This window comes from Arthrobacter sp. LjRoot14 (genome assembly GCF_964253905.1).
Classification (GTDB): Bacteria; Actinomycetota; Actinomycetes; order Actinomycetales; family Micrococcaceae; genus Arthrobacter.
The window spans coordinates 2899960-3822705 of sequence record NZ_CAXURL020000001.1 but is presented as its reverse complement, the minus strand read 5'-3'; the positions used below and the strand labels follow the sequence as shown (position 1 = coordinate 3822705).

Genomic DNA, 922746 nt, shown 5'->3' with positions numbered 1-922746 from the left:
ACCCGGCAGCCTGACCGCCACTGTCCACGCGCAGCCGGGCGAGGACGTGGCGGAGCTGGTGGAACAGTTGTCCGGCCTCGCCGGCCGGGTGCTGTTCGACGGCTGGCCCACCGGTGTCGCGGTGAACTGGGCCCAGCAGCACGGCGGCCCCTACCCGGCCACCACCTCGCTGTTCACCTCGGTGGGGGCGACGGCGGTGCGCCGCTTCCAGCGCCCGGTGGCCTACCAGGACGCTCCCGAAGCCGTGCTGCATCCCGCCCTCCGGGAAGCCAATCCGTTGGGAATCCCGCGGCGTGTGGACGGCGTCCTGGTGCTGCCCACCGTTCATTAGGTCAGTTCACGGACAGGCGACACAGGAAGATCACCGCCCGGAAACGTTGCCGCAATCTTGCTGGGGGAAGCTGTTCCCAGGAGCATCGCCAGGGGAGGCACACAGTGGAAGCAAGCGGGAATTCAACCATCCGGACGTGTTCGGATTTGGCAGTCGGGGAGGAAATCGAGGCCTGGCACAAGGGCCGGTTGTTCCACCGGGGGAGCGTGACGGAAACAATTCCATCCACGGATCTGTTCTGGATCGTCGATTCCCGAACGGGGGCGCGCAAGCTGCTGGACGTGGAGGCGCTGGACATCGTCAGGGTCGAAAAGCGCGTCGCGGTTGAAGCGGCCCGGCCCGAGGCTGTCCACGTTGACCGGGCGGTCCGTGGGGAACATGCCATTGCCCCTCGGGTGTCCCGGCGGGAACCGCACGTCGTATGGTTCTCCTCGGCCTGAGGCGCAAAAGAACGCTGCGTCAGGCCGAGGAGAAGCTGCCGCCCCGTCCGGATCAGCCCGCAGTGCGGTTATCGCTCCGCAGCGGGGTCCGGAGGGCGGAACGTGAACTGCCGCGGCTCGGCGGGCCGGCCTGTGCGTCGTGGAGCGTGGCCGTGCCGCTTTCCTCGATAACCACCGTGCCGCCGTTGCCCACGTGCCGGTTGCGCCAGGCATCAAGGGTGTCGTGGACGGGATGGTCCAGGAAGTCCACCTCCAGCTCCACCGTGACGTGCGCTCCGGCCGGAACCGAGGCCAGCACGGCGCTCAGCCGCGGGAGCGAGAGGAAACTGCATGAGCCGTCGATCTCCACGCGCCAGCGGTTCCCGTCGCCGGTGCCCGCCGGTTCAGCGTGGATGCTGGCCCTCGCCACCCGCCAGAGAACCAGTGCCACGGCCAGGACCAGGCCGGTCAAGACTCCCACGAGCAGGTTGACGAACACCACGCAGAACAGGGTCACACCGTAGACGGTCAGGTCGCCGGTCCGCCGTGCCGTCCTGATGTCGGCCGCCCGGACCAGTCGGGAACCGATCACGATGAGCAGCCCTGCGAGGACGGCCTGCGGAATCAGCTGGATCAGGCCCGCCAGCAGCAGTGAGAAGACCAGCACCCAGACACCGTGGAGGATTGCGGACTTGCGTGTCCGGGCACCGGCCTCAATGTTGGTGGCGCTCCGGACGATCACGCCGGTCACGGGCAGGCCTCCCAGCATCCCTGAGGTCACATTGGCCGCACCCTGCCCCAGGAGCTCGCGGTTGAAGTCCGTTCGCCGGCCATGGTGCATCTTGTCCACGGCCACGGCCGAGAGCAGGGATTCGACACTGGCGATCAGCGCGATGGTCACCACGCCCAGGACCACCGCGGTCCAGTTCCCGTCGGGCAGCTCGGGAAAGGCAAGCGCGCCCAGCAGGGAGCCGTCGAAGGTGATCCGGTCCACGTTGAAGGGCAGGGAGAGGGCGGTGGCCGCGATGACAGCGACAAGGGGCCCGGGGACCCGGCGGACAGCGGGAGGAAGGTGCTTCCAGCCGAGCAGCAGGGCGATGACCACGGCGCCGAGGGCTGCGGCGGCGATGTCGACGGCAAGGAAGCTGCCCGGCATGGCCATGAGGTTCTCCCAGGCCTCGCTGGCTGACTCGGCACCGAGCATCACGTGCAGCTGCTGTAGCACGATGGTGATGCCGATGCCGGCGAGCATGGCATGGACCACCACCGGTGCGATGGCCAGCGCAACGCGGCCCACCCGTGCCAGGCCGAGCAGTGCCTGGAGCACACCGGCTGCCACGGTGATGGCGCAGGTGACGGGCCAGCCGAACTGTTCGATCAGGCCGGCAACGATCACGGTCAGTCCGGCGGCGGGTCCACTGACCTGCAGCGGGGAACCACCCAGGCTGCCGGCGACGATCCCGCCCACGGCGGCGGCGATCAGGCCGGCCATGACCGGGGCGCCGGAGGCGGCCGCGATTCCCAGCGACAGCGGGACGGCCACCAGGAACACCACCAGCGATGCCGGCAGGTCCCAGCGGATCCCGGTGGTCAGATATGCCCGGAGGCTCCCGGGATCCTTCTCAGCGGGATTGCGGCCGGGTGGGGCGGTCCGGGGCGGGGCGGGCGGGTCCGTCTTGGCGGTTGCTGATGGCATTGCAGTCCTTCGCTGGTACGTCGCGGTCCCGTGCCACGCTATTGACGCTCCAGTTCAGCCCGCAAGGGACCCGATCGTGAGAAAGAACACGCCCGGAACCCGCTCCGGGCTGCGTAACGGAGGCTCAACATTGCCCCCGCGGCGGATTGCCGCGCCACCCGTTTGCCCGCTGCGGGGAGGCGGCGGGACCCCACCGAACGGGACTCGGTTTTCAAGTCAAATCCAATCGATGGGGCACCTAATCGGCCCCCGGGCGGAAAAATATCCCCTGCTTTTCCCTCGAAACGGCCTGCCGGTCTATACCAGTGACGCCGTGTTGCGGCAGCAGTTTGGCGCTCGTTCCATCGTGTGCCGGTGCTGGGAAGCGAGCGCTCACAGCTCCAGGGTCAGCGGCCGCCGGATGCCGTTCACGACCGCGGCCGGCCAGCGCGGGTCCACGCTGAGGACGCTGATCCCCGACTCGGTGAGCTGAACCGTGTCCTCGATCTTCACTCCGGGACCGGAAGGATTCCAGGTGAAGGTCTGGTTGAGGACCACGGCGTCGTCGGTGCCGGGCGTCGCCCGGGGGTCACGGCCCGCATAGCCGGCCGGACCGCCTTGATGGTGGAGGGTCCACTGCTCTGCGCCGAAGCCGTGGCGGAGGTAGGCTTCCTGGATTTCAGCGAAGATGCCGTCCAGCCGTGCACCGGGAATAGTGGCGTCGAAAATGTCCGCTTCTACCGCCGCGATCCGGGCTTCCGCTTCGAGCTCGCCCGGGGTTCCGGCGTCGAACCGCACCCAGCGGGTCACATTGGCCACCAGCCCGTTGCGCCGCGCGCACACCACTGCCATGGCCCGCCGGCCGATCGGCGCGTGCGTGGGCAGCGGGTGCCGGAACCCGCTGCGTCCGGCGCCGTTGCACAGGAGCACCAGCGGCTCGGCCCCCATCGCCACGATCCGTGCAGCCAGGGCGGAGGCCACAGCGAACTCGGTGGTTTCCGGCGTGGTGCCGGAAAGGACGTCTGTCATCGCGGCAGCGGCGTCGGCGCACAGCCGGGCGTACCGTGCGCTCTCCCCTGGCAGGAACGGCTGGCGGGCAGTCCTCAGTTCTCCGGCCACATCAGCCTCCGCGAGGGGCCTTCCGCCGGGGGCGAGCGTGGCTGCGGCGGAATGAAGCTGCCCGTGCCAGGGCACTGTGTGGAGGTCCACGCCGTCGGGCAGTTCCTCCGCCGCGATCCGGGCGGCCTCGTTGTTGAAGGTGACCAGATGATCGCCGTCGCGGTCAACCAGCATGGCCGCGACGGGGTCGCCGGCGAGGCTGATGTGCATCCGGCTCCCGTCCAGGTACCAGGTCAGCGCCGTGTTGGTGGTCAGGAGCAGCGAGTCCCGGCCCGCGGCATCCAGGATCTCCAGGACCCGCCGCCGCTTCACGGCCCGGTCGGAGAGGTTCCACGGTGTCGTCATGGACGTCCCGGCGGATGCCTGCGGTACCTGCTGTGCCTGGTGGGTGGCAGTGTTCATTTGGATTCCCCCAAAGTGGTGATGAGCTGTTCGATATCGCTGGTGGACAGGAGGCCGTCGGCCACCAGGACGGTGACGGTGCGGTGCAGCGGGCTGGCGTGGCTGGCTGTTGCCGGCTGCTCCCACGCCAGGGACAGTCCGACGCCGGGATAGCCCGCTGCGCGGACAAACCAGGGATCGCAGGGTTGCCCGGGCTCCGGCCGGGGCAGGAAGACGAGGGTGGCCGGGCCGCCGTCGGGCTCTCCGTTCCGGAAATTTCCGGACCACGCCAGCCACGGCGCCGCAGTGGAGGGGACGGCGCCGTGGACGGCGTCTTCCCCTTCCGCGGACGCTGTCCACACCTTCCCGCCGTCGACGGCGGGAAGGCGCCAGAAGAAGCCCCCGTACCCGCCCTGCGGCCGGCCGTTCGAGCCCGGGCTGCCCAGCGTGACCGGGGCCGGTCCGGACGGCGTCAAGGTGAAATCCAGCGTGAGCTGCCACGTGGAGGAGCCGACGGCGGCCCAGCTCCACGTCCGGCGTTCGCTGAGGAGGGGAACCCCCGGCCCGGCGGAGCCCGCCGGCGCCAGCCAGCTCAGGGTTTCGGTCCGCGAGTCTCCGCGGGCGCCGTCTTCCACCGCGAGGGTGACGATCCGGCCATGGTCCTTCCGCCAGATGTAGGCCCCGGCGTCGCGGGTGTAGGTGCGGCCGCCCCAGAAATTGACGCCGTCCACGTCCTGGATGGCAACCCCCGCCCCGAGGTGCCACACGTGGTCCTCGGGGAGATGATCGGTCACCACGGTGCCGGCCAGGGTGCTGACGGGATGGAGGTAGGGCCGGGGCGATGACGTGGGCGTTATCCGGCTGCCGTCTGCCGGCCTCGCCACCGCTGCCCCGTTCACCGTGAAGGCGGGTTGCGGCCCGGCTGAGGGCAGTTCGCCGGGCAGTTCGCGTGCCCACGGCGCGCCGAGCTCTGCGAAGGTGGCCTGCGCCGCGGCGGCCCGGCGCACCAGCTGGCGTATTCCGCTGACCACGGGGTGGGCGTCGTCGCCTTCACCTTCCCAGGCCACATGCGCTGCGCCGATCGCGCGGGGCTGCTCCGCCGTCCGGATTGCTTCCAGCACCGTCATGAAGGCGCCGTTCCCGGCCAGCGGGCTGAGCAGCTGGCTCGCGCTGCCAGGCGGGCGGCGGGCGGCCAGGAGGTTTTCCAGCAGATCGGTGCGGCCGAACGTTGCGGTGCGCTCGCCGTCGGGCGTGGTAACGGTCAGCCGGTCCTCTGTGTAGAAGAAGTCTGCCCGGCCCAGTGTGCCGTGGACAGTGACGGAGGGCGGGGTCTGTTCGTCGGCACACAGGGTCAGGGCGCAGAGGAGGACCGCGCCGCCGGCAGTGCGGACCCGGATCACCGACGTGTCGTCGCTTTCGGTTGCGTGGGCACGGTACAGGTCCGTCTCCACGGACAGGACGTCGCGGGCCAGTTCCGCGCCGGCGATCTTCAGCCCGGTGGCCACCGCGTGCGCCAGGGCATTGGTGGCTACGCCGTCCACCACATCGGTGCCGTCCAGGCTGCGTTTGCCCGCCCAGCGTGATCGCTTGAAATAGCCCTTGGTGCGCACCCACGTGCCGGCGGCGCTGACTCCGCGCACCTCGCCGATTTCACCGGCCCCCACCAGACGGTCCAGCGCCGGCAGGGCGTGGGAGCCCAGGCTCTGGAAGCCCACCTGGACCAGCCGGCCGGCCTCCTGCGCCGCGGCAAGCACGGCGTCGAACTGGGCCAGGGATGCCATGGGCGGTTTCTCCACGTAGACATCGGCGCCGGCGGCGATGGCCGCAAGGGCAAGCGGCGCATGCGTCTGGATGGGTGTGGCCAGGATGACTACGTCCGGGGCCGGACCGGAGCCGAGCAGTTGTTCCAGGTCCCGGAAGACGGCCACGGAGTCCGCGAGCCTCCCGGGCTCGGGGGGAGCGGGGTCCGCTACGGCCACCAGTTCCAGGGCACCGGCTTCCTCGAGCCGTGCGAGGTTGGCCAGGTGCCGCTCACCGAATCCGTGCACGCCCACCAGGGCGATGCGCGGGCGGGCGGGCGGATCTGCGGAGTCAGCAGCGGTGCGGCTGCCAACATCCGCGGCGACGGATTGCTGAGTCATGAAGTGGTCCTCAAAGGCTAAGGGGGTGAAAGGTGGGACGGTTCTGTGGCCGCTGGCCCCCGGTGCCCAGGGCTGCCGACAGGAAACTGATCGCTTCCTGCTGCATCCGGGCGGTGAAGACGTGGCCGCCGGGCCAGAAACTGCCGGTGTAGGCGCCCGGGGAATGAAGTGACTTCAGCTTGTTGTGGGCGTCCCGCATGCCGGCCTCGGGGAAGAGCGGGTCCGCGAGGGCGTACTGGACCAGGAAGCTGCCGGCGCCGGACCGGGTGGTGAGTTCCGGCCAGTCACCGAGCTTCCACAGCCCAGGGGTCTGCAGAAGCCAGGAATGCGCGTCCAGGTAGGCGGGCAGAAGGGATTGGAAGGTGGTCATCATGCAGGTCACCACGTAGGTCCGAATGCGGGGGCTCAGGGCGGCCAACGTCAGAGACCGGCCGCCGCCGCCGGAGAATCCGAGGCAGCCCAGCCGGTCCTGGTCAACGCCAGGCAGGCCCGCGAGCACTTCCAGGGCGGAGAGGTCGTCGTGCGCCGCCATGCCGGCCAGGCTGGTGCCAAGCAGTCCGGCCGCCTTGGCCACCGTATCCTCGTGGTAGCCGGCGGCGGCATTGTAGAGGTCCGCTTCGGAGGGCTCGACGCCGTCCTCCCGCCACTGCGCTTTGCGGGCGTCCAGCGCGGAGGCTGTCCGCCACGGCGGATGCGCAAGGTCGAAGCGGCGGCTGCCCCAGGCGAACGTGTCATGCGCCAGGACCGCGAAGCCCCGCCGCGCCACGTCCGTCGCCAGCGCGTGCCCGTCATAGTGGCCCGCGCGGGCCGCTGCGGCGGAGGGGTGGGAGTGGGGGAGTTCCACGAGCCGGTCCGCCCCGCCGAACTTGTTTCCGCCGTGGCAGTGCAGGGCAAGGACGCCCGGCAGGGGTCCGGTGCTTCCGGCCGGGCGGACCAGCCAGCCGGTAGTCCGGGGACCGAATCCCAACTGCCAGCTCAGCTGGGAGGTGGTGACGCCGTCGTGCGTGTCCTCCCGGTGGACCTGCAGGTTCTCCGGGGTGGATGGAACCGGCACGCCAAGGGCGTCGGAAAGTTCCTGCGCCGCGGGGCCGGACGCCTGGTGCCGCGGATGCTGCCGGACCCAGTCAGGCCAGTCCTCATAACCGGCGATCGCACTGGGCCGGACCGGCTGGATGGTTTCGTTCACGGACCTGCCTACTGTTCAGGGAGGTGCTGTCCCGGAGGACAGGCGATGTTCGTTGGGTGGGGATGCCGGGCGATGATGCTCACCCCAGGTTCTGGTTGACTTCGGCGATGAAGCCCTTCGCAGCGTCCTGCGGGGAAATCTTCCCGAACAAAACGTCGGTGTTGTAGCGGTTCAGCACCTCAAGGGTGGCGGAGGAACCGGCCGGGAACGGCTTGGTCGGGGCCACATCCAGCTCCGCGATCCGGTCCAGGTACGCTGCCTCCTTCTGTTGGCCTTCCTTCAGCAGGGGGGTGATGCCGGCCTTCAGATCCGTGTTGGCGGGCATGCCGCGGTCGCTCTTGATCTTGGTTGCGGCGTCCATGTTGTTCACCAGGTAGTTGATGAACAGTGCGGCTTCCTTGGACTGTGCGGATTTCGAGGAGATGGCGTATTCCATGGAGGAACGCAGCCAGGCTCCCGGCTGCTTACTTTCGCCGGGCATCTTCATCATGACCAGCGGGGAACCCGAATATGACGTCATCTGGTTGCTCCACGAAATCTTCATGGCCTGCTTTCCCTGGCCCATGAGGGTCAGCTCGGGCTGGGCCGAGCCGTCCTCCACAGTCTGGGATGCCGACGGGGCGCCGCCGGTGTCCATGAGCTTCTTGTTCAGTTCAAACCAGCGGGTCAAGGTACCTTCGCTGATGCCCATCTTCTTGCCGTCATCCGTGTAGAGGGACTCGTTGTTCTGGCGTGCCCAGACGGCCAGGAACGAATCATTGGCCATGGGCGTGGTGCCGAACGTGCCCGCCGGCGACTTTTTCGCAATCTCCGCGGCGATGTCCACGTAGTCGTCCCAGGTCCAGGTTTCGTCATTCGGCAGCGGCACCCCGGCAGCCTCGAAGACCTGGGGGTCGATGACCATGGACATCGAATTCACGCCGGCCGTGATGGTGTACTGCTTGCCGTCGATCTTGCCCAGGTCCACGGTTCCCTCGGCGAACTTGGAAGTATCGATCTGCTCTTTCACCTTGTCCAGGTCCAGGAGCACGCCGCGGCTGGCGTATTCGCTGGGGTAGGCGCCGCTCATGGCGAACACGTCCGGAGTGGTTCCGCCGGCGATCTGGGTTGCCATCTTGTCCCAGTAGGAGCTGAACTCGGTGTTTTCACCCTGCACCTTGATGGTGGGGTTGGCAGCTTCGAAGTCCTTGATCACTTCCAGGGTGGTCTTGGCGCGGGAATCGTTGCCCCACCAGGCGAACCGGATGGTGACCGGGTCCTCCGCCGTTCCCACCTTCCCGGCCTGCGGGCTGTTGCCGCAGCCTGTCAGTACCAGCACCAGTGCAGCCGTCGCGCCGGCAACACCCATTACAGACTTCTTGAGAGCTAACCTCATTGTCCTGCCCCTCAGTTGTTTGCTACGGCGGGTGAGTGACCCGCGTAACAGAAAGCGTTTTCTCAAAAACTAACAAAGGGCTATACAGGAGTCAAGAAAACGTTTACTTTGGTACAAAGCCGCTGTTGTTCAGCACCGTCGAAAGATGCCGGAAGAGGCCGTTGCGGGAGATCCTGCAGAACGGCCGGATTGGCCACAAGGGCGGTGCATACACTGATCGCGCAGACGATCACCAAGACGTGGAGGGCCACGATGACCAAAGGAGACCACATGGCCGCTAAACACATCCCCAGGGCTACGCGCCCGGCAGGCATGCCGGCAGCGGGCCCGCTGTGCCGGACGGAGTTGACGCAGTGAGCGCCATTAGCGAACTCAGCTCGATCTCCCGCCGCAAGGGCAAAGCCACTGCTGAGGAGAAAAAGGCCAACGGCCGCGACAACAAGGCCGCATATATCTTCCTGCTGCCATGGCTGGTGGGGCTCGTCGCCATCACCATCGGCCCCATGCTGATGTCCCTGTACCTGTCCTTCACGGACTACAACCTGCTACAGCCGCCGGAATGGACCGGCCTGGACAACTTCACCCGCATGCTCAGCGACGCCCGGCTGCACAATTCGCTGCGGGTGACGTTCACCTACGTCTTCGTTGGCGTACCGCTCCAGCTGGCCGTCGCGCTGTTGATCGCCCTGGTTCTTGATAAAGGCCTGCGCGGACTGCCGTTCTATCGTTCGGTGTTCTACCTGCCCTCCCTGCTGGGCGGCTCAGTCGCTGTTGCCATCCTGTGGAAGCAGATCTTCGGCACCACGGGCCTGGTGAACCAGGTCCTGGCCATGTTCGGCATCCAGGGGCCCGGCTGGATCTCGGATCCCAGCACGGCCCTGGGCTCGATCATCCTGCTGCACGTCTGGACGTTCGGCGCTCCCATGATCATCTTCCTGGCCGGCCTGCGCCAGATCCCGGTCATGTACTACGAAGCAGCCAAGGTCGACGGTGCGAGTACCCTGCAGCAGTTCCGGCGGATCACCATGCCGATGCTCAGCCCCATCATCTTCTTCAACCTGGTGCTCCAGATCATCGGCTCGTTCCAGTCATTCACCCAGGCGTTCATCGTCTCCGGCGGCAATGGCGGTCCTTCCGACTCGACCATGTTCTTCACGCTGTACCTCTACCAAAAGGGCTTCGGCCAGTTCGACATGGGCTACGCCTCGGCGATGGCCTGGTTCCTGCTGGTCATCATCGGTGTGTTCACCGCCATCAACTTCATCGCTTCTAAGTATTGGGTTTTCTATGACGACTAAGCTTGAGACGCTGCCCGCTCCGGACAAGAAGACACCCGGTGCCGGCAAGCCTACGAACCGCAAGCCCAAGGTGCGGGAGTCCAGGGGGACCCTGGCGTTCAGTCGGACGCAGCGCAGCAAGGCGCTGATGAAGCACGCCATCCTGATCGTCGCCGGCGGCCTGATGATTTATCCCCTCCTGTGGATGGTGGTGTCCTCGCTGCGGCCCAACGAGCTGATTTTCCGTGAGCCGGGACTGTGGCTGAACAGCCTGGAAATGGGCAACTACACCGATGGCTGGTCTGCCCTGACCCACCCGTTTGGCCACTACATGCTCAACTCGGCGATCGTGGTGCTGGGATCCATCCTGGGGAACCTGATCTCCTGCTCCATGGCGGCCTACGCCTTCGCCCGGCTGCAGTTCACCGGCAAGAAGCTGTTCTTTGGCATCATGCTTTTGACCATCATGCTGCCGTTCCACGTGATCATCGTTCCGCAGTACATCCTGTTCTCGCAGATCGGCTGGGTGAACACCTTCTGGCCGCTGATTGTGCCCAAGCTCCTGGCGACGGATGCGTTTTTCGTGTTCCTCATGGTGCAGTTCATCCGGGGCATTCCCAAGGAGCTGGATGAGGCCGCACGGATCGACGGCGCGGGGCACCCCCGCATCTTCCTGCGGGTGATCCTGCCGCTGATGGTGCCGGCCCTGGCCACCACCACCATCTTCACGTTCATCTGGACGTGGAACGACTTCTTCGGGGCGCTCATCTACCTGACTGATCCGGACATGTTCACCGTTCCGGTGGCGTTGCGGGCCTTCGTGGACTCGCAGTCCGCCACGAGCTGGGGTTCGCTCTTCGCGATGTCCATCGTGTCCCTGCTGCCGGTGTTCCTGGTGTTTCTGTTCGGGCAGCGCTTCCTGATCAAGGGAATCGCGACGACGGGTATCAAATAAGCCTGCCGGCTCACGTCTGCGCGGGGTGGATGGGCGTTCGTCGCCCGTCCACCCCGTTTTTGTTGGGCGGCCGCTTGATCAGCAGGCCAAACGTTAAATCAGCAGGTCAAACGTCTTGTAATACAAGTCGCTTGCTTGTATCATCAGTGATGAGAAAGCGTTTTCTCGTCAACTTTCCAGCCCACTCATTTCGAACTCAATCAGCTTTCAAGATCAAAGAAGATCGGAGAATCCAGTGCCGCTATTTTCCCGCCCTGCCTCAGCCGCCAGTCGTGGCGCAGCAGAGGCCACATCCGCCCGGGCCGGGCGGAGGCTCCGCCGAACCGGCGCAGTTGCCGCAGCTGCCGCCGTCGTCCTTGCCCTCAGTGCCTGCGGCGGGGGAGCCGCCCCGCAAAGTGCCGACGGCAAGGTTGAACTCCGTTTCTCCTGGTGGGGAGGAGACAAGCGTGCGCAACTGACGCAGGCTGCGATCGCGGCCTTCGAAGCCGAGAACCCGAACATCAAGATCAAGCCGGAGTTCGGCGACTGGAGCGGTTACTGGGACAAGCTCGCCACGCAGGTTGCTGCCAACGACGCCCCTGACATCATCCAGATGGACGAAAAATACATCACGGAGTACTCCTCCCGCGGCGCCCTGCTGGACCTTTCCAAGTACGACATTGACACGTCGAAGCTTGACGAAGCCGCCCTTAACGCCGGGAAGAGCGAGGACGGCCTGACGGGCATTGCCGCCGGCATCAACGCTGCAACCATCCTGGCCAACCCGGCAGTCTTCAAGGCCGCAGGCGTTGCGCTGCCCGACGACAAGACCTGGACGTGGGAGGACTTCGAGCGCATCGCGGCCGAGGTCACCGCGAAGTCGCCGAAGGGTACGTATGGCGCTGCCGCCTACGGCACCGATGAAGCCTCGCTCGGCGTATGGCTCCGGCAAAACGGCAAGTCGCTGTACACCAGCGACGGGAAGCTGGGTTTTGAGCCGGGCGACATCGCCGAGTGGTGGGCCTTCCTGAAGGAACTCAGCGAGAAGAAGGCCGTGCCCTCCGCCTCGGAAGTGGTTGAGGCCGAAGCCGCAGCCCTGGACCAGAGCGGCCTGGCGACAGGCAAGAACGGACTCGCGTTCTGGTGGTCCAACCAGCTTCCCGCGCTGGAGAAGGCCGCCGGCGGCGAGCTCCAGATCCTGCGGTTCCCGTCCAAGACCGGCAGCTCAGCGGATGCCAAGCTCTGGTACAAGGCCTCGCAGTTCTGGTCAGCTTCGTCACGCACCAAGCACCCGGAAGAAACCGCTAAATTCATCAACTTCCTGGCCAACAACACCAAGGCCGGCGAAGCGCTCCTGGCCGACCGCGGCGTCTACCCCAACTCCGATGTCCGGGCAGCAATCGCACCCAAGCTGACCCCCGCCGACATCAAGGTGGTCAAGTTCATCGACCAGATCAAGGGCGAACTCGGCGAGGCCCCGGCACCGCCGCCGAAGGGCGCGGGCGCCATCCAGGAAATCGTCAAGCGCTACACCTCGGAGGTTCTCTTCAACCGGCTGTCCACGGAGGAAGCCGGCAAGAAGGCAGTCGATGAAATGAAGTCAGCCATCAGCAGCTAGCACGCAGGGCTGAGCAGCCGGAAAATCCCGGGCCTGTCCGCAGATCCTGACCTTTTGGGCCAGGCTCTGCGGACAGGCCTCTGTCATGGTGCGGTTGAGCGTCCGGCGGGGCGGCCCGGGCGGCCTAAGGCTGCCCGTGCCGCCCCGTTCCAGGTCAGTCCTCCGCGATCACCGCCACGCCGCCGGCCGGAACCGTGCCGGTGAACCGCTCGCCGGACAGCAGCTCAGCCCCTGCCACGCGGACGCTGGCATCGGCGCGTGAGTGGTTGATGGCGAAGATGAAGCTGGTGCCGTCGCCGGTGCGGCGTCGCGATAATTCGACGCCCTGGTCCGCCTCCGCCACTGCGGAAGCTCCCGACTCGGCGAGCAGCCGGTCCACCAGCGACTCGATGCCGTCCCCGTCCGGGAAGGTTGCCAGGTACCAGGCTGAGCCCGCTCCGGCGGAGCGCCGCGTCAGGGCGGGGACGCCCTCCAGCGGGTACTCAGTGAACGTCTGTACCGATTCAGCCCCGGCCGCGTGCACGTGCTCGCTCCACACGCGCCCCACTCCGCCGTCGCTGAGCTTGGCCGAGGCACCGGCCAGCAGCGGGTGGAATTCCTCCACCCGGATGCCCAGCAGGTCCCGGAACGCGCCCGGGTACCCGCCGAGGCGGATGTGGTCCTGTTCGTCCACAATCCCGCTGAAGTAGCTGACCAGGACTGTTGCGCCGGCGCGGGCAGCCGCGGCGATGTTCTCGGCCGCGTCGTCGGTGACGTTGTACAGGGTGCACACCAGCACCAGGTCGTAACCCTCCAGGGAGGCGGAAGGGTGCACAAAATCCGTCGAAACCCCGCGCAGGAACAGGGAGCGGTGGAAGGCGCGCATCAGGTCCAGGTACTTCACGTCCTGGCTGGGGTGGGAATCCAGTTCGCTGGCCCACCAGGCCTCATAGTCGAAAACGATGGCCACGCGCGACTCAACGCGCGATCCCCGCACAGCGGCCAGCTTCCGGAGCGCGGCGCCGAGCCCCACCACCTCCTGGAAGATGCGGGTGTCCCGTCCGCCGTGGGGGACCATGGCGGAGTGGAACTTCTCCGAACCGGCGAAGCTCTGCCGCCACTGGAAGAACATCACGGCATCCGCGCCGCGGGCCACGTGTGACAGGGAGTTGCGCAGCATCTCGCCGGGCATCTTGGGCTGGTTGCGGGGCTGCCAGTTCACTGCCGACGTCGAATGTTCCATCAGGATCCACGGTTCGCCGCCCGCAACGCCGCGCGTGAGGTCCGCGCTGAATGCGAGTTCGACCTGACGCTCCGGATCGGCGGCCACGAGGTAGTGGTCGTTGGCGATCACGTCCAGGTCCTTGGCCCAGTCAAAGTAGTCCATGGACTTGGTGGCGCTGGAAACCATGAGGTTGGTGGTGGCGGGCACCCCTGGCGTTACTTCGCGCAGCACTTCGAGCAGGGAGCGGTAATAATCCATCAGGGCCCAGGAGCTGAAGCGCTGGAAGTCCAGCTGCTGCCCCGGATTCAGCGTGGACGGCGCCACCGCGGGCGGCAGGACCTCCTCGAACGAGGCGTAATGCTGGGACCAGAAGGCCGTTCCCCATGCCGCGTTGAGGGCTTCGATGCTCCCGTACCGACGCTCAAGCCAGCGGCGGAAGGCGGCCGCGTCCTCGTCGCCGTAAAACTCCGAAACATGGCAGCCGAGTTCGTTGTCCACGTGCCACAGCGCCAGTGCAGGGTGGTCCTTGTAGCGCTCTGCCAGCACCCGGGTGATGCCGGTTGCGTAGCGCCGGTAAACGGCCGACGACGGCGTGTAGTGCCGCCGGGAGCCCGGTCCCAGCACGGTTCCGTCAGCGGTGACCGGGAGGATTTCCGGATGCTTGCGCACCAGCCATGCCGGGGGCGCGGCAGTTGCTGTCGCGAGGGCCACCTTGATGCCTGCCGCGGCCAGGTTGTCCAGGACGTCGTCCAGCCAGCCAAAGTCGTAATCGCCTTCGGAAGGCTCCAGCAGGCCCCACGAAAAAATGCCCACGCTGAGGAACGTAACACCGGCTTCCTTCATGAGCTCCAGGTCCTCCAGCCGGGTGCCGGCTGGCCATTGCTCGGGGTTGTAGTCGCCCCCGTAGGCGATACCTTCGAGGCTGCTCCACACCGCTGGTGGAGTGGATATTTCCTGGGATGACATGTGACTCCTTCGTCGAGGCCGGTGCACGATCATGGCATGAAAGCAGATGTTTGGAAAACGCTTGCCCAAATATGGGAATGAGGATATTGTATCGTTTCAGAAAGCACGTGTAAGCCAGGTCACCACCCTCGTTGAAGAGAATCACAGGGAATCGCGCTTACACAACCGAGCAAGGAGGCTCTAATGATCAGCAGAAGGAATTTCCTCACCACCGTGGCGCTGGGCACCGCATCTGCCGCAGCCCTGGCCGCGTGCGGACAGTCCGCCCCGGCACAGACCGGTTCGGCACAGAACCCGGTCACCATCAATTACACCTGGTGGGGCAACGATGACCGCGCCACCCGCACCCGCAAGGCCATCGAACTGTTCGAGTCCAAGAACCCCGACATCAAGGTCAACGGCAACTTCACCGACTTTGCCGGCTACTGGCAGAAGCGCGCCACCGAGGCTGCCGGCGGCGGCCTGCCTGACGTGATGCAGTGGGACCTCTCGTACCTGCGGGACTATGGCCAGCGGAACCAGCTCCTGGACCTCAGCACCGTGAAGATTGACACCTCGGGCTTCGACAAGTCGCTGCTGCCGTCCGGCCAGATCAAGGGCAAGACCTACGGCATCCCCACCAGCACCAACGCTTTCGCCGTCTACTACGATCCTGCCAAGCTCAAGACCCTCGGCGTTTCCGAGCCCGACGGCAGCTGGACCTACGACGAATACAAGTCCTGGCTCAAGGAGGTCGGCGCCAAGGGCAACGGCACCATCTTCGGTTCCACGGATTTCACCGGCATCTGGTGGCAGTTCAACATCTGGCTCCGCCAGAAGAACATCGAAGCCTTCACCGAGGACGGAAAGCTCGGCTTCAGCAAGGACGACCTGAAGACCTGGTGGAACATGGCTTCGGACCTGCGCGGTACCCCGGCCCTGGTCTCCGAGGAACGGACCACCCAGCTGGCACCCAAGTCGCCGTTCGGCTCCAACGTGACCGTCGCGGAAAACACCTGGGACAACTTCATGGCCGGCTACCTCGCGGACAGCGGCGCCAAGGAACTGAAGATCGTCCCCGTTCCCTCCGACGACCCGGACAACCTGGGCCTGTTCCTGAAGCCCTCGATGCTCATGGTGGCCAGCGCCAAGACCAAGTTCAAGGACGCCTCCGCACGCTTCATCGACTTTATGATCAACGACCCCGAGGTGGGCCAGATCTTCAAGACCTCCCGCGGCGTTCCCGCCTCGAAGAAGCAGCGCGACGGCACCACCTTCGAGGGCACCGACAAGATCGTGGTGGACTACGAGAAGTCCATCGAAAAGTACCTCAAGGATGCTCCCGAGCCGCCCATCGTCGGTTTCGGCACCCTGGAGGCCTCGTTCAAGCGGATCAGTTCGGACCTGAACTTCGGCAAGCTGACCGTTGACTCGGCGGCCGACGCCTGGTTCAAGGAAGCCGAAGACCTCATCAAGCAGAACGCCTGAGCAGCGTATTGTCTGCCCGACGTTCACAACTGACGGAATGAACTCGTGACTCAAAGCCCAACCCTGAGCAGGCGTTCGACGTCGTCCACCCCGCCGCTGCCGCGCAAGTCGCGGCAGCGGGGGGCGGATGCCCGCGCCGGCTACACCTTCCTGCTGCCCTGGCTGCTGGGATTCATCGCCCTGACCGTGGGCCCGATGATCTCCTCGCTCTACCTGTCCTTCACCAACTACAACCTCTTCGAGCCGCCCAAATGGATCGGCCTGGACAACTACACCACCCTGTTCCAGGACGAACGGTTCCTGCAGTCGGTGGGCGTGACCCTGTCCTACGTGGTCTTCGGCACCCCGCTCAAGCTCGCCGCCGCACTCGCGGTGGCCATGCTCCTGAACAGCAAGCGCAAGGGGCAGGGCTTCTACCGCTCCGCGTTCTACGCCCCGTCCCTGATCGGCGCGTCCGTGTCCATCGCGATCGTCTGGAAGGCGATGTTCGGCGACGCCGGCCCGGTGGACCAGGGCCTGTCCTTCTTCGGCATCAACCTTGGCGGCTGGGTGGGCAACCCCTCCATGACCATGCCCATGATGATCCTTTTGACCGTCTGGCAGTTCGGCGCCCCGATGGTGATCTTTCTCGCCGGCCTGAAGCAGATCCCCGCGGACCTTTACGAAGCGGCGTCCATGGACGGTGCCGGTCCGGTGCGGAAGTTCTTCAACATCACCTGGCCCATGCTTTCCCCGGTGATCTTCTTCAACCTGCTGATGGAAACCATCCACGCCTTCCAGATCTTCGCCTCTGCCTACATCATCTCCAACGGTGAAGGCGGCCCGGCCGGCTCCACCCTCTTCTACACCCTCTACCTCTACCTCCGCGGCTTCTCCGACTTCCGGATGGGCTACGCCTCGGCGATGGCCTGGCTCCTGGTGATCGTGGTGGGCATCATCACGCTCATCTTCTTCAAAACCTCCAAGTCCTGGGTCCACTACAGCGGTGATTCGAAATGACAACCATGGCAACACCCACCCAGCCGAAAGCCGGCGGCACCGCCCCCGCTCCGGCGCCCGAATACAACCCGAAGTCCGAGTCTGTCGGTGCCAAGCGCGCCAAGAGCCTCATTTTCCACATCGTGGCCCTCGCCCTCACTGCCGTCGTCCTCTACCCGGCGCTGTGGATGGTGGCCTCGTCCTTCAAGCCGAATGCCGAAATCGGCGGCACCAACACCTCCCTGTGGTCCAGCAACTTCAGCTTCGACAACTTCGCCACCGCCATGGAGGGGATCGGCGGGGTGTCCACCTTGCAGTTCTTCACCAACTCCCTGGTCCTGGCCATCGGCGCCGTGGTGGGCACCATCCTCTCGGCCAGCGTCTCGGCCTACGCCTTCGCCCGGATCAAGTTCCCGGGCCGCAGCGCGCTGTTCGGCATGATGATTGCCACCCTGCTGCTGCCCTTCCACGTGGTGATCATCCCGCAGTACATCATCTTCCAGCAGTTGGGCCTCGTGGACACCTACATCCCGCTGCTGATCGGCAAGTTCCTGGCCGCGGACGCGTTCTTCGTGTTCCTGATGGTCCAGTTCATGCGCAACCTCCCTGCCGAACTCGACGAAGCCGCACGCATCGACGGCGCCGGCCATGTCCGGATCTTCACCTCCATCATGCTCCCGCTGATGAAACCCGCCCTGATCTCGACGTCGATCTTCTCCTTCATCTGGAGCTGGAACGACTTCCTCGGTCCCCTGCTCTACCTCAACACCCCGGAAAAGTACCCGCTGCCGCTGGCCCTGCGACTCTTCGTGGACCAGACCCAGTCCTCGGACTATGGCGCCATGATCGCCATGTCCGTCCTGGCCCTCCTGCCGGTACTGATCTTCTTCCTGGTCTTCCAGCGCTACATCGTCGAAGGCGTCTCCACCCAGGGCCTCAAGGGCTGACAGGATATGAGCATCATGGACAGCACCACACCCGCCCCAGGCCGCGACGACCGCATCCCGGTAAACCGCTTTGCCCTGTTTTCCGAGACCCTCCTGGCCGGAGTGCTGGTGCTGGTGCTGTCCATTCCGCTGGTCACCATCCCGGCCGCCTATGCCGCCGGCATCGCGCACCTTGAACGCCACCTCTCCGGCAGGGATGACTCCCTCCGCGCCCTCTGGGGCACGTTCCGCTCGGCGCTGCCGGGCAGCTGGAAGCTGGGAATCACGACGGCGGCAGCCGCCGTCGTGATTGTCCTTAACCTGTTGCTCGCATGGGTGGGGCAGCTTCCGGGCCGGGAAGTGGTCCTGCCGGCAACCCTCATCCTGGCTGCCGCCGCTGCCGTCCTGCTCCTGCGCACCGCTGCTGCATGGTCTGACGTGACGGGCAGCGCGACTCCACGCAGCGCCTGGACCGCAGCCTTTGAGACCGCCAAGGCTATTTCGCTCCGCGACTGGACCGGTTCCCTGCTGCTGGCCGCCGCCCTCTTCGCGGGAGTGGTGTTCGTCTGGATGCTGGCAGCCCTGTTCGTTGTGGTTCCCGGGACCCTGATCCTGGCCTCGGCCGCCGTCAAGATGCGCTCGGTGCGCGCGTAGCACCACCAGCACCCCGACACACCGTCCCAGCAGGTCCACTTCACTACCGAGTTGAGCCAGACGTGTCTTCCGACCGCACCCAGTCCGCTGAGTCCCTCCAAGAACAAGCTTCAGAACGGCCGCTTCGCTGGTACCACCCCCTGGCGCAGCGCAACTACCGGCTCTTCATTGCCATTCAGCTCGCGGGCAGCACCGGGGTCTGGATGCAGCGCCTTGCCCAGGACTGGCTGGTCCTGCAACTGACGGGCAGCCCCGCTGCCGTGGGCGTGGCCGTGGCGCTCCAATTCCTGCCCATGCTGGTGGTGGGCCCGCTCAGCGGCATCCTGGTGGACCTGTTTCCGAAGCGCCGCATACTGCTGATCTGCCAGTCCATCACCGCGCTGCTGGCCCTGGCCCTCGCGGTCCTGGACGCCGGCGGCGGCATCACCGTCTGGGCCGTGTACGCCTGTTGCGTGGCCCTGGGCATCACGTCCGCGGTCGACGGTCCGGCCCGCCAGGTGTTCGTGAACGAGGTGGTGGGCGACGCCGCGTTGCGTCCCGCGATCGGGCTGAACAACGCGATCGGCCAGCTCGGCGCGATGGCTGGACCCGCCCTGGGCGGCCTGCTGATCGCCAAGGCGGGTTCCGCCGCCGCCTTCGCCGCGAACGCCGTCGTATGCCTGGCGGTGATTGGCCTGATCGCGGCGATCCGGACGTCCCGGCTTTACCCCGGCCCGCCGCCTCTCCGGGGCCGCGGGCAGATCCTCGCGGGGTTCCGCTACGTCCGCCGCCGGCCGTCCCTCCTGCTGGTAATGCTGCTGGCCGGGCTCCTCGGCGCGTTCGGCATGAACGGACCGGTGGTACTGGCGGCGTTCGCCGAAGATGTCTGGCACAGTGGCGCCGCCGGCTTCGGCATCTTCAACACGTTCAGCGCCGCGGGTGCGCTTGCAGGCGCGCTGCTGGCGGCGCGGCTCCGGACCCTGGGCCGGCGGGGGATCGTGGTGAGTGCCGGGCTGTTCGGGCTGACCCAGCTCGTGGCCGCGCTCATGCCCACGCAGGAATTGTTCGTGGCCATGCTGGTGCTGGTCGGCATCATGACGCTGCTCTTCCTGACCAGTGCGGCCACTACCGTCCAGCTGGAGGCCGGGGCGGACGTCCGCGGGCGAGTCCTGGCGCTCTACCTGCCGCTGCTGCTGGGCGGCCACGCCCTCGGCGGACTGCTGGCCGGCTGGCTCACGGAAGAGTTCGGTGTGCGCACCGGCCTCGTGGTGACCGGAGCCCTCGGAATGCTGTCCGCCGCCGTCATCGGACTGCTGATGTGGCTGAACGCCCGACGGCGGTCCAGTATTGAGTTTTTGTCCAGATAACGCGAGCTAACCCTCGGGTATGTCCCTCGATCTGGACAAAAACTCGGCAGCGCCTCCTTATTGACTGTGACCGGGCGCACACTTAGGGTGGATGAGAAAGCGTTTTCTCGCTGAGTCGAACCCCATCAAAACCCAGCCGTCAAAAGGACATCGAATGATTTTTCGCGCCCTGAAATCCCGGACTCCCAAAATTGCGGCGGTGGCAGCAGCCCTCGCGCTGACCCTCTCAGGCTGCGGGGGCGGTGCGCAGTCCGATGCCGGCGGCCCGGTGACGCTGCGTTTTACCTGGTGGGGCTCGGACGTGCGGCACAAGATGACCCAGAAGCTCATTGACGCGTTCGAGGCCAAGAACCCGAACATCAAGATCGAGGGTGAATACGGGGAGTGGTCCGGCTACTGGGACAAGCTCGCCACCCAGGTGGCCTCCCAGAAGGCCCCGGACATCATCCAGATGGACCTGCAATATCTCGGTGAGTACGCCAAGCGCGGGGCGCTCCTGGATCTGAAGGACGTGGACCTGTCCAAATTCGACAAGGCTGCGGCCGACGCCGGCAAAACACCGGAAGGGCAGTTCGCCGTGACGGCCGGCATGAATGCGCTGGTGGTACTGGCCAACCCCGCGCTGGTCTCCGCCAGCGGCGTGGCCCTGCCGGATGACGCGTCCTGGACCTGGCAGGACTACGAGAAGACGGCTGCGGACATCACGGCCAACAGCAAGGCCGGCATCTACGGTTCCGGATCAATCACGGGCGACGCATCGTTCAATCTTTGGTTGCGCCAGCACGGGAAGTCCCTCTTCACCTCGGACGGGAAGCTGGGATTCGATGAGGCTGACGCCACGAAATACTTCGAGTTCCAAGCCGGCCTCCGCGACGCGAAGTCGGTGCCGCCGGCTTCGGTCATGACCGAAGAGGCCACCGCCGCGCTGGACCAGACAGGCCTGGCCACGAACAAGTTCGCCATGGGCTGGCTGTGGTCCAACCAGCTCGGCGCCCTCACCAAGGCTTCCGGCCAGCCGCTGGAAATCAAGCGGCCGCCGAGCACGGACGGTAACGCCAAATCGGCGCAGCAGTACTACAAAGCGTCCCAGCTCTGGTCCGCAAGCTCGCGCACCAAGCACCCGAAGGAAGCTCAACAGTTCATCGACTTCCTGGCCAACAGCGTCGAGGCCGGCGAAATTGCGCTGGCTGACCGCGGCATCCCCGGCAATACCGAGGTGCGCGACGCCATCACGCCCAAGCTGAGCGCGGCGGACGCCGCCACGGCCGCCTTCATCAACGACATTGCGGATGAAGTGGGCGACGCTCCCGTTGTCCCGCCGGCAGGGTCCAGCCCGGCCTCGGAGATCCTGACCCGCTTCACCACCGAGGTCCACTTTGGCAGGGTGAGCCCGGAGGAAGCCGCGAAGAAGTCGATCGAGGAACTTAGGAGCGCACTGGGCTAGCGCGCTCGGCCGGTGCACCTCGCCAACGCGGGTTAGCAGTGATCGGCCAATGCCGCAGCTTCCGCCGGGGACAGCGTGCCGTCTGCGATCCACACCGTGAAGGAGCGCCGGACGGATTCTCCCGCGGCGAGGATCACGGGCCGGTCCCACGCCAGGGCGGAGCCCACGCCGGGGTAGCCGGACAGGCGGACGAACCAGGGGTCCGGCGCCTCGGCAGGTGCGGCGAACACCAGGCTGGCCGCGCCCCCGGGGAAGATTCCCGTCCAGGCCAGCCAGGGCGAGGCGGAGCCGTGGACAGCTGCCTCGCCCTGCCGGTCGGCGGTAAAGACACTCGCGGCGGAGCACGCGGGCAGCCGCCAGAAGAACCCGCCGTAGCCGCTTCCGGCAGCACCGTTGGAGCCGGGGCCGCCCAGCGAAGCGTCGACGACGGCGGTAAGTTCCGTTGCCAGGTCCAGCCGCCAGGTGCGGGCGTCCACCCGGCCGGCGCGGGTGGTGCGGAGCTCGCGGAGCAGTTCGCTGCCGTCCGGCGCCTGCCAGCTGAGCTCCTGATGGAGGGAGTCGCCGCCCTGCGATCCGGGCTCTGTCTTTGCGGACAGCTGCACGATCCGGCCGTGATCCGGGCGTTCCTCATATCGTCCGGCGGCGCGTGTGTAGGTTTTGCCGCCCCAGAAGTTCGTGCCGTTCACATCCTGCAGGGCGACGCCGGCGCCGAGGTGCCACGGGTGGTCCGCCGGAAGGTGGTCGGTGACGGTGACGCCGCCGAGCGAACGCACCGGATGCAGGTAGGGGCGGGGTGAGAGCCGGGCTGCGACGCCGGAGCCGTTCCGCAGGGTGGCCAGCGCGGTGGCGCCGCTGTGCACGCCGGTTGCTGCGCCGCCGTCGTGCCCGGTGCCCTGCACGGAAAGTGACAACATGTCTGCGCCGCCGGACGCCGGCCGGGCCCAGGGCAGGCCCAGCTCGCTGAAGGTGGCGTGCGCCGCCGTCGCCCGCTCCAGTGCATCTTCGATGCCGGAGACGACGGCGTGGGCCGAGTCGCCGTCGCCCACCCACTCCAGGTGCTCCCCGGCAATGAGAGCCGGGGCTTCGGCGGTGCGGATGGCTTCCAGTACCCGCATGAACGCGCCGCTGTCCGCAAGGGAGCTGATCAGCGGCGCGCGTCCGTGCTGGTCCTGGCGGCGGTGCCGCAGATGGTCCAGCAGGTTCTCTGTGAGGTCGTCCCGGCCAAACACCTCGTGGCGTTCGCCGGCGGCAGTGCTGACGCTGAGGCGGTCTTCGGTGTAGTGGAACACCGCGGTTCCTTCGCTGCCCTGCAGGGTGACGTACGGTTCCACGGACTCCGTGGCGCACAGGGTCAGCGCACAGGTCACGGGAAGGCCGGAGGCGGTGCGGACACGGATGACGGAGGTGTCGTCTGATTCGATGTCGTTGGCGCGGTAGAGGTCCGTTTCCACGGTAGCGAGGTCGTCCACGGTCCGTGCGCCGGCGATCCTCAAGGCGGTGGCGATGGCGTGCGCCAGCGGGTTGGTGGCCACACCGTCCACGACGTCGACGCCGTCCAGGCTTCGTTTCCCCGCCCAGCGCGACCGCGCGTAGTACGCCCGGTCCCGGACCCAGCGGCCGGTGGCGGAGATTCCCAGGAGGGTGCCGATTTCGCCGGCCTCGAGCAGGTCCTCGATGGCCTTCAGGGCATGTGAACCGAGGCTCTGGAAGCCGACCTGGACACTCCGTCCGGCAGCCGCGGCGGCGTCCTGCAGCCGGTTGAAGTCGGCCAGGGAAGCGACCGGGGGCTTTTCGAGGTAGAGGTCGGCATAGGGGAGGGCTGTGAGTGCCAAGGGCGCGTGCGTCTGAATGGGAGTGGCCACAATGACAAGGTCGAGCCCAGGCGTTGCGGCCAGGAGGTCGTCGAGATTGCCGAAGACTGCGGTTTCGGGAGGGAGCGCGCCGTCGGCCGGGGGATTCGGGTCGGCAACAGCCACGAGCGCGACCGCCCCGTCCTTCTGAAGCCTTTCGAGGTTGCGGAGGTGGTGGGTTCCGAAGCCGTGGACCCCTACCAGCGCCACCCTCGCCGCGGCGGAGGTGATCGTGACTTCTGTTGCCGGAATTCTGCCTTTTTCCGGGACGGGCGCGGACAGTGTGCCCATGGCTCTCCTCTTCTGTCCCCGGGACGGGGTTTGACGTCGGTGTCGTTGCTGGAAATCGCCGGGCAGGGGCCCGTTGCCGCCGCTATCAGAGTAGGCCGGTTCGGCCTGCTGACACTTGTGGTAAGCGCTTTCCATATTACTCTCGCCAACAGTCTAACCCCGGCGGGTTCATTATGTAACGATTCAAAATTCATCTTGACCGGCGCTTCAAAAGCGTCTAGATTTTCGAGAAACCGCTTACTAACGTGACGTGGACCACTGCGGCCCCCGTTTCTGCAACGATGGAGATCCGAAGGGGGCTAGCTGTGCTGGCTGGAAGTTTTAGCGCCAAGGCATATTCGTTCTTCGACACCCTGCTGTGGATTGCATGCCTGAATCTGCTGTGGATGGTGTTCTCGCTCGCCGGCCTGGGCGTATTGGGCGTGGGCCCCGCCACCGCTGCGGCGCAGATCCTGGTGCGCCGCAGGGTCCGGGGCGAGGCCGCCCCGCTGCTTCGCTCCTTCACTAAGGAATATGGCCGCAACTTCGGACGCGGCAACGGCCTGGCGCTGCCGGTCCTGCTGGCCGGAGCGGCCCTGGCCCTGAACTGGAATTACTTCTCCCGCTCCGGCGACCTCCTGTCCCAGCTGATGGCTGCCGGCGCCTTCGTTGCCGCGATCTTCCTGGTGGCGGTGACCTGCCACCTCTTCCCGATGTTTGCCCGCTATGAACTTCCCCTCCCGCAGTACCTCCTGATGTCCTCGCGGTTTGCGCTCAGGCACCTCGCGGGCACCGCAATCCTGCTCTTCGTGACCGCCGCCGCGCTGTTCGCCAGCCAGGCCCTCCCCGGACTGATCCCGTTCTTCAGTGTCGGAGCATGGCTCTACGTGACCGGCTGGCTATGCGACCGGTTCTTCACTGCGAACGACGAATCCGTGACCGGTGATGCCGCGGACGCCTCGGACGCCGCGCGCCCGGCGGCAATGGTCGGAGCCCCCGCTGCGTGAGGCGCCGGGCGCTGGGCGGAGCTATGAGTGAAACGTATCAATAGCCGGGCCGCCTCATGATGCCACCTGAACTGCACCACCTGACCTGCAATGACTAGACCCCGAACCAACCCCGAAGAAGTGGAAAAGGAAAACACTATGACCCGTAGAAAACTCAGCCTGGCGGCCGCCGTCGTGACCGCCGCCGCCCTCACCCTCACAGCGTGCAGCGGGGGTGAAGCGCCGGCCGCGGATTCCTCGAAGATCAGCGTCATGGCGCCGTTCCTGGAGGCGCAGCCACCGTCCGCTGACGGCGCCGTGCAGAAGAAGCTCGAGGAGCTCACCGGCAAGGACGTGAACATCACGTGGACGCCGAACGCCTCCTACGAGGACAAGATGAACATCACCCTGGCCTCCTCCGAAATCCCCCAGGTCATGGTGGTTCAAAGCAAGTCGCCGGGCTTCGTCAAGAACGCCGAGGCGGGGGCATTCTGGGACCTCACGGACAAGCTTGACGAGTACCCCAACCTGAAGACCACTTTCCCGGACGTCGAGAAGAACGCCAGCGTCAACGGCAAGGTCTACGGCGTGTTCCGGGCCCGCAACCCCATCCGCGCAGCCGTGATGTTCCGCCAGGACTGGCTGGACAAGCTGGGACTGAAGGCACCCGAAACCACCGAGGACCTCTACAACGTGGCCAAGGCCTTCACCGAGCAGGACCCGGACGGCAACGGCCAGAACGATACCTGGGGCATCACCATTCCCAAGTGGGGCGCACTGGGCTCCAACAGCCCCTACGACATCATCGAGGAGTGGTACGGTGCCGGCAACCGCTGGACCGAAAAGGACGGCAAGCTGATCGCCAGCTTCGAGACCGAGGAGTTCCTGGAAGCCAACCGGTTCGTCAAGAAGATGGTGGACGAGAAGCTCATCAACCCGGACTTCGCCACCTTCGACGGCACCAAGTGGAACGAGCCGTTCTTCAACGGCAAGGGCGGCATCATTGTCGACGTCGACTCCCGCGTCAGCGTGCTGATCAACCTGTTCAAGCAAGCCAACCCGAACGATTTCCAGAACAAGGTGGGCTTCGTCGGCAACCTGAAGGGACCGGACGGCAAACTGCACTCACACCCGACGGACGGCTACTCAGGGTTCCTTGCGGTCCCCAAGACCAGCGTCCGCACCGAGGCTGAGCTGAAGAACGTCCTGGAATTCCTGAACACCATGAACGGCAAGGACGTGGCTACGCTCCTCAATAACGGCATTGAAGGCGTGAACTTCACTGTCGAGGACGGCAAGGCAGCCACCATCAAGCCCGAGACCCCGGAGGGCAAGGCCGTAACCACGGACATCAAGAGCTACGCGCAGCTGGGCACCAACGTCACCGGCAACAACTTCTACCCGGTCAAACAGGCTTCGGACTACGAGCAGGAAGTCTTTGACAAGCGCGTTGAGGTCATGGCCCAGGACCTGAAGAGTGCCGTCTACAACCCGGCCGCGGCCTTCGTGTCGCCCACCTATGTTGCCAAGGGCGCGCAGCTGGACAACATCGTGGCCGACGCCCGGATCAAGTACCTGGCCGGCCAGATCGACGAGCAGGGCCTGAAGGACGCCATCAAGCTGTGGAAGACCAGCGGCGGCGACAAGGTCCAGGAAGAGATCAACAAGCTCTGGCAGGACAGCAAGTGACAACGTCCACCGTTGACGTCAAAACCCCGGAGCAGGCGCCGCCACCGGCGCCTGCCCCGGGGCGGCGACGCCGCTTCGCCGTTCACTTCGCGCACTACAAGTGGCTCTATCTTTTGCTGCTGCCGGGCGTGGTCTACTTTGCGGTCTTCCGGTACGCCCCGATGTACGGGGTCAGCATCGCGTTCAAGGACTACGTACCGTTCCTGGGCGTCAATGCCAGCCCGTGGGTGGGTTTCCAGCATTTCCAGGACTTCTTCAGTAATCCTGATTTCGGCCGGCTGCTGGGCAACACCCTGATCCTGGCGTTCCTGAACCTGGGGATCGCGTTCCCGCTGACCATCGTGCTGGCGCTGTTGCTGAACGAGGTCCGGCTCTCCATCCTCAAACGGACGGTCCAGACCCTGGTCTACATCCCGCACTTCTTGTCCTGGACCATCGTGGCGTCGCTGAGCTTCCTGTTGTTCGCCCTGGATTTCGGGCCGCTGTTCCTGTTCATCAATTCCGTGCTGGGCACCGACATCGACTTCCTGTCCGATCCGGCGTGGTTCCGGCCGCTCATTGTGCTGCAGGAGATCTGGAAGAACACCGGCTGGGGAACCATCATCTTCCTGGCCGCCCTGGCCACGGTGGACCAGGACCAGTACGAGGCTGCGATCATCGACGGCGCGGGCAGGTTTCGCCGCGTCTGGCACATTACGCTTCCGGGCATCCGGTCCACCATCATCGTGATGCTCATCCTGGCGATCGGGCAGATGCTGAACACCGGGTTCGAACAGATCTACCTCATGACCAACGCCCTCAACCGCGATGTGGCGGACGTCTTTGACACCTACGTGTACTTCGTCGGCATCACCCAGGGCGCCTACTCCTACTCCACCGCGGTGGGCCTGTTCAAATCCCTGGTGGGCATCGTGCTGATCTTCGGCACCAACGCCCTGGCCAAGCGGTTCAACCAGAGCGGACTGTTCTAATGAAGATTCACAACACCACCGGCGGCAGGATCTTTGACGCCGCCAACTACGTCTTCCTGGTGCTGATCGGCGTCCTGACGCTGCTGCCTTTCATCTACGTGTTCGCCGGTTCCTTCGCCACCGAAGCGGAAATCACCCGCCGGGCCTTCTTCGTCTGGCCCGAGCAGTTCAGCCTGGGCTCCTACGAATACATCTTCTCCACCCAGGCCTTCATCCGCGCGCTCATCACCACCGTGCTGGTCACGGCAGTGGGCACCGTCATCCAGCTGATCCTGACCGTCACCATGGCCTACCCGCTGGCCAAGCGGAACCTCCGCGGCCGCCAGCTGATCCTGTCCCTGGTGGTCTTCGCCATGGTGTTCTCCGGCGGCATGATCCCCACCTTCCTGCTGATCAAGGACCTTGGCCTGCTCAACAGCTACTGGGCGCTGATCCTGCCCGCGGCGATCAACCCGTTCAGCCTGATCATCATCAAGAACTTCTTCCAGGAACTCCCTGCCGAACTGGAAGAGTCCGCCAAGATGGACGGCGCCACGGAAATCGGGATCCTCTGGCGCATCCTGCTGCCGCTGTCCAAACCCGTACTGGCCACGTTCGCGCTGTTCTACGCCGTGGGTATCTGGAACGACTTCATGTCGCCACTGCTGTATCTGAGCGACAACTCCAAATGGACCCTGCAGATGTACCTGCGCCAGGTCACCGCCTCCTCCGACCTCCTCGGCACCGGCAACGTGGACCCGAACTACATCCCGCCGGAACAGGGCATCAAATTCGCCGTGATCGTGGTGGCCACCCTGCCCATCCTGATCTTCTACCCGTTCCTGCAGAAACACTTCGCCAAGGGCATGCTCATCGGCTCCGTCAAGGGCTGAGCGGCCGAACCTCAGATGCCTGCCCCACCAACAGAAAGCACAGCATGAAAATCCTGCTCGCCGGAGATTCCACGGTGGCCACCTGTCCCGCCCACGAGTACCCCATGAGCGGTTGGGGTGCGCAGCTGCCCCGGAACGTCTACACCTGGGCTGCCGTGCACAACTTCGCCAAAGGCGGGGCCAGCACGGAGTCGTTCCGCGAGGAAGGGCTCTGGGGCCGGCTCCTGGAAACAGCCGCGGCGGGGGACCTGGTGCTCATCCAGTTCGGCCACAACGACCAGAAGCGCCCTCACCTTGCCGCCAGGACCGGGTACGCAGCGAACCTGCGCCGCATGGCGGCGGATGTCCGCGCGCTCGGTGCGGTGCCGGTGCTGTGCACTTCGGTGGAGCGCCGGCACTTCCTGGACGGGACCGTGGAGGACAGCTTGGAGGACTATCCCGAAGTGGTCCGCGAGATCGCGCTCGAGCTGCACCTCGCCGTTGTCGACCTCAACACCTGGACCCGCGGCCTGTACACGGAGCTGGGCGTCGAGGAATCGAAATCCCTGTTCTGCCATTTCGCTCCCGGTGAGAACGCCCACTGGCCGGACGGGCTGGCGGACAACACGCACTTTTCCCAGCGCGGTGCGTCGCTGGTCGCCGATGAAGTTGCCGGCAGGCTTGCGCTGCTTGGATTTGGCCGGGATGCCCTGCCGGACTCCCGAAAGGGCACGACGGCGGGACTCACGACGGCGGGAAGGGGCTAGGTGGGCGCGGCACGGCCCGGCACGGACCTGCTGTACTCCAACCCGCTTGCCGGCCCGCCCGACGTGTCCGACTGGGTGGCCGAAGGACCCCTGGGCCTGGGTACCCGCGACGGCGCCCTCGAACTATCCGGCCCGGCGGACGACGACGAGCTCGGGGACCATGCGCACTGGACGTTCTGGTGCCCGGTGGAGTTCCCGGACGGCATCCGGATCAGCTGGGAGTTCCTGCCCCTCGCGGAGCCGGGGCTGGCCATGCTGTTCTTTTCGGCAACCGGCCACGCCGGCCGGGATCTCTTTTCGGCGGATCTCCCGCAGCGCACTGGTTACTACCCGCAGTACCATTCGGGAGACATCGACGCCCTCCATGTGTCGTACTTCCGGCACAAGTACGACTCCGAGCGGGCCTTCCGGACCTGCAACCTGCGCAAGAGTGCCGGCTTTGAACTGGTGGCCCAGGGCGCTGACCCGTTGCCGCCCGCGGAGGACGCCCGGGATTTCTACCGTATGGAACTCGTCAAGGACGGCCCGCAGGTGGCGTTCTCCATCAACGGGCTGCCCCTTTTTGCGTGGACGGACACGTCGGACAAGGTGCTGGGCGGAGGCTATCTCGGCTTCCGGCAGATGGCACCGCTGCGTGCCGCCTACCGGAACCTCAGGGTCGGGAAGATCTGACCGCCAGGGGACGGCCACGTCGGCGGGCCATGGGCATACCGGGTTTCCTCAGCCCTCGATGCCCGTGCTGAGGCTCAGGTCCCGCCACTGATCCAGTTCCGCGCGCTCCGCCTCGGCCACGGCACCGAACGCGTTGAACGCGTCCGCCCCCAGCGCCACCAAGGACGGCGGATTCTTGCTTTCGGCGATGGCCGTGATGCCGAGCGGCTGCAGTTCCTTGTGGAGTGATCCGGACGGCACGTTCATCACCGGCAGCGACTTCCTCATGGACGGCGGCGTCACAGCGTCCTACTTCTATGGCGAACTCGCCCCCTGGTGATCGCCTTAGTGATCGCCCGGCAGGTCTGAAGAGCCCTCGGGGCCGGCGGTGCTTTGGCGCACCACCAGCTCCGGGGTGAAGATCACGGCCCGGTGCTTGGGTTTGTCGGCTTCCAGTTCCTCCGCCAGCAGCTCGATCGCCGTCCGGCCCAGCGCTTCCGTTGGCTGACGGATCGAGGACAGCGGCACCACGGCTGACACGGCAAAGTCGATGTCGTCATAGCCGATCAGGGCGATGTCCTCCGGAATCCGCAGCCTGTGCAGCATGGTCAGGGACTGCATCACGCCGAGGGCCAGCAGGTCGTTGGCGCAGAACACGCCGTCCGGCAGTTCGCCGGCGCTGCGGCGGACCAGCTGGTCGCCCACGCCCCGGCCGGCCAGGACGGTCTGTCCGGCCGAATCCAGAATTTCCAGCGAAGCGTCCGCAACTTCAGCGACGGCGCGTTGCGCCCCCTGGAGACGGTCCGCCACCTGGCGTATCGACGTCGGGCCTCCCACAAAAGCCAGCCGACGGCGGCCGATGTCCAGCAGGTGCCGTGCCGCGAGGTAACCCCCGGCGTCGTCGTCAACGGAAACTGAGCTGTACTTCGTCTCATCGGCCAGCCGGTCCACCAGGACGGTGGGCACGCCGCGCTCACGCAGCTGGTCGAGGCGCTCGGTGACATCGCCCACGGGCGAGATCAGCAGGCCCTGGACCCTCTGCTCTTGGAAGAGGTCGATGTAGTTCGATTCCCGGCCCGCATCGTGCCCGCTGTCCCCGAGCAGGACCGCACTTCCCTGCAGGGCGGCGGCGTCCTCGGCGGCCCGGACCACGGAGGTGAAGAAGGGGTTGCCCACATCCAGCACAATCAGGCCGATGGTGCGGCTGTGCCCGGCCCGGAGCTGCCGGGCTGCGTCGTTGCGGACGAAACCGAGCTCGTCGATGGCCTGCAGAACGCGGTCCTTGGTCCGCTGTGAAACCCGGTCCGGGTAATTCAGGACGTTGGACACCGTTCCCACCGCTACGCGGGCATGGTTCGCAACATCCTTGATGCTGGCTGACCGTGACATGTTTCTCCAAGCTCTCTCTTGCGGGGCGGCGTGTGCAACCGCCTGGATCAACCCCCGGCCCAATTGTCCTTGCCCGGTCCGCGTTCCCTGACTAGCGAAACGGCATACGGCCGGAAAAATGGCTTTCCACCCACTGACAATTGCTTGACACCCACTCGACTTCAAGAGTACTTTGAATCGTAACAATGAAACGATTCAAAGAATCGGAATTTCAGGAGAGTCGCAGATGAGGGTGTGTTTTCGCTCCTCAGTCCAGCCCGGACTGATCGATGAGTACAGGCGCCGGCACGCCGCCGTCTGGCCGGAGATGCTCCGTGCGCTGAAGGATGCAGGCTGGCACAACTACTCGCTCTTCCTTGGCGCGGACGGCCTGCTGGTGGGCTACGTGGAATGCGACGACTTCGACGCCGTCAGGGCGCGGATGGCGCTCACCGAAGTCAACGCCCGCTGGCAGGCGGAAATGGCCGCTCTTTTTGATAACCCGGAAAACCCGGACCGGGCACCCGATGAAGGGTTCCAGGTCCTCGAGGAAGTCTTCAATCTTGACGATCAGCTTGCGGCGGCGGAGTCCACCGCGAGCTGAATCACCCGGGCTCCAGCAGCGGGGCCGCAGTACCACCCCCAAATACCGCAGCAGCACAAGACATTGGAAAGAACCATCATGAATGACGTAGCAACGGCGCTGGGCAGGCTCGAGGAGCTTGCCATCGAGGTTCCCTCGTGGGCCTATGGAAATTCGGGTACCCGCTTCAAGGTGTTCGGCACGCCGGGCACCCCCCGGACCGTGCAGGAGAAGATCGCGGACGCCGCCAAGGTGCACGAACTGACGGGCCTGGCGCCCACGGTTGCGCTGCATATTCCGTGGGACAAGGTGGATGACTACGCCGCACTGCGCGAGTACGCGGCGGGCCTGGGCGTGGGCCTGGGCACCATCAACTCGAACACCTTCCAGGATGACGAGTACAAGTTCGGTTCCCTGACGTCCTCGAACGAATCGGTCCGCCGCCGCGCGATCGACCACCACCTTGAATGCATCGACATCATGCACGCCACCGGCTCCCGTGACCTGAAGATCTGGCTGGCTGACGGCACCAACTACCCGGGCCAGGACGACATCCGCGGCCGGCAGGACCGCCTGGCGGAGTCCCTCCAGGAGATCTACGCCGGTCTCGGGGAGGACCAGCGCCTGGTGCTGGAGTACAAGTTCTTCGAGCCCGCTTTCTACCACACCGACGTTCCGGACTGGGGCACCTCCTACGCCCAGACCCTGGCGCTGGGGGAGAAGGCGTACGTCTGCCTGGACACCGGCCACCACGCCCCGGGCACCAACATCGAATTCATCGTCATGCAGCTGCTGCGCCTGGGCAAGCTCGGTTCCTTCGACTTCAACTCGCGCTTCTACGCGGACGACGACCTGATCGTCGGCGCCGCGGATCCGTTCCAGCTGTTCCGCATCATGTACGAGGTGATCCGCGGCGGCGGCTTCGGCAGGAATTCCGGCGTGGCCCTCATGCTGGACCAGTGCCACAACCTGGAGGAGAAGATCCCGGGCCAGATCCGATCGGTGCTCAACGTCCAGGAAATGACGGCGCGTGCGCTCATGGTGGACACCGCGGCCCTGGGTGAGGCCCAGCGGAACGGCGACGTCCTGGCAGCCAACGCCGTCTTCAACGACGCCTTCTACACGGACGTCCGACCGGCCCTGGCCGCATGGCGTGAATCCCGCGGCCTGCCCGCGGACCCGATGGCCGCCTTCAAAGCCAGCGGCTACCAGAAACAGATCAACGAGGACCGCGTGGGCGGCCAGCAAGCCGGATGGGGCGCATAGGGCATGACTAACAAAACTGTTGAAGAACTCATTTCCCGGTCCAACCGCCTCGGAGCGGACAAACGGAACACCAACTTCGCCGGCGGCAACACCTCGGCAAAGGGCACGGAGAAGGACCCGGTCACGGGCGATGACGTCCAGCTCCTCTGGGTCAAGGGCTCCGGCGGGGACCTTGGCACGCTGAAGAAGGAAAACCTTGCCGTGCTCCGCCTGGACCGGCTGAACGCACTGAAGAACGTCTACCCCGGGGTGGACCGTGAAGACGAAATGGTGGCCGCATTTGATTACTGCCTGCACGGCAAGGGCGGCGCTGCACCCTCGATCGATACCGCCATGCACGGGCTCGTGGACGCCGCGCACGTGGACCACCTGCACCCGGATTCCGGCATCGCGATTGCCACGGCCGTGGACGGGGAGGCACTGACCACCAAGATCTTCGGTGACAAGGTGGTGTGGGTTCCGTGGCGCCGCCCCGGGTTCCAGCTGGGCCTGGACATCGCCGCGATCAAAGACGCCAACCCGCAGGCCGTGGGCACCATCTTGGGCGGCCACGGCATCACCGCCTGGGGCGCCACCGGCGAAGAAGCCGAAGCCAACTCGCTGTGGATCATCGACCAGGCTGAAAAGTTCATCGCGGAAAACGGCCGCCCCGAACCCTTCGGCCCCAAGCTGCCCGGCTACGGCGCGCTTCCCGAAGCAGAACGCCGCGCCAAGGCTGCCGCGCTGGCGCCGGTGATCCGCGGGCTGGCGTCCACGGACAAACCGCAGCTGGGGCACTTCAGCGATGACGCCGTCGTCCTTGACTTCCTGGAAGCCGCAGAGCACCCGCGCCTGGGCGCCCTGGGCACGTCCTGCCCGGACCACTTCCTGCGCACCAAGGTCAAGCCGCTGATCCTGGACCTGCCCGCGGATGCGTCCGTTGAGGACTCGATCACCCGGCTGCAGGAACTGCACGCCGACTACCGCGAGGACTACCAGGCCTACTACGACCGCCACGCGGTTCCGGAGAGCCCGGCGTTGCGCGGTGCGGACCCGGCGATCGTGCTGGTGCCGGGCGTGGGCATGTTCTCCTTCGGCGCGAACAAGCAGACCGCACGCGTGGCCGGTGAGTTCTATCTCAACGCCATCAACGTGATGCGCGGCGCGGAAGCAATCTCCACCTATGCCCCGATCGAGGAATCCGAGAAGTTCCGGATCGAGTACTGGTCTTTGGAGGAAGCCAAGCTGGCCCGGATGCCGAAGCCGAAATCGCATGCCACCCGCATTGCGCTGGTGACGGGTGCGGCGTCGGGCATCGGCAAGGCCATTGCCACCCGCCTCGCCGCGGAAGGCGCCTGCGTGGTGATCGCGGACCTGAACCTGGAGAATGCGCAAGCCGTGGCCGCGGAACTCGGCGGCCCGGACGCGGCCATCGGCGTGCAGGCGGACGTCACGGACGAAGCCCAGGTCGCCGCCGCCATCCAGGAAGCGGTGCTGGCATTCGGCGGGCTGGACCTGGTGGTCAACAACGCCGGGCTGTCCATCTCCAAGCCGCTGCTGGAAACCACGGAGAAGGACTGGGACCTGCAGCACAACGTCATGGCCAAGGGCTCCTTCCTCGTCTCCAAGGCCGCGGCGAAGATCATGATTGACCAGGACATGGGCGGGGACATCATCTACATCTCCTCGAAGAACTCCGTGTTCGCCGGCCCGAACAACATCGCGTACTCCGCCACCAAGGCCGACCAGGCCCACCAGGTCCGGCTCCTCGCAGCCGAACTGGGCGAATACGGCATCCGCGTCAACGGCATCAACCCCGACGGCGTGGTCCGCGGCTCGGGCATCTTTGCCGGCGGCTGGGGCGCCAAGCGCGCCGCTGTCTACGGGGTGGACGAGCAGGAACTGGGCAAGTACTACGCCCAGCGCACGCTGCTCAAGCGCGAAGTCCTGCCGGAGAACGTGGCCAACGCCGCGGCCGTGCTGACCAGCGCCGAACTGTCCCACACCACCGGGCTCCACATTCCCGTGGACGCCGGCGTGGCCGCTGCCTTCCTGCGATGAGCGGGCACGTTTCGGGTGTCGACGGCGGCCTGTCCGCCGGCAGTGTATTTGCCGCCGTCGACATCGGCGCCTCTTCCGGACGGGTCATCCTCGGCCGGGTCTCCGGCGGGACCGGTTCGGAAAGTGCCAGGCTGGAAACCGTCCACCGCTTCCCGAACGGTGTGGTGGAGTCCGACGGCGGCCTGCGCTGGGATTTCGACGCCCTCTTCGCCGAGGTGCTCACCGGCCTCGCTGCCGCGGCCCGCGCCGCCGGGGAGCGGGGCGAGACCATCAGCAGCATCGGAATCGACACCTGGGCGGTGGACTACGGGCTAGTCAACGCTGCCGGGAAACTCATTGCGCAGCCCTTCAGCTACCGGGATGACCGCAGCCGCGCCGCCGTCGCCCGGGTCCACCAGAAACTGGACCCGGCCCGGCTCTACGCCACCACCGGGCTGCAGTTCCTGCAGTTCAACACCCTCTACCAGCTGGCCAGCGAACCGGACCTGGACGGGCTACAGGCCCTGCTCATCCCTGACCTGGTCGCGTTCCTGCTCACCGGGCAGCGCCGCACCGAGGCCACCAACGCCTCCACCACCGGGCTCTTCGACGCCGTTGCGGGGGAGTGGGCCACCGAATTCCTCACCGCCCTCGGGCTCCCGAAGAACCTGTTCCCGCCGCTGATCCAGCCCGGCGAAACCGTGGGCACCCTGCTGCCCGGCATCGCCGCGCGCACCGGACTGGACCAGGCAACGACGGTGGTGGCCGTCGGCTCGCACGACACCGCCTCCGCCGTCGCCGCCGTCCCGGCCGAACACGGGAATTTCGCCTACATCTCGTCAGGGACCTGGTCGCTGGTGGGCGTCGAACTCCGGAAGCCGGTGCTCACCGAGGCGAGCCGGCAGGTCAACTTCACGAACGAACGCGGCGTGGACGGCACTATCCGCTACCTCCGCAACGTCGGCGGGCTCTGGCTGCTTAGCGAATGCCAGCGGACGTGGGCGCAGCAGGGACACACGGCGACGCTGGACGAACTGCTGGCAGCCGCCGCCGCGCTGCCGTTCGGCGGACCCCAGATCAACGCGGACGATCCCTACTTCATCGCACCGGACAACATGCCCGAACGCATCCGCGCTGCTGTCCGCAACACCGGCGACGTCCTCACCGACAACCCCGCGGCGATCACCCGCTGCATCCTGGACAGCCTGGCTGCCGGTTACGCCCGGACCATCGCCGACGCGGAACGCCTGGCGGACGTGCCCGTGAACGTGGTGCACATCGTGGGCGGCGGCTCGCAAAACCGGCTCCTGTGCCAGCTCACGGCCGATGCCACCGGCAAGCGGGTCATTGCGGGCCCCGTCGAGGCCACTGCTCTTGGTAACGTGTTGGTCCAGGCCCGGGCGGCAGGTGTGGTGTCGGGCGGGCTCGGCGAGCTCAGGGCACTCGTGCGCGGCTCGCAGCCATTGGAAAGCTACCAGGCCGCGCTGGTCTGAACGGTGAAGGGAACAGCCTGATATGCCCGAGGACATCCTGCGCTACGACGCGTCCGCGTCCGACTGGCTCGAGGCACTTCCCCTGGGGAACGGCCGGCTCGGGGCCATGGTATTCGGCGGTCCCGCGGAACACCGCTTCCAGCTGAACGACGGCACGGCATGGTCCGGGTCGCCGCACAGCCAGGAGAGGCCGCCGCACTTCAGCCGGGAGCAGGCTTCCGCGATCATTGCGGATGCGCGCCGGCTTGTCGCGGCCGGGGAACACCATGCCGCCGAGGACGTGCTGAAGGCACTCCAGCACCGGCACTCGCAGGCATTCCTGCCGTTCGCAGACCTGTACCTCGGCACCGTTCCGTCTGCAGGCAGCAGCCCGTCCGGCAACAGCAGCGGCAGCACCGCGGGCGGCGCCGGCGAAATCTCCGGGTACAGCCGCGCCCTGGACCTCTCCCGCGCCGTCGCCACCACCGCGTTCCAAGCAGCCGGCTCCGGCGTCCGGGTGGAGGCTTTCGCCAGCTACGACCCCTCAGTCCTGGTCATTTCCGTGGATACGGAGCTGCCGGCCGGCCTCGACCTGGCCGTCCGGCTGGATTCGCCGCTGCGCGTGCTGCGGCGCACCGGCTCCTGCCTGGAACTCAAGCTGCCGTCCGACGTCGCACCTGTCCACGACGGCGGTGCGGTGGAGTACTCGGACGACGATTCGCTCAGCCTGCACGGCGCCGTGTCCGTCACCTGGGAGCACGACGGCCAGGAAGCGGAAGCGTCCGACGTCGGAATGGCCGCCTCCGGCGTCCGGCACGCCGTGGTGTTCGTCACCACGGAGACAACATTCAGCCGCGGGGGCGGGGAACCGCAAGCCGACGGCACCGCGGCGACTGCCGCCGCGACGGCGGCCGGAAGGCTGGCCCTGGCCCAGGAAACCGGCCGCGCCGCCCTCCTGGCCCGGCACCTGCGGAGCCATGGCGAGCTCTACGGTAAGGCGCGGCTGCGGCTGGACGTGCCGGCCTGGACGGGGACCAACACCGCTGAGCGGCTGCTCCGGGCCAACGCCCATCCCGGCGGGCCGCTCGCTGCGGACCCCGGGCTGGCCGAACTCCTGTTCAACTACGGCCGCTACCTCCTGATCTCCAGCTCACGCGCCGGCGGCACACCCGCCACCCTGCAAGGGATCTGGAACAACGATCTCCCCGCACCCTGGAGCTCAAACTTCACCACCAACATCAACCTGCAGATGAATTACTGGGGCGCCGAGCCGACCGGTCTGGCGGAGTGCGCCGAGCCGCTGTTTGCGCTCATCGAAACCCTTCAGGTGACCGGTGCGCGCACGGCACAGGAGTACTACGGTGCACGCGGCTGGGCGGTTCACCACAACTCGGACATCTGGGGTTACAGCAAACCCGTGGGCCACGGCAGCCACTCACCGGCGTGGTCCTTCTGGCCCATGGCCGGGCTGTGGCTGGTCCGGCACCTGTGGGAGCACCTGCAGTTTGGCGGCGCCGGGGAGTTCGCCCGGGACAGGGCGTGGCCTGCCATTCGGGGCGCCGCCGCGTTCGCGCTGGATCTGCTGACCGTGCTGCCGGACGGCTCTGTGGGCACCAGCCCGTCCACGTCGCCCGAGAACAGCTTCGCAACGGATACCGGGGAACGTGCCGCAGCAGGGGAGTCTTCCAGCCTGGACCTGGTCCTGGTCCGTGATGTCCTGACCATGCTGTGCACACTGGCTGAAGACCTCGGGCTGGAAGGGGATCCCGTGGTTGCCGAGGCCCGGGAGGCGCTGCCCCGCATTCCCTGCCCGGGCCCGGGCAGGGACGGCCGCGTCCGGGAATGGCTGGCCGATCCCCCCGAATGGGAACCCGAGCACCGGCACGTCAGCCACCTGTACCCGGCCTACCCCGGCGACGCGCTCCTCGGCCCGGAACTGGAAGCAGCCGTCGCTGCCAGCCTCGATTCCCGCGGCGACGAGTCCACCGGCTGGTCCCTTGCATGGAAGATCCTGCTGCGCGCACGGCTGCGCCAGCCGGCAAACGTCAACACCCTGCTGCGGCTCTTTTTTCGGGACATGGCCACGGACCGGGGAGGGCAGAGCGGAGGCCTGTATCCGAACCTCTTCGGCGCGCATCCGCCGTTCCAGATCGACGGAAACCTGGGCTACGTGGCCGGCATCGCCGAGTGCCTGCTGCAAAGCCACCGGATCCATCACAGCGCAACCCACGGAGCAGTCCGGGAGATCGAGCTGCTGCCGGCTCTTCCGCCGGACCTGCCCGACGGCGGTGCTTCCGGCCTGCGGGCCCGTTCGGGCATCCGGGTCTCGTTGGAGTGGCGTGCGGGGCGCCTGGCAGGGGCCTCATTCTCAGCCGGGACGGACCAGGTCATTGCGGTCCGTTACGGTAACCGCGTCCAGGAACTTCACCTCCGGCCGCACTCGGACACAGTCCTCAACCTGTCGCCGTGGCGGCTGGAAACTGCAGGATCCGCCTGACACGATCACCACAACGTACCTATCAGCCCGCTTCACAGAACCGGAATACCGATGCCCCTCTTCGACTTACCGCTTGAGCAGCTCCGAAACTACACGTCCGGCGTCACCGCACCCGCGGATCTTGACGCCTTCTGGGACCGCACCATCAGCGAAGCCCGGGAATACCCGCTGGACGCGGTCTTCGAACCCGTGGACAACTACCTGACGGTGATCGACACCTTCGACGTCACGTTCGCAGGCTTCGGCGGGTCCCCGGTGAAGGGCTGGCTGCACCTGCCGGCGAACAGGCCCGCGGACGAGCCGCTTCCCGTCGTCGTGCAGTACGTGGGGTATTCGGGCGGCCGCGGGCTGTCGAACCAGGACACCAAGTGGGCGCAGGCCGGCTACGCGCACTTCATCATGGATACCCGCGGGCAGGGCTACGGCGGACTCCTGGGCCACACGGCGGACCCGCATCCCTCCGCGGGCGATGTGGCGCACGCGGGACTTATGACCCGCGGTGTCGGAAGCCGCGAGGAGTACTACTATCGCCGGGTCTACGTGGACGCCTTCCGTGCGGTGGAAGCGGCGCAGGCCCATCCCGCCGTCGATGCCTCACGGGTTGTGGTGGCGGGAGTCAGCCAGGGCGGCGGTATCACCGTTGCCGTGGCCGGCCTCGCAGCCGGAAGGCTCGACGGCGTGATCGCGGCGCTGCCGGATGTGCCGTTCCTGCAGGACTTTCCCCGCGCCATCGACATCACGCCGCGCGGGCCCTATCCCGAAATCGCCGCGTTCCTGGCCCGCCACCGCGACCGCTACGAGTCGATCCTGGCCGTGCTGAACTACTTCGACGGCGTCAACCTGGGACGGGCGGCAACGGCCCCGGCGCTGTTCTCGGCCGCGCAGGCGGATGACATCTGCCCGCCGTCGACGGTCTTTGCCAGCTTCAATGCCTACGGAACAGCCGCTGGAAACGAGGCTCCGGCGAAGGAGATCGAGGTGTACCGCTTCAATAACCATGAGGGCGGCCAGGAACACCAGTGGAACCGCCAGCTGGAGTACCTGCGCAAGCTGCTCGGCTGAGGTTCCGCTTTCCCGGCCCACCCAACTGACTCGCACTTAACGCTGCGAAATCGCGTTTTCGGAGCGTTAAGTGCGAGTCAGTTGGGAGAGGCCGCGCGGTTAGGGGTCCGCAATATGAGGTCGCGAAAGGGGCATGAATTTGCGGACGGTGCGTGCGGCGGTTATGGTCTTGGCTATGACTAACCGTTGGTATGCGTATTTTTCGTTGGCTCTGGAGGGGCCCGCGTCTAACTGACACGCATCCAACTTTCCTTCAGAGCCAACAGGGCAGAGATCATTCTCTGCCCTTCGCCATTTCTCCGGCGGGTTCTGATCTGGGCCCGCTCCGCACCATCCGGAACAGGACCCGCACACATGAGCACCGCAGCAGCCACCGAAACACAGCCTTCCACTTCCCCGGAAACCAAAGGTTCCCCGGAAGGCCCTGCGTCCGCGCAGAAATCCACCTCGAACCTGCGCGTCAGCGAATTCCAGGCCCTGCCGTCGCCCCAGGACATGATCGCTGAACTGCCGCTGGACGCCCGGGTGGCAGGCGTCGTCGAACGCGGCAGGGACGAAGTCCGGGCCATCATGGACGGCGTGGACGACCGCCTGCTGGTGATCGTGGGACCCTGCTCCATCCACGACCCCAAGGCCGGCCTGGAATACGCCCGCCGGCTGGTGAGCCAGGCGGAGAAGCACAAGGAAGACCTGCTGATCGTCATGCGGACCTACTTCGAAAAGCCGCGCACCACGGTGGGCTGGAAGGGCCTCATCAACGATCCCCACCTGGATGGCAGCCATGACATCGCCACCGGACTGCGTGCCGCCCGCCAGTTCCTGAAGCAGGTCACGTCGCTTGGCCTTCCGACGGCCACGGAGTTCCTGGAACCAATCAGCCCGCAGTACATGGCAGACCTCGTCTCCTGGGGCGCCATCGGTGCCCGCACCACCGAAAGCCAGATCCACCGCCAGCTGGCCTCCGGACTCTCCATGCCCATCGGATTCAAGAACGGTACCGACGGCGACCTCCAGGTTGCGGTCGATGCCTGCAGCGCCGCCGCGGCATCCCAGGCCTTCCTGGGGATCGACGGCGATGGCCGGGCCGCACTCGTGGCCACCGCCGGCAACCCGGACACACACGTGATCCTCCGCGGCGGACGCAAGGGCCCCAACTACTCCGCGGCGGACGTCGAAGCGGCCTCGGCGAAACTGGCCGGCAAGCAGCTCAACCCCCGGCTGATCGTGGACGCCAGCCACGCCAACAGCGGCAAGAGCCACCACCGCCAGGCCGAGGTGGCGCTCGAAATCGGCGCGCAGCTGGAAGACGGCGGAGCGGCGGCCGCGGCGATTGCCGGCGTCATGCTGGAGAGCTTCCTCGTGGGCGGGGCGCAGAACCTCGATGTGGCCGACCACGCGGCCGGCACTGACGAACTGGTCTACGGCCAGAGCGTGACGGATGCCTGCATGGAATGGGACGTCACGGCGTCGGTGCTGGGCCAGCTGGCAGCATCTGCGCGCAAGCGGCGCGGCGCCCTGGAGGGCTGATTTTCCCCCGGATCCGCCGAAAACTGGTACCGCCCAATGACTTTCACAATGGCACCATCAGCCACTAGAGTAACTAGCACAGGGTAGGTTGATGGCTCAGCATCGGCACACCGCAATGGGGTTTCAATGGGGTTGCCTTTATCAGCTGTTAACAAAGGAATAAGGGAAATGTCCGCAGAGTCGAACTTCTCGAACGCTCAGTTCTTGACTGTGGCCGAAGTGGCCGAGCTCATGCGCGTTTCCAAAATGACCGTGTACCGCCTTGTCCATTCCGGAGAGATGCCGGCCGTCCGCTTCGGCCGGTCCTTCCGGGTGCCGGAGTCCGCCGTCGAACAGTACGTCAAGGGTGCTGTCGTGGAAGGCCAGTCGGACACCGCCTGAGCTGCCACAAACGGAGTGCGGTCAGTGGGTGCGCCGGATAAGCGGTACCCTGTTAGGGAACGTTTTTCGTTATTGTAAGAATCTGTTTGTTGTTTAGTCTGTTGCCTAGTCCACGGACCTCTTCCATCAGACAGGTACTCCATCTAGTTTGTAAGGAACTTTCGTGGGTTCAGTTATTAAGAAGCGTCGCAAGCGTATGGCCAAGAAGAAGCACCGCAAGTTGCTTCGTAAGACCCGCCACCAGCGCCGTAACAAGAAGTAGAGATACTTCCTACAGCGTGAGATGCCCGTTGCCTTTGGCAGCGGGCATTTTTCTTTGGGCCGGGCGAATCCCTGCGACGTCCGCTGCAAGGGCAGGCCTGGAGCTGGGGCGGGCCGCGACTAGACCGTGGGGCCGCGGAAGCGCGTGAAGCCCCTCCAGAGGCCGTACACGGCCCCGCCAACCGTGGCCGCCTTCAGTCCGAGCGTGGCGGCGCGGCGTCCCGAGCGGAAGTCGTACACCGGCCAGTTGTTTTCGCGGGCGTGGCGGCGGAGCCGGGAGTCGGGGTTGATGGCCACGGGATGGCCCACCATGCTTAGCAGCGGGATGTCATTGTGCGAATCGCTGTAGGCCCAGCACCGTTGGAGGTCCAGGCCCTCGGCATCAGCAATGCCTTGGACAGCCACCGCTTTGGCCTGGCCGTGCAGGATGTCGCCCACCAGCCGGCCGGTGTAGGCACCGTTCTCGATCTCGCCCACTGTTCCCAGGGCACCGGTCAGGCCCAGCCGGGTGGAAATCACCGTGGCCACCTCGATGGGGGTAGCGGTCACCAGCCACACCATGCGCCCCACACGGAGGTGCTGCTGGGCCAGTGCCTTGGCGCCGGGCCAGATTCTGGACTCAATCATTTCGTCGAAGACTTCTTCGCCGAGGGCCTTGATGTCCTCCACCGTGATTCCGGCAGCCAGCGTCAAGGCCGAGTCCCGGACCGCGTGGACGTCATCCATGTTCTCGCCGCGGAGGACGAACTTGAACTGCTTCCAGGCCATCCCGGCCGCCTGCGGCAGGGTGAACGCGCCGCGCTGATGCATTTTCCGGGCTACGTGGAAGAGGCTGGCGCCCTTCATGAGGGTGTTATCGACGTCGAAGAAGGCAGCCTCGCCGTGCTGCAACGCACCGGCCGGCTGCCGGACTACGGCGACGTACTTCTCCTCGGGCATGACTTGAGTCTAGTCAATGGGCCGGTCCAGGCTGTCACGGGCCTGCCGTCGCGGCGGAGCGGCGGCCCGGGCTACGGTTGAGGCATGGCAAAACCCGACGTCGTCCTCATCACCAAAGCTGACTGCCACCTGTGCGAGGCGGCGCGCGACGCCGTCGAACGGGTCACTGCCGCCCTGGGACTTGAGTGGACGGAACAACTGGTGGACAACCATCCGGAGCTGCGCGAGCGTTACGCCGAAGAGATCCCCGTGGTCCTGGTGGACGGGATCCAGCGTGACTTCTGGAAGATCGACGAAACCCGCCTTGAGCGGATCCTTCGCCAGGCTGCGGCCAAATAGGCGCGGCGACTCCTGCTTTGTTGGCAGTGCGGACGGGGCTCTAGAGTGGACTCACAACGCGACGCAATGGAGCAGATAGTGACTTCGCTGGATTCATCCCCCGAGGCTGTTCACGGGGACAGCGGAACTGCGGCCAAGCAGATTCCGCCCGCGGCCGTGGCACGGCTGACCATCTATTTGCGCGCCCTCACCACCATGCTGGCCGAAGGCGTCGAACGCGTCTCCTCAGAGTCCCTGGCCGAAGCCTCCGGCGTCAGCTCGTCCACCCTCCGGAAAGACCTCTCGCATGTGGGGTCCTACGGCACCCGAGGCGTTGGCTACGAAGTGCAGTACCTCAGCCGCAACATCTCAGCCGCGCTCGGGCTCACCCGCGACTGGAAAGTGGCAATCGTGGGCGCCGGCAACCTCGGCAAGGCCCTCGCGCGGTACGGCGGCTTCGAATCGCGCGGATTCGACGTCGTGGCCATTTTCGATGCTGACCAGATGGTGGTGGGCAACGAGGTGGGCTGGCTGCGGGTCAGTGACGTCGCTGACCTCGAACCGGTCCTCCAGCGGACCGGCGCCAACATGGTGGTGCTGGCGCTGCCCGCCGCCGTGGCGCAGGGCGTGTGCGACCGCGTCATCGCCGCAGGAGTGCGGAGCATCCTCAGCTTTGCGCCGGTCATGCTCCAGGTCCCGCCGGGCGTGAACCTGCGCAAGGTGGACATGGCCACCGAGCTGCAGATCCTGGCCTACCACGCCCAGCGGATCCAGGCCCCGGAGGACGCGGAGTAGTACTGCCCTCAGCGGCCGTAGGGGTAGCCCGGCTGGCCGTACGGGCTTGCGAACGGGTGGTACTTCCTGAAATACGGCGCGGCGGAGGGTAGGTAGAGGAGCACCATTGCAGCCACTCCGGCGAGGATGGACGGCGTTCCGAGCCCCATTTGGAGAACGCCCAGCAGCGAGAATGCCGCCAGGATGGTGCCGAGAATCCGGGCCCAGTTCCGGCCCTTCCGGATGTTGAACGCCACCAGCGCATACAGCAGCACTCCGACGGCCGCGATCAGCATCACCATTCCCACGATGATGCCCTTGAGGGCCTCGAAATCCACGTCAGCCCGGCTGGCTGCCAGCCTGGCATCAAACGCCCGGCGCATGGCGGGGTCGTCGATGGAACCCAGCGAGAGGAGCACCGAGCCAACCCAGAGGAGGCAAGCAACGATTAACAGCCAGAAAGAGATGTTCACCAGCGGTGGAGCGGCGCTTGCCGCCGAGTTTCCCCGCTGCGGCAGCTCCGAGGGGTAGACCGTGTACTGCTGGTTCCCGAACTGCTGCGGCTGCTGTGCCTGCGCGTACTGCGGCTGACTGTACTGCGGCTGACCGTGCTGGGTCTGACTGTACTGAGCAGGTTGGCCATACTGGGGCGCCTGAGCGAACTGCGGTGCCTGCGCGAAGGGCGACGGGCCCTGCCCGTATTGCGGCTGCTGGCCGTATTGCCCGCCGGACGGGGAATCGCCGGGGTACGACGGCGGGACGGGCGGAGTGCTCATGGTTGATCCTTTACGAGTCGGCTAACGGGCAATCAGCCACCGGGATCAGCCACGTCTTCCTGCCCCCAGCGTGATTTTGCTAACACGGTACCGTGTGCGGGGGCTTTCTGTGCATAGTTTGCGGCTCAATTTCGGCTCAAGGAACAGCGGGACAAACGCAGAGGGCGCGGACTCCGGGGACCGGCGACTGGTGTCGCCCGGGCCGTCCAAAGTCCACGCCCTCCGGCTGGAACCGTGGTGCTGGCAGGGTTAGCGGCCGTACGGGTTGCCCGGCTGCGAGTAGGGGCTGCCGAAAGGCTGCTGCTTCCGGAAGTACGGTGCGGACGCCGGGAGGTAAAGCATCACGATGGCGGCGATGCCAAGCAAAGCCGAGATGGTGCCGATGCTGAACGGAACCAGGCTGAAGATCGACAGGGCTGCAAAGACGGTTCCGAGGATGCGGGCCCAGTTCTTGCCCTTGCGCACGTTGAAGGCAACCAGGGCGTAGAGGCCGGCGCCGATGAGGCCGAAGACCACCATCATGCCGATCACAAGGCCCTTGATGGACTCAAAGTCGACGTCCGCCCCGCTGGCCCTCATCTGGTCCTCGAACTGGTTCCGCATGGCGGGATCGTCCAGGGCAGGGATGGCTACCAGCATGGAAATGATGTACAGGACGCCCGCTGCGATGATCATCCAGAACGCGTTGTTGACCATTTTCGGCACACCGCCGGCGGCGACACCCTGTGGCTGTTCGGACGGGTACTGGGCATACGGGGACTGGCCGTACTGCTGCGGCGCCTGACCGAAGGGCGGCTGCTGCCCGTACTGCGGCGCTGCGGGGGGCTGCTGGCCGTACTGCTGCTGGCCGTACTGCGGTGCGTTCTGCCCGTACTGGGGCGCTGCGGGGGGCTGCTGGCCGTACTGCTGCTGGCCGTACTGCGGTGCGTTCTGGCCATACTGGGGCGCTGCCGGGGGCTGCTGGCCGTACTGCGGTGCTGCGGGGGATTCCGGCGCGTTCTGGCCGTACTGGGGAGCGTCGGGGCCGGGCTTGCCGTTCTCAGGTTCGTTCGGGTTGGCCGGGTTTGCTGGAGGCGTGCTCATAGTTGGTCCTTTGCGGGTCGACTACTGATTAAACGGGTACCGGGATCAGTAACGGTTCCCTGCCCCCAGCATGGTTTGGTTCAACCGTACCGCGCTCCGGCCCGGGGGTGGATCATTCGAAGGAGGTATTCTGGCCGGCCGATGTGGGCCGCCGGCGTCAGCGGCCGCCTTAAACACAGCACCCTGCTCCGTCGCGGTGACGGAGCAGGGTGCTGTGTAACTACGAAGCGAAGAAACTACGCGGCAGGTGCGATGAACGCGAGCTCGAGGTTGATGGCAACCTTGTCGCTGACCAGCACGCCACCGGCTTCGAGGACAGCGTTCCAGGTCAGGCCGAAGTCCTTGCGGCTGATGGTGGTTTCGGCGGTGAGGCCGGCGCGGGTGTTGCCGAAGGGATCCACGGCCACACCGTGGAGCTCGGTTTCGAGAGCCACCGGGCGGGTGACGCCCTTGATGGTCAGATCGCCCTGGAGTTCGTAAGCGTCGCCCTTGGGCACGATCGCGTTGGAAACGAAGGAGATCTCCGGGAACTTTTCGACGTCGAAGAAGTCTTCGCCGCGGACGTGGCCGTCGCGGTTGGCGTCACCGGAGTCAAAGCTGGCGGTCTGGATGGTGGCGTTGACCTTGGAGTCGGCAACGTTCTCGGAAAGTTCCAGGGTCGCTGCGGCGTCCTTGAACTGGCCGCGGACCTTGCTGATGCCTGCGTGACGCACGGTGAAGCCGATTTCGCTGTGCGAGTTGTCGAGGGTCCAGGTGCCGGTGGTGGTGTTGGCGGGCAGTGCCATGGTGTTGCTCCTTGTGATCTTGGATTGAAAGTCTCTTGCGGAAGGACATCTGATCGCCAGCCGAAACTTCTTGGTTGAAGTCTCAACTAACTGCTTCACCCAGTATAAACATGCATTTGCATCTTTTATTCCAACTCCGGGGAACATTTTTCAAAACGTCTCAGTTCTACTCTCTGTAGAAGATTTCAGATCACCCGACATCTTTGAGAAACTGGTACACATGCCCCAAGCCACTGTTCATCTCCTTCGCCACGGCGAGGTCCATAATCCGGACGGCATCCTTTACGGACGGCTGCCGGAATTCCACCTCTCCGAACTCGGGCAGCAGATGGCCAAGACGCTCGCTGTGCACTTCGGTGAGCGCGTAGCCGGCGGGGCTAACATCGTGCACCTGGTGGCCTCGCCGCTTACCCGCGCGCAGGAAACCGCCCTCCCCATAGCGGAAGCGCTGAACCTCGAAATCCACACTGAGGCCCGCATCATCGAAGCTGAGAACCACTTCGAAGGCCTCAAGGTCAACAAGGCCGAGCTCCGCAAGCCCAGGCACTGGCCGTACCTGCGGAACCCCTTTGTTCCGTCCTGGGGTGAACCGTACAAGGACCAGGCCGCCCGCGTCATCGCCGCGGTGCAGGACGCCCGCCGCCGTGCCATTGAGCTGGGCGGCGACCACGCCGAAGCCATCCTCGTCAGCCATCAGCTCCCCATCTGGTCCACCCGCCTGAGCGCCGAGGGCAAGCCCCTCTGGCATGATCCGCGCAAGCGCGAATGCACCCTGACGTCCATCACCTCGCTGGTGTTCGACGACGACGGCACCCTCCTCCGGGTCGATTACAGCGAGCCTGCTGCCGCGCTCCTGCCCGGCGCCTCGAACACTCCGGGGGCCTGAACGTGGCCGGATCCCCCTTCGAGAAGGCAAACAATGCAGGTGATGGCGTGATGCGCTCCGCCTCGCGCCGCAGCGTCCTGGCCGCAGGCGGCCTGGGACTGGCCGCCCTTACCCTGGGGCTTTCCGCCTGCGCCCAGGAGGATGCACTGGCCAAGCAGGCCAAAGCCGGGGACAACAAGAACTACGTGGCCGGGGACGGGTCGGTGACCGAATTCGCCGCCGCCGACCGGAAATCCGCCGTCACCATTAAGGGGACCCTCTTCGACGGCACCGTCGTGGAACCCGCGGACTTTGTCGGCAAGGTGACCGTGCTCAACTTCTGGTTCGCGGCCTGTGCGCCGTGCCGCGTCGAAGCGCCGTCGCTGGAAGCCCTCCACCAGGAATTCAAGGAGCAGGGCGTGCAGTTCTACGGCGTGAACCTCCGCGATGAGAAGGCCGCCGCGGAGGCGTTCGACAAGACGTTCAACCTGACCTACCCCAGCTTCAATGACAAGGACGGCGGCGTACTCCTGGCCGTCTCCGGGCTGGTTCCTCCCGGGGCCGTCCCCACCACACTGGTGCTGGACAAACAGGGCCGGGTTGCGTCCCGGGTCCTGGGCGAAATCCAAAAGGGCACCCTCAAGGCCCTCATTACCGCCGCCGTGGCAGAGTAACGGCGGCACGCACACCGTGAACAGCCCCTTCGCCGAAGCCATCCTGAACGGTTCCCTGCTGCTTGCCATTCCCGTGGCACTGCTCGCCGGACTCGTCTCCTTCCTGTCGCCCTGCGTCCTGCCGCTGGTGCCCGGCTACCTGGGCTATGTCACCGGACTGACGGGCGTGGACCTGGAGAAGCAGAAGCGCGGCCGGATGCTGGCCGGAATCGGCCTCTTCGTGCTCGGCTTCTCGGTGATTTTTGTCCTGCTGGGCGGAGCGTTCGGACAGCTGGGATCCATGATCAGCGGCGGACAGAACGCCTGGATCACCCAGGTGCTGGGCATCCTCGTGGTCGTCATGGGCGTGGTGTTCATGGGCGGCTTCAGCTGGCTGCAGCGGGACGCCAAGATCCACGCCAAACCTCCCGCCGGGCTGTGGGGTGCACCGTTGCTGGGCATCACCTTCGGACTGGGGTGGGCGCCGTGCATCGGGCCCACGTACTCCGCAGTCCAGCTGCTCAGCATGTCCGGGGGCTCCTCGGCCGCGAAGGGTGCGTTCCTTGCCTTCGTCTACAGCCTGGGCCTGGGCATCCCGTTCCTGCTGATTGCCCTGGCCGTGCGCCGCGGTGTCGGAGTGATGTCCTTCTTCCGCAAGCACCGGCTCGCGATCCAGCGGACCGGCGGGGGAATCCTGGTGGTCCTGGGCCTCCTGATGGCCAGCGGGGTGTGGGGTGCCTGGGTTGCCGGGCTGCAGTACTGGTTCCAAACCGATGTGAAATTGCCGATCTGATGAGCGAGCGTGTGAACGACAAGAAGAGACCTGCTCCTGCAGACAAAGCGGAGAACACTTCCCCCGACAACGCGGCAGAAACCCCCGTGGCCAAGGTCAAAGCTGAAGCTGCCCTCCCGGCTCTGGGTCTCATGGGCATGCTGCGGTGGGCCTGGACCCAGCTGACCAGCATGCGCACCGCGCTGTTCCTGTTGCTGCTGCTGGCCGTTGCCGCGGTACCCGGGTCCCTGTTTCCGCAGCGTCCGGCGAACCCCTCCATCGTCACGCAGTACATCAAGGACCACCCCGAGTACGGCAAGATCCTGGACTCCCTCCAGCTCTACGACGTCTACTCCTCCGCATGGTTCTCCGCCATCTACATCCTGCTGTTCATTTCGCTGATCGGCTGCGTTGTTCCCCGCGCGATTGCCCACTACAAGGCAATGCGCTCCCAGCCTCCGCGCACCCCGGCCAGGCTCTCCCGCCTGCCCGAGTACGGCACACTGGTGATCCCCGCGGACGCCGGGATCCCGGCGTCGAGCGCTATTGCGGACGCTGCCGCGAAGCTGAAGAAGCGCGGTTACCGCGTGGATGTCAGGGACGACGGCGGCGCGCGGCCCTCTTTGGGGGCCGAGCGCGGCTTCCTGCGGGAAGTGGGGAACCTGGTGTTCCACACTTCCCTGATCGGCGTGCTGGTGTCCGTGGCCGCCGGCGGCCTGTTCGGGTACAGCGGGCAGCGGATCCTGGTGGAGGGCGACACCTTCGTGAACACCCTGGTGGGTTACGACCAGTTCACCCCCGGCACCAACTTCCAGAGCAGCCAGCTCCAGCCCTACTCCATCCAGCTGGACAAGTTCCAGATCACGTTCGACCGTGAATCCAAGGGCAAGTTCGGCCAGCCCATCGACTTCAAGGCGGACGTGACCACCCGGGAAACTCCGGACGCGCCGGCGGAGAAGCAGGTGCTCAAGGTCAACGATCCCGTCAGCCTGGGCGGCACCAGCATCTACCTCACCGGCAACGGCTACGCCCCCGTGGTGACCATCCGCGACGGCGCCGGCAACGTCGCCATGCAGGGCCCGGTGGTGGCCAAGCTGCAGGGGGACAACTACTACTCTTCCGTGGTGATCAAGGTTCCGGATGCCAAGCCGGATCAGCTGGGCTTCGCCGGCTTCTTCCTGCCCACCGCGTTCGTCACCGAGGAAGGCGTTTCCTTCAGCGGGGACCCCGAGCTGATCAACCCGCAGCTCACCCTGAACTCGTACTTCGGCGACCTCGGGCTGGACGCGGGCTCCCCGCAGAACGTCTTCGAGCTCGACGTGAAGAAGCTGACGCCGCTCAACGCCCGGAACCTCGACGCCGGGGGCATCACTCTCGCTCCCGGCAGCACCTACACGCTGCCGGACGGCAAGGGCTCCATCAGCTTCGACGGCGTGAAGCGCTATATCGGCGTGGACATCCACCACAATCCGGGCCAGCTGTACGCCCTGATCTTTGCCCTGCTTGCCGTAGCAGGGCTGGTGACATCCCTGTACGTGAACCGCCGCCGGGTGTGGGTCCGCACGGGATCGCACCCGGACGGCCGCACCATGGTGGAGTACGGGCTCCTGGCCCGCGGCGAAGACCACCGTCTCGCGGCCGAAGCGGAGACCATCCGCGGACTGCTGGCGGACGAATGGGGCCTGGACTCCCAGAAAGCTCACAGCGGGCAGGGGGATAATGGCCCCGCGGACAGTGTCTCTTCAGGCGGTGTCCCCAACGAAGCCTCCACGGAATCGCGCACAGAAGACTTCATCCAGTCAACAGCAGGCTCAGCCGAGTCGAAGAAGGACCAGTAATGCCATTTGGAATCAACGAAACCATGGGCCAGTACAGCGAGCTCTTTATGCTGCTGGCGGCCGGCACGTACACGGTTGCCTTTATCGCTTTCGCCTGGGACCTGGCGAAGAGCAGCAAAGCGCTCCGCGCCGTCGATCTCAAAGCTGCGGCCGCGGCGCAGGCGTCGGCGTCCGCCGCGGCCAGAGTTCCGGTGGGCGCCGGCGTGGGGGCCGGAGGCTCCGTTGATCGTGCCGATGCCGACGTCGACCGCGCCGCTTCGGACGTCAGTGGACCGGCCGGCCGCGCCGAACGGCCGTCCTCGGCTACCGCCCGGGCGTCCAAGAGTGCCGGTTCAGGCGCCGGGCAGACGGCCGACGGCGACATGCGCTACGCCGCTGAACGCCGCGTTCCCGCCCGCGTTGCGGTTGCCCTGACGGTGCTGGGCGCCGTGATCCACGCCGCCGGTGTGGTCACGCGTGCCCTCGGGGCGGGCCGGGTGCCGTGGGGCAACATGTACGAATTCCTCACCACGGGTGCGTTCGTGGCTGTTGCCGTCTTCCTGCTGGTGCTGATCCGCCGCGACCTGCGGTTCCTGGGAACGTTCGTGATCGGCCTGGCCATCATCATGCTCGTCGCGGCCTCCGTGGCCTACTGGACGCCCGTGGGCCACCTGGTGCCGGCGCTCCAGAGCTACTGGCTGATCATCCACGTGTCCATCGCCGTGATGTCCTCAGCACTCTTCACACTGACGTTCGCGATGTCCGCCCTGCAACTGGTCCAGGCGCACCGGCAGAAAACCATCGCGGCCGGCGGCGAGGACAAGCTGGGCTTCATGCGCCTGGTACCTTCCGCCCTGAGCCTGGAAAACCTGTCCTACCGCATCAACGCGATCGCCTTCGTGGGCTGGACCTTCACCCTGATGTTCGGCGCCATCTGGGCCGAAAAGGCCTGGGGCCGCTTCTGGGGCTGGGACACCAAGGAAGTGTGGACGTTCGTGATCTGGGTGGTTTACGCAGGCTACCTGCACGCCCGTGCCACACGCGGCTGGACCGGCACCCGGGCCGCGTGGCTGTCGATCGTGGGCTACCTCTGCGTGATCTTCAACTTCACCATCGTCAACCAGTTCTTCAACGGCCTGCACTCCTACTCGGGGCTGTAGCCGGGCACGGGGCTCGCGCCTGACTCACGCGCCGCGCGGCCTGACCCACGATTTGCCACTTTTGGCCGCTAAGCCTCGGGCTTAGCGGCCATTAGCGGCAAAAGGGCGATGAACGAAGCCGGTTCAACGACGACGACGGCGGGCCGGTTCCGGTGTCCACCCCTGATCCGCGACCGCTTTGCGGACCCGGGTGACGGCGCGCGGCTCCATGCCGGGCGCGGGCACGTCGAGGTCCGCCTGGGTCAACACCACCACCCGCCAACCTGCCTCACGCGCATTCTCGTCGCGGAAGATATCACTCCGTCGCTGGACAGCCGAGGCGTGATGCGCGCCGTCGTACTGGATGGCCACCCTCTCGCGCTCATAGGACATATCCGGGTCCTGGATCCACCGGCCCATTTCATCGAACATGGGTACGTTGACGGCAGGCTCGGGAAGGCCGTAGCGGCGCAGCAGCAGCCTGACTTCCGTCTCCTTGGCCGAGTCTGTGTTGGCCCGCAACAGGACACGGGCCCGCATGGCCTTACGGTAGCCGGGCCTGGCCGCCTTGGCAGCCAGGAAGCCGTCCAGCTCGGCAAGGGTGGACAGCGGATTCCTCCGCCGGAGCAGGAAATCACCGGCGACTACCAGGTCCTCGAGCTCAAGCATTCCGGCAAGGTCGAACCAGGTTCGCAGGGGAGAGGTGCATTGCACGAGTCTTCCCGCTGTGATTTCCGCGGGTTCCAGATCCAGTTGGTGGCCGATAACTCCCGTGCGCCGGGGGGCCCGCCTGCCCGCGGGTACGGTCAGGTGGATCTCGTCCCTGTTTCGGCAGGCCAAGGGCAAGGGAAATCCCCAGAGCAGCGCCGCCGAGAGATGGCTGACAATTGCACCCGTGACTGCGCCGACGGCAGCGACGCGAAGCAGCAGGGTTTCCTCTGCTGCTGCCAAAACACGTGCCCCGGTGCAGGGCCGCATCAGGTCGCCAGCGCGTAAGCGGCGCCGTGTCAGGCCTGCTGACCGGGCCTGCTCCAGGGTGAAGGGCCGGTGGCGGAGGGCCTCGGGGAGCTCTGGTGGACGGCGCATAGGAGCATTGTGTCCCGGCGGGGTGCGGGTATAGCGGTTATCCACAATCCGACGTCGATGTGGAGGACAAGTGAGGGTCCGGAATGTTTGTGCGGGCGGGCCATGCGCCGCCTTCTACTTGCGCCGCTCCATGACCTGCGACGCTCCATGACCTGGCCCTTTGCCACTTTTGGCCGCTCTGCGCGGGGTTTAGCGGCCACAATCGGCAAATCGGTGAGGAGCCGCGGGCTGGAGGCGTGGCCCGGCAACGGTGTGAGGGCCGCGGGGCACGGGGGCGACCGGGGAAGAACTTACTTGACCTCGTCGGTGCCGTGCGCGTCGGTCTCGGGGTGGTGTGATTCTTCGGGGTGGTTGTCGCCACGGTGGTTGCCGTTCGGCTTTCCCTTGCCCTCAGCCGTGCCCGTACCGGAGGCGCTTCCGTTGGCCTTGCGTTCCTTGGCCTGGAGCTCTTCCTTGAGCTTCTTCAGGCGGTCGGCTTCAGCCTGGTTGCGGCGGCGGATTTCCAGGTTGCGCAGGAAGTCGGGGTCATCATCCGGTGCCGTCATGTGGCTGTAGGACTGCGGGGCGGGGCGGCTTCCGCGCGGCCGTCCGATGATGAACCACAGTGCCGCTCCCACCACGGGAAGGACAACCATGACGACGATCCAGGCTGTCTTGGAGATGCCCCTGGTGAGGTTCTTATCAGTCCGGATCACGTCCACGAGGCCATAGACGAATATGGCAAGAACGGCAACGGCGACCAATACACGGGGCATACCACCAGTCTACCGTCAGGGGCGCAGGCGCCGGACGGCTAAACTTGGACTGTGGCCTTTATGAAATACTCCCTGATCCGACTGGCACTCTTTGTGCCGCTGTTCGTGCTGTTCAGCGTCCTCCAGATCGGCATCCTGCTTGCCGCAGTGTGCGCCGGCCTGATCGCCTTTGCCATCAGCTACCTGTTCTTCCAGAAGCAGCGTGACGCCGCTACGGCCACCTTGCACGAGCGGTTCTCCGGCCGGGCCAAGCCCATTCGCAGCGCCGGAGAGGTTGAAGACGCAGACGCCGAGGACACCCTGGTGGACGCAAACCCGGACATCACCGTCCGTTCCGAAATCCCCCGCACGGAAGCGCCCCGCACGGAAGCCTGACCCTAGAGGCCGTGGCTGAGTACGAGGCCCAGGGAAAACAGCACGCTGTAGCCCAGGTTGATCAGGCCCGTCTGCTTCAGGACCGGGATGAGGCTCTTGCGCTTCCGGCCGTTGATCATCAGCCATGACGGCATCAGGCTGGCGGGTATCAGCAGCAGCACAATGAGCATCCACGGACGCCCGGGTGCCAGGACCACGACCAGCAGGATGGCGACGGCTAGCATCAGGACGTAGCTTTCGCGGGCGTGCTTGTCGCCCAGCCGCACGGCCAGGGTTTTCTTGCCCGCTTGCATGTCCGTGGGGATGTCCCGGACGTTGTTTGCCATCAGGAGCGCGCAGGCGATCAGCCCGGTGCCGATCGCGCCGATGACGGCAGGCAAGCTGATCTGTCCCGCCTGCGTGTAGGTGGTGCCGAGGGTGGCCACCAGGCCGAAGAACACAAACACGAACACGTCGCCCAGGCCCATGTAGCCGTACGGGTTCTTGCCGCCGGTGTACCCCCAGGCCGCCAGGACGCAACCGAGACCCACCAGGATCAGCCACCATGCCTGCGTGATGAGCACCAGCACCAGGCCGAACAGCATCGCCAGCCCGAACGCGGCGAACGCGGCGCGCTTCACCATCTCCGGCTTCGCAGCGCCGGAGCCCACCAGGCGGAGCGGGCCCACGCGGTCCTCGTCCGTGCCCCGGATGCCGTCCGAGTAGTCGTTGGCGTAGTTCACGCCCACCTGCAGCAGCAGGGCCACCAGCGCGGCCAGGATGGCGTTGACGGGCTTGAACGCGTCCATCTCGAAGGCCGCGGCAGTGCCGATCAGGACCGGTGCGATGGCAGCCGGCAGGGTGCGCGGTCGGGCGCCTTGGATCCATTGTGCGGCTGTGGCCACGGTCAGTACTCCGATTGGTTCGTTGTTCGGTTCAGCTTGGGAAGCGCTTTTCTATTTTCCCTGATGCAGTGCGTCCAGCAGAACGGTCATGCCGAGGCGGTCCGGTTTGCCGTTGGGCAGCATCATGAGTTCCCCGGCAGCCAGGACGGTTTTGGGCGCCAGGGCGCCCAGTGCATCGTGCCGCCGCGCGGTGAAGCCTTTGATGCCGGCGGGCGTGGCGTCGTCCACGGCGACGTAGGCGGCCACGGCCTGGCCCCACTCCGCCGAGGGCACGCCGGCCACAAAAGCCGCCAGCACGCCGTCGAGCTTTTCCAGCTCGGCCTGCACGTGCGTGGCGGAAACTTTCACGCCTCCGGTGATAATGACGTCGTCAGCGCGGCCCAGCACGGTGAGCTTGCCGGTGGCGTCGACGGAGCCGAGGTCGCTGGTGCGGTACCAGCGGACGCCGTCCTCCTCGAAGAAGGCGTCTGCGGTGAGGCCGGGCTCGTCGAGGTATCCGGCGGCGAGGGTGGCGCCGCCCAGCAGGATCCGGCCGTCCCCGTCCACCCGGGCCAGCACGTCCTCGAGCGGGAAGCCGTCGTAAACGCAGCCGCCGCAGGTTTCCGCGGAGCCGTAGGTGGTGATCACCCGGGCGCCGGCGTCGCGGGCAGCGGCCAGCAGCTCGGGCGAGGCGGGCCCGCCGCCCAGCAGGATTCCGTTGAACCGGCGCAGGACGGCCAGCGTCTCGGCCGACGGCGAATCCAGCAGCCGCTGCAGCTGGGTGGGCACCAGCGAAGTGAAACGGATCTTGTCCGTGAGCTCCTGCGCCGCCGCGGTGAAGGCCTCCGGGGTGAATCCGTCCGAGAGGTCCATGGCCCACGGCCGGGTCCCGGCAAAGAGCGAACGGACCAGCACCTGCACCCCGGCCACGTACTGCAGGGGGAGGGCGAGCAGCCACTGGCCCTCGCCCTTGAGCGCGAACGCGGTGGCCACCGAGGACGCCGCCAGGGCGTCCACGGTGAGGACCGTCGCCTTGGGCGCACCCGTGGAACCGGAGGTGCGCACCACCACGGCGGCGTCGTCGAAGCCCGGCGTTTCCACAGCGGAGACCACAACGTTGCCGTCAGCGTCGGCGGAAAGTTCGACGGCGGGGCCCTCGCCATGGAGGGCGTCCGCCAGCGCCTTGAGCGCGGGTTCGATGTTCGGGGGCTGGGAAGTCACAGGGTGCTGCCTTCGTCAGTAGGGCGGGCTAGAAGTAGTACGGGAACTGCGACCAGTCGGGATCGCGCTTCTCGAGGAAGGCTTCCTTGCCCTCCACGGCCTCGTCGGTCATGTAGGCCAGCCGGGTGGCTTCGCCGGCGAACACCTGCTGCCCGGCCAGGCCGTCGTCGGCCAGGTTGAAGGCGAACTTGAGCATCCGGATGGCCTGCGGCGACTGCCGGGCGATGTCCGCCGCGTACTCCAGGGCCACGTCCTCGAGCCGTTCGTGGTCCACGGCCTCGTTCACGGCGCCCATCCGCACCATGTCCTCGGCCGAGTATTCGCGGGCCAGGAAGAAGATTTCCCGCGCGGCCTTCTGGCCGATCTGGCGGGCCAGCAGGGCGGAACCGTAGCCGGCGTCGAAACTTCCCACGGTGGCGTCCGTCTGCTTGAACTTGCCGTGCTGGCGGGAGGCAATGGTCAGGTCGGAAACCACGTGCAGCGAGTGCCCGCCGCCGGCGGCCCAGCCGTTCACGACGGCGATGACCACCTTGGGCATGGTGCGCATGAGCCGCTGGACTTCCAGGATGTGGAGCCGGCCGGCGCGGGCAGGATCGATGGTCTCCTTGGTCTCGCCCTCTGCATAGCGGTAGCCGTCCCGCCCGCGGATCCGCTGGTCACCACCGGAGCAGAAAGAGTGCCCGCCGTCCTTGGGCGAGGGCCCGTTGCCGGTGAGCAGCACGGTGGCCACATTGGGGGTCATCCGGGCGTGGTCCATGGCGCGGTAGAGCTCGTCCACCGTGCCGGGGCGGAAGGCGTTCCGGACCTCCGGGCGGTTGAAGGCAATGCGGACCGTGGGGAGGTCCCGCAACACTGCGCCGTCCGAATCCCGCTCCACCTGCCGGTGGTACGTCATGTCCTGGAAGTCGTCAAAACCGGCCACGGTGCGCCACCGGGTGGGGTCAAAGACGTCGGATACCTTGGCTGGGAATACGTTGCTCACAGACCGAGTCTAGTAATCGCCTCAGCTGATGCAGAACTCGTTGCCTTCCGGATCCGCCATGGTGTGCCACGAATGCGGTCCCTGGCTGGCGCTCCAGAGGAACGTTGCACCCCGCGCTTCGAGCTCCTGGCGGGCCACGTCCTTGTCCTTGCCTTCAAGGCGGACGTCCCAGTGCACGCGGTTCTTGACGGTCTTTTCCTCCGGTGCGATCTGGAAGAGCATGCGGCGTGCGGGCGCCTTGGCGTCGATTTCCTCCACCGGGCGGATGGCCGCGCCGGAAGCCCAGACAAGCTTGCCATGGTGCGACCTGGTCTCCGCTTCGGTGGCATAGCCCTGGTCGATCATGGACCGGATGAACGCCTCGTCCTGGGGCTCCACCGCCCAGTCCAAGGTTTCCGCCCACCAGTCTGCGAGCTCGTGCGGGTTCCTGCAGTCGATTGCTATCTGAATGTTGAGTCCCATTGGTCAAAACTACGACGCCGGCGCCCCCGCGGAAAGGGGGTGGCCGACGGTTCCGGGCCGGCGTACGAAGGCGCAAAGAGGTCCGTGTGCGCGCTCACAAAGTCCGCACGTCGTCTTGACAGATTGTCATGACATAGGTCACAGTTGAGCCGGGAAAGGCTTTTCCTGATGATGTGGCAATGGTGGCCCGAGGGGCTTCGGCCCATCTATCCGTTCGTTCCGGACCTCCGGATCAATCACTCCGCAAAGATAGGACAGACCATTGTCAGAGCAGACAAGACTCTCCAACATCAGCCGCAGGCAGTTCGGACTGACAGCGTTCGGGCTGTCAGCACTTGCAGCCGGGCTCAGTGCGTGCGGAAGTAGCGGCGGGAGCACGGCCGACCCCTCAAAGCCCCTTCAGCTGATTCTTTCCGGTGACACCAACCAGGGCGGTGCCTTTGCCGCCGCCGCCAAGAAGTACAAAGAAGCCACCGGCATCACCATTGAAGTGGTTGACGTCCCTACGGCGGATATCGCCACCAAGCTGAAGAACGCCGCGACGGCCAACGACCTGCCGGCACTGGCGCGGGTCACCAGCATCGACCCGCTCTGGGTGAACCAGCTGCAAGACCTCTCTGACATTGCCAAGTCGCGCAACATCGAAGAGCAATTCCTCCAGGAATCCCCGGACGGCATCCTGCCGGCGATTCCCTCGGACCTCACCGCCGTCGGCCTGTTCGTCAACAAGAGCCTCTTCGAGAAGGCCGGCGTCGCCTTCCCGACCGCCATCGAGAACGCCTGGACCTGGGACGAATTCGTCGCCGCCGTCAATGAGGTCCGCGAGAAGGCCGGCGCCAAGTACGGCGTGGTCATGGACCGTTCGGGCCACCGTGTGCGGGCCATGATGTATGAATTCGGCAGCACCGCGTTCGCCAAGGAAGGCGATAAGTACGCCGCGGATGAGGAAGCCGTGGAAACCCTCGAGTACTTCCGGAAGATCAACGACGACAAGACCATGCCCAAATCAGTCTGGCTCAGCGGCGAGGACGGCAACGCGATGTTCAAGAGCGGCCAGGTGGCTGCCTACTACTCCGGCAGCTGGCAGGTTGCCGACTTCAACAAGAACATCAAGGACTTTGAATGGATGTCCGTGCCGCTGCCCAAGAAGAAGGTCAACGCCACGAACCTCGGCGGCGGCTTCATGGTCGCGTTCAAGGACACCGGACAGGACGCGGAAGCCAAGAAGTTCATCGACTGGTTCTACGATGACGCCAACTACACGGAGTTCGCCAAGCTCGGCGGCTACCTTCCGGTCAAGGAGCTGAAAGTCGAGTATCCGTTCCAGCAGGCCTCCTTCGAGCTGTACCAGAAGCAGATCGCCGGCAACGAAGCCAAGGGGGACAACGCCATCAAGCGCGTGGTTGCCGAGGCCTACGCGGAAACGCCGTTCACCGGAGATCCGCTGCGTGAGGAAACCGTGAAGATGCTCTCCGGCAGCCAGGACGCCAAGACCACGGTGGACAACATCGTGAAGCTCTACAACGGTGCCTGATCAGTGGCTAATCCAACCTTGACCTCCACGGTGGCGCCGGAGAAGCCCGGCACGGGCGCCGTGCGGAGCAAGTCCCAGCAGAAGCGTCACAGCCGCTACGTGATTGCGCCGTTGGTCCTCATCGGCGTCAACGTGGTGCTCTTCCTGGTGTTCTTCGTCTGGCCCGGCGCCCTGGGGCTCATCTATTCCTTTACGGACTACCGCGGAGTCGGCAAGCTCAACTTCATTGGCCTGGCCAACTTCCAGAAACTCTTCGCGGACGGCACCTTCTACGCCGCGCTGACCCGGACCTTCCTCTACACCGTGTTCTCGGTTCCGCTCGTCTACGTGTCTTCCCTCGGAATTGCGGCCCTGCTGGTCAGCAAGGCCGTCAGGGGGCGGACCGCCGCGAAGGTGGTGATCTTCCTTCCCTGGCTGATCTCGCCGATCGTCGTAGGTGTCATCTGGAAGTGGATGTTCGGCCAGGACTTCGGCTTCATCAACTTTGTGATCTCCACAATGGGCGGAAGCCCGGTTCCATGGTCCAGCAACGGGAACCTGGCGCTGATGGTGGTCATCCTTGCCTCGGCCTGGGGCGGAACGGCCTTCAACATGCTGCTGTTCATCGCAGCCCTGAAGAACATTCCGGAAGCGTTGCTGGAGGCTGCCGAACTGGACGGGGCCAACGCCTGGCAGCGGTTCCGCCACGTGACGCTTCCCGGCATCGCCCCCACGTCGTTCATGGTGGTGCTGCTCTCAACCATCCATGCCATGAAGGAGTTCGCAATGATCCAGGCGCTGACCAACGGCGGCCCGGGCACGGAGAACACCCTGATTGTCCAGTACATCTACAAGACCGGCTTTGAGCAGTCCAAGGTGGGCTACGCAAGTGCCGCCTCCATGGTGCTGATGGTGATCCTGCTGGCTATGGCACTCATTCAGCTGCGCTTCAACCGGAAGAAGGGCTGAGCCCATGGCAACAGCTACCAACCTGCCTGCCGATGCCGCCAAGGCACGGGCCAGGGTTTCCCGCCCGGCGGTCCCGCCGCGGGGCAACCGCAAGGCCGGAGGCGACAGGACCAGGATCTCCGCGCCCCTGACCGGCCTGCTGTGGCTCATCGTGGCCATTTACGCGCTGCCCCTCCTGTGGTTCCTCCTCAGCTCGTTCAAACCCGGCAGTGAACTGTTCAGCTATCCACTGTCCATGATTCCCCGCGAGTGGACCTTCCAGGGCTTCGTCGACGCGTGGGAGCGGGTGGATTTTGCGAAGTACTTCCTGAACACGGCAACGGTGGCGCTGGTCACCACCGTGCTCACCGTGTTCTTCAGCGCCTGCACCGGCTATGCCCTGGCGAAGTACAACAACAAGGGCACCCGGCTGTTCTTCGTCTGCATCCTGGCCACCACCATGCTGCCCACCGAGGTGATCCTGAACCCCACGTTCACAGTGATCCGTGACCTGGGCCTCTACAACTCCCTGGCCGGCATCATCGTCCCTTCCGTCCTCACGGCCACGGGCGTCTTTATGTTCCGCCAGTTCTTCCTGACGGTTCCGGATGACCTGCTGCACTCGGCCCGGATCGACGGCGCCAGCGAGCTCACCATCTTCTTCCGGATCATGCTTCCGCTGTCCAGGCCCATCCTGTTCACGCTGGCCATCTTCTCCTTTCAGTGGCGATGGAACGACTACATCTGGCCGCTGATCGTGCTGAACGATCCCAAGTGGTACACCCTCCAGGTGGCGCTGCGGAGCATTGTGGGCGCGGAAAACATCGACTGGCCCGTACTCCTGGGCGCCTCGGTGATTTCCATCCTGCCTCTCGTCCTGGTGTTTTCCGTATTCCAGAAGTACGTCCTCAATGCCGACGTCAGTGCCGGCCTGAAGGACTAGGACCCTGCGCTTTATGAAAGGCGAGACTTTGCCGACAGCATCAACCGACCTCGACTTCAACCGGGCACTCGTGCACGAATCGGACCGTTACGTCCGGGCACTGCTTGAAATGCACGACGGCGACGTTGCGGCGCTTCCGCACCGCGCTGCCATGAGCCGGCTGCTGGCCCTGGTGACGGTCTACACGGAACCGGGATCGGAGCACCGGGGTTCAGCGGAGCTACCGGCTGCCATGGCCGGTTGCGTCGCCCGCCTGGAGCACCTGCAGGGACCCGGTGGCCTGTTAGACGGCACCAACCTGAGCTCGCCGCCGGACTCCGCGTTCACCATCAATGATGCCTGCATGGCGCTGGAAATCCTGGCCTCCGCCGGAGGCGAGGGGCCCGCCGACGCGCTCGCGGATGTCGGACGCCGGCTGCGTGCCGTCGTCGAACGCATCAGCGATGCGCTGGTCGCCGGGGGAGTGCATACGCCCAACCACCGCTGGGAGCTCTGCGCGGCACTTGCCAGGATCCATTCGCTTCAGGAGCGCGAGGGCCGGCCCCGGCCGGGGATAGCGGAACGCATCGGGCAGTGGCTTGCCGAGGGCGTGGACCAGTTGCCGGACGGCATGTATTCCGAACGGAGTCCGCTGTACGCCACGGCCGTCAGCAATCCGTCGCTGCTGGCCATTGCCGACTACGCCGACCGGCCCGAGCTGCTGGAGCACGTCCGCCTTAACCTGGAGGCCTTCCTGCCGTGGTTCAACCCGGACGGCACCGTTGAGTCCCTGTTCTCCCGGCGGCAGGACCAGTGGGCCGCGTTCAACGGCGAGGCCTTCCAGCTGCTGTACCGCCGGCTGGCGAACCAGGACGGGCGGGAAGACTTTGCCGCCGCGGCAGCCTGGTTGCAGCAGTTTCCGCTGTTGGAACCGGCCACGGCGCTTGCCAGGACGCGGCTTGATCCGTGGCTGCCGCAGGAGCTTCCAGGCGGCGCCGCTTCTCGTTACCCGGGCAGCGGGCTCCCTGCTGCAATGTCACCTGAGCGCGCAGAGCTCCGGACGTGCGGGATCCACCGGTTCCACGGATCCGGAAAAATCGTCACGGTCTACGGCGGCTGCGATGAACTCGTTCCGGGCGTGGTCTCCGGGCTGTCCAGCAACCCCACGTTCGTTCGATACGCCCATGGCGGCGCGGTCCTCAGCGACGTCAGGTTGTCACGCAGCTTCTTCGACCTCGGTCCGTTCAGGAGCCAGGAGACCGTCAATAACGGCACCGGAGTGTCCCTCTCCGAAACGGTGGAAGCCAACTTCTACCTCCCTCTCCCGCCGGAGAAGCGACGGGCGGACGGCATCTACGCACTCGAACACGAGGGCCGGTTCAGTGCCAGTATGGATTTCAGCTGCCGGCCGACGGTTGTCCACCGCCTGAAGACGGACGTTTCGGTTCATGTTTCAGGGTCCGAGGCGGCCGTGGAAGTACACTTCGACGGCGCGGACACGTCCTTCGCGCTGGAACTGACCTTCCGTCCCGGCGGTGTGCTGGAGGGCGTGGAGCCGTTGGCGGTCCCGGGAACCTTCCAGCTGACGGGCCGGACAGGCCGATACACCGTGGGCGGGGATGCCATTGAGTTCGGTCCGGGAACCCCGCAAGACGCTGACTCCCCCGCGGGCTACAACCCGGGGGAGGGGTACCGGTATCTCGGGGGAACCAACGCCACGGAGGGATTGAAGGTGTACATCACCGGCCGCACCGCCGGCCCGCACCGGCTCACCCTGCGCGGGGTGTCCGGAGACGCTGCGGCGGACGACTAAGGCTGGACCTGCTGCAGCTGTTCCATCAGTTCGGGCGGGATGGCGTAGATGAACACCACGGCCAGCAGGTTCTTTGCGGCGTGGACAAAGTAGGAGAACATCAGGTTCTTCCCGGTCCACACGTAGACGAAAACCAGGGTGGCGCCCATGGCGAGGTATGGCATCAGCACGGGCAGGGTCAGGGTTTCCTGGCCCACGATGTGCAATGCCGCGAAGAGGAAAGTGGACAGGACACAGCACACCCAGATGTTCACCCGCCGGCTCAGCTTGCCGATCAGCAGGTGGCGGAAGATGTACTCCTCCACGAACGGGCCCACAATGACCAGCAGGGGCACGATCAGCCACGGCGGAACCTGCTGGACGAGTGCCTGCACGTTGGCCTGGTTGGCAGAGCCCTGCACGGGCCCGGTAAGCGCCACCAGGATGGCTGTCAGGATCAGCATGGCCACCACTGCCACCGGAATCATGATGAGTGTGAACCAGGGCCTGGTGGCCAGCACCCGCAGGTCGCGGGAGGCAACGCGGCGGGCGGCGGCCACGGCCAGGATGCCCACGCCGCCGTAGAACAGCAGGTTGACCGAGTACACGGCCGTGGTGGGGTCCGGGGACAGCTGGAGCAGCAGCGGCTGCAGCAGCGGGCCCGCAACGGCAAAGAGCACCGCGACGGCCACGTACAGCCCCACGGTGGTGTAATCGAGCGCAGAGAAACGGTAGAGCTCCGGCTGTGGCGCCGGGGAATTGCGGACAGCTGTTCCCATGGGTCCAGCCTAGCTTCCCCAACTGACTGGCAGCTGACGTCGTGAAAACGGCTAATGGCGACGTTAAGTGCGAGTCAGTTGGGTGGGGCGGGATCCCCGCGTTGCAGCGGACTTACGGCGCCGGGTAGAATGTTCGGTATGCCTAAATTTCTGTTTCGGTGCGCCAAAGTAGTCCGCCGAACCGGGGTCCTTCGCTCTGCTGGAGCCGCCGTCGTCGCCCTTTCCCTGTGCCTGTCCCTCGCCGCGTGCGGGGGTACCGCCCCTGGCCAGGGGCCCGGGGATGAGAAGCCCGTCGTGCTGACCACCTTCACCGTGTTGGCCGACGTGGCGCAGAACGTGGCAGGGGACAAGCTGCAGGTCGAATCCATTACCAAGGCCGGCGCCGAAATCCACGGCTACGAGCCGACGCCCGGGGACATCCGGAAGGCCTCCAAGGCGGACCTGATCCTGGACAACGGCCTGAACCTGGAAGCCTGGTTTGCCCAGTTCGTCGAGGGCCTGGATGTTCCGCACGCGGTGGTGAGCGAGGGGGTGCAGGTGATGTCCATCAGCGAGGACTCCTACCAGGGCAAGCCGAACCCGCACGCGTGGATGTCGCCGGTGAACGTGCAGATCTACGTGGACAACATGGTGAAGGCCTTCTCCCGGCTCGATCCGGACAACGCGTCCACCTTCGAAGCCAACGGTGCGGCTTACAAGGCCAAGCTGCAGGCCGTCAAGGACGAGATGGTGCAGAAGCTCGCAACCGTCCCCGAGGCCCAGCGTGCCCTGGTGACCTGCGAAGGCGCCTTCTCCTACCTGACGCGCGACGCCGGCCTCAAGGAGGTCTACATCTGGGCCGTCAACGCCGAGCAGCAGGCCACGCCGCAGCAGATCGCCCGGGCCATCGAATTCGTCAAGGCCAACAAGGTCCCGGCCGTCTTCTGCGAGTCCACGGTGTCCGACGCCCCCATGCGCCAGGTGGTGGGAGCCACGGGAGCGAAATTCGGCGGGGTGCTCTACGTCGATTCCCTGTCCGAGGCGGATGGTCCCGTGCCCACGTACCTGGACCTGATCCGGCACGACTCCAGGATCATCACCGAAGCACTGGCGGGGGCGGCATCATGAGCAGCCCGGCCATCCTGGTTGAAAACGTCACGGTCCATTACGGGGAGGTCCTCGCGCTGGACTCCGCGTCCCTGACCCTGGACGCCGCCCGAATCTGCGGCCTGATCGGCATGAACGGCTCCGGCAAGTCCACGCTGTTCAAGGTGATCATGGGAATGATCAAGCCCGACGCCGGCCGCGTCCTCATCAACGGAGCGTCACCGGCCAAGGCCCGCAAGGAGGGGGGAATCGGCTACGTCCCGCAAAGCGAAGACGTGGACTGGCAGTTCCCGCTGTCCGTCCGCGACGTGGTGATGATGGGCCGCTACGGGCATCAGGGCTTCACCCGCCGCCCCTCCAAGGCCGACCGCGAAGCCGTCGACCTTGCGCTGGACCGGGTGGAACTGTCCGAGTTCGCGAACCGGCAGATCGGCCAGCTGTCCGGCGGCCAGAAGAAGCGCGCGTTCGTGGCGCGCGGCATTGCCCAGGGTGCCACCATGATGCTCCTGGACGAGCCGTTCGCCGGCGTGGACAAGCGCTCCGAAGCCACCATCACGCGCCTGCTGAAGGAACTCGCCGCGGACGGCTGCACCATCCTTATCTCCACCCACGATCTCCACGCCCTGCCGCAGCTCTGCGACGAGGCGGTGCTGCTGATGCGCAAGGTCCTCATGCACGGCCCGCCCGAGGTGGTGCTGCAGCCGGAGCACCTGGCCATGGCCTTCGGCCTCGACGTCCTCAACCGGAACCTTCCAGCCAAGGACCTTCAAGCCACGGACCTTTCCCAGCAACAGGGCAGGAATTAAGCCATGGACCTCTTCGACATCGTACTGGAACCCTTGAGCTACGACTTCATGGTGCGTGCCATCATCACCACTGCGCTCGCCGCCGTCGTCTGCGCCGTGCTGAGCTGCTGGCTGGTGCTGATCGGCTGGTCGCTTATGGGCGACGCCGTCTCCCATGCCGTGCTGCCCGGCGTCGTGCTGGCCTATATCGTCGGGGCGCCGTTCGCGCTCGGGGCGCTGGTCTTCGCCCTGATCGCCGTCACCCTGATCGGGGTGGTCCGGAACACCAGCCGGGTCAAGGAGGACGCTGCGATCGGCATCGTCTTCAGCTCGCTGTTCGCCCTGGGCCTGGTGCTCATCTCCGTCACGCCGAGCCAGACCGACCTCAACCACATCATCTTCGGCAACCTGCTGGGCGTCAGCATTCCGGACCTCATCCAGGTGCTGGTGCTGGGCGTGGTGGCGTTCGCCATCCTGATCCTCAAGCGCCGGGACCTTACTCTGTACGCCTTCGACCCCACGCACGCCCACGCCATCGGCCTGTCGCCGAAGCGGCTGGGGGCGCTGCTGCTGGGCCTGCTGGCGCTGACCTCGGTGGTGGCCCTGCAGACCGTGGGCGTGGTGCTGGTGGTGGCGATGCTGATCATCCCCGGAGCCACGGCATACCTGCTGACGGACCGCTTCTCCCGCATGCTGGTGATCGCACCCGTGATCTCGGCGGTGTGCTCGATCGCCGGCATCTACCTGAGCTACTACCTGGACACCGCCTCGGGCGCGATGGTGGTGCTCACCCAGGGTGTGGTGTTCGCCGCCGTCTACCTCTTCAGCCCGCGGCAGGGGCTGATCGGCACCCGTCTGGCGAAGGCCCGCCGCAGGAAAGCGGTGGCACTCGCCGTTTGACCTTCACCGCTTGGGAAGCAAATGTCCGACGGCGGCACGCCGCTTCGGCGGGAATGCCGGCGGCAACGCCCGCCGGACTGTGCACGCTTGACGTTGGGCCCCGGGCCGGGCAGGCTGGACGGATGAAGTCCTAAGAAGCAGCGCCGGAACGCTGCATGGCATCACGCTGTGCACCGGCCGGACAGGCGCTGCGCACCGGTACCAAGGCCCCCCAGAGACCCCCGACACCGTTCGGCCGGAGTCTCCGGCGCCACACTTCGGACCCGCGAGGACTTCCCTTGACTGAACATCTTTCCCTGACCGGCGTCACCCATGGCTACGGCGACCGCCGGCTTTTTACCGACGTCCACCTCACCATCGGCGCCGGTGAACATGTGGCCGTCGTCGGCGAGAACGGCGCGGGAAAATCAACCCTGCTCCGCATCCTGGCCGGGCTCGAGGCCCCGGACGAAGGCACCGCCGTCAGCCACGGCCGTGTCGGCTACCTTGCCCAGACCACCGGCCTGCCGCCCACGTTCACGGTGGGCGACGCCGTCGACGACGCGCTGGCCTCACTCCGCGCCCTGGAGGCGGAGCTGGACCGCTTGGAAGCCGGCCTGGCCGATGCTGACGAGGAGCAGCTGGAACGCTACGGCAACCTGCAGACCCAATACCAGCTCCGGGAAGGATATGCCGCGGAGTCGCGGGTGGAGGCGGCACTCGACCGCCTTGGCCTGGGCGGGCTGGACCGTAAGCGGACGCTGGGTTCCCTCTCCGGCGGTGAGCAGCACCGGGTGGCGCTGGCCTGTGTGCTCGCTGATCCCGCGGACATCCTCCTCCTGGACGAGCCCACCAACCATCTTGACGCCAGCGGAACGGCCTGGCTCGAGGCGCGGCTGGCCGCCCACCGGGGGACCGTCGTCGTGGTTTCCCACGACCGGGCGCTGCTGCGCACGGTGGCGTCATCCATCATCGAAGTGGACGCCGAGCGGTGTGCCGTCAACCGCTACGGGAACGGCTACGAGGGGTACCTGCGGGAGAAGGCGGCCGAGCGTGAACGCTGGGTGCAGCAATACCGCGGCTGGCTGGACGCGATGGCCGCCGAACGCCTCCAGGCGGACACCGTAGCCGGGAAGATGGGCTACGCCCGCCGCCGCGACGGCGACAAAATGGGCTTCGACTTCAAAGCAGGCACCTGGCAGCAGGCGGCCAGCAGCAAGGTCCGCAACGCCCAGGAACGGCTGCGCCGGCTCGAAGCCAGCCCGGTGGACCGCCCGCCGGTTCCCTTGAAACTGGCGGTGGACCTCCAGGGCGCTGCCGGGGACGATCCCAGCGCCACCGCCGGCCCCGGTGAGAGCGATGGCCCCGCCCTGGAAGCCCGCGGCGTGGAGGTGCGCGGGCGGCTGGAACGGACGGATTTCCGGGTGGAGGCCGGCCAAAAGATCCTGATCACGGGCCCCAACGGTGCCGGTAAATCCACGCTGCTGTCCGTCCTCGCGGGCACGCTGGAGCCGGACGCGGGCACGGTGGCACGGCACGGCCGGATCGGCTATTTGCAGCAGGAACTGGAACCGCCGCTGCGCCCCGGGCAACGGCTTCTTCCGGCCTTCGTATCCGGCCTGGGCGGCAACATTGACGAGCATGCCGAGGCACTGCTGCGGCTGGGCCTCTTCCGGACCACCGAATTCCACGTTCCGGTCGGCAGCCTTTCCGCCGGTCAACAGCGCCGCCTGGCCCTGGCCCGGCTCCTGCTGGGCGGCTACGGAACGATGCTGGTTGATGAACCCACCAACCACCTGGCGCCCGTGCTGGTGGAACAGCTGGAAGCGGCACTGTCGGAGTTCGGCGGAACGCTGATCATGGTGAGCCACGACCGGGCGCTGGGGGAGTGGTTCAGCACCTGCGCGGCACGCGGGGCCGGGAGCTGGCTGCGGTACACCATGCGGGACGGCGCGCTCGTTTAGCTCCGGGGCTGTGGCGGGCCGCGGAAGGCGGTCCCAAAAAACGGTGAGATTTGCGTTAAGGGATCGTTACTCCCTGCGCGCCGGGCCGAAACAACTGCGGAGCAGGATGGAAGGGAGTCAGTGATTCCCACGCTCAAGTAGCACCCGCGCGGTCCGCCGCCGGGCCTACCCAGCCGGCCGAAAGGATCCGTCCCGTGATCACCAAGAACCTTTTCCTGCAGGGCGTCTTCCCGATTGTGGGAGCCGGACTTGAAAAGCCCGTTCCCATCCACCGGGAGCTCGCGCACTTCGTTCCGGACGGAATCATCAACCAGACCCTCTACTTTCGCGGCGGCAACTCCAGCTCCGAGCTGATCACCGTGGTTCTCATGCGCGACGGCGTGCCCATGCGGTATTTCCCCATCGGAGCCAAGAGCGACGTCCACGTGCCGCTCCGGGTGGTGGAGGACATCGAGGGCGGCTCCGTGATCGAGGTGTACCTCCTGGCGGCCGACGGCGTCACGGGCTTCGTGGTGATCGACCTGGGCATGGTGGAACACTGATGACAGCCACCCTCGACAATCGCCAGCGCGGTCCCCTCCCGAAGGGCAAGGTTCCGCAGGGCAAGGTCCCGCAGGGCAAGCCGAACGCCCGCCGTCGGCTGGTGGTGATCGGCAACGGCATGGCCGGTGCCAGGGCAGTGGAGGAAATCCTGGCCCGCGGCGGCGCCGAACAGTTCACCATCACCATGTTCGGCGACGAACCGTACGGCAACTACAACAGGATCATGCTCAGCCACGTCCTCTCCGGCGAGGAAAGTGACGCGGACATCTTCCTGAACTCCCTGCACTGGTACCAGGACAACAACATCACGCTGCACGCCGGCGTCCGGGTGGAGCGGATCGACCGCTTCACCAAGTACGTCTTCGCCAACAACGGCCACGTGGTCCCGTACGACGTGCTGATCATCGCTACCGGCAGCCAGTCGTTCATGCCGCCGATGGACGGCCTGTACACCCCCAGCGGCTCGATCAAACCCGGCGTTTTCACGTTCCGCACCATTGACGACACCCGCAACATGGTCCAGCACGCGCGCCACGAGGACCACCCCCCGGACAGGGAGCGGAGGGCGGTTGTGATCGGCGGCGGCCTGCTGGGCCTGGAAGCCGCGCGCGGGCTCCAAAGCCATGGCATCGACGTCGACGTGGTGCATTCCGGCGGCCACCTCATGAATGCCCAGATGGGGCCCGACGGCGGAGCCATCCTCCGCCGAAGCGTGGAGGCCCTCGGAATCAGGGTGCATACCGGAAGCCGCACCACCGCGGTCCTGGGCACGGATAAAGTCACGGGCGTCCGGCTGCGCGACCAGCCGGATATCGGCTGCGACATGGTGGTGGTGGCCGCGGGAATCCGGCCCAACGTGGACCTCGCCGTGCTCAGCGGACTGCACGTGGAACGCGCCATCGTGGTGGATGACCAGCTGCGGGTGGTGGACGAGGACGACATCTATGCGGTGGGCGAGTGCGTCCAGCACCGCGGCGAGGTCTACGGCCTGGTGGCCCCGCTGTGGGAACAGGCCGTGGTGCTCGCCGACCACGTCACCGGCACTGACACTTCCTCGGCGTACCTGGGCTCCCGGATCGCCACGAAACTCAAGGTTGCCGGCGTCGAGGTCGCGTCCATGGGACTGCACGGTCCGGAGCGGGACACGGACGAGCACATCGTGTTTTCCGAGCCCAGCCGCGGCGTGTTCAAGTCGATCGTCATCCGGGACAACAAGATGGTGGGCGCCACCCTGCTTGGCGACAGCCGCAAGGTGGCCTACCTGACCCAGGCCTTCGACAAGGGGCTGCCCCTGCCGGAGGAGCGGATCTCCCTGATGTTCGATCTGGGCGGTCCCGCGGAGGAGCAGGGCGTGGCCGAACTCGACGACGACGCCCAGGTCTGCAACTGCAACGGCGTCAGCAAGAAGTCACTCGTGGACGTGGTCAAGGGCGGGTGCAACACCGTGGCCGGAGCCATGGACGCCACCCGGGCAGGCAAGGGCTGCGGTTCCTGCAAGCTGCTGGTGAAGCAGGTGGTGGAATGGGCTGCCGACGGCGCGGTGGAGGAGGACCCCGCCGCCAGCTACTACGTGCCGGGCATTCCACTGGACAAGCCCTCGCTGATGGCGGCCATCCGCAAGCAGGGCCTCCGCTCCGTGTCCGCCGTGTTCGCCGCGCTGGCACCGGGCCGCGCCGAGGACGCGAAATCCAAGATGGGCCTCGCCTCACTCATGAAGATGATGCTTGCGGACCAGTACATCGACGAGCGGGACGCCCGGTTCATCAACGACCGCGTCCACGCCAATATCCAGCGCGACGGCACCTTCTCCGTGGTTCCGCAGATGAAGGGCGGCGTGACGTCCGTGCAGCAGCTGCGCCGGATTGCCGACGTCGCCGAGAAGCACAATATTCCGTTGATCAAGCTGACGGGCGGGCAGCGCATCGATCTGCTGGGCGTGCCCAAGGAGGACCTGCCGCAGGTCTGGGCGGACCTGGACATGCCCTCCGGCTACGCGTACGGGAAGAGCTTCCGCACCGTCAAGACCTGCGTGGGCAAGGACTTCTGCCGCTACGGCACCGGCGACTCCACCAAGCTGGGAATCGAGATCGAATCGCGGTTCCAGGGGATCGAGGCACCGGCCAAGCTGAAGCTGGCAGTCTCGGGCTGCCCGCGGAACTGCGCCGAGTCGCTGGTCAAAGACGTGGGCGTGGTGGCGGTGGAAGGCGGCCGCTGGGAGATCTATGTCGGGGGAGCGGCCGGCGCCCACATCCGCAAGGGAGACCTGCTGGCCACCGTCGAGGACCCCGAGGAGGTCAAGGTGCTGACGGGCCGGTTCATGCAGTACTACCGGGAGAACGCCAACTGGCTCGAGCGGACCTACTCGTTCGTGCCGCGGGTGGGCATTGACCGCATCCGTGCCGTGGTGGTGGACGACGCGGAAGGCCTCGCAGCCGGACTGGACGCCGCCATGCAGGCGTCCGTGGACAGCTACGTGGATCCCTGGACCGAACGGGACGATCCGCTCACGCCCGGGCAGTTCCGCACCTCGCTGCCGCTCACGGTGCTTCCCCAGGTGCCGGTCCGATGAACGCCGGCCGCAACCTGGGCCCTGTCAGCCAGGTTCCTTTCGGGGAGGGGCGGGCGTTCGGCGTGGACGGCGAGCAGGTGGCCGTGTTCCGGCTCCGCGACGGCAGCCTGCGGGCGCTGTCCGCTGTCTGCCCGCACAAGGGCGGTCCGATCGCGGACGGCACCATCGATCAGGACGTGGTCCTGTGTCCGCTGCATCAGAACGCCTTCAGGCTGGACACCGGGTGCTCCACCACCGGCGCCGAACCTCTGACCAGCTACGACGTTCAAATCGACAACCATCAGAATATTATTCTGCTAACCTCCGCAAGGTAGCTAAATTAATTCGGCATATTCCGTTCCTGCTGTTGTCTGCGTCACTGACGGTTCCGCGGGCCTTGTAAACTGGGGAGGCCGCGCGACCTTCGACGCCTTGCGAGTTTTTGTCCAGATAATTGCCCCAAACGGGGGATAAACCCGAATTATCTGGACAAAAACTCTGCGTTCCTGAGCCGGCCATACCCCGACCCACAAGGAACAGTTGTGCCACAAAGTACCCCAACAGAACTTAAGAGCCCGACGGCGCAATCCGCCGTCGTCGACTCCACCCTCAGTGCCGAGGGCTACAAGAAGTCCCTGAGCGGCCGCCAGGTCACCATGATCGCCATGGGCGGCGCCATCGGCGTCGGCCTCTTCATGGGTGCCGGCGGACGCCTGGCCTCTACGGGCCCCGCGCTGATTTTCTCCTACGCCATTGCCGGCGTCATCGCTTACCTGCTGATGCGTGCCCTGGGCGAGCTCATCATGTACCGCCAGACATCGGGCTCGTTCGTCAGCTATGCCGGCGAAATGTTCGGCAAGAAGGGCGCGTATGTGTCCGGCTGGATGTACTTCATCAACTGGGCCATGACCGGCATCGCCGAGCTCATCGCGATCGGACTGTACTTCCAGTTCTTCTTCCCCAACGTGCCGGTGGAACTGACCGCCATCGCGGCCCTGCTGCTGCTGGTGGGCGTCAACCTCATGAGCGTCAAGGCGTTCGGTGAATTCGAATTCTGGGCGTCCTGCCTCAAGGTCGGCGCCATCCTCATCTTCCTGGCCGTGGGCACCTTCATGGTGGTCACCAACGCCCAGGTTGGCGACGGCAACGCCTCGGTCAACAACCTCTTCGCAGCCGAAGGCGGAATGTTCCCCAAGGGCGCGCTGGTGATGATCCTGGTCCTGAACGCCGTGATCTTCGCCTACAACGGTATTGAGCTCGTCGGCATCACGGCCGGTGAAATGCAGGACCCAGCCAAGGAAGTGCCCAAGGCAATCCGCGCCGTGGTCTTCCGCATCGTGGTGTTCTATGTCGGTTCGGTGACCCTGCTGGCCATGCTGCTGCCCTCGGACCAGTACGTGGCAGGCACCTCGCCGTTCGTCACCGTGTTCGGCCAGATGGGCCTGGGCTGGATGGGCGATGTCATGAACATGATCGTCATCACCGCCGCGCTGTCCTCCTGCAACTCGGGCCTGTACTCGATCGGCCGGATCTTCCGCACCATGGCCAACAACGGACACGCTCCGGAGTGGCTGACCCGGATGTCCAAGAGCCACGTGCCGTACGCGGCCATCCTGGCTATCGGCGCCGTCTACCTCGTCGGCATCCTGCTGAACATCTGGCTGGGCGGCTCGCACGCCTTCGACCTCGCGCTCAATTCCGCGTCGATCGGCGTGATCTTCACCTGGGGCGCCATTTTCGCCAGCCAGATCGCGCTGCGCAAGACGAAGGGCAAGGTTTCCTCCCTGCCCGCGCCCGGCGGAACCTGGAGCAGCTGGGCCGGCCTGGTTGCCCTGCTGGCCATCACCGTGCTGATCGGATTCGACACCATGACCAGCAAGACCGGCGAGGTCTTCCACCTGGGCCTGTGGACCCTCGCCACCATTCCGTTCTTCGTCCTGGTGCTGTGGCTCGGCTGGCAGAAGGTCAAGGACAACGAGCCGAAGAGCGAGCTCTTCAGCTAACGCTGTTCACCCAAGCAGTACGACGACGGCAATGACGACGACGGCGGCGGTCACCTCACGAGGTGGCCGCCGCCGTCGTTCGCGCCTGGTACTTCAGGTGTTAGTCCTTCAGGTGTTTGGCGAAATGGTCTTCGATCCGTTGCCAGGCTTCGGCAGCCGCTTCAGGATCCGGCTTGATGCCCATCACCCGGAACAGCGGGCGGAGGAGCCGGGGGCCCTCCTCGGTGTCATTCATGAAGGCGTGGCCGGCGCCGTCGAATTCCTTGATGTCGTGTTCGACGCCGAGCCCCTCCAGTGTCGCTTCGAGTTTCGCTGCTGCTCCGGGCAGGGTGCGGTCCGCCTTGCCGAAGTTGCCCACCACGGGGCACGCGCCCGCCAGGGCCTCCTCCGGATTCTTCGGCAGCCTGCCGTAGTTGACGGCGGCAGCGTCGAAGCCTTTGTTGGCGAGGAGCAAGGCGAAGCCGCCGCCCATGCAAAATCCGATCACCCCCACCTTGCCGTTGGTGCGGCCGGACTTCTCCAGCCAGGCCTGCGCAATGGCCAGGTCCGTGAAGGCCTGGCCGGAGCCGGACGCCATCGACCGCATGGTGGAGACTATGCAGCGCCGCATGCCGCCGTTGCTGAAAAGGTCCACCGCCAGCGTCAGGTAGCCGGCGGCCGCCAGCCGGTCCGCCTGGCGGCGTGAAATGTCGTTGAGGCCGAATGCTTCGTGGATCATCAGGACGGCGGGGAACGGGCCCGGTCCCGCGGGTTCAGCCAGGTACCCGCGCAGGTTCGGGGAGCCGGTGCCGGCGGCGCCTGCGGGCGTGGCCGCGTTCCTTCCGGCGCCGCTGAGGTCGATGATCGTCATGGTGCGGACCTTCCGTTGGCGGTTGCTGTCCACCCGAGAATCTCACAAAAACGGCGGGCATCCCCCAAAGGAATGCCCGCCGTTTTTTCCAGGACAGTGGCCGTGGCCGCCGCCTGGGAGTGCTTTAGTCTCTTTTAAACTCGTCCTTCACGTTTTCGCCAACTTTCTTGGCGTCGGCAACAACCTGGTCCTTCTGACCCTCTGCGCGCAGACGGTCATTGTCCGTGGCGTTGCCGGCCGCTTCCTTGGCCTTGCCGCCAAGGTGCTCTGCTTCGTTCTGAATTTTGTCTCCGATACCCATGGTGTGTTCCACCTCTCGTTTCCGGTAAAAAAACTAAGCACATTCACCCTAACACGAAGCATGCTTACTAAATCAAGCGGGCCGGAGCGGCACCACTCCGCCACTTTTGCCGCCTCCGCCACTTTCGCCGCGTCCGCACAGCGGTCAGTGCAGCGTCGCCGCCGACGCTTGTCGGCGCTCCCGGATAGGCTCGAAGGCATGGACCACAAGACCACGCTCACGCATCACGTCAATGCCAGTCCGGACAAGGTCTGGGCCGTGATCTCGGACATCCCGGGCTCCGCCGCCACCCTCTCCGGAGTCGACTCCGTCCAGATGCTCAGCGAGGGCGGATACGGCGAAGGTACCCGGTGGAAGGAAACCCGGACCATGATGGGCCGGGCGGAAACCGTGGAAATGTGGGTGTCCCAGGCTGAGCCGCCGTCGCCCACGCGGGCCGGAACCACCACGGTCAAGGCGCTCCAGGGCGGTGCCGACTACACCACGCGGTTCATCCTTGCCGGGCGGGACGGCGGGACCGACCTCACCTTGACCTTCGGCGCCCGGATGGCCAGGCCCACTTTCCTGAGCAAGGTCATGCTGGCCCTTTTCGGCAGGATCGGCATGAGCGTCACCCGGAAGGCGCTGGCCAGGGACGTCGCCGAGATTGCAGCGAAGGCCGAGTCCCTCTGATGGCGGACGGTCGCGCGGCAGGAAGGGCACCCAAGGCGCCCAAGGTGACGGCCCCCAGGCTCTCCCCGGTCAGGCTGGAGGAGCTGCGGGACGAGCCCGCACCGGACTTCCAGCGGGGCGAACGGTACGACGGCCTCAGGTTCAGCCGCGCCGATGCCGACGGCCTCGAGCTCAGCGGCACGGACTTCGCCGAGTGCGCCTTCGACGGGGTCTCCTTCAACGAGACGCAGCTGCGCGGCGCGACGTTCCGGGACTGCATCCTGGCCGAAATTTACGCCCCGGTGCTGACCGCGGCGCGGGCTACGCTGCGGGATGTGGAGATCGGCAATCCCCGGTGGGGTTCGGCGGAGCTGTACGAGAGCGGCTGGACGTCGGTGCGGATCGACGGCGGGAAGCTGGACTACGTGAACCTGCGCGGCTCCAGGCTGACGGATGTGCAGATCAGCGACTGCATCATCAACGAGCTGGACCTGGGCTCGGTGACGGGAACCCGGGTGGCGCTGAAGAACTGCACCATCGGCACGCTCGATCTCGCCGGCGCCAAGCTCAAGGACTTCGACCTGCGCGGCACGGACTTCCGCACCATCAGCGGACTCGGAAGCCTGTCCGGCGCGGTGATCGACGACTACCAGCTGAGCCTGCTGGCCCCGCTGCTGGCAGCCCACCTCGGCGTCACTGTCCTGTAAACCTGCTGGAGTTTTTGTCCACTTATCGCGTCCAAAAGCGCTCTTATCTCGCGATAAGTGGACAAAAACTCAAGCGGCAGGATGGGACCTTGGTTGACCCCTTGCGGCCGCAGTGTAATCTTTATAGAACGAACGGTCGGTAAATTAGTCGCCAGGCTCTTGCCGCCGCAGATGACATTGCCGTTAATCGCGTGAAGGGTGTTTCCATGGCCTCAGCAGTAGCAGGACCGCAGGCATTTTTGGTAGGCGGTGCCCGCACACCGGTGGGCCGCTACGGAGGCGCGCTCTCCGCGGTCCGGCCCGACGACCTTGCCGCCCTCGTGGTCCGCGAGGCCGTCGCCCGCGCAGGCCTTGACCCCGATTCCATCGACGAAGTGATCCTCGGCAACGCCAACGGCGCCGGCGAGGAAAACCGCAACGTGGCCCGCATGGCCACCCTGCTGGCCGGGCTTCCCGTCCACATTCCCGGCATCACGGTCAACCGGCTGTGCGCCTCCGGCCTGAGCGCCATCATCATGGCCAGCCAGATGATCAAGTCCGGAGCCGCGGACATCGTCATTGCCGGCGGCGTGGAATCCATGAGCCGGGCGCCCTGGGTGCAGGAAAAACCGCAGACAGCGTTCGCGAAGCCCGGCGCCATCTTCGACACGTCCATCGGCTGGCGGTTCGCCAACCCGCTGTTCCAGAAGGGCGAGCTGTCCCGGGACGGCAAAATGACCTACTCCATGCCGGAAACGGCGGAGGAAGTGGGCCGGGTGGACGGCATTTCCCGCGAGGACGCCGATGCCTTCGCGGTCCGCTCCCACGAACGGTCGCTCGCGGCCATCGCCGCCGGCCGGTTCAAGGATGAGATCGTCCCGGTGACGGTGAAGACCCGCAAGGGCGAAACAGTGGTTGACACGGACGAGGGCCCCCGCGCCGGCACCACCATGGACGTGCTCTCCGGACTCCGCCCCGTGGTCAAGGGCGGCTCGATTGTCACCGCCGGCAACTCCTCCACGCTGAACGACGGCGCCTCCGCCATCATCGTGGCGTCCGAAGCGGCGATCCAGAAGCTGGGCCTCACCCCGCGCGCCCGCATCATCGACGGCGCCTCCGCCGGCTGCGAGCCCGAGATCATGGGCATCGGCCCCGTCCCCGCCACGCAGAAAGTGCTGGGCCGGAGCGGCTACAGCGTCGGCGACCTTGGCGCCGTCGAACTTAACGAAGCGTTCGCCACCCAGTCGCTGGCCAGCATGCGCCGGCTCGGGCTGGACCCGGAGATTGTGAACCGCGACGGCGGTGCCATCAGCCTGGGGCACCCGCTCGGTTCCAGCGGCTCACGGATCGCCATCACCCTGCTGGGGCGGATGGAACGCGAGGACGCCAGGATGGGCCTCGCCACCATGTGCATCGGCGTCGGCCAGGGCACCGCGATGCTGCTGGAGCGCGTGTAATGACGGCCCCGGAAAGCGCGAACGGCCACTTGGGCACCCTGGACTTCCGCACCCTGCTGGTCGAGGAACGGGAGGACCGCGTGGTGGTGCTCCTCAACCGCCCCGAGGTCCGGAACGCCATCGACCAGCAGATGGTGGACGAACTCCACCTCGTGTGCGCCGCGCTGGAACAGAACCCCAAAGTGCTCATCATTGCGGGCACCGACGGCGTTTTCGCCTCGGGCGCGGACATCGCCCAGCTGCGTGACCGGCGCCGGGACGATGCCCTGCAGGGCATCAACTCCACGATCTTCGTCCGGATCGCAAAGCTGCCCATGCCCGTGATTGCAGCGCTGGACGGCTACTGCCTGGGCGGCGGCGCGGAGCTGGCGTACGCAGCAGACTTCAGGATCGGAACACCCAGCGTCCGCATCGGCAACCCCGAAACCGGCCTGGGCATCCTCGCAGCTGCCGGCGCCAGCTGGCGCCTGAAAGAGCTGGTGGGCGAACCCGTTGCAAAGCAGATCCTGCTGGCCGGCCTGGTGCTCCGCGCCGAGCAGGCCCTGGCCGTCAACCTCATCACGGAGATCCATGAGGCGCCCGTGCTGATGGACGGTGCGCACAGCCTGGCGGACCGCATTGCGCGGCAGGATCCGCTGGCCGTGCGGATCACCAAGTCTGTGTTCCACGCCCCCGCCGAGGCGCACCCGCTGATCGACCAGCTGGCACAGGGGATCCTGTTCGAATCCCAGGCGAAGTTCGACCGGATGCAGGCTTTCCTGGACAAGAGAACAGATAAGAAATCAGCCAAGAATTCAGACCAATCAGACGGGACGAAGTAACCATGGGCAATTCCGTACTTCCGGCGGGCCTGCCCGCAACTGTCGGCGTCCTCGGCGGCGGCCGGATGGGGGCGGGCATCGCCCACGCCTTCCTGATCAACGGAGCCAACGTCCTGGTGGTGGAGCGGGACGAAGCCTCGGCCGAAGCCGCCCGGGAACGCGTGGAATCCGCGGCCGCCAAGAGCATCGAGCGCGGCGCCACGGACGGCAACCTGGACGAGATGGTCTCCAGGCTCTCCGTGACGGTGGACTATGACGACTTCAAGGACCGCCAGCTGGTGGTGGAGGCCGTTCCGGAGGACTGGGACCTGAAGGTCTCCTCCCTCCGCGGAATCGAGGAGCGCCTCTCCGACGACGCCTACCTCGCCTCCAACACGTCCTCGCTGTCCGTCAACGGCCTGGCCCGCGAACTCAAGCGCCCGGGGAACTTCCTGGGCCTGCACTTCTTCAACCCGGTTCCCGCGTCCACGCTCATCGAGGTGGTACTCGGCGAGCAGACGTCCCCGGACCTGGCCGCCGCGGCGAAAAGGTGGGTGGAGGCGCTCGGCAAGACCGCCGTCGTCGTCAATGACGCTCCCGGCTTTGCCTCGTCGCGCCTGGGCGTGGCGATTGCCCTGGAAGCCATGCGCATGGTGGAGGAAGGCGTCGCGTCCGCAGAGGACATCGACAACGCCATGGTGCTGGGCTACAAGCACCCCACCGGGCCGCTGCGGACCACTGACATTGTGGGCCTGGACGTCCGGCTGGGCATCGCGGAGTACCTGCAGTCCACGCTGGGGGAGCGCTTCGCTCCGCCGCAAATCCTGCGCGACAAAGTGGCCCGCGGCGAACTGGGTCGGAAAACCGGCAAGGGATTCTTCGACTGGCCGGCTTAGGGTTCGCGGCCCACGGGCGGGTTCCGGGCGGGTTCCGGGCCTTGCGCCCGGAAAGCTGAGGACCCGGAAAGCTGAGGACCCGGAAAGCCTAGCGCCCGGCCCGCGCGTCGAGGGCGGACTTCAGGCCATTCATCGCAGGGTCCCGGAGCGACATGAACGCAGGCTTCATGAACGGTTCAATGAGCTTGAGCGCGCCCTTGAGCTGGAATTCCGCCGTGTACTGCACCGTGCAGCCGGTCCCGTCCGGGGAGACATCGATTGAGTCCTCGGAGATGACGGTTTTGTTTTCGCCCCGGAGCTTGATGTGGCTGCCGGTCAACTCCACCACTTCGTAGATGAGGGTCTGACGCTTGCCCCGGAACTCCGCTTCGGCGTGGTACCGGTGGCCCACGGCAACGGGGCCCTCGGAGAGCTTCTTCACCACAGGGGTGCCCGGATCCCATTCAGCGGTGTGTTCGAAAGCTGACAGGTAGGTAAAGGCTTCCTCTGCCCCGAGGGGAGAGCTGACGGTTCCCGCTACTGTGATCATCCCAACAGCCTAGCCGCTGCCCCTAGGATGGTCCGGTGACTTCCATCGAACCCATCACGCTGACCGGTCAACACGTCGTTCTCGAACCGCTGAGCCGCGCGCACCACGACGGCTTGGTGGAGGCTGCCCGCGACGGTGAACTCTGGAAGCTCTGGTACACCAGCGTGCCCGGCCCGGAGGGCATGGCCGCAGAGATCGACCGCCGGCTCCGGCTCCAGGAAGTCGGCTCCATGCTCCCGTTCACCACGCGCCTCCTTGATCCCGCCACCGGCGGTCCCGGCCGGGTGATCGGGATGACCACGTACATGAATATCGACGCCGCCACTCCCCGCGTGGAGATCGGTTCCACGTGGAATGCGGCTTCTTCGCACGGCACCGGAACCAACGCGGACTCCAAGCTGCTCCTGCTCCGGCACGCCTTTGAAACGCTGGGTTGCCCGGCCGTCGAGTTCCGGACGCACTGGCTCAACCACCAGTCCCGGGAGGCGATTGCGCGGCTCGGAGCCAAGCAGGACGGCGTGCTCCGCAGCCACACCCGGACGGCTGACGGGCAGCTCCGGGACACAGTGGTGTTCTCGATCCTCGAACATGAGTGGCCCATGGTCCGTGCCGGCCTGGAGTTCAGGCTGGCTAAGCGGCGCTAGGCGGCCGAGCCCCGGATCGGGGAGCCATGGCCCACGCGGTCCGGATTGGCCAGGCCCCTACCTCGCCAACAGGCCCCTACCTCGCCAACAGGCCTCTACCTCGCCAAGGTGCCCGGCTTGACCTCCGCCATCACCGCCGTGGCATAGGCACGGTGCCCGGTGGGGGTCGGGTGGAAGTTGGAATCCGCCAGGGGATTCCCGCCGTCGTAGGCGATCCACGGATCGGTGGAGTTCACGGCATGCCCGGCAAACCTCGCTGTGACGTCGACAAACTGCGCGTTCGCCCCGAACGCATTGGCATTTGAGACTGCCGTGGCGATGGCGGTGTTGAGACTGTCGGTGGCCCGGTTGATCAGCCGCTGCTCTTCCGCGGAAAAATACGGGTTCCCGTCCGCCGGCTCGAACAGCCTTGGATACCCCAGGACGGCGATCTTCGCGGACGGAGCCGCCGTGTGAATCCGCCCGTAGGTGTAAGCGAGCGCCTCACCCACCTGACCCATCCCGCTTTCGGAGGACGCCACAGCACCGGCGCACACTTCATCGCCGTAGGCGGCGCAGGCCCCCAGCACTTGGCTCACTCCCGCGTCGTTGGCTCCGGCGGTGATGGTGACGATTCCGGTGGACGGATTCAGTTTGCCTGCGCCGACGAGGCCCGTGAGCTGGGTGGTGACGCTGATTTGTTCCTGGAGCGGGTCATCGCCCGAAAAAAGGAGTGCCCCGTGGCAGGCGGCATTGACCACCAGGGACACTCGGCCTGTTTTGTCGACGTCGGCAACGTACCCCGGGCTGCTCTGCCAGCACGTCGCTTCGGGCGGCCTGACGGCCGCACCCGCACCGGTTCCCGCGGTGTAGGAGTCACCTACCGCTATGTAATCAAGTGCCCCTGCAGGCGCCGCTCCCGCCGGCCCTGCCGCGGTTCCCAAAGCCAGGGCAAGCGTTGCCAGGCCGGCAGCGTACGCCGCGCGCCGCCGTCGTAATATCCGGTCACTCATCAGTTTCCCCTTTGTGCTGAACTGTGCGCCGGGCTGTTGGGCCGCGGGCCGGCGGCCAAGCCGCAAGTACGCCCAACGGTACCCGGCCGCCCGCCCGCCGGACACGGGCCGGAATACCCGTTTATTCGCAGGGCGCCACCCCATTTTCCGGCGGGTACCCGTGCCGGATGACGGGGGTCTGTGATTAGCTGTCTGGATGGAACAGCCTGGACAGCCCGTGCACTGGGACGGAGCCGTGAATGCCTGGCGCATTTCCGGCAGCGTGTTCCGGATGGGGCGTCGGGAATGGGTCACCGAGACGGGCTGGAAACAGGCGTACGACGACGGCGTCCGCACCGTGATCGACCTCCGGAACCCTTCGGAACACGGGCTGAGGGACGCGGATCCCAAGGTGAGTGCTGAGGTGCTGGCGGCGTTCGACGTGGTGCATGCTCCCACGGAGGATCCGGACCACCCGGAGTTCAAAGAGTTGTGCTCGCCGTACCTGAACGATCCTGCTTGCTACGCGGCCAATGCCCGGCTGTTTCCGGAAAAGCTCGTGGCCGTCTTCAAGGCGGTTGCAGCGGCACCCGCCGGTGTGGTGATCCACTGCTCCGCGGGCCGGGACCGCAGCGGAATGGTGGCTGCGATGCTCCAGGACCTCTCCGGTGCCGGTGATCATGAGATTGTGACCGGTTACCAGGCGGCCATGCGGGGCATCAATGAGCGCCACCGGCTCGTGGGTCCGCCGCACAAGCACGAGCGCTACCTGGCGGAGGAGGTGCTGGTGCCGCTGCTGGAGAAGCGCGGCGGCGGAACCCTGGAATTCGTCCGCGGCCTGGATACCCGGAACTATCTCTTGCGGCACGGGGTCACCGTGGCCGAACTGGATGCCATCCGCTCGCGGCTGGCAGCCAGGGTGACGACGTAAACACACTATGGGGGACACCTTGACGCATCATTCCGGCCGGAACCAGTTCAACCGCGCCCTGGGGCTGGCCGCTTGTGCCGCCTTGGCGTTCGGCGGCACCTTCCTGGCGGTCCCCGCCGTCGCAGAGTCCGGTTCGCCGGTTCCCGACCCCACCGTATCGGCGCCGGTCGTAACCACCCCGGCGCCGGCCGCGACGGCGCCCCCGGCGACGGCATCGCCCGCTGCGGGCGGTTCCGCGCCCGCCATCAGCGACGCCGGCCTGACGGAGGCCATCCTCCGCGACCTGGGCATGACACTGGAGCAGTTCAACGCCGCCGGTGACCAGGGCAAACGCGCGGCCGACGCCGTTGCCTCCTTGCGCGGAATGCCCGGCTACGTGGGAATCAGCTTGAAAGACGGCCGGATTGTGGTCGAGGGCAGCGGCCCGGAGCTCGACGCCCGGGTGGCGGAACTCAATGCCGCGGGACCCGGAGATTTTGTGCTTGTGGCGTCCAGTGCGGTGCCGGCGCCGCCGGCCGCATCACCGGCCGCATCACCGGCCGCATCGCCGGCGCCTTCGGCGGCCACCCCCTCAGGGCCGGCCCAGCCTGCGCCGGAACGCGTCGCGGCCAGCACGGACCAGCTGTTCAAGGACTATGTCCGCGAGGTAGGCGCCGAAGGCCTTCAGGCTGTGGCGTACGCCAACGGCAGCTTTGTGATCCGCACCGGCGGCACCAACCAGCCGGAGGCCGAAGGCGCCCCGGCTAACCCGGCAACCCCCGGGCGCTTGGCGGCGTCGCCCTCGCCGTCCGAATTCGTGGCGCGCTATTCAAACGTCCGCCTGGAAGAGGGGGCCCCGCTGGCCCCGGAGGAGGACTTCTTCGGCGGGCAAGGCTACGTCCTCAACAACGGCGTCATCTGCTCCGCCGGTTACGGTGCGTACAGCCCGGACGGGAAACCGCTGGTCCTCACTGCCGGCCACTGCACCGAAGACGGCACCCTCACCACGGCCAACGTGGAGAGCCCGGAATCGCCCGCGAACAAACTGCTCGGCACCCTGGGCTTCAGCCAGTTCGGCGGCCCGGGCAACTCCTGGATCACCGGCGACGAGGCCAACCCCGGAAACGTGGGCACGGACATCGCGGAGATCGGGGACATCCGGCCGGGGCTCGACGTTCAGCCCGCAACTTCCCGCTGGGACGCGCCCGCGGACCCCGGATCCACGGCCGTGAAGATCATCGGAACCGCGTCGCCGTCGCCCGGACAGGCCGTCTGCCGGTCCGGCCGGACCGCCCGCTGGTCCTGCGGCACCGTGGACGAAGTGGGCATCTACGTCGTGGGCGGTTTCACCGCCGACCCGTCCGACCTCCGGGCCTTCCGCGGCTTCCTGTCCACCTCCGTCCAGTCCAGCGGCGGCGACTCCGGCGGACCTTGGATCAGCGGCAACTTCGCCGTCGGCACCCACTCCGCGGGGGACCAGGTCGTTCCCGGCCAGCCGATCAACAACTTCGCCGTTGCCACCACGCTGGAGGACGCCATGACCCGGCTTCCCGGCGTGCAGCTTCAGCTGTTCCTCAACAAACCCCTGCTCACGGAACCGGCCGACGGCGGCGGAGTGGCACTCGGCCAGACCATCACCGGGCAGGTCCCGGCGGCCCCCGCCTCCGCCGTCGCCGCGGGATCGAAGGTCCGCATCGCCGTGCCCGGGCACGAACCTGTGGAGGTGCCCGTGGACTCCGCCGGGCAATGGCAGTTCACAGCCCCCTCACCCGCAGGCCGGCTTCGGTTCATCGCCGAAACCGTGAACGGCTTCAGCCACTCCGGAGCCAGCACCTTCGACGTCACAGTGCTGCCGTCGGAGCTCCCGGCACCTGCCATTGCCGGCCCGGCCGAGGGTGCCGCGCTCACGGCCCTCGAACGCATTGAGGGCACCGGAACGCCCGGTGCCACGGTGGAACTTTCCGGCGACACCACCGGCCAGGCCGTGGTGGGGCTGGACGGGAAATGGGCAGTGCCGGTGACAGGCGGGGCGAGGTACGGATCCTTCACCGTCAAGGCGGTGCAGACCGCCCGGGGCGTCGCCGCAAGCCCGGCGGCGAGTCGGAGCTTCACAGTGGTGCCGCCGTCGCCTGCGGTTGCCAACATCCGGGACGGTCAGCGTTTCGCGCACGACGCCGTTCCCCGGCGGATCACCGGATCAGCTGTGAAGGGCGCCGCGGTGACCGTCACGGTGGATGGCGTACCGGTGCAGGCCGCCTCGGACGGGGCCTGGAGCGCGTCGCTGCCGGCAGGGCTCGCGGCCGGAACCCACACCGTGACGGTCCGCCAAACGGTCGACGGCGCGGCCTCCGCCCCGGTGAACCTCACCTTCGCGGTTGACCCGGCACCGGTTGTTGTTCCCGCCGGCGTCACCCCGGCAGGCATCTCGGGCCAGTTGCCGGCCACCGGCGCCGACGGCTTGCTCACCGCGGCCGGTGTCGGGGCAGGTGTGCTGCTGCTCGGCGGTGTCGCCCTGATCCTTGCCAGGCGGCGCTCCCGCCGGTGAGCAAGACGCCCGCGAGTTTTTGTCCACTTATCGCGTCCAAAAGGGGCCATATCTCGCGATAAGTGGACAAAAACTCGGCGCTACTGGAAATCGGCCAGCCAAAGGTCCGGGCCGACTGGCACTTCTTCGCACGGGGAAACGGTGTACTGGGCGGCGTGCGGCTGCTCAGCCTTCCGCGGCCAGTTCGCCCCGCGCAATGCTGTCGGACGAATGTGCGGGGTTGCCGTCGAACGGCTCGTTGGACACATCCACGATGGGGTACTGGGCAAGGTCGAGGCCAGCGGGGATGGCGAAGACGCCGGGCTCGCCGTCCAGCACGCCAAGGCTGACCAGCTTGGAGAGGTCCGGCGAGATCACCCAGACCTCCCGGTAACCGCTGATTTGGCCCTCCGAGAGCTGCACCACCAGCTGGCGTGTGCCGTCGGGAAGCTCCTCCACCAGGGCCTTGCCGCTGGCGGTGTAGGACTTCAGGGGCTGCAGCGGAGCCTGGGCAACGACCACTGCCTGCGGGGCCGTCGGCGTGGGCGAAGGCACTGCTTCCGGGCCTTGCCCGAGGACGTTGTAGCCGGCCCACACTGCAGCGGCGCCCACCACGATCCCTGCCGCCGCGGCCATGGCCACCCACCGCCGGGCAGCTGCCTTGGCGGATGCGGCGCGCGGCCTAAGTGGTGTCGGAGGGGTGACCGGCGCCGCGGTGCCTGTTCCCGCCGTCGTCCTTTCTGCGGAGGCCGGCCGGCTCAACGGGTCCTGCGCCTGCTCCGGGGAGAGGCCCAATGCCTGATGGATGGCTGCCCAGTTGTGCGGTCCGGGCGTGGCCAGTTCCACTTCCGCGGGATCCACGGTGGCGGCGCGGACGGTGCGTTCCAAGGCCGCCAGAGTGCCTGCACATTCAGGGCAAAACGCCAGGTGGTCAGCCTCGGCCGGCGTCAGGGCGGGTTCACCAAGGGCCATCAGGCTCAGCTGCTCATCGTCAAGATGCTTCATGGCCCACCTCCAGGCGGGTGCGCATCCGCGAAAGGCTGCGACGGATATGGCTCTTGACGGTTCCCAGGGGCAGCTGCAGGCGCGACGAAATCTGATCGTGCGTGAGGTCCTCGTAGAACGCCAGCTTCATGATCGCTTTCTGTGGATCGCCCAACCGCTCCAGCTCTTCCTCCAAGGTTATGCGGTCGGCCACGGCTTCCACGTCAGCAGCCAGCGGTCCGGCGCCGCGCTCATCGCCGACGAACTGGCCCGCAGCATGTTCCAGCTCCTGGCGGCGCATCCGGGCGGACAGGGCATCGGAGATGGCATTGCGGGTGATCCCCACCAGCCAGGCAGGCAGCCGCGCGGCCTCGGGCCGGTAGCTGAGGCGTGACTTCCAGGCCCGGATGAAGACTTCCTGGGTGACGTCGTCGGCTGCTGCCCGTTCCCCCAGGGACCGCAGCGCCAGGGTGTACACGAGCGGGCTCAGCCGCCGGTAGGCCTCGGCGAGGGCCGCTTCCTGCCCGGCCGCGAACGCATGATCGAGAGCGGGATCCCAATCGTGCGGGCCGGGAGGCGTCATCAATGGCTCCTTCGAGCGGCAGTGAGACCTGTGGAACCACATTATGCCGTGCCCGCTGGCGCTCCGCCATAGTACGGGGCCTTGACCGCCGCTTTCGCAGCGTCCCAGCAGTACATCGCCATTGCGGCGTGGTTCGACGGGCAGGATCTGCCCAGGCTTGCCAAGCATTTCTATCGGCAGTCGCTGGAGGAGCGGAACCACGCGATGATGATGGTCCGGTACATCCTGGACCGCGGCATCAGGATTTCGATTCCCGGCATCGACCCGGTCCGGAACGACTTCACTTCGGCGGAGGAGCCCCTGGTCCTGGCCCTGGCGCAGGAAATTGAGGTCACGGACCGCATCAAGGAACTCTTCGCCGCGGCGAGGGCCGAAAACGACCCGCTGGGCGAACAGTTCATGCTCTGGTTCCTCAAGGAGCAGGTGGAAGAGGTCGCGTCCATGTCCACGCTCCTCAACGTCGCGCGCCGGGCGGACAACCTCTTCGACGTCGAGATGTTCCTGGCCCGCGAGCGGGTGGGTGACGCCGGGGGCGGCGCCGGGCATGGCGGCCACCATGGCGGCGGGCATGGGAGTCACGGCGGCGGAGGGCAGGAGTCCGGCACGCCGGAAGCGGCGGGCGGGGCACTCTGAAGCACGACGGCGGGACGTCGCGTTAGCGCACCGGCGCGACGTTGCGTTCGCCCGCCTGCGCGGCGCGGAAACGACGGCGGGGCCGCCCGTCAGGCGGCCCCGCCGGTAATGGCGATCAGTGATGGCGCACGTCGTTCCTGCGGGCCGCCTCAGTGACGGCCGTGCCACCGGTCCTCGGAATCAACAACCTGGACAGCCACGGCCAGGGTGCCGTCGGCCAGGCTTCCCCAGGCGTAGACGATCGTGTTCTTGCCGCCCTCGACCGTGATGTCAGCCGGCCCGATCACGGGATCGGTGGTCCCGGCCGCGGCCACGGACGCCGAAATGGTTCCGGCTTTGAGCTTCAGGGTGGCCTCGTCCGGATTGCTGAGTCCCTCGATTACTGCCGATCCGCCGGCCAGGACGTCGACGGCGGGAGCTGCGGCTACGTGCCTGACCGTCAGCTTGCCCTTCTTGTCGTTGCGGGGAGCCTTGGTGTCGTTGGTGAAGAGCGTGGCCGTGGGGGCACCTTCGGCGTCAAGGTGGGCCACCGCGGTGTAGTTGCCGCCCTCGTCGAGTTCAACGTTCACCGGCCCGATCACCGGGTTGTCGGCACTGGTGGCGTCCGCGGCGGTGATGGCGATCTCGTAGTCGCCGGCATCCAGCTCCAGCGGGCCGGCCAAGGTTCCGGGAGTGAAGTCATCCAGGGTGAGTTTGCCGTCCACCCATACGTCCACGGTCAGGCCGGGCACGCCGTGCAGGACCGAGAGCTTGGCGGGGTCATCGTCGTGGTGCCAGCCGCCGGCCTGTGCCGGGGTCGCGAAGGCCAGTGCGGCCGCGAGCGACAGTGCTCCGGCGGCATACGTTGTTTTGCGCATTTCAAACTCCTCAGAGGGATGCCCGGTGACGGGCTGTGTTTGTGCTTACGCCCTTACTACCTGCGGGACGTCCTCTGTGGATGCAAACCCATGGATCTTTTTTGGCGTCAGTTTTTCCGGTCCATCAGAAGGTTGGTGATCCTTAGGGTGCACAGGCGCTGCCCGGCCTCGTTGGTGAGCAGGACCTCGTGCGTGGTCAGCGTTCCGCCCAGGTGGATGGGTGTGGCGGTGATGGTGATCTGGCCCTCGCGCGCCGACTTGTGGTGGGTGGCGGAGACGTCCACGCCCACGGCGGTCTTGCCCATGGTGCTGGCGTGGATCACCGCGGCCCAGGAGCCCACGGCCTCGCCCACGGCCAGTGAAGCACCGCCGTGCAGCAGCCCGAACGACTGCCGGTTGCCCTCCACCGGCATCGTGGCAACAACGCGTTCCACGGATTCCTCGACGATCTTCACGCCCATCTTCTCGTCGAGTTCCCCCAGCGTGATCTTCCACAGTTCGGCGCTGCCGGTTTCGGGCTGCATGGCCACTTCTCTTTCCTTAGGGTGCCGCGGACGGCTTGCTCGGGCGGGACCGGCATTGGAACCAGTCCGGCTTCTCTAGTGTGCAGCAAGGCACATTCATGTACTGTAGACATATTACCGAACGGACGGTCAGTAATGCACTGGCTGTGATGATCTTGCCCCGCGCTGGAAGGACCCGTCAACGATGACCACCACTGCAACTGCTCCGAAATCCTCGCTGGACACTGTGGAGACTGTTCCCAGTTTTGTCCGGGACGCCTGGTGGACCCCCGACGCCGAAGCGGCGGCTTCCGCCGTCCCCGTCCTGGATGCCAGCACCGGCGAGCTCCTCGCCAAGGTGAGCACCGAGGGACTGGACCTTGCCGACGTCGTGGATTACGGACGCACCACCGGCCAGAAGGAACTCGGCACGCTGACCTTCCACCAGCGCGCCCTCAAGCTCAAGGAACTGGCACAGTACCTCAACGCCCGCCGCGAGCACTTCTATGAGCTGTCCGCCCAGACCGGCGCCACCAAGATCGATTCCATGGTGGACATCGACGGCGGAATCGGCGTGCTCTTCACCTTCGGCTCCAAGGGCCGCCGCGAGCTGCCCAACTCCCAGGTGGTGGTGGATGGGCCCATGGAGGTGCTGTCCCGCGACGGTTCCTTCGCCGGCGAGCACATCTACACCCGCATCCCGGGCGTCGCCGTGCAGATCAACGCCTTCAACTTCCCGGTGTGGGGCATGCTGGAGAAATTCGCGCCCGCCTTCATCGCCGGTGTTCCCACCATCGTCAAGCCCGCAACTCCCACGGGCTACGTGGCCGCGGCCGTGGTCAAGGCCATGATCGAGTCCAACATCCTGCCCAAGGGTTCGCTGCAGCTCATCTCCGGCTCGGCCCGCACCATCCTGGACAACCTCGACTACCGCGACCTGGTGTCCTTCACCGGCTCCGCCTCCACGGCCAATTCCTTGAAGTCGCACCCGAACGTGGTGAACGGCGGCGTCCGCTTCACGTCGGAGACCGATTCGCTCAACGCCGCCATCCTGGGCCCGGACGCAGTCAAGGGCACCCCGGAGTTCGACGCCTTCATCAAGTCCGTGGTCACCGAAATGACCGTCAAGGCCGGCCAGAAGTGCACCTCCATCCGGCGCACCATTGTGCCGCAGGGCATGGTGTCCGACGTCGTCGCCGCCGTGGGTGCCCGGATCGAGGAACGCGTGGTGCTGGGTGATCCCCGTGCCGAGGGCGTCACCATGGGTGCGCTCGCTTCCCTTGAGCAGCTGGCCGATGTCCGCGCCGCTGTTCAGTCCATGCTCGACGCCGGCGGCGAGCTTGCGTACGGCACCCTGGATTCGCCGTCAGTCACCCGCGCCGACGGCGCCAAAGGCGTCGTCGAAGACGGTGCGTTCATGTCCCCGGTGTTGCTCAGCTGGGCGGATGCCGAGGCTGAGGAAGTTCACTCCCTGGAAGCCTTCGGCCCGGTGTCCTCGGTGATCGGCTACACCGACCTGGCCGACGCCGTGCGCCTCGCCGCCCGTGGCGGCGGCTCGCTGGTGGCTTCGGTGTGCACCAACGATCCCGAGGTTGCCCGCGAACTGGTCACCGGGATTGCCGCGCACCACGGCCGCGTCCTGATGCTCAACCGCGAGGACGCCCGCAGCTCCACCGGGCACGGTTCGCCGGTCCCGCATCTGGTCCACGGCGGTCCGGGACGTGCCGGCGGCGGTGAAGAACTGGGTGGTATCCGTTCGGTAATGCACCACATGCAGCGCACCGCCATACAGGGTTCACCCAACATGCTCACCGCCGTCACGGGCATCTGGCACACGGGCGCTGACCGTAACTTCACGCTCGAGACCGAAGGCCAGCACCCGTTCCGCAAGCACCTGAGCACGCTGCACATCGGCGACGCGATCCGCTCCGAGCTGCGCGAAGTGAGCCTGGAGGAGATCACCAAGTTCGCCAACTCGACGGGCGATACGTTCTACGCCCACACCAACCAGGAGGCTGCGGAGGCCAATCCGTTCTTCCCTGGCATCGTGGCGCACGGCTACCTGCTGCTGGCGTGGGGTGCCGGGCTGTTCGTGGAGCCTGCCCCGGGCCCCGTGCTGGCCAATTACGGCCTGGAGAGCCTGCGCTTCATCACCCCGGTGGCCGCGGGCGATTCCATCCGTGTCACCCTGACCGCCAAGAAGATCACTCCGCGCGAGACGGACGAGTACGGCGAAGTGGCCTGGGACGCGGTCCTCACCAACCAGAAGGACGAAATCGTAGCCACCTACGACGTCCTCACGCTCGTCGAAAAATAACCCTTCGGAACCCGAGCACGCCCGACGGCTCCCGACGGGCTCGACGGGCCCCGACGGGCTCGACGGGCTCGACGGGCTCGATCACCGATCCGGTGGTTGAGCCCGTCGAAACCCCACGCTCTCTCACTTCCTGCCGGATTTTCCCCAACGCTCTCTCACCTGTGTGGTGAGAGGGCGTTGGTGCATTGGGGGGGGCAGGATGTGGGAGGGGTGTCGAAATACGACGCCGGCAATGCCGGTCCATGGCGCCGGTTAGCCTTGGCGGGCCTTCATTCGTGGGTTCTTCTTATTGATAACGAAGGTGCGGCCGCGACGGCGGACGATCTGGGCTCCCGGTATTTTCTTCAGTGCCCGCAGCGAGTTCCGAACTTTCATGATGTGCTCCTTTGTGATGTTTCGGTTGGGTGGTTAAGGCCGAATGGATCAGGGAATGGGGCTGTGCCCGAGAGCATCTCCGCCTCTGACAGCTCGCACGCCGTAAGCAACGCGGCGACCTCTGCGGCGTCGGCCTCGTCGCCCGTGACGGCCAGGACGGTCCCGCGGTCGCCGAACTCCGGGTGCCAGTCGAGTGCGGAGTCGGGGCCGGTCTCCGGGGGCATGGACGGGCGGGATGTCCGGTCTGCCTGCCAGGGTCCGGTGTTTTCAAGCCACACGCGCGGGCCGATGCCCTCGATGGCGATCCGGCAATCGGGAGCTGATGCCATCCAGAGACGCCCACGGAGCCAGCAGCATCCCTCCGCAAGCGCCGCCAAGGCGTGCCGGAAGCGCTCAGGATGAAGGGGCCGCTCAATCCGCTGCACCACAGTGCTGAACGGTGAGCAAGACCGCGCAGGTACCCGCACCGAGCCGGGCCTGGTCCTGGCCGTTGCCTCCGACGGGTCATGCCGTCCCGGCCGGATGCCGCCGTCGCCAGTGGTCACCCTCGCGTGGGGGGCCAGTTCCCGGATGAGCTGCATGCCACGTTCCCGGGCATCAGGATCAACCGGCACCAGGGCGGGATCGGCCAGCAGGACCGTGTCGCTGAACGCGAGTTCCCCGATCAGGAATTCCCCCGGAGTCCGGTCATCGCTCGCAACCGGAGTGAAACCGGACTCGAACAAGGTGTGGTGGTCCCAGATCTGGTCTTCCACCGCATCGGGAGTGCAGGCAAGCACTGCCGAATCGACTGTGACTGATGCCCCGAGGCCTTTCAATAGTGCGTCCACGGCCGTCGCTGACGCCACGGCAGGCGGCAGGCCCAGAATGATGTGTGAGCCCTGCTCCAACAGTCCGCCCAGGGTGGGAACCACATGCAGGCGCACGGTGCAGCTGAGGCAGCCGTGCTCCAGTAGCGATTCGTCACGGTCAATCCGTGTGCCATCCCTGAAGATCCGGCGGATGACCAACCCGTCTTCGAGCAGGTCGTGGAAAACAACCAGGGCGCCGGGCGAATCCGCAGCCAGGGCGGCGCAGGCCTGTTGCCGGCAGAAGCCATCCAGGGAACTTACAACTGTCACATTCATGATTCGAGAGTATATGAGAATCATTCTCATTTGCAAAGGGGCATCAAACCCCGGCATCCGCGATTGCGTTCAGCGCATGGGGCAGAAGTGAGAGAGCGTCGGCCGTTTTGGGGGCAGAAGTGAGAGAGGGTCGGCCGTTTTGGGGGCAGAAGTGAGAGAGGGTTTCGTAAGATCTTTCTGGTCCGCCCCGGCGTAAGATTTTCAGCGTAGGAGGTGGCGAAATGTCCCTAGTACTCAACAAAGCCACAACAGTCCTGCCAGTCGATGATGTAGAGCGTGCCCGGCATTTTTATGCGGACACTTTGGGGCTCCCGCACCGGGGCGTGGCAGATGACGGAAGCGAATTGTTTGGCTCGGAGGGCGGCCCGATGCTGCAGCTGATGCCAGTCAAGGATGGTAAGCATTCAGAGCACACCACCCTGAGTTTCGAAGTCAGCGAGATCGAACGCACAGTCAGGGAAATGGAAGCCAAGGGCGTCGCATTCCAGGACTACGATCTCCCGGATCTCAAGACCGAGAACCACATTTGTACAACTGACTCCGAGAAGTGCGCGTGGTTCATGGACTCCGAGCACAACATCCTCTGCGTGCACGAGAACATCGGCGCAGTAGCGGATTACCAGCTTTGACCCGCAGGTCCTGGCACCCTGCCTGAGGAACAGCGCCCCGGTCCGTCGGGGCGCTGTTCTCCGTTAACTCTCCCTTACAGCCGACGCTTTCAGCCGCCCCTTTTCAGCAGACGCGAGGTGCCGCACCATGACTGACCCGCAGCCAGGGCAATCGCCCCCGGTCCCGACCCGCCGCAGGCTCGGGTGGCTGCCGCGGACCAGGATCGGCAAGGCGGCGGGGATCCTGGACCTGGTCGTGCTGGCTTTCCCGGCCTGGGTCTTGCCGTCCTGGTTTCTCATCTCGTACCTGGTTGGTGCGGGCGGCATGTTCGAGTCGCCCCGGGTGATTGCCGCGAATAGCCTCTTCCAGGTCCTGGTGGTGGCGGGCGTTCTGGTGGTCAACCTGATGGCGCTGCTCTTCAAGAAGGACCATGCGATCCTGCTCGGCCTGGCCGTCGTCCTGCTCTCCGCCGTGTTGGCCTATGCGGGCTGGTACACCGCCGTGCACTCGTCAGGGTGAGCCGGCCGGCGGCGTGGACCACGGCGTGACCGGCCGCTCCTGCCGGACGCCGTCCACGGTGATGTCCACGCGTTCGTTGAAGAAGCACACCAGCCCGTGGATCTGCGCGGCGTCGCGGAAGCGCTGGTCGTACATCCAGGCGACATTCCGGCCGTTCTCGGCAGGCGGGTAGCTCAGGTAACTTGCAGTGCCCTTGTAGGGGCACACCGTCTTCTTGTCGCCGGCCTCCATGAGGTCCAGCCGGACGTCCGCCGGCGGGATGTAGTAGCGCACCGGCAGCATGGTTTCGTACAGCAGCTGCGCACCGTTCGTGGCGGCCAGCGTGACGTCGTCGAGCCTTACCTCAACGGTGAGTGACGACGCCCGGACGTCCACGCGGTGGAACGGATCGCGGGGATGGCCGATGATCTCCTCGTCGTCCTCGAGCCAGTCGAAGGCGTTGAAATCCAGCACCACGTGTCCGGCGAGGTCCGGATCAGCCGGCCGGAAGGCCGCGCGGGGCAGCCTCGCGTCGGAGGTCACGACGTCGAACTCCTCGCCTGCCGCTGTGTGGCGCCCGAAACCGGTGCGCGGATCCAGCGACGGCGGGGCGTCCAGCATGATTTTTACCCCGTATTCGGGGACGTCGCCGGTCTCCTCTCCGGGCGGCGCCAGCTCGGCCCGGAGGTCCATTTCGGGGACGGCGAAGACGGGGGTGATGCGTTTGGGCTCCCACACCAGGAGTGCGTAGTTCGTGTCGACGACGGCGTTCCCGCCCGCCATGGCACGGACCCTTTTCGGGGTGGGCTGGTAGCGCAAATCGGGGAAAGTGCCGAAGATGACGTCTGATAACTTCGTGGCCATGAGTACAGGGTGAGCGCCACTTATCGCGCCGTCAATGACCACCCCGGCAGCTGTCCGGCGGCGGCGGGGAAGGTGTGGGGAAGAACGGGGTCAGCGTGACGCGTGGAGCCCGTTGAACGCCATTGTGATGACGTCGTCGGCCAGCTTTTCGGGGGACAGTGATCCGCCGGGCTTGTACCATTCGACGATCGAGTTGATGGTGCCGAAGAGGAGCCGGGTGACCGTGCGGGGATCGATGTCCTCGCGCAGGGAGCCTTCGTCGCGGGCGGCGGAGATGAGGGCAGCCACCTTGTGGTCGAAGGTGCGGCGACGTTCCATGGCGTCGCGCTCAATGTCCGTGTTGCCGCGCAGGCGCAGCAGCAGGGTGACGAACGGAAGCCGTTCCACCAGCACGGAGATCGTCTGGCGGAGCACGAACTCCAGCCGCGCCTCGGCACTCCCGGACTGGGCCTGCGGCTGCTCCAGGATGCCCTCGAGACCGCCCAGCGCCTCTTCCAGGGCGAGCTTGAGGAGGTCGCCCTTGGACGGTACGTGGTGGTAGATGGCGGACTTGGAAATTCCCAGGTTTTCGGCGAGGATGCCCATGGATGTGGCATCGTAGCCGTGCCGGTTGAAGACCTCGACGGCGATCTGCAGCACCGACTGCTGGTCGTATCCCGGGCGGCCGCGCTTAGTGGGTGCATCAGTTGGAGACATACCGGCTATTTTCTCATGAACGTTCGGTCAATAGGCGTATCCGGTGTCATGTATCCGAAATCCCTTGCCTGCCCGGGGCCCGGGTGCTAGAAAACTTGTAGGAGTACCCACCGGAGCGGGGACCGGTACGCACCCTCAAACAACTTCATAGACCGGGACGGGATCAGGCACATCGGGCTGCCCGGCTGGCGGTTAGCCATCGGCACGTCACAGCGCTGTCGCGCATTGGCAGCAGTGCACTGAATGCCTCCCGTAAAAGGATGGTCCCCGGCTGCAGCAGCCGGGGACCATTCCCACGTTGGAAGCTACGCCTTCGGGCGCAGATCGTAGATCCGGCGGAGCTTGCCGTTTGAGCGCTCCAGGGAGCCGGGCTCCACGACGCTGACGGTGCAGGAGGACCCGACGTGGATCTTGATCTGCTGCTGCAGGACCTTGGCGGCCGAGGCGACACCCTCAACTGTCACGGATTCCCGGCGTTCGATCTTCACCGTGAGCTGGTCCATACGCTGGCCTTCGGGGCGGGTGAGCTCCAGCTGGAAGTGCGGACTCAGCTCGGGGATGCGGAGCGCGATTTCCTCGATCTGCGACGGGAACAGGTTCACGCCGCGCAGGATGATCATGTCGTCGCTGCGGCCGGTGATGCGGCCCATGCGGCGGTGGGCGGGGCGGGCGGTGCCGGGCAGCAGGCGGGTGAGGTCCTTGGTGCGGTACCGGATGATGGGCAGCGCTTCCTTGGTGAGCGAGGTGAACACCAGTTCGCCGTGTTCGCCGTCGCCCAGCACCTTCGTGGGGTCGAACGCGTCAATGATCTCGGGGCGGAAGTGGTCCTCCCAGATGTGGCTGCCGTCCTGGGTTTCCACGGCTTCGCCGGCCACGCCGGGGCCCATGACCTCGGAGAGCCCGTAGATGTCACAGGCCTTGATGTTCATGGTCACTTCGAGCTCGTGGCGCATCTCCTCGGTCCACGGCTCGGCACCCAGCACGGCGTACTTGAGCGAGGTGGAAGCCGGGTCGATGCCTTGCTTCATCATGGCGTCGGCGATGGTCAGCAGATAGGTGGGGGTGGCCAGGATAGCGTCGGGCTTGAAGTCCTGGATCAGTGTGATCTGGCGTTCGGTCTGGCCGCCCGAGATCGGGATGACAGTGCAGCCGAGTGCCTCGGCGCCGGCGTGGGCGCCCATGCCGCCTGTGAACAGGCCGTAGCCGTAGGCGTTGTGGACCTTCATGCCGGGGCGGACGCCGGAGGCGCGCAGCGAGCGGGCCACGAGCTTGGCCCAGTCGGCGAGGTCCTTCTTGGTGTAGCCCACGACGGTGGCGCGGCCGGTGGTGCCGGAGCTCGCGTGGATGCGGGCCACCTCGTGCTGCGGCACGGCGAACATGCCGAAGGGGTACTCCAGGCGCAGGTCCTCCTTGGTGGTGAAGGGGAACTTGTCCAGGTCGGAGAGCTCGCGGAGGTCTGTGGGGTGGACGCCGGCCTCGTCGAACTTGCGCTTGTACAGCGGAACGCGGTCATAGGCGTAGGCGACCGTGTGCTGGAGGCGGCTCAGCTGCAGTGCCTCCAGCTCGTCGCGGGATATGGTTTCTTCGCGGTCCAGCACGGCGTCGGTGGCGGCTGCTGGTTCAGTGGCGTGGAGGGTCATCTGGGGGTCCCTGTTTCTATTTCTTGGAGATGGTGCGGCAGCGGCCGCGGAACTCGGCGATGAGCTCGCCCGGGGTTTCATCTGGGCCGGCACCGGCGGATGGTCCCGCCGGTGAACCGGTGTGGCTGCCTGCGTGGCCGCCTGTGTAGTCGCCTGCGGCGGGGTGGGGATCTGCGGCGAAGATCTGGACGTCGTAAAGACCGCTGCGGCCGGCATGGGCGCGGCGGTTTGCGACGGCGGTGATCACCTGGCCGGTGAAGGCCGGCTTGAGGAAATTGATGTCGACGCCGGAGGCAACGGTGATCGTGTCAGTGCCGGATTGCGGGTCTGCCGGGTTGCAGGCCAGGGCGAATGCGGTATCGCCGAAGGCGAAGATCATTCCGCCGTGGGCCATGCCGAAGCCGTTGAGCATTTCCTGCCGGAGCGTCATGCGGATGGTGGCGTGACCGTCGTCCACTTTAAGGACTTCGATGCCCATCCATTCGGAGGCATAGTCGTTTTCGAGGATGGGGTGGGTAGCCCCGGAGAGTGTTGCTTCAGCCATGCGTCATTGCCTCCAGCTTTATTTACCGAATGTTCATTAGGTAATCCCATTTTGGGGCATCCTGTCAAGAGCCGGCGCTGATCTAGGCCCTGATGCCGGGGCCGGGGTGGGGCCGGAAGCCCCTATCTGCATGCCGCCGCCAGCGGCGATCATGAAACGACACCAGTTGCTGCTTCGACGCTGCTGCGTGGACGCTGAGAGGGGAACTCCGATGAAAGTGCTTGTGGGGTACGCGAGCCGGCATGGCGCAACTGCCGGCATAGCCGAGCGGATTGCTGCGGGCCTGGGGACTGCCGGACTGGACGCCGAGGCCCGCTCGGTGAGCCAGTACTTCGATGCCGCCCCGTACGACGCCTTCGTGATCGGCGGGGCAACGTACATGGCCCATGTCATGAAGGATGTCACTGCCTTCATCAAGACCCATGAGGTCCTCTTGTCGGAACGGCCGGTCTGGCTGTTCAGCAGCGGACCGCTGGGCACTGACCGCGTTGACGCGGAGGGCCGCGATGTCCTTGAGTCCACCAGGCCCAAGGAGTTTGAGAAGCTGTCCGGGCTTGTGCACGCCCGCGGGGAGCAGGTGTTTTTCGGTGCCCTGGATCCGGAGGCGCCGCCCGTCGGGGTGGCTGAGAAGCTGATGAAGCTCGTGCCGGCCGCCAAAGATGCGTTGCCCGCCGGGGATTTCCGTGACTGGGACGCGGTAGACGCCTGGACGGCGGAGATCGCGGCAGCCCTCAAGTCCTGACGGCGGCCCGCATCGATAGCCCTCCCGGCGGTCCCGCATCCCCGTGCATCAGGGTACGATCAGAGCCGGGGGAAGCCGACCCAGGACAGGGGCCCAATGGATGGATTTTTGGGGCGGGCGGAGACGTATTCCAGTGCATTGGGAGCGTCGGCATTGCTGGCCGGAACGTTTGTTTTTGATGTACAGGCCGGGACCATGGAGTGGTCGGACGAGCTTTACGCAATCCACGGCTACCGGCGCGGGGACGTTGTCCCGACCCTGAAGCTGTTGCTGGCGCATAAACACCCTGAGGACCTGGCGCGGATCCAGGAGATCAGCGCTGAGGTCTATGCCCACGGAGGCCATGTCGCCGTCTACCACCGCGTGATCGATGCCGCGTTGCGCGAGCGCAAGGTGCTGACGGCGGGGGAGGCGGTCTTGGACGACGCCGGGAAGGTGTCCACTATTTCGGGAGTCATGCTTGACCTGACGTCGACGATCCACCGGGAAACGGAATTGGCCGCGCGTGAGGCTGTCCGCGGCGCGCTGGGTACGCGGAGCACCATCACAAAGGCCGAAGGCATCCTCATGGGGCGGCTGGGCATCGGATCGTCCGAGGCCTTCAAGTTGCTGACCGCCTACAGCAACAAGAGGAACATCAAGCTCGCCGGCATCGCGTGCGGCCTCGTGGCCCTTGCTGACAACCCTGCAGACGCGGACGCGCTGGGTCGCTTTATCCACGAGCTGGTCCAGGCCAACCACCGGCGCCTGGACCCCCAGCCACGCCGGCGCCCCCGCCCGCACTGCTGACCGGGCCCGCACTGCTGACCGGTTCGGCCGCAAGAGCCATCTGCCAAAAAACGGACCCATCCTTCTGAACCACCGTTCCGAACCTCTACCGGGGAAATGTTGAATCTCTGGAACCGGGGAGGTACGGGTATGCGGGAAGATGATCAGCGGGCGCTCACTGCCACGGTGATCCATGAACTGGCGATCGATCCTTTTACGCTCTGGCTGCACTACCTGAGCATCGGCGGGAACCTCGATTATCAACCCGTCCTGGCCTACATCGAGGGCCGTGGGCCGCTGCCGGTCAAGGAACGCGACATGGTTTCCGCCGCAGTGAACGATTTTGCGCTGGAGCCGCTGTGGCGGCCGCGGGCACCCTATTCGGATTCGGAAACCGCCTGACCCCCGCGGCGCTGCCCGGAAGTCAGGAACCCTTCGCCTCCGCCAGCAGGGTTTCGACGGCGGCGGAGCAGTCCCAGGCAGAGCGCAGCCGCCGCTGCGGCAGCGGCGGCGACTATGCCGAACGGCACCGGGTCGCTGGCGCCCCCGATGCCCACCAGGGGAGCGGCCAGGCCGCCGAATGCGAACCGCGCCAGGCCCAGGAGCGACGAGGCCGTACCGGCGATGTCCGGGTACCCCTTGAGCGCGAGCGAGGTGGCCGGCGGGCTGGTGACGGCCACGCCGCTGACCATGGTGAACAGGGACAGGATGATGGCGATCAGGGGCAGGTGTAGGAGCGCGGTCGCCAGCAGGCCCAGCGCACCGGCGAGGGTCATGGCCAGGCCCGCGGCAAGGGTTCCCCGCTCGGACCAGTGCTCGGCCAGGCGGCCGGCGATGAACCCGAAGATCACGAAGCCCAGGGAGTTGAGCCCGAACGCGAACGAGTAGCCCTGCGGGGAGAGGCCGTACATGCCTTGCAGGATGTAGGTTGCCCCGCTGAGGTAGGCGAAGATCGCGGAGTAGGAAAAGCCGGTGATCAGGACCGCTCCCACGAACATCGGGTCGGCCAGGAGCCGGCGGAAGTCGTTGAACGTGTGGGAGAGGCCTCCCGTGGTGCGCCGGCCTTCCGGCAGCGTCTCGCGGAAGATCATCAGGCACGCCACGAGGATGGCCACGCCCACTGCCGCGAGGAACAGGAAGACTCCGCGCCAGTCCGTGACTGCTGCAAGCTGGCCGCCGATCACGGGGCCGATGATGGCGGCCAGTCCGCCCAGTACGGTGAGCCGGCCGTAGTACCGGATCAGCTTCCCGCCCGAGTACACGTCCCGGCCGGCCGCCTGGGCGATGACGATGCCCACGGCGCCGGCGAGGCCCTGGACGAACCTGGCGGCGATGAGGGTTTCGACGGTGGGGCTGAGCGCGCACAGGACGGATGTGAGGGTGTAGGCGATCACGCCGATGAGCAGCGGCGGCCGGCGGCCGAAACGGTCCGAGAGCGGGCCGGCAACCACTTGGCCGATGGCCAGGCCGAGCAGGCAGGCCGAGATGGTCAGCTGCGCCACGGATGTTGTGCTGTTGAGCTCGGCGGTGAGGGCCGGCAGGACGGGAAGATAAAGGTCCATGGAGATCGGACCGAAGATCGTCAGCAGGCCAAGGACCACCGCCAGCGGCCGGCCGACGGCTTGTATTGGCGCGGGAGCAGGCCCGGGTGCGGTGGCGTGCTCAGGGGTGCCGGTGGCTGTCATGCTGGCTCCGTTCCAGAGGTGATGCGAGTTGGTTTCCAAGTCAACCGGGCCGCGCCGTTCCTAGCGACGGCTCTCCTTATCCGGGTTCTGGCAGTACCTCCCTCAGCCGTCTGCCCCGGTGTAGCGTGAACGGGTGGATAACAGGATGGCGGTGCGGGAATTCCTCGCCTCAAGACGCGCCAAGATCACCCCCGAAATGGCCGGACTGACACTTTATGGCGGACGACGGCGGGTCCCCGGCTTGCGCCGCGAAGAGGTCGCCATGCTGGCGGGGGTCAGTGTGGATTACTACACGAAGCTGGAGCGCGGAAACCTGTCCGGCACCTCCGACAGTGTGCTTGACGCCATCGCCAGGGCACTGAAACTGGACGAGGCCGAACGGGACCACCTCTACAACCTTGCGCGTGCGGCCAGCCCTTCCGGCAGGAGCAAACCACGTCCCCTCCAGAGCGGGAACGTCCGGCCCGCCCTCCAGTTCATGCTGGACGCCATCACCGGGGCGCCGGCCTTCATCGGCAACCAGCACATGGACATCGTGGCCGCCAACCAGCTCGGGTACGCCCTGTATTCGGAGATGTACCGCGGACCCGCCCGGCCGGCCAACCACTCTCGTTTCATCTTCCTCGACCCCAGGGCCCGGGACTTCTACCCCAACTGGGAACTCGCAGCCAACACCAACGTGGCAATCCTGCGCACCAACAGCGGCCAGAACCCCTTCGACAAACGCCTGGCGGACCTCGTCGGTGAACTGTCCACGCGCAGCGAGGAATTCCGGACCCGCTGGGCTGCCCACAACGTGCGCCGCCATTACGCCGGCACCAAGGTGTTCCACCACCCGGTGGTGGGGGAACTCGAGCTCACTTACGAAGCCATGGATCTCGCCGAGGACACGGGCTTCCGGCTCACGGTCTATCCGGCCGTGCCCGGATCGCCCTCGGATGAACGGCTGCGGCTGCTCGCCAGCTGGGCCGCTACCGAGCGAATCACCGAACTGGCCCTCGGGACATCCCCGGCCCCGCCCCCGCAAGCCTCGTGGAGAAACCCGGCCAACAAGTGAAAGTATGGAGGGACGGAGCACCACCACGTCACTACCTAAGGGCGGATCATGGCCAAGGGGATTTACGTCAGCGCGACCACACCGGGATCCGGTAAGTCGCTCATAGCGCTGGGGCTTGCGGACACGCTGCACCGGCATGCGGACCGCATCGGCTTCTTCAAGCCTGTGGTCCACGGCCCCGACGCCGCTTCGGACCCCATGGTGGCGCTGATGAAGTCCCGCTTCGATCTCGACGACGACCGCTGCCGCGGCGGCCTGACGTATGCCGAGGTCCGCGCCCTGCTGGCCGAGGGAAACCGGGCGGAGATCGACGCCCGCTGCGTGGAGATCTTCGCCGAAATGTCACGGCACTGCGATGTGGTGATCGTGGAGGGCACCGACCTCACCGGCCAGGACGCCGCCGTCGAATTCGACCTGAACGCACGCCTCGCGAACAACCTGGCCGCCTCCGTCGTGGCGGTTGTCGGCGCGAAGGGGCGGACCATCGAGGAGGCGGCTGACGCCGTCGAGGTTGCCCGCAAGGAACTGGCGGCGGAACGCTGCAGCCTGCTGGCCATCATGGTGAACCGCGCGGACCCGGAGGACGTGGACGGGATCGTCGCGGCCGTGAAGCCCGGCGTCTCCGGCCGGCCGGTGTATGTTTTCCCGGAGCTGGAGGACATTGCCCGGCCCACCACGGGCGAGGTGGCCGCGGCCCTGGGAATCCGCCAGGTGGCTGGCCGGCAGGACATGGAACGCGACGTCCACTCCATCAAGGTGGCGGCCATGAGCGTGGCCAACTTCCTGCACGTGCTCGACGACGGCGCGCTGGTGATCGTGCCGGGTGACCGCGCGGACGTGATGGTTGCGTGCCTGGCGTCGTCGTTCTCGCCGGAGTTCCCGGTGCCGTCCGCGCTGATCCTCACCGGCGGCCTGGCCCCGGAGCCCAACATCTACTCGCTGCTGGCGCAGGCGCCGTTCCCCGTGTTCGCCAGCCCGGACGACACCTACACCACCGCCAAGCGTGTGTCCGAGGTCCGCAGCGAAATCTGGTCCGGGCACCGCCGCAAGGTGGCCTCCGCCGTCGGGCTGTGGGCCAGGCGCGTGGACGAGGCGGAGCTGGTGGAACGCCTGCACCTGCCGCGGCTGGAGCGGATGACGCCGCTGCGGTTCCTGCACGACCTGATTGAACGGGCCAGGCTGCAGCGCCGGCATATCGTGCTGCCCGAGGGCAACGACGTGCGGATCCTGCGGGCCGCGGAGATCCTGCACCGGCGGGACGTCTGCGACCTCACCATCCTGGGCAACGAATCGGACGTCCGGGAGCTGGCATCCACCCAGGGCATCGACCTCTCCGGCATGACCATCGTGGATCCCGCCACGTCCGGGCTGCGCCAGCAGTTTGCCGAGAAGTACGCGGAGCTGCGGGCGCACAAGGGCGTGGACCTGGCCCGGGCCCTGGAGGTCATGCTGGACGGCAGCTACTTCGGCACCATGATGGTGCAGCTGGGCGTGGTGGACGGCATGGTGTCCGGTGCCGCACACACCACCGCCCACACCATCCGCCCGGCGCTGGAGTTCGTGAAGACCCGCGACGGCGTGAAGATCGTCTCCTCAGTGTTCCTGATGCTGATGCCGGACCGGGTGCTGGTGTACGGCGACTGCGCGGTCAACCCGGACCCCAACGCGGAGCAGCTGGCGGACATCGCGCTGGCGTCGGCCGAGACCGCCACGCAGTTCGGTGTGGAGCCGCGCGTGGCCATGCTGTCCTACTCCACCGGCGGATCCGGCACCGGCGAAGCCGTGGACAAAGTCCGGCAGGCCACCGAACTGGTCAAGGGGCGCCGCCCGGACCTCGCCGTCGAAGGCCCCATCCAGTACGACGCCGCCGTGGACGCCGCGATCGCGCAGTCCAAGATGCCCGGCTCGTCCGTGGCCGGGCAGGCCACCGTGTTCATCTTCCCGGACCTCAACACCGGCAACAACACCTACAAAGCGGTGCAGCAGTCCTCGGGTGCGGTCGCCGTCGGGCCTGTCCTGCAGGGGCTCCGTAAGCCGGTGAACGACCTCTCCCGCGGCTGCACGGTGGAGGACATCGTGAACACGGTGGCCATCACAGCGGTGCAGGCGCAGTCCGTGGCGCCGGCCGCAGAGCCGGCAGCCACGGCCGCGCACGCGTAGCTAGCTGTTCTCCGGCTCTAGCTGTTCTCCGGCCCTAGCTGTTCTCCGGCTCTGCCGGGCTGTCCGGGTCTTCCTGCTTGGCCGGTTCATCGGCCAGGCCCTCAGGGGTGAGGTCCAGGTCCTCCACGTTCTCGGGCGGCTCGGGGGAGTCGCCCACCTCGGCGGCCTTGACGTTCCCCGTGTCGTCCAGGGCGGGGTTGGCGCCTTCGACGCCGGTGGGATCCGGCTTCTTCGCCCCGGTGTCCGGCGCGGTGGTGTCCGGCGCGGTGTTCTCCGCCGCAGTGGTGTCCGGTTCGCTGGCGTTGTCAGTCATGGAAGGCCCTCCTTGCGTAGTCCAATTTGTCCGCCGACTCTAAGCGCCCGCAGAACCTTTCGCAATGGCGCTACGATCGAACTTCCACCGACCACCGCAGCAGTCCAGGCTTAGGAGGCCCAGTGCTCGTCCTCGTCATCAACTCCGGTTCGTCCTCGCTCAAGTACCAGGTGCGGGATGTCGCATCGCACAGCGTCCTTACCGAGGGACTGATCGAAAAGATCGGCATGGGCAACGGCGGTGAAGGTGACGGCGAGATCGAGGGCCCGCGGGACCACGCCGAGGCACTGGAGCAGGTGGATGCAGCCATCCACGAGGTGCTGGGCGACCGGACGCTGGATGCCGTGGGACACCGCGTGGTGCACGGCGGCGAGCGCTTCGGCGAGCCGGTGCTGATCGACAACGAGATCACCCGCGCCATCGAGCGGCTCAACCCGCTGGCGCCCCTCCACAACCCCGCTAACGTGCTGGGCATTCGCGCCATCGCCAGGAAATGGCCGGACATGCCGCAGGTTGCCGTGTTCGACACCGCCTTCCACCGCACCCTGCCCGAGCACGCCTGGCGCTACGCGGTGCCGGACTCGCTGTACACCAACCACGGAATCCGCCGCTACGGCTTCCACGGCACCTCGCACGAGTACGTCTCGCACCAGGCGGCGGCGCTGCTGGACCTTCCGGTGGACGAGTTCGACGGCGTAATCGCCCACCTGGGGAACGGCGCCTCCGTCACGGCCATCCGTGGCGGAAAGTCCGTGGACACGTCCATGGGCTTCACCCCGCTGGAGGGCCTGGTGATGGGCACGCGCTCGGGCGACCTCGACCCCTCCATCCTGGTGTTCCTGGGCCGCGCCGGCTGGTCCACCGAGGACATCGACTCGCTGCTGAACCGCGAATCCGGGCTCAAGGGCCTCGCCGGGAACAACGACATGCGTTCCGTGGTGGAAGCCTCCGAAGCCGGCGATGCCCGTGCAACCACGGCGCTCGCCGTCGCGTCCTACCGGCTGGCCAAGTACATCGGCGGGTACCACGTGGCCGTGGGCGGCGCGAAGGCCCTGGTGTTCACCGCCGGCATCGGCGAAAACTCGCACCAGTTCCGCGCGCTGGTGGCGGACAAGCTGGGGGCGCTGGGCATAGAGCTCGACGCCGGGCTGAACAGCCAGCGGTCCAAGGAACCGCGCGTGATTTCCACCGGAGAGTCGCTGATCCCCGTCCTGGTGGTGCCTACCGACGAGGAGCGTGCCATCGCGGAGGCGACCGCCGCCGTCGTGCATTCCGCGTCCTGACCCGGACGCTCTCTCACTTGTGGCCGCTTTTCCCGGGACGCTCTCTCACTTGTGGCCGCTTTTCCCGGGACGCTCTCTCACTTGTGGCAAATCGTTCCTGCTCAGGCCCGGCCCTTCAGGATGAGGTTCCAGTAGACCTGCGGGAAGACGTCGCGGTCCACCACCCAGGAAGCCCGGCTTTCTTTCCATGTGGGGACACGCGGGATGGTGGGCATCGGCTGGTACTGGTCGTCGAATTCCGCGAAGACCACGGTTGACCGGGAGGCGGTGAACGGGCACACCGCGTAGCCGTTGTACTTCTCCTTCAGCGGTTTGCCTTTGCGGGCCGACACCAGGTTCTTGGCCAGAACTTTGGTCTGCTTGCGCAATGCGCCGCCGCACTTCGAGTTGGTGGTGCCGGCGGCATCGCCCAGCGACCAGACATTCGGGTAGCGGACATGCTGCAGTGTCTCCGGGTCCACCTCCACGAAGCCGCCGGCGTCGCCGGGCGCGGGCAAGTCGGTGCGCTTGAGCCAGTCCGGCGCCGACTGCGGCGGGACCGCATTCAGGACGTCGTATCTGAGTTCCTCGGTGCCGCCGTCGGAGTTGTTCCGGATGTGCGCCGTCCGGGCCGCCGGGTCCACGGAGACCAGTTCGCTGTTGAGCCGCAGCTCAATGCCGTATTCGGCCACCTTCCGGTCCAGCTCCTCATCAACGCCCGGCACGCCGAATACGCTGGGGTAGGGCTGGACCATCACCACGCGGATGTCGTCCAGGACCCCCTGCTCCCGCCAGTAGTCGCAGGCCAGGTACATGGGTTTTTGCGCGGCACCTCCGCATTTGATGGGCCCGGCCGGCATGGTGAATACTGCGGTGCCGGATTTCAAGGTGCTGAGCAGGGTCCAGGCCTTCGGCGCCAGCTCGAACTCGTAGTGGGAAGCGCCCTGCGGCGAGTGGACTGCCTCGGCCAGCCCGGGAATCCGGTCCCAGTCCAGTTGGAGGCCGGGGCAGACAACCAGCTGCCCGTAGGTGATCTTGCGGCCGGAGGCCAGCGTGACGGCGTTCGCGGCGGCGTCGATGCCGGCGGCGGCGTCGTGCAGCCAGGTCACTCCCCGCGGCATGACGGAAGCCTGCGGCCGGATGGCTTCGGAGGCCGTGGCCCGGCCGCCGGCGATGTGGGAGAACAGCGGCTGGTAAAGGTGGTGGTCTTTGGGTTCCGCCACGGCAACGTCCTTGACGCCGTAACGGTGCAGGCGCGCCGCCAGGGAGATTCCGGCGTTTCCGCCGCCGATGATCAGGACGTCGTGGTGTTCGCGGGCGGGCACGGCCCTAGCCTTTCTCGGTCAGGGCGGACGCCTTGTGGGCCGCGCGTGCACCGGTCTTGGCGGACTCCACCACGTACTGGGGCTCCTCTTCGCTGGCCCGGTGCTTGTTTCCGTCCAGCTCGAAGTCGCTGGTCTTCTTCTCCACGATCTTCCCGTGGGTGGGCCCCTGGGACGTGTTCCACTCCACGGACGTTCCCTTGCGTAGCGCCATATTTGCTCCTTCAGTTGAACCCGGACCCAGCTGAACCTCGGCCAATTGAACCCGGACCGTTGAACCCGGACTGTTGAACCCTCGGATGGAAACGGGGTGCACCCAATAGTAAGCATGATTAGTTTCCTGGGGTCGCCGGCGGTGGTCACGGGCTGGGGCAACCGGGGACCCCAGGCCTCTGGTCTGAGCAGTTGCGCAGGCGTACAGTCCCTGCATGGCGAACGATCCTGTTGACACGAATCCGGAGAATTACCGGGTGGCTTTCGAAAACGAGCGGGTCCGCGTGCTCGAGTACACGGACGTGCCCGGGCATAAGACCACGGAGCACAGCCATCCCGACAGCGTGATGATTACGCTTAGTGCTTTCCGCCGTCGTATTTCCTCAAACGGTAATTCCGTGGAAGTGGAACTGCCGCCCGGGGCGGTCCGCTGGCTGCCCGCGCAGGATCATTCCGGAGAAAACATCGGGGAAACCGAAACTCACACGTTTTTTGTTGAGCTCAAGGGTGCTGCCCGGCCCGCGGACAGTCAGGCTCCCCAACCGCTCGGACCCGGCGGTTCATAGACCTTGCCGTTCAGTGCGATCCCCTGGGATCTTCCGGACCGGGACAGTCCGGTTTGCGGGTTGAGGTAGCTGGGTGGCCGCACCCCGCAGAGCAGGCGAATGCAGGAGGGTACGCTCAATCCATGCCGGACATCAGACTGCCCATCCGTACTGACCGACTGTTCCTGCGCCGCTTTGAAGCCGCGGACCTCGATGCCTTCCATGCCTACCACTCACTGCCCGGCACCGCACGGTTCCTGCCCGGGGATGCAAAGACCTACACGCAGTGCATGGAACGGGTGGGGAAGTACGCCAACTTTGTCTTCGACAAGGAGGGCGACTGGGTGGCGCTGGCCATCGAAGCCGCGGACTCGCCTGGCCTGATTGGCGAGGTGGTGCTCAAGTGGCTGCCGGGCTTCGGGCAGGCCGAGGTGGGCTGGAGCCTGGCGCCCGACGCGCGCGGCCACGGCTACGCCACCGAAGCGGCAGAGGCGGTGCTCAAGCTCGGCTTTGAGGGCCTGAACTTCCACCGGATCGACGCCAAGCTGGATGCACTGAACACGGCTTCGGCTGCCATCTGCGAGCGGCTGGGCATGCGCCTCGAGGCCAAGCACGTGGACAAGTGGCGGTACAAAGGCGAATGGGCCACGGAAGTTGTCTACGCCATGCTCCGTGACGAATGGGCCGCGCGGTAAGACTGTCAATCTGAGGTGGGTCTCCAGACCTTGGGGGCTGCAGTCCCCTCGGTGCCCGGTAGCACAGGCAACCCCCAAGGGTCTTGTATTTACGTCAATGCGTAATTAGGCTCGTGCGCAAATGGACGAACTGAGTAAGGTCTTCTTTGCCTTGGCGGATCCGACTCGTCGTGCTTTGCTGGCGCAATTGCAGCAGGGCGACGCGACGGTTACCGAACTAGCCGCCCCGCACTCAATCAGCGTGCCCTCCGTATCACGCCACCTGAAAGTGCTCGAGCAGGCCGGGCTGATCACTAAATCCAGATCTGCCCAGTGGAGGAACTGCCGTCTCCAGCCTGCGCCCCTTCAGCAGGTTGAGGAATGGATGCGCCCGTACCGCGACTTCTTGGGCACGCGATTGGAGCGCCTGGGCGCTCAGCTCGCCATGACACCCGATCGACCCGATGAGCTCACAGAACCGGAGGACAGATGATGACCGACTACCCGACGCAGGATCGAAGCTTCACCCTGACCCGCATTTTGGCCGCCTCGCGGCATGCCGTGTTCACAGCGTGGACCGACCCTGAGCACCTGGCCTGGTTCTACAATCCCGACATGCCCACGCCGGCCACAGCCATTGAGGTGGACCTTCGCGTTGGGGGAACGTGGAAGCAGCAGATGATCGTCGATAAAGACCTCAGCTACCCCACTGGGGGAATCTACCTGGAGATCGTTCCCGACGAACGACTCGTCTTCCGCTGGGGAGCAGCCGGAGGCTGGCCCGAACTCGACGGCGAGAACGAACTGACCGCTCCTGTTGTCACGGTGCAGCTGAACGACCTGGGCACGGAGACGGAGCTCGTTCTCACGGTTCAGTTCTCTGAGCATCTCGACATCGAAGAGGTGCAAAAGCTCATGCTGGGCGGCACTCAGGAGGGCTGGGGCGCTACCATCAACCGGGTCAAGGACAGCACCGCCATAACCACAGGGACCAATGGGCGCATGGCCGGGCCCCAGATCTATGTCTTCTTTCCGGGAACGGCGCGGCAAGCCTTGAACTTTTACGCGGATGTCTTCGGCGGTGAGCTTTCCCTGCACACGTACGAGAACTTTGGCAGGAGCGACGGCCCACCAGAAGCCGTAGCTCATGGAGTGCTCAACGGCGTCGTTGCTTTGGCAGGATCGGACGCAGCCGAAGGCCAAACAACGGTCCGGCTCGAAGGCATGATGCTCTCGCTGCTGGGAACCGCCGAACCGGCAGTCCTCCATGAGTGGTTCGATAAACTCTCCGTCGGCGGGTCCGTGCTCGATCCACTCTCGCCCAAGCCGTGGGGCGCCTCCGATGGCCAAGTCATTGATCGCCATGGGCTTCACTGGCTTGTCGGATACGAGCCTGCGGCATGAGCGACGTCCAATTGCATGCTCAGCTGGCGGGTGAGCGAAGACATGTTCTTCGAACAGTCGACGGCCTCGAGAACGATGCGATGCAACGAGCTTTGGTTCCCTCAGGCTGGACAATGACCCGGCTGCTCAACCACCTGGCCTTCGACGACGAGATGTTCTGGATATCGGCCGTTCTCGGCGGCGATGACAGAGCGATTGCCGAACTTCGCAACGGTTGGGTTTCCGAACCGATGACCGGTTCCGAGGCCATCAACATCTACAAGCGTGAAATCGCTCGAAGTGATGAAGTCCTTGCGGAGATCGATTTGGATGCCCCTCCCCGGTGGTGGCCTCCAACCAGCGTGTTCGACGCACCACCGATGTCCGACGGGCGTGAGGTCCTGTTTCGCGTGCTCGCTGAAACGTCCGTCCACGCGGGCCACCTCGACATCGTCCGGGAGCTTATCGACGGACACCAGAACCTCGTAGTGGGCTAATTCGGATTTTTGGGCGGCTCGGGCGGCAACCCACGCTTAACCGCCCGTCGACGTAGGCGCAGGAGTCGCCGGGGCCGATTCCGTCGGGCCGACCGTTGGTGCGACGGTCGGTTCCGCCGTCGGAGCGGGGTTCTCCGTGGCCGCACCTCCGGTGACGGGGGTGGTGGGAGTCGGATCCGCCGTCGTCGTTCCTGCGGGGACCGTTGGCGTCGTGACGCCGGGAGAGGGCGCCTGGCTGGATCCGGGCGTCGGGGTAGCCGTGGTGCCCGGCGTGGGTGAAGTCCTGGTGGCGCTCGGGTCGTTCTGGACGATGTCCATGACCTGCGCCTTGAACGCGTTGAGGCGTTCCTGGATTTCGGACAGCGGAACGTTTTGCAGGTTCCGCCCGAACTCGGCAATCTCGGCCCACAGCGCGTTCAGCCGGTCCATGCCGTCCTCGCTCAGCGGCCCGTCGAGAGTGAGCACCAGCTGGTTGGCCAGCGCGTAAGTGAGGCACCGGACGCAGTTGTAGTTCGCGGCTGCGGAAAGATTCTCCGGAACAATCACGTCCGCCTGGCCCACGATCAGCACCACCTGGAAGCCCACGGCCACCGCTGCGCAATCGGAGCAGCTGGCAAAGGCGTATGCCTCGTTGGTGGTGTCTACCGTGTCGCCGTCCTCGGCCCAGACCAGCGCGAACGCGACGTCGTACACCACGGTGCCGTCCTGCGTGTTGACCGCCAGCGCCTGGTTGTCGCCCTCTTCGGGCGCGGCAGGCTGGTTGAAAGGAAATACCCACGACGGCGGCGCGGCGGCACCGCCGTCGGCAGCCCGGCCGCCGGTGGCAGCAGAATCCGTACGGGGCACCATCACCATGCTCAGTTGTGGCTGTTCCCGTGTGGGCTTTGCTGCGCCCGCGGGCCACAACGCGACAGTCTTCCCGGCCCGGCCTTCCCGAAGCGTCGAGGACGACGACGTGGGGAACACCGCCGTCGTCACGTCGGCCAGGGTGCCGCGCTCGTACGGCTGCACCGGCCGGTACGTGTCTGCTCCGGGCCACCACGCCCAGGCCAGGCCGGCGGTCACAGCGGCGACGGCGGCCATCGCGACCCCGCGCTGGATGGCCTTGCCGCGGGTCTTCTGCCAGAGTCCCGTGGTCAGCTGACGGACCAGGCGCAGCAGGACGTAGAAGATGCCCACCACGGGAAGCGCGACGGCGGCGATCGCCAGGGCGCGCACCGCGGCGCCGGCGATGTCCCCGGCAGCGAGGCTTTCGGTCAGCTGGGACTGCTGTTTCAGCACGCTTGCCCACGCCGTGCCCAGGAGCCGCGGCAGTGAGATCACCATCATGGCCAGACTGAACAGCAGCAACGGTACGGTGACCAGCACCCAGGTGGTTACCACGGCCCGGGCCCATGGCTTGAGCACCTGGGCCTCCGGAGCCGTCCGGCGCCACGGCAGAAGCCCCAACAGGGTCGGCTTGATGCGCTGGAAGAGGTCCGGAACCCCGGTGGCGTCGGCCAGGATGTGGTAGCCGTCGAATCTGACAAGGGGGAGGAGCTGCCGGACCATCTGCAGAATCTGGGTGACAACCACCAGCAGCAGCGCATCGAAGCCGGTGGCCCACCAGATGCCCATGATGGCCACGGCCACGATTGCATTGAAATACAGTCCGCCGAGGTCCGTGCGAATCCGGCCGCCGCGGCCGAGCCGGTAGGAGTCGGTGACGTCGGTGAAGAAAGCGGGCCAGATCAGATAGAGGCCGGCGCCCATCGCTCCCGGCGTGGCACCGCCGCGGCGTGCGGCGGCGGCGTGGCCGAACTCGTGGAAGCCGGCGGACAAAACGGTGACGGCCAGGACCAGCAACACCATCGCCGGGTTGGCGAAGGCGTCGTGCGTGGCGGAGCCGAGTCCCTTGACCATCAGCACCCACCAGCAGGAAGCCAGGAACGCTGCGCACACAGCCACAACGATGAGCGGATTGAAGAGCACTGCAAACGGAGCAGTAAGTTTCCGGGTGCGGTCCGGATCGGTCACGGTGTACCGGAAGCGCATGCCCAGCAGCGGATCGGCTTTCTTGACCTCGGGCTGCGAACCGTCGGCCAGCCGGAGCAGTCCCAGGGGCAGCAGCTGCGAGCTGATCAGCGTGCGGACATTGTCCGGGCTGACCAGCCTGCCGAAGCGGGCGCTGGCATGCTCTGCAACCTCGTCGACGCTGCGGTTGCCGTCGATCGCCTCGAGTACCAAGTACAACAGGCGGGTGAGCTGGATGGCCTGCCCGTCGGCACGCCGGACCAGCGAGGGCGGCTCGCGGTAGCCGGAGCCCTGTGTTTCGCCGATCAGCTCGATGCCGTCGGCCCGGAAGGGAACGTCGGGCAAATCAACAGCGGGCCCGGAGTCTTCCGGCTGGCGTCCGGCGCTGGGCGCGGAAGAGGCCGGCGGGCCGTCCAGCCTGGACGGCCCGCCGTGCACTGTGCTCATTAAGGAGTGCTCATCATTGACGTCGGTTTCCGGACTCTACTGCCGGAGGTCGGACTGCTGATCGGCGGAGGCGGTGGCTTCGCCGTCGATGTGCTGGCTGATGATGGCGTCCTGCTGGGCCACGGCGAACGCGTCGCTGTCGATGGATCCGATGTTGGCGGCCACGGCCGCGTCGATCGGTGCGGCCACGTTGGCATTGGCCGCAACCGCGCCGTTGATCGGGGCGGCGATGTCCGCATCGGCGGCAAGGTCAACGTTCACGTTCAGGAGGTCACCGTCCAGGGCTGCAGAGGGATCCACCGGCAAGGCGCCGACGTCGGACGTTGAGCCCTCGGGCAGGGTGCCGTCGGCGGTTCCGTCAGCGGTGGTTCCGTCAGTAGCACCGCCGTCGGTGGAATCGGCGCCCGTGCTTTCGGGCGCCTGGTCAATGGTGCTGTCCTGGGTGGAATCCGCCGTGGCGTCAGCGTTGATCCCCTGATCGATGATCACGCCCTGGTCTGCGAGGGCTTGGGACTCGGACCCGTAGGAGAGGATGTTTGCGGAGGCTGCCGCGTCGATCGGGGCCGCCACGTTGGCGTTGGCTGCCACGGCAAGGTCGATGGGTGCTGCAGCGTTGATGCCCAGGTCAAGGTCGGCGTTCAGGTCCAGGACGGAGGCCACTTCCTTGTCGGGAAGCGCGGTGCCGCCCTGTGCCATCAGTTCTTCGTCGGAAAGCGGGGTCAAACCCTGTTCAGTGCTCACGAATAACTCCAGTTCCGGCACGGTTTCTGCTGCCCCCAGTGAGCAGTTTCTACATCGATGTGCCTAATGCCAGTCAATAGTAAGCATGATGATCATATTTTGGTACGCACCGGCCGTTCACTGCGCGTTTCAGGGCGGGCCGCTTCCCTCTCCTACTGTCTGGACATAACGGCGGCCCGGAACTGCGGCCGCCTCTGTGCAGCACCAGCAGCGAGAGGTCTCAATGAACACCAGTATCAACCAGCCCAGACTCAGCAGGAGAGCGGCACTGGCTGCTGCCGGAACGCTTGGAGCGCTGGGAATCACCGTGGCCGCAGCTACCGGCAGCCAGGCGGCGCCGGGTGTGAAGGCGCCAAAGCCAAGCCTCCTCTTCCGCCCGGACGGCACGTTCAAGATTGTCCAGTTCAACGACACCCAGGACGACGAGCAGACGGACCGTCGCACGATCGAACTCATGAACCGGACCCTGGAAGCCGAAAAGCCGGACTTTGTGGTGATCAACGGAGATGTGATCAACGGCGGCTGCGACTCGGAACTTGAGGTCAAGCAGGCACTCAACCACGTAGTTCAGCCCATGGAAAGCCGGCAGATCCCGTGGGCCGTGACGTTCGGCAACCACGACGAAGATTCAGTGCAGCGAACGGGTATGACCGAAGCCAAAATGCTTCAGTTCCTGCAGAGCTACGAGTTCAATGTGAACGCTGATTCCGACCAGGAGCTCACCGGCACCTCCAACTCGCAGCTGCTGGTGCAGTCCTCGCGGTCCAAGGCTCCGGCCTTTGGGCTGTGGCTCATCGACACCGGCCGCTACGCTCCGGACACCATCAACGGCCAGGACTTCGAGGGCTACCCGGACTGGGACTGGGTACGCATGGATCAGGTGAGCTGGTATCGGAATCTGTCCATCGCAACCGAGCAGAAATACGGGAAGAAAGTACCGTCGCTCATGTGGGGCCACATCGCGCTTCATGAGCATCGCAACATGTGGTTCTCCAGCCTTGATTCACGAACGGACGCTGATCACGCCCGGGCACTCACGAAGCACAGCATCGTGGGGGAGCGCAACGAAGATGAATGCCCCGGACCCATCAACTCCGGCCTGTTCAACGCTTTCCTGGAACGCGGGGACGTGCTCGGATACTTTGTGGGGCACGATCACGTCAACACCTACATGGGTAACTACTACGGTGTTCAGCTGGGCTACGCCCCGGGGACGGGATTCGGCGCCTATGGACTGCCCGGCGCCGACCGTAACCGTCTGCGCGGCGCACGTGTCTTTGAGCTGGACGAGAACCACCCGGGAATCTACAAGAACACCCGGCTCGTTTTCGCGAAGGATTTCGGCATCGACCTGACGGCCAATGACCAGCCCATCGTTCCGCTCCCGTTGGGGCCGGCGCAGCGGTAACCCTGTGGTTGGGCCGGCACGCTCATCCATGTGACGATTTTGGCCGCTATGCACCCCGCATAGCGGCCAAAATCGGCAAATCGCCGGGGTTCGGCAGGCCCAGCGGGGTTTCGGCAGGCCCCGCACCCAGCCAGGCAGGAACAACCCGCTACTTAACCCCGACCCCCGGCAGCAGTTCCGTCGCGCCCACGGAGTCGGCCACGAAGGCGTAGTCCCAGGCCCGTTCGCGCCACTGGACGTACCGGCCGGACGCTCCGCCGTGGCCGCCGTCCATCTCGATCTTCATGACGATCGGCTCCGCCCCGGTGGTTTCAGAGCGCAGCGCCTGCACCCACTTGGCCGGCTCCACGTACAGCACGCGGGTGTCGTTGAACGAGGTCACCGCGGCGATCTTCGGGTACGGCAGGGGCCCAACGTTCTCGTACGGCGTGTAGGACTTCATGTAGGCGTACACCTCGGGGTCCGTGATCGGGTTGCCCCATTCCTCCCATTCCAGGGCGGACAGCGGCAGCTCCGGATCCAGGATGGTGGTGAGTGCGTCCACGAACGGCACGGCCGCAACAATGGCCGCGAACTTTCCCGGGGCCAGGTTGGCTACGGCGCCCATCAGCAGCCCGCCCGCGGAGCCGCCCATCGCCGCAATCCGCGTGGGATCAACCCACCCGGAAGAAGCCAGCCAGTCCGTGGCTGCGATGAAGTCCGTGAACGTGTTCTTCTTGTGGAGCTTCTTGCCGTCCTCGTACCAGTGCCGGCCCAGCTCGCCGCCGCCGCGGATGTGCGCGATCACGAACACGATCCCGCGGTCCAGCAGGGACAGCCGCGGGATGCCGAAGCCGGGGTCCATGCTCAGCTCGTAGGAGCCGTAGCCGTACACGAGCCCGGCCGCGGAGGAATCGCGGGAAACCGACGCGTGCCGCAGCACCGAAAGCGGAATACGGGTGCCGTCGGCCGCCGTCGCCCATTCACGGGTGGCCACGTAGTCGGAGGGGGAGTAGCCGCCCAGCACCGGGCTCTCCTTGCGGAGCAACAGTTCGCCAGCCGGCGAAGCAGCAGTGGGAAGCACGAAGTCGTACACGCGCGACGGCGTGAAGTAGGACGTGTAGCCCATCCGGATCACGGGGGCCTCGTAGTCGGAGCCCGCGACGCCGGCGGTGTACAGCTCCTCGTCGAACGCCGGTTCCACCGGATCGCCCTGCGCGGGCGTGCCCAGCCCGGCCAGGGCCAGGACCTGGACGCGCTCGATGGTGTCCTTGCGGACGGACACAATCAGGTGGGTGGAGGTGACGCTCGCGCCGTTGACGCGCACCTGGTCGGAATGTTCGACGACGGTCGTCCACTGCTGCTCGGACAGCGGCTTGGCGAGCTCGGCCGCGTCCACCAGGGACACCATGGAGTTGATGGCGTTCCGGTTGTGCGTCACCAGGATCTTCTCAGTGCCATCAAGAAGGAACGGCTCGGCCTCATAGAGGACGCGTTCGTCGCGGGAGATCACGGTGCTGAGTCCGGCGTCGTAATCGTCAAAGCGGAGCAGCCGCGTCTCGCTGTACTCGGAGCATCCGATGCTCAGCACGAGGTGGCGACGGTCGGAGGAGAGGTCGAAGCCCAGCCACATGGCGACGTCGTCCTCCTGGTAAATCACCTCATCGTCGGTGACCGGCGTGCCCAGCACGTGCGACTTCACCTGGTAGGGGCGCCAGGCGTCGTCCACCACTGTGTAGAACAGGCGCGTGCCGTCGGGGGAGAAGGAGACGCCGTAGAAGATGTTCTCGATGACGTCCGGCAGCATCTCGCCGGTGCGCAGGTCCTTGAATCGCAGCGTGAAGCGTTCGTCGCCGGCGTTGTCCACGGCGTAGGCGTAGAGGTTGCCGTCCACGGTCACGGCCGTGCCGCCCACGGCGAAGAACGGTTTGCCTTCGGCTTCGACGTTGCAGTCCAGGAGGACTTCTTCACCGGGAAGTTCGACGCCGGCCTCCACCGCCGGGGGCGTCCAGTCGGCCACCGGGTCCCCGGTGTTTTGGGCTTTGACCCGGCACTGGATGCCGTATTCCTTGCCTTCGACGGAGCGGGTGTAGTACCACCAGCCGTCCTTGCGGTTCGGGACAGACAAGTCTGTCTCCTGAGTGCGTCCCTTGATTTCCTGGAAGATGGCTTCGCGCAGCGGTTCCTGGTGGGCGGTGACCGCCTCCTGGTAGGCGTTCTCCGCCTTGAGGTGCTCCACCACGTCCGCGGAGTCCTTGGCACGCAGCCATTCGTAGTTGTCCACGAAGGTGTCGCCGTGGTGGGTCCGTTCGAACGGGACCTTCCTGGCTACGGGGGCGGCGGCCGCAGGGGTGTTGTCGGCTGGGTGCTGCACTGGAGTCTGGGTCATTGACTCAATATATAAAGCTATGCCGCCAGAGGGCATACGCGTTCGCTACCGGGGGATAGAGTGGTCCGCTTATGCCCTGCGTAGCGCGTTGCACAGCGCGTTACTTCAACAACTTAAAGACAAGTAGTGGCCACTCACGCACAGGATGTTGACGGTAAATAGTCTTTAGGAGTCGGTCGGCGGAGGACCTGGTCCCCCTGGGAACTCCCGCCAGTCCGATAACTGGCCCGGACAACGATCCGGATCACGTTGAGCTGGGCCGGCGGTGACAAGCCTTCTGAGACCGAGGCTTCCCCAGGCGCCGCCGGCCCTTAGCTCACGTGAAGTGTCTCAGCCTCACGAGGAGTGTTTCAGCCCGTACCGAATGCCAGGAGCTAGCGCCGGAGCCGCGAATCGGCAGGCACCAGCCTTGGCAGGAAGCGCACGTAGGCCAGCATGCCAAGGAGTTCCACCAGGGTCTGAGTGACCACCACCAGCGCGGCGAGGGCCAGCGGTTCCGGAAGCGCGAGGGCCAGGGGAAGCACCACCAGCGAATTGCGCGTCGCGCCGCTGAACACCACAGCCAGGGTTGCGCGGGCGTCCAGTCGGGCCGGCCTGGCCGCCAGCAGGCCCAGCGGAACCATGACCAGCAGGAACGCGGCGTAGAGCGGCACCACCGCCAGCAGCGAACCCAACTCCTGGCGCACGCCCGCGATTTGCGAGCCCACCACCACGGCCAGCGTTGCCATCATGAGCGGGACCATCAGCCCCTGCATCGCTGCCATTACTTTGCGCCCGACGGCGGCACGTCCGACGACGGGAGGGTCGCCTTCCCTGCCACGCGCCAGCCGCGCGAGCCACTGTGTCAGCGCCGCCAGGGCCAGCGGGACAACAATGAGCCCCACCAGGGCCTGCACGAACGGTGCTGGGTCGATCACGAACACCAGCTCCGGGCCCACGAACAGCAGGAGGTACAGCGGGAGCAGGAGCATCTGGGCGAGCATCAGCACCGGTGCCGCAGCGAGCAGCCGGTCGCTGGCTCCGCCGGCGAGGCCGCTGAACACAATCACGTAGTCGATGCACGGGGTCAGGAGCACCAGCAGCACGCCCACCAGCAGTGCCTGGTCCCCGGCGACGAAGCGGCTCAGCCCGAACACCACCACCGGCACCACGGCGAAGTTGAGCACCAGGACCGTGGCCATGAACCGCACGTCGCGCACAGCCCGGCCCAGCGACGCGAACGGGATCCCCAGGAAGGTGGCGTAGAGCAGCAGCCCCAGCACCGGATTGATGGCCAGTTCCATGGCTGCGGCTGTCCCGGGAGCCAGGAAACCCGCGGCTCCGCCGGCAATGATCGCGGCAAGATACAGGCCGATCTGGCGGCGTTCCAGCCAAGCCACAAGCGTCCTGTTCCTCACCGGCTCCATCGTAGGCGACCCATTACCCCACGGCGCAGCCGGGTTCAACGCCCCTTGCCGTTCATAACGCCACCCGGTCCGCATGTGACGCGGAGTGTTGCGTAGGTCACATCCGCTCCATAGGCTGATGGCGGTCGCAGCGTCGCGGCCATGCAGGAATAGGGGAAACACTTGAACGACAAACTCAAGGTTTTAGTACGGCTCGACCTCGATTGCGGAGAGGCAGAAGTAGCAGCGCAGGGCCATGTGACGGCCAAAAGCATCCAGGCACTGTATGTGGTTGTGAAGAGGGCAAATCATTTGAAGGAAGGACTCCACCTGGTGGTGGATGTGAGCCACGCACGTGTTGAGCCGGCTGCAATGGAGCAGCTGCAGGCATGTTCGGAATCCCATCACCTGCCGGAGTCCATTGATCCGCTGCAGTCGGAATGCAACATCAGCGTTTTGGCTCCAATGGACTTGACGCCCGCGCGGGCCGGTACCCACCCGGCAGCCAGGGCGAGGAACCGGGCCATGAGTCTCGCCGCCTAAGCGGCAGGCGTACAACGGCACAAGCACCACGGGACTAGCACCACGGCAGAAGTACGACGGCGGAACCTCGCCACCCTGCCCCACTCACCAGCATCTCCCCACCCACCAGCCAGCTGTGTAGGCACGTAATCGCCTGCAGTTGTTCTTGTGCGTGGTGGACGAGCCCTCAGTTCCCGTTTTGGAAGCCGTTGGCCGCCACATAGTCGGCCAGGGTACCGCTGGCGAGTGCTGCGGACACGGCGCCAATCGCGGCTGGATTCTGGAGGACGATGGACTGCCCGTCGGTGCTGGTGCCGAAGCCGCCGTCGGGCAGCCGGAAGAAGATGGCGTCCTCGGGCCCCACGTCGCGCAGGCTGTAGCCCAGCCGTGCCATGGTTTCCACGGTGAGGCCCGGGCTGACAGTCCAGTGCGGCCGCACGGCGTTCACCACGTCCAGCACCGTCTGGGGGTTGGTGAGGGTGCCGGCGCTCATGAACTTGCTGATGACGGCTTTGAGGAACGTCTGCTGGTTGCGGATGCGCTGGAAGTCGCCGTCGGCAAAGGCGTAGCGCTCGCGGACGAACTCCAAGGCCTGCCCGCCGGTGAGGTGGTTGATGCCCGCCGGAAAGTTCTGGCGGGTGTCGTGGGTGGACTGGAAGGGCACGGTGACGTTCACGTCCACGCCGCCCAGGGCGTCGGTGGCAGCCCACAGCCCGGGGAAGCTCACCATCACGGCGTGGTCGATGTGCGTGTTGAACACCGACTCAACAGTCCGGACCATCAGCGGTATGCCGCCCAGTTCCAGTCCGGCGTTGATCTTGGATTCGCCGTAGCCGGGGATGTTCACCCACATGTCGCGCATGATCGAGATGCCGTAGATCTTTTGCCGGTCGGCGGGGATATGGATGAGCATCAGGACGTCGCCGCGCTGATCGGCCGGTGTTCCGGCGGCGGCCTGGGCCTCTTCCGCCCGCGAGTCGCCGCGGCTGTCGCTGCCGATGATCAGGACGTTCATGGCCACGTTTGGCGGTTCAGGTGCCGGCGGCGGGGCGGGTGCGGGGGCTGGAGGTGGCTCGGACGGTGACGGGGTGGCGGTGCCGGCCTCCGCCGTCGTCATTCCGCTGGCGGTGGGACCGGGCTGTCCGCCGCGTCCCAACTGTGAGAAGGCGTAGGCGGTGCTGCCCAGGGCGACCACCAGGACCATCGCCAGGACCGCTTTGAGCCAGGTGGGCTGCCGGCGCAGCCAGGCGGGGAGCCATGCGAGATTTCCCTGCGACGGCTTGCTTTCAGCCGCTCCGTCCGGATCAGACTGGTTGTCCATAACCGGACGCTACCACCGCTGATGAGGAAAAGGACGACGCCGAAAGTCCTGTTTATGCGGGCGTGTTGAGCCGGGCGTAGCGGAGGATGGTGAGGATGGCGGGGGCCAGCTCGTCTTCCATCTGGCGGTACACCTCGGGACCCCGCTTGTAGGGGTCGATCACTTCGTTGTCCGCGCTGTCCGCGGCCAGGGCGAGGTGCCGGACGGAGGCGAGGCGGGCGGGCAGGCCGCGCCACATCGCACCGGCGTCGGACGCCTTTTCGACGGGTGCCGTGCCGGTGGCTTCGCCTGCGGCGTCGCGTTCTTCGAGGGCTTCCAGCATGCGCGCAAATTCGCGGATGGTGAAGGTGCGCTTGAGCAGGGAGGCGTCCAGCTGCAGCACCTCGCCGCGGTGCTTGGAGGTCATGGTCAGCACGATGTCCGTGTCCCGGAGGATCTTCGGGTTCAGCTGCCGGGCGGCGAAACCCTGGTCCGTGCCGCCGTACATGTTCACGATGTCGGCAGAGAGCGGCTGGATGGGGCTGCCCACCATGGCGCGGGTGCCGGCGCTCCGTACTTCGAAGCCGCCGGGCAGGACCTGGTCCAGGCCGGCCTGCAGCAGGCGTTCGGCCACGGGGGAGCGGCAGATGTTTCCCGTGCAGACTGTGAGGATCCGAACGGGCGTTGGCGATTCCACGGTGAGGGCTCTTTCCGGAGTTGCTGTCAGATCGGTGCGATCCCTGATCTTCAACTTAACATGCAGGTGGTTCCTGTCCGGGGGCAAACCGCCAAGGAGAACCGGCAGATCTTGATCGAATCTTGCCGGTCGATTGCGGGAATCTAAAGGCCCAGCAGGCACAGTGGGGTCAGCCGGTGAAGAACACGGCCACAGCAGCTGGGCGGCCCGGCGGGGGAGGCCCAACCGAATGCTACGGGGGGACGAAGATGTCAGAGATCGCCTATCGCACAAAGGAACACGCCGGAGTCAACCGCCGAACCCGGGGGTGGGGCGGCGCACGGCCCCTGCAGGCTCCCGCTGCCCCTGTTCCCGCAGGGCGGATCCCGGCCATGCAGGTTTCGGCCACGGCTCCGGCGGCGGCCACGCAGGCGTCGGCTGTGTTCAATTCGGGTATTCGGCCCGTTCCTTCGACCTCGCATCCCCATGGGACCGCCCATCTCCGCCCTGCCGTCAAGGTGCCCGTCCGGCTCAGCCTGGCCGGACTCGGAGCCGCCACCGGTTCCGTGAGCGTGCACATGAACGTCAGCCCGGTCACGCCGGTTACCGGTGACGTGTCGATGTCGTTTTCATATGTGGATCTTGCGACGGTGTCCCTCCCGCTGACGCTGAAGCGAGCGGGCAATACGTTCACCGCTGCCTTCACCTGCGTTGTGGCAGCGGGTTCAGCGCAGCTGGACTTCGATTTCGGCGGCCACAGCTACCGTGGCAGGAACACCGACCGCGGGGACTTCCTGATGACCACCGAAGTTACTTTCCAGGAGCACGGCAAGCAGGCGCCGACAGTTCTGGCTACCAGCGCCCTGATCCACCTGTAGCCCGCCGTTGTAGCCGTGATCCACCTGTAGCCGTGACCCCCTGTGTAGGGCCCATGACGAAGGTCTGCGGGTAAGGCGGCAGTCACTCAGGCTTCTCTGCCGGCGTCCGTGCTGAGCCCGCCATTAAGTGCGCGAACTATCAGCATCTGAAGTAGTTGTTCCGTCTGGGTTTTTGGCGTGGGTCGATGTGGGGTGGCGGGATGAACCACGGAACCCCGGTTTTGACCTGGATCTGCCACTGTTCCTTGTGGATCAGGTGGTGGTGATGGGAGCAAAGCAACGTGCCGTTCTCGGTGCTGGTGGTTCCGCCGTGTGACCAGTAAGTGATGTGGTGGGCTTCGCACCAGGGCGCGGGGATGGTGCAGCCCGGGAACGCGCAGCCCTGGTCGCGGGCGGTGATGGCTTTGCGGATGTGGGGCGGGAAGATCCTGGTGGTCCGGCCGATGTCCAGGACGCGGCCCTGGCTGCCGAGGAGGACGGGGATGATGTCGGCGTCGCAGGCGATCTTGCGGACCGTGGCGGCCGTGACGGGCCCGGTGAACGTCAACGAGCCCGTACCGGGGATGCCTCCGGTGCCGGTTGGCCTGTCGCTGTTGTGGTCGAGCCGGTCGAGCCGGTCGAGGCGGTCCAGGAGGTCGCGGTAGTCGATGGTGACCATGACCTGGGGACGCAGACCGCCGGCTGCGGGGAGGTTTCCGGTGGCGAGTGTGGTTTTGGCGGCGCCGACGAGGCCGTCCAGGAGCTGCTGGGGCCGGGTCCGCCGGTCCAGATCCTGTTCGCCTGGTTGGGTGCGGGGGTTGGTGGCGGTGTTCATCACGGTCAGGAGGGGTTCGTACTGGTCCGGGGTGGCGAAGAATTCCACGTGGTGCAGTCCGCGGCGGGGTTTCCGGATGAAGACGCCCTGCCGGTGCCGGAGCTCCTCCTCGGAGGGTTCGCTGCCGTCCTGCTCGGCCGCCTCAACCAGTTGCCGGGCGACGCGGGCGACGAAATCGGTGTCCTGTTCGGCCGCGGTGCGGGTCAGGGTGTGTTCCATCCGGGCCATGGTGTCCGCGGGGGCGTGATGCCGGACCCGGTCCAGGGCGAGGGTGATGATCGTCGCGGAACGGGACGCGACGGTCCCGGACGCGACGGCCGCGGCGAGCACGGGACGTTCCGGTGGTTGGGGGTGGCCGGTGATCCCGGCCCGGGGCAGCAATGCCTCGGCCAGGGCGAGCCGGCGGCGGGCTTCCCCGGCACCGATCCGCAGTCTCATACGCAGGAACTCGGTGGTGTTCCGGCATCCGTCATCGGCCGGATCCGGATTGTTGGTCTTCGGCGGTCCGGGGCTTGGAACGGGATCCGCGGCCGTCTCGACTTGGCCGTTCACCGTTTCATTGGCCTGCGTCCCGGTCGCCCAGCCGATCGGCCCATGCACAGCCGTCTCGTTGCCCCACCCGGTGGTCCAGCCAACCCCAGCACCCGAGCCCGCGCCAGGCCGCGCAGCAGCACTGGCCTCGCGCCGCGACCGGTCTACCGCCCCCGCCGCGACCACCTGAAGGTATTCCAGCATCCGGGAGGCTTCCTCGACGTTGGCGGCGAAGTCAGCCGCCTCCCGGAAACCCAACACCGCAACGTCCGCGACCGCCGTCGAACTAAACGCCGCCAGCAGCGCGAGGCACCGGGACAGCTCACCGGAACCACCGCCGTCGAACGTTATCGGTGACAGCTTGCCGTCGGCCTCCGGTCGGCTGCCGATGAGGTCAGTCGGCGGCACGGCTCGTAGGGTCCGTTTCGGCGTCGCCGGTTCGAAAGGCGCGTCGGAAATCCGCCCTAGGCGCAGGGCCTGGTTCGGGGCGAATTCTCCAACGGCTTCCATGGGATAACTCTGCCAAAGGGGTCCGACATTTAAGCCCGCTGCTCTGCGGCGCAACCCCCGAAAGCCGTGGCCAGCCCTGGCAACGGCGAAATCTCACATCCGCCCTAACGCTCAAGTCCCGATGCACAGAAAACCTTGACCGAATCTTGCAAGACGGTTGCGTGAACCTTTCGCGTCGTTCGGGAAAGTGGGTGCAACCGGCGGAAACGCGGTGAAAGCATCTGGCCGGTCCATGAGGGCTGGCCCCAGTCGAAATCTATGTGGGGGCGCAATTGTCTGAGGTTCTGAACGCAGAGGTCACGAGCAGCGAAGAGGGCGGGTTCAGCCGTCGCAGGGTTGTAAAAGGTGTGGCCTGGTCAGTGCCCGTTATCGTGACGGCCATCGCGGCTCCAGCCGCAGCGGCGTCGGGCGGTGCGACCGTTACGGTCCTGGGTGCCGGTTCAGCAATTACCTTCGTCGGAGGGGGCAAGGGCGGCAACGGTCCCACGGGCTTCCGGGTTGATAACGCGGTTGGGGCCATCAGCGGAAGCGTGACAATTACGCCCGTGGGTACGGTTCACGCCAAAATCGGCATACAGCAGCCCGCATCTGGTGAATTCCAAGCAACGACGTTCAACGGGTACGAGTCCACGACTTTGTTCACACATGCAGCCGGATCACAGGTGGTTTTTCCCGTCACTTTTACGGCCGCAGAGGATACTACGCCGACGACAAAACCCAAGCCCAACGACGTGTACAACTACGTGGCGACAGTTGCGGTTACGGTCTCGGGTTTGACCGTCCAAACGCAGACCAACCTGTCCATCAGGTTCAAATGATCTACCACCACTCCACCCACGTCGCCGAAGTCCGCACCGAGTCAACAAACCGCGTTGCTTTGCTCCACTTGGACGCAAAACAACCCGTGGTCCTCGAAGGCACGGCAGCAACAATTTGGGAACTGATCGACGGCCGTCGCGACCAGTCGGAAGTCATCGCCGAGCTGGAAGCCGCCTTCGAGGACGCAGCGGGTGAGCTGGCGCCTCAGGTTGAGGCCTTCCTGGCCAACCTCGAGGCCCAGCGCCTCATCGAAACCGCAGCCAGCGCAAACTAACACCGGCAGGACTGATGGGGGAGTCATGAAAGGCGAGGACAAAGAGCTCGGAGCCAATTCGCCGCTCGGCTGGGACTTCCCCGGCGAATGGACCTTCGAGGACGTCAAGGGCGTCGGCGAACTCCTGAGCGTCGACGTCCTGGGCACCCAGTTCGCCATCCGCTGGGGCCGCTCGGTCACTCCTGAGCAGCAGCACAGCATGCGCTCGGCGTGGTCGCGCTGTGCCAGAACCGGGGCCGGCCTGATCCCGCCGCTCGCCAAGGAGCCCACGGAATCCCTTCCGTTCTCCGCTTCCGTTTCGTATTTGTCATTAATGCACGACGGCGGGACGTTCGCCCTGCAGGCGGCCTCCTTTGAGGAGCTGGCTGAGAACCTCACCTCCCGGATCACGGTCGCGGCCATCCTGGAGAACGCCGGGGAGTTCATGATGCTCCATGCCTGCGGCGTCGCGGACCCCGCCACCGGCGCAGTGGTGGCGCTCGTAGCCAAGTCCGGAACGGGGAAAACCACCGCCGCTTCGGTGCTGGCCGGGACGTACGGGTATGTCACGGACGAAACGGTCGCCATCGGGCCCGACGGTTCGGTGCTGCCCTACCCCAAGCCGCTGTCCGTGAAGCAGGCGCCCGGTTCACCCAAGCATCAGGTGGGTCCGGATGAACTCGGCCTCCAGCCGACACCGCGCAAGCCCTTCATCCAGTCCATCGTCCTGCTGAACCGGATTGAACCGGGCGAAAGCACAGACCAACACCCAACCCTCCGCCGCCTCCCACTGGCGGACGCCTTGCTCGCGCTCATTCCGGACTCGTCCTCACAGGCCGAGATCGATGAGCCGCTGCAGTCGCTGTGCCGGCTGATCGACCGTGTGGGCGGGGTGTGGCAGGTGACGTATTCCGAGGCCGCGGACCTGCCCCGGGTCCTGGAACCACTGTTCAAAAAGCAGCGCCGCTCCAAGCCCGCGTGGGAAGCCCGCCCAGCGGCAGGAACAGCGGCAGGAACAGCAGCGGGACCAGAAGCAACAGAAATCCCGGACGGCTGGATCCGTCGGGTGGAACCCCTGGATGCCGTGGCCGTCGACGGCGACCTGCTGGTGATGCTGGAGTCCGAGATCGTGCGGCTGAGCGGGATCGGGCCGGCCATCTGGGAGGCAACAGCCAGCGCAGTTCCGCTGGACCAGTTGGCAGAACACGTAGGCGAGGTGCACGGCCGGCCGGAGGACTACCGGGCCGCCGTCGCCGCAGCCACGGGGCAGCTCATCGCGAAATCAGTCCTGGAGCAGGGCGGCGAATAACGCAGGGCGGCGAACAGCCGCCACCGCGCGGGGGACCACCCGGCGCAGTAACCCGGCCACGAAGACCGGGCAAAAGAAGCTTACAAACGTGGAAGGAACCACCATGAGCGTCAACATTGTGGCCGGCGCAGAAGCACCTGCCGGCCTGGACCTGGCCGACTACCTTCGGGTGGTGCGGGTGTACTGGAAGGCAATCGTCGCCTTCACCCTGCTGGCCACGTTGACGGCGTTCGGCTGGACCGTCCTGCAGCCCAAGATCTACTCGTCCGATTCCAGCGGCATCGTGGTCACGCCCGGCTCGGACAACGTGAGCCTTTCCCTGGCCGGGGACAGCCTGGCCAAGGCAAAGGTCAAGAACTACGAGTCCGTGGCCAAGTCCCGTCTCGTGGCCGACCGGGTCATCGCGTCCCTGGAACTAAAAACCACCGCAGATGCGCTGCTCGGCACCATCAGCGTGAAGGTTCCGCTGGATACCGCCGAGATCCGGGTGACGGCCCAGTCGCCCGATCCGGCAACCGCCCAGCGCGTCGCGGACGCGTGGGTCAACGGCCTCGCCGCCCAGGTGGAAGCGATCGAAACAGCCACACCAGGAACAGCAACGCCCGACGCCGGCACCTCGCCGGACGCTGCCACCGCACCAGCTGCGACGGCCTCCGCCGTCAGGATCCTCCCGCTGGGCAAGGCGGTCCTGCCCACCAGTCCGGTGTCCCCGAACGTCAAGCTCACGCTGGCGCTCGGTGCACTCATCGGCCTGGCCCTCGGCGTGGCCTATGCGCTGGTCCGCCGGCACCTGGACCGGCGCATCCGCAATGCCGCCGAAATCGAACGGCTCTTCGACGTCCCGGTGATCGGCACCCTCCCCGTGGACCACCGCCTGGACGAGAAGAGCACCATCCTGGACGCAGGCTCCGCAGCCCAACTGCACGACGCCGGCGGGGCCATGGCCGAGGCCCTCAGGGAACTGCGCACCAACCTCAGCTTCCTGGACGTGGACCAGCCGCCGCGGATCATCGTGGTCACCAGCTCCATGCAGGCCGAAGGCAAGTCCACCGTCACCGCCAACCTGGCGGTCACCATGGCGGCCGCCGGCGAGAACGTGGTAGTGGTCGACGGCGACCTCCGCCGCCCCACGCTGGTGGACGTTTTCAACCTGGTTCCGGGAGTCGGGGTCACCGATGTGCTCACCGGCACCGCTGAACTGGAGGATGTCCTCCAGCCGTGGGGCGCACTGCCGAATCTCTCAGTGCTGGGTTCCGGCCGCATTCCGCCAAACCCCAGCGAGCTGCTGGGGTCCAAGGCCATGAAGAACATGCTCAACGCCCTGGCTGAGAATGCGATCGTGCTGATCGACGCCCCGCCGCTGCTGCCGGTCACGGATGCTGCGGTTCTCTCCCGCGTGGCGGACGGTGCCATCGTGGTGATCCGGACGGGCCGGACCACCCAGGAGCAGCTGGGCCAGTCCCTCGGCAACCTGGAAAAGGTGAAGGGCCGCATCCTGGGTGCGGTGCTGAACTACGTGCCCACCAAGGGCACGGACGCCTACTCCTACTACGGGACGTACACCTCGGCGTCTGAACCCTCGGACCTCCCGGAGTTCGCGCACACGGACGCCATGGCGCACGAATCCCAGTGGGACACCGAACACGAAGACGTCCTGGAACCCGCCGCGGCCGGCCGCCGCGCTCGGGCCTAGGCCCCGCCATGCAGAACCCGGCCATGCAGGACCAGGCCATGCAGAACCCGGCCATGCGGAGCCAGGCCCCGGAGAACCCGTCTGACGAAACGCAGCTGAGCATTCCCGAAGGCGTGCTCCTGGGCCATGCCCTGGTGCAGCGGGTGGCGGACAGCCTGGGCATCCGGGCGTTATTCATCAAGGGGCCGGCCAGCGTGGTTCAGGGCCTGCGGCTACCCAAGATGTCCGTGGACGTAGACGTCTTTGTGCCCCCGGCGGACCTGGAACCGCTGCTCGCAGGCCTGCGGGCGCGGGGCTGGCGGGGCCGTCCCGTGGACCCGGACAGCAGGACTTTCCCGAAGCACTCCGTCACGATCGATCATCCCGAATGGCCCTGCTGCATCGATGTCCACTTCCGGTTCCCCGGCATGGAACTGGACCCCGCTGACTGCTTCGAGGTGATGTGGGCGCACACGGAGGCCCTTGAACTTGCAGGGCAGGAGGTGCGGGTCCCGTCAAAGGCGCTGGGAATCCTCATTCTTGCCCTGCATGCCCTTCGCTCGCCCCACCTGCCGGCGTGCCAGCAGGAGCTCGACTTCCTGGCGGGCCTCACGGAACGGGAACAGCTCACCGCCACCATCCTGGAGATCTCGGCGGCCACCGGCTCCCTGGCAGCCATGCGGCCCTTCCTCGAGGAACGCATCCCGCCGGAGATGGGGACGGAGATGGAGTGGCCCCAACCGTCCACGGAATGGCGCAACCGGCTGCTGTCCAAGGAGCCGGGAAGTGCCCGGATCATCGCGATTGCCCAAGCTCCGCTGCGGGACAAGCCAAAGATGCTGTTCCGCGCGATCTTCCCGGCTCGGGAAGTGCACCTGTCACGAAACATTTATGCGGACATGTCCCTCCGCGGCCGCCTCGGTCAGCACAGGGCCCGCTGGGCCCGATTCCTACGCTCGCTACCAAAGACAGTGAAAGACCTCAGCCAACTCCGCCGGGTTCGTAGCCGATAAGCCAGTGAAGTCCGTGCCGGTCGAGCACCTGGCCGTCGGATGCACCCCACGGCTTGGGGCCGAGTGGATCCACCACCTGGCCGCCGGCTGCGAGCTTATCGAACCACTCGTGGAGGGTCTCAGGTTCGGCGGTCCCCAGCAACGAGAGCATCAGGCCTTCGAACCGGACCGTCTTCCCGTCCGCTGGCGCATCCGATCCGGCCAGGGCCACGGTGCCGCTGAGGACTCCATGGGCGATGTGATCCGGCGGGCCGTCGCTGCTACCGAAGTCCGCCTTGGTGTACAGCGATAGCTCTCCACCAAAGACGTCACGGTAGAAGGTGAGTGCTTCGCGCGCCGTGCCGGGGAAACTGACATAGATCTGCGGGGCCGTCATGTCCACAGCATACACACGCGGATTTCGTGGCCGGTGTCACGCGCGCCCTCCGCCGGCGGCTGCGTTCGCGCCCCGAAGCTACCCCACCAAACACCGCATGTGCTTGACGCATCTCCCGGCTTCCGCATATCCTGAACGAACGGTCGGTAATTATTTATCGGATATGCATAGGAGCAACCATGGCATCGCAGACCCTGCAGTCAGTGCCCGCTGATCTGACACCTGAACAGCTGGAAGAAGCAGCCCGGCACGAGGCAGAAGGTCAGGCGTACTTTGACCGCGTCATGGCGGAGGACTCGCGCATCGAGCCCCGCGACTGGATGCCGGCTGCCTACCGCAAGACCCTCATCCGGCAGATCTCCCAGCACGCCCACTCGGAGATCATCGGCATGCAGCCGGAAGCCAACTGGATTTCCCGCGCCCCCAGCCTGAAGCGCAAGGCCATCCTGATGGCCAAGGTGCAGGACGAAGCAGGCCACGGCCTGTACCTGTACTCGGCCGCCGAGACCCTCGGCCAGCCGCGCGACCAGATGATGCAGGACCTGATGGACGGCAAGGCCAAGTACTCCTCCATCTTCAACTACCCCGCCCGGACCTGGGCGGACATGGGCGCCATCGGCTGGATGGTGGACGGCGCCGCGATCGCCAACCAGGTTCCGTTGTGCCGCGCGTCCTTCGGCCCTTACGGCCGGGCCATGGTTCGCGTCTGCAAGGAGGAGTCCTTCCACCAGCGCCAGGGCTTCGAGATCCTGCTGGAACTCTCCCACGGCACCCCGGAGCAGAAGCAGATGGCCCAGGATGCCGTGAACCGCTGGTACGCCCCGGCCCTGATGATGTTCGGCCCGCCGGATGACGATTCACCCAACTCCAAGCAGTCCATGGCCTGGAACATCAAGCGCTTCAGCAATGACGAGCTCCGCAACCGCTTCGTCGGCATGATGATGGAGCAGGTCAAGGTCCTGGATCTCACCCTCCCGGACAAGGACATCCGTTTCAACGAGGAAACCAAGAAGTGGGAGCACGGCCCGCTGGACTGGGACGAGTTCCACGAAGTCCTGAAGGGCCGCGGCCCCTGCAACGCCCAGCGCCTGGAACGGCGCCGCGAAGCACACGAGAACGGTACCTGGGTGCGCGAAGCTGCCGCAGCGTACGCCCGCAAGCAAGCAGAGAAGGAATCCGCAGCATGAGCCCCGAAACCCCCGCCGGCAACGTCTGGCCTATCTGGGAAGTCTTTGTCCGCTCCAGCCGCGGCCTGTCCCACGTGCACGCAGGGTCCTTGCACGCGCCGGACGCAGCGATGGCGCTGCGCAACGCCCGCGACCTGTACACCCGCCGCAACGAGGGCGTGTCCATCTGGGTTGTCCCCGCGGAGGCCATCGCCTCCAGCGATCCGGACGCCAAGGGCGCCTTCTTCGAATCGCCCCAGGGCAAGGACTACCGGCACGCGACGTACTACACCAAGAGCGAGGGCGTGAAGCACCTGTGAGCACCTCACCTGAGACTGCGGCCACCGCAGAAGCAACGCACGACGGCGGCCACGGCGACATCTCCGTTGGCGTCGCCACCGCCGGCACCAGCGGAGACGCCACCGCCAGCGCCACGCGCATCACGCCGGGCAACGCCCTCCGCCCGGAGGACATCGCGCTCGCCGTCAGTCGCGGCACCGCCAAGCCCACCGAGGACGTGGCTGAGTTCGCGCTGCGCCTGGGCGACGACGCCTTGATCCTGGCCCAGCGCCTGGGCCACTGGATCTCCCGCGCCCCCGAGCTGGAAGAGGACATCGCCCTGGGCAACATCGCCCTGGACCAGCTGGGCCACGCCCGTTCCTTCCTCAGCTACGCAGGCGGAGCCCTCGGAGGGGACGGAACAGCCAAGAGCGAGGACGATCTTGCCTACTTCCGCTCCGAGGACGAATTCCGCTCCGTCGAGCTCTTCGAGCAGCCCAACGGGGACTTCGCCGTCACCATCGCCCGGCAGTTCGTGGTGAGCTACTACCAGTTCGAGCTCTACAGCCGGCTGACCAAGTCCACGGACGCCACCCTGGCCGGCATCGCCGCCAAGGCCGTCAAGGAAGTGGACTACCACCGGGACCACAGCGCCCAGTGGGTGCTGCGCCTGGCCCTCGGCACGGACGAATCCCGCCGCAGGATGATCCACGGCTTCAAGGTCATCTGGCCCTACGTGGACGAACTGTTCCGCGACGACGACCTCACCGCCCGCCTCGCAGCGGCGGGTGCCGCCGTCGAACCTTCCAGCTTGCGCGCGGAGTTTGACCGGCTCACCGGCGAGGTCCTGGCCGAGGCCGAACTCGAGTTTCCGCAGGTTCCGGCCGCGCTCGGCGGCGGACGCCAAGGCAGGCACTCCGAGCACCTGGGCTACATGCTGGCCGAGATGCAGGTGCTGGCCCGCCAGCACCCCGGAGCGAGCTGGTAGCCATGCCGGACATGTACGTCAGCCACCCCACCGCGGACAGCGACACCGCGCGCACCGTGAAAACTCCGGAGCAGAAGGCCTGGGACCTCGCCGCCACGGTGTGCGATCCCGAGATTCCGGTGCTCACCATCGCGGATCTGGGCATCCTGCGGGATGTGAAGCTGTTCGACGACGGCGGCATGGTGCCCGCTGTGCAGGTCACCATCACGCCCACGTACTCGGGCTGCCCGGCCATGGACGCCATCCGCGATGACCTCAGCGCGGCGTTCGCCAAAGCGGGCTACCCCAACGTGCACGTGGAGCTGGTGCTCTCGCCGGCGTGGACCACGGACTGGATGACCGAGTCCGGCAAGGCCAAGCTCAAGGAGTACGGCATTGCGCCGCCCACCGGCCGCTCTGATGCGGCCCGCCACGCAGGCCCGATCCGCCTGCAAATGGCTGTGAAGTGCCCCCAATGCTCCAGCCTGAACACCAAGGAACTCACCCGCTTCGGTTCCACCTCCTGCAAGGCGCTGTACGTCTGCCAGGACTGCAAGGAACCGTTCGACTACTTCAAAGTTTTGTAAGGAACAGGTGCTCCCATGACTGTTGTCCGCCAGACTGCCGCCGAACAGGCCACGGCCACCGGCCGCCGTCGTGCGTCCTTCCACACGCTGACGGTGGCGGAAGTCCGCCGGCTCACGGATGATGCCATCGAGGTGACGTTCGGGGTCCCGGCGGAGCTTGCCGGCCAGTACGATTACCTGCCCGGGCAGTACGTGGCCCTGCGCACCACCATGCCGGACGAGAACGGCCAGCCGCACGAGGTGCGCCGCAGCTACTCCATCTGCGCCGAGCCGCGCAGTTTCGCGGACGGCAGCAGCGAGATCCGCGTGGCCATCAAGAAGGACCTGGGCGGGCTGTTCTCCACATGGGCCAATGCCGAGCTGAAGCCCGGCGACCAGCTGGACGTGATGAGCCCCATGGGTGCGTTCGTCTCCAAGCACGGCCGCGACGGCAAGGCTGTGGAGCAGAACGTCATGAACTCCATGAACCATCCGGAGGATCTGGTGGGGGAGCCCGGTTCCTTCGTGGCCATCGCCGCCGGATCCGGCATCACCCCGGTGATCGCGATTGCCCGCACGCTGCTGGCGGCGAACCCGGAGACCCGCTTCGACCTGATCTACGCCAACAAGGCCGCCATGGACGTGATGTTCCTGGAGGAGCTGGCGGACCTGAAGGACAAGTACCCGTCCCGCCTGGCCCTGCACCATGTGCTCTCCCGCGAGCAGCGCATCGCGCCGCTGCTGAGTGGAAGGATCGACGCCGAGAAGCTCCAGGCGCTGCTGGGCACCGCCATCCACGCGGACGATGTGGACGAGTGGTTCCTGTGCGGGCCGTTCGAGCTGGTGCAGCTGTGCCGGGACACCCTGGCAGCCCGCGGCGTGCGGCCCGAGCATGTGCGCTTTGAGCTGTTCACCTCCGGCAAGCCGGACCGCCCCGAGGGCAACATCGGCCGGCCGGTGATCGCGGACGAGTCCAAGGACACCTACAAGATCACGTTCAAGCTGGACGGCCTCGAGGGCAAGGTGGAGAGCCCCACCCATGCCCGCGAATCCCTCCTCAACGCCGCCCTGCGCGTGCGCCCGGATGTGCCGTTCGCGTGCGCCGGGGGAGTGTGCGGCACCTGCCGTGCCAAGGTGGTCACGGGTGCCGTCACCATGGACGAGAACTACGCGCTGGAGCAGGATGAGCTGGACAAGGGCTACGTGCTCACCTGCCAGTCGCACCCCACCACCCCGGAAGTCAGCGTCGACTTCGACGTCTAAGCCTTTTCAACCCGGCTGTCACGGCCACGAACAGGAGCCCCATGATCTCCCTCTCCATCGCCGACGGCATCGCCGAGGTTGTGCTGAACGCGCCGCACAAGCTGAACTCACTGGACGAGCAGGCGCTGAAGGATTTAACACAGGCGTACGACGACGCCGCTGACGCCGCCTCGCGCGGTGAGGTGCGGGCGCTGCTTCTCAGGGGAGAGGGACGCGCCTTCTGCGCGGGCCGGGACATTGCCGGCGTGACACCGGAAACCGACGACGTGCAGGGGTACCTGGGCGGCCTGCTGCAGCCGTTGCTGAAGAAGATGACCGCGTTCCCGGCTCCCACGTTCGCGGCGGCGCAGGGCGCCTGCCTGGGCGTGGGGCTGGGCCTGCTGCTGGCCACGGACGTGGTGTACGTGGCGGAGGACGCCAAGTTCGGCTCGCCGTTCGCCAAGCTGGGCGCCACACTGGATTCCGGCGGCCACTGGTACTTCACCGAGAGGCTGGGCATGCACCGGACGCTGGACCTGATCTACACGGCCGAGCTGATGTCCGGCGCCGAGGCCGTGGCGCAGGGGATGTTCAGCCGCGCCATGCCCAAGGGCGAGCTGCTGGAAAACACCCGCGGCATCGTGGCGAAGGTTGCCACGGGTGCCACGGGTGCTTTCAACGCGAGCAAGGACCTGGTGGCCCACATCCGCGACCAGCGCCTTGGCCTCTGGGAGGCCATGGAAGAGGAAAACGCGGAGCAGGCCCGGCTGTGCAAGTCCGAGGACTACGCAGAGGGCTTCAAGGCGTTCCAGGAGAAGCGGACACCGGAGTTCAAGGGCCGCTGAAATATGACCGCGGATCAGGCCGCGGGATCGTCAACCATGGTGACGCTGTCCGTTAGTTCGGTCCAGAGCTCTGATTCCGTGGGCAGGTTGGCCGGGCAGGCCAGGATGAGTTCCATCAGGCCGTCGCCGGCCGGCATGGACCGCAAGGCGATGCGGTACACCACGTCCACGTCGCTCTTGTTCTTGAACCGAAGCTCCGCTTCCTGCAGTTCGATGACGCGGCCATCGGCATTCCGCAGCTTGGTGTAGAGCGAGTCACCGTCGGTCACTACGGTGACCGGCTTTCCCACCGTGGATTTGATGCCGTCGATTTCGAGCTGCATCGAGGTTTTGGTGGCTTCTTCGTCGGTGGTTTCATCGCGCGGCGGCAGGATGGCCTGGTGCGTGGTGAAGTTGCAGGGGCTCTCTTTGCTGCGGTACTGGATGGTCCCGCCTTTCACCTCTGACATGGTCCAGCCTTCCGGCATCTTGGTGGACCAGACGGGCGCCGAGGTGAAGTCGGCATCCTGGAAGATGTAGAGGTCTTCTTCGCCGGAAGCTGCGGCCGAGGATTCGCCAGTTGCGCCGTCGGTGGCCCCGGCCGACTCCGAACTGCCCGCGGTCTCTGTGGGACCAGGAGCCGCTTCCTGTTGTTTGTTTGAACCGAGCCCGCCGAGCACCATCACGCCGGCCACCGCCAGGACTGCCACTGCACCCACGCCGCTTGCAACCCAGCCCCAGACGGGAAAGCCGCCCTTGGGTGGGGCCTGGCCGAACTGTCCCGGTCCCGGCTGGCCGTACGGAGGCTGGTTGTACTGGCCTTGCCCGGGCTCGCCGTAAGGCGGCTGGTTAAAGTTGTACTGGTCCGCGCGCGGGGGATGGGGCGGCTGGCCGAATTGCGGCTGCTCGGGCTGGCCTTGGTAGCCGGGCTGACCCTCATATCCTGGCTGACCTTGCTGGTTTTGCTGGCCGTGCTGCTGCCACCCGTTGTGTTCCGGCTGGTGCGGGTCGCCGGGCTGCTGGTCGTTATTCAAGATGTCCCCCAATATTTGTGAAAGCTGCAACCAGAAGTATGTCCCAAAAAGGAAACCGCTGCGATGGGCAGGGGTGCCCATCAGCCGCGTAATCTTGGTCGTGAATTGCCAGTTTCCGCAAACGATTTGTATGGTTCAGCTATGACTTTGGGGAAATCAGTAAGAAAAGCCGTCATTCCTGCTGCCGGTTTGGGAACCCGCTTCCTGCCCGCCACCAAGGCAATGCCGAAGGAAATGTTGCCGGTTGTTGACCAGCCCGCAATCCAGTACGTGGTGGAGGAAGCCGTCAAAGCAGGGCTGACGGACCTTCTCATGATCACCGGGCGCCAGAAGCGGGCCCTGGAGGACCACTTTGACCGCGCACCGGCTCTGGAGCGCACCTTGGAGCTCAAGGGCGACCTGGACCGACTGGAGGCCGTCCAGCATGCCTCCAGCCTCGCTCCGCTGCACTACCTGCGCCAGGGTGACCCCAAGGGTCTGGGACATGCCGTGTTGTGCGCCCGCCAGCACGTTGGGGACGAGCCGTTTGCCGTCCTGTTGGGTGATGACCTCATCGACGAACGTGATGAGCTGCTCAGCACCATGATCGAGGTGCAGGCCAAGACCGGCGGCTCTGTTATCGCACTGATCGAAGTGGACCCGTCGCAGATCAGCGCCTACGGCTGCGCGGACATCACGTCCGTAGACGGCGAGAGCTACTTTCAGGTGAACCGCTTGGTGGAGAAGCCGTCCGTGGACGAAGCTCCCTCCAACCTCGCCGTGATCGGCCGGTACGTGCTGCACCCGGCTGTGTTTGATGTCCTCGAAGAAACCGAGCCGGGCCGCGGCGGCGAGATCCAACTGACGGATGCTCTGCAGACCCTGGCAACGTCTGACGGCGAAGGTGGGGGTGTATATGGCGTGGTGTTCCGTGGACGCCGCTACGACACGGGGGACAAGCTCAGCTACATCAAGGCCGTTATATCAATTGCCTCGGAGCGCGTTGACTTTGGCGAAGACCTGAAGGCCTGGATGAAGGAATTCGTGAACGACTAAGTCGGTTCACAGAGTTTTCTTCGGTAGGCTCATCGTCACTTGGCGGTGAGCCTGCCGGCGTTTAAGCTCCCGAACACCAACCCGGGCTGCCAGGGCGCCAATGACACAGCCGGCGGTGTTTGTGACAAGGTCCAGCGGGCTCGCGAACCTGTCGTGAAGAAAAAGCTGTTGCCCCAGTTCCATGCAGCCGGAGACCATCAGTCCAAAGGCGCCAAGCTGCCATATGCCTCTGTTTGGAAAGGCTTGGGAAGCGACGAGGCCAACAGGCACGAAGAGCACGACGTTTGCCGTGGCGTCTATAAGGGAGTAATTGACCCAGCGAGGAATTCCCAGGACATGGATAAGAAAGACGAAGCCGGCGAGTTCGCCCTGCACGGGTTTGTCTACGGGGCTGGGCCAGAAGGCCACCAGCGCCAGCGGGACCAGCATGGCTGCGAGCACTGCCCGCCAAAGCCGCGGGTGCTCCGGGCACTTCAAGAGTGCCTCAGGCTGTCCCAAGGAGTGCCAGGGCTGCCACTCCCAGCGCAGCGGTGGCTAGGAGCCCCAGGAGGATGTAGGGGAGTGCCTTTGGTGGGGGAAGCGGCACGGCGAAGTCGAACTGCCAGCGTGGTCTGCGCCAATGTCTCCCCATAAGTCTTATGAATACCACACTGCGGTCGGTGCGGTTGTCGAAACCTTGAAAGCAGAGGGTGGGTGGTTCTCCGGTTTCCCGGAGAACCACCCACCCTCTTTGGTGCTTGTTGGCTACCTTACGCTGCGGCCTCAGCCTTGGCGCGGCGGCGAACCACAACTACCGAGGTTGCGCCGGCGGCCAGTGCGCCTGCGCCTACCAGGGACCAGAGGACCAGGCTTGCGTCGGCACCAGTGTTGGCCAGGCCGGCGCCGGTGTTGGCCAGCGGGGCACCGCCGGTGTTTGCCAGGCCGGCGCCTTCAACGGTGACAACTGAAGTCGCGGTCTTGCCGGAGGTGAGGCCGGTTGCCGTGAGGGTGTAAGTGCCCGTTTCGCTGATGGTCAGCGGGAAGGCGAAAGTGCCGTTGGCGTCAGCCGTGGTGGAGAAGGTCTGCGGTGCCAACGGCAGGGTGATCTTGGTGGGAACCGTGCGGCTACCGTTGGAGACGCTGGAGCCGTTTGCTGCCGGCGGATTGCCCGGAGTCACGGTGATGGACAGGCCTTCGCCGGCAAGGAAGCCGTTGCCGCGGAAGACGAACTGCTCGCCCGGTCCAACGGTGCCGTCGGAAACTGCAGCGTTGGCCGGCGGAGCCGGGTAGGTTGCAGCCATGGAAGGAGCTGCGCCGATAAGTGCGATGGAACCTGCAAGTGCGATTGCTGCAAGTGTTTTCTTCATGAGTCCCCCTGAGACCGTAAAAACGATGTGTCACGTGATGTGGTGGAGATTTCCGATCCCCCGAGTGACCGTAGGTTGAAATCTCATTTGCTGTGCCCAAGTAGACGTTAGCATCCCGTGACGTGTGTTACCAAAGTGAATCAAGTCGCTTTACATATTGTTAACGCGATGTCTACTTCCCGGGAATGCACTCGGCCGGCTTTGTTCCAACGATCACGTCTTTGACTGGCTGGACAGTTGGTGTGACTACCAAGTTAGGTTCTGCGTGCTGAACGATTTTTCCAAATGTGAGCTCTACCGTGCTGCTTTGGCCGGGCGCCAAGGTGACAGTTACGGACCCGACGGGCCGGTTGCTGTGTCTGTGCGCAGCGAAATCTGTCTTCTTGCCGTCTACCATCGCAGTTTCAACATTTGCTTGGACAGGACCATATGCAATGACGTTTGTCTGGATTGTTCCTGGCGGGATGCCGAACGCGCCGTCTCCGGTCACATAGGCCGGCAGTGAATTTGCCGCATCTGTGGGGGCTGTGTTCGTACTAGTGACCCGCACTTTGATCTGGCCATACTCGTCACCCGTGCATTCTTTAACGAGCTGGACAGTCCGCTGAACGTAGTAGTCCATCTTCGCGCCAGTGCCATCATTGAAGTACACGCCGAACTGGGCAGGATGGACGCTGGAACCAGCGATTGAGCCGCTCAAGGGATATTTCACGATCACTGACTGTTCGCTGTCCGCGCCGGACCAAATCAGCACTCGTCCCTCAGCCGTGCCGCGGGTGATGCCGTCGATGAGACCTTTTGCGTCCCCCTTGCCACTGGACAGGACCGCGAAAATTTCCTGTGCCACGCCAGCAAAGTAGGCGTCCTGAAGCTGGGGTTTTTCGATCTTGGCATAGACGTCAGAGAGCAGAGTCGGTACAACATTCTTGCCCGTCAACTCAGTCGGCATTCCGGCAGCCAGGGAGAGTAGTTCCGGGTTGCTGACCTTGACGGGGCCCGTGGCATCCAGGATGTAGCCCAACGCCACAGGGTCCATCGAAATCACACCATCGACTCTTTGCCCTGTTTTTCTCTCCCACATTGCCTGCGCAGTTCTGCCGGTGGTGGGGAAGTCGGGGGTCAGGTTGACGTCTTGCATGAATTTACCGAGGCGCCCGGAGTAGATCTGCTGTTGTTCCGCATCAACTGGCAGGGGCGGAGACATAACCCCTACATCGCCCGCTGTACTTTGGCTTCCTAGCGTCAGCTTTCCGTTGTCGAAGCTGAGTATCGCCAAGGCCCCTGGGATGCCTCCGGACGCCCGGGCTTCGGCATTGTTTTGGATCATTAATAGGTAACTGCGCGGACCTTCCGCGCCCAACAGGCCGGGGACGATTGCGGAGGCATCGGCCGACGCATTCAGGGCACCCGTCACTGCCTGCAGTTGTTCCTTGGCACTTGTCAGTGGTGCGGCAACCTGCGGCAATAAGGTGCTGGCATCTATCCTGTCCAGCCTTTCCGCTGAGACGCGCACAGCATGTGCCGCGGACGAGACACTCGGCGAGGCATTCTGAATCGGCTTTAAGTCGGTCCCGCTGCTGCTAGGAAGAAGGTTGTCCCAATTGAGAGAGCCAAAGACCTTGACGAGGGGAGAAACGCCAAGTGTCGCCACATCGTCGGCGGAGCGCGCTACCTCTGCGACCGCACTAAAATTTGCCCCTAGCCCCGGAATCGCTGACGCTATAGTCCAAAGTGGGTCTCCGGCTGCATCGCGCGCCGCTGCGGTGTGTGAGCGCAACTGATTGACTGTGTGGCTAGCCGCTTCTGGCTGATCTTCAGCGATGTTCTCTTTGAGTACCGGTATCAATTGCGACGCAGCATCAAGCTCGTTCTTGACGACGTTTGCCTTTGCGCCTAACCAAATTGCGGAGGCAACAATCAAGATGGCAAAGGCCGACAGCAATGCTGCCACGGTCACCAGACGACGACGATTCTTTCGTCGGCCAATCCGGGTACCGGAGGACCGCGGGCCGCCTGTCAAGTTGCGGTTCTGGGGTTCCGTGTCTGACGCAGCGTCAGTGCGCGCCATATTTAGGGCCGTCCCATACCGCGGTAGGTCCAGCCAGCGGCGCGCCATTTGGCGGCGTCGAGCACATTACGGCCATCAAGAATACGCAGCGACGAAACTCGGGAGCAGATTTCGTAGGGGTCGAGGCTCCGATACTCCTGCCATTCCGTCAGGAGAAGCAATATGTCGGCCTGGCCGATTGCTTTGTCGAGATCGGCTTCATAGTGAAGTTCCGGGAATCGCTTAGAAGCATTGGCAAGGGCCTTGGGGTCCGTCACGGTGACAACGGCACCCTGAAGCTGAAGCTGGGCAGCAATGCTTAGAGCAGGGGAGTCGCGGACGTCGTCACTCTCCGGCTTAAATGCTGCACCCAAAACGGTAATGCGTGTGCCGAGCAGAGTTCCACCACAGATTTCCCGTGTCAGTTCCACTACCCGGGAGCGGCGTCGCATATTGATGGCGTCGACTTCCCGTAGGAAAGTGAGGGCTTGATCTGCGCCGAGTTCACCGGCTCGTGCCATGAACGCACGTATGTCTTTGGGGAGGCAACCGCCGCCGAAGCCTATGCCTGCATGGAGGAATTGGCGTCCGATTCGGTCGTCCATACCAATGGCGTCAGCGAGCCTAGTCACATCGGCGCCGGTGGCCTCGCATACTTCTGCCATGGCATTGATGAAGGAAATTTTTGTGGCCAGGAACGAATTCGCAGCAGCTTTCACTAGCTCGGCCGTAGGGTGGTCCGTGACCAGTCGAGGCGTCCCGCCAGCCAGCGAGCCGGCGTAAACTTCGTCCAACACAGCAACTGCCGGGTGGTCCTCCGATCCGTCAGCAACTCCGTAGACCAACCGGTCCGGACTTAGCGTGTCAGACACGGCGTGACCCTCGCGCAAGAACTCTGGATTCCACACTAAGTGGGCCGTGGCTTCCTGTGCTTGGACCAGGCCCGCCAAGCGTGATGCCGATCCGACGGGGACTGTGGATTTGCCGACAACTATGTTTCCCGGTGCAATATGCGGTAACAGGGCAAGAGTTGCGGCGTCGACGTACGTCATATCCGCGCCGTTTTCACCCTTCTTCTGCGGTGTGCCAACGCAGATGAAATGTACGTCGCTGCCAGCCGCTGCGGACATATCTGTGGTGAAGGACAGCCGGCCTGTGTCTTGGACGTCTCGCAGGAGTTGTTCGAGACCAGGTTCGTAAAACGGTGCCGTGGAGTTGGCGAGTCCGTTAATTTTGTGCTCGTCCACGTCGATGCCCACTACTTCGTGCCCGAGCTTTGCCATACAGGCAGCGTGGACGGCACCAAGGTATCCGCAACCAATGACAGATATGCGCATGCTTCTTTGTTCCTTCCCCTGAGGGGGTAATAAGTGGCGGTGCTGACTAGTAAGCGCCCGTGCCGCGAAAGACAGCGCGAACGGTTCGCAAAAGAATTATCAGGTCGCCAGCGAGGGACCAATTCTCTACGTAGTACAGGTCAAGACGGACTGAGTCCTGCCAAGACAAGTTTGACCTTCCGCTGACCTGCCATAATCCCGTGAGTCCTGGCTTCACCAAGAGGCGGCGGCGTACATCGTGTTCGTAGGCCTCGACTTCCGTCGGAAGGGGTGGTCGAGGACCCACGAGACTCATAGAGCCCGCGAAAATGTTGAATAGCTGGGGAAGCTCGTCCAAGCTAAACTTCCTCAGCACTCTGCCGACGCGCGTCACCCTCGGATCATTTCTAATTTTGAAGAGGACCCCATTGCCTTCGTTGTGGTTGGAGAGCGCTTCAAGATTTTGTTCGGCATCTAGCACCATTGAGCGGAATTTCAGCATGCCGAAATGAGCCCCTTCTATTCCTACCCGCTCTTGTTTGAAGAAAACTGGACCTCGGCTATCCAACTTGACCAAGATGGCCACGAGTGCCATGAGAGGGGAAGCGGCAACGATCATGATTCCGGACACAAAAACGTCGAATAGTCGCTTTGCCACTCCCTGGCCGCCCTCCAATGTGGGCGTCGTCACATGAATTAGTGGAAGGCCGGCAACCTGCTGTGTGTGGATACGTGGACCCGCTATATCAGTTAGCGCCGGGGCCATGATGAGGCCAATGCTTCGGGACGCCAGTTGCCAACCCAAGTGCCTTAATATCTGGGGGTGCAGTTGAACCCCTGCCGACACAGCGACAGCGTCGGCATTGCAGGCCTCGATCGCCGCCAAAATCGACGCCGTATCTGGTCTGAATCCAAGTATAGGAAGACCCGATTCAGGCTCTACAGTCGGACCGTCATGAGCGCCTGGCGTATACGCGGCGACTGGCAGATATCCCGCATGTTTGGCGCGTTCCAAGGATGATGCCAGATGGGCCACGGCACTCGTCCCCCCCACAAGCAATAGGCGTGACATGCTCCCGCCCTTCTGGCGATCGACATTCAGGTGCTGTCGAATCAGCCAGCGCGCCAGGAGAAGCCCGGCGAGTCCAACCGGAAGTGCGATTCCGACATAGCCGCGAGCAGTATCCACGCGGACGACGTATGAAAATATTGCAACAAGCCCGAAGAGCCAGAGGGAAGCAGCTGCAACCCGCTTATATTCGTCGGGACCAGCGCCCAGAATCCGGCTTTGTCTGCTGTTCCACGCGCCAAGCATTATCCACCACGCGATGGCCAGGACCACGGACAGCCAGGCATAAGCAAATTCCTGGCCGGAACCAAGTGAGTTTGGTTCTACCCCAAACCGCACGATGAAAGCGCCTGTAACAGCCCAAATTACGACAAATGCATCCGCAACACCTAGAAGACGAGAAGACCGCATGCGCCAATTCGCGTCCCGATTCAACTCAGCCCCATTTCATGCTATTCCGGTGATTATCGACGATTACGCTAGGACCGAAGCGATGCGATGTTGTCCCGGTACCATCGGACAGTTTCTTGGATGCCGACCTCGAGATCGATGGACGCGTTCCAGCCGGACTCCGAGAGTGCGGAAACGTCTAGAAGTTTACGCGGGGTCCCGTCTGGCTTGGAGGAATCCCACTCGATGGCGCCTTGATAGTTGACGGCCGCGGCCACAATGGAAGCCAACTCTTTGATCGTGACGTCTTGTCCCGTGCCGACGTTTACCTGCGACGGTCCATCGTAGTGTTCCAGCAAGTGGAGGCACGCAGCCGCCATATCATCGACGTGGAGAAACTCTCGGCGTGGAGAGCCAGTTCCCCAGTTAGTGACACTTGTGGCACCAGATTTTGCTGCTTCGTCGTAACGGCGAATGAGGGCTGGTAATACATGCGAACCCTCGGCAGAGAAATTGTCACCCGGCCCGTAGAGATTTGTCGGCATTGCAGAAATCCACGGAAGACCATATTGACGGCGCACGGCTTGCACGTGCATGATTCCAGCGATCTTTGCCACCGCGTAGGCGTCGTTTGTCGGCTCCAGGTGCCCCGTGAGTAGCGAGTCTTCGCGAATGGGTTGCGCGGCAAACTTGGGATAAATACAAGACGAGCCTAGGAAGAGTAGGCGTTCGACCTGAAATTCGCGGGCTGCGTCGAGGACATTTACCTGAATCCTGAGATTGTCACTCAGAAAGTCCACAGGGTACGAGTTGTTGGCAAGAATGCCACCCACTTTCGCAGCCGCAAGAACGACATAGCGCGGCTTCGTCTCGGCGAAAAACGCAAACACGGCTTCGCGACTCTTGAGATCAAGCTCCATCGAGGAGCGTCCCACGAGGTTCTTAAAGCCCGCTTCCTCCAGATTTCGCCAGATTGCCGATCCCACAAGTCCCCGATGGCCCGCGACATAGAAAGCTGACGAACGATCCAGCTTCGTTGGTACAAAGTCGACGATGTCACCCACTAATTTTTCCAGCTTTCGAGGTTCACGGAGTCGATCCAGTGGTTGCCTGCATGCTTCAGAGCTTCAATGTCGGCGTCAACCATGATTCGGGCAAGTTCCGGTGTGTGAACCGATGCCTTCCAGCCCAGTTTCTCCTGCGCTTTGGAAGCATCTCCCACTAGCGCATCAACTTCGGTCGGACGAAGGTACCGTTCATCGAACCGCACATGATCCTCCCAGTTCAGACCCGCATGCTCGAATGAAATCTGAAGGAAGTCACGAACGGTATAATTGCCGCCCGTTGCTAGCACAAAGTCTTCGGGTTCGTCGGCCTGAAGCATGCGCCACATTCCTTCTACGTACTCGGCCGCGTACCCCCAGTCGCGGACGGCGTCGAGGTTGCCCATGTACAGCAGATCCTGCTTTCCGGCTTTGATCGCGGCAACTGCTCGAGTGATCTTGCGTGTGACGAACGTTTCGCCCCGGCGAGGTGATTCATGGTTGAAGAGGATGCCATTCACGGCAAACATTCCATATGCCTCGCGGTAGTTCTTCGTAATCCAATAGCTGTAAACTTTCGCCGCACCATAAGGCGATCGAGGGTAGAACGGCGTGTCTTCGTTTTGCGGGGGCGGCGTAGCGCCGAACATTTCTGAGGATGAGGCTTGATAGAACTTTGTTTCGATTCCGGACATGCGGACTGCCTCGAGGAGCCGGATGGTACCGACGCCAGTTGTGTCAGCCGTGTGTTCGGGTTCGTCGAAAGACACGCGTACATGTGACTGGGCTGCTAGGTTGTAGACCTCATCAGGCTTAATTTCGGCCAGAAGAGTTACGAGCCTCGCTCCATCGCTCAAATCACCGTAGTGGAGGAATAATTTGGCCTTCGAATCGTGGGGATCAACGTAGAGATGATCAACACGCGCAGTGTTGAACGTCGACGCCCGGCGGATGAGACCGTGGACTTCATAGCCCTTTTTCAGCAGAAGTTCGGCGAGATAAGAGCCGTCCTGCCCTGTGATGCCAGTGATGAGTGCGCGCTTAGTCATTGTTACCCCCATGGATATGTCGAGTTAGTAAAGAGATACCTGTGCCGGCGGTTAGTCGGCGAAACGGCTGACCCAGCAGACATCCTAGCCAAAGGACTTTAGGTTCACTCAATGGACCGGTGCATGACGGCACGATTCGTTTGCATCCGGGCCTGGCGGGTATCCTTGGCATACAACTGGCCGACAGTCCAGTCAACGTAGTCTACACATTGGGGATGCGGCAACGTTGTTCGCGATTGCGCCGGTCCTGGTACGCGCGCAGACGTTGCTGGCTAAAATCGAAGAAGGATCTTGGGGAAATGACGCCAGTCTCAACTGTTGGGTCTTCAATTTGGCCAATCGACTTTCAGCAATTTGGCCCGGTGTCTCTTGTGTCTGCGACAGCGGCAGAGGCGGCTCAAGGCATCTGTGCTCTCGCCCAGCAGCGGACTGGTCCGTCAGCGATCCATGTGCATCTTGTTAATGCTTACACGATTTCACTTGCCGCAGAAGACAGCCGATATGCAGATTTGCTGTCAACGGGGAGTATGAACTTACCGGATGGCAAGCCCATCGCTGCCCTCTCCGGGCTAAGAAAAAAGACACCACGACTTCACCACGTGAGGGGTCCACAACTTTTCCTCGACGTCTTCGATGTTGGCCGGCAACACGGAATTCGGCATTTTCTCCTTGGGTCGTCACCTGAAGTTTTGGACCGACTCCAAGACAATCTTTTGAAGAAATATCCAGGCTGCGACATAGTCGGCATTGAGAGTCCGCCGTTTCGGCCTCTGAGCGAGTCCGAATTGGAATTGCAGGATCGCCGGATCGCTGCAACGGGGCCGGATATTGTTTGGGTCGGTCTCGGAACACCGAAACAGGACTGGGAAGCCCAAAGACTGGCATCCTCCATCGGCGCGACAACGATTGCCGTAGGAGCAGCCTTTGACTTTGCTGCGGGAACCGTTAGGGAAGCACCAAAATGGATCCGAACTATAGGCTTTGAGTGGTTTTTTCGGTTGTGCAGCCAACCGAGACGGCTCTGGCGGCGATATCTTGTCGGGAACTCCAAGTTCCTGATGATTGCGATGAAGGACATCCAGAAAAACGGATGGAGCCAGACTAATGTATAGTCCGTCGTCCATGCTGGCGCTGCCACGGCTTGTTTCTCAGAGAAGCTGAGTATGAACTTTCGGTCAACGACCAAGACGTGCGACGGAACCCTTGTAATTGGACATGAGGCGAACTCTCGGAGGCTGATTCGGTCTAAATCCCTACTGGCGTGGGCCGGTGCGGGCGTCAGCGGCGTCGTGCTGACTTTTCTAATTGTCTGGGGGCGCATCCCGCTGACCTTAGCGGCCGGTACCTCGTTGGGAGTAGCAGGATTTCTCATCTTGGCCAGCGTCAGTGTCAAATACAAGTTAGTGCTCATCTTTGTTCTAAACGCTTGTTTACTTGTGGTGGCCAACCGTCAGATTGCGGGCATAGATATCGCGGCATTGTTGTCAATGCTTACGGCGGGACTTGCGGCATTCGGTGTCACATCAAATAGACGTCCCGCTGACACGACGATTACTTCAAGTTCCGGTAATAGGTACTTTGATATAGTGACATATCTTCTCGTCGGTTTTGTTGTATTTGCAACCATTTCCACAATGGCTAATTCTCAAAGACTAACGACCTTAGTGCCATGGGTTAACGGCGCAGCCGTCGCCCTGCTAGTAGCCCGCCTTCCGTCTTCGTACTTGCCATCGTTTGCCAATGCCCGTCGCGCAGTCATCGTGGCTGGAGGCCTCACGGTCATCTACGATCTGTACCTCCTGGCGGCAGGAAAGGCCCTGAATACCGGGCCATTTAATGCCGGCAGGTTTGTGGGCTCTTTGGGGGATTATGAGCTCCTCGCTGAATTCTATGGCGCGATAATTTTGCTCGGCCTTACTGCAATCTTCTTTGATCGCAGCCGAATATGGCGTGCGACGTCCGGAATTGTCATTGTACCGAGTTTCCTTATACTCTTAGCTACTCAATCCCGGGGTCCAATTCTCCTTTTGTGTGTCGTGGCGCCTGTTCTAATTTTGATATCGGCGTTTCAGTTTCGTGAAGCTGCGGGTAAGATATTTGCCGTAGTTGCGGGTCTGGCCTTGGCGTTCGGAGTCTTCATGGGAACGCTCTCGGCAACGCCGCTTTTTGAGCGACTCTCCTCCATCCAGCTGGGTGGCAGCATAGAGTCAACTCTAAACAGGGCCAGTGTTTGGGATTATTTCACTCAGTTACCGCAATTCGTCAACACTGGCATCCTGGGTAATGGATTTGAATTTCCCTATGACGCAATAGGAACATTTCCGCACAGTCTCTATTTATGGCTGCTTTGGTCTGGGGGGTTAATCTCCCTCACTTCTTTCGGTTTGTTGGTTTCAATACTGTTGTGCAAGCTTATGCGAGGAATTTTCCTTCGGCATTCGGCCTCACTGAGCGCGGCTGCCATATTTGTCTTCATGCTCCTGGACGAAGTAAAAATCGAAGCGGCTCGCACCTCTCCCACAGTCGGTTTCCTGTGGGTTGTCCTATCACTAGCGATACTAGCTAGTCGAGAACAGAGAGAATCGTGAACAAACTCAAGAAGAAGCGTGTCAGCGCCCTACGACACTACTCGTCGCTGCTTAAGCCTTTTAAGTTCGCCGCTATGGGTTCCATTCTGATCTTGGCCCTGAGCGGTGTGGCCGAGGCGTTGGGCTTGGCCAGTATTCTCCCTCTACTCAGCCAAGGTAGTCCGACCATCGGTTCCATCCTTCCCGTTCTGGGAATGCTGACGTTGTTTCTTGTTCTCTCGACAATGCTGAAGTTCTACGGCGACGCGCTTATAAGTAGGGTCACGACTTCGGTAGAGGCCGAGGCCAGACGTCATCTGATGGAAAGGCTGGTCTCGGGACCTTGGTTGCAGGTCGGAAAGCTCGGCCAGGGTGAAATAACGGCAGCAGTGATGTCAGAAGCAACACAGCTTTCGAACGGTGTCTACGCCTTGCTGTCGGGAATCGGAACCTGCGTTGTTGTAGTCATCCTCATCGCGGCCTCTGCCGTCTTGACCCCCAGCCTGTTGGGCCTCGCATTGCTGTTCATACTTGCGTCGGCTCTCATTTTTCGCCAGCGGTTGAAACATGTCCGACAAAACGAGCGGAAATTGTCAGGCACAACGACAGAGATCGCGGAGGACGTTTCTTCGTCTCTGTCGGACATCAAATTCCTGAGGGAATCGGGTAGCGACCGTCAATGGCTGATTCGCTCCCAGGAGAGCGCCAACCTCCTGGGCAGGCTCCGACGCAGACAAATAATGTTGCCCTCAGCGACGCGAACCATGGTCGACTGCGTAGCGGCGGTATTCTTGGCCGTTGTTGTCGGGCTGTCGCTCCTAATTCAAGGGGATATAACCTTAGGTTTGGTTTTCGTAGCTCTTTTCTACCGAATTATCCCGCGAGTTCAGGCTGTCCAAAATCAGTTGAATACGGCCCTTGGTCAGGTCACTTGGATAGAAAAGTGGAATTCTAGGATTGCAAGCCTCGCCAGTACGGATAAGAAGTCCTCGACAGTCAGGTCTCCGAGTGAAGCATCCTCTGTCCTATTGGTGGAAGGCCCGCCGGGATTCTTACTTCGTGGGGTATCGCATTTTTTCTCAGGCCGACATGTTGCTGCCCTCGAGGGAATTGATCTTGAAATCCAGGCCGGCGAGAGAGTCGCCATTCTCGGACCCAGTGGATCCGGTAAGACGACGTTACTCGATATCCTCTTGGGGTTGTTTCCACCGACTGCGGGATCCATTCAGGTCAATGGTACGGAGCTGGACCCTGACGAATGGGGTGATTTCAGACGGTCCATTGGTATTGTTCCTCAGGATGTGCCGATTCGTCGCGGGACGCTTGCTGAGAACATTTGCTGGGATCGTCCGGCTGATTCGGACCTTATAGCGCAGGTGCTTCGTATGTCGCAGCTTGAAGAGCTCGTGGGTCAGCTTCCGTCCGGAACTGCTTCGTTCATAGACTCGAAATCGGTTGGATTATCGGGAGGTCAGCGACAACGGGTGGGGCTGGCACGGGCCTTATACAGACAGCCGTCGCTTCTTGTCTTGGACGAGGCCACTAGCGCCCTAGACTTGGACACCGAAAAGGCAATTTTGGATGCGGTAAACCGGATCCCCTGGCGGATGACAGTGATTGTCGTCACACACCGCCACGCGGCTCTCGATTTTGTTGATCGAAGGATTGACCTGGTCAACGGCAAAATTCGACACTCTCACCAGAATATGGAGTTGGGCTCATGAAGGACGTTCTAGTTATTTGTACTCGGAACAGAAGCGCAGACATGGTGCGTTGTCTTGAGTCGCTGCTCCAACAGCGGAGGATGCCGCTGAAGGTTCTCGTCGTGGACAGCAGCGACACTAATGAAACAGCCGATCTCAGCGAAGAGTTTAGGAGCCAAAAGGGACTGCCGTTTCTCGAGTATGTCCACACCGCCCCTGGTCTTACGTTGCAGCGGAACGTCGCACTAAGGATGGTACGCGGAGAATTCGATGTAGTGCATTTTGTCGATGATGACGTAGAGCTTGAACCTGGCTACATAGACGAGCTGCTAAATGCGTTTGAAAAAGACGCGTCTTTGGTTGGCGCAGGAGGCCTGATCAAGGGGGGCAATCGTACGAAAGCATCGCTTGTCGCTCGGCTTGGAGGGCGCGATAGTGTACACCCAGGCAAGGTTCTACCCACTGGCTTCAATATTGGGGCACACGAAACACCTTTCGATGTGGACGTGGACTGGCTCCCGGGTTGTTCCATGTCGTTCAGGCTTGAGATGATAGACGGCCTCTCCTTCGACGAACGCCGAGTCGGATATGCCATCGGAGAGGACGCTGATTTCGGGTTGCATGCGCGGACTCGGGGGACTCTCAGGCATGTTCATTCAGCCAGGCTCCACCACCATCAGTCCCCGGTCAATCGCCATAAGCGACCGCTAATCGTACGCATGGCCGTTGCTCATCGCTGGAGCCTCGCCGCGGACCACCCGGTAAGGGTCCGAAGGGCCATGGTCGTATATGGCACGCTCACAGAATCGGCAAACTATCTTCTTCGATTTGTTGTGTCGCGATCGCATGACAGGCTTTGGTGGGAGTGCTGCGTCTCGGGAGTGGCCGGATTGTTGGATATCGCCAGGAGGCGAGCCTAATTGAACATGGATGATGGTGTTTGTGCATACCTGACGGGTGGTTTGGGAAATCAGCTGTTTGTTCTTGCAGCAGCTTGGGAGCAGGCCGAACGCTTAGATTGCCCGCTCTACATAGATGCTTCCAAGTACCTCAAAGGGGACTTGAGATCCTTTGAACTAGGGTCATTGAGGCTGCCGGGTGAAGTTGTTTCACACGAGTCACCGTGGTTGCATCTGGGACGCCGCTCACGCAGATTTGGTCTTTCCAGGCGCACAAAGAGCCTTCGAGTATATCGGGAAGAGTCCTTTGCATACTCAGCGGAAATCAACAAGATCGTCCCAGGAACGACGATTTTTGGGTACTTTCAATCGCCACGGTACTTTGAGTCGATAGCCGATCGCATTGCTGAGTTGATATCGAATTGTCCTGTGACTTCTGAGGAACAACAAGTATTTGAAGGCCTGAGAAACAGCGGACGCGCAACAGTTCATGTTCGCCGTGGCGACTACATGACCACCCATACGCAGGCCGTTCACGGTGTCACTTCGAGTAACTATTTCGAACGCGGGCTGGGGCTGATCAGTAGAATTTCGTCGGTTGACCAAGCTACAGCATTCTCAGATGAGCCGGATGTTGCCCAAGACGAGCTGGGGCATCTTCCAAATCTCGACTTTTTTACGGAAAATTCCGCACTTTCTGGCATAAATACGATAAAGGCTATGTCGTTGGGTAGCGGCATGGTCATGAGTAATTCGTCCTTTAGCTGGTGGGCAGCTTGGCTCATGGCAAGACGTGGATCACACACTATAATCGCGCCGCGACCGTGGATGTCTAGTGGCGAGAGTGCTGCTGACCTTCTAGGGTCTGACTGGTTGACCCTGGATGCCAGGGGAGCATCCTAGCATGGGCGAATTCGAAGAGTCGGTGGAAACCGAGGGTCCAATTTGCGTCATTGCTGTATGCACATATAAACGACCCTTATTGTTGCGTTCACTTATGAATCAGTTGAACTCGCAGGACTTCACCACTTGCGAGGAAGTTCGTGTTTTGATAGTCGATAATGATATCGATCAATCCGCGAAAGCCGTTTTCAACGACTGCAGCCCAGACTTCGCAAATGTGGCCATAGACTACCTGCCTGCCCAGCCGCAGGGTTTGGTTATCGCGCGGAATGCCGCTCTGGACTATGCCAGTGCATTGAACGCCTCCATAGTCTTTATCGACGACGATGAGAGCCCAACGCAAGACTGGTTTGCAGGGCTCTGGGATATGCACCTAGGGTATCCCGAGGATGTCATTGCCGGCCCGGTAGTTCCACAATTCGAAGCCCAACTGCCTTCCTGGTGTACGGATGGGTCTTATTGGGAGCGACCGACCTTTGAAGATGCCAGCCTTTTGTCAAAGCCCACAGGAGACGGAAATATCCTCTATCCTCGGGCTCTTGTTCACGATTGGCGCTATTCGCCGAAGTACAATACTTCTGGAGCGCAGGACACTCATTTATTGCGAAGATGGATGGCAACTGGGCGAGGTCTGCGCTGGAGTTCCCGGGCCGTTGTGACAGAAGTGGTGCCAGCTGGCCGACTCACATTCCGATATGCACAAGAGAGGGCGTATTTCAGTTCCCTCGCTTACGTGTGGGTAGACCGTGAACTTGGGTCAACGGCAGCTTGGACGCTGCTGCGGGCAGCGCGGCGATTTACTTTGGGACTAGTCGGCTACCCCATCTCACTCTTGCGACGCGATACATCGGGTTACCATCGGGCTCTTCTGCAATTTTCGTCTGCTCGAGGAACCTTTGACGGGCTAAAATTAACCTCCTTTGATAGATACACGAACTACCAGATAGATGCTTCAGCGTCCTAAGCAGCTTGAGTTCCCGTCGCAACGGGCTATTGGCCTGCCCGCCGCTCACTTAGGCTGGGCCGATTCCGTGTCGTTTCCGTGGGAAGGTGGGGCCGGCGAGAGATCGACGAGGACTACGAATACTACTCTGTGGCAGTCCGTTCGAGGTTGTCGTCCATGGTGATCAGTAGCTGGCTGGCTACCTCGGCCCCGAAGATCACGGACGATGCGTGCGTGGAAAGTGATGATCGCGGACATGGGGCCAGCTCCGGATGTAGATGCCGGTAGTGAGCCGCGGGGCATTGACCACCAGCGATGCCATGACCAGGATGCTCTTGACTGGGGCATCATGCCGTGCCGTCCGCGGGAACCGCAGCGATTCGGAGGCCCGGGGCTCCCCGGGACTTTCTCGGTCTTTTCATCTCTGCCAATTGCAACTCCTAATCGCTCAGGTGTTGCCACCACCGCTGGACGCCAAGCCCACGAAACGGCTCACTGTTCGACCATCACTGACAAAGACCAAGGAGGGGCCGAGGTTCCACTCCGGAGAACGCTGCCCGTGCTTATTATGATCAGCTGATGAAACAGGGATTGGGCAAACAGTTCATGGGTGTTGCCCCGGATCTAACTGCTCACTATCGACAGACTCTGCCCAAGCTCCATGGCGATGGCTTCCAAGGTGCGGCGGGCACGCAACACGTCCGCAATCATGATCCGTTCCGACTCGGGGCGGAGATCACTGCTGGCCGCTGCCGCGAAATCGCTGGGTACTTCTTGATGTCCCCAGCCCTCAAGACGACCGCGTGGCCGTGCTGCCAGCCTGTTGTTAACGCCAGCCGAAAATAGGGCCACCGACCATTATGGAAGGTGATCAATTTGGATGATTGGGCGGAGATACGCCACCTGTTTTCGACGGGCAAGCACTCGAAGCGGGAGATCGGCAGGATCGTGGGTGTTTCCCGTGGAACGGTGGATCGGGCGCTGGAGTCGGATCGGGCGCCGAAGTATCAGCGGGCGGCCGGTGGGTCGAGTTTTGATGCGTTTGCTCCAAGGGTGCGGGAGTTGTTGGTGAAGACGCCGACAATGCCGGCCGCGACGCTGGCGGAGCGGGTGGGCTGGTCTGGTTCCGCGTCGTTGTTCCGGGCGAAGGTCGCTGTGATCCGGCCTGAATACGCAGCGCCTGACCCGGCCGACCGTTTGGTGCACGAGCCGGGGTTCCAGGTCCAGTGCGATCTTTGGTTCCCGCACGAGCCACTGCCTGTCGGTGCGGGCCAGTCCGATACGCCCCCGGTGCTGGTGATGACCTCTGCGTTCTCGGGCTTCATCCAGGCCCGGAGGTTGCCGTCGCGGACGACGCCGGATCTTCTGGGTGGAATGTGGACTCTGCTGCAGGACGCGCAGGCGGTTCCGTCCAGGCAGTTGTGGGACAACGAGTCCGGCATCGGCAGGCGCCGGCCCACGGAGCCGATGGCCGCGTGCGCAGAGTTCCTGGGGCTGGAGATCAAGCTGCTTCCGCCGCGGGATCCGGAGTCCAAGGGCATGGTCGAGCGGATGAACAGGTTCTTCCGGCAGCGCTTTATGCCGGGCCGGGACTTCCGCTCACCAGCGGACTTCAACGGTCAGTTGGAGGACTGGCTGCCCAAAGCGAATCACCGGTATTCGCGGTCCCGCCACGGACGCCCGGACGAGCTGATCGTCCTGGACCGGGAAAGGATGCGGGAGCTGCCGCCGGTGAGCCCGGACGCGGTGTTCCGCAACGCGGTGCGCCTCCCGCGGGATTACTACGTGCGGGTGTTCTCCAACGACTATTCCGTGGACCCTTCATTCATCGGGCGGATCGTGGATCTCGTCGCTGATCTGGACACCGTCTGGGTCACCCACGACGGGGTCATCATCGCCACCCACGTCCGGGCATGGGCCCGGCACCTGGTCCTGACCGACCCCGCCCACGTGGCCCGCGCCGCGATGATGCGCCGGGACTTCCGCGCCCAACGCGTCCACCGCCCCGAACCAGTGGAAGCCGTGGAGGTGCGGGATCTGGCCGCCTACGACGAGGTCTTCGGCATTGACCTCGGCCAGCAGAGCCTGGTCCTGGAGACGGCATCATGACCGGGACACCGTCACAGATCGAGTACTACGCCCGGGCCCTGCGCGCACCGCGGATCAGCGATGGGTTCCGCCGGCTCGGGGACCAGGCCCGGGACACCGGCTGGTCCCACGAGGACTACCTGGCCGCGGTCCTCTCCCGCGAAGTCTCCGAACGCGAAGCCTCCGGGGCTGCCACCAGGATCAAGGCCGCGAGGTTCCCGGCCCACAAGGACCTCGAGGAGTTCAACTTCGACCACCAGCCCTCCGCGGACCGGAACCTCATCGCGCGCCTGGGCACCTTGGTGTTCCTCTCCGAAGCCAAAAACGTGGTCCTCCTCGGGCCGCCTGGCACCGCCAAAACCCATCTTGCGGTCGGCATTGGCATCAAGGCAGCCAAGGCCGGGCACCGGGTAGTCTTCGACTCCGCCACCGGCTGGGTCGCCCGCCTCCAGGAAGTCCACTCCCGCGGGAAACTCGCCCAGGAACTTGTCAAACTCCGCCGATACAGCCTCCTGGTGGTCGACGAAGTAGGCTACATCCCGTTCGATCAAGACACCGCGAACCTGTTCTTCCAGCTCGTCTCCAGCCGCTACGAACACGCCTCCATGATCCTGACGTCGAACCTCCCGTTCGCCCGCTGGGGCGACGTCTTCGGAGACCTGACCATCGCCTCGGCCATGATCGACCGGATCGTCCACCACGCCGAGGTCATCAGCCTCAAAGGCAACAGCTACCGACTCAAGAAACACCAGCCCGCCTCCAGTACGGCACAATAGAAACACAACCCCGTGGCCCCGTTCAAGTGGCATTAATGGCCCTATTACCGGTTGGCGTTAACACCTGTGTCGGAGCTGCTGCTGATCCCCAGATCCGGGGCTACTTGACGTTCCGGGGGCCCCAGCGCGGGCGATGAGCGCAGAAGGCGCCGTCAGCGAACCGGAATAATGCCGGCAATCCGCAATCGCGGGTGATTGTGCGCGAGTACCCGCAGCCCCGCCAGATCAGCAAACAGCTACGCATAGATTTCCCTGGACAATCAGAAATGCACAAGTGCTGAACGTAATTGCATGATGTCAGCCGACTCTTCTGACAAAGTCTCTGTCGAGCTTGGCAGCAGCATCATTTCGACGAGGGTTGCCCCGCTGTCGACACATCGTTAAGGCCTGTAAGAGAGTGCCCGTTGTATCCCATCGAAGAATCGAGCTGCCATTTCATCAGTAGTGAATTTACCGCGGACGGATCTGCACGCTTCCTGCATCGACCGCAATTGATTCTTGTCCGTGAGTAAGGAAATTAAGGCCTGTGCATAGGATCGTTCGTCGTCTTCGGACACGAGGCATGTCTTGCCACTCTCCAGATATTCAAACTCCGGCCCGTGCCATGGCCAATCTGTAGTCACAATAGGGCGGCCGGCAGCAAAGCTATCAACGGCCACTAATCCCACACGGCCCGGCATGCAAATCAATTCAGCTGCCGCTATAGCTAGGGCTTTCTGAGTTCCAAAAAGCGGACCTAGGTATCGAAGCCAAGGAGCGGTTTCGGCGAGCTTCTCCACGCTCTCTTTGAGTATGCCATTGCCCACCACGAGAAGCCTGAAGTTCTTATCCATCTCGTATGCGTTGCGACATGCGGCAAAGAGAAAGGGGAGCCGCTTTGATTCATCGAGACCGCCGATAAAAATCGCTGTTTGATCCGTGAGCTGATTGTCCTTACGAAATTCATCGATCTCAGCTTTTGATATACATGAAATTGCGTCTTGAAGATCGGTAGTGTCAATGGAGTTCTGAACGACTGTTGTCTGTGCTATGGGGTAGCCCCCGGAAATAACCGACTCCCGCGAACCTTCGGTGTAAGCAAAAAACCAGTCTGCGGCACTCGTCAACCGAGACATTGCCCTTCTTCTAATCCAGGATGGACTTGTAACGAAGTCCCGTCCGTGCCCCCAGAGGCAGATCTTCCGGCGTTGCCATGGCGACAAGAGGAGCCAGTATGCATCAACATTGCGTCTTGCTTGTTCCATGATGACAAGGTTCGCCTCGGCTATGACCGGTCGGACGCGGCGAAAAACAATACGCATTTTCACAATTCGAATTTCCAATTGTGAAAGCGGCAAAATAAATTCAGCGGAACTTCCGTCTTGACGCTGATTTTGCTCTTTGTTGGCTGCACCGGCCGCGATTTGGATATCGATTCCATTTTCTTTACCGAGTTCAATCAGCCGGCGAAAGAAGGACACCCTGTACTGAGGGACATACTCTTGGAGTATTACCACCCTTGCGCTTGTCATATTGCTTCTGAATCCGTTCTTGAATCAGCAGGAAGAATCGTGACTACACCCACGTAGCGCAAGTCAGTTTGCGAGTCGAAGTCGCAATTGCGGGAGCACCCGACTGACTTCTTGTGGAGAACCACTGAGTCCTGGTTTGCAGAACCTGCGCATAGTAGTTTGGCTAGTGAGAATCGAAGCGACGCGCAGGGAACACCTTTGGGGGCTGTTCCACGCGTTCGAACATCGTTCTGCCGAAATCATCAATGGCTTGATGATCTCCCCGTCGGGCCTTCGTATTGTTCAACTCAGCAGCTTTCCCTGTTGAATCTTTTTTCTCCTGACTACTGTAGGAGTAGCCGTAGGAATACGAATCGGGTCCTCGGGCTGGAAGTCGGTTCAGCACCAGCCCTAGTAAATTGGATCCAACCATTTGAAGCGCGCTGAGGGACTTTTCGAGGTCTTGCCGTTTCAGTTTCTGAGACCCAATTACCACGATTACCCCGCCGACATGCTGCGAGAGCACAGCTGCGTCGGTAACAGGAAGAAGCGGCGGCGCGTCGACCACAACGGTGTCGAATGCGTGCTCAAGCCTGAGGATAAGGTGTTTCATTTCTTGAGAACCCAGGAGCTCACTGGGATTAGGAGGTATTTGACCCGAAGTCAAAACGAAAAGATTGTCGTCGCCCCACGGCTGCAACAGATCGTTGACATCGGAGGATCCGACCAATGCCGTGGTCAAACCTATGCTTCGGTCTAGGCCCAAGTATTCATTGACCATGGGCCGACGAAGATCGGCGTCAACCAGGCAAACGGTCTGTCCTGCTTGCGCCAGAGCGATAGCAAGGTTTGTCGCCGTAGTGCTCTTTCCTTCGCCAGGTACAGACGAAGTGACGAGCACCGTTTTTGCCTGCCCTGTGACGTTTGCGAATTGTAGGTTTGTTCGAAGCTGCCTGTACGACTCGGCGCGGGGACTCTGGGCGGGTGTCTGCGTCAAGAGCGGAGATCGAGTCGCTGATGGGTCAAATGAAATACCCCCAAGAATAGGGGCATCGGTGATCAGCCGCACATCAGCCTCGCCGCGAACCCGATTGTCCAGGGTGGATCGGAGCATGGCGATGCCGATTCCAATTCCTATGCCAAAAAACGCCCCGAGGAGCAGATTCATCCGTGTGTTGGGTGCAGAGGGAGCCGTGGGAACGGTTGCAGGTGTAATTATCGACAGGTTTACGGGAGAGCTCCCTCCGGTCTTTGGCCGTTCCAGCCCATCGACCGCCTGTATGAGACTATTTGCAACAGCTTCGGCTATCGCGGCCGCCTGAACCGCGGAAGTGTCATTCACAGAGATGTTTATCAACACAGTATTCAAGTCGGTGCTGGCGCGAACATTCGAAGCCAACACTCCTGCGGTTGTGGGCAGCCCGAGTGATGCAATAACGGGATCGAGAACAACGGGAGTGTTTACAGTTTTCACATAAGACTGGACTCTTGCCTGACTGAATGTGTTGCCTTGTTGCATCTCTTGGACCGAGCCAGAGTTCTGGATAGCCACGAACAACTGAGTCTCGGAGGTATACGTGGGCTTCGATAGCATTGACGATGCCCCGGCAACGAGAAGACCGGCTAGTGTCGCAGCAACGACCAAAACCCAGCTCCGGCGCAGAATGCGCATGTAATCCTGTAGGTCCAAACCGGAGTCCCCCTGTGTCGAATGGCTGGGCACGCCAAGCGGCACGCCACCAGAACGGCATTATCTGTGCGGTCTGATCAATTGTACCCGCCGCAGGATCAGGAATATTCAAGATTGCGGGCCAGCGCCCATGCTGCTTCATGAGCCATGAGGAGAACTGGCGCGTGATACAGCGTAGCTTCAACCCATTTGGCCTCATAGTCGACTTCATGAAAGCGGTGACGAAGCTTGCTGGTCCGACTCATTGACCTCCCCGTATTTTAACGGATAGTTGAGAATTTTGAGGTTGACCCACAACGAGCGGAGGCGGATGCACTCCGGTGGCAGGACCAACTTCTGCTTCTGGCCACGCGCGGTGACGGCGGCACGTCCGTTGGAATTTGCGCACTCAGCTCTGGAGTTCCGTTATCCGACAGATCGTATTCATGCAGTCAGGGCAGTCAACGGATACCTTGAGTCTCGCCCCGACAATCAAGGGCGGGCGCCGCCGTCTGCTTGCTAAATCTCGGTGCCTTTCTCTGAGACCTCTACCGCGTATCCACATCCTCGAACACCAGAAACGTCTGCGTATCCAGCACCCCCGGCATGGACTGCAGCTGATCGAAGATCACCCGCCGCAGGTCCACGTTGTCCACGGCCCGCACCAGCAGGATGACGTCAAAATCCCCGCCAACCAAGGCTATGTGGTGCACCTCTGGGATGGCCCGAAGAAGCTCTCGCAGTTCGCGCCACGAATGCTGCCTGACTTTGAGTGTCACGTAGGCGGAGGATTTGAGCCCGGCCTTAATAGGGTCAACGAGTGCCGTGAACTTGGTCAGCACCCCCTCGCCGGTCAGCCTGGCGATCCGCGTATAAGCGTGCGCCCGTGAGATGTGCACGTTTTCCGCCACCTGAGTGACGGACATCCGCCCGTCCCGGGTCAGCTCCGCGATGATGTTTCGATCCACGTCATCCAGCGGTACCGACGTCTGGTCCCCTTCGGTCCCTGCCATTTGTCCACAACTCCCGCCGGTAACGCAGCTCACACTTACGATTCGTCTTTCAGACTAGGTCAAAATATCGTACTTCTCCACGATTTCCTACGGGTCTGGATACGAAAGTTCCTTCAGGACGATACTGGAACCGAATAGTGGCAACAGAAGGACGAACCAATGACGATCTCCCAGGACCACACCGCCCTCGGGCAGCACTCGCCGGAACAACCGGCTGGGAACCATGTGACCGAAGGCGCCGCAGCCGAGGCTGTGCGCAAGTTCGGCATCACGGTGGAGGACTACATGCTGCCGGCCCGCCACCAGATCCAGATGGTGGACCAGGACGGTACCCTGAACCCCCACACCGAGCAGGGCGCCCAGCCCGGCCATGAATACTCCCTGCCCGGTGACGCCGAACTGCTGGCGGCCTATGAGCAGCTCGTCGTCGGCCGCCGCGTCAATGACCAGAACTCCGCCCTGGTCCGTCAGGGCCGCATGGCTGTCTACCCCTCCAGCCACGGCCAGGAGGCCTGCCAGGTTGCGGCCGCACTCTGCCTCGCCGACGGCGACTGGATCTTCCCCACGTACCGCGACTCTGTTGCCGTGATGGCCCGCGGTGTGGATCCGGTCCAGACCATGACCTTGTTCCGCGGCGACTGGCACAGCGGCTACGACCCCGCCAAGCACAAGGTGGGCATCCAGTGCACGCCGCTGACCACCCAGCTGCTCCACGCAGTCGGGGTTGCCCACGCCGCGAAGCTCCGCGGCGAGGACACCGTGGTCCTGGCCATGTGCGGCGACGGCGCCACCAGCGAAGGAGACTTCCACGAGGCACTGAACTTCGCTGCGGTCTTCCACCTGCCCGTCGTCTTCTTCGTGCAGAACAACCAGTACGCCATTTCGGTACCGCTGGCCCACCAGTCCGTGGCGCCGTCGCTCGCCCATAAAGCGGTCGGCTACGGCATGGCCGGCGAACGTGTGGACGGCAACGACGTCGTCGCCCTCCTCGCCGTGCTCGGCCGCGCGGTCAAGCTGGCCCGCGAAGGCTCCGGCCCGCTCCTGGTGGAGGCCCACACCTACCGCATGCAGGCACACACCAACGCCGATGATGCCACCCGCTACCGCCAGGACAGCGAAGTGGCCCAGTGGGTGGCCAGGGATCCGCTGAAGCGAATGCAGACGTACCTGACAGATCGCGGTCTGCTGGACGACGACGGCGCCGCGCGGATCGCCGAGAAAGCGGAGCAAGTTGCCACGCAGCTTCGCGACGGCCTGGGCGAGGACGTCCCCGTCGACCCGCAGGATCTGTTCCGCTACGTCTTCTCCACTCCCACCCCGCAGCTGAAGGAACAGTCCGCCCTGCTCGCGGACGAACTGGCCCGCGACGCCAGCGCCGGCGCATCATCCGATACGGAGGCCGCAAAATGAGCCCCACAGTCACCGCCTCCTCCGAGGTCAACGGCAACGTCAGTGCGGCGACGGCCCGCGCCGCGGCCAAGGCAGCCGACACTGCCGAATCCACAGGCCCGCAGACCATCACACTCGCCAAAGCACTGAACACGGCCATGGCGGACGCCATGCACGCCGACTCCTCTGTGCTGGTGTTCGGCGAGGATGTCGGAATGCTGGGCGGCGTCTTCCGGATCACGGACGGGCTCACTAAGACGTTCGGTGAGTCCCGCTGCTTCGACACCCCGCTGGCGGAGTCAGGCATCGTCGGCATGGCCGTGGGAATGGCCATGAACGGCATGCGCCCGGTGATCGAGATGCAGTTCGATGCCTTCGCCTACCCGGCCTTCGAACAGATCGTCAGCCACGTGGCCAAGATGCACAACCGCACCAAGGGCGCGGTCAAGTTGCCCATCGTCATCCGCGTCCCGTACGCCGGCGGCATCGGGGGAGTGGAGCACCACTGCGATTCGTCCGAGTCCTACTACGCCCACACCGCGGGCCTGAAGGTCTTCACCCCGGCCACCGTCGCCGACGGTTACCGCATGCTCCGCGAAGCCATCGACTCCGATGACCCGGTGATGTTCATGGAGCCCAAGAAGCTCTACTGGTCCAAGGACCTGGTGGACCTCGAAGGACTCCGCGCCGAGCACACCGCGAACGCCGAGCGGGGGACTTCCTCGGAAGGCCGCGCCGCCGTCGCCCGCCCCGGTACCGATGCCACGCTGATCGCCTACGGTCCGTCTGTGCCCACCGCGCTGGCCGCCGCTGCTGCGGCGGCAGAGGAAGGCCGCTCCCTGGAAGTCATCGACGTCCGTTCCATCGTGCCCTTCGACGACGAAACCGTGTGCGCCTCCGTCCGCAAGACCGGCCGTGCGGTGGTCATCGCCGAAGCCCATGGCTTCGCATCCGTCTCTTCGGAAATCGTCGCCCGGGTCCAGGAACGCTGCTTCCACTACCTGGCCGCACCGGTCCGCCGGGTCACCGGCTTCGACATTCCATACCCCGCACCCAAACTCGAGCACTACTACCTGCCCGGCGTGGACCGCATCCTCGACGCCGTTGACGACCTCCAGTGGGAAGACTGATCAGATGAGCGAAACGAAAGTATTCCTGCTGCCGGACCTGGGCGAAGGCCTCACCGAAGCCGAGCTCGTGAACTGGCTCGTGGCCGTGGGCGACGAAATCCGGGTGGACCAGCCCATCGCTGAGGTCGAGACCGCGAAGTCGATGGTGGAGGTCCCGTCGCCGTACGCCGGCACCGTTGCGGTGCTTCATGGGGAACCGGGCCAGACCCTTGACGTCGGGAAGCCGTTGATCTCGGTCACACCCATCGGTTCCCCGGTTGTTGAGCAAAAGACTCCGGTGGTTGAGCCTGTCGAATCGCCGGTGGTTGAACCGGTCGAAACCGCCACGGGAGAGACCTATCGTGACGAGGTAAAGGCCGGCTCGGGCAACGTCCTCATCGGATACGGAACTCCAGGCGGACACGGCGTCAGCAAGCGCACCCGCCCCCGGAAATCCTCGACCGCGACATCGGTGATTGAGCCTGACCGCCCGGCAATTGAGCCTGACCGCCCGGCAATTGAGCCTCACGAAATCACAAGTGCGGAGAAGGCAGCCGACGATCTCCTTCTTCTGCGCACCCGAGTGCCGGGCAAACTTGGGGCGGTGATTTCACCGCTGGTCCGCAGGATGGCCCGTGACCATGGAGTTGATTTGGGGGGACTCCAAGGGTCGGGTGCAAGCGGGCTGATCATGCGAAAGGATGTCGAGGCTGCGATCGCTCCCGCCCCGGCGGTAGAGGCTGTCGGTACGCGTCGCCCGAGGGTTGAACCGCGTTCTGTGGTTGAGTCTGTTGAAACCGGAACGGAGACCGACTCCCGCACGGGTCTTGGCATCACCGCCCGGACGCCGGTCCGGGGCGTCCGCAAGGCTGTGGCCGCGAACATGACCCGCAGCCGCTCGGAGATTCCGGAAGCGACGGTTTGGGTCGATGTGGATGCCACGGCTCTCGTGGAGATGCATGCCGTCCTGAAGAAAGCGAACCCGCACAACACCCCCGGGCTGTTGGCATTCATCGCTCGGTTTGTGACTGCCGGATTGAAGAAGTACCCGGCGCTGAACACCCGGATTGTCACCACGGAGGATGCGGCAGGTGGGGAGAGTCAGGAGATCGTCGCGTTCGACGGCGTCAACCTGGGCTTCGCAGCGCAGACGGACCGCGGACTGATGGTGCCCTCCATCCGCAACGCGGACAAGATGAGCGCCCGCGACCTGGATGCCGAAATTCGCCGGCTTACCGCCGTAGTGCGAGAAGGCAAGGCGACGCCGTCGGAGTTGGGAAGCGGCACCTTCACGCTGAACAACTACGGAGTGTTTGGTGTGGACGGCTCTGCCGCCATCATCAACCACCCTGAAGTGGGCATCTTGGGTGTAGGACGGATCATCGATAAGCCCTGGGTGGTCAACGGCACGCTGGCCGTCCGCAAGGTCACCGAGCTGACACTCACCTTTGACCATCGTGTCTGCGACGGCGGGACCGCCGGCGGGTTCCTCAGGTACGTGGCCGACGCGATCGAGAACCCCGGGTCCGTGCTCTCTGACGTCTGAGGTGAGGCAAAGTTCCGATCGACGAATCGGACATTTATTGCGGACTCGTAATTACAGCTCCTTTTATGACTGGTTGTCGGATGGTCCCGGGGGATGCTTGATTTTTGTTCGCTGCACCTGACTAGGTTTCGAAACAGAGCCCGGGATAACGACGTGCTTCGCCACCTACCACCACCAGCCGGTCATGAGTGTCGCCTTCGGCTGAAGCACTCCGGGGCCCGGACTGCTGTGGCAGACTGTGTGGGTGAACGACGAGCACTGCTATGACATTGTCTTCTTGGCCCTGGCGCAAAATTGCGCCGCTACTCTTCCCGGCATGATCCGCGCACTGGACAACTTGCGCAATTCGCAGATAAAGATTCACGCGGTGGTAGGAGAAAACGGCTCGCATGACGAGACAAGAGAGTTGCTTGAAAGTGCCGCGGCCTCAACAGGCATGATCTCAGTGGTCGACACATCCCTGATGTCTCGTGCAAGTGGGCGCCTGGAGCGGATGGCGCTTGGTCGGCAATTCCTAGCGGAGCATGCGAAGGACATGCTCACGCCGGCGCGGGCTATATGTGTCCTAGATGTGGATGAACCGTTCCTGGAGCATCTGGACCCTGTGATACTTCTGTCTGAGCTGCAACGGATGGAGGATGACGATGACATCTTTGCCGTTTCTGCAACTTCCCGCCCAACCTACTACGACCTGCTTGCCTATGAAGGTGAAGATCATTCCTTCACGGACCTTGACAAACGTATTCAACGGCTCAGACGCAACCCGCTAAAGTACTATTCCTTTTTCCGGAACTTCATCTACCCTCAGCAACAACGGCTCACATCGGACTCCGACATACATTGCCGATCGGCTTTCAACGGCCTGTGTCTCTATCAGGCCGATATTTACGCCGTTGGCTCATACATGCCGCACTCGAAGGATTCATGGATTTGCGAACATGTTACGTTCAATCGGTCCCTCGCGAGAGCCACAGGCGGCCGAATGGTGATTAGCGGGGCACTTGTGCTTCCAATGCCTTCCGAACATGGACGCAGGACACTCTCGGGATTCGTGTTGCAGCGCATGAGGAAGCTCCGGCAATTGGTGGTGACGCGATTCGGACTGAACGGGTGACCTCTGCGGCGTGGCCTACGATTCGGGCGGGGTCTATCCATATCGGCCTGGCGTCCGCCGGAGGGCATTGAGACCGAACCCACTACAAGAGGCGAACGTCTACAGCCGCATGGCGAAATCCATAGCCGGAACATGTCGCTGAGAAACGGGATCGCGGGGCTTCGCTGCTCAGTTCTCCCTGGCAAAGCCCGACGGATTAGAGCTCTGCCAGCGCCAGTGGTCCTCACACATCTCTGCAAGGCTTCGCTGGGCGGACCACCCGAGATGCGTCAGCGCTGCGGAGGCATCTGCATAGCTCCGGGCCGCGTCGCCCGGCCGGCGCGGCGCGAACTCGTAGGGAATGGATCGTCCAGCGGCCTCGCTGAACGCCTCGATGACCTCCAATACAGATGACCCGCGGCCGGTCCCGAGATTCCACCGAAACGTGCCGGTCTTTTTCCACATGTAGCGGAGAGCAGCAAGGTGACCAGCGGCCAAGTCCATTACATGTATGTAGTCCCGGACTCCGGTCCCGTCCGCAGTCGGGTAATCGTTGCCGAAAACCACGACTTTGTCGCGCCGCCCTACTGCCACCTGAGCAACGAAGGGCACCAGATTGTTGGGGCGGCCTTGGGGATCTTCGCCAATCTGGCCGGACTCATGCGCCCCCACAGGATTGAAATAGCGCAGCAGCGTGATGCTCCATCGCGGATCGGCCTCGCTCAAGTCAGACAAAATATCTTCGATCTGTTCTTTGGTTCGGCCGTATGGGTTGGTGGCGTCAAGCGGAAGGGACTCAGGCAAGGGCATATGCTCCGCAGCGCCATATACCGTTGCCGATGAACTGAAAACCAAGTGACGTACTCCGGCTTTTTCCATGCTGTCCAACAGGTTGAGGGTTCCGACGACGTTGTTTCTGTAATACATCAAGGGCTTCTCAACGGACTCCCCGACGGCCTTGAGCCCGGCGAAGTGAATTACGGCATCGATGTCACATTCAGCGAAGACCATGTCTGTGGCGTCTGCATCAAGCAGATTCCCCTCTCGGAAATCGACTTTCTTGCCAGCGAGTTCCTCGACCCGGCGGACCGCCTCTACGCTGGAGTTCGCAAGGTTATCGAACACAATAACGTCGTGCCCGTCCTCAAGAAGACCGAGCGTAGTATGTGATCCGATGTAGCCGGCGCCGCCTGTGACCAAAACCTTCATGGCGTCAGCTTAGGGGAACCTTGGGATTCGGGAAAATCAGAGTTCGAATGATCAGGTTCCGCGGGTTTGACGTTCGCTCGTTATGTACGAGGGGCGCTCTTCGCGGTCCATTTTTCCCAATAGGGTTTTCCGCGTCAGGCCGTTCTGAGGTCCATGGGGCCCACAAAACTTTCCATTCCGCGGGTGCCCATGATTTTCCCAGGTTAGCACGGGGCTGCCCGCCACCCTCTGATCGCAGGCAGACAATAACCCTAACCGGTCCGAAAGGGCTAGCCGGAGCGCCGCGACGAATAACTGCCCCAGTAGTCGGTGAGTATCAGCGCGGTGTTCGTGCGTCAAAGACGGGTACCCGACACTGGTCCTTTTAAATGCGGCTCGCGCATATCCTCGAGCCATGTTTTCCACACTGCTTCGATTGTTTGCACTCGGTCCAAGGTGCCGGTTTTGTGGAGTACGGCTCCGACGCAGGCCCCCGCCCGAATTCTGCTCACGCGCCTGCTGGGAGACATGGGACTACAAGCGCGTTCGCGATAAGCGCAAGGTTCAGGTACGTTCAAGCGGTCATGTCGGCCCAATCTATTGAGAATGCATCACGGGGACTCTCTCCTGATTCTGACCTTGAACCGGTAGCTGTGGTTCCGAACCTTGGGAACCTCCCCTCCCGAAAGTGACGATTGCTGGGCGCTCCGCAGGCGTAAACCATCATGGTTTTATCTCTAATTGCCGTACTCGGAATCAAGTTCAGCAGCTGGGATCCTTCCAAGCGCAGCCTTGCATGGTGGCGTCTGGCCGGCGAGGACGACATGAAACTCAAATGGCAACACCTGGAGCAGGTGATGGCGGACGAAGAGGCTTACGGTTTCATCGTGCCGACCGGCGAAGAGGACGACTGAACCCGAGCGGACAAGAGGCGCTCACCGGATCGGCGTGGGCGCCTCTTCCATGCCCGGCCTTCGGGCCTTTTCTTCCAGTGGTCATAAGCCTGACTTACTATGTGCTCGGTGGTCCGCCTCCACTGAGCCCGTGGCTAGGGCGGGCTGCCGCCTCTGATTGACTCGTGCCGTCACAGCTCCTGCGGCAATGGACAGCAGGTGCGCGGGGCGCTCGACGCACGATAGAACATCTCTGCAATGATGAGCGAAGCGGCTACGGACACAACCACCGCTAGCGGTAGGGAGACGGACCCAAGCAAAGTTACGCCACCGAGAATGAGCGGAAGGTGCACGAGGTAGAGGCTAAACGAGACGCGCCCAAGCCATTGTGCCAAGCTAGTGTTTCCCAGCTTCTCCGCTGCGGTCCACGACACAAGTGGCAACACGATGACCGTCGCGCCCGCGGTGAAGACCGAGCGAACTCCTAGCGTGGGCTGGCCGGGGCTGATCCACTCGGCGTTGGAAAGCAACAGGCCCAGCGCAGCAATGAGGACCCAGATAACACTAGGCAGACGCCGGGTGAGGTCCCGTATCCGCAGGCGCTCAGCACCAAGTACCGCGCCGATGGCGAAGATCGGCAGGTACGACAGCCACTCTAGGTTTCGCCAGGCGCCGATGAAAGTTAGCAGAAGGGCGACACCGATCTTCACGTGCCACAGGTTTCTCCAGCGGCGCACGAAAAAGACATAGGCAGGAAGCAACAGGGAGAAGGTGACTTCCCATTTGAGTGACCAAAGGGCGGTGTTGATGCCGCTATCGTTCAGAAGGAGTAGCGCGTCCTTTAGTGCCGCCGCTGCCCTTGGGGAGAGGGCGTACATGTTCGCTCACGTGCTCTGACCCGAGGAGCTTGTCCGGGGACGATCATCATAAGGACGACAGCCAGTACGAGTGAGCCCCATAGGGGCAGGTACAGGCGCAATAATCGCTTGGCGTAGTACGGAGCCCATCCAGCAGTGGATCCCGGTCTTGTGAAAGGAAGGATGATTACGAAACCGGAGAGGACGACGAATATGTGGATGGCGGCATTCCCGTTCGACAGGACGTGGACAGGGGAATGGACAAGCCACGACTCTAAGCTGTTGAGCCCGGCGAATCGGTTGCTGAATACGCCCCCCGAGTCCCGGAAAAGTTGAAAGCGCGTGACATACAACAACGACGAGCGCTGCCATCCCTCTGAGACCGTCAAGTTGCGTAACCCGCGCAGAATTCATTGTTCTCCCATTCGTGGGATTTTTCAGCAGCCGAGAGAACTGAAGTCGCGTGCCTATGCTCTGATCATGTGGCCTAACATAGACGCGCTGATCGTCGGCGCTCACCGCCGCGCCGAGGTGCGCCGCCGTAGCTGTGATGCTTGCGACGGCGCACTCCCTGGCGGTCAGTCCGTTGCCCCGGGTTGGCGTGCGTGCACGGACGGGTGCGCGCTTGACCTTTGGGAGATGGCGACGGCCTAGCTGGGACTTGCTAGGGCGGTCATCATGTCCGCAACCCACTGCGCCCCGAAGTCGGAGAAGTGGACCTTGTCCACGTTGATCAGTCCTCCGCTGCTGGCGTTCGTGATACCGGTGACGGGTGTGATGCCGAGCCGGCGGTACAGGTCCAACACCATCACTGTTGGATCAGAAGCAGCGATTTCGTAGAGCGTGTCCACGTAGTTCGGGTACGGCTCAATGGGTGATGTCGTGTCCCCGCGCCCCGGCTCTGCTATCAGCAATAATGTGGGCGGCGTAGTGCACTTGGCTTTTACGTTGGTCATGATCGTCTGGATGTTCGTCTTGAACGTAGCCGCCGTGACCGATGTCGAGTAGTCGTTGAGCGTGAGCGCAACAGCAACGAGCGACGGCTGGGCGACGGGGATGGTGTCCATCCAGTTCGGGTTGATGTTTGCGTAGTTGTTCGATTTCCAGCTACCGTGCCCACCGTTCCACAGCCGAATGCCCGCGGATTCGTCCCCGTCGTAGACCATGAACCCGGTGACTACATCGACCGCGCCAGTAACGAAGGCGAGAGCGATGGTGTGCGATGCGGAGGACAGCCCGCGAATCATCGTCCTGTTACCGTCCACCACGGGTGTTCCAGTGGTGCTGACGTTGGTTGCTGCCGCACCGTCCACTGAGTACGAGAATGATCCACCGCTCGGGGTCTTGACCCAGAAGATGTCTATCCCGGTGCCTGTGAACGTGTAGGTCATGCCGTCCCCGGATGCCTGCATCCCGACGCTTGCTTGCCCGAGCCCGTACTGGGAGTTGGTCAGCTTCGGAACGCCCTGATACGTGAACGGGCTGTTGGTAATTGTTCCGCTGTTCGCCACGGTGGAGGTCGGCAGGGCGGGTGGCGTGTATCAGCTGCCACCGACAATTTCGGCGGGCTGATACTTGCGACGCATCTCCACCAGGAACAGGTTAGTAAGGTGGCGTGCCATGGTCGTCTGGCCGACACCCTCGATCTGAGAATGCCCGATGATCATCATGTCCACGGGCACGCCAGTGTCCCGCTTATCGAGGGCCGCGTGGACGGCTGCATCGCCCTTCGCGATCGCGGCGTCGTTCTTCTCCCGCCCCGCAATGCCGGACACGATGAACGAATTGGTCAGTGCCCAGTTCCCGGCGTTGTAGGAGGCGCCGCCGGTGAACGATGCAACGGCGGAAACGATGTCGCCGTTCGGTGAGACGACCTGCTGCCCTGCGGTGTAGGCGGTGGTCGGCGCCCACCTGGGAACCACAGTGGTCTTGTCCGCCTTGGGTGCCACCGCCGCCGAAATAGGAGCCGCAACCTGGTCAAGGATCGTGGCATTTTGTGCCGCATATTAGAGCTGGGTAGTTTGGCGCCGTCTCTGGAATGCCACTCGAAACGTTGAACCAGCACTCAGGCAGCGGGTGAGAAACCAGAACAAACTCTGCAATGCCGGGATTCTCGCGTCCTCCGGCCCGGCTCCTTGCCCACCATTGTGTTACGGAAGTGACAGGGCACAACGAGTGTGAGCAGTGATACATTCTGCATGTGACTACTGGGGGAACTAAAGGAGACAGTGCATGTTTGAAGGTGTCCCCGACGAGGACGCGTGGCGGAACTGCACCACGCTTGAAGGCGCTTGCGAACTGACTGCACGCTGGCTTGAGGGTTCCCTCCGCTACGTGCCCGGTTATGCCGCGCCGCAGTATGCCGGAGAGAACGGCCCCCTGAGCGAGGCCCTGGCCGCGATCAACCGGCTGGGCTTCCTCACGGACGATTCCCAGCCCGGGGCCGAGGTGTCCAGCGGCCACGGGCAGCGCGCCTTTGTGACCGGCCGGTGCACCGAGCAGTCGGCGGCCGTTATTTCCGCGGTGCTGGTGGAAACGGACCTGGTGGTGCTGGTGTTCCCTCCGGGCGAATCGGGCACCGGGCAGATCTGCGTGACCCTGGACGGGGCCAGGGAGTTCACCTGGCTGGGCAGCTCCGGCGGCCCCTCCTACGCCCACGAAACCTACACGGACTGGACCAACGAGACCCTGGCCAAATCATTGGCCGAATGCTGGGAACTGCAGATCTTCGACCCCGTCTGGGGCCGGAACACCAAGCTGGTTCCCCTGCTGCAGAAGGCCCTGGTTACCGCCAGGGGCTGATGCCTCCGCAGACCTGGTGAAAGCTGTCGGCGCCGCGGCAGGACCCCGGCGCCGTCAACCTTTACGCGTCACCTTCACCTATGAAATCGTGCCCGCTATTTCGGGCAGCTGTGGGCAGGGTTGTACGCGGCGAACATGCCGTCCGGATTGTCCTTCCACACCCAGGCGTGCAGGGCGAAGGTGCCCGGGAACGGCCCGTTATCGAAGTCCACGCCGGCGAGTTCCGGCCGTTCCGCTGCCGTGGAGAGGAACTCCACGGCCACCAGCTTCATGCGGCCGCGCTCGTTGGGCATGTACACCAGAATCTCAGGCTTGCGGGCCTGCGTCTTGTCATCGATCAAGGACTCCTTGGCGTAATGGAAACCCATTGCCCCGACGCCGTCCTTCTCGATGCATTCGGTGATCTTCTTGTACCCGTCATCGATTGCGTTATCCAGCCAGCGGTAATCGTCAGTGACATTCCGCAGCGTTTTCACCAGCTTGCGCTGCTCGGAATTGGACTTCCAGTCATCACTCTTGTCCGAGCCGCCACCATGCCCTGAACCTTCGTGCGCGACGGCGGCTCCGGGAGCCATCCCCACGGCCAGGACAGCCGCGGCCGCCATGGACATCAGTCCTGTTTTGGTGCGATTCCTCATTTTTCTTCCAACCCTCTGAGACCCGAGATTGCCTTGTTCGGTAAGGGACGCGAAGCAGGGGTGCGAGATGCTCCTCTTCGCCAGGATGCCGGCCGGCCCGATGGGCACTGCCGGTGAATGAGCCGCCCGGGTGGAAAACATCCATCGATTGGGGCGGCGTTAAAAGTATGCTCCTCCGCCGGAAAGCGGCGCTAGGTGTGCAGAAATGTTTATTTTCCGGCGATTTTCGCGGTTATTGGAGTCCTATAACAACCATTAACAGCTTTGGGCGGACGCGTCGAAAAACAAGTACCGTCTTGGAGCTTAAACAAGTGGTGAAAGCCGTAAAAAACGGGTACAGACCACTCTGTCTAGAGGAGTTTGCGGCCCGTAGCGTAAGTGCATGATTAGAGCCATCAAGGAAGCGATCCGCCGCTTTGTGGCGAGGAACATCGTCGCTGATGATCCGTACCCCGTCCGATCCTGGCTGGACCAGCAGAACATGCCCCCGGAAACCCGGACCACTTTCCCGCCGCCCCTGCGGGACGCCAAAGGCTGGTCCCTATAACCCAACGTCATAATCCGCTTGACTTGGTTTCCCTGAAACATTGTGGGCGTACTATCGCCGGCATGGGGAACTACTCTAAGGGATTGACTGCCCGGGACTCGCGACGTGAACTGCGGAGGCGGCGTCTCCGCGTGCTGGCCAACGTGGGGCTGGCTGCCATGGCCGTTGCCACGGCCGCAGTAGTACTCATGGCGCTGCAGCGCTGAGTGCGTCATCACAGCATGTAAAATCGGCATGCGGTTGACAGGATTTGTAGGGTGCCTATACTGCGTTGGACAAATCCGGCGCGGCCCACGTAGGGTGATGTTCGATCCGACATGGGGGATCCCACCGTTCGTTGCCGGCCGTTGACGCGAAGAGTTTTCCACGTAGCGTGCCAGCCTCGAGTGCAACGACGCATCCTGGAGGTAATTCCGTGGCCCTGACCGATTATGTCTTTGCGCTGTGCGCCTTGATGGGAACCCTGTTCATTCCGTTTTCCGCTTTATACCTGATGCTCCGCCTCAAGCGCGGCGCGGCAGCGAAGCCCGTTCCCGTTAAGGTCCGCCGGTAATGCCCTACGTAGACATCAATCCCCACCGCTCAGGCCCCAAATGGCGCGGCTACCTGCTGCTCGGCGTTCTCCTGGTGCTCACCGCAGGCGTGGTGGCAGCGGCGCTGTTCCGCGTCTAATCCGCTTCAGCGGCATCCCGCTCAACCATAGACAAAGGGCCCGCCTCCGCTCGGGCAGGGTGCTCAGCTCCTGCACGACCTAAGGGCGGACCCTTCGTTTATCGCAGCCGGAAGACGGGACCACCTGGGCCTGTTGGCGGCCGTTTCCGAACAGTTGCGATGGATCCACAGTAGAAATCGCGGACGCCGTCCAGCACGAGTGTCCGCTACCCGTTTTCCCTTCCGAAAACACTCGTACCACCAGCCCCATACGTATCTTCCAAGAACACCTGCTTCAGCCGGCACGGCCTTGGGATCACCCGTAGTTGAAGGAGTTGCTCGTCGCCTGCTGGAGCGACGTTCCGGTGGCGACTAGAGTGCAGCCGAATCCGTTGCCGAAGAACGCCAGGTTCGAGAACGTGGCCACGCCGGCGGCGGCGGAGACGCTCAGGGTTCCCTTCAGGTTGCACTGGGACGAGACCGCAACAGTCGCCGTGCTGGCCGTCAGGTTGCCGAAGGTGTCCAGGACACTGACAGTGACCGGCGGATCGATGACTGTGTTCTTGACCGGTGCGATCGCTGCGGACCCGAAGGCCAGCTTGAACGCCGGTGCGGCCGCAACAGTGACCTGCGCGCTGGCCGAAGTCAGGCCCGTTGCAGCCACAGTCAGGCTGTGCGCTCCGGCTTTGGTGTCGCCATAGAAGAACGACGCCGATGCGGACCCTGGCTGAATGGTCACCTTCGTGACGGTTGCGCCGCCGGACGTTGCGGCGAACACCTTGGTGCCGGTGGAGTTTGAAGCCAAAGTGACTTCGGTACTCCCGGCGGTTACTGGATTCCCGTAGGCATCCAGGCGCTGGACGGTGAAGGCCCCGGTGGTGGCGGTGGCGGAGGCAGTGCCCGATGCCGGACCCGTGACCACAAGCCGGGTGGGAGCCGCCGCCGTAACGGTGAACGCTGAGCTGACCACTCCCGAGTATCCCGGGCTGGACGCAATCAGGGTGTACGAGCCGGCCTTTGTGATGGACAGGCCGCTGAACGTGGCCTCGCCCCAGCCATTGGTGTAAACGGTCAGTGTTCCCGCGAGAGTGCCGCCGCCGGGATTGCTCGCCAGGCCGATGGTCACCGGGACGTCGGATCTCCAGAGGGGCCATCCGAAGGCGGTCCGTAGTTCCACGGTGAACGCCGGCAGCGCGCTACCCGCCACTACGGATGCCGCCGGCTGAACGCCGAAGCGAAGATCGTTGATGCTGGACACGGCGACGTTCCCGCTGGCCGCGCTAGTGGCAGTCCAGGAGCGGTGCACTGCCGTGACCACGTACTTGTGCGTACCTTCCGGAACGGAGGAGTCCGTGCAGCTGGTGCCCGTTACCGGCGCAGCCGGGCTGCTGCCGCAGGCCAGAACGGAGGTGGAGCCGGTGATGCGGCTGACGTAGTAGCCCGTCGCCGCGGGCGTCCCGGCCGACCCTGTCCAGGACACGGACACGTTCGAGTTGCTGCTCGACGGCACCGTCACGTTGGTGGGCGGCGCCAGGGTGGCAACTGCCGCCGTCGTACTTCCCTTTCCGATTGCCGACCAGGAAGCGGACGCCGCCGGAGCGCCCAACAGGACTGCAAGGACCAGTGCGACGCAGACCGCAATGCCGCGACGGATCAGGCGCTGAAACGACACCAGCCCCCGCCGGAAGCCGCGGGGGCTTCCGGGGGAGCTGGTGTTGTGCCTGCCGGACATACGCACCTTCTCGACATTGGCTCTGGGGGTGGTGGGGGTGCCACGTTCACCATTGGGGAATGAACCTGACGGTGTTGAGGAGGAGCGTCAGCGCGCTATCCCTTCACTTTGCTTCGAAGTACAGCGGTACCGTGACGCCCTGGCAATCGTCCTGGTTGGTGGCCTTGTTGACCATCTGAACGGTGACCGTGCCGTTGGCCGTAGCGCCCGGTGCGAGCTGGCCCAGGGTAATTGAGGGCGTGGTGACCGTGAAGTCGCTGGCTGAGCAGGTTCCGGAAACCCACTCCGTACCGTCACTCTTGGCAACCTTCGCGGTAACGCTGGCGAGGTTCTGCGAACCGGTGTTTTCGTTCGTGACCGTGAAAGCAACGGCCTGGATGGGGCCGCCGGGGCTCAGGGCGTCGCCGGTGGCCGGGCTGCTCTCGACCTTGAACGCCACCGTCTCGCCGGTGGACGCCGCGCCGGTGCCGACGCCAACTGCGGACCAGTAGGCGAAGGCCGCGCCGCCGCCGATTGCCACCATGGCAGCGGTGGTGATGATGATGCGCTTCTTGCGTCCAGCTACTTTGCTCATTGCAGTTCCCCTTGAACTTGTGCGGCTTATCCGCAGACCTTCGAGGCCTGTCCGGCTCCGATAGATCGAGTCTCCGGGAGCACCATCAAGTCGGTTCAAAGAAATGATCAAGATTCACTAAAGCTTATTTCTGTCACTTTGGTAACTCTTGTAACAGGGTTCAGTCGGGTTGCGGGGCTGCGAGCCGGTCGGCCTGTTCCTGTGCCATGGCGGCATTACCGTCCTGGCCGACGCGCTGGTACACGCGGGCCAGCACCTGCCAGGGGACCGGCGATTCCGGCGACTGGGCCGCCGCGGTTTGCAGGTCAGCGATGCTCTGCTCCGGTTGGCCGAGCCCAAACGCCGCGATGCCGCGCTGGACATAAAGCTGGGAGGTGTACGGAGCGCGGATAATGAGTTCGTCCAAGCGTTCCTTTGCCGCCGGAACGTCCCCGCTGTTGATGTAGCCGATGGACAACGCCAGCCCGGCTTCGACTGATTCCGGCGTCCTGGCCAGCGACACCTTGGCCCACTCCACGGCCCGTTCCGCCGCTGCCGGGTCACCCTCTGCGGCCGGACCGGCAAAGGCCTGGGCCGCCAGCAGCGCCGTGTCGCTGTCCCACGGCCGCAGCGCGTGCGCCGCTTGAAAATGCCGTTGCGCCCCGGCGATGTCTCCGCTCCGGGCGGCGTCGACACCGGCCGCCATGGGCCACTCCGCCGCAGCCGCCGGTACGGCAAGTACCAGCCCCCCGACGACGGCGAGGGCGCCGGCCGCCGCTGCTGCCGTCCGGGCCGGGGGAGTAGTGGACCACTCGCGGAGCCGGGAAGTCCGGCCTTCCTTCGACGCGGCGATGGTTGTTGCGAGGAGTCCGCCGCAGATGAAGGCGGCCAGCGGCGTCGTCCCCGGGGACGTGAACCCGGTCAGCAGCCCGACGCCGTAACCCACGACGGCGGCAAGCGCACCGATCAGGGTGGTGCGGCGGGTTCCGTCCGCGGCACGGATCCGGACTACGGCCGTGCGGATGGTGGAGACGGCCAGCAGGAGGGCAAGGAGCAGGAGCGGGATGCCTCCGGCGAGTAGTGCCTGGAGCAGCCAGGAGTGCGGGGAATCCGGCGGGAAATCGCCGCCAGTCTGTACCGCCCACTGCTGCGTCTGGTAGCCGGGGAATGTATCCACGAACCCGCTGGGCCCCACACCGAACCAGGGGTGTTCCTGCGCCATTTCCGCGGTTTGCTGCCACAGGAGCCAGCGGCCGGTCACGGTGTCGCCGTAGAACAAGCGGTCCCGTGCCCCAGGGATCAGGAAGACAAGGAGTGCCAATCCTGCCAGCGAGCCTGCCGCAGCAGCTGCCCCCTTCCATGTCGGCTTGTTTGCTCGCTGCCTGCGGCCTCCCGTGAGGAAGGCGCCGAGGGCGCTGACCAGGATCACAGCCAGCAGAGCCAGCAGCGCCGCACGCGATCCGGACAGGACAGCAATCAGCAGTCCTGCGGCGCTCCCCGTCCGCAGCAGCCACGATGACCTGCCCCGCTGCAGCGACGGCAGCGCCAGGACAGCGGCGATCATCACGCCAACCAGGCCCTGATCCGACGCGTTTCCGAGCGTGGCGCCAGGCCTCAGATCAGCTGCGCCGTCCAAGGGCCGCAGTCCCGCCGACTCCTGGAGGCAGATCACGGCCAGGGGGAGTGCCACCACAGCCAGTGCGCGGTGAAAGACCTGCCACCCGGAGGTGCCGGCCGGACCGCCCAGGAGTTTCGCCCCAAGCACCAGGGCGGCAGCGTAGACCGCAAGGACCACCACCCCCTCATAACGGGGCCACCTGCCGAGGAGCGCAGCTGCCGGGCTGGGGGAGAGCAATGCGGCCAGCAACAAAACTGCCGAGCCCGTGCCCAGAAGAACCACGGTGGACCGCGGCAGGCGTCCGCCCGCTTTTCCCTTAGCCCGGCCGGCCAGAAGCCCTGCCCCCACGGCAAGAAGCACCACGATCATCTTGGCCCAGGCAAACCTGAACAGGCCGCCGGGCAGGAATGCGAGCAGGGAGCCCGCCATGACACAAACGGAAAGCGCCGGCGCCGAGGTGAACGTCCGTGAGCCGACAGGATCTTTCACAAATCTCCAAGTCAAAGAATGGGCAACGCTCATCATTATTGCGCTTTCTTGGCATCAACTTGCATCGTCTGGAAAGGAAATGAAGGGAGGTAATCCCGTTTATGACCATCTTGAGGATAAAACGACTGGAAAATTGATTTCGTACCTATATAGTGCGATCACCTGCCACCAGCAGGGTTCACTTGCGGGGGCAGTGTTCGTCGCATCATTTATTGGGGGAATCATCTAAATGCGCTTGCGCACGCACATTTTCAGGCGGATTATCGCCACGATTGCAGCGGTTCTAGCTGCAACATTGCTCATCGGAAACGTCCCGGCACTTGCCGTGGACACCAATACGGCCACCATCAGCGGCACCGTGACGGCGCCCGCCGGCGTTGAATTGACGTCGGTTTACGTGAACGCGCAGCCTTCGGACCCGCAATCCCAAACGTGGGGCTGGGCCTCGGTTGCATCAGACGGCAAATACCGGATGGAGGGCCTGGCTGCTGGGTCCTACAAGCTGGTGTTCTCCGGCAGTAACAGCGGGGCCGAAACCCAGTGGTACAACAACGCTGCGTCACAGGAAACCGCCACGGCCGTCACAGTGACCGTAGGCCAGAACTTGACCGGCATCAATGCCACCCTGGTCAAGGGCGCCAGCATTAGCGGAAAAGTCACAGTGCCAGCCGGCGTGGACATGACCAACATGCAGGTGTCCGCGTCCTCGCCCGACTCCGAGTACAGCCAAAGCTCGAGCACTTCAGTGGCCGCAGACGGCAGCTACCGGCTCGCCGGACTGCCCGCCGGTTCCTACAAACTTAAGTTTTCCGGCTACAACAGCGGTGCGATTAATCAGTGGTACAACAACGCAGGCACATTCGACGCCGCTGAAACCCTGGTTCTGGCAAAAGGCCAAGACCTCGCCGGAATCAACGCAACCCTCGTCAAGGGCTCCAGCATTAGCGGCAAAGTGACCGCGCCGGCCGGGACGAACATGACGAACATGCGCGTGTCCGCGTACACAGCGGACGCACAGTTCAATGAGTCCGGCAGCACCCAGGTGGCTGAGGACGGAACGTACCTGTTGCCCGGGTTGGCCGCAGGTTCCTACAAACTGAAGTTCGACGGGTACCAGAGCGGCGCGCTTACGCAGTGGTACAACAATGCGACATCCTTCAGTACCGCGAACGCCATCAATGTCACAGCCGGGCAGGACCTGACGGGGATCAACGCCACCGTGGTCAAGGGCGCAACCATCAGCGGCAAAGTGACCGCCTCCGCCGGCGTCAACCTGGCGTCCGTTCAGATCAGCGTGACGTCGGCAGATCCCCAGGGCGGCTTCTTCGGGTCATACTCGGGTGTGGCTGCAGACGGCACGTACAAGGTTGTCGGCCTGCCGGCCGGATCCTACAAAGTGGAGTTCGGCGGCTACAACAGCGGTGCACTGCCGCAGTGGTACAACAATGCCGACTCCCTGGCGTCCGCCAACGCTGTGACCCTAACGACGGGCCAGGACCTCACCGGAATTGACGCTGCCCTGGTCAAGGGCGCGTCCATCAGCGGCAAGATCACCGTGCCCGCAGGGATGGATCCCAGCCGCACGTTCGTGGGCCTCTACAACGCGGATTCCCAAATGGGGGGCACTGGCGCTCAGGTAGCACCCGACGGCAGTTACAAAGTGGCTGGTTTGAAAGCCGGGTCCTACAAAGTTCAGTTCTCCGCCGGAAGCACCGGCGCCTTGTCCCAGTGGTACAACAACGCAGCCACATTTGCCTCGGCGACCGCCGTCGACGTGGCAGCTGAGCAGGACGTAACTGGCATCAACGCCAGCCTGGTCAAGGGTGCCACCGTCGGCGGAACAGTCAGCGCCCCGGCCGGAGTCACGCTGACCAACGTCTTTGTCACGGCGTACACGGGCGACAACGTTGCAAACTACGTCGGAAACTCCCAGGTGGGAGCCGACGGCAAGTACCAGCTGACCGGGTTGCCCGCCGGGTCCTACAAGCTGCAGTTCTCGGGTGGCAGCAGCGGCGCCTTATCCCAGTGGTACAACAACGCTGCCACGATGGAGACCGCTTCCGCCGTTACTGTCAGCACGGGCCAGGACGTGGGCAATATCAACGCCACGCTGGTCAAGGGTGCGTCCATCCGCGGAAAGATCACCCTGCCGGCCGGCATTGATGCTGCCCAGCTCAGTGTCTCGGCCAACAACGCAGCGTCCGAGACCGAATACGTGGCGTCATCCCCTGTGGCCACTGACGGGACGTACCGCCTTCTCGGGTTGCCTGCAGGCTCCTACAAGATTCAGTTCTCCGGCTATTACAGCGGAGCGCTGACCCAGTGGTATGACAATGCGGCAACCTTCGCTGCTGCCAAAGCCGTTGCCGTGACAGCGGGCCAGGATGTCGCAGATATCAACGCCACCCTGGCCAAGGGTGCCACCATCAGCGGAAAAATCACGACGCCCGCCGGTATCAGTACCTCGAGCACCAGCGTGGTGGCCTACACCTCCGGGTCAGTCCTCACGCCCGTGGCGAACACCTGGGTGGGTTCTGACGGCTCCTACAAGCTGGTGGGGCTCGCCGCCGGATCCTACAAACTCCAGTTCACCGGCAACAACAGCGGCGCACTGACCCAGTGGTACAACAACGCGGCAACGCCGGACGCAGCCAGCCCAGTCGCTGTTACGGCAGGCCAGGACCTCACCGGCATCAACGCGTCACTGGCCAAGGGCGCCACGATCAGCGGCAAGGTCACCGTGCCTGCGGGTGTCAGCGTGAGCAACGTCAGTGTCAATGCTGACAGTGCAGACGGCAAATCCATCTACATGGCAAACTCGTATGTGGCCACGGACGGCAGCTACCGCCTCATCGGGCTCCCGGCGGGATCCTACAAAGTGAGGTTCGCAGGCAACAGCAGCGGTGCCGTGGACCAGTGGTACAACAACGCAGCCACTGCAAGTACAGCCACTGCACTGACCCTGGCGTCCGCCCAGGACCTGACCGGCATCAACGCCACGCTGGTCAAGGGCGCCACGATCAGCGGCAAGGTGGCCGGACTTTCCGTCGGCGAGCAGCACCCCGTGACCGTGCTGGACAGTGCCGGAACCCCGGTCAAGGAAGGCTACTCCGACACCACAGGCTCCTACAGCGTCACCGGCCTGGCGGCCGGAACGTACAAGGTCGCCTTCAACCGGTCCAGCGGACCATCCCTGGCCGAGGCCCAGTTCTTCCAGAACAAGGCCGAGTCCGCCGGTGTTGGCGCCGCCAGCTCCGTTGCAGTCACCACCGGGCAGAGCATCACCGGGAAGGACGGAACCCTGGTCAAGGGGGGCAGCCTCAGCGGCACCGTTACAGACAAACTGAAGGCAGCACTGCCTAACGCGATGGTCCAGGCATACACCAAGGACGGTTCGCTGGTCACCCGCATGGGGTTCACCGATGCGCAGGGCAAGTTCAGCGTCACCGGCCTGACCACCGGAAAGTACCTGCTGGTTGTCACCCCGCCGTACAGCAAGGCCGACTTGGGCAAGCTGTACTCCGGCAGCGTCACTACGGAAGCCGCGGCAGTTCAAGTGAGCGCGACGGTTGGAACTGACAAGCCGGCGGGTGAACTGACCTACGCGCCGGCCACGCCGGCGCCGGTGACTGATCCGAAGGCAACCATCACGCTGGATCCGGCCAAGCCGGCGGAGGCAGCAGTCTCGCTGAACAACTCGGCGTCGACCGTTTCTGTTGACTATCACGTGATCGTCAACGGGGACCTGACCCGTCCGAAGGTGACGGTTGCGGCGGGACAGAAGTCCGACGTCGTTCTGACCGCGCTGGCTGCCAAGAGCACCGTCCAGGTGCGGATCTACGGCGACGGCAAGGGCACGGGAACGCTGCTGGCCTCGGCAACCACACCGGATGCCCCTGTGGCGCCGGTGACTGATCCGAAGGCAACCGTCACGCTGGATCCGGCCAAGCCGGCGGAGGCAGCAGTCGCGCTGAACAACTCGGCGTCGACCGTTTCTGTTGACTATCACGTGATTGTCAACGGGGACCTGACCCGTCCGAAGGTGACGGTTGCGGCGGGACAGAAGTCCGACGTCGTACTCACCGCGCTGGCTGCCAAGAGCACCGTCCAGGTGCGCGTCTACGGCGACGGCAAGGGCACGGGAACGCTGCTGGCCTCGGCAACCACACCGGACGCCACGGTTGCTCCGGCGCCGTCATTCACTGACGTGTCGACGGGCAACCAGTTCTACAAGGAGATCACCTGGCTGGCGTCCAGCGGCATCAGCACCGGCTGGACGGCGGCGGACGGTACCAAGACCTTCGGGCCGGTGCTGCCCGTAAACAGGGATGCAATGGCAGCCTTTATGTACCGCTTCCGTGGCAAGCCGGCCTTCACCCCGCCGGCAGTGTCCCCGTTCAAGGACGTGGCCACCAGCAACCAGTTCTACAAGGAGATCACCTGGTTGGCGTCCACCGGCATCACCACCGGCTGGACGGACCCTGACGGAACGAGGACGTACGGCCCCGTCCAGGCAGTGAACCGGGACGCCATGGCAGCGTTCATGTACCGCCTGGCCGGCAAGCCCGCGTTCACGCCCCCGGCGGTGTCCCCGTTCACGGACGTGGCCACGAACAACCAGTTCTACAAGGAGATCACCTGGTTGGCGTCCACCGGCATCACCACCGGCTGGACGGCGGGGGACGGGTCCAGGACCTACGCTCCGGTCCAGGCCGTGAACCGGGACGCCATGGCGGCGTTCATGTACAGGTACAACGCGAAGTTCGGAACTAACTAGCGTCTCCAGGGGCCGGCCGTGGGTGCAGTTCAATCGCACCCGCGGCCGGTCCTTTCCGCGTGCGGCTAGGCCTCTTCGCGAGCTTCGTCGGCCCGGGCCTGGGCCTGCGGCGACTCCGTAAGGTGCGCGATGTGCTGTTCAAGGTGCCGGCGCAGGTCCACCTCGGCGTCGCGCTCGGGGCGGGGGAGGCCGCGTACCAGCTCTTCGGCAGTCCGCAGCACGGACCGCCCGCGGGGCGTCAGCCGGACGCTCCGGCTCCTGCCGTCACCCGCGCCGCGTTCCTTGGTGAGCAGGCCCAGGTCCTTCAGCCGGTCCAGGATCTTGCCCAGGCTTTGGGCTGTGATTCCGAGCTCGTCGGCCAAGCAGTTCTGGGTGGCGGGGCCCAGCTCCTCCACGCAATCAAGGGCGTCGAAGGACGATTTCGTGAGCCCCAGGCCAACAAGCCGCCGGTTGATTCTGCGCTCGTCCAGCCGCGCCGCCGTCGACAATAAGCGGTGGGTGGACCATCCTGCCGGTCTGTTCTGCTGGGCCAAAGCCATGTGCGTGTTGCCTGCCTTCCGGGAGACCGCGGCTGGGGGCACGGTGACGGTTCTGTTGGTTAAACCTCACCCCAATACTAAGCATGATTACTATTGGACCGTAAGCACCCTGATGAATCGGGTGTTTCGCCACCCCCCGCGCCATCGAAGCGGCGGGAACCCGGAAAGGCAGAGATGCTTCTACTGTTCGGCCTCAAGACCGTCCTGCGGGCACTGCCCGGCAGGCATTCAGCGTGCCGCTATTGCGGCCAGTACGTGGAGCAGCACCTCGAGGAACGGGCGTCCAAATTCACGCTCTTCTTCATCCCGATCTTCACCATGTCCCGGGCCTACCGCATCACGTGCTCCAACTGCGGCCAGCGATCCTCGCTCTCGAAGAAGGGGATGAAGGCGCTGCCGCGGTAGGGGAGCGGTGCCCGGGCGGGCGGGGCTGCGCCCGGGCGCGCAAAAGGCCGGTTCCCCGGTCAGCCCCCAAGGCTGACCGCAAACCGGCCTCTCGTCGTCGTGCTACTAGTGGCGGTACTCCGCGGTCGCTAGACCAGGGCCGGGCGGGTGGCCAGGATGTAATCCGCGGCGGCGGCCCCCGTCATGCGGAGGCGGCTGTCCGAAGACTTGATCCTGCGGGTCTTCATCTCTGTCCAGAATTCCCCGGCGGCTGCCGGGATGAACTGGTTGACCATGCACCAGCTGGTGTACAGCCCGTAGAGCTGGTCTTTCCTGAGCGATGCGTCGCCGTCCTGGTCGGGAGTGGTGGCTTCGCTGAGAAATCGGTCAATTTTTGAAACGCCCATGATTGGCTCTTTTCCGTACTGTGCGTCAAGTGCTGCCGTTCGGCTACAGCAGCTGAACCTCAGATACCTGCACAGGGCCTGAGGCGTTCCACGCCCTGGATTAGCAGCAGTGTTGAGCCGCATCCGCAGGGCCAAAAATAGTCTCCGCCGAATGCATCTACACCGTAGACTCTAGGCGTAGACTACGTGTTAAGCAAGAGTGAACATCCAAATGCGATCACCTCGCGCCATCCCGATCTAAGGACCAACCACCATGCCAGCCCCGCAGGACACCGATTCCAGAAGACGGCTAAACCGGGAGGAAGTCCTCCGCACGGCGCTCGAGCTGGTGGACTCCGAAGGGCTCGAGGCGTTGAGCATGCGGCGGCTGGGCCAGGCGCTGGACCGGGACCCGATGGGCCTGTATCGCTACGCCGCCAACCGCGCCGACCTGCTGGACGGCATTACCGAACTCGTCCTCAATGAGCTGGCGATCTTCCCGACCGACCCTGACTGGCAGGCCCAGCTGCGCCGGATCGCCCACGACCTCCGGCTCCTGGCGCTCCGGCACCCGAACGTTGTGCCGCTGCTGGTGACGCGCCCGCTCTCCACGCCGCTGGGTCTCCGGCCGCTGGGTACGCTGCGGCCATTGGAGCAGATCCTCGGACTGCTCATCGAGGCGGGCTTTGAGCCGAACGACGCCCTCCACGTTTACCGCGCGTATTACGGGTTCCTCTACGGCCACATCCTGAACGAACTTCAGGAATTCATCGTGGACCCGGAAGAAAACGTGGCACTGCTCAGGCTGGGCCTCCACCGGCTCCCGGCAAGGGACTTCCCCCACCTGCGTGAGCTCGCGCCCGTGCTGGCGGACTACGATGGCGAGGCGGAACTGGACGAGGGCATCAGCATCCTGCTCTCCGGGCTCGCCAAGAGACTGACGGGCGGGGAGTAGCGGCCGGCTTATTTGCTCAGTAATCCGGCCAGTCAATGGAGTCGGCGAAAGCATGGAGAAATGACGTAGCGGCCGCCCCGGCGGCAAACGCCAAGCTTGCGATGACAAACCCAATCGCCACTGGATGCCCGGACCTGTGAGAGTGCTGGATGCTCATGGGTTGAAGCTTATGGATTGCCGGCGGCTGAGACGGCAGTAGCCATTACCTGTTTTGGTGGCTGCGCCACTCGCGAACCCTACTTGTCCGTGGGGTTCCTCCCTGGCGACCTGCTTCGGCGCGGTCCGGCAATCAGCCGGCCGCCCGGCGTCGTACGTTAAGCCCGATAAGCCTTAGGCGTCGAAGTGGGTCCGGACGTCGCCGCCGGCGAGGTTGGCCAGCATCTCCTCAGCCACCGTGCGCAGCTTCTGGTTGCGGTTGCTGGACACCTTCGTGAGGATGGCCATCGCCTCGGCCTGGGTGCAGCGGTTCTGGCCCATGATCACACCGCACGCCAGGTCGATGGACGTGCGGCTCTCCATCGCGGCGGCCAGGTCATCCGCAAGCGACTGCGCCGTGCCCAGCTTCACCGACAGGCGCACGGCACCGCCGGCGAGATCCGCAAACTCCACCGCCTCCCGGATGACGGGAGCGGTGAAGACGCCTGATTCGAACGCGAAGAAGTTCAGCGCCGCGGCCGCGTCCTCGCCGAGTTCCAGCGGAACACCCAGGGTGGCCCGGCACCCTTCGTCCGCCAGCGCTTTCCGGTATTCCGGCCAGCGCGGATCGTTGTCGACGTCGGCCAGCAGCACCGGCTCCCTAACCCTGAGCGCCTCGATGCACGGACCGTCCCCGATGCGCTGCTCGATCTCGTCCAGGAGAACCGCCTTCGGGCTGCTCCCGGCCACGGTAAACGTCCGGCGGCGCCGCTTCAGGGTGACGCCGCACTCGATCGCGCCGGAGGTGTCGCGGCTCAGGGCACCCGCCGCCATGACGGACAGCCGCTCCAGGAACTCGGCAACATTCTGGGTGCCGACAATGAGGTCCTGAAGTTCCAGGACGCGTTCGTGCTCGGGAGAGTTGGCCATGCCTCAATGTAAAGCGCACGCCCCGCCGGAGCAACTGTGTGCGCTTTCTCTCTGGCGGCATGTGGGGGACTTTTGGCCTATTGCGCCTAGAATTGCTCTTTGACCGAAGCCGTAAAGAGCCGTTGCACGCTTTGCCGAATGTCCTGGGGGGACGAACATGCCCGAATCGGCCGATAAGAACGCACGCGCCACTGCACACAATGCAGGGCAGCCCCAGACGCGCCGCCGCCGCGACCTCCGTCGCCCGGCAGGTGCATCTCCGGACGCCCGGACAGGAACCATGCCCGCCGCTGCCACCCCGAACAACAGCCGTACCGCGCCCACCCGGCGGAGTTCCTGGGCCGAAGCGGCCGCCGTCGCCGACGCACAGGCAGAAGCGGAAGCAACTCCCGAGGCTGCCGCGACGACCCCCGCCCCGGTGCCGGCATCCGTTCCTGCCTCGGTTCCCGCGCAGCCGGCTGACCAGCCCGCCGTGCAGCCCCCGGCGCGGCCGGCCACCTCCCGCAGGGGCGCCGTCCCCGCGGAACCCAGCGCCCCGCCGTCGAACGTTTCCCGCCAGGCCGCCAAACTGGCCGCAGCGGACGCGCCCATCTCCGACTTCATCACCTCGCCGGGTTCCTTTGTCCGCGAACAGAAGCCGCGCCCTCGCGGCGGCTTCCGCGGCGCCCTCTACGCCATGACTGGCGGGGCCATCAACTTGGGCCCCGGCCCCCGACAGCGCGAAGAGGACGAGCTGGGCCGGCGCATCTCCCGCCAGCTGCAGGGCAGCTACAACACCGCAGTGCTCAGCCTCAAGGGCGGCATCGGCAAGACCTCCACCACCGTGGGCGTGGGCCTGACCCTCGCCGAATTCCGCGGCGACGCCCCCTGCGCCATCGACGCCAACCCGGACTCGGGCGACCTCGTGGAGCGCGCACTGGGCGAAGGCATCTACCAGCAGTCCAGCCCGCGCACCATCACGGACCTGCTCAAGAACATCGAATCCGTGGATTCCCTCACGGCGCTGGCCCGCTACATGCACCACGCCGGCCGCCTGCACCTGATCGCGGGGGAGCAGGACCCGGAAGTGTCCGACTCGCTCACGGCCGAGGAATACCTCCGCATCCGCAAGCTGATCTCCGGCTACTACTCCGTGGCCCTGACCGACTGCGGCACCGGCGTCACGCACAACGCCATGAGCGGGATCCTGCAGTCCGCGGACAACCTGGTGATCGCCGCCGGGTACGCGGTGAGCGGTGCCAAGCGCGCCCGCAGCACCCTGCAGTGGCTCGCCAGCCACGGCTACGAGGACCTGGCCCGCAACGCCATCGTGGTGATCACGGACAAGGACGAGGTCTCCTCCCGCGTGGACAAGGACGCCATCGAGGAACACCTCTCCGGCATCTGCCGGCAGCTGATCGCCGTTCCCCACGACCGCGGAGTGGCCGACGGCGACCTGGTCACCCTGGATGTGCTCAAGCCGGAGACCCGGCGCGCCTACAAGGAAATCGCGGCCGCGATTGTGGACGGGTACGTTTAGGCGCTGCAGGCTACTGCCAGGAAGGGCCCACCGGCCCCTGGCGTGCACAGATCCTGAGGATTTCCGCACTGACGCTGACAAGTGACTGCTTGCTGGACCTGGACAGATGCATCAGTTCCTCAAGGGCGCGCTCCGGGCTGAATCCGTGCTGCTGCATCAGGATCCCCTGCGCGCGGTGGGTGGTATCCCGGCTGTGCAGGGCCGCGGTAACCACTTCCGTGAAGCGGTGCGGGGTGTCGGAGCCCTGGATGTGGTCCAGCAGCGTGGCGGCGGGAACGGCGAATTTTTCCAGGGACCGGGCTGCGGCATCGTCGAAGGCTCCGGGCTGCGATGAGTAGACCTTCAACGACCCCAGGCATCTGCTGGCGACCACGAGGGGCGCGCTGATCACGGACCTTACGGAGAGATCCCTGGCGGCCTGTGACCAGAGCGGCCAGCGGTCATCGGCTCCGGCGTCGCTAACCAGGACGGTGCGTTGGGAATCCCAAGCCCGCAGGCAGGGTCCCTGGCCGAGTTCGTACTGCGCCGCGTCCGCCTTGACCACCACAGTGTCCGTGGACCCTGTGCTGGACAGACCGCCCGCTTCGTCCACCAGTGACACGCCGGTGCCGGAGCATCCCGGGAAAGCGTCGCGGACACCCTCGGCCAGCAGCTGCACGGCGCGCTCCACCTTCTCCCGGGACAGGAGCAGGCCCTTGATGCGGGCAAAGGTGAGGGTTATTTCATTGAGGGGGAGTTGCTGTGGCATCGGGGCCGGCCTTCTGCATCAGGACATGTAACGTCCTGGTAGGTGCCCCCTGCTGGGCCGGGACCGGTAACAGGTCCGTAACCAGCATAACCCTCCCGGGGCTGCCCTTGCTCCGGGACTGCGTCGTTGCAGAGCCTCCGATCACTTCCGGCGGGTGAGAATCTCCCCGCTGTTGGCGAGGTGTTCGGCCACGTCCCTGAGCTTCATGTTCGATTCCGAGCTCGCCTTGGTCAGCACCAGGAAGGCCTGTTGGGGCGTGATCTTGAACCTCTCCATAAGGATCCCCTTGGCCTGGCCAATCAGGTCCCGGGTGTCCAGTGCCTGGGTCAGCTGCGCGATTTCCTTGGCGTCGGAGAACGCGATGGCAGCGTGGGCAGCCACGAGCAGTGCGATCTGTTCCGATTCGTCGTCGAAGACGTTGACGTCCTGGCCGTAAAGGTTCAAGGCACCCAGTTTGTCCCCCTCCACGAAGAGCTGGATGGAGAGCATGCTGCAGGCGCCAAGGTCGTAGGCCGCCTGCGCGAAGCCGGGCCACCGTTTGTCCTTGCCCATGTCGGGAACCCGCACGACGCGTTCGTCATAGGCTGCCTCCAGGCAGGGACCCTGTCCCATCTCACTTTGCAACGCGTCTATTTTGACCGGAAGTTCACCCGAGGCAGCCCGGGACTCGATCGTGCGGCGGCCGGTCACCAGGCTGATGGAGGCCTCCGCGACGTGCGGGATCAGTTCCAGGGCGGCGTGGACAATGATCGTCAGGATCGCTTCGGTGTCCTGTTCCTGCTGCAGGTCCCGGGCAAGATCGCTGAGCCGGCCAGCCAGCCCGCCGCTGGCCTCCGGCGGCCGTTCAACAGATTCACGCGTGCTGGCGGACTTCGATGTCATGGGTCGTCCTTAACCGGGGGATTGCGACAGAGATTACGAGGCGATATCTGATCCTAAGCCCGGAAGGGGACGATGCGGGAGGGGACGGTGTGTGGGTCCGGGGCAGGTGGTCCGGGGCGGAACCGCCCCGGACGCTACACCGGGGTGAACTTTGAAGCGAAGCGGTACATGAAGGCTGCCATGGCGTCGCGGTTCACCGCCTGGTAGGGGCGGAACGTCCTGGTTCCGTCCGCTTCCTTCCAGCCCGTGGAAATGTCCTGCGCGGCCAGCCACGTGATCTCGTGGTAGTAGACGTTGTCCCTGGAGACGTCGGTGAACGGCGAGACGGCAGGCGGATCGAAGGCGGGCCTGCCGGCGAGCCGGTACATGAACGCCGCCATCGCATCACGGTTGACCGGACGGCTCGGGCCGAACGTCCTGGTGCCGTTGCCGTCAACCCAGCCCGTGGAAACGTTCCGGGCCGTGAGCCAGATGATCTCCTTGAAGTACATGTCGCTCGGAGCCAGGTCCGCGAACGGCGAGACGGGCGGCGGCCAGAAATCCGGCTTGCCGGACAGCCGGTACATAAACGCCGCCATGGCGTCGCGGTTCACCGGCCACAGCGGGCGGTACATCTTGGTGCCGTTCGGTTCAACCCAGCCGGTGCTGATGCCCTGGCCGGCCAGCCAGTTGATCTCCGCTTCGAACTGGGTGCCCGGGGGAACATCGGCGAACACCAGCGGCGACGCGGAGGCTGCGAGCTGGATGGTTTGCTGCAGCCCTCCGACCGTCTGACCGGCTTCAACCGCCAGCTCGGGCGAGTCATCGGGGCTGCCGGTCTGGCCATACCACTGCGGGTCGAGGCCGGATGCTTCAAACTGGAGCTTGTAGGTCCCCGGCTTTACATGGCCGATGTCGAAGTTTCCGCCGGCGTCCGTCCGGGCGCTGGGCACGCTCGTGGACCCGTCCTGCGGGTAGGCGCTGACGAAGATCCCGGCGGGGGAGATGCCCTCCGGAACCGTGACCGTCCCGCCGATGGCACCCGCGGCCGTGAGGACCTGATCCACGTTGTTGATGCCGCCGAGGTGCGGCACGTCCAGGACCGTGGCGGCTGCCTCCGTGGCGCCGCCGTAGTAGCTGCTGACAATTCCGCCGCCGGCCCGGTCCTGCGAGGAGAAGGACAGCTGGTACCGGCCGGGCGGAAGACCTTTCACCGCGTAGCTGCCGTCAGCCCGCGCATAGACCGTGGCGGAATGCAGGTAGCTGGCATTGCCGGTTTCGCTGGCAACGATCCTGACCTTGGCAGCGTCCACCCCGGACGGCACGGTGAGCCGGCCGCTGATGAAGGCTCCGCCGTCGAGCGTTCCCGAAATGCCGGCGAGGCTCTGGCCTGCGGCAAGCGTGACGCCGGTGGCCTGGCTGAAGCGGGCACCGCCCTTGTACCACTGCGGTGCAGGGCGGACGCTGTCCGGGCTGGGCCAGGACTGGTAATCAAAGCGGACGGTGTAGGACCCGGCAGCCAATTCATCAAAGCGGTAGGAACCGTCCGCGGAAACACCGATCTGGCGGGAGTAATTCGTGCCCGAAATTGCCACGAACGCATTCTTCACATCCGCGCCCGCAGGCACTGATACCGTGCCGCTAATGGTGGCTCCGGCTGCCGCTGTGGCCGCCGGCGCCGCCGTCATAAACAGCAGCGACAGAACCGCCGCAAGGATTACCGGACCCAGTGTTTTGGGCCGCGTCAGCAAGGTCAATTGTTCCCCCAGATAATGAATTCAAACGGCACCGGAAAAGTGCAAGTGAGCGAAGTCTATTCCGGCCGGATAAACAAGTCGAACAACGGTTAGCCCCGTTTGCCTTTGGGCGGTTGGCCCGGGGGCAGTGCGCCGGTGGCCTTCCGGGCAAGTTCGACGGCGGTGGCGGACATTTCGTCCGACAGTTTCACGACGTCGTACAACCCCATGAGCGTGCGGTCCACGCTGTAGGCGGAGACGCGGGACCCGCCGGCGGCCCCTTCGACGAAAAACTGCAGCGCCGGCCGGCGCTTCATGTCCCGGGCGGCGTCCCGGTGCCACCACTCGGCGGCCTGCCACTCCTTGCCCAGCTGGATCCACAGGCTGCGGTCCATCACCTCGGTGAGCACTCCGGGCTGCCCGAATATGCCCTGCAGGGCTTCGAGCGCCTGCTCCGGTGGCAGCGGTGAGTCCCATTCCTCCCTGTTGGAAAACCGGCCCGGAGCATCCTGGCGCATGATCTCCGCCGGCATGGGCGGTGGTTTGGCGAGCCGGGATCCATGCGTGAACAGGATCCAGAGCACGGCGGCGCCGGCGTACAGGAACAGGTTGGGAATCAGCCCCAGGTAGGGCACGCCGTCCAGCAGGAACTCCAGCAGCAGCCAGCCGGCCACAAGGGTGGCACCGGCCCAGAACTTGCGGCGCGTGGTGTTGAAATACAGGAGCACCCGCTGGCGGGGCGACAGCGGCGCCCGGTCATCCGGGGGACCCAGCTGGCCGGACGCCGCTGCTTCGTCATCCACGGAGGCTACTTAGTGCCGAAGGCGCTGTGGAGCCGGTACATAAAAGCAGCCATGGCGTCGCGGTTGACCGGGTTCAGCGGGCGGTAGGTCCGCGTCCAGTTCGGTTCCGGGTATCCGGTGGATATGCCCTTGTCAGCGAGCCAGCTGATCTCCTTGTAGAACGGTGAGCCGCCCACATCCGTGAATTGCGAAAGGGGTGACGCGCCAAAATCGGGGCTGCCAGCGAACCTGTACATGAAGGCTGCCATCGCATCCCGGTTGACGGGCTGCAGGGGACGGTAGCTCCGGCGTCCGTTGCCTTCATCCCAACCAGAGGAGATTCCCGTTGAGGCCAGCCAGGTAATTTCCTTGTAGAACTGGTTTCCGGGTGCGATGTCAATAAACGGGGATGCGGCCGGAGGGATAAACGGCGGGTACCCGGCCAGCCGGTACATGAACGCCGCCATCGCGTCCCGGTTCACGGGCTGCACGGGCCGGTACGTGCGGGAGCCCCGTTCATCCCAGCCCGTTGAAATGCCTTCCTTAGCGAGCCAGCTGATCTCCGCGAAGAACTGGGTTCCCGGCCCGATGTCGTCAAACACCGGTGTTTGTACTACGTAGCTTCGGCTCACCGGAAGGGACGAGTTGCCGCTGATGTCAACGGCAATGAACCGGTAGGCCGCGCTTGCTTCCAATTTGAGCGGCGACGAATACTCGGAGGAGGCGGTTGTCGGAATGCTTCCATCGGTGGTGTAGTACACGGCTGCCACCTCGTCGGTCGAAATCTCCAGTCGCTGCCCCGTCAGGTAGGTCCCGTTTTGGAGGGATATGGACATTGAGGGGGCGGCGGAGTCCACGACCGGAGCGGGCTTGACCGTGTAAACCTGCGTGGCGGCCGCCGAGACATTTCCGGCGAGATCGATTCCCATGAAACGCAGCTGGGTCGTCTGAGCCAGGGAGAAGGGGCCGGTGTAACGGCTGCTGCTTTGCGTCGGCGTCGAACCGTCTGTTGTGTAGAAGATGTCAGCCGTCTCATCTGCCGCGAGGGAAAGTGCCTGGCCGTAGAGGTACGTTCCCTGGGCCAGGGAGGGAGCCACCACCGGTGCTGTGGTGTCCGGCGGCAGGGTGAACGACGGCGGGGGACCCGCCACCACGACGTCGGACTCGGCGCTGGACTTTGTCACCGTGGCCCATTCCGGGCGCCAGCCTGTCCGGGTCACGGTCATTCTGTGGCCGATGTCCGCCGTCGTCAGGACGTACTCTTCGCCAGTGGCTCCGTCCACAGGTGCCCCGTCGCGCTTCCACTGGTGGGAATACGACAGCTCGGTGTATCGCCAAGTATTGGTCGCGTACAGCCGCGTGCCGACGCTTGTGACGGAGTTTCCGACGACGATTTCCGGCGCCGGCGGATCGATGTATGACTCAGCGGGAGCAATAGCCGCTGTGGGTGCGCTGGCCCGCGTCAGACTGGCGAAGGCATCCTTTGATCCGGTTACGGTCACCGTTATGGCTTTGCCCTGGTCCAACTCGGTCAGCGTGTAGGAGTGTTCGGTCGCTCCGGGAATGGCCCTCCCGTTCCGCTTCCACTGGACGTGCAGTGTGACGGGGTCCGGAACCCAGTTGCAGGGCTGGACCGTAAGTGTCCTTCCCACGGCGGGACGGCCCGCAATTAGCGGTGACGGGGCGAACAGCCAGTTCTGGAACCGCTCCGGTTGAGGACCGTAGTGCACCACGTTGTCCGGGCCGATCCAGGCGCCTCCGGGACACTCCCCGACACCTTCGTCGCCGCGGTCGAAACAGGTGTATGCCCCATTGGGCACGAGGATGCACGCTTCTGAAGCCTGCGCCGGAACTGCCGGACCGGCCAGGGCTGACGACCCCGCCATAAGGGCTGCCACAACCAGATAGCCGGTGCGGGCAGTGCGTTTTGTTAAAGCCATCAGACAATATCTCCAGTCCCATTGCGCGAAATGGGGCACGCCCAAAGCAGGCGAGCTGTTCCCCCAAAACAGACACCCGCCTTTACGCGTAAAGGGGTCTATTTGTCTCTTTGAGCTGAAGGTAGCACAGGCCCAAGCCCGTTGGGACGATGGTCGCCGCCCGCAATAAATACCGCGACTTATGGATCACGCTGGGTAATCAGTAGTGGGGGCTATAGCCTGAGCCAAGGCTCTCCAACCGCGAAGACTGGTGTCGCATCGTTTGCGCCGCGGGAACGCCGATCAGGAGGGTCTTACATCGGGGGACGGCGCTGCTTTGTGGCGCGAATATGGGGGAAACGTGTTTGCTAGTGACCGCAAACGGGTCTTTGTGGCGCTGCGCGCTGCGACACTCGTCGTAGTGCTGATGGTGTCAGGTTCCGTGTCGGCCAAGGCGGTGGGACTTATGCCCCGCGCAACAGTTGACCTAGCAGCCCCCAGGGCTCCCTTCGCGGATGCCCAGTACCCCCAGGACCGCCAAGGCAGCCTGACCTTCCAGGATGTTCCTGCCGGCATCCAGTTCGCTCGCGAAATCGGTTGGCTCGCCGCTTCTGGAGTGTCGACCGGGTGGCCGGATGGAACGTTCAGGCCGGTCTCCGCCGTGAACCGGGATGCAATGGCGGCTTTCATGTACAGGCTCGCGGGCAAGCCCAATTTCACTCCGCCAGCCACGTCACCCTTCGCTGATGTGGCGCCGAGCAACCAGTTCTTCAAGGAAATCACATGGTTGGCCGGAAAGGGGATCTCCACCGGATGGGCGGAACCGAACGGTACAAAGACCTACCGGCCGCTGCAGGCCGTGAACCGGGATGCCATGGCTGCCTTCATGTTTCGGCTCGCCGGAAGCCCGCCGCAAACAAGCGGGACCGCCAAGACGTTCAGGGATGTTCCCGACGGCACCCAGTTCAGGGGCGAAATTTCCTGGCTTGCTTCGGCTGGGGTCTCTACCGGCTGGGACGACGGCACTTTCCGGCCAGTACAGGCGGTGAACCGTGACGCCATGGCGGCGTTCATGTACCGGTTCCTCCTTCGCGCCCAGCCACTGTCTGCGGGGACGGGCGCGGCATTCACGCTCGGCCCCCTGGCTGTCGGCCATAATTCCGGCCTGGTACGGCTGTCGGTCCGGGCAGCAAAGGCCGACGTAACGGTCAGCGTCGCAGGGGCACCGGCGTTGGACGTTGCCGCCGGCCGGTCCGGATCGACGGTGCTGCTGGTGCCGATCATAGACGGCGGCACATCCCTTGAGGCTTCAGCGGACACGGATGTTTCAGTCCAGCTCCTGGCGACTTTTGACGACGCCCCCGCCGCGCCCGGCTCGACTGTTGCGCTCCCGGCGGCGGCAACGCGCGCGGACACGGACCGCCGCCTGGCCGGTGACAGGCTCTCACAAGACCCGCTGGACATAGGCGTCACCGGAGCCGGGGGTGTGCCGGCCACTGACGTGCGCGCTGTGTACGTCACCGCCACAGTGGATCTTGCAGCAGCCGACACGCTGAAGCTCGGAGACCAGGCGCTCGCAGTCAAGAGCGGCACCACGTCGGTTACCACGGTGCTGACCCCCTCCAACACAGGCACGGTAACGGCCTCGCTTGCCAATGGAACAGGTGCACTCAGGCTAGACGTTCGCGGGTATGTCACGGACGCCGCGCAGGACGCGCCGAACACGAACGTGTCGGGAAGCTACGTGCCCGTCGAAGGAGCGCGCCCCCAGGACGTTTCCGTCACTTCTACCGGTACGTCCATTTTCCTGCCGGGAGCAATCGGTGACGCGGCCGGCCTGATGCTTGTGTCTGCCGAGCCCAACGGAGAACAAGGCACACTCACCATTGCACCCGACGGCACGGCTGCAGCCGGCGGGGCCTTGGCCGACGCAGCAACAGGCGTTCAGCCACAACTGGCATTCGTTCCGCTAAAGAACGGCCTACCGCGTGCCGTGCTGACAACCGGCAACGCCGCGGCATCAATCCTGCCGCTGGGTACCTTCATCTCCTCCGGTATACAAACGGCCGGAACGCCGCCCACAGTTCAGATTTCGTCACCCGCTGCGTCTTCCCGAATCGATCTCGGGGAAACCGGCAAGCTCACCCTTGAAGGAACCGTGGACGCCCGCTCGGCTCCCGCCGCCTCGGTGGTCGTCAGCGTTGGAGGCGTCGCGGTCGGAACTGCAAAAGTACGGCAAACCTCATCGGGGATCAGCTGGTCGTTCGAAACCAGCGTCCCGCAGTCCGGCACACGGAGCTTCACTGTCACGGCAACCGACAGGGCCGCCCAGTCCGGTTCGGCCAGCATTGGAATTGACGCCGTTCTGCCGGCGGCCTCAGCGCAAATAGTCTCTCCTGATGCGGTGCAGGTCGACACCAACACCCACCCGGTGCAGGCAGTCACCCCAACGTCTGTAACGTTCGCGAATGCCCCCGATGTATCAGTTGGTCAGATCATCGTGGAACCAGCCTCCGCCGCCGCGCCCAACGGGCTACTGCGGAACGTGACAGCGGTGGATAACGTGGCCGGCTCAACGGTTGTCACCACCACGCAGGCCGCGCTTACGGACGTGTTCCTGCAGGTGAACTTCACCCAGGAAGTGCCGTTGGACAGCACAAACGGGCTGGCCGTCGTCGAAAGCGGCGCGGGTGGCGACAGCAGCCCAGGGCTGACCGTGGTTGACGAGGGTGTGCCTGCGGCCGTCACTGCCACGGGAACGGACGTGGCGCTGGGAAGCTACACCGATTCTGCGTCGGCTGCCTGGAGCGACGCCCAGCAGGGCACGGCGGGTCTCGTGTCTGAACGGCTGGGGGCGATCGTTCCTCAGGCCACCATTGATGAAAGCGTGGAGTTCAAGAGCTATGTGGATCTGAAAGGTGTTTTCGCCTGTGACTCGCTCGAAGGGTGCAAGTTTCTGGGCAAAGCCGCCGAAGAAACAGTTCAAAAGGCGAAGGAGAAGGTAGCCGCCTCAGCCGGTTACTCCATCGGAGGTGAAGCAAGAGTCGGTCTGACCCTGAAACTCACTCTCAAGACAAGCCTGCAGTGGAGCTGGGGAGTGCCGCGCACTCAGGTGGACGAGTTCTCGACGATCGTGCACAGCGAAATGAGTGCGAAGGCCACTACGTCTGCCTATCTCAAGGCAGCCACCACTAATCGGGTTAAGCATCAGCTGGCGACACTAAAGATGGCACCAATAACGTTTATGGTGCTCACGATCCCCGTGGTGATCCTCCCCAGCGGCACGGTCTATCTCCAAGCCAATTTCTCGGCTGAAACGTCATTTGTGGTGGACATAGGTGTGGAACGAACCCAGGACTACGGGTTCCGCTACAGTTCCAACGGCGGGTTCCGAAACATCGACAGCGGACCCACAATGAAGTTCAGCAACCCTGTATTCGCTCCGGGAGGATCCGCGGCCATTACCGGCAAAATCAATGCCGGCTTCGGCCCCACGTTGAAAGCCGGACTTCTTATTTACGGTTTCGCCGGGCCAACCTTCACCATCGGGGCGCAGGCCGGTGTGTCCGCGGCGATCGTCTTCACCGGCGATGGACCCAAAGCGGATATCTCGCTGTTCATTGGCGGCGATGTCGTCGTGGCTGTTGAACTGACTGTGCCGATTATCGACAAGAAGATCCTGGATGCCGTCATAGTCAGCGGAACCTATACGTGGAACATCAAGTCTTGGCGATGGGGCTACAACGAGGCGTTCCCGGGCGCGCCACTGCCACCGGACCCTGGCACGGACCCCCCACCCACGCCGGAGCCTGGAGCCATTGCAGATGTCAGGGTCTTCTCCGGTGGCTACTTGAACGCCTACGCGCTCAAGAATGACGGCTCGGTCCTCGCCTGGGGTCGTAACCAGAGCGGACAACTTGGGGACGGGACAACAGAGTCACGGACACTTCCTGTCGCAGTCCCAGGGCTTTCGATGGTGACAGCGATCGCATCGTCCGGCTCCAACGGATATGCGCTTCAGGCTGACGGATCGGTTTGGGCCTGGGGCGACAACAGCTATGGCCAGGTTGGCGACGGAACCCTTGTCCAACGGCTGACCCCGGTCCGCGTGCGGGGCTTGCCTGCCGTGAAGGCCATTTACGCAGGATCCGTAAGTGCCTATGCCCTGGGAACGGACGGCAGCGTGTGGGCCTGGGGCATGAACCGCCAAGGTGAGCTCGGCGACGGCACGCAACTGAACCGATCAACTCCAACGAAAGTTCAGGGTATTGGCGACGTAACGTCGATGGCGGTAGGCGCCTACGAGACGGCGTACGCGCTCAGAAGCGATGGTTCCGTTTGGGCTTGGGGGTCGAACAGCCACGGGCAGCTCGGAAACGGCACCACCGTGGGGAGTCTCGTGCCCTCTCCTGTCCGCGACATCGTAGGGGCCGTTGCCGTCTCCTCGGGGTTTGCCACTGCATACGCACTCCTACAGGATGGGACAGTCCGTGCTTGGGGGGATAACGGCGCGGGGCAAATTGGCGATGGGACAACCAGTAGCAGACTCTTGCCGGTGGCGGTCACTGGACTCAATAACGTCGTTCGGGTCGAGGCTGGAAGCTACAGCAATGTGTTTGCCAAACGAACTGACGGAAGCATCTGGGGCTGGGGCGATGACACGTATGGCCAAATGTTCGGCCCGGGCAGTTCACCCGGTCCCGGCTACCCCATGAGCTATCCGCCGAGGCTCTTGGCCGCCGACATTCCCGCCCTTAGGAACATGCGTGAGGTAACCGCTGGCGGATACGGCAGCAGTTACGCGCTGGACGTCGACGGCGATGCGTGGGCGTGGGGTAACAACCTCGGCGGTCAGCTCGGCGACGGAACCTACATCGACAGGCGAACTTTGGTTCGTATTGGCGTGCAGGGGTAGCAAACGAGGCCTCGATAGCAAGAAAGCCGGCCTCGGGTTCTCCCCGAGGCCGGCTTCTGCATTTCTTAGTCCTGCCTAGCCGTTCGCCTGGCTGGTGACCAGGCGGTACATGAAAGCAGCCATGGCGTCGCGGTTGACCGGGTTCAGCGGGCGGTAGGAGAACTTCCCGTTTCCTTCATCCCAGCCGGTGGAGATCTTCAGGGAAGCCAGCCAGGTGATCTCCTTGTAGAACTGGTTGCTGGTGGACACATCCACGAACGGGGACGTGGCCGGGGGAGTGAACGCGGGCTTGCCCATGAGCCGGTACAGGAATGCCGCCATGGCGTCGCGCTTCACCGGCGTCAGCGGACGGTACGTGTACTGGCCGTTGCCTTCATCCCAGCCGCCGGAGATGCCGTACTCCGCCAGCCAGTTGATCTCCTTGTAGAACTGCGTCCCGGGCGCGATGTCCGCGAACCACGAGTAGTACGGCGCGCTGTACGGGGGCTCGCCCACCAGGCGGTACATAAACGCCGCCATGGCATCGCGGTTGACCGGCGTTACCGGACGGTAGGTGGTGGTTCCGTTCGCTTCCTTCCAGCCCGTGCTGATGCCCTGGCTGGCGAGCCAGTTGATCTCATCCGCGAACTGGGTGCCGGAAGGGACATCCGCGAACGGCCCGGACATTTCTGACCCGCCGTTCAGGAACTCCGCAGCTGTGGCGTACGTACCGGCCGGGGGCATCGCGAAATTGAAGAAGTTCACGGTGCCCAGGAGGTAGTCGGGATCGGAAAGCCGGGCAATGCCGACGCCGATGGTGGTGAGGTTGGGGTCGCTCATGACTGCGTTGTGGCCGGGCGAGGCGATCCACTGGTCCACCAGGCCGGCCCCGGAATGGTCCGGGCGGCCGGCGATGATTTCGGCCGCGTAAGTCCAGCGGCCTTCCACGCGCGGATCGGTGTAATAGCCGGGGTTGTGCTCGAAATTGCCGCTGCTGGCCATGTAGTCGGACCAGTCCTCGGCCATCTCGGACACGGTGGCATTGAAGGTCACGGCCTGCAGCCCCTTCGTGGCCCGGAAGGTGTTGATGGCGTTGAAGACATCGGTGATCTGCTGGCTGTTCGTCCTGTCAATGGTTCCGCCGGCAGGAGTGGCACCCTCTGTGACGGGCCCGCTTTCGGTGGCGGGGCCGCTGGGCAGTTGACCGGCCGGCAGCTGGCCGGCGGCGGGCGCCTGGCGGGTGGCGGGCAGCGGTGCGACTACGGGCGTACCCACCTGCTCACCCTGGACGGCATCCGAGGTTCCGGTTCCGGGCGCCGCGGGAGCCGCCGTGGCTGCCGGACCGCCCACAAAGAACGTCGCAGAAAGCAGGGCAGTGCAGGTGAGAGCGGCTGCGGCCTTGCGTGCAGTCCGTGGACTCCGCAACGAACGCAGGCTAGTACTGAATAGGTGCAATTGATTTCCCCTTTAGTGTTGATGAGCGGTATGAGAACGGCCTCAGGGCCGGCCGAATTTTGTGTCCCAGCGGTACATGAAGGCGGCCATGGCGTCGCGGTTGACGGCAGACCAGGGTCGATAGCTGGCTTTGCCGTTTCCTTCGTTCCAGCCCGAGGAAATGCCCTGCGCGGCGAGCCACGTGATTTCCTTGTAGAACTGGTTGCTCGTATCCACGTCCACGAACGGCGAAGCGAGCGGAGGAGTGAAGTTGGGCTCGCCGGCGAGCCGGTACAGAAAGGCGGCCATGGCGTCCCGGTTGACGGGCGTCACGGGGCGGTACGTCCGCGCCCCGTTGACTTCCCAGCCCGTGGAAATGCGCTTGTCCGCGAGCCAGGTGATCTCCTTGTAGAACTTGGTGCTGCTGGACATGTCCGCGAATGGAGACGCGGCCGGGGCGTTGAAGGGCGGCTCGCCCAGCAGGCGGTACATGAAGGCGGCCATGGCGTCCCGGTTGACCGGAGTCAGCGGCCGGTACGTTGCAAAGCCGTCGCCGTCTACCCAGCCGGTGCTGATGCCACGGCTGGCGAGCCAGTTGATCTCGGTGGCGAACTGTGTTCCTGCAGGGACATCGATAAAGCTGCCGGACGGCTCTGCGGGCGTCTCCGGGTCTGGATCAGCTGGCCGGTCCGGCTTGGCGAAGTAGTACTGCCAGGACGTGGTGCCGCTGAGCTTGTACCCCTTGAGGGCCTCGGCCCGGATATAGACCGTTGTGTCCCACTCGCTGCTGAAGGTTGAGGAGCCCCAGAGGGAATCATTGACCCAGTACTGGACCCCTTCCATGTAAGGAACAGTGAACCGGCCGGTTACGCCGTCAAACGTCGGAGCGATCGGGACGACTTCCTTGGGCGGTGCCAGGAACTCGTGGTCCCATGTCATCCTTCCAAAGGCGCGGAACCCGGTTTTGGCGCTCGCTGTGACGTGCATGCGGCCCACCGCGGCGTCGTAGGTTCCGGGCGGCGTCGGAACCTGGTTCACGAAGTAATCCACGCCCTCTGCGTCAGGGACAGTGACTTTGTTTAGCGTGTCGTCAAAGACAGGATCCACCGTGTCGACGGTGACTATTTGAGGCGCGTCGATGGAGGGCTTGCCCTCGAAGAATTCCTGGGCAGTGTTGTACATTCCTACCGGAGGATTCCAGAACGTGAAGAAGTTCACCGTGCCATATAACGTCAGCTCGCCGCGGCGTTTGCCCTCCATATAGGTGATCCCAACGCCCACGGTGCTGAGCTTCGGATCGCTCATGATGGCGTTATGCCCGGGCGAGTCGATCCACTGCTCCACCAGTCCCTGCGCCCAGTCATCCGAACGTGCGGCAATGATTTCGGCCGCACCGGCGAAGCGGCCAGCGACCCTGGCATCGGTGAAATAGTTCGGGTTGTGGTAAAAATCCCCGGAGGTTGCCATATGGTCGGACCAGTCTTCCGCCATCTCCGACACAGTGGCGTTGAAGTTCACCGGCTTGAGCCCCTGGGAGGCCCGGAAGTCATTGATGCCGTTGAAAACCTCTACGATTTTGGCCTGATTGGTCCGGTCGATTGTCTCGCCACCTACCAGCTCCGCCGCCTGCGCGGCAGGCGCTCCCGCTAGCAAAGATGCTGACAACAATGACAGGCAGACCAGCGCGCCAAGCGCTGATTTGGCTCCTATTGAAACGAACTCACGAGAGCGGTACAACGCGCCGCGAAAGATATGCAATTGTTCCCCCATTTAGACATGTGACCCGGGGGAAATGATGCAACGACGAGACCTCCGGTAGCCCCCAGTATTCGCAGGCCCCGGAAGCGCAGCGACATCCAAAGAATGCCACAGAGAATGCGGCCAAACAATCACTTTCCATTCCGCCACGGAAATCGGTAGTGTCCGGGCCTGCATAGGATGAAAGGGATGACCTCCACACAAGCAACCAAAGCCTTCAGCCTCCGCAGCATTGCCGTCCCCGCGTTCGGACCGGCGCTGCTGTTCTGCATCGGCGAAGGGGCTGTGCTTCCGGTGGTGGCGCTCTCCGCCCGCGACCTGGGCGCCTCCGTGGCGGTGGCCGCGCTGATCGTCACGCTGATCGGCCTGGGGTCATGGTTCTTCAACCTGCCGGCCTCCCTGATCACCCTCAAATTCGGCGAACGCTGGTCCATCGTCGGGGCCGCAGCGGCCGGTGCCCTGGCGCTGACGGCGGCAGGACTGTCCTCGGTGATTCCCGACGGCCTGTGGCTGCTGGCTGCGGCGATGGTCGTCGTCGGGATGGCCGCCAGCGTCTTCAGCCTGGCCCGGCAGAAATACCTGACCGAGGCGGTTCCCGTCGCCTTCCGCGCCCGCGCCCTGTCCACCCTGGGCGGCGTGAGCAGGATCGGCATCTTCATCGGCCCGTTCGTGGGCGCCGGCGTCATGCAGTTTGCCGGGATCAGCGGCGCGTACTGGGTGGGCGTGGCGGCCATGGCTGCAGCCGCCGTCCTGTCCATCACCATCCCGGACCTGCCGCCTGCGCCAGGTTCCGCCGACGGGAACCGCGGACCGGAGCCCACCATGCGCGGCATCGCCGTGTCCCACGCCGGCGTGTTCCTCACCGTGGGTGCAGGCATCCTGCTGCTCAGCGCCCTGCGCGCCTCCCGGCAGGTGGTCATCCCGCTCTGGGCGGACAACCTGGGCATGGACGCCACGCACGCCTCGTTAATCTACGGCCTCTCCGGGGCGATCGACATGCTGGTGTTCTACCCGGCCGGCAAGCTCATGGACCGCAAGGGCCGGCAATGGGTGGCCATCCCGTCCACGGTAATCATGGGCACCGCCCTGATGCTCATTCCGCTGACGGGCACCTTCGTGGGCCTGTTGCTGGCGGCCCTGCTGATCGGCTTCGGCAACGGCATCAGCTCCGGCCTGATCATGACCCTTGGCGCCGACTTCTCCCCGGACCGCGGCCGCGGCCAGTTCCTGGGACTCTGGCGCTTCATCGCCGACGCCGGCGCCACCGGCGGGCCGGTCCTCCTCTCCGGCGTCACCGCCGCAATCTCACTCGGGGCCGGCGTTTGGGCCACCGGAGTGCTGGGGTTCGCCGCCGCCGTCGTCTTCGCCATCACGATTCCGCGGCTCAAGCACCGGCGGAACTACTAGCCGATCCGTATTTGCCGACGGGCGCCGCAGTGCGCAGTCCGTGGATGAACTCAAGCTTGTCGATCACGGGCGCGGAGAGTACGAAGGGGTACAGATCGGCCTTGCCCATGCTGCGGTTGACCTGGTTCAGCGCGATTGAGAGCGGAAGCCACTCTGTCTCCACAACCGCCCGGAAAGATGCATTCCGGGGAGCGGCTGAAATGAGGCCGAACTCCCGGGCGGTGTCGAGGGTGTCGCAGATGTGCAGGTAGTGGGCGAACGACTCCGCAAAGTCTTCATACGGATGCATAGTGGCGTACTTCGAAATGTACTTTTCGTTCCAGTCCGCCGGGGCGCCTTCGCTGTAATGGCGGTCTATTTCCGCCTGGTAGTCCTTGGTGTCGTCGCCAAACAGCTCCCTGGCCCCGCGCGTCCGACCGTCGTCGCTGAAGACGAGCGTGGTCTCGAAATAGTGCCCCACTTCGTGCCGGAAATGGCCAAGCATCGTCCGGTACGGTTCATCGAGTTGGGAACGCATTCTTTCGCGATAGGCATCGTCGCTCTCGGCCAGGTTGATGGTAATCACTCCGTCGGCATGTCCGATCACCACATCTTCGTTGACACTCGACAAGAGGTCGAACGCCAGGCCGCCGTCAGGATCCTCCGCGCGGGTGACGATAGGCATGCCGAGTTCATCGAGTTCGGCGACAAGATGGCGCTTGGCTTGCTCGGCCGCCACGAACTGCGAAAGGCCTTTGGCGTCGCTGTCGTTGGGCCGAGTACGCGTGAGTTCGCAACTGAAGCATTGGCGGCCGCTCTCCGGTGCCAGCCAGGTGCAGCCGGATAGCAGCAAATTTATACAGCGGTGCCAGGTGGCTCCCGTCGCATCGGTATGCCGGCCCTGGCTGTCCACCTGGACCAAGGCGCGCGAGTCCCGCAGGTATGCCAGGTTGGATCCGCACTGCAGGCAGACGGAATTTTCAAAGTACAAGGCCGAACCGCAGACACTGCAGGATTGTTTTTTCACCTCACGATCCTACCCACGCCGTCACGGCCCGCCGGAACCACTGGCCGGCGGCCCACTAGCGGCGCGGGCGGATCAGGGCCAAACTGCCGTTATGAAAATTGTCGAATGTTTGGCGCCGTTCACGGGGACCTGGCAGGGCCACAACCGGATGCGGATCATGCCCACGGACGAGTACCAGGAATCAGTGTCCGCCGCGACGGTGGCGGTGACGGCAAAGGACTTCGTGACCGTCGAGTACACGTGGGCGCATGAGGGCCAGCCGCAGAACGGCCTGCTCCTCCTGGGCTCGGGGCCGGCGTCTCGTGGTGGAGCAGGAGGTGAGGCGACGGCGGCGGGCGACGCACCGCCGTCGGACGCTTCTTCCGGACCAGGGGCCACGGCCGTGTGGGTGGATTCCTTCCACTCCGGGCCGGAATGGCTCACCCTGTCCGGGAACATCGGCGGCGACGGCGTGGTCCGGCTGACCGGCTCCTATCCAGCCCCTGAGGGACCCGACTGGGGCTGGCAGATCCACATCGAGCCCGGCGACGGCAACGGCGGGCGCATCACCATGCACAACGTGGTGCCAGGCCACGATCCGTACCAGGTGGTTGAGGCCACCTACCGCAGGCAGGCCTAGGAGCGCGCCGTGGAGTCCATCAGATCACTCATCGCCGCCGCGGAACGCGACTCCCGGCTCCCCGAAGGAGAGGACGAGCGGTTCACCGGCTACGGCGTCATGGGCCAGCCGTTCAGCTCCGGCTATCTCCTCGCGCTGCGCCGCTTTTCCGCCACCTCAGTGGGCCCCGGCTACACCGCCGTATGGATGCGGCGCCCCTCGGGCTCCTGGATCATGTACACGGACGTGCCCGCGGACGTGTCCTGCCCCCGCTACTTCGGCAGCGCCCTGGAGGCCACGTCCGTCCACCGGATCGACGTCGCATGGCTCGACGACCACCGCTTCACGGTGGATATAGCGGACGACGTCGGGCTCCACTGGGAGGTCAGCCTCGCCGCCACACCGGTCACCCGGGCGATGTCCGCGCTCGCCTCCGCGCTGCCGGCGAAACTGTGGGGTAGCCCGGCATTCCTGCGGGTTATGGGAGCCGTGGCCGGGCCCTCGCTGCAGGCCGGCAGGATCGGGCTGGTTGGCCGGGTCCCCAACGGCCAGGGTTTCCGGGCCAACCCCAAGCGGATGTGGTTCATCTCCGGCAGCACCGCCACGCTGCAGGGCGAAGACCTGGGTACCCTGCAGGCACTTCCTGTGCAGACCCGGCTGGGCGACTTCTGGCTTCCCCAGCGCGGGATCTTCATGATGGGCTCGTCCAGGTTCGACGCGTTCGATCCCGCTGCGCACCACGCCCTCCCGGGCCCGCCCGGCTAGCCCCAACCGATTGGGACGCTCTCTCACTACCGGCGCGTTTTTCCGGGACGCTCTCTCACTACCGGCGCGTTTTTCCGGGACGCTCTCTCACTACCGGCGCTACTTCGTTGGCGTGGGGACGCCCGCCGTGGTGCGCTCCAGGATGCCGTCCACGACGTATGCCGCGTCCCGGCCCACGCCGCCTACCAGCCCCGACGTGAGCGAGTACTGGAACGGCATGCCCACGAAATACAGTCCGGGCAGCTCCTGCACCACGCCCCGGCGGGTGATCGGCCAACCCCAGTCCGTCACGGGCAGTCCCTCGATCCAGTCAAGCGACGGCTTGTGGCCGGTCGCCCAGATGACGGTGCGTACGCTCCGGGACGTCCCCGTCGTCGAACGCTGGCTTTCCGCCGGCAGCGGCACTGAACCGCGGCAGCCGGACCACGCCGGCCCTGGCCAAGTCCTTGACGGAGATCCGGAACAGCGGCGCCCCGTGCCGGTGGAAGTTGGCGGATACCTTCCGCCCCAGCGGGTTGTCCGTTGTCAGGACGAAATGGATGAACCGCCAGTAGAGGGGGTCGGCCCAGCGCAGCACGGGATCGGGCACGTGGGGAGTGGGGCGGCCGGAAATGAAGGTGCGGTGGGTGGCGGCGAGCTCAAGTGCGATCTCTGCACCCGAGATCCCGGCGCCCACCACCAGCACGTCGCCGTCCGGTATGTCCGCAGGGCGCCGGTACTGGGAGCTGTGGAGCTGCAGGATCCCGGCGTCCAGACCGGAGGCCGCAGCCGGAATGCGGGGGAGCGTGTTGGCGCCGACGGCGGCAATCACGTTGCGCGCGTGAAGGACGCCATCGGTGGTGCTGACGGCGAAGCCGGTCCCCGTGGCGCCCACACTGAGCACCTGGACGCCGGTCCGGACCGGGCGGCTGAACTTCCGGGCGTAGGCCTCAAGATAGTCGGCAAACTCGTCCTTGGAAGGGCAGGTGTTCCGCGCGGCCGGGAACGCAAGGCCGGGAAGGCCGACGCGCTGGGCCGGGGTGAAGAGGTGGAGGGAATCCCACCTTGCCCGCCAGACGTCCCCGATCCGCGGTGCCTGCTCCAGGATGACGAACCGCAGTCCCGTCCTGGAGAGGTGATAGCCGGCGGCAAGTCCCGCTTGGCCGGCGCCGAGCACCACCACATCAAACTGCTGCATGTCCTGGTCCATCACTGGCTCCTTATGACCGAACAACTGCTGTTTTTCGATGTGATTAGAATACCATTCCAGTGAGTGGAGGGATAGTCTAAGTTCATGGCGCCAGTACCTAGGACAACAGCTCCCCGCATCACCCGAAGGACGGCACAGGCGGCGGACACCCGGCTGCACATCGTGGCCACCGCCCGCGAGCTCTTCGCTGCCAACGGCTACGTGCGCACCACCATCGAAGGCGTTGCTGCTGAGAGCGGCGTGGCGGTGCAGACCGTCTACAACTCCGTAGGCAACAAGGCCGCACTGCTCTCAGCTGTGCTGGATGACGCAGCCTCCGGTCCGAATGCGCCGGAGCAGGTGCTGGAGTTCGTGCGCGAACGGACCCGCCAGGCTCCGGATCTTCAAGTGCTGCTGGCCATGCTGGCGGACTGGTTCGTCGAGGTGCACCAGCGGACCGGCACAGTGCTGGGCGTGATCGCGCAGGCAGCAGCCGTGGACGCCGACGTTGCGAAACTGGAAAAGGCCCGCGCCCTGCAGCGGCTGACGCGGTATCACGAGGCGGCCGCGGCGGTAAGGGAACGCGGCGGCCTGACTTCGGGCATGTCCGACGAAGACGCCGCCGCCGCCATCTGGTCCCTGGGCCATCCGCAGGCTTACCGCACCCTGGTGAACGACGCCGGATGGACCCCGGAAGCATACCGGGAGTGGATCCTCAAGGCGCTCGCAGCCGCTTTGGCGTAAGGGCGCGCTTGTCGCCTGCCGGACCGTCTCTCCCTACCTGCGGGCTTTCTTGAAACCCTCTCTCATTACCTGCACGATTTTCCCAGACCCTCTCTCACTCTTCTTGAGAAAGTGAGAGAGGGTTTGGCGTTTTGTTGCCGGAAGTGAGAGAGGGTTGGGGCTGGCTCAGGCGTCGCGGTGGCGGGGCTTCGCGGCGGCTCCGTACTGCGCCAAGGGCGCCAGCAGGGCGCCCCGGAGCTGGGGGGAGAGCTTGGTGGGAACGTCCACTTCGGACGCGATGGCCTGCAGCACGCGGCTCATGTAGTTCCGGGCGCCTGCCGCGAGCGTGATGTCCAGGATTTCCCGGTCGGTGAAGCCGTGGTCGCGCAGGTCCAGGGTGTCCGCGTCCGTCATGGTCACGGCGTCGGTACTGAGCCTTTCGGCGTACTCCATCATGGCCACCTCCGCCGGTGACAGTCCCGCGTTGTGGTAATCCCGTGCGATCTGGACCAGCTCATCCTCGTCAATCGCCCGCAAGGCTTTCACTCCATGGGCAAGCCGGCAGTGCGCCGATCCGAGCGCCTGGGCCGCGGCCAGGGTGACCAGCTCGTAGCGGCGCAGATCCATGTTCTGGGTGATGGCGCTGATAAGCGCTTCGAACGCCACGTACGCCTCCGGGTTCACCGACAGGTCCTTGGTGAATTTGGCGACATAACCGCGGGACCGCAGTTCGTCGTCGTAAATCTTCGCCTTCAGGCCGAACGCCTGGCTTTCGGGAGTGGTGGCGAATATGGACATGGAGGATCCTTCTTCCGGCTGGGGCCACCCACGCTGCACGGCGGCGGAGAGCCCTTACAGCGCCGGTGCGGACACCTGTGATATTCCTCCGCGACCTGCGGCGAGTCAACACATGGCCCGGCGTGTTAAGCAGGGCGGAGACGCAATGCGTAGCTGGGCCCCGTTCATGAGGGGACCTTGGCCGATTAACAAGTAGTGACCACTCAGGCGGATCATCAGCGTGCTGAGCAAAGATTGTCCCTAATCTTCGTCGGTGTGGAATTGGGGGTTGCCCGCATGCTGGAAGTGGAGGTGGTTTCAGAACCGCATCGGGCGCCGTCGGCCCCGAAGCCGAGGGCGCAGTCGGCCAAACTGGACGTCAGCATCCTGGGCCCGCTGACAATCCGCCGGGGGAATCAGACGCTGGGCGCGCACGACCTGGGCGGACCCAAGCCGCGCCAGATCCTGGAAATCCTCCTGCTCCATCTGGGTGCCCCGGTGTCCAAGTGCCGGCTGGTCGACCTGCTGTGGGAGGGGCGGGCACCGGTCTTGGCGTTTCCGACCCTGGAAAGCCACGTCAGCGTGCTGCGCCGCCACCTGCAGCCCGGCACGGGAAAGGCCGGCCCGCTCAAAACAGTGACGGGCGGCTACCTGATGGACCGGGCCCTGGTGGACCTGGACCTGGACCGGTTCGATGTCCTGTTCCGCTTGGCTGCGCAGGCGGAACCCCGAAGGGCCCTCAGTTTCCTGACCGACGCACTCGCGCTGGCTTCTGCGCCTTTGTTGGGCGGGGAACTCCTGCCCGCCTGGGCGGAGGAGGAACGCTCAATGCACGCTGCGCGCGTGGTGGAGGCAAAAGTCCTGGCGGCCCAGGCGGCCTGCGCGCAGGGGATATCCGAAGCCGCCATGGCATGGGCAACCTCCGCTTTGGAGGACGACGTCCTGGCCGAGCGCGCCTGGACGGTTCTGGTCCTTGGACTGGAACGCTCCGGACAGCTGACCGCGGCACTCCGGGCGTTTGACCGCTGCCGGCACGTCATGGACCAGGAAATGGGATGCGCGCCCGGCCCGGTCCTGCAAGCGGCCCAAGCCCGCCTCCTGCAGGGCACGGCCGCCGGTGACCATCCGGAGTCGGTGCTGGAGATCGCGGGGAGCGCGCCAGCCGGACGTGCGGCAGTCGAGCCACACCCGGAATCAATACAGCCGGAGTCCGGGGCGGCCGAACGGCTGGTCCTGACAGTTGGGCACACCGCACAGCTCGTTGAACACTTCACTGATGCGCTGGACCGCGAACCGGACCTGCGCAGCGTCGGAGCGGCCACCTCCGTTGAATCGGCCGTCGCCATGGCGCGCGACTTGAAGCCCGATGCCCTGGTTGTGGATTACCGGCTACCCGACGGGACCGGGCTGGATGCTGCACGGCAGATCCTGCTCGTGTTGCCGGCGGCGCGGATCGTGATGCTTGCCGCCGAGTGCACCGCGGAAGCGCTGTGCGAAGCAGCGGCAATGGGAGTCTGCGCCTTCCTACCCAAAGAAGGTCCCTTGGCAACCCTGCTGGACACGCTCCGCCATGCCAAGTCGGGGAACATGCTGGTGCACCCGTCCATTGTGGCCAGGCTCGGACAGGGCAACGGGTAAGGCTCCGCCGCCAGCGCCGCCCTACCCGGTCCCCGCCGCCCGTGGCCCTCGCCGCCGCCTCCGGCCCCGCCCTACCCGGTCCCCGCCAGCCGGATGGCCTCAGCGAACGCGGGCAGGCTGCGTTCCACCATCTCCTCGTTGGCGGTCAGTGACATCCGGAAGAACCCGGGTGTTTCGAACAAAACGCCCGGCAACACGAACACGTCATGGTTAGCCAGGGACTCGGTGAACGCCTCGTCGTCGGCCACCGGGGAGCGGACGAAGAGGTAGAACGAGCCCTCCGGCCGGTGCAGCTGGTAGCCCATCCCGGTGAGCTCCTCGAAGAGGCGGTCCCTCTTCCGCTGCAGCTGCCCCACGTCAATGGTGAACGTTTCCAGCGCGGGCAACGCGTACTGGAGCAGGGCGTTGGGGTAGATCCAGCCCATGGCCACCTGCAGCCCGCCCAGGATGTCCCGCATGGCGTCGCGGTCCGGCATGGTGGGCGGCAACGCCAGGTAACCAATGCGCTGCCCCGGCGCAAGGTGCGTCTTACCGTAGGAATACGCCAGGAGTGTGTACGGATAGTACTGGGCCGGGCTGTGGAAGCGGGCGCCGTCATACACAATCCGGTTATATGCCTCATCGGACAACAAATAGATCCGGCGTCCGTTCCGTTCCGAGGCGAGCTCCAGCATGGCGGCCAGCTTCACCAGCAGCGTCTCCGGGTAGATCCGGCCCGTGGGGTTGTTGGGGCTGTTGACGATGACCACCCGGGTCCGGGGAGTCACGGCGGAGGCAATGGCCATCAGGTCCGGATCGAACGTTTCGGGGTTGATGCGCACCTTGACCGGAACCAGCCCGGCTTCAACGATGATCGGTTCATAAAGGAACCATGGTGGCAGGCTGTAAATTACCTCGTCGCCCGGATCGGCCACGGCCTTTAGCGCCATGGCGATGGCTGTGAAGCCGCCCGTTGTTAAGTGGATGTCGTCCGGCTCGAACGGCATCTCCAGCAGGCGCTGCAATGATCCCGCCGCGGCATTCTGGGCCTCGACGCCGTTGGTCTTGTATGCGAACCAGCCTTCGTTCCGGGGTTCGAGCTGGTCCCGCAACGCCGCAACATATGCCTCCTGCGGCATTTGATGGGGGTTCCCGAGCGTGAAGTCGCAGATCCCTGGCCTGTCCTGGCGGCCGGCATGCGTGCGCAGGAATCCCTGGACACTGAGGAGCGACGGAATGGAGGCGACAGCCCGTGCCCTGGCCGGGAAATCCACCCGCCCGGAGAGCTTGGACTCGTAGATACCGGCCATCAGAGCAACCCCCTGTTTTTAGCAGCATGGAAGCCAGCTCGCTGCTGAGCCAGTGGAGGCTGTGGTGCGATTTATTCTGGCCCTGACCGGCAGCAATGTAAATGGGAGGCGCCTCCCACGGCCCTTAGATGCAGTGCCCGGGACCGTCAACACTCGTTTCTGCGGTTTTCGCTACCCGCCGCAACACCCGTAAAGTAGGCTGCGGACCTTGTGCACTACGTGTGCGCGTCCCCACGGGTTGAACGGGAACTGGGCTCGATCAACTCCGCATCCCCCTCGAACGCAGCAAGCGCTGCGCCATGCCTGCCCTCGATCGCGCCGGGCGGGCCAGACCCAGGAGTATCGTTTGCTTCAGATCAACCTTGTTGCCGCCCTTGCCGCCCTGCCCCTGCTGTTGAGCCTCGGCACCGCCCCCGCCGCCGCGCCGGTGTCGGCGCCGGCAGCCGCCGCAGCGAAGCCGGCGGTAGCGCAGCAAAACCCCGTTCAGGAGGCGAAGATGCAGCCCGCGAAAGCCCTCCCGCCAACCGCAAGCTCCTCGGTCAAGGTGGTGGACACCACCGCAGCGATCACTGACCCTGCCTGGTTCAAAAAAGCGTACGACGACGGGATCCGCCTGTACGTCATGCACTCCACCGCCTGGGGTACCTGCGAGCCCTGGTACCGCACCCAGCCCCAGCTCAAGATGGCGCTGGACGGCGGCCTGAAGATTGCCGTGTACACGCGCGACGCCAGCTGCTGGCAGGGCGGTATCAGCGCGGCAGGCCCGTACACAGCGCAGCTTCAGTTCTTCGCCCTGGACGTGGAGCCGGGCAGCCCGCCGGTGACCCGGGACATGGTGGAGGGAGTCCGCAGCATGGGTGTGCGGCCCGTCATCTACAGCGGCAGCGGCATGTGGCCGGGCCTCATGGGCAACAGCACGGCCTTCGCCGACGTTCCGCTCTGGGACACGAACACCAGCAACCTCAACTACTCCACCTGGACGGCCGACCACCTCGCGCCCGCCCCGGTGCAGTACGGCGGCTGGAACACGGACGCCACCATGCGGATCGGCATCCAGCAGAAGTTCGAGCACAGCCTCAACGGCGTTCCGGTGGACCTGAACTCCTTCGACGCCGCGTTCCTGAAGTAGGGCCGGGCAGCCATGAGATGGCATCCATCGCCATGTGGCAGTGGCCGGCGGGCCGTTAGCGGCGGCCGGCCACCCGCCGTCGTGCGGCAAACGCAAACAGAGCAGTGGTTGCCACGGTGGCCAGATACCCGGCCACCACAATCAGTGAGATTCCGCCCCAAAAGTAGCTCGTGGTGCTGCCGCCTTGACCGGGGACGTAACGGGTAAGCAGGAACGCGGCCGCCGCGGCGAACGCCAGGCACAGCAGCCCGGGAAGCCGGATCCACCAGCGTGAGGACGCCCAGTGCCCGCCGAAGCCGTCCCACACGTTCCAGGTGTTGCCGGTTCGGATGATCAGCCAGCCGGCCGGGATGGCGAAAGCACCCACCAGCAGGAAAGCCGCGATGACGTCGGCCGGGCGGTGCCACTGGTTCACCACGGTGGAAATCCCGGACACTATGGCGAAGCTGCCGCCGGCGAAACCTGCGAACGGCCGCCAGCGCGGTGACGCCATAAGGAACACCGCCGCAGCAGCCGAGGCAGCCAGCGTGGTGTGGCCGGACGGCAGCGAATTCAGCTCCAGGGTTTCCACGCCGCGGAACGGCCGCTCCGGCAGCAGCTCCTTCAACACCTGCGTGGCGATGTTCGCGCCGATGCACGCGGACACGGCAATGCCCGCGGCGCGCCAGCGTTTCCGGATCACCGTGACAAACAGGACCACGACGGCGCCAACCACCAGGGAGATGGTGGGCAGCCAGTCCAGGAACCTGGTGGCGGCCTTCCCGGCAGGGCCGTGGATGGCCACGGCCTCCACGAGGGCGGATTCGTCAATGTACTGTCCCGTGGTGGTCCGCACGAAAAAGTAGTACGTGGCAATCAAAACGGCCACACAGGCCAGCGTCGCGAGAACGCACAACGCAGCCAGTGCCACTGCGCCACGCACCTGCCCGGCGGGCCGCCGTCGTCGGGAATCTGTAAGGTGAGAACTCATCACCATCAGCGTCCCACAGAATGCTGGGAGCCGTCTGCGGGCACCGGCCGTGCGGTAGGGGCGGAGCACCGGCTTTTCGGCACCGTACCGGCGGGCGCCACTGGCCGCAATCCTGCGCCAAAACAGGTAGCAAATACTCGTGCCCGCCGGCGGCCGTTCTTCTTACGCTTGGCACAGCGGCCGTCAGCCGACCAGCACTAAGCCGGCGACCGTGGCGGATGCCAATGTCCCGGGACGGTGACACGCAGGGCATTGGCATCCGCAAAAACCCGTTGACACCCCGGCGACGGCGGCGCTAGCTTGAACGTATTGCCGCCCTGGACACACGGGCCGCAACATCACCGCATCACAACTGGTCTCGTTCGCCCCTTGCGGGCATTTGATGTTTAACATCGGCAGGACAGGTCCGTATGCGTCCCCTCCTGCCACATTTCAGGAGTGCTGCCATGAACCGAAAAATGAGGAAATTGTGCCTGCCTGCCGCCCTGTCGCTGGCGCTGCTATCGGGAGTTTCGGCCCCTGCGTTTGCGGGGTCCGACGGCGGGGGAAGCGCAGTGGGGCCATGGCCCCCGGAGGACACTGACGGGAAGTACGTTTCCGTTCCCGACGCGTACTACGCCGACTACGAGTTCGACGCCTGTGACACCACCATCAAGGTCTCTGCCGGGGACGAACGCGAAGTGACGTACAAGGGCGAGAAGAAGGATGACGGGACCCTGGTGATCAAGTACCGGGGCGACGCCACGATCGACCTGACCCGCGCCTCCGACGGCGCCACGATCGACGAGCTGGACGTCTCCGGCCCGTTCACCATGCGGCTTGCGGAAGACGGGCTGAGCGCCCACCTGTCCGGCCGGGGTCCAGCCCTGATCTATGCCATGGGAGCAGCTGAGGAAAAGGCCTTTGAAGACGAGGGCCTGCCCAAGGCGTTCTACTTCACCGAAGGACGGCTGGCAGGCGACGTGGTGTACGCCTCCACCGACCAGAAGGAAGTAGTGTCCGGCGAGATCACGCACAACAGCGTCCGGCACGCGAAGGACATCTGCAAGATGCTGGACCGCGCCAAGGATGACGATCACGGGCACCGGTAAACGGACCGAAACCAGCCGGCCATCATGCGCTGTTTGCGGCGCGTGGTGGCCGCTTCCGTGAGTACGCTCCGGGGGTAAAAACGAGTAGCAGGTACTCATGCGGCGCCGTCTTCCGGACCCTAGCATTTTACTAACGGCCGGGTTGCGGACCGGCCGAACCCCGCAGCATTCCCTGCGGTAACCGCAGGGAATGCATGCCCGGGGCTCCTTGAGCTGGGCCGGCGGCGACGAGTCTCATAAACGTGAAGCTCGCCCCCAGTCGCCGTCGGCCCTACCAGGCCTACCAGGGGAGTGGCCGGCCGAATGGCTGTCAGCCCTGGCCGGTAGAGTGAAAACATGCCCGCCGACGCACCCCGCCAGCCCCGGAATCTTCCGTCTGTGAACCTTCCTTCCGTGGAACAGCTTGTGGCGTCCGCGCACGTGGTGAGCCTGCCCATGCGCGTGAAGTTCCGCGGCATCACGCAGCGCGAAGCCCTGCTGCTGGACGGCCCGCTGGGCTGGGGCGAATTCTGCCCCTTCCCCGAATACGGGGACGCCGAGGCTTCCCGCTGGCTCGCCTCCGCCGTCGAAGCCGGCTGGCAGGGTTTTCCGCCTGCGCTGCGGTCAGTGATTCCGGTCAACGCCACGGTCCCCGCCGTCCCCGCAGACCGCGTTCCGGACGTCCTGGCCCGCTTCGGCCGGGTGGACGCCGTCAAAATCAAGGTGGCCGAACGCGGCCAGACGCTCGACGACGACGCCGCCCGGGTTGCCGCCGTCCGCAGCGCCCTCCCGGACGCCGCCATCCGGGTGGACGCGAACGGCGGCTGGGACGTACCCGCCGCCGTGGAGGCACTGACCCGGCTGTCCGCCGTCGGACTGGAATACGCCGAACAGCCGGTCCCGGACATCGAAGGCCTGGCCGAGGTCCGCCGCCGGCTGCGGGACGCCGGCGTCCCCGTGCTGATCGCCGCGGACGAAAGCGTGCGCAAGGAAGAGGACCCCCTCCGCGTGGCGAGGGCCGGGGCGGCGGACCTGATCGTGGTCAAGGTGGCGCCGCTCGGGGGAGTGCGGCGCGCCCTGGACATCGTGGCGCAGGCCGGGCTGCCCGCCGTCGTCAGTTCCGCGCTGGACACCTCGGTGGGCATCCGCGCCGGGATGGCCCTGGCGGCGGCGCTCCCGGAACTGCCGTATGCCTGCGGGCTGGGAACGGTTTCGCTGTTTGAGCAGGACATCACCCTGGACCCGCTGGTGGCCGACGACGGCGCCATCCGCGTCCGCGACGTCACCGCCGACGCCGGGCTGCTGGAGCGGTACGCGGCACCCGCCGACCGCCGGGACTGGTGGCTGGACCGGCTCCGCCGCGTCCACGCAGTGCTGTTCACCGGATCTTCACCTGCCTGACGGCTGCCGGTTGCGATCGGCTGGAAAGGTGGGCTGGACCGCATCACATCCCTTGGAGGCCCCCATGTCTGAAACGACCGGACGCAAGTTTGCCCTACTCCCCATGCTTGGCCACACCAAAGGCAAGCGCAGCCCCGTCACCTGCGCGCTGAAGTGTGACAACGCCTGCTCGGGCGAGGTCTGCAACACCAGCTCCAACAGCTACTTCCGCGACATCGCCTCTGCCACGATGTCCCGCCGCGCCGCCCTGGGCTTCGGCGCCGCCGGTGCGCTCGCCGTCGTGCTCGGAAGCGCGGCAACGTCCGCCGGAACCGCAGTGGCCGACGGCGGCACCGGCCTTGCCGCCGCCGCGAAGGACGGCTTCGGCAAGTCCAAACTGCAGTTCACCGCGATCCCGTCCGTTGCAGCGGACGTGGACAAGCTGACCGTGCCCGCCGGGTTCACCTGGCAGCCGGTGATCCGCTGGGGCGACCCCATCTTCAACACCGCGCCGGACTTCGACCTCAACAACCAGACGGCCGCCGCCCAGGAACAGCAGTTCGGCTACAACAACGACTACTCGGACATCCTGGAGATTCCCGGCAGCAAGGGCCGCCGCGCCGTGCTGTTCGCGAACCACGAGTACACCAACGAGAACATCATGTTCCCGGCCACCATGCCGGCCGCTGACGTCCGCGCAGTGGGCCAGGCGGCACACGGCCTTTCCGTGGTGGAGCTGGAGCGGAAGAACAAGAACAAGCCGTGGAGCTACGTCAAGGGCGCAGGACTCAACCGCCGCTACCTGAACAGCACGGTTTACGAACTCACCGGCCCCGCCGCGGGATCATCGCTGGTGAAGACCATCGACGACCCGTCCGGCCGCGCCATCAAGGGCACGCTGGGCAACTGCGCCGGCGGCACCACCCCGTGGGGCACCATTCTCTCCGGCGAAGAGAACTTCAACGGCTACTTCGTCTCCCCGGGAACGTCCGCTTCGGACCTCCGCTACGGGCTGACCTCCAAGGCCACTGCCCGCCAGTGGGAACTGGACGATCCCCGCTTCGACACCCGCAACACCGGGTACGCGAACGAGGCCAACCGCTTCGGCTGGATCGTGGAAGTGGACCCCTTCGACCCCACCTCCACGCCGAAGAAGCACTCCTCCCTGGGCCGCTTCAAGCACGAGGGCGCCAACGTGATCGTGGCGGAATCCGGCCACGTGGTGGCCTACATGGGTGACGACGAGCGCTTCGACTACCTCTACAAGTTCGTCTCGGCCGACAAGTACCGGGAGGGCGACCGCAAGCACAACATGACCCTCCTCTCCGCCGGCAACCTGTACGTCGCCAAGTTCACCGGGAACTCACCGGCCGCCGAGATCACCGGCACCGGCGCCGTGCCGGCCGACGGTTCGTTTGACGGCACCGGCGAATGGCTGCCGCTGGTGGAGAACGGGGCCTCCAAGGTACCCGGCATGTCGCTCGAAGAGGTGCTGGTGTACACCCGCCTGGCCGCGGACAAGGTTGGCCCCACCAAGATGGACCGCTGCGAGGACGTCCAGCCGAGCCTGCACACGGGCAAGGTCTATGTGGCCTGCACCAACAACTCGGACCGCGGCAAGGCAGGCAAGGAAGGCGCCACCGAGATCAACCCGCGCAACGCCAACCGCGACGGCCACATCGTGGAAATCACCGAAACCGGCGGCCAGACCTCCACGGCATTCACCTGGAACCTGCTGATGGTCTGCGGCGATCCTGCCCAAGGCGACGTCACCTACTTCTCCGGCTTCCCGGTGGAGCAGGTCTCGCCGATCTCCTGCCCGGACAACCTCGCGTTCGACTCCGTGGGCAACCTCTGGATCTCCACCGACGGCGCACCGTCCGGCATCGGCCGCGCGGACGGCCTGTTCAAGGTGACGCTCGACGGCGCCGAACGCGGCAAGGTGGAGCAGTTCCTGGCCGTGCCGCGCGACGCCGAAACATGCGGGCCGATCGTGCACGACGACGAGCGCACCGTCTTCGTCTCCGTGCAGCACCCGGGCGAAGACGGAACGTTCGACGCGCCCAACTCGTACTTCCCGGACTACGTTCCGGCAGGCACGACGCCGGCGCGAGGCCAGGCCCGCGCCCCGCGCCCGTCTGTGGTCCAGGTCTTCCGCACCGACGCCTAGCCACGGTTAGTCCGAGCCGGTAGGGACGCTCTCTCACTTCCTGCCGGTTTTTTCGGGACGCTCTCTCACCTTTGGTGGGTTTTTTCGGGACGCTCTCTCACCTCCACGGCCGCACACGCCGGGAGATGGGGGAGCGTTCCGGATTAACCGGATTCATCCGCAGGAACCGGGAGGGCGCCGGAACGGGCCGGGGCTGATAATTTGAGCTTGTGAATAATCCGGCCGAGATGGTTGTCCCCAGAGTCCAGGCAGCTATTGCCCAAGCGTTCGGCGAAGAGTTCCGGGACACCGACCCGGTTGTCCGGCCGTCGCAGTTCGCCGACATCCAGATCAACGCCGCCATGGCACTCGCCAAGAAGGTCGGCCTGCCGCCACGCGACGCTGCTGCCCGGATCGTCGAGGCGCTGGAGCTCGACGGACTCTGCACCGCCGTCGAAATATCCGGCCCCGGCTTCATCAACCTCACGTTCGACGGCACCTGGATCGAGGAGCTTCTCAACGCCCAGGCTTCCCAGCCGCAAGGCGGGCCGGAGACGCAGGCCCGTCGCGTCGTCGTCGACTATTCCTCCCCAAACGTTGCCAAGGAAATGCACGTGGGGCACCTGCGCACCACCGTGGTGGGGGACAGCCTGGTCCGCGTCCTGGAGGCGCTGGGCCACACGGTGATTCGGCAGAACCACATCGGCGACTGGGGCACGCCGTTCGGCATGCTGATTGAGCACTGGCTGGAGATCGGCGAGGATTCTCCCGAGGCCGCCCTGCTCGTGGAGGACCCCAGTGCGTTCTATCAGGCAGCGCGGGCAAAGTTCGACAGCTCCGACGGCAGCCCGGACAGCTTTGCGACGCGTGCCCGCCTTCGCGTGGTGTCCCTCCAGTCGGCCCACGAGGAAACGCTGGACGTGTGGCAGCGGCTGGTAGACCACTCGAAGGTCTACTTCAATGCCATCTACGCCACGCTGGGAGTCAGCCTCGAGGACGACCACATTGCCGGCGAAAGCTCCTACGATCCCCATTTAGCACAACTGTGCCAGGAACTGGAGGAGCGCGGGCTGGCCCGCGTCAGCGAGGGGGCGCTGTGCACCTTCCCGGCGGGCTTCAAGGGCAGGGACGGTGAACCCCTGCCGCTGATCATCCGCAAATCCGACGGCGGCTACGGGTACGCCACGACCGACCTCGCCACCATCCGGTACCGGGTCCAGGAACTCCATGCCGACCGCATCCTCTACGTGGTGGGCGCCCCGCAGAACGTGCACCTCCGGATGGTCTTTGAGACCGCGCGGGAGGCCGGCTGGCTCCCGGACACGGTGGAAGCCACCCACGTGCAGATCGGCAACGTGCTGGGCGAAGACGGCAAGATCCTGAAGTCGCGCTCGGGCACCCCGGTGAAGCTCATGGCCCTGCTGGACGAAGCCGTGGACCGTGCGCGCGCCGTGGTGGACTCGAGCCGCCCTGAGCTCTCGGAGGAGGAACGCGCCGTGACTGCCCGGCAGGTGGGCATCGGCGCGGTGAAGTACGCTGACCTCGCCGTGGGGCACGACACCGAGTACGTCTTCGACTTCGACAGGATGCTGGCCCTCAGCGGCAACACGGGCCCATACGTGCAGTACGCTGCGGCCCGGATCCGCTCCATCCTGCGGAAGGCGGGGGAGCCGACGGCGGAGCCGGCCGTTTCGCCGGCGGGTGCGCCGGGCGAGGCGGTGGGGGAGCCGACGGCGGCAGCGAGTATCGCCGTCGTCGAACCTGCTGAGCGGGCCTTGGCGCTCCACCTGCTCGAGTACGGTGCGACCCTCCGAAGGGTCGGGGAACTGCTGGAGCCGCACCGGCTCTGCGCGTACCTGTTCGAACTCTCGCAGCTGTTCACCTCGTTCTACGACCAGTGCCCGGTGCTGAAGGCGGACGAATCCGTCCGCGAGTCACGCCTCGCCCTATGCGCACTCGTCCTCCACAGGCTCTCCGAGGGCCTGGACCTGCTGGGTATCGAGACTCCGGAGAACATGTAGCCCCCCGGCGGCTCCGGGACCCCCGACCCTGACCCAACCTCCGTCGGGAGCCCTCCCGCGGGCCCTCCGTCGGGAGCCCTCCCGCGGGCCCTCCGGCCGAACCTCCGTCGGGAGCCCCTGCAACGCTCTCGCACTTTCTACCGCTTTTATTCAAACGCTCTCTCAGATCCTGACGGTTTTTCGGCAACGCTCTCTCACCTTCCTGAACTGCTCCCCGGAAGTTGGACTGAGAAATTCAGTTCCGACTTCCGGGGAGCAGTTTTATGCGTGCAAATAGTTTGTTGTCTGAGGTCCAGCGCGAGGCGGCGGTAGCGTGGTTTGAGAAAGGCATCGGGTATCGGGCAGCGGCGCGTTTGCTGGATGCGCCGTGGGTGCCCGTTAGGGCGCTGTATGGGCGGTGGAGGATTCATGGGCAAGGAGTGCTGGTGAGCAAACCGGCGAAGTCGTACTCGTTCGAGTTCAAGCTGGCCTTAGTGGAGCGGTTCCTCGCGGGCGAGGCCGGCCAGGACCTGGCTGTGGAGGCCGGCTTGTCCTCGCGTCAGTTGCTGCAAAAGTGGGTCCGGGCGTATCGCCGTGATGGTGCGGAGGCATTACGTCCCAGGGCCAAAGGCAGGCCCGCGAAGTCCGCAGCTCCACCTCCACCGGCCGAGTTAACCGAACTGGAACGGTTGCGCCGGGAGAACGAACGACTCCGCGCGGAGGTGGCATATCTGGGAAAATTGCGGGCCTTGAGGGCTCAGGAACGACAGTGAAGGTTCAGGCCCTCATTGCCCTCAAGGCTGACTACCCTCTCCCGGTCCTGCTGCCGGTCGCGGGCCTGGCCCGCTCGACGTTCTTCTACCACCAGGCCCGGCTTCGATCTCCAGACCCCAAGGAAGCACTCAAGGCCGCAGTCACGGAGATCTTCACGACAAACCATGGCCGCTACGGCCATCGCCGCATCCACAGCGAGCTAACCAAGCAAGGGTGGGCGGTTGCGAAGAAGACCGTGCTGAAACTGATGCGCTCACTGCAGCTGCTCTGTAAGGTCCGCCGAAGGAAGCGCTATAACTCCTACCAAGGTGAGCAGGGCGCTATTGCCCCGAATCTGCTGAACCGGAAGTTTGATGCTGACGCTCCGAACCAGAAGTGGGTCACGGACGTGACGGAGTTCCGCGTCGGGGACCGGAAGCTCTACCTCTCACCAGTCATGGACCTCTTCGACCGACAGATCATCTCCTATTCCGTTGGCAGCTCGCCGAACCTGGAACTGACCAACAGTTCGCTCCGCAGCGCCCTCGCCCGTCTTGAGCCGGGGCAGCAGCCGCTGGTGCATTCGGACCAAGGCGTCCAATACCAACACGCCTCATGGCGGATCCTTCTCAAAGATGCCGGCGCCGCGCAGTCGATGTCCCGCAAGGGCAACTGCTACGACAACGCCGTCATGGAAAACTTCTTCGGACACCTCAAAGAAGAGCTCTTCCACCACGTCCGCTTCCTCAGCACCGACGCCCTGGCCTCGGCACTTCCCGAGTACATCCGCTGGTACAACAACGAAAGAATCTCCACAAGGCTCAAGGGCCTGAGCCCGGTGCAATACCGAGCCCAGACCCTTGCGGCCTAGAATCCGATTTAGCCAGTCCAACTATCGGGGACCAGTTCATTCCGCGGCATGACCGCTGCAAGTGAGAGAGCGTTTCTGTTTTTTCGGTAGGAAGTGAGAGAGCGTCCGGGAAAAAGCCGCCGGTAGTGAGAGAGCGTCGCATTACGTGCGGCATCATTGTGATGCTTGACACGTGTTAGGTCGGCGATCTACAGTACCTAACACGTGTTAGGAAGGAAATTGACATGACCGGAGCCACAAACGGGCATCTGCGGGAAATCACCCGCCGAACCGCCCTTGGTGCCCTGGGCGCGGGAATCATCGGAGCATCCGTGGCGTCGTGGCCGCGGCTCTCCGGGACTGACATTCCGGGCCGCGGGGACAACAGCCTCAGCATCGCCATCATGGGCACCGCCGCGGACGCCGCCGCCCGCCAGCGCGCCATCGATGCCTTCACCCGCCTCCACCCGGAGATCAGGGTCAAGGTCCAGGCCATCCAGGCCGTCGACTGGAAAGATTTCTTCACCAAGATCCTCACGATGGTAGCCGCGGGCACCCCGCCGGATGTGGTCTACGTGGCCACGGAAGGCGCCCAGCTGTTCGCCGAAAAGCTCGCCCACCCGCTGGACGAGTACGTGCGCCGCGACGCCGCGGACATGGCCGAGTTCTTCGACGACGTCCACCCCAGCCTGGTAGAGGCGTTCATGTACAAGGGCAGCCTGTACCAGCTCCCCATGGACTGGAACGCCGCCAACATGTATTACAACACCACCGCGTTCGCGCAGGCCGGCCTGGAGCGCCCGGCGGACGACTGGACCCACATGGACTTCCGCAACAGCCTGGCTGCCATGCGGAAGGCCCGGACCTCGGATTTCACGCCCTACTACTGGACCAACCGCCTCTTCGGCGGCGTGGTGCCGTGGCTTTACGCCAACGACACCAGCTTCCTGAAGGAGACCAGGTCCGCCGGCGGCGAGTGGCTCTGGGACGGCTTCTACGCCAAGGATCCTTCCCGTAGCCTCCGCTCCGGCGGCTACCAGTGGCTGGAACCCAACGCCAACGACGACCGCGTGTTCGAGTCCTTCGACTACCTCCGCGGACTGGTCAAGGACGGGCTCGGCGTCCGCCCCGAGGAAGGCGGCGGCAGTTCACTGGTGGGACTCTTCGCATCCAACCGCATCGGGACCACCCCGGCCGGCGGCTACTGGGTGCAGGGCCTGCACGAAGCCGGGATGGGCGAAAGCGATTTCGACGTGCAGTTCTTCCCTCGCTGGAAGACCCAGCGCCACCAGTTCGGCACCGCCGGCTACGCGATCATGAAGACCGCGAAGGACAAGGACGCCGCCTGGGAATGGATCAAGTTCAGTTCCAGCCGCGAGGCCATGGAACTGATCTTCCCCAACCCGATTACGACGCCGGCGCGCCGCTCCATGGTCAACGAGCAGCTCTACGCCGGCAAGGGGCCCGCCCATTGGAAGGTCTTCTACGACACCCTGGACCGGTTCCCCACCACCGGCCCCATTCCGGCACCACCCCAGCAGGCCGCCGTTGAAACGGCCTTGATGAAGAACGTATCGCTCGCAGTCAGCGGCGACGAGCGCCAGCTCAAGCAGGCCCTCGCCTCCATGCAGCGCGATCTTGAACTGGCCCTGAGGAGGCAGTCATGAGCACCACCACCCCGCACCGGGAACGGCCGAAGCGGGCCGCCGGGCCGGCGGCGTCGGGGGTTGCACCCGGCGGCGCCCACGCTAAGAACACCGCAACCAACGCACGGCACAGCCAGCGTTGGCTGGCCTGGATCTTCCTGGCCCCCACCATCCTCGGCATGGGCCTGTTCACGCTGATCCCGATCGTCGCCTCCGTTGTCCTGGCCTTCTTCCGCTGGGACATCATTTCCGCGCCGACGTTCGTGGGGTTCGACAACTTCTCCGAAGTGGTCCAGGATCCCACCGTCCGGGTGTCCTTCCTGAACACCATCGTGTTCGTGGTGGTGGCCGTGGCCCTTCAGCTGGGGCTGGCCCTGGCACTGGCCATCATGGTGCAGGAGAAGATGCCGGCCTGGCTGCGTGTGTTCTTCCGCTCCGCCTTCTTCTTCCCGCTAATCCTGTCCGCGGCCTCCGTATCAATCTTCATGCGGTACCTCTTCAACGAGCAGTTCGGCGTGGTCAACTGGTTCCTGTCCCTCGTGGGCATCCCCGCCGTGCCGTGGCTGACCACACCGGGAGGGTCCGCCGCCGTCGTGATTCTGGTCTATGTGTGGCAGAACTTCGGATTCTCCTTCCTGCTGTTTATCGGGGGCCTGGCCTCCATTCCCGTGGAGACATACGAAGCAGCCGCGATCGACGGCGCCACCGGCTGGCGCAAGCACCTTCACGTGACACTGCCGCTGCTCAGCCCCACCACCCTGGTGGCCTCGGTGATGGCCATCATCAGCGCCCTGCAGGTGTTCGACCAGCCCTATGTGCTGACCCGCGGCGGCCCCGGCGACTCCACACGCACCGCCGTCATGGTCATCTTTGAATCGGCGTTCCAGCGGCTCGAATTCGGTCAGGCGTCCGCCATCGGCGTGCTGCTCACCCTGATCATCATGGCCATCACGGCCGCGCAGTTCCGGCTCAGCAAACGATTCGTCTTCTACCAGTAAGGCCAGCCATGACAACCACAACAGACCACGGCCTGGCCGGACATTCCCCCCGGCTCTCCGAAGGCCTCCCGGAAACGTCACCCAACCGGCGCCGGTTCAGCTGGGCCTTTCCCATCCGCATCGCCCTGCTGGTGATCGCGGCCGCCCTGACGCTGGGCCCGGTGATGTGGACCCTGTCCACCTCGCTGCGCTCGCCGTCGGAATCCTTCAAACTGCCGCCGTCGTTCATCCCCTGGAACCCCGACTTCACGTCCTACGGGGAAGTATTCCAGCAGCTGAATATCTTCCTGCTCGTCCTCAACAGCGCCTTGGTGACCGGGCTGATCGCGGTGGGCCAGATGGTGTCCGCAGCGCTGGCAGGCTACGCCTTCGCCCACCTGAAGTTCCGCGGCCGCGGCGCCCTCTTCTCGATCGTGCTCGCCACCATGATGGTGCCGGTGCAGGTCACGATCGTTCCCGTCTTTATGCTGATCCGCGGCATGGGCCTCTCGGATACGCTGCTGGCGCTGATCCTGCCGGCCATTCCGACGGCGTTCGGCACCTTCCTGATGCGCCAGTACTTCATGGGGCTGCCGGCAGAGCTGGCCGAAGCGGCTTCGATCGACGGCGCCTCGCCCTGGCGTACATTCCGTTCCGTGTATGCGCCGCTGGCGATGCCCGGCATGGCCATCGTGGGAATCCTCGCCTTCAACTTCCATTGGAACGAGTTCTTCCGCCCGCTCATCCTGACCATCTCCGAGCAAAACTTCACGCTTCCGCTGGGACTGGTCTCGCTCCAAGGCAACCTGGGAACCGGCAGCATCTCAGTAGTTCTCGCAGGCGTGGTCCTGTCCATGATTCCGGCGCTGGTGGTCTTTATGTTCGGCCAGCGCGCACTCCAGGACGGCCTCACGGCCGGCACCGGAAAATAACCTCCCCACCGAAAGGCCCCCGCCATGCCCTCCCCGGACCTCGCCGCCGTCCGTTTCGACGACGTCGCCGCCCACCATCCCGACCCAGTCTTCCCGCGTTTCCACCCGCGTCCCGCGCAGGGCTGGATCAACGACCCCAACGGCATCAGCTTCATCAACGGCCGGTACCACGTGTTCTTCCAGTACAACCCGGACTCCGCCCGGCACCACAAAATCGCCTGGGGCCACGTCAGTTCCGCCGACCTGGTGCGCTGGGAGGAGCACCCGGTGGCGCTGCGCCCGCAGCACGGCGGGCCGGATGAGTACGGCTGCTGGACCGGTGTGGTGACGGACGACGGCGGCGTCCCCACCGCCGCTTATTCGGGCGTCCGCGGGGACGGCGGGCATTCGCAGGTGGTCATCGCCCGCGGCTCGGAGGATCTGGTCCACTGGGAGCAGACCGGCCATGTTGCCGCCTCGATGCCCAACGACGGACAGGTCACCGCCGTGCGCGACCCGTTCATTTTCCGGTTCAACGGCAAGAGGTACGCCATGCAGGGCGCCGGCCTTGCCAACGGGCACGCCGCCCTGCTCCTGTACACGGTGGAGGACATGTCCGACTGGAAATACCAGGGCATCTGGCTGACCTCGGAAAATCCGGTGGCCTCTGAGTTCACGCCGGCCGAGATCTGGGAATGCCCACAGCTGGTGCGGGTGCCGGAGGCTTCCGCTGCCGGCGGTTCCGCTGCGGATTCGTCCGGGGATTCCGGGACCTGGCTGATGATGTTCTCGCTCTGGCTCTCCGGGGACGCGCACGAGCACGCCAACGGCGTGGGCCATCTGATCGGTTCGCTGACCGAGGACCCCGAAACCGGACTGCCGGTCTTCACGCCCCGCGGCGGCGGCAGGTCCGATCATGGACGCGACTTCTACGCTCCGCAGGTGGTGGCCTTGGAGGACCGCGCCCTGCTGTGGGGCTGGGCCAACGAGGGCCCGGGCCGGGACGGACGCCGCGGCCGCAGCCAGGACGAGATCGACGCCGCCGGCTGGGCAGGGGTCCTGACTTACCCGCGTGAGCTGTCGGTGGTCGACGGCGCGCTGGTGGTCAGCCCCGCCCCCGAAATCGATGCCTACCGTGGAACGCCAGTGGCCAGCCGGGCCGGAGGAACCGTCCAGCTGCCGCCGTTCGCCGAGGCCCTGGTGACCGCGGGCGGCGCGACTGATGCTGGCGGCGGGACCGGCGCTGGCAGCGGGGACACCGCCGTCGAACTCCTGCTCGTGGGGGACGGCAGCCGGCAGACCGTGTTCAGCGGAACGGTGAAGCCAGGGGAGGAACTGCGCGTGTTTGTGGATGCCTCACTGGTGGAGGTGTACAGAAGCGGCTCCGTGGCTACAACGCTGCGCGCCTACCCGGCTGCCGGTGAAGAGTGGCAGCTGCTGCTTCCCGCAGGTGCGACGGCCGAGGTCTGGGAACTGAGCCAGCCCTCCTAGGGCGGTGGGCACCCGGCCGGGTTAGCGCCCGGCCGGTGGGCGTCCGGCCGGGTTAGCGCCCGGCCGGGACGGGGCCGGTGGAATCCCGGACCACCAGCCGGCACGGCACCATCGTCACCGCGCTGGCGTGAGCTCCGGTTCCAGCGCCGGTACCGGAGCCGGCGGCGGAAGCCCGGCCGCCGTCGTCGTGCTTTCCATTCGGTGCCGACCCCACCTCGGCGAGGAGCGCCGTCATGGCGGCCGCGCCCATCTCCCGGAGGGGAAGGGCCATGGTGCTGAGCGCGGGGACCATGTTCCTGGCGATGCGGAATTCGTCGTCATAGCCCATGACCGACACGTCCTGCGGAATGCTCAGCCCCAGCCGGTAGCAGGCCAGTACGACGCCGATGGCCAGGCGGTCGTTGGCGCACAGGATCGCGGTGGGACGGACGGCCGGCTCCACGCCGTCGAGGAGTTTCATGGCGCCGTGGAAACCGGCGTCGATATCCCACCCCACCTGGAGGACACGGTCCTCATTGACAAGCATGTCCGCACCGGCAAATGCTTCGCGGTAGCCCTCGATCCGGCGGGGCGCCGCGGGGGTCAGGGAGTCGCCGGCGAGGAAGGCGATGTCCCGGTGTCCCAGCGACATCACGTGCTCGGCGGCTTCTCGCCCGCCGCGGACCTCATCAGGGATGACGGCGGGAACACCGGCCTCGGGGCGGTCATCAAAGCAGTTGGCCAGAATAGACGGCACCTGCAGCATGTTGAGCGGGACGTGCAGGGGACGCAGGCCCACGGTGACGTACATCAGCCCGTCCACCTGGCGGTCCAGAAGAGTGGCCACGGCGCCCTCGTCCCGGGACTCGTCCGATTCCGTATCCATCACCACAGTCACAAAGCCCTGAGACCGGGCCACGGCATCCGCCCCGGCGATGATGTTGCCGTCGAACGGGCTGGTGACCACCTCATCCGAGACGATCCCGATGACCCGCGACTGCTGGTTGCGCAGGCTCAGGGCGATGGCGTTTGGCGTGTAGTTCAGCGCTGCCGCGGCTTCCCGGATGCGCTGCTGGCTTTCGAGGGCCACGTTGCCGTCGCCCCGCCCGTTGAGAACTAGCGACACTGCGCTGCGCGAGACGCCCGCCAGCTTGGCGACGTCCAGTGCGGTGGCCTTGCGGTTCATGGGCTGATCCTCCGGGTGGTAATCACTGCTTTGCTGCAGTTTACCTAACTCGTGTGAGCCCCGCTCTGCTTGGGGACGCTCTCTCACTTCTGGTGGGGTTTTGGGCGACGCTCTCTCACTTGTTTCGGGGTTTTCCGGGACGCTCTCTCACTGCGTCGAAGAAAGTGAGAGAGCGTTGGGGGTGAAGCGGCAGGAAGTGAGAGAGGGTTTGGGGTGAAGGGGCAGGAAGTGAGAGAGGGTTTGGGGGTGAAGCGGCGGGAAGTGAGAGAGGGTTTGGGGTGAAGCGGCAGGATGTGAGAGAGGGTTTGGGGTGAAGCGGCAGGATGTGAGAGAGCGTTTGGGTTGGTGGGAGACTTGATTGGTGACTTCTGAGAACCCGCTGGACCCGAACAACGCCTATGCTGCCGCCGATGATGCCCCGCTCTCCGAAGGCGACCCCACGGGTGCCCTGGCCGACTCAGGATCCGACACCCTGACTGCAATCGAGGCCGCCCGGGTCGCCGTCAAAACCCTGCTCGACGGCGGCGTCCGGTACGTCGTGGTTTCCCCCGGTTCGCGTTCCGCGCCCATGGCCTACGCGCTCGCCGAAGCCGACGCCGCCGGACGCGTGGAACTCCTGGTGCGGATCGACGAGCGCTCGGCCGGGTTCACTGCCCTGGGCCTTGCCCTGTCAACGGGGGCGCCGGTGGCCGTGCTCACCACGTCCGGCACCGCCGTCGGGAACCTCATGCCGGCCGTGATGGAAGCCAACCACGCCGCCGTCCCGCTGGTGGTGCTCTCCGCCGACCGGCCCGACGAACTGCGGGGGACCGGCGCCAACCAGACCACGGACCAACTGGACCTCTTCGGCGAGCACGTCCGGTTCGCCGTCGACGTCCCCGCCGGCACAGACCCGCAGCGCGCCGTGGAAACCGCCCTCAGCGCGGCCACGGGAGTCTTCGAGGACACCCCGCCCGGGCCGGTGCAGCTCAACCTGGCCTTCCGCGATCCGCTGGTCCCTGCCGCCGGCGACCACCTGCCCGAAGCAGCGGGTCCGGGAATCTGGCAGATCGGCCGCGGACCGGAGCCGCTCACCCTCACGCCCGCACCGGCCACGCTGGCGGAACGGCGCACTGTGGTGCTGGCAGGGCACGACGCCGGCCCGGTCGCCGAGGCCTTCGCCCGCGCCCACGGCTTGCCGCTACTGGCCGAACCATCCTCCAACGCGCGCTTCGGGCCCAATGCCGTGGGTCCCTACCGGCTGCTGCTGGAGCATTTCGGCCCGGATTCCGCCCAGCCGATCGAGCGCGTGGTGCTGTTCGGCCGGCCAACCCTGTCGAGGCCCGTGTCGCAGCTGTTGGCGCGCGCCGACGTCCCCTCTGCCCTCTACCAGCCGCTTCCGGTGGCCTGGTATGAGCCGGGCCGCAGGACCGAGCTTCCGCTGGACAACCTCAGCGATCTCGCCGACTTCTCGGGCCGGGGCCCCTCGGAGTGGCTGGATGCCTGGCTGCTGGCCGGCGCCGCAGCCCAGCATGCCCTCGACCAGGTGCTGTCCGAGGTACCGGCCGCGACCGGACCGACAGTCGGCGCACTGGTGTGGCAGCACGCGCGCGGGCAGCTGATGCTGGGATCCTCCAACGGCATCCGCGACGTGGACCTCGCCGGCCAGCCCACACCCGAACCGCAGGCCACCGTCTTCGCCAACCGCGGCCTGGCCGGGATCGACGGCACCATCTCCACCGCCACGGGCATCGCCTGGGGCGGCCGGCAGGAAACCACGCTGCTGCTCGGCGACGTCACGTTCCTGCACGACGCCGGCGGCCTCCTCCTGGGCTTCGCCGAGAACGACCCGCTGCTGCGCATCGTCGTCCTGAACGACGCCGGGGGCGCCATCTTCAACCTCCTGGAGCACGGCGCCGTGCAGGAGTCCGGAACCTACGGGAACGCCGTCGAGCGCCTCTTCGGTACCCCGCACAAAGTGGACATTTCGTCGCTCGCCGCAGCATACGGCGTCGACCATTGCGCGGTAAGTACGACGGCGGAACTCGCCAAGGCACTCGCCGCACCGCCGCAGGGACGCAGCATCATTGAGGTCCGCACGGACCGGGCGGGCCTCCGGGAGCTGCACGGCCGCATCAAGGAAGCAGTGGCGGAAGCCGCGCGGGGCGTGCTGGCAGGCTGACCCCGACGCGCTTCACGCCTGGCGACGCGCAAATGCCCTGGCGACGCGCGCACGCCTGGCGACGCGCAAATGCCCTGGCGCACCCGGAATTCCTGGTGCGCCAGGGCATTTGCGTAGCGCAGGGGCACTCACGCGTCGAAAATGGGCGCCTTATCCACATGCAGGCGTCCGCAGCTGTCACCCGGGCCGCGCCGTTGGCATCTTGAACGTATGAACGATCTCCCGCCGCTGCTCCTCGCCCGCGACCGCCTCCTGCACGGACTGACAGCGAAGGACCTGGCTCGGCGTGCAGCGTCGGGTGCGCTGGTGAGAATCCGGCACGGGGTTTACGTAGACGGGCCGGCCTGGCGTGAACTCGTGCCCTGGGAACAGTACCGGCTCCGTGTCCAGGCTGCTGCGGAAACGCACCACAGCCCCACCGTTTTCGCCCGGCACTCCGCGGCAAGCGTGTGGAAGATTCCCACGATGGGCGTGCGCCATCCCGTTCAGGCACTGACTCTGAAGAACGACGGCGGCCGGTCCCGCGCCGGTGTCCGCCGCTACTTCGCTGATCCGTCAGGACTGACAGTTGTCCGGCGGGAGGGCCTGCTGGTCACGGACCGCATCCGGACCGTTCTGGATCTTGCCGCGTTCACGCCGTTCACCGAGGCTGCCGTGCCCTTGGACCATGTGCTCAAGCCGGACCGCACTGGCGGGTTGCGGGCCCTGACCTTGGATAACCTGACGGCCGGCATCGGGTCGAATTACACCGGCGCAGCGCAAAGGAGGATCCGCGCGGCGCTGTCGTTCGCGGATCCTCTTTCCGGGTCGGCGGGGGAGTCCTACAGCCGCTCGCTGATGCACGTGGCCGGCCTCGAACCACCGGTCCTGCAGCAGGCGGTCTACGACTCCGACGGCCTGGTGGGCTACGCAGATTTCTATTGGAAGCAGGCAAAGGTGGTCGGAGAGTTCGACGGCGTGGCCAAGTACGTCAAACCGGAGTTCCTGATGGGCCGGACGGCGTCCCAAGCGGTGGTGGACGAAAAGGGGCGTGAGAACCGTATCCGCGCCGCCGGCTTCAAGGTGGTGCGGTGGGACTGGGCCGACCTGATGGAACCCGGCAGGCGGGAACGCATGTTGGCAGCGGGTGGCGTGCCCCGCCGTCGTGCCCGTTCAGCCGACTTCGACGCGCGAAATGCCTCATGACGCGCAAATGCCCTGGCGCACCCGGAATTCCAGGTGCGCCAGGGCATTTGCGTAGCGCCGGGGCATTTACGCCTCGAAAACAGGAGCCTAACCCGAGATGTCGATGTGCGTCGGGTCCAGGACGCGCTTGAGGAATTCCTTGGTGCGGGACTGCGTGGGGGCGCTGATGACCTGTTCGGCTATGCCTTCCTCGACCACAACGCCGCCGTCCATGAAGACCACGCGGTCGGCCACTTCGCGGGCGAAGCCCATCTCGTGGGTCACCACCAGCATGGTCATGCCCTCCTTGGCCAGGTTCCGCATGACCGACAGGACGTCGCCCACCGTCTCCGGGTCGAGGGCCGACGTGGGCTCGTCGAACAGCATGAGCTCGGGGTCCATGCTCAGCGCGCGGGCGATGGCAACGCGCTGCTGCTGGCCGCCGGAGAGCTGGTCCGGGAAGCGGTCGGCCAGGTGGCCAAGGCCCACGCGGTCCAGGTTGGCCTGCGCCACCTTGTCCGCCTCGGCCTGCCCGCGCTTGAGCACCTTGGTCTGCGCGATGGTGCAGTTCTGCCGGGCGTTCAGGTGCGGGAACAGGTTGAACTGCTGGAACACCATGCCCACCTTGCGGCGCATCTTGTCGATGTCCACGTCCGGGTCGGTGGCCTCGAAGCCGCCCACGTGGATGGTGCCCTCGTTGGGCTGCTCGAGCAGGTTCACACACCGCAGCAGGGTGGACTTGCCGGAGCCGGACGGGCCGATCAGGCAGACAACCTCGCCGGGGGCAACGTCCAGGCTGATGCCCTTGAGGACTTCGTTGGAGCCGTAAGACTTGCGGAGGTCCTTCAGGGAAACTCCGGCTGCATGGACGGATCCGCTGGTACCGGCGCTGCCGGAGGAGTGTACGACGTCGTTCATGACTATCCTGCCTATCGCTTCGTCCGCGCGGAGCGGCTTTCGAACTTCCGGGCCAAAAGGCTCAGCGGGATGGTGATCACCAGGTAGAAGGCACCGGCCACGAGGAGCGGGGTGAGCCCTGCGCCCAGGCTGGAGATGCCGTCGCGGCCGAACTTGGTGAGCTCATACTGCGAGGCGGTGAGGCCCAGCACGTAGATCAGCGAGGAGTCCTTGGTCAGGAGGATGACCTCGTTGGTCAGAGGCGGCAGCACGATCCGGAACGCCTGCGGGATCACGATGGACACCATGGCGCGCCACTGCGGCATGCCGAGCGACCGGGCGGCTTCCAGCTGGCCCTTGGGCACCGCCTGCAGGCCGGCACGGAGCGTTTCGGCGATGTAGGCCGCGGCCACCATGCCCAAGGAAATCATCACCACAATGGTCACGTTCCACTGCACGCCGAATGCGAGGGGCACGCCGTAACCGAAAGCGATGAACACCAGCAGGGCGGGGATGCCGCGGAAGAACTCGATGTAGCCGGTGGCAAGCCAGCGGTACAGCGGGAAGCTGGAGAGCTTCATGAGTGCCAGCAGCAGGCCGCCGGACAGGCCCACAATGAAGCCGAGGGCCGTGTAGATGAGGGTGTTCTTGAGGCCGGAGAAGAAGATGTCCGGGAACATCGGGCCGATCTTGGCGAAGTTGAAGACGCTGGTGCCGATGGTCTTCCAGTCCGTGGCCAGAACCAGCGCGGCCACAGCCACAACGAAGATTCCGGCCTGGACGTACAGGCTGACTTTGGCTCGTTGACGTGCGGTCATTGCCATGGTGTTCTCACATTCGTTTGCGCAGTGAGGGCCCCGTACAGGCTGATGAACAGGTGCTGAACGGGGCCCCGGCTGCGTAGGTCTCTGGAGCGTGTGCTACTTGGCGGCTTCGCCGAACCAGGTGGTCTCGTACTTCTTCAAGGAGCCGTCGTCGGTCAGGCGCTTGAGCGTGGAGTTGACCTGGTCAGCCATGGCGGTGTTGCCCTTTTTGATGGAGATGCCCAGCTTCTCGCCCGTGGCGTAGTTTTCCACGCGCTTGTACTTGGGGTCGTCCTTGATGGCGTAGGCCAGGACGGACTGGTTGCCGAGGGCGGCGTCGATGGTGCCGGCCTGGAGAGCCTGGACCAGGAGTCCGGAATCTTCGAACTGCTGGGCGTCGATGCCCTTTTCCTGCGCGTACTTGGCGCCGGTGGTGGCCTGCTGCACGCCCACCTTCTTGCCCTTGGCGCTGTCGATGTCCTTGATGCCGGACGCTTCGCTGGCCACGAGGGTGAGGTCGTCGTCCATGTACGGGTTGGAGAAGTCCATGACAGCCTTGCGGGTGTCCGTGATGGAGACCGAGGAGATGGAAACGTCGCAGCCAGTGAGGGCGGTGCCGGTTTCGATGGCCTCGAAGGAGCTGTCCACCACGCTGAGCTCGGCCTTCAGGTCCTTGGCGACCTCGGCGGCGATGTCCATGTCGAAGCCGACGATCTTGCCGTCCTTCTGGAACTCGAACGGCTCGTAGGGGACGTCGGAGCAAACGGTCAGCTTGCCGGCGTTGATGAGCTGGACGCCGCCCGCGGAGGACGCAGCGGGGGTGGAGCTGCCGCCGCAGGCCGTGAGGGACAGGGCGCCGACGGCGAGGATTGCGGCTGCCTTGGCGGCCAGCTTTGCCGTGGCGGAGGACATGGGCTGCATAGTTTCTTACCTTTTGTTGCAGGGGTATGCGTGACTAAAACGGCTTATAGTGTATCGCCGAATAAGAGATGTGCATCACAGAAAACTTAGTTTCACTATTGGATAACTAATATCGAGGCTAGCGCAAGACCCCGCGCCGGAGCATTGTCTGAAATCCCGGACTCTCGGCCCGGACCTTCCCCGCGGCTCTAACTTTTGATCCCCAGCGACTCGAGCATCGGCCGGAACTTGGCCCAGGTCTCCGCGAGTTCAGCCTCGGGATGCGAGCCCTCCACAATGCCGCACCCGGCGTAGAGCCGCACCGTGTCCGGCGCCTCGACGACGGCGCCGCGCAGCGCGATGCCCCATTCGCCGTTCCCCGCCGCATCCAGCCAGCCCACCGGTCCGGCGTACGGCCCGCGGTCCATGTGCTCCAGCTTGCGGATCAGCGCGCCGGCCACGGTGGTGGGAGTTCCACAGACCGCGGCCGTGGGATGCAGCGCGTTGATCAACGCAAGGCAGGTGGGCACGTGCCCCTCCACCTCGGTCAGTTCGGCCTTCACGTCCGAGGCCAGGTGCCACACGTTCGGCAGCTCCAGGATGAACGGTTCACTGTGCGCGTTCATGGCCTCGGAGAACGGCGCCAGCTGGGTGGTGAGCGACTGGATCGCAATCTCATGCTCGTGCCGCTGCTTCTCGGACCCCGCCAGCACACGCTCGGCGAATTCCAGCGGCGAGCCGTCCATCCCCTCGGCATCGCGCCGGTCCAGGGTTCCGGCCAGGACCCGGGCCTGGGCAGTCCGCCCCTCCACCTGGATCAGCATTTCCGGGGTCGACCCCACCAGGCCGTCCACGCCGTAGGTCCAGCATTCGCGGTACCGGACGGCCAGCTGGCGCAGGATTTCCGCGGCATTCACGCCCTCCGGAATCGTGGCCACGATGTCCCGGGCCAGCACCAGCTTCTCCAGCTTGCCGGTCCGGATTTCCTCGACGCCCGCGGCCACCGCGGCCATCCAGTCGTGCTCGCTGAGCGATCCGGTTTCAAGTTTAGGTACGACGTCGGCGCCCGGGTTTGCGGTCACGCCGCCGCCGGGGCGGTCGCCCGGTGAAAGCACGACGGCGGTGTCCCGCTGCTCGGTTTCCCGCAGTTCGGCGTCCAAAGAGTCAGGGTCCAGCGGGTCGGCCTTGAGCCAGCGCTCCAGGGCGGCGAGGGCGCCCGCTTCGGTGAGTTCGCCGTCGTCGAACGTTAACTGGGTGAGCCAGGCGCGGCCGTCCCTGACCCCCACAACGATCTCGGGAACGATCAGCCGTGAACGGTGCGTGGACACCTTGGAGAACGCGAACGAGCCGAAGGCCACCGGGCCGGTGCCAGGGCATTCCACGGAGTCGGTGACGTCCGCCTCGAGCACCAGGTGCCGCCACCAGATGTCGGCCTCGAGGAAACGCTCGGGCCCGGTGGCGGTGAAGCGGGCGATCTCGCCGAAGCCCACCAGCCCGGCCTCGCGGCGGGTCCAGCAGAGGACATCGTCCCGGACCAGAAATGACGGCAGCCCCCCGGAGAATGATTTTCCATCCAGAGGGACTGTCAAGGTGCGGAACGTACTCGTCATGATGAGATAACAGTACTCCCGAGTGTGGCCGGCACCTTGTTGGGGCGAACGCCACCGCGCAGCTTTCAGCCCACAGCCCAAAGAATCGCCGTGGTTCGTGGGTCCGCCCAACATTTGAGACAATGACAGGGTGAACCGAGCATCCTTGGATAAGCGTCCGGACGAAGTAGCCACGATGTTTGACGACGTCGCCCCCAAATACGACGTCGTGAATGATGTCCTGTCCATGGGACAGACGCGCCGCTGGCGCCGGGTAGTCGTCGAAGCAATGGACGTGAAGGCCGGCCAGCGCGTGCTGGACCTCGCCGCCGGAACGGGCACCTCCAGCGAGCCCTACGCGGACGCGGGGATCGACGTCATCGCCTGCGATTTCTCCCTGGGAATGCTCAAGGTGGGCAAGCGCCGCCGCCCGGATATCAACTTCATCGCCGGTGATGCCACGCGCCTGCCGTTCGCGGACAACAGCTTCGACGCCACCACCATCTCCTTCGGGCTCCGCAACGTTAACGAGCCCAAGAAGGCCCTGGCTGAAATGCTGCGCGTCACCAAGCCCGGCGGCAAGCTGGTGATTGCCGAGTTCTCCCAGCCCGTGGTGCCGCTGTGGCGCACCATGTACACCGAATACCTGATGCGAGCCCTGCCGGCCATCGCCGTGAAGGTCTCGTCCAACCCGGACGCCTACGTCTACCTCGCCGAGTCCATCCGCGCCTGGCCGGACCAGGACCACCTGGCCGGCTGGCTGCAGGAATCCGGCTGGGAAAAGGTCACCTACCGCAACCTCAGCGGCGGCATCGTGGCCGTCCACCGTGCGCACAAGCCGCTGTCCGGCAGCGCGGCGGCCATCGCCAACCACACCGGCCCCGTGGCGAAACTCCGCCGCAACATCACCCGGCCGGCGAGCTAGCCGAACCTGCCGTGAACGTACTGATCGTCGGCGCCGGCCCTGCGGGGTCCACTGCCGCCTACTACCTCGCCAAGGCCGGCATCCCCGTTACGGTGCTGGAAAAAACCAGGTTCCCGCGCGAAAAGGTCTGCGGCGACGGGCTCACTCCGCGCGCCGTCCGCGAGATCCAAAAGCTCGGCCTGCCGCACGCCGAAGAGGGTGGCTGGCGGCGCAACAAGGGCCTCCGGCTGATCGCAGGCGGCCGCACTATCGAGCTGCCCTGGCCTGAAGTCTCCGATTTCCCCACCTACGGCCTGATCCGCACGCGCCTGGGCTTCGACGAGGAGCTGGCCCGGCATGCCGAGGCCGCCGGCGCCACCATTCTCGAGGGGCACAGCGTCACCGAAGCCCTCCGCGCGCCGGACGGCCGCGTCATCGGTGCCCGCGCTGCCCTGCTTGACGACTCCGGACGCAAGACGGGGGAGACGCGCGACTTCCATGCCGACGTCGTCCTCGCAGCAGACGGAAACTCGTCCCGGACCGCAGTGTCCGTCGGCATCCAGAAGCGCGACGACCGCCCGCTCGGCGTCGCCGTACGCACCTACTTCACGTCGCCCCGGCACGACGACGACTGGATGGAGGGCTGGCTGGAGCTCCCCGGCCGCGACGGGAAACTGCTCCCCGGCTATGGCTGGGTGTTCGGCGTGGGCGACGGCACCTCCAACGTGGGCCTGGGCATCCTGAACTCCTCCAAGGAATTCGGCAAGCTCGACTACAAGCAGGTCCTCCGCGAATGGACCGCCGGCATGCCCGCCGAGTGGGGCTTCACGCCCGAGAACCAGGTGGGCGAGATCCGCGGCGCCGCGCTGCCCATGGGCTTCAACCGCACCCCGCACTACTACCCGGGCCTGCTGCTCCTTGGCGACGCCGGCGGCATGGTGTCCCCGTTCAACGGCGAGGGCATCTCCTACGCCATGGAATCCGCCCGCTTTGCGGCCGAATACATCATCGACGCCAGCACCTGGCAGAGCCGCTACGCCAAGTGGACGCACGACGACGCCGACCTCCACTTCAAGGGGTACGCGGACTATGTGCGCGGCCAGTGGGGAAGCCACTTCACCCTGGGCCGCGCGTTCGCCTCAGTGATCGGCAAGCCGTCCGTGATGAAGCTCGCGCTCCGCACCGGCATGCCGTTGCCCGCCCTCATGAAGTTCGTAGTCCGGCTGATGGCCAACGTCACGGATGAATCAGCCAAGGGATTCGAGGACAGGGTGATCAGGCTCCTGGAGGCCCTGGTGCCCGCCACCTCCAACACCTCCCTGTCCCCGTCCAGCTACACATCCGCGGTTTCCGCAACAAAAAGTTAGGGTTAACCCGTGACGAACTCTGCCAAGCACAGCTGGACCCACGCCGGACACGGCCTGCCGGACACCAGGGAGCCCGAGCCCAACACCACCGCCATCGCCACAGGACTCCAGCTGCCGGCCGGTTTCGCCGCCATCGCGGACGACCCCGAGCTGGGCCCCGCCATCACCACCAACCTTGCCCGGGTGGAAAAGAAGCTCCGCGAGGCCATCGCCAACTCCGATCCGCTGGCCGACGCAACGTCGCGTCACCTGGTGGAAGCCGGCGGAAAGCGGATCCGCCCGTTGCTTGCCCTGCTCTGCGCCCACCTCGGTGATGCCTCGCGTCCGGCCGTGGTGCAGGCCGCCGTGGTGGTTGAGCTCACCCACCTCGCCACGCTGTACCACGACGACGTGATGGACTCGGCCCCGTTCCGCCGCGGCGCCCCCACCGCGCACGAGGTCTGGGGCAACTCGGTGGCCGTGCTCACCGGAGACCTGATCTTCGCCCGCGCATCCATCCTCGTGTCCGAGCTCGGCTCCCGTGCGCTGGGAATCCAGGCCCGCACCTTCGAACGGCTCTGCCTGGGCCAGCTGCACGAGACCGTGGGACCCCGCCCCGACGAGGATCCTGTGGAGCACTACCTGTCCGTCATCGCGGACAAGACCGGCTCCCTGGTTGCTGCCTCCGGCCAGCTCGGTGCCATCTTCGCCGGCGCCGATGAAGCCTACGAGCCGCTCCTGGTGGAGTACGGGGAGAAGATCGGTGTGGCCTTCCAGCTGGCCGACGACGTCATCGACGTCACCGGCATCAAGGTCAAGTCCGGCAAGTCCCCGGGCACGGATTTGCGCGAAGGGGTGCCTACCCTGCCGGTGCTGCTGCTGCGCAACGCTGCCGCCGAAGGTGACCAGTCCGCCGTCGAACTCCTAAAACTCATCGACGGCGACCTCTCCTCGGACGAGGCACTCGCTGCCGCCGTGGCAGGCCTGCGGGACCACCGGGTCACCGCGGAGTCGTGGGTCGTGGCTCGTGCCTGGGCCGATGAAGCCATCGCAGCACTGGCGCCACTGCCCGAAGGCGTGGTCAAGTCCTCGCTCACCAGCTTTGCGCTGGCCGTGGTGGACCGCGCGAGCTAGTTTCCCTGGCGCCCTCGAGGCGGCCGCCGTCGGGCCCTGAAGTCCTTGGTTAAACGGAATGGCCCCGGTTCTTTGCAGCAATACGAGTCATACGCTGCATCGAACCGGGGCCATTTCTCCGTTCGCATCAGATCCACCGGAGGCATTTAGTGGATCCGTGAAACAGTCTATGACAGCTTTGTCACAAATGCGAACCAGGGTGTTAATCGGCGTGTCACAGTTCCTTGGTTGGGTGCCTGGAGGTGCCCCGGTCGCCGTCGTGGGGCACATTGAGCCCCGGGATTGGCTTTCCGAGCTGGCAGGCCGGCGTGTCCGTGTCGCTGTGCCCCACGACGGCCGGGTTGTCCACATGATGCAGCCGTGATCTGCCCATCCCGCCGGCTCGGGGCCACCTTGGGAAAATGGACATTCAGACCTTCCTCCGCTCTCGCGCCGGTGTAACGAAGACATCGGCGCTCCGCGGCGCGGGATTCACGCACACGGCCGTCGACAGAGCGCTGGCCGCCGGGCGCATTGTGCGGGTCCGGCGCGGAATCTACAGCCTGCCCGGGCAGTCCGGCGCGTACGGGTTGGCGCTGGAGCACAACGCTCTGCTGACCTGTCTCTCGGCTGCACCGACCTACGCGCTATGGACCGTGCATGATGCGGGGACCGTGCACCTGAGCCCCTCGCACAAAGGGACGCCGCCGGGAGCGCTGCCTCATGGCCGATGCACCCATCCGGCTCATCCGTCGCTACCGGTGGCAGGCCTGGCCGACGTTCTGATCCACTCCCTGCGCTGCCTGCCAGAGCTGGAGTCGCTGGTCATGGTCCAGTGCGCCGCGCAGCGGGGAGATATCACAGTTGAGTTTCTGCGCCGGAAGCTTCCCGGGAACCGCAATGCCTGCGCCAGGGCAATTCTGGACCATGTGATCCCTCGTGCGGATTCCTTGTTGGAGGTGCTGGCCAACTACCACTTCCGGAGGGCGGGGCTCCAGGTCCGACGGCATGTGGAGCTGCCGGGCGTCGGAGAGGTGGACTTCCTCATCGAGGACTGCCTGGTGGTGGAGACCGACGGCGGCTCGCATCTGGAACCTCGTCAGGTGAAGAAGGACAGGAAGCGCAACAATGCGACCGTCATCGGCGGACGCCTGGGGCTCCGGTTCGGTTATGACGACGTCGTCAATCACCCCCAGCGGATGGTGGCCGAGGTGCTGGGGGTACTGGAGCTGTGCCGGCTGGGAGCATACGGCGCAAGGTGACTGCCGCCGTCGTACTTTCGCTCCGCCGTCGTGGGGCACTTTGGACCACGAAACCGACGAACCGGGCTCGGCCCCCGGCGTGTCCGTGTCGAAGTGCCCCAGTTACGCCGGGCAGCCGGCGGAGGCCTCAGCAGGCAGCGAGGAAGCTAGTCCTCTTCGTCGTTGAACGCCCACTCAAACATGTCGAACACGAATTCGGAGAACGTGCCTTCTTCGCTCTTCCACTGGCCGCGGGCGTTGTTGCGGCGGTACACAATGGGGTCCGGGACGCCAAGATCGCCCACGCGGAAACCCCAGGTGAACTGTTCTTCCTCGTCCTCAAGGAACATGAGGAAGCCTTCGTCATCAACTTCGAGTTCCTCGGGGTCCCAGAAGTAGTGGTACGCCTCCATGAGGTCCTCGCAGCCACCCAGTGCCTGGTAAAACTCCCGGAGTACCAACGGGATCTGGAACTGGTGTTCGGACAGGGCCTCGTCGAGTTCTTCGGGGGACAGCCCGTCCTCTTCCTGCCATTCGTCTTCGAGATACTTCGGAACAAGCGCGCGGAACTTCTCGAGGAACATGTCAGTCATGGTTCTTATCCTAGCTAATCCTTGGGGCCGCCATCCGCCGTGTCCAGGCCCAGCCGGTGCCACCCGCGCACGGCCAGCGGAACGTACCAGGAACGGCGCCAGGCCGTCACCCGGAAGGCGAACACGACGGCGGCAGCGGCACCTGCCGTGACGGCGTTGAAGGAACCGGAAACCCACAGCACGGTGGTCAGCGCCGCCCCCGTGAAGGCGGGGAGGGCATAGAGGTCCTTCGGGTCGAACAGCTGGGGCACCTCATTGGCCGTGATGTCGCGCAGGAGGCCTCCGCCCACCGCCGTCGTGACTCCCAGCAGCACCGCCGCCACCGGGTTCATCCCGGCAGTCAGCGCCTTGAGCGTACCGGTGATGCAGAACAGCGCCAGGCCGCCGGCGTCGAACAGGATAAGGAGCGACGTGTAGCGCTGGACGCTGGAAAACAGGAAGTACACCAGGACGGTGGCCAGCAGCGGGGGAGCGAGGTAGGCCGGGTTGGTGAACGCCGCGGGAGGGCCGCTGTTGAGGATGATGTCGCGGATGACACCGCCGCCCAGGGACACCAGGGACGCGAGCAACAGGGAACCGAGGATGTCGAACTGTTTCCGCGCCGCCAGCAGGGACCCGGAAACCGCAAAGAAGAAGATGCCAGCCAGATCCAGCCATACCTGAACCGCGTCGAAAGAGATGGTCAATGGGCGTCCCGGTCAGTGTGGAAGGGGCGGATGGGGCGGCTCCAACGTTACGCTAGCCCCTATGAATAGCCCCATCATGATCGCCTGTGCCCACGGAACGTCCAGCCCGCTGGGCGGGGCCGAGGTCAACGGCCTCCGTGCCGAGATCAGCGCCCTGCGCCCCGGCCTTGACGTCCGGGAAGCCTACGTGGATGTCCAGGACCCCGACCTCGTGGACGTCATGGCCGGACTGCCGGAAGGGGAACAGGCCGTCATCGTCCCGTTGCTGCTCAGTGTTGGCTTCCACACCAAGGTGGACATCGCGAAGGCGGCGCGGGGCAGGGAGGGCAGCAGCGCCTCGGAACCGCTCGGGCCGGACCCCCGGCTGGCGGAGATCCTCGACCAGCGGCTGCGCGAGGCCGGCGCCACCGAACACGACGCCGTCGTGCTGGCGGCCGCCGGATCCACCAACCCCAAGGCCTCGGTCAGCGTCGAAGAGCTCGCCGAACACCTCAGGGCGCTGCGGAGCAACAGGATCGTTCCCGCCTACGGTGCGGCTGCCAAACCCTCCGTGCCCGACGCCGTCGCCTCCCTGCGTGCCGAGTACCCGGGCGGGGAAGGGCAGGGGCGGGTCATCATCGCCTCATATCTGCTGGCCCACGGGTTCTTCCACGACCAGCTCGCCAAGGCCGAAGCGGACGTCGTCACGGAGCCGCTGCTGCCCTCCCGGCTTATGGCCGAGATCGCTTTGGACCGCTACGACGCTGCCGTCGCCGCCTCCGCGGCTGCCGTAGGGGCCGCCTCCGCGGCTGCCTCCACGACGCCCCAAAAGCCCCTCGGGACCAACCCGTCGGAGCAGCCGAACCATGCACAGCCCAAGGGCTTCTTCAAGGCTTTCCGGCGATTCATGACGAAATATTTCCCTAGGTGACCTCGCGTTTCTGACCCTTTGTGACGGCTTTCCGGTGGGACCTACAGTCGATGCATGACTGATACAGCTCTAGCCGGAGCGTCCGCGGACTCCGCTGCCCCCAAGCGACCCGCACGCGCCAACCGACCGGCAGCGAAGCCGCACGGACAGTGGAAGGTTGACGGCACCACGCCGCTCAACGCCAACGAAACCTGGAAGCAGGAGGACGACGGCCTCAACGTCCGCGAGCGTATCGAGTCCATCTACTCCAAGGACGGCTTCGACTCCATCCCCGGCCAGGACCTGCACGGCCGCTTCCGCTGGTGGGGCCTCTATACGCAGCGCAAGCCCGGGATCGACGGCGGCAAGACCGCCACGCTGGAGCCGCACGAGCTTGAGGACAAGTACTTCATGCTCCGGGTTCGGATCGACGGCGGTGCGCTCACCACCGAGCAGCTGCGCGTGATCGGCAACATCTCCGTGGACTTCGCCCGGGACTCGGCCGACCTCACCGACCGCCAGAACATCCAGCTGCACTGGATTCGGGTGGAGGACATCCCCGAGATCTGGAACCGGCTGGAAGGTGTAGGCCTGTCCACCACCGAAGCCTGCGGTGACGTCCCCCGCGTCATCCTCGGCTCGCCCGTGGCCGGCATCGCCAAGGACGAGCTCATCGATCCCACGCCCCTGATCGAGGAGCTGGGGGAGCGGTTCATCGGCAACCCGCTGCTGTCCAACCTGCCGCGCAAGTACAAGACCGCCATCACCGGCCACCCCAGCCAGGACGTGGTGCACGAGATCAACGACTTCGCCCTGGTGGGCGTCAAGCACCCCGAACTCGGCATCGGCTACGACCTCTGGGCCGGCGGCGCGCTGTCAACCAACCCGATGCTTGGCAAGCGCCTCGGAGCCTTCGTCACGCCTGAGCAGGCAGCCGACGTGTGGCTCGGCGTCACCAGCATCTTCCGTGACTACGGTTACCGCCGCATGCGCACCAAGGCACGCCTGAAGTTCCTGATGGCCGACTGGGGCCCGGAGAAGTTCCGCCAGATCCTCGAGGACGAATACCTCGGCTACAAGCTGGCCGACGGTCCCGCCGCACCCAAGCCGTCCACCCCGGGCGACCACGTGGGCGTGCACGAGCAGAAGGACGGCAAGTTCTTCATCGGTGCCACCCCGATTGCGGGCCGCCTCTCCGGCGCGCAGCTGGTGAAGCTCGCGGACACCCTCGAAGCCCGCGGCTCCTACCGCCTGCGCACCACCCCGCACCAGAAGCTGGTTGTGCTGGACGTCCCCAAGGACGAGGTTGAACCGCTGGTGGCCGAGCTCGACGCCCTGGGCCTCTCCGCCCGGCCGTCCGTGTTCCGCCGCGGCACCATCGCCTGCACCGGCATCGAATACTGCAAGCTGGCCATCGTGGAAACCAAGGTCACCGCCGCAACCGCCGTGGCCGAGCTGGAACGCCGCCTCGCGGACCTGGCGGAGAGCGGCCAGCTGCCCCACGCCCTGTCCCTGCACATCAACGGCTGCCCCAACTCCTGCGCCCGCATCCAGACCGCGGACATCGGACTCAAGGGCATGATGCTGCCAACGCCCGACGGCGACCCCAGCCCCGGCTTCCAGGTCCACCTGGGCGGCGGGCTGGCTTCCTCCACCCGCGAGGAAGCAGGCCTCGGACGTACCGTCCGCGGCCTGAAGGTCTACGTCGAGGACCTGCCCGACTACGTGGAACGCGTGGTCCGGAAGTTCGCGGCCGAGCACGCCGAAGGCCAGACCTTCGCCGAGTGGGCCCACGCAGCCGAAGAGGAGGACCTGCAATGAGCAAGCACGCACTTGGAGTAGACCCCGTGGCAGCTCCGGCTGAGGCCTCTGCCCAGGTCGACGCCACGGTGGCAACCGCCGTCCCGAAGCTCCGCTCCCACGATGAGCTCAAGGCGCTGGCCGAGGCCGGCGCTGCCGAGCTCGGCTGGGACGCCCCCGCCCGCGATGTCATCGCCTGGGTGGAGCGCAACTTCGAGCTGCCCGCCGTGGCCGTGGCCTGCTCCATGGCCGACGCCGTCCTGCCGGCACTCGTGGCTGACCAGCTTCCCGGCGTCGACGTCCTCTTCCTCGAGACCGGCTACCACTTCCCGGAAACCTACGCCACGCGCGACGAGGTGGCCGCAAACCTCCGCGTCAACGTGGTGGACGTGCTTCCGGAGAACACCGTGGAGCAGCAGGACCGCCTCCTCGGCAAGGACCTCTTCGCCCGCGACCCCGCCCAGTGCTGCGCCCTCCGCAAGGTGGCCCCGCTGCGCCGCACCCTGGCCGGCTACGAGGTCTGGTTCACCGGCGTGCGCCGCGACGAAGCCCCCACCCGCACCAACACCCCGCTGATCACCTGGGACGAGGCCAACGGCCTGGTCAAGGTCAACCCGGTGGCAGCGTGGAGCTTCGACCAGCTGGTGCAGTACTCCGACGACAACCTCCTTCCCGTCAACCCGCTGCTTTCACAGGGCTACCCGTCCATTGGCTGCCAGCCCTGCACACGCAAGGTAGCGCCTGGCGATGACCCCCGCGCCGGCCGCTGGGCAGGAACCGACAAGACAGAATGCGGACTACACGTATGAGCACTTTCCTAACTGAGGAGCCCACCCAGGTGACTGACTCGGCCGTCTCCACACGCCTCTCGTCCCTGGACACCCTCGAGTCCGAGGCCATCCACATCATCCGCGAGGTTGTTGCCGAGTTCGAGAAGCCTGCGCTGCTGTTCTCCGGCGGCAAGGACTCCGTGGTGATGCTGCACCTCGCCACCAAGGCGTTCTGGCCGGGCAAGGTCCCCTTCCCGGTGCTGCACGTGGACACTGGCCACAACTTTCCCGAGGTCATCGACTTCCGCGACCGCACGGTGGAGCGCCTGGGCTTGAAGCTGGTGGTGGGCTCCGTGCAGGAGTTCATCGATTCCGGCGAACTGGCCGAGCGTGCCGACGGCACCCGCAACCCGCTGCAGACCGTCCCGCTGCTGGACGCGATCCAGCGCAACAAGTTCGACGCCGTCTTCGGCGGGGGCCGCCGTGACGAGGACAAGGCCCGCGCCAAGGAGCGGATCCTGAGCCTCCGCGACGAATTCGGCCAGTGGGATCCGCGCAACCAGCGCCCCGAGCTCTGGAACCTGTACAACGGCCGCCACACCGTGGGCCAGCACGTCCGCGCTTTCCCCATCAGCAACTGGACCGAGCTGGATGTGTGGCGCTATATCGAGCGCGAAAACATCGAGCTGCCCGGCCTGTACTACGCCCACGACCGCGAGGTCTTCGCCCGCGACGGCATGTGGCGCGCGGTCGGCGAGGTTTCCCAGCCCCGCCCCGACGAGGAAGTCATCACCAAGACCGTCCGCTACCGGACCGTCGGTGACATGTCCTGCACCGGCGCTGTTGAGTCAGCCGCCGCCACGGTGCGCGACGTCGTCATTGAAGTTGCCGCCTCCACCATCACCGAACGTGGCGCCACCCGTGCGGATGACCGCATCTCCGAGGCCGCCATGGAAGACCGCAAGAAGGATGGCTATTTCTAATGAGCACCGAAATCGATACAGCCCGCGTGGCTGCCCTTCTTGACGAGGCCCCCCTCGCGCACGCCTCGCTGTTCCGCTTCGCCACCGCCGGCTCGGTCGACGACGGCAAGTCCACTCTGGTGGGCCGCCTCCTGCACGACTCCAAGGCGATCCTGGCAGACCAGCTCGACGCCGTCGCCCGCACCTCCGCGGACCGCGGATTCGGCGGCTCGGCCGGCGGCATTGACTTGGCCCTCCTGACCGACGGCCTGCGCGCCGAGCGCGAACAGGGCATCACCATCGACGTCGCCTACCGCTACTTCGCCACCGACCGCCGCAGCTTCATCCTGGCCGACTGCCCCGGGCACGTGCAGTACACCAAGAACACGGTGACCGGCGCGTCCACCGCGGATGCCGTCGTCGTGCTCATTGACGCCCGCAAGGGTGTCCTGGAGCAGACCCGCCGGCACCTGTCCGTGCTGCAGCTGCTGCGAGTGGCCCACGTGATTGTGGCCGTGAACAAGATCGACCTGGTGGACTTCAGCGAGAGCGTGTTCCGCGAGATCGAAGCCGACGTGCAGAAGGTAGGCCGAGAACTGGGCCTCGGTCGTGACGAATTAAATACAGGCGGCATCACTGATCTGACCGTGGTTCCGGTCTCCGCGCTCGACGGCGACAATGTGGTGGAGCGCTCGGAGCGCACCCCCTGGTACACGGGACCGGCACTGCTCGAAGTACTCGAAACCCTTCCTGCCGCGGACGAACTGGAAAGCCACCTGGAGAGCTTCCGGTTCCCGGTGCAGCTGGTGGTCCGGCCGCAGGGCGCGCTGGCGCCTGACGCGGTTGCCGGCGGACTCGACGTCGAGAAATACCGTGACTACCGTGCTTACGCCGGGCAGATCACCGAAGGCTCGGTGAAGGTGGGGGACAAGGTCAGCGTGCTGACCCCCGGCCAGGACCCGCGCACCACCACGGTGACGGGCATCGATTTCGCGGGCGCCGAGCTCACCGAAGCCGTGGCACCGCAGTCAGTGGCGATCCGCCTTGCAGACGAGTTCGACGTCGCCCGCGGCGACACGATCGCCGCCGCAGGCACCGTCCGCGAAGCCTCCGCCGACCTCTACGCGGCGCTGTGCTGGCTCTCCCCGAAGCCGCTCCGCGAGGGTGCCAAGGTGCTGGTGAAGCACGGCACGCGCACCGTGCAGGCGCTGGTCCGCAGCGTCAGCGGCAAACTGGACCTGGCCACCTTCAAGCTTGAGGGTGCGTCCAGCCTGGAGCTCAACGACATCGGCCACGCGCAGCTCCGGCTCGCCGCGCCGCTGCCGCTGGAGAACTACCTGCACCACCGCCGCACCGGCGCCTTCCTGGTGATCGATCCGCTGGACGGCAACACCCTGGCCGCCGGCCTGGTCAACGACCACCCGGGCGACCACGAGGACGAGCGCTACAGCATCTAATTCACGAGGAACCGCGGCTTGTTCGCAAAACCCGACCTTCAAGGAACGGTTCTGCGAACAAGCCGCTGTTTTTGTCCGGGAAACCTGAAAGCCCGGCAGTAGCTGAAACCCGCTGCCTTGGATACTCTGCTGGTAGATGCGCTGCGCGATGATCTGAGGGGGACCGGGTGGAAGATCATGAGTCAGTTGTAGCCAGCTCCCTGGCGCAATACAGTGCGCGGCTGCCCCGGCTGAATGCGGCATCGGACGCCATCGGGCACGCCATCCGTGCCCGGCTCCGCGATGACGGCCTCAACCATCACACCGTGCAGGCCCGGGTCAAGGATCCGGGTTCGGTCAAGGGAAAGCTGGACCGGCTCACCGCCGATGGCAGATTCAAATATGAACGTGGACTCGAGCAGCTGGACGACCTCATCGGCGTCAGGGTCATCATGTTCCTGGAGCCCGACATTGCCGACGTTGCAACGGCCCTGAAGGGGCAATTCAGCTGCCGCGAAGACGACGACAAAACGAGCTCCCAGCGGCGGAACGGCCAGATCGGCTACGCCGGCCGGCACCTGATCCTGGAAGTCCCTGCCGAGAACGTTCCCGTGGGCTGCCAGACGTTCATCGGGGAGCGCTTCGAGGTCCAGATCCGGACCGTGCTGCAGCACGCGTGGGCGGCCTTCGAACATGACATCCGCTACAAGGGCCTGGCCGAGGCCAACGCGGAAGTGGACCGCGCGTTCACTATGGCGTCAACCCTGATCGAGCTCGCGGACGCCCAGTTCTCCGCGATCAACGACATCGTCAAACGCCGCCAGGCCGAGAGTACGGCGGAGTTCGCCGCGAACCCTGCCGCTACCGAGCTCACCGGGGACATCCTCCAGGACATGCTCGCCCGGCTGCTGTCCGAACACCCCCGGAGCCAGGCCCGGCAATACGGCTGGCTGGGGGACCTGCTGGCGGCCAACGGGGTGCGGACCGTGGCCGACGCCGAAGAACTCTTCGGTGCCGCCGACTGGTCCGGCGTGGCCAAGCGGATGGACTACAAATTCCCCGCCGGCCACGTCCGCATTGCCGACGACTTCCTGCTGAAGACGTGGGGCGTGGACTACATTGCGCGTACCAAGTCCCTGGGGGACGACCCCAAGCGGGAAGCGAAGCTGACGTACCGGCTGGAGCGCATGCAGGACTGAGGCTCTTGAGGATCGATTCCTCAGGTGCCGGGAGGCCTGTACTTGATGTGATCGGCCATGCGAAGGGCTTCGAGTGTTTCGTCGACGCTCAGGAGCACTGTCGTTTCGAATGAGCTGAGCGCGCCGCCTCCGCTGATCGCCAGTGCCACCGCGGCCATGGACACGTTGTCCGGTGCCTCCCACAGGTTGTAGCCGTCGTAGGAGCCGAAGGCGTACCAGAAGCCGTGGAGCTTGCCGCCGACGGATTCGATGTAAGTCTGGGCGGCCTTCCTGCGGTCCTCGGGATTGCTGGTCATTTTGGCCCAGGTCTCCGGTGTGTAGCTGAACCTCGACAGATAGAGCGGCATCGTCTCGTCCTTTCCTCTTGGCGGGCCGGTGGCCCGGTGGCTGGTTGTGCCGGTAGCGCCGGTCCAGCAAGGATGGCAGTCGGCTGCCCGGTCAGCAATGGCTGCCGGCTTCTTTCATGGGTTACCTCGGGGTGTTGACACGGCCGCCCCGCGGCCTTACTTTCGCCCTATCCCGGCGGGAGGGCAGATCGTGGAACGCATCAACAGCCGGCTCATCAACTGGGCTTCCATCCTGGATGCCGAGACGCGGGAGCAGGCCGTGAGAACCTCGCGCTTGCCCTTCATTTATCCGCATCTGGCGCTGATGCCGGACGCCCACCTGGGAAAGGGCGCCACGGTGGGGTCCGTCATTCCCACCCTGGGCGCCGTGATTCCGGCGGCGGTGGGGGTGGACATCGGCTGCGGCATGATTGCCGTCAGGACGCAGTACCTCCTCACGGACCTCCCCCAGGACCGGAAACGGCTGCGGGAAGCCATTGAGCGCGTCATCCCGCTGTCGGCCGGTCACAACAACCGCAGGATCATGGCCACGGCCGAACCGCGTATCGCCGAGCTGAGGAGGCTGGCAGCCAAGGCCAGGTTTGAACCCGGCCAGTACGTAGCGAAGTGGGAGCTCCAGCTCGGCTCGCTCGGATCAGGCAACCATTTCATCGAGGTCTGCGCGGACGAGACGGATGCCATCTGGCTGTTCCTGCACTCCGGCTCCCGCGGCATTGGCAACAAGATCGCGCAGCACCACATCAGCGTCGCGCAGCGCATGACGCGGGAGAAACGGATCGCGCTTCCCGACGCCGACCTCGCCTACCTGGAAGAGGGCACGGCCGAGTTCAGCCGGTACATCGACGAGCTGCACTGGGCCCAGCGGTTCGCACTGCTGAACCGTGAAGAAATGATGGACCGCGTGATCAGCCAATTTGGCAACTGGACAGGCGGAAAGGTGCTGGAACGGGAACGGATCAACTGCCACCACAACTTCACCCGCCGGGAAACCCATTACGGGAAGGCGGTGTGGGTTTCGCGCAAGGGTGCCATCAGGGCCGAGGCCGGGGACCCGGGCCTGATCCCGGGGTCCATGGGCACAGCCTCGTATGTGGTGGCCGGCCGCGGCAACCGCGTGGCGCTGAATTCCTCGCCGCATGGTGCCGGCCGCGAGTACTCGCGCACAGCAGCTCGCAAGGCGTTCTCCCTGGCCGAGCTGAAGAAGGCGATGCAGGGGATTGAGTTCCGTGCATCGGAGGCCTTCATCGACGAGATTCCCGCGGCGTACAAGCCCATTGACGTCGTGATGCACGACGCGGAGGACCTGGTGAGGGTCCGCCACAGGCTGCGGCAGCTCGTCAACGTCAAAGGCGACTGAACCTGGTCAGCCCAAAGAAGAGAAACGGAGGATGTCATGAATCTCGACGATCTGGTCTTCCACCCCTGGGTAATACAGGGGCCGCGCGACGTTCCTACCTTGGTCGGTGGCTCCGGGAGCTATGTCACCGACGTCAACGGGCGGCGCTACCTGGACTTCAGTTCGCAACTGGTCTTCACCAACCTTGGCCACCAACATCCGCGCATCGTTGCTGCGATCAAGGAGCAGGCGGACCGTCTGTGCACGCTCGCACCCGGCAATGCGTCCGATGTCCGGGGCGAGGCGGCGCGGCTGATTGTGGAGGTAGCGCCGGAGGGCCTGGGGCACGTGCTGTTCACCACCGGTGGAACGGAGGCCATCGAGCATGCGGTCCGGATGGCGCGCCTGTACACCGGACGGCCGAAAGTGCTCGCCGCCTACCGCTCCTATCATGGCTCGACGGCGGCCTCCATCCACCTCACCGGCGACCCGCGCCGCTGGGCCTCGGACACCGGGGCGGCAGGTGCCGTCCACTTCTTCGGTCCCTTCCTGTACCGGTCGGCATTCGGGTCGCGGACGCCGGAGGAGGAGGCCGAACGGGCGCTCGCGCATCTCGAGCAGGTCATCCTCCTGGAGGGCCCGTCGACCATCGCCGGCCTGGTCCTGGAGTCCGTGACCGGCAGCTCGGGCGTCATCGTGCCGCCGGCCGGCTACCTGCGCGGGGTCCGTGAGCTGTGCGCCCGCCACGGCATCGTCTATATCGCCGACGAGGTGATGGTGGGCTTCGGGCGTACGGGAGCCTGGTTCGGCGTCGACCACGACGGCGTGGCACCCGACCTGATGGCGTTCGCGAAGGGCGTGAACTCCGGGTCCGTGCCGCTGGGCGGCGTCCTGGTGGGGGACGCGATCTACGAGATGTTCACCAAGCGCCCCTACCCGGCGGGCCTCACGTACAGCGGACATCCGCTCGCCTGCGCGGCAGCCGTCGGCGCCATCAGGGCGATGCACGAGGAAGACACGGTCGCTGCAGCCGCGCGCCTCGGGGCAGACATCCTGGGGCCCGGGCTCCGGGCGCTCGCCGACAAGCACGCGTCAGTCGGGGACGTTCGCGGCATCGGCGGACTCTGGTCCCTCGAACTGGTCCGCAACCGGCTGACCAAAGAGCCGCTCGTCCCGGCCGGAGCCACCGGCACGGCCAACGCGCCGATGGTCTCCGTCGTCAAGGCCTGCCGGGAACGGGGCCTGCTGCCGCTGGTCCAGGGCAACCGCGTCCACGTCGCCCCTCCGCTCAACGTGAACGACTCCGACGCCGCCGCGGGCGTGGCAATCCTGGATGAGGCCCTGGCGGCAGCGGACACTTACGTGACCTGAGCCGGGACGGCCCGGGGACGTTCGAATATGACGCTAGATGAACCCGCGTGACCCCCCGTTTCCGCTTCATTGAACGGGTTTATGTCACTCCCTATGGTGAAACAATGACAAGTCCCCAGCCCGGAATGATCCGCATCGTGGCAGGAGAGAGCAACAACCCGAAGCGCAAGCGCGCCGTGGAGGTCCTGGTTGCCCTCGGCCTGGTGCTGCTTATTGCCGCCGGTGCCGTGGTGGCGTCAACCCTTTCCCGTGACTCCGCAGCCCAGGCAGCTGCCCCCGCTCCGACACCTGCTGCGGAGTTGAAGCTGGGCTACTTCGGCAACGTCACGCACGCCCCGGCACTGGTGGGCGTGAAGCAGGGTTTCATTGCCAGGAGCCTGGGCGATACCAAGCTCAGCACACAGGTGTTCAACGCCGGCCCGGCCGCGATCGAGGCGCTGAACGCCGGCGCGATCGATGCCACATACATCGGGCCGAACCCGGCCATCAACTCGTTTGTGAAGAGCCGGGGTGAGTCCGTGAGCATCATTGCGGGCGCCGCGGCGGGCGGGGCGCAGCTGGTGGTGAAGCCGGAGATCGGCTCGGCGGCGGATTTGAAGGGCAAGACCCTGTCCACACCGCAGCTGGGCGGGACCCAGGATGTGGCGCTGCGCGCGTGGCTCGCCGGGCAGGGCTACAAGACGAACACCGACGGCAGCGGGGATGTGGCGATCAACCCGACCGAGAACGCGCAGACGTTGAAGCTGTTCCAGGACGGCAAGCTCGACGGCGCGTGGCTGCCCGAGCCGTGGGCGTCCCGGCTGGTGCTGCAGGCCGGCGCGAAGGTGCTGCAGGACGAGAAGGATTTGTGGGACGGGTCGCTGACGGGCAAGCCGGGCGAGTTCCCCACCACCATCCTGATCGTGAACAAGAAGTTCGCCGCGGACCACCCGGACACCGTCAAGGCCCTGCTGAAGGGCCACACCGAGTCCGTCGCCTGGCTCAATGACACTCCCGCTGCGGAAAAGGCAAGCGTGCTGAATGCCGCGCTGAAGGAGTCCGGCGGAGCCGAACTCCCTGCCGACGTTATCGACCGGTCACTCAAGAACATCGTCTTCACCGTGGATCCGCTGGCCGGAACCTACAAGAAACTGCTCGAGGACGGCGTGAAGGCCGGAACCACCAAGCAGGCGGACATCAACGGCATCTTCGACCTCACCGCCCTGAACAGCGTCACCGCCGAAACCGGCGGCAACAAGGTCTCCGCAGCCGGACTCGGCAGCGACTGACCGGCACGCACCACCCAAAACACCACCCTGAGCACCACCACCAGCCCCCTCAACGTAAGGACAGGACCATGCCAGTCGTACTGGAAAACCTGGGCAAGCGCTTCGGCGACGGCGCCCCGGTGCTGGACGACGTCAACGCCAGCATCGCGCAAGGCGAGTTCGTCGCCCTCCTCGGCGCCTCCGGCTGCGGCAAGTCAACCCTGCTGAACATCATGGCGGGACTGGAGCTGCCGACGTCGGGCGCCCTTGAGGTCCCCAGCGACGGCGCAGCCTTTATGTTCCAGGACGCCGCCCTCTTCCCGTGGCTGACGGCCCGGGAAAACATCGAACTCGCCCTGAAGCTGCGCGGGGTGGGCAAGGCCGAGCGGCGCACCAAGGCCAACGAACTCCTGGACCTGGTGCACCTGGGCGGTGCCGGCGACAAGCGCCCGCACGAGCTCTCCGGCGGCATGCGCCAGCGCGTCTCCCTGGCCCGCTCCCTGGCCCAGGACCGGCAGCTGCTGCTCATGGACGAGCCTTTTGCCGCCCTGGACGCCATCACCCGCGACCTCCTGCACGACGAACTGGAACGGATCTGGAAGGAAACCGGCCGCACCATCGTCTTTGTGACGCACAACGTCCGCGAAGCCGTCCGGCTGGGCCAGAGGGTGCTCCTGCTGTCCTCACGCCCCGGCCGGGTGGTCCAGGAATGGAACGTCACCGAGGAACACCGTACCGACGCCGGTCTTGCCGGACAGCTGACCGGGGTCATCACCGCCCGGCTGCGAGAGGAGATCCGCCGCCATGCCAAGTAACCCAACGCCCTTGGCCGAAGCCCCCGTTAACGGCGAGGCATCCACAACCGAGCCCGAAACCCGCAAGGTGCACGCGGCCCTGACCCGGTCCTCCACCGGCAACGAGGACCTGCGCGAGCTTGAAGCAGGCCTTGATTCCCTGCAGTCGGACGCAGCCCGTGCCGCGCGTATCGACTGGAGCCGCATCCTGCTCCCGGTGGCCGCGCTCGTGGTGCTGGTCCTGGTGTGGCAGTTCTACGTTTCGCTCGGCTTCAAGCGCCGGGACCTGGTGCCCGGCCCGCTCGACGTGCTCGGCCAGTTCGGCACCCTGTGGGCCGAAGGTTCCCTGCAGGAAGCGGTCTGGACGTCGCTGCAGCGCGGAATCATCGGCTTCCTGATCAGCGTGGTGATTGCGACGCCGATCGGGCTCCTGCTGGCACAGGTCGCCCCGCTGCGCCGGGCGTTCGGCCCGCTCATCTCCGGTTTGCAGGTGCTGCCGTCCGTGGCCTGGGTGCCCGCGGCGATCATCTGGTTCGGCCTTACCGATGCCACGGTGTACTTCGTGGTGTTCATGGGCGCCATCCCGTCCATCATCAACGGCCTGATCTCCGGCGTGGACCAGATCCCGCCGCAGTACCGCAGCGTGGGCACGGTGCTGGGCGCCAACCGGCTGCAGATGGCCCTCCAGATCATCCTTCCGGCCGCCCTGCCGGGCTACCTGAGCGGACTCAAGCAGGGCTGGGCCTTCTCGTGGCGGTCCCTCATGGCCGCGGAAATCATCGCGGTGGGCGGCACCATCGGCTTCGGCCTGGGCTCCATGCTGAACCAGGGCCGCGACCTGGCGGACATGACCATCGTGATGTCTGCCATCCTGCTGATCCTCGCAGTGGGCATCTTGATTGAACTGCTGGTCTTCGCGCCGATAGAAAAGCGCCTCCTCCGGCGCCGCGGACTCCTCGCCGGCAGCACCCGCTAGGGTCCGCGTCTTAGGCAGCCCGAGCAGAACCCAAGAGCAGAGCCCGACGGCGAGTCCCGCCGTCGGGCTCTGCTGTTTCTGTCGCGTTGAGGTGCGCCGGCGGCCTTAATGGGGCACTTCGACACGGACACGCCGCGGATTGACGGCCCCCGCGGCCGAACCGACCTCAATGTGCCCCACGACGGCGGCGAGCCCCACAGCGACGGCGAGCCCCACGGCGACGGCGACGGCGACGGCGAGGGCGCTACGCCGTGCTGCCGGGGTCTGGCAGACTGGCGCCATGACCGTCAGCTTCGTGTGCCGCACCGAATCCGCCCTGCCCCGGGAACAACTGTTCGACCTCGCGCGGAGCATCGATGCGCACCTTGAGTCGCAAGCCGATGCGGGGGAGCGGGCCGTGGCGGGCGTGACGTCAGGCCTGATCGGCGAGGGCCAGGAAGTGACGTGGCGGGCACGGCACTTCGGGCTGCCGATCCGCATGACCAGCCGCATCACGTCGCTGGAGTTCCCCGGAAGGTTCGTGGACGAGCAGGTCCGCGGGCCGTTCAAGGCCTTCCGCCATGTCCACGAGTTCGAGGAGACAGGCCACGGCAGCATCATGACCGACCGGGTGGAATTCACGGCGCCGTTCGGGCCTTTGGGCCGGATGGCCGAGCGACTGGTGCTGCGGCGGTACCTGGAGCGGCTCATCGCCGTCCGCGGGCTGTACCTCGCCGGACTGCCCAATAACCCGCCCGCCTAGCCTGCGCTTCGCCGGGCCGGCCCTCGGCCGCCGAACGGGCGGACCCTTGTCCGGCCCGGACCAAGTGCCTAGACTCGCGAAAAGGCCGGCATCGCCCGGTTCCTACGATTTGAGGAGACAGCCATGGCACCGAAACTGGGACTGCTGGCTATGGTCGAGGCGAAGCCGGGTAAGGAACAGGAAGTTTGGGACTTCCTCAACGGAGGCCGGGAGATCGTGGACAACGAACCGGGCACCCGGACCTGGTATGCCTTCCGGGTCAGCGAAAACACGTTCGGCATTTTCGACACTTTTGATACCGAGGAGGACAGGCAGGCGCACCTCAAGGGTGCCATTCCGGCTGCACTCGCTGAACACGGCCCGGCCATGCTCGCCAAGGATCCCGACATTAAGCTGATCGACCTCATCGCCGTGAAGTAGGGCCGAGGGAAAGCCCCAGATAAGGCGCGCACCCACACTGCGGTCCGCAGGCCCACCATGGCAGGTCCACAAGCAATGTGACGCAGCGTTACCTTACGTGAACTGGTGTTTCCGCGCCGTTGTTCCGGTATATGACGCGGCCCTATCGTCGATTTATGGCAATTCAGGACATTTACCCCACGGCGCTGCGCCTGCTGGGCCGCCCCGTACTGGTGGTGGGCGGCGGGCCGGTGGCCACGCGCCGCGCCAAAGGGCTGCTCGACGCCGGTGCCCGGGTAACCGTGGTTGCCCCCGCTGCCTCCGCGGGACTGAGGGAACTGGCCGACGCCGGCCTCCTCACCTGGGAGCAGCGCCCCTACCGTACGTCCGACGTCGACGGCGTCTGGTTCGTCCAGACCGCAACCGGCGATTCCGCCGTGGACGCCCTGGTTTCGGCGGACGCCGAGGAGCAGCGCATCTGGTGCGTCAACGCTTCCGACCACGAAGCCTCAGCCGCGTGGACGCCCGCGGTTGCCGTGGTGGACGACGTGCAGATCGCCGTGAACGCCGGGGGAGACCCGCGCCGCGCCATGGCACTGCGTGACGCCGTGGCCACCGCGCTGGAAACCGGCGACCTTCCGCTGCGCCGCCAGCGGGCGCACCGGGGAAGCGTGGCCCTGGTGGGCGGCGGTCCCGGCGACACCGGGCTCATCACCGTCCGCGGCCGCAGGCTCCTCGGCCAGGCCGACGTCGTGGTGGCGGACCGCCTGGGCCCCCGCGAACTGCTGAACGAACTGGCCCCGGACGTCCGCGTCATCGAGGTGGGCAAGACTCCCGGCCACCATCCCGTGCCCCAGGCCGACATCAACCGGATCCTCGTCGACGAAGCCCTCGCCGGCCACCGGGTGGTCAGGCTCAAGGGCGGCGACCCCTACGTGCTGGGACGCGGCGGCGAAGAAGCCGAGTTCTGCCGCCAGCACGGCGTCGAGGTTGAAGTGGTCTCCGGCGTGACGTCGGCGATTTCCGTTCCCGCTGCAGCCGGCATTCCCGTCACGCACCGCGGCCTGGCCAAGGGCTTCAGCGTGGTCACCGGGCACGAGGAGCTCTCCGAGGTCCCGGCCCGCTCCGACCACACCATCGTGCTGCTCATGGGAGTGGGTCAGCTCCGCGAATCCACCGCGGCCCTGGCCGCTGCCGGTTTGCCTCAGGACACTCCAGTTGGCATCGTTGAGAACGGCTATTTGCCCAATCAGCGCGTGACCATCGGCACTGTCGGTTCCATCGCTGACCAGGCCGAGGCCGCCGGCGTCGCGAATCCCGCGGTGATCGTGATCGGTGACGTTGTCCGCGTCAGCCCGTTCGCGCCGTCGCACTTCAAGACCGCCGACTACAGCACCACCACCCCGAACCGCCCCCGCGTACTGACCAAGTAGCCCGAAGCCCCTTCCCAACTAGCTCGCAGTTAACGCTCCCAAAAGCCGTTTTCACGACGTTAAGTGCGAGTCAGTTGGGCCGTGACAGAAAAAAGGAACACAGCCGTGTCAAATAGCACCACCGTAGGTTCTGCCGCCCGCCCGCTCCGGGTCGCCGTCGTGGGTTCCGGCCCCGCCGGCGTGTACGCCGCCGACATCCTCACCAAGAGCGAAGCCGTCAAGAGCGGCGAGCTGACCGTGAGCATCGACCTCTTTGACCGCTACCCGGCGCCCTACGGCCTGATCCGTTACGGCGTGGCCCCGGACCACCCGCGCATCAAGGGCATCGTCAACGCGCTGCACAAGGTCCTGGACCGCGGCGACATCCGCTTCTTCGGCAACGTTGATTACGGCACGGACCTCTCCATCGAGGACCTGCGCACCCACTACGATGCCGTCATCTTCGCCACCGGCGCCATCAAGGACGCGGACCTGAACATCCCGGGCATCGAACTCGAGGGCTCCTACGGCGGCGCCGACTTCGTGTCCTGGTACGACGGACACCCCGACGTGTCCCGCGAATGGCCGCTGGATGCCAAGGAAATCGCCGTGATCGGCAACGGCAACGTGGCACTGGACGTGGCCCGCATGCTCTCCAAGCACGCCGACGACCTGCTGGTCTCCGAGATCCCCGACAACGTCTACGCCGGCCTGAAGTCCTCGCCCGTCACGGATGTGCACGTCTTCGGCCGCCGCGGCCCGGCCCAGGTGAAGTTCACCCCGCTGGAACTGCGCGAGCTGGCCCACTCCAAGGACGTGGACATCATCCTGTACCCGGAGGACTTCGAGTTCGACGAGGAATCCGACCGCCAGGTCCAGAGCAACAACCAGACCAAGACCATGGTGGGCACCCTCACCAACTGGATCGCGGAGCAGCCCGAGGACCTTTCCGAGCTCACGGCCTCCCGCCGCCTGCACCTGCACTTCCTGCACAGCCCGGTTGAGGTGTACGACGACGCCGAGACCCCCGGCCGCGTTGCCGGCATCAAGTTCGAGCGCACCGAGCTGGACGGCACGGGCAACGCCCGCGGAACCGGCGAGTTCGTGGACTACCCGGTCCAGGCCGTGTACCGCGCGATCGGCTACTTCGGTTCCGCCCTCCCGGAGGTCGAGTTCGACCACAAGAAGGGTGTTGTACCGAACGACGGCGGCCGCGTCCTGGACGCTGCCGGCACCCACGTGCCGGGCATCTACGCCACCGGCTGGATCAAGCGCGGACCGGTGGGCCTGATCGGCCACACCAAGGGCGACGCCCTGGAGACCGTGACCTACCTGCTGGAAGACCGTGCGAACCTGCCGCTCGCCGCATCACCGGCGCCGGACGCCGTCGTCGAACTCCTGGAAGACCGCGGTGTGAAGTACACCAGCTGGGAAGGCTGGCTGGCCCTGGACGCACACGAGCGCGCCCTCGGCGAAAAGGCCACCGAGACCGGATCGCACGGCGTGGAGGTTGCCCGCGAGCGGGTCAAGGTTGTGCCGCGCGAGGACATGGTGTCCATCTCCCGCGACGGAGTGGCCGCTCAGGTCTAGCCGCACCCTTCTTAAGCGCGAAACCCTTTAGCGCGAACCGGCAGCTAATGACCGCACACCACGCGGTTGACGTCATTAGCTGCCAGTTCGCGCTTTGGCTTAAGCCCCCGCGCCGCCCGAGCTCCCTGCGCCACCCGAGGCCATGAGCTCCAGCCGGTTCAGCGTTTCAGTGTTCCGGACCGAGATCAGCGGGTCGCGGATGAACTTCGGGATCAAGAGGCCGGGCCCTTTGACGGCGTCCTCGGCCATGGTCACCTTGCACCCGGTCGCGTCAGGCTCCAGCGTGATCACCACCTTGGCCTCTCCCAGGGGCCAGCCCCGTGCAATCAGCTCGATGGACTTGCCCGGATCCGACGCCGTCACTGTGGTTTTGTCGTTGATCAGCAGCGGCCACGCTCCCACCGAGTGGTGCAACACCGCGTCGGCAGCGGGCCACAATGCGTCCACATCCCTGATCCTTGACGCGCCCACCACCCAGCCCGAGTAGAGCCAGCCGTCGGCGATGACGTTCCAGACGTCGGCCGGAGGTGTGAGGAAACTCTTGGAAACAGTAGCCATTTGTGTGCTCGCTTTCTGTGCTCCGTGCTCGGTTGTGCCAGCCTACATGCGGCCAAATCTGGCCCGGACCAGGGCGAACAACCCGTAGCTGATGAGGCCGGCCGCGATGGCAGTCAGGAGATACGGCCCCGCGGGGTGGTCCCGCAGTGCCTTGAGGCTGCCGTCCAGCCCGGTTGATTCGCCGGGGCGGTTGGTGGCGGCTGCCACCACGAACAGCAGTCCCGCCAGGATCAGGGCGACGCCTTTGGCGACATGCCCGGCAACGCCCAGCGCGCTGATCATGCGTCCGCGCCGGGAGCCTTCGAAATGGTGCAGTTCCTCTTTGAACTGCTTCCGGACGCCCTTGACGATGAAATAGATTCCGACGCCGATCACGGTCAGCCCCAGCGCGATGAGTGCCGGAACCCCCAGGGGTCCGCGCACCACGGCCGTGCTGAAATCCCTCGCGGAATCGCCCGAGTCGCCGCGCATTCCAACCGCGAACCCAGCAAAGGTGAGCCCCACGCTGCCGTAGGCCACAGCGAGGAAACCGGATGAGATCAGCTTGCCGAGCCGCTGGCCTGGCGGGAGGTGTCGGGCCCGGAGGGTGGCTTCGCTGAGCTGCCATAGCGCCAGGCCCGCACAGCCGATCAGCCCCGCCCACATCACAGCGGGACCCCACGGATTCGCGGCGAGCTGCTCGATGGCTCCCGTCGGCTCGGCCTGCCCGGGCTTGCCGAGTGCCAATGCGATGGCGATGGCACCGATCACGATGTGAAGCACGGCCATGACGGCAAAACCGGAACGCGCGACGACGTCCAGCGCCTTGGTGTTCGACACCGCTTCGGCCGCATCGGCGGCTTCGCCGATGGCCGTGTCTTCATCTGCCATCGCTAGCCGTTCATGGGCCCTTCGGCGTGGACCTGGTCGGCGCCCGGGCCGGTTAGTTTCACGGTGCAGCGGACTATGAGCTGCTCCGGTGCCGTGTGGACATCCGCCAAGGTTTCGCCCGGGTTGATCACCGTGTAGGTTTCGGTGCCCTCCTCGACGCCGAAGCCGCGGGAGGCGGCATCCTGGGTGGCGTTGGCGAGGGCGTCGCGGCGCAGTTCGTCCAGATACGCCTCATCTGCGGACCGTGAGAGATCACCAAATGCCCAACCGAAAAGCGTTCCGGATCCGTTCATATCGCTGATTTTACGCATCATCCACCCTACCAAGATATTGCTAAGCGTGCTTACTATCGTCCCGGTGCCGACACTTCGGTTTCCAGGCTCCCGGAGCTTCCCGCGTCAGCCGGAGCGGTGGGTTCCTTGGCGTCCGCGGAGTTCGCAGGCCCTTGTTCCTTGCCGTCAGTAGTCCAAACCTGGATGATCGCCCAGACCACGGCGGCCAGCGGAACGGAGAGTACGGCGCCGATGATGCCGGCGAGGATGGTTCCCGCAGTCAAGGCCAGCAGGATCACCAGGGCATGCAACTGCAGGGACTTGCCCATCACCACGGGTTGAAGCAGGTTGCCCTCGAGCTGGTTGACGGCGATGACCACGATCACCACAACCAGCGCGACGACGGGACCATTGGCTACCAGCGCCACCAGGGCGGCGAGGATACCCGCCACGGTGGCGCCCACGATCGGGACGAAGGCGCCGATGAAGACGATGATGGCCAGCGGGATGGCCAGCGGAACCTGCAGGATCAGCAGCGCAGTGCCGATTGCCAGGGTGTCCACCAGTGCGACGATGGCCGTCCCGCGCACGTAGTCGCCCAGGACCTGAATGGTGCGTGCACCCGAGCGGCGCAGCTTGGCCTCGCGGGCGCCGGTGTAGGGCCGCAGGAAGAAATTCCAGATACCTGTCCCGTCCTTGAGGAAGAAGAAAAGGATGACCACCATCAGGCTTGCCCCGGCAAGGAACTCGGTGATGACGGACAGTCCGGTGATGGCTCCGGAGCGGACCTGGCTGCTGGCGGCGAAGTCCACGATGGCTGCGCGGGCCTGTTCGATCTGCTCGCCGTCCACGGGAAGGGGGCCGTTGAGCAGGAAGGACTGCAGCTCGTCCAGGCCGGACGATGCCTGGCTTACCAGTTCGCCCCACTGGCTGCGGATGGAGGCCACAATGACTGTGGTGACGCCGGCCAGCACGGCAAGCAGGGCCACGAAAGCAACCGCCGTTGCCGCTGAGCCGGGCAGGCCCCGGCGCTTCAGGAGGTTGACGAACGGTGCGATGGCGGCCGCCAGGATGAGGGCGATCAGCACCGGAATGACCAGCAGCCGGATCTGCAGCAGCGCGAAGACGGAGACCACCACCACGGTGAGGACCAGCAGGATCTGGGCCGAGCGAACGCCCACCCTGCCCAGGCCGTCCGCCCAAGGGTCCGGGCGTTTACCGTCCACAGTGATGTCGACTGATCTGGCCAAGGGGTACTCCAATTCGTCAGCGTGCAAGAACGGGGCGCCCAGGCCGGCCGAGGCCAGTATCGGGGCTCCCCAAGCAACTAAGCCTACTGATTTACCGGGCCTCCCGCTGATCGGCCGCAGTCCCTACACTCCGAGCCACTCCGCGCAGGAGTTCAGGTTCCGGTTGACGCTGTCCACGGCCGCGGCTTCATCGTGCGCTTCGATGGCTTCCACCAGCTCGCCGTGCCCTTCGTCAGGGAGCCCGTTGAAGCCGCTGCGGCGCTGTTGGCGAAGCAGGTCCGCGTGGAACACGCCGCCGAAACTGACGTACAGCTCGTGCAGCAGCGGATTCCCGGAGGCCTGCGCCACCAGCACGTGGAAATCCCAGTCGGCGCGGGCCCAAGCGGCGTAGTCCTCGGAGTTCCAGGCGTCGCGGCGGTCCGTGAGCAGCGCCGTCATAGCGGCAATATGTTCCGGTTTGGCGTTGCGGGCTGCCAGCCGCGCCGCCTGCGTGTCCAGGCCGATGCGGACCTCGAGGATGTGTTCCTGGGTGTGGTCCTTGTACATGCGCTGCGCCGCGCCGGAGATCTCGCTGGTTGCCCGGACATAGGTGCCGTCGCCGCGGCGGACTTCCAGCATTCCGCCGTGGGCCAGTGCCTTGATGGCCTCGCGGAGGGTGCCCCGCGAGACGCCCAGCCGGGCCATCAGCTCGGGTTCGGCGGGGATCTTCTGCTGCAGCTGCCATTCACCGGAGTGGATCATCCCGCGGAGCTTGTCCGTGATTTCGTCGGCCAGTACGGGCCGGTGCGAAGCTGTGAGGGTCATGGCCGGGTCCTTGCCGTCAGTAGGTGCCCCACCACGATCTGGGCCAGGGCGATGGCGAGCAGCAACACCAAGGGTACCGTCCAGCCGCCCGTGGCACTGTGCAGCAGGCCCATGCCGAACGGGCCGGCCGTGGCGAGCAGGTAGCCCACCGACTGTGCCAGCGTGGACATGGCGGTGGTTTCCGCCGTCGTGCGCCCGCTGCGGCTGATCATCACCATGACCAGCGGGAAGATGCCCAAGCCGAACCCCAGCAGCACTGCCGGGACGGCGGCGAGCGTGGCAGGCAGCAGCATCAGGGCGGCCACGCCGAAGAGCATGGTGACGCTGGCGAGGTAGAAGGCCGGGCGCAGCATCCGAGGCCGGGACCCGATGGCGATCAGCACCATGCCGGCCGGGACGGAGACCAGCTGCATCAGTCCGAACATCAGCCCGCTGTCGCTAGCCGTCAGTCCGGTGGTGGTGAGCATGTACGGGAACCAGCTGAGCACGGCGTAGGCGAGGAGTGCCTGGAGCGTGAAAATCGCGGTGAGCAGGGCGCCCTTGCGGGTCCGCAGGAGCGGCCACGGGGAAATATTGGTGCCCCGGTCCGGGGTGGCATTCCGGTGTGCGTGGAGTGCCACCGGCAGGAAGCCCAGGAAGGCTGCGACGGACAGCAGGCCGATGGCGCCCAGACCAGCCGAGGCCGAGCCCAGGAGCTGCGCCACCGGAACCACCAGTACGGCGGTGACCGTGGCGCCCGTGGTCATGGTGACCGTGTAGAGAGCAGTCATGAGGGATGTGCGGTGCGCGTAGTGCTCCCTGATGAACGACGGCATGGCCACGTTGCAGACGGCGAGCCCGGACATCCCCACCACCGTCCCGGCCAGGAGCATGCCCGTGGACGTGATGCCGCGCAGCAGGAGTCCGGCGGCCAGCATTCCCAGCGCGAGCAGGATCGCCTTCTCCACGCCCATCCGGCGCGTCAGCCAGGACGTGGCCGCGCCGGCCACCGCGAAACACAGGGTTGGCACGGACGGGATGACGGCGGCGACGAACGCCCCGTAGCCCAGGACTTCCTGGAGGTCGTGCAGGAGGGCGGCGGCTCCGGTGATGCCGGCGCGGAGGTTGAGTCCGATCAGCACCACGGCAATGATTCCGAGGACGACGACGGCGCGCGGCCGGGCTGCGCCGGCCGTTGCGGCGGGTGAGGTGTTAGTTCCGGGGGGTGCCGTCGTGGTGGTTGCCATGCTTAAACATTAGACGTTAGACGTTTGATGTCTGCAAAGATGTGGCAAACATCTCCGGCAGGCTCAAACGGTGCGCCGGCAAGCGTGCCCCCGACGACACGGCAGCAACATAGCCCGGCGGAGTGGTCACGGGCCGGACCTCCAGGCCGTGGATCTCAGGCTGCCCGGGGCAGACTGCTGTCCGCAAACCGGTTCGGCGGGAGCCGTGGGTCCCGCCGTTGAATGTCAGCGCCACGGATGACGGCTCCACGGCCAGGCCGACACCCGCGGCTTTGAGGACGGCTTCCTTCGCCACCCATAGCAGCATCCGGTCCGTCACGCTGGCCGAGCGCAGCAGCGCCCGTTCGGACGGCGCAGCAGTGAAGTCATCGAAACCGTCGAAGACCTGTTCCGGCAAGCGTTCGATGTCGGCTCCCAGAATGCTCCCCTCAGGACCGGCCGCCACCATCACGGCGCCATGGCTGCGTGAGAGGCTGAGGCAAACGCCCGGGACTGACGGCTTGCCGTGCTCCGTCCCGCCGCAGCCGCCGCAGCGCCGGGCTATAGGGAGAGCGGCGGCTTCCCGGGGGCTCAAACCCAGCGACCAGGCCGCCAGCAGGCGGAATAGCGCATGAGACGCTTGGTAATCCGTCTGGTCTTCCGTCCGCCGGAAACGCTGGGACGCGGCTATTTCGCCTGGACTAAGGAACGCCTGGAGACCCCCGAAGGGGCCACAGGCGGAGGCGGCCTCAGCCGATGCAACGGCGAGGAAGGCGACGCTGTCGGCAGTCCCGCCGTCGTGCGCGTTCACCGTGTCCTGATCAGTCACCGCTTGCTGATGCGGCGGTACTGCCCGATGGCCAGCGGCGCAAAGACCCCGATGATGGCCAGGCTGCAGAGGACCGAGTAGAGCACGGCGTTCTCAGCCGGCCACCCGGTGGCCACGCCGAATCCGGCCGGTGCCGTGTTGCCGAAGAGTTCACGGGCGGCCGTGGCTACGGCCGTCACGGGATTCCACTCTGCGATCAACCGCAGCGGGCCGGGCAGAGACGTGACGGACACGAAGGCGCCGGAGACGAATGTGACGGGGAAGAGCCACACCAGGCCCAGGCTTTGGGCTACCTCCACGCTCCTCGCGGTGAGGGCAATGACTGCCCCGATCCAGGACACAGCGAAAGCGAAAAGCAGCAGGATGGCCAGTGCCGCCAGGGCGGGCCCCTGGCCGGTGGTGATCCGCCAGCCGATCGCCAGTCCGCAGAGCAGGGTGACCACCACCGACAGGACACTGGTGGATAGGTCCGAGGTGGTGCGCCCCAGGATCACCGCCACCCGGGACATTGGAAGGGACCGGAACCGGTCGATCAGTCCCAGTTGCAGGTCCTTGGCGAGGTAGACGGCCGTGAAGGATGCATTGAAGGTGAGCGTCTGCGCCAGGATGCCGCCGATCAGGAAGCTGCGGTACTGGTCCCCGCCCAGGGCACCGCCGAACACAAAGCCCAGCAGGAGGACGAACATGACGGGCTGCACGATGCCTGTGACCAGCGCGCCGGGGGTACGCAAGACGTTGATGAGATTGCGGCGGGCAATGACGGAACTGTCCCGTGCCGCGGCGGTGATTGCGCTCATGCGGAAACCTCCAACTTCCCGGGTGAAGCGTTCGGGGTTGAGTGCTGGCCGGTCAGCTGCAGGAACACGTCGTCCAAGCTGGGGCGGCGCAACGACGCTTCCTCGACCACGAGCGATGCTGCATCGAGTTCGGAAAGGACCTGGACCAGCAAGCGGTGGCCGCCGGGAGCAGCCACGGAAACGGAGCGGTTCTGCGGATCAAGGTCCGGACCGGCTTCCGGACCGGCGGCGCGGGCCATTACCGCGACGGCCGCGGGCAGGTCCGCGGCATGGCGCATGACGACGTCGATGCGTTCCGCGCCGGCGCCCTGCTTCAGTTCCGTCGCCGTTCCCTCCGCGATGACGCGGCCGTGGTTGATGACGGCAATGTGGTCGGCAAGCCGGTCCGCTTCCTCCAGGTACTGGGTGGTCAGCAGGACGGTGGTGCCGTCCGCCACGAGGCTGGACACGACGTCCCAGGTATCGAGCCTGCCGCGCGGGTCCAGCCCGGTGGTGGGCTCATCAAGCACCACCACCTTGGGCCTGGCCACGATTGCACCGGCGAGGTCCAGGCGCCGCCGCATGCCGCCGGAGAACGTTCCGGAGCGCTTTCCGGCCACGTCGGTGAGCCTGAAACTGGCGAGCAGCTCGTGGGCCCTGGCCGAGGCATTACGGCGGTTCATGCCGTAGAGGCGCCCCACCATGTGCAGGTTTTCGTAAGCTGTGAGCTTTTCATCAACGGCCGCGTACTGGCCGGACAGGCCCAGGTTCCGGCGAACCAGGTCAGGATGGGTCAGCACCGAATGGCCTGCCACACGCGCGTCCCCGGCGTCCGGCGCCAGCAGGGTGGTGAGGACTTTGACCGTGGTTGTCTTGCCGGAGCCGTTGGGTCCGAGCAGCCCCAGGACAGTCCCTTCGCCTGCCGTCAGGGTGAGGCCGTCCAGTGCCTTGAAGCTACCGAAGCTCTTGCTGACGTTCTCGACGCGGATCAATGCGACGCGGCGAGCTCGGCGACTTTTCGCGGAGCCATGTCGGTCCAGCTCCGGGAAACGTAGTCCAGGCATGCTTCGCGGCTGTCAGGCCCGAACATGGTGACCCACCCCTGCGGTACGGTCGCGAACGTCGGCCAGAGGGAGTGCTGCTGGTACTCGTTGACGAGCACTGAGAACATGGCGGATTTATCATCGAATGGGTTCGTCACGTTGAACTTTCTGGTCGGTTCTGGCGTTCGGAAGGCCTCTCTCGTGGATCGGAGGCATCACTGGTTATTCGGTGGAGACGTCCAGCCGGATTGCTATTTCGGGCACAATCACACTGAGAGCCGCGTCACTTAGCATCTGCGAGTGGCGCTCTTCCACGGCCACATCGGTGACCGCCCCGGTGATGAAGGGCTGCCAGGCATCGGTCCCCGGAGTCCCCTCCGGGACGTCCCGCGTGGCCCGGAAGAACAGCAGGTCGCCGTGGAACACCTCCGGTTCCTGGCCGCGGATCAGGCGGGCGAGGTCCGGGAAGTTCTCCACCATTGCATGCGCCGAATCCAGCGGAACGCTTCCCAGCGGATTGTGGTTCTCCCGGAGTATCTCCAGTGCGCGCACTCCGTCGAGGTTTGCGGCCTCGTCCGGCGTCAGCTCGAAGCCCTGCGCCGCGAGGTAGCTTGCCCACAGGGCAGGTCCGGTCCCGACGTCCGCATTATGTTCCTGGTTGCCAGGGAAGGCATCGAGGATGGCGAGGAAGGCCACCTCGTGACCCAGCGCCTGAAGCCTGGTGGCCACCCGGTGGACCAAATGTCCGCCGAAGGACCAGCCCATCAGGTGGTACGGGCCTTCGGGCTGGACTGACCTCAGCCGGGCAATGTAGTCGTCCGCGAGTTCCGTCAGGGTGGATGCACCCACACGATGGGTCCGGCCGGGCTCCATTCCCGGCATCTGCAGCCCGATGAGGGGCCGTTCCGGATCCAGCCGGCCCAGCATGGAGGCATATCCCCAGCCAATGCCCGAAGCAGGGTGCACGGCGAAGAGCGGCGGCTTGGAGCCGGCGGTGCGCAGCGGCAACAGCTGCTTCAGGCTGTCCGCCGTGCTCTCCTCCCCGCCTTGCGCGGCTTCACGGAGAAGGCCCTCAACAGTCGGGGAACGGAACAGCGACTGCACCTGGAGCGAGGTCCCCAGCGCGGCGTTGATCCTGGCGATCAGCGGCTGGGCCAGGAAGGAATGCCCGCCCAGTTCGAAGAACGACTCGTCCACTCCGGCGCGGTCCAGGGACAGCAGCTCGGCGAAGATCCGCGCCACCGTTTTTTCCTTCGGATTCCGCGGCGCCTTTCCTCCGCTGCGTTCGGTCCGGCCCGGGTCCGGCAGCGCGGACGCGTCCACCTTGCCGTGCTGGGTCAGCGGGATTTTGTCGAGGACGACGACGGCGGACGGCACCATGTAATCGGGCAGGAGCCCGCGAACGTGCGTTCTGACGACGTCGGAGAGCTCAGCATCGGCCATGGCCGGACTGTTCGCGGGGACGACGTACGCGACGAGGCGGGTGCCGGCGTCGTTGACCGCTGCGCGAACCACCGCCTCCCGGACGCCTTCGGTGCTGCGCACCGCCCGCTCCACTTCACCCGGCTCCACCCGGAAGCCGCGGATCTTCAGCTGGTCGTCGTTGCGTCCGGCAAACACCAGCCTGCCGTCGGCATGCCGGTACACCACGTCGCCGGTGCGGTACATGCGTTCGCCGCGGCCGGCGAAGGGGTCGGCCACGAATCGTTCGGATGTCAGGTCCGGCCTGCCCCTGTAGCCTCGGGCCAGCTGGGGGCCGGCGACGTACAGTTCGCCCGCCGCGCCGGCCGTGACATGCTGCAACCTGGCGTCGAGGACGTACAGCCGGGTGGCCGCCGTAGGCTGTCCGAGCACAGGCGCGGATGTGTCTCCCACCCTTGCAAGCACCGTGTCCACCGTGGCCTCGGTGGGGCCGTAGAGATTCCACGCCTCAAGGCCCGGGTGGGCGGAAACGGTGCCCCACAGCCCGGCGTCGAACGCCTCTCCGCCCAGGGCGAGGCGGAACGGATCCGCAGCGGCAGCGCGCGCGTCCAGGAGCGCGGTGAAAGCGGGCTCGCCGAGCAGCTGGCGCAGGTAGCCGGGGGTGCTCTCCCAGACTGAGATTCCATGCTCGGCGAAGTAGGCGGCGAGCCGCTCGGAATCCCGGCGCGTTGCGTCGTCGATCAGGTGCAGCTCGTGGCCGTCCACCATCCAGAGGATCGGATCCCAGGATGCGTCGAAGCCCACCCCGGTGGTGTGGGCCACGCGCCGCGGGCCACCGGTGTCTGCCAGCAACGTGTGCCGGTGCGATGCAAGAAGCGACGCGAGGGCGCCATGGCTGATTTCGACACCCTTTGGCCGGCCCGTGGAGCCTGACGTGAACATCACGTATGCCAGGTCGCGGGGGCCGGGCCGGGCAAACACGGCTGCTGACGGTTCGTTGTCGGGTCCCTTGGCCGCCTGCGGGGCGCCTGCGAGCTCCTCCAGCAGGACCAGCCGCGGACCGGCCCCGGGGAGTGATGCAATGATCTGCCGGACCCGCCCTGCCAGGGCCCTGGTGGTGACGATCACCGGGGGAGCCGCGTCCTCGAAGATGGCGGCCACGCGGTCGTCCGGATATTCCGTGTCGATGGGGTTGTAGGCGGCGCCCGCGGCCATGACGCCGAACATGCTTTCAACAGTGCCCGGGGAGCGGGGGAGCATCACGGAAACCACATCCCCGCTGCCGACGCCCCCGGCCGTCAGGGCAGCGGCGATCCGTGAAGCGGAGGCGGCCAGCTCCGCAAACGTCAGGGTCTTCCCGTCCGCAGACACCGCGGTGGCGGCGGGCGTTGCAGCCACCGTCTGTGCCAGGGCGGACAAGATGCCTTCCGCCTGCTTGCCGGCGGTGACGGCGGGATTGGCGGTGGACGTCATCAGGGCGCGGGCCTCATGGTCCTCAAGCAGGGGCAGCAGCGACAAGGGCGTGTCGGGGGACGCGGCGGCGAGCCCGATGAACCGGCCGAAGCTGTGCACCATTCGCCGGACCGTCGCCTCGTCGAACATGGCCGCGTTGTAATCGAGGGTGCCGGCCAGGCCGTCTCCGGCGTCCGGCCTGAAGGTGAAGGAGAGATCGAACTTGGCCTCGCCCGAGGCCGTCTCCGGCACGGGCGTGACCACGACGCCGGGCAGCTGCGGAACCGCCGGCGCCTCGCTGTCCACGGTGAGCATTGTCTGGAACAGCGGATGGCGGCCCAGTTCGCGGTCCGGATTGACGGCCTCAACGAGCCGCTCGAAGGGTACGTCGTTGTCGAACGCAGCCAGGATGCTTTCCCGGGAGCGCGAGACCATGCTCCGCAGGCTCGGGTCCCCGTCCGCACCGACGCGCAGCGGCAGGGTGTTGACGAAGAAGCCCACCAGATCGTTCAGCGCCGGATCTGTCCGCCCCGCCGTGGGGGAACCAATGACCAGATCGTCACCGCAGCCCGTGCGGTGCAGGAAGGCGGCCAGGCCGGCGTGCAGGGCCATAAACTGGCTCGCATTGACCGACGCCGCCAGGCTGTTGAGCCCGTCCACGGCCGCGGGTTGCAGCCGGAATGACAGCTGGCCTCCGGGCTGGCGCGCTTCGCGGGGACGCCGGCGGTCCGCCGGGAGCATAAGTTCCGCCGGAATGCCGGCCAGCGTGCGCCGCCAGTGCTCCACCTTGGGTGCCATGGCGGATGCTCCGAAACTGGCGTCCGGGCCGGCGGCAGCTCCTCGGTCCAGCTGCTGCCGCTGCCAGGCGCTGAAGTCCGCGTACTGCAGCGGCAGTGGAGCCAGCGGCGGACCGGAATGTCCGGCAAGGGCGGACTGGTAGGCAACCGACAGGTCCCGGACCAGCGGGGCCAAGGACGCGCCATCGCTTGCAATATGGTGCATCACCAGGTGGAGGACCCATTCGCCTGTTCCGGCCCCGCCGGCGCCGGCGGATCCGGTCCGGATAAGCCGCGCCCGCAGCGGAAGCTCGGACCGGACGTCGAAGCCGCGTTCGGCGTCCTGTCGCAGCAGGGCCGTGACCCCGGCCTCGGAATCCGAGTCGGTGATTTCAAGCAGCCCAACGGCCCGCGGATCGGTATCCGGTTCAAGGATCTGCTGCTCCGGCACGCCATCCGTGGCGGGGTAGAGGGTCCGCAATATCTCGTGCCGGCTGAACAGCATGCTGACAGCAGCAGCCAGGGCCCGTTCGTCCAGCTCCCCGCCCAGGCGCACGGCGAGGGAAATGTTGTAGTCGGAGGATCCCGGATCCAGCTGGTTGAGGAACCACATGCGCTGCTGGGCAAAGGAAAGTTCCAGCCGCTCAGGCCGGACCGCGGCCTCGCTGTCCAGCCACTCCGCCAGGGGTTGCGAGTCTCCTTCGTGGAAAGCGGGCGGGACGCCGTCAGTAGCCGTGACCGGACGCGTCGTGACCGGGCCCTCCGCCATGCCGTTCCGCTGGCCGATGGCCGCCAGCAGGCCCCCGGGGGTGGGCCGGTCGAAGAGGGTCCGCAGCGGCAGTTCAGTGCCGAAGGCCTCACGGATCCGGCCCATGATGGTGATGGCCAGCAAGGAGTGCCCGCCGAGCACGAAGAAGTCGTCGCCCATCGTCACGTTGTCGGCACCCAGCACTTCGCCAAAGATTCCGCACATGGTGTGCTCGTCCGCCGTCGCCGGTGCGGCCCCCTGTCCGGTACCCGTGTCCGACGCCGGCGCAGGCAGCGCCTTCCGGTCCAGTTTGCCATGGGCCGTGAGCGGGACGGCGGGCACGTTCATGAACACGGCGGGCACCATGTAGTCCGGCAGTTTTTCACCGGCCACGCCGCGCAATTCCGCCGGGCTGGCCGCACCCGTGTAATAGGCAACCACGCGATGGGCGGGATCACCGTCGGCCACGGCCACGGCCCGGGACACGTCCGGGTGGGACGCCACGGCTGCCTCGATTTCGCCCAGTTCGATCCTGAAGCCTCGGACTTTGACCTGATCGTCGGTACGGGAGAGGAATTCCAGCGACCCGTCCGCGGCTCTCCGGACCAGGTCGCCGGTGCGGTACATCCGGCTGCCGTCGGCAGCGAAGGGGTTGGCCACGAATCGTGCGGCGGTCTCGCCGGGGCGCTGATCGTAGCCGCGAGCCTCGCCGGGCCCGGCGAGGTACAGCTCGCCTGGCACGCCGGCCGGAACCGGGGCCAGGAACTGGTCCAGCACGTAGGCGTCGGTGTTGCCGATGCCGCGGCCGATAGTGGGTGTTGCCCCGGTGATGCGGGCCGTCACGGAGTCCACCGTGAATTCGGTGGGGCCGTAGAAGTTGTACGCCTCCACGCCCGCTGTGGAGGCCAGCTGCTGCCACAGCTCCGGGCTGACCGCTTCACCGCCCAGGGCAAGAAGCAGGGGGTGTGCCCGCGGCGCATCCAGCAGGCCGCATTGCAGCAGCTGGGCTGCGTAGGAGGGAGTGGTTTCCAGTACGTCGATTCCGTGGGAAACGCAGTACCCGGCGAGGGCTTCGGCATCGCTGCGGATGTCGTCGCCCACCACATGCAGCTCGGCGCCGGCGATCATCCAGAGCATCGGATCCCACGCGGCGTCGAAGCCGAGCCCGGCGATGTGGGCCACCGCCACCGGTTCTGCACCGGACGCCGCCAACCGCGGGGCAAAGAGGGTCCGGTGGTGGTGGCCGAAGAGGTTGGCAAGGGCGCTGTGCGCCACGGCAACCCCCTTGGGCCGGCCGGTGGAACCGGAGGTGTAGAGCACGTAGGCGAGATCATCGGCGTCGGGGTACCGCCCGGCCAGCGTGGCATCCGGGACTCCCGCGCCGGCCTGCAGGAGGGCGTCGACGTCGAGAATCCGGGGACCTTCCGCGCCTTTGCCGTGAAACTCAGCGGCGTGGTCCCCGGCAGCAGCAATGACGACGGCGGGGCCGCCGTCTTCGAGGATGATGCGGATCCGTGCAGCCGGATAGGAGAGATCGACGGGGAGGTACACGGCGCCGGCGGCCAGTACGGCCAGGGCGGCAGCAACGACGTCGGACGATCGCGGCAGGGCCACCGCCACCCGGTCTCCGGGCTCCACGCCGGACGCCACCAGGCCCTTGGCCAGTGACTTCACCCGTGAGTGCAGCTGGCTGAACGTGGCAGCCGGTCCGCAGCCGTCCGTGAGGGCCGGCGCGTCCGGTGTCCGTCCAAGGGTGTCCTGGAAGGCGTCCAGGACCGTATTCCACGGGGAGGCTGCCTGGACGCCGCGGCTCTGCTCCATCACGCGTGCTAGCTGGCCGGGTGACTGGACCTGCAATCGGTCCAAGGTGATGCCGGGATTAGCGGCGAACTGCTCCGCAACCGCCCGGAAACCGGCCGCAAGCTGTTCGGCAGTGGCCCGGGCGAACAGCGCCGGGTTGTACGCGAGGGCACCCCGGATGCCGCCGTCGTGCGCTTCCTCAGCAAGGTCCAGCAGAAGGTCGAACTTCGCCCCGCCCGGCTCGTGGCTGGCGTCTGCGCTGGCCTCGAGGCCGTCCATGGACAACCCCGCAGGCGCATTGTTCTGCAGCGTGAGCATCACCTGGAACAGCGGGTGCCGGTGCTGGGATCTGGCGGGGTTGAGTTCTTCCACCACGCGTTCAAACGGTGCGTCCTGGTTGGCGTACGCGTGCAGGTTGGTGTACCTGACGCTTTCCACCAGCTCCGCCGCCGTGGGGTTCCCGGACGTGGTGGTCCGCAGCACCAGCGTGTTCACGAAGAAGCCCACGAGTTCGTTGAGCTGTGTGTCCGTCCGTCCGGCAACGGGGGTGCCCAGGGGAATGTCCTCGCCGGCGCCTGCCTTGGTGAGGAGTGCTGCCAGCGCTGCCTGCAGCACCATGAACAGGCTGGCATTGTGTTCCCGGGCCAGCTGGTTGAGCCGGTTTGCTGTTTCGGCTGACAGCGCTAGCGGAACCGACGAAGCCGGTTCGCCCGCGGGCTGCGCGCCGCGGGCGAAGTCGAAGGGAAGCCGGAGTTCCTCCGGTGCGCCTTTGAGCTCCCTGGCCCAGAATTCCAGCTGCCGGGAGATGGGGCTGTCCGGGTCTTCTTCGCTGCCAAGTTCGTCGCGCTGCCAGAGCGTGTAGTCGGCATACTGGACCGGGAGCGGCGGGAGCGGCGGGAGCAGGGCGCCGTGACCGGACACGTGGCCGTTGTAGGCCACGGAGAGGCTTCGCGCCAATGGCGCCAAAGACCAGCCATCCGCGGCGATGTGGTGGAGCGTAATGGCCAGCACGTGATGGTCCGGGGCCAGCTGGAAGAGGACCGCCCGGATGGGCAGCTCCCGGGCCAGGTCGAAGCCACGGCGGGTTTCGGCCGCCACGGCGTCGGCGAGTGCCCCGGCGGTGCACTGGACACCCAGCAGGTCCACTGGCCGCTCGCCGGCGGGAAGGATCTGCTGGACGGGTTCGCCGTCGGCAAGGGGGAAGAGCGTTCGGAGGGTTTCATGCTGGGCCGCAACATCGTTGATTGCCCGGTGGAGCGCGGAGACCTCCAGCCGGCCCTTCAGGTCGAGGACAACCGGGATGTTGTAGGCGCCGGACTCGGGATCGAAGCGGTTCAGGAACCACAGCCGGCGCTGGGCAAAGGACAGCGGCATTGCTGCGGGACGTTCCGTTGGCGTGAGCGGGTGGGCGTTGGCTGCTGCCAGTTCCAGCGTCTCCGCCAGTGAAGTGACCGTGGGATGCTCAAACACCGTGCGCAGCGCCGGCGCCACGCCTGCGGTATCACGCAGGTGGGCCACGAGCCTGGTGGCCAGCAAGGAGTGGCCGCCGAGTTCAAAGAAGTCGTCATCCAGCCCGACGGCGTCGAGTCCCAGAACTTCCTTGAAGGCGTCCGCCACGAGCCGTTCACGTTCGTTGCGGGGCGAGCTGACGGCTGTTTCCCGGGTCGGGGCCGGCAGGGCGCGGGTGTCCAGTTTGCCGTTGGGGGTCAGCGGTATGGCAGTGATCCGCACGATGGAGGCGGGCACCATGTAATCGGGAAGCTGCCTGCGGACCTGGCGCCGGAGTTCCGCCATGTCCAGTTCATCCTCCAGGCCGCCGGCCGGCGTGACGAAGCCCAGCAGCTGGTCGTAGCCCGCCCGGTTCTTGGACACAGTGACCGCAGCCTGATCAACGCCGGCCAGGTCGCGCAGGGCTTCCTCGATTTCGGCGAGCTCGATCCGGAATCCCCGGATCTTCACCTGCGCATCCATGCGGCCCCTAAACTCAAGGGTTCCGTCAGGGAGCCGCCGGACGACGTCGCCGGTGCGGTACATCCGGGAGCCGTCCGGCACGAAGGGGTCAGCCACGAAGCGTTCGGCGCTCAGGCCCGGCTGGTCAACGTAGCCGCGTGCCAGGTTGATGCCTGCCACATACAGCTCGCCGATGGCGTTCACGGGCACCGGGTTCAGGCCCGAGTCAAGGATGTAGTGGCGGCTGTTGGCCACAGAATCACCCAAAGTGGGTTCGGTGCCGGGTTCCATGACCGCGGTGAGCGAGTCCACGGTGGTCTCGGTGGGGCCGTAGAAGTTGTAGGCCACCACGCCGTTCTTTTCCGCCAGCGTGCTCCACAGCGACGCGTCCACGGCTTCGCCGCCAAGGGCCACCACCGTCGGGTGGGTCCCCTGGTCGAAGAGGCCGCCGGAAAGCAGCACCTTGGCGAAGGACGGGGTGGTTTCGATCGAGTCGATGCCGGTGGCCGACAGGTACCGGCTGAGGTCCTCCGGGTCGCGGCGGGTGAGGTTGTCCACCACATGGAGTTCATGGCCGGCGATGAGCCACAGGATGGGGTCCCACGAGGCGTCGAAGGACAAACCGGCGGTGTGCGAAACCTTCAGTTTCCGGCCTAGCCGCTGCTCCGCCGGCGCAAAGATGTTGTCCCGGTGGGAGGTGTAAAGGTTCAGGAGCGCAAGATGTCCCACGCCGACGCCCTTTGGCCGCCCGGTGGAGCCCGAAGTGAAGATGACGTAGGCAAGGTCGTGCTGCCCGGCCGAGGGCTCCGGCGCTGACGGGTCTTTGCCGTCGAGGCAGGACACCATCAGGGCCGAGTCCAGGACGGTGACCGGAACGCTGGTCTCCAGCTCTTCATGGCTCGCGGCGCTTCCCGTGAAGGCGGCCGAGGTCAGCAGGCGGACCGGCGATGCGTCCTCCAGCATCCCCTCAACACGTCCCGCGGGATAGTCGGGGTCCAGGGGGAGGTAGGCCGCGCCGGATTTGAGGACCGCAAGGAGCGCGACCGGAAGGAGCACGCTGCGGTCCAGCCGCACGGCCACGGTTTTGCCGGGGCCGGCCCCGTGCCCTTTCAGGAACCTGGCCAGCTGGTTGGAGCGACGCTCCAGCTCAGCGAAGGTCAGCTCGCCGTCGGGAGCCACGACGGCGGTCCGGTCTCCGGAGTTCCGGGCGTTGAGCTGGAACTCTTCCACGATCGTATGGCCTGGGAGGGCGGCGTCCCCGGCGTCGCCGGCCGCGAGGAGCAAGCGCTCCTCCTCGGCGGTGGTGACCGGCATCGACGCCATGGTCGCGTGGGGCAGGGTGGCCACGGCCCCGAGTATCCGAACGAAGCGGTCGAGGTGCTGTTCCAGCTGCGGCGCAGTGTAGAGCTCGGCATTGGCCTCGAACTGTACCGTCACTCCGCCTCCCTGGCCGAGGCCGTGAACGATGATGGAGAGGTCGTCGATGGGGCCGGTGGAGAGGATGTTCATGGTTCCGCGGGCGGGGCCAAAGGAAATGGCATCCAATGCCGGAAGAATGTTCACCGACGGGCCAACATAGCCGGACTGTGCCGCAAGGTTCTCGTAGCGGAATCGCTGGTGGATGAGTGCCCCGCGCAGTTTGGCGCCCATGGCGGTGATGGTTTCTCCGACGCTGGCGCCGGGCGCGATGCCCATCCGGATCGGAACGATGTTGGACAGCATGGACGGCGTCGATTTCGCCAGCTTGCCGCGCCGTGCGGTCACCGGCAGTGCCAGGGACACATCGCGCTCGCCGGTGATGCGGTGCACGTAGAGCGAGGCTGCGGTGAGTACCAGTGCCGGTGCCGAGGCAGCGGCAGCCTCCACCGCCGCAGCGGTTTCCCGGGGGAGGGCCCTGACGGCGCGAATCAGCGAGCGCGCGGTTCCTTGGGGCTGGCCGGCCAGGCCCGCCGGGGCGGCAGCGCCACGCAACTGCTCTTCCCAGTAGCTGCGGTCGCCGTCGGCATCGGGGGAGCCGGCATACCCGCTCTCTGTGTCCACCAGCTCAGACAACGACCCGAAGATGGCGGGGGCGGTAGCCTCGCTGTCCCGGCCGAGGAGGCTGTTGTACAGCTCTGCCACCCGCTTGAGGACCAGCACCGCGGAGTATCCGTCCAGCAGCAGGTGGTGGACACGCTGGTAGAAGAAGTGCTTGGTCTCCGAGAGTGTGATGAGCTCCGTGTGCAGCAGTTCGTCGGCCGCAACGTCCCTCGGCATGGCAAGGTCAGAGTCCATAAGTTCCCGGGCGGCGCTCTCGCCGAGGTTGCCGCTGGACCGGTTGCCGCCGTCGTTCGTCCCGCTCAAATCGGTGACCACCAGGCCGGAACGGTTGGAGCGCGGATACTGGAAGGGGCCGGAAGAGTCCTCGCCGAATGCCACGTTGAGGGCGTCGGTTTCACTGACCGCGCACGCTACCGCCCTGGCCAGGACATCCGCCTCCAACGGCCCGTCGATTTCGACGAACTGGCCGATCTGGTACATCGGATTCTGCGGCGCCAGTTTCTGCGCGTACCAGATGCCGCGCTGCGCCGCAGTCAGGTCCAGCCTTCCTTCAGCAGCGGATGACCGGGCATTCAAGGAGTTCGGGTTCATGTTCCTTCTCGGTGTCTCGAGGGGCCGCGCGACCGAATCAGGGCACGCCGATAGGACCCCGGCTGTGAGCACAGGCAGGGGGATTTTCAGGAGGGGTGGTGGAACGGGGTAAGGATGGCCGGGGGCAGGTCGGCAGTCGGGCCGCCCTACCCCCGCGTCAGGGGAAGGCTACTGGAACTGCCCGAATTGGAACGGGCCGGTCTGGCCGAACTGGAAGGGACTCGTCTCGCCGGTCTCCACGAGCGGACCGTCAACCAGCGGGCCGTTGATGAGGGTGCCCTCGACGAGAGGGCCGTCGATCAGCGCGGCCTGGGCCGGCATGGCAGCGAAGGTGAAGGCCGCAATGGCAAGGGCCGATCCTGCGGCGATCCGGGTTGAAGTCCTGAGGTTCTTGTTCACGTGTCATCTCCAGTTAGATAGCTGTCCAGTTTCCACGCGCCAAAAGGCGCCATGAAGCAATTCGGATCTGAACGGCCCCCGGATGGGGGCGTGCCGCCCGTCACAACGTTCCGCTGCGGCGGGACCGGCGCTTCCTACCGCTGCTGGCGATGGTTCAGCCGCTGGACCGCGAGGGCCAGCCAGAGCTGCACCCGGTCCTGGGTCTGGGCGGGGTCGTAGCCGGTCAGTTCGGTGATCTGGGCCAGCCGGTACCGGACAGTGTTGCGGTGCAGCGTCAGCGCTTCGGCCACGGCGGCCACCGAACCGTTGTTGTTCAGGTAGCTCTCCAGCGTGGTCATCAGCTCGGCTCCGTGCAGGGCGTCGAAGTTCCGAAGCGGGTTGAGGGACTCGTTCGCCATGTCCGCCAGCGGCACATCTTCGCTGGCCAGGAGCAGCGACGTCAGGCTGAGCCGTTCGGGCTCGTTGACGGGCAGGCCGTGGCTCGCCGCATCCCGGGCCTCGAAGTAGCTCCAGCGCAGCCCGTTGGGTTTGGTGTAGGCGCCGCCGATGCCGATCGTGGCATGGATGCCCGCCTCGGCAAGATGGTCGCTGAGGCTCCTGGCGAGCGCGCTGGCGCCGCTGCCGTCGTCCGTGACAACAACCACCAGGTCCTTCCCGACGACGGCAGTCACCCCGTGCTCGAGCGGCCGGGGCATCGAGGAACTCACCAGCTGCTTGGGGTGGGCTGCGGACTCGGCCAGCAGGACAACGTTCTTCCGGGTGCTGTTGACGCCGATGCCGGCGAGCCGCCGGGACGCTTCGCTGGCCTCCAACGTCCCGTGGATCACGTCCTCCAGGACCTGCCCTGAGAGTGCCCGCTGCGCCTGCCGTTGCTTGACCATGTTGTTCAGTTCCACGCTGATCAGGTTCTGCGCGTACCCCACGATGCCGGTGTCCTCGAAAGGCTGCCGGACCCAAAGGGTGCACGCGTCGCGCCGGCCGGTGGGGATGGGATAGGACGCCCACGTGTCCGCCGTGGGCGCGGGGTTGCCAGGCACGCTGTTGTAGAGCTGCGCGGTGAACTGGGTCAGCACAATGTCCGTGCGCAGCATGGAGCCCAGGTTCTTGAGGAGCTCGGTCAGGCCGCCGCCGGTGAGCAGGGCGCGGGCCAGGATCTGATGGCCCGCAATGAGCCGTTCCAGCTTGGCGTAGTGGTCCGCCGACTGGGCGTCCGCCACCAGCTTGGTGATCGCGATGAAGGGCGTCTCGTAGGGGACCTCCACGACGGGAAGGCCCCAGCGGTTGGCCTCGGCGATCAGTGCCGGCGGAACGGCCTCGTGCGTCAGCCCGACCCCGAAGCCGATCCCCACCGCGCCCGCCCGCTGCACCTGCCGCACGAAGCGGCGCTGCTCCGGGGCGGACTTCAGCCGCATGCCCGTGGTGAGCACCAGCTCGCCGCCGTTGAGGAAACGCTGCGGGTCCTCCTGCTCCGTGACGGCAACCCACTGGATGTCCTGGTGCCACGTGGTCTCGGCGAGGCCTGATTTCACGAGCTGGAGCGACTGGACGCCCAGCAGGGCGGCGAGGGAAATTGCCATGGAATCAGGATAGCCGCGTGCTGGGCAACCGCACTAAAGGATTCCGGGGATGGTGTGCAGGTGGCTATTCCCTGCCTACCTGCCCTGGCATAGGCTCATGAGCAGTCGCAATACTGCGCCGGTTGCAGAACCGGTTCCAGAAACCCGCATGAAAGAGGTTGAACACCGTGGTCCAAACCTTGCAGAACTTCATCAACGGCGAGTTCGTCACGCCCGCCGGCACCGGACTGCTGGACATCGTGAACCCCGCCAACGGTGAGGTGGTGGCGAAGTCGCCCATCTCGGTGCAGGCCGACGTCGACGCCGCCATGACGGCAGCCAGCGAGGCGTTCAAGTCCTGGAAGCACGTCACGCCGGGCCAGCGCCAGCTGATGCTCCTCAAGCTTGCCGACGCCGTCGAGGCCAACAGCGACGAACTCGTTGAAGCCCAGCACCGCAACACCGGCCAGGTCCGCAGCCTCATCGCCTCCGAGGAAGTCGCCGCCGGGGCAGACCAGCTCCGCTTCTTCGCCGGCGCCGCCCGCATCATGGAGGGCAAGTCCGCCGGCGAGTACTTCGAAGGCCACACCTCCTACGTGCGCCGCGAACCCATCGGCGTCGTGGCCCAGGTTGCCCCCTGGAACTATCCGTTCCTGATGGCCATCTGGAAGATCGGCCCCGCGCTAGCTGCCGGCAACACCGTGGTGCTCAAGCCCTCGGACACCACGCCGGAATCCACCCTGGTCCTGGCCCGCCTGGCCGGCGAGATCTTCCCGGCAGGCGTCCTGAACGTCGTCCTCGGCACCGGCGAAACCGGCGCCATGATGGTGGAGCACAAGGTCCCCGGCCTCGTTTCCATCACCGGATCCGTCCGTGCGGGCATCGCAGTGGCTTCGGGAGCGGCCAAGGGCCTCAAGCGGGCGCACCTGGAGCTCGGCGGCAAAGCCCCGGCCATCGTCTTCAAGGATGCCGACATCAAGAAGAGTGCAGCGGCCATCGCCGAGTTCGCCTTCTTCAACGCGGGCCAGGACTGCACGGCCATCACCCGGGTGCTGGTCGAGGACTCAGTCCACGACGACGTCGTGGCAGCCATGGTGGAACACACCAAGACCCTGCACACCGGCTCGCAGAACGACGAAGACAACTACTTCGGCCCGCTGAACAACGTGAACCACTTCAACGCCGTGACGTCTGTGGTGGAGCACCTGCCGGAGAACTGCAAGATTGTCACCGGCGGCCACCGCGCGGGGGAGAAGGGCTTCTTCTTCGAACCCACCATCATCACCGGGGCCAAGCAGACCGATGACGTCGTCCAGAAAGAAACCTTCGGGCCCGTCATTACCGTCCAGAAGTTCAGCACCGAGGCGGAAGCCGTGGAGCTGGCCAACGACGTCGACTACGCCCTGGCCTCCAGCGTCTGGACCACGGACCACGGCACGGCCATGCGCGTCAGCCGCGACCTGGACTTCGGCGCGGTGTGGATCAACACCCACATCCTGCTGACCGCGGAAATGCCGCACGGCGGCTTCAAACAGTCCGGCTACGGCAAGGACCTCTCCATGTACGGCGTCGAGGACTACACGCGCATCAAGCACGTGATGAGCGCACTCGATGCATAACCAAGCCGCCTAACTCTCCCCACGACTTTCCAGAAAGGCATTCCCATGACTGCAACCGCCCATGACATCACTTACCGTCTCGAGCAGAAGCGCCGCGTCCAGGCGGACTTCCCGGGCCCCAAGTCCGTCGCGCTGACCGAGCGCCGCAAGGCCGTCGTGGCTGCCGGCGTCGCCTCCAGCGTCCCCGTCTTTGTTTCCGACGCCGACGGCGGGATCATCCACGACGTCGACGGCAACTCCTTTATCGACCTCGGCTCCGGCATCGCCGTGACGAGCGTCGGTGCGTCCGATCCCGCCGTCGTCGGCGCCGTGAAGGAAGCGGTGGAGCACTTCACCCACACCTGCTTCATGGTCACCCCGTACGAAGGCTACGTAGCCGTCGCCGAACAGCTAAACCGGCTCACCCCGGGCGACCACGAAAAGCGCACGGTGCTGTTCAACTCCGGCGCCGAAGCGGTGGAAAACGCCGTCAAGGTGGCCCGCCTGGCCACCGGCCGCGACGCAGTCGTCGCCTTTGACCACGCCTACCACGGCCGCACCAACCTGACCATGGCACTCACCGCCAAGGCCATGCCGTACAAGACCAACTTCGGCCCGTTCGCGCCCGAGGTCTACCGCATGCCCATGAGCTACCCGTTCCGCGAGGAAAACCCGGCGATCACCGGTCCCGAGGCCGCCAAGCGCGCCATCACCGCGATCGAGAAGCAGATCGGCGGCGAGCAGGTTGCCGCGATCATCATCGAGCCGATCCAGGGCGAGGGCGGCTTCATCGTCCCGGCCGACGGCTTCCTTCCGGCACTGGCCGCCTGGGCCAAGGAGAAGGGCATCGTCTTCATCGCGGACGAGGTCCAGTCCGGCTTCTGCCGCACCGGCGAATGGTTCGCCGTCAACCACGAGGGTGTTGTTCCGGACATCATCACCATGGCCAAGGGCATCGCCGGCGGCATGCCGCTGTCCGCGATCACCGGCCGCGCCGACCTGCTCGACGCCGTCCACCCGGGCGGCCTCGGCGGCACCTACGGCGGCAACCCCGTTGCCTGCGCCGCCGCACTGGCGTCCATCGGCTCCATGGAGGAGTACGACCTCAACGCCCGCGCCAAGCACATTGAAGAACTGGCCACCGGCCGGCTCCGCGCACTGCAGGGTGAAGTGTCCGTCATCGGCGACATCCGCGGCCGCGGCGCCATGCTGGCCATCGAGCTCGTGCAGGCCGGCTCCAAGGAACCGAACCCGGAACTAACCAAGGCCGTTGCCGCCGCCTGCCTCAAGGAGGGCGTCATCATCCTCACTTGCGGCACGTACGGCAACGTCATCCGGCTGCTGCCGCCGCTGGTCATCGGCGATGAGCTGCTGCTGGACGGCCTCGAGGTGCTGGCCGCTGCCATCAAGGCCCACGCCTAACCACGGCCACGCCCCACCAAGACCCGGGACCCCACCAGGGCCCAACCACTGGGACTCCACCCGGGTGCCTGATCCGGGCACCCGGGCGCCAACCGAAGAGCCGCGGACCGACCGTCCGCGGCTCTTCTGTTTGTGCCGCCGGTGCGGGTGTCCGGGGTTTTTTTCGGGCCGAATGTCACCTCTGATTTCGGCCTGTGTGGGCTAGAGTCAGCAGTACCACTGCAGGAACGCAGACCGGCCGACGTCGCCCGGGAACCCCGAGCGCGGCCGGATTCTGCCCCAGACCCAAAAAGGGGTTCACCCATGCGATACGTAGTTGGCTACACACCAAACGAGCGCGGCGCCGATGCAGTTGCCCTGGCGTCCGCATTGGCCAAGGCACAGGGCGCCCAGCTCGACCTCGTCTATGTGGTGGACAAGGGCCTGCACGTTGCGCACGAGGTGGCGAGCGGCCACGACCTCGCCCGTGAGCAGGCTGTGCAGGACGCGCAGCGCGAAGGGTTGGGCCTGGTCCCGGAGGACGTGCCCGTCGAGTTCCACGTACGCCATGCTGAGTCGTTCGCCGCGGGACTGATCGAGGCCGCCGTCGATATCGAAGCCGGGCTCATCGTGGTGGGTGCGGCAAGCAACGGGCTATTCAAACGCCATACCGTGGGCAGCGTGGCGAACGCCCTCCTGCATGCCTCGCCGGTGCCGGTGGCGCTGGCTCCGCGCGGTTACCGCCGCAAGGAGGCAATATCGCGGCTGACCCTCGCCGTCGGACAGCGGGCCGGGGCGGATGCCGCGATCGACGTCGCCATCGGATCCGCAGAGCGCCGTGGCGTTCCGCTGCGCATGGTCTCCCTGGTGGAGCTGGACGCCGAAGGGGACCCGGGAGAAGTGGTCAACGCGGCTCACATCCACGCCAACACCGTGCTCACCGAAGCCTCGCGCAGGCTCCCCGAAGGACACAGGGTCACAGTAGAGGTGGCCCACGGCCGCACCATCGAGGAGTGCATCGACGACCTCGACTGGGATGACGGGGAGATCCTGATCGTGGGGTCCTCCCGCCTGGCCGAACGGAACAAGCTGTTCATCGGCAGTACGGCCAACAAGGTCCTCCGGGCGCTCCCGGTGCCCATGGTGGTCATTCCGCGCGAGTACGAGCGGGTGGACACCGCCATGGCGCCCTGACCCGTTCGCGCTCTTCTGCGGAGGCTTATCTGCCCGTTCGCGCTCCGGCCAAGGCACGCTTCTTGGCCACTGAGTTCCGGCGGGTCAACGCCAGCATGTCCATCGTCAGGACCAGCAGCGCCAGCCAGACCACGCTAAAGCCGATCCAGCGGTCCAGCGTCATGGTTTCCTTGAATACCACCAGGGCCACGATGAACTGCAGCACCGGCGCGAAGTACTGCAGCAGCCCGATGGTGGTCATGGGCAGCCGGCGGGCGGAGGCTCCGAAGAACAGCAGCGGCACGGCTGTGATCACGCCGGAAGAGACCAGCAGCCAGAAGTGAACGGGCCCCTGCGTCCCGAGCGTGTTGGTCCCGCTGACTGCCAGGAAGATCATCGTGGCGGCGGCCAGGGGAGTCAGCACCACGGTCTCCATCGTCAGGCTGGTGACGGCGTCCGCCTTCGGCCCGATCCGTTTCTTCACGAACCCGTAAAGCCCGAAGCTAAAGGCCAGCGTCAGCGCGATCCACGGGAGCTTTCCGTAGGAAATCGTCAACACCACCACGGCGACAAAACCGATCCCGACGGCGGCCCACTGGAGCGGACGCAGCGTTTCCTTCAGCACGAACACGCCCAGCAGGACGGAGACGAGCGGGTTGATGAAGTAGCCCAGCGACGCCTCCACGGCCTGGCCGGTGGTCACGCCGTAGGTGTACGTCAGCCAGTTCACGGCGATGAGGGCCGCGGCGATGGACAGCGTGCCCAGGACTGTCCGGTCGCGGAAAGCAGCTGCCAAAACACGCCATGAGCGGGTGACCGTGATCAGCAGTGTGCAGAACACCAGCGACCACACCACCCGGTTGGCCACGATTTCCACCGCACCGGCGGGCTGCAGGACGAAGAAGTACAGGGGGAGCAGCCCCCAGAGTCCGTAGGCGCCGATCCCGAAGATGACACCCGCCGTCGTGTCCTTGTCCACCGCCTTGAGAACGACGCCGGGGCGGGGCGGCTGCCCGCCGGACCCAGCGGAATGCCCGCCGGAAGCGGGCGTACCCGTGGTGGTCAGGGCAGGTGCTGAGGCGGTTCCGTCGGGTGTAGGCACACGATCAATAACACCACCTCCATGGACGGTATTCCGCCAACACGGCACGGATTCCCCGCGAGCGGTATCCCGGGGACTTGCGGTAGTCAGTACGCTTACCACTATGAATTCGCATCCTGAGCGGGCCGCACGATGAGGCTCCGCCACAGCAACGCCTCGGGCAGGGGCTACCGGCGCCTGGCCGCGGGAACCGGCTTCACGTACCGCGACCTTGACGGTTCCACCCTTCCGCCGGGCCCCGTGCGGGAGCGGCTGGAAAGCATCGGCATCCCGCCGGCCTGGACCGATGTGTGGATCGCGCCCTACGACAACGGGCACATCCAGGCGACCGGGCTCGACGCCGTGGGCCGCCGCCAGTACATCTACCACCCGGCCTGGCGGGAAAAGAAGGACCGGCTCAAGTTCGACCGTGCCCTCCAGCTCGCCGAATCCCTGCCGACCGCGCGCAGGCTGGTCACCATGGACCTCCGGAGCGAGGGATTCTCGCGCGAACGCGTCCTGGCGGGTGCCTTCAGGATGCTGGACAGCGGTTCACTGCGGGTGGGATCGGAGCGGTACACCAACGAGAACGGCAGCCACGGCCTGGCCACCCTGCTGTGCGCCCATGTGAAGGTCAAGCAGGAGAACCTCCGGCTCAGTTTCCCCGCCAAGAGCGGGAAGACCTGGGACTCGGAGATCGACGACGCCGACCTCGCCGCCCTGGTCCGCTCGCTCAAGCGGCGCGGCGGGAACGCCAGGCTGCTGGCGTACAAGAACGGGCGCAGCTGGCACCCCGTGGGCAGCGCGGAAATCAACGAATACGTCAAGGAACGCACCGGCGCGGACTTCACGGCGAAGGACTTCCGCACCCTCCGCGGCACCGTGGCGGCGGCCGTCAGCCTGGCCCGGACCGGGCCGCAGCCAACAGTGGCCGCGAAGAAACGCGCCATCAGCCTGGCGATGCAGGACGCTGCCGCGGTGCTGGGGAACACGCCGTCGATCGCCCGGAAGAGCTACGTGGATCCGCGGCTGCTGGATCACTTTTCCGCGGGGGAGACCATCGACCCCCGCCGGACCGGTTCGGCGGAAGCGGAACTGCGCGCCATGCTGTACCGCGAAGGCGACGTCGTATCCATCAACAGCTCCCCGAAGAAAGCGGGCTGAGCAATTAGAATGGGGGAATTGTGCGCTAAGTGACCTGGCGCAGTCTCTCAGTTCCAGAAGGGCTCCCGGTGTCCAATTCGGCCGAAACCACTCCCAAACGTCCCCTCCGCGTCGCGATCGTCGGCGCCGGACCGGCCGGCGTCTACGCCGCGGACATCCTGACCAAGTCCAACGAAGTCAAAGACGGCGACTTCGAAGTCAGCATCGACCTCTTTGAGGCCTACCCCGCCCCGTACGGCCTGATCCGTTACGGCGTGGCCCCGGACCACCCGCGCATCAAGGGCATCGTCAACGCCCTGCACAAGGTCCTGGACCGGGGCGACATCCGGTTCCTCGGCAACGTGACGTACGGCCGCGACCTGAAACTCCACGATTTCCGAGCCTTCTATGATGCCGTGATCTTCTCCACAGGGGCCATCAAGGACGCAGACCTCAACGTTCCCGGCGTCGAGCTTGAAGGCTCATTCGGCGGCGCGGACTTCGTCTCCTGGTACGACGGCCACCCCGACGTGCCGCGTGAATGGCCGCTCGATGCCAAGGAAATCGCCGTGATCGGCAACGGCAACGTGGCACTGGACGTTGCCCGCATGCTGGTCAAGCACGCCGACGAGCTGCTGTCCACGGAAATCCCGGACAACGTCTACCGGGCGCTGAAGAAGTCCCCGGTTACTGACGTACACGTCTTCGGCCGCCGCGGCCCGGCCCAGGTGAAGTTCACCCCGCTGGAACTGCGCGAACTGAGCCACGCCAGGGATGTTGACATTGTGCTTTACCCGGAGGACTTCGAATTCGATGAAGCTTCCGAAGAAGCCATCCGCACCAACAACCAGACCAAGACCATGGTCAACACCATGACCAACTGGCTTGTCGAGGAGCACGCGGAGGCCGAGGTGCCGTCCTCACGGCGGCTCCACCTGCACTTCCTGCACAGCCCGGTGGAGATTTACGACGCCGCCGGCAATATGGCGGGCACCGGCAAGGTGGCGGGCATCAAGTTTGAGCGGATGCAGCTGGACGGCACCGGCCACGTCAAGGGCACAGGGGAGTACATCGACTACCCTGTCCAGGCCGTCTACCGGGCCATCGGGTACCACGGCTCGCCGCTGGAGGAACTCGAATACGACGCCAGGGCCGGCGTGATTCCCAACGAGGGCGGCCGCGTGCTGGATGCCGACGGCAACCCCGTTCCGGGAATCTATGCCACCGGCTGGATCAAGCGCGGGCCGGTGGGCCTGATCGGGCACACCAAGGGCGACGCCCTGGAGACCATCGGCTGCCTGCTCGAAGACCGGCTGACGCTGCCGCCGGCACAGAACCCGGACCCGCACGCCATCATCGCCCTGCTCGAGGAGCGCGGCGTGGAATACACCACCTGGGAAGGCTGGAACAGGCTCGACGCGCACGAAGCAGCCCTCGGGAAGGCGTGGACCGAATCAGAAGCGGACACCGGCGTCGTGCGTGAACGCATCAAGGTTGTGCCGCGTGAGGAAATGATCCGCATCTCCCGCAGCGCCGAAGACTAATCCCTCGCTCCGCAGGAGTTTTTGTCCACCTATCGCGACTTCCGGGGCCCTAAAAGGCCATTATCTGGACAAAAACTCCTGTGGCGGCACGGCCGGGCGGGAACTAGACTGTCCGGACCAAGCCACTTCGGCATGCCGTCACGCCTGGCACACTGTTGTGCCGGCAGGGGAGTCCAATGAGGAACATCATGCAGCCGGCTGTTGCGGGCACCGCAGACAGGAACGACGCTGCGGCACTGCTCCAGCGCGATGCCCTGGCAGGCCATGAGCTGCTGGCCGGGCCGGGACCGCTGGGGGCGGGCAGCGCCGGTGGCCCGGCTGGAGTGCGCGTGCCCGGACTGCGCAGCCTCGTGGAGGAGTCCTGGCAGCGGTCCGTCCAGTTCCGGGCGAACCCGGACAACCCCGAGGCGCCCCTGGCACTGGACCAGGAAGAGCTCGAGGAGTACCGCCGGCAGCACCCCCTGGCCACCATCATGCCCGTCATCCACAAACTCCTGGTCCTGCCCAGCCACGACAGCGGCCTGCTGGTTGCCGTGGGCGACGAAGTGGGCCGCCTCCTGTGGGTGGAGGGCGACGCCGTGATGCAGCGCCGGGCAGAAGGCATGATGTTCGTGGCGGGCGCGGACTGGTCCGAGGCCAGCGTGGGCACCAGCGCCCCGGGCACCGCCCTGGCCCTTGGCCGCAGCATCCAGATTGCCGGCGCCGAGCACTACAAGCGTTCCGTCCACCCGTGGAGCTGCACGGCCGTGCCGTTCCACGACCCTGATTCCGGCGCACTGCTGGGTGTTGTGGACATCACCGGCACCGAGTCCGCCGTCGCGCCCCACACGCTGTCGCTGGTGGAGGCAACGGTTGCGGCCGCGCAGGCCCAGTTGCGCGTGGAGCGGCTCCAGCTGGCGGCCGCGCGCCAGGCAGCGCCCGCACGACGGCGGACCCAGGCTTCCGCTTCACGGACACCTTCCGCTGCGGAAGGCAGCCTCTACCGCAACAGCCTCCAGCTCCTGGGCCGGGACCAGGCCCTGCTCAGCATCGAAGGCCGCACCGTGGCGCTTTCGGCCCGGCACAGCGAAATCCTTGCCCTCCTCAGCGTCCATCCGGACGGGCTGAGCGCGGAGGAACTCTGCACCCTGCTCTACCCGGGAGACGGCTCGTCCATGACGCTGCGCCCGGAGATGGTGCGGCTGCGCAAGGTCCTGCAGCAGCTCAGCCCGGAAGCCGTCCCCGGCTCGCGCCCGTACCGGCTGCCCATGGACCTGATGCCGGATTCCAGCCAGGTCCTCAACTGCCTGCAGCGCGGCGCCCACCGCATCGCGCTGGAGATCTACCGCGGCGCTGTGCTGCCGCGGTCCGAAGCTCCGGGCATCGTGGAACTCCGGGACCGTGTCTCCTCACTGCTGCGCGAAGCGGTGCTCACCGACGGCAGCGCTGATGCGCTGCTGAAGTACGCGGAACTGCCGGAAGCAAAGGACGACGTCGGCGTCCGCCTCGCCGCGCTGAAGCTCCTGCCGGCGCGCTCACCCAAGCGGGCCGCCGTCGTCGCCGATCTCGAACGGCTGGAAACCGAACTCAGCGCCTGACCCGGTAGACGTGAGCTGGATCACTGCGTTGCAACCTGACTGCAACCTCCCTGCTCCTACGCTGAATGCAACGGCGGCCGCCAGCACAGGCCGCTGATCATCTGCACAGCAAAGGAGCTAGCAATGACTGTCTATGCACAGCCCGGTACCGAAGGTTCGAAGGTTACGTTCAAGGACCGCTACGAGAACTGGATCGGCGGCGAATGGGTGGCTCCCGTCAAGGGCCAGTACTTCGAGAACATCACCCCGGTCACCGGCAAGGCATTCTGCGAGGTGGCCCGCGGCACGGCCGAGGACATCGAGCTGGCCCTGGACGCCGCGCACAAGATCGCACCCTCCTGGGGCAAGACCTCCGTTGCCGAGCGCGCAGCCATCCTGAACAAGATCGCCGACCGCATCGACGAGAACCTCGAGATGCTCGCCGTGGCCGAGTCCTGGGACAACGGCAAGCCGATCCGCGAAACCCTCAACGCGGACATTCCGCTGGCTGCCGACCACTTCCGCTATTTCGCTTCCGCCGTCCGCGCCCAGGAAGGCCGCCTGTCACAGCTCGACGACGACACCACGGCCTACCACTACCACGAGCCGCTCGGCGTCGTGGGCCAGATCATCCCGTGGAACTTCCCCATCCTCATGGCCGTCTGGAAGCTCGCCCCGGCCCTGGCCGCCGGCAACGCCGTGGTCCTCAAGCCGGCCGAGCAGACGCCGTCGTCCATCCTGGTCCTGATGGAGCTCATCGGCGACATCCTTCCCGCCGGCGTCATCAACGTGGTCAACGGCTTCGGCGTCGAAGCCGGCAAGCCGCTGGCCTCCAGCCCCCGGATCCGCAAGATCGCCTTCACCGGTGAAACCACCACCGGCCGCCTGATCAGCCAGTACGCCAGCCAGAACCTGATTCCGGTCACCCTGGAGCTGGGCGGCAAGAGCCCGAACATCTTCTTCAACGACGTTGCCGAAAAGGATGACGCGTTCTACGACAAGGCGCAGGAAGGCTTCGCGCTGTTCGCGTTCAACCAGGGCGAGGTCTGCACCTGCCCGTCCCGCGCCCTGGTCCAGGAGGACATCTACGACTCCTTCATGGCCGATGCCGTGGCGCGTGTGGAGAAGATGATCCAGGGCAACCCGCTGGACACCGAAACCCAGGTGGGCGCCCAGGCCTCCAACGACCAGCTCGAGAAGATCCTCTCCTACATCGACATCGGAAAGCAGGAGGGCGCCAAGGTGCTTACCGGCGGCGCCCGCGCCGAGCTCCCCGGCGACCTTGCCGGCGGCTTCTACGTCCAGCCCACCGTTTTCGAAGGCCACAACAAGATGCGGATCTTCCAGGAGGAGATCTTCGGTCCGGTGGTTTCCGTGACGCGCTTCAGCGACTACAACGACGCCATGGGCATCGCCAACGACACCCTCTACGGCCTCGGCGCCGGCGTCTGGTCCCGCAACGGCAACGTGGCGTACCGCGCCGGGCGTGAAATCCAGGCGGGCCGAGTGTGGGTCAACAACTACCACGCCTACCCGGCCGGTGCCGCGTTCGGCGGCTACAAGTCCTCCGGCATCGGACGTGAGAACCACTCCATGATGCTGGACCACTACCAGCAGACCAAGAACCTCCTGGTCAGCTACAACGAAAACAAGCTCGGCTTCTTCTAAGCCGCACTGAACCCGGGCGGGGACGGATCTGTACCGATCCGTCCCCGCCCGCTCCACCCACGCAATGCTTCAACGACGCAAGGATTTCGCCAATGACGACGACAATGCAAGCAGCCGTAGTAACCGAATTCGGGAAAGACCTCCAGATCCAGTCCCTCCCCGTTCCCACTCCGGGCCGCGGCGAGGCGCTGGTCAAGGTCATCACCACCGGGGTCTGCCATACCGACCTTCACGCCGCGGAAGGTGACTGGCCGGTCAAGCCGACACCGCCGTTCATCCCCGGCCATGAAGGCGTGGGCGAAGTGGTCGCCCTCGGCGAGGGTGTCACCGACCTGGCCGTCGGAGACCTTGTGGGCAACGCCTGGCTCTGGTCCGCCTGCGGCGACTGCCAGTTCTGCCGCACGGGCTGGGAAACCCTCTGCGAAGCGCAAAAGAACGCCGGCTACAGCGTGGACGGCTCGTTCGGCGAGTACATGCTCGTTGACACCCGCTTCGCCGCCCGGATTCCGGCGGGTTCCGACCCCGTGGAGGTGGCCCCGGTGCTCTGTGCCGGCGTCACGGTCTACAAGGGACTGAAGATGACCGAGGCCAGGCCGGGCCAGTGGGTCACCATTTCGGGCATCGGCGGCCTGGGCCACATCGCCGTCCAGTACGCCGTGGCCATGGGCCTGCGGGTGGCCGCCGTGGATATCGCGGACGACAAACTCGCCCTGGCCAAGAAACACGGCGCCGAGCTCACCGTCAACGCGTTGCACGAAGATCCGGCTGAAGTCATCCAGCGGGAAACCGGAGGTTGCCATGGAGTCCTGGTCACGGCGGTGCACCCGTCAGCGTTCGGGCAGGCCATCGGGATGGCCCGCCGCGGCGGCACCATTGTGTTCAACGGCCTGCCGCCGGGCGACTTCCCGGCACCGATCTTCGAGATTGTGCTCAAGGGCCTGACCGTCCGCGGCTCGATCGTGGGCACCCGGCAGGACCTGGAGGAAGCCCTGGATTTCTACGCACAGGGCAAGATCCACCCCACGGTGTCCACTCGGGAGCTCTCGGAAGTCAACGCGGTTCTCGACGAGATGAAACACGCCAAGATCGACGGCCGCGTCGTCATCAAGTACTGATGACACAGGCGAGGCTGGACGCCGCTGTGACGCTGCCCGGGGAGGACTTCTCCCGGGTGGCGCTCACCGGGTCGGCCGTGGAACTGCTGCGGAAGTTGTGGGACCAGCACGGCCCGCTGATGTTCCATCAGTCCGGCGGCTGCTGCGACGGCTCCTCGCCCATGTGCTATCCGGCGGGGGACTTCATCACCGCCGAGGCGGATGTGCTCCTGGGGCTGTTCGACATCGCCGACGGCGTGGAGCCGAAGACGCTCGAGTTCTGGATGTCCAGGGAGCAGTTCAACTACTGGAGCCACACCCACGTGACCGTGGACGTGGTCCAGGGCCGGGGAAGCGGCTTCTCGGTGGAGGCACCGGAAGGCAAGCGGTTCCTGATCCGGTCAACACTGATGGACTGGCCGGCCTGAGGGCCAGCGTCCACCAGCGCGAACGTACGGTTGGGGCCCCTCCGGCGAGGGGCCCCAACCGTACGTCCACCCCGATAGGCGTCTCACTATCTGGGATAAATGTGACCGTCCACTGGATGGACACTACTCTTGATAAGTCTGTTTCCAGCAAGCTATCGAGATTGTGGACTTTCCTATGAACCTTTTCCGGACGAAATCCATCGAGCAGTCGATCGCCGACGCCGATGAACCCGGACGCAAGCTGAAGCGTTCCTTGAGCACGTGGGACCTCATGATCATGGGTGTCGCCGTTGCCGTCGGCGCGGGGATCTTCTCCGTCGGCGCCAAGGCCGCTGCGAACTTCGCCGGCCCCGCTGTGACGATCTCCTTCGCCATTGCCGCCGTCACGTGCGCGCTGGCCATCATGTGCTACGCAGAATTTGCCACGGCCATTCCGGTCGCGGGTTCCGCCTACGTCTTCACGTACGCCACCATGGGTGAACTGCTGGCCTGGATCATCGGCTGGAACCTCATCCTGGAACTCTTTACGGCAGGTGCGGTGATCGCCAAGTACTGGGGCATCTACCTCAGCAAGGTCTTTGCGCTCATGGGCGTGGACATTCCGCCCTCCATCTCGCTCGGCGGCATCGACCTCTACTGGGGTGCCTTCCTGATCGTGGCCGTCTTCACCGTCCTGCTGGTGCTGGGGACAAAGCTGTCCGCCCGCGTGGGCAATATCTTCACCCTCATCAAGATCGCCGTGGTGCTGTTCGTTATCGTGGTGGGCTTCAGCTACGTGAAGTTCGAGAACTACTCGCCCTTCGTTCCCGCTTCCGAACCCACCGCAGCCTCCGGCACCGCCGACGTGCTCAAGCAGTCCTTCTTCGGGTTCCTTACCGGAGCCGTCCCGGCGCAGTACGGCACGCTGGGCATCTTCGCCGGCGCGGCGCTCGTCTTCTTCGCCTTCATCGGATTCGACGTTGTGGCCACCTCGGCCGAAGAGGTCAAGAACCCGCAGAAGACCCTGCCGCGCGGCATCTTCGGCGGCCTGGCCATCGTCACCGTTCTCTACATCCTGGTATCGCTCGCCCTCACCGGAATGGTGTCCTACACGCAGCTGGCCGAAGCCAAGAACCCCACCCTCACTACCGCGTTCGAAGCCGTGGGCAACACTGACGCCGCCAAGGTCATCGCCTTCGGCTCCCTGGTGGGCCTCACCACGGTAATCATGGTGCTGCTTATGGGCCTGTCCCGGGTGGTCCTGGCGATGAGCCGCGACGGCCTGCTGCCGCGCTCGCTGTCCAAGACCAGCACCATCCGTGCGACGCCGGTCCGCCTCCAAGTGATCTGCGGCGCGGCAGTGGCCCTCGTGGCCGGCCTGACCAATGTGGACCTGCTGGAGGAAATGATCAACATCGGCACGCTGTCCGCCTTCGTGATGGTGAGCCTGGGCATCCTGGTCCTGCGGAAGAAGCGCCCGGACCTGAAGCCGGCATTCCGCGTGCCGTTCGGCAAGGTTCTCCCTGTAGTGTCCGCCCTCCTGTGCCTGTACCTGATGACGAACCTCGCGGTGGAGACCTGGATCTTCTTCGCCATCTGGCTGGTCATCGGTGTGGCGATCTACTTCGCCTACGGCCAGCGGCACTCCCGGCTGAACGAGAAGTTCGCTGAGGCCAAGGCCGCCGTCAATGGCGTCCCGCAGGCAGCGGGGGACAAGGACGAGGACGCGCTCACCCGCCCCTGACCTCCGGACCCCGGAATCCGCACTGGCCATGACTCCATAAGATGGAGTCATGGCCAGAGCTGTTAAACCGCAACGCAAGGTGGAGCTGTTGTCCGCCATTCAGGACTACCTGATGGACAAGACCCTGGCCGAGCTCACCTTCCGGAGCCTCGCGGAGGGCCTGGGCATCAGCTCGTACGTGCTGGTCTACCACTTCGGCAACCGGGAACAACTGGTCAACGAGATCATCCGCTCCATCGAATCCAGGCTGGACAGCATGCGCACCACCGACGTGCGTGACATCGATCGGGAAGCGTGGCGGTCCTTCCTGATGGAGTCCTGGCAGTGGACCATGGCCCAGCGCAACCGCCACCTCGCCAGGCTTGAGTTCGAGGCCACGGCGCAGGACGTTGTGGCGGCCTCGCCCCGCGGGACGGCCCAGGACCATTTCCGCATGCTCCACGAGAAAGCACGCGACTGGCTGGTGGTGCAGGGCATCCGGCCGGAGTACGCAGACACCGACGCCCGCCTCTTCACCTCCACTTTCTACGGCCTCCAGTTCGATTTTGTGGTGATGAACCAGCCCGAGGAAGCGACGAAGGCCTTCGAGCTGATGGTGGCCGTGTTCTTTTCCAACCTTGAACACCGCCTGGCCACGGAAGGCCAGCACGTCTGACCTCCTTCGGGGCCAACAGGGGGCAGCAGGCCCTTACCCCGCCGTCTCAGAGCTGTAACAATGAGCCTTAAGTAGATGTGGTGGACCTCACAAGGGAGTGAACATGAAACGTCGTCTTATTGCCGTTCTGGCAGCCGCGTCTGTTCTGGGTTTGTCGGCCTGCGGAAGTGGCTCGCCCAGTTCCACGGGAGGCGGAACTGCCACGGGCACCGCCGGTGGAGGTTCGGACCTGACCAAGGTCAGCGTCGGTGTCATTCCCATCGTCGACTGCGCCCCTATCTACCTCGGGGACAAGCAGGGCTTCTTCAAGGAAGAGGGCCTCCAGCTGGACATCCAGACCGCAACGGGCGGCGCGGCGATTGTCCCCGGCGTCGTCAGTGGCAGTTTCGACTTCGCGTTCTCCAATCTGATCTCGGTCATGGTCGCCAAGGACAAGGGCCTTGACCTGAAATTCGTCGCCAATGGTGCTTCCACCACCGGCGAAAAGGGCAAGGACATCGGCGGCGTCGTTGTCCCGGCAGGCTCGAGCATCCAGTCCGCGAAAGATCTTGCCGGCAAGACCGTCTCCGTGAACAACCTCTCCAATATCGGCGATACCACCATCAAGTCGGTTGTCGAAAAGGACGGCGGTGACCCTAAGAGCGTGAAGTTCGTCGAGGTGGCCTTCCCCGACGCCCCGGCGGCCCTGGCCAACAAGCAGGTTGATGCGGCGTGGATCCTGGAGCCTTTCCTGTCCAAGGCCGTGGCTGAAGGCGGCAAGGTGGTTTCCTGGAACTTCGTCGAGATGAGCCCGGAGCTGGACATCGCCGGGTACTTCACCAAGGGAGACACCATCAAGGGCAAGGCTGAGCTCACGCAGAAGTTCACCCGCGCCATGAACAAGTCGCTCGAATATGCGCAGCAGCACCCGCAGGAAGTCCGCGACATCGTGGGGACCTACACGAAGATCGACGAGGCTGCCCGGGCCAAGATCGTGCTGCCGCGGTACCGGGTTGAATTCAACAAGGACGCGTTCAAGACCCTCGGCGATGCTGCTGCCAGCTTCGGCACGTTGACCAAGGCTCCGAACGCAGACGAACTCCTCCCGTGAGTTCACCGGCCCTCACCTCCGGTGGTGCCGCTCCACGCGGCGAGCGGCACCACCGGCGGGTCCGCAAGGTACCAACAAAACAACTGCTGGGCGTCGCGGGGATCCTGGGGTTCCTTGTCACCTGGGAGCTGATTCCCCGGCTCGGCATCATCGATGCACGCTACCTGCCGCCCGCGAGTGAGGTCATTGCCGCCCTGGTTGTCGACCTCGGGCTCACCGCCTTCTGGGTTGCGGTCGGCGAGACCATGAAGGCCTGGTTCCTGGGCCTCCTGATAGCGGTGGCGGCTGCCGTGCTGCTCGGCTTCATCATCGGCTCCAGCAACTTCCTCCGGAAGGCCACCAATTCGACGGTTGAATTCCTCCGCCCGATCCCGTCGGTGGCCCTGATCCCGCTGGCCGTTCTGCTCTTTGGCGTCAAGATCGAATCGTCGCTGCTGCTGATTGTGTACGCGTCCTTCTGGCAGGTCCTGATCCAGGTCCTCTACGGCGTGGCCGACGTCGACATGGTCGCCAACAACACGGCCAAGACCTACGGGCTGGGCAGGATGGCGCGCATCCGGTACGTCGTCTTTCCCACGGCCCTGCCCTACCTGATGACCGGGGTGCGGCTCGCCGGCGCAGTGGCGCTGGTCCTGGCCATCACGGCCGAACTGGTGATCGGATCCCCGGGACTCGGCCGGGAGATCGCCCTTGCCCAGTCCGGCGGCGCAATCTCCGGCATGTATGCCCTGGTGCTGGCCACCGGCCTGATCGGCGTGCTGATCAATATCCTGATGCGCTTCATTGAGAAGAAGACGCTGGCCTGGCACTCGTCGGTCCGTTCCGAGGTGATCGTATGAAGGCCTTGAAGACCCTTGGCTACCTGCTGGGACTGCCGGTACTGCTGATCCTGATCTGGTGGTCCTCCACCCTGGGGGCGGTCAACTTCTTTGTCCCCACACCGGCCAGCCTGGTCGGAACGTTTGGCAAGGTCTGGTTCGGCGAGCGCTTCCTCACAGACGTGCTGCCCAGCATCGGACGGCTCCTGGTCGGAGTCGTCGCGGCGATCGTGATCGGGGTCGTAGGCGGGGTCCTTATCGGTTCGATCAGGTGGCTCCGCGCCCTGCTGGAACCGGTGCTGGAATTCTTCCGCGCCATCCCGCCACCCGTCCTGGTCCCGGTCCTGATCCTGCTGATGGGCATCACCGACTCCATGAAGATTGCGGTCATCATCTCCGGCTGTGTCTGGCCGGTCCTGCTGAACACCATTGAAGGTGTCCGTGCCGTCGACGGGGTCCTCTCGGACTCGGCCCACACCTACGGTATCGATGGGTGGGCCCGGGTGCGCTACCTGGTGCTGCCCTCGGCCAGCCCGCAGATCCTGGCCGGTGTGCGCCAGTCGCTGTCGCTCGGGCTGATCCTGATGGTGATTTCCGAAATGTTTGCTTCGTCCTCGGGACTGGGTTTCACCATCGTCCAGTTCCAGCGCTCCTTCGCCATTCCGGAGATGTGGTCCGGCATTGTGGTGCTCGGCCTGCTGGGCGTGGCGATGTCGTTCATCTTCCAGTGGGCGGAGCGGAACATCCTGCGCTGGTACCACGGCCAGAAAGAGGTAGAAAATGCAGCCTGACCCGACTCCGGCAGCTCCGGAAGCCATGCTGTCCGTCCGCGGGGTGAAGAAGGTGTACCAGACCGACGGCGGCGACATCGAGGCCGTGCGGAACCTCACTTTCGACCTGCGCGCCGGCGAGTTGGCATGCCTCGTGGGCCCCTCGGGTTCCGGCAAGACCACGCTCCTGAAATGCATATCCGGGCTGATGGCCCCGACCGAGGGAGAAGTCCTGCTGGACGGCAGGCGGGTGACGGGCCCGCCGAAGAAGATGGCCGTGGTGTTCCAGGAATACGGACGCTCGCTGTTCCCGTGGATGCGGGTTCGCGACAACGTGGAACTCCCGCTGAAGAACCAGGGGATGCCGAAAGCCGAGCGTGACAGGCTGGTGGACGAGGCCCTCGAGGCCGTGGGCCTGTCCGGCGTTCCCCGGTCCTACCCCTGGCAGCTCTCCGGTGGCATGCAGCAGCGCGTGGCGATCGCCCGGGCCATTGCCTACCAGCCCGAAGTCCTGCTGATGGACGAACCGTTCGCCGCCGTGGACGCCCAGACCCGTGCCGACCTGGAAGACCTGATCCGGGTCGTATGGAAAAAGCTCGGCGTGACCGTGCTCTTCGTGACGCACGATATCGATGAATCGGTTTACCTGGGGGAGCGGGTCATCATCCTTTCCAGCTCTCCGACGGTAATCCAGGAGGACATCATGATCGACCTTCCGGCAGAGCGTGACCAGCTGAACACCCGTTCGCTGCCACGCTTTACCGAACTGCGGCACCACGTCTATGAGCAGATCCAGCTGGCTAAGAGGGGCCACCGCCCGGCGGCTGCCTCGTCCTCGGCGCAGACTCCAACGACGGCGACCTCCACCTCCGACACTGCGTAGCCCGTCCGGCGACTGCGTAGCCGTCCGGCGTTTCAGCCTCGGGCCGTCGCAATTCTCCTGGCCGCAATGCTCGGGGTCGCGATTCTCAGGCTGCTGCGTGGCGACCCATCCATTCAACGAGTGGCCGCAGCTCGTCCCAGAGGCGGCCGATCTCCGCCACGGCCGCAGGCGTGGACAGCCAGTCCGGTTGACCCAGTTCCCGGCTGGCGGACACCGACTTGTACTTCAGGAGCTCCGCCCGGGGATGGTCGCGCGGAAAGCCCCGCGGCACCGTTTTCAGCCGTTCTCCGTCGACGGTGAAGCCGGCCTCGCTGGCCCTGCGCACGATCTGCTCCAGGGACTCCCCGGTCCCGGTGGCGTCCACCGAGTTCCGCAAGCGTGCCAGCTGGGCAGGGGAAGTGGAGTGGCAGCCGCCACCCACCAGGAGGCCGTCGGCGCTGATCTGTAGGTAGTAGCCGACGCCTTCCTGGAACGACGCGAAAGCCCCCTGGGCCGTCTTGTAAGGGGATTTGTCGGGAGAGAAGCGAACGTCCCGGTTGGGTCTGAAGATTTTCGCGGGACCGAACCTGGGCTCCAGCTGGGCCAGCAAAGCCGTCAGCGGTTCCCGGACGAGCGATTCGTAGCGGGGTTTGTGTTCGAGCCACCACTCCCGGTTGTTGTTCTGCTCAAGTTCGGCGTAGAAGCCGAAGGCTGCGGCGGGGATGCCCTGGAATGTGGTCATGCAGTGAGCCTAAGGCGGCCCCGGCGCCCCGGCCAGTGGCCCGGGGCCCGTATGTGGAAAACAGCGGGTCAGATCCCCAGACGACACAAAAGCAGAACACCCCGCCGCGGATGTTCCGCGGCGGGGTGTTCTTGTGAATCGCAGTCAGCGGCACCGAGGGCGCCGCCGGGGGAGGCTACAGCTTGTTGGCTGCCTCGGCGTCGGATTCGGTCTGGCCGGCACCCAGGTTGGCGCGCAGCTTGGCGCCGAGGTCGGCGTCAACGTTGGTCCAGTACTGGATGGCGCGTTCCTTGATCTCGGGGGTCTTGACGCCGCCCACTGCACCGGTGATGGTGTCCAGCAGGCGGGCCTTGGCGCCGTCGTCGAACACTTCGCGGTACAGCGTGCCGGCCTGGCCGAAGTCGCTGTCCTCAGCGTGCAGGGAGTGGGCGGAGAGCGTCAGCTCGCCGTCGTTCTCCCAGCCGCCGCCCGCAACCGCCGGCTCAACAGCAGCGGGGCCGCCAACAGAGTTGGGGGCGTAGACCGGAACGGACGGGGCGTTGAAGAGGTAACGCCCGGCGCCGTCCTGGCTGTAGTTGTTGACCTGGTTCTTCGGCTGGTTCACCGGGATCTGGGCGTGGTTGGTGCCCACGCGGTAGCGGTGTGCATCGGCGTAGGAGAAGATGCGGGCCTGCAGCATCTTGTCCGGGGAAGCGGCGATGCCCGGAACGAAGTTCGACGGCGCGAAGGTGGCCTGCTCGATCTGCGCGAAGTAGTTCTCCGGGTTCCGGTTCAGCTCCATGGTGCCCACCTTGATCAGCGGGTAGTCCGAGTGCGGCCACACCTTGGTGAGGTCGAACGGGTTGAAGCGGTAGGTCTTGGCGTCCGCGTACGGCATGACCTGGACGTGCAGGTCCCAGGAGGGGAAGTTGCCGGCGGCAATGTTCTCCTGGAGGTCGCGGATGTAGAAGTCCGCGTCCGAACCGGCCAGCTCTTCGGCGCGGTCGCCCGTGATGGTCTTGACGCCCTGGTTGGACTTGAAGTGGTACTTGACCCAGAAGCGCTCACCTTCGGCGTTGATCCACTGGTAGGTGTGCGAGCCGTAGCCCTGCATTTCACGCCAGGAAGCCGGCAGGCCGCGGTCGCCCATGAGCCAGGTGACCTGGTGCGCGGACTCGGGGGACAGGGTCCAGAAATCCCACTGCATGTCGGCGTCGCGCAGGTGGGTGCCCGGCAGGCGCTTCTGGGAGTGGATGAAGTCCGGGAACTTGATGCCGTCGCGGATGAAGAAGACGGGGGTGTTGTTGCCCACGAGGTCGTAGTTGCCCTCGGAGGTGTAGAACTTCACGGCGAAGCCGCGGGGATCGCGCCAGGTGTCGGGAGAACCGTTCTCGCCGGCGACCGAGGAGAAGCGGATCAGCATTTCGGTTTCCACGCCCGGCTGCAGGAATGCGGCTTTGGTGTACTTGGAGATGTCCTCGGTGGTGGTGAACTTACCGAACGCGCCGCCGCCCTTGGCGTGGACTACGCGCTCCGGGACACGCTCGCGGTTGAACTGTGCGAGCTTCTCGATCAGGTAGTGGTCGGTCAGGATGATGGCGCCGTCAGCGCCGACAGCCTTCGAGTGAGCATCGGAAGTGACGGGAGCACCGGACTGTGTGGTGGACACAGCGGGCGCAGAGATGTTCAGAGTCATCTTTCTCCTTTGGTTGGGTTTCTTGCTTAGTTTCGTTCGGCGGGTAGCTTTTGGGTGCGCTGGCAGTCCTGGCAGATGCCCTGGTACATGACGTCAGCGATCTGGATGGTCATCGGCTCGGAATTTTCGTCCCAGTGCGGCGTGAGGCAGGGCGCATGGCCCACGGCGCAGTCCACGTCCTCCACCCGCCCGCAGCTGATGCAGATGGCGTGGTGGTGGTTGTCGCCCACCCGCGTCTCATACAGCGCGGGGGAGTGTGGCGGTTCGAACCGGCGCAGCATGTGCAGGTCCGTGAGGTCACCGAGGACCACGTACACGGACTGCGCGGTCATTTCGGGCAGCTCTTCACGCGCGGCGGCAAGAATGCTTTCGGCCGGCGAGTGCGGGTGGCGTTCGACGGCGGTGAGGACCGCCAGCCGCTGTTTGGTCACCCGGCGGCCGTGGGCGCGCAGGGCAGCAGCCCATGCATCCTGGCCTGCCTCGTGAACTGTCATAGCCCCATTCAAGCACTTATTATGACTAAATCACAATAAGGCCGGGCTAATGTCCGGAGACCGCAGCAACATTTCAAACGGGTTGACGGCTTCACCGGCAGAGCGGCCCAGCGCGTGCAGTTCAAGCCGGCCGCCGGTGACGGCAGTGTCAGGCACAAGGCAGCTGAGGCCGGTTACGGCCTGCCGGAGCGACAGGGCTTCCAAGGCTGCGGCCAGGGCAAGCAATTCACGCGGGGTCACCTCCTCCACGGAACCGATGGTCCGTTCCGGTGCGAGGACCGTGTGGTCCGACCCCGCAGGGGACGGCGGTGTCCAGGCGCGGATAGCGGGCAGCGGCGCTTCCTGTTCCCGGGCGGCTTCATCCCGGTCGGCTTCCGCGACAGTTTCCGCGTCGGTTTCCGGGCCGGTACCGTCCGGCGCGAAGTCCGCCGTACCGTCCGGCGCCTCGTCCACCGCGGCAGTTGCCGCTTTCAGCAGCGCGGTGCGGAGCCCGGCGTCGTACTTGTCCAATTCCTGGTCCGGCGCCGGCTTCCGGCGCTGCGCCGGCAAGGACAGCTGGAAGGCGGGGGTGACCGGTTCGCCGTCCCAGCGGCCGAACAGGTGGAACGTGGGGGTGGAAGATTCCGCGGCAGGTTCGCCGATAGCGGCTCCGAGCGCATGCCAGCGATGCGCAAAGAGCAGGGTGCAGGTGTCCGCCCCGAGAACATCGGCCAGTGCCCTTCGGGCAGCGTTGTGGCAGAGCAGCCAGTCGGCCGCCGACCGGTGGTCCAGTGCCGTTGCCGGATTGCTCAGGCGGATCATCAGGTGGCCGGCCGTCAGCGGAGTGCGCGGCCGGGTGACCTCCCAGACCGCCGAGCCGAAAAGCAGCCGTCTGGACAACTGCATGTGCATTCCTTCCGCCAGAGTGTTTCCCCGCCCGAGACTATCAAGGCCGTCCCTGGCATTCAGGGGCGCCGCAGCATGCGGGCTCAGAATGGCCCGGATCCCTCGGTCCCCGCCGCTAGAGTTGCCCGGTGGGAAGATTTCTGGCTGACGTCACTCCGTTGCGCGAGAGCCCGGATTTCCGTCGGCTCTGGCTCGGATCCGCCGTCTCCAACCTTGGCAGCCAGCTGACCCTGGTGACGGTCAGCCTCGAGGTGTACCGGCTGACGCAGGACAGCCTCTACGTGGGCCTGTTGAGTATCTTCGCGCTGGTGCCCCTGGTGCTCGGAGGCCTGCTGGGCGGCTCCATCGCCGATGCGCACGACCGCCGCAAGGTTGCCCTGCTGGCGACCACCGTGCTGTGGCTTACCACGGCCGGGCTGGCGGCGCAGGCCTGGCTCGGGCTGGGCAACGTGTGGCTGCTCTACGTCCTGGTGGCCGTGCAGAGCGGCGCACAGGCCATCAACCAGCCCGCCCGCAGCGCCATTATCCCGGCACTGGTCCGAAAGGAACTCCTGCCGGCGGCCAACGCGCTGAGCATGATCACGTTCGGCCTGGGCATGACGGCCGGTCCGTTGCTGGCCGGCGTGCTGGTGGCCTGGGTGGGCTTCGGCTGGACCTACACGCTGGACGTGGCGAGCTTCGCATTTGCGTTCTGGGCCCTGCTGAGGCTCCCGCCGATGCCGCCGGGGAAAGCCTCACACCGGGCCGGGCTGCGCTCCGTGGTGGAGGGTTTCCGCTTCCTGGGTACGCGGCCGAATCTCCGCATGACGTTCGTGATCGACCTCGTGGCCATGATCTTCGCGCAGCCGCGGGCCCTGATGCCGGCGATCGGCGCGGTGATGATCGGCGGCGGCGAGGCCACCGTGGGCGTGCTGCTGGCGTCGACAGCAGTGGGCGCGTTCCTGGCCGGGCTCTTCTCCGGCCCGCTGGGCGGCATCCGGCGGCAGGGGAGCGCGGTGGTGTGGTCCGTCATGGGATGGGGTGCGTCCATCGCCGGCTTCGGACTGGTGGTGGTGCTGGCCGGGCGTTCCGGCGCCGGCGGTGTGACGTGGTGGCTGCTGCCCGCGGCGCTCTGCTGTGCCCTTGCCGGCATCGCGGACTCCGTGAGCGCCGTCTTCCGCACCACCATCCTCCAGGCGGCGACGCCGGACCACCTGCGCGGGCGGCTCCAAGGAGTGTTTGTGGTGGTGGTTGCGGGCGGCCCGCGGATCGGGGACATGCTGGCCGGCGGCGGCACTAAACTTTTGAGTGAAGGTTGGGTGTTGTTGCTGGGCGGGCTGTTGTGCATCGCCGTGGCGTGGACGGTGGCGCACTTGCAGTCGGGTTTCCTGAAGTACGACGCGCGGAATCCCGTTCCGTAGCGGCGGCGCCCCGGCCGTCACTTGAGGGTTGTAACGTCCTGAGGAGGCACAGTGCATAATCACCACAACGGATTGAAGACCGCGGCTCTGTTCGGGGTTCTTTGGGCGGTGCTGCTGGGGCTGGGTGCCGTGATCGGCACCAGCATGCGGAGCACCACCCCCATCTGGATCATGGCACTGGTGGGCGTGGGCACCACAGCCTACGGGTACTGGAACAGCGACAAACTCGCGCTCCGCTCCATGCAGGCCTATCCCGTTACCGAGGAGCAGGCGCCCCAGCTCTACCAGATCGTCCGGGAGCTCTCCGCCAAAGCGAACCAGCCCATGCCGCGGATCTACATCTCGCCCACCCCGGCGCCTAATGCTTTTGCCACCGGCAGGAACCCGCAGAACGCCGCCGTCTGCTGCACGGAAGGCATCCTGCGGCTCCTGAGCGTCAGGGAGCTTCGCGGGGTGCTGGGCCACGAGCTCATGCACGTGTACAACAGGGACATCCTGACCTCGTCCGTGGCCGCCGCAGTAGCGGGCGTAATCACCTCGGTGGGCCAGATGCTGCTGATCTTCGGCGGAGGGGATCGCCGCAACTCAAACCCGCTCGCGGTGATGGCGATGGCGCTTCTCGCTCCGCTCGCGGCGGTGGTGATCCAGTCGGCCATTTCGCGGACCAGGGAGTACGACGCCGACGAGGACGGTTCCGCACTCACCGGCGATCCGCTGGCGCTCGCCTCAGCCCTGCGCAAGATCCATCAGGGCGTGCAGATGGTGCCGCTCCCGCCGGACCAGAAGCTGGTGAACACCTCGCACCTGATGATCGCCAACCCGTTCCGGGCCGGCGGTGTGACCCGGATGTTTGCCACGCACCCGCCGATGCAGGACCGCATCACCCGGCTGGAACTGATGGCGGGCGGCCCGGTCAGCTGAGCGCCGCGGGAGGAATCAGCTGCGGAAGTTGACGAACTGCAGGTCGGCTTCGTCAAAGTCCTTCAGGAGAGCCATGGTGGCCTGCAGATCGTCGCGGGACTTGGACGTCACGCGAAGTTCGTCACCCTGGATCTGGGACTTGACGGACTTGGGTGCCTCGTCGCGGATCAGCTTGTTGATCTTCTTCGCGAGGTCCTGGGCGATGCCCTCCTTGATGGTCGCCTCCAGCCGGAATTCCTTGCCGGATGCGTAGGGCTCGCCGGTGTCCAGCGACTTCAGCGAGATTCCGCGGCGGATGAGCTTGGACTGCAGTACGTCCAGGACGGCCAGCACCCGCTCTTCCGAGTTGGCCTTCATCAGGATCTTTTCACCGCTGAAATCGACTTCGGCGCCAACGCCCTTGAAGTCGTAGCGCTGGGCCAGTTCCTTCTGCGCCTGGTTCAGCGCATTGGCAACTTCCTGCTTGTCTACCTTGCTGACGACGTCGAATGTGGATTCGCCTGCCATAACTGTCCTCCTGCTGATCGCATGGGTGCCCCTTCAGGGGCAGTAGTGTCTGCATTCCAGCCTAGTACGGATGGCGGCGAAGTGAAGGCTCAGGGCCCGGGCCGGGTTCGGGGCGGAAACGGTCGCAGCGGAGGCGTCCCGGGCCATTCACAGCCTCCTCAAAGCGGATGCACGGCGGGAACGAAGTCTTGACCCCCAGAGTTGGAGTGTTGGAAGAGTTGCCCCGGAAGGAAAGCACATGCACCAGAAGGCCGTCCGCTACGTCACCCGCTCCACTGCCGCTGCAGCCACCTCCCTCGCTGCTGCGGCCAGTTCCGTAGCAGCCGCCGCGGTAGCTGCCTCGATCATCCTTAGCCCAGTGGCCGATGCTTCCTCCCGACTGGACGGTGTGCACTCAGATTTGATGCGGGCGGTGCAGCTGAACCAGATCACCGAGGAGCAGGCAGCGAAGTTCGAAGCGAAACTGGCCGGACGCATTCTTGGCGAAGCCTGATTTTTGGCGGATTTCCGGGGTATTCGGAGGTCTCAGCGGCTCGATTCGATTCTTCGGCAGAAGTTCTGTAAAGTTGTCTTGCCCGCGGTTGCTGGAAGCGGAACGGACTGGAAACAGTGGTTCTGGCCAAGGAAGCCGCGAGTGATCTTCTTTTGAAGTTCGGCAGATTACCCGAGCGGCCAAAGGGGGCTGACTGTAAATCAGCTGGCAACGCCTACGGGGGTTCGAATCCCTCATCTGCCACCCAAGGAAAAGTCTCCGGAACCATCAGGTTCCGGAGACTTTTTCGTTGTCCGGGAACGTCAGTTGAGGCCAATCACCAGCATCTGGCTGGTCCCCGGGATGCAGGTCTGCAGGATGACCCGCGGGAAGCCGCCGAAGATCGCCGAGACATTGTTGGTGGTGCCGGGGTTTGGCACCTGGCCCCGTCCGACCACCGTGTAGGTCCCGTAGCCGGGAATGCTGACGGTCTCGCCGACGCCGATGCCCGAGAACCGGGCCCATCCGCCGCAGAAGTCATGCTCTGTGATGAAAAGTGCGTAGGCATCGGTGGGCGTGAAGTGGATGGGGCCGATGCAGGCGTCCACCATGGACTGTCCGCCGGCACCCGCTACGTAGATCGTGCGGACTGCCGGAGCAGGCGCCGGAGCGGGAGCCGCAGCAGGTGCTGGTGCTGCAGCAGGGGCGGGCGCCGGTACCGGAGCAGCGGGTGCCGGGGCGGCGACGGCCGGTCCCGTCAGCTTCAGGACCTGCCCCGGTACGATCGGTGAGTACAGGCCCAGGCCGTTCGCGGCCAGCATGGCGTTCATGTCGACCCCGAAGCGTGCAGCTATTTCCCCGACAGTGTCCCCGGCGACCACCGTATACAGGTTGGACGCTTCCGGCGCCGGGGCAGGCGCCGGGGCAGGGGCCGGCGCAGGAGCGGGTTCTGCGGCCGGGGCCGGCGCAGCGGGCTCCGGGACGGCGGGCTCCGGGACGGCGGCAACGGCCGCCTCCGGCGTGCCGGCTCCGGCCGTTGCAGAAGCGGGAGCGTCTGTGGACTTGGCGGCCTCAGGCGCCGGTGCCGCCTGGGTGTCGGTGACGCTGGACGTCTGCGCGGAGGCGGAGTAGCCGACAGCGGCCACGGCGACTGCCGTAACCACCGCTCCCGCGGCCAGGAGGGTCCTTAGCCTGGTTCTTCCACTGTGGACTGTTGCAGATGCCGGGACAGGTGTTCTGTCCCCAAGGTCAAGCTCGTTTTGATCCATCGGTTCCCCCCGAGAGTCAATGCCTTGGGGTCGACAGGACAGCAGGCCCCAGGGCGGCGGTGCGCCGGCATTGGGCGGCATTGAGGAGCTGCCCGCGGCACGGAGACGCATGAAGTGAACTGCCGAAACGATGAGTAATTTCGGAAGCCCGAATGGTTAGACCCGCGCCCACTTAATGGCGACGGGTAATTCCGGAATGCTGCTTGCCCTAGGAATATTGAGTCTATGAATGGGGAGGTAATCACCGCACGAGTAGGAATTACCCGAATATTCGTACCTGGCACCCGCGCCTCAGCCGGGTATACGCAATGGCTTCTTTCCTGGCCGGCGGGGACACTCGAAAAAGTGCGGTGGCCTACTCGGCCGGAAGCAGGTAATTCCCTCTGGTTTCCGGTTGGGCCTGGCGGCAGATGCACCTAATACGCGGATATAGGGGCAGGTAGTTAATTAGGTCAGTCCGGGCGAAATCCAGGATATTGAGCTAATCTTGATGCTTTTCATAATTCACTCATGTGGATTAATTCAATAAAAAAGGCAGCCACCCGGACGTAACGACCGGATGGCTACCTTTTCGCAAATTCTCTTGGCCCTCAGGGGAGGTTTATGGCTCGCGTTCGCGGCGCAGCGCCGCCAATTCCTGCCGCAGGGCGGCCACCTCCGCCAGGAGTTCCCGGACCTCCGCGCGGACCGGAACTTCAGCCGACTCCACGGCCGCTTCCGTGTTCTCTTCGACCCTTTGCACCAGCCATGATGCGATGGACGCCGTGACGACACCCAGCACGGCGATGCCGCTCATCATCAGGGCAGCGGCAACCATGCGGCCGATGGGTGTGACGGGAAAGAGGTCCCCGTAGCCCACGGTGGTGATGGTGGTGATGGCCCACCACGCGGCGTCGCCGAAGGTGACGATTTTGGCGTCGGGCGCATTTTGTTCGACGTCCAGGACAGCCAGTGCGCCCACAAACACCAGCAGGACGGCCGAGCCGGCCACATAGGTGACCACGCGGCCGCGAAGCGTCTCGCCCACGGTCCGGTGCAACACGGACAGCAGGGTGACCAGCCGGAGCAGCCTGAGCGGCCGGAAAAACGGCAGCGCCACAATCAGCAGCTCGTGCAAGTTGCGAATGAACCAGCGCTTCCTGTTGTCCGCGAGCCACAGGTTCGCCGCGTAGTCGGCAACGAAGACAGCCCAGGTGATCCACATGACGCTTTCGAGGAACTCGGCCTGCCGCCCTTCGATGTGGCCGATCACCTGCCAGGCGTAAGCTGCCAGGAAAATCAGTGCTGTTCCCATCAATGGCCACTCGGCGATGTCCCTGTAGCGTTGCTGCGTCATGGGGAAATCCTAAAGGGGACAACTCTTGGCGCTCTTGTTACTCGCGGGTAACATGATGGCATGCACCTGCTTTTGCGAACGCTCCTGCTCCTGTTCACGTCCTCGCGCCGCCCGCCCCTGAGTATCTGGGACACGTCCTCCCTCCCGTTGCGCGTACTGCCGACCGACATCGACATCGCCATGCATGTCAACAACGGGATGTACTTCTCGCTCATGGACCTGGGCCGGTTTGATCTCATGGCGCGGAGCGGAACCTGGAAGAAGATGCGCCAGCAGGGGTGGTCGCCGGTGGCCGCAGGGGAGACCATCGCCTTCCGGAAGTCCCTGCAGCTGTGGCAGCAATACACCATCGAATCCCGGATTATCGGACTCGACACCAAGGCCATCTATTTCGAGCAGCGCATGGTGGCGGACGGTGAAATCTATGCCCGCGCCCACATCGCAACGCGGCTGGTCAGCAAGGGCAGGCCGGTGAGCCAGGAGGAGATCTTCCGGGAGTTCGGCGAGCCGCCGGCCGGGCTCGAACTGCCGGAGTGGATCCACGAGTGGCGCGAGACCAACGCGCTGCCCGGGGCCCGCCGGCCGGCGCCGCACCTCTGGCATTAGGCCGCGGATGCCGGACGGCAAAAGGTGTGCCAAGAGCGAAACGCGCGGGACATCACCGGACGGCTCGCGTACCGTTGACCCATGGCTACCGTAGACATTACAGGTGAACAGTTCGCATCAACCGTCGAGAACAACGACATCGTCCTCGTTGATTTCTGGGCCGAATGGTGTGGTCCCTGCAAGCAGTTTGGACCCACGTATTCCGCAGTTTCAGAGAAGCACCCGGACGTCGTGTTCACCAAGGTGGACACCGAAGCCGAGCAGCAGCTGGCCGCCGAAGCAGGCATCACGTCCATCCCCACGCTGATGGCCTTCCGCGAGAAGGTGCTGGTGTTCTCGCAGCCCGGCGCGCTCAATGCCCAGCAGCTGGAGCAGGTGGTTGACGCCGTCAAGGCACTGGACATGGAAGAAGTCCACGCGCATGTTGCCCGGTCCCAGGCCGAGGCGGCCGCGGCGGCAGGCAAGCAGGACGGCACGCAGATCCCGGAGGCCTAAGGGGCCGCCGGTCGCTCATCGCCTTAGACTCCAACGCGGGGCCACTTCCGCCCACGAACCCTGGTTCGTTCGGGCGGAGTGGCCCCTCGTTGTTGGACGGAAAAGGGGTTACAGGCGTTCGAGCTGGACAGGTTCGGCCAGCAGGGCGCTCAGGGATTCATTGAGGTCCTGGACGGCGGTGCCCTTGGAATGCTTGGCCAGGTCCTCTTCGGAAGCCCACTGCTCCGTCAGCACCAGCTTTTCCTCGGTGGCCTCCGTCAGCTCGTACCGGATGCAGCCGGGTTCGTTGACCACCTCGTCGATCGCGATTTCGAGGGCGAGCTTCACGCGGAAGAATTCGCCGTCGTTGGGGATGAACGTTGCCTTCAGGTCAATGGGTGCACTCATGCGTTTCACAATACCGGCCCGGCCGCTTGCCTCCCCGAATATTTTGTAGGACTTCCTAGTTTTAGGCTTCTATTGCCGGGGCTCTGTTGGTAGCGTGCCAGCATGCGCGCTTATACAGCCGGGGACACTGACGTCCCGCTGCTTGACGAGACCATCGGCCAGAATTTCGAGCGGATGGTGGCCAGGTTCCCGTTCCACGACGCCCTGATCGAGGCGGCTCCGGTACCCGGAGCGGACGCCCGCCGCTGGAGCTACACCAAGCTGAACGACGACGTCGACAGGCTGGCCCGGGCGCTGATCGCCCGCGGCGTCGCCGCCGGGGACCGGATCGGCATCTGGAGCCCCAACTGCGCGGAGTGGACCATCCTGCAGTACGCCACGGCCAAAATCGGGGCAATCCTGGTCAACGTGAACCCGTCCTACCGGAGCCATGAACTGGAGTTCGTGGTCAGGCAGAACGGCATGCGGATGCTGGTGGCGGCGCCGTCGGACCGCAGCAGCGACTACACGGCGATGGCCAGGCAGGCTCTCGCCGAATGCCCGGAGTTGAAGGAGCTGGTCTTCCTGCCAGATGGCGGCCAGCCGCAGCTGCAGGCCGGTGATCCTGAAACTGCTGCGGAAATGACGTACGCCGAGCTGCTCAAGCGGGCTGACGACGTCGGGCATTCCGTCCTGAAGGCCCGCCTGGCGGGACTGGACCCGCAGGACCCCATCAACCTGCAGTACACGTCGGGCACCACCGGGTTCCCGAAGGGTGCCACCCTGACGCACCGCAACATCCTGAACAACGGCTACTCCATCGGCGAGCTGCTGGGCTACACGGAGCATGACCGCGTGGTGATTCCGGTGCCGTTCTACCACTGCTTCGGGATGGTGATCGGGAACCTGAATGCCCTCAGCCACGGCGCCGCGACCATCATTCCGGGACGCTCCTTCACCCCGTCGGCGGCGCTCGAAGCGGTCCAGGACTTCGGCGGGACATCGCTGTACGGCGTACCCACCATGTTCATTGCTGAGCTCGCGCTGCCGGACTTCGCCTCCTATGACCTGTCCACGCTGCGCACCGGTGTGATGGCCGGATCCCTGTGCCCCATCGAGGTGATGAACCGGGTCATCTCCGACATGAACATGAAGGATGTGGCCATCTGCTACGGCATGACGGAAACCTCCCCGGTATCCACCATGACCCGCGCCGACGACACCATGCAGCAGCGCACTGAAACCGTGGGACGCACCATGCCGCAGCTGGAGAGCCAGGTGGTGGACCCGGTGACAGGCGAGGTGCTGGAGCGCGGGGAAATCGGCGAGCTGTGCACCCGCGGGTATGCCGTGATGAAGGGATATTGGAACCAGCCGGACAAGACTGCGGAGGCGATCGACCCGGACGGCTGGATGCACACCGGGGATCTGGCCCGGATGGACGCGGACGGCTACGTGGTGATTGAAGGCCGCATCAAGGACATGGTGATCCGCGGCGGCGAGAACATCTACCCGCGCGAGATCGAGGAGTTCCTCTACACCCACCCGTCCATCCAGGACGTGCAGGTGATTGGGGTGCCGGACGCCAAGTACGGCGAGGAGCTCATGGCCTGCATCATCGTTAAACCCGGCGCGGATCCGCTGGACGCGGCCGGTGTCGCCGAGTTCTGCCGCGGCAAGCTGGCGCATTACAAGATCCCGCGCTACGTGGAGGTCCGGGACAGCTTCCCGATGACGGTGTCAGGGAAGATCCGGAAAGTGGAGATGCGGCAGGAGGCCGTGGCCCGGCTGGGGTTGTAGCCTTCGCGCGTGCGGTGGCCGGCGATGCCAGCGATAAGGCACCTTAACGTGCCCGCCGGGATGGGGAGAACCATCCGCTCGCGAGGGTTCCCAGGCCTCCATTCACACTTGCCGCCTAGTGCCGCCGGTGGTCCTGGATGGTCATGCGGGGGCCGAACGTGGGTTTCCGGAAACCGCTGAGGCCGATCATCCGCACCACCCTCTGCCGGTGACCCTGCCACGGCGCCAGCAGCCGCAGCATCCCGGCGTCGTCCGTCCTCCGGCCGGTCAGCGCTGCGCCGACGTAGGCCGCGAGGTGGTAGTCGCCCACCGCGATGGAGTCAGGGCAGCCGTGCGTCCTCTGCACCACCTCCGCCGTGGTCCAGACCCCGATGCCCGGAATGGTCTGCATCCCGGCGGCCGCCTCTGTTGCCGGCAGCGCCGCAAGGCGTTCAAGGGCGACGGCGGAACGCAGCGCCCGCATGACCGTGGCTGAACGCTGGGGACCCACGCCGGCCTTGTGCCACTCCCACGACGGGATGCGCAGCCACTGCTCCGGTGTGGGCTGCAGCCGCAGGCCGGCCGGAGCGGACGAACCGGCAGCCGGAGCCGGCGCCCCGTAACGGTACATCAGGTAGCGGTAGCCGCGCCGGGCTTCGATGACGGTGACCTTCTGCTCAAGAATGGTGGGCACCAGGGAGTCCACCATCCGGCCGGTGGCCGGGAGCCGCAGCGCCAGGTTCCGGCGTCGGGCTTCCACCACCATCCGGGGGAGCGTGGAGTGGAACTCCGGGTGGTCGAACGCGGACCAGTCGTCCCCGCTGCCCAGCAGCCGCGGCGCGCCGGCCACGGCCTCCTCCGAACCAGGTCCCCAGGCCTGGATGTCCACCGCCGGTTCGCGGGGGTCCCCGGCCACGGTGAGGCGCAGGGTGGCCGGCCCGCACGGCGTGGTGAATGCCATCCAGAGCCCGTCCGGTGCGGCAGCAAACGCCGGATCGCCATTGCCGCGCATGAGTGTGCCGAGCGTCTGCAGGAGGTTGAACGGGCCGCCGGCATGCCACCGCAGGGAGGCATCCGCCGCGGCGGCCAGGCCGGCGGGGACGTCTGCGATGGTCATTTACCCATCGTCCCACGCGGGGCTGACAGGTCCGGAAACCGGCAAGGCCGAACGGCCCTGCCCGTCACCGACCCCCGGGCCTAGACTCCAGGTGTGGCGTGGACCGCCCGCGCCGGGCCGATTGCGGCCAGAGTGTGGAATGCCAGGTGAAGACAATGGCCGGAGGAGTAGTGCACTTCGAGATCCCCGCCGACGACGAAGACCGCGCACGGGATTTTTACAGTTCGGCGTTTGGCTGGGAGATGAATCCGCTGCCGGATATGAGCTACACGCTGATCATGACGACGCCTGTCGATGACACCGGCATGCCGTCCGCGGCCGGTTCCATCAACGGGGGCATGTTCCGCCGGGAGGGGGAGATGGCGGCACCGGTGGTCACCGTTGACGTGGAGGACATTGACGCCGCCCTGGCGAAGATTGCCGCCGTGGGTGGTTCAGTCTTCCGGGGCAAAATGGAGGTTCCGGGCATGGGGTGGAACGCCTATTTCAAGGACAGCGAGGGGAACATCGTGGGCTTGTGGCAAAACGCGGAACCGGGCCCCGCCGTCAGCCCTGACGCCGCTGCCAACGACATCGGCGCCTGACGCCTCAGTGCATGCCTGAAGCCGCCCACAGCGCCACGACTGCCAGGGGAACCGTCAGCGTTGCAGCCCCCAGGCCCGCCAGGGCGAATCCGCCCCACCTGATCCGGACGTTCAGCGCCCGCAGCCGCTCGTGCCAGAGCAACGTGGCCAGCGACGCCCACGGACTCACCAGCGGGCCAAGGTTCACGCCGATAAGAAGGGCGGCGAGCCTGGCCGGCGAGCTGGCCACAGGTTCCAGGGCCAGGTAGGCGGGGAGGTTGTTGGCAGCATTGGCGGCGCCCGCGCCCAGCCCCGCCAACTGCAGGAGGGCGGACAGGCTGTCGCCTGATCCGGACACTCCGGCCAGGAGCGAAGTCAGGCCGTTGGCGTGCAGGGCCTCCACGATCATGAACAGGCCCACCGTCAGCATCAGCGGACGCCACGGAACCATGGACCAGCGCAGCGCGGCCGGGCGGCGCCGCAGGAAGACCGCCAGCAGGAAAGCCGCGGCTACCATCGCGGGGTATTGCACCGGAACTCCGGACACCAACGCAGGCAGCAGCACCAGCAGCGTGCCGGCTGCAAATATCAGCAGGCCGCGGTCCCGCACGCGGTGGACAGGCTGTGGACCGTAGGTACCGCGCAGCTCGCGCCTGAACGCCAGCCACAACAGGGCCAGCGGGACCAGCAATCCCACCAAAGCAGGCGCCCAGACCAAAGCCGCAAAGCCGAGCGGGCTGAGCCCGAGCCTGTCCTGCGCCAAAAGGTTCGTCAGATTGGACACCGGAAGCAACAGGGAGGCCGTATTGGCGAGCCAGATGCTGGTCAGGGCGAACGGCAGGGGCGGAATCCGGGCATGGACGGCCAGGAGCACCACCACAGGAGTCACCAGCACCGCCGTCGTGTCCAGGGACAGGAACACCGTGGAGACAGTGGCCACCGCGATGACCAGGAGCCACAAGGAGAAGACCCGGCCCCGGCCCAGGGCAGCCAGGCGGTCCGTCACCACGCGGAACAGCCCCGCCTCGTCCAGGAGCTCAGTGACCAGCGACATGGCCAGCACGAAGGACAGGATCGGGATGGTGCGGGCCGCCAGTTCCCCGAAAGCGCGCCCCGGGAGCGCACCAACCGCCAGGGCGCCCATGCCTGCCGCCAGTACGGCCCCCGGCAGGAGGTAGCTCCGTATCTTCGTCAGCCACGCGAACCGCTCCACCGCCCCATCGTCCCATCCGCTGCCGTGTGCGTGCGCGAGCGACGCTCGGACGCCTGCCGGCATGCTCTTCCGCCGAGGCAAGGGGAACAGGTCAGAGACGGTAACTTTGTACCTATGAAGTACGCCCAGTCCGTCCTGGACCTCATCGGCAACACGCCTCTCGTCAAGCTCAACCACGTCACCGATGGCATCAAAGCCACCGTCCTGGCGAAGGTGGAATACCTCAACCCCGGGGGGTCCATCAAGGACCGGATCGCGGCGAAGATGATCGAGGAGGCGGAGCGGGACGGCAAGCTGCTGCCCGGCGGGACCATCGTTGAACCCACCTCGGGGAACACCGGCGTTGGCCTGGCACTGGTGGCACAGCAGAAGGGCTACCGCTGCGTTTTCGTGGTGCCGGACAAGGTGGGCGAGGACAAGCGTGCCGTCCTGCAGGCATACGGCGCCGAAGTGGTGGTGACGCCTACCGCCGTCGCACCTGACAGCCCGCAGAGCTACTACGGCGTGTCCGACCGCCTCGTCACCGAGATCCCCGGCGCCTATAAACCGGACCAGTTCTCCAACCCTGCCGCCCCCGGGAGCCACTACGAAACCACCGGCCCGGAAATCTGGCGCGACACGGACGGGCGGATCACCCACTGCGTGATCGGGGCGGGCACCGGCGGCACCATCACCGGCACGGGCCGGTACCTCAAGGAGGTTTCCGCCAACCGTCCCGAAGCCGACGGCGGACGCGTCCGGATCATCGGCGCCGACCCCGAAGGCTCCGTGTACTCGGGCGGCACCGGACGGCCGTACTTCGTCGAAGGCGTCGGTGAGGACATGTGGCCGGCCAACTACGACAAGTCCGTTCCGGACCAGGTGATTGCCGTCAGCGATGCCGAGTCCTTCGAAATGACCCGCAGGCTGGCCCGCGAGGAGGGCCTGCTGGTGGGCGGATCCTCCGGCATGGCCGTCGTGGCCGCCCTGCAGGTAGCCAAGGACCTGCCCGAGGACGCCGTGGTGGTGGTGATCCTGCCCGATTCCGGCCGCGGCTACCTTGCGAAGATCTTCAACGACCAGTGGATGCGGTCCTACGGCTTCCTGTCCGGCGGCGAAGAGTCCTCCGTCGGTGAGGTGCTCAAGTCGAAGACCGGTGAGCTCCCCGAGCTGGTGCACATCCACCCGAACGAAACCGTGCGCGATGTCATCAACATCATGAACGAGTTCGGCGTCTCCCACATCCCGGTCCTGTCCCAGGAGCCGCCGGTGGTCATGGGCGAGGTGCTGGGCGCCGTGGACGAGCGGAGCCTCACCTCCAAGCTGTTCCGCGGCGAGGCGAAGCTGACGGACAAGATCTCCGAACACATGGGGGAGCGCCTGCCCGTGATCGGATCGCTGGAAACCATCTCCGCCGCCCGTGAACTGCTCTCCGACGTCGACACCGTGATGGTCACGTTCGTTGGCGCCCCGGTGGGCATCCTGACCCGCCACGACCTTCTCGCCTACCTCAGCAACTGACCCGGTGGTTGAGCCTGTGCCGGACCAGGATTTCGACAGGCTCGATCACCGGACTCCAGCCGAAAGGAACGTCATGTCCAGAGAAAACCAAGGCTTCAACACCCGCGCCGTGCACGCCGGCCAGGCCTTCGAGCCGCGCACCGGCGCCGTGGTGCCCCCGCTGCACTTCAGCTCCACCTACGCCCAGGAAGCCATCGGAGTGCTGCGCGACGGCTACGAATACGGCCGCGGCGGCAACCCCACCCGCGACGCGCTGCAGGAACAGCTTGCCGCCCTCGAAGGCGGCTCGCACGCCTACTCCTTCAGCTCGGGCCTGGCCGCGGAGGACTCCCTCATCCGGGCGCTCACCCGCCCCGGGGACCACATCGTGCTGGGCAACGACGCCTACGGGGGAACCTACCGCCTGATCAGCCGTGTGCTGGGGGATTGGGGGATCGGCAACACCCCCGTGGACATGGCGGATCTCGATGCGGTGGCGAAGGCTGTCGCCGCGGGCGGGACGGACGGCGGCACCACCCGCCTCGTATGGGTGGAAACCCCTTCCAACCCGATGATGAAGATCACCGACATCGAAGCGCTCGCCGCGCTGGCCCACGACGCCGGCGCCCTCCTGGTGGTGGACAACACCTTCGCGTCGCCCTATTTGCAGACCCCGCTGGCCCTTGGTGCCGACATCGTGGTGCATTCCACCACCAAGTACATCGGCGGCCATTCCGACGTCGTCGGCGGAGCGATCGTGGTCAACGACGCGGAACTCGCCGAGAAGATCGGCTTCGTCCAGTTCGCCGTCGGCGCGGTTTCCGGGCCGATGGACGCCTTCCTCACCACCCGCGGGCTCAAGACCCTCGGCGTCCGGATGGACCGGCACAGCGACAACGCCCAGGCCGTGGCCGAGTGGCTGCTGCAGCGCCCGGAAGTGGAGGCGGTGCTGTACCCGGGCCTCCCGTCGCACCCCGGCCACGAACTGGCGAAGAAGCAGATGAAGAAGTTCGGCGGCATGATTTCCGTGCAGTTCAAGGGCGGCGAAGCCGCGGCCCGTACCGTTGCGGAAAACACGTCGGTGTTCACCCTGGCCGAGTCCCTCGGCGGCATTGAATCCCTGATGAACTACCCGTCGGAAATGACGCACGCTTCGGTCAAGGGGACGGAACTGGCAGTGCCGGTCAATCTGATCCGGCTCTCCTGCGGCATCGAGGACGTCGAGGACCTGATTGCGGACCTGGAGCACGCTTTCACCTTCATTGGTGCGGGCAGCTAGCAGCCGGTGACCATCTCGCTTCGGGCTATTTCGCCCGCCACCCGCGGCTGGCTCGCGACTGCGGCCGGTGCCGTAATTCTTGCCGTAGCAGTGTGGTTCCTGTACACGGACTACAAACCGTTCCTGAACGACTTCGAGGTCTACTACTACGGCGGCGGCCGCGTCCTGGCATCAGGTGAAGGCGGCGCCAACGAGCTCTACGCACCGCGTGACGGCCTTCCGTTCACGTACCCGCCGTTTGCTGCCCTGCTCTTTGCCTTGTTGGCGACGATGAGCTTTGACGCAAGCAGCCTGGTCTTCATCGTTGCTGCCCTGGCCGGTGCAGCGGTGGTGGCAGGCTGGCTGGCCCGGCACTACTTCGGCATTAAGTCGTGGCGCGCAGCCTTTGCGGACTACCGCTTCAGGACCACTGCCTTGGTGGGAACCGGCGCGATCCTGCTCCTGGGGCCATGGCGGGACACGTTCGTATTCGGCCAGATCAACATCATCCTGATGGGCCTGATCCTCGCGGACTTCGCCCTGTACGGGAAGTCGCGTGCGGGTGAAATCCGGTGGCCTGCCGGCCTGCTGATCGGACTGGCCGCCGGAGTGAAGCTCACCCCGCTCGCGTTCGGCCTGTACTTCCTGGTGCGCCGCGACTTCAAGGCGCTCGGCTGGATGGCTGCCGGCTTCTTCGGTTCCATTGCGCTGTCCTGGGCAATCCTGCCCCAGGCGTCCTTGGCTTTCTGGACCAAGATCCTGCCTGACACCGGGCGGATCGGCGGACCGGCTTACGTGGACAACCTCTCCCTGAAGGGGCTGCTGCTGCACGTCGGCATGCCGGATTCGTCCGTGACCAACCTGGCGTGGCTGGTCCTTTCGCTGGCGCTGGTAGTTCTCGCTGCGCTGGTCATCAAGTGGGCGGTGGACGTTGACGAGAACTTCATCGCGGTGTCCGCCACCGCCGTTCTCATGCTGCTGATCAGCCCGGTTTCCTGGTCACACCACTGGGTCTGGGTGGCTGTTGCGCTGCCCAGCATGGCATTTGCGATGCACCGCGTGCCGTCGCGCAACGGCAGGATGCGGACTGCCGGCCGGGTCATCGTTGTTTTCTCCACCATCGCCTTCTACATGACGCCCAAGAACCTGGCGGTCTGGGCCGGAGCAGCCGAATGGGGCAAGGACCCGCAGACGCAGTGGCAGCTCACGGTGTCAAGCCTGGGTGTGGTGTGCGGCATCGCGATGCTGGCGTACTGGGCCCTCGCGTACCGTCCCTCGAGGGCCTCGCTTCGCTCATCTCCAGCCGGTAAAACGGGTATCCGGACAACCTAGCTTTCTTGAAGAAAGTCAGCTACGGTAGCCTGCATGGCACTCCGCTCTGACTGGTCCCAACGCACGTGCGCCATGGCGCGCGGCCTCGATATCCTTGGCGATCCCTGGAGCATGCTGGTGCTCCGCGAAGTCTTCTTCGGCAACGGCCGCTTCGATGCCATGAAGAAGCGGCTGATGGTCGCCGACTCCGTGCTCACCAAACGCCTGGCCGGCCTCGTGGACGACGGGCTGCTGGAGCGGAAACCGTACGACGACGGCGGCCGCACCCGGCAGGAGTACGTCCTCACCGGGAAGGGCGAGGACGCGCTGCCGGTTCTTAATGCCGTCGTGATCTGGGCTGAAAAGCACCTCCCGGCGCCGTCCGAAACGGCGCACATGTTTGTCATCCACTCCACCTGCGGGCAGCGGACGTCCTCCGCGGACACCTGCACGGCCTGCGGTGAGCGTCTTAGCGCGGACAACACCAGCTGGCACAGCCTCACCCGCACCCCGGAACCGGTTCCGCTGGCCACGGCAGCCCCACAGAACGGAACCGCAGCATGAGCGCCCCCAAGACCACGCTGCCCTCCGCTCCCCACACGAAACCACGCCGCCGGCTGCATCCCGCGTGGATCGTGGCCGCCGTCGCATTCCTTGCCCTGGTGGGCGCAGCAGGCTTCCGGGCGGCCCCCGGGGTCCTGATGGTGCCGCTGCAGAACGAATTCGGCTGGTCCACCACCGTGCTGTCCGCGGCGGTCAGCATCAACCTGGTGCTCTTTGGCCTCACCGCCCCCTTTGCTGCGGCACTCATGGAACGGTTCGGCATCCGCGCCGTGACCTCGGTGGCGCTGGTCCTGATCGGCGCCGGCAGTGCCCTGACCGTGCTGGTGAACCAGTCCTGGCAGATCCTGCTGACCTGGGGGTTGCTGATCGGACTGGGTACGGGTTCCATGGCACTGGTCTTCGCCGCCACCATCGCCAACACCTGGTTCGCCAAGAGCCGCGGCCTGGTGATCGGCATTTTGACGGCGGGGAGTGCCGCCGGGCAGCTGGTCTTCCTGCCCTTCATCGCCATGCTGGCGCAGGATCCCGGCTGGCGGCAGGCCTCCCTGCTCATCGCCGCCGGTGCCCTGGCCGTGGTGCCGCTGGTGCTTAAATTCCTCAAGAACTCACCCGCCGACGCCGGAGTGCTGCCCTACGGCTCCGACGCCGCCGCGGAACCGGCCCCTTCACCAGCGTCCGGCGGCGCCGCCGTTCCCGGCGGCAACGGCACAGCTCCCGACGGGAACGCCGCGCCCGGGGGGAACGCCGCCGTCCGGGCGCTGCAGGTGCTCAGGCGCGCCAGCGAGGTCCGGACGTTCTGGGCGCTGGTGGCCGGCTTCGCCATCTGCGGGGCCACCACCAACGGGCTTATCGGCACCCACTTCATCCCTTCCGCGCACGACCACGGCATGGCCGAAACCACCGCTGCGGGCCTGCTCGCCGTCGTCGGAATCTTCGACATCGTGGGCACCATCGCATCCGGCTGGCTGACCGACCGTTTCAACCCGCGGATCCTGCTGGCGGTGTACTACCAGTTCCGCGGCATCGGACTGCTGGTGCTGCCGCTCCTGCTAAGCGCCACGGTCCAGCCCAGCATGATCGTGTTCGTGGTGATTTACGGGCTGGATTGGGTGGCCACCGTCCCTCCCACCGCTGCCATCTGCCGCCAGGTGTTCGGCGCCGACGGCAGCGTGGTGTTCGGCTGGGTCTTCGCCGCCCACCAGCTCGGCGCGGCCGCCGCCGCCCTGGCCGCCGGCGCCATCCGTGACGCCACCGGCCAGTACACGTACGCCTGGTTCGGCGCAGCCGCCATGTGCACCATTGCCGCCGTCATCAGCGCCACCATCCGCAAGGACGCCGCGGCACGGGAACCTGTCCTCGTGGAGGCAAGGGCCGCCGAGGGCTGAGCGAGCCGCCCAGGCGGACGGGCCGGCAGCCGGGAGCGCATAAAGCCCGGAGGCTGGTTCCGCCGGCTTGTGGTGCCACGCCGGGGCAGCGCAGCAGGGGACAGGGCCGCTGTTTCAGTAGGATGTGAGGACGATGCGCCGGATCCGGCGCGAGGCAGCCGGCACAACTTCGCGATACGCGCGCACCGCGCCTTCAGTGGCGCCGCTCTGCAGGAACAACGTTTGGGGACACGGGATGGCACTGCTCGACGCCGAAAAAGAGCTCGACGCCGGACCTCGCCTACGCGCGGGGGCGGAACCCGGGCCACTCGCCGGGGCCGCCGGATCCTGGTACCGCAGCCGGCTGGCGCTGGGCGTCGCCGGTGAGCTGGTGACTCTCCTGGCCGTCCTGGCCGCAGCCTGGTTCGTCGCCCAACGCCTTGACGCCTGGGCCGGGCACGGTCTCGATTTCAGCGTGTACTGGCACGGCGGCAAGATCCTCAACGAGGCCGGCCAGTCGCCGTCGGACCTGTACAGCCTGACCGTGGGCTGGGCCGGAGGGCCGGAGCTGCCGTTCACGTACCCGCCCTTCGCCGCGCTGCTATTCAGCCTGCTGGCCAGGCTGCCGGAGAAATCCGCGCTGATGCTTTTCAATGCCGCCGGGGCGGCAGTTGCCGTGTGGGTTGCCGTGCGCGGCGTGCGCTACTGGAGCGCGAAACAGGACTGGCGCTCCACCTTCGGAGCTTCCGGATTCCAGGCAACACGCAACAAATGGGGCGCCGTGATCCTGCTGCTTGCCGTCCTGAACCTGGGCCCGTGGCGTGAGACCCTGGCGTTCGGCCAAATCAACATCCTGCTGATGGGGATCATGGCGGCCGATCTGCTGGCTAGGAACCAGCGCTGGGTCCAGGGTTTTCCGGGCCGGGGCTTCCTGGTGGGGATGGCCGCCGGCATCAAACTGACGCCACTGGTTTTCGGCCTGTACTTCCTGGTCCGCAAGGACTGGCGCGGCCTGTTCAACATGGCCGGGGGGTTCGCCTTCACTGTGCTGCTGGGCTGGCTGGTCCGCCCGGCGGAATCGTTCCGGTTCTGGCTGGAGATCCTCCCGGACACGTCCAGGATCGGCGGCGCAGGCTACGTGGACAACCTCTCACTCAAAGGTGCCCTGCTGCATTTCGGTGTTCCCGAAGCCGGCGTCACGGTTCCCTGGCTGCTGCTGAGCCTGCTGGTGACAGGCATGGGCGCCATGGTGATCAAGACCGCAAGCGACCAGGGCTCACGGGTGGTGGCCATTTCGGCCACAGCCCTCACCATGCTTCTCATCAGCCCCGTCTCGTGGTCCCACCACTGGGTCTGGATGGCGGCAGTCCTCCCGGCCTTCGCCTGGACCCTGCGTGAGACGCCGCACCGTTACCGTGCCACCCGCTGGCTGATGGGCGGAGTGCTGGGGGCCTCGATCATCGTGTTCTTCTTTTCCCCCAAGAGCATCGGCGAGGCCCTGGGCGCGGAGAACCTGGACTTCCAAACGCCGGAGCCCTGGCTGATGGCCTCCAGCGCCGGCGTGTTCTGCGCCGTGGCCATCCTGGCGTGCTGGCTCGTGGTGCTCCGGCGGGGGTCCCTGGCCGAGGTGCCCGCATGAGCAGGACAGCGTTGGTGACCGGCGTCGGCCGCCTTGCCGGTATCGGTGCCGGCATTGCCCGCCGCCTCGCTGCCGACGGCTGGGACCTGGTGCTGACGTACTGGCAGGACTACGATTCCCGGATGCCCTGGGGAGTCCAGCCGGAGGATGTTGAACGCCTCACGGCGGAACTTGAAGCAACCGGCGCCCGCGTCGTTGCCGTGCCTGCGGACCTGGAGGATCCGCTGGCCGTGGATCGGCTCATGGCCGCCGTGGCGGAGCAGGCCGGAACGTTGCAGGGGCTGGTGCTGAGCCACACCGAGTCCGTGGACTCCGGCATCCTGGACACCACCCTGGCCAGCTGGGACCGGCACTTTGCCGTCAACGCCCGGGCCAGCTGGCAGTTGATCGCGGCCTTCGCCCGGCAGGCGTCGGACGACGGCGGCGCCATCGTGGCGCTGACCAGTGACCACACGGCGTTCAACCTGCCGTACGGCGCTTCCAAGGGGGCGCTGGACCGGACCGTCATTGCCGCGGCACGGGAGCTGGGGCCGATCGGCATCACCGCGAATGTGCTGAACCCCGGGCCGGTGGATACGGGTTGGATGGACAGGGCCCTGCGGGAGGACCTCACCCGGCAACAACCCGGCGGAAGGCTCGGTACCCCCGCGGACGTGGCCGGAACCGTGGCGTTCCTGCTCTCGCCGGAAGGCCGCTGGGTGTCCGGTCAGCTGATCAAGGCCGACGGCGGCTTCTCGGCCTAGGTTCACCCATCCGCCCGCCAGCCCAAGTAGCTCGCAGTTAACGTCGTGAAAAGCGCGTTTCACGACGTTAACTGCGAGTCAGTTGGGCCAGGGATCAGCGGAAGGCGCCGATGCCGGTGATGTGCTGGCCCAGGATGAGGGTGTGGACCTCGTCGGTCCCCTCATAGGTGCGGACCGACTCGAGGTTCGAGGCGTGCCGCAGCGGCGAGTAGTCAAGGGTGATCCCGTTCCCGCCCAGGATGGAGCGGGCCTCCCGGGCAATACCCAGCGCCTCGCGTACGTTGTTCAGCTTGCCGAGTGAAATCTGTTCCGGCCGCAGGGCGCCGGCGTCCTTCAGACGGCCCAGGTGGAGCGCCAGCATGGTCCCCTTCTGGATCTCCAGGAGCATGTTCACCAGCTTCTCCTGGGTCAGCTGGTACCCGGCCAGCGGCCGGCCGAACTGGAGCCGGTCCTGCGAGTACTTCAGGGCGGCCTCGTAGGAATCACGGGCGGCACCCATGGCACCCCAGGCAATCCCGTACCGCGCTTCGTTGAGGCAGGTGAAGGGGCCCCGCAGGCCGCGGGCACCCGGCAGCAGGGCCTCCGGACCCAGCCGCACGCCGTCGAACGCCACGTCGCACTGGATCGAGGCGCGCATCGAAAGTTTCCGGTTGATCGGCGTCGCGGTGACCCCGGGAGTTCCGGCGGGCACCAGGAAGCCGCGGACGCCGTCGTCGGTCATGGCCCACACCACCATCACCCCGGCCACGGAAGCCAGCCCGATCCAGCGCTTGGCGCCGTCGAGCACCCACCCGGCGTCGTCCCCGGATCCGTCGCGGCGGGCCGTCGTGGTCATGGAGGACGGATCTGATCCGGCAGTCGGTTCGGTCAGGGCGAAACAACCGATTACCTCGCCGGCGGCCATCCGGGGGAGCCACTCCTGTTTCTGGTCCTCGGACCCCCACTTGTGGATGGCGGTCATGGCCAGGGAACCCTGCACCGAGACGAAGGTGCGGATTCCGGAGTCCCCGGCCTCCAGCTCCATGGCCGCCAGGCCGTACTCGACGGCGGACCGGCCCGGGCAGCGGTAACCCTCCAGGTGCATGCCGAGCACGCCCAGCTCGCCGAGTTCGGGGGCAAGGTCGAGCGGAAACACGGCGTCGTCGTACCAGCGGGCAATATCCGGTTTGATCCGCTGCTCCGTGAAATCGCGGATGCGCTCCCGGAGAGCCAGCTCCTCAGCCGTCAGTAGGGCGTCAAGGCCGAGGACATCGGAGGTGTCGGAAACAGCGGGGAGGTCAGCGGCGTTGCTCATTGGAGCATCCTACGGCGTGCTTGTCCGGACTGCCGGTACCCCATGTTCCTATAGCTTGCTGGGCTCCGCCTGCCGTGCCACGAAGTAGTCCCGGGTGGCGGGGGAGAAGCGGCACACCACGGCCAACACCACGCCCAGCGCCAGCAGCACCACGCCGCTGACAAAGGCGCCGCCCACGCCGAAGATCTCCGTATCGCCGTAGGCCGGGTCCCACATCTGGACGGCGGAGATGAAGAACGCCGCAGTCAGCATCAGTGCGCCGAGCAGCGGCAGGATGCCCCGGAACCAGAGATTGCGGGCGGAAACGCGCAAGGTACCGCGGAAGAACCAGAAGCAGGCGAAGCCGGTCAGCGCATAGTAGAAAGCAATGAACAGGCTGATGGCGCTGATGGAGTCGGAAAGCAGGTTCTGGCTCAGGAAGCTCATGGCCACGTAGTACACGACGGCGGCGGCCCCCATCACCTGCGTGGAGAACCCCGGAGTCTGGTTTCGCGGGTGGACTTCGCCGAACTTGGCCGGCAGGGCGCCGTGGACGCCCATGGACAGCGTCCCGCGGGCGGTGGGCAGGATGGTGGTCTGAGTTGAGGACAGTACCGAGGCCAGCACGGCCACCACGATCAGCCAGCCCCATGGGCCAAGCACAACATCCTTCATGGCCAGGAAGACGTCATCCTGGTTTTCCGCATTGCCGAGGCCGATGCCGTCCGTGCCCACGGTGGCATACATCATCACCAGGAGCGCCACGGAAACGTAGATGGCCATCAGGACGAAGGCGGAGATGACGGCACCGCGGCCGGGCGTCCTGGACGGGTTCTCGGTTTCCTCATTCACGGCCAGGCACGTGTCCCAGCCCCAATAGATGAAAAGGGCCAGCAGGGCACCGTGAACCACAGCGCCGGGATCGGCGAAGGCTCCGGCGGGGTTGAACCATTCGAAGTCGAATGCCTGGCCCTCCGGTGCTCCGCCCGCAATCCGGAACACGATGGCCAGCGCGAATATGCCTAGCGAGACATACTGCACGTAGGTCAGCACCCGCTGGACGTGCTCGCCGAGCCGGATGCCCCGGTAGTTCACCAGGGTCATGAAGATAATGAACACGACGCCGGTGGCCGTCACCAGAAGGTCGTTTTCGGCCAGCGAACCGTCGCCGACCAGCAGCCACAGGTATTGCCCTGCCACCTGGGCCAGGTTGGCGAGCACCACGATGCCCGCCAGGGCAACGCCCCAGCCGCCCAGCCAGCCCGCCCACGGCCCGAATGCCCGGCGGGCCCAGATGAAGGTGGTGCCGCAGTCCGGCATGGCGCTGTTCAGTTCCCGGAAGGCGTAGGCGATGAAGAGCACCGGCACAAAGCCCAGGAGGAGGATCAGCGGGGTGTAGTTGCCATTGACCGCCACGATCAGGCCCAGCGTGGCAGCGAGTGAATAGACGGGGGCGGTGGACGCCAGCCCCAGCATGACCGAGTCGCCCAGGTCCAGGATGCCGGCGCGCAGCCCCTTGGACGGGACCTCCGCCGTCGTCGTCGTCCCTGTGCTCATAGTGCGATACCTGCTTTGCTGGAGGAGGCCGAAGCGGCCTGGACTGAAAGGGGTGCCGGGGCGTCGATCGTGTTGGGGACGAACCGGCAGAAGTAATCGGTGATGGGGCCGTCCGATTCGCGGATGCCGCAGCCCACGGACTCGCCATCCACCACCCAGAGGCCCAGAACCGGGTGGTTGCCGTCGAAGTCGGGCAGGGAGTGGAACTGCTGGTAACACCAGCCCTCGCGCCCGTAGCCGCCCGGCTGCTCCATGTTGATGCCGGCAGCATGGATCTTGATGTTGTCCCCTTCGCGGCCGTGCAGCGGCTTGGCTACCCATTCCTTCAGCGGCCCGGGTTCGTTCAGGTATGCCGGGAGGAGGTTGGGGTGGTCAGGGTACAGGTGCCACAAGGCGGCCAGGAGTGCCTTGTTGGACAGGAGCATTTTCCAGGCCGGCTCCACCCAGCGCGGATTGTGAGCACGCTGCAGCAGCCGCTGGCCGAAGGGTTCCTTCATCATCAGTTCCCACGGATACAGCTTGAAGATCGTGCTGATCATGAAGTTGTCCAGGTCCACAAAGCGGTTCAGGTTGGGGTCCCAGCCGATGTCGGACATGTTGATGCCGATGGTGGTCCAGCCGCCCTGGCCGGCGACGTCCCGCATGTAGGCCGCCGTCATCCAGTCCTCGCCGGACTGCTCGGCTTCCGAGTGCGCAATGTGCAGGGTGCTCATGCCGGTGCGGTACTGGAGTTTCTTCCACTGCCGGATCAGGGCTTCATGGATGCCGTTCCACTGGTCCTTCTCCGGGAATACGTCCTGCAGCCAGAACCATTGCGCCACGGAGGCCTCGATCAGCCCCGTGGGCGTGTCCGCGTTGTACTCGAGCATCTTGGCAGGGCCGCCGTGGCCGTCGTAGACGAAGTCGAAGCGGCCGTAGATGTCCATGTCCCCGGCCTGCAGTGATTCCGCGGCCAGCTCCAGCGCCTGCGGACCGATACCGATGTTGCCCATGGCCCCGGTGGCAAGGTATTTGGCTGCCTCAAGGCACATCAGGTGCATGTCCTCGGCGGTCTTCTCGAGGGTTTCCACCTCGTCCATGGTGAATTCGTAGTACGCGGACTCGTTCCAGTACTCGATCTTCTTGCCGTCAGGCATGGTGGTGGTGGAAAAGACCAGCCCCTGTTCCTCGATCTTCCGCTTCCAGTCGGGCCTGGGGGTTGCAGTCAGTCTCTTCACGCCTAGCCTCCCGTGCTTCCGCCCTTGGAGCTACTGCCGAAGCCGCCCCTGCTGACCGTGCCGCCCTTGGTGCTGTAGCCCTTGGACGATTTCGCCCCCTGCGGCACAGTTTTGGTGAAGCCGGTGTACTGAGAACGGTTCTGCCCGACCGCCGGAACACTGGCGCCGCGCGAGTAGAAGTACCAGGCGTAAATGCCGGAGCTCCGCCCGGCGCTGCTGCTGTTGTCGCACTGGGCGTCGTCCACGCGCTCGCCGGTTTCGTCGTTGAAACAGACCTGGGCGTAGTCGGCCTCCGCCTCGTTGCTGGCCACGATGGCGGTGATGGTGCCTGCCAGCAGGGCAGTGACGCCGAGGCCGACGACGACGGTGCGGCGCTGCGAGCGCTTCTTCCGTGCCGCTGCCTCCCGCTCGCGTTCACGCTCAAAGGGATCGATGACCGGACCCGGTCCTGCCCCCGGTGACGGAAGCGGGCCCGCACCCGGCGTAGCACCCGGCCCTCCGGCCTGGCCCTTCTGCCGCCGTCCGGGCTTCATGCCGGGGTTCCCCGGTTCGGGCGTCCCTCTGCCCGCTGCCGAATCGTTGAGCAGTTCCGGGCGGAGCTCCGGTTTGGGAACCTGCCAGGGCGGCAGCTGCCCCGTCGCCGGATCATGGGGCTGCGGCGTGAAGTCCCCGGGCGCGGTCATCCACCCGGGTTCGGAAGCCCCGGGACCACCGGCTCCTGCCGGCTCGCTATCCGGGCGCTGTTGGCCGGAACGGCTGTCCTTTGGATCCTTCGTTGGATCCTTCGTTGGATCCTTCGAAGGGTCCTGGCTCGGGTCCTGCGGTTCCATGGGTCCCCCTTGGTTGTCCATGCTTAAGCTGTGATCCTCCACGCGCACGTCTGAAGCCGCGCGGCGACGCCGACGCGGCAAGACACTGCTGTGTAAACCTGAAGTTAGCCTAGTGCCTGACAGCAGGTGCTGTTAACGGAAAACGGGGGAGAACTGCCCATGCCAAGATGGAGCCATGGCAGCAGTTGAATCCGCCCGCGGCGGCGCCGCCCGATCCGGCCCCGGACAGTCGGGGACGGCAGGTTCGGGGACGGCACCCCCGGAGCTCCAGGGCATCGGGCGGAGCCGCTTTGTCGTCGGCATGGTGCTTGCGGTGGTCCTGCCGCCCGGAGTGGAAGTACTGGTGACCCTGGCGGGATACCGGAACTTCGCCATCATCATGCTGCTACATCTCGCGGTCGCGGTGGCGGTGGCTGCCATCGGGGGATTCTGGCCCGCCGTCGTGGCAGCGGTCCTGGGCACTACACTCCTCAACTACTTCTCAGCCGATCCCGTGGGCACGCTGTCCATCGCCGATCCCTCCACCCTGTTCACCCTCGTGGTGTTCCTGGCCGTCGCCTGCAGCGTGGCCCTTGCCGTTGGCCTGGCGACCCGCCGGGCGCAGGAAGCCGCCAGGTCCGGGGCTGAAGCCACGGCTTTGAGCGAGCTGTCCCTGCGGATCCTCAGTTCCGACGGCAGCCTGGAGACGTTCCTTGAGAAGGTCCGCAGCAGGTTGGGGGTGGACGCCGTGACCTTGCTGGCCGACAGCTCACCCGGCAGCTCACCCGGCAGCCCGCACGCGGCGGGACCCGCCGCCGGAAGCGGTCCGGGGCGGCCCCGCGGCAACAACACCTCATGGGCAGTGCTCGCCAGTGCCGGGACCAGCGCGCCGGTGACGCACGCGGCTGCCGACCACGCCGTCGTCGTCGATTCCCGCTACACGCTGCTGATCAACGGCGGACCGCCGGCCGGTCATACGTTTTCCGGACAGCACCAGCGCATGCTGGCCGCTTTCGGGGCGTTCCTGGTGGCGATCCTGGAACGGCGCCAACTGGCGGCGAGCATGCAGGACAACCAACGGCTCTCCGAGGGCAACAAGATGCGCACGTCCATCCTGAGGGCGGTCAGCCATGACCTGCGCACCCCGCTGGCCGGGATCAAGCTGGCCGTCAGCAGCCTGCGCCAGGAGGATGTGCAGTTTTCCCCGGAGGACGAACGCGAACTGCTTGCCACCATCGAGGATTCGGCCGACAGGCTGGACCACCTGATCGGCAACCTGCTGGACATGTCCCGGATCACGGCTGACTCGGTCAACCCGCTCCTGCGCGGGCTGGGCTGGGCGGACGTGCTGCCCGATGCGCTCAAGGGGCTGCCTGCGGCGCGGATCCGCGTGGAACTGCCGGCCAACCTGCCCCGCGTGGAGGCCGACGCCGGGATGCTGGAGCGCGTGGTGGCGAACCTGGTGGAGAACGCGCTCAAGTACGCGCCGGACGCCGATGTGGTGCTGACAGCGCGGGCGGGGGAGGGAATCGCACTGGCAGGCAGGCCTGCCAGCGAATTCCGCGTGGTGGACCATGGCGCCGGAGTTGCCCCGGCGGCGGTGCTGGACATGTTTCAGCCGTTCCAGCGGCTCAACGATTCCCAGCGCACCGGAGGCGGCCGCACCGTGGGGATCGGGCTTGGCCTGGCCGTTGCCAACGGCTTCACCGAAGCCATGGGAGGAATCCTTGCGGCAGAGCCGACGCCGGGCGGCGGGCTGACCATGGTGGTCACCCTTCCGCTGTGGGAGGGTCCGCTGCCGTGACCCTGGTCCTGATTATCGAAGACGAGGCACAGCTGGCCCGGGCCATGCAGATCAACCTCCGCGCCCACGGTTACCAGGCAATCACCGCGGGCCTGGGAGCGGACGGGTTGAAACTGGCCGCCCAGCACCCCGTGGACATCGTGGTGCTGGACCTCGGGCTCCCGGACATGGACGGAGTGGACGTGATTCGGGGGATCCGCGGCTGGAGCTCCGTTCCCGTCATCGTGCTTTCCGCCCGCCACGCTTCGGAGGACAAAGTGGAAGCGCTCGACGCCGGGGCGGACGACTACGTGACCAAGCCGTTCGGCCTCGACGAGCTGCTGGCGCGGCTGCGCGCAGCCTCCCGCCGCTCGCCGGCCCAACGTGAGGCTCCCACCGTTGAAACTGCGGACTTCGTGGTGGATTTGGCGGCGCGCAAGGTTGTCCGGGACGGACACGAAATCCGCCTCACGCCCACCGAGTGGAACATCCTCGAACTGCTGGTGCGCAATCCGGGAAAGCTGGTTAGCCAGCAACAGCTGCTCACCCAGGTCTGGGGCCAGGCGTACGCCAAAGAGACCCAGTACCTGCGCGTCTACCTGGCCCAGCTGCGGCGCAAGCTCGAGCAGGACCCGGCCCGGCCGCGCCACCTGCACACGGAAGCGGGCATGGGGTACCGCTTCGATCCCTGACGCCCGCCGCGGAAGTTCTCCGGGAAGTTGCCCGCGGAAGTTGCCCGCGTAAGTTCCCCGGGCAATCCGGTCCGAAGAACTTAGACTGTAGCCATGGAAACCGCATCTGTGCTTGCCGTGTGCCGGGTACACCAGCTTCTGAGCGATGAAGGGAGCGTGGGCGTCACGGCCATCGACAAGCGTGCCGTCGATGGTCCGGTCAAGGTTCACAAACTCGGGCTCCACGGCGACGTCCAGGCGAACCGCATCCACCACGGCGGTGCGGACCAGGCGCTGTACGCCTACTCCCAGGACGACGCCGACTACTGGGCGGGGGAGCTGCAGCGGGAACTGCCGCCGGGAGTATTCGGCGAGAACCTGCGGGTCGCCGGAATAGGAACCACCACTGCGGTGATCGGCGAACGGTGGAAGATCGGCCTGGACGTCGAAGTCGAAGTGACGTCGCCCCGCGTTCCCTGTGCCACGTTCCAGCGCCGCATGGACGAGGCGCGGTGGGTCAAGCGGTTCACCGAGGCGGGCCGGGTGGGCACCTATCTTCGCGTCATCAAGACGGGGACCATCCAGGCCGGCGACCATGTCCACCGGCTGTTCGTTCCCAACCACGGTGTGACCATCGGCAGCTGGTTCAGCGCTCCCACCATCGAGTACATGGACGCGCTGCGGGACGCGGACGCGGACGGCGAGATCCGCCTGCAGCCGGAGTACCACGAGGAATTCGAGAAGATCCAGCGGCGTCTGGGCGTCTAGCGCCACCGGGCCCCGGACGGCCGCAGTGACCCGTGCAGAGGCCGGCAGGTGCTGCCCCGAGGGGCCGTTGTGCCCAACGTCACCCGCCGCTGGTCGCCGGCGGGTTAGTGCAAGGAGGAACCATGCCTTACACTTGAAATATCCCCCACTCCGGAAATCCCTTATTCCTGCCCAATTTTTGAGGCAGGACTGGCAAGTGTTGGGGCCCGCACAAGCGATGCGGGCATTTTCATAGGGAGAGCCGGCTAAAGAAAACGCTGTACAGACTGCTGGGATAGCAGCCAAGAGATGCAGCGGGAAGTCCTGCCACGGGATTGCGAAAGCGCCGGACTTCTACGTGACCGGCCGGTCAATGTCTGCCCGGCGTCCAAACGGCACATGTACTGCGGCTCCGCTCACCTCGGGTTGTGCCGCCTGGCCCCCTATGGATGAGGAAAACTTCCCTATGCCCGAAAATCACAACGACGCCATCAACGAAACGGCTACTGCCGAGACCACCGAGACGGCCGTAGAAACCCCCGAGACCGCCGCTCCCGTAGCCGGTTCCGCCCCCGTTTTCACCGAGGCCCCGGCGCCCGCCGAGGCGCCCGCCGCTGAAGAACGTCCGGCCGCCGAGGCGCCCGCCGCTGAAGCTCCGAAGACCGAAGCCCCCAAGGCCGACCCCACCAGCGGCGAGGCTGACACCGAAGCTGAAGGCATTCGTTTCGCCGACCTCGGCATCGACGGCCGCGTCCTCGCCGCACTGCAGGACGTCGGCTACGAGAAGCCGTCCCCCATTCAGGCAGCAACCATTCCGCTGCTGCTCGAAGGCCGCGACGTCGTGGGCCTGGCCCAGACCGGTACCGGTAAGACTGCAGCATTCGCAGTACCGGCACTGTCCCGCCTGGCCGAGCTCCACGACCTCAACGGCCCGTCCCGCAAGACACAGGCCCTGGTCCTCGCCCCGACCCGCGAGCTGGCGCTCCAGGTTGCCGAGGCCTTCACCTCCTACGCCAAGCACATTGACGACTTCACGGTCCTCCCCGTTTACGGCGGCTCCGCCTACGGCCCCCAGCTCGCCGGCCTGCGCCGCGGTGCCCAGGTTGTCGTCGGTACCCCCGGCCGCGTGATCGACCACATCTCCAAGGGTTCCCTGGACCTGTCCGAGCTCCAGTACCTGGTGCTGGATGAGGCCGACGAAATGCTGCGCATGGGCTTCGCTGAAGACGTGGAGCAGATCTTCCAGCAGACTCCTTCGGACCGCCAGGTTGCGCTGTTCTCGGCCACCATGCCGAGCCAGATCCGCCGGATGTCCAAGCAGTACTTGAACAACCCGGCCGAGATCTCGGTGAAATCCAAGACCACCACCGGTGCGAACACCCGCCAGCGCTACCTGCAGGTCATGGGCCCGCACAAGCTCGACGCGCTGACCCGCATCCTCGAGGTCGAAGAGTTCGACGGCGTCATCGCCTTCGTGCGCACCAAGATGGCCACCGAGGACCTCGCCGACAAGCTGAAGTCCCGCGGCTTCCAGGCTGCCGCCATCAACGGTGACATCCCGCAGCAGCAGCGCGAACGCACTGTGGACGCGCTGAAGGAAGGCCGCATCGACATCCTGGTGGCCACCGACGTCGCGGCCCGCGGCCTTGACGTGGAGCGCATCAGCCATGTGGTCAACTACGACATCCCCCACGACACCGAGTCCTACGTCCACCGCATCGGCCGCACCGGCCGTGCAGGCCGTTCCGGCGACGCGATCCTGTTCATGACGCCGCGGGAGAAGTACCTGCTCCGTTCCATCGAGAAGGCCACCCGCCAGCCGGTGGAGCAGATGCACCTGCCCACGGCCGAGACCGTGAACACGCTGCGCCTGGGCAAGTTTGCCGAGCGCATCACCGAGACCCTCGCGTCCGAAGATGTTGCACCGTTCCGCGACCTCATCTCCTCCTACGAGGAAGAGCACAACGTCCCGGCCTCGGAGATCGCTGCAGCACTGGCCGTTATGGCGCAGGGCGGCCAGCCGCTCCTGGTGAAGGAACTGCCTGCAGCTCCCGAGTTCCAGAAGCGCGAGCGCTCCAAGGACGGCTTTGGCTCACGCGGCCCGACCCGCACCCTGACCGAGGGTAACGCCACCTACCGGATCGCCGTCGGACGCCGCCAGCGCGTCATGCCGGGTTCCATCGTCGGCGCCATTGCCAACGAAGGCGGCATTTCCTCGGCCCAGATCGGCGGCATTGACATCCGATCGGACCACTCCCTCGTGGAGCTTCCGGCGGACCTCAGCCCCGAGCAGCTGCGTGCACTGTCCCGCACCCGGATTGGCGGCGAGCTGATCCACCTCGAGCTGGACAACGGCCGCAAGCCCTCCGGTGGCGCCGGTGAGCGTGGCGGTTACCAGGGCAACCGTGGCGGCGACCGTGGCGGGTACTCCGGCGGCGGAGACCGTGGCGGCAACTTCAAGGGCAACGGCGGGTTCAAGAAGGAATTCCGCAAGAACGACGGCGAGCGGTCCTCCGCTGACCGTGGCGGCCGCTCCTTCAGCGACCGTTCGGAGCGCAGCGTGGGCGCTGACAGCGGCGCCAGCCGCGGCCAGGCCAGCGACTCCCGCTTCGGCGGCCACGGCGACGGTGCACGCAAGCCGCGCCATGGCAACGAAGGCGGACACCGCGACTTCAACCGCAAGGGCAAGTGGTAAGCCCTAGCAGCACCAGGCACTGAAGACGGGCCGGCTTTCGAGCCGGCCCGTTTTCGTTTATCCCGTCCACCCCGCACACGGCCCCGTGTATGCTTCGTCACACGAAGCCTGCAACGTTGCTGCAGGAGCTTCCGTTAGAGCCCTCGGCGGCGTTTCCGGGCCCGGATTTCCGGGGTTTTCGGCCAGTTGGGGCCAGTCCTGCCGCCGATTTGTTGGGAGCGGAATCTTCCGGTAGAGTATTTACTCGTTGCCCCCCTAGCTCAGTGGTAGAGCGCGTTCTTGGTAAGAACGAGGTCACCGGATCGATTCCGGTGGGGGGCTCTGAATGAGAGCCTGTGTCAAGGCGGTTTTTGACCGGCTTGATGCAGGTTTTCTCATTCGTGGCGGTGTAGCTCAGTTGGTTAGAGCGCACGACTCATAATCGTGAGGTCGGGAGATCGAGCCTCCCCACCGCTACCAAAACCGCAGGTCAGAGGCGTATTGCCTCTGACCTGCTTTTGTTTTAAGCACCCGATCCAACGGAAACCCTTCTTACGCGTACCGGTCGGCTGCCGGGACGGCATGGCAGTCAGCACAGGCATAGAGGGCCTGGTGCTCGCAGGTGTTGGCCAGACCGGCGTCCTTAGTGGCGGTGAGACCTTGCGCGGACCGTGGCCGCAGCAAGACCTGCGGCGGCTATCAGGGATCCAACCATGATGGCAACGCCTGAGAGGTATTCAGTGAAAGTCATTTCGGCACACCTTCCATCTAGTAGTGCACCGAAGCTACCGGCCCCGGCGGGGTGATAGCGGAGGATCGCCGTGTCGGTTGCTCACAATTGGGTATCGGCCTATCGGCAACACAACCCAGAGCTACCGCCAGTGGAGCGCCAGCATGACGACAGCAAGTGTGGCCACGGTCAGGACGCTGAGCCCGACATGTGCCAGCCATCGGGGGCGTCGCGGACGGTGCGGGTTAATGTCGACGTATGGCAAGGCCGGGGTCTCCTCGTTGAGTGTGCATGTGGCTGGAGTGAGGGACGGCCCGCTTCAGAGTGGGCACAACGGAAGCGGACCGCCTGCTCAATAGTAAGCGAACTTATGAAACGCGCCATACGGCCCGAAAGACCGGAATGGGTCACTAAGTTGGCAAGCCCCGCCCTCCCGTGCTAGTGACGGTGGGGGCCGCCCGGCTGAGCCGACCCGGCCGTCGAGACCTCCCGCCAGCGAATCGTGAGGGCAGAAGATCGAGCCTCCCCGCCGCTATAGGACAAGCCCTCGAAATCCTTGAGATTCCGGGGCTTCCCTGTTGTCAATCGGTGGCCCCTGACGTATGCAGGTACCGTGACAAGGGCCGCGATCCGCAGTAGCTTGGCAGCAACTGGCGGATGGGGATCTCAGTGGAGCTTTTTGAAGGAATCATGTTTCCGTTCAAGTGGCTGGTTTCCACCATCATGGTGGGCTTCCACGACGGACTGGGAGCTATGGGGATGCCCCCTGCCGGCGGCTGGACCTGGACGTTGTCCATCATCGGGCTGGTGCTGGCCATCCGCGCCGCCCTGATCCCCGTGTTCCTGCAGCAGGTCTACGCCCAGCGCCGAATGCGCCTCCTGCAGCCGGACCTGAAAAGGCTGCAGGACAAGTACAAGGGCAAGGCCGACCAACTGTCCCGCCAGGCCATGGCGCAGGAGCAGATGGCCCTTTACAAGAAGCATGGAACCAACCCGTTCTCAGCCTGCTTACCCCTGCTGATCCAGGCCCCGTTCTTCCTGGCCCTCTTCCAAGTGCTCTCCGGCATCTCCTCTGCGGCCGGGCGCGGCGAGGGGATCGGGACCATGAGCCACGAGCAGGTGGTGCAGTTCGATCAGTCCAGCATCTTCGGAGCCCCGCTGTCCGCGTCGTTGCTGCACGGCGGCGGCGATGCCCTTGCGGTGACGCTGCTGGCCATCGTGATGATCCTGGCCATGACGGCTGCGCAGTTCCTGACGCAGAAGCTGGTCATGGCCAGGAACACGTCCGAAGAGGCCGCGGCCGGTCCGGCGATGATCCAGCAGAAGATGATTCTCTACATCCTGCCGGTCATCTTCGGGGCCGGCGGCATCGTGTTTCCCATCGGCGTCCTGATCTACTGGACCGTTTCCAACCTGTGGACGCTGGCGCAGCAATTCGTGGTGAGGGGCCGGGCATCCGGCCCCGGCAGGGTGCCCTGAGCATTGCCGGGGCGGGCAGCGCCGAAAATTCTCTGCGATGTGAGTAACGCCTGGCGTTGGGCCGGAAACAATACAGATAGAACGCGGCTCAGGACTACTCATCAGGGGGATATTGTGCTTTCCGAGCGTGAACTGGCGTTTATAGCCCTACACAAGGACAACTATCCAGCGGTCTTCCGGTATGTGCGCCGGAGGGTGGAATCCCCGGAGGTGGCGGAGGAAATCGCCGCCGATGTCTTCCGGGTCGTGTGGCAGAAGTGGGGCGACCAGCCGAGGGCTGATATCGCCTGGCTGGTCACCGTAGCGCGGAACATGATCGGCAATGCGTACCGGAGCCGTGACCGCCAACGCGCGCTGCAGGAGAAGCTGCGGGCCACGGCGGTCCTCAGTTTCGGAGACGGATCCGAATACCTGGCCGTGCATGATGCCATGGCCGGTCTGCGGGAGAAAGACCGGGACATCCTCCAGCTCGCCTACTGGGACGGGCTTGGCACGCCGGAAATCGCTGATGTGCTCCAGTGCAGCGAGTCCGCCGCCAAGGTTCGGCTGCACCGGGCCCGGGCTGCGTTCCGGAAGCAGATGCCAGCTGGAGTAGAAACGATCACACAGAGGATGGGTGCCTGAAATGGATCCAATCAAGACCATGATTTCCGCGACGGATCCCGTGCGCCACGATCCGTCCACACCCGACGGCGAAGCGGCCCTTCGCCGGATGCTGGCCGAACCGGCCGCGTTCAGCGACCGGCTCCCGGCCGGTGCAACCTCGCTCGAGGACCGAAGGCTGCGGCGCGCCCGGCTCGCCGGCGTGATCACCTTGGCGGCCGCAGCTGTCGCCGCGGGAGTCCTGGCGGCCACCAATCTTGGTCCGGTGACGCCCGCGCCAGGGCCGGCCGCCACGGTCACCGGATCGGTAACGCCGACGCCGGCTGCAACAGAGCCGGCTGCAACAGCGCCGGCCGCGACGGCGCCGCCGCAGGCCGCCTCGGTGCGGACCTTCGTCTTCCCGGACGGACATCTCTCCTTCGCATACCCCGAAGGGTGGAGCGTCCGGACGGAACAGGGCCCGTACCTGTCTGAAGAGACAAAGGCCGGCTCCGTCGTCGCGGTGGTGGCTGACGACTCCGGCTCCGAGGTGGCGCGGGTCCTCAGCGGGATGTACGGCGACGGGGCGGCGGGCAGCGTCAAGCGCACGGTCCTTGACCACACGCCCGTGCCGGGGATTGCCGACGTTTCAGGAAACCCTGCCGAGTTCGGCTTCGCCGCAGACCAGATCCTCCCCGTCTCCTATCCCGGAATGCCGGCCCCCACCGAGCCGGCCGACGGCACCGCCCTCTACTACTTCATGGATGTCAGGCTGGCCCAGGAGTTCCTGCCGACGCAGGACACTTCGGGGACCAACCAGATTCGCCTGCCGAACGGGGTGATGTCGGCCTACGCCGTGTTCGACTTCGAAAAGCAGCCGGCCTTCGCCACACCCGATGCAGCGAGGGACTGGATGGCAGGCGAACGGTACGCGCAGTTGAAGGCTCTCCTCCTCAGCCTGCGCTACTCGTAGCCTGGTCCGGCCTCCATGGACAAGGTCCTCCCGCCCGAGCAGGGTGGGAGGACCTAGTTTTCGGTTAAGCCAAGCGCGAGCGCGGGTGCGGCCACGCCACCCGTGGGACAGAATGGGTCAATGACGCGCATCGCAATCATCGGTGGCCACGGCAAAGTGGCTTTGGAACTGGCCAGAATCCTCGCGGCGGACGGTGAGGACGTCACGTCCTTCTTCCGCAACCCGGACCACACGGACGACGTCGCGGCGACCGGCGCTACGCCGTCGGTCCTGGACGTTGAAAATACGACGACGGCGGAACTCGCCGGCGCCCTCAGCGGCCACGACGCCGTGGTGTGGTCCGCGGGTGCCGGCGGCGGCAGCCCCGAACGCACCTATGCCGTGGACCGGGACGCAGCCATCCGTTCGATGGACGCGGCGGCTGAGGCCGGCGTCGGGCGCTACGTCATGGTCTCCTACTTCGGTGCAGGCCCGGACCACGGAGTCCCGGCGGACAACAGCTTCCACGCGTACGCCGAGGCGAAGGCCGCCGCGGACCAGTACCTCCGCGGCACGGACCTGGCCTGGACCATCCTGGGCCCGGGAACCCTGACGGACGGCCCCGGCAACGGCCTCATCGACGTCAATCCGGCGGACACCTCCGCGGGCACGGCCACCTCACGGGCCAACGTGGCACTCGTGACGGCCGCCGTCCTGGGCCTGCCGGAAACCGCCGGACGCACCATCGAGTTCCGGGACGGCACGCTCCCGGTCGCGGCAGCGCTGCAGCCCGCCCGCTAGGCGGGCCGGCCCCCGGACCGCACCCGATACTGTGGGGGAGGCGCCCGCGCATGACCGCGGCGCCTCCGCTTCGGGGAAAGTGAGCCTATGGACCAGCTGGCACTTATTATCGGACTCCTGCTTGCCACGGTGGTGGCGGTGGGTCTGGGGGATAGGCTCCGGCTTCCCTATCCCGTGCTCATGCTGATCCTGGCGGCATCGCTGACGTTTATTCCCGGCTTCCCGGAGATGGAGATCTCCCCCGAGCTGATCCTGCCCATCTTCCTGCCGCCGCTGCTGTTCGCGACGGCCCAGCGCAGTTCCTGGGCCGTGTTCCGGGTCCGCTGGCGCACGCTGGTCATGCTCGCCGTGGCCCTGGTGGTGGTATCCACAGCAGCAGTCGCCGGGGCGGCCTGGCTCATGGTTCCCGGCATCGGGATCCCCGCCGCGATCGCCCTGGGCGCCATGGTGGCTCCGCCGGACCCCGTAGCCGTGGAGTCCGTGGCCGGCCGGGTGCATATGCCGCGGCGGCTCATCACCGTCCTGCAAAGCGAGGGCCTCTTCAATGATGCCGCCGCCATTGTGATCTTCCAGGCTGCCGTGGCGGCGGCGGTATCCGGCAGCAGGATAGGGCCCGACGTCGTCCTCAAGTTCCTCGTGGGGGCTGCGGTTGCCGTGCTGGTGGGCGTCGCCATGGGCTGGGTCACGGCGCTGATCACCCGGTTGGTGACCTCCATGGTGGCGCGCAGCGCGGTCACCCTGGTTGTGCCGTTTGCCGCCTACATCCTCGCCGAAGAGGTGCACGCCTCAGGCGTGATCGCCGTCGTCGTTACCGCCCTGGAGATGCAGCGCCACTCGCGTCCGCAGGACGCCGCCGAACGGGTCACCCGGACGGCCTTCTGGGACGTGGTGGAACTTCTGGTGACCGGGCTGGCCTTCGGGCTGGTGGGCCTGGAAATCCGCCAGGTCGTCCACGATGAAGGCACTGAGATCTACGGGATGATCGGCAGCGCGGCGGTGGTGTGCGTCATCGTGTTCGCGGTCAGGTTCCTGTGGCTCGGCCTCCTGGCGGCCTCGGCACGCAAGAACAGCAACCTGCTGCAGCCCACCTCGGCCAAGGAGGTCCTGATCCTGACCTGGTGCGGCATGCGCGGCCTGGCCACCCTGGCGCTCGCGCTGGCACTGCCCCTGACGCTGGATGACGGCACGCCGTTCCCGGCGCGGGACCACCTGCTGGTCATCGCCTGCGCAGTGCTGCTGGCAACGCTGGTGCTGCCCGGGCTGACGCTGCCCTGGCTGATGAAGGTGCTGAAAGCCACCGGCGACGGTTCGGAGGAGCGGGACGCCGCCCGGGTGCTGGCCAAGCGGGCGCAGCAGGCCGCCGTCGCTGCCCTGAAGGACAACGACCTCGTGAAGGAGCTCCCGCCGGAGAAGGTGGCGCTGGTCAAGGAGAAAATGACGCGGCTGCACGCGGAACTCCTGGACGGAAGCCTCCGGAACGAATCCCTGGGGGAGAAGCGGCAGCGCGGCCGCGAACTCGCCATTGCCGTGCAGACCATTGCGCTCGACGCCGCCCGCCAGGAAGTGGTGGCGGCACGCAATGAACCGGACATGGACCCGGAAGTGGCGGACCGCGTGCTGCGCCAGCTGGACCTCCGCACCATGATCATGCCGGAGTAGGTCCCGGGGCACCCTAGGCAGTGGCCGCGAGCTCCAGGTCAAGGGTGTTCTTCTCCACGTAGTCCAGGGCGCACCGCACCGCGCCCACGGTCACGATTGAGTCGCCCAGGGGGGAAGCCGCCACGGTCGGAGGAGTGGCGGTGAACCCGGGAAGCCGTGCCGCGATGGGCTCCAGCAGCACGCCCGCCGAGTTGGCCACGGCGCCTCCGATGACCACCAGCTCAGGGTTGACGATGGTGGCCACGGCCCCGATGACCCTGGCCATACGGTCGGCCAGCCGTTCCAGAATCTTCAAGGCAACAGCGTCCCCGGCGGCGGCAGCGGCGAAAACGTGTTCCGCCTCGACGGTGCCGGCCGTGTGCTCCCGGAGCGAGGTTTTGGCCTTCCCGGCCAGCGCCTCCGCGGCCCAGGTACGGGCCAGGTAAGCGATACCGAAGGTGTCCCCCACACCCTCCACCATGTCAAGGAACGCCAGCTCGCCGGCGCCGCCGCCCCGGCCGTGCAGCAGCCGCCCGCCGTCGATCACTCCCGAGCCGAGGCGTTCACTGGCGAGAATGACCACGACGTCGTCCACACCGGCCGCCGCACCGCGCCAGCGCTCACCCAGGGCGGCGAGGTTGGCATCGTTTTCCAGCAGCACCGTCCACCCGCGAAGGTCCCGCAGCGCCGCCTTCAGGCCGACGTCGAACAGTCCCCAGAAGTGCTGGGTCACCAGCACCTCGCCGTTGCGGTCCACCGGGGCCGCGATTCCCGCGCAGACGGCGAGCACCGCGTCAGGGGAGGCTCCCACGCTGTGCAGGGCCATCATGGCGGTCCGGTCAACCACGGCGACGCGTTCTTCCGCCGTGATCTCGGCGCCGGCGAACGGCTGGCTGGACCGGCCCAGGGCCTTGCCGCGGAGATCGGCCACCACCACGGTGGCCTTGGAGATACCCACGTCCATGCCCAGGACGTATCCGGCGCGCTCGTCGAGCTCGAACCGGCGCGCCGGCCTGCCCTTCTGGTAGCCGCCAAAGGCCCGCTGGTTTTCCAGTTCCCGGATCCAGCCGCGCTCCATGAGGTCCTCGCAGACGGAAATTGCCGTTGCCCGGGTCAGCCCGGTGGCTTCCATGACTTCCGTGACCGTCACCGCCTGGGAAGCGCGCATGAAGTCGAGCACTGCCCCGGCGCTCACCCGGCGCAGCAGCTGGGGCGTTGCAGCAGTCATTTCCGACATGGTGTTGACCTCTCTGTGCTTTGCACCACATAATACTTGAGGAACTAAATTTAGATTCCAAATAAACATTGATTGTATCTACACGCAGAGCATGGCGGGCAGGACGGCCGCCGAACGCCGGCTCTTCTCCCAGCCCTTCACCCGCCTTTTGCAAAGGAGCAACTGTGAACCGCATCCTGAAGCACTGCCCGCCCGCACCGCATGCACAGCCCCGTCATCTCCGCACGTCAGCCCCTGCCCAGTGAGCGCGGTACTACCCGCGTCGCCGCTCAGCCGGCGTGCGCTGCTCCGGGCTGCAGGCCTGGCCGGCGCCGCATTCATGGTTCCCCTCTCCGGCTGCGGCGCCACGCCCGCGGCGCAGAACGGGGTCACCACGCTCCGGTTCATGCAGAACAAGCCCGAAGTGGTGGACTACTTCAACCAGGTGATCAAGGACTTTGAGGCGCTGAACCCGGACATCCGGGTGATCCAGGACTTCAACGAGGGCAACTTTGTTCCCGGCCTCGTCCGCAATGATCCGCCGGACGTGGTGACCCGCGGTTTCGCGCAGGCCACCGCCGACTTCGTCATGAAGGGCATCTTCGCCGACCTCTCGGACATGCCCGTAGCAACCACCATCGACCCTAAGATGCAGGAGCTGATCAATTCCTGGGGCCAGTACAAGGGCACCGAGATCAGTGCCCTGCCGTTCTCGCTTGCGGCAGCCGGCGTCATCTACAACCGCGACATCTTTGAGGCCCGGGGCGTCGCCGTCCCCACCACCTGGGACGGTTTCGTTGCGGCCTGCGAGAAGTTCAAGGCGGCCGGCATCGCTCCGATCTACGGAACGTACAAGGACCCCTGGACCCTCGCCCAGGGCATGTTCGATTACGCGTCCGGCGGCACGCTGGACATTGCGGAATTCTTCACGAAGCTCAAGGCCAAGGGTGCCGGCATCACCAGCGACGCCGCCGAATCGTTTGCCAACAACTTCGGCCCGGCCCTGCCCAAGATGCTCCAGCTCGCCTCGTTCTCGCAGAACGGAGCGGCCAGCAAGAACTACGCGGACGGCAATGCCGCATTCGCCAAGGGGCAGGCGGCCATGTACCTGCAGGGCCCGTGGGCGCTATCACAGCTCGTGGCAGCCAACAAGAACATCAGGCTGGGAACGTTCCCGCTGCCGGTGACGAACAACCCGGCGGAGACCAAGGCCCGCGTGAACGTGGACATGGCGCTCTCCATCACCCGCAATACGCCCAACATGGCTGCGGCGCGGCGGTTCGTTAACTACCTGCTGGAACCGTCCGTGGTGAACACGTACAACGAGAAGAACGCTGCGTTCTCGCCGCTCAAGGACGCTCCCGCCGTCAGCAATCCGCAGATTACCGGGCTGAACGCAGCAGTCGAAGAGGCCCGCTACTTCCAGGGTGCCGTTACCTACTTCCCGCCGTCGGTCCCCGTGAACAACTACATCCAGTCCTTCGTGTACAGCAAGAACGGCGAACAGTTCCTTTCCGCGCTCGACGACGAATGGCGACGAGTCGCCGAGCGTACCGCGGTCTGACCCCCACCCCGAATGCAGGAGCCTCAATGACTACAACATCCAGGGTGACCCGGACAGCCCGTCCCGCAGCACCCCAGAACCCGACGTCCGCCCCCGCCGGCACGATCCGGACCAGGAGCAGGATCGACCCCACGTATTACTGGATGGTGGTGCCCGTCCTGGCATTGTTCGCCTTTTTCATCACCCTGCCGGCACTCGTGGGCGTCTTCTTCAGCCTCACCAACTACGCCGGCTACGGTGACTGGAAGTTCATCGGACTGATGAACTACGTCAACATCTTCAAAGACCCGGCAATTCTCCAGTCCTACATCTTCACGTTCGTGTTCGCCCTCACCACCACGGTGGTGGTCAATGTCGTGGCGCTCGCCATCGCCCTGGGCCTCAACGCGAAGATCAAATGGCGCACCGGCATCCGCACCGTGTTCTTCATTCCCATGGTGCTCTCCGCCCTGATCGTCTCGTTCGTGTTCAACTACCTGTTCTCCAACACGCTTCCGGTGCTGGCTGAACGGTTCGGCGTCACTCCGCTGGCCACGAGCATCCTTGCCAACGAAAACCTTGCCTGGCTCGCCATCGTGCTCGTCACGGTATGGCAGGCGGCGCCCGGCGCCACCATCATCTACCTGGCAGGCCTCCAGAGCGTGCCGTCCGAGGTCTACGAAGCCGCGGACCTCGATGGTGCGGGCAGTCTCCGGCAGTTCGTCAGCCTGACGCTGCCGTTGATCATGGGGTACCTCGTGATCAACATCATCCTCGGATTCAAAGGCTTCCTGGGTACCTACGAGATCATCGTGGGCCTCACCGGCGGCGGGCCCGGCATGGCAACGCAGTCCGTGGCCATGCGCATCTTTTCCGGCTTCACGGGCGGCGACTACTCCTACCAGATGGCCAACGCCGTCATTTACTTCCTGATCACCTTGCTGATCTCCGTCATCCAGCTGCGCCTTATCCAGCGCCGGGGGGTTTCACTCTAATGACCGCATCCACACTTGCCGCGCCGAAGACGTCCGGACCCAAGCCACGGGCCGCCACGACCCGCCGGTCCAACAGCGAAGGCTTCAAGATCAACTGGTGGCTCACCGCACTGATGCTGGCCGCGTCGTTGACCGTCCTGCTGCCGCTCTACTTCACGGTGGCCATGGCACTGAAGTCCCCGGACCAGATCGGCACCGGCACGGGCCTCGCGTGGCCAAACCCGATGAACTGGGAGAACTTTGCCGCCGCCTATGTGGCCACCAACTTTCCCAGGGCCTTCATGTCCACGGCGTTTGTTACCGTGTTGAGCGTCCTCGGCTCGCTGGCCAGCAGCTCCCTGGTGGCCTATGCCATTGCACGGAACTGGAACCACCGGTTCTTCCGGGGCTCGTTCGTCTACCTGCTCTCGGCTATGTTCATCCCGTTCCCGGTGATCATCCTGCCCCTGATCAAGCAGACGGCACTGCTCGGCCTGGACAATCCCGCCGGCGTCGTGTTCCTGCACGTCCTCGGCGGCATCTCCTTCAACACCCTGCTTTACATCGCCTTCGTCCGCTCCATCCCGGTGGAGCTCGAGGAATCGGCCCGCATGGACGGCGCCACCACGTGGCAGGTGTTCCGGAAGATCATCTTCCCGCTGCTGGCCCCCATGAACGCCACCGTCGGGATCTTCGCTTTCCTCGGTTCCTGGAACGATTTCCTCCTGCCACAAATGATGATTGCGGATCCCGCCCTGCAGACCCTGCCCGTCGTGCAGATGCTGTTCCAGGGGGAATTCAACACCAACTACAGCCTCGCTTTCGCGTCCTACCTCATGGCCATGGCACCCACGCTGGTGGTTTACATCCTGGCGCAACGTTGGGTACTGTCCGGAGTCATGCGCGGCGCAGTGAAATAGGACGCAGTGAAGCAGGGCGCAGTTCCCGGCCCATCCATTTTTCCCGACACAACAACAACTAACCCAAGAAAAGGAATCTCCTTTGTCCACCACCGCCACTCTGGCAACCCTGTCCGACTCAAACCTCGCAGCCGATCCCAACTGGTGGCGCCAGGCCTCCGTGTACCAGATCTATCCGCGCAGCTTCTCGGATTCGAACGGTGACGGCCTGGGTGACATCAAAGGCATCACCGCCAAAGTGCCCTACCTGAAGGAACTGGGGATCGACGCCGTGTGGCTCAGCCCGTTCTACCCCTCCGCGCTCGCGGACGGCGGTTACGACGTCGACGACTACCGCAACGTTGACCCCAAGCTGGGCACCCTGGAGGACTTCGCCGAAATGTCCGCCGCGCTGCACGAAGCCGGCATCAAGCTCATCGCGGACATCGTCCCCAACCACTCCTCGAACCGGCACGAATGGTTCAAGGAAGCACTCGCCGCACCGCGGGGCTCCGCCGCCCGCGAACGCTACATCTTCCGTGACGGCCTGGGCGAGAACGGCGAGCTGCCGCCGTCGGACTGGGACTCCGTCTTCGGCGGTCCCGCCTGGGAGCGCATCACCGAACCGGACGGCACGCCGGGCCAGTGGTACATGCACATCTTCGCCAAGGAGCAGCCGGACCTGAACTGGTCCAACCGCGAAATCCGCGACGACTTCCTGAAGACCCTGCGCTTCTGGTCCGACCGCGGCGTGGACGGCTTCCGCGTGGACGTGGCACACGCCCTCACCAAGGACCTCACCGAGCCCCTTCTCTCCAAGGTCGAACTCAGCGAGGCAAACACCGGCACTGACGGTTTCGCCGACGGCTCGCACCCGTTCTGGGACCGCGACGAAGTCCACGAGATCTACGCCGAATGGCGTGAGGTGTTCAACGAGTACAACCCGCCGCGCACCGCCGTCGCCGAAGCCTGGGTGCACGCCACCCGGCGCGCCCGCTACGCCAGCCCGCAGGGCCTGGGCCAGGCGTTCAACTTCGACCTCCTGCAGGCCGATTTTGATGCCGAGGAGTTCCAGGAAATCATCACCCGGAACCTCGCCGAGGCAACGGCTACCGGCGCATCCTCGACGTGGGTCTTCTCCAACCACGACGTCGTCCGGCACGCCACCCGCTACGGCCTCCCGATGGGCGGCGGAGTCCACGCCAAGGGCCAGGACGGCAAGGGCTGGCTGCTGGCCGGTGCGCCGGCTGAGGAACTGGATGTCGAGCTCGGCCTGCGCCGCGCCCGTGCGGCCAGCCTGCTGATGCTTGCCCTCCCGGGCTCGGCCTACCTGTACCAGGGCGAGGAACTCGGCCTGCAGGAAGTGGCCGAGATCCCGGACTCGGAGCGCCAGGACCCGTCCTTCTTCCGCAACAAGGGCGTGGAGATCGGCCGTGACGGCTGCCGCGTGCCGCTGCCGTGGTCCACGGATGGAACGTCCTTCGGCTTCGGCGCCGGCGATGCCCACCTGCCCCAGCCGGCATGGTTCGCCCGCTACGCAGTGGACGCCCAGGACGGCGTGGAGGGCTCCACCCTGGAGCTGTACCGCAAGGCGCTGAAACTGCGTCGCGAGCTGCAGACGGCCGAAGAGCTGGAATGGGTGGAGACCGGCAACCCCGAGGTCCTGCACTTCAGCCGCCACGGCGGCTGGCAGTCGGTGACCAACTTCGGTGCGGAGCCGGTGGAACTCCCGGCAGGCGAGGTCCTGCTCAGCAGCGCCCCGCTGGACGGAAAGCTGCTGCCCGGCAACACCACTGTCTGGCTGCGGTGAGCGCTCCTTTGAAAGGAAAGGCCGGCCGGGTGCAGGGGGAAACCCCGGCGCCCGGCCAGCCCGGCCAGCCCGGCCTGCCCGGTCAGTCCGGCCAGGAGCTCATCTATGGCTGCATGGGCCTTGGCGGCAGCTGGTCCGCCGAGCCGTACGCGACCGGGCACGTAGAGCAGGCAGCCGCTGCGATTGACGCCGCCCTGGACTCAGGCATCACGTTGTTCGACCACGCGGACATCTACCGCAGCGGCAAGTCCGAGGCCGTCTTCGGTGAAGTCCTCGCAATCACGCCGGGGCTGCGGGAACGGCTCCGGCTCCAGACCAAGTGCGGGATCCGGCTCAACGAGCAGGGACTGGAAACCCACTACGACCTGAGCCGCGACGGCATCCTCGAGAGGGTTAATGGCAGCCTGAAACGGCTGAAGACGGACTACGTGGATGTCCTCCTGCTGCACCGCCCCGACCCGCTGGCGGACCCCGCCGAGGTGGCGTCCGCCGTCGGGCAGCTGATGCAGGAAGGCAAAGTGCGGCAGGTGGGCGTGTCCAACATGTCCGCACCGCAGATCGAGATGCTGCAGGACCACCTGGAAACACCGGTGGTGGCCAACCAGCTGGAGATGAGCCTGCTGAAACGGGCCTGGCTGGAAAGCACAGTGCTGGTGAACCACGCGGAGGGGCTGGATTACAGCTTCCCGCACGGCACCGTGGAGTACTGCAGCCGGCAGGGGATCACCCTGCAGGCATACGGGGCGCTGGCCCGGGGACACTACAGCGGAGCTCCGCCGGAAAGCCCGACGCCGGCCGAGGCCGCCACTGCGGCGCTTGTTGCCGACATGGCGAAGGCCAAGGGAACCACGCGTGAGGCCATCCTCCTCGGCTGGCTCATGCGGCACCCGGCCGGGATCGCACCGGTGATCGGAACCGCCAACCCGGACCGCATCCGTGCGTGCGCCGGAGCGGCCCGGGTTGCCGCGGCCATGACCCGCGCCGAGTGGTACCGGCTCTGGGTGACGGCCCGGGGGAGCAACATCCCCTAAGTGCCCGCTGGGGGACTAGAGCGGCGCCACCACCGAGTAGGTGGAGGAGTCGCCCTGCAGGGCCTGGCTCGGCTTGCCGTCGATGCCCACGGGGATGTCGCCGGCAATGGTCACGCGGTTGAGCTTGCGCGGCTGGCCGTCATAGTTGTCCGGGGCGTAGTGCTGGGTGATGCGGTTGTCGAAGAGCACCAGCTGGTTCGGCTCCCAGCTCACCCGCACCACGTTCTCCGGACGCGTGACGTAGGCCTGCAGCAGCCGGATGATGTCCTTCGACTCGGTGTTGGACAGCCCCACGATCCGCAGCCGCTGCGCGAAGCCCCCAATGAACAACCCGCGCTCGCCGGTCAGCGGGTGGACCCGGACCACCGGGTGGGCCGTCTCGAACTTCAGCCGGGTGAACTCCTTGCGGCGCTCCTCCGCGTTTTCGTGCTCCAGGTTTTTCGGCACCGAGTAGTCGTAGTCGTTCGTGTGAATGGCCCAGAGGGTGTCCGCGAAGTTCCGCAGCTCCTCGGGCAGGTCGCGGTAGGCGCCGGCCGAGGACGCGATCAGCGTTTCGCCGCCGTACGCGGGGAGGTCGATGCTGCGCAGGGTGGAGGCCTGCGGCGGGTTGACCACGAACGTGACATCCGTGTGCCAGTTGTTGGCGGAGCCGTTCTCGCTGTCCACCGGCAGGACGTTCTCCTCGCCGTCCACGGAGGCCACGGTGGGGTGCGCCTTCGTGAGCGGACCAAAGTGGCTGGCGAACTTCACCTGTGCCTCGTCCGTGAGGATGTTGGCCTCGCGGAATACCAGCGCCTTGTGCTCGTTGAGTGCGGCCCGGATCTGCGCGACGGTCCCGGCAGAGAGGTCCCCGCTCAAGTCCAGGCCGCGGATTTCAGCCCCGATGCGGGAACCCAGTTTGGCGAATTCGAGCTTGGTTTCGGTGATGGTGGTCATTGCTTTTTCCTTACTGGTTGATCGCGCGGATTGGTGAAACGGTTGGAAGCGGTTAGTTGCCGGACCCGACGGCGGTGCGCCAGCGGGAGAAGTGCCGTTCCAGGGCCACGAGCAGGATGTTGACCGCCAGCCCCAGGATGGAGACGGTGAGGATGCCGGCGTACATGTCCGGGATGAGGAAACTCATCTGCGAATTCACGATCAGGTAGCCCAGCCCGGCCTTGGCACCCACCATTTCGGCCGCGATCAGCACCAGGATGGAGGACGTGCCCGCCATCCGGATGCCGGTGAAGATGGTGGGGACTGCGGAGGGCAGGATGACCTTCTGGAAGAGCCGGAAACTGTTCAGCCCCAAGGACCGCGCAGCCCGGATCAGCAGCGGATCCACAGTCCGGACGCCGGCGATGGTGTTCAGGAGCACCGGGAAGAACGCCGCGTAGGCCACGATGGTGATCTTCGATTCCTCGCCGATGCCCAGCAGCAGAGTGAAGACCGGAAGCAGCGCCAGCGTGGCCGTGTTCCGGAACAGCTCCAGCAGCGGGTTCAGGAAGGAACTCAGCCAGCCGTACCAGGCGATCAGCAGCCCCAGCGCCACCGCGGAAACCACGGCGATGCTGAACCCCGAAACCGACCGGGTGAGGCTTGCCTGCAGGTGGTTCTGCAGCTGCCCCGTTTCCAGCAGCTTCCCGCCGGCCTCAATGACGTCGTGCAGCGGCGGCAGGAACACCCGGGTGGACGGGCTGGCCAGGTATGTCGGGCCGAATTCCCACAGTGCAAGGAACAGCAGCACGGCGAGTGATTTCCAGCCGGCCCGTCCGGCGAGGCGAGCCGCGTCTCCGAGCCGGGCACCCGGCGTCGGGCGCTGTCCGTTAATCGGACCGGACGGTCCGTCGGGCAATGAACGTTCGACGGCGGCAGCCGCCTCGGGCGGTCGGGTCAACACTGCGCTCATCAGGCAGCGCTCCTTTCCTGGGGTTGTTCGTCAGGGGCCGTGCCGTCGGGGAGGATCTTGCGGTGTCCGGAGTCCTGGGCGAGTTTGACCTCGTCATGCAGGAGCGACCAGACCTGGTGCCGGTGTTCCACGAACGCCGGGTGGGAGCGGACATCGCCTTCGCCGTCGCGGTCCGGGATGTTGATGTCCACGAACTCCTTGAGCCGGCCCGGGCGTGCGCTGAGCACGGCCACGCGCTGTCCCAGGTAGACGGCCTCGTCGATTCCGTGGGTGATGAAGACGATGGTTTTGCCCGTGGCCTTCCAGATCCGCAGCAGTTCGTCCTGGAGCTGCTCGCGGGTCTGCGCGTCGAGGGCTGCGAAGGGTTCGTCCATCAGCAGGATGTCCGGCTCATAGGCGAGGCTCCTGGCGATGGCCACGCGCTGCTTCATACCGCCGGACAGTTCATGCGGGTAGCGGTCCTCGAATCCGGCCAGCCCCACGAGATCCAGGAACTCGCTGGCCTTCGCGGCCCGTTCCTTCCGGGACAGGCCGGAGCCCTCCAGCCCGATGGACACGTTGGCCGAAGCGGTCCGCCAGGGGAAGAGCGCGTACTGCTGGAAGACCACCGCGCGGTCCTGGCCCGGCCCGGTCACCTCCTTGCCGTCCACCAGCACGCTTCCGGAGGTGGGGCGCGAGAGGCCCGCCAGCAGGTCAAGCAGTGTGGTCTTGCCCGAGCCGCTGGGGCCTACCAGCGTGAGGAACTCGCCGGCGGCCACGTCCAGGGTGAGGTCATCCAAGGCAGTCAGGACTGACGGACCTGCCTGCTTCCGCGTGCCCTGTTTCCCGCTCCCCTTGACTTGGCGCACCGCGAATTCCTTGGTGACGTTCCGGAGGCTGATTTTCGGAGTCATGGCTGTCCTTTCGTATTGCGGCTGCTATTGCTGATGCCGGCGCGCTGCCGGATGCCGGCGCTCATCCGGTCACCAGGGCGTTGAACTCGTTGGTGTAGAGCTTCTTCGGGTCCAGTTCGCCCTTGATAATTCCGGTGTCCTTGAGCCACTTGCCCCAGCGGGTGAAGTCCTCATCCTTGATTTCGCCCTTGGCGGGAACGCCTACGCTCTTCCAGTACTGCAGTGCTGCCGGGTTTTCGTTGCGGCCGCGTTCCTGCAGGATCCTGGTGAAGCGGGCGATCACTTCCTCGCGGGGGGTGGTCCGCTCCCATTCGATGGCCTTGGCCACCCCCGTGGTGAATGTCCGGGTGGTGTTGGGGTTCTTCGCGATGAAGTCGGTGCGGAGCACATAGGGCCCGCCGGCGAAGGTGCCGAAGAGTTCGGCGTCGCTGAACACCGAGCGCAGTCCGCCGCCGGCGATCGCCTTGTCCTGCAGCACTCCTCCCAGTGAGCCGGCGTCCACCTGGCTGCGGCGGATGGCCTCCTCGGTGTCGTTGGGCGGCACCACCACCAGCTGCACCTGCTTGATTTCCTCGGCGCTCAGGCCGTTCTTTTGCAGGTACGTGTTGATGACGGCGTCCGCGTGTGCGCCGAGGGTGTTCACCGCGATCTTCTTGCCGATGAAGTCCCGGGCGCTGCGGATGGGACTGTCTTCCTTGACGTAGAAGCCGTTGAAGGTCTTCTCGTCTTCGCCGTAGTAGTTGATGACGGCCTTGACCGGGGCGCCGGCTTCCACCAGCTTCACCACCGCTCCGGCGAACGCGCCGCCAAAGTCCGTCTGCCCGGTGGCCGCGGACTGGATGTCCTGCGGTCCGCTGGTGGTGTTGCCCACCCAGTTGAGCTTGATGTCGCCCAAATAGCCGAGGTCCTGTGCCAGCTCCGGAAGGGTGACGGCGTTGGCAGAGCCCTGGTAGCGGAGCTCCTTGACCTCGGTGGCGCCGTCGTCACGTCCTCCGCCGGCTTCGGCTGCGCCGCCGCAGCCCGACACCGTCATCGCGATGACGACGGCGGCCGCGGCACTCATGATGGTCAGGTGTCGTTTCATTCGGGGTTCCTTTGTGAGGGAGGGGGAAGTCTTGGACTGAAGGGGCGGTGGCCGTTTGCCTGCCGCTGGAACGATGTAAGCGCACCTTGCGGGGCGAGGGGAAGCGTTGCTGTCACGCCGGGAAACCCGCGGAAATGCGCGGAAACAGGGCGAAACGGCGGGTCACAAGACGCCCCGTTTCGCCCGGTAACGGCCCGTGAAGGAGTTTGACGCGCCGGTTGCGCCGGATTTTGGTCGTATTGTTCGCGGTATTGTTCCGAGGGCGGGCGGCTGTTACTTAGCGTTGGAGGGCCCCGGGCGGATACGGTAGGAGTATGACCACCTCTACCTCCGCCGCCGTCGACACCGTACGGCCCGAACGAAACATCCCCGCTGAAATTGCCCGTTCGTGGCTTTTGGTGAACGCAATGAAGCCTGAGCTTTTTGACGTCTCGGCCGTGTCGCGCGCGGACTCGATCATCCTGGATATCGAAGATGCAGTGGACCCCTCGCAGAAGGACACCGCCCGCGAACACGTCATCAACTGGCTGACCGCCGGCGGCCAGGCCTGGGTGCGCATCAACGACGCCACCAGCCCGTTCTGGGCCGATGACCTCGCCGGACTGCGCGGCACCCCGGGCCTGCTCGGCGTCATGCTCGCCAAGACCGAGTCCGCGGACCAGGTCACCGAGAGCTACCACCGCATGGACGGCAAGACCCCCGTGATTCCGCTGGTGGAATCCGCCGTCGGCATCGAGGAAGCCAACAACATCGCCAAGGCCCAGGGCGCCTTCCGCCTGGCGTTCGGTTCCGGCGACTTCCGCCGCGACACCGGCATGGCGGCCACTCCCGAAGCCATGGCGTACCCGCGCGCCAAGCTGGTGGTCGCCAGCCGCGTCGGCAACCTCCCGGGCCCCATCGACGGCCCCACGGTGGGAACCAACCACCCGATCCTGCGCGAGCAGACCGGCATCACCGTGATGATGGGCATGACCGGCAAGCTCTGCCTGGCCATCGACCAGACCAACGTCATCAACGAGGTCATCAGCCCCACGCCGTCGGACGTCGCCTGGGCCACGGACTTCATGGCCGACTTCGAAGCCAACGGCCGCGTCATCCGCGACGGCTCCGACCTGCCCCGTCTGGGCCGCGCCGAGAAGATCATGAAGCTCGCGGTAGCCTTTGGGGTGCAGCCGGCACTCTAGCGCCGCCGCAGCCCAGCCAAAAAGGAGACCCCGTGACCGATACCCGCTATCTGGTCCACGGGGTCTTTTGGGATGGCGCGCCGCCCGGTTCCCCGGCCGGTCCCGGGTCAGTAAAGCGCGACGGCGGAACTCCGGTCATGCGCCTGCAGGACCCCTCCGGCGGCTTCCGGGAGCTCGAGCTCGACGCCGGCAGCCGGCTGGGTTTCCGGGTCGCCGCCGAAGGCAAGTTCTGCCTGGGCCATCACAAGGTGCACGGTCCTGCCGACCGGGACCACGTCCTCTGCCCGGCCAAAGCGCCGGCCGTCAGGGGCAGCCAGTGCGAGCGCTGCTTCGTGGTGGACGACTCCCGGCTCATCCACGACTTCCACCGCGGCGGAGGCGTCCCACCGGGGCTTCGTGCCTACCTGATGCAGCAGCACTGGCTGTACGTGGCAACGTTCGCCAACGGCGCCAGCAAAGTCGGCACCGCCTCGAACCTGCGCAAATGGAACCGCCTGGCCGAGCAGGGGGCCGTCGCGGCGAGGTACATTGCGCGCACGGACGACGGCAGGGTGGTCCGGATTCTTGAAGACATGCTGACCCGCGACGCCGGTCTCCCGCAGCAGGTAAGGTCGGCCGCCAAGGCCGCCGCCCTGGCGGCACCGGCGCCCGCCGTCGAACTCGATGCCCTGAACCGGCAGCTGGCCGGTGATGCACGCGCACTGCTGGTCCGCGCCGGCGGGGAGGGGTTCGAGGTGGTGGACGAACAGTGGGTGCGCCCGGGCCTTGCGGACCGGGCGTGCGCGGCCGCCGTCCGGCACGCTTACCCGCAGGACCTCGGCAGCGGCGCGCACGGATTCCGGATTGCCGCGCTGAGCGGCAGCGTCGCCGTAGCGGCCCTGGCAGGCACCGAACTTGAGTTCGTGGTGAACCTCGGGCAGTTGAAGGCCCGGAGCGTGGAACTCGGCGAGCACTACACGTCGGAGGTTCCGGCCGTGCAGGAATCGCTGTTCTGAGCCCGGCACATAGAATGGGACGGTGCTGAACGAATTCTGGGCCACCGCATCCACCTCCTACAAGGTGCTCGTTTTCAGCGCCATGGGCCTGATCGCCGTCGGCATTGTCCTCAACCTGGTGGGCAACACCTCCGGCAACCAGGGCCTCGCTGTGGCCTCGTTGCCGGTGATCGGCCTTGGCCTGGTCCTGCACGTTGTGGGGATCGTGGTGCGGGGACAACAGATCAGGAAGAACCTCAAGCGTTAGCGGCGGCGTTCCGCAGAACATGGCTCCGGGCGTGCTCCACGGCCGCCGGGAGTGTGCTGAACAGGTGCTTGTGGTGCCGGAGGGAACGGATCACACCCACGTTCGTCACGAGTTCCAGGTGCTCCGGCTGGACCCCCTTCAGCAGAACGGTGATTCCGCGGAGTTCCAGCGCCGAAATGACTTCCACCAGGGCGTGTGCGCCCGTGGCGTCCAGCATGCGCACCTGTGACAAGCGGATGATGGCCACCTGGATGTCCTTTACCTCGCTGATTTCCTGCAGGATCCGTTCCGCCGCCCCGAAGAACATGGCGCCGTCGAGCCTGAAGATGGCGATGTGGGAATCTCCTTCGGCGGGCGCGCCCGTGAGGGCCTCCCGGCGGACACCGCTCAGTGAGGCAAACTTCCGCAGCGTCAGCAGCGCGGCAGCGGCCAGACCGATCTGGATGGCAATGATCAGGTCGAAAGCCACGGTGATCAGGGCAGTGAGGATGAAGACTGCCGCATCAGACCGGGTGGAACGGAGAATGGCGCTGACCGTCTGGGTCGAGACCATCCGCGTGGCCGTGACCATCAGGACTCCGCCCAGCACGGCCAGCGGAATCCGCCCGACCAATCCGGCGGCGAGGTAGATGATGGCCAATAGCACCAGTGCGTGGACCACGGCTGCCAGCCGTGTCTTCGCTCCGGACCGGACGTTGACGGCGGACCGGGCGATGGCGCCGGTTGCGGGCATTCCGCCGAACAGTCCGGCCGCGATGGACGCCAGCCCCTGTCCGGTCAGTTCGCGGTCGGGGCTGTAGCGGCCGCCGGGCCTGCCGTCCGGCCCCACCATTCCCGCCGCCACCCGGGCGGAGAGCAGTGACTCAATGGCCGCCAGCGCGGCGATGGACAGTGCCGGCATCATGAGGTCGCCAAGCGCTGCGGGGTCGATCGAGGGCACGGCCGGGGCGGGCAGGGAATGCGGCAACGCGCCGATCCGGGGAATGTCCAGGCGAAGCAGCTCCGCGGCCACGGTGACCAGCAGCACGGCGGTCAGGCTGGCAGGTAGCGACTTGTGAACCTTGGGCACCACAAACATGATGGCCGCGACCGCAGCCACCACGGCGAGGGTCTGGATGACGGTGGGAAACGCGGCTCCCGACGCTGCTTCGATCGCCGCAACGAGGGTGTTGTGGCCCGGGATGCCCGCTGTTCCGGTGGCCAGCGGCACCTGCTGGAGGAAAATGATGGCGGCAATGCCGAGGGTGAATCCTTCCACCACAGGCCAGGGGATGAAAGCAACGGCGCGGCCCAGTCCGCTGATGCCGAGCGCGCAGACAATGAGCCCTGCCAGCAGCGAAACAATCGGAATGCTGCCGGCGCCGTGGCTGGCCACCACCGGGGCGAGGACCACCACCATTGCGCCGGTGGGGCCGGACACCTGGACGTTGGAGCCGCCCATGATGGCCGCCACCAGGCCGGCAACCACTGCGGTGATCAGTCCGGCTTCGGCGCCCACTCCGGAGCTGACGCCGAACGCCAGCGCAAGGGGAAGTGCAACGATCCCCACCGTGATGCCCGCAGTGAGGTCCGTCTTCCACGAGGAGCGAAGCCCGTCGTAGTCGCGGCGGGACGGCAGGAATGCCCGCAGTGTCCGCAGCCGGCTCACCAGGACGGGCCGGAGAGATGGGCGACCGGCAATTCCTGCGCCAGCCGGAGCTGCTCGTTTGAGTCCGCCAGGGTATCCAGCAGGAACGTCCGGGCAATGGCCAGGAGCTCTGCGATTTTGGGGTGCGCCAGGCGGTAGGTCACGGCGTTCGCGGACCGGACCGAGGTCACCACCTTGTGCCGGCGCAGCGTTGCCAGGTGTTGGGAGAGGTGGGAAGCCTCCAGCCCGGTTTCGGCCAGGAGGAAGCTGACCGGTGCTGTTGTGTCCGGCGCGGCAGCCAGCAGTTCGAGGATCCTGATGCGCGCCGGGTGGGCGAGGGCCTTGAAGAGGTTGGCCTTGATTTCGTACAAAGGGGCCTGCGCCGCGGAAAGCATGGGGACCTGCTGTCGCCTGGTTCGCGCAGCAGCCGGACGAAGGGTCACCGCGCGAATTGATGGAATGATAAATTCATCATACCGCTACCGGCCATGTCCTGCCAGGCCCCTGGTGCACAACAGGCCGTGAACCGCGCCGCCTCTCGCCTCGTGACCGGCCGCTGGCCCGACGGCGGGGGAGCGATAGGCTTGAGGCCATGACTATCAATCCGGATCTGCAGGGCCGTAGCTACCCTGCCGCAGAGGTGTACGACGTTGGCCGCGAGAAGATCCGCGAGTTCGCCAGGGCGGTCAAGGCCACCCATCCCGCGCACTTCGACCTGGAAGCGGCCCGGGCCTTGGGGCACAGCGACCTCGTGGCCCCTCCCACCTTCGCCATCATCATTGCCCAGCGCGCCGATGCCCAGCTGATCGAGGATCCGGAGTCCGGCATTGACTTCTCCCGCGTGGTCCACGCGGACCAGCGCTTCGTCCACCACCGGCCCATCTTCGCCGGTGACCGCCTGGTGGCGGAGCTGCACGTGGACGGCGTGCGCGCCATGGGCGGCGGCGCAATGATCACCACGCGCTCGGAAATCTTCGCCCTCAACGGCGCCGACGGCTCGGGTGTTTCCCGGGAAGCCGTTTCCACCACCACCTCGTCCATCCTGGTCCGCGGAGAGGGACAGTAACCATGAGCACTGCATCCATTGCCCCCGTTTTTTCTGAGCTTGCCGTCGGCCAGGACCTCGGCAGCCGCAGCATCACCGTCACCCGCCAGGACCTGGTGAAATATGCCGGTGCGTCCGGCGACTTCAACCCGATCCACTGGAACGAGGCTTTCGCTACCGGAGTTGGCCTGCCCGGCGTCATTGCCCACGGCATGTTCACGATGGGCGCAGCAGTCCAGCTGGTGACCGACTGGGCCGGCGACCCGGCCGCCGTCGTGGACTTCCAGACCCGATTCACCAAACCGGTGCTGGTCGCCGACACCACCGGCAGCGAAGAGCCCGGAGCCGTCATCGAGGTCAGTGGCGCCATCGGCGCGCTCGACGCCGACGCCGGCACCGCCCGGGTGGACCTCACCGTGGTCTCCGCCGGCCAGAAGGTTCTGATGAAGGCCCAGGCTGTCGTCAGGCTTGCGTGACAACGATGCTTCCGTGACCAAGGACGTCTTCATTCCGTCCGCCGAGATCACCCACTGGCGCAACGCCGTGGTGGTGGCCTACGGGGCAAGCGGAATCGCGTTTTCCACCTGGGTGTCCCGGCTCCCGGCCATCAGGGACGGGCTGGACCTGACGCCCGGCACGGTAGGACTCCTCCTTCTCTGTATGACGGCCGGATCGTTTCTATCCGTCTCCGCTTCGGGGCTGATCGTCCTCCGTCTGGGATCCAAGCGGACCATCCGGATCGGCAGCATCATGGTGGGCGCCGGGCTGCTGCTCGCCGGATTCGGCACCTCGGTGCTCGCCAGCCCGGTGGCGGTTGCCGCCGGCCTGGCGGTCATCGGGCTCGGCACGGCCAGCTGGAACACCGCATCCAACGTCGAAGGCGCCGCAGTGGAACGCGCCGTCCGCCGGCACATCATGCCCCGGCTGCACGGCTCCTTCAGCCTGGGAACGGTTGCCGGAGCCGGGCTGGGAGCTTGGGCCGCCGGCGCCGGCATTCCCGTGCTCTGGCATCTTGCGGCGGGAGGGCTCGTGGTGGCCGGCTCGGTGGCAACCGCCGCCTCGTGGTTCCGTGCGGACATTACGCCGGTGCAGGGGGAACGACCCTTCAAGGCGTCCGGTACGGACACGTTCGAAGACCCGTCCACGGGCCCCATTCCCATCGTCCGGCAGACGGACGCCGTCCCGGAACAGCCGCTGGACAACAAACGTCTGATCGCCCAGGCCTGGCGCGACAAGCGCACGCTGCTGCTGGGCGTGCTGGTCCTCGGCCTTGCCCTCGCTGAAGGGGCAGCGGGCGACTGGGTGGCGCTGGCCCTGGCCGACGGCCACGGCCAGACGGATGCTGCCGGGGCGGCGGGCTACGGCCTGTTCGTCACTTTCATGACCATTGGCCGCTTTGCCGGAACCTTGGTCCTGGACCGCTTTGGCCGGGTGCCGGTGATGCGCTGGTGCGCCGCGCTGGCAGTGGCCGGCCTGGGGCTGTTCGTGTTCGCCCCGGTGCCATGGCTGGCGTTCGTGGCGCTGGCTGTCTGGGGCCTGGGCGCCTCGCTGGGATTCCCGGTTGGCATGTCCGCCGCGGCCGACGATCCGGTCAAGGCGGCCGCCCGCGTGTCCGTGGTGTCCACCATCGGGTACGGTGCGTTCCTGTGCGGTCCGCCGCTGCTGGGGCTGCTGGCCGAACATGTCGGCATCCTCCATTCCCTCCTTGCCGTGATGGTGATGCTCGTGGTCAGCTTCCTGCTGTCCCCGGTGGCCCGGAAGCTTTCCTGATCCGGTCCGATGCCAATGACCGATAGGCTGGACAGGTGACCCAGACTTTGCTTTCCGACCTGACCACTGCCGCCGTCGGCGGTCCTGCCGGCAACTACATCGAGGCCCGCACGGAGGCGGAAATCATTGACGCCGTCCGCTCAGCGGACGCCGCCGGTGAGAAGCTGCTGATCATCGCGGGCGGGTCCAACCTGCTGATTTCCGACGACGGATACCCCGGCACCGTGCTCCGGATCGCCTCTGAGGGGTTCACGGTCAACTCCGAGGATTCCTGCGGCGGTGTTGCCGTGGTGGTCCAGGCAGGGCACAACTGGGACGCCCTGGTGGAGCACGCCGTGCGCCACGCGTGGTCCGGAATCGAAGCGCTCTCCGGCATCCCGGGATCCACCGGAGCCACTCCTGTGCAGAACGTGGGCGCCTACGGCGCGGACGTCTCCCAGACCATTGCCGCGGTGCGGACCTGGGACCGGGAAAAGAACGCCGTCCGCACCTTCACGAATTCCGAGCTGAAGTTCGGCTACCGGGATTCGATCCTCAAACAGGCCACCGTCCAGGGGTCCCCGCGCTTCGTTGTGCTCACGGTCGAGTTCCAGCTGCCGCTGGGCCGGATGAGCGCGCCCATCCGATATGCCGAGCTGGCGAAGTCCCTGGGCGTCGAACCGGGCGAAAGGGCCTACTCCAACGATGTGCGCCGTGAGGTCCTGCGGCTCCGTGCCTCCAAGGGCATGGTCCTGGACCCGGAGGACCGGGACACCTATTCCACAGGATCCTTCTTCACGAACCCGATTGTCCCCGCGGAGGCGGCAGGGCGGCTCCCCGAAAACGCTCCCCGCTACCCGGCCGGGGCGGACGGCCTCGTCAAGCTGTCCGCCGCCTGGCTGATCGACCATGCCGGCTTCGGCAAGGGATACGGGCTGGAGTACGGGAGTGTCTCCGGCGGACGGGCGTCGCTGTCCACCAAGCACACCCTGGCCATCACCAACCGGGGTGCAGCGAGTGCGGCAGACATGGTGGCCGTGGCGCGCGAGGTGAGGCGCGGTGTCGTCGAGCGCTTTGGCATTGAACTGCACGCGGAGCCGCTGCTGATCGGCGTCGAGCTCTAGCCGCTCCCATGTCAGGGGATGCGGCGCAGGGGCTCCACGGGGGACGCATCGCGTTGTGCGGCCCCCGCTGCTGCCAGTGCGTGGGCCCAGCCGGAAGCTGCGATGGCCGGGTAGAACGCAGCCGAGGCGAGGCTGGTTGGCCTCAGCGGCCCCAGGGCGCCGGTGAACGCCATGAGCATGGCTGCCACGGACGCCAACGCGCCCAGAGTGGTCAGCCCTGTCAACACTTGAACGACACGTGGCTGCCGACGCCAGTCACGCAGCAGCCGGACCCTGGTGCCAAGCCTGTTTGCGGCCACGCCTCCCAGCGTTGCCACCGCGTAACCGCCAGCAAGCCCTAATACGCCGCCGGCCAGATACGGCTCCGCGTCCTTGCCCGTGGCCTGGCTGAGCAGTGCCCCGATCATCGACGCAGTGCCGGCCAGCACGGCCAGGCTCGCTACGACCATCCAGGACGTCCGGCCTCGGTCCAGCTGTTTCAGTAAACTCCCCAAAGTCATCCGGCTAGCCTAATACGCTCAGCTGACCCGGCACGCTCCGGACGTCAGTTCCGGCGGTGCCGCGGGGTGACCTTGCTGAACAGCATAAAAGTGAACCCGGAAGCCGCTGCACCCAGCAGGAAAACCTGGCAAAAGGCCACGGACTGTGCACTGGGGCCGTTGCGCAGGACCAGCCCGGCACAGGCGAACACCACGGCTCCAGCCAGCAGCGCGAAGGCGGCCAGCAGGAAGCTCCTGATGGTGGGCGGCATGTCGCCGCCCGGATCCTGGGCAGCACCGTTGGCGTCATGGTCAACAGCCCGCCAGCCGCGGTGCCGGGGCTGCAGCAGGGAGGCGGCGACGAAACTGATGACCGCCACCCCCATGCTGACCGCCGAAAAGAACTGCAGGGCCTCCACAGTGGGGGAGAGGCTCGTTCCGCCGGCGACCGCGATGGAGAGCCCTGCGGCCATTCCGGCAGCACTTGTGGCCCAGCCGAGCAGGGCAAGGGCCCGGCACAGGGGCCGCAGGTGCGGCCAGAGCTCTCCAACAGTCATCCAACAAGCGTAGGGACCCCGGCTGTAAACCGGCTGGGAGCATGCCGTGCACTCCCCGTACAGGACTGGCCGGGACTGCGGACGTGCGTTGTCAGGGGTGCGACCTACGATGGGGGTATGCGAACAGGCGCACGGACCCGGGTCACCCGGCACGTCATCGGACGGCTGCGCCTCGCCGCACAGGGGCTGCTGGCGCCGGCGTTCGATTCTGCGCCGGACGCCGTGCGGTGGATGACCGCCATGCAGGCCCAGGACATGCAGGCGGCACTCTGGGCCGTGGGGCTGAGGGTCCGCAACGCCGGGATTGACACCGTCCGGTCCGCGCTGGATAAAGGGCTCGTTGTCCGCTCATGGCCCATGCGCGGGACGCTGCACCTGCTGGCTCCGGAGGACCTGCGCTGGATCCTGGACATCACGGCGGACCGTTTGATCCAAGGAATGAGCGGCCGCCACCGGGAGCTGGAGATTGATGCCCGGGACGTGGACGCTGCCCGTGATGCGGCCCTGGAACTGGTCTCGGGCGGCGGATCGGCCACGCGGCAGCAGCTCTTTCAGGCCTTTGAAGCCGCTGGGCAGTCCACCGCCGGCCAGCGTGGCATCCACCTGCTGGGGGTTTTGTGTCAGCGGGCCTGGCTGGTGCAGGGGCCGCTTGCGGGGAACCAGCAGCTCGTCAAGGCGTTCGACGAGTGGATCCCGAAGTCCCGCGAGCTGGACCGCGCGGAGGGCATCGCCGAGCTGGTGCTGCGGTACATGATCAGCCACGGGCCTGCGACGGAACGTGACTTTGCGTGGTGGTCCGGCACACGTGTCACGGAGGTCCGCAGCGCCCTGGCCCAGGCGAAGGACCAGCTCGTTGAGTTGGAGTTCGAAGGAACCAGCTACTGGATGTCTCCGGCCACCGCGGCACTGCTCGACGACGGCGTGCCCGGCCAGCGCTCCGTGGTGGTCCTGCCGGGCTTCGATGAGTTCGTGCTGGGATACACCGACCGGTCCCTGGTGCTTCCGCCCGAGCACGCCCAGAAGGTGGTCCCCGGCGGCAACGGGATGTTCAAGAAGACCATCGTGGCTGGCGGCGAAGTGGTCGGCACCTGGGCACTGAAAGGCACCGGGCGGACGGCCGCCGTCGTGCCCGAACCGTTCGACTCCGTTAACGGACTGCGGCCTGCAGCCCAAAAGTCATTTAAGCTGCAGGCCGCGAGGTACCTGAAATTCCTCGGCCAAGCGCCGTAGCGCACCGTGCAGGGAACGGGGGAGGTCCTTAGAGGGTCCCGGTGGCGATGTTGAGCATGCGGCGCAGCGGCTCGGCGGCGCCCCAGAGGAGCTGGTCGCCCACGGTGAAGGCGCTGATGTATTCCGGGCCCATTTCGAGCTTGCGGATACGGCCCACCGGGATGTCCAGCGTGCCGGAGGCGGCCACCGGGGTCAGGTTCGCCATGGAGTCTTCCTTGGTGTTCGGCACCACCTTGGCCCACTCGTTGTCCTCGGCCAGGAGCTTCTCGATCTCGGCCACGGAGAGGTCTTCGCGGAGCTTGAGGGTGAGGGCCTGGGAGTGCGAACGCATGGCGCCGATCCGGATGCACAGGCCGTCCATGATGATGTGGTTTTCGCCGGCGGTGCCGAGGATCTTATTGGTCTCCACCCCAGCCTTCCACTCTTCCTTGGACTGACCGTTGCCCAGGTCCGCGTCGATCCAGGGGATCAGCGAGCCGGCCAGCGGGACGCCGAACTGCGTCGCGTCGATGTCGGTGCGCTGGTGTGCCAGGACCTTGCGGTCGATTTCCAGGATGGCCGACGCCGGGTCGTCCAGTTCCGAGCTGACCTCGGCGTTGAGGGTGCCGAACTGGCTGAGCAGCTCGCGCATGTGGCGGGCGCCGCCGCCGGAGGCAGCCTGGTAAGTCATGGAGGTGCCCCACTCGACGAGGCCGTTCTTGAAGAGGCCGCCGAGGCCCATCAGCATGCAGGACACGGTGCAGTTGCCGCCGATGAAGTCCTTGGTGCCGTTTGCGAGGCCCTTGTCGATGACGTCGCGGTTGATGGGGTCCAGCACGATGATCGAGTCATCGTTCATGCGCAGGGTGGAAGCAGCGTCGATCCAGAGACCGTCCCAGCCGCGGCTGCGCAGCTCGCCATGGACCTGCTTCGTGTAGTCGCCGCCCTGGGCGGTGACAATAATTGGCAGCTTAGCCAGCGTGTCGACGTCGAACGCGTCCTCGAGCTTGCCTGCACCTTCTGCAAAGGAAGGCGCGGCACCTCCGGCGTTGGACGTGGAGAAGAACACCGGGTTGATGTTGGCGAAGTCGCCTTCATCCTGCATGCGCTGCATCAGGACGGAGCCGACCATGCCGCGCCATCCGACGAGGCCGACAGAGGGGGTAGCTGCTGTAGTCATTCGACCAGTTTAGACTTCGGAACCGGCACGGCGCAGTCGGTTACGTCACGCCCCGGATGCACTGCCTACGGAGGCGCGCTGCCTTGCGCTTTTTGAAGTAGGAGGCCCAGGCTATGGGAACGAACCGCCTGAGCCGCTACTCGGCGTCGTGCTGTTCGAGCACCGCCGCCTTGCGGAGGCGCAGCGCGTAGACGGCACCGAACGCGAATGCCTGCGTCACCACCACGAGCACGATCGCACCGGCGATCTTGTTGCCGCCGAGGATCATGGTCAGGCCGACGATTGCGGAGAGAAGGGCCAGCAGCGGGAGCAGCATGTAGCCCAGGACAAAGAGTGTTTCCGGCTTCTTCAGCATGGTCCTAGGCCTCCGTCCGGCGCCACATGGTAAAGCGGTACCGGGTACCCGTGGCGGACGTCAGCCAGCCGCTGGCCGGCTCGCTGGCAGCCAGCTTCCATTCGTAGCCGAGCTCGGGTGCGTAGGTGTCGCCGTCGGTCTCGGAATCGATGAACGTCACCACCGCGACGTCGGCGATGTCCAGGGTCTGCGCGAAGATTTCGCCGCCGCCGAGCACCCATACGGTTTCATGGCCGGGCGCGAACTGTGATTCCAGCAGCGCGTCGTCAAGCGACTTCACCGCGATGGCGCCCTGACCCTCGGGAGTGTCGCCCCAGCCTTCCTGGCGCGTCACCACAATGTTGGTGCGACCGGGCAGCGGCCGGTACTTGTCCGGGAACGAGAGCCAGGTTTTGCGTCCCATGATCACCGGGTGCCCGGTGGTGAGCCGGGTGAAATGCTTCATGTCCTCGGGCAGGTGCCACGGCATGTCGCCGTCCTTGCCGATCACGCCCGCCGTGGTCTGGGCCCAGACGAGCCCCACTCCGGTGGTTCCGTCGGCAATTTTTTCAGTGAAGGCCAGGGGGTCCATGGCGTTGTCGGTGCTCATACTGCGATCGGCGCCTTAATCGTAGGGTGGTGCTGGTACCCGACCACTTCAAAGTCGTCCAGCGTGTAGTCAAAAATGGAGTCCGGCTTGCGGAGGATCTTCAGCTGCGGGTATGCGTACGGCTCCCGTTTGAGCTGCTTGAGCACCTGGTCCATGTGGTTGTCGTAGATGTGCACGTCGCCGCCGGTCCAGACGAACTCACCGGCTTCCAGGCCCACCTGCTGGGCCAGCATGCAGGTCAGCAGCGCATAGGAGGCGATGTTGAACGGGACGCCCAGGAAGGTGTCCGCCGAGCGCTGGTACAGCTGGCAGGACAGCTTGCCGTCCGCAACGTAGAACTGGAAGAACGCGTGGCACGGCGGCAGGGCCATGTCCTGAAGCTCAGCCACGTTCCAGGCGGACACGATGTGCCGGCGCGAGTCCGGGTTGGACTTGAGGTTCTCCACCAGCTCGGCGATCTGGTCGATGTGGCCGCCGTCGGGCGTCGGCCAGCTGCGCCACTGCACACCGTAAACGGGCCCCAGTTCGCCGTCGGCATCGGCCCATTCGTTCCAGATCGTGACGCCCTGGTCCTGCATCCATTTCACGTTGGTTTCACCGCGCAGGAACCATAGAAGTTCAACCGCTACCGACTTGAAATGAACGCGCTTGGTGGTGATCAGCGGAAAGCTTTGGCTGAGGTCAAAGCGCATCTGCCGCCCGAACACGCTGAGCGTGCCGGTGCCGGTGCGGTCAGATTTGTGCGTGCCGTTGGCAAGGACGTCACGCAGGAGGTCTTCATAGGGCGTTGGAATGCTCACGGTCCCAGTCTACTGAGGATGGCCAAGCCGGAGGCGCAGTATGTCCTGGAGCGTGCCGTCGTCCAGGCCCGCGGCGCGGCCTTCAGCGATGTAACGGTCGACGGCGGCGGTCAGGTCCGCGGGTACGGAGCCGCCCGCCGGACGTACAAAGCCGGGCATGCCGACGACGACGGTCCCGTTTCGCCGCCGTGTTTCAATCAGGCCCGCCTGCTCGAGTTCCTTATAAGCGCGCGCCACCGTCCCCGCTGCGATGCCCAGATCCGCCGCCAGGCTGCGGACAGTGGGCAGCCGGGTTCCGGAAGCCAGCGAGCCGACAGCGATCAACGAGGAAATCTGGGTGCGGATCTGCTCATAGGGCGGCACGGCCGACCGCAGGTCAACGGCAATCCCCGCCGTCATGTGACGTGGTCCTTGCGGGGCAGGGGAGCTGGCCGGGAAGGGGAGCCCGCGAAGGTCCGCACCGGCACCAGGGCGGTGACGATCGCGCCGCACGCCAAAAGCGAGCCCGCAAGGGAGGCGGGCCACCACGGGACGGACGGCAGGAACGCCACCCCGAAGACAGCCGCCCACGCCTGGCTGTTCATCAGCAGCACCATCGCCGCCTGCGCCATGAACATGGCCGAAAGCGTGCGCGCCACCCGGTGCACGGTGATGGCGCGGAGGGCAGCATCGAGGCCGCCGGGAGCGCCGGGAATGCCGTGCCGCAGGCGGGCTGTAAAAAAGGCCGGAAGCGCCAGGCCCGCGCCGACGCCGCTGAGGACGGCGGCAGGAATCCACCCGCCGTCCCTGCCAATCAGCGAGTTCCCGGTGGCTGAGACCACAAGAGTTGCGACGAAGACGAACAGCGCCAGGATCAGTGTGGTGAGGAGGGCCGGCCCCACCGGCTGCCGTGGCCACGTCCGCGGTTCATCCTGACTCGTGTAGTTGCGCTGCAGCAACAGCTCGCCGGCGGCGAGGACCAGAAGCACCAGCCCCGCAACCACTGTTATGAAAAGCGCCGGCCCGGACGGCCCCGCCGCGATGATGGCCGGGACCAGGAACGCTCCCGCAAGCACCGGCAGGGCTGCGGCGGCGCCGAGTCCGGCGCCGACCGAAACCACAAGCCTGGTTGCCGGGTGCGGTCCGGCGCCGAAGTGTCCGGGCTTCGCGTTCCGGAGGCTGGCAGCCGTTGCGGTTCCCGTCAGTTTCGGCGGCGACCAGACCAGCATGGCCAGCAGAACCGCCATGCCCGCAAAGGCCGCGAAATTGGTCCACGACGTGCTGCCCGCAGCCGGCTCCGGACGGGCCACATAGTTACCCGCGATGACGGCGAGGCCCGACGCCATCGTGGCGACCGTGCGCAGCAACCTGTTCATGGCGATGGTTCGCAGAAGCGAATTGTCGTGGTCCGTCAGCTGCTCGAGCTGCCGTCGGCGGCAGATCAGCAGCAGCACCAGCCAAGTGCCCGCAGCCAGGACAACCAGCGCGCATCCCAGCCAACCGGCCAGTTCGGTGCCGGGGATGCGCCCGTCGCCGCCGATGGTCCGATAGCCCTGCGGATCCTCCCGGACCGACCCGTACGCAATGGCTTCGAAGCCCGTGAGCGTCGCCGTCCAGCCAAGGTAAGCGGCGGTGCCCGTGAAAATGGCCAGCGTTGTCCAGGCCAGCGGCCGCGGCAGGAAATCATGGATTTTCCGGACATGGAGGCTGGCCTTGCGGCGGGGGCGTTGAGGCCGCGGATAGCTGAGCTGGCCCAGTGCGTGGACCCCGAGGGTTCCGAGGATGGGCCAGGCCAATGCCGGGATGATGGTGTCCGGGGCGACCAGGAAAGGGCCGATGACGGGGCTGGTGGTTCTACCGGCCGGGATGATGCCGATATTCGTGGCCCCCTGGAGGGAGCTTGCCATCCAGCCGATGACGCCCACCCAGAGCGCGTGCTGCGAAACAGTTTCGGGCGAGGCGCCCATCCTCGGTTCCCACACCACCCACCTCAGGATGAGGTAGAGAACGACGGCGGCGACCAGCGGTCCCAGCAGCAGCATTGGCGGCAGTTCGAATTGGACCGGCATAATCCCCCCAGATTTTGCATCAATGTACTGAGTATTTGATACAAAGGCCTCCGGGTCAAGCGGGCTCGTGGCCTGACGCACGGAGAAGCCGGGGAGGCCCTTCTAGTCGTCGAAAGGCCTGAACTGTTCCACGGCGACAATCTTGTGGTTATTGCCGCGGGCTACGTGGCACACGATGATCTCTCCCGGGGCCAGGTAGGGGTCGGAGGATGGCAGCAGGGCACGCAGCCGGCCGTTCATGTGCTGACCCAGCTGCGAGATCACCGTGGGCAAGGCCGGCCGGTGGGTGCACAGGGCGATGGCGCGTTGCTTGTCGAAGAGTGCTTCCACAACGGCTGCGGTCTTCTTCGGGCTCCGGGCATGGCGGTGTTCGGTCAGGGCGTCGTGCAGTTTTACTTTCGCGTCGGCGGACTTGGCGTACGGCGCAATGGTGGCGACACAGCGCTGCCACGGGCTCGAGTGCACGCGGAGGGGCTTCCACACGTGAAGCAACCGTCGGACAGCCTGGGCCTGCCGCAATCCTGTAGCCGCGAGCGGACGGTCCCCTTCCGCCTTGGTCCAGGAGGAGCGGGGCTTGGCCTTGGCGTGGCGCACCACCAGCAGCGGCCACGTATCCAGTTCCTTGCGTGCGTGGGCTGCCACCAGGTGCTCCAGCGGCGCAATATCACCGGGGTTGCTCAGCAGGGCGGCGGCTTTTTCCGGTGAACACCACATCACGCTGTCCACTTCCTTGCCGTCCGGGCGCAGCACGGCACCGTCCACGTCCACGGCCCAGTAATGGACCACCTTCAGGCCGGCGGACACGTGGTAGTGGATCGGAGGAAGGGGAATGCCGAGGGTGGCCTTGAGCCCGATCTCCTCTTCGATCTCACGGACGGCGCACTCCGGAATGGTCTCGCCGGCGTCGATCTTTCCTTTCGGCCACGACCAGTCGTCATAGCTTGGACGGTGGATCAGCAGGACCTCGAGCTTGTCCTTGCTGACGCGCCACGGCAGGGCGCCCGCAGCGGTGACCGCTACAGGTTCCCCGGGATGGTCGGTCTGGTCCGCAATAAGCGAATCGTTCGCCGAGTCATTGACGGCATCGCTTTTCGCATCACTTTTCGAGGCCAGGGTCCTACCGCCTAATCGTCGGGCGCTGGCGGGAACGCGAAGCGAGCAGCCATGACTGGACGTCCTCCAGCGGCTTGCCGTCGTCACCGATGTGGTGCCTGGTCCATTCACCCTGGCTGTCCAGGTGCCAGCTGGACGTTCCCGGGTCCATGTAGCGGCGGAGCATGTCCAGCACGTAGGACGTGTCGTCGCCGCTGGTCAGCTGGACCAGCGCTTCCACCCGCCGGTCAAGGTTACGGTGCATCATGTCGGCGGAGCCGATATAGACCACAGGGTCCCCGCCGTTGGCGAAGGCAAACACGCGCGAGTGCTCCAGGAAACGTCCCAGTACGGAACGCACCGTGATGTTTTCGCTGAGCCCGGGGATGCCGGGACGCAGCGAACAGATGCCGCGGACTATTACGTCCACGTTCACGCCGGCCTGCGAAGCACGGTAGAGCGAATCGATGATTGCCTCGTCCACCATGGAGTTGACCTTGATCTGCACCCTGGCCGAAATGCCTGCCTTGGCGTTGCGGATTTCCCTCTCGATGCGGTCAATGAGCCCGGAACGCACCGAACGGGGCGCCACCAGAAGCCGCTTGAAAGTGGATTTCGGAGCGTAGCCGGAGAGCTGGTTAAAGAGCCTGGAAAGGTCCTCACCCACCTGCTCGTTGGCCGTCAGCAGCCCGAGGTCCTCGTAGTAGCGGGCGGTGCGCGGGTGGTAGTTGCCGGTGCCGATGTGGCAGTAGCGCCGCAGCCCGTCCACTTCCTGGCGGACCACGAGGGAGAGCTTGCAGTGGGTCTTCAGGCCCACGATGCCGTACACAACATGCACGCCGGCCTGTTCCAGTTTCCGTGCCCAGGAAATGTTGGCCTGTTCATCGAACCGGGCCTTGATCTCCACCAGGGCCAGCACCTGCTTGCCTGCCTCTGCCGCGTCAATGAGGGCATCGACGATGGGGGAGTCGCCCGAAGTACGGTACAGCGTCTGCTTGATGGCCTGCACCTTGGGGTCCGCCGCTGCCTGCTCCAGGAAGGCCTGGACGGACGTGGAGAACGAATCGTACGGGTGGTGCAGCAGGATGTCCCGCCGGCGCATGGCCGCGAACACGTTGGCTGCCTTCGACGTCTCCGATTCGTTCAGGTACCGCGAGGTGTGCGGAACGTGCTTCGGGTAATGCAGGTCCGCGCGGTCGATCCCGGCAATGACGGACAGGCCGCGGAGGTCCAACGGTGCAGGTACGGAGTAGACCTCGGACTCCTCCACGCCCAGTTCGCGGATCAGCAGCGCCCGGATGTTCGGGTTGATGTCGTTGGTGACTTCGAGCCGCACCGGCGGGCCGAACCGGCGGCGCAGCAGTTCCTTTTCGAGCGCCTGCAGCAGGTTCTCGGCGTCGTCCTCTTCCACCTCAACGTCCTCGTTGCGGGTGACGCGGAACGTGTGGTGCTCCAGGACCTCCATGCCGGCGAACAGCTGGTCCAGGTGGACGGCGATGACTTCTTCCAGTGCGATGAACCGGGCCACCCGGCCGGGGACCGAGCCGGCACGCGGGCCGTCAATGGATATGAGGCGGGGCAGCTGGTCCGGAACTTTGACGCGGGCGAACAGTTCCTTGTCGCTGACGGGGTTGCGGACCACCACGGCAAGGTTGAGCGACAGTCCCGAAATGTAGGGGAACGGGTGGGCGGGATCCACTGCCAGCGGGGTCAGGATGGGGAAGACCTTTTCCGCGAACATGGCGCTGAGCTGGTCCTTGGCCTGGTCGTCAAGCTCATCCCAGTGCATGAGGTGGATGTGCTCATACGCCAGGGCGGGCCGGATCTGTTCGGCATAGACCCGGGCGTGGCGCTGCGCAAGGCGGTGGGCGGCTTCGCCGATCTGGTCCAGAACCTGCATGGGGCTCAGTCCTGCCGGCGACGGGACGGCCAGCCCGGTGGCGATCCGGCGCTTCAGGCCGGCCACGCGGACCATGAAGAACTCGTCCAGGTTGGAGGCAAAGATGGACAGGAAGCTGACACGCTCCAGCAGGTGCAGGGTGGGGTCCTCGGCAAGTTCCAGCACCCGGGAGTTGAAGGCCAGCCAGCTCAATTCACGGTCCAGGAACCGGTCCGGGCTGATGTCTCCCTCGGGCTCAAGATTGGGTGCGAACTCGGGAATGTCGATCCGGTCCTGCGTGGCACGGGAAGCAGGGACCTCGGAGGACCCGAAGCGGGCGCGCACCGGAAGCACCTTGGCCTCAGACGTGGCGATTCCGGCTGATTCCGGTTGCATGGTCACTCCTTTTGCTGGCGCGGTTTACCTTCAACCTTACAAGCATTCGATTCAGCGGATACGCAGATTTCCTGAACCGCGGCGCATGCGTCTGCCGATTGGATTAACCGCCGTTTTTGGGTCCGTACATCACGTCCGCATCCCACCGCGTGAAGCCGAGCCGGCGGTACAGCGAAACGGCCGGCGTGTTGTCCGCATCCGTGTAGAGCATGACTGCGTGAAGGCCTTTGTCCTGCAGGTATTTGATGCCGGCCACGGTGAGGGCCTTGCCCAGTCCCATGCCCTGGGCTTCGGGAGTCACACCCACCACATAGACCTCACCGATGGCGGGATGGCCGCCGTGGCCAGGGTGCACCTTGGTCCAGTGGAAGCCGAGGATCCGGCCGGACGGGTCGACGGCGAGGAGGAAGCCGGCGGCGTCGAACCAGTCCTCGGCCATCCGGGCGTCCAGATCCTGCCGCGTCATGTTGCCTTGCTCCGGATGGTGGCTGAAGGCTGCCTTGTTGGCTGCCAGCCAGGCCTCCTCGTCCTGCCCGGGGACGAAGGCCCGCAGGCTCACGTTGTCCGGGAGGGCGGCGTCGGGCAGTTCAGCGTCAGACGCTGTGAGCCGCATCTTCCACAACTCGCGGATGGGGGCGTAACCGTACTTGGCCGCCAGGTCCGCTGCTGCCTCGTGGTTTCCGTGGGACCACGCCTTGAGCCCGTCAAAACCCCGTGATGCCTTGAGCGTGGCAACCAGCCTGTCCGCTACGCCCTGGTTCCGGTAGCTCGGATGCACCGCCACCTCCAGCACACCTGTACCGTCCGTTTCCTCCACCACCACTGCGAAGCCGGCGAGGTCCTGGGCGGTGGCGGGATCCGAATCTTCATCGGGCGCATAGAGCGCCAGGGTCAGGAGTGAGTGGCTTCCCGACTCGCCGGCGCGAAGGGTCACAAAAGTCTGCTCGGACAGGGGAGGGTTTCCGTCAGACTCTTCGGCGGCCGTGGCGAGGGCTGTGAAATCCCTGAGCAGTTCATCGTCCACTCCGCCTTTGATGACGAGCACGGGCCAGTTCTCGGGATGCGCAGGACTCATGGTGTACAGGCTATACGGCCCGTCCGGCTGACGGCGGGATTCGGGTCGATTTGATGCGGCCGGATCCGGCACGTATAGTCATTACCTGTTCCGGCTTCCTGAAGCCGGAACTGAGGGGGATCCACCACTGGGGTGGCCTCGATACGTTCGACCCGTATGTCCTCCACTGCAGGCCTCTAAGCCAACGAAGAAGCCCCGGACCATTGGTCCGGGGCTTCTTCGTTTCGTTGAGTTTGCGGGAGCGGCTGGCGCAGCCGCTGCGGAAGGCTATGCCTCCGTCAGCTCCTCCTCGGGCTGCCGCACGAGGGTCAGGCGGTAGCCTACGTTGCGTACCGTGCTGATCAGGTTTTCGTGGTCGGCGCCGAGCTTGGCCCGCAGCCGCCGGACGTGGACGTCCACGGTGCGGGTGCCGCCGTAGTAGTCGTAGCCCCACACCTCAGTGAGAAGCTGCTGCCGGGTGAACACCCGGCCGGGGTGCTGCGCCAGGTACTTCAGGAGTTCGAACTCCTTGAACGTCAGGTTCAGGGGAGCACCGTTGACCCTGGCCGTATAGCTTGCTTCGTCGATGACGACGCCGGCGGCGCGGATTTCGGTGGGAAGATCCTCTTTCTCCGGGACGGCCCGCGCGACGGAGAGCCGGATCCGTGCTTCGACTTCAGCCGGACCCGCGGAATCCAGCAGGATGTCGTCCACTGCCCAGGCCGAGGAGACGGCTGCCATGCCGCCTTCTGTGAGGATCAGCATCAATGGTGCACTGAGCCCGGTGGCCTTGAGCAATTGGGTGAGGGACCGCGCACCGACCAGGTCTTTGCGGGCATCCAGCAGGACGACGTCGCAGGGGTCGGTTTCCAGCAGGGCAGTGGGCTCGGCCGGGAGGATATGAACGCGGTGGTTGAGCAATTCCAAGGCAGGCAGAATGTCCACCGATGATCCGGTGCTGTTCGTCAGTAGCAGGATGTGCGACATTGTTCCTCCAAGGGGCTGTCCGCGCATCTTTGGGCGTCTGAACCGGGCTTTCACCGGCCGGTACTGGCTGCCCGCGTCGGTCGTGGCCGGCCGGAAATCCGGCCGGGCCCGCATCCTCCGAAGGAAGCGTAGCTGAGCTTTGAGTATACCCAATTGCCCCTTAACAGACACTGATCAGGCCTGTTTCAATTCGCGTTTTGCGACATAAGCAGGTCACATAAGGCAGGATTGGACGCAGCGAAGAAGATGTCAGCAGAGAGTGAGCGCGGGTAAACAGTGAAGCCGTGGACCATCGGAACCATCGGGCTGGCCGGGCTTGCTGTCTTTATCGGCGGCGCTTACACCTCCCCTGAAGTGCTGCTTGGTGTCGCCATACTCGTAGCCCTGGCCGTCGGAGTCGGCTGGCCCCACTTCCTGGACATCCCCGCCAAGAAGACCCTCGCAGCAATTATCGGACTGCCCGGAGCGGGCTCGGCTGTGGCAGCCACCTATGTCCCGGCGCCCGGTTTCCTCGACTGGACCCCGGCGTTTATTGCGGCAGGCGTGATGGCTGTTTTCCTGATGCAGCTGCTTCGCGGCACGGGCCAGGCGCAGCGGCTGGAATCCACGCTTGGTTCCAGCGCAGGTGTGCTGCTGTCCTGTCTTGGTGCAGGGTGGATTGCGGCTTCGAGGTTCAACGGCGTCAAGGAAATGCTGCTCGTGGCCGGCATCAGTGCCGCCTTTGCCCTGCTGGCCGGGCTCATCCGCTGGCCGGACCGGATCGTGGCGCCGCTGGGCATTGTGCTGGCCGGCCTCACTGCTCCGCTGGCAGGCCTGATCTTCTCAAACATCGCCGTAATACCCGCCGCCGTGGTGGGCGTTACGGTAGGCGCAGTTCTCGTCAGCCTGCGCAGGCTGGTTATACTCCGCGGGGACCGGATTAACTTTCCGGCCGCCCTGGGCATGGGCCTTGCACCCGTGGCAGCGGTGGGTTCGCTCGCGTACTTCATAGACAAACTACTCATCTACTAACGCGTTAGGATGGCATCATGTCCGTACTTGCATTTGAGATTTTCTTCCTTGTCCTGCTTGGCATTGCCAGCCTTTCCATGGCATGGTTCGCTGGTTTCGTGGTTTACCGCCTCTTCAAGGGCCAGAAGTAATACCAGTCCAGAGCTAGTTGTCTGCGGAGGTAGTTACTGTGCCGATTGAAATTCCTACAGACCTCACGCCCGAGCTCGTCCCGTTGTCCTGGCTCATTGGTGAGTGGGAGGGCAGCGGACGCCTGGGCGCCGGCGAGGAAGATTCCGAGCATTTCTCCCAGCATGTGTCCTTCACGCACAACGGTCTGCCGTACCTCCAGTACCGCGCCGAGAGCTGGCTGACCGACGATGAGGGCACCAGGCTGCGCCCGCTGACGGTGGAGACCGGCTTCTGGGCGTTGGAGCGGAAGCAGCGGGAGGAAGACGGCGGTCCGGGGCTGATCCCGGCCGACATCGTTCCGGTGCTGAAAAGCGCCGACGAAGTCGAAGCGTTGCGCAACAGCGACGGCGGCTTCGACATCTCCGTTTCCATCTCCCATCCCGGCGGCATCTCCGAGCTGTACTACGGCCAGATCAAGGGCCCCCAGATCCAGCTGAGCACCGACATGGTCATGCGTGGGAGCCACTCCAAGGAGTACACGGCGGCAACCCGGATCTTCGGTCTGGTGGACGGCAAGCTGCTCTGGCGGTGGGACGTGGCCAGCGGGGCGGGCGCCACTCAGGGCGGCGGCCTGGAAGCCCACGCTTCGGCCATCCTCAGCAAGATTTCCTAGGCCGGCCGGACTCTGACACCCCGGCCGGCAGGCCTCACCGATTATTGTTTTCCGCAACGAGCGCAGGGAGCAAGACCGTGAACAGCCTTCATCCGGACCCGGGTACGCCAGATCAGCGGACCAAAGCAAAATACGGCGATCTCAAGGCCGTCTTCTTCAACGGAACCCTCAAAAAATCTCCGGAGACCAGCAACACGGAAGGCCTGATCGAGGTCAGCCGCCGGATCATGGAGAAGCAGGGCGTCGAAACCCGGGTGATCCGGACCGTTGACCACGACATTGCCAGCGGCGTATATCCGGACATGCGCGAGCACGGCTGGGCAACCGACGAGTGGCCCGGGCTGTACCCCGCGGTCCAGGAAGCGGACATCGTGGTGGTGGCCGGCCCCATCTGGCTGGGCGACAATTCCTCCCAGACCAAAAAACTGATCGAACGCCTATACGCGCACTCGGGGCAACTGAACGACAAAGGCCAGTGGGCCTTCTACCCCAAAGTGGGCGGCTGCCTCATTACCGGCAACGAGGACGGCATTAAGCACTGCTCGATGAACGTCCTTTACAGCCTCCAGCACATCGGCTTCACCATCCCTCCGCAGGCGGACGCCGGCTGGATCGGACCGGTGGGGCCGGGCCCGAGCTACCTCGACGAAGGGTCCGGCGGACCGGAAAGCGACTTCACCAACCGCAACACCACGTTCATGACGTGGAACCTGCTGCACCTGGCCCGAATCCTGAAGGACGCCGGCGGGATCCCCGCCTACGGCAATCTGCCGGAGGAATGGAAAGCCGGCACCCGGTTCGACTTCGAGAATCCGGAATACCGCTAGCCCTTAAGGACTTCTACTACATATGACTATCAAGAGCCCCCTGTTGTCGCGCCCGGGCGCCGTCGAGGCCGGCGGTGCGGACTCCGGCGTCGCGTCGCATTATGGTGAACCGCTGCGGGAGCAGCGGGCGCTGGCAGCCGGCACCGCCGTCGTCGACCTTTCCCACCGCGGCGTGGTCACCGTCTCCGGTCCGGACCGCCTGAGCTGGCTCAACACCCTCTCCTCCCAGCAGGTCACCAACCTGGCGCCGGGGGAGTCCAGCGAACTGCTGCTGCTCAGCGTCCAGGGCCGCATTGAGTATGACGCGCGGGTCATTGACGACGGCGGGACCACCTGGCTGATCGTTGAGGCCGCCGAAGCGGCACCCTTGGCGGAGTGGCTGAACCGGATGAAGTTCATGCTCCGCGTTGAAATTGCGGATGTTTCCGGCGACTGGGCCGTCCTCGGATCCACGCGGCGGGTTGAGGAGTGGTCCGGCCTGAAAGTGTGGGAAGACCCCTGGCCGCATGTGGGAGCCGGTGGCTACGCCTACTCGGTTGTCGCGGAAGAATTGCACCCGGGCATGGAGCGGCCATGGTTTGAATACCTGGTGCCGGCCGCGGAACTCGAAGCCACCGTGGGTGACCGGCCGCTGGCCGGCGTCTGGGCCGCCGAAGCGCTGCGCATCGCCGCCTGGCGTCCCCGTCTTGGCGCGGAAACCGATGACAAGACCATTCCGCATGAGCTTGACCTCCTGCGCACCGCAGTCCACCTGGCCAAAGGGTGCTACAAGGGCCAGGAGACGGTCGCCCGTGTTCACAACCTGGGCCATCCGCCGCGGCGGTTGGTCTTCCTCCAGCTGGACGGCTCGCAGCACACCCTCCCGGCTGTGGGCAGCGAAGTACGCCTGGGGGAGCGCAAAGTGGGAACGGTGACCTCCGTGGTGCAGCACTACGAAATGGGCCCCGTGGCACTCGCAGTCATAAAGCGTTCGGTCTCTCCGGATGAAATACTGACGGTCGTAGACGGCGACGAACCCTACACGGCCGCGCAGGAAGTCATTGTGGCTCCCGACGCAGGGCAAGTTGTGGGCCGCCAGACCGGATTCCTGAAGGGAACACACCGATGACTGACCACGCTGACATCCCGGGAGCCGGCCCCGCCGGCGCCGACGACGAAACACTGGCCTTGGCCCACGCCCTCTTTGACGCGGCACGCCAGGGCGACACCGCGCTCCTGGGCAGCTACCTCGATGCAGGCGCGCCGGCCAACATGACCAACGCCTCCGGCGACTCCCTGCTGATGCTGGCTGCATACCACGGCCACGCCCCGGCCGTGCAGCTGCTCCTGCAGCACGGTGCCGATGCCAACGCCGTCAACGACCGGGGCCAGACGCCGCTCGCCGGCGCCGCCTTCAAGGGCTACGCGGACGTCGCCGAGGCACTCCTGGGAGCAGGCGCCGACCCGGATGCCGGAGCGCCGTCGGCACGGGCTGCGGCAGAAATGTTTGCAAGGACCGACATCCAGGCCCTGCTCGGCTGACCCCGGCCGGCAACGGGAAGGCCGGGAGCCCGCGGATCCTTGGATGCGCGGGCTTTCTTGCGCCCTAATATTCCATGTGGAATAGTTGGAGCCGAATATTGGCCAAGAAGCCGTCCAAGTAGGGAGTGAGGCAGGGGAGTGACCGGAACAATGCCCCGATCCGCCCCGCTGACGCCGCTCGGCATCTCTGCCTTGTCGCTCCTCGTCGAAGAACCGATGCACCCGTACGAGATGTACCAGCTGCTGATGGCCAGACACGAAGACCGGTTGGTCAAGGTCCGCCCCGGAACCCTCTATCACGCCGTCGGCAGGCTCGAAGAGCGGGGCCTGGTGGAGGCGGCCGGAACGGACCGGGAGGGCAACCGGCCGGAACGGACCACCTACCGGATTACGCCCGCCGGCCGGGAAGCCTTGACGGCCCGCCTGCAGGACATGCTCGCCGAGCCGGTCAACGAATACCCGTCGTTCCCGCTGGCCGTGGCCGAGGCGTACAACCTGCCCGCCGGCGTCGTCCTGGACCTCCTGGACCGACGGCTGGTTCTGCTGCAGGAACAACTGGAGTTCCTGCAGACAGCCGAGGCGGCCGTCCGGACGAAGGACGTGGCCCGCAAGTACTGGATTGACCTCCAGTATCAACAGACCATGCTGCGGTCCGAGACGGGCTGGATACGCAGCCTGCAGGACCAGCTCCGCTCCGGGGAACTCCCTTGGTAGCGGACCATTCCACAACCACACCTGAAGGATTCACATGGAAAACGTCGCTAGGCCGTGGCCGGCCCTATGGTCCCTGGTGATCGGTTTCTTCATGATCCTGATCGACACCACCATCGTCTCGGTGGCCAACCCCCGGATCATGGAAGGCCTGAACGCGGATATCAATTCCGTCATCTGGGTGACCAGCGCCTACCTGCTGGCGTACGCCGTGCCGCTGCTGATCACCGGCCGGCTGGGCGACCGGTTCGGGCCCAAGAGGCTCTACCTCACGGGCCTGGTGGTGTTCACCCTGGCGTCCCTGTGGTGCGGGTTGTCAGGTGACGTCCAGACGCTTATTCTGGCCCGCGTGGTCCAGGGCTTTGGCGCCGCAATCATGACGCCCCAGACCATGGCGGTGATCACCCGGATCTTCCCGCCGGACAGGCGCGGTGCCGCCATGGGGATCTGGGGTGCCACAGCGGGGGTCGCCACGCTGGTGGGGCCGATCCTGGGCGGCGTGCTGGTGGACGGCCTCGGCTGGGAATGGATCTTCTTCATCAACGTGCCTGTGGGCCTTATCGGCTTCATCCTGGCCCTGCGCTTTGTCCCCTCCCTGAGCACCCACCCGCACAAGTTCGACATCCCCGGCGTGCTGCTCAGCGCCGTCGGGCTCTTCCTGCTGGTGTTCGGCATCCAGGAAGGCGAGACGTACAACTGGGGCACCATCACAGGGCCCATCACCGTCTGGAGCCTGATCATCGCCGGCCTTGTGGTCCTGGTGGTCTTCGTGCTGTGGCAGCGGTTCAACAAGGGCGAGCCGCTTCTCCCGCTTTCACTGTTCAAGGACCGCAACTTCTCTCTGGCCAACATCGGTATCACCACGGTGGGCTTCACGGTGACGGCGTTCAGCCTCCCGCTGATTTTCTACTACCAGGTGGTCCGTGGCCTGACACCTACGCAGTCTGCGCTGATGATGGTCCCGATGGCGTTGATCTCGGGTGGGCTGGCGCCGGTTGTGGGGCGGATTATTGACCGGGTCAACCCGAAGTACATCACCGCGGCCGGTCTGGTCCTGATGTCGGTGGCGCTGTTCTGGAATTCCTCCCTCATGCACCCGGACACACCCATCTGGCTGTTCCTGCTGCCCAGTGCAGTGCTGGGATTCGCAAACGCGGGCATCTGGGCGCCGCTGAGCTCCACAGCCACCCGGAACCTGCCGCCGCGCCAGGCTGGCGCCGGCTCGGGCGTCTACAACACCACCCGACAGATCGGCGCGGTGCTGGGCAGCGCCGCCATAGCGGTATTGATCCAGTCGCGCCTCGCGGCGGAGCTTCCGGCGGCACCTGACGGTTCCGGCGGGGCCAGCTCCATGGCGTTCGGCGGCACACTGCCGGAGGCACTGCATGACGGGTTCTCGACGGCGATGGGCCAGTCCATCCTGCTGCCGGCGGCGGTGATCCTGCTTGGCGCGGCCGTGGCGCTGTTCTTCGCCAAACCGAAGCCGGTTCACAACTGGGGTGGGTCCGGTGCCCCCGCGTCAGCGGAAGGCGCAACGGCAACCGAAGCCGAATCAGCGCAGACCAAGTCCGCCTAAACGTGTGCCGGGCTGATTCCGGTCAGCCCAGCAGCACGCTGGTGTGGATGCCGCCGGTCGAGAACCCGAGGCTGCGCGCTATTGCCAGTGCGCCCTTGTTGCTGACGTCCGAGCGCCACTGCAGGGTAAGCCCCGCCGCCAGGGCTTCATGGGCGGCAATGGAGGCTGCCAGGGAGCCGAGCCCCCTGCGACGCCAGTCGGGATCCACAAGGACCCCCATCTGGGCCAGGATGCCCTCCCACTCGGAGTAGGCGCCACAGGCAACCGGGACCTTGCGGCCGTTGTCATCGCGCAGGATGGTGAACCGATGTTCGAGATCGGACAATCCCACCTCGTTGACGTCGTCCGGCGGACACAGGCCTTCCAGTTCAATGGCTTCGGGGTTCCCGTGCGAGACGGTCAGCTCTTCGGCCGGCTGGCGCAGGGGGAGATCGTCGGCGAAGAAGAGGGCGGCTGCCCCCTGGCCGTGGCCGCCATGCTGCCGCGTGATGGTCAGGAGCGTCACGTGCTGGGCGAGGTCCTCGTCCGGGATATCCTCTGCGGCGTCGATGACCCACTGGGGCCCCACCAGGGCCGAAGCGCCGAACAACCGCACAAAGTCCACTGATTTCCGGGACTCGTCCGCCCGCGTGATACGTGCGCCTGCTGCCAGCGGGCCTGCCCCGGAAACCGCCGCATCGGCGTCGAGCTTCCGGGCCGCGGCAAAGGCTCCGTCATCGAGGCCCAAATGGCGGGCCCATGCCAGTTGGATGATGTCTGCGGAACCGGGGTCGAGAGTCATGACTCAACCCTACCCAGCGGTGCGAAGCGCGAACGGACATTTGCGGCCCTGTTCATGGCGCCATAAATGTCCGTTCGCGCTGTTGGCCTGCTGTGGCTGTTGGCCTAGCCGAAGAGGACTGCGGCCTCGTCGTAGCGGTGCTGCGGAACGCGCTTGAGGTTGCCCAGGGCGGCATCGAAGCCAACGTGGACAATGTCAGTGCCGTGCAGCGACACCATGGTGCCCCAGCGCTGGTCCACCACCGAGTCGATGGCGGCCATGCCCAGGCGCGTGGCCAGGACACGGTCGAATGCGGAGGGGACGCCGCCGCGCTGGATGTGACCCAGGACGGTGGCACGGGTCTCAATACCGGTGCGTGCCTCAAGCTCGGGAGCCAGCATTTCGGCGATGCCGCCCAGCCGCGGACGACCGAAGGTATCCAGTCCGCGCTCGGAATGCGGCGTTTCCTGGCCTTCCGGAACGAAGCCCTCGGCCACAACCACCAGGGGCGCGCGGCCACGGGCGTGGGCTTCCTCCACCCACTCGGTGATCTGGTCCATGGAGGCCTTCTGCTCCGGAATGAGAATGGCGTGGGCGCCCGATGCCATGCCCGCGTGCAGGGCAATCCAGCCCACGTGGCGGCCCATGACTTCGGCGATCATGCAGCGGTGGTGGGATTCACCGGTGGTGCGGAGGCGGTCGATGGCCTCGGTGGCGATCTGGACGGCGGTATCGAAGCCGAAGGTGTAGTCCGTCGCGTCAAGGTCGTTGTCCACGGTCTTGGGAACGCCGACGATCTTCAGGCCGGCGTCGGTCAGCCGCTTGGCTGCTGCCAGCGTACCTTCGCCGCCAATGGCGATGATCGCATCGATGCCGAGCCGGTCCATGTGGGCCTTGATGACGTCGGGGCCGCCGCCGTTTTCGAACGGGTTGGTCCGGGACGTGCCGAGGATGGTACCGCCCTGCTTCGCGATGCCGCGGACCATGGTGCGGGGAATGTCGATGACGTCGCCTTCGACGACGCCGCGCCAGCCGTCGAGGAATCCTACGAATTCGTGGCCGTGGATGGCGATCCCTTTGAGGACGGCACCGCGGATCACGGCGTTCAGTCCGGGGCAGTCGCCACCGCTGGTGAGAATTCCAATTTTCATGTCTCGGCTCAAATCCTGGTGAGGGGGTGTACAGGCAGAGCGCCACGCTGAGCTCACCTAGATTGTAGTGGTGAGTGTGGGTTACGACACAAACCGGTTACAAAGGGCAGCTCATTCATGGCGAACGAAAGGGGCCCCGGCTCTGCAGAGCCGGGGCCCCTGGACCTCGTGGTCAGGATCCGTTAATTGATCGTTTATCCAGGAACGACTGCAGGATGATGGCGTTCCGCTGGTCCGGGAGAATGAGCCACGCTGCCACGTAGAACACGAAGGCCGGCCCGGGCAGGAGGCTGAGGAGCAGGAACGCGATCCGCACGAAGGCGACGTCCACGTTGAGCTTTGCGGCGATGCCTCCGCACACGCCGCCCAGCCACCGCTGCGGTCCGCGTTTCAGGCCGAGGCCCCTGACGATGCTGAAGAACTTATCCATGCCTCAAGACTTCCCTGTTGTGGATTCTTTGTCACGTCCGCGGGCTGAGAGGAGCCCGCCAACCACCAGTGCGGCACCGGCGCCGATCATCAGGCCGATGAGCACGTACGTTCCGTTCAGGACCACGATGCCGAGCTGGCCGATGATGATCAACGCCGCCAGCGCCAGGACGATAAGTCCCCAGACCACTGTGCCCACCCGGGCCGGTGACTGGCCGCCGTGGCGTGCTCCGGCGCTGTGCGTCGCTTCCGCGGGTGAGGGCGCTGCCTGTCCTTTTGCCTGCTGTTTTGCCTGCGGCGTGGAGTCCGGGGCAGGTTCGTAGCTGCTCATGTCACTTTCCTTCCTGGATGGTGATGTTGCTCATGGTGCCGTCGATTTCGAGGATGAGCGCGGCGCCCGGCTTGTCAGTGTTGTAATTGCTCTGCTTGGTGGTCATGCCCCCGTGGTTCTGCGAGCCTTCATTAAGGTTGCCCAGGGTCATGTCCGCGCGGATTTCCACGGGAACGGTGTCCGGAATGATGACGGTCAGGTTGCTTGCAGTGACATCCATGGGAATGACGACGTCGGTGCCCAGCGGCGGGGTGATGTTCAGCCGGGTCAGGTCGGCTGTTCCGCTGCCCCCGGTGATGTCGAAGCCTTCCCGCGCCTGTTCGATACTGGCCGGGTTCCAGTTGGCGTCCTGGAAGCGGAAGCGGTCTCCGTTGGGCACCACGTTGAATATCCCGCCAATGATGAGGGCCACGACGGCGAAGAATCCAAGGATGCCGGAGGTCCTGCCCCTGAGTCCTGCGACCAGGATGCCGAGGCCCAGGACGGCGGCGCCGCTGGCCCACACCACGGCGTTGGTGGCGTCACCGAGGTTGGTGATGTTGAGGGCTTCGAGGGCTTTGATGCTTCCGCCCACCAGCAGGGCAAGACCTGCTGTTACCGCCACGGCAGGGGCACCCGGGCCTAGGTTCGGTGCCTTGGGCGCGGGAGCGGACGGGCCGCCGTACCCGCCGCCGTATGGCGGGATGGCGCCGTAGCCGCCCGAGCCAGGAGCGCCGCCGTCGTACGGACCGCTGGCAGAGGGCCCGCCGGTGTAGGCGCCGCCGGTGTACGGGCCGCCGGCGTAGGCACCCGGTTCGTAGGGCGTGCCCGTTGCAGGGGAGGAGGTACCGGCGGGCGACGTGGCTGCAAAGGCGGTTCCGCCGGTGGCCGCGCCGGTGTCTGATGGGGTGGTCATGATGGGCGCTCCGGTGGTGGCCTTATCGCGTTGCGAGAGGTAGTAGATGAGATAGATGGCGCCGGCTATCCAGAAGACTGTCCAGAAGAAGCCGCCGAATCCGTTCCGTTCCCAGCCCCAGAACCCGCTGCCCAGGCTGGGGAAGCCGATCACCGTGGTGATGAGTGCCCCTGTCATGCCGGTGGACCAGCGTCCGGCGCCGGCTTCCTGCACATGGATGCGGCCATCGGGCTCCGGCAGCAGGGCCCAGGCGATGCCGTAGAGCAATACTCCGATTCCGGCGAAAATCGACAGGACAATGAAGACGCCGCGCACGATCAGCGGATCGACGCCCAGCCGGTGTGCGATGCCGCTGGCCACACCGCCAATCCAGCGGTCCCGTCCGCGCTGAATGCCGTGGCTCCGGACCCAGTTGAAGAAGTTCTGGGGCTGGGACTGGGACTGGGACTGGGGGTAAGCGTAGGGGGCGTCCGCCGGCGGGGAAGGGGGGAGCTGGCCGCCCGGGTACTGGGTGCCGGGAAACCCGGCCGTGGGATAGAGCGGTGGCGGGCCGTCGGGGAAGCTGCCCTGCGCGGAGTCCGAGTCCGGGCCGGAACCTGACCCGGAGACCGGCTCGGAACCGAAACCGGAGCCGGACCCGTCCCGGACGGGGGCGCCGCCGTCGGAACCGCCATCAGCTGACGTGGCGGAACCGGAATCGGGACGGCCGGACGGCAGCGGATCTTCATCGGGGTGTGCATTGTGCGAGTTCATACTTCGATCCTGCCGTCTGCGCCGGCCGCGCTCTATTGGGGAACACCCTGAGCTACCCCTGACTGACCCCCGGTTCCGCCTGAAATCAGGCATGCGGGACCCTGATACGTGTTTGGATTGACACATGACAACGGCCTTTACCCGACCTCCCCTGGTCCGCAGCAGCGACCGCGTTATTGCAGGCGTCTGCGCGGGCCTGGCCGCCCACCTGGGCTGGCCGGTGCGGATGGTCCGGATCGGCATGGCGGTGGCGGCGCTCGCCGGCGGGGCGGGGCTGGCGTTCTATGCATGGCTCTGGATCATGGTTCCTACTGCGGACGAGAACGCGAAGCGGAACGCGCGGCGCCCGGCGTCGCCCATTGCGCCTGCCGTGAGCGCACCGGGGCAGCTGCCGGTACCGCCGGACTTTGCCTCCGGCCCGTTCCCTGCCGCAGCAGCCTTCCCGGGCACGGCCGCCCTGCCCGATACGCCGGATCAGGGCTTAGCCTCCGGAGCGGGCCAGGGGTCCAGGGCTGGGGCCGCAGCCGGTACCAGCCAGGGGGCCGCCGGTGCGGCCGCGGCCACCGCTCCGTGGTTCCGCATTCGGAGCATGCCGTACGGCAAGGAAGTACTCCTGGGCGCTGGTCTGCTGCTAGCGGGCGGAATCCTGATCGCACGCATGCTGGGTGTGGACGTTCCGCTCGGGACGCTCATCCCGGCCGCAGCGATCCTTGGCGGGGCAGCCATCGCCTGGATCCAACTGGACGAAACCCGCCGTGCCGGACTACTCGACAAGACCAAGGCAGACCAGGCCGGTGGCTGGGCCAGGCTGGCCGCCGGGCTGGCCCTGGTAGTGGCGGGCGTACTGGTGATGGTGTCCGGCTCCGGCTCCTGGGAACAGACCTGGCTGGCGCTGCTGGCTTCCGTGGCGGTCCTTGGCGGGGTGGCACTGGTGCTGCTTCCGTGGGGCTTGAAGTTCTGGCGGGACCTTGAAGCCGAGCGTGCAGGCCGCGTCCGGGCAACGGAGCGGGCGGAGATTGCCGCCCACCTGCACGATTCCGTCCTGCAGACGCTCGCGTTGATCCAGCGGCGGGCCGGCAACGAGAACGACGTCGTGCGGCTGGCCCGCGCACAGGAACGCGAGCTGCGGGGCTGGCTTTACCGTGATCCAGGCAAGGAGGCGGGGCAGTTGTCGGAGCGCATCAGGGCCGCCGCCGCGGAGGTTGAGGATTCCCTGGGCCATGCCGTGGACGTGGTCAGCGTGGGAGATACCGCCATGACCCCGAGGCATGAGGCCCTGGTCCAGGCCAGCCGCGAGGCCATGGTAAACGCGTCCCGCCACGGCGGCGGCGCGGTATCCGTGTATCTTGAGGTGGCCGACGGCGGCGCGGAAGTTTACGTGAAGGACCGTGGCCCCGGTTTTGACCCGCAGTCGGTTCCGGAAGACCGCATGGGGGTCCGGGAATCGATTGTCGGGCGGATGAACCGGCACGGCGGGACCGCGGTCATCAGCAGCAGCCCGGACGGCACGGAGGTAAGGCTCAGGCTGCCTTCCGACGTCGCGGACAACGGAGAGGGAAAATCGTGAACAACGTCATACCTGGGAGTGCCGAAGCGGCTGCCACCCCGGCGATCCGGGTGGTCATCGTGGACGATCACGCCATTTTCCGGTCGGGGCTCAAAGCGGACCTGGACGCCCGGGTCACCGTGGTGGGCGAAGCCGGAACGGTTGAACAGGCCATCGCGGTGATCGCGCAGACCCGGCCTGAGGTGGTCCTGCTGGACGTGCACCTGCCGGGCGGGCTGGGCGGCGGGGGCCGCGAGGTGATCGCCGGTTCCGCCGCGCTGCTGGGCACCACCCGGTTCCTCGCACTGAGCGTCTCGGACGCCGCTGAAGATGTCGTTTCAGTCATCCGCGCCGGTGCCCGCGGATACGTGACCAAGAGCATCTCCGGCACGGAAATCACCGACGCCGTACTCCGCGTGGCGGGCGGTGACGCCGTCTTTTCGCCCCGCCTGGCGGGTTTCGTGCTGGATGCGTTCGGCACGGCGCCCGCGGATATCGCCGACGACGAACTGGACCGCCTGTCCGCGCGTGAGCTGGAGGTCATGCGGCTGATCGCGAGGGGCTACAGCTACAAGGAAGTGGCCAAGGAGCTGTTCATTTCCATCAAGACCGTGGAAACCCACGTCTCCGCCGTGCTGCGGAAACTGCAGCTCTCCAGTCGCCACGAACTGACCAAATGGGCGGCCGAACGCCGCCTCCTCTAGCGCGCCCCGGACGCTCTCTCACTTCCTGCCGCCCAAACCCGGACGCTCTCTCACTTCCTGCCGCCCAAACGCGGACGCTCTCTCACTTTCCTGAGAACAGTGAGAGAGCGTCTGCGCTTTTCCTGCGAAAAGTGAGAGAGCGTGCCTACTTGGCCTTGCCGAGGAAGCCCTGGAGGCGCGCCACTCCGGTGGCGAGGTCGTCGTCGCCAAGGGCGTAGGAGAGCCGCAGGTAGCCTGAAGGGCCGAATGCCTCGCCCGGCACAACCGCAACCTCAACCTCATCCAGGATGAGCGCAGCGAGCTCGGCGGAAGTCTGCGGGCGCACGGTGCCGTTCGCGGTCTCGAATTCCTTGCCCAGCAGGCCGCGGACGTCCGCGTAGACGTAGAAGGCGCCCTTCGGCGTCGGGCATTCCACCCCGTCGATGGCGTTCAGGCCGGCGACAATCGCCTTCCGGCGGCGGTCGAAGGCCACCTTCATCTCGTCCACCGCGGTGAGCGGGCCGGAGACGGCGGCGAGGGCCGCGATCTGCATAATGTTGGAAACGTTGGACGTGGCGTGGGACTGCAGGTTGGTCGCCGCCTTGATGACGTCTGCCGGACCGATCATCCAGCCCACCCGCCAGCCGGTCATGGCATAGGTCTTGGCGACGCCGTTGAGGATGACCACCTTGTCGCCCAGTTCGGGAACCGCTGTGGCAATGGACGTGAAGGGAACGCCGTCATAGGTGAGGTGTTCGTAGATTTCGTCGGTGACCACCCAGAGTCCCTTGGAAGCTGCCCAGAGACCGATCTCGCGGACCTGCTCCGGCGAGTATACGGAACCGGTGGGGTTGGACGGCGAGACGAACAGCAGGATCTTGGTGCGCTCGGTCAGGGCCGCTTCCAGCTGCTCCACGGTGACCAGGTAGTCCTGTTCCGGGCCGGCGAAGACCTCCACCGGCACACCGCCGGCCAGCCGGATGGCTTCCGGGTAGGTGGTCCAGAACGGCGTGGGAACAATGATCTCATCGCCCGGATCAACCAGCGTGGCGAAGGTGTTGTAAACGGCCTGCTTGCCGCCGTTGGTGACCAGGACCTGTGACGCCTGGGCTTTGTAGCCGGAGTCCCGGAACGTCTTGTCCGCAATGGCCTGCTTGAGTTCCGGCAGCCCTCCGGCGGGGGAGTAGCGGTGGTACTTCGGCTGGCCGGCGGCCTCAATGGCGGCCTGCACAATGTAGCCGGGGGTCGGGAAATCGGGTTCCCCGGCGCCGAAGCCGATGACCGGCCGTCCGGCTGCCTTGAGTGCCTTGGCCTTGGCATCAACGGCCAGGGTGGCGGATTCGGCAATAGCGGAAATGCGTTGGGAAACGCGGGCGGCAGGCATGGCGGGGTCCATTCTTCGCTTGCAGCTCGATGGCTGGATGTGGGATTCGACGAGATCTACTCTATGCTGTTCAGCGGATCGTTCAGCGTGACGGTCAGGAATGTGACCGTGTCCCGGTCGGCAGGCCCTGGCAGCCGCGAAGAAGGTCCGAAATGAGGCTGGTTCGACGTAAGCGCAGTTGTTGCGTAGACTAGTTCTCCGGTGTTGAAAACACGATGATGGCCTGCGCCCCGTGAAGTCTGCGGGAAGTGTGGTGTGATTGGTTTTCGATCCATAGGGTAGTGGCGCAATTGGTAGCGCAGCGGTCTCCAAAACCGCAGGTTGCAGGTTCGAGTCCTGTCTGCCCTGCGCAAGCGGTTCCGGCGTTTAGCCGGAGCCAGCGCAGCAACCATGGTTCAGTTCAGAGCCGGGTATCCGACATTTGCGAGGATGAGTGAGGACCAGGTGACCGAAACGGCTGCAAGCAGCTCCAAGGGCCGCCCCGCCAAGAACGCCGCCAAGTCCGGCTTCTTCGCTCGCATCGCACTCTTCATCCGCCAGGTCATCGGCGAACTGAAGAAGGTCGTAGCACCCACCCGCAAGGAACTGATCAACTACACGCTCGTGGTGCTGGTGTTCGTGATCATCATGATGCTCATTGTTACCGTCCTGGACTTGGCTTTCGGGACCGGAGTGAGCTGGGTCTTCGGCGGAACAGGCCCCACGGACCGCTAAGGCGATCCGTCCGCAGACTGCGTGGAATGCTCCCGATAATCCGGAAGCGTTCACGGGGTGTGCGGAATTGAGCCATTTAAATAGGCATGTTAGGCAATGAGGAAGCAGGAGACCAAGTGTCTGAGCAGGAGCTCGAGGTAACTGAGACTGAGCTGGATGGGTCCACGGACAGCACAACAGACGCCGCGGCGGTAGCCGGGGAAGAGTCCGAGGTTGAGTCTGCTGCGCCCGATTCCATCGACGATTCCTCTGAGGCCGACGCTGACGCTGATGCTGACGACGCCGAACGCGACGAAGATGCTGACGCCGAAACGGGCGACGACGCTGAATCCGACGAAGATGAGGCCGACGCCCTCGCCGCAGCTGCCGCCAAGGCCGAGGTTGATCCGGCCGAGGAATTCAAGGCCAAGCTGCGCCGCCAGGAAGGCGACTGGTACGTCATCCACTCCTACGCAGGTTACGAAAACCGCGTGAAGGCCAACCTTGAAACCCGCATCCAGACCCTGGACATGGAAGATTACATCTTCGAAATCCAGGTTCCCATGGAAGAAGTCGTGGAGATCAAGAACGCCCAGCGCAAGGTCATCAACCGCGTGCGCATCCCTGGCTACGTGCTGGTCCGCATGGACCTGACGGATGCCTCGTGGGGTGCCGTCCGGCACACCCCGGGTGTCACCGGATTCGTGGGCAACGCCCACAACCCCGTGCCGCTCCGCCTCGACGAGGTCTTCTCCATGCTCGCCCCGGTCTTCGAAGAAGAGCAGGCCGAGAAGGGCAAGCCGGTCAAGCACGCCGCGGCTCCCGTGGACGTCGACTTCGAAGTTGGCGAGTCCGTCATCGTCAAGGAAGGTCCGTTCGAGACCCTCCCCGCGACGATCTCCGAGATCAAGGTCGATTCCCAGACCCTCGTGGTGCTGGTCTCCATCTTCGAACGCGAGACCCCGGTCACCCTGGCATTCAACCAGGTCACCAAGATCTAGTAACACCCACAGAATTCGCTCCGGGGCTGCCCGCTTAGCAGCCACGAAGCGGCCGGCCGCCTCGCCATGGCGGCCACCAACCTGAGGCACGCTCCTGTGTCCCAGGACGTAATTGAGAGAAGGACCCTACATTGGCTCCCAAGAAGAAGGTCACCGGCCTCATCAAGCTGCAGATCCAGGCAGGTGCCGCCAACCCGGCCCCGCCGATCGGTCCTGCGCTTGGCCAGCACGGTGTCAACATCATGGAATTCTGCAAGGCGTACAACGCTGCGACGGAAGCCCAGCGCGGCAACGTTATTCCTGTTGAAATCACGGTCTACGAAGACCGCTCGTTCACGTTCATCACCAAGACCCCGCCGGCTGCAGAGCTCATCAAAAAGGCTGCAGGCGTCGCCAAGGGTTCAGCTACCCCGCACACCGTCAAGGTCGCCAAGCTGACCCAGGCCCAGGTCAACGAGATCGCCTCCACCAAGATGGAAGACCTCAACGCCACCAGCCTCGAAGGCGCAGCGAAGATCATCGCCGGCACCGCCCGCTCCATGGGTATCACCGTCGAGGGTTAATTCCCCACCGCTGATGCGGCTCGCGTATTCGGGCAACCGATCACGACGCCGGACGGCACCGCCGGGAGACCGGCACCACTGAATCATTGAAATGTTGGAGATCCAGCCCGATCATCCAACTGTGGCAGGGCCCAGCGCGGTCCGCAGACCACAACTGCACAAGGAGAATAAGCAGCATGGCAAAGCGCAGCAAAGCATATGAGGCAGCCGCCGCCAAGATCGACGCGGAGAAGTTCTACGCGCCGTTCGAGGCAGTGACGCTGGCCAAGGACACCAACCCGTCCAAGTTCGACGCCACCGTTGAGGTCGCTTTCCGCCTGGGTGTAGACCCGCGTAAGGCTGACCAGATGGTCCGCGGTACCGTTAACCTGCCCCACGGCACCGGTAAGGTTGCCCGCGTCCTCGTCTTCGCAACGGGCGACAAGGCAGAAGCAGCAATCGCTGCCGGCGCCGACTTCGTTGGTTCCGATGACCTGATCGAAAAGATCGCAGCAGGCTGGACCGACTTCGACGCAGCCGTCGCCACCCCTGACCTCATGGGCAAGGTTGGCCGCCTCGGTAAGGTCCTGGGTCCCCGTAACCTGATGCCGAACCCGAAGACCGGCACCGTGACTCCCGACGTCACCAAGGCTGTCAACGACATCAAGGGCGGCAAGATCGACTTCCGCGTCGACAAGCACTCGAACCTGCACTTCATCATCGGCAAGGTTTCGTTCGACGCCATCAAGCTGGCCGAGAACTACGCAGCCGCACTGGAAGAGGTCCTTCGCCTGAAGCCCTCCGCTTCCAAGGGCCGCTACATCCAGAAGGCCACCGTGGCTACCACGTTCGGCCCGGGCATCTCGGTTGACCCCAACGTCACCAAGGTCCTGACCGAGGTCTAATCCTCGCCGGTTCCGCCAGAAAGACCGTCCCGCAGCTGCGGGACGGTCTTTCTGCGTTTGCGCCCTTTCGCTTGCCGGAGTCCGCGGGGTATGTCGGCGAATGGCAGAGGAAGCTGTGAACGGAGCCGGTCATTACGTGGAATGCCAGCGCAAACCGGCATATGCTGGCGATAATTATTCGCTTGGATTCAAGCCCGCCGGCTTTGAAGGTGAGTGGCAGAAACGACTGGAATGACGCCCTCTATGGTTGAAGACGTACGGATCGAACAACTCTGGATTCCCGATTCCCTCGACGGGCCCGACAGCGCCGACTTCCTGGCCGCCGTCGAAGTTGGCCGGAAGGTGCGGATGCAAACGTGGGGGAGTGACGACCTCGCCTACACGCCGTTTGAGAAGCTCCTGGAACTTGCCGATCCCTACGAGCGCCAGGTCATCCTGGTGGCCAAGGTGCAGGGCCAGATTGTGGGCACGGTGGACATCGCCCTGCCACTCGCCGACAACCTTGACCTCGCGGAATTCACACTGGACATTCTGCCGGAATTCCAGCGCCAGGGAGTGGGGCGTCAGTTGCTGGAAGCGGCGGAGCAGTTTGCCCGGGCCGAAGGCCGGAGCATGATCCTGATCGATACCAACCATCCCGGCGTTTCATTGAGCAGCTCCGTGGACGACCAGCTTGTCCCCGGCTCCGGGCTTGGCTTTGTTCCGATGGGAAGCCGGGAAGTGGAGTTCGCCCGGAAGACCGGCTACACCCTGCAGCACATCGAGCAGTTCAGCTCCTGCCTGCTGCCGCTGGACACCAAGCTGGTCGCGGAGCTGTCCGACGAAGCCGAGCAGGCCAATGCGGGCCGCTACCGCTTGCATCACTGGACGGACAGGTGCCCGGACGTCTGGCTCGAGGGCGTGGCCGCCCTGGAGAACCAGGCCGGTGAAGACACCGAACCGTCCGCTCGGACTGAAGAGCAGATGGTGTTCGACGGCGCCATGATCCGGAAGGCGGAAGACGCCACCATCGCGCAGGGACGGCGGACGGTGGTCACCGCCGTCGAACATATCGCCACCGGCATGCTGGTGGGGCTGACCACCATCAGCGTCCTGTCCCAAAGGCAGGACGTCGTGTTCCAGGACGACACCGTGGTGATGCAGGAACACCGGGGCAACAAGCTGGGCCTCCTGATCAAGGTGGCGAACATGGTGCGCCTCACCGAGCAGTTCCCCGACGCCAGGGTCATCTACACCTGGAATGCCCCGGAAAACAGATATCTGCTCAAAGTGAACCAGCAGCTGGGCTTCAATACCGCAGGCGTTACGGGGATATGGCAGAAGGACCTCCCGGACCTGGGGCCAAGCAGCAGCTGAACGGCGCCGATTTGGAGTACGGGCCGCGTTGCCCGTAAGCTTGAAGGACCAAAGACCGTCGGTTGTTGGAAATCCACTCTCCTGGGCATCGCTCAATTCTGCAGTTGTGTGCGGGAGAGCCAGTGGATTTCCGGACGAAGGACCCTGAACATAGGGCGGCCAGCGCAGGTGAACGAAGTAAAGCTCCACAGTCATGGACCGTGTCGAGCCAAGCCCCGTGCATCTGCCCGGGGCGTTTTTAGTTTTAGCTCACCTGAGCGGGGACCCGGAACACCGGCACTATCCCCGGAAGGAGGGTTATGGCAACGCCTACCAAGGTTTCAGCAGTAGCTGAGATCACTAACGATTTCAAGGAATCGAACGCCGCTGTCCTGACCGAATACCGTGGGCTCACCGTTGCACAGCTCAAGCAGCTGCGCGTTTCTCTCGGCCAGGACACCAAGTTCGCGGTCGTCAAGAACACCCTGACCGCAATTGCAGCCAAGGAAGCTGGTGTCGAAGCATTCGACGGTCAGCTCGCCGGCCCCACTGCAATCGCGTTCATCAAGGGTGACGCAGTTGCAGCTGCCAAGAGCCTGACGGATTTTGCCAAGACCAACAAGCAGCTGGTTATCAAGACCGGTTACTTCGAGGGCAAGGCACTGAACGCCAGCGAAGTTGCTGCCCTGGCAGCACTCGAGTCCCGCGAGCTGCAGCTCGCCAAGGTTGCAGGCATCCTCAAGGCTCCTGCTGCCGCTGCTGCACGCATCATCGACGCCCTGCGCCTCAAGCTTGAAGAAGAGAACGGTGCACCGGCAGCTGCCGAAGCGCCCGCCGCTGAAGAAGCCCCGGCAGCAGAAGCAGCAGAGACCGAAGCTCCGGCCGAAGCCGCAGCCACCGAAGAGAACTAACTCTCTTTCAAACCAGACTCCGGTGTGAAGGCAACGGCCCAGGCCGCCAAGCACCACCTATAGGAAGGACGCCACACCATGGCGAAGCTCACCAACGAAGAGCTCATTGAAGCTTTCAAGGAACTGACCATCATCGAGCTCTCCGAGTTCGTCAAGCTCTTCGAAGAGACCTTCGAAGTTACCGCTGCTGCCGTTGCCGTTGCCGGCCCGGCTGCCGCTGCTGAAGAAGCTGAAGAGAAGACCGACTTCGACGTCGTCCTCGAAGCTGCTGGCGACAAGAAGATCGCAGTGATCAAGGAAGTTCGCGCCATCACTTCCCTGGGCCTCAAGGAAGCCAAGGACCTGGTTGACAGCGCTCCGAAGGCCGTCCTCGAAGGCGCCACCAAGGAAGCTGCCGAGAAGGCAAAGGAGCAGCTCGAAGCTGCCGGCGCCACCGTTACCCTCAAGTAACACTTCGAGCTCCGGGAAGCGTTCAGCTTTCCTTTCTGCTCCGGGAAACCCCGTCCACTCCGGTGGGCGGGGTTTCCTGCATCCGGGACCTGCACCAACAGCGGGTGAAGTTCCGAAAAAAGATTGTGGACTCTCCTTTTCATGGTCTTCAGGCAGCCCTAGACTTTGGAATTGTGCCTACCGGCCACCTACGTCAAGGAGTTCACACGATGACCGATCCGACCTCTCCGCCCTCCCGCCGCGCCATGCTCACGGCCGCCCTCGTCGGCGGGACCGCCGCCGCAGCCACCCTGGCCGGAGCCCCCGGCGCACAGGCCCTGCCGGCGCTCCAGCCCGGAGGAAAGAAGCAGTTCACCCTGACAGTGCTCGGCACGACCGACCTGCATAACAACGTCTTCAACTGGGACTACTTCAAGGACACGGCCTACGCGGACGCGGCGGGCAACAAGATCGGCATCGCCCAGGCGGCCACGCTGATCAAGGCAATGCGGGCCGAACGGGGGGCACAAGGCACGCTGACCATCGACGCGGGCGACACCATCCAGGGAACGCCGCTGGCCTACTACTTTGCCAAAATCCGCCCCATCTCCGTGTCGGTCACGCACCCCATGGCCCTCGCCATGAACGCAGTGGGCTACGACGCCGTGGGTCTTGGCAACCACGAGTTCAATTACGGCATCCCGCTGCTTCGCACCTGGGAGAAGCAACTCGACTTCCCGCTCCTCGGTGCCAACGTCCACGACGCCGTGACCGGGGAGCGGGCCTTCACCCCGTATGTGCTCAAGCGCGTTAAGACGGACAACGGCTGGCTGACGGTGGGACTGGTCGGCTTCGTGACACCCGGTTGCGCACTCTGGGACCGCGACAACGTCCAGGGAAAACTGGACTTCAACGGAATTGTTGAAGAAGCCAGGATCGTCATCCCGCAAATGAAGGCCGCCGGAGCCGACGTCGTGATCGTCTCCAGCCATTCAGGCGCGACGCCGGGATCCTCCTACGGCGACGCCCTTCCGTTCCCTGAAAACGCCTCCACCCAGTTGGCGGAGGAAGTGCCGGGGATCGATGCCATCCTGGTGGGCCACGCCCACGTGGAGATCCCGGAACGATTCGTCCGTAACAGGGCCACCGGCAAGCAGGTGCTCCTCACCGAGCCGCTGAAGTGGGGCATGCGGGTTGCCGTGATGGACCTTCAGTTGGCCAAGGAGAAGGGGCAGTGGAGCGTCACTTCAGCCTCGTCCCACCTGCTGGACGCCAAGACCGTAGAGGCGGATCCCGCCGTCGTCCGCGCCGTTCAGGCCGGGCACGACGCTACGGTGGCGTACGTGAACGAGGTGATTGGAACGTCCACGGCCCCGCTCAGCACGGCCACCGCCTGCTGGGAGGACTCCGCGGCCATCGACGCCATCAACTACGTCCAGGCCAGCACCATCAAGGCCGAACTGGCCGGCGGCACTGCGGCCGGCCTTCCGGTGCTGTCCATCGCCGCGGCGTTTTCGCGCGCCGTGGACGTCAAAGCCGGGCCCCTGACCATCCGTGATGTCGCGGGGCTCTACATCTTTGACAACACGCTGCTGTCCATCAAGGTCACCGGTGCCCAGGTGAAGGCCTACCTCGAATGGTCAGCGCAGTACTTCAAGCCGGTCAGTTCCGCCACGGCCCGCGCGGCCGACGTCACCAACGCCGGCACCGCTATGGCGCCGAACGGAACCCCGGACTACAACTACGACGTCGTCTACGGCCTTGATGCGCCGCTGACCTACGACATCGACCTGGCGCGGCCCGTTGGCGGGCGTATCGTCAACCTCAGCTACGGGGGAGAGGCGCTGCGTGCGGACCAGGAATTCGCCATGGCCATCAACAACTACCGCCAGAGCGGCGGCGGGAATTTCCCGGCAGTCAAGACGGCGCCCGTCCTGTCCAACAGCCAGCAGGAGATCCGGCAGCGGATCATTGACTACGTTGTTGACAACGGCACCCTTGATGCAGCCCTGTTCAGCCGGAATGACTGGCGGCTTGTGGTCAACGGCCAGCCGCTGACGGTCACACCCTAGACGTGGCTGCCGGGCGGTGCCGGGACCTGGACGGCGTCGCTGATGTCCGCGACCACGGCGTCCAGCGCCGCGGTCAGGGCATCGGCGTCCACGAAGGCACTGTAGCCGTGCTGCCCGGCACCCATGGAAATCCGCCGCCCTGTGATGGCCGCGTCCGCGTAGACCGGCCACGGCGTGGTGCTGCCCAGCGGGGTGATCGTACCGCGCTCGTAACCGGTGGCCTCGAGCGCGACGTCGGCCGGCGGCAGGGAAAGCTTGTTGACACCCAGCAGGCTGCGGAGCTTCGGCCAGGAAATCTGGCGGTCTCCCGGCACCAGGGCAAACAGGAAGCTGCCGTCCTTGTGCTTGACCACCAGGGACTTCACAATGTCCGACGGCTGGATGCCCAGGATCCGGGCCGCCTCTTGGAGGCTGTTCGCGGCGAGCCGCTCCACGAGCTGGACCTCCAGCCCGCGGGCGGCGGCATCGGCAAGGAACCGCTCCCTGCCGGTGCCGCCGGCTCCGGTCGTGCCGCCGGTGGCGTTGTCGGCGTTGCCAGCCACAGTCGTCAGTCCCGGTAGAGGAGGAGGGCTTCGCCCTGCCCGCCGCCGCCGCACAGGGAAACAGCGGCCTTGCCGGAGCCGCGGCGTTTCAGTTCGTGTGCGGCATGTCCGGCCAGACGGGCGCCCGAGGCCCCGATGGGGTGCCCGAGGGCGATGGCGCCGCCGTGGATGTTGCACTTCTCCAGCGGGTACTGGAGGTCCTTGAGCGACTGGACGGCAACCGAACCGAAGGCCTCGTTGATCTCAATGAAGTCGAGGTCCGCGGTGGTCCATCCGGCACGGTCCAGGGCGCTCTTGATTGCATTGGAGGGCTGCGAGTGCAGCGAATTATCCGGGCCTGCTACCTGGCCCGGCTTGCCCACCACCGCAAGATAGTCAAGGCCGTTGTCCTCCGCGAACTTCCGGGTGGTCAACACCAGGGCGGCAGCGCCGTCGGACAGGGGAGAGGAGTTGCCCGCCGTGATGGTGCCGTCGCTGACGAACGCCGCACGGAGCCCGGCCAGCGACTCGATCGACGTGTTCGGGCGCACGCCCTCGTCTGTGGCCACCACCACCGGATCCCCCTTCCGCTGTTTGACGCTGATCGGGGCGATCTCGTCGTCGAAAACTCCGTTCTTCGCGGCCAGGGCAGCGCGCTGGTGGGACTGGGCCGCCACGTTGTCCTGCGAGGTCCGGTCGATGCCCAGGACCAGGTTCTTGCTTTCCGTGGACAGCCCCATGGACTGTCCGTCGAAGGCATCGGTCAGGCCGTCATGCGCGGCCACGTCCAGCGCCTGGACAGTCCCGTACGTCCAACCCTGGCGGGAACCCGGCAGGATGTGCGGCGCCCGGGACATGGATTCCTGGCCGCCGGCGACGACGACGGCGGCATCACCGCTACGGATCATGCGGGCGGCGTCGATCACGGCTGTGAGGCCGGAAAGGCACACTTTGTTGATGGTGACCATGGGGACGTTCCAGCCGATGCCGGCGCCGATGGCGCTCTGCCGCGCCGGGTTCTGGCCCGCTCCCGCCTGCAGCACCTGGCCCATGATGACCGCATCCACCTGGTCCGCGGCAACGCCGCTCGCGGCGAGGGCCGCCTTGATGGCATGCGCCCCGAGCTCCACCGCCGTGAAGCCGGTCAACTGTCCGTTGAGGCGGCCCTGCGGCGTGCGGGCCGCAGCGAGGATGACAACATCGTTGTTGTCTGGGGAGTTGCTCATGGTTATCTCTTCCGATCTGTGACGATGTAGGCCAAGGCTATCGTGAGCCGAATCACCTATCCATTCAAACGCATGCGCGGCAGGCTCCATTCCGCCGCCTTGATGGGTAGGCCTGCCCATCAAGCGAATGTGCGGCGCCGGTCAGGGCTGAGTAGGGTGGATGGCGGATACGCCCGTCCCGGGAAGACGTTGTGGGGAAACAGGAGCTCAAATGAAGAAGATACTTGCAGTCGCGGCCATCGCAGGCCTGGCCGGACTCACGGCCTGCAGCGTTTCCACTCCCGCGCCCGACAGCACGACGTCGACGGCGGCCCCTGCCACCTCTTCTTCCGCGCCGTCCCCGGCGTCCCCGTCGCGGTCTTCCGACAGTTCCGACGCCGGAAGTGCGGGCGTGAAGGAAGCCTGCGAGAAGTTCAACACCCTCTACGCCGAGTACAAGGCTGCGGGCGGCGACGCCAATGCCTACGAGGACATCTACCTCAAGGCCGAGGACGCCAAAGCTGCCGTCTCCGGAGATCTCGAGGGCCTTTTTGCTGCACTGAGCCTCATCGCCATCGACCATTCAGCAGCTGGCGGGAACGGCGAGCCGGAGCAGGCTTCCAAGGACGCGGTCCGCGATGCGGTGTTCGCCAACGCCGGCGCCTGCACCGCCGAAGGCGTGACCCTCACGCTGTAGCGGTCCGCCTGCGGCGGCCCGCCCGTGGCGGTCCGCAGACCAACTAGGTGCCCGCGGCAACAGTGCTTGCAATAAGCGGGGAAGTGGGGTAGACACGTACGCTGTTTTGCCGTATCGTAGATATTTGCGTCTTCCCTGTTTACCTTCAGCCTTCATATAGCGGTGGGCTTTGCCTAGCAGCTGATCCATCAACGTGCCGTCAAAGACGTGTCACACCATGGGCAGCCTGGGTCCCGGGTCATATAGCGGAACCGGACTGGTAGCGCTGCGGAGTCATTCTGCAGGGCTTGCAACGGGGGAGATCTGAAAACGCCTGAAGGTCTGTGGAAGGATCCCTCTTGGTCGCCTCGAGCACCTCTAATGTAAACAACGCTACCGCTATCAATGCCGACAGCACCGATGGTGCCACTCGCCGGCTCTCATTCGCAAAGATTCACGAACCTCTTGACGTTCCGAATCTGCTTGCCCTGCAAACGGACAGCTTCGACTGGCTGGTCGGAAACGAACGCTGGCAGGCACGCGTTGCGAAGGCCGTCGAAGAAGGCGACCTCAGCGTCGCCACTAGCTCCGGTCTGTCTGACATCTTCGAAGAGATCTCCCCGATCGAGGATTTCCAGGGCACCATGTCCCTGAGCTTCTCCGATCCGGAGTTCGCTGATCCCAAATACACCATGGCCGAGTGCAAGGACCGGGATGCTACGTACTCGGCTCCGCTGTACGTTAAAGCCGAGTTCATGAACAACAACACGGGCGAAATCAAGCAGCAGACCGTGTTCATGGGTGACTTCCCGCTGATGACCGAGAAGGGCACCTTCGTAGTCAACGGCACCGAGCGCGTCGTTGTCTCCCAGCTGGTCCGTTCCCCGGGCGCCTACTTCGAGCGCACCGCTGACAAGACCAGCGACAAGGATATCTTCACTGCCAAGATCATCCCGTCCCGCGGTGCCTGGTTCGAGCTCGAGATCGACAAGCGCGACCAGGTCGGCGTCCGCCTTGACCGCAAGCGCAAGCAGTCCGTCACCGTGCTGCTGAAGGCCCTCGGCTGGACCGAAGGCCAGATCCTCGAAGAGTTCGGCCAGTACGACTCCATGCGCGCAACGCTGGAGAAGGACGCCACCGAAACCCGCGAAGACGCCTTGCTGGACATCTACCGGAAGCTGCGACCGGGCGAGCCGCCCACCGTCGAGGCTGCCCAGTCCCTGCTGGACAACCTGTACTTCAACTCCAAGCGCTACGATCTGGCCAAGGTCGGCCGTTACAAGATCAACCGCAAGCTTGGCATCGACCGCTCCCTTGGCGACAAGGAAGCTTCGGTCCTGCACGTCGAAGACATCGTTGCAATGATCAAGTTCCTGGTTGCACTGCACGCCGGCGAGAAGACCCTCACCGGCAAGCGCGACGGCCAGGACCACGAGCTGCGCGTCGAAATCGATGACATCGACCACTTCGGCAACCGCCGCATCCGCGCCGTCGGCGAGCTCATCGAGAACCAGGTCCGCACCGGCCTGTCCCGTATGGAGCGCGTCGTCCGCGAGCGTATGACCACGCAGGACGTCGAAGCCATCACGCCGCAGACGCTGATCAACATCCGCCCCGTCGTGGCAGCCATCAAGGAGTTCTTCGGAACCTCCCAGCTGTCCCAGTTCATGGACCAGAACAACCCGCTGTCGGGTCTGACCCACAAGCGCCGCCTGTCGGCGCTTGGCCCGGGTGGTCTGTCCCGTGACCGTGCAGGCATGGAAGTCCGAGACGTTCACCCGTCCCACTACGGACGTATGTGCCCCATTGAAACCCCTGAAGGCCCGAACATTGGTCTGATCGGTTCGCTGGCATCCTACGGCCGCATCAACCCCTTCGGTTTCATCGAGACCCCGTACCGCCTCGTATCCGAGGGCGTCGTCTCCGATGAGGTCCAGTACCTCACGGCCGACGACGAAGCAGAGGTCCTGATTGCCCAGGCCAACGCTCCGCTGGACGAGAACAAGAAGTTCGCCGAAGAGACCGTCCTGGTCCGCGCCCGTGGTGGTGGAGGCGAGCCCGTGCTGGTCCCCGCCGCCGACGTCGAGTTCATGGACGTTTCCCCGCGCCAGATGGTGTCCGTGGCTACGGCCCTGATTCCGTTCCTCGAGCATGACGATGCAAACCGCGCACTCATGGGTGCCAACATGCAGCGCCAGGCCGTGCCGCTGGTCCGTTCCGAGGCACCGTTCGTCGGTACCGGCATGGAGCGCGCCGCTGCAGTCGACGCCGGTGACGTCGTCATCGCGAAGAAGGCCGGTGTGGTCACCGAGGTGTCCGCTGAACTCGTCATCATGCTCAACGACGACGGCACGGAAACCAACTACCGCATCAACAAGTTCGCGCGTTCCAACCAGGGCAACTGCTACAACCACCGTGTCCTGGTGAGCGAAGGCCAGCGCCTGGAGGTCGGCGGCATCATCGCTGACGGCCCGGCAACGGACCAGGGTGAACTTGCGCTCGGTAAGAACCTGCTCGTGGCATTCATGTCATGGGAAGGCCACAACTTCGAGGACGCCATCATCCTCTCGCAGCGCATTGTTGCCGAGGACGTTCTTTCCTCCATCCACATCGAGGAGCACGAGATTGATGCCCGCGACACCAAGCTTGGTGCCGAGGAAATCACCCGTGACATCCCCAACGTGTCCGAGGAAGTCCTGGCAGGCCTGGACGAGCGCGGCATCATCCACATCGGTGCCGAGGTTGAAGCCGGCGACATCCTGGTCGGAAAGGTCACCCCGAAGGGTGAAACCGAACTGACCCCGGAAGAGCGCCTGCTGCGCGCCATCTTCGGTGAGAAGTCCCGCGAAGTGCGCGACACGTCCCTGAAGGTTCCGCACGGCGAGTCCGGCACCGTCATCGGCGTCCGCGTCTTCGACCGCGACAACGACGACGAGCTGCCTCCGGGCGTCAACCAGCTGGTCCGCGTGTACGTGGCCGCCAAGCGCAAGATCACCGACGGCGACAAGCTCGCCGGCCGTCACGGCAACAAGGGTGTTATCTCTAAGATCCTTCCGATCGAGGACATGCCCTTCCTTGCCGACGGCACCCCCGTTGATATCGTCCTGAACCCGCTGGGTGTTCCGGGCCGTATGAACGTCGGCCAGGTGCTCGAAACGCACCTCGGCTGGGTTGCCAAGACCGGTTGGAAGATCGAAGGCGAGCCCGAGTGGGTCAAGCAGCTGCCGAACCTGCCGCGCGAGAGTGGCCAGACCACCGTTGCAACGCCGGTCTTCGACGGTGCTCGTGAAGAAGAAATCACGGGCCTGCTCGACTCCACCAACGTGACCCGCGACGGCGACCGCCTGATCAACTCTTCGGGCAAGACCCGCCTGTTCGACGGCCGCTCAGGCGAGCCGTTCCCGGATCCGATCTCGGTCGGCTACATGTACATCCTGAAGCTCCACCACCTGGTGGACGACAAGATCCACGCGCGCTCCACCGGCCCGTACTCCATGATCACGCAGCAGCCGCTGGGTGGTAAGGCACAGTTCGGTGGCCAGCGCTTCGGTGAAATGGAAGTGTGGGCGCTCGAAGCTTACGGCGCCGCTTACACGCTCCAGGAACTCCTCACGATCAAGTCGGATGACATCCATGGTCGTGTGAAGGTCTACGAAGCCATCGTCAAGGGCGAGAACATCCCGGAGCCGGGCGTTCCTGAGTCCTTCAAGGTCTTGATCAAGGAAATGCAGTCGCTGTGCCTGAACGTGGAAGTGCTTTCCACGGACGGAACCACAATTGAAATGCGTGACTCTGATGACGCAGTCTTCACGGCTGCGGAAGAACTGGGCATCGATCTGTCTCGTGCAGAGCCCAGTTCCGTAGAAGAGGTCTAAGAGGGGGTTTACCGGGAAAAGCAGCGCACCACCCGCGCTGTCTTTTCCCGGTAAACCACCTCCCTCTTCCCGTAACCCAAGACTTCAGAATTTAGAGAACAAGAGAGAACAGGGACCATATGTCCAGCGAATCCTCCTTCGGCCTCATGCAGATCGGCCTCGCCACCGCGGAAGACATCCGTGGCTGGTCTTACGGCGAGGTTAAGAAGCCGGAAACCATCAACTACCGCACGCTCAAGCCCGAGAAGGACGGCCTCTTCTGCGAGAAGATCTTCGGCCCGTCCCGCGACTGGGAATGCTACTGCGGCAAGTACAAGCGCGTGCGCTTCAAGGGCATCATCTGCGAGCGGTGTGGCGTTGAGGTCACCCGTGCCAAGGTCCGCCGTGAGCGCATGGGCCACATCGAACTGGCTGCGCCCGTAACGCACATCTGGTACTTCAAGGGTGTTCCGTCCCGCCTGGGCTACCTCCTTGACCTGGCACCGAAGGACCTTGAGAAGGTCATCTACTTCGCTGCCTACATGATCACGAGCGTCGACACCGACAGCCGCCACGAGGAACTGCCCAACCTGCAGGTTGAGCACGACATCGAGAAGAAGCAGCTGGTTGACAACCGCGACTCCGACATCGCCACGATCGCCCGCGACCTTGAGAACGAGCTTGCCCGTCTCGAAGGCGAAGGCGCCAAGGCTGCCGACAAGAAGAAGGCCCGCGACTCCGCGGACCGTCAGATGGCCAATGTGCGTAAGCGTGCCGACGCCGACATCGAGCGCCTCGAGCAGGTCTGGGACCGCTTCAAGAACCTCAAGGTCGCAGACCTCGAAGGCGATGAAGGCCTCTACCGCGAACTGCGTGACCGCTACGGCATGTACTTCGAAGGCTCCATGGGTGCCGAAGCCATCAAGAAGCGTCTTGAGAACTTCGACATGCAGGCCGAGTCGGACCTCCTGCGCGACATCATTGCCAACGGCAAGGGCCAGCGCAAGACCCGCGCCCTGAAGCGCCTGAAGGTGGTCAACGCCTTCCTGACCACCAACAACAGCCCGCTCGGCATGGTGCTGGACGCCGTCCCGGTGATCCCGCCGGAACTGCGCCCGATGGTCCAGTTGGACGGTGGCCGCTTCGCGACCTCCGACCTCAACGACCTCTACCGTCGTGTGATCAACCGCAACAACCGCCTCAAGCGACTGCTTGACCTCGGTGCTCCGGAGATCATCGTCAACAACGAGAAGCGCATGCTTCAGGAAGCTGTTGACAGCCTCTTCGACAACGGCCGTCGTGGGCGTCCGGTTACGGGTCCGGGCAACCGTCCGCTGAAGTCCCTGAGCGACATGCTCAAGGGCAAGCAGGGTCGTTTCCGCCAGAACCTGCTCGGCAAGCGCGTTGACTACTCCGGCCGTTCGGTCATCGTTGTCGGCCCGCAGCTGAAGCTGCACCAGTGTGGCCTGCCCAAGCAGATGGCTCTGGAGCTCTTCAAGCCGTTCGTGATGAAGCGCCTGGTTGACCTCAACCACGCCCAGAACATCAAGTCGGCCAAGCGCATGGTTGAGCGTTACCGTCCGCAGGTCTGGGACGTTCTCGAAGAGATCATCACCGAGCACCCTGTGCTGCTGAACCGTGCACCTACCCTGCACCGCCTCGGCATCCAGGCGTTCGAGCCCCAGCTTGTTGAAGGCAAGGCTATCCAGCTGCACCCGCTGGTTTGTGGCGCCTTCAACGCTGACTTCGACGGCGACCAGATGGCAGTCCACCTGCCCCTGAGCCCCGAAGCCCAGGCTGAAGCACGCATCCTGATGCTGTCCTCGAACAACATCCTGAAGCCGTCTGACGGCCGCCCCGTGACCCTTCCTTCGCAGGATATGATCATCGGCCTCTACCACCTGACCACCAAGCGTGTCGGTTCAGCTGGCGAAGGCCGGATCTTCTCCTCGGTTTCGGAAGCCATCATGGCGTTCGACCTGCACGAGCTGCACCTGAACTCCCAGGTAAAGATCCGCCTTGAGGGCTTTGTCCCTTACGCCGGCTGGGAAGCTCCGGAAGGCTGGGAGCCGGGTCAGACCGCGCTCGTCCAGACCTCCCTGGGCCAGGTCATCTTCAACCAGACCCTGCCCGAGGACTACCCGTGGGTTGAGGCTGTTGCCGACAAGGGCGAACTGTCCCGCATCGTCAACGACCTCGCCGAGCGCTACCCGAAGGTTGTCACCGCGGCAACGCTGGACAACCTGAAGGATGCCGGTTTCTACTGGGCCACCCGCTCAGGCGTCACGGTCGCCATCTCCGACATCGAGGTCCCGGTTGAGAAGCCGGTCATCCTTGCCGGTTACGAAGAGCGCGCCGCCAAGATCCAGGGCCAGTACGACAAGGGCCTGATCGACGACGACGAGCGTCGCCAGGAACTGATCGAGATCTGGAACAAGGCAACGAACGAGATCGCGCAGGTCATGCGCGACAACCTGTCGCCGATGAACACCATCAACCGCATGGTGTCCTCCGGCGCACGTGGTAACTGGATGCAGGTCCGTCAGATCGCGGGTATCCGTGGCCTGGTGGCCAACCCTAAGGGTGAGATCATCCCGCGTCCGATCAAGTCCTCCTACCGCGAGGGCCTGTCCGTGCTGGAATACTTCATCGCGACGCACGGTGCCCGTAAGGGTCTGGCTGACACCGCCCTGCGTACCGCCAACTCGGGTTACCTGACCCGTCGTCTGGTGGACGTCTCGCAGGACGTCATCGTCCGTGAAGAGGACTGCGGCACCGAACGCGGCCTCGTCACCCCGATTGCCGTGGCTGACGCCAACGGCGAGCTGGTCCTGGACGAGAACGTTGAGAACAGCGCGTACGCCCGTACCCTGGCCGTGGATGTCGTTGACTCCAAGGGCAAGGTCCTGGCTGCCGGCGGCACCGATTGCGGCGACGTGGTCATTGCCGAACTGTTCGCAGCCGGTATCACCGAGGTCAAGGTCCGCTCCGTACTCACCTGTGAGTCCAGCGTCGGCACCTGCGCCCTGTGCTACGGCCGTTCGCTGGCCACCGGCAAGACCGTGGACATCGGTGAGGCAGTGGGCATCATCGCCGCACAGTCCATCGGTGAGCCCGGTACCCAGCTGACCATGCGTACGTTCCACACCGGTGGTGCTGTTTCCGCCAGCGGCGGCGACGACATCACCCAGGGTCTGCCCCGTATCCAGGAGCTCTTCGAAGCCCGTACTCCGAAGGGTGTCGCACCGATTGCAGAAGCAGCCGGCCGCATCACCATCGAAGAGTCCGAGCGCCAGATGCGCCTGGTCATCACTCCGGATGACGGCAGCGAAGAGATCGCCTACCCGGTCCTTCGCCGCTCACGCCTCCTGATTGAAGACGGCCAGCACGTCGCGGTGGGCCAGAAGCTCATCAACGGTCCGGTCGACCCCAAGCAGGTTCTTCGCATCATGGGTCCCCGTGCTGCACAGAAGTTCCTGGTGGACGAGGTCCAGGGCGTGTACCGCAGCCAGGGCATCGGTATCCACGACAAGCACGTCGAGGTTATCGTTCGCCAGATGCTGCGCCGCGTCACGGTCATCGAGTCGGGTGAATCCGACCTGCTCCCCGGCGAACTCGCCGAGCGCAGCCGCTTCGAAGACGCCAACCGTCGCGTTGTGTCCGAGGGCAAGACTCCGGCTTCCGGACGTCCCGAGCTCATGGGCATCACCAAGGCATCCCTGGCGACCGAGTCCTGGCTGTCGGCAGCTTCCTTCCAGGAGACCACCCGCGTTCTCACGCAGGCGGCCATGGAAGGCAAGAGCGACCCGCTGCTCGGCCTCAAGGAAAACGTCATCATCGGTAAGCTCATCCCGGCTGGCACGGGTCTCCCGCGCTACACGGAGGTCACGGTGGAGCCGACTGAAGAAGCAAAGGCAAACCTGTTCACAGGTCCCAGCGCATTCAGCGACTTCTCCTACGACACCCTGGGCGGCGACGGAGCTCCTGAGTTCCACGCCATTCCGCTGGATGACTACGATCTCGGCAGCGACTTCCGCTAACCGTTAATTCGGCGTCGGGCCCCGCCACCTCTCTGTTTTGAACAACGGAGCGGTGGCGGGGCCTTTCCGTTGGCCCGATTAAGGCTTGACGGCCGTCCATGTTAGACTGGATACCAATTGTTATTGTGGCAGTGGATGAGAGCGCCGGCTGAGCTGAAAGGCAAAGCCAGAGCGACGTTTCCGGTTTGCAGGGTTCTTGTGCAACGTATGCCACATTTTTGCATGCCTAGGGACCGATCATGACGTAAGTCTGGGTCCCGGTCTGCGATCCGACTATTAAGGCTTCGCCTCAGCTGCTCTGGAGATTCTTCAAAGCTCGGGCGGCGGGGCAAAGCAAAAGGAGAGCGGCTGTCAGCGGCCGCTCCGGATAAAACGGAGAACACGAGAGTGCCTACGATTAACCAGTTGGTCCGTAAGGGCCGCACGCCTAAGGTCTCAAAGACCAAGGCTCCCGCGCTTAAGGGCAGCCCGATGCGCCGCGGTGTTTGCACCCGCGTCTACACCACCACCCCGAAGAAGCCGAACTCGGCTCTGCGTAAGGTAGCACGTGTGCGCCTTAACGGTGGCGTTGAGGTTACCGCTTACATCCCCGGTGTAGGCCACAACCTCCAGGAGCACTCCATTGTGCTCGTCCGTGGCGGTCGTGTGAAGGACCTCCCGGGTGTCCGTTACAAGATCGTCCGTGGCGCCCTCGATACCCAGGGTGTGAAGAACCGTAAGCAGGCCCGCAGCCGCTACGGCGCAAAGATGGAGAAGAAGTAATATGCCTCGCAAGGGTCCGGCCCCCAAGCGGCCGCTAGTACTAGATCCCGTTTACGGCTCCCCGCTGGTCACCCAGCTGATCAACAAGGTGCTGGTAGACGGCAAGAAGTCCACCGCTGAGCGCATCGTTTACGGTGCCCTTGAAGGCGCCCGCGCAAAGTCCGGCGGCGACCCCGTAGCAGCCCTCAAGAAGGCCATGGACAACGTCAAGCCTTCCCTCGAGGTCCGCTCACGCCGCGTCGGTGGCGCAACCTACCAGGTTCCGGTTGAGGTCAAGCCGGGCCGCTCCACGGCCCTCGCCCTCCGCTGGCTGGTCGGCTACTCCAAGGCCCGCCGCGAAAAGACGATGACCGAGCGTCTCCAGAACGAAATCCTGGATGCCTCGAACGGTCTCGGTGCCGCTGTGAAGCGTCGCGAAGACACCCACAAGATGGCCGAGTCCAACAAGGCCTTCGCACACTACCGCTGGTAATACTTCCCGGACGCCGCCGGCTCTGACGAGCCGGCGGCGAACGTGTAGTCCATCCGAAAGGGAGACACCGTGGCACAGGACGTGCTTACCGACCTTAGTAAGGTCCGCAATATCGGCATCATGGCCCACATTGATGCCGGCAAGACCACCACCACCGAGCGCATTCTGTTCTACACAGGTGTGAACCACAAGATCGGCGAAACGCACGACGGCGCTTCGACCACCGACTGGATGGAACAGGAAAAGGAACGCGGCATCACCATCACGTCTGCCGCCGTGACCTGCTTCTGGGAGAACAACCAGATCAACATCATCGACACCCCCGGCCACGTGGACTTCACGGTCGAGGTTGAGCGGTCCCTGCGCGTCCTCGACGGTGCAGTTGCCGTGTTCGACGGCAAGGAAGGCGTGGAGCCGCAGTCTGAGACTGTGTGGCGCCAGGCTGACAAGTACAACGTTCCGCGTATTTGCTTCGTCAACAAGATGGACAAGCTGGGCGCTGACTTCTACTTCACCGTAGACACCATCATCAGCCGCCTCGGTGCCAAGCCGCTTGTTATGCAGCTACCGATCGGTGCCGAGAACGACTTCATCGGCGTCGTCGACCTGCTCTACATGCGCGCACTGGTGTGGCCCGGCGATGCCAAGGGTGACGTCACCATGGGTGCCAAGTACGAGATCCGCGAGATCCCGGCTGACCTCCAGGAGAAGGCTGACGAGTACCGCGCAACGCTCATTGAGACCGTTGCAGAGTCCTCCGAAGAACTCATGGAGAAGTACCTTGAGGGCGAAGAGATCTCCATCGACGAGCTCAAGGCCGGCATCCGCAAGATGACGATCAACTCCGAGATCTACCCGGTCTTCTGCGGTTCCGCATTCAAGAACCGTGGCGTTCAGCCGATGCTGGATGCTGTTGTCGACTACCTGCCGAACCCGCTCGACGTCCCCCCGATGATCGGCCACGATCCTCGCGACGAAGAGAAGGAACTGACTCGTAAGCCGTCTTCTGAAGAGCCGTTCTCCGCACTGGCCTTCAAGATCGCCGCGCACCCCTTCTTCGGCCAGCTGACCTTCATCCGCGTGTACTCCGGTCACGTGGAAGCAGGCGCCCAGGTGGTTAACTCCACCAAGGGCAAGAAGGAGCGCATCGGCAAGCTGTTCCAGATGCACGCCAACAAGGAAATGCCTGTTGAGGGCGCTACCGCCGGCCACATCTATGCAGCCATCGGTCTGAAGGACACCACCACGGGTGACACCCTGTGTGATTCCGCCAACCAGATCGTTCTCGAGTCCATGAGCTTCCCGGAGCCCGTGATCTCGGTTGCCATCGAGCCGAACACCAAGGGTGACCAGGAGAAGCTCTCCACGGCCATCCAGAAGCTCTCCGCTGAGGACCCGACCTTCCAGGTCTCCCTCAACGAAGACACCGGTCAGACCATCATCGCCGGCATGGGCGAGCTCCACCTGGACATCCTGGTGGACCGCATGCGCCGCGAATTCAAGGTCGAGGCAAACGTTGGCAAGCCGCAGGTTGCTTACCGCGAAACCATCAAGCGCGCTGTAGAGCGTCACGACTACACGCACAAGAAGCAGACCGGTGGTTCCGGCCAGTTCGCAAAGATCCAGATTGCGATCGAGCCGCTGGACACCGCTGAAGGCGAGCTGTACGAGTTCGAGAACAAGGTCACCGGTGGCCGCGTTCCGCGCGAATACATCCCGTCGGTCGACGCCGGTATCCAGGATGCACTGAACGACGGCGTCCTGGCCGGCTACCCGGTTGTCGGCATCAAGGCCACGCTGATTGACGGCGCGTACCACGATGTTGACTCCTCGGAAATGGCGTTCAAGATCGCCGGCCGTATGGCTTTCAAGGAAGCTGCACGCAAGGCGAACCCTGTTCTGCTTGAACCGCTGATGGATGTTGAGGTCCGCACCCCTGAGGAATACATGGGTGAAGTTATCGGTGACCTCAACTCCCGCCGTGGCCAGATGCAGTCCATGGAGGATGCCCAGGGCGTCAAGGTAATCCGCGCACACGTCCCGCTGTCCGGCATGTTCGGCTACATCGGTGACCTGCGTTCCAAGACCCAGGGCCGTGCTGTTTACTCCATGACGTTCAACAGCTACGCCGAGGTCCCGAAGGCTGTCGCCGACGAGATCATCCAGAAGAACCGCGGCGAGTAGTCCACCGGACTTTCAAAGCGACAAACTCGGGTGTATTTCCGATTTCGGAAACTCACCCGGTGCAGGTGGCCGGTTCCCGGTTAGATGCAGTCCGGTCAAGCCGGGCTCCGGCCATCTGCACGAACAGGCTCGAGGGACTAGTATTAGTTCCTGAATCTGCAATTTCACCAATCCAAAGCCCCCCAAGTAGACTTACTGAAGTTTCGGCCGCGACAAGCGCAGCTGAAGGGTAAGTCATTTGAAAACGTTCTAGGAGGAACCTGTGGCAAAGGCAAAGTTCGAGCGGACTAAGCCGCACGTTAACATCGGTACCATTGGTCACGTTGACCACGGTAAGACGACGTTGACGGCCGCCATTTCCAAGGTGCTGTACGACAAGTACCCGACTCTCAACGAGAAGCGTGACTTCGCGTCGATTGACTCTGCTCCCGAAGAGCGTCAGCGCGGCATTACCATCAACATCTCCCACGTTGAGTACCAGACCGAGAAGCGCCACTACGCACACGTAGACGCTCCGGGTCACGCTGACTACATCAAGAACATGATCACCGGCGCTGCCCAGATGGACGGTGCAATCCTCGTGGTTGCCGCCACTGACGGCCCGATGGCACAGACTCGCGAGCACGTTCTGCTCGCCCGCCAGGTTGGTGTTCCCTACCTGCTGGTGGCACTGAACAAGGCTGACATGGTCGACGACGAGGAACTCCTCGACCTCGTTGAAATGGAAGTTCGTGAGCTCCTGAGCTCGCAGGGCTTCGATGGCGACGAAGCACCGGTCGTTCGCGTTTCGGGCCTGAAGGCTCTGGAAGGCGACCCGGAGTGGGTCAAGTCCGTTGAGGACCTGATGGCTGCTGTCGACGAGTCCGTTCCGGACCCCGTACGTGACCGCGACAAGCCGTTCCTGATGCCGATCGAAGACGTCTTCACGATCACCGGCCGTGGCACCGTTGTTACGGGCCGCGCCGAGCGTGGAACCCTCGCGATCAACTCTGAGGTCGAGATCGTCGGCATCCGTCCGGTCCAGAAGACCACGGTTACCGGTATCGAGATGTTCCACAAGCAGCTCGACGAAGCATGGGCCGGCGAGAACTGTGGCCTGCTGCTCCGCGGTCTGAAGCGTGATGACGTAGAGCGTGGCCAGGTTGTCGTCAAGCCGGGTTCCATCACCCCGCACACCGACTTCGAGGCTAACGTCTACATCCTCTCCAAGGACGAAGGCGGACGTCACAACCCGTTCTACTCCAACTACCGCCCGCAGTTCTACTTCCGCACCACGGACGTAACCGGCGTTATCACCCTGCCGGAAGGCACGGAAATGGTTATGCCCGGCGACAACACTGAGATGACCGTTGCGCTCATCCAGCCGATCGCTATGGAAGAGGGCCTCGGCTTCGCAATCCGCGAAGGCGGCCGCACCGTTGGTTCGGGACGTGTCACCAAGATCATCAAGTAGTTCTTGACGATCAAGGATCAGGGAGCCGGCTAACGGACCTCTGATACTTATCAACAGCCCCGCTGCGTTTTTACGCAGCGGGGCTGTTTTTTGCTAGAGTTATTCCAGTCGCTGGATAAAATGCCGTGGTCCATTTGGCGGCAATGACACCGAAAGGAATACCTTGATGTGGTCTGCCCTCATGACGTTTCTGTTCATCATTGCCACCGTTCTGTTGGTCTCCTCCCGGCGCTCCATCCGAGAGCTCAGGGACGCTAACGCCGAGGCTTACCGAAGCGGCTTCATGGCTGGGCACGTCCAGGGGTGGAACGACTGCGCAACCGCGGCCTCTGTTCAGCGCACACCCGGTGCTGGGCTTCCCGCCGCTGCTGCAAATGTCCGCGGGACAGCCTGGGCCAGCCGCCCCGCGGCAGCGGAAGCGCCTAATGCGGACTCTGTGGATCTGTCCCCGCGGCCCTCGCTTCAGGCCGTCGAGCTGTCCCCGCGCCAGCCTTCCGACGCCGCGCTCACTCGGAGAGGACTTGCCGCGCCTCCGGCTCCTGGGCCGGCTACTGATGAGTCACTCGTTGCGGAGTCCGCGGAGGAACTGCAGGCCCGCAAGGAGAGGCGCGAACGCCAGAACATCAACGTCACGCTTTATGTAGCGAGCCTGTTGCTTGTTGCGGCTGGTGCGCTCTTTGTGGGGACCAGCCTCCCTGCCGTGCTGCGTTTCGCAGGGGTTTGCCTCATCACGGTGCTCTTTTATGGTGCCGGACTGGCAATCCATGCCAAGGCTCCGAGGCTGCGGCCGGCCGCCGTAGCGTTCGCGGGTACTGGGCTGGCGCTGGTCCCCGTGTCCGGCCTGGCGATGTATAACTTTGCCGTGCAGGACGCACCGCTGGCATGGCTCCTCACGTCGCTCGTTGGAACGCTGGCGTACGTGATTGCCGCCGTCAGGCTGGACAGCAGGGTCCTTGCATATCTGTCGCTCACCTTCGTGGTCTCCACGGCGTGGTCAGGTGTCTCCGTGCTCGGTGCTCCGCTCGTCTGGTACTTCGCCGCCATGATCGGCGTTGCCGTGGCCGCGACGGCGGTGACACTAGTGAAGCCCGGCTGGGTCACTCCTCTGTTCCTGCGTCCCATCATGCTTCTCGACCCCTTCGTTGTTCCTGCCGTCGCCCTCGCGGCGATGCTTCTTCCCTTGCGTTTGGAGCGCGGTGAGCTTGCATTGATCATGGCGCTCTGCGGAGCCTATTTCGCCGTGGCGGCTTTGGTGCCCGCCGCCGGGCACCGACTCGCGAAAATCTACGGCGCGCGCCTCGCGCTGACCGTCGCGGCGTCGGCCTGGGCGTGGCACCTCTCCGGCAGTTTCGTCTGGGCCCTTTTCACGGGCGCATTCCTGCTTGCCCTTCAGTCGGCGGCCGTAATCGCGGCGGCAGCGCCTCTCCAGCGATGGAGTCCGGCCCGGGCAGGCAGGCACCACTGGACCGCCGACTCGTTCGTTACGCTTGGCGGGCAGCTGGTGCTGGTCATCATCATGGTCATGCGGGTTTCCGGTAGCACGGAGCACTTGCTGCTCTGGGCGGTTCTTGCCGGCACCGCTACTGGCATGTACACCGCGGTTAGAGCCGGGGGAGCCGCTGAATGGGCGCCTCCGGCAGCTCTGGCAACCGGCCTCGTCGCCACCTTCCAGCTCGGCCCTTGGCTGGCCTTCAATCTGCTTGCGGCAGCGACACTCTTCTGGGCGGTTCGCTCGATGCCATCCCGCCCGGGGCTGCGCCGGCACTTTATCGTTGCCGCGCGCGTAGCCGCAACCTTCGCTGTTCCTGCTTTGGTGACGGCGGTGATGGAGGGAAGCCACGAAGCGCCTGCTGCGGCTGTCTTCGCACTCTCGCTCAGCCTTGTGGTCCAACAGGTGACTTCGGCCGTGGCGGAACGGGCGGGTGCCGCGGTGCTGGTGCCTGTGCCCACCCTTGCCGGGTTTACCGCCGCGGGCGCCCTTTGCCTTATGGCCTTGCCCCTCACGGATTCCACGTCGGGCAACGTGCTTTCGGCGGTAGCCCTGGTCGTCCAGTTGCTGGCTTCGCTGGCGGCCGGGGCCCTCCTGTTTCCGAGGTCCGCAGCGGGCGCGACCTGGCAGCCTGGGGTAGTGGAGTGGCTGCCGCTGGCAATAGCGCTGACCGCCGTCATAACGGCCTACTCCGGGGTCTCTCCAGGCCTCGCCAATGGCCTTCTTGTGCTGGTGGTTCTTTACCTGGGATCGTCGGCGCTTCGCTCCGCTGCGATCAGCCGGCGTTGGGCTTACTGGTGGATGACGCGGGGAGCGGCAACCCTGCTGCTGGCGCTGGCCTACGGTGACCTTCAGAAGCAGTCCGGGCCGTTGGTCATTGCCGGAGATGACATCTCGCTGCCCACGGTCCTGATCGTTGCCCTGGGAGTCCAGCTCGTTTTCCCGCTCGGGGCCGCAGTCCGCGACCGTGCCCCGGACGCCGTGGTAGCCGACGTCGCACTGGTCCTGGTGCTGCAAACCGCCACGCTGGCGCTGGGTGTAATCCTGCCCGAAGCGGCCCTCGGCGGCGCAGCGGACTGGCAGAGAACCGTGACCATCACCGTCATGGCACTCAGTGCCGCCGCGTCCGGCTACGTATTCCGCGACCTGCCCGCGGCCTCAGCCTTCGCGCCGTCCATGCTGGCCGTCCTGCTGGTCTGCAGTGCCGGGATTTTGCCCGACGTGGAGCTCCTGCTCGGAATCTTCGCTGTTTACAGCGCGGTCATGGTTGTCGCGGCGGAACCGCGGCAGGCCAAGGGCGCGTACTTTGCTTCGGCGCGCATACTAACTGCCGCCTTGGCAATCGCCTTTAGCTACGATGTCACGGCGTCGGCCACGGCAGTGTCGCTGACCTTCGCAGGAGTGCTGGCTTTCCAACACGTGGTCCGCTGGTTCATGCGGCACCGTCTGGAGCAGGTGCCGTTCCAGGATGCCGCAGTGTGGCTTACTTTGGCGGCGCAGGCGCTTCTGCCGGCGCTGTATCTCGTCCAGGGGGGCGGTGCGTCCGCTGTGTCCGCAGCCGAAGGCGGGCGCGGCGTCGTCCTGGCGGAACTGCTTCTGCTGTTGCTTGGTGCGGTCGCTGCCCATCGGCTGTTCGCGGCACGCGGTGCGCTGTACCTGAGTGTGTATGCAGCGCTGTTCGGCATTGTCGCGGCGGGACCGGCGCTGCACTTCGGGCCCGGAACTTTCCTCGAAGCGCCACTTCTCAGCCGGGCCGGCGTTCCGCTGGCATTGCTTGCCGTGTCGCTCGCGTTCAACGCTTTCGGACTTCTAGGAGGACGGCGCCCCGAGGGGCAGCAAGTGGCCGCGGTAGACCGCTGGTTCTGGCTGACCGGCGCGGCTGTTCCTGCAGTCGCCGCCGTGCTGACCGCCGCCCAGGCAGCGGACTGGATCACGGGTGCCGCACTTCTGGTCCTGGCCGCCACCGGGTTCACTGCCTCGCACGTGGAACGCCTGCCGCTGTTGTACCCGCCTTCCGCAGCACTCGTCCTGACCGGGGCCACACAGATTGCCGAAACCGTGTTTCGCGGCACTCCGGGCGTATGGGGAGCCTACCTGCCATGGCTGGCCGGCTGCGGGCTGGCCGCCGCGGTCCTCTACGGGGTCAGCTTCGCGTTCAGTGCCCAGGACGGAGTGCGACGCCGGACACTGGTGTGCGCAGGTGCGCTTGGCCTGGCCGTGCCCGCCCTGGCCGGGCTGGTGCGCGACGCAACCTCCCTGACGGCGTCCCTGCTGGTGGCCGCGACAGTGGCCGTGATCGTCCGGGAAGTTCCGGTCGGGATGCGGTGGCTGGCCGCCGAAATTGGCACATTCGTCGTGACGGTTGCCGTACAGCGTGCACTACTTGTCACGGAGGGCCACCTCCAGTCCCCGTTCTGGGCGGTGCAGTGGTACGTGCTGCTAGCCGCGGCCATGGCCGCGGCCCACTATACCATCGGATCCGGGAGGGCAGGGCGCATCCTGCTGGCTTCGGGCGCTGCCCTGCTCGGGCTGAGCGGCGTGGGGATTCTCTTTGGCGGATCCGGCGGCCAGCAGCTGTGGATCCTGGCACTGCATGCGGCGCTCCTGCTGTCCGGGCTGCTCATCGGTGAGCGGATGTTCGTCTGGTGGGGCGCCGCCGGTGTTTCGCTGTGCCTGATGTGGGCCCTTCGGTCCTACACGTTCGCCCTGCTGGCGCTGATCGCCGTCGGGCTCATCGTCTTTGCCTTGTGGAAGCTGTCGCGTGCCAAGCCTGTGGCGCCGGCTGATGCGGCGTCCCTGCCCGAACCGCAGCCGACGCCCGACGGGCGGCAGGATCGTTCTTCTTGATGCCTTGGTAAGGTTGCTGACAACGAAAGGACAGCAACATGGAATGGTTAATTTTCCTCTTGGTTGCCGCTGCGGTCGTCGTCGGCGTCTTCTGGGCGAAGAAGCACTTCCGCCAGGAGATCGAACGCGCCAAGCGCATCAACCGCGCCAACAAGAACCAGTAGGTCCGGGCTTAAGCTTTCCGGGCCCGGCTCAGCGCCTGGAGCCAATAGAAGGACTCCTTGGGTGTCCGTTCCAGCGTGTCAAAGTCCACGTGGATCAGGCCGAAACGCTGCGAGTACCCAGCGGCCCACTCAAAATTGTCCAGAAGCGTCCACACGTAGTAGCCCAGGAGTTTCACGTCCTCGGCCAGGCCGCCGGGTGACGTGGCCGCCAGCGCATGGCCCAGGTGGCTGGCGAGGTACTCGATTCTGTTGGAGTCGGCAATCGGACCGGTCACATGCTCCGGCTCCGGGAAGCTCGCTCCGCTCTCAGTGATGTACAGCGGCGGCAAAGCATCCCCGTAGCGGTCTTTCATTTCGCGGAGCAGGATGCCGATGTGTTTGGGGGCCACAGGCCAGCCGAAGCCGGTGGTTTCGTACTCCGGATAGCCCACTTCGTGGAATGGCAACTGGGCCAGCGCGGCAGAATTGTTTGCCGGTATGCTCACGGGCCCCCGGCCCATGGCTACTTTCACGGGGTAGTAGTAATTGAGCCCGTAGAAGTCCAGCGGCTGGTGGATGGTCCGGAGGTCGGCGTCGGAGATCTTGCCCATGGAGCGGAACCATGGCCGGGCCACCAGCGGCAGCTTCGGGTAACGGCCCAGCAGAACGGGGTCCGCGTAGACGCGGTTCATCAAAATATCGAAGATTCGCGCCACCATCCTGTCGCCAGGCTTGCCGGTTGCCGGCCGGACGGGGGAGTGCAGGTTGGTGACGCCGATGGCCCCGGTGACGCCCGCGGCTCGCAAGGCCTGGACGGCGAGTCCGTGCCCCAGCAGTTGATGGTGAATTGACGGCAGGGCGTTGAAGAGGAGATTGTGGCCCGGGGCATGGACGCCCAGTGCATATCCGTTCAGGGTCACCGACACCGGCTCGTTCAGTGTGACCCATTGCGCCACGCGGTCCCCGAACCGTTCTCCGGCTGCTGCGCTGTATTCGGCGAAGCGTTCCGCGGTGGAGCGGTTCAGCCAGCCGCCGCCGTGTTCGAGCGGCAGGGGAGTGTCCCAGTGGTACAGCGTGGCCATCGGTGAGATGCCGGCGTCGAGCAGCTGGTCGATCAGCCGGTCGTAGAAATCAAGGCCCTGATTATTGAAAGAGCCGCGGCCGTCCGGCTGGATGCGGGGCCAGGAAATGGAGAACCGGTAGGAGTCCACGCCGAGTTCGCGCATCAGGGCCACATCTTCGCCGGAACGGTTGTAATGGTCGCAGGCGATGGCAGGAGAGTGCCCGTCCATGATGCTGCCAGGTTTCTCGGCGAAGGCGTCCCAGCCGGACGGGCCGCGCCCGTCAGCCTTGAGGGATCCTTCGATCTGGAACGCGGCGGCGGCCACACCCAGGACGAACTCCGGGTCCAGCCGCTCGGCCAGGCTCTGCAACGCCGCAGAGTTCTGCACAGTCATGCCCCTATCATCCATTCGACAGTTGCTGAAGGCAATGACCCGCCATCTCCGGGTGCTGAAGGGGCCCGGCATATCCTGATTCGCTTCTGCCTGCAAAATCCGGCATACTAGATGAGTTGTTCAAGCGCTCCTTCGCGTCCCGATCCGGATAATGCCGGGTGTCAGGGTCCAGGTAGGAGACCAAACATAACCCACTCCCCATGGAATTGCGGACGAGTACGCGCGCACAGCGCGACACGCCCGACCGCGGGGGTCGGTTACGCCGGCAGGTTGAGGAACCCGGATTCTTCCGGATTCAGCTTGTGCGGCGGGTGGTAGTTACGACTTCAAATGCTTCGGCAGCCGCACAACGCGTAAGTAAACAGGGCAGCCCCAAACAGGGGAAGCACAGACTGAAAGAGAGTCAGGCGACATGGCGGGACAAAAAATCCGCATCCGGCTGAAGTCATACGACCACGAGGTCATTGACGTTTCAGCACGGAAGATCGTTGAGACGGTCACGCGCGCAGGCGCAACGGTAGTCGGCCCCGTGCCGCTGCCGACGGAGAAGAACGTGTACTGCGTTATCCGCTCTCCGCACAAGTACAAGGACAGCCGCGAGCACTTTGAAATGCGCACGCACAAGCGTCTTATCGACATCATCGACCCCACGCCGAAGGCTGTTGACTCGCTTATGCGTCTCGACCTGCCGGCTGACGTGAACATCGAAATCAAGCTGTAGGGAGGTGCTGAGAGACTATGACCGCAACCCGTAACGTAAAGGGCCTGCTGGGCACGAAGCTCGGCATGACCCAGGTCTGGGATGAGAACAACAAGCTCATCCCCGTCACTGTTGTCCAGGCTGACTCAAACGTCATCACCCAGCTGCGCAATGCAGACGTTGATGGCTACGTCGCCGTTCAGATCGGCTACGGCCAGATCGATCCCCGCAAGGTCACCAAGCCGCTGGCTGGTCACTTTGAAAAGGCAGGCGTCACGCCTCGCCGCCACGTTGTCGAACTCCGTACCGCAGATGCTGCCGAGTACGAGCTGGGCCAGGAGCTCTCTGTTGAGGTCTTCGAAGCCGGCCAGAAGATCGACGTCGTTGGCACCACCAAGGGTAAGGGCTTCGCCGGTGTTATGAAGCGTCACGGCTTCCACGGCGTTGGTGCTTCCCACGGTGCACACAAGAACCACCGTAAGCCCGGTTCAATCGGTGGCGCATCCACCCCGAGCCGCGTCTTCAAGGGCATGAAAATGGCCGGCCGCATGGGCGCCGTTCGTCACACCACGCTGAACCTCACGGTTCACGCAGTTGACGTCGAGAAGTCGCTGCTCCTCATCAAGGGCGCCGTTCCCGGTGCCCGCGGCCAGGTCGTCCTCGTACGCACCGCCGTGAAGGGAGCCTAGTTCAATGACTAGCACTGTCAAGGTTGACCTGCCTGCAGAGATCTTCGACGTACAGACCAACGTGCCGCTGCTGCACCAGGTCGTCGTTGCACAGCTCGCTGCTGCTCGCCAGGGTACCCACAAGACCAAGACCCGCGCTGAAGTTTCCGGTGCAGGCCGCAAGCCGTTCAAGCAGAAGGGCACCGGCCGCGCCCGTCAGGGTTCAATCCGCGCTCCTCACATGACCGGTGGTGGCGTTGTCCACGGCCCGACCCCGCGCGACTACAGCCAGCGGACCCCCAAGAAGATGATTGCTGCTGCACTTCGCGGCGCACTGTCTGACCGCGCCCGCAACGGCCGCATCCACGTTGTTGCTGAACTGGTAGCCGGCACCAAGCCGTCCGCCAAGGAAGCACTGGCAACGCTGCGCGGAGTTTCCGAGCGCAAGAACCTGCTCGTTGTCATCGAGCGCGCCAACGATGTTGCCGCACTGTCCGTGCGCAACCTCGCAGATGTTCACGTTCTGTACGCAGACCAGCTGAACACCTACGACGTGCTCGTCTCTGACGACGTAGTCTTCACCAAGGCTGCCTACGAGGCATTCGTTGCCGCCAAGGCAAAGAACGAGGAGGATGCCAAGTGAGCGCAGCCACCATCAAGGACCCGCGCGACGTCGTGCTTGCACCCGTCGTATCGGAAAAGAGCTACGGCCTGATCGATGAGGGAAAGTACACCTTCCTGGTGGACCCCCGCTCGAACAAGACCGAGATCAAGCTGGCCGTGGAGAAGATTTTCTCCGTCAAGGTCGAATCGATCAACACCATCAACCGTGCCGGTAAGCGTAAGCGCACCAAATTCGGCTGGGGAACCCGCAAGAACACCAAGCGTGCGATTGTGACCCTCAAAGAAGGCACGATCGACATCTTCGGCGGTCCGCTCGCGTAGCGGAGACCACTTTAACGAGGAAATGAATTATGGGAATCCGTAAATATAAGCCGACTACCCCGGGCCGTCGCGGCTCGAGCGTAGCGGACTTCACTGAAATCACGCGGTCGACGCCGGAAAAGTCGTTGGTACGTCCGCTGCCCAAAAAGGGCGGCCGTAACAACACCGGTAAGATCACGACCCGTCACAAGGGTGGTGGCCACAAGCGCCAGTACCGTCTGATCGACTTCCGTCGCCACGACAAAGACGGCGTTGACGCCCGCGTTGCCGAAATTGAGTACGATCCGAACCGTACGGCTCGCATCGCCCTCCTGCACTACGTTGATGGCACCAAGCGTTACATCATCGCCCCGAACAAGCTGTCCCAGGGTGACTTCGTAGAGGCCGGTGCCAACGCTGATATCAAGCCTGGCAACAACCTGCCCCTGCGCAACATCCCGGTAGGTACCGTTATCCACGCAGTTGAACTGCGTCCGGGTGGCGGCGCCAAGATGGGCCGCTCCGCCGGCGCATCGATCCAGCTCGTTGCCAAGGAAGGCCGCTTCGCCCAGCTGCGTCTGCCTTCCGGCGAAATCCGCAACGTTGACGTGCGCTGCCGCGCAACGATCGGCGAGGTCGGCAACGCCGAGCAGTCGAACATCAACTGGGGCAAGGCCGGCCGCATGCGCTGGAAGGGCGTTCGCCCGACCGTCCGTGGTGTCGCGATGAACCCGGTTGACCACCCGCACGGTGGTGGCGAGGGTAAGACGTCCGGTGGACGTCACCCCGTCAACCCCAACGGTAAGCGCGAAGGTCGCACCCGCCGTCCCAACAAAGAGAGCGACAAGCTTATTGTTCGTCGCCGTCGTACTGGCAAGAACAAGCGATAGGAGCCTGGACACATGCCACGCAGCCTGAAAAAAGGTCCTTTCGTTGACCAGCACCTCTTTGTAAAGGTGGACAGGGAAAACGAAAAGGGCACCAAGAACGTCATCAAGACCTGGTCCCGCCGCTCGATGATCATTCCCGACATGCTCGGGCACACGATCGCCGTGCACGACGGACGCAAGCACATTCCGGTGTTTGTCACCGAGTCGATGGTCGGGCACAAGCTCGGCGAATTCGCTCCCACGCGGACATTCCGCGGCCATGTCAAGGACGACCGTAAGGGCAAGCGCCGCTAGGCGCCTGCACTTACGTCAAAGACGAGAGAAGGAAAGCAATGGAAGCCAAGGCAATTGCGCGTCACATCCGCGTAACGCCTATGAAGGCCCGGCGCGTCGTCAACCTTGTTCGTGGTAAGCAAGCGAACGAGGCTCTGGCAATTCTGAAGTTTGCCCCCCAGGCAGCTTCTGAGCCGGTATTCAAGGTAGTTCAGTCGGCAATCTCCAACGCCCGGGTCCTCGCGGACCGCGACGGCGTGGCGTTTGACGAAGGTGACCTCATCATCAGCGAAGCGTTTGTTGATGAAGGCCCGACCATGAAGCGGTTCCAGCCGCGTGCCCAGGGTCGTGCATTTCAGATCAAGAAGCGCACGAGCCACATCACCGTGGTAGTCGCTACCCCGGAGAAAGAGGAGGCTCGCTAAGTGGGACAGAAAGTTAACCCGCACGGGTTCCGACTCGGCATCACCACCGATCACGTATCGCACTGGTTTGCTGACAGCACCAAGGCCGGCCAGCGGTACAAGGACTTCGTTCGCGAAGACATCCGTATCCGCCAGCTCATGTCCACGGGCATGGAGCGCGCCGGTATCGCCAAGGTTGAGATCGAACGCACCCGCGACCGTGTCCGCGTGGATATCCACACGGCACGTCCGGGCATCGTTATCGGCCGCCGCGGTGCTGAAGCAGACCGCATCCGCGGCGAGCTCGAAAAGCTCACCGGCAAGCAGGTTCAGCTGAACATCCTCGAGGTCAAGAACCCCGAGATGGAAGCACAGCTTGTTGCCCAGGGCGTTGCGGAGCAGCTGACTTCACGCGTGGCATTCCGCCGTGCAATGAAGAAGGCAATGCAGTCCGCACAGCGTGCAGGTGCCAAGGGCATCCGTATCGCTTGCTCCGGTCGACTGGGTGGCGCTGAAATGTCCCGCTCGGAGTTCTACCGCGAAGGCCGTGTGCCCCTGCACACCCTCCGTGCGAACATCGACTACGGCTTCTACGAAGCCAAGACCACCTTCGGCCGCATCGGTGTGAAGGTCTGGATCTACAAGGGTGACGTCACCTCCAAGGAACTGGCTCAGCAGGCAGCTGCTGCTCCGTCCCGCGGCCGTGGTGCCAGCGATCGTCCGGGCCGCCCGGGTGGCGCTGACCGTGGTGACCGCCGTCGTCGTACCGACCGCCCGGCAGCCGAAGCAGCACCTGCTGCTGAAGCTCCTGCGGTTGAGGCAGCTGCACCGGCAGTAGAAGGAGGACAGGCTTAAATGCTTATCCCACGTCGAGTCAAGCACCGTAAGCAGCACCACCCGGGTCGTTCCGGCGCTGCTACGGGCGGCACCAAGGTCTCCTTCGGTGAGTGGGGCATCCAGGCTCTGAGCCCGGCATACGTCACGAACCGTCAGATCGAATCTGCCCGTATCGCGATGACCCGCCACATCAAGCGTGGCGGCAAGGTCTGGATCAACATTTACCCGGACCGTCCGCTGACGAAGAAGCCTGCTGAAACCCGTATGGGTTCCGGTAAGGGTTCTCCGGAATGGTGGGTCTCAAACGTCAAGCCGGGCCGGGTTCTCTTCGAACTCTCCGGTGTCAGTGAAGAGGTAGCTCGCGAGGCACTGCGCCTGGCAATCCACAAGCTGCCGTTGAAGGCACGCATTGTGCGTCGCGAAGGTGGTGAGTAGAAATGGCAGTAGGATCCAAGGAACTTGCATCCGCACAGCTGGACGGTTTCGACAACGAGCGTCTCGTTGAAGAACTCCGCAAGGCCAAGGAAGAGCTGTTCAACCTGCGTTTCCAGTCCGCCACCGGTCAGCTGGAGAACCACGGTCGTCTGCGCGCGGTAAAGAAGGACATCGCCCGCATCTACACCGTTCTTCGTGAGCGCGAGCTGGGCATTCGTGCCGAGGTTGCCGCACCGGTTGTGGAAGCCAAGGAAGAAAAGAAATCCAAGAAGGCTGCAACCAAGAAGGCCGACAAGGCTGAAACGGTTGAGACCGAGGAGGATGCCAAGTGAGTGAAAAGGACGAGAACGTGACGGAAACTGTTTCCGGCGCAGCCAAGGCTGACGAGCGCGGTTACCGTAAGACGAAGCGCGGCTACGTCGTCTCGGACAAGATGGAAAAGACCATCGTTGTCCAGGTTGAAGACCGCGTGAAGCACGCCCTCTACGGCAAGGTCATCCGCCGCAACACGAAGATCAAGGCTCACGACGAAGAGAACACCGCCGGCATCGGCGACCTCGTTCTCCTCGCCGAGACCCGCCCGCTCTCCGCTACCAAGCGGTGGCGCCTGGTGGAGATCCTCGAGAAGGCTAAGTAACACCTGCAGAAATGCCGAGAAGCCCTCGTTCCCCTTGCGGGAGCGGGGGCTTCTCCGTGTCCGCGGTGCCCAGCGGGGGAGCAGCCCGGGGGTACCGCCGTGCCGTGCGCCGGCACCGTGGCTGTGATATGGGGATTGGCCCAAAACGTGCTAAGATTTTGAGTTTGTATGGCGCCGTTCGTGCGCCGTCATCAACCTCGTAAACAATCGTGCCACGGCATAGTGCCCCCTTGCGCCCCGATCCGTCGGAACCGCCTGGGAAGCAAATGTTTTTGGCACGGGAGTTTAGGCCTGGTCTGGCAAAATCCAGGCAGGTCAAGAGACACCCCGATCAACCGTTCCGCAAGGCTCATTCCGTAGGAAGATTTTCGGTCTGAGAACCAGCGCGACGCAAGGAGTAAATAGTGATTCAGCAGGAGTCGCGACTCAAGGTCGCCGACAACACGGGTGCTAAGGAAATCCTTACCATTCGCGTTCTCGGTGGATCTGGCCGTCGCTACGCAGGCATTGGCGACGTCATTGTCGCTACCGTCAAGGACGCAATTCCGGGCGGCAACGTAAAGAAGGGCGATGTCGTCAAGGCTGTCATCGTCCGTACCAAGAAGGAACGCCGCCGTGCGGATGGTTCCTACATCAAGTTTGACGAGAACGCAGCTGTGATCCTGAAGAACGACGGTGACCCCCGCGGTACCCGTATCTTCGGACCGGTTGGTCGTGAACTCCGTGACAAGAAGTTCATGAAGATCGTTTCTCTGGCTCCGGAGGTGCTCTAGTCCATGGCTAAGATCAAAAAGGGTGACCTCGTTCAGGTCATCACTGGCGCCAAGGCTGAGCGCGGCGGCGACCGTGGCAAGCAGGGCAAGGTTCTGCGCGTATTCCCCGATACCAACCGCGTGTTGGTTGAAGGCATTAACCGCGTAACCAAGCACACCAAGGTCGGTCAGTCGCAGCGCGGCACCAAGACCGGTGGCATCGAGGTCGTCGAGGCTTCCATCCACATCTCCAACGTGGCCCTGGTTGACCCGTCCACCAAGAAGCCCACTCGCGTCGGTTTCCGTACCGAGACCGTTGAACGTAACGGCAAGAAGCGTGAAGTGCGCGTACGCGTGGCCAAGAGCTCCGGGAAGGACATCTAATGACTGAGACTCTCGAGACTCCGGCAAGCAAGATCGTTCCTCGTCTGAAGACCAAGTACGCGGATTCCATCAAGAGCACGCTCATCGAGGAATTCAAGTACGAAAACGTCAACCAGGTTCCCCGTCTGGTCAAGGTCGTTGTGAACATGGGTGTTGGAGATGCCGCTAAGGACTCCAAGCTGATCGACGGCGCTGTCCGCGATCTGACCCTGATCACCGGTCAGAAGCCGCAGGTAACCAAGGCCCGCAAGTCGATCGCACAGTTCAAGCTGCGCGAAGGCATGCCCATCGGTGCACACGCAACTCTGCGTGGAGACCGCATGTGGGAATTCCTGGACCGTCTGGTCACGCTGGCTCTGCCGCGTATCCGTGACTTCCGGGGCCTCAGTGGCAAGCAGTTTGACGGCAACGGCAACTACACCTTCGGTCTGACCGAGCAGGTTATGTTCCACGAGATCGACCAGGATTCCATCGACCGCGTTCGCGGTATGGACATCACCGTCGTGACCACTGCCAAGACCGACGACGAAGGCCGCGCGCTGCTCAAGGCGCTTGGTTTCCCGTTCAAGACCGAAGCTTAATCTAGCTACATAGAAGGTCCGGCCTTGCCGCTTCCCCCAGGGGATGGCAGGGCGGAAACCGTTATGAGGAAGGGCAAGAGCCCAACATGACCATGACAGATCCCGTCGCAGACATGCTTACGCGTCTGCGCAACGCAAACTCGGCATACCACGACACCGTGACTATGCCGTACAGCAAGCTCAAGGCACGCGTTGCCGACATCCTGAAGGCCGAAGGTTACATCGCCTCCTGGAAAGAAGAAGACGCTGAGGTTGGCAAGAAGCTGACCCTCGAGCTCAAGTTCGGTCCGAACCGCGAGCGTTCAATCGCTGGCGTTCGTCGTATTTCCAAGCCGGGACTCCGCGTTTACGCGAAGTCCACCAACCTGCCGCACGTGCTCGGTGGCCTGGGTGTCGCAATCCTGTCCACCTCTTCCGGCCTCTTGACTGACAAGCAGGCCGGCAAGAAGGGCGTGGGCGGCGAAGTCCTCGCTTACGTCTGGTAACGGGAAAGGAAGAGAATAATGTCACGTATTGGACGTCTCCCCATCACCGTTCCTGCCGGCGTTGAGGTCAAGGTTGACGGCTCTGTCGTCAGCGTCAAGGGTTCCAAAGGCGAGCTGAGCCACACTGTGGCCAGCCCGATCGAGGTCACCCTGGAAGATGGCACCCTGACTGTCGCCCGCCCGAACGACGAGCGCGCCTCACGTTCGCTGCACGGCCTGACCCGCACCCTGATCGCCAACATGATCCAGGGCGTCACCGCAGGCTACGAGAAGAAGCTTGAGATTGTCGGTACCGGTTACCGCGTCCAGGCCAAGGGTTCTGACCTGGAGTTCGCTCTGGGCTACAGCCACCCGGTTAACGTCTCGGCACCGAACGGCATCACCTTTGCAGTAGAGACCCCGACCAAGCTCTCTGTTTCAGGTATCTCCAAGCAGCAGGTCGGCGAGGTTGCTGCCAACATTCGCAAGCTGCGGAAGCCGGACCCCTATAAGGGCAAGGGCATCCGCTACGCCGGCGAAGTCATCCGCCGCAAGGTCGGAAAGGCTGGTAAGTAACCATGGCCATCGCAATTAACAAGAAGCGTACGAACAAGAGCAAGTCTGCTTCACGCAGCCGTCGCCAGCTTCGTATCCGCAAGCGCATCTCCGGAACGGCTGTACGCCCTCGCCTGGTCGTCAACCGCTCCGCACGCCACGTATTCGTCCAGGTTGTCGATGACACCAAGGGCCTGACCGTAGCGAGCGCGTCCACACTGGAAGCCGACCTTCGTGCATTCGACGGTGACAAGACCGCCAAGGCCAAGCGCGTTGGCGAACTGGTCGCCGAGCGTGCCAAGGCTGCCGGTATCGAAGCTGTTGTCTTCGACCGCGGTGGTAACAAGTACCACGGCCGGATCGCCGCCGTCGCTGACGGCGCACGTGAAGGTGGGCTGTCACTGTGACCGAAAATAACGAAAAGGACATTCAGGTGACTGAAGCTGTAGCTGCTCCGGCAACTGAGACCGCTGCGCCTGCTACCACTGACGACCGCCGCGGCGCTCGTCGTGGCGAGCGTGGCGACCGCGGCCAGGGCCGTGGCGACCGTGGTGGCCGTGGTGGCCGCGATGGTGGCCGCGAAGCCGAAAAGAGCCAGTTCGTAGAGCGCGTTGTAACCATCAACCGCGTTTCCAAGGTCGTCAAGGGTGGTCGTCGCTTCAGCTTCACCGCCCTCGTCGTTGTCGGTGACGGCAACGGTATGGTCGGCGTTGGCTATGGCAAGGCTAAGGAAGTTCCTGCCGCTATCGCAAAGGGCGTCGAAGAGGCCAAGAAGTCCTTCTTCCGCGTTCCCCGCATCGGCAGCACCATCCCGCACCGTGTTCAGGGTGAGGCCGCTGCAGGCGTCGTAATGCTGCGTCCGGCTTCCGCCGGTACCGGTGTTATCGCCGGCGGTCCGGTCCGTGCAGTACTGGAGTGCGTGGGTATCCACGACATCCTCTCCAAGTCGCTCGGTTCCTCCAACGCCATCAACATCGTTCACGCGACCGTTGATGCGCTGAAGCGCCTCGAAGAGCCGGCAGCAGTGGCAGCACGCCGCGGCCTCCCGCTCGATGAGATCGCTCCGCCCGCAATGGTGAAGGCGCTCATGAACCAGAAGGCAGGTGTCTGAGTCATGGCTAAGAACCTGATTCCCTCTGACGTTCAGTTGGAGATCACTCAGATCAAGTCCGCCATTGGCGGCAAGCAGAACCAGCGCGACACGCTTCGGTCCCTCGGCCTCAAGCGGATCGGACACACCGTTGTCCGCACCGCCGACGCCGTGACCGTGGGTATGCTCAACACGGTTCCGCACCTGGTAAAGGTAGAGGAGGCGAAGTAAATGGCAGAGAAGAACACCGCCGAAAAGGCACAGGGCGCCGCTGCTGAGAAGCAGAACGCACTGAAGGTTCACCACCTGCGTCCCGCCCCGGGTGCCAAGACCGCCAAGACCCGTGTTGGTCGTGGTGAAGGTTCCAAGGGTAAGACCGCTGGTCGCGGTACCAAGGGTACGAAGGCCCGTTACCAGATCAAGGCTGGCTTTGCCGGCGGCCAGCTGCCGCTGCACATGCGCCTGCCGAAGCTGCGCGGCTTCAAGAACCCGTTCCGGGTTGAGTACCAGGTTGTAAACCTGGACAAGCTCAACGAGCTGTTCCCGGAAGGTGGCGCAGTCACCGTGGAGAACCTGGTCGAAAAGGGTGCCGTTCGCAAGAACCAGCCCGTCAAGGTGCTGGGCACCGGCGACATCACCGTCAAGGTTGACGTCACGGTCCACGCATTCTCGGCCAGCGCCGCAGAAAAGATTGCAGCAGCAGGCGGCAGCACCACCGCCCTCTAATAGAGGACGGCGGGGCAGACGCCCGTTGTGAACTCCCGGTACGCGGGGCCCAGGCCCTGCGTACCGGGAGTTTTTTCTCATTTGGGACCTCACCGATTGTTCGCGGGGCGCATCAACCCGTTAGACTCGGTTGTTGGGTTTTATTGACCTATCTCACACGACTTTATTAACACAACAGGAGGACGCTTGCTTAGCGCATTTGGCCGGGCCTTTCGCACGCCTGATCTGCGACGCAAGTTGTTGTTCACGCTGGGAATCATCACAATCTTCCGCTTGGGTGCCTTCATCCCCTCGCCTGGTGTGAGCTACCAGAATGTCCAGCAATGCTTGCAGAACGGTCAGACCTCGGGCGGGATCTACCAGCTCGTCAACCTGTTCAGTGGCGGTGCATTGCTGCAGGTGTCCATCTTCGCGCTGGGCATCATGCCGTACATCACGGCCAGCATTATTGTGCAGCTGCTCCGGGTGGTCATTCCCCGGTTCCAGCAGCTATATGAAGAAGGCGCATCGGGGCAGTCCAAGCTGACCCAGTACACGCGGTACCTGACAATTGCCCTGGGGCTGCTGAACGCCACGACGCTGGTGTCGCTGGCGCGTTCCGGCCAGTTGCTGCCCAACTGCCAGCTGGACATCATCCCCGACGCGAGCGTCATCACCACGATCCTCATCATCATCACGCTGACGGCCGGTACCGGCCTGATCATGTGGATGGGCGAGCTCGTGACGGAGAAGGGCGTGGGCAACGGCATGTCGCTGCTCATCTTCACCTCCATCGCTGCCGGCTTCCCGACCTCCCTGGGTGCCATCTGGAAGGCCCAGGGCCCTGGCACCTTCTTCATGGTCCTGGTGATCGGCCTGCTCACCGTCGCCCTTGTGGTCTTCGTGGAGCAGTCCCAGCGCAGGATTCCCGTGCAGTACGCCAAGCGCATGATCGGGCGGCGGACCGTGGGAGGCACCAGCACGTACATTCCCATCAAGGTGAACATGGCCGGCGTCGTGCCCGTCATCTTCGCGTCCTCGATGCTGTACCTGCCGGGCCTGATCTCGCAGTTCAACCAGCCCAAGCAGGGCGAAGCGATGCAGCCCTGGGTTGAGTGGATCAACAACAACCTCACGAAGGGTGACCACCCTATCTACATGGCGCTTTATTTCGCCATGATCGTCTTCTTTACCTACTTCTATGTCGCAATCACTTTCAATCCTGAAGAGGTTTCCGACAACATGAAGAAGTACGGCGGCTTCATCCCGGGCATCCGGGCCGGCAAGCCGACGGCGGACTATCTGCAGTACGTCCTTTCCAGGATCACCCTGCCCGGCGCCCTCTACCTGGGCTTCGTGGCATTGATCCCGCTGGTCGCCCTGGTCCTGATCAATGCCAACCAGAACTTCCCGTTTGGCGGCACCTCGATCCTGATCATGGTGGGCGTTGGCCTGGAAACGGTCAAGCAGATTGACGCGCAGCTACAACAACGTCACTACGAAGGGCTTTTGCGATGACGAGAATGTTGATTATCGGACCTCCCGGGTCCGGCAAGGGAACGCAGGCGGATCGGATCTCCGAGCGCCTCGGCGTCGTTGCGATCTCAACCGGCGATATCTTCCGCGCCAACGTCAAGGGTGAGACGCCGCTGGGCGTCGAGGCCAAGAAATACATGGATGCCGGCGATTTCGTGCCGGACAGCGTCACCAACAAGATGGTGCGCGACCGCCTGAGCGAGGACGACGTCGAAAACGGCTTCCTGCTGGACGGTTACCCGCGCACCACTGCGCAGGTGGACTACCTCGATGAGATCCTGGCCACCGGTGAGCAGAAGCTGGACGTCGTCCTGCAGCTGACCGCCGATGACGAGGAACTCGTCACGCGCCTCCTGGGCCGTGCCAAGGAAACCGGCCGCAGCGACGACAATGAAGCCGTCATCCGCCACCGGCTGGACCTCTACCACGAGCAGACCGAGGCCGTTGTGGCCAAGTATGCCGAGCGTGGCATCCTGACCCAGGTTGACGGCATCGGCGGCATCGACGAGGTCACCGACCGCGTGATGCAGGCGATCAAGGCAGCGCAGGCAGCCTGATCCAGGATTAGCCGAGCACCGAGGCCGCCGGACCAGGCTTGACTCCAGTGCCAGTAAGGGCGCGTCCCGTACCTTCGTGTACGGGACGCGCCCTTTCTTGTGCCGGAAGCCGCTGCCCAGGCGTTTGCCGACCACGGCGGACGGCACTCCCTGTCCCAAGCAGCTTCGCAGGTGCGGGAGAATGGATCAGAGACCTGGGATGAAAGCATCCCGCCCGCGAGACGAAGCACTGAGGTATACATGGCATTCGGACAGCCCCGGATCGAATACAAGACCAACGCCCAAATGCGCATCATGCATGAGGCCGGCCTGGTCCTGAGTCGCGCACTGGACGCTGCGGTGGCGGCAGCCGTACCCGGCGCCACCACGGCGCAGCTGGACGCCGTTTTCCGCGCAGTCCTGGACGAGGCAGGCGCCAAGTCCAACTTCCTCGGGTACCACGGGTTCCCGGCCACCATCTGCACCTCGGTCAACGAGGAAGTGGTCCACGGGATCCCGGGCGCCCGCGTCCTGAACGACGGCGACATCATCTCGATCGACGGCGGCGCCATTGTTGACGGCTGGCACTCCGACTCCGCCCGCACCGTGATTGTGGGCACCCCCGACCCCGAAGACGTCCGGTTGTCCGAAGTCACCGAAGAGGCCATGTGGCGCGGCATCGCGGCGCTGGCCACCGGAAAATTCGTCGGCGACATCGGCTGCGCCGTGGACGATTACGTATCCTCCGTCCCGGGCAAGCCGCTGGGCATCCTCGAAGATTACGTGGGCCACGGCATTGGCTCCGAAATGCACATGGCACCGGATGTGCTGAACTACCGGACCAGCCACCGCGGGCCCAAGATCCGCCCGGGACTGTGCCTGGCCATTGAGCCCATGCTGGTCCGTGGCAGCATTGACACGGCCGTGCTCGAGGACGAATGGACCGTGGTGACCACCGACGGCAAGCGCTCGTGCCAGTGGGAACACTCGGTCGCCGTCCACGAAAAGGGCATCTGGGTTCTCTCCGCGCCCGACGGCGGTGCGGAGCGTCTTGCGCCGCTGGGCGTGGTCCCCGTTCCGATTCCGTAGGCTTCGACGCGTAAAATCCCTGACGACGCAGAAAATCCCTGGCGCCCCCGGAATTCCGGGTGCGCCAGGGATTTTGCGTATCGCGCGGCCTTTTGCGTATCGAGACCCAAGCCTCAGCTCTTAAGCTTGGGCTTGACGTCCTTCGTGTAGATGCCCTCCAGCGTGGACTTCAGTGCGGTCATGGTGGCCTTCACATCGCCCTGCTGGGTGAGGATCTTCGCCGCGGCCTTGGCCATCTCCTGGTCCGCGCCGGGCAGGAACACGCGGGCGTTGTCCTGGACCCGGGTTACCGCGAGCTGGTCCATCGCCGTCTTGATCTGCGGTGTCTTGGCCAGCACCGACGTCATGTCGGCCGAAACACGGGTAGGCATGTAGCCGGTTGCCGCAGAGAATTCAGCGGTGCTTTCCGGTTCGGTCATGAACTTCAGGAAGGTGCCGGCAGCCAGCTGTACTTCCTTGCTCACGCCGCTGGGAATGCCCAGGCCGGCACCGCCGGTGGGGCATACGCCGCTCTCCACCTTGGGCCCGCCCGGCAGGAAGCCCACGCCCACGTTGAACTTGGCGGACTTCAGCACACCGAGCAAGGACCCGGTGGACGAGATGGTGGAGGACGTGATGCCGGCTGCGAAGTCGTCAGCTGCCTCCTTGGAGGAAACACCCGCCCAGCCGTCCTTGTAGATGGAGTCCTGGGCCCACTGCAGTGCTTCCACGGATTCCGCCGAGTCGCAGTTGATGGTCCACTCGTTGGACCAGCTGCCGCCCCAGCCCCAGAGGTTGTTCTGGAGGGTCCAGCCCGCGTAGCCGGCCAGTGCCGGGTAGATGTAGGCGTACTGGGCGCTGGAGCTTGCCTTCAGCTTGGGCGCCCATTCGGCGAATTCCTGCCAGGTCTTCGGTGCCCGGTCCGGAAGCCCGGCAGCCTTGAAATGGTCCTTGTTGTAGTAGAAAAGCGGCGTGGACCGGCCGTAGGGGAGGGCCCACTGCTTGTCGTCGTACTGGTAGTCGGCCACGAGGGACTTCTGGAAGTCGTCCACCTTGATATCCAGCTGTTTCACCAGTCCGTCCAGCGGAATGATGTTGCCGTTGGTGAAGTAGCGGAACCACCAGACATCGGAGAGCACCACGACGCCCGGCAGGGCCTCCTTGGCCGCCTGCGAGGTCTGGAACTTCTGGGCAATCTCCTCATAGTTGGCGCCCGCGGTGACCAGGTTGACCTTGATGTCAGGGAACTTGGCGTGGAACTTGGCAATGATGGATTTTTCCACGTCCTGGGACTTGCCCGGATGGCTGGTCCAGAAGTCGATGGAGGCGGCAGGCTTGACGCCGCTGAAGTCGATCTCGGCGGCTTCGCTCGCAGGTGTTGTCCCGCCGGTGGACGGGCCGCCGCACGCTGCCAGCGCAGCGGCACCGGCTCCTGCGCCGGCAAGCCCCAGGAAATGCCTGCGGTCAAGATTCATACCCATTGTGGATCCTCTCAAAGGTGATTGCTCGTGCTGACTCGTTGTACGGGTTGGGTGAGGGGTGGATAGCTGTGGTGCACAGGCCAGGTAACGCGGCGCTAGCCGGTGACGCTGCCCTGGGTGAGGCCGGCCACGATGTAGCGCTGGAGTGCTGCGAAAACAACCAGGATGGGGACGATCACCAGCACGGCACCGGCCATGAGGATGCCCCAGCCGGACCCGTTCCCTTCGGAGTTCTGCAACAGGGTCAGGCCGACGGGAAGGGTCATGGTTTCGGGGCGGTCAGTGATGATGAGCGGCCAGATGTAGTCGTTCCACTCGCTGACCACGGTGACGAGGGCAACAGTGGCGATCGAGGGAACCGACACCGGGACCACGATCCGCCAGAGCCTGCGCCAGTGACCGGCGCCGTCGATCTCCGCGGATTCAAGGATGGAGGCCGGCAGCGTCATGAAGTGCTGCCGGAGCAGGAACGTGCCGAAGGCGGTTCCCAGGCCCGGAAGGATGATTCCCCAGAGCGTGTTCTTGCCGCCCATCCCGGCGATGAGGATGTAGTTGGGCAGGATGGACACCTGTGGCGGAACCATCAGGGCGACGAGGATCAGCACGAAGATGGCGTTCTTGAACGGGAAGCGCACGAACACCAGCGCATAGGCGGTGAGGATGGCCAGCAGCACTTTGACGGTTGCGCCCACCACCGTGACGATGGTGCTGTTCAGGAAGAACTGCGCGAAGGGCACCGTGGTCATGGCGATGTTGTAGTTCTCCAGGTTCACGCTCTCCGGGAGGATCTTCAGATCCATGGTGATGATCTCGCCGGGCTGCTTGAACGAGCTTAGGATCATCCAGAGCAAGGGGAGGAACACCACCAGGGTGGCCAGGATCAGCGGAACGTAGCCGCCGGCGATGGTCTGGACAATGTTGGCGCGGGACAGTGGCCGGTGCGTGCTCATGAGTAGTGCACTTTCCGTTCGACGAACCGCAGCTGCAGCACGGTGATGATGAGCAGGATGGCGAAGAGCACCACCGAGATGGACGCTGAGTACCCGGCCCGATTGAAGGCACCGAATGCCTGGAGGTAGGCCTCGTAGATCAGCGTGCTGGTGCCGTTGCCCAGGGGCGTCATGATCCTGATCAGGTCGAACGCCTGCAGCGAGCTGAGCATGGTGGTGATGAGCAGGAAGAAGGTGGTGGGGGAGAGCAGCGGGACGGACATGCTCAGGAAGCGCCGGAACCCGTTGGCGCCGTCCAGGGAAGCGGCCTCCATGACGTCCTGCGGGAGCGACTGCAGCCCCGCGAGGTACACCACCGCGCAGTACCCCAGGTTCTTCCAGACGTACACGATGATCACCATGACCAGCGAGAGCTGCGGATCGTTGATCCATTGCGGGCTCTGCTGGCCCAGGCCGCGGAGGACCCAGGCGAGGACACCGTAGCCGGGGTCAAAGATGAACAACCAGACCAGGCCCACGCCGACGCCGCTGAGCACGTAGGGGGCGAAAACCGCGGAACGGGCAAACGTGGTGCCGCGGACCTTGGAGTTCAGCGCGAGTGCGATCAGCAGGCCCAGCACCATGGAGCCGCCCACGGTGACGAGGGTGAAGATGGCTGTGGTGCCGAGCACCTTGGCGGCATCGGAACTGGTGAAGAACGTGACGTAGTTGTCCAGCCCCACCACGGTGGCGGACGCCGATCCCAGCGTCCAGTCAAGGGTGGAGTAGTAAATGTTGTTGATGAGCGGGAGGTACGTGAAGACCCCGATCAGCACCAGGTTGGGCAGTGCGAGGGCCAGGAACACGAAGAAGTCCCGGCGGGTCCGGCCGGACCATTTGGGCCGGCGCCGAAGGGCCGGACCGGCTTCCGCGACGGCGGGTGGCCTGTCGGTCAGTTGTCTTGTCATTCGGTCTCTAACGAATCCGGGCCTGCGTACTGCAGGCCAGTGGGCGTGGGGATCTAGCTTCACTTCACCACATGGTTGGTGGGCAGAATCCCGCACAAGCCCTCGTCAGAGGATTGTTAGTCAAGGCTTCCTTGCCCGTTAACGCCGTGTTGCTTGCAGTATTACATAACGTTTGTTTTGCCAGCCGGAGTTGGCCCCGCGGGTCGCGGAATGCCCGGGAGCGTACCCTCAGTTTTGCGCGAGGCGCACAATGGAGCCATGGGAGCGATCACCGACGTCACCGGAATCCGGGTGGGCCAAGTGCAAAGAGCCGGATCTGTCCAAGGGCCCGACGGCGAGGAGTCAGACAGCGGCTGGCTCACCGGCGTGACCGTGGTGCTGCCGCCGCCCGGCACTGTTGGTTCCGTTGACGTCCGCGGCGGTGGCCCGGCCACCCATGAAACGGATTCCCTGGATCCCGCCACGCTTTCCCAACGCGTGGACGCCGTGGTGCTCACCGGCGGGAGTGCCTTCGGCCTGGTGGCCGCGCACGGCGCCAAGCGCTGGTGCGAGGAAAACGGCCGGGGCTTCGCCGTGCCCGGGGGCCTGGTGCCGATCGTTCCGGCCGCCGCCATCTTCGACCTGGGCCGCGGCGGCGACTTCTCCGCCCGTCCCGACGAGGAGATGGGCTACGCGGCAACTGCCGCCGCTGCCGCCCAAACGGAAGGGCACGACGTCGAACGCGGCAACGTGGGAGCCGGCACCGGAGCCGTCCTCGGAAGAGGGACGTATAAAGGCGGAGTCGGCACAGCCTCCATCACCCTTGAGAACGGGGTCGTGATTGGAGCCCTTGCGGTCGTGAATGCGGTGGGGATGCCTTTCGGCACGTCGCCGAAGCGGGCGGAGCCCGGCAGTGTGCGTCTGAGCGAGGAACGAGCGAGCACGCCGAGGGGTTCGGCTGCTGAAGCGAAAGCTGCGGCGGAAGCCGCGCAGGGCACGGACCCGGCGGCCGGGTCGCCGCCCCTCAACACCACCCTCGTCGTCGTCGCCACCAACGCTGTCCTGAACAAGGTGGAGTGCAAGCGAACCGCTTCGGCCTGCCATGCGGGACTGGCCCGGGCGCTGAATCCCTCCCACACCCTGGCCGACGGCGACACCGTGTTCGCACTGGCGACGGGCGCCGTTGAACTTGACCGCAGTTCTGACACTGCCCGGCATTTCAGCCTCATCACGCTGCAGAGCGCGGCGGCCGACGTCGTGACTGAAGCCATCCTGGACGGCGTCTCTCGGGCCGAGGGCATCTCAACGCCGGCGGGGGTATTTGCTGCGTATGGCCCGGTGGTGCGCTACCATGGTCCGATTTAACATTCCCGCCGAGATGGCGTAGTGTTGTCTGTTGGTTGTCTGCCCTGTTTGTGCCCTTTTGCGGTCATAAGGCAGAAGCCAATCAATCAAAAACGTTCGCAGTCATGTCCGGTGCCAATCGGAAGGCTGTGACAACAACAGTTAGCGGAGGGTATGGCCAAGAAGGACGGGGTCATTGAGATCGAGGGCGTTGTGACTGAGGCGCTGCCTAATGCGATGTTTCGCGTTGAGCTCACCAACAAGCACATCGTTCTGGCGCACATCTCTGGAAAAATGCGCCAGCACTACATCAGGATTCTCCCTGAGGACCGGGTAGTGGTGGAGCTGAGCCCGTACGACCTCACACGTGGTCGTATCGTCTACCGCTACAAGTAAACACTGGGCGGCCAGAGCTTTAGCCGAAGGCCGGTCCAGCTGACCAACTGCAACACGCAAAGGAACGCCATGAAGGTCAAGCCGAGCGTCAAGCAGATCTGCGAAAAGTGCAAAGTGATCCGCCGTAATGGCCGGGTCATGGTGATCTGCGAGAACCCGCGCCACAAGCAGCGCCAGGGCTAATTTCCTTCACGGGAAACCCTGGGTTGCTAACCCACGCAAGTAAATAAAGGCAGCACAAGCTGAACTGGGACATTAGCTCGACAGAGCCCGGACAGCTAACCCCCGGTCGGAGGCTGGGGCCGCACTGAAAGTGCGGGTGTACTGCCTACGACCTCCGGTTTATACAAGGAGTACCGCCACTATGGCTCGTCTCGCTGGCGTAGACATTCCCCGCGAAAAGCGGTTGGAAATTGCGCTTACTTACATCTACGGCGTGGGCAAGACCCGTGCACACGAAACCCTGGCTGCTACCGGCATCAGTGCTGACGTTCGGGTCAAGGACCTGACCGACGCACAGCTGGTTGAGCTGCGTGACTACATTGAAGGCAACTACAAGGTTGAGGGTGACCTTCGCCGCGAAGTAGCCGCTGATATCCGCCGCAAGGTTGAAATCGGCAGCTACGAAGGCCTGCGTCACCGCAAGGGCCTGCCCGTACGCGGTCAGCGTACGAAGACCAACGCTCGTACCCGCAAGGGTCCGAAGCGCACCGTCGCCGGCAAGAAGAAAGCCGGCCGCTAGAAATAGCCGCTGACTTTCCCCCGATAACTTTCTGTAGGAGAAATAATGCCCCCGAAGACTCGTGGCGCGGTTCGCAAGCCGCGTAAGAAGGACAAGAAGAATATCGCGCTTGGCCAGGCGCACATCAAGAGCACCTTTAACAACACCATCGTTTCCATCACGGATCCGAACGGTGCTGTCATCTCCTGGGCTTCCGCCGGCGAGGTTGGCTTCAAGGGCTCACGTAAGTCCACCCCGTTCGCTGCCCAGATGGCTGCCGAAGCTGCTGCAAAGCGCGCCCAGGAGCACGGCCTGAAGAAGGTTGACGTGTTCGTCAAGGGACCGGGTTCGGGCCGCGAAACCGCAATCCGCTCGCTGCAGGCCGCCGGCCTGGAGGTTGGCTCCATCCAGGACGTCACCCCCGCCGCGCACAACGGCTGCCGCCCGCCGAAGCGCCGCCGCGTCTAAGACGTTTCCAGCAGCTGGAGCTTGCCCGGACCTTTACGGGTCCGGGCAGGCCCAGCCGCGTTAAGTCTTCAGACCGAATTTCCACCACCTGTGTTGCGTCATATAGCGGATGCTCGCCGAAAGGAAACCTAAGTGCTCATTGCACAGCGCCCCACCCTCTCTGAAGAGGTCGTCTCCGAAAACCGCTCCCGTTTCATCATTGAACCGCTGGAGCCGGGCTTTGGATACACTCTCGGAAACTCCCTCCGCCGTACCCTGCTCTCCTCCATCCCGGGCGCTGCTGTAACCAGCATCCGGATCGATGGCGTGCTGCACGAGTTCACCACGGTTCCGGGTGTCAAGGAAGATGTCACCGAGATCATCCTGAACATCAAGAACCTGTCGGTTTCCTCCGAGCACGACGAGCCGGTTGTTGCTTACCTGCGCAAGCAGGGCCCGGGAGTCGTCACCGCCGCGGACATCGCTCCGCCGGCCGGCGTCGAATTCCACAACCCGGATCTGCACATTGCCACGCTGAACTCGAAGGGCAAGTTCGAACTCGAACTGACCATCGAGCGCGGCCGCGGCTACGTTTCGGCAGCTCAGAACAAGTCCGGCGACTCCGAGATCGGCCGCATTCCGGTCGACTCGATCTACTCGCCGGTGCTGAAGGTTACTTTCCGCGTGGAAGCCACCCGTGTTGAGCAGCGCACTGACTTCGACAAGCTGATTGTCGACGTCGAGACCAAGCAGGCCATCGCCCCGCGCGATGCCGTTGCTTCCGCAGGCACCACCCTGGTGGAACTGTTCGGTCTGGCCCGCGAGCTGAACACCGCAGCTGAAGGTATCGAGATTGGCCCGTCGCCGACTGACGCTGCCCTGGCAGCTGACATGGCCCTGCCGATCGAGGATCTGGACCTCACCGTCCGTTCCTACAACTGCCTCAAGCGTGAGGGCATCCACACCGTGGGTGAACTCGTTGCCCGCTCCGAGGCCGACCTGATGGACATCCGTAACTTCGGTGCGAAGTCCATCGACGAGGTCAAGGCCAAGCTGGTTGAACTGGGCCTGTCCCTCAAGGACTCGCCTCCCGGTTTCGACCTGGCAGCACGCGCCGCAGCCATCGAAGAGGACGACGCCGCGTTCAGCGACGACGAGCTCTAACAAGCAGATCTTGGCCGGCTGGCTGGATGCACCATGGTGTGCGCAGCCCACCGGCTTCCATATGAGGAGAAACAATTATGCCTACCCCCACTAAGGGTCCGCGCCTCGGAGGCGGCCCGGCTCACGAGCGTCTTATGCTCGCGAACCTGGCAGCAGCACTGTTCGAGCACAAGCGGATCACCACCACGGTGACCAAGGCCAAGCGCCTGAAGCCGTACGCAGAGCGTCTGGTGACCTTCGCCAAGCGCGGCGACCTCGCTTCCCGCCGTCGTGTACTCGGCCTGATCAGCAACAAGGGCGTTGTCCACGAGCTGTTCACCGACATTGCACAGGCAGTGGAGAACCGCGATGGCGGCTACACCCGCATCACCAAGATCGGCAACCGCAAGGGCGACAACGCTCCCATGGCTGTCATCGAACTGGTCCTTGAGCCGGTTTCCGCCAAGCAGGCTGTTGTAGCTGAGGCTACGTCCGCTGCAAAGCGCGACGCCGACAAGAAGGAAGCTGCTGCTGCTCCGGCCGCCGAGGCTGAGGTCGCTGAGACCGAAGCTGCTCCGGAAGCCGAAGCTGCGGAAGCCCCCAAGGCTGAGGCTGCTGAAACCGAAGAGGCCCCTGCTTCTGTGGAAGAAGCCACCGAAGCTGCTGAGAAGCCTGCTGCTGAGGAAAAGGACGCGAAGTAATTCGCTAAATCCTTGGCTTAGACTTAAGTCTATGAACCACCAGAAACCCGCTGCCCCCGTTTTGGGGGGCGGCGGGTTTTTGCGTATCCGTTTGGATTTGGCGTACGACGGCGGCCCCTTCAGCGGGTGGGCAGTGCAGCCCGGCCTGCGGACAGTCCAAGGGGTGCTTGAGAGTGCCCTGGCACTCCTGATCAGGCGCAAGGTTCGGGTGACGGTTGCGGGGCGCACCGACGCCGGCGTGCACGCCCGCGGGCAGGTGGTCCACCTGGACCTCACCCAAGAGGAGTGGCAGGGACTGAACCGCGGCGTAGAGCTGGATCCCGCCGTCGCACTCCTGCGGCGCCTGCGCGGGGCACTGAGCAGGGGACTGGGCGACCTGACCGGCGCGATCGAGGTGCACAGCGTCACCGCGGCGCCGGAAGGGTTCGACGCGCGGTTCTCGGCCCTGTGGCGCCGGTACAGTTACCGCATCGCTGACGGCCCGGCGCTGTGGGATCCGTTGGGCAGGTATTCCACGCTGTGGCACAAGGAACAGCTCGATGTGTCGCTGCTGAACGAGGGGGCATCCAAGCTCCTGGGGCTGCAGAACTTCCGTTCCTACTGCAAGCCCCGGGAGGGCTCCACCACCATCCGGGAACTGCAGCGGTTTGAATTCGCACGGGGGACCGACGGCGTGATCGTGGCCACCGTGCAGGCTGACGCGTTCTGCCACAATATGGTGCGGGCACTGGTGGGGTCCGCCCTGTACGTCGGGTCCGGGGCCGAGAAACCGGGGTGGCTCTACGAGCGGCTGCTCGAGCAGAAGCGTGACGCGAAGTCCGTGCTCTCAGCGCCGCATCCCCTGGTGCTCGAGGAAGTGGCCTATCCCTCGGAGAGCGAGATGCTGGCTCGTGCCGAACTGACCAGGGCGCTGCGGAAATAGATACCCATGGGGCAGCGCATAAAGCGCCCGGCCCTTTCCGGGCGGACAAAGTTAACGTGCAAGTCACGCTAATTGACAATTCGGAAATTTGCCGAGCAAAAACAGCCGACTAAAGGCGAGATTTCTTGTAGCCTAGTCCCTCGGGGGGTGTAACAGGCATTTGCGATGGGCAGGTGCCTGCATGGGGTCTCTGGGGATGTATGGGGTTTGGCCATGAGCGATCTGGGAGTAGCTGTGGTTGTCGAGGACGACAAGGACATACGTAACTTGTTGGAATCGGTTTTCCTTCAAGCGGGATTCGAGGTGCATACCGCCGCGGACGGCCGCGAAGGCGTGGAATTGGTCCGACATCAGCACGCGAATGTTGTCACTTTGGACGTTGGCCTGCCGGATATCGACGGATACGAGGTGCTGCGGCGCATTAGGCAGTTCAGCGATGCCTACGTGGTGATGCTGACCGGACGGACCGAGGAGCCGGACATGCTGACCGCGCTGCACTCGGGCGCGGACGATTACATCACCAAGCCGTTCCGTCCGCTGGAGCTCCGGGCGAGGGTGGCGGCCATGATGCGGCGGCCGCGGAACGGCGACGCCCAGAGGCCGACGCCGGCCGCGAAGCCGGTACCGCTTGCAACAACGGGAGCAGGATCACGGGACGTCCTGGAGCACAGGGACCTGAGGCTCAGCCCCCGGACCAGGTCCGCTGAACTGGCGGGCAAGGAACTGGAGCTCACCCGCAGCGAGTTTGTCCTGCTGGAGGAACTCCTGCGGGCTGGCGGGGCAGTATGCACCCGGGCGGATCTGGTGAAGGTGGTCCGCGGGGACTACTACCAGGACAACACGTACATCAGCGAGGCTGACGAGCGTGCCGTGGAAGTCCACATCGGGAACCTTCGGAAGAAACTGCATGAAGATACCCATTCGCCGCAATTGCTGCAGACGGTCCGGGGAGTCGGATACCGGCTCGGAGCGGGCAAACTCTAGGGGAACCGCTCGCAGCCTCCCCGGGTGGCGTGCCGGTGACCTAGCCTGCCGGCAGGTAGTTTTGGCGGAGCTGGGCAACCGTTTTGTGGCCGAGGTCGGAGACGCATGCCAGCATTGACTGGCCTGCGTCCCAACTCCCTGAACGGATCACGCTCTCGATGTCTTCCGCCAGGCGGGCAAGGCGGAGGCCGCCCACCATCGCCGAGCCTATCTTCAGGCTGATGGCGGCGTCCAAGGCTGTGGTGCGGTCCTGGCCGGAGATGGCATTCGTCAGGTTGAGAAAGCGCTGTTCCCAGATCTCGATGTAGTCCAGGGCGAACTTCCTTGCAACGGCCGGCTGGGCCAGCTGGCTCTCGAGGTCCTGCAGCACCAGGAGGTCCACGAGCGGGATTTCCTCGAAAGCCGCGCCGGCTTCAGTGCCCGGGGCAGCAGCGGCCGGGGACAGGGCGGGGAATTGCTCCGCGCCCTCGCCTTCGGTGTACCTGCCTGAAATGGACATATGACAACGCTACTTCCTGAATCTGTCAATTCACTCGACTTCGGCAGATCTTGTGGAAACCTTGAGTCTCTTGGGTTATCAGGGGTTCACAACTGTCACTTGGGCACCCTATTGACCGCTGAATGTGACAACGGTGTTGATGACGGCAGGACCGAGAATTGCGATGAACAGGACTGGAAAAATGAAGAACAGGAGCGGGAACAGGATCATCACCGGGAGCTTCATCGCCTTTTCCTCGGCACGTTGCCGGCGCTTCACCCGCATCACTTTGGCTTGTATGCGGAGGACCCGACTGATGGCGATGCCGTAGGTGTCAGCCTGGACAATCGCCTGGACGAAGCTGCGCAGCTCCGGGATGTTCGTGCGTTCGGCAAGCGCAAGGTACGATTCCCGGCGGCTGCGTCCCACCTGCATGTCCTGCAGGGTGCGGATGATTTCTTCGGCCAGCGGTCCTTTGCCGTTTTCCCCTGCACGGGCCATGGCACCCTCGAAGCCCAGTCCCGCTTCCACTGAGATGAGCATCTGGTCCAGGGTATTGGCGAGTTCCAGCTGCATGGCCTTTTGCCGCTCCAGGCCCTTGCTGTAGAGGAGCAGGTCCGGGATGAAGTAGCCCAGGAAGAGCAGGAACAGGCCGGCAAGCTTGATGATGGGTTTGGGGCTGCTCATGCTGATAAGGATGAAAAGGGACGCTCCCACCAGGCCGAGGGCGGGCTTTGCCGCCAGGATGCGGCCCAGGGGCCAGGCAGCGGGCCGTCCGGCGAGGGAGAGCAACCGGTCGAGTCTCCGGACATAGGCTGCGGGGGCCAGGCCGTAGCCGATCCTGTCGAGGAAGCGTCCCGGCGTCTTTTCGGGGACCTCGGCTGCCCTCCTGCCGCGCGTCAGGATAGCCACCGTTGCGCTTCGGGCCTTGCGGTCCACGGACAGGACGGACCATGCGAGGTAGCCGATCGGGAGGCTTACCAGGAGCAGCGCGGACAGCACCACGGGATTCATGGGCACCTCAGAACTTCAGATCGATGATTTTGCGCATCCACAGGCTGCCGATGGTCATAAAGACCACGGACGTTGCGATCATTGCCCAGCCCAGCGGATGGGTGAACATCGCATCCATGTAGCCGGGGTTCACCCCCATGAGCATCAGCACAATACCAATGGGCATGGCGATCAGGATGTAGGCGGAGAACTTGCCCTCCGCTGCAAGCGCCTTGATGTGGCCCTTGATTTCGGACCTCTCACGGATCGTCTCATTGACCTGGTCCAGGACCTCAGCCAGGTTGCCGCCCACTTCCCGATTGATCTGGATGGCCTGCGCGATCCAGACGAAATCCTCGTTCTTCATGCGTTCCGAGGTGTCCGTCAGGGAAGCCAGCAGGTCGCGGCCCAGGCTGGTTTCCGTGATGACCCGGCGCATCTCTTCCGAGGTGGGGCTTTGTGACTCGGCAGCGGCGGCGTCGATGGCGCGGAGGATGCTGTGGCCGGCCCGCAACCCGCCGGCGAGGAGCTGGAGGGTGTCGCCGAGCTGCTGGTCGAACCTGGCCCGCCTCTTCCCGGCGAGGAAGCCCAAAACCAGATGCCCCACGAACGGCGCGAGGATGACAAGCAGGACAGAGACCACAGGCACACCGATAACCAGGCCCACCAGTGCACCCACGATGGCACCGGCCATGACCAGGACGATGAACTCGGCCTGGCTGAGCCGGACGCCGGCAGTTTCCAGGGTCTCCCGGTTGTAGAGACGCAGGTTCCTGGCGGCCAGGAAACGGTCCAGGGCTCCGACTGTGATGTTGGCCAGGCGCGTCAGCCGTGACGGCGGGTCGGAGTCATAGGGACGGCGGCGGCTGAGGGCGATCTCCGGGGTACCGGGTATCAGCAGCGCCACGCCCAGAAGCAGTGGTGCGAGGAAGAGGAGCGCGGCTCCTACGGTGATGAGCACGGCGGCGTCCCTACGCGATTCCGGGACCGGCGGGGCCGGCGTGACCAGCAGGGCCGGCCGGGCCGCCGGGCGTGGCGAAGACCGCGGGGGAGACATGGATCCCCAGGTCCTCGAAGCGGTCGATGAAGCGCGGCCGGATTCCCGTGGCGACGGGACGTCCGAGGAAGCGTCCCTGGGCGTCGACGCCAGCGGAGTAGTCGAAGACGAACGCGTCCTGCAGGGTGACGATGTCGCCTTCCATGCCCTGCACCTCGGTCACGTGGGTGATGCGGCGGCTGCCGTCCCGCAGGCGTGAAATCTGGACGATGAGGTTCACCGCGGACGCTATCTGTTCCCGGATGGCCCGCAGCGGGAGGTCCATCCCCGCCATCAGCACCAGGGTTTCGAGGCGTGCCACGGCGTCGCGCGGAGAGTTGGAGTGGACAGTGGACAGGGAGCCGTCATGGCCCGTGTTCATGGCCTGGAGCATGTCCAGCGACTCGCCGCCGCGGACCTCACCCACCACGATGCGGTCGGGCCGCATACGCAGCGAGTTGCGCAGCAGTTCACGAATGGTCACTTCGCCTTTGCCTTCGGTGTTCGGCGGACGGCTTTCCAGCCGGACCACATGCTCCTGCTGGATCTGCAGTTCCACGGCGTCCTCGATGGTGACGATCCGTTCGTCCGAGGGCAGGAAGGAGGAGAGCACGTTCAACAGGGTGGTTTTCCCGGTTCCCGTTCCGCCCGAGACGATGATGTTGAGCTTGGCTTTGACGCACGCGTTGAGGAGCTCCGCCATTTCCGGGGTCAGCGTTCCGAAATCGATGAGGTTCCTGACGGTGAGGGGAACCTTGCTGAACTTCCGGATGGTCAGCGACGATCCGCCCACGGCCAGCGGCGGGATCACTGCGTTGACGCGGGAGCCGTCCTCCAGCCGGGCATCCACCAGGGGAGAGGACTCGTCAATACGGCGGCCCACCTTGGACACGATGCGCTCGATGACCTTCCGCAGGTGTTCTTCCGAGCTGAAGCGTGAATCTGCCAGCGTGAGGTGGCCCTTGCGCTCCACGTAGATCTGGTCCATCCGGTTCACCATGATTTCCGTGACGGCGGGGTCGTCCAGCAGCCGCTGCAGGGGGCCGTAGCCCAGCACGTCGTCGGCAACGTCCTGGACCAGGCGCGTGCGCTCCTCCGAGGAGAGCGGCACCTGCTCTGCATCGATGATGCGGGTGAGCTCCTCACGGGCGGACGTCCGGAGCTCCAGTTCGGTGATGGCAGAGTCGTTGAACCGGGCACCCATGCGTTCGAAAAGGGCCGTGGCCGCCCTCTCCTTCAACGCGGCGAATGCGTCGACGGGCTGCTGGACTTTCGGTTTCACCTCGTCCGCGTGGTCAGTCCCCGCTGAAGGAACGACGACGGCGGCAGCCGGTGCCGCCGTCGTCGTCCGTTTTGCCGGTGCTGGCGGTGTCCACGGTTCCGGCTGCCGGGCGGGCAGTTCCGGGCGGTCCAGCTCGAGGGTTGCGGTGGCGGTGCGGGAAGCCGGCGACGACGGGGCAACGGTTGGGGTGCGTGAGGGCGACAGTGACTGCGACTTGGCCTGGGCTGCGCTGATGCGCTCTGAAAGTTTCATCTAGACCACTACCCTTCGGTGCAGTTTGCGTTGCGATGTGGCCCGCCAGGCGGGGTTGAACCGGTTGACGAGCTGGTTCAGGCCCTTGGTGGCCGGGTCCTTGGCTGACTCCTGGAGGACGGGGATGCCGCGGTTGGTGGACAGGGCCACGGCGCGGGACCGCGGAATGCTGACGTCCACGGGCGCGCCGATGGTCGATTCGAGGTCCTGGACGGTGAGCCCCAGCTTGGAATCGGCCATGTTCAGCACCACGTGGCGGGTCTCCGGGAGGATATCGAGCTGGCGCAGCACGTCCAGGCCGGAGCGCAGGCCGCGGACGCTGGGGATGTCCATGCCGCTGACCCACACCACGTCCGTGCACTGCTCCATCGCGGCGAGCCCTATTTCCGGAAGGCCCGGAGCGGTGTCCACTACCACGTACTGGAACTGTTCGGAGAGCTGTTCCAGCAGCCGGCTGACTTGTTCCGGCGTGATCTCGTCCGCATCAACGGGTGTTGGCGGAGCGCACAGCGCGTAGATGCTGCCCGGGTGGACGGTCAGGAAGGCTTTGAGGACCAGGGAGTCCTGGCTCGCGGCGGGAGAGACTGCGTCTGTGACGGTGTGCTGGGGATCGAGGTAGAGCCCGGAGGCGACGTCCCCGAACTGCAGGTCCAGGTCCACGATCACCACACTCATCGGGGCGATCTTGCCCAGGCCGATGGCGATGTTGGTGGCGATGGTGGTCTTGCCCACCCCGCCCTTGGGGGAGAAGACGCCGATGACCAGGCCTTTGTTGGTCTCCGTCATTGGCGGGGCAGCCTGGACACGATACCTGCTGGCGAACTGCTGGCTTGCCCGCTCCAGGAGGACCCGGATCTGCGCCGCGTCGGAGCCGGGGGAGAGGATGTCCCGGATGCCCGCGCGCATGGCCTGCAGGATGAAGTCCGGGTCGGGGTCGCTGGCGAGGATGACGCTCAACTCCGGGAACCGGATATTCATGACGGTGGCGAGCCGGAGCGCTTCCTCCACGGGAACGTCCGGTCCCAGGATGAGTACTTCGGGGCGTTCCTGGTTGAGGTGGGCGAACAGGTCGTTGGGGTCTGCGGGGAGCAGGCTGGTGAAGAAGGTCTGCACGCCTCCTTGGAGGCCGCCGGCGACGGCCTGGCGGAGGCGGCCGTCGAAGTCGACGTCGGGCGTGATCAGGACGAAGCGGCTCATTTGTAGACGTCCGGCCGGATCAAGATGCGCGGTCCGTTGTCCTCGGCGTCGAGCGGTTCACGGGTGAGCCAGATGGAATCTCCGAACTCGGAGGCGAAAACGATCTTGCCCGCGTTGATGTCATTGACTGCCACGGTGACCATCAGGAGGCCCGTAGGCAGGTTCACGTCCCGGGGGTCAGGTTCTGTTCCGGCGCTCGCCGACGGGGCCGGCTTGGCGGCGGCTCCTTCGGGGGCGCGCTGTACCGCGGTGACCAGGACCTTGTGGATGGACAGCTGGGTGGTCTCTTTGTCCGCTTTTGCCTCGATACCGCCCGCTTTCATGGAGATGAAGACGCCCACGTGGTCGCCGGGCTCCAGGCGTCCGCCGACCACACGCTGCGGCTCCAGCTGGAAGGAGACTTCCTGGAGGCCTGCCGGCACCTTCACCGAACCGGAAGTCTGGAGGTCTTCCGGGGCGACGAGCTTCTCTGCCAGCAGCTGTTCGCCCGGGACGAGGTCGGCGGCGGCCACTTTCCCGGCGGAATCGTCAAGGGTGTCCAGCGCGGATTTTGCGACGGCGGTGCCCGGCACCTGTTCCAGGGCCACCGATGCTTTGACTGTGTCTACGGTTGCGCCGGCGGGGACGGCTTTGGTGACCACGAGTACGCCCACCGGGTCCAGGTCCTTGACGGCGCGCTGGTCAGCGCCCTGGGCGTAGGTGACGACGAGGACCGCCCCGACGATGGCCAGGAGGACTGCCACCACTCCTGCCAACAAACGTGACTTCACTGACTGCTCCTGTGCTTGCGGGACGGGTTACTTGGAAATGCGGACAATGGTGGCGCCATAGGCATCCACCGGGCCGAGGGTGTAGCCATCAGCCAGGGACGTGTACTTGACGAAGCTGCCGATGATGCCGCGGCAGTTGCCGTCGCAGCTGAGTGCCGCATTGCTGCCGGTGAACTTATTTTGGAAGGTGTAGGGCAGCTTGTCGTCGCCGGAGAATTTCCAGCCGTTCACCTTGAAAGCGGCGAAGGCGATGAGATGGTAGATGGCTCCGTTCCCGGTTCCCGTGACTGCGTTGTACACCGGGAGGAGCACGGTGATGTCCCGGCCGGCCGTGATCTCGTCCGCCCACTTCTGCAACGTGGCGGAGCAGTTGCCGGGGGCGTTGTTGCCAGGATCGCTGCCGCCCTCGTTGACGGCGAGGTCGATGGTGCCGCCGCAGACGCCGGTGTCCTGGACCAGCCACCCGAAGCCGCCTTCCACGGCAGCGCCGGAGGGTCCGTACGTGCAGTCCGCGTTCTGGTTCTTGCCGTGGTCCTGGAGCAGCTGGAGTGCTCCGCCGATGGAGTCCTTCACCTGGCAGACGGAGAAGGCGAGGGGGAATGCGGTGCGTCCGGCCAAGGGGCTGCCCCACACAACTGTTGAAGGGGCATTGACTTCGGCTGAGTTCATGCCCAGCACACGGGCGAAGAAGAGCGAAACTTCGTTGGGAGTTTTGCCGGCTTCCTGCGCGCCGGCTGTGACGGTGACGGTGCGATTGGTCGCACTGAGCGCTATGGATTTGATGTGGCTGAGGCCGTCGTTGGCGTTGCTGTTCGTGAGGGTCGCTGCCAGGGTTGATGTGGGGGAGCAGTCGGGATCGGTGGCGCTCTTGGCACACTTTTGGGCTATGGCAAGGGCAGCTGCGTCCGCGCCGTTGCGAAGCTGGGTCCGCTCGGCGTAGAGCATTCCGACGTCCACGGCTATCGCTCCGAAGCCGAGGAGCACCACCAGCAAGATGGCGACCAGCACGCTCACGGCGCCGCGTTCGCCGTCGTGCTTGTTGTTCTGTTGTCCGTTCCGGGGGTGCCGGGGTGTCAGCCGCCGCATAGCATGGCTCCCTTGCCGGTCATCGGGAACGGGCCGGCGATGCCGGTCATAGTGGAGAGGTTGTAGCTGATGGTGATGGTCATGCGGTTACCCGGTGCGCAGCTGGTGGTGCCGGTATCGAGATTTTTGAAGACGATGTTCGTGTCCTTCAGCCCGGGCTGAAGCGATACCGCAGTATCTCTCGCCGCCTTGTTGGCATCGGAAATTTTGTTGGAGATGGCCATGACGCGTACGCCTTCGCGGGCGGCGGCGGAGAGTGAGGCCTGGGTGTTGTAGGCCCGGCTGAATTCCATGATGCCTAGGAGCAGCATGACGAGGACAGGCGCCAGGATCGCAAACTCGACCGCAACGGCTCCGCGCTCGGATGCCCTGGACATGATGGTGCCCTTTCCGTTCAGGCCGATGAGGGTGGTGATGACAGCCGAAGTGGCGGCGGCTAGTTGCCGCCGCCACTTCGTTGTTTGGCGTGCCGGGGCACGTCGGAGGTTTGGGGAGGGTTAGGGGGTCGGCATGGCGCAGGATCCGCCAGCGGGCGTGGTGTCCGTCTGGGCGACTGCTGTCCATGCGCCGCCACCAACCTGGCACTTCACTTGTTCGAACATAGTGGTCAGCGTCCCGCCGAGGAGCCCGACAGCGACGATGATGACGACTGCGATGAGGGCAACCATGATGCCGTATTCGACGGCGGTGGCCCCCTTTTCGTCGCTGCGAAGGCGGATCATGAGGTTGGTGTAGAGAGAAAGCATGGCGACTCCTGAGCGAGTTTGGATGGCTGGTCCTGCACCAGCTCTGCCAGAAAAGTAGCAACCACTTTCCCGCTCACGAACGGATCTTTGAGCATCCTGCGCCAAACCTGCCCGTCCTGCGCGTCCGCTGCCCTGCGTCTGCGTCTTTCATGCGAATTCGCTGCGGTTAGTCGTGCGGCCGACACGCAAGAGGACCCCCTCGGTTCTGGGTGCCGAGGGGGTCCGGTATTTGGACGTAGAGCTGGCAAGTGAGTGAATTACCATTTTGAGAAAAGGCTCTCTCCCCATGAAGGCCCTGAGCGGGCACTCACACGAGCTCAGGGCCTTCTCCCGACCTGAGATCCCGCGACTCGGTCGGGCGGCTCGGGGCGCCAACACCCCAGCTTTTGGGACCCTGGGGTCCAGCCGATCTACGAGAACGCCTCGATGATGTTGATGACGGCGGGCCCCAGAATCACGATGAAGATAACGGGAAAGATGAAGAGCAGTAGCGGGAACAGTACGAGCACTGGAAGTTTCATGGCCTTCTGCTCGGCGCGTTGACGACGTTTGACCCTCATCTCTTTCGCCTGGGCCTTGAGGACCTTCGCGATGGCAATGCCGTAGGCGTCCGCCTGTACCACTGCGCGGACGAAGGTTCTCAGGTCCTGCACATTGCTGCGCTCGGCCAGGGCGAGATAGGAATCCCTGCGCGAGCGGCCAACTTGCATGTCCTGCAGCGTCCGGATGAGTTCTTCGGCGAGTGGGCCTTTGCCATTCTGGCCCGCACGGGCCATTGCGGACTCAAAGCCGAGGCCGGCCTCAACTGCGATCAGCATCTGGTCCAGAGTGTTGGGCAGTTCTAGCTGGATCTTCTTCTGGCGTTCCTGCCCGCGGCTGTAGATGAGAAGGTCGGGAACGAAATACGCTAGTCCAGTTGCGAAGACCGCCAGGAGAATCATTTGTGCACTGCCATTGCGGCTGAGCATTAGCATCATGAGGACCGCCACAACGAGGGCCAGGGCAGGCTTGGCCACCAGCAGGCGCGGGAGAGGCATGGACGAGGGGCGGCCTGCAAGGGCGAGCAGCCTGTCGAGCTTGGCTTCGTATCCGCTCGGCGTGAGCCTTCGAGCTATCCGCTCCAAATCCATGTTTTGGGGTGCGGCTGCTGCCCCGCCGGCTTCGAGGCCTTTGCTGAGGTTGCCCTGAATGACGAGTCGGGATTTGCGGTCCGCCACAATCAGTGACCAGGCGAGGTACGAGGCAGGTATAACGGTGAGGGCGATGATCCCCCAAGCTATAGGTTGCATTTTGTAATCCCCTTAGAATTTCAGATCGCTGATCTTGCGGATCCACAGACCGCCGATGGTCATCATCACCACGGCAATGCCTAGCATCATCCAGCCGATCGGATGCCCGGTTAGCTGGCCGCTGTATTTGGGATTGGCCAACCCGATGAGGATGAACAGAAGTACCGGTAGCGCCATGAGGATGATTGCGGAAAGCTTTCCTTCTGCACTCAGTGCCTTTACCGTTCCCTTGATCTGGGAGCGCTCACGGATTGTTTCGCCGACCTGGTCAAACACTTCAGCGAGGTCTCCGCCGACCTCCCGGTTGATTTCGATGGCCTGGGCCATCCAGTTGAAGTCCTCGCTCTTCATTCGCAGTGATACGTCGTTCAATGAATCCTGTAGGTCGCGGCCCAGCCTGGTTTCATTGACCACCCGGGAGAACTCCGTGGCCGTGGGTTCGCTGGCTTCCTGCGCCACTGCATCGATTGCACGAAGAACGCTATGACCAGCTCGAAGACCACCGGACACCATGGTCAAGGTGTCACCGAGTTGCGCCTCAAAGCGGGCGCGTCGGCGCTGCGTCAGGAATGACAAATACATCGCAGCCAAGATCGGAGAAAGGCCGGCGAAGAGCACTGCGAACACGGGTCCTTGGAGGATGAGGCCCACGAAGCCGGCCACCACAGCAGTGGCACCCACCAACACGATGAAGTCTGTGCGGGCTATCTTGAGGCCAGCCTGATCCAGTGTGGCCCGCTCACCCGGGGACTTGTTGCCCCCGGCGAGGACCCGTTCCACTGCACCCACGGTTGAGTCAGTGAATTTTGTCAAGGGGGAGCGTTCCGCACCACCGAACGGCCGTCTGCGGCTGAGCGCAACATAGCCGTGTGATGGGCGGAACACCACGAATACAATAACGAATACTGCTCCGACCAGGAGCACCATGCCGACGGCGAATATGGCAGGTGTCATTGCAATCACCGCCTTCCAACCGGCATGGGCCGGCCACCAAAGACAGCTGGGGAGATAGCAATTCCCAGATCTGCAAAGTGGTCAACAAAGCGGGGCCGAATCCCTGTTGAAATAGGCTTGCCGAGAAACCTGCCATTGGCATCGACTCCGGCAGCATAGTCGAAGACGAAGGCGTCCTGAAGCGTGACAATTTCGCCTTCCATGCCTTGTACCTCAGTGATGTGCGTTACACGCCGAGTACCGTCACGCAACCTGGAGAGATGAACGATGAGGTTTACGGCCGAAGATACTTGCTCTCGGATGGCGCGCAGTGGAAGATCCATGCCAGCCATCAATACCAGCGTCTCCAAGCGGGCAACGGCGTCGCGTGGTGAGTTGGCGTGCACAGTTGAGATCGAGCCGTCGTGACCTGTGTTCATCGCCTGGAGCATGTCCAGACTCTCACCACCTCGAACCTCACCTACAACAATCCGGTCCGGCCGCATGCGTAGGGAGTTCCGAACCAAATCCCGAATAGTGACGGCGCCTTTGCCTTCGATATTGGCCGGGCGGCTTTCCAACCGCACCACATGGCTCTGCTGCAGCTGGAGCTCAACAGCGTCCTCAATTGTGACGATGCGGTCATCGGAAGGGATGAAGGACGACAGCACGTTGAGGAGCGTCGTCTTTCCCGTGCCTGTTCCGCCGGACACGATGATGTTGAGTTTGGCTCGGACACAGGCGTCCAGGAGCTCGGCCATTTCCGGCGTCAGCGTTCCGAAGTCGATCAGGTTCTGGACGGTCAGTGGGATCTTGCTGAATTTTCGAATCGTAAGCGAGGACCCATTGACGGCCAGCGGGGGAATGATCGCGTTGACACGGGATCCGTCCTCTAGGCGGGCGTCCACCAAAGGTGAAGATTCGTCGATCCGGCGTCCCACCTTTGCGACGATCCGCTCGATGACCTTGCGTAGGTGCTCCTCAGAACTGAATCGGCCATCCGTTAGGATCAGGCGCCCGTCGCGTTCCACGTAGACCTGATCCGGACGATTCACCATTATTTCTGTGACAGACGGGTCCTCGAGATACCGTTGCAGCGGGCCATAGCCCAGCACGTCGTCTCCCACATCGCGGATGAGGCGACGCCGTTCTTCCGGACTGAGTGGCACCTGCTCCTCGTCGATGACCAGGCTTAGCTCATCGCGGGCAATTTTGCGCAACTCTTCGTCAGTCAGCGATGAGTCGGTTAGCCGCGCGCCAAGCCTCTCAAAAAGGGCTTTCCCAGCGCGTTGTTTTAGACCGGCAAGGGCATCGACCGGGGCTGATCCACCGTTCCCAGCGTTAGCGGACGGTGGTGATTGGGCTTCGTATGGAGGTGGGCTTGAAATGCTGGTAGTAGCAATGCCGCCTCGGGCGGCTTCCAGTCGATCTGCGAGGCTCATGAGATCACCATCCGACGGTGTACTTTCTTCTGTGGTTGTGTGGCCCTCTTAGGGTCGAAGCGCTCCACCAATTTGGCGAAGGCGCGAGCAGCACCGTCATGTGACGAGTCCTGCAGCAAGGGCACACCCTTGTTGGTAGAAAACGGGACTGCCCGTGAGCGCGGAACCACAGTGTCAACGGGGACCCCAATGGTCGCCTCAACATCCTGGACAGTAAGACCACTCCGCCTGTCAGCGAAGTTGAGTACAACGTGCCGGCCCTGCGGTAGCAGCTGGAGCTCCCGTAATACTTCGAAGCTCGTGTGCAATCCACGGATGCTGGGAATGTCCATACCGCAGACCCACACGGCGTCCGTTGCCTGCTCGAGGGTTGCGAGCACGTGCTCGCCCAGACCCGGGGTGGTATCCACCACCACATACTGGAATTCGGCAGCCATCTGGTTCAGAAGATGGCTGACGGCTTCGCCGCTAATATGGTCGGCCTCGCCGGGCGTATTTGGTGCACATAGGGCATAGATCCCGCTGGGATGAACGGTGAGGAAAGCCTTGAGAACCATTGAATCCTGGAAAGCAGCGCCCCCGACAGCGTCACGGAGAGTGTGCTCGGGCTCCAGTTGGAGCCCGGTTGCGACATCGCCGAATTGAACATCGAGATCAACGATCACGACGCCCATGGGAGCAATCTTGCCCAGCCCAATCGCCAGGTTTGTGGCCACCGTAGTCTTGCCAACACCACCCTTTGGCGACATTACGGCGATGACCCGACCCGCCGACCGTTCAGGGCCGGCGGCTGCAACTAATCCCCGTCGGCGCCCTGCCGAGGCCAGGCACGCCCGCTCCAGCAAGATGCGCAGTTCAGACACCTCCGCGCTGGGACTGACGATGTCCCGTATGCCGGCCCGCATTGCATTGATGACTTGCTCTGAGGCCATGTCCTCCACGAGCACCAAGCTGATTTCCGGATACTGGAGGTCGAACACCGTGGCCAGCTTGAGGGCCTCGTCGCCCGGAAGTCCCGGGCCTAAGACAAGAACTTCCGGAGGTTCGCCGGAGAGCCGGCCGAAGAGCTCCTGAGGGCCGCCGAGCATCACTGACGGTGGAAGAATCTGCACAGTGCCGTGGAGTGCACCGCGCACCGCCGACTGTACCTTGCGCTGAAAATCCTGCGCGGCGGTGATGACCACGAAGCGGCTCATTGTGCGACCTTCCCCAAGGTCACCAAGCCAGGCTTGGAATCCTTCGACTCGTTGGTCTCCTTAGAGAGCCAGATCTTTCCAAACTCGGCACCAAAAACGATTTCGGCGGCGTCAACGTCTTCACGGGCAAGCGTCACGTAAACAGAACCTGAAGGCAAGGCCGGGCCGTCAGCGGAGCTTGCATCCTTGGAGGTCTCCGGGGGAGCCTGCTGAACGCTGGTGACGAGCACTTTGTGGAAAGCCTTCCCGGTAAACTCCTTGAAACCCTTGATGTCATTACTGACCGGTGCGTCCGCGCCAGCTTTGTCGTCCATCTTGTATGAGATGTAAACACCTACGGTGTCCCCTGCAGCCAAGCGGCCACCAATTACGCGCTGCGGTTCCAGCAGCACCGAGATCTCCTCCATGCCGGCCGGAACAGGAACAGTGCCAGGCGCCGCCAAGGCGTTCGGATCAACGAGACGGGCTTTCAGGAGTTGTTCCCCAGGCTGGAGGTCAACTGCGGTGACTTTGTCGGAGAAATCGCTTAGGGACTTCACTGCATCGGCAGGAACAGCAGTCCCTGGAATGGACGTTAGCTTAACGGATTCGGAAAGCTTGGACACCGGAGTGCCCGCCGTAACGGCTTTCTGAACAACAAGAACTTCAACGGGCTCTAAGCCTTGCTGAGCTCGGCTGTCGGCTGCCTGTGCGTAATTGAACATCAGTACAGATCCGACAATTGCCAAGAGCAATGCTGCTAGGCCCCCCAGCAGCCTGGATTTCACGGGATTCTCCTTTGGTTCTTATTTGGTGAGCTCTACGACGGTTCCGCCGTAGGTGGTGGGTCCGCCGACATCAAATGCTTCGTCCAGGGCTACATAGCGGACGAACTTTCCGACGATGCCCAAATCGCTGTTCTTCCATCCACCGGCGTCCTTGAAGGCCTGGGCGGTTGAAGGCATGTAATGGAAAGGATCTTGGTTGGCCAAGTCCCAGCCCATGAGATCTATGGCAGCGAATGCTTTGAGATGAAATTCAGCACCGGACCCGGTGCCTCGGGTACTGTCGAATACGGGAAGCAGCGCCACGACTTTTTGTCCGGCAATAAGCCTGTCCTTCCAGCCTTGGAGGATTCCGCCGCAACCGGTTTCGGGGTTGTTTCCTGTGTTGCTGGCCACCCATGGGGAGGCAAGGTCAACTTTCGTCGTGCAAGAGCCGCCAGTGACTAGCCAGCCGAAGCCTCCAGGAATTTCAAGGCCCGAGCCAGTGCTGTGGCAGGTGTCTTTCTTGCCGGCCCCCGTGCCGTGGGACAGCAGGAATTGAGTCGAGCCGTCCCCCGCAACGCTGAGGTCCACTTCGCATTCTGAGAAGGCAATGGGGAATACGTTTCCGGACTGCGCGCCGCCCCATTTTGCTTCGGCGACTGCTCCAATAGTCGTAGTATCAGTCCCGAAGATCCGGGCAAAGAAGGTGGAAAAATGCACACCGGTGGAATCTTGGGCATTTGTAGTGACCGTCACCTTGCCAGCGGTCTTGTCCACGATGGTCGAGGCCACATTCGTGAGGTTGTCCTTGGCATTGGCGTTGGCCAGTGTGCCCGACAGGGTGGATCCTGTGATGCAAGTGGGATCAGCGGTGTTCTTTGCGCATTTCTGGGCCACAGCCAGGGCAGCGGCGTCAGCACCGTTCTGCGTCACCGATTTCTCGGCGTACATTGCACCGACGTCAACAGCGATTGCACCAAAGCTAAGCAGCATCACCATCATCACAGCCACGACTACGGCGGTAGCGCCGCGCTCATTCTCCGATTCTTTGATCAGCCGCCGCATTGCATTGTTCCTTTTCCTGTGAGAACGATGGTGCCGGTGAAGGCGTCGAGGAATCCTGTGACAGTGGTCAGTGTGTAACTTGTGGTTGCGGTCACTTGCTTTCCCGCTGCACAGGTTGTACCGCCGCCTGTGACAGCGAAAGTCGTGGTAACCGTGCTGGGAGCCAGGCGCCCTGCGGCATTCGCTGCCGCGGTTGCAGCAGTGCTCGTGCTGTTGTGGATCGCCATGCTGCGCGCCCCTTCTCGAGCGGCTTGGTTGAGGGATAGCTGCGCGTTGAAAGCAAGGGAGAATTCGATAATGCCGATCAATATGAGAAGCAAGACCGGCAATATCAAAGCAAATTCAACTGCGGCAGCACCTTTTTCGTTATTCCTACGCATTTTTCGATCCTCATGTCTCGAAAAGCCAATGGCGGCTCCCAGATGGCCTGGAAGCCGCCATCAATGGGCGCTTGACTGAAGCGGATCGACTAGAGCGACTTTGAGATGCCGTCGAAAAGCGTCTGCAGGCTCGTGCCTACGGCTGTGATGCCAAGGATGGCTGCAATGACAATGAGTGCAACCATCAGGCCGTATTCAACGGCCGTTGCGCCCTTTTCTTCACCCGTGAGGCGGTTCTTGACGCCGGCGACAAAAGCGATCATGGAGACCAGTGCTGAGTTCATTTTCGTGTTCCTTTTGTGAGTGCTGAATTGGTTTCGAATTTCCAGCTCCCCCCAACTTGGCGTTGCTAGAACTTCGATGCACTAAGGAATACAGGAGTAACAAATAGCCCCACAATGAGTGGATGTACTCGTCTTTTTGACACGAGAATCAGTCGTCTACTTGCTGTAACACAACTTAACGGGGGCTCCCCAAGTACGCGACTACTTGGTGTACTCGGAAACGGCTAGCGGGGGAAGACCGTCGGTAAGAGAACCCGCCCGATCTCGGTGCCCCACAGCACTGTCAGGACGCAGCCCGCGAACATCGACGGCCCGAAGGGCACTGAGGTCTTCCGCCCCGCGAATCCGCCTGTAACAAGGAGCACACTGGTCACAGCGCCCACAACAAAGCCAAGAGCAACACCCAGTATCAAGTGCCCCACGGAGAGGTAGCCCAAGTACAAGCCAAGTGGTGCTGAGAGCTTTACATCGCCCATCCCCATTCCGTGGGGAGAAATCAGCGCCAAAATTAGATAAAACACGAAAGTTACGGCACATCCGATGGCTGCCACGAGCAGATTTCCCCATCGCTGGTTCATGCCGGCGTCCATAAGCAGCAGCAGGAGGCCGATTCCGAGCGTGGGAACAACAATCCTGTTGGGCAGTAGTTTGTGTTGCAGGTCAATTCGCGAGAGCACAGGACCAGCTGCACAGAGAAACAGGAAGGCCGGCAGCACCCAGGTCCAGCCGAACCGCCAAGCCATCGCCCCAAACAGCGCTGCTGTGGCGACAGAGCCGGCAACAGCATGCCAGCGGACGTGCCCCAGCTCGATGCCGGGCAGCAACCGCCGCGTGACTGCAAGGGCAACGGGTGCCGCAGCAAGGCCTAAAAGGGTGCAGGCAGCGACCAACAGAGCAACCGGGGGCATTTCAGTCAACGGGGCACCTAAGCTCGGAGTTGTTCGCGGTCAAATTGGCCGGACCTGTCATCAGGACCGGCGCAGGTTGGCTACCTAGAGCCTATTTTGACCAGCGGCCTCTGTACCCGCTATTCTTGATAGTCGTTGTGCGTGTCCTTTCTCGATGATGCGTGCCCGCTGAGAATCCGGTTGCAGGATAACTACTCCTCGGGCACATTCGAGACTTCTGGACCACTGGATTCATAGAGCCCTCACCTCTGTTCCGGTAGCGCATAGATAGTAGGTGCACACCCTTACGTGACACCTAAACAAGAACGCCAGAACAAGAACGAGGCAAACACCGTGCGTACGTACACCCCGAAGCCCGGCGATATCAACCGCCAGTGGCACGTCATTGACGCCACCGACGTTGTCCTTGGTCGTCTTGCCAGCCAGACCGCAATCCTGCTGCGCGGCAAGCACAAGGCCACCTTTGCTCCCCACATGGACATGGGCGACTTCGTCATCATCATCAACGCCGAGAAGGTTGCCCTCACCGGCGCCAAGCTCGAACAGAAGCGCGCTTACCGCCACTCCGGCTACCCGGGCGGCCTGACCTCCGTCAACTACGCGGAGTTGCTGGAATCCAACCCGGTCCGCGCCGTGGAGAAGGCCATCAAGGGCATGCTCCCGAAGAACTCCCTCGCTGCACAGCAGCTGGGCAAGCTGAAGGTTTACCGCGGTGCAGAGCACCCGCACGCCGCCCAGCAGCCCAAAACTTTCGAAATTTCCCAGGTCGCCCAGTAGTCCTGGCCACCAAACAACTTATCTATACAAGGAGAACCGTGGCTCAGAACGAAGAGACCACCGAAGCCGTTGAGGCAGAGGAAACCCTGACCAGCTACACCTCGGAAAGCGGGGCTGCTGAAGCTGCTGCGCCGAAGAAGGAGCGCCCGGCACTGACCGTAGCCGGCGCAGCTGTTGGCCGCCGCAAGGAAGCCGTTGCACGCGTTCGCGTTGTGCCGGGCTCCGGCAAGTGGATCATCAACGGCCGCGAGCTGGCGAACTACTTCCCGAACAAGCTGCACCAGCAGGATGTCAACGAGCCCTTCAAGATCCTCGATCTTGACGGCGCCTACGACGTCATTGCCCGCATCCACGGCGGTGGCCCTTCCGGCCAGGCCGGTGCACTGCGTCTCGGTATCGCCCGTTCACTTAACGAGATCGACGTCGAGAACAACCGCGCCACGCTGAAGAAGGCCGGCTACCTCACCCGTGACGCACGCGTCATCGAGCGTAAGAAGGCCGGTCTCAAGAAGGCCCGCAAGGCTCAGCAGTACTCCAAGCGCTAAATCCGCTTGCAAGCGCCTGTGGCGCTTACCGAAGCCCGTCCCGCTATTCGGCGGGGCGGGCTTCGGCCGTTAAAAGCGTCCGCCGTAAAACACGGTGCGTCCGGGGCCGCGAAGCCGTCCGCGCAGCGGAGACAGCCACTGCCCCGGTGCGAGCCAAAGACAGCCCCCACCGGTCCATCGTCTAAACTTGACCCGATGTCTAGATTATTTGGAACAGATGGTGTCCGGGGCCTGGCTAACGGCCTGCTCACAGCAGAGCTGGCGATGCAGCTGGCGCAAGCGGCCGCCGTCGTCCTCGGCCACGAACGCAGCACCAACGGCGCCCGGCCGCGCGCCGTGGTGGCCCGCGATCCGCGTGCCAGTGGCGAGTTCATCTCGGCAGCCGTCTCGGCGGGACTGTCGAGTTCCGGCATCGACGTCTACGATGCCGGCGTCCTCCCCACCCCTGCCGCCGCCTACCTGGTGGCCGACCTCCACGCCGACTTCGGCGTCATGATCTCCGCCTCCCACAACCCTGCCCCTGACAATGGCATCAAATTCTTCGCCAAGGGCGGCCAGAAGCTGCCTGACGAGGTGGAAGATGCCATCGAGGCGCAGATGTCCAAAGATCCCGTCAGGCCAACAGGCAGCGACGTAGGCCGTATCCAGACCTTCTCAGACGCCGAGGACCGCTACATCGTCCACCTGCTCGGGACCCTGCCGCACCGCCTGGACGGGCTGAAGGTTGTGCTCGACTGCGCCCACGGTGCGGCCAGCGGCTGTTCACCCCAGCTTTTCAACGATGCCGGCGCCGAAATCGTGGTTATCGGCGCTGAGCCCGACGGCCTGAACATCAACGACGGCGTGGGCTCGACCCACCTCGGCGCTCTCCAAAGGGCCGTAGTGGAGCACGGCGCCGACCTGGGCATTGCCCACGACGGCGACGCCGACCGGTGCCTTGCCATCGACCATGAAGGCAACGAGGTGGACGGTGACCAGATCATGGCCATCCTCGCCCTGGCGCTGAAGGAATCCGGGAAGCTCAAGGACAACGTCCTGGTGGCCACCGTCATGAGCAACCTCGGGCTGAAGATCGCCCTCCGCAACGCCGGCATCACCATCCGCGAGACCGCGGTGGGGGACCGCTACGTTCTTGAGGAAATGCGCGACGGCGGGTACAACCTCGGCGGCGAACAGTCCGGCCACGTGATCTTTGCAGACCACGCCACCACCGGCGACGGGCTCCTGACCGGCCTGCAGCTGGCCGCCCAGGTGGCGCTCACGGGCAAGTCGTTGAAAGAACTCGCCACGGTGATGACCAAGCTTCCGCAGCTGATGATCAACGTCAAGAACGTGGACAAGGCCCGGGCCGGCACCGATGAGGGCGTCCTGGCAGCTGTCGCTGAAGCTTCCGCGGAACTCGGCGAGACCGGCCGGGTGCTCCTGCGCCCATCCGGAACCGAAGCCCTGGTCCGCGTGATGGTGGAGGCCGCGGACATGCCCACCGCCGAACGGATCTGCAAGCACCTTGCCGCCGTTGTGGAGGAGCGCCTGGCCGTCGCGCCGGCCGTCTAAGCAACCCGCAAACAAAAAGTGGTCCGCCTCCAGCCGGAGGCGGACCACTTTTTGTTTTCAGGAAGCTAAGCCCGGGTGCTGCCGCTCCGGAGTGAATCGCGGATTTCGGTGAGGAGTGCGATCTGGGGGTCCTCGGCGGCTTCTTCCTTGACCTCCGTACCAATTCCGAGCCGGCGGTTGCGGCGTTCGATCATGTGGTTCATCGGCAGGACGACCACGAAGTAGATGGAGGCGCCCACCAGCAGGAAAGAAATAATGGCCGAGATAACGGAGCCATACATGAATCCCTCCCACTGCATCTCCTCAATGCCCTTGGCACTGAACAGGCGGCCGATCAGCGGGGTCAGCAGGCCTTCAACGATTGAGGTCACGACGGCGCTGAAAGCCGCACCCATGACCACCGCCACGGCAAGGTCTACGACGTTGCCCTTCATAATGAAATTCTTGAATCCGGTCAACATGGGACCCAGACTAGCGCGGCCCTGTGAACAAGTGTGACGGCAGGGTAATTTCGCGGAGGTGTGTCTCCGGTCGCACTGACGGAGGCGCGGCCCTACAGGTACCCCGGCGCCGCTTCCAGTCCGAAGTACTCCTCCAGCGTCGCAATGCCCTTGGCTGACATGTCCGCTGCCGCCTCCACGCCGATGTACCGCAGATGCCAGGACTCGTAGTAGTAACCCGTGACCTCGTGGAACATCCACGGATACCGCACCACGAAACCAAAGCGGTGCCCGTTGGCCTTGGCCCACACTGCCGCCGGCTGTTCGGCGAAACACGGCTGGAAGCTGCACGCCCCGCCGCCGTCGCCGATGTCGAAGGCCCAGCCGGTCTGGTGTTCCGAGAAGCCCGGCCTGGCCGAGGCCGTGTCCGCTTCTGCCTGCCCGCGGGACGCTACATAGCTGTTGTACGTGGCCACCTGCGTACCGTACGAACGGTAGCCGCTCGCCAGGGTCATGGTGACGCCGTCCCGCGCTGCCGCGGCAAACATCTGCTCAGCGGCGGCCGCCGTCGTGCTGTTCAGCTGGGCGGCCTCACCCGAAACTGCCAGTGCGATGTTGGACTGGACCAGGTCCGCCGGGACGTAATCGGCGGGGGAGAGCGGCCGGTGCTTGTTGACTACCAGCCAGGGGCTGGCTGGGTCCGTCAGTGAATGCTGTTGGCCCAGGCCGGCCGCCGGCGAAGCGGGCGTCGGTGCGGAGGTTGGAGGCGGCGGCGTGCCCGGTTCAGTGACAGCGGGGGACGTCGGCTGCCCCGCTGTAGACGGCGCCGCCGTCTGTGAGGCGGAGGCGGACGTTACAGGCGGGGAGGACGACGACGGCGGCCGGGTTCCGGCGTCGGGCGTGCAGGCTGCCAGTGCGGTCAGTCCTGCGCCGGCGGCCAGGAACCTTGCGACAGACCGCCTGCTCGGCGCCGGGCCCGCTTTGGCACCTACGGTGGCAGCAGCGGAACAGTTGTGGCACACGTGTGCTAGACCTTCCGCAGCAGCATGCGGCGGATCGAATGGTCTGCTTCCTTGGTGAGCACCAGCTGCGCGCGGCCCCGCGTCGGGAGCACGTTTTCCTCGAGGTTGGGCTCGTTGATGCGCTTCCAGATGTCGCGGGCGGTGCTTTCGGCTTCCTCGTCGGAAAGGGTCGCATAGCGGTGGAAGTAGGACTCCGGCTGGGCGAAGGCGGTGGTGCGCAGCTTGCGGAATCGGTCCACATACCACTCCTCGATATAGGACGTCTTGGCGTCCACATAGATGGAGAAGTCGAAGAAGTCGCTCAGTGCCAGCCCCTGCTTGCCGTCGTGGCGTGGACGGGCCGGGGCCAGGACGTTCAGCCCCTCCACGATCAGCACGTCCGGCCGGCGGACCACCACTTCCTTGCCGGGAACAATGTCGTACGTGACGTGGGAGTACCAGGGCGCCCGGACCTCTTCCGCGCCGCCCTTGATCTCACTCACGAAGCGGAGGAGTGCGCGTCGGTCATAGGACTCCGGAAAACCCTTCCGCTCCAGGAGGTGCCGGCGCTTGAGCTCGGCCAGGGGATACAGGAACCCGTCAGTGGTGATGAGCTCCACGTTGGGCGTCCCGGGCCAGCGCCGGAGCATCTCGCGGAGCACACGGGCGATGGTGGACTTGCCCACGGCAACGGAGCCGGCCACGCCGATCACAAAGGGCGTGCGCTGCGTCTGTTCGCCGAGAAACGTGGTGGTGGCTGCGTGCAGCTGGCCCGCAGCCTCCACATAGAGGTGGAGCAGCCGGGAGAGCGGCAAATAGACTTCGCGGACTTCCTTCATGTCCAGCGGATCACCGAGCCCTCTGAGACGGACCACGTCCTCTTCGTTCAGAGGCTGTTCCATCTGGGCTGCGAGCCGGGACCAGGTCTGCCTGTCCAGCTCCACGAACGGGGAGACACCCTCTCCATTCGCTTCGTTGCGTTGCAAAGTCACGTTAGAGATTCTGCCCTCCGCGACGCTGAGAGCGAAATGGAGGCCGTCGCATCCGCTGTCACGGGGCACGGCGGCCGCCCCGCGGCGGATGCAACGAACGTCAGCGGACCGCTCCGCCATATAAGCTTGGCTCTATGTGTGGAATCGTAGGATACGTAGGCCATTCGTCAGGCCGGGTAAATGTTGGCCACAGCGCGTTGGACGTTGTCCTGGAGGGACTCCGCCGCCTGGAATACCGGGGGTATGACTCCGCAGGCGTCGCTGTGGTGGCGGACGGAACGATCTCGTCCCGGAAAAAGTCCGGAAAGCTGAGCAACCTGCTCGCTGAACTGGAAGAGTCACCGCTGCCTGATTCAGTCACCGGAATCGGGCACACCCGCTGGGCCACGCACGGCGGGCCCACGGACGTGAATGCTCACCCGCACCTGTCCGACGGCGGCAAGCTGGCCCTGATCCACAACGGCATCATCGAAAACTTCGCCGAGCTCAAGCTCGAACTGCTCGAAAAGGGCACCGTGTTCACGTCCGAGACGGACACCGAGGTGGCTGCCGCGCTGCTGGGCGACATCTTCCGGAACCAGCTGAACGGCGACGCTTCCAACGGCGGCCTGACCAAGGCTATGCAGCTTGCCTGCCAGCGCCTCGAAGGCGCCTTCACGCTGCTAGCCGTGCACGCGGACCAGCCCGACGTCGTCGTGGCCGCCCGCCGCAACTCCCCGCTCGTGGTGGGCCTGGGTGAGGGGGAGAACTTCCTCGGCTCGGACGTCTCCGGCTTTATCGACTACACGCGCCGGGCCGTGGAACTGGGTCAGGACCAGATCGTGACCATCACCGCGGACAGCGTGGAGATCACCGACTTCTTCGGCGCCCCTGCCCAGGGCAAGGAATACCACGTGGACTGGGATCCGGCGTCGGCCGAGAAGGGCGGCTTCCCGTCCTTCATGGAGAAGGAAATCCATGACCAGCCGGACGCCGTGGCCAAGACCCTGCTGGGCCGCTACGACCTCGACGGCAAGCTCACGCTCGATGAAATGCGCATCGACCCGGAGCACTTGAAGAACATCACCAAAATCATCGTGCTCGCCTGCGGCACGTCCGCCTATGCCGGCCAGGTGGCCAAGTACGCCATTGAGCACTGGTGCCGGATCGCCACGGAGGTGGAGCTCTCCCACGAGTTCCGTTACCGCGACCCGATCGTGGACGAGAACACCCTGGTGGTGTCCATCTCCCAGTCCGGCGAGACCATGGACACCCTGATGGCCGTCCGGTACGCCAAGGAACAGGGCGCCAAGACCCTCTCCATCTGCAACACCAACGGGTCCACCATCCCGCGCGAATCCGACGCCGTGCTCTACACCCACGCCGGCCCGGAAATCGCCGTCGCCTCAACGAAGGCCTTCCTGGCGCAGATCGCCGCCGCCTACCTGCTGGGCCTGTATTTGGCACAGCTGCGCGGCAACAAGTTCCAGGGCGAGATCAAGGACATCCTGGCCGACCTCGGCAAGATCCCGGCCAAGATCCAGGAGATCCTGGACCACGAGGGCGAGATCAAGGAACTTGCCCGCTCCATGGCCGGCGCCAAGTCGGTGCTGTTCCTGGGCCGCCACGTCGGGTTCCCCGTTGCCATGGAAGGCGCGCTCAAGCTCAAGGAACTGGCCTACATCCACGCCGAAGGCTTCGCCGCCGGCGAGCTGAAGCACGGCCCGATCGCGCTGATCGAGGAAGGCCAGCCGGTGTTCGTGGTGGTCCCGTCCCCGCGCGGCCGGAACTCGCTGCACGCCAAGGTTGTCTCCAACATCCAGGAGGTCCGGGCCCGCGGCGCGAAGACCATCGTGATCGCCGAAGAGGGTGACGAGGCCGTCAAGGCGTATGCCGAGCACGTCTTCTACATCCCCGAAACGCCCACGCTCCTGGCGCCCCTGCTGGCCACCGTTCCGCTGCAGATCTTCGCCCTCGAACTTGCCACGGCCAAGGGATACGACGTGGACCAGCCACGCAACCTGGCCAAGAGCGTGACCGTAGAATAAGCCGCATGATTGTTGGCATTGGCGTAGACGTCGTAGACATTGAACGGTTCGGCAGGCAGCTGGAACGGACCCCAGGGCTCCGGGACAGGCTGTTCGTCCCTGCCGAGCGCGAGCTGAACACGCGCTCCCTGGCCGCGCGCTTTGCGGCCAAGGAAGCCGTGGCCAAGGTCCTGGGCGCTCCCGCCGGCATGAACTGGCAGGACTGCTGGATCGGCCTCGACCAGAACGGCCCCACCATCCAGGTCAAGGGCACCGTGCTGGCCGTCGCCGAGTCCAAGGGCGTCAAGCGCTGGCACTTGTCGATGAGCCACGATGGCGGAATCGCTACAGCGACCGTCCTCGCAGAAGGGTAAGCGCGCACTCTCCACCTGACGGCCCGCAGCGGACCCAGCACCGATTGGACTGAACCAATGATCAGCGCCTATACCGGCACCCAGATTCGTGAGGCCGAAAAACCCCTTCTTTTGTCCGGGGCAGGAGCTGTCCTCATGCAGCGGGCCGCCTACGGCCTGGCCAACGCCGTTATCCGTGAACTCGTTGCCCGGGGGATCCGTCCCTACGGGGCCAGCGTGGCGGTTCTTACCGGCAAGGGCAACAACGGGGGAGACGGGCTCTTCGCCGCCGCCTTCCTGGCAGCCCGCGGAATGCGTACGACGGCGGTACTCACCGCCGGCGAGGCCCACCCGGACGGACTGGCCGCCTTTGAACGGGCCGGCGGGCGCGCCCGGACCCTCACCGACCACAACGCCGGTGAGCTGGCAGCGGCAGCCGCCAGCGCCGACGTCGTGATAGACGCGGTGCTGGGGACCGGAGCCCAAGGCGGGCTCCGCGGCGCAACGGCCTCCCTCGTCGGGAAGCTGCGCGCCGCCGCGCACGGGTTTGTGGTGGCCTGCGACATTCCCAGCGGCGTGGACGCCGACACGGGCGAGGCCTATGACCCGGTCCTTCCGGCCGACCTCACTGTGACGTTCGGGGGAGCGAAAGCCGGACTGCTCGCCGATCCCGGCGCCGACCATGCCGGGCGCGTCCTGGTCATCCCCATCGGCATTGAAACGCAACTGCCGTCGCCGGTGCTGCGGCGTCTGGAATCCGCTGACCTTGCCAGGCTGCTGCCCCCGCCGACCCGCCGCTCCCACAAATACACCCGGGGCGTCCTGGGCGTCGTGGCGGGATCGCAACAGTATCCGGGTGCTGCCGTCCTCGCCTGCCGCGGTGCCCTCGCAGCGGGCGTCGGGATGGTCCGGTACCTCGGGCCGCCCGAGCCGACCCGTCTGGTGCGCCAGGCCTGCCCGGAAGTGGTGTGCGGACCGGACAACGTGGCAGACGCGCACGTCCAGGCGTGGCTGGTCGGTTCAGGGATCGCCGACGGCGACGACGAACAGCTGCAGCGGGTGCGCGACGCCGTGGAGACGGGACTGCCAGTGGCCGCCGACGCCGGTGCGCTGCCTGCCCTTCCCGATGCCCTTCCTCCGCACGTGGTGCTGACACCGCACGGCGGCGAGCTGGCGCATGTCCTGCAGCGCTACGGGATCGACCTGGGGCGGCAGGGAGTTGACGGTGCCACCCTCGACGCCGTGCGCCAGGCGGCTGAAAGGACCGGGGCCACCGTCCTGCTCAAGGGCGCCACCACGTTGGTGGCCGCGCCGTACGGCCCGGTCTTCAGCCAGGCTGAAGCCACGCCGTGGATGGCCACTGCCGGAAGCGGTGACGTGCTGGCCGGGGTACTCGGGTCCCTGCTGGCCCAGCATTCGGACGACGAGGAAAAATTTGCGGCCTGCGGGATCTCCGCGGACCAGCGCTGGGCGGCTATCGGTGCCATCGCGGCTAGCCTGCACGGCCGCGCAGGGACCCTCGCCTCCGCAGGCGGCCCGGTGACCGCCGGTTCGATTGCCCATTTCGTGCCCGAGGTGATGCGCACCTTGTAATCATTCAGCGAAAACCGCGGCAACAAACAATTACTAAACCTGCTTACTAGTAGTCTGTCTAGAGATTTATTCGTTACGCACGAGGAGTACACATGGAAGTCTGGCCCGGATCGGCATACCCGCTGGGAGCCACCTTTAACGGCACTGGCACGAACTTTGCGCTTTTCAGCGAAAGGGCCGAAAAGGTTGAACTGTGCCTCTTCGACGACGAGGGTGTTGAAACCCGGATCGAGCTCCTCGAAGTAGACGGCTATGTATGGCACTGCTACCTGCCCCACATCCAGCCCGGCCAGAAGTACGGATACCGCGTCCACGGCGCCTACGATCCCGACTCCGGGAACAGGTTCAACCCGAACAAGCTGCTCCTGGATCCCTATGCAAAGGCCGTGCACGGCCAGATCGACTGGGACCCCGCACTGTTCTCCTACAACATGGGCGATCCCGATTCCCGCAACGATGCAGATTCCGCCCCGCACATGATGATGGGTGTGGTGATCAACCCGTTCTTCGACTGGGACGGCGACCACCTGCCCCGCGTGCCGTACCACAAGTCCGTCATCTACGAGGCCCACGTCAAGGGCCTGACCCAGCTGCACCCCGAGGTTCCGGAAGACCAGCGCGGCACCTACGCCGGCGTTGCACACCCCTCGGTCATCTCCCACCTGCAGAAGCTGGGCGTCACCGCCATCGAACTCATGCCGGTGCACCAGTTCGTCAACGACGGCATCCTCGAAGACAAGGGCCTGAACAACTACTGGGGTTATAACACCATTGGCTTCTTCGCCCCGCATAACAGCTACAGTTCCACGGGCGACACCGGCCAGCAGGTTCAGGACTTCAAAGCCATGGTCCGCTCCCTGCACCAGGCGGGCATCGAAGTGATCCTGGACGTCGTGTACAACCACACCGCCGAGGGCAACCACCTGGGCCCCACCCTCTCCTTCAAGGGCATCGACAACGCCGCCTACTACCGGCTCATGGACGGCGACGAGAAGCACTACATGGACTACACGGGCACCGGCAACTCGCTCAACGTCCGGCACCCCCACTCCCTGCAGCTCCTGATGGACTCCCTGCGCTACTGGGTCACCGAAATGCACGTGGACGGCTTCCGGTTCGACCTCGCCTCCACCCTGGCCCGCGAATTCTATGACGTGGACAAGCTGTCCACCTTCTTCGAACTCATCCAGCAGGACCCGGTAGTGTCCCAGGTCAAGCTCATCGCCGAGCCGTGGGACGTTGGCCCCGGTGGCTACCAGGTGGGGAACTTCCCGCCGCAGTGGACGGAATGGAACGGAAAGTACCGCGACACAGTCCGCGATTTCTGGCGTGGAGAACCGGCCACCTTGGGCGAATTTGCTTCCAGGATCACCGGCTCTGCCGACCTGTACGAGCACTCCGGCCGCCGTCCGGTCGCCTCGATCAACTTCGTTACCGCCCATGACGGCTTTACGCTCCACGACCTGGTGTCATACAACGAGAAGCACAACGACGCCAACGGCGAAGGCAACAACGACGGCGAATCGCACAACCGCTCGTGGAACTGCGGCGCTGAAGGCCCCACCGACGACCCCAAGGTCCTGGGCCTGCGCGCCCGGCAGCAGCGCAACTTCATCGCCTCACTGCTGCTCTCACAGGGCGTGCCCATGCTGCTTCACGGCGACGAGATGGGCCGCACGCAGCAGGGCAACAACAACGGGTACTGCCAGGACTCCGAACTGACCTGGATCAACTGGGACAACGTGGATCAGCCCCTGGTGGAGTTCACCGCCGCCGTCAATGCCCTGCGGCACAAGCACCCCACTTTCCGGCGCAGCCGCTTCTTCGACGGCAGGCCGGTCCTGCGTGGCGAGGGTGAACGGCTTCCGGACATCGAATGGCTGGACGTGGACGGCTCCACGATGAAGCCCGAAGACTGGGACAGCGGCTTCGGCCGCTCGGTGGGCATGTTCCTCAACGGCGACGGCATCCGCGGCCGCGACGAACGGGGCCGCCGCATCACCGACGTCAACTTCGTGCTCTACTTCAACGCGCACGACGACGAAGTGAAGTTCACGCTTCCCTCGGACGAATATGCTCCCGCCTGGGACATCATCATCGACACCGCAGGGCACAACGCCGACACCGAACCGGTTGAAGCCGGCGGAGTCCTGCCCGTTGAGGCGAAGTCCCTCGTGGTGCTCCGCGCCCACAGCGTTCCGGAGACCGAGCCGGACCACTCCGTGGCGGCATCGCTCGCGGCACTGACGCAAACCGCCACCAGCGAGACGGCGGCGCTGACCTCGCCGGCCATCGCCGACCCCACCCAGTCAACAAGGGCAAGGTCGAAGGGCAAGGATTCATGAGGACGCCCGTCTCCACGTACCGCCTCCAGATCCGGCCTTCCTTCACGCTCCAGGACGCCGCCGCCGAGGTCCCCTACCTGAAGTCGCTGGGCGTGGACTGGATCTACCTGTCCCCGATCCTGACGGCGGAAAAGGGGTCGGACCACGGCTACGACGTCACGGACCCTTCCAGCGTGGACGCCGACCGCGGCGGCCCCGAAGGCCTCGAAGCGGTGTCCCGGGCTGCCCGCGACGCCGGCATGGGCGTCCTCGTGGACATTGTGCCCAACCACGTCGGGGTGGCGTCGCCGTACCAGAACCCCTGGTGGTGGTCCCTGCTCAAGGAAGGCCGGAAGTCACCTTACGCCGAGGCGTTCGACGTCGACTGGGACTTCGGCAACGGACGCGTCCGGCTCCCCGTGCTGGGGAGCGACGACGACCTGGACAAGCTGGAAATCCGCGACGGCGAACTCCGCTACTACGACCACCGTTTTCCGCTGGCCGAGGGCAGCTTTGCCGACGGCGATGACCCCCGCGACGTCCACGCCCGCCAGAACTACGAACTGGTGGGGTGGCGCCGCGCGGACACGGACCTCAACTACCGCCGTTTCTTCGCCGTCAATACGCTGGCCGGCGTCCGGGTGGAAGTTCCCCGGGTGTTCGACGAAGCCCATGCCGAAGTGCTCCGCTGGTTCCGCGAGGGGCTGGCGGACGGTCTCCGGATCGACCACCCGGACGGGCTGGCTGACCCGGAGGGCTACCTGCGGCGGCTCCGCGAAGCGACCGGCGGCAGCTACCTGCTGATCGAGAAGATCCTGGAGCCGGGGGAGGAGCTGCCGGCGTCCTTCGAATGTGAAGGGACCACCGGCTACGATGCCTTGGCTGACGTGGACCGCCTCTTCGTCGACGCCTCGGCGCAGAAAGCCCTGGACCAGCTCGACGGCAGGCTCCGCGGCGGGGAACCCGCAGACTATGAGGAGATGATCCGCGGAACCAAACGCAGGATCACCGACGGCATCCTGCACTCCGAGATCCTCCGGCTGGGAAGGCTGGTTCCGGCCGGCACAAAGCTTGCCGGGGCGGCATTGGATGCCGGGCTCGCAGCCGACGCGATCTCCGAGATCATCGCCTCGTTCCCCGTCTATCGGACCTACCTGCCGCACGGAGAGGAAGTCCTCAGGGAAGCCTGCAGCCTCGCCGCACGGAACCGGCCGGACCTCGCTGCGGCCATTGAACTGCTGCAGCCGCTGTTGCTGGACGCCGGCTCGGCGTTGGCACAGCGGTTCCAGCAGACCTCCGGCATGGTGATGGCCAAGGGCGTGGAGGATACCGCGTTCTTCCGCTACACCCGGCTGGGCACCCTGACGGAGGTGGGCGCCGATCCCACCGAGTTCGCCCTTGACCCGGCAGAATTCCATCAGCGGATGGCGCGGCGGGAAGCCGAACTGCCGAAGTCCATGACCACGCTGAGCACGCACGACACCAAACGCAGCGAGGACACCCGGGCCCGGATCTCCGTGATTTCCGAGTTCGTGGCGGAATGGGACAAGGTGCTGACCAAGCTGCAGGAACTGGTGCCGCTGCCCGACGGGCCGCTCGCCAGCCTCCTGTGGCAGGCCATCGCCGGCGCGTGGCCGGCATCCCGTGAGCGACTCCAGCAGTACGCCACCAAAGCCGCCCGCGAGGCCGGCAATTCGACCGACTGGCTGGACCCGGACGAAGCGTTCGAGCAGAAGCTGGCTGCCGCTGTCGACGCCGCGTTCGACAACCCCGAAGTCCGTGCGGAACTGGAGGCCTTTGTGGCGCTCCTGGAACCGTACGGCGCGGCAAACGCGCTGTCCGCGAAACTCGTGCAGCTGACCATGCCGGGCGTTCCGGACGTGTACCAGGGCACCGAGTTCTGGGACCGTTCCCTCACCGATCCGGACAACCGCCGTCCTGTCGACTTTGCCGCGCGTCGGGAGTCGCTGGCGGCACTCGACTCCGGCGAGCGTCCGGCGTCGTACCAGGACGACGCCGCCAAGCTGCTGGTGACTTCGCGGGCGCTCAGGCTCCGGCGTGACCGGCCGGAGCTCTTCACCGCCTACACGGCAGTCACGCCGAGCGGTCCCGCGGCGGCGCACCTCGTGGCGTTCAGCCGCGGTGCCGGTGAGTCCGCCGGCGCCTTGACGCTGGCCACCAGGCTGCCGCGCCGGCTGGAACAGTCCGGCGGCTGGCGGGACACGTCCGTGGCATTGCCGGCTGAAATGACGGACGAACTCACAGGCAACAGTTTCGGGCCGGGGCCGGTGCAGGTTGCGGACATCCTGGCAAGCTACCCCGTTGCCTTGCTGGCACCCACTCACGGATCGGAGAACCACGGATGACGTACCCCGCAAGCGGAAGCGGACGCTTCGACATCTGGGCCCCCGAGGTCACTGCCATCACCTTGCTGGCAGACGGCGCTGAATACCCCATGAGTCAGCGCGGCGAGGGCTGGTGGACGGCGGTCAATGCCCCGGCCGGGGGAGAGGTGGACTACGGCTACCTGCCGGGGACGGACACCACCCCGTTGCCGGATCCCCGGTCCCGCCGCCAGCCGGCGGGCGTGCACTCCTTGTCCCGCACCTTCGACCCGTCCGCCCACGAGTGGGCCGACGGGAACTGGGCTGGCCGGGAGCTGCAGGGCGCCGTCATCTACGAACTGCACATCGGCACGTTCACGCCGGAGGGCACCCTGGAAGCCGCAGCCGGAAAGCTGGGCTACCTCAAGAACCTCGGCGTCGACTTCGTGGAGCTCCTGCCCGTCAACGGCTTCAACGGCACCCATAACTGGGGCTACGACGGAGTCCTCTGGTACGCCGTCCATGAGGGCTACGGCGGCCCCGCCGCGTACCAGCGCTTCGTGGACGCCGCCCACGGCGCCGGCCTGGGCGTCATCCAGGACGTCGTCTACAACCACCTCGGTCCCAGCGGAAACTATCTGCCGAAGTTCGGGCCCTACCTGAAGTCAGGGGAAGGGAACACCTGGGGCGACTCGGTCAACCTGGACGGGAACGGATCAGACGAGGTCCGCCGGTACATCCTGGACAATGCGGCCATGTGGCTCAGGGACTACCACGTTGACGGCCTGCGGATCGACGCCGTGCACGCTTTCAAGGACGAGCGCGCGGTCCATCTCCTCGAGGAGTTCGGCGCCCTGGGCGACACAGTGGCAGCGGAAACAGGCCGGCCGATCACCATGATCGCGGAGTCGGACCTCAACAACCCCCGCCTGCTGTACCCCCGCGACGTCAACGGGTACGGGCTGGAGGGCCAGTGGAGCGACGACTTCCACCACGCCGTGCACGTGAACATCAGCGGCGAGACGGAGGGGTACTACAGCGACTTCGATTCGCTGGGCGCCCTGGCCAAGGTGCTGCGCGACGGGTTCTTCCACGACGGCAGTTACTCCAGCTTCCGCGGCCGGCACCACGGACGGCCCATCAACACCGGGCTGGTGCACCCCGCGGCCCTGGTGGTGTGCAGCCAGAACCACGACCAGATCGGCAACCGCGCCACCGGCGACAGGCTCTCCCAGTCCCTGTCCTACGGCCAGCTGGCCCTTGCGGCGGTCCTCACGCTGACGTCCCCGTTCACGCCCATGCTCTTCATGGGGGAGGAATACGGTGCCACCACGCCGTGGCAGTTCTTCACCTCCCACCCCGAGCCGGAGCTGGGCAAGGCGACGGCGGAAGGCCGCATCAAGGAGTTCGAGCGCATGGGGTGGGATCCCGCCGTCGTGCCCGATCCCCAGGATCCGGAGACCTTCAACCGGTCGAAACTGAACTGGGCCGAGGCCGCCGAGGGTGACCATGCCCGCCTCCTGGACCTCTACCGCTCGCTGACCGCGCTGCGGCGCAGCACTCCGGAACTGGCAGGCCTGGGGTTCACGGACACCGCGGTGGACTACAGCGAAGAGGAGGGCTGGCTGCGGTTCCGGCGCGGAGACGTGCACGTGGTGCTGAACTTCTCGGAGCAGGCGGTCAAGCTCGAGGACGCTGCCGGATCCGTGTTGCTCTCCACCGACGAGGCATCAGTGGCCGACGGCGGCTCGCTGCTGCTGGCGCCGTGGAGTGCCGCCATCCTGAAAGCCTGACCCGTTTGACCGCTGTTGCTACGCCGCGGGCTGTTTGTGTCAGCCCGCGGCGTAACAACGCATTTGTTGGCTGTCGCCTGCGTCACAGCTGGCAGGATTGCAGGTATGACTTATTCTGCAGCGGACAACCGCTATGAATCCATGCCCTACCGCCGCGTCGGACGCAGCGGCCTGAAACTTCCGGCCATCTCCCTTGGGCTCTGGCACAACTTCGGCGACGACAAACGCTTCGACGAGCAGCGCGCCATCCTCCGCCGCGCCTTCGACCTTGGCGTCAACCACTTTGACCTGGCCAACAACTACGGCCCGCCGGACGGCTCCGCGGAAACCAACTTCGGCCGCCACCTGCAGGACGACTTCAAGCCGTACCGCGACGAGCTGGTCATCTCCACGAAGGCCGGTTACTACATGTGGCCCGGCCCGTACGGTGAGTGGGGCTCCCGCAAATACCTGATCTCCAGCCTGGACCAGTCGCTGCAGCGCATGGGCCTGGACTACGTGGACATCTTCTACAGCCACCGCCCGGATCCGGAAACGCCGATGGAAGAGACCATGGGTGCGCTGGACTACGCCGTCCGTTCCGGCAAGGCCCTGTACGCGGGCATCTCCTCGTACACCCCGGAACAGACCCTCGAGGCCGCCCGGATCCTGAAGGAACTCGGCACCCCGCTGCTCATCCACCAGCCCAGCTACTCCATGCTGAACCGCTGGACCGAGAACGGCGCACCGAACCTCTACGAGACGCTGGACCAGGTGGGCGCGGGTTCCATTGCGTTCTCCCCGCTGGCGCAGGGCATGCTGACGGACCGCTACCTGAACGGCATCCCGGCCGATTCCCGTGCAGCCAAGGAACGGTTCCTTTCTGAATCGGCGCTCACCGAGGACAAGCTGGACCGGGTACGCGGGCTCAACAACATCGCCGCCGGCCGCGGGCAGTCGCTCGCACAGATGGCCATCGCCTGGATCCTCCGCGACCAGCCCAAGGGCTCACCCGTGACGTCCGCGCTGGTCGGCGCGTCCAGCGTCAAACAGCTGGAGGACACCCTGTCCGCCATCAACAACCTGGCGTTCTCGCAGGAGGAGCTGAAGGCGATCGACGAGTTCGCCGTCGAATCCGACATCAACCTCTGGGCCCAGAAGTAGCGCGCCCGCAACAGGGCCGACGTGCCCAACCGGGCCGCGTAACAGAACTGTCCATGTCATAAAGCCGGGGCCGGGAACAACTCCGGCCCCGGCGGCGTTGGCTACAATGCAAGGGCGCCCAATGGCGCCGTGCCCATCAGCCGCCGTCGCTCATCAGAGTGCTGCCGCGCCGGGCACTGAAGTTTGTTCTCAAAGGAGTTCCGTGTCTTCAAATCCGATTCGTGTTGCCATCGTCGGTGTGGGTAACTGCGCCGCGTCCCTGGTCCAGGGTGTCCACTACTACCGGGATGCCGACCCCCAGGCCACGATTCCCGGTCTGATGCACGTGGAGTTCGGCAAGTACCACGTCAACGATGTTGAATTCGTTGCAGCCTTCGATGTTGACGGCAAGAAGGTCGGCGTTGACCTGGCCGACGCCATCCTGGCCAGCGAAAACAACACCATCAAGATCGCCGACGTTCCGCCCACCGGCGTAACGGTCCAGCGCGGCCACACCCTGGACGGCCTCGGCAAGTACTACCTCGAGACCATTGAGCAGTCCCCGGCGGAGCCGGTCGATGTTGTCCAGGCCCTGAAGGACGCCAACGTTGACGTCATGGTCTGCTACCTGCCCGTTGGATCGCAGGAAGCCGCCGAATTCTACGCACAGGCCGCAATCGACGCCGGCGTGGCGTTCGTCAACGCCCTGCCGGTGTTCATCGCCGGGACCAAGGAATGGGCGGACAAGTTCACTGCCGCCGGTGTCCCGATCGTGGGCGACGACATCAAGAGCCAGATCGGTGCCACCATCACGCACCGCGTCATGGCCAAGCTCTTCGAAGACCGCGGCGTCACGCTGGACCGCACCTACCAGCTGAACGTCGGCGGCAACATGGACTTCAAGAACATGCTGGAGCGCGACCGCCTCGAGTCCAAGAAGATCTCCAAGACCCAGGCCGTCACGTCCAACGTCGAAGCTGAACTGGCCGCCAAGGACGTGCACATCGGCCCGTCCGACTACGTCCAGTGGCTCGACGACCGCAAGTGGGCCTTCGTGCGCCTCGAAGGACGCAACTTCGGCGACGCCCCCGTGTCACTCGAATACAAGCTGGAGGTCTGGGACTCACCGAACTCCGCCGGCGTGATCATCGACGCCATCCGCGCGGCCAAGATCGGCCTGGACCGCGGCATCGGCGGCCCGCTGCTCTCGGCGTCCAGCTACTTCATGAAGTCCCCGCCGGAGCAGTTCAACGACGACCTCGCCCGTGAAAAGGTCGAGGCCTTCATCCGCGGAGACCTGGAGCGCTAAGCTCTTCCGTCCCCCCCGCGCGACGCTCTCTCACTTGTGGTGGGTTTTGCCGCGGCGGATTCAAGTGGTCGTTGCAACACGTCCTAGGCTGCTGATTCTTCCATTATTTGCTCGAGGGCTTGTGCGGGTGTTTTCCAGCCGAGGGTTTTGCGCAGGCGCCCGTTGAGTCCTGCCGCGGCGTAGTCGAGGTCTGCGCGGGTGACGGTGGTGAGGTCCATTCCTTTGGGGAAGTACTGTCGCAGGAGTCCGTTGGTGTTCTCGTTCGTGCCGCGTTGCCAGGGTGAATGGGGGTCGCAGAAATAGACATCTGCACCGGTGGCGATCCTGACGCGGTCGTGGATGCCGACCATCTCAGCGCCTTGGTCCCAGGTCAGGGACCGGCGTAACTGGGCCGGAAGGGTGGGCAGGTTTTCCTCAATGGCGGCCAACACCTGCTCGCCGGTGTGTCCGTTCGGCAGGTGCAGGAGCATCACGAAGCGGCTCCGGCGTTCCACGAGCGTTCCGATCGCCCCGGTGCCGGGAGTTCCGATGATCAAATCGCCCTCCCAGTGCCCGGGCACTGCCCGGTCATCGGCTTCCGCGGGGCGTTCGCTGATCAGCAGCTCCTTCGGGACCCGAGGCCTTCGTGTCCCCGCGCGCCGGTTCGGTTGCCGAACCGCACGGCCGGTGCGCAGGGCCGTGGCAAGCTCGGCTCTCAGCCCGCCGCGGCCCTGGATGTAGATGCACTGATAGATCGTCTCGTGGCTGATGCGCATGCTTTCATCATCGGGGAAATCGATCGGCAGCCGGGCACTGATCTGTTCCGGGGACAACCGTTCCCGGCAGGTCAGCATCCCGCCAACGTAGAGCGCCAGCGCCTCATTGACGGCCAGTTTCCGGGCCTTTGGCCGGCGGGCCAGCTTCTGAGCCCGGTTCTGAGCCGAGGACGCAAGATACGGGCGCTTGCCCTCGTTACGGATGTTCCTGCCCAACTCCCGGCTGACCGTGGACGGGTTCCGGCCCAAACGCCGGCCGATTTCCCGCACACCGCACCCTGCCGCCCGCCACACAGCGATCAACTCGCGCTCATCGAAGGACAAGTACCGCCCGCAAGGGGGCTTCTTCGAAGGATCCACCCCACCATGCTGACGGACGATCTTGCCGGCCGCCGTCGCCGAAAGCCCCGCAACACCTGCCGCCACCTCATCAGACAAACCGGACGACCGTGCGGTCCAGAACGCCCGCACCACCTCACACAACACCTCAGGCCGACCAAAACGTCCCACAACAACACCAATCACTCAGGTGTTGCAACGACCCCTTGAGCCTGCCCGCGACGCTCTCTCACTTCTTGAACTGGTCCCCGATAGTTGGACTGGCTAAATCGGATTCTAGGCCGCAAGGGTCTGGGCTCGGTATTGCACCGGGCTCAGGCCCTTGAGCCTTGTGGAGATTCTTTCGTTGTTGTACCAGCGGATGTACTCGGGAAGTGCCGAGGCCAGGGCGTCGGTGCTGAGGAAGCGGACGTGGTGGAAGAGCTCTTCTTTGAGGTGTCCGAAGAAGTTTTCCATGACGGCGTTGTCGTAGCAGTTGCCCTTGCGGGACATCGACTGCGCGGCGCCGGCATCTTTGAGAAGGATCCGCCATGAGGCGTGTTGGTATTGGACGCCTTGGTCCGAATGCACCAGCGGCTGCTGCCCCGGCTCAAGACGGGCGAGGGCGCTGCGGAGCGAACTGTTGGTCAGTTCCAGGTTCGGCGAGCTGCCAACGGAATAGGAGATGATCTGTCGGTCGAAGAGGTCCATGACTGGTGAGAGGTAGAGCTTCCGGTCCCCGACGCGGAACTCCGTCACGTCCGTGACCCACTTCTGGTTCGGAGCGTCAGCATCAAACTTCCGGTTCAGCAGATTCGGGGCAATAGCGCCCTGCTCACCTTGGTAGGAGTTATAGCGCTTCCTTCGGCGGACCTTACAGAGCAGCTGCAGTGAGCGCATCAGTTTCAGCACGGTCTTCTTCGCAACCGCCCACCCTTGCTTGGTTAGCTCGCTGTGGATGCGGCGATGGCCGTAGCGGCCATGGTTTGTCGTGAAGATCTCCGTGACTGCGGCCTTGAGTGCTTCCTTGGGGTCTGGAGATCGAAGCCGGGCCTGGTGGTAGAAGAACGTCGAGCGGGCCAGGCCCGCGACCGGCAGCAGGACCGGGAGAGGGTAGTCAGCCTTGAGGGCAATGAGGGCCTGAACCTTCACTGTCGTTCCTGAGCCCTCAAGGCCCGCAATTTTCCCAGATATGCCACCTCCGCGCGGAGTCGTTCGTTCTCCCGGCGCAACCGTTCCAGTTCGGTTAACTCGGCCGGTGGAGGTGGAGCTGCGGACTTCGCGGGCCTGCCTTTGGCCCTGGGACGTAATGCCTCCGCACCATCACGGCGATACGCCCGGACCCACTTTTGCAGCAACTGACGCGAGGACAAGCCGGCCTCCACAGCCAGGTCCTGGCCGGCCTCGCCCGCGAGGAACCGCTCCACTAAGGCCAGCTTGAACTCGAACGAGTACGACTTCGCCGGTTTGCTCACCAGCACTCCTTGCCCATGAATCCTCCACCGCCCATACAGCGCCCTAACGGGCACCCACGGCGCATCCAGCAAACGCGCCGCTGCCCGATACCCGATGCCTTTCTCAAACCACGCTACCGCCGCCTCGCGCTGGACCTCAGACAACAAACTATTTGCACGCATAAAACTGCTCCCCGGAAGTCGGAACTGAATTTCTCAGTCCAACTTCCGGGGAGCAGTTCATCTGGTGGGGGAGCGTCGCGCTTTAAACGTCATTCTCATATCGGCGGATGGCGTGGCTGGCCTGTGCGAAAGCAAGGAGCTTGAGCAGCAGCCGGCTGTGCATGTGCATCCCGACTGCGGCCGTGAAAATAAGCTCGTCGACGCTGTCCGGGGCCGTCGTGGCCGCGATGTCGATCCCGGCGACGTCATCCATAGCCTTGCTGTACGTGCCCAGCACCTCAGGCGAGACACGGATGTTGAGGCTTTCCATGAGCGCCAGGTGGGCATTCAGTGCGTTCCGGGCGTCACTCGGGTAATCGGGCCAGCCTCGAAGACGTACGACGGCGTCAGTCGCCGGTGTGCCGACGCTGCCACCCGCTGTGGCGGAGGTGTCCAGCTCCAGCACCACGCTCTGGACTGCCGCCAGCAGGTCGAGCCGCGGTGCGCCGTCGTCGGCCATTCTGAGGAGGCCGCGGATCTGTTCGATGTTCAGTCCGACGATCCGGCGGAGCGCCTGGATCAATTCGAGCCGCTCGACGTGCCGCGCCGAATACTGCGCGCGGGTTGCGTGGACGGCGGCCCCGGCGGGCAACAGGCCCTCGCGCAGGTAGTACTTGATGCTGGCGGCCGAGACTCCCGACCGCTCGCTGAGTTCCTTAAGCTGCATCCGCGCCTTCTTTGGTCGGAAGCCGGGTCCGTTGGATAGTGGGTCCGGCGGCAACTATCCTGATGTACACAGTCTGGATAGTGCCTCTATCCTAAAGCTATGGAGCCCTGGAATGTACTGCTAGTCAGCCATGTGATCGCAGCGCTGTTCGTCCTTGTGATTGGCCCCTTTCAGATTCTTCGACGGCGCCGCGACCGCATCCACCGCACCATGGGATACCTCTGGGTGGCGGCCATGTACTACGTCTGCTTCAGTAGTTTCTGGATTGTGACCGCAGGACATTTCACCTGGCTGCACGGGCTGTCCGCCTTCACCATCGTGACTGTTACCCTCGGCCTGGTCAGTGCAATTCGCCGCAACGTTCCGTCGCACCTGGGCAACATGGTGGGCAGCTACGTCGGCATTGCCGTGGCGTTCATTTTTGCCGTCGCCGTCCCGGGACGGGCGATCCCGCAACTTCTTGCCGAGGACCCGGCCACCGCGGCGTACGTCGCCGCTCTGGTGGTGCTAAGCGTCGTGGTGGTCTTCGTTTCGCTCAAGCGCGGTGGCCGTGCGGGGGTGGGGGCCAAGGTGAAGGACCAAACGCTCTCTCACTCCCTGCAGGTTTAAGAATGATCCTCTCTCACTTTTGGCGGGTTTTGGCGCAACGCTCTCTCACCCGGCGTCGGCAAAACCGGACGCTTGGGGATGATCGAGCCATGCGGTGCGCAGCAGTCGTTTGATCTTGCTGACGGCCGGCCGGCAACCATCAGCAAGATCGTCCTTGCCTAGGATCAGGACCGTCCAGCCAGCCGACTCAAATGCTTTGTCCCGCCGTCGGTCGCTGAAGATCTGGGCGTCGAGAAGGTGATGTTCGCCGTCATACTGGATGGCGAGACGCCGATGACGGTAGCCCAGATCGGCCGTCGGCGAAACGGCATCCGTTGGGCGCAACGCCAACTGGAGCTCCGGCTCAGGGAGGCCGGCGTCGGCCATCGCCAGGCGGAGAAGCGATTCAGGCGCGGAGTCCGCACCGACCCGCATGAGGTGCAGCGCCTCCCGGGCACGGACTACACCCTGCAGGTTTGGGTGGCGGCCAACCAAGGTGCGGAGACCGTCCAAAGTGTCATAAGGCCGGGTGCGTCCCTCGAACGCCACTCGCGGGACACGGATTAGTTGATCCCCCATGCACACCAGATCGCCCACCGGCAGCCGTCGCGCCAGATCCAGCCAGGTCCGCGAACGGGTACTGACGCGGAGGCCATCGATCGATTCAATTTCGTCCTCGAGGGCCACCACCGTGTGGCCGATCACGCCGTTGCGGCGCACAGAGGGGAGGGCCCGGGGCTTGCTCAAGTGCAACTCGGTCGAATCGGCCAGCCAGGGTGGCAGGAGTTGGCAGTGAAGCCGAGCTGCCGTGACGTGGGATATCCAAGCCCCTGGCGACGCGGCGGACAACGCCCTTGCAGCGGCCTCCAGTTCGAAGTTCCAGTCTGACGGGCGGTAGAGTCCGCGGCCCACATGAGCCACATCTTTCCGCCGCAGCCTGGCCCTGGTAACTCCGGACGCCCGCGCTGACTCCAACGTGAATGGAGCCACCGCCAGGTGAGCAGGTAGATCGGTGCGCTTTTGCATGCTGGCATTGTGACCCGAAACCGGACAACGCCGCAGAAGTTATCCACAGGCGGGTTTTTGGCGGCAGGGAGTGAGAGAGCGTTCGGGAAAAACCGGTAGGAAGTGAGAGAGCGTCTAGGAAATGGCGGCAGGGAGTGAGAGAGCGTTCGGGAAAAACCGGCATGAAGTGAGAGAGCGTCTAGAAGAGGCCCAGGGGCTTGCCGGTGTCGTCCACGTCCATCCGCAGGGCTGCCGGAACCTTGGGCAGGCCCGGCATGGTCATCACCGCGCCGGTCAGCGCCACGATGAAGCCCGCCCCGGTCTTGGGGATGAGGTCCCGGACGTGCACCGTGAAGCCTTTCGGCGCACCCAGCTTCGTGGCGTCGTCGCTGAACGAGTACTGGGTCTTGGCCATGCAGACGGGCATGCCGGCCCAGCCGTTCTTCTCGATTTCGGCCAGGCGTTTGAGCGCTGGCACGGAGAAATCCACGCCGTCGGCCCCGTACATTTCCTGCACGATGATCCGGATCTTGTCCTCCACAGACAGGTCCAGCGGATACAGGTGCCGGAAGCTGTGAGGCGCCTCGAGCGCTGCGAGCACCTTCGCCGCGAGTTCGTCGCCGCCGTCCCCGCCGCCGCCCCGCCCCCAGACGTCGGCCACCGCGGCCTGCACTCCTTCGCCGGCGCACCACTCCAGCAGCCAGTCCAGCTCCTCCCGGGTGTCCGTCGCGAACTTGTTGACGGCCACCACGGGAGTGATTCCAAACTTCTCCACGTTGCGGATGTGCCGCCGGAGATTTGCCGTGCCGGCGGCCAGCGCCTCCACGTTGGGCTCCTTCAGCCGGTCCTTTGCCACCCCGCCGTGCATCTTCAGCGCCCGGACCGTGGCCACAAGCACGACGGCGGACGGCGCCACGTCTGCCACCCTCGCCTTGATATCCATGAACTTTTCGGCCCCCAGGTCGGCCCCGAAGCCGGCTTCGGTGACCACGATGTCCGCGAGCCGGCGGGCGGTCTGGGTGGCGATCAGCGAGTTGCAGCCGTGTGCGATGTTGGCGAACGGGCCGCCGTGCACCAGGGCTGGGGTCCCGGCGATGGTCTGCACGAGGTTGGGCTTGATCGCATCCCTGAGCAGCATGGTCAGTGCGCCCTGGACGCCGAGGTCCGCCACCGTGACGGGTTCGCGGTCGTAGGTGTAGCCGAAGGTGATGCGGCCCAGCCGGGCACGGAGATCGGCGATGTCCGTGGCCAGGCAGAACACCGCCATGATCTCCGAAGCCACGGTGATGTCGAAGCCGTCCTGCCGCGGGACGCCCTGGGCCGGTCCGCCGAGGCCAATGACCACCTCGCGGAGGGAGCGGTCATTCATATCCAGGACCCGCTTGAAGGTCATCCTGCGGGGATCGATGTTGAGTTCGTTGCCCTGGAAAATGTGGTTGTCCACCAGGGCCATGAGTGCGTTGTTCGCCGAGGTAATGGCGTGGAAGTCGCCGGTGAAGTGCAGGTTGATTTCCTCCATGGGCAGCACCTGCGAGTAGCCCCCTCCGGTGGCCCCGCCCTTCATGCCCAGCACGGGACCCAGGGACGGCTCGCGCAGCGCAATCATCACCTTCCGGCCCGCCCGGGCCAGGGAATCCGCCAGGCCCACCGTGGTGGTGGACTTCCCCTCGCCCGCCGGAGTGGGGGACATCGCCGAGACAAGCACCACCTTGCCCGGCAGGCGGTCCGGTGCCCCTGCCGGAGCCACAAGCTTCGCCGGATCGATCTTCGCCTTGTACCGGCCATAGAGTTCCACGGCGTCGGGGTTGATGCCTGCCGCGGCTGCGATGTCACCGATGGGCCGCATGGTGGCGCGCTGGGCGATTTCCAGGTCACTCATGACGTTGTTGTCAGACATCGTTGTCCTTCAGTTCGTGGCTTCAGGGAAAGCCGTTCGGGGGTCCCGCCCGGCGCTTCCGGCTCAAGGCGTGTGGCCCACCGGAATTCTGTGACTATCAATGTACTGGTCGACGGCGGCGTGGTAGCTTTCCAGCGTGATGGCGGCGGTGCGCTGCCAGCCGAAGCCCTGGGCGTGCAGGGCTGCGGCCCGCCCCATGTCCCCGCGGGTGGCGGGATCGTCATAGAGCGCTTCCAGGACATCGGCCCAGTCGGTGGCTTTGTGCCCGTCCACCAGCAGCCCGGTCCGTCCGTCGAAGATGGCCCGGGACAGTCCGCCCACCCGGGTCGCCACCACCGGAGTCCCGCAGGCCTGGGCTTCCAACGCCACCAGGCCGAAGGATTCACTGTAGGACGGCATCACCACGACGTCGGCCGAGCGGAACCAGCCGGCCAGCTCCGGTGCGTTCACCGGCGGGTGGTGGGTGACGACGTCGTCCATTCCGGCAGCGCTGATCAGCGCCTTCAGGTCGAAGTCCTTGGCCCCGCTCAGGGCGCCCAGGATGGTCACCTGGAGGTCGATGTCGGGGCGGCGCGAGCGGAGCAGGGCAGCTGCCTTGACGAGGACCTGCGGTCCTTTGAGCCGCTGGATCCGTCCGGCGAACAGCAGGTGGAACTTGCCGGCAGGTACTCCGAGCTGTGCCCGGGACCGGGGGCGGAAGGCGGGTGTGAAAACTGTCAGGTCCACACCCGGGGGAGCCACGTCGATGTGGTCGAAGTCGGCGTCGTAATGCGACACGAGTTCCGCGGCTTCGGCCGGGGTGTTCGCGATCAGCCGGGTGGCGCCGTCGACGATGCGGTGTTCGCCGTCCTCGCGCCGCCGCGGTTCGGGCTTCTCACCGGACTGCAGGAGGAGGTTCTTGACCTTGGCCATGGTGTGCATGGTGTGCACCAGCGGCACGCCCCACAGCCGGGAAAGCTCCAGCCCGGCCACGCCGGACACCCAGTAGTGCGAATGGATGAGGTCGTACCGGCCGTGCGGCTGGCGCTGCCGGATGCGCTCAATTTCCGCCACCATGCTGTGCAGCAGCTCCGGAAGCTCCTCTTTGGGCAGCTTCCGCGGCGGGCCGGAGATCACGTTGTGGACGCACACGCCGGGATCCGGGTGTTCGACGGCGGGCTGCCCCGACGACGTGGACCGGGTGAAGATTTCCACCTCGACGCCGCTGGCGGCCAGTGCCGAGGCCAGCGCCCGCACGTACACGTTCATGCCGCCGGCGTCGCCGGAACCGGGCTGTTCCATGGGCGAGGTGTGCAGGGAAAGGAACGCGACACGGCGGATCAGAGTCACGGCTCTCCCTTCGGCTGGCGGAACTGCATCCGATAAAACACTACTCCTGAAGTGACCCGGCCTTCACAGTGTCCCAAGTGCTGTCCCGAACACCGGAAGCCCTCCTGCTAACGTGGCGCGTGTGAGCGCAACCGCAGACGCAACCGCAGAGTCAAGCCGGCACCCGGGCGGCATCGAAATCCGCCCCGCCACCGCAGCCGACTGGCCCGGCATGTGGGCCATCCTGGAACCCGTCATCCGGGCCGGGGAGACCTTCACGTGGGACCGCGGCACCACGGAGGACGAGGCCCGCGCGCGCTGGTTCAAGGACGCCCCCGGCCAGGCATTCGTGGCCGTCCAGGACGGGTCGGTGCTGGGGACAGGAGAGCTGCACGCCAACCAGGGCGGGGGAGGCAGCCATGTGGCCAACGCAGGCTACATGGTCCACCCGGACCACGCCGGCAAAGGACTGGCCAGGGCACTCTGCGCCTATTCGCTGGACGCGGCCCGGGCGGCAGGCTTCCGGGCCATGCAGTTCAACGCCGTGGTGGAGAGCAACGTCCGTGCCGTGGCGGCCTGGCAGGCCATGGGCTTCGACGTCCTCGCCACCATCCCGGACGCCTTCAACCACCCGACGCTGGGCTACGTGGGCCTGAAGGTGATGTACCGCAAGCTGTAGGCATGGCCGGAGTCAAGCCCCGCCGGAGTCAGGCCCCGCCGCCCCACAGCTGTCCGAGCGCCGGAAACGCCGCTTCGTAGCCGGCCAAAAGCTTCACAGCCAGCTCCTCGGAATCGATCAGCGGGTGCAGCGCAAACGCCTGAAGAGCGTCGGCCCGTCGTTCCTGCACCACGGAAGACACCGTGAGCCGCTCGACCTCCTTGACCCGCTGCATGAGGGCAAGCTGCGCGTCCCCGGGCCGCTCCTGCGGCAGCGGCACCGCGCCGTCGGCGGTCACCCGGCAGGGAACCTCGACGACGGCGTCCGCCGGCAACCCGGGAACCGAACCTGCGTTTGGGGTGTTCAGGATGAGCTCCGTACCCCCGGCCGGCGCACCACCCGACAGGGCCCGCATCACGCCGAGGGCAACGCGCTCGTACCCGCCGCCCGCGAGGTCCTCCTCGTCCCGCTGTTCGCCGCCGGCGCGTGCCTCAGCCAGGTAGCCTTCCTCGCGCGAACGTCGGGCCGAGTCCCACAGTTCGTAGGCGCGGGGCCCGGCCGCGGCCAGTGCCGGGTACAGCCCGGACTGCTGGTCGTGGATCGATTCGCCGCGTGTCTGCCGCATCGCGCGGATGGCGCCGACGGCCCGTTCGGTGTCGTAGTAGTAATAGAGGTACTCGTTGGGCAGGCAGCCCAGTGCCTGGAGGAAGGGCTGCGGGAAGAGCCGTCCCTCCTCGAAGCCGGACAGGGCCTGTGCGTCCGCCAGCAGTCCGGGCAGCAGGTCCTGACCCCCCGACTCCAGCCGGTACAGCCAGCCCAAATGGTTGAGTCCGTAGTAGCCCGCGCCGTCGAGCTTTCCCTCAGGCAGCGGGGCGCCGGCTGCCCGGGCAGCGCGGTGGACCAGGCCGCCGGCCGAATCGCAGATGCCGATCACCCTGGTGCCCAGCACGGGGACCAGCGCCTCGGTGACCATTCCGGCCGGGTTGGTGAAGTTGACCAGCCATGCCCCGGGGCATCGCTGCTTCATTTCGCGGGCCAGGGCCAGCATCCCGGGGATGGACCGCAGGGCGTAGGAGATTCCGCCTGCGCCCGTGGTCTCCTGGCCCAGCAGGCCCAGGCCGATTGCCACGCGTTCGTCGGCGGTCCGGCCCGCTGTTCCTCCGGGGCGGATGGCCGCGAACACCATGTCGGTGCCGCCGAGGCCCTCGGCCAACGATGTGGTGGTGCTGACCGCAGGGCCGGGTGCGCCGCCGGACGCGCCCATTGATGCCAGGACGGCCTTGATCGCGGCCAGCCGCAGGGGATCGACGTCGAGGAGCACAAGCTCGCGAACCAGCCCTGCGAAGGGGCCGGAGGTGAGCGCCCGGTACACGAGCGGGACACGGAACCCGCCGCCACCGGCAATCATGAGCCGCATACCTCGCAGTCTATTCTGCTGCGGCGGGCCACTCACGGGGACCCGCGCCCAGCCCGTGGCGCGCCCCGTGGCGCGGCTCTTTGCAGGCGTGGCGCGAGGGCGTAGTCTGCCGAACATGGACGCGATACCAGAGCGCCGGTTCGACCCGCTCTCCGCCGTCCGCACTCCCGCGGACGGGAGCTTCGACCTGCTCCTGACGGGAACGGTCTTCCAGGACATCATCTTCACCGGGCTGCCCCACGCGCCGGAGCCGGGCACCGAAATCTGGAGCGAGGGAATGGGCAGCTGCCCGGGCGGTGTGGCCAACCAGGCCATTGCCGCCGCGCGGCTGGGACTGCGGACCGGTCTGGCGGCTGCCTTCGGTGATGACGGCTACGGGGACTACAACTGGAAGATCCTGGCCGCCCAGGAGCACGTGGACCTGTCCCTGTCCAAGCGGGTACCAGGCTGGCACTCGCCCGTGACAGTCTCGCTGAGCGTGCAGCACGACCGCTCCATGGTGACCCACGGCCACCCGGCCCCGGTCACCTCCTCGGAACTGATCGGGACGCCGCCGGCCGCTCTCGCCGCCGTCGCCGACCTGGATGAGGAACTGGCCCCGTGGGCGGTTGCCGCCCACAGCGCCGGAGTCAAACTTTTCGGCGACGTCGGCTGGGACGCCACCGGCAAATGGTCGTCCACCAGGCTGGACAACCTCGAGCACTTCCACGCGTTTATGCCCAACCAGCGCGAGGCCATGGCGTTCACCGGCCGGGACACGCCCTGGGCGGCGCTGTATGCGCTCGCCGACCGGGTTCCGGTGGCCGTGGTGACCCTGGGGCCGCAGGGTGCCATGGCCGTGGACTCCGAAACGGGCGAGGAGGAATGGGTGCCGTCGCTGCCCGTGTCGGCCTTTGACCCCACCGGGGCCGGGGACTGCTTCGGCGCTGCCTTCATTGTGGGCAGCCTGGCGCGCTGGCCGCTGGCGGACCGGCTGCGGTTCGCCAACCTGTGCGCGTCGCTGGCGGTCCAGGAAGTGGGCGGGTCCCTGGCAGCACCCGGCTGGGGCGACATCGCCGACTGGTGGAAGCGGGCCAACGCCAGGCCGGAACGGCAAAGCAGCCAGTGGCTGCGGCGCTTCAGCTTCCTCGAGGAAATCGTCCGCGATGTTCCCCCGCAGGCCCTGCGACGGGCCACGGCAACCATCGCCCACCTCTCCGACGCCTAGCTGAATTAAGCCACCCGCCGTGCCGCCACTAGAATCACTAGGGTGACTTACCCAGCAGCAACCGAACGTTCAGCCAGCGAACGTTCAGCAGTGATCGACCTGGACGCCATCCGGCACAACGTGCGCCATCTGGCCGCCGTCGCCTCTCCCGCGCAGGTCATGGCCGTGGTGAAGGCCGATGCCTACGGGCACGGTGCCGTTCCGGTGGCGCGCGCAGCGCTGGAAGCCGGGGCGCGCTGGCTTGGCGTTGCGCACATATCAGAGGCGCTTGCCCTGCGCGCTGCAGGCATCGAGGCCCCGCTGCTCGCCTGGCTGCACACGCCGGACAGCAACTTCGGCGCCGCCGTCGCCGCCGGGATAGACATCGGCTGCTCCGGCTGGGAACTGGAAAAGATCGTCCTGGCGGCCCGGGAGCAGGAACGCCCCGCGCGCATCCACTTGAAGGTGGACACCGGCCTGGGCCGCAACGGCTCAACGCTGGAGGCATGGGACAGCCTGGTGGGCGAAGCCATGGAATACCAGGACGAAGGACTGCTCCGCGTTGTGGGCATCTTCTCCCACCTCGCCGTGGCGGATGAGCCGCACCGTCCGGAAACGGACCAGCAGCTGCAGGCCTTCCGCGAAGTCCTGGCCATTGCGGAGGACGCCGGCGTGGACCCCGAAGTGCGGCACCTGGCCAACACCCCTGCCACTCTGTCCCGCCCGGACACGCACTTCGACCTGGTCCGCGTGGGACTTGGCATTTATGGACTCTCACCTTTCGAGGGCCAGTCGCCGGCCGAGCTGGGCCTCCGCCCGGCGATGACCGTCCGCACCAAGGTGTCCCACTGCAAGGACGTCCCCGCGGGCCAAGGCGTTTCCTACGGGCTCAATTACCGGACCGCCGCCGCCAGCACTCTGGGACTGATCCCGCTGGGCTACGCGGACGGCGTGCCCCGCGTGGCCACGGGCGGCCCGGTGCGGGTGGAAGGTCGGAACTACCCGGTGGTAGGCAGGATCGCGATGGACCAGATGGTGATCGACCTCGGACCCCGCGGCGTGTCGTCCGGCGGGGCCAGCGTGCTGGGTGCCGAGGCCGTCCTCTTCGGCGACGGCACGGACGGCGGCCCGACGGCGGACGACTGGGCCCGCGCGGCGGGCACCATCAACTACGAGATCGTGACCCGGATCAGTCCGCGTGTTCCCCGACGGTACGTCAACGAAAGCCACACGGACGGACCGGGTGAGGCGCGATGAATGATCCGCAGTGGGAGCTGTCCCTGACGGTGCAGAGTGCCGAGGAAACCCATGCCCTTGCGGCGGCCCTTGGCGCCGTTCTTGACGCGGGCGACCTCGTCATCCTGACCGGAGAGCTCGGCGCCGGCAAGACCACCTTTACCCAGGGGCTCGGCGAGGGGCTGGGGGTGCGGGCCGGCATCATTTCCCCCACGTTCGTCCTGGTCCGCATCCATCCCAACCTTCCGGACGGCCCGCGTCCCGGCGGCCCCGACCTGGTGCACGTGGATGCCTACCGGCTGGAAAGCGCGGCGGAGATCGATGACATCGACCTCGAAAACACCCTGGACAGCACCGTCACCGTGGTGGAGTGGGGCCGCGGACGGGTGGAACACCTCAGTGACAGCGCGCTCGACGTCGAACTGCACCGTCACCTGGGCTCCTCACCCGGCGCTGCGGGAGGCTCCGCGCCGGGCTCCGCTGACGGCGTGCTGGACTTCGATACGGACGACGACGATGAGCCCCGCACCATCATGATCCGCGGTTACGGCCCCCGCTGGGCTGAACAGCCCCTGCTGCCTGCCGCTCTGAAAGGGAATTCCTGATGCTCATCCTTGCCATCGACACCTCAGCCGTGGCCAGTGCGGCGCTGGTTTCGGACGACGCGCCGGAGGGTGTGCTGGCGAGTTTCTCCACGGAGGACACCCGCAGCCACGCCGAAGTGCTGGCTCCCGGCATCGACGCCCTGCTCGCCGACGCCGGAGTGACGGGGGTGGACATCGACGCGATTGTGACCGGCGTGGGCCCGGGGCCGTTCACGGGACTGCGGTCCGGGATCGCCACGGCGCGGACCCTCTCGTACGTCTGGGGCAAACCCCTGTACGGCCTGATGAGCCTGGACGCCATGGCCCTGGAAGTGGCCGAATCGACTGCTGCTGTGCCGGAGTTCCTGGTGGCAACGGATGCCCGGCGCAAAGAGGTCTATTGGGCGCGCTACTCACTCGTGGACGGCCAGCTGCCCCTGCTCGTTGACGGACCTCACGTGGGCTTCGCCGCCGATCTTCCCGACCTTCCGGCCTACGGTGCCGGTGCGGGCATCTACGAGGACGTGCTGAAAGCCGATCCGGATTTCAGCACCGAGCAGCCGGACGCCCTGTATCTTGGCCAGTTCGCCCTGGCGAGGCTGGCCGCGGGGGAGCAGCTGCTGGACTCCACGCCGCTGTACCTCCGCGAGTCCGATGCGCAGGTTCCCGGGCCCCGGAAGCGTGCGCTGTGACCGGCATGGCGCACGCTTCCGGGACCGCGCCGGCAGGGGTGACGCTGCGCAGCATGAACCCGACGGACATCCCCGCGGTGCATACCCTCGAATGCAGGCTGTTCCCCGTGGACGCCTGGCCGCTGCAGATGTTCCATGACGAACTTGCGCAGGCTGAGACACGCCACTATCTTGTGGCCGAGGTTGCCGGTGACATTGTGGGCTATGCCGGCCTGATGTGCATCGAACCGATTGCGGATGTGCAGACCATCGCCGTGGTACCCGAGTGCGAAGGCAAGGGAATCGGCTCGGCCCTGCTGACCGAGCTCATCGCCGAAAGCCGGCGGCGCCGCGCGGCGGACGTGCTGCTGGAGGTCAGGGCGGACAACCCCCGGGCCCAGGATCTCTACCGCCGCTTCGGCTTCGAGCAGATCCATGTCCGGCCGAGGTATTACCGGGACGGCGTTGACGCCCTGATCATGCGGCTCCAGCTTCAGGACTCCGCCCTGATCGACCGGCCGGCGGGCACCGGCGCGACTACAGACACTATGCCGGCCACGGAGGCAGACACACCATGAACCGAACACAGCCCCTTGTCCTGGGCATCGAGTCCTCCTGCGATGAGACCGGCGTGGGAATCGTGCGCGGAACTGCGCTGCTCAGCAACACCGTGTCCTCCTCCATGGAAGAGCATGTCCGCTTCGGCGGAGTCATCCCCGAGATCGCCTCCCGTGCACACCTGGACGCTTTCGTGCCGACTCTCCAGGGAGCCCTCGCGGACGCGGGTGTCCGGCTCGACGACGTGGACGCTATCGCCGTCACCTCCGGTCCCGGGCTGGCCGGGGCGCTGATGGTGGGTGTGTGCGCCGCGAAGGCGCTCGCGGTGGCCACGGGCAAGCCGCTGTATGCCATCAACCACCTGGTGGCCCATGTGGGCGTCGGCCTGCTGCAGGAAGAGAACACGCTGCCTGAACACCTGGGCGCCCTGCTGGTATCCGGCGGTCACACCGAAATCCTCCGGATCAGGAACATCACCGACGACGTCGAGCTGCTGGGCTCCACGATTGACGACGCCGCCGGCGAAGCCTACGACAAAGTGGCCCGGCTCCTGGGGCTCGGCTACCCGGGCGGACCGGCCATCGACAAACTGGCCCGGACCGGCAACGCGAAGGCCATCCGGTTCCCGCGCGGACTGACGCAGCCCAAGTACATGGGAACCGCGGACGAACCCGGCCCGCACCGCTACGACTGGTCCTTCAGCGGACTGAAGACCGCCGTCGCCCGGTGCGTGGAACAGTTCGAAGCCCGTGGCGACGACGTGCCGGTCGCGGACATCGCGGCCGCCTTCCAGGAAGCCGTGGTGGACGTCATCACCTCCAAGGCGGTGCTCGCCTGCAGGGAAAACGGCATTACCGAGCTCCTGCTGGGCGGCGGGGTTGCCGCGAATTCGCGGCTGCGCCAGCTCACCGAACAGCGGTGCAGGGCGGCCGGAATCCGGCTGACTGTTCCGCCGCTCGAGCTGTGCACAGACAACGGTGCCATGGTGGCCGCCCTCGGTGCCCAGCTGGTGATGGCCGGCATCGAGCCGAGCGGCATCGGCTTCGCCCCGGATTCGTCCATGCCGGTTACCACCGTTTCGGCGTAGCCCGCACAGCGCCGCGGCCCCCCGTCCGCAGCGCAGCTAAGAAGTTCAGGCGGTGGGGCCGTTCCGCATCTGTTTGACGAGGTCCAGCACCACGGCCCGGAGGTCTCCGCCGTGTTCCGCGGCGACGCGGCGCTGGCGCTGGTATCCGGCACCGCGGCTGATGATCTTTTCGACGTCGGCGAGCTCGTCGGAGCAGCCGAGCCTCGCAGCCACGGGCTCGAGCCGGTTCAGGGTTTCGAGCAGGTGCTCGGTGACCAGCTGCTCGTTGCCCTCGGCGTCGAGGATGATGATCGCCTCGAGGCCGTACCGCGCGGCACGCCACTTGTTCTCCTGGACGTGCCAGGGAGGCATGGTGGGAATGGTGCCGCCGTTGTCCAGGATGGTGGAGAACTCGTCCACCAGGCACTGGGTCAGCGCCGCGATCGCGCCGACCTCTTCCAGCGTGGCCAGGCCGTCGCAAATGCGCATCTCGATGGTGCCCAGGTTGGGGACCGGGCGGATATCCCAGCGGATCTCCGAGATTGTGTCGATCACTCCGGTGGTGAACATGTCCTGGACATAGGACTCGTACTCCGCCCAGGTGGAGAACTGGAACGGCAGGCCGGCGGTAGGCAGCTGCTGGAACATCAGCGCGCGCTGGGAAGCATAGCCGGTGTCCTCGCCGCCCCAGAACGGACTCGACGCGGACAGCGCCTGGAAGTGCGGGAAATAGTTCACCAGGCCGTCCAGTACCGGCAGGACCTTGTCGCGGCTGTCCAGGCCCACATGGACGTGGACTCCGTAGATCACCATCTGGCGGCCCCACCACTGGGTGCGGTCGATGAGCTTGGCGTAGCGGGCCTTGTCCGTGACCGGCTGCAGCTGGGGAGGGCTGAAAGGATGGCTTCCGGCGCAGAAGACCTCAACGCCCATGGGGTCGGTGACTTCCCGCACCGCGGCAAGGGAACTGCTGAGGTCGGCCTTGGCCTGCGCCACTGTTTCGCAGATGCCGGTGACGAGCTCCACTGTGTTCAGCAGGAGTTCCTGCTTGATGTGGGGGTGTTCGTCGTCCTCGTTGAGCTCGGGATGGTTGGCCGCGACGCCGCGAAGCACTTCATTGGCCACTGAGGCCAGTTCGCCGGTTTGCGCATTGACCAGCGCCAGCTCCCATTCCACACCAAGAGTTGATTGCCTGGATGAAGCGAAATCAATCTTCATGTGGTCCCTTCACTGTTCCGCCGTCCGTTGCCGAAGCCGCCTGCGGGCGGGCAACGGGTGGTTCAAGTCTAGTGCAGGGGTAGCATCGAGTTGATGGCTTGGTTTCAAGGACGCAGTGACAGTTCCCACAAAAAAACGCCGTACGAAAAAATGCCGGACACAAAGACTTTCCGCAAATCAGCGCTGGCCCTCGCCATGACGGCGGCCATGCTCGCGACGGCTGCTTGCACCGGTGTGCCTTCACGGTCGCCATCGGGAACGTCATCGGGAACGTCCCCCGCAACGGCATCGCCGTCCGGTGGAGCCATGCGCTCCGAACCCGGTGCTTCGGACGCCCCGCACTCGTCCGTGGCTGCCACCCCGGCGCCGGGAGAGCGCCAGCTCGGCTGGGGGCCGCAGCAGCAGGACGAAGACTCAGCCCGCGCGGCCGTCGCAGCAATGAGCGTTGAACAGAAGGCCGGGCAGGTGATGATGCCGTTCTTTGCCGGAACGGATTTTGCTGCGCACGCGGCAACCATGGAACGGCTGCACCTGGGCGGGGCGATCGTCATGGGTGACAACGTGCCCCTCTCCGCCGACGGAACCGTGGACACCGCGGCCATGGCGGCAGGCATCAACCGCCTCCGGAACGCGGCCAAGGCAGACGGACGCACCTGGCCGGCATTGGTCGGCGTGGACCAGGAGGGCGGGGTCGTGGCGAGGCTGCGCGCTCCATTGACGGAATGGCCGGCGCCCATGAGCTTTGGCGCCGCCGGCAACGTGGGGCTCGCAACCGACGCCGGCAAGGCGCTCGCCTCGGAGTTGGCCGGGCTCGGCTTCACTGCGGATTTCGCACCGGACACGGATGTCACAGCGGGGCCGCAGGACCCGACGATCGGTGCCAGGGCGATGTCCGGCGACCCGGACGCGGCAGCGGGCCTGGGCGTCGGCTTTGCCCAGGGAATGCTGGCGGCCGGGGTCCTGCCTTCCGCCAAACACTTCCCGGGGCACGGCTCCGTGGCCGTCGACTCGCACGAGAACCTGCCGGTGCAGAAAGCAACGGTGGAGCAGCTCCGCGCAAAGGACTGGAAACCCTTCCAGGCCGCCATTGATGCCGGGCTGCCCATGATCATGACCGGCCACATCTCCGTGCCCGCGCTGGAACCGGGCGTGCCGGCGTCGTTGTCCAAGCAGAGCTACGCCGCCCTCCGCGGCATGGGCTTCAAGGGCGTTGCGGTGACCGACGCACTCAACATGGGTGCCATCAAGAAGCAGTACCCCGGGGACTCCGCCGCGCCGCTGGCCCTGGCAGCGGGGGCGGATCTGCTGCTCATGCCCGGGGACGTGGCCGCCGCCCACGCGGCAGTGGTCAGCGCCGTCAAGACCGGTGCGGTGCCGGCATCACGCCTCGACGAGGCCGCGCAGCGGGTGGTGACCATGATGATGTGGCGTGCACGGACTCCTGCGCCACAGGGCGCCGCCCCGGGAAGCGGCTCCGCCCTCTCCCAGCGTATTTCCGCGGCCGCGGTGACCGTCCTGGCCGGACCGTGCCACGGGCCGATGGTGCCGGGAAGCGTCCGCGTGGCCGGCGGCAGTGAACAGGACCGCGCCCGGTTCGCCAAGGCTGCCCGGGCGGCCGGCATTACCCTCGGCGCCGGGCCGCTCGTGACGCTGATCGGTTACGAAGGGCCGCCGGCCACGGGCGACGTCGTCGTGGCCCTTGATGCCCCGTGGCCGCTGGCCGGCTCGGCGGCACCCGCCAAGGTGGCTCTCTACGGGCGCAGCCAGGAAGCCTTCAACGCCCTGGCTGCCGTCCTGGCCGGCAAAGCGCCGGCACCCGGAAAGCTGCCTGCCGCCGTCGGGCCGTATGCCCCCGGAAGCGGTTGCTGACGCCTTGTCGTGTGGCGTAACAGTGCTGACCGGGCTCCGGAGGCGTTTAATGGACCCGTGCCAATTCTGAATAAAGACATGACCCTGTGCATCTCGCTCTCGGCCCGGCCGAGCAACAACGGGACCCGCTTCCACAACCATCTTTATGAGCAGCTGGGCCTGAACTGGATCTACAAGGCTTTCGCGCCAACGGACCTGGCGCAGGCCATCGCCGGCGTCAGGGGCCTGGGCATCCGGGGCTGCGCTGTGTCCATGCCGTACAAGGAAGATGTCATCGCGCTGGTTGACGTTATGGACCCCTCCGCCAAGGCCATCGATTCGGTCAACACGATCGTGAATGACGGAGGCCGGCTCACGGCATACAACACCGACTACACGGCCATCGAGCAGCTGCTGCAGCGCAACGCCGTCCCCACCGACTACTCAGTGCTGCTCAAGGGTTCCGGCGGCATGGCCAAAGCCACCGCCGCCGCCCTCCGTGACGCGGGATTCACGGACGTCACCATCGTCGCCCGGAATGAGGCGTCCGGTAAGCCGCTGGCGGACCTCTACGGCTTCGCCTGGATCCCCGAGCTGCCGGCAGCGGATGCGGGCGGAACGGCGGACATGATCATCAACGTCACGCCCGTCGGCATGGCGGGAGGGCCGGATGCCGACTCGCTGTCCTTCCCGCAGGAGGCAGTGGACGCCGCGAAGGTGGTGTTCGACGTCGTCGCGCTGCCCGCTGAGACGCCGCTCATCAAGGCGGCCCGCGCCGCCGGCAAGACCGTGATCACCGGCGCGGAAGTCGCCACCATTCAGGCCCTGGAGCAGTTTGTGCTCTACACCGGCGTCCGGCCCACCGACGAGCAGGTCCGGGAGGCAGAAGAGTTCATGCGGGCCCAGTAGCTTAGGGCCCGGTACCTTGGGGCCCGGTCGCTTCGGTCCGCAGTTAGATCCGGGGCTGTACCGGCTCCACCGAGATGGCCACCCTGTCCTCGCCGATCCTGGTGAGGACCAGGGTGGCTGTCTTTTTGCCCTTCGAACCTTTGCCGCCGTTCTTGCCTCCCGCGAAAAGCTGCTTGCGGAGTTCCTCCGGGGTGACGGATGTGCCACGCTTCTTGATGTCCAGTACGCCGATGTTGTTCTGCTTCACCCAGGCCTTGAGGGCCTTGACGTTGAACGGCATGACCTCAAGGACTTTGTAGGCCCTGGCAAACGGGGTGTCCACGAGTTCCGGGGCACAGATGTAGGCAATGTGCTCATCCAGGAGGTGGCCGCCCAGCCGCGCCGCGACATCAGCCACGAGCCCGGCCCGGATGACGGCCCCGTCCGGCTCGTACAAGTACCCCTCCACCGGACCCACGGGCGCCACCGGGCCGCCGTCGAACTCTTCCCCGCTGGTGATTTCCGCCGCGCCCTGCGGGCCCAGCAGCAGCGCCGCCCGCCGGATGCCGGGCCGGCTGACCGCGTTGAACCACAGCGTCACCTCGGTGACGTCGCCGCCCACGGACACCCACTGCGCTTCGCAGCCGGCCGGCACAGAGTCATGCGGAATGCCCGGCCCCATCTTTACGCCCACGGCCCGCCCGGACTCAGCAAGGGATTCCACGAAGGACAGCGGCGGGGAGAATTCCTCCGGATCCCAGATCCGCCGCGTGCCCGAGGTCGAGGTGGTGCGTCTGGCCGGATCCAGCCAGACGCCGCCCACTCCCTCGAGCGGGACGGAGGTCGCATCGGAGTGGACCACACTGGCGTGCGGGAAAGGAATCAGGTTCATGGTGGCGCAGGCCGCCGTGGTCTCGTCCATTTCCACGGCGGTCACCCGGATGTCCATGGAGGCCAGGGCCATGGAATCGGCACCCAGCCCGCAGCCGAGATCGGCCACATGTTCGATTCCGGCGGCCGCGAACCGTTCTGCGTGCCGGGCGGCGACGTTGAGGCGGGTGGCCTGCTCCAGCCCGGCCGGCGTGAAGATCATCTGCCGGGCGAATTCGCCGAATTTGGCCTCGGCCTTGGTCCGCAGCCTGGACTGGGTGAGGACGGCGGACACCAGCGCGGGGGAGTGGCCGGCCTTTCGGAGCGACTCGTTGAGCCGGAACGCTTCGTCCTCCCGGTAGGGCCCCAGCGACGCCAGCAGCTCCCAGCCTTCGCTGGTCAGGAGCGGGGCGATCAGGTCCTGCAGTGCGTCAGCCATGTCATCAAGCCTAATCGAGGAGCCCTGCACCCGCGGTGCGGCTAGGGTTGGAGGCATGGAAGACAGCGCAGTGCAGCAGCCACCCGTCGATGATCAGGGCAATGACCGCCCGCAGCACACTGGACTTGCCAAATATGCCCGGACTGCGCTGATCGCCGGTTCCGCCATCGCCGTGGTCTGCCTGGCACTCCTGGTCATCATCTTCTTCCTGGATTCCTTCAACGCAACGGTGTACTCGGTGGGCGGCAAGAACATCCAGGACGCCACCGACGAGGCCCGGGAAATCCGCGAGTCCTATGCTGCCGTCCGCACGGGCGGCCTCGTGTTCCTCATTGCCTCGGTGGTTACGGCGCTCGCCGCCGCCGTCGTGCTGTACCGGAACCGCAACGTTACGAACGACGACGACACGGACGACGGCGACGACGTCGACTTTGAGGACCTGGCAGGGCGCTAGCCGTTCACCCGGGACGAAATTCTGGCACTCGCCTTGACCGAGTGCTAACCACTTACATAGAGTCATCATTAGCACTCTCCCTAGGAGGGTGCTAACACATGAAGAACTGCCAGCCACGCTGCTGCCGGCACCGCGACGACGGTTTGCATGCGCAGGCGCAACAGTTTTCCAGTCCATAAATTTGCTGACGTAAAGGAGAGGTCCGAGTGTCGGTCTCTATTAAGCCTCTTGAGGATCGTATTGTTGTCCGCCCGCTCGAAGCAGAGCAGACCACGGCTTCCGGCCTGGTTATCCCGGACTCCGCGCAGGAGAAGCCGCAGGAAGGCGAAGTTGTTGCAGTCGGCCCCGGCCGCTTTGAAGATGGCAACCGCGTTCCCGTCGACGTAGCCGTTGGCGACGTCGTTATCTACTCCAAGTACGGCGGAACCGAAGTCAAGACCGGCGGCACCGAGTACCTCGTGCTGTCCGCCCGCGACGTTCTGGCGATCGTCGTAAAGTAACTCTTGGACCCCCGCGCAGCCGATCCGTCTGATTCATGTCTGACAGGTCAGCGGCGCGGGGTTTCTGTCTTGAAAGGACAAAACCATGGCAAAGCAGCTTGCGTTTAACGACGCTGCCCGCCGGTCGCTTGAAGCCGGCATTGACAAGCTCGCCAACACGGTCAAGGTGACGCTTGGTCCGCGCGGCCGCAACGTCGTGCTGGACAAGAAGTGGGGCGCTCCCACCATCACGAACGACGGCGTGACCATCGCCCGTGAAGTCGAACTGGACGACCCCTACGAAAACCTTGGCGCTCAGCTGGCCAAGGAAGTCGCCACCAAGACCAACGATGTTGCCGGCGACGGCACCACCACCGCCACTGTGCTGGCCCAGGCACTGGTCAAGGAAGGCCTGCGCAACGTGGCGGCTGGCGCCGCCCCGGGCCAGATCAAGCGCGGCATCGAAGTTTCCGTCGAAGCCGTTGCCGCCCGCCTGCTGGAGAACGCCCGTCCGGTCGAAGGCTCCCAGGTTGCGAACGTTGCAGCCATCTCCGCCCAGAGCGATGAGATCGGCGAGCTGCTGGCCGAGGCTTTCGGCAAGGTCGGCAAGGATGGTGTGATCACCATCGAGGAGTCCTCCACCACGCAGACCGAGCTGGTCCTCACCGAGGGCATGCAGTTCGACAAGGGCTACCTGTCCCCGTACTTCGTCACTGACGCGGAACGCCAGGAAGCAGTGCTCGAAGACGCCCTCATCCTGATCAACCAGGGCAAGATCTCCTCGGTGCAGGAATTCCTGCCCCTCCTGGAGAAGGCGCTGCAGAGCTCCAAGCCGCTGTTCATCATTGCCGAGGACGTCGAGGGCGAGGCCCTGTCCACGCTGATCGTCAACCGCATCCGTGGCACCCTGAACGTCGTGGCCGTCAAGGCTCCGGGCTTCGGCGACCGCCGCAAGGCCATGCTGCAGGACATCGCCACCCTGACCGGTGCACAGGTTGTCTCCCCGGAACTCGGCCTCAGCCTTGATTCCGTTGGCCTCGAGGTGCTGGGCACGGCCCGCCGCATCACGGTGACCAAGGACAACACCACCATTGTTGACGGCGCCGGCACGGCCGAGGACGTAGCGGCACGCGTTGCCCAGCTGCGCGCAGAGCTCACCCGCACCGACTCCGACTGGGACAAGGAAAAGCTCCAGGAACGCCTGGCCAAGCTGGCCGGCGGCATTGGTGTCATCAAGGTTGGCGCAGCCACCGAGGTGGAGCTGAAGGAAAAGAAGCACCGCATCGAGGATGCAGTATCCTCGACCCGCGCTGCCCTTGAAGAAGGCATCGTTGCCGGTGGCGGCTCGGCCCTCATCCACGCCCTGAAGGCACTGGACGAGGACCCTGCAGTCACCGCCCTCGAAGGCGACGCAGCCTCGGCTGTGGGCATCGTGCGCCGCGCACTCGTCCAGCCGCTGCGCTGGATCGCCCAGAACGCCGGTTTCGACGGCTACGTGGTGACCGCCAAGGTTGCCGAGTCTGCAGTCAACCAGGGCTTCAACGCCAAGACCGGCGAATATGAAGACCTCATCGCTGCCGGTGTCATTGACCCCGTCAAGGTGACGCGCGCAGCTCTCCGTAACGCCGCTTCCATCGCAGCGCTGGTTCTCACCACCGAGACCCTCGTTGTTGAGAAGCCGGCCGACGATGACGAGCACGCAGGCCACAAGCACTAGCTTCCAGCCAGCGCCACAAAGGCCGGCCCGGCCGGACGGTTTCCAGAAACCATCCGCGCCGGGCCGGCTTTTTGGTGCCCTCCTGCATGCCGTTCCCCGGCCCTTTGCAGGTGCTTGTGCCCCCGGCATCCCCGGCGTACCGTGGCGCTTAGAGCAACCGTGGGCGCTCAGGGACGGGCCCGGCCACAGGGCCGCCGGATCCGCGGGGAGGCATCATGGCAACGTCTGAAGCCGGTCTTGACCGGGGCCGTTCCGCCTTCGAGGGGCATCGCTGGACCGAGGCCATCGAACAGTTCCATGACGCCGACCGGCGTGGCGCGCTTACAGCGCCCGATCTCGAACGCCTGGCCACAGTGGAAATCCTGACGGGCAAAACCGACACGGGAATCGACAACCTCACCCGCGCGCACGAGGAGTACCTCGTTGTCGGCGACGTGCCGGGTGCGGCGCGCTGCGCCGGGTGGATCGGCATGCATCTGATGAACACGGGCCAGATGGCCCGCAGCGCCGGCTGGTTTGCACGCGCCGGACGGCTGGTTGCTGAACTGAACGAGCCCTGCGTGGTGGAGGGCATGCTGCTGCTTCCTACGGCTCTGGGCATGCTGTATGGCGGCAACCCTGAAGGTGCCAACCGGGTCTTCGCGGACGCCCTGGCTGTCGGGGAACGGTTCCAAGACCGGGATCTCATCTCCCTCTCCTTGCTGGGCAGGGGCCAGGCCAGCCTGATGCTCGGTGATACCAGCGGCGGCATTCGGCTCTTTGACGAGGTGATGGTCGCAGTGATCGCCGGGGAGGTCTCGCCGGTGCCCTCGGGCATCATCTACTGCGCCGTCATCGGAAACTGCCACCTGGCCTTCGACCTGCGCCGCGCCCTGGAGTGGACTGCCGCGCTGGACCGCTGGTGTGCCGGACGGCCGGACATGGTCCTGTTCAGCGGCCAGTGCCAGGCCCACCGCGCCGAACTGTACCGGCTGCACGGGGCCTGGGATGACGCCATCAGCGCAGCCAAGGACGCGCAGCGCCTGTCTGCGGCAGGGGACTACCATGCGCTTTACGGCGGCTACTACCAGCAGGGCGAAGTGGAGCGTCTGAGGGGTGATTTCGCGGCGGCGGAGGAATGCTACCGCCAGGCCGGGCGCAGTGGTTATGAGCCCCAGCCAGGACTTGCCCTGCTGAAGCTTGCCCTTGGCGACATCCCCGCCGCGCGCGCCCTCATCCGCCGGGCGGCCGATTCCGCCGACCTCGCCACCCGCCGCCACCTGCTGCCGGCGCTTGTGGAAATAGAGCTGGCCGCGGGGGACACCGCGGCGGCCAGGCGGTCCGCGGACGATCTGGCCGCCGTTGCGCAGGACTGCGCGATGCCGATGGTGCAGGCTGCCTCCTGCCAGGCCGGCGGCGCCGTCCTCATTGCCGAAGGAGAACCCGCCCGGGCGCAGCCGGTCCTGCGACGGGCGTGGATGCTCTGGCGGGAACTGGGCGTTCCGTTCGAGGCAGCACGCTGCCGGGCCCTTGTGGGCCGGGCCTGCCGCGGATCCGGCGACGACGATGCTGCAGAGATGGACTTCGAGGCGGCCCGCGCGGAGTTCCTCGCCCTCGGCGCAGCCCCGGCGGCTGCCTGGACCTCGCTCGAACACACGCCGGTGCACAACAAAGACGCCGGACCCCTCACGCCGCGCGAGATCGAAGTGCTGCGGCTCGTCGCGGCGGGAAAGGCCAACCGCGTGATTGCCGCTGAGCTCTACCTGAGTGAAAAGACTGTTGCCCGGCATATCAGCAACATCTTCCTCAAGCTTGGACTGCGGTCCAGGGTGGCCGCCACCAGGTACGCCTTCGACCACGGGCTCGCCGGGTAGGTTGCCGGCTGCATACAACTACCCACGCGTGGCCCGGGCAAGATGCATAATTCTGCCGACGCGGACCATGCGGATGCCGACCTAGTGTCGAACTATGAACCTTCCCGTCCTGGCCGGTACGTGCTCCACCGTGCTGTTCGCCCTTGGCATGCTGCCGATGCTTCTCAAAGCGGCGCGGACCAAGGACCTGGCGTCCTATAGCCTCAGCAGCCTGGTCCTGAGCAATGTGGCCAACGCTGTGCACTCCGTGTACGTCTTCCACCTGCCGGCCGGCCCCATCTGGCTGCTTCATGTCGTGTACGTTCTGGCGTCCGCGCTGATGCTCGTGTGGTGGCTCCGCTACAGGAGCGAATCGCACGGTCGGGATGCGCGGCGGCCGGGAACCGCCTGGGACGGTTCATCCAATCAATCCGCAGCGGCTGAACAGGAGGCAGCGCAATGAACACCATGAACGACGGCGGGTCGGGTGGCATGCTTGACACGCTGGTGATCGGAGGGGGACAGGCCGGCCTGGCCATCGGCCACTACCTCAAGCGCCAAGGCCGGAGGTTCCTGATCCTGGACGCGAACCCGAGGATCGGAGATGCCTGGCGGCAGCGCTGGGACACGCTGAGGCTGTTCACTCCCGCAAAGTACGACGGCCTGCCCGGCCTGCGATTTCCGGGCGACGGGTTGTCCTTCCCGACTAAAGACGAGCTGGCGGACTACCTTGAAGCCTATGCCGCCACTTTTGAGCTCCCCGTCCGCACCGGCACCCGGGTGGAGAAGTTGTGGCGCGAGCAGGGACGGTACGTTGCCGCGTCGGACGGAAAACGATGGGAGGCAGGCAACGTCGTTGTGGCGACCGGTTGCACGCAGGCGCCCAGGCTGCCGGACTTTGCGCCGGCCCTCGCGCCGTCGACTGTGCAGCTCCACTCCAGTGAATACCGGAACCCGGGCCAGCTCCAGGCCGGCCGTGTCCTGGTCGTGGGGCTGGGTAACTCGGGAGCGGAAATTGCCCTTGAAGTGAGCCGGACACACCACACAGTGATAGCAGGGAAGCCGGGCGGCGAGCTGCCGGTGCGGCACGGCAGGGCCGCGGCCCGTTTCGTCCTGCCGGTGGTGCGGTTCGTGGGGCTCCACGTGCTGACGCTTGACTCGCCAATTGGCCGTAAAGCCGCACCACTGAAACTGGCGCACGCGGACCCGCTGGTCAGGACCAAGAGCAAAGACCTGGCTGCCGCCGGCGTCGAACGTGTGCCGCGGGTGACCGGTGTGCAGGATGGACGGCCGGTGGTGGCGGGCAGACCCCTCGATGATGTGTCCAACGTCATCTGGTGCACCGGCTACCGGGAGTCCTTCGACTGGATCGTGTCGCCCGTGTTCAACGGTGACGGCCGGCCCAGGCAGCACCGCGGCATGGCGCTCGACTTTCCCGGCCTGTTTTTCCTGGGGGAGGAATTCATGTACTCAGCGGCTTCGGCCACCCTTCCCGGCGTATGCAGGGACGCCCGCTACCTTGCCGGAAAGATCCCGGCCACGACGTCGCCGGCCTAGGCGGCCCGCGAAACTAGCCCCGGGCACGCAAGGCCTGTCGCCGCAGCCGCCGGGCCATGCCCTCCGGCAGCCGCTTGGTGATGATCCGGTAGAAGAGGAGGACGGCAAGCGCAGAAACCACAATGCCCACGAGATTCAGAAGCAGCTGAAGCGCAGACCCCGCCGCTTTCTGGTACTCGCCCAGGACCAGCGCGACGGCGACGAACCCGGCGGCTGGAACGGTGGTCACCGAAATGAAGACCCCGATCAGTGCGGCCGAGCGCCGGCTGATCATGGAGAGCATTCCGGCGGTACCGGCCAGCACCGCAACGATCAGCGAGTAAGGCCCCGGATGGTAGATGAATTCGACGGCTGACCCGGTGTCGAGGGTGTCGGCAGGAAAGAGCCCCAATGGGACTGACAACCAGGCCGTCAGGGCTGCCAGGAGCATTGCTACGGGAAAGCCGACACCCAGAGCCAACGCGGCGCTGCGTCCCAGCTTCCATTTGCGCTGCGCCAGGGCGACAGCCAGGGCAGCCAGCGGCCCGAACTCCGGCCCGACGGCCATGGCCCCGACGATGGCAATGGTGGAATCGGTGACGATCCCGATCGCGGCCAGCTGCGTGGCCAGGACGAGGAAGGCCAGATAGCTCCACGTGAGCCGCGAATCCTCGCCTGTCTGGCGGGTCACCTCATCCCAGATCATGGCGTCGGCCCCGTCGCCGGGCGCTGCTGCTTCAGCCCGGTCGGCACGCCGGGAGAGCATGAGCTCCGGCATGGAAATGGCGATGGAGCCCACCTCCTGGACGTTCAGGGCATGCAGCTTTTCCAGCAGCTCCTCGACCGATTCCCTGGCCACATGGACCACCACCACATCCCCGGGCGGCTGGATGGACGCTCCTTTGTGCACGGCCACTTCCGCCGCGCCGGTTTGCTGTGTGCAGCTTTCCACGACCAGGTCGGAGAGCTCCGCGGGTATGCAAATGCGCACCTGAACGATCACTATGGCCACTCCTCCGTGTTTTCCGGTTCCGCGATCCGGCGTCGGCACCAGCCTAGTTTCCCTGCCGGCCCCTAACCGCCGCCTTCCTCTGGAAACTCCCAGCTTGGGGTGCCTTAATGGGATGCGGGGGTTCTTCTTCGCCTGGTCGGCGATTGGCTAACAAGGTTACGTTTCGGTAACATGGATGCTTTGGTTATCCGCTTGAGGGGTTTTTCTATGTCCATAGCGAGAGCCCTGGCCTCGCCGCGCCGAAGTGGCGCCGGTACTGAAGCGAGCCGAAAATCGAAGTTCAGGCCGGAAATCCAGGGCCTGCGCTCGCTGGCCGTGCTGATGGTGGTCAGCTACCACGTCTGGTTCGGACGGGTGTCCGGCGGCGTTGACGTGTTCCTGCTGATCTCGGCCTTCCTCATGACGCTGCAGTTCGTGGGCAAATATGAGCAGGGCCGCCCGATGGCACTGTTCAAACATTGGCTGCACCTCTTCCGCCGACTGTTGCCCGCCGCTGTCACGGTGATATTTGCCATCCTCGCCGCGAGCTTCATCTTCCTGCCGCGCACACGCTGGCTGGACGTGATTGCCCAGGGCTGGGCATCCCTGTTCTACATGGAAAACCGGCTCCTGCAGACGCAGGCCGTCGACTACTACGCCACCGACCACAGCCTGGCCAGCCCGTTCCAGCACTTCTGGTCGCTGTCCATCCAGGGGCAAGTCTTCATTCTGTGGCCGCTGATCTTTGCCGCGGCAGCACTGCTGGCCAAGCGTTACCGGCTGCATTACCGGATCCTGCTGTGCTACATCTTCGCCGGCGTCTTCCTGGTGTCGCTGACCTACTCGATTATCTTCACCCTGACCAACCAGGCGCAGGCCTACTTCGATACCGGCGCCCGGCTGTGGGAATTCGCCCTCGGAACACTGGTGGCACTGATCCTTCCGGGTCTCCGGATACCCCGGACGGGGCGCATAGCCCTTGGCTGGCTGGGCATTGCGGCCATGTTGAGTTGCGGGATCCTGCTCAACGTCCAGGCGGCGTTCCCGGGAGTGGCGGCCCTGTGGCCCACTCTTGCAGCCGCCTGCGTCATCGCTGCCGGCCAGACCGGGAGCAGGTTCGGCGTTGACCGGATCCTGAGCTCCGGGCCGCTGGTCCGGTTGGGGGACAACTCCTACGCCCTGTACCTGTGGCACTGGCCGATCCTTGTCATTTCCCTCGCGGCGACGGGCCGCGACCACGCCGGTCCGTTGTCCGGCACGGTCATCATCGTGGCGTCGATGGGCCTCGCCTATGTCACCACCAGGTTCATCGAGAAACCCTGGCGTGAATGGGCATGGCCCGAGGTCAACCGCCGTCGCGCGTTGATTGCCGTCGCTGCCGCAGTGGCCACCGCGTCCGTTCCGCTCGCCGGGTGGCAGTTCCAGATCAGCAGCGCCACTGCTGCCGCCGCGAGCCAGGCCTGGGCGAATAACCCGGGTGCGCGGGTGCTTGATCCCGGCTACGTCGACGCTGCCGACAAGTCCGCGCCCCTGCTCCCCAGCCTCACCACCGTGGCGGATGACTGGCCGAAGTTCCAGGGCGGCTGCACCACCAACGACGCCGAACTCACCAACCTTTGCTCCAACGGCAAGGACGACGCGGAGAAATCCATTGTGGTCATTGGTAGCTCGCACGCCCATGTCTGGTCGACACCGCTGCTGAACCTCGCCGACAAGTACGGCTGGAAAGTGGAGACCATCACCAAGGGCTACTGCCCTGTGACGGATACCGCTGCTCCTGAGCTCTCCGAAGGCTGCCTCGACTTCAACAAGGACACGGCCAAGAAGGTCCTGGAGATGAAACCGGACCTCGTGGTCACCACCAGCACGCGGACGGACCCGAATCCGAACAAGACGGAATTCATGGACCCGGCGTGGGTTCCGGAGATCAAGGGAATCAACGACGCCGGCATCCCTGTCGTCGCGCTCCGGGACACACCCCGCATGCCCGAGGCCGTTCCGGACTGCCTCGAGCGCAACAAGGACAACTATTCGGCGTGCGCCGCCAAGGCAGCTGACAGTTATCAGCCGGCGTCGCCGGACGCCGGGATTGCCGGTCAGGTGCCGGACACGAAGTTCCTCGACTTCAGCCGTTTCTTCTGCCAGGGCGACACCTGTCCGGCGGTCATCGGCAACGTGATGGTCTACAAAGACGACAACCATGTCACCCGGACCTATATGGACAGCATCACCCCCTACTTCGAGAAGGAGTTTCTGGCAGCAACCGGCTGGAACAAAGAATGACGACGACTCCCGCGACGACAACCACGAACAAGGCAGCCAGGAAGGAGGGGTACCGCCCCGAGGTCCAGGGCCTCCGCGCCCTCGCAGTACTCATGGTGGTCACGTACCACGTCTGGCTGGGCCGGGTGTCCGGCGGCGTGGACATCTTCCTGCTTATCTCCGCGTTCCTGCTCACCCTCTCCTTCGTGCGGAAGGTGGAAAGCGGCAGCCCGCTCAAGCTGGTCAGCCACTGGCTGCACCTGTTCAAGCGGCTGCTGCCTGCCGCCGTCGTCGTTATCCTGGGTGTCCTCGCCGGCACCTGGGCACTTCTTCCGCAAAGCCGCTGGCCGGACGTCCTGGACCAGGCCTGGGCCTCACTGCTCTACCGGCAGAACTGGCTGCTGGCGGACTCGGCGGTTGACTACTATGCCCAGGACCACTCCGGCGCGAGCCCCCTGCAACATTTCTGGTCACTGTCCATCCAGGGGCAGGTGTTTATCCTGTGGCCCCTGGTGTTTGCCGGAATAGCCGTGCTGCACCGGGTCCTGCGCAGGCCCGGGATCAGTTTCCGCCTGCTGCTGGCCCTTGCCTTCGGCGTGATCTTTGCGGCCTCGCTGGCTTTCTCCATTGACCAGACGGCCACCAACCAGGCCTACGCCTACTTTGATACCAGGACCAGGCTGTGGGAGTTCGCACTGGGCTCCCTTTTGGCTCTCGCACTTCCTTACCTGAAGCCGGGAAAGCTCCTTCGGGTCATCCTGGGCTGGGCGGGCGTGGCGGCCATGGTGTCCTGCGGCCTGCTGCTGACAGTGGACCGGTCGTTTCCCGGTTTTGTGGCACTGTGGCCCACGCTTGCGGCGGCTGCAATCATTGTGGCCGGCCAGAGCGGCAGCCGCTTTGGTGCCGACCGCCTCCTGAGCTGGAAACCCCTCGTGTCACTCGGCGACAACTCCTATGCACTGTACCTGTGGCACTGGCCGCTGCTGGTCCTGGCCCTCGCCGGCACAGGAATTGTCTCGCCCAACCTCGTCCAGGGTCTTGCGATCGTGGCGGCCTCCGTGGTGATGGCCGTCCTCACCACCCGGTTCGTGGAGAAACCGCTGCGCGAATGGCACTGGCCGCAACGTCGGGTCTGGCGTAACGCCGTCGTGATTGTGGCGTGCGGAGCCCTGCTCGCCGGGCCGGTGTCACTGTGGCAGACCAAACTGACCGCCGAGGAAGCAGCCGCCGCGGCACAGCCCAGGGAACTGACGCCGGGCGCCGCCGCACTGACGCCCGAAAACGCGGGCAAGCCAACGCCGGAGGCCAGGATCATTCCGGCGCCGGCTGCCATGAAGAATGAGTGGGCGGATATCGACGGTCTCTGCACCGACGGCAATGTGCCCGGTGATCCGCTGCTCTCGGGCTGCCTGCAGAACAGCAAGCCCGACGTTGTCACCAAGCGGATCGTGGTGCTGGGCGACTCTCATGCACAGCAGTACATGGCAGCCCTGGGTCCGATCGCCAAGGAGCACGGCTGGGAAGTGGTCACGCTCCTCAAGGGCAGCTGCCGCTTCGGTGCGGAGTCGGCCGAGCGCGATGCTGAGTGCAACGCCTTCAATAAGGCCAGTGCCGCATACGTGCTTGAACACAAACCGGATGCCGTATTCACAGTCGCGTCCCTCACACACACTGAGGCGCCATTCGAAACCGAAGTCCCCGGCTACCTGGAGGGCATCAAGCCGTTCACGGATGCCGGAATGGACGTCGTCGGCGTGCGCGACAATCCGCGGTTCGGGTTCAACATGCCGGAGTGCGTGCAAAAGAGGGGCGCCGCCGCGGAGGAATGCAATCCGCCGCTCGGTGAATCGCTCGCCGACTCGTCACCGCTGGACCAGTACCGCGGCAAGGTGGCCGGCCTCCACCTGATGGACATGAGCGACTTCATCTGCGCGGACGGAATCTGCCCGGCAGTGGTGGGCAACGTCTATGTCTACAAGGACGACAACCATCTGACCAAAACGTATGTGCAGAGCATGATTCCCATGTTCGAGCAACGGCTGCTGGCCGCCACCGGCTGGACCTAAGCCGGCGTGACCTGCGGGCAGGTGCGGTTGCTCACATTACCGCCGCGGAATATGGGGATTGCCGCCGAGGTTCTAGAATTTATTCAACACTTCCGCACCAAGGCACCACCATCTGCACAGGCCAGTCCCGTAATGACGGGCTGGTCATCAGCTGCAACCCCTACCCGTGAACCCCGGAATTAAGGTAAGAGGCGCACTCATGACCCAGCCCGAACACAACCCGTTCGGCTTTATCGGCCTGACCTACGACGACGTCCTGCTCCTGCCCGGACACACCGACGTCATCCCGTCAGAAGCAGACACGTCCTCGCGCATCTCCAAGCGCATCACTGTCCAGACGCCGCTGTTGTCCGCTGCCATGGACACCGTCACCGAGTCCCGCATGGCCATCGCCATGGCGCGCCAGGGCGGCCTGGGCGTGGTCCACCGCAACCTGTCCATCCAGGACCAGGCCGATCAGGTGGACCGTGTGAAGCGCAGCGAATCCGGGATGATCACCAACCCGCTGACCATCGGGCCGGAAGCTACCCTGGCTGAACTGGACGAAATCTGCTCGCACTACCGCGTGTCCGGCCTGCCGGTGGTGGACGAGGGCATGCGGCTCCTCGGTATTGTCACCAACCGCGACACCCGCTTCGTGCCGGAAGCGGATTTCCCCATCCGCCTTGTCAGCGACGTCATGACCAAGATGCCCCTGGTCACCGGGCACGTGGGCATCAGCCGCGAGGAAGCCTCGCACAAGCTCGCCACCAACAAGATCGAAAAGCTTCCGCTGGTTGACGACCAGGGCCGGCTCAAGGGCCTCATCACCACCAAGGACTTCACGAAAGCCGAGCAATACCCGCTTGCCACCAAGGATGACGAAGGCCGGCTGCGCGTCGGCGCCGCCATCGGCTTCTTCGGTGACGGCTGGGAACGTGCCATGACCCTCGTTGACGCCGGCGTGGACGCCTTGTTCGTGGACACCGCCAACGGACACTCCCAGGGCGTACTGGACATGATCCGCCGGCTGAAGTCCGACCCCGTGGCCGCGCACGTGGACATCATCGGCGGCCAGGCTGCCACCCGCGAAGGCGCCCAGGCGCTCATCGACGCCGGCGCCGACGGCATCAAGGTGGGCGTGGGCCCGGGCTCCATCTGCACCACGCGTGTAGTGGCCGGCGTGGGCGTACCGCAGATTACCGCCATCTACGAGTCCGCGAAGGCGGCCATCCCGGCCGGCGTCCCGCTGATTGCCGACGGCGGCCTGCAGTACTCGGGCGACATCGGCAAGGCGCTGGTTGCCGGCGCCGACACCGTGATGCTCGGTTCCCTGCTGGCCGGTTGTGACGAATCACCGGGCGAGCTCATTTTCGTGAACGGCAAGCAGTTCAAGAGCTACCGCGGCATGGGTTCCCTTGGAGCAATGCAGACCCGCGGAAAGAACACGTCCTACTCCAAGGACCGCTACTTCCAGGCCGACGTCTCGGGCGACGACAAGCTGATTCCGGAAGGCATCGAAGGCCGTGTTGCCTACCGCGGCCCGCTGGCATCCGTTGCGTACCAGCTGGTGGGCGGCCTCCGCCAGACCATGTTCTACACCGGTGCTCCCACCGTTGCCGAGCTGAAGGCGCGGGGCAAGTTCGTCCGGATCACGCCGGCCGGCCTCAAGGAATCCCACCCGCATGACATTCAGATGACGGTGGAAGCCCCGAACTACGGCTCACGCTAGGGCCGCCGGTCCGCCAGTCCGCCGGTCCGCCAGTTCGAAGGGGATGGGGAGTCTTCCCCATCCCCTTCGGACTAGTGAGTCTGTATATTCGATGGAGTAAATACTTCACCGGCCTTGGGGGATGGTTTGGCAGGCGGATTCCACGGGGCCGATGTGGCGCAGCTGAGACAGCTCGCCGCCACGATGCGGTCGGCCGGGCGGATGCTTGACGGCCAGCGGCTTGCCTTCAATGCCGGCGTGGTGGGAACCCCGTGGCCCGGTCCTGATGCAGAGAGGTTCCGCCAGGACTGGAAAGGGAGCCATAGCCGCTCGATGGGGGCAGCAGCCTTGTTCCTTGACCAGGCCGCGGACGCACTGCTGCGCCAGGCAAACGAGCAGGACTCGGCCAGCTCGGCCGCCGGAGGTTCTGCGGTGTCAGGGCCGTCCGGCGGCAGCTCCGGAACGCCCGGCCCGGGGGATATCGCCGGCAAGTCCGCCTCCGAAGTCCGGGACTGGTGGCTGAGTCTCACCGACGCCCAGCATCAGGACTTCATCCGGGACCACCCGGGCCTGGCGGGGAATACGAACGGCATACCGTTCAATGCGCGGGTCGAGGCCAACCGACTGAACGCCCAGGAACGGATTGTCTGGCTCGAAACAAAGGATCCGGAACCGGAATTCAACCCCTGGAACGTGGATTCAACCTATCCGGTGCGTTTCGCCGCCGAGCACGAGGCCTGGCGGGAACGGCAGTCCGGACTGGAGTATCTCCAGCAGGCGGTCGCCGGGAAAATCCAGCTCGCGGCCTATGACCCCGATGAACAGTCCATCGTGGAACTCATCGGCAGCTTTGACGAGCACGCGACCTCGGTGATCACGTATGTTCCCGGCACCACCACCAACGAAGCGTCGTTCTATGGCGGCGGCCCGCAGCAGCTGGCCAACCGCTTTGTCGAGGCGGACAAATCGGGCGGAACCGCGGCGTTCGTGTACAAAGGATCGGAGTTTCCCGACGGTGGCTTTGTTGAGGCATTCCTGGTGGAGGCCAAGAGCGATGAGTTCGTGGCCGATTCGGCACCAGTCCTGCGGGCCTTCCAGGACGCTGTTGACCTTGAGCTGCCGTCCGGGGCCCAATCGGTGGGCATGGGCCACAGCTGGGGACTTCGGAACCTCACCGGGGCGGAGACTGAAGGAGCCCACTTTGACAAGCTCATTGCCCTGTCCGGCGCTGCCATGCCTCCTGGCTGGGAGCCTGACCCCGGCACCGACTATTCCAGCTTCACCTACCCCGATATCCTGCTGACCGCCGAAGCAAACGGGGTCGTGGGGGAGAATTACCCGATGAAGGAGCCCGCGTTTGAAAAGCACGTTTATGAGCCGCCGGGGGGCTTCGGATGGACGGAGGCTTACAGCATCGACAACCACAGCCTCATCGCCACCACGGATCCCTGGAATGAGAAGGCCATCAACGACGTCCGTACGGAACTCCGTGATCGCTAGGGCCGGACGCGGGTGGACAACCGCCTGGCGGGTAGCCGGGGCAACAGCACTCACTGCAATGATGGCCTCATGCGGGCAGGCCGGGAACGGAAAAGACATGGACATCAGCCTCGAATCAGCCAAATCCAAGGTCATGTCGATGGAACAGGAAATCGTGGCGCTGCTGCCCGAAGACGCGGTCCTGTCAACGTGGGCCAACGACACCTCAAGCCTGCTGCGTTGCGAGGGCGATCGGAAAAAATGGGCTGGTGATGCCGAAGCCGAATTGATGCCGGGAGTGGACCGCGACGGGTTCCTCGATAAGGTGGCCGCTGCAATGTCCGGACGGGCAGGGTGGAGGGTTTCAGAAGACAGGACCTTAAGCGGGGATCGGTCGCTCGATCTCCTGCACGAGGACGGCACCCATCTGTTGGTCTCCTTCGAGGAGCCACCGGAAACGCTTCGTATTGCGGGCTACAGCGCATGCTTTGATCTCCCTGAATACCAGTACGGTGAGAAGTACTGACCCTGCCGCCAGGCCGTTGCGGCAGCACTAGGCTGGAGGCATGTCCCAACCACGCCATCCCGCCGAACTGAACCCGAAAAGGGACGCTCAGCGGCGGCTGGCCGTGCGGCCCTACGCCCGTGCCGTGGCGCAGGTATTGCGGGTCAGCTTCCGGGCCTCGCCCGCCGCCGTCGTAATGAAGGTGGTCGGCTCGCTGATCTCGGCGCTGCTGCCCCTGGTCACCACCTACTTTGCCGCGCTGACCACCACCGCGCTGGCTGCCGCGTACGCCGGTGACGCCGCCGAGGGGCAGCGGGCGATCGTCTACGTCATCATCACCGCCGCGCTGGGTCTCTTCTGGGGCGCCTTCAGCAGTGTGGACCGCTACATCCAGCAGCTCATGAGCTTCAGGGTGGGTGCCATCGTGGGGGACCTCATGTACGAGCGGTTCCTGGCACTCGAGTTCTGGCGGTACGACGACAAGGAAACGGTGGACCTGTACGACCGCGCCAAGCGGTTCTCGGATTCCTATGCCCGGGTCCTGGACCGGATCGCCGCGATCTTCACGCAGCTGGTCTCGGTGATCCTGGCGGTCGGAGCGCTGCTGCTGGTGAGCTGGTGGATCGCCGTGATCGTCCTGGTGGCCATCGTCCCCAGCGTCTACCTGCAGTTCAAACTCTCGCGTGAACAGATCGCCCACTGGAACACGCAGGTGGATTCCCGCCGCCAGCGCCGCATGATCGAAACCAACCTCCTCCGCCCCCAGCACATTGCCGAGATGCGCCTGTACGGGATCGTCGGGTACCTCATGGGACTTCGTTCCCGCCTCCGGGACGCCGACGAGAAGCGGCGGCTGGATTTCCAAAAGCGCTACATCCCCAAGCAGCTCGCGGCTGATGCCCTGCAGTACGGTGCTGAGGTTGTTTCGCTGATCTGGGTGGTGGGCCAGATCATCGCCCGTGCCCAGCCGGTGGGCCAGTTCCTCTACGTCCAGCAGATCGTCAGCAGGGCGCTGTCCACGGCGAACAACCTTGTTTCCTCGCTCAGCTCCATCGACGAGGACCTGGCGAACCTGAAAGACTACGAGCTCTTTATGGCGTTGCCGGTTCACTCCGAGCACGCCCCGCCCCTGTTGCAGGCGCCGAAGACCGTGGAGTTGAGGGATATCCGGTTCACGTACACAGGAAGCGACATCGAGGTGATCCGCGGGATCACCATCACCATCCGCGAGGGCCAGCACATCGCCATCGTGGGGGAGAACGGTGCCGGCAAGTCCACCCTGATCCGGATTCTCGCCGGGCTCTACCGCCCGGACTCGGGCCAGGTGATGCTCGACGGCGTGGACCTCGCCGCCGTCGACGTGAAATCCTGGCACCGTCATCTGGCGGTACTAAGCCAGGAATTCCTCAAGTATGAGTTCGCCACTGCGGCGGAGAACATTCTCTTTGGCGACGTCGATTCGCCACGTGACGATGAGCGGATCCGGCGGGCGGCGTCCGACGCCGAGGCCCTTGAGTTCATCAACAAACTGCCCAACGGCCTGGACAACCACGTGAGCAACTGGATGGAGGATCCCCGCGGGCGCAAGGGCAGCGGGCTGAGCGGCGGCCAGTGGCAGCGGCTCGCGATGGCCCGGAACTTCTACCGGAACGCCTCCTTTATGGTGATGGACGAGCCGACGTCGGCGATTGATGCCCTCGCCGAACACCGGATCTTCACCAGGCTCTTCGCCGACCGCAGCAGCACCATCATCGCCATCAGCCACCGGCTCGCCACGATCGAAAAAGCGGACGTCGTCTACATGCTCGAAGACGGGCGGATCGTTGAGCAGGGCACCCACAAGGAACTGGTTGCCCTCCGCGGAAGGTACTTCCGGATGTTCGAATCCCAGCTGGTTGTTGACGAAGCCGAGGGGTTCTGACAGGTCATCCGGACCGTCCCCAGCGGCGTTCGAGCCACCGGGCGTACAGTTCGGCACTGTTCGTCATGAGCCGGCGGGTATATGCCAGGCCTGCGGCCACCCCCAGCGGTAGCGTTATGAGCATTCCCAGGATGGGTAGCGTTTCCGGCCAGCCGCCCTTGGGCGTGAACAGCACAAGGGCAGCAATGCCCAACGCGCTGGCGACCAGGAAGGTCCGTATCATGCCAGGAGTGGTCCTGATACCCTGCTCCACCCGGGGGACGTCCGAAGCCGGATTGGGAGCCTTGCGCGTAAACCGCGGCCACGCTGTGAAGACCCAGCCCAGGGACGCGAAGACTGCGCCAAGGACGGCCATGGAGATGCCTGGTTCCGGGCTTTGACCAAGGACCACAGCGACTCCCGCATTTACTGCACCGGAGACCGCCAACACTCCGGGATACCACCAGGCGGAGAAAACCCAGACACGGCGCTGAGCGAAGCCGAACGCCGTCGCGCGGGGATCCCTGGCCGTGTCCGTCATGCCCGCACGTCCTGGCGCCATGGTGTCCCCCATATTGTCTGTGCCGGCGATGCCTGCCTGCGGTTTGTCCGTCCAAACTATTCCATGAATTGACGTCGTGCGACGGGGACATGTCCCCACGCAGGAACCGCCGGCCGCGCAGGAGCGCGCGGCCGGCGGTTCATGCGTTATCCGAGCAAAGAGCTAGGACGTGGTCACAGCGGTGTCATCGAGGAAGAAGTACGTGGACAGTGACGAATCCTCGACACCCAGGAAGCGCAGTGTCACGCTCTTGCCCTTGTAGGCGGAAAGGTCCAGCTGCTTCTGCACGTAGCCGGTGGACTTGTTGAGGTTGGAGTACGTGGCCAGCGTGGCGGTGGTGCCGCCGCTGATCACCTGGACTTTGAGGGTGTCGTAGGCCGAGCTGGCGGTGGTTTCGTCGGACTGCACCTTCAAATAGAAGGACAGCGAGGCGGCGGACACAGAGGAGGGGACTGCGAATGCCTGGTCCAGCTTGTAGGACGTCGCCTGGCCCCAGCCGTTGAGTCCTGCGAAGCGGGAGCCGGTCCGGGCGTTCGTTCCGGTTTCGAACGTGTCGGCGTGGTCAGAGGTCCATGAGACGGCGCCCTCTTCGAAGCCGGGGTTCAGCAGGAGATTGCCCGACGGCGGGGGAGTGGTCCCGCCCAGCAGTCCCATGGTCCTGGTGGCGTCGGAGAGGCCGGCGCCGCAGCCGGTGGTGCAACCGCCCGGCATGGCGCGGGTTCCCTGCTTGAGCGTGGATTCGACCTGGGCCGGGGTGAGGGATGAGGTCTTGGATTTCATGAGTGCGGCGAGCCCGGCCACGTGCGGAGCCGCCATGGAGGTGCCCTGGTAATTGGCGTAGCCCGCAGAGGACGGCGTGGTGGTGCCGGTGTTGATGGTGGAGAGGATTCCGCCGCCGGTCACCCTGACGTCTCCGCCCGGCGCAGTCAGGTCAACCGTGGCACCGTAGTTGGAGTAGTAGGAAAGGCTGCCGCTCGGATTGCTCGCAGCCACGCTCACAACGTTGTTGCAGTTCGCCGGGCGGAAACCGGAAGCATCCTGGTTGCTGTTGCCGGCGGCAACCACCACGGTGGCTCCCCGCGAAACCGCGGAATCGATGGCCGCCTGGTAAGTAGTGCCGCAGGAACCGGACCCGCCCAGGCTCATGTTGATGACCTTTGCCGGGTTGGCGTTGGCCGGGATACCCGAGACGGTTCCGCCGGCTGACCAGATGATTGCGTCGGCGATGTCGGACAGGGAACCGCCGCACTTGGCGAGGACGCGGACAGGGACCACTTTGGCATTGGGTGCCACGCCTGCCACTCCGGTCGCGTTGCCGGTCACGGCTGCCACGGTGCCGGCCACGTGGGTGCCGTGCCAGGAACTGTTGCCCGCCGTCGTCTGGCCGCACTCGCCGGTGGCGTACCAGTCGCCCTGGTCCTGCGCGTTGGCATCGCGGCCGTTACCGTCCCGCGCAGCGGTTGCGTCGGAGACAAAGTCGTAACCGGGGAGCACATTGGCGTCCAGGTCGGGGTGGGCAGTGATGCCGGTGTCGATCACGGCCACTGTCACGCCGGTGCCGGTGGCGACGTCCCACGCGCCGGGAATCCGCATGCCGTTCGTCGCGGTGAAGTCCCACTGCTCGCCATAGCGCGGGTCGTTGGGTGTGAGCGCCACGGTCATCCGCGCGTCGGGCTCGACGGATTCGACCGCTCCCGAGGCCGCAATCCCGGCCATGAAGTCCTCGGCCGCCTGCCCGGCCAGGGCCTTGTCCGCCTCGATCAGCGTTCCGCCGGTAGCCAGGGTGCGGACTTCCTTCACTGTCATGCCCTGCGCGTTGGCTGCCTTGCCCCAGGCATTGGCGCGGCCGTTCGGCGTGGAGTTGGCCGCGCCTTCCTTGTAGTCCACGATGAACTTCGTATAGGCCTCGCCCGCGGCCACTGCCTGCACCGCCGGGCTCTGGACCGCGGCGGCTCCGGGGCCGGAACCGTCGCCGGTTCCGGTGGTGGCGAAGACCGGTGAACTCGCGAAGGCCAGGGTCCCGACTGCTGCCGCGAGCGACAGGGCCAGTATGCGATGGCGCCTGATTGGTGCACTTGCTGCTTTTGCCAAAAGGAGCTTCTTTCTCGGATCGGGCATAGGTGTGGCCCGGATGGTGGAGTGATGGACGGTCACGTGGTGGATCAGGTGGTAACCGAGAGTAAACGTAAAGGTATTTTCACAACTTGTAAATGGTTGACAAAACCTGTCAATAAAGTGTGGACTATCAGTTTCCCTGACGACGGCGGGGAGTCGCCCCGCCGTATCCCGCGTGGTCAAGTAAAGTGGTCACGTGACTTATGAGATTGAGATTGGCCGTGGCAAGCGTGGGCGTCGTGCCTACTCCCTGGATGACATCGCGATCGTCCCCAACCGTCGGACGCGTGATCCCAAGGACGTTTCGGTCTCGTGGCAGATAGATGCCTACAAGTTCGACATGCCGGTCATCGCCGCGCCCATGGATTCAGCGATGTCCCCCGAGACAGCCATTGCCCTGGGCCGCCTCGGCGGACTGGGCGTGCTGGACCTCGAAGGACTGTGGACCCGCTATGAGGACCCCCAGTCGGTACTCGACCAGATCGGGGCGCTGGAGGACGAGACCAACAGCCCCGCCGTCACCCGCCGGATGCAGGAGCTCTACCAGGCGCCCATCCAGCCGGAACTGATTACGTCCCGCCTGGCCGAAATCCGTGCCGCCGGTGTGACCGTTGCCGGCTCGCTGACTCCGCAGCGCACCCAGGAACACTACAAGACCGTCGTGGCCGCCGGCGTGGACATCTTCGTGATCCGTGGAACCACGGTGTCCGCCGAGCACGTCTCCAAGGACCATGAACCGCTGAACCTCAAGCAGTTCATCTACGAGCTCGATGTTCCGGTGATCGTGGGCGGCGCCGCCGGCTACACCCCGGCCCTGCACCTCATGCGCACCGGTGCCGCAGGCGTGCTGGTGGGATTCGGCGGCGGTGCCACCACCACAACGCGCCGTGCGCTGGGAATCCACTCACCCATGGCTTCGGCGATTTCCGACGTCGCCGCCGCCCGCCGCGACTACATGGATGAGTCAGGCGGCCGTTACGTTCACGTGATTGCCGACGGCGGCATGGGATCGTCCGGCGATATCGTCAAGGCCATCGCCATGGGCGCTGACGCCGTGATGCTCGGCAGCGCCCTGGCGCGCGCCGAAGAAGCGCCGGGCAAGGGCTGGCACTGGGGCCAGGAGGCGCACCACCTGGAGCTGCCGCGTGGCGACAGGGTCAACGTCGGCACCGTGGGTCCGCTGGAAGAGGTCCTCTTCGGACCGGGGCACCATACCAGCGGCACGTCCAACCTGATCGGCGCCCTCCGCCGCTCCATGGCGACCACCGGCTATTCGGACCTGAAGGAATTCCAGCGGGTCGACGTCGTCGTTTCCCCCTACTCCGGAAACTGACAAGGCCGGAACTGAGCCGGTCCCGGCCCCCGGGACCGGCAGCAAATTGAACCCTGCCCATCCGCAGGCCTAGGAAGTAGGCTGGTGACCTACGAGGTTTGATGCGGATGGAGGCGTGAAATGAACAGTTCTTCCGGAGGTTCGTCCTTTCAACAGGGGGCGCTGGGCCCCGCCGCAAGGGAAGCGTCGCTCGCTGCCCTCAAGGCGACCATGGAGCCCGGCAAGGAACTCGACATCCTCATTGTCGGCGGTGGCATCGTGGGCACCGGCGCTGCCCTGGATGCCGTGACGCGCGGCCTGAGCGTGGGCATCGTGGAGGCCAGTGACTGGGCGGCTGGGACGTCCTCCCGCTCCTCCAAGCTCATTCACGGCGGACTTCGCTACCTCGAAATGCTCGATTTCGGGCTGGTGAAGGAAGCGCTTCACGAACGCGGACTGCTTCTTTCGGAGATCGCCCCCCACCTGGCCCGGCCCGTTCCCTTCCTCTACCCACTGACCAGGCCCTTCCTCGAACGGCCCTATGTCGGCGCGGGAATTGCCCTGTACGACGTCATGTCCATTTCCAGCGGCCACCAGCGGGGCGTGCCGTTCCACAAGCACCTGTCCCGCCGCGGCACGCTGCGCGCTGCGCCAAGCCTGAAGGACGATGCCTTCGTCGGGTCCATCCGGTACTACGACGGCCAGGTTGACGACGCCAAGTACGTGGCCAACCTGATCCGAACGGCCGCGTACTACGGGGCCCATGCAGTCAACCAAACGGCCGTGGTGGACTTCCTGCGCGAAGGCGAGCGGGTGGTAGGCGCCAAAGTGGTGAACCGCGAGGACGGATCCACTTTCAGCATCCGGGCCAAGCAGGTTATCAACGCAACCGGTGTCTGGACCGATGAAACGCAGGCCATGGTGACGGACCGCGGGCAGTTGAAGGTGCGCGCCTCCAAGGGCATCCACCTCGTGGTGCCGCGCGACCGGTTCCAGTCAACCGTCGGCCTGATTCTGCGGACCGAGAAATCGGTACTGTTCGTCATTCCATGGGGCCGCCACTGGATCATCGGCACCACGGACACTGACTGGCATCTCGACAAAGCTCATCCGGCAGCGTCCAGCAAGGACATTGACTACATCCTTGAACACGTCAACAAGGTGCTCAAGCGGCCCCTGACCAGGGAAGACGTCGAAGGCGTCTACGCCGGGCTCCGGCCGCTCCTGGCGGGCGAGAACGACTCCACGGCCAAGCTTTCCCGCGAACACGTGGTGGCCCACCCGGTGCCGGGCCTCGTGGTGGTGGCCGGCGGAAAATGGACTACCTACCGGGTCATGGCCAAGGACGCCGTCGATGAAGCAACGCGCAGCATGGACGAGCGCGTGGCGCCCAGCTGTACCGATTCCATTCCCCTGCTGGGGGCCAGCGGGTTCAAAGCGGCGTGGAACCGGCGTAACCGGACCGCTGAAGAGTCCGGCGTGCACGTGGCCCGGATTGAACACCTGCTCAACCGGTACGGGTCGATGGCCACGGAGGTCCTGGCGCTCATCAAGGAGAACCCGGCACTGGCCGAACCGCTGCCCGGCGCCGACGACTACCTTCAGGCCGAGGCGGTCTACGCGGCCACCCATGAAGGCGCACGTCATGTGCACGACGTATTGACGCGCAGGACGCGGATTTCCATCGAGTCCTGGGACCGTGGTGTGTCCGCCGTCCCGGTAGTCGCTAAGCTGATGGGAGAAATTCTTGGCTGGAGCGACGCGCAGCGCGAAAGCGAAATCAAGCACTACCTTGCCCGGGTGGAAGCCGAACGGCTGAGCCAGGAGCAGCCGGACGATGAATCTGCCGACGCCGCACGCCTGGGTGTCGAGGACATCGTCCCGTTGCGCTGATGCAAGGCTGATGCCTGACGCGCGCCTCCTGCCTCACTGAAGGGACAACTCTTGGCGGAACCACTGGACCGGTACGATGCCGAACTCACCACACCGGAAATGGTGATTCTTGAACTTGATGCCAAGGACAAGACCGATGCGGCGACCCAGCTTGCTGAACGCCTCTATGCGGCGGGGCGGGTCTCGGACCTCGACGGCTTCCTGAAGCATGTCAACGCCCGGGAGCACCAGCTGGCCACCGGCCTGCCCGGGGGAGTCGGGCTGCCGCACGCCCGCAGTGAGTTCGTTTCGCGGACGTCAATCGCGGTGGGGATCACCAAGTACGGCAAGGCCCTGGACTTCGGGGCGGCTGACGGTCCGGCGACGGTCATTCTCTTGATCGCGACACCGGCAAGTTCATTTTCGGACCACCTCGAAGTCCTGGCCACCCTGGCCCGTTCGTTGTCAAAGGAATCGTTCAGGGAGTCCCTTCGCCGGGCCTACGACCCCGAAGTGATCGCCGAACTCATCAACTCCAGCCTGGTGTTCTTCGACCACTAGGGACAACGCCCGTTTCGTTGTTCTACACAAGGACGAAGTACGGTTAAGGTGTGTTGAAAACTGCCCTCAAACCCCGCTGGATCGCAGGACTGGTGTTTGCGATCGTCATTTCCGGGGTTTTTGTGCTGCTGAGCCAGTGGCAGTTCGGCCGCTCCACCCAGCCGGAAGCACCGGTTTCGTCCGGCACGGAAGACGCCAAGCCGCTGGTCAGGGTGCTGCAGCCGGGGGAGTTCTTCCACGGCTCCGTGGCGGACCAGATGGTCACCGCCAAGGGATCCTACGATCCCGACAAGCAGGTGCTGGTTCCGGGCCGCCTTCATGATGGTGCCACCGGGTTCTGGGTCGTATCGGCGTTTTCGGTTCAGGACGCCCCTGTCCTCAGCGGCGTCGGGGCGACGCCCCGGACATGGATCCCGGTCGCCCGCGGATGGGTGGCCGACGCCGCGCAAGCCGGCGCCCCGCCGTCGGGCACCATTGAACTGACCGGACGGCTCCTGCCGTCCGAAGCCCCGCTGCCAGGCACCGCACCCGAACCCGGCCGTGCCACGGCAGTGTCCGTGGCGGAACTGATCAACGCCTGGGAAGTCAGCAGCTATCCGGGATTCGTGGCGGCAACCTCCGAAATGGCCGCCGGCACCGACGTCAGCGCCGCGGCCGTCAACGGTGACCTGAAGCCCCTGAACATCGGCCCGCAGCCCCCGGCCCAGCAGGTGAATTGGCTCAATCTCTTCTACTCGGTGGAGTGGATCGTTTTCGCCGGCTTCGCGCTCTTCATCTGGTGGCGGATGGTGAAGGACGACTACCGCCGGGACCTCGAGGACGAGCTCGACGACGAACACGACGAAAACGGTGCGCACCGCGAAGGCGCAGAAGAAGCTCCGCAGGCCGGACCGCACGCCGGCACATCAGAAACCCCCAGCCCGACCGAACAAAAGGTACAGCCATGATCGATCCCAAGCCGGCCATCCAGCCCCAGCCGTCCCAGACCGGCGGATCGGGCACCGTCAAGAAGCGCAGGTTCGGCGGGACTGAAGCCCAGATCCGGTCCGCCCTGAAGTTCTACAAAGTCATGGCATACCTGACGGGCGGAATGCTCCTCCTGCTCTGCGCCGAACTGGTTGCGCGGTACGCCTTCGGCCAGTACCTGTTCGCAGGCGGCACCAACGCGGTGACAGGCCAACCGTTCGGCTTCGGGTTCGCAGACGCCGAGCCGCAGGGCGTCCTCGGGGGAGTGAACGTCTCCGTCGCGGTGCTGATTGTGCATGGCTGGATGTACGTGGTCTACCTGATGTCCAACTTCCGGCTGTGGTCGCTGATGCGGTGGCCGTTCGCCAAACTGATCCTCCTGGCACTGGGCGGTGTTATCCCGCTCCTGTCCTTCATCGTGGAGAAGAAGTTCCACGCCGAGGTGGAGGCGGAACTCGCCGCGAATCCGCAGGCGTCCAAGCGCTACTGAGCCGACGGGCGCGGCCTGTGAGTTCGCTTACCCGGGGCTTCTCAATGTGCGGCCGGACGGCGGTGCCAAGTAGGCTAGTACGGTGACTACTCCCACTGCATCCCAGACTTCCCAGAAGCCGGTGCTGGTTGTTGACTACGGTGCCCAGTACGCGCAGCTGATTGCCCGCCGCGTCCGGGAAGCAAATGTGTATTCGGAAGTGGTTCCGCATACCTACAGCACCGAACAACTGCTGGCCAAGAACCCCGCCGCCATCATCCTTTCCGGTGGCCCTTCCAGCGTGTACGCGGAAGGTGCACCGAGTGTGGGTGCCGACCTCTTTGAAGCCGGGATCCCGGTCTTCGGCATCTGCTATGGCTTCCAGGCGATGGCCAACGCCCTGGGCGGCACCGTAGCCCAGACGGGCCTGCGCGAGTACGGCGCCACGGAAGCCACCACAGTCGGGGAAGCCCGGTCCATCCTGGACGGCCTGCCGCACCACCAGAACACCTGGATGAGCCATGGCGATTCCGTGCAGGAAGCACCGGAAGGCTTTGAAGTCCTGGCCACCACCGCCGGGGCTCCCGTGGCGGCATTCGCCAACGAAGAGAAGTGCCTCTACGGCGTGCAGTGGCACCCCGAGGTAAAGCACTCCGCATACGGCCAGCAGGTGCTCGAGAACTTCCTGTTCAAGGGCGCCAAGCTCGAACCCAACTGGACCACGGGGAACATCCTCGAGGAACAGGTGGACCGCATCCGCAAGCAGATCGGCGACGCCAGGGTCATTTGCGGCCTCTCCGGCGGAGTCGACTCTGCGGTTGCGGCTGCCCTGGTCCAGCGCGCGGTGGGCGATCAGCTGACCTGTGTGTTCGTGGACCACGGACTGCTCCGCGAAGGCGAGGCCGAGCAGGTTGAACGCGACTTCGTGGCAGCCACGGGCGTCAAGCTGTACGTTGCCAATGAGCAGGAGAGGTTCCAGGCGGCACTGGCCGGGGTCAGCGATCCCGAGACCAAGCGCAAGATCATCGGCCGCGAATTCATCCGTGCCTTCGAGGAAGCCGAACTTGCCATCATCGCCGAGGCAGCCGCCCACGGTGAAAAGATCAAGTTCCTGGTCCAGGGGACCCTGTACCCGGACGTCGTTGAATCCGGCGGCGGTGAAGGTGCGGCCAACATCAAGAGCCACCACAACGTGGGCGGACTGCCGGAGGACCTGCAGTTCGAACTCGTCGAGCCGCTTCGTGCGCTCTTCAAGGACGAGGTCCGTGCCGTGGGCGCCCAGCTGGGACTGCCGCAGGAAATCGTGGGCCGCCAGCCCTTCCCGGGGCCCGGCCTCGGCATCCGCATCGTCGGCGAAGTGACCAAGGAACGCCTGGACCTGCTCCGCAAGGCCGACGCCATAGCCCGTGCCGAGCTCACTGCGGCCGGCCTGGACAATGAAGTGTGGCAGATGCCGGTCGTGCTGCTGGCGGATGTCCGCAGCGTCGGCGTCCAGGGTGACGGCCGGACCTACGGCCACCCGATCGTCCTGCGTCCCGTCTCTTCCGAGGACGCCATGACCGCCGACTGGTCACGGCTTCCGTACGACTTGCTGGCAAAGATCTCCAACCGCATCACCAACGAGGTGGAAGGCGTCAACCGGGTGGTGCTGGACGTGACCAGCAAGCCGCCGGGAACCATCGAGTGGGAATAGCACTGTGAGTGGCCGGCCTCAGCGATGAGGCCGGCCACTTTGTTTTTTCTCCCCAAATCCGGCGCAATTTTGGCCCGCTCCAGTGTTGCGGTCTCTCACTGGGCCCCGATACGGGCTACGCTCGAAAGTATGCCGGTATGGTCCAGGGCGTCACGTGCAAACGCAGAAAAGAAGGCAGTAGTGTCAGTTGTTCAAGGCCTCCCAGAGGGCTCCGAAGAGCTCAGGAAGTGGCTGTCGGGGCTTAAGCCGGTCACCGGAGCAGACACAATGCTGCGTTTCACCAAAACGCCGGAAGGCTCCATCGACATCACGCATGCGCATCCCTCCGGCTTGGCGCAGCTCATGGCGGGGCGGCGCACACGCCTGTCCACGCTGATCCGTGACCACGACCAGTACGTGGTTGCGGCGAGGGCTTCGCGCAACCTCCGCTCGAAAATTTTTGAGCTCAGCAACGACCGCGGCATCGACGCCGGGTATTTCTCGGCCGGAACGGTGTCCTGGACGTCGGCCGTGGGCGGAAAGCCCCAGCGCGTTTCTGCGCCGGTAATGCTGACCGCCATTTCCCTCACCGTCCGTCCGGGCGAGGACGACTACGAACTCCAGCTGACGGAGCAGGCCCAGATCAATCCGGCGCTCATCAGGCACCTGAAGACCATTCACGGCATAGTTTTCGATGTCAACGCTGTAACCCGGATGGCTTACAGCACGGCACGGTTCGATCCCCAGCCCGTCCTGGACCGGCTGGGGACGCTCATCAAGCCCATCCACGGCGCCGAGGTGGAACACAACCTGCTCGTTTCCACGTTCGCGGACCTTTCCGGCAACCTCGATGACCCGTGGATCAACCAGAACAACCCCGTCGTCGCGGCCCTTGCCCGTGCTGCGGCCGGTGAGGCCGTGGAAGTGGCCGAGCTCGCCGAGGACCGCTTCCAGGACATTGACCAGCGGGACCCCGCTGATGAGCTGTTGCTTCTCGACGCCGACGCCGACCAGCAGTATGTGGTGGACGCCGTGCGCGCCGGCGACTCCCTCCTTGTCAGCAGCCCGCCAGGCACAGGGCAGACCCAGACTGCCATCAACACCATCGGCGCCCTGGTGGACGAAGGAAAGACCGTCCTGGTGGTGGGCGACCGCAGAGCCAGCCTTAGCGAAATCGGGGGCCAGCTGGAGACGCTGGGCCTGGAGTCCATCCTGTTTGCCCTGTCCGGTACGGCGACGCCCCTGCAGCTCAAGGGCCAGCTGGTGCGCGCCATCGTCCGGAATGAAAAGTCGCTTCAGCCCCAGCTCGAAAACCTGCACACCACGCTTGCGGAGCACCGGCATGCCCTCATGGACCATGTGGCGTCGCTCCACAACGTCCGCCAGCGGTGGGGCTGCTCGCCGTATCAGGCCATGCAGTCGCTGGCCGAGCTGACATCCATCCAGCCGACGCCGCCCGCCACCACGGTGCGGCTGAAGCGAAGTGTGCTGGACAATATCCGCGACCGCGAGGAACTAGCCGGACGCCTTCGCCGTGCAGCCGAACTGGGCAGTTTCAGCCGGGCTTCCACGGCCAGCCCCTGGCACGGCGCGCGGCTCCTGACCCGCAAGGAAACCGAAGAGGCGCAGGACGTCGCGCGCTCGGTCGAGAAGAACCTGCCGGTGCTCCGCCACCGCATGAACGAAGTCGCTGAGCACGCCCAGATCCGCCTTGGTACAACCTTCCACGAATGGGGTGCCCAGCTCGAGTTGCTGATGGCGGTCAGGGAGAGCCTGGACAAGTTCACCCCGGACATCTTCGACCGGCCGGTGCACGACCTCATCTCCGCGACAGCCACCTCCCCGTGGCGCCGCGAACGCAACATCGACATGCCATCCATGCAGCGATCCCGGCTGCGCCGCGTGGCCAAGGAATACGTCCGTCCCGGCGTGCACATTGCCGATCTCCACAGTTCCCTGGTGCTCGTCCAGGAACAGCGGGCGCTGTGGGCGGACTATGCCACCACGCAGCGGCATCCCGCAGTGCCGTCCGGTCTGGGCGAAGTGAACGTGATGTACCGCAGCCTGGACCGTGAACTGGCCCAGCTGGGCGCGGCCATCAAGCACACCGAGGCGGGCGGAGACCTTCAGCACACGCCTTACGAGGAACTGATGGAACGCCTGGAGCGGCTGGTTGCCGACACCCGGACGCTCAAGACGCTCCCGGAGCGGACGCTTCTCATCGAGAACATGCGTGAGCACGGGCTCGGGGAACTGCTCGCGGACCTGGCGGAGCGGGAAGTGCCCGCCGAATCCGTGGCGGCGGAGCTGGATCTTGCCTGGTGGCAGTCAGCCCTTGAAGCGATGATCAGCGGGGATGACTACCTGGCGATGTCCGACGGCGACGCCCTGCGACAGCTTGAAGCCGAATACCGCCTGGCGGACAACGCCCACATCGCCAGCGGCGCGGCACGGCTGCGGTGGGCGCTGTCCGAACGGTGGCGCGCCGGCATTGCCGAGAACCCGCGGCAGGCTGACCTGCTCCGGAGCCTCCTGAAGGACGGCCGGGTCACCCTTGCCGCGCTGACGGCGCAGGCACCGGCCCTGGTCCCCATGCTGGTGCCGGTGTGGTCGGTGAGCCCCTACCTCATGACCGGCCTGCTCCCGGCTGAGCAGAAGTTCGACGCCGTTGTTATCCTCGACGCCGAAGCAACCTCCCTTCAGGCAGTCCTCCCGGCGATCGCCCGGGCCAGGCAGGTGATTGCCTTCGGCGACGACAAGATCGCCAGCCCCCGCACGTTCACTGTCGGCGTCGAGCGGTTGGCTGCCGGCGAGACTGCCCACCAAAGCGTCGAGAGTGCCTACACGGCGCTGTCCGCGGTGCTGCCGACCCGACGCCTGACCTGCGCGTACCGGGCAGTCGACGAGGACCTCGTGCTGCAGCTGAGCAAGAGCTTCTACGACGGCCGCCTGCACAGGCTCCCCGAGGGGCAGACCGCCACCGGGCTGGACCGCGCCCTGCTGGTGGAATACCTCCCGGACGGCACCGGTCTTCCGAGCGCCGACCAGGAAGGCGTGGAGTCCGCCGTGGCCGAGGTCAACCGGGTGGTTGAGCTCGTTTTCGAGCACGCCCGCCTGCGGCCAAGGACCTCCCTCGCCGTGGTCACGGCCAGCCTCCGCCACGCCGCGAGGATCGGCGAGGCCATCCGGCTGCAGCTGCCCAACTACCCGCTGCTGGCTAGTTTCTTCACGGCCGGTCCCGAATCCTTCCGGGTGGTTGACCTGGAACGGGCCCAGGGCCTGGTCCGCGACCACGTGATCTTCTCCCCGGGTTACGGCCGCACGCCGCACGGTCGCGCGCTCCACAACTTCGGGCCGCTGTCCGCCGAAGGCGGCCGGGCGAAGTTTGCGCTGGCCATGACCCGTGCCCGGCGTTCGCTGCATGTGCTCAGCTGCTTCAAACCGGAAGACCTGGACGTCAGCCGCCTCAGCCACGGCGCCCTCGACTTCTATGAACTGCTCGACCGCGAGATTGCCGGCAACACTGACCTGGGCACGCCCGCGTCCCGCGCCGCGGCGAGCGAGCAGGCGCTGGGGGCCGATCCCCTCGTGGCAGACCTGGCTGACAGGCTGCGTGCCCGGGGGGCCCGGGTCTGGCATCAGTATGACGGCGTGCTTGACGTTGCCGCTGCCGCCGATCCGGTGAATTCCATCGGCCATGATGACGCCGAAATCCCCAGGCCCGTGGCAATCGAGTCCGACGGAACTGAGCAGTACCGGCGCATGAGCGTCCGCGAACGAAGCAGGCTCCGGCCGCAACTGCTGGAACGGCTTGGCTGGCGCTACATGCCGCTGTGGACGATCGAGGTATTCACGGACCCGTCCGCCTGCGCTGACCGGATCGGCGGATACCTGGGGCTGGAGAAACCGGTGGTTACCGGCTTCTCCGCCACCTCACAGGCGTTCTTCGAGGACGACGTCGACAACCTGACGCTGAACAGCGCCGACCGCGGCAACAACGGGTCAAGCGAGGTAGCCGAATCCGACAGTGGCAACTCCGGCAGTGTGGCTGACGGGGTTACGCACTCGGTATCCTTGGAGCAGCGCGGCGCATCAACGGACGAGCCCCGTGGCGCCGGCACTGAAGCATCGGAAGGCATCAAGGAAAACGGCATGGACACAAACATCAGCGCAGCGGACCGCCAGGACGCCCCCCACAACGGGTCGGATGATTCAGCTGCGGACAGGTCCCGGCAGCCGGCCGGTGTCGGCGTTCCATCAGGAGTGCTGCCGAACAAGGCCTCCGAGGATGACCCCAAGCGCTGGGGCGATCACGCTTCTGACTACGACCACGATGCCTGGCTTCAGGAGCAGAAGCCGCCGCACTGGGGCTGAGCCGCCCGCAGCCGAGGTGGACGGCCCGCAGGACGGTGCAGCTAGCCCGGCGCAGCTAGCCTTGTGATCCCACCAGCACAAAGAAGAGCTTTCCCTGGGTTGAGGAGCCGGCGAGGCGGCGCGCCTGGTCCGGATCCGCTGCGACCACTATGAGCCCCTCGGTTTCGCCGGTTCCCAGCCACTGTCCGGTTTGCCCGCCCTGTCCCGAGGTCCAGAGGACCGGCACGGAGGCTGCCAGTACTTCCGATTCCGCAGTCTTGCCAAAGTCGGTTCCGTTGGTCATCACAATGTTGACCAGTTGGCCCGGCGCCACGAGTTGGATGGACGATGGATCCGCCATTCTCAGGGGTACCGCTGCAGATCCGGGTTTCGCGCCCGCGAGCAGCCCCGGTCCGAGGATCTGCGTGTCGGAGATCAACTGGCCCTTGCGCACCGGGGCCGCCAGCTGTTTGCCTTGAATGGCGGAGACGTCCGCGACGGCTCCGGAGGGCACCATTCCCGGCGGCACCTTGACCGGCACCACCTCATTGCCTGACAGCGCAGTTCCGGCGGCAAGGTCGCGGGCAGAGGCCAGGGCAGTGACGGTGTGGGCTGGCGCCGGTGTCAGCTGCTGCACGGCGATGCCCGCGGCAGCACACAGCAACAGCGCGACGATGAGCCTCCGGTTGCGGTTAAGCCACGACGAAAAGCGCCGCACGCCGGATGGCGCCGGACGGGCGGGGCGTCCGGTTCCAAGGCGCTGCCGGGGCGAGGAAAATCCGTTGGTGCGAAGGATGGAGGGCATACCGTCACGCTACGGAGGCCCCGCGTGGCGGGACAGCACGGCCAGGTCCTATGTGGAAAACCGGCCCCGGCCGGGCGCAACCTTGTTGCCGCTACTCCGCTGGAGGAGGGTAACCGGAACGAGGAAAAGCCGGCGTAATTGTTAGTTGGCGGCTGCGGTGGCAGGCGCCGGGGCGGCTGCCGGGGCAGGTGAAACACTGCTGCCCTTGGTATCGCGGGAGTCCGTCCGGTAGAAGCCCGAACCCTTGAAGACGACGCCTACGCTGTTGAACTTCTTGCGCAGGGTCCCCTCGCACTCAGGGCAGGAGGTGAGGGAGCTGTCGGTGAACGACTGCACGATCTCGAAGGCGTGGCTGCAGTCCTTGCAGGCATATGCATACGTGGGCACTGGAAATCCTCCTCTGGGACAAACGAGCAGGTCCCGTGCTGCCTGGTGGAAATTACTGCCGAGGTGTCCCGGCAGGTTTCGTCCTTTAGCAGTCGCAGGGCCTGAGTGCCAATTCTATCATCCGCAACGGGCGGGGTTCACATTAGCTGCGTGAGGCGTGACGGTGTGACTGCAACCGGGACCTTGCGGTCAAAGGACTCTGCGGGGATGCTGCCGGCCGGCAGGACTTCGTTGTCGAAGACCACCGCGGCGGCGGGCACGGGCCGGCCCGCAGCCTCCAGTCCGGTGAGGAACTTGTCATAGTAGCCTCCGCCCTGCCCGATCCTGTTCCCCGACAAGTCGACCGCCGTGGCGGGGACAAAGATCCCGGCAACTCCGTCCATCGCCTCACTGCCGTGCTGTTCTCCCACTGGTTCCTCGATGGGGGCATAACTGCTGCGGACGAATTCGGTTGCCGGAGTCCAGTAGACCCAGGAGAGGGTCCGGTCAGGTCCGCAGACCGGCAACAGCACGCGATGCCCGGTGCCGTGCAAGGCGGTGATGAGGGGCAGGGTCGGAGGTTCGGATCCCACCCCGAGGTACACCGCAAAGGTACTTTGCTCACCGGCTGCAACCATGGCGGACCACTGGAGCCCGTGCCGGGCGATGCCGGCGCCGGCAGCTTCCAGGGCGGCGGGAGAGAAAGCGGCACGCTGGCTTCTGTGAGCCGAGCGGATCTCTTCCTTCGATGGCATCGATGCCGTCCTTCCAGGTCAGGAGGCCGTGAGCGGCGGCCCCGGTGCGGGGCCAGCCATGGCTGTTCGGGCAATTACCCAATGTTTGGTCCCTGACGTTAGATTAGTCCAGTGACTACCACCAATACCTCCGTCCGCAAGGCTGTCATTCCTGCTGCCGGCCTCGGCACCCGGTTCCTCCCGGCAACCAAGGCCATGCCCAAGGAAATGCTGCCGGTCGTGGACAAGCCCGCGATCCAGTATGTCGTCGAAGAAGCCGTCAACGTGGGCCTCACCGACATTCTGATGATCACCGGCCGGAACAAGCGCGCCCTCGAAGACCACTTCGACCGGGTCCCTTCGCTGGAGGCCACCCTTGAAGCCAAGGGCGACACCGCCAAGCTCGAAGCGATCCAGGCGGCAAGCAACCTCGGCGACATCCACTATGTCCGCCAGGGCGACCCCATGGGCCTCGGCCACGCCGTGCTGCGCGCGAAGCAGCACGTCGGCTATGAGCCCTTTGCGGTTCTGCTTGGCGATGACCTCATCGACGCGCGCGACGAACTGCTCAGCAAGATGATCGAAGTGCAGGCCAAGACCGGTGGCTCCGTGGTGGCCCTCATTGAGGTGGAGCCTTCCCAGATCAGTGCCTATGGCTGCGCGGACATCGACGAGACCGACATGAACGGCTTCGTGCGGATCCGGAAGCTCGTGGAAAAGCCGGACGCCGCGGAGGCGCCGTCCAACCTGGCCGTGATCGGCCGCTACGTCCTCCACCCCGCAGTCTTCGATGTCCTGGAACGCACCGAACCGGGCAGGGGCGGGGAAATCCAGCTGACGGACGCCCTCCAGGAACTTGCTGCAGGGGAGGGCGAAGGGTACGGCGTTTACGGCGTCGTGTTCCGCGGCCGCCGCTACGACACCGGCGACAAGCTCAGCTACCTCAAGGCCTGCGTCCAGCTGGCCTGCGACAGCGACGACCTCGGCCCCGGGCTGCGGGAGTGGCTGCCGGAATTCACCTCCTCCCTGGCCAAGTAACGTCCCATGCGGGGCAGCATCTGGCCGGTGACGCTGGAATGCGGCGACATTGTTCTGCGCCCCATCCGTTACCGTGACCGCAAGGAATGGATGGCGGTCCGGTCCCGCAATTCCGAATGGCTGGCACCATGGGAGGCCTCGAACCCGGCTCCGGGAGGGGCGCTGCCGGACTACCGGCAAATGGTCAGGTCCCTCAACGCCCAGGCGGCTCAGGCCACGGCGCTGCCCTTTGTGATCGCGGAGCGCACGCCGGCCCGGCGTGACCCCGTCATCGTTGGGCAACTCACAGTGTCATCCATCATCTGGGGCTCGGCGATGATGGCGACGCTTGGATACTGGGTGGACCAGTCCTGTGCCGGCAGGGGGATCGCACCCACTGCCGTGGCGATGGCCACTGACTACTGCTTCGGGACCCTCGGGCTGCACCGGATGGAGATCAACATCAGGCCGGAAAACGGGCCCAGCCTCCGGGTGGTGGAAAAACTCGGATTCCGGGACGAAGGCTACCGGCCGCGTTTCCTGCATATCAACGGCGAATGGGCGGACCACCGGTCCTTCGCCCTGACGTCCGAGGAAGTTCCTGAAGGGCTGCTGGCCAGGTGGCTGCGCAGCCGCCCGGCCTGACCTGCAGACCGGCTCCCCAGCCGTTCACGGGTTTGCATTGGTGTGTCTTTCGTCATAAATCCATTGATTTGCCACCTGCCCTGCGACACACCGGAGCTAATGCCAGAGCTGTCGGCCAATTGCTCATACGGTTTTGATTGTGGACTTCCCCCTTAGCAGCTCAGTGATCCTTGTTGTCGCTGTTGCGCTCTGGATAGTGTGGGTGGCCCCTTACGTACTCAGGAACCGCCGTCATCAGCTTCAACCCGCAGCCGAGCTGATGGCCGAAATAAATTTTGCCGAACCCGCAGACCCCCAAGCCGGAAACGTCATGAAAATGGCCGCCCAGCAGGAGAAATCAATGGTAACCAAGCAGTCCACCGGATCCGCCCAGGGGTCCGTGACAACCGCAGCCGGCCCGGGGCCGGCGACGGCGCGACCGGGTGCACTGAGGATCCGATACGGACGATGCGCGATCGCACTCGTGGGGGTGGCAGCCCTGCTCACCGGGGTGGTGGCCGGTATCTTCCGTATTTTCGGGATGGGCTCATCCTGGTTGCCCGTCGGGTCCCTCCTCGCAGCTATTGCGGCCGTCGCTTTGCTGCGGAGGCTGGCGGTGCGTGACCGGCGAGCCAAAATGAACGCTGCATTCCGTGCGGCCATGACAGCCCCGGAGCGGCAGATGCGCGCGGCCGTGCCGCGTCCCAGCCGCGAACCGGCGGTGGATGCCCCGGATATCCCCCTCTTCGACGCCGAAGCGGGAAACAAACCTCAGGTGAAGCCGTTGACGGCGCAGGAACTGCGTGAAGCGGCCCTCGCCGAGGCAAAGGCATCCGGGGACACTGCGCTCCGCGCCGCCACCGCCCCTGGCTCAGCCGCGGGCGCGGACTCCAGCTGGGAACCCGTCGACGTGCCTAAACCGACCTATGTGGAAGCTGCGAAGGCGGAACGTGCCGCTCCTGATCCGCTTGACCTTCCCGAAGCCCCGAAAGCTGTAGGCAAGCCGTCCCTCAAGCAGGGTCCCGCGGCGGCGCCGGCAGCCAGCGGTGCGGCCACCAAGCCCCTGACCAAGGCGCAGAGTGCCTTGAGCAACCTGGACGACGTATTGCAGCGCCGCCGGGCCTGAGCCTGTAGCCTCTGGAGCATGACCCGCATCTGTGTTGCCGGCGGCACCGGCCAGGTTGGCCGTGAGGTGGTCCGCCAGGCCCTGCAGCTGGGCCACGAAGTTTCCGTTATCAGCCGCCATCCGCCGGCCCCCGGGACCAAAGGGGCGGACGACGGCGCGGACTACTACCGCGGGGACGTCACCACCGGTGAAGGGCTGGCCGCCGCCCTGGCCGGGGCCGCCGTCGTGATTGACTGCCTCGAGGGCAGATCAGGACGGGCCCTCAAAGACTTTGCCGACGGCGGCGCCCGCCTCCTCAGCGCCGCGCACGCTGCGGGTGTCCGCAAAGCTGTCCTGCTGTCCATCATCAACTGCGACCAGGTCCCCCTGCGCTTCTACCGGTCGAAGGCGGATAAGGAACGCCGCTATGCGGCGTCTGCCCTGGAGACCGTCACGGTGCGCGCCACCCAGTTTCACAGCCTTTTGGTGCAGCTGTTCGCGGCCGGCGCGAAGGTGGGACTCGTCCCGGTGGTCAAGGGTGCACGGTTTCAGACCATCGCGCCTGGCGAGGCCGCCTCGGCACTGCTCGAAGCAGCCTTCGAAGAGCCCTCGCAGGAGCTGCACCGGCTCCGGACTGTGGGCGGGCCGGAAGTCAACGGAATGGCGGAACTGGCCGAAACCTGGAAGCGACTTAGCGGATCCCGTGGGCGCCTGGTCCGGTTCCCCCTGCCCGGAGCCACCGGCAAATACCTGCGGGAAGGCGGAAACCTGGTCCCGGAGCACCGCTACGGAAGTGAGACATTCGAAGGCTGGCTGGCGAAGCGCGCCGATAGTTTGTAGCCTAGGGACACCGGTTTGCCTGTTCCAGGAATTCCTCCGAAGGAATGGCAGCAGGCTGGGGGCTATAGCTCAGTTGGTAGAGCGCTTCGTTCGCATCGAAGAGGTCAGGGGTTCGAATCCCCTTAGCTCCACAAAAACAAGCTCCCTCATCCGGCGCCAGCGCCGGGTGGGGGAGCTTTCCCATTGCCGGCCCGGCACTGCGCACCCGTGAACCACCCCTCGAGAGGACAGCAGCAATGAGCCTTGTCCGGCTGCAAGATGTCAGCGTGCGATTCGACAACACCCAGATACTGCGTGAGAGCTTCTTCCGCCTCGAACCGCGCGACAGGGTGGGCCTCATCGGGAAGAACGGTTCCGGCAAGACCACCATGCTGCAGCTGATCCTTGACCGGGTCACCCCGGACTCCGGAACAGTCACAGTGGATCCGGGAACACGGATCGGCTACTTCTCCCAGTTCTCCGAGCTGAACGGCGAATCAACCATCACCGACGTCCTGGACGGCCTGTTCTCGGAGATCAAGGCCGTCGAAGCAGAACTGGCGTCCATAGACACTGCCATCGCCGGGGACCCTGCGGGTGCAGAACTTGACCGGTTGATCGCCCGCCAGGCCGAACTGTTCGAGGAGATGGACCGCCTCGACGGCTGGGACTACCCCCGGCGGATCGACAAGGTCCTGACGACGCTGGGCTTCAGCGACGCCCACCGGGTGTGCGCCATCGACGAACTGTCCGGCGGCTGGCGCAACCGGGCCGCCCTGGCAAAGATCCTCCTGGAAGACCCGGACGTGCTGCTCCTGGACGAGCCCACCAACTTCCTGGACGTTGCCGGCGTCGAATGGCTTGAGAGCTGGTTCCGTGACTTTAAGGGCGCCGCGATTATCGTCTCGCACGACCGGAAGTTCCTCGACGCCGTCGTCACCAGGATCATCGAAGTGGAGAACTTCCACCTGCACGAGTACCCCGGCAACTTTGGCGAATACATCGTGCAAAAGCAGTTCCGCCTCAAGTCCCTTGAGCAGCAGTTTGTGCATGAATCCGAACTGCTGGCGTTCGAGGCTGAAGGGATCGCCGACCGGCGTGAAGCCGCCAAGGCGGCGGGCCGGGGTCTCGGAAACCAGCTGGCCAAAATCAAGAAGTCCCGCACACCCCGTCCGGTGGACCAGATCGTCACCGAGATCTACGGCGGCCTGCACGTCAAGGACGTCCTCTGCCGCGTCGAAGGGCTCGGTAAGTCGTACGGGGACAAGGCGCTGTTCACCGATCTTGGCTTCGAGATCAGGCGCGGCAACCGGATCGTGGTCCTGGGAGCCAACGGCAGCGGCAAGTCCACCCTGTTGAAGGTGCTGACCGGGGAAGAAGAGGCAGACGCCGGCGTCGTCTCCTGGGCCAAGGGGCCCGGCTTCGTCTCTTACAACCGGATGCTTGAGGAGCTCGACGACGCCGACACCGTTTCGCACGCAGTCAACGCGTTGCCGGACAGCCTGGCCTTTAGCGCCACCCGGAAGTCAGTCAACAGGTTCCTGGCGATGTTCCAGTTCTCCGAAGCGGACCTCAAGCAGAAAATCGGGAACCTTTCCGGCGGCCAGAAAGCGCGCGTGGCCATGGCTCAGTGCCTGCTGTCCGGCGCCTCGGTCCTGCTGCTGGACGAGCCCACCAACCATCTCGACCTGTCCAGCACCCAGGTCATGGAGCGGGCGCTCATGCACTTCCCTGGCGCCGTGGTGGTGGTCAGCCACGACAGGTTCTTCAGTGAGAAGATCGCCAACCGGTACCTGGTCTTCGGTGCCGATGCGGCCCTGCCCGGTGAGGTCGAGGTACGCGCAGCCTGACCGTTGACGCCTGGCCGCCGGCCGCTGGCCGGGACCTGCCCGCCAGCATGCAATGTGCCTTGACGGCCGCACGCGGGGAGGAGCAGAGTTATGGTGCTGCGACTGGGGGCAGATGTGTGATCTCCGGGAACCAGGTTCGTCACGGTTCCTCCACCACATCCGCGATATATCTTCAGGCAATGATGAGGAGCACCCTCATGCGCACAAGAATCCCCCCGCAGACCATGGCCCGCACCGGAGACGGAATCCCCTCAAGTTCCGCTCGCCGGCGCCGGCGGTTAGTGGCGCCGCTGCTGTCGACGATCTTCGCTGCAGTCCTTGCGGCAGCCTCGGCCGCTCCGGCCCACGCCGTCTACAACGGGAGCAGGGCGGACTCCGACGAGTACGCCTGGGCCGTCAGGGTGGAACTGGCCTACCCGGAAGGAATTGCTTCCTGCACCGGATCTTTGATCGCGGAAGACACCGTAGTCACGGCGGCGCACTGCATCCGCAACAACGGTCGCAGCCCGTCCGCCATCGCCGTGACATTCCACTACGGCCAGAAACGCTCCGAGTACACCATCGGCGTGGCGACGGCAGTTCCCATGCCGCACTACGACCCCGCCAGGATCAAGGACGACATAGCCTTGCTCTTCCTTGAATCGGCCGTGTCCGAGCCCACCATCGAGTTGGCGTCCACGCCGGCTCCCGTCGGGGCAGAAGTCACCGTGGCGGGTTATGGCTGTACAGGCGACCCGTTCAACCCGGCGGCACAGTGCGATCCCGCGCCCCGGCTCGTGGAAACCCGGCTCACAGCAGTCCCCGCGGAGGCGTGCCCGGATATCGCAGGGCCCTGGCAGTTCTGCACGTACTCGCCGGATACGTCGGCAAACCGCGGCGACAGCGGCGGCCCTGTCATCTGGTCCGACCACGGTGACCAGAAGCTGGTCGGGGTGACGAACGCGATTGAACTGCCGCCCGCCACTGCCTATCTCAACCTGTCGGCGTCCGTCCCATACGAACTGGACTGGATCAGGGCTACCGCCGGTTTGCGCTGACCGTCTTGAGTACGCCGCGGACGGACATCCCTATGGCGCACACCACCGGGACCAGCCCCGCGAGAACCGCCAGTGTGTTGGCCCGGAACACCACCCTGCCCTGCCCGTTCGCCAGGTAGGCGCCGAGCGGGAGCACGAAGCCCCCGCCCCCGCCGCCTTCCGCGGACCCGTTGGCGCCCTCCGGACCGGAGTCACCCCCGCCGCCGAAGCCGAAGGAGACCAGCGCCACGGGAATCAGCTCCTCGCCTCCGATCTGCACCGGAGCACCGTAAGCCCGCGCCACACCCACGTTCCTGAACGTCTCCACGAGGGAGGAAAATGCGTCAGCCATGGACCCACACTAGGGACCCGGGCGGGGTAGCGGAAGGGCCTTAGGACAGGTCCTGCACCGGAAAGCCCGGCCGTGGCCCGATGGCGGTGCGCGTGCCAGTATGTTGTGAATCAGGGGCTGCCGGGAAGGCCCGGCCGGATAGGAGGCACCGCGGTCATGGTTTACATCAATGATTTCAGCGAAGTCGGCCGGGACGACGTCGCGACGGCGGGCGGCAAGGGTGCCGGGCTGGGCGAACTCGTTCGGGCGGGCGTGCCGGTGCCCCCTGGATTCCTGGTCAACACCGGTGCCTATGAGCTGTTCGTCCGGGACAACCAGCTGGCCGGGCGCATTCAGGAATACGCCGCAGTGCCGGCCGCAGCCACGTCCCGCGACTACGAGGAAGCGTCCGGGAAGATCCGCGCACTCTTCGCCGGAGGCTCGATGCCGGAAGAGGTGGCCGCGGAAATCCGGGATGCCTACCGCCGGCTGGGCTCAGCCGCGGGCACCGATCCAGGCACGGAGACGGCGGTGGCGGTGCGTTCCTCCGCCACCGCCGAAGACCTCGCCTCGGCCAGCTTCGCGGGCCAGCAGGACACGTACCTCAACGTCCACGGCGCCGGTGCCCTCATGGAAGCAGTCATCAACTGCTGGGGCTCCCTGTGGACCTCCCGGGCGATGGCCTACCGTGCCCGGGAGGGCATCCGCCCGGACCAGGTCCGGCTGGCTGTGGTGGTCCAGCACATGGTGGCTGCTGACGCCGCTGGAGTCATGTTCACCGCCAACCCGGCCTCCGGGCGCCGCGACCAGATCGTGCTCGCTGCCGCATGGGGGCTGGGTGAATCCGTCGTCAGCGGAGCTGTATCCACCGACGACGTCGTGGTCGAGGCCGCGACCGGCAAGGTGGTTTCCCGCCGGACAGCCGACAAGGCGGTCATGACGGCCTACGCCGACCGGGGCACACGCGAGGAGCCTGTGCCCGAATCCCGCCGACATCAACCCGTGCTGGACGACACTGCGGCAGCGGCGCTGGCTGGCTACGGAACCCGCATCGCCCGGCACTTCGGCTCCCCGCAGGACATCGAGTGGGCACGGGCTGGCGGCGAATTCTTCATCCTGCAGTCACGGCCCATCACCGCCCTGCCCGAACCTGCGGGCGAAACCCCGCGTGACTGGAGCGTGCCGTACCCCAAGGGCCTGTATTTCCGGGCCAGCATCGTGGAGCAGCTTCCCGATCCGCTCTCACCCTTGTTTGCCGACCTGATTGATGGTTCGGTGTCCCGGTCCCTGAATGCCCTGATGGACCAGGCGTTCGGCAAGAGCAGCCTCCGCGACGGCGATCTTGGCCTGCCGGCCATCAACGGTTACGCCTATTACTACTACCGGACCGCGGCGTTGTGGCGGCTGATGGGCAAGACGCCGGCCGCTGTCCGGGCGCTGATCCGGGGAGAAGCTCACATGGGGGTCCACGGCTGGCGGGAGTATTCGCATCCACGGTATGTGCGCGTGGTGGAGTCCTGGTCGGCGAGGCCCCTGGCAGACCTGACCGGGGAGGAGCTGCTGGAGGGGGTGTCTGCCCTGCTCGATGCCGGCACGGTCTACTACACAGCCGTCCAGTCGATCATTCCGATCGCGACCTCGAGCGAACTCGCTTTCCAGAAGTTCTATGACAAGTTTGTCCGGCAGGACGGCGACCCGCCGGCTGCCACGTTCCTGCTCGGCTACGACAGCCAGCCGATCCGGGCGGAAAAATCCCTCTTCGACCTGGCCGGGTGGTCCCTCGGAGTCCCGGGGCTCGCCGAGGCCATCCTGGCGACGCCGACAAAATCGCTGGCCCGGGCCCAGGGGTCAGGGACGCCTCCGGGCGGGCTGGATCCAGGCTTGTGGCAGCAGTGGGAACACCGGCTCCAGCTCCACCTGGACCGCTTCGGCCACACGGTCTACAACCTGGATTTCATCAATCCCGTGCCGGCAGACGACGCATCCCCGCTGTTGGATACGCTGAAGTTCTACCTGCGCGGGCAGGGCAACGACCCGCACCGGCGGCAGGAGCTCGCTGCCGCCCGCCGTGAGGACAGCACGGGCAGGATACTGGCCCGCTTGCACCCTGCCCGCAGGAAGGCCTTCGGTCGCCTGCTCCGGTGGGCGCAGGGGCCGGCGCCGATCCGCGAAGACGCGCTTGCCGACGTCGGCCTCGGGTGGCCGCTGATGCGGCGCATGCTGCGCGAACTGGGGCAGCGGCTGGTCGCGGCCGGCCTCATCGCAGATTCCGGCGACGTGTTCTGGCTCCGGCACCAGGAAATCGGCAGCGCCGTCGAATTCGGCCTTGCCGCGCCGGGCGGTCCGGCGGCGATCACGGGCGCTGACCGGCCGGTCCTGGCGGAGTCTGTCGCTGAGCGGAAGTTGCGCTGGCGGGGCCAGCGCAACGCCGCCGCTCCGCAGATGCTGCCCGAGATCCGGTGGCTCCAGCGGTCCCTCGCCGGGATGATGCCGGAGGGGTCCCAGGAGCAGCGGGGGAACACGATCAAGGGCGTGGGCGCCAGCCAGGGGCGGGTCAGTGCTCCTGCCCGGGTGCTGGCGGGTCCCGAAGACTTCTCCCTGATGCAGCCGGGGGAGGTGCTGGTGGCCCGCATCACCACTCCGGCGTGGACACCGCTGTTCGCCATGGCGTCGGCCGTGGTCACGGATGTTGGCGGCCCGCTGAGCCACGGCTCCATTGTGGCCAGGGAATACGGCATCCCGGCGGTTCTGGGCACCGGCGTGGCGACCCGCCGGATCACGAGCGGACAGCGGATAGAGGTCGACGGCGGCGCCGGCACCGTAACCATTGTCCAGTCCGGGCGGGACTAGCTGCCGGACCTGTGCGCCGCCGGAAGTTCTTCGTCGGATTCGACCCGGAGCAGGCGCGACAACGGGCTGTCGGGACCGAACTCCGGGACCCCCGGACCGATGGCGAACAAGGTGGCGTCCGCGGCAAATAACAGGTCCACGACGTCCAGGAACTGCTGCCACTCCGGAGAGCCGGCGGCACCCGCCTGGGACGGGAGACCGTCAACCACCCACTCCCTGAACCGGACCGCCAGGGAGGCGAAGTCCCGTGCGGGCGCCGCCGCGCCGGTGAGTTCGCGGAAGCCCACCCACAAAAGGTCCCCTTCGGCGCTTTTGACCTCCAGCGGCCGTCCGGCCACGTCCAGGGTCCGCCGCTGGCCGGGGGCCGGGGCGAACAATCCGAACGTACCCAGCTGCCGGGCGGTGCCGGGGACGATGATCCGGCCCGGTCGGAGTGCCTGCTGCGGGGTTTCCGCCGGTGAACCAGTCATGCCGGCGGCTCCTAGAGCCAGCCTTTCCGCTTAAAGATCGTGTACATCAGTGCTGCCGTTGCGGCCATCATGGCAATCGCCAGCGGATAGCCGAAAGCCCAGTGCAGTTCGGGCATGTGGTCGAAATTCATGCCGTAAACTCCGGCGACGAAGGACGGGGCGAAGAAGATGGCCGCCCACGAGGAGATCTTCTTGACCTGCTCGTTCTGCTCGGCGCTCGCCTCGTTCTGCCTGTTGGCGGTGAGGGTGCCGTCCAGGGTGAGCGCGTTCTGCAGGATGTCGCGGAAAGAATCGGCGCGGGAGATCAGCCGCTCCACGTGGTCTTCGACGTCACGGAGGTGGTGCTGCAGGTCCGTGTCCACATCGTATTTGTCGAAGCCGCGCTTGAGTAGCTGCATCATTCCCGGCAGCGGATGGATGGCGCGCTGGAACTGGATCACTTCGCGGGCCAGCTCATAGATCCGGCGGGAGACCGCCGAATCCCCGCTGAACAGCTGGTCCTCGATTTCATCGATGTCGTTTTCGAGGCCGGCAACAACCGGAACATAGTCGTCCACCACCTGGTCCATCAGGGCATAGAGCACGGCTTCCGGGCCGTGGCGCAGGAGTTCGGGGCGGCCTTCCAGCCGTTCCCGTACCTGCGCCACACCGGCCGTTTCCGCGTGCCGGACAGTGACCACGAAGTTCGTGCCGGTAAAGACATGGAGTTCGCCGAACTCCACTGTCTCCGTTTCGTCCAGGTACCGGGCCGGGCGCAGCACGGTGAAGAGGACGTCGTCATAGCGTTCCAGCTTGGGCCGCTGGTGGGCCGAGATGGCGTCCTCCACCGCAAGGAGGTGGAGCCCGAACTCCCGGGCCACTGCCGACATCTCAGCCTCGGTCGGCCGGTACAGCCCGATCCAGGCCATGCCGCCGTGGTCCGCGAGGGTCTCAAAGGTCTGCTCAAGATTGTGCGGTTCGGCGGTCCGGCGGCCGTTCACGTACACGGCGTTGTCGATGATGGTCACGTGCCATTATCCCAGTCAGTTGCGTGTTGCCGTCGGCGCCCCGCCTTGGGCTAGCCGGCTGATGAGCGGCTCCGTGCGGTACGGGATGTGCGTGTGCAGCGCGAGGACGGTCTCCGTCCGGATGACGCCCTTGATCCTGAGGATCGATCGCAGGGCCGACTGCAGGTTGTGGGTATCGGTTGCCACCACCCGGCACCAGACGTCGCCACGCCCGGAGATCTCGTGGACCTCCAGGACCTGCGGGATCAGGCGCAAGGCGCCCACCACACCGTCAAGCTCCCGGTGGCTGACCTCGATCGTCACGAAAGCGACGACGTCGTACCCTACCGCCTCGAGGTCAATTTCCCGTCCGCCGTCGTGCAGCAGGCCTGATCGGAGCATGCGGCGGACCCGCGACTGCGCCGTGTTGCGGGCGATGCCGAGGGCGTCGCTGAGTTCGCCGATCTGGACCCGCGGATCCCGGATCAGTTCCAGCAGGATTTTGAGGTCCGTGTTGTCCAGGCTGTTCAAATCGTCACTCCGGTTCATTTCTGCGAGTAAGCATTGACTGTTTTGCTCAATTTTGGCATGGAACTTGGTTCGCAGGGTCAAATGTGCCCCATTCTGTTAGTACCACATTCTTTTCGCCCGGACCGCGGCCTTCCCACAAGGAACGGCCACGGGCCGGCTCTGCAGGCAAAGGCACGCACATGACTGTCTTCAGCGAACTCCGCATGCGCCCGGCTACCGCCGGCGGCTGGGCATGGGACGCTTCCACCACGGCACGGCTGGTGATGGCCGGCGTGGTGATCTTCACGCTCCTTGTCGGTGCGAACCTGGCAACCCCGCTGTACCCGCTGCTCCAGGCGAACCTGGGCATCGGGTCGTTCGGGATCACCGTGGCGTTTTCCGCCTATGTCCTGGCGCTGGTGTCCACGCTCATGCTGGCCGGGCACTGGTCCGATCACATCGGCCGCCGGGCCGCGCTGCTGCTCGCCGTCGTCGTGGGCCTGGTCGGCGGGATGATCTTTGCCAACGCGGACAGCCTGGCCATGCTGTCCGCCGGGCGCGCCCTCCAGGGCATCGCGGTGGCCCTGGCCACCGGAGCCAGTTCCGCTGCCCTGCGCGAACTGCTGCCGGCCCGCCCCGACTGGGCCTCGCGCTTCACCCTGCTGGCCTCCGCCGGGGGAGTCGCCGCCGGTCCGGCCATCGGCGGCATCCTTTCCCTCCTGCCGGGGCCCACCTCCACGCCGTACTACCTTCACTCGGTGGTTCTCATCGCCATGCTGGTTCCGCTCTACCTGCTCAAAGCGCGTCCGGCCATCACTTCCGTCGCCGGCCCGCAGCCGCTGAAGGTGCTGGCGCCCCGCCGTCCCTCCGTCTCGAGTGAAGCCCGGGGCGCCTTCTGGCTGGCGTCCGCCGTCGGGTTCCTGAGCTTCACCGTTTTCGGCTTCTGCCTTTCGCTCGCGCCCGGCTACTTTGCCCAGATCGTCGGCGCCGATTCCCGCCCCCTCATTGGAGTGCTCGCCGGATTGACGCTCGGAGCTTCCGCCCTCAGCCAGTTGCTGGCGGTCCGCGGAAGGTTTGTGGTGCCTGCCGGCCTGGCTGTGCTGGCTGTATCAGTGCTCATGATTGCCGCTGCCGCCGCCTGGAGGAGCCCCTGGCTGCTCATCGCCGCGAGCCTGGCCGCAGGCGTCGGCCAGGGAGTGTCCTTCCGGACCGTGTTCAACGATGTGGCCGGAAAAGTGGAGGCGTCGAGGCATGCACAGATCATCAGCACCGTCTACGTGATCACCTACCTTGGCAGCGCACTGCCGGTGATCGGCCTGGGAATGGCGACGACGGTGTACGGGCTGCAGGCGGCGGTGGCAGGATTCGTGGTGCTCTGCGCCCTCCTCGCGTTTGTTCTGGCTGCCGTGACCCTGGCCGCAGCCCTCCGCCAGCCGGCCTGAGCCGCCTCGACGGGACGTCGACATGCAAAGAAACTATTGCAAACAAGTCATTGCAAAGAAATGCTTGCAAAGCTTTCTTTGCAAGCGTATTTTTGATGCATGGACAGTTCACCGGACACCGCACCAGCACCAGCCCGGCCACCCGGGGGTTTATCGGCCCCGGCCCCCCAGGCTGAGCAGGATGCGCCATTTCCGGTTCGCCGGGTCGATACGGCGTCACTGAAGGCGCTTGCACACCCGCTGCGTGTGCAGATCCTCGAGATGCTCTCCCGCTACGGGGCGCAGACGGCCTGCAGCCTGGGTGAACTGCTCAACGAATCCAGCGGATCCACCAGCTATCACCTTCGGCAGCTGGCAAAGCATGACTTCGTCCGGGAAGTTGAGGGCAAGGGCACGGCCCGGGAACGCTGGTGGGAACGCCCGCGCGGGGCTATCCAGATCACCTCTCCGGAACTGGCAACATCTCCTGCCACGGAGGAAGCCTCCCGGCTGGTCACCCGCGAGTTTGAACACAGCAGGCAGGCGGTCCTGGCGGACTTCATGGCACACGGCAGCGACAGCCTTGATGCCGAATGGCTCCATGCGGCCCTGATCAGCACGGCGAATGCGCGGCTTACGGCGGACCAGCTGGCGAGGTACACCACCGCCCTGGAAGCCTACGGACACCGCCTGCTGGAGGACATCAGGAATGAAGGCGAGCAGGAAGGCGCCCGCCCGGTTCAGATCCACCTGAACGCCTTCCCCATCCTCGGCGTTCCCGCATCAGCGGGAGGCCGGGCCCGCACGTCGCGGAACGTAGAACGCCAGAACACACAACCGGAAAGTCCTGAAAGGAAAGTGCCATGAGCACAGTCTCCGCCACCGGATCAGCTGCCTGCAGCCCGTACCGCAGGCCCACCGTCGTCGAGTCGGCTGCGGCAGGACTGGGTGCTGCGCTGGTCCGCTGGGCTGAACGCCGGCGGGTCATTCTCTCCGACTGGGCCGAACGCGAACGCGCTGCCGTGCTCCGCCGGGAGCAGCTGGATGTCCTGCGCAGCGACATCATGGGCGCCGCGCACTCAGGGCTCTACATCTGGCACTAGCGGGGAGTCCCGCAGCCGAACCGTGAAACCCCTGCCGGACTGCCCGCTCGTGGCGGTGATTCGGCTGGCTGGCCGGTTAGTCCGGCAGCGGACCGTGGTTGCCGGGGATGTGTTCGAACACCAGTGTGGTTTCGGTGTGGCCCACCACGGGATCGGTGGCCAGGTTGTCCAGGACCCAGTCGCGCAGGTCCTCGGTAGTGGCCACGGCAATGTGCAGCAGGTAGTCCACCGATCCGGAAGTGTGGAAGGTGGACAGCACGGCCGGGAGCCGGGGCACCCGTGACGTGAACCGGTCGATCTGTTCGCGGTCGTGGGCGCGGAGCCGCACAGCGATGAGTGCCTGGACGGACCGCCCGATGGCTGACAGGCTCAGTTTCGCTTCGAAGCCCTGGATGATGCCGCGTTCGGACAGTGCCCGCGTGCGCATGAGGGCCGTGGACGGGGCAATGCCCACGAGCTCGGCCAGCTGCTTGTTTGAGATCCGGGCGTCGTCCACGAGGGCTGCCAGCAGCCTCTCGTCGATGGCGTCCAGCGGTTCGGTTCCCGCGCCCAGCCGAATATTCTTCGCACCGCTACCCACAGCGCCTCCTCAAAGTGTTATGAGTTCATCATAAACTCCACTTTCCGACAGTTCCATTCGTAAGCCCTAGGAAACTCCGAATTATTGCCAGAGACTTGCCGGATTCAATGGCGAATAATTCAAAGGAGTCCCGTGCTTTCTCCCGATTCACTGGCTGTCCATGCTGGCCGGGCCGGCCTCACCGAACAAGGCGTGCATGCCGTGCCGATTGACCTCTCCACCACTGCGCCGCTTCCGTCGGTCCACGACGGCGGCCGGGCATATGAACAAATGGCCACCGGCGGCATGCCCCTGGAAGGCCAGAGCACCGTCTACCAGCGCCTGTGGAATCCCACGGTGGCCCGCTTCGAGGAGGGCGTGGCCGTCCTGGAGGGCGCACCGGAGGCGGTGGCCTTCGCCACCGGGATGGCTGCCCTTTCAGCCGTCCTGCTTGCGACTGTGGCTGCCGGCAGGAAGCACGTGGTGGCAGTCCGGCCGTTGTATGGCGGGAGCGACCACATCCTCGCTTCGGGCGTCCTGGGCACCGAAGTGACGTTCACGACGGCGGACGGTGTCCGCGAGGCCCTGCGTCCGGACACGGGACTGATGATTGTGGAGACGCCCGCCAACCCCAGCCTGGAGCTTGTGGACATTGCGCAGCTTGCCCGTGACGCTGACGGCGTCCCGCTCCTGGTGGACAACACCTTCGCAAGTCCGGTCCTCCAACAGCCCCTGGTCCACGGCGCCACGCTCGTCTTGCACAGCGCCACCAAATTCCTCGGCGGGCACGGGGATGCGATGGGCGGTGTGGTTGCGGCTTCGGTGGAGTGGACCACCAGGCTCCGCCAGGTCCGTGCCGTGACAGGCGGAATCCTGACTCCCTGGCCGGCCTATCTGCTCCATCGCGGGCTGGCCACCCTGCCGGTGCGCGTCCGGGCACAGCAGGCAACCGCGCACAAGGTTGCCGCTGCCCTGGCCGGACACGGGCTCGTGAAAGCGGTCCACTACCCGGGGCTCCCGGAGTGCGACCCGCTGGGGCTGGTGGGGACGCAGATGTCCGGCCCCGGCTCGCTGCTGGCGTTTGAACTGGCCAGCGCCGAGCACGCCGAGCGCGTGCCGGCGGCGGTCCGGATGATCACCCACGCCGTGTCCCTGGGCGGCATCGATACCCTTATCCAGCACCCGGCCGGACTGACCCACCGGCCCGTTGCCTCCGAGGCCAGGCCGCGTGCCAGCCTGCTTCGATTGTCCGTGGGGCTGGAGGACGTCGCGGACATTGTGGCGGACCTTCTGCAGGCAGTCGAAGGAACGCGCTAGCCGGCCGGATTCTGCTGCCCGGAGGCCTGTTGACCGGCACCCGACGCAGGATGCACGACGGCGGTGATCACCGCCGTCGTGCATCCCAGTCCGATGACCGTCAGTGCGAGCGCCGTCCAGCCGAAGGACTGGAATACCAGGCCGCCTGCCCACCCGATTGCGCTGGAGCCAAGGTAATAGGCAAGGTTGTACAGCGAGGCGGCCTGAGCCCGGCCGGTGGTGGCGATCCCTCCGGTCCAGCCTGCCCCGATGCTGTGCGCCGCAAAAAATCCTCCGGTGAAAACCACTAGACCGGCCAGGATCAGGACCAGCAATTGCGTCAATGTCAGCGCCAGGCCAAGGACCATCAGCACGATTCCCGCCAGCAGGATGGTCCGCCGTCCGAACTTCTGCGTGAGCCCGCCGGCCAGCCTGGAGGTCACCGTCCCGGACAGGTATGCCACAAAAATGAGGCTGATCAAGGTGACCGGCAGCCCGAACGGATCACCGGACAGCCGGAAGCCGAGGTAGTTGTATACGGCCACGAAGCCGCCCATGAGCAGGAACGCCTGCACATAAAGGGCCAGCAGGCGGGGATTGCGCAGATGGCCGGCCAGCATCCTTGCGGCCCCGCGGAATCCGCTGGCGTGTGCGGGTGTGAACCCGCGGGCCTTGGGCACCAGGACCAGGAACAGGACGGCAGCAACGGCGGCCAGGACGGAGACAGCCAATGTGGCCGCCCGCCATCCCCACAGTTCAGCGACGGGGCCCGCAACCAGTCGTCCCGCAAGCCCGCCCAGCGTGGTTCCCGCGACGTAGCTTCCGGCCGCCATGGCGGCGTGCACCTTGTGGACTTCCTCATTCAGGTAGGCAATGGCGATTGCCGGAATTCCGCCGAGCGCCATGCCCTCAAGCAAGCGGAGCCCCAGGAGCATGGGAAAGGTGGCGGCCAGGGGCACCAGCAGGCCCAGGACGGTCGCGGCCGTGATGCCCAGGGTCATCGCCCGCACCCGGCCGATCCGGTCAGCCAGGAAGGACCACGGGATGACAGTGACGGCCAGCCCCACCGTCGCCAGCGAGATCGTCAGCGCGGCTTCGGCGGCCGTGATCTGCAGGTCCGCGGCCATGATCGGCAGCACGGCCTGGGTGGAGTAAAGCTGCGCGAATGTCGCCACCCCGGCGAAGGCCAGCCCCGCGAGCAGTCTCCCGTAGGCGGCCGAGCCCTTGGGATGGCCTGCCCACGGGCCGGGTTGGGGGGTGTCCTGCGTTGCCGTCATGTGCACCAAGCCAGCGTAGATCGCCCGATGGCATGCTTCCAATGCATGATTTACATAGAACAAATGCTGAAAACGGATCAATCTCAAGGAGGCCATGATGGACATTGAGCACAAACAGCTGGCGCAGTTGCTGCCGTTACTCCCAGTCCTGTCCGAACTTGGCCGGACGCAGCACGTGACGGAAACGGCGGAACTGCTGGGCATGCCCCAGTCCACCGTCAGCCGGGCGCTCGCCCGCGCCAGTGCCGTGGTGGGCACTGAACTCCTGATCCGGGACGGCAGGGGAGTGCGGCTGACGCCGGCAGCCAAGGCGCTGTTGCCCTACATTGACGCGGCGCTGAACGAATTCCGGACCGGACTGGACCTGGTGCGGCACGAATCCGAGGTGGTGCGGGGAAGGATCGCAGTCGCATTCCAACACACCTTTGGCGAGGCGACGCTGCCGCTACTGATCAATGCGTTCCACCACCGCCACCCGCAGACCGCCTTCGACCTCAGCCAGGGAGCCCGGGACGGCTGCCTGGCGGAACTTGCGGCGGGGACCGCGGACCTCGCTTTGACGGCACCCGTCGCCCCCGCGGGCCGCAGCATCGGCTCCGCTGCCCTGTACCGGGAGCCCTTGAGGCTGGTGGTGCACCATGAACACCCCCTGGCCGGCCGGAAGAGCGCCCGGCTTGCGGACATCAGGCAGGACCCGTTCGTGGCCATGGGGCACGGATTCGGCATGCGGTCACTGACGGACGCACTGTTTCGCGAGGCCGGTTTCCGCCCGCGCATCGCCTTCGAAAGCCAGGATTCCCACACGGTCCGCGGGCTGGTATCAGCCGGGCTGGGTGTCAGCATCCTCCCGCCCGGTGGCCGGGCTCCGGGGCGGACAGTGACTGAGCACACCGGAAACCTTGGCTGGGTGGAGGTGCCGGTGGCATCGGGACTGGCATTCCGCGAAATCGGCCTGGCATGGCGCGAACGCCGCGCCGGCCACGAGGCCGAGGCCGATCAGGTCAGGCTGTTCCGGGAAATGGTCCTGACTGAGGGGCCCAGGCTGTTGGCGGGACTTATCCGCGCGCGTTCGGAGGGCTGATCCGCGGGCTTCGAGAGGCCGATCTGTTCAGGAAAAGGCTGAACCCGCAAGCATCCTGTTAATGATGTCCGAGACCGGACCGGCTTCCGCCTTGCGCCATCCGGTTCCGGCCCACAGGTTCAGCCTTTCCGGGTCACCCGCCGCGGCCGCCGCCGCGCGGATCGGAGCGGTGAGATGGTGGAGGGCAGGGTACCCCTCCGGTGCGTCGCCATGGTCGCGGACGAACGAATTGACCAGGGCCCTTGCCTGCCTCCCGGTGAACGCACGGGTCATCCGAGTCTCGGTAAAGCTTTGGCTGGTGAGGGCGTCCTTGTGGAGCTGGCGGGCGCCGCTTTCGTCGCTGCGCAGAAACGCGGTACCCAGCTGGGCTGCCGTTGCGCCGGCGGCGAGCACCGAGTCGAGGTCCGTGGAATCCATGATTCCGCCGGCCGCGACGAGGGGAACGCCGACGGCGGTGCGCACCGCGGCGAGCAGCTCCGCCGTCGTCGCGGGGCCGGGGGAGTCCGTAGTGCTTTCCCGGGCCAGAAAGGCCGCACTGTGGCCGCCGGCGCTGCCGTGCTGGATCACTAGGATGTCCGCTCCGCGCTCCACGGCCAGCGAGGCTTCCGCCGGGCTGGTGACCGTGGCAATGATCGTGGAACCGGCGCGTTTGAGCGCTCGCACTTCAGCCTGCTCCGGGAGCCCGAAGGTGAAGCTGACAAACTCCACGGGATCCGCCAGCAGGGCGTCGATCTTGCCCTGCCACTCGTCGTCGTCGTCGAGCCGCAGCCCCGGAAGGGCCACCCCGTACCGCCCGGCGTCCGGCTCGAGGTTCCGCCGGTAGTTCTCCAACTGTTCCCTGACAGCGGGCGGGGGATTGAGCTGCGTCCGGTCCGGGACGAAGAGGTTCATGCCGAAGCGCGCCCCGGCGGAGCGCACCTCGCGGATATCGGACTGCATGGCTGCCACGGTTTTGTAGCCCGCGGCCAGGAAGCCCAACCCGCCGGCCTGGTGCGCGGCCTGCACGAACCGGGGCGTCGATGTCCCCCCTGCCATGGGTGCGGCGATGATCCGTGTACCGAAAATGGTGCCCGTCATTCCTGCTCCTTGTGGTGACTCAGTAGTCTGTTCACGTGACTAATTCTGACAACCTTCCGGCAACGGATTCTGTTCCTTCCCCCGGGGGGCTCCCCGCCGCGACGTCCGCTGCCCCGCCCGCCACGATCCCCGGCGCCGTCATCGGCCTGGATATTGGCGGCACCAAGACGCGCGGCGTCCGCTTCGAAGACGGCAAGGCCGTAGCCGATGAAAGCGTCGGCAGCTCGAACGTGCAGAACGTCAGCCGTGAGGAAGCTGCCCTGCACCTGGCGGAGCTGTTCGCGAAGATCGGCGGAGGCACGGTGTCCCAGGTCTACGCCGGCGCCGGCGGCATCGACACGGACGAGGACGCGGCCGCACTCTCAGCTCTGATCGCGCCCCATGTGCCCGGCGCGAGGATCACAGTGGTCCATGACTCCCGGCTGTTGCTGGCGGCCGGCGGGGCGAGTACCGGGGTGGCTGTCATCGCGGGGACCGGCTCTGCCGCCTGGGGAAAGAACGACCGGGGCGAGGAAGCACGGGCCGGCGGCTGGGGCTACCTGCTCGGAGACGAAGGCAGCGGCTACTGGCTGGGCCGTGAAGCTGTCCGGCACAGCCTCCGCCGCATGAACCAGGGCCTGGAACCCGACGAACTAACCACGGCCCTGTTGCGGTCCTGCAACATCGACGACCCCAACAAGCTGATTGCGCTGTTCCACTCACCGGAGACCGGCCGGCGTTACTGGGCGCAACGAGCCCGGCTCGTGGTGGAAGCGGCGGACGCAGGCCATGCCGCCAGCCAGGCGCTCGTTGAGCAGGCAGGCAGGGACCTCGCAGGCCTGGCGGCCCAAGCTTTGCGGAAGCTGGGCATCCAGGGCCCGGTGATCCTGGGCAGCGGCCTCGGCATGAACGTGGCCAGGCTGCAGGATTCCTTCAAGCGCAGCGTTGCCGCCGAGGGCGTCACGGATGTGCGGGTCCTGGAGCAGGATCCTGTCTTCGGCGTCCTGCAACTGGTGGCTGAACAGGGATAGCCTCAAGGCCCAGGGCTTAGGGCTCAATGCGCCCAGGGCGCCCGTCAGATGGGGCCGGTCAGATGGAGCCGGTCACGAACGGGTGCGGGGCCGGAGCCGGACTCCCGGCAGCGGAGGCGCCGGGATGCGCCCGGCCTCGGCGCCCGCCTCCGGGCCGTGGCCGCGGACGAGTCCGAACCGGGAGCCCTCGGCTGTCGGGTCCGGGAGGTCGGCCTGGTCCTCCCAGTCCTGGCGGGCCTGTGCCACTTCATCGTGGGTCCTGCCCACGAAGTTCCACCACATCAGCAACTCTTCCTGGAACGGCTCGCCGCCCAGCAGGATGAAGCGGGTGCCGGGCAGCGCCTCGACTTCCAGCAGGCGGCGGCCGGTCCCGAGGTAACCCAGCGGGCCCGGCGGCACGTCCTGCCCGTCGAGGGTGAGTCCGCCGTCGAGCACCAGCACCGCATGCTCAAACTCGGGGTCAAGCGGCAGGACGACTGATCCGCTGCAGGTGATGTCCGCACCGACGATGGGTGAATACATCGTGGCCGGCGAGGCCGCACCGGCGAAGCTTCCCACCATCACCGTCGCGGTGAAACCGTCTCCGGTGACCTCCGGGAGGTCGCGGTGCTGCTCGAACGCGGGGGCCCTGTGGCGCTCGCCGTCCGGAAGGGCGACCCACAACTGGAGGCCGCGCTGCAGCGGCAGTTCCGTCCCGGCGTCCGACGTTTCGCCGGGGGAAGGGCGGTGCGGCAGCACTGCAAACTCGGAGTGCGAGACGCCGTTGCCCGCCGTCATGATGTTGAGCTCGCCAGGACGCACAATCACATCGCTGCCCACGCTGTCACGGTGCCTGATGGTGCCGGCCAGGGGCCACGTTACGGTCTGCAGGCCGGTGTGCGGGTGCGGGAGCACGGACATGGCCACCCGGTCCGGGCCGAAGCTGTCCAGGAAGCACCAGGCGCCCACGGTAGGCAGGCCCCGCTGCGGAAGGGTCCGGAAGACGTTCATGGCCCGGACTCCGCCGAGCGGAACTTCCCGGGCCGGCCATAGCTGGAGGCAAGGACCGTTTCCGGCGTACCCTCCGGGCTGTCCTGGCGGACACACTTCTTCAACGGGTCTCACTTCAAGGTTCGTCACAGACCAACTCTAGGCCGAAGAACCGGTTGCCGGGCAGGGGGCGGCAACAGCAGATGCACGCGGGACGGCCTGACCCCTAGCCAAGCCGGGCCGGACGGTTTAGCCTTGAAAAGCCGCCGGCAGATGCGCCCGGCGAAGCAGACGGCATGGCATCAAGGGTCATGGCCGCGGACACGGGGAGGTGGAGACGATGACTGCAATATTCCTGCGCGCCAAGAGCGCCAGCAACGTCATTTATTCCTGCCCCGGACACCAGCACGTCCTGACCCGCAGCAGCTGAGTCGCACCAGCAGACTCAAGCAGCGGAGTCCGTGCCAACGGGGCCTCACCAGAGGTTCTTCAGTGAAAACAACTCCAGGTCACGTGCTGACCGCAAAAGATTCAACACCTACCAACTCAGTTTCAACGCTGGCCGGTCCCGTGCACTACGGCTTCACAGCACGGACGGCAGCCTTTTTTGACGCCCATCCCGCCCCCGGCGGTGAGACTCCCGGACGGGTGGTCCGCGTGGACCGGAACCGGATCCTTGTTGCCGGAGCTGCGGAGCTTCGGCACCTGCCCTACCCGGTCCACGGCGAGATCCCTGCCACCGGCGACTGGGTGTGGCTCGGTTCCAACTTGGCAGGGGAGCCCGCCGTCGTCGCAGTGCTGCCCCGCCAGTCGGCGCTGAGCCGAAAACGGGCGTTCGAAGCATCCTCGGAGGCCCAGGTCCTGGGCGCCAACGTCGATGTGGTGGGAGTCGTGGTGCCGGTGGACCGGCCGCTCACCCACAACCGGCTGGAGCGGACGCTGGTGGCGGCCTGGGACTCGGGGGCCACCCCGCTGGTGATCATCACCAAAGCGGACCTTGCCGACATCGCGGACGACGTCGTCGGAAAGGTCATCCTGCAGTCCGCCGGCGTAGCTGTGGTCACCACGTCAGCGGAACAGGGCGACGGCCTCGACGAGCTGCTCGGCCACCTACCCGCGGGCGGGACCCTGGTCCTGTTGGGTCCCTCCGGTGCCGGGAAGTCCACACTGATCAACGCCCTTGCCGGGCATCGCGCGCAGGCTATCGGTCCGGTCCGGTCCGGCGACGGCAAGGGCAGGCACACTACCACCTCCCGCGAACTTGTGCCGCTGCCCGGGGGAGCTGTGCTCATGGACACCCCCGGCGTGCGCGGCTTCGGGCTTTTCGACGCCGAGGACGGAATGGGGGAGATGTTCGGCGACCTCGAGGAGCTGTTCGGCCGGTGCCGCTTCGCCGACTGCGCACATGATCGGGAGCCCGGCTGTGCTGTCCAGGCCGCGCTCGCCGACGGGACGCTGGAGATCCGCCGATGGGAGAGCTACCTCAAACTCCAACGTGAGCTTGCGGCGCTCAACCGCCGGCACGACGCAGCAGCCCGGCGGGCGTACCAGCGGGAATGGCACCAGAAGGTGGTGGTAGCCGGCAAGAGCCAACGGGCTGCCGAGCGTTACGGGCACGAACTGGACGCCGACCGCGCCGGCGGCGGGAAACGGGGGAAGCGGAAGCGCAGCTGACGCGGGGAGGGGGACGACGGCAGTGCCGGATTGCGCAATCCGGCATCGCCACCCATCCAAAAGGCGCAGGTCACCGAATGCTTACGGTAGCCGCGGCACCGCTGACTTTGTCGGGGCCGCTGGTTACGCTGTGTATTACCCGCTTTACAGCCGAAAGTCAGCAAGCTTATGATCTTCCGGCTTGACCGTCCGATGTGCCGCCAACAGTTAGGTAAGCCCGGAAATGGCTGAAGCCATGATCGAATTCCAGAGCGTCACCAAGCAGTACCAGGGCGGGCAGCCGGCCGTGGACAACCTCACCATGTCCATTGACAAGGGCTCCATCACGGTCTTCGTCGGACCCTCAGGCTGCGGCAAGACCACCTCCCTGCGGATGATCAACCGCATGGTGGAGCCCACCTCCGGCACTATCACCGTGGACGGAAAAGACGTCACCTCAGTGCCCGCTGCGCAGCTGAGGCGGTCCATGGGCTATGTCATGCAGTCCTCCGGGCTCATGCCGCACCGCTCGGTTCTGGATAACATCGCCACGGTCCCGCGGTTGAATGGCGTCCCCAAGGCCGAGGCGCGCAAGCGTGCCGAAGAACTGCTCGACGTCGTCGGGCTGGCCCCGGTGCTCGGCAAACGCTACCCCTCCCAGCTGTCGGGTGGTCAGCAGCAGCGGGTCGGAGTGGCGCGGGCACTCGCGGCAGACCCGCCGGTGCTGCTGATGGACGAACCGTTCAGCGCGGTGGACCCTGTGGTGCGCGACGAACTGCAGCAGGAGCTCCTCCGGCTGCAGCGGGACCTGGCAAAGACGATCGTTTTCGTCACCCATGACATCGATGAAGCCACCGTGCTGGGGGACAAGGTTGCTGTCTTCGCGACCGGAGGCAAGCTGGCACAGTATGCCACTCCGGAGGAGATCCTCAGGGCGCCGGCCAACGACTTCGTGGCCTCCTTTGTGGGCAAGGACCGGGGTTTTCGTCACCTGGCGTTCAGCCCCTCCGACGCCGTCACGATCCATGACGTTCCGACGGTCAGCCGCAGGGAGTTGGAGGCCGGTGCTGCCGGATTGGGCGGCGACTGGCAGCTGGTACTGGATGCGGAGTCCCGCCCGCTCGGCTGGACAAACCCCGGTGCCGGCTCCGTGCTGATACCCGGGGGTTCGCTTTTCCGGAAGGGGGATACGCTCCGGCGCGCCCTTGACGCAGCGTTGTCGTCGCCCTCGGGTCTGGGCGTGGCCGTGGACGCGGACGGCAGGTTCGCCGGAGTCCTTAAGGCGGATGAGGTGCTCGCTGTCATCGAATCGGCCCGGCTGGTCCGGCAGGGTGCCCTCTGATGGAATGGTTCCTGGCCAACAGCGGACGGGTGTTCGAGCTCGCCGGCCAGCACCTCGTGCTGGCCATAGTGCCCATGGTCCTTGGCCTGGCGCTCTCGATTCCGCTGGCCCAGTTTGCCCGGCGAAACAGGACCCTGCGCTCCGTGGTTGTCACGGCAACGTCCCTGCTCTACACAGTCCCGTCCCTTGCCCTGTTCATCATTCTCCCGTCAATCCTGGGGACCAGGGTCCTTGACCCTGTCAACGTGATCGTGGCCCTCACGATCTATGCCGTGGCGCTGCTGGTGCGGGCCGCGCTCGACGCCTTCGACTCGGTGGACGAAGATCTCCGGCAGGCCGCCGTCGCCATGGGGTTCAAACCGGGCGCGCGCTTCCTCCAGGTCGATCTCCCGCTCTCCCTGCCGGTACTGTTCGCCGGGCTGCGGGTGGTGTCTGTCAGCAACATCTCCCTGGTGAGCGTGGCGGCCCTCCTGGGAATCGGTAACCTCGGCATGCTCTTCACCTCCGGCCTCCAACGGGGCTTCATTACCGAAGTCGTGGTCGGGATCATTGCCATCCTGGTGCTGGCACTTTTGATGGATGCGGTCCTCGTGCTTCTGGAACGTCTGCTGACGCCCTGGACCAGGGCTGCCGGCAGAACGGACAAGGCCGGGCTCCCTTCCGCGGCCGAACGGCTGTCCGATGTCCGGGCGGAGGGTGCGTCGGCATGAGCAACGTCTTTACGGACACCTTCGCCTGGCTTGGAGACCCGCTGAACTGGGCAGGGAGCTCGGGCATTCCCGCGAGGCTCGCTGAGCACCTGCAGTACACGGGACTCGTGATGCTGATTGCCACCGCCATCGCCGTCCCCATCGGCCTCTATGTCGGACACACCGGGCGCGGCCGGGTGGCGGTGGTTGCCTTGGCCGGTGCACTGCGGGCATTGCCCACCCTGGGCCTGCTGACCCTTTTCGTGCTGCTGGCCGGCATCGGCCTGATGCCTCCCATCTGGGCCCTGGTGATTCTCACGGTCCCCCCGCTGCTCGCGGGTACCTACGCCGGGATTGCCAGCGTGGACCGGAATGTCGTGGACGCCGCCCGGGCCATGGGCATGACCGAACTGCAGGTGCTTTTCCGGGCGGAATTTCCCAACGCACTGACCGTGATGTTCGGCGGATTCAGGACCGGTGTGCTCCAGGTGATCGCCACCGTCTCGGTGGTGGCCTACATCAACCTCGGCGGACTGGGCCGGTATCTCTTTGACGGCCTGGTGCTGTCTGATTTTCCGCAGATGCTGGGCGGTTCGCTGCTGATCGCAGCGCTGGCCATCACCGTCGATCTGCTGCTCGCTGTTTTCCAGAGGCTTTTCCTGTCCCGGGGAGCCTCTGCCACGCCAGGCCGGAGCCAGCAGGCGCCGGTTGATCTCACAGACCCCGTGCCCGCGGAGCCTGTTGTTCAAGGAGGTACATCATGAAGGAAACCAACCCTAATAACCTGGGCCGCCGCGCCTTCGGCGGCCTGGCTGCCGGCGTGGGGCTGGCCCTGGCCCTGTCCGCGTGCGGCGGCGGTTCGGATCCGCTTGGAAGTGCGCCGGCCACGAGCGGTTCCGGGGCAGGATCGGCGCTGGTGATCGGGTCTGCGGACTTCCCCGAAAGCCAGATCATCGCTGAAATCTATGCCGGTGCCCTGAACGCCGCCGGCGTGACCGCCAGCACCAAACCCAACATCGGCTCGCGCGAGGTGTATTTCAAGGCTGTCCAGGACGGCTCTGTGGACGTGATTCCCGACTACAGCGGAAACCTCCTGCTGCATGTGAACAAGGAAGCCACCGAGGTTTCGGCGGAGGACATTTACAAGGCGCTTCCGGCCAAGCTGCCGGAGGGCCTGGCCGTACTGGAAGCGTCCAAGGCGGAGGACAAGGACGCCATGGTGGTGACGAAAGCTACGGCTGAGAAATACCAGCTCAAATCGATTGAAGACCTCGCCAAGGTCTGCAGCGAGCTTGTGGTCGGAGCTCCGGCTACCTTCGCAGAGCGCGCCTACGGCCTGCCGGGGTTGAAGAAGAACTACAGCTGCGAACCCAAGAAGCTGGAACCGTTCAGCGACGGCGGCGGCCCCATCACCGTCAAGGCGCTGCTTGAGGACCAGGTGCAGGTTGCGGACATCTACACCACCACGCCGGCCATTGCCGACAACGACCTGGTGGTCCTGGATGACCCCAAGAACAACTTCATCGCCCAGCAGGTCCTGCCGCTGTACAACAAGGCCAAGATGACCGATAAGGCCAAGGAAGCGCTCAACTCCGTTTCCAAGACCCTCACCACGGATGACCTGATCAACCTCAACCGTGCAGTCAGCGGGACGCAGAAGCAGAACCCGAAGGATGCTGCGGCGGCCTGGCTCAAGGACAAGGGCCTCGTCAAGTAGGCCAAACCAGCCAACGCAAGTCCGACGGCGCCTGCCGGACCTCACGGGGTCCGGCAGGCGCCGCCGTCGTTCTCCGTGTGAGTCAAGTCTCAGCGGAAGTACATCCTCCATATGGCATATTTGATGAATGGCAGAATTCAAGCAGTCCACCAAGCTTCATAATGTCCTCTACGACATCCGTGGACCGATTCTTCAGGCCGCCCAGCAAATGGAGGCAGAGGGTCACCGGATCCTCAAACTGAACATCGGAAACCCGGCCCCGTTTGGTTTTGAAGCGCCGGACGCGATCCTGGTGGACATGATCCGCCATCTGCCCCATGCCCAGGGCTACAGTGACTCCCGCGGCATATTCTCCGCCCGGACCGCAGTGTCTCAGTATTACCAGACCCGCGGTATCCAGAACATCCACGTGGACGACATCTACCTCGGCAACGGCGTCAGCGAGCTCATCACCATGTCGCTCATGGCCCTCCTCGACGACGGCGACGAGGTTTTGATTCCCACGCCTGACTACCCGCTCTGGACCGCCTCCGTGGCCCTTGCAAGCGGACGCCCGGTGCACTATCTCTGTGATGAGGAGTCCGGCTGGCAGCCGGACCTGGAGGACCTCGAATCCAAGATCACTCCGCGCACCAAGGGAATCGTGGTGATCAACCCGAACAACCCCACCGGTGCGGTCTATCCCGAGGAAACCCTCAAAAAGATCGTGGCCCTGGCTGAAAAGCACGGCCTGGTCCTTTTCGCGGATGAAATCTACGAGAAGATCCTGTACGAGGACGCTGTCCATGTGAACCTGGCCGGCCTCACCGGCGACGACGTCCTGTGCCTGACCTTCAGCGGGTTGTCCAAGGCATACCGCGTGTGCGGGTACCGGGCCGGCTGGATGGCGATCTCCGGGCCAAAGAAGGACGCGGCCGACTACCTCGAAGGCATCAGCCTGCTTGCCAACATGCGCTTGTGTGCCAACGTGCCGGCCCAGCATGCCATCCAGACGGCATTGGGCGGATACCAGAGCATCAATGACCTGATCCTGCCCGGGGGCCGCCTGCTGGAACAGCGGAACAAGGCTTACGACCTGCTCAATGCCATTCCCGGCGTCAGCACGCAGCAGGCCAGGGGAGCGCTGTACCTGTTTCCGAAACTGGATCCGGAGGTCTTCCACATCCGGGACGACGAAAAGTTTGTCCTGGACCTGCTCCGTGAGCAGAAGATCCTCGTTTCCCACGGCCGCGCCTTTAACTGGGTCCGGCCTGATCACTTCCGGATGGTCACGCTGCCCAACGTGAAGGATATCGAAGAGGCAATCGGCCGGATGGGGGACTTCCTGAGCCGGTACCAGGGGAACTAGCCTGATGGCAGCAGCGCCGCCCGGTGTCTCCCGGGCGGCGGCAGCCGGACGCGGCCGCGAGGAAGCGGGGCTCCGGACTGGCGGCACATCGGCGGAAGGCTTCACATGTCAGGAATCGAAACATTCGACGAACACCCCTCGGGAACCCTCGCGGCCGGTGACGGATTCAGGCTGTCCGACGTCGATCCGGACTCCACTCCGGGCTACCCTGGCGGCAAATCGGACGGACAGGCACTCCTGGCCGAACTCGACGGCAAACTTGCCACCCTCCAGGAGAAGTTGTTCGCCGAAGCCAAATTCGGCGGCACCAAGCGCGTCCTGCTGATCCTCCAGGCTATGGACACGGCGGGGAAGGGCGGCATTGTGGCCCACGTCGTGGGTGCCATGGACCCGCAGGGTGTGCAGCTCAAGGCGTTCAAGGCGCCCACCGATGAGGAAAAGTCCTACGACTTCCTCTGGCGGATCGAAAAGGAAGTACCCGCGGCCGGCATGGTGGGCGTGTTTGACCGCTCCCACTATGAGGATGTGCTCATCCACCGCGTCCACGGCTGGGCCTCCCCGGAGGAGCTGGAGCGGCGCTACACGGCGATCAACGAATTTGAAGCCAGGCTTTCAGCCAGCGGCACCCGAATCGTCAAGGTGATGTTGAACATCAGCCGGGACGAACAGAAAGCCCGCCTGCTGGCCCGGCTGGACGATCCTTCGAAGCACTGGAAGTACAGCAGCGGCGACTTGAAGGAGCGTGCCTTCTGGGACGACTACATGGCCGCCTTCCAGGCGGCCTTCGACAAGACGCACACCGAAGTGGCGCCCTGGCATGTGATCCCGGCGAACAAGAAGTGGTACGCGCGCATCGCCGTGCAGCAACTGCTGCTCCAGGCCCTGGAAGACCTCCACCTTGAATGGCCCGCTGCGGAATTCGACGTCGACTTTGAGCGGAGCCTCGTGGAAAGGTCCTGACGGACACGGCCCGGGGACCCTGGTCCTACGACTCCGGGCCGGCCTGGTTACGGGCGGCGGCCAGCCGCTTGCGGGCGCCTTCCAGCCACTCCTCACAGCGTCTGGCAAGGGCCTCGCCCCGCTCCCACAGCGCGAGCGAGTCCTCCAGGCTGGCCCCGCCGGCTTCCAGCTTGCCCACGACAGCCACAAGCTGCTCGCGTGCCTCCTCGTAGCTCAGCGCTTCGATGTCCGCGTTCGGGTTGTGTTCTGCTGCCAATGTGATTGCTCCCTGCTGGTGATGAGTGGATGGGCGCTACGGGGGATTTCTCCGGCGCGGGGCTGGTTTAGGTATCGGTTATTCGCTGGCCGCCCGTGGACCGGGCGGCAAAGGACCCGCCGGCAACCCGTACGAATAGATCCGAGCCCTCCGGAGCCTGCGAAGGGTGCCGAACGACGGAAAGCGGTGCGTCTTCGGCCTGGGCCGTCCCGGCGACCTGCACCACTGCGTAGCCCCGATCCAGCGTCTGTTGTGGGGAGAGGGATCGGACCTGGTTGCGGAGATGGAGGATCTGGTCAGCCCCTCTCAGTACTGCCGTGCTGATGGCTGCACGGGAGCGGCTGCTGAGCCGGGCCACGTCTTCGGCCCGGGCGCTGACCATGACCTCCGGCGCGGCGAGCACGGGCCGTGAATGCAGGGAGGCCAGCCGGTCGGCTTCCCGCTCTACCAGGCGGTTCACGCCGCGCCGGAGCTGGTCCCTGGCCTGCCGTACCCGGGCGAGCTCCTCCACGACGTCAGGAACAATCCTCTTTGCCGCGTCCGTGGGCGTGGAGGCCCGCAGGTCAGCGACGTCGTCGAGGATGGGACGGTCCGCCTCGTGGCCGATCGCGCTGACCACCGGCGTCGAGGCATTGGACACTGCCCTGATCAGATCCTCATTGCTGAAGGGCAGGAGGTCCTCAAGCGCACCGCCGCCGCGGGCAATCACAATGACGTCAACATGCGGGTCGGCATCGAGGTCCCGCAGCGCGCCCATAATCTGGGAAACAGCCGTGTTTCCCTGCACAGCTACTTCCCGGATCTCGAATTCGACCGCGGGCCACCGGAGGGCGGCATTGCGCAGGACGTCCTTCTTGGCGTCGGAATCGCGTCCGGTGATCAGGCCGATCCGGTGGGGGAGGAGCGGGAGGCGTTTCTTCCGGGAGTCCGCGAAGAGCCCTTCCATGGAAAGTGCGTGGCGGAGCCGCTCAATCCGCGCCAACAGGTCTCCCAGCCCCACCGGCCGGATGTCCTTCACCGACATGTTGAGGCGTCCGGTCTTCAGCCAGAACTCGGCTTTCAGGAGTGCCACCACCCTGGAACCCCGTTCCAGGGGAACGTCCTGGCGATCCAGCACATTCGACCAGATGGACGCAGGCAGCGAAATTTCGGCGTCCACGTCCCGGAGTGTCATGAAGGCGCTGCCGCCGCGGCGGTTCAACTCTATGACCTGGCCTTCGACCCAGGCGGAGGGAGTCCGGTCGATGTGGGCTTTGAGCTTCTGGGACAGTAACTGCAGGGGCCAGGGATTGTCCGGGCTCGTTTCGGCAGCCGTGGCAGGAACCGTGCTGGCCGCGGGCACATTGTCAGGCACGGTCGGACCGTGACGGGAAGGGAGCCTTGGGCATGGGAATCCTTTGCGGGTGGCAGTGCTTCAAAAACGGACTGGCATCAAACCAAATCAACTCTATCCATAGCTCTACCACTGTCAGCCGACATTTTTTGCTTCCCTGCCGGCACCCCTAGGATGGCAGTACCGCCAACCACAACCGAGGAATCCCTTGCGCACTTTTGTCTCAGCTGCCGCCGTCATCCTTGGACTGCTGCTGGCCGCCGTCGCTGTTCCAGCCATCTGGGTTGACCGGAACATTGTGCAGGAGGACGGCTTCGTTTCCCTCGCCGCTCCCTTGGGCAAGGACACCGTCTTCCAGGAACGGCTGGCTTCGGCAGCAGTTGGCAGCATCGATCCGGCCGGCCGCATTCCTGAGCCGTTCACGGAACTGGTGCAGCCGATCCTCGACTCAGCCGCCAAATCCCTGACGACGCTCCCCGGTTATCCGGCAGCCTGGGAAGAGACACTGGGGAAGAGCCACCGGCTCAATTTCCCGGCTTCCGGGGCCGCCTCGACGGAGGCGGAACCGTCCACGTCCCTCACCCTGGATGTGGCGCCCCTGGTTGGCCTGCTGACCAAGCAGATTTCGGAAGCTATGAATATTCCGCTGGACGCGCCGGATCAGACTCTGATCAACATAGGACAGCCGAGCCAGCGTCAACTCGTGGACCAGGTTTCGGCGTACGCCCCCATGGGCTGGCCGGTGGCCGCCGGCTCCGCCATCGCCTTCCTGCTGGCCCTCATTGCCGCACGCCGCCGCTGGACTGTGCTGGTGGGCACGGGAGCCGGGGCGTTGGTGCTGGCGGCGGTTTGGAAGCTCGGCTCAGACGCGGCCGGACTCGCAGTGGGCGGGACAGCCAGCGGGAACGAGGTGGCGGACATCTTCAAAAGCGAATTCGTCGCGGCATCCTCCGAACGGTTCGGGCAGTGGATCGTGGCGGCGCTCATTGCCGGCGCAGTCCTCATGGTGGCGGGTGTCATTCTCCGCCTCGTTGCTGGCGCCGTCGGCGCGGGCACCGGACGCGACCAGCGTTCCCGGTAGCATTGAACAATGACCACCTCAGCTGTCTCCATCCCCATGCCGTCAATTCCACGCAGGCGCCGATCGCCTGAGGACGTGCTGGCTGCGGCCCCGGTGCCCGGACCCAAAAAAGTGCTTCTCGCAGCTCCGCGCGGCTACTGCGCCGGAGTTGACCGGGCAGTCATTGCGGTTGAGAAGGCACTGGAACACTATGGTCCGCCCGTGTACGTCCGTAAGCAGATCGTTCACAACGTTCACGTCGTGAGCTCGCTTGAGGAGAAGGGCGCCATCTTCGTTGATGAGACCGATGAGGTCCCCGAAGGTGCGCTGGTCATCTTTTCGGCCCACGGGGTATCGCCCGCAGTGGTGCAGTCGGCAGAGGACCGTGGCCTGCGGACCATTGATGCCACCTGTCCGCTGGTCACCAAGGTCCACCGGGAAGCCGTCCGATTCGCCAAGGACGACTTTGACATCCTCCTCATCGGCCACGACGGCCACGAGGAAGTTGAGGGCACGGCCGGTGAAGCTCCTGAGCACATCCAGATCATCAACGGCCCGCACGAAGTGGATAAGGTGACGGTCAGGGATCCGGAAAAGGTCATCTGGCTGTCGCAGACCACACTGAGCGTGGATGAAACGATGGAAACAGTCCGGCAGCTGAAGGAACGCTTCCCGACGCTGCAGGACCCGCCCAGCGACGACATCTGCTACGCCACCACCAACCGCCAGGTGGCCATTAAGAAGATCTCCCCGCAGGCCGACCTGGTCATCGTGGTGGGTTCGGCCAATTCCTCCAACTCTGTCCGGCTAGTGGAAGTTGCACTGGAATACGGTGCCAAGGCGTCCTACCGCGTCGACTTCGCCAACGAAGTGGATGAGGCGTGGTTCGAGGGCGTCGCCACGGTTGGCGTCACCTCCGGCGCATCGGTTCCGGAGGTGCTGGTCAAGGATGTGCTCCGGCTCCTTGCGGACTACGGCTACGGCACCGTGGAGGAAGTGGTCACAGCGGAGGAAGACCTGCTCTTCTCCCTGCCCAAGGAGCTTCGCGCAACGCTCAAGAAGTCCGGCGACGTGACCCGCGCCCTCGGCGGACGAGGCGCGCGGGCCTGACGTACTCCCGGCTGGTTCCTGTCCGGCTGCCGACTAGGCGGCGGACTCCTCCGACTGGAGTTCCGGTGCTGCCACGGAGCGGGGAGTCACCTCGATCGCAGGCGGCGTCGTCAGTCCTTCGGCCTCGAGGGCGTTGAGTTTCCGTGCGGTGGGGAGGACACGGGCTTCGAGCGTTCCGACCATGGAGTTGTAGCGGTCAACGGAAGTCTTCAGCGAGGACCCCAGCTTGGTGACGTTTTCACCGAGCGTTCCCATCCGCTCGTAGAGCTGCCGTGCCAGCTCGAAGAGCTCGCGGGCACTGTCTGTCAGGACATCCTGGCGCCAGGTGAACGCCACTGACTTCAGGACGGCCAGGAGGGTGCCGGGGGACGCGAGCACCACGTTCTTGTTCAGGGCGTAGTCCAAGAGGGCGGGATCCGCCGCAAGCGCGGCTGCCAGGATGGATTCCGCTGGCAGGAAGCAGATCACGAGTTCCGGCGAGTTGCCCGGAATGTCCCAGTACTTCTTGGTGCTCAGGGCGTCCACGTGTGATTTCAACGCCTTGGCGTGTGCCGCCAGCAGCGCGTTCTGGCCGGTGAGCGCCGGCCCGGTCTGCTGTTGCCCCGCCGAGGAGCCCAGGTCCTGGGCCTCCAAGTACGACGCCAGGGGCACCTTGGCGTCCACCACAAGCTGCTTCCCGCCCGGAAGCTGGACCACGAGGTCGGGCCGGACGGCGTTCCCCGCACCGGCGCTGTGCTGCTGCTCGTGGAAGTCCACATGGCGGAGCATGCCTGCGGCTTCCACGACGCGGCGGAGCTGGACTTCACCCCACTGACCGCGGGCGCTGTTGGAGCGCAGGGCGGATTCAAGGGCGTGGGTTGAGCGAAGAAGCTGTTGGTCGGAGAGGCGGGCCTCCTGCAGCTGCTGTGCCAGCTGCCCGTATTGCTCCAGTCGGTCACGTTCAAGCAGGGACACCTGCTGCTGCACCGCCGTAAGTTTCTCTGCCACAGGCGCCAGGGCGCGAAGGACGCTGCCGTCCTGATTGCGTGACTCGCCCAGCTCCCGGTTCTGTGCCGACAAAAGGCGCCGCTCGGCGTCGGCCGCCGCGAACTGGGCGCTGACCTCCGAGAGGCGGGCGGAAACGCCGTCGAAGTCCTGCTCCAGGGCCACGCTGCGCCGCCGGAACACCACGTAGGTGCAGGCTGCGCCAATCACGGCGCCGAGAATCAGCATCAGCAGGGCAAGTATCAGTGCAAAAGCGTCCATGTGTTCACTTTGGCACGGGCCCCTGACATTTTTGGCGCAGACGCACTCGCCTGTCATGGTCCGGGGCGATCAGGAACCAACGGACGCAGGGCTCCGGCCCGATTGCCGGTAGAATTAGTGCTCGTGGCTCTTACTATTGGCATCGTCGGACTGCCCAACGTCGGCAAATCAACCCTTTTCAACGCACTGACCCGCAATCAGGTGCTCGCGGCGAACTATCCGTTCGCCACGATTGAGCCGAACGTCGGTGTGGTCAACCTGCCGGACCCGCGGCTCGCCAAGCTGGCCGCCGTCTTCGGATCCCAGCGACTGCTGCCTGCTCCGGTGTCGTTCGTCGACATCGCCGGGATCGTTAAGGGTGCGTCGGAGGGCGAAGGCCTGGGCAACAAGTTCCTCGCCAACATCCGTGAGGCCGAGGCCATCGCCCAGGTTGTCCGCGTGTTCGATGACCCCGACGTCATCCACGTCGACGGCAAGGTGGATCCGCGCTCGGACATGGAGACGATCAACACCGAACTGATCCTGGCTGACCTTCAGACCATTGAAAATGCCATTCCCCGGATCGAAAAAGAAGTCAAGATCAAGAAGCGCGACGCGGCCGAACTGGCCGCCATCAAGGCGGCGCAGGCCGTGCTCGAACGCGGCGACACCATCTTCTCCTCGATCAAGAGTGACAAGCTCGAAATGGAGCACCTCAAGGAGCTCGGCCTGCTCACGGCCAAGCCGTTCATCTACGTCTTCAACGCTGACGAAGGAATCCTCGGCGACCCCGGGAAGCAGGAAGAACTGCGGGCGATGGTTGCCCCGGCGGACGCCGTCTTCCTCGACGCCAAGCTTGAATCAGACCTCGTGGAACTGGACGAGGAAGAAGCCCGCGAGATGCTGGAAATGAACGGCCAGGACGAATCGGGCCTCGACCAGCTGGCACGCGTCGGCTTCCACACCCTCGGGCTGCAGACCTACCTGACGGCAGGACCCAAAGAGACACGCGCCTGGACCATCCACCAGGGTGACACGGCACCGCAGGCCGCCGGTGTGATCCACTCCGACTTCCAACGCGGCTTCATCAAGGCCGAAGTCGTCTCCTTCGACGACCTCATGGAGGCCGGTTCCATGGCCGAGGCAAAGGCCCGCGGCAAGGTCCGCATCGAAGGCAAGGAATATGTCATGGCCGACGGCGACGTGGTGGAGTTTCGCTTCAACGTGTAGCAGCAGCACCCAAAAGTCAGTGATTGAGCATTAACGGTGAAAGCCCCGATTCCATAGAATCGGGGCTTTTGTTGTGATTGGACCCGCCCTCCGGGCTGGTGTTCCGCCCCCGGCTTCTTTAAGAATTAAAACGGTTCCGCCTGTCCATTGTTGCAGCTCGGTAACAACCTTTACTCACGGGCAACTTTGGTCCCATGCGCATTCTTTTCGGGTCTAGGCTACTGCTCATGTGAGACGAGCCACATTCTCACTGGGGGAATGGGCGGTCTGGCCGGCGCCTACAGCGGCGGTCTTTTCAACACCACAGAAACATAGGAGGCGGAATGCGCTTAGGTCGTATTTCCAAAGCGGTAGGCGTCGCGGCTGCTGCCGCGCTAGCTCTCAGCGCCTGCGCCGGCAACAGCGGCGGGACAACCCCGTCAAGCGCTACTGCCGGCAAACAGGGTGGTTCAGCCACGGTGGTCGAGGTGAACGCGTTCAACACGTTCAATCCGAACACTGCCGATGGCAACACGGACATCAACTCAAAGATCAGCTATGCCACCCACTCGGGTTTCTACTACATCGACAACCAGCTGAACGTTGTACGCAACGAGAAGTTCGGCAAGATGGAAAAGACCTCCGACGATCCCCTGACGGTGAAGTACACCATCAATGAGGGAGTCAAATGGTCCGACGGTACGCCGGTAACGGCGGCTGACCTCCTGCTGCAATGGACGGCCTTCTCGGGTTACTATGACGATGCCGACTCCGAGGCGAAGACCGGCACATCCTACTTCTCCTACGCCGGCGATCCCACCGGTCTCAAGCTCACTGACTTCCCCGAAATCGGTGACAGCAACCGTTCCATGACCATCAAGTACTCCAAGCCCTTCGCTGACTGGGAAACCATCCTTGGCGGTCCCGGGATCGACATCGCAGCGCACGTCCTGGCCAAGAAAGCCGGCCTGACCGACGCGCAGGCTCTGGTGGACTACCTGAAGGAGAAGCCGAAGGGTGATCCCAAGGCCCCGAAGCCGGCCGACGAGAAGCTGAAGGCCATGGCGGATCTTTGGAACACCGGTTTCGACACCAAGACCCTGCCGTCTGACCCGAGCCTCTTCCTGTCCAACGGCCCGTACATCGTCAAGAGCGTCACGCAGGACCAGTCCCTGACGATGGTCCGCAACAAGGACTACAACTGGGGCCCGGAAGCCAGCCTGGACGAAATCACGGTCCGCTACATCGGTTCGGCGCCGGCGCAGGTGCAGGCACTTAAGAACGGCGAAGCGGACATCATTGCTCCGCAGGCCTCAGCAGATACCATCGAGCAGCTCAAGGCGCTTGAAAGCCAGGGTGTCACCGTTGAACAGGGCAACCAGCTTTCCTACGACCACATCGACCTGAACTACTCGGGTCCCCTGGCCGAAAAGAGCGTCCGCGAGGCGTTCATGAAGACCGTCCCGCGCAAGGACATCGTGGACAAGATCGTGAAGAAGCTCGACCCGGAGGCCAAGCCGCTGGACTCGCAGCTGTTCGTTCCTGCCCAGGCGGCCTACGCTGATTCGGTCAAGAACAACGGTTCTTCCGCATACCAGGACGTGGACATCGACGGTGCCAAGGCGCTCCTCGCCGGCAAGACGCCTGAGATCCGCATCATGTACAACAAGGACAACCCCAACCGCGTTGACGCCTTCTCCCTGATCCGCGAGTCGGCCACCAAGGCCGGCTTCAAGATCGTTGACGGCGGCCTTGGCAAGTCTGACTGGGGCAAGGCCCTCGGCGACGGCAGCTACGATGCCACCATCTTCGGCTGGATCAACCCGGGTGTCGGCGTTTCCGGCGTACCGCAGATCTTCCGCAGCGGCAACGGATCGAACTTCAACCAGTTCAGCGATCCGGAAGCTGACAAGCTGATGGACGAGCTGATCGTCACCACCGATCGCAGCAAGCAGGATGAGCTCAGCAAGGAGATTGACAAGAAGATCTGGGAGTCCGCCTACGGCCTTCCGCTCTTCCAGTCCGTCGGAGTTGACGCCTACAGCGACCGGATCACGGGCGTGAAGTTCATGCCGAACCAGACCGGTGTCTGGTGGAACTTCTGGGAGTGGGCTGAGAAGTAGAGCCCCCGCTCAACGAGCAAACAGCAGGTGAAGGCGCCGGGACAAATGCACGAACGTCCCGGCGCCTTCGCCGGCAGCACCGGCACTCCGCCGGCTTTCCGCCCACCTCACTCGGGAAGCCGGACTGATTCTGCGATGGGCGCGGTGAGATCCCGGCCCGGATATCGAGGCTTTCCACCATGGTGACGTACATCGTCCGGCGACTGATTACGGCCGCACTCATACTTCTCGGGGCATCATTCCTCGTGTATCTCCTGACAGCGTCGTCGGGGGATCCGCTGGAGGAGTTCCGCGCCAGCAGCGCTCCGAACAAACAACAGCTCATGGACTCACGCAGCCAGCTCCTTGACCTGGATACTCCGGCACCCCTCAGGTACTTCAAGTGGCTCAGCGGAGCAGCCAGGTGCCTGGTCCCTTTCGGCAGCTCCTGTGACCTCGGAAAGAACATCGCCGGACAGCCGATTACCGATGCGCTCGGATTTGCCCTGGCGCAAACCCTGACACTTGTCACCGGCGCCACGATTCTGGCAATCCTCATCGGTATTGCCCTGGGCATCATCACGGCGCTTCGGCAGTACAGTGCCCTGGACTACGGCGTGACGTTCATGGCCTTCCTCTTCTTCTCGCTCCCCATCTTCTGGGTTGCAGTGCTGTTGAAGGAATACGGGGCCATCGGTTTCAACGACTTTCTCCGCAATCCTGAGATTCCGCTGCCGGTGGCACTCGGGATCGGGGCCATCGCCGGCCTGATCGTTGCCGTTGCCGTAGGCGGGGCAGCCCGCCGCCGCATCGTGTCAGGCGGTACCGTGTTCCTCGCGGTCAGCCTTATCCTGATCTATTTCTCTGTTGTCCAGTGGTTCCGGAACCCCGGCCTTGGACCGGTGGTCATAGCAATTGCCGGGGTGGGCCTCGCTTTCGCCGTCACCCTCCTGGTGGCGGGGCTCAAGAACCGGAAGGCGCTGCAAGCGTCTCTGATCGTTGTGGCAGTTGGACTGGTGGCGTACTTCGCGGTCCAGCCGCTCCTGAACCAGGCGACGGCCGTCATGATCGTCCTGCTGGGCATCGCGACCATCGGCGTGGGCGTAGCCGTGGGCTACCTGATGGGCGGCTACGACCGGGGCCAGTCCATGCGGGCTGCCGGCATAACTTCCTTCCTGGTAGGCGGGCTCGTCCTCATGGACCGCTTCATGCAGGCCTGGCCCAGCTACTTCAGCAACAGCAGGGTCCGGGGCAGGCCGATCGCCACCATCGGTGCGGGCACCCCCAACATCCAGGGCGACTTCTGGATCCTGACACTGGACACGTTCACCCACCTGATTCTCCCGACCATGGCCCTCATCCTTGTTTCGCTGGCAAGCTACACGCGGTTCACCCGGTCGTCCATGCTGGAAATCATGAATATGGACTACATCAGGACAGCCCGGGCCAAGGGCCTCTCTGAACGGTCCGTGGTGATGGGACATGCGTTCCGCAACGCACTGATTCCCATTGCCACCATCGTTGCTTTTGATATCGGGGCGCTCATAGGCGGAGCCGTCATCACGGAGACCGTGTTCTCCGTTCGAGGCATGGGTTTCCTCTTCCTGGACGGCATCATGCATACGGACCCCAACCCGGTCATGGGCGTATTCGTATGCGTGGCAGTGACCGCGATGGTGTTCAACCTGATCGCAGACCTTGCGTATTCCGCACTCGATCCCCGCGTAAGGATTAAGGCATGAGCCAGCCAACCCAGCAGGAAGAATTCCTCGCCGAGCACTCACACCCCAGGCCGCCGGGTGCGTCCCTTGAACCGGACGCAAAGGGGCTGAGCCAGGGACAAATAGTACGTAAGCGGTTCCTGGGCCACAGCGGAGCCATTGCCGGCCTGTTCATTTTTGCCATCATCTTTTTGATGGCGTTCACATCAGTGGGCTGGGCCGGAATTCCGGGCTGGTGGAAATACAACCACCTGGACGTCTCACCACTCGTCAATGACGGCGTTCCGACCGCGTCCTTGTGGCCGCTGGCCTGGGGCGAACACCCGTTCGGGCAGGACCGCATCGGCCGCGACCTCTTCGCCATGACCATGCGTGGAGCCCAGCAGTCCATCATCATCATGCTCCTCATCGGGACCATCGCCGGCCTGCTCGGCACCGTGGTGGGCGGCCTGTCGGGTTATTTCCGAGGTTGGGTCGAGGCCGTGCTGATGCGGATCACCGATGTCATCATCATCATCCCCGTGCTGCTGCTCGCCGCCGTAGTCGCCCAGAGCGTCAACCGCCGGGACCAGGGAGGCTGGTTTTCGGGGTTCGCGGCCAGCAACGGCATCCTGATCCTTGGCATCTTCCTGGGCCTCGTCAGCTGGGTTGGCCTCGCCCGGCTGATGCGCGGGGAGTTCCTCACGCTGCGTGAGCGGGAGTTCGTCGATGCGGCACGCATCTCGGGCGCCAGCAATTCACGGATCATTTTCAAGCACATCCTGCCCAATGCCATCGGTGTGCTGATCGTTAACGTGACCCTGACCATGTCCGCTGCCATCCTGCTGGAAACGGCCCTGAGCTACCTCGGCGTCGGCGTGAAATCCCCGGACACCTCACTGGGCCTGCTGATCTCACAAAACCAGGAAGCATTTGCCACCCGGCCATGGCTGTTCTGGTTCCCCGGGCTTTTCATTGTCCTGATCTGCCTCAGCATCAACTTCATCGGCGACGGACTTCGCGATGCGTTCGATCCGAGGCAGAAGAAGTTCAACGCCAAGAAGGCCAGGGACGTGAAGCCTGCTGAGGTGCGGAAGGCCCCCGCTGCAGCAGCCGACGGCTCTGCGGGCGACTGAATGCGCCCTGTCCGGGCATCCGCCCTACGGAACTGCCACGCCCCAGTAGCTGGCGGCCAGGAGCACGGCAGTGGCGGCAATGGCCGTCCAGCGGAAGGTCACCCTGACAGCCGTTGCTTCGGCATTTCCCGCGTCCAGGGCGCCCGTTTCGACCAGCTCTTCCCAACGTCCGCGAACCAGCCGGGCCGCTTGGCCGGAATCGGTGGTCTTCAGGTCCCCGGGACGCACGGACTTTCCCGGTCCGTAGGTCGCGGAAGGAAGGCCCTTGAGATCCTCGGGACGGGCGTTGCGCCCACCCCAGATGCCCGGCGCGGGTGCAGCCCACGAGACATAGTTCCGTGCAGGCGTGACCAGCGTCAGCGCGTACCGGGTGTCGACGTTCACGAGGGCGGACCACGGGACGTCGACGGAGCGGAACGGATTCTCCAGCGTGATGCCGCCGTCGTGGATCACCACAGCGGGCATCCAGAACAGCAGCCAGCCCAGGAAGCCGACCAGCAGCAGCGGGCCTGTGCCCAGAAGCGCCGCCGGCTCTCCGGCCGCCGCAGTGACGGCGAGGCCAAGTGCTGCGACCAGCCAGGACAGCCAGGCGAACCACTTGTTGGTGCGGGCTTTGAAGACTTCAACATTTCCGGCGTGCGGCACACTGCTCATGCCCCTAATAATTCAGGATTCCAGGCCACAGCACTAATCTTCAGTGCAGTCGTGGCCTGGGCGGAAGGGAACGCGTCATGACTGACAACATCACCCCTAACCAGGACACCGCCCCGGCACAGGATCCCGCCAAGGGCGCAGTTGTCCTTGAGGTCCGCGATCTCAGCGTTGACTTCGGCGTGGACAAGAAGTGGGTGCCCGCGGCCATCGGCCTGAACTACGAGGTCAGAGCAGGCGAAGTCCTTGCCATTGTGGGGGAGTCCGGTTCCGGCAAGAGTGCCAGTTCCATGGCCCTCCTGGGCCTCCTGCCCAGCAACAGCCGGGTGTCCGGCAGCGTCCGGCTCTCCGGGAAGGAGCTTCTCGGCGCCAACGCAGCCAACATCCGGGAGGTCCGCGGCAAGGATGTTGCCGTGATCTTCCAGGAGCCGATGACCGCCCTCAACCCCGTGTACACCGTGGGGGCGCAGATTGTGGAGACGGTGCGGCTCCACAACGAGGTTTCCCCTGAGCAGGCCAAAGAGCGTGCCCTGCGGATGCTGGAGCTGGTGGAACTCCCGGATCCGGAGAAGGCCTTCAGGTCCTACCCGCACCAGCTGTCCGGCGGCCAGCGGCAACGGGCCATGATCGCGCAGTCATTGTCCTGCGACCCCAAACTGCTGATTGCCGACGAGCCCACCACGGCCCTGGACGTGACGGTCCAGGCAGAAATCCTTGACCTCATGCGCAACCTGCGGAACAAGCTGGACAGCGCCATCGTGCTGATTACCCATGACATGGGCGTGGTGGCCGACCTTGCAGACCGGATCGCAGTGATGCGGCAGGGGCTGATTGTTGAGACCGGAACTGCCGAGCAGGTCTTCCGCAACCCCCGGCATGAGTACACCCAGGCGCTGCTGGCGGCCGTGCCGCACCTCGGCCAAGGAGGTGCGGAGCCGGGCGAAGGGGTGGATGTCACTGCTGCGCTGGCTGCTGCGACCCATGCCGAACTGGAATCGGTGGACCACGCCGAACTGCTCCGGCGCGAACGCGAGAACGCCGCGGCCCTTGCTGCTGCAGCCGCCGAACGGCCCCGGGGCGAGCCTGTCCTTGAACTGACCGATGTGGCGATCGAGTACCCCAAACAGGGCCGTGTGCCGGCCTTCAGGGCCGTCGAAGGCGCAAACCTTGTGATCTACCCGGGCCAGGTGGTTGGGCTGGTCGGCGAATCAGGTTCAGGCAAGACCACCATCGGCCGGGCGGCCGTGGGGCTGCTTCCGGTCGCCGCCGGCACCATGCGGGTCGTAGGCCAGGACATCTCCGCCGCCAAGAAAAACGGCAAACAGCTGCACCAGGTCCGCCGCCACATCGGCATGGTGTTCCAAGACCCGTCCTCGTCGCTGAACCCGCGCCTTCCGATCGGCGAGAGCATCGGCGAACCGATGTTCCTTGCCGGGGAAGCCAAGGGAAGCGGGCTGCAGAAGCGGATCGAGGCCCTGCTTGACCAGGTTGAGCTGCCGCGGAGCTACCGCAACCGGTACCCGCATGAACTGTCCGGCGGGCAAAAGCAGCGCGTGGGCATTGCCCGGGCGCTGTCGCTCAAGCCGAAGCTGATGGTGGCGGATGAGCCGACGTCGGCTCTTGACGTCTCTGTGCAGGCCAAAGTGCTTGAACTGTTCCAGAACCTCCAAAAGGACCTCGGCTTCGCCTGCCTGTTCGTGACTCACGACCTGGCAGTGGTCGACGTACTGGCCGACCGGATCTGTGTGATGCAACGCGGCAGGATCGTCGAGCAAGGCACCCGGGACCAGATTCTGCGCAATCCGCAGGAGCCCTACACGCAGCGGCTGCTTGCCGCCGTGCCGCTTCCGGACCCCGAAAAACAGCGTGAGCGGAGGGAGCTGAGGGCGCAGTTGCTGGCGAGTGGAGTGGAGTAGCGTCCGTCACATCAGGGGTAGCATACCAGTGAGTAACATGTGACTTGAAATGCGCCGCTGTTGACGCTAGTGGTCAAATTGTGACCGGGTCACAGTTTGGCAACAGAGTTCCAATATTTGGACATTTTGAGGTTAGGCTACTCACTTATGTATGCCACGTCACAGGACACCTCTGTGCCCGGCCTGCGGGGAAGCACAAGATTTCCCTAACTCAACTCCCACAACTCATAGGAGGCGGAATGCGTTTTTCGCGCACTTCCAAAGCACTGGGCATGGTTGCCATCGCGGCCCTTGCCCTGACCGGATGCGGTGCCGGAGGCGGCTCCACAGACGGTGCCAGCCAGGCTGCAGGCGACCCCAACAAGGTCATCACCGCGTACAGCAACGAACCGCAGAAGCCCCTGATGCCCGCCGATACCGGCGAAGTGTACGGTGGCCGCGTTGTGGAGCTCCTGTTCGAGGGACTTCGGAGCTACGACCCCAGCGGCAAGTCCGTGAACGCGCTGGCAGAGTCCATCGAGTCCCCGGACGGCCAGAACTACACCATCAAGGTCAAGTCCGGCAGCAAGTTCACCAACGGCGAGGAAGTTACCGCCAAGAGCTTTGTTGACGCATGGAACTTCGCCGCTCTGAGCACCAACGCCCAGAGCAACAGCAGCTTCTTCGAATCCATCGAAGGCTATGACGCAGTCAGCGCCACCAAGACGGAAAAGGGCGCGGACGGCAAGGACACCGACGTTCCTGCCCCCACCGCACAGACCCTCTCAGGCCTGGCACTGAAGGACGATTCCACCATCACGGTCAAGCTGACGCAGCCTGAAGCCGACTGGCCGTTGCGTCTTGGCTACTCGGCCTTCATGCCGCTGCCCGCTGACGCCATCAAGGACCCGAAGAAATTCGGCGAGAACCCGGTCGGTAACGGCCCGTACAAGATGGCCAAGGAAGGTGCCTGGCAGCACGACAGCCAGATCGAACTGGTCAAGAACGCTGACTACCAGGGCGCACGCGCTGCCAAGAACGGCGGCGTGACGTTCAAGTTCTACACCGACCCGGCCCCGGCCTACACCGACATCCAGGGCAACAACCTCGATGTCACGGACGTCCTGCCGACGGATGCCCTCAAGACCTACACCACGGACTTCCCTGAGAACCACCTCAACAAGCCGTATGCAGGCAACTCCACCCTGAACATCCCGGGCTACCTGCCCGAGTTCCAGGGCGAGGCGGGCAAGCTCCGCCGCCAGGCGCTGTCCATGGCCATCAACCGCGAAGAGATCACCAAAGTCATCTTCTCCGGAACCCGCATCCCGGCCAAGGACTTCACCTCCCCGGCCGTTGACGGCTACAACGAAAATGTTGCCGGTTCCGATGTTCTCAAGTTCGACGCCGCCAAGGCCAAGGACCTGTGGACGAAGGCCGACGCCATCAGCCCGTGGCCGGCTGACAAGACCCTGCAGCTTGCGTACAACACCGATGGCGGCAACAAGGAATGGATCGACGCCGTTGCCAACAATTTCAAGAACAACCTGGGAATCAAGGCCGAGGGCCAGCCGTTCGCCAAGTTTGCTGAAATCCTGAAGCTGCGCACCGCCAAGGACCTTCCCGGCCTGACCCGTGCCGGCTGGCAGGCAGACTACCCGTCGCTGTACAACTTCCTCGGCCCGCTCCTGAAGACCGGCGCCAGCGCCAACTACGAGGGCTACACGAACCCCGAGTTCGACAAGCTCCTCACCGAAGGCCTCGGCGCCAAGTCCACGGACGACGCCAACAAGAAGTTCACCCAGGCACAGGAAATTCTCTTCGAGGAACTCCCGAACCTGCCGCTGTGGTACTCCGCACGCCAGGCCGTCTGGAGCCAGAACGTCAGCAATGTTGACTCTGGCTGGAACGGTGTTCTGCAGTACTGGGCCATCACCGCCAAGTAGTTCTCGGAACATATCCACGTCAAAAAGCTAATGGGGGTTCGGCCAAAAAGCCGGGCCCCCATAGCCTTGGAACCGGCACGAAAGCTGTCCTACATGATCCCCCTTAGCCCCACAAACGCGCGGGAGATGTCGCTGTGATCCAGTACATTCTCCGGCGCCTGCTGCAGATCATTCCGGTGTTTATCGGAACCACCCTGCTCGTCTATTTCATGGTCTTCGCGCTTCCGGGTGACCCCATCCGGGCGCTGTTCGGCGACCGTCCCCCCAGCGAAGCCGTGATCGCGCAGCTCCGCCAGCAGTACAACCTCGACCAGCCGTTCTGGGTGCAATACGGGCTCTTCCTCAAGAACCTGTTCACCTTCAACCTCGGAGTGGATTTCACCGGCCAGCCGATTGCGGCGTCCCTCGGCCGGATTTTTCCGGTGACGGTCATGCTTGCCGTCGAGGCCCTCATTATCCAGACTGTCTTTGGCGTCACCTTCGGCCTCATTGCCGGCCTGCGCAAGGGGAAGATCTTCGACGCGACGGTGCTCGTCGCGTCTCTGGTGGTCATCGCCATCCCGACCTTCGTCCTCGGCTTCGTCCTGCAGTTGCTGATTGGTGTGCAGCTTGGCTGGGCCAAACCCACTGTTGGAGCAAACGCGGACTGGGGCAACCTGATCCTGCCGGCCACTGTGCTTGGACTGGTTTCCTTCGCCTACGTCTTGCGGCTCACCCGTGCATCGGTCATCGAAAACATGAATGCCGACTACGTGCGCACCGCCACCGCGAAAGGCCTGTCACGGCCGCGCGTGGTGATCACGCACATCCTTCGTAACTCGATGATTCCGGTCATCACCTATCTGGGCGCCAGCCTCGGCGGCCTGATGGGCGGCGCCATCGTTACGGAGAGTATCTTCAACGTCCCGGGCGTTGGCCAGAAGCTGTTCCAGGCCGTCATCCGCAGCGAAGGCCCCACCGTGGTCGCGATTGTCAGCGTCCTGGTGCTCGTCTTCGTCATTGCCAACCTGTTGGTCGACTTGCTCTATGCCTGGCTTGATCCAAGGATCCGTTATGAAAACTAATCGCGAAATCGAGCACTTCGTTGCCCCCGTTGAGGAGACCCCTCTGCTGGCAACAGACTCGCTCAAAGTAGACCAGGCACCGCTTAGCCTCTGGGCCGATGCCTGGCGCAAGCTCCGCCGTCGCCCGCTGTTCATCATTTCAGCCGTGATGATTGCCCTGATTATTGTGGTGGCGCTCTTTCCGGGCCTGTTCACCCAGGTGGCGCCGAACGACAACTGCCAGCTGGCAAATTCCGACGGCGCCCCGGCACCCGGGCATCCGCTCGGATTCACCTTCCAGGGCTGCGACGTATACTCCCGCCTCATCCACGGTACCCAGGCGTCGCTCATGGTGGGTGTCTTCTCCGTGCTGTTCGTCCTCATCATCGGAGTCACACTCGGTGCCCTGGCAGGCTTCTATGGCGGCTGGATCGACGCCGTCATTGCCCGTCTTGGCGACATCTTCTTCGCCCTGCCGCTTATTCTGGGCGCGCTGGTGGTCTCGCAGCTGCCGTTCATGCGTGAAAACCGCGGCGTCTGGACAGTGGTCATGGTCCTGGTGATCCTCGGCTGGCCGCAGATGGCCCGCATCACGCGCGGAGCCGTGATCGAAGTGCGCAACGCCGACTTCGTCACTGCGGCCCGGTCCCTTGGCGTCTCGCGCATCGGCTCACTCATCAGGCACGTGCTGCCGAACGCACTTGCGCCGATTATCGTCCTGGCCACCATGGAACTCGGCGTCTTCATCGTTGCCGAAGCCACGTTGTCGTTCATCGGCATCGGCCTGCCAGGCAGCATCATGTCCTGGGGTAACGACATCGCCGCAGCCAAGTCCTCTGTGCGCACCAACCCGGCGATCCTGCTTTACCCGGCAATGGCGCTCTCCGTCACTGTCCTGAGCTTTATCATGCTCGGCGATGCCCTGCGCGACGCCCTCGACCCGAAGAGCCGCCAACGATGAACGAGGCAATCATGACAAGTTCCGATGTCAGCATCCGTGAGGCAGAGCTGGCGGACAAGCCGCTCCTGGAAATCCGCGACCTCGCTATTTCCTTCAAGACCGGTTCCGGTGAGGTCCAGGCCGTCCGGAACGCCCACCTGACCATCATGCCGGGTGAAACGGTCGCGATCGTGGGTGAGTCGGGCTCCGGAAAGTCGACGACGGCGCTGGCCGCCATCGGCCTGCTGCCCGCCAACGGCCGGGTTTCCGGCGGACAGATACTCCTCGACGGTGAGGACATTTCCGATGCCCCGGAAAAGCGCATGATCGAGCTGCGCGGCAACACCATCGGCATGGTCCCGCAGGACCCGATGTCCAACCTCAACCCGGTGTGGAAGATCGGCTACCAAGTCAAGGAAACGCTGCGGGCCAACGGGCGCCCCAGCGGGCCGGCGGACGTTGCGAAGGTTCTCGCCCAGGCAGGCCTTCCCGACGCCGAACGCCGCGCAAAGCAGTACCCGCACGAGTTCTCCGGCGGCATGCGCCAGCGTGCCCTGATCGCGATCGGCCTGTCCTGCCAGCCGCGCCTGCTCATCGCCGACGAGCCGACGTCGGCCCTGGACGTGACCGTGCAGCGTCAGATCCTGGATCACCTGGACAAGATGACCACCGAGCTGGGCACGGCCGTCCTGCTCATCACCCACGACCTGGGCCTCGCCGCCGAACGTGCGGACAAGGTAGTGGTGATGTACCGCGGCCAGGTCGTGGAGGCCGGGCCGTCACTGGAGCTGCTGCAGAACCCGCAGCACCCGTACACGCAGCGGCTTGTGGCGTCGGCCCCGTCACTGGCCTCACGGCGCATCCAGGTGGCCAAGGAGCTCGGCGTCGAGTCGGACGAACTGCTGGCCCCCGGCGAGGCAGTGGCCGTCGAGCCGACCATGACTGAAGACGTGCTCCAGATCCAGAACCTCCGCAAGGTGTTCAAGCTCCGTTCCGGCTTCGGGAAGTCCACCGACTTCACCGCCGTGGACGACGTCTCGTTCAGCGTCAAACGCGGGACCACGACGGCGATTGTGGGGGAGTCGGGTTCCGGCAAGTCCACTGTGGCGCAGATGGTGCTTAACCTCCTCCAGCCGACGTCAGGCAAGATCGTGTTCGACGGTGTGGACACGTCCACGCTGAACAACAAGGAGATCTTCGCGTTCCGCCGCCGCGTGCAGCCGATCTTCCAGGATCCGTACGGTTCCCTCGACCCGATGTACAACATCTTCCGGACCATTGAGGAACCGCTGCGCACCCACAAGATCGGGGACAAGGCCAGCCGGGAGAAGAAGGTCCGCGAGCTCCTGGACCAGGTGGCGCTGCCACAGTCCACCATGCAGCGGTACCCGAATGAACTGTCCGGCGGTCAGCGTCAGCGTGTTGCCATTGCCCGTGCACTGGCGCTCGATCCGGAAGTGATCATCTGCGACGAGGCGGTCTCAGCCCTGGACGTGCTGGTCCAGGCGCAGGTGCTGAACCTGCTCGCTGAGCTCCAGTCCAGGCTGGGCCTGACCTACCTGTTCATCACCCACGACCTCGCCGTGGTCCGGCAGATTGCGGACCACGTCTGCGTGATGGAAAAGGGCAAGCTGGTTGAAACCGGTTCAACGGATGACGTCTTCGACGCGCCGCAGAAGGACTACACGAAGGCGCTGCTCAACGCCATTCCGGGTGCACGGCTCATGCTGCCGCCCGAAGTTGCCTGAACAGACGTTGCCTGAACAGACGCCAGTTGCCTAAGGAAGGAGCCGGTATCCGCCCCGCTGGGTGGATACCGGCTCCTTCTTTGTCCGCTTGCGTGGTGAAGGCGTGAAGCTCAAAGGCGGGACGCCGGCCTAGCCAACCGGCAACGCCGAGGTGGCCGGCTGAGCCGGGGCCTCAAGGCCCAGTTCCTTCAGCCGTGCGGCCAGAATCGTGCCCAGCGCCTTGTGTCCGACGCTGTTCATGTGCACGCCGTCCGCCAGTTCCTTCGCCAGGTTGTATTTGGTCAGCCAGTCTCCAACGCTGATGAAGGGGATGGCGTGCTTGGCCGCGACGGTGCTGAGCAGTGTATCCACCTGTGACCGGCGCCCGCCGCCGTAGTTGACCCCGCGGGCCAAGGTGCCGATCATGGCGAACTTGGACCCGGGGTAGCGCTGCTTGAGCGACGCGATCAGGCGCTCGGCATTGGCCACGATCTGGGCGTCGGTTGCTCCACGTGCAGCATCGTTGCCACCGCCCTCGATGACAACCAGCGCGGGGGAACCGTAGGGGAGCTGCCAGTCACCGCGCTGCAGGGCGTCGATGTAGTTGCCGGTCTTGCCGTTCGAGGCAACGTACCCGGTGCCACCGCGGCCGCAGAAGAAGACGTTGTAGCCCATGGCGGCCAGGCCCTGGCGCGGCCAGCCGGCTTCCGGTTCGGACTGGGAATCCCCGATCAGGACGGCGGTCCGCCTGATGTTGGCCACGATCACTTCGTTGCGGCCGTTTGCAGGGTTCTTGTAAACGGACCCGGGGGCCATGGTTGCCGGATCAAGTTCCGGGGTGAGCTGTGCCTTCGCTGCAGAACCCGCGGCCACGGGTTCACCCGGCGCAGCAGCCACCGGTGCGGCGGCTGACTTCCGGGGAGCGGACGCAGACTTCAGCGGAACAGCACCGGCTGACGGCTGCGCCAGGGCGGAACCGTTCGATTCCGTGGCGGCGTCCGGTACTTGCGGCGCCTGGCCGCAGCCGGCCATCAGAACGCCGACAGCGATCATAGGTGCGATGAAGCGGGGCAAAGCTGAGGCAATTCGCATCTATGGTCTCCGGGCTGTGCGTGCTGTTACCTCCGCAATCATGAGGCATAGCACTGGGAATATCCAGTAACTTTACGCACTATTCTTTCCATTCAAGTGACGCTTCGGTAACGGGGGCGCGTGGGCGCGGATTTGGGGTTTTTAGGCCAATAAATGACCTAGCGCTTAGACTTGTAGAAGGCGCCCTGTGCCAAAGGGTCTTGTCCGTCGTGCGTTCCGGTTGGAAATGTCGCGATACCACAGCTGACTTCACCACTGAATCGAGCAATAACGCATGTCTGAAACCACCACCAACACCGCGGTAGCCACTGCATCGCGCAGTGACCTGCGCAACGTCGCGATCGTGGCCCACGTTGACCACGGCAAGACCACCCTGGTCGACGCCATGCTCAAGCAGACCAACTCCTTTGCCGAGCACAACCACCTCGAAGACCGCGTCATGGACTCCGGTGACCTGGAGCGCGAAAAGGGCATCACCATCCTGGCCAAGAACACCACGGTGGCCTACAACGGACCGTCCTCCATGGGCGAGACCATCACGATCAACGTGATCGACACCCCCGGCCACGCCGACTTCGGCGGCGAGGTGGAGCGCGGCTTGTCCATGGTTGACGGCGTTGTGCTCCTTGTTGACGCTTCTGAAGGACCCCTGCCCCAGACCCGCTTCGTGCTTCGCAAGGCCCTCGCCGCGCACCTGCCGGTGATCCTCCTGGTCAACAAGACCGACCGCCCCGACGCGCGGATCGAAGAAGTTGTCCACGAGTCCATGGACCTGCTCCTGGGCCTGGCGTCCGATCTTGCCGATGAAGTCCCGGACCTGGACCTGGACAAGATCCTCGAAGTCCCGGTCGTCTACGCCGCCGCCAAGGTTGGCCGCGCTTCCCTCGAGCAGCCGGCCGACGGCACGGCTCCGGAGAACGAGGACCTTGAGCCGCTGTTCAAGACCATCATCGAACACATCCCGGCCCCGACGTACAACCCGAACGGCGTCCTGCAGGCCCACGTCACCAACCTGGACGCCTCCCCGTTCCTCGGCCGCCTGGCTCTGCTCCGCATCTACAACGGCACCCTGCGCAAGGGCCAGACCGTTGCCTGGGCACGCGCCAACGGTGAGCTGAAGAACGTCAAGATCACCGAACTGCTGGCCACCAAGGCCCTGGACCGCGTTCCGGCCGAGTCCGCAGGCCCGGGCGAGATCGTCGCCGTCGCCGGCATCGAGGACATCACGATCGGTGAGACCCTGACCGACGCCGAGAACCCGCAGCCGCTGCCCCTGATCACCGTGGACGATCCCGCGATCTCCATGACCATCGGCATCAACACCTCGCCGCTGGCCGGCAAGGTCAAGGGCGCCAAGGTCACGGCCCGCCAGGTGAAGGACCGCCTGGACAAGGAACTGATTGGTAACGTCTCCATCAAGGTTCTCCCCACCGAGCGTCCCGACGCCTGGGAAGTCCAGGGCCGTGGCGAGCTCGCCCTCGCCATCCTTGTCGAGCAGATGCGACGCGAAGGCTTCGAGCTGACGGTCGGCAAGCCGCAGGTGGTCACCAAGACCATCGACGGCAAGATCCACGAGCCGATGGAGCACATGACCATCGATGTACCGGAAGAGTACCTCGGCGCCGTCACGCAGCTCATGGCAGCCCGCAAGGGCCGCATGACCAACATGGCCAACCACGGCACCGGCTGGTGCCGCATGGAGTTTATCGTTCCGGCCCGCGGCCTGATCGGTTTCCGCACCAAGTTCCTCACGGATACCCGCGGCGCCGGCATCGCGGCTTCCATCTCCGAGGGCTACGAGCCCTGGGCGGGTCCGATCGAGTACCGTACCAACGGTTCGATGATCGCCGACCGCGCCGGTGTGGTGACGCCTTTCGCCATGATCAACCTGCAGGAACGCGGCTCCTTCTTCGTGAAGCCCACCTCAGAGGTCTACGAGGGCATGATCGTCGGCGAGAACTCCCGCGCGGACGACATGGATGTCAACATCACCAAGGAAAAGAAGCTCACCAACATGCGTGCCGCCTCCTCCGACACCTTCGAGAACCTGACGCCGCCGCGCGACCTGACCCTCGAAGAGTCCCTCGAATTCGCCCGCGAGGACGAGTGTGTTGAGGTCACCCCGGAGTCCATCCGTATCCGCAAGGTCATCCTGGACACCAACGAGCGTGCCAAGGCCAACCGCGCCCGCGCCAAGGTCTGATCCCGGCACGTTCGGGTCATCACTTTCGTGAACACTAGAGCTGCCGGCATGGCAGGCGGTATTGCCGCCGCCGTGCCGGCAGCTCTTTTCGTTGCCACGGCAGGTACGGTCCTGCACCGCCAGCAGTGGATGGTGGCCGGCGTCGTGCTTCCTTGGGGTGCGGTGGCAGCCCTGGCCCTTCTCGGATCGGTCCAGCTGCTCCTCGGGGCAGGCTTCCGCTCAGTCGTCCCGACGGCGGTGTGCGGCGGCCTCGCCTATGTTCTGGCGGGCTGGTTGTCAATGCTGGAGCCCGGCAAACGGCTCATCGTCGGAGACCTACCGGGGAACACCTGGATCTACGGCATCGCGGGAACAACCGTCCTCATGCTCCTGTGGTGCCGGCGCTACCGGAGGCTGCGCCCGCCGGACTGAGGGTTCGTCAGTGCCGGCTCAACCGGCTTTCGGGTCCCGGTGGTGGGCGATCATCAGCGAGGTGGCCTCGCCGTCGTCGTCGGCCGGGAGCCGGACGTACTCTTCCATTACCGCCCTCAGCTTGGCGAGCATTTCCTCCCGGTGCTCGGCGTTGAACTTCACCCCGAGGCGCCACACCTCGATGTCTTCCGACGGAAGATCCCTGGTCTCCTGCAGGAACGTCTCGATCAGGATCGGAGCCACGTTGTCCACGGGCGTATGCCAGGACGTGCGGCTGGCCGTGTAGGGAACCTCGACGGCGCCCCTCTTGCCTTTCCGGCGCTCTCCAGGCACCAGGAACCCGGTCCGCACGAGAGTCCGGACATGGTGCAGGCTTGACGCCGGGTTGAGGCCCAGGAGTTCGGCAATCTCCTTGTTGGTCCGTGACTGGTGCAGGCACATCCGCAGGATCCGAAGCCGCAGCGGCGAGCTGAGGGCGCGTCCCTTGGCGGCAACGTCCGCATCAGGGTCCTGCTCCGGCCGGTTCATAGGGAAAGTGTAGCCAAGCCTGTCCGGAGGGCTAGGGGGCGGTGCGCGGGGCACGCCGCGCCGGTGCCGGTGGCACCGGCCTCGCTGCCACCACCATGGCCAACGGAATGACGACGTCGGTCCGCCGGGTCCGGACGGTGCATTCCGCCTGGTTGATTCCCACCAGGTCGCCCAGCGCATCCGTCAGGCCCTCCGATATCCTGTAACGCACCACCACCCTTGTGCCCAGGGAGGCGCCTTCAAGGAACTGCCGGGGAGTGGGGATCTGCGAATTCACCACTTCATACTAGGATGCCGGGCTTGTATGACGCCGGGCTTTGTATGACGGGCTAGGTTCGCGGGAACAGGCTGGTAGATAATAGGCTCAGAAGTCAGCAGCCCGGCGCTCAGGCCGGGAGTGATATCCGGCCGAACGCCGGAACCAACGTGGAGAGGCAAGGGACGTGACGTACGTAATCGCGCAGCCGTGTGTAGATGTCAAGGACAAGGCATGTATTGAGGAATGCCCCGTCGATTGCATCTACGAGGGTGAGCGGTCCCTCTACATTCATCCGGACGAATGCGTCGACTGCGGCGCCTGCGAACCGGTTTGCCCCGTGGAAGCCATCTATTACGAGGATGACACCCCCGACGAGTGGGCCGACTACTACAAGGCCAACGTTGAATTCTTCGACGAGCTGGGTTCTCCCGGCGGTGCCGCGAAGGTGGGCAACACGCACACCGACCACCCGATGATTGCCGCCCTGCCGCCCCAGAACCAGGATCACTGAGGCGTCTGGCGTGACCTCCGCGGTACGCAGCTTCGGACTCAGCCTGCCCGACTACCCGTGGGAAGCCATGGCACCGTATCTTGCCAGGGCCGCGGAGCACCCCGGAGGGGCAGTCAACCTTTCCATCGGAACCCCCGTGGACCATACGCCTGCCCTGATCCAGGAGGCGCTCCAGCGGGCCGCTGACGCCCCGGGGTACCCCACGGTGCATGGAACGCCGGCGCTCCGCGCAGCGATCGCGGATTGGTTCGCGCGCCGCCGCGGCGTTCCCGGGCTGGACCCCCGGGACGTGATGCCCACCGTCGGGTCCAAGGAACTTGTGGCCTGGCTGCCGTTCCTTTTGGGGCTGAAGCCCGGAGACGTCGTCGTCCGTCCGACGGTTGCCTACCCCACGTACGACATCGGGGCGTCATTCGCCGGCGCTGAACAGATCGCCGCCGACGACCTTGATGAACTGGACGACGAGACGCGGCAGCGCGTCCGGCTCGTCTGGGTCAACTCGCCGGCCAACCCCACCGGAAGCGTCCGTGACGCCGCGTCGTTGAAGCGGATCGTGGACCAGGCCCGCGAGGTAGGCGCCGTGGTTGCTTCCGACGAATGCTATGCGGAACTCGGTTGGGGGGAGTGGGACGTCCAGCGCGGCGGCCACCCGGTGCCCAGCATCCTGGACCCCCGCGTTGCCGGAACATCACATGACGGCCTGCTCGCGGTGTATTCGCTGAGCAAACAGTCGAACCTTGCGGGATACCGTGCCGCGTTCGTCGCGGGCGATCCGGTGATCATGGCCAATCTGGTGAACAGCCGGAAACACGCGGGCATGATCGTTCCCTATCCGGTGCAGGAAGCCATGCGGGTCGCACTGGGGGACGACGCCCACGTAGAGGCACAGAAAGACCTTTACCGCGGACGGCGGGAACGGATAGTTCCCGCACTCGAGGCCTTCGGGCTGGCAATCCACGAGTCCAGGGCCGGGCTCTACCTGTGGTGCACTGCCGGCGAGGCCACGTGGGACACCGTGGGCAGGCTGGCCGAACTCGGAATCGTGGTGGGGCCCGGCGTCTTCTACGGCGACGCCGGCAACGGGTTCATCCGGGTGGCGCTGACTGCCGCGGACGAGCGGATCGACGCGGCAGTGGCGCGGCTGACCGCCGGCGCTTAGCGGCTACGGGTCCGTAACAATGGTGTGACACGCAACACAACGGGGGCGTTTTCGAGGCATTTAGGCACTACCGGATTAGTGTCACCTTGCCTTGGAGCGGTACTTTTTAACTGACTATCAATGGTGGCTTTCTACAAGAAGGCAGCCCGGCCGTTGGAATCCCTGCCTTGCAGGCTCCTCGGGCGGCTCCACCGGAGGTTGGATCAAGCTTTCTACAGAGAGGCCCTGGCGCCTCATGAGGAGACTCCATGACTGAGACCACCAGCGCAACCCTGCGCCATGCGGGCGGCGAACTCGAACTCCCGCGCATCAAGGTTGTAGAAGGAAACGAAGGCTATGACGTTTCCAAACTGCTGAAGCAGACAGGCGCCGTTGCCTTTGACCCCGGTTTCATGAACACCGCGGCCACCACTTCGGCCATCACCTACATCGACGGCGATGCCGGAATCCTGCGGTACCGCGGGTACCCGATCGAGCAGCTGGCCCAGCACTCCAGCTTCCTGGAAGTTTCCTACCTGCTGATCTACGGCAACCTGCCGACGCCCACCGAGCTGGATGCCTTCGACCAGCGCATCCGCCGCCACACCCTGCTGCATGAAGAGCTCAAGGGCTTCTTCGGCGGCTTCCCGCGCGACGCACACCCGATGCCCGTCCTGTCCTCGGCCGTGTCCGCCCTCTCCACCTTCTACCAGGACTCCCTGGACCCCTTCAACGCCGAGCATGTGGAAGTGTCCACCTACCGGCTCCTGGCCAAGATGCCGGTCATCGCCGCCTACGCATTGAAGAAGAGCATCGGCCAGCCCATGCTCTACCCGGACAACTCCATGAACCTCGTGGAGAACTTCCTGCGCCTCAGCTTTGGGCTTCCGGCCGAGCAGTACGAGCTGGACCCGGTCATGGTCAAGGCCCTGGACCTTCTCCTGATCCTGCATGCGGACCACGAGCAGAACTGTTCCACGTCCACGGTGCGCCTGGTGGGTTCGTCCAACGCCAACCTCTTCGCCTCCGTATCTGCAGGTATCAACGCACTGTTCGGCCCCGCCCACGGCGGCGCCAACGAGGCAGTGCTCAAGATGCTGCGCCAGATCCAGACCGAGGGCATCAAGCCTGAGGACTACATGGAGAAGGTCAAAAACAAGGAAGACGGCGTCCGCCTCATGGGCTTCGGGCACCGCGTCTACAAGAACTACGATCCGCGGGCCAGGATCGTCAAGGACACGGCACACGAAGTGCTCGGCAAGCTTGGCGGCAACGACGAACTGCTGGACATCGCCATGCGCCTCGAAGAGAAGGCCCTGGGCGACGACTACTTCATCCAGCGCAAGCTCTACCCGAACGTGGACTTCTACACCGGCCTGATCTACAAGGCCATGGGCTTCCCGGAAAAGATGTTCACGGTCCTCTTTGCGATCGGCCGCCTGCCGGGCTGGATTGCCCAGTGGCGCGAAATGATCAACGATCCCAGCACCAAGATCGGCCGTCCGCGCCAGCTCTACACAGGAGAGCCGGAGCGCAACTACCCGGCCAGCTAGCCGGGTCGACCTATACCGGTGACCAAAGAATAAAGAACGACGCCGGCCGTGCACCTTGGGTGCGCGGCCGGCGTCGTTTTTTCTGGTGATCGAGCCTGTCGAGATCAGGAGTTGTAGCCCAGCGGGTTGTTCTTCTGCCAGCGCCAGTGGTCCTCGCACATCTGGTCCACCGTCTTGGTGGTGGACCAGCTCAGGTCGGCCAGGGCGGACGTGGCATCAGCCCAGAACGCCGGAAGGTCTCCCGCCCGGCGGCCGGTGATCTCGTAGGGGAGCTCGTGGCCCACGGCCTTTTCGAAGGATCGAAGCACTTCCAGGACGGAAGATCCCTTGCCGGAGCCGAGGTTCCAGCGGAAGACTCCGGTGCGGTCAGCCACGTGCTTGAGGGCCGCGACGTGGCCTTCGGCAAGATCCACGACGTGGATGTAGTCACGCAGGCAGGTTCCGTCAGGTGTGTCGTAGTCGCCGCCGAAGACCATCAGCTTTTCGCGGCGGCCCACGGCGACCTGGGCGATAAACGGAACCAGGTTGTTGGGGATGCCCTGCGGGTCTTCGCCGATCCGGCCGGACGGGTGTGCTCCCACCGGGTTGAAGTACCGGAGGAGTGCGATGTGCCAGCGGGTGTCTGCGGCTCCGAGGTCCGAGAGGATGTCCTCGATCTGTTCCTTGGTCCGGCCGTAGGGATTGTTGGCGCCGATCTCCATCTTTTCCACGTAGGGGATGGGATTGTGCTCGCCGTACACGGTTGCGGAGGAGCTGAACACCAGGGAGCGGACGTCATACCGGTCCATGACACGGATCAGGTTCAGCGTGCCGACGAGGTTGTTGTAGTAATACTTCAGCGGCTCCCGAACGGATTCGCCCACGGCCTTGAGTCCGGCGAAGTGGATCACTGCATCGATCCGGTCCTGCGCGAAGACGGCGTCCACGGCCGCCTCGTCCACGAGGTCCACGTTGTGGAACGCCGCCTCCTTGCCGCTGAGCTCGGCTACGCGGCGCAGCGACTCTTCGCTTGAATTGACCAGGTTGTCGATGACCGCTACCTCATGGCCGGCTTCCTGCAGGGACAGAACAGTGTGGGACCCGATGTAGCCGGTGCCGCCCGTAACCAGAATTCTCATGGACCCAACGCTATCCCAATTCGCCAGGCTTCCGCCCGTGTTGCCCACACCTTGGCGGCACAACTGTGCTAAATAATAGGGGTGCCCAAAATTGTTGATGCCGCCGTCCGGCGCCAGGAAGTTGTCGAAGCAGTCTTTAGAATCATCGCGGCGGACGGGCTGGAACGGGCGTCCCTGCGTGAGGTAGCTGACGAGGCCGGACTGGCGGTAGGTTCCGTCCGCCATTACTTCGCCAGCAGCGACGACTTGCTGGCCCATTCCTTTGGCGTTGTGGTGGACAGGATCACCGGCAGGCTGGACGTGGCCCGGGAGCACCTCAGCCGGCAGGACCCCGGGACACCCGGGTATGCCGAGGGCGTGTTAACCCTGCTGGGCCAGTTCCTCCCGCTGGACGAGGAGCGGGCGGTGGACGCATGTGTCTGGATGGCATTCAAGAATGCCGCGCGGATTAGGCCTTTCCTGGCCGCCGAGGCCGACCGCAGCCACCGCGCTGTTGCCGCCGTCGTGGGGTGGCTGATTATGGAACTCCGGGGACCCGGAGAAACGGGGGACGGCGACGGTCACCAGGCCCTGGTGACCGAGGCGGAGAGGCTGCTGGCGACCTTGGACGGATTGACGATGCACGCCCTGCTGCAGCCGGAATGGATGACTGCCGAGATGTGCCGGGACGTCCTGTCATCGCATCTGCAGAGTCTGGGCTAGTCTTCAACCAGCCATTAACGTGGCTAGTCATCAGGAATACACTGGGACAGTAAACATGCCAAGGGAGGCCATTCGGATGCACCAAACAGGCGGTCCTGGCTGGCGAATCACCATGGACACCTCGGGTCCCATGCTCATCGCGCTTTATGTTCGCGACGCCGCAGGTCTCAACTCCGCCGGGCGTCCGGCGCTTTGCCATTTGGCACCCAAAATCCGTCCGGTGGACCACACCAGCCTCACCTCCGAAGTAGGCGGAATCAGTGCGCTGAAGACGGAATGGGAGGCCTGGTGGGAGCAGCTGCTCAAGGCGCATCCCCAAATGACCCCGGACGTGACGCCGCCGGACTTCGAGGCCTTTGGCAACTCTCCGGCTCTTCAGCGCGTGCTGCAGGCCCACTTCGGTTCGGCCCTGACGTGGGCACGGGAGCGCCGTGCTGAATACGCGGCGCTCGAAGCCGAACGGGAGGCCACCGGCGCCCCTCAAGTCCTCGGCGACATGGTGGAGGACCGCCTGCTGGAGGTGGGCCGCGGTTCGCGTGACTTTACGTTGACTATCATCGAACTTCCGCTGACGGAACCAAGGGCGTGGTACCTGGAGCCGGACAAGATCATCATGAGCAAGGAACTGCTCTCCCAGCCCGAGGTGTTCCGAAGCTACGTCCAACCCGTGGTGGAACTGCTCGTCTGACCGTCAGGGAACTCCGGCGGCGACGGTGACCGTGACCTGGCCGGACTGGTCACCCGAAGGCTGCCAGCCGTTCCTGGACGCCCGGTCCCAGCTGCGGCCATCCACTCCGACCTCCGTCACCGACAGGGACTTCGCGTTCGCCACAGCCCACTGCGCAACGGCCCAAGCCTCGCTGCCTTCCGCCTGCAGCACGATCGTCCTGCCGTCTGCCGAAGCCTGGAGGTTCCCGAAAGCGGCGTTCATTTCGCCGAGCACGGCCTGGACATCACCTGAACCCTCCGGTGACTTGAGCGTACAGTCCAGCGCAGCGGGGGACTGGCCGGTCAGGGCAGAGGCAAAGGCCCGGCCCATATCCTCATGCTCCGCGTAAGCTGCGGGGTATGCCGAGCGCTGGACCTGCTGCGCGGCGGCCGTGACTTCCAACGACTCATACCCCGGGATCTTCACCAGGGCGTCGTAGAAGGCCCCGGTCGAATAGTAGGGGTCCATCACCTGTTCCTCGGTGCCCCAGCCCTGCGAGGGGCGCTGCTGGAACAGGCCGCGCGAATCCGGGCCCGCCTTGTCCCCGTGCTCGATGTTGCGCAGCTTGGATTCCTGCATGGCCGTGGCCAAAGCGATGCTCGCCGCCCTGGGCGGCAGCCCGCGGCGCACGGCGACAGCGGTGATCAGGGCCGCGTTCGCCGCCTGGTCGGTGGCCAGGTCGGCCTTCCGTGCCCCGACGGCGGCGGTGCACTTCTCAGCAATGAGCGTTTCCGAGCGCTGGATAAAGGCCACGGCAGTGTAGATGCCGCCGGCAATCAGGGCCAGGGCCAGCCCCAGCACTAGCAGGCGGCGCAGGCCACGTCTCCGTGACACGGGGCTACTCCCTCAGGCCCTGGACGGGCCGGTTGACTTCTGTGGGCGGGCTGACTCAGTTGGCGTGGAGTGCCTCGTTGAGTTCCACTGTCTGGCCCTTGCGGGGGAGCACCTCAACAGCGCCGCTCGCGGAATTGCGGCGGAACAACAGGTTGGGCACACCGGAGAGCTCAACTGCCTTGACCACCCTGGTGGTGTCCTCGCCGTCGGCGTCCTTCGGGCCGATCACGCGTACGCGGGTCCCGGCCGTGACATACAGGCCGGCCTCCACTACCGAGTCGTCGCCGATGCTGATGCCCACACCGGAGTTTGCACCCAGCAGCACACGTTCGCCGAGGGAGATCTTCTCCTTGCCGCCGCCGGACAGGGTGCCCATGATCGACGCACCGCCGCCCACATCGGTGCCGTCCCCCGTGACGACACCCGCTGAGATGCGGCCTTCGACCATGGAGGTGCCCAGGGTGCCGGCGTTGAAGTTGACGAACCCTTCGTGCATCACCGTGGTGCCCTCGGCAAGGTACGCGCCAAGCCGGACGCGGTCAGCGTCGGCGATCCGGACACCTGCAGGCACCACATAGTCCACCATGCGGGGGAACTTGTCCACGCCGTAGACCGTCACGGCGCCGCGCTTGCGCAGCTTGGCCCGGGTCATTTCGAAGCCGTCAACGGCAGCCGGGCCGAAGTTCGTCCACACGACGTTGGGGAGCTTGCCGAAAATGCCGTCCAGGTTGATGGTGTTGGGCCGGACCAGCCGGTGCGAGAGCAGGTGCAGGCGCAGGTAGGCGTCCGCGGTATCGGCGGGGGCTTCGTCCAGGTGGACCTGGACGAACACAACCTGCTGTTCCGTCCCGCGGTCCGCGTCGGCGCCGGCGGCAGCGATCTCGGCCAGCACGGGATCGGCGCTTTCCACATTCCGGAGGCTGTCCGCTGCTGTTCCAAGGGACGGCGCGGGGAACCAGACGTCCAGCACCGTAGCCTCGCCGTTACGGGTGGAAATGGTGGCCACACCGTAGCCATAGGCGGAGCGGGCGTCGGCGGACGCGGAATTGTCAGCGGGCACGGCGGAAGCAGCAGCGGTTTCAGTCATGGTCCCAGTCTATCGAGAGGCGGGAGCAGGTCTCGAACTAGACTGTCATCGTGACTGCTCAAACCGCCTCTGTCCGCCTGGACCTCCACCAGGACGTCGCCCTCCTCACCGCTGCGCTCATTGACATCAACAGCGTCTCGGCCAACGAGAAGGAACTGGCCGACGCCGTCGAACACGCCCTGCTGAAGATTCCGCAGCTCAAGATCGTCCGGGACGGCGACTCCATCATTGCCCGTACGGACCTCGGCCGCCCGGAGCGGGTCATCCTGGCCGGGCACCTGGATACGGTGCCCCTGCCGACCACCGAAGGGGCACTGGGCACCGTCCCATCGTTCTGGCCGTCCGGCGCACCGGGGGAAGGGCTGCTGTACGGCCGCGGCACCACGGACATGAAAGGCGGAGTCGCGGTGCAGCTGGCACTGGCGGCAACAATGTTCGACGGCGGCGCGGAACCGAGTAAGGACGTCACCTTCGTGTTCTACGACCATGAGGAAGTGGAAGCGGTGAAGAGCGGACTCGGGCGCCTGGTCCGCAACCATGGCGAGCTCCTGGACGGCGACTTTGCCATCCTGCTGGAGCCGACGCACGGCACTGTGGAAGGCGGATGCAACGGCACCATGCGCTTCGAGGCAACCACCGTCGGCGAAGCCGCGCATTCCGCCCGGGCGTGGATGGGCAGCAACGCCATCCACGCCGCGGCCCCTATTCTCGCCAGGCTGGCCGCCTATGAACCGGCCACCATCAATGTGGACGGCCTGGACTACCGCGAAAGCCTCAATGCGGTGAAGATCAACGGCGGCACGGCCGGCAATGTCATCCCCGACCGTTGCGTGGTGGAAATCAACTACCGCTTTGCTCCGGACAAGAACCCGGAACAGGCGGAAGCCCACGTTCGGGAGCTTCTCGAGGGGTTCGACGTCGTCAAGACGGACAGTGCCGCCGGCGCGCGGCCCGGCCTGAACCATCCGGCCGCCGCGTCCTTCGTGGCCGCGGTCGGCGCGGAACCGAAACCCAAATACGGCTGGACCGACGTCGCGCGCTTCAGCGAACTGGGGATACCCGCCGTCAACTTCGGCCCGGGCGATCCTCTGCTGGCGCATAAGGATAACGAGCACGTCGACGCCGATGCGATCCGCGAATGCCTTCGGGCGCTTCGGACGTGGCTGGGCTGATATCCACTGGCCTCGCGCGGCACAAAGAAGGCCCGGATCCTTGCGGATCCGGGCCTTCAATGTTTTCCAGGATTTACTTGGCAGCGGTCTCAACCAAGGCTGGCTCGGCCTTGGCAACGCCGCCGGCGGCCTTCTTGGAGCCGCGGCGTTCGATCCAGATAGCCAGTCGGGACACCGACAGGTTGATCAGAATGTAAATGGCCGCGCCAACGAAGAATGCCGAAAAGAGCAGGCTCGGTTCCAGGTCGGAAATCAGCTTGACCTTACGCAGCAGTTCCTCGTACGCCACGATATAGCCCAGTGAGGTGTCCTTGAGCAGGACCACCAGCTGTGCGATCAACGAGGGAAGCATGCGGCGGATGGCCTGCGGGAACTCGATGGACAGCCGTGACTGGAAGCTTCGCAGGCCGATGGCAAGTCCGGCTTCGCGCTGGCCCTTGGGCAGGGACTGGATCCCGGCGCGCAGGATTTCGGAGAAGATCGCCGCGTTGTACAGCACCAGGCCCGACACGACGGCCACGTAGGGACTCGTGGCGAATACCAGCAGCACGAACAGGATCATCAGGACCACCGGCATGCCGCGGAGGAATTCCAGTACCACCTGCGTGGGGATGCGGATCCACGGAATGAGCGAAATGCGGAGCAGGCACAGTGCCACACCCAGCGGGAAGGCGATGACAGCAGCAACCGCCGCGGCCTGCAGGGTGGCGAGGACGCCGAGTCCCAGCTGGGTCCAGACGTCCCTGGCATACTCATTGACGAACACGGCCCACCGGTCAGCGTCGAAGATGCCCTGGCTGGAAAGGATGACCACCGCGCCTATGACGCCGCCGGCGATGACGATGGAACCGACTACTGAGCCAATGAGGGAGATTCGCCGGGCTTTGGGCCCGGGAACGTCGTACAGAACTGAAGTCATCGGGCGATCGCCACCTTACGTTCGACATAATGGGCAAGGAGGCCGAGCGGCACCGTCAGCAGCAGGTAGAAGAATGCGACGCCGATCAGCACCCACATCACCGCGTCGCCGCGCGAGTTCGAGAGCTGCAGGCCATAACCGAACAACTCGAGAACAAAGAAGGCACCGGCCACGGAGGAGTTTTTCACGAGGGCGATGAGAATGTTGATCAGGGGCGGGACCACCGTCCTGAGCGCCTGGGGCAGGACAATCAGGCCCAGGACCTGCGCGAAGGTCATGCCGATGCTGCGGGCGGCCTCAGCCTGGCCAACGGCAACGCTGTTCACGCCGGAGCGGACGGCCTCGGCCACGAAGGCGGCTGTGTAACCGCTCAACGCGATAATGGCGGCCACTTCGAACTGGTCGAATTTCACGCCCAGGCGCGGCAGCACGATGGCCGAGAAGAAAAAGATGATGGTGAGCGGGGTGTTCCTGGCGACTTCCACATAGAACATGCTGAAGCCGCGAAGCGCCGCCACGGGTGAAACGCGCATGGCGGCCAGGATCGTGCCGAAGACCAGGGCGATGATACCGGAGACGGCGGCCAGGAAGAGTGTGCGGAGGAAACCGTCCCAATACTGCGGGAGGCTTTCGATGATGACGTCCATGATGTCCTTCGGCGACGGCGGAACTAGGGGCGGAACCTGCGGATGGTGGTTGCCGGCGGACCTGCACGTCCGCCGACAACCACCGGATGCCCGTTAGTAGCGGTCGATAGTCGGGAGGTCCGGCACGGTCTTGATGACCTTGCCGGCGGTAGCTTCCCAGGCCTTCTTGTACGTGTCGTCCTTGGCGAAGCCTTCGAGCTGGTCGTTGATCCAGTTGCGGAATACGGTGTCGTCCTTCTTCAGGCCGATGCCATAAGGCTCCTTGGTGAAGGTCTCTTCGGAGGCGAGCTTGAAGGCTTCAGGTTCCTTGTCCACGTAGCCGGCGAGGATCACGTTGTCCGTGGTGACGGCAACTACCTGCTTGTTGCGGAGCGGTTCCAGGCACGCGGTGTAGTTCGCGGCCGGAACGAGTTCGGCCTTGTACTTGTCCACGATGGTCTTTGCCGGGGTGGACCCGGTCACGGAGCAGACCTTCTTGCCTGCGACGTCTTCGGGCTTGGTAATGGAGTTGTCGTCCTTGTTCACCAGCAGCGCCTGGCCGGCTTCGTAGTACGGGCCCGCGAAGGAAACCTTCTGCTTGCGGGCGTCATTGATGGTGTAAGTAGCCACGACGATGTCAACGCGGCCCTGCTCAATGAACGGTTCGCGGTTCGCGGAAACAGTTTCCACCCATTCGATCTTGTCGGCGGCGATTCCCAGCTTGGCGGCGATGGCCTTGCCGATTTCGACGTCGAAGCCGACCGGCTTTCCGTCCAGGCCCTTCTGGCCGAACAGCGGCTGGTCGAACTTGGTGCCGATGGTGATCTTGCCGGCTGAGGACAGCTTGGCCATGGTGGTGTCAGCCGCAAAGCTCGGCTTCTCCGCAACCGGCGGGTTCGTGGTTGACGAACCCCCGCCGCCACCGCACGCGCTCAGGGTGAGTGCGAGGGCCGCTGATGCGGCAACCACAAAGGACTTTCGTCGGGTCATAAATGCCTTCATGACATTACCTTTCATTGGCGGCCACTGTGGTGGCCTAGGTGCGAACTGAGTTGGTGCGGTCTCGGGGAATCAGTGAGTGAGGAGCTTGGAGAGGAAATCCTTGGCGCGGGTGCTCTGCGGGTTCGTGAAGAATTCCTCGGGCGTCGAGTCCTCGACGATCTGGCCGTCCGCCATGAACACCACGCGGTCAGCGGCTTTACGGGCGAAGCCCATTTCGTGGGTGACCACGATCATGGTCATCCCTTCCTTGGCCAGCTGGATCATGACGTCAAGGACTTCGTTGATCATCTCCGGGTCAAGGGCCGAGGTGGGCTCGTCAAAGAGCATGACCTTCGGCTTCATGGCCAGGGCGCGGGCAATTGCCACGCGCTGCTGCTGGCCGCCGGAGAGCTGTGCCGGCAGCTTGGGTGCCTGGTGTCCGACGCCGACGCGTTCCAGCAGTGCCATGGCGTCCTTGTCGGCCTGCGCCTTGGACACCCCTTTAACCTTGATCGGCCCCAGGGTGACGTTCTCGAGGATCGTCTTGTGGGCAAAGAGATTGAAGGACTGGAACACCATTCCGACGTCGGCCCGCAGCTTGGCGAGTTCCTTGCCTTCCTCCGGGAGTTCCTTACCGTCGATGGCGATCTTGCCGTCATCGATCGTCTCCAGACGGTTGATGGCCCGGCAGAGAGTCGATTTACCGGAACCGGACGGTCCGATGACCACAACAACTTCGCCCTTGCGGACGTTGAGGTTGATGTCCTTCAGTACGTGCAGCTGGCCGTAGTGCTTGTTCACGGCTTTCAGGGAGACGAGCGCATCGCCGGGCACTTGAGTAGTCATAAGAGAGAATCTAGCGAACATTAGCGGGATATGACGGCAATCACTCCAACTTCATGCAGATCGTAATTCAAGAGATACCTGCAGGTCAGCGCCCCGGGTGCCCGCTGCTGCGGGTTCGGACGCGCCGGACGGTCGGGCTTGTCGAACCGCGCTAGCCTTGGTGGATGAGTACCGATCCGCAGCCTTCTCCAACTCCAGTACCTCCCATTGCCACCCGTCACAAGGGTCCGCTGGAGCTGCGACGCAAACAGGCGGCAGTGGAGATGTCGGACCAGCACCTGCTGGACACGAAAGGCCCGGGCCAGTTCGTCCACACCGACCCCTGGCGCGTGCTCAGGATCCAAAGTGAGTTCGTGGAAGGCTTTGGTGCCCTCGCGGACCTGGGGCCGGCCGTCAGCGTGTTCGGATCCGCCCGCACCAAACCCGGATCCGTCTACTACGAACTGGGCGTTGAAGTGGGCCGCAAACTGGCTGAAGCGGGAGTTGCCGTTATTACCGGCGGTGGCCCGGGCTCCATGGAGGCGGCCAACAAGGGTGCCGTCCAGGGAAACGGCGTCTCCGTGGGACTCGGCATTGAGCTCCCGTTCGAACAGGGCCTCAACCAGTGGGTGGACCTCGGAATCAACTTCCGCTATTTCTTCGCACGGAAGACGATGTTCGTGAAGTATGCCCAGGGCTTTATTGTCCTTCCCGGCGGCTTGGGCACCCTGGACGAACTCTTCGAAGCGATGGTCCTGGTCCAGACCCGGAAGGTCACCTCGTTCCCCATCGTCCTGCTGGGCACTGCCTTCTGGGGACCCATGATCGACTGGATCAGGGGCACGCTCGTGGAAGACGGGATGATCTCCGAGAAGGACCTGAGCCTCATCCAGGTGGTCGACGAGCCCGGCCATGCGGTGGACCTGGTCATCCACGGCGCCATCCGCCCGTCGCCGGGAAGCAGCACGGGCAATGGCGCAGGCGGCCCGAACGGCAATCAGCGGCCGGAGTAGCTGCCGCTCCGGTGTCTGGCACGATGGATCCTGTGAGTTTCTTCCTGATATTCCTCGCCATCGCTTTGATAGGCGCCGCGCTCTTCTTCGGAGCGGATTCCGCGTCGGGTATTTTTCGGCGCCGACGGTCCGCGGAGTCCGCGCTTTTGGACGGTTTCGACGAACCTGTGGCCTCGCTTCCCCCGGTGCTGCTTCCTGCCGAGGCGGCGCCTGCCGATGTCGACCGGATCCGTTTTGCCCTGGGGCTGCGCGGTTACCGCATGGATCAGGTTGACCAGGTCCTGGACGACCTCCGGGACCAGCTTGCCGCCAAGGACCAGGAAATTGAACGCTTGCGCGCGGAACTCGCGCCGGCGCAGCCAGGGGAGAGCGGGCCTTGAGCCAACAGGGCACGTCGGCCGGTCGGGTGGTGCCGGAGGGAAACCAGGGAGTGAATGCCCTGCTGCGTCAACGCATGGGTTCGGCCGCTGCGCGCGCGGGCCTATGGCCGTGGTGGGCGCAAGTGGCCTGCGTCTACACTGCCGCACGGCTTGTCAGCGCCTGCATCTTCATGGCGGCCGCCCTGCACCAGGGAGTCAACCCGTGGTTTCCCGCAAAGCCTGATTATTGGAACTTCATCAATATCTGGGACGCCCGCTGGTACGGCGAGGTACTCCGGAACGGCTACCCGAGTCAGCTTCCCGTGGACGACGGCGGCAACGTCCAGGAGAACGCCTGGGCTTTCTATGCGCTCTTTCCGATGCTCGGGCGGGCACTCTCGGCCATGACGGGCATGGACCCCGCGCTGGCCCTCACAGTCATCGCGATGGCTGCCGGGCTGGGTGCCGCGCTGGTGGTGTATCGGCTCTTTCGGCAGAAAGCCGCCCACCGCACGGCGATGTGGGGTGTGGTCTTCTTTTCCACCTTTCCCGTGGCCGCCGTCCTCCAGGTTCCCTATGCCGAGTCGCTGAACCTTTTGCTGCTGGCGTCGGCACTGCTCCTGGTCATGCAGAGGCGATATCTGTGGGCTATGCCGGTAGTCGTCCTCATGTGCCTTTCCCGGCCCACGGGGGTTCCGTTTGCCGCCATGGCTGGAGGATTGCTCGCCTACCGTTTGTGGGAGCGCACCCGTCCCGGCATCCGACGCGGCGATGAGGCCCCGGCTCACAGTGGACGGGACCTCCTGGGCCTGGCGGGTTTGACCGCAGTCAGCGGACTCGGCGCCCTGATGTGGCCTGCCATCGCCTGGGCTGTTACCGGAGATCCTTCGGCATACACCAAGACGGAAACCGTCTGGCGCGGCCATGACCTTGTGCCCTTCAAGCCGTGGTTCGACACCGGAATCCAGCTCTTCGGGCCAGCATTGGGGGTGCTGGCTCCATTCATATTTGTAGCGGCCTTCGGGCTTGTCATGACATCCTCCCCCGTGGCGGCATTGGGGACGGAGCTGCGGCTTTGGTGCGTCTGCTACATGGGTTACCTGCTCGTGTTCCTGCATCCCCAGACCAGCACGTTCCGGATGCTCCTGCCGCTCTTCCCGCTGGCGCTGAGTGCAGCCCTCATGTCGCGTTCCCGCGCCTACCGGGGAACCGTGGTCACCATGTTCGTCCTGCTCCAGATTGTCTGGATCGTATGGCTGTGGGCCTGGGCCCAGCTGCCCGGCGGGGGAGACTACCCGCCGTGACCCGGGCGCGGGCGCTATGACCGCGGCCACAATTTTCCAAGTGATGAAGAAAATCCATCAATTAGCTACAGCCGGGTAATTACAGGATAATAGGGGTGAAGCATGAACAAATTGCATTCAAAACTGTTCAGCCATGGCGGTTGCTGCTAAGCCGTCATAGCGGCTTGATTGACGACGCGGCCACAGCCCGCCCGGGCTGGTAGGTCCTGGGACTATTGGAGGGGATTTTCCTCATGGCGGCTATGAAACCACGCACCGGCGACGGCCCTATGGAAGTAACCAAAGAGGGCCGCAGCTTGATTATGCGTGTGCCGCTCGAAGGCGGGGGGCGGCTTGTGGTCGAACTTAACGCGGCAGAGGCGGCAAACCTCAAGGAATGCCTGGTCGGCGTTACCGAATAGATTTGCTCTGGAAGGGCCCGCGGCTTTTGGCTGCGGGCCCTTCCTTATTTCTTGACCGCTACCAACAGGCCGTCACCGGTGGGCAGCATGGCCGAGGCCAGCCGTTCGTCGTCGCGAATTGCCTTGCCCACCTGGCGAAGAACCACGGTGGTTGAATCCCGGGCCGCCGGGTTGGCTACGCGGTCCTTGTCCAGGGCGTCGTTGATGACCAGCAGGCCTCCGCGTTTCAGCAGGCGGATTGCCTGCTCGACATACCCCGGAATACCCGGCTTGTCCGCGTCGATGAACACCAGATCGTAGGCGCCGTCGGTCAGCCGCGGCAGCACGTCACCGGCACGGCCGGAAATGGTGCGGGTCCGGTTGGCGGGGCTTCCGGCCTCCTGGAAAGCCTCCCGTGCCGCCCGGAGGTGTTCCACGTCCACGTCGATGGTGGTCAGGACCGCCTGGGGGCCAAGGCCGCGGAGCAGGCAGACACCGGAGACGCCGGCTCCTGTTCCGATTTCCACGGCCGTCTGCGCTTTTGAAGCTGCCGCCAGTACCGTCAGCACCGCGCCCACGCCCGGTCCGACCGGGGTGACGCCCAGCTCAAAGGAACGCTCCCGAGCATGCAGCAATACTTCATCCTCGGCAGGCAGATCTTCTGCATAGGACCAGCTCGTGGACTTATCGGCGCTCATGAGGATTCGCTTTCTGGGCGGCAGGGGATTGTTCCTAACAGCGTACTGTGTCCGGCGGCGCCCGGCCCGGAGGTGACGGCCCGGCGGGCTGTGGCTGCGGCCCGATGTGACGGGCGCAACTCCTCCGATTCCGGGCAGAGAAGGTTTCCGCCCAAGGCTGAAGACCCCGGATAGTCAGGAAATTCCCAGCCAACTTTGAAATGATGTTAATCCGCTCATCCAGGAGGTGATCGGCGCCGAAGCACTGGTGTCAGCACCGTCCAGGCGTTAGTACCATCCACGAGGGGAGTGGACGATGTCAGCATCAGTTGTGGCACCTGTCCCGGCAATTGAAGATTCAGTGGCCCAGTCAGAAGCGGAGTGGGTCAGGCCAACCTGGGAGGAAGTGGTAACCAACCACTCCGCCAAGGTCTACCGCCTTGCCTACCGTTTGACCGGCAACAAGTACGACGCCGAGGACCTCACCCAAGAGGTGTTCGTCCGCGTCTTCAGGTCGCTGGAGAACTTCAAGCCCGGCACGCTCGACGGCTGGCTCCACCGGATCACCACCAACCTCTTCCTGGACCAGGCGCGGCGCAAGAGCCGCATCCGATTCGACGCCCTTGCCGAAGACGCCGAATCACGGCTCCCCGGCCGTGAACCTGGCCCCGAACAGAGCTTTGAATTCAACAACCTGGACCTCGATGTCCAGGCGGCCCTGGAGGAACTGCCGCCGGACTTCCGCGCCGCCGTCGTCCTGTGCGACCTCGAAGGCCTGTCCTATGACGAGGTGGCCGAGGCGCTGGGCGTCAAACTCGGAACAGTGCGGTCCCGCATCCACCGCGGACGCACCATGCTCCGGGAGAAGCTGGCGCACCGGGATCCCCGCACCAGGCAGTCCCTTAAGCCACGGCTCAAGCTGCCGCGCATCGCCGGCATCCTCTGATCGGCTCCATGGGTCAGCTGAGAAACCTGCTGCGTGGCCTTGGAGGCAACTGTGCGCGCGGACTGCTGCCGCGCAGCAAGCGCGGACGCAGCGCGGAGCACATAAAGTCCTGCCCTGAATGCTTGACGCTGCAGTGGCGTGAGCGCCAGTACCTGGAGCGCATGCGGCGTGCCTCGATCCCGGCCGCCAGCGATGACTTCACGGCCAGGCTCCTGGCCCGGACGCAGCAGCTCGCCACGGCGTCAGGGGCGGCCGAAAACACCGCAGCCTGGCACCCCGCACCCGGCTACGCTGCTGCAGGATCCCGGACGCTGAGGGGCCTCGGCATCGCAGCAGGCGGAGCCGTTGCCGCAGCCGGTATGGTCACTGCCGCCGCATATTTCATGGCCGGTGATCCCGCGCCCGAGGCAGGAGCCGCACCCGCAACGTCGGTCCAGCAGGAGGAAGCCACCTTCGGGCTGCAGTCGTCGACGGGCTCCGCGTCCCTCGGGACAGCCGGCATGCTGACAAGTGCCGATCTTGAACAACTCCGCACGCAGGGTTGGTCTTGCCCGGAGCTTCGGGAGATGGGTTTCCACATGCTCTGGGCGCGGCGGGAAGCTGTGGCGGGGCAGGGAATCCTGGAAATGAGGCTCACCGACGGGAAGCATTTTGCCACCGTCCTGGAACAGCATCCGCAACCGGGCCCGGCAGGTGCTGCACCATCCACCCGCCCGGTGACATCGCCTACGAATATCCTGACCGGCCGTCCTGCAGCGGACGACGGGTTCGTGCCCGCGGCGCCAGGCGCTGCCGGCAGTCCGGCGGGCGGTGCCGGGTCGCTCTGGATCAACGCCGCAGCCCCGTGGCGTGCCATTTACCAGGCACCCGGTGTGACGTTCACCTACATTTCGGACCTGCCCGCAGACACGGCCGACGACGGCGTGACGGAGTTGGTTCGCTCAGGTTCGGTCACGCCGGTGCACGGCATCAAGGACGCTGCGGGGTCCGCAGCGGCCGCCAGCACCTCGGCCGCCCCGGAAGACCTGACCGCAAGGCTGCAGCGCGGGCTGGGGCGCATTGTGGAGCTTTTCACGCCATGAGGCGGCTGCCCGCCGGGACGGCCGTTGTGCGGCCCGCGTCAGAATCGTCACCAGTGTCCCGGAGAGGGTAATCTTCCTAGGGTGTTTGGAATCAACGGTCCGGAGTTTCTACTTCTGCTGATCATCGGCGTCCTGGTGATCGGCCCCAGCCGGTTGCCCGAATACACCCAGAAATTGGCGAACCTGGTCAAGGAAGTCCGCCGGATGGCGTCGGGCGCCCGGGAACAGATCAAGGACGAAGTCGGCATCGACATCGACGAGGTCGACTGGAAGAAATACGACCCGCGCCAGTACGATCCCCGCCGGATCATCAAGGAAGCCCTGCTCGACGACGACACCAAGCCCGTCAGCGCCGGCGCGCCGGCAGCGGTTGCGGCCGTTGCCTCGGCCTCTGCCGCGTCCTATGCGGAAGAGCGCCCGGCACGCGTCATTGAACGGCTGGCCGACGGCGAGCGTGCACCGTTCGATTCCGAGGCCACCTAGGCCGGAAGTCCGGCAGCCTCCATCGCGGGGCCGGGACTTTGACGGGCGCAATCGCCGAGACGGATGTCGCCAGGCTCAATCAGCGGGGCTGCAGGCCCAGCTTCATTCCCGTCAGCCCCCGTGGCCTCGCTGCGAGCTTCCCCGCAATTCCCGTCAGCGCCTGGGCCGCAGGAGTCTCGGGCCGGCCGAGCACGATCGGCTCGCCGGCGTCACCGCCCTCGCGCAGCAGGATGTCCAGCGGTATCTGGCCCAGGAGCGGCACGTCCGCACCGACCGTGGCGGACAGCCGTTCGGCGAGCACAGCGCCGCCGCCGCTGCCGAACAGTTCCATCCTCCCGCCGTCGGGCATTTCAAGGAACGACATGTTCTCCACAATCCCGGCCACCGACTGGCCTGTCTGCGTAGCGATGGCGCCGGCCCGCTCGGCGACGTCTGCGGCGGCGGTCTGCGGCGTGGTCACCACCAGGATCTCGGCCTTCGGAAGCAGCTGCGCCACGGAGATGGCGATGTCCCCGGTTCCCGGGGGCAGGTCAAGGAAGAGGGCGTCCAGGTCGCCGAAGTAGACGTCGGTGAGGAACTGCTCAAGGGCCCGGTGCAACATGGGCCCGCGCCACGCGACCGGCTGGTTGCCCTTGACGAACATGCCGATGGAAATGACTTTGACGCCGTAGGCCACCGGCGGCAGGATCATGTCGTCGACCCGGGTGGGAGCCTGGTCGATGCCCATCAGTGCAGGGACAGAGAACCCGTACACGTCGGCGTCGATGATGCCGACGCGCAGGCCTTGGGCTGCCATGGCGCAGGCGAGGTTGACTGTCACGGAGGACTTGCCCACTCCGCCCTTGCCGCTGGCCACGGCGAAGACCTTCGTGAGGGAGCCGGGCTGGTTGAACGGAATGCCGCGCTGGCCGCCGGGGCCGCGGAGCTGCTCTTTCAACGCGTCCCGCTGCTCCTGCGTCATGACTTTGAGCTCGACGTCGACGTGGGTCACTCCGGGGACCGCGGACAGCGCGGCGGTTGAGTCCGCGGTGATGGTGCCGCGCAGCGGACAGCCCGCAATGGTGAGCAGGACAACGAGTCGGACGCGTCCGCCGTCGTCAATGGTCACCGACTCCACCATGCCGAGTTCGGTGATGGGGCGGCGCAGTTCGGGATCGATGACAGTGGCCAGTGCAGCGTCCACTGCCTGGGCCAGGGGGGTGATCATACGGTCAGTACTCAGCTTTCGGGGGTGTTGAGGTGCGCAGGGTAGCCGGTATGTTCCGGCTTCACCCTGGGGATCTGCTGGGTCCGCGGGTTACGCTGCTTGTCCCGCCGTTCCTTCAACTTCTCCTTGACCTTGTCCTTGGGGGACTCGTGGCTTCCCGTGCCGGACGGATCATGGGTGCGGAGTTCTTCCTGCGCCTCCAGCATGTCCTCGAGGAGGCTGCGGAGTTCGGCACGGACGTAGTCACGGGTGGCAACTTCACGCAGTGCGATGCGCAGCGACGCAAGCTCCCTGGTGAGGTATTCGGTGTCCGAGAGATTGCGTTCGGCGCGCTGGCGGTCCTGCTGCAGCGACACGCGGTCACGGTCGTCCTGGCGGTTTTGGGCGAGCAGCAGCAGCGGGGCCGCATAGGACGCCTGCAGGGACAGCATCAGCGTCAGCAACGTGAAGCCGAGCTCGCGTGAATCGAACTGCCATTCCAGCGGGGCCCACGTATTCCAGACCAGCCAGAAGATGCAGAACACCGTCATGTAGACCAGGAACTGCGGCGTTCCCATGAAGCGGGCAAAGCCTTCGGTCGTCTGCCCGAAGGCGTCCGGGTTCGGTGAGAACTTCGGCAGGATCCGCTGGCGCCCGCTCAGGGGAGTGTCGAGGCTTCCTTTGCCGCCGCCTTTACCGCCCGGCCGGGCAGTGGAGGTTCTGGGTGTGCTGTTATCAGCCAACGCGGCCTCCAAGTTTCCTTATCGGGGCGTCGTCCTCGTGGGCGCGCCAGTCATCCGGGAGCAGGTGATCCAACACGTCATCAACAGTCACCGCCCCCACAAGCCGACCGTCGCTGTTGACCACGGGGAGCGAGTTGAGGTTGTAGGTGGCCAGGGTGCGGGCCACCTCGCTGATGTGCGCCTGGTCCGAGACCGGTTCCAGGGTTTTGTCCACGAGGTTTCCGAGGGGTTCCGGCGGAGGAAAGCGCAGCAGCTGCTGGATGTGGACGACGCCGAGGAAACGGCCGGTGGGCGTCTCCAGCGGAGGCCTGGCAATGAAGATCGACGAGGCCAGGGCGGGGGAGAGTTCCTCGCGGCGGACGTGGGCGAGGGCCTCGGCGACGGTGGCCTCGGGCGGGAGGATGACCGGGACCGGGGTCATCAGACCGCCGGCGGTGTCCTCGTCGTACTCCAACAGGCGGCGGACGTCTTCGGCGCCCTCGGGTTCCATGAGCTGAAGCAGTTCCTCCGCCTGGGCGCTGGGGAGTTCGGCGAGGAGGTCGGCGGCGTCGTCGGGGTCCATCTCTTCGAGGACGTCGGCGGCGCGGTTGACGTCGAGGGCGGAGAGGATTTCCACCTGGTCACCTTCGGGCATCTCCTGCAGGACATCGGCGAGGCGCTCGTCCTGGAGTTCGCTGGCGACCTCGAAACGGCGCTTATCGCTCATTTCCTGGAGGGCCTCGGCGAAGTCGGCAGGCTTCAGGTCCTCGTGGGTGGCGACGAACTGGGTTGCGGCCTGCGGCTCCGTCTTGGCGCCCTGCTGCGCGTCGGCCCAGTCGATGATCATGGTCTCATTGCGGCGCAGCCGGCTCAGCGGCGAGAGGGAGTGCCCGCGGCGGACGAAGAGCTTGCTGACAAACCAGTCGCCGGAACGGTGCTTGTCCATCGCGATGTCCTCGATGGTGGCATCGCCGCTGCCATCGGCGAGGGTCACGCGGCGGTCGAACATCTCAGCCACCACGAGGGTTTCCGCGCCGCGCTGTTCGAAGCGGCGCAGATTGACCAGGCCCGTGCAGATGATCTGGGTCTGGTCGATCGAGGTGATTCGGGTCATCGGTACGAAGACGCGCTTCTTACCGGGTACCTCCACTACGATGCCCACAACGTGCGGGGCGCCCCGGGTGCCGCGGGAGAGCACGACGACATCGCGCAACCTGCCGAGACGGTCGCCCAGGGGGTCGAAGACATCCAGTCCGAGGAGGCGCGCAACAAACACCCGCGAAATATTTGTGCTCACCACTACAGGCTACCGAGTCTGCTCTCTTTTAGCTGAATTTCAGCCTGCACACAGCCGGATGGGCAAGAATGGATGTATGTCAAACATTTTTGGTGCCCCCAAGGCCGGTGTCCCGAACGGGCCGGACGAGTTCCGCACGGTTCCGGCCGGGGACACCGTCGGTTCGTATACCTCTTACCTGGACGCCCAAAAGGCGGTGGACTACCTCGCAGACCAGCAGTTCCCCGTCCAGCTGGTGTCCATCGTGGGCAACGACCTCAAGATGGTGGAGCGCGTTACCGGCCGGCTGAGCTACCCGCGGGTGGCGTTGTCGGGCGCACTGAGCGGTATGTGGTTTGGCTTGTTCGTGGGCGTCATGCTGTCCTTCTTCTCGCCGACCGGCGGGTACTTCTCGATTGTGACCTCGGTGCTCATGGGTGCGGCGTTCTTTATGCTCTTTGGCATCGTGACCTACGCGATGCAGCGCGGGAAGCGCGACTTCACCTCAACCAGCCAGGTGGTGGCCACCAACTACGACGTCGTGGTGGCCTTTGAGGCGTCCCATGAGGCACGGCGCATGCTGCAGCAGCTGCCCATGACCACGTCGGATGCGTCCGCCGGGGCCGCATCGTATGGCCAGACCCAGCCGTTTCAACAGCCGGGGCACCAGCACGGTCCGCAGCCGGGATCCGGACCCCAGCAGGGCCCCGGCCCGCAGCAGGGATCCGGACCCCAGCAGGGCCCCGGCCCGCAGCAGGGATCCGGACCCCAGCGTCCTGCAGGATGGAACGATCCTTACGGCCAGAGGACGCCTGAGGCAGGGAACCAGCCGTCCTACGGCGCGCATGCAGCGGCCGCGCCCGGCAACGGACCGCAGGCCGCTTCCGAGGAACAGCATCAGGCCGCGCCGAAACCCGCAGTGCGCTACCCCGATCTCCCGGACGGCCGGCCGCAGTACGGTGTCCGCGTGACCGACACCCACAAACAGGAGGACGGACCCAGGCAGGAGCCCGCTGAGGGCGGCAACCAGCAGTAGTAGTCCCCCTTACACAAAGGCCTCCGTCCGGATGATCCGGACGGAGGCCTTTGTGTTTAGCGGCTTACGGCTGTGTGTGCTCTGCTTCCTGGTAGATGCCCGCCATCCAGGACTCGACGTCGTCCGCCTTGCGGGGGAGTGCGGCGCTGAGGTTGACCGGACCGTCGGCAGTCATGAGGATGTCGTCCTCGATCCGGACGCCAATGCCGCGGTATTCCGCCGGAATCGCGAGGTCTTCGTTCTTGAAGTACAGGCCCGGCTCGATCGTGAACACCATTCCCGGGGTGAGGACGCCGTCCAGGTAGAGCTCACGCTTGGCCTGGGCGCAGTCGTGCACATCGAGGCCCAGGTGGTGGCTGGTGCCGTGGGGCATCCAGCGGCGGTGCTGCTGGCCTTCGGGGCTGATGGCTTCCTCGACGGACACGGGCAGCAGGCCCCATTCCGCGAGGCGCTCGGCGAGGACGGTGGTGGCGGCCGTGTGGATGTCGCGGAACTTGGTGCCGGGCTGCGCGGCGGCGAAACCCGCGTCCGCCGCGTCCAGGACAGCCTCATAAACCTTGCGCTGGACTTCGGTGAACGTGCCGTTGGCGGGCAGGGTACGGGTGACGTCGGCCGTGTAGAGGGAATCGGCCTCAACGCCGGCATCCAGCAGCAGCAGCTCGCCGGCGCTGACCGTTCCGGTGTTGCGCGTCCAGTGCAGCACGGTGGCGTTGTTGCCCGAGGCCGCGATGGTGTCGTAGCCCAGCTCATTGCCCTCTTCCCGGGCACGGGCAAAGAAGGCGCCCTCGACCACGCGCTCGCCGCGCTGGTGCGTCAGGGCCCGGGGGAGGGCCTTGACCACTTCGGTGAACCCTTCCACGGTCGCGGCCACGGCGATCCTCATCTGCTCGACTTCCCACGCATCCTTGAGCAGGCGGAGCTCGGAGAGGGCCTCGGTGAGCTTCTCATCAAGGGCATCCAGCACGCCCAGGTCCAGGTTGTCCGGGTCCTTGGCCGTGTTGTAGCGGGCAGTGTCCACCAGGGCGTCGATGTTCTCGTCCACCTTGCGCACCAGCCGGATGGAGATACCGCCGATCTCGGGGGCGCCCACATTCTTGGTGATTGCCAGTTCGAGCTCGTCGATGTGGGCAGTGGCGAGGCCCAGCCTGCGTTCGAATTCTGCCAGCGTGGGGCGGGCACCGATCCAGAATTCGCCCGAGCGGGAGTCTGCATAGAACTGTTCGGTGTCGCGGCCGGCGAGGGGGCGGAAGTAAAGAGTGGCGCGGTGGTTCCCGCCGTCGTCGCCCTTTCCTTCTTCCACCGGTTCGAAGATGAGCACGGCGTCGGGCTCGTGGTCGAGGCCCAGGCCGGTCAGGTGGGCAAAACCGGAGTGCGGGCGGAAGCGGTAGTCGCAGTCATTGGAGCGGACCTTCAGCGGCCCGGCAGGGACCACCAGTCGTTCGCCCTTGAAAAGGCCGGAAATGGTGCGACGCCGGGCGGCGGCGTGATCGGCCACGGCGTCCCGATCGGGGAGCTCTTGTGCCGAGGGCGCCCAGTTGCTGGCCATGAAGGCCTTGAAGGCGTCGGAACTGGGCCGCTGCGAGCGGTTGTTGACGCGCTCTTCGAGGGGCTGGTTTGCTGTATTTTCACCGTTGTAGGTGTTGTCTGCATCGTTCACCGTCCCATAGTCTCACCAGCTGCGTGGCCGGGGCCACCGAACACCGCACCGGCCATCTACTAGGCTGGGCAGGTGAGGATTGATCTGCATGCCCACTCGAATGTTTCCGACGGCACGGAGGCGCCCGCAGCGGTGATGGCGGCCGCCGCAGCCGCGGGCCTGGACGTGGTGGCCCTGACCGACCACGATTCCACCGACGGCTGGGCGGAAGCTTCGGCGGCGGCCCGGACGGAGGGCATTGTCCTGGTACCCGGCATGGAGATTTCCTGCCGGACGGAGGAGGGCATCAGCGTCCACCTGCTCAGCTACCTGCACGATCCGTCGCACCCCGGCCTGCTGGAGGAAATCACCAAGGCCAAGGACGCCCGCCTCATCCGGGCGGAACGCATGGTCACCCTCCTGGCCGAGGACTACCCGCTGACCTGGGACGACGTCATCCACCATGTGGCACCCGGCGCGACGCTGGGACGGCCGCACATTGCCGATGCCCTGGTGGCGGCCGGGGTGGTCGCGGACCGGACCGAGGCCTTTGCCTCGATCCTGACGTCTCAGTCCCGGTACTTTGTCCAGCATTACGCCCCGGATCCGGCCGTTGCCGTGGCCCTGGTCAGGGAGGCGGGAGGCGTGCCCGTGTTCGCCCACCCGGTGGCCTCGGCGCGTGGCCGGGTGGTGGGCAGGCGCACCTACCTGGAGATGATCGACGCCGGCCTGGCCGGCCTGGAGATCGACCACCGCGACAACCCGGAGAAGGGCCGCGCCTACCTGCGTGCACTCGCCGAGGAACACGGCCTGCTGGTCACAGGCTCCTCCGACTACCACGGCACCGGCAAGCCGAACCTGCTGGGCGAGAACCTCACGGCACCCGAGGTCCTGGCGAGGATTGAAGAGCAGGCCAGCGGAACCGCCGTCGTGCGTCCTTGAACTCTTCCGTCCCTTACGGGAACGACGTAAACGACGCCAGGGCGCTGAGCCGCTTGGCCATGACGTCGATGGCAGGCTGGTTCTGGTCCACGCAGACGAATTTACGGTCCAGCTTCGCGGCGACGGCACCGAGGGTGCCGGAGCCGGCGAAGAAGTCCAGGCACCAGTCACCCGGCCTGCTGGAAGCGGCCACCACGCGGCGGATCAGGCCCTCGGGCTTCTGCGTCGGGTAGCCGGTCTTCTCCTTGCCGGTGGGGGAGACGATGGTGTGCCACCAGACGTCGGTGGGCAGCTTCCCCAGCTCCCGCTTTTCCGGAGTGACCAGTCCGGGCGCCATGTACGGTTCGCGGTCCACTTCAGCGCTGTTGAAGTGGTACTTGGCCGGGTTCTTGACGTACACCAGGATGTTGTCGTGCTTGGTGGGCCAGCGGAATTTGGCGCGGGCGCCGTAGTCGTAGGCCCAGATGATCTCGTTCAGGAAGCACTCCCGGCCGAAGATGGCGTCCAGCATCACCTTGGCGTAGTGGACCTCCCGGTAGTCCAGGTGGAGGTACAGGGTGCCGTCGTCAGCCAGTAGCCGCCACGCTTCCACGAGCCTGGGTTCCAGGAAGGACCAGTAGTCGCTGAAGGCGTCGTCGTATTTGTGCAGGGCGCCCTTGATCGTGTCGTAGGAGCGGCCCTTGAAGCCCACGCGGTCGCCGCCGCCGTCCGCGTTGCGCACCATGGTGGTCTGCTGCCGGCTCTGGGCGCGGCCCGTGTTAAAAGGCGGGTCGACGTAGATGAGTGTGAAGGCGCCGTCCGGCAGCGTGGGGAGGTACTCCGCGTTGTCCGCGTGTACCACCAGGTTGCTGCCGTCCGGCGCCCAGACGGTGTCAGTCATTGAGGGGTTTAGGCCTCGGCGTTGCCAGGCTGGGTGCCGTCCTGGCGTGCGTTGCCGCCGCCCACCACTTCACCGTTGCGGCGGCGCGTGCGGGTGCGTCGGCGGGCGCGGGTTGCCCGGTCGACCTCCGCCGGCGCTGCAGCGGGCGCTGCGGCCACGGGGGCTGCGTCGGCTGCCGGAGCAGCTGCCGCAGTGCTGTCGGAAGTACGACGACGGCGCTCACCTGAACGTCCGCCCTCACGTCCGGCGCCGTCCCTGCTGCTCCCGGCCTCGCTGCGGCGGGAGTCGCGTACGCCGGAGCGGCCGCTGTCGCGTCCGCCGCCGGTGCTTCCGCCGCGGGCGGTGTCACGGCCGCCGTCCCTTGCGCTGCCGCGCCCGGGCTTCTTGCCGGTCTCGCCCAGGTCCTCGAGGACCTCGGCGTCGACGCCGGCGAGTACGCGCTTGTCGCGGGGCAGGCGCCCCTTGGTGCCTTCCGGAATGTCCAGTTCCTCATAGAGGTGCGGGGACGAGGAATAGGTTTCCACCGGCTCCGGCACGCTGAGCCCCAGCGCCTTGTTGATCAGGCCCCAGCGCGGCATGTCGTCCCAGTCGACGAAGGTCACGGCGGTGCCCTTGTTACCGGCGCGGCCGGTGCGGCCCACGCGGTGCAGGTAGATCTTTTCGTCTTCGACGCACTGGTAGTTGATGACGTGCGTGACGTCGTCGACGTCGATGCCGCGGGCGGCGACGTCGGTGGCCACCAGGACGTCAACCTTGTTGTTGCGGAAGGCCCGGAGGGCCTGCTCCCGGGCACCCTGGCCAAGGTCGCCGTGAATGGCGGCCGCAGCGAACCCGCGGTCCACCAGTTCTTCCGCCACCTTGGCGGCAGTGCGCTTGGTCTTGGTGAAGATGATGGTGCGGCCACGGCCGCGTGCCTGCAGGATGCGGGCCACTACTTCGATCTTGTCCATGCTGTGGGCGCGGTAGATCAGTTGGCGGATGTCGCGCTTGGTCAGGCCCTCGTCATCCGGATCAGCCGCACGGATGTGCGTGGGCTGGGTCATGTAGCGGCGGGCCATGGCGATGACCGGGCCGGGCATGGTTGCCGAGAACAGCAGGGTCTGGCGGACGGCGGGGGTCCCGGCAATCAGTGTCTCGACGTCCGGCAGGAAGCCGAGGTCCAGCATTTCGTCGGCCTCGTCGAGGATGACGATCTTGACGTTCTTCAGGCTCAGGTGCTTCTGCTTGTACAGGTCGATCAGGCGGCCGGGGGTGCCGACAACAATTTCGACGCCCTTCTGCAGGGCATCCACCTGCGGCTCATAGGCGCGGCCGCCGTAAATAGTGGCAATGCGGGCATTGCGCTTCCGGGCGGCGTTTTCCAGGTCCTTGGCAACCTGGACGGCGAGCTCCCGGGTTGGCACAATCACCAGTGCCTGCGGAGCGCCCGGGACTGCCAGCTTGTCAAAGCCGGGGTCGTCGCGGCCCACCACGCGCTGCAGCGCGGGGATGCCGAAGCCCAGGGTCTTGCCGGTGCCCGTCTTGGCCTGGCCGATGATGTCGTGGCCGGCGAGGGCCACGGGCAGCGTCATTGCCTGGATGGGGAAGGGGTGGGTGATTCCGGCGTCGGCCAGGGACTCGACGATGTCGGCCCGGACGTTGTAGTCCGCGAACGATTTCTCCTCGATCTCGTGCGGCTTTTCGTCCGAGATGATGGTCTCTTCCGGCTCAATCGTTTCAGTGCCGGTTTCGTCGGTCAGAAGTTGGTGCGTATGCAATTCACTCACAGGGGAGTTTCCTTATTCATTTGGGCATTGGCGCTGCTTGCTCAACGGGGCCGGCCGCGAGGCCGTTCCGGAGCACGCTCGGGCGCGCAAGCAAATCCAGTGGAAGCCGATCGCGGGCTATCTAAATGCTGGCACTGGGGACCAGCGGGCGTATCTCAAGATCGCGTAGGGGCGGGCTTGTTGAATTCAAAAATCATGGAAATCAACGACCGGGCATCCATTACTACCCCCTCAGTCTAGCTGTTGACCGCAACCACCACCGACTGACGCCCCGGACGCGGTCCACAATCAGCCGGCAGTCACTCCACCAGTTCAAGCCGGATCACGCGCGTGCGGATGTCCGACGAGATCAGCCTGACCCGGACCGTGGTGCCGGACTCGAGTTCGCCGGGGCACCGGGCCGTCACCGCAGGGTCCGCGATCTGGATGATCCCGGACGGTCCGTTGCCGTTCCCGTTGCCGCCGTTCCCGTTGGGCTTGCCCGGTTTCGACCCGGAGATGACGACGGCGTCGAACTCCTGCCCGATGTGGTTGACGAGGAGGGCGGCCTCCACCGTATCCAGGGCCAGCCGTTCCATCCTGGCCGCCAGCTGGTCCGAGGCCGCCATGATTTCCGGCAGCGAGGGGAGTGCTTCCCGGGCCCAGTCGGGAACCGCGGTGCGGTTGCTCAGCGCCTCACAGATCACCAGGACGAAGCGGTCGATCAGGCGGCGCAGCGGTGCCGTGGTGTGCGCATACGCTGCCCCGATGGCCGACTGGATGGCGTCCTCCGGCACGGTGCCGTCAAAGGGCGTGTAACCGGCGCCCCGGAACAGCATCCCGGCGGAGTGCAGGATAGCCAGCTGCCGGGGGTCGGTGGGATCAAGGGAGCGCAGGTACTCGCCGTAGCTCGCCTCACCGTCCCACGGCTTGCCGAGCGCATTTGTCTGCCGCTTGAAATGCAGGAGCGACCGTTCGTCAGGGGCGGGCATGGTACGCAGGATCCCGACCCTGCCTTCGAGCATAAGGTCAGCGGCAGCCATTCCGGTCATGAGGGAGATCTGGGCATTCCAGTCCTCCACGGGGAGGGGCGGCGCCGCCACGATGCGGTAACCGCCGTCGGGCAGCTGTTCGATCTCTTGTTCCGGCATGTTGAGGCTTGCGCCGCCGCGGAGCCGTTCCAGTTCCACGCGCTTGATCCCCACTTCCCTGAGGAGCAGCAGGACGGGGGCGGCACTGCCGGAATCCAGCTCGGCCTGGACGCCTTTGTAGCTGAGCTTCGCCCGGCTCCGGATCCTGGCCCGGCGCACCAGCACGGACTCCACGCGGGCCTCCGCATCCAGGTCGAACTCCCACACGAACGCGGCGCACAACTGTCCGGCCAGCAGGCTGCCGGCCTGCTCGCTGATGGCTTCCGGGTGCAGCGGAATCCGTCCGTCCGGGGCGTAGAACGTCTGCCCCCGCCGCCGCGTTTCGGCGTCGAGCGCTCCTCCCGGCGCCACGAAGGACGGCACATCGGCGATGGCGTAAAAAACCTTGTACCTGTCGCCTGACCGCTCGATGAAGAGGGCCTGGTCCAGGTCAGTGGAGGACGGGGGATCGATGGTCACAAAGCCCACGTCCGTGAGGTCGAGGTCAGGCATCTTGTGCTCCGCAATGGCCGCCAGCGCATCCCGCAGGACTTCGTCAGGGAAGGGCCCGGGCAGCTCCAACTCCGTGCGCAGCGCGTTTAGCGCCTCGGCCAGCCGGTTGGTCTGTTCGTGGACACTTGGAGTCAGGTGATGATGTGACACGAAAGTCAGGTTAGCTCCATTTGCGCCATTAGTCTTGGACGATGAGCTCATCCCCGGCTGACACCGCTCGCTACAACCGTTTCGTCGCAGACCTGTTCGGAATGATGGCCTACGGCGAGCTGTCAGCGTTCGAGAGGTTCTCCGCTGACGCGCGGTATTCGCCCACCCTCCACGACCGGGCCGTGCTCGGCAGGATTGCCGTCGTGGAGTTCCGGCATTACGAGCTGGTGAGCGCCCGCCTTGAGGCCATGGGGATCGACGCCGAGGATGCCATGCTGCCGTTCCAGGCGGCCGTGGACTACTTCCATTCGCGGACGCGCCCGGCCGACTGGTACGAATCCCTGATGAAGGCCTACGTGATCGATACAGTCTCCGCCGACTTCTACCGGGCCATCTCCCGCTATGTTGACGCCGGAACGCGGGACGTCATCGAACAGATCCAGGCCTCCGATGAGACAACGGAGGTTCTTCGCGAACGGCTGAGGAACGCCCTCGCCGACGATCCGAGGCTCGCTTCCAGGCTGGCGCTGTGGGGCAGGCGGCTGCTGGGCGAAGCACTGACCCAGGCGCAGCGTGTCAGCTACGAGCATGCGTTCGTGGGAAGCCTGATCGGCGGCGGGGACAGTGCCGCTGCGAAAGAGCTGGTCAGCGGGCTGATCGCCGGGCTGGCGGAGAAGCATTCCAAACGGATGACGCAGCTCGGCCTGACCGGATAGTCAGGACGCGCCGGCGTCGAGTGCCGCCAGGAGCGACCTCGCGGCCGCGGCGGGGTCGTCGGCCTCGGTGATGGCGCGGACCACGACGATCCGCTCCGCTCCTGCCGCCGCCACCCGCTCAACGTTGCCCAGGTCGATGCCTCCGATGGCGAACCACGGCAGCGCCGGACCGTCGACGCCTGCCCCCGCAGCGCTGCCGGTCGTTTTGCCGGTGGCCTCTGCCGCGTAACGGACGAGGTCGAGGCCGACGGCGGCACGGCCCGGCTTCGTGGGAGTGGCCCACACAGGCCCGACGCAGAAATAGTCCAGGCCCCCGGCAGCACCGGATGCGGCGATGGCGGCGTCGATCTGCCCGGGGCTGTGCGTCGACAGGCCGATCACGGCCTCACCGCCAAGGAACTTCCGGGCGGACGCCAGGGGGAGGTCCTTCTGCCCGACATGAAGCACCGGGGCACCGGAGAGCGAGGCGATGTCCGCGCGGTCGTTGACCGACCACAGACGGCCGTGGCGGCGGGCCGCGGCTTCCAGTACTTCGAGCAGCTCGAGCTCCTCGGCCGCTTCCAGGCCCTTGTCGCGGAGCTGGATGATGTCCACGCCGCCTGCGTAGGCGGCATCGACGAAGTCGGCGAAATCGCCCCGCTCGGTGCGGGCATCAGTGCAGAGGTACAGGCGGGCATCGGTAAGGAGAGCTTGCTCGGTCATGGCACAAGCCTAGTTCCCCTAAACTGGGGGAGTACCGCGGGAGCCCGCCGCAGCTGTCACAAAGCTGCAGGGCTGAGAGGGCGTCAGAGCCGACCGCTTGACCTGATCCGGTTAGTACCGGCGTAGGGAAGGATGACAATGACCCCGCAATCCCCGGCAGGCCGGCCGCCCGCGCGCAGTCGCGGCGAGCACGGCGTGGACATCAGGGCCGACGTTGCCGTGGTCGGCGGAGGAATTATCGGCCACGGCATTGCCTGGGAAGCCGGGCAGTCGGGCAGGTCCGTGGTGATCATCGACGACGCACCGGGAACGGGCGCGAGCTGGGCCGCCGCCGGCATGCTGGCGCCGGTCAGCGAACTCCATTACCAGGAGGAAGACCTCCTGGAACTCATGCTCCACTCCTCGGGACTGTGGCCGGCCTTCGCAGCCGGCCTGGAAACCGGGCGTGCGTCCCGTGAACCCGGCGCCGACGGCCCGGACACCGGCTACCTTACGACGCCGACCCTCGCCGTGGGTGCCGACGCCGCAGACCGCCGGGCGCTCGCCGACCTGCGCGGCGTCCAGCAGGCCGGCGGCCTGACGGTGGAACCGCTGACGGTCAGGGAAGCCCGGGGACGGGAGCCGCTGCTGAGCCCCGGGATATCCTGCGCCTTCGAGATTCCGGCCGACCATCAGGTGGATCCCCGCAAGCTGCTGGCCGTGATCTCGGATTCCCTGCCGGGGTCTGCCGTGCGTGTGCGGGCCGCCGGCCTGCTCTGGGAGGACGGGCGTGTCAGCGGCGTCAGCCTGGCCGGTGGAGGAACCGTGCACGCAGACGAAACGATCATTGCCAACGGACTGGAATCCGCGTCCCTGGGCGGACTGCCGCCCGGACTTCAGCTGCCGCTCCGCCCCGTGTACGGCGACATCCTGCGCCTGCGCGTCCCCGCCTACCTGCAGCCCCTGCTGACATCCACAGTCCGTGGAATGGTCCATGGAGTTCCCGTTTACATCGTGCCCCGGCAGGACGGCACCGTGGTGATCGGGGCCACGCAGCGTGAAGATTCGCTGTCGGGAGCGGGTATCGACGCCCCCGTGACGGCGCCTGTGGGACCCGTAACACCCGCAGGATCGGCCGTTTCCGCCGGCGGCGTCTACCAGCTGCTCCGTGACGCACAGGTGCTGGTTCCCGCCGTCGCGGAACTGGAACTGCTCGAAGCCACGGCGAGGGCCCGTCCGGGAACGCCGGACAACGCGCCGCTGCTGGGCCGGGTAGCGGCCGCAGGAACCGGCCTGGATATTGAGGGCCTGATCATTGCCACCGGATTCTTCCGGCATGGCGTCCTGCTCACCCCTGCAGCGGCGTCCATCTGCAGGCAGCTGATGGACGGCGACGCCGATCCACGCTGGGCTCCGTTCCGGCCCGACCGGTTTTCCGGCCTTTCGGCCGGACCGGCAGCGCCTGCACACACCGTCACAATTGACCCGAACAAGGAAACAGCATGAACATCACACTGAACGGCACGGCACATGCGGTGGCCGACGGCGCGTCCGTCACCACCCTCGTCAGCCAGGTCACCGGCAGGAACCTCGCGCCCAACGGGCAGGCTGCCGACGGCCAAAAACTGGGCGTGGCGGTAGCGCGGAATTCCGAGGTGGTGCCGCGCAGCCAGTGGTTCGTCACGGCGCTGGCCGAGGGCGACGACGTCGAACTTGTTACCGCGGTACAGGGAGGTTGAGCATCATGGCAGGAACAACGGTTGCCGGCACGGCAGGGACCGGTCAGCAGGCGGCGGCGGACGCATTCATTGTGGACGGCATCCCGCTGGGATCACGGTTGATCATGGGCACCGGCGGTGCACCCAGCCTGGACGGGCTGGGAGCTGCCCTGATCGCGTCCGGCACGGAGCTGACCACCGTGGCCATGCGCCGCTATTCGCCGGCCGAAACAGGCTCGCTGTTCCAGCTCCTGGTGGACCACAACATCCGGGTGCTGCCCAACACCGCCGGCTGCTTCACCGCCCGGGACGCCGTGATGACTGCGGAACTGGCGCGGGAGGCACTGGAGACGGACTGGGTGAAGCTTGAAGTGATCGCCGACGAACACACCCTGCTGCCGGACGCCGTGGAGCTGGTGGACGCCACCGAGCAGCTGGTTAACCGCGGGTTCAAGGTGTTCGCCTACACCAATGACGACCCCGTGCTGGCGCTTCGGCTGGAGAACCTCGGAGCCACCGCCGTGATGCCGCTCGGGTCCCCGATCGGCACCGGCCTGGGCATCCTGAACCCGCATAACATTGAGCTCATCGTTTCCAGGGCGTCCGTTCCCGTGGTGCTCGATGCCGGCATCGGCACGGCGTCCGACGCGGCGCTCGCCATGGAACTGGGGTGCGACGCGGTGCTGCTGGCGACAGCAGTGACCCGGGCGCAGAACCCGGCGATGATGGGGCAGGCCTTCAAACACGCGGTCATCGCCGGTAGGCTGGCGAAAGCGGCAGGACGGATTCCGCGCCGCGAGCACGCTCTTGCCTCCTCGGCCATGGAAGGCCGGGCGGAGTTCCTGTAGGCGTACCATCCAAGGAGCCAGCGGTGACAGGCACGGAAGACACTCTTAGCCAAACCCAGATTGACGCCGCGCTCGCAGAGCTGCCCGACTGGCGGTACCAATCGGGTGGCCTGGTGACCGTCTTCAAGGCGCCGACCGCGGCCGCTGCGCTTGAGCTGATTGCCGCCGTCGGGCGCCTGGCTGAGGAACAAAACCACCACCCGGACCTGGACTGGCGCTACAACAGGGTGTTCATCCGCTTCACCTCACACGACGCCGGTACCCAGGTGACAGGGCGGGACGTCGCCGCCGCGGCGGCTGTCAGCGCCGCTGCCGCCGTCGTGGAAGCTGTGGCCGTTCCAGCCAAGTACCCGCCCGGCGCCTCAAGTACTTAGAGCCGCAGCGCGGCGGTGAGCTCCTTCGTGTCATGCAGGGCACGCTTCCGGCCCAGGTACACCGCGGCGGCAAGAGCCGCCCCGGTGCCCAGGACCATGGGCAGCACCCACGGAATCCACGTCAGGCCGGGCTGGTAACCAAGCCCTGCGGCCATGAAGATGATCCAGCTCAGCATCCCCACGGCGGTGGCCACGCCTGCCGGCATTCCGATGCCGTACTTCGCATGCCGCCTGTCGTTGGCCCAGACAACAAAGCCTGCGGCCACAGTCACGAGGGCCACGATTACCAGGGAAAGCATTCAGCGAACTCCTTGCTGCAGGGCGTTTCGGGACAGGTGAAACGGTGGCTTAGAGCTGGCCGAATCCGACGCGGCGGGCCTCCTCGGCGCCGATCTCAACGTAACCCAGGACGTTGGCGGGAATGAGGATCACACGGCCTTTTTCGTCAGTCAGGCGCAGTTCGGCGCCCTTGGTGATGGATTCCTCGACGAGCTTTGCGACCGCGTCAGCATCCTGAGCCGATTCCAGCACAATTTCGCGGCCAATGTTCTGAATGCCGATCTTTACTTCCACAGCGAGGCCTCCCAGCCAATCAAAGTTCTAAAGGTGTTCTCTATTTGTAGTCTAGGTTTCCTTGGGAAAGCGCGAGATTCCGCGCCAAGCTAAACGATAGATCAGGTCACTGGCCACATCGAGGTCCAGGTTTCCATCGGTTTCAAGCCAGTAGCGTGCACTGACCTGCGCCATTCCGGCGAGTCCGCGCCCCAGCAACTGGGCCTCCAGCATAGGGAGCTTGGTGTCCTCGGCGATGACCCGCGCAATGGCGTCGGCAAAAGTCTTGTTGAATGTTTCGAGCCTGGAACTGACGTCGCTGTCATTGATCAGGTCCGATTCAAACACCAGGCGGTGCGCCTGGTCATCGCTGGCAATGAAGTGATAATAGGCGCGCATGACCGCCTGGACGCGTTCGTCGTTGTCGTCGGTGGAATTCAGTGCCCCCATCATGAGCTCGGTCAGAGCACTGAGGTGGCTGTCCAGCAGGGCGAGGTAGAGCTCGCGTTTGGAAGGGAAGTGCTGGTACAGCACCGGTTTGCTGACATGGGCCGTCTCAGCGATCTCGTCCATGGCAGCGCCGTGGTATCCGTTGGCCACAAAGACTTCCTGGGCGGCCGCCAGCAACTGGGCGCGTCGTTCGTCACGCGGGAGCCGCGCCGAACGCGCACCGCCGGCCCGCGCTGGTCCCGCGGCTGCCTTCCCGGCCTGTGTCCGATCAACCGGTGCCTGATGAACCACTGTTGGCCTTCTTTCCATTGCAGTTACCTACACTTTACGCGCGGGTAATATGACCTTGCGGCATCTTCGGGCATACATTGAAGTATGGCTTCCACGTTCACCGCAACTGCTGTCCCCGCAACCCTGGATCCGCTCGTGGAACCGGCGGATGCCCTGACCGCCGAAGAGGTGGAGCGCTACTCCCGCCACCTCATCATTCCGGAGATCGGCGCGCTGGGCCAACGCCGGCTCAAGAACGCCAAGGTCCTGGTCATCGGTGCCGGCGGCCTGGGCTCCCCGGCCCTCCTCTACCTTGCCGCCGCAGGGGTGGGAACCCTGGGAATCGTCGACGACGACGCCGTTGACCTGAGTAATCTGCAGCGCCAGGTCATCCACGGCGTTGCGGACGTGGGCCGGTCCAAGATCGAGTCAGCACGCGATTCCATTGCCGCGCTGAACCCCTTGGTGGACGTTCGGCTCCACAACGTGCGGCTCGACGCCTCGAACGCGCTGGAGCTGTTCGCGGGCTACGACCTCATCCTGGACGGCGCAGACAACTTCGCCACGCGCTACCTGGTAAACGACGCCGCCGCCATTCTCGGCAAACCCTATGTCTGGGGCTCCATCTTCCGCTTCGACGGCCAGGTAAGCGTCTTCTGGGAGAAACACGGCCCGACGTACCGCGACCTCTACCCGGAGGCACCGCCGGCAGGGTCGGTGCCGTCCTGCGGCGAAGGCGGAGTCTTCGGGATGCTGTGCGCCGCTGTGGGCTCGCTCATGGTGACCGAAGCGGTCAAGTTGATCACCGGCGTCGGGCGTTCCCTGCTGGGGCGCGTAGCGCTGTTCGACGCCCTCGGCGGCAGCTGGCGGGAGATCAAAGTGGCCCGGGACCCGGCAGCCGAGCGCGTCACGGAACTCACTGACTACGAGGCGTTCTGCGGAATCGTTCCGGAGCCGGCCACCGCGAAAGAGAACACTGTTACGGCCACGCAGCTGGCCACCATGCTGGCTTCGCGCAAAGCCGGGCTCAAGGACTTTGACCTCGTGGACGTCCGGGAGCCGGGCGAGCACGACATCGTCAGTATTGACGGGGCCGTCCTCATCCCGCAGGGAAGGATCCTGGCGGGCGAGGCCTGGGCGGAGCTGCCCCAGGACAAGGACATCGTTTTCCACTGCAAGGCCGGGACCCGCTCCGCAGCGGTCCTGGCTGCGGCCCGTAAGGCCGGCTACCAGCGGGTCAGCCATCTCGACGGCGGCATCCTGGCCTGGGTGCGGGAAGTGGAACCGGGCAAGCCGGTTTACTGAGCATCGGATTGAGCAGCCGCACCACCGCCCGAGGAAGGCCCAGGCATGAACCAGGACCACGGCAGGACCCCGCAGCGAAAGATCGGCTCCGGATTCGGCAAGGAGTCGACGGCCGCTGAGGTCGTTGCCGGCATCGACCTCGGCGGGAAGACGGCCATCGTGACGGGCGGGTACTCCGGCCTCGGGCTGGAGACGGTCCGGGCGTTGGCGTCCGCCGGTGCCCGCGTCCTGGTGGGAGCAAGGAGGCCGGACCACGCCCGGCAGGTGCTGGAGGCGGCAGGGATTGCCGCCTCGGAGTGGAGCCCGACGGCGGCCTCAACAGCGGGCGGGAGTGTGGGCGTGTCCGCCCTGGACCTGGCGGACCTGGCAAGCGTAAAGGACTTCGCGGACAGCTTCCTGTCCCCGGGGTCCGAAGAACCCCGCACGGGCCTGGACATCCTGGTCAACAACGCCGCGATCATGGCCAGCCCCGAGCAACGGGTGGGCCCCGGCTGGGAGTCGCAGTTCGCCACCAACCATCTGGGCCACTTTGCGCTGACCAACCTGTTGTGGCCGGCGCTCTCGGCCGGGCATGGCGCACGGGTGGTGTCGCTGTCCTCCACCGGGCATAAGCTCTCGCCCATCCGGTTCGACGACATCAACTTCGACGCCGGCTACGACAAATGGAAAGCCTATGGCCAGGCCAAGACTGCCAACTCCCTTTTTGCCGTGCAGCTGGACTTCCTCGGCCGGGAGTCCGGCGTTCGGGCCTTCGCCGTGCATCCCGGCGGGATCATGACTGAACTGCAGCGCCACCTGCCGCGGGCCGAGATGGTGGCCGCGGGCTGGATGGACGGGAACGGGAACGTCGATGCCAGGTTCAAGACCCCGGAACAGGGTGCCGCAACCTCGGTGTGGGCCGCCACGTCTCCGTTGCTGGAGGGGATGGGCGGGGTCTACTGCGAGGACTGCGATATCGCGGAGCCCACCCGGACGGGAAGCCCCGAAGCACGGATCAGGGGAGTGGATGCGCACGCAGTGGATCCGTCGGATGCAGCGCGCCTGTGGGCCCTCTCGGCGAAGATGACCCGTGTGGACGCCTTCGGCTGAGTTCTGCCAGCCCGGCGGCGAAAGGCAGTTAGGCGGTTTCCCGCCTCGCACCAGCAGGCGCCTGGCCTGCCAGGCTGTGGTCCACGGGGCATTCGGCGGCCGGAGCGGCGGCAGGCTGCTCAACAGTGATGCCGTACAGCGCGTCAAGTGCCGCGATGTACTGCTCCTGCTGGCCGTTGGAGGCCAGCTCACGTGCACGGACGGTGGGAACGTGCAACAGCTGCTTGACCATCCGGCGCAGTGCGAACTCGACTTCCTCGGCGGCGGCCGTGCAGCCGTGGCGTGCCCGGACCTTCTCCATTTCGGCGTCGAGGACATTCATGGTGTGGCGGCGCAGGGCGACGATGGCCGAGTCAACGGACCTGGCTTCGCGCTCCTGTTCAAAAGCTGCGGCGGCGCCGGTGACAATGCCGCTGGCCTGCGCCAGCGACTCGGCCTGCTCCTGGGGAGCAGCGAGCCGCACGGATTCGAGCGTCAGCAGCTCCACGCCGTCGAGCTCTCCAACGGCCGGATCGAAGTCATGGGTGAGTGCCAGATCGATGGCGATCAGCGTCTGGGCGGACCCGGCCCGCACGCGGGCGAGCTCCTCGGCTTCCACACGCGTGTCAGAGCCGCTGCATCCGATCATGACATCCGCGGCGGCCACCGCGGCAGGAAGTGAATCGGCGTCGAGGGCCTTGCCCCCGCGCGTGGCCACGAAGCCTTCGGCGCGTCCGGAGGAGGAAAAGACGGAAATGTCCGTGCATCCGCGTTCGCGGAGCAACGACATGGTGGCCCCGGCGTAGGCGCCGGTACCGAAGACCACTGCCTTCTTGGTGGACCAGTCGGGGTTCTCGGAAAGGTCGGTGGCCAGGTCCAGGGCCACCGAGACGATGGACAGTCCCCGTGATCCCAGCGCAGTCTGGGCGCCGACATCCTTGGCGGTCTTGGACGCGGCCTGGAAGAGACGGACGAGGCCGGAGCTGGCAGTGCCTTCATGCTGGGCGTTGATGAGCGCGCGGCGAACCTGTCCGGCGATTTCGCGTTCGCCCACCACGGCCGAATCCAAGCCGGAGCTCACGGCGAAAAGGTGCTGGCTGACCTCGCCGCCTGTGCGCGTATTGAACGAGCGGGAGACCAGCTGCTCGTTGAGCCCGGTGCGTTCGCTGATCTGGGCGACGAGGGCGGCCCGTGCCGCTTCCACGTCATCAGGATGGGGCGCTTCGCCATAGATTTCGAAGCGGTTGCAGGTGGCAAGCACCACCGCACCCTTCACTGCCGGCGACCCGGAGAGTGCGGATGTAGCCAGCTCGGAAGCACCGGTGCTCAGTTGAGCAACGGTCTCGAGGTCGATGTCGGCGTGTGTAGCCACCAATGAAAAAAGAACCACAGCATCACAATCATAGCTTTTGAGTCGCGGCGGCGAACAACAATGCTCCGTGGCAAAGGGCACGGGGGCCTGTGATTCCTGCCACGGAGGGCGGCGGCGGGCCGCGGATGACAGCCTGTCGTTATCTTTTGGCGGCGATTTTAGGGACAATCGGAGTCATGACTTCAAGCGCTGCAACGTCCAACGGCACGGTATCCGACGTCCCGTTCTCCGATGCCACCCTGGATGCAGGACACCCGCTGATGGACGGCCGCACGGCTGATTCGCCGCTCATCACCGCCTACCGCGGCGGCAAGCCGGCCCGCCGCCCCGTCTGGTTCATGCGGCAGGCCGGCCGCTCCCTGCCCGAGTACCTGAAGGTGCGCGAGGGCGTGGCCATGCTGGACTCCTGCCTGCGACCCGAACTGGCCTCGGAGATCACCCTGCAGCCGGTGCGCAGGCACGACGTCGACGCAGCCATCTTCTTTTCGGACATCGTGATTCCGCTGAAGCTCGCCGGCGTGGGAGTGGACATCGTTCCGGGCGTCGGCCCGGTCCTGGACAAACCGGTCCGCACTGCCGAGGACGTCGCGGCACTCCCGCAACTGACCTGGGAAGCCCTGGAGCCCATCCGGGAAGCCGTCCGGCTCACTGTGGCCCAACTGGGCAAGACCCCGCTGATCGGGTTCGCCGGCGCGCCGTTCACCCTTGCCGCCTACATGGTGGAAGGCAAGCCCTCCCGTGACCACCTCGGCCCGCGCACCATGATGCACGCCGATCCGGAAACCTGGACGGCACTGGCCAACTGGGCTGCCGACGCGTCCGGAATGTTCCTGCGCGCCCAACTGGAAGCCGGCGCTTCCGCGGGCCAGCTGTTCGATTCCTGGGCAGGCTCGCTGGGGCTGGCCGATTACGAACGATTCGTGGCCCCGGCCTCCGCCCGCGCGCTGGACCACGTCCGGCACCTGGGCGCGCCGCTGATCCACTTCGGCACCGGAACCTCGGAGCTGCTGGTGGCGATGCGCGACGTCGGCGTCGACGTGGTGGGGGTCGACTACCGGCTTCCGCTCGACGAAGCCAACCGCCGGCTGGGCGGCACCGTGCCGCTGCAGGGCAATATCGACCCCGCGTTGCTGTCGGCCCCGTGGGCAGTCCTCGAGGCCCACGTGCGGGAAGTCATCAGGGCGGGATCCGTCGCGCCCGGCCACGTCCTGAACCTGGGCCACGGCGTGCCGCCGGAGACCGACCCGGACGTCCTGACGCGCGTCGTCGAACTCATTCACTCCATTTCCCCGGAGTAAACCGGTGAGCGCAGCCACGCCGGAACCGTCCGTGACCTCGGCCGTGGTGGTGGGCGGCGGGATTTCGGGCCTGCTCTCGGCCCTGGAGCTTGCCAAAGCCGGCCGGGAGGTCACCGTCCTTGAAGCCGGCGAGGCCTGGGGCGGCTGCGTAGGCAGCCATGTGGTGGGAGGCCTGACGCTGGACAGCGGAGCGGAGTCCTTTGCCACCCGCTCGAGTGCCGTGGCGGATCTCGCGGCGGAGCTCGGCATCGCGGGCACCATTGTTGCGCCCCATCCGGGCGGCGCCTGGGTCCAGCTCCCCGAGGGCGCCCGGGAACTGCCCAAAACCGGTGTCCTGGGAATTCCGGCCAACCCGTGGGATGCCGAAGTCCGACGGACGCTGGGGCTTGCCGGCTCCCTCCGCGCATCCCTGGACAAGCTCCTTCCGGCCGGCGTGGGGACCCGCGCCGCCATCACCAGCGTGTCGGACCTGGTCCGGCAGCGGATGGGCCGGCGCGTCCTGGAACGCCTCGTCGAACCCGTCGTGGGCGGCGTGCATTCGGCCGATCCGGCACTGCTCGACGTTGACATGGTGGCGCCCGGACTCCGCGCCGGGATCCGTGCCCATGGCTCCCTGGCAGCCGCCGTCGCCGCCCAGCGCCGGGGGACCGCTGCGCAGGGTGCCAAAGCCGGATCCGCCGTCGCCGGACTGCGGGGCGGCATGCATTCGCTGGTCACCGCGCTGGTAGCCGAACTGCGGCGTCGCGGCGTGACGCTCCTGACCGGCACCCGGGCGGAGGCAGTGGCCAGGACCGCGGACGGCTGGCTGGTTTCGGCGGGGACACGGACGTACGACGCCGGCCTGCTGGTGGTGGGGCTTGACGGCCCCTCCGCCGTCGGGCTGCTGCAGGATGCCGTGCCCGGTTTGACTGCGTACCGGCCGGACACCGGTCCGGATGTAAAGCTCGTGACGCTTGTTGTTGACCTTCCGGAACTGGACCGCCGGCCGCGCGGAACTGGCATCCTGGTGGCGCCGCAGACGCCCGGCATCCGGGCCAAGGCGCTGACCCACGCCACCGCGAAATGGGACTGGCTGGCGGCGGAGTCGGGGCCGGGCACCCATGTCGTCCGGCTGTCCTATGGCCGGGGAGAGGGCCCGCGGCAGGCTGCCAGCCCCGAGGCACAGGATGCCGCCGCCGACCTGCCGGGCGGTGCCGGGCCGGGGGCCGGCGACGAGAGACTTTTTGAGGCTGCTTTACGGGATGCTTCCTCCCTCCTGACGGTGCCTGTCACAGCCGATGACGTGCTCGACTGGGACGTTGTCAGCTGGGGCGGAGTGCTGCCGTTCGCCGCCGTGGGCCACCGCCAGCGGGTAGCGGAGGTCCGCAGGGTCTGCGCCGCTGAAGGAAGCCTCGTGATGGTGGGCGGGTGGCTGGCAGGCAATGGCCTGGCCGCCGTGGTGGATGACACCAGGAGGCAGGTCGCGGACGCCCTACGCTAGCCCGCGAGTAACGCGTACCGGGCTTCTTTGCAAGTTTCTAATGGCGCGTATTTCTGGCTAGGGTCGATGACCATGGTCATTCAGAAGTCCGAAGAAACTCGAACGCTGACTGGTTTCCATGGGGGTCTTCGGCGCGGCACTGCAGCAGCGGCGCTCGGAGCGGTACTAGTCCTTTCCGCAGGTGTTCCTGCATCCAACGCTGTCTCGCTCGTCCCGGCTCCGGACACCACGGACGGCGCCGACGCCGCCGCCACGACGTCCGTGGAAGCGGGCGTTCCCTCGCTGGACGTCTGGGCATCCGTGGTCCTGGGACCCAAGCCGGATCCCACCCGCCCGTCCGCACCAGGCAACGGCAAGCCGAAGCCTCCGGGGCAGCGCACTCAGCCCACGCCCTCACCGACTCCGACGACCGACCCCGTGTCTCCCGCACCGTCGCCCGTCCCGACGTCGCCCGCCCCGACGTCGCCCGCCCCGTCTCCGGCTGCGCCGTCGCCCTCCGGAGGCGCCGCTCCTCCGTCGGGCACTCCCGCACCATCGCCCACCGGCGGAGCTGCAGCTCCTGCGCCGGTGCCTGCCGCACCTGCACCGGGCACCGGACCGGCACCGGCCGGCACTCCTGCGGCGCCGCCACTTCTTCCGGGAACTTCCGCACCCGGTGCTCCCGCCTCCGGCGCCACCACTCCCGGCTCCTCGGCTGATGTGCCTGCCTCGGTTGGGACAGCACGGCCATCAGGCAGCACGGCCGCGGGGCCCGCTGCGGCTGCTCCGGCCTCCGCGTGGAAAACCACGAATGTGTTCGGTCCGGCAAACATGGCCATCCTGACCTCGGCAGGCGTCGTGCCGCTGTCCGGCGCGGGCTACGGCGTGTCCAGTGCGCCAGTGATGCGGTCCGCCGTGAGTGTCTCGCCTGTGGGTGAAATGTCGCCCCAGGTCTGGTGGGGTGCCGGACTTGTGGCACTGGCCTGCGCCGCAGGGGTTGCCTTCGTCCGGATGCGCCGGATCTAAGCCAGCCGTCCACTGTCCTTTCAGGCCAGATCGCCGAAACATGTGAAATTCCACACTTCTACACGTTGTAGAACTGTGCTGTTTCGACTTAGGTGGCATTGAAGGGGCAGACTGGTAACCATGAGCCACACTTCTGCCGAATCTGTCAGTAAAACCGAAAATTCAGTAGCCGAAGAAACAGAGCAGTTCTTCACTCTCTGGACGGTATTCAAGCGCTCCTCCGACGTCACGCGCAGCGGCGATGCTGCCGCGGACTTCGAAGCGTTGCTGGGCCGCCTGGCCGACGGCGGAGTGGTCCACCGGGGCAGCTACGACGTTTCGGCAATGCGGGCAGACGCGGACATCATGGTGTGGCTCCACGGACCCAAGCCCGAGGCCCTGCAGCAGGCCATCCGTGATATCCGCCGCAGCCCGCTTTTCGCCGGCACGGAGATCGCCTGGTCCGCCATGGGCGTCCACCGCGAGGCGGAATTTGCCAAGAACCACACCCCGGCATTTTCCCGCGGCGTGGAACCGGCCGAATGGCTGTGCGTGTACCCGTTTGTCCGGTCCTACGAGTGGTACCTGCTCCCCGACGCGGAACGCGGCGCCATGCTTCGCGACCACGGACTGCTGGGCCGCGACTTCCCGCAGGTCATCTCCAACACCGTCTCATCCTTCGCCCTGGGCGACTGGGAATGGATCCTCGGCCTGGAGGCCCCCGAACTGGTGGACCTCGTAGACTTGATGCGCCACCTGCGCGCCACCGAGGCCCGGCACCACGTCCGCGAAGAAATCCCCTTCTACACCGGCCGGCGGGTCACCGCCGACGAGATCGCCGAGGTCCTCGCATGAGCCCGCTTGAATCACGGGAGGCTCCGGCCTCGGTGACGGCCATCAACCCGGTCACCGAATCCGGGCGTATGGCCCCGAAGGAATACGACGCCGTCCTCCTCGCCTCATTTGGCGGCCCCGAGGGCCAGGATGACGTCATCCCCTTCCTCCGCAACGTGACCCGGGGGCGCGGAATCCCGGACGAGCGCCTTGAAGAGGTTTCGCACCACTACCGTGCCAACGGGGGCATCAGCCCGATCAACCAGCAGAACCGCGAGCTCAAGGCCGGGATCGAAGCGGAACTCTCGGCCCGGGGCATCAACCTGCCCGTCTTCTGGGGCAACCGGAACTGGGACCCGTACATCCCGCAGACCCTCCAGGATCTGTACGACGCCGGCCACCGCAAGGTCCTGATGGTCACCACGAGCGCCTACTCCTGCTACTCCAGCTGCCGCCAGTACCGCGAGGACATCGGCATGGCGCTGACCGAGACCGGCCTGGACGGGAAGCTGGAAGTGGACAAAGTCCGCCAGTACTTCGACCACCCGGGCTTCGTGGAGCCCTTCGTGGAAGGGACCGCTGCCGGCCTTGCCGACGTCCGCGCCCAGCTTGCGGCCGCAGGTACTCCGGATGCACCGGTCCACATCCTGTTCGCCACGCACTCCATTCCCACGCGTGATGCCGAAGCTGCCGGACGCTCCGAGGGCGAGCCGCGCACGTTCGCTGAGGGCTCGGCCTACGTGGCGCAGCACCTGGCATCCGGCGCCGAGGTCATCCGCCGGGTCGAGGAAGAGTCCGGCCTGACCGCCCCATGGTCCCTCGTCTACCAGTCACGCTCCGGCGCTCCCTCCGTTCCGTGGCTCGAACCCGATATTAACGACGCCATCGAGGAGCTCGCCGGCCAGGGTGTCAAGGGAATCGTGATCGTCCCCCTTGGCTTTGTCAGCGATCACATGGAGGTTGTCTGGGACCTGGACACCGAAGCATTGGAAACCTGCCGGAACCTGAGCCTCGCCGCAACCCGTGTGCCCACCCCCGGCACCCACCGCAAATTCGTGAGCGGCATCGTGGACCTGGTCTGTGAGCGCACTGCCGCGAACAATATTGCCGACCGGCCGCACCTGACTGACCTGGGCCCCTGGTATGACGTCTGCCGCCCCGGCTGCTGCGCCAACTTCCGGGGCGAGAAGCCCACCATCGCAGGAGCTGACACCTCAGTGGGCACAGGCCACGCCCCCTACCCGTCGGGTTCGGCTGACGCCCCGGCTGCCCAGGCGGCGGGACAGGACTCACTGTGACGGTCCGCATCGGGACGCGTGCCAGCAAGCTGGCGTTGACACAGACCCAGCAAACAGCCGACCAGCTCGCCGCAATTGGCGGGTTCCCGGTGGAACTGGTGCACATCAGGACGGACGGGGATGTCCTGACCGGTTCGCTCTCGCAGATGGGCGGCACGGGAGTTTTTGTGGCGGCTTTGCGGGACGCGCTCCTGCGGGACGAATGCGACGTTGCCGTGCACTCGCTCAAGGACCTGCCCACCGGCGCCGCACCCGGGCTGAACCTCGCCGCGACGCCGAAGCGCGTCGACGTCCGTGACGTCCTCTGCGCGCGCGACGGTTTCAAGCTGGCCGACCTCCCGCAGGGCGCCCGGGTGGGAACGGGTTCCCCGCGCCGCGCGGCGCAGCTCCGTGCGGCCCGTCCCGACCTCGACGTCGTGGACATCCGTGGCAACGTGGACACCCGCCTGGGTCGTGTTCCCGGCCTGCCGGGCAACACCACGGATGCCGTGGTGCAGGGCAAATCCTGCGACCTCGACGCCGTCGTGCTGGCCGCCGCCGGCCTCGAGCGCATCGGCCGGCTGGACACCGTTAGCGAATACCTGGAAACAGATGTCATGCTCCCGGCCGCCGGCCAGGGGTCGCTTGCCATCGAGTGCCGCACTGCCGACGCTCCGCGAAGGCCGGGATCCACCGAAGGGTCCCAGGGGCCGCTGGCCCAGGCGCTGGCAGCCCTGGACGACACGGACACCAGGCTCGCGGTTACGGCCGAGCGGGCGCTCCTGGCCCGTCTGGAGGCAGGGTGCGCAGCCCCGGTGGGCGCCTACGCCTTCCGCAAGGGAAGCATGCTCTACCTGGAGGCCGCCGTCTGCGCTGTCGACGGGTCAGCCACCGTCCGCGACAAGCGGGCAACGGACGGGCTCACCGAGGTCGGCGCGACGCTTCTTGGCATCGAACTGGCTGAGGCGCTGCTGGCAGCCGGTGCAGCCGACATCGCGGACCTTGCCGCTTCCTGAACCGGCGGAGCCGGGCAGATGATGGGGCGGCGCAGTGCCCGCGGTGAGGGCCATCACGGCCTGCGCGTCCTCGAGGGCGCCCGCGTCCTGGTCACACGCAGCCCGGACCGGGCCGGGGCGCTCCTCGAGGCCCTTCGGGAAACCGGCGCCGAACCGCTGCTGCTCCCGCTGATCGACTTCGAACGAGCCCGCGACCTGCACTCCCTGGAAGTCGCCTTCGACGCCCTGGGCGCAGGAGCATACACCTGGCTGGTGATCAGCAGCGTCACCACGGTGCAGGCCCTCGAGGAACTCGCCCGTGAGCGGGGCTCCACGCTGAGCCGATGGCTGCCCGGCTCCCTCCAAGTGGCCACCATTGGTCCCGCCACACGGCGCGAACTCGAATTACGCGGAATCACTGTTGACCTGGCCCCGGCCCGGCTCCAGTCCGGCGTCGGACTCCTGGACATCTGGCCGCAAGGCCAGGGCAGCGTGTTCCTGCCCCAGGCAGACATAGCAGACGCCAGGCTTGCCGAGGGGCTGGAATCACTGGGCGCCAGGGTTCAGGCTGTCACCGCATATCACACGGTGGACTATCCGGCCGATCCGGCCCGCAGCTTCACCCCTTCCGCCGGCAACGATGCGTCAGCCGCGCCACCGGGCACTGGAATGCTCACCCCCGCCGAAGCAAAAGCCGAGCTCGACGCCGGGCGGCTCCACGCCGTCGTCGCTGCCTCACCCAGCGCGGCCCGCCGCATCCACGCCGGACTGTCGCCGCTGGGCGAGTGCAGGTTCGTGGCGATCGGGCGTTCAACGGCCGCTGAGGCGGAGTCGCTGGGCCTGCCGGTGGCCGCCATCGCTGAGGAACCCACAACATCCGGCCTGGTGTCCGCCGTCATCCAGGCCCTTTCACCAGGACATTCCACCCCACCGCCCGCCACCGAGACCTACGTGAAGGACAGAACATGAGCTTCCCGACCCACCGCCCCCGCCGGCTCCGCACTACCCCGGCCATGCGCAGGATGACGGCCGAAAACCGGCTGGCGGCGCCGGAACTGATCCTTCCGGCTTTCATCCGCGAGGGACTCACGGAACCCAACCCCATCGCCTCCATGCCCGGCGTGGTGCAGCACACCACCGATTCGCTCAAGAAGGCTGCGGCCGAGGCCGTGGAACTGGGCGTCGGCGGAATCATGCTCTTCGGCATCCCCGCCGAGCGCGATGCCCGCGGCACCGCATCGCTGGATCCCGACGGCGTGCTCAACAAGGCCATCCGGGACGTCCGCGCCGAAGTGGGCGATGACCTGGTGGTCATGAGCGACGTGTGCCTGGACGAATTCACCGACCACGGCCACTGCGGCGTCCTCGATGACGAGGGCTACGTGGACAACGACGCGACTCTTGAAATCTACGCGGCCATGGCCGTGGCGCAGGCGGACGCCGGGGCGCACATGCTTGGCCCCTCGGGAATGATGGACGGCCAGATCGGTGTGATCCGGCAGGCGCTGGAAGACGCCGGACACACCAACACGGCCGTGGTGGCGTATGCCGCAAAGTACGCCTCCGCCTTCTATGGTCCGTTCCGGGAAGCCGTGGATTCACAGCTCAAGGGCGACCGCCGCACCTACCAGATGGACGCCGCCAACCGCCGCGAAGCCATCCTCGAAGTGGAGCTGGACCTGGCTGAAGGCGCCGACCTGGTCATGGTGAAACCCGCCATGAGCTACCTCGATATCCTCGCCGACGTCGCCGCCATGAGCCCCGTGCCCGTGGCTGCGTACCAGATCTCGGGGGAGTACTCCATGATCGAGGCGGCCGCCGCCAACGGCTGGATCGACCGGCGCGCGGCCATTACCGAATCCGTGCTCGGAATCAAGCGGGCCGGAGCAAACATGGTCCTGACCTACTGGGCGTCCGAGCTGGCCGGCTGGCTGAAGGAGTCCTGATGAGCGACGCGTCCGTTACAGGAACCGGCGGGCCGTTGGCCCCCGCCGCTGCCCGCGCCGAAGCCCCCACCGCTCCCGTCGGCCCCGGGAAGGTCCTGCTCGGGCTGAACACTTTCGGCGACGTCGGGGTGTACCCCGACGGGCACCCGGTGCCGCACGCGCAAGTGCTGCGCCAGCTGCTGGAACAGGCGGAACTGGCGGACGACGTCGGACTCCATGCTTTCGGTGTGGGGGAGCACCACCGCAAGGACTACGCCGTCTCGGCACCCGAGGTGTTCCTGGCGGCCGCCGCCGCGCGGACCAAGCGCATCCGGCTGGGGTCGGCCGTGACCGTGCTGAGCTCGGATGACCCCATCCGCGTCTTCCAGCGTTTCTCCACGGTGGACGCCATCTCCAGCGGCCGCGCGGAAGTCATGCTGGGCCGCGGGTCCTTCATCGAATCCTTCCCGTTGTTTGGCCTGGACCTGGCCGACTACGAGATCCTCTTCGAGGAAAAGCTGGAGCTCTTTGACAAGGTCCGCGCGCAGAAGCCCGTTCACTGGGAAGGGCGGACCCGTCCGGCCATCAACGGGCTGAGCGTCTATCCGCCGCTGGAGCACCATCTGCTGCCGGCCTGGATCGGCGTGGGCGGAACCCCGGAGTCCGTGCTGCGCTGCGCGCAATACGGTTACCCGATTATTTTCGCGATCATCGGCGGCGAACCGCGATCCTTCGCTCCGCTGGCCAACCTTTACCGCGAGGCCATGGGCAAATACGGGCACCCGATGCAGCAGGTGGCCACCCATTCGCCCGGACATGTTGCCGGGACAGACGAGGAAGCGCGCGAGGAGTTCTTCCCGCACTGGCTGGCACTGCGGAACAGGCTCGGAGCCGAACGCGGCTGGGGCCCGGGAAGCCGGCACGAATTCGACGCCATGTGCACACCCGAAGGCGCCCTCTATGTGGGGTCACCGGAGACGGTTGCGCGGAAGATCGTCCTGCTCAAGCGGAACCTGGGCGTGGACCGCTTTGATCTCAAGTACAGCAGCGGCTCCCTGCCCCATACCGCCATGATGCGGTCCATTGAACTGCTTGGCACAGCGGTGGCACCCCGGGTGGCCGAGCTCCTGTCCGGGCACGCATCCGGAAACTGAAAGAATAGGAACCATGACTTCCAGCTCTCCTCGCAATGAGGCACTCTTCGACCGTGCACGCCAGCTCATGCCGGGCGGCGTCAACTCGCCCGTCCGGGCCTTCGGCTCCGTGGGCGGTACCCCCCGGTTCATGGTGTCCGCAAAAGGCGCGTACCTGACCGATGCCGACGGCGCCGAGTATGTGGACCTGGTGTGCTCGTGGGGTCCTGCACTGCTGGGCCACGCCCACCCGGCCGTCCTCGAGGCAGTCCACGCCGCCGTGGACCGCGGACTCTCGTTCGGTGCCTCCACCCCGGACGAAGCCAACCTGGCTGCGATCGTCAAGGAACGTGTGCCGGCTGCCGAACGCGTCCGGATGGTGTCCACGGGAACTGAAGCCACCATGACCGCCATCCGACTGGCCCGCGGCTTCACCGGGCGCGACCTGGTCATCAAGTTCGCCGGCTGCTATCACGGCCACCTCGACGGACTCCTGGCCGCGGCCGGATCCGGGGTGGCCACCCTGGCGCTGCCCGGTTCCGCCGGCGTCACGGCCGCCACCGCCGCCGAGACCCTCGTCCTGCCCTACAACGACCTCGCCGCCGTGGAGGCCGCGTTCGCCGCCCATGGCAGCAACATCGCCGCCGTCATTACGGAGGCGGCGCCGGCCAACATGGGTGTGGTGACGCCCGGCGAAGGTTTCAACGCCGGACTGTCGCGGATTACCCGTGAACACGGTGCCCTGCTCATCGTGGACGAAGTCCTCACCGGATTCCGTACCGGCTACTCAGGCTACTGGGGCCTCACCGGCGGCGCGGCGGATGCCGCTGAGCCGTGGAGCCCGGACCTCCTCACCTTCGGCAAAGTCATTGGAGGGGGCATGCCGACGGCAGCCCTCGGCGGCCGTGCCGACATCATGGACTACCTGGCGCCGCTCGGTCCCGTCTACCAGGCAGGCACACTGTCCGGAAACCCCGTGGCCATGGCAGCCGGCGTCGCAACCCTGACCCATGCCACCCCTGAGGTGTACTCGTTCATCGACGCACGCTCGCTGGAGCTTTCCGCTGCGCTCTCCTCGGCACTGGATGCCGCCGGGGTGGACCACTCCATCCAGCGGGCCGGCAACCTGTTCTCGGTAGCCTTCGGCACCTCGGCGCGGGGCGTCCACAACTATGACGACGCCCAGGGCCAGGAAGTGTTCCGCTACGCCCCGTTCTTCCACTCGATGCTGGACTCCGGGGTCTACCTGCCGCCCTCTGTCTTCGAAGCCTGGTTCCTTTCCGCGGCACACGACGACGCCGCCATGAACCGGATCTTCGACGCCCTCCCCGCCGCAGCCAGGGCGGCAGCGTCTGCAACGGTGCCGGCGGGATAACGGCTCATAACAAAAATCCCCGCCTCCCGGACGAATCCCCGCCAAAAGCGAAGGGGAAATGTCCGGGAGCCGGGGATTTTTTGCTGATGCTGAGTAGCGAAAGGCCTAGAAAGCCACCGTCACGTCACCGTTCGGCCATTCCTTCTCGATGAAGGCCTTGACCTCGGGGGAGTGCAGGAGTTCGTCCAGCTTCTTGATGCGGACGTCATCCTTGGAGTCTTCTCGCCAGGCCAGGAAGTTGGCGTAAGGGTTGTTCTCCACGGACTCCACTGCGAGGGCGTCCTTGGTGCTGAGGCCGGCCTTCAGGATGAAGTTGCCGTTGATCAGGGCAAGGTCCACGGACGGGTCCTTGAGGTCGTTGATCAGCAGTTCAGGCTGGTTCTCGGAGAACTTCAGCTTCTTGGGGTTCTGCTCGTCGGTCAGGGTGAGCACCGAGGAATCGTCCTTGATGTCCTTGACGAGCCCGGCCACCTGGAGGACCTTGAGTGCGCGGACCTGGTTGGAGGGGTCGTTCGTGATGGCAACCTTGGCGCCGTCCTGGATCTCCTTGATGTCCTTGACCTTCTCCGAGAACGCGGCGTACGGCTCGATGTGGACGCCTTCGCCGTGGCCGAACTTGTAGCCCTTGGTCTTGACCTGGTCCTCAAACCACGGCAGGTGCTGGTAGTAGTTGGCGTCCAGGGAGCCGTCGCTCAGCGCGGTGTTCGGCGTCTGGTAGTCCTCGATTTCCTTGATGTCCAGCTTCAGGCCGGCCTTCGGCGCGAGGTCCTGGTTGATGAACTCCAGGATCTTCGCCTGCGGAACCGGGCTGGCGCCGACCGTCAGGGTGGCCGGCTTGGCAGGGTCAAGGGTCGTGGCCTCGGAGCTGGGGCTGGACGAGCCGCCGCAGGCCGTCAGCGCCAGGGCGGTGACGATACCGGTGGCCAGGAGGGAGAGTGATTTACGCATCGGATGCGTTCCTTTCGAATTGCTGGGAGTTCGACGGCGGGCTTGCGCCCGGCGCCCGCTCCGGCACAGATGCAGCGGGCGGCTACCTGCTGCGGTGAAGATTGCCGCGGCCGTTGGACGACGGCTGATGGTGATGGCTTAGCGGTGGTCGAGGCTGCGGGAGATCCGTTCGCCCACCAGCTGGATGACCTGCACCAGGACGATGATCAGCACGATGGTCACGATCATGACCGTGACATCGAAGCGCTGGAAGCCGTAGTTGTACGCCAGCTTCCCGAGTCCGCCGCCGCCCACCAGGCCCGCCATGGCCGAGTACCCCACCAGGGTGACCACGGTGGTGGTCGTGGCGGCTACGAGGGCCGGGAGTGATTCGCGCAGCATCACCTTGTTGATGACCTGCATCTTGGTGGAACCCATGACCTGGGCGGCGTCGATCTTGCCATGGTGGACGTCCCGGAGACACGTCTCCACGAGGCGGGCAAAGAAGGGGATGGTGCCGATGGACAGCGAAACCGAGGCCGCGACGGGTCCCAGGCTCGTGCCGGTCAGCAGGCGGGCCAGCGGGATGAGGGCGACCATCAGGATTGCGAACGGTATGGAGCGGGTGATGTTCACGATGACGTCACTCATGATCCGGTTGGTGACAGGCATCGGACGCAGGCCGCCCGGCGCCGTGACGTGCAGGAAGACGCCCAGGGGCAGGCCAACCAGCACCGTAAAGAAGGCCGATATTCCGACCATCTGCAGGGTTTCTACGATTGCTTCGGGCAGGGCCTTGGCAAGAACGGGGTTGCTGAAGATGTCGTTCATGGGTTCCTTCCCGTCACGTCGTTCAATTCAGCAGCATCCACTTCCAGGGGGTCCGCTTCGAGGGGGTCGCCGGCTGCTGTACTGGTCGCAGCCAGCTTTGCGCCTATTCCGCGCTGGTGGAGATAGTTGAGGACGGCGTCGTAGTCCGCATTTTCAGCGAGCTGGACACGGAGGTGCCCGAACTGCTGTCCGCCCAGAGTTTCGACGCTGCCGGCCAGGACGTTCAGGTCGATGTCAAAGTGCCGCGCAACGCCGGTGAGGACAGGCTCCTTGGCATTGTCACCGGCGAAGAGGATTTCCAGGACCGGTCCGCCTTGAAGCGCCCCCCTCAGGGGCTCGGACGCCGGCAGGGGAAGGAGCGCCTTGGCCAGTTTGCTCTCGAGGTCTCCGGCCACGTCCTTGAGGGCACCGTGCTCGATGATCCGGCCCTTGGACAGCAGCGAGACCGAGTCGCAAACGCGCTTCACGACGTTCATTTCGTGCGTGATGATGAGCACCGTCAGCTGCAAGCGCTTGGTCAGGTCCTGGATCAGGTCCAGGATTTCGTCAGTGGTCGCAGGATCCAGCGCCGAGGTCGGCTCATCGCACAACAGCACATCGGGGTCGGCGGCCAGCGCCCGGGCAATTCCCACGCGCTGACGCTGGCCGCCGGAAAGCTGGGAGGGGTAGGCGTTTTCGAACCCCTCAAGGCCTACAAGCGACAACAGTTCCGCAACCTTGGCGCGGATCTTGTCCTTCGGCGTCTTGACGAGCTCCAGGGGATGGGCCACGTTGCCGGCGGCGGTGCGTGAGTCCATGAGGTTGGCATGCTGGAAGACCATGCCGATGCGGCGCCGCGCCGCACGGATTTCGGAGTCCCTCACGGAGCTCAGTTCTGTGCCGTCAATGCTGACGGAGCCGGACGTCGGACGATCCAGCAGAGTCAGGCAACGCACCAGGGTGGATTTTCCGGCGCCTGAATGGCCAATGATTCCGTGAATGGAACCTTTGGGAACGGAAAGGGTGACGCCGTCGAGGGCCACTACTTCCTTTTTCCCCTGGCGGTAGACCTTTCGAAGGTCAGTAACTGTGATCATTTATCCTCAGGAGGTTGGCCTCGGGCAGGGCATAGCACAAGCACGCTTTTGAACTTAATTATGTCAGCGGACCCTGAGGCGAGTCACTTCCGCATATTATTCGGCTCACAGCGCTTGCGGCCGCATAAAGATGTGCCAGGCATCCCAAGCGGTGTTACTCGTGCGGCCCAGCGGTGACAGGCCAAATTGCACGGGACGATGGTGCCGGCAGCGGAACGTGCCGGAGACTGTGATCCTCATCCCAGAGCGCGGGCTTTCCCGGATACCGCGCTCCGAGCGGCGGCTAGAAGTCGCCCTTGCTGGCGTCCTCAGGGGGGAGGACGGGCCATTCGCCTTCGATCACGGCGGCGGGCTTTGTCTTGCGCAGATAGGTCTGGAAGTCCGCGGCCTGGCTGGCCGCCCAGCCGACCTGCAGCTGATGGAGCTGACCGGCCGCCATGCGCAGCTTGGGAAACTTGCCGGCCATGGCGTCCAGCATCCGGAGCGTCGCGAGGGCGTCAGCGGCGGACGTGTGGGCGTTGTCAAGGTTGACCTTGTATTCCTCGCACAGTGCGGTCAGCGTCCTCTTGCCCTTGCGGTACCTGTCCACCTGCTTGTTCATGATGTAGGGATCCAGCACGGGGAAGCGGTTCAGCTGCGGAATGCCGTAGCGGGCCGATTCGGCAGCCAGCACCGTGAAGTCGTAGCTTGCGTTGAACGCAATAACCGGGATCCCGTCGTCGAACAACCCCTGCAGCACGGAGGCCAGTTCCCGGGTCACCTCCGCGGCCGGACGGCCCTCCAGCCGGGCTTTTTCGGTTGTGACGCCGTGGACTTCGCTTGCTTCAGCGGGGATCTCGATTCCAGGATCCGCGAGCCACTCGTGTTCCTTGATGACACTTCCGTCTGCGTCCACCACCGTGACCGACGCCGTGACGATCCGGGCGGCGCGGGAGTTGCGGCCGGTGGTCTCCAAGTCGAATGCTGCGCGGGGCCGCGTGTCCCACGTGCCGGTAGCCGTGCCTCCGGTGCTGGTGCTGCTGGTGGTGCTGGTGTTCCTGCTGCTCATGCTTCAAAACTACCTGCTGCCACCGACAGTTTTGTGCCAGGCCGATGGCGTGCCGCCGCAAGGGACCCGCTACGCTGGATTCATGCGCACGGAGTACGTCGATGCGGTGCTGGCCCTGGTCCGGCTCGTCCCTCCGGGATCAGCTGTAGCCTATGGGGACGTTGCCGAGCTCCTCGGGTCAGGCGGTGCGCGGCAGGTGGGCTCCGTCATGAGCCACCACGGCAGTTCTGTTCCCTGGTGGCGCGTGTTGAGGGCAAGCGGCGAAGCACCCCAGGGCCTGGAAGCAAAAGCCCTGACGTTCTACATCCAGGAAGGTACTCCGCTCCTTGGCCGCTACCTGGACTTCCTCCGAACCGGGGAAGGACGGTGGCGCGTTGACCTTACCGAAGCAAGGTGGGCCCCCGTCGACGGTGAGTTTGACCTCATTGACATGATTGCCGGGCGGCTGGAGCGGCGGCTCCATAAAATGTCGGCCCCCGATGATGAAATGACTGTGTGACACTTACCAGCGATTCCCCGGAGATCCGATCCGGGCAACCACTCCACTCCGGCCAGAGGGCAGAAGGGCAGCCCGGCCAGCTAACAGTCGCCAGGCCTGCCGGAACGCCCGCCGGCCTGAGGCTCCTCCCTCCCCGCCAGCTCCGCAGTGCCGTTCCTGTCCTGACACCGGACCAGCAGTCGGCGGTGGACGTCCCCCACGGGTCCGGCCCGGTGCTGGTTCCGGGTGCTCCCGGGACGGGGAAATCCACCGTACTCATCGAAGCAGCAGTGCGCCGGGCAGAGCGCGACGGCCTGGATCCGGAAAGAATGCTCGTGCTGGCCCCGAGCCGCCTCGCCGCAGACTCGCTCCGGGACCGCTTTACGGCCCGTCTCAACCGAAGCCTCAGCACAACGCCGGCACGCACCTGGGCGTCGTATGCCTTCGACCTGATCCGGCGTGCCAAGGCGGAAGGCATCCTCCCGCTGCCGCGGCCGCCGCGTCTGCTGTCCGGACCCGAGCAGGACCTCATCATCAAGGAACTGCTGGAAGGCCATACCCTGCCCGGCCTTGAGTTGCCGTGGCCGGAAGATCTCGGTGCCGCCCTGGAAGCCCGCGGCTTCCGACAGGAAGTACGCCAGCTCTTTGACCGGATCATCGAATCCGGCCGGACGTCCGCCGACCTGGTGGCTTTGGCTCAGCAGTGCAACCGGCCCGACTGGATCGCAGCCGCCGCGCTGTACGCCGAATACCGCGACGTTCTGGACCTTCGGATGCCGGAGGCATTCGACCCCGCCGGAATCATCACGGCGGCCCGCCAGATCTTCCAGGATGCCCCGGATTTCCTGGCGGCCGAGCGGGAACGCCTCCAGTTGATCCTGGTGGACGACATCCAGGAGGCCAACCCGGCCGTGTTCGAACTATTGGCGGACATCGCGGCAGGCAAGGACGCCTACGTGGCATTCTCCCCGGACACCGTCGTCCAGGGATTCCGCGGCGCCCGGCCTGACCTCACAGCTGAGTTGCCGCAGCTGCTGGCTCCAGTGGACGGAACCGGACGCGCCTCCAGGGATGCCGCCGCACCGGGGTCAGTCCTGGAGCGCCCGCTCTGGCGAACCCATCGCCACACTCCGGCCGTCGCCCAGGCCTGGCTTTCGGTGGCGGGAAGGATCTCCCAACGGGCAGGCAGCCAGTCGGCGCGCAGGCTGGAGAGCGCCGAACCGGGGTCCAACCGTCCCGGTCCCGGTCCCGGTGCCGGCGCGGTCCCGGCACGTGGCGGAGTTGAAGGCCATGTCCTTCCGTCGCCGGTCCAAGAGCTGCGCTACGTGGCCCAGCGCATCCTGGATGCGCACCTGAACGACCGGCGTGAGCTCGGCGACATCGCGGTGATCGTGCGGAACGGCGGGCAGCTGAACCAGCTGCAGCGGCACTTGGCCGGCCACGGCATCCCCGTCCGCGTTCCTGTGGCGGAGTCCGCCGTCCGGGACGAAGTGGCGGTCCGCCCCCTGCTTGATGCCTATGCTGTGGCGCTGGATCCCGCAATGCTGACCCCGGAAGCGGCAGTGGCACTGCTGACATCCCGAATCGGCGGAGCGACCTCCATCGAGCTGCGCCGGCTGCGCCAGTCGCTGCGCCGCGAAGAGATCCTCGGCGGCGGCGGACGCACGAGCGATGCGTTGCTGGTCGAGGCGCTGCTTGAACCGGGCGCCTTGGCCACCACAGGTATCGAAGGCCGCTCCGCCAGGCGTGTGGCACGGATGATCGAGGCCGGCCGTGCCGCAGCCCGGGCACCGGGAGCGAACGCCGAGACGGTGCTGTGGGCACTGTGGAGCTCAACAGGGCTTGCCGCACGCTGGACTGACGCCGCATTGACCGGCGGAGCAGCGGGGGCCCGGGCAGACCGCGACCTGGACGCCATGATGGCCTTGTTCCACACCGCCGAACGCTATGTGGACCAGTTGCCGGGGTCAGGCCCGGACCAGTTCCTTGAGTACCTGCTCAGCCAGGAGTTGCCCATGGACACCCTGGCGGCGCGCGCGCAGCTGGAGGACGCCGTGGAACTCATGACCCCGGCGAGTGCCGCCGGACGTGAATGGCCTGTCGTCATCATCGCAGGCCTGCAGGAAGGAGTGTGGCCCAACACCAGGCTCCGGGGGGAGCTCCTGGGCAGCACGCTCTTCGCTGACGCCGTGGAGCACGGGGTGGCCCATGCCCTGCAACTCGGGCCGATCAGCAGGTTGCGGGAAATCCGGTACGACGAACTCCGCAGCTTTTCCACGGCTGTCTCCCGTGCCCGCGAAGTGCTGATCTGCACCGCCGTGTCATCAGAGGACGAACAGCCTTCCTCTTTCCTCGACTATGTCGCGCCGCTGGATCCCGGGCAGGACAGGCGGACCTTCACCCCGGTGGAGCGGCCCATGACCCTCCGTGCCCTCGTGGCCGAACTTCGGCAGCACGCGCAGCTGGACGGGAGGTTCGTCGCTGAATCCGTCGAAGCAGCCAGGGTCCTGGCAGGGCTCGCCGCTGCCGAACCTTCCGTGCCCGGCGCCCATCCGGATTCCTGGTGCGGGCTCGCGGCGCTGTCTTCGGGGGAACGGATCGTTCCGCCAGGAGGAACGGTGTTCGTTTCGCCGTCCAAGGTGGAATCCGTGCAGAAATCGCCCCTTGACTGGTTCGTCCAGGCTGCCGGCGGTGAAGCAGCCACCGACTTCGCCAGGAGCCTGGGAACACTGGTCCACGCCATCGCGCAGGACTTACCCGACGCTTCGGGCGCGGAATACTTGGTCGAACTGGTCCGGCGGTGGCCGGCCCTCGGCATGAAGGACAACTGGGAAGGAAAACTGGATTTCCAGCGCGCCGAAGGCATGGTCCGGAAGCTCGCCCAGTACATCCTGGTCATGCGCAGCGAAGGCCGCAGCCTTGTCGGCGTCGAGCGGGACTTCGAAGTGAAACTGCCCGACATCGTGGACCTCCCCGACCCGGCAGTCTCAGCACCTGCGGCACCTGATGCCGAGCCCGAGGTCAGGTCCGCGGTCCTCCGCGGACAGGTGGACCGGCTGGAGATCGATTCAGAAGGACGCCTGGTGATCGTGGACCTCAAAACCGGCAAACGCCAGCCGTCGAAAGCAGACCTGGCCCGCCATCCCCAGCTGGGTGCCTACCAGGCCGCGGTACTGGCCGGGGGATTCACGGAACCCGGCGCGGCGGAAAGTGATGTTCAGCCGGGCGACGTTCAGCCGGGCGGGGCCGTCCTTGCCCAGCTTGGCACGAGCAACAAAAGCCCCGGCATCCAGGTCCAGGAGCCGCTGGACGGCACCGACAACAACTGGGCGCTCGACATGGTGAACGATGCCGCACGGCTCATGTCCGGCAACGTCTTCGAAGCGCGCCACGATCCGGCAAAATCGGGTCACGGCGGCCACGGCTGCCGGCTGCCGGAGGTATGTCCCCTGTGTCCGCGCGGAAAGCAGGTTACCGAATGACCACGCCCCCCGAGGTCCCGACCGCCCGGTTTTCCCCGGAAGAACTGACTGCCATGCTGGGCGAACGTAACAGCCCCACCGCAGAGCAGTCCGCCATCATTTCCTCCCCGCTCACTCCGCGGCTGGTCATTGCCGGTGCCGGATCCGGCAAGACCGCCACCATGGCGGACCGTGTGGTGTGGCTCGTTGCCAACGGCTGGGTCCGGCCGGAAGAAGTCCTGGGCGTGACGTTCACGCGCAAGGCGGCCGGGGAACTGGCCAGCCGGATCCGGACCAAGCTCTCGGCCCTGCAACGGATCGCGGCGGAGGACACCGCACACAGGATTTTTCCCGAGGGCCTGCTCAGTGAGGACGCCCTGGAACCCAAAGTCTCCACGTACCACTCCTACGCCAGCGGCATCGTGTCCGACTACGGGCTCCGGCTCGGTGTCGAACGTGACGTCGTCCTGCTGGGCGGAGCGCAGGCCTGGCAGCTGGCCAGCGAAGTTGTGGAGGCCTTCGACGGCGAATACGAACATTTCCGTGCTGCCAAATCGACGCTTGTGAAGGCCGTCATCCAGCTCGCGGGCGAGTGTGCTGAACACCTGCGCGATCCGGCCGAGGTGCAGGAATGGCTGATGGAGCGGGTCGCGGAATTTGAAGGCCTGCCCTACGTGGCCGGGGCAAAAAAGAACCCGACACAGGCAGCCGGAGAACTCGGCGCCATGCTGCGAACCAGGGCCAGCGTCGCCGAAATGGTGGGCAGGTACGCTGACGCGAAGCGGGTCCGCGGCGCGCTGGACTTTGGTGACCTTGTGGCGCTCGCCGCACGGGTCGCCAACGAGATTCCGCTGGCCGCCGAAGTGGAACGCCAGCGGTTCAAAGTAGTGTTGCTCGACGAATTCCAGGACACCTCGCATGCCCAGCTGGTGCTGTTTTCCAGGCTATTCGGCGGCGGCCATGCCGTGACGGCGGTGGGCGACCCCAACCAGTCGATCTACGGGTTCCGGGGGGCGTCTGCCGGCCAGCTCTTCCATTTCGTTCGGGAATTCCCCGTCCGGGTCGGCGATTCGTTCGCCGTGGCACCCACCTCCTACCTGACGACCGCGTGGCGTAACGGGCGCAACATCCTTTCCGCAGCCAACGTCATTTCGGCGCCCCTTAGCGCCGCCGCGCTGCAGGCCGGCCCGGCGGGGGAACGGCAGTCAGCGGACTCCGTGGAAGTCCCGCCGCTGCAGCCCAGTCCGGCTGCGGCCGAGGGGAAGGTTGTCATCGGACGCTTTGCGACGGACGAGGACGAAGCCAGGGCCATCGCAGCGGATGTCCTGCGGTACCGCGTCACGGATTTCGAGGAACCCGTCGGCGCCGACCGCGTACCTCCTGCCATGGCGGTTCTGTGCCGGCGCCGCGCACAGATGGAATGCATCCGGCGAGAGTTCGAGCTGCGCGGGATCCCCTACGAAATCGTGGGCCTCGGCGGGCTCCTGGACACTCCGGAGATCGTGGACCTGGTCGCCACCTTGCGGGTACTCGCCGATCCGGGACGTTCGGACTCCCTCATGCGGCTTCTCGCCGGTGCGCGCTGGCGCATAGGCCCGGCCGACCTCATGGCGTTCCGGGACTGGTCATCATTCCTCGCACGCCGCCGGGGTCACCCGCGGTCGGACGCAGACGAAGCTGACGATCCGGACGCCGCGGTCATCGAGAGCGACATCACCGACTCACCGAGCCTGGTGGAAGCCCTGGACTGGCTGCCGCGGGAAGGATGGACCTCGGCCCACGGCCGGACGCTGAGCCCCGCAGCCCTCGACCGGCTGCATGCCCTCTCGGCTGAACTGCGGCAGCTCCGCGGATTTATGGGCGATGACCTCACGACGCTGCTGGGCGAAGTGGAACGGGCCATGCTCCTGGACATCGAAGTGGCGGCGCGTCCCGGCGTCAGCATCCACCAGGCCCGGCGAAACCTGGACGCATTCCACGACGCCGCGGCAGGATTCCTCCACACCTCGCACCGCGTGGATGTCCTGGCGTTCCTGGCCTGGCTGGAAGCCGCGGCAACGGAGGAGGGCGGGCTGGACGTCGCGGCCCCGGAGGTCAACCACGAAGCGGTGCAGCTACTGACGGTCCACGCGTCCAAGGGCCTGGAGTGGGACGTTGTGTTCGTTCCCGGCCTGAACGCGGGAGCGTTTCCAAGCAGCCGGGATTCGCGCTGGAGCAGCGGAAGTGCTGCCTTGCCCTGGCCGTTGCGGGGAGACCGTGCCGACCTGCCCCAGTGGGACACAGACCAGCCGGACCAAAAGGGCTGGCTGGACGCCGAAAAGGACTTCAAAGCCGACGTCCAGGCGCACGGAGAAGCCGAGGAACGCAGGCTGGCCTACGTGGCCTACACCCGGGCCAAATTCGTGCTGTGGGTTTCGAGTGCGGCCTGGGTCGGTTCCCGGGCCGGAATGGCGGAAATGTCGCCGTTCCTCTCGGAGCTGGCGCCCCTCGCTGGGGTCGGGGCAGGCGACGCCGAAACCGTGGCAGCGGAGGGCAGCACCCACGGGCGGACAGAAGCGGCGGCCGGGACCGCCGCCGTCGTGCATCCCGCATCGGTGGAGGAACCATCGCTGCCTGCCGAAAGTCCGTTGACCCAGGACCTCGAACTCGCCCAATGGCCGTATGACCCGTTGGAAGGACCGGCCGATCCGCGCACCGGTGCCAGGCTCAGGCTGGTTCCCGGACGGCGGGCAGCGATGGAAAGAGCCGCCGGACGGGTCCGCGAAGCCTTGGCCGCGGGCCCCGATTGGGAGCCCGCGGCGGATTCGGCCGCAGTGGAGGGCCCCCGGCAGCTCCGGAGTTTCGCGGCCAACTGGGCGAAGGAAGCTGACCTGCTGCTGGAGCGCCGTTTCCGCAGGGCCACGGTGCAGGACGTCCACCTGCCCGGCCACATTTCCGCGTCGACGTTCGTGGATCTGGGTGACGATCCCGCAGCAGTGCTGGCGCGGCTGCGGCGACCGGTTCCCAGGGAACCAGGCATGTCCGCCCGTAAAGGCACGGCTTTCCACGCCTGGGTGGAAGAGTACTTCGGCAAGGCGGGCATGTTGGAGCTGGACGAGGCCCCCGGTTCGGACAACCACATTGACGAGGCCTACGGGCTGGATTCCATGGTGGAAACGTTCAGGAATTCGGAGTGGGCGCACCGTGCGCCGGCCCATGTGGAGGTTCCGGTGGAGACGCGCATCGGGGACGTTGTGGTGCGTGGCCGGATCGATGCCGTGTTCCGCGACGCCGACGGCGGCTGGGACCTGGTGGACTGGAAGACGGGCCGCCGCCCCGCCGCGGGACAGCTGAAGGTGAAGGCTGTCCAGTTGGCCGTCTACCGTCTCGCCTGGGCACGGCTCAAGGGAGTTCCGCTCGACAGTGTCCGGGCAGCTTTCTATTACGTCGGGGAAAACCAGGTGGTCCGCCCCCACGACCTCGGCACAGCAGAGCAGTTGGAGGACATCGTTACAGCTGCCCTCGGCGGAACGACAGCCCTGCTAAACGCCTCCGGACCGGCTAGTGGGACTTCGCGTCCACAATCTTGAGGGCGGCAGTGGACGTGTCCTCTGCTGCGGGCGGGCGCGGGGGAGCGGTTTCTCCCGGCCCGTCAGCCTCCCGGCCGGAGTCGCTGTCCGACGGAGCCCGAGCCGGAGCCGGGGCGTTGGGTTCGGCAGCCGGCTCGACCGGGATGGGTGATACGTGCACGGCGGGCATGGCGGCGGCCGTTGACGGTTCCTCCAGCGGCACAGGCTCCACCTGCACGGCCGGGACGGACTGCGGCAACGGTTCCACGCTGATGGGCTGTCCGCCGTGCTCAGTGATGTCCTCGGCCAGCGATGCCAGCATTTCTTCCGCTTCGCCGATCATGGACTGGTCTCCGGCTGCCAGCCCCTTGACCAGGTACTGGGCCAGCGCGAACTCGGCAGAGAGCGCCGCGCGGCGCAGCAGGTGGGCATCGGGTGCGTCCCTGCGGCTAGATGTGTAGTGGCGCAGCACGGCGTCCACGAAACCCTGTTCATTGGAGGCGACCAGCCACGCCATATCGTCGGCGGGGTCGCCAATGCGCAAGTCGGTCCAGCCTGTCACCGCCGTCACGCGCTGACCCTCAACCAGGATGTTGTCCTCGTGCAGGTCGCCGTGGACGACGCAGGGATTGAAGCGCCAGAGCGACACGTCCTCGAGGGCGTGCTCCCACCGGCGCAGCAGCACGGGAGGGATCTTCCCGGTGGTCGCTGCCTGGTCGAGTTCGTTGAGCCTGCGCTGCCTGAACTCATTGGGTGTGTAGCTGGGGAGGTCGGCATTGCTGACCAAAGTCCTCGGAAGGTCATGAATGGCAGCCAGCGCCGCTCCCACTTCCCGGGCGAGTCCTTCAGGACCTGCAGTCAGCTCCTCGACGCTCCGGGTGGTTCCCGCCAGATGAGAGTAAACAAACGTGCTGAGTGCGCCCTGCCGCACGGTGCCTGCCACCGTGGGCATCAGAAACGGGAGCTCTGCCCTGATTCCCGGGGCAAACGCGCGCAGGACCATGAACTCAGTTTCCAGCCGGGCGCTGGCTTCCGCGTGCCGTGGCGAACGTACCCGCCACTGCTTCCCCTCGGAGTCCAGGAGAAGTGCCGAATCGAAGTCCGCCGGATCGTCGGGGGCGGAACTCACGGCGGTCGGCGTCAGTCCGGGGACTGCCGCGGTTGCTACAGCTGCCAGTTCGATCGGTTTTCTTCTCACCCATCCACGGTAGATTGACTGGCGCCCAAGATGGCGATGTACTACGGCGAGTCTCCAGATCGTGACGATTTCCCTTGTCAGATCAGCACATGGAACCCTTCCCGGGGCGGCCGGAGCGGCCGGAGCAAATGTCAATTGTCAGCCGGAGTCAGTACGGTGGGTACATGAGTCTTGCGGAGTCCCCGGCATCCAAAAACCAGTTAACAGAAAATGCGTCCCGGGGCAGCATGCCACCGTTGACGCGGCTCCCGGCGAACCACCTTATGGACACGGTCCTACCGGTCCGTCCGGCCTTCATTGACAGGGGATCGGGTGCCCGGATGAAACCGGGCATGGTTGACTCCGTGGTCAGCTCAGGACGGGCGCTGGCCATGGTCCTCTCGCACCGCCAGGCTCTGGTCCGCGGCGACAGCCTCCTGCTGACGGATGCCGCCGGACTCGCGGAGAGCCTGGGCGAGGCCGGAACGCCGCCGTCGATGACCATCTACCTCGGTTCCGCCCTCGCTGGCTCGCACCTGGACGAAGGTACGGAAATTGTCCTTTTTGTCCTGCCCGAGCCGTTCGAGGTCCGGGCGGAGCAGTTCGAACGCGGCATCGCCGGAATCCCGTCGGACGCCGTGTGGACGGGGTTCCGGGACGTGGCGGCCAGCCTGAACGCCACGGACACCGCCCTGTTCATCGAGGCCAGTGCCATCGCCAACTGGCATGCAACGCACGTTCATTGCCCGCGGTGCGGTGCCGCGACCGTCGTGGAAGCAGGGGGGTGGGTCCGACGCTGTCCCGCCGACAACTCCGAACACTACCCGCGGACGGACCCCGCGATAATCGTGACCGTGGTGGGCCCGGACGACCGGCTCCTGCTGGGCGGCGGCGGGCCCCTCGATGCGAAAAACTATTCCACCCTGGCCGGATTCGTGGAGCCGGGGGAGTCCTTGGAACAGGCGGTCGTCCGCGAAATCCAGGAAGAAGTTGGTGTCCGGATTACGGCCACCCAGTACCTCGGTTCCCAGTCGTGGCCTTTTCCCGCCTCGCTCATGCTGGGCTTCACGGCCAGGACACTGGACACCGAGGCAACGCCCGACGGCGTGGAGGTCACCCGGGCGCGCTGGTTCAGCCGCGCGGAACTCCAGGCCGCTGTGTTGAGCGGGGAGATCGTTATTTCCAGCCGGCTGTCCATTGCCCGTTCCCTGATTGAGCACTGGTACGGCGGCGTCATCCAGGACCGCCCGGCCGGCGAATGACTTCACCACGCACTGCGGACCTCCGACTGACAGAACTGATCCACCAAGCACCAATCGACATGAGCACCAAGTGACAACTGACAATTTTGAACGCACTTTGCCCGGCGACGGCGCGTCCCCCGGTACCGCCCTGCCGGACAGCCGGTCCCTGGAAGAGCGCATTCTCGGCGGTTTGGACGACGAGCAGCGGGAGGTTGCGAGCACGCTGAACGGCCCCCTCTGCGTGCTCGCGGGTGCAGGCACCGGCAAGACGCGGGCCATCACCCACCGCATTGCCTATGGGGTGCACTCAGGCGTCTACAGCCCGCAGCGGCTGTTGGCCGTGACCTTTACTGCGCGCGCTGCGGCGGAGATGCGGAGCCGGCTCCGGGATCTGGGGGTGGGCAACGTCCAGGCGCGGACGTTCCACGCTGCAGCGCTGAGGCAGCTGCAATTCTTCTGGCCGCAGGCCGTCGGCGGAGCACTGCCGAACCTCCTCGACCACAAGGCGCAGATGATCGCCGAAGCCGCCCGCCGCCTCCGGCTCAGCACAGACCGTGCATCCATCAGGGACCTTGCCTCCGAGATCGAGTGGGCCAAGGTATCCATGCTGACGCCGGCGAACTACCTCGAGAATGCGCAGGACCGCGGCAACCCCGGAGGGTTCGACCTGACAGCCGTGGCGAGGGTGTTCCAGTCCTATGAGGACGTCAAAACGGACCGCAACGTCATCGACTTTGAGGACGTCCTGCTGATCACTGTCGGGATCCTGCAGGAGGACCCGAAGGTGGCAGCCACTGTCCGCGAACAGTACCGCCACTTCGTGGTGGACGAATACCAGGACGTTTCGCCGTTGCAACAGCGGCTCCTGGAGCTCTGGCTGGGCGGACGCGACGAGCTGTGCGTCGTAGGCGATGCCAGCCAGACCATCTACTCGTTTACCGGCGCCTCACCCAAACACCTGCTCGGTTTCAAAGCCATGTACCCCGGCGCCAACGTCGTCAAACTGATCCGGGATTACCGCTCCACGCCCCAGGTGGTCAAGCTGGCCAATGACCTGCTCGCGGGACGGCGCAGCGGCGGCCCTGTGGCGGACGCCGCGTGGGCGGCGCCGCTCAAGCTCGTCGCGCAACGGCAGCCGGGGCCTCCGCCGCAGTTCACTGAGTGCGCGGACGATGAAGCCGAAGCCGCCACGGTAGCTATCAAGATCCGCGAACTGCTCGACGCCGGCACTCCGGCCAGCGAGATCGCCGTGCTGTTCCGCACCAACGGGCAGTCCGAGGCCTATGAACAGGCTTTGGCTTCGGCCGGAATCGGCTATCAGTTGCGCGGCGGAGAACGGTTCTTCGCCCGCAAGGAAGTCCGGGACGCAATCCTCCAACTAAGGGCTGCCACCCGGGCCGCTGCCGAAACCTCGGAACCCGAGCCCCTGGGCCAGCTGGTCCGGGACATCGTGGCGTCCCTGGGCTACACGGAATCCGCCCCGCACAACGGCGGAGCGCTGCGGGAACGCTGGGAGTCGCTGGCCGCACTGGTTGCACTGGCGGATGAGCTGGTGCTGAGCCGGGGCCCACAGTTCAGCCTCTCGGATTTTGTCAACGAACTGCAGGAACGGTCGCTTGCCCAGCATGCCCCCACCGTTCAAGGGGTGACCCTGGCGTCGCTGCACGCCGCCAAGGGCCTCGAATGGGATGCGGTCTTCCTCGTGGGCCTCTGCGAAGGGCTCATGCCGATCTCGTTCGCCGACTCCCCGGAGGACGTGGATGAGGAGCGCCGGTTGCTCTATGTGGGCATCACCCGGGCGCGGGAGCATCTGTCGCTGTCCTGGTCGTTGGCCCGGACCCCCGGCGGCAGGGCCAACCGGAAGCCGTCACGGTTCCTGGACGGCCTTCGGCCGGATTCGGTGGCCAGTTCGACGGCGCGCGGCAAGGGTCCGGCTCCCCGGCGGAAGGCGGCCACACCCGCGATGTGCCGGGTCTGCGGAAGCATGCTGTCCACCGGTGCCGAACGCAAAGTCGGCCGCTGCAGCCAGTGCCCGCCGAGCTATGAAGAACAGACCTTCGACGCGCTGCGCCAGTGGCGGAAGGACGTGGCTCTTGCAGCCGAAGTTCCGGCGTTCGTGGTGTTTACCGATGCGACGTTGACTGCCATCGCGGAGGCACGGCCGGCGTCCCTGGAGGAATTGTCCCAGCTGGCCGGAATCGGTCCCTCGAAGCTGGAAAAATACGGCGAGGCAGTGCTCGAGGTCCTCACGGAAAGCGGCAGCGCCTGATGGCCGGAAGCGCCCAACCACGGGCGATTCCGCTGACCACTTCCGACGGGGCCCCGGTGTTGGTCCGCCGTTCCGCGCGCCGGCGCCGGACCGTGGCCGCGTTCTGGGAGAACGGCACGGCCGTGGTGGCCATCCCCGCCCATTTCAGCAAGGCACAGGAAAGCGAATGGGTCCACCGGATGCTGGAGAAGCTCCGGCTGCAGGGAGTCCGGCGGTCGCGCGGGGCAGGACAACGCAAGCCGGCCACTGACGCCGCGCTTGCCGCGCACGCAGCCGAACTGTCGGCCAAGTACCTTGGGGGCCGTTCCGTGCCGACTTCGGTGCGCTGGGTCAGTAACCAGAACTCCCGCTGGGGTTCGGCCACACCGGCGGACGGAACCATCAGGCTTTCGGACAAGCTGCGGCCCATGCCGCAATGGGTGATCGACTACGTGCTGCTGCACGAACTGGCGCATCTGCTCGTCGCCGGGCACAACGCCGCGTTCTGGCGCCTCCTGGAGGCCTACCCCGAAACCCAGCGGGCCAAGGCGTTCCTGGAGGGCGTCGCGTTCGCCACGTCCCGCGGAATTTCACCGGACGTTGACGGAGAAAGCACGAGCACTGACGGAACCAACGTTCCGTCAGTGCTCAGCTAGCGGGCAGGAAAGCCAGCAGGTCAGGCCCGCGGCGTCCCGCCGTCGTCGTCCGTGCCTGCACCGCCCGTTTCCGTGCCGGTGCCGTCATTGTCGTGGTCGGAGCCGGCATCGTTCGCGGCCGGTTCGTCGAATCCGCCGTTCAACAGTTTCTGTAGGGCGTCATCCACTTCCGTATCGCTCGCTTCGGCGAGCTTGCGTCGCGCACTGAATCCCTGGGGGTCGTCCAGGTCCTCGCCCGTGGGCAGGAGGTCCGGATGCTGCCAGATGGCGTCCCGGCCCTCGGTGCCGCGTTCTTCCTTGAGGGACGCCCAGAGGGCGGCAGCCTCGCGGAGGCGGCGGGGACGCAGCTCCAGTCCCACCAGGGATGAGAAGGCGTGCTCTGCCGGGCCGCCGGTGGCACGGCGCCGCCGTACGGTCTCACGCAGTGCCGATGCCGAGGGCAGGAACTTCTCCGTGGCCGCTGCGGTCAGTTCATCCACCCAGCCTTCAACCAGGGCCAGCGCCGTTTCCAGTTTTTCCAGTGCCTGTTCCTGGGCGGGCGTCCGCTGGGGCATGAAGACACCCTGGGAGAGCGCTTCCTGGATGCCTTCGGGGTTGCCGGGGTCGATTTCCCGCGCCAGTTCCTCGATCTTGGACGTGTCAATGTGGATGCCGCGGGCATAGGCCTCGATGGCACCCAGGAGGTGGCCGCGGAGCCAGGGCACCTGGACGAAGAGCCGGGCGTGCGCCGCTTCCCGCACCGCCAGGAAAAGCCGGATATCGTTCTCGGGCAGGCTCAGGCCTTCGCCGAACTTGGCCACGTTGGCCGGGAGAAGGGCCATTTCAAGGTCGGCCAGCGGCACCCCGATGTCCGTTGAACTCACTACTTCCGCAGAGAGGGCCCCGATGGCCTGGCCGAGCTGCATGCCGAAGATGGCGCCGCCCATGTTCTGCAGCATGGATGAAGCCCCGCCCATCATGGACTTCATTTCTTCGGGCATCTGCTCGGTCATGGCGGTGGACAGTGCATTGGCAATGCTGTTGGCCACCGGTTCAGTGAGCCGCTTCCACGTGCCGAGCGTCTCCTCGACCCACTCTGCACGGGACCATGCGCGGCCGATCAAGCCTGTCGCGGGGAGGTCCGTGACCTGGTCAAGCCACAGTTCGGCCAAGCGCAGTGCCTCATCGACATCGCGCGACTGTTGCGCCGTGACCGAGGGGTCGGTGCCGCTCGCCGCTACCCGCCTCGCGTTGTCGTGGGCAAGCTGCCAGTTGACGGGCCCTTCAGAGGGGGCGCTCATCATGGCCTGTACCTGCGAGAACATCTGGGCAAGCAGGTTCGGATCATCAGGAAGGCCTGCGGCCTTGGCCAGTTCGGCGGGGTCTATGTCGCCCATGCCCTTCCCGCCCATAAGGTTCTGAAGCATTTCCGCAAGCGGATCCTTGGGGTTGTCGTCGTCGCCATTGGACGGATTGAGTGGGTTGGAGGTCATGATCCCGCCGATCGTCGGTGTGACTGTTGCTCACCTTCACGGTACCCCGGTGCGTTGGCGGCTGTCTGCCGAATCCGGCCCCGTTCGCTGTAGGCAAAGAGCGGCACCGCCTGCTCAACGCGTAGTGTTAGTAATCGGAATATTTGCAGGCTGCCGTCAGTGCGATCCGGTTCAGCCACGGGGCCGCGTCCGCGGGCGCAGGTACGGAGAGGTCCTTCATTGACAATCACTCAGGGTGACCAGGTTCCGGGGGATCCGGCGGAATCCGGAAACGGCAGCGGGAGCACACGCGGCAGTCTTTTGCGCCGGCCTAAGTCCCGACGGGCCAAAGCACGCGACAACCGCTACCCCGCCATGGTGACCTCAGGGCTGGTGGCACTGGCACTGGGTGTCACCGCCGCGAGCCTTCCCGTGCCGTATGTCGTGGAATCGCCCGGGCCAACCTTTAACACCCTCGCCAATGACAACGGGAAACCGGTCATCAGCGTGACCGGCCGCGAGACGTTTCCGGCCAAGGGCAACCTGGACCTCACCACTGTCTATGTCGACGGCGGACCCAACGGCCCGGTCAGCGTGTTCGAGGCTTTCTCAGCCTGGCTGGATAAGTCGAAGGCTGTCTATCCGGAGGAGCTCATCTTTCCGAGCGGGGTCACCAGGGAGGAATCCCAGCAGGAAAGTGCCGTGGCCATGACCACCTCCCAGGAGAACGCCACGGCTTCCGCCCTGAAGGAACTTGATATTCCCTTTGAGCAGAAACTGCGGGTGGCGGACCTTGCAGAGCGGTCGGCGTCCGCCGGAAAACTGCAGGCCGGCGATGTGTTCAACACTGTGAACGGCAAGCCTGTGACGTCGCTCAGCGTGGTGCAGGAGGAACTTGCCGCCGGGCAGGGGAAGCCGGCCACGGTCGTCGTCGACCGGAACGGTTCGCCGGTGACCGAAACCATCACCCCCACCGAGAACGCGGCAGGCAAGTTCATCCTCGGTGTGCTGCTGCAGTACGACTTCAAGTTTCCCTTTGACGTCAAGATTTCCCTCGACAAGGTGGGCGGCCCCAGCGCGGGCATGATGTTCGCCCTGGGCATCATCGACACCGTCACGCCGGGGGACCTGACCGGAGGCAAACACATCGCCGGGACCGGCACCATCACGCCCGACGGCGTCGTGGGATCCATCGGCGGGATCGGACAGAAGATGTACGGGGCCAGGGCGGACGGCGCCGACGTGTTCCTGGCGCCGGCGGCCAACTGCTCGGAAGTGGTGGGACACATTCCGGACGGGTTGCAGGTGGTCAAAGTCGAGAACCTGGCTGAGGCGCGGGAAGCCGTCACCGTGATCGGTTCAGGCGGGGACACATCCGGGCTTCCCGCGTGCACCAGCAACTAGACTAATTGCAGGAACTAAGCACCAGTGCCACTCGTGGCACTAGTGACTGTTGCTGAGCCCCGTCTTCGGGGCGACGCGGTAGTTCCAGCAGCACATCATCACGCGCACCTTTACAAGACCAGTAACTGACAACCAGCTATGAGGTACCGAGTTTGTCCCGTCCCGCCAGCTCCACTCCGCCCGGAAGACCCCAGCCAAGGCGAGGTGCCTTGACGCCGACGTTGATCGTCGTAGCACTGGTTGTGGTCGGATTCATCTTCTTCGCCAATGTCTGGACCGATGTCCTCTGGTACCAGCAGCTCGGGTTCTTTGAAGTATTCCTCACGGAGAACCTGGCCCGGATCATTATCTTCCTTGCCGGCTTCGCGCTGATGTTCGTTGCCATGTTCTATGCCATCCGCATCGCGTACCACGCCCGTCCCGTCTACGCGCCGGACTCGGAGATCAGGGACAACCTGAACCGCTACCAGGCGCAACTGGAACCCGTCCGCCGCGTGGTCATGATCGGCCTGCCGGTGCTGTTCGGTCTCTTTGCCGGAAGCGCTGCCGCCAGCCAGTGGCAGAAAGTGCTGCTGTTCCTGAACCAGGAGCCGTTCGGCCAGAACGATCCGCAGTTCAACCTGGACATCAGCTTCTACCTGATGACCCTTCCGTTCCTTGGCTTCGTGACCGGCTTCCTCATCAGCGTTGTTGTGGTCGCCGGTATCGCGGGAATCCTGACGCACTACCTCTACGGCAGCATCCGGATCATGGAACGCGGCATCTTCACCAGCCGTGCCGCGCAAATCCACCTCGCCGTCACCGGTGCGGTCTTCCTGCTTCTGCTTGGCGTGAACTTCTGGCTGGACCGCTATTCCTCAGTTCAGAACAGCAACGGACGCTGGGCCGGCGCCCTTTACACGGACGTCAACGCCGTCATCCCCACCAAGTCGATCCTGGCTGTAGCGGCTGCGCTGGTGGCAATCCTGTTCATCGTCGCCGCAGTGATCGGCAAATGGCGCCTGCCCGTCATCGGCACGGCAATGCTGGTCATCACCTCCATCCTTGCCGGCGGTGTCTACCCGTGGGTCATCCAGCAGTTCCAGGTGCGCCCGTCGGAACAGACCTTGGAGAGGCAGTTCATCGAGCGGAACATCAGCATGACCCGTGCCGCCTACGGCCTGGATAAGATCCAGGAGAAGCGGTACAACGCCACCACTAACGCCACCACGGGCGCCCTGGCACCGGACGCGCAGACCACTGCCAATATCCGCCTCCTGGACCCGAACCTGATTTCGGACGCCTTCTCCCAGCTCGAGCAGTACCGTCCCTACTACCAGTTCCCGAGCGCGCTCAACGTGGACCGGTATGAAGTTGACGGCAAGGTGCAGGACACTGTGATTGCCGTCCGCGAGCTGAACCCGGACGGCCTCAGCGCCAACCAGCAGTCCTGGCTGAACCGGCACGTGGTCTACACCCACGGTTACGGCGTAGTGGCCGCCAAGGGCAACAAGTTCACCGCCGACGGCAAGCCTGAGTTCCTGCAGGCCGGCATTCCATCCACCGGCGTGCTCGGCAACGATTCGACCTACCAGCCCCGGATCTACTTCGGCGAAAACTCGCCCGAGTACTCGATCGTAGGGGCACCCGAGGGTTCGCCGCACCGTGAGCAGGACCGCCCTGCCGGCAAGGAGGGCGACGGCGAAACCCAGTACACCTTCACCGGCAACGGCGGCCCGAACGTGGGCAGCTTCTTCAACAAGGTCCTCTACGCCATCAAGTTCCAATCGTCCGACCTGCTGCTGTCCGACGGCGTGAACACCGAGTCGCAGATCCTCTACGACCGCAACCCGAGGGACCGCGTCGAAAAGGTTGCCCCCTACCTCACGGTCGACGGCAACGCCTACCCGGCGGTGGTTGACGGCCGCGTGAAGTGGATAGTGGACGGCTACACCACCAGCCAGTACTATCCGTACTCGCAGCAGGAGCAGCTTTCCGCGGCCACCGCAGATTCGCAGACCACGGCCGGACGCACGGTCGCCTTGCCGAACAGCTCGGTGAACTACATCCGCAACTCCGTGAAGGCAACGGTTGACGCCTATGACGGCTCGGTGACGCTTTATGCCTGGGACGACCAGGACCCCGTGCTGAAGGCCTGGCAGAACGTCTTCCCGACCTCCCTGAAGCCGTACTCGGAGATGTCCGGTGCGCTCATGAGCCACGTCCGCTACCCCGAGGATCTGTTCAAGGTTCAGCGTGAGCTGCTGGGCCGCTACCACGTCACCCAGCCGGACAACTTCTACACGAACAACGATGCCTGGTCCGTGCCGAACGATCCAACGGTCAAGGAAGAGGTCAAGCAGCCGCCGTTCTACATGTCACTGCAGATGCCTGACCAGGACAAGCCGGCCTTCCAGCTCACCTCCTCGTTCATTCCGCAGGTGGTCAACGGGACCGCCCGCAACGTGCTCTATGGCTTCCTGGCTGCGGACTCCGATGCCGGCAACCAGAAGGGCGTGAAGGCGGAAAGCTACGGCCAGCTCCGGCTTCTGCAGATTCCCCCGGAAGCTCAGGTCCCGGGCCCGGGCCAGGCCCAGAACAAGTTCAACTCCGATCCCACGGTGTCCCAGGCGTTGAACCTGCTCCGGCAAGGCGCGTCCGCCGTCCTCAACGGCAACCTGCTGACCCTCCCGGTGGGCGGCGGTTTGCTGTACGTGCAGCCCGTCTACCTGCGCTCCACGGGCGAAACGTCCTACCCCACACTGCAGCGCGTGCTGGTTGCCTTCGGTGACAAGATCGGGTTCGCGCCGACATTGGATGAAGCGCTGAACCAGCTCTTCGGCGGCCAGTCGGGCGCCAAGGCCGGTGACTTTGCCAACAACGGCCAGACGCCGCCGCCCGCAGCCGGAGGAAGCACTCCGCCGGCCACCGGTGGTACGGACGCCAAGGCGGAGCTGAAGGCCGCGCTGGATGAGGCGAACGCAGCCATCCGTGCCGGCCAGGAGGCTCTGGCCAAGGGGGACTTCGCCGCCTACGGCGAGCAGCAGAAGAAGCTGTCCGCGGCCCTGCAGAAGGCGATCGACGCCGAAGCGAAGCTCGGTGCCGAAGGTGCCTCGCCGACGCCGGGAGCCACCACGGCTCCCACGGCGGCCCCGTCGGCTACCGCGACGCCGTCGCCGTCTCCGAGCAATTGATCAGGAGGGCGGCCTCCCCGTAACGCCCGCCCGCGCCAGCCGGTTTTCCCCTCCACAAGGGCCGGTTTTCCCTTCCACAAGGAAGGGGAAACCGGCCTTTGCCGTTTCCGGCGGGGAACCAATTCCCGGGCCGGGTAGCGCCGGTCCGGAAGGCCGGTTTCGGCGCGGAGACGCAGATCACGTCCTCTCAATTTGGTCTGAAGTTCACCGGCAGGTAGTGTTGTTCTTGCGACGCGGGGTGGAGCAGTTCGGTAGCTCGCTGGGCTCATAACCCAGAGGTCACAGGTTCAAATCCTGTCCCCGCAACTGATGGAAAAGGCCCGGAAAACTCGAAAGAGATTTCCGGGCCTTTTGCTTTGCCGCCACCGGGTTGCTCCTGGACCGTCCGGCGGTCGGTCCGGCGGGCCGTCGAGCGGACCGCACGGCGGGCCGTCCGGCGCGTCGGCCGTGGCCCGGCCTTGGTGGTGGTCGGGGCGGTCCCAAAAGTAGGGTAGTGTTGATCAAGCGACGCGGGGTGGAGCAGTTCGGTAGCTCGCTGGGCTCATAACCCAGAGGTCACAGGTTCAAATCCTGTCCCCGCAACCATATGAGAGGCCCTGACCGGCAATTATTCCGGTCAGGGCCTCTTTTCTTGTCTGAAGCACAGCGACTACTAGCATTTCCTAGTATTCTCATTCGCGGAGGCAACGTCCTGCGGTGCCACGTGGCTGTTCGATGTCGATCGCCGCATGGGCAGGCCGTCGCTGCCAGGAAGTGGACGCTATATTGCGGGGCATGACCGCCGCCTCGCACGGGTTCGCTCTTCCGCTGTTCATGATTCAAGCTATTAAGGCGCACTTAACCCGGCCGCCGCTCCTGTCGGTGCACCCGGCAGGGTGGACCCCCCTGTTTCTAGTCGATCATTCTCGAGAGGAATGCTGCTCGATGTCTCTACCAACCAAGAAGAAGTCCGGAACTGCGAAGAGCAAATGGGCCAAGCTGTACTGGGCAGTGCCGGCCGCGCTCGTAGCCCTTCTTCTCGTGGTACTGCTCGCTAAGTGGGTCACAGGGCTCGCCGGGGTAAAGGACTTCCTGGCGGCCTACCCGGGCCATTCAGAGCTGCCCGAGGGAACTCCCGTGGGCTTCCCGGCATGGCTGGCGTGGCAACACTTCCTCAACGGCTTCTTCCTGCTGCTGATCATCCGTTCCGGCTGGCAGGTGCGCACGCAGACGCGTCCGGCCGCCTACTGGACCCGGAACAACAAGGGCCTGGTCCGCACCAGGAACGCGCCGACGAAGATCAGCCTGGCGCTGTGGTTCCATCTCGTCCTTGACGCGCTGTGGATCCTCAACGGCATCGTGTTCGCCGTCCTCCTCTTCGCCACCGGCCAGTGGGCCAGGATCGTGCCTACCAGCTGGGATGTCTTCCCCAACGCGCTCTCGGCCGCGCTGCAGTACGCCTCGCTGAACTGGCCAACGGAGAACGGCTGGGTCAATTACAACGCCCTCCAGCTGCTGACGTACTTCCTCACTGTCTTCATCGCGGCGCCCCTGGCGTTCATCACAGGCCTGCGGATGTCCTCGGCGTGGCCCAAGAATGCCAAGGCGCTGAACAAGGCCTACCCGATCGAGGCTGCCCGCGCCGTGCACTTCCCGGTGATGATCTACTTCGTCGCTTTCATTGTGGTCCACGTTTTCCTGGTGCTGGCCACCGGCGCCCTCCGGAACCTCAACCACATGTACGGCGGCAGCGACGACGTCAGCTGGGTGGGATTCGGCATCTTCGCGGCGTCAGTTGCCGTGATGGTCGCCGCCTGGTTCCTGGCACGCCCGCTCTTCCTGAGTCCCATAGCTTCCCTGATGGGCAAGGTCAGCAGCCGCTGAGCGGTCCGCAGCGGGGGCTCCTGAACCGTGCCGCCGGTTAGCTGTCCTTGAGCTTCTGGTAGGTCTCCAGGGCCCTCTCACGTGACTCCGGCAAGCCAACCACAGGCTCGGGATACCCGGCGGCCAGTTCCGGCGCTTTCCACGGTTCGTGGATCTCTTTGTCACTGAGGTCCGCGATTTCCGGAATGAACTCCCGCAGGTAGCGGCCGGCGGCGTCGAATTTCTTGCTTTGCGTCACGGGGTTGAAGATCCGGAAATAGGGGGAGGCGTCCGCTCCGGAGCCCGCCACCCATTGCCAGTTGGCCGGGTTGCTTGCGGAATCGGCGTCCACCAGCGTGTCCCAGAACCACGCTTCGCCCAGCCTCCAGTCCGCGAGCAGGTTCTTCACCAGGAAGGACGCGGCAGCCATGCGGACGCGGTTGTGCATCCAACCCGTCTGCCACAGCTGGCGCATTCCCGCGTCCACCAGCGGGTAGCCCGTCCGGCCCTGCTGCCAGGCTTCCAGTTCGGCGTCCGATGGCGTCTGCCACTCAAACGGGTCAAAGTCGGGACGGTAGTTTCGGCTGGCCAGTTCCGGGTTCTCGTATAGAAGCTGCCAGCAAAACTCGCGCCAGCCCAATTCGGAGCGGAAGATTCCGACGTCGGCGGGAGCCTGGCGCGGGAAGCGCTCACGGAGCGCATGCCAGACGCGGAAGGGACTGATTTCACCAAAGCGAAGGTGGGGGGAGAGGCGGCTGGTGCCTTCGACTCCCGGCCGATCGCGGCCGAATCCATACTCTTCGACAGGGCCGTCCAGAAAGTCCTCCAGCCGGCTGTGGGCGCCGGCTTCGCCGGGCGTCCACTGTTCTGCGAGTCCTGCGCTCCAGTCGGGCGTGCGGGGGAGCAGCGCCCAGCCATCCAGGTCGTCGCTTTGCGGCAGCCCGCCGTCTCTGTGCCCGGCTGGATGAGGCAGGGTGCCCGGGGCATCGGCGGGCACCCGTGGCTCCCCGCTTTCGAGGCAGGCGCGCCAGAATGGCGTGAATACCTTGTACGGCCCGCCTGCCCCGGTGCGGACGGTCCATGGCTCGAACATGAGGCTGGCCTGGAAGCTCGCCGCATCAAGTCCCTGTTCCCCTGCCCAGGCTTTGACCCCGGCGTCGACGCTGCGTTCGGGTCCGCCGTACCTGCGGTTCCACCTGAGGTGGGTGGCTCCGGTGTCGGCGGCCAGCTCCTGGATGATTCCGGCGGCGCTCCCGCGTCGAAGGACCAGCCGGGAGCCCGCCGCTTCCAGGGCGCCGGCCAGGGACGCCAGTGAATGGTGGAGCCACCACTTGGCCGCCCCGCCAAGGGGCCGCACCCCCGGTGATTCTTCATCCAGGATGTAGACGACGGTCAGCGGGTGGCCCAGGGCCGCCGCATCGGCCAGGGCCGGATTGTCATCGAGGCGAAGGTCGTCACGGAGCCAGACAATGGTGGAAGGCATGGTTCCAAGGTACACGCAGCACGGCGCTATTTACCGGCCGGTAACTTGGCCGTAGACTCGCTCCAGTCGTCCCCTGCGTTCATTCTCCGCACGGACGGTTCCGTTCGGATCAGGCCTTTTCCTGTTGACATCGGCACCCGGCTGGAGGCGGCCGGATGCCGGCCACCTGTTCGCCGCAACGTTGCCGCGCGCAGAAAAAAGGATGACCAATGAAGCTACTCCTTTCCCCGGCCACGCGGCCCGGGACAGCTCGCCGGTGGCGCTGGGCCACCAGGGCGCTCGTTGCGGCAATCGCATCCGCTGCCACTGTGTCCGCTGTCATTGCCCCTCCGGCCCACGCAGCGCCCGTCGGCGGCGATGAGTGGGTGGTCAGCGTAGGGGATTCCTACATTTCGGGGGAAGCGGGCCGCTGGGCCGGCAACTCGAGCGATCCCGGCCAGACTGATGCGCTGGGTGACGCGGCCTATCTTGATGCCGGTCAATCCGAGAGCACGGCCGGCTGCCACCGCTCCTCCTCGGCGGAGATCAGGATCGGGCAGGCACAGTCAGCGAATCTGGCGTGTTCCGGTGCCAAGACGGCCACGTCCTGGAACTCCTCCGGCGAATTCAAGCCGGGACTGGATTTCTACAAGGATGCTGCAGGCAATATGGGTCAGGCCCTTGCCCTGCAGAACTTCGCATCGGCCCACCGGGTCACGATGGTGGTGGTCTCCGTGGGCGGAAACGATCTTGGGTTTGCCGGCATCATCGCCACCTGTGTCTCGAAGTTCATGACCAGCCCGTCCTGGGCTCCGAGTTACTGCAAGGACTCCACCACGGTAGCTACGAACTTTTCGGCCACCAACCGGGCCGCAGTGGCATCCCGGATCGGCGCCTCGCTCGCGAACGTGGCCAAGGCCATGGCCGGCGCCGGCTACGCGCCCGGTGAATACAGCCTGCTGGTGCAAAACTACGTCTCGCCCCTGCCACGGAGTTCCAACATCGCCTACTCCGAAGCAGGGTTCAACAGGCAGAGCACCTACGGCTGCGGATTCTGGAACGCGGACCTGGATTGGGCTTCGGGTACTGCCGTCCCCGCCATCAACTCCACCATTTCGGCCGGCATCGCTGCTTCGGGCCTGGACGGCGTTCACACGCTGAACGTGGCCGCGCTGTTTACCGGCCACGAACTGTGTGCGGACACAACGAAGAAGCTGAACAACACAGCGCTGACTGACTGGCGGAGCGCCGGCGCCGCGGACGTCAGCGAATGGATCAACGAGGTCCGGACCGCCAGTACCGTGTTCAGCGACTACTACATCCAGGAATCCCTGCATCCCAACTACTGGGGCCAGCTGGCCCTGCGCAACTGCGTGCGCCAGGTCTATAACGACGGCGATGTCCGTTCCGGGAGCTGCGTGGCGTCCGGAGCTGGGCTGACCACGGCAGGAGAACCTGCTGTCACTGTGCGCTAGCACTGCCCGCACTGAGCAACGCAGAGAGGCCGGGGCCCCTTGATGGGACCCCGGCCTCTCTGATGTCCGGCCAAACACCGGAGGCGGTGCCTAGAGCTTGTCGAAATCAGCTTCTTCAACAGTGGAGCCGTCAGCCGTGGAATTGGCCGACGATCCGATGGCAGGCTTCGCGCCGCCGGACTTCAAAGCCGCGAGCCGGGCTTCGATCTCGGTCTGTTCGCCGAGGTCTTCGAGCTGGTTGAACTGTGCGTCAAGGCTGGAAGCGGCCAGTTCCTGCTGACCGCGGACCTTGGCTTCTTCGCGGCGGATCTTCTCTTCGAAGCGGCCCACCTCGCTGGTGGGGTCCATGAAGTCGATGCTCTTGAGTGCGTCGTGAACCTGGGACTGCGCGGCGGCGGTCTTGGAGCGGGCCACCAGCTCATTGCGCTTGCTGGTCAGCTCGTTGAGCTTGCCCTTCATCTGGTCCAGGCCGGTCTTGAGCTTTTCCACAACTTCGGTCTGCGAAGCGATGCTGGGCTCGGCAGCCTTGGCCTCGTTCTCGGCCGACATCTGGCGCTGGATGGCGACCTTGGCCAAGTTGTCGAACTTCTGGGCGTCTACGGTGTCGCCGCTGTTCCGGTACTCGTCGGCCTTGCGGGACGCTGCCAGGGCCTTGTTGCCCCAGTCCTGGGCGTTCTTGACGTCCTCGTTGTAGTCGTCCTGGAGCATCCGCAGGTTTCCGATGGTCTGCGCAACGGCAGATTCAGCTTCGGCAATGTTGTTCGTGTAGTCGCGGACCATCTGGTCCAGCATTTTCTGCGGATCTTCAGCCTGGTCCAGCAAGGAGTTGATGTTCGCCTTTGCCAGCTGCGCCATACGGCCGAAAATGGACTGCTTAACCATGGTGTTGCCTTTCATCCTGCTCAGTGGTCGCCACTGAATTCAGTGAACAGTTGATGTACCGTTTCTACCCGGCGGCCGGCGGAACCGGCCGCCGCCTAGTCTGTGGATCGGCTAGAAGCTGCCGGCGTCTCCGCCACCGAAATCGCCGCCGCCGAAGTCCCCGCCTCCGCCGCCGAAATCGCCGCCACCCCAGCCGCCGCCGTCGCTGTGGCCGCCGCCCCAGCCGCCGCCGCTGCCTCCGTTGAGGATGGAGTTGATGAGGATGCCGCCCAGGATGGCGCCGCCGAGGCCACCGCCACCGCCGCCGCCGCCGCCGAACATACCGCCACGGCCATAGCCCTGGTTTGCGTAGCCGAAGCTGTCCACATCCCCCTGGGCGAGCTGCGCAGCCTGGGCTGCGAGTGCGTGGGCCTGCTGGGCATAGGTCAGGGCAGTGACGGGATCATTGCGGGATATGGACAGGGCATAGTCCAGATTCCGCTGGGCCTCGGCAAGGCGCGTCCGTGCCTCGGTTCCTACACCGCCGCGGCGTGCGGTGATGTAGTCCGAGGTGGCACTGATCTGGGCCTGGGCCGACATGATGGTCTGCTGCAGCGAGGCCTGCGCACGGCGGGCCTGCTCCTGCTGGTCGCGGATGCCGGTCAGGGACTGATCCAGTGACTGATGGGCCGCTTCCACCCGTTCCAGCGTGGCAATCGGATCGATCTTCCCACCTTGGATCTCCGCCTTGACCTGTGCCAGGGCAGCTTCCACTCCGGCTACCGGACCGGCAAGTTCCGGGTGGGCTCCCGACTGGATCATCGCCCTGGCCTGGGCGAGGTCCTGGGACGTGTCAACCACGGCGGCCTCAAGGCTGTTGCGTGCCTCGTCCAGGCTTCCGGAGACCTTCGTGATGGCTTCGAGCAATACTTTTGTCTGGTGCAGGCTTTCTTCGGCGGCGCGGACGGCAACCGCGGCCAGGCTGCCCTCGCCGGCGGCCAGCTTGTCCCTGGCAGTTGAGCTGGCATTTTGCACGAAGGCGAGCCGCTCCTTGGCCTGCCCGATGTTGTCCGAGACCTGGGCAAGGGCGCTGTCGGCATACTTGGCCCGCAGTTCAGTCAGCGTTTGCTCCGCACTGGCGATCCGGGCGTCAGCATCCTTGGCACCGGCGTTCACTGCGGCGAGGGCCTGCGGCGCGTTCTTCTCCAGCTCCCGCAGGGAGTCGAAGTCTGCCTTTTGTTCCTGGAGGGAAGCCAGTGCCGCCTCCGAACGGCGGATGATTTCGCCGAGCCAGCTGCGCTGCTGCTCTTCGGTGTCCGGAATGTGGTCGTCAAGCTGCTGCTGCAGCTTGAACGACTCGGACATGTGGCCCTTGGCTTCCTGCAGCGCCTTGGTGAAGTTCCCGACGGCGGCGTCTCCGTACTGCGCCTGGGCGAAGCCGAGTTCCTGCTCGCTCGAGTTGATGGCGTTGTCCGCCTCAATCAGCAGCGAACCGCTCTTCCGGCGCAGTTCGTCCACGCTGAGTGAAGCCAAGGGGTCCAGTTCCGCACCCTGCGGGCCATAGCTGGCGCTCGACGCTGCAGCCTTCTTTCGGCGGTTCCGGAAGTAGAGGTAAGCACCGGCGCCACCAGCCACAACGACGCCGGTGCCGACCAGTACTGCCGCTCCGGCACCATCACCGGACGAGACGGTTCCGCTGCCGCCACCGGCGGCGTCGCCGACCGCCGAGGCGGTGTCTATGGCGGCCTGGGCGTAGTCCTTCTTGCCACCGGCAAGGTTGGCCACGATGGCGTTCTGGGTGATGTTGCTCGTTTTGGAGGCTATGGAACTCGTTGAATTCGGGGCGAAATAGTACTTACCCTCGTCCGACATAGCCAGTATTACGTCGGCCTTGCCCATGCCCTTGTTCTTAGCCACTTCTTGGGCCCATGCCTTGGGATCCGTGGGGTTTTCGAACTTTTTCACGGTGACCACGTACAGGTTGTACTTGTGGTCCTTGAGGAGCTTCTGGATTGCGTCCTGCACTTCGGCCTTACGGCTTCCGAGGACATTGGCGTTGTCCACGATGTTTTGGCCGGACGGCATGGTCACCGGTGGTTCGGCCCAGGCTGAGGTGGCGGGGACCGCCAGCAACCCGGCAAGGCCGATCACGGCGAGGAGACGTTTGAACTTAGACCGCATGTGCAACCCTTCAGCACTTCTGCGACTGATTCGGGCCGAGCCAGTCGTCACAGAATGCAGCAGCGCCCCCACGCATGTGTAAAGCCGCAGGTCGCTGTGGCAATTCCATTTGATTCTATGGTGCACCAAATTGCCCGTCCACAACGGGGAATATGCCACCAGCGAAAAGCGCTGCACGCATGGTTCGGACCGCAAAAAATGGATTCCGACGGCGTTCAGGAACCTCCCAGCCAACGTCCGCTTTAGCTTCAGTCTGAGGGTCCATAGTTAAAGGCAGACAAGGACGAAAGGAAGTCTAATGACTGAGAACCCAGCACAGGGTGGATCGCCTGAGAACAGGGGTCCGGAAAAGCCCCGGGATGGCTGGCCGGCGCAGCCTCCTCATGCGGACACCCAGCCGCTGGATGCGGCGCACCGGGCGCAGCCGCAGTCAGCGGAGAAGCCGGCCGGAGACTCAGACCATGACAACCCGACCGTCCGGCTGGATCAGGCACGGTCCGACAATGGACAGCTGCACCCCGGCGCGGACGGTGCTCCGCAGCCCGTTTATCCGCAGCACCAGCCGTTCTACGGTCAGCAGGCCGGTGCTTCCACCCAGCATGGCGCCCACGGAAGCGGCACGTACTCAGGTGCCGGAGCCCCCCAGGCCAGTGGCCCCTATCAGGCCAACCAGCACCACCAGGGCAGCATTTATGCCTCGGACCCCGCGAGTGCCCCGAAGCGGAAAGCTGCCTTCGGGGTGGGAACCCTGGTGGCCAGCATCCTTGCCGCCGGCCTCGTGGGCGGCGGCGTAGTGGCGGCCAGCGACGCCTTCCTGAACAACGGTTCCACGTCTGCCGTCAGCGGTACCGGCAGCCAGCCCGGCACCGTGATCGTGAACAACAAGGACGACGTCAACGTCATCACTGCTGCTTCGCTGAAAGCGTCGCCGAGCGTTGTGACCATCAAGGCGACGAGCGGAAGCGACGGCGGCACCGGCTCGGGCATTATCCTCGACGACGAGGGCCATATCCTGACGAACACCCACGTGGTGACCTTGGACGGCAAAACGGCCAACGCGACCATCGAAGTCCGCACGAGTAATGGCAGGGTCCTCACCGCGAAGATCGTGGGCACGGATCCCCTGAGCGACCTGGCTGTCATCAAAGTGGACAACGCGTCCGGGCTGACTCCGGCAACCCTCGGTGACTCCGGCAAGCTGAATGTGGGCGACACCGCCATCGCCATCGGCTCACCCCTGGGCCTGACGGGCACCGTCACCGATGGCATCGTCTCCACCCTGAACCGGACCATCAGCGTGGCTTCTTCTGCCGCGCCGAAGGACGGAGCGGACGATTCGCAGAGCAATGGCGAGGGCGGCTTCCAGTTTGCGCCGCCGGACGGCGGCCAGAGCCAGAACGCCTCGAACCAGGGCTCCATCTCGATCAACGTTATCCAGACCGATGCCGCCATCAACCCCGGCAACTCCGGCGGCGCCCTGGTCAACAGCAAGGGTGAAGTCATCGGCGTGAACGTGGCCATCGCCTCGGCCGGTGGTGACTCAAGCTCCAGCACGAGCGGCAACATCGGCGTGGGCTTCAGCGTTCCCATCAACCACGCCAAACGCGTGGCCCAGGAGATCATCGATAACGGCAAGGCGACGCACGGCCAGTTCGGAGTCAGTGTCAAGGCGAAGTCATCGACGTCGTCAAGCTCTTCCTTCTCGGTGGGCGCCGAAGTGGCCACGGTGGAGTCCGGTTCCGCTGCTGCCAAGGCCGGGCTTAAGGTGGGCGACGTCGTCACGAAGTTCAACGACCTCACCATCAGCGATCCCAACCAGCTGACAGCAGCGGTCAGGGAACAGCCTGCGGGCGCGTCTGTGAAGGTCACTATCCAGCGCGGGGGCCAGGAACAGCAGGTTGACGTGACGCTTGGCGCGGCAGCGGAGCAGTAAGGTCCGCATTACGTGCCGAGCAAAGGGCAGGACACGCCCCGGGCACGCAGTAACCCGACCGTGGAGGCGGGGACACCGGTACGGTGGTCCCGCCTCCACGGTGTTAACCCGCGGTCCCGAGGCCGACCTGACACAGGCGTTAACGGGACGGCGCGGGTGCCCCGCTATATGGTTAGCTTGGATCTACCCGCACCCCGGGGGAGATCCGCGGCCATAACCTCACCCGGCTGGCTATCCACAAGCATGGAAGGCTGCTGTACAGAAAGTGGAAGAGACATTGAAGATCATCGTTCTGGTCAAACATGTGCCAGACGCGCAATTGGACCGTCACCTCAGCGACGAGGACAACACCACCGACCGCGCCGATAGCATCCTGTCCGAGCTGGACGAATACGCCCTGGAAGCTGCACTGCAACTGACCGAGGCCCGCGGCGGAGCCAAAGCCGGCAACCAGGTCATCGCCCTCAGCATGGGTCCGGCGGGCGCCGTTAACGCCATCAAGAAATCACTCCAGATCGGCGCCACCGAGGGCGTACACCTCCGTGACGACGCCCTGGCCGGATCCGACGCCGCTGCAACCTCCCTGGCGCTGGCTGCAGCCGTCCGGCACCTCGGAGCCGACAGCCCGGTGGACCTGGTCCTGACCGGCATGGCATCCACCGACGGCGAAACCTCCCTGGTGCCCGCGCAGCTTGCAGAGCGGCTTGACCTCCCGCAGGTCACGTTTGCCTCCGAACTCGAAGTTGACGGCGGCCGCGTCATCGCCCGCCGCGACAGCGACACCCACTACGACACCGTCGAGGCAACACTGCCCGCCGTCGTGTCCGTGACCGACCAGATCAACGAGCCCCGGTTCCCCAACTTCAAGGGAATCATCGCGGCCAAGCGCAAGACGATCACCACGCTCACGCTCGCGGAGATCGGTGTGGACCCCGCACAGGTGGGCAAGGCCGGTTCCTGGACCGAAGTGAAGACGGCGGCTCCACGTCCGCCGCGCACCGCTGGCACCATCATCACCGACGAAGGCGACGCCGGCATCAAGCTGGTGGACTTCCTGGCCGCCCAGAAGCTGCTCTAAGAGGATCCCCGACATGGCAAAAGTACTTGTATTCATTGACAACCCCGGCCAGGCCCTCAAGAAGAGCAGCCTCGAACTTCTGACAATCGCCCGCTCGCTGGGTGAGACGGCCGTCGCCGTGAACGGCGCGCTGAACGACGACGTCGTAGCCGCCTTGGGCGCCCAGGGTGCCACGGCCGTCTTCCGTCCGTCGTCCGAGGACCTGGACGCCTACCTGATTGGTCCCAAGGCCGCCTACCTTGCCGGTGCCGTTGCGGCTTCAGGCGCCACCACTGTGCTCCTGGAGAACTCGTTCGACGGCAAGGAGATCGCAGCCCGGCTGGGCATCAAGCTCGGCGCGGGTGTCATTACGGACGTCGTGGGCGTCGAAGCGGACGGCACTGCCCACAAGTCCGTCCTGGCAGGCTCCTATACCACCACGGCCAAGGCCACCACGGCCGTTTCCGTGCTGACGGTCAAGCCGAACAGTGTCACGCCGGAACCCGCCGCTGCGGCAGCGAGCCCGGAAGTCCTCACCGTTGACGTTCCGGGCTCTGCCACGGCCGGCGCTGCCCGCATCACTGGACGCAAGGACAAGCCCGCCAGCGGCCGCCCGGACCTCACCGAAGCCCGGATCGTGGTGGCAGGCGGTCGCGGCGTGGATGGCGACTTCGGCCCGGTGGAGGAGCTTGCCGACGCCCTTGGCGCTGCCGTGGGTGCGTCCCGCGCCGCTACGGACGCCGGCTGGATCGGCCACGATGCGCAGGTGGGCCAGACGGGCAAGACCGTTTCCCCTCAGCTGTACATTTCGGCGGGCATCTCCGGCGCGATCCAGCAGAAGGCCGGCATGCAGACCGCCAAGGTCATCGTTGCTGTCAACAAGGATGCCGAGTCGCCCGTCTTCGAAATTGCCGACTTCGGGATCATCGGGGACCTCTTCCAGGTCCTTCCGCAGGCGACTGAAGAGATCAAGAAGCGCAAGGGCTGATGATTTGAGCACCAACGCTACGGCGCAAAGCCCGTTCAATCCGGAACACCACCGGGTTGAGCGGGTCCTTTGTTTTACCGCCCACCCGGACGACGTCGACTTTGGTGCCGCCGGAACCATCGCAGCCTGGACCGGGGCGGGGGTTGAGGTCAGCTACTGCATCATGACCGACGGCGATGCCGGCGGCTTCGACCCCGCGCAGCGCGAAGAAATAGTGGCCATGAGGGCCGAAGAGCAGCGCCGCGCCGCCGCACTCGTCGGCGTGACGGACATCCACTACCTGCACGAACGGGACGGCTATCTGGAGCCCACGCACGAGGTGATGAGGGGAGTGGTGAAGCTGATCCGTGAGATCCGGCCCGACGTCGTTCTTTCCATGCATCCTGAACGCAACTGGAACCGCATCCAGAAGAGCCACCCGGATCACCTGGCCGTAGGCGAAGCCGTCACCCGGGCGGTTTATCCCGCCCTGGAAAACCCTTTCGCCTACCCCGACCTTGCCGAAGCGGGCCTGGCGGCCTACAAGTTACCTTGGCTGTGGTTGTTTGCCGGGCCGGAGGAGCGGGAAAACCACTTCGTGGACGTCACAGCCCACGTGGACAACAAACTCGAGGCCATCCACGTGCACGCCAGCCAGCACCCGGACCTCGAAGCGATGGACCGGACGGTCCGGGGGCTCATGCTGGCTACCGGCGAACGGGCGGGAATGCCCTCCGGACACAGCGCCGAGGCCTTCCACGTGGTCTCCGTTAACGGCCCGGGGACTATTGCGGGCTTCTAGCGCTGCGCCCGCGCAGGACTAGCTGAGCCGTGCTGCCGCGTAGGTCTTGATCCCCTCGAAAAGGTAGGGAGCCAGGCCTGCGCGGCGCTTGTCGTAGAAGGCAGTAAACCGGGGGTCCTCGACGTACATGCGGCCCAGGCCGACGTAGCCTTCGGCGTCCGGGGTCCAGCTGGCGCAAACCCACTTATAGTGCCGGTCGACGACGGCCTGGACTTCCGGCGCTGCCGCCTTCAGGCCGGCATCGAAGCAGTGCGCCAGCTCCTCGTTGATGTCCTGTGCTTCCTGCATGAACGCCTTTTTTGCGGCGTCGCTCATCGCGGCGTGACGTGCTTTGCTGTCTTCAACGGCCTGGTCGCCCCAGCGCTGCCGGGCCTCTTCCTCGTACGGGTTGTTGTCGAAATCTTTGAAGATTTCCTCGGCGGACATGGTGTCTCCTTGTCTTAGCGCTGTCATGGTGGCATCTACGGTGGCGGCCATCCGGCTGAGGCGGTCGCGTTCAGCCAGCAGCCACTCACGGTGCACTGCAAGTGCGTCCAGCTGGCTGGTTTGTCCGGCGAGGACCTCGGCGATGGCTTCGAGGCCGAGGCCAAGTTCGCGAAGCAGGCGAATCCGCTGCAGCCGGAGCAGCTGCTCCTGGGCGTAATATCGGTAGCCGTTCTGCCCGGTGTAAGCGGGATCCAGGATACCCAGCTGGTGATAGTGCCGGAGGGTGCGGGACGAGACGTTGCTCAGCCGCGCAACCTCGGCAATGGACCAGCCGCGGGGCTCCTTCTGCTTCATGCTTCCATCGTAAAAGTTGACGTTGTGTCAAAGTCAACACTCGTAGCGGTGAATCGGGGTAGTGCTTAAAGCCCGCGGCCTGCCGGTGCACGCCAGTGTGGCGGCACCGGCAGGCCGGTTTGGAAAACAGCGTCCCGCTAGGCTCCGAGCGGAGCCGCGGCAACCGTCGGCAGAGTGGGCGACGCCGAACCGCCGACCGGTTCAACCGTGATGCCCAGTGCCGCCGCCGAATGAATGCCCTTCACGACGGCCGGTTTGGACAGTGCCTCCGCGTCCATGAGCCCCTGCGAAACCGGAGCGGAACCGTCCTTGGGGATCAGCCACATCTGGTACACCTTGCCGGCAGGAGGAGCCGGGACGCCGTTCATCTTGACCACGACTGCGTCCTTGGAGGTCGAAATGGCCACGGTGGCCGTGCCTCCGCCACTGACATCGACAGTTGCCTCCCGGACATCCTGGGCCTGGAGCACCTGGTTGAGCGGATCGTTCTGGTTGGCCACGTATGCGCCCACTCCCACTCCACCCAGGGCGATGACAGCGGCCGCTGCCACGCCCACCAGCCAGTTGCGGAGCCCCGGTGCCCGGCGACGCTCTTCGCGGCGCACGCGGGCCGCACCGAGTTCATCGGCGACTGGAGCCCGGCCCGGTTCCTGCGCATGTCCGTGGAACGGGGGAGCAGCTGTGGGCATGGTGCCGGGCTGTGCCGGAAGCTGGCTCCGGGACTGCGCGGGCAGCTGTGCCAGGATGCGGTCGAACAGCCCGGCCGGCGGTTCCTCCTCGGCAGTAAAGGTAACGGCCAGCGTTTCGCGTCCCTGCCGCACACGCTCATCGAACGCCTCCCGTTCCGGCGCCGGCGCGGCCGAGATGTAGTCCTCAATGGCAGAACGTTCGGCGGGGTCCACGGCGTCCAAGGCATACAATTCCGCCAGTTCCACCGCGCGGCCGGCGGCCAGGTCCGCGGCGATGTCATGGGCAAACATTCCGGAGGAACGGCTGCTGTTCGGTTGGTTCATGTCGGTCATCTCAACTCACCCCCAGACAGGTCTTCAAACGGATCAGTCCATCGCGGATGCGGGACTTGATGGTGGGCACGGCGGCGTTCAGTTTCTCCGCGACTTCGCGGTACGTCAGCCCGCCGTAGTAGGCCAGCCGGACGGACTGCTGCTGGGTCTCGGTGAGGGTATCCAGACACCTGACCACGGCCTCGGCTTCCAGCCTGCTTCCGACCTCGTCCGAGACGGAGTCATGGTCAATCTCCTGGCTGCTGGCCCCGTACTTGGCCTCCCTGTCGGTTGACGACTGGGAGGACCTCACCTTGTCCACCGCCCGGCGGTGCGAAATAGTCATCAGCCAGGCCAGCGGGCTGCCTGCCTCCGGATTGAACTTTGCCGCGTTCTGCCAGACCTGGAGGAACACTTCCTGGGTGGTGTCCTCACTGAGCTCGGGGTCGATCAGGACGCGGCGGGCCATGCCGAACACACGCCGCGACGTCAATTCGTAGAACTCCGCGAAGGCCTCTTGGTCCCCGTCGGCGATTCGAGCCAGCAGGTCGCCAAGCCGGCGGTTCACGTCGGCCGAAGTGCCAGGGGAAGCAGTGGCCTCTGGGTTTGGGGCGTTGGGAGTTTCCATCACTCCCAAGCATAAGTCGATCCCGGCCGATCTTTTGTCAGCAGGGGCGCTGGGAACGTCGCGGTGGGTCTCCGGGCGCCGGGCCTGGTACCGGCGGACCTGCAATGTAGTCACCTGCCGCTCCTCGCAATCCTGTGGTTGGGCCGGGTTGGCCTCTACAGGTAATTCGGAGTGCATGCACCGATGGATGGGCGGCGATTTCTGCAAATTGGCGGGCTGCCGGCGCGGGGGAGCGGAAGCCTCCGGGCGCTGCCGCGCTAGAGCTTGGCGCCGGCGAAGCCGTTTTGGCGCCAGGCCTCAAAGACCGCGATCGAAGCCGCGTTGGCTAGATTCAGGGACCGCAGGGACGGCAGCATCGGAAGCCGCACCCGGGACGTCACATGCGGATCGTGCTTGAGTTCCTCCGGAAGTCCCACAGATTCCGGTCCGAAGAGGAGGACGTCGCCGGCGAGGTAACTGATGTCCGCATAGGAGGTTTCGCCGTCGGACGTGAACGCGTAGACGCGCTCAGGCTGCAAAGCCTCCCAGGCGGCCTCGATGCTTTTGTGCACCGTCACGACGGCGAGGTCATGGTAGTCCAGGCCGGCGCGGCGAAGCTTGGCGTCGGAAAAATCAAAGCCCAGAGGCTCCACCAGGTGCAGTTCGGCGCCTGTGATGGCAGCCAGCCGGATGGCGTTGCCCGTATTGCCGGGAATTTCAGGAGTGTGGAAGAGAATGCGGAACACCGTCCCATCCTAGCCACTTCGGGCCTTAGTGCATTCCCCGGAGCAGCCTGGCGAGGACGGGGACATTGACCGTGTTGGGGGCAGGCCCGGAGCCCAGGAACTCCTTGAGCCCGCGGACCAGTCCGGCCCCGTTGACCACCTGGACGGTTTCATGCCCGCGGTGCGAGCGCCGGTGGTGGTCGATCACCGGTTCATGGAGGTTGCCGTCGGGACTGTGGATGACAGTCCACCCCGTCACGTTGAGCTCCGGGAAGATGTCCTGCATGCGCCGCACGATGTGCGCCAGCTGCGGCGGCGCAATGGCCCGGCCGCCGTGCGTGAGCGTGCTTCCGTTCCAGGCGTAGGCACCCTTGGGAAGCAGCATGGATCCGACCAGGGCCAGCCGGTAGCCGGACAGCAGCGCATGGTCGATGTGGCTGTTGTCCGCGGGCGACTGCAGCCCGTTGATCAGCCTTGCCGCGGGAATGGCCGGGAGGATCTGCCTGCTGATCAGCTGGACGGTCCGCATCTCCCGCTGGATCCGGGCTTCCGCTCCGAAGATACCCCGTTTACGCGGCATGCCGTGGATCTGCCGGGCCGCAAGCTCCTCCGGAATCAGCGGCACGTTGCCGGACTCCGGATGCTCGAACGGCGGGACGTACACCGGCGGATCGCCTGCTGTGTTGCGCGGCGTGTTGGGCCGGCGGACGGTTGCCGATGCGCGGCTTCCGGCTGGTGGCGCATCGAAATGGGCGCCCTCCGTGGCTGTCGCGCCGGGGGTCCCGTGCGCGTACGAGCGGTCGTAGGCGGCGCGCCGCTTCGGATCTATCAGCGTCTCATAAGCCAGCGTCACCTGCCGGAAGACGGCGGCATCCCCGCCATGGTCGGGATGTGCCCGCCGGGCAGCCTTGCGGTAAGCCACTTTGATCTCTTTGTCCGTCGCCGTCACAGGAAGACGAAGGACCTGGTAATGGGAGCTGCTGCCCTGGGTCAAACACTGATCCTTTTCTTTTAGGTTCCAGTCCACTCAGGCAGTCCGGTCCGCCCAGTTTAACCGTGCATAGGCTCAACGTCCGCGCCCACAGCCAGGGTTCCCGCTGCTGGCATAATTCAGCGCATGATCATCGCCGTTGCCATTAACCCCCGGGCTTCCTTCGGCGGCGCACAGCGCACCGGCGACACGGTGGTCGCCTACTTTCGCGCCGCCGGGGCCCGCGTGATCGTGCTGCGGAAGGCCAGCTATGAACGGCTGGCAGCTGCGGTGGGCAAGGTGCTGGCTTCAGGCTGCGATGCGCTGGTTGTTGTGGGCGGTGACGGCATGGTCCACCTGGGCATCAATGCGCTCGCCGAGTCCGGTGCCCCCTACGGCACGGTGCCGCTGGGTATCGTTCCCAGCGGCACCGGGAACGACATGGCCCGGGCCCTGGGTCTTCCCTTGAATGACACAGCTGCTGCCTGTGACCGGATATGGTCCGCAATGGAGGCGGGCGGCCGCCTCATCGATGCCGGGCGGGTTACCGGCAACGGCACAAGCCGCTGGTTTGCCGGCGTTGTCTCCGCCGGGTTCGATGCCGCCGTTAACGAACGTGCCAACTCCTGGCGCTGGCCCCGCGGCAGGAGCAGGTACAACTTGGCCATGCTCCGCGAACTTGCCACCTTCAAGGCCATCGACTACACGGTGACGGCTGACGGGGAAACCTGGCGGCAGGGAGCCATGCTCATCTCGGTGGCGAACGGTCAGTCCATCGGGGGCGGCATGAAAGTTACTCCTGACGCCGTGCTGGACGACGGATTCCTGGATCTGTTCATCGTCAAACCACTGTCCCGCCTGCGGTTCCTTGCCGTCTTCCCGAAGGTCTTTTCCGGCCGCCATACCGGGCACCAGGCAGTGCACATCCGGCAGGTCCGACGGGTTGAGCTTTCGGCGGGAGGCGTAGTTGCGTATGCCGACGGCGAGAGGGTGGGCCCGCTGCCGCTGACCGTGGAGGTGGTCCCCGCTGCCATCAGGGTGCTGGCCGCGCCGTGACGACATGCCGGCCGGACCGTCTAAACTCTTGCGGAGGACCGGCCGGAGAGTGCCGCCGGCAGACCGTACGTGGGGGCAATGTGCAATCGACGGACAGGGGACCCGCTGCGGTCCGGTCGCGAAAAGTACCCGGGGCAACCAGGGGGAAAGTTGTGGCGCTGATCCTGGCCGTAGCGGCGGCCGCCGTTGCCGGATGCAGCGTGGGCGTCCCGGATCCTGCCGCCCCGGGTGACGTCCGGACCACGCCCGCGCTTGCAACACCCACCATTACCCCGGGCTACGATGCGGCTGCGGTGGCGGCAAAGGACCTTCCGTTGACGGCCGGAGGCTCGCTGGCCCCAGGAGTTGCCGTCGGCCTTTCCGACGGACTCCGCGAGGCGCCGGGGTGGAAGACCATCAAGGAGAACGTGGCGGGGGAGAACCGCTACCTCAAAGCCGACGGATGCGTGGTCTCGGCGCGGGTCCGCGTGAATCAGACAGCGCTTGCCGTGGCCGGGGATGACAGGGCCTCCACGGCTGAACTGTTCAAATATCTGGATCCCACCATCCTGCCCGGCTACCTGAAGACCGACACCCTGCGCTGGGGCGGTGAGCCGGACAAGCCCGGGCCACGGGCGGAAGTGCTCGTCTTCGAGGGTGGATCTGCGCCAGGTGGAAAATCGAACGCAGTGCTGGCCCGGCTCTTTGCCACAGCGGGTTCGTCCGTCTTCATCTCGCTCTCGTGTCCTGACCCGGCCGCGCTCGCGGCGGCCCGGGCGGACGTGGCGGAACGACTGGTGGTTGTTCCGCCCACGAACTGAGCTGAGCGGCTGAGCTGTGCGACTACGGCCTGCGGGAACTGCGGGGTGACAGCCGGTTGAGGGCGAGCGCGCCCACGAGCAGGCCGAAATCGCGAAGCGCGACGTCAAAGAAACTGCCCAGGAGCAGCAGGTTGATGATGATGCCCAGCAGCCACACGGCCACGAGTATCGATCCGAAACGCGGCCGGACTGCCACCGCGATGCCGGCCGCCACTTCCACGACGCCGACGATGTACATGATCGTCTGGGCGGGGAGCGGCACCACCGCCGTTGCCGCGGGCGCCAAATACACGGTCCAGTCGGCCAGGATGTTGGTGAATTTGTCGAGGCCGAAAATGATCGGTGCGACCGTGAACACCGTGCGAAGCAGCAGGAACGCCTGCCTGCCCGGTTCCGACGCCAGTACGGTGCCCGGCGCGTTCAGTGCAAAGGAAGATTTCATGACAGCTCCTTCTAAAAGTAGGTATTCTGATTTTAGAAAACTTTGAGTAATTAAGCAATGAATCTTGTTTTTAGAGTTAGGGTGTTCCATGCGCAGACTTCCCTGGACCCGCCGGATCGTGGCCGTGGCATCGCTGGGCGATGAAAACCGCCGGAAACTTTTCGGATTTATCGCCGCTTCATACCGTCCGGTGGGACGCGACGAAGCGGCCGCTGCGCTGGAAATGCCGCGAAGCACGGCGTCGTTCCATCTGGACAGAATGGTGCAGGACGGCGTCCTGGCCGTCGAATTCCGCAAGCTCGGCGGCAAGGCCGGGCCCGGCTCCGGGCGACCGGCAAAAATGTACCGGCTGGCGCAGCCGGAAGTGGGGGCGTCCGTTCCGGACCGCAATTACGATCTCGCCGGTGAACTGATGGCCACCGCCATCGAACGGTCGAGTGGCGCCGGAGAACCTGTCCGGGAAGCTCTGTTGGCCACCGCGTATGCGAAGGGCCTGGCAATGGCGGAGGGGAGTCAGAGCCTCGAGGAATTCCTCTCGGCGGAGGGCTACATGCCGAATCCCGACGGAGACGGAGGCTTTGCGCTTGAAAACTGCCCGTTCCACCGGCTTGCAGACGGCCACGCGGAGGTGGTCTGTGCCATGAACGGCGCATTCCTCTGCGGCGCGGCCGCCGGGTGCGGTGTTGAGGAAAGCCGGATAGCAGGGAACGCAACACCCGGCCAGTGCTGCGCCAGGGTTACGCCGCCCTGATTGCCGGAGACCGTTTGGGCCGGCTCGCCAGCAGGACGCCGGCTATGACAAGCAGGCCCCCGATCGCCTGGGGCAGGCTGACCGGAATGCCCATCACGACCGTGATGGCTGCCGTGAACACGACGATCAGGTTCAGGTAATTGCCGGCGGTCGCCGGTGCCGTCGTTTTGAGTGCGAGGTTCCAGCACAGATACGCCCCCAGCGAGGGGAAAGCGGCGATGTACGCGATCGACCAGCCCTCTGCTGCGGTCGAGGGGAATCCGGCTCCACCTGCAATCGCGACCGGAGCTAGGAAGGCGGTTGCCATCACCACCTGCACAGCCGTGGCCGCAATGGCCGGCAGCCCAAGCCGGCGGGAAATGATGGTGTAGAAGCCCCACACTGTGATCGCCCCGATCATCAACAGTTCGCCAAAATTGAAGGTAATGCTGAACACCCGCTGCAGTTCGCCGCGGGTCAGTACCAAGAGCACGCCGGCGAGGCCCAAAGCTATGCCCAGCCAGCCGAAGACGCCGGGCCATTCGCCGAGAATGAAAATGGCCATCACTACGATCAGCGCCGGATTAGCGGCAGTGATCAGCGAAGCATTGAGCGCCGAAGTGTGCTGGAGGGCAACATAAAGCAGCAGGGTGTAGCAGCCCATGCCCAGGACGCTCAGGAGCAACAGCACCCGCCAGCGGCCCAGGACAGTGCGCCAGTCCGGACGTTCCACGAAGTGGGCCAGCGCAACGAGCGGAAGGGCGGCCAGCGCCCACCTCCAGAAGGTGAGTTCGAGCGGCGTCATGGTGTTCACGGCGGCCTGCCCCACCACGAGGTTGCCGGACCAGAAGAGGGTGGCCAGCACCAGGTATATCGAGGCTTTCACCGCTCGAATCTACACCGGCGCCTGAGCGTGCGGGGTGGCCGCGGCTAGAATTGGGTTGTGTCCGTCTACCTCGATCATGCCGCCACCACGCCTATCGCCGCTGAGGCATTGGCGGCCCTCACCCGCGAACTCGCCCGGACCGGGAACCCGTCGTCGCTTCACGGCTCGGGACGACGCGCCCGCCGTTCGGTGGAGGACGCCCGGGAGTCGATTGCTGCCGCAGCCGGTGCCCACCCCTCAGAGGTGATCTTTACCTCGGGCGGCACGGAGGCTGACAACCTGGCTGTGAAGGGCCTGTACTGGGCGCGCCGCGGCGAAAATCCGGCGCGCACGCGGATCCTTTGCTCCGCCGTCGAACATCATGCTGTCCTGGACACCGTCGAGTGGCTTGAACGGCACGAGGCGGCGGAAGTGTCCTGGCTGCCTGTGGATTCCAGCGGCGTTGTTGACCTTGATGTGCTGAAGTCCGAGCTCTCCCGGGATCCGGAGTCCATCGCCCTCGTCACAGTGATGTGGGCCAACAACGAGGTGGGCACCATCCAGCCGGTGCACAAAGTGGTTGAGTTGGCCCATGCCGCGGGCGTGCCGGTCCATTCCGACGCCGTCCAGGCCTTCGGTTCCGTGCCGGTGGACTTCCGGGGCAGCGGGCTGGATGCCATGTCCGTCTCCGGTCACAAGATCGGCGGCCCCGTGGGCGTCGGCGCCCTGCTGCTTGGCCGCGCCGTGAAGCTGACGCCGGTGCAGCACGGCGGCGGCCAGGAGCGCGATGTCCGCTCCGGGACGCTGGACACGGCGTCGATCGCGGCCTTCGCCGCTGCGGCGGAAGCTGTGACCAAGGACCTCCCGCAGGAGGCTGCCCGGATCGCCGGGATGCGGGACAGGCTGATCGCGGGCGTACTGGAGGCCATCCCGGATGCCGTCCTGCGCGGAGCTTCGGGGGGCGGCCGCCTCCCCGGCAACGCGCACTTCACTTTTCCTGGTTGTGAGGGCGACTCCCTGCTGTTCCTGCTGGACCTTGCGGGTGTGGAGTCCTCCACAGGCTCCGCCTGCACCGCCGGTGTGCCGCGGCCTTCGCACGTCCTCCTCGCCATGGGCCTGGACGAGGAGACCGCGCGGGGCGCCCAGCGTTTCTCCCTGGGCCACGCTTCAGTGGAGGCCGACGTCGACGCGCTCCTGGCAGCACTGCCGGGTGCCTATGAACGGGCCCGCCAGGCAGGGATGGCAGGGCACGAATCAACCATCCAGACGGCCGCGACGGTGGCCCGTCAGTCCGCCAGGAGCTGATCAAGCGCGACTGCGGGATCGGCCAGACGGCCCGGCTTGATGGTTGCCCGGCTGGAGATCAGGGCCTTGATGGCTTTCTGCGTGCGCGGAATGTTGACGTTCATACCGGCCACCACCCTGCCCTCATGCTGCCAGAAGGCGATGAATTCCTTGCCTGCCAGCGTGCCCCGGATGACCGGCTCGGCGCCCGCCGCCAACGTGGGGAAGCCCGAGTACTCCATGCTGATGTCGTACTGGTCGGTGTAAAAATACGGAATCGTGTCCAGCGTTGCCTCGTGTCCAAGCATGGATTTCGCGGCGACCTTGCCGCCGTTGAGCGCATTGGACCAATGCTCGCTGCGGTGGTGCTGCCCGGTGAACGGATGCAGGGCGTTGGCTACGTCCCCTGCGGCGAAGATGTCAGTAGCGCTTGTCCGCAGGGAGGCGTCTGCCAGTATTCCGTTGTCAATGGCCAGCCCTGCCGCCTCCGCGAGCGAAATGTCCGGAGCGACGCCCACGGCCACCACCACTACATCAGCGGGCAATATCTCTCCTGATCCGGTGACCACCGCTGTGACGCGGCCGGAATCGCCCCGGAGTTCAGCTGCGGTTGCGCCCAGGCGGAACCGGACACCGTTGGCTTCGTGGAGCGAGCGGAAGAACGTGCCCAGCTCAGGTCCGACCGCGGCGGCCAGCGGGATGTCCTCAAGCCCGAGCAGCGTCACCTGGTTGCCGTAAGCGGTGGCCGCAGCCGCAAGTTCCATTCCGATCCAGCCGGAGCCGATCATCACGACGTTCTTTCCGCCCGGCAATAGCTGCTCCCGGAGGCGGCGGCTGTCATCCAGGGTCCGGAATGTGGCCACGCCGTCGAGCCCGCTCCCCGGCAGCGGGATGCGCCGGGGGAGTGCGCCCGTGGCCAGCAGGAGTGCGTCATAGTCCAGGGAGCCACCGCCGCTGAGATGTACCGTGTGCGGGCCGGGGTCGACGGCGGCGACCGTCACGCCCAGGCGGAGGTCGACGTCGTTCTCGGCGTACCAGGCGTCCGGTGCCACCGGGACGGCGTCCTCTCCCGCTTTGCCCAGGAGGTATTCCTTGGACAGCGGCGGGCGGAGATAAGGGTGGTGCAGTTCGGCGCCGATGAGGCTGATCCGGCCCCGGTAGCCTTCGCTGCGCAGGGTGCGGGCTGCGGTGGCGCCAGCCAGGCCCGCGCCGGCGATCACGATGCTTTCGATGGTGCGTCCGACAGTCATGATGCCGCTCGATTCCGGAAATGCCGGCGCCTCCTGCCGGCTGGCTCTAAAAATAGTAATCCTGACAATAGAAGCCGCGGGCATGGCAGTCAAGGGGTACTGAGGTGATTTCCGGGCACCCTTTGGCGAGGCAGTAGAATAGATGCGCATGCAGTGTGTCCGCCGGTGCGCAATAGGCCGGCCACGAGCGCGCTGCTGCAGCACCATGAAAACCTCCCCCCTAAAGAAAGCCAGCATGCGAGTTCTTGCAGCCATGAGCGGCGGAGTCGATTCCGCCGTTGCCGCCGCCCGCGCCGTCGAGGCCGGACACGACGTCGTCGGTGTCCACCTGGCGTTGTCCCGGATGCCCGGAACACTCCGTACCGGCAGCCGCGGGTGCTGCACCATCGAGGATTCCCGTGATGCCTGGCGCGCCTGCGACGTACTGGGCATCCCGTATTACGTGTGGGACTTTTCCGAGCGGTTCAAGGAGGATGTGGTCCAGGATTTTATTGACGAATACGCCGCCGGACGCACCCCGAACCCCTGCATGCGCTGCAACGAACGCATCAAGTTTGCTGCGCTGCTCGAAAAGGCGATCGCACTGGGCTTCGACGCCGTCTGCACCGGCCATTATGCCAAGGTGATCACCGATGCCGACGGAAACCCGGAACTCCACCGCGCAGCCGACTGGGCGAAGGACCAGAGCTACGTGCTGGGCGTGCTCACCCACGAACAGCTGAAGCACTCCATGTTCCCGCTCGCGGACACGCCGTCCAAGGCCGAGGTCCGCGCCGAAGCGGAACGCCGCGGGCTCTCTGTCGCCAACAAGCCGGACAGCCATGACATTTGCTTCATCCCGGACGGCGACACGGCCGGCTGGCTGGCCGAAAAGATCGAGATGACCACAGGCGACATCGTGGACGAGTCCGGCACGAAGGTCGGCGAGCACCCCGGTGCCAACGCGTTCACCGTTGGCCAGCGCCGGGGACTCAAGCTGGGCACCCCCGCCGCCGACGGCAAGCCGCGGTTCGTCCTGGAGATCCGGCCGAAGGAGAACAAGGTGGTGGTGGGACCGGAAGCGCTCCTGGCCATCGACGAGATCCGCGGCATCAAAGTATCCTGGGCCGGACTTCCGATTGCAGAGGTCGCCACCGGCGAAGAGTTCGATTGCCATGCCCAGGTCCGAGCCCACGGGGACCCTGTCCCGGCGACGGCCCGCATGGAACAGCTGACGGACGACGACGGCGCGGAGCGGACCAACCTTGTGGTCACGCTGGCCACTCCGCTGCGCGGAGTAGCTCCCGGACAGACGGTGGTGCTATACCAGGGCAGCCGGGTCCTGGGGCAGGCCACCATCGATACAGCGCGCTCGCTGCAGCGCGCGGCCCTCTAAAAGGCCGACTTTACCCGCCCGCGGCGCGCGCCGCCGTAGTCAATCATGCCCGCGACCGCAATAATTGAGGCCTGGGGAACCAGACTTGATGCAGACCGCCCCTTCACCAGGTGAGGCTGCAAAGTTGAGGAAAGCGGGCCCGCTATGGTCTCTGCAGCGCTCGGAATCGGGCATGGCCTCGAGATGGTCGCGCTTACTGCGCTCGCCGAGGGCCCCTTCACCCGCAAATCAGGAAAGCCGCTCACCACCAGCGTTAGGGTTCCCGTTGAGAGGCTCGTCGACGGCCCGGTTGGAGCACGCCTGGCGCTGCGGGTGCGGGCCCCCGGAGCCGAAGGGCCGCGGCCTATTTCCCTGTCAGTCGACCGTAACGAATGGTGCATCGACGACCAACCCGCACCGGCCGGGCTCGATGAGTTGCTGGCCGACAGCCGGTTTTTGGCCCAACACGTCTACGCGGTGGCGACGGCCACTCTCCAGGCCTTTGAATTCACCTTGGGCCGCCGGATGGGCTGGGCGTCGGGCCACCGACTAGTGATCAGCGTCTATGACAAGATCCCGTACGCCTCTACCGGCTACGACCGCGAGCGCGGCCTGATCCGGTTTGGGCACAGAACCGACGACCGGTCCAAGCGGTCCGTCCCCCTGGCCCTTTATCACGACCTTGTGGCCCATGAAGTGACGCACGCAGTCCTTGACGGTTACCGGCGCCTGTGGACGGACCGCGACGCGTTGCTTGACGGCTATGCCATGCACGAATGCATAGCGGATCTCGTGGCAATGCTGAGCGTGTTTTCATCGCCCGAACGGGTGGAGCAACAGTTGTCAGTGGCCGTTCCGGGCCCGGACGGCAGGCGGAGCGGCGTACCCGCCCGGAACATGGAAAAGGAAGTCCTGGCGTCCGGGCTCTTCGGGCTGGCGGACGGACTGTTCTCCCGCGGCGCCGCCCGTCGGCCGCTCGACATGGACGTGCCATTCGAGTGGCGGCTGGATCCGGAACCACACCGGCGGGGCGAGATCGCCGTGAAGGCGGTGCTGGACGCCGTCGTCAAACTCTGGCTGCAGCGGCTGGAAAAGCCGGGCGGCCGCTCGAGCCGCTACCAGGTGGCCGAAGCCGGGGCGAATCTTGGACACCAGATGCTGGGGATGGTGCTGCGGGGGCTCGCCTACATGCCGCCGGTGGACCCGGGCTGGGAAGACCTGCTGCGCGGAATCCTCGCAGCCGATGCCGTGCTGGTGCCGACGGACATGATGGGGTACCGGCAGGCCGTGCGCGACGCCTTCTGGGACATTGACCTTTCCACGGAACCCGATGAACTCCTGGACGGGCTGAAGCATCTTCGCGACCTGCGCTACCCGGTCCGGTTGTCTGCGCTGGCCGCCGATCCCGAGGAGGTCAACCGGTTCATGTGGGAAAATCCGCGGTTGATCGAGGCGGCCGGCATCGACCAGAACACGAGCACCATTGTGAGCCGGGTGCGCCCCAGCACGCGCGTGGGGCCGGATGGATTCGTCGTCTCCGAAATCGGGGCCTCCTACGTGCAGTCAGTCACCATGTCGAAATCCGAAGCAAGGAACAAGCTTGGCCTCCGGGTGGACAGCGAGTACTACACAGTCCGTGGCGGGGGACTGCTGCGGTTCGATGAGGGCGGGAGGCTGTGTTTCGCCGCGCTCAAGCCGGTCATGGACGCGGAGTGGCAGCAGGAAAAATTGGAAACCATCAAACGGGAAGCCGGGGTAAAAGTGCCGACGGCAACGTTCCACCCGGAGGATGAACGCCGGGAGTGAGCCTCCGTCGGCTTTCCCCTCCGTCAGCTTCCCCAGGGAGCCTTGCGTGCCGCCGTCGAGCCTTCGAGCTGGGCCACCTGGTCGAACCCGCCGGCCCGGAGGCCTTTGCTGACCAGCTTGAGCAGGTCCGCCCTGCCCAGGGTGCCGTCGCCGGTGACGGCCTTGATGAAGTTGTAGGTGAAGGCGCCGTTGTAGCGGCCGTCGAGGAAGGCATCGGCGGCCGTCTGGTCGGCGCGGCAGGCAGCCAGGAGGACCGGTTTGACGCCCCTGCCGGCCTTGACCAGGTCGCGCAGTGCCCTGGTTTCGCTGAACTCGGTGGCGGCAACGCCGCGGGCTGTCGGTGCCGGCAGGAAGCGGGGGCGCCGCCCGGGCAGGAGGTCCAGTGATTTCAAGCCGGTGCCGCTGTGGCAAGTGTCCAGAACTACGTCCATGAGCACGCCGTCAGGCAGCCGGGCAAAGAGGGTGAACAGTTCATCGTCCGAAATGACGGTGCCGGGGTCCCACGAATCGCCGGTGTTGTTGATGTCGTAGCAGGCGAAGGCCTCGTCAAGCCGGTCCGCCTCGTCGTCGCTGGTGTCCGGAATCTGCGTTCCGTGGCTGGAGAAAGTGAAGACGATGTGCTGCAGTTCGCCTGCGGCGGCGCGGTCCATCATCGAATTGAGCTGCGCCATCACCTGCTCCTTCGTGGCCTGGGAATCCAGCAGCACCGAGATCTCCGAGGGGGCGAACCCATATTCGGCCTGCAGCAGTCCGGCGAGGTCCCGGGCGTCGTTGGCGCAGCCCTGTAGCCAGCTGGATTTCGGCAAATGGTGAAATTCGTTGATCCCTACACAGAGGGCGGCTTTGCTCATGATGTGTTCCTTCAGCCGGGTAGGGCAACTCTATTCCCGGGAAGGAGGCTCTTCAATGGCAATCACCGAGGACGTTTCGCAATCGTTCGGCCGGAGGCTGATCCGGGCCGAATCCTGAAGAAAACGATAGTTTTGCCCCAATCAGGTAAATTTTGTGTCTCATCTCACAGGTTGTAACGATTCATGGCGCCGTCGTCTGATTGAATCGTGTGGTCAGGACAACGTCCCGCCCACCGAGTCCAACTGATCCAGTTGCGCGGCGGCACGCGTGTACTCATCGAACAGAAAGTCCACAGATGGCAATGAACAAAAAGGCCCTGCACAGCGCTATCGCGCTCGCGGGTGTTTCCGCGTTTGCACTGACAGCCTGCACAGGTCCGTCCGGCGGCGGCGGAACTTCCACCGGCAGCGCCGGAGGCGGAACCATTACGTACGGCACCACAGACAAGGTCGTTACCCTCGATCCTGCGGGCTCGTACGACGCCGGTTCCTTCATGGTGATGAACCAGATCTACCCGTTCCTGTTGAACGCCAAGCCCGGCACTGCGGACGCCACCCCCGATATCGCAGAGTCCGCGGAATTCACGAGCCCCACGGAGTACACCGTCAAGCTCAAGTCGGACCTCAAATTTGCCAATGGACACGCGCTCACATCCTCGGACGTAAAGTTCTCCATTGACCGCGTGGTCAGCATCGCGGACGACAACGGACCGGCCTCGCTCCTGGGCAACCTGGAGTCGGTCACCGCCAAGGACGACTCCACGGTGGTCTTCAAGCTCAAGGCCGGCAATGACCAGGTCTTTCCGGGCGTCCTTGCTGCCAATGCAGGACCCATCGTCGATGAAGAGGTCTTCCCGGCGGACAAGCTGATGAGCGACGACGAAATCGTCAAGGGCAAGCCGTTCGCCGGCCCCTACACGATCGAAAGCTACAAAAAGAACGAGCTTGTGAGCCTGAAGGTCAACCCGGATTACAAGGGCCTCCTGGGCAAGCCCGCCAATGACGGCGCGAGCATCAAGTATTACGCCGATTCGAACAACCTCAAGCTCGACGTCCAGCAGGGCAACATCGACGTTGCCGGCCGCAGCCTGACCGCTACCGACGCCGCTGACCTCGAAAAGGACTCCAAGGTCACCGTCCACAAGGGGCCCGGCGGCGAGCTGCGCTACATCGTGTTCAACTTCGACACCATGCCGTTCGGTGCGAAGACCGCTGAGGCGGATCCCGCCAAGGCGCTCGCTGTCCGCCAGGCCATGGCGAACGTAGTTGACCGCGACGCCATCGCAACCCAGGTCTACAAGGGCACCTACCTGCCCGCGTACTCCGTGGTCCCCGACGGGTTCGTCGGAGCCATCCAGCCGCTCAAGGAAATGTACGGCGACGGCAGCGGCAAGCCCAGCCTGGACAAGGCCAAGAAGGCATTCTCCGATGCAGGTGTCACGGCTCCGGTCAACATCAAGCTGCAGTACAACCCGGACCACTACGGCAAGTCCTCGGGCGACGAGTACGCCATGATCAAGGAGCAGCTGGAGAAGTCCGGCCTCTTCAAGGTGGACCTGCAGTCCACTGAATGGGTGACCTACTCCAAGGACCGCACCAAGGACGTCTACCCGGTCTACCAGCTTGGCTGGTTCCCGGACTACTCGGACGCGGACAACTACCTGACCCCGTTCTTCGTACCGGGCAACTTCCTGAAGAACCACTACGAGAACCCGGCCGTGACCGACCTGATCACCAAACAGCTCACCACGGTTGACAAGGCAGAGCGCGAGAAGGTCCTGGGTGATGCCCAGACGGCAGTCGCCAAGGATCTCTCCACGCTGCCGCTGCTGCAGGGCGCCCAGCTTATGGTCGCCGGAAAGGACGTCAAGGGTGTTGAAAAGACCCTGGACGCGTCCTTCAAGACCCGTCTTGGCGTAATTTCCAAGTAGGGCCAGTTCCCCATCCGGTCCTGACCAGCCGAAAAGGCGGGGCGCCAAGGCGTCCCGCCTTTCGTGCTGAGGCAGGGCAACAGATTCCGGGACTCACGAGGCCGCCGGAAGCACACATTTAGGTACCAATGACAACACTTATCGAGGCGCCGCCAACCGACGCCGACGGCCTGCTGCCGTCAAAGAAGAAGTCGTCCGGCGGGGGACTGGGCCAATACATCCTGATCAGGTTCCTCCTGATCTTTCCAACCATCCTGATTCTGGTCACGATGGTGTTCTTCCTGATGCGGATCACCGGTGACCCGATTACCGCCGCGCTCGGCGGCCGGCTTCCGCCCGAGCAGCTTGCCGAAAGGATCACGGCGGCAGGCTACGACCGTCCGATCCTCGTGCAGTACTTCGAGTACCTCGGGCAGTTGCTGACCGGCAATTTCGGCACGACGCTCTCTGACAACCGCCAGGTCACGGAGATGCTGACCACCTACGGTTCCGCCACCCTTGAACTGACCATCAATGCGTTGCTGGTCGCACTGCTGGTGGGCATCCCGCTCGGCATGATCGCGGCGCACCGCCGCGACAAAGCACCCGACGCCGTACTGCGCATCTTTGCGATCCTTTGCTACGCAACGCCGGTGTTCTTCTCCGGGTTGCTCTTCAAGCTGACCTTCTCCGTATGGCTGGGATGGCTCCCGGTTGCCGGACGCGCCAAAACGTCCAGCGAACTGGAACTCACCTCGCTGCAGGCCCCCACCGGCATCTACTGGCTGGATGCCGTCCGCAGCGGCAACATGGCAGCACTCGGCGACGTCACGGCCCACGCCGTGCTGCCGGCCCTCGCCCTCGGTCTGTTGACGGCCGGCATCTTCCTGCGATTGGTCCGCACCAACGTCATCGGCACCCTCGGCAAGGACTACGTGGAAGCAGGCCGTTCACGCGGCGTCAGCGAATTCCGCCTGGTGACCAAGCACGCCTACAAGCCTGCCCTTATCCCCATCATCACCGTGATGGGCCTGCAGATCGCAGTTCTGCTCGGCGGCGCGGTCCTGACCGAAACAACCTTTGAATGGAAAGGCCTGGGCTTCCAGCTGGCCACCTACCTGACGGCCCGTGACTTCGTGGCCGTCCAGGGCATCGTGGTTCTCCTCGCAGTGATCGTGGCCGTGACCAACTTCATCGTGGACATTGTCGCCGCGCTGATCGACCCCCGCGTGAGGTACTGACATGAGCACCGATTCCCTGGCGACTACCTACAAGGATCCGCGGGCCTCCTGGTTCCGCCGCCTGCCCGTCGTCTCACACTTCAACAAGAGCGTCGGCCTGCAGCGCGGAATGCTTGTCACCGGGCTCGTCCTGACTGGCATCTTCCTCCTTACCGCCATTCTTGCGCCGCTCATCGCCCCCTACGGCTTCTCGCAGATATCCGACGCCGACGGCGGGTTCCCCGCCCAGCAGGCACCGGGCGGAAAGCACCTCTGGGGCACCACCGTGGGCGGCTACGACGTCTTCTCCCGGGTTGTCTGGGGCGCCCAGACCGCCGTCATGGTGATTGTGGTGGCCGTGGTCATGTCCATCTTCATCGGCGTGGTCCTGGGCCTGGTCAGCGGCTACATCGGCGGCTGGCTGGACCGCATCCTCGTGGTGATCGCAGACGCTGTCTACGCCTTCCCCTCACTCCTGGTTGCCATCGTGATGGCCATTGTCATCAGCGGCGGCAGGTCCAGCCTGTGGGGCGGCATTGTGGCCGCGGCAATTTCGATCACCGTGGTGTTCATCCCGCAGTACTTCCGGGTGATACGCGCGGAAACCATCCGTCTGAAAGCCGAACCCTTCGTGGAATCCGCAAAGGTGGTGGGGGCGTCGAATGTCCGGATCATGAGCCGGCACATCTTCAAGAACGCCACCCGCACCCTGCCGCTGATCTTCACACTCAACGCCTCGGAAGCCATCCTGACGCTTGCAGGCCTGGGCTTCCTGGGCTTCGGCATTGAACCGACGTCCGCCGCAGAGTGGGGCTTCGACCTCAACAAAGCCCTGGCGGACACCACCTCCGGGATCTGGTGGACGGGCGTGTTCCCCGGCCTGGCAATCGTGCTGACAGTCCTGGGGCTGACGCTCGTGGGCGAAAGCATCAACGACCTCAACGATCCGCGGCTGCGCGGCCGCAAGAAGGCCGTTTCCGGCAAGGGCGGGCCGGACTCCACCCCAGCGGCGCAGGCAGCGCACCAATCAGAAGTGAGTAGTTCATGAGCACCAACATCGACAGTCGCGGCACCGGGCCCGTCCTCGACATCGACCACCTGAGGGTCACGTTTGCCACCGACGCCGGAGACGTTTACGCCGTCAAGGACGTCAGCCTTGAGGTCAATCCGGGCGAAGTCGTGGCAATCGTCGGCGAGTCCGGTTCGGGCAAGACGGTAACCGCCAAAACGATCCTGGGGCTGCTTCCGGAGACGGCGATCAGTTCCGGCGCTGTCCTGATCAACGGCAACAACGTGATCAGCGTCAGCCCGGCCAAGCTCCGGCAGATCCGCGGCCGGGACGTCGCCATGGTGTTCCAGGAACCCTCCACGGCCCTGAACCCCGTCTTCACCGTGGGGTGGCAGATCGCCGAAGGCATCCGCGCCCACGCCCACGGCAAGGGCGGGCGGATATCGGCAAAGGAAGCTAAATCCCGGGCCATCGACGCGCTCCGGAAAGTGGGCATCCCGGATCCCGAAAACCGCGTTGATTACTATCCCCACCAGTTTTCCGGAGGCCAGAAGCAACGTGTGGTCATTGCGGCCGCGCTTGCCCTCAACCCGGGACTGATCGTCGCCGATGAACCCACTACAGCCCTTGACGTCACGGTCCAGGCGGAGATCCTCCAACTGTTGAGGGACCTGCGGGATACGTACGGCACCTCGATCGTGCTGATCACCCACAACATGGGAGTGGTAGCCGATCTTGCCGACCGGGTGGTGGTGATGTACCAGGGCGACGTCGTCGAGGAGGCAACCGCCAAGGTCCTGTTTGCCGAGCCGAAGCAGGAGTACACGCGCAAGCTCCTGGCCGCTGTTCCGCACCTGGGCAGGAATTCCGCCTCCCAGGGCATGACCGTGCGGGCCCACCAGGACCGTAAGGTCCTGGTGGAAGCCAAGGGCCTGACCATCGAATACCCCGGCAGGCTGGGCAGTCCCGGCTTCAAGGCCGTGGACGGCGTGAGCTTCACGCTGTCCGAAGGTGAGGTATTCGGTCTGGTCGGTGAATCGGGATCCGGAAAGACCACCACCGGACGCGCCATCGCGGGCCTCAACCGCACCACGGGCGGCAGCCTGAAGGTGCTGGGCTACGAGATGCTGAACCTCAAGGAACGGACGTTCAAGCCGCTCCGGAAGGAGATCGGCTTCGTGTTCCAGGATCCGGCCGCCTCCTTCAACCCGCAGCTGACCATCGGTGACTGCGTTGCCGAACCGCTCATCATCCACAGCAATCCCACGCCCGCCCAGGCGCGGAAACGCGTGGGTGAACTGCTCGAATCGGTGCAGCTGCCGGCGGCGTACGCTGACCGGTTCCCGCACGAGCTCTCCGGCGGGCAGCGCCAGCGCGCGTCGCTGGCCAGGGCGCTCATCCTGAACCCGAAGCTGCTGATTGCCGACGAGCCCACGTCGGCGCTGGACGTTTCAGTCCAGGCCGTGGTGCTGGAACTGTTCAAGGACATCCAGGCAGAGTTCGGGTTCGCCGCGCTGTTCATCAGCCATGACCTCGCGGTGGTGGACATCCTGTCCCACTGGGTTGGTGTGCTCTACAAGGGCAAGCTCGTGGAACAGGGGCTTGGCACCCAGGTGATGGGAACTCCCCGGCATGACTACACGCGCCGGCTCATCGCATCGCTCCCCGTGCCCGATCCGGATGAACAGGCCAGGCGCCGGGAAGCGAACCGGGCGCTGCTCGCCGGCTAGTTCCGTTCCGTGGTGGAAATGCCCGCTGTCCAGGCCGGACGGCGGGCATTTTCGTCCCCTGGGCAACGTTGCGCGGACGCTTAACAGCCACAGGGAATTGGCGGGGTGCCCATAGACTGGAACCATGACCGAGCAGAACCAAGATCTTCCAGACGCCGATTCCTACGACCCCGCAGCCAGCTCATTGGCCGGACAGGTGGACCAAGCGGTCATGGCGGAACTGCTGTCTATCCGGTCCAGCATTGACAACATCGATGCCACCCTTGTCTTTCTCCTGGCCGAACGGTTCAAGGCCACCCAGAAGGTGGGCTTTCTCAAGGCCGCGCACAAACTGCCCGCCGGGGACCCCGGCCGGGAGACCGCCCAGATTGCACGGCTGCGCCGCCTTGCCGAAGAAGCGCACCTGGATCCGGCCTTTGCGGAGAAGTTCCTGAACTTCATCATCGGCGAGGTGATCCGGCACCACGAAGCCATTGCCGAAGACCACCAGGCGGCCGAGAACAACGGGGCGGCGGCAGGCCCGCCGGTGCTTTCCTCGCCCGCCCCCTCAACCGCCGTCGACGCCTAGGCCATGCCCGAATCGCAGGTAACTGCCACCGCCCTGGGACCCTGGCCGGGTGAGGATCCGCTGGAGGCAACGCGGATCATCCGCGGCGAACTCGGCAGCCCGCACTTGCCGTTCCTCGTGGAGCTTCCGGACCGCGGAGTCGGCTCGGACGCGCTCGGCAGGACGGCCTCGCTCCTGGTTGACCTATCCGTGGACGTCCAGCCCTACGGATGGCGGATCGTGGATCGGCCGGGCAAGGACCTCATGCGGGCAAAGTCGGCGCTCTCCACGGACATCAACGTCCTGGCCGACGTTGCCGGGACCGAAGACAGTCCGGCGCCGGACTTCAAGGTCCAAGTGCGCGGACCGCTCAGCCTGGCCGCGGGCCTGCACCTCCACAACGGCGAACGTGCCCTGCTCGACTACGGCGCCCGCCGTGACATTGCCGAATCGCTGGCGGCCGGTGTGGGCGATTTCCTGGCACGCATCGGCACTGCCGTGCCAGGGGCCCGGCTGGTGGTCCAGATAGATGAGCCCGATATTGCGGCAGTCCTCGCCGGCACGATTCCAACATCCAGCGGCTACCGGACCTTGCGCGCTGTACCGGGCCGGGAAGTGACAGAGTCGTGGCGCTTGGTCATTGATGCGATCAGGGCGGCCGGGGCTGCCGAAACCGTCATTGCGGTTGCCGAGATTGAGGCGCCTTTCGAGCGTATTCTCTCCGCAGGGGCGGACGGGATAGCAGTTCCGCTGAAGGCGCTGACGTCCCGCCAATGGGAACAGCTCGCCGGTGCGGTCGAGGCAGGGAAGAGCCTGTGGGCCGGAGTGCTGCCCGCCAGCCACCGTGCTGCCTCACTGCCGCGCGTCCAGGAAGCTGTGGAGAGCGTGTGGCGGCCTTGGCGGCAGATGGGTCTTCCGGCTTCCTCGTTAGGTTCAATCCGGGTGACGCCATCCGAGGGGCTATCCGGGCACACGCCGTCCTCCGCCACGGCCGTCCTGGTCCGCCTCACCCAGGTGGCAGACGGGCTCAACCAGTTGGCACTCGGCTAGATCCGGCTTTCCCACCTGTCGGGCCGGGCGTAGCCCGGGAGGTGGCCCGGCGTCGTGGCCGTTCCCGGGTAGGAACGGAGCCGATAGTCGAAGCTTCCGGCATAGACCAGGACAAGTCCCAGCTGCGGCTGGATCACCTTGACCTGGATCCGGTGTTTTCCGCGGACGCCTTCCGACGGTTCCCACCACTGCTCTGCGTAGGCCTTGGCGTCCAGTGCCGCCGGCAGCGGGATGCGCAGCGGTCCCAGGAACAGCCGGGACGCCTCAGAGACGCCGCGGAGCCTGCCCTCAGCGGTCACACTGAGGTTGAGGTCGGTGACCAGGCGCCGGTAGCGGCCAACGTAGTCCACGAGTCCCGGGCTGCTTCGGGACTCATCAAAGCTGGTGGTGTCGTGGAACAACCGGGTGCGGCCGGGGAAGTGGATCTCGCGCCTGGCGGTCAGGCTTGACCGGCCGAACGGATCGAGGTGCGCGTGGTTTTCGATCCGGAAAGGAATGCGCTCACCGTACTCCGGGAAGAACGCTTCCTCCCCGGTAGTCAACCGAAGCAGCGGGCGGAGCCATGCCTGCCGGCAGCCGACGACGTCGAACACCCCTTCTCCGACGCCATAGCGTCCGGAGCCGGGGGCGAGCGAGAAGTATTCCTGGAGCTCGGGCTGCAGGCGGGCAAAGTCGCTGCCCAGGGCACGCTCATAGATAGGGGTATTCACAATAGCCTCCTGGTTTTCGACACGCGGATCATAGTCTTCCTGCCGCTTTGAGCCGGATGTAGGCGTCCGCGAGTGCGGGCGGCAGCTGGTGGGGTTCGGCGTCCACCACTTCGACGCCCATCTGGCGCAGCTGGATGGCCACTGCCTCGCGTTCCAGCAGGGCGCGTTCGGCGGCTGCCGCGCGGAACACCTGTGCCGCCGTCGTCCGTTCCTTCTGCATCGCGCCCAGCATGGGGTCGCGCACGGAGGCGACCACCACCACATGCTGCTGCGCGAGCTGCGCGGCCATCGGCAGCAGTCCCTCTTCCGGTGCGCCGCTGTCCAGCGGGGTCAGCAGCACCACCAGAGAGCGGTGCGCGGATATCTGCCGGATCTGGCCCGGGACCTGGCTCCAGTCCAGCTCAATGAGTTCCGGTTCAAGCGGCGCCATGGCCTGCACGAGCTGCCCCAGCAGATTACCTTTCGACGCGGATCCGGCCCGTCCACGGGTCCGCCGGTCGAAGGCGAAGAAATCCACGCGGTCGCCGCCGCGTTCGGCGAGGACAGCCAGCAGCAGGGCCGCTTCGATCCCGGTGTCAAGGCGGGGCTCGTCGTCGATCCTCGCGGCCGCCGTCCGGGAGGTATCGAGCATGATCACCACGCGACGGTCCCGTTCAGGACGCCAGGTACGGACGACGACGGCGGAGCGCCGCGCCGTGGCGCGCCAGTCAATGGAACGGACGTCGTCACCACGGACATAGTCGCGGAGGGAATCGAACTCGGTGCCCGCCCCCCTGATCTGGACCGCCGCTTTTCCGTCGAGCTCGCGCAGTTTACGGAGCTTCGAGGGAAGGTGGCGTCGCGAGTGGAACGGCGGCAGCACCCGGACGGAGCCTGGGCACGGAAGTGTCCGCTGCCGGGCTGCCAGCTGCAGCGGCCCGAAGGCACGGAGGGTCACATGCGGTGCCTTGAGGTCGCCGCGCCGGGCAGGCTTCAGCAGTACCTTCATTCGCCTCCGCTCACCGGCCGGAACGTCCACGCGCTGGCGCGGATTCTGCGCCCCGGCAGATGGCTGCCACGCGTCCCGGACCAGGGCACGGAGCGGGCGTGAGCCGGTGTTCCCGATGGTCAGGACGGATTCGGTGCTCCCGGTCAGGGTGACGTTCCCCGGCAGGGTCCGGTCCAATGTGACCTTCCGGGGGGACGCGGCCATGGCGAGGTCCAGCAGCAGGACAGCGCACAGGACCAGGCAGACCAGCAGGACCGTGCCCCAGCCGGGATACAGCATGACCGGCACCAGGCCCGCCAGCGCCAGAAGTACGAATCGTCCCGATATGGCCATGGCGTCAGCGGGGCACGGGAACGGTCGCCAGGATGCTGGCGAGGACGCCGTCCACGTGCACGCCGTCCATCTGGGCTTCCGGTTGCAGGGCCACGCGGTGCCGAAGGCAGGGGAGAGCCAGGGCCTTTACGTCATCCGGTGTCACGAACTGCCGCCCGGAGAGCCAGGCCCACGCCCGGGCGGCACTCAGCAGGGCTGTCGCGCCGCGCGGGGACACGCCGAGCTGGAAGGACGGTGCCGCGCGCGTGGCCCTCGCGATGTCAACGATGTAGGCGGCCACCTCAGGCGCCACCTCCACCGCAGCCACCGCCAGGCGGGCCTGCTCCAGCTCGGCTGCACCCGCCACCGCGCGGACGCCGGCGGCAGCCAGGTTCCTGGAGTCAAAGCCGGCGGCATGCCTGCGGATGACCTCGATCTCGTCGGCACGCTCCGGCAACGGCATGGCAAGTTTCAGGAGGAAACGGTCCAGTTGGGCCTCAGGCAGGGGATAGGTGCCCTCATACTCCACCGGGTTCTGCGTGGCTGCCACGATGAACGGAACCGGAAGCGGGCGTGAGGTTCCGTCCGCAGAGACCTGGCGTTCCTCCATGGCCTCCAACAGGGATGCCTGCGTCTTCGGCGGAGTCCTGTTGATCTCGTCGGCCAGCAGGATGTTGGTAAAGACGGGGCCTTCGCGGAAGCTGAACTCCGAGGTCCGGGAGTCGAAGACCAACGAGCCGGTGATGTCGCCCGGCATCAGGTCGGGGGTGAACTGCACGCGCTTGGTGTCCAGGCTTAGCGCCGCGGAGAGCGTGCGGACCAGCAGTGTCTTGGCCACGCCCGGAACCCCTTCGAGCAGGACATGCCCGCGGCAGAGCAATGCGATGAGCAGCCCGGTGACGGTGGAGTCCTGGCCGACCACGGCCTTGGCAACCTCGTGCCGCACATCGAGCAAGGCCTGGCGGACGGGATCGGCGGCCGCCGTGGCCTCGGCGGTTGCGAGCGCGGGGCCGCCGGGGCCGCCCTGCGTGAATCCGTTGGTCTGCTCACTCATCGGGCGGTTACCTCTTTCTCTAGTGATTCAAGCTGCTGGGCCCAGCGCACCAGCTCGGTCTCCGTCCGGGGACGGGCCTCCAGCACACCGGCCGTGTCTTCGCGGGTGCGCCCAAGGTGCCTCGCGACGGCGTCGACAATCGCCGGTGACTCAGTATCCGTTCCCAGCCGGAGGGCCCGGGCGAGCCGGACCAGCGCACCCGCCCTGAGGCTGTCCGCTGCACGGTCCACGGCGTGGGCGTCATGGTACAGCCGTGCGCGGCCTTCAGCAGTCTCCACGGCCTTGACCACCACGGGCAGCGGTTCGAAGACCAGTGGTCCCAGCCGCCTTCCCCGCCAGGCCATCGCCAGAACGGCTACCAGGGCAAGCCACGGGCCGAGGAAGGCGACCCACGGAGGGGCGAGCTCGTCCAGCGTCTTCGGGGTGTCCTCCGCAGTGACATCCGCCAAGCCCGGAAGGTACCAGACGAGTGTGTCCGAGGCCCCCATTGTCCTGAGCGCCAAGGCGGCGTTGCCGTGTTCATCGAGCAGGCGGTTGCTGAAGATTTGAGCGCTGCCCACCACTGTCAGCCTGCCGTCGTCACTGCTGGCAAGGAGCCCGCCCATGCCTGCTGCGGGTTCGTAGCAAACGCGGTTGGCCTGATACAGGTAGGCGGAGTCCGCCGAGACCGCTCCGGCGGCAGCGGGAGCATCCAATGCGCAGCCGGGGTCCAGGGTTGCCACTCCCGCCGGCACGACTCCGGCGGGACGGATGTCGCCGCCGAGCGCGCTGAGCGTGCTCAGCCGGGGAGTGATAATCACCATCCTGTCCGTGGCCTGCTGCAAAGCCTGCAGCTGGTCGGGGTCCAGGTAGCCGTTTCGATCGTAAAGGAACAATGTGGGTCCGGGGCCGTCAGCAGATTCTGACGCGCCGTCTTCCGAGGCCCTGTCCAGCGCCGACATCGTTGCGTCGAAGGTGTCGGTCTGGCGAACGTCCACGCCCCGGCTTCCCAGTATTTCCGCTGCTGCCCGGGCTCCTTCCGGAGCAGCGTTGCGTGCCGACAGGGACAGGCCGTCGCTGCGGGGCGATTGCTGGGCCAGGATTGTCAGCCCCACGCCCACGGAGAAGAACAGAATCAGCAGGGTCCACGTCCGGTGCCGGCGGATCCATGCCGTGACGGCGTGACCCGCTCCGCCGCCCCCGGCCACCGCAGGCGCCAGCCGATTCTCCGACTCCAGGACAGGCGTCATCGGGGCAGCTCCAGGTGATCCGCGGCGGTCCGGCCGTAGTCGGGCCTTGCTGTTTCAAGTAGCTGGTCCAACTCCACCATGCCTGCGTGGTCCCCGGAGGCGGCATCGGCGTTGCCATACCGTACGCCGTCGAAGATGCCGGCGGCACGCCGCAGCTCAGCGGCGTGGCTGCCAAATGCGCCGGCAAGCTGGCCGGCCACTTCATCCGCGGTGCGGCCGGGCAAGGGGTCGATAATGGTGCGCTCCTCGGCGGCCCGGACGATGGCACGGAACTGTTCGACGACGGCGGTGCGCCAGTCGGCGCGAGCTGCCGCGGCTGCCGCGAGCCGGCGGTATTCTGCCGGGCTGATGGAAGGATCGGCGTCGACGTCGTTCCTGTCCGGGCGGCGGCGCCGGGCGTTCAGCCGGGGGCGCGCCAGAAGGATGGCCCCGGCGATAAGGACGATAATCGTCACTCCGATGGCCGGTACGGCGACACCGCCGTCGATTGCGGGGTCGCCGCTGCCAAGCGACCGCAGCCATTCTGTGAACTGCCGCCAGAGACCGGTCAGCCAGTCTGGCTCGGCATCCCGGTATACGGGCTTTGAGAGCTCCTCGACCGCCCACCTGCGGGCCTCCTGCCTGTCGGGCTCAACAGGAGGTTCGGCCAGCGTGCGGCCTAACGTCGAATGCAAAACCGCACCTGCTGCGGACGCGGCCTCCAATGCCGACTCGAAAAAGCCAGGCCGGCTCATCCGGCGCCCGGCGGCGGGCCGGAGGGCGGTGGGTTGTACCCCTGCGGCGGGCCGTAGCCCTGCGGAGGGCCGTAGCCCGGTGGCGGGCCGTATGGCGGTGGCGGGCCGTAGCCCGGTGGCGGGCCGTACGGCGCCCGGGTCCAGATGCCGGAGGAAGGGGTGCCCGCAAAGTTGCCCTCGGGCGCCACCCCGCGCCCGGGAACGCCGTCGGAGTCGTTGCCTGATTCGAGCTGCCGCTGGAGGGCGAGGTCCAAGCCTTCCTTTCGCATCCGAAGGTCCATGTACAGAAGGCCCATGACGGAGGTTTGGAAGGCATACCCCACGGCACCGATAACGGCTGTGACAAGGATCGATGCGATCCCGACGACCGCGGAAAGGGCGCGCTGCCCGTCGTCTCCGCCATGGGGAGCGATGACGGAGGAGAAGCCGCCGGTAGCGAGGCCGATGGGGATCTGGACAATCTGGCTGATGATGCCGATCAGGAGGGAAATGACCAGCACGATGCCGAAGATGCGCCACCAGTTGTGCCGGGTGAGCTGCCAGGACCTCCGCAGGCCGTCAAGAACTCCTTGTTCCTCGACCACGATGGCCGCCGGCGTCACCATCAGGCGGATGGAGACCAAGAGTATGGCCGCCATGCTTGCGAGGAACAGGGGGACGATGATCAGCGCCGACGTTGCGCCCATGGAATCGGCCAGCAGGAACGTCCCTCCCACCAGCACTACTCCGAAGGCGATGCCGGCCAGGATCTGCAGACCGCCAAGAGCGAGCAGTGCGCCGATCCTGGACCGCGACAATGTCCACATCTCCTTGAAACCGGTGCGTCGGTTCAGGACCGACCGGGCCACCGGAACCACCATCACACCCTGAAGCACAATGGAGATAAAGAAGGAGACCAGTCCCAGGAGGGCAGCGCCGATCAGGAGGCCCCCTCCGAGGTTGAGCATTTCCGGGGGAGCCATGCCGGCCAGCCACAGGCCCAGCGACTGTCCGCGCGATTCGGTCTCGGCTGCGAAGGCTTCACCGACAACGGTCGCCAAGGTCTGTGCCAGCATCGCAGCACCCAGCATCGCCGCGGGATTCCGCCTGATGGTCTGGAAGGCCCCGTCAAGGATTTCGCCGAACATCAAGGGCCGTAGCGGCACGATGCCGGGTTTTGGCGGGGCTACGTATGCCGGTTGTGCCCGTCCTGGCTGCTGTCCGGCGTAAGGAGGTCCCCACGGCGGCTGTCCGTTCGGGGTCGTCGACGGTGGGTTCCACTGCGCGGGCGCGTCCCAAGGGAGTGGTTGCACCGGCTGTGGCTGACCCTCCCGGGACGGCACGTTCGGATCCTGCTCTGACAACCTGTTCCTCCCCAAAAGACGCTGTCCGCGAGCTGACCGGCCACCGCTTCCGCCGGGCGCTCCGGGTCGGTTGTGGCTTGCACTGTCCGGCCCGCTCCCAGCCTATAGTTTTGGCCGCAAGCCACATAGCTTCCGGCTGATTCTTCCCGCTGTGGCGTCGCCGCGCCCTCCCGGCGTGCTTCCCTGGCGGCAGTGTCCGCGCCATGCCGTGTCGGCCCTCAACGGGACAAAGCCCATTCAATAGGCGAATATATAACTATGAAGGCACGCATTCTGGTAGTGGACGATGACGAGGCGCTGGCCGAGATGATCGGGATTGTCTTGCGCAATGACGGCTTCGAGCCGGTCTTTTGCGCTGACGGCGGGCAGGCGCTGGAAGTTTTCCGTTCCTCAAAACCGGATCTTGTGCTTCTGGACCTGATGCTTCCGGGCATTGACGGCATCGAAGTGTGCCGGCAGATCCGCGCGGAGTCGGATTCGCCCATCGTTATGCTGACCGCCAAGTCCGATACCTCGGACGTGGTCCGCGGCCTGGAATCCGGTGCTGACGACTACGTGCCCAAACCGTTTAAGCCGGCGGAACTGGTGGCCCGCGTCAGGGCCCGGCTGCGGCCGGGGGACCAAAAGGCGCCGGAGACCCTGCGCATCGCCGACATCACCATTGACGTGGCCGGCCACCTGGTGAGCCGGAACGACGAACGAATTTCGCTGACTCCCCTCGAATTCGACCTGCTCGTTGCCCTTGCGCGCAAGCCATGGCAGGTCTTCACCCGCGAGTTGCTCCTGGAGCAGGTCTGGGGATACCGGCACGCGGCAGATACGCGCCTCGTGAACGTCCATGTCCAGCGGCTGAGGTCGAAGATCGAGCGGGACCCCGAAGCCCCCGAGGTAGTTTTGACGGTCCGTGGTGTCGGCTACAAAGCAGGTTCCTGAACCGTCCAGCGGCGAAGCCGGCCGTGAGCCGGAGGTAGCCCGCCCGCAAAAGACGGAACACTCCCACTCGCACGGCGCTCCGGAGCATACGGACGCGATGGCCGGCGTATTCTCGGACGTACCGTTCCGGACCCGAATTTGGCTCCGCCGCGCCCGGATCGTGGGACTGCGGGTCGCGAGGCTCGTCCGGACCGGGCTGCTCCGGCTCCTTCCCGGCGTCCGGTTCCTGCTGCGGGCCGTGCACAGGCGCTGGCGCCGTTCCCTGCAGTTCCGCACAGTGCTCACCACGCTGCTGCTCTCGATCGGCTCGTTCGCCGTGGTCGGGGCCTACCTGTCGAACCAGATCGCCAACAACCTGTTCCAGGAACGGCTGACGCAGGCTGAGTCGGAGACCCTGTACAACGTCAAGCAGGTCCAAGACACGTTCGACGGCGCCCAGGTCACCGACCAGTCCAGCGTGATCACGCTGGTGTACGACACCCTGAATGCCGTGGAGGGCCGCGGAAGCGTCATCCAGCGCCGGTATGTGTTTGAGGCGATGCCGGAACAGACCAAGCCCCGCAACCGCTGGGTGGAATCGCGGGCTTCGGACCAGTTGACGGTCAGTGTCATTCCGCCCGAGTTGCGGAAGGCAGTCCAGGAGTCCGGAAAAGACCAGTTCTGGGCATCCACGGAATTCCCGGTGGGTACCGAAGACCGTCCGGGCATCGCGGTGGGCAACAAAGTCACGTTCAACGGCACTGTGTACGAGCTGTACCTCATTTACGACCTGAACACCGCGCAGAAAACCCTGGACGAGATACAGAACGTCCTGCTCGCCGGCGGAGCGGTGCTGGTCCTGATCATCGGTGCCATCGCCTGGTACGTGACCCGGAACGTGGTCAGCCCCGTCAGCCATGCCGCGGTGGTCTCGGAGAAACTGGCGGCCGGTCAGCTCCAGGAGCGGATGGTGGTCAAGGGCGAGGACGAGGTGGCACGGCTGGGTGCGTCCTTCAACCACATGGCTGCCAGCCTCCAGGAACAGATCACCCAGCTGGCGACTCTGTCCCAAATGCAGCAGCGCTTCGTTTCCGATGTCTCCCACGAACTTCGCACGCCCCTGACGACCGTGCGGATGGCGGCCGAGGTCCTGTACGACGCACGGCACGACTTCGACCCCATCAACAAGCGCTCGGCTGAGCTGCTCTACAACCAGGTTGAGCGCTTCCAGTCCCTGCTCGCTGATCTCCTGGAGATTTCCCGGTTCGATGCGGGTGTGGCCATGCTCGACGCCGAACCCACCGATATCCTGCAGCTCGTGGCGAAAGTCGTGGAGGACGCAGGGCCCGTCGCAGCGGAGTACGGTTCGCAGGTCACCATTAATTCGCGGGATGAGAGCATCGTGGTAGAGATGGACGACCGGCGCATCGAGCGGATCCTACGCAACCTGGTGCTCAACGCGTTGGAGCACAGCGAAGGGAACCCTGTCAATATTTCGGTAGCTGCAAATGAAACCGCCGTCGCTGTCGCTGTCCGCGACCACGGCATCGGAATGACGCAGTCCGAGGCCGCAAGGGTCTTTGACCGTTTCTGGCGGGCGGACCCCGCCCGGGCGCGAACCACGGGCGGCAGCGGGCTGGGCCTTTCCATTGCCGCGGAAGACACGAAACTCCACAACGGATGGCTTCAGGCCTGGGGCAGCAAGGGAACGGGATCAAACTTCAGGCTGACACTTCCGCTGAGGCAGGGCGAGGTCATCTCCAAATCGCCGCTCCAGCTGGAACCGGCCGACGTCGAATTGCCTGGCGGATCGGGGCAGGGAACCATGCTGCTCCTGGGAACCGCAGCATCGCCCGCGGACTCGACGGATGCGCCCGTCCCGGCCCCCGGCGGGGATGCCCGTCCGGGGATGGAACCGGCGGGACCGTCGGCAGCGCCGCCACATGCACAGCCGGCGGCCGAAACGGAAGAAACACCATGACCGGCACCCCACCACGGTTGCGCAACGCGGCCTTTGCACTGATGACGCTACTGCTCCTGCTGCTGACCTCCTGCGCACAGATCCCGCGCTCCGGGCCGGTGGGAAAAAGTACGGATGAGAGCGCCGGCAAGCCCAACAACGCGCCCGTTTTCTTTCCGGTGGCGCCACGCGAAGGCGCCGGACCGGAGTCCGTCATTGAAGACTTCTACCTCGCCGGCAGCGGCTACGAGGACGATTACGCCGTCGCGAGGGAATACTTGACGCAGGCAGCCTCCGTTGCCTGGAAACCGGATCAGCGCACACTCGTTTTCCGCTCAACCAGGGTGGTCCGGACCGGTGTGGAAAACGTCTTCAATTACGAACTGGATGTTGCCTACTCGGTCGATGCAGACGGGATCGCGACGCAGTTCCCCGAAGGAACCAAGGAAAACATTCCGGTGACGCTGACGCAGGTGGACGGTCAGTGGCGCATTTCAGCCATCCCTGACGGAATTGCCATCCCCGAGCAGACATTCAAGGTGATTTACGGCGCCTACCCCATCTACTTCTACGATCCAGGCTTCACGTACGCCGTGCCCGACGTCCGGTGGTTCAACAAGAAGAAAACGGTCAAAGCCATGACCAGCGCCTTGCTCAGCGGGCCGGCCCCGTACCTCAAGGGGGCCGTGGTCAGTGCCTTTCCGTCAGGAATGAAGCTCACGCGGGAGTCCGTTCCGGTCGTCTCCGGTGCAGCCCAGGTGGACCTTTCGGCCAAGGAACTCGTCGAAGCCTCCAGCGAGGACAGGTTGAGGATGCAGACCCAGCTGGCTCTTACCTTCCGTGGCCAGCCGGACGTCGTCAACGTCGAACTCCGGGCAAACCAGGACCTGGTCCGGGTCGAGGACAACGGCTCCGTGCTGCCTCCGGTCAGGGACAAGAACGTCCCGGCCCGCCAGATTGCCGTGAATGACGGCCAACTGGTCCGGTACGAGAACAACCGCATTTCGCCGTTGCCGGACATTCAGTCCGTGGGCGCCCTCGGCCCGGTTTCCCCTGCCGAATCGCCCGTTTCGCAGTCGGTAGCGTTCCTCAATGGCAGCCGGACGACCCTGTACTCGATCGTGCCTGGCCAGCCCGCCCGGGCACTGACCACCCGCTCCACCCTCACCCATCCGTCGTTCGGTCAGCAGGACTGGGTCTGGACGGCCGGACCCGGGGCCAACGGGGCAACGGAAGTGCTTGCCTACCGCCCCACGAACGTTGCCGAAGCGGCCGCCATGCCCACTGTCACGCTGGCGCCTGCCTGGCTCGCCGGACGCACCGTCAAGGAATTCCGCGTGTCGCGCGAGGGGGTACGGGCTCTCGTGATTTCCGAGCAGAACGGGAAGACCCGTGTTCAGGTGACCGGAATCGTACGCAATGCCGACGGGACCCCCCGCGACCTGACCGCCCCAACAACCCTCCTGACGGACCGGGACCCGGACCAGGGGGTCTGGGTCAGTGACACGACGGTAGCCGTCATGAAGGCGTCGGCCACTGACAACGTCACCCCGGAATTGCTCTCCCTCGCAGCATCGCAGCCCCAGCAATTGGCGCCCTGGCCCGGGCTCACCGCGATCAGTGCCGGCAACGGACCCGAGGAAATCTTCGGGCAGTCCGCCGACGGTATCTTCCAGCGACTTGGAAACGGCTGGTCGCCCCAGCTGAAGGGGCCCGTGGACCCGTCATTCCCGGGCTGACACCGCTGCCGGCATCGCCGTGCTGGCCGGTTGTACGGGCTGGATATTATCCACATAAGCGCCGGGCCCACATAGTCGAACGGCGGGCTGCCGCCGGGATACCCCGCGGTGCAGGCTTGGTCTGTGACAAGAAGCCCCGATCCCGATCTCGAGCCGCCTGCGCCGGCGTCGGCAAAGCACCGCAGCGATTACGCACGATGGTGGCTGCGGGCCGCGGACCGCGCAGCGGACGCGGGCCGCGAACTGCTGGCCCTCGCCGCACCAGTGGAGTGCGTCTGCTGCGGGTCGGAAGACTTCTCGCTGTGCGGACCCTGTGAGCGGGCGCTGCGGCTGCTCACGCGGACCCCGTTCCGTGCCGAGGGCCAGGCACCCGCCCTGATGGATGTGAACGGTTCAGTGATTCTTCCCGTCGTGGCCGCCGGGGTCTATCGGGAGGAGCTCGCCCAGGCTGTGCTGTCGTTCAAGAAATACGGCCAGGGCCAGCTTGAATCGGTGCTGTCCAGGGCGCTTGGGAGGGCGATCACAGGGGCCGCCGGCACGATGGACGGATTCTGCCTGATACCCGTACCTACCACCAACAGCGCGTTCAGGAAGCGGGGCTTTAGCCCCGTGCACCTCTTGTTGCGGAACCTGGACCGCAGCGGCCGCCTCGGCGGAGGAAGCCCGGCCGATGCACTGCGTAAGGGAAGGACCTTCGGACAGTGGCCAGGATCCGCCGGTGCCCTGCCCGAACGGCTTCAGGCGCTGGTTCCCGCCCATGCAACGGCGGGAGGGCAAAAAGGACTCGGACGAGGCGCCCGTGCCAAACGTGTCCGAGGTTCCATGCGGGCAAGGTCGGCGTTCCTCGCGCCCGACATCCGGGGACGGCCCTGCATCATCGTGGATGACGTACTGACCACGGGGGCCACGCTGGCGGAAGCAGCACGGGCCGTCCATCAGGCGGGAGGCGTCGTGCTGGGCGCTGTCGTACTGGCGGCGACACGCCCGCCGGACGTGGCAGATCCACCGGCCGTTCCCGGTGTCACAGCAGTGATGGGCGGCCGACTTTGAAAAAAATAAACGAAGAAAAGGTGAATAACGGGTAGCGATGAACTAACGTCGGTTGTGGGTACCAAGATCAGTTGTACCTGTCGATAGCGGCTCGGAAAGGGGCTCGACTGTCAGTCAGATCGGCCCCGGGAAGTGTCGCCGTCGTGTCACCGAAGTCATTTGGAGGGCACCATGGAGTTCATGATCAGCGGACGGAATTTGACGGTTTCAGACCGCTTCCGCGAATACGCCGACGAGAAGATCTCAAAGATCGCATCGCTGGGAGACAAGGTCCAACGGGTGGACGCGAAGGTCTCCAAGGAGACTAAGGCCCGCCAGACCGCAGAGTTGCTCACGGTCGAGCTGACTGTCTTGGGCCGGGGCCCCGTCATTCGGGCAGAGGCCAGCGCCGCCGACAAGTTCGCCGCGTTCGACCTCGCTTACAACAAGCTTCTTGAACGCCTGCGCCGGGCCAAGGACCGCAAGAAAGTCCACCATGGCCGGCACACCCCCAAGTCTGTCACCGAGGCAACAGCCAGCCTTGAGCCGGCCAGCACCACGGAGCCTCTGTACGTGGAGGCGAGCAACCATCAGGAGCCCCAGGCCGCACCGGTCGAAAAGTCGCCGTACGACGTCGACAACGACATCCCAGCGGGGGATTCGCCTGTCCTGATCCGCCGCAAGGTATTCCCGGCGGCATCCCTCACGCTCGACGACGCCGTCGACAACATGGAACTCGTCGGCCACGACTTCTACCTGTTTGTCGACAAGGAAACCAAAGCGCCGTCCGTCGTCTACCGCCGCGACGGTTGGACCTATGGTGTGATCTCCCTTGACCAGACCTGCGAGCCGGGTGTGGCTCCGCTGGAAGAGAAGATCCTCGCCTACCGCTCCGAGGATGAGCCAGCCAGCGCATAAGCTGGAGCTGACCATCCAACGAAGGGACTGACGTGCAGGAAGTGCTGAGCCTCAAACAGGCGCGGCGGATCGCACTGGCAGCCCAGGGATTGGACAAGGTACGGCCCGCCGGACCCGTGACTGCGCGGGCGGTGGGCCGTACTTTTGCCCGTCTCCACCTCGTCCAGATCGACTCCGTCAATGTGCTCTCGCGGAGCCATTACCTGCCGTTCTTTTCCCGCCTGGGTAACTACGACCGCGCCATCCTCCAGCGAATGGCGGGCGCTCACCCGCGGCGCATGATGGAGTACTGGGCACACGAGGCGAGCTTTATCCGTCCTGACCATTTCCAGGACCTGGTCCTATGGCAAAGCCGGAAGTGGGTGGGAGCCCACTCCATGGACCCTGAGCTGCGGAGCAGTGTCGCCACCCGGGTGCTCGAGACCCTGGCGGCCGGACGGCCGATGACCGCCGCCGAACTCACCACGCACCTGGGTCACGTGGAGGACCGGCAGCAGGACAACTGGGGGTGGAACTGGAATGCCGTCAAACGGGTTTTGGAGCACCTCTTCGAAGCGGGCCTCATCTCGGCCGCTTCGCGCACGGAATCCTTTGAACGGCGCTACACCCTCACCGCCAAGGTCCTGCCCGAACGGCCCGGGGCAGTTCCGGGCGTTCCGGACGCCGGGTCGGACAAGGAGGCTGCGCTGGTGCGCCTCATCGAAGCCGCTGCCCGGGCACACGGGATAGGCACGTTGCGCTGTTTTGCCGACTACTTCCGGACGCCGATGCGTGCCTCAGCGCTAGCCGTTGATCGTCTCGTCGAAACCGGACGGCTGGTGCCCGTCACTGTGGCCGGCTGGAACAAGCCCGTCTACCGGCACGCCGAGGCGAAACTGCCACGCACGGCCACCGGGCGCGCACTGCTGAGCCCTTTCGACTCGCTGGTCTTTGAGCGGCAGCGCCTTGAAGCCTTGTTCGGCTTCCACTACCGCCTTGAGATCTACACCCCGGAGCCGAAGCGCCGCTTCGGCTATTACGTGCTGCCCTTCCTGCTGCGGGACGGAATCGTGGCCCGCATCGACCTGAAAGCGGACCGGGCCAACGGCCTCCTGCTGGCGAAGGCTGCCCACGCGGAGCCCGGGGCGCCCGCCGACACCGCCGTCGAACTCGCCGCGGAACTGCAGCTCATGGCAGAGTGGTTGGAACTGGACCGGGTTGTTGTGTCCCGGAAAGGCGACCTGGCACCGGCGCTCGCAGACGCCGTGTCCGGGGCAGGGAGCGGTGTATCCGCTGAGAGGGAACAGGCGTAACCGTCCCTGTGTCTCTCCCGTAGACTGAACACGCCAGAATTCGGCAGCTTGAGACTGGGAGCAACTTCACGTGGCATCACTTATCGAAAAACTTCTCCGCACGGGTGACAAAAAAACCCTGAGGCAACTGCGGAACTATGCCGATTCCATCAATGCCCTGGAAAGCTCCTTCCAGACCTTCACCGACGCCGAACTACGCGAAGAAACCGACCGGCTGCGGGCACGCCACCAGGACGGCGAGAAGCTGGACGACCTCCTGCCAGAGGCCTTCGCCGCAGTCCGTGAAGCCTCCTCCCGAACGCTTGGCATGCGCCACTTCGACGTCCAGCTGATGGGCGGCGCGGCCCTGCATCTGGGCAATATCGCCGAAATGAAGACCGGTGAAGGCAAGACCCTCGTGGCCACCGCTCCGGCCTACCTGAACGCGCTCACCGGCAACGGGGTGCACGTCATCACCGTGAACGACTACCTGGCTGAATACCAGTCGGACCTCATGGGCCGGGTTTACCGGTTCCTAGGCCTGACCAGCGGCTGCATCCTGTCCAACCAGGACCCTGCCGTGCGCCGCGAGCAGTACGCCGCGGACATCACCTATGGCACCAACAACGAATTCGGCTTCGACTACCTGCGCGACAACATGGCCTGGGACAAGTCCGAGCTCGTCCAGCGCGGCCACCACTTCGCAATTGTTGACGAAGTGGACTCCATCCTCATCGATGAGGCCCGCACCCCGCTAATTATTTCGGGTCCGGCCCAGGGTGACACCAACCGCTGGTACAGCGAGTTTGCCAAGGTGGTAATCCGGCTCAAGCCCGATGAAGACTACGAAGTCGACGAAAAGAAGCGCACCGTCGGCGTGCTCGAGGCCGGCATCGAGAAGGTCGAGGACTACCTGGGCATTCACAACCTTTACGAGTCCGCCAACACCCCGCTGATCGGCTTCCTGAACAACGCCATCAAGGCCAAGGAACTCTTCAAGCGGGACAAGGACTACGTCATCCTCGACGGCGAAGTGCTGATCGTTGACGAGCACACCGGCCGCATCCTCGCCGGCCGGCGTTACAACGAGGGAATGCACCAGGCGATCGAGGCCAAGGAAGGCGTCGAGATCAAGGCGGAGAACCAGACTCTGGCCACGGTCACGCTGCAGAACTACTTCCGCATGTACGACAAGCTTGCCGGCATGACCGGTACCGCCGAGACCGAAGCCGCCGAGTTCATGAGCACGTACAAGCTCGGCGTGGTGGCCATCCCCACCAACCGCGACATGCAGCGCATTGACCAGCCTGACCTCGTCTACAAAAACGAGGCCGTCAAGTTCGACGCGGTGGTCAAGGACATTGCCGAACGGCACGAAAAAGGCCAGCCCGTCCTCGTGGGAACCACCAGCGTGGAGAAGAGTGAATACCTCTCCCGGCTGCTGGCCAAGCAAGGCATCCGCCACGAGGTCCTTAACGCGAAGAATCACGCCCGTGAAGCCGCGATCGTCGCGCAGGCCGGGCGTAAGGGTGCTGTAACCGTAGCCACGAACATGGCCGGTCGAGGAACCGACATCATGCTGGGCGGAAACGCAGAATTCACTGCCGTCGCCGAGTTGGCGGCCAAAGGCCTGGATCCGGAAGAAAACTCCGAAGAGTACGAGGCCGCGTGGCCCGCGGCGTTCGAGGCCGCCAAGCAGGCGGTGAAGGACGAACACGAGGAAGTGCTGGACCTCGGCGGGCTCTACGTCCTCGGTACCGAACGCCACGAGTCCCGGCGGATCGATAACCAGCTCCGCGGACGTTCAGGACGCCAGGGCGACCCCGGCGAGTCGCGGTTCTACCTCTCCTTGACGGACGATTTGATGCGCCTGTTCAATTCGGGGGCGGCCGAACGGCTCATGAACAGCTCCGTTCCCGACGACGTCGCGCTCGAATCGAAGCTCGTTTCGCGTGCCATAGCCTCTGCGCAGGGCCAGGTTGAAGGCCGCAACGCGGAACAGCGCAAGAACGTCCTCAAGTACGATGACGTCCTCAACCGCCAGCGTGAAGCCATCTATGGGGACCGCCGCCGTATCCTCGAAGGTGATGACCTGCACGAGAAAGTGCAGTTCTTCCTCGAGGACACCATCACTGCCCTCATCGACGCAGCAACCTCCGAGGGCACCGGGGACGACTGGGACTTCAACCAGCTCTGGACGAACCTTAAGACCCTCTACCCGGTCAGCGTGACATCCCACGACGTCATCGACGAGGCCGGCGGTAAGTCCCGCATCACTGTGGACTTCCTGAAGGAAGAGATTCTTTCCGACGCCCGGCTGGTCTACCAGGCCCGGGAACAGGCCGTCGGGTCCGAGAGCATGCGTGAACTGGAGCGCCGTGTGGTTCTGTCCGTGATCGGCCGGAAGTGGCAGGAGCATCTCTATGAGATGGACTACCTCAAGGAGGGCATCGGCCTCCGCGCCATGGCACAGCGTGACCCGCTCGTGGAATACCAGCGCGAGGGATTCATCATGTTCCAGGCCATGATGGAGGCCATCAGGGAGGAGAGCGTTGGCTTCCTGTTCAACCTTGAGGTTGAGGTGACCCCCGCTGAGGACGTCGTTGTCGCCGATGGCGCGGGGGAACACACGGAGCATCATGAGCCGCAGATCCATGCAGCAGGACTGGAAGCACCGGAGAAGCCCGCCCAGCTGCAATACACTGCTCCGGGCGAAGACGGCGCCAGCCAGACCCGCGTCGAAGGCAGGTCGGCGGGGCGTTCCGGGAATCCGGCCAAGGCTGCCCAGGACGGCGCCCGGAAACCGGCCCCGAAAAAGAAGAAGCGCTAGAAACGCTAGGGGCTGCCTCAGCGGCAGTAGATTAAAGCACAAGTGAGGACCGGAACAGTTGTTCCGGTCCTCACCTGTTTCCATTGGTGTCTGAACGCCAGGATGGCGGGACATTGAATACAGGCCGATCCCTCAGCCGATCTCCAGTGCCGTGATCCGCCATACCTGATTGCTGCGCTCAAGCCGCACGGCGACTGCGCGAACCCTGAGTTCATCCACTACTACGGCACTTGCCTCGTAGACTCCGGACGCGACTTCGCAGGCGCGGACCGATCTGACTGCGGGATTACGGTGCAGGCGCCCTGCCGTGGGTGAGGGTCCCGCCGCCAGCCGACGGGTCAGCGCCGCGCGGTGCTGGAGTGAGGCCAGGCACCGCTGATCAAGCCTCCGGGAGAGTTGCTGGATGGGACGTGTTCCGGCCAGCACTTCGATGGCGGCCTGGACGGTCCCGCGGGTAATTGCACAGACCTCCTTGTTCTCGCTCACTATCTGCAGGGTCGGCCCGTTCTTGGTGGCTTGACCCGGGTTGCCCGGCCGGGGCGTTGACGGCGTGCCGGCCCCGCCCTGAAGCGGGGCACGGCTGCCGGCTGCCGGGACTGCTGCCAGTCTGCGGACTGGCTGTTTACCGGCCGCCGAGCGTTCCAACGCGGGTGATGTGGGGACCAGCTGCAATGCGCTCATGATGCTTCCTCTGATTGATGACGGATATTTGATAGCTATGGCCTCCTTCCGGATTTAGGATCCGGAAGGAGGCCGGAGGACCTGTCCCGGAAGAAGTGCGTTGGGGTTGTCTCCTATGGCAGCCCTGTTGGCCTCGTACCATCGCGGCCATTCCAGGGCGATATCGAGATCGGATACCTGGGACCCGCCCAGCTGCCTGGCCGCAATGCTCCACAGCGAGTCCCCGGCCACCACGGTGACGTGCCCGCGGTCATCACCAGGTTGCTGGCGGGCGGATCTTGCAGGTTGTGCCGCCAAAGGACCCGGGGCCACGTGGGGTGCATTCGGTTTCCAGCGTGGATCCGAGCCCTCAACGGATGTGGATACTGCGGGCAGGGCGGACATAAGCGTGGCGCGGCCGTCAGCAGGCTGCCCGGTGGGGGTCCAAACCGCTGCAGGGGCGGGATTGGACGTTGGACTCCACCGAGGGTCCGCCGGATCCGCCGCTGCATGGGCGAACGGCGCCCCCAATAGTTGGACTCCGACTGCGGCGAGGGCGAGCCTGCGCATGAACGCTGGACTGAACTTTCCGGTGACTTCGGCAGCCCGGTTGCTTCCGGCACGCTCGAGGACCGCGGAGGCGAATGCCGACAGCATGGACAGGACCCACCAGGTGACGACGATGAGCCCTGCGGTGTTGACGACAAATCCGAGCAGATCTTCGAAGTCCGGGGACTGGGCCTTTGCAGACGACTGCTGCCAGCGCTCCATCAGTGAGGCTCCGGTTGCCGCCAGAAAGAAACCAAGGAGCAATATCGCCACCGCCAGGGTTGCGTCCGAGCCGAGCAACCTGCCGCGTGCAACCACCATGACCCAGCTCCTCACTCTATTTGATGCTGTTTGATGCTGTTTGATGTAACTAAAACTAGTTTGACCTCCACTTTCGAGTTTTGTCTAGTCATTTGTTTTTTCTATGCCGGGACGGCCGTGAATTGACCGCCGGGCTGCACCGGCCTAGATTTGCGGCATGCGATGGGATGCCTTGTTTGAGGACATGGAGGCGCAGCTGGCCGCAGTTGACCGCTTGGACCTGGAATCGGAAATCGCCGAGAGGTCGCGGGCGGACGTTGCGGGCATAGAGTTGGCGGACAGATTGCGCGGATCCCTTGGGCTCAGGGTGGCGGTCCATTTGGCATCCGGTGCCGCGTTCGAGGGAACATTGAGCCACGTCGGGGGAGAGAGCCTGCTCCTCAACGATCAATATCACCAAGTGCTGATTCCGTTTGCGGCGGCTTCCCGCTACCAGGGCCTGGGCAGGCTCGCAGTGTCGGAGCCGTCATCCGTCAGGCGAAAACTGGGACTGGCCAGTGCACTTCGCGCCCTGGCGCGTGACAGGGCTGATGTCACGGTCGTCCTCGTCGGAGCTACCGCGGAAGCCGCGGGGTTGAGCGGTGTCATAGACCGCGTGGGGCGGGACTATTTGGATCTGGCCGTAACCCGGCCCGGAGAAGCCCGCCGTGCCGCCAATGTCAGTCAGATTGCGTCGGTACCGTTTTCGTCGCTTGGTGCGCTACGGTCCGTCCGCGGCGCGGATCATCATCAGTAGGATGTATCCGCGGCAGTAGGACGCCTCAGCGTCCGCCGCTGGCTCAGACGGACTTGGACTTGGTTTGCTGGATCATCCGGTCCGCCTCGGCATAGCGCTCTTCGATGTATTGTTCCAACATCTTTTCTTCGACACGCCACTGTCCGCGGCCCCCCACCTGGATGGCCTTGAGTTCCCCGCTTCGCACGAGCGCGTAGGCTGCCGGGGAGTTGATCTGCAGCTGTTCGGCTACGTCTGCGAGGGTCAGAAATCGGGGCATGCCACTATTTTGCCACTATTGGTGCCGAATGATGCGGTTATCCACAGTTTGGCGTCGTTTGACCTTGTGACTTTCGATCCGGCCGTTTTGCCGTAACAATGAGGGAGTCCGGCGCACGAACCAGCCCGGCCGGCACCGATGGGGGGAGCAGTACGTGAGTGCAAGCACGACGACTACGGCAGTCAGGCTGAAGAGGCCTTCCTGGAAGGATCCGCGGCTCCTGCTCGGATTCCTGCTGGTTCTGGCGTCCGTGGCGGGTGTCGTCTCGCTGGTTGGTGCGGCCGACCAGACCACCGAGGTCTATGCGGCAAAAGGGCCCATCGCCGTGGGGGAGAAACTCACGGCTGAGAACGTCAACCGGGTAAAAGTCAGGCTCGGTGACGTCGAAGGGCACTACGTCACGGCGGAAGCCGGGCTTCCCGAAGGCATGGTTGCGGTCCAGCGCATCGGCCCGGACCAGTTGGTCCCGCGGGACAGCCTCGGCAAGCCCGATGCACTAGACCGCAAACCGGTTGCCATCACCATCGACGAAGCCCTGCCGGAGCAGGTCGCCGCCGGTTCGCGGGTGGACGCCTGGGTGGCGCTTCCGGATGCCCGCAACGGGTTCAGCGAGCCGAAGTTACTGCTTCCCGGGGCCGAGATAGCCGAGGTCACTCCCGGTTCGACCGCCCTGGGGTCTTCCCGGTCCACTGTCGTCATGGTGCTCGTCACTGACGAGCAGATGCCGAGGCTGCTGGGAGCGCAGGCGAACAAGGCCAAGATATCCGTCGTCTGGAACCCGGGCGGTGGAACCTCATGAGTATTCCGGTGGTCACGGTCGGGCAATCCCGCGAGGACCTGGTCGGCGGCTTGGAACGCCTTCATGGACCGGTCACCGTCGTGCGGAGGTGCTCGGAACTGACTGAGCTTCTGGCCGCCTGCCAGAGCGGACTTGCGCGGGCAGCCGTCGTCGCCGAAGGAAGCGACGAACTGACGGCTTCGCTTGTTGACCGGCTCACGGCCGTGGGGGTCGTGATCGTTGCGTTGACGGACAGCGCAGCCGAGACGGCTCGGCTGACAGCGATCGGCGTTACTGTTGCGCCGGCGGGGGTGGATTCGGCAGCACTGGCAGGCAGGATCTCGGGCGCAGTTGCCCAGTGGGCGCCTCCCGGCTCGTTTCAGGCGGATGACCGCGGGTTCGCAGACACGGGTGCCGCCATCCGGACCGTGCCGGGCGCGGGAGTTGATATCCAGGCAGAGCCGTCCGGTACAGGCCGGATCATCAGCGTATGGGGACCGGCCGGGTCGCCGGGCCGGACGCTGGTGGCAGCCAACATGGCCGGTGAACTGGCCGCTGCGGGCAACTCAGTCCTCCTGATCGACGCTGACAGCTATGGAGCGAGTGTCGCGGGAGTCCTGGGACTGCTGGACGAATCTGCGGGGCTGGCGCAGGCCTGCCGGTTGGCCGACCTGGGCCAACTGGATGCCGACGCCTTGCTGAAGATCGCCACCCCAGTCGCCCTGAAAACGGGCACGCTCCAGGTTCTGACCGGGATCACACGCGCTGATCGCTGGACGGAGTTGCGCGCTTCCGCCCTTGGCGTGGTCTTCGAGAAAGCCCGTGAAGTGGCAGACTACACAGTTGTGGACACCGGATTCTGCCTCGAGGCAGATGAAGAACTCAGTTTTGACACCATGGCCCCGCGCAGGAACGCCGCCACGCTTCGGAGCCTTGAACTGGCGGACACCGTTTACGCTGTGGGGTCGGCCGACTCCATTGGCGTGCCGCGGCTGGTCCGGGGCCTTTCCGAGCTTGAAGCTGCAGTTCCCCAAGCGTCGCCGCAGGTGATCCTGAACAAAGTCCGTGCTTCGGCCGCTGGCCGCTTCCCCGAGCGTCAGCTCCGGGAAGCGTGGGAAAGGTACGGGCCGGCGGAAGGCATATCCGCGTTCCTCCCATCGGACAGCGCCTCGTGTGACACGGCGCTGTTGTCCGGAAACCTATTGCTCGAGGCCGCACCCGAATCGGGGCTCCGTCAGGCGATTGCGAAAATCGTTTGTGCACCCGCCCAGCAAAAACGCCGATCCTCTGTCTTTTCTTCCACAGCGAAGCGTCATCTAAAGGGCTAGGCTCGCCATAAGGGTTGCAAAGAGGCAACTATGAACTTGTGATGGAGGCGTTTGTCGATGTCGTCTGGGTCCAGCGTGGAGGATCAGTCCGTTTTGCTCGGAGCCCGTGAAGGGTACTTCGGAGACTACTACGAGCACCTAGCGGAGGAGGACTCCCGGGCTTACTCACCGGATGTCCTTGCCGCCCGCGCCGAAACCCACCGCGAGGTGGCTGCTGTCCGCGTCCCGGGCACGGCCAACGTCCGGATTGTGGACGAACCCGATTGCAGCGTCGTGTACATCGTCACGGACGATATGCCGTTCCTGGTGGACTCCGTAAACGCCGAGCTCGTTCGCCAGAACTCGGCCATTCATCTCGTCCTCCACCCGCTTTTTGTTGTGACGCGTAACCGGGAAACCGCTCGGCTCACAAAAGTGGACAGGGTCCCGTCCAGCATCGGCATTTCCAGTGGCGACACTGCAGCCATGCCGAGCTTGTCGCACCTTATTGCCCAGGGCGACAACGCCTCGCATATGGAGTCGTGGATCGCTGTCGAAATCGGACCTGCCAGCGAGGAAGCGCATGCGCGGCTCATCGAAGGCATCGAACGAGTCCTCGGGGACGTCCGGGCAGCTGTTGAAGACTGGCCGAAGATGCGCAACAAGGCGCTTCAGATCGCCCAGGACCTGGACAACGTGGCCAACCCCTCGCAGATCGAGGAACTGCGCCAGGCCCAGGACCTCCTTCGGTGGCTCGACGACGGCAACTTCACCTTCCTTGGCTACCGCGAATATGACCTCGTCAACGAGTCCGGCGAGGACGTGCTGGAACTGCGGGAGGAGAGCGGCCTCGGGCTGCTGCGCAGCGGAGCCGACGGACACCACGTCCAGCACCTCACGGTTGCTGGCCGCAGGAAGGCGCGCGAAAAGCGCGCCCTGGTCATTACCAAAGCCAATTCCCGGTCCACAGTGCACCGCCCGGCATATCTCGACTACATCGGCGTCAAGAGCTTTGACGCGGCCGGAAACGTAAACGGCGAGCAGCGGTTCATCGGCCTCTTCGCCACCAGCGCCTACGCTGGTTCCGTCAGGAACATTCCGATTGTTCGCGAGAAGGTTGAAGCTGTCCTTCGCGATGCGGGGTTCCCGCCGCACTCGCACTCCGGCAAAGACTTGCTGGGCATTCTTGAAACGTACCCCCGCGACGAGCTGTTCCAGATCGAGATTTCGGACCTTGCCGCGACGGCAACCGGGATCCAGCGGCTTCAGGAACGGCGGCGCACCCGGCTGTTCCTGAGGCCTGATATCTACGGTCGGTTCATGTCCGCACTCGTGTATCTTCCCCGCGACCGCTACACGACCAACGTCCGCCTCCGCATTGAGCAGGAACTCCGCGAGACCTTCCACGCAGTCTCCATTGACTACGAGGCAAGGATGACCGAGTCCGCGTTGGCCAGGTTGTTCTTCCGTATCCGGTTGCCCAAGGACGCCGACGTCAGCGACGTCAATGTTGAAGAGCTTGAGAAGAGGCTCGTCCGGGCTGCTCGTTCGTGGAGTGAGGGCATCACCGAAGTGCTGCGTGCCAGCGCCACCGACGACGACAACAAAGGGCTTGCCTCGGCCTGGGCTGAGGCCTTCCCCGCCAGCTACCGCGTGGACTACGAGGTTGAGGACGCCCTGACGGACATCGCGCGGTTCGAGAAATACGGGTCGGCTGCCGAGCTGGCTGAAAAGGGCACTCAGGAGCGGCCGGGGGTCCACGTGTACCTGCCGGAGGGGGCCGGAGCCACGCTCGAAGAGGACGCCCGGGTCAAGCTCTACATGCTTGAGCCGAAGAGCCTTAGCCAGATTCTGCCGTACTTCCATAATCTTGGTCTTGAAGTGCTCGATGAACGGCCTTTCGAGATCGAGACGGCGGACAAGCGGGACTTCTTCCTGTACGACCTCGGTCTCAAATACCCCGCCGGGGTGGCCCCCCTCGCGACCGGCCAGTTGTTGGCGGACGCTTTCGGCGCCGCTGTTTCCGGTGATGTCGAGTCGGACAGTTTCGACCGGCTGGTCCTGCGCGAAGGCATGCACTGGCGCCAGATTGTGGTCCTCCGCGCCTATGCGAAATACATGCGCCAGATGGGCAACACGAATTCGTTCGGATTCATTGCCGACACGCTGCTGGCCAATCCCGACGTGACACGTTCCCTGAGCGCCCTGTTCGCGGCGCGCTTTGACCCCGCCGTCGAGGACGATGTCCGGGCTGAGCGCCAGGCGACCGTCCGCGCGGAACTTGCAGCCGCCATCGAACAGGTCGCCACGTTGGACGCAGACCGTGTGCTCCGGACGTTTGCGAACCTCATCGAGGCAACACTCCGTACGAACTTCTACCAGCAGAAGCCGTACCTGAGCTTCAAACTGAATCCGGCCGCGATCGACGGCCTGGCCTTCCCGCGCCCGATGTACGAAATCTGGGTGTACTCGCCCAGGGTGGAGGGCGTGCACCTGCGCTTTGGCAAGGTGGCCCGCGGCGGGCTGCGCTGGTCTGACCGGCGCGAGGACTTCCGCACCGAAATCCTTGGCCTTGTTAAGGCACAGACCGTCAAGAATGCCGTCATCGTGCCCACCGGCGCCAAGGGCGGATTCTTCGCCAAGCAGCTCCCGGACCCTGCCGTCGACCGGACGGCATGGATGGCGGAGGGCGTGGAAAGCTACAAGACGTTCATCCGTGGTCTTCTGGACCTTACGGACAACCTGATCACGACTCCGGACGGCGAAGCGGTGGTTCCTCCGGCCGACGTCGTCCGCCACGACGACAACGACAACTACCTTGTCGTCGCTGCCGACAAGGGAACCGCAACGTTTTCGGACATCGCCAACGGGCTCTCGGCAGAGTACAGCTTCTGGCTTGGCGATGCATTCGCTTCCGGGGGCTCCGTGGGCTACGACCACAAAGCCATGGGTATCACGGCGCGCGGCGCGTGGGAATCGGTCAAGCGCCACTTCAGCGAACTGGACCTGGACACCCAGTCTGAGCCGTTCACAGTGGTGGGCGTCGGCGATATGTCCGGGGATGTCTTTGGCAATGGAATGCTGCTTTCGCAGCACATCCGGCTGTTGGCGGCATTCGACCACCGCCACATCTTCCTGGATCCGAATCCCGATGAGGCGACGTCCTATGCAGAGCGGCAGAGGCTCTTCGATCTGCCCCGGTCCTCCTGGGACGATTACGACAAATCCCTCATCAGCGAAGGCGGCGGCGTCTTCGGACGGCAGGCAAAGTCCATTCCGGTCTCCGATCAGGTGCGCGTTGCCCTCGGACTGCCTGACGGCACCGCCGAACTGAGCCCGCCGGAACTCCTTCGAGCCATTCTCCTGGCGCCAGCGGACCTGCTGTACAACGGCGGCATCGGAACATATGTCAAGGCAAGCACCGAAACGCATGCCGAGGTGGGTGACAAAGCGAACGACGCCATCCGCGTCGACGGCCGCGACCTCCGCGTCAAAGTGGTCGGAGAAGGCGGAAACCTGGGCATGACCCAGCGCGGACGTATTGAAGCAGCGCTTCAGGGAGTCATCCTGAATACCGACGCCATCGACAACTCGGCCGGCGTCGACTGCTCGGACCACGAGGTCAACATCAAGATCTTTGTTGACCGCATGGTTGCCGCAGGCAAGCTCGAGGCCGCGGAGCGGGCGGACTTCCTGGCATCGATGACGGATGAAGTCGGGCGGCTCGTCCTGGAAGACAACATCGACCAGAACATCCTGCTCCTCAACGACCGCATCCGTGTTGCGGAGTGGAGCCCCAGCTATGAGCGCCTCATGGACTGGCTGGAGAAATCCGCCGACCTCAAACGGGAGCTTGAAGCCCTGCCGACGACGGCGACGCTTCGTGAACGACTGGAACAGGGGCAGGGACTGACCTCACCCGAGCTTTCGGTGCTGGCGGCCTACGCGAAGATCGAACTCGCCACGGCGCTGCGTGAGAGCGATCTCGCGGACGATCCCTGGTTCAGGCAGACCCTGCGCGAGTACTTCCCCAAGCAGCTTCGGGAGAGGTTCGACGCCGAGCTCGACACCCATCCGCTGCGGCGGGAGATCATCGCCACTGTCGTGGCCAACGACATGATCAACCTCGGCGGCATTACGTTTGCGTTCCGCACCTTTGAGGAAACCTCCGCCAACGAAGCGGCCGTGGCCAAAGCATTCGTCGCCCTCCGCGAGATCTACGAGCTGGACGTCATGGTGGGAGAGCTCAACGAACTGCCGGCCTCCTTCCCGACTGAGCACTGGAGCACCGTCCACCTGGACATTCGGCGGCTTCTGGACCGCGCGGTCCGGTGGGTGCTGGGCCAGGGCAGCGCCTCCCGGCCGATTTCGGAAATCGTGGACGAATTCAAGCCGCTGATGGATCCGATGCGTGCCCGTCTCCTCGATTACCTGCGTGGTGAAGACCGTGCACGCGTCGCCGCATGGCTGGAAAAAGCCCGAAGCTGGGAACTTCCGGAGGATCTTGCCCACCGCTGGGCCGAGCTGTTCGAAAGCTTCGTACTGCTCGACATCGCCAAAATTGCCCACATCAGTCCGGAGCCGGTGGAGGACATTGCACACGTGTACTACACGGTGTTTGACCGCTTCCATGTGGACTCCCTCCTGGAACGGATCACCAAGCTTCCGAGGCGGGACCGCTGGCAGGCACTTGCCCGCGCTGCCTTGCGCGACGACCTTTACTCCACGATTTCGGACATTACGACGTCGGTCCTTGAGTCCACCTCTGCCGGAGCCCCCGCGGAGGACCGGGTTCTGGACTGGGAAGGCCTGAATGCCGAGCAGCTCAACCGTGCCAGGAGCATGTTTGACGAGGTCAACTCACTCGAAGCGGACGATATGGCGTCACTGTCGGTAGCATTGAGGCTCTTGAGGTCAATCGTCCGACGCTAGGGACCCGTTCCAAGCGTCGAATCTGGAGGTGTAGTGGCAATCTTTACGGACCCCATCAGGGAACATGCTGATTTTGGGCCGGGGGATGCCGAGTGGCTGCACCTCCTGGTGGGCGACTGGCAGATGGTCGCCGACCTCGCCTTCGCTGACCTTGCATTGTGGTTTCCGCATCCTGAGTTTGGCTACGTGGCTCTGGCCCACGTCCGCCCCTCCACCACGCATACGGTGTTCCACACCGACTTCGTGGGGGAGGGGATCAGGTCGGATCTGCAGCCCCTGGTTGACAAGGCCTGGAGCAGCCGGACCATTGAGCGGTCCAGCGAAACCAACTGGAGCAGCGACATGGCCCTCCGGGTCGAAGCAGTTCCCATGGTCAGAAACGGCCGGACGCTGGCTGTGGTGACCACACACATGGACTTGTCCAGTTCACGGATGCCGTCAAGGCTCGAATTGACGTACCGGCAGTGCGCCTACGACCTGCTGCGGATGGGTACCCTTGGCCTGTGGCCCGACTTTGCTTCGCCGACCGGGTCCCGCCGCGGCGCCCCGCGGGTGGGCGACGGTCTGATCCGGCTCGACGCCGACGGAATTGTGCAGTATGCCAGCCCCAACGGGGTATCGGCATTCCGGCGCCTTGGTGACGGTGAATCCCTCGAAGGCAGGTCCCTGGCAGAAGTCACAGCAGGACTGCTGCGGGACCGTCGCATGGTGGACGAAACCCTGCCGCTCGTCGTGACCGGCAGGATGCCGTGGCGCAGCGAAATCGAATCCCGAGGAGTCAGCTTGTCACTTCGGGCCATCCCGTTGCGGGATGAGCAGCAGCGGTTCGGGGCTCTGGTGCTCTGCCGTGACGTTTCTGAACTTCGGCGCCGGGAAATGGAACTCGTAACCAAGGACGCCACCATCCGCGAGATCCATCACCGGGTGAAAAACAACCTGCAGACCGTGGCGGCGCTGTTGCGGATGCAGTCGCGAAGGATGGTCAGCGATGAGGCCAAGCAGGGCCTGGAGCAGGCCATGCGACGAGTCGCAACGATTGCCCTTGTCCACGAGACGCTTTCCCAGGGGCTGACGCAGAGCGTCGACTTCGATGAGCTGATTGGCCGCCAGTTCCGTCTTTCGGCCGAAGTCGCGTCACCCTCACAGCAGGTCAAGACGGCGAGATCCGGGCTGTTTGGTGAGCTCCCCAGTGATTTCGCCACCCCGCTGGCCTTGGTAATCAACGAGCTGGTGACGAACGCCGTCGAACATGGCTTGGAGGGAAGGACCGGAACTGTCTGGCTCCTGGCCGACCGGTCGGAAGGTGATGACGGAGACGAGTTCCTGACAGTCACTGTTGCCGATGACGGAGTCGGCCTGCCGGACACGCCCCACGTCGAGGGTCTGGGATTGCAGATCGTCCGGACCCTTGTCACGAGCGAGCTCGGCGGGAGTATCCAGTGGAAACCCCGTGAGGGCGGGGGCACTGCCGTGCAGATCGTACTGAACCTGCAGAACCGATGAGGCAGGACCCTTAAAAGGCAGAGGCCGCGGACTGTGAAGTCCGCGGCCTCTGCCTTTGGCCCGAAGGCCGGAATATCCGTGGTCAGGAAGCCCGACGGGCGCGTGCAGCACGGCGCTTGAGGGCCCGGCGCTCGTCTTCGCTCATTCCGCCCCAGACTCCGGCGTCCTGTCCCGATTCGAGGGCCCACTGGAGGCAGGTGTCCACCACCGGGCAGCGGCGGCACACACTTTTCGCTTCCTCGATCTGGAGGAGAGCCGGCCCGGTGTTTCCTACTGGGAAGAACAGCTCCGGGTCCTTGTCGAGGCACGCTGCGCGGTTACGCCAATCCATGCTGATCAGTCACTCCATTCCTGGGAACTCGTTGGAAGCATCTTGTGAAAATATTCACTAGAGGCTACATAAGAAAGGGACCCTGCCGGGTCCCCTTGGTCATCTGAATTAAGCGTGTCATGTTAACGCTGTGTAAACAAGGGGTAATCGTCTAAGAAGTGCCTCTTAAGCGTGAGCGATACGTCACATAGGTCGCCAGCGCCCTCCCCGCTAACCGACTATGTCCGGTATGGTGCCAGTGTGTCAAGACCCCCAGAGAACCACGCCGGCCCCAGTTCCGCCTCCCCGGGAGCCCGGGCTGCGCGGCCCCCGGCGGTCACCGTGCTATCCCTGATCGTGGCCGTGGAAGCCACGGCTCTCCTTGTGGCAGCGGGCTGGTATGCCATTCAGCTTGTCACGGGAGCGCCGGTGCTTTCGTTTTGGGGAGCTGTGTTCACCCTGGCGCTCCTGCTGTCCTTTGCCGCCTGGCTCTACGCTGTTGCGTACTTCCTCTTCCGGGGATTCCGCTGGCCCAGGGCAGGGGCCCTGGTGGCCCAGTTGTTTGTCTTGACGATAGGATTTCCGACGCTTAGCGGCGGCTACATTGCCGCGGGAATCGCCATGGTCGTCCCCGCGGTCAGCGCAGTGGTGCTGTTGTTCAACAAGAGAGTGATCAGTTTTGCTTCGCGGGCCGGCGGGGCACCTCCCGCTCTGTGACCTGCGCGTGCGGACCGGGTCCGGCTGCCAGCTGCACGGGAGTGGTCCGGCCCTCGGCAATCAGGACCGCCCGCCCGGGCGGCGGGTTGGCTTCCACCTCGAAGCGGATGCCGAAGAACTCGCCGTCCATGATGTTCCTCGGCCCGATAAGGATTCCAGTACCCTGCCCGCGGGCGTGTGCAGCCAGCGGCACCCGCTGGCTGAGTGTCGGGCTGAACCCCGCCGTCAGTATTATCGAGAACCCCAACCCGTGCAGGGCTGCCAGGTGCCGGCTCGCTTCCGGTGTCTGCATATCGGCATCATCCACGAGCAATATTGAGTCGTTGGTGAGACCGCCGGAATCAGCGCCAGCCAGAACGCCCGCCCAATAGTTGGCTGCAATATCCTGGGGGCCGGGAAAGAACCATCCGGCAGCATCAGTATTCAAGTGCGGAATGGCTGCAAGAAGGGAACTCTTGCCGGAAGATGGGCCTCCCAGAACCGGCAAGACGCTTCCCGGTGTCAGGGGGACAACCGCCGGGACAAGTTCGTCACCGGTGATGCCGATGACTATTCTGCGGTTCTTGTGTATGCCTCCGGCACCGGCCTCCCTGCTTGCAGGTAACGCCGCGACGGCAGTGACACGCGCCAGGACATCGGACACGCTCAGACGCGTGGGCAGCGCTTCGACTCTGAAAGGCCTGACGGCTGGTTCCTTAACCGTGGCCGTGGTTGTCATTCCCGCAGGGGGCGCGGCATAAAGCTGGGCTGCCGATCCCTGGCTGCCCGTGAACGCACCGAATACGACTGCCCGTCCGCGGACCGCTGAGACGTCCGGCAGCCGCGGCCAGGCAAGTCGGGCCTCCTCAGTGGAGCCGGTGGGAAAGAAGGCCCGGTTGGGGACGGACGCGAAGTATCGGGACGTTACTACCTCCCGGTCTCCGGCAAGGAGCACCGTCACGCCAACCTTGGCACCGTCCCGGATGATGTCCTGAACCAGGTCTTCCGCCCAGGCCAGTGGCCCGGCCCGAAGCGATGAGACCCACGAACCCCAGCCCGCAAGCACCAGCACAAGCGGCGGCCGCGCAGCCTCCTCCGCAGGGCGGCTAAGCCGCAGGGACAGTTCGAGTGCAACCCGTTCCAGAATCCTGACGGCCCGGCGAAGTTCGTGAAGCCCTGCCGCGGCGCCCACCCGCGGCAGGGAACGGACGGAGCTGAAGGAGTTTCCGGCGTCGAGCAGGTAGACGTGCGATTCCACGTCGTGTGCGATCAGCTGCTGCAGGGTCAGGTCCAGGGCTTCGTCCACCCCGCTGCCTGTTCCGCCGATGAGGGCCAGATGGCCGTGGCCGGACGGTTGCCATCCCAGCCAGGAAACCCGCTGCCGGCCGGGCTCGTCCAGTAGTCCGAGTTGTACGGACCAGCCGCAGGGATCGGAATTGTCTTCCGCGCCGGTGCCGGGAAGGGACACTATCGATGGCAACGGCATGGCCACGGGACGGCGGGGCGCGACGCCTCCCATGCTGTCCCAGAGTTGCACCAGCGATGTGACAAGAGGGCCGGCTGCCCGCGCCGGAGAGGGTGCCAGCGCAGGGGCTGCATACACGGCCGGGTCAGTTGCATACGCCCCGAGGGCCTCCACAGCGCCGCGGACCCGGACCGCGGAAGCACCCAACGCAGCTTCGGCACCGGCCAGGGAGGCCGTCTGAAACTCGACGGGATCCTCCATCCCGCGGGCGAAGTAGGCCCGTCCGGGGCTGGACAGGGGAATTCCGGCGGCGACCCTGGAATTGATGATGTCTACCGATTCCATTTCCGACTGGACGCGCAGCGCAATACTGGTGGTGACGTTCGCGCGGATGTCCGCCGTAAGCGCTCCCTGGGGTCGCTGCGTGGCCATGATCAGGTGGATGCCCAGCGACCGTCCGATCGCCGCGATTCTCATCAGTTCCTTCAGCGCTTCAGGGGCGTCTTCGACGAGCATTCGGAATTCGTCGATGATGAGGACCAGGTTGGGAAGCGGACCGGCCGGGTAGCCCGCGGACCTGTAGCCCGCCAGGTCCGGGGCCTGCGCAGCGGCAAGCATTTCCTCCCGGTACCGGATTTCCGCGCGGAGGGAGGTCAGCGCGCGTTCCAACTCGTGCCTGGTGAGGTCTGTGAGCATACCCACGCAGTGGGGAAGCCCCGTCAACGGACCCAGGCCCGAACCGCCTTTGAAGTCTATGAAGAGGAAACTGATCCGATCTGGCGGGTAGCTGAGTGCAAGTCCGGCCGCCAGGCTCCGGAGAAGTTCGGATTTCCCGGAACCCGTGGTGCCGGCCACCAGGAGATGCGGGCCGTCCGACTCAAGGTCCAGCATGCGGGGACCCTGTGCCGCCATCCCGATAGGAACGGATAGGCCCGGACTCCGATGCCCGGAAGCCCAACGAGCCGAGGTGTCCGCGGCGGAACCCGCAAGGACGTCGGCCAGGGAGCAGTTCTGCGGCACGGCCGGCCCGGAACTCGGACCGGCCTCAAACGACGGTGCCATGCTTCGGCAATATCGGTCGAAGAATCTTTCCGGGACGAAATCCGGGACGAAGTCCGTCGCGGAGTCCGCAACGCTTACCCGGGCCACGGGACCACCCAGTTCGATGAGACTGCCCGATGTGGCGGTACCGGCCTGTGTACAGTCAAGAACCTGCCAGCCTCGGCTGATCGCGGCGGCAGATATGCCTGGAAGTCCGGCGGGGCCGCCGGCGCCACCGGTCAGTATTAGTACGCCACGTTCATGGTCCCGGTCTATGCCTCGCTCCAGAAGGTGTGAAGTTGTCCTCAGGTTGGACGAAAGCGTTACCGGCGTCAGATAGCGGGCGGTCAGCGGGAGGGACGAGGGTGGCCCGTGCACCAGGATCCGGGTCCGCGCCGAAGACCGGCAACTTGTGAGCTGCATGATCACAAACCGGACCAGGCCGGCGACGTCCTGCTGCGGGCCACGGACAGACGTGAGGCCAGAAAGCTGAATGATGACGGGCATGAGCCCCGCAGTTGGCGCCTCGAAGTCCGGGTCGGCCGGATCCAGGCTGATGTTGGCCAATTGCTCTGCCAGTCCGAGCCGCAGCGCGACGTCGTCGGGAACCGTCGGTCCTTCTGGCGGACCGGAATGGTCGGTTTGCCCCCTGAGAACGAGTTCGGCAGCCGACGGCGCGGACCGTCGTCGTCGTTCCACGTCCTCTTCTACGGCGGCAGTGACCAATGACTTGAGCCGACGCCGCTGGCGGCGGCCGGCCATCACGGGAACGAGGACCGAGAACGCAGAAACCGCCGTAAACGCCAGAAACATCCACATCCCGGTGATGACTGCCAGACCCACGCCAATGAGTAGCGGCAGTGCCGCGGTGAGGAGGAGAACACCTCTGTTGCCCCCTTCCGGCCGATGCGGAATCTTCAGTGGCTCGGCCACGCTGGCTCCGGCCGACTCCCACTCCGGAAGCCGACATGCCGGCCCGGGACCGAACACTATGGACAGCGTCGAATTCCCGCAGCTGATGAGTGAGCACGTCGAAACCGAAGCCTGCGCCACCCGCTTTCCATCCACGAAGGTCCCGTTGACGCTATCCAAATCGGCGATGGTGACAGCCGTGTCCGTGACGTCCAACCTGGCGTGCTCGCGCGACAGGGCAGCATCCGGAAGGGCGATTTCCGTGCCGCTGCGGCCGATCCGGTACGTGCCGCGCCGCAGGGGCACCACTGTCCCTGCGGCCGGACCGCTGTGTACGGCGACCAGCAGCGTCGCGGACCTTCCGTCGCCGACCTCTGGAGGCCTTTCTCCGGCCCCGTCAACGATGACGGCCCCGTTGACCAACGGCGGGGCGCCCAGAATGAGGTCGGACAACGGAAGACCTGATACTGACAGTTGCCCCGTGCCGTAGTCCCGCTCCAGGGCTTGCTGCAGCACGAGGCCGGCACCCCCGGGCGGGGACTCAATAGTGAGTTCGATCGGGGGACCGGCGCTGCCGGCGTCGGGCCCCCGGACCAGGGTGCAGTGGAGCGTCATGGGCTGCTTTCCGTTGCGAACGAGTCGGTTTCTGCCCAAGCTACCGCCGGGCACCCCCGCGCGACATCGGCCGCTATGGCGTATGTGGATAAGCCCGCCCTGAGCCGGGGATTCACTAGTGGCGGCGTAGTCTCGGGTAGGCTAGAGCAGCAGCCAATGCACAACATTGGGCTGCCCGCATTCGAATCAGGAGATTTTGTGACCGCTGACCTCGTCATCGTAGGGTCGGGCTTTTTCGGCCTGACAATCGCAGAACAGGCCGCCACTGAGCTTGGCTTGAAGGTCGTTGTCCTCGACCGCCGCCACCACATCGGCGGCAATGCCTACAGCGAAAAGGAAGAGCAGACCGGCATCGAAGTGCACCGCTACGGTGCGCACCTGTTCCACACGTCCAATGAGCGTGTTTGGGAGTATGTCAACCGGTTTACGACGTTCACGAATTACGTGCACAAGGTCTATGGCGTCCACAAGGGCGAGGTGTACTCCCTGCCGATCAACCTGGCCACGATCAACCAGTTCTTCCGTGCCAACCTGACGCCGGGACAGGCCCAGGCCCTCATCCAGGAGCAGGCCGGCGAGCTCGCAGGCACTGATCCCCAGAACCTGAACGACAAAGGCATCCAGTTGATCGGCCGGCCGCTGTACGAGGCGTTCATCAAGCACTACACGGGCAAGCAGTGGCAGACGGACCCGAAGGACCTGCCCGCGGGGATCATCTCCCGCCTCCCGGTGCGCTACAACTACGACAACCGATACTTCAACGATAAGTACGAGGGGTTGCCCACCAACGGCTACACCGCGTGGATCGAGAAGATGGCCGAGCACCCGAACATCGAGGTCCGGCTCAACACCGACTTCTTCGACGAGTCGCACGAGTACAGCAAGAACAAGGTCGTGGGAAACATCCCGGTGATCTACACGGGTCCCGTGGACCGGTACTTCGACTTCTCGGAGGGCGACCTGTCCTGGCGGACCATCGACTTCGAAGAAGAAGTGCTCGACGTCGGCGATTTCCAGGGAACATCGGTGGTCAACTACAACGATGACGACGTCCCTTATACGCGCATCATCGAACCGCGCCACTTCCACCCGGAGCGCGAATACCAGACTGAAAAGACAGTCATCATGCGGGAGTTCTCGCGGGCCGCTGTGAAGGGCGACGAGCCGTACTACCCGATCAACACCGCCGCCGACCGCGAACGCCTGCTGAAGTACCGCGACCTCGCGGCTGCGGAGCAGGACGTTCTCTTTGGCGGACGGCTGGGTACGTACAAGTACCTCGATATGCACATGGCAATCGGCTCAGCACTGACCATGTTCGACAACCAGATCCGGCCGCATTTTGAGGGTGGCGCAAAGCTTGAAAGCGGAGGCGTAGACGCATGAGTGTCTCAACCGAAAGCCCGAAGGGCACCGACAGCCTGGAGTCCAGCGAACAGCAGTGGGACACGCTTCAGCGCGTAATCCTGCCGAGTTCCAGCCAGATGGACACGGTCCCGCTGTACATGGACATGGGAACGGCCACGGGTGTCCAGCTGCCCACAGTCGGCGACCGTGACGGCAAGGCCAGCAAGCCGCAAGCCTTCAGCAGTCCCACGAAGGAAGCCCATGTGGAGGACTTCCTGTCCCGCTTCTCAACGTCCGTGCGGTCCGGGGAACGGGTCTCCTTCGGCAGTTACTTCAACGCATTTCCCGCCAGCTACTGGCGGCGGTGGACCAACGTCGACAAGATCCGGCTCCATGTCCGCACCCAGGGTGCCGGGTCCGTCATCGTCTACAAGTCCAACGCCCGCGGATCACTCCAGCGTGTGGACACCCGCAGGGTTGAAGGAATCTCGGAGAACTTCTTCGATCTGTCCCTGGCGCCCTTCGGCGACGGCGGCTGGTACTGGTTCGACCTCGTCGCCGGCTCTGAACCCCTCGTCATGCTGGACGCGGAATGGCAGGGACCCGCAGCCGCTAGCCAGCCTGGTTCGGTGACGCTGCAGATCACGACGCTGAACAAGACCGACTTCTGCCTCAACAACCTGAGGCTCCTCGCTGAGAACGGCGAGGCGCTGGAGCACGTCAAGGAAATCCTGATCGTGGACCAGGGTTCCCAGAAGGTTGCGGACGCGGAAGGCTTCGAGGAGGTCCGTGACTCCCTGCAGGGCAAGCTGCGGATCATCAACCAGTCCAACCTTGGCGGCTCGGGCGGTTTTGCGCGAGGCATGTTCGAAGCCGTGGAAAACGGCAGCGATTACGTGCTGCTGATGGACGATGACATCGTCGTGGAACCGGAAAGCATCATCCGCCTGCTGACGTTTGCGGACCGCTGCAAGACGCCGACCATCGTCGGCGGACACATGTTCGACCTGTACAACCGGACTGTGCTTCATACTTTTGGCGAGACGGTGAACCCCTACCGGTTCCAGCCGTCGCTGCCGAGCGAAGAGATGATCCTCGGGCACGATTTCATGTCCTCAAACCTCCGCCAGACGTCCTGGCTGCACCGCCGCTGCGATGTGGACTACAACGGGTGGTGGATGTGCCTCATTCCCACGAAGGTAATCCGCGAAATCGGGCTTTCGCTCCCGCTGTTCATCAAGTGGGACGACTCCGAATACGGTCTTCGGGCAAAAGCGCACGGTTTCCCGACGGTCTCGCTGCCCGGCTCCGCAGTCTGGCACGTGTCCTGGATCGACAAGGACGACCTTGTGGGCTGGCAGGCATACTTCCATGCACGCAACCGTGTCATTGCGGCCCTGCTGCACAGCCCCTATGAACACGGCGGACGCGTGGTCCGGGAATCCCAGTACATCGACGTCAAGCACCTGGTATCGATGCAGTACGCCACGGCGCACGGCCGAGGCTGGGCGCTCGAAGACATTCTGAAGGGCCCGGAGGCCCTGCGGGAGCTGCTCCCGTCCAAGCTGCCGCAGATCCGGGAAATGATGTCCGGTTACTCGGACTCTGTCGTGCGCCCGGACCCGGATGACTTCCCTGCACCGAAGATGGACAAGCCCCCGCGCCGGGGTCACGGAATCTCGCAGCCGTCCAAGGTATCGCTGCTGCCGTGGGCCGCCAAGACGGTCATCCGGCAGCTTGCCGCTCCGGTGAGCGGTTCAAGCGCAGAGCGGCCGCAGGCCACCGTGGCCCACCAGGACAACCGCTGGTGGCGGATGGCTCAGTACGACAGCGCAATAGTGTCCAACGCAGAAGGAACGGGTGCCTCGTGGTACCGGCGGGATCCGAAACAGCTTCGGACGATGCTGGCTGAAAGCGCGCGCCTTCACTCCCAACTCCTGCAGAACTGGCCGGCACTCAGCAAGAAGTACAAGGCCGCAATGAACGACCTCACGTCGATTGAGTCCTGGAGGAAGACGTTCGAGCAGCACACTCAGAACGAGATCAAGTGAGCGCAACCAGTCCAGGAGAACTAACCACGCCCGGACTGGGCGGCGGCCTGCGGGACCTTCGCCAGTCGAGCTTCCTGCTGAAACTCCTGGTACGGAAGGAACTCAAAGTCCGCTACCGCGGTTCCGTTCTTGGACTTCTCTGGTCCTATGTGAAGCCGGGTGTGCAGTTCATAGTTTTCTATGTGGCCCTGGGTGTTTTCCTCGGACTGGAACGCAGTCCGAGGAACCCCGAGGGACTATCCAATTACGCCGTGTACCTGTTTTCGGGCATTGTCCTGATTAACTTCTTCTCGGAGGCGTTGGGTAACGCGGCCCGGTCGATAGTCAACAACGGGAACCTGATCAAGAAGATCTACCTTCCCCGCGAGCTGTTCCCCGTGGCGTCGGTGTGGGTGTCCGGCGTCCACTTTTTCCCGCAACTCGTGGTGCTGGTGGTTGGCTGCCTCTTCGCGGGGTGGCACCCGGACGTGTTTCAGCTCCTTGCCGCCGTCGCAGGCTTTGTGATTGTCGGCCTGCTGGCTACGGGTCTGGGGCTGTTATTCGGCGCCGCCAATGTGTATTTCCGCGACTCGGAGAACCTCGTGGACATGCTGCTGATGGTGGCCACCTGGGCTTCACCGGTGATGTACGCGTGGACCATGGTGCAGGAGAAGCTCGGCGCCGCGGCTTTCGCTGTTTACCAGGCCAACCCGGTGACAATTGGCGTGGAACTCTTCCACTATGCCTTCTGGTTCCCGACGACGGACGGCTCCGCGGCCGTGCCCCCGAATCTCTTCAGCCTTTGGACGCCGGTGGGACTGGGCATCGCCCTGTTGGTCCTGGTCCTGGGCCAATTCACCTTTCGGCGGCTCGAGGGCCGCTTCGCGCAGGAGCTGTGAGTGGTCAACGCAATCGAAGTCTCTGACATCAGCAAGCAGTTCGTGCTGCGGCACACGCGGTCCATCAAGGAAGCGGTCGTCTGGCTCGCCAAGGGACGGAAGGGTGACCTGTCGGAGAAGTTCCATGCATTGAAGAACGTCTCGCTGGAGGTAAAGACCGGCGAGACCGTCGCCCTCCTGGGACTGAACGGCTCAGGCAAATCCACTCTGCTGAAACACATTTCCGGGGTTATGCTTCCGGACTCCGGTACGGTACGGACCCGGGGCCGCGTAGCCGGCCTCATCGAAGTGGGTGCGGGATTTCACCCCGATCTTTCCGGCCGTGACAACGTCTACTTGAACGGCGCCATCCTGGGGATGACCGAGCAGCAGGTCAACGACCGCTTCGACGACATCGTTGAGTTTTCGGAGATCGGCCAGTTCATTGACACCGAGGTTAAGTTCTATTCCTCGGGCATGTATCTGAGGCTGGCATTCTCCGTTGCGGTCCACACGGACCCTGAAGTGTTCCTCATCGACGAGATCCTTGCCGTGGGGGACGAGCCTTTTCAGCGGAAATGCATTGACAAGATCCAGGAACTTGCACGTAACGGAAAGACACTCGTGGTGGTCAGCCACGACCTGGACCTCGTGTCCCGTATCTGCGCCCGTGGAATCCTGCTGGAGCACGGCAACGTGAAGTTCGACGGTTCAATTCACGACGCCGTGGCGCTGCTGCGCGCGTAGGCAAGGGGCCGGCGGCGCCGTCGCCTGAGCAGTATCGGTAATTCATCCGTCCCTGACGGAGCGTCCAGCAACGGAGCGGACAACTATCGCTCTTACCCGGAAGGATAGTTGTGCCATCTCTACCTGCGGCCGCCCCCAACGCGGCACTGCTTGCCCCGACCCGCGCAGCGCCCAGACGCGACATCCAGGGCCTCCGAACGGTGGCGGTGGGGCTCGTCATCATGTACCACATCTGGCCGACCGTGATGCCCGGCGGTTTCGTCGGCGTGGACGTCTTCTTTGTGATCTCAGGGTTCCTGATTGTGGGATCACTCGTCCGCGAAATTGAAGCCACAGGACGGATCGCTCTCCGGACGTTCTACGCAAAACGAATCAGGCGTCTGCTCCCGGCCGCCAGCCTGGTCCTCGTGGCAACCCTCGCAGGGACGGTGCTGCTGCTCCCGCAGAGCCGCTGGCAGTCAATCTCATTTGACGTGGTCATGGCCGCCCTGCAGGTCCAGAACTGGAACCAGGCCTTCGGCTCCGGCAGCTACGAGGGTGCCACGGCTCTGGTCTCTCCGGTCCAGCACTACTGGTCACTGGCCGTGGAAGAGCAGTTCTACATCTTCATTCCGCTGTGCTTGATTGCCGCCGCGTCCTGGGCGACAAAGGCACGCGTGGCAAAAAGGCAGCTGTGTCTCTATGTGCTCATTGCACTGTCCGCGGCGTCATTTCTGCATAGCGTTTTGTTCTCGGCATCGGACCACGACGTTGCCTATTTCGCCACTACGACGCGCGTGTGGGAACTCGGGCTTGGCGGTATCCTCGCGCTCGTCCTGCCGCGGTTCCAGCCGGGGGAGCGGTTACGCGCCTTCCTTGGATGGACCGGACTGCTGGCTGTCTTCTGGTGCGCTGCGACCTTCTCTACCACCATGGCTTTCCCGGGTTATGTTGCCTTGCTTCCGGTCCTGGCCACGGTCCTGGTCCTCGCGGCGGGCACGCTCCCGGCAGCGGGCGCAACGCCGGCCGCTGTCCACTCGACGCCGACGAGGGGCCGCAACTGGTTCAGTGCCTCAGCGCTGCTCTCTACCGGCCCGGCGAAGTTCCTCGGTGACATCTCCTACTCCCTGTATCTGTGGCACTGGCCGGTGGTCGTCTTGTACGTCTTCCTACTGGGACGGCAACCGGGGTTCCTGCATGGCTCCGCGATAGTCGTCATCAGCCTGGTTGCGGCAGTGGCGTCGTACTACCTTGTCGAGCAAAAGTTCCGCCATGTCCGCCAGCAACGAGCCGTTGTGGTTCCCGAGGGTATCCGGACGCAACAGGGCCATCGCAGGTCCTTTGTACTGGCCGCCGGGCTCGTGGCAGCAACCACGCTGACGGCCCTTGCTCCGTGGGGAATCGTCGAAGCGAAATCCCAGCAGCTGAACGGCGCCCTCAACCTGCGACAGTATCCGGGAGCGATGGCGCTCGACCGTGACCGGCCGGCGTCGGTGCCCTCGGGACTTGACGTGCGCCCGGAACCTGCCGTGGCGATGAAGGACGTTCCCGTGACGGGCGGGAACGAGTGCGGAGCGTTCGACCCTGCAAAAATGGGGGAGGAGAAGTGCCGCTACGGCCGCCCGGATGCCGCCAAGACCATGATCGTCGTTGGTGACTCGCACGCCGGACAACTGGTGGATCCGTTGCTGCTGGTGGGGGAGCAAGCGGGATGGAACGTCCGTGCGATGGTCCGGAACGGCTGCCCGTTTTCCCTTGCTCCGCCTGAATCCGCAGACACGGTCTTCCATAACTGTTCCAATCAGAACCGGGAAACGCTGGGCCGGATCCTGCGCATCAAGCCCGACCTGGTAGTGGTTTCGGGCATGACGCCGTCAGGCTACGGCCGCGCACTGCAATGGGGGTGGAAAGACCCGGAGGCCCTGGTCTCGGGATACGCGGGTCTCCTGAAGCCGCTCCGCGACGCCGGCATCAGGGTCGCCGTCGTAATGGATATTCCGTATCCCGACTTTGCCGCCCCTGACTGTGTACAGGCTAACGGGAGCGGCTCTGATGCCTGCGTTCTCCAGCAGCAGGCGGGGGACCGCCCGGATGATCCACTGCCTGCGGCTGCCGCGAGGGTGCCCGGTGTGGACGTGATTGACCTCTACCCGTACTTTTGCACCGAGGGCCGGTGCCCCTCTGTCATCGGCAATGTGATGGTCTACCGGGACAACCATATGACCAACAGCTACGCCAAGACGCTTGCGTCGCCGCTGGCGCGGATGCTCCGGCTCTAAAGGTCAGTAGCAGGCGGTTAGTTTGAAGAGCTTGGCATCACCGTGGCGGGCAAGCAGTTCAAACCCGGGCGTTGCGTCTGGGATCTGCAGCCCTACAAAGCCATGGTTTCCGCCGTGAACTTCGCGGGTACCGAAATCAAGCACATAGCGGACGTTGTCCGCGCGGGCGGCTTCGCAGACGGAGGGATCGGTGCCAGCCTCCCGCAACTTGTCATTCAGCAGCTCAGTGGCCTTCGTGTAGGTAGTGAGCGTGTGCTTGGAGGTGGTGTTGCGGTCGGCCATGGCGAAGGCCATTGCACCTCCGGTCCACGGGTTCACAGCGATGGTTGCGTCGGCTGGAACATACTCGTCGAGCTCGTCGATGAGCGTCATCTCGTCGGAACTGACCAGGGCGGAGTCCGGCGTCGTCGAGTAGTTGACCTTTGCTGACTGTATGGAAGCGGCGAGCGGGACAGTTTGGGTGACCAGAACCAGGCCGAGGACTGCCAGCGGCACCACAGCGGACACCATGAGGCGGGACTTCCGGATCCCGGAAGCGAGGAACCGCAGCGAGTCACGGTGCGTCACCCAGACGTGCTGCAGGCGGCCGACAAGCCAGCCTGCACCGGCGGCTGCCAGCGGGACGGCGGCGACAGGCAGAAGCGCCGCAAGGCGGTAACTGTCGTTGTACCAAACTCCGGTCAGCGTGTTGCGCAGCCATCCGGTGGGGCCGGCAGAGACCACAATGAAGAGGGCGGCGATGACGGCAAACGAACCAAGGAGCCAGATCCGCCTGTGGCGGCGGCACAGGACCACGACGCCGGTGACCAGCAGGATGCTGACCGCCCAGGCAGGCGGACGCTGCATTGCAGAGTTGGTGAGGATCTCGCCCACGGCCTGGCCCGGAGTCTGGAAAGGCAGCCAGGTTGCCGCCGCGGCAGGCGGACGAATGTACTTCCACATCACCGCGACCACGCCGAGAATCCCGAGCAGTCCGGCTCCCATCAGGAGGGTTCCCCGGTGGCCGTGGCCGTTCCTGTGTCTTGCCAGCGAGGACGCGGCAAACGACACCAGGAGGATGGGGATTGACAGGGCCAGCAGGGACATGAGCCCGTTTGGATGCGCCAGGGCAACACCGATTGCGGCCACCGGGGCCAGGATGAACCGGGCCATGCCCATGGGCCCTGGAGCGTCGCTGACGCCGAAAAAAATGCTCACGCATGCAAGGGCGGCCGGAATCATGCTGACGGACAGGAAGTTCGGGTACAGCACCCCAAAGTCCAGCAACAGCAACGGGAATGATCCAAAACCTGCGGCCAGAACGCCCGCGGCGGCGACTGCGTAGGCATTTGGCCCGATGACTGTCCGTGCCAGGAACATGCAGCCAGCGGTCCACACCGCTGCCGCAACAGAAAGGTTGACGACATTGACGGCAACACTGATCGGTGTCCCGGTCATCTGGACCAGGAGGGATGCCAGTCCGTGCCACGCGGCCGGGTAGAAGTAGGGTGGGCTGTCTCCGCTTGTCATGCCGGAGAGCGTCAGCGACGACGCGTTTCCCGTATCCAGGATGTACCGGATGGCATTGAGGTGAAATACGTTGTCGAACGTTTGGGAGATGTTCTCCGGCCTGCCGAAGGCCTGGTGGAGTTGCAGGGCGATTGCTGCCGAGCCTGCGAGGAAGCCCGCGGCGGATATGACGTCCGACTTTCCCGGCTTACGCAGTGCCCGGCGCACGCGGGGCGATTCGCTGGACCCGGCGCGGCGAGCCCGGAGCTTGCGGACTCCGAAAAGCAGGCCCGAGAGAAGAACGGTGGCTATCGCAACCGGAAGGAGGGACCAACCTATGCCCAGGTATGGCGCCACGATGGCAGTGACCGCCACGATGCTCACCGTCAGAACCGGTGCAACGGCGAGGTAGGACCAACGCTGCAACCCGAGTCCGGCAAGCACCAGCGTGCCCGGGGCAAACAGCAAAACCAGGCACGCCAGAACGACGGGCACGGTAGCAAACCAACTCATTGAGACTCCACTCGAAAATACGACGGCGGTAGTCCCGCCAGCTGGCCGGAGATGCCCTAGTTCTCCAAGAGGCCCAGAAGGTAGCTTCCGTAGCCGCTCTTGACCAGCGGTTCAGCGCGTTCGCGGAGTTCGTTGTTGGTCAGGAATCCCTGGCGCCAGGCGATTTCCTCGGGAGCGCCGATCTTTAGTCCCTGTCGATTCTCAACTGTACGGATGAAGTTCGAGGCGTCACTGAGGTCATTGAATGTCCCGGTGTCCAGCCACGCCGTGCCGCGGGGGAGGATCTCCACCTGGAGATCACCGCGCTGCAGGTAGGCGCGGTTCACATCGGTGATCTCGAGCTCGCCGCGCGGGGAAGGCTTGAGGTTCCGGGCGATCTCGATGACGTCGTTGTCATAGAAGTACAGTCCGGGAACGGCATAGTGGCTGCGCGGCTTTTCCGGCTTCTCTTCAAGCGAGAGGGCCTTGCCTTCGTCGTCGAACTCAACGACACCGTAGGCTTTCGGATCGCTGACCCAGTAACCGAAGACCGCACCGCCCTTGATGTCGGCGTGGCGCCGGAGCTGGGTGCCCATGCCCTGGCCGTAGAAGATGTTGTCGCCGAGCACCAGGGCGACAGTCTCATCGCCGATGTGGTCCGCGCCCAGGATAAACGCCTGTGCCAGGCCGTCGGGAGAGGGCTGCTGCACGTAGGTAAGGTTGATGCCGAACTGCGAACCGTCGCCAAGCAGTCGTTTGAACTGGTCTGCATCGTGGGGCGTGGTGATGATGAGGATGTCGCGAATGCCGGCAAGTATGAGCGTGGAAAGCGGATAGTAGATCATCGGCTTGTCGTAAACAGGAACGAGCTGCTTGCTGATTCCGAGAGTAATCGGGTGCAGCCGGGACCCAGTTCCGCCGGCCAAAATAATTCCACGCATGCTCCCCATCCTCCCGTACCGAGGGCCGAGACACCAAACGCTGTAGAATGGACCGTCTGCCGACCCCCAAAGGAAGCAATGGTTTGAGCACTCTCACTCTGAAACCCAAGGCCGTTCCGGCGCCCCGGCTGGGGCGTGCGCTCGACCCCAGGGGAAACAGCCTCAACCTTATCCGGCTGGTGCTCGCACTCGCAGTGCTGTTCGCGCACAGCTGGCACATTGTGGGGGCGGGTAACGGGCCGACCTTCAAGGGCGAGAACCTGGGCGGGTGGGCCGTCGCAGGGTTCTTTGGCATCAGCGGCTATCTGATCACGGCCAGCAGGTTCAGTAACCGCATCGGACCCTACCTGGTACACAGGGTGGCCAGAATCTTCCCGGCGTTTATCGTGTGCCTCGTCGTGATGGCTTTTGTCTTTGCTCCGATTGCCTATCTGGTTCAGCGCGGCAACCTGGCAGGATTTATGTCGACGGCAACCACGCCGCTGAACTCGGTGTTCGCCAACCTCTCGCTCCGTATTGTCAGTTACGACATCGCGGGTACGCCCGCAGGAGTCCCATACCCGGGCGCCTGGAACGGTTCCCTGTGGACGCTGTATTTCGAGTTCATGTGCTACCTCCTCGTTGCCTTCCTGGGGTTCCTGCCGATCGTCAAGAAGACCCCCTGGCCCGTCATTGCCGCGTTTGGGCTGAGCGTGGTGCTCTGGGCAAATATTGGAATGCTCAAGCCCTACATGCAGTCCAACCTGGACTTCGAACTGGCGGCCAGGCTCATCCCTTACTTCCTGGGCGGCGCTGTAGTCCAGGTGCTCAGCTCACGTCTTGGCATACACCGGGTGGCCGGTCCCGTGGCAGTCGTCATTGCTGCCGCCTTGATCCTCTGGGTTCCCGGTTTCGGAGGGCAGCTCGCGGCGCCGTTTATCGCGTACGGGCTGCTGTGGATTTCCACTTGGCTGCCGCAGCCTGCGCTCGTCGCAAAGAATGACATCTCCTACGGAGCCTACATCTACGCGTTTCCCGTTCAGCAGCTGCTCGCGGTCTTCGGCGCATATCACTGGGGAGTCTGGTGGTTTACCATCGCTGCGACCGTGTGCACCGTCCCGCTGGCGGCCGCCAGTTGGCTGTTCATTGAACGGCCGGTCATGCGGCGGGCAAGGAAGAGCGTCTGAACCTGATCGCCTTGCGGGCTTAGCCTGCCAGGCGGCCACGGGCCTCCCGCCCGGCACAGAGCGACATAGCTAGGATCCGGCCAGGCGTATCAGCCGCCCTTCGAGTCCTTTCCCTGCAAGGTGCTGACGGACCGGTTCGTAGAGCTCAGGGTCCACGATCACTGAGACCGCCGGATCCTCCACGAGGAGTCGGGCAATGATGTCGGGGGCGCGGCTGTAGTCCTTGTAGATTTCGCCGATCGCCGGGCTTAACGCTGTGGTCTTCGACGTCGAGTGTCTGCGCAGGGTCCATTGCCACCTGGCCGCCAGTACCCTGTCCATCGTGCCCTGCGCCACGATGTAGATGGTTTCCTCCGGTTGGGGCTGGCGTGCACTGGCCAGGAGCCGCGTTACGTAGTCCGGAGTTGCGGCCAGCCGTGCTGCCTGCTTTTCCATTTCCGTAACCGCCCGCGCCGTTGGCGGAAGTCCGGCATCGGCCAGGCCGGTCGCCGAGAAACCGAAGACCTGGGTTGCCGCCAAAGCCAGAAAGCCCAAGGCTACCGTCAGGGCCCTGCCCGTTCCCGCGGTGGGCCCGGGAAGAGGTGGTGGCAGGACCGAGGCCACTGCAGCCACCGCCACGGGCCAGGCAAACAGCAGCACGGCAATCAAGTACTTGTAGAAGTAGTAGGACACCGCGCCGCCGCTCGCGCTTTGCGAGATGGCGAGCCAGAGACACAGGCCCACGGGAATGGCGAGCCCGAACGACGCCATTGCACTTCCACGCTGTTCGGCTCCGAGCGCGGGGTTGGCCGCCGGCATAGCGGCGTTTGCGAAGCCGAGGGCTATGGCGAGGGTGATGACAGCGATGGCGATCCCGAAGTCGGGAAGATCGATTCCTCCGGTGAGGCCGAGTATCTGCTGGCTCTGCTGCACCAGCGGGGACAGCTGGATTATCGGCAGCAGCACTCCGGCGGCCGTGAATGCCACCAGGGCGAATGCCGGCCGCCACCAGATCACGGCATAAGTCCCTGGCCGTCGAATTACATGCCAAAACCTGCCCGCACACACCATGGCAACCAGGCTGAGCAGCAGCACCCAGTTATTGGCCACTCCGACGAGCCCAGCGCCAACGGCAGCCAGTCCCCAGAGCGGGATCCTGCGCGTGAAGTTCAGAAGCGCCAGCACCGTGGCCGTGGCCAGGCCGCAGGCAAAGTAGAAATTGGCGAAGCCGTCATAGATGGGCAGCGAACCCGGGCCGTAGATCCAGGCGCTTGCAGCCACCGCGATGACGGGAACCATCGCCGCCGGCCGCCGCCGGACCCCGGGCAGGGCACAGAGTCCGGCCACGACCAGCGCAACCGTCGCCGCGCAGACCGCAGCCTGGAGATTCATAAAGGACACCAACTCGGCGTCCAGCGAGCTGCCATCCGGGCGGATAAGGTCCGCGAGCGTTGCAAGCAGGGCGTGGAAACCCTGCGGATACTCGGCGAATCCCCACGCGCCCCCGGAATAGGGAGGGGGAATCGTCGGTATGACACCGCCGTGGCTGCGGATCATGAAATATATGTTGAAGTGCGACTGGTAATCCCATTTGGTTGTCATGAGCGACAAAGCATCCTGGGGCGACCTGACCGACAGCATGGTCCCGAGTGAACTGGCGGCTAGCCCTCCGGCCAGGAACGGAACAGCATCGATCCATTTCACCCCCGGCATCAGGCGACGGAGCCTCGGCAGGACCGGCTTCGACGAAAGAACCCACCATGAAAGAATTCCGGCGGACAACGCCATCAGGAGCGTGCCGTGGTCGGTTCCGAGGATGCGCTGCGGGACCCACCAGGTCAACGGCGCGAAGCCCATCGCCAGCAGGCCATTCAGGAGCAGCCGCAGGGAGAGGCGCTTCGCCGTGGGAAGGAGAAGAAAGAGCACGGCTGCGAAAAGCAGGCCCGGGACGCCGTCCAGCAGGCCGTTCATGCGGAGAACGACAATCAGTAGTGAGGCTGCCGCAAAAGCGGCCGGTCCACGGAGCGACCGAACCATGGTCCCCCGCTTGTGGTGCGCGCTCCGCTCGTACTTCCGGGCGGCCCGGCGTAGAGGCGAAGGGTTCTGCGTCAAAGCTGGCCTCACGGACCTTGCCCCCAATCGTCGTTATTCAGCTTTCACCAGTACCACTGAACTTAGCTGACGCGGCGCTTGCCGGCGCGTCCTGCCAGGCCGTCGGCAATCCCGGCAGCGGCGGAGGAGAGCCGTTCTAAACGGCGCGGAGCGAGTAACGTCACGATCGCCAGGTGCCGGTAGTCTGCCAGGAAGCCTTTGACGGCCCACCACGGGTTTTGGCGTCCGTATTTTGCGGCAAGCAGGATGCGGTTCCTGAACAGGTAGTAGTACCGCCACGAGGCTGCGGTCCGCACCTTGACCGGCTGGCCGCGCAGGGCAAGGTCCGTACCGAAAATGCGGGCCTGCGTCATTGTTCCCAGCGAATGGCCAAGTGCCGCCTGAGGGGCGATCACGGTCTTGTACCCGGCCGCCTGGGTCCGCAGGAAATATTCGGTGTCGACGCCGTCGATGAACAGATCGCTTTGGAACGGACCCAGTTCCTCAATGACAGGAACCGGCAGGAGCAGTCCCGACTGGATCGGTTCGCCCCCCAGTTGCACGCCGTTCACGATGCCGGCGCGCCGGGTCGGAAGTCCCCTGATGGAAGCGGGAGCGACCATGCCGACCCTGACTCCGGCCTGATCAGCGGCACGTGCTGCTTCCTCAAGGGCGCTAACGTAGCCGCCGTCGAGCAGGCTGTCCTGATCCATGGTGAGGATGAAAGCGGGCCGGTGCCCTGAGGACAGCGCTACGGCGATGCCGGCGTTTAGCGCGGCGGCGATGCCGGAGTTTTCGGCGAGCCGCTCGACGGTGCAACCCAGGTCCTGGAGCTGGCGAAGGACCGGCGCCGGATCCCGGGAGCTACCGTCGTCAACGACCACCACATGCCCGACCTGGGCAAGCAGAGCCGAGGCGTTGGCCAGGACGTGCTCGTCGGCGTTGAACAGGCTGACGACCGCCGTGGTCGCGTTGGACGTCATTTGCTTGCCGGATCAGGCAGGCTTGACGTCCGGCTGCGCGTCAATCCACGTGGCCAGTCGTTCGATTCCCTGGGCAAGGTTGTACTTCGGGGTCCATCCCAGCACCTTCTCGGCGGCGGTGATGTCAGCCCATGCATGACGAACGTCGCCCTGCCTGTACTGGCCGGTGACGTGCGATGCAGGAGCTTTGTAGTGTTCGGCGATCAGCTTCGCAGCGGTGCCGATGGTCTGGAATTCGCCCGATCCGATGTCCATCGGTTCGGCCTGGACGGTGGGGGAGACCGCCCCGGCAACAATGGCCGACGCGACGTCGTCGATCAGGATGAAGTCACGGCGCACTTCGCCGTCCTCGTAAAGGGGTATCGACTTGCCGCCCATGGCCATCCGGCAAAATAGGCTCATGATGCCGGTATACGGGTTGATCAGGGACTGGCCCGGGCCATAGACATTCTGCAGGCGGAGGATCACAGTCTCCACGCCGTAGGACTTCGCCCATGCCTGGAGGACATTTTCCTGGGCAAGCTTCGTGGCACCGTAGACGCTCACGGGCGCCGGGAACGTCTCCGACGCCTTCATCGCGACAGGCGAGGCATCCGGGAAATCCCACTGTGCCTTATCGAGGGTTTCGCTTGTCCGCTGGCCGGGGTAAAAGACCCGGCCGTGAGCATCCTTCCAGGCGCCTTCGCCATACACGGCACGGCTGGAGGACAAGACGATCCGTCGGGGCAGCTTGCCGTGGCGGTTGAGTCCGTCCAATAGCTGGGAGGTGCCGACCACATTGACGTGCGCGTGCCGGGTGGACTCTTCCAGGGACTGTCCGGTCCCGGTTTCCGCCGCCAGGTGGATAACGACGTCGGGAGTCACGTCCTGGAGGACGGTGTCCCAGGTCTTTGCTTCCGTAACATCCGCAACCACCAGTTCCGCTGCCGGGTTCAGCTGCTCGGGCCGCTGGCCCGTGGCATGAATCTGCGGGTGGAGATTGTCGACGACGACCACGCGGTCGAACTCGCTGACCAGGGCATCGGAGATCGCACAGCCGATGAACCCGGCGCCGCCCGTGACGAGGACGGTGCCTCCGGGACGGGCGGAAGTTGAAGAGGAAGTCACTTGGGACCTTTCGTAGCGAACGGCGTTTACTTGCCGAAGGTGTGGCGGACCAGGGCCTTGACGGCAGGGGAATTCTTGCTGAGCACTGCTTTGGGCAGCAGGGACGCCGCGTGGGCACGGGACGTGAACCGTAGCCGTGCGGACCGGGCGGCCCGGCTCCATCCCAGTTCCTCTGCCTGCGAGGCGGCAACGGCGAAGTACTCCCGCTCGCCGGCGAACCGCGATCCGTCCACCAGTTTGGTGGACGAGGCGCTGTTGGAGTGCCGGCGGTACTGGAAGCAGACGGTGGGCTCGATCAGGAGCTGGTCACCGTTGTAGATCATGTCCATGATCAGGGCGAGATCCTGGATGATGGGGAAACCGTCCCGGAAGTCCACCTGGCGTATCTTGTCCGTCCGAAAGGCCAGCGACGGCCAGTAGAGCCAGTCACCGTGCATCAGGTTGGACGCAATGGCCTCGCCGGAGAGCAGCTGGCGCCCCCCGCCGCGGGGCTTGATCAGCTTCTGCTTCACGGTGTCCACGAGGGTGACCACCACCTGGCCGGCCTCGTCGATGACCTGGACGCCGGGCTGGATCAAGGCAGCATCGGGATACCGCTTGTGGGCTTCAAGGATAGTGGAGACGTAATTCGGCAGCAGGACGTCATCGCAGCCGAGGATCACCAGGACTTCCTCCGTGGCCATGGCCACACAGGTCCGGTAATTTTCGGTGATCCCGGCGTTCTGTTCCTTGCGGATGTACTTGACGCGGGGATCACTGATTCCGGCCATGAAGTCCCTGATTTCGTGGCCCGGGTAGGCATCGTCCACCACGGTGAGGAGCCAGTCATCGCTGTCCTGGGACAGGACACTGTTGACCGTTTCCTTCATGTACCCGGGATCGCCCCAGTAGGGAATGAAAATGTCCAGCGGCATACTTAATCCGAACCTTTGGGTTGTGTTTCCGGCGTCGCTGCGTGCGGGCCGGCGGTGTCTGGCATTGTTGCCAGCGAGTCGGGCGGTAACGGTGAATCGGTGCCGCCCGGGGTGCTGAGGGCCTCCACCTGAACCCGCAGAATCGCCACTTCCTCCGCGAGGGTCCGCGTCTCATCTTCGACCACGGAGATTTCCCACGAGAGATGGAGGCAGACGCCAAGCAGCATAAGGATGCTCATGGCGAAGAGCAGGTTGGAAGGAAGCTGGACTCCGACGAACTCCGCCACGACGTTCAGCAGCCGGGGGAAGGCCGCCAATATAAGCGTGGCAACGCCAACAATCAGCCAGAGGACAGCGTACTTTTCCCGGAGTTTCTTCCGGCGGAGCATTTCGATAACCAGGCCAACAATAGCCAGGGCAAGCAGGAACGCGGCAATGTTTCCCATAGTGTTAGGCTCCCGCAGCTTGCGGAGCCGGAACGGCCAGGTGGGACCGCTTCCTGGTCAAGGCGAACAACAGGGCAAACACCGATCTTCCGAGGTATATGGCGGCCTTGGCCGGATTGTGGCTGGGCTTTCCGCCTTGGCGGGCACGCATTTCCACGGGCACCTGCGTAACAGTGCACCCGGAGCGGATGGCCACCACCAGTGAATCGATGGTGTCACCGAGGTATTCGGCCGGGTAGTGGTCAAGGTATTGGTCCACGGCCCGCACGTTGGCCGCACGGAACCCGCTGGTCACGTCCGTGAGGCGCGTTTTGGCAAGCCCCGAAATCACCTTGGCCAGCAGTTGCATGGCCCACTTCCGCGGGCCCGTGACTTTATAGTCCCCGCGGTCCGCGAAGCGCGCGCCGATGGAGATGTCGGCATGGGCAAGCCCTGCAAGGACTTCGTCGATGCTTCGAGGGTCGTGCTGCCCGTCGGAATCCACTTGGATCACCTGACGGTAACCGCAGCGGCGCGCGTACTTGAAGCCGGCCCGCATGGCGCCGCCCACACCGAGGTTAAAAGGAAGGTTGAGCACCGTGGCTCCAGCCTCGGCGGCAACGGCTGCAGTGTCATCGGTGGACCCGTCGTTGACGACAAGGACGTCGTACCGGGAGTCTGTGTTGAGCACTTCCCGCACGGTATTACCGACGGCTTCCGATTCATTCCAGGCAGGCATGATGACCAGAACGCGCGGATTGGGGGTGGATTCCATGGTGTCCAAACTATATCAATTCCATGATTCGGGTCGGCGGCGCGGCGCCGCGGGGGAGAGGCCCAAGCAGTACAGCCTAAGATGAGACGGGCCCTCCGGACGTCAGCCGGCGAGCCCCGGAACTATCTCGCGCAGGCGGAAGGACCAGATTGAGAACAGATCCTACGGACGTCCCGGGCAGCACAGGCAACGGGGAAACGAGGGCAAGCGTCTGCCTTGCCAGCTACCGCGGCGGGCGCTTCATCAAGGAGCAACTCGAGTCCGTCCTCAGCCAGCTCGGACCGGACGATGAGCTGGTCATCGTGGACGACGCTTCACCTGACGACACCGTCGAGCAGATCAAGAGGTTCCAAGACGGACGGATCCGCCTCATTGAAGCGGCCGTGAACCAGGGGTACGTCCGGTCATTCGAACAGGCGGTCCTGGCCTCGAAGGGGCAGTACATCCTGCTCGCCGACCAGGATGACGTCTGGGTGCCGGGCAGGCTGGAGCTGATGATTGATGCCCTGCAGGCATCACGGGTCGTAGCCTCTAACTTCGATGTGCTCGGAGGCGGGCCCCGTCCCAACATCCCGCGGCTCCGCGGCAAGGACAGCCGGCGACACGCCGCAAACATCCTCGGAATCCTCGTGGGATACCGGGCCTATTACGGCTGTGGCATGGCTTTCCGGCGCGACATGCTGCCCGTCTTCACCCCCGTTCCCCGCTTCTTGCACGAGTCCCACGATCTTTGGCTTGCCATCTGCGGAAACCTGGCAGGCTCCATGCGGCACCTGGAGGGGGCAACGTTGCTGCGCAGGATCCACGACGACAACGCCACGCCCAGGAGCTGGCGCTCACTGTCAGTGATCCTTCGTGCGCGCATCATGCTGCTCCGCTGCATCGGGCTGGCATGGGGCCGCGTTCGTCGGCAGTCCTGACACAAGCGCTGCTGATGAGAAACGGGATGCCTCAGCCGGTAAGCTGGCTGAATGCAAAAACTCCTTGTCACCGGCGGTGCCGGCTTCATCGGTTCCAATTTTGTTCACTACGTTCTTGAGAACACTGATGATCACGTCACTGTCCTGGACAAGCTGACGTACGCAGGCAACCTGGAATCCCTGAGCGGGCTCCCGGAGGAGCGCTTCCGCTTCGTGCAGGGCGACATCTGCGACGCTGCACTCGTCGACACGCTCGTGGCCGATGCCGACGTCGTGGTCCACTACGCCGCCGAGTCGCACAACGACAACTCGCTGCATGACCCGCGCCCGTTCCTGGACACAAACATCATCGGCACCTACACGCTGATCGAGGCTGCCCGGAAGCACAACAAGCGCTTCCACCACATCTCCACGGACGAGGTCTACGGGGACCTGGAACTCGATGACCCGGAACGGTTCACGGAAGAGACGCCGTACAACCCCTCGAGCCCCTACTCCTCCACGAAGGCCGGCTCCGACCTGCTGGTCCGCGCCTGGGTGCGTTCCTTCGGGCTGCAGGCGACCATCAGCAACTGCTCGAACAACTACGGCCCGTACCAGCACGTGGAGAAGTTCATCCCGCGCCAGATCACCAACGTGATCGACGGGATCCGGCCCAAGCTTTACGGCAAGGGCGAGAACGTCCGCGACTGGATCCACGCCAACGACCACTCCTCGGCCGTGCTGGCCATCATCGCCAAGGGAAAAATCGGCGAGACCTACCTGATCGGCGCCGACGGGGAGAAGAACAACAAGGACGTCGTGGAGCTCATCCTCAAGCACATGGGCCAGTCCCCGGACGCCTACGACCACGTCGTGGACCGTCCCGGCCACGACCTGCGCTACGCCATTGACTCCACCAAGCTCCGCAACGAGCTCGGCTGGGAACCGAAGTTCTCCAACTTCGACGCCGGCATCGAGGACACCATCGCCTGGTACCGCGAGAACGAAAACTGGTGGCGCCCGCAAAAGGCCCAGACCGAAGCCAAATACAAGGAACAGGGCCAGTAGACGATGTCGATCGAGTTCTCGAAAAAGCTGACCGCGCACGAAACCCCGATCCCCGGCGTCGTCCTTTACGACTTGCCGGTCCACGGCGACAATCGTGGCTGGTTCAAGGAAAACTGGCAGCGGGAAAAAATGGTGGCCCTCGGGTTGCCGGACTTCCGTCCCGTGCAGAACAACATCTCTTTCAACGAGAAGGCAGGCACCACCCGCGGTATCCACGCCGAACCGTGGGACAAGTTCATCTCGGTGGCCACCGGGCGGATCTTCGGCGCCTGGGTGGACCTGCGCGAGGGCCCGTCGTTCGGTGCCGTTTTCACCGCTGAACTGGATCCCAGCCAGGCGATCTTCATTCCGCGCGGCGTGGGCAACGCCTTCCAGACCCTGGAAGACAACACGGCCTACACCTATCTGGTCAACGACCACTGGTCAGCGGATGCCCAGGGCCAGTACACCTTCCTGAACCTCGCCGACGAGACGGCGGCGATCAGCTGGCCGGTGCCGCTGGAGGAAGCGGAACTGTCCGATAAGGACAAGGCGCACCCCCGCCTCGCGGACGTCGTGCCGATGCCGGCCAAGAAGATCCTCGTAGTAGGTGCCGACGGTCAGTTGGGCAAAGCCCTGCGGGAACTGTACGACGGCGACGCGACCGTTGAGTTCGCCGGCCGGGCCGGCTTCGATCTGGGCAGCGAAGCGTCCTTCGCGGAGCGCAACTGGAAGAATTACTCGACGATCATCAACGCCGCCGCATACACCGCGGTCGACACCGCGGAGACCGCGGAAGGCCGGGCAGCCGCCTGGGCCGTCAACGTTGCCGCCGTCGCACGGCTGGCCCGCACCGCCGTCGAACATGACCTCACCCTGGTTCACGTCTCCTCCGACTACGTCTTTGACGGTGCCCGAGAGAGCCACGACGAAACTGAACCCTTCACCCCGCTGGGCGTGTACGGGCAGACCAAGGCTGCCGGCGACGCCGTCGTCAGCGTGGTTCCCCGCCACTACATCGTGCGGACCAGCTGGGTTATCGGTGAGGGCAACAACTTCGTGCGGACCATGGCATCCCTCGCCGGCCGTGGCATCGAACCGTCCGTGGTCAACGACCAGATCGGCCGGCTCAGCTTCACCGAAGACATCGCGGCAGGCATCCAGCACCTCCTGGAGTCCGGCGCGGATTACGGCACCTACAACCTGAGCAACGACGGCGAACCGCAGTCGTGGGCCGACATTGCCGCTGATGTCTACGAGCTTTCGGGACAGCCGAGGACCGCCGTCACCGGCGTGAGCACTGAGGAATACTTCAAGGGCAAAGCTGCCGCGCCCCGGCCGCTGAACAGCGTGCTGGACTTGGCCAAGGTCAAGAACTCGGGCTTCAAACCGCGGGCTGCCCGGGACGTTCTGGAAACGTACCTCGGCCGGCGGGCCGCCGCGGAATAGCGGTGCGGCCCATGCGCTTCGATTCGACGACATTCGGCGTGGTCGCCCTTGCGGCGTACCAGCCGGACTGGGAGCTGTTCAGGACCCAGCTTCGGTCCATCCAGAACCAGACGCACTCACAGTTCCAGTGCCTCATTACGGCCGACGGGGGTTTCGCCGAAATTCGCGACTTCGTGGACCGCGAACTCGGCGGCGACGAGCGGTTTCGGGTACTTGGGTTCGAAGAGAGGCTGGGGTTCTACGGCAACTTTGAACGTGTCCTTCAGCACGTTCCGGCCGAAGCGGCATGGGTCGCATTGTCGGACCAGGACGACTCCTGGTATCCGTCTAAGCTTGAGGTGCTGTTGCCGCACCTTAATGACGTGAGTCTTGTCGCCGGGCAGGCACGCGTTGTCCGGCTTCCCGGCAATGACGTGGTGACTGAATCAACGCAGCGCAAGAACGTTGATCTGGATGCCCTCCTTGCCCAGAACCAGGTGACCGGAAGCCTGTGCGTTTTCCGGCGGGACCTTCTGGACCTGGCGCTGCCCTTTCCCCGTTTGAACACGATCTCTCAGGTACACGACCACTGGCTGGCCGTTTGCGCCAAAGCCACCGGCGGTGCGCTCGTGGTTGACGACGTTGTCCAGGACTATGTCCAGCACGGCGGTAACGTCCTCGGTGAGGTCGGTGGCAGGAAGAGCATCGTCAAGTCCTTTGAGCATGTGTCCGCCCTGTCCCGGAAATTTCAGGGAAGCAGCAGCCCGCTCGCCTTGCTCCGGACCGCCAACGACCTGAGCTTCGGGTGGCGCCGGGTCATGGCTGACGCCCTGCGGGAACGGGTTGCCCCGGGTGCTCCCGGCTTGGAGGGCGGTGTGGCTGTCTTCGAAACAGGCCACGGCTGGGTGCGTACCTCGCGTGCACTCGTTTCGGGCCTGCGCCGCGGAGACGTTGCGTTACCGTGCTTCGTCGAGTTTGTGGCCGGGGTTCCGGTTGAGTTGTTCGCCAAGGGCCGCCGGAAGTAGTTTGCCGGCTTAGTGCGGTTGTTCCGCGCTGGGGACGGGCGGCTGGACGAGGTGCTTGAGGCTGTCGCGGACCACCATTATCTGGTAGCCGGCAACAACCAGCTCGGCGAGGCCGACCGCCCAGGCTACGCCCGGTGCGCCGTAGAGGATGCCGAGGACGAACATCATCGGGACATTGAAGGCAGCGCCGATGGCTGTCGACTTCGCCAGCGCGGCTCCCTTGCCCAAAGGAATGAGGCAGGCCAGGCCCACAACCTGGGCCACAATGACGCCGGCGAGAATCAGTCCAAAGGGGATGCTGAGGCTGTAGTCGATGGTGATGACTCCGCTGGAGAACAGCGGGCTCGCCCACGGAGTGAGCAGTGCCAGGAGGATTCCGGCCAGCAGGCCGACTAGCGGGGCAATCCTGGCCACGGTGCGGATCCGGTGGGAGCTCTTGGCCGGTCCGGCCTCCGGAATCCACCCCTGAATGACCTGAAGGACTGGCCCGAAACCGGCGACAGCAAAGCGAAAAAGCCTGTCCGCCATGGCGTATTGGGGAAGTGCGGCAGCAACCACTTGGCCCACCGCAAGGAGCGGCAGGTTGCTGTTGAGGCTTCCCGTGCCCGCTGCGATCACGCCGTATTTCTGGTCGCGGAGGCGTTTCATTGCGGGGACGATGCGAAGATCCGCTTTTACGGGATGCCCTGCGCGCGAGAGCGCGCCGGCTGCGCCAATGATGACTGCCAGCAGATTAAAGGCCAGCAGGGCAAGCACAAATACGACAGGCTGCGGGAAGAACTGGATCAGCACAACGCCCGCTACGATGCCCAGCCCCTGGGGAAGCACGTCACAGAGAAACAGCTTCCACGGTTTCGCCTGGCCGATAAAGAACCACGAGGCACCGACGAACGGCAAGACATAAGCGACTGACGCCAGGGCCGCCACAGGTGGATCGATTTTGCCCATCAGCAGCACCACGAAGTACATCACGGGCGCGGCGAACAGGAAAAGGTAGACCCTGCTGACCAGGGAGTCGAGGAACATTTGCGGGCGCTCCCGCTCAGGGAGTGATGCCACGAGGGCCGCTCCGACCGTTCCCCAACCGAAGGCGACGGCGATCCCGAAAATTGCCGCAGTGGCCTGCGCCAACGCCAGCTCTCCCCAGGTCTCCTTGCCCAACGTGGAAATAACGAAAGGGATGGCAAGAAGATTGATGACGGTAGAGAACACAAGCGATGTTGCGAAACCGCCAAAACGGCGGAACAAAGCGGGTGCAGCTTTCGAAGCCACGCGAGATCTCCGATCCTATGGGTCCAAGCATGTCGCCCATGCGAGTCGGCGTTAGGCCAAACTGAATCCTACCCCGGGTGCTGTGGCGCCCAGGAACCGTGTCACGCCAACGGTCCCCGGTGTCACTCAAACAGGTCGGTGGACCCACCGGACCGCCGCGGCCCGCAGTCAGCCGGCCACGGTGGACGCCCAGTCTCAGTAGGACAGGTTCTTGCAGCCCAGCAGTGAGTTGCCGGTTGTGAATGGTGAAGCCGCGATGGCATAAGTGCAGATCCGGTAATTGCCGCGCTGGCTAATTGCCTTCTTTGCCGTGTACCCGTGGTTGCCGCTGATCCCGAGCAGCTGGTTGACGTCCGGCCGCGGCTGGTTGGCCGTCACCGCGAAGTTGGTGGTGCTTCCGTCCGGCGCTGTGACATAGGTGTGGACGCTCAGGGATTCAGTGGGGACGTCGCGGTCCACTGTCCAGCCTGAAGCAACCACCGAGACAATGCCATTGGCCGTTTCAATCCCCACGGAGTCCAAGTAGCCGATCGGGCTGGCACTGAAGCCGGCATCGATATAGCTGCAGCCGAGGAGGGGGTTGCCGGGGGAAACCGGGCTGAGGGCTATGGCGTAGGTGCAGACCCGGTATTTGCCGGGACCGCTAATAGGGAGGTCGGCTTCATACCCGTGATCGCCGGGGACGCCGAGAACCCTGTTGACGTCGGTGCGGGCCTTTGACGCCGTGAACTCGTGCAGTGTGGTGGTGCCGTTGGGCGCCAAGACGTATGCGTGAACGGGTATCTGAGCGGATGTGTTTCCGTAGTCGATCGCCCAGCCGCGGACAGTCAGCCATGCCTGAGTGCTGGTTTTCTTGACATTCACCGAATCCAAGGTGCCAACGGGTGTCGTGCCTGGAGCAACGTTGACGGACCGGCAGCCAAGTTCCGAATGGAGGTAGAGGCCGACCGCGTACGCGCAGAGCTTGTAGTTTCCGGCTTTCTTGATGTCGATGCTGGTTTCGAAGCCGTGGTTCGAGCCGACCGAATATATCCGGTCCACGTCCGGTCGCGAGGTGTTGGCCGGGATCTTGTAGAGCGTGCTGCTTCCGTCGGGACCGTAGAGGTAGGCGTGGACCTCTGCGGTGACGGACGGACGGCTCATGTCGACGGCCCAACCACGTAGTTTCAGTGATTCCTTGTCCGCAGACCGCTGTTCGGAAACTTCGTCCAGGCTGCCGATCGGCGGTTCGGCACCGTCCACCGTGAGCGACTTGCAGCCAATGCCGGGGTTGATGAACTTGCCGATGGCGTAGACACAGATGGTGTATTTCCCGGAAACCTTAACCGGAATCTGGTTGTCGAAGCCGTGATAGTCGCCCAGCCCCAAGACCTTGTTCACGTCGGGCCGGTAGGTTGTGGCCGGGAACTCATACAGCGTCTTGGTCCCGTTTGGTGCAGTCACGTACGCGTGCACCTCCGTGGTGGCGCCAGGCAAGGCCCGATCGAGGGCCCACCCCCGAATCTTCAGTGCGGTGGTGGTGCCGGTCCGCTCGATCGTTGCGGTGTCGAATGAGCCTTGAGGCCGCGTGCCGGTAAACAGCGAAAGGGAAGCGTAGTCGCCGTTCCAAACGTTGGAATCCCCGGCATACGGACCTGTGCTGCTGTACTGCCACATGCTGTAGGTGTCCCAGCTGGACGGAACCGGTCCGGCATCGTTTGTGGCGGAGCTCGGGTAAGCGGCGACCCACAGCGGGTAATCGCCGAACCCTGCTGCGTCCGCGGTGCACTGTTTCCACCAGGAGGTGTTTGTGTAAATCATGGGCAGCCGCCCGGTCAGGGCCAACATGGTGTTGCCGAAGTCACGGACCCAGCTGGTCAGCTGTGCGGGTGACATTCCGTAGCACGTATTGCCGAAATAGAACCCGTTAATGGTCCGGCCCTCGTAGGGGTTGAATTCGAAATCCAGGACGGGAGGCAGGGTGTATCCGTCAGGGGTCCAGCCGCCACCGTTCTGCACAAAGTAGCGGGCCTGGTCCGCCCCGGAGGACCAGTTCGGGATGGCGAAGTGGTAGGCGCCGCGGATCATTCCGACGTTCCGGGATCCGTTGTATTGGGAGCTGTAGGAAGGGTTGGTGTAGTAGTTGCCTTCAGATGCTTTGACGTAGGCGAACCGGGCGCCCATGTTCCATTGCTGCAGCCAGTCGACGGTTGACTGGTAGGCGCTGACGTCCAGTCCCTTGACGCCGAACGTCGGGGACCAGGTGCCCTGGGTTTCGAGTGACTGCGTCGTCAGGGATTTGCTGCCCTGCAACAATTTGGCGGAGCTTGTGACTCTCGCCGACCGCTGCCCCATTTCCGCCCCTCCGGGACCGACGGCCTGCGCCATCGCTTCGCGGGCGGCGTCGGAGCCAGCGACGGACGTTGTGCCCGGATCAGTGGTAACGGCCGTCGGGGCTGGCGACGGGTCTTGTGTCACCGGGGCCGGCGCAGGACTCGATGCCTGAGGGGCCGCTGATTCCGGTGCCGGGGATGCGGATTCGGTGGGAGCAGTCGACGTTGCCGTCGGTTCCGGTTCAACGGCGCTGGCCGGAAGCGCCAGCCCCGGACCCGCCAGCAGGGCCACAGCCAGGAAAAGCGACCCCAGCCGGCTGCATTGGTTGGGTCGGGAGGGCTCTGAATTCCGCTTCATTTTTCGCTCCGGAATAGTGGCATGCTCCCAGGAGCAGGCCACTAGGTCGCATCTACAGCTGAATCCCGCAGGACGAACCGAACTGTGAGATATGTCTGACTTAACGCGCTTACCATAACACCAGTGTGCATGGAGCGACTAGTGATTCTGGTGTTACTAATGTGAATCCTATTTGGCGGGCTTTTTCCGCTTATCCACAGCTTTGCTCCTGTGACTTGGCCGACATGTGTATGCTCCTCTAGCTTTAACGCAGTTGTACTGCCTCAGCCGGGGGCGGCAGTCGAATTGGGGGAACTCATGGATGCTGTTCGAATCGTGGAGGACGAGGTTCGCGAGCTGATCCGGCGCCGCGGCCTGGACCCTTTGCGGCAAGCCGGCGAGGTCAGGCGCCTGGTCGAGGCAGCCGTCAGCGACTATGACGAACGCGCACTGATGGGGCCGCTTCCGCCGATCGGCCCGCTGGAGTCCGCCCGCCGGCATGTCTACGACGCCGTCGCCGGTTTCGGTGCGTTGCAGCCGCTGTTGGATGACCCCACCATCGAAGAAATCTGGCTCAACGCACCCAACGAAATTTACGTGGCACGCAACGGCGAATCCGAGCTCACCTCGCTCAGTCTCTCGGACCAGCAAGTGCGGGACCTCGTGGAACGCATGCTGAAAAGCTCGGGCCGCCGGCTTGATATGTCTTCGCCGTTTGTGGACGCGGCCCTCCCGGACGGATCGCGGCTGCACGTCGTCATTCCTGATGTGACGCGGCGCCACTGGGCGGTCAACATCCGCAAGTTCGTGGTCAAGGCCAGCCGGCTCGAACATCTTGTGGAGCTTGGCACCCTGACTCCGCAGGCCGCCCGGTTCCTGGGCGCTGCAGTAGCTAGCGGACTCAATATCCTGGTCTCCGGTGCGACGCAGGCCGGGAAGACCACCATGCTGAACTGCCTGGCTGCCAGCATCGGCGCCCGGGAGCGCGTCATTACGGTCGAGGAGATCTTTGAACTGCAGTTTCCGTTGCGCGATGTTGTCGGATTGCAGTGCCGGCAGCCCAACCTGGAGGGTGAGGGCGAGATTCCGCTGCGAAGGCTCGTCAAGGAAGCCCTCAGGATGCGGCCGGACCGCCTGGTCGTGGGAGAGGTCCGTGAAGCGGAAAGTCTGGACATGCTGATCGCGCTTAATTCGGGACTTCCCGGCATGTGCACTGTTCACGCCAATTCAGCACATGACGCCGTCACCAAGCTATGCACCCTGCCGCTCCTGGCCGGCGACAACATCTCCAGTGCCTTCGTTGTGCCGACGGTCGCCTCGTGCATTGATTTGGTGGTCCACTGCAGCCGGCAGTCCAGCGGCCGCCGCCAAGTGACGGAAATTCTGTCACTCGGACGGCGCGTCGAAAACGGCATCATCGAGTCATCCATGGTCTTTGCTATCACCGACGGCGAGCTGCAGCCCAAAGCAAGCTCCATGCCTGCCGTCGAGAAGTTTGCCAGTGCGGGATTCGACGTTGCAGCCTTGCTGGAGGTCCGCTGATGGCACCGGTGCTGGGGGTGGCTCTGGGTGCCGGCTTGTTCCTCATCTGGTGGTCGGCCTGGGAACAGCCCCGGTCTGCCAGGCAGCGTCCACGGTCCAGCCTGCTCCAGGACCTGCTGCGTGCAGCCGGAATTGAAAACGTCTCCGGGCTCGGCCTGGTATCCACCTGTCTTGGCGTGGCAGCATTCGTCAGTATCGTTTTCTTCGCCGGGACAAGGTCCTGGCCCATCTCTGCCTGCTTCGGCCTGTTTGGGGGATGGTTACCGATGGCCGTCGTCAGATGGCGGGCCCGCAAACGCTCGGCCACCCTGCGTCAGTTGTGGCCCGATGTTGTTGACCATCTTCGGTCCGCGATCAGGGCAGGGCTGTCCCTTCCCGAGGCGCTAATCCAGCTGGGTGAGAAGGGACCCGAGGAGCTGCGGCACGTCTTTCGGGATTTTGGGGCCGACTACCGCGCCGGCGGTCAGTTCGATCCAGCCCTCAACAGGCTTAAGGAACGGCTTGCAGACCCTGTCGCCGACCGGATCGTGGAAGCCCTCAGGCTCACGCGGGAGGTGGGCGGCTCCGACCTCGGCCGCCTGCTGGGAACCTTGGGCGAGTTCCTGCGGGAAAGCGCGCGAACCAGAAGTGAGCTGGAGGCCCGGCAGTCCTGGACGGTGAATGCAGCACGGCTTGCAGTAGCTGCACCCTGGATCGTCATGGTGCTGCTGGCCACCCGGCCCGAAGCGGTCGCCGCCTACAACACGGCGACGGGGGCGGCTGTGCTTCTCGGCGGACTGGTGGTTTCCGCCATCTGCTACTCCGTCATGTTGCGGATCGGTGCACTGCCTGAGGACGAACGGGTCCTGAGATGACGTCGCCCGGCGCTGTTGCCGTTATCTGCGGACTCCTGCTCGGAGCCGGCCTTTGGCTCCTTGTTGTGCGGTTGCCGTTCATGAGGCCAATGAGCTTTGCCGAACGGATCGAACCGCAACTCAAGTCGCAAAACCTGGAATCCAAGCTCCTGTTGGCCTCCACCGACAACCTCACCCCGTTCGGGCCGCTGGAGCGCATACTTCGCCCGATGCTGAAGGACGGGCTCTCGGTCCTGATGCGATTCAACCCGGGCTCGTCGGCGCTGAGCCGGAGGCTGGCTCAGGCCGGCGTCCGCAAGTCTGTCGTCGACTTCAGGGCCGAGCAACTGCTCTGGGCTGTGCTGGGGTTCGTGCTCGCCACCGGCTTGATCCTGGCCGGAGCCGCATCAGGACAGTTCAATCCTTTCCTCGCCGTCGTCGCCGTTCTGGGCAGTGCCCTCGGAGGGTTCCTCTTCAGGGATTACTGGCTGGGCGTCCAGATCAAGAGGCGGGAAAAGTTCATGATGGCGGAGTTCCCGAGCCTCGCCGAGCTGATGGCACTCGCCGTCAGCGCCGGGGAAAGCGCCACGGGAGCCCTGGACCGCGTCTGCCGCAGCTCACACGGCGAACTCGCCAGGGAATTTGAGCTGGTGCTTGGCGAAACCCGGGCCGGAAAGCCGCTCGTCGAAGCACTGCAGAGATTCTCCGCACGGACCGACCTGGGACCTTTGGTGCGTTTCGTCGACGGAATCATCGTGGCAGTTGAACGGGGAACACCTCTGGCGGACGTCCTTCGCGCCCAAGCACAGGATGTCCGTGACACCGCCAAACGCGACCTGATGGAATCGGCCGGAAAGAAGGAGATCGCCATGATGGTCCCGCTGGTCTTTGGTGTCCTGCCGCTGACCGTCATCTTTGCAGTGTTCCCGGGACTCGCCGCCATCAGTCTCGGACTCTGACCGAGTACAGACCACCCGGAATGCCGGGACAAGATCAGCCGAACTACAGAATGGAAGCTCGATGAAACACCTCGGAATCCGCGCCCTGGCCCTGATCCACGCCATCGCCCTGTTGCTCCGGTCAACGGCAGCGTCCACCGACAGTGGCGGCGGGAAGTTGCACCGGAACACGGACCATCCGGAAAGAGGGGATGTGCCGGGCTGGGTGATGATCACGCTGATGTCGGCAGTGCTCGTGGCCGCGCTGCTGGCCTTGGCCGGACCAGCCTTGGAGGGGCTCTTCAATCAGGCCATGGACAAGGTCGGAAACTAGCGCATGACCGCAGGGGTCCGGGCGGCGGACGATGCGCCTTGCCGGGTAGGGGAGCCCGCGCCTTGCCGGTCGTCGGCGGAAAAGCCGATCGGGCGCGATGACAAGTCCGTGAGGGAACGCGGCTCCGCCGTTGTGGATTTCGTCCTGGTCGGCGGGCTCCTCACGATGTTTTTCCTGGCGGTGATCCAGCTGGCGCTCGTGCTGCACGTACGCAACACCCTGATCGACGCTGCTGCGTCGGGCGCGAGGTACGGCACACTCGCCGACCGGAATGCGGCAGATGCCAGGGCCCGCACGGGCGAGCTAATCGGAATGGCGCTCAACGCAGACTTCGCCAGGGACGTGAGCACCTCCGAAGTTACGTACCAGGGCATCCGGGCGCTCGAAGTGACAGTCAGGGCCCCTTTGCCCGTGATCGGCCTGATCGGTCCCCGGGAGGCACTGGAGGTGAAAGGCCATGCTGCCATCCAGCCGTAAGGCTTCCGCCTTCCTGACTCGCCGATTCCGTGCGGCAGTGAGCACGGATGCGAATCCCGGGGAGCGGGGGAGTGCCGTCGTCGAATTCACGTTCCTCGCCCTTCTGCTGATGGTCCCGCTCGTGTACTTCATCATTACGGTGGGGCAGATCCAGGGAGGTGCCTTCGCCGTCGTCGGTGCAGCCGACCAGGCCGCAAAGGTTTACGTGGCACAGCCCGATGCAGGCAGCGGCCGCGCGGCAGCGGAACAGGCAGTCATGCTCGCGCTCGCGGACTATGGGCATCCGGCGGACAACGCGCGCATGGAGGCAAGCTGCCAGCCCTCGGACTGCCTCGCCCCGGGATCGGCCGTCACAGTTACCGTCCACCTGACAGTTCCTCTGCCCTTTGTGCCGTTCAGCGATTCGTTGCAGCTCAACGCAAGCCGGTTGGACGCCTCGGCCACCCAGGTTGTGGGGCGGTTCCGGTGACGCGGAACCACCGTCACGCCGAAGAGGACGGGCAGATGATGGTCCTGATCATCGGCTACGTTCTCCTGGCGCTTCTGGTCACCACCGCAGTGATGGCGGCGTCCTCCCTGTACCTGGAACACAAGAAGCTGTTGTCTGCGGCAGACGGGGCGTCCGTAGCCGCGGCGGACAGCTACACACTGGGCCAGGTCGAGACGGACGGCGGCAGCCCGTCCGCGGTGCTTAGCGGCGGGCGGGTGCGCAGCGTTGCCGCGGACTACCTGAGCCGGAACGGCGCCTACGGCAGGTTCGACGGACTTGCCGTCGCGCCCGATACCGGAAGCCCGGACGGTTCCACCGCCGTCGTTGTCCTGAGTGCCGAGGTGCATCCTCCGATCGTGAACTTCCTTATCCCGGACGGAATCAGGATCGAGGCGACATCCACTGCGCGTTCCAGGCTCGTCCGGTAGCGGTGCGGGTCGGCTAGGAAGGATAGCGTAGGCTTTAACGACCATGGCTCAAATAGATTTTTCCGCAGAAATCCGCGCTTTGCGCGCCACCTACTCCTCCATCGAAAACGTCTCGAATGTTGAGGAGCTGAAGGAAGACATCGCCGAACTGAGCGAGCGGGCAGGAGAGCCCAACCTCTGGGACGACCCGGCCGCCGCACAGAAGATCACCTCCCGGCTCTCCCACCGGCAGAGTGAACTCGAACGCCTCAACACGCTGGTTTCCCGGATTGACGACCTCGAAGTCCTGGTGGAACTCGGACAGGACGAGGACGACGCCGATTCCATGGGCGAGGCGGCAGCGGAACTGGAGTCCATCCGTAAGTCGCTGAAGGACCTCGAAGTGGTGACGCTTCTGTCCGGTGAGTTTGACGAACGTGAAGCAGTGGTGACCATCCGTGCCGGGGCCGGCGGCGTGGATGCCGCGGACTTCGCCGAGATGCTGCTCCGGATGTACCTGCGCTGGGCGGAACGCCACGGCTACCCGACCACCATCATGGACACCTCCTACGCCGAGGAAGCCGGACTCAAGTCCGCCACCTTCGAGGTCAACGCTCCCTACGCCTACGGCACGCTAAGCGTGGAAGCCGGTACCCACCGCCTGGTCCGGATCAGCCCCTTCGACAACCAGGGGCGCCGCCAGACGTCGTTCGCGGCCGTGGAAGTCATTCCGCTGATCGAGCAGACGGACTCCATCGACATCCCGGACAACGAAATCCGCGTGGATGTCTTCCGGTCCTCCGGCCCCGGCGGCCAATCCGTTAACACTACTGACTCCGCGGTGCGCCTGACCCACATTCCCACCGGGACAGTGGTGTCGATGCAGAACGAAAAATCCCAGCTCCAGAACCGGGCCGCTGCCCTGCGCGTCCTCCAGTCCCGGCTCCTCCTTCTCAAGAAGGAGCAGGAAGACGCGGAAAAGAAGGCCTTCGCCGGTGACGTCAAGGCATCGTGGGGCGACCAGATGCGTTCCTACGTGCTGAACCCGTACCAGATGGTCAAGGACCTCCGGACCGAGCACGAAGTCGGTAACACCTCGGCCGTGTTTGATGGTGAAATCGACGACTTCATTGACGCCGGGATCCGCTGGCGCACTGACAACCGGAACGCAGCCAACTAGGACTGCCGCCCGGCCAGGACGTCCATTCGCTGGCCGAAATCCTGCGACACGCCCCGGGACTCCAGCTTTTCTGCAGGTGTCCGTGCGTATAGTCGAGGAGCCGGAGCTCTACTTCCCCCAAAAGAAAGCCCGTGCGCCGGCTGCAGTACGGGGCTCCATCAGCCATGTCCTGCAGGGTTCTTAGGGCAATGATCCGTTTCGAGAATGTCACCAAGGTCTATGACCAGAAAGCCCGGCCTGCGCTGGACTCTGTCAACCTTGAAATCGACCGTGGTGAGTTTGCGTTCCTCGTGGGCGCCTCCGGTTCCGGTAAATCAACTTTCCTTCGCCTGGTACTCAAGGAAGACCGGGCCACATCCGGCGCCGTCTACGTTGCCGGCCAGAACGTTGCGAACATTTCCAGCTGGCGGGTCCCGCGGCTGCGCCGGGGCATCGGCGTCGTGTTCCAGGACTTCCGGCTGCTGCCGCAAAAGAATGTCTTCGCGAACGTTGCCTTCGCCATGCAGGTCATCGGAAAGAGCCGCAGTATCATCCGGGATACGGTCCCGGAAGTCCTCAAGACGGTAGGCCTTGAAGGCAAGGAACACCGCATGCCGCATGAACTTTCCGGCGGTGAGCAGCAGCGTGTGGCGATCGCCCGCGCCGTGGTGAACCGCCCGGGTATCCTCCTGGCGGATGAGCCCACCGGAAACCTTGACCCCACCACGTCGATGGGCATCATGGGCGTCCTGGACAAGATCAACCAGAACGGCACCACGGTGGTCATGGCCACTCACGACGACGACATCGTCAATGAAATGCGCAAACGCGTGGTGGAACTGCGGAACGGTGTTGTCATCCGTGACGAAGCCCGTGCCCTGTACACCTCGATGCTTCCGGTGGTCGGGCAGTCGCGGCGTTTCAAGGACGCCAGCGGACGCCCGGACGGCTCCGCTGCGGACCCCGGCGACGGATCAGTCTCCTCCCAGACGGGGGAGGCACTGTGAGGCTGGCTTTCATCCTCAGCGAGATCGGCAGCGGCCTGAGGCGAAACCTGTCCATGGTGGTGTCGGTCATCCTGGTGACCTTCGTGTCGCTGACATTCGTCGGTGCAGCGGGGATGCTGCAGCTCCAGATCAACCAGATGAAGGGCTACTGGTACGACAAAGTCCAGGTGGCCATCTTCCTCTGCGGTGACGGCTCGACGGCGGCCGGCTGCGCTACGGGGACGGCCACACCGGAGCAGCAGGAAAACCTGCGCACGCTGCTTGAATCGCCCGCCGTGGCCCAATACATCAATGACTTCCAGTTCGAGTCCAAAGACGATGCCTACAAGCACTTCAAGGAGCAGTTCTCCAACTCTCCGATCGTCGACTCGGTGACGCCGGACCAGCTGCCCGCCTCCTTCCGGATCAACATGAAGGATCCGGAAAAGTACCAGATCATCAGTGAGACGTTCTCCTCGCAGCCCGGCGTCGAGACAGTGATCGACCAGCGCCAGGTTCTGGAACGGCTCTTCTCGGTGATGAACGCGGCGTCCCTGGTCGCCGTCATCATTGCCGGCGTCATGATTGTCTGCGCCATCTTGCTCATCGCCACCACCATCCGCCTGTCTGCGTTCAGCCGTCGCCGGGAGACCGGAATCATGCGATTGGTCGGCGCGTCCAAGACTGTCATTCAGTTGCCGTTCATTCTTGAGGGCGTCATTGCCGCCGTGATCGGCGCCGCGCTGGCTTCGGGCACGCTCTGGGCCGTGGCCCATTTCTTCCTCGGCGAGTACATGTCAAAGCAGTACCCCGACACGGCATTCATCTCTCCGGCGCAGACTCTCATCCTCGCGCCGGCGCTGATCGGGCTGGGCGCAACTTTGGCTGGAATTTCGTCTCTCTTGACCTTACGTAGATATTTACGGGTCTAGGCTGTGCATACCAACGAAGGAATGACCATGACAGAACTGGACCGCAAGGCCCGCCGGCTCCGGACCGCGGGGAAGGGCAGCCGCATTGTCAGCGCCGCCCTGGCACTGATCCTTGCCGCGAGCCTGGGCGCTTCCACCCCCGTGGCCTTCGCGGACGAGCTGGAAGACAAGCAGGCGGCACTTGAAGCCGAGGCAGCCCGCGTGCAGCAGTCCCTTGAGTTTGTGGACGCCAAGATCGCCAAGGCCGCCGGGGACCTGGTGATCTACCAGGGACAGCTTCCTGCCGCGCAGCAGGCATTGCTCGAGGCGCAGGGCCGGGTTGCGAGTGCTGTGAAGGAAGTTGAGGCGCTCGCGGCGCGTGTGGATCTGGCGCAGCAGAACAAGGCCAAGATCACGCAGCAGCTTGAATCCGATAAACAGAAGATCGCTGACACCAAGAAGCTCATCGGCCAGATCGCCACCCAGGCTTACAAGTCCGGCGGCGTCCCCTCGAACCTCACGCTCTTCTTTGGATCCAAAAGCGGCGGCAGCCTGACGGACACCATGGACCTCGCAGACCAGGCCATGCGAAGCCAAAACTCCGCAATGGACAAGCTCTCCCAGCAGAATGCAACCAACGTCAATTCGCAGGCGCGCCTTCAGGCGGTTGAGGCGGAGATCAAGGACCTCAAAGCCAAGGCAGATGCCGCGCTGGCCAAGGAGAAGGCGGCGCGGGACGAAGCCGCCGCCAAGAAGGAACAGGTGGACAAGCTGATCGCTGACACCACCCGGATCAACAACGAGCTCCAGGCTGCCAAGCCGGGCATCCAGAACCAGCTCTCCAAGGTCCAGGCCGCCCAGGACGCCGTTGCCGCGGAAATCGTCGAGCGTGACCGTAAACTGCGCGAAGCGTGGGAAGCCGAACAGCGCCGCATCGCTGAAGCGGCCGCCGCCGCGGCAAGGGCCGCCGGTCAGGCTGCCCAGCCCTACGTCCCCCAGGTCGGGCCGCCGTCGGCCTTCGGGCTGCGGCACCCGTTTTCGGCCGACGTCCCGATCACTTCAGGGTTCGGGTGGCGCGCGACCCCGCCCGGTACCGTCGACTTCTACGGCTCCGGCGGATACATGCACACGGGTATCGACTTCGGTGCCAGTTGCGGGACCCCCGTCTACGCCCCGGCGGCCGGAACTATCGTTTCAGCCGGATGGAGCAACGACGGCGGCGGCAATAACGTCAAGATTTCGCATGGCGTGGTCCAGGGCAACTCGTTGACCACCATCTACTACCACAACAGCAGCGTCGTGGTCTCTCTGGGCCAGCAGGTCAGCCAGGGACAGCTCATTGCGTACTCCGGAACAACCGGTAACTCCACCGGCTGCCACTCGCACTTCGAGACCTGGCTCAACGGGCAGGCCGTCGACCCCATGATCCTGCTCTGACAGCCCGGCCTGGTCCGGGCGCTGACCGGTACCGACGGCGGGCCCGGGCCTGCCGTAGAATTGAATAGCCCCCAGCCGCCACGGCCGGGGGCAACCATCCAGACCGAGAGCTGAGGAGTTCCACCGTGCCGAAAGAAAGTGGCCGTAAGGTAGTGGCCACCAACCGGAAGGCCCGGCATGACTACCATGTCCTCGACACCTACGAGGCCGGTATCGCCCTGATGGGGACGGAAGTGAAGTCCCTTCGCGAGGGCCACGCATCCATGGTTGACGGGTTCTGTACGTTCTACAACGACGAACTGTGGATGGAGGGAATCCATATCCCCGAGTACAACCAGGGGAGCTGGACTAACCACTCCGCCCGCCGGCGGCGCAAGCTGCTCCTGCACCGTGAGGAACTGACCAAGATCTCTCACAAGATCCGCGAATCCGGCTTCACCATCGTTCCGCTCCAGCTGTATTTCCTGGACGGCAAGGCGAAAGTGGAGATCGGCGTCGCCCGCGGTAAGAAGGAATACGACAAGCGGCAGACCCTCCGCGAACAGCAGGACAAGCGCGAAGCGTTGCGCGTCATGCGCGAAAGGAACCGCGGCTGAACCTGCCGCGGGCTGCCTGCCGGCCGCCGGGAATGAATCCGGGCCGCGGTGCGTTATGATTGGTAGTCCGGGAAGGAACGGCGCGGAATCCGCAAAGATTCGGCAACGAGCCTCACCGGTTTGGTAACAAAATACGGGGATGATCGGTTTCGACGATGTTAGTCGCGACAGGTGAAGCGGGCCGAGGATGCAGAATTATCTCGTAAACGCTGTCTGCAAAACAATAAGTGCCAAACAAACGCGCACTGACTTCGCTCTCGCTGCCTAAGCAGTAAGACAGTCCGTCAGCCCGGGATTGCTATCGTCCCGGATCCTGGCGTCATTAAGATAGCCACTGCTGTTTACCTTCGTCATTGGGGTGAACGGGACTCTTAGATGACTGGGCCCGGATCAGCTACTTGTTTGCAGGATAGCTGGGGCCGAGAAAATCCGACGCAAACTGCGCCCGGAGAAGCCCTGACAACACGACATCGGACGGGGGTTCAATTCCCCCCATCTCCACCATCGGAACGGCGGCAACGCAGTTCCACCCCGTGCAAAAGGCCGGAAGCGAAAGCTTCCGGCCTTTTGTGTTCTGCACCGTTCCTGCATTCTCCAGCGGCCGTCCGTGGCCTCGGGGTCAGCGCTTCTTGATGTGCGCCACGGGGTCCACGTGGGTGTCCAGATCATGCTTGGACTTCTTTTCGGCCCTCTTTTGCTTGATGGTCTTGTCCGATTTCTTGGTGACCTGCCGGTGCGGCGATTTGTCAGGCATGTCGCCCTCCCTTACCTCGGGGCCTTGAATAAGCCCCGTGCTTGTAAGGTACGCCTGTTTTGCCACGAATGTAACTGGCCTACGAAACAGGCACTTCAACGTCAACTATGCCGACGAACCGGCTGCCGATTCCCTCGTACTCGCTGCGCACCAGCCCCGGAAGTACCGGCGGAAGGTCGCTCGGTGCGTGATGGACGCAGCAGACGTACGTGAACGGCGGCCACCACTTCTTCGGCCGCGCGGCCTCCGAGAAACCGCACACAGCACAGGTCAGCTGGACCCAGACTGGCCTCTTGCCGGTCCGGTTGGCCCTTGACTGGATGAGCCAGGCCGGAGGATTGTCCAGGAGTTCGGACAGTTCGGCCTCAGACAGCCGCGCGGGAATACCGTGACGGTGCGCCATTTCCAGGGGAATATCGAGGATCTGAGCTGCTTCACGTCGCGTAACCATTCGTTTAACGATACGGGACGCCGGGCCGCCTCAGATTCACGACGGCGGGCGTCCGGCCTCCACCGACGGTCAGCCGCGCGCTGTCAGCCGGTGAGGGCGATCCCCACGGCTGCTGCGGAGAGTCCGGCCACGAGATTGACGGCAACGTTCAGGGCCGCAGCGAGGTACCGCACCTCACTGACAAGCCGGATGGTGGCCGTGGTCCAGGAACTGAACGTGGTCAGCCCGCCGGCCAGCCCGGTGGCGATCGCCGCATGCCATTCCTCGCCGAGCCCCAGCCGGCCGGTAACGCCCACGGACAGGCCGATGACCAGTGAACCGACGACGTTGACCACCAGTGTTGCCCAGGGCCAGTGCCGGCGGGTCCCGGCACGGTGCGCGAACCAGGTGTCGATGGCAAACCTGAGCAGTCCCCCCGCAACGCCGAAGATGCCCACCAAAAGCGCCGTCATGAGGCTCCACCTGTCCGGTCGCTCAAGGCCTTGCCGGCTTTCCAGCCTGCAGCGGCCGCGGCAAGCCCCAGCACCAGGGAAAGTGCCAGATAGATCAGCCAGGTCACGTGCTGTCCGGACCGTGCCTGCTGGTCAACGGAGAAGACCACGGCCGAGAAGGTGGTGAAGGATCCCAGCAGCCCCGGGCCAATCCCGGCCCTGAGCCAGAATGCGGTCCTGGGGCGTGCGATCCACAGGGTGGTGAGGGAGGCGAGGACAAAGCTTCCGCACACATTAATGGCCAACGTGGTCCAGGGAATCGCGCCGGCAGGGTCCGGAAAGAGCAAGCCCAGGCCGTAGCGGAGCTCTGTTCCCGCCAGCGCCCCGGCAGCCACCGCCGCCCACGCCCGCCAGTCCGGGTTACTGGCGGCACTCATTCAGGCGGCGCCCCTTCAGGCATCCGCCAGCCGGCATCCGGCGTGGCGGGATTCGCTGTAGACCCACAGCGCTGACGACACCTCGTCGGCGAGGTCGAATTCGCGGTCTGCGCCCGCGGAACCGATCCTGACCACGAGGGCTCCGCCAAACGGTTTCCGGCCCAGTACTTCGATGTCGGCGTCCAGGTCGATTTCCTGCGCGGAAAGGTAGCGCAGGAGTTCGGGATTGTCGTCGCTGATCCGGGTGATGCGGCCTTTATGGCCCTCGTCGAGTTCGCTCATCCGGTGCGCGTGCGGCATGTGGACCGTACCGTCGGCCGCCGGGATGGGATCACCGTGCGGGTCCCTTAGGGGGTTGCCGAGCTTTCCGGCCATCCGTTCGATGAATGTGTCAGACACCGCGTGCTCCAGGAGCTCGGCTTCATCGTGGACTTCGTCCCAGCTGTACCCGAGTTCCTGCACGAGGTACGTCTCAATGAGGCGGTGGCGCCGCACCATGGAGAGCGCGAGGCGGACTCCGTCGGACGTGAGCGTAATGGCGCTGTAGGGCTTGTGGTCAACGAGGCCCTGGTCCTTGAGTTTGCGGACCATTTCCGAGACCGAGGAGTTGGCGACGCCGAGCCGCAGTGCCAGCTGCGAGGATGTGATGGGTTTGTCCTGCCACTCCGTAAAGGAGTAGATGACCTTGACGTAGTCCTCGATCGAGGAGGAGGGTGCGCCGGTCTTCACGAGTCCAAGCCTACCGCTTTGGCTACGGGACTCATGCCTTGAACGCCCGCCAGGTCTGGGTCAGGTAGGGGAGTCCGATAACGTCCGCGGCGGAGTGTGCCAGGTGCTCGTGGAGGTACCAGTCCAGGTTGGCGCGGACTTTGGCCCGGATCCCTTCTCCGGCGGCGAGGTAGTAGCTGCGGGACTTTGCCAGTTCGACGATGTCCTCAGTGGTCACGGGATCTTCCCAGCGAGTCAGGTGGCTCTCAAGACCGGCAAACTCCGGGCCGATCGCGGGGTGGAAGTCCGGTTTGTGCACATCGCCGGCATGCATGATCCGGGAAAGCCGGTGGACCCACGGGACCGACGTATCCAGCTGGTTCCAGATCAGCCCCAGCACGCCCCCCGGACGGAGAATGCGGGACAGTTCGGTGCTGGCCAGACGGGGATCGCACCAGTGCCATGCCTGGGCAACGGTCACGACGTCGAACGCGGCGTCCGGGAGTCCGGTGGACTCCGCGGTGCCCTCCGTCGCAGGAACCCCCGGAAGGGCCAGCCGGAGTTGGGCGAGCATGTCCGGTGAGGGATCCACTGCGGTGACATTCAGGCCGCGCTGCACCAGCAAAGCGGTGTACTTTCCCGTCCCGGCGCCGATGTCAGCGGCGTCGGACGCGCCGCCCATCCCGCCAACGCTTCGGAGCAGCCAGTCCACCGAATCGGCGGGATAGCCGGGACGGACCCGGTCATAGTGTTCGCCGCCGTCCTGGTAACTCCGGCCGAGCTCGTACCGGCGCTGGTGGTGCAGTTTGGGGCCTCCCCGTGCCACGTGCAGTCTCCTTCGGGCAGGCTGGAATTCTTACCCCTCGAATTTACCGCACACGCCGCGCCCTTAGTCTTCGGTGCAGGGTGCCGCGCCGGCAGTGCCGGGGGTATTGGGTGCCCAGTCCGGGTAGCTGCGGGTGTCGTTGGCCGGCACCCAGCGGCCGGAATCCACCACGTAGTCCCAGCCGAGGCCGGTCCGGCGGAGTTCCTCGATGCCGGCGAGCAAACGCTGGGCGTCCTCCAGCCGGGAGCCGACGCCGAAGCTTGCCCGCAGCGAGCCTGACGGCAGTCCCAGCCGCTTCAGCAGGGGGTGGGCGCAAAAGCGGCCGTCGCGCAGGCCCACGCCGTGCTCCGCGGAGAGGTAGGCCGCCACAAGGCCGGCGTCGTAGCCGGCGACGGAGAAGTTGACCACACCGATGGTGTCCGTGGCCTGGTCGGTGTCGCTGAAGATCTGGTGGACAGTGACGCCGTCGATCTTCCGCAGTCCCTCGACTAGGAAGGACCGGATGGCCGTCTCATGGGCGTGCCACAGGTCCTGGTCCAGGGCGCCGATGACCTGGGTGGCCCGGGCCAGGGTGGCGGCCCCAAGGACGTTCGGTGAGCCGCCTTCATGCCGTGCCGGCCCTGTGGTCCAGCTGACGGAGTCCAGCCGGGCCTCACGCACGGCTCCGCCGCCTGCGAGGTGGGGCGTCCCGGCGTCGAGCCAGTCCGGCCGGCCCACGAGGACACCGCTGCCAAACGGCGCGTACAGCTTGTGGCCTGAGAAGGCGAGATAGTCGACGTCGTCCGCGGCGATGTCGATGCGGCGGTGCGGGGCCAGCTGCGCCGCGTCCACTACGATCCTTGCACCGTGTTCGTGAGCCAGTGCGGCCAGCTCGCGGACGGGAAGGATTTCGCCGGTGACGTTGGAGGCGCCCGTGACGGCCAGCAGGCTGATGCCACCCTGCCGCAGCTCGGACCGCAGGTTCTCCAGGGTGGCCCTGAGCGTAGGAGCGGCAACAACACTCCGGTGCGGCACACCCTGCCAAGGGAGCAGGTTGGCATGGTGTTCGATGTCGAGGTACAGCACTTCGCCGGTCTGGCGGCCGTTGGACACCGGCAGGCACCCGGCCAGCAGGTTCAGTGAGTCCGTGGTGTTCCGGGTGAAGATGACGGAATCGTCCGCCCTGCCGCCCACAAACCCGCGGACGATGTCCCGGGCATTCTCGTACACCGACGTGCTGATCTGCGAGGCATAGCCCGCGCCGCGGTGCACGCTGGCGTAGTACGGCAGGATCTCGTTGAGGTAGGCCGAAACAACGGACAGCGCCGGGGCCGATGCGCCGTAGTCCAGGTTCGCGTAGCGGACGTGCCCGCCCTGGATCAGCGGAGCCTGGATCTCCGCGCCGGTAACGGCTGAGAGGGGGCGCTGGGCGACGGTGAACCGCGGGTCCAGAAGGCCTGCGGCGGACGTGGTTGCGGCGTTTGCGGGGAAAGTGGCAGTAGTCATGGGGACCTCACTGTAAAGGGACCCCGCACTCCGGGGATCCGCGCTTGCCGGGTCCGTTCCGGACCGGCCTGGTCGTCACCCGGGGCACCCCACCGCGAATGGAGGGTTGCCGGCCAGCAAACCGGGGTTTAGCGCTGGCACTCGTGACCTGTTTCGAGATTAGGACATTCACCGCGGCGCGGGAAAGTCGCGGCAATTATTAAGCTCTTTGTTACGCACGTCGGAAGAAGGGGGATGGCACCGAATAAAACGACGGCGGACACCCCCTAAGGAGGGAATCCGCCGTCGTTTATTCGGCTACCGGTGGTTGTGCCCGCGGTGATGCGCCCGGGCCGGAACCGCTTGGCGGCGGGCCGGGCACCGGGCCGGGTCGCGCGTCAGAGGAGGTCGTCGAGTTCCGGGTTCAGCCGCTTGAGGACCTCGGAATGAAGGATTGAATTGGTGGCCAGGGCGTTTCCGCCGAAGGGGCCGTCCACTCCTTCCAGTGAGGTGAAGCGTCCGCCGGCTTCGGTGACAATCGGCACCAGCGCCGCCATGTCGTAGAGGTTCAGTTCCGGCTCGCAGGCGATGTCCACCGACCCCTCCGCCACCATGCAGTAGGACCAGAAGTCACCGTAGGCGCGGGTCCGCCAGACTTCCTCAGTGAGTCCCAGGAACTCGTCCAGGTTGCCCCGTTCCTTCCAGCCGCCCAGGCTTGAATAGGAGAGGGAAGCGTCGGACAGTTTGGACACGTTCGAAACCTTGAGGCGGGTGGCGGCAGCTAGCGACCGTCCCATGTAGGCGCCCGCACCTTTCGCTGCCCACCAGCGCTTGCCCAGCGCCGGCGCGCTGACCAGCCCGACCACCGGCTCACCTTCATCCACGAGGGCGATCAGGGTGGCCCACACCGGCACGCCGCGGACGAAGTTCTTGGTGCCGTCGATCGGATCGATGATCCAGCGGCGGGAACCATGTCCGGAACTGCCGAACTCTTCGCCGAGGACGGCATCTCGCGGACGGGAACGGGAGAGCTGGCCGCGGATGGACTCTTCAGCTGCCTTGTCAGCATCCGTTACCGGCGTCAGATCCGGTTTGGTTTCAATCTGAAGATCCAGCGCCTTGAAGCGGCTCATGGTCTGGGAGTCAACAGAGTCGGCCAGGACATGGGCGAGGCGCAGGTCATCGTTGTAGCTCGAAGCGGGTTGGGTCATGGTTCCAAACTACCGTCTCTGCGGCCGGCGGGCCGGGATGTCACGAAACGATGCCGAGTTCCTTGGCGTCCTGCGCTTCCATGCGGGGGTCGGTGCCGAGCAGCCGCCGAAGGGACGCCAGGCGTGCCGCGCCGGACGGGCCGGCGTGTCCTTCGGCCACCCAGGCGTCCACGCCGCAGTTGACGGCGGAGGCATCGTGCTTGCAGCCGCGTTCACAGGCATCCGTGCCGGGTTCGAGGTCGGGGAACGAGCGCAGGATCCGGTCCGGATCCACGTGGGCAAGGCCGAAAGACCGGATGCCGGGCGTGTCAATGATCCAGCTACCGGCGGGCGCATCACTGATCCGCAGGGCAAGCGCGGACGACGACGTGTGCCGTCCCCTCCCGGTGACGGCGTTGACGCCTCCCGTGGCCCGCTCAGCACCCGTCAGGGCATTGACCATGGTGGACTTCCCTACGCCGGAATGGCCGAGCATCACGGTGACCTTGCCGTCGAGGTGGGCCCGCAGCTGCGAGACGGCATCACTGTCCAGGCGGGCCGAGAGCCCGTCATCCGAGCGTGCATCGATTCCGGAGGCCGCGGCGTCCGCAGTTCGGCTGATGATCACCGGAAAATCCAAGTGCCGGTAGTTGGACAGGAGCTCCGTGGGATCCTTGACGTCCGCTTTCGTGACCAGCAGCAACGGCTCAATCCCGGCGTCGTACGCCGCCACCAGGGCCCGGTCAATGAAGCCGGTGCGCGGTTCCGGATTGGCGGCGGCAACCACCACCACAAGCTGGTCCGCATTCGCGACCACTGCCCGCTCGATGGGGTCCGTGTCATCGGCGCTGCGCCGCAGCAGCGTGCGGCGGTCCTGGATCTTCACGAGCCGCGCAAGGGTGTCCGGGGCCCCCGAAACATCTCCCACCAGGGACACGAAGTCCCCGGCCACCACAGGCGAACGGCGCAGTTCACGGGCGCGCGCGGCAATCACCGTGCGCTCGTTCCCGCTGTCCTCGCCCACCACGGCCGTATAGCGCCCGCGGTCAACCGTGATGATCCTGCCGGTCACGGCGTCGTCGTGGCTGGGGCGGTCCTTGGTCCGGGGACGCGAGCCTTTCTTGTTGGGGCGGATCCGGATATCGGACTCGTCCCAGGAGCCGGTGCTACGCCCCACGGGCCTGTTCCGTCTGCCGGTCCGGCTGTTGCGAAAGCATGGCTTCCCACAGTTGCGGAAAGTCCGGCATCGTCTTGGACGTGGTGCCGATGTCTTCCACCTCCACGCCGGGAACGGCAAGGCCCAGGATGGCCCCCGCGGTGGCCATGCGGTGGTCCGCGTAGCTGTGCACGACGCCGCCGTGGAGCTTGGCGGGCCGGATCACCAGGCCGTCGGAGGTTTCCTCGGCGTCCCCGCCGAGGCGGTTGATCTCCGTGACGAGTGCCGCGAGCCGGTCCGTTTCGTGGCCGCGGAGGTGCGCGATGCCGGTGAGTCGCGACGGACCCGTGGCCAAGGCGCACAGCGCGGCTACTGTCGGTGCAAGTTCGCTGGTGTCGGCAAAGTCCGCACCCGTGATTTCGGGCCCGCCGGTGACGGTGAGTGTGCCGTTGTCCAGCGTGACCGTGGCGCCCATTGAAGTCAGGATGCTGCGCCAAAGGTCGCCCACCTGCGTGGTGGGGGAGGGCCAGTTGGGAATACGGATCGTGCCCCGGGTCGCCAGCGCGGCGGCGAGGAACGGCCCGGCATTCGACAGGTCCTGCTCGATGCGGCGATCGAAGGCCCGGATGGGGCCCGGCGCGACGACCCAGTGATTCGGGACGGAATCGTCGACGGATACTCCAACTTCCCTCAGGACGGCGACGGTCATGTTGATGTGGTCCAGGCTGGGGACCGGCTTGCCCACGTGCTCAAGGTGCAGGCCCTCTGAGAAACGCGCGCCCACCAGGAGCAGCGCCGACACGAACTGCGAGGATGCGCTTGCATCGATCACAAGGTGACCGCCCCGAACTTGGCCAGTGCCCGCCACTGCGAAGGGAAGTGCCGACGGACGTGCCCCGTCCGCAGCGCGGACGTCAACGCCGAGGGCGGCCAGTGCCTCGATGATGGTGCCCATAGGACGCTTACGGGCGTGCGGGTCGCCGTCGAAGACTGTCGCCCCATTGCGGAGCGCAGCTACCGGCGGAACAAAGCGCATGACTGTTCCGGCGAGTCCGCAGTCGATGGCGGCGTCGGCAGCCGCGGCGTCGGAGCTGAGGGGGCTGACCTCAAGGTCGGGCCCGAACGAGCCGTCGCCGGGAACTTCCCTGATGCCTGCTCCCAGTTGCCGGAGGGCCTGGATCATGAGGGCCGAGTCGCGCGAATGAAGGGGTGCACGCAGACGGGACGGGCCGTCGGCCAGGGCCGCAAGAACCAGATACCTGTTGGTGAGGGACTTGGATCCCGGGACGGTGACCGTGGCGTCGACCGGCGCGCCGGCGAACGGTGCCGGCCAGTGCGGCACGTCGGCAACGGGTCCTGAAGTAGTCGACGCGGTGGGGGCGGTGCCTGTCATTCGTGCCTATGCTTTCACTGCGTGGTCCACGGCCTTGCGGACAGCCTTGTCGGCCTTCTTGAGCTTCTTGGTGGTGGTCTTCCGTGCGTCAGCGGCCAGGTGGCTGGCACCCTTGCGGGCATCGGCAGCCAGGTGCTCAGCCCGCCAGGCAAGGCTCGGCTTGCCCGCGGTGTCGACGGATGCAAGCAGCACCCCGCCGGTGAGGGTGACATTCTTCAGCAGTTGCGTGCGCCGCGCGTCCCGGCCTTCCTTGGTGGTGATGTCCGCGCTGCGCCACTCGACAAAGGCGTTCAGCGCTGAAATGACCGCCAGGACGGAGGCAGCGAGCCGTGCCGACTTGCCCAGGGCGAAGAGCACTCCGGCGCCCACCTGGGTGCCGCCGATGACGCGGGCCAGGACCTTTTCGTTCGTGGCGAACGGAAGGGATTCCGCTGCCCGGCGCAGCAGGGGGGACAGCTGCGTCGCAGTGTCATCCGCGTTCTTGAGCTTGTCCAGGCCGGCGAGAACGAAACTGGAGGCCAGCATGGGGCGGGCGAGAATACGGACAAACGACATGAATTTCCTCCTGGGTGGACGAGCCGCGGAACTTCTGCGGGGGAACCGGTTCTAGTCTTGCACTTTTGCGGAATATTTGCCCGCCGGCCGTGGTTGTGAAAAGCAGGTCCCGGTGGGTGAGGGAAGGTACTTGTTCACGGCCTCCGGCGCTGGCGAATGCCGCACGCCTTGGCCTGCTGCCCCGGCGCCCGCGCCGTGGACGCCGACACAGCAACACAGGGCCGGTTGCAAGGACACTGAGCGGAGATGGAGCTTTGACATTGGTTAGGGACAGCGTGGAACTCCTTGCGCCACTGGAGTTTTCCGGGCGCGGGGATGAGGCCGGCGGACGACCGCCGGGAGCTTCGCGACGCGTCACAGTAGACTTGAAGGCAATGAGCACCATTGATCCGGCCGTTGCGGCCATATATGAGGCTGCCGGAAACGACGCCAAGACCATCAGCGAGCGTCCGGCGGACGCCGGGGGCAGCAAGGACGGCGGGGTACGCCCCGACGCGGCGCTGGAAGCTGCGGAGCCGGAAGCTGAGGTGGACGTTGTCTCCGAAACCTCCGAGCAGCGCAGGCTGCGGTTCGAACGCGACGCCATGCAGTACGTCGACCAGCTGTATTCGGCTGCCATGAGGATGGCACGGAATCCTGCCGACGCTGAGGATCTGGTGCAGGAGGCATACACAAAGGCTTTCTCCGCGTTCCATCAGTACAAGCCCGGAACCAACCTCAAGGCGTGGCTCTACCGGATCCTCACCAACACGTACATCAATCTTTACCGCAAGAGGCAGCGCGAGCCGCTGCAGTCGAATTCGGACACCATTGAAGACTGGCAGCTGGCCCGGGCGGAGTCGCACACCTCTTCAGGGCTCCGCTCCGCCGAAGCGGAGGCACTGGACCACCTTCCCGATTCCGATGTCAAGCGGGCACTGCAAGCGATTCCGGAAGAGTTCCGCCTGGCGGTGTACTTCGCTGACGTGGAGGGCTTTGCCTACAAGGAAATCTCAGACATCATGAACACCCCCATCGGCACTGTGATGTCCCGGCTCCACCGCGGCCGCAAAATGCTGCGCGACATGCTCGGGGACTACGCCGCAGAGCGGGGTTTCAAAGCCGCAACCGAAACCGGCGCAGCGGCCGATAGCACAAAACAGGAGAACAGGAAATGAGCGACTGCCAGGGACTGGGCGATTGCGACGACGCCCGGATGCAACGTATATACGAATACCTGGACGGTGCGTTGACACACAGCGACATCGCCGAGATCAAGGATCACCTGGACGGTTGCCCGGAGTGCCTTGAGGAGTACGACCTCGAATGCGTCATTCGCAAGGTGGTCAAGCGGTCCTGTACGGAAGCCGCCCCGGAAAACCTGAAGAGTGCCATCCTGGACCGGATCCACGCGATCCGCCCTGTCGAAGCGTAGCTTCCCATGACGTTGCCGGACGGCGTCGCATCCTGACACTCACGGCATTCACGACGAAGGGCCCCGGAAACCATGTGGTTTCCGGGGCCCTTCGCTTTTAAGCTCATAATCCAAACCGTAGCTTAGGTGTTGGGGCGCTTCCCGTGGTTCGCGCCGCCACGCTTACGGTCACGACGTTTACGTGCACGCTTGCTCATAGCTGGCCTCCTTAATCTTGGTACTCAAAAGAGCTGCCCTCAAGTCTCCCACATCACGCGACGGCCCGCGAACCAGGCCCGCTTAGTGACTGTCGGCGTTCAGGGAGTTGCGGATGGAAATGCGGGCCTGGTCGAGGACCATCCGGATCGTTTCGAGTGTGACGCCGCTGATGGGTGCTGCGCCGGCCTGGACCCGAAGCTCAACCCGGAGGTCGTCCCTGAATGCCTGGATCAGCATTTCCGCTTCCTTCAGCGTCCGGTCGCCTTCGGGCGTATGCCGGCTTCCGCGGTCGGGGAAGGCTGCGGAACGTTCAGCCGACCTGGCGGCTTCTGCGGTGGCGGCAAGATCGGCCCGGAGCCCGCGCATGTTGGCCCGGATGTCCTCCCGGAGATTGTCGGCCAGCCGGCGTACGGAATCGGAGATGTCATTCTCGACGCCGGCGAGTTCATCCCTGCGCCGGTTGAGCTCCACCAGCCCGGCCGGGGTGATGCGGTAGTTGGTGCGGCGCCCCGCGGCCTCCGTGGCCACGAGCCCCTCTTCTTCCAACTTGCCGAGCCGCGGATAGATGGTGCCCGCGCTGGGGGAGTAGGTCCCGCCAAAGCGCTCACTGAGCGCTTTGATGAGTTCGTAGCCGTGCTTGGGACCGGACTCCAGAAGGGAGAGCAGATAGAGGCGAAGCGCTCCATGGGCGAAGACGGGAGGCATCTAGGCCTCCGTTTCGGCGTCCGCGGGCGACTTGCTGTGGATGATCGAGGTCTTTCCGGAGACGGAGTTGGTCCGGACGATCATCAGCTGCGCGTCAGGGCCGGCGATGGTCTGGATCTTGCCGCTGGGCTGGATGTACCTCTGGTCGTCGATGACCACGGCGCCGCTGGCGGATTTGGCCACGATGTCCACGCCGACGTCGTGGGGCAGCCGGATAGTCAGGTCGCCCGAGACGGAGTTGGCTCCGAAGTCGTGCGTGAATCCCTGGAGGTCAAAGCTCATGTCGCCGCTGACCGTGTTTGCGCGGATGTTGCTGAACCGGCCGGACGCTGTCACTTCGCCGGAGACGCTCTTGGCGGTGAGGACGCCGTCGTGGTTCCGGGCGATGACTTCGCCGCTAACGGTGTTGACATGGAGTTCGCCGGCGGTCTTGTCCGCCATGACGGATCCCGAGACGGTATTGAGCTTCGTATGGCCGCTGATGCCCGAGACCAGGCCGTCGCCGCTGACGGTGCCCGCTTCCACTTCCACTCCGGCCGGCAGCGCGATGCTGATGACCACGGAGTTGGTGCTGTTGTTGTTGACGGTGCCCATGAGGTTCTTGAACCAGCCCTGCGCGCCGTGCAGCTGGTGGCGCACCTCAAGCCTCCCGTTCGTCAGGGAGACGGCCAGCGGGTCCCCGTGGATGTCGGACACTTCGATCCGCGTGACGTCCTCGGCGTGGATCACCACGTCGAACCGTCCGCGGATGATTCCGAGCTTGAGTGACCTCACTCCGTCGACGTCGATGGTCTGCGGACCGGTGACGGTCCAGGCTCTCTCGTCCACAGTTCCTCCAAGTTGCGATATATCGTGAATATGGTTAGACGATATATCGCGTCTTGGGCAAAAGCAATAGACGAATGCGCCTACCGGTAGATCTTTCCGATGAGGGCGCGGGCAATGGTGGTGGCGGGGTCCCGGCCGTCCGGCGTCGGGGCCAGGTTGGTCCAGGCAACGAGGGTGACGTTGTTCGCCGGATCGTGGCCCGCGAAACTGTTGAAACCGGGCAGTTCACCGGTGCGCCCGAACAGCTGGCCGAACTTCGCGATCCCCAGCCCATAGAGTGCGTCGCCCGGGTCGTCAGCCTTCACCGGCCGGGGGCTTTCCATCCGCAGCTTCTGCAGTTCGGGCCCACGAGGTTTTCATGGCTGTCTGGTCTACGGGCTTCAGGGTGCCATCGGCTGCAGCCTTCTGCATGTCCCCGGGGAGGGCCGGATCATCAAGGGTCAGCACGTTGTTCCCGTACATGTACCCCTGCGGATCCGGTGCCGGAATTGCGTTGGACGCCTGTTCCGGAATCACGGATGCGGTGAGTCCGAGGGGGGTGAACAGCCTGTCGCGGAACGAGGCGGCAATCGGTTTGCCGTCCAGGGCTTCCGCGATCAGGCCGAGCAGCACCGTGCTGGTGTTGGAATAGTGGAGACCCCCGCCGGGAGCGAAGTATGGCGGATGGCGGAATGCCGCGGCGAGCAGTTCATCCGTGGACCACGCCCGGCACATCCGGACGGTAGGCGGCCACCGGGTCGTTGAGCTTGATCTTCCCTTCCTGGACCAACTGGAGAATGACGGTGGTGGTCCAGGTCTTCGTGATGGAGCCGATCCGGACATGGTCCGCCGGTGTTACGGGATCGTCGCCGCCCACGCTTCGCACGTCATTGGGTCACGGGCGGCGCTTGGGTGTCAAGCACTCCGCAGCACGTGCAGTACCGCCGGTATTACTCCGGGACGGCCATGCCGAGCCATTGGAACCAGCCGCGGTGCAACACAAGCCACGCCATCAGCCCGTAGCCGGCCTGTCCCGGCGTTCCGCCGTTGGCGGCCAGGTCCTGGCGCCACTGTTCGTGGTTGAGCAACGGGGAGAAGGTATCCACATACAGGTGCTTGCGCCGCGTGGTGACATCCGCGAAGGCCGTATTCAGTTCCCCAAGGCGGCGGTTCTGCGAGGGGTCCAGCGACGGCGGCGGACCCACCACAAAGACCTCGATTTTGTTCTGGGAGGCGGAGTCCAGGATGTTGGCAAGGTTCAGGCGGCTGCGGGCTGTGGAAAGGCCGAATTCGACGTCCCGTCCGCTCAGTCCGATCACCAGGCGGTTTTCGTGATTGTTGCCAAAACGCCGCCCGGCCTCGTCCAGCCAGCGGGCGGCCAGGCCCTCGGTGCCTTCCTGCGGGCAGGGGAGGGCGTAGCACTCAAGGGTGATGCCGTCCTGCGGGGTGCGGGCCAGCACACGGCCCAGCCAGCCAAGCGCCCGGGGGTCACCCAGGCCGGCCAACAGCTCATCCCCAACAGCCGCAATCCGCAGCTTCCTGTCTTCCACGACTACCTCTTAACCTCAATGTGCAACAAATTTCAGCGTTCCATGGAAACGGGTTCCTGGCCAACTCCGGCAGCTGGCGGCGGCAGCGTCCGCTCAGCAGCGCTGCCGCTTCCATTAAGCAGCGCTGCCCGGCCGGAGTCGTGTATTTCGAGTTCCGACCGGGCAGCGTTCAAGCTACTTCCGAGCAAACGCCTGCTTGAGGAGGGTATCCTGCTCCGCAGCGTGCCGCTTCATGGAACCGGCTGCCGTGGACGCCGAAGCCGGACGGGAAACCAGCTTCACCCGGCGGTCCAGTGCCTCGGGCAGGTTCAGGCCCATGAACGGCCACGGGCCCTGGTTGGCCGGTTCGTCCTGTGCCCACACCACTTCGGCGTTGGGGTACTTGGCGAGCTCGGCAGCGATTTCAGCGGCGGGCAGCGGGTAGAGCTGCTCGACGCGGACGATCGCCGTCGTCTTGTCGCCGGTCTTCTGCCGTGTGGACAGGAGATCGTAGTACAGGCGGCCGGACACCAGCAGCACACGCTCGACGGCGTCTGCCTGCAGCTGTTCGTGCTCGCCGATGACGGGCTTGAACGCGCCGGTGGTGAAGTCCTCCACCGAAGAGGCCGCAGCCTTCAGGCGGAGCAGCTGCTTGGGCGTGAAGATGATGAGCGGCTTGCGCGGCCGGCTGTACGCCTGGCGGCGCAGCAGGTGGAAGTGCGAAGCCGACGTCGTGGGGTTGGCCACGATCATGTTCTCTTCGGCACACAGCTGCAGGAAGCGCTCGATCCGTGCGGACGAGTGGTCCGGGCCCTGGCCTTCATAACCGTGGGGCAGCATGAGCACCAGCGAGGAACGCTGGCCCCACTTTTGCTCGGCCGAGGAGATGAACTCATCGATGATGGTCTGCGCGCCGTTGACGAAGTCACCGAACTGCGCTTCCCACAGCACCAGGGCATCGGGGCGCTCCACGGAGTAGCCGTATTCGAAGCCCATCGCAGCGTATTCGGACAGCAGGGAGTCGTAGATCCACAGTTTGGCCTGGTCGTCGGAGAGGTTGCCCAGGGGCAGCCATTCGTTGCCGTTGGCGCGGTCGTGGAACACTGCGTGGCGTTGCACGAAGGTTCCGCGGCGGGAATCCTGGCCGGCGAGCCGGACCGGAACGCCTTCCATGATCAGCGAGCCAAAGGCTGCGATCTCGCCGAAGCCCCAGTCGATGCCGCCTTCGCGGGACATCTGTTCGCGCTTCTCCAGCAGCTGCTTGAGCTTGGCGTGGACCGTGAAGCCTTCGGGGATCTCGATGTGGGCCTTGCCGATACGCGCCAGGGTCTCCGCGGAGATCGCGGTGGACGCCGGAGCGTTGATGCCGAAATCGGACTGCTGGGCGCTGGGCCGCTCGATGTCGGACACTGCGGCGGAATCCGCCGTGATGATCGGGATCGGTGAGGTCTGGGCTGCATGGGTCTCGGCGAAGACCCGCTCCAGCCGTTCCTGGTAGTCGCGGAGCAGCTGCTCGGCTTCTTCCTCGGTGATGTCCCCGCGGCCGATCAGGGACTCCGTGTACAGCTTGCGGACCGAGCGCTTGGCTTCGATCAGGTTGTACATCAGCGGCTGGGTCATCGAGGGATCGTCGCCCTCGTTGTGCCCGCGGCGCCGGTAGCAGACCATGTCGATGACAACGTCCTTGTGGAAGCGCTGGCGGAACTCGTAAGCGAGCTGGCCGATGCGGACCACGGCCTCCGGGTCGTCACCGTTCACGTGGAACACCGGAGCCTGGATCATCTTGGCGACGTCCGTGGAGTAGGTGGAGGAACGCGACGAGGACGGAGCAGTGGTGAAACCAACCTGGTTGTTGACCACCACGTGGATGGTACCGCCGGTGCGGTAACCGCGCAGCTGGGAGAGGTTGAGCGTTTCCGCCACCACGCCCTGGCCCGCGAAGGCCGCGTCGCCGTGCACCATGATGGGCAGCACGGGGAAGGCCTCGCCCTGGTCCAGACGGTCCTGCTTGGCGCGGACAATTCCTTCAAGGACCGAGTCCACGGCCTCGAGGTGCGAGGGGTTGGCGGCCAGGTAGACCTTGGTCTCCTTGCCGCTGTCCGAGGTGAAGGTGCCCTCGGTGCCGAGGTGGTACTTGACGTCGCCGGAGCCCTGCACGGAGCGCGGGTCCTGGGTGCCCTCGAATTCGCGGAAGACCTGTGCATAGGTCTTGCCGGCGATGTTGGTGAGCACGTTCAGGCGGCCGCGGTGGGCCATGCCGATGGCCACTTCGTCGAGATCGTCGTCGGCTGCATCGGAGATGATGGCGTCCAACAACGGGATCAGCGATTCGCCGCCCTCCAGCGAGAACCGCTTCTGCCCCACGAACTTGGTCTGCAGGAAGGTTTCGAAGGCTTCCGCGGCATTGAGCTTGGACACAATGCGCAGCTGCTCTTCGCGGCTCGGCTTGGAGTACTCGTGCTCCAGCTGGTCCTGGAACCACTTGCGCTCGGCCGGGTCCTGGATGTGCATGTATTCGATGCCGGTGGTGCGGCAATAAGCGTCACGGAGCACGCCGAGGATGTCGCGGAACGCAAGCATGGGCTTGCCGCCGAAGCCGCCGGTGGGCCACTCGCGGTCAAGGTCCCACAGGGTCAGGCCGTAGGTGAGGACATCGAGGTCCGGGTGCTTCCGCTGGACGTATTCCAGCGGATCCGTGTCCGCCATGAGGTGGCCGCGGACGCGGTAGGAGTGGATCAGCTGCTGGATCCGGGCGACCTTGTTGATCTGGTCGGCCGGGTCGACCTGCAGGTCGGGGCTCCAGCGCACGGGCTCGTAGGGGATGCGCAGGGCCTCGAAGATTTCGTCATAGAAGTTCTGCGCACCCAACAGGAGCTGGTGCACGAGCTTCAGGAACTCGCCGCTGCCGGCGCCCTGGATGACGCGGTGGTCGTACGTGGACGTCAGCGTGAGGACCTTGCTGATGGCGTTCTGCGCGATGATTTTCTCGCTGGCGCCCTGGAACTCGGCCGGGTAATCCAGCGCGCCGACGCCGATGATGGCGGCCTGGCCCTTGGAGAGGCGGGGCACGGAGTGTACGGTGCCGATGCCGCCCGGGTTGGTGAGCGAAACCGTGGTGCCGGAGTGGTCATCGGCGGTCAGCTTGCCGTTGCGGGCGCGCTTGATCAGGTCCTCGTAGGTGTGCCAGAACTCGGAGAAGTTGAGGGTCTCCGCCTTCTTGATGTTCGGCACCATCAGCAGGCGGGTGCCGTCCGGCTTGGGCATGTCGATGGCGATGCCGAAGTTCACGTGGGCGGGCTGGACCGCAACGGGCTTGCCGTCCACTTCGTCGTAGTAGACGTTCATGGAGGGGAACTGGGACAGGGCGCGGATGACGGCATAGCCGATCAGGTGCGTGAAGGAAACCTTGCCGCCGCGGGCGCGGGCCAGGTTGGAGTTGATGACCACGCGGTTGTCGATCAGCAGCTTGGCCGGAATGGCGCGGACGCTGGTTGCCGTGGGAACTTCCAGGCTGGTGACCATGTTGGAAGCGATGGCCTTTGCCGGTCCGCGGAGGACGGAGACGACGTCCTCTTCCGGAGCGGTGGGGGCCTTGATGTTCTTGGGCAGCTGGGCCGGGATGGGCGGCGTGCCTGCGGATTCGGGCTTCTTTGCGCCGTCGCGGGCTACAGTTGCAGGTGCTTTCTTCGCCGGTGCTGCAGCCGGAGCTGCCTGCGGCTGGGCGGAAGCGGTCTGGGGGGAAGCCGGCTGTGCAGCTGCAGCCGCTGCGGGTTTCGCCGGTGCTGCCGGCGACGGTGCCGGTGCCGCCGGAGCGGGAGCTACAACTGGAAGTTCGCGGGTTGCGGGGTCTGCGGGAGCCGGTGCGCCCGAGGTCCCGTTGGAAGACGAGCTGTCACCGGCGTCGAAGGATTCGAACAGGGGCCACCACTTGGCATCTACCGTGTTCTTGTCCTGCTGGTAACGCTCGTACAGTTCGTCAACGAGCCACTCGTTTCCGCCAAATTCCTCTGGTAGACGGTGGCTAGGCTGCTCTGGCACTTGAAATACGCCTCTTCCATGAGTTTGATTTCCCTCTGGTCGCCTTCGGTGCCTCAGCACAACAATCGAACCAGTTCTCTGCGTCCTGTGAACCCAGACCTTTGCCAGTCTAGTGACGATCCTCGGTTAACTGCCAATAAGGGTGACCCAAATCATGTAGCGGCGAAACTATTGGGCAAATCGGCCCCCGGAGCTGCCCCCGGAGCCGCCTTGGGAGACGTCCGTGGCGCTGCTCCCGGCGCCGTCCCGCCGGGGACCGCGCTCTCGCCTAGACTCGCACTGGGAACACCATTTTCGACGAGGAGCAGCCGTGCGTTTTTTGAGTGAACCGTCCACCGACCTGACCTACTCGGACGCCTTCCTGGTGCCCTCGCGTTCCGACGTCACCTCGCGGCTGGATGTTGACCTGGCGGCGGACGACGGCACCGGCGCCTCCATTCCGCTGGTGGTGGCGAACATGACGGCCGTGACCGGAAAGCGCATGGCCGAGACCATGGCGCGCCGCGGGGGACTGGCCGTCCTTCCGCAGGATGTTCCGCTCGATGTGCTCCGCGACGTCACTGCCTGGATCAAGTCGCGCCATACCGTCTTCGAAACACCGGTGAGCCTGCTGGCCTCGGAAACCGTCATCGACGCCCTCCATCTGATGGGCAAACGGCCCCATGGAGCAGTGGCTGTCATGGACGACGCCGGGAATGTTGCCGGCGTGGTCCGCGCCGCGGACTGCGAGGGGCAGGACCGCTTTGCCTCGCTGGCGTCGGTCATGCGCCAGGCTCTGGTGCTGGATGCCTCCGCCTTCGGCGCCGGGCCGGTCGCGGGGGACGCGGCCGTGGGCGGCCGTGACGCTTCGCTGCGAAATGCCTTCGAGGCCATGGACGCCGCGGGGACGGACTTTGCGCCCGTCCAGCTCGGCGGCTCCCTCGCGGGAGTCCTCACCCGCAAGGGTGCCCTGCGGTCCACCATCTACCGTCCGCTGCTGGACGCGGCGGGGAAGCTCAAGGTGGCTGCCGCCGTCGGAATTAACGGTGACGTGGCCGGCCGGGCAGCGGAACTGCTCGCCGCCGGCGTTGATGTCCTGGTGATCGATACCGCGCACGGGCACCAGCAGAAGATGTTCGACGCCCTGGCGGCCGTCCGGAGCCTTGACCCCGCCGTTCCGATTGTGGCCGGCAACGTCGTCACGGCGGATGCCACCCGGGAGCTGATCGACGCCGGGGCGGACATCGTCAAGGTGGGCGTCGGACCGGGGGCCATGTGCACCACGCGCATGATGACGGCGGTGGGCCGCCCCCAGCTGTCCGCCGTGCTGGAGTGCGCGGCTGCTGCGCGCGACGCCGGCGGGCGGATCTGGGCCGACGGCGGCGTACGGTATCCGCGGGATGTGGCCCTGGCACTGGCGGCCGGTGCCAGCCAGGTGATGATCGGTTCGTGGTTCGCGGGGACCCATGAAAGCCCGGGGGACCTGCAGACGGACGCGAACGGACGCCTTTATAAGGAGAGCTTCGGCATGGCATCGGCCAGGGCCGTGCAGAACCGGAACCAGCGGGAGGGCGCTTTCGAAAAAGACCGCAAGGCACTCTTCGAAGAAGGCATCTCCACGTCACGCATGTACCTGGACCCCGCCCGTCCGGGGGTGGAGGATCTCGTGGACACGATTACTGCAGGGCTGCGCAGTTCGATGAGCTACGCCGGCGCCGCGGACCTCGCCGGTTTCCGCGAGCGCGCCGTGGCGGGAATCCAGTCGGCTGCCGGCTACGAGGAGGGCCGTCCCGTTCCGCAGAGCTGGTGACGGATGCGCGCAGGGGAGCGGTTAGTCCCTGCAGAACCGCTCCTGTGCGCTGTGGCTGCTCCTGTAGACTGAAATTCTTATGGACAGTAAATCTAGGTGCCGGCCTGGGCGCTGTCAGCGGAGCATGAACACCAGCTTCCCGCAGCCCACCCACAGAGCCGGCAAACCCCGTTCACGCGCCCATCACTCTGCAGCAGTCCGTGCCGCAGCCTTCCAGGAAACAGGGTCGGCACCGGCCGACCATCCTCCGCCGGCCCGCCTTCGCGGCAACACCGTCTTCCCCCGGGTAGCTCCGTACCCGGCGCCTGCCGGCTCCCGGAAACGGATACCGTTCCCGGGACGGCCGGAGGCAAGCCGCTGATGGAATGGCTTCTCCTGGGAGCAGGCATCCTGCTCATCCTCGGTACGGGCTTCTTCGTCGCCGTGGAGTTCTCACTCGTTGCCCTTGACCAGGCCACTGTCCAGCGGGCCGTAGACAGCGGCGACGCCGCGGCCGTACCGCTGCTCAAGTGCCTGAAATCGCTGTCCACCCAGCTGTCCAGCTGCCAGCTCGGAATCACGCTGACCACCCTGCTGACCGGCTATGTCATGGAGCCGTCCGTAGGCAAGCTGCTGGAAGGGCCGCTGACCGTGGCCGGCGTTCCGGAAGCGGCAGCTGCTTCGGTCTCCCTCGTGATGGCCATGACCATTGCCACCCTGCTGTCCATGCTGATCGGCGAGCTCGTGCCCAAGAACATGGCCATTGCGCTGTCCTTGCCGATCGGCAAGGCCGTCGCCCGGCCGCAGCTGGTGTTCACCGCCGTCTTCAAGCCGGCGATCATCGTGTTGAACGGCTTCTCCAACAAGGTGCTGAATGTCTTTGGACTCGAAGCCAAGGAGGAGATCTCCGGTGCCCGGACACCGGCCGAACTGGCATCCCTGGTGCGCCGTTCCGCCGCCATGGGAACGCTTGACCCCGGAACAGCAAACTTCATTGCCCGGACGCTGAAGTTCTCCGGCCGGACCGCCGCCGACGTCATGACGCCCAGGATCCGGCTGGAAACCATCGGCGCCGCGCAGCCCGTGTCGGACATCATCGACGCCGCCCGGCGGACAGGCTATTCACGCTTCCCGGTCATCGGTGAGTCCGCCGACGACATCCGGGGCCTGGTGCACGTGAAAAAGGCGATCGCCGTCCCTTCGGACCGGCGCGCCAACCTTGAGGCCGGAGCCATCATGACGGACGTCCTGAGGGTTCCCGAGACCATCCACCTGGATGGACTGCTGGCAGAACTCCGCGAAGGAAACATGCAGCTGGCCGTGGTGCTGGATGAATACGGCGGCACGGCCGGCATCGCCACGCTTGAGGACCTCGTGGAGGAAATCGTCGGGGAAGTCGCCGATGAACATGACAAGGTGCGGCCGGGACTGCTCCAGAGCGCCTCGGGGGACTGGTACTTCCCCGGCCTGCTGCGTCCGGACGAACTGTCCGAACAGATCCCCGGATTGACGGTTCCTGATGAGTCCGCCTATGAAACCGTGGGCGGCTATGTCATGAGCCAGCTCGGCCGGATCGCCGCAGTCGGGGACACCGTGGACGTCGGCGGGGGCACCCTGAGTGTGACCCGGATGGACGGGCGCCGGATCGACCGGATCTGCTTCAAGCCTGTTCCCGTCCTCGGCGAAGAACACGCGGCCGGCCAGGGAGGCACGGCATGAGCGACTGGGTAGGAATTCTCTGGCTGGTGCTCCTGCTGATCGGGAACGCGTTCTTCGTGGCCGCGGAGTTCGCGGTGATGTCCGCCCGGCGGAGCCAGATCGAGCCGCTGGCTGAAGCGGGGTCCCTGCGGGCTCAGACCACGTTGCGGGCCATGGAAAGCGTGTCCCTCATGCTCGCGTGCGCCCAGCTGGGCATCACGGTCTGCTCCCTGCTGATCCTGCAGGTGGCTGAGCCGGCCATCCACCACCTGATGGCCGTGCCGCTGGAAGCCGTGGGTGTGCCGACGGAACTCGCGGACGTCGTGGCCTTCGCCGTGGCACTCCTCGCGGTGACCTTCCTGCACGTGACGTTCGGCGAGATGGTGCCCAAGAACATTTCGGTATCCGTCGCGGACAAGGCGGCACTGCTGCTGGCGCCGCCGCTGATGTTCATCGCACGCCTCGTGAACCCGGTGATCGTGGCCCTCAACTGGTCTGCCAACCACATCCTGCGCCTGCTGCGGATCGAGCCCAAGGACGAGGTCAACTCCTCGTTCACCTTGGAGGAGGTCCAGTCCATCGTGCAGGAGTCCACCCGGCACGGACTCGTGGATGACGACGCCGGCCTCATCACCGGCGCACTGGAATTCTCCGAGCACACGGCGTCCCGGGTCATGGTTCCGCTGGACAAGCTGGTCATGATGCAGTCGCCCACCACGCCGGTTGAGTTCGAAAAAGCCGTCAGCCGTACGGGGTTCTCCCGGTTCCCGATGATGGACGAGGACGGCATGCTTTCGGGCTACCTTCACATCAAGGATGTGCTGTCCATCCCGGAAGCCGGATATGAGCATCCGATTGCCGAAAGCCGGATCAGGTCCCTGGCGAACCTGTCCATGGATGACGAGATCGAGAAGGCGATGTCCGTGATGCAACGCACGGGCTCGCACCTGGCGCGCGTCATCGGACCGGACGGTAAGACCAGGGGTGTGCTGTTCCTGGAAGACGTTATCGAACAGCTCGTGGGTGAGATCCGTGATGCCACCCAGGCGAAGGGAATCCGCCGGCTTGGCCAGCGGAACGGCGACTAGGAGTCAGCGGAGGGCGCAACCGGACGCGGTAGCCCTAAATAGGAATGATTCCTATTTAGGGCTACACTCGTCTTGTTGCTAATGCTCCTGATTCTCATGTAGCAAGTCCAGACAACCAGATCCGAGGTCCTTCCGTGCGCCGTTCCGCAGTCTTCTCCGTCACCGCCCTTGCCGGCCTGAGCCTGGTGCTGTCAGCCTGCAGTACGACGACGGGCGGCCAGCCTGCGGCGTCCGGCACCATTGAAGTTGTCACTTCCACGAACGTTTACGGGGACATCGTCCGGGAAATCGGCGGCGACAAAGTGAACGTCAAAGCACTGATCAGCAAGGTCAGCCAGGATCCGCATTCCTATGAGGCCACCACGCAGGACAAGCTTGCGGTCTCGAAGGCCCGGCTGGTGGTTGAAAACGGCGGCGGCTATGACGACTTCATCCACAAGCTGGCCGACGACAGCAACGTGGGCCACGACAACATCATCAGCGCAGTCGAAGTCTCCGGGCTTGCCCCCGAAGAAGAGCCGGCGTCCGGGTCCACGGCCGGGGCCGACGACCACGGGCATGCCCACGATCACGGAGCCTTCAATGAGCACGTCTGGTACAGCTTCGATGCCATGACCAAGCTGGCCGACGCCGTCGAAGCCAAGCTTGCAGCGTTGGAGCCGGCGTCCGCGACGACCTTCCAGGCCAATGCCGCCGCCTTCAAAAAGGAGATCGCCGGGCTGAACGCAACGGTGGCCGGTCTCGCCGCCACGGCAGCCCAGGCTCCCGTTGCGGTGACCGAACCGGTGCCGCTGTACCTGATCGAGGCCGCGGGCCTGGTGAACAAAACTCCTGCCGACTACACGGCCGCCATCGAGGAAGATGCCGATGTGCCGCCCGCTGCCCTCAAGGAAGCCACGGAGCTGGCAGGATCAAAGGACATCAAGTTCCTGGCGTACAACACGCAGACGGAAGGTCCGCAGACGCAGGCCCTCAGGAAGGCCGCCGAGGCCGCCGGCGTCCCCGTGCTTGACTTCAGCGAAACCCTTCCGGAAGGGACGACGTACGTGCAGTGGATGAGCAGTAACGTGGACAGCATCGCGCAGGCCCTGAAAAAGTAGCCGTCACCCCGCGGCCCCGCCGTCCCGCCGGGGGGAAATCACGCCCCCGGCAACGGACCGCACGGGTTGAACCATCCCCGGACGGCCCGTCCTAAGATGGTGGGGGCGCTTCGCCCCGTATGAATCGAGGATTAAGAACGTTGAAACCGGTAGTGAGCCTCCGCGGAGCCACCCTGAAGTTCGGGAAACGGACATTGTGGGAGGACCTGGACCTCGACATCAACCCCGGCGAGTTCTTTGCGGTCCTCGGCCCGAACGGCAGCGGCAAAACCACGTTCCTGAAAGTCCTGCTGGGCCTGCAGGACCTCCATTCCGGGACCGCAACACTGGGCGGCCGCCCGGTGGAGCGGGGCAGTAAGCTGATCGGCTATATTCCGCAGCAGAAATCCTTCGCACCGGATACGCCACTGCGTGCCCGGGACCTCGTGGGACTTGGCGTGGACGGCCACCGCTGGGGACTCCGGCTGGGCGCCGCCAAGGCCAACCGCAGGATCGACGAGCTGCTGGACCTCGTGGGAGCGGCAGACTATGCCAAGGTCCCGGTGGGCCAGCTGTCGGGCGGCGAACAGCAGAGGCTAAGGGTCGCCCAGTCGCTGGCCTCGGATCCGCGGGTCCTGCTGTGCGACGAACCGCTGCTGTCCCTGGACCTTCAGCACCAGCAGGCCGTCAGCGCACTGATCAACGAGCAATGCCGCAGCAAGGACAGCGCCGTCGTATTTGTCACGCACGAGATCAATCCGATCATCGACTATGTGGACCGCGTCCTCTACCTTGCCGGCGGACGGTTCCGGGTGGGCAAGCCCGCAGAGGTGATGACAACCGAGGTGCTCTCCGGGCTTTACGGCAGCCGGGTTGAGGTAATCCGGGCCAACGGCCGGATGATCGTCGTGGGGCTGCCGGAGGGTGTCACCCACCACCACGAGGACGCACATTCAGTGGCAGGGGAGGTGGGCTAGATGGATTTCGACGGCATCCTGCGTTCCATCTTCAATTTTGACAACTACGGCGAGCTCCTGGCCCTGGTCCAGAACTCCATCTGGGCAGGAGCGCTGCTTGGCCTGCTGGGCGGGCTCATGGGTACGTTTGTGATGAAGCGGGACCTCGCCTTCGCGGTCCACGGAATCTCCGAGCTTTCCTTTGCAGGTGCAGCCTTCGCGCTGCTGATCGGAGCCAACGTCGTGTTCGGATCCCTCGTCGGTTCGGTGCTCGCGGCGCTGCTCCTGGGCGTAATGGGAGTCCGTGCCCGGGACAAAAACTCCATCATTGGCGTGATCATGCCGTTCGGCCTGGGCCTGGGCATCCTCTTTCTTTCGCTGTACGAGGGGCGGGCCTCCAACAAGTTCGGCCTCCTGACGGGGCAGATCGTGTCCGTGGATACGGTTCAACTGCAGGTACTGGCCACGGCGGCGCTGGTAGTGATGATCGCGCTGGTGGCCATCTGGCGTCCGCTCACATTTGCCAGCGTGGACCCGGAAGTGGCGGAAGCCCGCGGCGTACCCGTCCGGACGCTGGGCATCGGGTTCATGGTGCTGCTGGGAATCAGCGTGGCGCTGTCCATCCAGGTGGTAGGGGCACTCCTTGTGCTCGCCCTGCTGATCACTCCGGCCGCTGCCGCGCTTCGCGTAACCTCATCGCCCCCGCTGGTGGTGATTCTCAGCGTGGCCTTCGCAGTGACCGCCACCGTGGGCGGCATCATGCTGGCCCTCGGCGGCCGGATACCCATCAGCCCCTACGTGACCACCCTGTCATTCCTGATCTACGTTGTGTGCCGGATCATTGGCGGCATACGGGCCGGGCGCGGCCTCAACGGACGCGTCCTGCCGGCCGGGGCTGGCACCTCTTAGCCCGCCGCGGCCTTGCGGGCCGTGCAGTCCGGGCACAGCCCGAAAATCTCCACGGTGTGGGCCACTTCGGTGTAACCGTGCTCCGCGGCGGTCCGCGCAGCCCAGGTCTCCACAGCGGGAGCTTCCACTTCCACGGCCTTGCCGCAGTTGCGGCACAGCAGGTGATGGTGGTGGCCTGTGACGGCGCACCTCCGGTAGACGGCCTCGCCCTCGCCGTTGCGCAGGACATCCACGAGACCGTCGTCAGCAAGCGACTGAAGGATCCGGTAGGCAGTGGCCAGCGACACCGAGGTGCCCTGGTTCTGCAGCATCCGGTAGAGCTCCTGGGTGCTGACGAAGTCGTCCAGCTCATCCAGGGCGGCGCTCACCGCCAGTCGCTGCTTGGTGACACGCTGCTCCCGGCCGCCGGCGGAAACCGGTGCGGATAGCTTTGTGCCTTCGGCTTTGGCGCCGTGGGCCATGGATTGACTCGCTTCCCTAAGGGGTGTTGGCAATGTCCAAGATTACCAGCCGGGAGTTCACGGACAGGTTCGTGGACGGGTTCGTGGACACTGCCGCGCGGCCCACCCTAGGCTGGCTCCATGAAGCTGACTAAATACACCCACGCCTGTGTCCGGCTCGAGAAGGACGGCCAGGTGCTGGTGATAGATCCCGGCACGTTCTCCGAAACCGGACAGGCCCTCGAAGCGGCAGGAGCCGTCCTGGTCACCCACGAGCACGGCGACCACATTGATGTACCGGCCGTGGTGTCAGCGCTGCGGGACAATGACTCGCTCCAGGTCTTTGCCCCGGCGGGAGTGGCGGCAAAACTGCGGTCCGAGGCGCCGTTTGCCGAGTCGCGGATCAGCGACGTCGAACCTGGCGAGGCATTCACCGCCGTCGGCTTCGAGGTTCAGGCGTTCGGCGGCCAGCACGCCCTGATCCACCCCCAGATCCCCGTGGTGGCGAACATCGGATACCTGATCGACTCCAACGTGTACCACCCCGGGGACTCGTTCGTGATTCCGGACGGCATTGGCGTCCGGACACTCCTGGTCCCGGTGCACGCGCCCTGGAACAAAGTGGGCGAGGTGGTGGATTTCGTCATTGGTGTCCGCGCCGCCAAGGCATTCCCCATCCACGACGCCCTGCTCAATGAAACCGGCCTCGGCCTGATCGAAGGGCACGTGAAGCGGCTCGGGGCAAAATACGGCACCGAGTACGCCCACCTCTCCAGCGGGGAATCCGTGGAGGTCTAGGCGCGCCAGGTTCCGGTGTCGAAAAAGTCCCTGATGGCGGCCTCGTGCGGCCTCGGGTCCAACCCGCGCGCCGCCAGCCACTCGGTGTTGTAGTAACTCCCGGCGTACCGGTCGCCGCCGTCGCACATCAGCGAGACCACGCTTCCCCGCCGTCCCTCCGCGACCATTCCGGCGATCAGCTGCCACACGCCCCACAGGTTGGTTCCGGTGGACGGACCCGCATGCAGCCCGGCCAGGTCCCGCAGGTGCCGCATGGCCGCCACCGAGGCAGCGTCGGGGACCTGGATCATGTGGTCTATCACGGCCGGCACGAAGCTGGGTTCCATCCGGGGCCTGCCGATGCCCTCGATGCGGGACGGCATACCGGTGCTGAAGCCGGCGACGCCGTCCCGCCAGCCGGGGTAGAAGGCGGAGTTCTCCGGGTCCACGACCGCGAGCTCCGTGTCATGGCGGTGGTAGCGCAGGTAGCGGCCGATGGTGGCGCTGGTTCCGCCGGTACCGGCACCCACCACGATCCAGCGGGGGACGGGGTGCTCTTCGAGGGCCAGCTGCTGGAAGATGGACTCGGCGATGTTGTTGTTGCCCCGCCAGTCCGTGGCCCGCTCGGCGTAGGTGAACTGGTCCATGTAGTGCCCGCGAGCGGTGCGCGCGACTTCCTCCGCGGCGGAATACACCTCAGAGGCATGGTCCACCAGGAGGCAGGACCCGCCGAACTGCTCAATGAGGGCAATCTTCTCCGGGCTGGTGGTGCGGGTCATCACAGCGATGAACGGCAGGCCAAGGAGCTGGGCGAAGTAGGCCTCCGAGACAGCCGTACTGCCGCTGGAGGCCTCCACGATGGTGGTGTCCTCCCGGATCCAGCCGTTGACCAGGCCGAAAAGGAACAGTGAGCGCGCCAGCCGGTGCTTCAGGCTGCCGGAGCGGTGCGTGGACTCGTCCTTCAGGTAGAGCTGGACGCCCCAGTGCTCCGGAAGCGGAACGGAGTAGAGGTGCGTGTCCGCAGACCTGTTGTTCTCGGCGTTGATCCTGCGGACGGCTTCATCCGCCCACGCCCGGTCCTGTTTGCCCGCACGGTTGCCCATTTTGTTCACCAATTCAGCCTACCCGGGACAGCGGGCGTCCACGGATACAGTGGGTACCGGCTGCCCGTCCGCGTTGTGCGCCGGCCGGACAGTTTGACATCCGAATTAAAGGAGATTTGATGAACCCCCTGATGGACGTGTCCGCGCTGAACCACCGGATGACCTCCGGCGGGCGCACCGTTCTGCTGGATGTGCGCTGGGCGCTGGGCGATCCCCATGGCCGCGAACACTATCTTGAGGCGCATATTCCCGGCGCTATCTACGTTGACCTGCCCACCGCGCTGGCAGCGCCGGCGGACCCCGGCCAGGGCAGGCATCCCTTGCCGCCGCTGCAGCAGTTCCAGGAATCGGCGCGGTGCTGGGGAATCCGGGACAACGACGTCGTGGTGGCCTATGACGACACAGGCAGCACCGCTGCCGCCAGGCTGTGGTGGATGCTGCGCAACGCCGGGGTGTCCACCGTCTTCCTGCTCGACGGCGGCCTGTCCGCCTGGCGGGCCGCCGGATACCCCGTGGAGGGCGGCCTCGAGCAGGCTTCGCTGGGTGATGTCACACTGACCGACGGAGCGATGCCCGTTATCGACGCAGCCCAGGCCGCGCAGTGGCCCGGGCGGGGAGTCCTGCTGGACGCGCGGGCGGCCGAACGCTACCGCGGCGAGATCGAACCGGTGGATCCGCGGGCAGGGCACATTCCGGGCGCTGTGAGCGCCCCGACGGCCGGCAACATTGGAAGCGACGGACGTTTCCTGCCGCCGGAGGAGCTGCGCGGGCGTTTCACCGCCTTGGGCGTCAGGGCGGATGTGCCCACCGCTGTCTACTGTGGCTCCGGCGTCACTGCTGCGCACGAAATAGCCGCACTGGAAATCGCCGGTTTTCCGGCTGCACTCTACCCAGGCTCGTTTTCGCAATGGTCCAATGACCCCGCCAACGTGGTGGCCACGGGAGCGGCCCCGTGAGCCCGACTCCGATTGGAGCGCCGGCCGGGGGCGGGGGTAGCGTCGGAGGATGACTCCCGGACGCCCCTTACCACCGCCCCTCGCCAAGCCGCTCCCCGGCAACCCGCCGCCAGGCGGACACCAGCCTGAACCTGCATCCCCCACGCCGCCGCGGCTCGCCGCGGCCTACGGGGCTACGGCCGCCGGCAGCGGACTGGTTCCGCTGACCGTCGCCCGCCGGGTTCCGAAGGACGACGACGTCGAGATCGCCATAGAGTTCTGCGGCCTCTGCTATTCGGACGTGCACGCAACGCGCGGCGAGTGGGGCGCGCAGAACTACCCGCTGGTGCCGGGCCACGAAATCGTGGGCCGCGTCAGCCGCGTGGGAATCGCCGTGGAAGACTTCGCGCCGGGCGACCTCGTCGGCGTGGGATGCATGGTGGATTCCTGCCGTGAATGCGACAGCTGCCTGGACGGGCTGGAGCAGTACTGCGAAAACGGCATGACCGGCACTTACGGAGCGGTGGATGCCCGCAACGGCGGCGCCGTCACGCAGGGCGGCTACGCCACGTCTGTGGTGGTGGACCGCCGCTATGTGCTGCGGGTTCCGGAAAACCTCGACCCCGCCGCCGTCGCACCGCTCCTCTGTGCCGGCATCACCACCTATTCCCCGCTGCGGCACTTTGACGTCGAAGCCGGAGACGTTGTGGGGGTGGTGGGGCTCGGCGGACTGGGCCACATGGCCGTCAAGCTCGCCAAGGCCATGGGTGCCGAGGTGAAGGTGTTCACCACTTCGGAGTCGAAGGTGGCCGCGGCCCGTGAGCTGGGCGCTGACGGCGTCATCCTGTCCCGCGACGAAGCGTCCATGACGGCCGCGGACCGTAGTATCGACGTCATCATCGACACGGTGGCGGCACCGCATGACCTAAACCCCTACTTCCGGACCCTTCGCCGGGACGGAGCCCTCTTCCAGCTCGGCCTGCCTTCAGGGGCCACGCCGCCAGTCAACCCGGGGACCCTGATCCGGCGCCGGATCGCCTACGCGGGCTCACTCATCGGAGGCATCGCCGAGACCCAGGAGATGCTGGACTTCTGTGCAGAACACGGCGTCGTTTCCGATGTCGAGGTGGTGGGCGCGGAGCAGTTGAACGAGGCCTATGACCGTATGGTGGCAGGTGACGTCAAGTATCGTTTTGTCCTGGACACCAGTACCCTCGGGACCCCTTCGGAAAAGGCAGACGCATGAGCACCGTTTTCACCAAGATCATCAACGGCGAGATCCCCGGCCGCTTCGTCTGGCGGGACGAGGACGTAGTGGCATTCCTGACCATGGGCCCGCTTGCCGACGGCCACACCCTGGTGGTTCCGACGGAGGAAGTGGACCGCTGGACGGACGCTCCGCCCGCCCTCCTGGCCCGCGTGATGGAAGTTGCGCGGAAGATAGGTGCTGTCCAGGTCGATGTTTTTGACGCCGCACGGGCAGGGCTCATCGTGGCCGGGTACGAGGTCAACCACCTCCACGTCCATGTGTGGCCGTCCAACTCCATGGCCGACTACGACTTCGGCTCGGTGGACCACAACCCGGACCCCGCGCAGCTGGACGCCAACGCCGAAAAGCTCCGGGAAGGGCTCCGCGAGGCGGGCCACGGAGACCACGTTCCCACGGCCTGACGTTTCCGCCGCAGGCACCGGCGTGGCTCCCTTGCGGGTGCTACGCCGGGGCCAGCGCCTTGTTCAGCACCGTGCGGATCCGCTTCTCGGAGACTGAATAGGCCGTCCCGAGTTCGACGGCGAAGAGGCTCACCCGCAGTTCCTCAATCATCCAGCGCACCTGTGTTAACTCCGCGCCCGCGCGGCGCCCCGGCAGCAACGCGGAGACAGCGTCATCGTAGTCGTCTTCCAGCCCCTGGACGGCTGCCATGCTCAGGGCGTCCCGCTGGACGTTGCCGGGCAGCTTCTCCAGCCGCTTCTCGATCGCGGCGAGATAGCGCGGCAGCTGGCTGAGCTGTGAGTAGCCCGTCCGTGCCACAAAGCCGGGGAAGACGAGCTGTTCGAGTTGGCTTTTCACATCGTTGAGCGCGCTGATGAGTGCCAGGCTTGTGGTGCCCTTCAGCTGCTTCTCGATCCGGCGCGTGCTGGCAAGAATGCGCTCCACCACTGCGGTGACCGTGAACACCGTGTCGATGAGCTCGGCCCGGACCTGCTCGTACAGTGACTTGAAGGACGCCTCGTCCCAAGGCAGTTCGGCTGGCGTTAGCTTGTCGATCGCGGCCAGCGCGCAGTCCGCGATCAAGGCGGACACGGAGCCATGCGGATTCTGGCTGAAAGTCAGCTTCTCCGTGTTGTTCAGGTGTTCCAGGACGTAGCGGTCCGGCGCCGGGACCTTCAGCGCAAGGAGACGGATGACGCCGCCGCGCATGGCCTGTTCCTGTTCGGAGGTGGTCTGGAACAGCCGGAGTGCAACGGACGTGCCCTCGTCGACCAGGGCGGGGTAGCCGGTGACAGTATGCCCTTTCACCATGCCCTGGACCTGGCGCTGCACGGTTCCGAAGGTCCAGTCCGTCAGCCCGGACTTCTCTGCGAAGCCCGGTGTCACGGCACCGTTTGGGGACGGTGTGAAGGTGCCGGCATTCTTCGGTGCCTGCGCGGACTGCCCGCGCTGTGCGCCCTTCGGGCCTTTCGGGGCTGTCGTCACGGGGGTTGCCCCCAGCGATTCGGCGATCGCCCGCCGGGTGGCCGGGGCCAGCCGCTCCTGCAGTGCCGCAAGGTCCTTGCCCTCATCCAGGACCTTGCCTTGGGAATCAACCACGCGGAAGCTCACCCTGAGGTGGGCGGGCACGGCTCCCCAGTTCCACGAACCCGGCGGAATGACCTGTCCGCGGATCCGGCGGAGGACCAGTTCCAGTGAGGGTTCGAGATCGTCGGCGGCCGGATCGAAGTCCGCCTCCAGTGCCGCCACCGCCTGGCGGGCGACGTCCGGGGCGGGCACGAAATTCTTCCGCACCTGCTTGGGAAGCGACTTGATCAGGGCCGTGACCAGCTCCACGCGCTGGCCGGGGATGAGCCAGCGGAAGGCGGCGTCGTCGAGCTGGTTCAGGAAGAGCACCGGAACCTCGGCGGTGACGCCGTCGGACGGGTTGGGCGGCGAGCCGGGCGCCACCGGATGGAACTCGTAGCTCAGCGGAAGCTCGAAGCCCTTGTGCAGCCAGGTTTTCGGGTAGGCCGAATCATCAAGCGCGTCTGCGTCCTCGCTGATCAGGAGGGACTGGTCGAACGCCAGCAGGGCGGGGTCCTGCTGGCGTGCTTCCTTCCACCACTTGTCGAAGTGCCGCTCGGACACCACGTCCTTGCCGATCCGGGCGTCGTAGAACTCGAAGAGTGTCTGGTCGTCCACCAGGATGTCCCGGCGACGCATCCGCGCCTCCAGCTCTTCGATCTCCTGAAGCAGGGCACGGTTGCGGTGGAAGAACTTGTGGTGGGTCTGCCAGTCGCCCTCGACGAGGGCATGCCGGATGAAGAGTTCCCGGCACAGCTCCGGATCCACCTTGCCGTAGTTGATCCGGCGGCTGGGGATGATGGGCACTCCATACAGGGTGACCTTTTCGTGGGCCATCACCGAGCCCATCTTCTTGGACCAGTGCGGCTCACTGTAGCTGCGCTTGACCAGATCCGGCGCCACCTGTTCGGCCCAGAGCGGATCGAACTTCGCGGCGACGCGGGCCCACAACCGGCTCGTTTCCACCAGTTCGGCGGCCATCACAAAGGTGGGGGACTTCTTGAACAGTGCTGAGCCGGGGAAGATCGCGAAGCGGCTGCCGCGGGCGCCCGCGTATTCGCGTTTGCGCTCGTCGAGGATACCGATGTGGCTCAGCAGGCCGGAGAGCAGGCTGATATGGATGCCCTCATGGTTTCCCACGGGATCGGCCAGGCGCTTGTTGTCCAGGCTGATGCCCAGCGGGCGGGCGAGCTGGCGCAGCTGGGCGAAGAGGTCCTGCCATTCCCGCACCCGCAGGTAGTTGATGAACTCGGTCCGGCACAAACGGCGGAACTGCGTGGAGGACAGTTCCTGCTGCTTCTCCTGGAGGTAGTTCCAGAGGTTCAGGAACCCGGTGAAGTCCGAGTTCTCGTCCCGGAACCGCGCATGCTTTTCCGCGGCGAGCTGTTGCTTGTCGGTCGGTCGTTCGCGCGGGTCCTGGATGGTCAGCGCAGCGGCGAGGATCATGACTTCGCGGACGCAGCCGCGTTTGCCGGCTTCCACGATCATCCGGCCCAGCCGCGGGTCCACCGGCAGCTGGGCGAGTTTTTGCCCGACGGCGGTCAGTCCGCCGCCGCCGTTCCTGCCAGCCGCAGCCCCTGCGGCACCCTGCGGACGGGCGGCGCTCAGGGCGCCGAGTTCGCGCAGGAGCGTGACGCCGTCGTTGATCGCGCGTGAATCGGGCGGCTCCACGAACGGGAAGTTTTCCACGTCCTTGGGTCCGCGGGCCACCCCCATGGCTGTCATCTGCAGGATGACTGCCGCGAGGTTGGTGCGCAGGATCTCCGGGTCGGTGAACTGCGGCCTGGACTCGTAGTCTTCCTCCGAGTACAGCCGGATGGCGATGCCGTCGGACACGCGGCCGCAGCGGCCGGAGCGCTGGTTGGCCGAGGCCTGGGACACGCGTTCGATCGGCAGCCGCTGCACTTTGGTCCGGTGCGAGTACCGCGAGATGCGCGCGGTGCCGGTGTCCACGACGTACTTGATGCCGGGCACCGTCAGGGACGTTTCAGCGACGTTGGTGGCCAGCACGATCCGCCGTTTGCTGCCTGGGTGGAACACCTTGTGCTGTTCCTGCAGGCTCAGCCGGGCGAAGAGGGGGAGAACCTCCGTGCCGGCCAGCCGCCGGTTCGACTGGATACGGGCGTTGAGGGCCTCGGCGGCGTCTCTGATTTCGCGCTCGCCGGAGAAGAAGATGAGGATGTCGCCCGGCGCTTCGAGGGCCAGTTCGTCGACGGCGTCGCAGACGGCGTCAAGCGGGTCACGGTCCTCCTCGAGTTCATCGTCGGAGGTGTTGTCTTCTTCGTCGCCAGGCGCGGCTCCGCCAGCCGGCTGGGACAGCGGCCGGTAACGGATTTCCACCGGGAATGTCCGTCCGGACACCTCGATGATCGGGGAGGGCTCCTCCTCGGTGCCGAAGTGCTTGGCGAACCGTTCCGGGTCGATGGTGGCGGAGGTGATGATGATCTTCAGGTCGGGGCGCTGCGGCAGGATCCGCTTGAGGTACCCGAGGATGAAGTCGATGTTGAGGCTACGCTCGTGGGCCTCGTCGATGATGATGGCGTTGTACTTGCGCAGCAGCTTGTCGCGCTGGATTTCCGCCAGCAGGATGCCGTCGGTCATGAGCTTGACCTTGGTGGACCGGCTGACCTCGCCGGTGAAGCGGACCTGGAAGCCCACTTCCTGGCCGATCTCGACGCCGAGTTCCTCCGCAATGCGCTCCGCCACGGTCCGGGCAGCAAGGCGGCGCGGCTGGGTGTGGCCGATCAGTCCGTTCTCGCCCAGGCCCAGTTCCAGGCACATCTTGGGAATCTGGGTGGTCTTGCCGGAGCCGGTCTCGCCGGCGATGATCGTCACCTGGTTTGCCGCAATGGCGGCCATCAGGTCCTCGCGGCGCTCGGAAACCGGCAGCTCGGCGGGGTAGGAAATATGAAAAGTCATGGCTGGACACAGTCTACTGCGGCCGCGGCCGGCTGCTGCGTTCTGCTGTCCCGCGGCGAAGGACCCGGCCCACAGGCGGGCCGGGTCCTTCCTGGTTGTTGTGCCCGCTGCCCGGGGTGAAACGGGATCCGGGCGTCACCGCTGTCAGTAGTTCCGCAGGGTGTAGCTGATGCTTGGCAGGTCCAGCGCGGACCAGTCCTGCTCCGAGCGCTCGGGAGGTGTGTGGCCCCGACCGTCTTTAAGGAGCGCGGCGATGGTGGCCGGCAGGATGATGAGCAACAGGACGATGAGTACAACTCCGAAGGTTTCCATGCCTCCATGTTTCTCCTCTTCCGTTCGGCAAAACAGTGGCAGAAATGCCCAAAAAGCTACAATTTCTGCCACAATGGAAGCATGCTCAACTCAGTGGCAGTGATTGTGGTTCCCAACTTCTCCATCTTCGAGTTCGGGACTGCCTTCGAGGTGTTCGGCATCGACAGGTCGGCGCGGGGGAGCGGTGTGCCGGCCTTCGAATTCCGCGTCTGCACGCCGGAACCGGGTGATGTCCGGCTTAAGTCCGGGCTGACCATGCACGTCGAGCTGGGCCTGGAAGCGGCCGCCGATGCGGACCTGGTGATCATGGCTCCTTACGGCCATGACCAGGATGTCCCGGAAACGGTGCTGGATGCTCTGCGCGCCGCCCATTCGCGCGGAGCCTGGGTGATGTCCATCTGCTCGGGCGCTTTTGCGCTTGCGCGCGCCGGCCTGCTCGATGGCCGCCGCTGCACCACGCACTGGCACTTTTCCCGGGAACTGGCCAGCCGCTACCCGGCGGCGCTCGTGGACGAGAATGTCCTGTACGTCCAGGACGGCCGGATCATCAGCAGCGCCGGGACCGCGGCGGGCATCGACGCCTGCCTGCACCTGGTGCGGGTGGAACTCGGAGCCGGCGTGGCAGCGAGCATTGCCCGCGACATGGTGGTCCCGCCCCACCGCGACGGCGGGCAGGCCCAGTTCATCGACCGGCCCATTCCGTCCTGCGGGTCGCAGCCCATGGAGGAACTGCTGCAGTGGATGGTTCGCAACCTCGAGCACGACCACACAGTCAATGAGCTCGCGGCGCGGGTCCACATGTCGCCGCGGACTTTCGCGCGCCGCTTCCGGGCTGAAACGGGCGCCACGCCTGCTGCCTGGCTCAACTCCCAGCGGGTGCTGCGGGCGCAGGAGCTGCTGGAATCAACGGAGCTCAACATCGACGAGATTGCCCGGGAGTCCGGGTTCGGCCATTCCGTGCTGCTCCGGCACCATTTCGGCAAGGTGCTGGCGACGAGCCCGCAATCGTATCGGCGGGCGTTCCGCGGCCACCTCGAACCGGCCGTCTAGCCTCCGGCACTAACGACGGGGCACGGGAAGGCGGGGCGTAGCTAATCCGGACGGCGCTCGCCGTTCCTTGCGGCTTCGGCCGCGGCCCGGGTGTTGTCGACAAGGACGCGCCACGGGCCGGTGACGGCCTGTTCCGGGAGGGTGGCGCGGTGCTGGCCGGCTTTGATCGAATACATAAACCGGTCCGGCTGGCCGCCGGCCTCGGCCGTGCGCGGCACGGCGTCCCACGGGCAGGCCTCAACCAGGGGCTCCCAGCGGCTCTTGTCCGTGGGGGTCGTGGCCTGGATGCTCCACACCCGCTTGAGCGCAGCAATCCCGCCGCTGCGCTGGACAGTGATCTTCATGGCCTGGTTTCCTGTGCTTCCGGTACTGCCTGGCCGCCGGCTGACCGCTCCGGCGGCGATCCCAGTTACAGCTTTACCTTCACAGTTTCCCACGCCTTCCGGACGGCGTCATGTTCCGGGGAACCGGCGCCGAACAGTTCCGCGGCCGACGCCGCGGTGGCTTTGGCGAACTTGGTGAACGTTGCGTTGGCAGGCAGCGAACCTCCGGTAAGGGTGTCGTACCAAATCCGGCCCGGGGTTTCCCAGGCGTTGCCGCCAAGTGCCGACGCCACGAGGTAGAACGCGCGGTTGGGGATGCCGGAGTTGATGTGCACGCCGCCGTTGTCCGCACTGGTCCGGACGTAGGAATCCATGGAGTCCGGCTGGGGGTCCTTGCCAAGCACGTCGTCGTCGTACGCGGTGCCGGGAGCCTTCAACGACCTGAGGGCTGAGCCTTGCACTTTGTCGGTGAACAGGTTCTCCCCGATGAGCCAGCTGGCCTCCGATGCCGACTGCTGCGCGAGGTACTGTTCCACAAGTGCGCCGAACACGTCCGACAGCGATTCGTTGATGGCACCGGCCTGGTTCCGGTAGACGAGTCCGGCGGAATGCTGCGTCACGCCGTGCGCCAGCTCGTGGCCGATGACGCTCAGGGACCGGGTGAAACGCTGGAAGATTTCGCCGTCGCCGTCGCCGAACACCATCTGGTGTCCGTCCCAGAAGGCGTTGTCGTAGAGCTTGCCAAAGTGCACGCTGGCATCCAGGGCGAGCCCCTGGCCGTCGATCGAGTTCCGGCCGAAGGCCTCTGCGTAAAGCCGGTGGGTGTGGCCCAGGCCGTCATAGGCCTCGTCCGCCGAGGGGTCCCCCGTGGCAGGTTCACCCTCCTTCCGGACCAGCTGACCGGGAAGGGACTCGGAGGTTCCGGCGTCGTACACGGTGCGGTTCGGCGGACCGGGCTTCAGCTGCCGGATGCCGGACGGGACCGCCGGCAGCGGAAGCGCGCGGCTGGCCTGGATGGACCTGATGTGGAGCAGGGCTTCCTTCGCCGCCCGGGCCACCGCGTGCATGCGGGGTTCATGCTGTGCCGCAAGGCGCCGCAGCAGGTAGGGCGGGATGATGGAGCAGTACATATATGTCCCCTTTACTCGTCGGCGATGAAGACAGCCTACGAGGGGGTTGCGACATTGCGGCGGGACACGCGTTAAGCAGGAAACCCCGCCAGCTGGGCTGGCGGGGTTTGTCTGTGCCCTCGATAGGATTCGAACCTACGACCTTCTGCTCCGGAGGCAGACGCTCTATCCCCTGAGCTACGAGGGCAATCAGGGTTTCCTGCCGTTTCCGGCGGGACGTCCTAGAGCTTAGCAGGAAGGAGGCCTTCAAAGGAAAATCGGCGTTCAGTATCCGGAAAACGAGTCGGTGCGGATCCGCCGCGCACCCGCGCTGCGGGCTGCGGCCCGGAGCGAGCGGACGCTGGCGGGCGAGCCGGAAATGAACACTGTGCGGGCGGTAATGTCCGGAACAAGTTCCTTGAGGGCCGCACTGTCGATCCGCTCCGGCGGCCGGGAAACCGTGCCGGCGTCTTCCATGAACGGCGGCGGCGGGGAACCGTCGGAGAGCCGGGCAATGACCCGGGCACCGGACTGTTCCAGCGCATCCGCGTACGCGAGTTCAGCCGCCGACTTCGCCAGGTACAGCAGGACGACGTCCCGGTTCCTGGCCGCGCCTGCGGCGAGCTGGGCAAGGTAGGGCGTGATGCCGATGCCGGCCGCCACCAGCAGGACCGGGCCGCTGGACCCGCCCGGGATGACGAAGTCGCCGCCCACCGCGGTGGCCGTCACGGAGTCCCCGGGCCGCAGTGCGAGCAGGGCACGCTTGGCGGCGGACACGGGCTCGGCTGTTCCCACGCCGATGGTCACGTCCTGCGCGTCCGGGGCGCTGGTCAGGCTGAAGACCCTCCGCAGGCCCTTGCCGTCCGACTTGCCATGGGGCAGGTGCAGTTCGATGTATTGTCCGGGCGCGAACCGCACCGCGCGGTCGGGCCGGAAGCTGAATTCCGTCGTCGTCGGCGTCAGGGGCCGTGACTCCTGGAAGTTCAGCCGGATACCGCCGCGCTGCCCCGCCAGGAACGCGATCAGGTTCCCCACGAGCAGTGCGAGTTCGGGAGAATTTGCCACGAACCCCAAGTTGTAGGGGACGGCAAAGACAACGCCGACGACGGCGGCGAGCGCCAGCTGCTGCCGGCGCCGTGGCGGAAGGGTCAGCGGTTCGGTCAGCATGAAACCGACGAAGAACAGTACAGGGCGCTGCGCGAGAGGCTGCCAGAGTGCCTGGCCCGCCGACATGCCGGCCCGGAGGAGTTCCGTGGCCACGATGGAAACTGAAACCGCCGTGAACACGGCACCCATGAGCATCTTGCGGGTGCGGTAGAGCACCAGGAGAATGCCGGGAACCAGGAGGAAGAGCATCGAGGGGGTGGCCGCCCACCACGTGGCGATGTTGAGGCCGGTCAGCCCGGTCACGAAGGCCCCGGCCGCGGCCGGGTTGAAAATGTGCCGGCCGCGCCAGGCCAGGGCGTATTTTGACGCTGATGCCAGGACGCAGGCGAGGGCAACGCCGGCAACATCCAGCGTTTTGAAACTGGGCCAGAACAGGAAATACAGCAGGAGGCCGGTTATCAGGGATGATTCCGAGTGCGGCCGGACGCGGAACAGCGCAGCAAGCCCGCGGTTGGAGAGGTAGGTCAGTCCCAGGCAGAGCGCCAGGTGCGTGAGCATTTCGGGGATGCCGAAGGTCAGCCAGCCCAGGACATTGAGCAGCAGGCTGTACGCGGCCAGCACGGCGAGCACCCACAACACCAGGCGGTACATGGTGACGCGGTTCAAGGACGTGTCCGCCCGCTGGATCATGGAACTCATTCGAACAGCACTCCTTCGAAACCTGCTGAGTAGGCGGCACTTCCGTCCGAGAAGACCGTAAGCCAGGAAAAATCAAAATCCTGCTCAAGCGCCTGGCCGGAAACGAAGAACAACGCCGTGGCCAGGGCGTCGGCCGTCATGGCATTCCCGGCGAGTGCCCACGTGGCAACCACTGTTCTGACCGGAGTCCCCGTGGTGCCGTCCAGCACATGGTGAAGCCCGTCTCCCCAGGCCCGGCGGTTGGCTGCCGAGGCGCACAGGGCTCCCGTTCCCAGGCTGATCGTGCCGATGGCACGGCCTGGATCGTACGGGTGCTCCAGGCCCACGGATACCGGCACGGGGCCGGAACTGAGCAGGTCGCCGCTGGCATCGATGAAGTATTCCGTGATGCCCTGCGACCCGAGTTCCGTGGCGAGCAAATCCGCGAGCTGCCCCTTGCCGGCAGCGCCGACGTCCAGCACCACGGGAGCGCTGGTGGCCACCACGGCGCCCTGCCAGTCCAGCACCTCTTCCCACCGCGGGGCAGGCAGCGGGATTCCGCGCGGCCGGAGCGAATAATCCGGATCGTAGCCCAGCTGTTCCAGGCTGCCGCCGATCAGCGGTGTCATGGCGCCGTCCGTCAGCCGGTAGAGGCTCCGGTACAGGCGGCCCAGCGCGCCTGCACCGTCCGGCATGCGGAACCGGCCGGGCTCCCTGGCCGCCTGCGCCACGATCGAGTCAGGCCGGAAACGGGACCACGCGGCGTCGTACCTCTCCAGCACGTCGAGCAGCCGGCGGCGCTGGCCGCCGTCCAAAGCGCCGGGCGTCGAAATCTCCCAGCTGGTTCCGATTCCGTCGAAACTGAACGCTGCCCAGCCCGGGTGCGGCACGTTGTCTCCTCTTGGCGTGGTAGGCGGGAACAGGGGGTACTTACTGGGCTTCGGACTTGATCTTCTCCACGGCCTGGTTGAAGCCTCCACTCGTCAGCGAGGAACCGGCAACCTTGGAGACATTCAGCTCATCCAGCTTCTTGCCCACGATCTGCGCCGCGATCCCGCCGGCGAACTCGCCCTGGAATTTCCGGGTGTTGGGGTTGGAAGGATGCTGGGTGATGTTCACGCCGGACACCGTGCCGCCCGAAAGCGTCAGCTCAACGCCCACCGTTTCCGTGCCGTTGGGGGAGACATAGTTTCCGTCCGCGCTGTAGGTGCCGTCCTTGTAGCCTGACGCGCCAGGGGAAGATCCGCCCGTCCCGGCGACCGGGGCGCTCCCGGTTGCTGCGCCCGGTGAAGCGGCAGCGGACTGGACGGCGGGTGCCTGGGCGGACGGCGCGCAGCCGGCTACGGTTCCGATCAGGGACATGCCGGCGATGCCGACGAACAGGCTCTTGCGTACCGGGAAGCTCATGCAGGGCTCGTTTCGTGTAGTTGCAGGCAGTTACAGGATGGACAACGTCGGAATCAGCGTAATGGTTCAGCCTGTGACCAAGCCCATGCCTTACTGTGCACGCAATAGGCGTCATGGCGTTGCCCCGATTCCGCGGCTTTCGCGGGCCACCGGTAGGCTAGATGCGTGACTCCCGAAGAACTCTCCCTCGCCATATCCGCCTGCCTGAAAGACGCCGTCGCCGCCGGTGAAATCACTCTTTCCGCGTCCGCCGTGCCGGACGAGGTACGCGTGGAGCGGCCGAAGAACCGGGACCACGGCGACTGGGCCACCAACATTGCCCTCCAGCTTTCCAAGCAGGCAGGCGTCAATCCCCGGGAATTCGCCACCATCCTCAGCACCCGGCTCACCACCATCGACGGCGTGTCAGCCGTGGACATCGCGGGCCCGGGCTTCTTGAACATCACGGTGGACGCCGCGGCCGCAGGGGCTCTCGCCAAGGCCATCGTCGAAGCCGGCCCTGAGTACGGTACCAACTCGGCGCTCGCGGGGCATGTGGTCAACATGGAATTCGTCTCCGCCAACCCCACCGGTCCGCTGCACATCGGCCACACCCGCTGGGCGGCGCTGGGCGACTCGATCGCACGGGTGCTCCGGGCGTCAGGCGCAAAGGTCACCGCCGAGTACTACATCAATGACGCCGGATCGCAGATGAACGTCTTTGCGCATTCCGTGCTGTCGCGCCTGCACGGCCGCGGCGTGCCTGAGGGAGGTTACCCCGGTGAGTACATTTCCGAGCTGGGCCACCACGTCCTGTCGGAACACCCGGACATCCGGGAACTGACCGACGTAGCGGCGCTGCCGGTGATCCGCGGGGCCGCGTACAAGGCCCAGCTGAAGGACATCAAGGACACCCTCGCCGACTTCGGTGTCGCCTTTGACGTCTACTTCTCGGAGCAGGAGCTGCACGACGCCGGCGCCATCGAAAGTGCCGTAGCCCGCCTTCGCGAGCAGGGCCACGTGTTCGACGACGGCGGTGCCGTCTGGCTGCGCACCACGGACTTCGGTGACGACAAGGACCGGGTGATGATCCGGGCGAACGGCGAACCGACCTACTTCGCCGCGGATGCCGCGTACTACCTGTCCAAGAAGGACCGCGGCTACGACCAGAAGATCTACCTGCTGGGAGCAGACCACCACGGCTACATCAACCGGCTGAAGGCCATCGCCGCCGCCGCCGGAGACGATCCCGAGGCCAACATTGAGGTCCTGATCGGCCAGCTCGTGTCGGTGAACGGCGCCAAGCTGTCCAAACGCGCGGGCAACATCATCGAGCTCAAGGACCTCATTTCCTGGCTGGGCAAGGACGCCGTCCGTTATTCGTTGGCGCGGTTCCCGGCGGACTCCCCGCTCACGCTGGATCCCGAGCTCCTGAAGAAGCACAGCAACGAGAACCCGGTGTTCTACGTCCAGTACGCGCATGCACGCTCCCGCGGCACAGCCCGAAACGCGGTGGCCGCCGGAGTGGACCGCCGCGTCGATGGAAAAGACGCGTTCGACGCCGCGCTGCTCGACCACGCCACCGAGAATGAACTGCTGTCCTACCTGGGCAGCTACCCCTCCATCGTGGCCAAGGCCGCCGAGCTGCGCGAACCCCACCGCGTGGCCCGCCACCTGGAGGTCATCGCCGGCGCCTACCACCGCTGGTATGACGCCTGCCGTGTGGCGCCGCAGGGCGACGAGCCCATCACCGACGTCAACCGCACGCGGCTGTGGCTCAACGATGCCACCAGCCAGGTGCTGGCCAACGGACTGGAACTGCTTGGCGTTTCGGCGCCGGAACGGATGTGACCGCCATGACCGGGAATTCCTTGAACCAAGCATCCCCCCTGGCCCCGGAGTGGCTTGCCGTGCCGGCCGACCTCAATGCACTCCACGAGCCCATGTGGGCTGCCGGGGTTGCCCGGAACGGCGCCGGCGAACTCGCCATTGACGGTATTCCGGTCAGCGAGCTCCAACGCGAGTTCGGCACACCGCTGTTCGTGATGAGCGAGAACGACTTCCGGGCCCGGGCGCGCGCTTTCAGTGATGCCTTCAACAACGCCTTCGCCGACATCTGCGGGGGAGTGGACGTCTACTACGCCGGGAAGTCGTTCCTGTGCACCGCGGTTGTCCGCTGGGTGGAGGAAGAAGGGCTGCGCCTGGACACCGCCTCCGGCGGGGAACTCGCCGTCGCCGCCCGCGCCGGCATCCCGGGAGCGGACGTCGCCCTGCACGGAAACAACAAATCCGACGCCGAGATCCACCGGGCCCTGGACATGAAGCTGGGCCGGATCGTGGTGGACAGCCTTGCCGAGCTGGACCGCATCGCCGCGATCGCGTCTGCCCGCGGCGAGACCGCAAAAGTGATGCTCCGGCTCACCCCCGGAGTGCACGCGCACACTCACGAGTTCATTGCCACCGCCCATGAGGACCAGAAATTCGGCCTCTCCATGGCAGAGGACTCCACGGACCAGGCCGGCCTGTCCGCGGCGGAGGAGGCCGTGGCCGCCGCCACCGGCCACGCCGGCATCGAGCTCCTGGGCCTGCACTGCCACATCGGCTCGCAGATCTTCGAACCGGACGGCTTCGCGCTGGCAGCGGTAAAGCTGCTCCGTTTCCTGGCTGCAATGCAGGATAAGTACTCCATCGTCCTGCCTGAGCTGGACCTCGGCGGCGGCTACGGCATCGCCTACACGCCGGTGGACACCCCCCGGCCCGCCGCCGAGATCGCACAGGCGATGGCCGCCGTCGTGCGTTCCACCTGCGACGAGCTGGGCATCACGGCCCCCCGGATCTCGATCGAGCCGGGGCGCGCCATCGTGGGCACCTCCACGTTCACCCTTTACGAAGTGGGAACGCTCAAGACCGTCCGCGTCGACGCGCCGGCCGCCGCGGACGGCACAGCCGCCGACCAGGCAGGAAATGCTGCCAAAAACGTTACGTACCCGCGCCGCTATGTGTCGGTGGACGGCGGCATGAGCGACAACGCCCGCCCGGTGCTCTACGACGCGGATTATTCGGCGATTGTGGCCTCGCGGACCTCCGGCGCGGCACCGCAGTTGTCCCGCGTAGTGGGCAAACATTGCGAGAGCGGCGACATAGTTGTTAGAGATGTATATCTGCCCGAGGACGTGGCAGCCGGTGATCTGCTCGCTGTACCGGGGACCGGCGCCTACTGCTGGGCCCTCTCCAGCAACTACAACTATCTGGCCCGGCCGGGCGTTGTCGCTGTGCGCGACGGATCAGCCCGGCTGATTGTCCGCGGGGAAACCGAACAAGATCTGCTGAACCGCGACATGGGAGTCTGAATGACTGAATTGCGAACCCTGAAGGTAGCCCTGCTGGGCTGTGGCAACGTTGGGGCCCAGGTGGCGCGGATTCTCATTGATGACGCCGACGCACTGGCCGCACGCACCGGAGCCCGCCTGGAGCTGACCGGCATCGCCGTACGCACCATCGATGCACCCCGTGACGTTGAGCTGCCGCGGGAACTTTTCACCACGGACGCAGACACCCTGGTCAAGGACGCGGACCTCGTGATCGAACTGATGGGCGGCATCGAACCTGCCCGTTCCCTGATCCTCGCCGCCATCCAGAACGGCGCCTGCGTGGTCACCGGCAACAAGGCGCTCCTGGCCCAGGACGGGCCCACGCTCTATGAAGCTGCGGACAAGGCAGGCGTCCAGCTGTCCTACGAAGCAGCGGTGGCCGGCGCCATCCCCATCCTGCGCCCCATCCGCGACAGCCTGTCCGGTGACCGCATTACGCGGGTGCTGGGCATCGTGAACGGCACCACCAACTTCATCCTCGACCAGATGGACACCACGGGCGCGACGTTCGCGGACGCCCTGGCTGAGGCGCAGCGCCTGGGCTACGCGGAGGCGGACCCCACGGCCGATGTGGGCGGACTCGACGCCGCGGCCAAGGCAGCCATCCTCGCCTCGCTGTCCTTCCACACCCGTTTTGACCTGGAAAACGTTCATTGCGAAGGCATCACCGGAGTCAGCGCGGCGGACATCGCCGCGGCCAAGGACGCCGGGTTCGTCATCAAGCTGCTGGCCATTGCCGAGAAACTGTCGGCCGCAGACGGCAGCGAGGGCGTGTCTGTCCGCGTCCACCCCACCCTGCTGCCGCGCGAGCACCCGCTGGCCGCCGTCCACGGTGCCTTCAACGCCGTCTTCGTTGAGGCCGAGAACGCCGGCGAGCTGATGTTCTACGGCCAGGGCGCCGGCGGGACGCCCACGGCATCGGCCGTACTGGGCGACCTCGTCTCCGCCGCACGCCGGATCGTCCTTGGCGGACCCGCGCAGACCGAGACCACCATCGGCAAGGTTCCCGCCCTGCCGATCGACGCCGTCAACACGAGCTACTACATCGGCCTTGACGTTGCCGACCAGCCGGGTGTGCTGGCAAAGATCGCCCAATTGTTCGCGGAGCACGGCGTGTCCATCGAGATCATGCGCCAGACCATCCACCGCGATGCCGACTCCAATGTGGAATCGGCCGAACTGCGGATCGTCACCCACCGCGCAACCGAAGCTGCACTGGCAGCAACCGTCCAGGCCGTGAAGGGCCTCGACGTCATCAATTCCGTTACATCCGTACTGCGGGTAGAAGGAGTCTAAGTGGCTCACCAATGGCGCGGTGTCATCCGCGAATACGCTGATCGTTTGCCCGTAACGGAAAGCACCAAGGTCATCACCCTCGGTGAGGGCGGCACGCCGCTTGTCCACGCGCAGAAGCTCTCCGAGCTGACCGGTTCCACCGTGTACCTCAAGGTGGAAGGCATGAATCCCACCGGTTCCTTCAAGGACCGGGGCATGACCATGGCCATGACTGCTGCGGTGGCCTCCGGTGCCGAGGCCGTGGTGTGCGCCTCCACCGGGAACACCTCCGCGTCCGCGGCGGCGTATGCCACGGCAGCGGGCCTCAAGTGCGCGGTGCTGGTCCCCGAAGGCAAGATTTCCATGGGCAAGCTGAGCCAGGCGATCGCCCACGGCGCCACCCTCCTGCAGGTGGACGGGAACTTCGACAACTGCCTGGACATCGCCCGGAAGCTGGGGGAGTCCTACCCCGTCTTCCTGGTGAACTCCGTGAACCCCGCCCGGATCCAGGGGCAGAAAACCGGCGCCTTCGAAGTTGTGGACGCACTCGGCGATGCCCCGGACATCCACGTCCTTCCGGTAGGGAATGCCGGTAACATCACCGCGTACTGGAAGGGCTACAAGGAGTACTCGGCACCGTTCGAATCCGACACTGCCGGAACCCTTCCCGCCGTGTCCACCAGGACCCCGCAGATGTGGGGCTTCCAGGCCGCCGGCGCGGCGCCGTTTGTCGCCGGCCACCCCATCACCGAGCCGGACACCATCGCGACGGCTATCCGGATCGGCAACCCCGCGTCCTGGGACGGTGCCATCGCCGCCCGTGACGAATCGGGCGGGCTGATCGAAGCCGTTACCGACGAGGAAATCCTGGCAGCCCACCGCTGGCTGTCCGCCAAGGAAGGCGTCTTCGTTGAACCCGGTTCCGCCGCCGGCGTTGCAGGCCTGATCAAGAAGCACGCGGCCGGGCAGGTCCCCGCCGGAAAGACCATCGTGATCACGGTGACCGGCCACGGCCTGAAGGACCCGCAGTGGGCGCTGCGCACCGAAGACGGCAGCGATGTCCAGCCCGTCAAGGTGTCCAACGATGTGGTCACCGTGGCCGCCGAGCTTGGCCTGGAAGAAAAATAGCCTTGGAAACCACCCTCACCGTCCCGGCCGAGTCTGCCGCAGGCGCGCCGGCAGTCCCGGCCGGGCAGCTGGTGACCGTCCGCGTGCCTGCCACGAGCGCCAACCTCGGACCGGGATATGACAGCCTGGGACTGGCCCTTTCGCTGCACGACACGTTGACCGTGGAAACGCTCGGCAGCGGCGAGCTTGAATTCGAACTCAGCGGCGAAGGCGCGGAGACGCTCCCGCGGGACGCGAGCCACCTGGTGGTCAGGGCAATCACTGAGGCCCTGCACCGGCTTGGCTTCCGGCACGAGGGCCTCAGGATCACAGCAGACAACGTCAACCCGCACGGCCGCGGCCTGGGCTCCTCGGCTTCGGCCGTGGTGGCAGCCGTGACCGCGGCGAACGCCCTCGTTCCGGAGGACTCGCGCCGCGGCAAGGACTGGATCCTGCAGCTCACCAGCGAAATGGAAGGGCACCCTGACAACGTCGCACCGGCCATATTCGGCGGTCTGGCGCTGTCGTGGCAGGACAGTGACCAGTACAGCAGCACCTGCGCCACCGTGGCGGATTCCGTGATTCCCGTCGTCGCAGTACCAGATTATGAACTGTCCACCGAAGCCGCGCGTGCGCTCCTGCCGGCGTCGGTGGGCCATCACGCCGCCGCGATGAACTCCGGCCGGGCCGCACTGCTCATCCACGCACTCACCAGCAAGCCTGAATTCCTGCTGGCTGGCACGGAAGACTACCTCCACCAGAGCTACCGGGCTGAGGCCATGCGCCCCAGCGCGGACCTGATCCGAGCACTGCGCTACGCAGGATACGCGGCCGTTGTTTCCGGGGCCGGGCCAACTGTGCTGGTGCTGGCCAACGGGAAAGAAGAGGCAGCCGCGGTGGTGGACTTCATCGAGGCCTATACCCGGGCCAACACGCCGGATGTGGGATGGCGCGTGATGAAGCTGGCGGTGGACGTTGAAGGTGCTAAAGTGGGAGTGCACCGGCGGTAATCCCGCAGGCAGTTAGTTATACGAACCAGAACCCGCAGTCAAAAGAATCCGATGTTGGCCATGGCGCCTGTCTGATCGTTTGCTGCTCTGAACTTCAACTGCGCAACATTCTCCGGTGCCGCCTGCTTGGTCTGTCGCAGGAATCTGCAGAATCGCTCTGCACCCCTGAACCGTCAGTCCGCCATTCCGGTCTTGTTGGAGTGTGCGAGGCGTATCAGTATCCGGCCCTGCTGGCCGAAATTCCATCCGGCAAGGCCGAAATCCGGCTGTAGATCTGAACTGCAGCCCAGATCAAATCATCGCGTCCAGCTCCCAGTCTGGACGCCGTCGAGGGGGAAGGATCCTTCGTGACCGAAACCACTGAGCTGTCTCCAGCTGTGGACACATCTTCTGCTACCGAGTTGTCGGCAGCACCCGCCAAGAGCAGCGGCCTTGCCGGCCTTAAGCTCGCCCAGCTGCAGGCCCTCGCCAGCCAGTTGGGTATTTCCGGCGGATCCCGCATGCGTAAGGGCGATCTGGTGACCGCCATTTCCGCCCATCGTGCGGGTACTCCAGCCACCAAGGCTCCTGCCAAGGGTGCGGAGAAGACCGGCGAGACCATCTCGGCACGGGCCACGGCTCCGGCAGCAGCTGCTCCTGCAGCAGGCGCTGCTGCGTCAGGAACCGCAGCAGAAGCCGCCGAGGCTCCCGCCCAGGAAGGCACCCGGGCCCGGCGCGGCCGCAGCCGCCGAGCAGGCAGCGACGGCGTGATCACCCCTCCCGCCACCGAGGCTCCGGCTCCGGAAGCCGCTCCCAGCGAGGCCCCCGCGTCCGCTCCTGACGCCGGCCAGGCCGCCGTGTCCGAAGGTGCTGCGCCGGAAGCTGCAGAGCGCCGCCAGCCGCGCACCCGCAACCGCCGCCGCGGTGAAGCGGCAGCCCAGACGACTGCCCCGGCAGCCGAAGGCGAAGCACAGGCCGAGGCTCCTGCCGAACAGCGCGGCGCTGAACAGCGCACCGAACAGCGTTCCGGCGAGCAGCGCGAACAGCGCGGTGCAGACCAGGGCAGCGAAGCAGCCGACGCCGGTCAGCGCAACGAGCGCCAGTCAACCCGCACCCGTGGCGGTCGCGACGGTGGAGACACCTCCGGTGCGCCCCGCCGCGAAGACACCCGCGACAACACACGCGACAGCGACGATTCGGACGGCGGAAGCCGCCGCAACCGCCGCAACCGCCGTGACCGCAACGACCGCAGCGACCGCTCGGGCGGCCAGGGCCAGGACAACCGCGATAACTCCCGCAACGACCGTTTCCGCGACCGGAACGACCGCCGTCGGGGTCGTGCCCAGGGACCGGACGTCGACGACGTCGAGGTCACTGAGGACGACGTCCTGCTGCCCGTCGCCGGCATCCTGGACGTACTGGAGAACTACGCGTTCATCCGCACCTCCGGCTACCTGCCGGGCCCGAACGACGTCTACGTTTCCCTCGCCCAGGTCAAGAAGTACAACCTGCGCAAGGGCGACGCCGTGGTGGGCGCCATCCGTGCACCTCGTGAAGGCGAAGACCGCAGCCAGCAGTCCGCCCGCCAGAAGTTCAATGCTTTGGTCCGTGTCACCTCGGTCAACGGCAAGACCCCCGAGGAACTCAAGGACCGCGTCGAATTCGCGAAGCTCGTCCCGCTGTACCCCTCCGAGCGCCTGCGCCTCGAGACGGACCCCAAGAAGATCGGCCCCCGCGTCATCGACCTGGTTGCCCCGATCGGCAAGGGCCAGCGCGGCCTGATCGTTTCGCCGCCGAAGGCCGGCAAGACGCTGATCCTGCAGTCCATCGCCAACGCCATCACCACCAACAATCCTGAGGTCCACCTCATGATGGTGCTGGTTGACGAACGCCCTGAAGAAGTCACGGACATGCAGCGCACCGTCAAGGGTGAGGTCATTGCCTCCACCTTCGACCGTCCCGCCGACGATCACACCACCGTGGCCGAGCTCTCCATCGAACGCGCCAAGCGCCTCGTGGAAATGGGCATGGACGTTGTGGTTCTCCTCGACTCGATGACCCGACTGGGCCGTGCCTACAACCTGGCGGCGCCGGCTTCCGGCCGTATCCTCTCCGGTGGCGTCGACTCGGCAGCGCTGTACCCGCCGAAGCGCTTCTTCGGTGCAGCCCGCAACATCGAAAACGGCGGCTCGCTCACCATCCTGGCCACCGCGCTCGTCGAGACCGGATCCAAGATGGACGAGGTCATCTTCGAAGAGTTCAAGGGAACCGGCAACATGGAACTGCGCCTGTCCCGCCAGCTCGCGGACAAGCGCATCTTCCCGGCCGTGGACGTCAACGCGTCCGGTACCCGCCGCGAAGAGAACCTGCTTTCCCCCGAGGAAGTCAAGATCATGTGGAAGCTGCGCCGCGTCCTCTCCGGACTCGAAACGCAGCAGAGCCTTGAGCTGCTGACCAACAAGATCCGGGAGACCCAGAGCAACGTCGAGTTCCTCATGCAGGTGCAGAAGACGACGCTTGGTGCGAAGTCCGATAACGACAAATAACGCTCCGGTGAGCGGCTGATTCTGCTGCCCCGGTGCTGACGCCGCACGGATTTTCCGCCCCCGCCCCTTCGCCGGGTGGCTTTCGATCTGCGATCGCAAGCCACCCGGCTTCGGCAGGCCCGATGCCACTCCCGGGGCGGAAAAATCCGTGCGGCTTCGTCGTTAAGTCACCAGCCGCGGGTCCGTTTTTGTTGTTATCACTAGACTTGTAGGAGTCGAAAGAGGTTTTGAATATGTTTGAGTCCGTACAGGGCCTGTTGGATGAGCATGATGCTATCCAGGCGCAGCTGGGGGATCCTGCTGTTTATGCTGACCAGAAGCTTGCCCGGAAACTGGGGCGGCGTTCTGCACAGTTGAACGGCATTGTGGAGGCCTACCATCGCTGGGAAAGCATCCGCGACGACCTGGCGGCTGCCAAGGAAATGGCGGACGAGGACCCCGAGTTTGCCGCGGAGGTGCCGGAACTGGAGGCTTCGCTGGAGACGGCTGCCGCCAAGTTGCGCCGGCTCCTCATCCCGCGGGACCCGGACGATGCCCGCAACGTGATCCTCGAGGTCAAGGGCGGAGAGGGCGGCGACGAGGCTGCGCTGTTCGCTGCGGACCTGCTGCGGATGTACTCCCGCTATGCGGAATCCCGCGGCTGGAAGACGGAGCTGATCTCGGCCACCGAATCGGACCTCGGCGGGTACAAGGACGTCCAGATGGCCGTCAAGGGCAACTCCAACGACCCTGCAGAGGGCGTCTACGCGAGGCTCAAATTCGAGGGCGGCGTGCACCGCGTACAGCGCGTCCCGGTGACGGAATCCCAGGGCCGCATCCACACCTCGGCTGCCGGCGTGCTGGTGCTTCCCGAAGTGGACGAACCCGAGGAACTCGAGATCAACCAGAACGACCTCAAGATCGACGTCTACCGGTCCTCCGGGCCCGGCGGACAGTCCGTCAACACTACCGACTCCGCGGTGCGCATCACCCACCTTCCCACCGGAATCGTGGTGGCCATGCAGAACGAGAAGTCCCAGCTGCAGAACCGTGAGGCCGGCATGCGCGTGCTCCGGGCACGCATCCTGGCGCACCAGCAGGAGCAGATTGACGCCGAAAACTCGGCCCAGCGCAAATCGCAGATCCGCACCATGGACCGCTCCGAGCGCATCCGCACGTACAACTACCCGGAAAACCGGATCGCGGACCACCGCACCGGTTACAAGGCCTACAACCTGGACCAGGTCATGAACGGCGACCTTGAACCGGTCATCCAGTCGGCCATCGAGATGGACGAACAGGCCCGCCTGGACGCCATCGGCGAATAGCCCCGGGCCGGTCGCTTGATGACACATGGAACAGGACTGAGCCTGGCGGAGGCAGTCCGCCAGGCAACCGCGCTCCTGGCCGATGCCGGTGTCCCCAGCCCGCGGGTGGACGCGGAACTGCTGGCGGACCACCTGCTGGGAGTCGGACTGGGCAGGCTGCGGGCCATGCTCCTGGGCGATTCCCCGGCTCCCGAGGGTTACCCCGAGCTGGTGGCCGAGCGCGCGCGCCGGGTGCCTTTGCAGCACATCACCGGTGTGGCCCATTTCCGGTACCTGCAGCTTGCCGTGGGGCCGGGGGTCTTCATTCCGCGGCCGGAGACCGAATCCGTGGTGCAGCTGGTCATTGACTGGCTCAACGACCGTGACCGGCTGCCGGGACGGACCCACCCCAAGGTAGTGGACCTGGGCACCGGATCCGGTGCCATTGCAGGGTCCATCGCCCTCGAAGTCCCCGGAGCGGAAGTCTACGCCGTGGAATTCAGCGAGTTTGCGCACGCCTGGGCCGAACGGAACCTGCGCCCGCTCGGTGTCACCCTCCTCCGGGGGGACCTGCGCGACGCGCTTCCGGACCATGACGGAACCTTCGACGTCGTCGTCTCCAATCCGCCCTACATTCCCGCCGAAGCAATCCCCAACGAACCCGAAGTGGCGCTGCACGATCCGCCCGAAGCCCTGTACGGCGGGGGAGCGGACGGAATGGAGCTCCCGACGGCGGCGGCAGCGTCTGCCGCCCGGCTGCTGGTTCCCGGCGGCTACTTCGTGATGGAACACGCCGAAGTCCAGGCGACGTGGATCGCCGCCATGATGGAGAAGTCCGGCCTCTGGTCCGATGTGACGACGCACCTGGACCTCAACGGCAGGGAGCGTGCCACCAGTGCCGTCCTTGCCGGAGCGGTAAACGGAACAGCGTAGTCAACGGCAAAGCCCAGTAAACGGCACGGACCGGTGGATACGGATCAGTGCACGAAGTGATGAAAGAATAGGCCAGTGACCACAACCTATGACTGCACGGCAGCTGACCAGCGGGCTGAAGGGCTGGAGAACGCCCAGCGGGCCATCCGCCAACACAAATGCGTGGTGTTCCCGACGGACACGGTTTATGGAATCGGTGCTGACGCCTTCTCGCCACAGGCTGTCACCCTGCTGCTCGCGTCCAAGGGCCGCAGCCGGAAGATGCCGCCGCCCGTCCTGATTCCGCGCCTCAACGCACTGGACGGACTGGCAACTGATGTTCCGGCAGAGGCCCGCAAGCTTGCTGAAGCGTTTTGGCCGGGAGGCCTCACCATGATTTTCCACGCACAGCCGTCGCTGGACTGGGACCTGGGCGAGACCAAGGGCACTGTCGCGTTGCGGATGCCGGCCGACGACGTCGCGCAGGACCTGCTGACGCTGACCGGACCGCTGGCGGTGTCCTCCGCGAACCGCACCGGCCAGCCTGCTGCCCGCACTGCCGCCGAAGCCATGACCCAGCTTGCTGAATCCGTCGAGGTCTACCTCGAAGGGGGACTGCGCCCGGACGGCGACGCGGACGCCGACGCCCTCCCGTCCACCATCGTCGACGCCACAGCTCTGCCGCTCAGGGTGGTCCGACAGGGTGCCATCAGCGTGGAACGGCTTCGCGAGGTCGTACCCGGTCTCCTGGACATTGACGGCAACGCGGCCGACGTCCCTGCGGCTGAGCCGGCGACGGACACCGAATCAGTGACGGATCCCGGCGCCGAATGATCCTCACCCGGCAGCACATACCTGTCCTCGGCGTTGACGCCACGCCGCTGACCGTTTCCGAGATGACGGCCACGCTCAACCGCTTTGTTGCCGAAGGCAGCACCCGCACAGTGGTGGGCCACAACCTGCACAGCGTGACACTCTTCCATTCGGACCCGGAGTTCCGCGCCCTCTATGAAGACAGCGACGTCGTGCTGCTCGACGGCGCCCCCGTCCTGTGGCTGTGGGGAAGATCGGGAGAGGCCAATGGGCCGGTCATGGACTACCGGCTGGGCTCCACCGACTGGATACCTGCCCTCGGCAGTGTCGAAGGGCTTGAACGAATTGCCGTGATCGGAGCCGGAGCGGAAGCCAACGCCAAGGCTGTGGCACGCCTGGCCGGAATCGTTCCCAACGCCAAGGTGGCCGGCATGCCCGGCGAGGGATGGAACAGTGCCCTGGAGGGCGAAGCTGTTGCCTGGCTGCAGGAACTGCGTCCCCAGATGGTGCTGCTCGGGCTGGGCATGCCGCTGCAGGAGATGGTCCTCCGCCGCAGGCTTTCCGTTCTTCCCCCTGCCGTGTATTGCGCGGTGGGCGGTGCGATCGAACAGATTGCCGGAATCCAGAAACTCGCTCCGCGCTGGCTGGGCCGCCTGGGACTGGAATGGGCCTGGCGGCTCATGCTGCATCCGCGCAGGGTTGCCTATCGCGTGTTCGGCGAGCCGTGGGTGCTCCTGGCGCTTCTGGTCCGGCGACGCCTCACGTCAAACCGCTAGGGCCGCCGCCGGGCGGGCTAGAACTTCTGGTCCTTCAGGGGCCCGAAGCCCTTGCCCCTGAGGCCGGTGGAAAACGCACGGAACCAGTCAGCCAGCCCGCGGAAGTCGCCGCGGCGCAGGAAGTAGCCGAGGTAGCCGCCCACGTCGGCCACGAGCGACTTCACCCGGAAGTGGCGGCGGATCAGGTATCCGCGGTTCCGATAGTAGTAGTAGCGCTTGAACGCGGTCTCAGGAACAATAACGTGCCACCGGGCCCCAAAAACATGTTGAGTCTCTGCAAAGGCGTGGGGGTGCGTGATGGCCGTGGTGGTGACCGTACCGAAGCGGATGCCGGCTTTCCGGAGCCTGATGGTGAAGTCCACCTCGTCGCCACGGATGAAGAGCCGCATGTCGGGCAAACCTACTTTGAAGAAGACGTCTGACCGGATCAGCGCGCCATTGAAGAAGTGGCCGTCATCGGGCAGGAATCCGAGTTTTTCCACCTCTGCGCGGTCGTGGGTGACTTTGCCGTCGAGGCGGAAGAAAAAAGACAGCCGGTCAGGGTGGCCCGGCGCGGCAACCAGCGGAACCACGGCATCCAGGCCGCGCGCCTCGGCCTCGCGGAGCAGCGTGGCGAGGCACTCCGGGTCGCCGGGCTCGGCGTCGTCGTCCATCATCCAGATCCAGTCAGCGCCGCTGGCCACCGCCTTGAGGATGGCCAGCGAGAAGCCGCCTGCGCCGCCAAGGTTCGCTTCTGACCGGACATATTCCACGTTGGAGTGCCGGGAAGCCACGTCTTTTGCGGGCGCGGTGCCGCTGTCCACCAGGCAAATGGAACGCACCGGAGCGGTCTGCCTGTTGATCGCATCCAGCAGAACGGCGAGCTCACGGGGACGATCAAACGTCACGGCGGCAACTGCAACCGACAGGGACATTGCTGGTTCCTTTCAACACGGCTGCCGGTGGTTTTCCCGCCGGCAGTGGGCCGTGTGACGCGAAGCCAGCTAGCCGTTGGCATTAGTATCTTGACTAGAGTCCACTGTAATACAGCCCTGTCAGGCACTACGCACTGCCTGCCGCGCGCACGGCGACGGAGAAGTTTCATTTATCGAAAGTCAGTTCCACAGCAATCGCACCCTAGCCATCCCTGCCACCCGGCACTGACCGGGCCGCAGGGGTACACGCTGCCAGGGGTTGGTTCCGCTGACGGTGCGGGGACGGTGGTTTCCCCATGATCATGTACCTGCTCATGATGCTGACGGCAGCAGGCGTTTCGTTCGCCGCGACCTGGGGCGCACGGTTCATCGGCAACAGGCTCGAACTTTTCTCGCCGATCCGCAGCCGCGACACCCACTCCCACAAGGTCTCCAGGCTGGGAGGCCTGGGCATCTACGCAGGGTTCCTGGTGGCGCTGGTCGTGGCGAGCCAGTCATTCTTCGTCAAGGACATCTTCCGCGGCAACGCCTCCCCGTGGGGGGTCCTTGCCGGCGCCACGCTGATCGTCATTGTGGGCCTCGCCGACGACCTGCTCGACCTGCGGTGGTGGGTGAAGCTGATCGGCCAAAGCGCCGCTGCCATGGTCGTGGCCATCTGGGGCGTCAGGATGACCATCGTCCCCTTTGTTCCCGAGCCCATCATCCTCGAGAACGAGATGGTCCGCATCGTCCTCACCGCCGGGCTGATCGTGACCACCATGAACGCCTTCAACTTCATCGACGGACTGGACGGGCTGGCCGCAGGAGTAGCCATCATCGGCGGTGCAGCGTTCTTCCTGACCGCATACTGGGTGCACCGGTCGGCAGTGCTGCTGGACTATTCGGACCTTGCGACGCTCCTGACCGCGGTAGTGGTGGGCAGCTGCGTGGGCTTCCTGCCCCATAACTGGTTTCCCTCGAAGATCTTCATGGGCGACTCCGGCGCCATGCTGATCGGTCTACTGCTGGCCTCCGCGGGCATAGTGTCGACCGGACAGATCACCTCCGGCCTCTACGACCGCGCGAACGGTATCCCCACGATCATTCCCATCCTGCTGCCCTTCGCCGTGTTGTTCCTGCCACTGCTGGATCTTTGCCTGGCTGTCGTACGGCGGACTGCGCTGGGTCGTTCGCCCTGGTCAGCCGACCGCGGACACCTGCACCACAAACTCATGGACATCGGCTATTCCCACCGGGCCTCCGTCCTCCTGATGTACGCATGGACCTGTGTCCTGGCCTTCGGCGGTCTGGCTTTCGCGATTTTCCCGTGGCAGACGGTACTGGCCGTGGACGTTGCTGCGGCCGCCATCATGGCCGTGGTCACCGCGTGGCCTTACCTTCGCGACAAGGCACCCGGAGCGGGGCCGAGGTCGGAAGCGGAGTCTGAGGCCGAAGCTGAAGCGGCGGGGCAGGAGTGACCTTTGGACACCCTTTTCCGAATAATTTCTATCTCATGTAGAATTTCAGTGCAGCTCTTCGCCGCACCCTCCCTTGCCAGCCCGCAGTACACGACGATTGGGATCTTATGACCTCCAACGCCGAACCCGGACACAGATCCGGCAACGGACCCGTTGGTGTCTCCGGCCCCACAAAGTCGCTGTGGCTGGGACTTTTGAAGCTGAGCGCGGGAGCGGCGCTGGCCGGCCTTGTGCTTGCCGGCATACCGGCCGCCATGCTCAACGGCTCCGGGGGAGTGCTGTCCAGCACTTTCGGCGGACTCCTGGTGATGGCCTTCTTCGGAATCAGCCTCCTGGTCGGCCATTTTGTCGGGCGGAACAATCCATCGGGTGCCATCGGGGTCTTCGTAGTCACCTACTTCGTCAAAGTAGTTGGGTTTGCCCTGGTGCTCTTCGTTATCGGTGCTCCCGCCTGGCTTCATGGCCGCTGGTTCCTGATCGGCGCGGTTACCGCCGTCGTATTGTGGCAGGCAGCAGAGATCTACGGATTCAGCAAGGCCCGCCTCCGGATTTATAACGACCCCCAACCCGTGAAAGACGGCAATGATGAACAGCCGTAATTCGAAGCGAAAAAACATGCGGGAAATCCCCAAATCCACCCAAGGTTCAGCAGGCGTATCTTCCGATGGCGGGGACGGCGGATACAACGCCGGCATCGCCGTCTTCAGCTACATAATTGGCGGAATCATCGTCTGGAGTTTGATAGGGTGGGGTCTGGATTATCTGTGGGGAACCCGCTGGATTGTGCTCGCAGGCGCTCTGCTTGGAGCTGCGGGAGGGTTCTATCTTTCTCATATGCACGGCCTCACCAGTAACAGAACGTCAACTGGTGAAGACAGTGCAGCCAGCGGCCCGTCCAAGGACGAGGAACAGTAATGCCTAACAATTTCACAAGGGGAAGGGCGGACACGATGATCGCCGGACCCTCACCAACGCCCAATGATGGACACTGCAGAGAGGAAACGCGTTGATCGCGCTTGCGCTCCCGGCCCAAGATTCAGGAGAGTTCAATCCTCCTGGAATTGAAGAAATGCACCTGCCGGCAATCCTGCCGTGGGGTGCGGCAGACGGATTCTCCAAGCAGATGCTGCTGGTAATCCTGTCGGTCGTCATTATCGCTACATTCTTTCTGCTAGCTGCGCGGAAGCAGCAGCTTGTTCCCGGCAAACTGCAGTTCGCAGGTGAGGCCGCCTACGGCTTCGTCCGCAACAGCATCGCCAAGGACATCATTGGCGGCAAGGACTTCATGAAGTACGTCCCGCTGTTGTTCAGCCTCTTCTTCTTCATCCTGGTGAACAACATCTACGGCGCCATCCCGCTGATCCAGCTTCCGAGCTTCTCGCACGTAGGCGGCGCCTACGTTCTGGCGGCCATTGTTTACCTGACCTGGATCGCCATTGGCGTGAAGAAGAACGGGATCAAGTACTTCAAGCTGGCCACCGTTCCCACGGGCGTGCCGGTCTACATTCTCCCGATCGTTATCCCGATCGAGATCATCTCCAACTTCCTGGTCCGCCCGGTCACGCACAGCCTCCGTCTGTTCGCCACCATGCTGGCCGGTCACCTGATCGTGATGATTGCCGGTTCCGGCATCGAGTACCTCGTCATGCAGGAGAACATCCTCCTCAAGGGCACCTCCGTACTGGTGCTCGTCGGCGCTATCGCCATGTACATGCTGGAAGCGCTGATCATGGCGCTGCAGGCTTACGTTTTCACGCTGCTGACTGCCATCTACATTGAAGGCGCTCTGCACGCGGACAGCCACTAGGCACCCACATACTTCCCCTTCGCGGGGATGAAGCAACCCAAACAACCTGCCACACGGGTGGCATCTTGAAAGGAAGAAAAATGGAAGGCTCCATCAACGGCTCCCTCAACCTCATCGGCTACGGCCTCTCCGCTATCGGCGGTGGTATCGGTGTGGGTCTCGTGTTCGCGGCTTACATCAATGGTGTGGCACGTCAGCCGGAAGCCCAGCGCGTCCTGCAGCCGATCGCATTCCTCGGCCTCGCGCTGACTGAAGCACTCGCCATCCTCGGCCTGGTCTTCGCTTTCGTTCTCTCCTAATCGTTAGAACCTAGCGAACATCCAGAACCGAGTAGATAAGGACGGGTGAAATATGAATCAGACGATCATCTCAGCCGCCACCGAAGGCACTAATCCGCTCGTTCCCAACCCTTGGGAAATGGGCGTAGTCCTGGCCGGCTTTGCTGTCCTCTTTTACATCGTGGTCAAGTTCGTTGTCCCGATGTTCGAGAAGACGTTCGCAGAGCGTGCCGAGGCTATTGAAGGTGGCATTGCCAAAGCCGAAAAGGCCCAGGCAGAGGCTTCTGCTGCACTCGAAGAGTACAAGCAGCAGCTCACCGACGCCCGTGCAGAAGCCAACCGCATCCGCGAGGAAGCCCGTGCAGAAGGCGCCCAGATCCTGGCGGACCTGAAGGAAAAGGCAGCTGCAGAGTCTGCCCGCATCACCGCCCACGCCCACGCGCAGATCGAATCCGAGCGCCAGGCGGCCGTTGTGTCCCTGCGCGCCGAAGTCGGCACGCTGGCCACGACGCTGGCAAGCCGCATCGTCGGCGAGTCACTGAGCGATGATGCACGTGCAGCCCGTGTGGTTGACCGTTTCCTGGCAGATCTGGAGAACCAGAACGCAGGTGCAGCTAAGTAATGGCAGGTGTATCGAGCGAATCGCTGACCGCGGCGCTGGTTGCGTTGGAAGCCAAGCTTCCCTTCGCTTCGCTGCAGTTGGCAAAGGAACTCTTCGGAATCCTGGGAACAGTGGACAGCTCGGCTGGCTTGCGCCGTGCCCTGACTGACCCGTCCCGCAGCGGCGACGAAAAGTCGGCACTGGTCAAGCAGCTCTTCGGTGGAAAAGTCTCCACCGATGCTGCGGAAATTGCGAGCGGACTGGCCGGTTCACGCTGGGCGTCGGCTCGGGATATCGGCGATGCACTCGAGACTCTTGCCGCTTCGGTGGTAATTGCCGTTGCTGAGAACAAGTCGGCCGTCTCTGCCTCAGGAATCACCGGACTGGAAACGCTGGAGAACGATCTGTTCGCCTTCAACCACGCCGTTGATTCCAGCCACGAGGTACAGCGTGCTCTGTCCGAGCCGCAGGCGAGCCCGGCTGCCAAGATTGCCCTCGCCGAAAAGCTCGTTCCCAATGCAAGCGAGGAAGCGAAAGTCCTTATCGGACAGGCAGTTTCGCATCCCCGTGGCCTCAAGGCGACCAACCTTGTGCGTCGGTTCGCCGAACTTGCAGCCAAGCGCCAGCAGCGCTGGATCGCAACGGTCAGCGTCACCCGTCCGCTGACGGAGTCGCAGACCGGCCGGCTGCAGGCAGGGCTGAACGCCCTGTACGGGCGCGAGCTCAAGATCAACATGAACGTTGACCCGGCACTGATCGGTGGCATCCGGATCCAGGTTGGTGACGAAGTGGTAGACGCTTCGATGCTCACCCGCCTGGGCCAGCTCCAGCGTCAGCTTGCCGGCTAACCGGACAAGCACAACTTAACTGATAGAAACCCCGGTCATCGTGACAACGATGATCACGAAAACAGGAGAGCAGGGACTGCAGATGGCCGAATTGACCATCAACGCCGACGACGTCCGTATTGCGTTGAACGAGTTCGCGGCGTCCTACGAACCCGGAAACGCAGAGCGCGTAGAGGTCGGCCGTGTGACCACCGCAGGTGACGGCATCGCCCGTGTTGAGGGCCTTCCCTCGGTCATGGCGAACGAGTTGCTTCGTTTCGAAGACGGCACGCTGGGCCTGGCCCAGAACCTCGACGTCCGCGAAATCGGTGTCATCGTGCTCGGTGACTTCACCGGAATCGAAGAAGGCCAGGAAGTCCACCGCACGGGTCAGGTTCTGTCCGTGCCGGTTGGCGACGCCTTCCTCGGCCGCGTGGTTGACCCGCTGGGCCAGCCGATCGACGACCTCGGCGAAATCAAGGCTGAAACCACCCGTGCACTGGAACTCCAGGCGCCCGGCGTGACCCAGCGCAAGTCGGTTCACGAACCGATGCAGACCGGTCTGAAGGCTATCGACGCCATGATCCCGATCGGCCGCGGCCAGCGTCAGCTGATCATTGGCGACCGCCAGACCGGCAAGTCGGCAATCGCCATCGACACCATCATCAACCAGAAGGTCAACTGGGCTTCCGGAGATGTCACCAAGCAGGTGCGCTGCATCTACGTGGCCATCGGCCAGAAGGCGTCCACCATCGCGGCTGTTCGCCAGACGCTCGAGGATAACGGCGCACTGGAATACACCACCATCGTGGCTTCCCCCGCGTCCGACCCCGCTGGCTTCAAGTACCTGGCTCCTTACGCCGGTTCGGCTATCGGCCAGCACTGGATGTACGGCGGCAAGCACGTCCTCATCGTGTTTGATGACCTCTCCAAGCAGGCTGAGGCCTACCGTGCAGTTTCACTGCTCCTCCGCCGCCCGCCGGGACGCGAAGCCTACCCGGGCGACGTCTTCTACTTGCACTCCCGTCTGCTGGAGCGTTGTGCCAAGCTCTCCGACGAGCTGGGCGCAGGCTCGATGACCGGCCTGCCGCTCATCGAGACCAAGGCAAACGACGTCTCCGCTTACATCCCGACCAACGTGATCTCCATTACCGATGGCCAGATCTTCCTGCAGTCGGACCTCTTCAACGCCAACCAGCGTCCCGCCGTCGACGTGGGTGTCTCCGTTTCCCGCGTGGGTGGCGCTGCGCAGGTGAAGTCCATGAAGAAGGTCTCCGGTACTTTGAAGCTGGAATTGGCCCAGTACCGCGACATGCAGGCGTTCGCAATGTTCGCGTCGGACCTCGACGCCGCATCGCGCCAGCAGCTGACCCGTGGTGCACGCCTGATGGAACTGCTCAAGCAGGGCCAGTACTCGCCGTTCCCGGTCGAGAACCAGGTTGTGTCCATCTGGGCCGGTACCAACGGCTACCTGGACGACGTTCCGGTTGAGGACATCAGCCGCTTCGAGACCGAGTTCCTGGAGCACCTGAAGCACAAGTCCTCCATCCTGACGACGCTGGCACAGACCAACGTCATGGACGACGACACCGCTGAAGCACTGAAGACCTCGATCGTGGCCTTCAAGAAGGGCTTCTTCGGCGAGGGCGACAACCTCCTGGTTGGTGCGGGGCACGAGGAATACGCCCCCATCGACGAGGCGCAGGTCGACCAGGAAAAAATCGTCAAGCAGAAGCGCTAGTTTCGCTGGCAGGGACTGCCGGGACCCCCACGGGTTCCGGCAGTCCCGGCCACCGGGATCTTAGGAAAGGATAAGTATGGGAGCCCAGATTCGGGTCTACCGCCAGAAGATCAGCTCGACGACGTCGATGCGCAAGATCTTCAAGGCGATGGAACTGATCGCTACCTCGCGCATCGGCAAGGCCCGCGCACGCGTAGCGGCTTCACTGCCTTACGCAAACGCGATCACGCGTGCCGTTTCTGCTGTCGCAAGCCAGAGTGAAATCGACCACCCGCTGGTCACCGAGCCCGAGCAGATCCGCCGCGCCGCCGTCCTGGTCATCACTTCGGACCGTGGCCTCGCAGGTTCCTACTCGGCAAGTGTGCTCAAGCAGGCGGAAGGCCTCACCGAGCTGCTCCGTGAGGAAGGCAAAGAAGTCAAGACATACGTCGTCGGCCGCAAGGCGCAGGCGTACTTCGACTTCCGCAACCGTCCCTACGCACAGGTATGGACCGGAAACACCGATTCACCGGTGTTTGCGACCGCTCAGGAAATCGGCGCAGCGCTGCTCGAGGATTTTGCCACCGCCTACGAAGAGGGAGGCGTGGACGAGATCCACGTCGTCTACACCCGCTTCAAGTCCATGGTGACGCAGGAACCGACGGTCATCCGCCTGCTTCCCCTCGAGGTCGTCGAAGAGCAGGCCGCGTCCGAATCGGACCTCCTGCCGCTCTACGAATTCGAGCCGGAAACGGAGCAGGTGCTCGATGCCCTGCTGCCGCGCTACATCGAATCACGTATCTTCGCCGCCATGTTGCAGGCAGCAGCTTCCGAGCTCGCAGCCCGTCAGCGGGCGATGAAGTCTGCCGGCGACAACGCCACGGACCTCATCAAGAAGTACACGCGTCTGCGCAACACTGCCCGCCAGGCTGAAATTACGCAGGAGCTTTCCGAAATCGTGGCCGGTGCCGACGCCTTGAACGCGTCCTAGCCAGCACGGTTGCGGATCCAGCTGTACCTGCACCAAAAGATAAACTTAACCCCCACGCCATCTACTGAGTGAAGTGAGAGAGATGACTGCCACCGCTACCGAACACGTAGCCGCAACGTCCGGTGCTACCGGCCGTATTGCACGTGTTATTGGCCCGGTTGTCGACGTCGAATTCCCGGCTGACGCAATCCCCTCGATTTACAACGCACTCACCACGGAGATTACTCTCAACGGTGAGACCAAGACCATCACGTTCGAGGTTGCCCTCCACCTGGGTGACAACCTCATTCGCGCCATCTCCCTGCAGGCCACCGACGGACTCGTCCGCGGCACCAACGTTGTGGACACCGGCTCGCCCATCACCGTGCCCGTCGGCGACGGCGTCAAGGGTCACATCTTCAACGTCCTCGGCAAGCCGCTCGACGTTGACGAGTCCGAGATCCAGGCTTCGGACCACTGGGCAATCCACCGCAAGGCTCCCGCCTTCGCAACCCTCGAAGGCTCCACCGAGATGCTGGAAACCGGCATCAAGGTGATCGACCTCCTCACCCCGTACATCAAGGGTGGAAAGATCGGTCTCTTCGGCGGTGCCGGTGTCGGTAAGACCGTGCTGATCCAGGAAATGATCACCCGTGTTGCCCGCAACTTCGGCGGCACCTCGGTGTTCGCCGGCGTCGGCGAGCGTACCCGTGAAGGTAACGACCTCTGGGTTGAAATGGAAGAGGCAGGCGTTCTCAAGGACACCGCCCTTGTATTCGGCCAGATGGATGAGCCGCCGGGAACGCGTCTGCGCGTGGCGCTGTCCGCACTGACCATGGCGGAGTACTTCCGCGATGTGCAGAACCAGGACGTGCTGCTCTTCATCGACAACATCTTCCGCTTCACGCAGGCAGGTTCCGAGGTTTCCACCCTTCTCGGCCGCATGCCGTCCGCCGTGGGTTACCAGCCGAACCTTGCCGACGAGATGGGTCTCCTCCAGGAGCGCATTACGTCCACCAAGGGCCACTCCATCACCTCGATGCAGGCCATCTACGTTCCCGCGGATGACTACACCGACCCGGCACCGGCCACCACCTTCGCACACCTCGATGCGACCACGGAACTTTCCCGTGAAATCGCTTCGCGTGGTCTGTACCCGGCCGTGGATCCGCTGACGTCGACCTCCCGTATCTTGGATCCCCAGTACATCGGCAAGGACCACTACAACACGGCTGTCCGTGTGAAGCAGATCCTGCAGAAGAACAAGGAACTCCAGGACATCATCGCCATCCTCGGTGTTGACGAACTGTCTGAAGAGGACAAGATCGTCGTGTCGCGTGCACGCCGCATCCAGCAGTTCCTCTCCCAGAACACCTACACCGCCAAGCAGTTCACCGGCGTCGAAGGCTCCACCGTTTCCATCAAGGACACGGTCGAAGGCTTCACCGCCATCTGCGACGGCGAGCTTGACCACATTGCAGAGCAGGCGTTCTTCAACGTCGGCGGCCTGGATGACGTTGAGCGCCAGTGGGCCAAGATCCAGGAACAGACCAAGTAATATGGCTGAGCTTGAGGTTGAGATTGTCGCAGCGGATCACTTCGTGTGGTCCGGAGCGGCCAAGATGGTCAAGGCCCGCACCAGCGATGGTGAAATCGGAATCCTGCCCGGCCACTCGCCCCTGCTGGCGATTCTGGCCGAGGGTGAACTGGCCATTGAGCCGGTTTCCGGTGAACGCATTGCTGTAGTTGTCGACGGCGGATTCTTCTCCGTCGACAACAACAGGGTGGTCATTGTCGCTGACAACGCCCAAATGGGTGAAGCAGCTACTGCGGGGATCCGCTAGCACGACCTTGATGAACGATCCTGGTTTTCCGTTCATCGCATTGGCAACTGTCTTTGCGTTGCTGATTTTTGCACTGTGCCTGTCCGGGGTACGCCGCTTTAACCTGCGGCGTGCCCTGGGCACAGTGGACGCCTCCATTTGCACGGCCGGAAAAGGCTGGCAGATGGGGGTTTGTCGTTATCAGGACAACGACCTTGAGTGGTTCAAGCTGCTCTCGCTCAGCGTCCGCCCCAAATACACGTTCCGGCGCAGCTCGCTGGAACTCGTGGGACGCCGTCAGCCTACTGAGGCGGAACTCGTGAAGGTCCAGCCTGACTCAGTCATCGTGGAACTTCACTACGAAGGCCAGGACGTGCTGCTGGCCATGAAGTTCGACGCCTACACAGGACTGTCCTCGTGGCTGGAAGCCGGGCCGGTCATCGGTGTGGGCACCTGGCGCTAACGCCGGTGGATCTTGTCGCTGACGTCCATCTGACCGACGGACCCGTGCTGTGGATTGCCTGGGCCGCCGGTGCCGCAGGCTTCGGCTGGCTGCTCTGGGCCCGCGGACGCCGCTGGCTCCTGAGTGCAGGCGCTGCCCTCCTGCTGGCCGCCGGCGTTGTGGCCACGGTGCACTGGCTGCTGATTTACATTTTTTCGACCCTGCCCGAGAGTCTCCCGCGCGAAGTACTCGCGTGGTTTGCGGCAATGGTCTTTGCCCTTTTCCTGGGGGTGCTCCGGCTGTGGAAGCTTCGACGGTATTCTCCGCCGGAGGGATCTTCTCCGCCGGAGGGATCTTCTCCGCCGGCCCGCCGGCCTGCCTGGCGGGGGAGGGCCGCCGCCGTGGCGTCGATCCTCGGCGTCCTGCTGCTAGGGGCCGTCCAGATCAACGCCTATTTCGGCCTGAACCATACGGTCAGTGATGTCATGGGCACGGCCGTAGCCAGGATCCAGCCCTTGGAAACCGGTTTGGAACGCCAGCCCGGGGCTGCCGCCCCTGCCGCCCTGGCAGCCTGGCGGCCGCCGGTGGAAATGCCCTCCGACGGCGTCGTACGGAAGGCACAGATCCCGGGCACTGATTCGGGTTTCAGCAGCCGTGAGGCGTACGTCTACCTGCCGCCGGCCTACCAGGCCGTGCCCCGCCCAGCGCTCCCCGTCCTGGTCCTCTTTTCCGGACAGCCCGGAGGGCCGGCCGATTGGCTTACAGGAGGGGCCCTGCGCAGCCGGATGGACCGCTTCGCAGCGGACCACAACGGCGTGGCGCCGGTTGTCGTGGTGGTGGATCCCAACGGAACAGCATCGGCCAATACTCTCTGCATGGATAGCCGCATCGCCAAGGCTGATACGTTTCTTGCCCGGGATGTGCCGCGCTGGATCGAGCAGACCCTGGACGTTTCCGCGGACCACCGACAGTGGGCTGCGGGCGGATTTTCCTTTGGTGCCACCTGCGCGCTGCAGATGGGAACACGCCATCCCGGCATCTACGCCTCTGTCCTTGCGTTCTCGAGCGAACGTGAGCCGGCGCTGGCGAAGGAGCGGCAGAAGACCATCGACGCCTCGTTCGGCGGCGATGTTGCAGCCTTTGATGAGCAGACTCCCTTGAACATCATGGCTAAAACGCGGTTTGAGGGTCACTCCGTCTATTTCGGCGCCGGTGCAAGGGATCCGGAGTTCCTTGCCTACATGGATGAGCTTTCCGCAGCGGCCCGGCGGGCAGGCTTCTCCGTTCAAGCTGAGCCGGTGGCCAACACCGGCCATTCCTGGGAGGCGGCGTCCAAGGCCCTTCCGGCTGCCCTGGATTTCCTGTCATCACGGTGGGGAATCGCGCCATGAACGGGCAAGCGAACCCTGCCCGGGTGATCGACAGAAAGGGCTCCGTGCCGGACGGCGGCGTCAGGTGGGCTGACGTTGCGCTTCGGGCCCTGCGCCGCACGCAGCAGCATTTCAAGGCCGTGCCGTTCACCCTGGCTGTCCTTGGCCTGTTCCTTGGCGCGGGCGCGGCAACCAACAGCTTCCTGTCCGGGCCTCCGGAAGCACTTCTTGACGTGGCCTCGGTGCACGCGACCGCCTTGAAGGACGGCCGCTGGTGGTCCATGTTTACCTCGCTCTTCTTCGCCACGAACCCGGCGGCGTACCTCACGGCCGCAACAATGATCCTGCTGTTCCTGGGCCTGGCCGAGCGCAGGCTGGGGACACTGCGGACCGCGGCGTTCTTCTTCGGCGGGCAGTTCGCGGCCGTCTCACTGTTTCTGCTGGTTACCCAGCTCGCCCGCTTCGCCGGGGACGGATGGCTGGGCCTGATGGTGGATGCCCGGCTCATTGGCCCCTACGCAGCTGTGCTGGCGGCCGTGCTGGGGGCCAGCGGCCTCGCGCCCACCCTGTGGCAACGGCGCCTTCGTACGGGCATTGTGTCAGCGTCGCTGCTCCTCGTCCTCTACGTCGGGCATCCGGAGACGGTGGTCGGTTTCCTGGGTGCCCTGGCGGGGCTTGCCGCCGGGTGGTGGATCCAGAGCGACCAGGGAACCCTCCACCGGCACCGCTCCACCGGCCGCGAGACGCGTAACCTTCTGGCCCTGATCGTGGGGATTTTTGCCGTCGGACCCATCCTGACCGCCGCCGTCCGCAGCCCCACCGGGCCGCTGGCGCTGCTGCGGGACGTCGTCCTTAATCCGTTGCCCACCCTGAGCCAGCTGGAGCAGAACTGCGGCGGCACTGTGGACGTGAGCTGCCTGGAAATCGGGCGGACGGGGTTTGCCGGACCGCTGGGCCTTGCGCTGGCCGTGGTGCCCGTACTGCTCCTGCTGATCTGCGCGGACGGCCTGCGGCGTGGCCGCAGGCTTGCCTGGCGGATCACCATCGGTGTCCAGCTGGCCGTCACGGCATTGTCTGCCGTGTACCTCACGCTGTTTGCCCGGATACCCCACTACCCGTCACGGCCGCACACGGCCGTCATGGGCTCAGGATTCGTCCATGTGCTCCCGCTCGTGGCTGTTCCGATGCTCCTCATGCTGCTGCTGTGGATTAATCGGCGCCAGTTCCGTGTGGAAACTTCGGCAAGAGGACGGCGTACCCTCACCCGGGTGCTGGCAGGAACCTGGCTTGCACTTGCCGGTACGTACACCGTGGCGTGGCTGGGAGCCGGCGGAATGGAACGTGACGGCGGACTGTCCGGGCTCGCGGCGGAGCTGGCACGCCAGTACCTTCCGGTTCCCATCCCCAGCCTCTACAACCGCATCTTCCAGGACCGGCAGTCGGTGGAGGCCTTCCTGTTTGCCTATTCCGGCATCGCGTTCTGGGCGGTGGCACTGGCGGGCGTGTGGGTGGTGTTGCTGGGGCGGCACCACGGTGCCGGCGCGGGTGTCGAGGAGAGGGATGTGGCCCGCCGGCTGGTGCGCCGCGGCGGCGACTCGCTGTCCTGGATGGCGCTCTGGGAACCGAACAAATACTGGTTCACACCCGGCGGCGATGCCGGTGTGGCCTACCAGCAGCATGGCAGTGTTGCCCTCACGCTGGGCGGTCCGTTCGGAGACCCGGCGCTGCGGGAGGAGGCCGCTGCCGGATTCATGCAGTACTGCGCCGAGCATGCGCTGGTGCCGTGCTTTTATTCCTGCACCGACGAGCTGTGGCCCATGCTGCACTCCCGTGCGTTCGGCCGGGTTGCCGTGGCTCAGGAGACGCGGCTGGCCGTCAGGGAGCTCGAGTTCAAAGGCAAAGAATGGCAAAACGTCCGTACCGCACTGAACCGTGCGCGAAAGACCGGCGTCACGGCCGTCTGGGGACGCTACAGCGGGTTGCCTGCGGCTCTGCGCGCCCAGCTCCTCGAGGTATCCGAGGAATGGGCTGCGCAGAAATCCGTTCCGGAAATGGGATTTACGCTCGGCGGCATGGACGAGCTGATGGATGACGACGTGCTGTGCTGCGTTGCCGTCGACCCTGACGGAGTGGTGCATGGCGTGACCAGCTGGCTCCCGGTATATGAGGAGGGACGCGTGGTCAGCTGGACGCTCGATTTCATGCGCCGGCGGGAGGACGGATTACCCGGAGTCATGGAGTTCCTGATTGCCTCCGCAGTGCTTGAGCTGCGAAATTCGGTTGAAGTTATTTCCCTCTCCGGCTCACCCCTGGCTAAGGAGCCCGAGGAAGCGGCAGTGTCCGACGCACCTCGGGATACAGACCAGGAAACCGGCCGGGACACGGAACAGGAACCGGACCGGGGGAGCGGGCGGGAGCCCGAGGCCCTCACCGCGATCCTTGATGTGGTGGGGCGGGCACTCGAGCCGGTGTACGGCTTCCGCTCCCTGGCCACTTTCAAATCCAGGTTCAAGCCTGATTACCGCACGCTCTACCTCTACTACCAGGACCCCCTGCAACTGCCCGCGATCGGCCGGGCCCTGAGCCGCGCCTATCTGCCGGGCCTTTCGGTCCGCCAGAGCGCACGGCTGCTGAGGACGATGGTCCGCTAATTCCATAAAGCCGGTCGAAGTTTATGGGCATCATGATTTCAGATTCCGAAAACATTTGTGACAAGCAACAATGCGTCGCAGGAGCCAAAGGAAAATGCCCAAAAAAATGATCCCCGGCACTAATGCCGGGGATCATTAATTCGCAGGACGCCGCCGAACGGCGGCAATCCGACGAGGGACTAGACCAGAGTTACGCCGGTAGCCTGGGGGCCCTTGGCGCCCTGGCCGATCTCGAACTGAACGCGCTGGTTCTCGTCGAGGGTCTTGAATCCGCCGGTCTGGATCTCAGAGTAGTGAACGAAGACATCACCATCGGAGTCATCCGGGGTAATGAAGCCGAAGCCCTTTTCAGCGTTGAACCACTTGACGGTTCCCTGTGCCATTTATTTCTCCTCATTATGGAACTTGGTTAAGCCCGGCACACTTCGTGCCGTGCTTGGTCACTCCGCGAGAAGAATCCTGGCTTGCCGCCCGGTGGTACCGGACACTAGCTGACGAAGCTTCGCGCTCGCAACATGTCTTGCGAGCATGAAAAACACCTACACAAAGACTTATATAAGAATTTCACGTGGGTTGCGTCAGGTCAACGGGCAAAAGAGGGAATTCGATAAATTTTGCGTAAAGCCCTCGTGAACCCCTTCGTTATGACAGTGTGCACCGGGCTAGTGACCGGCCGCCTATTTAGAAGAGGCGCGATTCGCTATCATCCACGCCGCGCATGGCGTCGTAGTCCAGGGTGACGCAGTCGATGCCGCGGTCGTTGGCCAGCACCTTGGCCTGCGGCTTGATCTGCTGGGCGGCGAAGATGCCTCGGACCGGTGCCAGCAGCGGATCCCGGTTGAGAAGCTCAAGGTAGCGGGTCAGCTGTTCGACTCCGTCGATATCGCCGCGCCTTTTCAGCTCAATGGCCACCGTGGCGCCGTCGGCGTCCCTGGCGAGGATGTCCACGGGGCCAATGGCGGTGAAATACTCGCGCCGGATCAGGGAAAATCCGGTGCCGAGCCGCTCAATCTGGTCAGCCAGCAGCCTCTGCAGGTCGGCCTCGACGCCGTCCTTGATGAGGCCCGGATCCTGGCCGAGCTCATGGGACGTATCGTGCAGCTGCTCGTGGATGTTGATGATGAGCCGGTCATCTGTCTTCGCGGACTGGACGGTCCACTGTTCAGTGACGCCGAGCTCCAGGTCCACCTCGTCGGGAGTGGAGACCCTCAGGCTGGCCGGGGGACTCATCCAGTTCAGCGGCTTGTACGAGCCGCCGTCGGAGTGCACCAGCACGGACCCGTCCGCCTTGACCAGCAGAAGCCGGGTGGCAAGGGGGAGATGGGCCTTGAGGCGGCCGACATAATCAACAGAACAACGGGCTATGACTAAACGCACCCGGTAAACACTACCTTCTGGGCGCCGCACAGCGACAGCAGGCGACAGCACAGTTCGCCTGCTGGGGCAGAATGGAAGCATGCCCCGTTCCAACCGCCCCCGCCGTGCCGCCTCCGGAAAACTGGGGCAGGCCAGCCGCAAGCACGCGGCGGGCCCCGTGCCGGAGCTGGATCTTGAGCGTGCCCGTTCGGGGATCGCACGGCGGGAGAGCGCCCCCGACGGCGAATGGATGGTCCGTACCATGACGGCCAAACGTGCCGAAAAGGCCTACATCTGCCCGGGTTGCTCAACTGCCGTCCTCCCCGGAGTGGAGCACCTGGTGGTCTGGGCGGAGGACCACCTCTTCGGCGCGGCCGCGGGCCTTGCGGAGCGTCGGCACTGGCACTCCAACTGCTGGACGTCACGCACGTACCGCTATCGCTAAGCTGTTGGTCATGACTTTTGACCCGGCGTCGTTCGTATTCAGCCAGCCTTCCGCAGCAACCGCCATCCGGGCTTCAACAGTCCTCCCGGCCCGCCGGGAAAACATCGAATTACGCACCGAGGACGGTCACGTCCTCGTCGGCGAGCTGGCTGTCCCGGAATCGGGCGGGATCAACGCCACGCTGATCACGCTGCATCCCCTTCCTACCCACGGCGGCTTCATGGACTCGCACGTGTACCGCAAGGCCTCCTACCGGTTGCCGGCACTCGCCGGCGTCGCCGTCCTCAGGTTCAACACCAGGGGGACGAGTTCGCCCCGCGGCACCAGCGAGGGCCGGTTCGAGGAGGGTGTCGGCGAACGGCTCGACGTCGAGGCGGCGGTCCGGTTCGCAGCGTCCAGGAACCTGCCCAACCGCTGGCTGGTGGGCTGGTCGTTCGGAACGGAGCTGGCGCTGATGTACGGCGCAACGGAGCCGGTGGCATCCCTGGTGGAAGGTGCCGTGCTGCTTTCACCTCCGCTGCACCGTGCCACCGACGCGCACCTGCGGGAGTGGGCAGCCGCAGGGAAGCCCCTGAAGGTGCTGGTTCCCGAGCACGACGACTACCTCCAGCCTGCGGCCGCTGAGGAGCGCTTCAGCCTGGTGCCGCAGGCCGAGGTTGTGGGGGTCGACGGCGCCAAGCACCTGTGGGTGGGGGAGAAGTACGCCGCCCGCGTGCTCAACGAGATCGTGGACGAGGTCACGGCGCGGGGCGCTGGTCCCGAGGGCCTGCCACAGGAATGGAACGGGCCCGTGGCCTCGGCAGCGCCGTAAGCCCCGGGGCTAGTGCTTGTCCTGGCGGACGATGAAGATTTCCTTCACGAGCAGCATGACCGCGGCGGCGGTGGGAATGGCGATAAGGGCGCCGAGGACGCCGAGCAGGCTGCCTCCGGCGATCACCGAGATGACAGCCACAGCGCCCGGCACGGCCACAGCCTTTTGCATGATGCGGGGCGAGATGAAGTAGGCCTCGAACTGCAGGTAGGCAAAGTAGCAAATAGCGTAGACAAGGGCGGTCTGCCAGCCTGCGGTCAGTGCGATCAGCGTGACTACCACGCCCGCAATCATTCCGCCGACCAGGGGGATGAACGCCAGCAGGGCCACAACGAACGCCAGCAGCACGGCAAAGGGGACGCCGACGATGGACATCACGATGAACGCAAACGTCGCGTTCAGGAGGGCTACGCAGGCCTGGCCGATGACGTAGTTGCCCACTGACCCGGTGATCTCTTCCGAAAGCGCTTCCACCCGGGCCCGGCGGGAGCGGGGCGCGAGCCGGTACCCCCACTTCTTCATGGCGGGGAGTGCAGCAAGGAAGTAAAGGCTGAGCACGAGGACGATGAGGGTTCCGAAGAGTCCGTTGGCCACCGTTGATCCAAAGCCCACGACGCCGCCGAAGATGCCACCCATGGCATCCGGATTATTGACGAACTTTTCCAGCTCCTGCGTAATGCGTTCCCGCACGCCGAACTGGTCGTCAACACTGCGGAAGAAATCCGAGTCAATGAAGTCCTGGATCCAGCGGGGTGCCTCCTGCACGATCTGGGTCACCTGCTGGACGATGGTGGGGATCAGTGTGGCGAAGAAGCCGGCGACGGCCGAGACGAGGACCGTGACCGACACCAGGATGCCGATGGGCCGGGGAAGCTTGCGGCCTTCAAGCCAGCGCACCACCGGATCCAGGCCCAACGCGATGAAGAGCGCGGTCACAATCCAGAGCAGGAGCTGCGTGGTGTTGGACCCGATCCAATACACGAGCAGGGCCAGGCCGACGCCAACGGTGCCCATGAAGCCCATATATAAGGGATGCTGTGACGACATCCGAGGCCCCGGATGTCCAAAGCGGGTGCCGGTCTCGGTTTCGGGAGTCGTGGCGTCTTCGTCGAAGTCGGGCGGCATTTCGAAGCGGAGCCGGGGCTGCGCTCCGGGAAGGGGCGTCCGCAGCCTGCGCAGCAATGCCGCGGCCAGGCCCGGCAGCACCGGTTTGCGCTCGTGCTGCGAACTGCCCGGGACACTCTCGCGGGTACCGGATCCGGGTGTGGCTTCCTGTCCTGGGGTGGACGAATCCGTGTGTTCAGTCACTGCGTTTTGGGGCCCTTTACCGTCTGTGGCGCCGCTGCTGCGGGACCGTGTGATGATCATCGCAAACACTATCAGCAGGCCTGTCAGCGCCCCGTTTTCCCCTTGGCGAGCCCGGTTGCCCTAGGCTGGGAACCAAGCTCCGATCTGACTCATTGGTAACAAAATGGTTACTATTGAAAGTAAACCCCCGCTGATGATAGGTATCCCTTTGCGTTTCAAGACTGCAGTTGCACTAGTGCTGCTCGGCCTCCTGACACTGCTGGCCGGCGTAGGACAGAAGACCATCTGGGCTCCGGCCGAGACCGTGACAGCCTCGGCGCCTTCCGACGGCACCGCCGCACCCCTGACCGTTATCGACCAGAAATTGCGGACCCTTCACGGGGGTACGGTCAAGATCAATGTCAAGGGCGAAGGCAGCTTCATGCTGGCAGCAGGCCGTCCTGACGACGTCGACGCCTGGGTGGGCAAGACAGCCCACAACACGGTCTCCGGAGTCTCCGAAGACAGCAAATCGCTCCAGCTGACGCACACGGACGGCGAAGCAACCGCCCCGTCGCCCGCCGGCTCCGATCTCTGGGTTACCACCGAGAACGCCAGCGGCGAACTGAACTACACCTGGAGCGCCCCGGCAGACGGCGAGTGGTCGCTGCTGTTGGCCTCGGACGGCACCAAGCCGGCGCCGTCGTCCATCTCCATGACATTCCCCAATGACACGTCCACTCCGTGGGCCGTGCCGTTGATGGTGCTCGGCGGCCTCCTGATGCTGGCCGGACTGGCGCTGCTGGTGATCAAGCCCAAGGGCGGCGGGCCCGCCGGAGTTGGCGGGGACGACGCCGGCGAATCGCTGAAGGACAAGCTTGTCCGCCGTGCACGCGCAGCCCGCCCGGCCGGCAAGCCGGCGCCTGAGGCTTCATCGCCCGTTGAGTCACCCACTGAGTCGCCTGTGGAAAAGCGGCCCGGCACCGCCACCTTCAGCCCGACGCGCGCGGGAGTGGCCATGGCCGCCCTTGCCGCCACCATCGTGGCCGGAACCGGCGTAGCTGCCCAGGCAGCCACAAGCCCCGCGCCGTCGCCGTCGTCCAGTGAGTCCGCCGCCGCGGACGCCGCCCCCGACGCACCGGTGCTGCTGGATGCCCAGTTCCGCCGCATCCTGGAACAGGTTTCCAGCACTGTGGACGCCGGCGACGCCGCCAAGGATGCGGCCAAGCTCAAGCCCCGCGTGGACCGCACGGAGCTTGAGGTGCGCACCCAGAACTACAAGATCCGCTCACAGGTGGGCGCCTACGAGGCGCGCATGCCCGTCCGCGCCACCAAGCTGCTGACCACCGTCGTCACCAGCAAGCGTGCCTGGCCCCGCTCGGTCATGGCCGTCACCCAGGGCGAGGGCAACGTTGTGCCCCAGCTGCTGACCCTCGTGCAGAAGTCCCCCCGCGAAAACTACAAGCTCGTGCAAACCAGCCCGCTGCAGCCGGGCACCACGTTCCCCGCCATTGGACGCACCGGAACGGAAACCCTTGCCGCTGACGACAAGTCGGGCCTGCTTTACAGCGGCCAGGAAGCCCTTGCCGGGCTGGGCGACCGCCTGACCAAGGCAGATTCGACATTCAAGGACAAGCTCGTGGAGGGCCAGTCCTCGCCGTACATCGCCGATACCCTGGCCTACCAGGCCGATGTGGCCAAGACCGGCGTCAACGGCAACTTCAGCTTCACGCACAAAGTGGTCCCCGAGGACACTGTGGTATTCCGCACCGCGGACGGCGGCGCGCTGGTTCTTGGCCGTTTGAACTTCGCGTTCGACGGCACACCCAAGGCGGAGGGCGACAAGCTCGCGATCGGTGACGACGCAGCCGTGCTGGCCGGTGGCAAGGAAACGAGCTCCGGCATGGTGCTCAACTTCGCCGAATCAGCGGCCGTGTACATCCCGCCGGCCGGATCCAAGGACCCGATGAAGCTCGTGGCCGCCACCCGCGGACTCGTGGGGGCCAGCTTCAAGTAGCCCGCGTCGCGGGTATGACCGGCAGCGGCCGGAGTGGCTAGAGTGGAGGCTATGAGTTCGCCAGCCTCCCGTCCAGTCCCTCCAGCCGCTGCCAGCCAGCTCAACCTGCGCGGCGCCGTCGACCTTTCCAGCCTGAAACAGCGCACCGCGCCACCGGCCGGACAGTCTCCTGCCGGCGGCCAGCCCGGCCCTGGCGCCGGCCAGCCGGGGACGCCCGCCCCGGGGGCGGCGCCGGAAACCGGCGGTCAGCCGCTCCGCGTGGACGTCACCGAAGGAAACTTCCAGCAGCTTGTTGAGCTGTCCGCACAGGTGCCCGTGGTCTTCGGCCTCTGGGCAAGCTATTCACCCGCCTCGGGCGAACTGATCAACGTCCTTGAAGGCATCATCAACAGCTACGGCGGCCGGCTGGTCCTTGGTGCCGCGGACATCGACGCCTTCCCCCAGCTTGCCCAGGCATTCCAGGTCCAGGCCGTCCCCACCGCCGTGGCGGTGGTAAAGGGACAGCCCGTTCCCCTGTTCCAGGGCGGAGCCGACGAACAACAGGTGCGCAGCCTGCTGGATGAACTTCTGAAGGTCGCAGCCGCCAACGGCGTTACGGGCAGCCTGGGCGGTTCCGGAACGGCAGCTGCCGAGGCCGAACCGGCCCCGCTGCCGCCACTGCACCAGGCCGCCTACGATGCCATCGAAGCAGGAGACTATGCTGCCGCGGCCGCGTCCTACCGCCAGGCGTTGCTGGAGATGCCGGCGGATGCCGAAGCCAAGGCCGGACTCGCCCAGGTGGAGCTGATGGAGCGGCTGCAGTCCCTGACCGGTCCGGACGGCGAAGCGCTCCGCAAAGTCGCGGCCGATGAGCCGGACAACCTTGATGCACAGCTGGGCGTAGCGGACCTGGACATCGCCGGCGGACACATCGATGACGCACTGGGACGGATCGTTGGCTTCATCGGCCGGAACTTCGGTCCGGAGCGTGAGACCGCCCGCGTGCGGCTGCTCGAGCTCTTCGAGGTGGTGGGTCCGTCTGATGAGCGCGTTGCCAAGGCGCGGCAGGGACTGGCGCGGGTGCTGTTTTAATGCACTCGGCACTGTTTTCGCCGCTGGAGCTGCGCTCACTGAAGCTGCGTCACCGCGGCTGGGTTTCGCCCATGTGTCAGTACAGCTGCGGACCGGACACCGGTGAAGGCGTCCCGCATGACTGGCACCTCATGCATCTGGGGTCCTTCGCCGCCGGGGGAGCGGCCCTGATACTCACCGAGGCGGCCGCAGTGAATGCGGCAGGCCGCATCAGCCCGCGCGACGCCGGCCTTTACAACGACGAACAGGCCTCGGCATGGGAGCGGATCACGGCGTTTGTGCACCGCTACGGCGCCGCTGACGCAAAGATCGGCACGCAGCTGGCGCACGCGGGCAGGAAAGCCTCGACTTACTGGCCCTTCTCCGGGAAGCACGGCTCCGTGCCGGCGTCCGACGGCGGCTGGGAGACGGTGGGGCCGGGCACCGGCGCCTTCGACGGCTATGCGCCACCCGCAGCCATGACAGCGGCGGAGATTGACGGCGTTATTGCCGATTTTGCAGCGGCCGCCGTCAGGGCGGTCGACGCAGGGTTCGACACGATCGAGATCCATGGCGCGCACGGTTACCTGCTGCACCAGTTCCAGAGCCCGCTCATCAACGACAGGACGGATGCCTGGGGTGGCGACGAAGCCGGACGCAACCGGCTCACCCTGGCTGTGGTGGACGCGGTACGGAATGTCATCCCTGATTCGATGCCGCTGCTGCTGCGGATCTCCGCCTCGGACTGGGCCGACGGCGGGATCGACGCCGCCGCCTCGGTCCGGCTGGCCAGTGCCGCCGCAGAACGCGGAGTGGACCTCGTGGACGTCTCCAGCGGGGGCGCCGTGGCGCACCAGCAGATTCCGGCCGGCCCGGGCTACCAGACGGGGTTTGCAGCCCGGATCCGGCGCGAGGCAAGCGTCCGCACCGGCACCGTGGGACTGCTGACATCGGCCGGGCAGGCGGAACACGCCGTGGCCACAGGGCAGGCTGACGGGGTCTTCATTGCCCGCGCCGCACTCCGGGATCCACACTGGTGGCTGCGCGCCGCCTTTGAGCTCGGCCACGAACTGCCGTGGGTCCCGCAATACGAACGTGCCGTTCCACGCCATTCGTTCTAGGAAGTAGCCCTTTCGGACGATCCTCCCCACGCGCCCGGGAGGCTACGCTGGCAGCATGACTGAACCGCAACCCGGGATTCGTCCGCCTGACAGCCCCCAGCAGCACCCTGTTCCCGCCCTGGCGATCCGCGGCCTGGCAAAACGCTTCGGCGGGAAGATCGCGGTGGACGGGATCAGCCTGGATGTGCCGGCGGGGTCCTTCTACGGCATTGTGGGTCCCAACGGCGCAGGGAAGACCACCACGCTCTCGATGGCTACGGGGCTGCTCCGGCCGGACTTCGGCACGGCGCTGGTGCACGGCGTGGACGTCTGGGCCCGTCCCCTCGACGCCAAGAAGCTTATGGGCATCCTCACCGACGGCGTCCGGCTGTTCGACCGGCTGACGGGCGAACAGCTGGTGAGCTATGCGGGCCTGCTGCGGGGGATGAACAAGGACGTGGTGTCCGCAAGGGTTGCGGAACTCCTCGCCGCACTTGATCTCAGCGCCGACGCCGGGACGCTGGTGGTGGATTATTCCGCCGGCATGACCAAGAAGATCGCACTGGCTTCCGCCCTCATCCACGCCCCCAGGTTGCTGGTGCTGGATGAACCCTTTGAATCGGTCGACCCGGTTTCCGCGGCGAATATCCGGGACATCCTGGACCGCTACGTTGAATCCGGCGGGACCGTGATCGTCTCCAGCCACGTCATGGACCTGGTGCAGCGGATGTGCGACCACGTTGCAGTGGTTGCCGGGGGCAGGCTGCTGGCAGCCGGCACGGTGGAGGAAGTCCGGGCCGGAGCCTCGCTGGAGGACCGGTTTGTCCAGCTGGTGGGCGGCCGCAGCCAAACGGAGGGCCTGGAATGGTTGCGCACCTTCTAAGGCTCAAACTGACGCTCCTGCGCAACAGCCTCCGGCGCAGCCCCTGGCAGCTGCTGGGGCTGATCATCGGGGGACTCTACGCCGTCGGCATTGCGGGTTTCTTCGGGGCGGCACTTGTGCTGCTCCGGACCGCCAACCTTGAGCTCGCCCAGACCGTGGTGGTACTGGGCGGTACCGCGGCGTTCCTGGGCTGGGCAATAGTGCCCGTCATTGCCTCGTCCGCGGACATGACCCTGGACCCGGCGCGTTTCACCACCGCGGCAGTCCCCATGCCCCAGCTGCTCACCGGCCTTGCCCTCGGCGGACTGATCGGGATTCCCGGCATCGCCACCACCCTCGTAGCGCTGGCCACCGTCGGCACCTGGAGCAGGGGATGGCCCCCGGTTGTGGCCGCCACAGCGGGAGCCGTCCTGGGCGTGTTGACATGCATTGTCCTTTCCAAAGTGGTGACGACGGCGACTGCAGGCCTGGCATCCTCCCGGCGGTTCAAGGACGTCAGTGCGCTCGCCTTTATGGTGCCGCTGATGCTGATGGGGCCGATCGTCGCCTTCCTGGCCCAGGGAGCCGCCGGCTCCGCCGGTTTCCTGACCGGCCTGGCCCGGACCCTGGCCTGGACACCTGCCGGTGCCGCGTGGTCGCTGGGCGGAGACACCGCGGCGGGCCAGTACGGACCTGCCGTGCTGAAGCTCCTGATCGCCCTGGCAACACTGGCCGGCCTGGCCTGGTGCTGGAAGATGCTCCTGCAGCGTGCCCTGGTCACGCCGCCCTACGCCGCGAGCGGCAGGAAGCGCGCCGGCCGGATGGGCCTCTTCGGGGTGCTGCCGGCCACGCCCACCGGCGCCATTACGGCCCGGGCCCTCACCTACTGGATCCGGGACCCCCGGTACTCGGGATCCCTGGTGGTCATTCCGCTGCTGCCCGTCCTGATGTTCTTCCAAGCGGGCCAGACCGGGGACTACGGGGTACTGGCGATCATCGGTCCGTTGGCAGCGTTCCTGCTGGCGTGGTCGATTTCCGCGGATGTGTCCTATGACAACACTGCCTTCGCCCTGCATGTGTCCAGCGGGGTCCGCGGCGTCCATGACAGGCTGGGGCGCGCCCTCGCCTGCCTGGCGTTCGCACTTCCCATCGTGCTGGTCTTCAGCGTCGGCCCGTTCTTCTTTACCGGCGACTGGGAATGGCTGCCGGCGCTGCTCGGCCTCTCCCTGGGTGTCCTGTTCACAGGCCTGGGCCTGGCATCGGTCATCTCGGCGCGGTATACGGTGGCGGTCCCGCTCCCTGGCGACAGCCCGTTCAAGAAACCGCCGGGAAACGTCGCCCAGACCATGGCGGTCCAGTTCGGCGGGATGGGCGTATTGCTTGTGCTGGTGCTGCCGGAAGCTGCCCTGGTCGTCGCGCAGTCCGTCACGGGCAGCATGGTGCCCGGATGGATCAACCTGGTGCTGGGCCCGGCCCTGGGGCTGCTCCTCTTCGCCGTAGGGGTCCGCCTCGGCGGGAAATGGGTCGACGCCCGCGGCCCTGAACTCCTGGCCCAGCTCTCAGTCAACCGTTAGGCCTGATAGGGGCATGATGGGTACTACAGCACGCGAAAGGCGGTAGGCCATGGAAGTGGTTATTCTTCCCGGGAGCAAACAGATCGGGGCGCTCGCCGCGGATGCCATCGAGGCGTTACTGCGCCGGAAACCGGACGTGGTACTCGGCCTGGCAACCGGGTCGTCACCGCTGCCGATCTACGACGAACTCGCCCGACGGCACGCGCAGGCCGGCCTCGACTTCAGCCGCGTACAGGCGTTTGCGCTGGACGAGTACGTGGGGCTGGAACCGGGGCACTCCCAGTCCTACCGCAAGGTCATCCGGCGGGAGTTCACGGACCGGGTGAACATTGCTCCCGGGAACGTGCATCATCCCGACGGCTCCGCGGCGGACATCCCGGCGGCCTGCCAGGCCTACGAAGACGCCCTCAAGGACGCCGGAGGGGTGGACCTCCAGTTGCTGGGAATAGGCACCGACGGCCACATCGGATTCAACGAGCCCGGCTCCTCGCTGGCGTCCAGGACGCGGATCAAGAGCCTCATCGAACAGACACGCCGGGACAACGCCCGGTTCTTCACAAACATCCATGATGTTCCCCACCACGTGCTCACCCAGGGGCTGGGCACCATCATGGAGGCCCGCCATGTGATCCTGGTTGCCACCGGTGCGCAGAAAGCGCAGGCGGTCCGGGACTTCGTGGAAGGTCCGGTGGCCGCCATATGTGCCGCGTCCGTCCTGCAGATGCACCCGCACGTCACCGTCCTGGTGGACGAGGCCGCCGCGTCATCCCTGCGGCTGGCGGACTACTACCGCCACACGTATGACAGCAAGCCGGCCTGGCAGGGCCTGTAGCCCGGAGGTCAGGTTTTTTGTCCGGCGCAACGGCTAAGATGGATGCCATGACTAGCATGACGGACCCCCTCGAAAACGACCCGATGCGTGAGCTTTCCGGAGCAGGAACGTCCACAGCCACTATCGAGCGCGAGGAACTGCGCCAGGAAGTGGAACCCGGCGACCGGGAACGGTTCTCCCACTACGTGCGCAAAGAGAAGATCATGGAATCTGCCATGACGGGCGATCCGGTCATCGCACTGTGCGGAAAAGTGTGGACCCCGGGCCGCGATCCCCAGAAGTTCCCGGTCTGCCCCCAGTGCAAAGAGGTCTATGAAGGCCTCCGTCCCGGTTCTGACGGCGGCAAGGGCTCCGACGGCGATTCCGGCAAATAGTGCCGTGTACCGGTCACCCGGCTGATTCGGGTGACCGGCCCGCCCTGCGGTGGCGGGGCAATACAACCACGGGGCGCTGATCTCTGCTGCGCGTCCCCGTGCCCACGAAGATTTTGATGACCGGACCAGTGCGGCTCCTCCGGAACAGATTGGTGTTTATGTTTATGTGTCTTTCGCTCACGGCTGCCGCAATGCGGGGAATTGAGGGCTCTGCGTGACGGAGACACTCTTTGGCGGGCCAACGCTGCCACCGGCCTACCCGGAACGGGCAGCGTGGGGAACCGCTCCGAAGCTCCGTGCGTGGCAGCAGGAAGCGCTTGACCGCTATTTTGCAACCGGCCCCAAAGACTTCCTGGCGGTGGCAACCCCCGGGGCAGGAAAGACCACCTTCGCCCTGCGTGTGGCGTCGATGCTGATCGAGGCCGGCACCGTGAACCGTGTGACCATCGTGGCGCCCACGGACCACCTCAAACGCCAGTGGGCTGATGCTGCGGCACGGGTGGGCATCGCGATCGACCCCAACTTCAAGAATTCGGACGGACAGCACGGCCGCGGCTTCATCGGCGTGGCGGTGACCTATGCCCAGGTGGCCAGCAAGCCCATGCTGCACCGCGCCAAGACGGAAGCAGCCCGGACCCTGGTGATCCTCGACGAGATCCACCACGGCGGCGAAGCCTTGTCCTGGGGTGACGGCCTCCGCGAGGCCTTCGACCCGGCCGCACGCCGGCTATCGCTGACGGGTACTCCCTTCCGTTCCGACACATCACCCATTCCGTTCGTGGAGTACGCCGAGGACCGGGACGGCATCCGCCGCTCCAAGGCGGACTACACGTACGGCTACGGCAACGCCCTCCGCGACCATGTGGTCCGCCCCGTGATGTTCATGGCGTACTCAGGACAGATGCGCTGGCGCACCAGCGGCGGCGAGGAGATGGCGGCATCCCTGGGCGAATCGGCGGTCACCAAGGACATCATTGCGCATGCCTGGCGGACTGCCCTCAACCCGGCCGGCGAGTGGATCCCGGCTGTCCTGGCAGGGGCGGACAAGCGCCTGAGCGAGGTCCGCCGCACCGTGCCTGACGCCGGCGGCCTGGTGATCGCCACGGACCACGACGCGGCGCGCGCCTACGCGGGCCAGCTGAAGAAGATCACCGGTGAATCTCCCACCGTGATCCTTTCCGATGACGCCAAGGCCTCCAGCAAGATCGAGGAATTCACCGCCAGCGAAAAGCGCTGGATGGTGGCCGTCCGGATGGTGTCCGAAGGCGTTGACGTGCCGCGGCTTTCGGTGGGCGTCTACGCCACCTCCACGTCCACGCCGCTGTTCTTCGCCCAGGCCGTGGGCCGTTTTGTGCGCGCCCGCAAGCGCGGCGAAACCGCCTCCGTGTTCCTGCCGTCAGTGCCCCAGCTGACTGCACTGGCGAACTCGATGGAAGCCGAACGGGACCACGCCCTGGACCGGCCGGAGAAGGAGGACGCCGACGGCCTGTTCAACCCCGAAGACTCGCTCATGGACGAGGCCAACCGGGAGGACAAGGCGTCCGACAGCCTCACCAAGGGCAAGTTTGAGGCCCTGGACTCGCAGGCGTCATTCGACCGCGTGCTGTTCGACGGCGGCGAGTTCGGCACCGGCGGCGACATCGGATCCGACGACGAACTGGACTTCCTGGGAATTCCGGGCCTCCTGGACGCCGAGCAGGTGGGAACGCTGCTGCGCCAGCGCCAGCACGAGCAGCAGAGCCGCAAGAAGCTGAGGGCTCCCGAGAACGCACCGGCTACCACCGTGCCGGACCACCGGATGCTGATGGACCTGCGCAACGAACTTGCCAAGAACGTGGCTGCCTGGTCCGCGCGGACCGGAACTCCGCACGGCGTGGTGCACACGAAGCTCCGCACCGTGTGCGGCGGCCCGCCGGTGGCGCAGGCGAATGAGGAACAGCTGCAGGCCCGGCTGCGGAAGCTTCAGGACTGGTTCATCGGCCGCAAGTAGGGCGCGGCCGATGAGGGTGCGGCCGGGGCGGGCTGCCGAAGGAGCGCCGGATCAGGCGAGGTCCACGCCGCCGAGTTCCATCTCGGCGAAGGCGTCGTCAAGGTCGGCCGCGATCCCGGCCGTCAGGTTCCGGACCACCGTGACCGAGTAACCGGCCTGGACGGCATCCAGGGCCGTGGCCATGACGCAGTAGTCGGTGGCGATGCCCACGATGACGACGTCCTCCACGTCGTGGCTCTGCAGCCAGTCGTCCAGGCCGATGGCGTCCTCGTCGGCGAATGAAGCCGCGGTAAGCGCCTCCACGTCGTCCGGCAAGGACAGGGCCCCGGGTTTGCGCTCGCCCGTGGGCACCTCGTCCTCCGGAGCCAGGATGCCTTCGAAGCCGGAGTAGGCGGCTGTGAACTGGCCCTTCCGGAAATAGGCCTGGATGTACTCCGTGTCCAGATCCGGATGCAGCTCCGCGCCGGGCGTGCCGGCAACGCAGTGCGGAGGCCAGCTGTCAATGAAGTCGGGGGCTTCGGAGAAGTGGGCGCCGGGATCGATGTGCCAGTCCTGCGTAGCCACGATGTGGTCGAACTGGCCGTGGTAGGCGTCCACGTACTCGCTGATGGCGCCCGCGACGTCGGCCCCGCCCTTGACGGCCAGGGAACCGCCCTCGCAGAAATCGTTCTGCACATCAACAATAATCAGGGCGCGTGACATCAGTTCTCCTCATAAACGGTGGGGATGGCCGCCTCGCCGCGCTGCAGGCGGTTGACGACGGGCGGCAGTTCCGCCATCGAGTCCATGTGGCGCTGGCGGGCGCGGAAGACGCCCTCGGTTCCGGTCCAACCGGGGAGGAGCTCGCCGTTTTTGACGAACTGCTGCAGCAGCTGGCGGTCGTTGCCGTCGTCCTCGGGACGGTGGCCCACCCCCACGATCTCGTGGGTGGCGACGCCCCGTTCATTCAGCCTGCGCAGCGCGTACTTCCGGCCGCCCTTGCTGGTCTTGTTCTTGGCCGCTTTGGCCACGGACACGAATTCCCCGGAGTCGTCGGTGCGGCTGACGAGCTTGTACACCATGCTCGCGGTGGGGGCGCCGGAGCCGGTGACCAGCGAGGTGCCCACGCCATAGGAGTCAACCGGCGCCGACTGCAGCGCCGCGATGGCGTACTCATCCAGGTCCGAGGTGACCACGATCTTGGTGTTCTCGTTGCCCAGTTCGTCCAGCAACTGACGGACCCACTGGGCCTGCGCCACGAGGTCCCCGGAGTCCAGCCGGACGGCTCCCAGTTGGGGACCCGCCAGGTCAACGGCCGTACGGACGGCCGCTTCGACGTCGTACGTGTCCACCAGCAGCGAGGTTCCGCTGCCGAGCGAGGCGATCTGCGCCTCAAAGGCTTCCCGTTCGGTGTCGTGCAGAAGCGTGAAGGAATGGGCGGCGGTGCCCACCGTCTTGATGCCGTAACGCCGGCCGGCTTCGAGGTTGGAGGTGCTGTCGAAGCCGGCGATGACGGCTGCACGTGCAGCCGCGGCCGCTGACTCCTCCTGGGTCCGCCGGGATCCCATTTCGATGCAGGGGCGGTTGCCTGCGGCGGTGATCATCCGGGACGCCGCGGAGGCGATGGCGCTGTCGTGGTTGAGCACCGAGAGGATATAGGTTTCCAGGATGCAGGCCTCAGCGAACGTCGACTCCACAATCAGGATGGGGGAGTTGGGAAAGTACGCTTCGCCCTCGGCATAGCCCCAGATGTCCCCGCTGAAACGGAACCCGGCCAGATAGTCCAGGGTTTCGGCGTTGACCACTCCGGAACTGCGGAGGAAGTCCAGCTCGGGGCCGCCGAACCTGAAGTCCGCGATGCCCTCCAGCAGCCGGCCCGTTCCGGCCACGATCCCGTAGCGGCGGCCGTCCGGGAGCCTGCGGGCGAACGCCTCAAACACCGACTTCCGGTGTGCGGCACCGGAGTGCAGCGCGGCCTGGAGCATGGTCAGCTCGTAATGGTCGGTGTACAAGGACGTGCGGGGATGGTCCCAGCCAGCAGAGGTACTCACGAATTCACTCTAGTCCCCACCGGCTCCCACGTCTCGCTTCGCTTCGCCGCGGGGCCCTCGCCGGCGTGGGCCCATCATCGCCCTAGAATGGACAGATGACCCTTAGCGTTGCGCTCGGCCCCGACACCCGGGAGAGCACCCAGACCGGAACTGTGACGTCCACCGACGCCCTGACGGCCCCGGACATTCCCTGGAACCTGGTGATCTGGAACGATCCCGTCAACCTGATGAGCTATGTGAGCTACGTCTTCCAGAGTTACTTCGGCTATTCCGAGCCCAAGGCCAACAAGCTCATGATGGAGGTCCACAAGAAAGGACGTTCCATCGTGGCGCACGGCAGCAAGGAGCAGGTGGAGCAGCACGCCGTCGCCATGCACGGCTTCGGTTTGTGGGCAACGGTGGAGAAAGCCGCCGGCGGCGGAAAAGACGGCGGATCCGGCAAGGGCAAAGGCAAACGTGGCTAAGGCATTCAAATACGGGATCAAAGGCATCACCGGGTACCTGGAGCCGGCGGAGCGGGAACTGCTGCGCAGCCTGATCGACGACGTCATCTCCATGCTCCAGCCGGCCGAAAGCGCCAGTGAAGATCCGCTCACCGCCCTGATCGGGCTGGACATGAATGTCCGGGAACCGTCGGACCGCGCGCTGCGGCGGCTGCTGCCCAACGTGACGAAGGACGACGACGCCGCCTCACTGGAGTTCCGCCAGCTCACCGAACGCTCTCTGCGGGAAAACAAGATCGGCGCCCTGCGGGCAGCCGCCCTGGGGCTGGACACCAACGAACTGGTTCTTTCGCCGGCTGATGCCAGGCACTGGTCGCAGGCGCTCAACGACGTCCGGCTTGTCCTGGCCGAAAGGCTCGACATCCGCGATGACGCCGATGCCGAACATGTCCATGCCATGCAGGACTGGTCCCAGGCGGAGGACGTTGAAAGCTACCTGGCACTGGTGTACAACTTCACCACGTGGCTGCAGGAATCTCTGGTGCAGGCCATGCTGCAGTCCATGGAGCCGCGCGGCTGACCGGAGCGGCCCGCGCCCCCGTGCGGCCGGCCGGCCAATTGTGACCCATCCGACATGAGTCGGGCGACACAATGTAATGGCCGCACCATCAGGGAAGCCCTATCCTCGAATAATCATGACTTCAGCATCGAGCATGGATCCGGCAGCGGCAGCTGTGGCGGATTCCCCAGCGAGCAGCCCGGACGACAGCCCCATGGGCTCGCGGCCCATCGGCATCTTCGACTCCGGCGTCGGCGGACTGACCGTGGCACGGTCCATCATCGACCAGCTGCCGAATGAATCAATCCTGTACGTAGGGGATACGGCCAACGGCCCCTATGGCCCGCTGCCCATCGCCGAGGTCCGCGCCAACGCCCTCGGCGTCATGGATGAGCTGGTGGACTCCGGCGTCAAGCTGCTGACCATCGCATGCAACTCGGCCTCCGCCGCCGTGCTGCGGGACGCCCGTGAACGGTACACGGCCCGCTACGGAATCCCCGTCATCGAAGTCATCCAGCCGGCCGTGCGGCGGGCAGTGGCCTCCACCCGGAGCGGCCGGGTGGGCGTCATCGGCACCTCCGCCACCATCGGCTCCCGCGCTTACGAGGACACCTTCGCCGCCGCGCCCGACCTGCACATCACCTCCGTGGCCTGCCCGGCATTCGTCAGCTACGTGGAGGCCGGCATCACCACTGGCCCGGAACTGCTGGCCGTGGCCCGGGAGTACCTTGAGCCGCTGCGCTCCGCCGGCGTGGACACGGTGGTGCTCGGCTGCACGCACTACCCGCTGCTGACCGGCGTCATCTCCTATGTCATGGGGGAGGACGTCACCCTCGTATCCAGCGCCGAGGAAACCGCCAAGGACGTGTACCGGGCGCTCGTCTCGCACGACCTGCAGCGGACCCTCGAAGCACCGCCCGAGCACCACTTCATTGCCACCGGTGAAGCAGGCCAGTTCGAAACCCTGGCCAGGCGTTTCCTGGGGCCCGAGGTGCTCAGCGTGCGGCACGTGGACCACGTTGCCGCGCAGTACCCCACCGGCAGCCTGGCGAAAATTACGCCGGAAATGATCGCGGCGGCGCAGGCCGGCGCCTCCCGGCCGCGGATTTCCAACTTCGTCGGCGGATCCGCGGCCGGGGGGTCCCGCCGGTGAAATTGACCATTGTTGGCTGCACCGGATCCTTCCCCGGACCGGGCTCCCCGGCGTCGTGCTACCTGTTGACCGCCCACGACGGCGAGCGGACCTGGAAGATCGTCATGGACCTTGGCAGCGGGGCGCTGGGCGCCATCCAGCGGTACACGGACCTCGAGGACATCGACGCGATCTTCCTCACCCACCTTCATCCGGACCATTGCATGGACCTGTGCGGGCTGCACGTGGCTGTGCGCTGGAAGCCGGGCGGCTGGGGCCGTGACCGGATCCCGGTGTGGGGACCTGCCGCCACCGCCGACCGGATGGCCACGGCGTACGGGCTGGAACTGGACCCGGGCATGCATGAGGAATTCGACTTCACCAACTGGACGGAACGGCAGTCGGTCACCGTCGGGCCGTACACCGTGACGCCCTTCGCGGTGAACCACCCCGTGGAGGAGGCCTACGCCCTCCGTGTCGAAGTCACCGAACCATCCGCGGACGGCGTCCCCGTCACCCGTGTCCTCACGTACTCGGGTGACACTGACTCTTGCTCAGGACTGGAGGAGGCCGCGAAAGACGCCGACCTGTTCCTGTGCGAGGCAGCCTTCGAGGAAGGCCGCGACGACGACATCAAGGACGTCCACCTGACCGGCAAGCGCGCCGGTGAGGCCGCTGTGGCCGCCGGTGCCCGCCGGTTGCTGCTGACCCACATTCCGGTGTGGACGTCGCAGACAACCGTAATGGCGGAAGCCAAGCAGGTCTTCGGGCAGCACGTTGCTGTGGCCGTCGCGGGCGTGCACTACACCATCTGAGGCGCCGGCCGCCCGGGGCAGTTGTGGTCCGGGCAGGCCTGGGCGGGTCGATAAGCTAAAGGCATGACTTCTGAAGCAATTGCCACCCCCGTCATTCGTGCCGACGGCCGTACCCCTGATCAGCTCCGCCCGATCAGCATCACCCGCGGCTGGTCCAAGCAGGCCGAAGGTTCGGCCCTGATCGAATTCGGTAATACCCGGGTGCTGTGCACGGCTTCCCTGACCGAAGGCGTGCCGCGCTGGCTCAAGGGGGAGGGCCGCGGCTGGGTCACCGCCGAGTACGCCATGCTGCCCCGCGCCACCAACACCCGTTCCGCCCGTGAGTCCGTGAAGGGCAAGATCGGCGGCCGCACCCACGAGATTTCCCGGCTGATCGGCCGTTCGCTCCGTTCCATCATCGACACCAAGGCTCTCGGCGAGAACACGATCGTGCTGGACTGCGACGTCCTGCAGGCCGACGGCGGTACGCGCACCGCCGCCATCACCGGAGCCTATGTGGCGCTCGCCGAGGCCATCCGCTTCGCCCGCGAAAACAAGATCATCTCCAAGAACGCCCAGCCCCTCATCGACACGATTGCAGCCGTGTCGGTCGGCATCATCGACGGCGTCCCCATGCTGGACCTGCCGTACGTCGAGGATGTCCGCGCTGAGACGGACATGAATGTGGTGGTCACCGGCTCCGGCAAGTTCGTGGAGGTGCAGGGCACCGCAGAGGGGGCACCCTTCGACCGCGACGAGCTGAACAAGCTGCTGGACCTGGCCCTGCTGGGCACCGAGCAGCTCGCCGCCATCCAGCGCGAAACCCTGGCGGAAGCCCCGTGACCCAGCCCGACGGGATCCGCAGCGACGGCGTGCCCGGCTCCGCCGCTGCGGCTCCCGTGCTGGTCCTGGCAACGCACAACAAAGGCAAGCTCCGGGAACTGCGGGAGCTTTTGCGCGGGCAGGTGCCGGGGCTCGACGTCGACACCCAGGTAGTGGACGCCGGCGCCGTCGGCGCACCGGACGTCGCTGAAACGGGAGTGACGTTTGCCGAGAACTCCCTGCTCAAGGCACGGGCAGTCGCGGAGGCTACCGGGCTGGTGGCCATTGCGGATGATTCGGGTCTCTCGGTGGACGTCCTCGGCGGGGCGCCGGGGATCTTTTCGGCACGGTGGAGCGGCCGGCACGGGGACGACGCCGCCAACCTCCAGCTTCTGCTGGCGCAGCTGGCCGATGTTCCGGACGGGTACCGCGGCGCTGCCTTCGTTTGCGCCGCGGCGCTCGCCGTACCGGGCCACGCAACGGATGGCGGCCGCGAAGTGGTGGAGTACGGCCAGCTTGAAGGATCGCTGCTGCGCGAACCGCGTGGCGAGGGTGGATTCGGCTATGACCCGGTGCTCCAGCCAAGCGGCCTGGACCGCAGCTGCGCCGAGTTGAGCCCGGAGGAGAAGAACGCCATCAGCCATCGGGGCCAGGCGTTCAGGGCGCTCCTGCCCTCAATCGTTGAGGCGTTGGCCGAGCACAGCCCGCGGAACCGGTTCTAGCGGTCAGAAAATGATTGAAGGCGCCCCCCGCAGGGGGCGCCTTCAATCATTTGCAGTGCTATCCGTCAGCCGGAGCTACATGTTCGTCTTGCGTTCTTCTTCGGGTTCGTGCTCTTCGATGAACTCGTCCACGGCGTCCGTGCCGAAGTGCGCGGCCTGGCGCTTGGCGGACAGCCCGCGGAGCACTTCGATGCCGATGGGGATCACGGAGACCAGCACGATCACGATGAAGATGACGTCGAGGTTCTCGCGGACCCACGGCACCCGGTCGCCCAGCAGGTAGCCGAGCAGCGTGACGCCGCCGCCCCAAAGGACGGCGCCAATGACGTTGAAGAGGAAGAACTTGCGCTTGCTCATCTGCGCGACGCCCACGATGACCGGTACGAAGGTGCGGATGATGGGAACGAAGCGTGCCAGGATTAGCGCCTTGCCGCCGTGCTTTTCGAAGAAGGCGTGCGCGCTTTCGACGTTTTCGCGCTTGAACAGTTTGGAGTCCGGCTTGTTGAAGATGGCCGGACCGGCTTTGGAACCGATGAAATAGCCGGTCTGGTTGCCGATGATGGCCGCAACGATGATCAGGGCGGAGAACAGCCAGATGTTGAACTTGATGGTGTCCGTTGCAACCAGAAGCCCGGCAGTGAACAGCATGGAGTCGCCGGGGAGGAAGAAGCCGATCAGCAGACCGGTCTCGGCGAAGATGATGCCGCAGACCAGCAGCACAACCCAGGGCGCAAGTGCCGGATCGGCCAGGAAGATCTGGGGGTTGAGCCAGTCGGGGAGGAACGAGGCCAGGTGCGGCTGCACCGGTCCCGCACCCCCGAGGGTGGACACGGCAAAGTCACTCATCGCATGTAGGTTCACCACTCAAGGTTACTGGACCTCCGGTGCCGGGCCCGTCCTGCACGGCCGTTGCGTGACCATCGACACCCGCGACAAGCCGGCTTAGTGTGCCGGGGCGCGGGCTGACCGGCGGTAAAGTTTGACCCGTGGGTTTGGACTTTACGGCGATCGACTTCGAGACAGCCAACGGCTTCCGCGGTTCGCCGTGCGCCGTTGGCCTGAGCAAGGTCCGCGGCGGCGTGGTGGTGGAGGAAGCTTCCTGGCTGATGCGGCCGCCCGAAAACCACGACCGGTTCGACTACCACAATGTGCGGATCCACGGCATCAGGCCCGAGGACGTGGCCGGCCTGCCGCGCTTCGGCGAACTCTTCCCCGAGATCGGCGCGTTCATTGGCGGCGATGTCCTGGCCGCGCACAACGCCGCCTTCGACCTGGGCGTGATCCGGTCAGGTCTGGAAGTGTCCGGGCTGCCGGGCCCCGCCTACGACTATGTGTGCACGGTGATGCTCTCCCGCCGGTGCTATTCGCTGGTTTCCAATTCGCTGCCCTACGCTGCCGAGGAAGCGGGCGTCCCGCTGGTCAACCACCATGACGCGGCTGAGGATGCCAGGGCATGTGCAGGAATCCTGATCGACATTGCGCAGCGGAACGGTGCCGGCAGCATCGCCGAACTCTACCTGTCCCTGGGACTTCCGCTGCAGCACCAGCAGGCGTTTGATCCCGCCCGTGACGGCCTGTCGAAGGCAACCCTGACAGCCTTGGGGGCGGCCGGCGGCACCGGGACCGCGGCACGGCCGTTCACGCCGGGCTGGCCCGAGGAAGGGGCCAACCCCGCGCCGAATTCCGACGCCGAACCCGGCCATCCGCTGTTCGGGCAGACCGTCGTGTTCACGGGGGAACTGGCCATGCCCCGGCCCGAAGCCAAGGTCCTGTCCGCGGAGTTCGGTGCACAGCCCGAAAGCCGGGTGACCGGCCGGACCACGGTGCTGGTGGTCGGCGACGGCTTTGTGGCTTCGGATCTCCGCTCCGGCCGCCTGACGGGCAAGGCGCGGCGGGTACTGGAACTCCACGAGCGGGGCCAGCGCATCGAGGTGCTGTCCGAAGGTGAGTTCCTGCAAATGGTTGGCGGGCAGGTGACCGCTGCCGCCGCCCTGATGTAGCAGCTGCTTCCCGGGCGTTCGCCGGAGGGTCATATGGCGCAACAATGCTTCCGGTGCTGCCGGCGGCCTCCTAGCCTTGCACCATGGGCAAACTGCGGGTCACCGATTCCACCACTGTCACTGCGGCTGATGCCGCCCCCGCCACCGGCGCTGCCATTGCGGCTGAGAACCAGCGCGCCGGGGTGGACTGGCGCAAGGTGTTCGAGTTCCCCAACCCGGTCAACGAGTATGCCGCCCGGATCACGGCGGGCCTGGTCGTGCTGCTGGCCGCCGTGACGCTGTTGACCGGCTGGGGCTGGGGGCTGGCCGTCATTGCCGCCGGCTTCTGGCTGCGCGTGCTGTTCGGCCCCCGGATTTCACCGCTGGCCAGGCTCTCCGTCAAGGTCCTGGCGCCGCGCCTTGGCCGGGCCAAGCTTGTCCCCGGTCCGCCCAAGCGCTTCGCGCAGGGCATCGGTGCAGCCATGTCGACTGCCGCGGCGCTGCTGCTCGCGGCAGGGCTCGCTCCGGCTGCCTGGTCGCTCCTGGCGGTCCTGGTCCTGGCAGCCTCGCTGGAGGCGTTCGCAGGGTTCTGCCTTGGCTGCGCGATCTTCGGCTTCCTTCAGAGCCGCGGGCTGATCCCGGAGGACATCTGCGAGGCGTGCAACAACATCACCCTCAGGCGATCGTAACTTTGACCAGCTGACCGGCCATGCCCCGGATGACGTCCGGTGCTTCCAGGGAATCCAGCCACTCCGCCGGAAGGCAGTCCTCACCGTAAAGGGCTCCCAGGATGTTCCCGGCAATGGAGCCGGTGGAGTCGCTGTCTCCGCTGTGGTTCACAGCGAGCACAATTGCCTCACGGAAGTGTGACTGCGGGTCGACGCCCCCGGTCTCCGGCGCGGTGTCGCCGGCCACATCCGGTGCCGTGGCCAGCACCGCGTAAAGCGCGACGGCGAGGGCTTCCTCTGCCACCCAGCCCTCTCCGAGTTCCCGCACCAGGTCCTCGGGGCCGAGGCGGCCGGCACCGGCCGCCGGCCCGGAAACTCCCGCGAGCTGAAAGGCCCGTTCCAGCCGGTCGATAAGCGCCGGCTCGGCGTCGTCCCTGCCCCGGGCATGGGCGAAGGCATAGGTAGCCGCCTCAAGGAGACTTTGGCCACTTACCAGGGCATGGATCAGGAGGCTGAACGTTCCTGCGCTCTGCCGTGCTGAACGGTGGCCGTGGGTCAATGAAGCCGCGTCAGTGCTCAGCTTGTACACCGCGTCGGCAGGAATATGCGGAATCAGGCCGAACGGTGCCGAGCGCATCACCGTCCCGCAGCCCTTCGACCCGGGATTGACCGGGCGGTACACGGTTCCCATTTCACCTGTGGCCAGGCCGCTGAGGCAGGCATTTCCGGGCGCCCGCCGGTGCTTCAGGGCCGCCTGGCCGTCAATCCACCGAGGCTGCGGAACCGGAGCCGACGGCGGGACAGGCACACCCTGGGTAGCCAGCCACCGCAGGTAGGCGAGCCACACACAAGCGTTGGCATCGGCGGCCGTGCCGGCATTTGCCCATTCCAGTGCCTCCACCAGGCCGTCAACTGTATACAGCGTCATTTGGGTGTCGTCCGAAAAGTGGCTGCCGGCGTCGAGCGCTGAAAAATCCTGAAGTCCCGCGGGGCCAAACCGGCTCCGGATGGTGGAAATATCGTCGAATTCTACGGCGTAGCCGAGGGAATCGCCCAGGGCGCCGCCCAGCAGGCAGCCATGGATCCGGGACTGGGGCGTCGGTACCGGCGGGCGGGAAGGTTCAGTGCTCATGACTGTAAATTTACCCCGGGCAGGCCCGCCGAGTCGCGGGGAGCCGGGGCCCCGGTCGCTGCGACGGCGTGCCGCGGGCTAAGCTCGAATCCAGCAAGCGTCCAGACTCCGTTGGCAGAATATGTCGGACAGTACATTGCCGGGCGCACCGCCGTCCGCACGCCCGCCGGAATCACCGGGCGGGCAACGAAGCAAAGGATTTCCAGAACATGACCTCCCCCGTGCCTGCACGCCAGACCACAAGTCCCGTTTTGCGCTCCGCTCCGGACGCTTTCACACCCGGGCTTGCGGCACGTCTGTCAGCGGAGGCCTTTGGAACCCTTTTCCTGGTGATCGCCGGACTGGGCGTGCCGCTGTTCACGATCCCGCAATCCAACCCGTTGTCCGCCTCGCTGGCCGCCGGGCTCGCCGTCACGGCCGCAATGCTCGCATTCGCCTATGTCTCCGGCGGCCACTTCAACCCGGCCGTGACGCTGGGCAACGCCATCGCAGGCCGCATCAGGCTGCCGGAGGCTGCGGCGTACCTCGGAGCGCAGCTTGTCGGCGCCGTCGCCGGAGCCCTGGCACTGTTCGGAATCCTGCGAACGGTGCCCAAAATCGAAGACACCCGCGCCGCCTTTGACACCGTGACGGCTGGCTTTGGGGAGCATTCCATCATCCAGGCGCCCATGGCCGGAGTCCTGCTCGTCGAGGTTCTCGGCGCTGCGATCCTGGTGGCCGTCTACCTGGGCACTACGGCTGCACGGAACACCAACAAAGCAGCAGCCCCCTTCGCAGTGGGACTCACGCTCGCCGTCCTGCTGCAGCTGGGCCAGGCCGTGGGCAACACCCCGTTCAACCCGGCCCGCGCCACCGCATCGGCCATTTTCAGCAACTCCTGGTCCCTCGGGCAGCTGTGGCTCTTCTGGGTGGCCCCGCTGGTGGGTGCCGCCATCGCCGGCCTCGTGTTCCGCGGGTTCGCCGAGACCCCTGCCGCTGTTCCGGCCCGTGCCCGGGCCGACGCCGCTGCGGACGGGTCCGACGACGATCTCCACGACGATGTTGACGATGACACCACCGATTTTGAAGGCGACGCCGCCGGCCGCTCCGACGCGCGGCCTGCCGGCACGTCGGCCGACGATGACGCCCGGGACTTCTTTGACGGCAAGCGCGGACAGTAGTTGCCCGGCCGTGCCGTGTCTGTGCCGCAAAACTGTCGGTACCCGCGGATAGCTTAAGAACATGCGGTTATTGCACACTTCCGATTGGCACCTGGGCAGGTCGTTCCACGGCGTCGGCATGCTGGACGCCCAGCAGGGCTTCATTGACCAGCTGGTCGACTTCGTTGGCGACGAGAAAGTGGACGTTGTCCTGATCGCCGGTGATGTCTACGATCGCGCCCTGCCGGGAGTTGACGTGGTCCGCCTGCTGGACGACGCCCTCGTGCGGCTGACGGAGGCGGGTGCGCAGGTGGTTCTCACCAGCGGAAACCATGATTCCGCCATCCGCCTCGGCTTTGCGTCACGGCTGCTGGAGCGCGGGGGAGTGCACCTGCGTACCCGGCTCGCCGAACTGGACGTACCGGTCCTGTTGCCGTTGGACGCCGCGGCGGATGGTCCCGTGCTGGCCATCTACGGAATTCCATGGCTTGAGCCGCGGCTGGTCGCCGGGCATCTGGGCGTTGACCCCGCCAGCCACTTCGAAGTGACGCGTGCGGCGACGGAAATGATCCGGGCCGACGTGGCCACCCGGTCCAAGGCCAGGACGGTCCATCCGGTTGTGCTGGCCCATACATTCGCGAGCGGCGGGATCAGCTCCGACAGCGAACGGGACCTGAGCATCGGTGGAGTCGGAGCCGTTCCGCTGGACCTCTTTGACGGTTTCGGCTATACCGCGCTGGGCCACCTGCACGGCCGGCAGTCGCTGTCGCCGACCGTCCGCTACTCCGGATCGCCCCTTGCCTACTCCTTCTCGGAAGCCAGGCACCGGAAAGGCGGCTGGCTGGTCGAAGCGGATGCCACCGGCATCACCGACGTCACGGAGGTCTTCTGGGAAGCGCCGCGGGCACTCGCCGTGCTGCGTGGCACCATCGACCACCTCCTCTCAGCCGAGGAACATGCCTGGGCCGAGGCCGCCTATTGCCAGATCACCCTGACGGACCCGCAGCGCCCCGCCCAGGCCATGGACAAACTGCGGGCCCGCTTTCCTGACACCCTGGTCCTCGGCTTCGAGCCCGAAGGCGCAGCCGCTGATGTGAGCACGAGTTACAGCGCCAGGCTCGCCGCAGCAGATGACGATCTGTCCATCTGCTGCGGTTTCCTGGAACACGTCCGCGGCCGCAGCACCGACGACGCCGAAGCGGCTGTGCTGCGGGAAGCCCTCGACGCCGCACGGCTGGAAGAGATGTCATTGTGAGGATCCACCGGCTCGAAATTTCCGCCTTCGGCCCCTTCGCGGGCACCGAGCACATCGACTTTGACCGGCTCAGCGCACACGGGCTCTTCCTGCTGAACGGCGCAACCGGCGCCGGCAAGACCAGCGTCCTGGACGCGATCTGCTTTGCCCTGTACGGGTCCGTGCCCGGTGCACGCCAGGAGGGCAAGCGCCTCCGCAGCGACCACGCCGACGCCGCCGCGGAACCGCGTGTCACCTGCGAGTTTTCGGCCAAGGGACGGCACTTTGAAGTCTCCAGGATTCCTGCGTGGAAGAGGCCCAGCGCCAGGGGCAGGAACGGATTCACGGAACAGAAGGCCAACACCCTGCTGCGCGAACGCGTTGACGGGCAGTGGATCGAGAAGTCCGGCCGTAACGATGAAGCCGGCGCGGAAATCAGCTCCGTGCTGGGCATGGACCGTGAGCAGTTCACCCGGGTGGTCATGCTGCCGCAGGGGGACTTCGCCGCTTTTCTCCGCTCCAAGCCTGCCGAGCGGCTGGAACTGCTCCAAAGCCTGTTCGGCACGCAGCGCTTTGAGGCCGTGGAACAGGAGCTCGCCAGGCGTGCCGCGGATGCCCGCACTCAGGTGGCCAGCCTCAACAGCCAGTTGGACCTCCTGCTGGCACAGGCCAGGTCCGAAGCAACTCCGGCGGAAGAGGAACTGCCGGATGTCCCGGCAGCGCCGGAAGACGCCGGACTCCTTCTCGAGTGGCTGCAGGACACCGCTGCGGCCAGGGCCGGGACAGCGCAGGCCGAAGCGGACCAGGCGGCAGCAGGACGCGCCGGGGCTGCGCGCCGCCTCGAGGCCGCCGAAGCGCGTGCTGCCCGCCAGGCCAAACTTGCTGCGGCGGAACGCCGGAGATCGGCTGCAGACGCCGCAGCGCCCGAACTCCGGGAAAAGGCACGGCAGCTTGGCCTTCACCGCAAGGCCGAGGTACTCGGCGGCCAATTGCAGGCCGTGGACAAGGCCGACATCGCTGAGGAGCGGGCTGCCCGGGCCATGGCTACGGCGGCCGGCGAATTGCACGCTGCAGTCCTCGTGGACGCCGAGCTCGCCGCCCTGTCCGCCTCCGCCCGCCGGGAAAGCGGCAGTGCGGACGGACAATTCTTCGATGCTGCAATCGTACGGAGTGAACTCAGCCGCCTGAGGTCCCTCCGCGCGGTGCTTGAGGAACGGCTGCCGGACGAAGCCAGGCTGTCCGGGATGGTGGCCCGCGGCGCGGAACTTCGGAAGACCCTTGACCAATTGCGTGAGGGAAGGCGGGCCGGCGCCGCCGCGCTCGACGGTTTGCGGGCGGAGGCCGCCGAATTGCTTGCGGGCGTGAAACCCCTTGAGGAGCTTGCTGCCGAAGCCCAGCTGCGGACCAAAGAGGCCGCAGCCGCGGAGGAACTCGTAGCTGTCGTAGGCCGCTACGCTGCAGCGGTCCGGGTCAGTTCCGGCGTTGCCGAACGGCACCGCCTGGCCCGGGACGACCACCAAAACCACCGCCAGCGGTGGCTGGACCTGAGGGAAGAGCGGCTCGCCAATGCAGCTGCGGAGCTTGCTTCCCAGCTGCGGCCGACGGAGCCCTGCCCCGTGTGCGGCAGCCCCGAGCACCCTTGTCCGGCTCCGGCGGCCACGGCCGCGCTGGCCGTTGCTGACGCGGAACGCGCGGCTCAGGAAGCCTGCGAGGCTGCGGAAGCGGTCCTGGCAGCGCTGGACAAAGAACTTGCCGAAGCGCGGCAGCAGGTCGCCGTGCTGGCGGCCCAGGGCGGCGATCTCCCGCCGGAGGAAGCGCGCGCGGACGCGGCCCGGGCGAAGGAGCGGGCGGACGAGGCAGTCCGGGCGGCCGCTGACCTCGCCGCCAGCCGCGAGCGCCGGGCAGAACTGGACGAACACATCGCTGCTGCGGAATCGGCTCGGGCCGCAGCCGATTCCGGCATGGCGAAGACTGAGTCCACCCTCATGGAAGTCCAGGAACAGACGGACGCCCTGGATAACGCACTGGGCAAACTGCGTGCGGGCTACCCGACACTCGGCAGCCGCCTGGGCTCCCTCGATGAATCCACGGCGCTCCTGGAAAGAACAGACGCCGCGAGGAGCAGCCTCGAACAGGCCGGGCAGCGCACCAGGGATGCCCGCCAGCAGCTGGACCAGGCGCTTCCGGAGTCCGGGTTCGATTCCGCCGCGGCCGCCCGGTCCGTCCTGCTTCCGGTCCCGGAAGCAGCGCTGCTCGAAGCCGCAATCCGCGCGGGCCAGGATGAAGAAGCCCGGGTCGGGGAACTTTTCGCCAGCGAGGAACTGGTCCTGGCCACACGCGAGCTTGAGGAGGACGGCCCGGTAGAGGCCGACGTGCTGGAACAGCTCCGCGCGGAGGACGCTGCCGCTGAACGGACTGTCCGGCAAGCCGTCGTCGCTGCGGGGCTCGCCGAGAAGTCAGTCCTGACCCTCCGCCGCATCGCGGAGGACTACGGCCGCCTCGCGGCGTCGGGCCAAGGTCCGCGGGAACGTGCCGCGCTGCTCACGGCGGTGGCCGAGGCCGCCCGCGGCGCCGGTGACAACACCTACCGCATGAGCCTGAACAGCTACGTACTCGCGGCGAGGCTCGAGCAAGTGGCCATTGCCGCTTCGGAAAGGCTGGTCGGCATGAGCGATGGCCGGTACACCTTGCAGCACACGGACGCCAAAGCCGCCCGCGGTGCCAAGTCCGGTCTGGGCCTGGAAGTCGTGGACCAGTGGACCGGGCAGCGCAGGGATACCGCCACGCTGTCCGGCGGTGAATCGTTCATGGCCTCCCTGGCCCTGGCGCTGGGTCTCGCGGACGTGGTGCAACAGGAGTCCGGCGGAGTCGACATCGAGACGCTCTTCGTGGACGAGGGCTTCGGCAGCCTCGACGAGCAGGCGCTGGAACAAGTGATGGATGCCCTCGAGGGGCTGAGGGACGGCGGTCGTGTGGTCGGACTGGTGAGCCATGTGCCCGAGATGAAGCAGCGCATCAGCACCCAGCTCCAGGTGGTCAAGGGACGGAACGGTTCCACCCTCCACATTTCGGACGACGCCCTGGCCTGAGCCGGCGGATCCGCCCGCGCTTCCCGCGCCTCCCGCCCGGTCCGCCCGGAGACGCACCGTGCCCTCGGCTACAATTGAGGAGTTACCGGGTCGCGCGCATCGGGAGGAGGGACGATGCGCACCATTGAGCGAACCCGGAACAATGAACCCTTCACTCTCTTCCCAGGCACCCGCCGCCACACCCCCTGCCGTAACCGCAGCAGCTGACACCGCAAAGCCCGAAGCCCCGTCCGGGCAGGGCTTCCCCGCCCCTCCTGCGGGCACGGGAGGCCGATTCGCCCGGCTTCCGCTGCTGGCCGGCAAGGGTTTCATCCCGATTGGCCTTTTCGCCCGACTGCCCCTCGCCATGCTGACTGTAGGCGCCCTGACACTCGTTACGGCCGTCACCGGCTCGTACGCCGTTGGCGGGGCAGCAGCCGGTGCCGTGGGCATCGGCTCAGCACTGGGAGCGCCCGTTCTGGGTGCATGGGCGGACCGGCTTGGACAGCGCCCCGTGCTGCTGTTCGCCGCAGTCTTCAACACTGCCGCGGTGGTGGCCCTGATCCTCATGGCGTATCTCGTTCCGGCGGGCCAGGACCTGGCAGCGGCGCTCCCCGTCCTTGCCGCGGCTTTCGTGGCTGGAGCCAGCTGTCCCCAGGTGGGCCCGCTCGCCCGCGTCCGCTGGATGGCCCTTACCGCGCGAAGCAGAAGCGGCAACGCGGAGGATTTGGACGCCGCCCTGTCCTACGAGAGCACCGCGGATGAGCTGACCTTCGTCCTCGGCCCTGCACTGGTGGGCATCCTCGCGAGCCTGATTGCTCCGTGGCTGCCGCTGGCCGTGGCCGCGGCCCTGACGCTCACCCTGGTTCCCGCATTCGCGGTCCACCGCACCCACCTCGCCGTACCGCTAAGCGTGCGCCGGGGCCGCAGCGCCCCGGCCGTCGCGGACCGGACGGCGCCGCACGACGCCGTGGCCACCAGCGCGGACTCCGCCGCCGGTTCCCGGACGACCGGTTCCCTCGCTATGGCTGCCGTTGCCCTGCCTTTCCTGGCCATGCTGTGCATGGGAACATTCTTCGGTTCCACCCAGACGGGCTTGAGCTCTTTCTCAGCGAGCTTTGCTACGGCCGAGGTTGCCGGACTGCTGTATGCCGTGATGGGCCTCAGTTCCGCCGCAGCCGCACTGAGTGTCGCCTACTGGTCCAAGCGATTCACCTTCCCGGCGCGCTGGATGGTCAGCGCCGTGCTGATGGCCGGCCTTGCGGTGCTTCTGTTGCTGCCGGAATCGGCGTTCCCCATGGTGCTGGTGCTGCTCGTCCTGGGGCTGCCGGTGGGCCCGCTGATGGTCACCGTGTTCGCCATCGGCGGGGAAGTGGCTCCTGCCGGGCGCCTGGGAACCGTGATGACCGCCCTGGCCAGCGGCATTGTTGCCGGCACGGCACTGGGGTCCTCGGTCGCCGGACAGCTGGCGCAGCACCACGGGTATTCCGCAGCGTTCCTGGTACCGGTCTGCGCCGCAACGGCGCTGTTCCTGCTGGGGACCGCCGCCGCCGTCGTCCTCCGAAACGGCAAAGCGAGCCGCCGGGGCAACGGCACGGGCGGCCGCTAACGCGGGAACGATCTAGAGCAGCTGCTTCTCGATGCGTGCGGCGCTCGACGTCAGGGCTGCTGCCACTTCGGCCGGGTCCTGCGTTGAGCGGATATAGACGACGGCAACCGACGCCGGACGGCCGCCCGGCACGTTGATGGGGGCCGCCAAAGACGAAACTCCTGCAATGACTTCATCATGGCTTGCCGCGTAGCCGCGTTGACGGGCCTCGGCTGCCTCGGGCCGGTAGGGGATGTCCGGCGCCAACAGGGTCCATTCCTGTTCCGTGAGGGCCGACTGGATGGCTATGCCCGGGGCGCCGGCGCTGATCGGGTGCCGGGAGCCGGGGTGCTGGACCACAGTTGCTGCCGAATGCCTGGGCTCCACCGACACCAGTGTGATGCAGTCCTGGTGGTCCCACACCGCGACGAAGGCCGTCATGTTCAGTGTGTTCGCAAGCTGGGTGAGTTCAGGCAGGGCTGCCGATTGCAGGTTGCGTGAAACGCCGCGGGCCAGGACCGCCAGACCCGGTCCGGGCTGGACCTTGCCGGCGTCGTCCCGGACCAGGAGCGAATGATCCTCCAACGTGCGCAGGATGCGGTAGGCCACGGATCGGTGGACGCCCATGGCATCGGCAAGTTCCGCGATGGTGAGGGGCTGCTCGGCTTCCGCCAGGATTTCCAGCGCGCGGATCCCGCGTGAAAGGGTCTGCGACGGGGAAGCCTGGGCGGTCGCGGCCTGCGTGCCGGCGCCGGCGGTTTGAGTCATGCTGTCCATCCTAGGCCGGGAACAGTGGCGCTCCGCCCTGCGGGTCTTGTGTTGCAACTCACTTTGAGCTAGCGTTCTATATGGGAACTATATGTTCAAATATAGAACATTTCAAGGATGACTCCCATCGAAATCGACAACAGAGCAGACCATCCAAGGGGTCAATGATGATTGCCAAGCCCCGCCCGGGGGAGGCTCACGGAGCCGTCGGCCACGCGTCGGCTCCGAGGGCCCATCATTTTCGCGGGAGCCTCGGGAGGTTCGCCACCGGCGTCGCGATCGTGACCTTCGACGGCGCTACCAAGCGGCACGGCATCACCGTCAATTCGTTCACGTCCGTGTCCATGGAGCCGCCACTGGTCCTGGTGAGCATTGCCAGGACGGCCAGGGCGCACGACGAGCTCGCGGGCCGTCCGTTTGCGGTGAACATCCTGGGTGCCGAACAGCTGTATCTGGCAACGCATTTCGCCGGCTGGCCCGGGCCGGAACCCCGGTGGGTGGAAGGTGGCACGGCGCCGCGCCTCGCCGGTGTCCTGGCGTACTTCGAGTGCAGGCCCTGGGCTGAATACGACGGCGGCGACCACACCCTGTATCTCGGGGAAGTGGTGAACTTCGACTACCGCAGCGGCGACGCCCTGGCGTTTGCGAACGGCAGCTACACCACCATCCCGGAAAGCCAGCTGGGCATGGAGGACCTGCTGTAGCCCCGACCTCCCGCATCAGATAGAAGCGCACTGCAGCTCAACGAAGACTGGAGAAAGAACTATGGGCATCCGCACCGGCCGACAGTACCTGGACAAACTCAACGCCATGACGCCCCACGTGGTGATCGACGGGGAAGTCGTCAGTGAAAAAATCGCCGAGCATCCCGCGTTCAGGAACGTGGCCAGGTCCTACGCCAAGCTCTTCGACATGCAGCACGACCCCGCCTACCAGGAAGCGCTGACGTACACCTCGCCCTCCACGGGCGACCTGGTGAACGCGTCCTTCCTGGTTCCCCGGACCATCGAGGACCTGCAGCGCCGCCGCCGGGCCATCTCCACCTGGGCCGAATCCTCCAATGGCTTCCTGGGCCGCTCCGGGGACTATATGAATTCCTCCCTGACCGCGCTGAGCACCGCGGAAAAGTGGTTCGCCCAGGCCGACCCCGCGTTCGGCGAGAACATCCGCAGGTACTACGAATGGGCGCGGGAAAACGACGTCCTGGCCACGCACACCCTCATCCCGCCCCAGGTCAACCGCTCGGTCTCGGGCTCTGAGCAGATGGGTGGGCAGTTGTCGGCGCGCATCATCGAGGAGCGGGATGACGGCATAGTGATCAGCGGCGCCCGCATGCTGGCCACGATCGCTCCCATTGCCGACGAGCTCCTGGTGTTTCCGTCCACCGTCTTGCGGGGCACGCCGGAGGATGCCCCCTATTCCTACGCCTTTGCCATCCCCAATGATGCTCCGGGCCTGCGCTACCTCTGCCGCACTTCGCTGTACAACGGCGGCAGCACCCACGACGAGCCTCTGGCCTCGCGCTATGAGGAAATGGACGCTGTGGCCATCTTCGACAACGTCTTCGTGCCAAGCGAGCGGATTTTCATGCTCGGCCACCCGCAGCTCTGTAACGCCTTCTATACGGAAACCGGCGCGGGCGCCCTCATGACGCACCAGGTGGTAACCCGGACCATCGCCAAAAGCGAGTTCTTCCTTGGCCTGGCATCAGAGCTGGCAGAGTCCATCGGAATCGACGGCTTCCAGCACATCCAGGAGGACATCGCGGAACTGATCATCGACGTCGAGATCGGCAAGGCGCTGGTCCGTGCGTCGGAGGCTGACGCCGGCCTGAACGAGGCCGGCGTCATGCTGCCCAAGTGGACCACGCTGAATGCCGCCAGGAACTGGTACCCCAAGATTGCCCAGCGCTTCCCGCAGATCATCCGGAAGTTCTCGGCGTCCGGGCTGATGGCATTACCCGGTGAAGCCGATGTCAACAGCGAGGCCAGGGCGGACATTGAGATGTACCTGCAGGGTAAGACGCTCACCGGCCCGGAGCGCGTCCGCCTGTTCAAGCTTGCCTTTGACGCCTCCATCTCGGGGTTCTCGGGCCGGCAGTCCCTCTATGAGTATTTCTTTTTCGGAGATCCCGTCCGGATGGCCGGCGCCCTCGTGAGCAGCTACGACCGCGAGCCGGTCCGTGCCAGGGTCCGCGAATTCCTCAGCAGGCAGGACTGACCGTCCCGCCTGACAGGGCCCTGCTGCCGAAGCCCAAAAGGCCGTAGGCGGCAGAACCCGAAAGATTTAGTGCGCTTTGTCACACATTCGAGTATCCTCATACCAACTGACCGTTCGATCGGTAATTCGTTCGACGTCATTCCACATTCGGTAGTAGCACGTATCGGTACTGCCCACAGCCACGGAGTTCCAATGACCGCAACTTCACACGTCGATTCAGAGGCGGGTCCCAGCAGCAAGCACGAGGAACGGAAAGTCCTCGCAGGCACGCTGGTAGGCACCACCATCGAGTGGTACGACTTCTTCATCTTCGCCCAGCTGACAGCGACGCTGCTGTCCCCACTGTTCCTTGCCCCGTTGAACGACGCCAACCCGGGACTTGCGCAGATTCTGTCCTTCGCGCTGATCGGCATCAGCTTCCTGTTCCGTCCGCTCGGCGCCATCATCGCCGGCCACCTCGGCGACCGCCTGGGCCGCAAGGCCATGCTGGTCTTCACCCTCGTTATGATGGGCGCCGCCACTGCCCTGATCGGCATGCTGCCGACCTACAAGGACATCGGCGTCTGGGCTCCGATCCTCCTGATCCTGCTCCGCGTCATCCAGGGCTTCTCTGCCGGCGGTGAATGGGGCGGCGCCGCCCTGATGGCCGTGGAGCACGCTCCGAAGAGCAAGCGCGGGCTGTTCGGCGCCTACCCGCAGATCGGCGTTCCCGTCGGCATGATCCTGGCCACCGGCCTGCTGTACTTCCTCAACACGGGCATGTCCAAGGCAGACTTCGCTTCCTGGGGCTGGCGGGTGCCGTTCCTGCTGTCCATCGTGCTGATCGTCGTGGGCTACCTGATCCGCCGTGCGGTGGCCGAAAGCCCGGTCTTCCAGGAAATGATCGAGCGCAAGGAGAAGGCCAAGGCGCCTCTCGGCCAGCTGATCAAGTCCCACAAGAAGTCGGTGCTCTACTCCACCATGATTTTCATCGGCAACAACGCGGCAGGCTACCTGCTGATCGCGTTCTTCATCTCCTACGCCACCAAGTCATTGAAGATGCCGGTCGCGGAGATCCTCCTCGCCACCACCCTGGCTTCCTTCGGCTGGCTGATCTTCACGCTGGTGGGAGGCTGGCTTTCCGACAAGATCGGACGGGTCAAGACGTTCCTCATCGGCTACGGCATCGTGTTCGCCTGGATGATTCCGATGTTCGCCCTGATCGACACCAAGAACATCATGCTTTACGGCGTGGCACTCTTCGTGCTGACCGTCGGCCTGGGGCTGTCCTACGGCCCCATGTCCGCCATGTACGCCGAGATGTTCCCGGCCAACGTGCGCTACTCCGGCATCTCCATCGGCTATGCGTTCGGTGCGATCCTGGGCGGTGCCTTTGCGGCCACCATCGCGGAGACGCTCCTGCAGAGCACCAAGTGGACCGGCTCGATCGGTATCTACATCATGATCCTGTGCGTCATTTCGGCAATCGGTGTACTCTTGGCCGGGGAAACCAAGGGCCGCCCGCTGGGCGTCAGCAGCCACCACTAGCCGCTGGCTGAACCAAGCGGCGTTGCATGCACGACGGCGGGCGCGGACCATACGGTCCGCGCCCGCTTTTGCGTTGTCCGGCAGGCCCCGGGACTACTAAACGCCCAGGAACTCCGTTGCCGCCTGCTTGAACGCCCTGCTGGTGATCACATTGCTGTGGTTCCGGCCGGGAATCAGCAGCTGCTCCACGAGCGCCCCTGTTTTTGCACCCAGTTCGGCGAGCTCGGGCATGGTTGCGGCGCGGCCGTCCTTGTCCCCGGCGACGAGCAGCATGGGCATGTGAGGGACGGCTTCGGCAGGATCGAAAGGCTCGCCCTTGATCGCTTCCACCAGGGACAGCAGGGCAAAGATGTTGTTGCTGGGCAGCCCCAGGGCCATCTTCAGGAGGGCGGCCGTGGACTCGTCCGCGATGGGCGTGCCGTCGGCGAGGTAGCGCTGTGCGGCCACCAGGTCGAAGGCCGCCAGCGGGTCCGCGATGTTGGGGCCGCCGAGCACCAGCCGGTGAACCAGTTCGGGCTGCGTGGCGCCGAATTCCCAGGCGAGCCGGGACCCGAGGGAGTAGCCGATCACATCAAGCCCGCTGGCGGGGTCGCCGTCGCGCAAAGGACGGACGCTGGCGTCGAACGCCACCTGCAGGAGGTCCGCGCGGATCCTGCTGGGGCTGTACGAGTCCATGTCTTCCGGGGCTCCGCTGCGGCCGTGGCCGGGCAGGTCGACGGTGATGACGCGGCGGCCGGCGTCCAGCAGCGCGGCCAGCCAGCCGGTGTCCTGCCAGTTGAGCTTGGTGGAGGAGGAGAATCCGTGGAGCAGGAGGACGGGCCGCAGGCCGGCATCGGTTTCCGGCTCGTGCACCTCCACGTAAAGCTGGGGGTCGGTGCCCTCCACAGTGTGGTGGTGCTGCTCGCCGGTGTGCCTGCCGCTCATGGTGTCAGTCCTCATCAAGTACGGCGCTCAGGCGGACCCGGCGCTTCGGTGCCTCTTCCTTCGGGACCGTGCCCACGATACCGGCGGTGTTGTCCGGTACCTCAAACACAATCAGGGGCTCGCCGACATTGATCTTGTCACCGGGCCCGCCGTGGATACGCACCACTTTACCCGCCTGCGGACTGGGCAGTTCAACAGCTGATTTGGTGGTCTCCACCTCGACGAGCGGCTGGTTCCGCTCCACCTGGTCACCGGGTGAAACCAGCCATTCCAGCACGGTCGCCTCGATCAGGCCCTCACCGAGATCGGGAAGCGGGAAGGAAATTTCAGCCACGGCGGTACTCCAATACTCGCTGGATTCCGAAGAGGATCCGGTCAATGTTCGGGATGTATTCGTCTTCGAGGTCGCCGGAGGGGTACGGGACGTCGAAGCCGGTGATTCGTTCCACGGGAGCCTTGAGGGTGTCGAAGCAGCTCTGTGTGATCAGTTGGGCGACTTCGGCGCCGAGCCCCGAAGTCCGCGGTGCTTCATGGACGACGACGGCGCGCCGCGTCTTCCGTACGGACGCCGCCAGTGCGGCTTCGTCGATCGGCTTGAGCCAGCGCAGGTCGAGGACCTCCACATCGATTCCGTCCTCCGCGGCGAGCCCGGCCACCTGCAGGCAGCGGGCCACCATGGCGCCCCAGGCAATCAGGGTCAGGTGGCGGCCTTCGCGCATGACCTTCGCGCCGGTGGGGGCGCCTCCCGCGGGGGAGCCACCACCGGGGGAACCGGACGGGTCCGCGGAGTCGAAGTCGACCTCGCCTTTTTGCCAGTAACGGGACTTCGGCTCCATGAAGATCACGGGGTCCGGCCGCGTGGCGGCGTACTTGAGCAGGTGGTAGGCCTCGTGCGGGTTCGACGGCGAGACCACCTTCAGCCCGGGCACGTGTGCAAAGAGCGCTTCAAGGCTTTCCCCGTGGTGCTCCGGGGCGCGGATACCGCCGAAGCTGGGCACGCGCAGGGTGATCGGCATCGGCATGGTGCCGCGGCTGCGGTAGTTCATCCGGGCGATCTGGCAGACGATCTGGTTGATGGCCGGATAGGCGAAGCCGTCGAACTGGACCTCGGGAATGGGGTGGAATCCGGCCATGGCCAGGCCCACGGACATGCCCAGGATGCCTGACTCGGCGAGCGGGGTGTCAAACACCCGGCCGGTGCCGTACTTCGCCTGGAGACCGTCCGTAATCCGGAACACGCCGCCCAGCCGGCCGCAGTCCTCACCGAAGACCAGCGATTTCGGGTTGCCGGCCAGCACCTCGTCCAGGGCCCGGTTCAGGGCCTGCTGCATGGAAAGCTGTTCCACTCCGTGGCGTGGAGTTCCGTCGGCCATGGCGGCCCCGCTTTCTAGGATGGCGTTAGACATGTTCGGACTCCTCGCGCCAGTTGGCGGCCTGGGCCTGCAGGGCAGGCGTGGTTTCCTGGAAGACCAGGTCGAACATTTCGACGCCGGGGCGTGAGCCGAGCGACTGGATCCCCGCCCGGACGTGTTCTTCTTCGGCCTTGGCGGCTGCGAGTGCCTCAGCGAAAAAGGCCTCGTCGGCGACTCCGTCGGCGAGCAGCCCCTTCCGGAAACGCTCCAGGGGGTCTTCCCCTGCGTCGTCGCGCTCTTCATTGAGCGAACGGTACCGGCCAGGGTCATCGGACGTGGAGTGCGGGCCGCGGCGGTAGGTCATCGCCTCGATGAGGACCGGGCCGTGGCCGGCCCGTGCGTGCGCCAAGGCGCGCCGGGTCGCATCCACCACTGCTACCACGTCGTTCCCGTCGATCCGCAGTGCCGGGATGCCGTAGCCGGCAGCGCGGGCCGCCACCGAGCCGCCGGCCACCTGGCGTTCGGTGGGAACCGAGATGGCCCAGCCGTTGTTTTGGACAAAGAAGACCACGGGGGCCTTCATGACCGCCGCGAAATTCATGGCTTCATGGACGTCGCCCTGGGAGGATGCGCCGTCGCCGAAATACGCCATTGCCACGCCGTCCGTCTGATCCAGGGTCTGGCCGTGGGCCCAGCCCACGGCGTGGAGCACGGAACCGCCAACCACGGCCTGGATGGGTGCAAGCCGGGATTCCAGGGGGTTGTAGAGCCCGCCGTGCCGCGTGGCCTTGTGCGTGGACATATACGCCACCATGTCCACGCCCATGGCCCGGGCCACGCCCATTTCGCGGTAGGTGGGGAAGACAAAGTCGCGGGTGGTGTCCACGGCGTAGCCGCTTCCCACCTGTGCGGCCTCCTGGCCCAGCTCGGGGGCGTAGCCGGGGATGAGGCCCTGCCGCTGCCAGCCGATCGCCGAGGTGTCCAGGTGCCGCACGGCCACCATCAGCGAATACAGTTCACGGAGCTGGTCACCGGTCAGCGGCTCGGCCGGCTGGCCGGACAGTTGGCCGGAGAGCGGTCCCGGAAGCCGGCCGGCGTCGTTGCCGGCGGCGGGGGAAGGCGAGGTATCCATAACTGTGACCCTAGTCACCCGCGGAATGCCCGGCAATCAGTTCATGATTCGCTAGCCAGATTGCCGAAAGCTGCCATGAGCAGGGCCGCATCGCATAGCAATTTGTTTAGCGGAATCGGGAGTGGTCCGCAGCCGTGGCGCGACTTGGTCGGGGAGCGGGCCTACTTGGCTGCGCTGCCCTGCCGCGACGCTGCCACTCGTGCCCCGAGCCAGCAGGCGCCGGCAATCCCGGCAACCAGGGCGATGGTGCTGAAGAGCTGCCGGCTGCTCTCGGCGCCGCTGAAGCCGACGGCGAAGATCAGTGCCAGCAGGACAAGCCCGAAGATCGTCAGGCCCGGGAACCCCCTCATCCGCAGCGGAAGCTCAGTGCCGTCACGGTCCGCCCTGCGGCGCAGGATCAGCTGGGAGATGAGGGCGGAACCCCAGACCATGAGGCAGGTTGAGCCCACCAGCTGGAAGAGCGCCGGCAGGATCTGTTCCGGAAAAAGGAGCTCCAATACGGCGGCAATGAAGCCGAAGGCCACGGATACGCCCACGGCAACCACCGGCACCCTGGCCTTGTTCAGCTTCGACAGGAAGCGCGGAGCCTCGCCGCGTTGGGCCAGGGAGTAGATCATCCGGGAGGAGCCGTAGAGATTGGCGTTCAGGGCGGACAACAGCGCGATGACTGCCACAAGGGTGATGGCCGTGCCGGCACCCGGGATGCGTGCGGCGTCGAGGACACCGGCGAACGGTGACGACAGGGATTCGGAAGTCGCCGGCAGGACCGCGGCAATGACAAAGACGGAGCCGACGTAGAACACGAGGATTCGCCAAAGCACCGTACGGATGGCAAGGCCCACGCTGTGGCGCGGGTTCTCGGTCTCAGCCGCAGCCACGCTCACGATCTCAGTGCCGCCGAAGGCGAAGATGACCACAAAGAGCGCTGTAGCAATTCCACCGAGGCCTGCCGGCGCGAAGTTGCCGGTGATGTTGCCCAGGCCCGGGCTTGGCGCGTCAGGCAGCAGGCCCAGGAGAAGGGCCGTTCCGATGCCAAGGAACAGCAGGATTGCCGCCACCTTGAGGATCGCGAACCAGAACTCGAATTCGCCAAAGTTGTTCACGCCGGCCAGGTTGATGACCGTAAAGAGGGCCATGAAGACCAGGGACAGCGCCCAGACGGGAACCACCGGCCACACCGTGAACAGCAGGCCGGCTGCGCCAAGTGCCTCGGCGGCAATGACCACCACCAGCTGCAGCCACCACAGCCAGCCCACGGTTGCCCCGGCGGTGCGGCCCATGGCTTTCTCCGCATAGACGGAGAACGCGCCGCTGTTCGGGTTGGCTGCAGCCATCTCACCCAGGGCCCACATGACCAGGATGATCAGTGTGCCGGCCACGAGGTAGGAGATCAGGACGGCCGGCCCTGCGGCCTGGACGCCCGCCCCCGAGCCCAGGAACAGTCCGGCTCCGATAGCGCTTCCCAGTCCCATCATGGTGAGCTGGCGGGGTTTCATGCTGTGGCCGAGCGAGGTGGATGGGCGCTCTGCGGTGGACTTCATCGTCATGCTTGCGAACCTTCTTGTGGTCGGTGGTCTGGTCCTTTTGGGACATATTGAATTTACCGCCCCGGGCGGAACGCTTCGCACTCCGTTCGTGAGAGCATGGGGGCAGTTTGCGGGAGAAGCGCCTTCTTTTTCGGCGATCTGTGACCTGTTTGGCCGGGTTGAAAGGAAAATCGATGAACGTGGACACGCTGGACGCAAAAATTGTCCGATTCTTCACGGATTCACCCAGGGCGTCGGTGCTCGAAGCCTCGCGGGTCCTGAAGATTGCCCGCGCCACGGTGCAGTCCCGGCTGGACCGGATGACCGCCGGCGGGGTTATCGGGTCCTGGGTACCCCAGCCGGACCCGTCCCGCTTCGGCTATCCCGTGGTGGCGTTCTGTTCGCTCACCATCAACCAGGACCTGGGCCATGACGCGGTGGTCGAAGCGCTTGCCCGCATTCCTGAACTCACGGAAATCCACACGGTTTCCGGCAGTTCGGACCTGATGGCACGGGTCGTGGCACGGTCCAACCCTGACCTGCAGCGGGTTCTGGATGCCATGATCGCCACAAAGACGGTGCTCCGGTCCTCGTCCGTGATCGTGTTGAACACCCACTTCCAGGGCCGGACCCTGCCGTTGCTCGAGGCTGCTGCCGCAATGTGACCTGAAGCATTTTGCCTCAGGGCCGGGCAGTCGTACCATTAGTTCTAGTCATATTGACTATAACTAGCCGAAGCGCCCCCGACGGGGACGCCGGCCGAAGCTCAGAGGCGCCGCCAGGCGCGAGGAAAGCGGGGTGAACCGCTGTGTACACAAGCTCTGCCAACGTTGCTGAGCGGCAGTCAGCGCCGCCGTCGCTCGCCATTTCCACGGTGATCTTTGCCCTCCGCCCCAGCGAGACGTCCGGCCGTCCCACACTGTGGCTCCCGCTGGTGCGCCGCATCCGTGAGCCGTTCAAGGGCCTGTGGGCGCTGCCCGGAGGTCCGCTGACCCACGCCGAATCCCTGCAGGATGCGGCCTCCCGGAACCTGCGGGAAACCACCGGGCTGGCCCCCAATTACCTGGAGCAGCTCTACGCCTTCGGCGGCCTCCACCGCTCTCCGACCCAGCGCGTGGTGTCCATCGTTTACTGGGCGCTGGTCCAGCCCACGGAAGCCGCGCTCGCCGACGAGTCCGAAAACGTCAGGTGGTTCCGCGCGGACCGCCTGGGAGACCTGGCCTTCGACCACAACGCGATCGTGGACTACGCCCTCGGACGCCTGCGGAACAAGCTGGCTTATGGTTCCGTTGCCTACCACTTGCTGGGGGAGTACTTCACCCTGGCCCAGGTCCGGGAGGTCTACGAAGCCGTCCTTGACCGTGAGCTGGATCCGGCAAACTTCCGCCGCCAGCTCAAGTCCACGCCGGAAATCGAAGAAACCGGCGAATACCTGCAGGGCGGGAAGCACCGCCCTCCCCGCCTCTACCGCTTTACCGGCCGCCCCGGCCTTGACCCAGATAACAGGAGCACACCATGAGCAGCGTCAACACGGCAATCCAGTTGATCACTCGCGAACAGGCCGAACGAAAGGCCGCAGGCGTTGCAGCCGGCACTGCCGCTGCTGCAACGTGTAGCCCGGCACTGGCCCGCGGGCCCTGGGACTACGATCTCGCCGAAGCCCTCGCCGGTGTGCCCGCCTACGGTCCGGGCGCCTCAAGCGCCGACGTCGCCCCCGCCGCCACCCCGCGCCAGGGCCAGTTGCCGGAGGAATACAAGAAGGCAAGCGACGCGGAACTGGACGCCCGCATCAGGGCCGCCAAAGCAACCCTCGGGGACAAAGCCGTTATCCTGGGGCACTTCTACCAGCGGGACGAGGTCATCGAATACGCCGACTTCGTGGGCGACTCCTTCCAGCTGGCCAATGCCGCTCTCACCAGGCCGGACGCCGAAGCCATCATCTTCTGCGGCGTGCACTTCATGGCGGAAACCGCGGACATCCTGTCCAAGCCTGACCAGGCGGTCATCCTGCCCAACCTCGCAGCGGGCTGCTCCATGGCGGACATGGCGGACATCGATTCCGTGACCGAGTGCTGGGAACAGCTGGAGGAACTCTTCGGCACCGAGCCCGACGCCGACGGCCGGGTTCCGGTCATCCCGGTCACCTACATGAACTCCTCCGCCGCCCTCAAGGGCTTCTGCGGCGAGAACGGCGGCATCGTCTGCACGTCATCCAATGCCGCCACGGTTCTCGAGTGGGCCTTCCAGCGCGGCCAGCGGGTCCTCTTCTTCCCGGACCAGCACCTGGGCCGCAACACCGCCAAGGCCATGGGCGTGCCGATGGAGCAGATGCCCCTGTGGAATCCGCGCAAGGACTTCGGAGGCAACGACGAACAGACCCTGCTCGATTCCCGCGTGATCCTCTGGCACGGCTTCTGCTCGGTGCACAAGCGCTTCAACGTGGGGCAGATCGAGAAGGCCCGCGCCGAGTTCCCGGGCATCAACGTGATTGTGCACCCCGAGTGCCCGATGGAAGTTGTGGACGCCGCCGATTCCGCGGGGTCCACCGACTTCATCAGGAAGGCCATCGCTGCGGCCACGGAACCGACCACGTTTGCCATCGGCACCGAGATCAACATGGTCAACCGGCTCGCCGCGGAGTACCCCCGGCACACGATCTTCTGCCTGGACCCGGTGATCTGCCCGTGCTCCACCATGTACCGGATCCACCCGGGCTACCTCGCCTGGGTGCTGGAGGCGCTGGTCAACGGTGAAACCCTGAACCGCATCACCGTTGACGACGACGTTGCAGCGCCCGCGCGCGTAGCCCTCGAGCGGATGCTGGCGGCGCGGCCGTGACCACGGCCCGTGCGGCCCGCAAGGGCGCGCTCGAAGATGCGCCGCAGCGCCGCCGCCTCGTGGTGGTGGGCAGCGGGATTGCCGGGCTCTACGCAGCGCTGCTGGCGGCCGACGCCGAAGGGGGCACCGCGGCGGACGTTGTCCTGCTGAGCAAGGGGCAGCTGGAGCACAGCAACACCTTCTACGCCCAGGGCGGCGTGTCGGCCGTGCTGGAGCCCGGCGAAGCCGCCCCCGGCGACACCGTGGATGCGCATGTCGCCGACACGCTGGCAGCAGGTGCGGGTCTGAACAACCTCGAAGCCGTGCGGATCCTTTGCACGGAAGCAGTGCGGGACATCGCCGGTCTGCGGCGGTACGGAGTCCTTTTCGACGCCGACGCGCAGGGGGACACCGCGCTGGGGCTGGAGGCTGCCCATTCCGCGCCACGCATCCTGCACGCCGGTGGAGACGCCACCGGAGCCCGCATTGCCCGCGGCCTGATCGCCGCCGTCCTGGAGCGCGCGGTGTCCGGCCGGCTCCGGCTGGAAACCGGTGCGTTTGTCACTGAACTGACGACGGCGGACGGCCGGGTGACCGGCGTGAATTACCTGCAGAACGGCGAACTCAAGAGACTGCCTGCGGCGGGCGTCCTGCTCGCCACCGGCGGCGCGGGCAGGATCTTCGCACGCACCAGCAACCCCCCGGTTGCCACGGCGGACGGACTGGCGCTGGCTTGGCGCGCCGGCGCCGTGGTGGGCGACCTCGAATTCTTCCAGTTCCACCCCACCACCATGGCGATGCCGGAGACAGCAGGCGGCCCGCCGCCCCTGCTGGTGTCTGAAGCAGTCCGCGGCGAAGGCGCGGTGCTGCTGGCTGCCGACGGCCACCGTTTCATGCCGGACTATCATCCGGACGCGGAACTCGCGCCGCGCGACGTCGTCTCCCGCAGCATCGCGCTGCATCTGGCCCGGACCGGCGCACCGGCGGACAGTCCGGTGTTCCTCGACGCCCGGGGCATTGAAGCAGCAAGGGGCTCCGGTTTCCTGGCACGGCGGTTCCCCACGATCTCCGCCGCCACGGCAGCAGCAGGCTTCGACTGGACCGCTGAACCGCTGCCGGTGTCTCCGGCCGCCCATTACTGGATGGGCGGAGTGGTAACGGACGTGGACGGGCGAACCACCGTTCCGGGACTTTACGCAGCGGGCGAGGTGGCCTGCACCGGCGCCCAGGGCGCCAACAGGCTGGCCAGCAATTCGCTGCTCGAAGGGCTGGTCTTCGGGCGGCGTGCTGTGGAGTCCTTCCTTGATGGGGAGCCGGGTTGGGTCTCGGCTGCCGGCGTTCCTCCGCGTGCTGTCTCGGCCGCGGGCGGCCTCACCTTGACGCACGCTTCCGGAACACCCGCAGTCGACGACTCACATCTCACTTTCGCGTACGGGGAAAGTTCCCCAGCGGAGGCCCCCGAAGGTGTTGTTAGGACTGTGACTGAACCCGGGCCGTTTTCCCGTGGCGCTCTGGGGCGGTTGATGACGGGTGCTGCCGGGGTGTTGCGCACAGGTGCGGAACTCGACGCCGCAGCCGCGCAGCTTGCCCTGTGGGAGGCTTCAATCAGTTCCACTGAAGCCCGGGACCCCCGCGAACACGAGGACCGCAACTTGCTGCTGGCCGCCCGGTTGCTGGTGGAGGCAGCCCGGAAACGGACGGTATCCGTGGGCGCCCACCACCGGGCCGACACGGATCATGCGCCCGCCCCCACCCATTCCATGCAAAGGATCTCCTCATGACCACCACAGCCGTTGAAACGACAGCCCTGACGGGCGTTGCGCTGACCGGCAGCCTTCCCGAAGCAGCAGTGCAGGATGTGCTGCGCGCTGCGCTCGCCGAGGATGCCCCCTATGGCGACATCACCTCGCAGGTCCTCATCCCCGCGGAGGCCCGCGCGACGGCGGTGCTGAACGCCCGGGTGCCGGGAGTCCTGAGCGGAGGAACCGTGTTCGCAGCGGCCATGAAGCTCACGGACCCGGACGCCGTCGTCGAGCTGCTGGTGGCGGACGGCGAACGGTTTGGCGCGGGGACGCCGCTGGCCAGGGTGACCGGCAACGCCCGCGCGGTCCTGCTGGCCGAGCGCGTGGCTCTGAACCTGGTCCAACGGCTGAGTGCGATCGCCACAAAAACCGCTGAATTCGTGGACCTCGTCCAGGGAACCAAAGCCCGGATCACGGACACCCGGAAGACGACGCCAGGCCTGCGCGTGTTGGAACGCTATGCCGTTCGCTGCGGCGGCGGCGCCAACCACCGCTTCAGCCTGTCCGACGCCGTGCTGGCCAAGGACAACCACCTCGCGGTCATCACCGGAGGGGACCCGGCGAAACTCACCGCTGTGCTCAGGGCGGCCAAGGCGCAGCTCGGCCACACCACCCACTTCGAGGTTGAAGTGGACCGGATGGAACAGGTGGAGCCGGTCCTCGCCGCCGGTGTGGACACCATCATGCTGGACAACTTCACGCTCGAGGAACTGGCCGCCGGAGTGGCCCTGGTGGACGGGCGGGCACGGGTGGAAGCCAGCGGCAACGTCAACCTCGGGACCGTGGCAGCGATCGCTGCCACGGGTGTGGACGTCATTTCCATCGGCGGCCTCACCCACAGCGTCATCGCCCTTGACCTGGGCCTGGACGTTGAACTGACGGTGGGCTGAACCGGCCATGATCTTCCTTGACGCAGCGGCCACCACGCCGGTCCGCCGCGAAGTGCTGGAAGCCATGTGGCCCTACCTCACCGGCGAATTCGGGAACCCGTCGAGCCACCACTCGCTCGGCGAGTCCGCCGCCGCGGCGCTCGCAACCGCCCGCACAGCCACCTCCAGGGCGCTGAACTGCCGTCCGGCCGAGATCACCTTCACCTCCGGCGGCACCGAGGCGGACAACCTCGCCGTAAAGGGCATCGCGCTGGCCCGGCAGGCTGCGGACCCGGCCCTCAACCGCGTGGTGATCAGCGCCGTCGAACATCCCGCGGTGGAGGAATCTGCGCGCTACCTCGAACGCTTCCACGGGTTCACCGTTGATATCGTCCCGGTGGACGGCTTTGGGCAGGTCACGCCGGACGCCCTGGCGGCTGTCCTGCGTCCGGAGACCGCGCTGGTCAGCGTGATGTACGCCAACAATGAGGTGGGGACCGTCCAGCCCATCCGGCAGCTCGCCGGCCTGGCCCGGGAATCGGGGATTCCGTTCCACACCGATGCCGTCCAGGCTGCGGGCTGGCTGCCGCTGGACACGAAGATTCTGGGCGTGGACGCCATGAGCATCTCCGGGCACAAACTCGGGGCGCCGAAAGGGAACGGGGCCCTGTTCGTGCGGAGCCGCACCCGCGTTGAGCCCCTGCTCCATGGCGGCGGGCAGGAACGCGGCCGCCGCTCAGGAACAGAGAACGTTGCCGGCGCCGTGGCCCTGGCCACCGCGCTGTCGTTGGTCCGCCCCGAACAGGAGCACGTGGCCGCCCTGCGGGACGAATTCATCCGCGAGGTCCTGGCGGGAGTCCCTGGCGCGCAGCTGACCGGCCACCCGCTGGAGCGGCTGCCGTCGGTGGCTTCGTTCTGCTTCCCGGGAACCAGCGGCGAATCAGTGCTCCTTGAACTGGAACGGCAAGGCGTGGTGTGCTCCAGCGGATCGGCCTGCGCGGCAGGGTCCGACGCCGCCTCGCCGGTGCTACTGGCAATGGGCATTCGGTCCGAAGTTGCCCAGACCGCCGTCCGCTTCAGCTTTGATGCCGCAGTGACAGCGGCGGAACTGCACGAAGCCGCAGCAGCCGTCAGGAACGCCGTTGGCAGTGTGCTGACGCTCGGTATCCGCTAGGCGGGCAACATCGCGCCGGCAGCGGTGCTGCGTCAGCGGTGCCGTGCGCGGCGGAAGATCCAGTGCCGCAGGAGCGCGAAGCGCACGGCGGTTGCCAGGAACCCGGACAGCGTGGTGGTCCACAGCTCATCCGACATGGTGGCCTCCGGGTTGAGCCAGTGCAGCACGCCGAGGCTGCCGCCGGTGATCACCAGCGCAATGACGATCACCACGAGGCCGCTCAGGTGATCCCTGCCAACTTTCCCGCGGCCCGAAATCTTGAACGTGAGCCGCCGGTTCAGGGCCGTGTTCATGACCGAGGTAATGATCAGCGCTGCGGCATTGGCCAGCTGGGACCCCAGCCAGGGCCGGAGCAGGGCGTACAGGGCAAGTGAGGTCACCGTGCACACGATGCCCACGCCGGTGAACCGGAGCAGCTGCCGGACGGCCGGAAAGCGAAGCATGCCACGGTAGTGTTTCGTGGCTGGAAGGCGCCGCGCGGCAGTTGCGGAACCGGACTGTTGCGTCAGCGGGACGGCGGGCGCAGCAGGTGATTCCATCGCTCAAGCCTGCCACACCGCGCCGGCATATTCGGTCAGGCAGCGCCCCTGACCGGGTTTGTCAGTTCGCCGATTCCCTCGACGCGGCAGGTCACCGTGTCCCCGGGGTGCAGCCGCGCGCTTTCGGCAGGAAATCCCGTGAGGACCAGATCTCCGGGGTGGAGCGTCATGAAGGACGTCAGGTACACCAGGATTTCGTCAACGCCCCAGCCAAGGTCCGCCGAGCTGGCAGCCCTGAGTTCACTGCCGTTGTGCACGATGCCGATCGAAAGTGCGACAGTATCCAGGCCCGTCACGATCCACGGTCCCGCCGGCGTGAACGTGTCCTGGCTCTTGGCGCTGATCCACAGCTCGTCCGTCTTCTGCAACTCCCTGGCCGTGACGTCGTTGCCGATGGTGAAGCCGAGAACGGCCTCCCGCGCATTCTCCAGCGTCAGCCCGCGGGCCTTGCGTCCGACGACGACGGTCAGCTCGGCTTCCGGGTCCACGTGCCCCACTCCCGGCGCGAGTTCGATGGCGTCGCCCGGTCCCACCACGCTGGTGGCTGCCTTGTGGAAGGCCTGGGGAGGAAGGTCCCGGCCGGACTGCCCCGTGTTGTGGGCCATGCCCAGGACATTGGCTGGAACACTGGGTGCCAGGAAAGTGAATGAGTCCTCGTGGACAGCGGAGCCAGGCTCCCAGCCTGCCCGCGGAGCGGCTCCGGCGTTCGCCAGGGAGCCGGGAAAGGGGCTGTCGATGACTGTCCAAAGCTTTCCCGTGTCGCCGCCGAAGTCGTGGGCGTCGTTGGCAACGAAGAACTGTTCAAGCGCGGAGGCGGGGGAGTGCGGACGGACCCGGGCAATTCGGCGCGGCTGGATGGCGGTCATTATGACATCCTACGTCCTGCCCGTGGCCGGGGCGGACTGTTTCGGCCGAGCGGCTCCCGGGGAAGTCGGTCAGTACAGTTCGCCCGCCGGGATCTCCACTGCAAGCCGGTTGGACGGACCCGCCAGCGGGCATGCCCAGGCTTCGTTGTAGGCGCAGGACGGGTTGTACGCAAAGTTGAAGTCCAGGATGAATTCGGCGCCGGGCCCTGATCCCTGGACCCCGTGGAAGGCTCCCTTGATCGTGTCCAGCAGGTACCGTCCGGCGCCGTAACTGCCGCCGGGCTGTCCCGCGGTCGCGTCCCGGAAGGGCACGAAGATGCCGCCGCCGTAGCCGTGCAGCTTCCAGACGGCCAGCTGGCCCATCTCCGGCAGGTCGAAGGTACCCAGGCGTACGAACCTGACAACGCCGTCGGTCCCGGTCTCAACATTCATCTCCCGGCCGGCGCCCTCCTTTGTCAGGGGAACGTGGAAACGGTAAATGGGGTCGTAGTCAGCTGTCCGGAGGCCGCTGAAGGTGGATTTGGCTTCCGCCGTGAGCGCGGATGCCGGGTGGGTGCCGAACATCCGGTCGCGTTCCTGGCGCCAATATGAGTGGGCCTCAGCGGGACTGTCCGCGGCTATTCTCCGGACGTTCTGGTACATGGCGAAAGTGCGGATCCTCCAGTCGGCGATGTCCAGGGCCGAGATGTCCGCTACGCTGTCCTGCTCCGTGTCAAAGTGCTGTTCCGCCATGTCCCCAGCGTAACCCTCTTTGCGGACGGGAAACCCCGCCCGGCCAACACTCCGCCCGGAACGCAGCGACTGCGGCGGCGGCGCGGCTACGCTTGCGTCATGACAGGGAAGGCAGCAGCCCGCAGGGCGCGTTTGGGGGCGGCGTTCATCGTCGCAGCCGTAGTGATGTCCGGTTGCAGCGGCGAGGGCAAGGGGGAACCCGCCTGGACGGCGGGTGGCAGTCCAACGGAAAGCACGACGACGGCGGGCACGTCCCCGGCGGCGTCGCCAGGGGCAACTCCCGGCGCCACGGACACCGGAGCGCAATCTTCGCCAACGGGTACGGAATCCGCGTCCGCCGGCGCGACGGCGGCGGCGTGGAAGGTCTTCTCGGATTCCGGCAGGAACGTCAGTTTTGAACTGCCGCAGGACTGGATTGCGCAGTCCGTCACTCCCGACCAGGGGACGCTTCCGGGGGCCATCAAGATCGAAGTCAAGGATGCCAAGGGAGGTTATCTGGCGACGCTGCAGACCGGCCTGCCATCGCCGTCGGCTGCCGCCTGCCAGGAAGCGGCCCGAAAGCCGTACGTGGTGGTCAGCAGCGTTCCGGTGGACCTGCCGCACCGCGAAGGAGACGGTCTGATTGCGCCGCACGTGGTTTTCCGTGTGATCCAGGGTTACAGGTACTTCGGTTCCTACGGCATCACCAACGTGGTGGGAGGAAGCGACGGCAGAGCCTGCGCCCTGCAGAACATTGTGCGCGGTCCGGAGGGCAAGGGGGATGTCTCGTTCGGTGACCTGACCGCGCTCAAGGCGTTCGCCCCGGACGAGAAAGTGGCCCCCGCCAAGGCCTTCGATACCCTTGACCAGGCGGCCAAGTACGTCAACGAGGGCTCTGAATTCGCGAATGTCCAGCGGATGCTAATGTCTCTGAAGATCAAAAGTTAGTCCCGCCGCCCGCCCGTAAACCCCACCGGCCGGCACGGGTACTGTTCTGCAACTACCTCACACCCCGGAGATACATGGAACGCAGCGTGGCCGCCCGGCTCGTCTTCAAGACCGCAGCCGAAACCAAAGTCGCACTGGCGGTTGCCGTCGCAAGGAATGCGGGCTATTCCTCGCTCGTGGAAACGATGTCGGTGACCTCCGGGGAGGACCCGGTGCCTGTGACGGAACTTTCCGACCACCACGGCGGACGCTTCCATTACATGGAGTTCGCGGAGCCCGTTGAGGTGACCGTTGACTACACGGCAACTGTTTCCGGGCTGGCGGTTCCGGAGGAGCCCAACCTTATGGAACTGATCCGATACGTCCGGCCCAGCCGCTACGCGGAGTCGGACCGGCTGTTGCCTACGGCCTACGCCGAATTCGGCGGCCTCCAGGGCGAAGAGCTCCTGCATGCCGTCCGCAACTGGGTCTTCAGCGAGCTCCGCTACGTCAGCGGCTCCTCGCGCGGGACCGACGGCGCGGTGGAGACGCTCCTGCACCGCCGCGGGGTGTGCCGCGACTTCGCCCACCTGGCCATTTCACTGCTGCGCTCCAAGGATGTGCCCGCGAGGCTGGTGGCGGTCTATGCTCCCGGGCTTAGCCCGATGGATTTCCATGCCGTGGCCGAGGCCTACATTAACGGGGCCTGGTACGTCATCGATCCCACCGGGCTCGCCCCGCGGGAGAGCATGCTGAGGATCACCGCCGGCCGGGACTCCTCGGACACAGCGTTCCTGTCCACGGTCGGCGGAAGCCTGTCCCTGAGGGAGCTCCGCGTCACCGCAGTGGTGGACGGGGAGCTGCCCCAGGAAGACCCAGCGAAGCTCGTAGCGATTTCCTGACGCCTAGCGCCCTGACACGGACCCGCGCAGCTTCTCGGTGAGCCGCAACAGTTCGCGCTGTTCGCCGGCAGTCAGCGCCGGCGTCATCAGCGCGGAGATATCACGTACGTGCTCGCGGCCGATCTGCTTCTGCAGCTCCCGGCCGGCGTCCGTCAGTTTCAGGAGGACACCGCGTCCGTCCTGGGGTGCCGGCATACGCTCCACGAGTCCGCGCTTCTCCAGCCTCTCCACCAGCCTGCTGAGGCTGGACTGGCTGAGGAGTACGTTGTCATTCAGCTCGTTCAGGCGCAGCCAGCCGGAAGGGCAGCGTGAGAGCGTGAACAGGACGTCGTATTCGTTGACGGCCAGTGCTTTGAAAGCAGGGCCGGACTGAAGCTTCCGCATCACCGCCACCTGGGCGCGGAACAGTGATTCCCAGGTTTCGGCGGCGAGCCGTACAGGCGACTCGCCCGGCTGCGCGCTCATCAGGCGTCCTGCGCCGTGGGCTTGGTGAGTGAGTCCTCCTGCACCTGGGCAGCCATCCTGGCTGCCACCCGCCCGGCATGGGTGGGCGGTTCCGGCACGTGGGCGGGGGTGAGGGCGGCGTACTCCCGGCGCAGCACCGGCAGGACCTCCTCGCCGAACAGGTCCAGCTGCTCCAGGACGGTCTTCAGGGGAAGGCCGGCGTGGTCGATCAGGAACAGCTGGCGCTGGTAGTCGCCGAAGTACTCGCGGAAGGTCAGGGTCTTTTCGATGACTTCCTGCGGGCTGCCGACTGTCAGCGGGGTCTGCGAGGTGAAGTCCTCCAGCGAGGGGCCGTGGCCGTAAACCGGCGCATTGTCGAAGTACGGGCGGAACTCCTTCACTGCGTCCTGGGAGTTCTTCCGCATGAAGAACTGCCCGCCGAGGCCGACGATCGCCTGGTCGGCCTTGCCGTGGCCGTAGTGCTCGTAGCGTTCGCGGTAGAGGCCGATCAGCTGCTGGTAGTGCTCCTTGGGCCAGAAGATGTTGTTGGCGAAGAAGCCGTCACCGTAGTACGCGGCCACTTCAGCGATCTGGGGCGTGCGAATGGAGCCGTGCCACACAAAGGGGGCCACGCCGTCGAGCGGTCGCGGGGTGGAAGTGAAGTTCTGCAGTGGCGTGCGGTGCTTGCCGGACCAGTTCACGGTGTCTTCGTCCCAGAGCCGGCGCAGCAGGCTGTAGTTCTCGATGGCCAGTTCAATGCCGTCCTGGATGTTCTTGCCGAACCAGGGGTACACCGGCGCCGTGTTGCCGCGGCCCATTACCAGGTCCACGCGGCCGTCCGCCAGGTGCTGCAGCATCGCAAAGTCTTCGGCGATCTTCACGGGGTCGTTGGTGGTGATCAGTGTGGTGGCGGTGGACAGGATGATTCGTTCCGTCTGCGCCGCGATGTAGGCCAGTGTGGTGGTGGGGGAGGAAGAGAAGAAGGGGCGGTTGTGGTGCTCGCCAATGGCGTACACGTCCATGCCGATCTCTTCGACCTTCTTGGCAATGGCAACGGACGCTTTGATGCGCTCGTGTTCCGTGGGCGTGCGCCCCGTGGTGGGATCAGTGGTGATGTCACTGACACTGAATACGCCGATCTGCATGGTGTGCCTTTCCGTTTTCCGAACTGCTCCGGGTCTTGTTCCACTATAGCCGATTTACATGCATTTGCATCTATCGTTGGATGTAACGTCCGGCGCGCCAGGATATTCCCGCCCGGTTAAACAGCAGTGCCCGTGCCACCGGGCGGCACGGGCACTGCTTGGTTCAGGATCGTCAGTTCTTCAGGGTCCGGGGCTACTCGGGTTCTCCGGCTGCAGCCCGGCGGCCGGAGACCTTGGGGACCAGGCCTGTTGTCCAGTCACGGAACTCTGCGTCGACGTCGTCCGGCGGCCCGAAGTCGGGGCGTTCGTGCATCGCACGGAGCAGCGCCTTCTTCTCACGGCGCCCTTCCACCAGCCGGTAGAGGACCGGCACCAGGACCAGCGTCAGCGCCGTCGAGGACACCAGGCCGCCGATCACCACCACCGCCAGGGGCTGGGAGATGAAACCCCCTCCGCCGGTGAGGCCCAACGCCATGGGCGTGAGTGCGAAAACGGTGGCCAGGGCTGTCATCAGGATGGGGCGCAGGCGCTGCCGCGCACCGTGGGTGATGGCGTCGGCCACGTTCATTCCGGGCTGGCCGTTCCGCGGCTGCCGGTACTGGTTGATGAGGTCGATCAGGACGATGGCGTTGGTCACCACAATGCCCACCAGCATGAGCATGCCGATCAGTGACGGCAGGCCCAGCGGCACGCCGGTCGCCAGCAGCAGGGCAACGGCCCCCGTGGCTGCGAACGGAACGGATACCAGCAGGATGAGCGGCTGGATGAGCGATTTGAAGGCCGCCACCATGATCACGTACACGATGGCGATCGCGGCCAGTAGCGCCATGCCCAGCTGCTGGAACGACTCCGTCTGCTGCGTGGTGGCGCCGCCGATCTCCGCCGTGACGCCGGCCGGGAGTTCCACCCCCTTGAGCCGGCTTTGCACCTCGGTGCTCACCGCGCCCAGATTGGCGCCCGACGGCGTCACCGAGACCCGCGCGGTGCGCTGGCCGTTGCTGGCGGTGATGGACACGGGGATGTCAACCTGTTCCACGGTGGCGATGCTTCCCAGCGTCACGGCCCCGCCGGATGCCGGCAGCGGGATGTTCCGCACCGCGGCGACGCTTGTGAACCGCGTGCCCTCGCCGATCTGCACCGGGAAATCGTTGGTATCGATCCGCACTGTTCCGGCTGGCAACGGACTGATCGTGGAGGCCAGGACGCCGGCCACCTGCTCCTCGTTCAGGCCGGCCGCGACCGCTTTGGCGCGGTCCACCTTGACCTGAACCACCGGCTGGCTGGCTGCAAGGTTCGTGGCAACCTCAGTGCTGCCCGGGACACCCTCCATGGCCTTGACCATGGCATCGCTTGCGGTCCTGAGGTCCGCTGAGTTGGCCGCCTTCAGGGTGATGTCCACCGTCGAGGTGGTGCCGAATCCGCCCTGCTGGGATCCCACGGAGATCTTTCCCGCGTCACTGATCTTCGCCAGTTCGTTGCGGACGGTTTCCTGCAGCCGGGCCTGGTTGGCCTTCTCCTCGGTGACCACGGTGAACGAGGAGTTCGAGGCGCCGCTGGACGTGAGCGCGGTGAAGCCGGTCTGCGCGTTCCCCGACGTGACCTGTACGTCCTTGATGCCGTCGATGTTGCGCAGTACTTCCTCGACCTTCACTGCTGCCGCACTGGTGTCCGTGAGGCTCGTACCGGCCGGAAGGACCTGCCGGACAGTCATGCTGTTCTCGCCGGAACGGCCCAGCAGGTCGGTGGCGAGCAGCGGCGTCATCGCCGCTGTCCCGCCGAGCACCAGGACTGCGGCGATGAGTGTCACCACCGGGTGCTTCTGTGTCTTGTCGAGGACGGGCAGGTAACCGCGCTGCAACAGGCTGCGCTGCTCGGCCTCATGCGCCTTGGCCGCGGCTTCCCGCGCCGCGGCGGCGGACAGGGAAGCCCCTGTGGTGTCAGCCGGTGACTTGAGGAACCAGTAGGCCAGTACGGGGACGATGGTGAGGGACACCAGCAGCGACGAGAGCAGCGCGATGGTCACCGTCAGGGCGAAGGGCCGGAACAGCTCGCCGGCCAGTTCCCCGACGAACGCAATCGGTAGGAAGACTGCCACTGTGGTCAGCGTCGACGCCGTGATGGCGCCGGCGACCTCGCGGATGGAGGTCAGGATGGCTGACAGTTTCGACTCGCCGTAGCTGAGGTGGCGCTTGATGTTCTCGATCACCACAATCGAGTCATCCACCACGCGTCCGATGGCGATGGTGAGTGCTCCGAGGGTCAGGATGTTCAGGGAATAACCCGTTGCGGAGAGGCCGATGAAGGTGATGAGCAGGGACAGCGGGATGGAGACGGCAGTGACCAGCGTGGACCGCACGGACATCAGGAACACCAGGATCACTGCGACGGCAAAGCCCAGGCCCAGCAGGCCTTCCGTGGTGAGGTCTTTAATGGACTTTTCGATGAAGGGGGCCTGGTCGAACACCGGGGTGAACTTGGCGTTGGAGCCCAGCTCAGCCTCAAGCTGGCCGATGGAGTCCTTCACTGCATGCGAGATCGCCACCGTGTCGCCCTCGGGCTTTTTGGTCACGGAGAGCGCCAGCGTTTCCTTGCCGTTGGTGCGGGTAATCGACGTGCGGACGTCATCCTTGATGCTGACGTCCGCGACGCTGCCGATGGTGGCGGCGTCTTTGGCGCCGCCAAGCGGCAGGGCCTTGACGGCATCCAGGGAGTCCACCGGGCTGCCGATCTGCAGCGAGAGCGTTTTGCCTTGTTCCTCGATGGTGCCCGCCGGAATAAGCGCCCCGTTGTTCTTCAGCGCATTGCTGATGGACTGGATGGTGGCGCCCTTGGCCGCCATGGCCTCGGGGCGGGGCAGGACCTGGATGTGCTGGCTGGCGCCGCCGGTGACGTCGGCGCCCCTGACGCCGTCGAGCTTCTGAAGCCGGGGGACACTGAGGCGTTGCAGGTCGGCGTTCAGTTCACTGAGCGGTTTGTCGGAAGAGACTGCCAGGAACACAATCGGGAAATCGCTGATGCTGCCTGCAATGGCCTGCGGCTGGACATCATCGGGCAGGGCGCGCTTGGCGTTGGAAATGGCACGGTCGATCTGGTTCCGTGCCCGGTCCAGGTTTGAACCGTAGGTGAACACCATGGTGATCTGCGAAACGCCCGTGCGGGAGGTGGACGACGTCGATTCAAGCCCCTCGACACCGTTCAGTGCAGTCTCGAGGGGCCCGCTCACCTGCTTGTCCACTACCTCCGGCGATGCACCGGGCATGGCCGAGATGACCGTGATCTGCGGAAACTCGATGGAGGGAATGAGTTCCTGCTTGAGCGAGGACATGGTGATCACGCCGAACACCGACGCGAAGACGGTGATCAGCGCGATCAGTGCCCTGTTTGCCAGCGATAGTTTTGCCAGCCGGTACATCTCATTGTCTCCTGGTGGGTTAACGGTCTTGTGGTTGGGGGTGGAACCTGCCGTAACCCGAACAGGGTCTCAGCTGGAGGGTGCGTCTATGGCTTCCAGCTGGAGGGTTTTGGCGGTTTCCGCCTCCAGCCGTTCGGCCAATTCCGGGTTGTCGTTGAGCTTGATGCCGTAGCCGGGCATCATTTCCTTGAGCTTGGACTGCCAGCCCTTGAAGTTCCTGGGGAAGGACTTCTGGAGGAGTTCGATCATGATGGGGACTGCGGTGGAGGCTCCCGGGGAAGCACCAAGCAGTGCACCGATGGAACCGTCGCGCGCGGCGATCACTTCAGTACCGAACTGGAGGACACCACCCTTCTTCGGATCCTTCTTGATGATCTGAACACGCTGGCCGGCGGTGATGAGTTCCCAATCGCCGTCTTTTGCTTCCGGGTAATACTCGCGAAGGGCCTCCACCTTGTCGCCGTGCCGCTTCGCGACTTCCTTGACCAGGTAGGCCGTCAGGTCCATGTTGTCCTTCGCCACGGCAAGCATCGGGATGATGTTGCCCGGGCGGATCGACAACGGCAGGTCCAGGTACGAGCCGTTCTTCAGGAAGTTGGTTGAGAATCCGGCGTAGGGCCCGAAGAGCAGCGAACGCTTGCCGTCGACGTAACGGGTGTCAAGGTGCGGAACGGACATGGGCGGGGCTCCCACGGACGCCTGGCCGTAGACCTTGGCGCTGTGCTGGGCGGCGAGGGCCTCGTCGGTGCAGCGGAAGAACTGGCCGGAAACCGGGAAACCGCCGTAGCCCTTGCTCTCGGGGATGCCGGAGGCCTGCAGCAGATGCAGTGCACCGCCGCCGGCACCGACGAACACGAACTTCGCGTGGATGTTGCCGTGCTCTCCGGACTTCTTGTGCTTGAGCGTCAGGTCCCAGCCGCCACCCGGAGCGCGCCGGATGCCGTTGACGTCGTGTCCGTAGTTGATCTCCACGCCGTTGTTGGCAAGGTACGTGGTCAGCTCACGGGTCAGTGCGCCGAAGTCGACGTCGGTTCCTTCGGCCGCGCGCGTGGCCGCAATCCTCTGCTTCGGGTCACGGCCCTTGACGATCAGGGGCGCCCACTTGGCAATCTGTGCGTGGTCTTCGGAGTACTCCATGGAACGGAAGAGGGTGTTCGGCTTCAGTGCCTCGTACCGGGTCTTCAGGAAGTCCGCATTGGCGTCCCCGATGACGAAACTCATGTGGGGGACCGTGTTGATGAACCCCTTGGGGGAGCCGATGAGCGAGTTGCTGACCAGGTGCGACCAGAACTGGCGGGACAGCTGGAACTGCTCGTTGATGTGCAGCGCCTTGGATGGATCAACCGAGCCGTCTTTGGCTGCGGGCGAGTAGTTAAGCTCACACAGGGCGGCGTGCCCTGTGCCTGCGTTGTTCCACGGGCCCGAGCTTTCCAGGCCGGCTTCGTCGAGCCGTTCGAACAGCGAAATGGTCCAGTTCGGTTCGAGCTGCTTGATGAACGCACCCAGCGTGGCGCTCATGATGCCGCCGCCAATCAGGACGACGTCGGCATGTTGGGTCTTGGAAATGAAAGTCACAATCAGTCTCCGATAGCAGCGGCTCTGGCTGTCACAGAATATCCCCGAGCACCCTACTAACTGAAATTGGGGCAGTCCGTCAAGGTTTTAGCTCCACCTTTGTGAAAACCTCGTTTAATACCGGTGAGGCAGGGTACTTCAGCACCCGGTCGGAGAGTGCCAGTGCCGAAATGGGGAAAGCGATGGGGACGGCGGGGACCGATTCGGCGATCTGGGCGTTGATGGTGCGGTATTGCTCCGTCCGCTCCTCGCCCTCAGGCAAGCCGCGTGCCCGCGCGATCTTCGAAAAGACCTGCGGGTCCTGGTAGCCGAATTCGCCGTTCTTCTCGCCAAACAGGGGACCCACAAAGTTGTCTGGATCGGCGTAGGAACCGTTCCAGCCGAGCAGGTGCAGGGCATGGTCCCCGGGTGACTGGACTTTCTGCAGGTACCCGTCCGACCACTCCACCGGAACCGGCTTGATGTTCAGCCCCACAGCGGTGAGTTGCTTGCTGAGCTCTGCGTACACCTTTTCCGGTGTGGGAAGGTATGGCCTGGTGACATTAAGGGGGTAGTAGAACTTGAGTTCCTCGCCCTTGTACCCGGCTTCCTCCAGAAGCGCCTTCGCCTTGGCCGGGTCGTGGCCCAGGGAGGGGGCGTTGTTGTTGAACCCGCTGAGCTTGGGCGGGACGAACTGGGTTGCCTGCGCCGTGTTGTCGATGAAGAACCGGCGGATCAGCGTTTCCTTGTCCACCGCCAACTCGATGGCCTGGCGCACCTTGATGTTCTGCAGGATGGGCACTTCCTGGTTCATGCCCAGGTACATCACGGAGAACGGGTCGCGCTGGATGATCTGCTGTCCGCGTTTGACGAGCTGGTCGAAGTTGCCCACGGTGACGGCGTCATAGCCGTCGATCTTGCCGTCGAGGAGAGCCTGGAGCCTGGACTGCGGGTGATCGTAGGTGACGAAGTTGATGGTGCCGATCTGCCCCCTGTCACCCCAATAGTCCTTGTTGCTGACCAGCTTGACGCTGGAGTCCTGCCACGCGGCGAAGCTGTAGGGACCGGTACCGACGGGGTGCAGGGCATAGGCCGACACGGGCTGGCCGTCCCGGGTCTGGCTGAGGCTGTCCGCCTTCTGCGCCGCCATGGCCGTAGGGGAGGACATGGCGAAGGCCGGGAGCGTCAGCGCCTGGAGGAACCCGGTGAACGGCTGGGTGAGGTCGATCCGGACGTTCCCCGCAGAAACGGCGGTGCAGCCCTTGTAGATGGAGAGCGACGCCTGGTCGGCGTAGGCCTTGAACACGCCCTTGAACGAGGTTCCGGGCGCCTGCTTCCGCAGGCTCGCCGGGAAGTTGAACCATCTGTTGAAGTTGGAGCACACAGCCGCGGCATCGAAGGGTGTGCCGTCCTGGAACTTGACGCCCTCGCGGAGCTTGAAGGTGTAAGCGCGGCCCTCGTTGGATTCCGCCCACTCAGTGGCGAGCAGGGGAGTGGGCAGCCCCGTGGTCTGGTCCACTCCCACAAGGCCCTCCAGGACCTGGCGGGTGATCCGGTAGGACTCCACATCGGATGCCAGCGCGGGATCAAGTCCCAGCGGCTGGGCCGCCGTGCCGAAGGTGAACGTCGCGGTAGGGGCAGCGGCAGTAGTGCCTGCAGGAGCCGCAGAGGGCGACGCCGGAGCCGGGGCAGGCGTTCCTGTGCATGCGGCCAGCAGCAGCGACAGGACCCCTGCACCGATACTGACTGCAATGCGGCGCGATTTACTGCTGGGCACTCGATGATCACCTCTGGGCGGCCGGAAGGTCCGCGGACAGCGGACCGGTCCCCAGTCTAATTGAACGATCCTGGACACTCGCCGGGTGCGCCTCCCGATGCCGGCCGCGCCCTCCGGAAGGCAAAGCTGAGGCCCGCACCGGACGGTGCGGGCCTCAGTTTCTCCAGGATCGGCCCAGGGAGTCAGGCTGGAGCCGGGACAGGAGTGTTCGTGGTTGCCTACTTCGGCATCAGGACGGAGTCCACCAGGTAGACCGTGGCGTTGGCCGTCTTGACGCCGCCGCAGATGACGCTGGCGTCATCGACCTTCAGTGCATCCTTGGTGCCGGTCACGGTGACCGAGCCGCCCTGGACGGTCTTGTGGGTGCCCACAATGTTGTCGGGGGTGATCTGGCCGGGAACAACGTGGTAAGTCAGGATCTTGCTCAGGAGGGCATCGTCGGTCTTGAGCGTTTCGATAGTGGCGGCGTCGATCTTGGCGAACGCATCATCCACCGGTGCGAAGACCGTGAATTCACTGCCGTTGAGCGTATCGACGAGGTTGACCTTGGGGTTGAGCTTGCCGGAAACTGCCGCCGTGAGGGTGGTCAGCAGCGGGTTGTTGGAGGCTGCGACCGCGACCGGATCGAGGGCCATGCCTGATACCGATCCTGCACCGCTGGGAACCTTCTCGGCGTAACCTGCGCAGCCGGGGCCCACCAGGTTGGCGGCAGGATCCATCGCCGCCGCGGAGCTGGCCGACGGTGACGGCGCCATGCTCGAAGCAGACGGGGTTGAAGCCGGTGCGGAGGAGCTGTTGGCCGTGGTGGCCGATCCGCCGCATGCGGTCAGGCTCAGCAGAGCTGCAGCTGCAACACCTGCAACGGTGAAAGTTGTGCGCTTGAATGACTGCATTTCGATTCTCCTTGTTAGTGCCGATTATTGCCTGCGGCGAACGACTTCTTCGATCACTGCACTGGCTGTTTCCGACTGTGGGCACCGACCCTTGGTTGGTGTCTCAATGGGTATTCGGCAGTTCGGCAGTAATGGATGGGTGAAGGGGGAGAATCTTTTTTTCGGGGGCCTTCCGGTGCCGGTGCGGCGGCGTTAAACAAAGGAATCCCGGACCGTGGGGCCCGGGATTCCGAGGGTTGTGCTGCTGTGCGCAAGGGGGGACTTGAACCCCCACGCCCGAAGGCACAGGAACCTAAATCCTGCGTGTCTGCCAATTTCACCACTCGCGCGCGGCGCCGTCGTGCGTGTTTTTCCTGCTGTCCGGGGAAAGCGAAAAGAAGTTCGACGGCGGATTCCAGGCTCCAGTGTACCTGCCGGGCGCGCCTTCCGCTTGGGGGCGGATCAGCAGCGCCCGCTGGCGCCCGGAGTCCGGCTAGGCCAGTCCGAGGTCCCGGCGGAGCTTCGCCACGTGGCCGGTGGCCCGCACGTTGTACTGTGCCACGGCGACGTTGCCGTCCGGGTCCACTACGACAGTGGACCGGATGAGGCCCTCGTATGTCCGCCCGTAGTTCTTTTTCTCCCCCCACGCGGCGTAAGCCTCAGCCACGGCGTGGTCCTCGTCGGACAACAGGGGGAAAGTCAGGCCTTCCTTCTCGGCGAACGTGGCGAGTTTCCCGACCGGATCGGGGGAGACACCCAGGACGTCGTAGCCTTCACGTTGCAGGGAGGCAAGGGTGTCGCGGAAGTCGCACGCTTCCTTGGTGCAGCCGGGCGTGGATGCGGCCGGATAGAAGTAAACGATGGTGTTCCGGCCGCGGTAGTCCTTCAGGCTGACGTCCTTCCCTGCGGAGTCCTTCAGAGTAAAGTCCGGCGCCGGAGTGCCGGGAATGAGTCGTTCAGCCAATATTTTCTCCTTAGGAATGTTCTGGACATTTAAGCTTAGTAAGCGGGGGAAGCGAGGGACGAATCCCACGCTGGCTATACTAAGTTGTATGCCTGATATGGATCGCTGGCCCACTGGGCGCCTCTTGTCCACCGCGGCACGGCTCGTGGAACACTCCTGGAACGAGAAGCTGGGAGCCATTGGGCTCACCCATGCGGGGGTCATCGCCATGGAAGTTCTTGCCCACAATGGACCCATGACCCAGGCACAGCTGGCTCAGTTGGTCCGGGTGCAGGCGCAGACCATGGGCAAGACCCTCAGCCGGCTCGAGGTGCATGGGCACATCCGCCGTGAACGCAGCACGTCCGACCGGCGGAGCCACGTGGTGTCCCTGACCGAGCGCGGAGTCGAAGCCGTGGCCGCTGCAGCCGACATGGAACGAACCGTGCTGGCGGCCGCATCGATCGATCCCGACGTTCTCCGGCAGGAGCTCCAGGCCGTAGTGACCGTCCTGGCCAGCCGATTTTCCTCGCCGGAGACCAAAGCAATCGTGGCGGGTGCCGAGTCCGGCCTCACCGTGGAAGCGAACAGCGTCAACTGACCACCCGGTCTTACCCCAGAAGGCGGACGGCGATCGCCTCCAGCGCCTGAACGTCCCAGCCCTTGTTCAAGGGGCCCAGTTTGGCTTGCAGGATCGCCATCACGCCCATCTCCAGCAACGCCTGTAGCGCCGAGCCGGGGTTTTCGCTGAACTCCAGGCTTGTCTCCAGTGCCGCCAGCGTCCCGGAGTCCGTGGACGGGGCCGGCAGCGAGGCGGCCATGGCCGCGCCTATGGCTTCGGCATCGGCTTCGATCGTGCCGGTAACAGTAAACCGAAAAACAGCCATGGTTTGCCTTCCCACACCTAGTAGTGACGTCACTCTATCCAGTTCGGCTCAGCTATTCCGATGCTTAGGGTGAATTTTTCCCAAAGAAATGCCCGGGGTCACGGGGCGGCATACGGCTGTGGGGCAGTCCACACCCGTCAGCTTGAAGTTTGTGGCGAGCGAAGCGTGGGCACGTGCCGATCCGCGGACATCGGCGGCGACGTCCGGACAAAACGAAACCCCGCCTTCGTGGCTTGTGGCCTGTGAAGACGGGGTTTCTGTGGTGCACCCCCCGGGACTCGAACCCGGAACCCATTGATTAAGAGTCAATTGCTCTGCCAGTTGAGCTAGAGGTGCAGCTGTTGTTTTGGTTCTTCCCGAGGGCTTTTGTTTCCCTCGTTCATCTCCGCAACGACATGAAACTCTACACGAGATTTAGCCCCGTGTGAAATCGGCGGTCGTTTCAGCTTCCAACCCTGGCCGGAGGCGCCAAAATCAGCGCAGAATCAGGGTTTTGGTTGTTGGTGAGCATCCACAAGGTGCCGTCCGGGGCGAGCGAAACGTCCCTGATCCGCCCGAACCTCGCTGTGAAATGGCTCACAGGTCTGCCCGCTTTTTCACCGTCGAGGGGGACGGCCCACAGCCGCTGGCCCCGTAGCGCCCCGAGGTAAGCCGTGGACCCGGTGATCTCCAGTCCGCTCGGGGAAGATTCCGCGGTGGAAGGCCATACCACCTTGGCATCAATGAAGCCGGGCTTGCCGGGCGCCCCGGTGACCTCAGGCCAGCCGTAATTGCCGCCCGGCCGGATCAGGTTCAGTTCGTCGTCCACGGCGGGCCCGAACTCGCTGGACCACAGCCTGCCCGCGTCGTCCCAGTCGAGGCCTTGCACATTCCGGTGGCCAAAGCTGTAGACCGGGTTGTCACCAAACGGGTTACCCGGCGCCGGCTTGCCGTCAGCAGTGATCCGGAGGATCTTGCCGCCAAGCGCGTTCGGATCCTGGGGCTGTTCGCGCCGTTGCGCATCACCGGTTCCCACATAGAGGTTCCCGTCCGGCCCAAAACGTATGCGGCCGCCGTTGTGGGTTGACGCCTTGGGGATGCCGGAGAAGATTATCTCCGGCGGCCCAAGCCTCAGCGTGCCTCCCGGCTCGGCCTCAGTCAGGGTGAGGCGGGCAATCCTGTTGTCCGCCCGGGCCGTGAAATAGGCAAATATCGACTTGTCCGAGGCGTAGTCCGGTGACACCGCCAGCCCCAGAAGGCCGCCTTCACCTCCGGGCACAACCCCGGGGATGCTGCCAAGCAGCGTTGTCCCGCCGTCCTTGACGGTTTTGACGTCGCCGCTGTCACGTTCAGAAATGACGGCTGTGCCATCCGGCAGAAACACGGTGGACCAGGGCAGCCGCAGCCCTTCCACCGTCCGGAGTACCTGGAGTTCACCGGACGCCTCGCCGCCGCCCGTGGCTGAACCTGCGGTGCCGGTGGGGCCGCCGTCGCCGCCTCCGGTGCAGGCGGACAAAACCAGCGTCCAGACGAGGGCGGCGGCAGGCATAAGGCGGAGTGCAGGCCTGGACGCAGGCACCGTTCGCTCCCGATGCATCCGGACGCCGACCCCCATTGGCGGGACGGCCTAGTGCCGGCTCCGGCGCGGGGCGCGGAATCCTGCCGCTTCCGCGTGCGCGGCCGACTCGAACCAGACTTCCGCAGTGGTTTCCTCGTATCCGGGGCTGGTTTCGTCGTGGTAGATCATCGATTGCGCATTGCCCTTGACCGTATAGCCGTCCGGTCCGCTGCCGTCAGGCCCCGGGGCTGCCGATCCCTCGCCATACGGCTTGTCCGCAGCCAGGTGGCCGGCGGGCTCTGCCGTATGGCTTGCGGCTGCTTCCGTCGCGGCCGAGGAGGCGGCCGCCTGCATTGTCTCTGCGTCTCCCTCGGAGAGGACCTCCGTGCTGCTTCCGCCGGCCGTGCTGCTTACGGCGGCCGTGCCGCTTCCGCTGGCGGGCGGCAGCCCGGCGTCGGCTCCTGGATCCTTGACGTTTGTGTCCTGGACATCTTCCGCCGCGGCCGATTCGGCGCCGGGAAGCGTGGGTGCATGGTGCTCCGTGTACTCAGGGTGGTGAACCGGAACCTGCTGGCCGGTCGCCGCGGCGGGAGTCTCCCCGGCCGCTGATTCCCTGGTAGGAACCTCCTTGGTGTGCACCTGGTCCGCGTGCGGGGTGCTGGCCGCCTCGGACCACTGCGCCTCCCACTCCGCTTTGTCCTCTGTGCGGGCTGCAGCTTCAGGCCCAGCCGCAGTGCCCTCGGGTTTGGCTGTCACGTCAGCTGTCGTTGTAAGCCCGGTGTCTGCGGCGGGCGCGCCGCTGGTCGCCTCGGCGTCATCGTCCCAGTCATCCACGTCTCCGCCGCCGGGTGCGGCGTTCGCTGTCGGGGAAAGGTCCGGCCCGGGTTCCGCCGGCACGGACGGCGACGGCGAAGCGTTGGCCGTCTGGCTGAAACCTGCCGCGCCCGGCATTCCGGCCGTGGCTGCGGCGTCTGCCGACGCTGCTGCACCGCCTCCCGCGGGCCGGTCGACGGCGGACTGCCGTGGCTGTGGAACGGACATGCCGGAATCGGAGGCTGCCGGTGTGCCCGTGGTGTTCCCTGAACTATTTCGGTTCAGGAGCCACCAAACCACTCCGACGATTACTACGATGACGATGACCCAGATAATCCAGTCCATAGCAGTGCCCTTCTGTCCACAAGGCAAGGTTGCCGTTGCTTGACGTTACGTCGGTGTGATTAGGGCTGTAAAGGCTCAGAGCGGCAGGCCGCGTTGCACAAAGTCGGCCATGAATTCATGGAAGTCCGCGGCATCGTGGGCCTGTTCGATGCTTCGGGTCCCCCGAGTGGCCCGTTCCCCCGGACGTACGGACGGCGGAGCCAGGGGCATGGAGTCGTCCACTCCGAATCGGAATGCTTTTCCCGTGCTTGCCGCCACTTCATAACCGCCCGGGGACGAGTTGGCTCCCGGCAGCCGGCGGACGCGGGCGAGATTGGTCATATTGATCGCGACCGGAACGCCCGTGGCCGCCAGGGACTTTTCATCGAACGGGGCCACGACAACCTCGGCCGGGTGCCAGCGGTAGCCGATGACGAAATTCCGTCTCCGCGGGGGAGCCCAGCCCCGGGCTGCCGCCCCCGGGGCCTCGAAGCTGTTCGAACCGCAGACGAGGTTATAGTCGCCGTAGTTGGGGATCTGGCGGTCAAACACGGCCCGGAGCGTCGCCTTGAGCTCTTCGCTGGTGGGCGCGGAAGGAGGGGACGCGGGGTCGGGTGCCGGGTTGACCGGCAAGGGCTTGCTGTTCACAGTGGAGTCCTGATGGTCGGGCAGGCAGAGTGGCTCGCACGCTACCAGACCCGGCTCATGGCTCCTTGTCACGCCGGGGTGCGACGGCCCCACTCAGGGTGCCGTCCTGTAGCCTCGCCTCATGGATTTGAAACGCCTCCGGATTCTCCGTGAACTCTCGGACCGGGGCACAGTGGGCGCCACGGCCGAAGCGATGGAGGTGACGCCCTCGGCCGTCTCGCAGCAGCTTAAGACCCTCCAGGATGAACTGGGCGTTGTCCTCGTTGAAAAGTCCGGCAGGGGAGTGCGCCTGACCGAAGCAGGGCGGGCCATGGCGGCGGCCGCGGCGGACGTTTCGACAGCCATGGCGCGCGCCGAAGCCACCATTGACACGTACCGGCGGGGCTGGCAAACGCATGTCAAAGCGGCCTTCTTCCCGAGTGCAGCGGAAATGTTCCTCCCCGGCCTCCTGCACCGCGTCAAGGCGGTGGAGGGCCTGCGGTTCGAGGCCTGTTTCGAAGACCCCGGCGTCGCGGGATTTGCTGCCCTCGCCGCCGATTACGACATCGTGCTGGCCCATAGCGTGGATGGTCCCGATGTTTTTGCCCGGCAGGGGCTGGTGGTGGTTCCGCTCCTGAATGAACCGCTTGACGTGGCCGTTCCCGCGGGGCACGTCCTGGCGGCGAAGGCTTCGCTAACGGCCGGCGATGTGGTGGGCTTTCCCTGGATGGGCGTTCCGGAAGGTTTTCCATTCGATACGGTGCTGCGGCAAATCGAGGTCCAGGCAGGTTCCCCTGCGGTCCGCGCGCAGCTGTTTCCGGACCTTCGTGTCCTGGAGGCCCTTGTCAGCGCCGGCCACGGGTTGAGCCTGCTGCCGCGGTACACGGCCCTGGGCAACCAGGAACGCGGCTTCGTCCTCCGTCCACTGCTTGGCGTCACTGCCCGGCGCAGCATCGTGGCGCTCGCCCGTCCGGACGTGGCGGCCCGGACCACCATTGCGCAGGTTTTGTCCATGCTCGAGGCTGAAGCCGCCGCCATTGATGCGGCAGGCTTGAGTGACGGCTGACACCTTTTCGACCCTGTGCGCCGCGCTGATCTCATTATGTGAGACGAGAGTCCACTATTTGATCGAAATATTCCCGCTTTTCGGCTTAACGGTCCATTCCGGGTCGTTGGTGCCCATCTTTGCGCCATAGACTTTGACGCATGAGTGAGGACACCCAAACCGCGACAGAAAACAAGCCGGACATCAAGCCCCGCAGCCGGGTCGTAACCGATGGAATCCACGCCGCTCCCGCGCGCGGAATGTTCCGGGCGGTCGGCATGGGCGACGACGACTTTGCGAAGCCCCAGATTGGCGTGGCGAGTTCCTGGAACGAGATCACTCCCTGCAACCTTTCCCTGAACCGGCTGGCCCAGGGCGCCAAGGAAGGCGTCCACGCCGGCGGCGGGTTCCCCATGCAGTTCGGCACCATCTCCGTCTCCGACGGCATCTCCATGGGCCACGAAGGCATGCACTTCTCCCTCGTCTCGCGCGAAGTCATTGCCGACTCCGTGGAAACAGTGATGCAGGCCGAGCGCATTGACGGATCGGTGCTCCTGGCCGGTTGCGACAAGTCCCTGCCCGGAATGCTCATGGCAGCCGCGCGCCTGGACCTCGCCAGCGTGTTCCTCTACGCCGGCTCCATCATGCCCGGCTGGGTCAAGCTGGAGGACGGTTCCGAAAAGGAAGTCACCCTGATCGACGCCTTCGAAGCCGTAGGCGCCTGCGCCGCGGGCAAGATGAGCAGGGGAGACCTTGACCGCATCGAACGCGCCATCTGCCCCGGCGAAGGTGCCTGCGGCGGCATGTACACGGCCAACACCATGGCCTGCATCGGCGAAGCCCTGGGCATGTCCCTGCCGGGCTCCGCAGCCCCGCCCTCGGCAGACCGCCGTCGTGACGAGTTCGCCCGCAAGTCCGGTGAAGCGGTGGTCAACCTGCTCCGCCTCGGCATCACCGCGCGCGACATCATGACTAAGAAGGCCTTCGAGAACGCCATTGCCGTGACCATGGCATTCGGCGGCTCCACCAACGCCGTGCTGCACCTGCTGGCCATCGCCCGTGAAGCTGAAGTGGAACTGACGCTGGACGACTTCAACCGCATCGGCGACAAGATCCCGCACCTGGGCGACCTGAAGCCGTTCGGCCGTTACGTGATGACCGACGTCGACAAGATCGGCGGCGTTCCGGTCATCATGAAGGCGCTGCTCGACGCCGGGCTGCTGCACGGCGACTGCCTCACCGTCACCGGTAAGACCCTGGCGGAAAACCTTGAGTCCATCAACCCGCCGGACCTGGACGGCAAGATCCTGCGTGCCCTGGACAACCCGATCCACAAGACCGGCGGCATCACCATCCTGCACGGCTCGATGGCTCCGGAAGGCGCCGTCGTGAAGAGCGCGGGCTTCGACGCCGACGTTTTCGAAGGCACGGCCCGCGTGTTCGAGCGCGAGCAGGGTGCCCTTGACGCGCTCGACAACGGCAAAATCGCCAAGGGTGACGTCGTGGTCATCCGCTATGAAGGACCGAAGGGTGGCCCGGGCATGCGCGAAATGCTCGCCATCACCGGCGCCATCAAGGGTGCCGGGCTGGGCAAGGATGTTCTGCTTCTCACGGATGGCCGCTTCTCCGGCGGTACCACCGGCCTGTGCATCGGCCACGTCGCGCCTGAAGCCGTCGACGGCGGTCCTATCGCCTTCGTCAAGGACGGTGACCGCATCCGCGTTGACATTGCCGCCCGCAGCTTCGACCTGCTCGTGGACGACGCTGAGCTCGAGTCGCGCAAGATCGGCTGGGAGCCGCTCCCGGCCAAGTTCACCAAGGGCGTCCTGGCCAAGTACGCCAAGCTGGTGCACAGCGCCTCCACCGGCGCATACTGCGGGTAGCAACCCGCAGCCGCGCCGACCCAACTGACTGGCAGTTAACGTCGCCAAACACGCTTTTCGGAGCGTTAACTGCGAGTCAGTTGGGGATGGCGCTCAATCCGTGGACAATGGAGTCCATATAGTGAGACGGGAATGTGTGTCGTTGACACCCGTCTCACTTAGAGGGAAAACTGAACGCATGATCGCATTCGTTACCAACTGCGCCGCTGCAGAAGCAGTCGTCGTCCTTACCAAGCGCGTGGCTCAATAGCCCGACTGGTAACGAACCGTCACGCGCAACCCCTCGAAGAGCCGCCAGGCTGAGGGGTTTTTTTATTTGTTTCAGTTATTGCACCCGTCATGAGAACCACCCGCTAATAAAGATCCACAAAGGAAGAGTCCGATGAGCAAAGGATCGCCGATCAGCCCCTCGCTGATGGCTACAAAGTCCGCTGGAGCCCCCAAGGCTCCGGAACGCGCCGACCGCACGGCCGATGCCGGTGTCGAGCACGCTGCTGCTGTCTCTCCTGTCCTTGGACCGAACAACGTCGTACCCCCGACGGTGATGACCGGTTCACAAGCAATTGTCCGCTCGCTCGAAGAACTCGGCGTGGACGATATTTTTGGTTTGCCCGGTGGCGCGATCCTGCCCACCTATGACCCCTTGATGGCCTCAAGCATGAATCACGTGCTGGTCCGTCACGAACAGGGAGCCGGCCACGCCGCGCAAGGCTACGCCATGGTTACCGGGCGGGTTGGCGTTTGTATTGCCACCTCGGGTCCCGGGGCCACCAACCTCGTTACCGCCATCATGGATGCGCACATGGACTCGGTGCCTCTCGTGGCCATCACCGGCCAGGTGTCCAGCGGAGTCATTGGTACAGATGCTTTCCAGGAAGCGGACATCGTGGGCATCACCATGCCTATCACCAAGCACTCGTTCCTGGTGACCGACCCCAACGACATCCCGCATGTCATGGCGGAGGCGTTCCACCTTGCGTCCACGGGCCGGCCCGGCCCGGTGCTGGTGGATGTCGCCAAGGACGCCCAGCAGGGCCAGATGACTTTCTCCTGGCCGCCGAAGATCGACCTCCCCGGCTACCGCCCGGTGCTCCGCGGCCACAACAAGCAGGTTCGCGAAGCAGCGAAGCTGATTGCCACGGCCAGCAAGCCCGTCCTCTACGTCGGCGGCGGCGTGGTGAAGGCGCACGCCTCCGTTGAGCTGCGGGAACTCGCAGAAATCACCGGCGCGCCCGTGGTCACCACCCTGATGGCGCGGGGCGTGTTCCCTGACTCGCACCCGCAGCATGTCGGCATGCCGGGCATGCACGGCACGGTCTCCGCCGTGACCGCGCTGCAGCAGTCCGACCTGCTCATCACGCTGGGAGCCCGTTTCGACGACCGGGTAACCGGCGTCCTGAAGACGTTCGCGCCGAATGCGAAGGTGATACACGCGGATATCGATCCTGCCGAGATCTCCAAGAACCGCACAGCGGACGTTCCGATCGTGGGCTCCGTCAAGGAGATCATTCCGGAGCTCACCGAGGCCGTGAAGACGCAGTTTGCGGCTTCCGGTAAGCCGGACCTGGAGAACTGGTGGACGTTCCTGAACAACCTGAAGGAAACGTATCCGCTGGGCTGGACCGAGCCGGAGGACGGGCTCACCGCACCGCAGCGCGTCATTGAGCGCATCGGTGCCCTGACCGGTCCCGAAGGGATCTACGTCGCTGGCGTTGGCCAGCACCAGATGTGGGCGGCGCAGTTCATCAAGTACGAACGCCCCCACGCCTGGCTGAACTCAGGCGGAGCCGGCACCATGGGCTACGCCGTCCCCGCAGCCATGGGCGCCAAAGTGGGCGCGCCCGACCGCGTGGTCTGGGCCATCGACGGCGACGGGTGCTTTCAGATGACCAACCAGGAACTGGCCACCTGCGCCATCAACAAGATCCCCATCAAGGTTGCCGTCATCAACAACTCCTCGCTGGGCATGGTGCGCCAGTGGCAGACCCTCTTCTACGAAGGCCGCTACTCGAACACCGACCTGAACACCGGCCACGAAACCGTCCGGATCCCGGACTTCGTGAAACTGGGCGAGGCCTATGGCTGCGCATCCTTCCGGTGCGAGCGCGCTGAGGACATCGACGCGACCATCCAGAAAGCCCTGGAAATCAATGACCGCCCCGTGGTCATCGACTTCGTGGTGAGCCCGGACTCCATGGTGTGGCCAATGGTGCCCGCCGGAGTGAGTAACGACCAGATCCAGGTCGCCCGCAACATGACCCCGGAATGGGAAGAGGAGGACTGATCATGACCCGCCACACGCTGTCCGTTCTGGTCGAAGACAAACCCGGTGTGCTGACCCGAGTCGCGAGCCTCTTCGCCCGCCGGGCCTTCAACATCAATTCACTGGCCGTCGGCCCGACGGAAGTTCCGGGCATGTCCCGGATGACCGTCGTCGTCGACGCCGACGGTGACCTGATCGAACAGGTCACCAAGCAGTTGAACAAACTAATCAATGTGATCAAGATTGTTGAACTCACCTCAGAATCTTCCGTACAGCGCGACCACATCCTGGTCAAGGTACGTGCGGATGCCGCAACACGCCTGCAGGTGACCCAGGCTGCAGACCTGTTCCGCGCTTCAGTGGTCGACGTCTCCACAGACTCGGTGGTCATTGAAGCAACCGGCCATCCCGAAAAGCTCACCGCGCTGTTGTCAGTGCTCGAGCCCTTCGGCATCCGCGAAATTGTGCAGTCCGGCACCCTTGCCGTTGGACGGGGATCCCGCTCCATGAGTGACAGGGCCTTGCGCTCCGCTTGAGACACAGTCTCGGCCGCAGGCGGGGCACAGTCCCGCCTGCGGAGCAACGCCCGTGCAGTACCGCAACACCACAGACTATTTACACCAGAGAATCCACTCAAAAGGAGTTACGCAAGTGACTGAAATGTTCTACGACGACGACGCAGACCTCTCCATCATCCAGGGCCGGAAGGTGGCCATCGTCGGCTATGGCTCGCAGGGCCACGCCCACGCCCTGAACCTGCGCGACTCCGGCGTCGAGGTGACGATCGCCCTCAAGGAGGGCTCTTCCTCGATCGCCAAGGCCCAGGAGGCCGGCTTCACGGTCAAGAACGTCGCCGACGCCGCCGAATGGGCAGACGTCATCATGATCCTGGCGCCGGACCAGTACCAGCGCTCGATCTACAACGACTCCATCAAGGACAAGCTGACCCCCGGCAAGGCCCTGGCCTTCGCGCACGGGTTCAACATCCGCTTCGGCTACATCCAGGCACCGGAGGGCGTTGACGTCATCCTGATCGCCCCGAAGGCTCCCGGCCACACCGTGCGCCGCGAATTCGAAGCCGGCCGCGGCATCCCGGACATCATCGCCGTCGAGCAGGACGCCACCGGCGCAGCCTGGGACCTCGCGAAGTCCTACGCCAAGGCAATTGGCGGCACCCGCGCAGGTGTCATCAAGACCACTTTCACCGAAGAGACCGAGACCGACCTGTTCGGCGAGCAGGCAGTCCTGTGCGGCGGTGTCTCCCAGCTGGTCCAGTACGGCTTCGAGACCCTCACCGAGGCCGGCTACCAGCCGCAGATCGCCTACTTCGAGGTCCTGCACGAGCTCAAGCTCATCGTTGACCTCATGTGGGAAGGCGGCATTGCCAAGCAGCGCTGGAGCGTTTCCGACACCGCAGAGTACGGCGACTACGTTTCCGGCCCGCGCGTCATCACCCCCGAGGTGAAGGAAAACATGAAGGCTGTCCTCGCCGACATCCAGAACGGCGCGTTCGCCAAGCGCTTCATCGAGGACCAGGACAACGGCGGCGTCGAGTTCAAGGCGCTGCGGGCCAAGGCAGAGCAGCACCCCATCGAGAGCGTTGGCCGCGAACTGCGCGGGCTCTTCTCCTGGCAGCAGCAGGACGAGGACTACGTCGAGGGCTCGGCAGCCCGCTAAGGCCGCCTGCCGCCCAGGCCGTCGGCCAGGCGCCCTTCAGGAGTCAACAGTGAGGCCGGGTTCACACTTAACAATGTGAGCCCGGCCTTTCCGTCAGCCTAGACTTGATTTATCCCCCGGACTGCAACGCAGAGGATCAGCCGTGTCAAAACCCGTAGTACTGCTCGCCGAAGAACTTTCACCCGCCACAGTCGAGGCCCTCGGCCCGGACTTTGAAATCCGCCAGACCGATGGCGCCGACCGTTCCCAGCTGCTCTCTGCCATCGCGGATGTTGACGCAATCCTGGTCCGCTCCGCCACACAGGTGGACGCCGAAGCCATCGCCGCGGCCAAGAACCTCAAGGTCATTGCCCGCGCAGGGGTCGGCTTGGACAATGTCGACATCAAGGCCGCCACGCAGGCCGGTGTCATGGTCGTCAACGCGCCGACGTCGAACATCGTCTCCGCCGCCGAACTGACCGTGGGCCACATCCTGAGCCTCGCCCGCCACATTCCGCAGGCCAGCGCCGCGCTCAAGGACGGCGAATGGAAGCGCTCCAAGTACACGGGCATTGAACTTTACGAAAAGAAGATCGGCATCATCGGCCTCGGCCGTATCGGCGCCCTGGTGGCAGCCCGCCTGAAGGGCTTCGACACCAAGATCCTGGCGTACGACCCCTACATCACCTCCGCCCGTGCCGCCCAGCTGGGCGTGCAGCTGGTCACCCTGGACGAACTGCTGGCGCAGTCCGACTTCATCACCATCCACATGCCCAAGACGCCTGAAACGGTGGGCATGCTGGGCGCTGAGGCGTTCAAGAAGATGAAGAAGACCGCCTACGTCATCAACGTGGCCCGCGGCGGACTGGTGGACGAGGAAGCCCTCCACGCCGCCCTGAAGGACGGCGAAATCGCCGGCGCCGGTGTTGACGTCTTCGTCAAGGAACCCAGCACCGACCTGCCGTTCTTCGAGATGGACAACGTGGTGGTGACCCCGCACCTGGGCGCATCCACTGACGAAGCGCAGGAAAAAGCAGGCGTTTCCGTGGCCAAGTCGGTACGGCTCGCCCTGGCCGGTGAACTGGTTCCGGATGCCGTCAACGTTGCCGGCGGCGTCATCGCGCCGGACGTCCGTCCGGGCATCCCGCTGATCGAGAAGCTGGGCCGCATCTTCACCGCCCTGACCCACGCATCCCTGACGCAGTTCGATGTTGAAGTTGCCGGTGAGATCGCCTCCCTCGACGTCAAGGTGCTGGAACTGGCGGCACTCAAGGGCATCTTCGCCGACGTCGTGACGGAACAGGTTTCCTACGTCAACGCCCCGGTCATTGCCGAGCAGCGCGGCATCAACGTCCGCCTCATCACCACCCCCGACACCGAGTCGTACCGCAACCTCCTGACTCTGCGTGGTGCCCTCAGCGACGGCAGCCAGATCTCCGTGGCCGGAACGCTTACGGGTCCCAAGCAGATCCAGAAGCTCGTGGGCGTCAACGGCTACGAGGTGGAAATCCCCATCAGCGAGCACCTGGTGGTGGTGGCCTACGCGGACCGCCCCGGCGTGATCGGCACCATCGGGCACATCCTTGGCATGAACAACATCAATATTGCCGGCATGCAGGTTGCGCGCCAGGCTGAGGGCGGCCAGGTCCTGGCCCTCCTGACCATTGACAGCTCGGTTCCGCAGCAGGTCCTTGACGCGATCAAGGCCGGCATCGGCGCCGAGATGGTACGGGAAGTCGACCTCGAAGACTGACCTCCCGCCTATTCGGTGAACTTCTCGTGACAGACGTTAACTTCTGCCACGTATGATTGGCCGGTCTGCGTACAATGGCTGGGTCCGATTTTCGGATCCGGCCCGCAGACCGGCCGTTATTTTTTGCACATCCGGCAGGGGACGCCTTCACATCCATTTGGTGTGGACTGAGGTGTGCGCTCACGCAATCCAGCTTTTCAGGGAGCCCAATGAACGCCGTCCAGAGGTTCATCAGAAGCCGAGTGCTTTTGCTGACCGCGGCCATTTTGATCGTCGCCATGTGCCTGTCCGTCCTCGTCCAGGGCCAGTCGCAGGCAGCGCTCAACCGAACAGTCGACCAGAATTCCCGCGGACTCTATGACATCCTGGTCCAGGCCAAGGCGGGGTCCGGCGGAGCGCTCATGCAGCCGGAAATCGCCAACGGCCAGGGCGGCATCAGCTTCGACCAGCTGGACGGGATCCGGAAACTGTCCGGTACGTCCGTGGCGGCTCCCATCAGCCTCGTGTCACGGGTATCCCAGAACCTCGAGTCGCCGCGCCTTGACGCCATGGACTACCTGGGCTTCAACTCCGGACTCGTGGGTACGGCGACCGCCGGGGAACCCGGCGCAACCGATCCCAGCAAATGGCCGGCAGCGGAATCGGTCCTCACTGACGAGGCCAAGAAGTACCGGCTGACCGCCAGCGCCGTCAGTTCGGACGGCCAGTCGGAACAGACCCTGTTCAAGTCCATGGCCGAGGGTTCCCTCGGCAAGGCCAGGCTCGTCGAGGAGCAGGCCGCAGGCGGCAAGAGCATCCGCATCGCGGGCGCCGAAGGGGAAACCGGCATCAAGTTCCCGGCCCCCGCGGGCGGATCCGAACACAACCTCTTCAACCTTTCAGTGTCACTGCCGCTGGCCCCGCAGGTGACTGAGTCCGTCGTCGCCGTCGACCCCGTCTCCGAACGTGCCCTGCTGGGCACTGCCGGCGACTTCCTGGCTCCGCTCGAAAAGGCGCCGCCGGCGGACGCCCGGAACGCCGGGGCCATTGGCCGGCATTTCGAGAGCCTGTTCACCACAGGCATCAGCATGAAGGAGCTCGAAGAAGGTCCGGACTTCCTCGGCGTCAAGCTCAAGTACTGGGCGCCCCTGATGACCCAGTACCAGCAGGCAAAACGGAACGGCCAGCTCACCGCGGATTCCCAGGCCATCCCGCTGATCGTGCGCTCCGGCACGTCCCTGGACCTCAAGTACTCCGTGAAGATCGAAGAAATCGACGACTCCGGAAACGTGGTCAAGGATGTCGGCACGGTGACCAGGTCGCTGGACAAGGACTACCTGCCGTTCGTTTCGAAATCACCGTTTGCACTCTCCTGGCCGGGCTCGCAGGACTACTCCCAGCTCCTGGGAAACACCGGCAACTTCAGCCAGGGCCTCTACAACCCGGCAACGTGGAGCACCGACTTCGCCTCCGCCCCCAAGTACACCGACGGTGCCACCGCCGGCAACGGCGCCGTGGACAAGACCGCAACGCCGGGGGAGTGGATCACCGTCAACCGGCTCCCGGAGAAGGGCGCCGGCGGCGCACCGGTCGACCAGACCCAGCGCGAGCCGGTGGACGAGCGTTCCTACCGCGAAAGCCTGCAGACCGGCACCAAGGTCGCGGCACCGCTGGCCATGGTCTACGGCACGTTCGACGCCGATAAGGTCAGGGAAGCTGCGGGGGACGTCAACCGGCTGCCCCTGGGCGGCTACGACCCCTCACCGCTGACCCTGACCGAGGATGCCCAGGGCAAGAAGGTGGAGAACACCGTACTCAAGCCCTCACTGAGCGCCACGGGCCTGGTCAGCCAGTCCGCCGGTGCCATTACGGACTTCTACGGCCTCGCCGCGGCCCGCGGATATGAAGAGAATGCTTCGGTGATTGACGCCGTCCGGGTCCGGGCCAAGGCGCCCGGCAGCTGGAAGGAGTCGCAGCCGGAGGTGGAGAAGCTCGCGAACGAAATCCGGGACATGGGACTGGAAGCGACCGTGGTTGCCGGCTCCGCGCGTGAAGACGCCAACATCTTTGTGCCGGGTTACTCCAAGGACGACGCCGGCAAGGAATCCGCGCTCGGCACCGTCACCCAGTCGTGGGTCCGCCAGGATGCCGCCGACGCCGTGTCCGGCTCATTGACCGGTACCAACATCACGCTGCTGTTCCTCACCTTGTGCGGCGCGGCCCTGCTCACCGGTGCCTCCACCGTCAGCTACATCCGCCAGCGCCGCCGCGAAGCCGGCACCCTGCGGGCCATGGGCTGGACCCAGAAGAGGATCCGGAGCTGGGTGCTCGCGGAGTTCGGCGTGGGCGCCGCCCTCCTGGCGATCGCCGGCACCATCCTGAGCCTGCTCAGCTGGAACCTCGCCACGGTCATCGTTTCCGTTTCAGTCCTGGTTCTCTACGCCGCCGCGGCCTACTTCGCGGCACGGCAGCTGAGGCACCGTGACGAAGTGGACCAGGAGCCGCAGCACGACGAGCGGCTGATCGCCGTCGACTCCCCGCTCACGTTCGCCAACCGCCAGCTGAGCACCAACAAATTCAACACGATCTCACTGGCTGTGGCAGTGGGTGTGTTCGGCGCCGCCGTGGGCGGACTCATCGCCTTGCTGATCGACATCCCGCGGGCCGCCGGCGCAAGCGCCCTGAGCGGGCTGGCGGCGGCCAGCGTGGCGCTGCCCAGCATCGTCCTGGCACTGTCTGGCGTAGCCGTGGGCCTGGTGCTGACCCTCGTCACCGGCCGCTTCGAGCTGCAGGCCAAACGCCAGTACCTTGGCACCCTTGAAGCCATGGGCTGGAACCCGGACATGCTTGGCCAGGTCCGGCTGTTCGAAAACGCCCTCGTGGGCACGGTGGCCCTGCCGCTGGGCGTGGTCGGCGCCCTCGGCATCGGGCTCCTGCTTGCACCCTATGCCGCGATCTGGGCCGCCCTGGCCGGACTCGTGGCTGTACTTTGCTGGATTCCAATTGCAACGAAAGTGGTCCAATGAACAACGACCTGAATCTCGACCGGATTCCCCAGGATGACGCCGGGGACGGCTCGCTCCAGACCCGTGCCAACACCATCCTGAAGGCCGCGGACCACGGGACCCCGCTGGAACTGAGCAACATCACCATCCGCTACGGCGGGCAGAAGGGCGGCGCCGACGCCGTCAACGTCGTCGAAGGCTTCGACCTGACGCTCCACGCCGGGGAGATGCACTGCGTTGCCGGCCGAAGCGGCTCCGGCAAGACGAGTATCCTGACCGTCGGCGCCGGCCTCACCCTGCCGACGTCGGGCCGTGTCTTCTGGGAGGGCCAGTCACTGGAGAGCATGGGCGACGACGAAATCGCCGACCGCCGCCGGGCCCTGATCGGCTACGTTGACCAGGGCGGCGCGCTGATCGACGGCATGAGCGCCCTCGAGAACGTGCTGCTGCCCGCCGTGCCGGACGGTGAAGTGGACCAGCGCCGCGACATGGCCAAGGACCTCCTGGACCTTGTCGGCCTGGGGCGGCGGATGCGCCACCGCCCGGCGCAGTTGTCCGGCGGCGAGCGTCAGCGCGTGGCGATTGCGCGTGCACTGATCCTCGGAACGCGCGTCCTCGTGGTCGACGAACCCACGGCAAGCTTGGACCGCACTTCGGCCAACCGCATCATCAGCATCCTCAAGGACACCACGTCCGACGGAATAGCCGTGCTGGTGGCGTCACATGACCACGAACTTGTCCGGCTCAGCGATACCCTGACCGAACTGATCTAGATTTGGGGGTAGTACTCCCAGCTCCCGGTCCGCCACGCTTTCGAAAAAAGGTAACTTCCCAGAGTGTCGTCTTCAGCCCAGACCCCGTTCTACATCACCACTGCCATCACGTACCCCAACGGTGTGCCCCACATCGGCCACGCCTATGAGTACATTGCTACGGACGCAATGGCACGGTTCAAGCGCCTGGACGGTTACGACGTCTTCTTCCTGACCGGAACTGACGAACATGGCATGAAGATCGCGCAGACGGCCGACAAGGAAGGCATTACGCCGAAGGAACTGGTGGACCGGAACGCTGAGATCTACAAGGCCGCCCATTCCGCCCTGGGAATCTCGTACGACCGCTTCATCCGGACCACGGACGAGGACCACTACGCCGCATCCCAGGCCATCTGGAAGAAGATGGAGGCCAACGGGGACATCTACCTGTCCAAGTACGAGGGCTGGTACTCGGTCCGCGACGAGGCGTACTACGTTGAAGACGAGACCGTGGTCAAGGAGGACGGCCTCCGCTACTCGCGCGAGACGGATACCGAACTGACGTGGACGGCCGAGGAAAGCTACTTCTTCCGGCTTTCCGCCTACCAGGACAAGCTGCTGGCGCTGTATGAAGCACACCCCGAATTCGGTGCCCCCCAGTCCCGTTTCAACGAGGTCATCAGTTTCGTCAAGCGCGGACTCGAGGACCTGTCCATCAGCCGGACGACGTTCGACTGGGGCGTTCCCGTCCCCGGCAATGACAAGCACGTGATGTACGTGTGGGTGGATGCGTTGACCAACTACCTCACCGGCGTGGGCTACCCGGACACCGAATCGGAATCGTTCAAGAAGTACTGGCCGGCCGACGTCCACGTGATCGGCAAGGACATTTCCCGGTTCCACGCCATTTACTGGCCGGCGTTCCTGATGAGCGCCGGGCTGGAGCTGCCCAGGCGGATCATGATCCACGGCTTCCTGAACAACAACGGCGTCAAGATGTCCAAGTCGCTGGGCAACGTGGTGGCGCCGTCCGACTTCGTGGCCCAGTACGGCCTTGACCAGGTGCGTTTCTTCTTCCTGCGGGAAGTTCCTTTCGGCGCCGACGGCAGCTACAGCCATGAAGCCATCGTGGGCCGGATGAACTCCGACCTCGCCAACAACTTCGGAAACCTGGCACAGCGCTCATTGTCCATGGTCGCCAAGAACTGCGAGGGACGGGTCCCGGTCCCGGGCGCCTTTACGGCGGAGGACAGCGCGCTGCTGGCCCGGGCCAATGGCCTGCTGGACGCTGCCCGGGCGGCGTTCGAGAAGCAGGAATTCAGCCGCGCCCTGGAGGCGATCTGGGGCGTCCTGGGCGACACCAACGCGTACTTCGCCGAGCAGGCACCGTGGGTCCTGCGGAAGACCGACGTCGAACGCATGAACACGGTGCTGTACGTGACCCTTGAGGTGCTCCGGATCGTGGCCATCCTGGTCCAGCCGGTTATGCCGACGGCGTCGGCAGCGCTTCTGGCGACCCTCGGCCAGCCCGACGGCGACGCCCGCCTCTTCGCGGCGATCGCCAAGCCGCTCGTTCCCGGGACGGAACTCCCGGCTCCTTCCCCGATCTTTCCGAAGTACGAGGAACCGGCCGAAGGGTAGTCCCTCGGCCCTACCCGCTGAACGTACCAACCGACTGTGCGCTCCCTCGCTTGCCCGGCAAGCGGGGGAGCGTTCTGCGTTGCCCGCAGGAACGCCGTGCCGCGCCGCCGCACGGGCGGACGCCTGCCAAGTAGTCCTCCCTCATGCATGCGAGTGAATATATTCACGAAGCAAGTAATTAGTACCTGTGCCCGGTTGAGTAAACGCGTACCTGTTACTCGGGTTTAACTCCCGCCGCAAACCTAGCCTGAAAAGGCAAGCGAACTGACGACACTGTCTGGGGAGTAACTGTCACCTTCAATTCGCTGTTTGAGGTCTCACGCAGTTGTTTTTCCTGGTCTCGACGACGGTTACTCCGCGCAGTCAGTCCGTTCGATCGGATTTGGTATGGAGGGACCGAACATGAAACGGACAATCGCCACTCTGGGGGTGGTGGGCCTCGGGATTATGGGGGCCACAGTCGCGGCCTATGCCGCGCCACCGACTTCCAGCAACAACGACAGCATCACGATTTGCCACGCCAAGGGCGGCTCCGGCAGTTACACGGCCGTAGAGGTGAGTGTCAACGGGCTTTCGGGACACAGCGGGCACGCCGATGACGTGGTCCCGCAGAACGCCGGTGACACGCTTCCCGGGGGACAGAACCTGACGCCGGCAAACCTGGCGCTCCTCGCCCAGGGCTGCGAGGCAGGCGGGGTGGTGACCCCGACGACCTCGCCGTCGCCCACGACTCCGCCGACGGATGAACCGACCGACGAGCCGACGGACGAGCCGACGACACCGGCGACGGATGAGCCGACCACTCCGGCGACGGATGAGCCCACGACACCGGCGACAGATGGGCCGACCACTCCGGCGACGGATCAGCCCACGACTCCGGCGGTGGTGACTGTGGTGGTGCCGCCGGCAACCACTCCGGCCGCCGTCACCCCGGCTCCTGCCGCGGTGACGCCGGTGACGTCAGCGCCCCGGGGTGCTGCAGCTGGTGCCGTTCCGGCAGCGAACAATGAGGGCTACAACGTCCAGACCGCAGTCGGCAAGTCCGGCGCCGGCATTCCGCAGTGGCTTGCCGCGGTGACCGGCTTCTTCGTCACAGTCGGTGCCTGGGTGCTCGTGAAGAGCGGCCTGCGGTTCCGCCGGGCGAACAGCTAGGGAATCAGACCGGGGGCGGGTGCCGTGACGGTACGGTACCCGCCCCGGGGTTTTTCGTCCTTCCAGTTTCGGCGTCCCAAGGAGCCCTCCATGGTCTGTCACCAACGGAACCGGCACAAGAATGCCGCTGGTGTCCGCGGCCTGATTCTTAGCCTTAGGGACCTGCTGGTGCTGGGCGCCTGCGTTACGGGGATTCTTGGCGCCTGGCTGGCCTACGGGGTGGCCGGGGGCGCCAGCCACGGAGAACCTGCAGCCGGGGAACCGGCGGCCACGGTCCTTTCGGAGCGATTGCCCGATCCGCTGACGCCTGCGGACGACGGGGTGGTCCGGGAACCTGCGGCGGTAGCGGATCCGGTGGGGTTGCCCGCGCTGCCGCTGGCTGTGGGCGGGCTGCCCGAGCCGGAACCTGCTTCTTCCGAGCCGGCTGCATCGGCTCCGCAGCGCATTACCTACCCCGCCGCCGGCATGGATGTTGTGGTTCACCCGCTGGAACCAGAGTCCGTCGATGCCGCGAGCCACAGCATCGTCCCGCCGGAGACGATGGATGGTTACTGGCTGGCACCGTTCGGGAAACCCGGCGCCGGTTCCGCCAACACAAGCTATGTCATCGGACACAGCTGGGAAGGGCTGGACGCGCCATTCAACCACTTGAGTTCAGCTGCCGCAGCCGGGGACGAGCTGACCGTCACCACGTCAACCGGTGCCATGACTTACCGCGTCGACTCAGTCACCACCTACACAAAGGCAACCCTGAAGGACAGCCCCATCTGGGCGGTGGTCCCCAATCGCCTGGTGCTTATCAGTTGCTACACCGAGGACCCGTGGGGCAAAAACGTCGCCGTCGTGGCGTCGCCGGTGCAAGGACGCTGACAAAGACCCCGGTTCTGCTGTGTTCGAATATTGAGACAACTTGACCATCATGTGGATGCCTTGGCTACCCTGAAAACATGAGCGCACCCACGATAAATCTTGCTGTCATTCCCGGCGACGGCATCGGCCCGGAGGTCATCGCCGAAGCCTTGAAGGTCCTGGAAAAGGTTGTGGCCGCCGAAGGCGTCACCCTGGACCAGACCCATTACAAGCTCGGAGCCCAGCATTGGCTTGAGACAGGGGAGACCCTTCCGGAGGAAGTGCTGAGCGATCTCCGCACCCGGGACGCTATCCTGTTCGGCGCCGTCGGTGCAGCCCCCGGTGACACCCGGATCCCGTCCGGCATCATCGAGCGCGAGATGCTGCTAAAGCTCCGCTTCAGCCTCGACCACTTCGTCAACCTGCGGCCGTCGCGCCTTTTCGGCAGTGTCGGCAGCCCGCTCGCCAACCCCGGCAAGATTGACTTCATTGTGGTCCGCGAAGGCACCGAGGGTCCGTATGTCGGCAACGGCGGCACACTGCGCGCCGGGACAATCCACGAGGTTGCGACCGAGGTTTCGCTGAACACTGCCCATGGCGTGGAACGGGTTGTCCGCGACGCGTTCCGCCGCGCCAGCGAACGTCCGCGCAAGCACGTCACGCTGGTGCACAAGCACAATGTGCTTGTCTATGCCGGCCACTTGTGGAAGCGAACCGTTGAGGCGGTGGCCAAGGAATTCCCGGATGTCACCCACGACTACCTGCACATCGACGCAGCCACGATCTTCATGGTCACCGACCCCGCGCGCTTCGACGTCATCGTCACGGACAACCTTTTCGGCGACATCATCACGGACCTCGCGGCAGCCATCACCGGCGGCATCGGCCTGGCGGCTTCCGGCAACATCAACATGGAACGCACCGCCCCCTCCATGTTCGAACCCGTGCACGGATCTGCCCCCGACATCGCCGGCCAGCAAAAAGCCGATCCGACGGCGGCAATCCTGTCAGCGGCACTGCTGCTGGACCACCTCGGCTATGCAGATGCAGCGAAGAAGATCGAAGCGGCAGTCATTGCCGACGTCGAAGGCCGCGATGGCCGGGAGCGCACCACCAGTGCGATCGGCGACGCAATCGCCGCCGCCCTTTAGGGTCCCGCATCGGGCGTAAGCTTGTCTCGAATCACCAATAATGCTGCCGTGGTCCGACGCTGAACCACGTTCACACACCAGGCAGCCGACCGTGGAGGAACCATGACTCAGACTGCCCATGGCGTCGAATTCACCCATCAGCCCTCGGTAACCCCGAAGTCTGCTGAAGAGCGTGCAGCCATCCTGGCGAACCCGGGTTTCGGCAACTATTTCACCGACCACACTGCGATTGTCGACTACAGCGTTGACGAGAACGGCAAGGGCGGCTGGCATGATGCACGCATCGAGGCATACGGTCCCATCTCGCTTGACCCGTCGGCAGCCGTGCTGCATTACGGCCAGGAGATCTTCGAGGGGCTCAAGGCCTACCGCCATGCCGACGGCTCGGTCTGGACGTTCCGCCCGGAGGCCAATGCCGCCCGCCTGAACAAGTCCGCCCGCAGGCTGGCGCTGCCGGAACTTCCCGAAGAGTACTTCCTCGGCGCCATCCGCGAACTTGTCCAGGCCGACCGGGAGTGGGTTCCGGCCGGAGACGGCGAGGCACTCTACCTCCGCCCCTTCATGATCGCCACCGAAGCATTCCTTGGCGTGCGCGCGGCCAGGGAAGTCTCCTTCCGCGTGATCGCTTCCCCGGCCGGCAACTACTTCGGCGGCGAGCTGAAGCCCGTGTCAATCTGGATCTCCCGCGAGTACGCCCGTGCAGGCCGCGGCGGCACCGGCGCAGCCAAGTGCGGAGGCAACTATGCCGCCTCGCTGATCGCCCAGCAGGAGGCCGAGGCCAACGGCTGCAAGCAGGTCCTCTTCCTGGACCAGTTCAATGACAATGCCGTTGAAGAACTGGGCGGCATGAACGTCTTCTTCGTGATGAAGGACGGCTCGCTGGTCACGCCAGCCCTGACCGGAACCATCCTGGAGGGCGTCACCCGGATGTCCGTTATGCAGGTGGCCAAGGACATGGGCCGCACCGTCACCGAGCGCAAGATCACCCTGGACGAATGGCGCGACGGCGTGGCTTCGGGCGAGATCACCGAGGTCTTCGCCTGCGGGACTGCCGCCGTGATTACGCCCATCGGTGTCCTCAAGGACGCCACGGAGTTCATCGGCTCCGAGGACGCGAAGGCAGGCGAGACCACCATGGCCATCCGCGAGCAGCTCCTCGGCATCCAGACAGGCACGGTCGAGGATACGCACGGCTGGCTGACCCGCCTCGCCTGAAGTCCTAAAGACTGGCGCCGTTCCCGGCTGAACCACGACGCCGGGCGGACCGAGAATGATTTCGGTCCGCCCGGCGTCGTGCGTTTTAAATGCGAAGATGGAACGGTGAATCCCGAATCTTCTCCGTCGATTCTTCCAGCCAGCGGCCTGGCGCGGTTCCGGCTGGCACCCAACCCCGGCCCCATGAGCCTGGACGGGACCAATTCGTACCTGCTGGGCCGGCTGGAATCGGAGACCACCGTGGTGGTGGACCCCGGGCCGTTGGACGAACGGCACCTGCGGGACCTGGCCGCGGCGGGTCGGGTGGAGCTCATCCTCATCACGCACCGCCACGCCGACCACACAGCGGCGGCGGGGCGCTTCCATGAACTCACGGGGGCGCCGGTCCGTGCTGCTGATGCCCGGCACTGTCACGGCGGGAATCCGCTGGCTGACGGTGAAACGCTCCTTGCCGCGGGCGTGGAGCTACGCGTCATTGCCGCTCCCGGCCACACGTCCGACTCGCTCTGTTTCCATCTGCCGGGTGACGGCCCGCACGGCTCGGTGCTCACCGGCGACACCATCCTGGGCCGCGGCACCACGGTCCTGGATTTTCCCGACGGCAAACTGGGCGACTACCTGAGAACGCTGGACAGGCTGGAAGCGATTGGCCCGGCCACGGTCCTGCCCGGGCATGGAGCGGTGCTGCCGGCGCTGGACGCGGTGGTCCGCGCCTACCGCCACCACCGCCAGGAACGGCTCGCGCAGATCCGTGCGGCCCTGGCGGAGCTGGGACCCGATGCGGAGGTGGGCGACATCACGGATGCCGTCTATGCGGACATCGATCCCGCCGTCCGTGCGGCCGCGGAGAATTCAGTCGCAGCCCAGCTGGAGTTCCTCCGCAGCTGAGCACCTGGCCGGGGCCGGCACGGCAGCGCCGCCCGGGGCAGGACGCCGTTCCGGAGGACTGTACGCTAGGAACCATGCGTATCGCCCGATTTGTAGCTGATTCTGATCCCCTTTACGGCGTTGTGGAAGGCGAGCCCGGCAGTGAGGAAGTCACTGTCATCAAGGGTGACCCTTTCTTCAACGGCGTTGAACGCAGCACCGTCAAGTACAAGCTTGAGGACGTGCGGCTGCTCGCACCCATCATTCCGCGCAGCAAGGTGGTGGGCGTCGGACGCAACTTCGTTGAGCATGCCAGGGAGCTCGGCAATGACGTGCCGCAGCAGCCACTGCTGTTCCTGAAGCCCAACACGTCGGTGGTGGGGCCCAACGATCCCATCGTGCTGCCGGAGTTTTCGGAGGAGGTTTCCTTCGAGGCCGAGCTGTGCGTGGTGATCGGCCGCATCTGCAAGGACGTTCCCGAGGACCGCGTTGACGACGTCATCTTCGGCTATACCTGCGGCAACGACCTGACGGCCCGGGATGTCCAGAAGACCGACCTGCAGTGGGCCCGGGCCAAGGGTTTTGACACCTCGGCGCCCCTGGGCCCGTGGATCGAAACCGAGCTGGACACCGACGACCTCCGGATCCAGGGCTGGCTCAACGGCGAACTCCGCCAGGACGGCAGCACGAGCCAGATGATCCGGGGCGTCCGTGAGCTTGTCTCCGTCGTGTCGCAGGCCTTCACGCTGCTTCCCGGCGACGTCATCATGACCGGCACGCCTGCGGGCGTGGGCCTGGTGGCGGCCGGCGACCGGTTTGACGTGGAGATCGAAGGCATCGGGCGGCTTTCCAACCCGGTTGTCCGGCGCTAGCCGCACACAGCACCGACGTCACGGCAGCCGCCCCGGGGATCCCGGGGCGGCTGTCCGTTTCCGTGCCGGATTTCGCGGCGGGTCCGAGTCCCGGGCAGGCGGTAAAGTTGGAGTCACTATGACTACTCCTTCTGTGTCCAACGCTGTCTCCAGTCCTGCCGTCACCGCCGAAACCCCGGTCCGGGTGCGGTTCTGCCCATCGCCCACGGGCACCCCGCACGTGGGCCTGATCCGTACGGCGCTGTTCAATTGGGCCTACGCCCGGCACACGCAGGGCACGTTTGTGTTCCGCATCGAGGACACGGACGCGGCGCGGGACTCGGAAGAAAGCTACGAGCAGCTGCTTGAGGCGCTGAAATGGCTGGGCATCTCGTGGGAAGAAGGCGTGGAAACGGGCGGCCCGCATGAGCCGTACCGCCAGTCACAGCGTCTTGACCTCTACAAGGACGTGGTGGCCAAGCTGCTGGAGGCCGGCTACGCCTACGAGTGCTACTCCTCGCCGGAGGAAGTTGAAGCGCGCCACCGTGCGGCCGGCCGCGACCCCAAGCTTGGCTACGACAACTTCGACCGCAACCTCAGCGCCGAGCAGGTGGCCGCGTTCAAGGCCGACGGCCGCGAACCGGTGCTCCGTGTCCGCATGCCCGACGAGGACGTCACTTTCACCGACATGGTCCGCGGCGATATCACCTTCAAGGCCGGAAGCATCCCGGACTATGTGATTGTCCGCGCCGACGGTTCCCCGCTGTACACCCTGGTGAACCCGGTGGATGACGCCCTGATGGGGATCACCCACGTACTGCGCGGCGAGGACCTGCTCTCCTCCACGCCCCGCCAGGTGGTGCTGATTCGCGCCCTGATGGAGATCGGCGTCGCAAGCTACATGCCTGTGTTCGGGCACCTTCCGTACGTCATGGGGGAGGGCAACAAGAAGCTGTCCAAGCGTGACCCTCAGTCCAACCTCTTCCTGCTCCGGGACCGCGGATTCATCCCCGAAGGCCTGCTCAACTACCTTTCCCTGCTGGGCTGGAGCCTGTCCGCCGACGAAGACATCTTCACGGTGGAACAGCTGATCGAGCACTTCGACGTCCACGACGTGCTGGCCAACCCGGCGCGCTTCGACATCAAGAAGGCCGAAGCAATCAACGGCACGCACATCCGGATGCTGGACGCGGACGACTTCAGGGGCCGCCTGGTTCCGTACCTCCGGGCAGCGAACCTGGTGGGGGATACGCTGACCGCCCGCGAGGACGAGATCCTCGCCGAGGCCGCACCGCTGATCCAGGAGCGCATCGCCTTGCTGGGTGAGGCGCCGGAGATGATTTCCTTCCTGTTCAAGGACGACGACGCCATCGACGTAGCGGATGACGCCCGCAAGGGACTTCCGGAAAACCTCACCGAGGTGCTGGACGCTGCGATCGCAGCCCTGGACGCCGTCACCGACTGGAGTGCCGAGAGCATCCAGGCCGCGCTGAAGCAGGCACTCGTGGAGGACATGGGCATCAAGCCGAGGCTGGCCTTCGGCCCGGTCCGGACAGCCGTCTCGGGGCGCCGGATCTCCCCGCCGCTCTTTGAATCCATGGTCATCCTGGGCAAGGCATCCTCACTGGCCCGCCTCCACGCTTTCCGCGGCTGATGACTGCCATGCGCGGCGACGGCGGCCGTGTCCTGCACACGGGCTTTGGCGTCGTCCGGGGTGTGCTGTTCGACATTGACGACACCCTGGTGGACCTTGAATACGCCATGACCACGGCGCTGCGTGACGTCAGCGAACACCTCCTGCCCGGCCTGGACCAGGCCGGGTGGGAGAAGTTCGGGCGCATCTTCACGCACGAGACCACGCACTTCTATGACCGCTACCTGGCCGGCGAGCTGACCTTCAACGAGCAGCGGCTGCTCCGGGGAAGGGCGGCCCTGGGACACTTCGGAGTGGAACTGGAAGAGGGCGAGGAGTCCCACGCCTGGGTCACGTCCTACGCAGCCCTGCAGCACGGCTACGTCCGTGCGTTCGAGGACGTTGCCCCGGTCCTGGACGCCCTCGACGCCGCGGGAATTCCCTACGGTGCGGTCAGCAACAACGTGCACGACTACCAGCGGGTGAAGCTCGATACCGCAGGGCTCCAACGGATCACCGTCTTGGTGGGAACGGACACCGTGGGCGTACCCAAGCCGGATCCGGCCATCTACCTCGAAGGCGTACGCCTCCTGGGCAGCAGCGCCGCTGAGACCCTCTATGTGGGCGACAACCGACTGCTCGACGCGGAAGGTTCGACGGCGGCGGGCTTGCTGGGCGTCTGGCTGAACCGCGGCGGGGAAACTGAGTCCGAGTTTGCAGGTCATCAGGTGGGTTCCCTCGCGGATTTGCTGGGGTAGGAGCGCCGGCAGGCCGGCTGGCGTGGCCTGATCACCGCCTGATCACTGCCGGGCCAGCTGCCGGCTCAGGCGGTTTCACCCGCTTTCCGACGGTTGCGCAGCGCCATAAAGGCGCCCACTGAACCGAATCCCAGCACGCCCACCATGCCGACGGCAGTTCCGACGTCGGGCCGGCCCACCACGTCCGACGGCGAGACCGCCGCTGCGCTTGAGTGCAGTGTCTCTGTTCCGGCTGCCACTTTTGCATTCCCCTCCGCGAGCTTGCTTGCCCCGGTGGCCAGCTGCGAGGAACCGGACGCGAGCTTGGTGTTGCCCTCCGAGAGCTCGGAGGCTCCGGCGGCCAAGGCTTCGGAGCCTCTCAGGAGCCCGGGATTAGCGGGATCCTCCGGGTCTCCCTTGATGCCTGCATTCAATGCCGTGGTCCCGGCGGCAAGCCGGGAGGAGCCCTCGGTCATACTTGCGGTCGCCTTGAGCAAGCCCGGACGGTCCGGGTTCCCGGGTATTCCGTCCATGCCTTCCCTGATCTTCGCTGTCCCGTCTGCAAGGAGGCGCGTGCCGAGGACAACCCCGGGGTTTTCGGGATCCTGGCTGTTGAGCTTGCCGCTCAGGGTTGAGAATCCCGCAGTCAGCTTCCCGGCACCGGCCCGCAGCTCTCCGGTACCTTCGTGGAGCCTGGAGGCCCCGGACTGGAGCTGGGCGGCTCCGGCGTCGAGCTTGTGGGCACCGGCCGCAATTTTGGCAATCTTGTCCTTGACCACGGAGAGCGGCACGAGCCCCTGGACGGGGTCGTCGGCCGCAGCCTGCAACAGCTCCAGCGCCTGGGCCAGGGCTGCGGTGCCCGTGCCCGCCTCCGGACTGCCGTTGGCACCGCGGTAGCCCTTGAGCTGAGTTGTCCCCGCGGCAAGCTGGCCGGCGCCGCCCTCCAAACGGGACGCTCCGTCGCTGAGCTGCGTGGCGCCATCGGCGAGGTTGTTTTCCGCGGTTCCCGAAGCTGTGGGGGTCAGCGCGGCGGAGAGTTGCTCCGCTCCGGAAGCAAGCTTGCGGGCACCGTCATCGACTTTGTACACCCCCGGGGCCAGCTTGTTGTTGACGTCTGCCTCGATTTTCACCGCCCCGGCCGCGAGTTTCCCGGCGCCGGCCTGGAGCTGGTCCGCACCGGGAGCGAGCTTGGTAGTGATGCCGGCATGGATCTTCTGCGCCCCGGCGGAGAGCCTGCCTGCCCCGGTGTCCGCCAGAGTGGCGCCGGCGGCAAGCTTCCCGGCGCCGTCCTCAAGCTGATCGGCGCCGGCGGAAGCCTGGCCGGCTCCGTCCTTCAGGCGCCCGGATCCGTCCGTGATGCGCCCGGTGACCAGGGTATAGAAGCCCAGCAGGGCGATCAGTAGCAGGGCAAGGAGCGCTATGGCGATCTGTTGGCCGCGGGTGCGGGCGTTTTGGGGAGCAGTGGCACGACTCTGTGGCACGGTTGGTTCCTCTCGACGGTGGTCTCGGACTCCCGTGGTCCCCGGCCCCCCGGCCGTGATGCAGCTAACATTCGAAAGTGAGCACGGAACTGCCGGTCGGGAAGGGTGCAGGGGAGTGGTTACTCTTCGGTAACTTACCGAGAGTAAACTTGTCGGCCCTGTAATTGCAAGGGTTTCCCCGCCCCGCGGCCGGTTACGGCGTTCCCGGGCGGACTGTTTGGCGGCCTCGGGAAGGGTTGTTGGCGCCGATTTGTGCCAGCCAAAAGTCTCGGGTAAAGTAATTACTCGTGCTGAGGCGCGGGGAGCGAAGGTTTAGGCCTGAACGTCCGGCCCGAAAGTGCCATTGGGATATGGTGTAATTGGCAACACTACGGTTTCTGGTACCGTCATTCTAGGTTCGAGTCCTGGTATCCCAGCTCTGAAAAAGTCGCATTCCGGTGCGGCGGATCAGGGGTTTCAAGCGGCTTGGCCGATTTGAAACACTGGCTTTGTGTATGAAACAATCACTGAGCCTGATGGTAGAAATACCATCCGGAAGTACGCGGCCCCATCGTATAGCGGCCTAGTACGCTGCCCTCTCACGGCGGTAACGCGGGTTCGAATCCCGCTGGGGTCACCACGAAAGCGGTCCCGGGCAATTGCCCGGGGCCGCTTTGTTTTGTTTGCTTAAGCTCGGCTGTTGCCCTGGTCTCCGCCATTGCCGCGCGGTCTGCGCCGGATTCGGGCCGGACGCGTGCTGAACTGGCATGATGAAGCTGTGACGTCCCCATCTGAGAGTTCACCCGCAGGCCCCGCCGTGCACCATACGCGCGCAGCCGCGGCCGTGGACCTGCTCGAGACCGTCCGCAGGGACCTCGACGAGGCCCGGCTTCCGCTCGCACTTCCCGGCTCGGACGCCGCCCGCCTGGATATCCGGAATGCGCTGGCGCAGCTGGACGACTATATGCTTCCGCGCTTCCGCAGCCTGGACGCTCCGCTGCTGGCAGTTGTGGGCGGATCAACCGGAGCCGGCAAGTCCACATTGGTCAACGCCCTGGTGGGTCACCCGGTCACCAGGGCCGGCGCCATCCGGCCGACCACCAGGCAGCCGATCCTGCTCCACAACCCGGCGGACTCCGGCTGGTTCGAAGACCAGCGCGTGCTGCCGAACCTGAGCCGCATCCGCGGCGCAGTGCTGGAAACCCCTTTGCCCGCCAGCCGGGCCGGTGCTGCACCCGATGCGGCAGCCATATCCTCCCTGGTGCTCCTGGGACACCCTGCCGTGCCGCAGGGAATCGCCATACTGGATGCACCCGACGTCGACTCCGTCTCGGATGGCAATCGGACGCTTGCGGGCCACTTGCTGGCTGCGGCCGACCTCTGGATATTTGTGACAACAGCCAACCGCTATGCCGACGCCGTGCCCTGGAAACTGCTCCTCGACGCTGCGTCAAGAGACATCATGGTGGCGGTGGTGTTGGACCGCGTGCCCCCGGCCGCCGAGGCGGAGGTCAGCGCGGACCTCCGGACCATGCTGCAGCGGGAGGGCCTGGGTGCAGCCCGGCTGTTCATTATTCCGGAGGTGACCCTGGACGGCCTCGGAATGCTGCCCGGCGGCGCCGTGGAACCCTTGGGTCATTGGTTGCATGAACTGGCAGCAGATTCTGCCGGAAGGGCTGAGATTGCCCGCCGGACACTCAATGGCACTGTACGCGCGCTCAGCGGCCGCGTTGCCGCCCTTGCGCAGGCATCCAGGGAGCAACAGCAGTCGCGTGACGTCCTTGCCAGGGATGTCCGCCACGCCTATCAGGATGCCGGGTCCAGGATTCTGGACGCAACGCGGGACGGTGCCCTCCTCCGCGGCGAAGTTCTGGCCCGCTGGCAGGACTTTGTTGGTACCGGCGAGTTCTTTCGCGTCCTGGAACAGAACATCGGCCGCATGCGGGACCGGATGGGCGCTTTTTTCCGCGGTGAGCCGGCTCCTGCCGTCAAGGTGGAAACAGCCATTGAAACGGGGCTGCAGGCTGTCATCGTGGACGAAGCCGCCAACGCGGCCGAGGACGCTGACCAGCGCTGGCGCTCGGACCCTGCAGGCCGGCAGCTGCTGGGCGCGGACGACCTGTCCGGCACCAGCGCCGGCTTCGCGGACACGGTGGCGGCAGAGATCAGGGCGTGGCAGGGGGCGCTGATGGAGCTGATCCGTACGGAAGGCCAGGGCAAGCGTACCCAGGCCCGGTGGCTTTCCTTCGGGGTCAACGGACTCGGGGCCGCCCTCATGATCGTGGTTTTTTCCATGACCGCCGGGCTGACGGGACTGGAGATCGGAGTGGCGGGAGGGACCGCCGTCGTAGGTCAACGGCTCCTGGAGGCCGTCTTCGGCGAGGATGCAGTGAGGCGCCTCGCGCAAACTGCGCGCGAGGACCTGAACTCGAGGTGCCACAAGCTGCTGCAGGCAGAACAGCAGCGCTTCCTGGACCGCCTGGACGTTAGTACCGGGGTTCCGCCGGAGGTCCTGTCCGATCATGCGCGCGCCCTCCTGGAACTGGCCGGAACCGCATGAGCCGGCACAGCGGAACCCGGGAAGCTTCCCGGCTCGACGCCCGCCTGCAAGCCCTGAACGATGCGCGGGAGCTCGCCGGCGGGGTGTTGCCGGACGAGGCGCTGGACGACGTGCTTCAGGTCCTTGAGCGCGCCAGTTCCCGCCGTTCACTGTCCGCGGAGCATACGGTGGTGGGATTCTTCGGCGCCACGGGCAGCGGGAAATCGTCGCTTTTCAATGCGGTCAGCGGTGCGGAAATAGCAACGGCGGCGGTGCGCCGTCCCACGACGTCCGAACCGCTGGCCGGTGTCTGGGGACAGGACGGCAGCGAACCGTTGCTGGACTGGCTCGGCGTCACCAAGCGCCACCATTCCTCGGCGCTGCCGGGGTTCGCCGATGAATCCACGGGCCTGATCCTGTTGGACCTGCCGGATTTCGATTCAACGAAGGCCGCCAATCGGGAGATTGTCCAGCGGATGGTGGGTCTGGTGGATGTCCTGGTGTGGGTGCTGGACCCGCAGAAATATGCGGACGCCGCGGTGCATAACGATTTCCTTGCGCCCCTGGCGTCGCACGGGGCGGTCACGCTGGTGGTCCTGAACCAGGTCGACCGGCTTCCGCCGTCGGACATCGGACCGGTGCTGGAATCCCTTAAGGCCATCCTTGCCCGGGATGGCCTGGGGAAGGTCCAGGTCCTTGGCGCCTCGGCGCTGGAGGGGACCGGCATCGACAAAGTCCGGGCCGCCATTCGGCACGTGGTGGTGCAACGGCAGGCGTTGTCGCAGCGGTTGGCCGCGGATGTCTCCAAGGCCACGGCCCGCCTTGCGGCGGCATCCGGAACCGGGGAGGCCGCCGGAGTCAAAGCCGGCACCAGGTCCCGGCTGGCTGACGAGCTTGCGGCGGCCGCCAACGTCCCGCTCGTTGCTGATGCTGTGGCGAGGTCGTACCGGCAGGAAGCCACCAGGCGCACAGGCTGGCCGTTGACCCGCTGGCTGGTCCGGTTCCGCCCGGACCCGTTGCGGCGGCTGAACCTGCGGCGGGAAGGTGCCGCAGCGGAGGTCAACCGGACATCGCTGCCGCCGGCCGGTGCCCCGGAACGCGCCAGGACGGACGCTGCCGTGCGGGAATTCGCGGATGCCGCCAGTGCCGGGGCTCCGGGACCGTGGCGCGCGGCCATCCGGGGCGCGGCGCGTGAAGGCCGGGACCAACTGCCGGACGCATTGGACCAGGCAATTGCCGGTACTGAGCTGATGGCCGGCAGAAAGTCGTGGTGGTGGGGACTGTTCAACGTTGCCCAATGGCTGGCCCTCGTGGCGGCCTTGGGCGGCGTGGGCTGGCTTGGGGTCCTGGCCGGGCTAGGGTATCTTCAGCTGCCTGTTCCGGAGGTGCCCAGGGTGGAAGGATGGCCGGTTCCGACGCTGATGATCGCCGGGGGAGTGTTACTGGGCGTAGTGCTGGCCCTCGCCGGAAAGGCCATCGCCGGCGCGGCGGCCCGAGTGCGGGGCGGCGCGGCGGGGAAGAAGCTCAGGGCGGCCGTGGCCGCCGTTGCGGACGGACGCGTGGTTGAACCGGTGGAAGGTGAAGTCAGCAGGCTGAAGTCCTTCAACGCGGCCCTGAAAGCCGCAGGCCGCGACTAGCCGTTTCCCAGTGCTTTCGTGGCGTCGCGGACCTTGATCATGGTGCGAAGGTTGCGCGTCGTGGTGGTCGATTTGTAGCGCGCTTTGGATGAGAGTTTGCTGAAGGGACTGTCCAGGGTGCCTCCGGCGGGTGCAAGCCAGGCCATGGCCTCGGGACCCAGGCGTTGCTGCTGCGTTCCGTCCAGCCGTGAACCGGCCTCGAACAGCTCGTCCAGCACGTCTGTATCCGAACTGAGGGTGATGTAGGTGTGCGTCGTTTTGTCCTCGGCAGGGTAGGGGCATGCCTCGACGAGTGCGGCAACCCTGGCGTCGGTCAGAACCACCACCCATGCGTCATAGCCAAAGGACCCGCGCAGGCAGGCTTCGACTTCCTTCTTGACTGCGGCGGCGCCGAGAGGGGTGGCCAGGGCAACGTTGCCGCTGGCAAGGAGCGTCTTCACTCCGGCGAAGCCGCGTTCCGCCAGGGCACTCCTGAGGTCCGCCATTTTGATGTTGATTCCGCCCACGTTGATGCCGCGGAGGAAGACCGCATAGCTGTTCATGGGCACAGCCTAATACCCGGGGCCCGCACCGTTCGGCCGGCCGGCCGGGCGGCTGCGCCACGGGCCGCTGCGCCGGCCGGGCGGCTGCGCCACGGGCCGCTGCGCCGGCCGGGCGGCTGCGCCGCCACGGGGTGTCAGTCGTTGTTCTTGCGGAGCGCCTCGGTCAGCACCCGGGCGGCATTGCAGACAACTTCGGCGTGCAACCGGCCCGGCTGGCGGGTCAGGCGCTCGATCGGACCGGAAATGGACACGGCGGCAATCACGCGTCCGGACGGACCGCGGACAGGCGCCGACACAGAGGCGACCCCCGGCTCGCGTTCGCCGAGGCTCTGGCCCCAGCCCCGCCGTCGTACTCCTGCCAGGACGGTGGGGGTGAAGCGCGCCGCCTGCAGTCCTTCGAGGAGCCGGTCGTGGTCCTCCCAGGCCAGGAGGACCTGGGCGGCGGAGCCGGCCTTCATCGAAAGCTGGGTACCCACCGGAATGGTGTCGCGGAGACCGATGGGACGCTCGGCGGACGCAACGCACACCCGCCAGTCACCTTGCCGGCGGAAGATCTGGGCGCTTTCGCCGGTGGCGTCGCGCAGCTGCATCAGGACGGGGCCGGCAGAGGCGATCAGCCGGTCTTCGCCGGCGGCGGAGGCGAGCTCCACCAGGCGGCTTCCGAGCACAAAACGGCCCTGAATGTCGCGGCTGACAAGCCGGTGATGGACCAGTGCCAGGGCAAGCCTGTGTACGGTCGGGCGCGCCAGTCCGGTGGCAGCCACCAGTTGCGCCAGAGTGGTGGGCCCGGCCTCAAGTGCGTCGAGCACATGGGCCGCTTTATCGATGACACCGACGCCACTAGAATTGTCCATGTAATGATATTGCCGTCTCAATATCTGAGATGCAAATCATTTGGCTGGCGTATTACGCGGGCGTGCTGGTTCAGTGGATGTAAACAGCCAACAGCAGTGAAGGGAGATGGCCATGGCAAAGACATTGGCCGAGAAAGTCTGGGACGCGCACGTGGTGCGCAAAGGCGACGGCGAAGGTGCCAACGCCCAGCCGGACCTTCTCTACATCGACCTCCACCTGGTGCATGAAGTCACCTCGCCGCAGGCCTTTGAAGGACTCCGGCTGGCCGGACGTCCGCTGCGCCGCCCGGACCTCACCATCGCCACCGAGGACCACAACACCCCTACGCTGGACATCGACAAGCCTATCGCTGATCTGACCAGCCGGACCCAGATCCAGACGCTGCGCAACAACTGCAAGGAGTTCGGCGTCCGCCTGCACTCCCTGGGCGACGCCGAACAGGGCATCGTCCACGTGGTCGGTCCCCAGCTTGGCCTGACCCAGCCCGGCATGACCGTGGTCTGCGGCGACTCGCACACGTCCACGCACGGTGCCTTCGGTGCGCTGGCCATGGGCATCGGCACCTCCGAGGTGGAGCACGTCATGGCCACCCAGACGCTGTCCCTGAAGCCGTTCAAGACCATGGCAGTCAACGTCGAGGGAACCTTGCGACCCGGAGTGTCGGCAAAGGACATCATCCTGGCGGTCATCGCGAAGATCGGCACCGGCGGCGGGCAGGGCTACGTCCTCGAATACCGTGGTTCAGCAATCCGTGCACTGTCCATGGAAGCCCGGATGACCATCTGCAACATGTCCATCGAAGCCGGCGCCCGCGCGGGCCTCGTTGCCCCGGACCAGACCACGTACGACTACATGTACGGACGGCCGCACGCTCCGCAGGGTGCGGAGTGGGACGCCGCCGTCGAATACTGGAACACGCTCCGCTCGGACGACGACGCAACGTTCGACGTCGAGGTGGACCTGGACGCCGACACCCTGGAGCCCTTCGTCACCTGGGGCACGAACCCCGGCCAGGGCGTTTCGCTGTCTTCCAAGGTGCCTTCGCCGGAGGACTTCGGCGATGAAAACGCCAAGGCCGCGGCCGAACGGGCACTGCAGTACATGGGGCTGGAAGCCGGCACCCCGATGAAGGAGATCCGGGTGGACACCGTCTTCCTGGGCTCCTGCACCAACTCCCGGATGGAAGACCTTCGCGCCGCGGCGGACATCATCCGCGGGCGCACCAAGGACCCGAACATCCGGATGCTCGTTGTCCCGGGCTCGGCACGCGTCCGGCTCGAGGCGGAAGCCGAAGGCCTGGACAAGGTCTTCAAGGACTTTGGAGCTGAGTGGCGTTTTGCCGGCTGCTCCATGTGCCTGGGCATGAACCCGGACCAGCTGGAGGTGGGGGAACGCTGTGCCTCCACGTCCAACCGCAACTTTGAAGGACGCCAGGGCAAGGGCGGCCGCACCCACCTCGTCTCACCGGTCGTGGCGGCAGCCACGGCGGTGCGCGGCACGCTCAGTTCGCCGTCGGACCTGGACCCCGCTCAGGAGTCCGCCGCCGTCAGCAGCAGTGCCGCTTAGATATCGCCGACTCGCCCGCGCAGCCCACCCCCACCCAGCATCAAAGGATCCGCCATGGAAAAGTTCAGCACCCACACCGGAATCGGCGTACCGCTGCGCCAGAGCAACGTGGACACCGACCAGATCATCCCGGCCGTCTACCTGAAGCGCATTACCCGCACGGGCTTTGAGGACGCACTGTTTGCGGCCTGGCGCAAGGACCCTGCCTTCATTCTGAACCAGGAACCGTTCAACGCCGGCTCCGTGCTGGTGGCCGGACCGGACTTCGGCACCGGGTCCTCCCGCGAGCACGCAGTATGGGCATTGAAGGACTACGGGTTCAAGACCGTCCTGTCCTCCAGGTTCGCCGATATCTTTCGCGGCAACTCCGGCAAGCAGGGCCTCCTGGCAGCCGAAGTCGCCCAGGATGACATCGAGCTTATCTGGAAAGTGCTGGAGAACGCTCCGGGCACCGAGGTGACCGTGGACCTCGTTTCGAAGACAGTGATGTGCGGCAACGTGGTGGCGCCGTTCGAGATTGATGACTACACGCGCTGGCGGCTCCTGGAGGGCCTGGACGACATCGGGCTGACCCTCCAGCACGAAGAAGACATCACTGCCTACGAAGCCACCAGGCCCGCCTTCAAGCCGAAGACCCTGCCCGCACGGCTGTCCTGACCTGGTCCCGGCTGCACCCTTACCGGCCCCGCTGCGCCCTCCGGAAAAACGCGCCGTATTTCAGATCGGTAACGCTAGCTCCTATGCTTAGCTGGAGCCTTTGTAAGGATTTGGGGGCGAGTAGTCGTGAGGAAACCGGTATATGAGTAGTGTTTTGACAATCCGCGGAGGCGTCCCGCTAACTGGACGCGTCACCGTTCGCGGGGCCAAGAATCTTGTCCCCAAGGCCATGGTGGCCGCCCTGCTGGGCAACGAGCCGTCCGTGCTGCGCAACGTCCCTGAAATCAAGGACGTCGAGGTTGTCACCAGCCTGCTCCAGCTTCATGGCGTCACGGTCGAAAAGGACCCTGTCACCGGGGACCTGACCCTGGATCCGAAGGGCGCCAAAACCGCGTCCAGCACCGCAATCGACGCCCATGCAGGCGACTCCAGGATTCCCATCCTGTTGTGCGGTCCGCTGATCCACGCCATCGGTGAAGCGTTCATTCCCGACCTTGGCGGCTGCAAGATCGGTGACCGCCCCATTGATTACCACCTGAACGTCCTGCGCCAGTTCGGGGCCGTCGTCGAAAAGCGTCCGGGCGGAATCCACATTTCCGCGCCCAAGGGACTCCAGGGCGCCAAGATCTCGCTGCCCTACCCGTCCGTAGGGGCCACCGAGCAGGTCCTGCTCAGCGCCACCCGGGCTGAAGGCATCACGGAGCTTTCCGGGGCCGCCACGGAACCGGAGATCATCGACCTCATTGCCGTGCTGCAGAAGATGGGCGCCATCATCAGCGTCCAGACGGACCGCACCATCCGCATCGAAGGCGTCAGGGACCTTGGCGGCTACAACCACCGGGCACTCTCGGACCGGAACGAATCCGCGTCCTGGGCCTCAGCGGCACTCGTGACACGCGGAGATATTTTTGTCGAGGGCGCTTCCCAGCGCGACATGATGACGTTCCTGAACACCTACCGCAAGGTGGGCGGCGGGATGGACATCGGCGAGGACGGCATCCGCTTCTACCACCGCGGCGGCAAACTGAACCCGCTTGTCCTTGAAACAGATGTGCACCCGGGATTCATGACGGACTGGCAGCAGCCCCTTGTGGTGGCCCTGACCCAGGCCGAGGGTGTGTCGATTGTCCACGAGACCGTCTACGAGAACCGGTTTGGCTTCACCGACGCCCTGATCCGGATGGGCGCCAACATCCAGGTGCACCGGGAGTGCCTCGGCAGCGTGCCATGCCGCTTCGGCCAGCGGAACTTCCTGCACTCCGCCGTCATCTCCGGACCCACACAGCTCAAGGGCACCGATATCGACGTCCCGGACCTCCGGGGCGGCTTCAGCCACCTCATCGCCGCACTGGCTGCCACCGGCACGTCCCGGGTGACCGGAATCGACATCATCAACCGCGGCTATGAGCGCTTCACCGAGAAGCTCGCAGGCCTGGGCGCCGATTTCGACATCACCGCAGCCAAGTAACGGGGTCCCAGTGAAGGAAACGGCCAAGAGCCGCACCACCTTTGTCATCGTCGCCGGGATCGTCAGGCCCGTGATGAACCTGCTCATGAACAAGAAGTGGGAAGGGCTGGAAAAGCTTCCGGCGGGCGGTTTCATCGCCGCACCCAACCACTGCACGGAGATCGACCCGCTGGTGATCGGCCACATGCTGTACAACCAGAAGCGGATGCCGCACTTCCTGGCCAAGGGCGGACTCTTCAAGGTGCCGGTTTTGGGGGCGGTGCTGCGCGCCACCAAGCAAATCCCGGTGGAACGTTCGACGGCGGGCGCCAACCGTTCGCTGCAGGTCGCCAAGGCTGTGGTGGACGAAGGCGGTGCCATCATCATCTACCCCGAGGGCACGCTGACGCGTGACCCGGAGCTGTGGCCGATGAAGGGCCACACCGGTGCGGCCCGGATGGCGCTGGAGAGCGGCATTCCGGTGGTCCCCATGGCCCACTGGGGAGCACACCAGGTCTTTCCGCGCTATGCGAAGCGGTTCCATCTGTTCCCACGGCGGACCTCCCGTGTCATCGTGGGCGACCCCGTGGACCTGAGTGCTTTCGAGGGCCGTCCGCTGGACAAGGCCACGCTGACGGCCGCCACGGCGGTCATCATGGAGGCCATTACGAGCCTGCTGGCCACCCTTCGAGGGGAACAGCCTCCCGCTGAGCGGTGGGATCCTGCCGCCCACAACCAGACCAAGCATGGACGCAACATCGAGGGGAGCGGCACATGACCCCCGACCAGGCCGCAGCCGGCTCAGCAATGTCGGTCGCCGTCCTCGGAGCGGGTTCCTGGGGCACCACCTTTGCCAAGATCCTCGCCGATGCCGCCACCGCCTCCGGTGTCCGGCGGAGCATCCGGCTCTGGGGACGCCGCCGCGAGGTTGTTGAGCAGATCAACACCACGCACCGGAATTCGCAGTATCTCAAGGACATCGACCTCCCGCACACCATCACCGCCTCCACTGACGTGGCGGAGGTGCTCTCCGGGGCGGACCTTGTGGTTCTGGCGGTGCCCGCCCAGTCGCTGCGCCTGCAGCTTCGCGAGTGGCGGCACCTGATTTCGCCGGACGCCTATGTGGTCTCCCTGATGAAGGGCCTGGAGCTCAGCTCCGATGCCCGCATGAGCGAGGTCATCAGTGAGGAGCTGGGCATCAAGCCCGACCGGATTGCCGTGGTGTCCGGACCGAACCTGGCCATGGAAATCGCCCGCGAGGAACCCACCGCCTCAGTGGTGGCGTGCGCGGACGCCGAGGTGGCGTCTTGGATCGCCCGCAGCTGCACCGCACCCTATTTCCGCCCGTACACCACCACGGACGTCGTCGGTGTCGAAATCGGCGGCATCGTGAAAAACGTCATTGCACTTGCCGTGGGTATCTGCGAAGGCAAGAGGATGGGCGACAACACCAAGGCGTCCGTGATTACCCGGGGCCTTGCGGAGACGTCCAGGCTTGCCCTTGCCCTTGGGGGAGAGGCACAGACCATGGCCGGCCTGGCGGGCCTCGGAGACCTGGTGGCCACCTGCTCCTCGCCATTGTCCCGGAACCACACCGCGGGCCGCCTGCTGGGCAAGGGCCTGACGCTGGAGCAGGTGACCGCGGAAATGACCCAAACGGCCGAGGGGATCAAGTCCGGCCAGGCCGTGCATGAACTTGCCGGAAAGCTCGGCGTCGAGATGCCCATCACCGCGGCCGTGGTTGCCGTGCTGGCCGGAAAACTGTCCGTAGACGAACTGGGACCGCTGCTGCTGGCCCGGGACCTGAAATCCGAAGGCGATTACTGACTGTGTCGGAAGAACAAGTGAACAAGCACACCGGACCCGGCCACGCCAAACCCCGCGTCGCCGTGTTGTTTGGTGGCCGCTCCAGCGAGCACGCCGTCAGCTGCGTGACAGCAGCCGGCGTGCTCGGGGCCATCGACTACGACAAGTACGATGTCATCCCCATCGGCATCGCAAAGACCGGACAGTGGGTCCTTGCTCCGGGGGACACCCGGCAATGGTCCCTCTCGGCCTCCTCGCTTCCCGAGGTGTCGCCCTCCGCCCGCACGGTCACACTCGCCGAAATCGGTGGCGAACACCAGCTGATCGTGGCGTCCCCGAACGAAGTTCCGCAGGAACTCGGTACCGTGGACGTTGTGTTCCCGCTGCTTCACGGCCCGTTCGGTGAGGACGGCACCATCCAAGGACTGCTGGAACTCTCGGACACCCGCTACGTCGGTGCCGGTGTCCTCGCGTCCGCTGTCGGGATGGACAAGCATTACATGAAGGTGGTTTTTGAGGCCGCCGGCCTGCAGGTGGGCCCGTACATCGCCGTGACGGACCGGCAGTGGCTCACTGACCCGGAATCCGTCCGCAAACGCGTTGACCGGCTGGGTTACCCCGTCTTCGTCAAGCCCGCCCGGGCAGGCTCTTCCATGGGCATCTCCAAAGTGGACTCCCTGGAGGGCCTGGACGCGGCCATCGCGGCCGCCCGCGAGCATGACCTCAAACTGGTGATCGAGGCCGGCATCGTGGGCCGCGAGATCGAATGCGCCGTCCTTGAAGGGCGCGGTACGGAACCGCCGCGGACCTCCATGCCGGGAGAGATCGCCGTGGCCCCGGGGGAGCACGAGTTCTATGACTTCAATGCAAAATACGTGGAAGACGACGCCGCCTCGCTGAGCTGCCCGGCCGACCTCCCTGACGAGGCGATCGCCAGGGTCCGTGAGCTTGCCGCCGCCGCGTTCGACGCCGTGGGGGCCGAGGGGCTTAGCAGGGTGGACTTCTTCTACACTCCCGACGGCGAGCTGATCATCAACGAGATCAACACCATGCCCGGCTTCACGCCGAAAAGCATGTACCCGCAGATGTGGGCTGCCTCCGGGCTGGGCTACGCGGAACTCATCGACGAACTGATCTACCTTGCCCTGAACCGTAAGACCGGGCTGCGCTAAGCGCTATTGCAGCCGGCGGCCGGGACCTCAGGCCGCTATCGTCCGGTGGGCAGGTTCTGCAGCTCTTCCTGGCCCACGCAGTTCCTGGTGGCCTTGATCTTCCCGGCGGCGGCGGACAGTTCGGCCAGCACGGTTGCGGAACTGATCTGATCCGGGTCCATGAGGATCTCTGTGGCCGGTGCGCGGCCGAAGGTGGTCAGCGTCCAGACGGGGTCGCCTTCCTTGATGACCCAGTCGATCCCGTTGACGCTGACGCAGCGGTCTGTGGTGGGACCGGGAACGTTGACTCCGCAGCGCAGGATGACCTTGGACGGATCGCCCCAGGCGGCGGTTGCCTGGCTGTTGGTTTTCCGCAGGGCCGCGTCACCCATCGTGTCCGGAAGGGCCACCATCATGGGTGCACAGGCCGGATTGGCCGCATCCTTGGCCGGCGCGACGTCCACCACCGGTGCGCATGCGCTGAGGGCCAGCACCACTGCGGCGGCCGTTGCCGGCAGGCGAAGCGAACGGGTGGAAACCGGGGTGCGGAGCTGGTGCATTGTTTAAGCCTATCCCGGTCCGGACGGCTGGCCGGACGCCGTCCGTCCGCTCTGTCCCCGCTTCCCGCCTTGCCCGGGAGGGGCGCGACAGGACCTTGTGGACGGTGCCCCGCGAACGGATGTCGGTCCCTGACTGTAGCGTAGTGGTGTGCCTGAATCTCACCTCACCGTTGACGGACTTTCCGAATCCGAGCTCCTCGCCAGGATCTTTCCGCGCCTGAATAAAGGGCCTTCCGAGGGGACTGCGCTCCTGCTGGGACCCGGGGATGACGCCGCAATTGTGGCAGCCCCGGACGGCCGGACCGTGGTCAGCATTGACACGCAGGTCCAGGACCAGGATTTCCGGCTGGTGTGGCGCAACGGGTACCGGACCACCGGCTTCGACGTCGGCTGGAAGGCCGCGGCGCAGAACCTCAGCGACATCAACGCCATGGGTGCGCGGTCCGTGTCCATGGTGGTGAGCCTGACCCTGCCTCCGGAGACGCCGGTTTCCTGGGTTGAGGATTTCGCGGACGGGCTGTCCCACGCCATCAGCGACCTTGGTGCCGCCGGATGTTCCGTGGCCGGCGGGGACCTGGGCCGGGGCCGCGAACTGGCCGTGACCGTGGCTATCCTGGGTACCCTGGACGGGCGTGAGCCGGTATTGCGCTCCGGGGCCCGTCCGGGGGACACCGTCGCGCTGGCCGGAACACTCGGGGTCGCGGCGGCGGGCCTTGCCCTGCTGGAGTCGGCGTTGGATGTTGAACGGTTGACGCCGGAACAGCGGACCATCATGGACAGGCAATGCCGGCCGCTGCCGCCGCTGGATGCGGGGC

General features: G+C 65.3%; 834 protein-coding genes, 12 tRNA genes, 1 other RNA gene, 5 pseudogenes and 2 riboswitches (2 of these 854 cut by a window edge). Of the genes and pseudogenes, 528 read left to right on the top strand and 324 right to left on the bottom strand.

All coding sequences use genetic code 11. The annotated features are described in order from the left end of the window. A protein-coding gene (locus ACSQ12_RS17305; RefSeq protein ID WP_436066238.1) for an aldehyde dehydrogenase (NADP(+)) crosses the window boundary here: on the top strand, positions 1–331 show its 3' portion. It extends 1148 nt beyond the left edge of the window; 331 of the gene's 1479 nt are visible here — the last part of the coding sequence; the start codon falls outside the window, past its left edge; it ends in the stop codon at positions 329–331. 206 nt (positions 332–537) lie between these two features. Continuing rightward, the gene (locus ACSQ12_RS17300; RefSeq protein ID WP_245198990.1) at positions 538–771 is read left to right on the top strand and encodes a hypothetical protein; all 234 of its coding nucleotides are present in this window, start codon (positions 538–540) and stop codon (positions 769–771) included. 52 nt (positions 772–823) lie between these two features. On the opposite strand, the gene ACSQ12_RS17295 is transcribed toward ACSQ12_RS17300, so the two are convergent. The 5 genes from ACSQ12_RS17295 to ACSQ12_RS17275 form a co-directional block, all read right to left on the bottom strand. After that, positions 824–2446, bottom strand: coding sequence for a SulP family inorganic anion transporter (locus ACSQ12_RS17295; RefSeq protein WP_436066237.1), 1623 nt, complete (start codon positions 2444–2446; stop codon positions 824–826). Between the two features lie 372 nt (positions 2447–2818). After that, positions 2819–3946 carry a M24 family metallopeptidase gene (locus ACSQ12_RS17290; RefSeq protein WP_436066236.1) on the bottom strand — a complete coding sequence of 376 codons (1128 nt, stop codon included), beginning with the start codon at positions 3944–3946 and terminating at the stop codon, positions 2819–2821. After that, entirely contained in the window at positions 3943–6066 is a 2124-nt protein-coding gene (locus ACSQ12_RS17285; RefSeq protein ID WP_436066235.1) for a DUF6807 family protein, read from the bottom strand. Before ACSQ12_RS17285 ends, ACSQ12_RS17290 begins: the two co-directional genes overlap by 4 nt. 10 nt (positions 6067–6076) lie before the next feature. Further along, positions 6077–7252 (bottom strand): acetylxylan esterase, encoded by a 1176-nt coding sequence (locus ACSQ12_RS17280; RefSeq protein ID WP_436066234.1) that lies wholly within the window; start codon positions 7250–7252, stop codon positions 6077–6079. Between the two features lie 79 nt (positions 7253–7331). Then, a complete protein-coding gene (locus tag ACSQ12_RS17275; RefSeq protein ID WP_436066233.1) occupies positions 7332–8600 on the bottom strand; it encodes an ABC transporter substrate-binding protein in 1269 nt (422 codons plus the stop codon). 380 nt (positions 8601–8980) lie between these two features. Between ACSQ12_RS17275 and ACSQ12_RS17270 the strand changes: the two genes are divergently transcribed. From ACSQ12_RS17270 to ACSQ12_RS17260, 3 genes are all read left to right on the top strand, one after another. Continuing rightward, positions 8981–9925 (top strand): carbohydrate ABC transporter permease, encoded by a 945-nt coding sequence (locus tag ACSQ12_RS17270; RefSeq protein ID WP_043483689.1) that lies wholly within the window; start codon positions 8981–8983, stop codon positions 9923–9925. Further along, the gene (locus ACSQ12_RS17265; protein ID WP_011693152.1) at positions 9915–10859 is read left to right on the top strand and encodes a carbohydrate ABC transporter permease; all 945 of its coding nucleotides are present in this window, start codon (positions 9915–9917) and stop codon (positions 10857–10859) included. Before ACSQ12_RS17270 ends, ACSQ12_RS17265 begins: the two co-directional genes overlap by 11 nt. 235 nt (positions 10860–11094) lie before the next feature. Beyond that, positions 11095–12456 (top strand): ABC transporter substrate-binding protein, encoded by a 1362-nt coding sequence (locus tag ACSQ12_RS17260; protein ID WP_436066232.1) that lies wholly within the window; start codon positions 11095–11097, stop codon positions 12454–12456. A gap of 154 nt (positions 12457–12610) precedes the next feature. Here the strand turns inward: ACSQ12_RS17260 and ACSQ12_RS17255 are convergent, their stop codons facing one another. Continuing rightward, positions 12611–14626 carry a beta-galactosidase gene (locus tag ACSQ12_RS17255; RefSeq protein WP_436066231.1) on the bottom strand — a complete coding sequence of 672 codons (2016 nt, stop codon included), beginning with the start codon at positions 14624–14626 and terminating at the stop codon, positions 12611–12613. A gap of 183 nt (positions 14627–14809) precedes the next feature. Between ACSQ12_RS17255 and ACSQ12_RS17250 the strand changes: the two genes are divergently transcribed. The 6 genes from ACSQ12_RS17250 to ACSQ12_RS17225 all read left to right on the top strand — a co-directional run bounded on the left by ACSQ12_RS17250 (position 14810) and on the right by ACSQ12_RS17225 (position 21441). Continuing rightward, positions 14810–16093 carry an ABC transporter substrate-binding protein gene (locus tag ACSQ12_RS17250; RefSeq protein WP_436066230.1) on the top strand — a complete coding sequence of 428 codons (1284 nt, stop codon included), beginning with the start codon at positions 14810–14812 and terminating at the stop codon, positions 16091–16093. Between the two features lie 45 nt (positions 16094–16138). Continuing rightward, the gene (locus ACSQ12_RS17245) at positions 16139–17092 is read left to right on the top strand and encodes a carbohydrate ABC transporter permease (protein WP_209742564.1); all 954 of its coding nucleotides are present in this window, start codon (positions 16139–16141) and stop codon (positions 17090–17092) included. Further along, positions 17089–18018 (top strand): carbohydrate ABC transporter permease, encoded by a 930-nt coding sequence (locus tag ACSQ12_RS17240; RefSeq protein WP_209742565.1) that lies wholly within the window; start codon positions 17089–17091, stop codon positions 18016–18018. The genes ACSQ12_RS17245 and ACSQ12_RS17240 overlap by 4 nt, the downstream gene beginning before the upstream one ends. A 6-nt stretch (positions 18019–18024) precedes the next feature. Beyond that, positions 18025–18651, top strand: coding sequence for a Poxvirus protein I5 (locus ACSQ12_RS17235; protein ID WP_436066229.1), 627 nt, complete (start codon positions 18025–18027; stop codon positions 18649–18651). A gap of 62 nt (positions 18652–18713) precedes the next feature. Further along, positions 18714–19997 (top strand): MFS transporter, encoded by a 1284-nt coding sequence (locus ACSQ12_RS17230; protein WP_436066228.1) that lies wholly within the window; start codon positions 18714–18716, stop codon positions 19995–19997. A gap of 154 nt (positions 19998–20151) precedes the next feature. Further along, positions 20152–21441: an ABC transporter substrate-binding protein gene (locus tag ACSQ12_RS17225; RefSeq protein ID WP_436066227.1), complete on the top strand. Its 1290-nt coding sequence runs from the start codon at positions 20152–20154 to the stop codon at positions 21439–21441. A gap of 32 nt (positions 21442–21473) precedes the next feature. Here the strand turns inward: ACSQ12_RS17225 and ACSQ12_RS17220 are convergent, their stop codons facing one another. Continuing rightward, entirely contained in the window at positions 21474–23582 is a 2109-nt protein-coding gene (locus tag ACSQ12_RS17220) for a DUF6807 family protein (RefSeq protein ID WP_436066226.1), read from the bottom strand. 305 nt (positions 23583–23887) lie between these two features. Here ACSQ12_RS17220 and ACSQ12_RS17215 point away from each other — a divergent pair, with 305 nt between their 5' ends. The 6 genes from ACSQ12_RS17215 to ACSQ12_RS17190 all read left to right on the top strand — a co-directional run bounded on the left by ACSQ12_RS17215 (position 23888) and on the right by ACSQ12_RS17190 (position 29497). After that, a complete protein-coding gene (locus tag ACSQ12_RS17215; RefSeq protein ID WP_436066225.1) occupies positions 23888–24568 on the top strand; it encodes a YesL family protein in 681 nt (226 codons plus the stop codon). Between the two features lie 138 nt (positions 24569–24706). Beyond that, complete coding sequence (locus tag ACSQ12_RS17210) at positions 24707–26236, top strand: extracellular solute-binding protein (protein ID WP_436066224.1); 1530 nt, start codon at positions 24707–24709, stop codon at positions 26234–26236. Then, positions 26233–27207, top strand: a complete 975-nt coding sequence (locus ACSQ12_RS17205) for an ABC transporter permease (RefSeq protein WP_209742572.1) — start codon at positions 26233–26235, stop codon at positions 27205–27207. The genes ACSQ12_RS17210 and ACSQ12_RS17205 overlap by 4 nt, the downstream gene beginning before the upstream one ends. After that, a complete protein-coding gene (locus tag ACSQ12_RS17200) occupies positions 27207–28079 on the top strand; it encodes a carbohydrate ABC transporter permease (RefSeq protein ID WP_209742573.1) in 873 nt (290 codons plus the stop codon). Before ACSQ12_RS17205 ends, ACSQ12_RS17200 begins: the two co-directional genes overlap by 1 nt. 44 nt (positions 28080–28123) lie before the next feature. Next, on the top strand, positions 28124–28825 hold the full coding sequence (locus ACSQ12_RS17195; protein WP_436066223.1) for a rhamnogalacturonan acetylesterase: 702 nt from the start codon (positions 28124–28126) through the stop codon (positions 28823–28825). Further along, positions 28826–29497, top strand: a complete 672-nt coding sequence (locus tag ACSQ12_RS17190) for a DUF1961 family protein (protein ID WP_436066222.1) — start codon at positions 28826–28828, stop codon at positions 29495–29497. 48 nt (positions 29498–29545) lie between these two features. Here ACSQ12_RS17190 and ACSQ12_RS17185 read toward each other — a convergent pair whose 3' ends face one another. Further along, a complete protein-coding gene (locus ACSQ12_RS17185; RefSeq protein ID WP_436066221.1) occupies positions 29546–29779 on the bottom strand; it encodes a hypothetical protein in 234 nt (77 codons plus the stop codon). Between the two features lie 42 nt (positions 29780–29821). Further along, positions 29822–30865, bottom strand: a complete 1044-nt coding sequence (locus ACSQ12_RS17180; RefSeq protein WP_209742577.1) for a LacI family DNA-binding transcriptional regulator — start codon at positions 30863–30865, stop codon at positions 29822–29824. Positions 30866–31091: 226 nt separating this feature from the next. On the opposite strand from ACSQ12_RS17180, the gene ACSQ12_RS17175 reads away from it, so the two are divergent. The 9 genes from ACSQ12_RS17175 (at position 31092) to ACSQ12_RS17135 (ending at position 41913) form a co-directional block, all read left to right on the top strand. Further along, positions 31092–31448, top strand: coding sequence for an L-rhamnose mutarotase (locus ACSQ12_RS17175; protein ID WP_436066220.1), 357 nt, complete (start codon positions 31092–31094; stop codon positions 31446–31448). A gap of 78 nt (positions 31449–31526) precedes the next feature. Further along, a complete protein-coding gene (rhaI, locus tag ACSQ12_RS17170; protein ID WP_209742579.1) occupies positions 31527–32693 on the top strand; it encodes an L-rhamnose isomerase in 1167 nt (388 codons plus the stop codon). 3 nt (positions 32694–32696) lie between these two features. After that, positions 32697–34733, top strand: a complete 2037-nt coding sequence (locus ACSQ12_RS17165) for a bifunctional aldolase/short-chain dehydrogenase (RefSeq protein WP_436066219.1) — start codon at positions 32697–32699, stop codon at positions 34731–34733. After that, positions 34730–36205, top strand: coding sequence for a rhamnulokinase (locus ACSQ12_RS17160; RefSeq protein WP_436066218.1), 1476 nt, complete (start codon positions 34730–34732; stop codon positions 36203–36205). The genes ACSQ12_RS17165 and ACSQ12_RS17160 overlap by 4 nt, the downstream gene beginning before the upstream one ends. Before the next feature lie 22 nt (positions 36206–36227). Then, positions 36228–38681: a glycoside hydrolase family 95 protein gene (locus tag ACSQ12_RS17155; RefSeq protein WP_436066217.1), complete on the top strand. Its 2454-nt coding sequence runs from the start codon at positions 36228–36230 to the stop codon at positions 38679–38681. A gap of 51 nt (positions 38682–38732) precedes the next feature. Beyond that, entirely contained in the window at positions 38733–39743 is a 1011-nt protein-coding gene (locus ACSQ12_RS17150; protein ID WP_436066216.1) for an acetylxylan esterase, read from the top strand. 354 nt (positions 39744–40097) lie between these two features. Continuing rightward, positions 40098–41270: a 3-deoxy-7-phosphoheptulonate synthase gene (locus ACSQ12_RS17145; protein ID WP_436066215.1), complete on the top strand. Its 1173-nt coding sequence runs from the start codon at positions 40098–40100 to the stop codon at positions 41268–41270. Between the two features lie 168 nt (positions 41271–41438). Further along, entirely contained in the window at positions 41439–41651 is a 213-nt protein-coding gene (locus ACSQ12_RS17140; protein ID WP_043429999.1) for a helix-turn-helix domain-containing protein, read from the top strand. A 163-nt stretch (positions 41652–41814) separates the two neighbouring features. After that, positions 41815–41913: a 30S ribosomal protein bS22 gene (locus ACSQ12_RS17135; RefSeq protein WP_003792170.1), complete on the top strand. Its 99-nt coding sequence runs from the start codon at positions 41815–41817 to the stop codon at positions 41911–41913. A 119-nt stretch (positions 41914–42032) separates the two neighbouring features. Here ACSQ12_RS17135 and ACSQ12_RS17130 read toward each other — a convergent pair whose 3' ends face one another. Beyond that, positions 42033–42851 (bottom strand): HAD family hydrolase, encoded by an 819-nt coding sequence (locus tag ACSQ12_RS17130; RefSeq protein WP_436066214.1) that lies wholly within the window; start codon positions 42849–42851, stop codon positions 42033–42035. An 84-nt stretch (positions 42852–42935) separates the two neighbouring features. Between ACSQ12_RS17130 and ACSQ12_RS17125 the strand changes: the two genes are divergently transcribed. Further along, positions 42936–43190, top strand: a complete 255-nt coding sequence (locus tag ACSQ12_RS17125) for a glutaredoxin family protein (RefSeq protein ID WP_209742586.1) — start codon at positions 42936–42938, stop codon at positions 43188–43190. A gap of 78 nt (positions 43191–43268) precedes the next feature. Then, the gene (locus tag ACSQ12_RS17120) at positions 43269–43964 is read left to right on the top strand and encodes a redox-sensing transcriptional repressor Rex (protein WP_436066213.1); all 696 of its coding nucleotides are present in this window, start codon (positions 43269–43271) and stop codon (positions 43962–43964) included. Between the two features lie 8 nt (positions 43965–43972). On the opposite strand, the gene ACSQ12_RS17115 is transcribed toward ACSQ12_RS17120, so the two are convergent. The 3 genes from ACSQ12_RS17115 to ACSQ12_RS17105 all read right to left on the bottom strand — a co-directional run bounded on the left by ACSQ12_RS17115 (position 43973) and on the right by ACSQ12_RS17105 (position 46587). After that, positions 43973–44719 carry a hypothetical protein gene (locus ACSQ12_RS17115; protein WP_436066212.1) on the bottom strand — a complete coding sequence of 249 codons (747 nt, stop codon included), beginning with the start codon at positions 44717–44719 and terminating at the stop codon, positions 43973–43975. A 249-nt stretch (positions 44720–44968) separates the two neighbouring features. Next, positions 44969–45802, bottom strand: coding sequence for a hypothetical protein (locus ACSQ12_RS17110; protein WP_436066211.1), 834 nt, complete (start codon positions 45800–45802; stop codon positions 44969–44971). Between the two features lie 236 nt (positions 45803–46038). After that, complete coding sequence (locus tag ACSQ12_RS17105) at positions 46039–46587, bottom strand: YceI family protein (protein WP_011693121.1); 549 nt, start codon at positions 46585–46587, stop codon at positions 46039–46041. Between the two features lie 220 nt (positions 46588–46807). On the opposite strand from ACSQ12_RS17105, the gene ACSQ12_RS17100 reads away from it, so the two are divergent. The 5 genes from ACSQ12_RS17100 to ccsB are packed head-to-tail and all read left to right on the top strand — an operon-like array spanning position 46808 to position 51854. Next, a complete protein-coding gene (locus ACSQ12_RS17100) occupies positions 46808–47473 on the top strand; it encodes a histidine phosphatase family protein (RefSeq protein ID WP_209742590.1) in 666 nt (221 codons plus the stop codon). Positions 47474–47523: 50 nt separating this feature from the next. After that, positions 47524–48126, top strand: coding sequence for a TlpA family protein disulfide reductase (locus ACSQ12_RS17095; protein WP_436067019.1), 603 nt, complete (start codon positions 47524–47526; stop codon positions 48124–48126). Positions 48127–48142: 16 nt separating this feature from the next. Next, a complete protein-coding gene (locus ACSQ12_RS17090) occupies positions 48143–48898 on the top strand; it encodes a cytochrome c biogenesis CcdA family protein (RefSeq protein WP_436066210.1) in 756 nt (251 codons plus the stop codon). Next, the gene (gene resB, locus ACSQ12_RS17085) at positions 48898–50715 is read left to right on the top strand and encodes a cytochrome c biogenesis protein ResB (protein WP_436066209.1); all 1818 of its coding nucleotides are present in this window, start codon (positions 48898–48900) and stop codon (positions 50713–50715) included. The genes ACSQ12_RS17090 and resB overlap by 1 nt, the downstream gene beginning before the upstream one ends. Beyond that, positions 50715–51854, top strand: a complete 1140-nt coding sequence (gene ccsB, locus ACSQ12_RS17080; RefSeq protein WP_436066208.1) for a c-type cytochrome biogenesis protein CcsB — start codon at positions 50715–50717, stop codon at positions 51852–51854. The genes resB and ccsB overlap by 1 nt, the downstream gene beginning before the upstream one ends. A 123-nt stretch (positions 51855–51977) precedes the next feature. On the opposite strand, the gene ACSQ12_RS17075 is transcribed toward ccsB, so the two are convergent. Together ACSQ12_RS17075 and ACSQ12_RS17070 are read right to left on the bottom strand one after the other, a co-directional pair. After that, complete coding sequence (locus tag ACSQ12_RS17075; protein WP_436066207.1) at positions 51978–52919, bottom strand: hypothetical protein; 942 nt, start codon at positions 52917–52919, stop codon at positions 51978–51980. Between the two features lie 290 nt (positions 52920–53209). Continuing rightward, entirely contained in the window at positions 53210–53674 is a 465-nt protein-coding gene (locus tag ACSQ12_RS17070; protein ID WP_436066206.1) for a PLDc N-terminal domain-containing protein, read from the bottom strand. A gap of 60 nt (positions 53675–53734) precedes the next feature. Between ACSQ12_RS17070 and ACSQ12_RS17065 the strand changes: the two genes are divergently transcribed. After that, entirely contained in the window at positions 53735–54049 is a 315-nt protein-coding gene (locus ACSQ12_RS17065; protein WP_209748184.1) for a DUF4229 domain-containing protein, read from the top strand. Positions 54050–54051: 2 nt separating this feature from the next. On the opposite strand, the gene ACSQ12_RS17060 is transcribed toward ACSQ12_RS17065, so the two are convergent. From ACSQ12_RS17060 to ACSQ12_RS17045, 4 genes are read right to left on the bottom strand one after another with little or no spacing between them, the layout of a single operon-like run. Continuing rightward, positions 54052–54933 (bottom strand): 1,4-dihydroxy-2-naphthoate polyprenyltransferase, encoded by an 882-nt coding sequence (locus ACSQ12_RS17060; protein ID WP_436066205.1) that lies wholly within the window; start codon positions 54931–54933, stop codon positions 54052–54054. Positions 54934–54984: 51 nt separating this feature from the next. After that, complete coding sequence (locus ACSQ12_RS17055) at positions 54985–56133, bottom strand: AMP-binding protein (protein WP_436066204.1); 1149 nt, start codon at positions 56131–56133, stop codon at positions 54985–54987. A 28-nt stretch (positions 56134–56161) separates the two neighbouring features. Continuing rightward, complete coding sequence (locus ACSQ12_RS17050) at positions 56162–57115, bottom strand: 1,4-dihydroxy-2-naphthoyl-CoA synthase (protein ID WP_209742597.1); 954 nt, start codon at positions 57113–57115, stop codon at positions 56162–56164. 21 nt (positions 57116–57136) lie between these two features. Then, on the bottom strand, positions 57137–57577 hold the full coding sequence (locus ACSQ12_RS17045) for a VOC family protein (RefSeq protein WP_436066203.1): 441 nt from the start codon (positions 57575–57577) through the stop codon (positions 57137–57139). Positions 57578–57839: 262 nt separating this feature from the next. Here ACSQ12_RS17045 and ACSQ12_RS17040 point away from each other — a divergent pair, with 262 nt between their 5' ends. The 4 genes from ACSQ12_RS17040 to ACSQ12_RS17025 are packed head-to-tail and all read left to right on the top strand — an operon-like array spanning position 57840 to position 62773. Beyond that, the gene (locus ACSQ12_RS17040) at positions 57840–59111 is read left to right on the top strand and encodes an ABC transporter substrate-binding protein (protein WP_209742599.1); all 1272 of its coding nucleotides are present in this window, start codon (positions 57840–57842) and stop codon (positions 59109–59111) included. A 3-nt stretch (positions 59112–59114) separates the two neighbouring features. Then, positions 59115–60059, top strand: a complete 945-nt coding sequence (locus tag ACSQ12_RS17035; RefSeq protein WP_436066202.1) for a carbohydrate ABC transporter permease — start codon at positions 59115–59117, stop codon at positions 60057–60059. A 4-nt stretch (positions 60060–60063) separates the two neighbouring features. Next, complete coding sequence (locus ACSQ12_RS17030; RefSeq protein ID WP_436066201.1) at positions 60064–60981, top strand: carbohydrate ABC transporter permease; 918 nt, start codon at positions 60064–60066, stop codon at positions 60979–60981. 28 nt (positions 60982–61009) lie between these two features. Beyond that, complete coding sequence (locus ACSQ12_RS17025; RefSeq protein ID WP_436066200.1) at positions 61010–62773, top strand: hypothetical protein; 1764 nt, start codon at positions 61010–61012, stop codon at positions 62771–62773. Here the strand turns inward: ACSQ12_RS17025 and ACSQ12_RS17020 are convergent. Next, the gene (locus tag ACSQ12_RS17020) at positions 62770–63531 is read right to left on the bottom strand and encodes a CPBP family intramembrane glutamic endopeptidase (protein ID WP_436066199.1); all 762 of its coding nucleotides are present in this window, start codon (positions 63529–63531) and stop codon (positions 62770–62772) included. The two genes, ACSQ12_RS17025 and ACSQ12_RS17020, sit on opposite strands and share 4 nt — an antisense overlap. A 138-nt stretch (positions 63532–63669) precedes the next feature. On the opposite strand from ACSQ12_RS17020, the gene ACSQ12_RS17015 reads away from it, so the two are divergent. From ACSQ12_RS17015 to ACSQ12_RS16980, 8 genes are all read left to right on the top strand, one after another. Further along, positions 63670–64638: a metal ABC transporter substrate-binding protein gene (locus ACSQ12_RS17015; RefSeq protein WP_436066198.1), complete on the top strand. Its 969-nt coding sequence runs from the start codon at positions 63670–63672 to the stop codon at positions 64636–64638. Then, positions 64635–65423, top strand: coding sequence for a metal ABC transporter ATP-binding protein (locus ACSQ12_RS17010; RefSeq protein WP_436066197.1), 789 nt, complete (start codon positions 64635–64637; stop codon positions 65421–65423). Before ACSQ12_RS17015 ends, ACSQ12_RS17010 begins: the two co-directional genes overlap by 4 nt. Before the next feature lie 3 nt (positions 65424–65426). After that, positions 65427–66302, top strand: a complete 876-nt coding sequence (locus ACSQ12_RS17005) for a metal ABC transporter permease (RefSeq protein WP_436066196.1) — start codon at positions 65427–65429, stop codon at positions 66300–66302. 278 nt (positions 66303–66580) lie between these two features. After that, a complete protein-coding gene (locus ACSQ12_RS17000; protein WP_436066195.1) occupies positions 66581–68245 on the top strand; it encodes an ABC-F family ATP-binding cassette domain-containing protein in 1665 nt (554 codons plus the stop codon). 194 nt (positions 68246–68439) lie between these two features. Further along, a complete protein-coding gene (locus ACSQ12_RS16995) occupies positions 68440–68787 on the top strand; it encodes a molybdopterin oxidoreductase (protein ID WP_436066194.1) in 348 nt (115 codons plus the stop codon). Continuing rightward, positions 68787–71357 (top strand): nitrite reductase large subunit NirB, encoded by a 2571-nt coding sequence (nirB, locus tag ACSQ12_RS16990; protein ID WP_436066193.1) that lies wholly within the window; start codon positions 68787–68789, stop codon positions 71355–71357. The genes ACSQ12_RS16995 and nirB overlap by 1 nt, the downstream gene beginning before the upstream one ends. Then, the gene (locus tag ACSQ12_RS16985; protein WP_436066192.1) at positions 71354–71671 is read left to right on the top strand and encodes a Rieske (2Fe-2S) protein; all 318 of its coding nucleotides are present in this window, start codon (positions 71354–71356) and stop codon (positions 71669–71671) included. The genes nirB and ACSQ12_RS16985 overlap by 4 nt, the downstream gene beginning before the upstream one ends. 207 nt (positions 71672–71878) lie before the next feature. After that, a complete protein-coding gene (locus tag ACSQ12_RS16980; RefSeq protein ID WP_209742610.1) occupies positions 71879–73339 on the top strand; it encodes an amino acid permease in 1461 nt (486 codons plus the stop codon). Between the two features lie 100 nt (positions 73340–73439). Here ACSQ12_RS16980 and ACSQ12_RS16975 read toward each other — a convergent pair whose 3' ends face one another. Both ACSQ12_RS16975 and ACSQ12_RS16970 read right to left on the bottom strand, forming a co-directional pair. Beyond that, entirely contained in the window at positions 73440–74189 is a 750-nt protein-coding gene (locus ACSQ12_RS16975; protein WP_436066191.1) for a dienelactone hydrolase family protein, read from the bottom strand. Positions 74190–74313: 124 nt separating this feature from the next. Continuing rightward, entirely contained in the window at positions 74314–74490 is a 177-nt protein-coding gene (locus tag ACSQ12_RS16970; protein WP_011693098.1) for a CsbD family protein, read from the bottom strand. A gap of 198 nt (positions 74491–74688) precedes the next feature. Here ACSQ12_RS16970 and ACSQ12_RS16965 point away from each other — a divergent pair, with 198 nt between their 5' ends. The 5 genes from ACSQ12_RS16965 (at position 74689) to ACSQ12_RS16945 (ending at position 78980) form a co-directional block, all read left to right on the top strand. Beyond that, the gene (locus ACSQ12_RS16965) at positions 74689–75162 is read left to right on the top strand and encodes an SRPBCC family protein (protein ID WP_436066190.1); all 474 of its coding nucleotides are present in this window, start codon (positions 74689–74691) and stop codon (positions 75160–75162) included. Next, positions 75162–75848 carry a pentapeptide repeat-containing protein gene (locus ACSQ12_RS16960; protein ID WP_436066189.1) on the top strand — a complete coding sequence of 229 codons (687 nt, stop codon included), beginning with the start codon at positions 75162–75164 and terminating at the stop codon, positions 75846–75848. Before ACSQ12_RS16965 ends, ACSQ12_RS16960 begins: the two co-directional genes overlap by 1 nt. Before the next feature lie 206 nt (positions 75849–76054). After that, a complete protein-coding gene (locus tag ACSQ12_RS16955; RefSeq protein ID WP_436066188.1) occupies positions 76055–77284 on the top strand; it encodes a thiolase family protein in 1230 nt (409 codons plus the stop codon). After that, complete coding sequence (locus tag ACSQ12_RS16950) at positions 77284–78105, top strand: enoyl-CoA hydratase/isomerase family protein (protein ID WP_436066187.1); 822 nt, start codon at positions 77284–77286, stop codon at positions 78103–78105. Before ACSQ12_RS16955 ends, ACSQ12_RS16950 begins: the two co-directional genes overlap by 1 nt. A gap of 2 nt (positions 78106–78107) precedes the next feature. Next, positions 78108–78980 (top strand): 3-hydroxyacyl-CoA dehydrogenase family protein, encoded by an 873-nt coding sequence (locus ACSQ12_RS16945; RefSeq protein WP_436066186.1) that lies wholly within the window; start codon positions 78108–78110, stop codon positions 78978–78980. Between the two features lie 88 nt (positions 78981–79068). Here ACSQ12_RS16945 and ACSQ12_RS16940 read toward each other — a convergent pair whose 3' ends face one another. After that, positions 79069–79509, bottom strand: coding sequence for an SRPBCC family protein (locus ACSQ12_RS16940; protein ID WP_436066185.1), 441 nt, complete (start codon positions 79507–79509; stop codon positions 79069–79071). 35 nt (positions 79510–79544) lie between these two features. Between ACSQ12_RS16940 and ACSQ12_RS16935 the strand changes: the two genes are divergently transcribed. Further along, positions 79545–80153 (top strand): GNAT family N-acetyltransferase, encoded by a 609-nt coding sequence (locus tag ACSQ12_RS16935; RefSeq protein WP_436066184.1) that lies wholly within the window; start codon positions 79545–79547, stop codon positions 80151–80153. A gap of 95 nt (positions 80154–80248) precedes the next feature. Here ACSQ12_RS16935 and ACSQ12_RS16930 read toward each other — a convergent pair whose 3' ends face one another. Further along, positions 80249–81145, bottom strand: coding sequence for an SGNH/GDSL hydrolase family protein (locus ACSQ12_RS16930; RefSeq protein WP_436066183.1), 897 nt, complete (start codon positions 81143–81145; stop codon positions 80249–80251). A gap of 196 nt (positions 81146–81341) precedes the next feature. On the opposite strand from ACSQ12_RS16930, the gene ACSQ12_RS16925 reads away from it, so the two are divergent. After that, positions 81342–82055: a tyrosine-protein phosphatase gene (locus tag ACSQ12_RS16925; RefSeq protein WP_436066182.1), complete on the top strand. Its 714-nt coding sequence runs from the start codon at positions 81342–81344 to the stop codon at positions 82053–82055. Between the two features lie 19 nt (positions 82056–82074). Beyond that, on the top strand, positions 82075–84579 hold the full coding sequence (locus ACSQ12_RS16920) for an LPXTG cell wall anchor domain-containing protein (protein ID WP_436066181.1): 2505 nt from the start codon (positions 82075–82077) through the stop codon (positions 84577–84579). Positions 84580–84744: 165 nt separating this feature from the next. Here ACSQ12_RS16920 and ACSQ12_RS16915 read toward each other — a convergent pair whose 3' ends face one another. Next, positions 84745–85563: an anti-sigma factor gene (locus tag ACSQ12_RS16915; RefSeq protein WP_436066180.1), complete on the bottom strand. Its 819-nt coding sequence runs from the start codon at positions 85561–85563 to the stop codon at positions 84745–84747. Then, positions 85550–86125 (bottom strand): RNA polymerase sigma factor, encoded by a 576-nt coding sequence (locus ACSQ12_RS16910; protein WP_436066179.1) that lies wholly within the window; start codon positions 86123–86125, stop codon positions 85550–85552. Before ACSQ12_RS16910 ends, ACSQ12_RS16915 begins: the two co-directional genes overlap by 14 nt. Before the next feature lie 81 nt (positions 86126–86206). Here ACSQ12_RS16910 and ACSQ12_RS16905 point away from each other — a divergent pair, with 81 nt between their 5' ends. Continuing rightward, positions 86207–86758: a ferritin gene (locus ACSQ12_RS16905; protein ID WP_436066178.1), complete on the top strand. Its 552-nt coding sequence runs from the start codon at positions 86207–86209 to the stop codon at positions 86756–86758. 149 nt (positions 86759–86907) lie between these two features. Here the strand turns inward: ACSQ12_RS16905 and ACSQ12_RS16900 are convergent, their stop codons facing one another. Both ACSQ12_RS16900 and ACSQ12_RS16895 read right to left on the bottom strand, forming a co-directional pair. Then, on the bottom strand, positions 86908–87615 hold the full coding sequence (locus ACSQ12_RS16900; RefSeq protein WP_436066177.1) for a DUF4397 domain-containing protein: 708 nt from the start codon (positions 87613–87615) through the stop codon (positions 86908–86910). A 107-nt stretch (positions 87616–87722) separates the two neighbouring features. Continuing rightward, the gene (locus tag ACSQ12_RS16895) at positions 87723–88139 is read right to left on the bottom strand and encodes a PaaI family thioesterase (protein WP_043430976.1); all 417 of its coding nucleotides are present in this window, start codon (positions 88137–88139) and stop codon (positions 87723–87725) included. Positions 88140–88323: 184 nt separating this feature from the next. Between ACSQ12_RS16895 and paaZ the strand changes: the two genes are divergently transcribed. Further along, the gene (gene paaZ, locus ACSQ12_RS16890; protein WP_209742626.1) at positions 88324–90435 is read left to right on the top strand and encodes a phenylacetic acid degradation bifunctional protein PaaZ; all 2112 of its coding nucleotides are present in this window, start codon (positions 88324–88326) and stop codon (positions 90433–90435) included. Between the two features lie 252 nt (positions 90436–90687). On the opposite strand, the gene ykgO is transcribed toward paaZ, so the two are convergent. Further along, complete coding sequence (gene ykgO / locus ACSQ12_RS16885) at positions 90688–90810, bottom strand: type B 50S ribosomal protein L36 (protein WP_011693081.1); 123 nt, start codon at positions 90808–90810, stop codon at positions 90688–90690. After that, positions 90807–91937 carry a GTP-binding protein gene (locus tag ACSQ12_RS16880; protein WP_436066176.1) on the bottom strand — a complete coding sequence of 377 codons (1131 nt, stop codon included), beginning with the start codon at positions 91935–91937 and terminating at the stop codon, positions 90807–90809. Before ACSQ12_RS16880 ends, ykgO begins: the two co-directional genes overlap by 4 nt. A 221-nt stretch (positions 91938–92158) precedes the next feature. Between ACSQ12_RS16880 and ACSQ12_RS16875 the strand changes: the two genes are divergently transcribed. Further along, positions 92159–92566 carry a VOC family protein gene (locus ACSQ12_RS16875; RefSeq protein ID WP_209742628.1) on the top strand — a complete coding sequence of 136 codons (408 nt, stop codon included), beginning with the start codon at positions 92159–92161 and terminating at the stop codon, positions 92564–92566. Between the two features lie 127 nt (positions 92567–92693). Beyond that, the gene (locus ACSQ12_RS16870; protein ID WP_436066175.1) at positions 92694–93065 is read left to right on the top strand and encodes a hypothetical protein; all 372 of its coding nucleotides are present in this window, start codon (positions 92694–92696) and stop codon (positions 93063–93065) included. On the opposite strand, the gene ACSQ12_RS16865 is transcribed toward ACSQ12_RS16870, so the two are convergent. The 4 genes from ACSQ12_RS16865 to ACSQ12_RS16850 all read right to left on the bottom strand — a co-directional run bounded on the left by ACSQ12_RS16865 (position 93057) and on the right by ACSQ12_RS16850 (position 96788). Beyond that, positions 93057–93908 (bottom strand): DUF427 domain-containing protein, encoded by an 852-nt coding sequence (locus tag ACSQ12_RS16865; RefSeq protein WP_436066174.1) that lies wholly within the window; start codon positions 93906–93908, stop codon positions 93057–93059. The two genes, ACSQ12_RS16870 and ACSQ12_RS16865, sit on opposite strands and share 9 nt — an antisense overlap. A gap of 90 nt (positions 93909–93998) precedes the next feature. Beyond that, positions 93999–94604: a TetR/AcrR family transcriptional regulator gene (locus ACSQ12_RS16860; protein ID WP_436066173.1), complete on the bottom strand. Its 606-nt coding sequence runs from the start codon at positions 94602–94604 to the stop codon at positions 93999–94001. A gap of 305 nt (positions 94605–94909) precedes the next feature. Beyond that, a complete protein-coding gene (paaK, locus tag ACSQ12_RS16855; protein WP_436066172.1) occupies positions 94910–96244 on the bottom strand; it encodes a phenylacetate--CoA ligase PaaK in 1335 nt (444 codons plus the stop codon). A gap of 16 nt (positions 96245–96260) precedes the next feature. After that, positions 96261–96788, bottom strand: coding sequence for a hotdog fold thioesterase (locus ACSQ12_RS16850; protein WP_436066171.1), 528 nt, complete (start codon positions 96786–96788; stop codon positions 96261–96263). A gap of 211 nt (positions 96789–96999) precedes the next feature. Here ACSQ12_RS16850 and ACSQ12_RS16845 point away from each other — a divergent pair, with 211 nt between their 5' ends. From ACSQ12_RS16845 to ACSQ12_RS16835, 3 genes are all read left to right on the top strand, one after another. Next, positions 97000–97530, top strand: coding sequence for a flavodoxin domain-containing protein (locus ACSQ12_RS16845; protein WP_436066170.1), 531 nt, complete (start codon positions 97000–97002; stop codon positions 97528–97530). Positions 97531–97626: 96 nt separating this feature from the next. Further along, positions 97627–98319, top strand: coding sequence for a PAS and ANTAR domain-containing protein (locus ACSQ12_RS16840; RefSeq protein WP_436066169.1), 693 nt, complete (start codon positions 97627–97629; stop codon positions 98317–98319). Positions 98320–98448: 129 nt separating this feature from the next. Beyond that, entirely contained in the window at positions 98449–98700 is a 252-nt protein-coding gene (locus tag ACSQ12_RS16835; protein ID WP_436066168.1) for a hypothetical protein, read from the top strand. On the opposite strand, the gene ACSQ12_RS16830 is transcribed toward ACSQ12_RS16835, so the two are convergent. Beyond that, entirely contained in the window at positions 98676–99983 is a 1308-nt protein-coding gene (locus ACSQ12_RS16830; protein WP_436066167.1) for a multidrug effflux MFS transporter, read from the bottom strand. The genes ACSQ12_RS16835 and ACSQ12_RS16830 overlap by 25 nt on opposite strands. 133 nt (positions 99984–100116) lie before the next feature. On the opposite strand from ACSQ12_RS16830, the gene ACSQ12_RS16825 reads away from it, so the two are divergent. Together ACSQ12_RS16825 and pta are read left to right on the top strand one after the other, a co-directional pair. Next, entirely contained in the window at positions 100117–101040 is a 924-nt protein-coding gene (locus ACSQ12_RS16825; protein WP_436066166.1) for a helix-turn-helix transcriptional regulator, read from the top strand. A 48-nt stretch (positions 101041–101088) separates the two neighbouring features. Further along, positions 101089–103200, top strand: a complete 2112-nt coding sequence (gene pta / locus ACSQ12_RS16820; protein WP_436066165.1) for a phosphate acetyltransferase — start codon at positions 101089–101091, stop codon at positions 103198–103200. Positions 103201–103234: 34 nt separating this feature from the next. Here pta and ACSQ12_RS16815 read toward each other — a convergent pair whose 3' ends face one another. Further along, entirely contained in the window at positions 103235–103513 is a 279-nt protein-coding gene (locus tag ACSQ12_RS16815) for a hypothetical protein (protein ID WP_436066164.1), read from the bottom strand. A 122-nt stretch (positions 103514–103635) separates the two neighbouring features. On the opposite strand from ACSQ12_RS16815, the gene ACSQ12_RS16810 reads away from it, so the two are divergent. Next, positions 103636–104796, top strand: coding sequence for an acetate kinase (locus ACSQ12_RS16810; protein WP_436066163.1), 1161 nt, complete (start codon positions 103636–103638; stop codon positions 104794–104796). A 101-nt stretch (positions 104797–104897) separates the two neighbouring features. Here the strand turns inward: ACSQ12_RS16810 and ACSQ12_RS16805 are convergent, their stop codons facing one another. Beyond that, positions 104898–106100: an NAD(P)/FAD-dependent oxidoreductase gene (locus ACSQ12_RS16805; protein WP_436066162.1), complete on the bottom strand. Its 1203-nt coding sequence runs from the start codon at positions 106098–106100 to the stop codon at positions 104898–104900. Between the two features lie 4 nt (positions 106101–106104). Next, positions 106105–106311, bottom strand: coding sequence for a DUF2945 domain-containing protein (locus ACSQ12_RS16800; protein ID WP_436066161.1), 207 nt, complete (start codon positions 106309–106311; stop codon positions 106105–106107). A 256-nt stretch (positions 106312–106567) separates the two neighbouring features. Between ACSQ12_RS16800 and ACSQ12_RS16795 the strand changes: the two genes are divergently transcribed. From ACSQ12_RS16795 to ACSQ12_RS16770, 6 genes and pseudogenes are all read left to right on the top strand, one after another. Then, complete coding sequence (locus ACSQ12_RS16795; protein WP_354298595.1) at positions 106568–106876, top strand: cytoplasmic protein; 309 nt, start codon at positions 106568–106570, stop codon at positions 106874–106876. A 122-nt stretch (positions 106877–106998) separates the two neighbouring features. Then, entirely contained in the window at positions 106999–107550 is a 552-nt protein-coding gene (locus tag ACSQ12_RS16790) for a GNAT family N-acetyltransferase (protein ID WP_436066160.1), read from the top strand. Between the two features lie 121 nt (positions 107551–107671). Next, on the top strand, positions 107672–108022 hold the full coding sequence (locus ACSQ12_RS16785; RefSeq protein ID WP_436066159.1) for an ArsR/SmtB family transcription factor: 351 nt from the start codon (positions 107672–107674) through the stop codon (positions 108020–108022). Continuing rightward, a pseudogene (locus tag ACSQ12_RS16780) lies at positions 108019–108480 on the top strand (SRPBCC family protein); the annotation flags it as partial. The gene ACSQ12_RS16785 and the pseudogene ACSQ12_RS16780, both read left to right, overlap by 4 nt. Positions 108481–108531: 51 nt before the next feature. Next, positions 108532–108933, top strand: a complete 402-nt coding sequence (locus ACSQ12_RS16775) for a VOC family protein (protein ID WP_436067018.1) — start codon at positions 108532–108534, stop codon at positions 108931–108933. Further along, on the top strand, positions 108930–109409 hold the full coding sequence (locus tag ACSQ12_RS16770; RefSeq protein WP_436066158.1) for a mycothiol transferase: 480 nt from the start codon (positions 108930–108932) through the stop codon (positions 109407–109409). Before ACSQ12_RS16775 ends, ACSQ12_RS16770 begins: the two co-directional genes overlap by 4 nt. Positions 109410–109445: 36 nt before the next feature. Here the strand turns inward: ACSQ12_RS16770 and ACSQ12_RS16765 are convergent, their stop codons facing one another. Next, positions 109446–111869, bottom strand: a complete 2424-nt coding sequence (locus ACSQ12_RS16765; RefSeq protein WP_436066157.1) for a hypothetical protein — start codon at positions 111867–111869, stop codon at positions 109446–109448. Positions 111870–111905: 36 nt separating this feature from the next. Beyond that, entirely contained in the window at positions 111906–112610 is a 705-nt protein-coding gene (locus tag ACSQ12_RS16760; protein ID WP_436066156.1) for a peptidoglycan-binding protein, read from the bottom strand. Between the two features lie 223 nt (positions 112611–112833). Between ACSQ12_RS16760 and ACSQ12_RS16755 the strand changes: the two genes are divergently transcribed. Further along, positions 112834–114018, top strand: a complete 1185-nt coding sequence (locus ACSQ12_RS16755; protein WP_436066155.1) for a metallophosphoesterase family protein — start codon at positions 112834–112836, stop codon at positions 114016–114018. Positions 114019–114166: 148 nt separating this feature from the next. Here the strand turns inward: ACSQ12_RS16755 and ACSQ12_RS16750 are convergent, their stop codons facing one another. Both ACSQ12_RS16750 and ACSQ12_RS16745 read right to left on the bottom strand, forming a co-directional pair. Further along, positions 114167–116386 (bottom strand): S9 family peptidase, encoded by a 2220-nt coding sequence (locus tag ACSQ12_RS16750; RefSeq protein ID WP_436066154.1) that lies wholly within the window; start codon positions 116384–116386, stop codon positions 114167–114169. A 374-nt stretch (positions 116387–116760) separates the two neighbouring features. Next, positions 116761–117792 (bottom strand): arsenic resistance protein, encoded by a 1032-nt coding sequence (locus tag ACSQ12_RS16745; protein WP_436066153.1) that lies wholly within the window; start codon positions 117790–117792, stop codon positions 116761–116763. Between the two features lie 162 nt (positions 117793–117954). Here ACSQ12_RS16745 and ACSQ12_RS16740 point away from each other — a divergent pair, with 162 nt between their 5' ends. Continuing rightward, a complete protein-coding gene (locus tag ACSQ12_RS16740) occupies positions 117955–118314 on the top strand; it encodes a hypothetical protein (protein ID WP_436066152.1) in 360 nt (119 codons plus the stop codon). A 166-nt stretch (positions 118315–118480) separates the two neighbouring features. On the opposite strand, the gene ACSQ12_RS16735 is transcribed toward ACSQ12_RS16740, so the two are convergent. Both ACSQ12_RS16735 and ACSQ12_RS16730 read right to left on the bottom strand, forming a co-directional pair. Further along, positions 118481–119614, bottom strand: coding sequence for an LCP family protein (locus tag ACSQ12_RS16735; RefSeq protein WP_436066151.1), 1134 nt, complete (start codon positions 119612–119614; stop codon positions 118481–118483). Between the two features lie 52 nt (positions 119615–119666). Further along, a complete protein-coding gene (locus tag ACSQ12_RS16730) occupies positions 119667–120290 on the bottom strand; it encodes a low molecular weight phosphatase family protein (RefSeq protein WP_436066150.1) in 624 nt (207 codons plus the stop codon). A gap of 248 nt (positions 120291–120538) precedes the next feature. On the opposite strand from ACSQ12_RS16730, the gene ACSQ12_RS16725 reads away from it, so the two are divergent. Continuing rightward, a complete protein-coding gene (locus ACSQ12_RS16725; RefSeq protein ID WP_436066149.1) occupies positions 120539–121147 on the top strand; it encodes a hypothetical protein in 609 nt (202 codons plus the stop codon). Between the two features lie 139 nt (positions 121148–121286). On the opposite strand, the gene ACSQ12_RS16720 is transcribed toward ACSQ12_RS16725, so the two are convergent. Further along, positions 121287–123002 (bottom strand): DUF222 domain-containing protein, encoded by a 1716-nt coding sequence (locus tag ACSQ12_RS16720; protein WP_436066148.1) that lies wholly within the window; start codon positions 123000–123002, stop codon positions 121287–121289. 272 nt (positions 123003–123274) lie between these two features. On the opposite strand from ACSQ12_RS16720, the gene ACSQ12_RS16715 reads away from it, so the two are divergent. From ACSQ12_RS16715 to ACSQ12_RS16695, 5 genes are all read left to right on the top strand, one after another. After that, entirely contained in the window at positions 123275–123820 is a 546-nt protein-coding gene (locus ACSQ12_RS16715) for a hypothetical protein (RefSeq protein WP_436066147.1), read from the top strand. Then, entirely contained in the window at positions 123817–124095 is a 279-nt protein-coding gene (locus ACSQ12_RS16710; protein WP_436066146.1) for a PqqD family protein, read from the top strand. The genes ACSQ12_RS16715 and ACSQ12_RS16710 overlap by 4 nt, the downstream gene beginning before the upstream one ends. 25 nt (positions 124096–124120) lie before the next feature. Next, on the top strand, positions 124121–125383 hold the full coding sequence (locus tag ACSQ12_RS16705; RefSeq protein ID WP_436066145.1) for a hypothetical protein: 1263 nt from the start codon (positions 124121–124123) through the stop codon (positions 125381–125383). Positions 125384–125486: 103 nt separating this feature from the next. Then, positions 125487–127076: a polysaccharide biosynthesis tyrosine autokinase gene (locus ACSQ12_RS16700; RefSeq protein WP_436066144.1), complete on the top strand. Its 1590-nt coding sequence runs from the start codon at positions 125487–125489 to the stop codon at positions 127074–127076. Between the two features lie 8 nt (positions 127077–127084). After that, entirely contained in the window at positions 127085–128068 is a 984-nt protein-coding gene (locus ACSQ12_RS16695) for a nucleotidyltransferase family protein (RefSeq protein ID WP_436066143.1), read from the top strand. Here the strand turns inward: ACSQ12_RS16695 and ACSQ12_RS16690 are convergent. Further along, positions 128037–128444, bottom strand: a complete 408-nt coding sequence (locus ACSQ12_RS16690; RefSeq protein ID WP_436066142.1) for a VOC family protein — start codon at positions 128442–128444, stop codon at positions 128037–128039. The two genes, ACSQ12_RS16695 and ACSQ12_RS16690, sit on opposite strands and share 32 nt — an antisense overlap. A 179-nt stretch (positions 128445–128623) precedes the next feature. Here ACSQ12_RS16690 and paaA point away from each other — a divergent pair, with 179 nt between their 5' ends. The 6 genes from paaA to ACSQ12_RS16660 are packed head-to-tail and all read left to right on the top strand — an operon-like array spanning position 128624 to position 133509. Further along, positions 128624–129631 (top strand): 1,2-phenylacetyl-CoA epoxidase subunit PaaA, encoded by a 1008-nt coding sequence (paaA, locus tag ACSQ12_RS16685; RefSeq protein ID WP_436066141.1) that lies wholly within the window; start codon positions 128624–128626, stop codon positions 129629–129631. Beyond that, the gene (paaB, locus tag ACSQ12_RS16680; protein ID WP_011693044.1) at positions 129628–129930 is read left to right on the top strand and encodes a 1,2-phenylacetyl-CoA epoxidase subunit PaaB; all 303 of its coding nucleotides are present in this window, start codon (positions 129628–129630) and stop codon (positions 129928–129930) included. The genes paaA and paaB overlap by 4 nt, the downstream gene beginning before the upstream one ends. Beyond that, positions 129927–130877 carry a 1,2-phenylacetyl-CoA epoxidase subunit PaaC gene (gene paaC / locus ACSQ12_RS16675; RefSeq protein WP_436066140.1) on the top strand — a complete coding sequence of 317 codons (951 nt, stop codon included), beginning with the start codon at positions 129927–129929 and terminating at the stop codon, positions 130875–130877. The genes paaB and paaC overlap by 4 nt, the downstream gene beginning before the upstream one ends. Positions 130878–130879: 2 nt before the next feature. Beyond that, entirely contained in the window at positions 130880–131443 is a 564-nt protein-coding gene (gene paaD / locus ACSQ12_RS16670) for a 1,2-phenylacetyl-CoA epoxidase subunit PaaD (protein WP_436066139.1), read from the top strand. A 15-nt stretch (positions 131444–131458) separates the two neighbouring features. Then, complete coding sequence (gene paaE / locus ACSQ12_RS16665) at positions 131459–132685, top strand: 1,2-phenylacetyl-CoA epoxidase subunit PaaE (RefSeq protein WP_436066138.1); 1227 nt, start codon at positions 131459–131461, stop codon at positions 132683–132685. Between the two features lie 41 nt (positions 132686–132726). Next, on the top strand, positions 132727–133509 hold the full coding sequence (locus ACSQ12_RS16660; protein ID WP_436066137.1) for an enoyl-CoA hydratase/isomerase family protein: 783 nt from the start codon (positions 132727–132729) through the stop codon (positions 133507–133509). Between the two features lie 14 nt (positions 133510–133523). On the opposite strand, the gene ACSQ12_RS16655 is transcribed toward ACSQ12_RS16660, so the two are convergent. After that, complete coding sequence (locus ACSQ12_RS16655; RefSeq protein ID WP_436066136.1) at positions 133524–134522, bottom strand: hypothetical protein; 999 nt, start codon at positions 134520–134522, stop codon at positions 133524–133526. Positions 134523–134663: 141 nt separating this feature from the next. Between ACSQ12_RS16655 and galU (ACSQ12_RS16650) the strand changes: the two genes are divergently transcribed. Continuing rightward, positions 134664–135557 (top strand): UTP--glucose-1-phosphate uridylyltransferase GalU, encoded by an 894-nt coding sequence (gene galU, locus ACSQ12_RS16650; protein ID WP_436066135.1) that lies wholly within the window; start codon positions 134664–134666, stop codon positions 135555–135557. Positions 135558–135563: 6 nt separating this feature from the next. Here the strand turns inward: galU (ACSQ12_RS16650) and ACSQ12_RS16645 are convergent, their stop codons facing one another. From ACSQ12_RS16645 to gmd, 7 genes are all read right to left on the bottom strand, one after another. Continuing rightward, positions 135564–135998 carry a VanZ family protein gene (locus tag ACSQ12_RS16645; RefSeq protein ID WP_436066134.1) on the bottom strand — a complete coding sequence of 145 codons (435 nt, stop codon included), beginning with the start codon at positions 135996–135998 and terminating at the stop codon, positions 135564–135566. A 308-nt stretch (positions 135999–136306) separates the two neighbouring features. Beyond that, a complete protein-coding gene (locus ACSQ12_RS16640; RefSeq protein WP_436066133.1) occupies positions 136307–136903 on the bottom strand; it encodes an LPXTG cell wall anchor domain-containing protein in 597 nt (198 codons plus the stop codon). A 172-nt stretch (positions 136904–137075) separates the two neighbouring features. Next, positions 137076–138860, bottom strand: a complete 1785-nt coding sequence (locus ACSQ12_RS16635; RefSeq protein ID WP_436066132.1) for a DUF4012 domain-containing protein — start codon at positions 138858–138860, stop codon at positions 137076–137078. 113 nt (positions 138861–138973) lie between these two features. Further along, positions 138974–140287 (bottom strand): UDP-glucose dehydrogenase family protein, encoded by a 1314-nt coding sequence (locus tag ACSQ12_RS16630; RefSeq protein WP_436066131.1) that lies wholly within the window; start codon positions 140285–140287, stop codon positions 138974–138976. Between the two features lie 46 nt (positions 140288–140333). Beyond that, positions 140334–141746, bottom strand: a complete 1413-nt coding sequence (locus ACSQ12_RS16625) for a sugar transferase (protein ID WP_436066130.1) — start codon at positions 141744–141746, stop codon at positions 140334–140336. Between the two features lie 68 nt (positions 141747–141814). Continuing rightward, a complete protein-coding gene (locus tag ACSQ12_RS16620) occupies positions 141815–142789 on the bottom strand; it encodes a GDP-L-fucose synthase family protein (protein ID WP_436066129.1) in 975 nt (324 codons plus the stop codon). Then, positions 142789–143817 (bottom strand): GDP-mannose 4,6-dehydratase, encoded by a 1029-nt coding sequence (gmd, locus tag ACSQ12_RS16615; RefSeq protein ID WP_436066128.1) that lies wholly within the window; start codon positions 143815–143817, stop codon positions 142789–142791. The genes ACSQ12_RS16620 and gmd overlap by 1 nt, the downstream gene beginning before the upstream one ends. 299 nt (positions 143818–144116) lie before the next feature. On the opposite strand from gmd, the gene ACSQ12_RS16610 reads away from it, so the two are divergent. The 8 genes from ACSQ12_RS16610 to istB all read left to right on the top strand — a co-directional run bounded on the left by ACSQ12_RS16610 (position 144117) and on the right by istB (position 153696). Continuing rightward, positions 144117–144929 carry a WecB/TagA/CpsF family glycosyltransferase gene (locus ACSQ12_RS16610; RefSeq protein WP_436066127.1) on the top strand — a complete coding sequence of 271 codons (813 nt, stop codon included), beginning with the start codon at positions 144117–144119 and terminating at the stop codon, positions 144927–144929. Between the two features lie 261 nt (positions 144930–145190). Further along, positions 145191–146405 (top strand): O-antigen ligase family protein, encoded by a 1215-nt coding sequence (locus ACSQ12_RS16605; protein WP_436066126.1) that lies wholly within the window; start codon positions 145191–145193, stop codon positions 146403–146405. Beyond that, entirely contained in the window at positions 146402–148108 is a 1707-nt protein-coding gene (locus ACSQ12_RS16600; RefSeq protein WP_436066125.1) for an ATP-binding cassette domain-containing protein, read from the top strand. Before ACSQ12_RS16605 ends, ACSQ12_RS16600 begins: the two co-directional genes overlap by 4 nt. Beyond that, the gene (locus ACSQ12_RS16595; RefSeq protein WP_436066124.1) at positions 148105–149007 is read left to right on the top strand and encodes a glycosyltransferase family 2 protein; all 903 of its coding nucleotides are present in this window, start codon (positions 148105–148107) and stop codon (positions 149005–149007) included. The genes ACSQ12_RS16600 and ACSQ12_RS16595 overlap by 4 nt, the downstream gene beginning before the upstream one ends. Positions 149008–149013: 6 nt before the next feature. Next, positions 149014–149889 (top strand): alpha-1,2-fucosyltransferase, encoded by an 876-nt coding sequence (locus tag ACSQ12_RS16590; protein WP_436067017.1) that lies wholly within the window; start codon positions 149014–149016, stop codon positions 149887–149889. A 1-nt stretch (position 149890) separates the two neighbouring features. Then, a complete protein-coding gene (locus ACSQ12_RS16585) occupies positions 149891–150853 on the top strand; it encodes a glycosyltransferase (RefSeq protein ID WP_436066123.1) in 963 nt (320 codons plus the stop codon). Between the two features lie 846 nt (positions 150854–151699). Next, positions 151700–152941 (top strand): IS21 family transposase, encoded by a 1242-nt coding sequence (gene istA / locus ACSQ12_RS16580; protein ID WP_436066122.1) that lies wholly within the window; start codon positions 151700–151702, stop codon positions 152939–152941. Continuing rightward, positions 152938–153696 carry an IS21-like element helper ATPase IstB gene (gene istB, locus ACSQ12_RS16575; protein ID WP_436066121.1) on the top strand — a complete coding sequence of 253 codons (759 nt, stop codon included), beginning with the start codon at positions 152938–152940 and terminating at the stop codon, positions 153694–153696. Before istA ends, istB begins: the two co-directional genes overlap by 4 nt. A gap of 380 nt (positions 153697–154076) precedes the next feature. Here the strand turns inward: istB and ACSQ12_RS16570 are convergent, their stop codons facing one another. From ACSQ12_RS16570 to ACSQ12_RS16560, 3 genes are all read right to left on the bottom strand, one after another. Further along, positions 154077–155207: a glycosyltransferase family 4 protein gene (locus ACSQ12_RS16570; protein ID WP_436066120.1), complete on the bottom strand. Its 1131-nt coding sequence runs from the start codon at positions 155205–155207 to the stop codon at positions 154077–154079. A 163-nt stretch (positions 155208–155370) separates the two neighbouring features. Then, the gene (locus tag ACSQ12_RS16565) at positions 155371–156858 is read right to left on the bottom strand and encodes a polysaccharide biosynthesis tyrosine autokinase (RefSeq protein WP_436066119.1); all 1488 of its coding nucleotides are present in this window, start codon (positions 156856–156858) and stop codon (positions 155371–155373) included. 545 nt (positions 156859–157403) lie between these two features. Next, on the bottom strand, positions 157404–157868 hold the full coding sequence (locus ACSQ12_RS16560) for an Lrp/AsnC family transcriptional regulator (RefSeq protein ID WP_436066118.1): 465 nt from the start codon (positions 157866–157868) through the stop codon (positions 157404–157406). 159 nt (positions 157869–158027) lie between these two features. Between ACSQ12_RS16560 and pdhA the strand changes: the two genes are divergently transcribed. The 4 genes from pdhA to ACSQ12_RS16540 all read left to right on the top strand — a co-directional run bounded on the left by pdhA (position 158028) and on the right by ACSQ12_RS16540 (position 163026). Next, positions 158028–159278 carry a pyruvate dehydrogenase (acetyl-transferring) E1 component subunit alpha gene (gene pdhA / locus ACSQ12_RS16555; protein ID WP_436066117.1) on the top strand — a complete coding sequence of 417 codons (1251 nt, stop codon included), beginning with the start codon at positions 158028–158030 and terminating at the stop codon, positions 159276–159278. After that, complete coding sequence (locus tag ACSQ12_RS16550) at positions 159275–160387, top strand: alpha-ketoacid dehydrogenase subunit beta (protein ID WP_436066116.1); 1113 nt, start codon at positions 159275–159277, stop codon at positions 160385–160387. Before pdhA ends, ACSQ12_RS16550 begins: the two co-directional genes overlap by 4 nt. Positions 160388–160391: 4 nt before the next feature. Beyond that, positions 160392–161912 (top strand): dihydrolipoamide acetyltransferase family protein, encoded by a 1521-nt coding sequence (locus ACSQ12_RS16545; protein ID WP_436066115.1) that lies wholly within the window; start codon positions 160392–160394, stop codon positions 161910–161912. Positions 161913–162156: 244 nt separating this feature from the next. Next, positions 162157–163026 (top strand): glycosyltransferase family A protein, encoded by an 870-nt coding sequence (locus ACSQ12_RS16540; protein WP_436066114.1) that lies wholly within the window; start codon positions 162157–162159, stop codon positions 163024–163026. A 168-nt stretch (positions 163027–163194) separates the two neighbouring features. Here the strand turns inward: ACSQ12_RS16540 and galE (ACSQ12_RS16535) are convergent, their stop codons facing one another. Beyond that, the gene (gene galE, locus ACSQ12_RS16535) at positions 163195–164214 is read right to left on the bottom strand and encodes a UDP-glucose 4-epimerase GalE (protein ID WP_436066113.1); all 1020 of its coding nucleotides are present in this window, start codon (positions 164212–164214) and stop codon (positions 163195–163197) included. 704 nt (positions 164215–164918) lie between these two features. Between galE (ACSQ12_RS16535) and ACSQ12_RS16530 the strand changes: the two genes are divergently transcribed. After that, complete coding sequence (locus ACSQ12_RS16530) at positions 164919–165107, top strand: hypothetical protein (protein ID WP_436066112.1); 189 nt, start codon at positions 164919–164921, stop codon at positions 165105–165107. 170 nt (positions 165108–165277) lie between these two features. Here ACSQ12_RS16530 and ACSQ12_RS16525 read toward each other — a convergent pair whose 3' ends face one another. The 4 genes from ACSQ12_RS16525 to ACSQ12_RS16510 all read right to left on the bottom strand — a co-directional run bounded on the left by ACSQ12_RS16525 (position 165278) and on the right by ACSQ12_RS16510 (position 167892). Next, the gene (locus ACSQ12_RS16525; RefSeq protein WP_436066111.1) at positions 165278–165964 is read right to left on the bottom strand and encodes an acyltransferase family protein; all 687 of its coding nucleotides are present in this window, start codon (positions 165962–165964) and stop codon (positions 165278–165280) included. Beyond that, complete coding sequence (locus tag ACSQ12_RS16520; protein ID WP_436067016.1) at positions 165928–166296, bottom strand: acyltransferase family protein; 369 nt, start codon at positions 166294–166296, stop codon at positions 165928–165930. The genes ACSQ12_RS16525 and ACSQ12_RS16520 overlap by 37 nt, the downstream gene beginning before the upstream one ends. Positions 166297–166593: 297 nt before the next feature. Then, positions 166594–167454 carry a hypothetical protein gene (locus tag ACSQ12_RS16515; protein ID WP_436066110.1) on the bottom strand — a complete coding sequence of 287 codons (861 nt, stop codon included), beginning with the start codon at positions 167452–167454 and terminating at the stop codon, positions 166594–166596. 30 nt (positions 167455–167484) lie between these two features. Further along, positions 167485–167892 (bottom strand): hypothetical protein, encoded by a 408-nt coding sequence (locus ACSQ12_RS16510; RefSeq protein WP_436066109.1) that lies wholly within the window; start codon positions 167890–167892, stop codon positions 167485–167487. A 283-nt stretch (positions 167893–168175) separates the two neighbouring features. Here ACSQ12_RS16510 and ACSQ12_RS16505 point away from each other — a divergent pair, with 283 nt between their 5' ends. Beyond that, positions 168176–168745: a DUF6919 domain-containing protein gene (locus tag ACSQ12_RS16505; protein ID WP_436066108.1), complete on the top strand. Its 570-nt coding sequence runs from the start codon at positions 168176–168178 to the stop codon at positions 168743–168745. Between the two features lie 95 nt (positions 168746–168840). Here ACSQ12_RS16505 and ACSQ12_RS16500 read toward each other — a convergent pair whose 3' ends face one another. Beyond that, on the bottom strand, positions 168841–169383 hold the full coding sequence (locus ACSQ12_RS16500; protein WP_436066107.1) for a hypothetical protein: 543 nt from the start codon (positions 169381–169383) through the stop codon (positions 168841–168843). 382 nt (positions 169384–169765) lie between these two features. Here ACSQ12_RS16500 and ACSQ12_RS16495 point away from each other — a divergent pair, with 382 nt between their 5' ends. From ACSQ12_RS16495 to ACSQ12_RS16485, 3 genes are all read left to right on the top strand, one after another. Then, entirely contained in the window at positions 169766–169930 is a 165-nt protein-coding gene (locus ACSQ12_RS16495; protein ID WP_436066106.1) for a hypothetical protein, read from the top strand. Between the two features lie 62 nt (positions 169931–169992). Beyond that, complete coding sequence (locus ACSQ12_RS16490; protein WP_436066105.1) at positions 169993–170136, top strand: hypothetical protein; 144 nt, start codon at positions 169993–169995, stop codon at positions 170134–170136. A 209-nt stretch (positions 170137–170345) separates the two neighbouring features. Then, positions 170346–170483: a hypothetical protein gene (locus ACSQ12_RS16485; RefSeq protein WP_156810687.1), complete on the top strand. Its 138-nt coding sequence runs from the start codon at positions 170346–170348 to the stop codon at positions 170481–170483. 414 nt (positions 170484–170897) lie between these two features. Here ACSQ12_RS16485 and ACSQ12_RS16480 read toward each other — a convergent pair whose 3' ends face one another. The 3 genes from ACSQ12_RS16480 to ACSQ12_RS16470 all read right to left on the bottom strand — a co-directional run bounded on the left by ACSQ12_RS16480 (position 170898) and on the right by ACSQ12_RS16470 (position 174913). Continuing rightward, entirely contained in the window at positions 170898–172313 is a 1416-nt protein-coding gene (locus ACSQ12_RS16480) for a carboxypeptidase-like regulatory domain-containing protein (protein ID WP_436066104.1), read from the bottom strand. A 103-nt stretch (positions 172314–172416) separates the two neighbouring features. Then, positions 172417–172887, bottom strand: coding sequence for a hypothetical protein (locus tag ACSQ12_RS16475; protein ID WP_436066103.1), 471 nt, complete (start codon positions 172885–172887; stop codon positions 172417–172419). Positions 172888–173047: 160 nt separating this feature from the next. Continuing rightward, positions 173048–174913, bottom strand: a complete 1866-nt coding sequence (locus tag ACSQ12_RS16470) for an O-antigen ligase family protein (RefSeq protein ID WP_436066102.1) — start codon at positions 174911–174913, stop codon at positions 173048–173050. Between ACSQ12_RS16470 and ACSQ12_RS16465 the strand changes: the two genes are divergently transcribed. Further along, positions 174912–175202, top strand: a complete 291-nt coding sequence (locus ACSQ12_RS16465) for a hypothetical protein (RefSeq protein ID WP_436066101.1) — start codon at positions 174912–174914, stop codon at positions 175200–175202. The genes ACSQ12_RS16470 and ACSQ12_RS16465 overlap by 2 nt on opposite strands. 6 nt (positions 175203–175208) lie before the next feature. Continuing rightward, positions 175209–179750 carry a carboxypeptidase regulatory-like domain-containing protein gene (locus ACSQ12_RS16460; protein WP_436066100.1) on the top strand — a complete coding sequence of 1514 codons (4542 nt, stop codon included), beginning with the start codon at positions 175209–175211 and terminating at the stop codon, positions 179748–179750. Between the two features lie 65 nt (positions 179751–179815). On the opposite strand, the gene ACSQ12_RS16455 is transcribed toward ACSQ12_RS16460, so the two are convergent. Continuing rightward, entirely contained in the window at positions 179816–180289 is a 474-nt protein-coding gene (locus tag ACSQ12_RS16455; RefSeq protein ID WP_436066099.1) for a MarR family winged helix-turn-helix transcriptional regulator, read from the bottom strand. 174 nt (positions 180290–180463) lie between these two features. Between ACSQ12_RS16455 and ACSQ12_RS16450 the strand changes: the two genes are divergently transcribed. Then, complete coding sequence (locus ACSQ12_RS16450) at positions 180464–180694, top strand: zinc-ribbon domain-containing protein (RefSeq protein WP_436066098.1); 231 nt, start codon at positions 180464–180466, stop codon at positions 180692–180694. A gap of 128 nt (positions 180695–180822) precedes the next feature. Here ACSQ12_RS16450 and ACSQ12_RS16445 read toward each other — a convergent pair whose 3' ends face one another. After that, positions 180823–181080: a hypothetical protein gene (locus tag ACSQ12_RS16445; protein WP_436066097.1), complete on the bottom strand. Its 258-nt coding sequence runs from the start codon at positions 181078–181080 to the stop codon at positions 180823–180825. A gap of 253 nt (positions 181081–181333) precedes the next feature. Between ACSQ12_RS16445 and ACSQ12_RS16440 the strand changes: the two genes are divergently transcribed. After that, complete coding sequence (locus ACSQ12_RS16440) at positions 181334–182014, top strand: TetR/AcrR family transcriptional regulator C-terminal domain-containing protein (RefSeq protein ID WP_436066096.1); 681 nt, start codon at positions 181334–181336, stop codon at positions 182012–182014. Between the two features lie 330 nt (positions 182015–182344). On the opposite strand, the gene ACSQ12_RS16435 is transcribed toward ACSQ12_RS16440, so the two are convergent. Further along, entirely contained in the window at positions 182345–183079 is a 735-nt protein-coding gene (locus tag ACSQ12_RS16435) for a GAF and ANTAR domain-containing protein (protein WP_436066095.1), read from the bottom strand. Between the two features lie 157 nt (positions 183080–183236). Here ACSQ12_RS16435 and ACSQ12_RS16430 point away from each other — a divergent pair, with 157 nt between their 5' ends. Continuing rightward, positions 183237–184598: a MinD/ParA family ATP-binding protein gene (locus ACSQ12_RS16430; protein WP_436066094.1), complete on the top strand. Its 1362-nt coding sequence runs from the start codon at positions 183237–183239 to the stop codon at positions 184596–184598. A 10-nt stretch (positions 184599–184608) separates the two neighbouring features. Here the strand turns inward: ACSQ12_RS16430 and ACSQ12_RS16425 are convergent, their stop codons facing one another. The 5 genes from ACSQ12_RS16425 to ACSQ12_RS16405 form a co-directional block, all read right to left on the bottom strand. Continuing rightward, positions 184609–185346, bottom strand: coding sequence for a GAF domain-containing protein (locus ACSQ12_RS16425; RefSeq protein WP_436066093.1), 738 nt, complete (start codon positions 185344–185346; stop codon positions 184609–184611). Positions 185347–185487: 141 nt separating this feature from the next. Next, positions 185488–186228: a GAF and ANTAR domain-containing protein gene (locus tag ACSQ12_RS16420; RefSeq protein WP_436066092.1), complete on the bottom strand. Its 741-nt coding sequence runs from the start codon at positions 186226–186228 to the stop codon at positions 185488–185490. A 134-nt stretch (positions 186229–186362) separates the two neighbouring features. Then, positions 186363–187964: a carboxypeptidase regulatory-like domain-containing protein gene (locus ACSQ12_RS16415; RefSeq protein WP_436066091.1), complete on the bottom strand. Its 1602-nt coding sequence runs from the start codon at positions 187962–187964 to the stop codon at positions 186363–186365. 89 nt (positions 187965–188053) lie between these two features. Continuing rightward, the gene (locus ACSQ12_RS16410) at positions 188054–188746 is read right to left on the bottom strand and encodes a hypothetical protein (RefSeq protein ID WP_436066090.1); all 693 of its coding nucleotides are present in this window, start codon (positions 188744–188746) and stop codon (positions 188054–188056) included. Positions 188747–188751: 5 nt separating this feature from the next. Continuing rightward, the gene (locus ACSQ12_RS16405; protein ID WP_436066089.1) at positions 188752–190665 is read right to left on the bottom strand and encodes a chitobiase/beta-hexosaminidase C-terminal domain-containing protein; all 1914 of its coding nucleotides are present in this window, start codon (positions 190663–190665) and stop codon (positions 188752–188754) included. Positions 190666–191005: 340 nt separating this feature from the next. On the opposite strand from ACSQ12_RS16405, the gene ACSQ12_RS16400 reads away from it, so the two are divergent. After that, positions 191006–195559, top strand: coding sequence for an S-layer homology domain-containing protein (locus tag ACSQ12_RS16400; RefSeq protein ID WP_436066088.1), 4554 nt, complete (start codon positions 191006–191008; stop codon positions 195557–195559). A 75-nt stretch (positions 195560–195634) separates the two neighbouring features. Here ACSQ12_RS16400 and ACSQ12_RS16395 read toward each other — a convergent pair whose 3' ends face one another. Together ACSQ12_RS16395 and ACSQ12_RS16390 are read right to left on the bottom strand one after the other, a co-directional pair. After that, positions 195635–196813 carry a CAP domain-containing protein gene (locus tag ACSQ12_RS16395; protein WP_436067015.1) on the bottom strand — a complete coding sequence of 393 codons (1179 nt, stop codon included), beginning with the start codon at positions 196811–196813 and terminating at the stop codon, positions 195635–195637. A 222-nt stretch (positions 196814–197035) separates the two neighbouring features. Further along, complete coding sequence (locus ACSQ12_RS16390; RefSeq protein ID WP_436066087.1) at positions 197036–198637, bottom strand: CAP domain-containing protein; 1602 nt, start codon at positions 198635–198637, stop codon at positions 197036–197038. A gap of 282 nt (positions 198638–198919) precedes the next feature. Here ACSQ12_RS16390 and ACSQ12_RS16385 point away from each other — a divergent pair, with 282 nt between their 5' ends. Beyond that, a complete protein-coding gene (locus ACSQ12_RS16385) occupies positions 198920–200137 on the top strand; it encodes an MFS transporter (RefSeq protein WP_436066086.1) in 1218 nt (405 codons plus the stop codon). Here ACSQ12_RS16385 and ACSQ12_RS16380 read toward each other — a convergent pair. Further along, positions 200115–201143 carry a zinc-binding metallopeptidase family protein gene (locus ACSQ12_RS16380; RefSeq protein ID WP_436066085.1) on the bottom strand — a complete coding sequence of 343 codons (1029 nt, stop codon included), beginning with the start codon at positions 201141–201143 and terminating at the stop codon, positions 200115–200117. The two genes, ACSQ12_RS16385 and ACSQ12_RS16380, sit on opposite strands and share 23 nt — an antisense overlap. Before the next feature lie 91 nt (positions 201144–201234). Here ACSQ12_RS16380 and ACSQ12_RS16375 point away from each other — a divergent pair, with 91 nt between their 5' ends. Together ACSQ12_RS16375 and ACSQ12_RS16370 are read left to right on the top strand one after the other, a co-directional pair. Next, complete coding sequence (locus ACSQ12_RS16375; RefSeq protein ID WP_436066084.1) at positions 201235–201762, top strand: DUF1579 family protein; 528 nt, start codon at positions 201235–201237, stop codon at positions 201760–201762. Between the two features lie 9 nt (positions 201763–201771). After that, positions 201772–202506: a hypothetical protein gene (locus ACSQ12_RS16370; protein WP_436066083.1), complete on the top strand. Its 735-nt coding sequence runs from the start codon at positions 201772–201774 to the stop codon at positions 202504–202506. Positions 202507–202605: 99 nt separating this feature from the next. Here ACSQ12_RS16370 and ACSQ12_RS16365 read toward each other — a convergent pair whose 3' ends face one another. Continuing rightward, entirely contained in the window at positions 202606–202797 is a 192-nt protein-coding gene (locus tag ACSQ12_RS16365) for a hypothetical protein (RefSeq protein ID WP_436066082.1), read from the bottom strand. Between the two features lie 19 nt (positions 202798–202816). Continuing rightward, entirely contained in the window at positions 202817–203695 is an 879-nt protein-coding gene (locus tag ACSQ12_RS16360) for a flavin-containing monooxygenase (RefSeq protein WP_436066081.1), read from the bottom strand. 84 nt (positions 203696–203779) lie between these two features. Between ACSQ12_RS16360 and ACSQ12_RS16355 the strand changes: the two genes are divergently transcribed. Continuing rightward, positions 203780–204418 (top strand): TetR/AcrR family transcriptional regulator, encoded by a 639-nt coding sequence (locus tag ACSQ12_RS16355; RefSeq protein ID WP_436066080.1) that lies wholly within the window; start codon positions 203780–203782, stop codon positions 204416–204418. A 165-nt stretch (positions 204419–204583) separates the two neighbouring features. Here the strand turns inward: ACSQ12_RS16355 and ACSQ12_RS16350 are convergent, their stop codons facing one another. Continuing rightward, on the bottom strand, positions 204584–205195 hold the full coding sequence (locus ACSQ12_RS16350) for a carboxymuconolactone decarboxylase family protein (RefSeq protein ID WP_436066079.1): 612 nt from the start codon (positions 205193–205195) through the stop codon (positions 204584–204586). Positions 205196–205471: 276 nt separating this feature from the next. Between ACSQ12_RS16350 and ACSQ12_RS16345 the strand changes: the two genes are divergently transcribed. Beyond that, positions 205472–206812: a BTAD domain-containing putative transcriptional regulator gene (locus ACSQ12_RS16345; RefSeq protein ID WP_436066078.1), complete on the top strand. Its 1341-nt coding sequence runs from the start codon at positions 205472–205474 to the stop codon at positions 206810–206812. Positions 206813–206883: 71 nt separating this feature from the next. Here ACSQ12_RS16345 and ACSQ12_RS16340 read toward each other — a convergent pair whose 3' ends face one another. Continuing rightward, positions 206884–208101, bottom strand: a complete 1218-nt coding sequence (locus tag ACSQ12_RS16340) for an aminotransferase class I/II-fold pyridoxal phosphate-dependent enzyme (protein ID WP_436066077.1) — start codon at positions 208099–208101, stop codon at positions 206884–206886. A 346-nt stretch (positions 208102–208447) separates the two neighbouring features. On the opposite strand from ACSQ12_RS16340, the gene ACSQ12_RS16335 reads away from it, so the two are divergent. Continuing rightward, positions 208448–209230, top strand: coding sequence for a hypothetical protein (locus ACSQ12_RS16335; protein WP_436066076.1), 783 nt, complete (start codon positions 208448–208450; stop codon positions 209228–209230). Positions 209231–209285: 55 nt separating this feature from the next. Here the strand turns inward: ACSQ12_RS16335 and ACSQ12_RS16330 are convergent, their stop codons facing one another. Beyond that, the gene (locus tag ACSQ12_RS16330) at positions 209286–210206 is read right to left on the bottom strand and encodes a phosphatase PAP2 family protein (RefSeq protein WP_436066075.1); all 921 of its coding nucleotides are present in this window, start codon (positions 210204–210206) and stop codon (positions 209286–209288) included. Positions 210207–210646: 440 nt separating this feature from the next. On the opposite strand from ACSQ12_RS16330, the gene ACSQ12_RS16325 reads away from it, so the two are divergent. The 10 genes from ACSQ12_RS16325 (at position 210647) to ACSQ12_RS16280 (ending at position 223427) form a co-directional block, all read left to right on the top strand. Next, on the top strand, positions 210647–211291 hold the full coding sequence (locus ACSQ12_RS16325) for a hypothetical protein (RefSeq protein WP_436066074.1): 645 nt from the start codon (positions 210647–210649) through the stop codon (positions 211289–211291). A gap of 336 nt (positions 211292–211627) precedes the next feature. Next, on the top strand, positions 211628–212671 hold the full coding sequence (locus ACSQ12_RS16320; protein WP_436066073.1) for an o-succinylbenzoate synthase: 1044 nt from the start codon (positions 211628–211630) through the stop codon (positions 212669–212671). A 64-nt stretch (positions 212672–212735) separates the two neighbouring features. Then, positions 212736–214820, top strand: coding sequence for a PhoX family protein (locus ACSQ12_RS16315; protein ID WP_436066072.1), 2085 nt, complete (start codon positions 212736–212738; stop codon positions 214818–214820). Between the two features lie 227 nt (positions 214821–215047). After that, a complete protein-coding gene (argS, locus tag ACSQ12_RS16310) occupies positions 215048–216820 on the top strand; it encodes an arginine--tRNA ligase (protein ID WP_436066071.1) in 1773 nt (590 codons plus the stop codon). A 425-nt stretch (positions 216821–217245) separates the two neighbouring features. Further along, complete coding sequence (locus tag ACSQ12_RS16305) at positions 217246–217572, top strand: helix-turn-helix domain-containing protein (RefSeq protein ID WP_436065424.1); 327 nt, start codon at positions 217246–217248, stop codon at positions 217570–217572. After that, a complete protein-coding gene (locus ACSQ12_RS16300; protein ID WP_436065425.1) occupies positions 217569–218423 on the top strand; it encodes an IS3 family transposase in 855 nt (284 codons plus the stop codon). The genes ACSQ12_RS16305 and ACSQ12_RS16300 overlap by 4 nt, the downstream gene beginning before the upstream one ends. A gap of 224 nt (positions 218424–218647) precedes the next feature. Then, a complete protein-coding gene (locus ACSQ12_RS16295; protein WP_436066070.1) occupies positions 218648–220069 on the top strand; it encodes an extracellular solute-binding protein in 1422 nt (473 codons plus the stop codon). Next, entirely contained in the window at positions 220066–221046 is a 981-nt protein-coding gene (locus ACSQ12_RS16290; protein ID WP_436066069.1) for a carbohydrate ABC transporter permease, read from the top strand. Before ACSQ12_RS16295 ends, ACSQ12_RS16290 begins: the two co-directional genes overlap by 4 nt. An 8-nt stretch (positions 221047–221054) precedes the next feature. Next, positions 221055–221957 carry a carbohydrate ABC transporter permease gene (locus ACSQ12_RS16285; protein WP_245199023.1) on the top strand — a complete coding sequence of 301 codons (903 nt, stop codon included), beginning with the start codon at positions 221055–221057 and terminating at the stop codon, positions 221955–221957. Positions 221958–221981: 24 nt separating this feature from the next. Then, a complete protein-coding gene (locus ACSQ12_RS16280) occupies positions 221982–223427 on the top strand; it encodes a glycoside hydrolase family 32 protein (RefSeq protein ID WP_436066068.1) in 1446 nt (481 codons plus the stop codon). A gap of 52 nt (positions 223428–223479) precedes the next feature. Here ACSQ12_RS16280 and ACSQ12_RS16275 read toward each other — a convergent pair whose 3' ends face one another. Further along, positions 223480–224592 (bottom strand): LacI family DNA-binding transcriptional regulator, encoded by a 1113-nt coding sequence (locus ACSQ12_RS16275; protein WP_436066067.1) that lies wholly within the window; start codon positions 224590–224592, stop codon positions 223480–223482. A 361-nt stretch (positions 224593–224953) separates the two neighbouring features. On the opposite strand from ACSQ12_RS16275, the gene menD reads away from it, so the two are divergent. Continuing rightward, positions 224954–226753: a 2-succinyl-5-enolpyruvyl-6-hydroxy-3-cyclohexene-1-carboxylic-acid synthase gene (gene menD / locus ACSQ12_RS16270; RefSeq protein ID WP_436066066.1), complete on the top strand. Its 1800-nt coding sequence runs from the start codon at positions 224954–224956 to the stop codon at positions 226751–226753. Positions 226754–226963: 210 nt separating this feature from the next. After that, the gene (locus ACSQ12_RS16265) at positions 226964–227938 is read left to right on the top strand and encodes a hypothetical protein (protein WP_436066065.1); all 975 of its coding nucleotides are present in this window, start codon (positions 226964–226966) and stop codon (positions 227936–227938) included. An 87-nt stretch (positions 227939–228025) separates the two neighbouring features. Here the strand turns inward: ACSQ12_RS16265 and ACSQ12_RS16260 are convergent, their stop codons facing one another. From ACSQ12_RS16260 to ACSQ12_RS16245, 4 genes are all read right to left on the bottom strand, one after another. Beyond that, positions 228026–228835 (bottom strand): amino acid ABC transporter ATP-binding protein, encoded by an 810-nt coding sequence (locus tag ACSQ12_RS16260; protein WP_245199025.1) that lies wholly within the window; start codon positions 228833–228835, stop codon positions 228026–228028. 11 nt (positions 228836–228846) lie between these two features. After that, complete coding sequence (locus ACSQ12_RS16255) at positions 228847–229638, bottom strand: amino acid ABC transporter permease (RefSeq protein WP_011692964.1); 792 nt, start codon at positions 229636–229638, stop codon at positions 228847–228849. 96 nt (positions 229639–229734) lie between these two features. Next, a complete protein-coding gene (locus ACSQ12_RS16250) occupies positions 229735–230538 on the bottom strand; it encodes an ABC transporter substrate-binding protein (protein ID WP_011692963.1) in 804 nt (267 codons plus the stop codon). Positions 230539–230726: 188 nt separating this feature from the next. Next, entirely contained in the window at positions 230727–232127 is a 1401-nt protein-coding gene (locus ACSQ12_RS16245; RefSeq protein WP_436066064.1) for an isochorismate synthase, read from the bottom strand. 130 nt (positions 232128–232257) lie between these two features. Here ACSQ12_RS16245 and ACSQ12_RS16240 point away from each other — a divergent pair, with 130 nt between their 5' ends. Genes ACSQ12_RS16240 through ACSQ12_RS16230 form a run of 3 tightly spaced genes read left to right on the top strand, consistent with a single transcriptional unit; the run spans position 232258 to position 235490 of the window. Further along, entirely contained in the window at positions 232258–233031 is a 774-nt protein-coding gene (locus ACSQ12_RS16240; RefSeq protein ID WP_390244708.1) for a demethylmenaquinone methyltransferase, read from the top strand. A gap of 11 nt (positions 233032–233042) precedes the next feature. After that, a complete protein-coding gene (locus ACSQ12_RS16235) occupies positions 233043–234377 on the top strand; it encodes a geranylgeranyl reductase family protein (RefSeq protein WP_436066063.1) in 1335 nt (444 codons plus the stop codon). 9 nt (positions 234378–234386) lie between these two features. Next, positions 234387–235490 (top strand): polyprenyl synthetase family protein, encoded by a 1104-nt coding sequence (locus ACSQ12_RS16230; RefSeq protein WP_209742870.1) that lies wholly within the window; start codon positions 234387–234389, stop codon positions 235488–235490. Positions 235491–235704: 214 nt separating this feature from the next. On the opposite strand, the gene ACSQ12_RS16225 is transcribed toward ACSQ12_RS16230, so the two are convergent. Continuing rightward, entirely contained in the window at positions 235705–235899 is a 195-nt protein-coding gene (locus ACSQ12_RS16225) for a hypothetical protein (protein WP_436066062.1), read from the bottom strand. Here ACSQ12_RS16225 and ACSQ12_RS16220 point away from each other — a divergent pair. After that, positions 235892–236731 carry a type IV toxin-antitoxin system AbiEi family antitoxin domain-containing protein gene (locus ACSQ12_RS16220; RefSeq protein WP_436066061.1) on the top strand — a complete coding sequence of 280 codons (840 nt, stop codon included), beginning with the start codon at positions 235892–235894 and terminating at the stop codon, positions 236729–236731. The genes ACSQ12_RS16225 and ACSQ12_RS16220 overlap by 8 nt on opposite strands. A gap of 146 nt (positions 236732–236877) precedes the next feature. Here ACSQ12_RS16220 and ACSQ12_RS16215 read toward each other — a convergent pair whose 3' ends face one another. After that, positions 236878–237303 carry a hypothetical protein gene (locus tag ACSQ12_RS16215; RefSeq protein ID WP_011692957.1) on the bottom strand — a complete coding sequence of 142 codons (426 nt, stop codon included), beginning with the start codon at positions 237301–237303 and terminating at the stop codon, positions 236878–236880. Positions 237304–237317: 14 nt separating this feature from the next. Further along, positions 237318–237989 carry a trimeric intracellular cation channel family protein gene (locus ACSQ12_RS16210; RefSeq protein WP_209742874.1) on the bottom strand — a complete coding sequence of 224 codons (672 nt, stop codon included), beginning with the start codon at positions 237987–237989 and terminating at the stop codon, positions 237318–237320. Between the two features lie 61 nt (positions 237990–238050). On the opposite strand from ACSQ12_RS16210, the gene ACSQ12_RS16205 reads away from it, so the two are divergent. From ACSQ12_RS16205 to ACSQ12_RS16180, 6 genes are all read left to right on the top strand, one after another. Next, the gene (locus ACSQ12_RS16205; RefSeq protein ID WP_436066060.1) at positions 238051–238899 is read left to right on the top strand and encodes a sirohydrochlorin chelatase; all 849 of its coding nucleotides are present in this window, start codon (positions 238051–238053) and stop codon (positions 238897–238899) included. A gap of 54 nt (positions 238900–238953) precedes the next feature. Next, on the top strand, positions 238954–240699 hold the full coding sequence (locus tag ACSQ12_RS16200) for a nitrite/sulfite reductase (protein WP_209742878.1): 1746 nt from the start codon (positions 238954–238956) through the stop codon (positions 240697–240699). Further along, the gene (locus ACSQ12_RS16195) at positions 240696–241487 is read left to right on the top strand and encodes a phosphoadenylyl-sulfate reductase (protein WP_436066059.1); all 792 of its coding nucleotides are present in this window, start codon (positions 240696–240698) and stop codon (positions 241485–241487) included. Before ACSQ12_RS16200 ends, ACSQ12_RS16195 begins: the two co-directional genes overlap by 4 nt. Then, positions 241484–242431: a sulfate adenylyltransferase subunit CysD gene (gene cysD / locus ACSQ12_RS16190; RefSeq protein ID WP_209742880.1), complete on the top strand. Its 948-nt coding sequence runs from the start codon at positions 241484–241486 to the stop codon at positions 242429–242431. The genes ACSQ12_RS16195 and cysD overlap by 4 nt, the downstream gene beginning before the upstream one ends. Next, on the top strand, positions 242431–243867 hold the full coding sequence (locus tag ACSQ12_RS16185) for a sulfate adenylyltransferase subunit 1 (protein WP_436066058.1): 1437 nt from the start codon (positions 242431–242433) through the stop codon (positions 243865–243867). The genes cysD and ACSQ12_RS16185 overlap by 1 nt, the downstream gene beginning before the upstream one ends. A 167-nt stretch (positions 243868–244034) precedes the next feature. Further along, positions 244035–245045 (top strand): GTP pyrophosphokinase, encoded by a 1011-nt coding sequence (locus ACSQ12_RS16180; protein WP_436066057.1) that lies wholly within the window; start codon positions 244035–244037, stop codon positions 245043–245045. A gap of 20 nt (positions 245046–245065) precedes the next feature. On the opposite strand, the gene ACSQ12_RS16175 is transcribed toward ACSQ12_RS16180, so the two are convergent. Beyond that, positions 245066–245392, bottom strand: coding sequence for a GYD domain-containing protein (locus tag ACSQ12_RS16175; protein ID WP_209742884.1), 327 nt, complete (start codon positions 245390–245392; stop codon positions 245066–245068). A gap of 190 nt (positions 245393–245582) precedes the next feature. On the opposite strand from ACSQ12_RS16175, the gene ACSQ12_RS16170 reads away from it, so the two are divergent. The 5 genes and pseudogenes from ACSQ12_RS16170 (at position 245583) to ACSQ12_RS16150 (ending at position 251116) form a co-directional block, all read left to right on the top strand. Continuing rightward, on the top strand, positions 245583–246749 hold the full coding sequence (locus tag ACSQ12_RS16170) for an RtcB family protein (protein ID WP_436066056.1): 1167 nt from the start codon (positions 245583–245585) through the stop codon (positions 246747–246749). Between the two features lie 27 nt (positions 246750–246776). Next, a pseudogene (locus tag ACSQ12_RS16165) lies at positions 246777–248099 on the top strand (aspartate aminotransferase family protein); the annotation flags it as partial. A gap of 104 nt (positions 248100–248203) precedes the next feature. Then, entirely contained in the window at positions 248204–249367 is a 1164-nt protein-coding gene (locus tag ACSQ12_RS16160) for an ABC transporter substrate-binding protein (protein ID WP_436066055.1), read from the top strand. A 68-nt stretch (positions 249368–249435) separates the two neighbouring features. Then, positions 249436–250161, top strand: coding sequence for an ABC transporter ATP-binding protein (locus ACSQ12_RS16155; protein WP_043483399.1), 726 nt, complete (start codon positions 249436–249438; stop codon positions 250159–250161). Continuing rightward, positions 250151–251116 (top strand): ABC transporter permease, encoded by a 966-nt coding sequence (locus ACSQ12_RS16150; RefSeq protein WP_436066054.1) that lies wholly within the window; start codon positions 250151–250153, stop codon positions 251114–251116. Before ACSQ12_RS16155 ends, ACSQ12_RS16150 begins: the two co-directional genes overlap by 11 nt. A 105-nt stretch (positions 251117–251221) precedes the next feature. On the opposite strand, the gene ACSQ12_RS16145 is transcribed toward ACSQ12_RS16150, so the two are convergent. Beyond that, positions 251222–251398, bottom strand: coding sequence for a hypothetical protein (locus tag ACSQ12_RS16145; protein WP_436066053.1), 177 nt, complete (start codon positions 251396–251398; stop codon positions 251222–251224). On the opposite strand from ACSQ12_RS16145, the gene ACSQ12_RS16140 reads away from it, so the two are divergent. From ACSQ12_RS16140 to ACSQ12_RS16125, 4 genes are all read left to right on the top strand, one after another. Next, a complete protein-coding gene (locus ACSQ12_RS16140; protein WP_436066052.1) occupies positions 251397–251858 on the top strand; it encodes an SRPBCC family protein in 462 nt (153 codons plus the stop codon). The two genes, ACSQ12_RS16145 and ACSQ12_RS16140, sit on opposite strands and share 2 nt — an antisense overlap. 123 nt (positions 251859–251981) lie before the next feature. After that, complete coding sequence (locus tag ACSQ12_RS16135; RefSeq protein ID WP_436066051.1) at positions 251982–252278, top strand: putative quinol monooxygenase; 297 nt, start codon at positions 251982–251984, stop codon at positions 252276–252278. Between the two features lie 155 nt (positions 252279–252433). Next, entirely contained in the window at positions 252434–253690 is a 1257-nt protein-coding gene (gene cobA / locus ACSQ12_RS16130) for a uroporphyrinogen-III C-methyltransferase (RefSeq protein WP_436066050.1), read from the top strand. Between the two features lie 105 nt (positions 253691–253795). Beyond that, positions 253796–255259 (top strand): FAD-dependent oxidoreductase, encoded by a 1464-nt coding sequence (locus ACSQ12_RS16125; protein ID WP_436066049.1) that lies wholly within the window; start codon positions 253796–253798, stop codon positions 255257–255259. Positions 255260–255358: 99 nt separating this feature from the next. Here the strand turns inward: ACSQ12_RS16125 and ACSQ12_RS16120 are convergent, their stop codons facing one another. From ACSQ12_RS16120 to ACSQ12_RS16060, 13 genes are all read right to left on the bottom strand, one after another. Beyond that, a complete protein-coding gene (locus ACSQ12_RS16120) occupies positions 255359–255817 on the bottom strand; it encodes an SRPBCC family protein (protein ID WP_436066048.1) in 459 nt (152 codons plus the stop codon). Between the two features lie 42 nt (positions 255818–255859). Next, complete coding sequence (locus tag ACSQ12_RS16115) at positions 255860–256687, bottom strand: DUF1206 domain-containing protein (RefSeq protein ID WP_436066047.1); 828 nt, start codon at positions 256685–256687, stop codon at positions 255860–255862. Between the two features lie 2 nt (positions 256688–256689). Then, complete coding sequence (locus ACSQ12_RS16110; RefSeq protein ID WP_436066046.1) at positions 256690–256980, bottom strand: hypothetical protein; 291 nt, start codon at positions 256978–256980, stop codon at positions 256690–256692. Between the two features lie 53 nt (positions 256981–257033). Then, positions 257034–258209, bottom strand: a complete 1176-nt coding sequence (locus ACSQ12_RS16105) for an AI-2E family transporter (protein WP_436066045.1) — start codon at positions 258207–258209, stop codon at positions 257034–257036. A gap of 123 nt (positions 258210–258332) precedes the next feature. Continuing rightward, positions 258333–259013 carry a FadR/GntR family transcriptional regulator gene (locus tag ACSQ12_RS16100; RefSeq protein WP_209742905.1) on the bottom strand — a complete coding sequence of 227 codons (681 nt, stop codon included), beginning with the start codon at positions 259011–259013 and terminating at the stop codon, positions 258333–258335. Further along, complete coding sequence (locus ACSQ12_RS16095) at positions 259010–260239, bottom strand: MFS transporter (RefSeq protein WP_436066044.1); 1230 nt, start codon at positions 260237–260239, stop codon at positions 259010–259012. The genes ACSQ12_RS16100 and ACSQ12_RS16095 overlap by 4 nt, the downstream gene beginning before the upstream one ends. 16 nt (positions 260240–260255) lie before the next feature. After that, positions 260256–261047, bottom strand: a complete 792-nt coding sequence (locus ACSQ12_RS16090; protein ID WP_436066043.1) for a 4'-phosphopantetheinyl transferase family protein — start codon at positions 261045–261047, stop codon at positions 260256–260258. Further along, positions 261044–261844 carry an ABC transporter permease gene (locus tag ACSQ12_RS16085; protein ID WP_436066042.1) on the bottom strand — a complete coding sequence of 267 codons (801 nt, stop codon included), beginning with the start codon at positions 261842–261844 and terminating at the stop codon, positions 261044–261046. Before ACSQ12_RS16085 ends, ACSQ12_RS16090 begins: the two co-directional genes overlap by 4 nt. After that, the gene (locus ACSQ12_RS16080) at positions 261841–262815 is read right to left on the bottom strand and encodes an ATP-binding cassette domain-containing protein (protein WP_436066041.1); all 975 of its coding nucleotides are present in this window, start codon (positions 262813–262815) and stop codon (positions 261841–261843) included. Before ACSQ12_RS16080 ends, ACSQ12_RS16085 begins: the two co-directional genes overlap by 4 nt. Beyond that, positions 262812–263024 carry an MbtH family protein gene (locus ACSQ12_RS16075; protein ID WP_011692929.1) on the bottom strand — a complete coding sequence of 71 codons (213 nt, stop codon included), beginning with the start codon at positions 263022–263024 and terminating at the stop codon, positions 262812–262814. Before ACSQ12_RS16075 ends, ACSQ12_RS16080 begins: the two co-directional genes overlap by 4 nt. Positions 263025–263088: 64 nt before the next feature. Next, entirely contained in the window at positions 263089–273645 is a 10557-nt protein-coding gene (locus tag ACSQ12_RS16070) for an amino acid adenylation domain-containing protein (protein WP_436066040.1), read from the bottom strand. A 168-nt stretch (positions 273646–273813) separates the two neighbouring features. Beyond that, positions 273814–274044 (bottom strand): hypothetical protein, encoded by a 231-nt coding sequence (locus tag ACSQ12_RS16065; RefSeq protein WP_011692927.1) that lies wholly within the window; start codon positions 274042–274044, stop codon positions 273814–273816. 134 nt (positions 274045–274178) lie between these two features. Then, positions 274179–275621 (bottom strand): PucR family transcriptional regulator, encoded by a 1443-nt coding sequence (locus tag ACSQ12_RS16060; protein ID WP_436066039.1) that lies wholly within the window; start codon positions 275619–275621, stop codon positions 274179–274181. A 167-nt stretch (positions 275622–275788) separates the two neighbouring features. On the opposite strand from ACSQ12_RS16060, the gene ACSQ12_RS16055 reads away from it, so the two are divergent. From ACSQ12_RS16055 to ACSQ12_RS16045, 3 genes are all read left to right on the top strand, one after another. Next, positions 275789–277219, top strand: a complete 1431-nt coding sequence (locus ACSQ12_RS16055; protein WP_436066038.1) for a gamma-aminobutyraldehyde dehydrogenase — start codon at positions 275789–275791, stop codon at positions 277217–277219. 45 nt (positions 277220–277264) lie between these two features. Then, positions 277265–278620 (top strand): 4-aminobutyrate--2-oxoglutarate transaminase, encoded by a 1356-nt coding sequence (gene gabT, locus ACSQ12_RS16050; RefSeq protein WP_209742922.1) that lies wholly within the window; start codon positions 277265–277267, stop codon positions 278618–278620. A gap of 303 nt (positions 278621–278923) precedes the next feature. After that, a complete protein-coding gene (locus tag ACSQ12_RS16045) occupies positions 278924–279793 on the top strand; it encodes a universal stress protein (RefSeq protein WP_209742924.1) in 870 nt (289 codons plus the stop codon). Between the two features lie 25 nt (positions 279794–279818). On the opposite strand, the gene rarD is transcribed toward ACSQ12_RS16045, so the two are convergent. Continuing rightward, complete coding sequence (rarD, locus tag ACSQ12_RS16040) at positions 279819–280874, bottom strand: EamA family transporter RarD (RefSeq protein WP_436066037.1); 1056 nt, start codon at positions 280872–280874, stop codon at positions 279819–279821. Positions 280875–281006: 132 nt separating this feature from the next. Here rarD and ACSQ12_RS16035 point away from each other — a divergent pair, with 132 nt between their 5' ends. The 12 genes from ACSQ12_RS16035 (at position 281007) to ACSQ12_RS15980 (ending at position 294225) form a co-directional block, all read left to right on the top strand. Then, positions 281007–282017, top strand: a complete 1011-nt coding sequence (locus ACSQ12_RS16035; protein WP_436066036.1) for a DNA topoisomerase IB — start codon at positions 281007–281009, stop codon at positions 282015–282017. A gap of 68 nt (positions 282018–282085) precedes the next feature. Then, positions 282086–283540, top strand: coding sequence for an FAD-dependent oxidoreductase (locus ACSQ12_RS16030; RefSeq protein WP_436066035.1), 1455 nt, complete (start codon positions 282086–282088; stop codon positions 283538–283540). 176 nt (positions 283541–283716) lie between these two features. Further along, positions 283717–285117, top strand: coding sequence for a GAF domain-containing protein (locus ACSQ12_RS16025; protein WP_436066034.1), 1401 nt, complete (start codon positions 283717–283719; stop codon positions 285115–285117). Between the two features lie 123 nt (positions 285118–285240). Continuing rightward, a complete protein-coding gene (gene exaC, locus ACSQ12_RS16020) occupies positions 285241–286764 on the top strand; it encodes an acetaldehyde dehydrogenase ExaC (RefSeq protein WP_209742932.1) in 1524 nt (507 codons plus the stop codon). A gap of 92 nt (positions 286765–286856) precedes the next feature. Next, positions 286857–287879, top strand: a complete 1023-nt coding sequence (adhP, locus tag ACSQ12_RS16015; RefSeq protein ID WP_436066033.1) for an alcohol dehydrogenase AdhP — start codon at positions 286857–286859, stop codon at positions 287877–287879. Beyond that, positions 287879–288286 carry a DUF779 domain-containing protein gene (locus ACSQ12_RS16010; RefSeq protein ID WP_436066032.1) on the top strand — a complete coding sequence of 136 codons (408 nt, stop codon included), beginning with the start codon at positions 287879–287881 and terminating at the stop codon, positions 288284–288286. The genes adhP and ACSQ12_RS16010 overlap by 1 nt, the downstream gene beginning before the upstream one ends. Before the next feature lie 175 nt (positions 288287–288461). Next, the gene (locus tag ACSQ12_RS16005) at positions 288462–290009 is read left to right on the top strand and encodes an amino acid permease (protein ID WP_436066031.1); all 1548 of its coding nucleotides are present in this window, start codon (positions 288462–288464) and stop codon (positions 290007–290009) included. 49 nt (positions 290010–290058) lie between these two features. After that, positions 290059–290664, top strand: a complete 606-nt coding sequence (locus ACSQ12_RS16000; RefSeq protein ID WP_209742941.1) for a TetR/AcrR family transcriptional regulator — start codon at positions 290059–290061, stop codon at positions 290662–290664. Between the two features lie 103 nt (positions 290665–290767). After that, positions 290768–291754, top strand: a complete 987-nt coding sequence (locus ACSQ12_RS15995) for an ABC transporter substrate-binding protein (protein ID WP_436066030.1) — start codon at positions 290768–290770, stop codon at positions 291752–291754. Beyond that, complete coding sequence (locus ACSQ12_RS15990) at positions 291751–292593, top strand: ABC transporter permease (protein WP_436066029.1); 843 nt, start codon at positions 291751–291753, stop codon at positions 292591–292593. The genes ACSQ12_RS15995 and ACSQ12_RS15990 overlap by 4 nt, the downstream gene beginning before the upstream one ends. Further along, positions 292590–293363 (top strand): ABC transporter permease, encoded by a 774-nt coding sequence (locus tag ACSQ12_RS15985; RefSeq protein WP_436066028.1) that lies wholly within the window; start codon positions 292590–292592, stop codon positions 293361–293363. The genes ACSQ12_RS15990 and ACSQ12_RS15985 overlap by 4 nt, the downstream gene beginning before the upstream one ends. After that, the gene (locus ACSQ12_RS15980) at positions 293353–294225 is read left to right on the top strand and encodes an ABC transporter ATP-binding protein (protein WP_209742950.1); all 873 of its coding nucleotides are present in this window, start codon (positions 293353–293355) and stop codon (positions 294223–294225) included. The genes ACSQ12_RS15985 and ACSQ12_RS15980 overlap by 11 nt, the downstream gene beginning before the upstream one ends. Before the next feature lie 85 nt (positions 294226–294310). Here ACSQ12_RS15980 and ACSQ12_RS15975 read toward each other — a convergent pair whose 3' ends face one another. The 4 genes from ACSQ12_RS15975 to ACSQ12_RS15960 all read right to left on the bottom strand — a co-directional run bounded on the left by ACSQ12_RS15975 (position 294311) and on the right by ACSQ12_RS15960 (position 298000). After that, complete coding sequence (locus ACSQ12_RS15975) at positions 294311–294946, bottom strand: DUF2461 domain-containing protein (RefSeq protein WP_436066027.1); 636 nt, start codon at positions 294944–294946, stop codon at positions 294311–294313. A 175-nt stretch (positions 294947–295121) separates the two neighbouring features. Continuing rightward, a complete protein-coding gene (locus ACSQ12_RS15970) occupies positions 295122–296621 on the bottom strand; it encodes a catalase (RefSeq protein WP_436066026.1) in 1500 nt (499 codons plus the stop codon). 26 nt (positions 296622–296647) lie between these two features. Next, positions 296648–297115: a Fur family transcriptional regulator gene (locus ACSQ12_RS15965; RefSeq protein WP_011692907.1), complete on the bottom strand. Its 468-nt coding sequence runs from the start codon at positions 297113–297115 to the stop codon at positions 296648–296650. A gap of 30 nt (positions 297116–297145) precedes the next feature. Further along, positions 297146–298000, bottom strand: coding sequence for a hypothetical protein (locus ACSQ12_RS15960; RefSeq protein ID WP_436066025.1), 855 nt, complete (start codon positions 297998–298000; stop codon positions 297146–297148). A 128-nt stretch (positions 298001–298128) separates the two neighbouring features. Here ACSQ12_RS15960 and ACSQ12_RS15955 point away from each other — a divergent pair, with 128 nt between their 5' ends. Next, a complete protein-coding gene (locus ACSQ12_RS15955) occupies positions 298129–299400 on the top strand; it encodes an MFS transporter (RefSeq protein ID WP_436066024.1) in 1272 nt (423 codons plus the stop codon). Between the two features lie 51 nt (positions 299401–299451). Beyond that, positions 299452–300321, top strand: coding sequence for a zinc metalloprotease HtpX (gene htpX / locus ACSQ12_RS15950; protein WP_436066023.1), 870 nt, complete (start codon positions 299452–299454; stop codon positions 300319–300321). 15 nt (positions 300322–300336) lie between these two features. Here htpX and ACSQ12_RS15945 read toward each other — a convergent pair whose 3' ends face one another. Beyond that, entirely contained in the window at positions 300337–300828 is a 492-nt protein-coding gene (locus tag ACSQ12_RS15945; protein WP_330187356.1) for a YajQ family cyclic di-GMP-binding protein, read from the bottom strand. A gap of 238 nt (positions 300829–301066) precedes the next feature. On the opposite strand from ACSQ12_RS15945, the gene ACSQ12_RS15940 reads away from it, so the two are divergent. After that, the gene (locus ACSQ12_RS15940; RefSeq protein WP_436066022.1) at positions 301067–301321 is read left to right on the top strand and encodes a hypothetical protein; all 255 of its coding nucleotides are present in this window, start codon (positions 301067–301069) and stop codon (positions 301319–301321) included. A gap of 161 nt (positions 301322–301482) precedes the next feature. Then, a tRNA-Tyr gene (locus ACSQ12_RS15935) sits at positions 301483–301564 on the top strand. Positions 301565–301623: 59 nt separating this feature from the next. Here the strand turns inward: ACSQ12_RS15935 and ACSQ12_RS15930 are convergent. Beyond that, complete coding sequence (locus ACSQ12_RS15930; protein WP_436066021.1) at positions 301624–302568, bottom strand: LysM peptidoglycan-binding domain-containing protein; 945 nt, start codon at positions 302566–302568, stop codon at positions 301624–301626. Positions 302569–303169: 601 nt separating this feature from the next. After that, positions 303170–303904 carry a potassium channel family protein gene (locus ACSQ12_RS15925; protein ID WP_436066020.1) on the bottom strand — a complete coding sequence of 245 codons (735 nt, stop codon included), beginning with the start codon at positions 303902–303904 and terminating at the stop codon, positions 303170–303172. A 60-nt stretch (positions 303905–303964) separates the two neighbouring features. Here ACSQ12_RS15925 and ACSQ12_RS15920 point away from each other — a divergent pair, with 60 nt between their 5' ends. Further along, positions 303965–304510 (top strand): acyl-CoA thioesterase, encoded by a 546-nt coding sequence (locus tag ACSQ12_RS15920; RefSeq protein WP_436066019.1) that lies wholly within the window; start codon positions 303965–303967, stop codon positions 304508–304510. A gap of 81 nt (positions 304511–304591) precedes the next feature. Further along, positions 304592–305005, top strand: a complete 414-nt coding sequence (gene trxA / locus ACSQ12_RS15915) for a thioredoxin (RefSeq protein ID WP_209742968.1) — start codon at positions 304592–304594, stop codon at positions 305003–305005. A 108-nt stretch (positions 305006–305113) separates the two neighbouring features. On the opposite strand, the gene ACSQ12_RS15910 is transcribed toward trxA, so the two are convergent. Beyond that, positions 305114–305392 (bottom strand): putative quinol monooxygenase, encoded by a 279-nt coding sequence (locus tag ACSQ12_RS15910; protein WP_028269669.1) that lies wholly within the window; start codon positions 305390–305392, stop codon positions 305114–305116. A 102-nt stretch (positions 305393–305494) separates the two neighbouring features. Here ACSQ12_RS15910 and ACSQ12_RS15905 point away from each other — a divergent pair, with 102 nt between their 5' ends. Beyond that, positions 305495–307171 (top strand): AMP-binding protein, encoded by a 1677-nt coding sequence (locus ACSQ12_RS15905; protein WP_436066018.1) that lies wholly within the window; start codon positions 305495–305497, stop codon positions 307169–307171. Between the two features lie 115 nt (positions 307172–307286). Here ACSQ12_RS15905 and ACSQ12_RS15900 read toward each other — a convergent pair whose 3' ends face one another. Further along, positions 307287–308267, bottom strand: a complete 981-nt coding sequence (locus ACSQ12_RS15900) for a DNA-3-methyladenine glycosylase family protein (protein ID WP_436066017.1) — start codon at positions 308265–308267, stop codon at positions 307287–307289. A gap of 155 nt (positions 308268–308422) precedes the next feature. Between ACSQ12_RS15900 and ACSQ12_RS15895 the strand changes: the two genes are divergently transcribed. Beyond that, on the top strand, positions 308423–308851 hold the full coding sequence (locus ACSQ12_RS15895) for a VOC family protein (RefSeq protein WP_436066016.1): 429 nt from the start codon (positions 308423–308425) through the stop codon (positions 308849–308851). 4 nt (positions 308852–308855) lie between these two features. Here the strand turns inward: ACSQ12_RS15895 and ACSQ12_RS15890 are convergent, their stop codons facing one another. After that, entirely contained in the window at positions 308856–310043 is a 1188-nt protein-coding gene (locus ACSQ12_RS15890) for an SLC13 family permease (RefSeq protein ID WP_436067014.1), read from the bottom strand. Positions 310044–310157: 114 nt separating this feature from the next. On the opposite strand from ACSQ12_RS15890, the gene ACSQ12_RS15885 reads away from it, so the two are divergent. From ACSQ12_RS15885 to ACSQ12_RS15855, 7 genes are all read left to right on the top strand, one after another. Then, complete coding sequence (locus tag ACSQ12_RS15885; protein WP_436066015.1) at positions 310158–311543, top strand: cystathionine beta-synthase; 1386 nt, start codon at positions 310158–310160, stop codon at positions 311541–311543. 73 nt (positions 311544–311616) lie between these two features. After that, a complete protein-coding gene (locus tag ACSQ12_RS15880) occupies positions 311617–312801 on the top strand; it encodes a cystathionine gamma-synthase (protein WP_436066014.1) in 1185 nt (394 codons plus the stop codon). Positions 312802–312807: 6 nt separating this feature from the next. Then, positions 312808–314112: a glycosyltransferase family 87 protein gene (locus ACSQ12_RS15875; protein ID WP_436066013.1), complete on the top strand. Its 1305-nt coding sequence runs from the start codon at positions 312808–312810 to the stop codon at positions 314110–314112. Between the two features lie 33 nt (positions 314113–314145). Continuing rightward, a complete protein-coding gene (locus ACSQ12_RS15870) occupies positions 314146–314655 on the top strand; it encodes a winged helix-turn-helix transcriptional regulator (RefSeq protein ID WP_436066012.1) in 510 nt (169 codons plus the stop codon). After that, positions 314652–316040, top strand: coding sequence for an MFS transporter (locus ACSQ12_RS15865; protein ID WP_436066011.1), 1389 nt, complete (start codon positions 314652–314654; stop codon positions 316038–316040). Before ACSQ12_RS15870 ends, ACSQ12_RS15865 begins: the two co-directional genes overlap by 4 nt. A 235-nt stretch (positions 316041–316275) precedes the next feature. Beyond that, positions 316276–317658, top strand: a complete 1383-nt coding sequence (locus ACSQ12_RS15860) for a glycosyltransferase 87 family protein (RefSeq protein ID WP_436066010.1) — start codon at positions 316276–316278, stop codon at positions 317656–317658. Next, positions 317655–318401: an SDR family oxidoreductase gene (locus tag ACSQ12_RS15855; RefSeq protein WP_436066009.1), complete on the top strand. Its 747-nt coding sequence runs from the start codon at positions 317655–317657 to the stop codon at positions 318399–318401. The genes ACSQ12_RS15860 and ACSQ12_RS15855 overlap by 4 nt, the downstream gene beginning before the upstream one ends. A 94-nt stretch (positions 318402–318495) precedes the next feature. Here ACSQ12_RS15855 and ACSQ12_RS15850 read toward each other — a convergent pair whose 3' ends face one another. The 4 genes from ACSQ12_RS15850 to ACSQ12_RS15835 are packed head-to-tail and all read right to left on the bottom strand — an operon-like array spanning position 318496 to position 323278. Beyond that, complete coding sequence (locus ACSQ12_RS15850; RefSeq protein WP_436066008.1) at positions 318496–319695, bottom strand: acyl-CoA dehydrogenase family protein; 1200 nt, start codon at positions 319693–319695, stop codon at positions 318496–318498. 48 nt (positions 319696–319743) lie between these two features. Next, positions 319744–321231, bottom strand: coding sequence for an APC family permease (locus ACSQ12_RS15845; RefSeq protein WP_436066007.1), 1488 nt, complete (start codon positions 321229–321231; stop codon positions 319744–319746). Then, complete coding sequence (locus ACSQ12_RS15840) at positions 321228–322448, bottom strand: glutathionylspermidine synthase family protein (RefSeq protein ID WP_436066006.1); 1221 nt, start codon at positions 322446–322448, stop codon at positions 321228–321230. Before ACSQ12_RS15840 ends, ACSQ12_RS15845 begins: the two co-directional genes overlap by 4 nt. A gap of 2 nt (positions 322449–322450) precedes the next feature. After that, positions 322451–323278, bottom strand: coding sequence for a Tat pathway signal protein (locus ACSQ12_RS15835; RefSeq protein WP_436066005.1), 828 nt, complete (start codon positions 323276–323278; stop codon positions 322451–322453). 175 nt (positions 323279–323453) lie between these two features. Between ACSQ12_RS15835 and ACSQ12_RS15830 the strand changes: the two genes are divergently transcribed. The 11 genes and pseudogenes from ACSQ12_RS15830 (at position 323454) to ACSQ12_RS15780 (ending at position 335335) form a co-directional block, all read left to right on the top strand. Then, entirely contained in the window at positions 323454–325061 is a 1608-nt protein-coding gene (locus ACSQ12_RS15830) for a sensor histidine kinase (protein WP_436066004.1), read from the top strand. Then, positions 325058–325732: a response regulator gene (locus ACSQ12_RS15825; protein ID WP_209748221.1), complete on the top strand. Its 675-nt coding sequence runs from the start codon at positions 325058–325060 to the stop codon at positions 325730–325732. Before ACSQ12_RS15830 ends, ACSQ12_RS15825 begins: the two co-directional genes overlap by 4 nt. 93 nt (positions 325733–325825) lie before the next feature. Further along, the gene (locus ACSQ12_RS15820; RefSeq protein WP_209743001.1) at positions 325826–326479 is read left to right on the top strand and encodes an MOSC domain-containing protein; all 654 of its coding nucleotides are present in this window, start codon (positions 325826–325828) and stop codon (positions 326477–326479) included. A gap of 445 nt (positions 326480–326924) precedes the next feature. Then, complete coding sequence (locus ACSQ12_RS15815; protein WP_209743003.1) at positions 326925–329153, top strand: DEAD/DEAH box helicase; 2229 nt, start codon at positions 326925–326927, stop codon at positions 329151–329153. Between the two features lie 249 nt (positions 329154–329402). Then, positions 329403–329474, top strand: a tRNA-Thr gene (locus ACSQ12_RS15810). Between the two features lie 61 nt (positions 329475–329535). Next, positions 329536–329612: transfer RNA gene (locus tag ACSQ12_RS15805), tRNA-Met, on the top strand. Between the two features lie 919 nt (positions 329613–330531). Then, a pseudogene (gene yidC / locus ACSQ12_RS15800) lies at positions 330532–331329 on the top strand (membrane protein insertase YidC); the annotation flags it as partial. Between the two features lie 126 nt (positions 331330–331455). Then, entirely contained in the window at positions 331456–331965 is a 510-nt protein-coding gene (locus ACSQ12_RS15795) for an RNA polymerase sigma factor (protein WP_436066003.1), read from the top strand. Between the two features lies 1 nt (position 331966). Next, entirely contained in the window at positions 331967–332896 is a 930-nt protein-coding gene (locus ACSQ12_RS15790) for a hypothetical protein (RefSeq protein WP_436066002.1), read from the top strand. A 120-nt stretch (positions 332897–333016) separates the two neighbouring features. Continuing rightward, a complete protein-coding gene (locus tag ACSQ12_RS15785) occupies positions 333017–333676 on the top strand; it encodes an SDR family oxidoreductase (RefSeq protein WP_209743009.1) in 660 nt (219 codons plus the stop codon). Positions 333677–333763: 87 nt separating this feature from the next. Further along, positions 333764–335335 carry a Na+/H+ antiporter gene (locus tag ACSQ12_RS15780; RefSeq protein WP_436066001.1) on the top strand — a complete coding sequence of 524 codons (1572 nt, stop codon included), beginning with the start codon at positions 333764–333766 and terminating at the stop codon, positions 335333–335335. A 13-nt stretch (positions 335336–335348) separates the two neighbouring features. On the opposite strand, the gene ACSQ12_RS15775 is transcribed toward ACSQ12_RS15780, so the two are convergent. Beyond that, positions 335349–336551 (bottom strand): ROK family transcriptional regulator, encoded by a 1203-nt coding sequence (locus tag ACSQ12_RS15775; protein WP_436066000.1) that lies wholly within the window; start codon positions 336549–336551, stop codon positions 335349–335351. Between the two features lie 241 nt (positions 336552–336792). Between ACSQ12_RS15775 and ACSQ12_RS15770 the strand changes: the two genes are divergently transcribed. The 5 genes from ACSQ12_RS15770 (at position 336793) to ACSQ12_RS15750 (ending at position 342787) form a co-directional block, all read left to right on the top strand. Continuing rightward, positions 336793–338094 carry an ABC transporter substrate-binding protein gene (locus ACSQ12_RS15770; protein WP_436065999.1) on the top strand — a complete coding sequence of 434 codons (1302 nt, stop codon included), beginning with the start codon at positions 336793–336795 and terminating at the stop codon, positions 338092–338094. Positions 338095–338120: 26 nt separating this feature from the next. Beyond that, entirely contained in the window at positions 338121–339068 is a 948-nt protein-coding gene (locus tag ACSQ12_RS15765) for a carbohydrate ABC transporter permease (RefSeq protein WP_209743017.1), read from the top strand. Beyond that, positions 339068–339967 carry a carbohydrate ABC transporter permease gene (locus ACSQ12_RS15760; RefSeq protein WP_436065998.1) on the top strand — a complete coding sequence of 300 codons (900 nt, stop codon included), beginning with the start codon at positions 339068–339070 and terminating at the stop codon, positions 339965–339967. Before ACSQ12_RS15765 ends, ACSQ12_RS15760 begins: the two co-directional genes overlap by 1 nt. A gap of 82 nt (positions 339968–340049) precedes the next feature. Beyond that, entirely contained in the window at positions 340050–341756 is a 1707-nt protein-coding gene (locus ACSQ12_RS15755) for a glycoside hydrolase family 13 protein (protein WP_011692869.1), read from the top strand. Between the two features lie 74 nt (positions 341757–341830). Beyond that, positions 341831–342787: an aldo/keto reductase gene (locus tag ACSQ12_RS15750; protein ID WP_436067013.1), complete on the top strand. Its 957-nt coding sequence runs from the start codon at positions 341831–341833 to the stop codon at positions 342785–342787. A 15-nt stretch (positions 342788–342802) separates the two neighbouring features. Here the strand turns inward: ACSQ12_RS15750 and ACSQ12_RS15745 are convergent, their stop codons facing one another. The 4 genes from ACSQ12_RS15745 to ACSQ12_RS15730 form a co-directional block, all read right to left on the bottom strand. Further along, entirely contained in the window at positions 342803–343723 is a 921-nt protein-coding gene (locus tag ACSQ12_RS15745) for a TauD/TfdA dioxygenase family protein (RefSeq protein WP_436065997.1), read from the bottom strand. A gap of 52 nt (positions 343724–343775) precedes the next feature. Then, positions 343776–344675: an ABC transporter permease gene (locus tag ACSQ12_RS15740; RefSeq protein WP_436065996.1), complete on the bottom strand. Its 900-nt coding sequence runs from the start codon at positions 344673–344675 to the stop codon at positions 343776–343778. Beyond that, the gene (locus tag ACSQ12_RS15735) at positions 344675–345568 is read right to left on the bottom strand and encodes an ABC transporter ATP-binding protein (protein ID WP_436065995.1); all 894 of its coding nucleotides are present in this window, start codon (positions 345566–345568) and stop codon (positions 344675–344677) included. The genes ACSQ12_RS15740 and ACSQ12_RS15735 overlap by 1 nt, the downstream gene beginning before the upstream one ends. A gap of 61 nt (positions 345569–345629) precedes the next feature. Further along, positions 345630–346652, bottom strand: a complete 1023-nt coding sequence (locus ACSQ12_RS15730) for an ABC transporter substrate-binding protein (RefSeq protein WP_436065994.1) — start codon at positions 346650–346652, stop codon at positions 345630–345632. Between the two features lie 314 nt (positions 346653–346966). Between ACSQ12_RS15730 and ACSQ12_RS15725 the strand changes: the two genes are divergently transcribed. Genes ACSQ12_RS15725 through ACSQ12_RS15715 form a run of 3 tightly spaced genes read left to right on the top strand, consistent with a single transcriptional unit; the run spans position 346967 to position 349078 of the window. Beyond that, a complete protein-coding gene (locus ACSQ12_RS15725; RefSeq protein WP_209743031.1) occupies positions 346967–347836 on the top strand; it encodes an HpcH/HpaI aldolase/citrate lyase family protein in 870 nt (289 codons plus the stop codon). A 32-nt stretch (positions 347837–347868) separates the two neighbouring features. Next, positions 347869–348831, top strand: a complete 963-nt coding sequence (locus ACSQ12_RS15720) for a DUF2797 domain-containing protein (RefSeq protein WP_436065993.1) — start codon at positions 347869–347871, stop codon at positions 348829–348831. A gap of 22 nt (positions 348832–348853) precedes the next feature. Then, on the top strand, positions 348854–349078 hold the full coding sequence (locus ACSQ12_RS15715; protein ID WP_209743035.1) for a DUF3188 domain-containing protein: 225 nt from the start codon (positions 348854–348856) through the stop codon (positions 349076–349078). Here the strand turns inward: ACSQ12_RS15715 and ACSQ12_RS15710 are convergent. Then, entirely contained in the window at positions 349068–350726 is a 1659-nt protein-coding gene (locus ACSQ12_RS15710) for a SulP family inorganic anion transporter (RefSeq protein ID WP_436065992.1), read from the bottom strand. The two genes, ACSQ12_RS15715 and ACSQ12_RS15710, sit on opposite strands and share 11 nt — an antisense overlap. Beyond that, a complete protein-coding gene (locus ACSQ12_RS15705; RefSeq protein ID WP_436065991.1) occupies positions 350723–351100 on the bottom strand; it encodes an ArsR/SmtB family transcription factor in 378 nt (125 codons plus the stop codon). The genes ACSQ12_RS15710 and ACSQ12_RS15705 overlap by 4 nt, the downstream gene beginning before the upstream one ends. 197 nt (positions 351101–351297) lie before the next feature. Here ACSQ12_RS15705 and ACSQ12_RS15700 point away from each other — a divergent pair, with 197 nt between their 5' ends. Genes ACSQ12_RS15700 through ACSQ12_RS15685 form a run of 4 tightly spaced genes read left to right on the top strand, consistent with a single transcriptional unit; the run spans position 351298 to position 354623 of the window. Beyond that, positions 351298–351771, top strand: a complete 474-nt coding sequence (locus tag ACSQ12_RS15700; protein WP_209743036.1) for an FAS1-like dehydratase domain-containing protein — start codon at positions 351298–351300, stop codon at positions 351769–351771. Between the two features lie 2 nt (positions 351772–351773). Continuing rightward, positions 351774–352226, top strand: a complete 453-nt coding sequence (locus ACSQ12_RS15695; protein ID WP_436065990.1) for a MaoC family dehydratase — start codon at positions 351774–351776, stop codon at positions 352224–352226. Between the two features lie 13 nt (positions 352227–352239). Continuing rightward, positions 352240–353520 (top strand): MFS transporter, encoded by a 1281-nt coding sequence (locus ACSQ12_RS15690; RefSeq protein ID WP_436065989.1) that lies wholly within the window; start codon positions 352240–352242, stop codon positions 353518–353520. Between the two features lie 35 nt (positions 353521–353555). Continuing rightward, positions 353556–354623, top strand: coding sequence for a UDP-N-acetylmuramate dehydrogenase (locus tag ACSQ12_RS15685; RefSeq protein WP_436065988.1), 1068 nt, complete (start codon positions 353556–353558; stop codon positions 354621–354623). An 11-nt stretch (positions 354624–354634) separates the two neighbouring features. On the opposite strand, the gene ACSQ12_RS15680 is transcribed toward ACSQ12_RS15685, so the two are convergent. After that, positions 354635–355123 (bottom strand): hypothetical protein, encoded by a 489-nt coding sequence (locus ACSQ12_RS15680; protein WP_436065987.1) that lies wholly within the window; start codon positions 355121–355123, stop codon positions 354635–354637. Between the two features lie 44 nt (positions 355124–355167). Then, positions 355168–355659: a hypothetical protein gene (locus ACSQ12_RS15675; protein WP_436065986.1), complete on the bottom strand. Its 492-nt coding sequence runs from the start codon at positions 355657–355659 to the stop codon at positions 355168–355170. Positions 355660–355776: 117 nt separating this feature from the next. Here ACSQ12_RS15675 and ACSQ12_RS15670 point away from each other — a divergent pair, with 117 nt between their 5' ends. Further along, the gene (locus ACSQ12_RS15670) at positions 355777–356889 is read left to right on the top strand and encodes a winged helix DNA-binding domain-containing protein (protein ID WP_436065985.1); all 1113 of its coding nucleotides are present in this window, start codon (positions 355777–355779) and stop codon (positions 356887–356889) included. Positions 356890–356917: 28 nt separating this feature from the next. Here ACSQ12_RS15670 and asd read toward each other — a convergent pair whose 3' ends face one another. From asd to ACSQ12_RS15620, 10 genes are all read right to left on the bottom strand, one after another. After that, positions 356918–358048 (bottom strand): aspartate-semialdehyde dehydrogenase, encoded by a 1131-nt coding sequence (gene asd / locus ACSQ12_RS15665; RefSeq protein ID WP_436065984.1) that lies wholly within the window; start codon positions 358046–358048, stop codon positions 356918–356920. 136 nt (positions 358049–358184) lie between these two features. After that, positions 358185–358403 (bottom strand): NF038396 family protein, encoded by a 219-nt coding sequence (locus tag ACSQ12_RS15660; RefSeq protein ID WP_104171996.1) that lies wholly within the window; start codon positions 358401–358403, stop codon positions 358185–358187. 4 nt (positions 358404–358407) lie between these two features. Beyond that, the gene (locus ACSQ12_RS15655; RefSeq protein WP_436065983.1) at positions 358408–358992 is read right to left on the bottom strand and encodes a dihydrofolate reductase; all 585 of its coding nucleotides are present in this window, start codon (positions 358990–358992) and stop codon (positions 358408–358410) included. Continuing rightward, complete coding sequence (locus tag ACSQ12_RS15650; RefSeq protein ID WP_436065982.1) at positions 358989–359792, bottom strand: thymidylate synthase; 804 nt, start codon at positions 359790–359792, stop codon at positions 358989–358991. The genes ACSQ12_RS15655 and ACSQ12_RS15650 overlap by 4 nt, the downstream gene beginning before the upstream one ends. 9 nt (positions 359793–359801) lie before the next feature. After that, positions 359802–360191, bottom strand: a complete 390-nt coding sequence (locus tag ACSQ12_RS15645; protein WP_436065981.1) for a GntR family transcriptional regulator — start codon at positions 360189–360191, stop codon at positions 359802–359804. Further along, positions 360188–361840 carry a hypothetical protein gene (locus ACSQ12_RS15640; RefSeq protein WP_436065980.1) on the bottom strand — a complete coding sequence of 551 codons (1653 nt, stop codon included), beginning with the start codon at positions 361838–361840 and terminating at the stop codon, positions 360188–360190. Before ACSQ12_RS15640 ends, ACSQ12_RS15645 begins: the two co-directional genes overlap by 4 nt. Positions 361841–361942: 102 nt before the next feature. Beyond that, positions 361943–362893, bottom strand: a complete 951-nt coding sequence (locus ACSQ12_RS15635; RefSeq protein ID WP_436067012.1) for an NUDIX hydrolase — start codon at positions 362891–362893, stop codon at positions 361943–361945. A 64-nt stretch (positions 362894–362957) separates the two neighbouring features. Next, positions 362958–365207 carry an RNA degradosome polyphosphate kinase gene (locus ACSQ12_RS15630; RefSeq protein WP_436065979.1) on the bottom strand — a complete coding sequence of 750 codons (2250 nt, stop codon included), beginning with the start codon at positions 365205–365207 and terminating at the stop codon, positions 362958–362960. A 103-nt stretch (positions 365208–365310) separates the two neighbouring features. After that, a complete protein-coding gene (gene mshD / locus ACSQ12_RS15625; RefSeq protein ID WP_436065978.1) occupies positions 365311–366282 on the bottom strand; it encodes a mycothiol synthase in 972 nt (323 codons plus the stop codon). A 267-nt stretch (positions 366283–366549) separates the two neighbouring features. After that, a complete protein-coding gene (locus ACSQ12_RS15620; RefSeq protein ID WP_011692843.1) occupies positions 366550–367248 on the bottom strand; it encodes a winged helix-turn-helix transcriptional regulator in 699 nt (232 codons plus the stop codon). Between the two features lie 276 nt (positions 367249–367524). Here ACSQ12_RS15620 and ACSQ12_RS15615 point away from each other — a divergent pair, with 276 nt between their 5' ends. The 7 genes from ACSQ12_RS15615 to ACSQ12_RS15585 all read left to right on the top strand — a co-directional run bounded on the left by ACSQ12_RS15615 (position 367525) and on the right by ACSQ12_RS15585 (position 373678). Then, a complete protein-coding gene (locus ACSQ12_RS15615; protein WP_209743058.1) occupies positions 367525–368259 on the top strand; it encodes a permease in 735 nt (244 codons plus the stop codon). 169 nt (positions 368260–368428) lie between these two features. Next, positions 368429–369043 carry an FABP family protein gene (locus ACSQ12_RS15610; protein WP_209743060.1) on the top strand — a complete coding sequence of 205 codons (615 nt, stop codon included), beginning with the start codon at positions 368429–368431 and terminating at the stop codon, positions 369041–369043. A 77-nt stretch (positions 369044–369120) separates the two neighbouring features. Beyond that, positions 369121–369870 carry a flavodoxin family protein gene (locus ACSQ12_RS15605; RefSeq protein WP_436065977.1) on the top strand — a complete coding sequence of 250 codons (750 nt, stop codon included), beginning with the start codon at positions 369121–369123 and terminating at the stop codon, positions 369868–369870. Positions 369871–369892: 22 nt separating this feature from the next. After that, a complete protein-coding gene (ygfZ, locus tag ACSQ12_RS15600; RefSeq protein WP_436065976.1) occupies positions 369893–370978 on the top strand; it encodes a CAF17-like 4Fe-4S cluster assembly/insertion protein YgfZ in 1086 nt (361 codons plus the stop codon). Further along, positions 370975–371391, top strand: a complete 417-nt coding sequence (locus tag ACSQ12_RS15595) for an ankyrin repeat domain-containing protein (protein WP_436065975.1) — start codon at positions 370975–370977, stop codon at positions 371389–371391. The genes ygfZ and ACSQ12_RS15595 overlap by 4 nt, the downstream gene beginning before the upstream one ends. Positions 371392–371541: 150 nt before the next feature. Further along, a complete protein-coding gene (locus ACSQ12_RS15590; RefSeq protein WP_209743069.1) occupies positions 371542–372105 on the top strand; it encodes a PadR family transcriptional regulator in 564 nt (187 codons plus the stop codon). Between the two features lie 34 nt (positions 372106–372139). Continuing rightward, a complete protein-coding gene (locus ACSQ12_RS15585) occupies positions 372140–373678 on the top strand; it encodes a DHA2 family efflux MFS transporter permease subunit (RefSeq protein ID WP_436065974.1) in 1539 nt (512 codons plus the stop codon). A gap of 22 nt (positions 373679–373700) precedes the next feature. Here ACSQ12_RS15585 and ACSQ12_RS15580 read toward each other — a convergent pair whose 3' ends face one another. The 5 genes from ACSQ12_RS15580 to ACSQ12_RS15560 all read right to left on the bottom strand — a co-directional run bounded on the left by ACSQ12_RS15580 (position 373701) and on the right by ACSQ12_RS15560 (position 377997). Next, positions 373701–374459 carry a GNAT family N-acetyltransferase gene (locus ACSQ12_RS15580; RefSeq protein WP_209743072.1) on the bottom strand — a complete coding sequence of 253 codons (759 nt, stop codon included), beginning with the start codon at positions 374457–374459 and terminating at the stop codon, positions 373701–373703. 104 nt (positions 374460–374563) lie between these two features. Further along, positions 374564–375589, bottom strand: a complete 1026-nt coding sequence (locus ACSQ12_RS15575; RefSeq protein ID WP_209743074.1) for a 6-phosphofructokinase — start codon at positions 375587–375589, stop codon at positions 374564–374566. A 172-nt stretch (positions 375590–375761) separates the two neighbouring features. Beyond that, complete coding sequence (locus ACSQ12_RS15570; RefSeq protein WP_209743076.1) at positions 375762–376019, bottom strand: PspC domain-containing protein; 258 nt, start codon at positions 376017–376019, stop codon at positions 375762–375764. 3 nt (positions 376020–376022) lie between these two features. Continuing rightward, entirely contained in the window at positions 376023–376349 is a 327-nt protein-coding gene (locus ACSQ12_RS15565) for a hypothetical protein (protein WP_436065973.1), read from the bottom strand. 1 nt (position 376350) lies between these two features. Then, positions 376351–377997 carry a PspC domain-containing protein gene (locus ACSQ12_RS15560; RefSeq protein ID WP_436065972.1) on the bottom strand — a complete coding sequence of 549 codons (1647 nt, stop codon included), beginning with the start codon at positions 377995–377997 and terminating at the stop codon, positions 376351–376353. Positions 377998–378121: 124 nt separating this feature from the next. Here ACSQ12_RS15560 and ACSQ12_RS15555 point away from each other — a divergent pair, with 124 nt between their 5' ends. Beyond that, positions 378122–379564, top strand: coding sequence for an ATP-binding protein (locus ACSQ12_RS15555; RefSeq protein WP_436065971.1), 1443 nt, complete (start codon positions 378122–378124; stop codon positions 379562–379564). After that, entirely contained in the window at positions 379561–380247 is a 687-nt protein-coding gene (locus ACSQ12_RS15550; protein WP_436065970.1) for a LuxR C-terminal-related transcriptional regulator, read from the top strand. The genes ACSQ12_RS15555 and ACSQ12_RS15550 overlap by 4 nt, the downstream gene beginning before the upstream one ends. Positions 380248–380392: 145 nt before the next feature. On the opposite strand, the gene ACSQ12_RS15545 is transcribed toward ACSQ12_RS15550, so the two are convergent. After that, positions 380393–381610: a pyridoxal phosphate-dependent aminotransferase gene (locus ACSQ12_RS15545; RefSeq protein ID WP_209743083.1), complete on the bottom strand. Its 1218-nt coding sequence runs from the start codon at positions 381608–381610 to the stop codon at positions 380393–380395. A 275-nt stretch (positions 381611–381885) separates the two neighbouring features. Between ACSQ12_RS15545 and ACSQ12_RS15540 the strand changes: the two genes are divergently transcribed. From ACSQ12_RS15540 to ACSQ12_RS15495, 10 genes and pseudogenes are all read left to right on the top strand, one after another. After that, a tRNA-Trp gene (locus ACSQ12_RS15540) sits at positions 381886–381958 on the top strand. Positions 381959–382039: 81 nt separating this feature from the next. Then, complete coding sequence (gene secE, locus ACSQ12_RS15535; protein ID WP_043430893.1) at positions 382040–382324, top strand: preprotein translocase subunit SecE; 285 nt, start codon at positions 382040–382042, stop codon at positions 382322–382324. 116 nt (positions 382325–382440) lie between these two features. Next, the gene (gene nusG / locus ACSQ12_RS15530; RefSeq protein ID WP_436065969.1) at positions 382441–383304 is read left to right on the top strand and encodes a transcription termination/antitermination protein NusG; all 864 of its coding nucleotides are present in this window, start codon (positions 382441–382443) and stop codon (positions 383302–383304) included. Positions 383305–383435: 131 nt separating this feature from the next. Next, complete coding sequence (gene rplK / locus ACSQ12_RS15525; RefSeq protein WP_003803853.1) at positions 383436–383867, top strand: 50S ribosomal protein L11; 432 nt, start codon at positions 383436–383438, stop codon at positions 383865–383867. 176 nt (positions 383868–384043) lie between these two features. Then, positions 384044–384751, top strand: coding sequence for a 50S ribosomal protein L1 (rplA, locus tag ACSQ12_RS15520; protein ID WP_011692825.1), 708 nt, complete (start codon positions 384044–384046; stop codon positions 384749–384751). Between the two features lie 128 nt (positions 384752–384879). Beyond that, positions 384880–384986 (top strand): annotated as a pseudogene (locus tag ACSQ12_RS15515) (GNAT family N-acetyltransferase); the annotation flags it as partial. An 8-nt stretch (positions 384987–384994) separates the two neighbouring features. After that, complete coding sequence (locus ACSQ12_RS15510) at positions 384995–386107, top strand: GNAT family N-acetyltransferase (RefSeq protein WP_436065968.1); 1113 nt, start codon at positions 384995–384997, stop codon at positions 386105–386107. A 299-nt stretch (positions 386108–386406) separates the two neighbouring features. Further along, positions 386407–386997, top strand: coding sequence for a 50S ribosomal protein L10 (rplJ, locus tag ACSQ12_RS15505; RefSeq protein ID WP_011692822.1), 591 nt, complete (start codon positions 386407–386409; stop codon positions 386995–386997). 78 nt (positions 386998–387075) lie between these two features. Then, on the top strand, positions 387076–387447 hold the full coding sequence (rplL, locus tag ACSQ12_RS15500) for a 50S ribosomal protein L7/L12 (RefSeq protein ID WP_011692821.1): 372 nt from the start codon (positions 387076–387078) through the stop codon (positions 387445–387447). Positions 387448–387656: 209 nt separating this feature from the next. Beyond that, on the top strand, positions 387657–389498 hold the full coding sequence (locus ACSQ12_RS15495) for a bifunctional metallophosphatase/5'-nucleotidase (RefSeq protein ID WP_436065967.1): 1842 nt from the start codon (positions 387657–387659) through the stop codon (positions 389496–389498). Here the strand turns inward: ACSQ12_RS15495 and ACSQ12_RS15490 are convergent. After that, entirely contained in the window at positions 389495–390040 is a 546-nt protein-coding gene (locus tag ACSQ12_RS15490; protein WP_436065966.1) for an aminoacyl-tRNA deacylase, read from the bottom strand. The genes ACSQ12_RS15495 and ACSQ12_RS15490 overlap by 4 nt on opposite strands. Positions 390041–390045: 5 nt before the next feature. Beyond that, on the bottom strand, positions 390046–391245 hold the full coding sequence (locus tag ACSQ12_RS15485) for an acetyl-CoA C-acetyltransferase (protein ID WP_436065965.1): 1200 nt from the start codon (positions 391243–391245) through the stop codon (positions 390046–390048). A gap of 211 nt (positions 391246–391456) precedes the next feature. On the opposite strand from ACSQ12_RS15485, the gene ACSQ12_RS15480 reads away from it, so the two are divergent. From ACSQ12_RS15480 to ACSQ12_RS15440, 9 genes are all read left to right on the top strand, one after another. Continuing rightward, positions 391457–391921, top strand: a complete 465-nt coding sequence (locus ACSQ12_RS15480; RefSeq protein WP_436065964.1) for a hypothetical protein — start codon at positions 391457–391459, stop codon at positions 391919–391921. 338 nt (positions 391922–392259) lie between these two features. After that, entirely contained in the window at positions 392260–395775 is a 3516-nt protein-coding gene (gene rpoB / locus ACSQ12_RS15475) for a DNA-directed RNA polymerase subunit beta (protein ID WP_209743095.1), read from the top strand. A gap of 119 nt (positions 395776–395894) precedes the next feature. Beyond that, positions 395895–399794: a DNA-directed RNA polymerase subunit beta' gene (locus ACSQ12_RS15470; protein WP_209743097.1), complete on the top strand. Its 3900-nt coding sequence runs from the start codon at positions 395895–395897 to the stop codon at positions 399792–399794. Positions 399795–400181: 387 nt separating this feature from the next. Beyond that, positions 400182–400556, top strand: a complete 375-nt coding sequence (rpsL, locus tag ACSQ12_RS15465) for a 30S ribosomal protein S12 (protein WP_009358312.1) — start codon at positions 400182–400184, stop codon at positions 400554–400556. 1 nt (position 400557) lies between these two features. Next, the gene (gene rpsG / locus ACSQ12_RS15460) at positions 400558–401028 is read left to right on the top strand and encodes a 30S ribosomal protein S7 (protein WP_026531948.1); all 471 of its coding nucleotides are present in this window, start codon (positions 400558–400560) and stop codon (positions 401026–401028) included. 69 nt (positions 401029–401097) lie between these two features. After that, positions 401098–403212 carry an elongation factor G gene (gene fusA / locus ACSQ12_RS15455; protein WP_436065963.1) on the top strand — a complete coding sequence of 705 codons (2115 nt, stop codon included), beginning with the start codon at positions 401098–401100 and terminating at the stop codon, positions 403210–403212. Positions 403213–403474: 262 nt separating this feature from the next. Continuing rightward, positions 403475–404665 carry an elongation factor Tu gene (tuf, locus tag ACSQ12_RS15450; protein ID WP_003803827.1) on the top strand — a complete coding sequence of 397 codons (1191 nt, stop codon included), beginning with the start codon at positions 403475–403477 and terminating at the stop codon, positions 404663–404665. Between the two features lie 436 nt (positions 404666–405101). Beyond that, complete coding sequence (locus ACSQ12_RS15445) at positions 405102–409001, top strand: hypothetical protein (RefSeq protein WP_436065962.1); 3900 nt, start codon at positions 405102–405104, stop codon at positions 408999–409001. 38 nt (positions 409002–409039) lie between these two features. Next, positions 409040–409165, top strand: coding sequence for a hypothetical protein (locus tag ACSQ12_RS15440; protein WP_280872676.1), 126 nt, complete (start codon positions 409040–409042; stop codon positions 409163–409165). Positions 409166–409173: 8 nt separating this feature from the next. Here ACSQ12_RS15440 and ACSQ12_RS15435 read toward each other — a convergent pair whose 3' ends face one another. Then, complete coding sequence (locus tag ACSQ12_RS15435) at positions 409174–410601, bottom strand: GH1 family beta-glucosidase (protein ID WP_436065961.1); 1428 nt, start codon at positions 410599–410601, stop codon at positions 409174–409176. Between the two features lie 412 nt (positions 410602–411013). Here ACSQ12_RS15435 and rpsJ point away from each other — a divergent pair, with 412 nt between their 5' ends. The 23 genes from rpsJ (at position 411014) to map (ending at position 424061) form a co-directional block, all read left to right on the top strand. Continuing rightward, the gene (rpsJ, locus tag ACSQ12_RS15430; RefSeq protein WP_003803825.1) at positions 411014–411322 is read left to right on the top strand and encodes a 30S ribosomal protein S10; all 309 of its coding nucleotides are present in this window, start codon (positions 411014–411016) and stop codon (positions 411320–411322) included. Positions 411323–411339: 17 nt separating this feature from the next. Further along, positions 411340–411990 (top strand): 50S ribosomal protein L3, encoded by a 651-nt coding sequence (rplC, locus tag ACSQ12_RS15425; protein WP_011692809.1) that lies wholly within the window; start codon positions 411340–411342, stop codon positions 411988–411990. Between the two features lie 4 nt (positions 411991–411994). Next, a complete protein-coding gene (gene rplD / locus ACSQ12_RS15420; protein WP_011692808.1) occupies positions 411995–412612 on the top strand; it encodes a 50S ribosomal protein L4 in 618 nt (205 codons plus the stop codon). Further along, positions 412609–412914 (top strand): 50S ribosomal protein L23, encoded by a 306-nt coding sequence (gene rplW, locus ACSQ12_RS15415; protein ID WP_011692807.1) that lies wholly within the window; start codon positions 412609–412611, stop codon positions 412912–412914. Before rplD ends, rplW begins: the two co-directional genes overlap by 4 nt. Before the next feature lie 29 nt (positions 412915–412943). Next, positions 412944–413783, top strand: coding sequence for a 50S ribosomal protein L2 (rplB, locus tag ACSQ12_RS15410; protein ID WP_104172031.1), 840 nt, complete (start codon positions 412944–412946; stop codon positions 413781–413783). 12 nt (positions 413784–413795) lie between these two features. Beyond that, positions 413796–414077, top strand: coding sequence for a 30S ribosomal protein S19 (rpsS, locus tag ACSQ12_RS15405; protein ID WP_011692805.1), 282 nt, complete (start codon positions 413796–413798; stop codon positions 414075–414077). Between the two features lie 38 nt (positions 414078–414115). Next, on the top strand, positions 414116–414481 hold the full coding sequence (gene rplV, locus ACSQ12_RS15400; RefSeq protein WP_003803798.1) for a 50S ribosomal protein L22: 366 nt from the start codon (positions 414116–414118) through the stop codon (positions 414479–414481). Then, complete coding sequence (gene rpsC, locus ACSQ12_RS15395) at positions 414482–415315, top strand: 30S ribosomal protein S3 (protein ID WP_011692804.1); 834 nt, start codon at positions 414482–414484, stop codon at positions 415313–415315. It begins immediately after the preceding gene. Beyond that, complete coding sequence (gene rplP, locus ACSQ12_RS15390; RefSeq protein ID WP_011692803.1) at positions 415316–415732, top strand: 50S ribosomal protein L16; 417 nt, start codon at positions 415316–415318, stop codon at positions 415730–415732. 2 nt (positions 415733–415734) lie between these two features. Continuing rightward, entirely contained in the window at positions 415735–416064 is a 330-nt protein-coding gene (gene rpmC / locus ACSQ12_RS15385) for a 50S ribosomal protein L29 (RefSeq protein ID WP_011692802.1), read from the top strand. Beyond that, a complete protein-coding gene (gene rpsQ / locus ACSQ12_RS15380) occupies positions 416061–416369 on the top strand; it encodes a 30S ribosomal protein S17 (protein ID WP_011692801.1) in 309 nt (102 codons plus the stop codon). The genes rpmC and rpsQ overlap by 4 nt, the downstream gene beginning before the upstream one ends. Positions 416370–416773: 404 nt before the next feature. Continuing rightward, complete coding sequence (rplN, locus tag ACSQ12_RS15375; RefSeq protein WP_003803789.1) at positions 416774–417142, top strand: 50S ribosomal protein L14; 369 nt, start codon at positions 416774–416776, stop codon at positions 417140–417142. Positions 417143–417145: 3 nt separating this feature from the next. Then, positions 417146–417505 (top strand): 50S ribosomal protein L24, encoded by a 360-nt coding sequence (rplX, locus tag ACSQ12_RS15370; RefSeq protein ID WP_011692800.1) that lies wholly within the window; start codon positions 417146–417148, stop codon positions 417503–417505. Then, positions 417505–418086, top strand: a complete 582-nt coding sequence (gene rplE, locus ACSQ12_RS15365; protein WP_011692799.1) for a 50S ribosomal protein L5 — start codon at positions 417505–417507, stop codon at positions 418084–418086. Before rplX ends, rplE begins: the two co-directional genes overlap by 1 nt. A gap of 86 nt (positions 418087–418172) precedes the next feature. Beyond that, positions 418173–418571 carry a 30S ribosomal protein S8 gene (gene rpsH / locus ACSQ12_RS15360; protein ID WP_011692798.1) on the top strand — a complete coding sequence of 133 codons (399 nt, stop codon included), beginning with the start codon at positions 418173–418175 and terminating at the stop codon, positions 418569–418571. A gap of 18 nt (positions 418572–418589) precedes the next feature. Continuing rightward, positions 418590–419126, top strand: coding sequence for a 50S ribosomal protein L6 (rplF, locus tag ACSQ12_RS15355; RefSeq protein ID WP_028269576.1), 537 nt, complete (start codon positions 418590–418592; stop codon positions 419124–419126). Positions 419127–419128: 2 nt separating this feature from the next. After that, positions 419129–419512: a 50S ribosomal protein L18 gene (rplR, locus tag ACSQ12_RS15350; RefSeq protein ID WP_011692796.1), complete on the top strand. Its 384-nt coding sequence runs from the start codon at positions 419129–419131 to the stop codon at positions 419510–419512. A 26-nt stretch (positions 419513–419538) separates the two neighbouring features. After that, positions 419539–420216, top strand: a complete 678-nt coding sequence (rpsE, locus tag ACSQ12_RS15345) for a 30S ribosomal protein S5 (RefSeq protein ID WP_436065960.1) — start codon at positions 419539–419541, stop codon at positions 420214–420216. 3 nt (positions 420217–420219) lie between these two features. Then, on the top strand, positions 420220–420426 hold the full coding sequence (rpmD, locus tag ACSQ12_RS15340; protein WP_011692794.1) for a 50S ribosomal protein L30: 207 nt from the start codon (positions 420220–420222) through the stop codon (positions 420424–420426). After that, a complete protein-coding gene (gene rplO, locus ACSQ12_RS15335; protein WP_011692793.1) occupies positions 420427–420921 on the top strand; it encodes a 50S ribosomal protein L15 in 495 nt (164 codons plus the stop codon). A gap of 186 nt (positions 420922–421107) precedes the next feature. Next, on the top strand, positions 421108–422418 hold the full coding sequence (secY, locus tag ACSQ12_RS15330) for a preprotein translocase subunit SecY (RefSeq protein ID WP_209743105.1): 1311 nt from the start codon (positions 421108–421110) through the stop codon (positions 422416–422418). A gap of 5 nt (positions 422419–422423) precedes the next feature. Then, positions 422424–422993 (top strand): adenylate kinase, encoded by a 570-nt coding sequence (locus ACSQ12_RS15325; RefSeq protein WP_436067011.1) that lies wholly within the window; start codon positions 422424–422426, stop codon positions 422991–422993. A gap of 240 nt (positions 422994–423233) precedes the next feature. Next, on the top strand, positions 423234–424061 hold the full coding sequence (gene map / locus ACSQ12_RS15320; RefSeq protein ID WP_436065959.1) for a type I methionyl aminopeptidase: 828 nt from the start codon (positions 423234–423236) through the stop codon (positions 424059–424061). 113 nt (positions 424062–424174) lie between these two features. Here the strand turns inward: map and ACSQ12_RS15315 are convergent, their stop codons facing one another. The 3 genes from ACSQ12_RS15315 to ACSQ12_RS15305 form a co-directional block, all read right to left on the bottom strand. Next, positions 424175–425521 (bottom strand): ABC transporter substrate-binding protein, encoded by a 1347-nt coding sequence (locus tag ACSQ12_RS15315; RefSeq protein WP_436065958.1) that lies wholly within the window; start codon positions 425519–425521, stop codon positions 424175–424177. Positions 425522–425616: 95 nt separating this feature from the next. Beyond that, complete coding sequence (locus tag ACSQ12_RS15310; RefSeq protein ID WP_436065957.1) at positions 425617–426471, bottom strand: carbohydrate ABC transporter permease; 855 nt, start codon at positions 426469–426471, stop codon at positions 425617–425619. Continuing rightward, positions 426468–427418, bottom strand: coding sequence for a carbohydrate ABC transporter permease (locus tag ACSQ12_RS15305; protein ID WP_209743111.1), 951 nt, complete (start codon positions 427416–427418; stop codon positions 426468–426470). Before ACSQ12_RS15305 ends, ACSQ12_RS15310 begins: the two co-directional genes overlap by 4 nt. A gap of 258 nt (positions 427419–427676) precedes the next feature. On the opposite strand from ACSQ12_RS15305, the gene ACSQ12_RS15300 reads away from it, so the two are divergent. The 9 genes from ACSQ12_RS15300 to ACSQ12_RS15260 all read left to right on the top strand — a co-directional run bounded on the left by ACSQ12_RS15300 (position 427677) and on the right by ACSQ12_RS15260 (position 434055). Continuing rightward, positions 427677–428762 (top strand): P1 family peptidase, encoded by a 1086-nt coding sequence (locus ACSQ12_RS15300; RefSeq protein ID WP_436065956.1) that lies wholly within the window; start codon positions 427677–427679, stop codon positions 428760–428762. Between the two features lie 153 nt (positions 428763–428915). Then, positions 428916–429137: a translation initiation factor IF-1 gene (gene infA, locus ACSQ12_RS15295; protein ID WP_009358723.1), complete on the top strand. Its 222-nt coding sequence runs from the start codon at positions 428916–428918 to the stop codon at positions 429135–429137. A 69-nt stretch (positions 429138–429206) separates the two neighbouring features. Then, a complete protein-coding gene (gene rpmJ, locus ACSQ12_RS15290; RefSeq protein ID WP_009358722.1) occupies positions 429207–429320 on the top strand; it encodes a 50S ribosomal protein L36 in 114 nt (37 codons plus the stop codon). 181 nt (positions 429321–429501) lie between these two features. Continuing rightward, the gene (gene rpsM / locus ACSQ12_RS15285; RefSeq protein ID WP_011692780.1) at positions 429502–429879 is read left to right on the top strand and encodes a 30S ribosomal protein S13; all 378 of its coding nucleotides are present in this window, start codon (positions 429502–429504) and stop codon (positions 429877–429879) included. A gap of 45 nt (positions 429880–429924) precedes the next feature. Then, positions 429925–430326, top strand: coding sequence for a 30S ribosomal protein S11 (gene rpsK / locus ACSQ12_RS15280; protein ID WP_011692779.1), 402 nt, complete (start codon positions 429925–429927; stop codon positions 430324–430326). Between the two features lie 132 nt (positions 430327–430458). Beyond that, entirely contained in the window at positions 430459–431469 is a 1011-nt protein-coding gene (locus ACSQ12_RS15275; protein WP_011692778.1) for a DNA-directed RNA polymerase subunit alpha, read from the top strand. Positions 431470–431546: 77 nt separating this feature from the next. After that, positions 431547–432149 carry a 50S ribosomal protein L17 gene (rplQ, locus tag ACSQ12_RS15270; protein ID WP_436065955.1) on the top strand — a complete coding sequence of 201 codons (603 nt, stop codon included), beginning with the start codon at positions 431547–431549 and terminating at the stop codon, positions 432147–432149. A gap of 31 nt (positions 432150–432180) precedes the next feature. Then, a complete protein-coding gene (truA, locus tag ACSQ12_RS15265; protein WP_436065954.1) occupies positions 432181–433071 on the top strand; it encodes a tRNA pseudouridine(38-40) synthase TruA in 891 nt (296 codons plus the stop codon). 213 nt (positions 433072–433284) lie between these two features. Further along, the gene (locus ACSQ12_RS15260) at positions 433285–434055 is read left to right on the top strand and encodes a response regulator transcription factor (RefSeq protein WP_209743119.1); all 771 of its coding nucleotides are present in this window, start codon (positions 433285–433287) and stop codon (positions 434053–434055) included. Positions 434056–434095: 40 nt separating this feature from the next. Here ACSQ12_RS15260 and ACSQ12_RS15255 read toward each other — a convergent pair whose 3' ends face one another. The 18 genes from ACSQ12_RS15255 to ACSQ12_RS15170 all read right to left on the bottom strand — a co-directional run bounded on the left by ACSQ12_RS15255 (position 434096) and on the right by ACSQ12_RS15170 (position 450138). After that, complete coding sequence (locus tag ACSQ12_RS15255; protein ID WP_436065953.1) at positions 434096–434554, bottom strand: Hpt domain-containing protein; 459 nt, start codon at positions 434552–434554, stop codon at positions 434096–434098. A gap of 108 nt (positions 434555–434662) precedes the next feature. Further along, a complete protein-coding gene (locus ACSQ12_RS15250) occupies positions 434663–435547 on the bottom strand; it encodes a type II secretion system F family protein (protein ID WP_436067010.1) in 885 nt (294 codons plus the stop codon). Positions 435548–435554: 7 nt separating this feature from the next. Next, positions 435555–436487, bottom strand: coding sequence for a type II secretion system F family protein (locus ACSQ12_RS15245; protein ID WP_436065952.1), 933 nt, complete (start codon positions 436485–436487; stop codon positions 435555–435557). Between the two features lie 10 nt (positions 436488–436497). Further along, positions 436498–438096: a CpaF family protein gene (locus ACSQ12_RS15240; RefSeq protein WP_436065951.1), complete on the bottom strand. Its 1599-nt coding sequence runs from the start codon at positions 438094–438096 to the stop codon at positions 436498–436500. Then, positions 438097–439293 carry an AAA family ATPase gene (locus ACSQ12_RS15235; protein ID WP_436065950.1) on the bottom strand — a complete coding sequence of 399 codons (1197 nt, stop codon included), beginning with the start codon at positions 439291–439293 and terminating at the stop codon, positions 438097–438099. Then, entirely contained in the window at positions 439290–440063 is a 774-nt protein-coding gene (gene cpaB / locus ACSQ12_RS15230) for a Flp pilus assembly protein CpaB (protein ID WP_436065949.1), read from the bottom strand. The genes ACSQ12_RS15235 and cpaB (ACSQ12_RS15230) overlap by 4 nt, the downstream gene beginning before the upstream one ends. 27 nt (positions 440064–440090) lie before the next feature. Continuing rightward, a complete protein-coding gene (locus tag ACSQ12_RS15225) occupies positions 440091–441149 on the bottom strand; it encodes a pilus assembly protein TadG-related protein (protein ID WP_436065948.1) in 1059 nt (352 codons plus the stop codon). After that, entirely contained in the window at positions 441137–441526 is a 390-nt protein-coding gene (locus ACSQ12_RS15220; protein ID WP_436065947.1) for a TadE/TadG family type IV pilus assembly protein, read from the bottom strand. Before ACSQ12_RS15220 ends, ACSQ12_RS15225 begins: the two co-directional genes overlap by 13 nt. Before the next feature lie 120 nt (positions 441527–441646). Next, positions 441647–441895 carry a Flp family type IVb pilin gene (locus tag ACSQ12_RS15215; protein WP_436065946.1) on the bottom strand — a complete coding sequence of 83 codons (249 nt, stop codon included), beginning with the start codon at positions 441893–441895 and terminating at the stop codon, positions 441647–441649. A 410-nt stretch (positions 441896–442305) separates the two neighbouring features. Continuing rightward, entirely contained in the window at positions 442306–443184 is an 879-nt protein-coding gene (locus tag ACSQ12_RS15210) for a type II secretion system F family protein (RefSeq protein ID WP_436065945.1), read from the bottom strand. A gap of 12 nt (positions 443185–443196) precedes the next feature. After that, a complete protein-coding gene (locus ACSQ12_RS15205; RefSeq protein ID WP_436065944.1) occupies positions 443197–444111 on the bottom strand; it encodes a type II secretion system F family protein in 915 nt (304 codons plus the stop codon). Between the two features lie 32 nt (positions 444112–444143). Further along, positions 444144–445559 carry a CpaF family protein gene (locus ACSQ12_RS15200; RefSeq protein ID WP_436058222.1) on the bottom strand — a complete coding sequence of 472 codons (1416 nt, stop codon included), beginning with the start codon at positions 445557–445559 and terminating at the stop codon, positions 444144–444146. Next, positions 445556–446755 carry an AAA family ATPase gene (locus ACSQ12_RS15195; protein ID WP_436065943.1) on the bottom strand — a complete coding sequence of 400 codons (1200 nt, stop codon included), beginning with the start codon at positions 446753–446755 and terminating at the stop codon, positions 445556–445558. The genes ACSQ12_RS15200 and ACSQ12_RS15195 overlap by 4 nt, the downstream gene beginning before the upstream one ends. Beyond that, a complete protein-coding gene (gene cpaB / locus ACSQ12_RS15190) occupies positions 446752–447522 on the bottom strand; it encodes a Flp pilus assembly protein CpaB (RefSeq protein ID WP_209743143.1) in 771 nt (256 codons plus the stop codon). Before cpaB (ACSQ12_RS15190) ends, ACSQ12_RS15195 begins: the two co-directional genes overlap by 4 nt. A gap of 18 nt (positions 447523–447540) precedes the next feature. Then, positions 447541–448566, bottom strand: coding sequence for a pilus assembly protein TadG-related protein (locus ACSQ12_RS15185; RefSeq protein ID WP_436065942.1), 1026 nt, complete (start codon positions 448564–448566; stop codon positions 447541–447543). Continuing rightward, on the bottom strand, positions 448554–448946 hold the full coding sequence (locus tag ACSQ12_RS15180) for a TadE/TadG family type IV pilus assembly protein (RefSeq protein ID WP_436065941.1): 393 nt from the start codon (positions 448944–448946) through the stop codon (positions 448554–448556). The genes ACSQ12_RS15185 and ACSQ12_RS15180 overlap by 13 nt, the downstream gene beginning before the upstream one ends. Before the next feature lie 89 nt (positions 448947–449035). Further along, positions 449036–449230: a Flp family type IVb pilin gene (locus ACSQ12_RS15175; protein ID WP_436065940.1), complete on the bottom strand. Its 195-nt coding sequence runs from the start codon at positions 449228–449230 to the stop codon at positions 449036–449038. A gap of 224 nt (positions 449231–449454) precedes the next feature. After that, the gene (locus ACSQ12_RS15170; protein WP_436067009.1) at positions 449455–450138 is read right to left on the bottom strand and encodes a prepilin peptidase; all 684 of its coding nucleotides are present in this window, start codon (positions 450136–450138) and stop codon (positions 449455–449457) included. Positions 450139–450471: 333 nt separating this feature from the next. On the opposite strand from ACSQ12_RS15170, the gene rplM reads away from it, so the two are divergent. From rplM to glmM, 3 genes are all read left to right on the top strand, one after another. Further along, entirely contained in the window at positions 450472–450915 is a 444-nt protein-coding gene (rplM, locus tag ACSQ12_RS15165; RefSeq protein WP_011692756.1) for a 50S ribosomal protein L13, read from the top strand. A 38-nt stretch (positions 450916–450953) separates the two neighbouring features. Continuing rightward, positions 450954–451460, top strand: coding sequence for a 30S ribosomal protein S9 (rpsI, locus tag ACSQ12_RS15160; RefSeq protein ID WP_043482963.1), 507 nt, complete (start codon positions 450954–450956; stop codon positions 451458–451460). Positions 451461–451655: 195 nt separating this feature from the next. Continuing rightward, on the top strand, positions 451656–453014 hold the full coding sequence (gene glmM / locus ACSQ12_RS15155) for a phosphoglucosamine mutase (protein ID WP_436065939.1): 1359 nt from the start codon (positions 451656–451658) through the stop codon (positions 453012–453014). Positions 453015–453079: 65 nt separating this feature from the next. On the opposite strand, the gene mscL is transcribed toward glmM, so the two are convergent. The 3 genes from mscL to coaA form a co-directional block, all read right to left on the bottom strand. Next, the gene (mscL, locus tag ACSQ12_RS15150) at positions 453080–453475 is read right to left on the bottom strand and encodes a large conductance mechanosensitive channel protein MscL (protein WP_436065938.1); all 396 of its coding nucleotides are present in this window, start codon (positions 453473–453475) and stop codon (positions 453080–453082) included. 92 nt (positions 453476–453567) lie between these two features. Beyond that, on the bottom strand, positions 453568–454476 hold the full coding sequence (locus tag ACSQ12_RS15145) for a M15 family metallopeptidase (RefSeq protein ID WP_436065937.1): 909 nt from the start codon (positions 454474–454476) through the stop codon (positions 453568–453570). 5 nt (positions 454477–454481) lie between these two features. After that, complete coding sequence (gene coaA, locus ACSQ12_RS15140; protein WP_197024893.1) at positions 454482–455456, bottom strand: type I pantothenate kinase; 975 nt, start codon at positions 455454–455456, stop codon at positions 454482–454484. A 125-nt stretch (positions 455457–455581) separates the two neighbouring features. Here coaA and glmS point away from each other — a divergent pair, with 125 nt between their 5' ends. From glmS to ACSQ12_RS15100, 8 genes are all read left to right on the top strand, one after another. Further along, on the top strand, positions 455582–457474 hold the full coding sequence (gene glmS / locus ACSQ12_RS15135) for a glutamine--fructose-6-phosphate transaminase (isomerizing) (protein WP_436065936.1): 1893 nt from the start codon (positions 455582–455584) through the stop codon (positions 457472–457474). Between the two features lie 5 nt (positions 457475–457479). Continuing rightward, on the top strand, positions 457480–457827 hold the full coding sequence (locus ACSQ12_RS15130; protein WP_011692749.1) for a holo-ACP synthase: 348 nt from the start codon (positions 457480–457482) through the stop codon (positions 457825–457827). A 57-nt stretch (positions 457828–457884) separates the two neighbouring features. After that, positions 457885–459399 (top strand): NAD(P)H-hydrate epimerase, encoded by a 1515-nt coding sequence (locus ACSQ12_RS15125; RefSeq protein WP_436065935.1) that lies wholly within the window; start codon positions 457885–457887, stop codon positions 459397–459399. 92 nt (positions 459400–459491) lie between these two features. Continuing rightward, positions 459492–461744, top strand: coding sequence for a glycogen debranching protein GlgX (gene glgX / locus ACSQ12_RS15120; RefSeq protein WP_436065934.1), 2253 nt, complete (start codon positions 459492–459494; stop codon positions 461742–461744). Continuing rightward, complete coding sequence (treY, locus tag ACSQ12_RS15115; RefSeq protein WP_436065933.1) at positions 461741–464089, top strand: malto-oligosyltrehalose synthase; 2349 nt, start codon at positions 461741–461743, stop codon at positions 464087–464089. The genes glgX and treY overlap by 4 nt, the downstream gene beginning before the upstream one ends. Next, the gene (treZ, locus tag ACSQ12_RS15110) at positions 464086–465840 is read left to right on the top strand and encodes a malto-oligosyltrehalose trehalohydrolase (protein ID WP_436065932.1); all 1755 of its coding nucleotides are present in this window, start codon (positions 464086–464088) and stop codon (positions 465838–465840) included. The genes treY and treZ overlap by 4 nt, the downstream gene beginning before the upstream one ends. A gap of 105 nt (positions 465841–465945) precedes the next feature. Beyond that, complete coding sequence (mgrA, locus tag ACSQ12_RS15105; RefSeq protein ID WP_436065931.1) at positions 465946–466983, top strand: L-glyceraldehyde 3-phosphate reductase; 1038 nt, start codon at positions 465946–465948, stop codon at positions 466981–466983. A 202-nt stretch (positions 466984–467185) separates the two neighbouring features. Then, positions 467186–468271 (top strand): inositol-3-phosphate synthase, encoded by a 1086-nt coding sequence (locus tag ACSQ12_RS15100; RefSeq protein ID WP_436065930.1) that lies wholly within the window; start codon positions 467186–467188, stop codon positions 468269–468271. Between the two features lie 83 nt (positions 468272–468354). Here ACSQ12_RS15100 and ACSQ12_RS15095 read toward each other — a convergent pair whose 3' ends face one another. The 4 genes from ACSQ12_RS15095 to ACSQ12_RS15080 all read right to left on the bottom strand — a co-directional run bounded on the left by ACSQ12_RS15095 (position 468355) and on the right by ACSQ12_RS15080 (position 471687). Further along, positions 468355–469551, bottom strand: coding sequence for an IS30 family transposase (locus ACSQ12_RS15095; protein ID WP_436064372.1), 1197 nt, complete (start codon positions 469549–469551; stop codon positions 468355–468357). Positions 469552–469641: 90 nt separating this feature from the next. After that, entirely contained in the window at positions 469642–470496 is an 855-nt protein-coding gene (locus tag ACSQ12_RS15090; protein WP_436065425.1) for an IS3 family transposase, read from the bottom strand. After that, the gene (locus tag ACSQ12_RS15085) at positions 470493–470819 is read right to left on the bottom strand and encodes a helix-turn-helix domain-containing protein (protein ID WP_436065424.1); all 327 of its coding nucleotides are present in this window, start codon (positions 470817–470819) and stop codon (positions 470493–470495) included. Before ACSQ12_RS15085 ends, ACSQ12_RS15090 begins: the two co-directional genes overlap by 4 nt. Positions 470820–471063: 244 nt before the next feature. Next, positions 471064–471687 carry a MerR family transcriptional regulator gene (locus tag ACSQ12_RS15080; RefSeq protein WP_436065929.1) on the bottom strand — a complete coding sequence of 208 codons (624 nt, stop codon included), beginning with the start codon at positions 471685–471687 and terminating at the stop codon, positions 471064–471066. A gap of 99 nt (positions 471688–471786) precedes the next feature. Between ACSQ12_RS15080 and ACSQ12_RS15075 the strand changes: the two genes are divergently transcribed. Beyond that, positions 471787–472296, top strand: coding sequence for a DUF2306 domain-containing protein (locus ACSQ12_RS15075; protein ID WP_436065928.1), 510 nt, complete (start codon positions 471787–471789; stop codon positions 472294–472296). A gap of 45 nt (positions 472297–472341) precedes the next feature. On the opposite strand, the gene ACSQ12_RS15070 is transcribed toward ACSQ12_RS15075, so the two are convergent. The 3 genes from ACSQ12_RS15070 to mshA all read right to left on the bottom strand — a co-directional run bounded on the left by ACSQ12_RS15070 (position 472342) and on the right by mshA (position 476506). Further along, positions 472342–473301, bottom strand: coding sequence for a hypothetical protein (locus ACSQ12_RS15070; protein WP_436065927.1), 960 nt, complete (start codon positions 473299–473301; stop codon positions 472342–472344). Positions 473302–473479: 178 nt separating this feature from the next. After that, complete coding sequence (locus ACSQ12_RS15065; protein WP_436065926.1) at positions 473480–475177, bottom strand: formate--tetrahydrofolate ligase; 1698 nt, start codon at positions 475175–475177, stop codon at positions 473480–473482. Between the two features lie 63 nt (positions 475178–475240). After that, the gene (mshA, locus tag ACSQ12_RS15060; protein ID WP_436065925.1) at positions 475241–476506 is read right to left on the bottom strand and encodes a D-inositol-3-phosphate glycosyltransferase; all 1266 of its coding nucleotides are present in this window, start codon (positions 476504–476506) and stop codon (positions 475241–475243) included. 121 nt (positions 476507–476627) lie between these two features. Here mshA and ACSQ12_RS15055 point away from each other — a divergent pair, with 121 nt between their 5' ends. Beyond that, positions 476628–477164, top strand: coding sequence for an N-acetyltransferase family protein (locus ACSQ12_RS15055; protein ID WP_436065924.1), 537 nt, complete (start codon positions 476628–476630; stop codon positions 477162–477164). Positions 477165–477192: 28 nt separating this feature from the next. On the opposite strand, the gene ACSQ12_RS15050 is transcribed toward ACSQ12_RS15055, so the two are convergent. Then, positions 477193–478560: a 6-phospho-beta-glucosidase gene (locus ACSQ12_RS15050; RefSeq protein WP_436065923.1), complete on the bottom strand. Its 1368-nt coding sequence runs from the start codon at positions 478558–478560 to the stop codon at positions 477193–477195. A gap of 115 nt (positions 478561–478675) precedes the next feature. Between ACSQ12_RS15050 and ACSQ12_RS15045 the strand changes: the two genes are divergently transcribed. From ACSQ12_RS15045 to tsaD, 6 genes are read left to right on the top strand one after another with little or no spacing between them, the layout of a single operon-like run. Continuing rightward, positions 478676–479767 (top strand): PfkB family carbohydrate kinase, encoded by a 1092-nt coding sequence (locus tag ACSQ12_RS15045; RefSeq protein WP_436065922.1) that lies wholly within the window; start codon positions 478676–478678, stop codon positions 479765–479767. Between the two features lie 42 nt (positions 479768–479809). After that, positions 479810–481003 carry an alanine racemase gene (gene alr, locus ACSQ12_RS15040; RefSeq protein WP_436065921.1) on the top strand — a complete coding sequence of 398 codons (1194 nt, stop codon included), beginning with the start codon at positions 479810–479812 and terminating at the stop codon, positions 481001–481003. Beyond that, complete coding sequence (tsaE, locus tag ACSQ12_RS15035) at positions 481000–481587, top strand: tRNA (adenosine(37)-N6)-threonylcarbamoyltransferase complex ATPase subunit type 1 TsaE (RefSeq protein ID WP_436065920.1); 588 nt, start codon at positions 481000–481002, stop codon at positions 481585–481587. The genes alr and tsaE overlap by 4 nt, the downstream gene beginning before the upstream one ends. After that, positions 481587–482258 (top strand): tRNA (adenosine(37)-N6)-threonylcarbamoyltransferase complex dimerization subunit type 1 TsaB, encoded by a 672-nt coding sequence (gene tsaB, locus ACSQ12_RS15030; protein ID WP_436065919.1) that lies wholly within the window; start codon positions 481587–481589, stop codon positions 482256–482258. The genes tsaE and tsaB overlap by 1 nt, the downstream gene beginning before the upstream one ends. 5 nt (positions 482259–482263) lie before the next feature. Then, positions 482264–482815, top strand: coding sequence for a ribosomal protein S18-alanine N-acetyltransferase (rimI, locus tag ACSQ12_RS15025; protein ID WP_436067008.1), 552 nt, complete (start codon positions 482264–482266; stop codon positions 482813–482815). Beyond that, positions 482812–483882, top strand: coding sequence for a tRNA (adenosine(37)-N6)-threonylcarbamoyltransferase complex transferase subunit TsaD (gene tsaD / locus ACSQ12_RS15020; protein ID WP_436065918.1), 1071 nt, complete (start codon positions 482812–482814; stop codon positions 483880–483882). The genes rimI and tsaD overlap by 4 nt, the downstream gene beginning before the upstream one ends. Before the next feature lie 45 nt (positions 483883–483927). Here tsaD and ACSQ12_RS15015 read toward each other — a convergent pair whose 3' ends face one another. After that, a complete protein-coding gene (locus ACSQ12_RS15015; RefSeq protein ID WP_436065917.1) occupies positions 483928–485079 on the bottom strand; it encodes a glutamate--cysteine ligase in 1152 nt (383 codons plus the stop codon). 150 nt (positions 485080–485229) lie between these two features. Here ACSQ12_RS15015 and ACSQ12_RS15010 point away from each other — a divergent pair, with 150 nt between their 5' ends. Together ACSQ12_RS15010 and ACSQ12_RS15005 are read left to right on the top strand one after the other, a co-directional pair. Continuing rightward, complete coding sequence (locus ACSQ12_RS15010) at positions 485230–486948, top strand: glycoside hydrolase family 3 N-terminal domain-containing protein (RefSeq protein ID WP_436065916.1); 1719 nt, start codon at positions 485230–485232, stop codon at positions 486946–486948. A gap of 57 nt (positions 486949–487005) precedes the next feature. Further along, on the top strand, positions 487006–487836 hold the full coding sequence (locus tag ACSQ12_RS15005; RefSeq protein WP_436065915.1) for a shikimate 5-dehydrogenase: 831 nt from the start codon (positions 487006–487008) through the stop codon (positions 487834–487836). Positions 487837–487879: 43 nt separating this feature from the next. Here the strand turns inward: ACSQ12_RS15005 and ACSQ12_RS15000 are convergent, their stop codons facing one another. Next, the gene (locus ACSQ12_RS15000; protein ID WP_436065914.1) at positions 487880–489124 is read right to left on the bottom strand and encodes a THUMP-like domain-containing protein; all 1245 of its coding nucleotides are present in this window, start codon (positions 489122–489124) and stop codon (positions 487880–487882) included. A 55-nt stretch (positions 489125–489179) separates the two neighbouring features. Between ACSQ12_RS15000 and ACSQ12_RS14995 the strand changes: the two genes are divergently transcribed. The 6 genes from ACSQ12_RS14995 to ACSQ12_RS14970 all read left to right on the top strand — a co-directional run bounded on the left by ACSQ12_RS14995 (position 489180) and on the right by ACSQ12_RS14970 (position 495163). Further along, positions 489180–489578: a hypothetical protein gene (locus ACSQ12_RS14995; protein WP_209743202.1), complete on the top strand. Its 399-nt coding sequence runs from the start codon at positions 489180–489182 to the stop codon at positions 489576–489578. Between the two features lie 206 nt (positions 489579–489784). Further along, a complete protein-coding gene (groES, locus tag ACSQ12_RS14990; RefSeq protein WP_003805290.1) occupies positions 489785–490078 on the top strand; it encodes a co-chaperone GroES in 294 nt (97 codons plus the stop codon). 85 nt (positions 490079–490163) lie between these two features. Continuing rightward, positions 490164–491774: a chaperonin GroEL gene (groL, locus tag ACSQ12_RS14985; RefSeq protein ID WP_209743204.1), complete on the top strand. Its 1611-nt coding sequence runs from the start codon at positions 490164–490166 to the stop codon at positions 491772–491774. Between the two features lie 215 nt (positions 491775–491989). Continuing rightward, complete coding sequence (locus ACSQ12_RS14980; RefSeq protein WP_436065913.1) at positions 491990–493627, top strand: LuxR C-terminal-related transcriptional regulator; 1638 nt, start codon at positions 491990–491992, stop codon at positions 493625–493627. 94 nt (positions 493628–493721) lie between these two features. Then, a complete protein-coding gene (locus ACSQ12_RS14975; protein ID WP_436065912.1) occupies positions 493722–494069 on the top strand; it encodes a hypothetical protein in 348 nt (115 codons plus the stop codon). Then, positions 494066–495163, top strand: a complete 1098-nt coding sequence (locus tag ACSQ12_RS14970; protein WP_436065911.1) for a flavin-containing monooxygenase — start codon at positions 494066–494068, stop codon at positions 495161–495163. Before ACSQ12_RS14975 ends, ACSQ12_RS14970 begins: the two co-directional genes overlap by 4 nt. Positions 495164–495176: 13 nt before the next feature. Here the strand turns inward: ACSQ12_RS14970 and ACSQ12_RS14965 are convergent, their stop codons facing one another. After that, on the bottom strand, positions 495177–496145 hold the full coding sequence (locus ACSQ12_RS14965) for a DUF389 domain-containing protein (RefSeq protein ID WP_436065910.1): 969 nt from the start codon (positions 496143–496145) through the stop codon (positions 495177–495179). A 216-nt stretch (positions 496146–496361) separates the two neighbouring features. Here ACSQ12_RS14965 and ACSQ12_RS14960 point away from each other — a divergent pair, with 216 nt between their 5' ends. The 6 genes from ACSQ12_RS14960 (at position 496362) to ACSQ12_RS14935 (ending at position 506056) form a co-directional block, all read left to right on the top strand. Then, positions 496362–498416, top strand: a complete 2055-nt coding sequence (locus tag ACSQ12_RS14960; RefSeq protein ID WP_436065909.1) for an acyltransferase family protein — start codon at positions 496362–496364, stop codon at positions 498414–498416. Beyond that, a complete protein-coding gene (locus ACSQ12_RS14955; protein WP_436065908.1) occupies positions 498413–500461 on the top strand; it encodes an acyltransferase family protein in 2049 nt (682 codons plus the stop codon). The genes ACSQ12_RS14960 and ACSQ12_RS14955 overlap by 4 nt, the downstream gene beginning before the upstream one ends. Positions 500462–500660: 199 nt before the next feature. Continuing rightward, complete coding sequence (gene guaB / locus ACSQ12_RS14950) at positions 500661–502172, top strand: IMP dehydrogenase (RefSeq protein WP_011692718.1); 1512 nt, start codon at positions 500661–500663, stop codon at positions 502170–502172. Positions 502173–502298: 126 nt separating this feature from the next. Continuing rightward, positions 502299–503651 carry a hypothetical protein gene (locus ACSQ12_RS14945; protein WP_436065907.1) on the top strand — a complete coding sequence of 451 codons (1353 nt, stop codon included), beginning with the start codon at positions 502299–502301 and terminating at the stop codon, positions 503649–503651. A gap of 97 nt (positions 503652–503748) precedes the next feature. Then, positions 503749–504156: a hypothetical protein gene (locus tag ACSQ12_RS14940; protein WP_436065906.1), complete on the top strand. Its 408-nt coding sequence runs from the start codon at positions 503749–503751 to the stop codon at positions 504154–504156. A 40-nt stretch (positions 504157–504196) separates the two neighbouring features. Then, on the top strand, positions 504197–506056 hold the full coding sequence (locus tag ACSQ12_RS14935; protein ID WP_436065905.1) for an ABC transporter ATP-binding protein: 1860 nt from the start codon (positions 504197–504199) through the stop codon (positions 506054–506056). A 4-nt stretch (positions 506057–506060) separates the two neighbouring features. On the opposite strand, the gene ACSQ12_RS14930 is transcribed toward ACSQ12_RS14935, so the two are convergent. Both ACSQ12_RS14930 and ACSQ12_RS14925 read right to left on the bottom strand, forming a co-directional pair. Then, on the bottom strand, positions 506061–506597 hold the full coding sequence (locus tag ACSQ12_RS14930; RefSeq protein WP_436065904.1) for a hypothetical protein: 537 nt from the start codon (positions 506595–506597) through the stop codon (positions 506061–506063). Positions 506598–506759: 162 nt separating this feature from the next. Then, positions 506760–508688 carry a S8 family serine peptidase gene (locus ACSQ12_RS14925; RefSeq protein ID WP_436065903.1) on the bottom strand — a complete coding sequence of 643 codons (1929 nt, stop codon included), beginning with the start codon at positions 508686–508688 and terminating at the stop codon, positions 506760–506762. 220 nt (positions 508689–508908) lie between these two features. Here ACSQ12_RS14925 and ACSQ12_RS14920 point away from each other — a divergent pair, with 220 nt between their 5' ends. The 7 genes from ACSQ12_RS14920 (at position 508909) to ACSQ12_RS14890 (ending at position 519938) form a co-directional block, all read left to right on the top strand. Continuing rightward, on the top strand, positions 508909–510045 hold the full coding sequence (locus tag ACSQ12_RS14920; protein ID WP_209743215.1) for a GuaB3 family IMP dehydrogenase-related protein: 1137 nt from the start codon (positions 508909–508911) through the stop codon (positions 510043–510045). 120 nt (positions 510046–510165) lie between these two features. Then, entirely contained in the window at positions 510166–511917 is a 1752-nt protein-coding gene (locus tag ACSQ12_RS14915; protein WP_209743218.1) for a glycerol-3-phosphate dehydrogenase/oxidase, read from the top strand. Positions 511918–511968: 51 nt separating this feature from the next. After that, the gene (locus tag ACSQ12_RS14910; RefSeq protein WP_390245094.1) at positions 511969–512457 is read left to right on the top strand and encodes a PTS sugar transporter subunit IIA; all 489 of its coding nucleotides are present in this window, start codon (positions 511969–511971) and stop codon (positions 512455–512457) included. A gap of 50 nt (positions 512458–512507) precedes the next feature. After that, positions 512508–513404 (top strand): SURF1 family protein, encoded by an 897-nt coding sequence (locus ACSQ12_RS14905; RefSeq protein ID WP_436065902.1) that lies wholly within the window; start codon positions 512508–512510, stop codon positions 513402–513404. Continuing rightward, complete coding sequence (locus ACSQ12_RS14900; protein ID WP_209743221.1) at positions 513401–513913, top strand: DUF3817 domain-containing protein; 513 nt, start codon at positions 513401–513403, stop codon at positions 513911–513913. The genes ACSQ12_RS14905 and ACSQ12_RS14900 overlap by 4 nt, the downstream gene beginning before the upstream one ends. Positions 513914–513995: 82 nt before the next feature. Continuing rightward, positions 513996–515585: a glutamine-hydrolyzing GMP synthase gene (gene guaA, locus ACSQ12_RS14895; RefSeq protein WP_209743223.1), complete on the top strand. Its 1590-nt coding sequence runs from the start codon at positions 513996–513998 to the stop codon at positions 515583–515585. Positions 515586–515714: 129 nt separating this feature from the next. After that, positions 515715–519938, top strand: coding sequence for an AAA family ATPase (locus ACSQ12_RS14890; protein ID WP_436065901.1), 4224 nt, complete (start codon positions 515715–515717; stop codon positions 519936–519938). A gap of 55 nt (positions 519939–519993) precedes the next feature. Here the strand turns inward: ACSQ12_RS14890 and cpaB (ACSQ12_RS14885) are convergent, their stop codons facing one another. The 3 genes from cpaB (ACSQ12_RS14885) to ACSQ12_RS14875 all read right to left on the bottom strand — a co-directional run bounded on the left by cpaB (ACSQ12_RS14885) (position 519994) and on the right by ACSQ12_RS14875 (position 521843). Next, complete coding sequence (gene cpaB / locus ACSQ12_RS14885) at positions 519994–520722, bottom strand: Flp pilus assembly protein CpaB (RefSeq protein WP_436065900.1); 729 nt, start codon at positions 520720–520722, stop codon at positions 519994–519996. A gap of 141 nt (positions 520723–520863) precedes the next feature. After that, positions 520864–521109 carry an FmdB family zinc ribbon protein gene (locus ACSQ12_RS14880; protein ID WP_209743227.1) on the bottom strand — a complete coding sequence of 82 codons (246 nt, stop codon included), beginning with the start codon at positions 521107–521109 and terminating at the stop codon, positions 520864–520866. Between the two features lie 137 nt (positions 521110–521246). Continuing rightward, positions 521247–521843 carry a 5-formyltetrahydrofolate cyclo-ligase gene (locus ACSQ12_RS14875; protein ID WP_436065899.1) on the bottom strand — a complete coding sequence of 199 codons (597 nt, stop codon included), beginning with the start codon at positions 521841–521843 and terminating at the stop codon, positions 521247–521249. A 111-nt stretch (positions 521844–521954) separates the two neighbouring features. Here ACSQ12_RS14875 and galU (ACSQ12_RS14870) point away from each other — a divergent pair, with 111 nt between their 5' ends. From galU (ACSQ12_RS14870) to ACSQ12_RS14840, 7 genes are all read left to right on the top strand, one after another. Beyond that, the gene (gene galU, locus ACSQ12_RS14870; RefSeq protein ID WP_436065898.1) at positions 521955–522860 is read left to right on the top strand and encodes a UTP--glucose-1-phosphate uridylyltransferase GalU; all 906 of its coding nucleotides are present in this window, start codon (positions 521955–521957) and stop codon (positions 522858–522860) included. A gap of 6 nt (positions 522861–522866) precedes the next feature. Beyond that, positions 522867–523484: a GNAT family N-acetyltransferase gene (locus tag ACSQ12_RS14865; RefSeq protein WP_209743233.1), complete on the top strand. Its 618-nt coding sequence runs from the start codon at positions 522867–522869 to the stop codon at positions 523482–523484. Positions 523485–523824: 340 nt separating this feature from the next. After that, entirely contained in the window at positions 523825–524589 is a 765-nt protein-coding gene (locus ACSQ12_RS14860; protein WP_436065897.1) for a hypothetical protein, read from the top strand. Positions 524590–524607: 18 nt separating this feature from the next. Further along, positions 524608–525408 (top strand): SDR family oxidoreductase, encoded by an 801-nt coding sequence (locus ACSQ12_RS14855; protein ID WP_436065896.1) that lies wholly within the window; start codon positions 524608–524610, stop codon positions 525406–525408. 58 nt (positions 525409–525466) lie between these two features. Further along, positions 525467–525539 (top strand) — tRNA-Ala (locus ACSQ12_RS14850). 105 nt (positions 525540–525644) lie between these two features. Next, the gene (locus ACSQ12_RS14845) at positions 525645–527237 is read left to right on the top strand and encodes an ABC-F family ATP-binding cassette domain-containing protein (RefSeq protein WP_436065895.1); all 1593 of its coding nucleotides are present in this window, start codon (positions 525645–525647) and stop codon (positions 527235–527237) included. A 197-nt stretch (positions 527238–527434) separates the two neighbouring features. Then, positions 527435–528274 carry a S1 family peptidase gene (locus ACSQ12_RS14840; RefSeq protein WP_436065894.1) on the top strand — a complete coding sequence of 280 codons (840 nt, stop codon included), beginning with the start codon at positions 527435–527437 and terminating at the stop codon, positions 528272–528274. Here ACSQ12_RS14840 and ACSQ12_RS14835 read toward each other — a convergent pair. Beyond that, positions 528255–528605: a hypothetical protein gene (locus ACSQ12_RS14835; RefSeq protein WP_209743241.1), complete on the bottom strand. Its 351-nt coding sequence runs from the start codon at positions 528603–528605 to the stop codon at positions 528255–528257. The two genes, ACSQ12_RS14840 and ACSQ12_RS14835, sit on opposite strands and share 20 nt — an antisense overlap. Before the next feature lie 156 nt (positions 528606–528761). Here ACSQ12_RS14835 and ACSQ12_RS14830 point away from each other — a divergent pair, with 156 nt between their 5' ends. Continuing rightward, positions 528762–531434 (top strand): PEP/pyruvate-binding domain-containing protein, encoded by a 2673-nt coding sequence (locus ACSQ12_RS14830; protein WP_436065893.1) that lies wholly within the window; start codon positions 528762–528764, stop codon positions 531432–531434. On the opposite strand, the gene zapE is transcribed toward ACSQ12_RS14830, so the two are convergent. Genes zapE through ACSQ12_RS14815 form a run of 3 tightly spaced genes read right to left on the bottom strand, consistent with a single transcriptional unit; the run spans position 531431 to position 533439 of the window. Continuing rightward, positions 531431–531904 carry an AFG1/ZapE family ATPase gene (zapE, locus tag ACSQ12_RS14825; RefSeq protein ID WP_436065892.1) on the bottom strand — a complete coding sequence of 158 codons (474 nt, stop codon included), beginning with the start codon at positions 531902–531904 and terminating at the stop codon, positions 531431–531433. The genes ACSQ12_RS14830 and zapE overlap by 4 nt on opposite strands. Positions 531905–531915: 11 nt before the next feature. After that, a complete protein-coding gene (gene corA / locus ACSQ12_RS14820) occupies positions 531916–532911 on the bottom strand; it encodes a magnesium/cobalt transporter CorA (RefSeq protein WP_436065891.1) in 996 nt (331 codons plus the stop codon). A gap of 15 nt (positions 532912–532926) precedes the next feature. Beyond that, positions 532927–533439: an Lrp/AsnC family transcriptional regulator gene (locus ACSQ12_RS14815; RefSeq protein ID WP_436065890.1), complete on the bottom strand. Its 513-nt coding sequence runs from the start codon at positions 533437–533439 to the stop codon at positions 532927–532929. Positions 533440–533600: 161 nt separating this feature from the next. Between ACSQ12_RS14815 and ACSQ12_RS14810 the strand changes: the two genes are divergently transcribed. The 3 genes from ACSQ12_RS14810 to ACSQ12_RS14800 all read left to right on the top strand — a co-directional run bounded on the left by ACSQ12_RS14810 (position 533601) and on the right by ACSQ12_RS14800 (position 535924). Further along, entirely contained in the window at positions 533601–534842 is a 1242-nt protein-coding gene (locus ACSQ12_RS14810; protein WP_436065889.1) for an MFS transporter, read from the top strand. Positions 534843–534941: 99 nt separating this feature from the next. Beyond that, entirely contained in the window at positions 534942–535688 is a 747-nt protein-coding gene (locus ACSQ12_RS14805) for an ArsR/SmtB family transcription factor (protein ID WP_436065888.1), read from the top strand. Beyond that, positions 535685–535924 (top strand): 2-nitropropane dioxygenase, encoded by a 240-nt coding sequence (locus ACSQ12_RS14800; protein WP_436065887.1) that lies wholly within the window; start codon positions 535685–535687, stop codon positions 535922–535924. The genes ACSQ12_RS14805 and ACSQ12_RS14800 overlap by 4 nt, the downstream gene beginning before the upstream one ends. Positions 535925–536000: 76 nt before the next feature. Here ACSQ12_RS14800 and ACSQ12_RS14795 read toward each other — a convergent pair whose 3' ends face one another. After that, positions 536001–536504 carry an Lrp/AsnC family transcriptional regulator gene (locus tag ACSQ12_RS14795; protein ID WP_436065886.1) on the bottom strand — a complete coding sequence of 168 codons (504 nt, stop codon included), beginning with the start codon at positions 536502–536504 and terminating at the stop codon, positions 536001–536003. 132 nt (positions 536505–536636) lie between these two features. Between ACSQ12_RS14795 and ACSQ12_RS14790 the strand changes: the two genes are divergently transcribed. Then, positions 536637–537800 (top strand): trans-sulfuration enzyme family protein, encoded by a 1164-nt coding sequence (locus ACSQ12_RS14790; protein WP_436065885.1) that lies wholly within the window; start codon positions 536637–536639, stop codon positions 537798–537800. Here ACSQ12_RS14790 and ACSQ12_RS14785 read toward each other — a convergent pair. Continuing rightward, entirely contained in the window at positions 537797–539056 is a 1260-nt protein-coding gene (locus tag ACSQ12_RS14785; protein ID WP_436065884.1) for an MFS transporter, read from the bottom strand. The genes ACSQ12_RS14790 and ACSQ12_RS14785 overlap by 4 nt on opposite strands. A gap of 97 nt (positions 539057–539153) precedes the next feature. Here ACSQ12_RS14785 and ACSQ12_RS14780 point away from each other — a divergent pair, with 97 nt between their 5' ends. Then, positions 539154–540137 carry a LysR family transcriptional regulator gene (locus ACSQ12_RS14780; protein WP_436065883.1) on the top strand — a complete coding sequence of 328 codons (984 nt, stop codon included), beginning with the start codon at positions 539154–539156 and terminating at the stop codon, positions 540135–540137. Positions 540138–540164: 27 nt separating this feature from the next. Here ACSQ12_RS14780 and ACSQ12_RS14775 read toward each other — a convergent pair whose 3' ends face one another. Continuing rightward, positions 540165–541214: a nitronate monooxygenase gene (locus ACSQ12_RS14775; protein WP_436065882.1), complete on the bottom strand. Its 1050-nt coding sequence runs from the start codon at positions 541212–541214 to the stop codon at positions 540165–540167. A 35-nt stretch (positions 541215–541249) separates the two neighbouring features. Here ACSQ12_RS14775 and ACSQ12_RS14770 point away from each other — a divergent pair, with 35 nt between their 5' ends. After that, positions 541250–542224, top strand: a complete 975-nt coding sequence (locus tag ACSQ12_RS14770; RefSeq protein WP_436065881.1) for an N-acetylglucosamine kinase — start codon at positions 541250–541252, stop codon at positions 542222–542224. A gap of 72 nt (positions 542225–542296) precedes the next feature. Here the strand turns inward: ACSQ12_RS14770 and ACSQ12_RS14765 are convergent, their stop codons facing one another. Then, positions 542297–543343, bottom strand: a complete 1047-nt coding sequence (locus tag ACSQ12_RS14765; RefSeq protein ID WP_436065880.1) for a pirin family protein — start codon at positions 543341–543343, stop codon at positions 542297–542299. 363 nt (positions 543344–543706) lie between these two features. Between ACSQ12_RS14765 and rsgA (ACSQ12_RS14760) the strand changes: the two genes are divergently transcribed. The 7 genes from rsgA (ACSQ12_RS14760) (at position 543707) to ACSQ12_RS14730 (ending at position 550902) form a co-directional block, all read left to right on the top strand. Then, positions 543707–544867, top strand: coding sequence for a ribosome small subunit-dependent GTPase A (gene rsgA, locus ACSQ12_RS14760; protein ID WP_374100880.1), 1161 nt, complete (start codon positions 543707–543709; stop codon positions 544865–544867). 223 nt (positions 544868–545090) lie between these two features. Beyond that, positions 545091–546188, top strand: coding sequence for an ABC transporter ATP-binding protein (locus ACSQ12_RS14755; RefSeq protein WP_280872693.1), 1098 nt, complete (start codon positions 545091–545093; stop codon positions 546186–546188). Next, positions 546188–546898: an ABC transporter permease gene (locus tag ACSQ12_RS14750; protein ID WP_209743270.1), complete on the top strand. Its 711-nt coding sequence runs from the start codon at positions 546188–546190 to the stop codon at positions 546896–546898. Before ACSQ12_RS14755 ends, ACSQ12_RS14750 begins: the two co-directional genes overlap by 1 nt. Next, complete coding sequence (locus tag ACSQ12_RS14745; protein WP_209743272.1) at positions 546895–547641, top strand: ABC transporter permease; 747 nt, start codon at positions 546895–546897, stop codon at positions 547639–547641. Before ACSQ12_RS14750 ends, ACSQ12_RS14745 begins: the two co-directional genes overlap by 4 nt. Then, positions 547638–548594 carry a glycine betaine ABC transporter substrate-binding protein gene (locus ACSQ12_RS14740; RefSeq protein ID WP_436065879.1) on the top strand — a complete coding sequence of 319 codons (957 nt, stop codon included), beginning with the start codon at positions 547638–547640 and terminating at the stop codon, positions 548592–548594. The genes ACSQ12_RS14745 and ACSQ12_RS14740 overlap by 4 nt, the downstream gene beginning before the upstream one ends. 127 nt (positions 548595–548721) lie before the next feature. After that, on the top strand, positions 548722–549942 hold the full coding sequence (locus tag ACSQ12_RS14735; RefSeq protein WP_011692677.1) for a pyridoxal phosphate-dependent aminotransferase: 1221 nt from the start codon (positions 548722–548724) through the stop codon (positions 549940–549942). A 105-nt stretch (positions 549943–550047) separates the two neighbouring features. After that, entirely contained in the window at positions 550048–550902 is an 855-nt protein-coding gene (locus tag ACSQ12_RS14730; protein WP_436065878.1) for a polyphosphate kinase 2 family protein, read from the top strand. A gap of 25 nt (positions 550903–550927) precedes the next feature. Here ACSQ12_RS14730 and ACSQ12_RS14725 read toward each other — a convergent pair whose 3' ends face one another. Continuing rightward, positions 550928–551158 (bottom strand): exodeoxyribonuclease VII small subunit, encoded by a 231-nt coding sequence (locus tag ACSQ12_RS14725; protein WP_011692675.1) that lies wholly within the window; start codon positions 551156–551158, stop codon positions 550928–550930. Positions 551159–551225: 67 nt separating this feature from the next. After that, entirely contained in the window at positions 551226–552512 is a 1287-nt protein-coding gene (xseA, locus tag ACSQ12_RS14720) for an exodeoxyribonuclease VII large subunit (RefSeq protein WP_436065877.1), read from the bottom strand. Between the two features lie 187 nt (positions 552513–552699). On the opposite strand from xseA, the gene ACSQ12_RS14715 reads away from it, so the two are divergent. Both ACSQ12_RS14715 and ACSQ12_RS14710 read left to right on the top strand, forming a co-directional pair. Further along, positions 552700–553572, top strand: a complete 873-nt coding sequence (locus ACSQ12_RS14715) for a hypothetical protein (protein WP_436065876.1) — start codon at positions 552700–552702, stop codon at positions 553570–553572. Between the two features lie 9 nt (positions 553573–553581). After that, positions 553582–554661: a 4-hydroxy-3-methylbut-2-enyl diphosphate reductase gene (locus tag ACSQ12_RS14710; protein ID WP_436065875.1), complete on the top strand. Its 1080-nt coding sequence runs from the start codon at positions 553582–553584 to the stop codon at positions 554659–554661. A gap of 33 nt (positions 554662–554694) precedes the next feature. Here ACSQ12_RS14710 and ACSQ12_RS14705 read toward each other — a convergent pair whose 3' ends face one another. After that, positions 554695–555906: a DNA recombination protein RmuC gene (locus ACSQ12_RS14705; protein ID WP_436065874.1), complete on the bottom strand. Its 1212-nt coding sequence runs from the start codon at positions 555904–555906 to the stop codon at positions 554695–554697. A 123-nt stretch (positions 555907–556029) separates the two neighbouring features. On the opposite strand from ACSQ12_RS14705, the gene ychF reads away from it, so the two are divergent. The 4 genes from ychF (at position 556030) to ACSQ12_RS14685 (ending at position 562032) form a co-directional block, all read left to right on the top strand. Next, positions 556030–557115: a redox-regulated ATPase YchF gene (ychF, locus tag ACSQ12_RS14700; protein WP_209743288.1), complete on the top strand. Its 1086-nt coding sequence runs from the start codon at positions 556030–556032 to the stop codon at positions 557113–557115. 323 nt (positions 557116–557438) lie between these two features. Beyond that, positions 557439–559217, top strand: a complete 1779-nt coding sequence (locus ACSQ12_RS14695) for an ABC transporter family substrate-binding protein (protein WP_436065873.1) — start codon at positions 557439–557441, stop codon at positions 559215–559217. A gap of 179 nt (positions 559218–559396) precedes the next feature. After that, the gene (locus ACSQ12_RS14690; protein ID WP_436065872.1) at positions 559397–560938 is read left to right on the top strand and encodes an ABC transporter permease; all 1542 of its coding nucleotides are present in this window, start codon (positions 559397–559399) and stop codon (positions 560936–560938) included. After that, positions 560935–562032 (top strand): ABC transporter permease, encoded by a 1098-nt coding sequence (locus ACSQ12_RS14685; RefSeq protein WP_436065871.1) that lies wholly within the window; start codon positions 560935–560937, stop codon positions 562030–562032. Before ACSQ12_RS14690 ends, ACSQ12_RS14685 begins: the two co-directional genes overlap by 4 nt. A 24-nt stretch (positions 562033–562056) precedes the next feature. On the opposite strand, the gene ACSQ12_RS14680 is transcribed toward ACSQ12_RS14685, so the two are convergent. Beyond that, a complete protein-coding gene (locus tag ACSQ12_RS14680; RefSeq protein ID WP_209743296.1) occupies positions 562057–562686 on the bottom strand; it encodes a PH domain-containing protein in 630 nt (209 codons plus the stop codon). 77 nt (positions 562687–562763) lie between these two features. Between ACSQ12_RS14680 and ACSQ12_RS14675 the strand changes: the two genes are divergently transcribed. The 5 genes from ACSQ12_RS14675 to ACSQ12_RS14655 all read left to right on the top strand — a co-directional run bounded on the left by ACSQ12_RS14675 (position 562764) and on the right by ACSQ12_RS14655 (position 570255). Then, entirely contained in the window at positions 562764–564599 is a 1836-nt protein-coding gene (locus ACSQ12_RS14675) for an ABC transporter ATP-binding protein (protein WP_436065870.1), read from the top strand. 239 nt (positions 564600–564838) lie between these two features. Then, complete coding sequence (locus ACSQ12_RS14670) at positions 564839–566524, top strand: peptide ABC transporter substrate-binding protein (RefSeq protein WP_209743300.1); 1686 nt, start codon at positions 564839–564841, stop codon at positions 566522–566524. Between the two features lie 134 nt (positions 566525–566658). Continuing rightward, positions 566659–567588: an ABC transporter permease gene (locus ACSQ12_RS14665; protein WP_209743302.1), complete on the top strand. Its 930-nt coding sequence runs from the start codon at positions 566659–566661 to the stop codon at positions 567586–567588. Next, positions 567578–568528 (top strand): ABC transporter permease, encoded by a 951-nt coding sequence (locus ACSQ12_RS14660; protein ID WP_436065869.1) that lies wholly within the window; start codon positions 567578–567580, stop codon positions 568526–568528. Before ACSQ12_RS14665 ends, ACSQ12_RS14660 begins: the two co-directional genes overlap by 11 nt. An 11-nt stretch (positions 568529–568539) precedes the next feature. Next, positions 568540–570255 carry an ABC transporter ATP-binding protein gene (locus ACSQ12_RS14655; RefSeq protein ID WP_436065868.1) on the top strand — a complete coding sequence of 572 codons (1716 nt, stop codon included), beginning with the start codon at positions 568540–568542 and terminating at the stop codon, positions 570253–570255. Positions 570256–570384: 129 nt separating this feature from the next. Here the strand turns inward: ACSQ12_RS14655 and ACSQ12_RS14650 are convergent, their stop codons facing one another. Then, positions 570385–571326, bottom strand: a complete 942-nt coding sequence (locus ACSQ12_RS14650) for an SGNH/GDSL hydrolase family protein (protein WP_209743308.1) — start codon at positions 571324–571326, stop codon at positions 570385–570387. 274 nt (positions 571327–571600) lie between these two features. On the opposite strand from ACSQ12_RS14650, the gene typA reads away from it, so the two are divergent. Both typA and ACSQ12_RS14640 read left to right on the top strand, forming a co-directional pair. Then, positions 571601–573529, top strand: a complete 1929-nt coding sequence (gene typA / locus ACSQ12_RS14645) for a translational GTPase TypA (protein ID WP_436065867.1) — start codon at positions 571601–571603, stop codon at positions 573527–573529. Between the two features lie 48 nt (positions 573530–573577). Next, entirely contained in the window at positions 573578–573940 is a 363-nt protein-coding gene (locus ACSQ12_RS14640) for a hypothetical protein (protein ID WP_436065866.1), read from the top strand. An 18-nt stretch (positions 573941–573958) separates the two neighbouring features. Here the strand turns inward: ACSQ12_RS14640 and ACSQ12_RS14635 are convergent, their stop codons facing one another. Both ACSQ12_RS14635 and ACSQ12_RS14630 read right to left on the bottom strand, forming a co-directional pair. After that, entirely contained in the window at positions 573959–574468 is a 510-nt protein-coding gene (locus tag ACSQ12_RS14635) for an ArsR/SmtB family transcription factor (RefSeq protein WP_209743313.1), read from the bottom strand. A 31-nt stretch (positions 574469–574499) separates the two neighbouring features. Further along, positions 574500–574745, bottom strand: coding sequence for a putative acetyltransferase (locus tag ACSQ12_RS14630; protein WP_436065865.1), 246 nt, complete (start codon positions 574743–574745; stop codon positions 574500–574502). Between the two features lie 166 nt (positions 574746–574911). Between ACSQ12_RS14630 and fdxA the strand changes: the two genes are divergently transcribed. The 3 genes from fdxA to ACSQ12_RS14615 all read left to right on the top strand — a co-directional run bounded on the left by fdxA (position 574912) and on the right by ACSQ12_RS14615 (position 577929). After that, a complete protein-coding gene (gene fdxA / locus ACSQ12_RS14625) occupies positions 574912–575238 on the top strand; it encodes a ferredoxin (protein ID WP_011692652.1) in 327 nt (108 codons plus the stop codon). A 10-nt stretch (positions 575239–575248) separates the two neighbouring features. After that, positions 575249–576397: a succinyldiaminopimelate transaminase gene (gene dapC, locus ACSQ12_RS14620; protein ID WP_209743315.1), complete on the top strand. Its 1149-nt coding sequence runs from the start codon at positions 575249–575251 to the stop codon at positions 576395–576397. A 248-nt stretch (positions 576398–576645) separates the two neighbouring features. Further along, complete coding sequence (locus ACSQ12_RS14615; RefSeq protein WP_043482784.1) at positions 576646–577929, top strand: citrate synthase; 1284 nt, start codon at positions 576646–576648, stop codon at positions 577927–577929. Positions 577930–578033: 104 nt separating this feature from the next. Here ACSQ12_RS14615 and galE (ACSQ12_RS14610) read toward each other — a convergent pair whose 3' ends face one another. Continuing rightward, positions 578034–579047 carry a UDP-glucose 4-epimerase GalE gene (gene galE / locus ACSQ12_RS14610; RefSeq protein ID WP_436065864.1) on the bottom strand — a complete coding sequence of 338 codons (1014 nt, stop codon included), beginning with the start codon at positions 579045–579047 and terminating at the stop codon, positions 578034–578036. An 81-nt stretch (positions 579048–579128) separates the two neighbouring features. On the opposite strand from galE (ACSQ12_RS14610), the gene ACSQ12_RS14605 reads away from it, so the two are divergent. Together ACSQ12_RS14605 and ACSQ12_RS14600 are read left to right on the top strand one after the other, a co-directional pair. Further along, positions 579129–579749 (top strand): TetR/AcrR family transcriptional regulator, encoded by a 621-nt coding sequence (locus ACSQ12_RS14605; protein ID WP_436065863.1) that lies wholly within the window; start codon positions 579129–579131, stop codon positions 579747–579749. Between the two features lie 76 nt (positions 579750–579825). After that, positions 579826–580437 carry a hypothetical protein gene (locus tag ACSQ12_RS14600; protein WP_436065862.1) on the top strand — a complete coding sequence of 204 codons (612 nt, stop codon included), beginning with the start codon at positions 579826–579828 and terminating at the stop codon, positions 580435–580437. 3 nt (positions 580438–580440) lie between these two features. Here ACSQ12_RS14600 and ACSQ12_RS14595 read toward each other — a convergent pair whose 3' ends face one another. Together ACSQ12_RS14595 and dapD are read right to left on the bottom strand one after the other, a co-directional pair. Continuing rightward, on the bottom strand, positions 580441–581292 hold the full coding sequence (locus ACSQ12_RS14595) for a hypothetical protein (RefSeq protein WP_436065861.1): 852 nt from the start codon (positions 581290–581292) through the stop codon (positions 580441–580443). 55 nt (positions 581293–581347) lie between these two features. Beyond that, positions 581348–582379 (bottom strand): 2,3,4,5-tetrahydropyridine-2,6-dicarboxylate N-succinyltransferase, encoded by a 1032-nt coding sequence (gene dapD / locus ACSQ12_RS14590; RefSeq protein WP_209743325.1) that lies wholly within the window; start codon positions 582377–582379, stop codon positions 581348–581350. 50 nt (positions 582380–582429) lie between these two features. On the opposite strand from dapD, the gene dapE reads away from it, so the two are divergent. Further along, complete coding sequence (gene dapE / locus ACSQ12_RS14585) at positions 582430–583551, top strand: succinyl-diaminopimelate desuccinylase (RefSeq protein ID WP_436065860.1); 1122 nt, start codon at positions 582430–582432, stop codon at positions 583549–583551. Between the two features lie 73 nt (positions 583552–583624). Here dapE and ACSQ12_RS14580 read toward each other — a convergent pair whose 3' ends face one another. The 4 genes from ACSQ12_RS14580 to ACSQ12_RS14565 form a co-directional block, all read right to left on the bottom strand. After that, positions 583625–584470 carry an amino acid ABC transporter permease gene (locus tag ACSQ12_RS14580; RefSeq protein WP_436065859.1) on the bottom strand — a complete coding sequence of 282 codons (846 nt, stop codon included), beginning with the start codon at positions 584468–584470 and terminating at the stop codon, positions 583625–583627. Further along, on the bottom strand, positions 584467–585117 hold the full coding sequence (locus tag ACSQ12_RS14575) for an amino acid ABC transporter permease (RefSeq protein WP_209743331.1): 651 nt from the start codon (positions 585115–585117) through the stop codon (positions 584467–584469). Before ACSQ12_RS14575 ends, ACSQ12_RS14580 begins: the two co-directional genes overlap by 4 nt. 93 nt (positions 585118–585210) lie before the next feature. After that, positions 585211–586098, bottom strand: a complete 888-nt coding sequence (locus ACSQ12_RS14570) for a glutamate ABC transporter substrate-binding protein (RefSeq protein WP_436065858.1) — start codon at positions 586096–586098, stop codon at positions 585211–585213. Positions 586099–586167: 69 nt separating this feature from the next. Beyond that, the gene (locus ACSQ12_RS14565) at positions 586168–586923 is read right to left on the bottom strand and encodes an amino acid ABC transporter ATP-binding protein (RefSeq protein WP_436065857.1); all 756 of its coding nucleotides are present in this window, start codon (positions 586921–586923) and stop codon (positions 586168–586170) included. A 164-nt stretch (positions 586924–587087) separates the two neighbouring features. Between ACSQ12_RS14565 and ACSQ12_RS14560 the strand changes: the two genes are divergently transcribed. The 4 genes from ACSQ12_RS14560 to ACSQ12_RS14545 all read left to right on the top strand — a co-directional run bounded on the left by ACSQ12_RS14560 (position 587088) and on the right by ACSQ12_RS14545 (position 589979). Continuing rightward, the gene (locus ACSQ12_RS14560; RefSeq protein WP_209743337.1) at positions 587088–587915 is read left to right on the top strand and encodes a TIGR00730 family Rossman fold protein; all 828 of its coding nucleotides are present in this window, start codon (positions 587088–587090) and stop codon (positions 587913–587915) included. A gap of 23 nt (positions 587916–587938) precedes the next feature. Beyond that, positions 587939–588295: a DivIVA domain-containing protein gene (locus ACSQ12_RS14555; RefSeq protein WP_436065856.1), complete on the top strand. Its 357-nt coding sequence runs from the start codon at positions 587939–587941 to the stop codon at positions 588293–588295. Positions 588296–588369: 74 nt separating this feature from the next. Further along, complete coding sequence (locus ACSQ12_RS14550; RefSeq protein ID WP_436067007.1) at positions 588370–589578, top strand: hypothetical protein; 1209 nt, start codon at positions 588370–588372, stop codon at positions 589576–589578. A 233-nt stretch (positions 589579–589811) separates the two neighbouring features. After that, positions 589812–589979: a DUF3117 domain-containing protein gene (locus tag ACSQ12_RS14545; protein WP_009357720.1), complete on the top strand. Its 168-nt coding sequence runs from the start codon at positions 589812–589814 to the stop codon at positions 589977–589979. Positions 589980–590023: 44 nt separating this feature from the next. Here the strand turns inward: ACSQ12_RS14545 and ACSQ12_RS14540 are convergent, their stop codons facing one another. Beyond that, positions 590024–590656, bottom strand: coding sequence for an O-methyltransferase (locus ACSQ12_RS14540; RefSeq protein WP_011692636.1), 633 nt, complete (start codon positions 590654–590656; stop codon positions 590024–590026). A gap of 295 nt (positions 590657–590951) precedes the next feature. On the opposite strand from ACSQ12_RS14540, the gene sigE reads away from it, so the two are divergent. The 3 genes from sigE (at position 590952) to ACSQ12_RS14525 (ending at position 593146) form a co-directional block, all read left to right on the top strand. Continuing rightward, positions 590952–591581, top strand: a complete 630-nt coding sequence (gene sigE / locus ACSQ12_RS14535) for an RNA polymerase sigma factor SigE (protein WP_011692635.1) — start codon at positions 590952–590954, stop codon at positions 591579–591581. Positions 591582–591589: 8 nt separating this feature from the next. After that, positions 591590–592663 carry an anti-sigma factor gene (locus tag ACSQ12_RS14530; protein WP_436065855.1) on the top strand — a complete coding sequence of 358 codons (1074 nt, stop codon included), beginning with the start codon at positions 591590–591592 and terminating at the stop codon, positions 592661–592663. Positions 592664–592744: 81 nt separating this feature from the next. Next, entirely contained in the window at positions 592745–593146 is a 402-nt protein-coding gene (locus ACSQ12_RS14525; RefSeq protein ID WP_209743345.1) for a Sec-independent protein translocase TatB, read from the top strand. Between the two features lie 79 nt (positions 593147–593225). On the opposite strand, the gene ACSQ12_RS14520 is transcribed toward ACSQ12_RS14525, so the two are convergent. The 3 genes from ACSQ12_RS14520 to ACSQ12_RS14510 are packed head-to-tail and all read right to left on the bottom strand — an operon-like array spanning position 593226 to position 596351. After that, positions 593226–594353, bottom strand: a complete 1128-nt coding sequence (locus ACSQ12_RS14520; RefSeq protein ID WP_436065854.1) for an Mrp/NBP35 family ATP-binding protein — start codon at positions 594351–594353, stop codon at positions 593226–593228. Between the two features lie 11 nt (positions 594354–594364). Beyond that, complete coding sequence (locus ACSQ12_RS14515) at positions 594365–595087, bottom strand: DUF1003 domain-containing protein (protein WP_209743349.1); 723 nt, start codon at positions 595085–595087, stop codon at positions 594365–594367. After that, positions 595068–596351: a magnesium transporter MgtE N-terminal domain-containing protein gene (locus ACSQ12_RS14510; protein WP_209743351.1), complete on the bottom strand. Its 1284-nt coding sequence runs from the start codon at positions 596349–596351 to the stop codon at positions 595068–595070. The genes ACSQ12_RS14515 and ACSQ12_RS14510 overlap by 20 nt, the downstream gene beginning before the upstream one ends. Before the next feature lie 76 nt (positions 596352–596427). Between ACSQ12_RS14510 and ACSQ12_RS14505 the strand changes: the two genes are divergently transcribed. Further along, entirely contained in the window at positions 596428–597366 is a 939-nt protein-coding gene (locus ACSQ12_RS14505) for a general stress protein (protein WP_436065853.1), read from the top strand. 64 nt (positions 597367–597430) lie between these two features. Here ACSQ12_RS14505 and ACSQ12_RS14500 read toward each other — a convergent pair whose 3' ends face one another. After that, complete coding sequence (locus ACSQ12_RS14500; RefSeq protein ID WP_436065852.1) at positions 597431–599023, bottom strand: aminopeptidase P family protein; 1593 nt, start codon at positions 599021–599023, stop codon at positions 597431–597433. Between the two features lie 72 nt (positions 599024–599095). On the opposite strand from ACSQ12_RS14500, the gene ACSQ12_RS14495 reads away from it, so the two are divergent. Then, positions 599096–599944 carry a PHP domain-containing protein gene (locus ACSQ12_RS14495; protein ID WP_436065851.1) on the top strand — a complete coding sequence of 283 codons (849 nt, stop codon included), beginning with the start codon at positions 599096–599098 and terminating at the stop codon, positions 599942–599944. 13 nt (positions 599945–599957) lie between these two features. Here the strand turns inward: ACSQ12_RS14495 and ACSQ12_RS14490 are convergent, their stop codons facing one another. The 3 genes from ACSQ12_RS14490 to ACSQ12_RS14480 all read right to left on the bottom strand — a co-directional run bounded on the left by ACSQ12_RS14490 (position 599958) and on the right by ACSQ12_RS14480 (position 604362). Continuing rightward, the gene (locus ACSQ12_RS14490) at positions 599958–600824 is read right to left on the bottom strand and encodes a DNA-methyltransferase (protein ID WP_436065850.1); all 867 of its coding nucleotides are present in this window, start codon (positions 600822–600824) and stop codon (positions 599958–599960) included. Positions 600825–600832: 8 nt separating this feature from the next. Continuing rightward, positions 600833–602590 (bottom strand): DEAD/DEAH box helicase, encoded by a 1758-nt coding sequence (locus tag ACSQ12_RS14485; RefSeq protein ID WP_436065849.1) that lies wholly within the window; start codon positions 602588–602590, stop codon positions 600833–600835. Between the two features lie 299 nt (positions 602591–602889). After that, entirely contained in the window at positions 602890–604362 is a 1473-nt protein-coding gene (locus ACSQ12_RS14480; RefSeq protein ID WP_436065848.1) for an RNB domain-containing ribonuclease, read from the bottom strand. A 41-nt stretch (positions 604363–604403) separates the two neighbouring features. On the opposite strand from ACSQ12_RS14480, the gene ACSQ12_RS14475 reads away from it, so the two are divergent. Continuing rightward, the gene (locus ACSQ12_RS14475; RefSeq protein ID WP_436065847.1) at positions 604404–605078 is read left to right on the top strand and encodes a ferritin-like domain-containing protein; all 675 of its coding nucleotides are present in this window, start codon (positions 604404–604406) and stop codon (positions 605076–605078) included. Here the strand turns inward: ACSQ12_RS14475 and thiE are convergent, their stop codons facing one another. Beyond that, positions 605079–605780, bottom strand: a complete 702-nt coding sequence (gene thiE / locus ACSQ12_RS14470; protein WP_436065846.1) for a thiamine phosphate synthase — start codon at positions 605778–605780, stop codon at positions 605079–605081. 26 nt (positions 605781–605806) lie between these two features. Then, positions 605807–605926, top strand: a riboswitch (TPP riboswitch). Between thiE and ACSQ12_RS14465 the strand changes: the two genes are divergently transcribed. The 4 genes from ACSQ12_RS14465 (at position 605913) to ACSQ12_RS14450 (ending at position 608699) form a co-directional block, all read left to right on the top strand. After that, positions 605913–607265: an FAD-dependent oxidoreductase gene (locus tag ACSQ12_RS14465; protein WP_436065845.1), complete on the top strand. Its 1353-nt coding sequence runs from the start codon at positions 605913–605915 to the stop codon at positions 607263–607265. (Overlaps the previous riboswitch by 14 nt.) Continuing rightward, positions 607262–607498 (top strand): sulfur carrier protein ThiS, encoded by a 237-nt coding sequence (thiS, locus tag ACSQ12_RS14460; RefSeq protein WP_011692620.1) that lies wholly within the window; start codon positions 607262–607264, stop codon positions 607496–607498. Before ACSQ12_RS14465 ends, thiS begins: the two co-directional genes overlap by 4 nt. Positions 607499–607503: 5 nt before the next feature. Then, positions 607504–608325 (top strand): thiazole synthase, encoded by an 822-nt coding sequence (locus ACSQ12_RS14455; RefSeq protein WP_209743370.1) that lies wholly within the window; start codon positions 607504–607506, stop codon positions 608323–608325. Positions 608326–608348: 23 nt separating this feature from the next. Further along, positions 608349–608699 (top strand): 4a-hydroxytetrahydrobiopterin dehydratase, encoded by a 351-nt coding sequence (locus tag ACSQ12_RS14450; protein ID WP_436065844.1) that lies wholly within the window; start codon positions 608349–608351, stop codon positions 608697–608699. Here the strand turns inward: ACSQ12_RS14450 and ACSQ12_RS14445 are convergent. Genes ACSQ12_RS14445 through ACSQ12_RS14435 form a run of 3 tightly spaced genes read right to left on the bottom strand, consistent with a single transcriptional unit; the run spans position 608696 to position 610010 of the window. Beyond that, complete coding sequence (locus tag ACSQ12_RS14445) at positions 608696–608998, bottom strand: hypothetical protein (RefSeq protein WP_011692617.1); 303 nt, start codon at positions 608996–608998, stop codon at positions 608696–608698. The genes ACSQ12_RS14450 and ACSQ12_RS14445 overlap by 4 nt on opposite strands. Positions 608999–609047: 49 nt before the next feature. Then, entirely contained in the window at positions 609048–609272 is a 225-nt protein-coding gene (locus ACSQ12_RS14440; RefSeq protein ID WP_436065843.1) for a DUF3107 domain-containing protein, read from the bottom strand. A 51-nt stretch (positions 609273–609323) separates the two neighbouring features. Further along, positions 609324–610010, bottom strand: a complete 687-nt coding sequence (locus ACSQ12_RS14435; protein WP_209743378.1) for a TetR/AcrR family transcriptional regulator — start codon at positions 610008–610010, stop codon at positions 609324–609326. Positions 610011–610076: 66 nt separating this feature from the next. Between ACSQ12_RS14435 and moeB the strand changes: the two genes are divergently transcribed. Together moeB and ACSQ12_RS14425 are read left to right on the top strand one after the other, a co-directional pair. Next, positions 610077–611276, top strand: coding sequence for a molybdopterin-synthase adenylyltransferase MoeB (moeB, locus tag ACSQ12_RS14430; RefSeq protein WP_436065842.1), 1200 nt, complete (start codon positions 610077–610079; stop codon positions 611274–611276). 45 nt (positions 611277–611321) lie between these two features. Further along, positions 611322–612365, top strand: coding sequence for an SDR family NAD(P)-dependent oxidoreductase (locus ACSQ12_RS14425; protein ID WP_436065841.1), 1044 nt, complete (start codon positions 611322–611324; stop codon positions 612363–612365). A gap of 28 nt (positions 612366–612393) precedes the next feature. On the opposite strand, the gene ACSQ12_RS14420 is transcribed toward ACSQ12_RS14425, so the two are convergent. Then, positions 612394–613734 (bottom strand): glutamyl-tRNA reductase, encoded by a 1341-nt coding sequence (locus tag ACSQ12_RS14420; RefSeq protein ID WP_436065840.1) that lies wholly within the window; start codon positions 613732–613734, stop codon positions 612394–612396. A 158-nt stretch (positions 613735–613892) separates the two neighbouring features. Between ACSQ12_RS14420 and hemE the strand changes: the two genes are divergently transcribed. The 10 genes from hemE (at position 613893) to hemL (ending at position 625017) form a co-directional block, all read left to right on the top strand. Next, the gene (hemE, locus tag ACSQ12_RS14415; protein WP_436065839.1) at positions 613893–615014 is read left to right on the top strand and encodes a uroporphyrinogen decarboxylase; all 1122 of its coding nucleotides are present in this window, start codon (positions 613893–613895) and stop codon (positions 615012–615014) included. A gap of 4 nt (positions 615015–615018) precedes the next feature. Then, positions 615019–616494, top strand: a complete 1476-nt coding sequence (locus ACSQ12_RS14410; protein WP_436065838.1) for a protoporphyrinogen/coproporphyrinogen oxidase — start codon at positions 615019–615021, stop codon at positions 616492–616494. Positions 616495–616560: 66 nt separating this feature from the next. Next, a complete protein-coding gene (locus tag ACSQ12_RS14405) occupies positions 616561–617499 on the top strand; it encodes a hypothetical protein (RefSeq protein ID WP_436065837.1) in 939 nt (312 codons plus the stop codon). A gap of 120 nt (positions 617500–617619) precedes the next feature. Continuing rightward, positions 617620–618333, top strand: a complete 714-nt coding sequence (gene hemQ, locus ACSQ12_RS14400; RefSeq protein WP_209743390.1) for a hydrogen peroxide-dependent heme synthase — start codon at positions 617620–617622, stop codon at positions 618331–618333. Then, positions 618330–619610 (top strand): ferrochelatase, encoded by a 1281-nt coding sequence (locus ACSQ12_RS14395; RefSeq protein ID WP_436065836.1) that lies wholly within the window; start codon positions 618330–618332, stop codon positions 619608–619610. The genes hemQ and ACSQ12_RS14395 overlap by 4 nt, the downstream gene beginning before the upstream one ends. After that, on the top strand, positions 619607–620605 hold the full coding sequence (hemC, locus tag ACSQ12_RS14390) for a hydroxymethylbilane synthase (protein WP_436065835.1): 999 nt from the start codon (positions 619607–619609) through the stop codon (positions 620603–620605). Before ACSQ12_RS14395 ends, hemC begins: the two co-directional genes overlap by 4 nt. An 18-nt stretch (positions 620606–620623) precedes the next feature. After that, on the top strand, positions 620624–621553 hold the full coding sequence (locus ACSQ12_RS14385; RefSeq protein WP_436065834.1) for a uroporphyrinogen-III synthase: 930 nt from the start codon (positions 620624–620626) through the stop codon (positions 621551–621553). Beyond that, a complete protein-coding gene (gene hemB, locus ACSQ12_RS14380) occupies positions 621550–622530 on the top strand; it encodes a porphobilinogen synthase (protein WP_209743398.1) in 981 nt (326 codons plus the stop codon). Before ACSQ12_RS14385 ends, hemB begins: the two co-directional genes overlap by 4 nt. Beyond that, on the top strand, positions 622530–623663 hold the full coding sequence (locus ACSQ12_RS14375; protein WP_436065833.1) for an LLM class flavin-dependent oxidoreductase: 1134 nt from the start codon (positions 622530–622532) through the stop codon (positions 623661–623663). The genes hemB and ACSQ12_RS14375 overlap by 1 nt, the downstream gene beginning before the upstream one ends. Before the next feature lie 13 nt (positions 623664–623676). After that, positions 623677–625017 carry a glutamate-1-semialdehyde 2,1-aminomutase gene (hemL, locus tag ACSQ12_RS14370; protein ID WP_436065832.1) on the top strand — a complete coding sequence of 447 codons (1341 nt, stop codon included), beginning with the start codon at positions 623677–623679 and terminating at the stop codon, positions 625015–625017. 105 nt (positions 625018–625122) lie between these two features. On the opposite strand, the gene ACSQ12_RS14365 is transcribed toward hemL, so the two are convergent. From ACSQ12_RS14365 to ACSQ12_RS14350, 4 genes are all read right to left on the bottom strand, one after another. Continuing rightward, positions 625123–625965, bottom strand: coding sequence for a MetQ/NlpA family ABC transporter substrate-binding protein (locus ACSQ12_RS14365; protein ID WP_436065831.1), 843 nt, complete (start codon positions 625963–625965; stop codon positions 625123–625125). A 138-nt stretch (positions 625966–626103) separates the two neighbouring features. Further along, positions 626104–626775, bottom strand: a complete 672-nt coding sequence (locus tag ACSQ12_RS14360) for a methionine ABC transporter permease (protein ID WP_390245295.1) — start codon at positions 626773–626775, stop codon at positions 626104–626106. Continuing rightward, positions 626772–627851 (bottom strand): methionine ABC transporter ATP-binding protein, encoded by a 1080-nt coding sequence (locus ACSQ12_RS14355; RefSeq protein WP_436065830.1) that lies wholly within the window; start codon positions 627849–627851, stop codon positions 626772–626774. The genes ACSQ12_RS14360 and ACSQ12_RS14355 overlap by 4 nt, the downstream gene beginning before the upstream one ends. Positions 627852–628134: 283 nt before the next feature. Continuing rightward, complete coding sequence (locus ACSQ12_RS14350) at positions 628135–628899, bottom strand: 3'-5' exonuclease (protein ID WP_436065829.1); 765 nt, start codon at positions 628897–628899, stop codon at positions 628135–628137. An 82-nt stretch (positions 628900–628981) separates the two neighbouring features. Between ACSQ12_RS14350 and ACSQ12_RS14345 the strand changes: the two genes are divergently transcribed. From ACSQ12_RS14345 to ACSQ12_RS14335, 3 genes are all read left to right on the top strand, one after another. Further along, a complete protein-coding gene (locus tag ACSQ12_RS14345) occupies positions 628982–629398 on the top strand; it encodes an MGMT family protein (protein ID WP_436065828.1) in 417 nt (138 codons plus the stop codon). A 116-nt stretch (positions 629399–629514) separates the two neighbouring features. Further along, positions 629515–632859 carry an ATP-dependent helicase gene (locus ACSQ12_RS14340; protein ID WP_436067006.1) on the top strand — a complete coding sequence of 1115 codons (3345 nt, stop codon included), beginning with the start codon at positions 629515–629517 and terminating at the stop codon, positions 632857–632859. Continuing rightward, on the top strand, positions 632856–636407 hold the full coding sequence (locus tag ACSQ12_RS14335) for an ATP-dependent helicase (RefSeq protein ID WP_436065827.1): 3552 nt from the start codon (positions 632856–632858) through the stop codon (positions 636405–636407). Before ACSQ12_RS14340 ends, ACSQ12_RS14335 begins: the two co-directional genes overlap by 4 nt. Here the strand turns inward: ACSQ12_RS14335 and ACSQ12_RS14330 are convergent. After that, a complete protein-coding gene (locus tag ACSQ12_RS14330; RefSeq protein ID WP_436065826.1) occupies positions 636379–637584 on the bottom strand; it encodes a macrolide 2'-phosphotransferase in 1206 nt (401 codons plus the stop codon). The two genes, ACSQ12_RS14335 and ACSQ12_RS14330, sit on opposite strands and share 29 nt — an antisense overlap. Positions 637585–637811: 227 nt before the next feature. Here ACSQ12_RS14330 and nudC point away from each other — a divergent pair, with 227 nt between their 5' ends. From nudC to ACSQ12_RS14315, 3 genes are all read left to right on the top strand, one after another. Beyond that, entirely contained in the window at positions 637812–638825 is a 1014-nt protein-coding gene (gene nudC, locus ACSQ12_RS14325) for an NAD(+) diphosphatase (RefSeq protein WP_436065825.1), read from the top strand. Between the two features lie 70 nt (positions 638826–638895). Continuing rightward, positions 638896–641076: an ATP-dependent DNA helicase UvrD2 gene (locus tag ACSQ12_RS14320; RefSeq protein ID WP_374100824.1), complete on the top strand. Its 2181-nt coding sequence runs from the start codon at positions 638896–638898 to the stop codon at positions 641074–641076. Further along, entirely contained in the window at positions 641076–641711 is a 636-nt protein-coding gene (locus ACSQ12_RS14315) for a M48 metallopeptidase family protein (RefSeq protein ID WP_209743416.1), read from the top strand. Before ACSQ12_RS14320 ends, ACSQ12_RS14315 begins: the two co-directional genes overlap by 1 nt. Positions 641712–641731: 20 nt before the next feature. Here ACSQ12_RS14315 and ACSQ12_RS14310 read toward each other — a convergent pair whose 3' ends face one another. Beyond that, on the bottom strand, positions 641732–643183 hold the full coding sequence (locus tag ACSQ12_RS14310; protein WP_436065824.1) for a zinc-dependent metalloprotease: 1452 nt from the start codon (positions 643181–643183) through the stop codon (positions 641732–641734). Positions 643184–643402: 219 nt separating this feature from the next. On the opposite strand from ACSQ12_RS14310, the gene ACSQ12_RS14305 reads away from it, so the two are divergent. The 5 genes from ACSQ12_RS14305 (at position 643403) to ACSQ12_RS14285 (ending at position 649602) form a co-directional block, all read left to right on the top strand. Continuing rightward, positions 643403–644566: a YlbL family protein gene (locus ACSQ12_RS14305; RefSeq protein ID WP_436065823.1), complete on the top strand. Its 1164-nt coding sequence runs from the start codon at positions 643403–643405 to the stop codon at positions 644564–644566. Between the two features lie 152 nt (positions 644567–644718). Beyond that, positions 644719–647739, top strand: a complete 3021-nt coding sequence (locus tag ACSQ12_RS14300) for a UPF0182 family membrane protein (protein WP_436065822.1) — start codon at positions 644719–644721, stop codon at positions 647737–647739. 232 nt (positions 647740–647971) lie between these two features. After that, positions 647972–648045: transfer RNA gene (locus tag ACSQ12_RS14295), tRNA-Met, on the top strand. Between the two features lie 202 nt (positions 648046–648247). Next, positions 648248–648324: transfer RNA gene (locus tag ACSQ12_RS14290), tRNA-Met, on the top strand. Positions 648325–648663: 339 nt separating this feature from the next. After that, positions 648664–649602 (top strand): cytochrome b/b6 domain-containing protein, encoded by a 939-nt coding sequence (locus ACSQ12_RS14285; protein ID WP_436065821.1) that lies wholly within the window; start codon positions 648664–648666, stop codon positions 649600–649602. 37 nt (positions 649603–649639) lie between these two features. On the opposite strand, the gene ACSQ12_RS14280 is transcribed toward ACSQ12_RS14285, so the two are convergent. Further along, on the bottom strand, positions 649640–651064 hold the full coding sequence (locus ACSQ12_RS14280) for a cryptochrome/photolyase family protein (RefSeq protein ID WP_436065820.1): 1425 nt from the start codon (positions 651062–651064) through the stop codon (positions 649640–649642). Between the two features lie 209 nt (positions 651065–651273). On the opposite strand from ACSQ12_RS14280, the gene ACSQ12_RS14275 reads away from it, so the two are divergent. After that, positions 651274–652518 (top strand): hypothetical protein, encoded by a 1245-nt coding sequence (locus ACSQ12_RS14275; RefSeq protein WP_436065819.1) that lies wholly within the window; start codon positions 651274–651276, stop codon positions 652516–652518. A gap of 90 nt (positions 652519–652608) precedes the next feature. On the opposite strand, the gene ACSQ12_RS14270 is transcribed toward ACSQ12_RS14275, so the two are convergent. Both ACSQ12_RS14270 and ACSQ12_RS14265 read right to left on the bottom strand, forming a co-directional pair. Further along, entirely contained in the window at positions 652609–653400 is a 792-nt protein-coding gene (locus ACSQ12_RS14270; RefSeq protein WP_436065818.1) for a PspA/IM30 family protein, read from the bottom strand. A 111-nt stretch (positions 653401–653511) separates the two neighbouring features. After that, the gene (locus ACSQ12_RS14265; protein ID WP_436065817.1) at positions 653512–655560 is read right to left on the bottom strand and encodes a TPM domain-containing protein; all 2049 of its coding nucleotides are present in this window, start codon (positions 655558–655560) and stop codon (positions 653512–653514) included. 298 nt (positions 655561–655858) lie between these two features. Between ACSQ12_RS14265 and ACSQ12_RS14260 the strand changes: the two genes are divergently transcribed. The 4 genes from ACSQ12_RS14260 to ACSQ12_RS14245 all read left to right on the top strand — a co-directional run bounded on the left by ACSQ12_RS14260 (position 655859) and on the right by ACSQ12_RS14245 (position 660319). Then, positions 655859–657493, top strand: a complete 1635-nt coding sequence (locus ACSQ12_RS14260; RefSeq protein ID WP_436065816.1) for a trypsin-like peptidase domain-containing protein — start codon at positions 655859–655861, stop codon at positions 657491–657493. Between the two features lie 277 nt (positions 657494–657770). Next, positions 657771–658571, top strand: a complete 801-nt coding sequence (locus ACSQ12_RS14255; protein ID WP_436065815.1) for an electron transfer flavoprotein subunit beta/FixA family protein — start codon at positions 657771–657773, stop codon at positions 658569–658571. Between the two features lie 13 nt (positions 658572–658584). Continuing rightward, on the top strand, positions 658585–659538 hold the full coding sequence (locus ACSQ12_RS14250; protein WP_209743438.1) for an electron transfer flavoprotein subunit alpha/FixB family protein: 954 nt from the start codon (positions 658585–658587) through the stop codon (positions 659536–659538). Between the two features lie 4 nt (positions 659539–659542). Next, positions 659543–660319, top strand: a complete 777-nt coding sequence (locus tag ACSQ12_RS14245) for a PIG-L deacetylase family protein (RefSeq protein WP_209743440.1) — start codon at positions 659543–659545, stop codon at positions 660317–660319. 18 nt (positions 660320–660337) lie between these two features. On the opposite strand, the gene ACSQ12_RS14240 is transcribed toward ACSQ12_RS14245, so the two are convergent. The 5 genes from ACSQ12_RS14240 to ACSQ12_RS14220 form a co-directional block, all read right to left on the bottom strand. Next, a complete protein-coding gene (locus ACSQ12_RS14240; RefSeq protein ID WP_436065814.1) occupies positions 660338–661099 on the bottom strand; it encodes a MerR family transcriptional regulator in 762 nt (253 codons plus the stop codon). 137 nt (positions 661100–661236) lie between these two features. Beyond that, positions 661237–662121, bottom strand: coding sequence for an anti-sigma factor (locus ACSQ12_RS14235; protein ID WP_209743444.1), 885 nt, complete (start codon positions 662119–662121; stop codon positions 661237–661239). Position 662122: 1 nt separating this feature from the next. Continuing rightward, entirely contained in the window at positions 662123–662728 is a 606-nt protein-coding gene (locus ACSQ12_RS14230; RefSeq protein WP_209743446.1) for a sigma-70 family RNA polymerase sigma factor, read from the bottom strand. Positions 662729–662985: 257 nt separating this feature from the next. Next, positions 662986–663453 carry a tRNA (cytidine(34)-2'-O)-methyltransferase gene (locus tag ACSQ12_RS14225; protein ID WP_436065813.1) on the bottom strand — a complete coding sequence of 156 codons (468 nt, stop codon included), beginning with the start codon at positions 663451–663453 and terminating at the stop codon, positions 662986–662988. Between the two features lie 25 nt (positions 663454–663478). Continuing rightward, the gene (locus ACSQ12_RS14220; protein ID WP_436065812.1) at positions 663479–664426 is read right to left on the bottom strand and encodes a J domain-containing protein; all 948 of its coding nucleotides are present in this window, start codon (positions 664424–664426) and stop codon (positions 663479–663481) included. A 123-nt stretch (positions 664427–664549) separates the two neighbouring features. Here ACSQ12_RS14220 and ACSQ12_RS14215 point away from each other — a divergent pair, with 123 nt between their 5' ends. Both ACSQ12_RS14215 and ACSQ12_RS14210 read left to right on the top strand, forming a co-directional pair. After that, positions 664550–665458 (top strand): diacylglycerol/lipid kinase family protein, encoded by a 909-nt coding sequence (locus ACSQ12_RS14215; RefSeq protein ID WP_436065811.1) that lies wholly within the window; start codon positions 664550–664552, stop codon positions 665456–665458. 152 nt (positions 665459–665610) lie between these two features. Continuing rightward, positions 665611–666258 (top strand): hypothetical protein, encoded by a 648-nt coding sequence (locus tag ACSQ12_RS14210; protein ID WP_436065810.1) that lies wholly within the window; start codon positions 665611–665613, stop codon positions 666256–666258. A gap of 22 nt (positions 666259–666280) precedes the next feature. Here the strand turns inward: ACSQ12_RS14210 and ACSQ12_RS14205 are convergent, their stop codons facing one another. Beyond that, the gene (locus ACSQ12_RS14205) at positions 666281–666700 is read right to left on the bottom strand and encodes a hypothetical protein (protein WP_436065809.1); all 420 of its coding nucleotides are present in this window, start codon (positions 666698–666700) and stop codon (positions 666281–666283) included. 88 nt (positions 666701–666788) lie between these two features. Here ACSQ12_RS14205 and ACSQ12_RS14200 point away from each other — a divergent pair, with 88 nt between their 5' ends. Further along, the gene (locus ACSQ12_RS14200) at positions 666789–667451 is read left to right on the top strand and encodes a helix-turn-helix transcriptional regulator (RefSeq protein WP_436065808.1); all 663 of its coding nucleotides are present in this window, start codon (positions 666789–666791) and stop codon (positions 667449–667451) included. Here the strand turns inward: ACSQ12_RS14200 and ACSQ12_RS14195 are convergent. Beyond that, positions 667438–668316: a DMT family transporter gene (locus ACSQ12_RS14195; protein ID WP_436065807.1), complete on the bottom strand. Its 879-nt coding sequence runs from the start codon at positions 668314–668316 to the stop codon at positions 667438–667440. The two genes, ACSQ12_RS14200 and ACSQ12_RS14195, sit on opposite strands and share 14 nt — an antisense overlap. Positions 668317–668373: 57 nt before the next feature. Here ACSQ12_RS14195 and ACSQ12_RS14190 point away from each other — a divergent pair, with 57 nt between their 5' ends. Further along, positions 668374–669600 carry a cysteine desulfurase family protein gene (locus ACSQ12_RS14190; RefSeq protein ID WP_436065806.1) on the top strand — a complete coding sequence of 409 codons (1227 nt, stop codon included), beginning with the start codon at positions 668374–668376 and terminating at the stop codon, positions 669598–669600. On the opposite strand, the gene ACSQ12_RS14185 is transcribed toward ACSQ12_RS14190, so the two are convergent. Next, positions 669582–670829, bottom strand: coding sequence for an NAD(P)/FAD-dependent oxidoreductase (locus ACSQ12_RS14185; RefSeq protein ID WP_436065805.1), 1248 nt, complete (start codon positions 670827–670829; stop codon positions 669582–669584). The genes ACSQ12_RS14190 and ACSQ12_RS14185 overlap by 19 nt on opposite strands. 235 nt (positions 670830–671064) lie before the next feature. On the opposite strand from ACSQ12_RS14185, the gene mnmA reads away from it, so the two are divergent. After that, positions 671065–672204, top strand: a complete 1140-nt coding sequence (mnmA, locus tag ACSQ12_RS14180) for a tRNA 2-thiouridine(34) synthase MnmA (RefSeq protein WP_209743462.1) — start codon at positions 671065–671067, stop codon at positions 672202–672204. 144 nt (positions 672205–672348) lie between these two features. Then, a complete protein-coding gene (locus tag ACSQ12_RS14175; protein ID WP_436065804.1) occupies positions 672349–673989 on the top strand; it encodes a hypothetical protein in 1641 nt (546 codons plus the stop codon). Between the two features lie 23 nt (positions 673990–674012). Here ACSQ12_RS14175 and ACSQ12_RS14170 read toward each other — a convergent pair whose 3' ends face one another. Next, positions 674013–674840: a caspase family protein gene (locus tag ACSQ12_RS14170; protein WP_209743466.1), complete on the bottom strand. Its 828-nt coding sequence runs from the start codon at positions 674838–674840 to the stop codon at positions 674013–674015. 296 nt (positions 674841–675136) lie between these two features. Here ACSQ12_RS14170 and ACSQ12_RS14165 point away from each other — a divergent pair, with 296 nt between their 5' ends. The 6 genes from ACSQ12_RS14165 (at position 675137) to ACSQ12_RS14140 (ending at position 682306) form a co-directional block, all read left to right on the top strand. Continuing rightward, entirely contained in the window at positions 675137–676771 is a 1635-nt protein-coding gene (locus ACSQ12_RS14165; RefSeq protein WP_436065803.1) for an ABC transporter substrate-binding protein, read from the top strand. Positions 676772–676899: 128 nt separating this feature from the next. Continuing rightward, a complete protein-coding gene (locus tag ACSQ12_RS14160) occupies positions 676900–677991 on the top strand; it encodes an ABC transporter permease (protein ID WP_209743470.1) in 1092 nt (363 codons plus the stop codon). 1 nt (position 677992) lies between these two features. Continuing rightward, the gene (locus ACSQ12_RS14155) at positions 677993–679018 is read left to right on the top strand and encodes an ABC transporter permease (protein WP_209743471.1); all 1026 of its coding nucleotides are present in this window, start codon (positions 677993–677995) and stop codon (positions 679016–679018) included. Next, the gene (locus ACSQ12_RS14150; protein ID WP_436065802.1) at positions 679015–680709 is read left to right on the top strand and encodes an ABC transporter ATP-binding protein; all 1695 of its coding nucleotides are present in this window, start codon (positions 679015–679017) and stop codon (positions 680707–680709) included. The genes ACSQ12_RS14155 and ACSQ12_RS14150 overlap by 4 nt, the downstream gene beginning before the upstream one ends. Before the next feature lie 124 nt (positions 680710–680833). Continuing rightward, complete coding sequence (locus tag ACSQ12_RS14145) at positions 680834–681277, top strand: chorismate mutase (protein WP_209743475.1); 444 nt, start codon at positions 680834–680836, stop codon at positions 681275–681277. Between the two features lie 3 nt (positions 681278–681280). Then, positions 681281–682306: a hypothetical protein gene (locus ACSQ12_RS14140; RefSeq protein ID WP_209743477.1), complete on the top strand. Its 1026-nt coding sequence runs from the start codon at positions 681281–681283 to the stop codon at positions 682304–682306. On the opposite strand, the gene ACSQ12_RS14135 is transcribed toward ACSQ12_RS14140, so the two are convergent. Genes ACSQ12_RS14135 through ACSQ12_RS14110 form a run of 6 tightly spaced genes read right to left on the bottom strand, consistent with a single transcriptional unit; the run spans position 682303 to position 688460 of the window. Then, positions 682303–683016, bottom strand: coding sequence for a DUF4166 domain-containing protein (locus ACSQ12_RS14135; protein ID WP_436065801.1), 714 nt, complete (start codon positions 683014–683016; stop codon positions 682303–682305). The genes ACSQ12_RS14140 and ACSQ12_RS14135 overlap by 4 nt on opposite strands. A gap of 28 nt (positions 683017–683044) precedes the next feature. Next, complete coding sequence (locus ACSQ12_RS14130) at positions 683045–684337, bottom strand: DUF58 domain-containing protein (RefSeq protein ID WP_436065800.1); 1293 nt, start codon at positions 684335–684337, stop codon at positions 683045–683047. 4 nt (positions 684338–684341) lie between these two features. Next, positions 684342–685370: an AAA family ATPase gene (locus ACSQ12_RS14125; protein WP_436065799.1), complete on the bottom strand. Its 1029-nt coding sequence runs from the start codon at positions 685368–685370 to the stop codon at positions 684342–684344. Next, positions 685367–686599 carry a DUF4350 domain-containing protein gene (locus tag ACSQ12_RS14120; RefSeq protein WP_436065798.1) on the bottom strand — a complete coding sequence of 411 codons (1233 nt, stop codon included), beginning with the start codon at positions 686597–686599 and terminating at the stop codon, positions 685367–685369. Before ACSQ12_RS14120 ends, ACSQ12_RS14125 begins: the two co-directional genes overlap by 4 nt. After that, positions 686596–687273: a DUF4129 domain-containing protein gene (locus ACSQ12_RS14115; protein WP_436065797.1), complete on the bottom strand. Its 678-nt coding sequence runs from the start codon at positions 687271–687273 to the stop codon at positions 686596–686598. Before ACSQ12_RS14115 ends, ACSQ12_RS14120 begins: the two co-directional genes overlap by 4 nt. A 56-nt stretch (positions 687274–687329) precedes the next feature. Beyond that, positions 687330–688460, bottom strand: coding sequence for a DUF7847 domain-containing protein (locus ACSQ12_RS14110; protein WP_436065796.1), 1131 nt, complete (start codon positions 688458–688460; stop codon positions 687330–687332). 474 nt (positions 688461–688934) lie between these two features. Here ACSQ12_RS14110 and mtrA point away from each other — a divergent pair, with 474 nt between their 5' ends. The 7 genes from mtrA to secA all read left to right on the top strand — a co-directional run bounded on the left by mtrA (position 688935) and on the right by secA (position 699335). After that, on the top strand, positions 688935–689609 hold the full coding sequence (mtrA, locus tag ACSQ12_RS14105) for an MtrAB system response regulator MtrA (RefSeq protein ID WP_209743487.1): 675 nt from the start codon (positions 688935–688937) through the stop codon (positions 689607–689609). Between the two features lie 97 nt (positions 689610–689706). Continuing rightward, positions 689707–691569, top strand: a complete 1863-nt coding sequence (mtrB, locus tag ACSQ12_RS14100; RefSeq protein ID WP_436067005.1) for an MtrAB system histidine kinase MtrB — start codon at positions 689707–689709, stop codon at positions 691567–691569. Next, positions 691566–693287, top strand: coding sequence for an LpqB family beta-propeller domain-containing protein (locus ACSQ12_RS14095; protein WP_436065795.1), 1722 nt, complete (start codon positions 691566–691568; stop codon positions 693285–693287). Before mtrB ends, ACSQ12_RS14095 begins: the two co-directional genes overlap by 4 nt. 123 nt (positions 693288–693410) lie before the next feature. Further along, entirely contained in the window at positions 693411–694337 is a 927-nt protein-coding gene (locus ACSQ12_RS14090; RefSeq protein WP_436065794.1) for a ComF family protein, read from the top strand. A 171-nt stretch (positions 694338–694508) separates the two neighbouring features. Beyond that, complete coding sequence (gene hpf, locus ACSQ12_RS14085; RefSeq protein ID WP_011692548.1) at positions 694509–695234, top strand: ribosome hibernation-promoting factor, HPF/YfiA family; 726 nt, start codon at positions 694509–694511, stop codon at positions 695232–695234. A 32-nt stretch (positions 695235–695266) separates the two neighbouring features. Further along, positions 695267–696526 (top strand): winged helix-turn-helix domain-containing protein, encoded by a 1260-nt coding sequence (locus ACSQ12_RS14080; protein WP_436065793.1) that lies wholly within the window; start codon positions 695267–695269, stop codon positions 696524–696526. 70 nt (positions 696527–696596) lie between these two features. Next, positions 696597–699335 (top strand): preprotein translocase subunit SecA, encoded by a 2739-nt coding sequence (gene secA / locus ACSQ12_RS14075; protein ID WP_436065792.1) that lies wholly within the window; start codon positions 696597–696599, stop codon positions 699333–699335. A 132-nt stretch (positions 699336–699467) separates the two neighbouring features. On the opposite strand, the gene ACSQ12_RS14070 is transcribed toward secA, so the two are convergent. Then, positions 699468–700016: an Rv3235 family protein gene (locus tag ACSQ12_RS14070; RefSeq protein WP_436065791.1), complete on the bottom strand. Its 549-nt coding sequence runs from the start codon at positions 700014–700016 to the stop codon at positions 699468–699470. Positions 700017–700070: 54 nt separating this feature from the next. Then, positions 700071–700865 carry a LysM peptidoglycan-binding domain-containing protein gene (locus ACSQ12_RS14065; RefSeq protein WP_436065790.1) on the bottom strand — a complete coding sequence of 265 codons (795 nt, stop codon included), beginning with the start codon at positions 700863–700865 and terminating at the stop codon, positions 700071–700073. Positions 700866–701022: 157 nt separating this feature from the next. On the opposite strand from ACSQ12_RS14065, the gene ACSQ12_RS14060 reads away from it, so the two are divergent. Continuing rightward, the gene (locus tag ACSQ12_RS14060; protein ID WP_436065789.1) at positions 701023–701601 is read left to right on the top strand and encodes a hypothetical protein; all 579 of its coding nucleotides are present in this window, start codon (positions 701023–701025) and stop codon (positions 701599–701601) included. Positions 701602–701644: 43 nt separating this feature from the next. Here the strand turns inward: ACSQ12_RS14060 and ACSQ12_RS14055 are convergent, their stop codons facing one another. Further along, positions 701645–701860 carry a helix-turn-helix domain-containing protein gene (locus ACSQ12_RS14055; RefSeq protein WP_209743503.1) on the bottom strand — a complete coding sequence of 72 codons (216 nt, stop codon included), beginning with the start codon at positions 701858–701860 and terminating at the stop codon, positions 701645–701647. Between the two features lie 154 nt (positions 701861–702014). Here ACSQ12_RS14055 and ACSQ12_RS14050 point away from each other — a divergent pair, with 154 nt between their 5' ends. From ACSQ12_RS14050 to ACSQ12_RS14035, 4 genes are read left to right on the top strand one after another with little or no spacing between them, the layout of a single operon-like run. Further along, on the top strand, positions 702015–702659 hold the full coding sequence (locus ACSQ12_RS14050) for an SAF domain-containing protein (RefSeq protein ID WP_436065788.1): 645 nt from the start codon (positions 702015–702017) through the stop codon (positions 702657–702659). Next, complete coding sequence (locus ACSQ12_RS14045) at positions 702656–703966, top strand: AAA family ATPase (RefSeq protein ID WP_436065787.1); 1311 nt, start codon at positions 702656–702658, stop codon at positions 703964–703966. Before ACSQ12_RS14050 ends, ACSQ12_RS14045 begins: the two co-directional genes overlap by 4 nt. Positions 703967–704023: 57 nt before the next feature. Continuing rightward, entirely contained in the window at positions 704024–708877 is a 4854-nt protein-coding gene (locus ACSQ12_RS14040) for an NAD-glutamate dehydrogenase (protein ID WP_436067004.1), read from the top strand. Between the two features lie 33 nt (positions 708878–708910). Beyond that, positions 708911–710380, top strand: coding sequence for a sensor histidine kinase (locus ACSQ12_RS14035; RefSeq protein ID WP_209743509.1), 1470 nt, complete (start codon positions 708911–708913; stop codon positions 710378–710380). A gap of 82 nt (positions 710381–710462) precedes the next feature. Here ACSQ12_RS14035 and ACSQ12_RS14030 read toward each other — a convergent pair whose 3' ends face one another. Then, positions 710463–710711, bottom strand: coding sequence for a WhiB family transcriptional regulator (locus ACSQ12_RS14030; protein ID WP_003804966.1), 249 nt, complete (start codon positions 710709–710711; stop codon positions 710463–710465). Between the two features lie 240 nt (positions 710712–710951). On the opposite strand from ACSQ12_RS14030, the gene ACSQ12_RS14025 reads away from it, so the two are divergent. Beyond that, complete coding sequence (locus ACSQ12_RS14025) at positions 710952–711407, top strand: hypothetical protein (RefSeq protein WP_436065786.1); 456 nt, start codon at positions 710952–710954, stop codon at positions 711405–711407. Here the strand turns inward: ACSQ12_RS14025 and ACSQ12_RS14020 are convergent. Further along, positions 711364–715419 (bottom strand): FtsK/SpoIIIE domain-containing protein, encoded by a 4056-nt coding sequence (locus ACSQ12_RS14020; RefSeq protein ID WP_436065785.1) that lies wholly within the window; start codon positions 715417–715419, stop codon positions 711364–711366. The genes ACSQ12_RS14025 and ACSQ12_RS14020 overlap by 44 nt on opposite strands. 198 nt (positions 715420–715617) lie before the next feature. On the opposite strand from ACSQ12_RS14020, the gene glf reads away from it, so the two are divergent. The 5 genes from glf to ACSQ12_RS13995 all read left to right on the top strand — a co-directional run bounded on the left by glf (position 715618) and on the right by ACSQ12_RS13995 (position 722679). Continuing rightward, on the top strand, positions 715618–716805 hold the full coding sequence (gene glf, locus ACSQ12_RS14015) for a UDP-galactopyranose mutase (RefSeq protein ID WP_209743513.1): 1188 nt from the start codon (positions 715618–715620) through the stop codon (positions 716803–716805). Next, positions 716802–718817 carry a glycosyltransferase gene (locus tag ACSQ12_RS14010; protein WP_436065784.1) on the top strand — a complete coding sequence of 672 codons (2016 nt, stop codon included), beginning with the start codon at positions 716802–716804 and terminating at the stop codon, positions 718815–718817. The genes glf and ACSQ12_RS14010 overlap by 4 nt, the downstream gene beginning before the upstream one ends. After that, positions 718814–719695: an ABC transporter permease gene (locus tag ACSQ12_RS14005; RefSeq protein WP_011692533.1), complete on the top strand. Its 882-nt coding sequence runs from the start codon at positions 718814–718816 to the stop codon at positions 719693–719695. Before ACSQ12_RS14010 ends, ACSQ12_RS14005 begins: the two co-directional genes overlap by 4 nt. Continuing rightward, positions 719696–720421 carry an ABC transporter ATP-binding protein gene (locus ACSQ12_RS14000; RefSeq protein WP_436065783.1) on the top strand — a complete coding sequence of 242 codons (726 nt, stop codon included), beginning with the start codon at positions 719696–719698 and terminating at the stop codon, positions 720419–720421. 110 nt (positions 720422–720531) lie between these two features. Continuing rightward, positions 720532–722679 (top strand): acyltransferase family protein, encoded by a 2148-nt coding sequence (locus tag ACSQ12_RS13995; protein WP_436065782.1) that lies wholly within the window; start codon positions 720532–720534, stop codon positions 722677–722679. Positions 722680–722682: 3 nt separating this feature from the next. Here ACSQ12_RS13995 and ACSQ12_RS13990 read toward each other — a convergent pair whose 3' ends face one another. Next, positions 722683–724680, bottom strand: a complete 1998-nt coding sequence (locus ACSQ12_RS13990; RefSeq protein ID WP_436065781.1) for a DUF6541 family protein — start codon at positions 724678–724680, stop codon at positions 722683–722685. A 56-nt stretch (positions 724681–724736) separates the two neighbouring features. Further along, positions 724737–725600, bottom strand: coding sequence for a glucose-1-phosphate thymidylyltransferase RfbA (gene rfbA / locus ACSQ12_RS13985; RefSeq protein WP_436065780.1), 864 nt, complete (start codon positions 725598–725600; stop codon positions 724737–724739). Between the two features lie 83 nt (positions 725601–725683). Here rfbA and ACSQ12_RS13980 point away from each other — a divergent pair, with 83 nt between their 5' ends. After that, positions 725684–726766: an acyltransferase family protein gene (locus tag ACSQ12_RS13980; RefSeq protein ID WP_436065779.1), complete on the top strand. Its 1083-nt coding sequence runs from the start codon at positions 725684–725686 to the stop codon at positions 726764–726766. 69 nt (positions 726767–726835) lie between these two features. On the opposite strand, the gene ACSQ12_RS13975 is transcribed toward ACSQ12_RS13980, so the two are convergent. From ACSQ12_RS13975 to ACSQ12_RS13950, 6 genes are all read right to left on the bottom strand, one after another. Further along, entirely contained in the window at positions 726836–728782 is a 1947-nt protein-coding gene (locus ACSQ12_RS13975; RefSeq protein ID WP_436065778.1) for a hypothetical protein, read from the bottom strand. 137 nt (positions 728783–728919) lie between these two features. Further along, complete coding sequence (locus ACSQ12_RS13970) at positions 728920–729819, bottom strand: glycosyltransferase (RefSeq protein WP_436065777.1); 900 nt, start codon at positions 729817–729819, stop codon at positions 728920–728922. Between the two features lie 12 nt (positions 729820–729831). Further along, a complete protein-coding gene (locus tag ACSQ12_RS13965) occupies positions 729832–730926 on the bottom strand; it encodes an NAD-dependent epimerase/dehydratase family protein (protein ID WP_436065776.1) in 1095 nt (364 codons plus the stop codon). Positions 730927–730952: 26 nt separating this feature from the next. Further along, a complete protein-coding gene (locus ACSQ12_RS13960) occupies positions 730953–731840 on the bottom strand; it encodes a glycosyltransferase (RefSeq protein ID WP_436065775.1) in 888 nt (295 codons plus the stop codon). Between the two features lie 2 nt (positions 731841–731842). Further along, on the bottom strand, positions 731843–732286 hold the full coding sequence (locus ACSQ12_RS13955) for a DUF2304 domain-containing protein (protein ID WP_436065774.1): 444 nt from the start codon (positions 732284–732286) through the stop codon (positions 731843–731845). A 4-nt stretch (positions 732287–732290) separates the two neighbouring features. Beyond that, entirely contained in the window at positions 732291–733040 is a 750-nt protein-coding gene (locus tag ACSQ12_RS13950; protein WP_436065773.1) for a glycosyltransferase family 2 protein, read from the bottom strand. A gap of 149 nt (positions 733041–733189) precedes the next feature. Between ACSQ12_RS13950 and ACSQ12_RS13945 the strand changes: the two genes are divergently transcribed. The 4 genes from ACSQ12_RS13945 to ACSQ12_RS13930 are packed head-to-tail and all read left to right on the top strand — an operon-like array spanning position 733190 to position 737442. Next, a complete protein-coding gene (locus ACSQ12_RS13945; protein ID WP_436065772.1) occupies positions 733190–733960 on the top strand; it encodes a glycosyltransferase in 771 nt (256 codons plus the stop codon). 51 nt (positions 733961–734011) lie between these two features. Continuing rightward, entirely contained in the window at positions 734012–735010 is a 999-nt protein-coding gene (gene rfbB / locus ACSQ12_RS13940; protein ID WP_011692520.1) for a dTDP-glucose 4,6-dehydratase, read from the top strand. 3 nt (positions 735011–735013) lie between these two features. Continuing rightward, positions 735014–736438, top strand: a complete 1425-nt coding sequence (locus ACSQ12_RS13935; RefSeq protein ID WP_436065771.1) for a sugar nucleotide-binding protein — start codon at positions 735014–735016, stop codon at positions 736436–736438. A gap of 11 nt (positions 736439–736449) precedes the next feature. After that, entirely contained in the window at positions 736450–737442 is a 993-nt protein-coding gene (locus tag ACSQ12_RS13930; protein WP_436065770.1) for a glycosyltransferase, read from the top strand. A 9-nt stretch (positions 737443–737451) separates the two neighbouring features. Here ACSQ12_RS13930 and ACSQ12_RS13925 read toward each other — a convergent pair whose 3' ends face one another. Further along, positions 737452–738714 (bottom strand): lipopolysaccharide biosynthesis protein, encoded by a 1263-nt coding sequence (locus ACSQ12_RS13925; RefSeq protein WP_436065769.1) that lies wholly within the window; start codon positions 738712–738714, stop codon positions 737452–737454. 195 nt (positions 738715–738909) lie between these two features. Next, positions 738910–741384: a GH25 family lysozyme gene (locus ACSQ12_RS13920; RefSeq protein ID WP_436065768.1), complete on the bottom strand. Its 2475-nt coding sequence runs from the start codon at positions 741382–741384 to the stop codon at positions 738910–738912. A 297-nt stretch (positions 741385–741681) separates the two neighbouring features. Between ACSQ12_RS13920 and ACSQ12_RS13915 the strand changes: the two genes are divergently transcribed. The 13 genes from ACSQ12_RS13915 to ssrA all read left to right on the top strand — a co-directional run bounded on the left by ACSQ12_RS13915 (position 741682) and on the right by ssrA (position 751977). After that, entirely contained in the window at positions 741682–742905 is a 1224-nt protein-coding gene (locus ACSQ12_RS13915) for a CpaF family protein (protein ID WP_436065767.1), read from the top strand. Further along, the gene (locus tag ACSQ12_RS13910; protein ID WP_436065766.1) at positions 742905–743759 is read left to right on the top strand and encodes a type II secretion system F family protein; all 855 of its coding nucleotides are present in this window, start codon (positions 742905–742907) and stop codon (positions 743757–743759) included. Before ACSQ12_RS13915 ends, ACSQ12_RS13910 begins: the two co-directional genes overlap by 1 nt. Then, positions 743756–744697, top strand: coding sequence for a type II secretion system F family protein (locus ACSQ12_RS13905; RefSeq protein ID WP_436065765.1), 942 nt, complete (start codon positions 743756–743758; stop codon positions 744695–744697). The genes ACSQ12_RS13910 and ACSQ12_RS13905 overlap by 4 nt, the downstream gene beginning before the upstream one ends. A 61-nt stretch (positions 744698–744758) precedes the next feature. Beyond that, positions 744759–745010 carry a hypothetical protein gene (locus ACSQ12_RS13900; protein WP_209743583.1) on the top strand — a complete coding sequence of 84 codons (252 nt, stop codon included), beginning with the start codon at positions 744759–744761 and terminating at the stop codon, positions 745008–745010. 108 nt (positions 745011–745118) lie between these two features. After that, positions 745119–745487 (top strand): TadE family protein, encoded by a 369-nt coding sequence (locus ACSQ12_RS13895; protein WP_436065764.1) that lies wholly within the window; start codon positions 745119–745121, stop codon positions 745485–745487. Further along, positions 745468–745956 carry a hypothetical protein gene (locus ACSQ12_RS13890; protein ID WP_436065763.1) on the top strand — a complete coding sequence of 163 codons (489 nt, stop codon included), beginning with the start codon at positions 745468–745470 and terminating at the stop codon, positions 745954–745956. The genes ACSQ12_RS13895 and ACSQ12_RS13890 overlap by 20 nt, the downstream gene beginning before the upstream one ends. Positions 745957–745991: 35 nt before the next feature. Further along, positions 745992–746405: a pilus assembly protein TadG-related protein gene (locus ACSQ12_RS13885; RefSeq protein ID WP_436067003.1), complete on the top strand. Its 414-nt coding sequence runs from the start codon at positions 745992–745994 to the stop codon at positions 746403–746405. A 43-nt stretch (positions 746406–746448) separates the two neighbouring features. After that, positions 746449–747564: a peptide chain release factor 2 gene (gene prfB / locus ACSQ12_RS13880; RefSeq protein ID WP_011692507.1), complete on the top strand. Its 1116-nt coding sequence runs from the start codon at positions 746449–746451 to the stop codon at positions 747562–747564. A gap of 188 nt (positions 747565–747752) precedes the next feature. Then, positions 747753–748550 carry a cell division ATP-binding protein FtsE gene (gene ftsE, locus ACSQ12_RS13875; protein ID WP_436065762.1) on the top strand — a complete coding sequence of 266 codons (798 nt, stop codon included), beginning with the start codon at positions 747753–747755 and terminating at the stop codon, positions 748548–748550. Further along, on the top strand, positions 748547–749461 hold the full coding sequence (gene ftsX, locus ACSQ12_RS13870) for a permease-like cell division protein FtsX (protein WP_209743591.1): 915 nt from the start codon (positions 748547–748549) through the stop codon (positions 749459–749461). Before ftsE ends, ftsX begins: the two co-directional genes overlap by 4 nt. Before the next feature lie 27 nt (positions 749462–749488). Continuing rightward, positions 749489–750877: a peptidoglycan DD-metalloendopeptidase family protein gene (locus tag ACSQ12_RS13865; protein WP_209743594.1), complete on the top strand. Its 1389-nt coding sequence runs from the start codon at positions 749489–749491 to the stop codon at positions 750875–750877. A 125-nt stretch (positions 750878–751002) separates the two neighbouring features. After that, positions 751003–751473 (top strand): SsrA-binding protein SmpB, encoded by a 471-nt coding sequence (gene smpB / locus ACSQ12_RS13860; protein WP_011692503.1) that lies wholly within the window; start codon positions 751003–751005, stop codon positions 751471–751473. A 135-nt stretch (positions 751474–751608) separates the two neighbouring features. After that, positions 751609–751977: a transfer-messenger RNA gene (ssrA, locus tag ACSQ12_RS13855) on the top strand. Positions 751978–752092: 115 nt separating this feature from the next. On the opposite strand, the gene ACSQ12_RS13850 is transcribed toward ssrA, so the two are convergent. From ACSQ12_RS13850 to ACSQ12_RS13800, 11 genes are all read right to left on the bottom strand, one after another. After that, positions 752093–752227: a hypothetical protein gene (locus ACSQ12_RS13850; protein WP_280872711.1), complete on the bottom strand. Its 135-nt coding sequence runs from the start codon at positions 752225–752227 to the stop codon at positions 752093–752095. Positions 752228–752306: 79 nt separating this feature from the next. After that, positions 752307–752678, bottom strand: a complete 372-nt coding sequence (locus tag ACSQ12_RS13845; protein ID WP_436065761.1) for a hypothetical protein — start codon at positions 752676–752678, stop codon at positions 752307–752309. An 83-nt stretch (positions 752679–752761) separates the two neighbouring features. Next, positions 752762–753130: a fluoride efflux transporter FluC gene (locus ACSQ12_RS13840; protein WP_436065760.1), complete on the bottom strand. Its 369-nt coding sequence runs from the start codon at positions 753128–753130 to the stop codon at positions 752762–752764. Beyond that, the gene (locus ACSQ12_RS13835) at positions 753127–753546 is read right to left on the bottom strand and encodes a fluoride efflux transporter FluC (protein WP_436065759.1); all 420 of its coding nucleotides are present in this window, start codon (positions 753544–753546) and stop codon (positions 753127–753129) included. The genes ACSQ12_RS13840 and ACSQ12_RS13835 overlap by 4 nt, the downstream gene beginning before the upstream one ends. A gap of 15 nt (positions 753547–753561) precedes the next feature. Then, positions 753562–754275: a metal-dependent transcriptional regulator gene (locus ACSQ12_RS13830; RefSeq protein ID WP_436065758.1), complete on the bottom strand. Its 714-nt coding sequence runs from the start codon at positions 754273–754275 to the stop codon at positions 753562–753564. A gap of 31 nt (positions 754276–754306) precedes the next feature. Further along, the gene (locus ACSQ12_RS13825; protein WP_436065757.1) at positions 754307–755080 is read right to left on the bottom strand and encodes a class I SAM-dependent methyltransferase; all 774 of its coding nucleotides are present in this window, start codon (positions 755078–755080) and stop codon (positions 754307–754309) included. A gap of 63 nt (positions 755081–755143) precedes the next feature. Then, entirely contained in the window at positions 755144–756565 is a 1422-nt protein-coding gene (locus ACSQ12_RS13820) for an aminotransferase class V-fold PLP-dependent enzyme (RefSeq protein ID WP_436065756.1), read from the bottom strand. Positions 756566–756600: 35 nt separating this feature from the next. Then, positions 756601–756714: riboswitch (SAM riboswitch) on the bottom strand. A gap of 228 nt (positions 756715–756942) precedes the next feature. Beyond that, the gene (hisN, locus tag ACSQ12_RS13815) at positions 756943–757755 is read right to left on the bottom strand and encodes a histidinol-phosphatase (protein WP_209743608.1); all 813 of its coding nucleotides are present in this window, start codon (positions 757753–757755) and stop codon (positions 756943–756945) included. Between the two features lie 40 nt (positions 757756–757795). Continuing rightward, entirely contained in the window at positions 757796–758911 is a 1116-nt protein-coding gene (rsgA, locus tag ACSQ12_RS13810; RefSeq protein WP_043482600.1) for a ribosome small subunit-dependent GTPase A, read from the bottom strand. Next, entirely contained in the window at positions 758901–760283 is a 1383-nt protein-coding gene (gene aroA / locus ACSQ12_RS13805) for a 3-phosphoshikimate 1-carboxyvinyltransferase (RefSeq protein WP_436065755.1), read from the bottom strand. The genes rsgA (ACSQ12_RS13810) and aroA overlap by 11 nt, the downstream gene beginning before the upstream one ends. Positions 760284–760289: 6 nt before the next feature. Then, on the bottom strand, positions 760290–760838 hold the full coding sequence (locus tag ACSQ12_RS13800) for a DoxX family protein (protein WP_011692493.1): 549 nt from the start codon (positions 760836–760838) through the stop codon (positions 760290–760292). A gap of 374 nt (positions 760839–761212) precedes the next feature. On the opposite strand from ACSQ12_RS13800, the gene ACSQ12_RS13795 reads away from it, so the two are divergent. Then, on the top strand, positions 761213–761995 hold the full coding sequence (locus ACSQ12_RS13795; protein WP_436065754.1) for a sigma-70 family RNA polymerase sigma factor: 783 nt from the start codon (positions 761213–761215) through the stop codon (positions 761993–761995). Next, positions 761992–762252, top strand: a complete 261-nt coding sequence (gene rsrA, locus ACSQ12_RS13790) for a mycothiol system anti-sigma-R factor (RefSeq protein ID WP_011692491.1) — start codon at positions 761992–761994, stop codon at positions 762250–762252. Before ACSQ12_RS13795 ends, rsrA begins: the two co-directional genes overlap by 4 nt. Before the next feature lie 122 nt (positions 762253–762374). Here rsrA and ACSQ12_RS13785 read toward each other — a convergent pair whose 3' ends face one another. The 7 genes and pseudogenes from ACSQ12_RS13785 to ACSQ12_RS13755 form a co-directional block, all read right to left on the bottom strand. Beyond that, the gene (locus ACSQ12_RS13785; protein WP_369299106.1) at positions 762375–762449 is read right to left on the bottom strand and encodes a 50S ribosomal protein bL37; all 75 of its coding nucleotides are present in this window, start codon (positions 762447–762449) and stop codon (positions 762375–762377) included. An 82-nt stretch (positions 762450–762531) separates the two neighbouring features. Then, positions 762532–763155 (bottom strand): PadR family transcriptional regulator, encoded by a 624-nt coding sequence (locus ACSQ12_RS13780; RefSeq protein ID WP_436065753.1) that lies wholly within the window; start codon positions 763153–763155, stop codon positions 762532–762534. Continuing rightward, positions 763156–763983, bottom strand: coding sequence for a DUF4097 family beta strand repeat-containing protein (locus ACSQ12_RS13775; RefSeq protein WP_436065752.1), 828 nt, complete (start codon positions 763981–763983; stop codon positions 763156–763158). An 80-nt stretch (positions 763984–764063) separates the two neighbouring features. Next, complete coding sequence (locus tag ACSQ12_RS13770) at positions 764064–764306, bottom strand: hypothetical protein (RefSeq protein ID WP_436065751.1); 243 nt, start codon at positions 764304–764306, stop codon at positions 764064–764066. Beyond that, positions 764278–764839: pseudogene (locus ACSQ12_RS13765) on the bottom strand (serine hydrolase domain-containing protein). Before ACSQ12_RS13765 ends, ACSQ12_RS13770 begins: the two are co-directional and overlap by 29 nt. 73 nt (positions 764840–764912) lie before the next feature. Then, positions 764913–765512, bottom strand: a complete 600-nt coding sequence (locus ACSQ12_RS13760; RefSeq protein WP_209743618.1) for a GDSL-type esterase/lipase family protein — start codon at positions 765510–765512, stop codon at positions 764913–764915. A 174-nt stretch (positions 765513–765686) separates the two neighbouring features. After that, the gene (locus ACSQ12_RS13755) at positions 765687–769529 is read right to left on the bottom strand and encodes a multifunctional oxoglutarate decarboxylase/oxoglutarate dehydrogenase thiamine pyrophosphate-binding subunit/dihydrolipoyllysine-residue succinyltransferase subunit (RefSeq protein ID WP_209743620.1); all 3843 of its coding nucleotides are present in this window, start codon (positions 769527–769529) and stop codon (positions 765687–765689) included. Between the two features lie 310 nt (positions 769530–769839). Here ACSQ12_RS13755 and ACSQ12_RS13750 point away from each other — a divergent pair, with 310 nt between their 5' ends. From ACSQ12_RS13750 to ACSQ12_RS13725, 6 genes are all read left to right on the top strand, one after another. Further along, a complete protein-coding gene (locus ACSQ12_RS13750; RefSeq protein ID WP_436065750.1) occupies positions 769840–771318 on the top strand; it encodes a GuaB1 family IMP dehydrogenase-related protein in 1479 nt (492 codons plus the stop codon). A gap of 360 nt (positions 771319–771678) precedes the next feature. Further along, complete coding sequence (locus ACSQ12_RS13745) at positions 771679–773016, top strand: hemolysin family protein (protein WP_436065749.1); 1338 nt, start codon at positions 771679–771681, stop codon at positions 773014–773016. Next, on the top strand, positions 773013–774083 hold the full coding sequence (locus ACSQ12_RS13740) for a hemolysin family protein (RefSeq protein ID WP_436065748.1): 1071 nt from the start codon (positions 773013–773015) through the stop codon (positions 774081–774083). The genes ACSQ12_RS13745 and ACSQ12_RS13740 overlap by 4 nt, the downstream gene beginning before the upstream one ends. A 134-nt stretch (positions 774084–774217) precedes the next feature. Continuing rightward, a complete protein-coding gene (locus ACSQ12_RS13735; protein WP_209743628.1) occupies positions 774218–775183 on the top strand; it encodes a metal ABC transporter solute-binding protein, Zn/Mn family in 966 nt (321 codons plus the stop codon). A gap of 119 nt (positions 775184–775302) precedes the next feature. Next, positions 775303–776139, top strand: coding sequence for a metal ABC transporter ATP-binding protein (locus ACSQ12_RS13730; RefSeq protein WP_209743630.1), 837 nt, complete (start codon positions 775303–775305; stop codon positions 776137–776139). After that, complete coding sequence (locus tag ACSQ12_RS13725) at positions 776140–777027, top strand: metal ABC transporter permease (RefSeq protein ID WP_436065747.1); 888 nt, start codon at positions 776140–776142, stop codon at positions 777025–777027. Here ACSQ12_RS13725 and ACSQ12_RS13720 read toward each other — a convergent pair. Continuing rightward, positions 777024–777488 (bottom strand): Fur family transcriptional regulator, encoded by a 465-nt coding sequence (locus ACSQ12_RS13720; protein WP_209743634.1) that lies wholly within the window; start codon positions 777486–777488, stop codon positions 777024–777026. The two genes, ACSQ12_RS13725 and ACSQ12_RS13720, sit on opposite strands and share 4 nt — an antisense overlap. A 120-nt stretch (positions 777489–777608) precedes the next feature. Here ACSQ12_RS13720 and ACSQ12_RS13715 point away from each other — a divergent pair, with 120 nt between their 5' ends. Then, complete coding sequence (locus tag ACSQ12_RS13715; RefSeq protein WP_209743636.1) at positions 777609–778265, top strand: MBL fold metallo-hydrolase; 657 nt, start codon at positions 777609–777611, stop codon at positions 778263–778265. On the opposite strand, the gene ACSQ12_RS13710 is transcribed toward ACSQ12_RS13715, so the two are convergent. Next, positions 778262–779347, bottom strand: a complete 1086-nt coding sequence (locus tag ACSQ12_RS13710) for a PLP-dependent cysteine synthase family protein (RefSeq protein WP_436067002.1) — start codon at positions 779345–779347, stop codon at positions 778262–778264. The genes ACSQ12_RS13715 and ACSQ12_RS13710 overlap by 4 nt on opposite strands. 119 nt (positions 779348–779466) lie before the next feature. On the opposite strand from ACSQ12_RS13710, the gene ACSQ12_RS13705 reads away from it, so the two are divergent. From ACSQ12_RS13705 to ACSQ12_RS13695, 3 genes are read left to right on the top strand one after another with little or no spacing between them, the layout of a single operon-like run. Further along, on the top strand, positions 779467–780303 hold the full coding sequence (locus ACSQ12_RS13705) for a sulfurtransferase (protein ID WP_436065746.1): 837 nt from the start codon (positions 779467–779469) through the stop codon (positions 780301–780303). Between the two features lie 49 nt (positions 780304–780352). Further along, positions 780353–781528, top strand: coding sequence for an NAD(P)-dependent alcohol dehydrogenase (locus ACSQ12_RS13700; protein WP_436065745.1), 1176 nt, complete (start codon positions 780353–780355; stop codon positions 781526–781528). Next, positions 781525–781953 (top strand): HIT family protein, encoded by a 429-nt coding sequence (locus ACSQ12_RS13695; protein WP_209743640.1) that lies wholly within the window; start codon positions 781525–781527, stop codon positions 781951–781953. The genes ACSQ12_RS13700 and ACSQ12_RS13695 overlap by 4 nt, the downstream gene beginning before the upstream one ends. Positions 781954–781993: 40 nt before the next feature. Here ACSQ12_RS13695 and hrpA read toward each other — a convergent pair whose 3' ends face one another. Continuing rightward, entirely contained in the window at positions 781994–785977 is a 3984-nt protein-coding gene (gene hrpA / locus ACSQ12_RS13690) for an ATP-dependent RNA helicase HrpA (protein WP_436065744.1), read from the bottom strand. A gap of 144 nt (positions 785978–786121) precedes the next feature. Then, the gene (locus ACSQ12_RS13685) at positions 786122–786289 is read right to left on the bottom strand and encodes a hypothetical protein (RefSeq protein WP_209743645.1); all 168 of its coding nucleotides are present in this window, start codon (positions 786287–786289) and stop codon (positions 786122–786124) included. An 81-nt stretch (positions 786290–786370) separates the two neighbouring features. Between ACSQ12_RS13685 and ACSQ12_RS13680 the strand changes: the two genes are divergently transcribed. Beyond that, positions 786371–787339 (top strand): GlxA family transcriptional regulator, encoded by a 969-nt coding sequence (locus ACSQ12_RS13680; RefSeq protein ID WP_436065743.1) that lies wholly within the window; start codon positions 786371–786373, stop codon positions 787337–787339. 41 nt (positions 787340–787380) lie between these two features. On the opposite strand, the gene ACSQ12_RS13675 is transcribed toward ACSQ12_RS13680, so the two are convergent. The 6 genes from ACSQ12_RS13675 to ACSQ12_RS13650 all read right to left on the bottom strand — a co-directional run bounded on the left by ACSQ12_RS13675 (position 787381) and on the right by ACSQ12_RS13650 (position 791963). Next, a complete protein-coding gene (locus tag ACSQ12_RS13675) occupies positions 787381–787683 on the bottom strand; it encodes a protealysin inhibitor emfourin (protein WP_011692471.1) in 303 nt (100 codons plus the stop codon). 65 nt (positions 787684–787748) lie between these two features. Continuing rightward, positions 787749–788792 (bottom strand): M4 family metallopeptidase, encoded by a 1044-nt coding sequence (locus tag ACSQ12_RS13670; RefSeq protein WP_209743651.1) that lies wholly within the window; start codon positions 788790–788792, stop codon positions 787749–787751. A 114-nt stretch (positions 788793–788906) separates the two neighbouring features. Then, positions 788907–788979 (bottom strand) — tRNA-Arg (locus tag ACSQ12_RS13665). A 77-nt stretch (positions 788980–789056) separates the two neighbouring features. Beyond that, positions 789057–790568, bottom strand: coding sequence for an FAD-dependent oxidoreductase (locus tag ACSQ12_RS13660; RefSeq protein WP_436067001.1), 1512 nt, complete (start codon positions 790566–790568; stop codon positions 789057–789059). 5 nt (positions 790569–790573) lie between these two features. After that, the gene (locus ACSQ12_RS13655; RefSeq protein WP_436065742.1) at positions 790574–791446 is read right to left on the bottom strand and encodes an FAD:protein FMN transferase; all 873 of its coding nucleotides are present in this window, start codon (positions 791444–791446) and stop codon (positions 790574–790576) included. 40 nt (positions 791447–791486) lie between these two features. After that, the gene (locus ACSQ12_RS13650) at positions 791487–791963 is read right to left on the bottom strand and encodes an FMN-binding protein (protein WP_436065741.1); all 477 of its coding nucleotides are present in this window, start codon (positions 791961–791963) and stop codon (positions 791487–791489) included. 165 nt (positions 791964–792128) lie between these two features. Here ACSQ12_RS13650 and argS (ACSQ12_RS13645) point away from each other — a divergent pair, with 165 nt between their 5' ends. The 10 genes from argS (ACSQ12_RS13645) (at position 792129) to ACSQ12_RS13600 (ending at position 805017) form a co-directional block, all read left to right on the top strand. Then, positions 792129–793793: an arginine--tRNA ligase gene (gene argS, locus ACSQ12_RS13645; protein WP_436065740.1), complete on the top strand. Its 1665-nt coding sequence runs from the start codon at positions 792129–792131 to the stop codon at positions 793791–793793. A 5-nt stretch (positions 793794–793798) separates the two neighbouring features. Beyond that, positions 793799–795292: a diaminopimelate decarboxylase gene (gene lysA / locus ACSQ12_RS13640; RefSeq protein ID WP_436065739.1), complete on the top strand. Its 1494-nt coding sequence runs from the start codon at positions 793799–793801 to the stop codon at positions 795290–795292. Beyond that, on the top strand, positions 795293–796609 hold the full coding sequence (locus tag ACSQ12_RS13635; RefSeq protein ID WP_436065738.1) for a homoserine dehydrogenase: 1317 nt from the start codon (positions 795293–795295) through the stop codon (positions 796607–796609). Further along, positions 796610–797716 (top strand): threonine synthase, encoded by a 1107-nt coding sequence (thrC, locus tag ACSQ12_RS13630; protein ID WP_209743661.1) that lies wholly within the window; start codon positions 796610–796612, stop codon positions 797714–797716. Between the two features lie 2 nt (positions 797717–797718). After that, positions 797719–798705, top strand: coding sequence for a homoserine kinase (gene thrB / locus ACSQ12_RS13625; protein ID WP_209743663.1), 987 nt, complete (start codon positions 797719–797721; stop codon positions 798703–798705). A 347-nt stretch (positions 798706–799052) separates the two neighbouring features. Beyond that, positions 799053–801230, top strand: coding sequence for a transcription termination factor Rho (rho, locus tag ACSQ12_RS13620; protein ID WP_436065737.1), 2178 nt, complete (start codon positions 799053–799055; stop codon positions 801228–801230). A 233-nt stretch (positions 801231–801463) separates the two neighbouring features. Continuing rightward, positions 801464–802537 carry a peptide chain release factor 1 gene (gene prfA, locus ACSQ12_RS13615; protein WP_436065736.1) on the top strand — a complete coding sequence of 358 codons (1074 nt, stop codon included), beginning with the start codon at positions 801464–801466 and terminating at the stop codon, positions 802535–802537. An 18-nt stretch (positions 802538–802555) separates the two neighbouring features. After that, the gene (gene prmC, locus ACSQ12_RS13610) at positions 802556–803449 is read left to right on the top strand and encodes a peptide chain release factor N(5)-glutamine methyltransferase (protein ID WP_436065735.1); all 894 of its coding nucleotides are present in this window, start codon (positions 802556–802558) and stop codon (positions 803447–803449) included. A 75-nt stretch (positions 803450–803524) separates the two neighbouring features. After that, positions 803525–804262, top strand: coding sequence for an L-threonylcarbamoyladenylate synthase (locus ACSQ12_RS13605; protein ID WP_436065734.1), 738 nt, complete (start codon positions 803525–803527; stop codon positions 804260–804262). Continuing rightward, positions 804259–805017: a WecB/TagA/CpsF family glycosyltransferase gene (locus ACSQ12_RS13600; RefSeq protein WP_436065733.1), complete on the top strand. Its 759-nt coding sequence runs from the start codon at positions 804259–804261 to the stop codon at positions 805015–805017. Before ACSQ12_RS13605 ends, ACSQ12_RS13600 begins: the two co-directional genes overlap by 4 nt. A gap of 17 nt (positions 805018–805034) precedes the next feature. Here ACSQ12_RS13600 and ACSQ12_RS13595 read toward each other — a convergent pair whose 3' ends face one another. Further along, positions 805035–805931, bottom strand: coding sequence for a glycosyltransferase (locus ACSQ12_RS13595; RefSeq protein WP_436065732.1), 897 nt, complete (start codon positions 805929–805931; stop codon positions 805035–805037). A gap of 296 nt (positions 805932–806227) precedes the next feature. Here ACSQ12_RS13595 and ACSQ12_RS13590 point away from each other — a divergent pair, with 296 nt between their 5' ends. From ACSQ12_RS13590 to ACSQ12_RS13525, 14 genes are all read left to right on the top strand, one after another. Beyond that, on the top strand, positions 806228–807388 hold the full coding sequence (locus ACSQ12_RS13590) for an MraY family glycosyltransferase (RefSeq protein ID WP_209743674.1): 1161 nt from the start codon (positions 806228–806230) through the stop codon (positions 807386–807388). A 107-nt stretch (positions 807389–807495) separates the two neighbouring features. After that, positions 807496–807987: a hypothetical protein gene (locus tag ACSQ12_RS13585; RefSeq protein WP_209743676.1), complete on the top strand. Its 492-nt coding sequence runs from the start codon at positions 807496–807498 to the stop codon at positions 807985–807987. Between the two features lie 16 nt (positions 807988–808003). Beyond that, positions 808004–808303, top strand: coding sequence for a hypothetical protein (locus ACSQ12_RS13580; RefSeq protein ID WP_011692453.1), 300 nt, complete (start codon positions 808004–808006; stop codon positions 808301–808303). A 91-nt stretch (positions 808304–808394) separates the two neighbouring features. Beyond that, on the top strand, positions 808395–809195 hold the full coding sequence (gene atpB / locus ACSQ12_RS13575) for a F0F1 ATP synthase subunit A (RefSeq protein ID WP_011692452.1): 801 nt from the start codon (positions 808395–808397) through the stop codon (positions 809193–809195). 80 nt (positions 809196–809275) lie between these two features. Next, positions 809276–809494 carry an ATP synthase F0 subunit C gene (gene atpE, locus ACSQ12_RS13570; RefSeq protein WP_011692451.1) on the top strand — a complete coding sequence of 73 codons (219 nt, stop codon included), beginning with the start codon at positions 809276–809278 and terminating at the stop codon, positions 809492–809494. A 52-nt stretch (positions 809495–809546) separates the two neighbouring features. Then, positions 809547–810095 (top strand): F0F1 ATP synthase subunit B, encoded by a 549-nt coding sequence (locus tag ACSQ12_RS13565; protein ID WP_011692450.1) that lies wholly within the window; start codon positions 809547–809549, stop codon positions 810093–810095. Next, entirely contained in the window at positions 810095–810922 is an 828-nt protein-coding gene (locus ACSQ12_RS13560; RefSeq protein ID WP_436065731.1) for a F0F1 ATP synthase subunit delta, read from the top strand. Before ACSQ12_RS13565 ends, ACSQ12_RS13560 begins: the two co-directional genes overlap by 1 nt. 82 nt (positions 810923–811004) lie before the next feature. Then, positions 811005–812642, top strand: coding sequence for a F0F1 ATP synthase subunit alpha (gene atpA / locus ACSQ12_RS13555; RefSeq protein ID WP_436067000.1), 1638 nt, complete (start codon positions 811005–811007; stop codon positions 812640–812642). 76 nt (positions 812643–812718) lie between these two features. Continuing rightward, positions 812719–813612, top strand: a complete 894-nt coding sequence (locus tag ACSQ12_RS13550) for a F0F1 ATP synthase subunit gamma (RefSeq protein ID WP_011692447.1) — start codon at positions 812719–812721, stop codon at positions 813610–813612. An 82-nt stretch (positions 813613–813694) separates the two neighbouring features. Next, positions 813695–815149, top strand: coding sequence for a F0F1 ATP synthase subunit beta (gene atpD, locus ACSQ12_RS13545; RefSeq protein WP_209743680.1), 1455 nt, complete (start codon positions 813695–813697; stop codon positions 815147–815149). Position 815150: 1 nt separating this feature from the next. After that, positions 815151–815435 carry a F0F1 ATP synthase subunit epsilon gene (locus ACSQ12_RS13540; RefSeq protein ID WP_011692445.1) on the top strand — a complete coding sequence of 95 codons (285 nt, stop codon included), beginning with the start codon at positions 815151–815153 and terminating at the stop codon, positions 815433–815435. Positions 815436–815445: 10 nt separating this feature from the next. After that, positions 815446–815877, top strand: coding sequence for a DUF2550 domain-containing protein (locus ACSQ12_RS13535; RefSeq protein WP_436065730.1), 432 nt, complete (start codon positions 815446–815448; stop codon positions 815875–815877). 5 nt (positions 815878–815882) lie between these two features. Next, positions 815883–817247: an alpha/beta hydrolase gene (locus ACSQ12_RS13530; protein ID WP_436065729.1), complete on the top strand. Its 1365-nt coding sequence runs from the start codon at positions 815883–815885 to the stop codon at positions 817245–817247. After that, positions 817244–819877, top strand: coding sequence for a bifunctional lysylphosphatidylglycerol flippase/synthetase MprF (locus ACSQ12_RS13525; protein ID WP_436065728.1), 2634 nt, complete (start codon positions 817244–817246; stop codon positions 819875–819877). Before ACSQ12_RS13530 ends, ACSQ12_RS13525 begins: the two co-directional genes overlap by 4 nt. 179 nt (positions 819878–820056) lie before the next feature. Here the strand turns inward: ACSQ12_RS13525 and ACSQ12_RS13520 are convergent, their stop codons facing one another. Continuing rightward, the gene (locus ACSQ12_RS13520; RefSeq protein ID WP_011692441.1) at positions 820057–820260 is read right to left on the bottom strand and encodes a cold-shock protein; all 204 of its coding nucleotides are present in this window, start codon (positions 820258–820260) and stop codon (positions 820057–820059) included. A gap of 298 nt (positions 820261–820558) precedes the next feature. Next, positions 820559–821254, bottom strand: a complete 696-nt coding sequence (nucS, locus tag ACSQ12_RS13515) for an endonuclease NucS (RefSeq protein WP_011692440.1) — start codon at positions 821252–821254, stop codon at positions 820559–820561. A gap of 79 nt (positions 821255–821333) precedes the next feature. On the opposite strand from nucS, the gene ACSQ12_RS13510 reads away from it, so the two are divergent. Both ACSQ12_RS13510 and ACSQ12_RS13505 read left to right on the top strand, forming a co-directional pair. Further along, on the top strand, positions 821334–821678 hold the full coding sequence (locus ACSQ12_RS13510) for a hypothetical protein (RefSeq protein WP_043482553.1): 345 nt from the start codon (positions 821334–821336) through the stop codon (positions 821676–821678). A gap of 10 nt (positions 821679–821688) precedes the next feature. Then, positions 821689–822489, top strand: coding sequence for an alpha/beta hydrolase (locus ACSQ12_RS13505; RefSeq protein WP_436065727.1), 801 nt, complete (start codon positions 821689–821691; stop codon positions 822487–822489). Positions 822490–822498: 9 nt separating this feature from the next. Here the strand turns inward: ACSQ12_RS13505 and ACSQ12_RS13500 are convergent, their stop codons facing one another. After that, on the bottom strand, positions 822499–823797 hold the full coding sequence (locus ACSQ12_RS13500; RefSeq protein WP_436065726.1) for an AI-2E family transporter: 1299 nt from the start codon (positions 823795–823797) through the stop codon (positions 822499–822501). 193 nt (positions 823798–823990) lie between these two features. Here ACSQ12_RS13500 and ACSQ12_RS13495 point away from each other — a divergent pair, with 193 nt between their 5' ends. The 8 genes from ACSQ12_RS13495 to ACSQ12_RS13460 all read left to right on the top strand — a co-directional run bounded on the left by ACSQ12_RS13495 (position 823991) and on the right by ACSQ12_RS13460 (position 833575). Continuing rightward, on the top strand, positions 823991–825793 hold the full coding sequence (locus ACSQ12_RS13495) for a hypothetical protein (protein WP_436065725.1): 1803 nt from the start codon (positions 823991–823993) through the stop codon (positions 825791–825793). Between the two features lie 51 nt (positions 825794–825844). Next, the gene (locus ACSQ12_RS13490) at positions 825845–826864 is read left to right on the top strand and encodes a tetratricopeptide repeat protein (protein WP_209743690.1); all 1020 of its coding nucleotides are present in this window, start codon (positions 825845–825847) and stop codon (positions 826862–826864) included. Beyond that, the gene (locus tag ACSQ12_RS13485; protein WP_209743693.1) at positions 826864–827964 is read left to right on the top strand and encodes an NADH:flavin oxidoreductase/NADH oxidase; all 1101 of its coding nucleotides are present in this window, start codon (positions 826864–826866) and stop codon (positions 827962–827964) included. Before ACSQ12_RS13490 ends, ACSQ12_RS13485 begins: the two co-directional genes overlap by 1 nt. Before the next feature lie 55 nt (positions 827965–828019). Continuing rightward, a complete protein-coding gene (locus ACSQ12_RS13480; RefSeq protein WP_209743695.1) occupies positions 828020–828826 on the top strand; it encodes an ABC transporter ATP-binding protein in 807 nt (268 codons plus the stop codon). Continuing rightward, entirely contained in the window at positions 828808–830379 is a 1572-nt protein-coding gene (locus ACSQ12_RS13475; protein WP_436065724.1) for a transporter, read from the top strand. Before ACSQ12_RS13480 ends, ACSQ12_RS13475 begins: the two co-directional genes overlap by 19 nt. 49 nt (positions 830380–830428) lie before the next feature. Continuing rightward, the gene (gene nagB / locus ACSQ12_RS13470; RefSeq protein WP_436065723.1) at positions 830429–831211 is read left to right on the top strand and encodes a glucosamine-6-phosphate deaminase; all 783 of its coding nucleotides are present in this window, start codon (positions 830429–830431) and stop codon (positions 831209–831211) included. Between the two features lie 38 nt (positions 831212–831249). Then, positions 831250–831585 (top strand): DUF3039 domain-containing protein, encoded by a 336-nt coding sequence (locus tag ACSQ12_RS13465; RefSeq protein ID WP_043429870.1) that lies wholly within the window; start codon positions 831250–831252, stop codon positions 831583–831585. Between the two features lie 214 nt (positions 831586–831799). Then, positions 831800–833575, top strand: a complete 1776-nt coding sequence (locus ACSQ12_RS13460; protein WP_436065722.1) for a DEAD/DEAH box helicase — start codon at positions 831800–831802, stop codon at positions 833573–833575. Positions 833576–833626: 51 nt separating this feature from the next. On the opposite strand, the gene ACSQ12_RS13455 is transcribed toward ACSQ12_RS13460, so the two are convergent. Further along, a complete protein-coding gene (locus ACSQ12_RS13455; RefSeq protein WP_436065721.1) occupies positions 833627–834277 on the bottom strand; it encodes an isochorismatase family protein in 651 nt (216 codons plus the stop codon). Further along, complete coding sequence (locus tag ACSQ12_RS13450) at positions 834277–835605, bottom strand: nicotinate phosphoribosyltransferase (RefSeq protein WP_436065720.1); 1329 nt, start codon at positions 835603–835605, stop codon at positions 834277–834279. The genes ACSQ12_RS13455 and ACSQ12_RS13450 overlap by 1 nt, the downstream gene beginning before the upstream one ends. Positions 835606–835700: 95 nt before the next feature. Between ACSQ12_RS13450 and clpS the strand changes: the two genes are divergently transcribed. The 6 genes from clpS to rdgB all read left to right on the top strand — a co-directional run bounded on the left by clpS (position 835701) and on the right by rdgB (position 840077). Next, a complete protein-coding gene (gene clpS / locus ACSQ12_RS13445; RefSeq protein ID WP_011692426.1) occupies positions 835701–836069 on the top strand; it encodes an ATP-dependent Clp protease adapter ClpS in 369 nt (122 codons plus the stop codon). Next, positions 836062–836628: a DUF2017 domain-containing protein gene (locus ACSQ12_RS13440; protein WP_209743704.1), complete on the top strand. Its 567-nt coding sequence runs from the start codon at positions 836062–836064 to the stop codon at positions 836626–836628. Before clpS ends, ACSQ12_RS13440 begins: the two co-directional genes overlap by 8 nt. Before the next feature lie 115 nt (positions 836629–836743). Continuing rightward, positions 836744–837760 (top strand): glutamate racemase, encoded by a 1017-nt coding sequence (gene murI, locus ACSQ12_RS13435; RefSeq protein ID WP_436065719.1) that lies wholly within the window; start codon positions 836744–836746, stop codon positions 837758–837760. Then, positions 837757–838554, top strand: a complete 798-nt coding sequence (locus ACSQ12_RS13430) for an MBL fold metallo-hydrolase (RefSeq protein ID WP_436065718.1) — start codon at positions 837757–837759, stop codon at positions 838552–838554. The genes murI and ACSQ12_RS13430 overlap by 4 nt, the downstream gene beginning before the upstream one ends. 63 nt (positions 838555–838617) lie before the next feature. Further along, positions 838618–839376, top strand: a complete 759-nt coding sequence (gene rph / locus ACSQ12_RS13425; RefSeq protein WP_245199109.1) for a ribonuclease PH — start codon at positions 838618–838620, stop codon at positions 839374–839376. Then, positions 839373–840077 (top strand): RdgB/HAM1 family non-canonical purine NTP pyrophosphatase, encoded by a 705-nt coding sequence (gene rdgB / locus ACSQ12_RS13420; protein WP_307864399.1) that lies wholly within the window; start codon positions 839373–839375, stop codon positions 840075–840077. Before rph ends, rdgB begins: the two co-directional genes overlap by 4 nt. A gap of 75 nt (positions 840078–840152) precedes the next feature. Here rdgB and ACSQ12_RS13415 read toward each other — a convergent pair whose 3' ends face one another. Then, positions 840153–840923: a VTT domain-containing protein gene (locus tag ACSQ12_RS13415; protein ID WP_436065717.1), complete on the bottom strand. Its 771-nt coding sequence runs from the start codon at positions 840921–840923 to the stop codon at positions 840153–840155. Positions 840924–841063: 140 nt separating this feature from the next. On the opposite strand from ACSQ12_RS13415, the gene ACSQ12_RS13410 reads away from it, so the two are divergent. Next, positions 841064–842077, top strand: coding sequence for an exonuclease domain-containing protein (locus tag ACSQ12_RS13410; protein ID WP_209743711.1), 1014 nt, complete (start codon positions 841064–841066; stop codon positions 842075–842077). A gap of 83 nt (positions 842078–842160) precedes the next feature. Next, positions 842161–842745: a DUF4395 domain-containing protein gene (locus tag ACSQ12_RS13405; RefSeq protein WP_436065716.1), complete on the top strand. Its 585-nt coding sequence runs from the start codon at positions 842161–842163 to the stop codon at positions 842743–842745. Here the strand turns inward: ACSQ12_RS13405 and ACSQ12_RS13400 are convergent. Further along, a complete protein-coding gene (locus ACSQ12_RS13400; protein ID WP_436065715.1) occupies positions 842732–843856 on the bottom strand; it encodes an ADP-ribosylglycohydrolase family protein in 1125 nt (374 codons plus the stop codon). The genes ACSQ12_RS13405 and ACSQ12_RS13400 overlap by 14 nt on opposite strands. 209 nt (positions 843857–844065) lie before the next feature. Between ACSQ12_RS13400 and ACSQ12_RS13395 the strand changes: the two genes are divergently transcribed. The 4 genes from ACSQ12_RS13395 to ACSQ12_RS13380 all read left to right on the top strand — a co-directional run bounded on the left by ACSQ12_RS13395 (position 844066) and on the right by ACSQ12_RS13380 (position 850906). After that, a complete protein-coding gene (locus ACSQ12_RS13395) occupies positions 844066–845016 on the top strand; it encodes an MIP/aquaporin family protein (RefSeq protein WP_436065714.1) in 951 nt (316 codons plus the stop codon). Between the two features lie 61 nt (positions 845017–845077). Further along, positions 845078–846250: an exonuclease SbcCD subunit D gene (locus ACSQ12_RS13390; RefSeq protein ID WP_436065713.1), complete on the top strand. Its 1173-nt coding sequence runs from the start codon at positions 845078–845080 to the stop codon at positions 846248–846250. Continuing rightward, on the top strand, positions 846247–849318 hold the full coding sequence (locus ACSQ12_RS13385; RefSeq protein WP_436065712.1) for an AAA family ATPase: 3072 nt from the start codon (positions 846247–846249) through the stop codon (positions 849316–849318). Before ACSQ12_RS13390 ends, ACSQ12_RS13385 begins: the two co-directional genes overlap by 4 nt. 142 nt (positions 849319–849460) lie before the next feature. Beyond that, positions 849461–850906 carry an MFS transporter gene (locus tag ACSQ12_RS13380; RefSeq protein WP_436065711.1) on the top strand — a complete coding sequence of 482 codons (1446 nt, stop codon included), beginning with the start codon at positions 849461–849463 and terminating at the stop codon, positions 850904–850906. Between the two features lie 12 nt (positions 850907–850918). Here the strand turns inward: ACSQ12_RS13380 and ACSQ12_RS13375 are convergent, their stop codons facing one another. Then, on the bottom strand, positions 850919–851653 hold the full coding sequence (locus ACSQ12_RS13375; protein ID WP_436065710.1) for an IclR family transcriptional regulator: 735 nt from the start codon (positions 851651–851653) through the stop codon (positions 850919–850921). Positions 851654–851820: 167 nt separating this feature from the next. Between ACSQ12_RS13375 and ACSQ12_RS13370 the strand changes: the two genes are divergently transcribed. From ACSQ12_RS13370 to ACSQ12_RS13360, 3 genes are all read left to right on the top strand, one after another. Next, a complete protein-coding gene (locus ACSQ12_RS13370; RefSeq protein WP_436066999.1) occupies positions 851821–852357 on the top strand; it encodes a flavin reductase family protein in 537 nt (178 codons plus the stop codon). Positions 852358–852418: 61 nt separating this feature from the next. Then, positions 852419–853873 (top strand): 4-hydroxyphenylacetate 3-monooxygenase, oxygenase component, encoded by a 1455-nt coding sequence (gene hpaB, locus ACSQ12_RS13365; protein WP_436065709.1) that lies wholly within the window; start codon positions 852419–852421, stop codon positions 853871–853873. 192 nt (positions 853874–854065) lie between these two features. Continuing rightward, positions 854066–855400, top strand: a complete 1335-nt coding sequence (locus ACSQ12_RS13360; protein WP_209743735.1) for an MFS transporter — start codon at positions 854066–854068, stop codon at positions 855398–855400. Positions 855401–855496: 96 nt separating this feature from the next. Here ACSQ12_RS13360 and ACSQ12_RS13355 read toward each other — a convergent pair whose 3' ends face one another. The 5 genes from ACSQ12_RS13355 to ACSQ12_RS13335 all read right to left on the bottom strand — a co-directional run bounded on the left by ACSQ12_RS13355 (position 855497) and on the right by ACSQ12_RS13335 (position 860355). Next, positions 855497–856324: an alpha/beta fold hydrolase gene (locus tag ACSQ12_RS13355; protein ID WP_436065708.1), complete on the bottom strand. Its 828-nt coding sequence runs from the start codon at positions 856322–856324 to the stop codon at positions 855497–855499. A gap of 4 nt (positions 856325–856328) precedes the next feature. Next, positions 856329–856658 (bottom strand): biotin/lipoyl-containing protein, encoded by a 330-nt coding sequence (locus ACSQ12_RS13350; protein ID WP_043482513.1) that lies wholly within the window; start codon positions 856656–856658, stop codon positions 856329–856331. Next, on the bottom strand, positions 856651–857730 hold the full coding sequence (locus ACSQ12_RS13345; RefSeq protein WP_436065707.1) for an alpha-ketoacid dehydrogenase subunit beta: 1080 nt from the start codon (positions 857728–857730) through the stop codon (positions 856651–856653). The genes ACSQ12_RS13350 and ACSQ12_RS13345 overlap by 8 nt, the downstream gene beginning before the upstream one ends. Further along, positions 857723–858679 (bottom strand): thiamine pyrophosphate-dependent enzyme, encoded by a 957-nt coding sequence (locus ACSQ12_RS13340; protein ID WP_436066998.1) that lies wholly within the window; start codon positions 858677–858679, stop codon positions 857723–857725. Before ACSQ12_RS13340 ends, ACSQ12_RS13345 begins: the two co-directional genes overlap by 8 nt. 290 nt (positions 858680–858969) lie before the next feature. Next, on the bottom strand, positions 858970–860355 hold the full coding sequence (locus ACSQ12_RS13335; protein WP_436065706.1) for an amino acid permease: 1386 nt from the start codon (positions 860353–860355) through the stop codon (positions 858970–858972). Between the two features lie 173 nt (positions 860356–860528). On the opposite strand from ACSQ12_RS13335, the gene ACSQ12_RS13330 reads away from it, so the two are divergent. From ACSQ12_RS13330 to ACSQ12_RS13305, 6 genes are all read left to right on the top strand, one after another. Then, the gene (locus ACSQ12_RS13330; protein WP_209743751.1) at positions 860529–860999 is read left to right on the top strand and encodes an Lrp/AsnC family transcriptional regulator; all 471 of its coding nucleotides are present in this window, start codon (positions 860529–860531) and stop codon (positions 860997–860999) included. Between the two features lie 143 nt (positions 861000–861142). Continuing rightward, positions 861143–861853, top strand: a complete 711-nt coding sequence (locus tag ACSQ12_RS13325) for an NUDIX hydrolase (protein ID WP_209743754.1) — start codon at positions 861143–861145, stop codon at positions 861851–861853. Beyond that, positions 861850–863172: a quinolinate synthase NadA gene (nadA, locus tag ACSQ12_RS13320; RefSeq protein WP_436065705.1), complete on the top strand. Its 1323-nt coding sequence runs from the start codon at positions 861850–861852 to the stop codon at positions 863170–863172. Before ACSQ12_RS13325 ends, nadA begins: the two co-directional genes overlap by 4 nt. Continuing rightward, entirely contained in the window at positions 863169–864932 is a 1764-nt protein-coding gene (locus ACSQ12_RS13315) for an L-aspartate oxidase (protein ID WP_436065704.1), read from the top strand. The genes nadA and ACSQ12_RS13315 overlap by 4 nt, the downstream gene beginning before the upstream one ends. Next, on the top strand, positions 864929–865843 hold the full coding sequence (nadC, locus tag ACSQ12_RS13310; RefSeq protein ID WP_436065703.1) for a carboxylating nicotinate-nucleotide diphosphorylase: 915 nt from the start codon (positions 864929–864931) through the stop codon (positions 865841–865843). The genes ACSQ12_RS13315 and nadC overlap by 4 nt, the downstream gene beginning before the upstream one ends. A gap of 7 nt (positions 865844–865850) precedes the next feature. Then, positions 865851–866996 carry a cysteine desulfurase family protein gene (locus ACSQ12_RS13305; RefSeq protein WP_436065702.1) on the top strand — a complete coding sequence of 382 codons (1146 nt, stop codon included), beginning with the start codon at positions 865851–865853 and terminating at the stop codon, positions 866994–866996. Between the two features lie 32 nt (positions 866997–867028). On the opposite strand, the gene ACSQ12_RS13300 is transcribed toward ACSQ12_RS13305, so the two are convergent. The 3 genes from ACSQ12_RS13300 to ACSQ12_RS13290 all read right to left on the bottom strand — a co-directional run bounded on the left by ACSQ12_RS13300 (position 867029) and on the right by ACSQ12_RS13290 (position 869133). Next, positions 867029–867535: a GtrA family protein gene (locus ACSQ12_RS13300; RefSeq protein WP_436065701.1), complete on the bottom strand. Its 507-nt coding sequence runs from the start codon at positions 867533–867535 to the stop codon at positions 867029–867031. Between the two features lie 35 nt (positions 867536–867570). Continuing rightward, entirely contained in the window at positions 867571–868401 is an 831-nt protein-coding gene (locus tag ACSQ12_RS13295; protein ID WP_436065700.1) for a fumarylacetoacetate hydrolase family protein, read from the bottom strand. A gap of 69 nt (positions 868402–868470) precedes the next feature. Further along, positions 868471–869133 carry a DUF1684 domain-containing protein gene (locus tag ACSQ12_RS13290; RefSeq protein WP_209743779.1) on the bottom strand — a complete coding sequence of 221 codons (663 nt, stop codon included), beginning with the start codon at positions 869131–869133 and terminating at the stop codon, positions 868471–868473. A 99-nt stretch (positions 869134–869232) separates the two neighbouring features. Here ACSQ12_RS13290 and ACSQ12_RS13285 point away from each other — a divergent pair, with 99 nt between their 5' ends. Continuing rightward, positions 869233–870060 (top strand): hypothetical protein, encoded by an 828-nt coding sequence (locus ACSQ12_RS13285; RefSeq protein WP_436065699.1) that lies wholly within the window; start codon positions 869233–869235, stop codon positions 870058–870060. Positions 870061–870134: 74 nt separating this feature from the next. Further along, positions 870135–870941, top strand: a complete 807-nt coding sequence (locus ACSQ12_RS13280; protein WP_436065698.1) for a transglutaminase-like domain-containing protein — start codon at positions 870135–870137, stop codon at positions 870939–870941. 3 nt (positions 870942–870944) lie between these two features. Here the strand turns inward: ACSQ12_RS13280 and ACSQ12_RS13275 are convergent, their stop codons facing one another. From ACSQ12_RS13275 to bcp, 8 genes are all read right to left on the bottom strand, one after another. Further along, entirely contained in the window at positions 870945–871406 is a 462-nt protein-coding gene (locus tag ACSQ12_RS13275) for a MarR family winged helix-turn-helix transcriptional regulator (RefSeq protein ID WP_209743788.1), read from the bottom strand. Beyond that, positions 871406–872530 carry an LLM class flavin-dependent oxidoreductase gene (locus ACSQ12_RS13270; protein WP_011692392.1) on the bottom strand — a complete coding sequence of 375 codons (1125 nt, stop codon included), beginning with the start codon at positions 872528–872530 and terminating at the stop codon, positions 871406–871408. The genes ACSQ12_RS13275 and ACSQ12_RS13270 overlap by 1 nt, the downstream gene beginning before the upstream one ends. 193 nt (positions 872531–872723) lie before the next feature. After that, positions 872724–875942 (bottom strand): efflux RND transporter permease subunit, encoded by a 3219-nt coding sequence (locus ACSQ12_RS13265; RefSeq protein ID WP_436065697.1) that lies wholly within the window; start codon positions 875940–875942, stop codon positions 872724–872726. 69 nt (positions 875943–876011) lie between these two features. Continuing rightward, positions 876012–877517 (bottom strand): malate:quinone oxidoreductase, encoded by a 1506-nt coding sequence (locus tag ACSQ12_RS13260; protein WP_436065696.1) that lies wholly within the window; start codon positions 877515–877517, stop codon positions 876012–876014. A gap of 79 nt (positions 877518–877596) precedes the next feature. Beyond that, positions 877597–879273: an ABC transporter substrate-binding protein gene (locus ACSQ12_RS13255; RefSeq protein WP_436065695.1), complete on the bottom strand. Its 1677-nt coding sequence runs from the start codon at positions 879271–879273 to the stop codon at positions 877597–877599. Positions 879274–879491: 218 nt separating this feature from the next. Beyond that, the gene (locus ACSQ12_RS13250) at positions 879492–880166 is read right to left on the bottom strand and encodes a fasciclin domain-containing protein (RefSeq protein WP_209743796.1); all 675 of its coding nucleotides are present in this window, start codon (positions 880164–880166) and stop codon (positions 879492–879494) included. Positions 880167–880413: 247 nt separating this feature from the next. Further along, a tRNA-Leu gene (locus ACSQ12_RS13245) sits at positions 880414–880495 on the bottom strand. Between the two features lie 143 nt (positions 880496–880638). Further along, positions 880639–881109 (bottom strand): thioredoxin-dependent thiol peroxidase, encoded by a 471-nt coding sequence (gene bcp, locus ACSQ12_RS13240; protein ID WP_209743798.1) that lies wholly within the window; start codon positions 881107–881109, stop codon positions 880639–880641. A gap of 97 nt (positions 881110–881206) precedes the next feature. Here bcp and ACSQ12_RS13235 point away from each other — a divergent pair, with 97 nt between their 5' ends. Next, entirely contained in the window at positions 881207–881689 is a 483-nt protein-coding gene (locus tag ACSQ12_RS13235) for a MarR family winged helix-turn-helix transcriptional regulator (RefSeq protein WP_209748321.1), read from the top strand. Positions 881690–881699: 10 nt separating this feature from the next. Here the strand turns inward: ACSQ12_RS13235 and ACSQ12_RS13230 are convergent, their stop codons facing one another. The 5 genes from ACSQ12_RS13230 to ACSQ12_RS13210 all read right to left on the bottom strand — a co-directional run bounded on the left by ACSQ12_RS13230 (position 881700) and on the right by ACSQ12_RS13210 (position 885297). Continuing rightward, on the bottom strand, positions 881700–881975 hold the full coding sequence (locus ACSQ12_RS13230; protein WP_209743801.1) for a hypothetical protein: 276 nt from the start codon (positions 881973–881975) through the stop codon (positions 881700–881702). A gap of 260 nt (positions 881976–882235) precedes the next feature. After that, a tRNA-Lys gene (locus ACSQ12_RS13225) sits at positions 882236–882311 on the bottom strand. Positions 882312–882417: 106 nt separating this feature from the next. Next, positions 882418–883551: a PQQ-dependent sugar dehydrogenase gene (locus tag ACSQ12_RS13220; protein ID WP_436066997.1), complete on the bottom strand. Its 1134-nt coding sequence runs from the start codon at positions 883549–883551 to the stop codon at positions 882418–882420. A gap of 30 nt (positions 883552–883581) precedes the next feature. Next, positions 883582–884670 (bottom strand): sunset domain-containing protein, encoded by a 1089-nt coding sequence (locus tag ACSQ12_RS13215; RefSeq protein WP_436065694.1) that lies wholly within the window; start codon positions 884668–884670, stop codon positions 883582–883584. A 75-nt stretch (positions 884671–884745) separates the two neighbouring features. Next, a complete protein-coding gene (locus ACSQ12_RS13210; RefSeq protein ID WP_436065693.1) occupies positions 884746–885297 on the bottom strand; it encodes a hypothetical protein in 552 nt (183 codons plus the stop codon). A gap of 121 nt (positions 885298–885418) precedes the next feature. On the opposite strand from ACSQ12_RS13210, the gene ACSQ12_RS13205 reads away from it, so the two are divergent. From ACSQ12_RS13205 to ACSQ12_RS13125, 17 genes are all read left to right on the top strand, one after another. Beyond that, complete coding sequence (locus tag ACSQ12_RS13205) at positions 885419–886342, top strand: LysR family transcriptional regulator (RefSeq protein ID WP_436065692.1); 924 nt, start codon at positions 885419–885421, stop codon at positions 886340–886342. 140 nt (positions 886343–886482) lie between these two features. Next, positions 886483–888204: a dihydroxy-acid dehydratase gene (ilvD, locus tag ACSQ12_RS13200; RefSeq protein WP_436065691.1), complete on the top strand. Its 1722-nt coding sequence runs from the start codon at positions 886483–886485 to the stop codon at positions 888202–888204. A gap of 382 nt (positions 888205–888586) precedes the next feature. After that, entirely contained in the window at positions 888587–890488 is a 1902-nt protein-coding gene (locus ACSQ12_RS13195; protein WP_436065690.1) for an acetolactate synthase large subunit, read from the top strand. 2 nt (positions 890489–890490) lie between these two features. Continuing rightward, positions 890491–891003, top strand: coding sequence for an acetolactate synthase small subunit (gene ilvN, locus ACSQ12_RS13190; RefSeq protein ID WP_011692379.1), 513 nt, complete (start codon positions 890491–890493; stop codon positions 891001–891003). Between the two features lie 115 nt (positions 891004–891118). Next, a complete protein-coding gene (ilvC, locus tag ACSQ12_RS13185) occupies positions 891119–892144 on the top strand; it encodes a ketol-acid reductoisomerase (protein ID WP_209743818.1) in 1026 nt (341 codons plus the stop codon). A 142-nt stretch (positions 892145–892286) separates the two neighbouring features. Next, on the top strand, positions 892287–893876 hold the full coding sequence (gene serA, locus ACSQ12_RS13180; RefSeq protein ID WP_209743822.1) for a phosphoglycerate dehydrogenase: 1590 nt from the start codon (positions 892287–892289) through the stop codon (positions 893874–893876). Positions 893877–894085: 209 nt separating this feature from the next. Then, entirely contained in the window at positions 894086–896881 is a 2796-nt protein-coding gene (locus tag ACSQ12_RS13175; RefSeq protein ID WP_436065689.1) for an ABC transporter permease, read from the top strand. Then, complete coding sequence (locus tag ACSQ12_RS13170) at positions 896878–897633, top strand: ABC transporter ATP-binding protein (RefSeq protein ID WP_011692375.1); 756 nt, start codon at positions 896878–896880, stop codon at positions 897631–897633. Before ACSQ12_RS13175 ends, ACSQ12_RS13170 begins: the two co-directional genes overlap by 4 nt. Before the next feature lie 63 nt (positions 897634–897696). After that, on the top strand, positions 897697–899256 hold the full coding sequence (metG, locus tag ACSQ12_RS13165; RefSeq protein WP_436065688.1) for a methionine--tRNA ligase: 1560 nt from the start codon (positions 897697–897699) through the stop codon (positions 899254–899256). A gap of 402 nt (positions 899257–899658) precedes the next feature. Continuing rightward, complete coding sequence (locus ACSQ12_RS13160) at positions 899659–900408, top strand: hypothetical protein (protein WP_436065687.1); 750 nt, start codon at positions 899659–899661, stop codon at positions 900406–900408. A gap of 90 nt (positions 900409–900498) precedes the next feature. Continuing rightward, the gene (locus ACSQ12_RS13155) at positions 900499–901278 is read left to right on the top strand and encodes a sortase domain-containing protein (protein WP_436065686.1); all 780 of its coding nucleotides are present in this window, start codon (positions 900499–900501) and stop codon (positions 901276–901278) included. A 77-nt stretch (positions 901279–901355) separates the two neighbouring features. Next, complete coding sequence (locus ACSQ12_RS13150) at positions 901356–902408, top strand: 3-isopropylmalate dehydrogenase (RefSeq protein WP_209743831.1); 1053 nt, start codon at positions 901356–901358, stop codon at positions 902406–902408. A gap of 102 nt (positions 902409–902510) precedes the next feature. Further along, positions 902511–903623 carry a branched-chain amino acid aminotransferase gene (locus tag ACSQ12_RS13145; RefSeq protein ID WP_209743834.1) on the top strand — a complete coding sequence of 371 codons (1113 nt, stop codon included), beginning with the start codon at positions 902511–902513 and terminating at the stop codon, positions 903621–903623. A gap of 105 nt (positions 903624–903728) precedes the next feature. Beyond that, positions 903729–904511, top strand: coding sequence for an MBL fold metallo-hydrolase (locus ACSQ12_RS13140; protein ID WP_436065685.1), 783 nt, complete (start codon positions 903729–903731; stop codon positions 904509–904511). Positions 904512–904585: 74 nt separating this feature from the next. Beyond that, positions 904586–905362 (top strand): fumarylacetoacetate hydrolase family protein, encoded by a 777-nt coding sequence (locus tag ACSQ12_RS13135; RefSeq protein WP_209743840.1) that lies wholly within the window; start codon positions 904586–904588, stop codon positions 905360–905362. Between the two features lie 118 nt (positions 905363–905480). Next, positions 905481–906995 carry a glutamate--tRNA ligase gene (gltX, locus tag ACSQ12_RS13130; protein ID WP_436065684.1) on the top strand — a complete coding sequence of 505 codons (1515 nt, stop codon included), beginning with the start codon at positions 905481–905483 and terminating at the stop codon, positions 906993–906995. Continuing rightward, positions 906995–907732, top strand: coding sequence for an HAD family hydrolase (locus tag ACSQ12_RS13125; protein ID WP_209743847.1), 738 nt, complete (start codon positions 906995–906997; stop codon positions 907730–907732). The genes gltX and ACSQ12_RS13125 overlap by 1 nt, the downstream gene beginning before the upstream one ends. A gap of 65 nt (positions 907733–907797) precedes the next feature. Here the strand turns inward: ACSQ12_RS13125 and ACSQ12_RS13120 are convergent, their stop codons facing one another. Further along, positions 907798–909192 (bottom strand): hypothetical protein, encoded by a 1395-nt coding sequence (locus ACSQ12_RS13120; RefSeq protein WP_436065683.1) that lies wholly within the window; start codon positions 909190–909192, stop codon positions 907798–907800. 344 nt (positions 909193–909536) lie between these two features. On the opposite strand from ACSQ12_RS13120, the gene ACSQ12_RS13115 reads away from it, so the two are divergent. The 4 genes from ACSQ12_RS13115 to ACSQ12_RS13100 all read left to right on the top strand — a co-directional run bounded on the left by ACSQ12_RS13115 (position 909537) and on the right by ACSQ12_RS13100 (position 913347). Continuing rightward, a tRNA-Gln gene (locus ACSQ12_RS13115) sits at positions 909537–909608 on the top strand. Positions 909609–909735: 127 nt separating this feature from the next. Further along, positions 909736–909811: transfer RNA gene (locus ACSQ12_RS13110), tRNA-Glu, on the top strand. Between the two features lie 138 nt (positions 909812–909949). After that, entirely contained in the window at positions 909950–911731 is a 1782-nt protein-coding gene (locus ACSQ12_RS13105) for a dynamin family protein (protein WP_436065682.1), read from the top strand. Beyond that, a complete protein-coding gene (locus ACSQ12_RS13100; RefSeq protein WP_436065681.1) occupies positions 911728–913347 on the top strand; it encodes a GTPase in 1620 nt (539 codons plus the stop codon). The genes ACSQ12_RS13105 and ACSQ12_RS13100 overlap by 4 nt, the downstream gene beginning before the upstream one ends. Here the strand turns inward: ACSQ12_RS13100 and ACSQ12_RS13095 are convergent. Further along, positions 913344–913889 carry a DUF1697 domain-containing protein gene (locus ACSQ12_RS13095; protein WP_436065680.1) on the bottom strand — a complete coding sequence of 182 codons (546 nt, stop codon included), beginning with the start codon at positions 913887–913889 and terminating at the stop codon, positions 913344–913346. The two genes, ACSQ12_RS13100 and ACSQ12_RS13095, sit on opposite strands and share 4 nt — an antisense overlap. Positions 913890–914023: 134 nt before the next feature. After that, complete coding sequence (locus ACSQ12_RS13090; protein WP_011692361.1) at positions 914024–914743, bottom strand: IclR family transcriptional regulator; 720 nt, start codon at positions 914741–914743, stop codon at positions 914024–914026. Between the two features lie 112 nt (positions 914744–914855). Here ACSQ12_RS13090 and leuC point away from each other — a divergent pair, with 112 nt between their 5' ends. The 6 genes from leuC (at position 914856) to ACSQ12_RS13060 (ending at position 921392) form a co-directional block, all read left to right on the top strand. Further along, complete coding sequence (gene leuC / locus ACSQ12_RS13085; protein WP_436065679.1) at positions 914856–916310, top strand: 3-isopropylmalate dehydratase large subunit; 1455 nt, start codon at positions 914856–914858, stop codon at positions 916308–916310. Positions 916311–916364: 54 nt separating this feature from the next. Next, complete coding sequence (gene leuD, locus ACSQ12_RS13080; RefSeq protein ID WP_209743865.1) at positions 916365–916967, top strand: 3-isopropylmalate dehydratase small subunit; 603 nt, start codon at positions 916365–916367, stop codon at positions 916965–916967. A 142-nt stretch (positions 916968–917109) separates the two neighbouring features. Further along, on the top strand, positions 917110–918435 hold the full coding sequence (murA, locus tag ACSQ12_RS13075; protein WP_043482405.1) for a UDP-N-acetylglucosamine 1-carboxyvinyltransferase: 1326 nt from the start codon (positions 917110–917112) through the stop codon (positions 918433–918435). 10 nt (positions 918436–918445) lie between these two features. After that, positions 918446–919192 carry a lysophospholipid acyltransferase family protein gene (locus ACSQ12_RS13070; protein WP_436065678.1) on the top strand — a complete coding sequence of 249 codons (747 nt, stop codon included), beginning with the start codon at positions 918446–918448 and terminating at the stop codon, positions 919190–919192. Further along, positions 919189–920241 (top strand): NAD(P)H-dependent glycerol-3-phosphate dehydrogenase, encoded by a 1053-nt coding sequence (locus ACSQ12_RS13065; RefSeq protein ID WP_436065677.1) that lies wholly within the window; start codon positions 919189–919191, stop codon positions 920239–920241. The genes ACSQ12_RS13070 and ACSQ12_RS13065 overlap by 4 nt, the downstream gene beginning before the upstream one ends. Positions 920242–920243: 2 nt before the next feature. Continuing rightward, positions 920244–921392 (top strand): D-alanine--D-alanine ligase family protein, encoded by a 1149-nt coding sequence (locus ACSQ12_RS13060; protein WP_436065676.1) that lies wholly within the window; start codon positions 920244–920246, stop codon positions 921390–921392. Between the two features lie 35 nt (positions 921393–921427). Here ACSQ12_RS13060 and ACSQ12_RS13055 read toward each other — a convergent pair whose 3' ends face one another. Beyond that, positions 921428–921931 carry a DUF3515 domain-containing protein gene (locus ACSQ12_RS13055; RefSeq protein WP_436065675.1) on the bottom strand — a complete coding sequence of 168 codons (504 nt, stop codon included), beginning with the start codon at positions 921929–921931 and terminating at the stop codon, positions 921428–921430. A gap of 148 nt (positions 921932–922079) precedes the next feature. Between ACSQ12_RS13055 and ACSQ12_RS13050 the strand changes: the two genes are divergently transcribed. Further along, a protein-coding gene (locus ACSQ12_RS13050) for a thiamine-phosphate kinase (RefSeq protein WP_436065674.1) crosses the window boundary here: on the top strand, positions 922080–922746 show its 5' portion. 359 nt of this gene lie beyond the right edge of the window; the window shows 667 of its 1026 coding nt (coding positions 1–667); it begins with the start codon at positions 922080–922082; its stop codon lies off the right edge, out of view.

Bases quoted from the DNA above. Each gene is read 5' to 3' on its own strand.
- ACSQ12_RS17295 (WP_436066237.1), bottom strand. From the start codon at position 2,446: ATGCCATCAGCAACCGCCAAGACGGACCCGCCCGCCCCGCCCCGGACC.
- ACSQ12_RS17290 (WP_436066236.1), bottom strand. From the start codon at position 3,946: ATGAACACTGCCACCCACCAGGCACAGCAGGTACCGCAGGCATCCGCC.
- ACSQ12_RS17285 (WP_436066235.1), bottom strand. From the start codon at position 6,066: ATGACTCAGCAATCCGTCGCCGCGGATGTTGGCAGCCGCACCGCTGCT.
- ACSQ12_RS17275 (WP_436066233.1), bottom strand. From the start codon at position 8,600: ATGGGTGTTGCCGGCGCGACGGCTGCACTGGTGCTGGTACTGACAGGC.
- ACSQ12_RS17265 (WP_011693152.1), top strand. From the start codon at position 9,915: ATGACGACTAAGCTTGAGACGCTGCCCGCTCCGGACAAGAAGACACCC.
- ACSQ12_RS17255 (WP_436066231.1), bottom strand. From the start codon at position 14,626: ATGTCATCCCAGGAAATATCCACTCCACCAGCGGTGTGGAGCAGCCTC.
- ACSQ12_RS17250 (WP_436066230.1), top strand. From the start codon at position 14,810: ATGATCAGCAGAAGGAATTTCCTCACCACCGTGGCGCTGGGCACCGCA.
- ACSQ12_RS17240 (WP_209742565.1), top strand. From the start codon at position 17,089: ATGACAACCATGGCAACACCCACCCAGCCGAAAGCCGGCGGCACCGCC.
- ACSQ12_RS17235 (WP_436066229.1), top strand. From the start codon at position 18,025: ATGAGCATCATGGACAGCACCACACCCGCCCCAGGCCGCGACGACCGC.
- ACSQ12_RS17225 (WP_436066227.1), top strand. From the start codon at position 20,152: ATGATTTTTCGCGCCCTGAAATCCCGGACTCCCAAAATTGCGGCGGTG.
- ACSQ12_RS17220 (WP_436066226.1), bottom strand. From the start codon at position 23,582: ATGGGCACACTGTCCGCGCCCGTCCCGGAAAAAGGCAGAATTCCGGCA.
- ACSQ12_RS17210 (WP_436066224.1), top strand. From the start codon at position 24,707: ATGACCCGTAGAAAACTCAGCCTGGCGGCCGCCGTCGTGACCGCCGCC.
- ACSQ12_RS17200 (WP_209742573.1), top strand. From the start codon at position 27,207: ATGAAGATTCACAACACCACCGGCGGCAGGATCTTTGACGCCGCCAAC.
- ACSQ12_RS17195 (WP_436066223.1), top strand. From the start codon at position 28,124: ATGAAAATCCTGCTCGCCGGAGATTCCACGGTGGCCACCTGTCCCGCC.
- ACSQ12_RS17180 (WP_209742577.1), bottom strand. From the start codon at position 30,865: ATGTCACGGTCAGCCAGCATCAAGGATGTTGCGAACCATGCCCGCGTA.
- ACSQ12_RS17175 (WP_436066220.1), top strand. From the start codon at position 31,092: ATGAGGGTGTGTTTTCGCTCCTCAGTCCAGCCCGGACTGATCGATGAG.
- rhaI (WP_209742579.1), top strand. From the start codon at position 31,527: ATGAATGACGTAGCAACGGCGCTGGGCAGGCTCGAGGAGCTTGCCATC.
- ACSQ12_RS17165 (WP_436066219.1), top strand. From the start codon at position 32,697: ATGACTAACAAAACTGTTGAAGAACTCATTTCCCGGTCCAACCGCCTC.
- ACSQ12_RS17160 (WP_436066218.1), top strand. From the start codon at position 34,730: ATGAGCGGGCACGTTTCGGGTGTCGACGGCGGCCTGTCCGCCGGCAGT.
- ACSQ12_RS17155 (WP_436066217.1), top strand. From the start codon at position 36,228: ATGCCCGAGGACATCCTGCGCTACGACGCGTCCGCGTCCGACTGGCTC.
- ACSQ12_RS17150 (WP_436066216.1), top strand. From the start codon at position 38,733: ATGCCCCTCTTCGACTTACCGCTTGAGCAGCTCCGAAACTACACGTCC.
- ACSQ12_RS17145 (WP_436066215.1), top strand. From the start codon at position 40,098: ATGAGCACCGCAGCAGCCACCGAAACACAGCCTTCCACTTCCCCGGAA.
- ACSQ12_RS17140 (WP_043429999.1), top strand. From the start codon at position 41,439: ATGTCCGCAGAGTCGAACTTCTCGAACGCTCAGTTCTTGACTGTGGCC.
- ACSQ12_RS17130 (WP_436066214.1), bottom strand. From the start codon at position 42,851: ATGCCCGAGGAGAAGTACGTCGCCGTAGTCCGGCAGCCGGCCGGTGCG.
- ACSQ12_RS17125 (WP_209742586.1), top strand. From the start codon at position 42,936: ATGGCAAAACCCGACGTCGTCCTCATCACCAAAGCTGACTGCCACCTG.
- ACSQ12_RS17115 (WP_436066212.1), bottom strand. From the start codon at position 44,719: ATGAGCACTCCGCCCGTCCCGCCGTCGTACCCCGGCGATTCCCCGTCC.
- ACSQ12_RS17110 (WP_436066211.1), bottom strand. From the start codon at position 45,802: ATGAGCACGCCTCCAGCAAACCCGGCCAACCCGAACGAACCTGAGAAC.
- ACSQ12_RS17105 (WP_011693121.1), bottom strand. From the start codon at position 46,587: ATGGCACTGCCCGCCAACACCACCACCGGCACCTGGACCCTCGACAAC.
- ACSQ12_RS17100 (WP_209742590.1), top strand. From the start codon at position 46,808: ATGCCCCAAGCCACTGTTCATCTCCTTCGCCACGGCGAGGTCCATAAT.
- ACSQ12_RS17095 (WP_436067019.1), top strand. From the start codon at position 47,524: ATGCGCTCCGCCTCGCGCCGCAGCGTCCTGGCCGCAGGCGGCCTGGGA.
- resB (WP_436066209.1), top strand. From the start codon at position 48,898: ATGAGCGAGCGTGTGAACGACAAGAAGAGACCTGCTCCTGCAGACAAA.
- ccsB (WP_436066208.1), top strand. From the start codon at position 50,715: ATGCCATTTGGAATCAACGAAACCATGGGCCAGTACAGCGAGCTCTTT.
- ACSQ12_RS17075 (WP_436066207.1), bottom strand. From the start codon at position 52,919: ATGCGCCGTCCACCAGAGCTCCCCGAGGCCCTCCGCCACCGGCCCTTC.
- ACSQ12_RS17070 (WP_436066206.1), bottom strand. From the start codon at position 53,674: ATGCCCCGTGTATTGGTCGCCGTTGCCGTTCTTGCCATATTCGTCTAT.
- ACSQ12_RS17065 (WP_209748184.1), top strand. From the start codon at position 53,735: ATGAAATACTCCCTGATCCGACTGGCACTCTTTGTGCCGCTGTTCGTG.
- ACSQ12_RS17045 (WP_436066203.1), bottom strand. From the start codon at position 57,577: ATGGGACTCAACATTCAGATAGCAATCGACTGCAGGAACCCGCACGAG.
- ACSQ12_RS17030 (WP_436066201.1), top strand. From the start codon at position 60,064: ATGGCAACAGCTACCAACCTGCCTGCCGATGCCGCCAAGGCACGGGCC.
- ACSQ12_RS17020 (WP_436066199.1), bottom strand. From the start codon at position 63,531: ATGGGAACAGCTGTCCGCAATTCCCCGGCGCCACAGCCGGAGCTCTAC.
- ACSQ12_RS17015 (WP_436066198.1), top strand. From the start codon at position 63,670: ATGCCTAAATTTCTGTTTCGGTGCGCCAAAGTAGTCCGCCGAACCGGG.
- ACSQ12_RS17010 (WP_436066197.1), top strand. From the start codon at position 64,635: ATGAGCAGCCCGGCCATCCTGGTTGAAAACGTCACGGTCCATTACGGG.
- ACSQ12_RS17005 (WP_436066196.1), top strand. From the start codon at position 65,427: ATGGACCTCTTCGACATCGTACTGGAACCCTTGAGCTACGACTTCATG.
- nirB (WP_436066193.1), top strand. From the start codon at position 68,787: ATGACAGCCACCCTCGACAATCGCCAGCGCGGTCCCCTCCCGAAGGGC.
- ACSQ12_RS16985 (WP_436066192.1), top strand. From the start codon at position 71,354: ATGAACGCCGGCCGCAACCTGGGCCCTGTCAGCCAGGTTCCTTTCGGG.
- ACSQ12_RS16975 (WP_436066191.1), bottom strand. From the start codon at position 74,189: ATGACGATCATCGACCTCAGCGGCGCCGGAAGGAACGCGGCCACGCCC.
- ACSQ12_RS16970 (WP_011693098.1), bottom strand. From the start codon at position 74,490: ATGGGTATCGGAGACAAAATTCAGAACGAAGCAGAGCACCTTGGCGGC.
- ACSQ12_RS16965 (WP_436066190.1), top strand. From the start codon at position 74,689: ATGGACCACAAGACCACGCTCACGCATCACGTCAATGCCAGTCCGGAC.
- ACSQ12_RS16960 (WP_436066189.1), top strand. From the start codon at position 75,162: ATGGCGGACGGTCGCGCGGCAGGAAGGGCACCCAAGGCGCCCAAGGTG.
- ACSQ12_RS16955 (WP_436066188.1), top strand. From the start codon at position 76,055: ATGGCCTCAGCAGTAGCAGGACCGCAGGCATTTTTGGTAGGCGGTGCC.
- ACSQ12_RS16950 (WP_436066187.1), top strand. From the start codon at position 77,284: ATGACGGCCCCGGAAAGCGCGAACGGCCACTTGGGCACCCTGGACTTC.
- ACSQ12_RS16945 (WP_436066186.1), top strand. From the start codon at position 78,108: ATGGGCAATTCCGTACTTCCGGCGGGCCTGCCCGCAACTGTCGGCGTC.
- ACSQ12_RS16940 (WP_436066185.1), bottom strand. From the start codon at position 79,509: ATGATCACAGTAGCGGGAACCGTCAGCTCTCCCCTCGGGGCAGAGGAA.
- ACSQ12_RS16930 (WP_436066183.1), bottom strand. From the start codon at position 81,145: ATGAGTGACCGGATATTACGACGGCGGCGCGCGGCGTACGCTGCCGGC.
- ACSQ12_RS16925 (WP_436066182.1), top strand. From the start codon at position 81,342: ATGGAACAGCCTGGACAGCCCGTGCACTGGGACGGAGCCGTGAATGCC.
- ACSQ12_RS16915 (WP_436066180.1), bottom strand. From the start codon at position 85,563: ATGAAGCATCTTGACGATGAGCAGCTGAGCCTGATGGCCCTTGGTGAA.
- ACSQ12_RS16910 (WP_436066179.1), bottom strand. From the start codon at position 86,125: ATGACGCCTCCCGGCCCGCACGATTGGGATCCCGCTCTCGATCATGCG.
- ACSQ12_RS16900 (WP_436066177.1), bottom strand. From the start codon at position 87,615: ATGCGCAAAACAACGTATGCCGCCGGAGCACTGTCGCTCGCGGCCGCA.
- ACSQ12_RS16895 (WP_043430976.1), bottom strand. From the start codon at position 88,139: ATGCAGCCCGAAACCGGCAGCGCCGAACTGTGGAAGATCACGCTGGGG.
- paaZ (WP_209742626.1), top strand. From the start codon at position 88,324: ATGACCACCACTGCAACTGCTCCGAAATCCTCGCTGGACACTGTGGAG.
- ykgO (WP_011693081.1), bottom strand. From the start codon at position 90,810: ATGAAAGTTCGGAACTCGCTGCGGGCACTGAAGAAAATACCGGGAGCC.
- ACSQ12_RS16880 (WP_436066176.1), bottom strand. From the start codon at position 91,937: ATGAATGTGACAGTTGTAAGTTCCCTGGATGGCTTCTGCCGGCAACAG.
- ACSQ12_RS16875 (WP_209742628.1), top strand. From the start codon at position 92,159: ATGTCCCTAGTACTCAACAAAGCCACAACAGTCCTGCCAGTCGATGAT.
- ACSQ12_RS16870 (WP_436066175.1), top strand. From the start codon at position 92,694: ATGACTGACCCGCAGCCAGGGCAATCGCCCCCGGTCCCGACCCGCCGC.
- ACSQ12_RS16865 (WP_436066174.1), bottom strand. From the start codon at position 93,908: ATGGCCACGAAGTTATCAGACGTCATCTTCGGCACTTTCCCCGATTTG.
- ACSQ12_RS16860 (WP_436066173.1), bottom strand. From the start codon at position 94,604: ATGTCTCCAACTGATGCACCCACTAAGCGCGGCCGCCCGGGATACGAC.
- paaK (WP_436066172.1), bottom strand. From the start codon at position 96,244: ATGACCCTCCACGCCACTGAACCAGCAGCCGCCACCGACGCCGTGCTG.
- ACSQ12_RS16850 (WP_436066171.1), bottom strand. From the start codon at position 96,788: ATGGCTGAAGCAACACTCTCCGGGGCTACCCACCCCATCCTCGAAAAC.
- ACSQ12_RS16845 (WP_436066170.1), top strand. From the start codon at position 97,000: ATGAAAGTGCTTGTGGGGTACGCGAGCCGGCATGGCGCAACTGCCGGC.
- ACSQ12_RS16840 (WP_436066169.1), top strand. From the start codon at position 97,627: ATGGATGGATTTTTGGGGCGGGCGGAGACGTATTCCAGTGCATTGGGA.
- ACSQ12_RS16835 (WP_436066168.1), top strand. From the start codon at position 98,449: ATGCGGGAAGATGATCAGCGGGCGCTCACTGCCACGGTGATCCATGAA.
- ACSQ12_RS16830 (WP_436066167.1), bottom strand. From the start codon at position 99,983: ATGACAGCCACCGGCACCCCTGAGCACGCCACCGCACCCGGGCCTGCT.
- pta (WP_436066165.1), top strand. From the start codon at position 101,089: ATGGCCAAGGGGATTTACGTCAGCGCGACCACACCGGGATCCGGTAAG.
- ACSQ12_RS16815 (WP_436066164.1), bottom strand. From the start codon at position 103,513: ATGACTGACAACGCCAGCGAACCGGACACCACTGCGGCGGAGAACACC.
- ACSQ12_RS16800 (WP_436066161.1), bottom strand. From the start codon at position 106,311: ATGGCGCTACGCAAGGGAACGTCCGTGGAGTGGAACACGTCCCAGGGG.
- ACSQ12_RS16790 (WP_436066160.1), top strand. From the start codon at position 106,999: ATGCCGGACATCAGACTGCCCATCCGTACTGACCGACTGTTCCTGCGC.
- ACSQ12_RS16785 (WP_436066159.1), top strand. From the start codon at position 107,672: ATGGACGAACTGAGTAAGGTCTTCTTTGCCTTGGCGGATCCGACTCGT.
- ACSQ12_RS16775 (WP_436067018.1), top strand. From the start codon at position 108,532: ATGGCCGGGCCCCAGATCTATGTCTTCTTTCCGGGAACGGCGCGGCAA.
- ACSQ12_RS16770 (WP_436066158.1), top strand. From the start codon at position 108,930: ATGAGCGACGTCCAATTGCATGCTCAGCTGGCGGGTGAGCGAAGACAT.
- ACSQ12_RS16765 (WP_436066157.1), bottom strand. From the start codon at position 111,869: ATGAGCACAGTGCACGGCGGGCCGTCCAGGCTGGACGGCCCGCCGGCC.
- ACSQ12_RS16755 (WP_436066155.1), top strand. From the start codon at position 112,834: ATGAACACCAGTATCAACCAGCCCAGACTCAGCAGGAGAGCGGCACTG.
- ACSQ12_RS16750 (WP_436066154.1), bottom strand. From the start codon at position 116,386: ATGACCCAGACTCCAGTGCAGCACCCAGCCGACAACACCCCTGCGGCC.
- ACSQ12_RS16745 (WP_436066153.1), bottom strand. From the start codon at position 117,792: ATGGAGCCGGTGAGGAACAGGACGCTTGTGGCTTGGCTGGAACGCCGC.
- ACSQ12_RS16735 (WP_436066151.1), bottom strand. From the start codon at position 119,614: ATGGACAACCAGTCTGATCCGGACGGAGCGGCTGAAAGCAAGCCGTCG.
- ACSQ12_RS16725 (WP_436066149.1), top strand. From the start codon at position 120,539: ATGTCAGAGATCGCCTATCGCACAAAGGAACACGCCGGAGTCAACCGC.
- ACSQ12_RS16720 (WP_436066148.1), bottom strand. From the start codon at position 123,002: ATGGAAGCCGTTGGAGAATTCGCCCCGAACCAGGCCCTGCGCCTAGGG.
- ACSQ12_RS16710 (WP_436066146.1), top strand. From the start codon at position 123,817: ATGATCTACCACCACTCCACCCACGTCGCCGAAGTCCGCACCGAGTCA.
- ACSQ12_RS16705 (WP_436066145.1), top strand. From the start codon at position 124,121: ATGAAAGGCGAGGACAAAGAGCTCGGAGCCAATTCGCCGCTCGGCTGG.
- ACSQ12_RS16700 (WP_436066144.1), top strand. From the start codon at position 125,487: ATGAGCGTCAACATTGTGGCCGGCGCAGAAGCACCTGCCGGCCTGGAC.
- ACSQ12_RS16695 (WP_436066143.1), top strand. From the start codon at position 127,085: ATGCAGAACCCGGCCATGCAGGACCAGGCCATGCAGAACCCGGCCATG.
- ACSQ12_RS16690 (WP_436066142.1), bottom strand. From the start codon at position 128,444: ATGACGGCCCCGCAGATCTATGTCAGTTTCCCCGGCACGGCGCGCGAA.
- paaA (WP_436066141.1), top strand. From the start codon at position 128,624: ATGGCATCGCAGACCCTGCAGTCAGTGCCCGCTGATCTGACACCTGAA.
- paaB (WP_011693044.1), top strand. From the start codon at position 129,628: ATGAGCCCCGAAACCCCCGCCGGCAACGTCTGGCCTATCTGGGAAGTC.
- paaD (WP_436066139.1), top strand. From the start codon at position 130,880: ATGCCGGACATGTACGTCAGCCACCCCACCGCGGACAGCGACACCGCG.
- paaE (WP_436066138.1), top strand. From the start codon at position 131,459: ATGACTGTTGTCCGCCAGACTGCCGCCGAACAGGCCACGGCCACCGGC.
- ACSQ12_RS16660 (WP_436066137.1), top strand. From the start codon at position 132,727: ATGATCTCCCTCTCCATCGCCGACGGCATCGCCGAGGTTGTGCTGAAC.
- galU (WP_436066135.1), top strand. From the start codon at position 134,664: ATGACTTTGGGGAAATCAGTAAGAAAAGCCGTCATTCCTGCTGCCGGT.
- ACSQ12_RS16640 (WP_436066133.1), bottom strand. From the start codon at position 136,903: ATGAAGAAAACACTTGCAGCAATCGCACTTGCAGGTTCCATCGCACTT.
- ACSQ12_RS16630 (WP_436066131.1), bottom strand. From the start codon at position 140,287: ATGCGCATATCTGTCATTGGTTGCGGATACCTTGGTGCCGTCCACGCT.
- ACSQ12_RS16625 (WP_436066130.1), bottom strand. From the start codon at position 141,746: ATGCGGTCTTCTCGTCTTCTAGGTGTTGCGGATGCATTTGTCGTAATT.
- gmd (WP_436066128.1), bottom strand. From the start codon at position 143,817: ATGACTAAGCGCGCACTCATCACTGGCATCACAGGGCAGGACGGCTCT.
- ACSQ12_RS16610 (WP_436066127.1), top strand. From the start codon at position 144,117: ATGACGCCAGTCTCAACTGTTGGGTCTTCAATTTGGCCAATCGACTTT.
- ACSQ12_RS16595 (WP_436066124.1), top strand. From the start codon at position 148,105: ATGAAGGACGTTCTAGTTATTTGTACTCGGAACAGAAGCGCAGACATG.
- ACSQ12_RS16590 (WP_436067017.1), top strand. From the start codon at position 149,014: ATGGATGATGGTGTTTGTGCATACCTGACGGGTGGTTTGGGAAATCAG.
- ACSQ12_RS16585 (WP_436066123.1), top strand. From the start codon at position 149,891: ATGGGCGAATTCGAAGAGTCGGTGGAAACCGAGGGTCCAATTTGCGTC.
- istB (WP_436066121.1), top strand. From the start codon at position 152,938: ATGACCGGGACACCGTCACAGATCGAGTACTACGCCCGGGCCCTGCGC.
- ACSQ12_RS16570 (WP_436066120.1), bottom strand. From the start codon at position 155,207: ATGACAAGCGCAAGGGTGGTAATACTCCAAGAGTATGTCCCTCAGTAC.
- ACSQ12_RS16565 (WP_436066119.1), bottom strand. From the start codon at position 156,858: ATGCGCATTCTGCGCCGGAGCTGGGTTTTGGTCGTTGCTGCGACACTA.
- ACSQ12_RS16560 (WP_436066118.1), bottom strand. From the start codon at position 157,868: ATGGCAGGGACCGAAGGGGACCAGACGTCGGTACCGCTGGATGACGTG.
- pdhA (WP_436066117.1), top strand. From the start codon at position 158,028: ATGACGATCTCCCAGGACCACACCGCCCTCGGGCAGCACTCGCCGGAA.
- ACSQ12_RS16550 (WP_436066116.1), top strand. From the start codon at position 159,275: ATGAGCCCCACAGTCACCGCCTCCTCCGAGGTCAACGGCAACGTCAGT.
- ACSQ12_RS16545 (WP_436066115.1), top strand. From the start codon at position 160,392: ATGAGCGAAACGAAAGTATTCCTGCTGCCGGACCTGGGCGAAGGCCTC.
- galE (WP_436066113.1), bottom strand. From the start codon at position 164,214: ATGAAGGTTTTGGTCACAGGCGGCGCCGGCTACATCGGATCACATACT.
- ACSQ12_RS16530 (WP_436066112.1), top strand. From the start codon at position 164,919: ATGGTTTTATCTCTAATTGCCGTACTCGGAATCAAGTTCAGCAGCTGG.
- ACSQ12_RS16525 (WP_436066111.1), bottom strand. From the start codon at position 165,964: ATGTACGCCCTCTCCCCAAGGGCAGCGGCGGCACTAAAGGACGCGCTA.
- ACSQ12_RS16505 (WP_436066108.1), top strand. From the start codon at position 168,176: ATGTTTGAAGGTGTCCCCGACGAGGACGCGTGGCGGAACTGCACCACG.
- ACSQ12_RS16500 (WP_436066107.1), bottom strand. From the start codon at position 169,383: ATGAGGAATCGCACCAAAACAGGACTGATGTCCATGGCGGCCGCGGCT.
- ACSQ12_RS16495 (WP_436066106.1), top strand. From the start codon at position 169,766: ATGATTAGAGCCATCAAGGAAGCGATCCGCCGCTTTGTGGCGAGGAAC.
- ACSQ12_RS16490 (WP_436066105.1), top strand. From the start codon at position 169,993: ATGGGGAACTACTCTAAGGGATTGACTGCCCGGGACTCGCGACGTGAA.
- ACSQ12_RS16480 (WP_436066104.1), bottom strand. From the start codon at position 172,313: ATGTCCGGCAGGCACAACACCAGCTCCCCCGGAAGCCCCCGCGGCTTC.
- ACSQ12_RS16475 (WP_436066103.1), bottom strand. From the start codon at position 172,887: ATGAGCAAAGTAGCTGGACGCAAGAAGCGCATCATCATCACCACCGCT.
- ACSQ12_RS16465 (WP_436066101.1), top strand. From the start codon at position 174,912: ATGACACAAACGGAAAGCGCCGGCGCCGAGGTGAACGTCCGTGAGCCG.
- ACSQ12_RS16470 (WP_436066102.1), bottom strand. From the start codon at position 174,913: ATGGCGGGCTCCCTGCTCGCATTCCTGCCCGGCGGCCTGTTCAGGTTT.
- ACSQ12_RS16455 (WP_436066099.1), bottom strand. From the start codon at position 180,289: ATGGCTTTGGCCCAGCAGAACAGACCGGCAGGATGGTCCACCCACCGC.
- ACSQ12_RS16450 (WP_436066098.1), top strand. From the start codon at position 180,464: ATGCTTCTACTGTTCGGCCTCAAGACCGTCCTGCGGGCACTGCCCGGC.
- ACSQ12_RS16445 (WP_436066097.1), bottom strand. From the start codon at position 181,080: ATGGGCGTTTCAAAAATTGACCGATTTCTCAGCGAAGCCACCACTCCC.
- ACSQ12_RS16440 (WP_436066096.1), top strand. From the start codon at position 181,334: ATGCCAGCCCCGCAGGACACCGATTCCAGAAGACGGCTAAACCGGGAG.
- ACSQ12_RS16435 (WP_436066095.1), bottom strand. From the start codon at position 183,079: ATGGCCAACTCTCCCGAGCACGAACGCGTCCTGGAACTTCAGGACCTC.
- ACSQ12_RS16430 (WP_436066094.1), top strand. From the start codon at position 183,237: ATGCCCGAATCGGCCGATAAGAACGCACGCGCCACTGCACACAATGCA.
- ACSQ12_RS16425 (WP_436066093.1), bottom strand. From the start codon at position 185,346: ATGCCACAGCAACTCCCCCTCAATGAAATAACCCTCACCTTTGCCCGC.
- ACSQ12_RS16420 (WP_436066092.1), bottom strand. From the start codon at position 186,228: ATGACATCGAAGTCCGCCAGCACGCGTGAATCTGTTGAACGGCCGCCG.
- ACSQ12_RS16405 (WP_436066089.1), bottom strand. From the start codon at position 190,665: ATGGCTTTAACAAAACGCACTGCCCGCACCGGCTATCTGGTTGTGGCA.
- ACSQ12_RS16385 (WP_436066086.1), top strand. From the start codon at position 198,920: ATGACCTCCACACAAGCAACCAAAGCCTTCAGCCTCCGCAGCATTGCC.
- ACSQ12_RS16375 (WP_436066084.1), top strand. From the start codon at position 201,235: ATGAAAATTGTCGAATGTTTGGCGCCGTTCACGGGGACCTGGCAGGGC.
- ACSQ12_RS16360 (WP_436066081.1), bottom strand. From the start codon at position 203,695: ATGGACCAGGACATGCAGCAGTTTGATGTGGTGGTGCTCGGCGCCGGC.
- ACSQ12_RS16355 (WP_436066080.1), top strand. From the start codon at position 203,780: ATGGCGCCAGTACCTAGGACAACAGCTCCCCGCATCACCCGAAGGACG.
- ACSQ12_RS16350 (WP_436066079.1), bottom strand. From the start codon at position 205,195: ATGTCCATATTCGCCACCACTCCCGAAAGCCAGGCGTTCGGCCTGAAG.
- ACSQ12_RS16345 (WP_436066078.1), top strand. From the start codon at position 205,472: ATGCTGGAAGTGGAGGTGGTTTCAGAACCGCATCGGGCGCCGTCGGCC.
- ACSQ12_RS16340 (WP_436066077.1), bottom strand. From the start codon at position 208,101: ATGGCCGGTATCTACGAGTCCAAGCTCTCCGGGCGGGTGGATTTCCCG.
- ACSQ12_RS16330 (WP_436066075.1), bottom strand. From the start codon at position 210,206: ATGGTGATGAGTTCTCACCTTACAGATTCCCGACGACGGCGGCCCGCC.
- ACSQ12_RS16325 (WP_436066074.1), top strand. From the start codon at position 210,647: ATGAACCGAAAAATGAGGAAATTGTGCCTGCCTGCCGCCCTGTCGCTG.
- ACSQ12_RS16320 (WP_436066073.1), top strand. From the start codon at position 211,628: ATGCCCGCCGACGCACCCCGCCAGCCCCGGAATCTTCCGTCTGTGAAC.
- ACSQ12_RS16315 (WP_436066072.1), top strand. From the start codon at position 212,736: ATGTCTGAAACGACCGGACGCAAGTTTGCCCTACTCCCCATGCTTGGC.
- argS (WP_436066071.1), top strand. From the start codon at position 215,048: ATGGTTGTCCCCAGAGTCCAGGCAGCTATTGCCCAAGCGTTCGGCGAA.
- ACSQ12_RS16295 (WP_436066070.1), top strand. From the start codon at position 218,648: ATGACCGGAGCCACAAACGGGCATCTGCGGGAAATCACCCGCCGAACC.
- ACSQ12_RS16290 (WP_436066069.1), top strand. From the start codon at position 220,066: ATGAGCACCACCACCCCGCACCGGGAACGGCCGAAGCGGGCCGCCGGG.
- ACSQ12_RS16285 (WP_245199023.1), top strand. From the start codon at position 221,055: ATGACAACCACAACAGACCACGGCCTGGCCGGACATTCCCCCCGGCTC.
- ACSQ12_RS16280 (WP_436066068.1), top strand. From the start codon at position 221,982: ATGCCCTCCCCGGACCTCGCCGCCGTCCGTTTCGACGACGTCGCCGCC.
- ACSQ12_RS16275 (WP_436066067.1), bottom strand. From the start codon at position 224,592: ATGAACCGCAAGGCCACCGCACTGGACGTCGCCAAGCTGGCGGGCGTC.
- ACSQ12_RS16265 (WP_436066065.1), top strand. From the start codon at position 226,964: ATGAACGATCTCCCGCCGCTGCTCCTCGCCCGCGACCGCCTCCTGCAC.
- ACSQ12_RS16260 (WP_245199025.1), bottom strand. From the start codon at position 228,835: ATGAACGACGTCGTACACTCCTCCGGCAGCGCCGGTACCAGCGGATCC.
- ACSQ12_RS16255 (WP_011692964.1), bottom strand. From the start codon at position 229,638: ATGGCAATGACCGCACGTCAACGAGCCAAAGTCAGCCTGTACGTCCAG.
- ACSQ12_RS16250 (WP_011692963.1), bottom strand. From the start codon at position 230,538: ATGCAGCCCATGTCCTCCGCCACGGCAAAGCTGGCCGCCAAGGCAGCC.
- ACSQ12_RS16245 (WP_436066064.1), bottom strand. From the start codon at position 232,127: ATGACGAGTACGTTCCGCACCTTGACAGTCCCTCTGGATGGAAAATCA.
- ACSQ12_RS16220 (WP_436066061.1), top strand. From the start codon at position 235,892: ATGGACATTCAGACCTTCCTCCGCTCTCGCGCCGGTGTAACGAAGACA.
- ACSQ12_RS16225 (WP_436066062.1), bottom strand. From the start codon at position 235,899: ATGTCCATTTTCCCAAGGTGGCCCCGAGCCGGCGGGATGGGCAGATCA.
- ACSQ12_RS16215 (WP_011692957.1), bottom strand. From the start codon at position 237,303: ATGACTGACATGTTCCTCGAGAAGTTCCGCGCGCTTGTTCCGAAGTAT.
- ACSQ12_RS16205 (WP_436066060.1), top strand. From the start codon at position 238,051: ATGAATAGCCCCATCATGATCGCCTGTGCCCACGGAACGTCCAGCCCG.
- ACSQ12_RS16200 (WP_209742878.1), top strand. From the start codon at position 238,954: ATGACTGATACAGCTCTAGCCGGAGCGTCCGCGGACTCCGCTGCCCCC.
- ACSQ12_RS16195 (WP_436066059.1), top strand. From the start codon at position 240,696: ATGAGCAAGCACGCACTTGGAGTAGACCCCGTGGCAGCTCCGGCTGAG.
- cysD (WP_209742880.1), top strand. From the start codon at position 241,484: ATGAGCACTTTCCTAACTGAGGAGCCCACCCAGGTGACTGACTCGGCC.
- ACSQ12_RS16185 (WP_436066058.1), top strand. From the start codon at position 242,431: ATGAGCACCGAAATCGATACAGCCCGCGTGGCTGCCCTTCTTGACGAG.
- ACSQ12_RS16175 (WP_209742884.1), bottom strand. From the start codon at position 245,392: ATGCCGCTCTATCTGTCGAGGTTCAGCTACACACCGGAGACCTGGGCC.
- ACSQ12_RS16160 (WP_436066055.1), top strand. From the start codon at position 248,204: ATGACAAGTCCCCAGCCCGGAATGATCCGCATCGTGGCAGGAGAGAGC.
- ACSQ12_RS16155 (WP_043483399.1), top strand. From the start codon at position 249,436: ATGCCAGTCGTACTGGAAAACCTGGGCAAGCGCTTCGGCGACGGCGCC.
- ACSQ12_RS16150 (WP_436066054.1), top strand. From the start codon at position 250,151: ATGCCAAGTAACCCAACGCCCTTGGCCGAAGCCCCCGTTAACGGCGAG.
- ACSQ12_RS16140 (WP_436066052.1), top strand. From the start codon at position 251,397: ATGACCGTCAGCTTCGTGTGCCGCACCGAATCCGCCCTGCCCCGGGAA.
- ACSQ12_RS16145 (WP_436066053.1), bottom strand. From the start codon at position 251,398: ATGGCGCCAGTCTGCCAGACCCCGGCAGCACGGCGTAGCGCCCTCGCC.
- ACSQ12_RS16135 (WP_436066051.1), top strand. From the start codon at position 251,982: ATGGCACCGAAACTGGGACTGCTGGCTATGGTCGAGGCGAAGCCGGGT.
- cobA (WP_436066050.1), top strand. From the start codon at position 252,434: ATGGCAATTCAGGACATTTACCCCACGGCGCTGCGCCTGCTGGGCCGC.
- ACSQ12_RS16120 (WP_436066048.1), bottom strand. From the start codon at position 255,817: ATGGCTACTGTTTCCAAGAGTTTCCTCACACCTCCGGCCGACGTCTGG.
- ACSQ12_RS16115 (WP_436066047.1), bottom strand. From the start codon at position 256,687: ATGGCAGATGAAGACACGGCCATCGGCGAAGCCGCCGATGCGGCCGAA.
- ACSQ12_RS16110 (WP_436066046.1), bottom strand. From the start codon at position 256,980: ATGAACGGATCCGGAACGCTTTTCGGTTGGGCATTTGGTGATCTCTCA.
- ACSQ12_RS16100 (WP_209742905.1), bottom strand. From the start codon at position 259,013: ATGACCCTCACAGCTTCGCACCGGCCCGTACTGGCCGACGAAATCACG.
- ACSQ12_RS16095 (WP_436066044.1), bottom strand. From the start codon at position 260,239: ATGGCAACCACCACGACGGCACCCCCCGGAACTAACACCTCACCCGCC.
- ACSQ12_RS16085 (WP_436066042.1), bottom strand. From the start codon at position 261,844: ATGAGCGCAATCACCGCCGCGGCACGGGACAGTTCCGTCATTGCCCGC.
- ACSQ12_RS16070 (WP_436066040.1), bottom strand. From the start codon at position 273,645: ATGAACCCGAACTCCTTGAATGCCCGGTCATCCGCTGCTGAAGGAAGG.
- ACSQ12_RS16060 (WP_436066039.1), bottom strand. From the start codon at position 275,621: ATGGCAATTTCCCTCGCCGCCCTGCTGGGCGTCCAGTCGCTCCAGCTC.
- gabT (WP_209742922.1), top strand. From the start codon at position 277,265: ATGACTGCAACCGCCCATGACATCACTTACCGTCTCGAGCAGAAGCGC.
- ACSQ12_RS16045 (WP_209742924.1), top strand. From the start codon at position 278,924: ATGCGATACGTAGTTGGCTACACACCAAACGAGCGCGGCGCCGATGCA.
- ACSQ12_RS16035 (WP_436066036.1), top strand. From the start codon at position 281,007: ATGAGGCTCCGCCACAGCAACGCCTCGGGCAGGGGCTACCGGCGCCTG.
- ACSQ12_RS16025 (WP_436066034.1), top strand. From the start codon at position 283,717: ATGAGGAACATCATGCAGCCGGCTGTTGCGGGCACCGCAGACAGGAAC.
- exaC (WP_209742932.1), top strand. From the start codon at position 285,241: ATGACTGTCTATGCACAGCCCGGTACCGAAGGTTCGAAGGTTACGTTC.
- adhP (WP_436066033.1), top strand. From the start codon at position 286,857: ATGACGACGACAATGCAAGCAGCCGTAGTAACCGAATTCGGGAAAGAC.
- ACSQ12_RS16010 (WP_436066032.1), top strand. From the start codon at position 287,879: ATGACACAGGCGAGGCTGGACGCCGCTGTGACGCTGCCCGGGGAGGAC.
- ACSQ12_RS16005 (WP_436066031.1), top strand. From the start codon at position 288,462: ATGAACCTTTTCCGGACGAAATCCATCGAGCAGTCGATCGCCGACGCC.
- ACSQ12_RS16000 (WP_209742941.1), top strand. From the start codon at position 290,059: ATGGCCAGAGCTGTTAAACCGCAACGCAAGGTGGAGCTGTTGTCCGCC.
- ACSQ12_RS15995 (WP_436066030.1), top strand. From the start codon at position 290,768: ATGAAACGTCGTCTTATTGCCGTTCTGGCAGCCGCGTCTGTTCTGGGT.
- ACSQ12_RS15985 (WP_436066028.1), top strand. From the start codon at position 292,590: ATGAAGGCCTTGAAGACCCTTGGCTACCTGCTGGGACTGCCGGTACTG.
- ACSQ12_RS15980 (WP_209742950.1), top strand. From the start codon at position 293,353: ATGCAGCCTGACCCGACTCCGGCAGCTCCGGAAGCCATGCTGTCCGTC.
- ACSQ12_RS15975 (WP_436066027.1), bottom strand. From the start codon at position 294,946: ATGACCACATTCCAGGGCATCCCCGCCGCAGCCTTCGGCTTCTACGCC.
- ACSQ12_RS15970 (WP_436066026.1), bottom strand. From the start codon at position 296,621: ATGACTCTGAACATCTCTGCGCCCGCTGTGTCCACCACACAGTCCGGT.
- ACSQ12_RS15965 (WP_011692907.1), bottom strand. From the start codon at position 297,115: ATGACAGTTCACGAGGCAGGCCAGGATGCATGGGCTGCTGCCCTGCGC.
- ACSQ12_RS15960 (WP_436066025.1), bottom strand. From the start codon at position 298,000: ATGCAGTTGTCCAGACGGCTGCTTTTCGGCTCGGCGGTCTGGGAGGTC.
- ACSQ12_RS15945 (WP_330187356.1), bottom strand. From the start codon at position 300,828: ATGGCAGGCGAATCCACATTCGACGTCGTCAGCAAGGTAGACAAGCAG.
- ACSQ12_RS15940 (WP_436066022.1), top strand. From the start codon at position 301,067: ATGCACCAGAAGGCCGTCCGCTACGTCACCCGCTCCACTGCCGCTGCA.
- ACSQ12_RS15930 (WP_436066021.1), bottom strand. From the start codon at position 302,568: ATGGATCAAAACGAGCTTGACCTTGGGGACAGAACACCTGTCCCGGCA.
- ACSQ12_RS15925 (WP_436066020.1), bottom strand. From the start codon at position 303,904: ATGACGCAGCAACGCTACAGGGACATCGCCGAGTGGCCATTGATGGGA.
- ACSQ12_RS15920 (WP_436066019.1), top strand. From the start codon at position 303,965: ATGCACCTGCTTTTGCGAACGCTCCTGCTCCTGTTCACGTCCTCGCGC.
- trxA (WP_209742968.1), top strand. From the start codon at position 304,592: ATGGCTACCGTAGACATTACAGGTGAACAGTTCGCATCAACCGTCGAG.
- ACSQ12_RS15910 (WP_028269669.1), bottom strand. From the start codon at position 305,392: ATGAGTGCACCCATTGACCTGAAGGCAACGTTCATCCCCAACGACGGC.
- ACSQ12_RS15905 (WP_436066018.1), top strand. From the start codon at position 305,495: ATGCGCGCTTATACAGCCGGGGACACTGACGTCCCGCTGCTTGACGAG.
- ACSQ12_RS15900 (WP_436066017.1), bottom strand. From the start codon at position 308,267: ATGACCATCGCAGACGTCCCCGCCGGCCTGGCCGCCGCGGCGGATGCC.
- ACSQ12_RS15895 (WP_436066016.1), top strand. From the start codon at position 308,423: ATGGCCGGAGGAGTAGTGCACTTCGAGATCCCCGCCGACGACGAAGAC.
- ACSQ12_RS15885 (WP_436066015.1), top strand. From the start codon at position 310,158: ATGAAGTACGCCCAGTCCGTCCTGGACCTCATCGGCAACACGCCTCTC.
- ACSQ12_RS15880 (WP_436066014.1), top strand. From the start codon at position 311,617: ATGTCCAGAGAAAACCAAGGCTTCAACACCCGCGCCGTGCACGCCGGC.
- ACSQ12_RS15870 (WP_436066012.1), top strand. From the start codon at position 314,146: ATGGCACTCCGCTCTGACTGGTCCCAACGCACGTGCGCCATGGCGCGC.
- ACSQ12_RS15865 (WP_436066011.1), top strand. From the start codon at position 314,652: ATGAGCGCCCCCAAGACCACGCTGCCCTCCGCTCCCCACACGAAACCA.
- ACSQ12_RS15860 (WP_436066010.1), top strand. From the start codon at position 316,276: ATGGCACTGCTCGACGCCGAAAAAGAGCTCGACGCCGGACCTCGCCTA.
- ACSQ12_RS15855 (WP_436066009.1), top strand. From the start codon at position 317,655: ATGAGCAGGACAGCGTTGGTGACCGGCGTCGGCCGCCTTGCCGGTATC.
- ACSQ12_RS15850 (WP_436066008.1), bottom strand. From the start codon at position 319,695: ATGAGCAACGCCGCTGACCTCCCCGCTGTTTCCGACACCTCCGATGTC.
- ACSQ12_RS15845 (WP_436066007.1), bottom strand. From the start codon at position 321,231: ATGAGCACAGGGACGACGACGACGGCGGAGGTCCCGTCCAAGGGGCTG.
- ACSQ12_RS15835 (WP_436066005.1), bottom strand. From the start codon at position 323,278: ATGGAACCGCAGGACCCGAGCCAGGACCCTTCGAAGGATCCAACGAAG.
- ACSQ12_RS15830 (WP_436066004.1), top strand. From the start codon at position 323,454: ATGGCAGCAGTTGAATCCGCCCGCGGCGGCGCCGCCCGATCCGGCCCC.
- ACSQ12_RS15820 (WP_209743001.1), top strand. From the start codon at position 325,826: ATGGAAACCGCATCTGTGCTTGCCGTGTGCCGGGTACACCAGCTTCTG.
- ACSQ12_RS15815 (WP_209743003.1), top strand. From the start codon at position 326,925: ATGCCCGAAAATCACAACGACGCCATCAACGAAACGGCTACTGCCGAG.
- ACSQ12_RS15790 (WP_436066002.1), top strand. From the start codon at position 331,967: ATGGATCCAATCAAGACCATGATTTCCGCGACGGATCCCGTGCGCCAC.
- ACSQ12_RS15785 (WP_209743009.1), top strand. From the start codon at position 333,017: ATGACGCGCATCGCAATCATCGGTGGCCACGGCAAAGTGGCTTTGGAA.
- ACSQ12_RS15780 (WP_436066001.1), top strand. From the start codon at position 333,764: ATGGACCAGCTGGCACTTATTATCGGACTCCTGCTTGCCACGGTGGTG.
- ACSQ12_RS15775 (WP_436066000.1), bottom strand. From the start codon at position 336,551: ATGTCGGAAATGACTGCTGCAACGCCCCAGCTGCTGCGCCGGGTGAGC.
- ACSQ12_RS15765 (WP_209743017.1), top strand. From the start codon at position 338,121: ATGACTACAACATCCAGGGTGACCCGGACAGCCCGTCCCGCAGCACCC.
- ACSQ12_RS15760 (WP_436065998.1), top strand. From the start codon at position 339,068: ATGACCGCATCCACACTTGCCGCGCCGAAGACGTCCGGACCCAAGCCA.
- ACSQ12_RS15745 (WP_436065997.1), bottom strand. From the start codon at position 343,723: ATGACCACCATCACCGAAACCAAGCTCGAATTCGCCAAACTGGGTTCC.
- ACSQ12_RS15740 (WP_436065996.1), bottom strand. From the start codon at position 344,675: ATGAGCGCAGTGTTGACCCGACCGCCCGAGGCGGCTGCCGCCGTCGAA.
- ACSQ12_RS15735 (WP_436065995.1), bottom strand. From the start codon at position 345,568: ATGACTCCGAAAATCAGCCTCCGGAACGTCACCAAGGAATTCGCGGTG.
- ACSQ12_RS15730 (WP_436065994.1), bottom strand. From the start codon at position 346,652: ATGAAACGACACCTGACCATCATGAGTGCCGCGGCCGCCGTCGTCATC.
- ACSQ12_RS15725 (WP_209743031.1), top strand. From the start codon at position 346,967: ATGACCACCTCTACCTCCGCCGCCGTCGACACCGTACGGCCCGAACGA.
- ACSQ12_RS15705 (WP_436065991.1), bottom strand. From the start codon at position 351,100: ATGCTTTCCGCGGCGCAGGCCCCTTTGTACGAAATCAAGGCCAACCTC.
- ACSQ12_RS15700 (WP_209743036.1), top strand. From the start codon at position 351,298: ATGACTATCAATCCGGATCTGCAGGGCCGTAGCTACCCTGCCGCAGAG.
- ACSQ12_RS15695 (WP_436065990.1), top strand. From the start codon at position 351,774: ATGAGCACTGCATCCATTGCCCCCGTTTTTTCTGAGCTTGCCGTCGGC.
- ACSQ12_RS15680 (WP_436065987.1), bottom strand. From the start codon at position 355,123: ATGACTTTGGGGAGTTTACTGAAACAGCTGGACCGAGGCCGGACGTCC.
- ACSQ12_RS15675 (WP_436065986.1), bottom strand. From the start codon at position 355,659: ATGACTGTTGGAGAGCTCTGGCCGCACCTGCGGCCCCTGTGCCGGGCC.
- ACSQ12_RS15670 (WP_436065985.1), top strand. From the start codon at position 355,777: ATGCGAACAGGCGCACGGACCCGGGTCACCCGGCACGTCATCGGACGG.
- asd (WP_436065984.1), bottom strand. From the start codon at position 358,048: ATGACTACAGCAGCTACCCCCTCTGTCGGCCTCGTCGGATGGCGCGGC.
- ACSQ12_RS15660 (WP_104171996.1), bottom strand. From the start codon at position 358,403: ATGCTGAAGAAGCCGGAAACACTCTTTGTCCTGGGCTACATGCTGCTC.
- ACSQ12_RS15655 (WP_436065983.1), bottom strand. From the start codon at position 358,992: ATGAGCACCGACAACGCCATGGACCCCCTGGCCTTCACTGAAAAAATT.
- ACSQ12_RS15645 (WP_436065981.1), bottom strand. From the start codon at position 360,191: ATGACGGCGGGGATTGCCGTTGACCTGCGGTCGGCCGTGCCGCCCTAT.
- ACSQ12_RS15640 (WP_436065980.1), bottom strand. From the start codon at position 361,840: ATGCCGGTCCAATTCGAACTGCCGCCAATGCTGCTGCTGGGACCGCTG.
- ACSQ12_RS15630 (WP_436065979.1), bottom strand. From the start codon at position 365,207: ATGCAACCGGAATCAGCCGGAATCGCCACGTCTGAGGCCAAGGTGCTT.
- mshD (WP_436065978.1), bottom strand. From the start codon at position 366,282: ATGAGTCCTGCGCATCCCGAGAACTGGCCCGTGCTCGTCATCAAAGGC.
- ACSQ12_RS15620 (WP_011692843.1), bottom strand. From the start codon at position 367,248: ATGTCGCACATCCTGCTACTGACGAACAGCACCGGATCATCGGTGGAC.
- ygfZ (WP_436065976.1), top strand. From the start codon at position 369,893: ATGACTATCAAGAGCCCCCTGTTGTCGCGCCCGGGCGCCGTCGAGGCC.
- ACSQ12_RS15595 (WP_436065975.1), top strand. From the start codon at position 370,975: ATGACTGACCACGCTGACATCCCGGGAGCCGGCCCCGCCGGCGCCGAC.
- ACSQ12_RS15590 (WP_209743069.1), top strand. From the start codon at position 371,542: ATGCCCCGATCCGCCCCGCTGACGCCGCTCGGCATCTCTGCCTTGTCG.
- ACSQ12_RS15585 (WP_436065974.1), top strand. From the start codon at position 372,140: ATGGAAAACGTCGCTAGGCCGTGGCCGGCCCTATGGTCCCTGGTGATC.
- ACSQ12_RS15580 (WP_209743072.1), bottom strand. From the start codon at position 374,459: ATGACTCTCGACCCCGGTTCCGCAGACATCATCCAACTGGCATGGGCC.
- ACSQ12_RS15575 (WP_209743074.1), bottom strand. From the start codon at position 375,589: ATGAAAATTGGAATTCTCACCAGCGGTGGCGACTGCCCCGGACTGAAC.
- ACSQ12_RS15570 (WP_209743076.1), bottom strand. From the start codon at position 376,019: ATGGATAAGTTCTTCAGCATCGTCAGGGGCCTCGGCCTGAAACGCGGA.
- ACSQ12_RS15565 (WP_436065973.1), bottom strand. From the start codon at position 376,349: ATGAGCAGCTACGAACCTGCCCCGGACTCCACGCCGCAGGCAAAACAG.
- ACSQ12_RS15560 (WP_436065972.1), bottom strand. From the start codon at position 377,997: ATGAACTCGCACAATGCACACCCCGATGAAGATCCGCTGCCGTCCGGC.
- ACSQ12_RS15555 (WP_436065971.1), top strand. From the start codon at position 378,122: ATGACAACGGCCTTTACCCGACCTCCCCTGGTCCGCAGCAGCGACCGC.
- ACSQ12_RS15545 (WP_209743083.1), bottom strand. From the start codon at position 381,610: ATGCCTGCCGCCCGCGTTTCCCAACGCATTTCCGCTATTGCCGAATCC.
- secE (WP_043430893.1), top strand. From the start codon at position 382,040: ATGAGTGAGGACCAGGTGACCGAAACGGCTGCAAGCAGCTCCAAGGGC.
- rplA (WP_011692825.1), top strand. From the start codon at position 384,044: ATGGCAAAGCGCAGCAAAGCATATGAGGCAGCCGCCGCCAAGATCGAC.
- ACSQ12_RS15510 (WP_436065968.1), top strand. From the start codon at position 384,995: ATGGTTGAAGACGTACGGATCGAACAACTCTGGATTCCCGATTCCCTC.
- rplJ (WP_011692822.1), top strand. From the start codon at position 386,407: ATGGCAACGCCTACCAAGGTTTCAGCAGTAGCTGAGATCACTAACGAT.
- rplL (WP_011692821.1), top strand. From the start codon at position 387,076: ATGGCGAAGCTCACCAACGAAGAGCTCATTGAAGCTTTCAAGGAACTG.
- ACSQ12_RS15495 (WP_436065967.1), top strand. From the start codon at position 387,657: ATGACCGATCCGACCTCTCCGCCCTCCCGCCGCGCCATGCTCACGGCC.
- ACSQ12_RS15485 (WP_436065965.1), bottom strand. From the start codon at position 391,245: ATGAGCAACTCCCCAGACAACAACGATGTTGTCATCCTCGCTGCGGCC.
- ACSQ12_RS15480 (WP_436065964.1), top strand. From the start codon at position 391,457: ATGAAGAAGATACTTGCAGTCGCGGCCATCGCAGGCCTGGCCGGACTC.
- ACSQ12_RS15470 (WP_209743097.1), top strand. From the start codon at position 395,895: ATGTCCAGCGAATCCTCCTTCGGCCTCATGCAGATCGGCCTCGCCACC.
- rpsG (WP_026531948.1), top strand. From the start codon at position 400,558: ATGCCTCGCAAGGGTCCGGCCCCCAAGCGGCCGCTAGTACTAGATCCC.
- ACSQ12_RS15440 (WP_280872676.1), top strand. From the start codon at position 409,040: ATGGAATGGTTAATTTTCCTCTTGGTTGCCGCTGCGGTCGTCGTCGGC.
- ACSQ12_RS15435 (WP_436065961.1), bottom strand. From the start codon at position 410,601: ATGACTGTGCAGAACTCTGCGGCGTTGCAGAGCCTGGCCGAGCGGCTG.
- rpsJ (WP_003803825.1), top strand. From the start codon at position 411,014: ATGGCGGGACAAAAAATCCGCATCCGGCTGAAGTCATACGACCACGAG.
- rplC (WP_011692809.1), top strand. From the start codon at position 411,340: ATGACCGCAACCCGTAACGTAAAGGGCCTGCTGGGCACGAAGCTCGGC.
- rplD (WP_011692808.1), top strand. From the start codon at position 411,995: ATGACTAGCACTGTCAAGGTTGACCTGCCTGCAGAGATCTTCGACGTA.
- rplB (WP_104172031.1), top strand. From the start codon at position 412,944: ATGGGAATCCGTAAATATAAGCCGACTACCCCGGGCCGTCGCGGCTCG.
- rpsS (WP_011692805.1), top strand. From the start codon at position 413,796: ATGCCACGCAGCCTGAAAAAAGGTCCTTTCGTTGACCAGCACCTCTTT.
- rplV (WP_003803798.1), top strand. From the start codon at position 414,116: ATGGAAGCCAAGGCAATTGCGCGTCACATCCGCGTAACGCCTATGAAG.
- rplP (WP_011692803.1), top strand. From the start codon at position 415,316: ATGCTTATCCCACGTCGAGTCAAGCACCGTAAGCAGCACCACCCGGGT.
- rpmC (WP_011692802.1), top strand. From the start codon at position 415,735: ATGGCAGTAGGATCCAAGGAACTTGCATCCGCACAGCTGGACGGTTTC.
- rplX (WP_011692800.1), top strand. From the start codon at position 417,146: ATGGCTAAGATCAAAAAGGGTGACCTCGTTCAGGTCATCACTGGCGCC.
- rplE (WP_011692799.1), top strand. From the start codon at position 417,505: ATGACTGAGACTCTCGAGACTCCGGCAAGCAAGATCGTTCCTCGTCTG.
- rpsH (WP_011692798.1), top strand. From the start codon at position 418,173: ATGACCATGACAGATCCCGTCGCAGACATGCTTACGCGTCTGCGCAAC.
- rplF (WP_028269576.1), top strand. From the start codon at position 418,590: ATGTCACGTATTGGACGTCTCCCCATCACCGTTCCTGCCGGCGTTGAG.
- rplR (WP_011692796.1), top strand. From the start codon at position 419,129: ATGGCCATCGCAATTAACAAGAAGCGTACGAACAAGAGCAAGTCTGCT.
- rpmD (WP_011692794.1), top strand. From the start codon at position 420,220: ATGGCTAAGAACCTGATTCCCTCTGACGTTCAGTTGGAGATCACTCAG.
- rplO (WP_011692793.1), top strand. From the start codon at position 420,427: ATGGCAGAGAAGAACACCGCCGAAAAGGCACAGGGCGCCGCTGCTGAG.
- ACSQ12_RS15325 (WP_436067011.1), top strand. From the start codon at position 422,424: ATGTTGATTATCGGACCTCCCGGGTCCGGCAAGGGAACGCAGGCGGAT.
- map (WP_436065959.1), top strand. From the start codon at position 423,234: ATGGCATTCGGACAGCCCCGGATCGAATACAAGACCAACGCCCAAATG.
- ACSQ12_RS15315 (WP_436065958.1), bottom strand. From the start codon at position 425,521: ATGGGTATGAATCTTGACCGCAGGCATTTCCTGGGGCTTGCCGGCGCA.
- ACSQ12_RS15310 (WP_436065957.1), bottom strand. From the start codon at position 426,471: ATGAGCACGCACCGGCCACTGTCCCGCGCCAACATTGTCCAGACCATC.
- ACSQ12_RS15305 (WP_209743111.1), bottom strand. From the start codon at position 427,418: ATGACAAGACAACTGACCGACAGGCCACCCGCCGTCGCGGAAGCCGGT.
- ACSQ12_RS15300 (WP_436065956.1), top strand. From the start codon at position 427,677: ATGGGAGCGATCACCGACGTCACCGGAATCCGGGTGGGCCAAGTGCAA.
- infA (WP_009358723.1), top strand. From the start codon at position 428,916: ATGGCCAAGAAGGACGGGGTCATTGAGATCGAGGGCGTTGTGACTGAG.
- rpmJ (WP_009358722.1), top strand. From the start codon at position 429,207: ATGAAGGTCAAGCCGAGCGTCAAGCAGATCTGCGAAAAGTGCAAAGTG.
- rpsM (WP_011692780.1), top strand. From the start codon at position 429,502: ATGGCTCGTCTCGCTGGCGTAGACATTCCCCGCGAAAAGCGGTTGGAA.
- rpsK (WP_011692779.1), top strand. From the start codon at position 429,925: ATGCCCCCGAAGACTCGTGGCGCGGTTCGCAAGCCGCGTAAGAAGGAC.
- rplQ (WP_436065955.1), top strand. From the start codon at position 431,547: ATGCCTACCCCCACTAAGGGTCCGCGCCTCGGAGGCGGCCCGGCTCAC.
- truA (WP_436065954.1), top strand. From the start codon at position 432,181: ATGAACCACCAGAAACCCGCTGCCCCCGTTTTGGGGGGCGGCGGGTTT.
- ACSQ12_RS15260 (WP_209743119.1), top strand. From the start codon at position 433,285: ATGAGCGATCTGGGAGTAGCTGTGGTTGTCGAGGACGACAAGGACATA.
- ACSQ12_RS15255 (WP_436065953.1), bottom strand. From the start codon at position 434,554: ATGTCCATTTCAGGCAGGTACACCGAAGGCGAGGGCGCGGAGCAATTC.
- ACSQ12_RS15250 (WP_436067010.1), bottom strand. From the start codon at position 435,547: ATGAATCCCGTGGTGCTGTCCGCGCTGCTCCTGGTAAGCCTCCCGATC.
- ACSQ12_RS15240 (WP_436065951.1), bottom strand. From the start codon at position 438,096: ATGAAACTTTCAGAGCGCATCAGCGCAGCCCAGGCCAAGTCGCAGTCA.
- ACSQ12_RS15235 (WP_436065950.1), bottom strand. From the start codon at position 439,293: ATGAGCCGCTTCGTCCTGATCACGCCCGACGTCGACTTCGACGGCCGC.
- ACSQ12_RS15225 (WP_436065948.1), bottom strand. From the start codon at position 441,149: ATGCGGCGGCTGACACCCCGGCACCCCCGGAACGGACAACAGAACAAC.
- ACSQ12_RS15220 (WP_436065947.1), bottom strand. From the start codon at position 441,526: ATGTCCAGGGCATCCGAGCGCGGAGCCGTTGCGGTCGAGTTTGCGATC.
- ACSQ12_RS15215 (WP_436065946.1), bottom strand. From the start codon at position 441,895: ATGCTTTCTCTCTACACCAACCTCATGATCCGCCTTCGCAGCGACGAA.
- ACSQ12_RS15210 (WP_436065945.1), bottom strand. From the start codon at position 443,184: ATGCAACCTATAGCTTGGGGGATCATCGCCCTCACCGTTATACCTGCC.
- ACSQ12_RS15205 (WP_436065944.1), bottom strand. From the start codon at position 444,111: ATGGTGCTCCTGGTCGGAGCAGTATTCGTTATTGTATTCGTGGTGTTC.
- ACSQ12_RS15200 (WP_436058222.1), bottom strand. From the start codon at position 445,559: ATGAGCCTCGCAGATCGACTGGAAGCCGCCCGAGGCGGCATTGCTACT.
- ACSQ12_RS15195 (WP_436065943.1), bottom strand. From the start codon at position 446,755: ATGAGCCGCTTCGTGGTCATCACCGCCGCGCAGGATTTTCAGCGCAAG.
- ACSQ12_RS15185 (WP_436065942.1), bottom strand. From the start codon at position 448,566: ATGCGGCGGCTGATCAAAGAATCGGAGAATGAGCGCGGCGCTACCGCC.
- ACSQ12_RS15180 (WP_436065941.1), bottom strand. From the start codon at position 448,946: ATGCGTAGGAATAACGAAAAAGGTGCTGCCGCAGTTGAATTTGCTTTG.
- ACSQ12_RS15175 (WP_436065940.1), bottom strand. From the start codon at position 449,230: ATGAACTCAGCACTGGTCTCCATGATCGCTTTTGTCGCCGGCGTCAAG.
- ACSQ12_RS15170 (WP_436067009.1), bottom strand. From the start codon at position 450,138: ATGCCCCCGGTTGCTCTGTTGGTCGCTGCCTGCACCCTTTTAGGCCTT.
- glmM (WP_436065939.1), top strand. From the start codon at position 451,656: ATGTCTAGATTATTTGGAACAGATGGTGTCCGGGGCCTGGCTAACGGC.
- mscL (WP_436065938.1), bottom strand. From the start codon at position 453,475: ATGTTGACCGGATTCAAGAATTTCATTATGAAGGGCAACGTCGTAGAC.
- glmS (WP_436065936.1), top strand. From the start codon at position 455,582: ATGTGTGGAATCGTAGGATACGTAGGCCATTCGTCAGGCCGGGTAAAT.
- ACSQ12_RS15130 (WP_011692749.1), top strand. From the start codon at position 457,480: ATGATTGTTGGCATTGGCGTAGACGTCGTAGACATTGAACGGTTCGGC.
- ACSQ12_RS15125 (WP_436065935.1), top strand. From the start codon at position 457,885: ATGATCAGCGCCTATACCGGCACCCAGATTCGTGAGGCCGAAAAACCC.
- glgX (WP_436065934.1), top strand. From the start codon at position 459,492: ATGGAAGTCTGGCCCGGATCGGCATACCCGCTGGGAGCCACCTTTAAC.
- treY (WP_436065933.1), top strand. From the start codon at position 461,741: ATGAGGACGCCCGTCTCCACGTACCGCCTCCAGATCCGGCCTTCCTTC.
- treZ (WP_436065932.1), top strand. From the start codon at position 464,086: ATGACGTACCCCGCAAGCGGAAGCGGACGCTTCGACATCTGGGCCCCC.
- mgrA (WP_436065931.1), top strand. From the start codon at position 465,946: ATGACTTATTCTGCAGCGGACAACCGCTATGAATCCATGCCCTACCGC.
- ACSQ12_RS15080 (WP_436065929.1), bottom strand. From the start codon at position 471,687: ATGCAGCTTAAGGAACTCAGCGAGCGGTCGGGAGTCTCGGCCGCCAGC.
- ACSQ12_RS15075 (WP_436065928.1), top strand. From the start codon at position 471,787: ATGGAGCCCTGGAATGTACTGCTAGTCAGCCATGTGATCGCAGCGCTG.
- ACSQ12_RS15070 (WP_436065927.1), bottom strand. From the start codon at position 473,301: ATGCAAAAGCGCACCGATCTACCTGCTCACCTGGCGGTGGCTCCATTC.
- ACSQ12_RS15065 (WP_436065926.1), bottom strand. From the start codon at position 475,177: ATGTCTGACAACAACGTCATGAGTGACCTGGAAATCGCCCAGCGCGCC.
- ACSQ12_RS15050 (WP_436065923.1), bottom strand. From the start codon at position 478,560: ATGCGGCTCATGATTGCCGGTGGCGGCGGGTTCCGTGTCCCGCTCGTG.
- ACSQ12_RS15045 (WP_436065922.1), top strand. From the start codon at position 478,676: ATGGACGCGATACCAGAGCGCCGGTTCGACCCGCTCTCCGCCGTCCGC.
- tsaE (WP_436065920.1), top strand. From the start codon at position 481,000: ATGAATGATCCGCAGTGGGAGCTGTCCCTGACGGTGCAGAGTGCCGAG.
- tsaB (WP_436065919.1), top strand. From the start codon at position 481,587: ATGCTCATCCTTGCCATCGACACCTCAGCCGTGGCCAGTGCGGCGCTG.
- rimI (WP_436067008.1), top strand. From the start codon at position 482,264: ATGGCGCACGCTTCCGGGACCGCGCCGGCAGGGGTGACGCTGCGCAGC.
- tsaD (WP_436065918.1), top strand. From the start codon at position 482,812: ATGAACCGAACACAGCCCCTTGTCCTGGGCATCGAGTCCTCCTGCGAT.
- ACSQ12_RS15015 (WP_436065917.1), bottom strand. From the start codon at position 485,079: ATGAAGATTGATTTCGCTTCATCCAGGCAATCAACTCTTGGTGTGGAA.
- ACSQ12_RS15010 (WP_436065916.1), top strand. From the start codon at position 485,230: ATGCCGGACACAAAGACTTTCCGCAAATCAGCGCTGGCCCTCGCCATG.
- ACSQ12_RS15000 (WP_436065914.1), bottom strand. From the start codon at position 489,124: ATGGCTGACGCACTGCAGGACCTGATCGCCCCGCTCCTGACCAGCGAA.
- ACSQ12_RS14995 (WP_209743202.1), top strand. From the start codon at position 489,180: ATGGAAGACAGCGCAGTGCAGCAGCCACCCGTCGATGATCAGGGCAAT.
- groL (WP_209743204.1), top strand. From the start codon at position 490,164: ATGGCAAAGCAGCTTGCGTTTAACGACGCTGCCCGCCGGTCGCTTGAA.
- ACSQ12_RS14980 (WP_436065913.1), top strand. From the start codon at position 491,990: ATGGCAACGTCTGAAGCCGGTCTTGACCGGGGCCGTTCCGCCTTCGAG.
- ACSQ12_RS14975 (WP_436065912.1), top strand. From the start codon at position 493,722: ATGAACCTTCCCGTCCTGGCCGGTACGTGCTCCACCGTGCTGTTCGCC.
- ACSQ12_RS14970 (WP_436065911.1), top strand. From the start codon at position 494,066: ATGAACACCATGAACGACGGCGGGTCGGGTGGCATGCTTGACACGCTG.
- ACSQ12_RS14960 (WP_436065909.1), top strand. From the start codon at position 496,362: ATGTCCATAGCGAGAGCCCTGGCCTCGCCGCGCCGAAGTGGCGCCGGT.
- ACSQ12_RS14955 (WP_436065908.1), top strand. From the start codon at position 498,413: ATGACGACGACTCCCGCGACGACAACCACGAACAAGGCAGCCAGGAAG.
- guaB (WP_011692718.1), top strand. From the start codon at position 500,661: ATGACCCAGCCCGAACACAACCCGTTCGGCTTTATCGGCCTGACCTAC.
- ACSQ12_RS14940 (WP_436065906.1), top strand. From the start codon at position 503,749: ATGGACATCAGCCTCGAATCAGCCAAATCCAAGGTCATGTCGATGGAA.
- ACSQ12_RS14935 (WP_436065905.1), top strand. From the start codon at position 504,197: ATGTCCCAACCACGCCATCCCGCCGAACTGAACCCGAAAAGGGACGCT.
- ACSQ12_RS14930 (WP_436065904.1), bottom strand. From the start codon at position 506,597: ATGGCGCCAGGACGTGCGGGCATGACGGACACGGCCAGGGATCCCCGC.
- ACSQ12_RS14915 (WP_209743218.1), top strand. From the start codon at position 510,166: ATGAACAGTTCTTCCGGAGGTTCGTCCTTTCAACAGGGGGCGCTGGGC.
- ACSQ12_RS14900 (WP_209743221.1), top strand. From the start codon at position 513,401: ATGATCGATCCCAAGCCGGCCATCCAGCCCCAGCCGTCCCAGACCGGC.
- ACSQ12_RS14890 (WP_436065901.1), top strand. From the start codon at position 515,715: ATGCCGGTATGGTCCAGGGCGTCACGTGCAAACGCAGAAAAGAAGGCA.
- cpaB (WP_436065900.1), bottom strand. From the start codon at position 520,722: ATGCCCTCCATCCTTCGCACCAACGGATTTTCCTCGCCCCGGCAGCGC.
- ACSQ12_RS14875 (WP_436065899.1), bottom strand. From the start codon at position 521,843: ATGCCATCGAAGGAAGAGATCCGCTCGGCTCACAGAAGCCAGCGTGCC.
- ACSQ12_RS14865 (WP_209743233.1), top strand. From the start codon at position 522,867: ATGCGGGGCAGCATCTGGCCGGTGACGCTGGAATGCGGCGACATTGTT.
- ACSQ12_RS14860 (WP_436065897.1), top strand. From the start codon at position 523,825: ATGGTAACCAAGCAGTCCACCGGATCCGCCCAGGGGTCCGTGACAACC.
- ACSQ12_RS14855 (WP_436065896.1), top strand. From the start codon at position 524,608: ATGACCCGCATCTGTGTTGCCGGCGGCACCGGCCAGGTTGGCCGTGAG.
- ACSQ12_RS14845 (WP_436065895.1), top strand. From the start codon at position 525,645: ATGAGCCTTGTCCGGCTGCAAGATGTCAGCGTGCGATTCGACAACACC.
- ACSQ12_RS14840 (WP_436065894.1), top strand. From the start codon at position 527,435: ATGCGCACAAGAATCCCCCCGCAGACCATGGCCCGCACCGGAGACGGA.
- ACSQ12_RS14835 (WP_209743241.1), bottom strand. From the start codon at position 528,605: ATGGCTGACGCATTTTCCTCCCTCGTGGAGACGTTCAGGAACGTGGGT.
- ACSQ12_RS14830 (WP_436065893.1), top strand. From the start codon at position 528,762: ATGGTTTACATCAATGATTTCAGCGAAGTCGGCCGGGACGACGTCGCG.
- zapE (WP_436065892.1), bottom strand. From the start codon at position 531,904: ATGACTGGTTCACCGGCGGAAACCCCGCAGCAGGCACTCCGACCGGGC.
- ACSQ12_RS14815 (WP_436065890.1), bottom strand. From the start codon at position 533,439: ATGAACCGGAGTGACGATTTGAACAGCCTGGACAACACGGACCTCAAA.
- ACSQ12_RS14810 (WP_436065889.1), top strand. From the start codon at position 533,601: ATGACTGTCTTCAGCGAACTCCGCATGCGCCCGGCTACCGCCGGCGGC.
- ACSQ12_RS14805 (WP_436065888.1), top strand. From the start codon at position 534,942: ATGGACAGTTCACCGGACACCGCACCAGCACCAGCCCGGCCACCCGGG.
- ACSQ12_RS14800 (WP_436065887.1), top strand. From the start codon at position 535,685: ATGAGCACAGTCTCCGCCACCGGATCAGCTGCCTGCAGCCCGTACCGC.
- ACSQ12_RS14785 (WP_436065884.1), bottom strand. From the start codon at position 539,056: ATGACGGCAACGCAGGACACCCCCCAACCCGGCCCGTGGGCAGGCCAT.
- ACSQ12_RS14780 (WP_436065883.1), top strand. From the start codon at position 539,154: ATGGACATTGAGCACAAACAGCTGGCGCAGTTGCTGCCGTTACTCCCA.
- ACSQ12_RS14775 (WP_436065882.1), bottom strand. From the start codon at position 541,214: ATGACGGGCACCATTTTCGGTACACGGATCATCGCCGCACCCATGGCA.
- ACSQ12_RS14755 (WP_280872693.1), top strand. From the start codon at position 545,091: ATGGCTGAAGCCATGATCGAATTCCAGAGCGTCACCAAGCAGTACCAG.
- ACSQ12_RS14750 (WP_209743270.1), top strand. From the start codon at position 546,188: ATGGAATGGTTCCTGGCCAACAGCGGACGGGTGTTCGAGCTCGCCGGC.
- ACSQ12_RS14745 (WP_209743272.1), top strand. From the start codon at position 546,895: ATGAGCAACGTCTTTACGGACACCTTCGCCTGGCTTGGAGACCCGCTG.
- ACSQ12_RS14740 (WP_436065879.1), top strand. From the start codon at position 547,638: ATGAAGGAAACCAACCCTAATAACCTGGGCCGCCGCGCCTTCGGCGGC.
- ACSQ12_RS14735 (WP_011692677.1), top strand. From the start codon at position 548,722: ATGGCAGAATTCAAGCAGTCCACCAAGCTTCATAATGTCCTCTACGAC.
- ACSQ12_RS14730 (WP_436065878.1), top strand. From the start codon at position 550,048: ATGTCAGGAATCGAAACATTCGACGAACACCCCTCGGGAACCCTCGCG.
- ACSQ12_RS14710 (WP_436065875.1), top strand. From the start codon at position 553,582: ATGACCACCTCAGCTGTCTCCATCCCCATGCCGTCAATTCCACGCAGG.
- ACSQ12_RS14705 (WP_436065874.1), bottom strand. From the start codon at position 555,906: ATGGACGCTTTTGCACTGATACTTGCCCTGCTGATGCTGATTCTCGGC.
- ACSQ12_RS14695 (WP_436065873.1), top strand. From the start codon at position 557,439: ATGCGCTTAGGTCGTATTTCCAAAGCGGTAGGCGTCGCGGCTGCTGCC.
- ACSQ12_RS14690 (WP_436065872.1), top strand. From the start codon at position 559,397: ATGGTGACGTACATCGTCCGGCGACTGATTACGGCCGCACTCATACTT.
- ACSQ12_RS14685 (WP_436065871.1), top strand. From the start codon at position 560,935: ATGAGCCAGCCAACCCAGCAGGAAGAATTCCTCGCCGAGCACTCACAC.
- ACSQ12_RS14680 (WP_209743296.1), bottom strand. From the start codon at position 562,686: ATGAGCAGTGTGCCGCACGCCGGAAATGTTGAAGTCTTCAAAGCCCGC.
- ACSQ12_RS14675 (WP_436065870.1), top strand. From the start codon at position 562,764: ATGACTGACAACATCACCCCTAACCAGGACACCGCCCCGGCACAGGAT.
- ACSQ12_RS14670 (WP_209743300.1), top strand. From the start codon at position 564,839: ATGCGTTTTTCGCGCACTTCCAAAGCACTGGGCATGGTTGCCATCGCG.
- ACSQ12_RS14660 (WP_436065869.1), top strand. From the start codon at position 567,578: ATGAAAACTAATCGCGAAATCGAGCACTTCGTTGCCCCCGTTGAGGAG.
- ACSQ12_RS14655 (WP_436065868.1), top strand. From the start codon at position 568,540: ATGACAAGTTCCGATGTCAGCATCCGTGAGGCAGAGCTGGCGGACAAG.
- ACSQ12_RS14650 (WP_209743308.1), bottom strand. From the start codon at position 571,326: ATGCGAATTGCCTCAGCTTTGCCCCGCTTCATCGCACCTATGATCGCT.
- typA (WP_436065867.1), top strand. From the start codon at position 571,601: ATGTCTGAAACCACCACCAACACCGCGGTAGCCACTGCATCGCGCAGT.
- ACSQ12_RS14640 (WP_436065866.1), top strand. From the start codon at position 573,578: ATGGCAGGCGGTATTGCCGCCGCCGTGCCGGCAGCTCTTTTCGTTGCC.
- ACSQ12_RS14635 (WP_209743313.1), bottom strand. From the start codon at position 574,468: ATGAACCGGCCGGAGCAGGACCCTGATGCGGACGTTGCCGCCAAGGGA.
- ACSQ12_RS14615 (WP_043482784.1), top strand. From the start codon at position 576,646: ATGACTGAGACCACCAGCGCAACCCTGCGCCATGCGGGCGGCGAACTC.
- galE (WP_436065864.1), bottom strand. From the start codon at position 579,047: ATGAGAATTCTGGTTACGGGCGGCACCGGCTACATCGGGTCCCACACT.
- ACSQ12_RS14600 (WP_436065862.1), top strand. From the start codon at position 579,826: ATGCACCAAACAGGCGGTCCTGGCTGGCGAATCACCATGGACACCTCG.
- dapD (WP_209743325.1), bottom strand. From the start codon at position 582,379: ATGACTGAAACCGCTGCTGCTTCCGCCGTGCCCGCTGACAATTCCGCG.
- ACSQ12_RS14580 (WP_436065859.1), bottom strand. From the start codon at position 584,470: ATGACTTCAGTTCTGTACGACGTTCCCGGGCCCAAAGCCCGGCGAATC.
- ACSQ12_RS14575 (WP_209743331.1), bottom strand. From the start codon at position 585,117: ATGGACGTCATCATCGAAAGCCTCCCGCAGTATTGGGACGGTTTCCTC.
- ACSQ12_RS14570 (WP_436065858.1), bottom strand. From the start codon at position 586,098: ATGAAGGCATTTATGACCCGACGAAAGTCCTTTGTGGTTGCCGCATCA.
- ACSQ12_RS14565 (WP_436065857.1), bottom strand. From the start codon at position 586,923: ATGACTACTCAAGTGCCCGGCGATGCGCTCGTCTCCCTGAAAGCCGTG.
- ACSQ12_RS14560 (WP_209743337.1), top strand. From the start codon at position 587,088: ATGAGTACCGATCCGCAGCCTTCTCCAACTCCAGTACCTCCCATTGCC.
- ACSQ12_RS14555 (WP_436065856.1), top strand. From the start codon at position 587,939: ATGGATCCTGTGAGTTTCTTCCTGATATTCCTCGCCATCGCTTTGATA.
- ACSQ12_RS14550 (WP_436067007.1), top strand. From the start codon at position 588,370: ATGGGTTCGGCCGCTGCGCGCGCGGGCCTATGGCCGTGGTGGGCGCAA.
- ACSQ12_RS14545 (WP_009357720.1), top strand. From the start codon at position 589,812: ATGGCGGCTATGAAACCACGCACCGGCGACGGCCCTATGGAAGTAACC.
- ACSQ12_RS14540 (WP_011692636.1), bottom strand. From the start codon at position 590,656: ATGAGCGCCGATAAGTCCACGAGCTGGTCCTATGCAGAAGATCTGCCT.
- sigE (WP_011692635.1), top strand. From the start codon at position 590,952: ATGTCAGCATCAGTTGTGGCACCTGTCCCGGCAATTGAAGATTCAGTG.
- ACSQ12_RS14530 (WP_436065855.1), top strand. From the start codon at position 591,590: ATGGGTCAGCTGAGAAACCTGCTGCGTGGCCTTGGAGGCAACTGTGCG.
- ACSQ12_RS14520 (WP_436065854.1), bottom strand. From the start codon at position 594,353: ATGATCACCCCCCTGGCCCAGGCAGTGGACGCTGCACTGGCCACTGTC.
- ACSQ12_RS14505 (WP_436065853.1), top strand. From the start codon at position 596,428: ATGTCAAACATTTTTGGTGCCCCCAAGGCCGGTGTCCCGAACGGGCCG.
- ACSQ12_RS14490 (WP_436065850.1), bottom strand. From the start codon at position 600,824: ATGACTGACACCGTCTGGGCGCCGGACGGCAGCAACCTGGTGGTACAC.
- ACSQ12_RS14475 (WP_436065847.1), top strand. From the start codon at position 604,404: ATGAGCTCATCCCCGGCTGACACCGCTCGCTACAACCGTTTCGTCGCA.
- thiE (WP_436065846.1), bottom strand. From the start codon at position 605,780: ATGACCGAGCAAGCTCTCCTTACCGATGCCCGCCTGTACCTCTGCACT.
- ACSQ12_RS14465 (WP_436065845.1), top strand. From the start codon at position 605,913: ATGACAATGACCCCGCAATCCCCGGCAGGCCGGCCGCCCGCGCGCAGT.
- thiS (WP_011692620.1), top strand. From the start codon at position 607,262: ATGAACATCACACTGAACGGCACGGCACATGCGGTGGCCGACGGCGCG.
- ACSQ12_RS14455 (WP_209743370.1), top strand. From the start codon at position 607,504: ATGGCAGGAACAACGGTTGCCGGCACGGCAGGGACCGGTCAGCAGGCG.
- ACSQ12_RS14445 (WP_011692617.1), bottom strand. From the start codon at position 608,998: ATGCTTTCCCTGGTAATCGTGGCCCTCGTGACTGTGGCCGCAGGCTTT.
- ACSQ12_RS14435 (WP_209743378.1), bottom strand. From the start codon at position 610,010: ATGGAAAGAAGGCCAACAGTGGTTCATCAGGCACCGGTTGATCGGACA.
- moeB (WP_436065842.1), top strand. From the start codon at position 610,077: ATGGCTTCCACGTTCACCGCAACTGCTGTCCCCGCAACCCTGGATCCG.
- ACSQ12_RS14425 (WP_436065841.1), top strand. From the start codon at position 611,322: ATGAACCAGGACCACGGCAGGACCCCGCAGCGAAAGATCGGCTCCGGA.
- hemE (WP_436065839.1), top strand. From the start codon at position 613,893: ATGACTTCAAGCGCTGCAACGTCCAACGGCACGGTATCCGACGTCCCG.
- ACSQ12_RS14405 (WP_436065837.1), top strand. From the start codon at position 616,561: ATGACCATGGTCATTCAGAAGTCCGAAGAAACTCGAACGCTGACTGGT.
- hemQ (WP_209743390.1), top strand. From the start codon at position 617,620: ATGAGCCACACTTCTGCCGAATCTGTCAGTAAAACCGAAAATTCAGTA.
- ACSQ12_RS14395 (WP_436065836.1), top strand. From the start codon at position 618,330: ATGAGCCCGCTTGAATCACGGGAGGCTCCGGCCTCGGTGACGGCCATC.
- ACSQ12_RS14385 (WP_436065834.1), top strand. From the start codon at position 620,624: ATGATGGGGCGGCGCAGTGCCCGCGGTGAGGGCCATCACGGCCTGCGC.
- hemB (WP_209743398.1), top strand. From the start codon at position 621,550: ATGAGCTTCCCGACCCACCGCCCCCGCCGGCTCCGCACTACCCCGGCC.
- ACSQ12_RS14375 (WP_436065833.1), top strand. From the start codon at position 622,530: ATGAGCGACGCGTCCGTTACAGGAACCGGCGGGCCGTTGGCCCCCGCC.
- hemL (WP_436065832.1), top strand. From the start codon at position 623,677: ATGACTTCCAGCTCTCCTCGCAATGAGGCACTCTTCGACCGTGCACGC.
- ACSQ12_RS14365 (WP_436065831.1), bottom strand. From the start codon at position 625,965: ATGCGTAAATCACTCTCCCTCCTGGCCACCGGTATCGTCACCGCCCTG.
- ACSQ12_RS14360 (WP_390245295.1), bottom strand. From the start codon at position 626,775: ATGAACGACATCTTCAGCAACCCCGTTCTTGCCAAGGCCCTGCCCGAA.
- ACSQ12_RS14355 (WP_436065830.1), bottom strand. From the start codon at position 627,851: ATGATCACAGTTACTGACCTTCGAAAGGTCTACCGCCAGGGGAAAAAG.
- ACSQ12_RS14350 (WP_436065829.1), bottom strand. From the start codon at position 628,899: ATGAGCAGCAGGAACACCAGCACCACCAGCAGCACCAGCACCGGAGGC.
- ACSQ12_RS14345 (WP_436065828.1), top strand. From the start codon at position 628,982: ATGCGCACGGAGTACGTCGATGCGGTGCTGGCCCTGGTCCGGCTCGTC.
- ACSQ12_RS14335 (WP_436065827.1), top strand. From the start codon at position 632,856: ATGACCACGCCCCCCGAGGTCCCGACCGCCCGGTTTTCCCCGGAAGAA.
- nudC (WP_436065825.1), top strand. From the start codon at position 637,812: ATGCCACCGTTGACGCGGCTCCCGGCGAACCACCTTATGGACACGGTC.
- ACSQ12_RS14315 (WP_209743416.1), top strand. From the start codon at position 641,076: ATGGCCGGAAGCGCCCAACCACGGGCGATTCCGCTGACCACTTCCGAC.
- ACSQ12_RS14310 (WP_436065824.1), bottom strand. From the start codon at position 643,183: ATGACCTCCAACCCACTCAATCCGTCCAATGGCGACGACGACAACCCC.
- ACSQ12_RS14285 (WP_436065821.1), top strand. From the start codon at position 648,664: ATGTCTCTACCAACCAAGAAGAAGTCCGGAACTGCGAAGAGCAAATGG.
- ACSQ12_RS14280 (WP_436065820.1), bottom strand. From the start codon at position 651,064: ATGCCTTCCACCATTGTCTGGCTCCGTGACGACCTTCGCCTCGATGAC.
- ACSQ12_RS14275 (WP_436065819.1), top strand. From the start codon at position 651,274: ATGAAGCTACTCCTTTCCCCGGCCACGCGGCCCGGGACAGCTCGCCGG.
- ACSQ12_RS14270 (WP_436065818.1), bottom strand. From the start codon at position 653,400: ATGGTTAAGCAGTCCATTTTCGGCCGTATGGCGCAGCTGGCAAAGGCG.
- ACSQ12_RS14265 (WP_436065817.1), bottom strand. From the start codon at position 655,560: ATGCGGTCTAAGTTCAAACGTCTCCTCGCCGTGATCGGCCTTGCCGGG.
- ACSQ12_RS14260 (WP_436065816.1), top strand. From the start codon at position 655,859: ATGACTGAGAACCCAGCACAGGGTGGATCGCCTGAGAACAGGGGTCCG.
- ACSQ12_RS14250 (WP_209743438.1), top strand. From the start codon at position 658,585: ATGGCAAAAGTACTTGTATTCATTGACAACCCCGGCCAGGCCCTCAAG.
- ACSQ12_RS14240 (WP_436065814.1), bottom strand. From the start codon at position 661,099: ATGAAGCAGAAGGAGCCCCGCGGCTGGTCCATTGCCGAGGTTGCGCGG.
- ACSQ12_RS14235 (WP_209743444.1), bottom strand. From the start codon at position 662,121: ATGACCGACATGAACCAACCGAACAGCAGCCGTTCCTCCGGAATGTTT.
- ACSQ12_RS14230 (WP_209743446.1), bottom strand. From the start codon at position 662,728: ATGGAAACTCCCAACGCCCCAAACCCAGAGGCCACTGCTTCCCCTGGC.
- ACSQ12_RS14215 (WP_436065811.1), top strand. From the start codon at position 664,550: ATGATCATCGCCGTTGCCATTAACCCCCGGGCTTCCTTCGGCGGCGCA.
- ACSQ12_RS14205 (WP_436065809.1), bottom strand. From the start codon at position 666,700: ATGAAATCTTCCTTTGCACTGAACGCGCCGGGCACCGTACTGGCGTCG.
- ACSQ12_RS14200 (WP_436065808.1), top strand. From the start codon at position 666,789: ATGCGCAGACTTCCCTGGACCCGCCGGATCGTGGCCGTGGCATCGCTG.
- ACSQ12_RS14185 (WP_436065805.1), bottom strand. From the start codon at position 670,829: ATGACTGTCGGACGCACCATCGAAAGCATCGTGATCGCCGGCGCGGGC.
- mnmA (WP_209743462.1), top strand. From the start codon at position 671,065: ATGCGAGTTCTTGCAGCCATGAGCGGCGGAGTCGATTCCGCCGTTGCC.
- ACSQ12_RS14175 (WP_436065804.1), top strand. From the start codon at position 672,349: ATGGTCTCTGCAGCGCTCGGAATCGGGCATGGCCTCGAGATGGTCGCG.
- ACSQ12_RS14170 (WP_209743466.1), bottom strand. From the start codon at position 674,840: ATGAGCAAAGCCGCCCTCTGTGTAGGGATCAACGAATTTCACCATTTG.
- ACSQ12_RS14165 (WP_436065803.1), top strand. From the start codon at position 675,137: ATGGCAATGAACAAAAAGGCCCTGCACAGCGCTATCGCGCTCGCGGGT.
- ACSQ12_RS14160 (WP_209743470.1), top strand. From the start codon at position 676,900: ATGACAACACTTATCGAGGCGCCGCCAACCGACGCCGACGGCCTGCTG.
- ACSQ12_RS14155 (WP_209743471.1), top strand. From the start codon at position 677,993: ATGAGCACCGATTCCCTGGCGACTACCTACAAGGATCCGCGGGCCTCC.
- ACSQ12_RS14150 (WP_436065802.1), top strand. From the start codon at position 679,015: ATGAGCACCAACATCGACAGTCGCGGCACCGGGCCCGTCCTCGACATC.
- ACSQ12_RS14145 (WP_209743475.1), top strand. From the start codon at position 680,834: ATGACCGAGCAGAACCAAGATCTTCCAGACGCCGATTCCTACGACCCC.
- ACSQ12_RS14140 (WP_209743477.1), top strand. From the start codon at position 681,281: ATGCCCGAATCGCAGGTAACTGCCACCGCCCTGGGACCCTGGCCGGGT.
- ACSQ12_RS14130 (WP_436065800.1), bottom strand. From the start codon at position 684,337: ATGGCCATATCGGGACGATTCGTACTTCTGGCGCTGGCGGGCCTGGTG.
- ACSQ12_RS14125 (WP_436065799.1), bottom strand. From the start codon at position 685,370: ATGAGTGAGCAGACCAACGGATTCACGCAGGGCGGCCCCGGCGGCCCC.
- ACSQ12_RS14120 (WP_436065798.1), bottom strand. From the start codon at position 686,599: ATGACGCCTGTCCTGGAGTCGGAGAATCGGCTGGCGCCTGCGGTGGCC.
- ACSQ12_RS14110 (WP_436065796.1), bottom strand. From the start codon at position 688,460: ATGTTCGGCGAAATCCTTGACGGGGCCTTCCAGACCATCAGGCGGAAT.
- mtrA (WP_209743487.1), top strand. From the start codon at position 688,935: ATGAAGGCACGCATTCTGGTAGTGGACGATGACGAGGCGCTGGCCGAG.
- mtrB (WP_436067005.1), top strand. From the start codon at position 689,707: ATGGCCGGCGTATTCTCGGACGTACCGTTCCGGACCCGAATTTGGCTC.
- ACSQ12_RS14095 (WP_436065795.1), top strand. From the start codon at position 691,566: ATGACCGGCACCCCACCACGGTTGCGCAACGCGGCCTTTGCACTGATG.
- hpf (WP_011692548.1), top strand. From the start codon at position 694,509: ATGGAGTTCATGATCAGCGGACGGAATTTGACGGTTTCAGACCGCTTC.
- ACSQ12_RS14070 (WP_436065791.1), bottom strand. From the start codon at position 700,016: ATGAGCGCATTGCAGCTGGTCCCCACATCACCCGCGTTGGAACGCTCG.
- ACSQ12_RS14065 (WP_436065790.1), bottom strand. From the start codon at position 700,865: ATGGTGGTTGCACGCGGCAGGTTGCTCGGCTCGGACGCAACCCTGGCG.
- ACSQ12_RS14060 (WP_436065789.1), top strand. From the start codon at position 701,023: ATGCGATGGGATGCCTTGTTTGAGGACATGGAGGCGCAGCTGGCCGCA.
- ACSQ12_RS14055 (WP_209743503.1), bottom strand. From the start codon at position 701,860: ATGCCCCGATTTCTGACCCTCGCAGACGTAGCCGAACAGCTGCAGATC.
- ACSQ12_RS14045 (WP_436065787.1), top strand. From the start codon at position 702,656: ATGAGTATTCCGGTGGTCACGGTCGGGCAATCCCGCGAGGACCTGGTC.
- ACSQ12_RS14040 (WP_436067004.1), top strand. From the start codon at position 704,024: ATGTCGTCTGGGTCCAGCGTGGAGGATCAGTCCGTTTTGCTCGGAGCC.
- ACSQ12_RS14030 (WP_003804966.1), bottom strand. From the start codon at position 710,711: ATGGATTGGCGTAACCGCGCAGCGTGCCTCGACAAGGACCCGGAGCTG.
- ACSQ12_RS14020 (WP_436065785.1), bottom strand. From the start codon at position 715,419: ATGACGCTCCACTGCACCCTGGTCCGGGGGCCCGACGCCGGCAGCGCC.
- ACSQ12_RS14010 (WP_436065784.1), top strand. From the start codon at position 716,802: ATGAGTGTCTCAACCGAAAGCCCGAAGGGCACCGACAGCCTGGAGTCC.
- ACSQ12_RS13990 (WP_436065781.1), bottom strand. From the start codon at position 724,680: ATGAGTTGGTTTGCTACCGTGCCCGTCGTTCTGGCGTGCCTGGTTTTG.
- rfbA (WP_436065780.1), bottom strand. From the start codon at position 725,600: ATGCGTGGAATTATTTTGGCCGGCGGAACTGGGTCCCGGCTGCACCCG.
- ACSQ12_RS13975 (WP_436065778.1), bottom strand. From the start codon at position 728,782: ATGGTTCGGTCGCTCCGTGGACCGGCCGCTTTTGCGGCAGCCTCACTA.
- ACSQ12_RS13970 (WP_436065777.1), bottom strand. From the start codon at position 729,819: ATGACGTCCAACGCGACCACGGCGGTCGTCAGCCTGTTCAACGCCGAC.
- ACSQ12_RS13960 (WP_436065775.1), bottom strand. From the start codon at position 731,840: ATGCCGCTGGACATTTTCATTCCCTACTGGGGCGATCCCGGGTACATG.
- ACSQ12_RS13955 (WP_436065774.1), bottom strand. From the start codon at position 732,286: ATGGGAAACATTGCCGCGTTCCTGCTTGCCCTGGCTATTGTTGGCCTG.
- ACSQ12_RS13950 (WP_436065773.1), bottom strand. From the start codon at position 733,040: ATGGAATCCACCCCCAATCCGCGCGTTCTGGTCATCATGCCTGCCTGG.
- rfbB (WP_011692520.1), top strand. From the start codon at position 734,012: ATGCAAAAACTCCTTGTCACCGGCGGTGCCGGCTTCATCGGTTCCAAT.
- ACSQ12_RS13935 (WP_436065771.1), top strand. From the start codon at position 735,014: ATGTCGATCGAGTTCTCGAAAAAGCTGACCGCGCACGAAACCCCGATC.
- ACSQ12_RS13930 (WP_436065770.1), top strand. From the start codon at position 736,450: ATGCGCTTCGATTCGACGACATTCGGCGTGGTCGCCCTTGCGGCGTAC.
- ACSQ12_RS13920 (WP_436065768.1), bottom strand. From the start codon at position 741,384: ATGAAGCGGAATTCAGAGCCCTCCCGACCCAACCAATGCAGCCGGCTG.
- ACSQ12_RS13915 (WP_436065767.1), top strand. From the start codon at position 741,682: ATGGATGCTGTTCGAATCGTGGAGGACGAGGTTCGCGAGCTGATCCGG.
- ACSQ12_RS13910 (WP_436065766.1), top strand. From the start codon at position 742,905: ATGGCACCGGTGCTGGGGGTGGCTCTGGGTGCCGGCTTGTTCCTCATC.
- ACSQ12_RS13905 (WP_436065765.1), top strand. From the start codon at position 743,756: ATGACGTCGCCCGGCGCTGTTGCCGTTATCTGCGGACTCCTGCTCGGA.
- ACSQ12_RS13900 (WP_209743583.1), top strand. From the start codon at position 744,759: ATGAAACACCTCGGAATCCGCGCCCTGGCCCTGATCCACGCCATCGCC.
- ACSQ12_RS13890 (WP_436065763.1), top strand. From the start codon at position 745,468: ATGCTGCCATCCAGCCGTAAGGCTTCCGCCTTCCTGACTCGCCGATTC.
- ACSQ12_RS13885 (WP_436067003.1), top strand. From the start codon at position 745,992: ATGATGGTCCTGATCATCGGCTACGTTCTCCTGGCGCTTCTGGTCACC.
- prfB (WP_011692507.1), top strand. From the start codon at position 746,449: ATGGCTCAAATAGATTTTTCCGCAGAAATCCGCGCTTTGCGCGCCACC.
- ftsE (WP_436065762.1), top strand. From the start codon at position 747,753: ATGATCCGTTTCGAGAATGTCACCAAGGTCTATGACCAGAAAGCCCGG.
- ACSQ12_RS13865 (WP_209743594.1), top strand. From the start codon at position 749,489: ATGACAGAACTGGACCGCAAGGCCCGCCGGCTCCGGACCGCGGGGAAG.
- ACSQ12_RS13850 (WP_280872711.1), bottom strand. From the start codon at position 752,227: ATGCCTGACAAATCGCCGCACCGGCAGGTCACCAAGAAATCGGACAAG.
- ACSQ12_RS13845 (WP_436065761.1), bottom strand. From the start codon at position 752,678: ATGGTTACGCGACGTGAAGCAGCTCAGATCCTCGATATTCCCCTGGAA.
- ACSQ12_RS13840 (WP_436065760.1), bottom strand. From the start codon at position 753,130: ATGACGGCGCTTTTGGTGGGCATCTTCGGCGTTGCGGGGGGACTGCTC.
- ACSQ12_RS13835 (WP_436065759.1), bottom strand. From the start codon at position 753,546: ATGAGTGCCGCCAGTAACCCGGACTGGCGGGCGTGGGCGGCGGTGGCT.
- ACSQ12_RS13820 (WP_436065756.1), bottom strand. From the start codon at position 756,565: ATGACTACTGCCACTTTCCCCGCAAACGCCGCAACCACGTCCGCCGCA.
- hisN (WP_209743608.1), bottom strand. From the start codon at position 757,755: ATGACCCAACCCGCTTCGAGCTACAACGATGACCTGCGCCTCGCCCAT.
- aroA (WP_436065755.1), bottom strand. From the start codon at position 760,283: ATGACAGGCACCGCCCCCACCGCGTCGACTACTTCAGGACCCGTTGCC.
- ACSQ12_RS13800 (WP_011692493.1), bottom strand. From the start codon at position 760,838: ATGTCGTTTGTCCGTATTCTCGCCCGCCCCATGCTGGCCTCCAGTTTC.
- ACSQ12_RS13795 (WP_436065754.1), top strand. From the start codon at position 761,213: ATGAGCACCATTGATCCGGCCGTTGCGGCCATATATGAGGCTGCCGGA.
- rsrA (WP_011692491.1), top strand. From the start codon at position 761,992: ATGAGCGACTGCCAGGGACTGGGCGATTGCGACGACGCCCGGATGCAA.
- ACSQ12_RS13780 (WP_436065753.1), bottom strand. From the start codon at position 763,155: ATGCCTCCCGTCTTCGCCCATGGAGCGCTTCGCCTCTATCTGCTCTCC.
- ACSQ12_RS13770 (WP_436065751.1), bottom strand. From the start codon at position 764,306: ATGGAAAGCCCCCGGCCGGTGAAGGCTGACGACCCGGGCGACGCACTC.
- ACSQ12_RS13745 (WP_436065749.1), top strand. From the start codon at position 771,679: ATGGAATGGCTTCTCCTGGGAGCAGGCATCCTGCTCATCCTCGGTACG.
- ACSQ12_RS13740 (WP_436065748.1), top strand. From the start codon at position 773,013: ATGAGCGACTGGGTAGGAATTCTCTGGCTGGTGCTCCTGCTGATCGGG.
- ACSQ12_RS13730 (WP_209743630.1), top strand. From the start codon at position 775,303: ATGAATCGAGGATTAAGAACGTTGAAACCGGTAGTGAGCCTCCGCGGA.
- ACSQ12_RS13725 (WP_436065747.1), top strand. From the start codon at position 776,140: ATGGATTTCGACGGCATCCTGCGTTCCATCTTCAATTTTGACAACTAC.
- ACSQ12_RS13720 (WP_209743634.1), bottom strand. From the start codon at position 777,488: ATGGCCCACGGCGCCAAAGCCGAAGGCACAAAGCTATCCGCACCGGTT.
- ACSQ12_RS13715 (WP_209743636.1), top strand. From the start codon at position 777,609: ATGAAGCTGACTAAATACACCCACGCCTGTGTCCGGCTCGAGAAGGAC.
- ACSQ12_RS13710 (WP_436067002.1), bottom strand. From the start codon at position 779,347: ATGGGCAACCGTGCGGGCAAACAGGACCGGGCGTGGGCGGATGAAGCC.
- ACSQ12_RS13705 (WP_436065746.1), top strand. From the start codon at position 779,467: ATGAACCCCCTGATGGACGTGTCCGCGCTGAACCACCGGATGACCTCC.
- ACSQ12_RS13700 (WP_436065745.1), top strand. From the start codon at position 780,353: ATGACTCCCGGACGCCCCTTACCACCGCCCCTCGCCAAGCCGCTCCCC.
- ACSQ12_RS13695 (WP_209743640.1), top strand. From the start codon at position 781,525: ATGAGCACCGTTTTCACCAAGATCATCAACGGCGAGATCCCCGGCCGC.
- hrpA (WP_436065744.1), bottom strand. From the start codon at position 785,977: ATGACTTTTCATATTTCCTACCCCGCCGAGCTGCCGGTTTCCGAGCGC.
- ACSQ12_RS13685 (WP_209743645.1), bottom strand. From the start codon at position 786,289: ATGGAAACCTTCGGAGTTGTACTCATCGTCCTGTTGCTCATCATCCTG.
- ACSQ12_RS13680 (WP_436065743.1), top strand. From the start codon at position 786,371: ATGCTCAACTCAGTGGCAGTGATTGTGGTTCCCAACTTCTCCATCTTC.
- ACSQ12_RS13675 (WP_011692471.1), bottom strand. From the start codon at position 787,683: ATGAAGATCACTGTCCAGCGCAGCGGCGGGATTGCTGCGCTCAAGCGG.
- ACSQ12_RS13670 (WP_209743651.1), bottom strand. From the start codon at position 788,792: ATGTACTGCTCCATCATCCCGCCCTACCTGCTGCGGCGCCTTGCGGCA.
- ACSQ12_RS13660 (WP_436067001.1), bottom strand. From the start codon at position 790,568: ATGATCCAGCGGGCGGACACGTCCTTGAACCGCGTCACCATGTACCGC.
- ACSQ12_RS13650 (WP_436065741.1), bottom strand. From the start codon at position 791,963: ATGAGCTTCCCGGTACGCAAGAGCCTGTTCGTCGGCATCGCCGGCATG.
- lysA (WP_436065739.1), top strand. From the start codon at position 793,799: ATGACCGGGAATTCCTTGAACCAAGCATCCCCCCTGGCCCCGGAGTGG.
- ACSQ12_RS13635 (WP_436065738.1), top strand. From the start codon at position 795,293: ATGACTGAATTGCGAACCCTGAAGGTAGCCCTGCTGGGCTGTGGCAAC.
- prfA (WP_436065736.1), top strand. From the start codon at position 801,464: ATGTTTGAGTCCGTACAGGGCCTGTTGGATGAGCATGATGCTATCCAG.
- prmC (WP_436065735.1), top strand. From the start codon at position 802,556: ATGACACATGGAACAGGACTGAGCCTGGCGGAGGCAGTCCGCCAGGCA.
- ACSQ12_RS13600 (WP_436065733.1), top strand. From the start codon at position 804,259: ATGATCCTCACCCGGCAGCACATACCTGTCCTCGGCGTTGACGCCACG.
- ACSQ12_RS13595 (WP_436065732.1), bottom strand. From the start codon at position 805,931: ATGTCCCTGTCGGTTGCAGTTGCCGCCGTGACGTTTGATCGTCCCCGT.
- ACSQ12_RS13590 (WP_209743674.1), top strand. From the start codon at position 806,228: ATGATCATGTACCTGCTCATGATGCTGACGGCAGCAGGCGTTTCGTTC.
- ACSQ12_RS13585 (WP_209743676.1), top strand. From the start codon at position 807,496: ATGACCTCCAACGCCGAACCCGGACACAGATCCGGCAACGGACCCGTT.
- ACSQ12_RS13580 (WP_011692453.1), top strand. From the start codon at position 808,004: ATGCGGGAAATCCCCAAATCCACCCAAGGTTCAGCAGGCGTATCTTCC.
- atpE (WP_011692451.1), top strand. From the start codon at position 809,276: ATGGAAGGCTCCATCAACGGCTCCCTCAACCTCATCGGCTACGGCCTC.
- ACSQ12_RS13565 (WP_011692450.1), top strand. From the start codon at position 809,547: ATGAATCAGACGATCATCTCAGCCGCCACCGAAGGCACTAATCCGCTC.
- ACSQ12_RS13560 (WP_436065731.1), top strand. From the start codon at position 810,095: ATGGCAGGTGTATCGAGCGAATCGCTGACCGCGGCGCTGGTTGCGTTG.
- atpA (WP_436067000.1), top strand. From the start codon at position 811,005: ATGGCCGAATTGACCATCAACGCCGACGACGTCCGTATTGCGTTGAAC.
- ACSQ12_RS13550 (WP_011692447.1), top strand. From the start codon at position 812,719: ATGGGAGCCCAGATTCGGGTCTACCGCCAGAAGATCAGCTCGACGACG.
- atpD (WP_209743680.1), top strand. From the start codon at position 813,695: ATGACTGCCACCGCTACCGAACACGTAGCCGCAACGTCCGGTGCTACC.
- ACSQ12_RS13540 (WP_011692445.1), top strand. From the start codon at position 815,151: ATGGCTGAGCTTGAGGTTGAGATTGTCGCAGCGGATCACTTCGTGTGG.
- ACSQ12_RS13535 (WP_436065730.1), top strand. From the start codon at position 815,446: ATGAACGATCCTGGTTTTCCGTTCATCGCATTGGCAACTGTCTTTGCG.
- ACSQ12_RS13525 (WP_436065728.1), top strand. From the start codon at position 817,244: ATGAACGGGCAAGCGAACCCTGCCCGGGTGATCGACAGAAAGGGCTCC.
- ACSQ12_RS13520 (WP_011692441.1), bottom strand. From the start codon at position 820,260: ATGGCACAGGGAACCGTCAAGTGGTTCAACGCTGAAAAGGGCTTCGGC.
- ACSQ12_RS13510 (WP_043482553.1), top strand. From the start codon at position 821,334: ATGCCCCGTTCCAACCGCCCCCGCCGTGCCGCCTCCGGAAAACTGGGG.
- ACSQ12_RS13505 (WP_436065727.1), top strand. From the start codon at position 821,689: ATGACTTTTGACCCGGCGTCGTTCGTATTCAGCCAGCCTTCCGCAGCA.
- ACSQ12_RS13495 (WP_436065725.1), top strand. From the start codon at position 823,991: ATGATAGGTATCCCTTTGCGTTTCAAGACTGCAGTTGCACTAGTGCTG.
- ACSQ12_RS13490 (WP_209743690.1), top strand. From the start codon at position 825,845: ATGAGTTCGCCAGCCTCCCGTCCAGTCCCTCCAGCCGCTGCCAGCCAG.
- ACSQ12_RS13485 (WP_209743693.1), top strand. From the start codon at position 826,864: ATGCACTCGGCACTGTTTTCGCCGCTGGAGCTGCGCTCACTGAAGCTG.
- ACSQ12_RS13480 (WP_209743695.1), top strand. From the start codon at position 828,020: ATGACTGAACCGCAACCCGGGATTCGTCCGCCTGACAGCCCCCAGCAG.
- ACSQ12_RS13475 (WP_436065724.1), top strand. From the start codon at position 828,808: ATGGTTGCGCACCTTCTAAGGCTCAAACTGACGCTCCTGCGCAACAGC.
- nagB (WP_436065723.1), top strand. From the start codon at position 830,429: ATGGAAGTGGTTATTCTTCCCGGGAGCAAACAGATCGGGGCGCTCGCC.
- ACSQ12_RS13465 (WP_043429870.1), top strand. From the start codon at position 831,250: ATGGATGCCATGACTAGCATGACGGACCCCCTCGAAAACGACCCGATG.
- ACSQ12_RS13455 (WP_436065721.1), bottom strand. From the start codon at position 834,277: ATGTCACGCGCCCTGATTATTGTTGATGTGCAGAACGATTTCTGCGAG.
- clpS (WP_011692426.1), top strand. From the start codon at position 835,701: ATGACCCTTAGCGTTGCGCTCGGCCCCGACACCCGGGAGAGCACCCAG.
- murI (WP_436065719.1), top strand. From the start codon at position 836,744: ATGACTTCAGCATCGAGCATGGATCCGGCAGCGGCAGCTGTGGCGGAT.
- rph (WP_245199109.1), top strand. From the start codon at position 838,618: ATGACTTCTGAAGCAATTGCCACCCCCGTCATTCGTGCCGACGGCCGT.
- ACSQ12_RS13415 (WP_436065717.1), bottom strand. From the start codon at position 840,923: ATGAGTGACTTTGCCGTGTCCACCCTCGGGGGTGCGGGACCGGTGCAG.
- ACSQ12_RS13405 (WP_436065716.1), top strand. From the start codon at position 842,161: ATGGGCAAACTGCGGGTCACCGATTCCACCACTGTCACTGCGGCTGAT.
- ACSQ12_RS13400 (WP_436065715.1), bottom strand. From the start codon at position 843,856: ATGAGCACTGAACCTTCCCGCCCGCCGGTACCGACGCCCCAGTCCCGG.
- ACSQ12_RS13395 (WP_436065714.1), top strand. From the start codon at position 844,066: ATGACCTCCCCCGTGCCTGCACGCCAGACCACAAGTCCCGTTTTGCGC.
- ACSQ12_RS13390 (WP_436065713.1), top strand. From the start codon at position 845,078: ATGCGGTTATTGCACACTTCCGATTGGCACCTGGGCAGGTCGTTCCAC.
- ACSQ12_RS13380 (WP_436065711.1), top strand. From the start codon at position 849,461: ATGAACCCTTCACTCTCTTCCCAGGCACCCGCCGCCACACCCCCTGCC.
- ACSQ12_RS13375 (WP_436065710.1), bottom strand. From the start codon at position 851,653: ATGACTCAAACCGCCGGCGCCGGCACGCAGGCCGCGACCGCCCAGGCT.
- ACSQ12_RS13370 (WP_436066999.1), top strand. From the start codon at position 851,821: ATGATTGCCAAGCCCCGCCCGGGGGAGGCTCACGGAGCCGTCGGCCAC.
- hpaB (WP_436065709.1), top strand. From the start codon at position 852,419: ATGGGCATCCGCACCGGCCGACAGTACCTGGACAAACTCAACGCCATG.
- ACSQ12_RS13360 (WP_209743735.1), top strand. From the start codon at position 854,066: ATGACCGCAACTTCACACGTCGATTCAGAGGCGGGTCCCAGCAGCAAG.
- ACSQ12_RS13355 (WP_436065708.1), bottom strand. From the start codon at position 856,324: ATGAGCGGCAGGCACACCGGCGAGCAGCACCACCACACTGTGGAGGGC.
- ACSQ12_RS13345 (WP_436065707.1), bottom strand. From the start codon at position 857,730: ATGTCTAACGCCATCCTAGAAAGCGGGGCCGCCATGGCCGACGGAACT.
- ACSQ12_RS13340 (WP_436066998.1), bottom strand. From the start codon at position 858,679: ATGGTGGCCGTGCGGCACCTGGACACCTCGGCGATCGGCTGGCAGCGG.
- ACSQ12_RS13335 (WP_436065706.1), bottom strand. From the start codon at position 860,355: ATGACGATGAAGTCCACCGCAGAGCGCCCATCCACCTCGCTCGGCCAC.
- ACSQ12_RS13330 (WP_209743751.1), top strand. From the start codon at position 860,529: ATGAACGTGGACACGCTGGACGCAAAAATTGTCCGATTCTTCACGGAT.
- nadA (WP_436065705.1), top strand. From the start codon at position 861,850: ATGAGCAGCGTCAACACGGCAATCCAGTTGATCACTCGCGAACAGGCC.
- nadC (WP_436065703.1), top strand. From the start codon at position 864,929: ATGACCACCACAGCCGTTGAAACGACAGCCCTGACGGGCGTTGCGCTG.
- ACSQ12_RS13305 (WP_436065702.1), top strand. From the start codon at position 865,851: ATGATCTTCCTTGACGCAGCGGCCACCACGCCGGTCCGCCGCGAAGTG.
- ACSQ12_RS13300 (WP_436065701.1), bottom strand. From the start codon at position 867,535: ATGGAATCACCTGCTGCGCCCGCCGTCCCGCTGACGCAACAGTCCGGT.
- ACSQ12_RS13295 (WP_436065700.1), bottom strand. From the start codon at position 868,401: ATGACCGCCATCCAGCCGCGCCGAATTGCCCGGGTCCGTCCGCACTCC.
- ACSQ12_RS13290 (WP_209743779.1), bottom strand. From the start codon at position 869,133: ATGGCGGAACAGCACTTTGACACGGAGCAGGACAGCGTAGCGGACATC.
- ACSQ12_RS13285 (WP_436065699.1), top strand. From the start codon at position 869,233: ATGACAGGGAAGGCAGCAGCCCGCAGGGCGCGTTTGGGGGCGGCGTTC.
- ACSQ12_RS13280 (WP_436065698.1), top strand. From the start codon at position 870,135: ATGGAACGCAGCGTGGCCGCCCGGCTCGTCTTCAAGACCGCAGCCGAA.
- ACSQ12_RS13275 (WP_209743788.1), bottom strand. From the start codon at position 871,406: ATGAGCGCGCAGCCGGGCGAGTCGCCTGTACGGCTCGCCGCCGAAACC.
- ACSQ12_RS13270 (WP_011692392.1), bottom strand. From the start codon at position 872,530: ATGCAGATCGGCGTATTCAGTGTCAGTGACATCACCACTGATCCCACC.
- ACSQ12_RS13265 (WP_436065697.1), bottom strand. From the start codon at position 875,942: ATGTACCGGCTGGCAAAACTATCGCTGGCAAACAGGGCACTGATCGCG.
- ACSQ12_RS13250 (WP_209743796.1), bottom strand. From the start codon at position 880,166: ATGCAGTCATTCAAGCGCACAACTTTCACCGTTGCAGGTGTTGCAGCT.
- ACSQ12_RS13235 (WP_209748321.1), top strand. From the start codon at position 881,207: ATGGATCGCTGGCCCACTGGGCGCCTCTTGTCCACCGCGGCACGGCTC.
- ACSQ12_RS13230 (WP_209743801.1), bottom strand. From the start codon at position 881,975: ATGGCTGTTTTTCGGTTTACTGTTACCGGCACGATCGAAGCCGATGCC.
- ACSQ12_RS13220 (WP_436066997.1), bottom strand. From the start codon at position 883,551: ATGCATCGGGAGCGAACGGTGCCTGCGTCCAGGCCTGCACTCCGCCTT.
- ACSQ12_RS13215 (WP_436065694.1), bottom strand. From the start codon at position 884,670: ATGGACTGGATTATCTGGGTCATCGTCATCGTAGTAATCGTCGGAGTG.
- ACSQ12_RS13205 (WP_436065692.1), top strand. From the start codon at position 885,419: ATGGATTTGAAACGCCTCCGGATTCTCCGTGAACTCTCGGACCGGGGC.
- ilvD (WP_436065691.1), top strand. From the start codon at position 886,483: ATGAGTGAGGACACCCAAACCGCGACAGAAAACAAGCCGGACATCAAG.
- ACSQ12_RS13195 (WP_436065690.1), top strand. From the start codon at position 888,587: ATGAGCAAAGGATCGCCGATCAGCCCCTCGCTGATGGCTACAAAGTCC.
- ilvN (WP_011692379.1), top strand. From the start codon at position 890,491: ATGACCCGCCACACGCTGTCCGTTCTGGTCGAAGACAAACCCGGTGTG.
- ACSQ12_RS13175 (WP_436065689.1), top strand. From the start codon at position 894,086: ATGAACGCCGTCCAGAGGTTCATCAGAAGCCGAGTGCTTTTGCTGACC.
- ACSQ12_RS13170 (WP_011692375.1), top strand. From the start codon at position 896,878: ATGAACAACGACCTGAATCTCGACCGGATTCCCCAGGATGACGCCGGG.
- ACSQ12_RS13160 (WP_436065687.1), top strand. From the start codon at position 899,659: ATGAAACGGACAATCGCCACTCTGGGGGTGGTGGGCCTCGGGATTATG.
- ACSQ12_RS13155 (WP_436065686.1), top strand. From the start codon at position 900,499: ATGGTCTGTCACCAACGGAACCGGCACAAGAATGCCGCTGGTGTCCGC.
- ACSQ12_RS13150 (WP_209743831.1), top strand. From the start codon at position 901,356: ATGAGCGCACCCACGATAAATCTTGCTGTCATTCCCGGCGACGGCATC.
- ACSQ12_RS13145 (WP_209743834.1), top strand. From the start codon at position 902,511: ATGACTCAGACTGCCCATGGCGTCGAATTCACCCATCAGCCCTCGGTA.
- ACSQ12_RS13135 (WP_209743840.1), top strand. From the start codon at position 904,586: ATGCGTATCGCCCGATTTGTAGCTGATTCTGATCCCCTTTACGGCGTT.
- gltX (WP_436065684.1), top strand. From the start codon at position 905,481: ATGACTACTCCTTCTGTGTCCAACGCTGTCTCCAGTCCTGCCGTCACC.
- ACSQ12_RS13125 (WP_209743847.1), top strand. From the start codon at position 906,995: ATGACTGCCATGCGCGGCGACGGCGGCCGTGTCCTGCACACGGGCTTT.
- ACSQ12_RS13100 (WP_436065681.1), top strand. From the start codon at position 911,728: ATGAGCCGGCACAGCGGAACCCGGGAAGCTTCCCGGCTCGACGCCCGC.
- ACSQ12_RS13095 (WP_436065680.1), bottom strand. From the start codon at position 913,889: ATGAACAGCTATGCGGTCTTCCTCCGCGGCATCAACGTGGGCGGAATC.
- ACSQ12_RS13090 (WP_011692361.1), bottom strand. From the start codon at position 914,743: ATGGACAATTCTAGTGGCGTCGGTGTCATCGATAAAGCGGCCCATGTG.
- leuC (WP_436065679.1), top strand. From the start codon at position 914,856: ATGGCAAAGACATTGGCCGAGAAAGTCTGGGACGCGCACGTGGTGCGC.
- leuD (WP_209743865.1), top strand. From the start codon at position 916,365: ATGGAAAAGTTCAGCACCCACACCGGAATCGGCGTACCGCTGCGCCAG.
- murA (WP_043482405.1), top strand. From the start codon at position 917,110: ATGAGTAGTGTTTTGACAATCCGCGGAGGCGTCCCGCTAACTGGACGC.
- ACSQ12_RS13065 (WP_436065677.1), top strand. From the start codon at position 919,189: ATGACCCCCGACCAGGCCGCAGCCGGCTCAGCAATGTCGGTCGCCGTC.
- ACSQ12_RS13055 (WP_436065675.1), bottom strand. From the start codon at position 921,931: ATGCACCAGCTCCGCACCCCGGTTTCCACCCGTTCGCTTCGCCTGCCG.